General features: G+C 60.5%; 811 protein-coding genes, 4 tRNA genes, 4 rRNA genes, 1 other RNA gene, 5 pseudogenes and 1 riboswitch (2 of these 826 only partly in view). Of the genes and pseudogenes, 383 read left to right on the forward strand and 442 right to left on the reverse strand.

Going from position 1 to position 915433, the window contains the following annotated elements:
• The 5 genes from ACS4NR_RS19240 to ACS4NR_RS19260 form a co-directional block, all read right to left on the reverse strand.
• A protein-coding gene (locus ACS4NR_RS19240; RefSeq protein ID WP_456018086.1) for a sarcosine oxidase subunit alpha crosses the window boundary here: on the reverse strand, positions 1-3004 show its 5' portion. It extends 14 nt beyond the left edge of the window; 3004 of the gene's 3018 nt are visible here — the first part of the coding sequence; it begins with the start codon at positions 3002-3004; its stop codon lies beyond the left edge, outside the window.
• Entirely contained in the window at positions 3001-3330 is a 330-nt protein-coding gene (locus ACS4NR_RS19245) for a sarcosine oxidase subunit delta (RefSeq protein WP_456018087.1), read from the reverse strand. Before ACS4NR_RS19245 ends, ACS4NR_RS19240 begins: the two co-directional genes overlap by 4 nt.
• 14 nt (positions 3331-3344) lie before the next feature.
• Positions 3345-4595 carry a sarcosine oxidase subunit beta gene (locus ACS4NR_RS19250; protein ID WP_003206307.1) on the reverse strand — a complete coding sequence of 417 codons (1251 nt, stop codon included), beginning with the start codon at positions 4593-4595 and terminating at the stop codon, positions 3345-3347.
• A 20-nt stretch (positions 4596-4615) separates the two neighbouring features.
• On the reverse strand, positions 4616-5869 hold the full coding sequence (glyA, locus tag ACS4NR_RS19255) for a serine hydroxymethyltransferase (RefSeq protein WP_007962601.1): 1254 nt from the start codon (positions 5867-5869) through the stop codon (positions 4616-4618).
• Positions 5870-6154: 285 nt separating this feature from the next.
• Positions 6155-6865, reverse strand: a complete 711-nt coding sequence (locus tag ACS4NR_RS19260; protein WP_456018088.1) for a TraX family protein — start codon at positions 6863-6865, stop codon at positions 6155-6157.
• Between the two features lie 126 nt (positions 6866-6991).
• On the opposite strand from ACS4NR_RS19260, the gene ACS4NR_RS19265 reads away from it, so the two are divergent.
• Complete coding sequence (locus ACS4NR_RS19265; protein ID WP_016772826.1) at positions 6992-8032, forward strand: threonine aldolase family protein; 1041 nt, start codon at positions 6992-6994, stop codon at positions 8030-8032.
• A 262-nt stretch (positions 8033-8294) separates the two neighbouring features.
• A complete protein-coding gene (locus tag ACS4NR_RS19270) occupies positions 8295-9119 on the forward strand; it encodes an SDR family oxidoreductase (RefSeq protein WP_456018089.1) in 825 nt (274 codons plus the stop codon).
• Positions 9120-9241: 122 nt separating this feature from the next.
• Here ACS4NR_RS19270 and gbcB read toward each other — a convergent pair whose 3' ends face one another.
• Positions 9242-10342: a glycine-betaine demethylase subunit GbcB gene (gene gbcB, locus ACS4NR_RS19275; protein ID WP_027610659.1), complete on the reverse strand. Its 1101-nt coding sequence runs from the start codon at positions 10340-10342 to the stop codon at positions 9242-9244.
• A gap of 281 nt (positions 10343-10623) precedes the next feature.
• Here gbcB and gbcA point away from each other — a divergent pair, with 281 nt between their 5' ends.
• Positions 10624-11919, forward strand: a complete 1296-nt coding sequence (gene gbcA / locus ACS4NR_RS19280; protein ID WP_123588993.1) for a glycine-betaine demethylase subunit GbcA — start codon at positions 10624-10626, stop codon at positions 11917-11919.
• A 102-nt stretch (positions 11920-12021) separates the two neighbouring features.
• Here the strand turns inward: gbcA and ACS4NR_RS19285 are convergent, their stop codons facing one another.
• The 9 genes from ACS4NR_RS19285 to ACS4NR_RS19325 all read right to left on the reverse strand — a co-directional run bounded on the left by ACS4NR_RS19285 (position 12022) and on the right by ACS4NR_RS19325 (position 27677).
• Complete coding sequence (locus ACS4NR_RS19285; RefSeq protein WP_456018090.1) at positions 12022-13266, reverse strand: metallophosphoesterase family protein; 1245 nt, start codon at positions 13264-13266, stop codon at positions 12022-12024.
• A 25-nt stretch (positions 13267-13291) separates the two neighbouring features.
• Positions 13292-15160 (reverse strand): c-type cytochrome, encoded by a 1869-nt coding sequence (locus ACS4NR_RS19290; RefSeq protein ID WP_456018091.1) that lies wholly within the window; start codon positions 15158-15160, stop codon positions 13292-13294.
• 198 nt (positions 15161-15358) lie between these two features.
• The gene (locus ACS4NR_RS19295) at positions 15359-18811 is read right to left on the reverse strand and encodes a GMC family oxidoreductase N-terminal domain-containing protein (protein ID WP_456018092.1); all 3453 of its coding nucleotides are present in this window, start codon (positions 18809-18811) and stop codon (positions 15359-15361) included.
• Between the two features lie 1070 nt (positions 18812-19881).
• Positions 19882-20652 carry an electron transfer flavoprotein subunit beta gene (gene etfB, locus ACS4NR_RS19300; protein WP_095137468.1) on the reverse strand — a complete coding sequence of 257 codons (771 nt, stop codon included), beginning with the start codon at positions 20650-20652 and terminating at the stop codon, positions 19882-19884.
• Positions 20653-20662: 10 nt separating this feature from the next.
• Complete coding sequence (gene etfA / locus ACS4NR_RS19305; protein WP_095137469.1) at positions 20663-21883, reverse strand: electron transfer flavoprotein subunit alpha; 1221 nt, start codon at positions 21881-21883, stop codon at positions 20663-20665.
• A complete protein-coding gene (gene dgcB, locus ACS4NR_RS19310) occupies positions 21883-23832 on the reverse strand; it encodes a dimethylglycine demethylation protein DgcB (protein WP_456018093.1) in 1950 nt (649 codons plus the stop codon). Before dgcB ends, etfA begins: the two co-directional genes overlap by 1 nt.
• A gap of 154 nt (positions 23833-23986) precedes the next feature.
• On the reverse strand, positions 23987-26047 hold the full coding sequence (gene dgcA / locus ACS4NR_RS19315) for a dimethylglycine demethylation protein DgcA (RefSeq protein ID WP_253150793.1): 2061 nt from the start codon (positions 26045-26047) through the stop codon (positions 23987-23989).
• 15 nt (positions 26048-26062) lie between these two features.
• The gene (locus tag ACS4NR_RS19320) at positions 26063-26593 is read right to left on the reverse strand and encodes a DUF5943 domain-containing protein (protein ID WP_008083165.1); all 531 of its coding nucleotides are present in this window, start codon (positions 26591-26593) and stop codon (positions 26063-26065) included.
• Positions 26594-26699: 106 nt separating this feature from the next.
• Positions 26700-27677 carry a dipeptidase gene (locus tag ACS4NR_RS19325; protein WP_027610650.1) on the reverse strand — a complete coding sequence of 326 codons (978 nt, stop codon included), beginning with the start codon at positions 27675-27677 and terminating at the stop codon, positions 26700-26702.
• A 234-nt stretch (positions 27678-27911) separates the two neighbouring features.
• On the opposite strand from ACS4NR_RS19325, the gene ACS4NR_RS19330 reads away from it, so the two are divergent.
• Both ACS4NR_RS19330 and ACS4NR_RS19335 read left to right on the forward strand, forming a co-directional pair.
• A complete protein-coding gene (locus tag ACS4NR_RS19330; RefSeq protein ID WP_253150795.1) occupies positions 27912-28313 on the forward strand; it encodes a lysozyme inhibitor LprI family protein in 402 nt (133 codons plus the stop codon).
• Positions 28314-28361: 48 nt separating this feature from the next.
• Positions 28362-28778 carry a DUF3010 family protein gene (locus ACS4NR_RS19335; RefSeq protein ID WP_064589572.1) on the forward strand — a complete coding sequence of 139 codons (417 nt, stop codon included), beginning with the start codon at positions 28362-28364 and terminating at the stop codon, positions 28776-28778.
• A 139-nt stretch (positions 28779-28917) separates the two neighbouring features.
• Here the strand turns inward: ACS4NR_RS19335 and ACS4NR_RS19340 are convergent, their stop codons facing one another.
• Complete coding sequence (locus ACS4NR_RS19340; RefSeq protein WP_456018094.1) at positions 28918-29862, reverse strand: GlxA family transcriptional regulator; 945 nt, start codon at positions 29860-29862, stop codon at positions 28918-28920.
• Between the two features lie 192 nt (positions 29863-30054).
• Between ACS4NR_RS19340 and ACS4NR_RS19345 the strand changes: the two genes are divergently transcribed.
• The 6 genes from ACS4NR_RS19345 (at position 30055) to ACS4NR_RS19370 (ending at position 35494) form a co-directional block, all read left to right on the forward strand.
• Positions 30055-30999: a choline ABC transporter substrate-binding protein gene (locus ACS4NR_RS19345; RefSeq protein WP_456018095.1), complete on the forward strand. Its 945-nt coding sequence runs from the start codon at positions 30055-30057 to the stop codon at positions 30997-30999.
• Positions 31000-31075: 76 nt separating this feature from the next.
• Positions 31076-31963, forward strand: coding sequence for a 3-keto-5-aminohexanoate cleavage protein (locus ACS4NR_RS19350; protein WP_456018096.1), 888 nt, complete (start codon positions 31076-31078; stop codon positions 31961-31963).
• Positions 31964-32103: 140 nt separating this feature from the next.
• On the forward strand, positions 32104-33069 hold the full coding sequence (locus ACS4NR_RS19355; RefSeq protein WP_085697784.1) for an L-carnitine dehydrogenase: 966 nt from the start codon (positions 32104-32106) through the stop codon (positions 33067-33069).
• A gap of 127 nt (positions 33070-33196) precedes the next feature.
• A complete protein-coding gene (locus tag ACS4NR_RS19360) occupies positions 33197-33673 on the forward strand; it encodes a thioesterase family protein (protein ID WP_456018097.1) in 477 nt (158 codons plus the stop codon).
• 23 nt (positions 33674-33696) lie between these two features.
• Entirely contained in the window at positions 33697-34860 is a 1164-nt protein-coding gene (locus ACS4NR_RS19365) for a gamma-butyrobetaine dioxygenase (protein WP_456018099.1), read from the forward strand.
• 370 nt (positions 34861-35230) lie between these two features.
• On the forward strand, positions 35231-35494 hold the full coding sequence (locus ACS4NR_RS19370) for a hypothetical protein (RefSeq protein ID WP_007962640.1): 264 nt from the start codon (positions 35231-35233) through the stop codon (positions 35492-35494).
• 89 nt (positions 35495-35583) lie between these two features.
• Here the strand turns inward: ACS4NR_RS19370 and gbdR are convergent, their stop codons facing one another.
• Entirely contained in the window at positions 35584-36687 is a 1104-nt protein-coding gene (gene gbdR / locus ACS4NR_RS19375) for a choline metabolism transcriptional regulator GbdR (protein WP_007949927.1), read from the reverse strand.
• 550 nt (positions 36688-37237) lie between these two features.
• Positions 37238-38614 carry an L-serine ammonia-lyase gene (locus ACS4NR_RS19380; RefSeq protein ID WP_456018101.1) on the reverse strand — a complete coding sequence of 459 codons (1377 nt, stop codon included), beginning with the start codon at positions 38612-38614 and terminating at the stop codon, positions 37238-37240.
• 436 nt (positions 38615-39050) lie between these two features.
• On the opposite strand from ACS4NR_RS19380, the gene ACS4NR_RS19385 reads away from it, so the two are divergent.
• The 3 genes from ACS4NR_RS19385 to choV all read left to right on the forward strand — a co-directional run bounded on the left by ACS4NR_RS19385 (position 39051) and on the right by choV (position 42085).
• Positions 39051-39998, forward strand: a complete 948-nt coding sequence (locus tag ACS4NR_RS19385) for a choline ABC transporter substrate-binding protein (protein ID WP_456018102.1) — start codon at positions 39051-39053, stop codon at positions 39996-39998.
• 66 nt (positions 39999-40064) lie between these two features.
• Positions 40065-40910 (forward strand): choline ABC transporter permease subunit, encoded by an 846-nt coding sequence (gene choW, locus ACS4NR_RS19390; RefSeq protein ID WP_095121426.1) that lies wholly within the window; start codon positions 40065-40067, stop codon positions 40908-40910.
• Positions 40907-42085: a choline ABC transporter ATP-binding protein gene (gene choV / locus ACS4NR_RS19395; RefSeq protein ID WP_007962646.1), complete on the forward strand. Its 1179-nt coding sequence runs from the start codon at positions 40907-40909 to the stop codon at positions 42083-42085. The genes choW and choV overlap by 4 nt, the downstream gene beginning before the upstream one ends.
• Before the next feature lie 216 nt (positions 42086-42301).
• On the opposite strand, the gene betT (ACS4NR_RS19400) is transcribed toward choV, so the two are convergent.
• The gene (gene betT, locus ACS4NR_RS19400) at positions 42302-44299 is read right to left on the reverse strand and encodes a choline BCCT transporter BetT (protein WP_456018103.1); all 1998 of its coding nucleotides are present in this window, start codon (positions 44297-44299) and stop codon (positions 42302-42304) included.
• 428 nt (positions 44300-44727) lie between these two features.
• Between betT (ACS4NR_RS19400) and betI the strand changes: the two genes are divergently transcribed.
• From betI to yccS, 9 genes are all read left to right on the forward strand, one after another.
• Entirely contained in the window at positions 44728-45321 is a 594-nt protein-coding gene (gene betI / locus ACS4NR_RS19405) for a transcriptional regulator BetI (protein WP_095137483.1), read from the forward strand.
• Between the two features lie 90 nt (positions 45322-45411).
• Positions 45412-46884 (forward strand): betaine-aldehyde dehydrogenase, encoded by a 1473-nt coding sequence (gene betB / locus ACS4NR_RS19410; protein WP_027610639.1) that lies wholly within the window; start codon positions 45412-45414, stop codon positions 46882-46884.
• A gap of 209 nt (positions 46885-47093) precedes the next feature.
• Positions 47094-48797, forward strand: a complete 1704-nt coding sequence (betA, locus tag ACS4NR_RS19415) for a choline dehydrogenase (RefSeq protein ID WP_095137484.1) — start codon at positions 47094-47096, stop codon at positions 48795-48797.
• Positions 48798-49082: 285 nt separating this feature from the next.
• Positions 49083-50525, forward strand: a complete 1443-nt coding sequence (locus ACS4NR_RS19420) for a TldD/PmbA family protein (RefSeq protein ID WP_456018104.1) — start codon at positions 49083-49085, stop codon at positions 50523-50525.
• Entirely contained in the window at positions 50525-51862 is a 1338-nt protein-coding gene (locus ACS4NR_RS19425; protein WP_095137486.1) for a TldD/PmbA family protein, read from the forward strand. The genes ACS4NR_RS19420 and ACS4NR_RS19425 overlap by 1 nt, the downstream gene beginning before the upstream one ends.
• 99 nt (positions 51863-51961) lie before the next feature.
• Positions 51962-53476: a multidrug transporter subunit MdtD gene (gene mdtD / locus ACS4NR_RS19430; RefSeq protein ID WP_456018105.1), complete on the forward strand. Its 1515-nt coding sequence runs from the start codon at positions 51962-51964 to the stop codon at positions 53474-53476.
• Between the two features lie 231 nt (positions 53477-53707).
• Positions 53708-55093, forward strand: a complete 1386-nt coding sequence (dbpA, locus tag ACS4NR_RS19435) for an ATP-dependent RNA helicase DbpA (RefSeq protein WP_007962660.1) — start codon at positions 53708-53710, stop codon at positions 55091-55093.
• 153 nt (positions 55094-55246) lie between these two features.
• Entirely contained in the window at positions 55247-56425 is a 1179-nt protein-coding gene (locus tag ACS4NR_RS19440) for an NAD(P)/FAD-dependent oxidoreductase (protein WP_456018107.1), read from the forward strand.
• A 227-nt stretch (positions 56426-56652) separates the two neighbouring features.
• Complete coding sequence (gene yccS, locus ACS4NR_RS19445) at positions 56653-58845, forward strand: YccS family putative transporter (RefSeq protein WP_456018109.1); 2193 nt, start codon at positions 56653-56655, stop codon at positions 58843-58845.
• Between the two features lie 112 nt (positions 58846-58957).
• Here the strand turns inward: yccS and ACS4NR_RS19450 are convergent, their stop codons facing one another.
• Positions 58958-59695, reverse strand: a complete 738-nt coding sequence (locus ACS4NR_RS19450) for a substrate-binding periplasmic protein (RefSeq protein ID WP_095137490.1) — start codon at positions 59693-59695, stop codon at positions 58958-58960.
• A gap of 256 nt (positions 59696-59951) precedes the next feature.
• On the opposite strand from ACS4NR_RS19450, the gene ACS4NR_RS19455 reads away from it, so the two are divergent.
• Positions 59952-60404: a GNAT family N-acetyltransferase gene (locus ACS4NR_RS19455; protein ID WP_456018110.1), complete on the forward strand. Its 453-nt coding sequence runs from the start codon at positions 59952-59954 to the stop codon at positions 60402-60404.
• Between the two features lie 116 nt (positions 60405-60520).
• On the opposite strand, the gene ACS4NR_RS19460 is transcribed toward ACS4NR_RS19455, so the two are convergent.
• The 3 genes from ACS4NR_RS19460 to ACS4NR_RS19470 form a co-directional block, all read right to left on the reverse strand.
• Complete coding sequence (locus ACS4NR_RS19460; protein WP_003229005.1) at positions 60521-60817, reverse strand: winged helix-turn-helix domain-containing protein; 297 nt, start codon at positions 60815-60817, stop codon at positions 60521-60523.
• Positions 60818-60917: 100 nt separating this feature from the next.
• Positions 60918-61409: a M48 metallopeptidase family protein gene (locus ACS4NR_RS19465; protein ID WP_095137492.1), complete on the reverse strand. Its 492-nt coding sequence runs from the start codon at positions 61407-61409 to the stop codon at positions 60918-60920.
• A 43-nt stretch (positions 61410-61452) separates the two neighbouring features.
• Complete coding sequence (locus ACS4NR_RS19470; RefSeq protein ID WP_456018111.1) at positions 61453-63576, reverse strand: putative bifunctional diguanylate cyclase/phosphodiesterase; 2124 nt, start codon at positions 63574-63576, stop codon at positions 61453-61455.
• Positions 63577-63910: 334 nt separating this feature from the next.
• Between ACS4NR_RS19470 and ACS4NR_RS19475 the strand changes: the two genes are divergently transcribed.
• Entirely contained in the window at positions 63911-64579 is a 669-nt protein-coding gene (locus ACS4NR_RS19475) for a polysaccharide lyase family 7 protein (protein WP_253150660.1), read from the forward strand.
• A gap of 231 nt (positions 64580-64810) precedes the next feature.
• Here ACS4NR_RS19475 and ACS4NR_RS19480 read toward each other — a convergent pair whose 3' ends face one another.
• From ACS4NR_RS19480 to tkt, 7 genes are all read right to left on the reverse strand, one after another.
• Positions 64811-65257, reverse strand: a complete 447-nt coding sequence (locus tag ACS4NR_RS19480) for a hypothetical protein (protein ID WP_456018112.1) — start codon at positions 65255-65257, stop codon at positions 64811-64813.
• Between the two features lie 394 nt (positions 65258-65651).
• Positions 65652-66716: a class II fructose-bisphosphate aldolase gene (gene fba, locus ACS4NR_RS19485; protein WP_003229012.1), complete on the reverse strand. Its 1065-nt coding sequence runs from the start codon at positions 66714-66716 to the stop codon at positions 65652-65654.
• A 265-nt stretch (positions 66717-66981) separates the two neighbouring features.
• On the reverse strand, positions 66982-67314 hold the full coding sequence (locus ACS4NR_RS19490; protein WP_456018113.1) for an MliC family protein: 333 nt from the start codon (positions 67312-67314) through the stop codon (positions 66982-66984).
• A 56-nt stretch (positions 67315-67370) separates the two neighbouring features.
• On the reverse strand, positions 67371-67592 hold the full coding sequence (locus tag ACS4NR_RS19495; protein ID WP_095137496.1) for a hypothetical protein: 222 nt from the start codon (positions 67590-67592) through the stop codon (positions 67371-67373).
• A gap of 34 nt (positions 67593-67626) precedes the next feature.
• On the reverse strand, positions 67627-68790 hold the full coding sequence (locus ACS4NR_RS19500; protein ID WP_007961877.1) for a phosphoglycerate kinase: 1164 nt from the start codon (positions 68788-68790) through the stop codon (positions 67627-67629).
• A 26-nt stretch (positions 68791-68816) separates the two neighbouring features.
• Positions 68817-69875 carry an erythrose-4-phosphate dehydrogenase gene (gene epd, locus ACS4NR_RS19505; RefSeq protein WP_456018115.1) on the reverse strand — a complete coding sequence of 353 codons (1059 nt, stop codon included), beginning with the start codon at positions 69873-69875 and terminating at the stop codon, positions 68817-68819.
• A 180-nt stretch (positions 69876-70055) separates the two neighbouring features.
• Positions 70056-72053 carry a transketolase gene (gene tkt / locus ACS4NR_RS19510; RefSeq protein ID WP_456018117.1) on the reverse strand — a complete coding sequence of 666 codons (1998 nt, stop codon included), beginning with the start codon at positions 72051-72053 and terminating at the stop codon, positions 70056-70058.
• A 258-nt stretch (positions 72054-72311) separates the two neighbouring features.
• Here tkt and ACS4NR_RS19515 point away from each other — a divergent pair, with 258 nt between their 5' ends.
• The 4 genes from ACS4NR_RS19515 (at position 72312) to ACS4NR_RS19530 (ending at position 76918) form a co-directional block, all read left to right on the forward strand.
• On the forward strand, positions 72312-73307 hold the full coding sequence (locus ACS4NR_RS19515; RefSeq protein WP_095137499.1) for an ArsR/SmtB family transcription factor: 996 nt from the start codon (positions 72312-72314) through the stop codon (positions 73305-73307).
• 18 nt (positions 73308-73325) lie between these two features.
• The gene (metK, locus tag ACS4NR_RS19520; protein WP_003229025.1) at positions 73326-74516 is read left to right on the forward strand and encodes a methionine adenosyltransferase; all 1191 of its coding nucleotides are present in this window, start codon (positions 73326-73328) and stop codon (positions 74514-74516) included.
• A 234-nt stretch (positions 74517-74750) separates the two neighbouring features.
• Positions 74751-76427, forward strand: a complete 1677-nt coding sequence (ligB, locus tag ACS4NR_RS19525) for an NAD-dependent DNA ligase LigB (protein ID WP_456018118.1) — start codon at positions 74751-74753, stop codon at positions 76425-76427.
• A 95-nt stretch (positions 76428-76522) separates the two neighbouring features.
• Complete coding sequence (locus ACS4NR_RS19530) at positions 76523-76918, forward strand: DUF1090 domain-containing protein (RefSeq protein ID WP_041063442.1); 396 nt, start codon at positions 76523-76525, stop codon at positions 76916-76918.
• Between the two features lie 178 nt (positions 76919-77096).
• Here ACS4NR_RS19530 and ACS4NR_RS19535 read toward each other — a convergent pair whose 3' ends face one another.
• Positions 77097-77546: a c-type cytochrome gene (locus ACS4NR_RS19535; protein WP_095137502.1), complete on the reverse strand. Its 450-nt coding sequence runs from the start codon at positions 77544-77546 to the stop codon at positions 77097-77099.
• Between the two features lie 128 nt (positions 77547-77674).
• On the opposite strand from ACS4NR_RS19535, the gene mltA reads away from it, so the two are divergent.
• Positions 77675-78859, forward strand: coding sequence for a murein transglycosylase A (gene mltA / locus ACS4NR_RS19540; RefSeq protein ID WP_456018119.1), 1185 nt, complete (start codon positions 77675-77677; stop codon positions 78857-78859).
• A gap of 141 nt (positions 78860-79000) precedes the next feature.
• On the opposite strand, the gene ACS4NR_RS19545 is transcribed toward mltA, so the two are convergent.
• Together ACS4NR_RS19545 and ACS4NR_RS19550 are read right to left on the reverse strand one after the other, a co-directional pair.
• On the reverse strand, positions 79001-79384 hold the full coding sequence (locus ACS4NR_RS19545) for an MAPEG family protein (RefSeq protein ID WP_095137504.1): 384 nt from the start codon (positions 79382-79384) through the stop codon (positions 79001-79003).
• Positions 79385-79423: 39 nt separating this feature from the next.
• Positions 79424-80257 (reverse strand): EamA family transporter, encoded by an 834-nt coding sequence (locus tag ACS4NR_RS19550; RefSeq protein WP_166495346.1) that lies wholly within the window; start codon positions 80255-80257, stop codon positions 79424-79426.
• Positions 80258-80412: 155 nt separating this feature from the next.
• On the opposite strand from ACS4NR_RS19550, the gene ACS4NR_RS19555 reads away from it, so the two are divergent.
• Positions 80413-81675 carry a cation:proton antiporter gene (locus ACS4NR_RS19555; RefSeq protein ID WP_456018120.1) on the forward strand — a complete coding sequence of 421 codons (1263 nt, stop codon included), beginning with the start codon at positions 80413-80415 and terminating at the stop codon, positions 81673-81675.
• 30 nt (positions 81676-81705) lie between these two features.
• Here the strand turns inward: ACS4NR_RS19555 and ACS4NR_RS19560 are convergent, their stop codons facing one another.
• Positions 81706-82569: a LysR family transcriptional regulator gene (locus ACS4NR_RS19560; protein ID WP_095137507.1), complete on the reverse strand. Its 864-nt coding sequence runs from the start codon at positions 82567-82569 to the stop codon at positions 81706-81708.
• Positions 82570-82660: 91 nt separating this feature from the next.
• Between ACS4NR_RS19560 and ACS4NR_RS19565 the strand changes: the two genes are divergently transcribed.
• Positions 82661-83074 (forward strand): VOC family protein, encoded by a 414-nt coding sequence (locus ACS4NR_RS19565; RefSeq protein WP_456018121.1) that lies wholly within the window; start codon positions 82661-82663, stop codon positions 83072-83074.
• A gap of 39 nt (positions 83075-83113) precedes the next feature.
• Positions 83114-84403, forward strand: a complete 1290-nt coding sequence (locus tag ACS4NR_RS19570; RefSeq protein ID WP_456018122.1) for a cation:dicarboxylate symporter family transporter — start codon at positions 83114-83116, stop codon at positions 84401-84403.
• 2 nt (positions 84404-84405) lie between these two features.
• Here the strand turns inward: ACS4NR_RS19570 and ACS4NR_RS19575 are convergent, their stop codons facing one another.
• On the reverse strand, positions 84406-85302 hold the full coding sequence (locus tag ACS4NR_RS19575; protein WP_166495342.1) for a formate/nitrite transporter family protein: 897 nt from the start codon (positions 85300-85302) through the stop codon (positions 84406-84408).
• Between the two features lie 175 nt (positions 85303-85477).
• Positions 85478-85885 carry an acyl-CoA thioesterase gene (locus tag ACS4NR_RS19580; protein ID WP_095137509.1) on the reverse strand — a complete coding sequence of 136 codons (408 nt, stop codon included), beginning with the start codon at positions 85883-85885 and terminating at the stop codon, positions 85478-85480.
• 196 nt (positions 85886-86081) lie between these two features.
• Positions 86082-86180: riboswitch (S-adenosyl-L-homocysteine riboswitch) on the forward strand.
• 23 nt (positions 86181-86203) lie between these two features.
• Between ACS4NR_RS19580 and ahcY the strand changes: the two genes are divergently transcribed.
• From ahcY to ACS4NR_RS19600, 4 genes are all read left to right on the forward strand, one after another.
• Positions 86204-87613 (forward strand): adenosylhomocysteinase, encoded by a 1410-nt coding sequence (gene ahcY / locus ACS4NR_RS19585; RefSeq protein ID WP_003229045.1) that lies wholly within the window; start codon positions 86204-86206, stop codon positions 87611-87613.
• 160 nt (positions 87614-87773) lie between these two features.
• Complete coding sequence (metF, locus tag ACS4NR_RS19590; protein ID WP_003229047.1) at positions 87774-88619, forward strand: methylenetetrahydrofolate reductase [NAD(P)H]; 846 nt, start codon at positions 87774-87776, stop codon at positions 88617-88619.
• A gap of 146 nt (positions 88620-88765) precedes the next feature.
• Positions 88766-89578, forward strand: coding sequence for a substrate-binding periplasmic protein (locus tag ACS4NR_RS19595; protein WP_456018123.1), 813 nt, complete (start codon positions 88766-88768; stop codon positions 89576-89578).
• Between the two features lie 221 nt (positions 89579-89799).
• Positions 89800-91665 (forward strand): DEAD/DEAH box helicase, encoded by a 1866-nt coding sequence (locus ACS4NR_RS19600; RefSeq protein WP_095137511.1) that lies wholly within the window; start codon positions 89800-89802, stop codon positions 91663-91665.
• Between the two features lie 255 nt (positions 91666-91920).
• Here the strand turns inward: ACS4NR_RS19600 and ACS4NR_RS19605 are convergent, their stop codons facing one another.
• From ACS4NR_RS19605 to ACS4NR_RS19615, 3 genes are all read right to left on the reverse strand, one after another.
• Entirely contained in the window at positions 91921-92499 is a 579-nt protein-coding gene (locus ACS4NR_RS19605; protein WP_038358767.1) for a YceI family protein, read from the reverse strand.
• A 31-nt stretch (positions 92500-92530) separates the two neighbouring features.
• A complete protein-coding gene (locus ACS4NR_RS19610) occupies positions 92531-93082 on the reverse strand; it encodes a cytochrome b (protein WP_456018124.1) in 552 nt (183 codons plus the stop codon).
• Between the two features lie 337 nt (positions 93083-93419).
• Positions 93420-95201: a flavin monoamine oxidase family protein gene (locus ACS4NR_RS19615; RefSeq protein ID WP_456018125.1), complete on the reverse strand. Its 1782-nt coding sequence runs from the start codon at positions 95199-95201 to the stop codon at positions 93420-93422.
• Positions 95202-95425: 224 nt separating this feature from the next.
• On the opposite strand from ACS4NR_RS19615, the gene ACS4NR_RS19620 reads away from it, so the two are divergent.
• Both ACS4NR_RS19620 and ACS4NR_RS19625 read left to right on the forward strand, forming a co-directional pair.
• Positions 95426-96832, forward strand: a complete 1407-nt coding sequence (locus tag ACS4NR_RS19620; RefSeq protein WP_456018126.1) for an adenosylmethionine--8-amino-7-oxononanoate transaminase — start codon at positions 95426-95428, stop codon at positions 96830-96832.
• 143 nt (positions 96833-96975) lie between these two features.
• Positions 96976-97695 carry a 16S rRNA (uracil(1498)-N(3))-methyltransferase gene (locus ACS4NR_RS19625; protein WP_456018127.1) on the forward strand — a complete coding sequence of 240 codons (720 nt, stop codon included), beginning with the start codon at positions 96976-96978 and terminating at the stop codon, positions 97693-97695.
• A 175-nt stretch (positions 97696-97870) separates the two neighbouring features.
• On the opposite strand, the gene trhA is transcribed toward ACS4NR_RS19625, so the two are convergent.
• Complete coding sequence (gene trhA, locus ACS4NR_RS19630; RefSeq protein WP_095137515.1) at positions 97871-98488, reverse strand: PAQR family membrane homeostasis protein TrhA; 618 nt, start codon at positions 98486-98488, stop codon at positions 97871-97873.
• Positions 98489-98699: 211 nt separating this feature from the next.
• Here trhA and ACS4NR_RS19635 point away from each other — a divergent pair, with 211 nt between their 5' ends.
• On the forward strand, positions 98700-99614 hold the full coding sequence (locus ACS4NR_RS19635) for a LysR family transcriptional regulator (RefSeq protein WP_095137516.1): 915 nt from the start codon (positions 98700-98702) through the stop codon (positions 99612-99614).
• Positions 99615-99725: 111 nt separating this feature from the next.
• Here ACS4NR_RS19635 and madM read toward each other — a convergent pair whose 3' ends face one another.
• The 16 genes from madM to pilG all read right to left on the reverse strand — a co-directional run bounded on the left by madM (position 99726) and on the right by pilG (position 118054).
• Positions 99726-100490: a malonate transporter subunit MadM gene (gene madM / locus ACS4NR_RS19640; RefSeq protein WP_115985964.1), complete on the reverse strand. Its 765-nt coding sequence runs from the start codon at positions 100488-100490 to the stop codon at positions 99726-99728.
• 1 nt (position 100491) lies between these two features.
• Complete coding sequence (madL, locus tag ACS4NR_RS19645; protein WP_095137518.1) at positions 100492-100908, reverse strand: malonate transporter subunit MadL; 417 nt, start codon at positions 100906-100908, stop codon at positions 100492-100494.
• Between the two features lie 66 nt (positions 100909-100974).
• A complete protein-coding gene (gene mdcH / locus ACS4NR_RS19650) occupies positions 100975-101895 on the reverse strand; it encodes a malonate decarboxylase subunit epsilon (protein ID WP_456018128.1) in 921 nt (306 codons plus the stop codon).
• Positions 101892-102512 carry a malonate decarboxylase holo-ACP synthase gene (locus tag ACS4NR_RS19655; RefSeq protein WP_456018129.1) on the reverse strand — a complete coding sequence of 207 codons (621 nt, stop codon included), beginning with the start codon at positions 102510-102512 and terminating at the stop codon, positions 101892-101894. Before ACS4NR_RS19655 ends, mdcH begins: the two co-directional genes overlap by 4 nt.
• Positions 102506-103291 (reverse strand): biotin-independent malonate decarboxylase subunit gamma, encoded by a 786-nt coding sequence (gene mdcE, locus ACS4NR_RS19660; protein ID WP_456018130.1) that lies wholly within the window; start codon positions 103289-103291, stop codon positions 102506-102508. The genes ACS4NR_RS19655 and mdcE overlap by 7 nt, the downstream gene beginning before the upstream one ends.
• The gene (locus ACS4NR_RS19665) at positions 103288-104139 is read right to left on the reverse strand and encodes a biotin-independent malonate decarboxylase subunit beta (protein ID WP_456018131.1); all 852 of its coding nucleotides are present in this window, start codon (positions 104137-104139) and stop codon (positions 103288-103290) included. The genes mdcE and ACS4NR_RS19665 overlap by 4 nt, the downstream gene beginning before the upstream one ends.
• Complete coding sequence (locus ACS4NR_RS19670; RefSeq protein ID WP_336838938.1) at positions 104132-104431, reverse strand: malonate decarboxylase subunit delta; 300 nt, start codon at positions 104429-104431, stop codon at positions 104132-104134. Before ACS4NR_RS19670 ends, ACS4NR_RS19665 begins: the two co-directional genes overlap by 8 nt.
• Positions 104431-105303 carry a triphosphoribosyl-dephospho-CoA synthase gene (locus ACS4NR_RS19675; RefSeq protein WP_456018132.1) on the reverse strand — a complete coding sequence of 291 codons (873 nt, stop codon included), beginning with the start codon at positions 105301-105303 and terminating at the stop codon, positions 104431-104433. Before ACS4NR_RS19675 ends, ACS4NR_RS19670 begins: the two co-directional genes overlap by 1 nt.
• Positions 105303-106973: a malonate decarboxylase subunit alpha gene (mdcA, locus tag ACS4NR_RS19680; protein WP_456018133.1), complete on the reverse strand. Its 1671-nt coding sequence runs from the start codon at positions 106971-106973 to the stop codon at positions 105303-105305. Before mdcA ends, ACS4NR_RS19675 begins: the two co-directional genes overlap by 1 nt.
• Before the next feature lie 229 nt (positions 106974-107202).
• Positions 107203-107568, reverse strand: coding sequence for a DUF6124 family protein (locus tag ACS4NR_RS19685; protein ID WP_204894113.1), 366 nt, complete (start codon positions 107566-107568; stop codon positions 107203-107205).
• Positions 107569-108100: 532 nt separating this feature from the next.
• Complete coding sequence (locus tag ACS4NR_RS19690; protein WP_456018134.1) at positions 108101-108571, reverse strand: chemotaxis protein CheW; 471 nt, start codon at positions 108569-108571, stop codon at positions 108101-108103.
• The gene (locus tag ACS4NR_RS19695) at positions 108564-114464 is read right to left on the reverse strand and encodes an Hpt domain-containing protein (protein WP_456020399.1); all 5901 of its coding nucleotides are present in this window, start codon (positions 114462-114464) and stop codon (positions 108564-108566) included. The genes ACS4NR_RS19690 and ACS4NR_RS19695 overlap by 8 nt, the downstream gene beginning before the upstream one ends.
• A gap of 11 nt (positions 114465-114475) precedes the next feature.
• Complete coding sequence (locus ACS4NR_RS19700) at positions 114476-116530, reverse strand: methyl-accepting chemotaxis protein (RefSeq protein ID WP_095137528.1); 2055 nt, start codon at positions 116528-116530, stop codon at positions 114476-114478.
• 143 nt (positions 116531-116673) lie between these two features.
• Positions 116674-117213, reverse strand: coding sequence for a chemotaxis protein CheW (locus ACS4NR_RS19705; protein ID WP_095137529.1), 540 nt, complete (start codon positions 117211-117213; stop codon positions 116674-116676).
• Positions 117214-117223: 10 nt separating this feature from the next.
• Positions 117224-117589 (reverse strand): twitching motility response regulator PilH, encoded by a 366-nt coding sequence (pilH, locus tag ACS4NR_RS19710; protein WP_025109154.1) that lies wholly within the window; start codon positions 117587-117589, stop codon positions 117224-117226.
• 60 nt (positions 117590-117649) lie between these two features.
• Complete coding sequence (gene pilG, locus ACS4NR_RS19715) at positions 117650-118054, reverse strand: twitching motility response regulator PilG (RefSeq protein ID WP_041063509.1); 405 nt, start codon at positions 118052-118054, stop codon at positions 117650-117652.
• 225 nt (positions 118055-118279) lie between these two features.
• On the opposite strand from pilG, the gene gshB reads away from it, so the two are divergent.
• From gshB to ACS4NR_RS19760, 9 genes are all read left to right on the forward strand, one after another.
• Positions 118280-119251 carry a glutathione synthase gene (gene gshB, locus ACS4NR_RS19720; RefSeq protein WP_095137531.1) on the forward strand — a complete coding sequence of 324 codons (972 nt, stop codon included), beginning with the start codon at positions 118280-118282 and terminating at the stop codon, positions 119249-119251.
• A gap of 107 nt (positions 119252-119358) precedes the next feature.
• Complete coding sequence (locus ACS4NR_RS19725) at positions 119359-120258, forward strand: energy transducer TonB (protein ID WP_095137532.1); 900 nt, start codon at positions 119359-119361, stop codon at positions 120256-120258.
• Between the two features lie 173 nt (positions 120259-120431).
• Positions 120432-121004 carry a YqgE/AlgH family protein gene (locus tag ACS4NR_RS19730; RefSeq protein WP_064589633.1) on the forward strand — a complete coding sequence of 191 codons (573 nt, stop codon included), beginning with the start codon at positions 120432-120434 and terminating at the stop codon, positions 121002-121004.
• The gene (gene ruvX / locus ACS4NR_RS19735) at positions 121004-121441 is read left to right on the forward strand and encodes a Holliday junction resolvase RuvX (protein ID WP_003229101.1); all 438 of its coding nucleotides are present in this window, start codon (positions 121004-121006) and stop codon (positions 121439-121441) included. Before ACS4NR_RS19730 ends, ruvX begins: the two co-directional genes overlap by 1 nt.
• An 81-nt stretch (positions 121442-121522) precedes the next feature.
• Positions 121523-122029: a bifunctional pyr operon transcriptional regulator/uracil phosphoribosyltransferase PyrR gene (pyrR, locus tag ACS4NR_RS19740; protein WP_027610583.1), complete on the forward strand. Its 507-nt coding sequence runs from the start codon at positions 121523-121525 to the stop codon at positions 122027-122029.
• 28 nt (positions 122030-122057) lie between these two features.
• Positions 122058-123062: an aspartate carbamoyltransferase catalytic subunit gene (locus tag ACS4NR_RS19745; RefSeq protein WP_456018135.1), complete on the forward strand. Its 1005-nt coding sequence runs from the start codon at positions 122058-122060 to the stop codon at positions 123060-123062.
• Complete coding sequence (locus tag ACS4NR_RS19750; protein ID WP_456018136.1) at positions 123059-124330, forward strand: dihydroorotase; 1272 nt, start codon at positions 123059-123061, stop codon at positions 124328-124330. The genes ACS4NR_RS19745 and ACS4NR_RS19750 overlap by 4 nt, the downstream gene beginning before the upstream one ends.
• 324 nt (positions 124331-124654) lie before the next feature.
• A complete protein-coding gene (locus tag ACS4NR_RS19755) occupies positions 124655-125641 on the forward strand; it encodes a lipid II-degrading bacteriocin (protein ID WP_456018137.1) in 987 nt (328 codons plus the stop codon).
• A gap of 40 nt (positions 125642-125681) precedes the next feature.
• Positions 125682-126086, forward strand: coding sequence for a hypothetical protein (locus ACS4NR_RS19760; RefSeq protein ID WP_456018138.1), 405 nt, complete (start codon positions 125682-125684; stop codon positions 126084-126086).
• A gap of 73 nt (positions 126087-126159) precedes the next feature.
• On the opposite strand, the gene ACS4NR_RS19765 is transcribed toward ACS4NR_RS19760, so the two are convergent.
• Positions 126160-126591, reverse strand: a complete 432-nt coding sequence (locus ACS4NR_RS19765) for an NINE protein (RefSeq protein ID WP_095137538.1) — start codon at positions 126589-126591, stop codon at positions 126160-126162.
• Between the two features lie 248 nt (positions 126592-126839).
• Between ACS4NR_RS19765 and ACS4NR_RS19770 the strand changes: the two genes are divergently transcribed.
• Entirely contained in the window at positions 126840-127466 is a 627-nt protein-coding gene (locus ACS4NR_RS19770) for a C40 family peptidase (protein WP_095137539.1), read from the forward strand.
• A gap of 132 nt (positions 127467-127598) precedes the next feature.
• Here the strand turns inward: ACS4NR_RS19770 and ACS4NR_RS19775 are convergent, their stop codons facing one another.
• A complete protein-coding gene (locus ACS4NR_RS19775; protein WP_095137540.1) occupies positions 127599-128633 on the reverse strand; it encodes a type IV pilus twitching motility protein PilT in 1035 nt (344 codons plus the stop codon).
• A gap of 56 nt (positions 128634-128689) precedes the next feature.
• Here ACS4NR_RS19775 and ACS4NR_RS19780 point away from each other — a divergent pair, with 56 nt between their 5' ends.
• From ACS4NR_RS19780 to ACS4NR_RS19830, 11 genes are all read left to right on the forward strand, one after another.
• Positions 128690-129376: a YggS family pyridoxal phosphate-dependent enzyme gene (locus tag ACS4NR_RS19780; RefSeq protein WP_456018139.1), complete on the forward strand. Its 687-nt coding sequence runs from the start codon at positions 128690-128692 to the stop codon at positions 129374-129376.
• A gap of 28 nt (positions 129377-129404) precedes the next feature.
• Positions 129405-130223 (forward strand): pyrroline-5-carboxylate reductase, encoded by an 819-nt coding sequence (proC, locus tag ACS4NR_RS19785; RefSeq protein ID WP_456018140.1) that lies wholly within the window; start codon positions 129405-129407, stop codon positions 130221-130223.
• A gap of 10 nt (positions 130224-130233) precedes the next feature.
• Entirely contained in the window at positions 130234-130824 is a 591-nt protein-coding gene (locus ACS4NR_RS19790; protein WP_102358357.1) for a YggT family protein, read from the forward strand.
• Positions 130821-131117 carry a DUF167 domain-containing protein gene (locus ACS4NR_RS19795; RefSeq protein WP_456018141.1) on the forward strand — a complete coding sequence of 99 codons (297 nt, stop codon included), beginning with the start codon at positions 130821-130823 and terminating at the stop codon, positions 131115-131117. The genes ACS4NR_RS19790 and ACS4NR_RS19795 overlap by 4 nt, the downstream gene beginning before the upstream one ends.
• Before the next feature lie 228 nt (positions 131118-131345).
• Positions 131346-132485 (forward strand): homoserine O-succinyltransferase MetX, encoded by a 1140-nt coding sequence (gene metX, locus ACS4NR_RS19800; protein WP_103369352.1) that lies wholly within the window; start codon positions 131346-131348, stop codon positions 132483-132485.
• Positions 132486-132492: 7 nt separating this feature from the next.
• On the forward strand, positions 132493-133113 hold the full coding sequence (metW, locus tag ACS4NR_RS19805) for a methionine biosynthesis protein MetW (RefSeq protein WP_003229126.1): 621 nt from the start codon (positions 132493-132495) through the stop codon (positions 133111-133113).
• A gap of 26 nt (positions 133114-133139) precedes the next feature.
• Entirely contained in the window at positions 133140-133574 is a 435-nt protein-coding gene (locus ACS4NR_RS19810; RefSeq protein WP_456018142.1) for a DUF4426 domain-containing protein, read from the forward strand.
• The gene (gene rdgB / locus ACS4NR_RS19815) at positions 133571-134167 is read left to right on the forward strand and encodes an RdgB/HAM1 family non-canonical purine NTP pyrophosphatase (protein WP_007964124.1); all 597 of its coding nucleotides are present in this window, start codon (positions 133571-133573) and stop codon (positions 134165-134167) included. The genes ACS4NR_RS19810 and rdgB overlap by 4 nt, the downstream gene beginning before the upstream one ends.
• Positions 134164-135369, forward strand: coding sequence for a radical SAM family heme chaperone HemW (gene hemW, locus ACS4NR_RS19820; RefSeq protein ID WP_456018143.1), 1206 nt, complete (start codon positions 134164-134166; stop codon positions 135367-135369). The genes rdgB and hemW overlap by 4 nt, the downstream gene beginning before the upstream one ends.
• A 34-nt stretch (positions 135370-135403) precedes the next feature.
• Positions 135404-135727 (forward strand): DUF3392 domain-containing protein, encoded by a 324-nt coding sequence (locus tag ACS4NR_RS19825; protein ID WP_003229134.1) that lies wholly within the window; start codon positions 135404-135406, stop codon positions 135725-135727.
• A gap of 139 nt (positions 135728-135866) precedes the next feature.
• Entirely contained in the window at positions 135867-136415 is a 549-nt protein-coding gene (locus ACS4NR_RS19830) for an RNA 2'-phosphotransferase (RefSeq protein ID WP_456020400.1), read from the forward strand.
• Between the two features lie 129 nt (positions 136416-136544).
• On the opposite strand, the gene trmB is transcribed toward ACS4NR_RS19830, so the two are convergent.
• From trmB to ACS4NR_RS19850, 4 genes are all read right to left on the reverse strand, one after another.
• On the reverse strand, positions 136545-137270 hold the full coding sequence (gene trmB / locus ACS4NR_RS19835) for a tRNA (guanosine(46)-N7)-methyltransferase TrmB (protein WP_027610572.1): 726 nt from the start codon (positions 137268-137270) through the stop codon (positions 136545-136547).
• 9 nt (positions 137271-137279) lie between these two features.
• Complete coding sequence (locus ACS4NR_RS19840) at positions 137280-138074, reverse strand: thiazole synthase (protein ID WP_047297148.1); 795 nt, start codon at positions 138072-138074, stop codon at positions 137280-137282.
• A gap of 60 nt (positions 138075-138134) precedes the next feature.
• Positions 138135-138335, reverse strand: a complete 201-nt coding sequence (thiS, locus tag ACS4NR_RS19845; RefSeq protein WP_166495319.1) for a sulfur carrier protein ThiS — start codon at positions 138333-138335, stop codon at positions 138135-138137.
• Positions 138336-138415: 80 nt separating this feature from the next.
• Entirely contained in the window at positions 138416-138787 is a 372-nt protein-coding gene (locus ACS4NR_RS19850; RefSeq protein WP_003229144.1) for a DUF423 domain-containing protein, read from the reverse strand.
• 74 nt (positions 138788-138861) lie between these two features.
• Between ACS4NR_RS19850 and mtgA the strand changes: the two genes are divergently transcribed.
• On the forward strand, positions 138862-139584 hold the full coding sequence (mtgA, locus tag ACS4NR_RS19855) for a monofunctional biosynthetic peptidoglycan transglycosylase (RefSeq protein WP_430292017.1): 723 nt from the start codon (positions 138862-138864) through the stop codon (positions 139582-139584).
• A 198-nt stretch (positions 139585-139782) separates the two neighbouring features.
• Here the strand turns inward: mtgA and rpoH are convergent, their stop codons facing one another.
• The 4 genes from rpoH to ftsY form a co-directional block, all read right to left on the reverse strand.
• On the reverse strand, positions 139783-140637 hold the full coding sequence (gene rpoH / locus ACS4NR_RS19860; RefSeq protein ID WP_003229146.1) for an RNA polymerase sigma factor RpoH: 855 nt from the start codon (positions 140635-140637) through the stop codon (positions 139783-139785).
• Between the two features lie 115 nt (positions 140638-140752).
• On the reverse strand, positions 140753-141778 hold the full coding sequence (gene ftsX / locus ACS4NR_RS19865; protein WP_095137550.1) for a permease-like cell division protein FtsX: 1026 nt from the start codon (positions 141776-141778) through the stop codon (positions 140753-140755).
• The gene (ftsE, locus tag ACS4NR_RS19870; RefSeq protein WP_003229148.1) at positions 141775-142446 is read right to left on the reverse strand and encodes a cell division ATP-binding protein FtsE; all 672 of its coding nucleotides are present in this window, start codon (positions 142444-142446) and stop codon (positions 141775-141777) included. The genes ftsX and ftsE overlap by 4 nt, the downstream gene beginning before the upstream one ends.
• On the reverse strand, positions 142443-143987 hold the full coding sequence (gene ftsY / locus ACS4NR_RS19875) for a signal recognition particle-docking protein FtsY (RefSeq protein WP_456018144.1): 1545 nt from the start codon (positions 143985-143987) through the stop codon (positions 142443-142445). Before ftsY ends, ftsE begins: the two co-directional genes overlap by 4 nt.
• A gap of 344 nt (positions 143988-144331) precedes the next feature.
• Between ftsY and ACS4NR_RS19880 the strand changes: the two genes are divergently transcribed.
• The 5 genes from ACS4NR_RS19880 (at position 144332) to ACS4NR_RS19900 (ending at position 149720) form a co-directional block, all read left to right on the forward strand.
• Positions 144332-145687 (forward strand): M16 family metallopeptidase, encoded by a 1356-nt coding sequence (locus ACS4NR_RS19880; RefSeq protein ID WP_025112091.1) that lies wholly within the window; start codon positions 144332-144334, stop codon positions 145685-145687.
• Entirely contained in the window at positions 145680-147167 is a 1488-nt protein-coding gene (locus ACS4NR_RS19885) for a M16 family metallopeptidase (protein ID WP_456018145.1), read from the forward strand. Before ACS4NR_RS19880 ends, ACS4NR_RS19885 begins: the two co-directional genes overlap by 8 nt.
• The gene (gene rsmD / locus ACS4NR_RS19890; protein WP_456018146.1) at positions 147167-147772 is read left to right on the forward strand and encodes a 16S rRNA (guanine(966)-N(2))-methyltransferase RsmD; all 606 of its coding nucleotides are present in this window, start codon (positions 147167-147169) and stop codon (positions 147770-147772) included. Before ACS4NR_RS19885 ends, rsmD begins: the two co-directional genes overlap by 1 nt.
• A 113-nt stretch (positions 147773-147885) precedes the next feature.
• Positions 147886-148884 (forward strand): hydrolase, encoded by a 999-nt coding sequence (locus ACS4NR_RS19895; protein WP_456018147.1) that lies wholly within the window; start codon positions 147886-147888, stop codon positions 148882-148884.
• A complete protein-coding gene (locus ACS4NR_RS19900; RefSeq protein ID WP_456020401.1) occupies positions 148881-149720 on the forward strand; it encodes an AraC family ligand binding domain-containing protein in 840 nt (279 codons plus the stop codon). Before ACS4NR_RS19895 ends, ACS4NR_RS19900 begins: the two co-directional genes overlap by 4 nt.
• A 111-nt stretch (positions 149721-149831) precedes the next feature.
• Here the strand turns inward: ACS4NR_RS19900 and ACS4NR_RS19905 are convergent, their stop codons facing one another.
• On the reverse strand, positions 149832-150686 hold the full coding sequence (locus ACS4NR_RS19905; RefSeq protein ID WP_456018148.1) for a sulfurtransferase: 855 nt from the start codon (positions 150684-150686) through the stop codon (positions 149832-149834).
• Between the two features lie 31 nt (positions 150687-150717).
• Positions 150718-151389, reverse strand: coding sequence for a TetR/AcrR family transcriptional regulator (locus ACS4NR_RS19910; protein ID WP_007964152.1), 672 nt, complete (start codon positions 151387-151389; stop codon positions 150718-150720).
• Between the two features lie 145 nt (positions 151390-151534).
• Between ACS4NR_RS19910 and ACS4NR_RS19915 the strand changes: the two genes are divergently transcribed.
• The 5 genes from ACS4NR_RS19915 to ACS4NR_RS19935 all read left to right on the forward strand — a co-directional run bounded on the left by ACS4NR_RS19915 (position 151535) and on the right by ACS4NR_RS19935 (position 156247).
• Positions 151535-152965, forward strand: a complete 1431-nt coding sequence (locus tag ACS4NR_RS19915) for a coniferyl aldehyde dehydrogenase (protein ID WP_456018149.1) — start codon at positions 151535-151537, stop codon at positions 152963-152965.
• Between the two features lie 28 nt (positions 152966-152993).
• A complete protein-coding gene (locus ACS4NR_RS19920) occupies positions 152994-153539 on the forward strand; it encodes a twin-arginine translocation pathway signal protein (RefSeq protein ID WP_456018150.1) in 546 nt (181 codons plus the stop codon).
• A 130-nt stretch (positions 153540-153669) separates the two neighbouring features.
• Entirely contained in the window at positions 153670-155265 is a 1596-nt protein-coding gene (locus ACS4NR_RS19925) for a GMC family oxidoreductase N-terminal domain-containing protein (protein WP_456018151.1), read from the forward strand.
• A gap of 115 nt (positions 155266-155380) precedes the next feature.
• Positions 155381-155860, forward strand: coding sequence for a pantetheine-phosphate adenylyltransferase (gene coaD, locus ACS4NR_RS19930; protein ID WP_003229157.1), 480 nt, complete (start codon positions 155381-155383; stop codon positions 155858-155860).
• Positions 155861-155995: 135 nt separating this feature from the next.
• Positions 155996-156247 carry a YfhL family 4Fe-4S dicluster ferredoxin gene (locus ACS4NR_RS19935; RefSeq protein WP_003195146.1) on the forward strand — a complete coding sequence of 84 codons (252 nt, stop codon included), beginning with the start codon at positions 155996-155998 and terminating at the stop codon, positions 156245-156247.
• 132 nt (positions 156248-156379) lie between these two features.
• Here ACS4NR_RS19935 and ACS4NR_RS19940 read toward each other — a convergent pair whose 3' ends face one another.
• The 3 genes from ACS4NR_RS19940 to ACS4NR_RS19950 all read right to left on the reverse strand — a co-directional run bounded on the left by ACS4NR_RS19940 (position 156380) and on the right by ACS4NR_RS19950 (position 158410).
• Positions 156380-156703 carry a multidrug transporter gene (locus tag ACS4NR_RS19940; protein WP_456018152.1) on the reverse strand — a complete coding sequence of 108 codons (324 nt, stop codon included), beginning with the start codon at positions 156701-156703 and terminating at the stop codon, positions 156380-156382.
• Between the two features lie 69 nt (positions 156704-156772).
• Entirely contained in the window at positions 156773-157585 is an 813-nt protein-coding gene (mutM, locus tag ACS4NR_RS19945) for a bifunctional DNA-formamidopyrimidine glycosylase/DNA-(apurinic or apyrimidinic site) lyase (RefSeq protein ID WP_095137561.1), read from the reverse strand.
• A gap of 12 nt (positions 157586-157597) precedes the next feature.
• A complete protein-coding gene (locus ACS4NR_RS19950) occupies positions 157598-158410 on the reverse strand; it encodes an HDOD domain-containing protein (RefSeq protein WP_171061892.1) in 813 nt (270 codons plus the stop codon).
• Positions 158411-158638: 228 nt separating this feature from the next.
• On the opposite strand from ACS4NR_RS19950, the gene ACS4NR_RS19955 reads away from it, so the two are divergent.
• The 6 genes from ACS4NR_RS19955 (at position 158639) to ilvD (ending at position 166393) form a co-directional block, all read left to right on the forward strand.
• On the forward strand, positions 158639-159178 hold the full coding sequence (locus ACS4NR_RS19955) for a type 1 glutamine amidotransferase domain-containing protein (protein WP_456018153.1): 540 nt from the start codon (positions 158639-158641) through the stop codon (positions 159176-159178).
• A 207-nt stretch (positions 159179-159385) separates the two neighbouring features.
• Positions 159386-160582 (forward strand): class I SAM-dependent rRNA methyltransferase, encoded by a 1197-nt coding sequence (locus tag ACS4NR_RS19960; RefSeq protein WP_047596614.1) that lies wholly within the window; start codon positions 159386-159388, stop codon positions 160580-160582.
• 439 nt (positions 160583-161021) lie between these two features.
• Positions 161022-162095, forward strand: a complete 1074-nt coding sequence (locus ACS4NR_RS19965; RefSeq protein ID WP_456018154.1) for a SagB family peptide dehydrogenase — start codon at positions 161022-161024, stop codon at positions 162093-162095.
• A complete protein-coding gene (locus tag ACS4NR_RS19970) occupies positions 162092-163069 on the forward strand; it encodes a diiron oxygenase (RefSeq protein WP_456018155.1) in 978 nt (325 codons plus the stop codon). Before ACS4NR_RS19965 ends, ACS4NR_RS19970 begins: the two co-directional genes overlap by 4 nt.
• The gene (locus tag ACS4NR_RS19975; protein WP_456018156.1) at positions 163062-164294 is read left to right on the forward strand and encodes an MFS transporter; all 1233 of its coding nucleotides are present in this window, start codon (positions 163062-163064) and stop codon (positions 164292-164294) included. Before ACS4NR_RS19970 ends, ACS4NR_RS19975 begins: the two co-directional genes overlap by 8 nt.
• Before the next feature lie 257 nt (positions 164295-164551).
• Positions 164552-166393, forward strand: a complete 1842-nt coding sequence (ilvD, locus tag ACS4NR_RS19980) for a dihydroxy-acid dehydratase (protein WP_007964170.1) — start codon at positions 164552-164554, stop codon at positions 166391-166393.
• 218 nt (positions 166394-166611) lie between these two features.
• Here ilvD and ACS4NR_RS19985 read toward each other — a convergent pair whose 3' ends face one another.
• Positions 166612-167667, reverse strand: a complete 1056-nt coding sequence (locus ACS4NR_RS19985) for an HAD family hydrolase (RefSeq protein WP_166495303.1) — start codon at positions 167665-167667, stop codon at positions 166612-166614.
• 241 nt (positions 167668-167908) lie between these two features.
• Here ACS4NR_RS19985 and ACS4NR_RS19990 point away from each other — a divergent pair, with 241 nt between their 5' ends.
• Positions 167909-169300: an L-cystine transporter gene (locus ACS4NR_RS19990; protein ID WP_456018157.1), complete on the forward strand. Its 1392-nt coding sequence runs from the start codon at positions 167909-167911 to the stop codon at positions 169298-169300.
• Between the two features lie 104 nt (positions 169301-169404).
• On the opposite strand, the gene ACS4NR_RS19995 is transcribed toward ACS4NR_RS19990, so the two are convergent.
• A complete protein-coding gene (locus ACS4NR_RS19995) occupies positions 169405-169917 on the reverse strand; it encodes a dihydrofolate reductase (protein WP_443531932.1) in 513 nt (170 codons plus the stop codon).
• A gap of 85 nt (positions 169918-170002) precedes the next feature.
• Here ACS4NR_RS19995 and ACS4NR_RS20000 point away from each other — a divergent pair, with 85 nt between their 5' ends.
• Together ACS4NR_RS20000 and ACS4NR_RS20005 are read left to right on the forward strand one after the other, a co-directional pair.
• Positions 170003-171376 carry a DUF2868 domain-containing protein gene (locus ACS4NR_RS20000; protein WP_456018158.1) on the forward strand — a complete coding sequence of 458 codons (1374 nt, stop codon included), beginning with the start codon at positions 170003-170005 and terminating at the stop codon, positions 171374-171376.
• Positions 171369-172745: a GTPase/DUF3482 domain-containing protein gene (locus ACS4NR_RS20005; protein ID WP_456018159.1), complete on the forward strand. Its 1377-nt coding sequence runs from the start codon at positions 171369-171371 to the stop codon at positions 172743-172745. Before ACS4NR_RS20000 ends, ACS4NR_RS20005 begins: the two co-directional genes overlap by 8 nt.
• Positions 172746-172757: 12 nt before the next feature.
• Here the strand turns inward: ACS4NR_RS20005 and ACS4NR_RS20010 are convergent, their stop codons facing one another.
• The 8 genes from ACS4NR_RS20010 to ACS4NR_RS20045 form a co-directional block, all read right to left on the reverse strand.
• Positions 172758-173288 carry a hypothetical protein gene (locus ACS4NR_RS20010; RefSeq protein ID WP_456018160.1) on the reverse strand — a complete coding sequence of 177 codons (531 nt, stop codon included), beginning with the start codon at positions 173286-173288 and terminating at the stop codon, positions 172758-172760.
• A gap of 427 nt (positions 173289-173715) precedes the next feature.
• Positions 173716-174273 carry a phosphonate degradation HD-domain oxygenase gene (locus ACS4NR_RS20015; RefSeq protein WP_456018161.1) on the reverse strand — a complete coding sequence of 186 codons (558 nt, stop codon included), beginning with the start codon at positions 174271-174273 and terminating at the stop codon, positions 173716-173718.
• Complete coding sequence (locus ACS4NR_RS20020; RefSeq protein ID WP_456018162.1) at positions 174273-175406, reverse strand: TIGR03364 family FAD-dependent oxidoreductase; 1134 nt, start codon at positions 175404-175406, stop codon at positions 174273-174275. The genes ACS4NR_RS20015 and ACS4NR_RS20020 overlap by 1 nt, the downstream gene beginning before the upstream one ends.
• Before the next feature lie 118 nt (positions 175407-175524).
• Complete coding sequence (locus ACS4NR_RS20025) at positions 175525-176550, reverse strand: putative 2-aminoethylphosphonate ABC transporter substrate-binding protein (RefSeq protein ID WP_456018163.1); 1026 nt, start codon at positions 176548-176550, stop codon at positions 175525-175527.
• A gap of 47 nt (positions 176551-176597) precedes the next feature.
• Positions 176598-178322: a putative 2-aminoethylphosphonate ABC transporter permease subunit gene (locus ACS4NR_RS20030; protein WP_456018164.1), complete on the reverse strand. Its 1725-nt coding sequence runs from the start codon at positions 178320-178322 to the stop codon at positions 176598-176600.
• Positions 178322-179398 (reverse strand): putative 2-aminoethylphosphonate ABC transporter ATP-binding protein, encoded by a 1077-nt coding sequence (locus ACS4NR_RS20035; protein WP_003229183.1) that lies wholly within the window; start codon positions 179396-179398, stop codon positions 178322-178324. The genes ACS4NR_RS20030 and ACS4NR_RS20035 overlap by 1 nt, the downstream gene beginning before the upstream one ends.
• Positions 179399-179620: 222 nt before the next feature.
• Complete coding sequence (locus ACS4NR_RS20040; RefSeq protein WP_027610541.1) at positions 179621-180484, reverse strand: LysR family transcriptional regulator; 864 nt, start codon at positions 180482-180484, stop codon at positions 179621-179623.
• 15 nt (positions 180485-180499) lie between these two features.
• Entirely contained in the window at positions 180500-182815 is a 2316-nt protein-coding gene (locus tag ACS4NR_RS20045) for a heavy metal translocating P-type ATPase (protein WP_456018165.1), read from the reverse strand.
• An 85-nt stretch (positions 182816-182900) separates the two neighbouring features.
• On the opposite strand from ACS4NR_RS20045, the gene cadR reads away from it, so the two are divergent.
• Positions 182901-183350, forward strand: coding sequence for a Cd(II)/Pb(II)-responsive transcriptional regulator (cadR, locus tag ACS4NR_RS20050; protein WP_007964189.1), 450 nt, complete (start codon positions 182901-182903; stop codon positions 183348-183350).
• A 126-nt stretch (positions 183351-183476) separates the two neighbouring features.
• On the opposite strand, the gene ACS4NR_RS20055 is transcribed toward cadR, so the two are convergent.
• The 3 genes from ACS4NR_RS20055 to ACS4NR_RS20065 form a co-directional block, all read right to left on the reverse strand.
• Positions 183477-184448, reverse strand: a complete 972-nt coding sequence (locus tag ACS4NR_RS20055) for a thymidylate synthase (protein WP_456018166.1) — start codon at positions 184446-184448, stop codon at positions 183477-183479.
• A gap of 50 nt (positions 184449-184498) precedes the next feature.
• A complete protein-coding gene (gene lgt / locus ACS4NR_RS20060) occupies positions 184499-185314 on the reverse strand; it encodes a prolipoprotein diacylglyceryl transferase (protein ID WP_095137577.1) in 816 nt (271 codons plus the stop codon).
• 93 nt (positions 185315-185407) lie between these two features.
• On the reverse strand, positions 185408-186190 hold the full coding sequence (locus ACS4NR_RS20065; RefSeq protein WP_027610537.1) for a sulfite exporter TauE/SafE family protein: 783 nt from the start codon (positions 186188-186190) through the stop codon (positions 185408-185410).
• Between the two features lie 130 nt (positions 186191-186320).
• Here ACS4NR_RS20065 and ACS4NR_RS20070 point away from each other — a divergent pair, with 130 nt between their 5' ends.
• On the forward strand, positions 186321-187073 hold the full coding sequence (locus ACS4NR_RS20070) for an NRDE family protein (protein ID WP_443531922.1): 753 nt from the start codon (positions 186321-186323) through the stop codon (positions 187071-187073).
• 153 nt (positions 187074-187226) lie between these two features.
• Here the strand turns inward: ACS4NR_RS20070 and ptsP are convergent, their stop codons facing one another.
• Positions 187227-189506 (reverse strand): phosphoenolpyruvate--protein phosphotransferase, encoded by a 2280-nt coding sequence (gene ptsP, locus ACS4NR_RS20075; RefSeq protein WP_456018167.1) that lies wholly within the window; start codon positions 189504-189506, stop codon positions 187227-187229.
• A gap of 22 nt (positions 189507-189528) precedes the next feature.
• Positions 189529-190008: an RNA pyrophosphohydrolase gene (locus ACS4NR_RS20080; RefSeq protein ID WP_003229203.1), complete on the reverse strand. Its 480-nt coding sequence runs from the start codon at positions 190006-190008 to the stop codon at positions 189529-189531.
• Between the two features lie 143 nt (positions 190009-190151).
• On the opposite strand from ACS4NR_RS20080, the gene ACS4NR_RS20085 reads away from it, so the two are divergent.
• Entirely contained in the window at positions 190152-190808 is a 657-nt protein-coding gene (locus ACS4NR_RS20085; RefSeq protein WP_456018168.1) for a histidinol-phosphatase, read from the forward strand.
• Between the two features lie 106 nt (positions 190809-190914).
• On the opposite strand, the gene ACS4NR_RS20090 is transcribed toward ACS4NR_RS20085, so the two are convergent.
• Positions 190915-191340 carry a DUF2269 domain-containing protein gene (locus ACS4NR_RS20090; RefSeq protein WP_456018169.1) on the reverse strand — a complete coding sequence of 142 codons (426 nt, stop codon included), beginning with the start codon at positions 191338-191340 and terminating at the stop codon, positions 190915-190917.
• Positions 191341-191379: 39 nt separating this feature from the next.
• On the reverse strand, positions 191380-192894 hold the full coding sequence (gene ilvA / locus ACS4NR_RS20095) for a threonine ammonia-lyase, biosynthetic (protein ID WP_041072159.1): 1515 nt from the start codon (positions 192892-192894) through the stop codon (positions 191380-191382).
• 299 nt (positions 192895-193193) lie between these two features.
• On the opposite strand from ilvA, the gene rpiA reads away from it, so the two are divergent.
• Positions 193194-193868, forward strand: coding sequence for a ribose-5-phosphate isomerase RpiA (rpiA, locus tag ACS4NR_RS20100; RefSeq protein ID WP_095137581.1), 675 nt, complete (start codon positions 193194-193196; stop codon positions 193866-193868).
• 151 nt (positions 193869-194019) lie between these two features.
• Here rpiA and ACS4NR_RS20105 read toward each other — a convergent pair whose 3' ends face one another.
• From ACS4NR_RS20105 to ACS4NR_RS20120, 4 genes are all read right to left on the reverse strand, one after another.
• Positions 194020-194937, reverse strand: coding sequence for an SdiA-regulated domain-containing protein (locus tag ACS4NR_RS20105; RefSeq protein ID WP_166495287.1), 918 nt, complete (start codon positions 194935-194937; stop codon positions 194020-194022).
• A 102-nt stretch (positions 194938-195039) separates the two neighbouring features.
• Entirely contained in the window at positions 195040-195963 is a 924-nt protein-coding gene (locus tag ACS4NR_RS20110; RefSeq protein ID WP_095137583.1) for an SdiA-regulated domain-containing protein, read from the reverse strand.
• A gap of 327 nt (positions 195964-196290) precedes the next feature.
• Positions 196291-196956: a fumarylacetoacetate hydrolase family protein gene (locus tag ACS4NR_RS20115; RefSeq protein WP_047596640.1), complete on the reverse strand. Its 666-nt coding sequence runs from the start codon at positions 196954-196956 to the stop codon at positions 196291-196293.
• Positions 196957-196997: 41 nt separating this feature from the next.
• Entirely contained in the window at positions 196998-198392 is a 1395-nt protein-coding gene (locus ACS4NR_RS20120) for an FAD-binding oxidoreductase (RefSeq protein WP_456018170.1), read from the reverse strand.
• 204 nt (positions 198393-198596) lie between these two features.
• Here ACS4NR_RS20120 and serA point away from each other — a divergent pair, with 204 nt between their 5' ends.
• A complete protein-coding gene (gene serA / locus ACS4NR_RS20125) occupies positions 198597-199826 on the forward strand; it encodes a phosphoglycerate dehydrogenase (protein ID WP_025112046.1) in 1230 nt (409 codons plus the stop codon).
• Positions 199827-199888: 62 nt separating this feature from the next.
• Here serA and ACS4NR_RS20130 read toward each other — a convergent pair whose 3' ends face one another.
• Complete coding sequence (locus ACS4NR_RS20130) at positions 199889-200314, reverse strand: DUF4399 domain-containing protein (protein ID WP_204894086.1); 426 nt, start codon at positions 200312-200314, stop codon at positions 199889-199891.
• 135 nt (positions 200315-200449) lie between these two features.
• On the opposite strand from ACS4NR_RS20130, the gene ACS4NR_RS20135 reads away from it, so the two are divergent.
• A complete protein-coding gene (locus tag ACS4NR_RS20135; RefSeq protein WP_456018171.1) occupies positions 200450-201016 on the forward strand; it encodes a transporter substrate-binding domain-containing protein in 567 nt (188 codons plus the stop codon).
• 120 nt (positions 201017-201136) lie between these two features.
• On the opposite strand, the gene ACS4NR_RS20140 is transcribed toward ACS4NR_RS20135, so the two are convergent.
• Positions 201137-201622 (reverse strand): DUF523 domain-containing protein, encoded by a 486-nt coding sequence (locus ACS4NR_RS20140; protein ID WP_456018172.1) that lies wholly within the window; start codon positions 201620-201622, stop codon positions 201137-201139.
• Between the two features lies 1 nt (position 201623).
• Positions 201624-202256, reverse strand: coding sequence for a 2OG-Fe(II) oxygenase (locus ACS4NR_RS20145; RefSeq protein ID WP_095137589.1), 633 nt, complete (start codon positions 202254-202256; stop codon positions 201624-201626).
• A gap of 108 nt (positions 202257-202364) precedes the next feature.
• Between ACS4NR_RS20145 and ACS4NR_RS20150 the strand changes: the two genes are divergently transcribed.
• Positions 202365-203117: a DUF2059 domain-containing protein gene (locus tag ACS4NR_RS20150; RefSeq protein WP_456018173.1), complete on the forward strand. Its 753-nt coding sequence runs from the start codon at positions 202365-202367 to the stop codon at positions 203115-203117.
• 100 nt (positions 203118-203217) lie between these two features.
• On the opposite strand, the gene ACS4NR_RS20155 is transcribed toward ACS4NR_RS20150, so the two are convergent.
• Positions 203218-204168, reverse strand: a complete 951-nt coding sequence (locus ACS4NR_RS20155; RefSeq protein ID WP_456018174.1) for an alpha/beta hydrolase — start codon at positions 204166-204168, stop codon at positions 203218-203220.
• Positions 204169-204267: 99 nt separating this feature from the next.
• Here ACS4NR_RS20155 and ACS4NR_RS20160 point away from each other — a divergent pair, with 99 nt between their 5' ends.
• Positions 204268-204846 (forward strand): DUF6436 domain-containing protein, encoded by a 579-nt coding sequence (locus ACS4NR_RS20160; protein ID WP_166495280.1) that lies wholly within the window; start codon positions 204268-204270, stop codon positions 204844-204846.
• Positions 204847-204948: 102 nt separating this feature from the next.
• Entirely contained in the window at positions 204949-207360 is a 2412-nt protein-coding gene (locus ACS4NR_RS20165; protein WP_456018175.1) for a penicillin acylase family protein, read from the forward strand.
• 114 nt (positions 207361-207474) lie between these two features.
• Here ACS4NR_RS20165 and ACS4NR_RS20170 read toward each other — a convergent pair whose 3' ends face one another.
• The gene (locus ACS4NR_RS20170) at positions 207475-208440 is read right to left on the reverse strand and encodes a GlxA family transcriptional regulator (protein WP_456018176.1); all 966 of its coding nucleotides are present in this window, start codon (positions 208438-208440) and stop codon (positions 207475-207477) included.
• 314 nt (positions 208441-208754) lie between these two features.
• Here ACS4NR_RS20170 and ACS4NR_RS20175 point away from each other — a divergent pair, with 314 nt between their 5' ends.
• Positions 208755-209396, forward strand: coding sequence for an HD domain-containing protein (locus ACS4NR_RS20175; RefSeq protein WP_456018177.1), 642 nt, complete (start codon positions 208755-208757; stop codon positions 209394-209396).
• A 143-nt stretch (positions 209397-209539) separates the two neighbouring features.
• On the opposite strand, the gene ACS4NR_RS20180 is transcribed toward ACS4NR_RS20175, so the two are convergent.
• The 7 genes from ACS4NR_RS20180 to ACS4NR_RS20210 form a co-directional block, all read right to left on the reverse strand.
• Positions 209540-210430, reverse strand: coding sequence for an ABC transporter permease subunit (locus ACS4NR_RS20180; RefSeq protein WP_095137596.1), 891 nt, complete (start codon positions 210428-210430; stop codon positions 209540-209542).
• Positions 210427-211308, reverse strand: coding sequence for an ABC transporter permease subunit (locus tag ACS4NR_RS20185; protein ID WP_177327455.1), 882 nt, complete (start codon positions 211306-211308; stop codon positions 210427-210429). The genes ACS4NR_RS20180 and ACS4NR_RS20185 overlap by 4 nt, the downstream gene beginning before the upstream one ends.
• A 35-nt stretch (positions 211309-211343) precedes the next feature.
• Positions 211344-212486 carry an ABC transporter ATP-binding protein gene (locus ACS4NR_RS20190; protein WP_095137597.1) on the reverse strand — a complete coding sequence of 381 codons (1143 nt, stop codon included), beginning with the start codon at positions 212484-212486 and terminating at the stop codon, positions 211344-211346.
• 68 nt (positions 212487-212554) lie between these two features.
• The gene (locus ACS4NR_RS20195; RefSeq protein ID WP_095137598.1) at positions 212555-213652 is read right to left on the reverse strand and encodes a polyamine ABC transporter substrate-binding protein; all 1098 of its coding nucleotides are present in this window, start codon (positions 213650-213652) and stop codon (positions 212555-212557) included.
• A 187-nt stretch (positions 213653-213839) separates the two neighbouring features.
• On the reverse strand, positions 213840-214952 hold the full coding sequence (locus ACS4NR_RS20200; RefSeq protein ID WP_047596656.1) for a polyamine ABC transporter substrate-binding protein: 1113 nt from the start codon (positions 214950-214952) through the stop codon (positions 213840-213842).
• Between the two features lie 171 nt (positions 214953-215123).
• Positions 215124-216488: an aspartate aminotransferase family protein gene (locus tag ACS4NR_RS20205; protein ID WP_166495276.1), complete on the reverse strand. Its 1365-nt coding sequence runs from the start codon at positions 216486-216488 to the stop codon at positions 215124-215126.
• Between the two features lie 56 nt (positions 216489-216544).
• Positions 216545-217903 (reverse strand): glutamine synthetase family protein, encoded by a 1359-nt coding sequence (locus ACS4NR_RS20210; RefSeq protein ID WP_003229252.1) that lies wholly within the window; start codon positions 217901-217903, stop codon positions 216545-216547.
• A 730-nt stretch (positions 217904-218633) separates the two neighbouring features.
• Between ACS4NR_RS20210 and ACS4NR_RS20215 the strand changes: the two genes are divergently transcribed.
• Together ACS4NR_RS20215 and ACS4NR_RS20220 are read left to right on the forward strand one after the other, a co-directional pair.
• Positions 218634-220010 carry a glutamine synthetase family protein gene (locus tag ACS4NR_RS20215; protein ID WP_095137602.1) on the forward strand — a complete coding sequence of 459 codons (1377 nt, stop codon included), beginning with the start codon at positions 218634-218636 and terminating at the stop codon, positions 220008-220010.
• A 249-nt stretch (positions 220011-220259) separates the two neighbouring features.
• Positions 220260-220892: a TetR/AcrR family transcriptional regulator gene (locus ACS4NR_RS20220; RefSeq protein WP_095137603.1), complete on the forward strand. Its 633-nt coding sequence runs from the start codon at positions 220260-220262 to the stop codon at positions 220890-220892.
• Between the two features lie 160 nt (positions 220893-221052).
• Here the strand turns inward: ACS4NR_RS20220 and ACS4NR_RS20225 are convergent, their stop codons facing one another.
• The 11 genes from ACS4NR_RS20225 to argE form a co-directional block, all read right to left on the reverse strand.
• Positions 221053-221268, reverse strand: a complete 216-nt coding sequence (locus tag ACS4NR_RS20225) for a TOBE domain-containing protein (protein ID WP_007967989.1) — start codon at positions 221266-221268, stop codon at positions 221053-221055.
• A gap of 33 nt (positions 221269-221301) precedes the next feature.
• Entirely contained in the window at positions 221302-222108 is an 807-nt protein-coding gene (ssuB, locus tag ACS4NR_RS20230; RefSeq protein ID WP_456018178.1) for an aliphatic sulfonates ABC transporter ATP-binding protein, read from the reverse strand.
• Positions 222105-222887, reverse strand: a complete 783-nt coding sequence (gene ssuC, locus ACS4NR_RS20235; RefSeq protein ID WP_003229260.1) for an aliphatic sulfonate ABC transporter permease SsuC — start codon at positions 222885-222887, stop codon at positions 222105-222107. Before ssuC ends, ssuB begins: the two co-directional genes overlap by 4 nt.
• A gap of 8 nt (positions 222888-222895) precedes the next feature.
• A complete protein-coding gene (gene ssuD / locus ACS4NR_RS20240) occupies positions 222896-224044 on the reverse strand; it encodes an FMNH2-dependent alkanesulfonate monooxygenase (protein WP_047596660.1) in 1149 nt (382 codons plus the stop codon).
• 25 nt (positions 224045-224069) lie between these two features.
• Positions 224070-225050, reverse strand: coding sequence for a sulfonate ABC transporter substrate-binding protein (locus tag ACS4NR_RS20245; RefSeq protein ID WP_456018179.1), 981 nt, complete (start codon positions 225048-225050; stop codon positions 224070-224072).
• Between the two features lie 89 nt (positions 225051-225139).
• The gene (gene ssuE / locus ACS4NR_RS20250) at positions 225140-225733 is read right to left on the reverse strand and encodes an NADPH-dependent FMN reductase (RefSeq protein ID WP_456018180.1); all 594 of its coding nucleotides are present in this window, start codon (positions 225731-225733) and stop codon (positions 225140-225142) included.
• A 330-nt stretch (positions 225734-226063) separates the two neighbouring features.
• Positions 226064-226702, reverse strand: a complete 639-nt coding sequence (locus tag ACS4NR_RS20255; RefSeq protein ID WP_095137608.1) for a peroxiredoxin — start codon at positions 226700-226702, stop codon at positions 226064-226066.
• A 296-nt stretch (positions 226703-226998) separates the two neighbouring features.
• Entirely contained in the window at positions 226999-228342 is a 1344-nt protein-coding gene (locus tag ACS4NR_RS20260) for an OprD family porin (protein WP_456018181.1), read from the reverse strand.
• Between the two features lie 415 nt (positions 228343-228757).
• Entirely contained in the window at positions 228758-230086 is a 1329-nt protein-coding gene (locus ACS4NR_RS20265; protein WP_456018182.1) for an OprD family porin, read from the reverse strand.
• Between the two features lie 559 nt (positions 230087-230645).
• Positions 230646-231944, reverse strand: coding sequence for an amino-acid N-acetyltransferase (gene argA / locus ACS4NR_RS20270; protein WP_095137611.1), 1299 nt, complete (start codon positions 231942-231944; stop codon positions 230646-230648).
• A gap of 265 nt (positions 231945-232209) precedes the next feature.
• On the reverse strand, positions 232210-233364 hold the full coding sequence (argE, locus tag ACS4NR_RS20275) for an acetylornithine deacetylase (RefSeq protein ID WP_456018183.1): 1155 nt from the start codon (positions 233362-233364) through the stop codon (positions 232210-232212).
• A 156-nt stretch (positions 233365-233520) separates the two neighbouring features.
• Between argE and ACS4NR_RS20280 the strand changes: the two genes are divergently transcribed.
• Positions 233521-234891, forward strand: coding sequence for a CYTH domain-containing protein (locus ACS4NR_RS20280; protein WP_456018184.1), 1371 nt, complete (start codon positions 233521-233523; stop codon positions 234889-234891).
• A 135-nt stretch (positions 234892-235026) separates the two neighbouring features.
• Here the strand turns inward: ACS4NR_RS20280 and ACS4NR_RS20285 are convergent, their stop codons facing one another.
• Entirely contained in the window at positions 235027-235497 is a 471-nt protein-coding gene (locus tag ACS4NR_RS20285; RefSeq protein ID WP_007951785.1) for an Lrp/AsnC family transcriptional regulator, read from the reverse strand.
• Between the two features lie 126 nt (positions 235498-235623).
• On the opposite strand from ACS4NR_RS20285, the gene ACS4NR_RS20290 reads away from it, so the two are divergent.
• The 3 genes from ACS4NR_RS20290 (at position 235624) to ACS4NR_RS20300 (ending at position 238223) form a co-directional block, all read left to right on the forward strand.
• On the forward strand, positions 235624-235962 hold the full coding sequence (locus tag ACS4NR_RS20290; protein WP_456018185.1) for a hypothetical protein: 339 nt from the start codon (positions 235624-235626) through the stop codon (positions 235960-235962).
• A 90-nt stretch (positions 235963-236052) separates the two neighbouring features.
• Positions 236053-237837 (forward strand): GspE/PulE family protein, encoded by a 1785-nt coding sequence (locus ACS4NR_RS20295; RefSeq protein ID WP_456018186.1) that lies wholly within the window; start codon positions 236053-236055, stop codon positions 237835-237837.
• Positions 237838-237902: 65 nt separating this feature from the next.
• Positions 237903-238223, forward strand: a complete 321-nt coding sequence (locus ACS4NR_RS20300; protein ID WP_169843014.1) for a DUF2388 domain-containing protein — start codon at positions 237903-237905, stop codon at positions 238221-238223.
• Between the two features lie 188 nt (positions 238224-238411).
• Here the strand turns inward: ACS4NR_RS20300 and gcvP are convergent, their stop codons facing one another.
• From gcvP to ACS4NR_RS20345, 9 genes are all read right to left on the reverse strand, one after another.
• On the reverse strand, positions 238412-241285 hold the full coding sequence (gene gcvP / locus ACS4NR_RS20305) for an aminomethyl-transferring glycine dehydrogenase (RefSeq protein WP_456018187.1): 2874 nt from the start codon (positions 241283-241285) through the stop codon (positions 238412-238414).
• A gap of 202 nt (positions 241286-241487) precedes the next feature.
• Positions 241488-241871: a glycine cleavage system protein GcvH gene (gene gcvH, locus ACS4NR_RS20310; protein WP_095137617.1), complete on the reverse strand. Its 384-nt coding sequence runs from the start codon at positions 241869-241871 to the stop codon at positions 241488-241490.
• Between the two features lie 49 nt (positions 241872-241920).
• Entirely contained in the window at positions 241921-243003 is a 1083-nt protein-coding gene (gene gcvT / locus ACS4NR_RS20315) for a glycine cleavage system aminomethyltransferase GcvT (protein ID WP_456018188.1), read from the reverse strand.
• A 156-nt stretch (positions 243004-243159) separates the two neighbouring features.
• The gene (locus ACS4NR_RS20320) at positions 243160-244776 is read right to left on the reverse strand and encodes an ABC transporter permease (RefSeq protein WP_456018189.1); all 1617 of its coding nucleotides are present in this window, start codon (positions 244774-244776) and stop codon (positions 243160-243162) included.
• 201 nt (positions 244777-244977) lie between these two features.
• Complete coding sequence (locus ACS4NR_RS20325; RefSeq protein WP_456018190.1) at positions 244978-245982, reverse strand: extracellular solute-binding protein; 1005 nt, start codon at positions 245980-245982, stop codon at positions 244978-244980.
• Between the two features lie 221 nt (positions 245983-246203).
• Positions 246204-247421 carry a 2-octaprenyl-3-methyl-6-methoxy-1,4-benzoquinol hydroxylase gene (locus tag ACS4NR_RS20330; protein ID WP_456020402.1) on the reverse strand — a complete coding sequence of 406 codons (1218 nt, stop codon included), beginning with the start codon at positions 247419-247421 and terminating at the stop codon, positions 246204-246206.
• Positions 247422-247530: 109 nt separating this feature from the next.
• The gene (gene ubiH / locus ACS4NR_RS20335; protein ID WP_183782963.1) at positions 247531-248718 is read right to left on the reverse strand and encodes a 2-octaprenyl-6-methoxyphenyl hydroxylase; all 1188 of its coding nucleotides are present in this window, start codon (positions 248716-248718) and stop codon (positions 247531-247533) included.
• The gene (gene pepP, locus ACS4NR_RS20340; protein ID WP_095137623.1) at positions 248715-250049 is read right to left on the reverse strand and encodes a Xaa-Pro aminopeptidase; all 1335 of its coding nucleotides are present in this window, start codon (positions 250047-250049) and stop codon (positions 248715-248717) included. Before pepP ends, ubiH begins: the two co-directional genes overlap by 4 nt.
• Positions 250050-250076: 27 nt before the next feature.
• Positions 250077-250637: a YecA/YgfB family protein gene (locus tag ACS4NR_RS20345; RefSeq protein WP_115985879.1), complete on the reverse strand. Its 561-nt coding sequence runs from the start codon at positions 250635-250637 to the stop codon at positions 250077-250079.
• A gap of 130 nt (positions 250638-250767) precedes the next feature.
• On the opposite strand from ACS4NR_RS20345, the gene ACS4NR_RS20350 reads away from it, so the two are divergent.
• From ACS4NR_RS20350 to ACS4NR_RS20365, 4 genes are all read left to right on the forward strand, one after another.
• Entirely contained in the window at positions 250768-250977 is a 210-nt protein-coding gene (locus ACS4NR_RS20350) for a TIGR02449 family protein (protein WP_007940359.1), read from the forward strand.
• A complete protein-coding gene (locus ACS4NR_RS20355; RefSeq protein WP_008055229.1) occupies positions 250974-251291 on the forward strand; it encodes a cell division protein ZapA in 318 nt (105 codons plus the stop codon). Before ACS4NR_RS20350 ends, ACS4NR_RS20355 begins: the two co-directional genes overlap by 4 nt.
• A 30-nt stretch (positions 251292-251321) precedes the next feature.
• A non-coding RNA gene (gene ssrS, locus ACS4NR_RS20360) (6S RNA) lies at positions 251322-251500 on the forward strand.
• An 80-nt stretch (positions 251501-251580) separates the two neighbouring features.
• Positions 251581-252186: a 5-formyltetrahydrofolate cyclo-ligase gene (locus tag ACS4NR_RS20365; protein WP_166495265.1), complete on the forward strand. Its 606-nt coding sequence runs from the start codon at positions 251581-251583 to the stop codon at positions 252184-252186.
• Positions 252187-252221: 35 nt separating this feature from the next.
• On the opposite strand, the gene ACS4NR_RS20370 is transcribed toward ACS4NR_RS20365, so the two are convergent.
• Entirely contained in the window at positions 252222-252377 is a 156-nt protein-coding gene (locus tag ACS4NR_RS20370; RefSeq protein ID WP_003229308.1) for a hypothetical protein, read from the reverse strand.
• 197 nt (positions 252378-252574) lie between these two features.
• On the opposite strand from ACS4NR_RS20370, the gene ACS4NR_RS20375 reads away from it, so the two are divergent.
• From ACS4NR_RS20375 to ACS4NR_RS20390, 4 genes are all read left to right on the forward strand, one after another.
• The gene (locus tag ACS4NR_RS20375) at positions 252575-253024 is read left to right on the forward strand and encodes an EVE domain-containing protein (RefSeq protein WP_135296804.1); all 450 of its coding nucleotides are present in this window, start codon (positions 252575-252577) and stop codon (positions 253022-253024) included.
• Between the two features lie 121 nt (positions 253025-253145).
• On the forward strand, positions 253146-254111 hold the full coding sequence (locus ACS4NR_RS20380; RefSeq protein WP_095137627.1) for an HlyD family secretion protein: 966 nt from the start codon (positions 253146-253148) through the stop codon (positions 254109-254111).
• Complete coding sequence (gene rbbA / locus ACS4NR_RS20385; RefSeq protein WP_456018191.1) at positions 254108-256834, forward strand: ribosome-associated ATPase/putative transporter RbbA; 2727 nt, start codon at positions 254108-254110, stop codon at positions 256832-256834. Before ACS4NR_RS20380 ends, rbbA begins: the two co-directional genes overlap by 4 nt.
• The gene (locus tag ACS4NR_RS20390; RefSeq protein ID WP_456018192.1) at positions 256834-257952 is read left to right on the forward strand and encodes an ABC transporter permease; all 1119 of its coding nucleotides are present in this window, start codon (positions 256834-256836) and stop codon (positions 257950-257952) included. Before rbbA ends, ACS4NR_RS20390 begins: the two co-directional genes overlap by 1 nt.
• 16 nt (positions 257953-257968) lie before the next feature.
• On the opposite strand, the gene ACS4NR_RS20395 is transcribed toward ACS4NR_RS20390, so the two are convergent.
• The gene (locus ACS4NR_RS20395) at positions 257969-258376 is read right to left on the reverse strand and encodes a flagellar basal body-associated protein FliL (RefSeq protein WP_027610485.1); all 408 of its coding nucleotides are present in this window, start codon (positions 258374-258376) and stop codon (positions 257969-257971) included.
• A gap of 150 nt (positions 258377-258526) precedes the next feature.
• On the opposite strand from ACS4NR_RS20395, the gene ACS4NR_RS20400 reads away from it, so the two are divergent.
• The gene (locus tag ACS4NR_RS20400; RefSeq protein ID WP_456018193.1) at positions 258527-259504 is read left to right on the forward strand and encodes an NADPH:quinone oxidoreductase family protein; all 978 of its coding nucleotides are present in this window, start codon (positions 258527-258529) and stop codon (positions 259502-259504) included.
• Positions 259505-259575: 71 nt separating this feature from the next.
• Here ACS4NR_RS20400 and ACS4NR_RS20405 read toward each other — a convergent pair whose 3' ends face one another.
• Positions 259576-260190, reverse strand: coding sequence for an energy transducer TonB (locus ACS4NR_RS20405; protein WP_456018194.1), 615 nt, complete (start codon positions 260188-260190; stop codon positions 259576-259578).
• 177 nt (positions 260191-260367) lie between these two features.
• Positions 260368-260997, reverse strand: coding sequence for a flagellar basal body-associated protein FliL (locus tag ACS4NR_RS20410; RefSeq protein WP_456018195.1), 630 nt, complete (start codon positions 260995-260997; stop codon positions 260368-260370).
• A 225-nt stretch (positions 260998-261222) separates the two neighbouring features.
• Here ACS4NR_RS20410 and glpT point away from each other — a divergent pair, with 225 nt between their 5' ends.
• Entirely contained in the window at positions 261223-262572 is a 1350-nt protein-coding gene (gene glpT / locus ACS4NR_RS20415; protein ID WP_007911178.1) for a glycerol-3-phosphate transporter, read from the forward strand.
• Here glpT and ACS4NR_RS20420 read toward each other — a convergent pair.
• The 7 genes from ACS4NR_RS20420 to ACS4NR_RS20450 all read right to left on the reverse strand — a co-directional run bounded on the left by ACS4NR_RS20420 (position 262548) and on the right by ACS4NR_RS20450 (position 270777).
• Positions 262548-263216, reverse strand: a complete 669-nt coding sequence (locus ACS4NR_RS20420) for a gamma-glutamylcyclotransferase (RefSeq protein WP_095137633.1) — start codon at positions 263214-263216, stop codon at positions 262548-262550. The two genes, glpT and ACS4NR_RS20420, sit on opposite strands and share 25 nt — an antisense overlap.
• Before the next feature lie 196 nt (positions 263217-263412).
• A complete protein-coding gene (locus tag ACS4NR_RS20425) occupies positions 263413-264381 on the reverse strand; it encodes a CDP-6-deoxy-delta-3,4-glucoseen reductase (RefSeq protein ID WP_095137634.1) in 969 nt (322 codons plus the stop codon).
• Positions 264381-265847 (reverse strand): 4-hydroxy-3-polyprenylbenzoate decarboxylase, encoded by a 1467-nt coding sequence (gene ubiD / locus ACS4NR_RS20430; protein WP_166495257.1) that lies wholly within the window; start codon positions 265845-265847, stop codon positions 264381-264383. The genes ACS4NR_RS20425 and ubiD overlap by 1 nt, the downstream gene beginning before the upstream one ends.
• 69 nt (positions 265848-265916) lie before the next feature.
• Positions 265917-267917, reverse strand: a complete 2001-nt coding sequence (locus ACS4NR_RS20435; RefSeq protein ID WP_456018196.1) for an acyltransferase family protein — start codon at positions 267915-267917, stop codon at positions 265917-265919.
• 195 nt (positions 267918-268112) lie between these two features.
• A complete protein-coding gene (rho, locus tag ACS4NR_RS20440) occupies positions 268113-269372 on the reverse strand; it encodes a transcription termination factor Rho (RefSeq protein WP_003229334.1) in 1260 nt (419 codons plus the stop codon).
• A gap of 247 nt (positions 269373-269619) precedes the next feature.
• Positions 269620-269949 (reverse strand): thioredoxin TrxA, encoded by a 330-nt coding sequence (trxA, locus tag ACS4NR_RS20445; protein ID WP_003206727.1) that lies wholly within the window; start codon positions 269947-269949, stop codon positions 269620-269622.
• A gap of 120 nt (positions 269950-270069) precedes the next feature.
• Positions 270070-270777 (reverse strand): FadR/GntR family transcriptional regulator, encoded by a 708-nt coding sequence (locus tag ACS4NR_RS20450; protein ID WP_095137636.1) that lies wholly within the window; start codon positions 270775-270777, stop codon positions 270070-270072.
• Positions 270778-271033: 256 nt separating this feature from the next.
• Between ACS4NR_RS20450 and ACS4NR_RS20455 the strand changes: the two genes are divergently transcribed.
• The 5 genes from ACS4NR_RS20455 to ppx all read left to right on the forward strand — a co-directional run bounded on the left by ACS4NR_RS20455 (position 271034) and on the right by ppx (position 275617).
• On the forward strand, positions 271034-271819 hold the full coding sequence (locus ACS4NR_RS20455; protein ID WP_456018197.1) for a transporter substrate-binding domain-containing protein: 786 nt from the start codon (positions 271034-271036) through the stop codon (positions 271817-271819).
• Positions 271820-271840: 21 nt separating this feature from the next.
• Positions 271841-272509, forward strand: a complete 669-nt coding sequence (locus tag ACS4NR_RS20460) for an amino acid ABC transporter permease (protein WP_166495254.1) — start codon at positions 271841-271843, stop codon at positions 272507-272509.
• A complete protein-coding gene (locus tag ACS4NR_RS20465) occupies positions 272506-273156 on the forward strand; it encodes an amino acid ABC transporter permease (RefSeq protein ID WP_095137639.1) in 651 nt (216 codons plus the stop codon). Before ACS4NR_RS20460 ends, ACS4NR_RS20465 begins: the two co-directional genes overlap by 4 nt.
• Complete coding sequence (locus ACS4NR_RS20470; protein WP_401067312.1) at positions 273143-273880, forward strand: amino acid ABC transporter ATP-binding protein; 738 nt, start codon at positions 273143-273145, stop codon at positions 273878-273880. Before ACS4NR_RS20465 ends, ACS4NR_RS20470 begins: the two co-directional genes overlap by 14 nt.
• Before the next feature lie 234 nt (positions 273881-274114).
• Positions 274115-275617, forward strand: a complete 1503-nt coding sequence (ppx, locus tag ACS4NR_RS20475; protein WP_456018198.1) for an exopolyphosphatase — start codon at positions 274115-274117, stop codon at positions 275615-275617.
• A gap of 170 nt (positions 275618-275787) precedes the next feature.
• On the opposite strand, the gene ppk1 is transcribed toward ppx, so the two are convergent.
• Together ppk1 and hemB are read right to left on the reverse strand one after the other, a co-directional pair.
• A complete protein-coding gene (gene ppk1 / locus ACS4NR_RS20480; RefSeq protein ID WP_041072035.1) occupies positions 275788-278013 on the reverse strand; it encodes a polyphosphate kinase 1 in 2226 nt (741 codons plus the stop codon).
• Between the two features lie 18 nt (positions 278014-278031).
• Positions 278032-279045, reverse strand: coding sequence for a porphobilinogen synthase (gene hemB / locus ACS4NR_RS20485; RefSeq protein WP_204894056.1), 1014 nt, complete (start codon positions 279043-279045; stop codon positions 278032-278034).
• A gap of 207 nt (positions 279046-279252) precedes the next feature.
• Between hemB and ACS4NR_RS20490 the strand changes: the two genes are divergently transcribed.
• Together ACS4NR_RS20490 and elbB are read left to right on the forward strand one after the other, a co-directional pair.
• Positions 279253-279903: a DedA family protein gene (locus ACS4NR_RS20490; protein WP_027610469.1), complete on the forward strand. Its 651-nt coding sequence runs from the start codon at positions 279253-279255 to the stop codon at positions 279901-279903.
• A 279-nt stretch (positions 279904-280182) separates the two neighbouring features.
• A complete protein-coding gene (elbB, locus tag ACS4NR_RS20495) occupies positions 280183-280851 on the forward strand; it encodes an isoprenoid biosynthesis glyoxalase ElbB (protein WP_095137642.1) in 669 nt (222 codons plus the stop codon).
• A 130-nt stretch (positions 280852-280981) separates the two neighbouring features.
• Here elbB and ACS4NR_RS20500 read toward each other — a convergent pair whose 3' ends face one another.
• The 3 genes from ACS4NR_RS20500 to ACS4NR_RS20510 form a co-directional block, all read right to left on the reverse strand.
• Positions 280982-281437: a YaiI/YqxD family protein gene (locus tag ACS4NR_RS20500; protein WP_443531880.1), complete on the reverse strand. Its 456-nt coding sequence runs from the start codon at positions 281435-281437 to the stop codon at positions 280982-280984.
• A gap of 108 nt (positions 281438-281545) precedes the next feature.
• Positions 281546-283441: an FTR1 family protein gene (locus tag ACS4NR_RS20505; protein ID WP_456018199.1), complete on the reverse strand. Its 1896-nt coding sequence runs from the start codon at positions 283439-283441 to the stop codon at positions 281546-281548.
• A gap of 84 nt (positions 283442-283525) precedes the next feature.
• Complete coding sequence (locus ACS4NR_RS20510) at positions 283526-284425, reverse strand: LysR substrate-binding domain-containing protein (RefSeq protein ID WP_456018200.1); 900 nt, start codon at positions 284423-284425, stop codon at positions 283526-283528.
• Positions 284426-284553: 128 nt separating this feature from the next.
• Between ACS4NR_RS20510 and ACS4NR_RS20515 the strand changes: the two genes are divergently transcribed.
• The 5 genes from ACS4NR_RS20515 to ACS4NR_RS20535 all read left to right on the forward strand — a co-directional run bounded on the left by ACS4NR_RS20515 (position 284554) and on the right by ACS4NR_RS20535 (position 289328).
• The gene (locus ACS4NR_RS20515) at positions 284554-285933 is read left to right on the forward strand and encodes a COG3014 family protein (RefSeq protein WP_456018201.1); all 1380 of its coding nucleotides are present in this window, start codon (positions 284554-284556) and stop codon (positions 285931-285933) included.
• A 239-nt stretch (positions 285934-286172) separates the two neighbouring features.
• On the forward strand, positions 286173-287567 hold the full coding sequence (locus tag ACS4NR_RS20520) for a COG3014 family protein (protein ID WP_204894052.1): 1395 nt from the start codon (positions 286173-286175) through the stop codon (positions 287565-287567).
• A gap of 15 nt (positions 287568-287582) precedes the next feature.
• On the forward strand, positions 287583-287957 hold the full coding sequence (locus ACS4NR_RS20525; protein WP_095137648.1) for a YcfL family protein: 375 nt from the start codon (positions 287583-287585) through the stop codon (positions 287955-287957).
• A gap of 36 nt (positions 287958-287993) precedes the next feature.
• Positions 287994-288581 carry a penicillin-binding protein activator LpoB gene (gene lpoB / locus ACS4NR_RS20530; protein WP_003229365.1) on the forward strand — a complete coding sequence of 196 codons (588 nt, stop codon included), beginning with the start codon at positions 287994-287996 and terminating at the stop codon, positions 288579-288581.
• Between the two features lie 3 nt (positions 288582-288584).
• Positions 288585-289328 carry a penicillin-binding protein activator LpoB gene (locus ACS4NR_RS20535; RefSeq protein WP_166495247.1) on the forward strand — a complete coding sequence of 248 codons (744 nt, stop codon included), beginning with the start codon at positions 288585-288587 and terminating at the stop codon, positions 289326-289328.
• Positions 289329-289517: 189 nt separating this feature from the next.
• Here the strand turns inward: ACS4NR_RS20535 and ACS4NR_RS20540 are convergent, their stop codons facing one another.
• From ACS4NR_RS20540 to ACS4NR_RS20550, 3 genes are all read right to left on the reverse strand, one after another.
• Positions 289518-290150: a LysE family transporter gene (locus ACS4NR_RS20540; RefSeq protein WP_027610461.1), complete on the reverse strand. Its 633-nt coding sequence runs from the start codon at positions 290148-290150 to the stop codon at positions 289518-289520.
• A 203-nt stretch (positions 290151-290353) separates the two neighbouring features.
• Entirely contained in the window at positions 290354-290935 is a 582-nt protein-coding gene (locus tag ACS4NR_RS20545; RefSeq protein ID WP_115985857.1) for a mechanosensitive ion channel family protein, read from the reverse strand.
• Positions 290935-292845, reverse strand: coding sequence for an ATP-binding cassette domain-containing protein (locus ACS4NR_RS20550; protein WP_003229372.1), 1911 nt, complete (start codon positions 292843-292845; stop codon positions 290935-290937). The genes ACS4NR_RS20545 and ACS4NR_RS20550 overlap by 1 nt, the downstream gene beginning before the upstream one ends.
• A 50-nt stretch (positions 292846-292895) precedes the next feature.
• On the opposite strand from ACS4NR_RS20550, the gene ACS4NR_RS20555 reads away from it, so the two are divergent.
• On the forward strand, positions 292896-293360 hold the full coding sequence (locus ACS4NR_RS20555; protein WP_456018202.1) for a TIGR02444 family protein: 465 nt from the start codon (positions 292896-292898) through the stop codon (positions 293358-293360).
• On the opposite strand, the gene ACS4NR_RS20560 is transcribed toward ACS4NR_RS20555, so the two are convergent.
• Positions 293357-294514 carry an AlgP family protein gene (locus ACS4NR_RS20560; protein WP_456018203.1) on the reverse strand — a complete coding sequence of 386 codons (1158 nt, stop codon included), beginning with the start codon at positions 294512-294514 and terminating at the stop codon, positions 293357-293359. The two genes, ACS4NR_RS20555 and ACS4NR_RS20560, sit on opposite strands and share 4 nt — an antisense overlap.
• Positions 294515-294706: 192 nt before the next feature.
• Here ACS4NR_RS20560 and ACS4NR_RS20565 point away from each other — a divergent pair, with 192 nt between their 5' ends.
• Entirely contained in the window at positions 294707-295372 is a 666-nt protein-coding gene (locus ACS4NR_RS20565) for an FKBP-type peptidyl-prolyl cis-trans isomerase (protein WP_456018204.1), read from the forward strand.
• A 78-nt stretch (positions 295373-295450) separates the two neighbouring features.
• Here the strand turns inward: ACS4NR_RS20565 and rsd are convergent, their stop codons facing one another.
• The 8 genes and pseudogenes from rsd to ACS4NR_RS20605 all read right to left on the reverse strand — a co-directional run.
• Positions 295451-295909 (reverse strand): sigma D regulator, encoded by a 459-nt coding sequence (gene rsd / locus ACS4NR_RS20570; protein ID WP_095137654.1) that lies wholly within the window; start codon positions 295907-295909, stop codon positions 295451-295453.
• Between the two features lie 186 nt (positions 295910-296095).
• The gene (locus tag ACS4NR_RS20575) at positions 296096-296647 is read right to left on the reverse strand and encodes a disulfide bond formation protein B (protein WP_098966221.1); all 552 of its coding nucleotides are present in this window, start codon (positions 296645-296647) and stop codon (positions 296096-296098) included.
• A 218-nt stretch (positions 296648-296865) separates the two neighbouring features.
• The gene (locus ACS4NR_RS20580) at positions 296866-298104 is read right to left on the reverse strand and encodes a heme biosynthesis HemY N-terminal domain-containing protein (protein ID WP_456018205.1); all 1239 of its coding nucleotides are present in this window, start codon (positions 298102-298104) and stop codon (positions 296866-296868) included.
• Positions 298101-299243: a uroporphyrinogen-III C-methyltransferase gene (locus ACS4NR_RS20585; protein WP_443531868.1), complete on the reverse strand. Its 1143-nt coding sequence runs from the start codon at positions 299241-299243 to the stop codon at positions 298101-298103. Before ACS4NR_RS20585 ends, ACS4NR_RS20580 begins: the two co-directional genes overlap by 4 nt.
• Positions 299244-299259: 16 nt before the next feature.
• The gene (locus ACS4NR_RS20590; RefSeq protein WP_456018206.1) at positions 299260-300027 is read right to left on the reverse strand and encodes a uroporphyrinogen-III synthase; all 768 of its coding nucleotides are present in this window, start codon (positions 300025-300027) and stop codon (positions 299260-299262) included.
• Positions 300024-300965, reverse strand: a complete 942-nt coding sequence (gene hemC, locus ACS4NR_RS20595) for a hydroxymethylbilane synthase (RefSeq protein ID WP_456018207.1) — start codon at positions 300963-300965, stop codon at positions 300024-300026. Before hemC ends, ACS4NR_RS20590 begins: the two co-directional genes overlap by 4 nt.
• A 137-nt stretch (positions 300966-301102) precedes the next feature.
• Entirely contained in the window at positions 301103-301849 is a 747-nt protein-coding gene (locus ACS4NR_RS20600) for a LytR/AlgR family response regulator transcription factor (protein WP_003229385.1), read from the reverse strand.
• Positions 301846-301986 (reverse strand): annotated as a pseudogene (locus ACS4NR_RS20605) (sensor histidine kinase); the annotation flags it as partial. The pseudogene ACS4NR_RS20605 and the gene ACS4NR_RS20600, both read right to left, overlap by 4 nt.
• Before the next feature lie 335 nt (positions 301987-302321).
• On the opposite strand from ACS4NR_RS20605, the gene argH reads away from it, so the two are divergent.
• A complete protein-coding gene (argH, locus tag ACS4NR_RS20610) occupies positions 302322-303716 on the forward strand; it encodes an argininosuccinate lyase (protein WP_456018208.1) in 1395 nt (464 codons plus the stop codon).
• Between the two features lie 131 nt (positions 303717-303847).
• On the opposite strand, the gene ACS4NR_RS20615 is transcribed toward argH, so the two are convergent.
• Entirely contained in the window at positions 303848-304507 is a 660-nt protein-coding gene (locus ACS4NR_RS20615; RefSeq protein ID WP_456018209.1) for a glutathione S-transferase family protein, read from the reverse strand.
• A gap of 123 nt (positions 304508-304630) precedes the next feature.
• On the opposite strand from ACS4NR_RS20615, the gene ACS4NR_RS20620 reads away from it, so the two are divergent.
• From ACS4NR_RS20620 to ACS4NR_RS20630, 3 genes are all read left to right on the forward strand, one after another.
• Positions 304631-304915 carry a hypothetical protein gene (locus ACS4NR_RS20620; protein ID WP_443531865.1) on the forward strand — a complete coding sequence of 95 codons (285 nt, stop codon included), beginning with the start codon at positions 304631-304633 and terminating at the stop codon, positions 304913-304915.
• A gap of 259 nt (positions 304916-305174) precedes the next feature.
• On the forward strand, positions 305175-305420 hold the full coding sequence (locus ACS4NR_RS20625) for a TIGR02647 family protein (RefSeq protein ID WP_095137662.1): 246 nt from the start codon (positions 305175-305177) through the stop codon (positions 305418-305420).
• Between the two features lie 184 nt (positions 305421-305604).
• The gene (locus ACS4NR_RS20630) at positions 305605-308448 is read left to right on the forward strand and encodes a class I adenylate cyclase (protein WP_456018210.1); all 2844 of its coding nucleotides are present in this window, start codon (positions 305605-305607) and stop codon (positions 308446-308448) included.
• 7 nt (positions 308449-308455) lie between these two features.
• On the opposite strand, the gene rnk is transcribed toward ACS4NR_RS20630, so the two are convergent.
• The 3 genes from rnk to cyaY form a co-directional block, all read right to left on the reverse strand.
• Positions 308456-308875 carry a nucleoside diphosphate kinase regulator gene (gene rnk, locus ACS4NR_RS20635; protein WP_003229397.1) on the reverse strand — a complete coding sequence of 140 codons (420 nt, stop codon included), beginning with the start codon at positions 308873-308875 and terminating at the stop codon, positions 308456-308458.
• A 269-nt stretch (positions 308876-309144) separates the two neighbouring features.
• Positions 309145-309363 (reverse strand): DUF1289 domain-containing protein, encoded by a 219-nt coding sequence (locus ACS4NR_RS20640; RefSeq protein WP_095137664.1) that lies wholly within the window; start codon positions 309361-309363, stop codon positions 309145-309147.
• A gap of 4 nt (positions 309364-309367) precedes the next feature.
• Positions 309368-309700, reverse strand: coding sequence for an iron donor protein CyaY (gene cyaY, locus ACS4NR_RS20645; RefSeq protein WP_047596732.1), 333 nt, complete (start codon positions 309698-309700; stop codon positions 309368-309370).
• Positions 309701-310018: 318 nt separating this feature from the next.
• On the opposite strand from cyaY, the gene lptM reads away from it, so the two are divergent.
• The 6 genes from lptM to ACS4NR_RS20675 are packed head-to-tail and all read left to right on the forward strand — an operon-like array spanning position 310019 to position 314628.
• On the forward strand, positions 310019-310192 hold the full coding sequence (gene lptM / locus ACS4NR_RS20650; protein WP_007911098.1) for an LPS translocon maturation chaperone LptM: 174 nt from the start codon (positions 310019-310021) through the stop codon (positions 310190-310192).
• Positions 310193-310201: 9 nt separating this feature from the next.
• Positions 310202-311449, forward strand: a complete 1248-nt coding sequence (gene lysA / locus ACS4NR_RS20655; RefSeq protein WP_456018211.1) for a diaminopimelate decarboxylase — start codon at positions 310202-310204, stop codon at positions 311447-311449.
• A 3-nt stretch (positions 311450-311452) separates the two neighbouring features.
• Positions 311453-312283 (forward strand): diaminopimelate epimerase, encoded by an 831-nt coding sequence (gene dapF, locus ACS4NR_RS20660; protein ID WP_027610441.1) that lies wholly within the window; start codon positions 311453-311455, stop codon positions 312281-312283.
• Positions 312284-312296: 13 nt separating this feature from the next.
• Positions 312297-313022, forward strand: a complete 726-nt coding sequence (locus tag ACS4NR_RS20665) for a DUF484 family protein (RefSeq protein ID WP_097089519.1) — start codon at positions 312297-312299, stop codon at positions 313020-313022.
• Between the two features lie 2 nt (positions 313023-313024).
• Positions 313025-313924, forward strand: a complete 900-nt coding sequence (xerC, locus tag ACS4NR_RS20670) for a tyrosine recombinase XerC (protein ID WP_003229409.1) — start codon at positions 313025-313027, stop codon at positions 313922-313924.
• On the forward strand, positions 313921-314628 hold the full coding sequence (locus tag ACS4NR_RS20675; protein ID WP_456018212.1) for an HAD family hydrolase: 708 nt from the start codon (positions 313921-313923) through the stop codon (positions 314626-314628). Before xerC ends, ACS4NR_RS20675 begins: the two co-directional genes overlap by 4 nt.
• A gap of 191 nt (positions 314629-314819) precedes the next feature.
• Here the strand turns inward: ACS4NR_RS20675 and sutA are convergent, their stop codons facing one another.
• From sutA to glnK, 4 genes are all read right to left on the reverse strand, one after another.
• Entirely contained in the window at positions 314820-315146 is a 327-nt protein-coding gene (sutA, locus tag ACS4NR_RS20680; RefSeq protein ID WP_456018213.1) for a transcriptional regulator SutA, read from the reverse strand.
• Positions 315147-315248: 102 nt separating this feature from the next.
• A complete protein-coding gene (locus tag ACS4NR_RS20685) occupies positions 315249-315674 on the reverse strand; it encodes a secondary thiamine-phosphate synthase enzyme YjbQ (protein WP_003229414.1) in 426 nt (141 codons plus the stop codon).
• Between the two features lie 214 nt (positions 315675-315888).
• A complete protein-coding gene (locus ACS4NR_RS20690; RefSeq protein ID WP_095137671.1) occupies positions 315889-317226 on the reverse strand; it encodes an ammonium transporter in 1338 nt (445 codons plus the stop codon).
• 36 nt (positions 317227-317262) lie between these two features.
• Entirely contained in the window at positions 317263-317601 is a 339-nt protein-coding gene (gene glnK, locus ACS4NR_RS20695; RefSeq protein WP_002555808.1) for a P-II family nitrogen regulator, read from the reverse strand.
• 413 nt (positions 317602-318014) lie between these two features.
• Here glnK and ACS4NR_RS20700 point away from each other — a divergent pair, with 413 nt between their 5' ends.
• Together ACS4NR_RS20700 and ACS4NR_RS20705 are read left to right on the forward strand one after the other, a co-directional pair.
• Positions 318015-318275, forward strand: a complete 261-nt coding sequence (locus ACS4NR_RS20700) for an accessory factor UbiK family protein (protein ID WP_011336527.1) — start codon at positions 318015-318017, stop codon at positions 318273-318275.
• A gap of 765 nt (positions 318276-319040) precedes the next feature.
• Positions 319041-320534 (forward strand): YifB family Mg chelatase-like AAA ATPase, encoded by a 1494-nt coding sequence (locus tag ACS4NR_RS20705; RefSeq protein WP_095137675.1) that lies wholly within the window; start codon positions 319041-319043, stop codon positions 320532-320534.
• On the opposite strand, the gene ACS4NR_RS20710 is transcribed toward ACS4NR_RS20705, so the two are convergent.
• The 3 genes from ACS4NR_RS20710 to ACS4NR_RS20720 form a co-directional block, all read right to left on the reverse strand.
• Positions 320531-321745 carry an aldose 1-epimerase family protein gene (locus ACS4NR_RS20710; protein ID WP_456018214.1) on the reverse strand — a complete coding sequence of 405 codons (1215 nt, stop codon included), beginning with the start codon at positions 321743-321745 and terminating at the stop codon, positions 320531-320533. The two genes, ACS4NR_RS20705 and ACS4NR_RS20710, sit on opposite strands and share 4 nt — an antisense overlap.
• 219 nt (positions 321746-321964) lie before the next feature.
• The gene (locus tag ACS4NR_RS20715) at positions 321965-323941 is read right to left on the reverse strand and encodes a methyl-accepting chemotaxis protein (RefSeq protein WP_443531857.1); all 1977 of its coding nucleotides are present in this window, start codon (positions 323939-323941) and stop codon (positions 321965-321967) included.
• Positions 323942-324122: 181 nt separating this feature from the next.
• The gene (locus tag ACS4NR_RS20720; RefSeq protein WP_095137678.1) at positions 324123-325043 is read right to left on the reverse strand and encodes a LysR substrate-binding domain-containing protein; all 921 of its coding nucleotides are present in this window, start codon (positions 325041-325043) and stop codon (positions 324123-324125) included.
• 159 nt (positions 325044-325202) lie between these two features.
• On the opposite strand from ACS4NR_RS20720, the gene ACS4NR_RS20725 reads away from it, so the two are divergent.
• Positions 325203-326600 (forward strand): NorM family multidrug efflux MATE transporter, encoded by a 1398-nt coding sequence (locus ACS4NR_RS20725; RefSeq protein WP_456018215.1) that lies wholly within the window; start codon positions 325203-325205, stop codon positions 326598-326600.
• A 127-nt stretch (positions 326601-326727) separates the two neighbouring features.
• Here the strand turns inward: ACS4NR_RS20725 and ACS4NR_RS20730 are convergent, their stop codons facing one another.
• Positions 326728-328401, reverse strand: a complete 1674-nt coding sequence (locus ACS4NR_RS20730; RefSeq protein WP_115985835.1) for a putative bifunctional diguanylate cyclase/phosphodiesterase — start codon at positions 328399-328401, stop codon at positions 326728-326730.
• 262 nt (positions 328402-328663) lie between these two features.
• Between ACS4NR_RS20730 and rep the strand changes: the two genes are divergently transcribed.
• Together rep and ACS4NR_RS20740 are read left to right on the forward strand one after the other, a co-directional pair.
• The gene (rep, locus tag ACS4NR_RS20735; protein WP_095137680.1) at positions 328664-330673 is read left to right on the forward strand and encodes a DNA helicase Rep; all 2010 of its coding nucleotides are present in this window, start codon (positions 328664-328666) and stop codon (positions 330671-330673) included.
• Between the two features lie 55 nt (positions 330674-330728).
• Positions 330729-331301, forward strand: coding sequence for a xanthine phosphoribosyltransferase (locus ACS4NR_RS20740; protein WP_007962388.1), 573 nt, complete (start codon positions 330729-330731; stop codon positions 331299-331301).
• A gap of 129 nt (positions 331302-331430) precedes the next feature.
• On the opposite strand, the gene ACS4NR_RS20745 is transcribed toward ACS4NR_RS20740, so the two are convergent.
• The 6 genes from ACS4NR_RS20745 to dadA form a co-directional block, all read right to left on the reverse strand.
• Positions 331431-333353 (reverse strand): acetyl-CoA hydrolase/transferase C-terminal domain-containing protein, encoded by a 1923-nt coding sequence (locus tag ACS4NR_RS20745; protein WP_456018216.1) that lies wholly within the window; start codon positions 333351-333353, stop codon positions 331431-331433.
• Positions 333354-333486: 133 nt separating this feature from the next.
• Complete coding sequence (locus tag ACS4NR_RS20750; RefSeq protein WP_095137682.1) at positions 333487-333903, reverse strand: c-type cytochrome; 417 nt, start codon at positions 333901-333903, stop codon at positions 333487-333489.
• A gap of 182 nt (positions 333904-334085) precedes the next feature.
• Entirely contained in the window at positions 334086-334634 is a 549-nt protein-coding gene (locus tag ACS4NR_RS20755) for a cupin domain-containing protein (protein WP_007920393.1), read from the reverse strand.
• Positions 334635-334722: 88 nt separating this feature from the next.
• A complete protein-coding gene (gene alr, locus ACS4NR_RS20760; protein WP_456018217.1) occupies positions 334723-335796 on the reverse strand; it encodes an alanine racemase in 1074 nt (357 codons plus the stop codon).
• A gap of 94 nt (positions 335797-335890) precedes the next feature.
• Positions 335891-336244 carry a RidA family protein gene (locus tag ACS4NR_RS20765; protein ID WP_007962384.1) on the reverse strand — a complete coding sequence of 118 codons (354 nt, stop codon included), beginning with the start codon at positions 336242-336244 and terminating at the stop codon, positions 335891-335893.
• Complete coding sequence (gene dadA, locus ACS4NR_RS20770) at positions 336216-337520, reverse strand: D-amino acid dehydrogenase (RefSeq protein WP_007962383.1); 1305 nt, start codon at positions 337518-337520, stop codon at positions 336216-336218. The genes ACS4NR_RS20765 and dadA overlap by 29 nt, the downstream gene beginning before the upstream one ends.
• A gap of 156 nt (positions 337521-337676) precedes the next feature.
• Between dadA and ACS4NR_RS20775 the strand changes: the two genes are divergently transcribed.
• The gene (locus ACS4NR_RS20775) at positions 337677-338165 is read left to right on the forward strand and encodes an Lrp/AsnC ligand binding domain-containing protein (RefSeq protein ID WP_003177284.1); all 489 of its coding nucleotides are present in this window, start codon (positions 337677-337679) and stop codon (positions 338163-338165) included.
• Positions 338166-338253: 88 nt separating this feature from the next.
• On the opposite strand, the gene ACS4NR_RS20780 is transcribed toward ACS4NR_RS20775, so the two are convergent.
• Positions 338254-338607 (reverse strand): YkgJ family cysteine cluster protein, encoded by a 354-nt coding sequence (locus tag ACS4NR_RS20780; protein ID WP_456018218.1) that lies wholly within the window; start codon positions 338605-338607, stop codon positions 338254-338256.
• Positions 338608-338754: 147 nt separating this feature from the next.
• Between ACS4NR_RS20780 and ACS4NR_RS20785 the strand changes: the two genes are divergently transcribed.
• The gene (locus ACS4NR_RS20785; protein ID WP_456018219.1) at positions 338755-340065 is read left to right on the forward strand and encodes an NAD(P)/FAD-dependent oxidoreductase; all 1311 of its coding nucleotides are present in this window, start codon (positions 338755-338757) and stop codon (positions 340063-340065) included.
• Positions 340066-340198: 133 nt separating this feature from the next.
• Here the strand turns inward: ACS4NR_RS20785 and ACS4NR_RS20790 are convergent, their stop codons facing one another.
• Positions 340199-340444 (reverse strand): DUF1127 domain-containing protein, encoded by a 246-nt coding sequence (locus tag ACS4NR_RS20790; protein WP_095137686.1) that lies wholly within the window; start codon positions 340442-340444, stop codon positions 340199-340201.
• A gap of 179 nt (positions 340445-340623) precedes the next feature.
• On the opposite strand from ACS4NR_RS20790, the gene ACS4NR_RS20795 reads away from it, so the two are divergent.
• Complete coding sequence (locus tag ACS4NR_RS20795; RefSeq protein ID WP_115985829.1) at positions 340624-342042, forward strand: aminotransferase-like domain-containing protein; 1419 nt, start codon at positions 340624-340626, stop codon at positions 342040-342042.
• Here the strand turns inward: ACS4NR_RS20795 and ACS4NR_RS20800 are convergent, their stop codons facing one another.
• The 4 genes from ACS4NR_RS20800 to ACS4NR_RS20815 all read right to left on the reverse strand — a co-directional run bounded on the left by ACS4NR_RS20800 (position 342043) and on the right by ACS4NR_RS20815 (position 346460).
• On the reverse strand, positions 342043-342573 hold the full coding sequence (locus tag ACS4NR_RS20800) for a hypothetical protein (RefSeq protein WP_456018220.1): 531 nt from the start codon (positions 342571-342573) through the stop codon (positions 342043-342045). It abuts the gene before it with no gap.
• Positions 342570-344963, reverse strand: coding sequence for a fimbria/pilus outer membrane usher protein (locus ACS4NR_RS20805; RefSeq protein WP_456018221.1), 2394 nt, complete (start codon positions 344961-344963; stop codon positions 342570-342572). The genes ACS4NR_RS20800 and ACS4NR_RS20805 overlap by 4 nt, the downstream gene beginning before the upstream one ends.
• Before the next feature lie 35 nt (positions 344964-344998).
• On the reverse strand, positions 344999-345712 hold the full coding sequence (locus ACS4NR_RS20810) for a fimbria/pilus chaperone family protein (protein ID WP_166495220.1): 714 nt from the start codon (positions 345710-345712) through the stop codon (positions 344999-345001).
• Positions 345713-345809: 97 nt separating this feature from the next.
• Positions 345810-346460, reverse strand: a complete 651-nt coding sequence (locus ACS4NR_RS20815; RefSeq protein ID WP_095137691.1) for a DUF1120 domain-containing protein — start codon at positions 346458-346460, stop codon at positions 345810-345812.
• 312 nt (positions 346461-346772) lie between these two features.
• On the opposite strand from ACS4NR_RS20815, the gene ACS4NR_RS20820 reads away from it, so the two are divergent.
• Entirely contained in the window at positions 346773-348323 is a 1551-nt protein-coding gene (locus ACS4NR_RS20820; protein WP_208101343.1) for a phospholipase D family protein, read from the forward strand.
• A gap of 86 nt (positions 348324-348409) precedes the next feature.
• On the opposite strand, the gene ACS4NR_RS20825 is transcribed toward ACS4NR_RS20820, so the two are convergent.
• The gene (locus ACS4NR_RS20825; protein ID WP_456018222.1) at positions 348410-349552 is read right to left on the reverse strand and encodes an MFS transporter; all 1143 of its coding nucleotides are present in this window, start codon (positions 349550-349552) and stop codon (positions 348410-348412) included.
• A gap of 186 nt (positions 349553-349738) precedes the next feature.
• The gene (locus ACS4NR_RS20830) at positions 349739-351232 is read right to left on the reverse strand and encodes an aldehyde dehydrogenase (protein ID WP_456018223.1); all 1494 of its coding nucleotides are present in this window, start codon (positions 351230-351232) and stop codon (positions 349739-349741) included.
• A 233-nt stretch (positions 351233-351465) separates the two neighbouring features.
• On the opposite strand from ACS4NR_RS20830, the gene ACS4NR_RS20835 reads away from it, so the two are divergent.
• Positions 351466-351828, forward strand: coding sequence for a cupin domain-containing protein (locus ACS4NR_RS20835; RefSeq protein WP_097089496.1), 363 nt, complete (start codon positions 351466-351468; stop codon positions 351826-351828).
• A 208-nt stretch (positions 351829-352036) separates the two neighbouring features.
• On the opposite strand, the gene rpmG is transcribed toward ACS4NR_RS20835, so the two are convergent.
• The gene (gene rpmG, locus ACS4NR_RS20840; RefSeq protein ID WP_003177274.1) at positions 352037-352192 is read right to left on the reverse strand and encodes a 50S ribosomal protein L33; all 156 of its coding nucleotides are present in this window, start codon (positions 352190-352192) and stop codon (positions 352037-352039) included.
• A gap of 11 nt (positions 352193-352203) precedes the next feature.
• Complete coding sequence (gene rpmB, locus ACS4NR_RS20845; protein ID WP_003229474.1) at positions 352204-352437, reverse strand: 50S ribosomal protein L28; 234 nt, start codon at positions 352435-352437, stop codon at positions 352204-352206.
• 446 nt (positions 352438-352883) lie between these two features.
• Between rpmB and ACS4NR_RS20850 the strand changes: the two genes are divergently transcribed.
• Positions 352884-354470 carry an ABC transporter substrate-binding protein gene (locus ACS4NR_RS20850; RefSeq protein WP_166495217.1) on the forward strand — a complete coding sequence of 529 codons (1587 nt, stop codon included), beginning with the start codon at positions 352884-352886 and terminating at the stop codon, positions 354468-354470.
• A gap of 135 nt (positions 354471-354605) precedes the next feature.
• Here ACS4NR_RS20850 and radC read toward each other — a convergent pair whose 3' ends face one another.
• On the reverse strand, positions 354606-355280 hold the full coding sequence (radC, locus tag ACS4NR_RS20855; RefSeq protein ID WP_027610412.1) for a RadC family protein: 675 nt from the start codon (positions 355278-355280) through the stop codon (positions 354606-354608).
• 136 nt (positions 355281-355416) lie between these two features.
• On the opposite strand from radC, the gene coaBC reads away from it, so the two are divergent.
• The 7 genes and pseudogenes from coaBC (at position 355417) to ACS4NR_RS20890 (ending at position 361091) form a co-directional block, all read left to right on the forward strand.
• Positions 355417-356625 carry a bifunctional phosphopantothenoylcysteine decarboxylase/phosphopantothenate--cysteine ligase CoaBC gene (coaBC, locus tag ACS4NR_RS20860; RefSeq protein WP_095137696.1) on the forward strand — a complete coding sequence of 403 codons (1209 nt, stop codon included), beginning with the start codon at positions 355417-355419 and terminating at the stop codon, positions 356623-356625.
• A 5-nt stretch (positions 356626-356630) separates the two neighbouring features.
• Positions 356631-357086, forward strand: coding sequence for a dUTP diphosphatase (dut, locus tag ACS4NR_RS20865; RefSeq protein WP_047596787.1), 456 nt, complete (start codon positions 356631-356633; stop codon positions 357084-357086).
• A 330-nt stretch (positions 357087-357416) separates the two neighbouring features.
• Positions 357417-358793: pseudogene (locus tag ACS4NR_RS20870) on the forward strand (phosphomannomutase/phosphoglucomutase); the annotation flags it as partial.
• A gap of 17 nt (positions 358794-358810) precedes the next feature.
• Entirely contained in the window at positions 358811-359716 is a 906-nt protein-coding gene (gene argB, locus ACS4NR_RS20875; protein WP_007962366.1) for an acetylglutamate kinase, read from the forward strand.
• 203 nt (positions 359717-359919) lie between these two features.
• On the forward strand, positions 359920-360132 hold the full coding sequence (locus tag ACS4NR_RS20880; RefSeq protein WP_095137699.1) for a hypothetical protein: 213 nt from the start codon (positions 359920-359922) through the stop codon (positions 360130-360132).
• 16 nt (positions 360133-360148) lie between these two features.
• Positions 360149-360721, forward strand: coding sequence for a hypothetical protein (locus ACS4NR_RS20885; RefSeq protein WP_456018224.1), 573 nt, complete (start codon positions 360149-360151; stop codon positions 360719-360721).
• Entirely contained in the window at positions 360708-361091 is a 384-nt protein-coding gene (locus ACS4NR_RS20890) for a hypothetical protein (protein WP_456018225.1), read from the forward strand. The genes ACS4NR_RS20885 and ACS4NR_RS20890 overlap by 14 nt, the downstream gene beginning before the upstream one ends.
• A gap of 167 nt (positions 361092-361258) precedes the next feature.
• On the opposite strand, the gene pyrE is transcribed toward ACS4NR_RS20890, so the two are convergent.
• Complete coding sequence (gene pyrE / locus ACS4NR_RS20895) at positions 361259-361903, reverse strand: orotate phosphoribosyltransferase (protein WP_456018226.1); 645 nt, start codon at positions 361901-361903, stop codon at positions 361259-361261.
• Between the two features lie 82 nt (positions 361904-361985).
• Here pyrE and ACS4NR_RS20900 point away from each other — a divergent pair, with 82 nt between their 5' ends.
• Positions 361986-362765 (forward strand): exodeoxyribonuclease III, encoded by a 780-nt coding sequence (locus ACS4NR_RS20900; protein ID WP_003229491.1) that lies wholly within the window; start codon positions 361986-361988, stop codon positions 362763-362765.
• A 69-nt stretch (positions 362766-362834) separates the two neighbouring features.
• On the opposite strand, the gene gltS is transcribed toward ACS4NR_RS20900, so the two are convergent.
• The 3 genes from gltS to rph all read right to left on the reverse strand — a co-directional run bounded on the left by gltS (position 362835) and on the right by rph (position 365552).
• Positions 362835-364043 carry a sodium/glutamate symporter gene (gene gltS, locus ACS4NR_RS20905; protein ID WP_456018227.1) on the reverse strand — a complete coding sequence of 403 codons (1209 nt, stop codon included), beginning with the start codon at positions 364041-364043 and terminating at the stop codon, positions 362835-362837.
• A 388-nt stretch (positions 364044-364431) separates the two neighbouring features.
• Positions 364432-364800 (reverse strand): DUF4870 domain-containing protein, encoded by a 369-nt coding sequence (locus ACS4NR_RS20910; protein ID WP_003229492.1) that lies wholly within the window; start codon positions 364798-364800, stop codon positions 364432-364434.
• Between the two features lie 29 nt (positions 364801-364829).
• Positions 364830-365552: a ribonuclease PH gene (gene rph / locus ACS4NR_RS20915; RefSeq protein WP_027610407.1), complete on the reverse strand. Its 723-nt coding sequence runs from the start codon at positions 365550-365552 to the stop codon at positions 364830-364832.
• 270 nt (positions 365553-365822) lie between these two features.
• On the opposite strand from rph, the gene ACS4NR_RS20920 reads away from it, so the two are divergent.
• The 6 genes from ACS4NR_RS20920 to ACS4NR_RS20945 all read left to right on the forward strand — a co-directional run bounded on the left by ACS4NR_RS20920 (position 365823) and on the right by ACS4NR_RS20945 (position 371130).
• A complete protein-coding gene (locus tag ACS4NR_RS20920; protein ID WP_456018228.1) occupies positions 365823-366686 on the forward strand; it encodes a YicC/YloC family endoribonuclease in 864 nt (287 codons plus the stop codon).
• Positions 366687-366696: 10 nt separating this feature from the next.
• A complete protein-coding gene (gene gmk, locus ACS4NR_RS20925; RefSeq protein ID WP_456018229.1) occupies positions 366697-367317 on the forward strand; it encodes a guanylate kinase in 621 nt (206 codons plus the stop codon).
• 167 nt (positions 367318-367484) lie between these two features.
• Positions 367485-367748 (forward strand): DNA-directed RNA polymerase subunit omega, encoded by a 264-nt coding sequence (gene rpoZ / locus ACS4NR_RS20930; RefSeq protein WP_003229503.1) that lies wholly within the window; start codon positions 367485-367487, stop codon positions 367746-367748.
• Positions 367749-367805: 57 nt separating this feature from the next.
• Entirely contained in the window at positions 367806-369911 is a 2106-nt protein-coding gene (gene spoT, locus ACS4NR_RS20935; RefSeq protein WP_025112705.1) for a bifunctional GTP diphosphokinase/guanosine-3',5'-bis pyrophosphate 3'-pyrophosphohydrolase, read from the forward strand.
• Positions 369912-369935: 24 nt separating this feature from the next.
• A complete protein-coding gene (locus ACS4NR_RS20940; protein WP_003229509.1) occupies positions 369936-370316 on the forward strand; it encodes a RidA family protein in 381 nt (126 codons plus the stop codon).
• A 73-nt stretch (positions 370317-370389) separates the two neighbouring features.
• A complete protein-coding gene (locus ACS4NR_RS20945; protein WP_456018230.1) occupies positions 370390-371130 on the forward strand; it encodes a hypothetical protein in 741 nt (246 codons plus the stop codon).
• Positions 371131-371267: 137 nt separating this feature from the next.
• On the opposite strand, the gene ACS4NR_RS20950 is transcribed toward ACS4NR_RS20945, so the two are convergent.
• Positions 371268-372125, reverse strand: coding sequence for an SDR family oxidoreductase (locus tag ACS4NR_RS20950; RefSeq protein ID WP_095137705.1), 858 nt, complete (start codon positions 372123-372125; stop codon positions 371268-371270).
• Positions 372126-372313: 188 nt separating this feature from the next.
• On the opposite strand from ACS4NR_RS20950, the gene exbB reads away from it, so the two are divergent.
• The 6 genes from exbB (at position 372314) to ACS4NR_RS20980 (ending at position 379199) form a co-directional block, all read left to right on the forward strand.
• Positions 372314-373270 (forward strand): tonB-system energizer ExbB, encoded by a 957-nt coding sequence (gene exbB / locus ACS4NR_RS20955; protein ID WP_456018231.1) that lies wholly within the window; start codon positions 372314-372316, stop codon positions 373268-373270.
• Between the two features lie 6 nt (positions 373271-373276).
• A complete protein-coding gene (gene exbD / locus ACS4NR_RS20960) occupies positions 373277-373705 on the forward strand; it encodes a TonB system transport protein ExbD (RefSeq protein ID WP_007920333.1) in 429 nt (142 codons plus the stop codon).
• Positions 373702-374451 carry an energy transducer TonB family protein gene (locus tag ACS4NR_RS20965; RefSeq protein ID WP_095137707.1) on the forward strand — a complete coding sequence of 250 codons (750 nt, stop codon included), beginning with the start codon at positions 373702-373704 and terminating at the stop codon, positions 374449-374451. Before exbD ends, ACS4NR_RS20965 begins: the two co-directional genes overlap by 4 nt.
• A 254-nt stretch (positions 374452-374705) precedes the next feature.
• Positions 374706-375635 carry a hydrogen peroxide-inducible genes activator gene (locus ACS4NR_RS20970; RefSeq protein WP_027610401.1) on the forward strand — a complete coding sequence of 310 codons (930 nt, stop codon included), beginning with the start codon at positions 374706-374708 and terminating at the stop codon, positions 375633-375635.
• A gap of 8 nt (positions 375636-375643) precedes the next feature.
• The gene (gene recG / locus ACS4NR_RS20975; RefSeq protein ID WP_027610400.1) at positions 375644-377719 is read left to right on the forward strand and encodes an ATP-dependent DNA helicase RecG; all 2076 of its coding nucleotides are present in this window, start codon (positions 375644-375646) and stop codon (positions 377717-377719) included.
• A gap of 79 nt (positions 377720-377798) precedes the next feature.
• Positions 377799-379199 carry an aminoacyl-tRNA deacylase and HDOD domain-containing protein gene (locus ACS4NR_RS20980; protein WP_095137709.1) on the forward strand — a complete coding sequence of 467 codons (1401 nt, stop codon included), beginning with the start codon at positions 377799-377801 and terminating at the stop codon, positions 379197-379199.
• A gap of 62 nt (positions 379200-379261) precedes the next feature.
• Here the strand turns inward: ACS4NR_RS20980 and ACS4NR_RS20985 are convergent, their stop codons facing one another.
• Both ACS4NR_RS20985 and ACS4NR_RS20990 read right to left on the reverse strand, forming a co-directional pair.
• Positions 379262-380626: a hypothetical protein gene (locus tag ACS4NR_RS20985; RefSeq protein ID WP_456018232.1), complete on the reverse strand. Its 1365-nt coding sequence runs from the start codon at positions 380624-380626 to the stop codon at positions 379262-379264.
• Positions 380627-380904: 278 nt separating this feature from the next.
• Positions 380905-381288 (reverse strand): helicase, encoded by a 384-nt coding sequence (locus tag ACS4NR_RS20990; RefSeq protein WP_003229522.1) that lies wholly within the window; start codon positions 381286-381288, stop codon positions 380905-380907.
• A 518-nt stretch (positions 381289-381806) separates the two neighbouring features.
• Here ACS4NR_RS20990 and ACS4NR_RS20995 point away from each other — a divergent pair.
• From ACS4NR_RS20995 to ACS4NR_RS21015, 5 genes and pseudogenes are all read left to right on the forward strand, one after another.
• Complete coding sequence (locus ACS4NR_RS20995) at positions 381807-382187, forward strand: DUF6124 family protein (protein WP_456018233.1); 381 nt, start codon at positions 381807-381809, stop codon at positions 382185-382187.
• Positions 382188-382206: 19 nt separating this feature from the next.
• A complete protein-coding gene (gene tnpA, locus ACS4NR_RS21000; protein ID WP_456018234.1) occupies positions 382207-382539 on the forward strand; it encodes an IS66-like element accessory protein TnpA in 333 nt (110 codons plus the stop codon).
• Entirely contained in the window at positions 382536-382871 is a 336-nt protein-coding gene (gene tnpB / locus ACS4NR_RS21005; RefSeq protein ID WP_046481531.1) for an IS66 family insertion sequence element accessory protein TnpB, read from the forward strand. The genes tnpA and tnpB overlap by 4 nt, the downstream gene beginning before the upstream one ends.
• 81 nt (positions 382872-382952) lie before the next feature.
• Positions 382953-384500, forward strand: coding sequence for an IS66 family transposase (tnpC, locus tag ACS4NR_RS21010; RefSeq protein WP_456018235.1), 1548 nt, complete (start codon positions 382953-382955; stop codon positions 384498-384500).
• Between the two features lie 697 nt (positions 384501-385197).
• A pseudogene (locus tag ACS4NR_RS21015) lies at positions 385198-385293 on the forward strand (DUF6124 family protein); the annotation flags it as partial.
• A gap of 500 nt (positions 385294-385793) precedes the next feature.
• Here ACS4NR_RS21015 and ACS4NR_RS21020 read toward each other — a convergent pair.
• From ACS4NR_RS21020 to tssA, 38 genes are all read right to left on the reverse strand, one after another.
• Positions 385794-386393, reverse strand: coding sequence for a lysozyme inhibitor LprI family protein (locus ACS4NR_RS21020; protein WP_134784993.1), 600 nt, complete (start codon positions 386391-386393; stop codon positions 385794-385796).
• Entirely contained in the window at positions 386390-387478 is a 1089-nt protein-coding gene (locus ACS4NR_RS21025; RefSeq protein WP_456018236.1) for a tetratricopeptide repeat protein, read from the reverse strand. The genes ACS4NR_RS21020 and ACS4NR_RS21025 overlap by 4 nt, the downstream gene beginning before the upstream one ends.
• Positions 387479-387538: 60 nt before the next feature.
• Positions 387539-388297 carry a lysozyme inhibitor LprI family protein gene (locus ACS4NR_RS21030; protein ID WP_456018237.1) on the reverse strand — a complete coding sequence of 253 codons (759 nt, stop codon included), beginning with the start codon at positions 388295-388297 and terminating at the stop codon, positions 387539-387541.
• Between the two features lie 2 nt (positions 388298-388299).
• A complete protein-coding gene (locus ACS4NR_RS21035; RefSeq protein ID WP_456018238.1) occupies positions 388300-389148 on the reverse strand; it encodes a tetratricopeptide repeat protein in 849 nt (282 codons plus the stop codon).
• Entirely contained in the window at positions 389135-389683 is a 549-nt protein-coding gene (locus tag ACS4NR_RS21040; protein WP_047596813.1) for a hypothetical protein, read from the reverse strand. The genes ACS4NR_RS21035 and ACS4NR_RS21040 overlap by 14 nt, the downstream gene beginning before the upstream one ends.
• Before the next feature lie 19 nt (positions 389684-389702).
• Positions 389703-390074, reverse strand: a complete 372-nt coding sequence (locus tag ACS4NR_RS21045; protein ID WP_456018239.1) for a hypothetical protein — start codon at positions 390072-390074, stop codon at positions 389703-389705.
• A gap of 4 nt (positions 390075-390078) precedes the next feature.
• On the reverse strand, positions 390079-390534 hold the full coding sequence (locus ACS4NR_RS21050; protein ID WP_183783528.1) for a hypothetical protein: 456 nt from the start codon (positions 390532-390534) through the stop codon (positions 390079-390081).
• 86 nt (positions 390535-390620) lie between these two features.
• Positions 390621-391130, reverse strand: coding sequence for a hypothetical protein (locus tag ACS4NR_RS21055; RefSeq protein WP_285373427.1), 510 nt, complete (start codon positions 391128-391130; stop codon positions 390621-390623).
• Positions 391127-393577, reverse strand: coding sequence for an alpha/beta hydrolase (locus ACS4NR_RS21060; protein ID WP_456018240.1), 2451 nt, complete (start codon positions 393575-393577; stop codon positions 391127-391129). Before ACS4NR_RS21060 ends, ACS4NR_RS21055 begins: the two co-directional genes overlap by 4 nt.
• Positions 393578-393586: 9 nt before the next feature.
• A complete protein-coding gene (locus tag ACS4NR_RS21065) occupies positions 393587-394981 on the reverse strand; it encodes a TIGR01777 family oxidoreductase (RefSeq protein WP_456018241.1) in 1395 nt (464 codons plus the stop codon).
• A 319-nt stretch (positions 394982-395300) separates the two neighbouring features.
• The gene (locus tag ACS4NR_RS21070; RefSeq protein WP_150370224.1) at positions 395301-395762 is read right to left on the reverse strand and encodes an XAC2610-related protein; all 462 of its coding nucleotides are present in this window, start codon (positions 395760-395762) and stop codon (positions 395301-395303) included.
• 9 nt (positions 395763-395771) lie between these two features.
• Positions 395772-396197, reverse strand: coding sequence for a hypothetical protein (locus tag ACS4NR_RS21075; protein WP_095669268.1), 426 nt, complete (start codon positions 396195-396197; stop codon positions 395772-395774).
• 47 nt (positions 396198-396244) lie between these two features.
• On the reverse strand, positions 396245-396994 hold the full coding sequence (locus ACS4NR_RS21080) for a lysozyme inhibitor LprI family protein (RefSeq protein ID WP_456018242.1): 750 nt from the start codon (positions 396992-396994) through the stop codon (positions 396245-396247).
• A gap of 269 nt (positions 396995-397263) precedes the next feature.
• Positions 397264-398172 (reverse strand): tetratricopeptide repeat protein, encoded by a 909-nt coding sequence (locus ACS4NR_RS21085; RefSeq protein ID WP_456018243.1) that lies wholly within the window; start codon positions 398170-398172, stop codon positions 397264-397266.
• Positions 398162-401284, reverse strand: a complete 3123-nt coding sequence (locus ACS4NR_RS21090; RefSeq protein WP_456018244.1) for a hypothetical protein — start codon at positions 401282-401284, stop codon at positions 398162-398164. Before ACS4NR_RS21090 ends, ACS4NR_RS21085 begins: the two co-directional genes overlap by 11 nt.
• Positions 401285-401299: 15 nt before the next feature.
• Positions 401300-402313, reverse strand: coding sequence for a sel1 repeat family protein (locus ACS4NR_RS21095; RefSeq protein WP_456018245.1), 1014 nt, complete (start codon positions 402311-402313; stop codon positions 401300-401302).
• A gap of 10 nt (positions 402314-402323) precedes the next feature.
• Positions 402324-404360, reverse strand: coding sequence for a type VI secretion system Vgr family protein (locus tag ACS4NR_RS21100; protein WP_456018246.1), 2037 nt, complete (start codon positions 404358-404360; stop codon positions 402324-402326).
• Between the two features lie 28 nt (positions 404361-404388).
• On the reverse strand, positions 404389-405390 hold the full coding sequence (locus tag ACS4NR_RS21105; protein ID WP_027610390.1) for a serine/threonine-protein kinase: 1002 nt from the start codon (positions 405388-405390) through the stop codon (positions 404389-404391).
• Complete coding sequence (locus tag ACS4NR_RS21110; RefSeq protein WP_027610389.1) at positions 405387-406115, reverse strand: PP2C family protein-serine/threonine phosphatase; 729 nt, start codon at positions 406113-406115, stop codon at positions 405387-405389. Before ACS4NR_RS21110 ends, ACS4NR_RS21105 begins: the two co-directional genes overlap by 4 nt.
• A complete protein-coding gene (tssM, locus tag ACS4NR_RS21115; protein WP_456018247.1) occupies positions 406115-409654 on the reverse strand; it encodes a type VI secretion system membrane subunit TssM in 3540 nt (1179 codons plus the stop codon). Before tssM ends, ACS4NR_RS21110 begins: the two co-directional genes overlap by 1 nt.
• Before the next feature lie 12 nt (positions 409655-409666).
• Positions 409667-410542, reverse strand: coding sequence for a type IVB secretion system protein IcmH/DotU (gene icmH / locus ACS4NR_RS21120; RefSeq protein ID WP_003229559.1), 876 nt, complete (start codon positions 410540-410542; stop codon positions 409667-409669).
• 5 nt (positions 410543-410547) lie between these two features.
• Positions 410548-411879: a type VI secretion system baseplate subunit TssK gene (gene tssK / locus ACS4NR_RS21125; protein WP_007962327.1), complete on the reverse strand. Its 1332-nt coding sequence runs from the start codon at positions 411877-411879 to the stop codon at positions 410548-410550.
• A 2-nt stretch (positions 411880-411881) separates the two neighbouring features.
• Positions 411882-412382, reverse strand: coding sequence for a type VI secretion system lipoprotein TssJ (gene tssJ / locus ACS4NR_RS21130; protein ID WP_007962325.1), 501 nt, complete (start codon positions 412380-412382; stop codon positions 411882-411884).
• Positions 412383-412387: 5 nt separating this feature from the next.
• Positions 412388-413581 (reverse strand): type VI secretion system-associated FHA domain protein TagH, encoded by a 1194-nt coding sequence (tagH, locus tag ACS4NR_RS21135; protein ID WP_095137718.1) that lies wholly within the window; start codon positions 413579-413581, stop codon positions 412388-412390.
• 18 nt (positions 413582-413599) lie between these two features.
• The gene (locus tag ACS4NR_RS21140; RefSeq protein ID WP_003229566.1) at positions 413600-413740 is read right to left on the reverse strand and encodes a hypothetical protein; all 141 of its coding nucleotides are present in this window, start codon (positions 413738-413740) and stop codon (positions 413600-413602) included.
• Between the two features lie 333 nt (positions 413741-414073).
• Positions 414074-415594: a sigma-54 interaction domain-containing protein gene (locus tag ACS4NR_RS21145; protein ID WP_095137720.1), complete on the reverse strand. Its 1521-nt coding sequence runs from the start codon at positions 415592-415594 to the stop codon at positions 414074-414076.
• 10 nt (positions 415595-415604) lie between these two features.
• A complete protein-coding gene (tssH, locus tag ACS4NR_RS21150) occupies positions 415605-418262 on the reverse strand; it encodes a type VI secretion system ATPase TssH (RefSeq protein WP_456018248.1) in 2658 nt (885 codons plus the stop codon).
• An 11-nt stretch (positions 418263-418273) separates the two neighbouring features.
• Positions 418274-419281, reverse strand: coding sequence for a type VI secretion system baseplate subunit TssG (tssG, locus tag ACS4NR_RS21155; protein WP_041071592.1), 1008 nt, complete (start codon positions 419279-419281; stop codon positions 418274-418276).
• On the reverse strand, positions 419245-421032 hold the full coding sequence (gene tssF / locus ACS4NR_RS21160) for a type VI secretion system baseplate subunit TssF (RefSeq protein WP_007962320.1): 1788 nt from the start codon (positions 421030-421032) through the stop codon (positions 419245-419247). The genes tssG and tssF overlap by 37 nt, the downstream gene beginning before the upstream one ends.
• 69 nt (positions 421033-421101) lie before the next feature.
• Complete coding sequence (locus ACS4NR_RS21165; protein ID WP_253149801.1) at positions 421102-421524, reverse strand: hypothetical protein; 423 nt, start codon at positions 421522-421524, stop codon at positions 421102-421104.
• 7 nt (positions 421525-421531) lie between these two features.
• Entirely contained in the window at positions 421532-421969 is a 438-nt protein-coding gene (locus tag ACS4NR_RS21170) for a hypothetical protein (protein ID WP_253149800.1), read from the reverse strand.
• Positions 421970-421986: 17 nt separating this feature from the next.
• A complete protein-coding gene (locus ACS4NR_RS21175) occupies positions 421987-422400 on the reverse strand; it encodes a hypothetical protein (protein WP_253149799.1) in 414 nt (137 codons plus the stop codon).
• Positions 422401-422432: 32 nt separating this feature from the next.
• Positions 422433-423353 carry a hypothetical protein gene (locus ACS4NR_RS21180; protein ID WP_253149798.1) on the reverse strand — a complete coding sequence of 307 codons (921 nt, stop codon included), beginning with the start codon at positions 423351-423353 and terminating at the stop codon, positions 422433-422435.
• Positions 423346-423864, reverse strand: a complete 519-nt coding sequence (locus tag ACS4NR_RS21185) for a PAAR domain-containing protein (protein ID WP_456018249.1) — start codon at positions 423862-423864, stop codon at positions 423346-423348. The genes ACS4NR_RS21180 and ACS4NR_RS21185 overlap by 8 nt, the downstream gene beginning before the upstream one ends.
• Positions 423865-423875: 11 nt before the next feature.
• Complete coding sequence (gene tssE / locus ACS4NR_RS21190) at positions 423876-424283, reverse strand: type VI secretion system baseplate subunit TssE (protein WP_007920274.1); 408 nt, start codon at positions 424281-424283, stop codon at positions 423876-423878.
• A 9-nt stretch (positions 424284-424292) separates the two neighbouring features.
• The gene (gene tssC, locus ACS4NR_RS21195) at positions 424293-425768 is read right to left on the reverse strand and encodes a type VI secretion system contractile sheath large subunit (protein WP_003229584.1); all 1476 of its coding nucleotides are present in this window, start codon (positions 425766-425768) and stop codon (positions 424293-424295) included.
• 25 nt (positions 425769-425793) lie between these two features.
• A complete protein-coding gene (gene tssB, locus ACS4NR_RS21200; RefSeq protein WP_003229587.1) occupies positions 425794-426297 on the reverse strand; it encodes a type VI secretion system contractile sheath small subunit in 504 nt (167 codons plus the stop codon).
• Positions 426298-426329: 32 nt separating this feature from the next.
• Positions 426330-427892: a type VI secretion system protein TssA gene (gene tssA / locus ACS4NR_RS21205; protein WP_115986369.1), complete on the reverse strand. Its 1563-nt coding sequence runs from the start codon at positions 427890-427892 to the stop codon at positions 426330-426332.
• A 715-nt stretch (positions 427893-428607) separates the two neighbouring features.
• On the opposite strand from tssA, the gene tssI reads away from it, so the two are divergent.
• The 6 genes from tssI (at position 428608) to ACS4NR_RS21235 (ending at position 435879) form a co-directional block, all read left to right on the forward strand.
• Entirely contained in the window at positions 428608-430632 is a 2025-nt protein-coding gene (tssI, locus tag ACS4NR_RS21210) for a type VI secretion system tip protein TssI/VgrG (RefSeq protein WP_456018250.1), read from the forward strand.
• Positions 430629-431477, forward strand: coding sequence for a DUF4123 domain-containing protein (locus ACS4NR_RS21215; RefSeq protein WP_456018251.1), 849 nt, complete (start codon positions 430629-430631; stop codon positions 431475-431477). The genes tssI and ACS4NR_RS21215 overlap by 4 nt, the downstream gene beginning before the upstream one ends.
• A complete protein-coding gene (locus ACS4NR_RS21220; RefSeq protein ID WP_456018252.1) occupies positions 431474-432265 on the forward strand; it encodes a hypothetical protein in 792 nt (263 codons plus the stop codon). Before ACS4NR_RS21215 ends, ACS4NR_RS21220 begins: the two co-directional genes overlap by 4 nt.
• Positions 432262-433098, forward strand: coding sequence for a hypothetical protein (locus tag ACS4NR_RS21225; RefSeq protein ID WP_456018253.1), 837 nt, complete (start codon positions 432262-432264; stop codon positions 433096-433098). Before ACS4NR_RS21220 ends, ACS4NR_RS21225 begins: the two co-directional genes overlap by 4 nt.
• Complete coding sequence (locus ACS4NR_RS21230) at positions 433095-435431, forward strand: lipase family protein (protein WP_456018254.1); 2337 nt, start codon at positions 433095-433097, stop codon at positions 435429-435431. Before ACS4NR_RS21225 ends, ACS4NR_RS21230 begins: the two co-directional genes overlap by 4 nt.
• Before the next feature lie 94 nt (positions 435432-435525).
• Complete coding sequence (locus tag ACS4NR_RS21235) at positions 435526-435879, forward strand: hypothetical protein (protein WP_456018255.1); 354 nt, start codon at positions 435526-435528, stop codon at positions 435877-435879.
• A 99-nt stretch (positions 435880-435978) separates the two neighbouring features.
• Here ACS4NR_RS21235 and ACS4NR_RS21240 read toward each other — a convergent pair whose 3' ends face one another.
• The 3 genes from ACS4NR_RS21240 to ACS4NR_RS21250 all read right to left on the reverse strand — a co-directional run bounded on the left by ACS4NR_RS21240 (position 435979) and on the right by ACS4NR_RS21250 (position 437781).
• Positions 435979-436254 (reverse strand): HU family DNA-binding protein, encoded by a 276-nt coding sequence (locus tag ACS4NR_RS21240; RefSeq protein WP_003213368.1) that lies wholly within the window; start codon positions 436252-436254, stop codon positions 435979-435981.
• A 190-nt stretch (positions 436255-436444) separates the two neighbouring features.
• A complete protein-coding gene (locus ACS4NR_RS21245; protein WP_456018256.1) occupies positions 436445-437593 on the reverse strand; it encodes an NAD(P)/FAD-dependent oxidoreductase in 1149 nt (382 codons plus the stop codon).
• Positions 437594-437613: 20 nt separating this feature from the next.
• On the reverse strand, positions 437614-437781 hold the full coding sequence (locus tag ACS4NR_RS21250) for a rubredoxin (RefSeq protein ID WP_064589849.1): 168 nt from the start codon (positions 437779-437781) through the stop codon (positions 437614-437616).
• Positions 437782-437981: 200 nt separating this feature from the next.
• On the opposite strand from ACS4NR_RS21250, the gene ACS4NR_RS21255 reads away from it, so the two are divergent.
• Both ACS4NR_RS21255 and ubiA read left to right on the forward strand, forming a co-directional pair.
• On the forward strand, positions 437982-438542 hold the full coding sequence (locus tag ACS4NR_RS21255) for a chorismate lyase (protein WP_115986372.1): 561 nt from the start codon (positions 437982-437984) through the stop codon (positions 438540-438542).
• On the forward strand, positions 438542-439432 hold the full coding sequence (gene ubiA / locus ACS4NR_RS21260) for a 4-hydroxybenzoate octaprenyltransferase (RefSeq protein WP_253149792.1): 891 nt from the start codon (positions 438542-438544) through the stop codon (positions 439430-439432). Before ACS4NR_RS21255 ends, ubiA begins: the two co-directional genes overlap by 1 nt.
• A gap of 113 nt (positions 439433-439545) precedes the next feature.
• Here the strand turns inward: ubiA and ACS4NR_RS21265 are convergent, their stop codons facing one another.
• Positions 439546-439929, reverse strand: a complete 384-nt coding sequence (locus ACS4NR_RS21265; RefSeq protein WP_456018257.1) for a COG4315 family predicted lipoprotein — start codon at positions 439927-439929, stop codon at positions 439546-439548.
• A gap of 151 nt (positions 439930-440080) precedes the next feature.
• Here ACS4NR_RS21265 and phoB point away from each other — a divergent pair, with 151 nt between their 5' ends.
• From phoB to ACS4NR_RS21280, 3 genes are all read left to right on the forward strand, one after another.
• A complete protein-coding gene (phoB, locus tag ACS4NR_RS21270) occupies positions 440081-440770 on the forward strand; it encodes a phosphate regulon transcriptional regulator PhoB (protein ID WP_003229608.1) in 690 nt (229 codons plus the stop codon).
• 74 nt (positions 440771-440844) lie between these two features.
• The gene (phoR, locus tag ACS4NR_RS21275) at positions 440845-442131 is read left to right on the forward strand and encodes a phosphate regulon sensor histidine kinase PhoR (RefSeq protein ID WP_208101382.1); all 1287 of its coding nucleotides are present in this window, start codon (positions 440845-440847) and stop codon (positions 442129-442131) included.
• Between the two features lie 110 nt (positions 442132-442241).
• On the forward strand, positions 442242-443582 hold the full coding sequence (locus ACS4NR_RS21280; RefSeq protein WP_007962298.1) for a hemolysin family protein: 1341 nt from the start codon (positions 442242-442244) through the stop codon (positions 443580-443582).
• Positions 443583-443751: 169 nt separating this feature from the next.
• Here ACS4NR_RS21280 and ACS4NR_RS21285 read toward each other — a convergent pair whose 3' ends face one another.
• From ACS4NR_RS21285 to ACS4NR_RS21320, 8 genes are all read right to left on the reverse strand, one after another.
• Positions 443752-444648: a peptidoglycan DD-metalloendopeptidase family protein gene (locus ACS4NR_RS21285; RefSeq protein ID WP_456018258.1), complete on the reverse strand. Its 897-nt coding sequence runs from the start codon at positions 444646-444648 to the stop codon at positions 443752-443754.
• Positions 444649-444856: 208 nt separating this feature from the next.
• On the reverse strand, positions 444857-445813 hold the full coding sequence (locus ACS4NR_RS21290) for a response regulator (protein WP_095137734.1): 957 nt from the start codon (positions 445811-445813) through the stop codon (positions 444857-444859).
• Positions 445814-445993: 180 nt separating this feature from the next.
• Positions 445994-446755: a phosphate signaling complex protein PhoU gene (phoU, locus tag ACS4NR_RS21295; RefSeq protein ID WP_003229617.1), complete on the reverse strand. Its 762-nt coding sequence runs from the start codon at positions 446753-446755 to the stop codon at positions 445994-445996.
• A 70-nt stretch (positions 446756-446825) separates the two neighbouring features.
• Positions 446826-447659, reverse strand: coding sequence for a phosphate ABC transporter ATP-binding protein PstB (pstB, locus tag ACS4NR_RS21300; RefSeq protein ID WP_095137735.1), 834 nt, complete (start codon positions 447657-447659; stop codon positions 446826-446828).
• A gap of 161 nt (positions 447660-447820) precedes the next feature.
• The gene (pstA, locus tag ACS4NR_RS21305) at positions 447821-449491 is read right to left on the reverse strand and encodes a phosphate ABC transporter permease PstA (RefSeq protein ID WP_456018259.1); all 1671 of its coding nucleotides are present in this window, start codon (positions 449489-449491) and stop codon (positions 447821-447823) included.
• A 16-nt stretch (positions 449492-449507) separates the two neighbouring features.
• Complete coding sequence (locus tag ACS4NR_RS21310; RefSeq protein WP_456020403.1) at positions 449508-451541, reverse strand: ABC transporter permease subunit; 2034 nt, start codon at positions 451539-451541, stop codon at positions 449508-449510.
• A gap of 479 nt (positions 451542-452020) precedes the next feature.
• Complete coding sequence (locus ACS4NR_RS21315) at positions 452021-453019, reverse strand: phosphate ABC transporter substrate-binding protein PstS (protein WP_095137738.1); 999 nt, start codon at positions 453017-453019, stop codon at positions 452021-452023.
• 234 nt (positions 453020-453253) lie between these two features.
• Positions 453254-454552 carry an MFS transporter gene (locus ACS4NR_RS21320; RefSeq protein ID WP_456018260.1) on the reverse strand — a complete coding sequence of 433 codons (1299 nt, stop codon included), beginning with the start codon at positions 454550-454552 and terminating at the stop codon, positions 453254-453256.
• A gap of 377 nt (positions 454553-454929) precedes the next feature.
• Here ACS4NR_RS21320 and ACS4NR_RS21325 point away from each other — a divergent pair, with 377 nt between their 5' ends.
• Both ACS4NR_RS21325 and ACS4NR_RS21330 read left to right on the forward strand, forming a co-directional pair.
• Positions 454930-455334 carry an acyl-CoA thioesterase gene (locus ACS4NR_RS21325; RefSeq protein WP_003229628.1) on the forward strand — a complete coding sequence of 135 codons (405 nt, stop codon included), beginning with the start codon at positions 454930-454932 and terminating at the stop codon, positions 455332-455334.
• 58 nt (positions 455335-455392) lie between these two features.
• Positions 455393-456292, forward strand: a complete 900-nt coding sequence (locus tag ACS4NR_RS21330; protein ID WP_456018261.1) for a D-hexose-6-phosphate mutarotase — start codon at positions 455393-455395, stop codon at positions 456290-456292.
• Between the two features lie 124 nt (positions 456293-456416).
• On the opposite strand, the gene ACS4NR_RS21335 is transcribed toward ACS4NR_RS21330, so the two are convergent.
• The 5 genes from ACS4NR_RS21335 to ACS4NR_RS21355 all read right to left on the reverse strand — a co-directional run bounded on the left by ACS4NR_RS21335 (position 456417) and on the right by ACS4NR_RS21355 (position 460235).
• Positions 456417-456953: a DUF3299 domain-containing protein gene (locus ACS4NR_RS21335; protein ID WP_456018262.1), complete on the reverse strand. Its 537-nt coding sequence runs from the start codon at positions 456951-456953 to the stop codon at positions 456417-456419.
• Between the two features lie 93 nt (positions 456954-457046).
• Positions 457047-457292 carry a GlsB/YeaQ/YmgE family stress response membrane protein gene (locus ACS4NR_RS21340; RefSeq protein ID WP_003229635.1) on the reverse strand — a complete coding sequence of 82 codons (246 nt, stop codon included), beginning with the start codon at positions 457290-457292 and terminating at the stop codon, positions 457047-457049.
• A gap of 117 nt (positions 457293-457409) precedes the next feature.
• Positions 457410-458492 (reverse strand): 5-(carboxyamino)imidazole ribonucleotide synthase, encoded by a 1083-nt coding sequence (locus tag ACS4NR_RS21345; protein WP_047596872.1) that lies wholly within the window; start codon positions 458490-458492, stop codon positions 457410-457412.
• A 10-nt stretch (positions 458493-458502) separates the two neighbouring features.
• Positions 458503-458994 carry a 5-(carboxyamino)imidazole ribonucleotide mutase gene (purE, locus tag ACS4NR_RS21350; RefSeq protein WP_003229641.1) on the reverse strand — a complete coding sequence of 164 codons (492 nt, stop codon included), beginning with the start codon at positions 458992-458994 and terminating at the stop codon, positions 458503-458505.
• A gap of 332 nt (positions 458995-459326) precedes the next feature.
• Positions 459327-460235 (reverse strand): LysR substrate-binding domain-containing protein, encoded by a 909-nt coding sequence (locus ACS4NR_RS21355; RefSeq protein WP_204893996.1) that lies wholly within the window; start codon positions 460233-460235, stop codon positions 459327-459329.
• A gap of 180 nt (positions 460236-460415) precedes the next feature.
• On the opposite strand from ACS4NR_RS21355, the gene aspA reads away from it, so the two are divergent.
• From aspA to ACS4NR_RS21375, 4 genes are all read left to right on the forward strand, one after another.
• A complete protein-coding gene (gene aspA, locus ACS4NR_RS21360; protein WP_003229645.1) occupies positions 460416-461840 on the forward strand; it encodes an aspartate ammonia-lyase in 1425 nt (474 codons plus the stop codon).
• A gap of 532 nt (positions 461841-462372) precedes the next feature.
• Positions 462373-463818: an alanine/glycine:cation symporter family protein gene (locus tag ACS4NR_RS21365; protein ID WP_095137743.1), complete on the forward strand. Its 1446-nt coding sequence runs from the start codon at positions 462373-462375 to the stop codon at positions 463816-463818.
• A gap of 168 nt (positions 463819-463986) precedes the next feature.
• Positions 463987-464991, forward strand: a complete 1005-nt coding sequence (locus tag ACS4NR_RS21370) for an asparaginase (RefSeq protein WP_456018263.1) — start codon at positions 463987-463989, stop codon at positions 464989-464991.
• Positions 464992-465194: 203 nt separating this feature from the next.
• Positions 465195-466187, forward strand: a complete 993-nt coding sequence (locus tag ACS4NR_RS21375; RefSeq protein ID WP_443535343.1) for an AraC family transcriptional regulator — start codon at positions 465195-465197, stop codon at positions 466185-466187.
• Positions 466188-466353: 166 nt separating this feature from the next.
• Here ACS4NR_RS21375 and ACS4NR_RS21380 read toward each other — a convergent pair whose 3' ends face one another.
• Positions 466354-466785: a hypothetical protein gene (locus ACS4NR_RS21380; RefSeq protein WP_456018264.1), complete on the reverse strand. Its 432-nt coding sequence runs from the start codon at positions 466783-466785 to the stop codon at positions 466354-466356.
• 623 nt (positions 466786-467408) lie between these two features.
• On the opposite strand from ACS4NR_RS21380, the gene ACS4NR_RS21385 reads away from it, so the two are divergent.
• From ACS4NR_RS21385 to ACS4NR_RS21400, 4 genes are all read left to right on the forward strand, one after another.
• Positions 467409-468434 carry a histone deacetylase family protein gene (locus tag ACS4NR_RS21385; RefSeq protein ID WP_456018265.1) on the forward strand — a complete coding sequence of 342 codons (1026 nt, stop codon included), beginning with the start codon at positions 467409-467411 and terminating at the stop codon, positions 468432-468434.
• Entirely contained in the window at positions 468431-469531 is a 1101-nt protein-coding gene (locus ACS4NR_RS21390) for a polyamine ABC transporter substrate-binding protein (RefSeq protein WP_456018266.1), read from the forward strand. The genes ACS4NR_RS21385 and ACS4NR_RS21390 overlap by 4 nt, the downstream gene beginning before the upstream one ends.
• A 152-nt stretch (positions 469532-469683) precedes the next feature.
• Positions 469684-474258, forward strand: coding sequence for a hypothetical protein (locus ACS4NR_RS21395; protein ID WP_456018267.1), 4575 nt, complete (start codon positions 469684-469686; stop codon positions 474256-474258).
• A gap of 28 nt (positions 474259-474286) precedes the next feature.
• A complete protein-coding gene (locus tag ACS4NR_RS21400) occupies positions 474287-478834 on the forward strand; it encodes a hypothetical protein (protein ID WP_456018268.1) in 4548 nt (1515 codons plus the stop codon).
• A 39-nt stretch (positions 478835-478873) separates the two neighbouring features.
• Here ACS4NR_RS21400 and pdxR read toward each other — a convergent pair whose 3' ends face one another.
• Complete coding sequence (pdxR, locus tag ACS4NR_RS21405) at positions 478874-480430, reverse strand: MocR-like pyridoxine biosynthesis transcription factor PdxR (RefSeq protein ID WP_456018269.1); 1557 nt, start codon at positions 480428-480430, stop codon at positions 478874-478876.
• A gap of 92 nt (positions 480431-480522) precedes the next feature.
• On the opposite strand from pdxR, the gene ACS4NR_RS21410 reads away from it, so the two are divergent.
• From ACS4NR_RS21410 to ACS4NR_RS21420, 3 genes are read left to right on the forward strand one after another with little or no spacing between them, the layout of a single operon-like run.
• Complete coding sequence (locus ACS4NR_RS21410) at positions 480523-481146, forward strand: FMN-binding negative transcriptional regulator (protein ID WP_456018270.1); 624 nt, start codon at positions 480523-480525, stop codon at positions 481144-481146.
• A gap of 10 nt (positions 481147-481156) precedes the next feature.
• The gene (locus tag ACS4NR_RS21415; protein ID WP_456018271.1) at positions 481157-481603 is read left to right on the forward strand and encodes an N-acetyltransferase family protein; all 447 of its coding nucleotides are present in this window, start codon (positions 481157-481159) and stop codon (positions 481601-481603) included.
• Between the two features lie 12 nt (positions 481604-481615).
• Positions 481616-482287, forward strand: a complete 672-nt coding sequence (locus ACS4NR_RS21420) for a GNAT family N-acetyltransferase (RefSeq protein WP_456018272.1) — start codon at positions 481616-481618, stop codon at positions 482285-482287.
• Between the two features lie 99 nt (positions 482288-482386).
• Here the strand turns inward: ACS4NR_RS21420 and ACS4NR_RS21425 are convergent, their stop codons facing one another.
• Entirely contained in the window at positions 482387-483286 is a 900-nt protein-coding gene (locus tag ACS4NR_RS21425; RefSeq protein WP_456018273.1) for a homocysteine S-methyltransferase family protein, read from the reverse strand.
• A 111-nt stretch (positions 483287-483397) separates the two neighbouring features.
• Between ACS4NR_RS21425 and ACS4NR_RS21430 the strand changes: the two genes are divergently transcribed.
• Together ACS4NR_RS21430 and ACS4NR_RS21435 are read left to right on the forward strand one after the other, a co-directional pair.
• Positions 483398-484219 carry an ABC transporter substrate-binding protein gene (locus tag ACS4NR_RS21430; RefSeq protein ID WP_166495186.1) on the forward strand — a complete coding sequence of 274 codons (822 nt, stop codon included), beginning with the start codon at positions 483398-483400 and terminating at the stop codon, positions 484217-484219.
• Positions 484216-485052, forward strand: coding sequence for an amino acid ABC transporter permease (locus tag ACS4NR_RS21435; RefSeq protein ID WP_003229672.1), 837 nt, complete (start codon positions 484216-484218; stop codon positions 485050-485052). Before ACS4NR_RS21430 ends, ACS4NR_RS21435 begins: the two co-directional genes overlap by 4 nt.
• Before the next feature lie 31 nt (positions 485053-485083).
• Here ACS4NR_RS21435 and ACS4NR_RS21440 read toward each other — a convergent pair whose 3' ends face one another.
• On the reverse strand, positions 485084-485362 hold the full coding sequence (locus ACS4NR_RS21440) for a helix-turn-helix domain-containing protein (protein WP_027610348.1): 279 nt from the start codon (positions 485360-485362) through the stop codon (positions 485084-485086).
• A complete protein-coding gene (locus ACS4NR_RS21445) occupies positions 485359-486711 on the reverse strand; it encodes a HipA domain-containing protein (protein WP_456018274.1) in 1353 nt (450 codons plus the stop codon). Before ACS4NR_RS21445 ends, ACS4NR_RS21440 begins: the two co-directional genes overlap by 4 nt.
• A 588-nt stretch (positions 486712-487299) precedes the next feature.
• Between ACS4NR_RS21445 and ACS4NR_RS21450 the strand changes: the two genes are divergently transcribed.
• Positions 487300-489444, forward strand: coding sequence for an autotransporter outer membrane beta-barrel domain-containing protein (locus tag ACS4NR_RS21450; protein ID WP_456018275.1), 2145 nt, complete (start codon positions 487300-487302; stop codon positions 489442-489444).
• 199 nt (positions 489445-489643) lie between these two features.
• On the opposite strand, the gene oadA is transcribed toward ACS4NR_RS21450, so the two are convergent.
• The gene (gene oadA, locus ACS4NR_RS21455; protein WP_456018276.1) at positions 489644-491452 is read right to left on the reverse strand and encodes a sodium-extruding oxaloacetate decarboxylase subunit alpha; all 1809 of its coding nucleotides are present in this window, start codon (positions 491450-491452) and stop codon (positions 489644-489646) included.
• Positions 491453-491463: 11 nt separating this feature from the next.
• Positions 491464-492879 (reverse strand): acetyl-CoA carboxylase biotin carboxylase subunit, encoded by a 1416-nt coding sequence (locus ACS4NR_RS21460; protein WP_027610345.1) that lies wholly within the window; start codon positions 492877-492879, stop codon positions 491464-491466.
• Between the two features lie 190 nt (positions 492880-493069).
• Here ACS4NR_RS21460 and ACS4NR_RS21465 point away from each other — a divergent pair, with 190 nt between their 5' ends.
• Complete coding sequence (locus ACS4NR_RS21465; protein WP_253149559.1) at positions 493070-494032, forward strand: LysR family transcriptional regulator; 963 nt, start codon at positions 493070-493072, stop codon at positions 494030-494032.
• Here ACS4NR_RS21465 and ACS4NR_RS21470 read toward each other — a convergent pair.
• The 3 genes from ACS4NR_RS21470 to ACS4NR_RS21480 form a co-directional block, all read right to left on the reverse strand.
• Positions 493974-494186, reverse strand: coding sequence for a PA3496 family putative envelope integrity protein (locus tag ACS4NR_RS21470; RefSeq protein ID WP_095137820.1), 213 nt, complete (start codon positions 494184-494186; stop codon positions 493974-493976). The two genes, ACS4NR_RS21465 and ACS4NR_RS21470, sit on opposite strands and share 59 nt — an antisense overlap.
• A 232-nt stretch (positions 494187-494418) precedes the next feature.
• A complete protein-coding gene (gene hexR, locus ACS4NR_RS21475) occupies positions 494419-495285 on the reverse strand; it encodes a transcriptional regulator HexR (protein ID WP_007962240.1) in 867 nt (288 codons plus the stop codon).
• A gap of 127 nt (positions 495286-495412) precedes the next feature.
• The gene (locus tag ACS4NR_RS21480; RefSeq protein WP_456018277.1) at positions 495413-498343 is read right to left on the reverse strand and encodes an EAL domain-containing protein; all 2931 of its coding nucleotides are present in this window, start codon (positions 498341-498343) and stop codon (positions 495413-495415) included.
• Between the two features lie 201 nt (positions 498344-498544).
• Between ACS4NR_RS21480 and uvrD the strand changes: the two genes are divergently transcribed.
• The 3 genes from uvrD (at position 498545) to ACS4NR_RS21495 (ending at position 502436) form a co-directional block, all read left to right on the forward strand.
• Positions 498545-500728 (forward strand): DNA helicase II, encoded by a 2184-nt coding sequence (gene uvrD, locus ACS4NR_RS21485; protein ID WP_095137765.1) that lies wholly within the window; start codon positions 498545-498547, stop codon positions 500726-500728.
• A gap of 288 nt (positions 500729-501016) precedes the next feature.
• Positions 501017-501892 (forward strand): Tim44 domain-containing protein, encoded by an 876-nt coding sequence (locus ACS4NR_RS21490; protein WP_166495179.1) that lies wholly within the window; start codon positions 501017-501019, stop codon positions 501890-501892.
• A gap of 136 nt (positions 501893-502028) precedes the next feature.
• Positions 502029-502436: an SMI1/KNR4 family protein gene (locus tag ACS4NR_RS21495; RefSeq protein WP_095137767.1), complete on the forward strand. Its 408-nt coding sequence runs from the start codon at positions 502029-502031 to the stop codon at positions 502434-502436.
• Between the two features lie 21 nt (positions 502437-502457).
• Here the strand turns inward: ACS4NR_RS21495 and ACS4NR_RS21500 are convergent, their stop codons facing one another.
• Positions 502458-504221: a cation:proton antiporter gene (locus tag ACS4NR_RS21500; protein WP_007960872.1), complete on the reverse strand. Its 1764-nt coding sequence runs from the start codon at positions 504219-504221 to the stop codon at positions 502458-502460.
• Positions 504222-504503: 282 nt separating this feature from the next.
• Here ACS4NR_RS21500 and ACS4NR_RS21505 point away from each other — a divergent pair, with 282 nt between their 5' ends.
• Positions 504504-504986: an acyl-CoA thioesterase gene (locus ACS4NR_RS21505; RefSeq protein WP_041073853.1), complete on the forward strand. Its 483-nt coding sequence runs from the start codon at positions 504504-504506 to the stop codon at positions 504984-504986.
• A 130-nt stretch (positions 504987-505116) separates the two neighbouring features.
• Here the strand turns inward: ACS4NR_RS21505 and pdxY are convergent, their stop codons facing one another.
• Complete coding sequence (pdxY, locus tag ACS4NR_RS21510) at positions 505117-505989, reverse strand: pyridoxal kinase PdxY (RefSeq protein ID WP_027610337.1); 873 nt, start codon at positions 505987-505989, stop codon at positions 505117-505119.
• A gap of 117 nt (positions 505990-506106) precedes the next feature.
• Between pdxY and ACS4NR_RS21515 the strand changes: the two genes are divergently transcribed.
• Positions 506107-506520: a DUF3301 domain-containing protein gene (locus ACS4NR_RS21515; RefSeq protein WP_204893980.1), complete on the forward strand. Its 414-nt coding sequence runs from the start codon at positions 506107-506109 to the stop codon at positions 506518-506520.
• 1 nt (position 506521) lies between these two features.
• Here the strand turns inward: ACS4NR_RS21515 and ACS4NR_RS21520 are convergent, their stop codons facing one another.
• Positions 506522-507493, reverse strand: a complete 972-nt coding sequence (locus ACS4NR_RS21520) for a CobW family GTP-binding protein (protein ID WP_456018278.1) — start codon at positions 507491-507493, stop codon at positions 506522-506524.
• Between the two features lie 28 nt (positions 507494-507521).
• Between ACS4NR_RS21520 and ACS4NR_RS21525 the strand changes: the two genes are divergently transcribed.
• Positions 507522-507878: an NADH:ubiquinone oxidoreductase gene (locus ACS4NR_RS21525; RefSeq protein WP_456018279.1), complete on the forward strand. Its 357-nt coding sequence runs from the start codon at positions 507522-507524 to the stop codon at positions 507876-507878.
• Positions 507879-507882: 4 nt separating this feature from the next.
• On the opposite strand, the gene ACS4NR_RS21530 is transcribed toward ACS4NR_RS21525, so the two are convergent.
• Entirely contained in the window at positions 507883-508533 is a 651-nt protein-coding gene (locus ACS4NR_RS21530) for a DUF1826 domain-containing protein (protein ID WP_456018281.1), read from the reverse strand.
• Positions 508533-509738 (reverse strand): zinc metallochaperone GTPase ZigA, encoded by a 1206-nt coding sequence (gene zigA / locus ACS4NR_RS21535; protein ID WP_456018282.1) that lies wholly within the window; start codon positions 509736-509738, stop codon positions 508533-508535. Before zigA ends, ACS4NR_RS21530 begins: the two co-directional genes overlap by 1 nt.
• Positions 509739-509972: 234 nt before the next feature.
• Here zigA and ACS4NR_RS21540 point away from each other — a divergent pair, with 234 nt between their 5' ends.
• On the forward strand, positions 509973-510350 hold the full coding sequence (locus tag ACS4NR_RS21540; RefSeq protein WP_456018283.1) for a glutamine synthetase: 378 nt from the start codon (positions 509973-509975) through the stop codon (positions 510348-510350).
• Here the strand turns inward: ACS4NR_RS21540 and ACS4NR_RS21545 are convergent.
• The gene (locus tag ACS4NR_RS21545; RefSeq protein ID WP_456018284.1) at positions 510347-511549 is read right to left on the reverse strand and encodes an N-acetylmuramoyl-L-alanine amidase; all 1203 of its coding nucleotides are present in this window, start codon (positions 511547-511549) and stop codon (positions 510347-510349) included. The two genes, ACS4NR_RS21540 and ACS4NR_RS21545, sit on opposite strands and share 4 nt — an antisense overlap.
• A gap of 84 nt (positions 511550-511633) precedes the next feature.
• Here ACS4NR_RS21545 and folE2 point away from each other — a divergent pair, with 84 nt between their 5' ends.
• From folE2 to ACS4NR_RS21575, 6 genes are read left to right on the forward strand one after another with little or no spacing between them, the layout of a single operon-like run.
• Positions 511634-512530: a GTP cyclohydrolase FolE2 gene (gene folE2 / locus ACS4NR_RS21550; protein WP_456020404.1), complete on the forward strand. Its 897-nt coding sequence runs from the start codon at positions 511634-511636 to the stop codon at positions 512528-512530.
• The gene (locus ACS4NR_RS21555) at positions 512527-513195 is read left to right on the forward strand and encodes a metal ABC transporter ATP-binding protein (protein ID WP_456018285.1); all 669 of its coding nucleotides are present in this window, start codon (positions 512527-512529) and stop codon (positions 513193-513195) included. Before folE2 ends, ACS4NR_RS21555 begins: the two co-directional genes overlap by 4 nt.
• Positions 513195-514061 (forward strand): metal ABC transporter permease, encoded by an 867-nt coding sequence (locus ACS4NR_RS21560; RefSeq protein WP_456018286.1) that lies wholly within the window; start codon positions 513195-513197, stop codon positions 514059-514061. Before ACS4NR_RS21555 ends, ACS4NR_RS21560 begins: the two co-directional genes overlap by 1 nt.
• Before the next feature lie 11 nt (positions 514062-514072).
• Positions 514073-514948: a metal ABC transporter substrate-binding protein gene (locus ACS4NR_RS21565; RefSeq protein ID WP_456018287.1), complete on the forward strand. Its 876-nt coding sequence runs from the start codon at positions 514073-514075 to the stop codon at positions 514946-514948.
• Complete coding sequence (locus ACS4NR_RS21570) at positions 514945-515505, forward strand: gamma carbonic anhydrase family protein (protein WP_115986409.1); 561 nt, start codon at positions 514945-514947, stop codon at positions 515503-515505. The genes ACS4NR_RS21565 and ACS4NR_RS21570 overlap by 4 nt, the downstream gene beginning before the upstream one ends.
• Before the next feature lie 3 nt (positions 515506-515508).
• Positions 515509-516840: a dihydroorotase gene (locus ACS4NR_RS21575; protein WP_456018288.1), complete on the forward strand. Its 1332-nt coding sequence runs from the start codon at positions 515509-515511 to the stop codon at positions 516838-516840.
• Positions 516841-516921: 81 nt separating this feature from the next.
• Here ACS4NR_RS21575 and ACS4NR_RS21580 read toward each other — a convergent pair whose 3' ends face one another.
• On the reverse strand, positions 516922-517440 hold the full coding sequence (locus ACS4NR_RS21580) for a DUF3617 domain-containing protein (RefSeq protein WP_456018289.1): 519 nt from the start codon (positions 517438-517440) through the stop codon (positions 516922-516924).
• 131 nt (positions 517441-517571) lie between these two features.
• Between ACS4NR_RS21580 and cls the strand changes: the two genes are divergently transcribed.
• Positions 517572-519011, forward strand: coding sequence for a cardiolipin synthase (gene cls, locus ACS4NR_RS21585; protein ID WP_115986411.1), 1440 nt, complete (start codon positions 517572-517574; stop codon positions 519009-519011).
• Between the two features lie 38 nt (positions 519012-519049).
• Here cls and cfaB read toward each other — a convergent pair whose 3' ends face one another.
• The 5 genes from cfaB to hflK (ACS4NR_RS21610) all read right to left on the reverse strand — a co-directional run bounded on the left by cfaB (position 519050) and on the right by hflK (ACS4NR_RS21610) (position 526408).
• The gene (gene cfaB / locus ACS4NR_RS21590; RefSeq protein ID WP_456018290.1) at positions 519050-520237 is read right to left on the reverse strand and encodes a C17 cyclopropane fatty acid synthase CfaB; all 1188 of its coding nucleotides are present in this window, start codon (positions 520235-520237) and stop codon (positions 519050-519052) included.
• A 210-nt stretch (positions 520238-520447) separates the two neighbouring features.
• Positions 520448-522355, reverse strand: a complete 1908-nt coding sequence (locus ACS4NR_RS21595; protein WP_456018291.1) for a heavy metal translocating P-type ATPase — start codon at positions 522353-522355, stop codon at positions 520448-520450.
• Positions 522352-523413: a protease modulator HflK gene (gene hflK, locus ACS4NR_RS21600; protein WP_456018293.1), complete on the reverse strand. Its 1062-nt coding sequence runs from the start codon at positions 523411-523413 to the stop codon at positions 522352-522354. Before hflK (ACS4NR_RS21600) ends, ACS4NR_RS21595 begins: the two co-directional genes overlap by 4 nt.
• Positions 523410-524450, reverse strand: a complete 1041-nt coding sequence (gene hflC, locus ACS4NR_RS21605; RefSeq protein WP_456018294.1) for a protease modulator HflC — start codon at positions 524448-524450, stop codon at positions 523410-523412. The genes hflK (ACS4NR_RS21600) and hflC overlap by 4 nt, the downstream gene beginning before the upstream one ends.
• On the reverse strand, positions 524447-526408 hold the full coding sequence (gene hflK / locus ACS4NR_RS21610; protein WP_456018295.1) for a protease modulator HflK: 1962 nt from the start codon (positions 526406-526408) through the stop codon (positions 524447-524449). The genes hflC and hflK (ACS4NR_RS21610) overlap by 4 nt, the downstream gene beginning before the upstream one ends.
• Positions 526409-526618: 210 nt before the next feature.
• Between hflK (ACS4NR_RS21610) and lpdA the strand changes: the two genes are divergently transcribed.
• Positions 526619-528019, forward strand: a complete 1401-nt coding sequence (gene lpdA, locus ACS4NR_RS21615) for a dihydrolipoyl dehydrogenase (RefSeq protein ID WP_456018296.1) — start codon at positions 526619-526621, stop codon at positions 528017-528019.
• Between the two features lie 111 nt (positions 528020-528130).
• Here lpdA and ACS4NR_RS21620 read toward each other — a convergent pair whose 3' ends face one another.
• Positions 528131-528604, reverse strand: coding sequence for an Lrp/AsnC family transcriptional regulator (locus ACS4NR_RS21620; RefSeq protein WP_456018297.1), 474 nt, complete (start codon positions 528602-528604; stop codon positions 528131-528133).
• Positions 528605-528748: 144 nt separating this feature from the next.
• Here ACS4NR_RS21620 and ACS4NR_RS21625 point away from each other — a divergent pair, with 144 nt between their 5' ends.
• A complete protein-coding gene (locus ACS4NR_RS21625) occupies positions 528749-529378 on the forward strand; it encodes a LysE family translocator (protein WP_456018298.1) in 630 nt (209 codons plus the stop codon).
• Here ACS4NR_RS21625 and ACS4NR_RS21630 read toward each other — a convergent pair.
• The 7 genes from ACS4NR_RS21630 to ACS4NR_RS21660 all read right to left on the reverse strand — a co-directional run bounded on the left by ACS4NR_RS21630 (position 529375) and on the right by ACS4NR_RS21660 (position 538607).
• Positions 529375-531513 carry a hypothetical protein gene (locus ACS4NR_RS21630; protein WP_456018299.1) on the reverse strand — a complete coding sequence of 713 codons (2139 nt, stop codon included), beginning with the start codon at positions 531511-531513 and terminating at the stop codon, positions 529375-529377. The two genes, ACS4NR_RS21625 and ACS4NR_RS21630, sit on opposite strands and share 4 nt — an antisense overlap.
• A complete protein-coding gene (locus ACS4NR_RS21635) occupies positions 531500-532687 on the reverse strand; it encodes a DUF3142 domain-containing protein (RefSeq protein WP_456018300.1) in 1188 nt (395 codons plus the stop codon). The genes ACS4NR_RS21630 and ACS4NR_RS21635 overlap by 14 nt, the downstream gene beginning before the upstream one ends.
• 149 nt (positions 532688-532836) lie before the next feature.
• Positions 532837-533664, reverse strand: coding sequence for a class I SAM-dependent methyltransferase (locus ACS4NR_RS21640; RefSeq protein WP_456018301.1), 828 nt, complete (start codon positions 533662-533664; stop codon positions 532837-532839).
• A complete protein-coding gene (locus ACS4NR_RS21645) occupies positions 533658-534812 on the reverse strand; it encodes an acyltransferase family protein (protein ID WP_456018302.1) in 1155 nt (384 codons plus the stop codon). Before ACS4NR_RS21645 ends, ACS4NR_RS21640 begins: the two co-directional genes overlap by 7 nt.
• Positions 534809-535687, reverse strand: coding sequence for a class I SAM-dependent methyltransferase (locus ACS4NR_RS21650; protein ID WP_456018303.1), 879 nt, complete (start codon positions 535685-535687; stop codon positions 534809-534811). The genes ACS4NR_RS21645 and ACS4NR_RS21650 overlap by 4 nt, the downstream gene beginning before the upstream one ends.
• Positions 535684-536988 carry a glycosyltransferase gene (locus tag ACS4NR_RS21655; RefSeq protein WP_456018304.1) on the reverse strand — a complete coding sequence of 435 codons (1305 nt, stop codon included), beginning with the start codon at positions 536986-536988 and terminating at the stop codon, positions 535684-535686. Before ACS4NR_RS21655 ends, ACS4NR_RS21650 begins: the two co-directional genes overlap by 4 nt.
• On the reverse strand, positions 536982-538607 hold the full coding sequence (locus tag ACS4NR_RS21660; RefSeq protein WP_456018305.1) for a glycosyltransferase: 1626 nt from the start codon (positions 538605-538607) through the stop codon (positions 536982-536984). Before ACS4NR_RS21660 ends, ACS4NR_RS21655 begins: the two co-directional genes overlap by 7 nt.
• 428 nt (positions 538608-539035) lie before the next feature.
• Between ACS4NR_RS21660 and ACS4NR_RS21665 the strand changes: the two genes are divergently transcribed.
• Genes ACS4NR_RS21665 through ACS4NR_RS21700 form a run of 8 tightly spaced genes read left to right on the forward strand, consistent with a single transcriptional unit; the run spans position 539036 to position 548041 of the window.
• Positions 539036-539950 (forward strand): GDP-mannose 4,6-dehydratase, encoded by a 915-nt coding sequence (locus ACS4NR_RS21665; protein ID WP_095137794.1) that lies wholly within the window; start codon positions 539036-539038, stop codon positions 539948-539950.
• On the forward strand, positions 539947-540915 hold the full coding sequence (gene gmd / locus ACS4NR_RS21670) for a GDP-mannose 4,6-dehydratase (protein WP_367082185.1): 969 nt from the start codon (positions 539947-539949) through the stop codon (positions 540913-540915). The genes ACS4NR_RS21665 and gmd overlap by 4 nt, the downstream gene beginning before the upstream one ends.
• A 3-nt stretch (positions 540916-540918) precedes the next feature.
• Complete coding sequence (locus tag ACS4NR_RS21675) at positions 540919-542361, forward strand: mannose-1-phosphate guanylyltransferase/mannose-6-phosphate isomerase (RefSeq protein ID WP_166495152.1); 1443 nt, start codon at positions 540919-540921, stop codon at positions 542359-542361.
• Positions 542361-543158, forward strand: coding sequence for an ABC transporter permease (locus tag ACS4NR_RS21680; protein ID WP_456018306.1), 798 nt, complete (start codon positions 542361-542363; stop codon positions 543156-543158). Before ACS4NR_RS21675 ends, ACS4NR_RS21680 begins: the two co-directional genes overlap by 1 nt.
• On the forward strand, positions 543158-544423 hold the full coding sequence (locus ACS4NR_RS21685; protein ID WP_456018307.1) for an ABC transporter ATP-binding protein: 1266 nt from the start codon (positions 543158-543160) through the stop codon (positions 544421-544423). The genes ACS4NR_RS21680 and ACS4NR_RS21685 overlap by 1 nt, the downstream gene beginning before the upstream one ends.
• Complete coding sequence (locus tag ACS4NR_RS21690; RefSeq protein ID WP_456018309.1) at positions 544420-545796, forward strand: glycosyltransferase family 4 protein; 1377 nt, start codon at positions 544420-544422, stop codon at positions 545794-545796. Before ACS4NR_RS21685 ends, ACS4NR_RS21690 begins: the two co-directional genes overlap by 4 nt.
• A complete protein-coding gene (locus ACS4NR_RS21695) occupies positions 545780-546910 on the forward strand; it encodes a glycosyltransferase family 4 protein (RefSeq protein ID WP_456018310.1) in 1131 nt (376 codons plus the stop codon). The genes ACS4NR_RS21690 and ACS4NR_RS21695 overlap by 17 nt, the downstream gene beginning before the upstream one ends.
• Complete coding sequence (locus tag ACS4NR_RS21700) at positions 546911-548041, forward strand: glycosyltransferase family 4 protein (protein ID WP_456018312.1); 1131 nt, start codon at positions 546911-546913, stop codon at positions 548039-548041.
• A gap of 142 nt (positions 548042-548183) precedes the next feature.
• Here ACS4NR_RS21700 and ACS4NR_RS21705 read toward each other — a convergent pair whose 3' ends face one another.
• From ACS4NR_RS21705 to rpmH, 24 genes are all read right to left on the reverse strand, one after another.
• A complete protein-coding gene (locus ACS4NR_RS21705; RefSeq protein ID WP_456018313.1) occupies positions 548184-550214 on the reverse strand; it encodes a pyridoxamine 5'-phosphate oxidase family protein in 2031 nt (676 codons plus the stop codon).
• 60 nt (positions 550215-550274) lie between these two features.
• Positions 550275-550901 carry a glutathione S-transferase family protein gene (locus ACS4NR_RS21710; RefSeq protein ID WP_456018314.1) on the reverse strand — a complete coding sequence of 209 codons (627 nt, stop codon included), beginning with the start codon at positions 550899-550901 and terminating at the stop codon, positions 550275-550277.
• 105 nt (positions 550902-551006) lie between these two features.
• Positions 551007-551933: a LysR family transcriptional regulator gene (locus ACS4NR_RS21715; RefSeq protein WP_456018315.1), complete on the reverse strand. Its 927-nt coding sequence runs from the start codon at positions 551931-551933 to the stop codon at positions 551007-551009.
• 43 nt (positions 551934-551976) lie between these two features.
• Positions 551977-553809, reverse strand: a complete 1833-nt coding sequence (gene glmS / locus ACS4NR_RS21720; RefSeq protein WP_456018316.1) for a glutamine--fructose-6-phosphate transaminase (isomerizing) — start codon at positions 553807-553809, stop codon at positions 551977-551979.
• Positions 553810-553811: 2 nt separating this feature from the next.
• A complete protein-coding gene (locus ACS4NR_RS21725) occupies positions 553812-554588 on the reverse strand; it encodes a DeoR/GlpR family DNA-binding transcription regulator (RefSeq protein WP_095137804.1) in 777 nt (258 codons plus the stop codon).
• Between the two features lie 228 nt (positions 554589-554816).
• Positions 554817-556184 (reverse strand): bifunctional UDP-N-acetylglucosamine diphosphorylase/glucosamine-1-phosphate N-acetyltransferase GlmU, encoded by a 1368-nt coding sequence (glmU, locus tag ACS4NR_RS21730; RefSeq protein ID WP_456018317.1) that lies wholly within the window; start codon positions 556182-556184, stop codon positions 554817-554819.
• 116 nt (positions 556185-556300) lie between these two features.
• A complete protein-coding gene (locus ACS4NR_RS21735) occupies positions 556301-556726 on the reverse strand; it encodes a F0F1 ATP synthase subunit epsilon (RefSeq protein WP_007954164.1) in 426 nt (141 codons plus the stop codon).
• Positions 556727-556771: 45 nt separating this feature from the next.
• Positions 556772-558151 (reverse strand): F0F1 ATP synthase subunit beta, encoded by a 1380-nt coding sequence (atpD, locus tag ACS4NR_RS21740; protein WP_115986439.1) that lies wholly within the window; start codon positions 558149-558151, stop codon positions 556772-556774.
• Between the two features lie 27 nt (positions 558152-558178).
• Positions 558179-559039 carry a F0F1 ATP synthase subunit gamma gene (atpG, locus tag ACS4NR_RS21745; RefSeq protein ID WP_010565870.1) on the reverse strand — a complete coding sequence of 287 codons (861 nt, stop codon included), beginning with the start codon at positions 559037-559039 and terminating at the stop codon, positions 558179-558181.
• A 50-nt stretch (positions 559040-559089) separates the two neighbouring features.
• Positions 559090-560634, reverse strand: a complete 1545-nt coding sequence (gene atpA, locus ACS4NR_RS21750) for a F0F1 ATP synthase subunit alpha (protein WP_047596971.1) — start codon at positions 560632-560634, stop codon at positions 559090-559092.
• A gap of 21 nt (positions 560635-560655) precedes the next feature.
• Positions 560656-561192 carry a F0F1 ATP synthase subunit delta gene (locus ACS4NR_RS21755; RefSeq protein ID WP_007911956.1) on the reverse strand — a complete coding sequence of 179 codons (537 nt, stop codon included), beginning with the start codon at positions 561190-561192 and terminating at the stop codon, positions 560656-560658.
• A gap of 12 nt (positions 561193-561204) precedes the next feature.
• Positions 561205-561675, reverse strand: coding sequence for a F0F1 ATP synthase subunit B (locus tag ACS4NR_RS21760; protein ID WP_011336718.1), 471 nt, complete (start codon positions 561673-561675; stop codon positions 561205-561207).
• A gap of 59 nt (positions 561676-561734) precedes the next feature.
• Positions 561735-561992 carry a F0F1 ATP synthase subunit C gene (gene atpE / locus ACS4NR_RS21765; RefSeq protein ID WP_003097235.1) on the reverse strand — a complete coding sequence of 86 codons (258 nt, stop codon included), beginning with the start codon at positions 561990-561992 and terminating at the stop codon, positions 561735-561737.
• A 133-nt stretch (positions 561993-562125) separates the two neighbouring features.
• Complete coding sequence (gene atpB / locus ACS4NR_RS21770; RefSeq protein WP_007960779.1) at positions 562126-562995, reverse strand: F0F1 ATP synthase subunit A; 870 nt, start codon at positions 562993-562995, stop codon at positions 562126-562128.
• Positions 562996-563011: 16 nt separating this feature from the next.
• Positions 563012-563419: a F0F1 ATP synthase subunit I gene (locus ACS4NR_RS21775; RefSeq protein WP_003229783.1), complete on the reverse strand. Its 408-nt coding sequence runs from the start codon at positions 563417-563419 to the stop codon at positions 563012-563014.
• Between the two features lie 148 nt (positions 563420-563567).
• Positions 563568-564440, reverse strand: a complete 873-nt coding sequence (locus tag ACS4NR_RS21780) for a ParB/RepB/Spo0J family partition protein (RefSeq protein ID WP_007960777.1) — start codon at positions 564438-564440, stop codon at positions 563568-563570.
• A 9-nt stretch (positions 564441-564449) separates the two neighbouring features.
• On the reverse strand, positions 564450-565247 hold the full coding sequence (locus ACS4NR_RS21785) for a ParA family protein (RefSeq protein WP_003229787.1): 798 nt from the start codon (positions 565245-565247) through the stop codon (positions 564450-564452).
• Positions 565248-565265: 18 nt separating this feature from the next.
• Positions 565266-565910, reverse strand: a complete 645-nt coding sequence (rsmG, locus tag ACS4NR_RS21790; RefSeq protein WP_003229789.1) for a 16S rRNA (guanine(527)-N(7))-methyltransferase RsmG — start codon at positions 565908-565910, stop codon at positions 565266-565268.
• Entirely contained in the window at positions 565907-567805 is a 1899-nt protein-coding gene (mnmG, locus tag ACS4NR_RS21795; protein ID WP_456018318.1) for a tRNA uridine-5-carboxymethylaminomethyl(34) synthesis enzyme MnmG, read from the reverse strand. The genes rsmG and mnmG overlap by 4 nt, the downstream gene beginning before the upstream one ends.
• A 553-nt stretch (positions 567806-568358) precedes the next feature.
• Positions 568359-569729 carry a tRNA uridine-5-carboxymethylaminomethyl(34) synthesis GTPase MnmE gene (gene mnmE / locus ACS4NR_RS21800; RefSeq protein ID WP_166495139.1) on the reverse strand — a complete coding sequence of 457 codons (1371 nt, stop codon included), beginning with the start codon at positions 569727-569729 and terminating at the stop codon, positions 568359-568361.
• Between the two features lie 81 nt (positions 569730-569810).
• Positions 569811-571493 (reverse strand): membrane protein insertase YidC, encoded by a 1683-nt coding sequence (gene yidC, locus ACS4NR_RS21805; protein WP_115986445.1) that lies wholly within the window; start codon positions 571491-571493, stop codon positions 569811-569813.
• Positions 571494-571495: 2 nt separating this feature from the next.
• Positions 571496-571741 (reverse strand): membrane protein insertion efficiency factor YidD, encoded by a 246-nt coding sequence (yidD, locus tag ACS4NR_RS21810; RefSeq protein ID WP_010465488.1) that lies wholly within the window; start codon positions 571739-571741, stop codon positions 571496-571498.
• Positions 571734-572135, reverse strand: a complete 402-nt coding sequence (gene rnpA / locus ACS4NR_RS21815; RefSeq protein WP_011336726.1) for a ribonuclease P protein component — start codon at positions 572133-572135, stop codon at positions 571734-571736. The genes yidD and rnpA overlap by 8 nt, the downstream gene beginning before the upstream one ends.
• Before the next feature lie 16 nt (positions 572136-572151).
• Complete coding sequence (rpmH, locus tag ACS4NR_RS21820) at positions 572152-572286, reverse strand: 50S ribosomal protein L34 (protein WP_003213577.1); 135 nt, start codon at positions 572284-572286, stop codon at positions 572152-572154.
• A 566-nt stretch (positions 572287-572852) separates the two neighbouring features.
• Here rpmH and dnaA point away from each other — a divergent pair.
• The 5 genes from dnaA (at position 572853) to ACS4NR_RS21845 (ending at position 579811) form a co-directional block, all read left to right on the forward strand.
• Positions 572853-574376 (forward strand): chromosomal replication initiator protein DnaA, encoded by a 1524-nt coding sequence (dnaA, locus tag ACS4NR_RS21825; RefSeq protein WP_456018319.1) that lies wholly within the window; start codon positions 572853-572855, stop codon positions 574374-574376.
• Positions 574377-574415: 39 nt separating this feature from the next.
• Positions 574416-575519: a DNA polymerase III subunit beta gene (dnaN, locus tag ACS4NR_RS21830; protein ID WP_003220202.1), complete on the forward strand. Its 1104-nt coding sequence runs from the start codon at positions 574416-574418 to the stop codon at positions 575517-575519.
• 14 nt (positions 575520-575533) lie between these two features.
• Complete coding sequence (gene recF / locus ACS4NR_RS21835; RefSeq protein WP_003220208.1) at positions 575534-576637, forward strand: DNA replication/repair protein RecF; 1104 nt, start codon at positions 575534-575536, stop codon at positions 576635-576637.
• 5 nt (positions 576638-576642) lie between these two features.
• On the forward strand, positions 576643-579060 hold the full coding sequence (gene gyrB / locus ACS4NR_RS21840; protein ID WP_166495137.1) for a DNA topoisomerase (ATP-hydrolyzing) subunit B: 2418 nt from the start codon (positions 576643-576645) through the stop codon (positions 579058-579060).
• Positions 579061-579292: 232 nt separating this feature from the next.
• Positions 579293-579811: an Hcp family type VI secretion system effector gene (locus ACS4NR_RS21845; protein ID WP_095139789.1), complete on the forward strand. Its 519-nt coding sequence runs from the start codon at positions 579293-579295 to the stop codon at positions 579809-579811.
• A 47-nt stretch (positions 579812-579858) separates the two neighbouring features.
• On the opposite strand, the gene ACS4NR_RS21850 is transcribed toward ACS4NR_RS21845, so the two are convergent.
• Positions 579859-580596: a response regulator transcription factor gene (locus tag ACS4NR_RS21850; RefSeq protein WP_166495136.1), complete on the reverse strand. Its 738-nt coding sequence runs from the start codon at positions 580594-580596 to the stop codon at positions 579859-579861.
• A gap of 167 nt (positions 580597-580763) precedes the next feature.
• On the opposite strand from ACS4NR_RS21850, the gene ACS4NR_RS21855 reads away from it, so the two are divergent.
• Positions 580764-582296: an ATP-binding protein gene (locus ACS4NR_RS21855; RefSeq protein ID WP_456018321.1), complete on the forward strand. Its 1533-nt coding sequence runs from the start codon at positions 580764-580766 to the stop codon at positions 582294-582296.
• A 167-nt stretch (positions 582297-582463) separates the two neighbouring features.
• On the opposite strand, the gene ACS4NR_RS21860 is transcribed toward ACS4NR_RS21855, so the two are convergent.
• The 4 genes from ACS4NR_RS21860 to glyQ form a co-directional block, all read right to left on the reverse strand.
• Positions 582464-583243, reverse strand: coding sequence for a lysophospholipid acyltransferase family protein (locus ACS4NR_RS21860; protein ID WP_095139786.1), 780 nt, complete (start codon positions 583241-583243; stop codon positions 582464-582466).
• A gap of 82 nt (positions 583244-583325) precedes the next feature.
• Positions 583326-583865: a D-glycero-beta-D-manno-heptose 1,7-bisphosphate 7-phosphatase gene (gene gmhB, locus ACS4NR_RS21865; RefSeq protein WP_456018322.1), complete on the reverse strand. Its 540-nt coding sequence runs from the start codon at positions 583863-583865 to the stop codon at positions 583326-583328.
• A 4-nt stretch (positions 583866-583869) separates the two neighbouring features.
• The gene (gene glyS, locus ACS4NR_RS21870; protein ID WP_456018323.1) at positions 583870-585924 is read right to left on the reverse strand and encodes a glycine--tRNA ligase subunit beta; all 2055 of its coding nucleotides are present in this window, start codon (positions 585922-585924) and stop codon (positions 583870-583872) included.
• Entirely contained in the window at positions 585921-586874 is a 954-nt protein-coding gene (gene glyQ / locus ACS4NR_RS21875; protein ID WP_003187265.1) for a glycine--tRNA ligase subunit alpha, read from the reverse strand. The genes glyS and glyQ overlap by 4 nt, the downstream gene beginning before the upstream one ends.
• Before the next feature lie 81 nt (positions 586875-586955).
• Between glyQ and ACS4NR_RS21880 the strand changes: the two genes are divergently transcribed.
• The 3 genes from ACS4NR_RS21880 to ACS4NR_RS21890 all read left to right on the forward strand — a co-directional run bounded on the left by ACS4NR_RS21880 (position 586956) and on the right by ACS4NR_RS21890 (position 588788).
• Positions 586956-587513: a DNA-3-methyladenine glycosylase I gene (locus ACS4NR_RS21880; RefSeq protein WP_095139783.1), complete on the forward strand. Its 558-nt coding sequence runs from the start codon at positions 586956-586958 to the stop codon at positions 587511-587513.
• 40 nt (positions 587514-587553) lie between these two features.
• Entirely contained in the window at positions 587554-588441 is an 888-nt protein-coding gene (locus tag ACS4NR_RS21885; protein ID WP_041073613.1) for a lysophospholipid acyltransferase, read from the forward strand.
• A gap of 107 nt (positions 588442-588548) precedes the next feature.
• Entirely contained in the window at positions 588549-588788 is a 240-nt protein-coding gene (locus ACS4NR_RS21890; RefSeq protein ID WP_007960749.1) for a PilZ domain-containing protein, read from the forward strand.
• Between the two features lies 1 nt (position 588789).
• Here the strand turns inward: ACS4NR_RS21890 and ACS4NR_RS21895 are convergent, their stop codons facing one another.
• The 5 genes from ACS4NR_RS21895 to def form a co-directional block, all read right to left on the reverse strand.
• Entirely contained in the window at positions 588790-589104 is a 315-nt protein-coding gene (locus ACS4NR_RS21895; protein ID WP_456018325.1) for a tetratricopeptide repeat protein, read from the reverse strand.
• A gap of 151 nt (positions 589105-589255) precedes the next feature.
• Positions 589256-590632 carry a Trk system potassium transporter TrkA gene (gene trkA / locus ACS4NR_RS21900; RefSeq protein WP_095139781.1) on the reverse strand — a complete coding sequence of 459 codons (1377 nt, stop codon included), beginning with the start codon at positions 590630-590632 and terminating at the stop codon, positions 589256-589258.
• Positions 590633-590654: 22 nt separating this feature from the next.
• Positions 590655-591965 carry a 16S rRNA (cytosine(967)-C(5))-methyltransferase RsmB gene (rsmB, locus tag ACS4NR_RS21905; RefSeq protein WP_456018327.1) on the reverse strand — a complete coding sequence of 437 codons (1311 nt, stop codon included), beginning with the start codon at positions 591963-591965 and terminating at the stop codon, positions 590655-590657.
• Complete coding sequence (gene fmt / locus ACS4NR_RS21910; protein WP_204893938.1) at positions 591962-592921, reverse strand: methionyl-tRNA formyltransferase; 960 nt, start codon at positions 592919-592921, stop codon at positions 591962-591964. Before fmt ends, rsmB begins: the two co-directional genes overlap by 4 nt.
• Positions 592922-592978: 57 nt before the next feature.
• Positions 592979-593485, reverse strand: coding sequence for a peptide deformylase (def, locus tag ACS4NR_RS21915; protein WP_027610272.1), 507 nt, complete (start codon positions 593483-593485; stop codon positions 592979-592981).
• Positions 593486-593644: 159 nt separating this feature from the next.
• On the opposite strand from def, the gene ACS4NR_RS21920 reads away from it, so the two are divergent.
• The 4 genes from ACS4NR_RS21920 (at position 593645) to ACS4NR_RS21935 (ending at position 597375) form a co-directional block, all read left to right on the forward strand.
• Entirely contained in the window at positions 593645-594670 is a 1026-nt protein-coding gene (locus ACS4NR_RS21920; RefSeq protein ID WP_456018329.1) for a LysM peptidoglycan-binding domain-containing protein, read from the forward strand.
• Positions 594671-594752: 82 nt separating this feature from the next.
• Positions 594753-595850 (forward strand): DNA-processing protein DprA, encoded by a 1098-nt coding sequence (dprA, locus tag ACS4NR_RS21925; protein ID WP_095139777.1) that lies wholly within the window; start codon positions 594753-594755, stop codon positions 595848-595850.
• A gap of 55 nt (positions 595851-595905) precedes the next feature.
• Positions 595906-596463 carry an L-threonylcarbamoyladenylate synthase gene (locus tag ACS4NR_RS21930; RefSeq protein ID WP_007962683.1) on the forward strand — a complete coding sequence of 186 codons (558 nt, stop codon included), beginning with the start codon at positions 595906-595908 and terminating at the stop codon, positions 596461-596463.
• A 240-nt stretch (positions 596464-596703) separates the two neighbouring features.
• Entirely contained in the window at positions 596704-597375 is a 672-nt protein-coding gene (locus ACS4NR_RS21935) for a hypothetical protein (protein WP_095139776.1), read from the forward strand.
• Positions 597376-597440: 65 nt separating this feature from the next.
• On the opposite strand, the gene ACS4NR_RS21940 is transcribed toward ACS4NR_RS21935, so the two are convergent.
• Positions 597441-598418 carry an NADPH:quinone reductase gene (locus ACS4NR_RS21940; RefSeq protein WP_456018330.1) on the reverse strand — a complete coding sequence of 326 codons (978 nt, stop codon included), beginning with the start codon at positions 598416-598418 and terminating at the stop codon, positions 597441-597443.
• Between the two features lie 163 nt (positions 598419-598581).
• Here ACS4NR_RS21940 and hemF point away from each other — a divergent pair, with 163 nt between their 5' ends.
• On the forward strand, positions 598582-599496 hold the full coding sequence (gene hemF, locus ACS4NR_RS21945) for an oxygen-dependent coproporphyrinogen oxidase (protein WP_115986455.1): 915 nt from the start codon (positions 598582-598584) through the stop codon (positions 599494-599496).
• Positions 599497-599505: 9 nt separating this feature from the next.
• Positions 599506-600327, forward strand: coding sequence for a shikimate dehydrogenase (aroE, locus tag ACS4NR_RS21950; protein ID WP_456018331.1), 822 nt, complete (start codon positions 599506-599508; stop codon positions 600325-600327).
• Between the two features lie 90 nt (positions 600328-600417).
• Here the strand turns inward: aroE and ACS4NR_RS21955 are convergent, their stop codons facing one another.
• The 3 genes from ACS4NR_RS21955 to betC form a co-directional block, all read right to left on the reverse strand.
• Positions 600418-601986 (reverse strand): SulP family inorganic anion transporter, encoded by a 1569-nt coding sequence (locus ACS4NR_RS21955; RefSeq protein ID WP_456018332.1) that lies wholly within the window; start codon positions 601984-601986, stop codon positions 600418-600420.
• Between the two features lie 192 nt (positions 601987-602178).
• Positions 602179-603099, reverse strand: a complete 921-nt coding sequence (gene choX / locus ACS4NR_RS21960; protein WP_456018333.1) for a choline ABC transporter substrate-binding protein — start codon at positions 603097-603099, stop codon at positions 602179-602181.
• Positions 603100-603114: 15 nt separating this feature from the next.
• On the reverse strand, positions 603115-604629 hold the full coding sequence (betC, locus tag ACS4NR_RS21965; RefSeq protein WP_456018334.1) for a choline-sulfatase: 1515 nt from the start codon (positions 604627-604629) through the stop codon (positions 603115-603117).
• 114 nt (positions 604630-604743) lie between these two features.
• On the opposite strand from betC, the gene ACS4NR_RS21970 reads away from it, so the two are divergent.
• On the forward strand, positions 604744-605694 hold the full coding sequence (locus tag ACS4NR_RS21970) for a choline sulfate utilization transcriptional regulator (protein ID WP_456018335.1): 951 nt from the start codon (positions 604744-604746) through the stop codon (positions 605692-605694).
• A 58-nt stretch (positions 605695-605752) separates the two neighbouring features.
• On the opposite strand, the gene ACS4NR_RS21975 is transcribed toward ACS4NR_RS21970, so the two are convergent.
• Positions 605753-606418, reverse strand: coding sequence for an NAD(P)-dependent oxidoreductase (locus tag ACS4NR_RS21975; protein ID WP_456018336.1), 666 nt, complete (start codon positions 606416-606418; stop codon positions 605753-605755).
• Positions 606419-606501: 83 nt separating this feature from the next.
• On the opposite strand from ACS4NR_RS21975, the gene ACS4NR_RS21980 reads away from it, so the two are divergent.
• Complete coding sequence (locus tag ACS4NR_RS21980) at positions 606502-606828, forward strand: DOPA 4,5-dioxygenase family protein (protein WP_095139767.1); 327 nt, start codon at positions 606502-606504, stop codon at positions 606826-606828.
• Here ACS4NR_RS21980 and ACS4NR_RS21985 read toward each other — a convergent pair whose 3' ends face one another.
• A complete protein-coding gene (locus ACS4NR_RS21985) occupies positions 606829-607230 on the reverse strand; it encodes a GFA family protein (RefSeq protein ID WP_456018337.1) in 402 nt (133 codons plus the stop codon).
• A 322-nt stretch (positions 607231-607552) separates the two neighbouring features.
• Here ACS4NR_RS21985 and ACS4NR_RS21990 point away from each other — a divergent pair, with 322 nt between their 5' ends.
• Both ACS4NR_RS21990 and ACS4NR_RS21995 read left to right on the forward strand, forming a co-directional pair.
• On the forward strand, positions 607553-608860 hold the full coding sequence (locus ACS4NR_RS21990) for a CitMHS family transporter (protein ID WP_007954069.1): 1308 nt from the start codon (positions 607553-607555) through the stop codon (positions 608858-608860).
• A 70-nt stretch (positions 608861-608930) separates the two neighbouring features.
• Positions 608931-609698 carry a TerC family protein gene (locus ACS4NR_RS21995; protein ID WP_095139765.1) on the forward strand — a complete coding sequence of 256 codons (768 nt, stop codon included), beginning with the start codon at positions 608931-608933 and terminating at the stop codon, positions 609696-609698.
• Positions 609699-609831: 133 nt separating this feature from the next.
• Here ACS4NR_RS21995 and ACS4NR_RS22000 read toward each other — a convergent pair whose 3' ends face one another.
• Positions 609832-610182, reverse strand: a complete 351-nt coding sequence (locus ACS4NR_RS22000; RefSeq protein WP_095139764.1) for a DUF6124 family protein — start codon at positions 610180-610182, stop codon at positions 609832-609834.
• A gap of 573 nt (positions 610183-610755) precedes the next feature.
• On the opposite strand from ACS4NR_RS22000, the pseudogene ACS4NR_RS22005 reads away from it, so the two are divergent.
• The 12 genes and pseudogenes from ACS4NR_RS22005 (at position 610756) to ACS4NR_RS22060 (ending at position 622343) form a co-directional block, all read left to right on the forward strand.
• Positions 610756-611251 (forward strand): annotated as a pseudogene (locus tag ACS4NR_RS22005) (PAAR domain-containing protein).
• Positions 611252-611267: 16 nt separating this feature from the next.
• Complete coding sequence (locus ACS4NR_RS22010; protein WP_095139762.1) at positions 611268-612425, forward strand: DUF2515 family protein; 1158 nt, start codon at positions 611268-611270, stop codon at positions 612423-612425.
• Positions 612425-613054 carry a hypothetical protein gene (locus ACS4NR_RS22015; protein ID WP_095139761.1) on the forward strand — a complete coding sequence of 210 codons (630 nt, stop codon included), beginning with the start codon at positions 612425-612427 and terminating at the stop codon, positions 613052-613054. The genes ACS4NR_RS22010 and ACS4NR_RS22015 overlap by 1 nt, the downstream gene beginning before the upstream one ends.
• Complete coding sequence (locus ACS4NR_RS22020; protein ID WP_253151915.1) at positions 613032-613733, forward strand: hypothetical protein; 702 nt, start codon at positions 613032-613034, stop codon at positions 613731-613733. Before ACS4NR_RS22015 ends, ACS4NR_RS22020 begins: the two co-directional genes overlap by 23 nt.
• Complete coding sequence (locus tag ACS4NR_RS22025) at positions 613730-613927, forward strand: hypothetical protein (RefSeq protein WP_095139759.1); 198 nt, start codon at positions 613730-613732, stop codon at positions 613925-613927. Before ACS4NR_RS22020 ends, ACS4NR_RS22025 begins: the two co-directional genes overlap by 4 nt.
• A 416-nt stretch (positions 613928-614343) precedes the next feature.
• Entirely contained in the window at positions 614344-616002 is a 1659-nt protein-coding gene (locus ACS4NR_RS22030; RefSeq protein ID WP_443533437.1) for a Na/Pi cotransporter family protein, read from the forward strand.
• Between the two features lie 166 nt (positions 616003-616168).
• Positions 616169-617557, forward strand: a complete 1389-nt coding sequence (locus ACS4NR_RS22035; protein ID WP_456018339.1) for a M16 family metallopeptidase — start codon at positions 616169-616171, stop codon at positions 617555-617557.
• A gap of 191 nt (positions 617558-617748) precedes the next feature.
• Positions 617749-618777: a DUF5924 family protein gene (locus tag ACS4NR_RS22040; RefSeq protein ID WP_456018340.1), complete on the forward strand. Its 1029-nt coding sequence runs from the start codon at positions 617749-617751 to the stop codon at positions 618775-618777.
• 54 nt (positions 618778-618831) lie between these two features.
• Positions 618832-619980 carry an MlaE family ABC transporter permease gene (locus ACS4NR_RS22045; RefSeq protein ID WP_204893927.1) on the forward strand — a complete coding sequence of 383 codons (1149 nt, stop codon included), beginning with the start codon at positions 618832-618834 and terminating at the stop codon, positions 619978-619980.
• Entirely contained in the window at positions 619977-620780 is an 804-nt protein-coding gene (locus tag ACS4NR_RS22050; RefSeq protein ID WP_041073657.1) for an ABC transporter ATP-binding protein, read from the forward strand. Before ACS4NR_RS22045 ends, ACS4NR_RS22050 begins: the two co-directional genes overlap by 4 nt.
• Position 620781: 1 nt before the next feature.
• Positions 620782-621720 carry an MlaD family protein gene (locus tag ACS4NR_RS22055; protein ID WP_456018341.1) on the forward strand — a complete coding sequence of 313 codons (939 nt, stop codon included), beginning with the start codon at positions 620782-620784 and terminating at the stop codon, positions 621718-621720.
• Complete coding sequence (locus tag ACS4NR_RS22060) at positions 621717-622343, forward strand: ABC-type transport auxiliary lipoprotein family protein (protein WP_456018342.1); 627 nt, start codon at positions 621717-621719, stop codon at positions 622341-622343. Before ACS4NR_RS22055 ends, ACS4NR_RS22060 begins: the two co-directional genes overlap by 4 nt.
• A 121-nt stretch (positions 622344-622464) precedes the next feature.
• Here the strand turns inward: ACS4NR_RS22060 and ACS4NR_RS22065 are convergent, their stop codons facing one another.
• The 5 genes from ACS4NR_RS22065 to ACS4NR_RS22085 all read right to left on the reverse strand — a co-directional run bounded on the left by ACS4NR_RS22065 (position 622465) and on the right by ACS4NR_RS22085 (position 626925).
• Complete coding sequence (locus ACS4NR_RS22065; protein WP_456018343.1) at positions 622465-623694, reverse strand: nucleoside recognition domain-containing protein; 1230 nt, start codon at positions 623692-623694, stop codon at positions 622465-622467.
• Between the two features lie 205 nt (positions 623695-623899).
• The gene (gltP, locus tag ACS4NR_RS22070; RefSeq protein WP_038364978.1) at positions 623900-625231 is read right to left on the reverse strand and encodes a glutamate/aspartate:proton symporter GltP; all 1332 of its coding nucleotides are present in this window, start codon (positions 625229-625231) and stop codon (positions 623900-623902) included.
• Positions 625232-625936: 705 nt separating this feature from the next.
• Positions 625937-626401 carry an inhibitor of vertebrate lysozyme family protein gene (locus ACS4NR_RS22075; protein WP_330205713.1) on the reverse strand — a complete coding sequence of 155 codons (465 nt, stop codon included), beginning with the start codon at positions 626399-626401 and terminating at the stop codon, positions 625937-625939.
• A gap of 2 nt (positions 626402-626403) precedes the next feature.
• Positions 626404-626568: a DUF1328 domain-containing protein gene (locus tag ACS4NR_RS22080; RefSeq protein ID WP_003177151.1), complete on the reverse strand. Its 165-nt coding sequence runs from the start codon at positions 626566-626568 to the stop codon at positions 626404-626406.
• Positions 626569-626640: 72 nt separating this feature from the next.
• The gene (locus ACS4NR_RS22085) at positions 626641-626925 is read right to left on the reverse strand and encodes a hypothetical protein (protein WP_047297449.1); all 285 of its coding nucleotides are present in this window, start codon (positions 626923-626925) and stop codon (positions 626641-626643) included.
• 426 nt (positions 626926-627351) lie between these two features.
• On the opposite strand from ACS4NR_RS22085, the gene algB reads away from it, so the two are divergent.
• Both algB and ACS4NR_RS22095 read left to right on the forward strand, forming a co-directional pair.
• Positions 627352-628698: a sigma-54-dependent response regulator transcription factor AlgB gene (algB, locus tag ACS4NR_RS22090; protein WP_003220286.1), complete on the forward strand. Its 1347-nt coding sequence runs from the start codon at positions 627352-627354 to the stop codon at positions 628696-628698.
• Positions 628699-628708: 10 nt separating this feature from the next.
• Complete coding sequence (locus ACS4NR_RS22095; RefSeq protein ID WP_166495113.1) at positions 628709-630499, forward strand: KinB sensor domain-containing domain; 1791 nt, start codon at positions 628709-628711, stop codon at positions 630497-630499.
• On the opposite strand, the gene ACS4NR_RS22100 is transcribed toward ACS4NR_RS22095, so the two are convergent.
• The 7 genes from ACS4NR_RS22100 to ACS4NR_RS22130 all read right to left on the reverse strand — a co-directional run bounded on the left by ACS4NR_RS22100 (position 630496) and on the right by ACS4NR_RS22130 (position 637819).
• On the reverse strand, positions 630496-632109 hold the full coding sequence (locus tag ACS4NR_RS22100) for an EAL domain-containing protein (RefSeq protein WP_456020405.1): 1614 nt from the start codon (positions 632107-632109) through the stop codon (positions 630496-630498). The genes ACS4NR_RS22095 and ACS4NR_RS22100 overlap by 4 nt on opposite strands.
• Positions 632110-632185: 76 nt before the next feature.
• A complete protein-coding gene (locus ACS4NR_RS22105) occupies positions 632186-632965 on the reverse strand; it encodes an N-acetylmuramoyl-L-alanine amidase (RefSeq protein ID WP_456018345.1) in 780 nt (259 codons plus the stop codon).
• A 100-nt stretch (positions 632966-633065) separates the two neighbouring features.
• Positions 633066-635138: a diguanylate cyclase gene (locus tag ACS4NR_RS22110; protein ID WP_456018346.1), complete on the reverse strand. Its 2073-nt coding sequence runs from the start codon at positions 635136-635138 to the stop codon at positions 633066-633068.
• Positions 635135-636013 carry an endonuclease/exonuclease/phosphatase family protein gene (locus ACS4NR_RS22115; protein ID WP_095139745.1) on the reverse strand — a complete coding sequence of 293 codons (879 nt, stop codon included), beginning with the start codon at positions 636011-636013 and terminating at the stop codon, positions 635135-635137. Before ACS4NR_RS22115 ends, ACS4NR_RS22110 begins: the two co-directional genes overlap by 4 nt.
• 14 nt (positions 636014-636027) lie before the next feature.
• Positions 636028-636669, reverse strand: a complete 642-nt coding sequence (locus ACS4NR_RS22120; RefSeq protein ID WP_095139744.1) for a thiol:disulfide interchange protein DsbA/DsbL — start codon at positions 636667-636669, stop codon at positions 636028-636030.
• A 200-nt stretch (positions 636670-636869) separates the two neighbouring features.
• Entirely contained in the window at positions 636870-637481 is a 612-nt protein-coding gene (locus tag ACS4NR_RS22125) for a c-type cytochrome (protein ID WP_456018347.1), read from the reverse strand.
• 32 nt (positions 637482-637513) lie between these two features.
• Positions 637514-637819 (reverse strand): c-type cytochrome, encoded by a 306-nt coding sequence (locus ACS4NR_RS22130; RefSeq protein WP_041073683.1) that lies wholly within the window; start codon positions 637817-637819, stop codon positions 637514-637516.
• A 191-nt stretch (positions 637820-638010) separates the two neighbouring features.
• Between ACS4NR_RS22130 and yihA the strand changes: the two genes are divergently transcribed.
• Positions 638011-638661 (forward strand): ribosome biogenesis GTP-binding protein YihA/YsxC, encoded by a 651-nt coding sequence (gene yihA / locus ACS4NR_RS22135; protein WP_095139742.1) that lies wholly within the window; start codon positions 638011-638013, stop codon positions 638659-638661.
• A 410-nt stretch (positions 638662-639071) separates the two neighbouring features.
• Here yihA and polA read toward each other — a convergent pair whose 3' ends face one another.
• Positions 639072-641876 (reverse strand): DNA polymerase I, encoded by a 2805-nt coding sequence (gene polA, locus ACS4NR_RS22140; RefSeq protein ID WP_456018348.1) that lies wholly within the window; start codon positions 641874-641876, stop codon positions 639072-639074.
• Positions 641877-641950: 74 nt separating this feature from the next.
• Between polA and ACS4NR_RS22145 the strand changes: the two genes are divergently transcribed.
• Both ACS4NR_RS22145 and ACS4NR_RS22150 read left to right on the forward strand, forming a co-directional pair.
• Positions 641951-642241 carry a DUF2782 domain-containing protein gene (locus ACS4NR_RS22145; protein ID WP_095139740.1) on the forward strand — a complete coding sequence of 97 codons (291 nt, stop codon included), beginning with the start codon at positions 641951-641953 and terminating at the stop codon, positions 642239-642241.
• 54 nt (positions 642242-642295) lie between these two features.
• The gene (locus ACS4NR_RS22150; RefSeq protein ID WP_443533462.1) at positions 642296-643249 is read left to right on the forward strand and encodes a homoserine kinase; all 954 of its coding nucleotides are present in this window, start codon (positions 642296-642298) and stop codon (positions 643247-643249) included.
• 127 nt (positions 643250-643376) lie between these two features.
• Here ACS4NR_RS22150 and ACS4NR_RS22155 read toward each other — a convergent pair whose 3' ends face one another.
• Positions 643377-644297 carry a zinc ABC transporter substrate-binding protein gene (locus ACS4NR_RS22155; RefSeq protein ID WP_443533464.1) on the reverse strand — a complete coding sequence of 307 codons (921 nt, stop codon included), beginning with the start codon at positions 644295-644297 and terminating at the stop codon, positions 643377-643379.
• Between the two features lie 66 nt (positions 644298-644363).
• Between ACS4NR_RS22155 and ACS4NR_RS22160 the strand changes: the two genes are divergently transcribed.
• The 4 genes from ACS4NR_RS22160 to ACS4NR_RS22175 are packed head-to-tail and all read left to right on the forward strand — an operon-like array spanning position 644364 to position 647163.
• Positions 644364-644846, forward strand: a complete 483-nt coding sequence (locus ACS4NR_RS22160) for a Fur family transcriptional regulator (protein ID WP_007962761.1) — start codon at positions 644364-644366, stop codon at positions 644844-644846.
• A complete protein-coding gene (znuC, locus tag ACS4NR_RS22165; protein ID WP_095139737.1) occupies positions 644846-645631 on the forward strand; it encodes a zinc ABC transporter ATP-binding protein ZnuC in 786 nt (261 codons plus the stop codon). Before ACS4NR_RS22160 ends, znuC begins: the two co-directional genes overlap by 1 nt.
• A complete protein-coding gene (znuB, locus tag ACS4NR_RS22170) occupies positions 645624-646412 on the forward strand; it encodes a zinc ABC transporter permease subunit ZnuB (protein WP_095139736.1) in 789 nt (262 codons plus the stop codon). The genes znuC and znuB overlap by 8 nt, the downstream gene beginning before the upstream one ends.
• 37 nt (positions 646413-646449) lie before the next feature.
• The gene (locus ACS4NR_RS22175) at positions 646450-647163 is read left to right on the forward strand and encodes a PA5502 family lipoprotein (RefSeq protein ID WP_253150590.1); all 714 of its coding nucleotides are present in this window, start codon (positions 646450-646452) and stop codon (positions 647161-647163) included.
• A 93-nt stretch (positions 647164-647256) separates the two neighbouring features.
• Here the strand turns inward: ACS4NR_RS22175 and katE are convergent, their stop codons facing one another.
• Positions 647257-649398 carry a catalase HPII gene (gene katE / locus ACS4NR_RS22180; RefSeq protein WP_456018349.1) on the reverse strand — a complete coding sequence of 714 codons (2142 nt, stop codon included), beginning with the start codon at positions 649396-649398 and terminating at the stop codon, positions 647257-647259.
• Positions 649399-649658: 260 nt separating this feature from the next.
• On the opposite strand from katE, the gene ACS4NR_RS22185 reads away from it, so the two are divergent.
• The 3 genes from ACS4NR_RS22185 (at position 649659) to ACS4NR_RS22195 (ending at position 652188) form a co-directional block, all read left to right on the forward strand.
• Positions 649659-650666: a methionine ABC transporter ATP-binding protein gene (locus tag ACS4NR_RS22185; RefSeq protein ID WP_027610230.1), complete on the forward strand. Its 1008-nt coding sequence runs from the start codon at positions 649659-649661 to the stop codon at positions 650664-650666.
• On the forward strand, positions 650666-651340 hold the full coding sequence (locus tag ACS4NR_RS22190) for a methionine ABC transporter permease (RefSeq protein ID WP_027610229.1): 675 nt from the start codon (positions 650666-650668) through the stop codon (positions 651338-651340). Before ACS4NR_RS22185 ends, ACS4NR_RS22190 begins: the two co-directional genes overlap by 1 nt.
• Before the next feature lie 77 nt (positions 651341-651417).
• Positions 651418-652188 (forward strand): MetQ/NlpA family ABC transporter substrate-binding protein, encoded by a 771-nt coding sequence (locus ACS4NR_RS22195; RefSeq protein ID WP_027610228.1) that lies wholly within the window; start codon positions 651418-651420, stop codon positions 652186-652188.
• 14 nt (positions 652189-652202) lie between these two features.
• Here the strand turns inward: ACS4NR_RS22195 and ACS4NR_RS22200 are convergent.
• The 6 genes and pseudogenes from ACS4NR_RS22200 to ACS4NR_RS22225 all read right to left on the reverse strand — a co-directional run bounded on the left by ACS4NR_RS22200 (position 652203) and on the right by ACS4NR_RS22225 (position 657584).
• A pseudogene (locus tag ACS4NR_RS22200) lies at positions 652203-653456 on the reverse strand (IS3 family transposase).
• Positions 653457-653675: 219 nt separating this feature from the next.
• A complete protein-coding gene (locus ACS4NR_RS22205) occupies positions 653676-654311 on the reverse strand; it encodes an SCO family protein (RefSeq protein ID WP_007962772.1) in 636 nt (211 codons plus the stop codon).
• Positions 654308-655207 (reverse strand): heme o synthase, encoded by a 900-nt coding sequence (gene cyoE, locus ACS4NR_RS22210; RefSeq protein WP_456018350.1) that lies wholly within the window; start codon positions 655205-655207, stop codon positions 654308-654310. Before cyoE ends, ACS4NR_RS22205 begins: the two co-directional genes overlap by 4 nt.
• A complete protein-coding gene (locus ACS4NR_RS22215; RefSeq protein WP_115986486.1) occupies positions 655195-656274 on the reverse strand; it encodes a COX15/CtaA family protein in 1080 nt (359 codons plus the stop codon). The genes cyoE and ACS4NR_RS22215 overlap by 13 nt, the downstream gene beginning before the upstream one ends.
• 10 nt (positions 656275-656284) lie before the next feature.
• Entirely contained in the window at positions 656285-656878 is a 594-nt protein-coding gene (locus ACS4NR_RS22220; RefSeq protein WP_456018351.1) for a hypothetical protein, read from the reverse strand.
• Complete coding sequence (locus ACS4NR_RS22225) at positions 656844-657584, reverse strand: SURF1 family protein (RefSeq protein ID WP_456018352.1); 741 nt, start codon at positions 657582-657584, stop codon at positions 656844-656846. Before ACS4NR_RS22225 ends, ACS4NR_RS22220 begins: the two co-directional genes overlap by 35 nt.
• A gap of 70 nt (positions 657585-657654) precedes the next feature.
• Here ACS4NR_RS22225 and ACS4NR_RS22230 point away from each other — a divergent pair, with 70 nt between their 5' ends.
• Positions 657655-657858 (forward strand): twin transmembrane helix small protein, encoded by a 204-nt coding sequence (locus tag ACS4NR_RS22230; RefSeq protein WP_003220344.1) that lies wholly within the window; start codon positions 657655-657657, stop codon positions 657856-657858.
• A gap of 9 nt (positions 657859-657867) precedes the next feature.
• On the opposite strand, the gene ACS4NR_RS22235 is transcribed toward ACS4NR_RS22230, so the two are convergent.
• From ACS4NR_RS22235 to coxB, 4 genes are all read right to left on the reverse strand, one after another.
• Complete coding sequence (locus tag ACS4NR_RS22235) at positions 657868-658755, reverse strand: cytochrome c oxidase subunit 3 (protein ID WP_456018353.1); 888 nt, start codon at positions 658753-658755, stop codon at positions 657868-657870.
• Positions 658756-658780: 25 nt separating this feature from the next.
• Positions 658781-659332 carry a cytochrome c oxidase assembly protein gene (locus ACS4NR_RS22240; RefSeq protein ID WP_414894481.1) on the reverse strand — a complete coding sequence of 184 codons (552 nt, stop codon included), beginning with the start codon at positions 659330-659332 and terminating at the stop codon, positions 658781-658783.
• Positions 659333-659461: 129 nt separating this feature from the next.
• A complete protein-coding gene (ctaD, locus tag ACS4NR_RS22245) occupies positions 659462-661048 on the reverse strand; it encodes a cytochrome c oxidase subunit I (RefSeq protein ID WP_047597053.1) in 1587 nt (528 codons plus the stop codon).
• Positions 661049-661130: 82 nt separating this feature from the next.
• Positions 661131-662258, reverse strand: coding sequence for a cytochrome c oxidase subunit II (coxB, locus tag ACS4NR_RS22250; RefSeq protein WP_456018354.1), 1128 nt, complete (start codon positions 662256-662258; stop codon positions 661131-661133).
• Positions 662259-662628: 370 nt separating this feature from the next.
• On the opposite strand from coxB, the gene ACS4NR_RS22255 reads away from it, so the two are divergent.
• Entirely contained in the window at positions 662629-663279 is a 651-nt protein-coding gene (locus tag ACS4NR_RS22255; RefSeq protein ID WP_456018355.1) for a hypothetical protein, read from the forward strand.
• Between the two features lie 135 nt (positions 663280-663414).
• On the opposite strand, the gene ACS4NR_RS22260 is transcribed toward ACS4NR_RS22255, so the two are convergent.
• Both ACS4NR_RS22260 and ACS4NR_RS22265 read right to left on the reverse strand, forming a co-directional pair.
• Positions 663415-664941, reverse strand: coding sequence for a SulP family inorganic anion transporter (locus ACS4NR_RS22260; RefSeq protein ID WP_095139725.1), 1527 nt, complete (start codon positions 664939-664941; stop codon positions 663415-663417).
• Between the two features lie 89 nt (positions 664942-665030).
• Positions 665031-665762 carry a carbonic anhydrase gene (locus ACS4NR_RS22265; RefSeq protein ID WP_204893910.1) on the reverse strand — a complete coding sequence of 244 codons (732 nt, stop codon included), beginning with the start codon at positions 665760-665762 and terminating at the stop codon, positions 665031-665033.
• A 485-nt stretch (positions 665763-666247) separates the two neighbouring features.
• On the opposite strand from ACS4NR_RS22265, the gene ACS4NR_RS22270 reads away from it, so the two are divergent.
• Positions 666248-666829, forward strand: coding sequence for a hypothetical protein (locus ACS4NR_RS22270; RefSeq protein WP_456018356.1), 582 nt, complete (start codon positions 666248-666250; stop codon positions 666827-666829).
• A gap of 85 nt (positions 666830-666914) precedes the next feature.
• Here the strand turns inward: ACS4NR_RS22270 and ACS4NR_RS22275 are convergent, their stop codons facing one another.
• From ACS4NR_RS22275 to ACS4NR_RS22290, 4 genes are all read right to left on the reverse strand, one after another.
• Positions 666915-667973, reverse strand: a complete 1059-nt coding sequence (locus ACS4NR_RS22275) for a PA0069 family radical SAM protein (protein WP_166495097.1) — start codon at positions 667971-667973, stop codon at positions 666915-666917.
• Between the two features lie 74 nt (positions 667974-668047).
• On the reverse strand, positions 668048-669349 hold the full coding sequence (locus tag ACS4NR_RS22280) for a c-type cytochrome (RefSeq protein ID WP_456018357.1): 1302 nt from the start codon (positions 669347-669349) through the stop codon (positions 668048-668050).
• Between the two features lie 12 nt (positions 669350-669361).
• The gene (locus tag ACS4NR_RS22285; RefSeq protein ID WP_047597066.1) at positions 669362-671146 is read right to left on the reverse strand and encodes a GMC family oxidoreductase; all 1785 of its coding nucleotides are present in this window, start codon (positions 671144-671146) and stop codon (positions 669362-669364) included.
• A 2-nt stretch (positions 671147-671148) separates the two neighbouring features.
• Positions 671149-671895, reverse strand: a complete 747-nt coding sequence (locus ACS4NR_RS22290; protein ID WP_095139720.1) for a gluconate 2-dehydrogenase subunit 3 family protein — start codon at positions 671893-671895, stop codon at positions 671149-671151.
• A gap of 303 nt (positions 671896-672198) precedes the next feature.
• Here ACS4NR_RS22290 and ACS4NR_RS22295 point away from each other — a divergent pair, with 303 nt between their 5' ends.
• Entirely contained in the window at positions 672199-672843 is a 645-nt protein-coding gene (locus tag ACS4NR_RS22295) for a dual specificity protein phosphatase family protein (protein WP_456018358.1), read from the forward strand.
• Between the two features lie 45 nt (positions 672844-672888).
• On the opposite strand, the gene ACS4NR_RS22300 is transcribed toward ACS4NR_RS22295, so the two are convergent.
• Positions 672889-673173, reverse strand: coding sequence for a YheV family putative zinc ribbon protein (locus ACS4NR_RS22300; protein WP_007962808.1), 285 nt, complete (start codon positions 673171-673173; stop codon positions 672889-672891).
• Entirely contained in the window at positions 673170-675248 is a 2079-nt protein-coding gene (prlC, locus tag ACS4NR_RS22305) for an oligopeptidase A (protein ID WP_456018359.1), read from the reverse strand. The genes ACS4NR_RS22300 and prlC overlap by 4 nt, the downstream gene beginning before the upstream one ends.
• 62 nt (positions 675249-675310) lie before the next feature.
• Between prlC and ACS4NR_RS22310 the strand changes: the two genes are divergently transcribed.
• Both ACS4NR_RS22310 and ACS4NR_RS22315 read left to right on the forward strand, forming a co-directional pair.
• Positions 675311-675856, forward strand: a complete 546-nt coding sequence (locus tag ACS4NR_RS22310) for a gamma carbonic anhydrase family protein (RefSeq protein WP_456018360.1) — start codon at positions 675311-675313, stop codon at positions 675854-675856.
• A 28-nt stretch (positions 675857-675884) separates the two neighbouring features.
• Positions 675885-676535, forward strand: a complete 651-nt coding sequence (locus ACS4NR_RS22315) for an HAD family hydrolase (RefSeq protein ID WP_095139717.1) — start codon at positions 675885-675887, stop codon at positions 676533-676535.
• A gap of 100 nt (positions 676536-676635) precedes the next feature.
• Here ACS4NR_RS22315 and ACS4NR_RS22320 read toward each other — a convergent pair whose 3' ends face one another.
• A complete protein-coding gene (locus tag ACS4NR_RS22320; RefSeq protein ID WP_456018361.1) occupies positions 676636-677712 on the reverse strand; it encodes an aminopeptidase in 1077 nt (358 codons plus the stop codon).
• Positions 677713-677770: 58 nt separating this feature from the next.
• Between ACS4NR_RS22320 and ACS4NR_RS22325 the strand changes: the two genes are divergently transcribed.
• Together ACS4NR_RS22325 and ACS4NR_RS22330 are read left to right on the forward strand one after the other, a co-directional pair.
• On the forward strand, positions 677771-678193 hold the full coding sequence (locus tag ACS4NR_RS22325) for a PA0061/PA0062 family lipoprotein (protein WP_047297483.1): 423 nt from the start codon (positions 677771-677773) through the stop codon (positions 678191-678193).
• A 40-nt stretch (positions 678194-678233) separates the two neighbouring features.
• Positions 678234-678653 (forward strand): PA0061/PA0062 family lipoprotein, encoded by a 420-nt coding sequence (locus ACS4NR_RS22330; protein ID WP_095139715.1) that lies wholly within the window; start codon positions 678234-678236, stop codon positions 678651-678653.
• A gap of 6 nt (positions 678654-678659) precedes the next feature.
• Here ACS4NR_RS22330 and ACS4NR_RS22335 read toward each other — a convergent pair whose 3' ends face one another.
• Together ACS4NR_RS22335 and ACS4NR_RS22340 are read right to left on the reverse strand one after the other, a co-directional pair.
• Positions 678660-678899: a DUF1161 domain-containing protein gene (locus ACS4NR_RS22335; protein ID WP_047297485.1), complete on the reverse strand. Its 240-nt coding sequence runs from the start codon at positions 678897-678899 to the stop codon at positions 678660-678662.
• A gap of 246 nt (positions 678900-679145) precedes the next feature.
• The gene (locus tag ACS4NR_RS22340; protein WP_034152273.1) at positions 679146-679577 is read right to left on the reverse strand and encodes an OsmC family protein; all 432 of its coding nucleotides are present in this window, start codon (positions 679575-679577) and stop codon (positions 679146-679148) included.
• Positions 679578-679818: 241 nt separating this feature from the next.
• On the opposite strand from ACS4NR_RS22340, the gene ACS4NR_RS22345 reads away from it, so the two are divergent.
• Entirely contained in the window at positions 679819-680820 is a 1002-nt protein-coding gene (locus ACS4NR_RS22345) for an LLM class flavin-dependent oxidoreductase (RefSeq protein WP_027610203.1), read from the forward strand.
• A 171-nt stretch (positions 680821-680991) separates the two neighbouring features.
• Here the strand turns inward: ACS4NR_RS22345 and ACS4NR_RS22350 are convergent, their stop codons facing one another.
• Positions 680992-681216 (reverse strand): DUF1161 domain-containing protein, encoded by a 225-nt coding sequence (locus ACS4NR_RS22350; RefSeq protein WP_047597082.1) that lies wholly within the window; start codon positions 681214-681216, stop codon positions 680992-680994.
• A 124-nt stretch (positions 681217-681340) separates the two neighbouring features.
• Positions 681341-681556 (reverse strand): dodecin, encoded by a 216-nt coding sequence (locus ACS4NR_RS22355; protein WP_027610201.1) that lies wholly within the window; start codon positions 681554-681556, stop codon positions 681341-681343.
• A gap of 170 nt (positions 681557-681726) precedes the next feature.
• Here ACS4NR_RS22355 and ACS4NR_RS22360 point away from each other — a divergent pair, with 170 nt between their 5' ends.
• Entirely contained in the window at positions 681727-682053 is a 327-nt protein-coding gene (locus ACS4NR_RS22360) for a DUF883 family protein (RefSeq protein WP_003220391.1), read from the forward strand.
• On the opposite strand, the gene ACS4NR_RS22365 is transcribed toward ACS4NR_RS22360, so the two are convergent.
• Positions 682026-682943, reverse strand: coding sequence for a LysR family transcriptional regulator (locus ACS4NR_RS22365; RefSeq protein WP_456018362.1), 918 nt, complete (start codon positions 682941-682943; stop codon positions 682026-682028). The two genes, ACS4NR_RS22360 and ACS4NR_RS22365, sit on opposite strands and share 28 nt — an antisense overlap.
• 113 nt (positions 682944-683056) lie before the next feature.
• Here ACS4NR_RS22365 and trpB point away from each other — a divergent pair, with 113 nt between their 5' ends.
• From trpB to ACS4NR_RS22380, 3 genes are all read left to right on the forward strand, one after another.
• Positions 683057-684289: a tryptophan synthase subunit beta gene (trpB, locus tag ACS4NR_RS22370; protein ID WP_041074734.1), complete on the forward strand. Its 1233-nt coding sequence runs from the start codon at positions 683057-683059 to the stop codon at positions 684287-684289.
• Positions 684289-685101 (forward strand): tryptophan synthase subunit alpha, encoded by an 813-nt coding sequence (trpA, locus tag ACS4NR_RS22375; RefSeq protein ID WP_456018363.1) that lies wholly within the window; start codon positions 684289-684291, stop codon positions 685099-685101. The genes trpB and trpA overlap by 1 nt, the downstream gene beginning before the upstream one ends.
• A gap of 122 nt (positions 685102-685223) precedes the next feature.
• Positions 685224-685679, forward strand: coding sequence for an anti-virulence regulator CigR family protein (locus ACS4NR_RS22380; RefSeq protein ID WP_456018364.1), 456 nt, complete (start codon positions 685224-685226; stop codon positions 685677-685679).
• A gap of 148 nt (positions 685680-685827) precedes the next feature.
• Here ACS4NR_RS22380 and ACS4NR_RS22385 read toward each other — a convergent pair whose 3' ends face one another.
• The 10 genes from ACS4NR_RS22385 to ACS4NR_RS22430 all read right to left on the reverse strand — a co-directional run bounded on the left by ACS4NR_RS22385 (position 685828) and on the right by ACS4NR_RS22430 (position 695938).
• Positions 685828-687789 carry a DUF7844 domain-containing protein gene (locus ACS4NR_RS22385; protein ID WP_456018365.1) on the reverse strand — a complete coding sequence of 654 codons (1962 nt, stop codon included), beginning with the start codon at positions 687787-687789 and terminating at the stop codon, positions 685828-685830.
• Positions 687786-688106, reverse strand: coding sequence for a DUF2388 domain-containing protein (locus ACS4NR_RS22390; RefSeq protein ID WP_007911662.1), 321 nt, complete (start codon positions 688104-688106; stop codon positions 687786-687788). The genes ACS4NR_RS22385 and ACS4NR_RS22390 overlap by 4 nt, the downstream gene beginning before the upstream one ends.
• 43 nt (positions 688107-688149) lie before the next feature.
• The gene (locus tag ACS4NR_RS22395) at positions 688150-688455 is read right to left on the reverse strand and encodes a DUF2388 domain-containing protein (RefSeq protein ID WP_253150177.1); all 306 of its coding nucleotides are present in this window, start codon (positions 688453-688455) and stop codon (positions 688150-688152) included.
• A gap of 108 nt (positions 688456-688563) precedes the next feature.
• Complete coding sequence (locus ACS4NR_RS22400; RefSeq protein WP_007962831.1) at positions 688564-688881, reverse strand: DUF2388 domain-containing protein; 318 nt, start codon at positions 688879-688881, stop codon at positions 688564-688566.
• Positions 688882-689468: 587 nt separating this feature from the next.
• Positions 689469-689684: a DUF1127 domain-containing protein gene (locus tag ACS4NR_RS22405; protein ID WP_003220409.1), complete on the reverse strand. Its 216-nt coding sequence runs from the start codon at positions 689682-689684 to the stop codon at positions 689469-689471.
• A gap of 321 nt (positions 689685-690005) precedes the next feature.
• A complete protein-coding gene (locus tag ACS4NR_RS22410) occupies positions 690006-691499 on the reverse strand; it encodes an acetyl-CoA hydrolase/transferase family protein (protein ID WP_253150176.1) in 1494 nt (497 codons plus the stop codon).
• Positions 691500-691713: 214 nt separating this feature from the next.
• On the reverse strand, positions 691714-693147 hold the full coding sequence (locus tag ACS4NR_RS22415; protein ID WP_095139707.1) for an NAD(P)(+) transhydrogenase (Re/Si-specific) subunit beta: 1434 nt from the start codon (positions 693145-693147) through the stop codon (positions 691714-691716).
• On the reverse strand, positions 693147-693467 hold the full coding sequence (locus ACS4NR_RS22420; RefSeq protein ID WP_003220416.1) for an NAD(P) transhydrogenase subunit alpha: 321 nt from the start codon (positions 693465-693467) through the stop codon (positions 693147-693149). The genes ACS4NR_RS22415 and ACS4NR_RS22420 overlap by 1 nt, the downstream gene beginning before the upstream one ends.
• A 15-nt stretch (positions 693468-693482) precedes the next feature.
• Positions 693483-694604, reverse strand: a complete 1122-nt coding sequence (locus ACS4NR_RS22425; RefSeq protein WP_456018366.1) for a Re/Si-specific NAD(P)(+) transhydrogenase subunit alpha — start codon at positions 694602-694604, stop codon at positions 693483-693485.
• A 434-nt stretch (positions 694605-695038) separates the two neighbouring features.
• The gene (locus ACS4NR_RS22430; RefSeq protein WP_204893894.1) at positions 695039-695938 is read right to left on the reverse strand and encodes a LysR substrate-binding domain-containing protein; all 900 of its coding nucleotides are present in this window, start codon (positions 695936-695938) and stop codon (positions 695039-695041) included.
• Between the two features lie 157 nt (positions 695939-696095).
• On the opposite strand from ACS4NR_RS22430, the gene ACS4NR_RS22435 reads away from it, so the two are divergent.
• The 8 genes from ACS4NR_RS22435 (at position 696096) to rrf (ACS4NR_RS22470) (ending at position 704525) form a co-directional block, all read left to right on the forward strand.
• Positions 696096-697277 carry an acyl-CoA dehydrogenase gene (locus ACS4NR_RS22435; protein WP_003220420.1) on the forward strand — a complete coding sequence of 394 codons (1182 nt, stop codon included), beginning with the start codon at positions 696096-696098 and terminating at the stop codon, positions 697275-697277.
• A gap of 13 nt (positions 697278-697290) precedes the next feature.
• Positions 697291-698511: a CaiB/BaiF CoA transferase family protein gene (locus ACS4NR_RS22440; protein WP_456018367.1), complete on the forward strand. Its 1221-nt coding sequence runs from the start codon at positions 697291-697293 to the stop codon at positions 698509-698511.
• A 584-nt stretch (positions 698512-699095) separates the two neighbouring features.
• Positions 699096-700632: ribosomal RNA gene (locus ACS4NR_RS22445) — 16S ribosomal RNA — on the forward strand.
• Positions 700633-700713: 81 nt separating this feature from the next.
• Positions 700714-700790, forward strand: a tRNA-Ile gene (locus ACS4NR_RS22450).
• A gap of 29 nt (positions 700791-700819) precedes the next feature.
• Positions 700820-700895, forward strand: a tRNA-Ala gene (locus ACS4NR_RS22455).
• A 247-nt stretch (positions 700896-701142) separates the two neighbouring features.
• Positions 701143-704034: ribosomal RNA gene (locus tag ACS4NR_RS22460) — 23S ribosomal RNA — on the forward strand.
• Positions 704035-704188: 154 nt separating this feature from the next.
• Positions 704189-704304: ribosomal RNA gene (gene rrf, locus ACS4NR_RS22465) — 5S ribosomal RNA — on the forward strand.
• Positions 704305-704409: 105 nt separating this feature from the next.
• A 5S ribosomal RNA gene (gene rrf / locus ACS4NR_RS22470) occupies positions 704410-704525 on the forward strand.
• The 16S, 23S and 5S rRNA genes sit together here with 2 tRNA genes alongside, the layout of an rRNA operon.
• 65 nt (positions 704526-704590) lie before the next feature.
• Here the strand turns inward: rrf (ACS4NR_RS22470) and ACS4NR_RS22475 are convergent.
• The 4 genes from ACS4NR_RS22475 to ACS4NR_RS22490 all read right to left on the reverse strand — a co-directional run bounded on the left by ACS4NR_RS22475 (position 704591) and on the right by ACS4NR_RS22490 (position 709937).
• A complete protein-coding gene (locus ACS4NR_RS22475) occupies positions 704591-705769 on the reverse strand; it encodes a PepSY-associated TM helix domain-containing protein (RefSeq protein ID WP_456018368.1) in 1179 nt (392 codons plus the stop codon).
• Between the two features lie 77 nt (positions 705770-705846).
• Complete coding sequence (locus tag ACS4NR_RS22480) at positions 705847-708348, reverse strand: TonB-dependent siderophore receptor (RefSeq protein ID WP_456018369.1); 2502 nt, start codon at positions 708346-708348, stop codon at positions 705847-705849.
• 87 nt (positions 708349-708435) lie between these two features.
• A complete protein-coding gene (locus tag ACS4NR_RS22485; RefSeq protein WP_456018370.1) occupies positions 708436-709437 on the reverse strand; it encodes a FecR domain-containing protein in 1002 nt (333 codons plus the stop codon).
• Positions 709437-709937: a sigma-70 family RNA polymerase sigma factor gene (locus ACS4NR_RS22490; protein WP_166496252.1), complete on the reverse strand. Its 501-nt coding sequence runs from the start codon at positions 709935-709937 to the stop codon at positions 709437-709439. The genes ACS4NR_RS22485 and ACS4NR_RS22490 overlap by 1 nt, the downstream gene beginning before the upstream one ends.
• Positions 709938-710248: 311 nt before the next feature.
• Between ACS4NR_RS22490 and ACS4NR_RS22495 the strand changes: the two genes are divergently transcribed.
• The gene (locus ACS4NR_RS22495) at positions 710249-712129 is read left to right on the forward strand and encodes a methyl-accepting chemotaxis protein (RefSeq protein ID WP_443534929.1); all 1881 of its coding nucleotides are present in this window, start codon (positions 710249-710251) and stop codon (positions 712127-712129) included.
• A 146-nt stretch (positions 712130-712275) separates the two neighbouring features.
• On the opposite strand, the gene ACS4NR_RS22500 is transcribed toward ACS4NR_RS22495, so the two are convergent.
• The 5 genes from ACS4NR_RS22500 to ACS4NR_RS22520 all read right to left on the reverse strand — a co-directional run bounded on the left by ACS4NR_RS22500 (position 712276) and on the right by ACS4NR_RS22520 (position 719354).
• Complete coding sequence (locus ACS4NR_RS22500) at positions 712276-712743, reverse strand: SRPBCC family protein (protein WP_456018371.1); 468 nt, start codon at positions 712741-712743, stop codon at positions 712276-712278.
• Between the two features lie 22 nt (positions 712744-712765).
• A complete protein-coding gene (locus ACS4NR_RS22505; protein WP_456018372.1) occupies positions 712766-716158 on the reverse strand; it encodes an amino acid adenylation domain-containing protein in 3393 nt (1130 codons plus the stop codon).
• Between the two features lie 13 nt (positions 716159-716171).
• Positions 716172-717101, reverse strand: coding sequence for a diiron oxygenase (locus tag ACS4NR_RS22510; RefSeq protein ID WP_456018373.1), 930 nt, complete (start codon positions 717099-717101; stop codon positions 716172-716174).
• Positions 717098-717874: a DUF3050 domain-containing protein gene (locus tag ACS4NR_RS22515; RefSeq protein WP_456018374.1), complete on the reverse strand. Its 777-nt coding sequence runs from the start codon at positions 717872-717874 to the stop codon at positions 717098-717100. Before ACS4NR_RS22515 ends, ACS4NR_RS22510 begins: the two co-directional genes overlap by 4 nt.
• A gap of 769 nt (positions 717875-718643) precedes the next feature.
• Positions 718644-719354 carry a GntR family transcriptional regulator gene (locus tag ACS4NR_RS22520; RefSeq protein WP_095140125.1) on the reverse strand — a complete coding sequence of 237 codons (711 nt, stop codon included), beginning with the start codon at positions 719352-719354 and terminating at the stop codon, positions 718644-718646.
• Between the two features lie 196 nt (positions 719355-719550).
• On the opposite strand from ACS4NR_RS22520, the gene lapG reads away from it, so the two are divergent.
• Together lapG and lapD are read left to right on the forward strand one after the other, a co-directional pair.
• On the forward strand, positions 719551-720243 hold the full coding sequence (gene lapG / locus ACS4NR_RS22525; protein ID WP_095140124.1) for a cysteine protease LapG: 693 nt from the start codon (positions 719551-719553) through the stop codon (positions 720241-720243).
• A gap of 14 nt (positions 720244-720257) precedes the next feature.
• Positions 720258-722204 carry a cyclic di-GMP receptor LapD gene (gene lapD, locus ACS4NR_RS22530; RefSeq protein ID WP_456018375.1) on the forward strand — a complete coding sequence of 649 codons (1947 nt, stop codon included), beginning with the start codon at positions 720258-720260 and terminating at the stop codon, positions 722202-722204.
• Between the two features lie 126 nt (positions 722205-722330).
• On the opposite strand, the gene ACS4NR_RS22535 is transcribed toward lapD, so the two are convergent.
• A complete protein-coding gene (locus tag ACS4NR_RS22535; RefSeq protein WP_115985159.1) occupies positions 722331-722669 on the reverse strand; it encodes a tryptophan synthase subunit beta in 339 nt (112 codons plus the stop codon).
• 148 nt (positions 722670-722817) lie between these two features.
• A complete protein-coding gene (locus ACS4NR_RS22540) occupies positions 722818-739056 on the reverse strand; it encodes a LapA family giant adhesin (RefSeq protein WP_456018376.1) in 16239 nt (5412 codons plus the stop codon).
• 357 nt (positions 739057-739413) lie between these two features.
• Here ACS4NR_RS22540 and ACS4NR_RS22545 point away from each other — a divergent pair, with 357 nt between their 5' ends.
• The 13 genes from ACS4NR_RS22545 (at position 739414) to ACS4NR_RS22605 (ending at position 756511) form a co-directional block, all read left to right on the forward strand.
• Positions 739414-740766 (forward strand): TolC family outer membrane protein, encoded by a 1353-nt coding sequence (locus ACS4NR_RS22545; protein WP_456018377.1) that lies wholly within the window; start codon positions 739414-739416, stop codon positions 740764-740766.
• 42 nt (positions 740767-740808) lie between these two features.
• A complete protein-coding gene (locus ACS4NR_RS22550; protein ID WP_095137824.1) occupies positions 740809-742965 on the forward strand; it encodes a type I secretion system permease/ATPase in 2157 nt (718 codons plus the stop codon).
• Complete coding sequence (locus ACS4NR_RS22555) at positions 742955-744322, forward strand: HlyD family type I secretion periplasmic adaptor subunit (RefSeq protein WP_027611115.1); 1368 nt, start codon at positions 742955-742957, stop codon at positions 744320-744322. The genes ACS4NR_RS22550 and ACS4NR_RS22555 overlap by 11 nt, the downstream gene beginning before the upstream one ends.
• A 373-nt stretch (positions 744323-744695) precedes the next feature.
• Complete coding sequence (locus ACS4NR_RS22560; protein ID WP_456018378.1) at positions 744696-745592, forward strand: TauD/TfdA dioxygenase family protein; 897 nt, start codon at positions 744696-744698, stop codon at positions 745590-745592.
• A gap of 18 nt (positions 745593-745610) precedes the next feature.
• Positions 745611-746636: an ABC transporter substrate-binding protein gene (locus ACS4NR_RS22565; RefSeq protein WP_456018379.1), complete on the forward strand. Its 1026-nt coding sequence runs from the start codon at positions 745611-745613 to the stop codon at positions 746634-746636.
• A 5-nt stretch (positions 746637-746641) separates the two neighbouring features.
• The gene (locus tag ACS4NR_RS22570) at positions 746642-747505 is read left to right on the forward strand and encodes an ABC transporter ATP-binding protein (RefSeq protein ID WP_456018380.1); all 864 of its coding nucleotides are present in this window, start codon (positions 746642-746644) and stop codon (positions 747503-747505) included.
• Positions 747506-747525: 20 nt separating this feature from the next.
• Positions 747526-748392, forward strand: coding sequence for an ABC transporter permease (locus tag ACS4NR_RS22575; RefSeq protein ID WP_095137828.1), 867 nt, complete (start codon positions 747526-747528; stop codon positions 748390-748392).
• Between the two features lie 61 nt (positions 748393-748453).
• Positions 748454-749347 carry a hypothetical protein gene (locus tag ACS4NR_RS22580; protein WP_456018381.1) on the forward strand — a complete coding sequence of 298 codons (894 nt, stop codon included), beginning with the start codon at positions 748454-748456 and terminating at the stop codon, positions 749345-749347.
• A 66-nt stretch (positions 749348-749413) separates the two neighbouring features.
• Positions 749414-750331: a LysR family transcriptional regulator gene (locus ACS4NR_RS22585; RefSeq protein ID WP_456018382.1), complete on the forward strand. Its 918-nt coding sequence runs from the start codon at positions 749414-749416 to the stop codon at positions 750329-750331.
• A 218-nt stretch (positions 750332-750549) separates the two neighbouring features.
• Positions 750550-752088: an MFS transporter gene (locus ACS4NR_RS22590; RefSeq protein ID WP_253149762.1), complete on the forward strand. Its 1539-nt coding sequence runs from the start codon at positions 750550-750552 to the stop codon at positions 752086-752088.
• 26 nt (positions 752089-752114) lie between these two features.
• On the forward strand, positions 752115-753182 hold the full coding sequence (locus tag ACS4NR_RS22595) for an HlyD family secretion protein (RefSeq protein WP_456018383.1): 1068 nt from the start codon (positions 752115-752117) through the stop codon (positions 753180-753182).
• A complete protein-coding gene (locus tag ACS4NR_RS22600) occupies positions 753179-754753 on the forward strand; it encodes an efflux transporter outer membrane subunit (RefSeq protein WP_456018384.1) in 1575 nt (524 codons plus the stop codon). Before ACS4NR_RS22595 ends, ACS4NR_RS22600 begins: the two co-directional genes overlap by 4 nt.
• Positions 754754-754915: 162 nt before the next feature.
• Complete coding sequence (locus tag ACS4NR_RS22605; protein WP_456018385.1) at positions 754916-756511, forward strand: glycosyltransferase family 39 protein; 1596 nt, start codon at positions 754916-754918, stop codon at positions 756509-756511.
• A gap of 8 nt (positions 756512-756519) precedes the next feature.
• On the opposite strand, the gene ACS4NR_RS22610 is transcribed toward ACS4NR_RS22605, so the two are convergent.
• Positions 756520-757278 carry a slipin family protein gene (locus tag ACS4NR_RS22610; protein ID WP_003220464.1) on the reverse strand — a complete coding sequence of 253 codons (759 nt, stop codon included), beginning with the start codon at positions 757276-757278 and terminating at the stop codon, positions 756520-756522.
• 2 nt (positions 757279-757280) lie between these two features.
• Positions 757281-757832, reverse strand: a complete 552-nt coding sequence (locus ACS4NR_RS22615; RefSeq protein ID WP_456018386.1) for an NfeD family protein — start codon at positions 757830-757832, stop codon at positions 757281-757283.
• A 154-nt stretch (positions 757833-757986) separates the two neighbouring features.
• Here ACS4NR_RS22615 and ACS4NR_RS22620 point away from each other — a divergent pair, with 154 nt between their 5' ends.
• From ACS4NR_RS22620 to pgaD, 15 genes are all read left to right on the forward strand, one after another.
• Positions 757987-758448 carry a YbaK/EbsC family protein gene (locus ACS4NR_RS22620; protein WP_204894226.1) on the forward strand — a complete coding sequence of 154 codons (462 nt, stop codon included), beginning with the start codon at positions 757987-757989 and terminating at the stop codon, positions 758446-758448.
• A 127-nt stretch (positions 758449-758575) separates the two neighbouring features.
• Positions 758576-758821, forward strand: a complete 246-nt coding sequence (locus tag ACS4NR_RS22625) for a DUF2789 domain-containing protein (RefSeq protein WP_095137836.1) — start codon at positions 758576-758578, stop codon at positions 758819-758821.
• 93 nt (positions 758822-758914) lie between these two features.
• Positions 758915-759160, forward strand: coding sequence for a type II toxin-antitoxin system Phd/YefM family antitoxin (locus ACS4NR_RS22630; RefSeq protein ID WP_095137837.1), 246 nt, complete (start codon positions 758915-758917; stop codon positions 759158-759160).
• The gene (locus ACS4NR_RS22635) at positions 759150-759431 is read left to right on the forward strand and encodes a type II toxin-antitoxin system RelE family toxin (RefSeq protein WP_007961475.1); all 282 of its coding nucleotides are present in this window, start codon (positions 759150-759152) and stop codon (positions 759429-759431) included. The genes ACS4NR_RS22630 and ACS4NR_RS22635 overlap by 11 nt, the downstream gene beginning before the upstream one ends.
• A 144-nt stretch (positions 759432-759575) precedes the next feature.
• Positions 759576-760004 (forward strand): MarR family winged helix-turn-helix transcriptional regulator, encoded by a 429-nt coding sequence (locus tag ACS4NR_RS22640; RefSeq protein WP_456018387.1) that lies wholly within the window; start codon positions 759576-759578, stop codon positions 760002-760004.
• Positions 760001-762064, forward strand: a complete 2064-nt coding sequence (locus tag ACS4NR_RS22645) for an FUSC family protein (protein WP_456018388.1) — start codon at positions 760001-760003, stop codon at positions 762062-762064. The genes ACS4NR_RS22640 and ACS4NR_RS22645 overlap by 4 nt, the downstream gene beginning before the upstream one ends.
• Positions 762061-762270: a DUF1656 domain-containing protein gene (locus ACS4NR_RS22650; RefSeq protein ID WP_047601052.1), complete on the forward strand. Its 210-nt coding sequence runs from the start codon at positions 762061-762063 to the stop codon at positions 762268-762270. Before ACS4NR_RS22645 ends, ACS4NR_RS22650 begins: the two co-directional genes overlap by 4 nt.
• The gene (locus ACS4NR_RS22655) at positions 762267-763154 is read left to right on the forward strand and encodes an efflux RND transporter periplasmic adaptor subunit (protein WP_456018389.1); all 888 of its coding nucleotides are present in this window, start codon (positions 762267-762269) and stop codon (positions 763152-763154) included. The genes ACS4NR_RS22650 and ACS4NR_RS22655 overlap by 4 nt, the downstream gene beginning before the upstream one ends.
• On the forward strand, positions 763151-764593 hold the full coding sequence (locus ACS4NR_RS22660; RefSeq protein ID WP_456018390.1) for an efflux transporter outer membrane subunit: 1443 nt from the start codon (positions 763151-763153) through the stop codon (positions 764591-764593). Before ACS4NR_RS22655 ends, ACS4NR_RS22660 begins: the two co-directional genes overlap by 4 nt.
• A gap of 93 nt (positions 764594-764686) precedes the next feature.
• Positions 764687-765322, forward strand: a complete 636-nt coding sequence (locus ACS4NR_RS22665; protein WP_115985175.1) for an NADH:ubiquinone oxidoreductase subunit N — start codon at positions 764687-764689, stop codon at positions 765320-765322.
• 292 nt (positions 765323-765614) lie between these two features.
• Positions 765615-767120: a YdgA family protein gene (locus tag ACS4NR_RS22670; RefSeq protein WP_456018391.1), complete on the forward strand. Its 1506-nt coding sequence runs from the start codon at positions 765615-765617 to the stop codon at positions 767118-767120.
• Positions 767121-767369: 249 nt separating this feature from the next.
• On the forward strand, positions 767370-769850 hold the full coding sequence (pgaA, locus tag ACS4NR_RS22675; protein ID WP_456018392.1) for a poly-beta-1,6 N-acetyl-D-glucosamine export porin PgaA: 2481 nt from the start codon (positions 767370-767372) through the stop codon (positions 769848-769850).
• A 12-nt stretch (positions 769851-769862) separates the two neighbouring features.
• The gene (gene pgaB / locus ACS4NR_RS22680) at positions 769863-771860 is read left to right on the forward strand and encodes a poly-beta-1,6-N-acetyl-D-glucosamine N-deacetylase PgaB (RefSeq protein ID WP_456018393.1); all 1998 of its coding nucleotides are present in this window, start codon (positions 769863-769865) and stop codon (positions 771858-771860) included.
• Position 771861: 1 nt separating this feature from the next.
• Complete coding sequence (gene pgaC, locus ACS4NR_RS22685) at positions 771862-773217, forward strand: poly-beta-1,6-N-acetyl-D-glucosamine synthase (RefSeq protein ID WP_047601041.1); 1356 nt, start codon at positions 771862-771864, stop codon at positions 773215-773217.
• Positions 773214-773747, forward strand: coding sequence for a poly-beta-1,6-N-acetyl-D-glucosamine biosynthesis protein PgaD (pgaD, locus tag ACS4NR_RS22690; protein WP_166496273.1), 534 nt, complete (start codon positions 773214-773216; stop codon positions 773745-773747). The genes pgaC and pgaD overlap by 4 nt, the downstream gene beginning before the upstream one ends.
• Positions 773748-773850: 103 nt before the next feature.
• Here the strand turns inward: pgaD and ACS4NR_RS22695 are convergent, their stop codons facing one another.
• Positions 773851-775374, reverse strand: coding sequence for an FAD-dependent oxidoreductase (locus ACS4NR_RS22695; protein ID WP_456018394.1), 1524 nt, complete (start codon positions 775372-775374; stop codon positions 773851-773853).
• A 139-nt stretch (positions 775375-775513) separates the two neighbouring features.
• Here ACS4NR_RS22695 and ACS4NR_RS22700 point away from each other — a divergent pair, with 139 nt between their 5' ends.
• The 5 genes from ACS4NR_RS22700 (at position 775514) to ACS4NR_RS22720 (ending at position 779313) form a co-directional block, all read left to right on the forward strand.
• On the forward strand, positions 775514-776074 hold the full coding sequence (locus ACS4NR_RS22700) for a YbhB/YbcL family Raf kinase inhibitor-like protein (RefSeq protein ID WP_253150956.1): 561 nt from the start codon (positions 775514-775516) through the stop codon (positions 776072-776074).
• Positions 776075-776162: 88 nt separating this feature from the next.
• A complete protein-coding gene (locus ACS4NR_RS22705; RefSeq protein WP_456018395.1) occupies positions 776163-777848 on the forward strand; it encodes a vWA domain-containing protein in 1686 nt (561 codons plus the stop codon).
• Positions 777849-777877: 29 nt separating this feature from the next.
• A complete protein-coding gene (locus tag ACS4NR_RS22710; protein ID WP_456020406.1) occupies positions 777878-778459 on the forward strand; it encodes an RNA polymerase sigma factor in 582 nt (193 codons plus the stop codon).
• Positions 778456-779025 carry a hypothetical protein gene (locus ACS4NR_RS22715; protein ID WP_456018396.1) on the forward strand — a complete coding sequence of 190 codons (570 nt, stop codon included), beginning with the start codon at positions 778456-778458 and terminating at the stop codon, positions 779023-779025. Before ACS4NR_RS22710 ends, ACS4NR_RS22715 begins: the two co-directional genes overlap by 4 nt.
• 57 nt (positions 779026-779082) lie before the next feature.
• Positions 779083-779313 carry a hypothetical protein gene (locus ACS4NR_RS22720; RefSeq protein WP_371917873.1) on the forward strand — a complete coding sequence of 77 codons (231 nt, stop codon included), beginning with the start codon at positions 779083-779085 and terminating at the stop codon, positions 779311-779313.
• Between the two features lie 76 nt (positions 779314-779389).
• Here ACS4NR_RS22720 and ACS4NR_RS22725 read toward each other — a convergent pair.
• Positions 779390-779466, reverse strand: a tRNA-Arg gene (locus ACS4NR_RS22725).
• A 444-nt stretch (positions 779467-779910) separates the two neighbouring features.
• On the opposite strand from ACS4NR_RS22725, the gene gabD reads away from it, so the two are divergent.
• The 3 genes from gabD (at position 779911) to ACS4NR_RS22740 (ending at position 784159) form a co-directional block, all read left to right on the forward strand.
• The gene (gene gabD, locus ACS4NR_RS22730) at positions 779911-781353 is read left to right on the forward strand and encodes an NADP-dependent succinate-semialdehyde dehydrogenase (RefSeq protein WP_007963502.1); all 1443 of its coding nucleotides are present in this window, start codon (positions 779911-779913) and stop codon (positions 781351-781353) included.
• Between the two features lie 186 nt (positions 781354-781539).
• A complete protein-coding gene (gabT, locus tag ACS4NR_RS22735) occupies positions 781540-782817 on the forward strand; it encodes a 4-aminobutyrate--2-oxoglutarate transaminase (RefSeq protein WP_003220503.1) in 1278 nt (425 codons plus the stop codon).
• A 130-nt stretch (positions 782818-782947) separates the two neighbouring features.
• Positions 782948-784159 (forward strand): HDOD domain-containing protein, encoded by a 1212-nt coding sequence (locus ACS4NR_RS22740; protein ID WP_204894238.1) that lies wholly within the window; start codon positions 782948-782950, stop codon positions 784157-784159.
• Between the two features lie 139 nt (positions 784160-784298).
• Here the strand turns inward: ACS4NR_RS22740 and ACS4NR_RS22745 are convergent, their stop codons facing one another.
• Entirely contained in the window at positions 784299-785288 is a 990-nt protein-coding gene (locus ACS4NR_RS22745) for a sensor domain-containing diguanylate cyclase (protein ID WP_204894239.1), read from the reverse strand.
• Positions 785289-785535: 247 nt separating this feature from the next.
• Positions 785536-786720: a delta-9 fatty acid desaturase DesA gene (gene desA, locus ACS4NR_RS22750; RefSeq protein ID WP_367082404.1), complete on the reverse strand. Its 1185-nt coding sequence runs from the start codon at positions 786718-786720 to the stop codon at positions 785536-785538.
• A gap of 146 nt (positions 786721-786866) precedes the next feature.
• Here desA and dibA point away from each other — a divergent pair, with 146 nt between their 5' ends.
• The 6 genes from dibA (at position 786867) to ACS4NR_RS22780 (ending at position 793334) form a co-directional block, all read left to right on the forward strand.
• On the forward strand, positions 786867-788786 hold the full coding sequence (gene dibA, locus ACS4NR_RS22755; RefSeq protein ID WP_253150962.1) for a phosphodiesterase DibA: 1920 nt from the start codon (positions 786867-786869) through the stop codon (positions 788784-788786).
• 290 nt (positions 788787-789076) lie between these two features.
• On the forward strand, positions 789077-789259 hold the full coding sequence (gene oscA, locus ACS4NR_RS22760; protein ID WP_095137854.1) for a sulfur starvation response protein OscA: 183 nt from the start codon (positions 789077-789079) through the stop codon (positions 789257-789259).
• A gap of 135 nt (positions 789260-789394) precedes the next feature.
• Positions 789395-790408 (forward strand): sulfate ABC transporter substrate-binding protein, encoded by a 1014-nt coding sequence (locus ACS4NR_RS22765; RefSeq protein ID WP_095137855.1) that lies wholly within the window; start codon positions 789395-789397, stop codon positions 790406-790408.
• 229 nt (positions 790409-790637) lie between these two features.
• Positions 790638-791456: a sulfate ABC transporter permease subunit CysT gene (cysT, locus tag ACS4NR_RS22770; protein WP_027611147.1), complete on the forward strand. Its 819-nt coding sequence runs from the start codon at positions 790638-790640 to the stop codon at positions 791454-791456.
• Positions 791457-791468: 12 nt separating this feature from the next.
• Positions 791469-792341 (forward strand): sulfate ABC transporter permease subunit CysW, encoded by an 873-nt coding sequence (gene cysW / locus ACS4NR_RS22775; protein WP_003220512.1) that lies wholly within the window; start codon positions 791469-791471, stop codon positions 792339-792341.
• A gap of 3 nt (positions 792342-792344) precedes the next feature.
• On the forward strand, positions 792345-793334 hold the full coding sequence (locus ACS4NR_RS22780; protein WP_456018398.1) for a sulfate/molybdate ABC transporter ATP-binding protein: 990 nt from the start codon (positions 792345-792347) through the stop codon (positions 793332-793334).
• 89 nt (positions 793335-793423) lie between these two features.
• Here the strand turns inward: ACS4NR_RS22780 and ACS4NR_RS22785 are convergent, their stop codons facing one another.
• A complete protein-coding gene (locus ACS4NR_RS22785) occupies positions 793424-793951 on the reverse strand; it encodes an Mpo1 family 2-hydroxy fatty acid dioxygenase (RefSeq protein ID WP_456018399.1) in 528 nt (175 codons plus the stop codon).
• A gap of 82 nt (positions 793952-794033) precedes the next feature.
• On the opposite strand from ACS4NR_RS22785, the gene ACS4NR_RS22790 reads away from it, so the two are divergent.
• Positions 794034-794711 (forward strand): Crp/Fnr family transcriptional regulator, encoded by a 678-nt coding sequence (locus ACS4NR_RS22790; RefSeq protein WP_456018400.1) that lies wholly within the window; start codon positions 794034-794036, stop codon positions 794709-794711.
• Between the two features lie 124 nt (positions 794712-794835).
• On the opposite strand, the gene uraH is transcribed toward ACS4NR_RS22790, so the two are convergent.
• Positions 794836-795246: a hydroxyisourate hydrolase gene (uraH, locus tag ACS4NR_RS22795; RefSeq protein WP_456018401.1), complete on the reverse strand. Its 411-nt coding sequence runs from the start codon at positions 795244-795246 to the stop codon at positions 794836-794838.
• 11 nt (positions 795247-795257) lie between these two features.
• Positions 795258-795743: a GlcG/HbpS family heme-binding protein gene (locus ACS4NR_RS22800; RefSeq protein WP_183784513.1), complete on the reverse strand. Its 486-nt coding sequence runs from the start codon at positions 795741-795743 to the stop codon at positions 795258-795260.
• Between the two features lie 136 nt (positions 795744-795879).
• Here ACS4NR_RS22800 and ACS4NR_RS22805 point away from each other — a divergent pair, with 136 nt between their 5' ends.
• Complete coding sequence (locus ACS4NR_RS22805) at positions 795880-796560, forward strand: heavy metal response regulator transcription factor (protein WP_095137860.1); 681 nt, start codon at positions 795880-795882, stop codon at positions 796558-796560.
• Positions 796550-797935 carry a heavy metal sensor histidine kinase gene (locus tag ACS4NR_RS22810; RefSeq protein ID WP_456018402.1) on the forward strand — a complete coding sequence of 462 codons (1386 nt, stop codon included), beginning with the start codon at positions 796550-796552 and terminating at the stop codon, positions 797933-797935. Before ACS4NR_RS22805 ends, ACS4NR_RS22810 begins: the two co-directional genes overlap by 11 nt.
• A 104-nt stretch (positions 797936-798039) precedes the next feature.
• Here ACS4NR_RS22810 and ACS4NR_RS22815 read toward each other — a convergent pair whose 3' ends face one another.
• Positions 798040-799044 carry an AraC family transcriptional regulator gene (locus ACS4NR_RS22815; protein WP_222017348.1) on the reverse strand — a complete coding sequence of 335 codons (1005 nt, stop codon included), beginning with the start codon at positions 799042-799044 and terminating at the stop codon, positions 798040-798042.
• Positions 799045-799144: 100 nt separating this feature from the next.
• Here ACS4NR_RS22815 and ACS4NR_RS22820 point away from each other — a divergent pair, with 100 nt between their 5' ends.
• A complete protein-coding gene (locus ACS4NR_RS22820; protein ID WP_456018403.1) occupies positions 799145-800218 on the forward strand; it encodes a fatty acid desaturase in 1074 nt (357 codons plus the stop codon).
• Positions 800219-800322: 104 nt separating this feature from the next.
• Here the strand turns inward: ACS4NR_RS22820 and ACS4NR_RS22825 are convergent, their stop codons facing one another.
• From ACS4NR_RS22825 to ACS4NR_RS22835, 3 genes are read right to left on the reverse strand one after another with little or no spacing between them, the layout of a single operon-like run.
• Positions 800323-801933, reverse strand: a complete 1611-nt coding sequence (locus ACS4NR_RS22825; RefSeq protein WP_456018404.1) for an arylsulfatase — start codon at positions 801931-801933, stop codon at positions 800323-800325.
• A gap of 13 nt (positions 801934-801946) precedes the next feature.
• A complete protein-coding gene (locus tag ACS4NR_RS22830; RefSeq protein WP_027611158.1) occupies positions 801947-802762 on the reverse strand; it encodes an ABC transporter ATP-binding protein in 816 nt (271 codons plus the stop codon).
• Positions 802759-804357 carry an ABC transporter permease gene (locus ACS4NR_RS22835; RefSeq protein ID WP_456018405.1) on the reverse strand — a complete coding sequence of 533 codons (1599 nt, stop codon included), beginning with the start codon at positions 804355-804357 and terminating at the stop codon, positions 802759-802761. The genes ACS4NR_RS22830 and ACS4NR_RS22835 overlap by 4 nt, the downstream gene beginning before the upstream one ends.
• 407 nt (positions 804358-804764) lie before the next feature.
• Between ACS4NR_RS22835 and ACS4NR_RS22840 the strand changes: the two genes are divergently transcribed.
• Positions 804765-805778 carry an ABC transporter substrate-binding protein gene (locus ACS4NR_RS22840; protein WP_456018406.1) on the forward strand — a complete coding sequence of 338 codons (1014 nt, stop codon included), beginning with the start codon at positions 804765-804767 and terminating at the stop codon, positions 805776-805778.
• A gap of 122 nt (positions 805779-805900) precedes the next feature.
• Here ACS4NR_RS22840 and ACS4NR_RS22845 read toward each other — a convergent pair whose 3' ends face one another.
• The gene (locus ACS4NR_RS22845; protein ID WP_456018407.1) at positions 805901-806821 is read right to left on the reverse strand and encodes a LysR family transcriptional regulator; all 921 of its coding nucleotides are present in this window, start codon (positions 806819-806821) and stop codon (positions 805901-805903) included.
• 181 nt (positions 806822-807002) lie between these two features.
• Between ACS4NR_RS22845 and ACS4NR_RS22850 the strand changes: the two genes are divergently transcribed.
• Positions 807003-807923 (forward strand): TauD/TfdA dioxygenase family protein, encoded by a 921-nt coding sequence (locus tag ACS4NR_RS22850; protein WP_095137871.1) that lies wholly within the window; start codon positions 807003-807005, stop codon positions 807921-807923.
• A gap of 110 nt (positions 807924-808033) precedes the next feature.
• On the opposite strand, the gene ACS4NR_RS22855 is transcribed toward ACS4NR_RS22850, so the two are convergent.
• Both ACS4NR_RS22855 and ACS4NR_RS22860 read right to left on the reverse strand, forming a co-directional pair.
• On the reverse strand, positions 808034-809650 hold the full coding sequence (locus tag ACS4NR_RS22855; protein WP_456018408.1) for an alkaline phosphatase family protein: 1617 nt from the start codon (positions 809648-809650) through the stop codon (positions 808034-808036).
• A gap of 190 nt (positions 809651-809840) precedes the next feature.
• Positions 809841-810785 carry a LysR family transcriptional regulator gene (locus ACS4NR_RS22860; protein WP_456018409.1) on the reverse strand — a complete coding sequence of 315 codons (945 nt, stop codon included), beginning with the start codon at positions 810783-810785 and terminating at the stop codon, positions 809841-809843.
• Between the two features lie 165 nt (positions 810786-810950).
• On the opposite strand from ACS4NR_RS22860, the gene ACS4NR_RS22865 reads away from it, so the two are divergent.
• The 15 genes from ACS4NR_RS22865 to ACS4NR_RS22935 all read left to right on the forward strand — a co-directional run bounded on the left by ACS4NR_RS22865 (position 810951) and on the right by ACS4NR_RS22935 (position 824685).
• A complete protein-coding gene (locus ACS4NR_RS22865; protein WP_456018410.1) occupies positions 810951-813311 on the forward strand; it encodes a TonB-dependent receptor in 2361 nt (786 codons plus the stop codon).
• A gap of 23 nt (positions 813312-813334) precedes the next feature.
• Complete coding sequence (locus ACS4NR_RS22870) at positions 813335-814678, forward strand: aryl-sulfate sulfotransferase (protein WP_456018411.1); 1344 nt, start codon at positions 813335-813337, stop codon at positions 814676-814678.
• Between the two features lie 189 nt (positions 814679-814867).
• Positions 814868-815194 (forward strand): hypothetical protein, encoded by a 327-nt coding sequence (locus ACS4NR_RS22875; RefSeq protein ID WP_456018412.1) that lies wholly within the window; start codon positions 814868-814870, stop codon positions 815192-815194.
• A gap of 162 nt (positions 815195-815356) precedes the next feature.
• Positions 815357-815680, forward strand: a complete 324-nt coding sequence (locus ACS4NR_RS22880) for a hypothetical protein (protein ID WP_166496299.1) — start codon at positions 815357-815359, stop codon at positions 815678-815680.
• Positions 815681-815733: 53 nt separating this feature from the next.
• Positions 815734-816069, forward strand: a complete 336-nt coding sequence (locus ACS4NR_RS22885) for a hypothetical protein (protein ID WP_456018413.1) — start codon at positions 815734-815736, stop codon at positions 816067-816069.
• Between the two features lie 274 nt (positions 816070-816343).
• Complete coding sequence (locus tag ACS4NR_RS22890) at positions 816344-817156, forward strand: energy transducer TonB (protein WP_456018414.1); 813 nt, start codon at positions 816344-816346, stop codon at positions 817154-817156.
• Between the two features lie 44 nt (positions 817157-817200).
• Positions 817201-817926 (forward strand): MotA/TolQ/ExbB proton channel family protein, encoded by a 726-nt coding sequence (locus tag ACS4NR_RS22895; protein ID WP_096797442.1) that lies wholly within the window; start codon positions 817201-817203, stop codon positions 817924-817926.
• 1 nt (position 817927) lies between these two features.
• On the forward strand, positions 817928-818329 hold the full coding sequence (locus ACS4NR_RS22900; RefSeq protein ID WP_003220570.1) for an ExbD/TolR family protein: 402 nt from the start codon (positions 817928-817930) through the stop codon (positions 818327-818329).
• Between the two features lie 291 nt (positions 818330-818620).
• On the forward strand, positions 818621-819202 hold the full coding sequence (locus ACS4NR_RS22905) for an alpha/beta hydrolase (RefSeq protein WP_095137880.1): 582 nt from the start codon (positions 818621-818623) through the stop codon (positions 819200-819202).
• A gap of 56 nt (positions 819203-819258) precedes the next feature.
• Entirely contained in the window at positions 819259-820191 is a 933-nt protein-coding gene (locus ACS4NR_RS22910; protein WP_456018415.1) for a sigma 54-interacting transcriptional regulator, read from the forward strand.
• 167 nt (positions 820192-820358) lie between these two features.
• Positions 820359-821156, forward strand: coding sequence for a MetQ/NlpA family ABC transporter substrate-binding protein (locus ACS4NR_RS22915; protein WP_443534825.1), 798 nt, complete (start codon positions 820359-820361; stop codon positions 821154-821156).
• A gap of 575 nt (positions 821157-821731) precedes the next feature.
• The gene (locus ACS4NR_RS22920) at positions 821732-822397 is read left to right on the forward strand and encodes an amino acid ABC transporter permease (RefSeq protein ID WP_027611173.1); all 666 of its coding nucleotides are present in this window, start codon (positions 821732-821734) and stop codon (positions 822395-822397) included.
• The gene (locus ACS4NR_RS22925) at positions 822378-823037 is read left to right on the forward strand and encodes an amino acid ABC transporter permease (protein WP_047290785.1); all 660 of its coding nucleotides are present in this window, start codon (positions 822378-822380) and stop codon (positions 823035-823037) included. Before ACS4NR_RS22920 ends, ACS4NR_RS22925 begins: the two co-directional genes overlap by 20 nt.
• A complete protein-coding gene (locus tag ACS4NR_RS22930; RefSeq protein ID WP_456018416.1) occupies positions 823034-823816 on the forward strand; it encodes an amino acid ABC transporter ATP-binding protein in 783 nt (260 codons plus the stop codon). The genes ACS4NR_RS22925 and ACS4NR_RS22930 overlap by 4 nt, the downstream gene beginning before the upstream one ends.
• Positions 823813-824685: a transporter substrate-binding domain-containing protein gene (locus ACS4NR_RS22935; RefSeq protein WP_456018417.1), complete on the forward strand. Its 873-nt coding sequence runs from the start codon at positions 823813-823815 to the stop codon at positions 824683-824685. The genes ACS4NR_RS22930 and ACS4NR_RS22935 overlap by 4 nt, the downstream gene beginning before the upstream one ends.
• Positions 824686-824805: 120 nt before the next feature.
• Here the strand turns inward: ACS4NR_RS22935 and ACS4NR_RS22940 are convergent, their stop codons facing one another.
• Positions 824806-826002 (reverse strand): AAA family ATPase, encoded by a 1197-nt coding sequence (locus ACS4NR_RS22940; RefSeq protein ID WP_456018418.1) that lies wholly within the window; start codon positions 826000-826002, stop codon positions 824806-824808.
• A 202-nt stretch (positions 826003-826204) separates the two neighbouring features.
• On the opposite strand from ACS4NR_RS22940, the gene ACS4NR_RS22945 reads away from it, so the two are divergent.
• Genes ACS4NR_RS22945 through ACS4NR_RS22955 form a run of 3 tightly spaced genes read left to right on the forward strand, consistent with a single transcriptional unit; the run spans position 826205 to position 831419 of the window.
• Positions 826205-827308 carry an efflux RND transporter periplasmic adaptor subunit gene (locus ACS4NR_RS22945; RefSeq protein ID WP_115988462.1) on the forward strand — a complete coding sequence of 368 codons (1104 nt, stop codon included), beginning with the start codon at positions 826205-826207 and terminating at the stop codon, positions 827306-827308.
• The gene (locus ACS4NR_RS22950; RefSeq protein WP_456018419.1) at positions 827305-828369 is read left to right on the forward strand and encodes an efflux RND transporter periplasmic adaptor subunit; all 1065 of its coding nucleotides are present in this window, start codon (positions 827305-827307) and stop codon (positions 828367-828369) included. The genes ACS4NR_RS22945 and ACS4NR_RS22950 overlap by 4 nt, the downstream gene beginning before the upstream one ends.
• On the forward strand, positions 828366-831419 hold the full coding sequence (locus ACS4NR_RS22955; RefSeq protein WP_456018420.1) for an efflux RND transporter permease subunit: 3054 nt from the start codon (positions 828366-828368) through the stop codon (positions 831417-831419). The genes ACS4NR_RS22950 and ACS4NR_RS22955 overlap by 4 nt, the downstream gene beginning before the upstream one ends.
• A gap of 98 nt (positions 831420-831517) precedes the next feature.
• Here the strand turns inward: ACS4NR_RS22955 and ACS4NR_RS22960 are convergent, their stop codons facing one another.
• The 12 genes from ACS4NR_RS22960 to ACS4NR_RS23015 all read right to left on the reverse strand — a co-directional run bounded on the left by ACS4NR_RS22960 (position 831518) and on the right by ACS4NR_RS23015 (position 843955).
• A complete protein-coding gene (locus ACS4NR_RS22960) occupies positions 831518-832147 on the reverse strand; it encodes a class I SAM-dependent methyltransferase (protein WP_456018421.1) in 630 nt (209 codons plus the stop codon).
• A gap of 158 nt (positions 832148-832305) precedes the next feature.
• Positions 832306-832950: a methionine ABC transporter permease gene (locus ACS4NR_RS22965; protein WP_027611182.1), complete on the reverse strand. Its 645-nt coding sequence runs from the start codon at positions 832948-832950 to the stop codon at positions 832306-832308.
• On the reverse strand, positions 832940-834061 hold the full coding sequence (locus ACS4NR_RS22970) for a methionine ABC transporter ATP-binding protein (protein WP_456018422.1): 1122 nt from the start codon (positions 834059-834061) through the stop codon (positions 832940-832942). Before ACS4NR_RS22970 ends, ACS4NR_RS22965 begins: the two co-directional genes overlap by 11 nt.
• Positions 834062-834063: 2 nt before the next feature.
• The gene (locus tag ACS4NR_RS22975) at positions 834064-834873 is read right to left on the reverse strand and encodes a MetQ/NlpA family ABC transporter substrate-binding protein (protein WP_095137892.1); all 810 of its coding nucleotides are present in this window, start codon (positions 834871-834873) and stop codon (positions 834064-834066) included.
• Positions 834874-834992: 119 nt separating this feature from the next.
• Positions 834993-836351 carry an LLM class flavin-dependent oxidoreductase gene (locus ACS4NR_RS22980; RefSeq protein ID WP_456018423.1) on the reverse strand — a complete coding sequence of 453 codons (1359 nt, stop codon included), beginning with the start codon at positions 836349-836351 and terminating at the stop codon, positions 834993-834995.
• Positions 836351-837544, reverse strand: a complete 1194-nt coding sequence (locus tag ACS4NR_RS22985; RefSeq protein ID WP_456018424.1) for an SfnB family sulfur acquisition oxidoreductase — start codon at positions 837542-837544, stop codon at positions 836351-836353. The genes ACS4NR_RS22980 and ACS4NR_RS22985 overlap by 1 nt, the downstream gene beginning before the upstream one ends.
• 25 nt (positions 837545-837569) lie before the next feature.
• Positions 837570-838811 (reverse strand): SfnB family sulfur acquisition oxidoreductase, encoded by a 1242-nt coding sequence (locus ACS4NR_RS22990; RefSeq protein WP_456018425.1) that lies wholly within the window; start codon positions 838809-838811, stop codon positions 837570-837572.
• Positions 838812-839213: 402 nt separating this feature from the next.
• Positions 839214-839984 carry a hypothetical protein gene (locus tag ACS4NR_RS22995; protein WP_166496312.1) on the reverse strand — a complete coding sequence of 257 codons (771 nt, stop codon included), beginning with the start codon at positions 839982-839984 and terminating at the stop codon, positions 839214-839216.
• Between the two features lie 467 nt (positions 839985-840451).
• On the reverse strand, positions 840452-841201 hold the full coding sequence (gene tcyN / locus ACS4NR_RS23000; RefSeq protein WP_095137897.1) for an L-cystine ABC transporter ATP-binding protein TcyN: 750 nt from the start codon (positions 841199-841201) through the stop codon (positions 840452-840454).
• Between the two features lie 3 nt (positions 841202-841204).
• Entirely contained in the window at positions 841205-841870 is a 666-nt protein-coding gene (gene tcyL, locus ACS4NR_RS23005; RefSeq protein ID WP_003220607.1) for a cystine ABC transporter permease, read from the reverse strand.
• A complete protein-coding gene (tcyJ, locus tag ACS4NR_RS23010) occupies positions 841870-842670 on the reverse strand; it encodes a cystine ABC transporter substrate-binding protein (protein ID WP_456018426.1) in 801 nt (266 codons plus the stop codon). Before tcyJ ends, tcyL begins: the two co-directional genes overlap by 1 nt.
• A 292-nt stretch (positions 842671-842962) precedes the next feature.
• Positions 842963-843955, reverse strand: a complete 993-nt coding sequence (locus ACS4NR_RS23015; protein WP_456018427.1) for a D-cysteine desulfhydrase — start codon at positions 843953-843955, stop codon at positions 842963-842965.
• 190 nt (positions 843956-844145) lie between these two features.
• Here ACS4NR_RS23015 and epsC point away from each other — a divergent pair, with 190 nt between their 5' ends.
• Together epsC and betT (ACS4NR_RS23025) are read left to right on the forward strand one after the other, a co-directional pair.
• Positions 844146-845072, forward strand: coding sequence for a serine O-acetyltransferase EpsC (gene epsC / locus ACS4NR_RS23020; RefSeq protein ID WP_095137901.1), 927 nt, complete (start codon positions 844146-844148; stop codon positions 845070-845072).
• A gap of 424 nt (positions 845073-845496) precedes the next feature.
• Positions 845497-847458 carry a choline transporter BetT gene (gene betT, locus ACS4NR_RS23025; RefSeq protein ID WP_166496387.1) on the forward strand — a complete coding sequence of 654 codons (1962 nt, stop codon included), beginning with the start codon at positions 845497-845499 and terminating at the stop codon, positions 847456-847458.
• A 24-nt stretch (positions 847459-847482) separates the two neighbouring features.
• On the opposite strand, the gene ACS4NR_RS23030 is transcribed toward betT (ACS4NR_RS23025), so the two are convergent.
• Both ACS4NR_RS23030 and ACS4NR_RS23035 read right to left on the reverse strand, forming a co-directional pair.
• Positions 847483-847743 carry a hypothetical protein gene (locus ACS4NR_RS23030; RefSeq protein ID WP_456018428.1) on the reverse strand — a complete coding sequence of 87 codons (261 nt, stop codon included), beginning with the start codon at positions 847741-847743 and terminating at the stop codon, positions 847483-847485.
• 183 nt (positions 847744-847926) lie between these two features.
• On the reverse strand, positions 847927-848964 hold the full coding sequence (locus ACS4NR_RS23035; RefSeq protein WP_456018429.1) for a LacI family DNA-binding transcriptional regulator: 1038 nt from the start codon (positions 848962-848964) through the stop codon (positions 847927-847929).
• 205 nt (positions 848965-849169) lie between these two features.
• Here ACS4NR_RS23035 and ACS4NR_RS23040 point away from each other — a divergent pair, with 205 nt between their 5' ends.
• From ACS4NR_RS23040 to mgrA, 3 genes are all read left to right on the forward strand, one after another.
• Entirely contained in the window at positions 849170-851395 is a 2226-nt protein-coding gene (locus ACS4NR_RS23040) for a TonB-dependent receptor (protein WP_456018430.1), read from the forward strand.
• A 1-nt stretch (position 851396) separates the two neighbouring features.
• The gene (locus ACS4NR_RS23045) at positions 851397-852716 is read left to right on the forward strand and encodes an LLM class flavin-dependent oxidoreductase (RefSeq protein WP_456018431.1); all 1320 of its coding nucleotides are present in this window, start codon (positions 851397-851399) and stop codon (positions 852714-852716) included.
• 110 nt (positions 852717-852826) lie between these two features.
• A complete protein-coding gene (mgrA, locus tag ACS4NR_RS23050) occupies positions 852827-853864 on the forward strand; it encodes an L-glyceraldehyde 3-phosphate reductase (RefSeq protein ID WP_053116521.1) in 1038 nt (345 codons plus the stop codon).
• Between the two features lie 155 nt (positions 853865-854019).
• Here mgrA and tauD read toward each other — a convergent pair whose 3' ends face one another.
• The 7 genes from tauD to ACS4NR_RS23085 form a co-directional block, all read right to left on the reverse strand.
• A complete protein-coding gene (gene tauD / locus ACS4NR_RS23055; RefSeq protein WP_456018432.1) occupies positions 854020-854862 on the reverse strand; it encodes a taurine dioxygenase in 843 nt (280 codons plus the stop codon).
• Positions 854863-855004: 142 nt separating this feature from the next.
• A complete protein-coding gene (gene tauC / locus ACS4NR_RS23060; RefSeq protein WP_456018433.1) occupies positions 855005-855838 on the reverse strand; it encodes a taurine ABC transporter permease TauC in 834 nt (277 codons plus the stop codon).
• Positions 855835-856629: a taurine ABC transporter ATP-binding subunit gene (gene tauB / locus ACS4NR_RS23065; protein WP_456018434.1), complete on the reverse strand. Its 795-nt coding sequence runs from the start codon at positions 856627-856629 to the stop codon at positions 855835-855837. The genes tauC and tauB overlap by 4 nt, the downstream gene beginning before the upstream one ends.
• 16 nt (positions 856630-856645) lie before the next feature.
• Positions 856646-857623 carry a taurine ABC transporter substrate-binding protein gene (tauA, locus tag ACS4NR_RS23070; protein ID WP_456018435.1) on the reverse strand — a complete coding sequence of 326 codons (978 nt, stop codon included), beginning with the start codon at positions 857621-857623 and terminating at the stop codon, positions 856646-856648.
• A 282-nt stretch (positions 857624-857905) separates the two neighbouring features.
• Positions 857906-859489 (reverse strand): glutamate--cysteine ligase, encoded by a 1584-nt coding sequence (gshA, locus tag ACS4NR_RS23075; protein WP_456018436.1) that lies wholly within the window; start codon positions 859487-859489, stop codon positions 857906-857908.
• Positions 859490-859807: 318 nt separating this feature from the next.
• Positions 859808-860191: a PaaI family thioesterase gene (locus tag ACS4NR_RS23080; RefSeq protein ID WP_086793980.1), complete on the reverse strand. Its 384-nt coding sequence runs from the start codon at positions 860189-860191 to the stop codon at positions 859808-859810.
• Positions 860191-862515, reverse strand: a complete 2325-nt coding sequence (locus tag ACS4NR_RS23085) for a Tex family protein (protein WP_456018437.1) — start codon at positions 862513-862515, stop codon at positions 860191-860193. The genes ACS4NR_RS23080 and ACS4NR_RS23085 overlap by 1 nt, the downstream gene beginning before the upstream one ends.
• A gap of 358 nt (positions 862516-862873) precedes the next feature.
• Between ACS4NR_RS23085 and ompR the strand changes: the two genes are divergently transcribed.
• Complete coding sequence (ompR, locus tag ACS4NR_RS23090) at positions 862874-863614, forward strand: osmolarity response regulator transcription factor OmpR (RefSeq protein WP_003220637.1); 741 nt, start codon at positions 862874-862876, stop codon at positions 863612-863614.
• A gap of 114 nt (positions 863615-863728) precedes the next feature.
• Positions 863729-865042, forward strand: coding sequence for an ATP-binding protein (locus ACS4NR_RS23095; protein WP_027611205.1), 1314 nt, complete (start codon positions 863729-863731; stop codon positions 865040-865042).
• A 130-nt stretch (positions 865043-865172) separates the two neighbouring features.
• On the opposite strand, the gene rimK is transcribed toward ACS4NR_RS23095, so the two are convergent.
• Both rimK and rimB read right to left on the reverse strand, forming a co-directional pair.
• A complete protein-coding gene (rimK, locus tag ACS4NR_RS23100; RefSeq protein ID WP_007952690.1) occupies positions 865173-866078 on the reverse strand; it encodes a 30S ribosomal protein S6--L-glutamate ligase in 906 nt (301 codons plus the stop codon).
• Positions 866075-866554: a retropepsin-like aspartic endopeptidase RimB gene (rimB, locus tag ACS4NR_RS23105; RefSeq protein ID WP_095137912.1), complete on the reverse strand. Its 480-nt coding sequence runs from the start codon at positions 866552-866554 to the stop codon at positions 866075-866077. The genes rimK and rimB overlap by 4 nt, the downstream gene beginning before the upstream one ends.
• A 216-nt stretch (positions 866555-866770) precedes the next feature.
• On the opposite strand from rimB, the gene ACS4NR_RS23110 reads away from it, so the two are divergent.
• Entirely contained in the window at positions 866771-867178 is a 408-nt protein-coding gene (locus ACS4NR_RS23110) for an RNA-binding S4 domain-containing protein (protein ID WP_098966686.1), read from the forward strand.
• 166 nt (positions 867179-867344) lie between these two features.
• Here ACS4NR_RS23110 and ACS4NR_RS23115 read toward each other — a convergent pair whose 3' ends face one another.
• Entirely contained in the window at positions 867345-868148 is an 804-nt protein-coding gene (locus ACS4NR_RS23115) for a phosphatase PAP2 family protein (protein WP_115985227.1), read from the reverse strand.
• A 105-nt stretch (positions 868149-868253) separates the two neighbouring features.
• Between ACS4NR_RS23115 and hslO the strand changes: the two genes are divergently transcribed.
• Complete coding sequence (gene hslO, locus ACS4NR_RS23120) at positions 868254-869156, forward strand: Hsp33 family molecular chaperone HslO (RefSeq protein ID WP_456018438.1); 903 nt, start codon at positions 868254-868256, stop codon at positions 869154-869156.
• Between the two features lie 181 nt (positions 869157-869337).
• Positions 869338-870879, forward strand: a complete 1542-nt coding sequence (locus ACS4NR_RS23125; protein WP_027611209.1) for a phosphoenolpyruvate carboxykinase — start codon at positions 869338-869340, stop codon at positions 870877-870879.
• A 129-nt stretch (positions 870880-871008) separates the two neighbouring features.
• On the opposite strand, the gene ACS4NR_RS23130 is transcribed toward ACS4NR_RS23125, so the two are convergent.
• The 5 genes from ACS4NR_RS23130 to ACS4NR_RS23150 form a co-directional block, all read right to left on the reverse strand.
• Entirely contained in the window at positions 871009-871608 is a 600-nt protein-coding gene (locus tag ACS4NR_RS23130) for a putative adenosine monophosphate-protein transferase Fic (protein WP_115988443.1), read from the reverse strand.
• Positions 871608-871778, reverse strand: coding sequence for a YhfG family protein (locus ACS4NR_RS23135; protein WP_096796727.1), 171 nt, complete (start codon positions 871776-871778; stop codon positions 871608-871610). The genes ACS4NR_RS23130 and ACS4NR_RS23135 overlap by 1 nt, the downstream gene beginning before the upstream one ends.
• Positions 871779-871912: 134 nt before the next feature.
• A complete protein-coding gene (locus tag ACS4NR_RS23140; RefSeq protein WP_346650761.1) occupies positions 871913-872212 on the reverse strand; it encodes a hypothetical protein in 300 nt (99 codons plus the stop codon).
• A gap of 342 nt (positions 872213-872554) precedes the next feature.
• On the reverse strand, positions 872555-873697 hold the full coding sequence (locus tag ACS4NR_RS23145) for a hypothetical protein (protein WP_456018439.1): 1143 nt from the start codon (positions 873695-873697) through the stop codon (positions 872555-872557).
• 103 nt (positions 873698-873800) lie between these two features.
• Positions 873801-874082, reverse strand: a complete 282-nt coding sequence (locus ACS4NR_RS23150; RefSeq protein ID WP_253150231.1) for a hypothetical protein — start codon at positions 874080-874082, stop codon at positions 873801-873803.
• 273 nt (positions 874083-874355) lie between these two features.
• On the opposite strand from ACS4NR_RS23150, the gene ACS4NR_RS23155 reads away from it, so the two are divergent.
• The 4 genes from ACS4NR_RS23155 (at position 874356) to ACS4NR_RS23170 (ending at position 878889) form a co-directional block, all read left to right on the forward strand.
• Positions 874356-874859, forward strand: a complete 504-nt coding sequence (locus ACS4NR_RS23155) for a polysaccharide deacetylase (RefSeq protein ID WP_456018440.1) — start codon at positions 874356-874358, stop codon at positions 874857-874859.
• A 181-nt stretch (positions 874860-875040) separates the two neighbouring features.
• Positions 875041-876975 carry a RecQ family ATP-dependent DNA helicase gene (locus tag ACS4NR_RS23160; RefSeq protein WP_456018441.1) on the forward strand — a complete coding sequence of 645 codons (1935 nt, stop codon included), beginning with the start codon at positions 875041-875043 and terminating at the stop codon, positions 876973-876975.
• Between the two features lie 227 nt (positions 876976-877202).
• Positions 877203-878426 (forward strand): 3-hydroxyacyl-CoA dehydrogenase, encoded by a 1224-nt coding sequence (locus ACS4NR_RS23165; protein WP_095137923.1) that lies wholly within the window; start codon positions 877203-877205, stop codon positions 878424-878426.
• A gap of 31 nt (positions 878427-878457) precedes the next feature.
• Positions 878458-878889, forward strand: coding sequence for an acyl-CoA thioesterase (locus ACS4NR_RS23170; protein WP_097086913.1), 432 nt, complete (start codon positions 878458-878460; stop codon positions 878887-878889).
• A gap of 64 nt (positions 878890-878953) precedes the next feature.
• On the opposite strand, the gene ACS4NR_RS23175 is transcribed toward ACS4NR_RS23170, so the two are convergent.
• The 3 genes from ACS4NR_RS23175 to fdhD all read right to left on the reverse strand — a co-directional run bounded on the left by ACS4NR_RS23175 (position 878954) and on the right by fdhD (position 882946).
• Positions 878954-879433 (reverse strand): glycine zipper domain-containing protein, encoded by a 480-nt coding sequence (locus ACS4NR_RS23175; protein WP_095137925.1) that lies wholly within the window; start codon positions 879431-879433, stop codon positions 878954-878956.
• A gap of 328 nt (positions 879434-879761) precedes the next feature.
• The gene (locus ACS4NR_RS23180) at positions 879762-882110 is read right to left on the reverse strand and encodes an FdhF/YdeP family oxidoreductase (RefSeq protein ID WP_456018442.1); all 2349 of its coding nucleotides are present in this window, start codon (positions 882108-882110) and stop codon (positions 879762-879764) included.
• Entirely contained in the window at positions 882107-882946 is an 840-nt protein-coding gene (gene fdhD, locus ACS4NR_RS23185; RefSeq protein ID WP_456018443.1) for a formate dehydrogenase accessory sulfurtransferase FdhD, read from the reverse strand. Before fdhD ends, ACS4NR_RS23180 begins: the two co-directional genes overlap by 4 nt.
• A gap of 188 nt (positions 882947-883134) precedes the next feature.
• On the opposite strand from fdhD, the gene lysM reads away from it, so the two are divergent.
• Positions 883135-883575, forward strand: coding sequence for a peptidoglycan-binding protein LysM (lysM, locus tag ACS4NR_RS23190; protein ID WP_027611221.1), 441 nt, complete (start codon positions 883135-883137; stop codon positions 883573-883575).
• 102 nt (positions 883576-883677) lie between these two features.
• Here lysM and yrfG read toward each other — a convergent pair whose 3' ends face one another.
• Complete coding sequence (yrfG, locus tag ACS4NR_RS23195; protein ID WP_095137928.1) at positions 883678-884340, reverse strand: GMP/IMP nucleotidase; 663 nt, start codon at positions 884338-884340, stop codon at positions 883678-883680.
• Between the two features lie 88 nt (positions 884341-884428).
• Between yrfG and nudE the strand changes: the two genes are divergently transcribed.
• Together nudE and cysQ are read left to right on the forward strand one after the other, a co-directional pair.
• Positions 884429-884995, forward strand: a complete 567-nt coding sequence (gene nudE, locus ACS4NR_RS23200) for an ADP compounds hydrolase NudE (RefSeq protein ID WP_027611223.1) — start codon at positions 884429-884431, stop codon at positions 884993-884995.
• Between the two features lie 11 nt (positions 884996-885006).
• Positions 885007-885834: a 3'(2'),5'-bisphosphate nucleotidase CysQ gene (gene cysQ, locus ACS4NR_RS23205; protein ID WP_456018444.1), complete on the forward strand. Its 828-nt coding sequence runs from the start codon at positions 885007-885009 to the stop codon at positions 885832-885834.
• Positions 885835-885919: 85 nt separating this feature from the next.
• Here the strand turns inward: cysQ and ACS4NR_RS23210 are convergent, their stop codons facing one another.
• From ACS4NR_RS23210 to rfbB, 7 genes are read right to left on the reverse strand one after another with little or no spacing between them, the layout of a single operon-like run.
• Positions 885920-886375 carry a YiiD C-terminal domain-containing protein gene (locus ACS4NR_RS23210; protein WP_456018445.1) on the reverse strand — a complete coding sequence of 152 codons (456 nt, stop codon included), beginning with the start codon at positions 886373-886375 and terminating at the stop codon, positions 885920-885922.
• A complete protein-coding gene (locus ACS4NR_RS23215) occupies positions 886372-887754 on the reverse strand; it encodes a sigma-54-dependent transcriptional regulator (RefSeq protein WP_456018446.1) in 1383 nt (460 codons plus the stop codon). The genes ACS4NR_RS23210 and ACS4NR_RS23215 overlap by 4 nt, the downstream gene beginning before the upstream one ends.
• Positions 887751-889559 (reverse strand): sensor histidine kinase, encoded by a 1809-nt coding sequence (locus tag ACS4NR_RS23220; protein WP_456018447.1) that lies wholly within the window; start codon positions 889557-889559, stop codon positions 887751-887753. Before ACS4NR_RS23220 ends, ACS4NR_RS23215 begins: the two co-directional genes overlap by 4 nt.
• A 36-nt stretch (positions 889560-889595) precedes the next feature.
• A complete protein-coding gene (gene rfbD, locus ACS4NR_RS23225) occupies positions 889596-890465 on the reverse strand; it encodes a dTDP-4-dehydrorhamnose reductase (RefSeq protein WP_456018448.1) in 870 nt (289 codons plus the stop codon).
• Positions 890462-891007 (reverse strand): dTDP-4-dehydrorhamnose 3,5-epimerase, encoded by a 546-nt coding sequence (gene rfbC, locus ACS4NR_RS23230; protein WP_443531827.1) that lies wholly within the window; start codon positions 891005-891007, stop codon positions 890462-890464. Before rfbC ends, rfbD begins: the two co-directional genes overlap by 4 nt.
• Positions 891004-891879: a glucose-1-phosphate thymidylyltransferase RfbA gene (rfbA, locus tag ACS4NR_RS23235; protein ID WP_166496334.1), complete on the reverse strand. Its 876-nt coding sequence runs from the start codon at positions 891877-891879 to the stop codon at positions 891004-891006. Before rfbA ends, rfbC begins: the two co-directional genes overlap by 4 nt.
• Positions 891876-892958 (reverse strand): dTDP-glucose 4,6-dehydratase, encoded by a 1083-nt coding sequence (rfbB, locus tag ACS4NR_RS23240; RefSeq protein ID WP_456018449.1) that lies wholly within the window; start codon positions 892956-892958, stop codon positions 891876-891878. Before rfbB ends, rfbA begins: the two co-directional genes overlap by 4 nt.
• Before the next feature lie 240 nt (positions 892959-893198).
• Between rfbB and ACS4NR_RS23245 the strand changes: the two genes are divergently transcribed.
• The 3 genes from ACS4NR_RS23245 (at position 893199) to ACS4NR_RS23255 (ending at position 897923) form a co-directional block, all read left to right on the forward strand.
• Entirely contained in the window at positions 893199-896111 is a 2913-nt protein-coding gene (locus ACS4NR_RS23245; RefSeq protein ID WP_456018450.1) for an aminotransferase, read from the forward strand.
• Between the two features lie 247 nt (positions 896112-896358).
• Positions 896359-897465 carry an agmatine deiminase gene (aguA, locus tag ACS4NR_RS23250; protein ID WP_007961848.1) on the forward strand — a complete coding sequence of 369 codons (1107 nt, stop codon included), beginning with the start codon at positions 896359-896361 and terminating at the stop codon, positions 897463-897465.
• 245 nt (positions 897466-897710) lie between these two features.
• Positions 897711-897923, forward strand: a complete 213-nt coding sequence (locus tag ACS4NR_RS23255) for a hypothetical protein (RefSeq protein WP_007961849.1) — start codon at positions 897711-897713, stop codon at positions 897921-897923.
• Between the two features lie 187 nt (positions 897924-898110).
• Here ACS4NR_RS23255 and ACS4NR_RS23260 read toward each other — a convergent pair whose 3' ends face one another.
• The gene (locus ACS4NR_RS23260; RefSeq protein WP_456018451.1) at positions 898111-900204 is read right to left on the reverse strand and encodes a TonB-dependent receptor; all 2094 of its coding nucleotides are present in this window, start codon (positions 900202-900204) and stop codon (positions 898111-898113) included.
• Positions 900205-900460: 256 nt separating this feature from the next.
• On the opposite strand from ACS4NR_RS23260, the gene ACS4NR_RS23265 reads away from it, so the two are divergent.
• The 6 genes from ACS4NR_RS23265 (at position 900461) to ACS4NR_RS23290 (ending at position 905192) form a co-directional block, all read left to right on the forward strand.
• The gene (locus ACS4NR_RS23265) at positions 900461-901129 is read left to right on the forward strand and encodes a DsbA family protein (RefSeq protein WP_456018452.1); all 669 of its coding nucleotides are present in this window, start codon (positions 900461-900463) and stop codon (positions 901127-901129) included.
• A 296-nt stretch (positions 901130-901425) separates the two neighbouring features.
• Positions 901426-902748, forward strand: coding sequence for an OprD family porin (locus tag ACS4NR_RS23270; RefSeq protein ID WP_253148842.1), 1323 nt, complete (start codon positions 901426-901428; stop codon positions 902746-902748).
• A gap of 231 nt (positions 902749-902979) precedes the next feature.
• On the forward strand, positions 902980-903726 hold the full coding sequence (locus ACS4NR_RS23275) for a 2OG-Fe dioxygenase family protein (protein WP_064585516.1): 747 nt from the start codon (positions 902980-902982) through the stop codon (positions 903724-903726).
• A 79-nt stretch (positions 903727-903805) separates the two neighbouring features.
• A complete protein-coding gene (locus ACS4NR_RS23280) occupies positions 903806-904183 on the forward strand; it encodes a GNAT family N-acetyltransferase (RefSeq protein WP_003220700.1) in 378 nt (125 codons plus the stop codon).
• A complete protein-coding gene (locus tag ACS4NR_RS23285) occupies positions 904180-904896 on the forward strand; it encodes an AzlC family ABC transporter permease (protein WP_003220701.1) in 717 nt (238 codons plus the stop codon). Before ACS4NR_RS23280 ends, ACS4NR_RS23285 begins: the two co-directional genes overlap by 4 nt.
• On the forward strand, positions 904875-905192 hold the full coding sequence (locus ACS4NR_RS23290) for an AzlD domain-containing protein (RefSeq protein ID WP_095137941.1): 318 nt from the start codon (positions 904875-904877) through the stop codon (positions 905190-905192). The genes ACS4NR_RS23285 and ACS4NR_RS23290 overlap by 22 nt, the downstream gene beginning before the upstream one ends.
• Here ACS4NR_RS23290 and ACS4NR_RS23295 read toward each other — a convergent pair.
• Positions 905109-906035, reverse strand: a complete 927-nt coding sequence (locus ACS4NR_RS23295; protein ID WP_095137942.1) for a LysR family transcriptional regulator — start codon at positions 906033-906035, stop codon at positions 905109-905111. The two genes, ACS4NR_RS23290 and ACS4NR_RS23295, sit on opposite strands and share 84 nt — an antisense overlap.
• A 442-nt stretch (positions 906036-906477) precedes the next feature.
• On the opposite strand from ACS4NR_RS23295, the gene ACS4NR_RS23300 reads away from it, so the two are divergent.
• The 3 genes from ACS4NR_RS23300 to ACS4NR_RS23310 all read left to right on the forward strand — a co-directional run bounded on the left by ACS4NR_RS23300 (position 906478) and on the right by ACS4NR_RS23310 (position 908383).
• Positions 906478-906987, forward strand: coding sequence for a PBECR2 nuclease fold domain-containing protein (locus tag ACS4NR_RS23300; RefSeq protein ID WP_333989313.1), 510 nt, complete (start codon positions 906478-906480; stop codon positions 906985-906987).
• 308 nt (positions 906988-907295) lie between these two features.
• Positions 907296-907706 carry an MbcA/ParS/Xre antitoxin family protein gene (locus ACS4NR_RS23305; protein WP_007961687.1) on the forward strand — a complete coding sequence of 137 codons (411 nt, stop codon included), beginning with the start codon at positions 907296-907298 and terminating at the stop codon, positions 907704-907706.
• Entirely contained in the window at positions 907703-908383 is a 681-nt protein-coding gene (locus tag ACS4NR_RS23310; RefSeq protein ID WP_456018453.1) for an RES family NAD+ phosphorylase, read from the forward strand. The genes ACS4NR_RS23305 and ACS4NR_RS23310 overlap by 4 nt, the downstream gene beginning before the upstream one ends.
• 52 nt (positions 908384-908435) lie before the next feature.
• On the opposite strand, the gene ACS4NR_RS23315 is transcribed toward ACS4NR_RS23310, so the two are convergent.
• Complete coding sequence (locus ACS4NR_RS23315; protein WP_456018454.1) at positions 908436-908711, reverse strand: DUF3077 domain-containing protein; 276 nt, start codon at positions 908709-908711, stop codon at positions 908436-908438.
• 472 nt (positions 908712-909183) lie between these two features.
• On the opposite strand from ACS4NR_RS23315, the gene ACS4NR_RS23320 reads away from it, so the two are divergent.
• Positions 909184-909366 carry a type II toxin-antitoxin system HicA family toxin gene (locus tag ACS4NR_RS23320; protein WP_041071532.1) on the forward strand — a complete coding sequence of 61 codons (183 nt, stop codon included), beginning with the start codon at positions 909184-909186 and terminating at the stop codon, positions 909364-909366.
• 31 nt (positions 909367-909397) lie between these two features.
• On the forward strand, positions 909398-909823 hold the full coding sequence (locus tag ACS4NR_RS23325) for a type II toxin-antitoxin system HicB family antitoxin (protein WP_448179509.1): 426 nt from the start codon (positions 909398-909400) through the stop codon (positions 909821-909823).
• Positions 909824-910146: 323 nt separating this feature from the next.
• Here ACS4NR_RS23325 and ACS4NR_RS23330 read toward each other — a convergent pair whose 3' ends face one another.
• From ACS4NR_RS23330 to ACS4NR_RS23360, 7 genes are all read right to left on the reverse strand, one after another.
• Positions 910147-910386 carry a hypothetical protein gene (locus ACS4NR_RS23330; protein ID WP_456018455.1) on the reverse strand — a complete coding sequence of 80 codons (240 nt, stop codon included), beginning with the start codon at positions 910384-910386 and terminating at the stop codon, positions 910147-910149.
• Positions 910387-910773: 387 nt separating this feature from the next.
• Positions 910774-910849 (reverse strand) — tRNA-Thr (locus tag ACS4NR_RS23335).
• A 420-nt stretch (positions 910850-911269) separates the two neighbouring features.
• Positions 911270-912505 (reverse strand): methyltransferase, encoded by a 1236-nt coding sequence (locus tag ACS4NR_RS23340; RefSeq protein ID WP_456018456.1) that lies wholly within the window; start codon positions 912503-912505, stop codon positions 911270-911272.
• Entirely contained in the window at positions 912486-913175 is a 690-nt protein-coding gene (locus ACS4NR_RS23345; RefSeq protein WP_007961692.1) for an ABC transporter permease, read from the reverse strand. Before ACS4NR_RS23345 ends, ACS4NR_RS23340 begins: the two co-directional genes overlap by 20 nt.
• A complete protein-coding gene (locus tag ACS4NR_RS23350) occupies positions 913172-913867 on the reverse strand; it encodes an ABC transporter permease (RefSeq protein WP_007961693.1) in 696 nt (231 codons plus the stop codon). Before ACS4NR_RS23350 ends, ACS4NR_RS23345 begins: the two co-directional genes overlap by 4 nt.
• Before the next feature lie 77 nt (positions 913868-913944).
• Positions 913945-914694, reverse strand: coding sequence for an ABC transporter substrate-binding protein (locus ACS4NR_RS23355; protein WP_027611242.1), 750 nt, complete (start codon positions 914692-914694; stop codon positions 913945-913947).
• 13 nt (positions 914695-914707) lie between these two features.
• Positions 914708-915433, reverse strand: the 3' portion of a protein-coding gene (locus tag ACS4NR_RS23360; RefSeq protein WP_041071351.1) for an ABC transporter ATP-binding protein. It continues 48 nt past the right edge of the window; 726 of the gene's 774 nt are visible here — the last part of the coding sequence; the start codon falls outside the window, past its right edge — the gene reads right to left on this strand; it ends in the stop codon at positions 914708-914710.

Consider the following 915433-nt stretch of genomic DNA (forward strand, 5'->3'; position numbering starts at 1 on the left):
GATCCCCCTTCGGATCGAAGAACACCGAAGAAACAATCTCCGCCTCGATCACGCTGCCATCGGCCAGCGGTGCAAACACCCGCTCGCCCATGCGCTTCAGACCGCCCTTGACCACGCCCATGGCAAACGAATAGCCGAGGGAGTTGTGCGCGTAGCTGGAGGTCACGTGGCCGACCATGGTCATCGGGATCGCCTGCTTGGTGTTGAACACCAGTTGCGCACCTTCCGGCAGCCAGACGTTCGGATCGATCGGCTTCAGGCCCACCAGTTGCTTGCGCTGATCCTTCACGCAGTCTTCACGGTTCATGCCGCGCTGGCCGATCCACGAGAACGGTTTGGTGCGACCGACGCACCAGCCCATGTTCAGGTCGTCCGGGGTCATCGAGCCGTCAGTGTCCTGACCGACGATGATGAAACCTTTCTCGGCGCGCAGGACGTGCATGGTTTCAGTGCCGTACGGCGTCAGGTTGTACTGCTTGCCGGCCTCGACGATTTTCTCCAGCACGCCCATCGCGTAGTCGGCCTGCACGTTGACTTCGTACGACAGCTCACCGGTGAACGAGATGCGGAACACCCGCGCCGGCACGTCGCCGACCAGACCTTCTTTCCAGGTCATGAACGGGAAGGCTTCGTTGCTCAGATCAATGTCAGTCACGGCGCTCAGCAGCTTGCGGCTGTTCGGCCCGGACAGGGTCATGGTCGCCCAGTGGTCGGTGACCGAGGTGAAGTAGACCTTCATCTCTGGCCATTCGGTCTGGTGGTACAGCTCCAGCCATTGCAGCACGCGCGCCGCGCCGCCAGTGGTGGTGGTCATGACGAAATGGTTGTCCGCCAGACACGCCGTCACACCGTCGTCGAAGACCATGCCGTCTTCTTTGCACATCAAGCCATAACGCGCCTTGCCCACGTCGAGCTTGGTCCAGGCGTTGGTGTACACGCGGTTGAGGAACTCGCGGGCATCCGGGCCTTGAATGTCGATCTTGCCCAGGGTCGAGGCGTCGAGCAGGCCGACGCTGTCGCGCACGGCTTTGCATTCACGCTTCACCGCAGCGTGCATGTCTTCACCGTTTTTCGGGAAGTACCATGGACGTTTCCACTGGCCGACGTCTTCAAACTCGGCGCCGTTTTTCAGGTGCCATTGATGCAGCGCGGTGTAGCGCACCGGCTCGAAGATGTGCCCGCAGTGACGACCGGCCACGGCGCCGAACGTTACCGGCGTGTAGTTGGGACGGAACATCGTGGTACCCATCTGCGGGATGGTCACGTTCAGCGAACGGGCGGCGATGGCCAGGCCGTTGACGTTGCCGAGCTTGCCCTGATCGGTGCCGAAGCCCAGCGCGGTGTAGCGTTTGACGTGTTCGACCGACTCGAAACCTTCGCGGGTCGCCAGTTCGATGGCGGCGGCGGTGACGTCGTTCTGCAGGTCGACGAATTGCTTCGGCGCACGCGAGGTGCCCTTCTCGTGCGGCACCTGGAACAGCGCCAGGGTCGCTTCTTCGAGACGGCTCAGCGCTTTTGGCAGCGTGCCTTCGACCACCGCGAAACCGGCTTCACTGGCAGCGCGTGCGCCACCTTCAAAACCATCGGCCAGCGAATCACCGAGACCGTAAACACCGTTGATGCCACCTACGCACACACGTTTCTGCGGTGCTTCGCCCGGTACGAAACCGAGGATGTCTTCGCGCCAGATCGGCTTGCCACCGAGGTGCGAAGCCAGGTGCACGACAGGGCTGTAACCGCCGGAACTGGCGATCACGTCGCAGTCGAGCCATTCGCCCGGGCTGGTCACGGTGTGCGCTTTGACATCGATCGCGGCGACGCGGGCAGCGGTGACGCGCTTGCTGCCACGGGCCTCGATCACGGCGCTGCCGGTGAGGATGCGAATGCCTTTGGCGCGGGCTTCTTCCACCAGCGCACCACGCGGATTGCTCCGTGCATCGGCGATGGCCACCACGTGCAGGCTGGCGTCGAGCCAGTCCAGCGCCACGCGGTAGGCGTGATCGTTGTTGGTGGTCAGGACAAGTTTTTTGCCCGGCGCCACGCCATAACGGCGCACGTAAGTCGAGACCGCACCGGCAAGCATGTTGCCCGGCACGTCGTTGTTGCCGTAGACCAGCGGACGCTCATGGGCGCCGGTCGCCAGCACTACACGCTTGGCGCGAACCCGGTGGATGCGCTGACGCACCTGACCGATTGGCGCACGGTCACCGAGGTGATCGGTGAGGCGTTCGTGAATGGTCAGGAAGTTGTGGTCGTGGTAACCGTTGACCGTGGCGCGCGGCAACAGCAGCACGTCCGGAGTGTTCTTCAGTTCAGCAATGACGCTGGCCACCCACTCCATCGCCGGTTTGCCGTCGAGGCTTTCGCGGGAATCGAGCAGGCTGCCGCCGAACTCTTCCTGCTCATCGGCGAGGATCACCCGCGCACCGCTGCGCGCAGCCGCCAGGGCAGCCGCCAGACCGGCAGGGCCGGCGCCGACGATCAGCACGTCACAGTGCTGGTTCATGTAGTCGTAGGTGTCCGGATCGACTTCGGTCGGCGAACGGCCGAGGCCGGCAGCCTTGCGAATGTACTTCTCGTACGTCATCCAGAACGATTGCGGGTACATGAAGGTTTTGTAGTAGAAACCCGGCGGCATCAGCTTGCCGCCGACCTTGCCGAGAATCCCCATCATGTCGTTGTTGACGCTCGGCCAGCCGTTGGTGCTGGTGGCGACCAGGCCTTGGTAGAGCGCCTGTTGCGTGGCGCGCACGTTGGGGATTTGCGTGGCTTCAGTGGCACCGATCTGCAGCACGGCGTTCGGCTCTTCGGCACCGGCGGCGAAGATCCCGCGAGGACGCGAATACTTGAAGCTGCGGCCGATGATGTCGACGCCGTTGGCGATCAGTGCCGAGGCCAGCGAGTCGCCCTCGAAGCCTTTGTAGCTCTGACCGTTGAAGGTGAAGCTCAGCACTTTGTTGCGGTCGATCCGTCCACCGTTGGACAGGCGATTGGTCTGGCTCATACCTTCTCTCCCAGCGCCGTCGTGGCTGTTTTCGCGCCATCAGCCTTGTCGGTGAATTGCGGCTTGGTGCCGATCTTGTAGGTTTCGAGAATCTCGTAGGTCACGGTGTCGCGGGTGACGTTGAAGTACTGGCGGCAACCGGCGACGTGATCCCACAGCTCGTGGTGCAGACCACGCGGGTTGTCGCGGAAGAACATGTAATCGCCCCACTCTTCATCGGTGCAGGCGTTCGGATCCAGCGGACGCGGGATGTGCGCCTGCCCGGATGCGTGGAATTCCTCTTCGGAGCGCAGTTCGCCGCAGTGAGGACAGAAGATATGCAACATGGGGATTTCTCCTGTTAGTGGGCAACCGCAGCAGCGCCGTGTTCATCGATCAACGCACCGTTGTGGAAACGGTCGATGGAGAAAGGTGCAGCCAATGGGTGCATTTCACCCTTGGCCAGACTCGCGGCAAACACGTTGCCCGAGCCAGGAGTCGCCTTGAAGCCACCAGTACCCCAACCGCAGTTGAAGAACATGTTCGGTACCGGGGTTTTCGAAATGATCGGGCAGGCGTCCGGCGTGGTGTCGACGATGCCGCCCCACTGGCGGTTCATGCGCACCCGCGACAGCACCGGGAACATCTCGACGATCGCTTGAATGGTGTGCTCGATCACCGGGTACGAACCGCGCTGGCCGTAGCCGTTGTAGCCGTCGATACCGGCACCGATCACCAGGTCGCCCTTGTCGGACTGGCTGATGTATCCGTGCACGGCGTTGGACATGATCACGCTGTCGATAATCGGTTTGATCGGCTCGGACACCAGCGCTTGCAGCGGGTGAGACTCGATCGGCAGACGGAAACCGGCGAGCTTGGCCATGTGCCCGGAGTTACCGGCGGTGACCACACCGACACGCTTGGCACCGATGAAACCCTTGTTGGTTTCGACGCCGATGCACACGCCGTTTTCCTTGCGGAAACCGATCACTTCGGTCTGCTGGATCAAGTCCACGCCCAAGGCATCGGCGGCACGGGCAAAGCCCCAGGCCACGGCATCGTGACGAGCGACGCCACCACGACGCTGAACAGTCGCGCCCATCACCGGGTAGCGGGTGTTTTTCGAGCAGTCGAGGTACGGAATCTCGTCGGCCACTTGCTTGGCGTTGAGCAGTTCGCCATCAACGCCATTGAGGCGGTTGGCACTGACCCGACGCTCGGAATCACGGATGTCCTGCAGGGTGTGGCACAGGTTGTAGACACCGCGCTGGGAGAACATCACGTTGTAGTTGAGATCCTGCGACAGGCCTTCCCACAATTTCATCGCGTGTTCGTACAGGTGCGCCGACTCGTCCCACAGGTAGTTGGAACGCACGATGGTGGTGTTGCGCGCGGTGTTGCCGCCGCCCAGCCAGCCCTTTTCGACCACGGCCACGTTGGTGATGCCGTGCTCTTTCGCCAGATAGTAGGCGGTCGCCAGACCGTGCCCGCCGCCGCCAACGATGACCACGTCGTAGACCTTCTTCGGCGTCGGCGTGCGCCACATGCGCTGCCAGTTTTCGTGGTGGCTGAGGGAGTGTTTGAAGAGGCCGAAGCCCGAATAGCGTTGCATAGTCATTTACTCCAAACCGCTCAGCGATAAACCGGGTAGTCGGCGCACAGTGCCGCGACGTTCTTGGCCACATTCGCTTCAACGTCGGCGTCACCGAGGTTGTCGAGGATGTCGCAGATCCAGCCGGCCAGCACTTCGCACTGGGCGACCTTGAAGCCACGCGTGGTGACGGCCGGGGTGCCGATGCGCAGGCCCGAGGTCACGAACGGCGACTGCGGGTCGTTCGGCACGGCGTTCTTGTTGACGGTGATGTGCGCACGGCCAAGGGCAGCGTCAGCATCTTTGCCGGTCAGGCCCTGACGGATCAGGCTGACCAAGAACAGGTGGTTGTCGGTACCGCCGGACACTACATCGTAGCCACGTTTGATAAACACGCTGGCCATCGCTTGAGCGTTGTCGATCACTTGTTGCTGATAGGCCTTGAAGCCGGGCTCCAGCGCTTCCTTGAAGCACACGGCTTTACCGGCGATGACGTGCATCAGCGGGCCACCCTGAGCGCCGGGGAATACGGCAGCGTTGAGCTTCTTCTCGATCTCTTCGTTGGACTTGGCCAGGATCAGGCCGCCACGTGGACCGCGCAGGGTTTTGTGGGTGGTGGTGGTGACCACGTCGGCGTACGGCAGCGGATTCGGGTACAGGCCAGCAGCGACCAGACCGGCCACGTGAGCCATGTCGACAAACAGCAGCGCGCCAACCTTGTCGGCGATCTGGCGGAAACGCGGGAAGTCCAGAGTTTTGGAGTAAGCGGAGAACCCGGCAACGATCATCTTCGGCTTGCACTCGACGGCGAGACGCTCGACTTCGTCGTAATCGATCAGCCCAGTGTCGGTGTTGATCCCGTACTGCACCGCGTTGTACAGCTTGCCCGAGGACGACACTTTGGCACCGTGGGTCAGGTGACCGCCGTGGGCCAGGCTCATGCCGAGGATGGTATCGCCCGGCTGGATCAGCGCCAGGTACACCGCGCTGTTGGCCGAGGAACCGGAGTGCGGCTGGACGTTGGCGTAATCGGCACCGAACAGTTGCTTGGCGCGTTCGATGGCCAGTGCTTCGACTTTATCCACATGCTCGCAGCCGCCGTAGTAGCGCTTGCCCGGATAACCTTCGGCGTATTTGTTGGTCAGGCCGCTGCCTTGCGCTTGCATGACGCGCTTGCTGGTGTAGTTCTCCGACGCGATCAGTTCGATGTGATCTTCCTGACGTTGCTCCTCGGCATTCATCGCCGCCAGCAGTGCATCGTCGTAACCCTGGATCTGGTCTTGCTTGCTGAACATCGCGTCTCTCCCAGCGGCATCTGTGCGCCATTCGTCTCGGTAAGGCACTGGCAATCAAGGCAGTGCCCTTTGATGCGATGGTATGACCGGTACAGACAGCTCAAATGCCTACGGACGCCACGCAAAGGTGCGTTTACGACATGGCCGGAAAAGGCTGGTCGGACACATCATCCAAAACTGCGGAGATCCTCTGTGGGAGCGGGCTTGCTCGCGAAGAGGCCGTGTCAGTCGACATCAATGCCGCCTGACACACCGCTTTCGCGAGCAAGCCCGCTCCCACAGGGCTCAGGTGTATGCCGTGCGGACGGCGAGCAATAGGAGGAAATGCGCGGGGTAGAGGGCGTAAGCCCAGCGCCGCATTGGCGGTGGCTGGAGATGTCGCCCATGTCGCAACAGGAACATTCCGAGCATTGGCGCAAACAGGCAGGTGGCAATGCCAAGTATGGCCACGCTACTGCCGAACCTCGCCGACTCATACAGCACCTGCCACTGATTGCCCGCCAGACACACCAGCCCCGGCAGCAGGCTGAAATACCACGGACGGCGAAACACCAACAGCAGCGCCAGCGGCAACAGAACGCCGAAGAACCCGAACATCAGTCGCTCCGGAAAAACAGCGGCCAGCACCAGCGCAGCGACACCCAGTAATCGCGACGTGATCGAGGAATCCTGCCACCCCCGCACCACCAGCAACCCCAGCGCCAGGGTGGGCATCACGTTCAAGGTGTCGGGATCAGGAATGTACAAACGGTACGGAATCTCACTGACCGCACTGAACAACAGCAGCCAGCCCAGATAGCGCCACTCGGTCTTCTGCGCACCGGCCCGGGACAGGTTCGCCGCCATCGCCAGACAGAACCACGGGAACGCCAGACGCCCCGGCACATACAGCCAATCGGCGCTGATCCCGACATATCGCAGGTGATCGAGCAGCATGCTCAGCAGCGCCAGCCACTTGAGCAGATCCAGCGCGCCGTCGCGTTTAGTCACGTGCATAATCGGGTAACAAACTGGTAATTTTCTGACAGCGACATCCCGTGTGCTCCCCGGAAGATCTTCGGTAAAGTGCGCACCCTCATTGACCACGAGCCTTCACAAGAGTCTCGACCACGGAAGCCGGCCATGACCGACAAGAGCCAACAATTCGCCAGCGACAACTACTCCGGTATCTGCCCTGAAGCCTGGGCCGCCATGGAACAGGCCAACCACGGCCACCAGCGCGCCTATGGCGACGATGAATGGACCGCACGCGCGGCCGATCATTTCCGCAAGCTGTTCGAAACCGACTGCGAAGTGTTTTTCGCCTTCAACGGCACCGCCGCCAACTCGCTGGCGTTGTCGTCGCTGTGCCAGAGTTACCACAGCGTGATCTGCTCGGAAACCGCCCACGTCGAAACCGACGAATGCGGCGCCCCGGAATTCTTCTCCAACGGCTCGAAACTGCTGATCGCCGGCACCGAAAACGGCAAGATCACCCCGCAGTCGATCCGCGAAGTCGCGCTCAAGCGCCAGGACATCCACTACCCGAAACCGCGCGTGGTGACCCTGACCCAGGCCACTGAGGTCGGCAGCGTCTACACCCCGGAAGAAGTCCGCGCCATCAGCGCCACCTGCAAAGAGCTGGGCCTGCACCTGCACATGGACGGCGCGCGTTTCTCCAACGCCTGCGCATTCCTTGGCTGCTCGCCGGCCGATCTGACCTGGAAGGCCGGCGTCGATGTGCTGTGCTTCGGCGGCACCAAGAACGGCATGGCGGTGGGTGAAGCGATCCTGTTCTTCAACCACAAACTGGCCGAAGACTTCGATTACCGCTGCAAACAGGCCGGGCAACTGGCGTCGAAAATGCGCTTCCTCTCGGCACCGTGGGTCGGCATCCTCGAAAACGACGCCTGGCTCAAATACGCCCGCCACGCCAACCACTGCGCACAACTGCTGGCCGAACTGGTCAGCGACATCCCCGGCGTGGAACTGATGTTCCCGGTGCAGGCCAACGGCGTGTTCCTGCAACTCTCGGAACCGGCCATCGCCGCGCTGACCGCGAAAAACTGGCGCTTCTACACCTTCATCGGCAAGGGCGGCGCACGCTTCATGTGCTCGTGGGACACCGAAGAAGAACGCGTACGCGAACTGGCCCGCGACATTCGCGAAGTCATGTCCGCCTGATTCCTTGGCAAATGAACTCCTGTAACGAGTTGCTTCCCTGTGGCGAGGGAGCTTGCTCCCGCTGGGCTGCGTAGCAGCCCCCAAAACCTGAGTAGGCGGTTCGTCAGACAAACCGCATTGCCTGGGTTTACGACTGCTGCGCAGCCGAGCGGGAGCAAGCTCCCTCGCCACAAGTTTACTTCGCCGCCCCTATCGCGACAGCTGCTTGGTCTACATTGTTTGTCGAGCCTCCGCTCACATAACAATAAGCAGGAGCATCGGCATGTCGCTACAAGGCAAAACCCTGTTCATCACTGGCGCCAGCCGTGGCATCGGGCGTGAGATTGCGCTGCGGGCCGCGAAAGACGGGGCCAATATCGTGATTGCGGCCAAAAGCGCCGAAGCCCATCCCAAACTGCCCGGCACCATCCACAGCGTAGCCAAGGAAGTCGAAGCCGCTGGCGGCAAGGCATTGGCCCTGCAAGTCGATGTGCGTGATGAAGACGCGGTGCGCAGTGCGCTGGCCAAAGCCAACGAACATTTCGGCGGCATTGATGCGCTGGTCAATAACGCCGGGGCGATCAAGCTCACCGGTGTGCAGCACATCGAACTCAAGCGTTTCGACCTGATGCACCAGATCAACACCCGCGCGGTGCTGCTGTGCAGCCAGGCCGCTCTGCCCTATCTGAAGAAATCCGCCGGACACATCCTCAATCTGTCTCCGCCACTGAACCTGGCGAACAAGTGGTTCGCCCAGTTCAGCCCCTACACCGTGACCAAGTACGGTATGAGCATGCTGACGATCGGGATGAGCGAGGAGTTCGCCAGTTACGGCATCAGCGTCAACTCACTGTGGCCGCAGACGATGATCGCCACCGCCGCCATCGAATTTCAGCTGGGCAACCGCGAGTCGTTCAAGCAGGCGCGCACGCCGGCGATCATGGCGGATGCGGCGCATGTGATTCTGAGCAGCAGCGGACGGAAGATCAGCGGGCGGTTGTTGATTGATGAGGAAATTTTGCGCGAGAGCGGTGTGACTGAGTTCGGTCAATATCGCTTTGATCGAGAAAGCGACGCGGCGTTGATGCCCGACCTGTTTATCGACTGAAATACATTCCCCCTGTGGGAGCGGGCTTGCTCGCGAAAGCGGTGTGTCATTCAACACATATGCCGACTGATCCGGCGCTTTCGCGAGCAAGCCCGCTCCCACATTTGGGCCTGTGCAAAGCCTTAGAACTCGATACGCACGTCGCCCTTCGGCACGCTGCAGCACGACAGAATGTAACCCTCGGCCTCGTCGTCCTCGGTAATCCCGCCGTTGTGCTCCATCTCCACCTCGCCCCCCAGTTTCATCACCTTGCACGTCCCGCAAATCCCCATGCCGCAGGCTTTCGGAATCATCAGGCCAAGCTTGGCCGCCGCTGCGTGCACGGTTTCGCCCGGGGCCACGCGAATGCTCTTGCCGGAGGCGGTGAATTCGACCTGATGCAGATCCGCCGCATCGATTTCCGGCGCATCGGCTGCCTGCTCGGCTTGCTCCACCGCATCGGCACGAGCTTCCGGCGGCGTGGCACCGAAGGACTCCTCGTGATAACGCGACATGTCGTAACCGGCCACTTCCAGCAGGCGCTTGACCGCGTTCATGTACGGCGTCGGGCCGCAGCAGAACACTTCGCGCTCGAGGAAGTCCGGCACCATCAGTTCGAGCATCTTGTGATTGAGGTAGCCGCGATAACCGGCCCACGGCTCGCCCAGCCCGTGTTTCTCGCAGATCAGGTGCAGGCTGAAGTTGTCGATCCGCGACGCCATGTGTTCCAGCTCGCGGTGGTAAATGATGTCTTTCGGCGAGCGCGCGCTGTGGATAAAGGTCATGTCGACGTTGGCGTTGGTATCGTAGAACCAGCGCGCCATCGACATGCACGGGGTGATCCCCACGCCGCCACTGAGATACAGGACTTTCGGGCTCGGGAAGTCGATGGCGTTGAACAGCCCGACCGGGCCGTGCACCGCTAGCTCCTGGCCTTCATGCAGAGTGTCGTGCAGCCAGTTGGACACCTTGCCGCCCGGCACGCGCTTGATGGTCACCGAGAAGCTGTAAGGCACCGACGGCGAACTGGAAATGGTGTACGAGCGCATGATCGGCTGGCCGTCGATTTCCAGCTCCAGGGTCACGAACTGCCCGGGCTTGAAGAAGAACAGGATCGGCTGATCGGCCATGAAACAGAAGGTGCGCACATCCCAGGTTTCCTGGATGACTTTGACGCAACGGACGATGTGTCGGCCATTGGCCCAGGTCTGGGTGGTGACCGGATTCAGGAAGCTGTTGGACATGCTGTTCTCCACGGCCGACTGTCGGCCTTCATGTGGCGATTCTGCGTATAGCGTGAACCGCCCGTTTACCTATCCGCGACATCGGCATACTTATCGCGACCAGCCCCCAACCGCCGGGGGTTGCGCGTCGGGAACAGATTGCACCATGTCGCCCATGGATAAGGTTCCGGGCAGCGCCGGCCCCACACTCGCCCCACACCAAGACGAATTCTTTACACCTTGCGTAGCAACCCTGATCAGCCACTTTCGCGGCCACGCAGATGGCCTTGAGGAATACATCGATGGACGTCACCGCAAAAATCAGCCTGGGCGATCCGCTGGAACCCGCACGCAAGGCCACCGCACAGATGCTGCAGGAGCGCGAGCGCACCTTTTCGCTGCCGCAGCCGTTCTACAGCGACGAACGCCTGTTCGATATCGACATGCAGGAGATCTTCCAGAAAGAGTGGTTGATCGCCGGCATGACCTGCGAGATCCCGGCCAAGGGCAACTACCTGACCCTGCAGGTCGGCAAGAACCCGATCATCGTCATTCGTGGCGCCGAAGGTGTGGTGCATGCCTTCCATAACGTCTGCCGCCACCGTGGCTCGCGCCTGTGCACCAGTGAAAAGGGCAAGGTCGCCAAACTGGTCTGCCACTATCACCAGTGGACCTACGAACTGGACGGGCGCCTGCTGTTCGCCGGCACCGAGATGGGCGCCGACTTCGACATGAAGCAGTACGGCCTCAAACCGGTGAACGTGAAGACTGCCGGCGGCTACATCTTCATCAGCCTCGCAGAGAATCCGCCGGCCATCGATGACTTCCTGTCGACGCTGAACCACTACATGGAACCGTACGACATGGAGAACACCAAGGTGGCGATCACCACCACCTTGATGGAAAAGGCCAACTGGAAACTGGTGCTGGAAAACAACCGCGAGTGCTACCACTGCAACGCGTCGCACCCGGAACTGCTGAAAACCCTGCTGGAATGGGACGACGTCACCGACCCGCGCGCCGATCAGGCGTTCAAGGATCACGTCGCCGCCTCCGCCGCTGCCTGGGAAGCCGAGAAGATCCCTTACGCCCACGCCAGTTTCGGCCTGCGCAACCGCATCGTGCGCATGCCGCTGCTCAAAGGCACTGTGTCGATGACCCTGGACGGCAAACAGGGCTGCGCCAAACTGATGGGCCGGATCAAGAACCCCGATCTCGGCTCGATGCGCATCCTGCACCTGCCGCATTCGTGGAACCACTGCATGGGCGACCACATCATCGTGTTCACCGTGTGGCCGATCAGCGCCCAGGAAACCATGGTCACCACCAAATGGCTGGTGCACAAGGACGCCGTCGAAGGCGTGGATTACGACGTCGAACGCATGCGCCAGGTGTGGGACGCGACCAACGATCAGGACCGGCGTCTGGCCGAAGAAAACCAGCGCGGGATCAACTCCACGGCTTATCAGCCTGGGCCGTACTCCAAGACTTACGAGTTTGGCGTGGTCAACTTTGTCGACTGGTACAGCGAGCGGATGCTGAGCAACCTTGGGGCGGAACCTGCGCCGTACCTCAAGGGCGTACCAGTCCAGGGCTAAGATCAAAGGCAAAAGCTTCGCGAGCAGGCTCACTCCTACAGGGGAACGCATTCCAATTGTAGGAGTGAGCCTGCTCGCGATGACGTCATCACATTCACCGCGTTACTTGGATGACCACCTCACACTGCCATCCTCACCAATAAACTCCTCAAAAATATCCTCCCCCACCAACCTGATTTTCGCGTAGCCATTCAACACCCGCAGCGGATACGCCGGGTCGTTGGCATCCTGCGTCTCCGACCACAACACCCGCGAATGCCCGTTCAGCTCGCTGGCATTGCCATAGGGAATCGCCCCGTGTCCGGCGCAGCGCGCGTGCAAACCGCCCTGCTGTGCGTAAACGATGCCGTTGTGCAGATGCCCCCAGTACCAATAATCCGGCTCGCGCCCAAGGGCATCGCACACCGGTTGATACAGCGCGGTCTGGTGATGTCCGGAAATATCGAAGCCTTGGTGATGACTGAGCACCATGATCTTTTTGCGTTTCGGCAGGGCTTTCATCCAGGTGATCTGCGGCTCGTTGAGCGTGCCGTCCATGTACAGGTTCATCGCGTCCGAGGCATACGCCGAATCCAGCCCGACCACCAGCCAGTCGTCGTTGATCAAGGCGAAATAACTGGTGCCCTGCTGCCCCGGAAAGCGCTTGGCCAGTTCCTTGAAATAGCCGTGGGCGCCGCTGTACATCTCGTGATTGGAGTTGAGGGTGAACGAGCCGTGGCTGCCCATCGGCCAACCGGCCATGTCGACGTCTTCCTGCGAATGGCTGCCGGCGTAGTAGACGTCGCCCAGATGGATGGTGAAATCGGCCTGGGCCAGTTGCATCTGGTTGGCCACTGAAACCGCCGGTGCATGACTGTTAAAGGGGCCGGTGCCCCAGTCGCCGGCAATCGCCAGGGTCACGTCACGCTCCATCTGCACCACCGCCGGGTCAGTGCCGAAGGTCGCGTGATGGCGCAGGTTTTCAATCCACTTGAGCAATGCCTCGCTCCACAGCAGATCAAGCAACTCCCACTTGCGACAGCCGAGCAGGCTGCCGTCCTGCAACACGCGGGTTGCCAGTTGATCCGGCGATTGCGGCAGCGGCGTGGCATTGCCGATACGCAGGATCGACAACCCGTGGGACAACTCCCATGGCACCGCCGGCTCATCGCCCGGCAACTCACCGTTTTTCAGCACGTACTGCGCCTGATCGTGACCGCGCTGCAGCAGCTTGATGATCGCCTGAAACTCCTGCGGTTCCAGCTCGCTGATGAGCTTCATCCAGGCCATTTCCATGCGCGTGAACAAACCGTGAATGCGCAGTTTGACCTTGTCGTACTCGTGTTCCCAATGACTGACCAGTGACATGGCGTAATCCTCTATCCGTAAGGGCTCACAGGGTTTTCATGAATTCGATCAACGCACGTTTGTCGTCGTCCGACAGCGTGGTGCCATACAGGTGACCGCTGTTGTGGTTGCCCTCCAGTCGGGTGTCGTATTTGAAATCCGCCGAGGCTTTGGCCTGAGCGCCCGTGGTGACAAAACCGACGTTGACCGGGTCGTAGACGTCGGAGCCGGTGATGAACACCACCGGACGTTTTTCCGGCGGTTGCAGCAGATCCCACAGGGTCGGCACCGAACCGTTGTGCAGGTACGGCGCGCGCAGCCAGATGCCGTCAGTCGGCGTGTTGCTGTAGCTCTGGGTCTTGCGATACGCGCCGAAGTCGAACGGCGGTTTCTTAAAGGTGTGGAACGCCGTCACCAGACCGGTGGTGAACGAGTCGAGCCGATGTGGATCGGTGCCCAGTTGATCGATGTTGGTGGTGACCTGCCCGGTATCGGCGCGCCCGAAGTCGTGGCACGCGGCGCAATTGGCATCCCAGATCGGCTTGCCTTGCGCGACTTTCGCCTGATCCAGCGCCCACGGCCACGCCGGCGCCTTGTGCCCGAGCAGCCAGTTGGTCACCCGGTTGAAGCTCGGCGGCAGCACCGATTCCGGGGTCGCGCCCACGGCCATCGCGGCGGCGTAGTTGCGTTCGTGGATCTTGTTGTTATTGCCGTCCCAATGCAGGTACATCGATTCCCGCGGTTTCTGGTTCCACACTTGCGGCAGATCGACGGTGCCGATGGTCGAGTCATCCGGGAAGCCGAACACCACCATTTTCGTCGGGTTGAAGGTGTCGGTGCGGCCCGGGCCCTGTTGCGGACGCAGCTTCTGCCAGGCGTAGGCCTGCTTCTGCTTGAGCAAAGCGCTTTTCGCCATCGGGATGATCAGGTAGCGGTTATAGAGCTTCTCGAAAAAGCCCAGCTGGAATTTGCCGTTGATCGCCGCCATCACCGCGTCGGTGGTGAATTTCGGGTCGCTGGCGCAATCGTAGGCGAACCACTGGAAGGCCTGCAGTTGCAGGGTGTTGGCCGGCGCGCTAGGCACGTTGACCGCAACGTCGCTGGCATTGGCCCGGTAGGAGCCGGTGTGACACAGCGCGCAGTTCGGTTCCACGGTCGGGTAACCGATCTGCCGCTTGGCCATGCCGATCGGCAGGTCCTTGCCGTTTTCATAGAGAAAGCCGAAGATCTCCCAGCCGCCGGGTTTGGGCAGTTTTTCCGGGCACATCTGCGGCAGCACGGCGAACAGGTAATACGGGATCCGCGCTTCGATGCCCAGGCCGATGGCGGCGTATTTGTAGTGATCTTCGTCGGAGGCGTACTCCTGCTCCGGCACCACCCGCAGCATCTGGTACCAGGTCTGGTACCCAATGAAACCGAGCAGCGCCAGTACGACCAAGGTACCCACCTTGAAGGTATGGCTCTGCCATTGCCGCGCCCAGGCCGCGCGCCACTCGCGCCAGCCGTCGCACAGCAGCGCCCATGGCCGGTTCGCGGGCGTGGTGCCGAGGTACAGCAGAATGCCGAGGATCAGGAAGAAGCTCAGATCGCCCATCAGCATCGGCACGAACACCGAGCCTTGAATGCTGGTGTTGATCAGGTAAATCCAGAACACCACGGCGATCAGCCGCGTCAGCACGCACAGCCAGGAATGCACCACATAGCGCGGCGCGTTGAAGCCCGACGGCATGTAAAACACGCTGATGCCCACCAGCAGCATCCCGGCGTTTTCCAGCCACGGGTCGGAGAGTTGCGGCGGCAGCCCGACCACCGATGTCAGCAACCCCGGCGCAAACAGCGCCGGGATCGCGAACACCATGTTCATCGCAATGCCGATCCAGATGAAGCGTTGAAACCAGCGGATGTAGGTATCCATGTCATCCATTTCCTTGTGCAGACCTTAGGAGAGTCCCTCTGTGTGATGAGCTTTTGTGGCGAGGGAGCTTGCTCCCGCTCGGCGGCGAAGCCGTCGTAAACCCGGCAGATGCGGTGGTTCAGGAAAACCGCACTCTCAGGTTTTGGGGCCGCTTCGCAGCCCAGCGGGAGCAAACTCCCTCGCCACAGGAAAACCTCATCAACCGAGGGCAGTTTTCTCCAGGTGCTCAAGGATGAGCGGATACACATCCACCACCGCGTTCTTGCCGAACATGCAGTCGATGTGGCCATAGCCCGGCACCACATGCCGGCTGTAGCGCTCCGGCCCGTGGACTTCGCAGACTCGCTGGTAGGTCTTGAGCGTGCTTTCCGGCAGGTAACACTGGTTTTCTGCGCCGCTGATAAAGCAGATCGGCATCGTCAGCCGCTCGAAGTGCGGCATGTACACATCGTTGCCTTTGAAATCCACCAGATGCCCTTTGCGCACGATCAGCGCCAGGTGCTCAAAGGTCTCGATGTTCGACTCGCCGAACAGCTCGTGCAGGTTGTCGTGAAGGGTTTCGTTGAGGGTGTCGTGGCGGTACAGCGAGGCGTACATGAAGGTGATGCGATGGCACACCGGGTTGGTGCAATAACCCTGCGCCTCAATCCGCGCGTAACCGTTGAGGGCCTTGTCGTAGAGGCGGTTGAACCAGTTTTCCTTGCTGTCGGCGTAAGCCGTCATCGATTTGATACCGATCGCATCGAGCATGCCCGGCAAGTGCAGACCAGCCTTCAATCCAGTGGCCGTGGCGACCACAGTGTCAGCGGCAATCTGCGAGCAGACCACCGAACGCACACCCTGCAGCCCTGCCAGCAACGACATGAAGAACGTGGTCGCGCCGTAGCAATGCACCACGCACTGCACGTCTTTGGCCTGCGTCTCCTGCTGAATTTGCGCAATGGCAGCCTTGAAGTCGTACTGGGCGATCTGGTCGCCATTCCACTCTTTCTTGCTCGCCGGCAGCAGAATGCTCACCCGGAAATCCAGCAGCCACACGTCATAGTCGTGCTTGCACAGGTACTCCAGCAGGTTGGTCTGGATGGTGTCGGTGGAGAAGATATTTGAACCGACGCCCAGGCCATGCACCAGCATCACCGGGCCTTTGCTGCCGGCCTGGTAACGAGTCAGGCGCAGCTCGACGCCGTCCTCGGTGGGGAAGAAATGCACCGCCGGGGTCGGCGCATCCAGCGGCCGTTTCAGCCGTGGCGGCGCATCGGGGTTGAAGTATTTGTCACCGGCAAACACCCCGCCGTAACTTTCCCAGAGGATCCCGGCGAAGAACTTGCCGAAGCGCGCCAGGCCTTCGATGCGCTCCCGCTCGTTACGCGCGTTGAGCACTTTCATGGTGGTCATCTGCTTGGCGAAATCGGTTGGATGAATGTGCATCACCCCGGAGCCGATCACCTCGCCCGACTTGTCCGGCCCGCGGTACAGCGTCACGTACAGGGTGCTGGTGTCGTGCCAGATGTTCAGCACACCGTTGTCTTCCGGCACGGTTTTGAAAGCGCTGAAGAAATAGTCGCTGCCGTCCTCGGCGGTCAGTTTCATGTCGTATTTCATGTGCCGCGTGTCGACCTGCTGCTCGAATTGCTCGAACAGGTTGAACACGCCATTGCTGGCGGTCAGCGGTTGCGGCGACAGCGCCGGGGCATTGACCGTACCGACAATGGTCGCGGCGTGCTCCGGTTCCTTGATCATCCGGTTGAGGTCGTTGGCGGTGATGGTCAGGGTGAAGTCGATCGGCGAATTGTCCGCCTCGCCACGTTTGGCCGCGGCTTCATAGACTTTCAGATCGGTGCTTTGCGCGGCAGTGAAGGCCCGGGAGAAATAGCCCTTCATGGTTTCGGTGAACTGTACGCCGAGTGTCGGCGGCGCTACCTGTTTACGCGGTGCCGACGGCAACGTGTAGTCGATCTGCCAACCGCGGTCGGCGGCGAGCAGGCCCATGTTGCGCTCGCTCACGGCGGAGATGGTCAGCAGCGGATTGACCGCCAGCGAGGTCGGGATCACCGCGCCATCGGTCACGTACAGGCTGGGGTAAACATCGGTGCCGGCCGCGCCGCTGAACACCTGGCCCTTGTGATTGACCACGCCTTGCGTCGCGTCTTCGCCCATCACGCAACCGCCCAGCGGATGCACCGAGACGATGCTGTGCTTGAGCAGTTGGGTCCAGATCGGATTCTCGACCCAGACCCCGCCCAGTGCCTTGGTGCTCTGGTACAAACGTTCGTTGCCGAGCTTGAAGTTTTCCTGCTCACCGACACCCGGCCAGTCGATGCGCAACTGGTCCTTGTTGTCGAGAATCATCCGGCCCTGGCCACTGTCGTGGCTCATGATCAGGTAGGTCTGCATGTTGTGCAGCGCGCCGTAATAGGGGCCGCGCAGGAAGCTTTCGGCCTCGCGCTCCTTGTAGCCGAGCCTGGCGCTGAAACTGTCGTCCGTGGCCACGCCGATCATTTCGGCGAACCCGGCCATCGCCGGCACCATCGGCCGGCCGAGCGCGCCGGGGATCGAGCCCTCCTCGATGACCATACGGCTGCGCCAGTCACCTTCGGTGCGCATGTCGATGATCGAGGTGATGCACGGGCCGACCGGGTGCAGCTCCTTGGCCGAATGCGCGCCGAAGCCGATGCCGTTGATGGTCTGCTCGCAGTTGTGGCCGAAACCGAGGATGTCACCATTGCCGCTCATGTTCTCGCCGAGCTGACCGGACATCACCAGCCCCTTGTCCCGCGAACGCAGAAGGATCTCGGTAGAGCCGAGGGTGCCGGCGGAGACCACGACGATATCGGCCTTCACAAACAACGTTGGCGCGTCGAATTTCTCGCGGCCGCTGTCCAGGTACTGGAAGTGCACGATCCAGCCATCGCCGTCGCGCTCCAGATGCCGCACTTCGGCTTGGCAGAAAATCTCCGCGCCATGGTTCCAGGCGTCCGGCAGATAGTTCATCAGCGTGGTGTTTTTGGCCTTGTTGTTACAGCCCGAGACGCAGTCGCCGCACTGGTTGCACGGCAGTTGTTCGACGCCGACGTGGTTGAGGTTGTTCGGCAGTTTGTCGAAGTTGACGTTGATCGGTGGCTTGTAGAAATGCGCGCCCTGCTTGAGGTAGTCCGCAGACTTTTTGTTGGCGTCGAGCTTGGGCAGGTTTGGCGCGGTATTCGGGTACGGATTGGGCTTGAGCATTTCCCGGGCGCGGGCGTAACCGTCCTTGAGCAGCGTATCGCGATGATCGCGTACCGCTTGCGGCCAGCGTGGATCCTCGAACACCCCGGGTTCCGGCTCCAGGGAAACATTGGCGTTGATCAGCGATGTACCGCCGAGGCCGCAGCCGACCACCACGTTCTGTTGGGCGTTGACGTGCAGATCGAACAGCCCGGTGCGCGAGCCAATGTGGCCGTCCGGGTCATGCACCTGCAACTCTTCGGTCGCGGCGATCATGGTGTTGGGGTATTCACCGGGCTGGATTTCCCGCCCGCGTTCGAGCAGGCACACCTGCTTGCCGGCCCGGGACAGGCGCGACGCAGCAATGCCGCCGCCATAGCCGGAGCCGATGACGATCACGTCGTAGTGTTCCTTGATCTCGCTGATGGGCGTTGCGATGCGTGTCATGAGGGTGTTCCTCTCTCAGGCAGATGGGGCAACTCTGCGGTTGCCTGCAGTCAATGGGCGAACGGGCACCTGGCCTCCGGGGCGAGCCCGGCGACAGCACAGCGGTTAAAGCAGGAGGTCGCTACAGACGAGCGCGTTGATTGGCCGCACGACGTAACGTGCGCTTGCGTGGCGAGGGGGGATGGCGGTGTGGGCGGCTATCCATCATGCGTTCTCCCAGAACCTGATGTGGATAAGTGACGGCTGTCCTTGTGCCATTGCAGTGAAGACAGCGCTGGAATCGAAGTCAAGGCAACGCTTTAGAACTGTATGAAATCTGATCAATTGCCGTTTGGACTAAGCCGGCCGGGGCTTATGAAGTTCAGCGAACAAGTTATCCACATAGCCATGCACAGCAAATGGGGGTAACTGTGGATGAACGGAAAAATAACTGGCTGATTTGTGAAGAAAAATCGTGACTTATCCAGAAGGATGGTTTGCAGGAGGGATTGACTGTTTTTTGATCAAATCTCTACAAGTCACGTTTCATATGGGTCGTAGAGGATGGCGAACACGTTATCCACAGAAGCGCCAACAGAGATCGGGGGTAACTTTGCGGCAGCTGTGGAAAAGTACTGAGGGCTGTGTGAAATCGCGGTTTACACGGGGATTATCAGCTTTAAAAGCTTAATCGATCACTTATTGATCAATTCTCTACAGGCCACGTTTTATATGGCTTGCAGCGGACAGCGAACATCTTGTCCACAGAAGCGCCAACAGAGATTGGGGGCAACTCTTGGCGTTATGCAGGAGAAAAAGCCCGGAAAAACGGTGACTTAGGCTGGTTGTTTTTTGAGCTGAGGCCTGGAGGGCTTGATTGGCGTGGGGTGCAGGGATGGGCGAACACGTTATCCACAGATCCGCCAACAGGGATTGTGGGTAAACACACCGAGATCTGCTGCCCCTTAACCAATGTGGGAGCGGGCTTGCTCGCGAAAGCGGTGGGTCATTCAACTTTGATGCAGCTGAAACGACGCTTTCGCGAGCAAGCCCGCTCCCACAGGGAGTGTTCAGTGTCTGGAGGATCGTGGCTAGCGAACGACGCCTTCTTCGATCAGGAGTTTGAGGATCGCTTCCGCCCCGGCCTGCGCGGTGACGCCCTTGAGCACTTGTCCACCGCCGCCACTGGCCTTGGCCGTCGCCGCTTTCATGCGGTCGGCACCGCTTTTGGCCTTGATCACCTTCAAGCGTTTCGGCCGTGGCTTGGCCGGTTGCAAGGTGGCAATCGCGAGCAACTCATCGTCCACCACTTCGATGTCTTCAGCCTGCAAAACTCCGCGTCGCGCCGGTCCATAGGCACTCTGCCGAGGTTTCGGCGCGGCGTTATCCACAGTCGCCAGAAACGGCAGCTTCACTTTCAACCGGCGCCGCTGCCCACGGGGCAACGCTTGCAGCACCAGCGCCGAACCGTCGGTGATCGACTCGACCTGCGCCAGTCCCACCACCAGCGGCCAGCCCAGCCCTTCGGCCAGCAAAAACGGCAACATGCCCGAGCCTTCGCCGGTTTCCGCCTGACTGCCGGTCAGCACCACTTGGGCGCCGGCATCCCGCAGATACGCGGTCAGCGCTGGCAAGGCGTCGGCACCAGCGGGTTGTTCCAGCACATGCAGCTGTTCCAGGCCCATGCCCAGATAGGCGCGCAGCGCCGGTTCCGCAACGTCCCCGGCGTGCAGCACTTGCAGGTTATCCCCAGCCAGTTGCAGGCCCAGTTCCACGGCGCGCGCGTCCTGTTCGGCGCGGCGTGGCCGGCCCGAGGTCGGGTGGGCACCGATGGAAACCAGACTGATGATCTTTGTGCTCATAACCCGTTCCTTAAGCCGCATCGCGCTTGGCTTCGTTGCGGTAAGCCGCTACCGCCGCGATCAACGCCTGAAGAATTTCCGCGCTCTCGCCAATCACCGACAGGTCGGCGCGTTTGATCATGTCGCAACCGGGGTCGAGGTTGATCGCCACCACCTTGTCACAGGCACCGATGCCCTGCAGGTGCTGGATCGCCCCGGAGATACCCACAGCCACGTAAACCCGCGCGGTGACCCAAGTGCCGGACGCGCCGACCTGCCGATCACGGGCCATGAAGCCATCGTCCACCGCGACCCGCGAGGCGCCTTCGGTGGCGCCGAGCGCCGCAGCGGTCTGGTGGAACAGCGCCCAGTCCTTGACCCCGTTGCCGCCAGAGAAAATGAACTCGGCTTCGGCCATCGGAATCGCCGCCGGGTCCACCGCGACCGCGCCAAGATCCTCGATCCGCGACAGGCTGCGCGCCACCGTTGTGGATAACTCCACCGGCAGTGCCTCATGACGGGTTTCGCTGACCGGTTCGGCGCATTCGGCTGCGGCCAGAATCAAGCGTGCGACCGGTCGCGCCAGGTCTTGCAGGCCTGCGCCAGCGCGACCTATGCACTCCTGATCCTTGACCTGCCAGACCCGCGTCGCCGGACGTTCGCCCAGTGCCGCGGCAAAACGCCGACCGAGTTCACCACCACCGCTGCGGCTGTCCGGCAGCAGCCAGTGGCGCGGATTGAACTGGTTATCCACAGCCCGCAGGCCCTGCACTCGTTGTTCCGGTGCATAACCGCTGAATTGGTCGCCCTCCAATACCAGCAAGCGATCGACGCCGGCCGTGGCGAAGGCGCTCTCTTTGTGATCGCCAAACACCACCGCCAGCACCGCGCCGTCGTTGCCGGCCAGTTGATGAGCCAGGCCGAGCAAGTCGCGGTCGTGGCTGCTCAGGCGACCGCCAACCATGTCCGGCACCACGCTGATGTAAAACGCAGGGGCCGGTACCTGATGCAGCGGCAACTGCACTTCAACCGTGGCCGAGCGCTTGACCGCCCCGCCCTGTTGCGCGCCGCTGCGGTCGATTCGCTTGATGCCGTTGGGGCCGATGAAGCCGATGCCGTGCAGGTTCTTGCGGATGACACCATTGGGGCCCATCCAGCTGTGTTGCGCCGGTTGCATCGCCGCGTGCAAAGGGTGCAGGCGGTTACGCGCAATCCATTCGGCGCGCGGGTCGCGGCGGATAATGTCGCTCATCAGTGGGCCTCCGCAGGTTCACGTTTGGCCGGGGTGGCAGGCTTGTTCGGCGCGGCGTCTTCGAGCAGCGCGTCGGCCACCAGTTCGGCGATGTCCTTGATCAGCGGACGCGGTTCGACCACGCCTTCGAGCATCGCCGTGCATTGTGGACAACCCACGGCCACCAGCTCGGCGCCGGTCTCGCGGATGTCGTCCATGCGCATGTCAGGAATCCGCTGCTTGCCCGGAATGTCGGTGATCGGCGCGCCGCCACCGCCGCCGCAGCAGCGCGAACGGAAGCCGGAACGTTGCATCTCTTTGACCTCGATGCCGAGGGCGCGCAGCACTTCGCGCGGCGCCTCGTACTCGCCGTTGTAGCGGCCGAGGTAGCACGGGTCGTGGTAGGTCACGCTGTTGCCTTTGTGCTGACCGAGGTTCAGCGCACCGGCCTGGATGATTTCCGCCATGTAGGTGCTGTGGTGCTGCACCAGGTAGTTGCCGTCGAACGCGCCGTACTCGTTTTTCAGCACATGGAAGCTATGCGGATCGCAGGTGACGATGCGGTTGAAGCTGTATTTGGCCAAGGTCTGGATATTGCGTTTGGCGAGCAGCTGGAAGGTCGCTTCGTCGCCTAAACGCCGGGCCACGTCACCGCTGTCACGTTCTTCGAGGCCGAGTACGGCGAAGTCGACCTTCGCGGCTTTCAGCACTTTGACGAACGCACGCAAGGTGCGCTGGTTACGCATGTCGAAGGCACCGTCGCCGACCCAGAACAGCACGTCGGTGGATTTCTTTTCGCTAAGCAGAGTGAGGTTCAGATCCGCCGCCCAGTTCATCCGCCCGCCCGGAGCGAAACCGCCGGGGTTGTCAGTGGCGATCAGGTTTTCCAGGACCTCGGCACCCTTGTTCGGGGTCGCGCCTTTTTCCAGCGTCAGATGGCGGCGCATGTCGACGATGGCGTCGACGTGCTCGATCATCATCGGGCATTCCTCGACGCAAGCGCGGCAGGTGGTGCACGACCACAGGGTTTCGGCATCGACCAGACCGTTGACGATCGGCTGGTGCGGATTGCCGCTGTGCTCACCGATTGGCTTGCCCGGATAAGGGCTACCGGCAAACTTCGCGTCAGTGCCGCCAGCCAGGCCGACGACCATGTCCTGAATCAGCTTTTTCGGGTTCAGCGGCTGGCCGGCAGCGAAGGCCGGGCAGGCGGCTTCGCACTTGCCGCACTGCACGCAGGCGTCGAAACCGAGCAACTGGTTCCAGGTGAAATCCTTGGGTTTTTCCACGCCCAGTGGCGCAGAGGGATCGTTCAGATCCAGCGGTTTCAAACCGGTGGAACGACCGCCGCCAAAGCGCTCGGCGCGGCGGTGCCAGGCCAGGTGCAGGGCACCGGCGAAGGCATGTTTCATCGGCCCGCCCCAGGTCATGCCGAAGAACAATTCCGACACGCCCCACAGCACGCCGAGCCCGAGAATCGCCGCCAGCAGCCAGCCGCCGAAGTTCTCCGGGAGGATCCCGGCCACCGGCAGGGTCACCAGAAAGAACGAGGCGGAGAACGCCAGCAGGCTTTTCGGCAGGCGCATCCACGGGCCCTTCGACAACCGTGCCGGCGGGTTGAGCCGGCGCCGATAAACGAAGAGCGCACCGACGAACATCACCGCCGTCATCAACAGCAGCGCATAGCCGAGGATGCGGTTATGCAGGCCGAAACCGTGCACCAGAATCGCCAGCACGATCGACGCCACCGCACCGCCCGCCGTGGCGACGTGGGTGTTGGCGATGTATTTGTCCCGCGCCACCACGTGGTGCAAGTCGACCATGTAGCGCTTGGGCATGGCGAACAGGCCGCCGATCAGATCGACCTTCGAGGCCCGGCCCCGACGCCACATGGTCACCCGCCGCAACGCCCCCAGCACCGCAAGGGCCAGGGCTGCGAACAACAGGATTGGAAGAAGGGTGTTCAACATGGTGAAGCTCCCACCAGTACAGCCTGGAGAAACACGGTCTGCATTACTGTGGGAGCGGGCTTGCTCGCGAAAGCGCTGGATCAGTCAGCTCATGCACAACTGACAGAATGCATTCGCGAGCAAGCCCGCTCCCACAGGGGTCATGTGCAAGTCCTTAGAAGTCTTTGCACAACCGCAACGCGTCGTAGATGGCGGCGTGGGTATTACGCTGCGCCACGCAGTCGCCGATACGGAACAGCAAGTAGCCGTCACCGGTGGTGCTCAACGATGGCTGCGGCTGGATCGCGAACAACGCTTCGACGTCGATCTGACCCTTGTTGCGCGAACCCTCTTTGAGCGCGTAGTAGATTTCCTCGTCCGGACGCACGCCGTTCTCCACCACCACCTGATCGACCACCCGCTCCTCTTTGGCGCCGGTGTATTCGTTCTCCAGCACCGCCACCAGCTTGTCGCCTTCGCGGTAGACCTTTTCCAGCATCATGTCGCCGGTCATGATCACTTCTTTCGGGTACATGCTGCGGTAGTAGGTCGGGAACGACGTACCGCCGATGGCCACGCCCGGTTTGATGTCGTCGGTGACGATCTCGACCTGGCTGCCCTTGTCGGCGAGGAAGTCGGCCACCGACATCCCGGTAAACTCGCAAATGGTGTCGTAGACCAGCACGTTCTTGCCCGGCGCAACCTTGCCGTCGAGCACGTCCCAGCTGCTGACCACCAGCCCTTCGGCAGCGCCCCAGTGTTCGTTCTGCTCAAGGAATGGATGCCCACCGACCGCCAGCACCACCACGTCCGGACGCAGATCCATAATGGTTGCCGCATCGGCCGCAGTGCCCAGACGCAGGTCGACTTTCAGCCGCGCCAGTTCCAGCTGGAACCAGCGGGTGATGCCGGCGATCTGGTCACGTTGCGGTGCTTTCGACGCGGTAGTGATCTGCCCGCCGATGAATTCTTTCTTCTCGAACAGGGTCACGTCGTGGCCACGCTCGGCAGAGACGCGTGCTGCTTCCATCCCGGCCGGGCCGGCACCAACGATCACCACTTTGCGTTTGACGCCTGTGGACTTCTCGATGATGTGCGGCACGCCCATGTATTCACGGGAGGTCGCGGCGTTCTGGATGCACAGCACGTCCAGACCTTGATACTGACGGTCGATGCAATAGTTGGCACCGACGCACTGTTTGATCTGGTCGATCTGGCCCATCTTGATCTTGGCGATCAGGTGCGGGTCGGCGATGTGCGCGCGGGTCATGCCGACCATGTCGACATAACCGCCTTCAAGGATGCGCGTGGCCTGGTTCGGGTCTTTGATGTTCTGTGCGTGCAGCACCGGAACCTTGACCACTTCCTTGATTCCGGCCGCCAGGTGCAGGAACGGCTCCGGCGGATAGCTCATGTTCGGAATCACGTTGGCCAGGGTGTTATGGGTGTCGCAACCCGAGCCGACCACGCCGATGAAATCGAGCATGCCGGTGTCGTCGTAATATTTGGCGATCTGCTTCATGTCCTCGTGCGACAGACCATCCGGGTGGAACTCGTCACCGCAGATACGCATGCCCACGCAGAAGTCGTCGCCGACCTCGGCACGCACGGCTTTCAACACTTCCAGACCAAACTTCATCCGGCCTTCGAAGCTGCCACCCCATTCATCGGTACGCTTGTTGACGCGCGGGCTCCAGAACTGGTCGATCATGTGCTGGTGCACGGCAGACAACTCGACGCCGTCCAGGCCACCGGCCTTGGCGCGACGCGCGGCTTGCGCGTAGTTGCCGATCACTCGCCAGATCTCTTCCGGTTCGATGGTCTTGCAGGTCGCACGGTGCACCGGTTCACGGATGCCCGACGGCGACATCAAGGTCGGCCAGTGGAAACCATCCCAACGTGAGCGACGGCCCATGTGGGTAATCTGGATCATGATCTTGGCGCCGTGCTTGTGCATGGCGTCGGCCAGATTCTGGAAGTGCGGAATGATCCGGTCGGTGGACAGGTTGACCGAACTCCACCATTGCTGCGGGCTGTCGATGGCGACCACCGACGAGCCGCCGCAGATCGCCAGGCCAATGCCGCCCTTGGCTTTCTCTTCGTAGTATTTGACGTAGCGTTCAGTGGTCATGCCACCGTCAGTCGCGTAGACCTCAGCGTGCGCGGTGCTGAGCACGCGGTTGCGGATGGTCAGTTTGCCGATCTGGATCGGCTGGAACATTGCTTCGAAAGCCATGGCGGGTTCCTCGACTTACAACGGCTTGACGGTGAACAGGCCGTCGTCGTGGCCTTCTTCGGAGCCACCGTAGACTTGCTCGGCAACCGTACGAATCTTGCTGCCGCGCGCCTCAAGAATCTGATCCATGGCCCCGGCAAACCAGCCGGTGAACATGTAGTCGACCTTGCGCCCGACCTTGCCGTACACATAGACGAACGCCGAGTGTTCGAGCTTGACGCTGGCGGTGCCTTTGTCGAGGTCGATGTCCTGAATCTTGAACAGGCCCCAACCGCGTTGCGACAGACGCTTCATGTAGTGCTCGAACACCGCGACGCCTTCCAGGCCGTGGCATTCGGCTTCTTTTTCACACCAGTGCCAGGCGGACTTGTAGCCGGCCTTGTAGAGGATCTCGGCATAGGCTTCAGCGCCCAGCACTTCCTCGATGCCCATGTGGTTGTTGACGAAGAAGTGACGCGGCACGTAAAGCATCGGCAGGGCGTCGGAGGTCCAGACACCGGTCTCGCTGTCGACTTCGATTGGCAATTGCGGGGCGATCTTGGCCATGGAAACTTAACTCCAGAAAAATTTAGATTCAGTGTTGGCCGCAGCCCTCACCCCAGCCCTCTCCCCGAGGGAGAGGGGGCAGATCGGCGGCGGTCTTGAGTAAGCGTTACTCGCCCCAGACGTCTTTGAGGACGTTGACCCAGTTCTCGCCCATGATCTTGCGCACCACACGCTCGGAGTGGCCGCGCTTGAGCAGGGTTTCGGTCAGGTTCGGGAACTCGCCGACAGTGCGGATGCCCAGCGGGTTGATGATCTTGCCGAAGCTGGTCAGACGACGGGCGTAGCCCTTGTCGTGGGTCAGGTATTCGAAGAAGTCCTGGCCGTGACCCTGGGTGAAGTCGGTGCCGATGCCGATGGCGTCTTCACCAACGATGTTCATGGTGTATTCGATGGCTTCGGCGTAATCGTCGATGGTCGAATCGATGCCTTTTGCGAGGAACGGCGCGAACATGGTCACGCCGACAAAACCGCCATGGTCGGCAATGAACTTCAGTTCTTCATCGGACTTGTTGCGCGGGTGCTCTTTCAGACCCGACGGCAGGCAGTGGGAATAGCAGACCGGTTTTTTCGATTCGAGGATGACTTCTTCGGAAGTCTTGGAGCCAACGTGGGACAGGTCGCACATGACGCCGACGCGGTTCATCTCGGCGACGATTTCGCGACCGAAGCCCGACAGGCCGCCGTCACGCTCGTAGCAACCGGTGCCGACCAGGTTCTGGGTGTTGTAGCACATCTGCACGATGCCGACGCCGAGCTGCTTGAACACCTCGACATAGCCGATCTGGTCTTCAAACGCGTGGGCGTTCTGGAAGCCGAAGAGGATGCCGGTCTTGCCCTGCTCCTTGGCACGACGGATGTCGGCGGTGGTGCGCACCGGCATCACCAGGTCGCTGTTTTCGCGGATCAGCTTCTGGCTGGCGGCGATATTGTTCACGGTCGCCTGAAAGCCTTCCCACACCGACACAGTGCAGTTGGCCGCCGTCAGACCGCCCTTGCGCATGTCTTCGAACAGCTCGCGGTTCCATTTGGCAATGATCAGACCGTCGATAACGATGCTGTCGGCGTGTAATTCGGCTGGGCTCATCAGGCGTCCCCTTATTGGCGATTCATGCGCCGAATCGTCTGCCGGCGCTTTGGGGCCAGCATATGCCTCGGTGCCGGGGCGACCGGGTGCAAAAACGACAGGGGAATTGCCGAAAGCGTCAATCCGCGACAAAGGGTCATCAGGCGCTCCGATCAGCTACCTGTTCAAGCCCGCGCGCTTGAGCCAGAATCTTGCGCATCTTGCATACATCACTGGATTAGAGCGGCGACAACCATGAGATCGATCTTCCTGGCCCTGGCACTGATTGCGACCGGCGTACACGCCGCCGAAGAGACCGACGACAACCCGTGCGACGCGGTGGAAAACGACGTCCAGACCCTGGAATGCTCGACCTACAGCCGCAGCACCGCCGAAGACCTGCTCAAGGACAACTACGCCAGCCTCAACGAGCGCATGCAGACCACCTACGGCAAAAACGCCGCGCAACTGGCCGACATCACCGCCAAACTGAAAACCGCCCAACAACAATGGCTGAAAACCCGCGACGCCGATTGCGCCGTGGAAGCCTTCCCCGCCACCGAAGGCAGCAAGGCGTTCAAGATTGCGCAGAATGACTGTGTGGCACGGATGAGTGACGAACGGTCGGAGTTTTTGGAGTCGATTGGGCAGGAGTGAGGATCTGCGCTGTAAGCTGCACCTCATATAGCCATTCAAGGGACACTCATGAACATCTGCGGCATCGAAATCAAAGGCAGCGAAGCGATCATCGCCGTGGCCTCCCTTGACGGGGCAACGCTGAGCCACGTGGCGCTGAACACCAAGAAAATCGCCCTCGACGATGATGACGAGGCGGCCAACGTCAAACGCTTCGCGGCGCAGGTCGCTTCGTTTGTGCGCGAGCATTCGATTGACCGGATTGCGATCAAGAAGCGCAGCAAGAAGGGTGAGTTTGCCGGTGGGCCGACCACGTTCAAGATCGAGGGTGTGTTTCAGTTGCTGGATGGGTGTGAGGTGACGTTGTTGTCGCCGCAGACGATCAATGCGCAGGCCAAGAAGCACAACTTTGAGCTGCCGGGGACGTTGAACAAGTATCAGCACGAGGCCTATAAGGCGGCGTGTTCGGCGCTGGTGAAGAAGTAACCTTCTCTTCAGACACTGATGATCAAAAATGTGGGAGCGGGCTTGCTCGCGAATGCGGTGGATCAGTCAACTCATGTTTCGACTGACACTCCGCTTTCGCGAGCAAGCCCGCTCCCACATTGGTTTTGTGTGCATCCATTCAAGCTTGGGCGGTACGGCGGTCTTCGCGGGGACAGCGGGCGAATTTTGCGCGGTAGCTGCGGGTGAAGTACGACGGCGATTCAAACCCGCAAGCGATGCTGACTTCCAGCACGCTCATATCCGTCTGGCGCAACAGCTGCCGGGCCTTCTCCAACCTTAACCGCAGATAAAAATTGCTCGGCGTATCGTTCAGGTGCAGCCGAAACAGGCGCTCCAGTTGCCGCCGCGTCACCTTGATCGATTCCGCCAGTTGCAGCGTGGTCAGCGGTGGTTCGCTGTGTTGTTCCATCTCGCCAATCACCTGCACCAGCTTCTTGTTGCTGATGCCGTAGCGCGTGGCGACTTCCATGCGCTGGTGGTCCTTTCGTGGGCGGATCCGTCCCAGCACGAACTGCTCGCTGACCTGGATTGCCAGTTGCGGGCCGTGGGCCTGGGCGATCAGATCGAGCATCAAGTCGATGGACGCCGTGCCGCCCGCCGAGGTGATGCGCCGCCGGTCAATCTCGAACAGTTCCTGAGTCACGCTGAGCTGTGGATAAGATTCCTTGAACGCATCGATGGCTTCCCAGTGTAGCGTCAGGCGATGGCCGTCGAGCAAACCGGCTTCAGCGAGGACGAAGCTGCCGGTGTCGATGGCGCCGAGGGTCACGCCTTCGTTGTCCAGCCGGCGCAGCCAGTGCTCAAGGGTTGGCGTGGCGAACTTCAGCGGTTCGAATCCGGCCACCACCAACAGCGTCGCGCCTTTCCTCAGCGGCTCCAGCGCCGCGTCGGCGTTGACCGACATGCCATTGCTCGCCAGCACCGCCCCGCCATCGGCACTGAGCACGTGCCAGCGGTACAGCTCGCCGCGAAAGCGGTTGGCCACCCGCAGCGGTTCGATCGCGGAGATAAAGCCGATGGCGGAAAACCCCGGCATCAGCAGAAAGTAGAAATCCTGGGACATGTGCGCACTCGGTTAGCGGGTAGCGTGGATCGTTGATACGCCGATTGTCGTCGGCGTTCAAGCGCACAGGTCGCTACAGTGCAAGAGCCAGTCGCCGCAGTGCGCTTTCACCGGGGCATTGCTGCGTAACTTTGCATCACCGGCACGCCAGATGCCGGAACTCACAATAAACGACCTGCCGAGGAACCCGACATGAAACGACTGATCAGCAGCTGTGTTCTTGCACTCAGCGGTACCGCTTTCTTGAGCGCCAGCGTCATGGCGGCCGAACCCGCCTCGTGCCAGAACGTGCGCATGGGCGTCGTCAACTGGACTGACGTCATCGCCACCAGTGCCATGACCCAAGTGCTGCTCGATGGCCTCGGCTACAACACCAAACAGACCAGCGCGTCCCAGCAAATCATCTTCGCCGGGATCCGCGATCAGCGGCTGGACCTGTTCCTCGGCTACTGGAACCCGCTGATGACCCAGACCATCACTCCATTCGTCGACGCCAACCAGGTCAAAGTCCTGGAAGCACCGAACCTGAAGGATGCCCGCGCGACCCTCGCCGTGCCGACCTATCTGGCGGACAAGGGTCTGAAGACTTTTGCCGACATTGCCAAGTTCGAAAAGGAACTGGGCGGCAAGATCTACGGGATCGAACCGGGTTCGGGCGCCAACACGCAGATCAAGGCGATGATCGCCAAGAACCAGTTCGGCCTCGGCAAATTCCAGCTGGTCGAGTCCAGCGAAGCCGGGATGCTCGCCGCCGTTGACCGCGCCGTACGCCGCAAGGAAGCCGTGGTGTTCTTCGGCTGGGCGCCGCACCCGATGAACGTCAACGTCAAGATGACTTACCTCACCGGCAGCGACGACGCCCTCGGCCCGAACGAAGGCATGGCCACGGTGTGGACGGTCACCGCGCCGAAATACGCCGAACAGTGTCCGAACGTCGGCCGCCTGCTGAGCAACCTGACGTTCACCGCCGAAGACGAGAGCCGGATGATGCAACCGCTGCTCGATCACAAGGACGCCTTCGAATCCGCCAAACAGTGGCTCAAGGATCATCCCGAAGACAAGCAGCGCTGGCTGGAAGGTGTAACCACTTTCGACGGCAAACCGGCCGCTGAAAACCTGCAACTGACCAGCAAATAACCCAAGTCCGAACACACGCTTCGCAGCCCGAGAAAGGGCTGCGAACAGACTCAACACGCCTGAAGGAAACCGCACCATGAACCACGACGTCATCATCACCTGCGCACTCACCGGTGCTGGCGACACGACCGCCAAGAGCCCCCACGTGCCGGTCACTCCGAAACAGATTGCAGCGGCTGCGGTAGAAGCGGCCAAGGCCGGCGCCACCGTCGTCCATTGCCATGTGCGCGACCCGCAGACCGGCAAGTTCAGCCGTGACGTGGCGCTGTACCGCGAAGTGATGGAGCGCATCCGTGAGGCCGACGTCGACATCATCGTCAACCTCACCGCCGGGATGGGCGGCGACCTGGAAATCGGTGCCGGCGAGCACCCGATGGAGTTCGGCCCGAACACCGATCTGGTCGGCCCGCTGACCCGTCTGGCTCACGTTGAAGAACTGCTGCCGGAAATCTGCACCCTCGATTGCGGCACGCTGAACTTCGGCGACGGCGACACCATTTACGTCTCGACCCCGGCGCAACTGCGCGCCGGCGCCAGGCGCATCACCGAGCTAGGGGTGAAGGCCGAACTGGAAATTTTCGACACCGGCCACCTGTGGTTCGCCAAGCAGATGATCAAGGAGGGCTTGCTCGACAACCCGTTGTTCCAGCTGTGCCTGGGCATCCCGTGGGGTGCGCCGGCCGACACCACCACCATGAAAGCCATGGTCGACAACCTGCCCGCCGATGCGGTGTGGGCCGGGTTCGGCATCGGCCGGATGCAGATGCCGATGGCCGCGCAAGCGGTGCTGCTCGGCGGCAACGTGCGGGTCGGCCTGGAGGACAACCTGTGGCTGGACAAGGGTGTGCTGGCCACCAACGGCCAACTGGTCGAACGCGCCACCGAGATCCTCGGCCGCCTCGGCGCCCGCGTGCTGACCCCGGCTGAGGGGCGCAAAAAGATGGGCCTGACCCAGCGCGGCTGACCCAGCACTCATTTCCCCCTGTGGGAGCGGGCTTGCTCGCGAAGGCGCTGGCTCTGCCCATAAAGATGCGTCGGATGTACCGGCCTCTTCGCGAGCAAGCCCGCTCCCACAGTTTTTTGTGCCAAATTCAGGAAATCACCATGAGCTTTATCACCGAGATCAAAACCTTCGCCGCCCTCGGCAGCGGTGTCATCGGCAGCGGCTGGGTCGCTCGCGCCCTCGCCCATGGCCTCGACGTGGTGGCCTGGGACCCGGCACCTGGCGCCGAAGCCGCGCTGCGCAAACGCGTGGCGAATGCCTGGGGCGCGCTGGAGAAAAACGGTCTGGCGCCCGGTGCTTCGCAGGATCGTCTGCGCTTTGTCGCGACCATCGAAGAATGCGTGCGCGACGCCGATTTCATCCAGGAGAGCGCCCCGGAACGCCTCGAGCTGAAACTCGATCTGCACAGCAAAATCAGCGCAGCGGCCAAGCCCAATGCCTTGATCGGATCGAGCACTTCCGGGCTGCTGCCGAGCGAGTTCTACGAGAGTTCGACCCACCCTGAACGCTGTGTGGTCGGTCACCCGTTCAACCCGGTTTACCTGCTGCCGCTGGTGGAAGTGGTCGGCGGCAAGAACACTGCGCCGCAAGCTGTGCAAGCGGCAATGAAAGTCTACGAATCACTCGGCATGCGCCCGTTGCATGTGCGCAAGGAAGTGCCGGGGTTCATTGCCGACCGTCTGCTCGAAGCGCTGTGGCGCGAGGCGCTGCACCTGGTCAATGACGGGGTGGCGACCACTGGCGAGATCGACGACGCGATCCGTTTTGGCGCCGGGCTGCGCTGGTCATTCATGGGCACGTTCCTGACCTATACGCTGGCCGGTGGTGATGCCGGGATGCGCCACTTCATGTCGCAGTTCGGCCCGGCGTTGCAGTTGCCGTGGACTTATCTGCCCGCGCCGGAATTGACCGACAAGCTGATCGACGATGTGGTCGATGGCACCAGTGATCAGCTCGGCCGCCACAGCATTTCGGCGCTGGAGCGCTATCGTGATGACTGCCTGCTGGCGGTGCTGGAAGCGGTGAAGACCACCAAGGAAAAGCACGGGATGAGTTTCAGCGAGTAATCCTTGCTCAGCAGTTCCGGCCCCTTCGCGAGCAATCCCGCTCCCACAGGTGACCGCATTCCAATGTGGGAGCGGGCTTGCTCGCGAAGACGGCAGCCCAGTCACTATTAATGTTGGATCTGACACCATGCCCACTCTCACCACCTACCAAACCAGAATCATCCCCGACTGGGTCGACTACAACGGTCACCTGCGCGACGCCTTCTACCTGCTGATCTTCAGTTACGCCACCGACGCCCTGATGGACCGTCTCGGCATGGACAGCAACAACCGCGAAGCCAGCGGCCACTCGCTGTTTACCCTTGAACTGCACCTGAATTACCTGCACGAAGTGAAGCTCGACGCCGAGGTCGAAGTGCGCACGCAGATCATCGGCCACGACAGCAAACGCCTGCACCTCTATCACAGCCTGCACCTGGCGGGCGACGACAAGGAACTGGCCGGCAACGAACAGATGCTGCTGCACGTCGACCTCGCCGGCCCACGTTCCGCGCCGTTCACCCCGGACACCTTGAGCCGCCTGCAAACCATCGTTGCCGAGCAAGTCGACCTGCCCGCCCCGGTTTACATCGGCCGTGTCATCGCCCTGCCACCCGCCCGCTAATTTCTCCCACGCAAGGAGCCGCCATGCACACCGCTGCTGCTGTTGCCGATTTCCGTACTTATCCGTTGATCAGCGCGCTGAGCGGCGTGCAGAACCTGACGGATCGCGTTTCGCTTGCCTGGGCCGATGGCCGCATCAGTCCGTTTCATCATGTCTGGTTGCGGGACAACTGCCCGTGCGAGCAGTGCGTCTACAACGTCACCCGCGAGCAGGTATTCGAGATCGTCGATGCTACCCCGGATCTCGTCCCCGCCCACGCGCACATCGACAGCGACGGCTGTCTGCTGATCGACTGGCAGGATGGCCATCGCAGTCGCTTCGATCCGGGCTGGCTGCGTGCGCACGCCTATGACGACGAGTCCCGCGCCGAACGTCTGGCGGCCAAACCCAAGGCTTACCTGTGGCGCAGCGAATTGCAGCTACCGGTATTCGAATATTCAGCGTTGATGAACGACAACGGCGCACTGCTGCAATGGCTGATTGCGGTGCGCGATATCGGCCTGACTCAGGTACGCGGCGTGCCCACCGAACCGGGTTCGCTGAAGCTGATCGCCCAGCGCATTTCGTTCATCCGCGAGAGCAACTTCGGCGTGCTGTTCAACGTGCAGTCCAAAGCCGATGCCGACAGCAACGCCTACACCGCTTTCAACCTGCCGTTGCACACCGACTTGCCGACTCGCGAGCTGCAACCGGGACTGCAATTTCTGCATTGCCTGGTGAATGATGCCGAGGGTGGCGAGAGTATTTTCGTCGACGGTTTTGCGATTGCCGATGCTTTGCGTCAGGAAGCACCCGAGCTGTTCCAGGCGCTGTGCGAAATCCCCGTGGAATTCCGCAACAAGGATCGCCACAGCGACTATCGCAGCCTGGCGCCGATCATTGCGCTGGACGCGTTGGGGCGAGTCGCCGAGGTTCGCATGGCGAATTTTTTGCGAGGCGCATTCGATACATCGGTGGAGCAGATGCCGCTGCTGTATCGCGCCTATCGACGCTTGATTGCGATGACCCGCGAGCCACGATTTCGGCTGATGCAGCGACTCAATCCGGAGGAGCTGTGGTGCTTCGATAATCGCCGTACGCTGCATGCGCGCAATGCGTTTGACCCGGCGACCGGGGCGCGGCATTTTCAGGGCTGCTATATCGACCGGGATGAGTTGTTGTCGCGGATTCTGGTGTTGCAAAGGTAAACCGCGTCATCGTTCTTCGCGAGCAGGCTCGCTCCCACACTGGAACGCATTTCAAATGTGGGAGCGGGCTTGCTCGCGAAGGCGTCAGAGCCAACCACACATCGCTCCCGGATTCACAGACCAAAAAAAGCCCCGATACAAGCCGTGACAGGATCGGGGCAGAGGGTACTGTTGAGGAGCTGCCAGTCGAGGGTGACCAAACCGTCTGTAGCGAGCTGAGGTCAGTGTGCCGACTCCCCTTTGTACTGAGTTAGCCGAAAACGACCTGTTCATAGCCGTCGCGGCCACTGCGACAAATCGCCCTTGCCGTGCCTCCACATGCCCACCAGAATCGAGTCACGACCTCCGTTGCCGAAGAAGGAAGCGCGCCATGATGTATGCCGATTTGATCGATCAGGAAGACTTGTTGGGCCAGCTTAAGGCGTTGGGGTTTCAGGTGCCGAGCGGTTCGACCGCCGAGCAGGCCTGTGAGTGTGCGGTGCGTGGTCTGGACAATGTTCGCGCGTTTGAATTGCGCAAGATGGTCAAGGACATGTACACCAGCGGCGCCAGTATCCAGCCTGCAGTGCGCCAGGCGATCGACAAGCAGTTGTTGCCGGCGTTGGCGGATTACCAGCAAAGCCATAGCGCCTGACAGAAGATCAAAAGATCGCAGCCTGCGGCAGCTCCTACAGTTGAAATGCAATCCCCTGTAGGAGCTGCCGCAGGCTGCGATCTTTTGCCTTACAGCCTTACGCTGGCAAACGTCGACTCATTACGCGCCTGACTCAACGCCGACATCGGCCCAGACAGCGGCGACATCACGATCGCCTGCGGCAGCGGCAGCATCGCCACTTGCTGCGTGGTGTTAGAGCCGACGCGCTCGTCACGCGGCGGAATGCCGAAGTATTCGCGGTAGCACTTGGAGAAGTGTGGCGTCGAGACGAAACCGCACACCGACGCAACTTCGATGATCGACATCGGCGTCTGCTTGAGCAGTTGCCGCGCGCGGATCAGGCGCAGCTTAAGGTAGTAGCGCGACGGTGAGCAGTGCAGATATTTCTGGAACAGCCGCTCCAGCTGGCGACGCGACACGGCGACATACACCGCCAGTTCGTCGAGGTCGATCGGCTCTTCTAGGTTGGCTTCCATCAGCGCGACGATTTCCTGCAGTTTCGGCTGATTGGTGCCGAGCATGTGCTTGAGCGGCACGCGCTGGTGATCCTGCTCGTTGCGGATGCGCTCGTAGACGAACATTTCCGAGATCGCGGCAGACAGTTCACGGCCGTGATCGCGACTGATCAGGTGCAGCATCATGTCCAATGGCGCGGTGCCGCCGGAGCTGGTGAAACGGTTACGGTCGAGGGTGAACAGTCGGGTGCTCATGGCCACACGCGGGAAAGCTTCCTGCATCGCCGCCAGACATTCCCAGTGCACGCTGCAATCGAAACCGTCGAGCAGACCGGCGCAAGCCAAAGCCCAGCTGCCGGTGCACACGGCGCCCAGACGCTTGGACTGACGGGCCTGGCTCTGCAGCCATGAGACGTGCTCACGGGTCACGGTGCGTTGAATGCCGATACCGCCGCAGACGATCACGGTGTCCAGGGGTGGGGCTTTGTGCATGGAGGCATCGGGGGTGATTTGCAGACCGTCACTGGCCCACACCTGGCCGCCATCGACGGTAAGAGTGCTCCAGCGATACAGCTCACGACCGGACAATTGGTTGGCCATGCGCAGGGGCTCGACTGCGGAGGCCAGAGAAATCAGCGTGAAATTGTCCAGCAGCAGAAAGCCGATGGATTGAGGCGCACGGTTCTGGGGTTGGGCCCCGGAGTTGAACGACGTCATCGCGGTATCTCCTCACACAAAGCGGGTGATGGCCTCAGGCGGAGGCTCTTGTTATTGCCGGCGTTCTCGCGTGAGAGACGGGCTTTGTTATGACAGAGCAATTGCCATGCCTAAAATTGAATGGCTGTTCAATAACTCCTGAAAACGACGTCGCGACGTGTCTATTCAAGACGTCGGACACAGGGTGTTTCGAAGTGCCATCAGCGGCGCCGAGAGCCCTGCCCCGCTGCCTGTGAGCAGATCGGTAGCACTTGTGGGAACGGGCTTGCGCGCAGTTGTTTCAGAGTGTCACCGCAAGCACGGGTGACGGACGGTAGGGGGTGCGAATGGCGTACTGCGAGTGGGAAAGGCTCTTATCTGATTGCGACGCGCTAAAAGGTGGCGTGATCTGATTAGCGTGTGCACTTGGTGAGCAGTTTTGACTGGTCTGGCCCCTTCGCGAGCAAGCCCGCTCCCACAGTGAATCTCCAGTGAACACAGAATTTGTGAACACCCGGTTCCAATGTGGGAGCGGGCTTGCTCGCGAAGAATTCCACTCGGTATTGCTGATTCAGCACTCAACCGCACTAACCGCCAACCCACCCCGCGAGGTCTCTTTATATTTGTCATGCATATCCGCGCCGGTATCACGCATGGTGCGGATCACCCGGTCCAGCGAGATGAAGTGCTGGCCATCGCCGCGCAGGGCCATCTGCGCCGCGTTGATCGCTTTCACCGCAGCAATCGCATTGCGCTCGATGCACGGCACCTGCACCAGCCCACCCACCGGATCGCAGGTCAGGCCGAGGTTGTGTTCCAGGCCGATTTCCGCCGCGTTGCACAATTGCTCCGGCGTCGCGCCGAGAATCTCCGCCAGCCCTGCGGCTGCCATCGCGCAGGCCGAGCCGACTTCGCCCTGGCAACCGACTTCGGCACCCGAGATCGAGGCGTTCTTCTTGCACAGAATGCCCACCGCCGCCGCGCCCAGGAAGTAGTCGACGACGTTGGCGTCGGTGACCGCTTCGCTGAACTTCATAAAGTAGTGCAACACCGCCGGGATGATCCCCGCCGCGCCATTGGTCGGCGCCGTGACCATGCGCCCGCCGGCCGCGTTTTCTTCATTGACCGCGAGGGCAAACAGGTTGACCCACTCCATGGCACTGAGGGTCGAGCCGATCACGTTGGGCTTGTTCAATTCCTGCAGGCTGCGATGCAACTTGGCCGCACGCCGCCGTACATTGAGGCCACCGGGGAGGATGCCTTCATGCTTGAGGCCCTGCTCGACGCAATCCTGCATCGCCCGCCACAGCTTCATCAGCCCGGCACGGATTTCCTCTTCGCTGCGCCAGACCTTTTCGTTGGCCATCATCAGTTCGGCGACGCGCAGGTTGTTCTTTTGGCACAGCTGCAGCAGCTCCACCGCGCTGGAAAAGTCATAAGGCAATTCGGTGCGATCCAGATCGACCACACCGCTGGATGCCTGCGCCTGATCCACGACAAAACCGCCACCGACCGAATAGTAGGTGTCGCGATGAATCTCGCCGTGATCGCCTTCGGCAACCAGAGTCATCGCGTTGGGGTGGAACGGCAGGTTTTCGTCGATCAGGCGCATGTCGCGGGCCCAGACAAACGGCACCGACAGACGACCATCCAATAACAGCGTGTGAGTTTCGCGCAGCGCCTGAATACGCGGGCCGATCTGCGACGGGTCGATTGCGTCCGGCCACTCGCCCATCAAGCCCATGATCACTGCATTGTCGCTGCCGTGGCCGATACCGGTAGCCGACAGCGAGCCGAACAGTTGCACTTCTATACGCCGTACCTGCTCCAGCAGGTGCCGGTCGCGCAGCGCATCGACAAACAGAGCGGCGGCGCGCATCGGGCCGACGGTGTGGGAACTGGACGGGCCGATGCCGATTTTGAACAGGTCGAAAACGCTGATAGCCATTGCTGCAGAGCTCCTGAGGATGCCGTTCCCGGGCGTTAAGCGCCCGCTGGCGGAGCTGCTACGCTCAAGCTGCGATCCGCCGGAATGCCCGCATCATCAGGCTTTTGTCAGGTCGCTCGGCGTCTGACACCGACGCACTCATGCCCACCAACGCCGTGCCGGTTTCCTCCCGTGTTTTCGCCGTTTTTATGCGGTTCAGATGGCCAAACCGGGTAGAAAAAAGCTGTAAACGACGTCACTGACACTGGATGCGACCATCCCTGTACTGGATACGACCCACCCTGTAGGCGTCAGATTTTCACTGGTACATGATCGTTATGACTCGATTGCAAGGCGCCGTGGTAGAGCTGTCTCCAGAACGCCATCCAACCGCAACCTATAAGTGCGGTGGTCCTCAGTCGGAACACTGCCAAAAAAAACACCAAGGAGTCCATCCATGAAAGGTTCCCCGTCGTTGTTGTTGGCCGCCATGCTGAGTCTGCCGTTACTGGCTCAAGCCGCAGAACCGGCGCAGTGCAGTACCGTCAACTTCTCCGATGTCGGCTGGACCGACATCACTGCAACAACCGCCACCACCTCGGTGGTGCTCAACGCCCTCGGCTACAAGACCAAGACCACCATGATTTCCGTGCCCGTGACGTACAAGTCGCTGGCCGACGGCAAGAACATGGACGTGTTCCTCGGTAACTGGATGCCGACCATGGAAAACGACATCAAGGCCTACCGCGATGCCGGCACCGTCGAAGTGGTACGCACCAACCTCAAGGGTGCCAAATACACCCTCGCCGTACCGCAAGCCCTGTACGACAAGGGGCTGCATGACTTCGCCGACATCGCCAAATTCAAGAAAGAGCTCGATGGCAAGATCTACGGCATCGAGCCTGGCAACGACGGCAACCGCCTGATCCAGAGCATGATCGACAAGAACGCTTTCGGCCTCAAGGACGCGGGTTTCAAAGTCGTCGAATCGTCCGAAGCGGGCATGCTCTCGCAGGTCGACCGTGCGCAGAAACGCGACACCGCCGTGGTCTTCCTCGGCTGGGCGCCGCACCCGATGAACAAGCGCTTCAAGATTCAATACCTGACCGGCGGCGATGACTTCTTCGGCCCCGATTTCGGTGCTGCAACGGTGGCGACCAACACCCGCAAGGGTTACACCACCGAATGCAGCAACGTCGGTCAGTTGCTGAAAAACCTGGAGTTCACCGTCGACATGGAAAGTATCCTGATGGGCAACATCCTCGACGACAAGATGAAGCCTGAAGCGGCCGCCAAGGCCTGGCTGAAAAAGAACCCACAGGTGCTCGATACCTGGCTCGCTGGCGTGACCACCATTGACGGTAAACCAGGCCTGGAGGCCGTGAAAGCCAAGCTCGCACAGTAATTGCCTTACGCCGGGCGAGTTCGCTCGCCCGGGCTGTTTATTCCTTGCATGCGGACGTTCACTACCATGCTGATTGATCAGAAAATCCCTTTAGGCCAGTACATCGCGGGCTTCGTTGAATGGTTGACGCAACACGGCGCCAACACCTTCGACGCAATCGCCGTGACACTGGAAACGATGATCCACGGCGTGACGTTTGCGCTGACCTGGTTCAACCCACTGGTCTTGATTGGCCTGATTGCAATCATCGCCCATCTGATTCAACGCAAGTGGGGCCTGACCGCGTTTGTGGTCGCCTCCTTTCTGCTGATCCTCAATCTGGGGTACTGGCAGGAGACCATGGAAACCCTCGCCCAGGTGATGTTCGCAACCCTGGTCTGCGTGGTCATCGGCGTGCCGCTGGGCATCGTCGCCGCGCACAAGCCGATGTTCTACACGGTGATGCGCCCGGTACTCGATCTGATGCAGACCGTACCGACCTTCGTTTACCTCATTCCTACCCTGACCCTCTTCGGGCTGGGTGTGGTGCCGGGCCTGATCTCCACGGTGGTGTTCGCCATCGCTGCGCCGATCCGCCTGACCTATCTGGGCATCCGCGATGTCCCGCAAGAACTGATGGACGCCGGCAAGGCCTTCGGCTGCTCGCGTCGCCAATTGCTATCACGGATCGAACTGCCTCACGCCATGCCGAGCATTGCTGCCGGCATCACCCAGTGCATCATGCTGTCGCTGTCGATGGTGGTGATCGCAGCACTGGTAGGCGCCGACGGACTCGGCAAACCGGTGGTCAACGCACTGAACACTGCTGATATCGCCCTGGGCTTCGAAGCGGGCCTGGCGATCGTACTGCTGGCGATCATGCTCGACCGTATCTGCAAACAACCCGACGCCAAAGTAGGGGGTGACGCATGAGCATAATTCGCTTCGATAACGTTGACGTGATCTTCACCAAGGATCCGCGCGAAGCACTGAAACTTCTCGATCAAGGCTTGACCCGCAGCGAGATCCTGAAAAAAACCGGGCAGATCGTCGGCGTGGAAAAGGCCAGCCTGGACATCAACAAAGGCGAGATCTGCGTACTGATGGGCCTGTCCGGCTCCGGCAAGTCGAGCCTGCTGCGTTGTATCAACGGCCTCAACACCGTGAGTCGCGGCAAGCTGTTCGTCGAGCACGAAGGCAAGCAGATCGATATCGCGTCCTGCACGCCGGCCGAACTGAAAATGATGCGCACCAAACGCATCGCCATGGTGTTCCAGAAGTTCGCCCTGATGCCGTGGCTGACGGTGCGCGAGAACATCAGTTTCGGCTTGGAAATGCAGGGCCGACCGGAAAAGGAACGCCGTAAGCTGGTCGACGACAAGCTCGAACTGGTGGGTCTGACCCAATGGCGCAACAAGAAGCCCGATGAACTCTCCGGCGGCATGCAGCAGCGTGTGGGCCTGGCCCGGGCGCTGGCGATGGACGCCGACATTCTGCTGATGGACGAACCGTTCTCGGCACTCGACCCGCTGATCCGTCAGGGTCTGCAGGATGAACTGCTGGAACTGCAACGCAAGCTGAGCAAGACCATCGTGTTCGTGAGTCACGACCTCGACGAAGCGCTCAAACTGGGTAGTCGCATTGCGATCATGAAGGACGGCCGGATCATCCAGTACAGCGTGCCGGAAGAAATCGTGCTCAATCCGGCGGACGACTATGTGCGCACCTTCGTCGCTCACACCAATCCGCTCAACGTCCTGTGTGGCCGCAGTCTGATGCGCACGCTGGACAACTGCAAACGCATCAACGGTTCGGTGTGCCTCGACCCGGGTGGCGATTCGTGGCTGGACCTGGCCGAAGGCAACACGATCAAGGGTGCGCGGCAGAACGGTTCGGTGCTGAACCTGCAGAACTGGGCACCGGGGCAAGCGGTGGAAGCCTTGGAGCGCAAGCCGACCCTGGTGGACTCGAACATCGGCATGCGCGATGCGCTGCAGATTCGCTACCAGACCGGTAACAAACTGGTGCTGCACGACAACAACCATGTGGTGGGGATTCTTGGCGACAGCGAGCTGTATCACGCGTTGCTGGGCAAGAACCTGGGGTAAGAACCGCAGACACAAAAACGCCGCGAGAGGATCGCGGCGTTTTTGTTTGTTGGTATACAGGGCGTTCAGCGTTGGGGCTGATGGCCCCTTCGCGAGCAAGCCCGCTCCCACAGGTGACCGAGTCAAGACAGGGGAATGCGATCAAATGTGGGAGCGGGCTTGCTCGCGAAGAATGCGGCGCGGTGCATCAGACAGAAACACCGCACCACCTGCAACTTAGCTATACACCCGGCCAAGGAGCTGCCGATGGCTTTCAAACTGATCGAGCACATCGCGTGTGATCTGATCCTGAGTGAAGCCCATCAGGTCGTAGTCCTGGCTGCCGTTGTGCAGATACACCTCGGCGCGGTAGTAACGCTGGCGCGCTTCATCGGACTGGGCCGATTCGGTCGGGTTCGCCAGGTAGCCGTCCAGGCTCACTTCGTAGACGAAAGGGTTGCCCTCTTCCATCTCGATGCGCACGCCCATGCAACGCTTGGATTTGCCCAACAGCGTCTGCACTTCCAGGCCCTGTGCACGCATTTGTGCAGCAGCGTCTTCCAGCGCCGGGCTGACCTGCTTGTCCATGAAACGCTGCACCACCGATTGGCTCGGTTGCAGGTCCAGTTGCGTCAGACGCTCGCTGAAACCACGACGACCGCGCTCAGCCAGTTGCGCCTGCTCCTGTTCGATCTGCACGTCCTGGCGCATGGCCTTGTGCAGACCGAACATGAAGAACACCAGCACCACCGAGAACGGCAGACCGGCCAGCACCACCATGGTTTGCATGGCTTCGAAGTTACCGGCGAACAGCAGACCGATGGTCACCAGCGTGATCACCACCGACCAGAAGATCCGCAGCCAGTGCGGCGCATCTTCATCAACGTTGCCGCCCTTGCAGGACAGATTCGCCATCATCACCGCGCCGGAGTCGGCCGGGGTCAGGAACAGCACGAAACCCACGAAGATCGACACACCGATGACGACTTTCGACGCCGGGTAGTGTTCCAGCAACTGGTAGATCGCCATCGACGGTTGTTCCAGCGCCGTCTTGCCAAGCTCCACCGCCCCCTGGTTCATCACCAGATCCAGTGCCGAGTTACCGAAGATCGACAACCAGGCCAAGGTGAAGCCCAGAGGAATCAGCAGCACACCGGCCACCAGTTCACGCACGGTACGACCACGGGAAATACGCGCGATGAACATGCCGACGAATGGCGCCCAGGAAATCCACCACGCCCAGTAGAACAGCGTCCACAGGCCCAGCCAGCGGTCGGACTTGGCGTTATCGCCTTCGTAGACGTACAGGTCGAAGGTCTTCAGCACCACGCCGTTAAGGTAGTCGCCGATGTTCTGCACGAAGCCGTTGAGCAGGTGCAGGGTCGGGCCAAACAACAGGACGAAAATCAGCAGGCCGCTGAACAGCACGATGTTCAGGTTGGACAGACGACGGATGCCGTTTTCCACACCGGACACGGCAGCGATGGTCGCCACGGTGCTCATCACGATGATCACGATCAGCAGGTTGGTGTTGCTGTGCTCCATGCCGAACAGGTTTTCCAGGCCGGAGGACACCTGCAGCGAGCCGATCCCCAGGTTGGTCACCAGGCCCAGCAGGGTCACGAACATGCCGAAGCCGTCCACCGCGTGACCGGCCGCGCCTTTGACCCAACGCTCGCCGACCAGTGGATACAGCGCCGAGCGCAATGCCAATGGCTGGTTATGACGGTAAGCGAAGTACGCCACGGCCAGACCGACCAGCGCATAGATCGCCCAGCCGTGCAGGCCCCAGTGCAGGAAAGTCAGTTGCACCGCCTGACGCGCAGCCATGTTGGTGGCCGCTGCGCCTTCCGGCGGATTGAAATAGTGATCCAGCGGCTCGGATGCACCGAAGTACAGCAGCGAAATACCGATACCCGACGAGAACAGCATCCCCGCCCAGGCGCCGTAACTGAAATCCGGGGTGTCGTCCTTGCTGCCCAGTTTGAGTTTGCCGTACGAGGAAAACGCCAGGCCCACCACAAACACCAGGTACGCGGCGATCACCACCATGTAGTACCAGCCGAAGCTGCGCGACAACCAGGCCTGAGCCATACCCAACATTCTGCCGGCCTCTTGCGGGGCGATGATCAGAATGGCGGTCAACAACAGAATCAACGCGGTAGAGGTGTAAAACACCCAACCGTTGACCGTCACCTTCTCGGGCGGGGTCTTTATTAGCGAGGCAGAACTCATGGCACAAATGCTCCAGGCAGTGCGAGAGAAGAACACAAGGCAACACGGAACCCGACCAATCGGTTAGTTGGCAGCCGACCGGCGGGTGATATAAAGACACCCCGAAAAAAGCCCGAACCTGCCGAAATGGCGTTGCGAATCGCTTTCGTGGCCAAAGCTGTGCGGACGTTCATCCGAAACCTGGCCCCGAGCGTCTTGCCCATTCAACACGTCCATCGAACAGCGAACCGCGCCATGCCCCACGCAGGTTTCAAGCATTTTCGGATGTCGTTTTATCGCCATTTACAAGCAGAAAAAATCTGTAGGCAGCGACGATTTGTCGCAGATCTTATTCTTTGTTGATTGAACGTTCAATCAAAACAAAATAGACTGGCCCTCAATCCGATAGGCGTTTATCGCCCGTTGGAAGGCCTAAGGAGATGTGCAAGATGCCCAAGGTCGGTATGCAACCCATCCGCCGCCAACAACTGATCGAAGCCACGTTGCAAGCGGTCGATCAGGTCGGTATGGGGGACGCCAGCATTGCGCTGATCGCCCGTTTGGCCGGTGTCTCGAATGGCATCATCAGTCACTACTTTCAGGACAAGAACGGCCTGATCGCCGCCACGATGCGGTATCTGATGAATGTCCTCAGCGAGAACGTCACCGCGCGCCGTCAGGCGCTGGCAGACAGCAGCCCACGGGCGCATCTGCAGGTGATCATCGAAGGCAACTTCGACGCCAGCCAGGTCAATGGCCCGGCAATGAAAACCTGGCTGGCCTTCTGGGCCACCAGCATGCACCAGCCGTCTTTGCACAGGTTGCAGCGGATCAACGATCACCGTCTGTATTCCAACCTGTGCTGCGAGTTCCGCCGTGTGCTGCCGCTCGAAGATGCGCGCAGCGCCGCGCGTGGACTGGCAGCGTTGATTGACGGCTTGTGGTTGCGCGGCGCGCTGTCGGGAGACGCTTTCGACACGGTGCAGGCGCAACAGATCGCTTACGAATACATGGATTTCCAATTGGCCAAGCAGGTGAGTTAGAGCACACAGAAAACGCTCGGCCCCTGAACCGCCATCGCAGCACCACCGCGATGGTCAACGCCAACCAACCAATGCACTTGCGAGGACACTATGGCCCGTTTCGAACTGCAAAAACTCTACATCGATGGCGCGTACTCCGACGCTGGCAGCGATGCCACTTTCGAAGCCATCAACCCGGCGAACGGTGAAGTCCTCGCCCAAGTGCAACGCGCGACCAAGGAAGACGTCGAGCGTGCCGTGGTCAGCGCTGAAAAGGGCCAGAAAATCTGGGCCGCGATGACCGCCATGGAGCGTTCGCGCATCCTGCGTCGCGCCGTCGACATCCTGCGCGAGCGCAACGATGAGCTGGCTGCTCTGGAAACCCTGGACACCGGTAAAGCCTTCTCCGAAACCAAATACGTCGACATCGTCACCGGCGCCGACGTGCTGGAATACTACGCAGGCCTGGTACCGGCGATCGAAGGCGAGCAGATTCCGCTGCGCGACACTTCCTTCGTCTACACCCGTCGCGAGCCACTGGGCGTGGTTGCCGGTATCGGCGCGTGGAACTACCCGATCCAGATCGCGCTGTGGAAATCCGCACCGGCTCTGGCCGCCGGTAACGCAATGATCTTCAAGCCAAGCGAAGTCACCTCGCTGACCACCCTGAAACTGGCCGAGATCTACACCGAAGCCGGCCTGCCAAACGGCGTTTTCAACGTACTGACCGGCAGCGGCCGTGAAGTCGGTACCTGGCTGACCGAGCACCCGCGCATCGAAAAAGTCTCCTTCACCGGCGGCACCGACACCGGCAAGAAAGTCATGGCCAGCGCTTCGGCTTCCTCGCTGAAAGACGTGACTATGGAACTGGGCGGCAAGTCGCCGCTGATCATCTGCGACGACGCCGACCTCGATCGCGCCGCCGACACCGCGATGATGGCCAACTTCTACAGCTCCGGTCAGGTCTGCACCAACGGTACTCGCGTATTCGTGCCGAGCCACCTGAAAGCCGCTTTCGAAGCCAAGATCGTCGAGCGCGTAGCGCGCATCCGCATCGGCAACCCGGAAGACGAAAACACCAACTTCGGCCCGCTGGTCAGCTTCGCCCACATGGAAAGCGTGCTGGGTTACATCGCCAAGGGTAAAGAAGAAGGCGCCCGCGTGCTGTGCGGCGGCGAGCGTCTGACCGACGGCGAATTCGCCAAAGGTGCATTTGTCGCGCCGACCGTGTTCACCGACTGCACCGACGAGATGACCATCGTCCGTGAAGAAATCTTTGGCCCGGTGATGGCGATCCTGTCCTACGAGACCGAAGAGGAAGTAATCCGCCGCGCCAACGACACCGACTTCGGCCTGGCCGCCGGTATCGTTACCAAAGACCTGAACCGCGCACACCGCGTGATTCATCAACTGGAAGCCGGTATCTGCTGGATCAACGCCTGGGGCGAGTCCGACGCGAAGATGCCGGTTGGCGGTTACAAGCAGTCGGGCGTGGGTCGTGAAAACGGCATCAGCTCGCTGACCAACTACACACGCATCAAATCGGTACAGGTCGAGCTGGGCGATTACGTCTCGGTGTTCTGATCTGACGCAACTCTGAAGTTGGGGCACTTGTGGCGAGGGAGCTTGCTCCCGCTGGGCTGCGCAGCGGCCCCAACTGCAGACACCGCGCTCATCCAGACAGAGCTCGGTCGCAGGTTCTGCGACTGCTTCGCAGTCGAGCGGGAGCAAGCTCCCTCGCCACAGAAAGTGGCCACTCGGCAGCCTGACCACATCTAAAGAGGGTGCATTCAATGTCCCAAGAATTCGATTACATCATCATCGGTGCCGGCTCGGCCGGTAACACCCTGGCGACCCGTCTGACTGAAGACGAAGGCGTCACCGTGCTGCTGCTCGAAGCAGGCGGCCCGGACTACCGTTTTGACTTCCGCACACAAATGCCGGCCGCGCTGGCATTCCCGCTGCAAGGTCGTCGCTACAACTGGGCGTATGAAACCGATCCGGAGCCACACATGGACGGTCGCCGGATGGAGTGCGGTCGCGGCAAGGGCCTCGGCGGCTCCTCGCTGATCAACGGCATGTGCTACATCCGTGGCAATGCGATGGACTACGACGGCTGGGCGAAGCTGCCAGGTCTGGAAGACTGGTCGTACCTCGACTGCCTGCCGTACTTCCGTAAAGCGGAAACCCGCGACATCGGCCCGAACGACTACCACGGTGGCGACGGCCCGGTCAGCGTGACCACGCCGAAGGCGGGCAACAACCCGCTGTTCCACGCCATGGTTGAAGCCGGCGTGCAGGCCGGTTACCCGCGTACCGAAGACTTGAACGGCTACCAGCAGGAAGGCTTCGGCCCGATGGATCGCACCGTGACGCCGAACGGCCGTCGTGCTTCCACCGCCCGTGGCTACCTCGACGTCGCGAAAAAGCGTTCGACCCTGACCATCGTCACCCACGCCCTGACCGACAAGATTCTGTTCGAAGGCAAGCGTGCGGTCGGCGTGCGTTACCTGGTCGGTTCGGCGGAAGAGCGCGTTGAAGCCAAGGCACGCAAAGAAGTCCTGCTGTGCTCCGGCGCCATCGCTTCGCCGCAGATTCTGCAGCGCTCCGGTGTCGGCCCGGCAAAACTGCTGGAAAGCCTCGACATCCCGGTCGTCCACGACCTGCCGGGCGTCGGTGAAAACCTGCAGGATCACCTTGAGCTGTACCTGCAATACGCTTGCACCCAACCGGTCTCGCTGTACCCGTCGCTGCTCTGGTACAACCAGCCAGCCATCGGTGCCGAGTGGCTGTTCAATGGCACCGGCATCGGCGCCAGCAACCAGTTCGAAGCCGGCGGTTTCATCCGTTCGCGTCCAGAATTCGAGTGGCCGAACATCCAGTACCACTTCCTGCCAGTAGCGATTAACTACAACGGCAGTAACGGTGTGAAAGAGCACGGCTTCCAGGCGCACATGGGTTCCATGCGCTCGCCGAGCCGTGGCCGCATCCAGCTCAAATCCAAGGATCCGCGCCAGCACCCGAGCATCCTGTTCAACTACATGGCCACCGAGCAGGACTGGCAGGAATTCCGTGACGGCATCCGCCTGACCCGCGAAATCATGCAACAGCCTGCACTGGACGCCTTCCGTGGCCGCGAAATCAGCCCGGGCATCGAAGTGCAAACCGATGAGCAGCTGGACAAGTTCATTCGTGAGCACGCCGAAACCGCGTTCCACCCGTCCTGCTCGTGCAAGATGGGCACCGACGAGATGGCCGTAGTGGATGGCGAAGGTCGCGTGCACGGCATGCAGAGCCTGCGTGTGGTCGATGCTTCGATCATGCCGATCATCACCACCGGTAACCTGAACGCGCCGACGATCATGATCGCCGAGAAAATCGCCGACAAGATCCGTGGCCGCAAGCCACTGCCGCGCAGCAATGCTGCCTACTACGTGGCTGGCGGTGCGCCGGTGAAGGGCAAGCCGATGCGTGATATCACCCCGGCTGCTCAGTAAGACGTAATACCGCGTCACGGCTAATCGCGAGCAGGCTCACTCCTACAAGGATCTCCAGCGACCACACATTATGTGGACACTGGAGATTAACTGTAGGAGTGAGCCTGCTCGCGATGAGGCCCTGCAATTCAATACCCCTCCCCCCTGCTGCACAGTAAATCCTCCTACACCCCCTCTTCACTTGATCCTACCCCCACGCAGGCCTACTCTAGACCTCGCGCAATCGTTTCACCCCTCCCCGCCGAATCGCTTCACCCCGCAACTCCATAACAAGGAGGTTCCCGAATGTTCGATTTTCACCCCCAGCTCAAGCAGCGCTTCGCTGCCTTGCGCACGGGCGCCGAGTTTTTTTCCCTGCGGTATGTGCGCGAGTCCGGCCAGTACCTGTCGGTGCGCAAGAACGTCGCCGAACCGCCGAGCCTGAGCCGTGACGAAGGCGCGATGCTTACTGTGCGGGTCAACGGCGTTGAAGCCTATGCGGCGACCAACGACCTGTCGCAGCAAGGCCTGCAAGCCGCCCTCGAACGCGCCGAACAGCAGGCCCGGCGACTCAAGCCGCACGCCTTGCTCGATCTGCGCGATCAGCCAGTGTCGAGCGATCGCGCTGATTACTTGTCGCCCAACCTCGAACAACCCTTCCCGTCCCTGAGCGAATGCTTCGAACTGCTCGGCGCGGAGTCCGCCTCGGTGCCAAAGGATGAGCGCCTGGTGAATTGGCAGGCGAGCATCGGCATCACCTACGTCGAGCAGATCTACCTGAGCAGCGCCGGTGCCGAATTACGCCAGGCCCAACGCTTCGTTTATCCAAGTCTCGACGTCACTGCCTACGACGGCAACGACAGCCAGACCCGCTCCCTCGGCCGCGAAAACTTCGGCCAGCAGGGCGGCGCCGACGTGATCAGCCGTTGCGGCCTGGTCGGCGCCGGCCCGAAGGTGGCCGATCAGGCCCTGCAACTGCTGCTCGCGCCGAACACCCCGCAAGGGCCGCGCGATCTGTTGCTGATGCCTGACCAGATGATGCTGCAGATCCACGAATCCATCGGGCACCCGCTGGAGCTGGACCGGATTCTCGGTGACGAGCGCAACTACGCCGGCACCAGCTTCGTCAAAACCAGCGACTTCGGCAGCCTGCAATACGGTTCGAAGCTGCTCAACGTGACCTTCGATCCGGACGTTCCCGAAGAGCTGGCCAGTTACGGCCACGATGACGACGGCAGCAAGGCCAGCAAACAATTCCTGATTCGCGAAGGCTTGTTGTTGCGGCCACTCGGCGGGGCGCTGTCACAGTTCCGTGCCGGTCTCGACGGGGTTGCCAACAGCCGCGCCTGCGGCTGGAACCGGCCGCCGATCGACCGCATGGCCAACCTCAACATCGAGCCGGGCGATCAGTCGCTGACGCAACTGATCAGCGGCATCGAGCACGGCATTCTGATGAGCACCAACCGTTCGTGGTCGATTGACGATGCGCGCAACAAATTCCAGTTCGGTTGCGAGTGGGGTCAGTTGATCGAGAACGGTGAACTTAAAGGTGTGGTGAAAAATCCGAACTACCGGGGCATTTCCGCGCACTTCTGGAAGAGTCTGCGCGCGGTTGGCAATGCCGGCACCCGTAAGGTGCTGGGCACGCCAAACTGCGGCAAGGGCGAGCCAAACCAGGTGATCCGCGTCGGCCACGCTTCGCCGGCCTGCGTATTCAGCAACGTTGATGTGTTTGGGGGAGACGCCTGATGAGCATTTCGAAGAGTCAGTCCGACGCCTTCAAGGTCATGGTCAATTGGCTGCGCGACAGTGTGCGCGAGCCGGAACAATTCACCCTCAGCTACGCCGCCGAATCCTCGGCGTTCGTGCGCTTCAATCACGCCAAGGTGCGTCAGGCCGGCCAGGTGCAGCAAGCCGACGTCGGGCTGAAGCTGATCAACGACGGGCGCCATGCCGACCTGCATATCACCCTGTCCGGTGATCAGGAAGCCGACCTGCAACGCCTCGCCGAAGGCCTGCAACAACTGCGCGAAACCCTGCCGCTGCTGCCACAGGATCCGTACCTGCTGCTCAACCACAACGGCTGGCAGAGCAACAACGTGCAGGAACATCCGCTGCCGGACACCGAACAGGTGGTCGAGGAAATCTGCAGCGCTGCTGAAGGTCTGGATCTGGTCGGTTTCTATGCTGCCGGCCCTATCAGCCGTGGGTTCGCCAGTTCATCGGGGGCGTTTGGCTGGCATCAGGCCAACAGCTTCAACTTCGACTTCAGCCTGTTCCACGACAACGGCGAAGCAGTGAAAGCCAGCTACGCCGGGCACGAATGGAGCAGCGAAGGCTTCGCCCGCCGCTTCCAGCAGGCGCGCGAGCAACTGGCGTTCCTCGGTCGACCGTTGCGCACTCTGCCACCGGGGCAATACCGCGCGTACCTGGCGCCGGCCGCGCTGGAGGAAATCATGGGCATGCTCAGTTGGGGCGGTTTCTCGGCGCAATCGATTGCCAGCAAGAGCAGTCCGTTGCAGAAGCTGTATGTCGGCGATCAGACGTTCAGTCCGCTGGTCTCACTGGATGAGCAAGTCAGCGGTTCGTTGAGCCCGGCGTTCTCCGGCGAGGGTTATCCGCGCAGCGATCTGCGGCTGATCGTCGAAGGCAAGGCTGGCGATCAACTGGTCGGTTCGCGCAGTGCCGCCGAATACGGCCTGACCGCCAACGGCGCCGGCGGCGGTGAAATGCCAAGTGCACTGAACATGGCGGCCGGTGATCTGTCACAGGCAGAGATCCTCAAGCAGTTGGGCACCGGGCTGTACATTAGCAATCTGTGGTACCTGAACTACTCGGATCAACCGGCGGCGCGTCTGACCGGCATGACCCGCTTCGCAACTTTCTGGGTCGAGAACGGCGAGATTCAGGCGCCGGTCAGCACCATGCGCTTCGACGACAGCGCCTACAGCCTGCTGGGTTCGCAGCTGGAAGCGTTGACCGCCGAGCGCGAGTTGCTGCTGTCGGCGAGCACGTATAGCCAGCGCAATACCTCGTCGGCGTTGTTGCCGGGGGCGCTGGTGAGCCGACTGACCTTGACCCTGTAACACCAGGATCTCCAAAACACTGGAGATCTACTGTGGGAGCGGCGGTGCGACGATTCGACTTGCTCGCGAAAGCGGTGTGTCAGCCACAATAAATATTGAATGACACAATGCATTCGCGAGCAAACCCGCTCCCACCAAAAGCCTGTGCATCAACGCCCAACCACAAGAGGTTCCATGCCCACTCGCCCGCCTCTCGACGCCATCACCGCCCGCTGGTTGCCGTGGGTCGTCGCCATTGCGTTCTTCATGCAGTCCCTCGACGGGACCATCCTCAACACCGCCCTGCCGGCCATGGCCCGGGATCTGGCCGAAGACCCGTTGCGCATGCAAGGCGTGGTCATCGCCTACATGCTCACCGTGGCCTTGCTGATTCCGGCTTCGGGCTGGATCGCCGATCGCTTCGGCACCAAGAAGATTTTCTTCGGCGCGATCCTGCTGTTCAGTTTCGGCTCGCTGCTCTGCGCGTTATCCAGCAGCCTGAGCATGCTGGTCGGCGCGCGGGTGATCCAGGGCCTGGGCGGTGCGTTGATGCTGCCGGTCGGACGGCTGGTGGTGCTGCGCGCCTATCCGCGTTCGGAGCTAGTGCGGATCATGGGTTTCATCACCATTCCCGGCCTGCTCGGCCCGCTGATCGGCCCGACCATGGGCGGCTGGATGGTGCAATACCTGACGTGGCACTGGATCTTTTTGATCAACCTGCCGGTCGGTGTTCTCGGCTGCTACGCGGTGTGGAAATTCATCCCCGACCTGCGCGGTACTGAACGCACGCGCTTCGATAGCCTCGGTTTCCTGCTGTTTGGCGCGGCGATGATCCTGATCACCATCGCCATGGAAGGTCTGGGCGAATTGCACTTGCCGCACCTGCGGGTGATGTTGCTGCTGTTCGGCGGTCTCGCCTGTCTGGCGGCGTACTGGCTGCGTGCCGGGCGTATCGAGAATCCGCTGTTCGCCCCGTCGTTGTTCAAGACGCGAACCTTCGCGGTCGGAATTATCGGCAACCTGTTCGCCCGCCTGGGCAGCGGCGCCCTGCCGTTTCTGGTGCCGTTGCTGCTGCAGGTGGCGCTGGGTTACTCGCCGTCGCAAGCCGGGATGAGCATGCTGCCGCTGGCCGCTGCGGCGATGTTTGCCAAGTGGATGGCGCGGCCGCTGATCGAACGCCTTGGCTATCGCATCGTGCTCACCGGCAACACCCTGGCACTGGGGATCATGCTGGCGAGCATGGGCCTGGTCAGCGAGCAGACGCCATACTGGCTGCTGCTGTGCCTGCTGGCGGTTCTCGGCGCGATCAACTCGCTGCAATTCACCGCGATGAATACCGTAACCCTGATCGACCTCGACGACGCCAGCGCCAGCAGCGGCAACAGTTTGCTGTCGGTGGTGGCGCAATTGTCGCTGAGTCTGGGCGTGGCCTGTGCCGGTGCGTTGCTTGGTGGCTTCACGGCGGAGATCGGCAACGATGGCGTCGAGACCGTACTGGGCGCGTTCCAGCTGACGTTTGTCACGGTGGGGATCATGGCGATGCTGGCGGCGACGATCTTCTCGCAACTGTCGAAAGAGGACGGCCGCCGGGTCAAACGCCCGGATGAACATCCGGATGAGCACATTGAACACTGAACAAACAGTGAATGCTTTTGTGGCGAGGGAGCTTGCTCCCGCTGGACTGCGCAGCAGTCCCCCGCTTTATGAGCTGAAGAGCGGGGCCGCTTCGCGCCCCAGCGGGAGCAAGCTCCCTCGCCACAGTTGAATCCCTTCTCATGGGTTTCAGGCACTGTTCGTCCAGAACTTTCGAGGAAAGTGGCACGGGGCTGCTACACTGCGCGACATTTTGTTTTGCAGGCCAGTCCCGTGACCACCATCGCCACCGCTTTTAATACTCTGCCGCTGTCCGCCGCCATGCTGGCTAACCTCGAATCCCTCGGTTATGCCCAGATGACGCCGATCCAGGCGCAGAGCTTGCCGGTGATCCTCAAGGGGATGGACCTGATCGCCCAGGCCAAGACCGGCAGCGGCAAGACCGCCGCGTTCGGCATCGGCCTGCTCAACCCGATCAACCCGCGTTACTTCGGTTGCCAGGCGCTGGTGATCTGCCCGACCCGTGAGCTGGCCGACCAGGTCGCCAAGGAAGTCCGCCGTCTGGCCCGTGCCGAAGACAACATCAAGGTCCTGACCCTGTGCGGCGGCGTGTCGTTCGGCCCGCAGATCGCTTCGCTGGAACACGGCGCGCACATCATCGTCGGCACCCCGGGGCGTATCCAGCAACACCTGCGCAAGGGTTCGCTGGTGCTCGACGGCCTGAACACGCTGATCCTCGACGAAGCCGACCGCATGCTCGACATGGGCTTTTACGACGCCATCGAAGACATCATCGAAAAGACCCCGGCACGCCGTCAGACCCTGCTGTTCTCCGCCACGTATCCGGTGGGCATCAAGCAACTGGCGTCGAAATTCATGCGCGATCCGCAAACGGTGAAAGCCGAGGCGTTCCACGACGACACGCAGATCGAGCAGCGTTTCTACGAGATTTCTCCGGAAGAGCGCATGAGCGCCGTGACCAAAGTCCTGCACCACTTCCGCCCGGCCTCCTGCGTGGCGTTCTGCTTCACCAAACAGCAAGTGCAGGAAACCGTTGACCACCTGACCTCCAAAGGCATTTCCGCCGTCGGCCTGCACGGCGATCTGGAACAGCGTGATCGCGATCAAGTGCTGGCGATGTTCGCCAACCGCAGTACTTCGGTTCTGGTCGCCACCGACGTCGCCGCCCGTGGTCTGGACATCGATGCGCTGGACATGGTGATCAACGTCGAGCTGGCCCGCGATTCGGAAATCCACATCCACCGCGTTGGCCGTACCGGTCGTGCTGGCGAGAAAGGCATCGCGGTCAGCCTCGTTGCGCCGTCCGAAGCGCATCGCGCGCAAGCCATCGAACAGCTGCAGAAAGCTCCGCTGAACTGGGATCAGGTGGACAACCTCAAGTCCCAGGGCGGCGCCCCGCTGCAGCCACCGATGAGCACGCTGTGCATCGCTGGCGGGCGCAAGGACAAGGTCCGTCCGGGCGACATCCTCGGCGCACTGACTGGCGACGCCGGCATCCCCGGCGCGCAGGTGGGCAAGATCGCGATCTTCGACTTCCAGTCGTATGTCGCCGTTGAACGCACCGTGGTCATGCAGGCGCTGCAGCGCTTGAACAACGGCAAGATCAAGGGCCGTTCGCTGCGCGTGCGGGTTTTGTAAGCGATCTTCCAAGCAAAGAAGATCCCCTGTGGGAGCGGGCTTGCTCGCGAATGCGGTGTATCAGGCGACTTATGTGTCAACTGACATACCGCTTTCGCGAGCAAGCCCGCTCCCACAGTTTGTTTTGTAGCGACCTACCAAGAGGACACCGTTTTGCGCTCTACCGAAGTCGTGATCATTGGCGCTGGCGCCGCAGGGTTGATGTGTGCACTGACCGCCGCCGGGCGTGGGCGTCAGGTGTTGCTGCTCGATCATGCGAACAAGGCCGGCAAGAAAATCCTGATGTCCGGCGGCGGCCGCTGCAATTTCACCAACATGTACACCGAGCCGGGCAATTTCCTCTCGGGTAACCCGCATTTCTGCAAATCGGCACTGGCGCGCTACACCCAGTGGGATTTCATCGGCATGGTCGCCAAGCACGGCGTGCCGTACCACGAGAAGAAACTCGGTCAGCTGTTCTGCGATAACAAATCCAGCGACATCCTCGGCATGCTGCTCGACGAGTGCGATCAGGTCGGCGTCGAACTGCACCTCGACACCTCGATCCAGACCATCGAGAAGGTCGAAAGCGGCTACCTGCTCGACACCACCCTCGGCCAGCTGCAGTGCCAGTCGCTGGTGATCGCCACCGGCGGGCTGTCGATCCCGACGCTGGGCGCCACCGGTTTCGGTTATCAGGTGGCCAAACAGTTCGGCCATGAACTGCTGCCGACCCGCGCCGGACTGGTGCCGTTCACCATCACCGATCAGCTCAAGGAATTGTGCACCGAGCTGTCCGGTACTTCGGTGGATTGCCTGGTCAGCTGCAATGACCAGAGCTTTCGCGAGAACATCCTGTTCACTCACCGCGGCCTCAGCGGCCCGGCGATTCTGCAGATCTCGTCGTTCTGGGAGCCGGGCGACACCGTGGAGATCAACCTGCTGCCGGATTACGACACCGCCGCGTGGCTGCAACAGCAAGTGGCCGAGCGCCCGAACAGTGAACTGAAAACCCTGCTCGGCGAGATCTTCACCAAGAAGATGGCCAACCTGCTGGCGGACAACTGGTTCGTGTCCAAACCGATGAAGCAGTACACCCACGCCGAACTGGCGCAGATCGCCGAAAAACTCGGCAACTGGAAAGTCGTCCCGGCCGGCACCGAAGGCTATCGCACCGCCGAGGTCACGCTGGGTGGCGTCGATACCCGCGAGGTGTCGTCCAAGACCATGGAATCGCTGAAAAGCCCGGGGCTTTATTTCGTTGGCGAAGTGCTCGACGTCACCGGGCATCTGGGCGGTTTCAACTTCCAGTGGGCATGGGCTTCGGGGTACGCGGCCGCGCAGTACGTCTGATCCAACACAAATCAAAAACTGTGGGAGCGGGCTTGCTCGCGAATGCGCTGGATCAGTCGACATACATGTTGAATGACACACCGCTTTCGGGAGCAAGCCCCCTCCCACAGTTGTTATGCGTGATGCAGTAAGGAACACTTTTTGCTGTCAGATGTGATCGGCGCCATTGCGTCGGCGTCATTACTGGCTCAATTTAGCGGCATCGCCTCGGAAGGCCTTCGCACTTCATGTCCTCGACCTCGTTTCGTCAGTCTTTGCGGCGCCTGTGGGCGCTGGATAAATTCAGCTACAGCGTGCGGGTGTTCATCGCCCTGACCGGCAGCATGGCGCTGTGTTGGTATCAGGATGAAATGGGCCTGCTGATCCCGTTGTTCCTGGGGATTATCGCCAGCGCCCTGGCCGAGACCGACGACAGTTGGCAGGGTCGCCTCAACGCACTGGCAGTAACACTGGTGTGTTTCAGTATCGCCGCGCTGTCGGTGGAACTGCTCTTCCCCTACCCCATCGTGTTCGCCATTGCCCTGGCCTTGGCCAGTTTCGGCCTGACCATGCTCGGCGCGCTCGGCGAGCGTTATGGCGCGATTGCCTCGGCGACCTTGATTCTGTCGGTCTACACCATGATCGGCGTGGATCAGCGCGGCGGTGCGGTCACCGATTTCTGGCACGAACCGATGCTGCTGGTGGCGGGGGCCGCGTGGTATGGCCTGCTGTCGGTGCTGTGGCAAGCGATGTTTTCCAACCAGCCGGTGCAGCAGAGTCTGGCGCGGCTGTTCCGTGAACTGGGTTTCTACCTGAAGCTCAAAGCCTCGCTGTTCGAGCCGATCCGCCAACTGGATGTCGAAGGACGGCGCCTGGAACTGGCGCAGCAGAATGGCCGCGTGGTCGCAGCGCTGAACAGTGCCAAGGAAATCATTCTGCACCGGGTCGGCAACGGGCGCCCGGGCTCGAAAGTCAGTCGTTATCTGAAGCTGTATTTCCTCGCTCAGGACATCCACGAGCGCGCCAGCTCCTCGCACTATCCGTATAACGCGCTGGCCGATGCGTTCTTCCACAGCGACGTGCTGTTCCGCTGCCAGCGTTTGTTGCGCCAGCAGGGCAAGGCCTGCCGCGCGCTGGCCGAATCGATCCAGATGCGCCAGCCGTTCGTCTACGACGCCAGTTTTGCCGAAGCCCTGACCGACCTCGATGCCTCCCTTGAACACCTGCGCATCCAGAGCAACCCGGCGTGGCGCGGCTTGCTCCGTTCGCTGCGCGCACTGGCAGCCAACCTCGGCACCCTCGACCGTTTGCTCAGCGATGCCAGCAACCCCGACGCCTTGGCGGACGCCACCGACAGCAGCCTGCTCGACCGCTCGCCGCGCAACCTCAAGGACGTATGGATTCGCCTGCGCACGCAGCTGACACCGACCTCGTTGCTGTTCCGTCATGCCCTGCGTCTGCCGCTGGCGCTGAGTATCGGCTATGGCATGGTGCACCTGATTCACCCGTCGCAGGGTTACTGGATCATCCTCACCACCCTGTTCGTCTGCCAGCCGAACTACGGCGCGACCCGGCGCAAACTCGGGCAGCGGATTCTCGGCACCGCCATCGGCCTGACAGTGGCGTGGGCGCTGTTCGATCTGTTCCCCAGCCCGCTGGTGCAGTCGTGCTTCGCGATCGCCGCCGGGGTGGTGTTCTTTACCAACCGCACCACACGCTACACCCTGGCGACCGCCGCCATCACGATCATGGTGCTGTTCTGCTTCAACCAGATCGGCGATGGCTACGGGCTGTTCCTGCCGCGCCTGTTCGATACCCTGCTCGGCAGCCTGATCGCCGGCCTGACGGTGTTCCTGTTCCTGCCGGACTGGCAGGGCCGACGCCTGAACAAAGTGCTGGCCAACACCCTGACCTGCAACAGCATCTACCTGCGCCAGATCATGCAGCAATATGCCGCCGGCAAGAGCGACGACCTCGCCTATCGCCTGGCCCGACGCAACGCGCACAACGCCGATGCGGCGCTGTCGACAACGCTGGCGAACATGCTGATGGAGCCGGGGCATTTCCGTAAGGAAGCGGACGTCGGTTTCCGTTTTCTGGTGCTGTCGCACACCTTGTTGAGTTACCTGTCAGGGCTTGGCGCACACAGGGAAACCCAATTGCCAGCCGATGTGCGTGAGCATTTGATTGAAGGTGCCGGGGTGAAGCTGGCGATGAGTATCGACGAAATCGCCCAGGGCCTGGCGAACAAGCAGCCGGTGGCGATTCAGAGTGACGAAGAGGAAGCGCTGGCCAATGAGCTGGAGCAGATGCCGGACGAGATCGATGAAGGACAGCGACTGGTGCAGACGCAACTGGCGCTGATCTGCCGGCAGTTGGGGCCGTTGCGGACGTTGGCGGCGCACCTGATCAAGGACACCAGTGAGGTCAGCGGCGGCTGATCAGACGCCATCGCGAGCAGGCTCACTCCTACAAGGGAACGCATTTCAAACTGTAGGAGTGAGCCTGCTCGCGATAGGGCCATCAGCCACTTAACAAATTCCGGATCAGCTTCTACATCCCATGCTGCCTCAGCAACTTGTCATAACTCCCATCCGCTTTCATCGCCGCAATCGCCTTATCGAACCCGGCCACAATCTGCTCATGCTGCGGATTCTTCAGACTCACCAGAATATGCAGGCTGTTCTCGCTCAACGGCTTGGGCAGAAACTCCACCGAGTTGCGCACTTTCGGTGACTCGCGCGCCAGGTAATAGCGCGCGACGTATTCATCCTCCAGGGTCAGCTTGACCCGGTCCGCCGCCAGCATGCGCACGGCCATGGCGAAGTTATGCACAGGGACTTTCTCCAGTGCGGTATCGGCATCGAAGGCCTGCGAGTAGGCATAACCGCGCACCACCGCCACCGGGTAGGTGTGCAGTTGTTCCAGGCTGCCGTACTCCAGCGGCGTGTCCTTGCGCTTGAGAAAGCGGATGCGGTTGAGCAGGTATTCGCCAGAGAACTGGCCGATTTTTTTCCGCTCGTCGTTGTACCAGGCGTTGACCAGTACGTCGTAACGCCCTTCGCCAACGCCCAGCAGCGCCCGCGCCCAAGGTACCTGTTCATACTCGCTGGCATAACCGGCCCGCGCCAGCGCGGTGCTGACGATGTCGGTGGCCAGGCCACCGTTGACCAGCGTGTCGTCGGTAAAGGGCGGCCAGATATCAAACACCAGTCGCAACTTCTGCGCTGAGGCGGTTTGGGCCAGCAAGAGCAATCCGATCAACGCAAAGGCTCGATGCAGTCGCGGCATGCTTGAAAATCCTTAGCGGGCGGGCTGCCCGGCGTGTTTTCAGTCAAAACCCCAAGGCCCCATACCGGCGAAACCCAGGCCCTAACAGTAGCTCATTGAAGCCAGTGCACAGCGCTTTCCAGCAGATTACACAAAGCCGAGACGGTCGCGAGAAAGGAATGATGGCATTTTGACCTTTGTCACAGACTCTTCCGCCATACAGACATCCAGCGCCTGTGCCCTTAGTATCGGGCGACGGAGTTCAAGGAGTCGGAAGATGACAATCGAGTGGATCTGCAAGCATCACCGCGATCTGGGCAAAGAGCAGTTGTACGCGCTGCTGAAACTGCGCTCGGACGTATTTGTGGTCGAACAGAAATGCGCCTACCCGGACCTCGATGGCCAGGATCTGAATGGCGATACCCATCACTTGATGGGCTGGGAAGACGATCAGTTGATCGCTTATCTGCGCCTGCTCGACCCCCAGTCCCAGGGCGGTGACGTGGTGATCGGCCGCGTGATCATTGCGCCGCAGGGCCGTGGTAAAGGGCTGGGGCATGTGATGATGGAACACGCGCTGAAACAGGCCGGGAAGCACTGGCCGCAGGTACCGATCTATCTGTCGGCGCAGGCGCATTTGCAGGGGTACTACGGCAGGTACGGGTTTGTGGTGGCGGGTGAGGAGTATCTGGAGGATGACATTCCGCACATAGGCATGCGTCGTCTTTGAGGGCCCCTTCGCGAGCAAGCCCGCTCCCACATTTTGATCGCATTCCATCTGAAGGAACTCGGTCTACTGTGGGAGCGGGCTTGCTCGCGAAGGCGTCAGCTCAGCCACTGCAAAACTCAGGGATACTCCAGCACAGCCTTGATCTGCCGCAGATTACGCTCGATCCACCCGCGATCAATCGCCCCCCACTCGCGAATCCGATAGCGCCCGGCATGATTGCGCGCGCCCTCTTCCTGCTCGAATTCACAGACGATATCCAGATCCGCCAGCGCGGCGATCGTGTCCTGCGCCGTGCGCCGGGGCATGCCGGTCACTTCGGTCAGCGCCGGGACGCTTGGCGCCAGGCCACTGTCGATCAGGTAGGCCACGTACAGGCGCCGGTAAAAGCTGCTTTTGGTCTTGCTTACGTCCATCTAAACACTCCCAACGTTAAAAGATCGCAGCCTGCGGCAGCTCCTACAAGAGATCGCAGCCCAACTGTAGGAGCTGCCGCAGGCTGCGATCTTTTGATCTTCATTGCATATCGCGCCACGTCAGGTACACCCGCAGATCGAACTCGACCTGGTGATACCCCGGCAGCATGTGTTCACACAATTTATAGAAGGCCTTGTTGTGATCCGACTCCTTGAAGTGCGCCAGTTCATGCACGACGATCATTTTCAGGAACTCGGGCGCCGCCTCCTTGAACAGCGAGGCGATGCGAATCTCTTTCTTGGCCTTGAGCTTGCCGCCCTGCACCCTTGACACCGTGGTATGCAGGCCCAGCGCGCGGTGCGTCAGGTCGAGGCGGTTGTCGAACAGCACCTTGTCGATGGCCGGTGCGTTGCGCAGGTATTCCTGCTTCAGGTCCAGCGCGTAGCTGTACAGCGCCTTGTCGCTCTGCACATCGTGACGCCCTGGATAGCGCTGGCTCAGGTAGTCACCCAGACGCTGTTCGGCGATCAGTTGGCGCACCTGATCCTGCAATTGCGCGGGATAGGCCTGGAGGTATTTCAACGCAGTCATGGACACGGCAACACGGTTCGAAAAGAGCGCCAGTGTAGCGAATTCAAACCGGTAGCGCGCTCCAGTCAAAGGGCTCGGCGAAGCTCGCGGCAGCTTCGGAGGTCAGCGGGTGCGCCACCAGGAAACCCTGCACATATTCGCAGCCATGCGCTTGCAGCCATTGATACTGTTCGATGGTTTCCACACCTTCGGCGATCACCAGCAAACCGTACTGTTTACACAGATTGATCACGTTGCTGACCAGCGCCGCGTCGCGCGTCGACTCCGGCAGTCGCGCAATCAGGTGTCGATCAAGCTTGAGCGTATCCAGCTCCAGATCACGCAGATGCGCCAGCGAACACGGCCCCGAACCAAAATCATCCAAAGCCACCCGCACCCCGAGATTACGCAGCAGGCGCAACTGTTTGCGGGTCTCGTCGGGGTTGTGCATCAGCGCGTCTTCGGTGACTTCGACCTCCAGTTGCCGTGGCTGCAGCGCGTGCCGCTCCAGCACCTGGCGCAACTCGGTGACCAGATTCGGCAGACCGAACTGGGTGTTGCTCAAACTCACGCCGAGCACCAGATCCTCGGCAAACAACGTTTCCCAGGCTTTGCGCTGGCCGGCGCCGCGATGATAGATCCAGCTGCCGAGCCGGCTGATCAACCGTGCCTCTTCCAGCAACGGCAGGAACAGCCCCGGCGGCACATCGCCGACGCTCGGATGCTGCCAGCGCAACAACGCCTCGAAACCGCGGATCTGCCCGCTGTCGATCGCCACCTGCGGCTGATACACCAGATTGAAATCACGGTTCTCGATGGCGTTGCGCACGCTCTCTTCGAGCATCAGCCGCGAGCGCGCGCGGCCGTTCATTTCGTGATCATAAAAGCGATATTGCTGACGCCCGGCGCGCTTGGCTTCGTACATGGCAATGTCGGAGGCGCGCAGCAAGCCATCGAGGTTCGAGCCGCAGTCCGGGTAGGTGGCGATGCCGATGCTCGCGCCGAGGGCAATATCCAATCCCTCGATCTGCTGACAGATCGACACCCGTTCGATGAGTTTCTCGGCAATCTTCGCCGCCTGCTCGGGGAACTCCAGATCGAGCAGCGCAGTGAACTCGTCACCCCCCATGCGCGCGAGAATATCGAACGACCGCAGACAGGCCTTCAATTGCTCGGAGACCCAGCGCAGCACCCGGTCGCCGGCATCATGCCCAAGGGAATCATTGACCCGTTTGAAGCCATCGAGATCCAGATACAGCAGCACCCAACTGCTGTCGCTGCGTTCACCACGCAGCAGCAGGTTTTCCACCGTCTGATAGAAACCTCGGCGATTGAGCAGACCGGTCAACGGATCGGTGACCGCTTGAAATTCCAGCTGCTGATGCAGGTGACGCACCACCGACATGTCCAGCACCGTCACCACCATCGCGTGTTGCTCGGCGGGCAACGGCGCGCAGGACAACGCTACCGGCACCTGTTGCCCCGGTGCCGTGCGCAACAACGCATCGTGCAGACGCAAGGTCTCACCGCGTTTATATCCGGCCAACAACTCGGAATCGGCCCACAGCGGGATGTGCGGTTTCTGCAGGTAATCGAGAAACTCCTTGCCCGCCAGCTCCTTCACCGGCGCATTCAGCAGCCGCGAAATCGCCGGGTTGGCGAAGCGGATCAAACCGTCCTCGCCGAGCACCAGAATGCCTTCCGCCGCGTTATCCAGCACCGAGGCATTGAAGGCCCGCGCGACCTCCAGATCATGACTAAGACGCTGCAAGGCGCGGCGGTTGCGCTGGTGTTCGAGCAATGCCTGGACTTTCGGCTTGAGAATCTGCGGATCAAATGGCTTGAACAGGTAATCCACCGCGCCACTGGCATAGCCCTTGATCACGGCGTCCTGCGACTGTTCGTTGGCGGTGAGGAAAATGATTGGCGTGAGACGTGTGCGCTGGCTGCCGCGCATCAGCCGCGCGACTTCAAAACCGTCCATGCCTGGCATCTGCACATCCAGCAGCACCAGATCGACGTCATGTTCGAGCAGCAGATTGAGTGCCTCGAAGCCGGAGGCAGCGGTCATGACGTGCCAATCCTGACGCTGCAGCAACGCGCGCATGCTGATCAGGTTTTCAGGGTAATCATCAACGATCAAAAGGACAGAGCTGCCTTCACCTGGCTGGGGTTGCGCGCATTCCATGCTGCTTCTCTTGTCGGGACATCTCTTGTCGGACTATCGGCCGGTTTCCTGGGAAAACCGTACAGTTACTGAGCCATCACTCTAGTCCCGGATCTGTGAAAGCAGAAGCTGTCACGCCGCCATCATTTAGCCAAAGCTGCGATAAACCGACTAACGGTCACCCCTGCAGCCCCCGAAAACCGGCACAGATGGCATTTCGACAGGATGTTGACGCCAATCATCTGCCAAACGGGCGTTAACAAAAAACTCCTCTACGCTTATAACTGCCGCCCGAAAAGGCGCGGGCTAGAGCTTCTGGCACTCGCGTTCAGGATGAATTGAGTGGAAAACCGACATGATCGATCTCGCAACCTGGAACCTCAGCGTTCCCGTCGGCAGTCCGCCGTACACCGTCGAAACCTCCAAACTGGTGAATGGCTTCAAGGATCAGTACTTCCATTCCGACACCGGCACGCTGTTTTTCTGGTCACCGGTGACCGGGTCAAAAACCGAAAACGCCATCTACCCGCGCACCGAACTGCGCGAAACCTTCAGCAACGGCACCCTGCGCAACTGGTATTACCCGGACGCCGACAACACCCTGCGCGCAACTCTCGCGGTGAACAAGGTGCCCAGCTCGGGCAAGATCGTCATCGGCCAGATCCACGCGTATGAAAGCCAGAAGCCGATGGTCAAGCTTGAATACCAGTACAAGACCAAGACCGAAACCGGCAACCTCGTCATCAAAGTACGCATGCACCCCGACGATGCGGAAAGCCGCGTTATCACCCTCGCCACCGGCATCAAACTCGACCGCGAATTCAACTACCTGATCCACCTCAGCCCCGGCGGTGCACTGGGCGTGAGCGCAGCGGGTTATCAGTGGGATTCACAAATCAGCGCGACGTGGCGCAACAAGCCGCTGTACTTCAAGGCTGGGGTGTATGTGCAGGACAACACCGGGTATACCAGTGAGGGTGGGCAGGTGACGTTTACCAAGCTGGATATTGATCACAACAAGTGACATCGGCGGCCTCGATACTTACACAAATTCCTGTAGGAGCGGGCTTGCTCGCGAATGCGGAGTGTCATTCAACATCAATGTTGCTGACCCACCGTATTCGCGAGCAAGCCCGCTCCCACAGGGGATCAACAGGGGATCAATAGCGTGATGAATATCAAGGGGGGTCTAGTCTTGAAATGGTTTAAACCTATTTCAGGACTAGACACTTGGATTCTCCTATCCCGCCCTTTCCTACGAAACAGAAGTAGGGAAATTTACAAAAAACTCACCATCCGAAACTGCGAACCCCTTATTCCCTGGCTCCTTATGAAACCTAAACTTTCCTTTAATAACTCCAGAGCTATTTTTTTCCAATACGAATAATCCAGATTGAGGCCTCCATGCAGGGGCATATCGCGCGTCGCATACAAAATCAATTACATTGGGGAAGTCGGGAAAATAGTGATATGTACCTGGAATAAGATCCTTGGAGAATAAAAATAAAATATCTTCTGAATGATGTTCAGTATGGCTACTTGTATGCACATAAATGTTGTCAGAGTAATCTCCATAAAGATGGGTAGATTTATACTCAGCTCTCTCTTCGCCACTTTCGCCATCCTTGCCGTACAAGATACAGCTGACCTCGCCACTGAGCTCATGCTTTTTAAATTTCTCACGGACATCAATGCTTGACATATCAATCTCTCCATTACATAGAAGGAACAAAATCAGTAAAGGGAGGGATAAATATGTTTATCGTTACTTCCTTTCTGATTGCATTGAGACGATAGGCTGCAATGAATTTTAAATCACCTGTCAGAAATGACAGTTCTTTATGCGATTTCGAAATAAGCAATACAATTTACGCAGTCGTTAACGAAATTTATTTTTCTCTCAACAATAACTATGCCTTCGGCCACATCAAGTGCGGGGAAAATGTCACACATATCGGGCTTATCGAAAGAAATTTTAAAAATCTTTTTTAACGACATTTTTAGCCGCCAGCCGTTAATTTGTTCACAATGAAAAACTCACACAAAAAAACCCGCCACTCGGCGGGTTTTTCATTTACGCGATCAAACGCCCAGGCTTAGTTCACCTTGGCGTTCAACTCACCCTTCAGATAACGCTGGAACATCGCTTCCAACGAGATCGGCTTGATCTTCGAAGCATTACCGGCGGTACCGAACGCTTCATAACGAGCGATACACACATCACGCATCGCCGTCACGGTCGCGCCGAAGAATTTACGTGGGTCGAATTCGCTCGGGTTGGTGGCCATCAGGCGACGCATTGCGCCGGTGGATGCCAGGCGCAGGTCGGTGTCGATGTTGACCTTGCGTACGCCGTATTTGATGCCTTCGACGATTTCTTCAACCGGCACGCCGTAGGTTTCTTTGATGTCGCCGCCGTACTGGTTGATGATCGCCAGCCACTCTTGTGGAACCGACGAGGAACCGTGCATCACCAAGTGGGTGTTCGGGATGCGCTTGTGGATTTCCTTGATGCGGTCGATCGCCAGCACGTCGCCGGTAGGTGGCTTGGTGAACTTGTAGGCGCCGTGGCTGGTGCCGATGGCGATGGCCAAGGCATCGACCTGGGTCTTCTTGACAAAGTCAGCGGCTTCTTCCGGGTCGGTCAGCATCTGGCTGTGATCCAGAACGCCTTCGGCGCCGATTCCGTCTTCTTCACCGGCCATGCCGGTTTCCAGCGAACCCAGGCAGCCCAGCTCGCCTTCAACCGAAACGCCGCAGGCGTGAGCCATGGCAACAGTTTGTTGGGTAACGCGGACGTTGTATTCGTAGTCGGTCGGAGTCTTGCCGTCTTCGCCCAGGGAACCGTCCATCATTACCGAGCTGAAGCCCAGTTGAATGGAGCGCTGGCAGACGTCAGGGCTGGTGCCGTGGTCCTGGTGCATGCACACCGGGATGTGCGGGAATTCTTCGATCGCGGCCAGGATCAGATGACGCAGGAACGGCGCGCCAGCGTATTTGCGAGCGCCGGCCGAAGCCTGGACGATCACCGGGGAGTCAGTCTTGTCAGCGGCTTCCATGATGGCGCGCATCTGCTCAAGGTTGTTGACGTTGAAGGCTGGAACGCCGTAGCCGAACTCGGCTGCGTGGTCCAGCATCTGGCGCATGCTGATAAGTGCCATTGTGTGTGTCTCTCCCGGTTGAGGGTCGTTAATCGTGCCAGCCTGCCGGAGCGGCGGCGGCTATTCAAGTGATTGCAGATCGGGGGTCGAAGCCCGGTCTGGTGATTCGGTGTTACCAAAATCTTGTGAACAACAGAGAACCCCTGTGGGAGCGAGCTTGCTCGCGAATGCGGATTAACATTCAACATTGATGCAAGCTGATCCACCGCCTTCGCGAGCAAGCCCGCTCCCACATTTTGGATCTATGTGAATCAATTCAATCGTCTTACTCGGCCTTGCAGCCGCGGCCGATCAGGTCATTGGTGGCGACCCAGTACACCAGGCCTTCGTCACCCTTGACGTGAAACGCCAGCATGCCGTCGCTGTACAGCACGCCCGAGGCGCCCGGCTCTTCTTTCAGGCGGTAGACCTGATCACCGCCGCCCAGTCGAACATCGACTTCCTTCTGGCCGGCATCGGCGTAGCGCCACAGCACTTTGGCCTGGCTGTCGCAGGTCCAGGTGGCCCAACTGTCCGCAGGTGCGGACGACTGAAACAGGTTCATCTGCGCGCAACCGCCCAACAATGCCAACGCCGCAATGGCGATCAAGCCTTTCATCCGTGTTCCTCGACTGACAGCAACGCCGCCAGCCCTGAGTTAAAGAGTCAGACCGGTCAAGGACAACCATGTTCCTTGGCCGGGGTTTGCGTCTCGTATTTGTCCAGACCGTCCGGCCCCGAGCGCTTGTTCAGCACCGGGTTGGTTTCGGCCTGCCAGTCGGCCTGGTAGCAGCCTTTGCGCGCCGCATCCGGCGCAGGCGTTGCCTCGGCCTTCGGGTTACTCCCGCAGGCCGCCAGCGTACCGGTCAGCAACAACAGCGCTAACGACTTGACCATGTGAACACTCCTTTGCCTGGCCAAACGGGCGGCCTCAGGCCTTGGCCCGGCTTTCCAGGACTTCAACGGCCGGCAGCACCTTGCCTTCGACGAATTCGAGGAACGCGCCACCACCGGTGGAAATGTAGGAGATTTGCTCGGCCACGCCATATTTATCGATGGCCGCCAGGGTGTCGCCACCGCCGGCAATGGAGAACGCGGCGCTGTCAGCGATGGCCTGGGCCAGCACTTTGGTGCCGTTGCCGAACTGGTCGAATTCGAACACGCCGACCGGGCCGTTCCACAGGATGGTTTTCGACGACTTCAGCAGTTCGGCGAAGTTGGCCGCGGTTTGCGGGCCGATGTCCAGAATCATGTCGTCAGCGGCAACGTCAGCGATCAGCTTGACGGTGGCTTCGGCGCTTTCAGCAAATTCCTTGGCAACCACCACGTCCACCGGCAGCGGCACGCTGACCTTGGCGGCGATGGCGCGCGCGGTGTCCAGCAGGTCCGGCTCGTACAGCGACTTGCCGACCGGGTGACCGGCGGCAGCCAGGAAGGTGTTGGCAATACCGCCGCCGACGATCAGTTGATCGCAGATCTGGCTCAGGCTGTTGAGGACGTCGAGTTTGGTCGAGACCTTGGAGCCGGCAACAATCGCAGCCATTGGCTTGGCCGGTGCGCCCAGCGCCTTGCCCAGCGCATCCAGTTCAGCGGCCAGCAGCGGGCCAGCCGCCGCGACTTTGGCAAACTTGGCCACGCCGTGGGTCGAACCTTCGGCACGGTGCGCGGTGCCGAAAGCGTCCATCACGAACACGTCGCACAGGGCGGCGTATTGCTGGGCCAGTTCGTCGGCGTTCTTTTTCTCGCCCTTGTTGAAGCGCACGTTTTCGAACAGCACGATGTCGCCGGCCTTGACGTCAACACCGCCCAGGTAATCGGCCACCAGCGGCACTTCGCGGCCCAGGGCCTTGCTCAGGTAGTCGGCGACTGGCTTGAGGCTGTTCTCGGCGGAGAACTCGCCTTCGGTCGGACGGCCCAGGTGCGAACACACCATCACCGCCGCACCTTTTTCCAGGGCCAGCTTGATGGTCGGCAGCGAAGCCAGGATACGCGCATCGCTGGTGACAACACCGTCCTTGACTGGGACGTTGAGGTCTTCGCGGATCAATACGCGCTTACCTTGCAGATCGAGGTCGGACATCTTCAACACGGTCATGGGTCGCACTTCCTGAGTAGCTGTTCTTAGAGAGCAGGTTTTTTTGAAATCGCTGTTTGCAGATAGTGGTCTGCAACGTCCAGCATTCGGTTGGCAAAACCCCATTCGTTGTCGAACCAGGCCAGGATGTTCACCAGTTTGGGGCCGGAAACACGGGTCTGACTGGCATCGACGATGGCCGAATGTGGGTCATGGTTGAAATCACAGCTTGCGTGCGGCAACTCGGTGTAAGCCAGCAGGCCTTTGAGCGGGCCGTTGGTGGCGGCCTCGCGCAGGATCCGGTTGACCTCGTTGGCATCGGTCGCGGTGGCGGTCTGCATCGTGATGTCGAGGCAGGACACGTTGACCGTCGGCACGCGTACGGCTTTGGCCTGAATTCGCCCGGCAAGTTCCGGCAGCAGGCGCTCGATGCCACGCGCCAGACCAGTGGACACCGGGATCACCGACTGGAACGCCGAACGAGTGCGGCGCAGGTCTTCGTGGTGATAGGCGTCGATCACCGGCTGATCGTTCATCGCCGAGTGAATCGTGGTGATCGACACGTAATCCAGGCCGATCGCCTTGTCCAGCAGACGCAACAGCGGCACGCCGCAGTTGGTGGTACAGGACGCGTTGGACACCAGCAGCTCATCGCCAGTCAGGCAATCCTGATTGACGCCGTAGACAATGGTGGCGTCGACATCCGCCTCGCTGGCCATCGGTTGCGAGAACAGCACGCGAGGCGCGCCGGCGTTGAGGAAACGCTGGCCGTCTTCGCGGGTGTGGTAAGCGCCGGAGCATTCAAGCACCAGGTCGACGCCCAGCGCCGCCCAGTCGATGCCTTCGGGGGTGGGACTGCGCAGAACCTTCACGCAGTCGCCATTAATATGCAGACAATCGCCGTCTACTCGCACTTCGCCGGGAAAGCGGCCGTGAGTGGAGTCGAAGCGTGTCAGGTATTCGATGCTGGCCATGTCCGCCAGATCGTTGATCGCGACAATTTCAAACCCGGCCTTCTCGCCTCGCTCGAACAACGCACGCAAGACGCAACGACCAATCCGGCCGTAGCCGTTGAGTGCAACTTTGTAGGGACGCGGTTGAGGCATTGGGTTCTCGATTACCGTTTGATTCCGTTATTGCAATGGTGTCTGAACCACCGATTTCGCGAGCAAGCCCGCTCCCACATTGGATCAGGGTTGTGAACACTGTGTGTGTCACACAACAAATCCCCCTGTGGGAGCGGGCTTGCTCGCGAAGGCGTCAGTCCAGACGACGCAACTTCTGGATCAGTCTTCCAGCAGCTCTTCAGCCTGACCCAGGATGTTTTCCAGGGTGAAGCCGAACTCTTCGAACAGTGCCGAAGCCGGAGCCGATTCGCCGTAGGTGGTCATGCCGATCACACGACCTTCCAGACCGACGTACTTGAACCAGAAGTCGGCGTGAGCCGCTTCGATCGCGATACGTGCGCTGACCTGCAACGGCAGAACCGATTGCTTGTAGCCGGCGTCCTGAGCGTCGAACACGCTGGTGCAAGGCATGGAAACCACGCGCACCTTGCGGCCCTGCCCGGTCAGTTTGTCGTAGGCCTGAACGGCCAGACCGACTTCCGAACCGGTCGCAATCAGGATCAGCTCAGGCTCGCCTGCGCAGTCCTTCAACACGTAGCCACCGCGGCTGATGTCGGCGATCTGGCCGGCATCGCGTTCCTGGTGCTGCAGGTTCTGCCGCGAGAAGATCAGCGCCGAAGGGCCGTCTTTACGCTCCAGCGCGTTTTTCCAGGCCACCGCCGATTCAACGGCATCGGCTGGACGCCAGGTGTCGAGGTTCGGCGTGGTACGCAGGCTGGTCAATTGTTCGATCGGCTGGTGCGTCGGGCCGTCTTCGCCCAGACCGATAGAGTCGTGGGTGTAGACGTGGATCACGCGCTTCTTCATCAGCGCCGACATGCGCACCGCGTTGCGCGCATATTCCATGAACATCAGGAAGGTCGCGCCGTAAGGCACCAGGCCGCCGTGCAGGGTCACGCCGTTCATGATTGCGGTCATGCCGAACTCGCGCACGCCGTAGTACATGTAGTTGCCGCTGGCATCTTCAGCGCTGACGCCTTTGCAACCTTTCCACAGGGTCAGGTTGGAGCCGGCCAGGTCAGCCGAACCGCCGAGCAGTTCCGGCAGCAGCGGGCCGAACGCGTTCAGGGTGTTCTGGCTGGCTTTACGGCTGGCGATGGTTTCGCCTTTGGCCGCCACTTCAGCGATGTAGGCCGAGGCTTTTTCCGCGAAGTCAGCCGGCAGTTCACCGCTCAGACGACGGATCAGCTCGTTGGCTTCGGTCGGGAACGCCGCGGAGTAGGCAGCGAAACGCTGATCCCACTCGGCTTCGGCAGCGCGACCTTTTTCCTTGGCATCCCACTCGGCATAAATGTCGGCCGGGATTTCGAACGGGCCGTGGCTCCAGTTCAGCGCCTGACGGGTCAGAGCGATTTCCGCGTCACCCAGTGGGGCGCCGTGGCAGTCTTCCTTGCCCTGCTTGTTCGGCGAACCGAAACCGATGGTGGTCTTGCAGCAGATCAGGGTCGGCAGCGGGCTCTTGCGCGCGGTTTCGATAGCGGTCTTGATCTCTTCCGGATCGTGACCGTCGACGTTGCGGATCACCTGCCAGTTGTAGGATTCGAAACGCTTCGGGGTGTCATCGGTGAACCAGCCTTCGACTTCGCCGTCGATGGAGATGCCGTTGTCATCGTAGAAGGCGATCAGCTTGCCCAGGCCCAGCGTACCGGCCAGGGACGCGACTTCGTGGGAAATGCCTTCCATCATGCAGCCATCACCGAGGAACACGTAGGTGTGGTGATCAACGATGTCGTGGCCAGGACGGTTGAACTGCGCGCCCAGGACTTTTTCTGCCAGGGCGAAGCCGACGGCGTTGGCCAGACCCTGACCCAGCGGGCCGGTGGTGGTTTCGACGCCCGGGGTGTAGCCGAATTCCGGGTGACCCGGGGTGCGGCTGTGCAGTTGACGGAACTGCTTGAGGTCGTCGATCGACAGGTCGTAACCGGTCAGGTGCAGCAGCGAGTAGATCAACATCGAGCCGTGGCCGTTGGACAGCACGAAGCGGTCACGGTCGGCGAACGATGGGTTGCTCGGGTTGTGCTTGAGGTAGTCGCGCCAAAGTACTTCGGCGATATCTGCCATACCCATAGGGGCACCGGGATGGCCGCTGTTGGCTTTTTGCACGGCATCCATGCTGAGGGCACGAATGGCGTTGGCACGCTCACGACGGCTAGGCATCGCTGATCTCCTGGGTGTGAATAGATTGAAACGGAAAAAAGGAGGGCATTTTCCCTCACCGGAGCGCCTCGGGGCAATGACAGATAGTCATCCGAAGGCGTTTTTCCCGTGCTGGACGGCGGTTTCGTCTGGTGAAACCTTTCCGCTGTTCGTTTGTAGAGTTAACCAGCCAGTGAGAAGTGCCATCTATCGAGCAATATCAAAACTTTTTGATATTGCCCTTGCAGCGATTTCCCACCGTCACTAGACTGCTGCCCCATGAACTTACGCGTGCCTTCCATTCGCCATGACGATTGCGACGAGCTGGCGGCCCTGTGCAAGGCCGGTGGCGATCCGCTACGCCTGAATGTATTGCGCGCGCTGGCCAACGATTCGTTCGGCGTACTGGAACTGGCGCAGATTTTCGGTATCGGCCAGTCCGGCATGAGCCACCACCTCAAGGTGCTGGCCCAGGCCGATCTGGTAGCAACGCGCCGTGAAGGCAACGCGATTTTCTATCGTCGCGCCCTGCCTCACACCGAATTGCTGGGCGGCAAGTTGCACGCCGCATTGTTAGAAGAAGTCGACAATCTGGCGCTGCCGGACGACGTGCAGGCGCGCATCACTCAAGTCCACGGACAACGTGAAGCGGCCAGCCAGGACTTTTTCGCCCGGGTCGCGGAGAAATTCCGCGCCCAGCAAGACTTGATCGCAGGCCTGCCGCAATACCGCGACAGCGTGCTGGCCCTGCTCGACAAACTGAACTTCAATGGTGCTGCCACGGCCATTGAAGTCGGCCCCGGTGATGGTGCTTTCCTGCCGGAACTGGCCCGCCGCTTCGGCACCGTAACCGCGCTGGACAACAGCCCGGCGATGCTCGAACTGGCGCGTCAGGTATGTGAACGTGAACGGCTGGCTAACGTCAGCCTGCAATTGGCCGATGCATTGAATGGCACCAGCCTTCAGGCCGATTGCGTGGTACTGAACATGGTGCTGCACCATTTCGCCGCGCCGGCCGAAGCGCTCAAGCACATGGCCGGCCTGCTGCAACCGGGCGGTAGCCTGCTCGTGACAGAGTTATGTAGCCACAACCAGAGTTGGGCCAGGGAGGCCTGCGGTGATCTGTGGTTGGGGTTTGAACAGGACGATTTGGCCCGTTGGGCCACCGCTGCGGGACTCGCTCCCGGGGAAAGCCTCTATGTAGGCTTACGTAATGGTTTCCAGATCCAGGTTCGCCACTTTCAGCGACCGGCTGGCGACACTCACCATCGGTAAATTCAGGAAAACATCGAGATGAGCGAATACTCCCTCTTCACCTCCGAGTCCGTGTCTGAAGGACATCCGGACAAAATCGCCGACCAGATTTCCGATGCGGTGCTGGACGCCATTATTGCCCAGGACAAACACGCACGCGTGGCCGTGGAAACTCTGGTCAAGACCGGCGTTGCCATCGTTGCCGGTGAAGTGACCACCAGCGCCTGGGTCGACCTGGAGCAGATCGTTCGTGACGTGATCTGCGACATCGGCTACACCAGCTCCGAAGTCGGCTTCGACGGCGCTACCTGCGGCGTGATGAACATCATCGGCAAGCAATCCCCAGACATCAACCAGGGTGTTGACCGTGCCAAGCCCGAAGATCAGGGTGCTGGCGACCAGGGCCTGATGTTCGGCTACGCCAGCAACGAAACCGACGTGCTGATGCCAGCGCCGATCACCTTCTCGCACCAACTGGTGCAGCGTCAGGCCGAAGCCCGTAAATCGGGTCTGCTGCCTTGGCTGCGTCCGGACGCCAAGTCGCAAGTGACTTGCCGTTACGAAGGCGGCAAGGTTGTCGGTATCGACGCTGTTGTACTGTCGACCCAGCACAACCCTGAAGTGTCGTACAAAGACCTGCGCGAAGGCGTGATGGAGCTGATCGTCAAGCACGTACTGCCTGCCGAACTGCTGAGCAAAGACACCCAGTTCCACATCAACCCGACCGGCCAGTTCATCATTGGCGGCCCGGTAGGTGACTGCGGCCTGACCGGTCGCAAGATCATCGTCGACAGCTACGGCGGCATGGCCCGTCACGGCGGCGGCGCATTCTCCGGTAAAGATCCATCGAAGGTTGACCGTTCGGCGGCCTACGCTGGCCGTTACGTTGCCAAGAACATCGTCGCTGCCGGCCTGGCCGAGCGTTGCGAGATCCAGGTGTCCTACGCCATCGGCGTGGCTCAGCCGACTTCGATCTCGCTGAACACCTTCGGTACCGGCAAGATCAGCGATGACAAGATCATCAAGCTGGTGCGTGAAGTGTTCGACCTACGTCCATACGCAATCACCACCATGCTCGACCTGCTGCACCCGATGTACCAGGAAACTGCAGCCTACGGCCACTTCGGTCGTGCTCCGCAGACCAAGACTGTTGGCGAAGACACCTTCACCACCTTCACCTGGGAAAAAACCGACCGCGCCGACGCTCTGCGTTCCGCTGCTGGTCTGTAAGCCCTCCCCGGCTGCAAAAAAGCCCCGCACGGTTCGCGCCGTGCGGGGTTTTTTCATGCCTGAAATACCCTTCCGATCTCAATAAAGAACCCTGTGGGAGCGGGCTTGCTCGCGAAGAGGCCAATGCTGGCGACCCGAGTTTGGGCATGGAAACACGATGCAAAACACCCACCCGGTGCCTCTCTGAATCCTCGCCTAGCCTTGAAGCACTCCCCCTGAGCAAGGACGCTCAAAATGCTTGCCACGCTGCGCCTGTTTTCATTTGTTCTGCTGAGTTTCACCCCTCTGATCGCCTATGCAGCCTGCCCCGACTGGTCAACCGACAAGGCGCAAATTGAAGTCTCGGCCCTGCAACAGCAAATCGACCAATGGGACGACGCCTACCACCGCGAAGGCCGCTCGCTGATTGCCGACGAACTCTACGATCAATCGCGCCTGCGGCTCACCGAATGGCGCCAGTGCTTCCAGCAGCCCGCAGCGCCCGAGCACTTGCGCAGCGCGCCTGGTTCCATCGCGCATCCGATCGCCCACACCGGTCTGGACAAGCTTCACCAAGCGGCTGCCGTTCAAGCATGGTTAAAGGATCGTCAGGATGTCTGGGTGCAACCCAAGATCGATGGTGTGGCGGTCACGCTGATTTACCGTCGCGGCCTGTTGCAGCAAGCGATCAGTCGCGGCGACGGTATCAGCGGCCAGGACTGGACGGCATCGGCGCAAAGGATCGCCGCCATTCCGCAACAATTGACCCAACCGCTGGACCTGCTGGTGCAGGGCGAACTCTACTGGCGCCTGAATCAACATGTGCAGGCCAGCGCCGGCAGCGTCAACGCCCGCGCCACCGTTGCCGGACTGATGAGCCGTAAATCCTTGAGCACAGAACAGGCGTCCGGGATCGGCCTGTTCGTCTGGGACTGGCCGCAGGGGCCGGCGAATCTGCCCGAAAGAACAGCGGCACTGGCGACATTGGGTTTCGCCACGACGGCGCCATTCAGTCAGGCCATCGCCAACCTTGAAGAGGCGCAGCAGTGGCGTGAGCACTGGTATCGATCACCCCTGCCCTTCGCCACTGACGGCATTGTCCTGCGCCAGAGCCAGCGCCCACCGGCTGAGCGTTGGCAGGCGAGCGCGCCCTACTGGGCCGTCGCCTGGAAATACCCGTTTGCCCGGGCGCTGGCCGAGGTGCGCAAAGTGAACTTCAAAGTAGGTCGCAGCGGACGCATCACGCCGGTATTGGAGTTGTCGCCAGTGAGGCTCGATGACCGCGAGATCAAACGGGTTAGTGCCGGTTCACTCAAGCGCTGGCAGGCGCTGGATATCCGCCCCGGTGATCAAGTGGCAATCAGCCTGGCCGGGCTGACCATTCCACGACTCGACAGTGTGGTATTGCGCGCCACCGAGCGGGCCGCCCTCGAGATTCCCGACACGCGCGATTTCCACGCCTTGAGCTGCTGGCAGCCGACACCCGGTTGTGAGAGCCAGTTTCTCGCGCGCCTGACCTGGCTCAGTGGCAAGCAAGGGCTGGCGCTGCAGAATGTCGGGCGCGGTACCTGGGAGAAACTTCTGGAAACAGGCCGCCTGAACAACCTGCTGGATTGGTTGACCCTCGACGAGCCAGAGCTTGCTAACATTGCCGGCTTCGGCGAGCGCAGCAGCGCACGACTGATCAACAGTTTTCACAGCGCCCGCCAACGGCCGTTCACGCAGTGGCTCAAAGCATTGGGTTTACCGCCAACCGGTCAGGCACAGCTGGCCGACTCGTGGCAGGCGCTGGCACAACGCGACACCGAACAATGGCAGGCAGAAGCCGGAATCGGCCCGGGCCGCGCGGCGCAATTGAGCGCATTCTTCCGCGACCCGCAGGTGCTGGCCTTGAGTGACACATTACACGCCGCCGGAATCGACGGTTTCTGATCACGCAGTCCCCCGGCAGCCGGGAACCCAAGGGCCGTCAGACGCTCAAACAGCGCAGTGCCCCCGACCCGACTGCCTTTGCACATGGAGCTTTTATGAAATTTCTTGCACCGCTCGCCTTGCTGACTCTCTGTGGCGTCCTGGCCGCGCCTGCCATGGCCGACGAAGACGCACCGGGCCTGACCGGTTGCGCTGCGAAGAAGCAGGGCATCATCAACCAGATCGAACAGGCCAAATCCCGCGGCAACACCGACCAGCAGGCTGGTCTGCAAACCGCGCTGGATGAAGTGACGAAGAACTGCACCGATGCCGGCCTGAAGAAAGAACGCGAAAACAAGGTGCTGGAAGCCAAGCACGAAGTCAGCAAGCGCCAGGCTGATCTCGACAAGGCGATGAAAAAAGGCGATCCGGAGAAGATCGACAAGCGCAAGAACAAGCTCGCCGAGTCGCGCAAAGAGCTGCAGGATGCGCTGGACCAGATCGACAAGTAACCAGTGTTGAATGAGATGTCCTGTGGCGAGGGAGCTTGCTCCCGCTGGGCCGCGAAGCGGCCCCAACTCCATTCAATCGCGCTGTACCAGACTCAACTTGGTTGAATGGGTTTACGACGGCTGCGCCGCCGAGCGGGAGCAAGCTCCCTCGCCACAGTCGTCCGGCAGTCTCCAACAATCAATGATCCCGAAACTCTTTATGGCAAGCGCTGCAGGCATCTTCAACTTTCTGCACCGCAGGCCCCAGGTTGCTGGCCTTGTACGGCTGAACCTTGCTGGCGATCACCAGTTCACCGGTGGCTGCCTCAAGGTTACGGGCCATTTCCTGAAAGCGGGCCTGACGCAGCCAGACATCGTCTTTGGCGCTGGTGTGATCTTCTTCACGCACCTGCGGGAAATGCTTCCACGGTTCATGCGACAACGCATCGAGTTTGACCGCGCCTTCGGCGAATTTCGGCCCGTCGAACGGAATGCGTCCGCGCAACATGCCGCCCAGGTCTTCGCCGGTCTTGAGCATCTGCTTGAAGATCGCCTTGCGTTGCCCCAGCGGAGAATTCGGATCGACGCCGCCACAGGCGGACAAGGCCAGACAGGCCAGCAATACAACAGAAATGCGTTTAAGAGTCATAGTGGCTTCAGGTCACGGAATTCGGCGGCCAGTATCCTCGCGTCGCCGACAAACACCAATAGCCCTATTAAAAATACGGGTTGCCGGAGCGCATGGAGCACTTGGGCAACCGGCACAGGAATCACTCCATGAACAGCCGTTTCAAGGCTTTGCGTCACCCCCTGATCGCAACCCTGCCGTTACTGGCAATCCTTGCCGGCTGCACGGGCGGCGACACGGCCAAACCGAAAACCCACGCCTTGGCCACTTATTCCAGCGCCACCTGGGAAGCCCTGCCGGCGGTGTCCGACAGCGACCTGGTCGCCGGTTTCGACTCATGGCGCAGCGCCTGCACCCGACTCAAGGCTGATCCGGTCTGGGGCGGCACCTGCGCGGCAGCCGCCAATGTGCCGCAGAGCGCCAACGAGATTCGCGCGTTCCTCAAGCAGAACCTCGATGTGTTCGGTCTGCGGGCCGAGAACGATAACCCCAACGGCTTGATCACCGGTTACTACGAACCGGTCTACCCCGGCAGCCTGACACCCACCGACGTGGCGAACGTGCCGGTGTACGGCGTGCCGGAAGACATGATCATCGTCTCGCTGGACAGCATTTACCCGGAACTGAAGGGCAAGCGCCTGCGTGGCCGCCTCGAAGGCCGGGTACTGAAGCCTTACGACGACGCGGCGACCATCGAATCCAAAGGCGTCAAAGCGCCGGTAGTGGCGTACCTGACCGATCCGATGAACCTGCAGTTTTTGCAGATTCAGGGTTCCGGGCGGATTCAGACACCGGACGGCAAACAACTGCGCATCGCCTACGCCGACCAGAACGGCCACCCTTACCGGCCGATCGGTCGCTGGCTGGTCGAGCAAGGCGAGCTGAAGAAAGAAGACGTGACCATGAGCGCGATCAGCAACTGGGCCAAGGCTAACCCGTCGCGCATCCCGGAACTGCTGGGCAGCAACCCGAGCTACGTGTTCTTCACCCGCAACCCGGACAGCAACGAAGGCCCACGCGGTTCGCTGAACGTGCCGCTGACTGCGGGTTACAGCGCAGCGGTGGATCGCAAGGTGATTCCGTTGGGCAGCCTGCTGTGGCTGTCGACCACGCGCCCGGATGGAACCGCTTTGGTTCGCCCGGTCGCGGCGCAGGACACCGGTGGCGCGATTGCCGGTGAGGTGCGTGCGGATCTGTTCTGGGGTACCGGCGATGCTGCCGGACAACTGGCCGGCGACATGAAGCAGCAGGGGCAGATCTGGATGCTCTGGCCTAAAGGCGCGGCGTTGCCGCAAGTGCCCCAGGTCGCCGATACGCTGAAGGACAAACCTTAAGCGCCTCGGCGTGTGAGCTATCGCCCTTCGCGAGCAAGCCCACTCCCACAGGGTTCTTTGGTGTACACAGGATTTGTGCTCGCCATTGATACCTGTGGGAGCGGGCTTGCTCGCGAAGAGGCCGGCAGCAGCCCCCCAGATTCAGACCGACACAAAGAAGAACGCAGCAATCAGCCCCATCCCGACAAACCACACCAGCGACCGCAGAACCGCCCAGTCCGCCAGGTAGCAGATGATGTACAGCAGGCGACTGGTGATAAACAGCACCGCCAGCACATTCACCGTCACCAGTTCCGCCGTGCCCACCAGATGCGCAACAATCACTGCGGCAGCAAATGCCGGCATCACCTCGAAGCTGTTCAACTGCGCCGCATGCGCCCGTCGGGCGACGCCGCCTACGCTGTCGAGAAAATCCCGAGGATCATGATTGTCACTGAGCCTGAAACCGCCCGAGACCTTGGCCACGATCGTGCACACATACGGCAGGAAAATCGCGATCAATACACACCACAGAGCCACCGTCATAACGCCGTCCTTTTTTCGAGTGTTGGAAATTGCGAGCGGTCAGAACTTCATCACCAGCATGCCGATCAGCACCAGCCCACAGGCTAAGAGCCGCGGCCTGCCGAAAGGTTCTTTCAGGTAGCGCATGCCGAACAGCACCACCAGAATCACGCTGATCTCACGCAAGGCCGCCGCTTCGGCAATCGAGCCCAATTGCATCGCCCACAGCACCAGAGCGTAGCTGAACAACACGCAGAACCCGACCGCCAGACCCAGCTTCCACTGCTCGCGCCAGAACACCAGAAATGCCGGGCGTTTCGCCACCCACGCCAGCAACGGAAACGGCCAGGCGCTGAGCAACGTGACCCAGACCAGGTAATCCAGTGGATGCGACCAGCGCCGCAAGGCCTGACCATCGATGTAGGTATAACAACCGATACACAAGCCGATCAGCGCCACCACCGGCAGCATCGACCACGGCAGATGCTTGCCGCCGCCGCCCTGCCAGAGCAGGCAGACCATGCCCAACGGAATCAGCATGATCCCGAAGATCTGCTGCGCAGTGAGCACTTCGCCGGCGAAGATCAGGGTCAGCGCCAGCACCACCAGTGGCGACAAGCCACGCATCAGCGGATAGACCAACCCGAGGTCGCCGACCCGATAGGCTTGAATCAGCAGATAGCGATACAGCAACTCGAACGCCGCGGAAGCCAGAATCCACGGCCAGATGTCCAGCGGCGGCAGACTGATGAAGGGCAACGCCAGCGCCACGAACAGCAGCGCCACCGTGTCCATGCACGCCACCACCAGCAGCCGTTCGGCACTGAACTTGATCAGGGTATTCCACGTCGCATGCAACAGCGCCGCCATTAACACCAGAACTGTCGCCGCCACGTCCCACTCCTTGATTTTTTTGTTGACCCTACACCAATGTCTGCGGCTGACCAACCGAGGGGGCATGATTGTGTCCCCACCCCGAAACAGCCCATCCAACCTTTGCACCGAAGAATCGGGGCGCTGTCTTTCCACCCCCATCCAATGGAGCCCGGATGCTAGAACTTGTCGCCGCTTTTATCTGCCTCACCACCCTCCTCACCTTCGTCAATTACCGCTTCATCGGCCTGCCGCCGACCATCGGCGTGATGGTCACCGCGCTGATGTTTTCCCTGTTGCTGCAAGGCCTGAGCGTGCTCGGCTATCCCGGCCTGGAAGAACGCGTGCAACAACTGATCGGCCAGATCGACTTCGGCGATCTGCTGATGAACTGGATGCTGTCGTTCCTGCTGTTCGCCGGCGCCCTGCACGTCAACCTCAACGACCTGCGCAGCTATCGCTGGCCGATCGGCCTGCTGGCAACGTTCGGTGTGCTGATTGCCACCGCGGTGATTGGCAGCCTCGCCTATTACATTTTTGCCCTGTTCGGCTGGCACGTGAGCTTCCTCTACTGCCTGCTGTTCGGCGCGTTGATTTCGCCAACCGACCCGATCGCAGTGCTCGGCGTACTGCGTACCGCCAATGCCTCCAAACCACTGAAAACCACCATCGTCGGCGAGTCGCTGTTCAACGACGGCACTGCGGTGGTGGTGTTTACCGTGTTGCTGGGCATCGCCCAACTGGGTGAGACGCCGACCATCAGCGCCACGGCCATGCTGTTCGTGCACGAAGCCCTTGGCGGCGTGCTGTTCGGCGGACTGATCGGTTATGGGGTGTACCGGATGATCAAAAGCGTCCAACAGCATCAGATCACGGTGATGCTGACCCTGGCACTGGTGATCGGCGGTTCGGCGATGGCTACCGAGCTGCACGTCTCGGCGCCGATTGCGATGGTGGTGGCCGGTCTGATCATCGGCAACCTGGGGCGCAACCTGGCGATGAACGACATGACCCGCAAGTACCTCGACGGCTTCTGGGAGCTGCTCGATGACATGCTCAATGCGCTGCTGTTCGCGCTGATCGGCATGGAGCTGTTGCTGCTGCCGTTCAACTGGGCGCACGTGGCGGCGGCCAGTTTGCTGGCGCTGGCGATTCTGCTGTCGCGCCTGCTCACCGTGGCCCCGGCCATTGTCCTGCTGCGGCGCTGGCGCACAGTGCCGCGCGGCACCATCCGCATCCTGACCTGGGGCGGTTTGCGCGGCGGGGTCTCGGTGGCACTGGCGCTGGCCCTGCCGCTGGGTCCGGAGCGCGATCTGCTGCTGAGCATCACCTACATCGTGGTGCTGTCGTCGATCCTGTTGCAGGGCCTGACCATCGGCAAACTGGTCAAGCACGCCACCCGTGACGAGCCGTCGACCGTGGCTGAACCCGCACACTGATGTATTACCGCAGCGCCGTTGTGAAGCCCTTCACGACGCACCGCACAGCAAATCAAGCAGATGCCGCATCGCCAATGGGCGGTGCGGCGTCGAGCCATGCATCACCACCAACTCGCGCGCATGACGCTGCCCGTCCTCGACCGGTAACACGTACATCCCTTCCAGCATCATCCCGGCCCACTGCGGCACCAGCGATACCCCCATCCCCTGCGCGACCAGCATGACGATCGTTTCCAGCGCATCCAGTTCGCACAGCACGTTGGGTTCGATGGCCTGCTCATCGAGGTAGCGCTGAGCAATCTGCCCACCCCACGAGCGTGCGTCGTAACGAATGAACGGATGAACGCGCAACAGCGTTTCCAGCGACTGCCCGGCGTACGCCGCAGGAGCCACCAGAATCAGCGGCTCGACCTTGAGCACGACCAGGCCCAATGCCTTGGGCGGCTGGAACGGTGGCCTGACCAGAATCGCCGCGTCCAACTCCCCTGCAAGCACCTTCTCGTAAAGACTTTTCGAGTCACCCGGGGTGATCTTCAGCTTCAAATCAGGTGCTGTAAGCGCCAATCGCTCGATCAAGGTGGGTAACACGCCGGTCAGCGCTGTGGAAATTGCACCGATTGTCAGTTCACCGGCCACCCCATCGGGATGCAGATCGCTCTGTAGATCCTGTGCCAATTCGATGATCGCCCTGATCTTCGGCAGAATCAGCAGGCATTGGTCCGAGGGTCTGGCTGCGTGCGCGGTACGCAGCAGTAACGTGCAACCCAGCAATCTCTCGAGCGCCTGAACGCGCTGACTGATAGCTGCCGCAGTGCGACTCTCGCGCCGTGCCGCTGCCGCAATCGAACCGGTCTCGACCACGGCCACCAGGCTTTTCAGAAACCGTACATCCATAAGTTTTCCTTTCGCTCAGAACAAGGCGAAGTCGTTATGCCCCGCCGCACGGTCTGTTTACCCTGAGCGCTCCTTCACTTGGGGACATCGCATGAACAGACCTTTTCACGCTGCATACCATGTTTGCGACCTGCAACAGGCGCGGACTTTTTATCGAGATGTGTTGGGCTGCACCGAAGGCCGCAGTACCGAGACATGGGTCGACTTCGACTTTTTCGGCAATCAGCTCTCGCTTCATTTGGGCACGCCCTTCACCACTACCCGTACCGGCCAGGTTGGCGACCACAAAGTATTGATGCCGCACATTGGCGTCGTCCTGCCGCTGGAGGAGTGGCTGGAGCTGGCCGATCGTCTGAGCCGCCTCGGCACAACGTTTGAAATCCCTCCGGTGATCCGCTTCGCCGGCGAACCCGGCGAGCAGCGCACGATGTTCTTTCTCGATCCCAGCGGCAATCCGATCGAGGTCAAGGGTTTCAAGGACTTCGACGGTCTCTTCGCACACTGAGCTTCACCCCAACAAACACAACAACAAAAGGGGCACATCATGACTACCAAGAAACCCACCAGTCTGGTCACCCGCATCATGATCGGGCTGGCAGCCGGAATAATCGTCGGCATCCTTCTCAACCAGTTTCCCGAACACAAGATCTGGTTCATCGACAATCTGCTGCAACCGGCAGGGGACCTGTTCATCAGGCTGATGAAAATGATCGTCGTACCGTTGGTCTTTGCGTGCATGGTCGTCGGCATCGCCGGGGCAGGCAGCACCAAGGCACTGGGCCGGGTCGGAATAAAGACGCTGGTTTATTTCTTTACCATCACCAGCATCGCCATCGTCTTCGGACTGATCGTCGGCAATGTTTTTCAGCCCGGCGCCGGCGCGGACTTCAGCAGCACCCTGCAATCACCGGCCATTGGTCTGGCGAATACGGGGGACACACAGAACCTGGGCCGAACCCTGGTGAACATCGTGCCGGACAACATCGTCCTGGCCATGTCCCAGGGCAAGCTGCTCTCAGTGCTGTTTTTCGCCATCCTGTTCGGCTGTGCCCTGTCGATGCTGCCCGAGCCGCAGAAGGCGCCATTGATCGCCGTGATACAGGCGGTATCGGACACCATGTTCAAGGTCACGCATCTGGTCATGCACTATTCACCCATCGGCATCTTCGGCCTGATCGGGGTCACCGTGGCCAGCTTCGGCCTCAGTGCGTTGCTGCCGCTGGCCAAGCTGATCGGCATCACTTACGTCGCGGTGTTGCTCTTCGCGTTGGGCGTGCTGGGCCTGGTGGCGCGGATGGCCGGCATTCGCTTTTTCCACCTGATTCGGGAAATACGCAGTGAATTGATCCTGGCTTACAGCAGTGCTGCGTCGGCCACGGTGATGCCACAACTGATCGAGAAAATGGAGAAGTATGGCGCTCCGCGTCCGATCACCAGCATGGTCATTCCACTGGGTTACTCGTTCAACCTTGATGGCGCCTCGCTGTTCGCGGGACTGGGCACGCTGTTTATCGCTCAGGCGTACGGGATTGATCTGGGTCTGGCGGATCAGGCCATGCTGGTGCTGATCATGGTGTTGACGTCAAAGGGCGCGGCGGGAGTGCCGGGCTTCATGTTCATCATCCTCACAGCGACCCTGACCACCGCCGGTCTGCCAGTGGAAGGCGTGGCAATCATCGCCGGCGTCTACCGCCTGATGGACATGCCGGTCACCGCGCTCAACGTGTCGGGCAATGCACTGGCACCGCTGGTCATAGCGCGCTGGGAGGGACAGCTCAAGGCACCTGAGGGCGAGCCGATGACAAAACCGGTCAGCCCGCCGTTCAAGGCCTGAAACTATCGGATCTTGCTGTCGGACTCATCTTCGCGGGGTTTGCCGGAGTCTGGTTTATCCGTCTTGGGCGCCCCGCTCTCGCTGCGGATCTGCGCATGGCTGATCAGGGCGAAAATGAAACTGCCGCCGATGATGTTCCCCGCCAGGGTGGGACCTGCAAACACCATCCAGAAATCACTCCACGGCAGCTCGCCGGCAAACACCAGATACGACACTTCCGCCGAACCGACCACGATGTGGGTGAAGTCGCCCAGCGCCATCAGGTAGGTGATGAGGATGATGATCCACATCTTCGCGCTCTCCATGGACGGGATCATCCAGACCATGGTGGCGATCATCCAGCCGGAGACGATGCCCTTGGCGAACATCTGGCTGGCGTGGTTTTCCATGACCTTGCGGCCGATTTCGAGGAAGGCGTGATCGGTCCTGGTGTCGAAGATCGGCAATTCGAGCATCACGTAAGCCACCAGAATCGTCCCGCACAAGTTACCGAACAGGACCACGCCCCACAGGCGCATCAGCCGGCCGAAATTGGCCAGGGTCGGTTTGGTCATCACCGGCAGAACGGCGGTCAGGGTGTTTTCAGTGAACAGTTGCTGGCGGGCGAGAATCACCGCGAGGAAACCGGCGCAGTAGCCGAAACTGGAGATGACCTTGAACTCATCGCCGTCGGGCAGACGCGAACTGAGCAGGCCCATGCCCATCAGCGACAGGCCCATGGTCAGCCCGGCGGCGAGCGCCGACCACCACAACGCAGCGATGCTGCGCTCCAGTTCCTGATCGCCCTGAGTGCGGATGATTTCATGCAGAACCGCCGCGCGGGGCGGCTGGTTTTTCTCGACTTCATGTTTTTCATCGGTCGAGAGGTTGGGGGTCTTGCCGTCTGTCGGGGTGGTCATGGCGTGGGAACCGTGGGGGGTGGTGTTTACCTACGACCCCGGCGGTTCATGGCTGTTCAGTGGCCAGATGATTCTTCGCTGACTGAACAACCGCCTTCGCGAGCAAGCCCGCTCCCACAGGTACAAAGCAATCCATGTGGGAGCGGGCTTGCTCGCGAAGGGCGCGCCGCCGGTGTTAGTTGCTGACCAGTTCATCTTCCTTGAACTGGTCTTTGACGTACTTGATCTCGGTGCGCCCGTGCGGCGCCGGCAACCCGTCTTCGCCGAGGTTGACGAAAACCATCTTCTCGACAGTGAGGATGCTCTTGCGGGTGATCTTGTTGCGCACTTCGCAGGTCAGGGTGATCGAGGTACGGCCGAACTCGGTAGCGGTGATGCCCAGCTCGATGATGTCGCCCTGGCGCGAGGCGCTGACGAAGTTGATTTCAGAAATGTACTTGGTCACCACGCGCTGATTGCCCAACTGGACGATCGCGTAAATCGCCGCTTCTTCGTCGATCCAGCGCAGCAGGCTGCCGCCGAACAGGGTGCCGTTGGGGTTCAGGTCTTCGGGTTTTACCCATTTGCGGGTGTGGAAATTCATGTTCACTCCTGAGCGATTGCCGAAAGATGGCGCCATCTTGGCAGACCGGGCGGTCAGGCTCCATGAGCCTTCTACTATGGTCGCTATTAACGATCTTCATCTGGCCGACAGAAACCCTTTGGAAGATCAGTCTAGACGGCTATAATCGCCCCCGTTTCAAAACGGTAACCTTCACTTGCTACCGTTTTCCCGCCACCTGTCCGAGGGGCGCTGCAGCAGGTTCAACCTGTCAGGCTCGGATGGGGCGTTGACTGGCCACGGCCGGACACTAAACGCACAACGGCGCCCATTCGCATACATTACGAATGGAGGCTCTTCATGAGCGCTGTTATCACGCCTGCAGATTTTAACGATTACAAAGTTGCCGACATGTCCCTGGCTGCCTGGGGCCGTCGCGAAACCATCATCGCCGAGTCGGAAATGCCGGCCCTGATGGGTCTGCGCCGCAAGTACGCCTCCGAGCAGCCGCTCAAGGGCGCGAAAATCCTCGGCTGCATCCACATGACCATTCAGACTGCCGTGCTGATCGAAACCCTGGTTGCCCTGGGTGCCGAAGTACGCTGGTCGTCCTGCAACATCTTCTCGACTCAGGATCAGGCTGCTGCGTCCATCGCCGCTGCCGGCATCCCGGTTTTCGCCTGGAAAGGCGAGACTGAAGAAGAGTACGAGTGGTGCCTGGAGCAGACCATCCTGAAAGATGGCCAGCCATGGGACGCCAACATGATCCTCGACGACGGCGGCGACCTGACTCAGCTGCTGCACGACAAGTACCCACAAGTACTGGATCGCGTTCACGGCGTGACCGAAGAAACCACCACCGGCGTTCACCGCCTGCTGGACATGCTGGCCAAGGGCGAGCTGAAGATTCCTGCGATCAACGTCAACGACTCGGTGACCAAGTCCAAGAACGACAACAAGTACGGCTGCCGTCACAGCCTGAACGATGCAATCAAGCGTGGTACCGACCACCTGCTGTCCGGCAAGCAAGCGCTGGTCATCGGTTACGGTGACGTGGGCAAGGGTTCGGCCCAGTCCCTGCGTCAGGAAGGCATGATCGTCAAGGTTTCCGAAGTTGACCCGATCTGCGCGATGCAGGCCTGCATGGACGGTTTCGAACTGGTTTCGCCGTTCATCGACGGGATCAACGACGGCACCGAAGCGAGCATCGACAAAGCGCTGCTGGGCAAGATCGACCTGATCGTGACCACCACCGGTAACGTCAATGTTTGCGACGCGAACATGCTCAAAGCCCTGAAGAAGCGCGCTGTTGTCTGCAACATCGGCCACTTCGACAACGAAATCGACACCGCTTTCATGCGCAAGAACTGGGCATGGGAAGAAGTGAAGCCACAGGTACACAAGATCCACCGTACCGGCCCGGGCGCTTTCGACGCACAGAACGACGACTACCTGATCCTGCTGGCCGAAGGCCGTCTGGTGAACCTGGGCAACGCCACCGGTCACCCGAGCCGCATCATGGACGGTTCGTTCGCCAACCAGGTACTGGCACAGATCTTCCTGTTCGGCCAGAAGTACGCCGACCTGTCGCCAGCCGAGAAAGCCAAGCGTCTGACCGTTGAAGTACTGCCGAAGAAACTCGACGAAGAAGTGGCCCTGGAAATGGTGCGCGGCTTCGGTGGCGTGGTCACTCAACTGACCAAGCAACAGGCTGACTACATCGGCGTCACCGTCGAAGGCCCGTTCAAGCCGCACGCTTACCGCTACTGATTGACGCGGCGGCCTGCTCTCCCTGTGGGAGCGGGCTTGCTCGCGAAAGCGGTATGTCATTCAGCATTGATGTTGTCTGACCCGGCGCTTTCGCGAGCAAGCCCGCTCCCACATGGGTCGTGCAAGCCTCACAGGCTTCGTGTTTCCAAGGGTATTTCCCATGTCCCAAGACCGTCGCTACAGCTTCGAGTTCTTCCCGACCAAGACCGATGCTGGGCATGAAAAGCTGCTCAACGTTGCCCGCCAGTTGGCAACGTACAATCCCGACTTCTTCTCCTGCACCTATGGCGCTGGTGGTTCGACCCGTGATCGCACCCTCAACACCGTTCTGCAACTGGAAAGCGAAGTCAAAGTACCGGCCGCACCGCACCTGTCCTGCGTCGGCGACAGCAAGGACGACCTGCGCGGCCTGCTGAACGAGTACAAGGCTGCCGGCATCAAGCGCATCGTTGCCCTGCGTGGTGACTTGCCATCCGGCATGGGCATGACCAGCGGCGAGCTGCGTCACGCCAATGAACTGGTTGAGTTCATTCGTGAAGAAACCGGCGATCATTTCCACATCGAAGTTGCCGCTTACCCGGAGATGCATCCGCAAGCGCGCAATTACGAAGACGATCTCGCCAACTTCGTGCGCAAGGCCCGTGCCGGTGCCGACAGCGCGATCACCCAGTACTTCTTCAACGCCGACAGCTACTTCTACTTCGTCGACCGTTTGCAGGCGCTGGGCGTGGATATTCCGGTGGTGCCGGGGATCATGCCGATCACCAACTACAGCAAGCTGGCACGTTTCTCCGATGCCTGCGGTGCGGAAATCCCGCGCTGGATCCGCAAGCAACTGGAAGCCTACGGCGATGACAGCCAGAGCATTCAGCGCTTCGGCGAGCAAGTTGTCAGCGAAATGTGCGAACGCCTGCTGCAGGGTGGCGCACCGGGGCTGCACTTCTATTCCATGAACCAGGCTGAACCTAGTCTGGCGATCTGGAATAACCTGAAGTTGCCGCGCTAAGCACTAAAAGAAAGATCAAAAGATCGCAGCCTTCGGCAGCTCCTACAGGGGTGTCGTTGCTGCGATTTTTTGCTTTTGAATCCCCGAATTAGAGCTTGTGCAGGCACTTTCTGGCTCTTTCGCGTTTCTCGTCGTAATCTCAAGCCATGCCTTTTTTCGCGCAGTTACTCACCGTGCTGGTTTTTGCTTGCCTGAGCTTTGCCGCTCGGGGCGAGAAGCTGCGTATTGTCACCGAGCCGTGGGCACCTTACGTCTACGAAGAGGATGGCAAGAACCTCGGGCTGGATTACGAAACCACCGCCATCGTGTTCAAGCGTCTGGGAATCGAAGTCGAGTGGCAGTTCTTGCCGTGGAAACGCTGCCTGTCGATGCTCGAAACCGGCCAGGCTGACGGCGCGCTGGACATCTTTCATAGCGACGAGCGTGACGCCACCCTTCTCTATCCCATCGAACCGCTGTCGGACGTCGAGTTCGTGATGTTCTATGCCAATGACCGTCCCCATCCGTTCCGCCAGCTCGAAGACCTCAAAGGTCTGACCATCGGCACTTCGCCGGGCTATCTGTATAGCCCGGACTTCAGCCAGTCGACACTGTTCACCCGCGAGCCGGCACCGACCCACGAGGCCAACTTCGGCAAACTGCTGCGCGGACGCATCGACTTGCTGATCACCGATCGCCGCGTGGGCCAGCACTTGCTCGATCAGCTGAATATTCGCGATCAAATCACCGAAAACCCTGTAGTCATTAGCCGTCAGAGCCAATATCTGGCGGTTCGACGCAATGCCGGCATGGATCTGCTGGTGGCGCGTTTTGGCGCCGAGCTCAAGCGTTTCAAGCGTGAACCGGCCTACGCCGAGCTCAGCGCACGCTATGGCGCAGCCCCGGTCGATGCAGTGCCACTGGGCAATGCTTCGGCCAGCCGCAAAACCGTTGAGCAGCAGGAAAGCAGCGCGCAGTGATTGCTCTGTTATACTCCGGCGTTCCCGCCAGGCTCACGCCCGGACGCCCGGAACCGTAACAGGCCTCTCGACCCGCTACAGCGCAGCTTTCAGCCCGCGCGAGCGCTCCTGACGTGCCTTCGGAACCGCAGCAGGACCGGACGGGATCGCGTCCTCTTAAACGCGATTCGCGCCAGGCAAGACTCCCATTGGGCCAAGCCCTAACTAAAACAGGATTACTCATGTCCTTTGCTTCCCTCGGTCTCTCCGAGGCTTTAGTCCGTGCCATCGAAGATGCGGGCTATACCGAGCCTACTCCGGTGCAACAGCGGGCCATTCCCGCCGTGTTGCAAGGTCGCGACCTGATGGTTGCGGCACAGACAGGTACCGGTAAAACCGGCGGTTTCGCCCTTCCGATCCTGGAGCGGTTGTTCCCCAACGGTCACCCGGACAAATCCCAGCGTCATGGCCCGCGCCAACCGCGCGTACTGGTCCTGACCCCGACCCGCGAACTCGCGGCCCAGGTACACGAGAGCTTCAAGATCTACGCCCGTGACCTGAAATTCGTCAGCGCCTGCATCTTCGGCGGCGTCGGCATGAATCCGCAGGTCCAGGCCATGTCCCGTGGCGTTGACGTGCTCGTCGCGTGCCCGGGTCGTCTGCTCGACCTCGCCGGCCAGGGCAGCGTCGATCTGTCCCACGTCGAAATCCTCGTGCTCGACGAAGCCGACCGCATGCTCGACATGGGCTTCGTCCACGACGTGAAGAAAGTCCTCGCACGTCTGCCGGCCAAGCGTCAGAACCTGCTGTTCTCGGCGACCTTCTCCAAAGACATCACCGATCTTGCCGGCAAGCTGCTGCACAACCCCGAACGCATCGAAGTCACGCCGCCGAACACCACGGTCGAGCGCATCGAACAACGCGTGTTCCGTCTGCCAGCCAGCCACAAGCGTGCCCTGCTGGCGCACCTGATCACCGCCGGCGCCTGGGAACAGGTACTGGTGTTCACCCGCACCAAGCACGGCGCCAACCGTCTGGCCGAGTACCTGGACAAACACGGCCTGCCGGCTGTGGCGATCCACGGCAACAAGAGCCAGAACGCCCGCACCAAAGCCCTGGCCGACTTCAAGGCCGGTGAAGTGCGCATTCTGGTAGCGACCGACATCGCTGCTCGCGGTCTGGACATCGACCAGTTGCCACACGTGGTCAACTTCGAGCTGCCAAACGTCGATGAAGACTACGTGCACCGTATCGGCCGTACTGGCCGCGCCGGGCGTTCGGGCGAAGCGATCTCGCTGGTGGCCCCGGACGAAGAAAAACTGCTGAAAAGCATCGAACGCATGACCAAGCAGAAAATCGCCGACGGCGACCTGATGGGCTTCGATTCGAGCACTATTGAAGCCGAGAAGCCGGAAGCCCGTGAGCGTCCGGACATGCGCAACCCGCGCAACTCCCGTGGCCCGCGTGGCGACGGTCCGAATGGCGGCGGTGGTGGCGGCGGTCGCAAGGACAAAGGCAAAGACAAGGGCAAGGAAAAACCCGCCGGCGAACGCGGCGAGCGCCCTGCCCGTCAGCAGAAGCCACGTGAAGGCACCCCGGCCCGCGAACAGCGTCCGAGCCAGCCACCACGCGCTGCGGCTGATCGTGCACCGGACGAGTTCCTCGACGACGATATCGATAACTTCGGTAACCGCGTGGATTACGTGCCGAAAGCTGCCCCTGCCGGTGGCCGCGGCCGTCGTCCGGGTGCTCCGGCACAAGGTGCAGGCGCAGGCGCTCCACGCGGCGGTCAGTCGCAAGGTCGCCAGAACGGCCCGCGCAACAGCAACGGTTCGAGCACCGGCACTCCGCCGGGCAAACGCAACGGCCCGCGCAACGGTGCTCCGCGTGATGGCCAGGGTCGTCGTGACGAGTCCTCGCGCAACCGCCGTCCGGCTCGCGACGATCAGCAACGCGCCGAACCGGCCGTGCAGAACCCGCGCAGCACCGGGCCGAAGATCATGCACAAGGAGTCCAAGGCTGACCGCTTCCCGACACCTGAGCAGCTCGATCAACTGCCGACCCGTCCGCGCGGCGAAAAACCAGCCTTGCTGACCCGCAATCGCTGAGTTATCGCGGCAATGAAAAATGCCCCGGTTCGAAAGAGCCGGGGCATTTTTTATGAGCAAGCCAATATCCCTGAATCACCACATCAACTGTGGGAGCGGGCTTGCTCGCGAATTCGGTAGGTCTGTAACGGAAGTATCGACTGACCCGCCGCATTCGCGAGCAAGCCCGCTCCCACAATGGCTCTGCAGTGTGTCAGGCAATAAAAAACGCCCCCGGCCTTGCGACCGGGGGCGTTTTTATGTGGCGGACGAAAGTTATTTGACTTTCACACCTTCCAGCGAGATGTCCAGATCCGCAGTTTGCGAGGTTGGGCCTGGGCCCTTGATCCCGAAATCGTTCAGATTAAGGGTGGTTTTGGCGTTGAAGCCAGCACGCTCGCCGCCCCATGGATCCTTGCCTTCGCCGTTGAACGTAGCCTTGAAGGTCACTGGCTTGGTCACACCGTGCAGGGTCAGGTCGCCAGTCACGTCAGCGGTCTTTTCACCGGTCGATTTGACGGCGGTGGAGACGAACTTGGCATCAGCAAACTTGCCCACGTCGAGGAAGTCTTTGCTGGCGATGTGCTTGTCACGTTCAGCGTGGTTCGACCACAGGCTGGCGGTTTTCACATCAACCGAGATTTTGCTGGCTTCAGGCTTGGCCGAATCCCACGAGAACGTACCGTCGAAATCTTTGAAAGTACCGTGGATGAAGCTGTAACCCAGGTGGCTGATTTTCCAGTCAACGAAGGCGTGTTGGCCTTCCTTGTCGATTTTGTAATCCGCAGCCATGGCCTGACCAGCCGAGAGCAGTGCAGAACCGATTGCCAGAGCGGCCAGAGTCTTTTTCAACATGCTTTCTTTTCCTTTGAGTCGAGGTTGAACTTCAGGCTTTGCGACCGAGCATTCGAATGAGGGTCGCATCACGATCGATAAAGTGGTGCTTCAATGCTGCCAACGCATGGAGACCGGAAAAAATTACCAGCGCCCATGCCAGCCAGAGATGAATCACCCCGGCGGTGTCTGCCTGATCCGGTAGCCCGGAAACCAGTGCAGGAACTTCAAACAGGCCAAACACCGGGATCCCGACACCGTCTGCGGTGGAAATCAGGTAACCGGCAAGCATCACAGCGAACAGCCCAAGGTACAGAAACCCGTGGCCGAATTTGGCGCCGATGCGGGTCATGCGGCTGTAGCTTTGCAGCGTCGGTGGCGGTGGGCTGATAAAGCGCCACAACACCCGCAACACCATCACACCCAACAACACCAGACCGATGCTCTTGTGCAGATCCGGCGCGTCTTTGCGCCAGCTGCTGTAGTAATCCAGCCCCACCATCCACAAACCCAGCGCGAACAGCCCGAAGACCGCCAGCGCCACGCCCCAGTGCATGAAGATGCTGACCCAACCATAGCGTGAAGCAGAGTTACGTAGCTGCATTGCCCAAATCCTGTGAGAACTGCGAACCAAGACTAGCGAGTTATCTATCGAATTAAAGCGGAAAATTTTGCTTTGAAATATCGAGAAATACGATCAAGAGTCTGTAAGTGGCTTGTTAAGGAAAGATTAAAGGCAAAAGTGTCGCGGGGTGTTGTTGCCGGACAATGGGATTGCGTTGTCTGAGCCGCCCCTATCGCGAGCAGGCTCACTCCTACAGTGACCGTATTCCAACTGGAGAAATGCGATCCCCTGTAGGAGTGAGCCTGCTCGCGATAGCGGTCTTACAGGCCAAAAAAAAGCGCGGCATGAGAGCCGCGCTTTTCATTCACCGCAAGGTTTACTGCGCCTTGGTGTCAGTCGCTGCCGCCGGAGCCGCCGCAGGCTTGGCCGCTGGCTTCTTCGCCGGTTCAGTCTTTTTCGCCGCTGGCTTGGCCGGGGCCTTTTTCGCCTCGGTTTTGGCCGCAGGCTTCTTCGCCGCAGGCTTGGCTGGCGCTTTCTTCGCCGGCTCGGTTTTCACCGGAGCGGCGGGTTTCGGCGCTTCCACCGGAGCAGGTGCAGGGACTGGAGCCGGTGCAGGCGCTGGTGCCGCTGGCGCTGGAGTTGGCTCAGGCGCCTTCACAGGTTCTGGCTTCTTCTCGTCATCCGAACCGCCAAACAAGTTGCTGAAGAAATTGCCCTTCTTCGCCGCCACGGCACCCGCCGCGCCTGCCGCTGCTGCGGCCGGAACCACTTTGACCGGTTCAAACGATTTGCCGGCTGCCAGGTCTTCAACCTGACTGGCCGCACGCTGGCCGGTGCGCAGCGCGCCTTCCAGGGTGCCCGGGTACAGGGTGTCGGTGTGCTCGCCGGCAAACGCTACGCGTTGCAGTGGGCGCTCCCACATGCGCCAGAACTTGCTGATCTGGCCCGGGCCGTAAGCCAGGTAGGCGCCGCCCATCGACGGGTCGGTGCTGTAGCGACGGATTTCATAACCGGTGAACGAGCCACGAGCCTGTGGATAAAACGCGTGCAGACGGATCAGCACCTGATCGACCATCTGCTTGTCGCCGAACGCTTGCATCACGCGGGCATTGTCGCCGGACAGGTTGATCACCACGTTGGCGCCGCCCTTCAGCGCCGGCTCGATCCAGAGCATGCCGAGGCCGGTGTTGCTGTAGATCTCGCCGGACATGCGCGCCTTGCTTTCCCACACCGGCGTCTTGAACTTGAGCATGATCTGGTCGCGCCAGCCGTAGTTGGTGCCCTTGATCGCGGCCAGGTGTTGAGCGTCCAGCGCCGGGGTCAGCGCAATCTTGTTCAGCGCACGCAGCGGCACGGCCAGCACCACGTAGTCAGCCTGATAGCCAACACTGCCGACCTTGACGGTCACGCCGTCCTTGTCCTGAGTGATCGCGGAAACCGGCGAGTTGGTCTTGATGGTCTTGATCTGTTTGACGAACGCCTGGGCCAGTACCTGGCTGCCGCCGACCAGACGCGAGGCGCGCAGGTCGCGATCAGAAACGCCGCGATACACGCGGTTCTGCTGGGCGAAATACAGCAGCGACAGACGCGACGGCTCATCGTAGTGGGTGCGGATGTCCTGGTTGATCAACTGCCGCGCGGTGGCCGGCAGGTTCTGCTTGTCGAGCCAGCTCGAGACGTTGATCTGGTCCAGCGCATGCAGGGTGTTGGTCGCGGCCGGGTTCTGCGGGTCGTCGATCGAGCGCGCCAGATCGTCGAGGGTTTTCTGGTAGCGCTTCAAGGCGTCGGCGGTAGCTGGCTGCTTGGTCGCCAGATCGGCTGCGGAGAAGTACTCGCCGTCGATCAGATAACCCGGAGTACGCACGAATTCAGGGGCTGGCGTGGTGCCCAGCTTGAAGGTCGAGACGTACTTGTTCAGCACCGGCTGGGTCTTGTCGTTGCCGATCCATTCGCTGGTGGCCATGCCCGAGCGACCGCCGAGGCTCGGCTTGGCTTCCAGCAGGGTGACCTGCCAGCCCTTGTTCTGCAGCTCGTAAGCCGCGGTCAGGCCCGACAGGCCGCCGCCGATCACGATTGCGGTTTTATCCTTGGCCAGCGCCGTAACGCTGAACAGCCCCAACATCACCAGCGCACAGGCGCGCAGCCAACCGACAGACATTCAGCGAACTCCGGAAATACACGTAGGAAAAAAGCAGTTTTGCGGGTCAGACGACCCAAAGAACCGCGAAGAATACGTCAGCCATCAAAACGCCGCCAGCGACGTCTATCGGCCCATACAAAGTAGCTCAATCGACGCAATGGGTTGTCCCGACGCGATGCATTGCATAGGCTTGCGCGATTGTTTGCCCGCGCCTGACGCGAGCCGCCTCGAGGAGACTGTAAATGGGCCTGAATAACCAGTGGATGCAACGCGACCTCGCGGTGCTGTGGCATCCCTGCACCCAGATGAAAGACCACGAACAGCTGCCGCTGATCCCGATCAAGCGCGGTGAAGGCGTCTGGCTTGAAGACTTCGAAGGCAAGCGCTACCTCGATGCGGTCAGCTCCTGGTGGGTCAACGTGTTCGGCCACGCCAACCCGCGCATCAACCAGCGCATCAAGGATCAGGTCGATCAGCTGGAACACGTGATTCTCGCCGGCTTCAGCCATCAACCGGTGATCGAGCTGTCCGAACGTCTGGTGAAGATGACTCCGGCAGGCCTGAACCGGGTGTTCTACGCCGATAACGGTTCGTCCTGCATCGAAGTCGCGCTGAAAATGAGCTTTCACTACTGGCTCAATCGCGGCCAGCCAAACAAAAAGCGCTTCGTCACCCTGACCAACAGCTACCACGGCGAAACCATGGCAGCGATGGCGGTCGGCGACGTGCCGCTGTTCACCGAGACCTACAAAGCGCTGCTGATGGACACCATCAAGGTGCCCAGCCCGGATTGCTACCTGCGCCCGCAAGGCATGAGCTGGGAAGAACACTCGCGCAACATGTTCGCGGCCATGGAACAGACGTTGGCTGAGCATCATGACAGCGTTGCAGCGGTGATCGTCGAGCCGTTGATTCAGGGCGCCGGCGGCATGCGCATGTATCACCCGGTGTACCTCAAGCTGCTGCGCGAGGCCTGCGACCGCTACGGCGTGCACCTGATCCACGACGAAATCGCCGTCGGCTTCGGCCGCACCGGCACCATGTTTGCCTGTGAGCAGGCCGGCATCCGCCCGGACTTCCTCTGCCTGTCCAAGGCCCTGACCGGCGGCTACCTGCCACTGGCGGCGTGCCTGACCACCGACGAGGTCTATAGCGCGTTCTACGACGACTACCCCACCCTGCGCGCCTTCCTGCATTCGCACAGCTACACCGGCAACCCGCTGGCCTGTGCAGCCGCGTTGGCGACGCTGGATATCTTCGAACAGGACAACGTCATCGAGAACAACCAGACCCTGGCCCGGCGCATGGCCTCGGCCACTGCGCATCTGGTCGATCACCCGAATGTCAGCGAAGTGCGCCAGACCGGCATGGTGCTGGCGATCGAAATGGTCAAGGATAAAGCCACCAAAGAGGCCTACCCTTGGCAGGAACGCCGTGGTCTGAAGGTGTTCCAGCATGCGCTGGAGCGCGGCGCGCTGCTGCGGCCGCTGGGCAGTGTGGTGTATTTCCTGCCGCCGTACGTGATTACCCCGGAGCAGATCGACTTCCTCGCCGAAGTCGCCAGCGAAGGCATCGACATCGCCACCCGGGACAGCGTCAGCGTGGCGGTGCCGAAGGATTTCCACCCGGGGTTCCGTGATCCGGGCTGATTCAAAATTTGTGGCGCCTGAACTGCCGCTTTCGCGAGCAAGCTCGCTCCCACAGGGAAATGCATTCTAAATGTGGGAGCGAGCTTGCTCGCGAATGAAGTCGACACCGATCCAACTGATTCACATCTTTCCAGAGACCCGAAATGAGACTGTCCCGCTTCTTTATCGACGCCCCCCTGAGCACCGGCGAACACGAACTGCCGGAAGCCCAGGCGCATTACATCAGCCGCGTGCTGCGCATGGCCGAGGGCGATGCGGTGCAGTTGTTCGACGGCTCCGGCCATGAGTTTCGTGGTTCGCTGGTGGAAGTCGGCAAGAAACGCGTGGTGGTGCAGATCGACGAACAGCTAGCCGGGCAGATCGAATCGCCGCTGCAGATCCACCTCGGTCAGGGCCTGTCCCGGGGCGAGCGCATGGACTGGGCGATCCAGAAAGCCACCGAGCTGGGCGTGAGCGAAATCACCCCGATCTTCAGCGACCGCTGCGAAGTGCGCCTGAAGGACGAACGCGCCGACAAACGCCTGCTGCACTGGCGTCAGGTGGCGATCAGCGCCTGCGAGCAGTGCGGGCGCTCGCGGGTGCCGGTGATTCATCCGCCTGTGTTGTTGGCCGACTGGCTGAAGCAAACCCAGGCCGAGTTGAAACTGGCGCTGCACCCGGTGGCGGAGCCGCTGGTGAGCCATGCCAAACCGGCGACGCTGGCGTTCCTGATCGGGCCGGAGGGCGGTTTGTCGGATGCCGAGGTTGAGCAGGCCAAGGGCAACGGCTTCCATGCAGCTCGGCTTGGGCCACGGGTGTTGCGCACTGAAACTGCGCCGGTGGTTGCACTGGCGGTGGCTCAGCAGCTTTGGGGTGACTTCTAGGGCCTCTTCGCGAGCAAGCCCGCTCCCACAGTAGTTCTTGGGTGTACACAGAATTTGTGTTCACTGTAAATCCAATGTGGGAGCGGGCTTGCTCGCGAATGCGGAGTGTCATTAAACAAAGATGTTGGCTGACCTGACGCCTTCGGGAGCAAGCCCCCTCCCACCAGAACCGTGTTCAGAGGACATAAAACAGAATCGCCACAAAGTGCAGCAGACTCCCGGCGATCACGAACAGATGCCAGATCCCGTGCGCATGGCGCAACCGGTGATCAAGGGCAAAAAAGATGATCCCCACGGTGTACAAAACCCCGCCCGTGGCCAGCCAGGCGAAACCGGTGGTGCCCAGCGCCGCAATCAACGGTTTGACCGCCACCAGCACGATCCAGCCCATCACCGCATAGATCACGATTGACAGGATTCGCGCTTCGGAGCGTGGCTTGATCTCCTGCAAAATGCCGATCAACGCCAGCCCCCAGACAATCCCGAACAGCGTCCAGCCCCACGGCCCGCGCAGCGTCACCAGACAGAATGGTGTGTAGCTGCCGGCGATCAGCAGGTAGATCGAAAAGTGATCGACCTTCTTCATGATCGCTTTCTTGCGCCCGCGCACGCTGTGGTACACGGTCGAGGCGCTGTAGAGCACCAGCAAGGTAAAGGCGTAGATCGCCACGCTGACAATTTTCCACGGACTGCCGTCGAGACTGGCAATCACCAGCATCCACACGCCGCCGATAAACGCTGCCACTGCCCCGACCAGATGCGTCCAGGCGTTGAGTTTTTCCCCGTGATACATGTGTCGCTCACCTCGTTATTCGTTACCGCAGCGCGCAAGGCTCGGGCCTTGAGCGTAAAAGCGCAATGTTTCTGTTCAAAGCCAGGATCAAAAGATCGCAGCCTGCGGCAGCTCCTACAGGAAGATCGCATTCCACAGGTAGGAGCTGCCGAAGGCTGCGATCTTTTGATCTTCAAGGCACAATCGACGCATTCTAAAAAGAGTCCGCGCCATGCTGATCGACGAAGAATTGACCCTGAAAAAACTCGAGGTGTTCCTCGCTTTCATGCGCACCGGCAATCTGGCGCGCGCCGCTGCCGAGTTGCAGACCAGCAATGTCAGCGTGCACCGGGCGATCCATTCGCTGGAAAGCGCCCTGCGCTGCCCGCTGTTCAAGCACGAAGGGCGCAACCTGACGCCACTGGAAAGCGCCTACGTGCTCGAAGAACGCGCACAGAAGTTGATCAACGACGTGGTCGAAAGCGTGCGCCTGACTCGCGAAGCCGCCGGGTTCTCCGCTGAACGCTTCAAACTCGGCTCGCTGTATTCGCTGACAGTGAAAACCGTACCGCAACTGATCATGGGCCTGAAGATCCGCCGCAGCGAACTCAACATCGACCTGATCCTCGGCTCGAACATCGACCTGCTCTACAAGCTGAAGAACATGGAAGTCGACGCGATTCTGGTGTCGCTGGACGACACGGTCAGCGACCCGGACTGCGAGCAGATCCCGCTGTTTTCCGACGACATTTTCCTCGCCACGCCGGCAGATTCAAGATTCGCCCAGCGTCAGGAAGTCGATCTGGCTGAAGTGCGCGACGAAACGTTCATTACCCTGACCCAAGGCTTCGCCACCCATCAGGACGGCATCCGGGTGTTCAAGCAGGCGGGGTTCGAGCCGAAGGTGGCGATGCAGGTCAACGACATCTTCACCCTGCTGAGCATGGTCAGCTCGGGGGTCGGTTATGCGTTGCTGCCGGGGCGGATTGCGGCGGTGTACGAGAACCGGGTGAAGCTGATTCCGTTGCAGGAGAAGTACCGGTTGCAGCAGCACATTGGCGTGGTGTTCCTGAAGGCCAAGGAGCGTGATCCGAATCTGCTGGCGTTGCTGGCGGAGTGTCGGATGTATGCCAATCGCCAGGCTTGAGACCGAGTTGCGCCCTTCGCGAGCAAGCCCGCTCCCACAGGGGAACGCATTCCAAATGTGGGAGCGGGCTTGCTCGCGAAAGCGTCAGCCCAGACAACTCAAATTCCGGACCTAACCAACAATCCCGCGAACAATGAAGAACAACAGCGAAGGCCCGAGCAAACAGCCAAGCCCGGTGTGGAACGTAGCGGTCAACGCCCCGTAAGGCACCAACCGCCGATCCGTCGCCGCCAGCCCTGCGGTCACCCCACTCACCGTCCCGGCCAGGCCGCCAAACACCATCGCCGAACGCGGGTTATCCAGGCCCATCCAGCGCGCCGCGACCGGCGTGCCGACCATCACCAGAATCGCCTTGATCAACCCGGTGGCAATCGACAGCGCCATCACATCCGAAGTCGCGCCAATCGCTGCGCCAGTCACTGGGCCGACGATGTAGGTCACCGCGCCCGCGCCGATGGTGGTCATGCTCACCGCATCGCGATAGCCGAAGGCCCAGGCCATGCTCGCGCCGACAATAAACGGCAGGATTGTGCCCAGCAGCAGCGCAATCACACCAATCATCCCGGCCTTCTTCGCCTCGGTCGCCTGCACTTCGAACGCGGTGGCGACGATCGCAAAATCACGCAGCATCGCCCCGCCCATCAGGCCGATGCCGGAGAACAGCGTCAGATCCGCCAGGCCTTTCTGGCCGCCCGTCATGGTGCCGCCGACCCAGGCCAGCACCAGACCGATGACGATGGCAATCGCCGAGCCGTGAATGCGCCCGAACGTCAAGCGCTTGGAGAGCACCACCGACACCCACATGATCACACCGACGAAAGCGAACGCGGTGATCAGGCCGTTGTGTTCCAGACCTTTTTCAATGAGATCCCACATATCAGCGACCTCCTACCGGGGTGCCGACCGGGGAGATTTCCGCCGGCTCATCGGGCAAGGGCTCGCCCTTGTGGGTACGGCTGATCAAGGCAATCGTGCAGCCACAAATCACCACCGAACCAATCGCCGCAAGTACCGCCACCGGGCCGCCGTGCAGGGCGGTGACGACGTTCTGTTGCGCGGCCATCGCCACCACCACCGGAATGTACATTGCGCCCCAGAAGCCGACGCCCATCTCGCAATCCTTGGTCATGCCGCCGCGTTTCTGCATCCACAACCGCGCGCAGATCAACAGGATCATGGCGATGCCGACCCCGCCGACGTTGGATTTGACACCCAGCAACACGCCAAGCATGTCACCCATGATCACCCCTGCCAGCGTACAGATCGCCAACAGCGCCACACCGTAAATAATCATTGTTGTAGTCCTCAAAGTGCATCGTCGAATGTTGTTTTTGTTGTTCGAAGCCTGAGTCGCGGCGGTTTAGGGTCGGCGGCCACCCTCCTCTCGCAATAGCGCCTGCAAGGTGTCCAGACGCGCACTATCGAAGGCAGTGACCGTGCCCGATTCGAACACCCGGCGCGCCAGCCCGGTCAGCACCGCACCGGGCGGCAGTTCGATTTGTAAACGTACGCCGCGCTCGTAAGCGCTTTGCACGGTGCCGCGCCAGTCCACCACGCGGCACATGTTGAAAGCGAGGTCATCACGCAAGGCTTCAGGCTTGATCAGCGGACGCGCGCGGCTGCCACTCAGGTAAGCGATTTTCGGAGTCTTCAGTTCAACCTTGGCGAAGGCCTCGGCGAGGGTTCGCGCCGGTGCCTCCAGCAACGGGCAGTGCGACGGCACGCTCACCGCCAGGCGTTTCGCCAGACCGGCGCCACGACTGCGCGCCAGTTCTGCCACCGCTTGCATCGCCTTGTCGCTGCCGGCAATCACCACCTGGTTATCGGCATTGATGTTGGCCAGGTACACCGGCGACTCCGCGCTGTGCACCTGCGCCAGCAGCGTTTCGACGGTGGATAATTGCAGACCGATGATCGCGGTCATGCCATAGCCCTGTGGATAAGCCTGCTGCATCAACTCGCCACGCAGGCTGACCAGATGCAGCGCATCGCTGAAGCTCAAGGCCCCGGCGACCACCGCTGCCGGGTACGCACCGATGGACAGGCCGGCGACGTAATCTGCCGTGAGTCCGTCCTGCAGCAACTGCCGCGAAGCAGCGACCCCGGCGATCAACAGGCACAGCTGAACCGCCCGGGTGCTGCGCAACGCATCGGCAGAATCGAGCAATGCGACATCTTCACCGAGCACGTCGCTGGCCTCGGTCAAGGTTGCCCGAGGCAAACGCTGGAGCATGCCCGGTTGCTGCGCGCCCTGGCCGGGAAACACCAACAGGCTGCTCACGCTGCCTGCTCCTGCGGGTTCCACGGGTCAGCGACCAGACACGCTTGATGGGCGTTTTTCAGCAGCACCCGTGCAGACCCGCTAGCCCATTCGCGCAAAGCCACTGCACCGAACGGCGTCTGCAACTGCATGTCGACCCGGCACACAGCTTGATCAAAGAGCTCGACCAGTTTGCGTGCCTGATTACGGGTGATCAGTTGCGGGGCACGCAGAATCAGATCGAGATCGCTGGCCGCGTGCATCGCTCTAAAACCACTGGCCAACTCAAACCCGACACTGCCGCTGATACCCCAGACCCAACCGCAGTCATCAAGCATTGGCCGCAGTTTTTTGAGTGCCTGCATCACCGGTAAATCGCGCTCGCACTCGACATGACAAAGCGCTTCCGGACTGATCCGACGCACAACCGCCTCAAGCGCCATGAACGCCGCCAGCCGCTGCTCACGCACCACACCGCGCACGCCCACCGCGACCAAACCTTCAGCGCTCACCGCCCGCCGCACCACCACCGGTTGCCCGGCAGCCAGCGACTCGATCGCCCACTGCGGCGCATCCGCCGGCAGCTGCGCCGGGGTCATGCCCCACAGCAGGTCGTGGGCCAGTGGCAGGTTCACCACTGCGCCCTCAGCAGTTCACGCACGCGGCTGGATGCCTCACGGTTTTTCGCGCCGAGACGGTTGCTCAAGTCAGTGCTGGAGATATCGTCGATGGCCTGTTTCAGGCATTCGGTCACCCGCGCCAGATCTTCTACAGTCGGCTGCTCGATCTGCTGCACCGACAAGGTTTCCCAGAGCAATCCGAGGCTGGCATAGCTGTCGATGTCGTAGGCCATTGGCGGCACGCTGGCGGCCAGTGCTTCCAGTTCTTCGACACTGCGCAGCGTCACTCGCGCCGCCGAGGCCTTGCCCATCGCATGCACCATCACCCCGGGATCGCGCAGGGCAATCAAGCGGTTGGCCTGATAACCGTGAGCGAGAAACGCACCGGACATGGCCTTGCCCACCAGCAGCGCAATCACCGGATGCCCGGCCAGACGGGCGCGGGCATAACTGTCCGCCGCACCGGCCAGGGCCTGATGAATGCCGAGGGCTTCTTCGCGACGACCGTAAGCCTGGCTCGGGACGTCGACGATGGCGATGATCGGGCGCTTCTGCGCTTTATCGCGATCAGCCGTGATCGCGTCATCCACAGCCTTGGCCAGCCCCCAGCCTTCGAGCAATCCGACTTCGCCGTTGCGAGCGCGTGGGAAACGGTTGTCGGGGTCAGCGACCACCGCAATAAAGCGTCCAAGTTCGCCATCGGCGACCTTCAACGATGGCGGCAAACCTTCAACCTCTACAGCGCCAGCGCTCAACGCGTTAAACCAGTTCAAACCGCGCACGGAATAGCTACTCATGAGCGCTCTCCTTGATACAGATCGCGAACCACGGAAGGCTCGATTTGCTTGTCAGTGTCGAGGCTGGCCAGACGTTGCAGGAACCACTCGGCACGCTGACTGCGCGGTTGCGGCGGCAATCCTTGCTGCAGTAATTCGCCGACCTGCTGACGAATCTGCGCCACATCATCGGCGACATAACGATCCACCAGACCACTGGCGAAACGCTGCTCGCCACCGGTCAGGCTCCAGATGAAGGGCCGGTCGCGGGAGTCGTATTCCTCGATCCCGGCTTCCTGCTCGATCACTTGCGGGCCGTTGAGGCCGAGGCGCGCTTCCTGGGTCACCAGCAAATAGCTGCACAACGCAGCGGCAATCGACATACCACCGAAGCAACCGACGCTGCCCGCGACCACACCGACCACCGGTTGGTACTGCTGCAAGTCGACAATCGCTGCATGAATATCGGCAATCGCCGCCAGCCCGAGGTTGGCTTCCTGCAAACGCACGCCACCGGTTTCCAGCAGCAGAATGGCGCGAGTCGGGATGCCTTTGCGGTTGTCTTCGGCGGCCAGTTCCAGCGCACCGGCAATCTTCGCCCCGCCGACTTCGCCGAGGCTGCCGCCCTGGAACGCGCCTTCGATGGCGGCGATCACCACCGGCAAGCCGTCGAGGCTGCCTTTGGCAATCACCACGCCGTCATCGGCTTGCGGCACCACGCCCTGGCGTTCGAGCCACGGCGACATGACCCGTTGAAACGGGTCGAGCAATTCGCGGAAGGTCCCGGCATCGAGCAAGGCTTTCGCCCGTTGCCGCGCCCCGAGTTCGACGAAGCTGTGCTTGTGCAACAGCGCTGCGCTGTCAGTCATGGCCGATCTCCTCGAAACCTTGTTCCAGACGCAAACGCACCACACCCGGCGTAGCGCCGAAATCGTGGATATCGATGGCCATCGCCGGTGGCGTGGTGCCGTCGAACATCCGCGCAAACAGATGCTGCCAGCGCTGTTGCGCGCCGTTGACCGAGGTCTGCACATTAATCGTCAGCTTGCCGGCCAGCCCCGGTTCGATCAGCACTTCCAGATCGCCCGAGCCGACACAACCGACCAGCGTGCGCCCGCGTGGCGGCTGCCCCGCGGGGAATTCAAACGATAGGGTTTCCATCAAAACGCTCCCTGAAGGATGCCGTCGCGCTCGATTCGATCGAGCAGCAGCGTGGCGGCGAGCAAGTCGGCGGCGCCACCGGGCGAGGCATTCAATGCGATGAGTTGTTGATCCAGTTCGTGCAGGCGCCGACGCCCGCCGAGGCTGGCGCTGCCGCCGGCGTCGAGCACCGCTTGCGCGCCCTGCTGCATGGCCTGCAGGCCTTGTTCACCGGCGCGGTAGAGCACGCAGGTGTCGGCCAGATCGGTCATGATCGCCAGCAGCGCATCGAGCCGGGCGTTCTGTTCGCCGTGGCCGCTGGCGCGGCTGCGTTTGAGTTGCGGCAAGCCGCGTTGCAGCACGGACGGAAAGCCGAGTTGCGCTTCCTCACGGGCACCGCGTGCGCCGTAACGCAGGGCGACTTGCGCGCCGTGGCTCAGCGGTTTTGGTGCGTAGCGGTCATCAAGTAATGCCAGACGTGCGGCGCGAACAGAGACGGCGTTGGCACTTGAGGATTTCGGTACCAGCGCAGCGGCGGTCACCAGTAATCCCAGTGCCCAAATTGCCCCGCGATGAGTATTCACCCCGTTGGTGGTGGCGAGCATCGCTTGCTCGCCTTCGCGACCGATGCGACCAATCGCTTCGCGTAACGGCAAACCGACTTCGCCCATCGCGCTGGCGGCCTCGGCCATTTCCTTGAACGCCGGCCACAACGACAACGCCGAAGCGTGCATCAGGCCCAAGTGCAGATCGGTGTGCGCGCCATTACCACGTCGGTCGACCAGCGCCGGTTTCGGCGACAGATCAGCTTCGTCGATCAGTGCATCCACCGCCAGATCGGCCAGGCGTTCGCTCAGACTGAGGGGTTTCGCTTGCAGGTTAAGTGCGTGCATTACCAGCTCCTGAACTTGGCGGGCGGGTTGTACAGGCCGCCGGACCACTCGACCAGATCGGCCACGCTTTTCGCCGCGAGCAGTTCGCGGGTGGCGTCGGTGCGGCGGATGCCGAGGTCTTCGGGCAAGGCGATCAGGCCTTCGCGGCGCATGCGTTCGGTGTCTTTCGGGTTGTGGCGCAGACCGATGGCGGTGACGCCGGCCACCGCGGCGATCATCGCCTGACGCTCTTCCAGTGAGCGCGCCTTGTACAGGTAGGCGATGCCTTCTTCGGTGAGCAGGTGAGTGACGTCGTCGCCGTAGATCATGATCGGCGCCAGCGGCATGCCGCTTTTCTTCGCCACTTCCACCGCGTCGAGGGTTTCGACGAAGGTCGGTTTGCCGCCCTCCTGGAACGTCTCGACCATTTGCACCACGAGTTTCTTGCCGCGTTCGAGCATCGGTTGCTGCGCGTCGTCGTGGCGCATGTCGAGCCACGCCGGGGTGCCGTGACGCCGACCACGCGGGTCGTGGCCCATGTTCGGCGCACCGCCGAAACCGGCGAGACGGCCACGGGTGACGGTCGAGGAATGGCCGTCGCCATCGACCTGCAACGTCGCGCCGATAAACAGATCCACCGCGTACTGCCCCGCCAGTTGGCAGAACATCCGGTTGGAGCGCAGCGAACCGTCGCGGCCGGTGAAGAACACGTCGGGACGGGCGGCGATATAGTTTTCCATCCCCAGTTCGGTGCCGAAGCAATGCACGCTTTCGACCCAGCCGCTCTCGATCGCCGGGATCAGCGTCGGGTGCGGGTTGAGCGTCCAGTTGCGGCAGATCTTGCCTTTGAGGCCGAGGGATTCGCCGTAGGTCGGCAGGATCAGCTCAATGGCGGCGGTGTTGAAACCGATGCCGTGGTTGAGCGACTGCACGTTGTGTTTTTCGTAGATCCCGCGAATCGCCATCATCGCCATCAATACGTGCACCGGTTTGATGTGCCGTGGGTCGCGGGTAAACAGCGGCTCGATGTAGAACGGCTTGTCGGCCACCACCACGAAATCCACCCATGACGCCGGAATATCCACGCGAGGCAGTTCGCTGACATCGTCGACCAATTGGTTGACCTGGACGATGACGATGCCATCGCTGAACGCCGCCGGTTCAATCAGTGCCGGGGTGTCTTCGGTGCTCGGGCCGGTGTAGATGTTACCGGCGCGGTCGGCCATGAACCCGGCCGAAAGCACGACGTTGGGGATCAGGTCCACCACCAGCCGCGCGTAGAGTTCGATGTAGGTGTGGATCGCGCCGATTTCCAGCAGGCCGTCTTCGAGCAACTGGCTGATGCGCAGGCTCTGGGTGCCGGCGAATGAGAAATCGAGCTTGCGGGCGATGCCGCGTTCGAACAGATCGAGGTGCTCGGAGCGACCGACGCTCGGCATGATCATGTGCAGATCATGCAGCTTGGCCGGATCGGCTTTGGCCAGCGAACGGGAAAGGAAATCCGCCTGCTTCTGGTTGTTGCCCTCCAGCACCACACGGTCGCCGGGATGGATCAACGCTTCGAGCGCGGCGACGATCTTGTTGCTGGGCAACACCACACCGTCGGCCAGCCCGCGCACCTTGTCGAGACGCCGCTGCTTCTCGTCACGCCGCCGCGTCCAGCGCGAGCCGGGGGAAATTGTTGTTGTCATGCTCACTCCACGGGGTTCGCTGTCGTGGAGCTACGTTAGGCGTGTGGATTGGGGGCATCAATCAAGCGCAGTGGTGAATCATTACGCTGAGCGTAACGTTCGCCGACGCCTTCGCGAGCAAGCCCGCTCCCACAGGGGATTTGTGTCGTACACAAGATCCGCATCCACTGGAGATCCCCCTGTGGGAGCGGGCTTGCTCGCGAAGGGGCCAGAGCATTCAGCGCATGACTCAGCCAGTCGGCACCAACTTATCCAACACCCGATTCACCGCCATCTCCGCCACCATCACCACCTGAGCAATGCCCTGCAGCGTCTTGCGGTGCGTGCCTTGCACCAGCGCCGCATGGTTGTTGAGCATGACCGTGGCCGAGCCGAGGGATTCACTGGCGTCGGCCAGCAGGGATTCGCTGTCGGCGTCGGGGTTGGCCATGTACAGCGTGTTGGGGGTGTAGGGCGTGGCCATGAGGTCGGGTTTTGGCGGGCCGAGGTAATGGTCGAGGGCGCGTTCGGCGGCTTCGTGGAATTTCTTTGATTCGGGGGCTTCGTAGGGGGATGCCGCATCTGTTGGCGGCGGACTTGGTGTTGGTTTAATCATTCTCAGGTTCCGAAATAAAGCTGGAACCGCTTCTCTGCTAAAAGAAGGGGTGGCAGCTGAACGCAGGTTAGCAGACCGGGGAACCTAAGGAAGCCGGCGCGCCGAAGCGCCCTGCGCACAGCCGCCATCGAATGCAGGCACTGAGCCTGACGATGATGTATGTGCACCCTTAGATTAACCATGGGCTGCTAAACCCGATCACTGGGAATCAGTGACGCAATTAAGTTACGCAGCCTGCCGAGGGCGCACAAGCCGGCGGATTCTGGTGCATGCGTAGGCAGCGGCGCAAGGATTTGTAGGCTGGTGAGGCGTAACACTGAGTGTCTTTAAACAGCTGTACTGCTTGGCGTTTATTGTGCTGTAGAGATTGGGGATTTGTCTGTCGGATTGGGGTGAGGCGACTGGCGCCTTCGCGAGCAAGCCCGCTCCCACAGGGGATTTGTGTCGTACATAGAATCTGCATCCACTGAAGACCCACTGTGGGAGCGGGCTTGCTCGCGAAGAGGCCAGTCAGGCCCCTGAAGATTCCGGATCAGTGAACCAGCCCAGCCTCCACCAACAACTGCTCCAACCCCAACAAGTCCGGGACCTTGGCCACCTGATCCCCGACCTGCACCGCCGCCTGTTCCAGGGCACACAACGGCACATCGACATAACTCAACTGGCTGTCGAGCTTGTACGAACGCGGAATTCCCTGCACCAGCAACGCAATGAATTTCAGCTGCGGCAACCCACCGAGAGCATTGAGGATGACGATCCGTGCGCGTTCGCCGATGACGACTTTCTGTCCGCAGGCCGACTCGAAACTCAGCAGCGGAATCTGCCGTTCACGCCAGCTCACCCGCCCCAGGTACCACGGCGGGGTGTCCAGATCGAAGGCGCTGGCCTGGTAGTCAATCAGCTCGGCCACGGCGACGTTGGGCAGGATCAGGTTGCGATCGGCCAACGGCAGCAGCAGGCCGGTGAGTTGGCTGGTGCGCGCGTTGTGGCGGCGCTCATGCATGTTTCTTGCTCCAGTGGGCAATGCTTTCGAGCAGCACCGATTCCTGATACGGCTTGCCGAGGTAGTCGTTGACGCCGATGGCCATCGCGCGGTCGCGGTGTTTCTGCCCGGTGCGCGAGGTGATCATGATGATCGGCAGGTGTTGCAGGCGCTCATCGTTGCGTACCTGGGTGGCGACTTCGAAGCCGTCCATGCGCGGCATTTCGATGTCGAGCAGCATCAGGTCGGGCATGTGCTCTTCGAGCAACAACATGGCATCGACACCGTCCTTGGCGGTCAGCACGTTCATGCCGTGACGTTCGAGCAATCGGCTGGTGACCTTGCGCACGGTCACCGAGTCATCGACCACCAGCACCAGCAGTGGCTTCTGCGGTTCGCTGTCGATTTCCGCCTGCGCCGGACGCTGTGCAACCCGCGCCTGCATCGCGCGGATCGGCGCGAGCAAGTCAAGAATCAGCACCACCCGGCCATCGCCGAGAATCGTCGCCCCGGACACGCCCTGCACCGCCGCGAACTGCGGGCCGAGGCTCTTGACCACGATCTCGCGGGTGCCGGCCATCGCATCGACCTGCACCGCGATGTGCCGGTCATTGCACTGCACCAGCAGCACCGGCAATGGCAGGCTCTGGCCGAGCAGTTTCGGCCGCGGCGCGGTTTTCAGCAGCTCGCCCAGATAGCACAATTCGTAACGCTGGCCGGCGTAGTGGTAGCTCGGCGGATCGTTGCGGTAGTGCGCTTCCAGATCATTCGGCAACACGCGCACGATGCCTTCGATGGTGTTCAGCGGAATCGCGTATTGATCCTCGCCGCACTGCACCATCAGCGCACGGTTGACCGACACGGTGAACGGCAAGCGAATGCGGAAATGCACGCCCTGCCCCGGCACCGAGTCGATGCTCATGGTGCCGCCGAGCTGACGGACTTCTTCGTGAACCACGTCCATGCCGACGCCGCGCCCGGAAATCTGGGTGATCTTTTCCGCCGTGGAGAAGCCCGGCTGCAGGATGAACTGCAGCACGTCGCGGTCGCTGATTTCGGCGTCCGGTGCGAGCAGGCCGCGCTTGATCGCTTTGCGCCGCACCGCTTCCAGCGGCACCCCGGCGCCGTCGTCGCGAATATCGAAAACGATGTCGCCGCCCTCGCGGGTCAGGTCGAGGGTGATCGTGCCTTGCGCCGGTTTGCCCGCCGCCAGCCGCACTTCGGCCGACTCCAGACCATGGTCGACGGCGTTGCGCAGCATGTGCTCCAGCGGCGCGGCCATGCGCTCCAGCACGTTGCGATCCATCTCGCCTTCGGCGTTGCCGATGATGAACGCGACGTCTTTGTTCAGCTCTTCGGCGACCTGCCGCACGATGCGTTTCAGGCGCGGCAGCATCCGCTCGAACGGCACCATGCGCGTGCGCATCAGGCCTTCCTGCAATTCGGTATTGATCCGCCCCTGTTGCTGCAACAGGTTCTCGGCGTCGTGATTGCGGCGCTCGAGGGTTTCCTTCAGGTCGAGCAAGTCGGAGGCGGATTCGAACAGTGCCCGCGACAGTTGCTGCAACTGCGAATGGCGGTCCATTTCCAGCGGGTCGAATTCTTCGTAACCGAGGCGTTCGGCATCGACTTGCTGACGGCTGAGAATCCGTCCCTGGGTTTCAGTGTCGAGCCGGCGCAATTGATCGCGCATGCGCTCGATGGTGGTTTCCATCTCGTTCAGCGCGGTTTGCGCATCGCTGACTTGCTGCTCGATACGCCCACGGAAAATCGAGGTTTCGCCGGCCAGATTGACCAGCTCATCGAGCAGTTCGGCAGAGACCTTGACCATGTCCGCGCCAGCATCGGCGGCCGGTGCAGCAGGCTCGGTCTTGGCCGCAAGCGGCAACGGCGGCGGTATGTCCGGAGTCGCCGGGTGGCTGAAATTCTGGATCGCATTGATCAGCCGATCCGCCGGTGGGCAAGGCTGCCCGGCGCGCACGCCGTCGAGCATCTGCGCCAGCCGGTCATGCCCGCGCTGCACCAGCGCGAACAGTTCGGCGGACGGTTGCAGTACGCCGGTGGCGAGACTTTCATAAAGGTATTCCAACTCATGGGCGAGGTCGCCGATCGGGCCGATCTCGACCATCCGCGCGCCGCCTTTGAGGGTGTGCAGATCGCGCAGCAGGGTTTCCACTTCCTGGCGATTGCCCGGCTCCGCCTGCCAGCGCAGCAGCGCCGCGCCGGAGCTTTCGATGATGTCGAAACCTTCTTCGAGGAAGATTTCCAGCAGCTCCGGATCATGCGCTGCGCTGTCGGGTACAGCCGTCGGCTGCACCGGTTCGGAACTGCCGGACTGGCCCTGACGGAACTGGCGGATCGACTCGATCAGGTCTAGCGCCGGGGTCAGCGGCTGATGGTTGTGCAACTGTTCGAGCAACTGCGCCAAGCGGTCGTGGCTCTTGTGCAGCAAGCGTCCGAGCAGCTCGCTGTAGCTGTGGCGACGATCCACCAGACCTTCGTAGAGACTTTCCAGCTCATGTGCCAGATCGCCGATGGCGTCGACCTCGGCCATCCGTGCGCCACCCTTGAGGGTGTGCAGATCGCGCTGCAACGACGACAGCGGCGCAGCGTTGTCCGGGTCGCTCAACCAGCGCTGCAGGGCTTGCCCGGCACTGTCGAGAATATCCACCGCTTCTTCGAGGAAGATCTCGACGATCTCGTCGTCCGGTGCGGTCTCGGCATTGGCGTGGGCGAGTTCGGCGGTCGCGGCGCCCAGTTCGCTGATGCTCAAGGTGCGGCTGCCGTCGCTGCGAATCAGCCCCATCGCTGCCGGGTCGAGGCTTTCATCGAGCAGTTCGTGCAGGGCGCGAATGCGCTGCGGCTGTGGGGTGATTTCCTGGCCGGCGGCCAGTTCGTCGAGCATGTTGATCAGCGCTTCGTGAGCGTTCTGCGCTTCGTGGAAAAACCTGTCGCTGACCGCCAGGCTGCTTTCTTCGACGGCGCCATAGAGGTCGAGCAAGGCTTCGCAGAGCACGTCCACCGGCAGCAGATCGGCGAGGTGTGCGCCTTCGCCCAGAGTAGTGAGTTCGTCCAGCAGCGCGCTGAGTTCCTGGCGCTCGCCGGGGTGTTGCTGCCAGCGTTGCAACAGGCTTTCGGCGTCGAGCAGGATGTCCATGCCTTGAGCGAGGAAGTTGTTGATCAGTTGCGGATCGCGCTTGATCCGCAGGCCGGTGTTCGGCGCGTTGAGGATCGCTTCCAGGCGTTCGGCCAGCAGCGTTTCGGTGCGTTTGATCAGCGACTGCGCACCGACAATCGGTGCCAGCGGATCGTGCTTGAGCTGGCGCAGACCGACGCGGAACAGGCCTTCGGCTTCAAGGAGCAATTCCACTTCATCGAGATCCAGCGGCAACTGATGCGCCTTGAATTCGCGCGCCAGTTTATCCAGCGGCGCCGCCAGTTCGGCAATCGGCAACACGCCGGCCATCGACGCACTGCCCTTGAGCGTGTGCAAGGCGCGCTGCAATTCGTCGCTGGCCGGCAGCGGCACATGCTCGGCAGCCTGATCGAGGAAGCGGTTAAGGCTGGCGAGGTGGGTTTCGGCCTCGTTGCGGAAGATTTCCAGCAACAGCGGATCGAGGGCCGCCACGTCGGCGACGTCTTCGGCCGCCAGCGGCTCGACGCCTTTGGCCAGCGCATGCGCGCGGGCCGCCAGTTGATCGACATCGCTGCGCTGACGCTGGCGCTGCGTGGCGAATTCGCTGATCAGTTCCGGCAGCAGCAACACGGTGTCGGTGAGCAACTGCTGCACCTGCGCGCCGGGTTCGACGCTGTGTTCCAGCACGCGGTTGAGCAGGTTTTCCACCGCCCAGGCCAACTCGCCAAGGATCAGCGCACGAACCATGCGCCCGCTGCCCTTCAAGGTGTGAAAGGCGCGGCGCAGCTCGGTCAGGGCGGCGCGGTCATGGGTGTCCGCCGACCAGCGCGGCAGATATTCGTGCAGGACTTCGAGGACTTCGTCGGTCTCTTCGAGGAACACTTCGCGCAGTTCGTCGTCCACCGGTTCTTCATCGGCCGGTGGTGGCATCAGGCTGCCGGGCGTGATCAAGGCCGGCGGGTTGACCGCCGACACGGGGCTGGCCAGCACGTCGGCCAGCGACTGCACGGTCTCGGGGTCATCCAGCGCTTGCAGGTCCTGCATCACCAGCGCTTCGCTGGGGCTGAGCACATCGTCGAGCAGCGGCACGTGCTGTTCGTGTGGAAAGAAACCGAGGCTGGCGAGGCTCTTTTGTGCGACATCCAGCAGTTGTTCATTCGGCGCTTGCGGGTCGTCGCTCAGGCGTTCGAGGTAATACTCGAGGCTGGTGATGACGTCGGCCAGATTATCCAGTTGCTGCCAGCCCGGCTGGTGCGGATCGAGCAGCAAGTGTTCGCGAATGAAGCTGTTACAGGCCTCGACCAGACTCGCCGCGCGGCTCAACGGAATCATCGCCAGCGCGCCGCGCACCTGGGTCAGCAGTTCCGGCAACGGTTGCAGTTGCTGGCGATCCCAGTCGGCGTCGATGTAATCGACGATCATGTCCTTGGCCTGTTGCAGGCAGATGCGTGCTTCCTTGATCACGATCTGATGGATCTGCGTCAGGTCGGTGGTCGGCAGGCGCGCGTCTTCGGGACTTTCCGGCTCTACGGTACCGACCATTCCGGCGAGGTTGGCTTCGACGTAAAGCAGCGCGCCGGCAACGTCCATCAGGGTCGCGTCATTCGGTTCGCGCTGGCCCTGGGCGAGGCTGAGCACCACCGCCAGTTGATCGATGATGACTTTGCGCGGCTGGCCGAAACCGAGCACCGCGAGGGTATCGGCGATCTGCCGCAACGGCGCGAGCAGGCTCTCCAGGTCGGAGGTGTGCTGACGGTCGCTACGCACGAACAGGTCGAGGCGCTCCTTGACCCGCACCAGCTCTTCGCACAGCGCCGCCAGCACCGAGCGCATCGCATCGCGGTCGGGGCCGGCCAGACGCGCACGTTCTTCGTCGACCATCGCGCTGTCGGGCAACGCGTCGTCCAGGGAGTAGCGATCTTTCATGGTCAGCATCTGCCCGGTGGGATGTTCGGCTTTGGCAATATAGAACAGCAGGCTTTTCAGCAGCTCCGGCGGGGGCGGCTGATTGAGGCCGCGTGGGCCTTGTTCGAGCAGGCGTTTGAGTTCCTTGTCGGCGTCCTTGAACAGGCTGCGCAGCGCCGGGCTGTTGGCGATGGCGCCTTCGCGCATGCCTTCGACCAGCGCGGAAGCGACCTGCCACAGCGGGCTCAACGGCGCATCCGCGCTGAGCGCTTCGAGACGCTGGAAGACTTTCGCCAGGTATTCGAGGTGGGTCTGGTCATCCTGCTCGCGCAGCAAACCGACCAGCGCCATCTGCAGCATCTGGCGCAACTTGCGCAGCATGTTGGGCCACTCGGCCGGCTCCAGCGCGGCCAGCGCTTCTGCGCTCAACGGCGGCAAGTCCGGCAGTGGCGGGCTGAACAGGCTGGTTTCCGAGAGCAGGCTGTCGCCGCGCGCACTGCGCAGGTCGTTGATCAGCGGCAGCACCACCAGCGGCAAGTCGCGGCGCGCACTCTGCACCCGATCGAGGTAGATCGGCAATTGCCCAAGGGCTTGCAGCAGCAGGTGCAGGGCTTCGTCGCGATGGGCGACGCGCCCGTGCTGCAAGGCTTCGACCAGATGCTCCATTTCTTCGGCAAGCAACGCCGCGCCGTAGAACTCGACCATCTGCAAACTGCCGTGCACCTGATGGATATACGCCAGGCACTCATCCAGCCCCGGCGTGGCCTGCGGGTCATCGAGCACGGTTTCAATCGCCTGATGCGCCTGTTTCAGCGTTTCGGCAATTTCACCCTTGACCCATTCGAGGGCCACGTAGTCGTGCCGGTCACCCATAACCACTCCACTCACGCCTTATCCGTCGCGGACGCCGACGGCAAGGTGAAACCGGATACCGAACGGCGCAGCTGACTGGCCATTTTCGCCAGGTTGCCGATGCTCTCGGCGGTGGCGGTCGAGCCGGACGAGGTCTGCGTGGTGATCTGCTGGATCACGTTCATCGTCAGCGAGATCTGCCCGGCCGACGAGGTCTGCTGCTGCGCCGCGTTGGAGATGCTCTGGATCAGCGCGGCGAGGGTCTTCGATACGCCTTCGATTTCTTCCAGGGCCACACCGGCATCCTGCGCCAGCCGCGCGCCGCGCACCACCTCGGTGGTGGTCTGTTCCATGGAGATCACCGCTTCGTTGGTGTCGGTCTGAATCGCCCGCACCAGGGTTTCGATCTGCCGGGTGGCGGCGGACGAACGTTCGGCCAGTCGCTGCACTTCGTCGGCAACCACGGCAAAGCCGCGCCCGGCATCCCCGGCCATCGAGGCCTGAATCGCCGCGTTGAGCGCGAGGATGTTGGTCTGGTCGGCAATGTCGTCGATCAGGCTGACGATGTCGCCGATCTCCTGCGACGACTCGCCCAGACGCTTGATGCGCTTGGCGGTGTCCTGAATCTGTTCGCGAATGTTGTCCATACCGTGGATGGTGTTGTGCACCACCTCGTTGCCCTTGTTGGCGATTTCCACCGAACGCTCGGCCACCGCCGAGGATTCGGCAGCGTTGGCCGAGACCTGATCGATCGACTGAGCCATGTCGCTGATCGCGGTCGAGGCTTCGGAAATCTGCTGCGCCTGATGTTCCGAAGCCTGGGCCAGGTGCATCGCGGTGGCCTGGGTTTCCTGCACGGCGGCAGCCACCTGGCCGGCGGTGAGGTTGATGGTGGCGACCAGATCGCGCAGTTGATCAACCGAGTAGTTGATCGAGTCGGCGATGGTCCCGGTGAAGTCTTCGGTTACCGAGGCGGTCACCGTCAGGTCGCCGTCGGCGAGGTCTTCAATCTCGTCGAGCAGACGCATGATCGCGTTCTGGTTGCGTTCGTTCTTCTCGGCGGTCTCGCGCAACTGGCGGTTGGTTTCACGAACCATGACCAGACCGATCAGGATGATCGAGGCCAGCGCCAGCAAGCCCAGCACGTAGCCGCCGATGGTGTCGGTGTTGCGCCCGCCGGCGAGGTTTTCGAAACCGCTGGCGAGGTGCGAGGCTTCGTCGAGCAGGGTCTGCGACAGGCTGAAAATGTTGCTCGCCGACTCCCGGACCTTGAACAGTTCCGGCGAGGTTTCGAGGATTTCATCCACGGAGCCGGAGACGAACTGGAACAGCTCGGAGATTTCACTCAAACGGGCGCGGGCATCACGGTCTTCGACTTGGCTGACTTTCAGCGCCGGGTTGCCCTGCAACATGCCGTTGAGCACCTGGCCGAAACGGGTGGCATCGCGGCCGAAAGCGTCGGCGGCTTGCTGCGAGTTCTCGTCGCCAGCGAGCACGGTGTTAACCGCGCCGAGGATGCGTTCAGCCAGCAGCGATTGACGTTGGGCCATCGCGACTTGCGCTGCCGGGGCGCCACGTTGCAGGAGGATCTCGACGACTTTTTCGTACTCGATCTGCAATTGCGGCACGGTTTCGGCCAGGGTCGCGGCGACCTGATGCAGCGAGAGCACGGTCTGTTCGCTGGAGAGAATCGCATCGGTGTTTTTCAGCAGGCGTTCCCAATCCAGCTGCACCGCGCGCATTTCCGGGCGCACGGTGGCCGGCGCGGGCGGCAGGCCGGTGGCCGGGTCACCTTTCTTCAGGTAACCCCAGCGCTGGGCAAAATCGTTACGTGCATCACTCAGCAGCTTGAACGCAGCAGCCTTGCCGGCGGCGGCTTCGGTGGCGTTCTTGGCGATGCGTTGTGACAGCACGCGCAGTTCACCGGCATGACCGATGTACTGCTTGTCATAGTTGGCCTGGGTGTTGAGGTACGCGAAGTTGGCGAACAGCAGCATGATGAACACGATCAGTGCGATGAACAGCACGATGATCTGCGAGCGACTGCGCGACCCTTCTGCCGACTTGCCTGTTTTTGCTTTTGTCATCGGTCCTCGCCTGTTTGAAGCTCACCGTAGAACCTGTAGGAGTGAGCCTGCTCGCGATTGAACGATAACGCGGTGTACTTGATACACCGCGGTGCCTGAATCGCGAGCAGGCTCACTCCTACAAGGGATCTTTGTTGTTACGGCTAAATCGCGACACTCATGAACACCGGCGATTTGGCCAGCGCAAACAGGCTGAACACCCGCCAGTTCTGCTCGCGCCGGAAATAGCCTTTGACAAACTCGGCCTTGGAGCCCTGGCGCTTGCTGATCGAGATCGGTTCGAAGCTGTCCTGCGCGAAGTGCTGCAAACCGAACACCTCATCGACCAGCAGCCCGGCGAACACATCGTTGTGCTCCACCACCAATACCCGCCGCTGTTTGCGCAATGGCGACAGCTCGTGACCGAAGAAGCCGCACAGGTCCATGATCGGCAGCAAGCGCCCACGCAGGTTAGCCACCCCTTTGACCCACGGCTTGACCCCGGGCAACTGAGTGCAGCGCGGTTCGTGCAGCACTTCGCTGACTTCGCCCATCGGCGTCACGTACCAATGCTCGCCAAGGCGAAAGCCGATGCCGCTCCAGCGATCCTGACGGCCGGGCTGCGACGGCAGATCCGCCGCCAACAGGCGGCAGCGCTGGTCGATCTGCCACAGCAGCTCGAACGCGGTCAGCGACTGGTTCATGGCCGCGCGATCAACCGGCCAGCACGTTGTTCAGGGTCTTGATCAGCATGTCTTCTTCGACCGGTTTGGTCAGGTAATCCTTCGCGCCCTGGCGTGTGCCCCAGACCTTGTCGGTTTCCTGATCCTTGGTGGTGATGATGATCACCGGAATGTGGCTGGTTTCGGCATCCTTGGTCAGTTGCCGGGTAGCCTGGAAGCCGTTGAGGCCGGGCATGACGATGTCCATCAATACCGCGTCGGGTTTTTCCTGACGGGCCAGGGCCACGCCGTCGGCGCCGTTTTCGGCCTTGAGCACTTCATGGCCGTGCTTTTCCAGCATGCCGGTGAGTTTGTACATTTCAGTCGGCGAATCATCGACGATCAGGATACGTGCCATGGTCTTCCCCATTTTTCTTGTCGACACCCGGCCCGCTGGCCGAGCGTCACTGTACGTGTCTTACTGCGGCAAAACGGCGGCGAAGCCCGGAACATGGGCCTGAATCGCGTCGAGCAGTTCTTCCTTGCTGAAAGGCTTGGTCAAAAATTGATCAGAACCGACAATCCGCCCCTTGGCCTTGTCGAACAGCCCGTCACGCGACGACAGCATGATCACCGGCGTGGCCTTGAACGCACTGTTGTTCTTGATTAAAGCGCAGGTCTGATAACCATCCAGACGCGGCATCATGATGTCGACAAAAATGATTCCGGGGTGGTTGTCGGCGATCTTCGCCAACGCGTCGAAACCGTCGATGGCCGTGATGACTTCGCAGCCCACATTTTTCAACAGCGTTTCGGCGGTGCGACGAATCGTTTTCGAGTCATCGATCACCATGACCTTCAAGGCGCTGGACTGCTGTTCCATAAGAGGGCTCTACCGTCGCCTTTGCGAATCAAATTGTCCGTTTTGCGATGAGTAATGGCTGGAAACCCTTGATGCTCAAGGGCCAGCACGCTATGCCAGCCTTTTTAGCACAGTCTCCAGATGCAATCTATCGACGGGTTTTTCCTTGACCGAAAACCCTGCCAGCGCCACTCTGGCGGCACTTTTTCAATACCGATCCGGTAGCCAATTTTCGAGGAAAACCCAATGAGCGTTCGCGTCGGGATTGTCATGGACCCTATCGCCAGCATTTCCTATAAAAAGGATAGCTCGCTGGCCATGCTGCTGGCCGCGCAGAAACGTGGCTGGGAACTGTTCTACATGGAGCAGCGCGACCTGTATCAGGCCGAAGGTCAGGCCCGGGCGCGCATGAAGCCGCTGAAAGTCTTCGCCAACCCGGAAAAATGGTTCGAACTGGACGCCGAGCAGGACAACCTGCTGAGCGACCTCGACGTGATCCTGATGCGCAAGGATCCGCCGTTCGACATGGAGTTCGTTTACTCCACCTACTTGCTGGAACAGGCCGAAACCGCTGGCGTGCTGGTGGTCAACAAGCCGCAGAGCCTGCGCGACTGCAACGAAAAACTGTTCGCCACGCTGTTCCCGCAGTGCACGCCGCCAACCATCGTCAGCCGTCGCGCCGATGTGCTGCGTGAATTCGCTGCCAAACACGGTGACGTGATTCTCAAGCCGCTGGACGGCATGGGTGGCACTTCGATTTTCCGTCACCGCGCCGGCGACCCGAACCTGTCGGTGATTCTGGAAACCCTGACCGCCCTCGGCAATCAGCAGATCATGGGCCAGGCCTACCTGCCGGCGATCAAGGACGGTGACAAGCGCATCCTGATGATCGACGGCGAGCCGGTGGATTACTGCCTGGCACGGATTCCGGCCCAGGGCGAAACCCGTGGCAACCTCGCGGCCGGTGGTCGTGGTGAAGCACGGCCGTTGACCGACAAGGATCGCTGGATCGCCGCCCAGGTCGGCCCGACTTTGCGCGAGAAAGGCCTGCTGTTCGTCGGTCTGGACGTGATCGGTGAAAACCTCACCGAAATCAACGTCACCAGCCCGACCTGCATCCGCGAAATCGACAACGCTTTCGGTACCGACATTGGCGGCATGCTGATGGATGCCATCGACAAGAAGCTGCAAGCCGCCGGCAAAAAGCCGCAAGCTTGACGTGTGTCACATGCAGCTTGTCGCTTGAAGCGTGAAGCCCAAGGCGCGAAACCAACATTGCGTTATCATGCGCAGCCTCTGAAAAATGCGATGTTGGTTTTCTTGTCATGACCCTCCCGTCCGATCTGCCCGCAGAACTCGCCCATCGTGGCGTGCGCCCGGCCGATCGCCTCGGATTTACCCTGTTTCTCGCGGCGCTGATTCATTTGGCGCTGCTGCTTGGCGTTGGCTTCACCATGGTCGAGCCCAAGCAGATCAGCAAAACCCTGGAAATCACCCTCGCCACCTTCAAAAGTGAAAAGAAGCCTGAGAAGGCCGATTTTCTCGCTCAGGAAAACCAGGAAGGCAGCGGCACCCTCGACAAGAAGGCGATCCCCAAGACCACCGAGGTCGCACCGTTCCAGGACAATCAAGTCAAGAAGGTCACCCCGCCTCCGGCCGCCAAACCGGAAGTACGCGAGGCCGCGCCCAAGGCTGCGGTGACCACGGTGGCGCCGAAACAGCAAAAGGCGCCGACCAAGAAAGAAGAAACCAGGACCGAGACCAAACCTGCGGTCAACGCGCCGACGTTCGACAGCTCGCAGCTGTCCAGCGACATCGCCAGCCTTGAAGCGGAACTGGCCAACGAACAACAGCTGTACGCCAAGCGCCCGCGGATTCACCGCTTGAGCGCGGCCTCGACCATGCGCGACAAGGGCGCCTGGTACAAGGATGACTGGCGCAAGAAGGTCGAGCGCATCGGCAACCTCAATTACCCGGAGGAAGCGCGGCGCAAGCAGATTTACGGCAACCTGCGGCTGATGGTCTCGATCAACCGCGATGGCTCGCTGTATGAAGTGCTGGTGCTGGAATCCTCCGGTCAGCCGCTGCTGGATCAGGCGGCGCAGCGCATCGTCCGGCTGGCGGCACCGTTTGCGCCGTTTACCGGTGATCTGTCGGATATCGACCGACTGGAAATCATCCGCACCTGGAAATTTGCCCGGGGCGACAAGCTCTCGAGCAATTAAGAACACTGCAAAACCCCTGTGGGAGCGGGCTTGCTCGCGAATGCGGTGGGTCAGCTACATTGACTTTGCCTGACACGCCCTCTTCGCGAGCAAGCCCGCTCCCACCCTTTGATCTGCGTTGTTCTCTGATCCTCAGCTTGTCAGTTCGCCCCTTGAACGCCACACTATCGCTCATGAAAAACGTCAGCCCCAGCTACCTCAAGCATCACTTCCTGATCGCCATGCCGCACATGGCCGACCCGAACTTTGCCCACACCTTGACCTACATCGTCGAGCACACGGCCAATGGCGCCATGGGGCTGGTGGTCAATCGACCGCAAGAGCTGAATCTGGCTGACATTCTCGAGCAACTGCGCCCGGACATTGATCCGCCGGCGCTGTGCCAGCATGTGCCGATCTTCATTGGCGGCCCGGTGCAGACCGATCGCGGTTTCGTCCTGCACCCGGCGGGCAAGACCTTTCAGGCCACCGTCGAGCTCGAAGGTGATCTGGCGCTGTCCACCTCGCAGGACGTGCTGTTCGCCATCGCCGACGGCGTAGGCCCGGCGAAAAGCGTAATCGCCCTCGGTTATGCCGGTTGGGAAGCCGGGCAACTGGAGGCCGAACTGGCCGACAACGCCTGGCTGACCTGCCCGTACGACGCCGACATCCTGTTCAACACCAGCAGCGAGCTGCGTCTGGAAGCGGCGGCACGGCATCTGGGGATCAACCTCAGCCTGCTGACCAGCCAGGCGGGGCACGCCTGATGGCCCTGCGCCTGATTCTCGGCTTCGACTACGGCACCAAACAGATCGGCGTTGCGGTCGGCCAGGTGATTACCGGCCAGGCCCGTGAGCTGTGCACCCTGAAAGCGCAGAACGGCGTACCCGACTGGAATCAGGTCGAAGCGCTGTTCAAGGAATGGAAACCCGACGCCGTGGTGGTCGGCCTGCCGCTGAACATGGACGGTACGCCCAGCGAGATGTGCCTGCGCGCGGAGAAATTCGCCCGGCGCCTCAATGGCCGCTTCAATGTGCCCTTCTATACCCACGACGAACGCCTGACCACCTTTGAAGCCAAGGGTGAGCGACTGGTGCGTGGCGGGCAGAAAGGCAGTTACCGCGACAACCCGGTGGATGCCATCGCCGCCGCCCTGCTGTTGCAGGGCTGGCTCGATGAAAACACTGCATTGTTTGAATCCTGACAAGCGCTTCGGCGCTTTTCTTTTGGTTATAAACCCAGCCACGTCCGGCAGGACGCGGCTCGGAATCACGAAGGAGCAACCATGAGCCTGCCCAATCCCGCCGATCTGATCAGCCAGATGGCGACCCGCCTCAAGGCGCACCTTGCACAGCGTGATATCAGCGAACCGCGTTACATCGGTATTCGCACCGGCGGCATCTGGGTCGCGCAGGCCTTGCTCAAGGAATTGGCCAGCGATGCGCCGCTGGGCACGCTGGATGTTTCCTTCTACCGCGACGACTTCAGCCAGAACGGCCTGCACCCGCAAGTGCGCCCGTCGGCCCTGCCCTTCGAAATCGAAGGCCAGCATCTGGTGCTGATCGATGACGTACTGATGAGCGGCCGCACCATCCGCGCCGCCATGAACGAACTGTTCGACTACGGCCGCCCAGCCAGCGTGACCCTGGTCTGCCTGCTCGACCTGGACGCCGGCGAGCTGCCGATCCGTCCGAACGTGGTGGGTGCGACCCTGTCGCTGGCTGCCAATGAGCGGGTCAAGCTGTCCGGCCCGGAGCCGCTGACGCTCGAACTGCAAGACCTGAATTCCTAACCCGCCCTTATTGAGAGTCCCCCTCGCGATGACGCCTCTAGATACCAAGCGCCCGCTGCAGCTCAATGATCAGGGCCAGCTGCGCCACTTCCTCTCGCTCGACGGCCTGCGCCGCGAGTTGCTGACGGAAATCCTCGACACTGCCGACTCGTTCCTCGAAGTTGGTGCCCGGGCGGTGAAGAAGGTCCCTTTGCTGCGCGGCAAGACCGTGTGCAACGTGTTCTTCGAAAACTCCACCCGCACCCGCACCACCTTCGAACTGGCGGCCCAGCGGCTGTCGGCGGACGTGATCACCCTGAACGTGTCGACCTCGTCGGCCAGTAAAGGTGAAACCCTGCTCGACACCCTGCGCAACCTCGAAGCCATGGCCGCCGACATGTTCGTCGTGCGCCACGGTGACTCCGGCGCCGCACACTTCATCGCCGAACACGTCTGCCCGCAGGTGGCAATCATCAACGGCGGCGACGGCCGTCACGCGCACCCGACCCAGGGCATGCTCGACATGCTCACCATCCGTCGGCACAAGGGCGGTTTCGAAAACCTCTCGGTGGCGATCGTCGGCGACATCCTGCACTCGCGGGTGGCGCGCTCGAACATGCTCGCGCTGAAGACCCTCGGCTGCCCGGACATCCGCGTGATCGCGCCGAAGACTCTGCTGCCGATCGGCATCGAGCAGTACGGCGTCAAGGTCTACACCGACATGAACGAAGGCCTGAAGGACGTCGACGTGGTGATCATGCTGCGCCTTCAGCGTGAGCGCATGACCGGCGGCCTGCTGCCGAGCGAAGGCGAGTTCTATCGCCTGTTCGGCCTGACCACCGCGCGCCTGGCCGGGGCCAAACCCGATTGCATCGTCATGCACCCGGGGCCGATCAACCGTGGCGTGGAAATCGAGTCCGCGGTGGCCGACGGCCCGCACTCAGTGATCCTCAATCAAGTGACCTACGGCATCGCCACCCGCATGGCCGTGTTGTCCATGGCCATGAGCGGGCAAACAGCGCAACGTCAATTCGAGCAGGAGAACGCCCAGTGAAGCTCAGCATTCTCGGCGCCCGCGTCATCGATCCAAGCAGCGGCCTGGATCAAATCACCGACATTCACGTTGAAGCCTGCAAGATCGTCGCCCTCGGCGCCGCACCGGCCGGTTTCACCGCAGTGGAAACCATCGACGCCAACGGTCTGGTTGCAGCACCGGGCCTGGTCGACCTGAACGTGGCCCTGCGCGAGCCGGGTTACAGCCGCAAAGGCACGATCGCCAGCGAAACCCGCGCCGCAGCGGCCGGTGGCGTGACCAGTCTGTGCTGCCCGCCGAAGACCAAACCTGTACTCGACACCTCGGCCGTGGCCGAACTGATCCTCGACCGCGCCCGCGAAGCCGGCAACACCAAGGTGTTCCCGATCGGCGCGCTGAGCAAAGGGCTGGACGGCGAACAGCTTGCAGAGCTGGTGGCGCTGCGCGACGCCGGGTGCGTGGCGTTCGGCAATGGTCTGGAGAGTTTCCGCAACACCCGCACCCTGTGCCGGGCGCTGGACTACGCGGCGACCTTCGACCTGACGGTGATTTTCAATTCGCAGGATCACGACCTGGCCGATGGCGGTCTGGCCCATGAAGGCGCGGTCGCCAGTTTCCTCGGCCTGCCGGGGATCCCGGAAACCGCGGAAACCGTGGCTTTGGCCCGCGATCTGCTGCTGGTCGAGCAGACCGGCGTGCGCGCGCACTTCAGCCAACTGACCAGCGCGCGCGGCGTGGCCCTGATCGCTCAGGCGCAGGCCCGTGGCTTGAAAGTCACCGCCGATGTCGCTCTGTATCAGCTAATCCTCACCGATGAAGCGCTGATCGACTTCAGCAGCCTGTATCACGTACAACCGCCGCTGCGCACCCGCGCCGACCGCGATGGCCTGCGTGAAGCAGTGAAATCCGGGGTGATTTCGGCGATCTCCAGCCATCACCAGCCGCACGAGCGCGATGCCAAACTGGCGCCGTTCGGTGCGACCGAGCCGGGCATCAGCAGCGTCGAATTGCTGCTGCCGCTGGCGATGACGCTGGTTGAGGATGGCTTGCTGGATCTGCCAACACTGCTGGCGCGCCTGAGCGCAGGGCCTGCGGACGCGCTGCGTCTGCCGGCGGGCAAACTGGCGGTGGGCGGTGCGGCGGATATCGTGCTGTTCGATCCGAAAGCATCCACCGTGGCTGGTGAAGGCTGGCTGTCGAAGGGCGAGAACTGCCCGTTCCTCGGTCACACCCTTCCGGGTCTGGTGCGTTACACACTGGTGGACGGGCGGATCAGTCACCAGGCCTGAAGACAAGAGATAGCAGGCTGCAATGGCCTGCTATCTCTTGAGTTTCATTTGATTTGCGACAAACATTTTTATGAATAAGCTTCCCTCAAAATCATTGCCCGCAACAGACATCTCCTTCCCGCCACTCCCGCCGATAGGCCTACACCAAGTGGCGTAGGAAAGCGGCCGCCCGTCGTAAAGAAATATCCAACGCTTTACCCTCCTGTAAAAAAACAGCTTCGACACAATCAGAAACAGCCTACAAAGTTACTGTAGGCGACATATACGCACAGCCATTAATATCAAACCGTCAGAAGGACAACCAATACCCACAAGGATGAACATATGAAAAATGGACTTACGCTTCCCCCTATTTTCACCAGAGGTACAACAGGAAACTCTGGCGGCTTTACAGTCGACACCGGATTCAGCTGGGGAACCTACGCAGTAGCAGACTGGCAAGGCGCCGGAGAAGCCATCATTACAAATAACGGCCAAACCTACTCACTACCAATGAGCACTGGCCCCGTAATAACCTCAGCAGAAATGGATATGTTTCATGCTTGGCTTGAAATGAAATCCGGAATCAAAGCCTTCACCTATGAACTGCAAATGGTCAGCAAGGCAATTAATAACGACACCTTGGGTGGAATTCGAGAACTTTGGAGAATCACAGAAAGCGACAACTACTTACTAAACAGCTCCACCATTATCAGCCATGGTTACTTCAAGAACAAAGTCATCAACTTCAGCCTGGCTGATTCATTCGCGGCACAGCAAAAACTAAGCCCCATAGAAGCGTTGATCAAAGTCTCAGCCACTGCCCCGTACAACCTGAATTACGAAACACTCACAACAGAGCTCTCAGGAGGCACCTTTAGCCCGATCAAAGCTTTCGCTCATTATCTTTGGGGTAATGGTGAAAGGATGAGGGTTAACATCAATAATATCGGTCTGAATGTCAGGGCCAATGAACTTCCATTATTGGCAGGCTCTATCGCAAGCACCCGAGAGGCTGGTACTTATTACTTATCTGACCCCAAGATTCCTTACGCCACTATCAATGACAGCAGCGTCACGGGAGCTTATCTAGGAAGAATAACGTTAAAAATGGAAGGAAATTTCACCCGGGACAATGCAGGATCATGGGTTTTCGATGGTGTCATCAGAGCCTACACTGATACTTACGACTTCGACGCAAGCAACAGATCAACTGCCCTTGAGTTATTAACGACAGCAGGCAGGGTATTTTCCGGAACGCATTATGAGATCGAAATCTTCGGCGACCATAAAATAAGGCTAAGCGGAACCGGGTTTAATCCCACCCCATAAACATAAATATTTTTATAGACACCTGCGCAACGGAGAGCGAATGAGCAGAACTTACAAGCTTTCAAGCCATATATACCTGACCACTCTCGCACTTACATCTGGCGCAGGAGCACTCATACTAGTAAAGAACCTCGAAACAGAAACTTATGGTGTTAATCAGGATTCAATCGGCCTGCCCATTGGTGTAACACTGATTATTTTTCTTACGCTGACGCTTACGCACCTACTGCAGGTTCTCTTATTACGCTGGGCACACACTAAATCATTCGCAAGTCTGTTATTGAAAATATCAGCCTACTTGATTTCAACAGTATCGCTGATGATTTTGGTTGACCGGATTGTGTACTGGTCCATGCCCCATCACGCCATCATTGCAATACTTTATGGTGTCACTGCTCTTACGTTTGTCGTTTTTCAAATGCAAACCTTCGCTCATTTGAAATAACACAGATGCAATACCGGAATTCGAGGGGCCTGCCAGCGCACGAACTGCGCCCGCGGCCTGCCCCTCTTTTCATTTACTGGAAGGCGCCGCGATTCTGCGCGTTGCGCACCGAAACCTGATCATTCAGCGTCCAGAAGTCATACAGCACCCCCAGAAAGAACAACCCGCCAGTCAGCAGATACAGCAATCCGCTGATCCACTTGCCCTGGTACATCCGGTGCACGCCGAATACGCCCAGGAACGTCAGCAGAATCCACGCCACGTTGTATTCGATCGGCCCTGCGGTGAAGCGCAGATCCGCCTCGCGATCCATTGCCGGGATCAGGAACACGTCGATCAGCCAGCCAATGCCCAGCAGACCGAAGGTGAAGAACCAGATCGTCCCGGTCACCGGCTTGCCGTAATAGAAGCGGTGAGCGCCGGTGAAACCAAAAATCCACAGCAGATAACCGATGATTTTGCTGTGCGTATCCTGCGGTGCAGCAACCTGCTGATAGCGGTTCATGAAGACCTCGATTCACACGATAGATAAATTTTCTTTAATTCTTTGTGACTTTTTTACATGTAGCCGACGTACGGCAAATGTTACCGTGTCGTCCGTCAAAGCCTTATAGCACCGGACTTCTGTCCGACAATTGCGTCCGTTTGCCGCTTGTTTGGTTCCGTTGACCTCCGATGGAATCGACCAACGGCCTCGGAAGGGACAAAAAAGCTGTTATAAAGTTGCGCGCTAACACATAAGAGCCACGCCTAATGCGACCATTTTTCAAGACATGGCTAACTATTTGCCTATTAATGCCACTGGCCGCCCACGCCACCAATCGTGAGCAACGTCTTCCCAACGTGAACGGTTTCACCCCTAAATCCCATGCTTCGGCTCCTTCGAGCAAGAGCAGCAAACAAACGAAACACACCACGCTCGCCAGCAAGAATAACGGCAAGCTGGTGCCACCGATGGCCAACAAGGAAAGCAGCAACGTCCTGAGCCGTGCGGTGAACGTCCTCGGTACTCCATACCGTTGGGGCGGCAGCAGCCCAAGTAAAGGCTTCGACTGCAGCGGACTGGTGAAATATGCGTTCAACGACGCCACGTTCGACCTGCCACGCACTTCCAACGCGATGGCCAGCGGGCATGGCGAGAAAGTCGAACGCAAGGATCTGAAACCGGGCGACCTGATTTTCTTCAACATCAAGAGCCGTCGGGTCAACCACGTTGCCATCTACCTGGGCAACGACCGCTTCATCCACGCACCACGCCGTGGCAAAGCGGTGAGCATCGATACGCTGAACAAGCCGTACTGGCAGCAGCATTACGTGGTTGCCAAGCGTGTGTTGCCGAAAGAACCGGCTGGCAAGCAGATGCGTGTGGTTCAGCGCTGAGCTGACTGATCCAGAATCTGTTCAAGCAGTATTGACCCCTTCGCGAGCAAGCCCGCTCCCACATGGAAATGCATTTCAGTGTGGGAGCGGGCTTGCTCGCGAAGAGGCCAGTGAAAGCAACACAAGCCTCTCTTAGAAATTATCCGGCGTACGCGCCTTCTCCCGCGCATGCTCGCGGCTGATCAAGCCCTTGGTCACCAGCTCCTTCAGGCACATGTCGAGTGTCTGCATCCCCAACGAACCGCCGGTCTGAATCGCCGAATACATCTGCGCCACCTTGTCCTCGCGGATCAGGTTCCGGATCGCCGACGTTCCCAGCATGATCTCGTGCGCGGCCACCCGTCCGCCGCCGACTTTCTTGATCAGCGTCTGCGACACCACGGCCAGCAACGACTCCGACAGCATCGAGCGCACCATGGACTTCTCGTCGCCCGGGAACACATCGACAACACGGTCGATGGTCTTGGCGGCTGACGTTGTGTGCAGCGTGCCGAACACCAGATGCCCGGTCTCGGCAGCGGTCAGGGCCAGGCGAATGGTTTCCAGGTCGCGCATCTCGCCCACCAGAATCACGTCCGGGTCTTCACGCAGTGCCGAGCGCAGCGCCGTGGCGAAGCTGCGGGTATCGCGATGGACTTCGCGCTGATTGATCAGGCATTTGCGCGATTCGTGGACAAACTCGATCGGGTCCTCGATGGTGAGGATGTGGTGATGGCGATGGGTGTTGAGGTAATCAATCATCGCCGCCAGCGTGGTCGACTTGCCGGACCCGGTCGGCCCGGTCACCAGCACCAGCCCGCGCGGCGCATCGGTGATCTTGCGAAAGACGTCGCCCATGCCGAGGTCTTCCATGCTCAGCACTTTCGAGGGAATGGTGCGGAAGACCGCGCCGGCGCCGCGGTTCTGGTTAAACGCATTGACCCGAAAGCGCGCCACGCCGGGGACTTCGAACGAGAAATCCGTTTCCAGGTGTTTCTCGAAGTCGACCCGCTGGGTGTCGTTCATGATGTCGTAGATCAATTCGTGCACTTGCTTGTGATCCAGCGCCGGCAGATTGATCCGCCGCACATCGCCATCGACGCGGATCATCGGCGGCAGACCGGCCGACAAGTGCAGGTCGGAAGCGCCCTGTTTGGCGCTGAACGCCAGCAGTTCAGTGATATCCATAGCGTCCCTCAATTCCAGTAGAATGCCGCGAACCTTCAGACCGCCGGCGCCTCTTGATGTCCACGATAGCAGACAACATCCAACTGGTTAGTTCGCGCATCCAGGCTGCCACCGCAGCGACCGGGCGCAGTGAAAACAGCGTGCAGTTGCTGGCGGTCAGCAAGACCAAACCCGCACAAGACCTGCGTGAAGCCCATGCCGCCGGCCTGCGTGACTTCGGTGAGAATTATCTGCAGGAAGCCTTGGGCAAACAGCTCGAACTGGCCGACCTGCCCTTGATCTGGCACTTCATCGGCCCCATTCAATCGAACAAGACTCGCGCCATCGCCGAGCATTTCGACTGGGTGCACTCTGTGGATCGCCTGAAAATCGCCCAACGCCTGTCCGAGCAGCGCCCGGCCGAGTTGCCGCCGCTGAACATCTGCATTCAGGTCAACGTCAGTGGTGAGGCCAGCAAGTCTGGCTGCACTCCGGCCGACCTGCCGGCGCTGGCCGAGGCCATCAGCGCCCTGCCCCGGTTGAAACTGCGCGGACTGATGGCGATTCCCGAGCCGACCGAAGATCGCGCCGAACAAGATGCCGCTTTTGCTGCCGTGCAACGTTTGCAGGCCAGCCTGAATCTGCCGCTCGACACACTTTCCATGGGCATGAGCCACGACCTCGAGGCGGCCATCGCCCAAGGCGCCACCTGGGTGCGGATCGGTACCGCCCTGTTTGGCGCCAGAGATTACGGTCAGCAATGACCGACAGCCATCTGAAAAAGGACCTGACATGAGCAACACACGCATTGCCTTTATCGGTGCCGGCAACATGGCCGCCAGCCTGATCGGCGGCCTGCGGGCCAAGGGTCTGCAAGCCAGCCACATTCGCGCCAGCGATCCGGGCGAAGAGACCCGCCAACGCGTCAGCGCCGAGCACGGCATCGAAACCTTCGCCGACAACGCGCAGGCCATCGACGGCGTCGACGTGATCGTACTGGCGGTCAAGCCACAGGCGATGAAAGCCGTGTGCGAAGCCATCCGCCCAAGCCTGAAGCCGCAGCAACTGGTGGTGTCGATCGCCGCCGGCATCACCTGCGCGAGCATGACCGCATGGCTTGGCAAGCAGCCGATCGTGCGCTGCATGCCGAACACCCCGGCACTGCTGCGTCAGGGCGTCAGCGGCCTGTACGCCACCAGCGAAGTGACTGCCGAACAGCGTCAGCAGGCTGAAGAGCTGCTGTCCGCCGTCGGCATCGCGCTGTGGCTGAACGAAGAACAGCAACTCGATGCGGTGACCGCCGTCTCCGGTTCCGGCCCGGCGTACTTTTTCCTGCTGATCGAAGCGATGACCGCCGCTGGCGTCAAACTCGGTCTGCCAAAGGAAATGGCCGAGCAACTGACCCTGCAAACGGCTCTGGGCGCCGCGCACATGGCGGTATCCAGCGATGTCGACGCTGCCGAACTGCGCCGCCGCGTGACGTCGCCAAATGGCACTACTGAGGCCGCAATCAAATCATTCCAGGCTGATGGCTTCGAAGCCCTGGTAGAAAAAGCACTCGGCGCCGCCGCGCACCGCTCGGCCGAAATGGCCGAACAACTGGGCAAATAAGGAGCCTTACATGATTGGATTGAACACTGCAGCGGTTTACGTGCTGCAAACCCTCGGCAGTCTGTACCTGCTGATCGTGCTGTTGCGCTTCGTTTTGCAACTGGTGCGCGCGAACTTCTACAACCCGCTGTGCCAATTCGTGGTCAAGGCTACCCAGCCGCTGCTCAAACCACTGCGCCGGATTATCCCGAGCGTATTCGGTCTGGACATGTCGTCGCTGGTGCTGGCGATTCTGGTGCAACTGGCCCTGATGGCCCTGACCCTGCTGCTGACCTATGGCACCACCGGCAACCCGCTGCAGCTGTTCATCTGGTCGATCATCGGCGTGACCGCGCTGTTCCTGAAGATTTTCTTCTTCGCCCTGATCATCAGCGTGATCCTGTCGTGGGTCGCTCCGGGCAGCCACAACCCGGGCGCTGAACTGGTGAACCAGATCTGCGAGCCGGCGCTGGCACCGTTCCGCAAGATTCTGCCAAACCTCGGTGGCCTGGACCTGTCGCCGATCTTCGCCTTCCTCGCGCTGAAGCTGATCGACATGCTGGTGATCAACAACCTCGCGGCGATGACCATGATGCCGGAAATCCTGCGCCTGCTGATGTGAGCTGGTTCCGTTGGGACGGGGACAACCTGATCCTCGAATGTCATCTGCAACCGGCAGCCCGCAGCGATGATTTCGCCGGGCTGCACGGTGACCGTCTGAAGATCCGCCTCACCGCACCGCCGGTCGAGGGCAAGGCCAACGCCTATCTGATGGGCTTTCTGGCCAAGGCGTTTGGGGTCTCCAAGAGCCAGGTCAGTTTGCTCAGCGGCGAGTTGAACCGGCAGAAACGGGTGAAGATCTGTGCGCCGAAGAAGCTGCCGGAGTTGCCAGGGTTGGTTGGGCGCTTGTCTTGAGTTTTGCGGCGTCTGTACCCCTCACCCCAGCCCTCTCCCCCTGGAGAGGGAGCCGATCCAGGGTGTTTTCAGAAACTGAGTTCAGCCCGGATAGATCAGGTCGGTGTAGCTCAAAAGAACACCTCGGTCGGTCCCCTCTACCTCTGGGAGAGGGCTAGGGTGAGGGCCGCTTGCCGCTAACCCCCCCGGTCTTTAGACTTACGCCTCATTTCAACGAGAGCAGGGTCGATGCCAGCTGCCTTTCCCCCCGATTCTGTTGGTCTGGTGACGCCGCAAACGGCGCACTTCAGTGAACCTCTGGCCTTGGCCTGTGGCCGTTCGCTGCCCGCCTACGACCTGATCTACGAAACCTACGGCACTCTGAACGCGCAGGCGAGCAACGCCGTGCTGATCTGCCACGCCCTGTCCGGGCATCACCATGCCGCCGGCTATCACAGCGCAGACGACCGCAAGCCCGGTTGGTGGGACAGCTGCATCGGCCCGGGCAAACCGATCGACACCAACAAGTTCTTCGTGGTCAGCCTGAACAATCTGGGCGGCTGCAACGGCTCCACTGGCCCGAGCAGTATCAACCCGGAGACCGGCAAGCCGTTCGGCGCCGACTTCCCGGTGCTCACCGTCGAAGACTGGGTGCACAGTCAGGCGCGCCTGGCCGATCTACTCGGCATTCGTCAGTTCGCCGCCGTGATCGGCGGCAGCCTCGGCGGCATGCAGGCCTTGCAGTGGACCATCACCTACCCGGATCGCGTGCGGCACTGCCTGGCCATCGCCTCGGCGCCCAAACTTTCGGCACAAAACATCGCTTTCAACGAAGTGGCGCGCCAGGCGATCCTTACCGATCCGGAGTTCCACGGTGGTTCGTTCCAGGAACAAGGTGTGATCCCCAAGCGCGGGCTGATGCTGGCGCGGATGGTCGGGCACATCACCTACCTGTCCGACGACTCCATGGGCGAGAAATTCGGCCGTGGCCTGAAGAGTGAAAAGCTCAACTACGACTTCCACAGCGTCGAGTTCCAGGTCGAGAGCTACCTGCGCTATCAGGGTGAAGAGTTCTCCGGGCGTTTCGATGCCAACACCTATCTGTTGATGACCAAGGCGCTGGACTACTTCGATCCGGCGGCGAACTTCGACGATAACCTGGCGAAAACCTTCGAGAACGCCACCGCCAAGTTCTGCGTGATGTCATTCACCACCGACTGGCGCTTCTCCCCGGCTCGCTCGCGAGAACTGGTGGACGCGCTGATGGCAGCACGCAAAGACGTCAGCTATCTGGAAATCGACGCACCTCAGGGCCACGACGCCTTCCTGATTCCGATCCCGCGCTATTTGCAGGCGTTCGGCAATTACATGAACCGAATTACGGTGTGAACAAGCCATGAGAGCTGATCTGGAAATCATCCAGGAATGGATCCCCGCCGGCAGCCGCGTGCTCGACCTCGGTTGCGGCGACGGCGAACTGCTGACCTGGCTGCGCGACAACAAGAACGTCACCGGTTATGGCCTGGAAAACGACGCCGACAACATCGCCGAGTGCGTGGCCAAGGGCATCAACGTCATCGAGCAGGACCTGGACAAGGGGCTGGGCAACTTCGCCAGCAACAGTTTCGACATCGTCGTCATGACCCAGGCCCTGCAAGCCGTGCATTACCCGGACAAGATCCTCGACGAGATGCTGCGGGTCGGTCGTCAGTGCATCATCACCTTCCCCAACTTCGGTCACTGGCGCTGCCGCTGGTACCTGGCGAGCAAGGGCCGGATGCCGGTGTCGGAATTTCTGCCGTACACCTGGTACAACACGCCTAACATTCACTTCTGCACCTTCGAAGACTTTGAAGAACTTTGTCGCGAACGTGATGCGAAGGTCATTGATCGGCTTGCCGTGGATCAACAGCACCGCCACGGGTGGGCCAGTAAGCTATGGCCTAATCTGTTAGGTGAGATTGGTATCTACCGCGTCAGCAGCCCGGTGCTTGCAGATCATCGGGTCGCGGTCTGAACCACGACATTTCGAGGAGGATGATCATGGGTCGTTTAGCGTTGTTGTTAGTCACTGCCTGCCTGAGCGCCGGCGCGATGGCCGCCGATGTCATCAAGGGCGAGCGCAAGGAAGTGTTCGGTGATGTCACCGTGCACTACAACACCTTCAACTCCACTTTCCTGACACCGGACATCGCCAAGGCTGCCGAGCTGATCCGCAGCAAGAACCAGGGCGTGATCAACGTCTCGGTGATCAAGGACGGCAAACCGCTGATCGCCAACGTCACCGGCACGGTCAAAGACCTGACCAGCCAAAGCGTGCCGCTGAACTTCCGCCAGGTCACCGAACAGGGCGCGATCTACTACATCGCCCAGTACCCGGTGGAGCAGCAGGAAACCCGCACCTTTGAAATCAAGGTGCAGAACGGTGACAAGATCAACACCATCAACTTCAACCAAGAACTCTTTCCCGGCGAATGATGAACCTCACGCAACTCGTACTGGCCAGCCATAACGCCGGCAAACTCAAGGAACTCCAGGCCATGCTCGGCGACTCGGTGCAACTGCGCTCGATCGGCGAATGGAGCAAGGTCGAACCGGAGGAAACCGGTCTGTCGTTCGTCGAGAACGCGATCCTCAAGGCGCGCAATGCCGCGCGCATCTCCGGCCTGCCGGCGCTGGCCGACGACTCGGGTCTGGCGGTGGATTTCCTCGGCGGTGCACCGGGCATCTACTCGGCGCGCTATGCCGATGGCAAGGGCGATGCGGCGAACAACGCCAAACTGCTCGACGCCCTCAAAGACGTGCCTGAAGCCGAGCGCGGCGCTCAGTTCGTCTGCGTGCTGGCACTGGTGCGACATGCCGATGATCCGCTGCCGATTCTCTGCGAAGGCCTGTGGCACGGACGCATCCTGACCGCTGCCAGCGGCGAGCACGGTTTCGGCTACGACCCGCTGTTCTGGGTGCCGGAGCGTGACGTGTCCAGCGCCGAACTGACGCCTGCCGACAAGAACCAGATCAGCCACCGCGCCCGTGCAATGGATCTGCTGCGCCAGCGTCTGGGCCTGAAATGACCGATAGCCACCCCGCGTCGTCGCTGATCATCGGCGGCGCCGCCTCTTCGCCTCGGGCGCCGCTGCCTACGCTGCCGCCTCTGGCGCTGTACATCCACATTCCGTGGTGTGTGCGCAAATGTCCGTATTGCGATTTCAACTCGCACACTGCCAGCCCGGTGCTGCCAGAAGAGGAATACGTCGACGCCTTGCTGGCCGATCTCGATCAGGACCTGCACGCGGTGTATGGCCGTGAAATCAGTTCGATCTTCTTCGGTGGCGGCACGCCGAGCCTGTTCAGCGCGCAAGCCCTCGGGCGCTTGCTCAAAGGCGTCGAGCAGCGTATCCCGTTTGCTCACGACATCGAGATCACCCTGGAAGCCAACCCCGGCACCTTCGAGCAAGAGAAGTTCGTCGCGTATCGCAAGCTGGGGATCAATCGCCTGTCGATCGGCATCCAGAGCTTCCAGCAGCAGAAACTTGAAGCCCTCGGACGTATCCACAACGGCGACGAAGCGGTGCGCGCGGCCGGTATGGCGCGTCAGGCCGGGTTCGATAACTTCAACCTCGACTTGATGCACGGCTTGCCCGATCAGTCGCTGGAAGATGCCTTGAGCGACCTGCGTCAGGCCATCGAACTGCAGCCGACGCATATTTCCTGGTATCAGCTGACACTGGAGCCGAACACGGTGTTCTGGAACCAGCCGCCGGTGCTGCCGGAAGACGACACGCTGTGGGACATTCAAGAAGCCGGACAAGCGCTGCTGGCCGCGCACGGTTACGCGCAATACGAAGTGTCGGCCTATGCCCAGCCCGGGCGTCCGGCGCGGCATAACCTCAATTACTGGAGTTTCGGCGACTTCATCGGCATCGGCGCCGGCGCGCATGGCAAGCTCAGTCATCCGGACGGGCGCATTGTGCGCACCTGGAAAACACGCCTGCCGAAGGACTATCTCAACCCGGCCAAGAGCTTCCAGGCTGGCGAGAAAGCTCTGAGCAACGATGAGATGCCGTTCGAGTTCCTGATGAACGCCCTGCGCCTGACGGCCGGGGTGGAATCGCACCTGTATCCCGAGCGCACCGGCCTGCCACTGGAAAGTCTCGCCGAACACCGCCGCGAGGCCGAACAAAGCGGCCTGATGCAGGTCGAACCGTCACGTCTGGCGGCCACCGAGCGCGGACAACTGTTTCTCAACGACCTGCTGCAGAAATTTCTGAGCTGAGCCCACCTCAAACGGCTGCCCTAAGGAAAACCGCATGGATTTGATACTCGACCTGCTCGCCACCGTGTCCCGCTGGAGCCGCAGCAACCTCTCGGAAATCGCCCTGGCCCTGGTGGGCTGCCTGCTGGTGCTGTTCGGCGCCGACTTCAAGGGCTGGGTCGAGCAACGCCTGGGCAGCATCGCCGGCGCCCTGCGCGTACCGCTGATGGCCCTGCTTTGCGTGATCGGCAGCGGCGCTGCGCTGATCTATGCGACGCCGTGGGTGGTCAAGGGCCTGAGCCAGTTCAACAACTACAGCCTGGCGCCGGTGTTGCTGGTGGTGCTCGTCCTTATCGGCGTAGTCGCCGACCGCCGCTGACTTTCAGCCATCACCAAAAACAACTGTGGGAGCGGGCTTGCTCGCGAAGGCGTCGTATCAGTCAACATCAACGTTGAATGATTCACCGCTTGCGCGAGCAAGCCCGCTCCCACAGTTGATCGCAATGACAGGGAAGTTCATGAGCAAAAAACTGTTGGACGAGACAAGCAAATTTCTCAGCTTCGTACTGCGACACGAACCTCAGGCGATTGGTCTGACGCTGGATTCTGAAGGCTGGGCAAATATCGACGCGCTGATCAGCGGCGCCGCGCGTGACGGTCGTAAACTGGATCACGAACTGATTGAAGCGGTCGTTACAAGTAGCGACAAGAAGCGCTTCTCGATATCCGAGGACGGCCAACTGATTCGTGCGGTCCAAGGTCACTCAACGAAAAGCGTAGATCTGCAGTTCGAGCAGAAACAGCCACCGCAAACGCTGTATCACGGCACAGCGACGCGCTTTCTTGAGTCAATCAAAGAACAAGGCCTGATCCCGGGGTCACGCCATCACGTGCATCTTTCCCAAGACATCGACACCGCTTCGGCGGTCGGGCAGCGCTATGGCACCGTGGTGATTCTGAAAGTCGCCGCACGGCAGATGGAAGAACAGGGTTTCAAGTTCTATCAGGCCGAAAACGGCGTCTGGCTGACAGAACAGGTGCCGGCGCGCTTTCTCTCCACCGTGTAATTTCTGAGCACACAAAACAACTGTGGGAGCGGGCTTGCTCGCGAAGGCGTCGTATCAGTCAACATCAACGTTGAATGATTCACCGCTTTCGCGAGCAAGCCCGCTCCCACATTGGGTTTTGCGTGATGCTTAAGCGATTTTTTCGAACTTCAGATCCCACACGCCATGCCCAAGACGTTCGCCGCGGCGTTCGAACTTGGTGATCGGGCGTTCGGCCGGGCGCGGTACGCATTTGCCGTCTTCGGCGAGGTTGCGGTAGCCCGGGGCGACGTTCATCACTTCCAGCATGTACTCGGCGTACGGTTCCCAGTCGGTGGCCATGTGCAGGATGCCGCCAACCTTCAGCTTGCTGCGCACCAGCTCGGCGAAGGACGCCTGAACGATGCGACGCTTGTGGTGACGGCTCTTGTGCCAAGGATCCGGGAAGAACAGCATCAGGCGATCGAGGCTGTTATCGGCGATGCAACGGTTGAGCACTTCGATCGCGTCGCAATCGTAGACCCGCAGGTTGGTCAGGCCCTGAGTCAGCACGCCGTTGAGCAGCGCGCCAACACCCGGACGGTGTACCTCCACACCGATGAAGTCCTGATCCGGCGCCGCTGCGGCCATTTCCAGCAGCGAGTGGCCCATGCCGAAACCGATCTCCAGCGAGCGCGGCGCCGAACGGCCGAACACCTGATCGTAATCCACCGGCGCGTCGGCCAGCGGCAGCACGTACAGCGGCGCGCCCTGGTCCAGACCGCGCTGCTGGCCTTCGGTCATGCGCCCGGCGCGCATCACGAAACTCTTGATGCGGCGGTGTTGGCGCTCGTCGCCCTCTTCCGTCTGGATAGGCGTGTCGTTCGATTCAGTCATCAATGGCTCTTACTTGATCAGACCATCCAGCGGCGAAGAGGCGCTGGCATAGAGTTTTTTCGGCATGCGGCCGGCGAGGTAGGCCAGACGGCCTGCGACGATCGCGTGTTGCATGGCTTGGGCCATCATCACCGGTTGTTGGGCGTGAGCGATGGCCGAGTTCATCAGCACCGCGTCACAGCCCAGTTCCATGGCGATGGTGGCGTCGGAAGCGGTACCGACACCGGCATCCACCAGCACCGGAATTTTCGCTTCTTCGAGGATGATCTGCAGGTTGTACGGGTTGCAGATCCCCAGACCGGAACCGATCAGACCGGCCAGCGGCATGACCGCGATGCAGCCGATTTCCGCCAGTTGGCGAGCGATGATCGGGTCATCACTGGTGTAAACCATCACGTCGAAGCCTTCCTTGACCAGCGTTTCCGCGGCCTTGAGGGTTTCGATCACGTTGGGGAACAGGGTTTTCTGGTCAGCCAGCACTTCCAGCTTCACCAGGTTGTGACCATCGAGCAGCTCACGGGCCAGGCGGCAGGTGCGCACGGCTTCGATGGCGTCGTAGCAACCGGCGGTGTTCGGCAGGAAGGTGTAGCGATCCGGCGACAGCACGTCGAGCAGGTTCGGCTCGCCTTCGATCTGGCCCAGGTTGGTGCGGCGCACGGCGAAGGTGACGATCTCGGCACCCGAGGCTTCGATGGCCTGGCGGGTTTCTTCCATGTCACGGTACTTGCCGGTACCGACCAGCAAACGCGACTGGTAAGTACGACCGGCCAGAACAAAAGGCTTGTCGCTGCGAACGATGCTCATGGGGAATCCTCTTTAGGGGTGAGGGTCTTGCAGAATTCTATGCCCTTGCGGGCCTGGCGATCAGCCGCCGCCGATGGCGTGCACCACTTCGACGTTGTCGCCGTCGTTGAGGATGGTGTCGGCATGCTGGCTGCGCGGGACGATATCCAGATTGAGTTCGACTGCCACCCGGCGTCCTGTCAGTTCCAGACGGGTGATCAGGGCCGCAACGGTCTCGCCGTCGGGCAGTTCAAGGGATTCGCCGTTCAACTGAATGCGCATGCGCCAGGCCGCCATCATTTTTAGGGGGTGGCATTCTAGCCCGATCATGACCTAAAGGTCAGTACCAAGCGTCAAGCGGTTTACTGCAGGCGCCAGGCGGCAAGTCCAAGGCACAGCCAGCCGACCAGAAACGCCAGACCGCCGAACGGGGTGATGATGCCGAGCTTGCTGATGCCGGTGGTGGTCAGCACGTACAAACTGCCGGAGAACAATAGAATGCCGACAGCGAACGAAATGCCGGCCCAGGTCACTAGTCGCCCCTGAATCTGCGTGGCCAGCAGCGCCACGCCGAACAGCGCCAGGGTGTGCACCAGTTGATAGGTCACGCCAGTGTGGAAAATCGCCAGATACTCGGGGGTCAGGCGGCTTTTCAGGCCATGCGCGGCGAAGGCGCCCAGGCCCACACCGGTAAAACCAAAGAAAGCGGCCAGCATCAGAAAGCCACGCAGCATGTGGAACTCCAGTCAGACTCGTTCGGCAGGGTCTGTATAATGGCCCGCTCTATCGGTTCGGCCAAGCCATCTCTATGCTGCGTTCACTTTTGCGTCGTCTCACGAAGGCCCTGCTCTGGTTCGCAGGTGGCAGTGTATTGCTGGTGTTGCTGTTTCGCTTCGTGCCGCCGCCGGGCACGGCGTTGATGGTCGAGCGCAAGGTCGAATCCTGGGTCGACGGCGAGCCGATTGACCTGCAGCGCACCTGGAAACCGTGGGACGAGATCTCCGACGATCTCAAAGTCGCGGTCATGGCCGGCGAAGACCAGAAATTTCCCGAGCACTGGGGCTTTGACTTCGGCGCGATCCAGGCTGCACTGGCCCACAACGAACTCGGCGGCTCGATTCGCGGCGCCAGCACCTTGAGCCAGCAGGTGTCGAAGAACCTGTTTCTGTGGTCCGGTCGCAGCTATCTGCGCAAAGGCCTGGAAGCTTGGTTTACCGCACTGATCGAGGTGTTCTGGCCCAAGCAGCGAATTCTTGAGGTTTATCTGAACAGCGTCGAGTGGGATGACGGGGTGTTTGGTGCCGAAGCGGCGGCACGCCATCACTTTGGCGTGAGCGCCAAATCACTGTCGCGGCAGCAGGCGAGTTATCTGGCGGCGGTGCTGCCTAACCCGCGAGTGTGGAGCGCCAGCCATCCGACGGCTTATGTTTCGCGCCGGGCCGGGTGGATTCGGCAGCAGATGAGCCAGTTGGGCGGAACCAGTTATTTGCTGGGGCTTGATGATTCGCGTCGGGCGCCGTGGGCCCAATAACCACATTCAATCATTCAGACACCATCAATCACTGTGGGAGCGGGCTTGCTCGCGAAGGCGGTGGGTCAGCCAGCATTGTAGGTGACTGATACGACGCTTTCGCGAGCAAGCCCGCTCCCACAGGGATTTGTGTTGGAACAGAAATGAAAACGCCCCGATCATCACTGATCGGGGCGTTTTTTGTTGCCTGAGCACCGGTTATGCGGCGATCGACAACTTGAGCTTGTTCATCGCGCTCTTCTCGAGCTGACGGATCCGCTCGGCCGACACGTTGTACTTCTGCGCCAGGTCGTGCAGCGTGGCTTTCTCTTCTGCCAGCCAGCGCTGGTAGAGGATGTCGCGGCTACGTTCGTCCAGCACTTCCAGCGCTTCGTGCAGGTTGTGGTTGGAGTTGTCGCTCCAGTCGGCATCTTCCAGTTGACGCGCCGGGTCGTACCGGTGGTCTTCCAGATAGTTGGCCGGCGACTGGAAAGCACTGTCGTCGTCAGCTTCTGCAGCCGGGTCGAAGGCCATGTCATGGCCGGTCAGGCGACTTTCCATCTCGCGCACTTCACGTGGTTCGACGCCGAGGCTTTCCGCCACACGGTGGACTTCCTCGTTGTTCAGCCACGCCAGACGTTTCTTCTGGCTGCGCAGGTTGAAGAACAGCTTGCGCTGAGCCTTGGTGGTCGCGACCTTCACAATACGCCAGTTGCGCAGGATGAACTCGTGAATTTCCGCCTTGATCCAGTGCACGGCGAACGACACCAGACGCACACCCATTTCCGGGTTGAAGCGTTTTACCGCCTTCATCAGGCCGACGTTGCCTTCCTGGATCAGGTCAGCCTGAGCCAGACCGTAGCCGGAATAGCTACGGGCGATGTGTACGACAAATCGCAGGTGGGCGAGCACCATCTGCCGAGCCGCCCCCAAATCCTGCTCATAGTAGAGACTCTCGGCCAGTTCACGCTCCTGCTCCGGCGTCAGCAATGGAATGCTGTTGACGGTGTGCACATAGGCTTCCAGGTTTGCACCCGGAACCAACGCGTACGCAGGTTGCAAAGAATTGGTCATGCGAAAAAACCTCCCACTTACATACTCGTGCCTCTCGGCACTGCGAAAAATTGACCGGGAATTCAAGTACAAGTTCCCAAAAAAACCGCAAGGTCAATCACGCGCAAAAAAGATTCTACTTCGGCGCCAGCTCCCTGAGATGACGTGCGACTGCAATCCATGCACCGATATAACCCAACAGCACCGCGCCAAGCAAGAGCGACAGACCGTCGGCAACTGGCACTCCGGCCAGCGCGAAATCACTGCCGTACAAGCCGGCCAGCCCAACCACCGCGTCGTTCAGCCAGTTCAGGCCGAACGCCAGCACACCCCAGGACAAGACACCTGCACCGAAGCCATACAACGCGCCCATATAAAGGAAAGGACGACGCACATAACTGTCAGTGCCGCCGACGAGTTTAATCACTTCTATCTCTGTGCGGCGGTTTTCAATATGAAGACGAATGGTATTGCCTATCACCAAAAGTAATGCAGACACCAAAAGCACCGTCAGACCGAAGACAAAGCGGTCACCGAGCTTGAGGATGGCGGCCAGACGCTCGACCCAGACTAGATCAAGTTGCGCCTGTTGTACCTTGGGCAGCTCGGAAAGTTTTTGTCTTAATGCTTCCAGGGTCGGCTTGTCGACCTCGTTCGGAGTCACCAGCACCACGCCCGGCAGCGGGTTTTCCGGCAGCTCGCGCAGGGCTTCGCCCAGACCGGACTGCTGCTGAAATTCTTCCAGCGCCTGATCGCGACCGACATATTCGGCCTCAGCGACGCCAGGCATGCCTTTGATCTGTTCGCGCAACGATTCGCCCTGCGCGGGCGTGGCATCCAGTTGCAGGTACAGCGAAATCTGCGCCGCACGCTGCCACGAACCACCCAGACGTTCAACGTTGTTGATCAGCAGCGACAGGCCCATCGGCAAGCTCAACGCCACGGCCATCACCATGCAGGTGAAGAAGCTGCCGATCGGCTGTTTGCCGAGGCGCCGCAGGCTGTCGAGCAGGCTGGCGCGGTGACTTTCGATCCACGAATGCAACAGCGTGGAAAAGTCCGGGCCGTCGTCATCGTCGTGTTTTTTCTTCTTTGGCGGCTGCGGATCGGCGGCCTTCGGGGCCACGCGTTCGGAAACCTTGGGACTGCGTGTCGCACTCATACGCCGGCCTCCCCGTCGCCGATCAATCGGCCGCGCTGCAAGGTCAGCATGCGGTGACGCATGCGCGCAATCAGGGCCAGGTCGTGACTGGCGATCAGCACACTGGTGCCCAAGCGGTTGATGTCTTCGAACACGCCCATGATTTCGGCCGCCAGACGCGGGTCGAGGTTACCGGTCGGTTCGTCCGCCAGCAGCAGGGCCGGACGGTGGACGATGGCGCGGGCGATGCCGACGCGCTGTTGCTGACCGGTGGACAGGTCGCCTGGATATAGATCGGTTTTATCCGACAGCGCCACGCGTTCCAGCGCCGAATCGACGCGCTTGGCGATCTCGGCCTTGGACAGCCCGAGAATCTGCAGCGGCAGCGCGACGTTGTTGAACACCGTGCGATCAAACAGCAACTGGTGGTTCTGAAACACCACGCCGATCTGCCGACGCAGGAATGGAATCTGCGCGTTGCTGATGGTGCTCAGGTCCTGCCCGGCCAGCAGCAGTTTGCCGCTGGTCGGCCGCTCCATCGCCAGCAGCAGGCGCAACAGCGTGGACTTACCGGCACCGGAGTGACCGGTGACAAACAGAAACTCGCCACGACGGACTCGAAAGCTCAGCTCATGCAAGCCGACGTGACCGTTCGGGTAGCGTTTACCGACCTGTTCGAAACGAATCATGAACGCTCCCGCTCGGCAAACAGTGCCTGGACAAAGGGTTCGGCTTCAAAGGTACGCAGGTCGTCGATGCCTTCACCGACGCCGATGTAGCGGATCGGCAGGCCAAACTGCTTGGCCAGGGCGAATATCACCCCGCCCTTGGCGGTGCCATCGAGCTTGGTCAGCGCCAGGCCGGTCAGTTCGACGGTCTGGTTGAATTGCTTGGCCTGGTTGATGGCGTTCTGACCGGTACCGGCGTCGAGCACCAGCAGCACTTCGTGCGGCGCGTCGGCGTCGAGTTTGCCGATTACCCGACGAACTTTCTTCAGCTCTTCCATCAGGTTGTCTTTGGTGTGCAGACGACCGGCGGTGTCGGCGATCAGCACGTCGATGCCACGGGCCTTGGCGGCCTGCACGGCGTCAAAGATCACCGACGCCGAGTCGGCGCCAGTGTGCTGGGCAATCACCGGGATCTTGTTGCGCTCGCCCCAGACCTGCAACTGCTCAACGGCAGCGGCGCGGAAGGTGTCGCCGGCGGCGAGCATGACTTTCTTGCCCTCCAGCTGCAGCTTCTTCGCCAGTTTGCCGATGGTGGTGGTCTTGCCGGCGCCGTTGACGCCGACCACCAGAATCACGAACGGCTTGCTCTGCGAGGCGATTTTCAGCGGCTGCTCGACCGGCTTGAGCATCGCGGCCAGCTCGGCCTGCAACGATTTGTACAGCGCGTCGGCGTCGGCCAGCTCTTTGCGGGCGACCTTCTGGGTCAGACGCTGGATGATCTGCGTGGTGGCTTCGACACCGACGTCGGCGGTGAGCAGACGGGTTTCCAGTTCATCGAGCAGATCGTCATCAATGGTTTTACGGCCGAGAAACAGGCTGGCCATGCCCTCGCCGATGCTGGCGCTGGTTTTCGACAGGCCTTGCTTGAGGCGGGCGAAGAAGCCGACTTTGGTTTCTTCGCTGCGCGGGGCTTCCACTGGCGCTTCAGCAACCACTTCTGCCGGCACCACCGGAGCAGCGACGACCGGTGCAGGTGCAGGTGCAGGTGCAGGTGCAGGTGCAGGTGCAGGTGCAGGCTCGGGCTGCTGAACGACCGGCGCAACAGGGGCAACGAACACCGGGGCCACTGGCTCGGGAACAACCGGAGCAGGCTCGACAACGGGCTCAACCACAGGCGCCGGAGCGACTTCAGGGACGAACGCGGCAGGTGCAGGAATCGGCGGCGTCACATGCGGCGCGGCCTCTTCGACCAAGGCCACCGGCTCTTCCGCCACCGGCAAGGTCAGCCACGGCTCGGCCGCCGGAGTCAGTGGCAGCTCGGCCGCCACCGGGGTTTCAGGTTCTGGCTCGGGCTCGACCGGTTGCAGCACCGGCTCGGCAATGGGCAGCACGATCGGCGCCGGCTCTTCTTCTATAGCAGGCGCTGGCGTCGGAGCCGGTTCAGGAATCGCGGGCGGCTGTTCGACGACGGGTTCCTGCGGTTTCTTACGCAGCCATCCGAACAGGCTTTTCTTCTCGCCAGCCGCAGCTGGGGTCTTCTTGTCGTCGTTGGAACCAAACATGGAGGACGGCTATCTCACGGTAGCGACGCGCCATAAGGGCGCCCCGGCAAATAAATATTCGATGCAGAACAGACTGTGTTTCATCCAGCTTGTTCACGCGCAACATTTTGTCGAGGCGCCAGCGGCACCCCAAAGATTCGTATTAACGAAGGACTAAACCGGCAAAATCGGCGAAAAAGCGAAGTCTAGTCGATAAACCGCAGCTTTCTGCCGCCAACCTATACAACCGCATCAGGCCTGAAAACCTGATAGGCGTGGTCGCCGGTAAAACGGATCAGTATCCTAGCACCCTCTCGCCCGCCGACGCTAAGACCAAGCGGGCAGCCCAACAGGTTAAAAAACGAATGAATGCTCTAGCCCGCCGCGCTGCAGGCCTGCTGCTCAGCACAGTCTGTCTGCCCCTTTCGGCCCTGGCGGCCGACCCGCAACCGACCCACGAATTCACCCTCGACAACGGCCTGAAGGTCGTCGTGCGCGAAGACCATCGCGCGCCGGTGGTGGTGTCGCAGGTCTGGTACAAGGTCGGTTCCAGCTACGAAACTCCGGGCCAGACCGGTCTGTCCCACGCACTCGAGCACATGATGTTCAAGGGCAGCGAAAAGGTCGGCCCCGGCGAAGCCTCGCTGATCCTGCGCGACCTTGGCGCCGAAGAAAACGCCTTCACCAGCGACGATTTCACCGCCTATTACCAGGTGCTGGCCCGCGATCGTCTGGGCGTGGCCTTCGAACTGGAAGCCGACCGCATGGCCAATCTGCGCCTGCCGGCTGACGAGTTCGCCAAGGAAATCGAAGTCATCAAGGAAGAGCGCCGCCTGCGCACCGACGACAAGCCGATGTCCAAGGCTTACGAGCGCTACAAGGCGATGGCTTACCCGGCCAGCGGCTACCACACGCCGACCATCGGCTGGATGGCGGATCTGGACCGGATGAAAGTCGAGGAGCTGCGGCATTGGTATCAGTCCTGGTATGTGCCGAACAACGCCACGCTGGTGGTGGTCGGCGACGTCACTCCTGATGAAGTGAAGACCCTCGCCCAGCGCTACTTCGGGCCGATTGCCAAGCGCGACGTGCCACCGGCAAAAAAACCGCTGGAGCTGGCCGAGCCGGGTGAGCGCCAGATCACCTTGCACGTGCAGACCCAACTGCCGAGCCTGATGCTCGGTTTCAACGTACCCAGCATCGCCACCGCTGAAGACAAGCGCTCGGTCAACGCCCTGCGCCTGATCTCGGCGCTGCTCGACGGCGGCTACAGCGGGCGCATCCCGACGCAACTGGAGCGCGGCGAAGAGCTGGTTTCCGGCGGTTCGTCGAGCTACGACGCCTACACCCGTGGCGACAGCCTGTTCACCCTGTCGGCGACGCCGAACACGCAGAAGAAAAAGACCATGGCGCAAGCTGAAGCCGGTCTGTGGAAACTGCTGGAACAGCTGAAAACCACCGCACCGTCCGCCGAAGAACTCGAGCGCGTGCGGGCACAGGTCATCGCCGGCCTGGTATTCGAACGTGACTCGATCACCAGTCAGGCCACCGCCATTGGTCAACTGGAAACGGTCGGTCTGTCGTGGAAGTTGATGGACACCGAACTTGCCGACCTGGAAAGCGTGACCCCGCAAGACATCCAGAACGCCGCCAAGCTGTATTTCACCCGCGAACGTCTCAGCGTCGCCCATGTCCTGCCACTGGAGACGACTCATGAGTGAGCGCAAATCCCCACGCCTGTTGCTTGGCCTGATCGCCGTGGCGGTCATCGGCTCCGCCGCGTTCTATCTGATGCCCGGTGTCAAAACCGACGCCAGCGAAGCACTGGACAACGCCAAGACCAGCCAGAAGCTGCAATCGCTGGCCGAACTCGACGGCAAGGCCCCGGCCAGCCGCAAGCTCGACGTGCAGACCTGGAACACCGCCGAAGGCGCCAAGGTGCTGTTCGTCGAAGCCCATGAGCTGCCGATGTTCGACATGCGCCTGATCTTCGCCGCCGGCAGCAGTCAGGACGGCAATGCACCGGGCCTGGCAGTCCTGACCAATGCCATGCTCAACGAGGGTGTGGCGGGCAAGGACGTCAGCGCCATCGCCCAAGGCTTCGAAAGCCTCGGTGCGGATTTCGGCAACGGTGCCTACAAGGACATGGCGCTGGCTTCGCTGCGCAGTCTGAGTGCTGCCGAGCAACGTGAGCCGGCGCTCAAGCTGTTCTCCGAAGTGGTGGGCAAACCGACCTTCCCGGCCGACTCCTTCGCGCGCATCAAGAACCAGATGCTCGCCGGTTTCGAATACCAGAAACAGAACCCCGGCAAACTCGCCAGCCTCGAGCTGATGAAGCGCTTGTACGGCGACCACCCGTATGCGCATTCCAGCGACGGCAACCCGCAGAGCGTGCCAAAGATCACACTGGCACAGTTGCGTGAGTTCCACGCCAAGGCCTACGCGGCGGGGAACGTGGTAATCGCACTGGTCGGTGACCTGTCGCGCGCAGAAGCCGAGGCAATTGCCAATCAAGTCTCTGGCGCCCTGCCGAAAGGCCTGGCGCTGGCGAAAATCGCCCAGCCGCAGGAACCGAAAGCCAGCGTCAATCACATCGAGTTCCCGTCGAAGCAGACCAACCTGTTGCTCGCGCAACTGGGCATCGACCGTGACGACCCGGATTACGCGGCGCTGTCGATGGGCAACCAGATCCTCGGTGGCGGCGGTTTCGGCACCCGCCTGATGAGCGAAGTACGCGAGAAGCGCGGCCTGACCTACGGCGTGTACTCGGGTTTCAGCCCGATGCAGGCTCGCGGCCCGTTCATGATCAACCTGCAGACCCGCGCGGAAATGAGCGAAGGCACCCTGAAACTGGTGCAGGACGTGCTCGCCGATTATCTGAAGAGCGGCCCGACCCAGAAAGAACTCGACGACGCCAAACGCGAACTGGCCGGCAGCTTCCCGCTGTCCACCGCGAGCAACGCCGATATCGTCGGCCAGCTGGGCGCCATGGGCTTCTATAATCTGCCGTTGAGCTATCTGGATGACTTCATGCGTCAGTCCCAGAGCCTGACTGTCGAGCAGGTCAAAGACGCGATGAACAAACACCTGAGCACGGACAAACTGGTCATCGTCAGCGCTGGCCCGACCGTGCCGCAAAAGCCGTTACCGGCCCCATCTGATAAACCTGCCGAGCAACCGCTCGGGGTTCCGGAGCATTAATGGCTACTCGTCCTAAAAAACCTGCGCAGAACGTTCACAACGGTGTGAACCAGCTGCGCATCATCGGCGGCGAATGGCGCAGCCGCAAACTGAGCTTCCCCGATGCGCCGGGCCTGCGACCGACACCGGATCGCGTGCGCGAAACCCTGTTCAACTGGCTCGCGCCGTATGTGGCCGGGGCCAAGGTGCTGGACCCGTTCGCCGGCAGCGGCGCGCTGTTTCTTGAAGCACTGTCCCGTGGCGCGTCCATGGGTCAGGCGCTGGATGCCAGCCACGTAGCGGTGTCGAGCCTGAAAGAACACCTCGGCACCCTGCGCTGCACCAATGGTCAGGTGCAAACCGCGGACGCGCTGCGTTATCTGGAAACCCAGGTGGCCACGCCGTTTGATCTGGTGTTCCTCGATCCGCCGTTCAACCAGAACCTGCTGCCGGCGGTCTGCACCCTGTTGGAAGAGCGTCAATGGCTGGCAGCGGATTCGTGGATCTACACTGAAAGCGAGACCGCGCCTTCGACGCTGGGCCTGCCGGGCAACTGGCGCCTGCACCGCGAGCAGAAATCCGGGCGGGTGTACTACGCGTTGTGGCAACGTATGGCAGCTAACTGAACATATTGAACAACCCTGTGGCGAGGGAGCTTGCTCCCGCTGGACTGCGCAGCAGTCCCAAAAAAGGGCCGCTTCGCGTCCCAGCGGGAGCAAGCTCCCTCGCCACAAAAGGTGTGTGCCCTCTGGAAACTGAACGCTTCACCCCCGCCTTCGGCCTCGGCAATCCGCACCTGCAAACCTTGTGGGGGCCGCTGTGGCGCAAAACCGTGCACCTTGATCGCGAGCGTGAACGCTTGTGGCTGGACGACGGGGATTTCCTCGATCTCGACTGGCATGGCCCGCACAGCGCCGAGGCGCCGCTGGTGCTGGTGCTGCATGGGCTGACCGGCTCTTCAAATTCACCCTACGTCGCCGGGATCCAGGCCGCCCTCGCCGCGCAAGGCTGGGCCAGTGTCGCGCTGAACTGGCGCGGCTGCTCCGGCGAACCCAACCTGCTGCCGCGCAGTTACCACTCCGGTGCCAGCGAAGACCTCGCCGAAGCCATCAGACACCTGCGCGCCAAGCGGCCACTGGCGCCGCTGTATGCGGTCGGTTATTCCCTCGGCGGCAATGTGTTGCTCAAGCATCTGGGCGAGACCGGCAGCGACAGCGGCGTGCTCGGTGCAGTGGCGGTGTCGGTGCCGTTTCGTCTTGACCAGTGTGCAGACCGCATTGGCCAGGGATTTTCCAAGGTTTATCAGGCGCACTTCATGCGCGAGATGGTCGCCTACATCAGGAACAAGCAACGCCAGTTCCAGCATGACGGACGCGAGGATGGCCTGGCGGCTCTGGCGGCGCTCGGTTCGCTGGAGAACATGCGCACCTTCTGGGACTTCGATGGCCGGATCACTGCGCCGTTGCATGGTTTTACCGATGCCGAGGATTACTATCGCCAGGCATCGAGCCGCTACTTTCTCGGTGAAATCCGCACCCCGACCCTGATCATTCAGGCCGCTGACGATCCGTTCGTGTTCCCCCACAGCCTGCCGACGGCCGAAGAACTCTCCGCCAGCACCCGGTTCGAGCTGCAGGCCAAGGGTGGGCATGTCGGCTTCGTCGATGGCACGTTGCGCCAGCCCGGTTACTACCTGGAACGGCGCATCCCGCAATGGCTGGCCCGTGTGACGTCATGAGCGATCAGGGCGAGTCGATCCGATTCTGGCAAACCGCACCGCTGGCCGGGGTCGAGTTGTTGTCGGCGCGCTACATCGAGCATCGCTTCGCCCCGCACGTGCACGACGGCTATGTGATCGGCATGATCATGGCCGGTGCCCAGCGTTATCGCTATCGCGGTGCCGAACACCTTGCAGGCAGCGGCACTCTGGTGCTGATCAACCCGGACGAATTGCACACCGGGCACAAGGGCACCGAAAACGGCTGGTTGTACCGGGCGTTTTATCCCGACACCGGAAAGATCGTTTCACTGCTCGAAGAACTGGAACTGCCCACCGCACCGATGCCGGCGTTTGGCGCGACGCTGTACCGCGACCCGGATCTGGTCAATGGTTTCTGTCAGTTGCATCGCTTGCTGGAAAGCCCGGCCACCGCGCTGCAACAGCAGACGATGTGGCGCGAAATGATGCTGCTGCTGTTGCAGCGTCATGCGGCGGTGCAGATCAACGGCAAACCGGGCAAGGAGCATCGAGCGGTGGTGATGGCCAAGGAGCTGCTGCATGCCCGGCTCGCCGCGCCGCCGTCGCTGGAAGAACTGGCGGCCGCAGTGAATCTGTCGCCCTTCCACTTCGCCCGGGTGTTCCGCCGCGCCACCGGCATGCCACCGCATACCTGGCTGATGCAGCAACGCACCGCCACGGCTCGAGGTTTATTGCAGCAAGGTTGTCTGCCAGTGGAAGTCGCGATGCAACTGGGCTTTGCCGACCAGAGTCATCTGAGCCGACAGTTCAAGCAGGTGTATGGCGTGGGGCCGGCGGCGTATCGCCGTGCCCGACAACCTGTCAGCGGCGATTAACCCCTGTGGGAGCGGGCTTGCTCGCGAAAGCGGTGTCTCAGCAGACATCACTGTCGACTGACACACCGCTTTCGCGAGCAAGCCCGCTCCGACATTGGGGGCATGGTGAGTTTATTCGCCCGTGGCGATGCCTCGGGAAGGCTCGTTGATCCACTCACTCCACGACCCGGCATACAACGAACCCAGCGGATATCCCGCCAGGCACAACGCAAACAGGTTGTGACACGCCGTCACCCCGGAGCCGCAGTAAGCGACCAGTTCCGAAGGCGAACGCTCGCCGAGTTTCGCCGCAAAGCGCTGCTTGAGCTGCTCCGCCGGCAGGAAGCGTCCGTCGCTGCCGAGGTTTTCGGTAAACGTCGCACATTGCGCGCCGGGAATGTGCCCGGCAATCGGATCGATCGGCTCGACCTCACCCTTGAAGCGCGGCAAGGCCCGGGCGTCGAGCAACGTCAGCGATGGCTGATCAAGCCGCTTCTGCAATTGTTCGGCGCTCAGCAGCAGTTTCATGTCCGGCTGACCGCTGAAATTGCCCCGGCTGACCGATGGCGCATCCAGGCTCAGCGGCAGACCCGCCGCGTGCCAGGCCTTCAGCCCGCCGTCGAGAATGAACACGCCATCGCGCTTGCCCAGCCACGCCAGCAGCCACCAGGCCCGAGCCGCATAGGCACCGGGGCCGTCGTCGTAGAGAACCACATCGCTGTCGGCATTGATGCCCCAGGCTTGCAGACGTTCGATCAATGCCGCCGGCTCGGGCAAAGGGTGACGCCCGGTCACGCCTTTGATCACCTTGCCACTGAGATCGCGCTCAAGGTCGGCGAAGCTGGCCCCGGCGATGTGCCCTTCGGCATAGCTGCGCTGCCCGTAGTCGGGGTCTTCGAGGGCAAAACGACAATCGAGAATCACCAGCCCCGGCTGCTCCTTGCGGGCATCCAGTGCATTCGGGCTGAGCAGTTGCGCAATCGGCATAACGGACTCCTGTGAGCGACTTCGAAATGGGTTACCGCCCTTCCTCGAGGGCCTGGGCCAGCGGCACGTAAAACTCGTCGAACAAGGCATTGACCTCTTCGCGGGCCTGATCGGTGACGAACCCGGCTTCCAGCACCAGCACCTGATACACGCCACGCTTGATGGCCTGCTCGCTGAGGTGGTTGGAGTTTTCCCGGGTGGTGCACAGAAAACGCACCCACGAGGTGAGGATGATCCAGGCATTGATCGTCAGGGATTCGATCTGCACCCGATCCATCTTGAGAATGCCGGCGGCGACGAAGCCTTCGTAGATCGCCATGCCCTGGATCACGCAGCGCTGGGAAAAACGCCGGTAGCGAGCGGCCAGGTCCGGGTCGCTGTCGAGCAAGTGTTCCAGATCCCGATGCAGAAAGCGGTAGCCCCACATCGCCGACAGCAGCTCCTTGAGGTAATAGCGCTTGTCTTCGACGGTGGCGGCACGCCCCTGCGGCGGGCGCAGAAAGCTGTCCACCAGGCTTTCGTACTCACTGAACAGCACGGCGATGATCGCCTGCTTGTTGGGGAAGTGGTAGTACAGATTGCCCGGAGAAATCTCCATGTGCGCGGCGATGTGATTGGTGCTGATGCTGCGTTCGCCCTGCTGATTGAACAGCTCGAGGCTGTTCTGCACGATGCGCTCGCTGGTTTTTATTCGTGGGGCCATGGCTTGAGCTTTAATTCAGAGTGCGGTGAGGGGCATCTTACGACCTAACCGGAACTGGATAAAACAAAGCTGTGTCGGGAAGTCATTTGACTTTCTAGAGCATAGACTCTAGAAAGTCATCACTACAATAAATCCGGAGCCCACGATGACTGCCGACATTGCATATCTGCAAACGCTGCAACAGCCCCTGGAAGAGCTGGATCGGCTGTTCGCGGCACAGCGCGCCGCCTATGCCGCCAACCCGATGCCAGCGGCAGACCAGCGCCAGCAGTGGCTCAAGGCGTTGCGCGACTTGCTCAGCGATGAGCGGCAGGCGCTCGTTGAAGCCATCAGCGCAGATTTCAGTCATCGCAGCGCCGATGAAACCCTGCTCGCCGAACTGATGCCCAGCCTGCACGGCATCCATTACGCCAGCCGCCACCTCAAGGGCTGGATGAAGTCCTCGCGGCGCAAAGTCGGCATGGCCTTTCAACCAGCGTCAGCAAAAGTCGTGTACCAGCCGCTCGGCGTTGTCGGCATCATCGTCCCGTGGAACTACCCGCTGTATCTGGCCATCGGCCCGCTGGTCGGCGCACTCGCGGCGGGCAACCGGGTGATGCTCAAGCTCAGCGAATCGACCCCCGCCACCGGCCAGTTGCTCAAGACGCTGCTGGGGCGGATTTTTCCCGAAGATCTGGTCTGCGTGGTGCTCGGCGAGGCCGATGTCGGCGTGGCGTTTTCCCGTCTGCGCTTTGATCACCTGCTGTTCACCGGCGCCACCAGCATCGGCAAACAGGTGATGCGCGCCGCAGCGGAAAACCTGACCCCGGTGACCCTCGAACTGGGCGGCAAGTCCCCGGCCATCGTCTCTCGCGACGTGCCGCTCAAGGACGCCGCCGAACGCATCGCCTTCGGTAAAACCCTCAACGCCGGCCAGACCTGCGTCGCCCCCGATTACGTGCTGGTGCCGCAAGACCGCGTCGGAGCGTTCGTCGAAACCTATCGCCAGGTGGTCAACAATTTCTATCCAACCCTCGCCGACAACCCGGACTACACCGCGATCATCAACGAGCGCCAACTGGCCCGGCTGAACGGTTATGTCAGCGACGCCACGAGCAAGGGCGCGCTGCTGATCCCGCTGTTCGAACAGGGCCAGGGCCGGCGCATGCCGCACAGCCTGCTGCTCAATGTCACTGACGAGATGACCGTGATGCAGGACGAAATCTTCGGCCCGTTGCTGCCGATCGTGCCGTATCAGGATCTCGACCAGGCGTTTGCCTACATCAATCAGCGCCCGCGTCCTCTGGCGCTTTACTACTTTGGCTACGACAAGCGTGAGCAAAACCGCGTGCTGCACGAAACCCACTCCGGCGGCGTGTGCCTGAACGACACCCTGCTGCACGTGGCGCAGGACGACATGCCGTTCGGCGGCATCGGCCCTTCGGGCATGGGCCACTATCACGGCCACGAAGGCTTCCTGACCTTCAGCAAGGCCAAGGGCGTGCTGATCAAACAGCGCTTCAATGCCGCCAGGCTGATTTACCCGCCCTACGGCAAATCGATCCAGAAACTGATTCAGAAGCTGTTCATCCGCTAATCGTCGTCACCGCCGGGTAATAACAACAATGCACCCAAGCCTGACCGAAACACCTGCTCTGTCGCGCCGTGGCCTGCTGAAATTCAGCCTCGGCGCCACAGCATTTCTCGCCACCGCCGGCCTCGGCGCCAGTCTCAGTGGTTGTTCATCGAGTGTCGCGGCCAATGGCTTCGTCACTTTGCGCGACGGCGACCTGCTGTTTCTGCACGCACTGATTCCGGTGATGCTCGACGGCGCCGTGGCGAGCGAAAAAATGCCCGGTGCCATCGATGGCACCCTCAAGTCGCTGGATTACAGCCTCGATCATCTATCGCCGGAGATGCTCAAACTCACCCGGCAATTGTTCGATGTGCTCGGCATGGCAGTCACCCGTGGCCCGCTCACCGGGATCTGGGGCAGTTGGGAAAACGCCAGCCCCGAGGCGATGCGTCACTTCCTCGACCGCTGGCAGAACAGTTCGTTGAGCCTGCTGCGCATGGGCCATAGCTCATTGCAGCAGATGGTGATGATGGCCTGGTACACCCGGGCCGAGTCCTGGGCGCATTGCGGCTACCCCGGCCCGCCCAAGGTCTGAAATCGAGTCGCGCCTTTCGCGAGCAAGCTCGCTCCCACAAGGGAATGCATTTCAATGTGGGAGCGGGCTTGCTCGCGAAGGCGCCAGCCGGCACACCACCGTACCCAGAATAATAAAGAGAACCTGACCAATGCCCGTACCCGACCCGTTCCGCGAAGGCATCGCCCGTGGCTGGAAAACCTACAACGGCGCACAACTGACCGATGACCTGACGCTGCAAGCCGACGTGGCGATCATCGGCAGCGGCGCCGGTGGCGGCACCACGGCGGAAATCCTCAGCGCCGCCGGTTACAAAGTGCTGCTGATCGAAGAAGGCCCGCTCAAGACCAGTTCCGACTTCAAGATGCTCGAAGACCCGGCCTACAGCAGCCTCTATCAGGAAGGCATCGGCCGCATGAGCAAGGACGGCGCAATCACCATCCTCCAGGGCCGTGCGGTAGGCGGTACAACGCTGATCAACTGGACGTCGAGTTTCCGCACCCCGGAGCCGACGCTCGAGCATTGGGCCAGGGAGCACAACGTCAAAGGTCACAGCCCGGCCGAGATGGCGCCGTGGTTCGAAAAAATGGAACAGCGCCTCGGCGTCGCGCCGTGGATGGTCCCGCCCAATGCCAACAACGACGTGATCCGCAAGGGCTGCGAGCAACTTGGCTACAGCTGGCACGTGATCCCGCGCAACGTGCGTGGCTGCTGGAACATCGGCTACTGCGGCATGGGCTGCCCGACCAACGCCAAGCAGTCGATGCTGGTTACCACCATTCCGGCGACCCTGGAAAAGGGCGGCGAGTTGCTGTACCTGGCCCGCGCGGAAAAACTGCTGATCAACAGCGACAAGATCACCGGCCTGCAATGCGTGGCGATGGACGAGCGTTGCGTCGCGCCGACCGGACGCAAAATCACGATCAAGGCGCGGCATTACGTGCTGGCGGGCGGCGGCATCAACAGCCCGGCCCTGCTGCTGCGTTCGGATGCACCGGATCCGCATCAGCGCCTCGGCAAACGCACCTTCCTGCACCTGGTGAACATGTCCGCCGGGCGTTTCGACGAGGTGATCAACCCGTTCTACGGCGCGCCGCAGTCGATCTACTCGGATCATTTTCAATGGAAGGACGGCACCAGCGGGCCGATGGGCTACAAACTCGAAGTGCCACCGCTGCACCCGGCGCTTGCGGCAACGCTCTTGGGCGGTTTCGGCCAGCAGAACGCCGAACATATGGCTGATCTGCCGCACACAAACGCGATGCTCGCGTTGCTGCGCGACGGTTTCCACCCGGACAGCCCCGGTGGCAGTGTCGAATTGCGCGGCGATGGCTCGCCTGTGCTCGACTATCAAGTCTCGCCTTACGCCTGGGAAGGCTTGCGCCGCGCCTTTCACAGCATGGCCGAGATCCAGTTCGCCGGCGGTGCGAAAGCGGTGATGCCGATGCACGCCGATGCGCGTTACGTGAACAGCCTGGCCGAAGCCCGCACGCTGATCGATGGTTTGAACCTGGAGCTGTATCGCACGCGTTTGGGCAGTGCCCACGTGATGGGCGGTTGTGCGATGGGCGAGGAACCGAAAAGCGCAGTCACCGACAGCCTTGGCCGGCATCATCAACTGAGCAATCTGTCGATTCACGACGGCTCGTTGTTCCCCACCAGCATTGGTGCCAACCCGCAATTGTCGGTGTACGGGCTGACCGCACAACTGGCGACTGCCCTCGCCGATCGGCTGAGAAATCCGTGAAAAAACCGGTTTATCGCGTCGTCTATAGTGCTTTCTTACCCAACAGGCGACTTGGCCGACCGGGACGGCTGCGATACCATCCGACTCCCCAACGGACTCCCGCCAGGACGACGCGATGAACCGAGTGTTGTACCCAGGTACCTTCGACCCTATTACCAAGGGCCATGGCGATCTGGTCGAACGCGCCTCGCGCCTGTTCGATCACGTGATCATTGCGGTCGCCGCCAGCCCCAAGAAAAACCCGCTGTTCCCGCTGGAGCAACGGGTTGAACTGGCTCGCGAGGTCACCAAACACCTGCCCAACGTCGAAGTGGTCGGCTTCTCGACGCTGCTGGCGCATTTCGCCAAGGAGCAGAACGCCAACGTGTTCCTGCGTGGCCTGCGTGCGGTGTCGGACTTCGAATACGAATTTCAGCTGGCCAATATGAACCGCCAGTTGGCCCCGGACGTCGAGAGCCTGTTCCTCACCCCGTCCGAGCGTTATTCGTTCATTTCCTCGACGCTGGTGCGGGAAATCGCCGCGCTGGGCGGCGATATCAGCAAGTTCGTGCACCCGGCCGTGGCCGATGCCCTGACCCTACGCTTCAAAAAGTAGGAGCTGCCGCAGGCTGCGATCTTGGCTTTTGATTTCAGCCCTTGATCGCAGCCGCGTGCACTGCGCTCGCCAATGCGGCACAATTGCGCGCATTGATTTATAGCGCCCGGGCCTGCCGCCCCGGCTGGAGTTAGCATGTCCCTGATCATCACCGACGATTGCATCAACTGCGACGTCTGCGAACCCGAGTGCCCGAACGCCGCGATTTCCCAAGGCGAAGAGATCTATGTGATCGACCCGAACCTGTGCACCCAGTGCGTCGGCCACTACGACGAGCCGCAGTGCCAGCAGGTCTGCCCGGTGGATTGCATCCCACTGGACGAGGCGCATCCGGAGACTGAAGAACAGTTGATGGAGAAATACCGCAAGATCACCGGCAAGGCCTGATCTGAACGTTTTGTAGCGCTCTTCCGGGCCCTTTCGCGAGCAAGCCCGCTCCCACAGTTGGAATGCATTTCACTGTGGGAGCGGGCTTGCTCGCGAAAGGGCCATCAGCAACAGCGCAAAACCCTGATCAGCTCACTCGCGCTGCTCAAACCCCTCCCCTGTACACCCCAGACACCGCATAAACGCCGCTTTCGCCGGATCCCCCACCAGCGCCTGCCCCGCATCGCCCACCCCGCCACCCAGCGCGGTAAACGGCAATGACACTACAAACACCCCCGCACCCAGCACCGTTGCCACCACCAATAAAGGTCGGGCAATCAGCAAATCACCAATCATGGCGTAGGCGGGAGGGTTCTGGATGGTGTAGCGCGGATCACCGCTGCCGTACTCCGCGGCCTGAACGGCCAGGCTGGAACACAGCAGCAGTGCGGCAAACAGGACTTGCAAGGATTTCATGGCACGATCCTTCGGGCTGAACTGTGAGATCACTCACTATAGACCGTAGGACTTTTTCAGATTTTTGCCTCAGGTCTGGCAGCGCGGACAGAACACACTGGCCCGTTGCCCCAGCTTCACTTCCCGCAGGCCAGTACCGCAGACCTTGCAGTGCTCACCGCCACGGCCATAAACGAAGAGCTCCTGCTGGAAGTACCCCGGCTGCCCGTCACCGCCGATGAAATCACGCAACGTGGTGCCGCCGCGCTCGATGGCCGCTGCGAGGATGCGCTTGATCTCGATCGCCAGCTTCAAATACCGCGCCCGGGAGATGCTCTTGGCTTCGCGGCGCGGATCGATCCCGGCGGCGAACAGCGCTTCGGTCGCGTAAATGTTGCCGACGCCAACCACCACCGCGTTATCCATGATGAACGGCTTGACCGCCATCGAACGCCCGCGCGACAGCTGGAACAGGCGCTCGCCGTCGAACAGATCGGTCAACGGCTCCGGCCCGAGGCGAATCAGCAGTTCGTGATTGAGCGGATCGGAACTCCAGAGCATCGCTCCGAAGCGGCGTGGATCGGTGTAGCGCAGCGCCAGACCGGATTCCAGCTCGATATCGACATGCTCATGCTTGAGCGCCGGCAACCCGACTTCCACCAGCCGCAAGTTGCCCGACATGCCCAAGTGGCTGATCAAAGTGCCAACTTCGGCGTTGATCAACAAATACTTGGCCCGCCGCTCGACCAGCACGATACGCTGCCCGGACAGGCGCACATCGAGGTCTTCGGGGATCGGCCAGCGCAGCCGGCGATCACGCACGATCACCCGGCTGACGCGCTGGCCTTCCAGGTGCGGAGCAATGCCCCGGCGGGTGGTTTCGACTTCCGGCAATTCAGGCATGGCGTTCTCGAATCAATGCGCGCCGAGGTCGCGGATCGTCTGTTTGAGGGTTTCGAAATCGTAGTCCGACAAGCCCACGTAATCGAGAATCAGCGGGCCAATGCTGTTCCACTCGTGGTCTTCGGTCTGATTACCCAGCACCCGATAAGACGCACAGATGTGCTCGGCCATCTTCAGGATCGCCAGCAGATTTTTCATCTGGCTGTTGCGCGAGGACTCGTCGCTGAAAATCGCCAGCGCATTGTGGTGATTGGCGATCGCCGTGCTGACGTGTTCCGGCAGGCGCCACGACTTGGCGGTGTAGTAGCCGACCACGGCATGGTTGGTGTTGAACTCGGCGTTCTCGGTGTCCACCACCCGGCATTCGGCGCTGGCATTGGCGTAAGCCTTTTCCAGTACCGACATGTAGTTGGGGAAGCGCTGCAGCATCAACGGCACGCCGCAGTCGTGGAACAGCCCCAAGGCATAGGCTTCGTCGCCGGCCTGAGTGCCGATGCGCTTGGCCAGGGTCAGGCACGTCATCGCCACGTCTTGGGCGGTGTCCCAGAAACGGTTGAGGGTGACGATGGTGTCGTCGTTCATCTCGCCCTTGATCGACTGCGCGTTGATCAGGTTGATGATCGAACGACTGCCCAACAGGTTCACCGCACGCTGGATCGAAGTGATCTTGTTGCTCAGGCCGTAATACGGCGAATTGACGATTTTCAGCAGAGAACCGGACAGGCCGGGATCCTGGGCGATCAGCTTGGCGATCACCTCCAGATCCGGGTCGGGCATGTACTGCTCCATCTGCAGATCCACCATGATCTGCGGCTGCGCGGGCACGCTGATGCCTTGCAGGGATTGTTGAATCTGTTCGGTGGTCAGCTCTTGGGACATAAGTACACACTCTGGGACAGGCGGCGATTCTAACCTCTAAAAACCGCGGGACGACACACCAGTGGGCAATTGTCAGGAACTTTCATTCACGCTCAGGCTTCGGAATCTGTAATGCCCATGGGATGACTCAGCTCCCGTGCGGCGGCAAACGTCCACAGACTCAGGAGCTTAGCGATGGCCACTATTCTCAACGGCAAACGCGTCGCCATTTTGGTTACAGACGGTTTCGAACAGGTCGAATTGACCGGCCCCAAGCAAGCACTGGAGCAGGCCGGCGCCCAGGTCGACATCCTTTCGGCCGAGGCCGGCAAGGTCAAAGGCTGGAACCACGACAAACCGGCGGATGACTTCAAGGTCGACCAGACTTTTCAAGGCGCCAGTAGCGAGCAGTACGACGCGATCGTCTTGCCGGGCGGCGTGCAGAACTCCGACACCATCCGCATCGACCAGGACGCCCAGCATCTGGTCAAGACCGGCGCTTCGGCCGGCAAACCGATTGCAGTGATCTGCCATGGCGGCTGGTTGCTGATTTCCGCCGGGCTGGTCAACGGCAAGACCATGACCAGTTTCAAGACCCTCAAGGATGACCTGGTGAATGCCGGCGCCAACTGGGTGGATAAAGAAGTGGTCAAGGACGGTCACCTGATCAGCAGCCGTCAGCCGGACGATATTCCGGCGTTCAACAAAGAACTGATCGACGCGCTGTCGGCCTGACGCGCCTCTGTGGCGAGGGAGCTTGCTCCCGCTCGGCTGCGCAGCAGTCGCAAGCCCTGCCAACCGGTTCTTCCTGATGAATCGAGTGGCATGAATTGGGGCCGCTTCGCAGCCCGGCGGGAGCAAGCTCCCTCGCCACATGTCCAGCGCTGAACCTGCACACGCATCAACACGGTATAATCCCGCTCTTTTTTCCGGAGCGACGTCATGTCCCTGCCTAGCCTGCGCCTCAAAGCCAACGCCGACCGTCGCCTGCGCAACGGCCACTTGTGGGTCTACAGCAACGAAATCGATGTGGCCGCCACGCCACTGCACGGCTTCAAGGCCGGCGATCAGGCGATCCTCGAAGCCGCCGGCGGCAAGCCGCTGGGCATCGTCGCGATGAGCCCGAACAACCTGATCTGCGCACGCCTGTTGTCGCGCGACATCAAGCTGGCGCTGGACAAGTCGCTGCTGGTGCACCGTCTCAACGTGGCCCTGTCGCTGCGCGAGCGCCTGTTCGACAAACCGTTCTACCGCCTGGTCTACGGCGACTCCGATCTGCTGCCGGGTCTGGTGGTCGACCGTTTCGGCGACATCCTTGTGGTGCAGATCGCCTCGGCGACCATGGAAGCGCATAAAGATGACGTGATCGCTGCACTGACCCAAGTGCTCAAGCCAAGCGGCATTCTGTTCAAGAACGATTCCGCCGCTCGTGATGCCGAAGGCCTCAACCGTTACGTCGAAACCGTGTTCGGCCTGGTGCCGGAGTGGGTCGCCCTGGAAGAGAACGGCGTGAAATTCGAAGCACCGGTCATTGGCGGCCAGAAAACCGGCTGGTTCTACGACCACCGCATGAACCGCGCCCGTCTGGCCCCCTACGCCAAAGGCAAACGCGTCCTCGACCTCTATAGTTACATCGGTGGCTGGGGCGTGCAGGCTGCGGCGTTCGGCGCCAGCGAAGTCTTCTGCGTCGACGCATCGGGCTTCGCCCTCGACGGCGTCGAGCGTAACGCCGCGCTGAACGGCTTCGCCGACAAGATGACCTGCATCGAAGGCGACGTCTTCGAAGCCTTGAAAGAGCTCAAGGCCAGCGAAGAACGTTTCGACGTGATCGTTGCCGACCCGCCAGCGTTCATCAAGCGCAAGAAAGACATGAAGAACGGTGAAGGCGCCTACCGTCGCCTGAACGAGCAAGCCATGCGCCTGCTGACCAAGGACGGCATTCTGGTCAGCGCTTCGTGCTCCATGCACCTGCCAGAGGACGACCTGCAGAACATCCTGCTGACCAGCGCCCGTCACCTGGACCGCAACATCCAGATGCTTGAGCGCGGCGGTCAGGGCCCGGATCACCCGGTACACCCGGCCATCGCCGAGACTCGCTACATCAAGAGCATCACCTGCCGCCTGCTGCCTAACAGCTGATCGGCCCATGAAACGGGGAGCCTGCGGGCTTCCCGTTGGCTTTACGGCGATGCAATGTCGTCGAATTCCCTGCTGCTTTCCTACAACTAACTTCCTACATGTATGCAGGACATTTCCCTGCCCATTACATTTCAAGAATTAATACTTACAAACCCGCCTTTGCAGCACGCCCACTCCGACAAAATTAATAGAAATTTCCTACCCAAGTATCGCTTGCCAATAATTCATTACAACCTATTATTAAGTTGTCACCACGACGGTGACATTCACTCTCAATGAACAAGGAGTTCATACTTATGAAAGCAATTACTCTGGAAACCAACAAAATCGCAAACCTGGCCTTCCTGGTTGCGCCTAAAGCCCGCTAAGTGAGCCAGAACGCTGGGGAGTGCCGGCACCCCAGCGTTCTTTCGACTATTTCCAGAGCGATGAATACAACATGCATATCAATCCCTATTTATTCATATTGCCGCGCACACCCGGACAAATAGTCTGGAACTATAAAGATCACACTCAGCATGAACTGGACCTGACTTACTCTTGTAGACTCGCACAACTTATCAATAATCCGGAACAGTTCGACAGACGCAACATCATAGACTCACAACTTCTGAATGCAGGCATATTAACCGTTGCAAAAATAGACAGTCCGCCATGGGGCTGGGATGAATTATCGAAGATTTATCATATCGGCACCCAGAACATTCCCTGTGAACAGACACCCCAGAATATTCACGAGTGGTCCAGGCAATACCTGAACCATTGCAGCGCCGTGCTGACCACGCCGGCACCCACACAAGATCGGCCGACACCTCAAGACGAACCTCGAATCGCCCTGCCCGCCTCTGCGGCCCTGACCGTCGCCAGCCTGGGCAATGTCCTGCGTCTGAGAAAAACCTGTCGCTCCTTCACTGGCGCAGCGATCACGCTCGGCGACGTCGGCACGTTGATGTATCTCTCGCTGGGTTTTCTTCGCCATCGCGACAATGACCGCGACGAGAGCATCGCCGAAGGCCTCGCCGCCCGTCGCAGCAGTCCATCGGGTGGCGGGTTGAATGCCTGTGAAGGGTTTCTCCTGGCACGCAATATCGAGGGCCTGGAACCGGGCATTTATGCCTATCACCCGGCAGAACATGCACTCAGCCGGGTCAATCCATTGCCCGAACCCGCGCTCGGCCATTTGCTGGCGGGTCAGCACTTCATCAACAACCTGCCGCTGGGCCTGTTCATCACCGCTCGTTTCGACAAGCTCTGGTGGAAGTATGAACACTCGCGCGCTTATCGCATGGCGTTCGTCGAGGCGGGCCACCTGTCGCAGACCTTTCAACTGGTGGCCACGGCGTTGGGCCTGGGAACGTGGCTGACCGGGGCATTCGCCGACCGCCAGGTCGAAGCCCTGCTCAAACTCGAAGGCAGCGCTGAACAACCGTTGTTCTTTGTCGGCTGCGGCGCCAGCGACGGTCAGGCGATGTGTCAGGAAATGCGCGACCTGTTGCAGGAGACGCGCAAATGAGCGCTTCAACCGTGGATCAACCCGAAGCGCCAGAGTCCTGGGCGCTTCGATTCACCCTCGGCGACTGGAACAACCACGCTTCGGTACGCACCAGCCGGCACGACTACCAGTTGCCGGCAGACCTGCAATTGCAACTGCAAACCCGCTTCTGGTTTCCGCCGGCATTCCTGCCGTATCTGTCCCACCCGGCCATCGAAGCCGCAGGCAGGAGGGTCATGCATCGGCTGGCTGCCAACCACCTAGTGCACTTTCTCGACTACACCACGCTGCTTGAACACCGTATCGTCAACCGCGCCGTGGAAACCATCGTCCACGGCGAGTTGCCCGCGTACATTCCTTCACGGATGAAAACCGCCGCGCTGCAGCTCTATACCGACGAGGGTTATCACGCACTGTTCTCCCATCATCTGGCTGAACAGATCGCCGAACTGCATGGTTTCACCGGTCGTCCACAGATGCCGCTGCGCATCACCCGGCTGACCGGTCAGATCGCCCGAACGCCGGAGAGCAAGCGCCCACTGGCATGGTTTCTGCTCGGCTTTGTCTCGGAAACCATCATCGCCCGGGAGTTGCTGGATGTGTGTCGGGAAACGCTGGTCAGCAGCGTTAACGACATGTTGCGCGACCACCTCGCTGACGAAGCGCGCCACAGCCGGTTTTTTTCCGAAGTCTTCCACTACCTCTGGTTGACCCTGAGCAGCCGCCAGCGCGCCTTCGCGGCCAGAACCTTGCTGGAGACCCTGGCAACCTTCTTCGAGGTTGACGAGCAATGGCTGCACCAAAGCCTGCGCCGCGCCGGCATTGGCGAAGGCGCGATCAGGGAAATCCTCGACAGCCTGACCAACGAACAGGCCAGCCGCCAGCGTGCCCGATCCGGAGCCACGGCCACGCTTGCCGCACTCGAAAGAGCCGGATTTTTCGCGCTACCCAATAACCGCAAACTTTTCGCCAAGGCAGGACTGATCGATGCTTGAAGGAAGAACGGTGGCAACTACCCGACAACGACGCGGGGCGGTAAGTCTGCTTTTGGCCATGGTGCTGCTGGGAGTGTTTCCGCTGGATGTCCTGCTGCCGTCATTCCCGGCGCTGGCCGAACACTTCGCCAGCACCCCGACTGACATCGCGCTGTCGATCAGCCTGTTCGCGGTGGGCATTGCCTTTGCCCAACTGCTGATCGGGCCGTTGTCCGATGTTATCGGGCGCAAGGGCTTGTTGCTCGCTGGCATGGCTGTCTCGATCCTCGGCGCCATCGGTTGCGTAATGACCAGTGACTACACGCTGTTCATGGCCTTTCGCATCGTGCAGGCCATCGGCTGTGGCTGTTTCGTCCTGTCACAGGCACTGGTGCAGGATCTGTTCGAAGGCAAAGAGCGCGATCGCCTGCGGATACTGATGGTGACCGCCACCGGGATCTTCATCTCCATATCACCGCTGGCCGGCACCTTTCTGCAAGCGACCCTGGGCTGGCGCGGCAGCTTCTGGCTTTTCATCGTTTTGGCGGCAGTGGTGTTGCTCAAAGCCTGGCTGTTTCTGGAGGGTGGTCGGCCAGCCGTCAAGGCTACACCGCTCAACTTTCTCAGCGCCTATCGACGGGTGCTGGGGGATTTCGAGTTCGTCGGCTACTGGCTGATTTCGGCTTTCGCGTTCGCCTGCCACTTCTCGTTCATCGTCATTTCGCCGTTGATCTTCATGGATCAATTGCAGCTGTCAGCCTACGACTTCTCGCTGATCCTGCTGATCTACGGTGCGGCGTATGTCGCTGGCGGGATCGTCGCCACACTGCTGAGCCGGCGAATCTCGCCCGGACAGCAAATGGTGGTCGGGCTGAGCCTGATCCTGCTGGCGGGGCTGGTGATGCTACTCCTGTCGCAGTACTTCGCGCTCTCGCCCGCCACGGTACTGATCCCGATGCTGATCTGCACCGCCGGCACCACCATTGCGCGCCCGGCCGCCACCTCACGCGCCATGGGCATGTTCCCGGAGAACGCCGGTACTTCGGCCTCGGCCGGTAGCACGATCATCTTCATTTGCGGCGGGTTGATCAGTGCGCTGATCAGCCTGAGTCCAGGCAATCTACAGGCCACGCTCGGTTACTGTTTTGTCCTGCTCAGCGGCATCGCACTGGCGTTGAACAAACGGATCAGCCGCCGCGCCAGCTTCATCGAGAATGGCGCAGTCACGCCCTCTGGCAGCGATTGAGCCTGCCGATCGTCATGCCATAAGCACCGTCGGCACTGGAACAACGCTTTGCGCCATTCCCTCCAGACGCCAGCGGTGTAGAATCGGCTGATTCATCGCCATTCATCCCCCGGCGGGTTTATGAGCTCAGGCTGAGGCAAGCGGCGATCCCGCAAAGTCATCGGCAACATCCAGGACACACGGCCATTTCTGAGTGTTCCAGACGTCAATAGAAGCTCACTCCCTTTTGATACCTGATTAGCCGCCCGGAGTGCTCCATGCCAGATTACCGCTCGAAAACATCCACCCACGGCCGCAACATGGCCGGCGCCCGCGCACTGTGGCGCGCCACCGGGATGAAAGATGACGACTTCAAGAAGCCGATCATCGCCATTGCCAACTCTTTCACCCAGTTCGTGCCGGGCCACGTGCACCTCAAAGACCTCGGTCAACTGGTTGCCCGGGAAATCGAACGCGCCGGTGGCGTAGCGAAAGAATTCAACACCATCGCCGTGGACGACGGCATCGCCATGGGTCACGACGGCATGCTGTACTCGCTGCCGAGCCGCGAGATCATCGCCGACTCCGTCGAGTACATGGTCAACGCCCACTGCGCCGACGCCATCGTCTGCATCTCCAACTGCGACAAGATCACCCCGGGCATGTTGATGGCCGCTCTGCGCCTGAACATTCCGGTGATCTTCGTTTCCGGCGGCCCGATGGAAGCCGGCAAGACCAAACTCGCTTCCCACGGCCTCGACCTCGTCGACGCCATGGTGATCGCCGCCGACTCCAGCGCTTCTGACGAGAAGGTTGCCGAGTACGAGCGCAGCGCCTGTCCGACCTGCGGTTCGTGCTCCGGCATGTTCACCGCCAACTCGATGAACTGCCTGACTGAAGCCCTCGGTCTCGCACTGCCGGGCAACGGTTCGACCCTCGCCACCCACAGCGACCGCGAACAACTGTTCCTGCAGGCCGGCCGCACCATCGTCGAGCTGTGCAAGCGTTACTACGGCGAGAACGACGAATCCGTGCTGCCGCGCAACATCGCCAACTTCAAGGCGTTCGAGAACGCGATGATGCTCGACATCGCCATGGGCGGTTCGACCAACACCATCCTGCACTTGCTGGCTGCCGCCCAGGAAGCCGAGATCGATTTCGACCTGCGCGACATCGACCGTCTCTCGCGCAGCGTGCCGCAACTGTGCAAGGTCGCGCCGAACATCCAGAAGTACCACATGGAAGACGTGCACCGCGCTGGCGGCATCTTCAGCATCCTCGGTTCCCTTGCCCGTGGCGGCCTGCTGCACACCGACCTGCCGACCGTGCACAGCCGCAGCATGGAAGAAGCCATCGCCAAGTGGGACATCACCCAGACGACCGACGAAGCCGTGCATCACTTCTTCAAGGCCGGCCCGGCGGGCATCCCGACCCAGACCGCGTTCAGCCAGTCGACCCGTTGGGAAACCCTCGACGACGACCGTGAAAACGGCTGCATCCGCAGCTTCGAGCACGCCTATTCGAAAGAAGGCGGCCTGGCCGTGCTGTACGGCAACATCGCCCTCGACGGCTGCGTGGTGAAAACCGCCGGCGTCGACGAGTCGATCCACGTCTTCGAAGGCAACGCGAAGATCTTCGAAAGCCAGGACAGTGCGGTGCGCGGCATCCTCGCCGATGAAGTGAAGGAAGGCGACATCGTCATCATTCGCTACGAAGGCCCGAAAGGCGGCCCGGGTATGCAGGAAATGCTCTACCCGACGTCGTACCTGAAGTCCAAAGGTCTGGGCAAAGCCTGTGCGCTGCTCACCGACGGTCGTTTCTCCGGCGGTACTTCCGGCCTGTCGATCGGCCACGCTTCGCCAGAGGCTGCGGCCGGTGGCGCGATCGGTCTGGTGCAGGACGGCGACAAAGTGCTGATCGACATTCCGAACCGCTCGATCAACCTGTTGGTCAGCGATGAAGAACTGGCTGCACGCCGGGTCGAGCAGGACAAGAAAGGCTGGAAACCGGTCGAGCAGCGTCCACGCAAAGTGACCACCGCCCTGAAGGCCTACGCTTTGCTGGCGACCAGCGCCGACAAGGGTGCGGTGCGTAACAAGGCAATGCTCGACGGGCTGTAAGTTTTAGCCGCCGAATAAAAATGCCCCGCCAAGTGCGGGGCATTTTTTTGCCTGATCCAAAAACAATGAAGATCAAAACTGTGGGAGCGGGCTTGCTCGCGAAAGCGGTCTACCGGTCAAAAAATCTCTCGCCTGACACTCCCTCTTCGCGAGCAAGCCCGCTCCCACAGGGGGCTGTCAGTGCATCCAGAATCTGCGCTCCCACAAGGATTGGGGGCTTACTGGATTTCCTCGGGTTTAACGATCACCCAGTTCTTGTCCGCCGTCACCGGCAAACCTTCCTTGGCCTGCGCTGCCGCGTGCTTGGCCATCATGCCGTTGAGCTGGGTCATGTACTTGTCCTTGCGGTTGATCCACAAGTGAATACCGCCCTTGGCCACGTCGACATCGTGGAACAGCATGTAGCCATCACTGGTTGGGGTGTCGCCACCGACCAGAACCGGTTTTTTCCACTCATCGATGTAGGTCAGGATCGCCGCATGCTTGCCGGCCATCCAGGTTGCCGGGGTCCACAGGTACGGCGTCAACTCCAGACCGAGGTTGGCCTTCTCGTCATATTTGCCGGCGGTGATCTGCTTGCGCGCGGTGGTCAGTTCGCCAGTCTTCGGATCCTTGAGCAACAGCGACACGCCGATCACATTCTGCGGTTTGACGTTGTAGCCGTACTTCGGATCAGCCGCGACCATGCGCACCAGTTCTTCTGAAGCGGCGGTCATCACGTAGACCTCGATGCCGTTCTCCATCAGCTTGTTGTACAGCTCTTGCTGGCCGGTGAAGATCTTCGGCGGGTTGACGTCGAGTTTCTTCACCACATCGCCTTCGTAGTAGGTCGCCGGCACCGGTTTGCCCGACGCCATCAGCTCATCGACGTAGCCCTTGAGTTCCTTGAGGGTAAAGCCGGAGAACACTTGCGCCACCCACGGGTAGCAGACCATGTCGTCGACTTCGCACAGGCGATAGTAGTAACTGAACAGGCTTTCCTTATGGTCAGCGGTGTCCTTGAACGGCATCAGTTTCAGGGAGGGATCGAGCTTGTCGCGGGTGATCAGGCCCTTGTTTTCCATGAACGGCAGCAAGGACTCTTCGAGGTCGTAGCGGTAACTGGTGTTGTCCATGTCAAACACGGCGTAGTTACCCTTGTTGGCATTGGCCGCGATCATCGCGTCCAGTGCCTTGGCCTGATCCGCCGGCCAGTGCTTCAGGTCGGTGGCGAATGCCTGAGCGGCCAAGCCCAATCCAAGAACCACAGCGAGCATTTTCGGTGCGAATTTCATCGGCGTTTTCTCCCTGACTGAAAGACATCGACGCTAACAAATAAGTGTGACACTCCTCGTCTGTCAGCGACCGCTTACGTCTCCTCAACGCCAGTTGCATTGCCGAGAGCGACAAGCGCTTATTCCAAAAACGACGGACGACCTGCGATTTCGGTATTAATTCATTGGAAATCAAACTGTTAGGCTTGCCGGTTCGCAGTTGCCCCAGAAGGCGACTGGCACAAGTCTTATCGGAGTCTTCATGAATCTGCCGCTGATCCTCAATCTGCTGGTGTTCCTCGCCCTGCTCTTCGGTCTGGCGCAAACCCGCCACACCACTTGGAGCCTGGCGAAAAAAGTCCTGCTCGCGCTGGTGCTCGGCGTAGCCTTCGGTGTTGCGCTGCACACCGTTTACGGTGCCGGCAACCCGGTACTGAAAGCCTCGATCGGCTGGTTCGATCTGGTCGGCAACGGCTACGTGCAGTTGCTGCAAATGATCGTGATCCCGCTGGTGTTCGCCTCGATCCTCAGCGCGGTCGCGCGTCTGCACAACGCCTCGTCGCTGGGCAAGATCAGTTTCCTGACCATCGGCACCCTGCTGTTCACCACCGCGATTGCGGCGCTGATCGGCATTGGCCTGACCAACCTGTTCGGCCTCACCGCCGAAGGCCTGGTGGCCGGTACTCAGGAAATGGCCCGCCTGCAAACCATTCAGACCGACTACGCCGGCAAGGTCGCCGACCTGAATGTGCCGCAGTTGCTGCTGTCATTCATCCCGCAGAACCCGTTCGCCGACCTGGCGCGGGCCAAGCCGACTTCGATCATCAGCGTGGTGATCTTCGCTGCATTCCTGGGTGTCGCAGCGCTGCAACTGCTCAAGGATGACGTCGCAAAGGGTCAGAAAGTGATCAACGCCATCGACACCCTGCAAGCCTGGGTGATGCGTCTGGTGCGTCTGGTGATGAAGCTGACCCCCTACGGCGTATTGGCGCTGATGACCAAAGTGGTGGCCGGTTCCAACCTGCAGGACATCATCAAGCTCGGCAGTTTCGTCGTGGTCTCGTACCTCGGCCTGGGCCTGATGTTCGTGGTGCACGGCCTGCTGGTGTCGGCGGCCGGGATCAATCCGCTGCGCTTCTTCCGCAAGATCTGGCCGGTGCTGACGTTCGCGTTCACCAGCCGCTCCAGCGCGGCGAGCATTCCGCTGAGCATCGAAGCGCAGACCCGTCGTCTGGGTATTCCGCAATCGATCGCCAGTTTCGCCGCCTCGTTCGGTGCGACCATCGGCCAGAACGGTTGCGCCGGTCTGTACCCGGCGATGTTGGCGGTGATGGTTGCGCCAACCGTAGGCATCAACCCGCTGGATCCGCTGTGGATCGCGACACTGGTGGCGATTGTCACGCTGAGCTCGGCCGGTGTGGCCGGTGTTGGCGGCGGCGCGACGTTCGCGGCACTGATCGTGCTGCCGGCGATGGGCTTGCCGGTGTCACTGGTGGCGCTGCTGATTTCGGTTGAGCCGCTGATCGACATGGGTCGTACGGCGTTGAACGTGAGTGGTTCGATCACCGCCGGTGCGATTACCAGTCAGGTGATGCAGCAGACGGATAAAGCGCTGCTGGATACCGATGAGCATGCGGAGCTTGCTCAGGCTTAAATTCTTCTTTGCCTGACCTGCCCTCTTCGCGAGCAAGCCCGCTCCCACATTGGATCTGTGATCGACACAAATCCAATGTGGGAGCGGGCTTGCTCGCGAAGCGCTTAAGCCTTTTCCCAGACCTCGAAGTTGTAAGCGGGCTTGTCGCCCTCAGCCGGATTCGGCACATTCGACACCAGTTTCCACTGGTTCAGGTCAAACTCCGGAAACCACGCATCGCCTTCCGGGCTCAGCGCCACTCGGGTCAGATACAGACGATCGGCCTGCGCCAGCCCTTGCGCATACAACTGCGCGCCGCCAATCAGCATCAACTCATCGACGCCCTGCTCTTTTGCCCATTCCTCGGCGCGAACCACTGCAGCTTCCAGCGACGGATAAACCTCCGCACCTTCCAGCAGCAGATCTGGCTGACGGCTGACCACGATGTTCAAGCGGCCCGGCAGCGGCCGACCGAGGGAGTCCCAGGTCTTGCGACCCATGATGATCGGCTTGCCGAGGGTCGTGGCCTTGAAGTATTTGAAGTCCCCCGGCAGGTGCCAGGGCATGCTGTTGTCGACGCCGATCACACGGTTTTCACCGAGGGCTGCGATCAGGCTGAGGGGGAGTGATTTAGTCATGTCGGTGAGGATACCAGAGCCTCGCTTGACCCGATAAGCGCCACAGCGGTTATGCTCTCTGCTCAATTGAGCAACGGAATGGCGCGTGACTGAACTGACTCCACTGCAAACCCTCTGGCTGACTGAAACCATCCGCCTGCGCGAAGAACACGCAGGATCCCTGGAAGATCTGGAAGCCAATCGTCTGGCCCGCGCGGCCGGCGGCGATCTGCCGGGCCGTATTCAGCGCCGCGCCGTGTGGCTGGCCGAGCGCGACGGGCTGAGCGCAGCACTCAGGCACTGGCTGCAAGGCGCGCGTCTGGCGCTGGTACTGCTGGTGATTTTCGCGCTGCTGAGCGGCGCCGGCCTGGCCTTCGCCGCGCTGAGCCAGACACCGGTCAATGTTTTCTGGGCATTGGGCAGTCTGCTCGGGCTGAACCTTCTTCTGCTGCTGAGCTGGGCGCTGGGGCTGATCTTCGCCGGTGAACACGGCGCCACCCTCGGCCGCTTGTGGCTGTGGCTCAGTGAAAAACTCGCTCGCGATGCCAAAGCCGCGCAACTGGCGCCGGCCCTGCTGCTGATGCTGCAACGCAAGAAACTCAATCGCTGGGCCCTCGGCACATTGGTCAATGGCCTGTGGTTGCTGGCGATGCTCAGCGCCCTGTTGTTGCTGCTGACACTGATGGCGACCCGGCGCTACGGCTTCGTCTGGGAAACCACCATTCTCGGCGCCGACACGTTCATCAACCTGACTCAAGCCCTCGGCGCGCTGCCGGCGCTGCTCGGTTTCAACGTACCAACGGTGGAGATGATCCGCGCCAGCGGCGGTGCCGCGCTGGATATCGAAAGCGCACGCCAGGCCTGGGCGACCTGGCTGGTCGGGGTGCTGGTGGTCTACGGCGTACTGCCGCGTCTGCTGCTGGCACTGTTGTGCTTCTGGTGCTGGAGTCGCGGCAAAGCCGCGCTGACCCTGGACTTGAACCTGCCCGGCTACGCCGAGTTGCGCGAACGGCTGATGCCGACCAGCGAACGTCTCGGCGTCAACGACCCTGAGCCTGCGCAACTGCATCGGGTCGAAAGCAGCGTCAGCGAACAGGCCAGCGAGGGCGCCTTGTTGGTCGCCATCGAACTCGACGACCAGCGCCCATGGCCGCCAGCGTTGCCGAAAACCGTGAGCAACGCCGGGATCCTCGACAGCCGCGAATCACGGCACAGACTGCTCGAACAACTCAGCCGCTTCCCCCCGGCGCGCCTGCTGATTGCCTGCGATCCACGGCGTTCGCCGGATCGCGGCAGCCTCGCGCTGATCGCCGAACTGGCGCGTAACGCCAGCGCCACCCGCGTCTGGCTGCTGCAAGCACCGCCCGGCGAGGCGCTGGACAGCGCCCGCCTCGGCGACTGGCACGTCGCGCTGCAACAACTGGAGCTGCCGTTCGCCGATTGCGCGCCAATGAATTGGCTGGAGAACGGTCATGACTGATGCCCGCAAAGCCCCACTGAAACTCGCGGTGGTTGGCCACACCAACGTCGGCAAGACTTCGCTGCTGCGCACCCTGACCCGCGACGTCGGTTTCGGCGAAGTCTCGCACCGACCGAGCACCACCCGACATGTCGAGGGGGCGCGGCTGTCGGTGGACGGCGAGCCGCTGCTCGATCTTTACGACACGCCGGGGCTGGAAGATGCCATCGCCCTGCTGGATTTCCTCGAACGTCTGGAGCGCCCCGGCGAACGTCTCGACGGCCCGGCGCGACTGGCGCGGTTTCTCGACGGCAGCGAAGCGCGCCAGCGTTTCGAACAAGAGGCAAAAGTGCTGCGGCAACTGCTCGCCTCCGATGCCGGTCTCTATGTGATCGACGCCCGCGAACCGGTGCTGGCCAAGTACCGCGACGAACTCGAAGTACTCGCCAGTTGCGGCAAACCACTGCTGCCGGTGCTGAACTTCGTCAGCAGCGCCAATCATCGCGAGCCGGACTGGCGCGAAGCGTTGGCGCGGCTCGGCCTGCATGCGTTGGTGCGGTTCGACAGCGTTGCGCCGCCGGAAGATGGCGAGCGGCGCCTGTACGAAAGCCTCGCGCTGCTGCTGGAAAATGCCCGTCCGCAACTGGAACGCTTGATCGCCGATCAACAGGCCCAGCGCCTGGCGCGCCAGCAAAGTGCGGCGCGCTTGATCGCTGAGCTGCTGATCGATTGTGCAGCGTGCCGGCGCAGTGTGGTCAGCGACGCCGAGCAGGAGCAGCAAGCAGTCAGCGAACTGCGCAAAGCCGTGCGTCAGCGTGAACAGAGGTGCGTCGAGGCGTTGCTCAAGCTCTATGCGTTTCGCCCGCAAGACGCGGCGGCCAGTGATTTGCCGTTGCTCGACGGGCGTTGGGGCGATGACTTGTTCAACCCGGAAACATTGAAGCAACTCGGCGTGCGGGTGGGCGGAGGGATTGCGGCCGGTGCGGCGGCCGGTGCAGGCGTGGACTTGCTGGTGGGCGGGATCACCCTCGGTGCTGCAGCATTGGCCGGTGCGATTGCCGGTGGCGCGCTGCAAACGGCGCGCAGGTATGGCAGCCGTCTGCTCGGCAAGATCAAGGGCCAGCGAGAGTTGACCGTGGATGATGGGGTGCTGCGGCTGCTGGCGTTGCGTCAGCGGCAACTGTTGCTGGCCCTCGATAAGCGCGGACATGCGGCGATGGACGCGGTCCAGGTCGCCACACCGCAGGACAAAACCTGGCGCGAGGGCAAGTTGCCGGATGCGCTGAGCAAGGCGCGGGCGCATCCGCAGTGGTCTTCACTCAATCCGCAGGCGAAGTTGAATCAGGCGGAGCGGCAGGAGCAGATTGAGGCGTTGTCGCAGCAGCTCTGACTCAACCGATCTTCAGCGCCACTTGAACTTCACGTAAATGGTGCTCAGGTGCGCGACCAGTTTTTGGTCCACCGCATCCTGATCGCCGTCGTTATCTACATCGAAGCTGATTGTCCAATCGAGCTTGCCGTCGTTGTTGGTGTCGTAGCTGGAGGCGGTGTAAACGATGCTTTGGTCGTTCGGTTTACCGGTTCCTTCATGAAAGTGCAGACGCACCGTATCGGGTGAGCCGTCCTGATGACAATCCTGCGTGAAGATCTTCAGATAGCGTGCCGAATTTTTACCTTGATTGAACCAGTTGAACTTCAGATAGGTGTCTGCAAAAGACTTCAGCAGAAGCTCGTCGCTCAGGTCCTGCTTGCCATCGTTGTTGGCATCACCCGCCTGGAAATCGACTTTGCCATCGGCGGTGATATCCAGCGCGAATGCTCGATGAATAAGGGTATCTTCATCTGCGCTGCTTTCCTCGAAGAAATGCAGCAACACGGTATCGGCCCGGTTGTTCGAACTTCGGTCTTGGGCCGTGACTTTCAGATAACGCATACAGGTCAATCTCATGGACAAAGGAGCGCCCAAGCTAGAGCAGACTTCATCCATTCTCTGTAAGACTAATCCCTTTGTTCCGTATGACGGTTCCTTGAAAGCTGTACTCAACCTTGCAAGGACATAGTGGCGAGAGGTAGTCGCCAGAATTGTTGCGAAAAGCGCGGGCGCATCCGCTGTGGTTTTCGCTGAATCCGCATGCGAAGTTGAATCAGGCGCAGCAGCAGGAGCAGATTGATACTCTGGCTGCAGATTTATAGCGCTTGAGCCGGCCTCTTCGCGAGCAAGCCCGCTCCCACAGTTTGATCGCATTCCTTCCGGTGGAACCCGGTCGAATGTGGGAGCAGATTGATTGGCGGGCTCCGGTGGAACTCGGTCGAATGTGGGAGTGGGCTTGCTCGCGAATGGCGCGACTCGGTGACATGGATTACGCAACCAGTAGCCGCACCGCTTTCTCCTTCAACACCCGAAGATCCATCACCGGCACCGCCCTCTCCTTGGCCAGTTCGTCCCACTGGCGCATGCGCAAGCTGACCGCACACAGCGGATCGCGCTCAAACGCATCCGCCTCGGCCTCGGTCATTAGTCCGCCCTGATACTCCAGCGTGCGACGACTCGCTTCACTCAACCGCTCGAAATACCCAGGCTCGCACAAGGTCAGATAACGTTTGGCCTGCACGTGATATTCCACCAGCCGCGCCAGGCGCTCACTGAAACCGGCCTCACGCAAATAGTTCGCCCCCAGCCGCTCATGGCTGACCACGCCATAACCGCCCATGTTCTCGGCGCCTTCGACACACAAATGACCGATGTCATGAAAGAACGCCGCCAGCACCACTTCGTCATCAAAGCCTTCGGCGATCGCCAGTTCAGCAGCTTGGGACATGTGCTCGATCTGCGACACCGGCTCGCCGATGTAATCGCGGGTGCCAAAGCGCTCGTACAAGGCGAATACCCGGTCGACGACCTGTTGCTGCTCCCCCATCAGGTTTCCTCCAGCAATTGCGCGACATTGCGCTCGGCCAGTGCCGGGCCGACGCTCATGCCGACGCCAGTGTGCATCAACGCCACACTCAGCCCCGGTGCCGGGCGCAGCAACGAAAACGGCCCCGGCCCACGGGCACCGTAGACGCCCTGCCAGCGCTCGACCACTTGCACCTTGCAGCCCAGCGTCTGTTCGGCCAGCTCCAGCATCCAGTTGTCGACCTGCTCGGCGTTGAACGGCGACGGATCGCTGCCGTAATGGTGCGAGTCGCCGATGATCAGTTCGCCGTACGGCGTCGGGCTGATCAGCAGGTGTATACCGTTGTCATGCAGATGTGGTTGTTCGCGCAGGATCTGCGCCTGCACCGCTGCCGCTTGCGGCAGATCGGCGAAGGCGCCGTAGTGCACGCAGCTCAGACCGGTGAGCAAGGCGTGTTGCAGGTTGAGCTCGACCTGCGGTTTGGCGCGGAGCATTTGCAGGCGGCAGATCTGCGGATCGAGCGCGGCAATCGGCTCGGCCAACAGGGTCTGATAATCGTGGCCGGAGCAGACGATGATCTGCTTCGCCGTGAAGCTGCCGGCGGTGCTGTGCAGGTGCCCCGGTTCGACGTCGCGCACCAACGTATTGAAGTGAAACTCGACGCCGAGGTCGCGGCGCAGATAGTCGATCAGCGCCGGGATCGCTTCCCGCGAGTACAGCTGTTGATCGTCCATGCCGTGCAACGCCGCCCGGTGGTGGCTGAACTGACCGTGATACAGATCACGCAGGGCGGCGCCGCGCAGCAAGGCTACGTTGTAACCGTGCTCCACGGCGCGGCCGTTGCAGAAAGCTTCGAGCAATTGTTCTTCAGCTTCGCTGCGGGCGAACAGGTACGAGCCGTTACGCTTGATCTGCAGACCGGCGAGTTGCGCCCAGTCGCCCCAGATCTCGCGGCTGGCCCTGGCCAGTTCGAGCATCGGCCCCGGTGGCTGCCCGGTGACCAGCGCCTGACCGAAGTTGCGCACCGAAGCACCGAGGGGCGTGGCGGTGCGCTCGAAAACGCTGACCTTGAGGCCGCGTTTGGCGGCGGCGTAGGCGTGGGACAGGCCGAGGATGCCGGCGCCGACGATCAGCAGGTCTTTGTGTTGGGTCATTTAGAGGTGTCCTGAATGAGAGACCGCTATCGCGAGCAGGCTCACTCCTACAGTTGGAATGCGTTCCCCTGTAGGAGTGAGCCTGCTCGCGATGAGGCCCTGTCAGTCGATAAAGATCTTACTTGGCGACGACTTTCTCGGACTTGCCGTCATACCGCTTGCGCCACTCGGTGAGGATCTCGTCGCGGTTCTTCGAGGCCCAGGCAAAGTCGTTCTTGATCAGGCGCTGCTCGTAGTCGGCCGGCAGTTCGGTCTGTGGCTTGGCGATGCCCGGCTGCGCAAGAACCGCGAAGTTCTCCTTGTACAGATCCATCGCCTCGGCGCTGGCGGAGAAGTCCGCGAGTTTCTTCGCCGCCTCTTCATGCGGCGTGCCTTTGATCACGGCCGTCGCTTCGATCTCCCAGCCCAGGCCTTCCTTCGGCAGAATAATGTCCAGCGGCGCGCCCTGGCGTTTCAGCTGTACGGCCGGGTATTCGAAGGAAATGCCGATCGGGAACTCGCCCGCCGCCGCCAGTTTGCAAGGCTTGGAACCGGAATGAACGTACTGGCCGATGTTCTGGTGCAGACCGTCCATGTAGGCCCAGCCCTGTTTCTCGCCGAAGGTTTGCAGCCAGGCGCTGACGTCGAGGAAACCGGTGCCGGACGACGCCGGGTTCGGCATGACGATCTTGCCCTTGTACTCAGGCTTGGTCAGATCCTGCCAGCTCACCGGTTTGCTCAGGCCCTGCTTCTCGGCTTCGACGGTGTTGAAGCAAATGGTCGCGGCCCACACGTCCATGCCGACCCAGGCTGGCGGGTTGGCAGCATCGCGGTAGTTCGCGCCGATCTTGCCCAGATCCTTCGGTGCGTAGCTTTGCAGCATGCCCTGCTGATCGAGGATTGCCAGGCTCGAAGCGGCCAGCCCCCACACCGCGTCAGCCTGCGGGCGGTCCTTCTCGGCCAGCAGTTTGGCGGTGATGATCCCGGTGGAGTCACGCACCCACTTGATCTCGACGTCCGGGTTAGCCTTTTCGAAGGCTTCTTTATAGGACTTCAATTGCTCGGCTTCGAGGGCGGTGTACACCGTCAACTCGGTTTTTGCCGCGAAGGCATTCAGGCTGAAAGTCGCGAGCACAGCAGCGGCCAGGGCCATAGGCTTGAACATGATCGTTTTCCTGTCGGTGAGTTGAGGCTGTAGGGATAAGTCGTCAATCAGTGACCGGGCGCGGTTTGCCGCCAGGCCTGGGAACGGCGCAGCAAGCCGCGCGAAGCCCACGCCAGCAGCAAGGACACGCCTGCCGAGGTGAACAGAATCAGGGTCGACATCGCCGCCGCACCGCCGACGTTGCCGGCGTCATCCATGTTCAGCACCGCCACCGCCGCGAGGATGGTGTCGGGGCTGTAGAGGAAGATCGCCGCCGACACCGTGGTCATCGCCGAGACGAACAGGTAGCGCACGATGTCCAGCAGCGCCGGCAGGCAGATCGGCACGGTGACGCGCAGGTAGTGGCGGTACAGCGGCGTCTTGAGCGACAGCGCGGCGGCTTCGAACTCGGCGTCGAGCTGACGCAGCGCGGTGGTCGCGGTCATTTGCGCAGTGGTCAAATAGTGCGCAATGGTGCAGACGATCAGCAGGGTCATCGTGCCGTACAGCACGTGCAGTGGGTTGCCGGTGAGGTTGAAGAAGAAGACGTAGCCCAGACCGAGCACCAGCCCCGGCACTGCCATCGGGATGAAACTGAGCATGCGCAACGCGAGATTGAGGCCGCGTTGGCTGCGGGTTTTCTCCATCAGGTAAGCGCCAGTGAAGATCAGCACGCTGCCGATCAGCGCCGTGCCCAGCGCCATCTTCAAGCTGTTGCCGTAGGCCAGCCAGCCACCGCCGGCGGTTTCGTTGAACTGGTAGTGGTTGAGCGACAGCGACAGGTTGTACGGCCAGAATTTCACCAGCGAGGAAAACACCGCCATGCCGAACACCAGCAGCAACGCCGCGCTGATCAACAGGACAATCGCCAGATAGCAGCCATCACGCAATTTCGACGGCGCTGGTTTGAACACCTGTGCACGGCCACTCATGGAGTCGCCATGACGCCGACGCAACCAGGCATCGACGCCGAAGCTGAACAGCGCCGGCAGCAACAGCACCATGCCGATCAACGCCCCGCGACCGAATTGCTGTTGGCCGACCACGGCTTTGTAGGCTTCCAGTGCCAGCACTTGATAGTCGCCACCGACCACCACCGGCACGCCGAAATCGGTGATGGTCAGGGTGAACACCAGACAGAACGCGGCGAATACCGCTTGGCGCGTCGCCGGCCAGGTGATGCTGCGAAAGGCTTTCGCCGGACTGGCACCCATGCTCGACGCCGCATCGAACAGCCGCGCGTCGGCCAGCGACAACGCCGACAGCAGAATCATCAGCGCATGGGGAAAGGTGTAGATCACCTCACCCAGCACAATGCCCCAGAAACCGTAGATATTGTCCGAGAGCAGCCCGCGCAACATGCCCTGGTTACCGAACAGATAAACCAGTGCAATCCCCGGCAGCATCGACGGCGCCATCAATGGCAGCAGAGAAATTCCACGCCAGAGGCCCTTGGCCGGAATCATCGTGCGTTGCAGGGCGTAGGCAAACAGGTAGGCCAGCGGTACGACGATGGCCGCGACGCTGAGGGAAACTTTCAGGCTGTTGCCGAGCAGCCAGTGGAAATTCTCGCTGCTGACCAACTCCTTGGCGGCGAGCCAGCCACCGCCCTGCCCGGCCTCGCTGCTGAAGCCGCGCCAGAAGATCGCCAGCAACGGCAGCAGCACGGCGATACCGAGCAGCAACAGCAGCAGAAGTTTGCCGCCGAGGACGAAGATCCGGTCACCGACCTCGGCCCCGGACACTCGCCGCGCCTGCTTGTGCGGTAGCGGCAGTGCGATGTTCGCGCTCATCAGGCGAACACCTGCAGGCTGCGCGGTGGCAAGGCGACCATGATCTGCTGGGCGCCAAGGCGTGGCATGGCTTCCGGCGCCAGTTCAGCAAGCAACGCGTGGCCCGGCAATTGGTCGAGTTCGAAGCTCATGCGGCAGCGATTACCGAGAAAGGTGATCTCACGGACTTTCGCCGGGAACAGGTTTTCTTCGTGCACCAACGGATTGACGCTGATTGCTTCCGGACGGCAGAACAGTCGGCCCGAGGCGCCGCTGACGCTACCATCGGCCAGACGCACATCCATCCCGCCAACTCGCGCATGGCTGGCGCTGCTGCGCTGGAACGGCAGCCAGTTGCCCTGCCCGACAAACTCGGCGACAAATGGCGTGGCCGGGCGGTTGTAGATTTCCTGCGGGGTGGCGTACTGCTCGACCCGGCCGTTGTTCATCACGGCGATGCGGTCGGCCATCAGCATGGCTTCGTCCTGATTGTGCGTGACCATCAGGGTGGTGATGCCGAGGTTGCGCTGCAGTTGGCGCAGTTCGGTGCACAGATGCTCGCGCACTCGGGCATCAAGGGCCGACATCGGTTCGTCGAGCAACAGCAGCGACGGCGCCGGGGCCAAGGCGCGCGCCAGGGCGACTCGCTGTTGCTGACCGCCGGACAACTGGCCCGGGTACTTCTTCTCACTGCCGGTGAGGCCGACCAGCTCCAGCATCTGCCCGACGCGACGGCGTACTTCGTCGCGACCGCTGCCGGCGAGGCCGTAGGCAATGTTCGCTTCGACGGTCAGATTGGGGAACAGCGCGTAGGACTGGAACAGAATGCCGTAATCCCGGGCCTGCGGCGCAAGGTGCGAAACATCGCGATCGCCGAGGTACAACTCGCCGCTGTCCTGTTTTTCCAGACCGGCGATGCAGCGCAACAGGGTGGTCTTGCCGCAGCCCGAGGGGCCGAGCAGGCACACCAGCTCACCGGCCGCGACATCGAGCGAGACATTGTCCAGTGCGGTGAAGGCGCCGAAGCGCTTCTGCACGCCGCGCACTTTCATCGGCGCACCGGGGTTGGTCAGGGCAGTTGCGATTGCAGGATTCATGGACAGACCTCATCAAGCTGATGGGGCCAATCCTAGAGTTGTAATGCGTCCGTCATGTGGCAGTAGGGCAAAAACGGCTGATAGTGGTATTCGGGGATTTTAGTTCAGGTCATTCGGTGTCTGGACTGGCGCCATCGCGAGCAGGCTCACTCCTACAGGGGAACGCATTCCATTGTAGGAGTGAGCCTGCTCGCGATGAGGCCAGCAAGATAGATGGAGATCTCAGGCCGGGGACATCTCTTGGGCCAGGCCAAGAAATGCCGCCGGCAACCGCGCGCCCTTCCTTTCTTTCAAGCAGTAAAGGTACTCGGGAATCTGCGGCGCATTCTCGATGGTCAGCACCCGCAATTGCGGATCGTGCGGGACTTCCTGGCGGGCAATGATGCTGATGCCGATATTGCGCAGCACCGCCTCGCGGATCGACTCGCGGCTGCCAATTTCCAGCAGCGGCCCGAAACTGACCCCAGCGCTTTGCAGCAACTCCTCGGTCAAACGGCGGGTGGTCGAACCCGACTCGCGCATCAGCAAGGTATGCCCGGCCAGCGCACTCAACGCCACATGCTCCTGCGCCGCCAGCGGATGGTTGCGATGCACCGCCAGCACCAGCGGATCGCTACCCAATACCCGGCGAATCAACCGCGCATCCTCAAGCAACTGCGACGACGCGGCGACATCGACCCGGTAATCCTCCAGCGCTTCGAGCACCTGCTGCGAGTTGCCGATTTCCACCGACACCTCGACCTGCGGCAGACGCTCGCGGAAGGTCTTCACCAGATCGAGGATGTAATACGGCGCAGTGGCAGCGATGCGCAACGTGCCCTGCACCTGACCGCTGTTGCGCAGGAAGAACTCGATGTCGGCCTCTTGCTGCAACAGCGCCTTGACCATCGGCAGCAACCGCGCGCCTTCGTCGCTGACGCTCAGGCGCCGGCCGCCACGGTAGAACAACTCCACCGAATACTGGCTTTCCAGATTGCGGATCTGCGTGGTCACGGTGGGTTGGCTGAGGCCGAGCTTTTTCGCCGCCAGCGTAATACTGCCCAGGCGGGCGACCATGTAAAACGCTTTCAGCTCGGCACTCAGCACAACCGTCCCTCTCGTTTATTTGCGCAGCAAGCGCAAACCGTTGAACACCACCAACAGGCTCACGCCCATGTCGGCAAACACCGCCATCCACATGGTGGCGAGTCCGGCGAAGGTTACCCCAAGAAAGATCGCCTTGATCACCAGTGCCAAGGCGATGTTCTGTTTCAGGATGCTCGCGGTGTCACGCGACAGGCTGATGAACGCGGGAATCTTGCGCAGATCGTCGTCCATCAGGGCGACATCAGCGGTTTCAATCGCGGTGTCGGTACCCGCAGCGGCCATGGCAAAACCGATCTCGGCGCGGGCCAGTGCCGGCGCATCGTTGATGCCGTCGCCGACCATGCCCACCCGATGACCCTGTGCATAAAGTGCTTCGATGGCTTGCAGTTTGTCGGTCGGCAGCAAGTCGCCTTTGGCCTGATCGATACCGACCTGCGCTGCGATGGCTTGCGCGGTGTGCACGTTGTCGCCAGTGAGCATCAGGGTTTTCACCCCGAGGGCGTGCAACTGGCGGATGGCTTCGCGGCTGGTTTCCTTGACCGTGTCGGCCACGGCGAACAGCGCCAGCGGGCCGGAATTGTCGAGCAGCAGCACCACGGATTTGCCTTGTTTCTCCAGCGCAAACAGCTTCTCTTCAAGTTGCGGCGAGCACAGGCCCAGCTCCTCGACCAGACGATGGTTGCCCAAGTGATAGGTCTGGCCGTTGACCTGGCCCTTCACGCCACGACCGGCCAGCGCTTCGAAGTTATCCACAGTCAGCACGGCGAGGTTTTTATCCACAGCCGCATTGGCGATCGCCAGCGAAACCGGGTGATCGGAGCGCCCGGCCAGCGCGGCGGCGACTGCCGGAGCGCTGGCGTCGGCGGTCGGGTCGAGCGACAGGTAATCGGTCTGCACCGGTTTGCCGTGGGTGATGGTGCCGGTCTTGTCCAGCGCCAGATAGTCGAGCTTGAAGCCGCCCTCCAGGTACACGCCACCCTTGACCAGAATGCCTTTGCGCGCCGCCGCCGCGAGGCCGCTGACGATGGTCACCGGCGTCGAAATCACCAAGGCACATGGGCAAGCGACCACCAGTAGCACCAGCGCACGGTAGATCCAGTCGAACCACACCGCGCCCATGAACAGCGGCGGAATGATCGCCACGGCCAGCGCCAGCACGAACACCACCGGGGTGTAGATTTTCGAGAATTGATCGACGAAGCGCTGCGTCGGCGCCCGCGCCCCCTGAGCCTGTTCGACGGCGTGGATGATCCGCGCCAGGGTCGAGTTGCTCGCCGCCGCAGTCACCATATATTCCAGCGAGCCGGCCTGATTGATGGTGCCGGCGAAAACCTTATCGCCCACGGTTTTCTCCACCGGCAGGCTTTCGCCGGTGATCGGCGCCTGATCGATGGTCGAACTGCCGCTGACCACTTCGCCGTCCAGCGCGATACGCTCGCCGGGTTTTACCCGCACACGGGCGCCGAGTTCGACGCTTTTAACCTCTTGTTCGATCCAGTTGCCGTCGGCTTGCTGCACCGTGGCCTGTTCCGGGGTCATCTGCATCAGGCCGCTGATGGCATTGCGCGCACGATCCAGCGAGCGCGCCTCGATCAGCTCGGCCACGGTGAACAGGAACATCACCATCGCCGCTTCCGGCCACTGCCCGATCAGCACCGCACCGGTCACCGCGATGCTCATCAGCGCGTTGATGTTGAGGCTGCGGTTCTTCAGGGCGATCCAGCCCTTTTTATAGGTGGTCAGGCCGCCGCTGAGGATCGAGATCAGCGCAATGATCGCCACCACCCAGGTTGGCGCAGCGTTGGTGAAATGGATCACTTCGGCCGCCAGCGCACCGACGCCGGACAGCGCCAGGGGCCACCAGTGTTTTTTTACCGGCGCCGCGGTCGGGGCTTCGACGCCCGCCTCCAATGGCTCGGCGTGCATGCCCAGCGAGGTGATCGCCTCGGTGATCGGCGCGGTGTCCGGCAGATTGTGGGTCACGCCGAGCACGCGGTTGATCAGGTTGAACTCCAGCTGCTGCACGCCGGCCAGTTTGCCGAGTTTGTTCTGGATCAGCGTCTGCTCGGTCGGGCAGTCCATCGCTTCGATGCGGAAACTGCTCAGTCGGGCGTCAGCGCTGGTTTTCTCGCTCAGTTGCACCAACGCAGGCGCGGCGACTGTCGAGGAGCAGCAAGAATCTTCGTGCGAATGAACCGGTGCCGGTGCTGCGGCTTTCGACCCGCAGCAGGAATCGCCGCCATGTTCGTGCTTATGCACAGGCTGCAATTTATGGCTGTGGCTATGATCGTGCCCGTCGTCGGGCTTGTGGGTGTGCTGGGGATCGCTCATCGGGTCGCGTCCATGAAGGTGCCTGTTGTCAAGTAAAGACCCTGTAGCCACTATAGGGTCAAGCACCCTTTTGGAGATTGCCGTCATGAAGATCGGAGAACTGGCGAAACTCACCGACTGCGCCGTGGAAACCATCCGCTACTACGAGCGCGAAAACCTGCTGCCGGAACCGGCACGCAGCGACGGTAACTATCGCGTCTACACCCAGGCCCATGCCGAACGCCTGACCTTCATCCGCAACTGTCGCACCCTCGACATGACCCTCGAAGAAATCCGCAGCCTGCTGGCGATGCGTGACAGCCCGCAGGATCAGTGTGCAAGCGTCAATACGCTGATCGACGAGCACATCCAGCACGTCAAGGCGCGAATTGACGGCTTGCTGGCCTTGCAGACACAACTGCTCGACCTGCGCCAACGCTGTGGCGAAGGGCCGGGGGCGGATCAGTGCGGGATCTTGCAGCGGCTGGAGGTGAGTGGCGGGGTTGTGGCGACGGAGGTCGAACACTCCCACGTAGGCCGTAGTCACGGCCATTGAGACTTACACAGAACCCAATGTGGGAGCGGGCTTGCTCGCGAAGGCGGAGTGTCAGTCGACATCATCGTTAACTGATAGACCGCTTTCGCGAGCAAGCCCGCTCCCACAGGGTATTGCGTGAAGTTTCTAGACCGCCATTGGCGCGGTCATTGGCGCGTGGTGCTCGTAGCCTTCCAGCGAGAAATCGCTCGGTTCCACCCGCTCCAGCCACTCCGGTTGGTACACACCGGTCTTGGCAAACTCCGGCACGCGGTCGGAGATCTTCAGTTTCGGCATGGCGAACGGCTCGCGCTTGAGCTGTTCGTTGAGCATGTCCAAGTGGTTCTCGTAGACGTGCGCATCACCGATGAAATAGGTGAACCAGCGCGGCGTGTAGCCGGTCAGGCGCCCGATCAGGCTCAGCAGCGCAGCGCCTTCGGTGAGGTTGAACGGCGTGCCCAGGCCCAGATCGTTGGAGCGGATGTACAGGGTCAGGGAGATTTCTTTGGTCTCGACGTTCGGGTGGAACTGGTACAGCAGATGGCATGGCGGCAGGGCCATCTCATCGAGTTGGGCGACGTTCCAGCCGTGGAACAGGATGCGGCGGCTGCCCGGGTCCTTGATGATCGTGTCGACGCACTGGCGCACCTGATCGATGGCTTTGTACAGCACCACGTAGGCCTGGCCGTCTTCTTCGCCCTGGGCGATCTGCTTGTAGCCATTGCTCAGGGTTTGTTCGATGGCGGCGGTGTTGCTCAGCGGGATCTGCTTGTACGCCGGCCATTTACGCCATTGCACGCCGTAGATTTCGCCGAGGTCGTCTTCGCCCTGACGGAACGGGTTGGCCAGCCACTGCGCGTTTTCGTTGGCGTTCTGGTCCCAGACCTTGCAACCCAGCGCGCGGAATTCAGCAGCGTTGTTCACGCCACGCAGAAAACCGCACATCTCGCCGATGGCCGATTTGAAGGCCATCTTGCGGGTGGTGATCGCCGGAAAGCCTTCCTGCAGATCGAAACGCAGCATCGCACCCGGGAAGCTGATGGTGTTGATGCCGGTGCGGTTGGCCTGTTTGGTGCCGCTCTGAATGACGTGCGAGACCAGTTCGAGATATTGCTTCATGAGTTACCTGTGTCCTTTGAGCCCCGGCGTCGCGCGCCGGGGTTCGTAGTTTAAGCGGTCGGCGCGAGCGGCGCTGCCGGCGCACGACGATAGGCCAGCCAGATCAGGAACAGCCCGCCGACAATCATCGGCACGCACAGCACTTGGCCCATGGTCAGCCAGTTCCAGGCCAGGTAGCCCAGTTGCGCATCCGGTACGCGGACGAACTCGACGATGAAACGGAAAATGCCGTAAAAAAGCGCGAACATGCCCGATACCGCCATGGTCGGACGCGGCTTGCGCGAGAACAGCCACAGGATCAGGAACAGCGCGACGCCTTCAAGCGCGAACTGATACAGCTGCGACGGGTGACGCGGCAGTTGCGCCGGATCGCTGAACGGCGGGAAGACCATGGCCCACGGCACATCGGTGGCCTTGCCCCACAACTCGGCATTGATGAAGTTGCCGATTCGCCCGGCACCCAGACCGATCGGCACCATCGGTGCGACGAAGTCCATCAGCTGGAAGAACGACTTGCCATTACGCTTGCCGAACCACAGCGCGGCGAGCATTACCCCGATGAATCCGCCGTGGAACGACATGCCACCCTTCCACACTTCGAAAATCAGCGTCGGGTTGGCCAGATAAGCGCTCAGGTCATAGAACAGCACGTAACCCAGACGTCCGCCGACGATTACGCCCATCGACAGCCAGAACACCAGATCGGAGAGCTTCTCCTTGGTCCAGGTCGGGTCGAAACGGTTGAGCCGGCTCGACGCCAGCAGCCATGCGCCGCCGATGCCGACGAGGTACATCAGGCCGTACCAGTGGATTTTCAGCGGACCGATGGCCAAGGCCACCGGGTCGATCTGCGGGTAAGGCAGCATTGCGACTCCTCGTTAGAGTTGAAACCAAAATTCCCGGGCGACGCTGCCACCTCAGGATTAAGCCAGGATTGCGGCCTGCTCTGACCCAGCGGGTCAGAGCAGGAAATTCAGGCCCACGCAGAACAGCAAAGCGGCGAACAGCCGTTTCAGCAAGCGCGGCGACAATCTGTGTGCCAGGCGCGCGCCGAGACGGGCGAACACCATGCTGGTCAGGGCAATGCCCAGCAGCGCCGGCAAATAGACAAAACCGAGACTATGCGGCGGCAACAGCGGATCATGCCAGCCCAGAATCATGAAACTTAACGCACTGGCCACAGCAATCGGCAAGCCACAGGCCGACGACGTTGCCACCGCCTGCTGCATCGGCACGCTGCGCCAGGTCAGGAACGGCACGGTCAGCGAACCGCCGCCGATTCCGAAAATCGCCGAGGCCCAGCCGATCACACTGCCGGCCACGGTCAGACCGAGTTTGCCCGGCACCGTTCGACTGGCCTTGGGTTTGACTTCCAACGCCAGTTGCACAGCAATCACCAGGGCGAACACGCCGATGATCTTCTGCAGGTTCGGCCCGGAAATCGCCTCGGCCGTCAGCGCCCCAAAACCGGCGCCGAGCAGAATGCCGACGGTCATCCACATGAAGATCGGCCAGCGCACCGCACCACGTCGATGGTGTTCACGCACGGCATTGACCGAAGTGAATATGATCGTCGCCAGCGATGTCCCTACCGCCAGATGCGTGAGGATCGACTGATCGAATCCCTGCAAGGTAAAACTGAACACCAGCACCGGGACAATAATGATCCCGCCGCCCACCCCGAACAGCCCGGCCAGCACGCCCGCACAGGCGCCCAACGCCAGATAGAGCAGAAATTCCATGACCGTCTCCCAGACGCATCCCCCAAACCGGAGCGGCATGGTAACGGATGCATGCCCTCCGGCTCCACTGACGATGGATGCACGGACGCCGACTGCGTAGAGTGAGCAGAAAACACACAAGGACCACCTTATGTGCCTGATTGTTTTCGCCTGGCGCCCGGGCCATGCCCAGCCGCTGATCGTCGCGGCCAACCGTGACGAATTCTATGCCCGGCCCAGCCTGCCGCTGGCGCCATGGGCCGACGCGCCGCACGTGCATGCCGGGCGCGATCTTGAGGCTGGCGGCACTTGGCTGGGGATCGGCGCCAATGGGCGCTTCGCCGCATTGACCAATATCCGCGATCCGCACCAGCCGCCGGCACGCAACTCGCGGGGCGAACTGGTAGCGCGGTTTCTCGCGGGTGATGCGTCAATTGATGATTATTTGCGCGATGTGGTCGCTCGCTCGCCGGAATACGCCGGGTTCAACCTGCTGCTGGGCAATGCCCATGAGCTGTGGCACTTCAATGCGCGGGCATCTGAACCGGTGATGCTCCAACCCGGCGTTTACGGTCTGTCGAATGCCGGGCTGGATACGCCATGGCCGAAGTTGCTCAAGGCCAAGGCTGCCCTGAATGCGGTATTGGATGATCCACAACCTGCGCGGTTGCTGGGGTTGCTGAGCGATGCGCAGACCGCGCCGTTTAACGAATTGCCGGACACCGGGGTCGGGCTGGCCACTGAATCACTGCTGTCGAGTGTGTTCATTGCCAGCCAGAGTTATGGCACGCGGGCGAGTACGGCGTTGATCGTGCAAGCGGATGGCACGCGAAGGATGGTCGAGCGCAGTTTCGGGCCGTATGGCGGGCATTTGGGTGAGGTGGAGATCAATACCGCAAAGTGAGCAACCATTGTGGCGAGGGAGCTTGCTCCCGCTCGGGTGCGAAGCAGCCGCAACCCAGCCAATGCGATCTCTCAGAAGAATCTCATTGACCGAATTGGGAGCGCTCCGCACTCCAGCGGGAGCAAGCTCCCTCGCCACAGGGCCATCAGCCTTTCAGAGGGCCTTGTTGACCGCCGGCGGATTCATCTTCGACAGCCCGAGATTCTTCAGCGCCAGTTGCAGCGAGCTGTGGATCACTTGCGGGTTATCGATCTTCATCAGCTCCGCCAGCAGATCCTTGGCCTTGCTCAGGTTGATCTGGCGCAGCATCCACTTCACTTTCGGCAGGTTGGTGGCATTCATCGACAGGCTGTCGAAGCCCATCGCCATCAACAGCACCGCCGCTGCCGGGTCACCGGCCATCTCGCCGCAGATGCTCACCGGTTTGCCTTCGGCATGCGCGTCGCGCACCACGGTCTGCAGGGCTTGCAGCACCGCCGGGTGCAGGTAGTCGTAGAGATCGGCCACTCGCGGGTTGTTGCGATCGACCGCCAGCAGGTACTGAGTCAGGTCGTTGGAGCCGACCGACAGGAAGTCCACCTGCCGCGCCAGTTCCTTGGTCTGATAAACCGCGGCCGGAATCTCGATCATTACGCCAATGGGCGGCATCGGCACGTCGGTGCCTTCGTCGCGCACTTCACCCCAGGCCCGGTGGATCAGGTGCAGGGCTTCTTCGAGTTCGTGGGTGCCGGAGATCATCGGCAGCAGGATCCGCAGGTTGTTCAGGCCTTCGCTGGCCTTGAGCATCGCGCGGGTCTGCACCAGGAAGATTTCCGGGTGGTCGAGGGTGACGCGAATCCCGCGCCAGCCGAGGAACGGGTTGTCTTCCTTGATCGGGAAGTACGACAGTGACTTGTCACCGCCGATGTCGAGGCTGCGCATGGTCACCGGTTGCGGGTGGAACGCTGCGAGTTGCTCGCGGTAGATCGCCAGCTGTTCCTTTTCGCTCGGGAAGCGCTGGTTGATCATGAACGGCACTTCGGTGCGGTACAGACCGACACCTTCGGCGCCGCGCTTCTGCGCCCGCGCCACATCGGCCAGCAGGCCGGTGTTGACCCACAACGGCATGCGGTGGCCGTCGAGGGTCACGCACGGCAGATCACGCAGGGTGTCGAGGCCCAGCGCCAGTTGTTTCTCTTCTTCGACCACCTCGGCGAACTGCTTGCGCAACACATCGCTGGGGTTGGTGTAGACCTCGCCGCGGGTGCCGTCGACGATCACCTCGATGCCGTCAACCTTGGCGTATGGCAGGTCAACCAGACCCATCACCGTCGGAATGCCCATGGCCCGGGCCAGGATCGCGACGTGGGAGTTACCCGAACCGAGTACCGAAACTAGACCGACCAGCGTGCCTTCCGGCACCTCGCCGAGCATCGCCGGCGTTAGCTCTTCGCTGACCAGAATGGTTTTTTCCGGGTAGACCAGGTTCTGCTGACGCTCTTCCTGCAAATACGCCAGCAGGCGGCGGCCGAGGTCTTTGACGTCCGACGCACGCTCGCGCAGGTAGGCGTCGTCCATCAGTTCGAAACGGTTGACGTGCTCAGTGACCACCTGACGCAGCGCGCCCTGAGCCCACTGGCCGGTCTTGATCACGGTGGTGATTTCGCTGCCCAGCGAGGCATCGTCGAGCATCATCAGGTAAACGTCGAACAGCGCACGTTCTTCCGGGCGCAACTGGGTCGCGAGCTTGGCGGACAACGCGCGCATATCGGCGCGCACGCCTTCGATGGCGGTCTTGAACAGCGCCAGTTCGGCGTTGATGTCGGTGATGGTTTTATCTGGAACAACGTCCAGATCCGCCGGCGGCAGCATGACCACGGCGGTACCGACGGCGGCACCCGGCGAACCCGGTACGCCGACGAACTTGGCTTCCTGAATGCCCTTGCCCTGGCGGCCCAGGCCACGGATCGAACCGGTGGCCTCAGCGTGGGCGATAACGCCGGCGAGCTGCGCGCTCATGGTCACGAGGAAGGCTTCTTCACCTTCATCGAACTGGCGGCGTTCTTTCTGCTGGATGACCAACACGCCGACGACGCGGCGGTGGTGAATGATCGGCGCCCCGAGGAAGGAGGCGTAGCGCTCCTCGCCGGTCTCGGCGAAGTAGCGGTAGCGCGGGTGATCCGCGGCGTTTTCGAGGTTCAGGGGTTCTTCACGCGTGCCGACCAGACCCACCAGACCTTCGTTGGGTGCCATGCTGACCTTGCCGATCGAGCGCTTGTTCAAGCCCTCGGTGGCCATCAGGACGAAGCGGTTGGTCTCGGGATCAAGCAGGTAGACCGAGCAGACCTGGCTGCCCATGGCCTCTTTGACGCGCAACACAATAATCCCCAACGCCGCCTTGAGATCCTTGGCGGAGTTAACTTCCTGGACGATCTTGCGCAGCGTATTGAGCATGGCTCGGGGTCGAACTCCGTCGTCAGTCGCGCGCTAAAAGGCGCGGGGCAAGCTCTTTGAGGGCGCGTCGATACACCTCGCGCTTGAATGTCACCACCTGGCCCAACGGATACCAATAACTGACCCAGCGCCAGCCATCGAACTCCGGTTTACCGGTCAAATCCATCCGCACCCGCTGCTCGTTGGAGATCAGGCGCAGGAGAAACCATTTCTGTTTCTGGCCGATGCACAGCGGTTGGCTGTGGGTACGCACCAGACGTTGCGGCAAACGATAGCGCAACCAGCCCCGGGTACAGGCCAGTATTTCAACATCTTCACGTTCCAGGCCAACTTCTTCGTTCAGCTCGCGGTACAAGGCGTCTTCCGGCGTCTCCTCGGGGTTGATTCCCCCCTGCGGAAACTGCCAGGCATCTTGATTGATACGGCGAGCCCATAGCACCTGGCCGGCGTCATTCGTCAGAATGATCCCGACATTGGGGCGGAAACCATCGGGGTCGATCACGGCAACAACCTCGCAAACGCATGTCGCCGCATTGTTCCACAAAGCTTGATAAGGCGGCAACGAAGGTTCCTACCTTATGTGCACTCTTGTGAAAAGACCGTATTCTTGTCGCCTTTTTACTGACTTTTCAGCGGGTAACTGCAATGCGCCTGGCTCTATTCGATTTGGACAACACCCTTCTGGGCGGCGACAGCGATCACGCTTGGGGCGACTATCTGTGCGAACGCGGTTTCCTCGACCCGGTGGCGTACAAGGCGCGCAACGACGAGTTCTACCAGGATTACCTGGCCGGCAAGCTGGATAACGCCGCGTACCTGAACTTCTGCCTGGAAATCCTCGGCCGCACCGAAATGGCCGTGCTTGAGCAGTGGCACAATGATTACATGCGCGACTGCATCGAGCCGATCGTGCTGCCCAAGGCGCTGGAGCTGCTGAAAAAACACCGCGACGCCGGCGACAAACTGGTGATCATCACCGCCACCAACCGCTTCGTCACCGCACCGATTGCGGTGCGCCTGGGCGTTGAAACCCTGATCGCCACCGAATGCGAGATGGTCGATGGCCGCTACACCGGACGCAGCACCGACATTCCGTGCTTCCGCGAAGGCAAGGTGACGCGCCTGAATCGCTGGCTCGAAGAAACCGGGTATTCGCTGGATGACAGCTATTTCTATAGCGATTCGATGAATGACCTGCCGCTGCTGGAGCAGGTGGCGAACCCGGTGGCAGTGGATCCGGATCCGAATCTGCGCGCTGAGGCCGAGAAGCGTGGATGGCCAGTTATCTCGTTGCGCGACTGAGGACGCCTTCGCGAGCAAGCCCGCTCCCACAGGGGATGGTGTTCACAACACAAATCCAATGTGGGAGGGGGCTTGCTCCCGAATGGGCTCGACGCGTTCTCAAGCCTTAAACAGGCTTGGCGCCCATCAACCCGGCAATCGCGATAAAGCAGACAAAGCTGAACAACGCCAAGGCAAAAGTGAACCTGCCAACGCCACCCGGCGCCTTGCGCAACCGATTCAACCGCACCAGCAACCAGAACCACGCCAGCGCGGCGACGGTGTACAGCACGCTGGAAGCAAGCAGCCAGGTCTGCCCCAGCGGCCAGCCGACCAGATGCACCATGCCCCAGCCGGTAAACGGCATGCTCAGCAACGCCAGGCTCATCAACAGCCAGATGAACACCCGTGGCCGTTGCAGGGTGCGGCTGCCAGCCGTTGCATCACCTTTGCGACGCGCCAGAAAAACCCAGATCCCCAGCCCCAGCGCACTGGCCAGCAACACCACGGTCGCGACCATGTGCGCAGTTTTCAGGGCAGTTAACGTTTCCATTGTTCGATTTCCTCAGGGCCTGCCCATCAGCGTAGCCGTTCAGCCAAGAAACAGCTGATAGGCCGGGTTTTCGCTTTCATCCCAGTACGGGTAGCCGATTTCTTCAAGCGCCGCCGGCACCAGATGACGCTCGTCATGCGGTACTTGCAGGCCTGCGACGACACGACCATCCGCCGCACCATGGTTGCGGTAGTGGAACATCGAGATGTTCCAGCGCCCGCCGAGCTTGTTGAGAAAGTTGAACAGCGCGCCCGGACGTTCCGGGAATTCGAAGCGGAACACCACTTCGTCGATCACGTGCGCCGCGTGGCCGCCGACCATGTGGCGGATGTGCAACTTGGCCAGTTCGTTGTCGGTCAGGTCGAGTACCGGGAAGCCCTGCTCGGTCAGGCTCGCCAGTAATGCACTGCGCGGGTCGTTTTCCGGGTGAGTCTGCACGCCGACGAAGATGTGCGCTTCGCTGCCGGTGTTGTAGCGGTAGTTGAATTCGGTGATCTGCCGCTTGCCGATCGCTTCGCAGAAGGCCTTGAAGCTGCCGGCCTTTTCGGGGATGGTCACGGCGATGATCGCTTCGCGGCCCTCGCCCAGCTCGGCGCGCTCAGCGACGTGGCGCAGACGGTCAAAGTTGACGTTGGCCCCGGAGTCGATGGCGACGAAGGTCTGGCCACTGACGCCGCGCAACTCGACGTACTTCTTGATCCCGGCCACGCCCAAGGCGCCGGCAGGTTCGGTGATCGAGCGGGTATCGTCGTAGATATCCTTGATCGCCGCGCAAATCTCGTCAGTGCTGACGGTGATCACTTCGTCGACGTAATCCTTGCAGATGTCGAAAGTGTGCTGGCCGATCTGCGCCACCGCCACGCCGTCGGCGAAGATGCCCACGGTCGGCAGCACCACGCGCTCGCCGGCGGCCATGGCCGCTTGCAGGCAGTTGGAGTCGTCCGGTTCGACGCCGATGACTTTGATGTCCGGACGCAGGTATTTCACGTACGCCGCAATACCGGCGATCAGACCGCCGCCGCCGACCGGCACGAAGATCGCGTCCAGCGGTTGCGGGTGCTGGCGCAGAATTTCCATCGCCACGGTGCCCTGCCCGGCAATGGTGTGCGGATCGTCGTACGGGTGGATGTAAACGTAGCCCTTTTCATCGACCAGCTTCAGCGAGTAAGCCAGGGCCTCCGGGAACGAATCACCGTGCAGCACCACTTTGCCGCCGCGCGAACGCACGCCCTCGACCTTGATCTCCGGAGTAGTCTTGGGCATCACGATGGTCGCTTTCACGCCCAGCACTTTCGCCGCCAGCGCCAGACCCTGCGCATGGTTGCCCGCCGACGCGGTGACCACGCCACGGGCGCGCTCTTCGTCGGTCAGTTGGGTCAACTTGTTGTACGCGCCGCGAATCTTGAACGAGAACACCGGCTGCAAGTCTTCGCGCTTGAGCCAGATGTCATTGCCCAGCCGCTCGGAGAGCTGGCGAGCGTTCTGCAGCGGGGTTTCTACGGCAACGTCATAAACGCGCGAGGTGAGGATCTTTTTGACGTACTGTTCGAGCATCGGAAAGCATCACTGGCGATTGGGCGGGACCGACGAGTCTAACCCGGCTTTCAGCCGCACGACCACACTGAACAGGTGGCTTTAGGGTGTGAATAGCCATTGTGGCGAGGGAGCTTGCTCCCGCTCGGCTGCGCAGCAGTCGTAAATCAGAACATTCGATTTGTCTGAAAAAATGCAAAGGACCGCTTCGCGCTCCAGCGGGAGCAAGCTCCCTCGCCACAGGGTGTTTCCCCCTGCACCACCCCGAGGCCTATAATGCCGGCCTTTCCGTTCTCCCCTTGCCCGCTTCCGGAGCCCGCATGACCCAGGATCAACTCAAACAGGCAGTGGCTCAGGCCGCCGTCGACTTCATCCTTCCGAAACTCGACGACAAGAGCATCGTCGGGGTCGGCACCGGCTCCACCGCCAACTGCTTCATCGATGCGCTGGCCCAGCACAAGGGCGCGTTCGATGGCGCGGTCGCCAGTTCCGAAGCCACTGCCGCGCGCCTCAAGGGCCACGGGATTCCGGTGTATGAGCTGAACACCGTCAGCGACCTGGAGTTCTACGTCGACGGCGCCGATGAGAGCGACGCGCACCTGAACCTGATCAAGGGCGGCGGCGCGGCCCTGACCCGCGAGAAGATCGTCGCGGCGGTGGCCAAGACCTTCATTTGCATCGCCGACGCCAGCAAACTGGTGCCGGTGCTGGGTGAATTCCCGCTGCCGGTCGAAGTGATCCCGATGGCCCGCAGCCACGTCGCCCGCCAATTGGTAAAACTGGGCGGCGACCCGGTCTACCGCGAGGGGGTGCTGACCGACAACGGCAACATCATCCTCGACGTGTACAACCTGCAGATTACCAATCCGGTGGAGCTGGAAGCGCAGATCAATGCGATCGTCGGCGTGGTCACCAACGGCCTGTTCGCGGCGCGCCCGGCGGATCTGCTGTTGTTGGGTACCAGCGAAGGTGTGAAGACCCTGAAGGCTGAGTAAACCGAGACTGCCCACACTCTTGCAGGCAAATGCATTCCCCCCTGTGGGAGCGGGCTTGCTCGCGAATGCGGTGTGTCAGATACATTAATTTGTCTGATACACCGCATTCGCGAGCAAGCCCGCTCCCACATTTGGTTTTTTGGGGTGTCAGTCAGTTTGGCGCAGGCTTTTTGAAGACGTAAAACAGGTTCGGCTCACTCACAAGATACAGCGTCCCGTCGTCGTCCATCGCGATCCCTTCAGCCTGCGGCACGCTTTTCTGTAGGCCTTGGCGCCCCTTGTTCAGCGACAAGGTGCTCAGCGGCCGCCCGTCCACGTCCAGCTCCAGAATCAGCCCCGACTCGTCGGACAGCGCCAGCAAATGGCCGCTGCGCTCGTCGTATTGCAGGCTCGACAGATCGCGCACGAACATCCCCGCATCGCGTTTGGGGTTGTTGATCACGTGTACCGCGTAGGACTTTTCCGGATTGAAGTGCGGAAAACCGTGCACCTCATAAATCAGCATCGGGTCACGCTCCTTGGCGACGAACAGGCGCTTGCCCACCGAGTCGTACGCCAGGCCTTCGAAGCCCTTGTTGCCGCTCATGTGCACACCAAGGGTCATCTGTTCGGCGTCCGCCGCATCGAGGAACGTGGTGTCCTGCTCCAAATGGACTTTGATCAGGCGTTGCTGGCGCTCGTCGGTGATCACGTAGGTGTCGGCGCTGATGAACTCCACCGCTTCAGGATCGCCGAAGCCGATCAGCGCGATGCGCCGCAGGATTTTGCCTTCGAGCGACAACTCGACCAGTTCGGCATTCTTGTTGGTCACGGTGAACAGACTGTTGCGCACCGGATCATAGGTCAGCGCTGAAACATCGTCGTTCAGCCCGTCGATGACCCTGGCTTCGACTTCGACCCGGTATTGATCCAGGCCAATGGCCTCGCTGCTCAACGGCTGCCACAGAGTGTGCAGGTTGAACCAGGCACGCTCGAACAGGCGCAGGTATTGGCCGATCGCGATCAACACGATCAGGGCAATCACCGACAAGATGACAATCAGCGGTTTGGGGCGGGCAAGTCGACGCATTCAGGCAGGCTCGGGATCAAAACAGGCCGATGAAATATCACGCCTGTCTGAACTGAAGCTTAATGGCCACTTGCCTGCGACCACAAGTCGACCGCTATCGGCTTACTTCTGCTTTTCGAAACGGTAGAACAGGTTCGGCTCGCTGACCATGTACAGCGTACCGGCGTCGTCCATGGTCACGCCTTCGGCGCGGGGAATGGTGTCCTTCAAACCGTTGAAGCCGCCAAGCAGGGTCATGAAGCTGACCTGCTCACCCTTCTCGTCCAGCTCCAGCAGCAGGTGCGAGTCGGCGGACAGCACCAGGGTGTGGCCGGTGCGCGGGTCGATGGCCAGCGCCGAAAGGTTGCGGATATCCAGCTCATCACTGGCAAGCTTTTGCTTATCGCCCTTGAGAATCTGACTGCCATCGCTTTTCCAGGTGAACAGCGCCGGCGGCCGCTCCTCGCCCAGCAGCAGCTGCTGATTGTGCGGATCCCAGGTGATTGCCTCGAATGCCTTGTTCTGGTTTTCCGACGGGCCGAGGTCATATTTCGGGAAGTCGGCGATATTCAGTTCGCGGGTATTGGCATCGACCCTGACGATGCTCAGCAGGTGCTCGCGCTCATCGACAATCGCCATCAGACCGTTTTCCATCACGCTCAGGCCCTCCGGATTGCTCCAGCCCACCAGCGGCATCTTGCGCAGCACATCACCCTGCAGGCTCAGTTCGACCAGAAACGGATTCTTGCCCATCACCGAAAACAGGGTTTTGGTCTGCGGGTTGTAGGACAGGTCCGAGGCCTCGTCCTTCTCCATGCCCGGCAGCAGCTTGCCGTCGATCACCGCCCGATAGTCCGGCAGCCAGATGCTTGCCTTCTGCTCGGTCTGACTCTCGAGACGCTCGCGCATCCACAGCAGACCACGGTCGTCCCAATGCATGGCAAACGCCAGACCGTAAGCGGCGGCGATCACCAGCAACAGCCAGACATACCAGCGCAGGGCGAAACGTGAGCGGCGTGGAGGATTGAGCTGAGTGTGAGCTGACATCAGGGACGCGTTCCGAAAATTCAGGCTAAGGGTAATAGCACAAAGAGGCCGGCTCAGACGCCAGAATGAGAGGAATTATCCGTACAGAATGTGAAAAAAACGGCAAATGGCGGGATTGTCGTGTGCGTTTGCGAGCCGCAACACATAACCAGTGTGGGAGTGAGCCCTGTTGTGAGGGGATTTATTGTGGCGAGGGAGCTTGCTCCCGCTGGGGCGCGAAGCGACCCTGCTTTTCGCTTCAAAAAGCGAGGGCCTGCTGCGCAGTCCAGCGGGAGCAAGCTCCCTCGCCACAGCTTATGCGTATCCCTAAAGGGAGGATGCGTTCGGTCAGCGCACGCTGCTGGTGAAGCTGCTCGCGCCAACCAGTTCCAGCACGATGTCGTCGCCGACATTCAGCGGGCCGACGCCCACTGGTGTGCCGGTAAGGATCACGTCGCCGGCCTGCAGCGAGAAGCAGCCGGCCATGTGCTGGATCATCGGCACGATCGGGTTGAGCATCGCGCTGCTGTTGCCATCCTGACGCACCTCACCGTTGATGGTCAGGCGGATGCCGATGTCGGTCAGGTCGGCGAAGGTGCTGCCGACCACGAACGGGGCAATCACCGCCGCGCCGTCGAACGACTTGGCGATTTCCCACGGCAGGCCCTTGGACTTGAGCTCGGCCTGCTTGTCGCGCAGGGTCAAATCCAGCGCCGGAGCGAAACCGGAGATCGCGTCCAGCACTTCTTCACGGCTCGGCTTGGTCGACAGCGGCTTGCCGATCAACACGGCGATTTCCGCTTCGTAGTGCACCGAACCGCGCTCGGTCGGAATACTGAACCCGCCTTCCAGCGGCACCACGCAACTGCCCGGCTTGATGAACAGCAACGGCTCGGTAGGCACCGGGTTGTCCAGTTCCTTGGCGTGTTCGGCGTAATTACGGCCAATGCACACCACTTTCCCGATCGGGAAGTGAATGCGCGTGCCGTCGACGTACTGGTGCTGATAGCTCATTTACCGACTCCTGCCTTCATTGATTCATCAGGGATTGCCAATCAAACCGCGAAGATCTTGCCCGGGTTCATGATGCCGTTCGGGTCGAACACCGCTTTGACCGCTTTCATGTATTCGATTTCGACCGGAGAACGGCTGTAGGTCAAGTAGTCGCGCTTGGTCATGCCCACGCCGTGCTCGGCGGAAATCGAACCGTTGTACTTCTCGACGGTTTCGAACACCCACTTGTTGACGGTCGCGCACTTGGCGAAGAACTCGTCCTTGCTCAGGTTATCCGGCTTGAGAATGTTCAGGTGCAGGTTGCCGTCGCCGATGTGGCCGAACCAGACGATTTCAAAATCCGGGTAGTGTTCACCGACGATGGCGTCGATTTCCTGCAAGAACGCTGGCACTTTTGACACGGTGACCGAGATGTCGTTCTTGTACGGTGTCCAGTGCGAGATGGTCTCGGAGATGTACTCGCGCAGCTTCCACAGATTCTGCAGCTGGGTTTCGCTCTGGCTCATCACGCCGTCCAGCACCCAGCCCTGCTCGACGCAGTGTTCGAAGGTTTCCAGCGCCGTGTTGGCCACTTCTTCGCTGGTCGCCTCGAATTCCAGCAGCGCGTAGAACGGGCACTCGGTGTCGAACGGCGCCGGCACATCGCCACGGCCCAGTACTTTGGCCAGGGCCTTGTCGGAGAAGAATTCGAACGCGGTCAGATCGAGTTTGCCCTGGAAGGCGTGCAGCACCGGCATGATCGAGTCGAAGTCGGCGGTGCCGAGCACCATCGCGGTGAGGTTTTTCGGCGCGCGATCCAGACGCATGGTCGCCTCGACCACGAAACCGAGGGTACCTTCGGCGCCGATGAACAACTGGCGCAGGTCGTAACCGGTGGCGTTCTTGATCAGGTCTTTGTTCAGTTCGAGCACATCGCCCTTGCCGGTGACGACCTTCATGCCGGCGACCCAGTTACGGGTCATGCCGTAGCGAATCACCTTGATCCCGCCAGCATTGGTGCCGATATTGCCGCCAATCTGGCTGGAACCGGCCGACGCGAAGTCCACCGGGTAGTACAGGCCGTTTTCTTCGGCGACGTTCTGCAACTGCTCGGTGACCACGCCCGGCTGACACACGGCGGTGCGGTCAGTGAGGTTCACGTCGAGAATCTGGTTCATGTAGTCGAACGACACCACCACTTCGCCATTCGCGGCCACGGCGGCGGCGGACAGCCCGGTGCGCCCGCCCGACGGCACCAGCGCCACTTTGTGGGTGTTGGCCCAACGGACAATGGCCTGCACCTGTTCGATGGTCTTGGGGAACACAATGGCGCACGGCGCGGGCGCGAAGTGCTTGGTCCAATCCTTGCCGTACGCATTCAGGGAGTCGGCGTCGGTCAGGACCTTGCCAGGCTCGACCAGGGTCTTCAGTTCATCAATCAGGGCAGGATTGGTCATCGACAGAACTCTCGAACAATTCATGGTCATCCTGAAGACGCTTCACGTCGCAGGAATGAGTGTTTAGCGGGGTGGCTATGCTAGCATACCGACCCCGCAGGCCAGTGCCCAAGGCCAGTTCTGCGGTGACGGCTTTCTTGTCGTCCAGGTCAATGTCTGTTGACCATTTCCTGCCATTTTTCTCCGGGATACAGGTTTACGCAGATGAGCAAGACTTCTCTCGATAAGAGCAAGATCAAGTTCCTTCTTCTCGAAGGCGTCCACCAATCGGCTGTCGACGTCCTCAAGGCGGCGGGCTACACCAGCATCGAATACCTGACAGGCTCCTTGCCGGAAGCCCAGCTCAAGGAAAAGATCGCTGACGCTCACTTCATCGGCATTCGTTCGCGCACCCAGCTGACCGAAGAAATCTTCGATCACGCAAAGAAGCTGGTCGCGGTCGGCTGTTTCTGCATCGGCACCAACCAGGTTGACCTGAGTGCTGCCCGCGAGCGCGGTATCGCCGTGTTCAACGCGCCGTACTCCAACACCCGTTCCGTCGCCGAACTGGTGCTGGCCGAAGCGATCCTGCTGCTGCGCGGCATCCCTGAGAAAAACGCTTCCTGCCACCGTGGCGGCTGGATCAAGTCCGCAGCCAACTCCTTCGAGATCCGTGGCAAGAAACTCGGCATCGTCGGCTACGGCTCGATCGGTACGCAGCTGTCGGTTCTGGCTGAAGGTCTGGGCATGCAGGTGTTCTTCTACGACACCGTGACCAAGCTGCCGCTGGGCAACGCCACTCAGGTCGGCAACCTGCACGAGCTGCTGGGCATGTCCGACATCGTCACCCTGCACGTTCCGGAAACCGCGGCGACCCAGTGGATGATCGGCGAGAAGGAAATCCGCGCCATCAAGAAGGGCGGCATCCTGATCAACGCCGCGCGCGGCACCGTGGTCGAGCTGGACGCCCTGGCGGACGCGATCAAGGACAAGCACCTGATCGGCGCGGCCATCGACGTATTCCCGGTGGAACCACGCTCCAACGACGAAGAGTTCGAGAGCCCGCTGCGCGGTCTGGACAACGTGATCCTGACCCCGCACATCGGTGGCTCGACTGCCGAAGCGCAAGCCAACATCGGTCTGGAAGTGGCGGAGAAACTGGTCAAGTACAGCGACAACGGTACTTCGGTGTCGTCGGTGAACTTCCCGGAAGTGGCCCTGCCGGCTCACCCTGGCAAGCACCGCTTGCTGCACATCCACGAGAACATCCCGGGTGTGATGAGCGAGATCAACAAGGTCTTCGCCGAAAACGGTATCAACATCTCCGGTCAGTTCCTGCAGACCAACGAGAAAGTCGGTTACGTGGTGATCGATGTCGACGCCGAGTACTCGGAGCTGGCGCAAGAGAAGCTGCAACACGTCAACGGCACCATCCGTAGCCGCGTGCTGTTCTGATCAAGCGTTGAGCAACAAAAAAGGGAGCCTTCGGGCTCCCTTTTTCATGCAACGCCGGAAATTTATTTGACGTTGACGGTGATTTTCTTCGAGACAATCGGCGGATCGAACGCCATGTGGCCGCTGTCACCCAGCTCCAGTTGCAAGGTGTGCTTGCCCGGGGCCAGTTTGATCGTGGCCTCGGTCTGCGCTTTGCCGAAGTGCATATGGTTGGCATCGGTCGGCACGACGGAACCGGCCGGAACGATTTCCTTGGCATCGATCAGCAGGTGGTGGTGACCGGTGTTTTTGGTGACGTCACCGGCCGGCGCCAGCGCGATGTCCTTGACTCCGAACTTGACCTTGAACTCCTGAGACACCGTGGCCCCATCCTCGGGAGAAACGATGAACACTTCGGCGCCCTTGGGTGCCGGAGTGGCCGCACTGGCCAGCACCGAAACGCCCATCAGCAAACCCGCCAAAGCTGCACGTGACATGAATGTTTTCATTCTCTTCTCCAGTTTTTCCGTAAAATCCGCGCGGTCATGACAACTTCATGACCATTCGTTGTCGAAGGCACTCGACAACCATAGCAAAGCGAGCCTGACTCAGAGCATCGCAATAATGATTTCAAAGGAGTGACCATGCGCTTTCTGCCTGGCCTGATCTGCCTGCTACCCCTTCTGAGCCCTCTGGCTCACGCCGAACTGATTGATGACGTCAACGACCGTGGCGAGTTGCGCATTGCCCTTGAGGCTAATACGCCGCCCTTCAATTTCAAGGATGGCGACACGCTCACGGGGTTCGAGGTCGAGCTTGGGCAACTGCTGGCCAACGAGCTGGATGTGCGCGCCGACTTCATCGTCACCGACGAAGCCGACCTGCTCCAGGGCGTTGAAAGCGGCAAGTACGACGTTGCGCTCAATCACATAGCACTGACACCCGAACTCAAGGATCGTTTCGACGTCAGCGAGTCTTACGGCAAGGTCGATGCGCAGTTGCTGGCGAAAAAAGATGAGCAACCACGCCCGATGGTGCTGGTACAGGCGCTGACCGAGGAGAAGCCGAAGGCGACCCCGGTGGAGTTGGCGATTCCGTTTCAGAAGGGTAACCCGGCGTTTCAGGCGAGCCTTGCGGGTGCGTTGCAGCGGATCAAGGCGGATGGGCGATTGGCGGCATTGTCGCAAAAGTGGTTCGCCGAACCCAAATGAACACACAAACCCTGTAGGAGTGAGCCTGCTCGCGATAGCGGTCTGTCAGTCATTCACTCATGTGCTGATAGACAGCTATCGCGAGCAGGCTCACTCCTACAGGGGGGCTGCGGTGGGCTTTCAGTCGAGCTGGGTCAGGGCCATTTCGGCTTCAGGCAGCTGCAGTTCGCTGAAAACCTGCACACCATGGCGTTTGAGCAACGCGGCCGTTACGCCTTCGCCGGAGACTTTCACTCCGCTGAACGTCCCGTCATAGGTCAGCAGATTCCCGCAAGATGGACTGTTGGCCTTGAGCACCGCCACACGAATCCCGTGCCTCTGCACCAGTGCCAGCGCCTGCCGCGCACCATCGAGAAACTGCGCACTGACATCCTCGCCGTCAGTGGTGATCACTGCCGCGACGCCATCGAGCACTTCACCACCCTGCCCGCCCGGTATCTCCGCCGCTGCCCGCGGCGTCGGCAAACCGCCAGCCACTTCCGGACACAGCGGCACCACACGCCCTTCAGCGATCCACTGTTCGAGCAGATCGAACGGCCCGCTGGCCCCGCCGTCGTAACGCACGCGGTGGCCCAACAGGCAGCGGCTGACCAGAATCTTCTGCATCTCAGAACGGCTCGTTGCCACGGCGGCGGAACCAGCCGGTCAGCGACAGGCGTTCGCGGTGCGCCGGCAACACTTCATGCGGTACTTCGCCGGAGAGGAACACCACCAGACAGCCGCCGGTGGGTTGCACGTCGTGCACCCGGTCTTCGCCCAGATACATGCGCAACTGACCGCCGTCTTCCGGCAGCCAAGCGTCATTGAGGTAGACCACCGCCGAAACCATGCGCCGGTCATCGTCGCGAAAACGGTCGACGTGCTTGCGGTAGAACGCGCCCGGCGGATACAGGGCGAAGTGGCACTCGAAATCCTCCAGCCCGAGGAACAGCCCGCGATTGAGTGCCTCGCGCAGGCTGTTCATCAGGTTCAGATAACGGTCGCTGGCTTCGGCCTGGCCCGGGTCGATCCACTGGATGTGGTCGCCGCGAATGCCCTCACGAATCTCCGAAAACGGCCCACGGCCCACCGCCGCCGGCGCCAGTTCTCCCTCGGCCTCACGTTTACGGCACTCGGCCGCCAGCTCGCGGGTCAAACCTGCGGGCAGGAAAATGTTCTGCTGCGACCAGCCGTGTTCGGCCAGGTCGTCGACGATACGTAACAGCAGCGGGTGTTCGGAGGATATTTGCATGGCGCGCATAGTATGCCGGCGGCAAGAAATCCGACAGAGCCACGCAGCGGCTTGCTACGAATTCTCGACAAGTACCGGCACCGCACGGAGAATAGTCCGCTGCTGACAGGAGTCCCTATGCGCCGTTTGCTTTTTTCACTGTTGATGTTCTGCGTTTTGCCCGCCTGGGCGGACGGCCACGATCAGTTGTACAAGATCGCCGGCTGGCCAGATCAACGTGCGCATTTCAATGATGCCCTGAGTGCCGCGCAGCAGCGCTACCAGAACAACCTGCCGCCGGCGGTGTTTCAAGCCCTGGTCAACAACAGCAACCAGCGCTTCGCCCCCCAGGCAATGGATCAGCGTGCCGAAGCGCAACTGCGCCAGCACCTGGCTGATCCGCAACCGGCACTGGCCTTCTTTCAGTCGCCGCTGGGCAAGAAAATCGTCGCCGCTGAATTGCTCGCCACCCGTCGCGATCAGTTGGCAAAAAACGCCAAGGGTTTGCCGAAGATGCAGGTCAGCGACAGCCGTCTGCTGATCATCAGCCACCTGGCGCAAGCGCTGCCGGCGCGCGAAGCCGGCGCCGAAGTCAGTCTGGCGATTGCCGGCGTGGCGGCGGACAGTTTGAGTTCGATGATTCCCGGTCTGCTCGGCGGCGGTCAGGCGCAAGGCATGCTGAACGGTCAGCGCCAGCGCCTGATGGAGCAGATCGGCGCCGACTTGAACAACACGCTGCTCTACGTTTATCGCGATTTGTCGGATGACGAACTGGAGCAGTTCGCGACCTTTGCCGAATCCACCGAAGGCAAGGCGTATTACCAGGCGGCGCTGGCAGCGATCCGAGCTGGGTTGGCGGTGGGGCAAAGCTCTTCGAACCTCAGCCAGTAAGCTTTATCGCCTTTCAGACCGCCATCGCGAGCAGGCTCACTCCTACAGGAGACCGCGATCAAATGTAGGAGTGAGCCTGCTCGCGATGAGGCCCTCGGAATCACTGAAGATTCCGCCCTCTGATCCGCTTGTTCAGAAACTCGAAATACTCCTCGCGCATCTCCAGCGTCTCGTTCGCCAGATGATGCCGCGCCTGCGGCAGCAGCAGAATCTGCGGCCGGTCGAACTTCCACTTCAGCACCTGCAAGTTGTGCTGCCAGTCCACGGTCATGTCCGCCTGCCCCTGAATGATCAACGGCCGTCGCGGACTTTTTTTCGCGTGTTCGACGCGGATGATCCAGCGCGACAGCGCACCGACCCACGCGGTCGGCAAGCGTTTGGGCTGTAACGGATCGGCCTGCAGAAACGGCAGGAAATCCGGGTCGTTGGAGTTCTCGCTGAAGCGCCGGGCGATGCCCCGCACGAAAGGTCTGAGCAGGTAATAACTGAGCTGCGACCAGCCCCAGGCGCGCGGACGCACCAGCGGCGCCAGCAGAATCAGCTGACCCTGCGCCGGACTGTTCTCGCCATGATTAAGCACATGATCGACGACAATCGCGCCGCCGGTGCTTTGTCCGCACAGGTGCCAGGGCTGCGGCAGGGCTATCGAACTGGCTTCAGCGAACAACGCCTGCAAGGCGTCCTGATATTCGGAGAAATCACGGATGCTCGCCCGCGCTCCACTCGACAACCCATGGCCTGGCAAGTCGCAGGCGATCACCGCAAAGTCCTGATCCAGTGCCCACTCGATGACATGCCGATACAGCCCGGTGTGGTCGTAAAAACCGTGCAGCAGAAACAGCGTGCCCTTGACCTTCTCCGGCCACCAGCAATGGCTGACCAACTCATAACCGTCCACTTCAAAGCGGCCCATGCCGCGCCAGACATCGCGCTCGGGGAAGTCGGTCTGATAGAACCGCTGATACGCCTTGGCCTCGTCCGACAACGGCTGCCACTGGGCCAAAGGCTTGAGGCTGGCGCGTAAATGATCGGCATCGAAAGTGTCAGGCATGCGGGTATTCCAAAGCGGTAAACAGACTTTATCGGCCTGCGATATTCATCTGTTGCGGCAAGCATGGCAAGCTAGCCCCCCTTCGAGGATCGAAAAACCATGCGCTCGCCCTACCGCACCGCACTGTTTGCCAGCCTGCTCGCGCTTGTGTGTGCCGGGGTGCTGTGGGCGGCGTACGACTGGTTTCAAGGGCGCTATCTGCGCGCGTTCAGTCAGCACACCGCCGTGTTTTCCGGGGATCCGTTGCGTCTGCCGGAAGAGTTGGCCGGCCCCGGAAAAATCCGTCTCGTGCATTTCTGGGACCCGGCCTGCCCGTGCAACGTCGGCAACCAACAGCACCTGACGGAAATGGTCGAACAGTTCGGCCCGCGCGGTGTGGAGTTCTTTGCGGTGCAGCGTGGCGGCAGCCACGGCCAGTTGCCCGCCACCCTGAGCAATCTGAAAACCATTGCGGTATTGCCCGGTTCCGAGCAGGTACCGGCCAGCCCCGCCGTAGCGATCTGGGACCGCAGCGGCAAACTCGCGTACTTCGGGCCGTATAGCGAAGGGCTGACCTGCAACTCCAGCAACAGTTTTATCGAACCGATCCTCAATGCCCTGACCGATGATCGCCCGGTCAGCGCCACGCACACCCTGGCGGTCGGTTGTTATTGCCCGTGGCCGGTGGTGGCGCAGTAAGGCATTCCGGACTTTTCGAGGACAGCGATGCACGGCACGGAAGGTCTGTGCTAATTGTTTGCAGCCCGACGGGCGGCAATCCCGCATGCACAAGGAGTCACCATGAAACGCGTGTTCACCGTTCTTGCCTTGCTCATCGTTGTCCTGCTCGCTGGCGTCGGCGGGTACGTCTACAGCAAGCAACCGACGCGTCAGGGCCAGGTGGAGCTGCGCAATCTGCAAGGTTCGGTGACCGTGCGTTACGACGAACGCGGGGTGCCGCATATTCGTGCCGAAAACGAAACCGACCTGTATCGCGCCCTCGGCTACGTGCATGCCCAAGACCGACTGTTCCAGATGGAAGCCATGCGCCGCCTCGCCCGTGGCGAACTGGCCGAAGTGCTCGGGCCGAAGCTGCTCGACACCGACAAACTGTTCCGCAGCCTGCGCATCCATGAACGCGCTGCCAGCTATGTCGCCAGTCTCGATAAGCAGTCACCCGCGTGGAAGGCCCTGCAAGCCTATCTGGACGGTATCAACCAATATCAGGACAGCCACGCCGCGCCGGTCGAGTTCGACGTGCTGGGCATCCCCAAGCGGCCGTTCACCGCCGAAGACAGCATCAGCGTCGCCGGTTACATGGCCTACAGCTTTGCCGCCGCGTTTCGCACCGAGCCGCTGCTGACCTACGTGCGCGATCAACTCGGCGCCGATTACCTCAACGTCTTCGACCTCGACTGGCAGCCCAAGGGCGTGCTCGCCAAAGATCGCGCTCATCCGACGCCGGCCCTCGCTGCCGGCGACTGGCAAGACCTCAACGCCCTCGCCCGCCTCAGCGAGCAGGCGCTGATTGAAAACGGCCTGCCGCAATTCGAAGGCAGCAACGCCTGGGTGATTGCCGGCAGCCGCAGCCAGAGCGGCAAACCGCTGCTGGCCGGTGACCCGCACATTCGCTTCTCGGTGCCGTCGGTGTGGTACGAGGCGCAACTGTCGGCACCGGGCTTTGAGCTCTACGGCCATCATCAGGCGCTGGTGCCGTTCGCATTCCTGGGGCACAACCTCGATTTCGGCTGGAGCCTGACCATGTTCCAGAACGACGATCTGGATCTGATCGCCGAGAAGGTCAACCCGGATAATCCGAATCAAGTCTGGTATCGCGGCCAGTGGACCGATCTGGTGAGCACCGAGCAGCAGATCGCGGTAAAGGGCCAGGCACCGGTGACGCTGACCTTGCGCCAGTCGCCCCACGGCCCGATCGTCAACGACGCCCTCGGCACTGCTGCCGGCAAGACCCCGATCGCCATGTGGTGGGCGTTCCTCGAAACGCCGAACCCGATTCTCGAAGGTTTCTACCAGCTCAACCGTGCCGACACCCTGGCCAAGGCCCGTGCGGCAGCGGCCAAAGTGCAGGCGCCGGGGCTGAACATTATCTACGCCAACGCCAAGGGCGACATCGCCTGGTGGGCCTCGGCGCTGCTGCCGAAACGCCCGGCCGGGGTGAAGCCCGAGTTCATCCTCGACGGCAGCAGCAATCAGGCGGACAAGGACGGCTACTACCCGTTCAGCGCCAACCCGCAGGAAGAAAACCCGGCGCGCGGCTACATCGTCTCGGCCAACTTTCAGCCGCTGTCGCCGACCGGGATGGAGATTCCCGGTTACTACAACCTCGCCGATCGCGGCCAGCAGCTCAACCGCCAGCTCAGCGACAAGAGCGTGAAATGGAGCAACGAAGCCAACCAGAAACTGCAACTGGGCAGCACTACCGCCTACGGCCCGCGCACCCTCGCGCCATTGCTGCCGGTGTTGCGTGAAGTGGTGAGTGATCCGGCGCAACTGAAATTGGTCGAGCAACTGGCGCAGTGGCCGGGCGACTATCCGCTGGATTCGGTCAGCGCCACGCTGTTCAACCAGTTCCTCTACGACCTCGCCGATGCGGCGATGCGCGATGAGCTGGGCAACGACTTCTTCGAAACGCTGCTCTCGACCCGGGTGATCGACGCCGCCCTGCCGCGCCTGGCGGCGAATGCCGATTCGCCGTGGTGGGACAACCGCGACACGCCGAACAAGGAGACTCGCGCCGACGTTGTCAAAGCGGCGTGGCAGGCGAGCATGACGCACCTGAAACAGACCCTCGGCGACAATCCGTCGGACTGGCAATGGGGCACGGCGCACACCCTGACCCACGGTCATCCGTTGGGTCAGCAGAAGCCGCTGGACCGGATCGTCAATGTCGGGCCGTTCGCTGCGCCGGGCAGTCATGAAGTGCCGAACAATCTCTCGGCCAAGCTCGGCCCGGCGCCATGGCCGGTGACCTATGGGCCTTCGACGCGGCGTCTGGTGGACTTCTCCGACCCGGCGCACAGTTTGACCATCAACCCGGTCGGCCAGAGCGGCGTGCCGTTCGACAGCCACTATGACGATCAGGCCGAAGAGTACGTTGAGGGGATGTACGTGCAGGCGCACTTCAGCGAGGAAGAGGTGACGGCCAATACGCGCAGTACCTTGAAGCTGTTGCCGGCGCGGGCTGCGCAATAGTTCTCGGTTAGCCGGACGGGCCCTATCGCGAGCAGGCTCACTCCTACAGGGGAACGCATTCCAATTGTAGGAGTGAGCCTGCTCGCGATGGGGCCCGCCAACTCAACACATCTCTCAGAGCATCAACGCAAAATTCAGCCGAAACTGCTGCGGCGTCACCCCCAACCGCCGATTGAACACACTGCGCATGTGCTGCGCATCGCGAAACCCGCACTGATACGCCACGGTCTTCAGCGGTGCCGTGGTGCTTTCCAGCAGCACCCGCGCCGCATCCACTCGCGCACTTTCGACGAACTCCGCCGGAGTGACCCGAGCCTCGCGGGCGAACACCCGGGAAAAGTTGCGCGCGCTCATGTTCGCCGCATTCGCCAGATCGGCAATCGTCAGATCGCCGGTGAGATTGGCCAGCACATACAACTGCACCATCGCCACTGCCGACGTCGGCTCCGCATGCGGCGTAAGGAACGGGCTGAACTGCGATTGCCCGCCCGCGCGCTGGGTGAACACCACCAGCCGCTTGGCCACGCTCAGCGCTACTTCTGCGCCATGGTCGCGGGCCAGCAGGTACAGCGACAGATCGATCCCCGCCGTGACCCCGGCTGAGGTGTAGAGCGCACCGTCTTCGACGTACAGGCGATCGGCCTCGACTTGGGTCGATGGACACAACTGTGCCAAGGCTTCGGCATCGTTCCAGTGGGTGGTCACGGTGCGCCCTTCCAGCAACCCCGCCCGCGCCAGCATGAACGCGCCGTTGCAGATCGAGCCGAAGCGCCGGGCACGGGCGCAGGCCTCACGCAGCCAGGTGTCGAAGCTCTTGCCGAAATCCAGGAACGGCAACTGCGGCCCGCCAGCGACCAGCAACAAATCACAAGCGTCCAGCGCTTCGCTGAAGTGCCGGTGAGCGCTGATGCTCAGGCCATTGGAACAAGCCATCGGCCCGCGTTCGAGGCCGATCACCTCCAGTTGATAGTGATCCTCAGGCGACAAAAAACGATTGGCCTCGGCGAACACATCCATCGGCCCGCTGACATCCAGTGCCTGCACGCCGGGGAACACCACGATGGCGATGGTTTTGTTCATAAGCCTCCAATGTCCTCAATGCAGTGGCAAACACAAATCCCTGTGGGAGCGAGCTTGCTCGCGAAAGCGGTGTGTCATTCAACAGGCAAGTTGAATGTGAGCGCCCTTTCGCGAGCAAGCCCGCTCCCACATGGGCCGTGCCTGCCTTGCTGATTGAGCCAACCCTAGCCAATCCAGATTCAACAAGCGAGGTTGGCACGATTCGCAGGTCGATTGGCAAGGATCGCAGCCATGCGTTGATTGTCCGTTTAGTGCCTCGGGGAACAGACTTTGTCCATCGGCGCCACGACGGCGTTTCAATGAGGAAACCTCCCATGAGCACCACCATTGCCGGCATCAAAATTCCTGACAGTGCGTTGGCCCGGGCCACCACCGAGTACATTCGCGACATCGAATCCGACCTGCTCTACCATCACTCGCGCCGGGTGTTTCTGTTCGGTGCGTTGAGCGGCGAACGCCAACAACTGACCTACAACCCGGAGCTGCTGTATGTCGGCGCGATGTTCCACGACCTCGGTCTGGTCGAAGGTTATCGCAGTGCCGACGAGCGTTTCGAAGTGGATGGCGCCAACGCGGCTGCGGCGTTTCTCAAGCCGTACGGGCTGAGCGATGACGACATCGAACAGGTCTGGCTGTCGATTGCCCTGCACACCACACCGGGGGTGCCTAAGCATCTGCGTCCGACCGTGGCGCTGGTGACGGCGGGTGTCGAGATGGACGTGTTGGGCATGGATTACGCGGCGTTCAGCAACACCCAGCGCGAGGCGGTAGTGCATGCGCATCCACGCGGGGAAGGTTTCAAGGAATGCATCATCTGCGCGTTTGCCGACGGCTTGCGCCATCGTCCGCAGACCACGTTTGGCAACGTGAAGACCGATGTGCTGGTGGATCAGGAGCCCGGGTTCAAACCGATGAACTTTGTTGAGGTCATCCGTAAATCTCCCTGGACTGCCTAATACCCAATGTGGGAGCGGGCTTGCTCGCGAATGCGTTCGATCAGACAACATTTCAGTCGACTGACACGTCCTCTTCGCGAGCAAGCCCGCTCCCACAGTTGGATTTGGGTTGGCCTTGATAAAGGGGCCAACCCGACTTTGCTTTAAGCCGCTTCCGGCGCCGGCGCGCGGCGCACGTCCGGTTGCTTCCACGAATCGGCGGCGCCTTCTTCGATGGCTTGCTGGATGGCTTTCTTGCGCGCTTCTTCGGCACGGCGGCTGAAGAACCACACCAGGAATGTCACCAGCGATACCGCCAGCAGGATCAGACTGGCCACGGCGTTGATCTCCGGCTTCACGCCCAGACGCACCGCCGAGAACACTTCCATCGGCAGGGTGGTCGAACCCGGGCCGGAAACGAAGCTCGCCAGCACCAGGTCATCCAGCGACAGGGCGAACGACATCATGCCGCCTGCGGCCAGCGACGGCGCGATCATCGGGATGGTGATCAGGAAGAACACCTTCCACGGCCGTGCGCCGAGATCCATGGCGGCCTCTTCGATCGACAAGTCCAGCTCACGCAGACGCGCCGACACCACCACCGCCACGTACGCCGCACAGAACGTCGTGTGGGCGATCCAGATGGTGACGATGCCACGCTCCTGCGGCCAGCCGATCATCTGCGCCATCGCCACGAACAGCAGCAACAGCGACAGACCGGTGATCACTTCCGGCATCACCAACGGCGCGGTGACCAGGCCACCGAACAGCGTGCGGCCCTTGAAGTGGGTGATGCGGGTCAGCACGAAGGCCGCCAGCGTACCCAGCGCTACCGCGGCAACCGCGGTGTAGCAGGCGATTTCCAGCGAGCGCAGCACCGAGCCCATCAGTTGCGTATTGTCGAGCAAGCCGACGTACCACTTGATCGACCAGCCGCCCCACACCGTCACCAGTTTCGAGGCGTTGAACGAGTAGATCACCAGGATCAGCATCGGCGCGTAGATGAACAACAGACCCAGTACCAGCATCAGGCTGGAGAAACGGAAGTTCTTCATTCTTTGCCCTCCATTTCCTTGGCCTGACTGCGGTTGAACAGGATGATCGGCACAATCAGGATCGCCAGCATCACCACCGCCAGCGCAGACGCCACCGGCCAGTCACGGTTGTTGAAGAACTCTTGCCAGAGCACTTTACCGATCATCAGGGTTTCCGGGCCGCCAAGCAGTTCCGGGATCACGAACTCACCGACCACCGGGATGAACACCAGCATGCAGCCGGCAATGATCCCGTTCTTGGACAGTGGAATAGTGATTTTCCAGAAGCTGTTGAAGGTGCTCGAACCGAGGTCGGAAGCCGCTTCCAGCAGGCTCTGATCGTGTTTCACCAGGTTGGCGTACAGCGGCAGGATCATGAACGGCAGATACGAATAGACCACGCCGATGTAAACCGCGAGGTTGGTGTTGAGAATCTGCAGCGGCTCGTCGATCAGGCCCATGCTCATCAGGAAGCCGTTGAGCAGGCCGTTGTTGCTGAGGATGCCCATCCACGCGTAAACGCGGATCAGGATCGCGGTCCAGGTCGGCATCATGATCAGCAGCACCAGCACCGTCTGCAGCTCTTTGCGCGCGCTGGCGATGGCGTAGGCCATCGGGTAACCGATCAGCAGGCACAGCAGCGTGCTGAAGAACGCCATCTTCAGCGAGCCGAGGTAGGCGGCGATGTACAACTCGTCATCGCCGAGCATCGCGTAGTTACCGAGGTTCAGCAGCAATTGCAGCTTCTGTTCGGCGTAGGTGTAAATCTCGGTGTACGGCGGGATGGCCACATCGGCTTCAGCGAAGCTGATCTTCAGGACGATGAAGAACGGCAGCATGAAGAACAGGAACAGCCAGATGAACGGAACCCCGATGACCAGTTGCCGGCCATTGGGAATTATTCGGTTGAGCCGTCGTTTGAACTTGCGCATGTTCATGAGCGAAGTACCACGCCGCTGTCGTCTTCCCACCACACGTAAACCTGATCGCCCCAGGTCGGACGAGCGCCACGGCGTTCGGCGTTGGCAACAAAGGACTGCACCAGCTTGCCACTCGGCAATTCGACGTAGAACACCGAGTGACCGCCGAGGTAGGCGATGTCATGCACCTTGCCGCTCGACCAGTTGTATTCGCAGGTCGGTTGATCGGCGGTGACCAGCAGCTTCTCCGGACGAATCGCGTAGGTCACGGATTTGTCCTGCACCGAAGTGCTGATGCCGTGGCCGACGTAGATCTGCCGGTCGAGGTCTTTGCAGGTGATGGTCGCGTGGCCTTCGGCGTCGTCGATCACTTCACCTTCGAAGATGTTCACGTTGCCAATGAATTCGCAGACCAGACGGCTGGTCGGGGTTTCGTAGATGTCGATCGGACTGCCGATCTGCGCGATCCAGCCCAGGTGCATGATCGCGATGCGTTCGGCCATGGTCATGGCCTCTTCCTGGTCGTGGGTCACCATCACGCAGGTCACGCCGACGCGCTCGATAATCTCTACCAGTTCCAGCTGCATCTGCGAACGCAGTTTCTTGTCCAGTGCGCCCATCGGTTCGTCGAGCAGCAGCAGTTTCGGCCGCTTGGCCAGCGAGCGCGCCAGGGCCACACGCTGACGCTGACCGCCGGACAGTTGATGCGGCTTGCGCTTGGCGTACTGGCTCATCTGCACCAGTTTGAGCATTTCGGCCACACGGGCGTCGATCTCGGCGTTCGGGATCTTGTCCTGCTTGAGGCCGAAGGCGATGTTCTGCGCCACGGTCATGTGCGGGAACAAGGCGTACGACTGGAACATCATGTTGATCGGGCGCTCGTACGGCGGCATGTCGGTGATGTCGACGCCGTCGAGGAAAATGCGCCCCTCCGTGGGCCGTTCGAACCCTGCCAGCATCCGCAGCAGAGTGGATTTGCCCGATCCCGAACCGCCGAGCAGGGCGAAGATCTCGCCTTTCTTGATTTCCAGGGACACATCGTCCACGGCAATCGTCTCGTCGAACTTCTTCGTGACCCGGTCGATTTTGACCAACACCTGCTTAGGTGTCTGGTCGCCCTCGAGGGCTTTCTTATAGGCGCCGGAGGCAACTGCCATTTACGAAACTCCCAGAAAATAAAGAGTGCAGTTCGCCCGATGCGGACGAACCCAGGATACTTTGTGCCTTACTTGCCCGACTTGACCTTGGTCCAGCTACGGGTCATCAAACGCTGAATATTGGGTGGCAACTCGACCGACACGTAAGTCTTGTCGAGGACTGCTTGCGGTGGATAAACCGCTTCATCGGTGCGGATGGACTGTTCCATCAGCTTGTCCGACCCGGGGTTAGGGTTGGCGTAACCGACGTAATCACTGACCTGAGCGATCACCTCAGGTTTCAGCAAATAGTTGATGAAAGCGTGCGCCTCCTTGACGTTGGACGAGTCCTTCGGAATCGCCAGCATGTCGAACCACAGCGCGCCGCCCTCTTTCGGAATCGAGTAGGCGATGTTCACGCCCTTCTTGGCTTCTTCGGCACGGTTCTTCGCCTGGAAGATGTCGCCGGAGAAACCGATGGCCACGCAGATGTCGCCGTTGGCCAGATCACCGATGTATTTCGAGGAGTGGAAGTAGGTTACGTAGGGGCGCACGGCGAGCAATTTGTCGGTGGCTTTGGCGTAGTCCTTCGGATTGGTGCTGTTGGCGTTCAGGCCCATGTAGTTGAGCACGGTCGGCATCATTTCATCCGCCGAGTCGAGGAACGCGACACCACAGCTGTGCAGCTTCTTGATGTTCTCCGGTTCGAACAGCACGCTCCAGGAGTCGATCTTGTCGACACCGAGCGCGGCCTTGACCTTGTCGACGTTGTAGCCGATGCCGTTGGTGCCCCACAGGTACGGCACGGCGTACTGGTTGCCCGGGTCGTTCTGTTCCAGGCGCTTGAGCAGCACCGGATCGAGATTCGCATAGTTCGGCAGCTGCGACCGGTCGAGCTTCTGGAACGCGCCCGCCTTGATCTGCTTGCCGAGGAAGTGGTTCGACGGCACGACCACGTCGTAACCGGTACGCCCGGCCAGCAGCTTGCCTTCCAGGGTTTCGTTGGAGTCGAACACGTCGTACACCGGTTTGATCCCGGTGGCTTTCTCGAAGTCGGCCAGGGTGGTCTCGCCGATGTAATCCGACCAGTTATAAATATGCACCGTACCGGCGGCCTGGGCTCCGACAGCGATCGTCAGGCCGGCAGTGGCCAGCAGGGCTTTGCGCAAAGAAGAAAAAATAGGCAAGTGCAGGTCCTCTAAATTAGTTGGGCCCAAGTTGCCCCGCGTTACATGACAGCCGTGGCTGCCCGGCAATCAAACCGGCGCGCAACTTACCCTCGAAAAACCGTTCCAGCAAAACTTTCTGTCATTTAATTATCCCGCTGGCCGCCCTCGCGGGGACGACGGCCAGCGGTTGCTGCGTCAAACCGGCTTATTTACCGGATTTGATCTTGGTCCAGCTGCGGGTGATCAGGCGCAGGGTGGCGGCATCCAGATCGCTGATCGCGTAGAGCTGTTTCTTCACTTCAGCCGACGGATAGATGCTCGGATCGCTGGTGATGTCTTTGTCCACCAGCGGCGTGGCAGCCTTGTTGCCGTTCGGGAAGCGTACGGCGTTGGTGATCCCGGCCATCACTTCTGGCTCAAGCAGGTAGTTCATGAACTTGTAGGCGGCTTCGACGTTTTCGGCATCCTTGGGAATGGCGACCATGTCGTAGAACGTGCCAGCACCTTCTTTTGGAATGGTGTAGGCCAGCTTGACCTTGTCACCGGCTTCCTGGGCGCGGGTCTTGGATTGTTCCAGGTCACCCGAGTAACCGACGGCGACGCAGATGTTGCCGTTGGCCAGGTCCGAGATGTACTTGGAGGAATGGAAGTAGGCAACCGAAGGACGAATCTTCAGGAACAGGTCTTCGGCAGCCTTCAGGTCAGCCTTGTCCTTGCTGTTGGTCGGCTTGCCCAGATAGTGCAGCGCCGCCGGAATCATTTCGGTCGGGGCGTCGAGGAAGCTTACGCCACAGCTTTTCAGCTTCTCGATGTTCTCGGGCTTGAACACGATGTCCCAGGAATCGATCTTGTCGATGCCCAGCGCAGCCTTGACCTTCGCCGGGTTGTAGCCGATCCCGATGGAGCCCCACATGTACGGGAACGCGTGCTTGTTGCCCTGGTCGCTGGCATCGCCAACGGCCTTGAGCAGGTCTTCGTCGAGGTTCTTCCAGTTCGGCAGCTTGGACTTGTCCAGCTCCTGGTAAACACCGGCCTTGATCTGCTTGGCGAGAAAGTTGTTGGAAGGCACCACGATGTCGTAACCGGATTTACCGGCCAGCAGCTTGGCTTCCAGGGTTTCGTTGCTGTCGAATACGTCGTAGACGACTTTGATCCCGGTGGCCTTCTCGAAGTTGGCGACCGTGTCCGGCGCGATGTAGTCCGACCAGTTGTAGACGTGCAGTACCTTGTCGTCCGCGTGAACCGCGCCCGCCATCATGCCCGCTACGGACAGCGCGAGAAGAGTCTTGCCAGCGAGCTTTTTACCTAATGCCTTCATGCGTCATGCTCCAAATTTTTCTTTTTTGAACCACTTTGTTCAGCGGCCGAACCCGGACAACTGGAACCGCGGCTAGTCTGGCAAGATCGGAGGCGGTCTTTCAAGAAAAGGCCAACCTTTCTGACACCTTCGAGCGCGAGCGCCGCAGCTCCCCCGCTCGAAGCCTAGCACTTAGGCCTGCAACGCACTGAGGGTGAGGTCCAGACACTTGCGCGCCTTGGTCACCAGCTCATCGATTTCTGCCTTGCTGATCACCAGCGGCGGCGCAATGATCATGGTGTCGCCCACGGCGCGCATGATCAGGCCGTTATCGAAGCAGAACTGCCGGCAGATCATGCCCACGCCCCGGCCTTCGTAACGCTTGCGAGTGGCCTTGTCCTGCACCAGTTCGATCGCCCCCAGCAAACCGACCCCGCGTACTTCGCCCACCAACGGGTGATCGTTGAGTTCGCGCAGACGTTTCTGCAAATACGGTGCCGTTTCGTTGTGCGCGTTCTCGATAATTTTTTCGTCGCGCAGGATCCGGATATTTTCCAGACCCACCGCTGCCGCCACCGGGTGCCCGGAGTAGGTGAATCCGTGGTTGAAGTCGCCGCCTTCGTTGAGCACCTTCACCACTTCGTCGCGAACGATCAGGCCACCCATCGGGATGTAGCCGGAGGTCAGGCCTTTGGCGATGGTCATCATGTCCGGTTTCAGGTCATAGAAATCCGAACCGAACCATTGGCCGGTACGGCCGAAACCGCAGATCACTTCGTCCGCCACGAACAGGATGTCGTACTTGGCGAGGATTTCCTTGATGCGCGGCCAGTAGGTGTCTGGCGGAATGATCACGCCGCCGGCGCCCTGGATCGGCTCGGCGATGAACGCACCGACGTTGTCGACGCCGACTTCGAGAATCTTCTCTTCCAACTGATTGGCCGCCCAGATGCCGAACTCTTCCGGCGACATGTCGCCACCCTCGGCAAACCAGTACGGCTGCGCGATATGGACGATGCCCGGGATCGGCAAGTCGCCCTGTTCGTGCATATACGTCATGCCACCCAGGCTCGCGCCGGCCACGGTCGAACCGTGATAGCCGTTCTTGCGGCTGATGATGACTTTCTTGTTCGGCTGGCCCTTGATCGCCCAGTAATGGCGAACCATGCGCAGCATGGTGTCGTTGCCTTCGGAGCCGGAACCGGTGAAGAACACGTGATTCATGCCCTCAGGCGCGACGTCGGCGATGGCCTTGGCCAGTTCCAGTGCCGGCGGGTGCGCGGTCTGGAAGAACAGGTTGTAGTAAGGCAGTTCGCGCATCTGCTTCGCGGCCGCGTCGGCCAGTTCATCGCGGCCATAACCGATCGCCACGCACCACAGACCCGCCATGCCATCGAGGATCTTGTTGCCCTCGCTGTCCCACAGGTACACGCCCTTGGCGTTGGTGATGATCCGTGGCCCCTTCTCTTTCAGCTGCTTGAAGTCGCTGAACGGGGCCAGGTGGTGATCGCTGCTCAGGGCTTGCCACTCACGGGTTTGCGGGTTGTTGCTGGTCATGCCAATTCTCCTTGTTATCGGTGAAGGCGCGGCTGCTGCCAGCCGCGCCCGGCGTATCAGACGGCGAAGAGCAGGTACTCACGCTCCCAGGAACTGATCACGCGCTTGAAGTTTTCATGCTCGGCCCGCTTGACCGCGACGTAGCCGGTGATGAAGGTCTTGCCCAGGTATTTCTCGATGGTCGCGCTGTTTTCCATACGCTCCAGCGCGTCTTCGATGGTCAGCGGCAGACGCAGGTTGCGGCGTTCATAGCCACGTCCGACGACTGGCGCGCTCGGATTCAACCCCTCGACCATGCCGATGTAACCGCAGAGCAGGCTCGCGGCAATCGCCAGGTACGGGTTGGCGTCGGCGCCCGGCAGACGGTTTTCCACGCGGCGGTTCTGCGGGCCGGCATCCGGTACGCGCAGGCCCACGGTGCGGTTCTCTTCGCCCCACTCCACGTTCACCGGCGCCGAGGTGTCCGGCAGGAAGCGGCGGAACGAGTTGACGTTCGGCGCGAACAGCGGGAGCAATTCCGGAATCAGTTTCTGCAGGCCACCGATGTGGTGCAGGAACAGCTGGCTCATGGTCCCGTCTTCATTGGAGAACACGTTCTTGCCGGTCTCGATGTCGATGATGCTCTGGTGCAAGTGCATCGCACTGCCCGGCTCGCCGGTCATCGGCTTGGCCATAAAGGTTGCGGCCACGTCATGCTTGAGCGCGGCTTCGCGCATGGTGCGCTTGAACACCAGAATCTGATCGGCCAGAGACAGTGCGTCACCGTGACGGAAGTTGATTTCCATCTGCGCCGTGCCGTCTTCGTGGATCAGCGTGTCGAGGTCCAGCTCCTGCAGTTCGCACCAGTCGTAGACGTCTTCGAACAGCGGGTCGAATTCGTTCGCCGCTTCGATCGAGAACGACTGACGCCCGATTTCCGGACGGCCCGAACGGCCGATCGGCGGCTGCAGCGGATAGTCGGGGTCGTCACTGCGTTTGGTCAGGTAGAACTCCATTTCCGGCGCCACGATCGGCTGCCAGCCCTTGTCGGAATAGAGCTTGAGGACTTTCTTGAGGACGTTGCGCGGCGACAGCTCGATCGGGTTGCCTTGCTTGTCGTAGGTGTCGTGGATCACCTGGGCAGTCGGCTCGATGGCCCATGGCACCAGGTACACGGCGTTCTGGTCGGGACGGCAAATCATGTCGATGTCGGCCGGGTCGAGCAGTTCGTAATAGATGTCGTCTTCGACGTAGTCGCCGGTCACGGTCTGCAACAGAACGCTTTCCGGCAGGCGCATGCCCTTTTCGGCGATGAACTTGTTGGTCGGCGAGATCTTGCCCCGGGTGATACCGGTCAAGTCGCCGATCATGCATTCGACTTCTGTGATCTTGTGGTCTTTCAACCAATCGGTGAGCTGGTCGAGGTTGTTACTCATAAATGCCTCTGGGCTGAGTCTCCTGACATCGTGTCAGGCAAAGTTTGACGCCGTGGCGTCGCGTTAAAGGGGGCTTGCTTGCGCGCAGTGCCGGCTTACGCCTGGCACCGCGCATAGACAATGAAAGAGGAGCTTACCTGCCCTTTACGCTGGCGTTGCATTTCCTGTGCACATTCAAGGCGTGCAGAATCATGAGCACGGCTCGGGGAGCGGCACAGGCTTTGGGACTCAAAGAGATCTATATTGGAAGAGGACGCCATAAACAGAGTGCTTTGCCGTACGTCCAGAATAACGGACGCTGGCGTTCTGGCTATTGTCGCCGAGAACATCGTCAACAGACCGCGAACCATGCTGGCTGCGCTACGGACGGATTTGTCGCCACTGATGTGATGAGCATGCAGACCGGACTGTTGCGAGCAGTCGGTGATGCCGATTAACGGCAGGCGAGACATGAAGCACCCCGGTATTATTGCTGTTATGGGTTTGGTCGGAGCTTAGCCTTGTTCATTTTTTTACACAACACCCCCGTAAAAAATACAACACGGCCTGCTCAAGCCCGCGGGTGCCAAGTGTTTCAAGGACAAAAAACTGCCCCAAAGTGCCCCATAAATGCCCTTGCAGCGCTTTTTTAGGGCAAAAAAGGCCTCGCTTGACTTCGGCAGGCCGTTCGGGTTGACTGAAACCAGAAAAGATCAATGATTGATATTTTTAACAACAAAGGTGTTGCATCATGTCGGTACCCCCGCGTGCCGTTCAGCTTAACGAAGCGAACGCGTTCCTTAAGGAACATCCTGAGGTTCTGTACGTTGACCTTCTGATTGCGGATATGAATGGTGTGGTGCGCGGCAAGCGCATCGAACGCACCAGCCTCCACAAGGTTTACGAGAAAGGCATCAACCTGCCGGCCTCTCTATTTGCTCTGGATATCAATGGTTCCACGGTGGAAAGCACCGGCCTGGGTCTGGACATCGGCGACGCCGACCGGATCTGCTATCCAATCCCCGATACCCTGTGCAACGAGCCATGGCAGAAGCGCCCTACCGCGCAACTGTTGATGACCATGCACGAACTCGAAGGCGACCCGTTCTTCGCCGATCCGCGCGAAGTGCTCCGTCAAGTTGTTGCAAAGTTTGACGAGCTGGGCCTGACCATCTGCGCAGCCTTCGAGCTGGAGTTCTACCTGATCGACCAGGAAAACGTGAACGGCCGCCCTCAGCCGCCACGCTCACCGATCTCCGGCAAACGCCCGCACTCGACTCAGGTCTACCTGATCGACGACCTCGACGAATACGTCGACTGCCTCCAGGACATTCTGGAAGGCGCCAAAGAGCAAGGCATCCCGGCCGACGCCATCGTCAAGGAAAGTGCCCCGGCGCAGTTCGAAGTGAACCTGCACCACGTCGCCGACCCGATCAAGGCCTGCGACTACGCGGTACTGCTCAAGCGTCTGATCAAGAACATCGCCTACGACCATGAAATGGACACCACCTTCATGGCCAAGCCGTATCCGGGCCAGGCAGGCAATGGTTTGCACGTACACATTTCGATCCTGGACAAAGCCGGCAAGAATATCTTTGCCAGCGAGGATCCCGAGCAGAACGCCGCGCTGCGTCACGCGATCGGCGGTGTGCTCGAGACCCTGCCGGCGCAGATGGCTTTCCTCTGCCCGAACGTCAACTCGTACCGTCGCTTCGGCGCGCAGTTCTATGTGCCGAACTCGCCGTGCTGGGGCCTGGACAACCGCACCGTGGCGATCCGCGTACCGACCGGCTCAGCCGATGCCGTGCGTATCGAGCATCGCGTAGCCGGTGCCGACGCCAACCCGTACCTGCTGATGGCTTCGGTCCTGGCCGGTGTGCATCACGGTCTGGTGAACAAGATCGAACCGGGCGCTCCGGTCGAAGGCAACAGCTACGAGCAGAACGAACAAAGCCTGCCGAACAACTTGCGCGATGCCCTGCGCGAGCTGGACGACAGCGAGGTGATGGCCAAGTACATCGATCCGAAATACATCGATATCTTCGTCGCCTGCAAGGAAAGCGAGCTGGAGGAGTTCGAACACTCCATCTCCGACCTTGAGTACAACTGGTATCTGCATACCGTGTAAACGGATTGCGATCAGATAAAACGCCGTCGGCTGTCGTAGCCCACGGCGTTTTTTTTAAGGCCCGATTTTGATCTGAATGGCCGCCTGCGGCGGTTCGGGAGCAAGCTCCCTCCCACGGGGGATCTCAGCGAATGGGGATCTTTTGTACGCAGAAGATCAACTGTGGGAGGGGGCTTGCTCCCGAAGGCATCCTGGCAGACAACACACGGCTCGGCTCGTACAATGCCCGCTGCCCCGCAGGAGACTTCCATGACGCGTCCCGCCCCCGTCCGCAAACCCCGCGCCCGCAGCCAGGCGCGCATCGACTCGATACTCGACGCCGCGCGTACGCTGCTGGCCGCCGAGGGTGTGGCCAGTCTGTCGATCTACAGCGTCGCCGAACGCGCGCAGATTCCACCCTCCTCCGTGTACCACTTCTTCGCCAGCGTGCCGGCGCTGCTCGAAGCGCTGACCGCCGACGTGCATGCGGCGTTTCGCGCCTGCCTGCAAGCGCCGATCGACCACGACGCCCTGCGCGACTGGCGTGACCTGTCGCGACTGGTCGAAGAGCGGATGCTGGAGATCTACGACGAAGACGCGGCGGCCCGCCAGTTGATCCTCGCCCAGCACGGCCTGACCGAAGTGACCCAGGCTGACCGCCAGCACGACATCGAACTCGGCGACCTGATGCACAAGCTGTTCGACCATCACTTCGAATTGCCGCGACTGCCGAGCGATGTCGATGTGTTCGCGCTGGCGATGGAACTGGGCGACCGCGTGTATGCGCGTTCGGTGCAGCAGCATGGGCAGATCACGCCGCGCATGGCCGAGGAAGGGATGCGGGTGTTTGATGCCTATATCGGGCTATATCTGCCGCCGTATCTACCCAAAAGAGTTCTCTAGCGAGTTCACCGGCCTCTTCGCGAGCAAGCCCGCTCCCACATTTGGAATGTGATCCCCTGTGGGAGCGAGCCTGCTCGCGAAGGCCGCACCGCAGTTTTCAGATCAGGCACAAAAAACCCCGAAGGGCTCACGCCTTTCGGGGTTGTTTTTTACCACTGGCTTACAACTTGGCGATCGACACCTCGGTGGATTTCACGAAGGCGATCACTTCGCTGCCCACCGCCAGTTCCAGCTCCTTGACCGAGCGGGTGGTGATCACTGAAGTGACGATACCGGAAGCGGTCTGCACGTCGATTTCCGACAGCACGTCGCCGAGAACGATCTCCTTGATCGAGCCTTTGAACTGGTTGCGCACGTTGATGGCTTTGATAGTCATGGCTTTGATTCCTGTCGTTGGATGTAACTTGAGTTATTGCGCCCAACGCAATTGCGTAGGCAGTGGTGAAACAGGTTCCGGCTCCGGCGGCTCGCCGGGCAGGGACAGAACACGGTTGAGCACTTCGGTTTCCAGCGCCGCCAGTCGATGCGATCCGCGCACTCGCGGACGCAGCAACTCCACTTGCAGATCGAGACCGACTTCGCCGTCCTCGATCAGAATCACCCGGTCGGCAATCGCCACCGCTTCGCTGACGTCATGGGTCACCAGCAGCACGGTGAACCCATGCTTTTGCCAGAGGCGTTCGATCAGTTGCTGCATCTCGATCCGGGTCAGGGCATCCAGCGCACCCAGCGGCTCGTCGAGCAGCAACAGGCGCGGCTGGTGAATCAACGCCCGGGCCAGCGCCACACGCTGCTTTTGCCCGCCGGACAAGGCGGCTGGCCACTCGTTGGCGCGATCGGCCAGCCCCACCGCTTCCAGCGCCTCCAGAGCTTGCGGGCGCCAGTTGCCTTTAAGGCCGAGGCCGACGTTGTCGATGATCTTTTTCCACGGCAGCAGCCGGGCTTCCTGGAACATCAGCCGGGTGTCTTCCCGCGCATCGCTCAGCGGTGCAGCACCGGCCAGCAGGTCGCCGCCAGTCGGTTGATCGAGGCCGGCGAGCAAGCGCAGGAAGGTGCTCTTGCCGCACCCGCTGCGCCCGACCACGGCGACGAATTGCCCCGCCGGAATGTGCAGGTCGATGTCGCGCAACACCTGCCGCGCGCCAAAGGTTTTCTGCAGGTTGCGCACCACCAGCGGAATCCCGCGCAGCAAGCGTGGAGGTTGTTGAGCGGTCATGCCGCACCTCCCTTGGCAACCTGATAGGCCGGATGCCAACGCAGCCACACACGCTCAAGTCCACGGGCCGCGAGGTCGGCGAGTTTGCCGAGTACCGCGTAAAGCAGGATCGCCAGCACCACCACATCGGTCTGCAAAAACTCGCGGGCATTCATCGCCAGATAGCCGATGCCGGAGCTGGCGGAGATGGTTTCGGCAACGATCAGCGTCAGCCACATGAAGCCCAGCGCAAAGCGCACACCGACCAGAATCGAAGGCAACGCACCCGGCAGGATCACCTGCCAGAACAGGCTGAAACCGCTCAAGCCATAACTGCGCGCCATCTCCACCAGCGCCGGATCGACGTTGCGGATGCCGTGGTAGGTGTTGAGGTAGATCGGGAACAACGTGCCCAACGCCACCAGGAAAATCTTCGCCGACTCGTCGATGCCGAACCACAGGATCACCAGCGGAATCAGCGCCAGGTGCGGCACGTTGCGAATCATCTGCACCGAGCTGTCGAGCAGGCGTTCACCCCATTTCGACAAGCCGGTGATGAAGCCCAGCACCAGACCGATGCTGCCGCCGATGGTGAAGCCCAACGCCGCGCGCCAGCCACTGATTGCCAAGTGCGTCCAGATCTCGCCGCTGCGCACCAGACTGACGCCGGCCTCGATCACCGCCACCGGTGCCGGCAGGATCCGCGTCGACAACCAGCCGGCCGACACCGACAACTGCCACACCGCCAGCAAGAGCACCGGCAACGCCCAGGGCGCGAGGCTGTGAATGATTTTCTTCATGGCGCGCCTCAGCTCTGCGACGCGGCTTTGGGAAGAATGTCGTTGGCCACCATCTCGCCGAACGGGCTGACATAACCGGCGCTTTTCGGCAGTTCCGGACGCTCGATGTCGAGGTGCGGGAACAGCAGTTCAGCGACGCGGTACGACTCTTCGAGGTGTGGATAGCCGGAGAAGATGAAGGTGTCGATGCCCAGATCCGCGTACTCCTTCACGCGCGCCGCCACAGTCGGGCCATCGCCGACCAGCGCGGTACCGGCACCGCCACGCACCAGGCCGACGCCGGCCCACAGGTTGGGGCTGACTTCGAGGTTGTCGCGACTGCCGCCGTGCAGCGCGGCCATGCGTTGTTGACCGACCGAGTCGAAGCGCGCCAGCGATGCTTGCGCACGTTTGATGGTGTCATCGTCCAGATGCGAGATCAGCCGGTCTGCCGCTTGCCAGGCTTCGGCGTTGGTTTCGCGCACGATCACATGCAGACGAATGCCGAAGCGCACGGTGCGTCCGAGCCTGGCGGCTTTAGCGCGCACTTGTTCGATCTTTTCGGCGACGGCGGCTGGCGGCTCGCCCCAGGTCAACACCATCTCGACCTGTTCGGCAGCGAGATCCTGCGCCGCTTCCGAGGAGCCGCCGAAGTACAGCGGCGGACGCGGTTGCTGAATTGGTGGATAAAGCAGTTTGGCGCCCTTCACGCTGATGTGTTCGCCGTCGTAATCGACGGTTTCACCTTCCAGTACCCGACGCCAGATGCGGGTGAATTCCACCGAGGCCTGATAACGCTCTTCGTGGTTGAGGAACAGACCATCACCGGCCAACTCTTCCGGGTCGCCACCGGTCACCAGGTTGAACAGCGCACGACCGCCGGACAGACGATCCAGCGTCGCTGCCTGCCGCGCCGCCACCGTCGGGGAAATGATCCCGGGGCGCAGGGCGACAAGGAATTTCAGACGCTGGGTCACCGGGATCAGCGACGCGGCGACCAGCCACGAGTCTTCGCAGGAACGGCCGGTGGGAATCAGCACGCCGCCAAAGCCCAGACGATCCGCCGCTTGCGCGACCTGTTGCAGATAACCGTGGTCAACGGCGCGAGCGCCTTCGGCGGTGCCAAGGTAATGGCCGTCACCGTGGGTAGGCAGGAACCAGAAGATGTTGAGGCTCATGGAGTGGTCTCCTTGGGGATTCGATTTACTGGGCTTGGGTAACCGAGCTTTGGGCCACAGCGGCCGGTGGTGTCCAGATCACATCCTTGATGCTCAACGGCTTGGGAATCAGCTTGAGCTGGTAGAAGGTGTCGGCGATTTTCTGTTGTGCGGCGACCACTTCCGGGGTCAGGAACAGCGCACCGTAGCCCTGGCGTTTCACCGAGGTCAGGGTGATGTCCGCCGGCAGGCCGAGCAGTGGCGCGACCTGTTGGGTCACGTCTTCAGGGTTGGCTTTGGACCACTCGCCGACGGCGCGCACTTCTTCGACGAGGGTCTTGATCACCTCGGGATTTTTCTGCGCGTAAGGTTTGGTCGCGAGGTAAAACTGATGGTTGTCGACGATGCCTTTGCCGTCACGAAGAGTGTGCGCTTGCAGCTGTTTCTCGGCAGCGGCCTGGTACGGATCCCAGATCACCCAGGCATCGACACTGCCACGCTCGAACGCGGCGCGAGCATCGGCCGGCGGCAGGAACACGGTCTGGATATCGGAGTATTTGAGGCCGGCGTCTTCCAGTGCGCGCACCAGCAGGTAGTGCACATTGGAGCCTTTGTTCAGGGCGACTTTCTTGCCCTTCAGATCCGCCACCGATTTTATCGGCGAGTCTTTCGGTACGAGGATCGCTTCGCTGTTCGGCGCTGGCGGTTCGTAGGCGACGTAGAGCAGATCAGCGCCGGCAGCCTGAGCGAATACCGGAGGGGTTTCGCCGGTCACGCCGAAGTCGATCGAGCCAACGTTCAGGCCTTCCAGCAGCTGCGGGCCGCCGGGGAATTCAGTCCATTGCACGTCCACGCCTTGTGCGGCCAGACGCTTTTCCAGAGTGCCTTTGGCTTTGAGCAGCACCAGCGTGCCGTATTTTTGATAACCGATCCGTAGAGTCTCGGCCTGAGCTTGAGTGATGGCGCCGAAGGTGACAGCCGCAGCAAACAGAGCGACCAGACCACGACGCAAAAATACAGGGCGCATAGCGCTCTCCTTTTTGCAGTTGGGTTTTGGCTGCACCTGCTTGGCCGTTAGCGGCTGAGTAAGGTGAGTGGAGCAAATTCGGGTGAAGCTCAAATGCTCCAGCGAGCACTCAATAAACGTTCATTCAACAGGCCCGGCTCCAGTGGTTTCGGCCGGCGGGCCATGGCACTGACAAACTGATCCAGCGCTTCGTACAGACGCTGTTCCAATGCCGGTGCCAGTTGCGCCTGGGCACTGCCTTCGCCGTAAGCGATCTGGCTATCCTCGGCGAAAATGCCCTGGAGCATTTCCTGGGCCTTCAACGCCGATAGCACTGGCTTGAGCGCGTAATCGACTACCAGCATGTGGGCGATGCTGCCGCCCGTAGCCATCGGTAAAACGATCTTGTGGTTCAGGGCGCGTTCCGGCAGCAGATCCAGTACGGTTTTCAGCGCACCGGAAAACGAGGCCTTGTACACCGGCGTGGCGATCAGCAAGCCATCGGCGTTTTCAATCTGCGCCAGCAGGTCGAGCACCTTTGGGCTGTCGAAGCGGGCGTGGAGCAGGTCTTCGGCCGGGAAGTCCCGCACCTGATAACTCACCACTTCCACGCCTTGCTCCTGCAACCAGCGTTGCGAGCGCTCGAGCAACACTCCTGAGCGGGAGCGTTGGCTAGGACTGCCACCGAGTGAGACGACCAGCATTCAGACGATTCCTTGCGTGTTACAGGCAATTCGCGGGTTGCGATCTCGCTTCGATGGAGTGACCTTACCAGCTGATTTATATATCCATAAATCATATTTATTCATTTGGTTATGCCTTTAAGAGATATGCGATTTGCTTTGTTGCGGGCAAAAAAACAGGCCGTGAAAACGGCCTGAAATCCCCTGCTTTGTGGTTCTGAATTCTCAATTGTGTGTTGCCTGGACTGACGCCTTCGCGAGCAAGCCCGCTCCCACAGGGGAACGCATTTCAAATGTAGGAGTGAGCCTGCTCGCGATGACGGTGGTGGCTACACCGCCAATCTCACTGATTCACTTGTTCGGTTGCGGCGTCAGACGCAGGTATGGCTTCACCGCGCGATAACCTTTGGGGAAGCGCCGCTTGATCTCGTCTTCGTCCTTGAGCGACGGCACGATCACCACCTCTTCACCGTCCTGCCAGTTGGCCGGGGTGGCCACCTTGTAGTTGTCGGTGAGTTGCAGCGAATCGATCACCCGCAGGATCTCGTGGAAGTTGCGCCCGGTGCTCGCCGGGTAAGTGATGGTCAGGCGGATCTTCTTGTTCGGATCGATCACGAACAGCGAGCGCACGGTCAGGGTGTCGTTGGCGTTCGGGTGGATCAGGTCGTACAGATCGGAAACCTTGCGATCGGCGTCGGCCAGGATCGGGAAGTTGACGATGGTGTTCTGGGTTTCGTTGATGTCTTCGATCCACTTGTGGTGCGAGTCCACCGGATCGACCGACAGCGCGATGGCTTTGACGCCACGCTTGGCGAACTCATCCTTGAGCTTGGCGGTGAAGCCCAGCTCGGTGGTGCACACCGGGGTGAAGTCGGCCGGGTGGGAGAACAGCACGCCCCAGCTATCGCCCAGCCATTCGTGGAAACGAATCTTGCCGGCGCTGGAATCCTGTTCGAAGTCGGGGGCGATGTCGCCGAGTCTGAGGCTCATGGTGCTGCTCCTGATGAGTTGTTGGAGAACTCAACTGTAGCTCGGGATTCAACATCATGAAAAAGAATAAATAAGTAGATATTTAGAATCTAATTGAATATTAAACATCGTTCACTGGACGCTCGCCGTCATCGCGACGAACATCGTCCTCAAGGTTCGAGAAGGCCTTGAGTAGCTGCAAAAGAAGGAAATCTCGGGAAGGGCTTACGGGGGTGAGCCTGACCCGAAAACGCAAAAGCCCCGTCCGGCGCGATGCCGGACGGGGCTTTTTTACATCAGCGAATCGAGGCGCGCTATTACAGCAGCGGGATCGAGTAGCTGACGATCAGGCGGTTTTCATCCTGGTCACGCTGACCTGGGATGTCGTTGCGCCACATGGCGTTTTTCCACATTACGCCAACGTTTTTCAGCGGGCCTTCTGGCACGACGTAACCGATGGTCAGGTCGCGTTCCCACTCGGAACGGCCATTACCGTTTTCAACGCCGTTTCTACCCACAGTGTCGATGTTGTCGCCACGCAGGTAAACCACACCGGCAGTCAAGCCCGGCACGCCGACTTTAGCGAAGTCATACGAGTAGCGTGCTTGCCAGGTGCGCTCGCCGGCACGGCCGAACTTCTGGATTTGCATGTCGGTGATGGTGTAGTTCGACGAACCGTCGCCTTGGTTCAACCAAGGGAAGTCGCTGCTACCGTTGGAAACCTGGTAGCCGCCGCCGAAGGTGTGACCGGCAACGGTATACAGGAACAGGCCGCTGTACAGATTGTTGTCGACCTTACCTTTACCGCTTGGCTGACCGGTGTAGTTGCCATTGCTGTAGTAAGCCGGAGTGTTGGAGTTGGCACCATCATCCGAGCTGTTGAAGTAACGGAAGTCCGATTTCAACACGCCAGGGCCAATTGCCCAGTTGTGGACAAGCCCAAGGAAATGCTGCTTGTAGAAATCTTCCAGGTTGCCGTAGTAGTACTGAGCAGTCAGGTCCTTGGTGATTTTGTAGTCACCACCGCCGTAGATGAACTTGTTGCTGTTAGTAATACGTGCAGTTGCACCACCAATGGACATGTTCTCGTTGTTGCTGGAGTTACGCCCTTTCACGGCTTCGATCTGACCGCCGACCAGAGTCAGGTCCTTGATCTCGCCGGAAGTGATCTGGCCACCCTGCCAGGTTTGCGGCAACAGACGACCGTCGTTGGTCACGATCACTGGCAGTTTTGGCTGCAGGGTGCCCAACTTCAGTTCGGTCTGAGAGATCTTGGCTTTGGCAGTCAGACCCAGACTGGAGAAGCTGTCGACAGCGTCACCATTGCGTTCGCTTGGGAAAACGGTACCGCCGTAGTTACCAATACCGTTGGTGCCACTACCCGAATCCAGACGCACACCCAGCAGGCCGATGGCGTCGATACCGAAACCTACAGTGCCTTGGGTGTAACCAGAGATGAAGCGCAGATCGAAGCCTTGGCCCCATTCTTCGTTCTTCTTCTGAGCACCAGCGGCTTTTGTGCCGGAGTCACGGTTATCGTTGTTGATGTAGAAGTTACGCAGCCCCAAAGTAGCTTTGCTGTCTTCGATGAAACCGGCGGCGCCTGCCTGCTGCGCCATAACCCCTACGGCCACAGCCAGGGCCAAGGTGGACTTGTTCATGTATCGCTCCTCTCGTTTCTAATTTTTTGCTTTTTTACTGTCGGTTCCGGATCTATTGCCCGAAATCCTGAATGTTTAATCGCGACCGACCGTTACCCCCAGTCAAAGGCGCGAAAGGATACCCCGGCATAGTCTTTAAAAGAATTGTTTCACTCTTTTTCAGAGCGTCGAGGCATATATAAAGGCCGCGCAGACCGGATGTATCGGCTTCAACACCGATTCCTGAACCCTTCAGATTGTCGAGGGACAAAAATGCCAAAACACCGCAGCGTCTTTTGAACGCTGGACGGGTCTACTTTAGGCTTTCGTCACAGAACATAAAAAGAATAAAAAACGACAATAGACTTGTATTTGGGAATATAGAAAAACACGCAAAAAAAACCTTGCCATCGGCAAGGTTTTTTATCGGAACTCGTTACAGGAAGCTGTAGGTGTAGTTGAAGATCAGGCGGGTCTGATCCTGATCGGCAATATTGATTTCGCTGCCACGATAAACACCATTACGCAGCGTCACACCGAAACCTTTGAGTGTGCCCTGTTGAACGGTGTAATCGATACGCATGTCTCGCTCCCACTCGGACATATCGCTACCGGAACCGTTCGTTGCCTTGATGTTGTCGCCATGCAGGTAAGCGACCGAGGCTTTGAGGCCCGGTACGCCCAGCGCTGCAAAATCATAGGAGTATTGACCAAAGGTAGTGTTTTCACCGGCACGGACGAAACCGTTAATCATGGAGTCGGTGAACAGATAGAAACTGGCGCCACCGGCCCCTTCAGGGCGACCGTTGCCATCGACCACGTTGCCTTGGTTCAAGTAGACGAAGCCACCGTCATCGTTGACACGTTGATGGCCGAGCAAGAACGCGTTACCACCCAAGGTGTAAGTGAACATGGCGCTCCAGGTCTTGTTGTCGACCTCGCCCGGGTTCTTGGCATAACCACCGTTGTTATTGAAGCGGTAGCCTGCGTCCCCGTTCTTGCCATCGGAGCTGCTGTCGAAATAGCGGATGTCGGTCTTGAACGACTGGTTCGAGCTGATCGGGAAGACGTGTACCAGACCAAGGAAATTCTGCTTGTAGTAGTCTTCCAGGTTCGCGTAGTAGTACTGCAGCGTCAGGTCTTTAGTGACTTTCCAGTCTGCACCGGCATAACGGAACTGGTTGCTGTCCTCGGTACCACCCGCTACCGCCAGGCCGGTGGTATTGGACGAAGCGCGACCTGCGGCGTGTTCCAATTGACCTGCGTTGAAGGTGACGTTATCGATTTCCTTCGACGTGATGGTTCCGCCTTCGAACGTTTGTGGCAGCAGACGGCTGTCGTTGGCAACGAGAATCGGCATGTTCGGCTGCAAGGCACCACCGTAGTGGGCTTCGGTCTTCGAGAAGCGCGCCTTGACGTTGCCTGCTACACGGCTCCACTCGTCTACGGCCGAACCGTCGCTGTCGCTCGGGAAGAATGTGTTGGAGTCCGGGTGATGCCCCTTGCCACCATCAAGGTGAATCCCCACCAGTGCCTGCGCATCAAAACCGAAACCGACGGTACCTTGAGTAAAACCCGACAGATAATCGAACTTCAGTCCCTGTGCGGTTTCTCTCTGATCGGCACCGCCATCACGGTTGTCGTTGTTGAAATACATGGTGCGGGAACTGACAGAAGCCTTGCTGTCTTCGATGAAACCCGCGGCACCTGCCTGTTGCGCCAATACCCCAAACGCCACAGCCACAGCCAAGGTGGACTTATTCATTGTTAAGCTCCTCTCGTTTCTAATTCTTGTTTGCCTGGCCCGGATCGACGCCCGAGTCCCAAAGGTTAGCGATTAGCGCCAGAGCGTGACTCACAAGTCAATCGTAACCTTGTGTGTCTACGACCATGGTCTAATCTCCGGTTTTTTGGTCCATGCAGTTTCATGAATTTGTCATGAAGCTGAAAAGAATAGACACCTTCTTTTCTAATACCCTTTAGGAATTGAAACCCCGTATTTGCACGCTGTAGCGCTACCCACACCAACGTGTCGGTCAATTTCTGAAAAGTATTGAATCGCCCTGCCCAGAGCGATTTTCGCTGAAGCAATCCGGAAACAAATCCATCACAACAACCGCCAACCCAGCGCACTATCCGGATCAATTGTTACAGTTTGTGTATCAGAATATTTGTTTCACGCACGACGAAGCCGCCGTTCCTGCCGGAATGACTCGGCTCGACGCCGCCCGTGACTTCAGTGAGGGTGAATCAGGAGAAGAACTGCAAAAGCAAAACGATTGAGGCGGGAAGCAGTCTGCACCTGCTCCCCACAACCCAATGAATCAGAGGGTCTTTTCGAAGATCTTCGAGTTACGCTGATAGTTGTACAGCGAGGCCCGTGCCGCCGGCAGACGCTCGACGCTGCTAGGCTCGAAGCCACGTTCGCGGAACCAGTGCGCGGTACGGGTGGTAAGGACGAACAGGGTTTTCAGCCCTTGTGCCCGCGCGCGAGTTTCGATGCGCTCCAGCAACTCATCGCCGCGACCGCCATGGCGATACTCCGGATTCACCGCCAGGCACGCCAGTTCACCAGCGTCCGAATCGGCAATCTGGTACAGCGCCGCACAGGCGATGATCATGCCTTCACGCTCGACCACGCTGAACTGCTCGATCTCGCGCTCCAGCACTTCGCGCGAGCGACGCACCAGAATCCCTTGCTCTTCCAGCGGACTGATCAGGTCGAGCAAACCGCCGACGTCTTCAATCGCCGCCTCGCGCACCAGTTCGAATTGCTCCTGAGCGACCAGCGTACCGCCACCGTCGCGGGTGAACAGTTCGGTCAGCAGCGCGCCATCTTCGGCATAGCTGACAATATGGCTGCGCGCCACGCCACCACGGCAGGCCTCGGCGGCGGCATCCAGCAGTTCCGCCTGATAGTTGCTGCCCAGACGCGCCAGATGCGCAGGCACCTGTTGCGGACGCAGTTCGCGCACCAGTTTGCCGTTCTCGTCGATCAGACCGAGGTCAGCGCCGAACAGCAGCAGCTTGTCGGCACCGAGGTCGATGGCGGCGCGGGTGGCGACGTCTTCGCAGGCGAGGTTGAAGATTTCCCCGGTCGGCGAGTAGCCCAGCGGCGACAGCAGTACGATCGAACGCTCGTCGAGCAGACGATTGATGCCTTTGCGATCGACCCGACGCACTTCGCCGGTGTGGTGATAGTCGACGCCTTCGAGTACGCCGATCGGCCGCGCGGTCACAAGGTTGCCGCTGGCCACCCGCAAGCGCGAGCCCTGCATCGGCGACGAGGCCATGTCCATCGACAGCCGCGCTTCGATAGCGATACGCAGCTGACCGACCGCGTCGATCACGCACTCCAGCGTCGCCGCATCAGTGATGCGCATGCCGTGGTGGTAGTGCGGGGTCAGGCCGCGAGCGGCGAGGCGGGTTTCAATCTGCGGGCGCGAACCGTGGACCAGCACCAGACGCACACCGAGGCTGTGCAACAGCACCAGGTCGTGGACGATGTTGCCGAAATTCGGATGCTCCACGCCGTCGCCGGGCAGCATGACGACGAAGGTGCAGTCGCGGTGGGCATTGATGTAAGGGGACGCGTGACGAAGCCAATTGACGTATTCGGGCATGAACCTGGGCCTGTAATAAATAGCAGCCGGAAATAAGGGCGAAACGGAAAACGCACAGCGGGCTGATGGTTATCGTCGGAACAGGCTTGGCGACACGCGCGCTCTCCTCATGAATACGGGTTGGGGTGCTGGCAATTTACAGCGTTTGATCAGGCAAAACACAATCCCTGTGGGAGCGAGCTTGCTCGCGAAAGCGGTGAGTCAGTCGACATCGATGTACCTGATACACCGCTCTCGCGAGCAAGCCCGCTCCCACAGGTGGACATCATCGTTTGTCCGGGCTCAGGCAGTAATGTTCAATCAACTGCCGCAATAGTTGCACGGTAGGCTGCAAACGTGACATTTCAAGGTATTCGCCCGGCTGGTGCGCACACGCAATGTCGCCGGGGCCGAGCACAATGGTTTCGCAGCCAAGGCGCTGAAGATAAGGCGCTTCGGTGCCGAACGCTACTGCTTCGGCACTATGACCGGTGAGCTTTTCAGCGATGCGCACCAATTCAGCGTCTTCGGCCTGCTCAAACGACGGCACTTCCGGGAACAATGGCTGGTAGTCGATCTTCACCTGATGCCGCTCAGCCACCGGGTTGAGCTTGCGCAGAATCTCCGCACGCAGGACTTTCGGGTCCATGCCCGGCAACGGGCGCAGATCGAACTCCAGCGAACACTGGCCGCAGATGCGATTCGGATTGTCGCCGCCATGAATACAGCCGAAGTTCATGGTCGGTTGCGGCACACTGAACTGCGGGTTGTTGAATTCACGCTGCCATAGCAGGCGCAAACCGCGCAGTTCGCCGATGGCATCGTGCATCGCTTCGAGGGCGCTGTGACCCAGGCGCGGATCCGACGAATGGCCGCTCTGCCCGAGGATATCGATGCGCTCCATCATGATGCCCTTGTGCATGCGGATCGGTTTGAGCCCGGTCGGCTCGCCGATCACCGCTGCACGGCCCAACGGCTTGCCGGCCTCGGCCAGTGCGCGGGCACCGGACATCGAGCTTTCTTCATCACAGGTGGCGAGGATCAGCAGCGGTTGCTTGAACGGCTGCTCGAGCAGCGGCTGCACGGCTTCGATGATCAGGGCGAAAAAGCCCTTCATGTCGCAACTGCCCAGCCCGACCCAGCGACCATCGACCTCGGTGAGTTTCAGCGGATCGGTCTGCCACAGCGCATCGTCATAAGGCACAGTATCGCTATGCCCGGCCAGCACCAGGCCGCCGGGGCCACTGCCAAAACTGGCGAGCAGGTTGAATTTACCGGGGCTGACCTGCTGGATATCGCAGCTGAAGCCCAGATCCCCCAACCAACCGGCGAGCAAATCGATCACCGCCCGGTTGGACTGATCCAGGTTCGGTTGGGTGCAACTGACCGATGGTGCGGCGATCAGTGCCGCGAACTGGTCTTGCATGGATGGCAAAGGCATCGCTGACTCCAACTCCCGATTTGAAGTCCATCATAGAGCCATCCGGCGCTCGGAATAAACCGCCGCAGGGCGTAGGAAGTTTGAGTCCTGTACACTGCACGGCCTTGGCAGCCACACATTCCCCCGGCTGCGCTCCCGATCCTGGATTTTCCGGCCATGCAGAAAGAAACCGAAATCAAACTCCGCGTCAGCCGCGAAACCCTCGCTGCCCTGCGCGAGCACCCGCTACTGAAAAAACGCAACAAAAATGGCTGGGAACGCCGTGAGTTGATGAACCAGTACTTCGATACCCCCGAGCGCGATCTGGCCCAGGCCAAAGTCGCCCTGCGCCTGCGCAAGGACGGTGACGAAGTGATTCAGACCCTCAAGACCCGCGGCCAGAGTGTTGCCGGTCTGTCCGAGCGTAACGAGTACGACTGGAAGTTGCCCAAAGCCAAGCTCGACGTGAAGAAACTCGACGGTGAATGCTGGCCCGAGTCGCTGGCCGAGCTGGACAAGAAAACCCTGAAGCCGATCTTCACCACCGATTTCGTCCGCGAGCGCGCGGAAATCGCCTGGGGCCGTGGCAAGGCCAAAGTGGTCATCGAAGCCGCGCTGGACCTCGGTCACGTGGTGGTCGGCAAGCAGAAAGAAGAAATCTGCGAGCTGGAACTGGAACTGCGCGAAGGCGAGCCTGCCGCGCTGCTGGAACTGGCCGCCGAACTGGCCGAAACCCTGGCCCTGATGCCGTGCGACATCAGCAAGGCCGAGCGCGGCTACCGTCTGTACGACGCCAACAGCTACTCGCTGAGCCTGCCAGCGCCGCAACTGACCCCGGAAACCCAACTCGACGACGCCTTCGCCGCACTGGCCTGGCACTTGCTCGGCAGCAGCCAGCGTCTGGCCGAACAATATCGCTTCAACGGCCACTGGCGACTGCTGCAGGACTGGGTCGAGAACCTCGCGGAAATGCGCGCCCTGCTCAGCAGCCTCGGCCAGGCGGCACCGCGTCCGGCCACTCACGACTTGCGCGTGGCGCTGGATGCACTGCTGGAAGACTGGCGCCCACTGGTTCAGGTCGGCATCGAAGACGAAGACGTGCGCAAGGCGGCGCCGGAGCAATTCCTCGAAGAGCTGGAAGACCCGCGCTGGGGCCTGTTCTCGCTGACTGTCTCGCGCTGGCTGCTGGCCCGCACCTGGGCCGCCGAGCGCAACACCCGCGGCAATCGCCAGGGCGCCGCGCAACTGCACAGCTGGCTGCCGCGCATGCTGGGCGAAGAAGCCACGTCCCTGCAATTGCAGCGCTATCAGCAGCAGCCGGAAGATCTGGCCGAGCAACTGCCGCGCATCGAACGCATCCAGGTCTGGCTGCACCACGCGCGTAACGTGCTGGAGGTCGCGGAAATGGATCGCCTGTACGGCGAGCTGAACAAACTGGCGCAACTGGCCAACGAACCGACCATCACTGACGAACTGCTCGATGCGCGCAAGCAGCAGGCGATTGCGGTTTATCAGAATCGTGCGTGGAAAATGCTGCTGCGCATGTGATGCTCAGCAACACCTGAAAACTGTGGCGAGGGAGCTTGCTCCCGCTGGAGGCCGAAGGACTCCCAATTCCTGCAAGTGCAGATTTTGGGGCCGCTTCGCAGCCCAGCGGGAGCAAGCTCCCTCGCCACAGAGGCATCAGCGCAAAACTGGCAGGCTGGTCGTCGACTTGATCTCCGATAGCGCCACAATCGAGTTCACTTCCTGAATCCCCGGCACCAGCGACAGCTTCTCGAAGAAGAACCGCTCATACGCCTCGATGTCCGCCGCGACAATCCGCAACAGAAAATCTACCGCGCCCATCAGCACATAACACTCCAGCACTTCCGGAAAACCGCGAATCGCCTCGGTGAATTCGGTGAAGTTCGACCGTCCGTGGGCGTTGAGTTTGATTTCGGCGAAGATCTGCGTGTTCAGGCCGATTTTTTTGCGATCGAGCAAGGTCACCTGACCGCGAATGATCCCCTCCTCCTTCATCCGCTGAATCCGCCGCCAGCACGGCGACTGCGACAGTCCCACCTGCTCGGCGATCTGCGCGCTGGACAGCGAAGCGTCCTCTTGCAGCAAGGCGAGAATCCGCCGGTCGTAGCTGTCCAGCTCGCTATGCATAATCAATCCTCAAAGTGATCATTTTTCGAATCGTTCTAGTCGAGCAATCCGCGAATCCGCTCATCTTAGACAAGAAATGCCCGGCATCGAATGTAAAAATTCCTCCACTGACTCTGGAGACCGGACATGCCTCACCTCGAAGCCGTGAATACCCCCGCGCCCCGCGCCGATGTGTGGAACGTCAACAACGCGCACTGCTGCGCGCGTTATCAGCTGCTCGCCGAAGCAGAGCCGGATCTGTTGGTGCGGGTGCTGAACCTGTTTGCGCTGCAATTTCTGACGCCAGTCCAGGTCAACGTCGAGCGTCTGGACGACCTGCTGTCGATCGATATCACCATTGACGGACTGAGCTGGCATCGCGCCCAAGTGATTGCGGAAAAACTTCGTAACCTGATCAGCGTCTGCTCGGTGAACCTGCAAGACGCCGACACGGCGTGGTCTGCTTCGGCCCAGGCGGTCGGCTGACAAATCCGGCAACGGCATTGTCGGGTAGTGGCCCAACGGACTGCGGGGCCACGACTATCCTTTGCGCACAGTCGTTCAAAAGGAGCCCGCATGTCCGTTCAACTCGCCACTCAGGACCGCTGGCTGGATCTCAACGATGTGTTGCGTGAGCTGGTTGCCCAAGGCTTTATCAGCCAGGATTCGGCAGAGCTGGCGCTCAACGCCCGGCGCCGCCACACGACCCACGGCCAGCAACATCCGCTGGAGTTCATCGCCAGCCAGCAACTGGATGACCTCAGCCGTCCGGGCAAACATCTGGACCTGGAAAGCCTGACCCTGTGGCTGGCGCAGCAGGCCGGTCAGCCGTACATGCGCATCGACCCGTTGAAGATCAACGTTGCGGCGATCACCCCGCTGATGTCCTACGCCTTTGCCCAGCGCCACAAGATTCTTGCGGTAGCGGTCGACCGCGACGCCGTGGTCGTCGCCAGCGCCCAGCCCTACGTCACTGGCTGGGAGGCTGACCTGACTCACGTGCTGAAGTTGCCGATCAAACGGGTGGTCGCCAACCCGGTGGACATCCAGCGTTTCAGCGTCGAGTTCTTCCGCCTCGCCAAATCGGTCAGCGGCGCCAGCAATGCCGACGCGCAGAGCGGCAACCTCGGCAACTTCGAACAACTGCTCAACCTCGGCGCCAGCGATCAGGAGCCGGACGCCAATGACGCGCACATCGTCAACATTGTCGACTGGCTGTTCCAGTACGCCTTCCAGCAGCGCGCCAGTGATATCCACATCGAACCGCGCCGCGAACAGGGCACCGTGCGTTTCCGCATTGATGGCGTGTTGCACAATGTCTATCAATTCCCGCCGCAGGTGACCATGGCAATCGTCAGCCGCCTGAAAAGCCTCGGGCGGATGAACGTCGCCGAGAAACGCAAACCCCAGGACGGCCGGGTCAAGACCAAGACCCCAGACGGCGGCGAGGTGGAACTGCGGCTCTCAACGCTGCCCACCGCGTTTGGCGAAAAAATGGTCATGCGGATTTTTGACCCGGAAGTGCTGCTCAAAGACTTCGATCAGTTGGGCTTTTCCGCCGACGACCTCCGCCGCTGGCAGGACATGACCCGCCAGCCCAACGGCATCATTCTGGTCACCGGGCCGACCGGTTCGGGCAAGACCACCACGCTCTACACCACGCTGAAGAAACTGGCGACGCCGGAGATCAACCTCTGCACCATCGAAGACCCGATCGAAATGGTCGAGCCGGCATTCAACCAGATGCAGGTGCAGCACAACATCGACCTGAGTTTCGCCGCCGGCGTGCGTGCGCTGATGCGGCAAGACCCGGACATCATCATGATCGGCGAGATCCGTGACCTGGAGACCGCGGAAATGGCGATTCAGGCCGCACTCACCGGCCATCTGGTGCTGTCGACCCTGCACACCAACGATGCCCCCAGCGCGATCAGCCGGCTGCTGGAACTCGGCGTGCCGCACTATCTGATCAAGGCCACGGTGCTCGGGGTCATGGCCCAGCGCCTGGTGCGCACCCTGTGCCCGCACTGCAAGGCGCCGCTGACCCTGGAAGAGGAAGACTGGCAGACCCTGACCCGCCCGTGGCAAGCACCGCTGCCGGGCAATGCGCAACGGGCCATTGGTTGTCTGGAGTGTCGCGATACCGGTTATCGCGGGCGCGCCGGGGTCTACGAAATCATGCAGTTGAGCGACAGCCTCAAAGCCCTCATCACCCCGGACACCGACCTCACTGCCATCCGTCGCCAGGCCTTCAAGGAAGGCATGCGCAGCCTGCGCCTGTCGGGTGCGCAGAAGGTCGCGGCGGGGCTGACCACCCTTGAAGAAGTGCTGCGGGTGACCCCGCAGAGCGAGCAGAAATAGGCCACTACGGAACCGGATTGGCGAATCGTTATCCAACGCCGTAGTTAACCCCCAGGAGTCACTCAATCATGCGTCTCAAACTTGCTGTCGCCACCCTTGCCTTGCTGTCCCTTCCCGTTGGTTCAGCGATGGCTGACAGCTTTTGGCGTAACGTCATTTCGTCCGGCGCCACCACCGGTTCGACCTATCTGACCTTCAAGGATCACAAGCTGATCGTTGCCGCACAGGACGATGCCGGCAGCTTCGTTGCCAGCGATGGCGGCATCCGTGGGCCATACCTGGAAGCAGCCATGCAGAAAGTCCGTGCCGACAACCCGGGCCTGCAGGCCACGGACATGGAACTGGCGAATGCGATTCTGGCGAAGAATGCAGTGGCATCCGAGTAAGATTGCCGCCAACAAAAATGCCGCTCGATCGAGCGGCATTTTTTTGCCCATAATTTCGAATTCACCACACCACCCTGTGGGAGCCGGCTTGCTCGCGAAGGCGTCGTGTCAGAAAAAATACATGTGCCTGAACCACCGCCTTCGCGAGCAAGCCCGCTCCCACAATGGCTCTGCGTGTTGCCTGAAGATCAGCGGTAATCGTCCACTGGAACGCAGGCACAAAACAGATTGCGATCCCCATAAACGTTATCCACCCGATTCACCGCCGGCCAATACTTGTGCGCCTTGGTGTGCGCATCCGGGGTGATGCCCTGTTCGATGCTGTAAGGCCGCTCCCAGACTCCGGTGACATCCGCCAGGGTATGCGGTGCGCGTTTAAGCGGATTGTCTTCCGCCGGCCAGTTGCCGTTCTGCACTTCGGTGATTTCCGCACGGATACTCAGCATGGCGCCGATAAACCGATCCAGCTCGGCCTTCGATTCGCTCTCGGTAGGCTCGACCATCAGCGTCCCCGGCACCGGGAATGACATGGTCGGCGCATGGAAGCCGTAGTCCATCAGACGCTTGGCGACATCTTCTTCGCTGATCCCGGTCTGCGCCTTCAGCGGCCGCAAATCGAGAATGCATTCATGGGCCACCCGCCCGTTGCGCCCGGTGTACAGCACCGGGAATGCACCGGATAAATGCTGCGCCAGATAGTTCGCCGCGAGGATCGCCACTTCGCTGGCATCCGCCAGTTGCGGCCCCATCATCGCAATGTACATCCAGCTGATCGGCAAAATGCTCGCGCTGCCCCACGGCGCTGCGCTGACCGCGCCGTTCTGCGGCAGTGGGCCGTCAATCGGCACCACCGGATGATTGGCGACGAACGGCGCCAGATGCGCGCGTATGCCAATCGGCCCCATGCCCGGCCCGCCGCCACCATGGGGGATGCAGAACGTCTTGTGCAGGTTCATGTGCGACACGTCGGCGCCAATGTCCGCCGGCCGCGCCAGCCCGACCTGTGCATTGAGGTTGGCGCCATCCATGTACACCTGCCCGCCGTGTTTGTGGATAACTTCGCAGATTTCGCTGATGCCCTCCTCGTACACGCCGTGAGTCGATGGATAGGTCGCCATCAGGCACGACAACTTGTCCCCCGCCTCGGCCGCCTTGGTCTTCAGGTCGTCAAGATCGACGTTGCCGGCTTCGTCGCACTCGACGATCACCACGCGCATCCCGGCCATCTGCGCCGAGGCCGGGTTGGTGCCGTGGGCCGAGGACGGGATCAGGCAGATATCCCGCGCGCCCTGCTGCCGGCTCTCGTGGTATTTGCGAATCGCCAGCAGCCCGGCGTACTCGCCCTGAGCGCCGGAGTTGGGCTGCATGCAGATCGCATCGAATCCGGTGATCGCGCACAACCAACGCTCCAGTTCTTCGATCATCAAGGTGTAACCGAGCGCCTGTTCCCGCGGCGCGAACGGGTGCAGATTGGCGAACTGCGGCCAGGTGATCGGGATCATCTCGCTGGTGGCGTTGAGTTTCATGGTGCAGGAGCCCAGCGGGATCATCGACTGGTTGAGCGCCAGATCCTTGTTCTCCAGTTGCTTGAGGTAGCGCAGCATTTCGGTTTCGCTGTGATGCGCGTTGAACACCGGATGGCGCAGGTACGGTGTGTTGCGCTGCAGGGGGTCGGGAATGCCGGAAACCAGGACTTCTGCATCAATTTCGTCGACGTTAAACCCATGATCGGCACCCAGCAGCACATCAAACAGCCTGGCCACCGTGTTTTCATCGCTGGTCTCATCGAGGCTCAGCCCGACGCGACCGCGTCCGAGAATCCGCAGATTGATCTGCGCGGCCTTGGCGCTGTCGATGATCGCGCTATGCGCGCCTCCTACGTCGAGGGTCAGGGTGTCGAAAAACTGCCGGTTGACCCGCGCAATACCATGGCGCTCAAGGCCCGCCGCCAGAATGCAGGTCAAGCGGTGCACCCGCTGGGCGATCCGCTTCAAGCCTTGCGGCCCGTGGTACACCGCGTAGAAACTGGCGATGTTGGCCAACAGCACCTGCGCGGTGCAGATGTTCGAGTTGGCCTTCTCGCGGCGAATGTGTTGTTCGCGGGTTTGCAGCGCCATGCGCAATGCAACGTTGCCGCGGGCGTCTTTCGACACGCCGATGATCCGCCCCGGAATCGCCCGTTTGTACTCCTCACGGCTGGCAAAAAACGCTGCGTGCGGGCCACCGTAGCCCATCGGCACGCCAAAGCGCTGGGACGAACCGAACGCCACGTCCGCGCCCAGTTCACCCGGCGGCGTCAGCAGCAACAGGCTCAACAAATCCGTAGCGACGCAGGCCAGCGCCTGCTGTGCGTGCAACTGATCGATGACCGGACGCAAGTCACGGATCTCGCCGTGGGTGTCGGGATACTGCAGCAGTGCGCCGAACACCTGATGCTGCTTCAAGTTATCCACCGCGTCGATGATCAGCTCGAAGCCGAAGCCTTCGGCACGGGTCTGCACCACGGAGATGGTTTGTGGATGACAGTTCTCGTCGACGAAAAACAGGTTGCTCCTGGATTTCGCCACGCGTTTGGCCAGCGCCATGGCCTCCGCAGCGGCGGTGGCTTCGTCGAGCAACGAGGCGTTGGCCAGTTCAAGTCCGGTGAGGTCGATGGTCAGTTGCTGGAAATTCAGCAGCGCTTCGAGACGGCCTTGGGCGATCTCCGGTTGATAAGGGGTGTAGGCGGTGTACCAACCGGGATTTTCCAGCACGTTGCGCAGGATGACGGTTGGCGTCAACGTGCCGTGGTAACCCATGCCGATCAGGCTGGTCCACACCTGGTTGTGCTCGGCATAACCGCGCAGCTTGGCCAGCGCCGCCTGCTCATCAAGGGCCGGTGGCAAATCCAGCGCCCGGTTCAGGCGAATGCCCGGCGGCACCGTCTGCTCGATCAGTTCGATCCGGCTACCGAGACCGAGGCTGTCGAGCATCGCCTGCTGTTCAGCGGCGTCGGGCCCCAAATGGCGGCGCAGGAAGGCTTCGGGGTCGCGTAACTGGCTCAAGGATGGCAACTGGGACATGACGGGCTCTCTCTTGGCTGGCGCTCGGCGTCAATGCAACACGGTCAAACCAGCATAGCAGTGCCCTTGAAGATCAAAAGATCGCAGCCTTCGGCAGCTCCTACAGAGCAATGGTGTGCATTCTGTAGGAGCTGCCGAAGGCTGCGATCTTTTGATTCAAAAAAGCCCCGACGAGTCGGGGCTTTGGGGTATTGATCAGAGCTTACTCGCCAATGACAGCCTTGTAGGCAGCGGCATCGAGCAGCTTGTCCAGCTCAGCCTTGTCGGTTGGCTTGAGCTTGAAGATCCACGCACCGTACGGGTCGGAGTTCAGCAGTTCAGGCGAACCACCCAGCTCGTCGTTGACGGCAATCACCTCACCGCCGATCGGGGCGTAGATGTCGGAAGCGGCTTTCACCGATTCAACGACGCCAGCCTGATCTTCAGCAGCGAACACCTTGCCCACTTCAGTCAGCTCGACGAACACCACATCGCCCAGCGCTTCCTGTGCGTGATCGCTGATGCCCACGGTAACGGTGCCGTCGGCTTCCAGACGCGCCCACTCATGACTTTCGGCAAAACGCAGTTCGGCGGGGATATTGCTCATGCTCGGTGTCCTCAAGAAAATTGTCAGCGGTCAGGCCCGCCGGAAAAGGTTAGATCAAGGTTTTGCCATGGCGCACGAAGGTCGGTTTGACCACTCGTACCGGATACCACTTGCCACGGATTTCCACTTCGGCGCGGTCGGCGGTGGCCATCGGTACACGCGCCAGGGCAATCGATTTGCTTAGCGTAGGAGAGAAACTACCACTGGTGATCTCTCCTTCGCCAACATCGGCGATACGAACCACCTGATGAGCACGTAAAACACCCCGTTCCTCAAGCACCAGGCCCACCAGTTTGTGCGCAACGCCAGCGGCTTTCTCCGCTTCCAGCGCCGCCCGACCGATGAACTGGCGCGAGGCCGGTTCCCAGGCGATGCTCCAGGCCATATTGGACGCCAGCGGCGAGACATCCTGATGAATGTCCTGGCCATAGAGGTTCATCCCGGCTTCGACCCGCAGGGTGTCGCGGGCACCGAGGCCGATCGGCGAAATGCCGGCACCGACCAGATCGTAGAAGAACCCCGGGGCCTGATCGGCCGGCATGGCGATTTCCAGGCCGTCCTCACCGGTGTAACCAGTACGCGCAATAAACCAGTCGCCATCGACTTCGGCTTCAAACGGTTTGAGGTGATGGATCAGTGCCGCGCGGGACTGGGTTACCAGTTCGGCGATCTTGTGCCGGGCCTGCGGGCCTTGAATGGCGAGCATTGCCAGCTCGGGGCGCTCGTGCAGCTGCACGTCGAACCCGGCCATTTGCGCCTGCATCCAGGCCAGATCCTGATCGCGGGTGGAGGCGTTGAACACCAGGCGATAACGGTCTTCGAGGCGATAGACGATCATGTCGTCGACGATGCCGCCACGCTCGTTGAGCATCGTGCTGTAGAGCGCGCGGCCGGGGCGGTGCAGGCGCTCGACGTCATTGGCCAGCAAATGCTGCAGCCAGGCCTTGGCCTGTGGGCCATCAACATCGATAACGGTCATATGGGAAACATCGAACACCCCGCAATCGCGGCGCACCTCGTGGTGTTCCTCGACCTGCGAGCCGTAATGCAGTGGCATGTCCCAACCGCCAAAATCGACCATCTTCGCGCCGAGGGCGAGATGCAGGTCATACAGAGGCGTACGCTGTCCCATGGGTTTCTCCTTCCGGGCGTGGCGAAGGTGCGGACAGCCGCTGTACGGGGTGAAAGCCGCGAAATAGAAGGCTTTCAGCCGATTTCAGCGAACGGGTCTATCAGACGAACCGCACCGAATGCCGCGCATTGTAGCCGCATGATTCAGGACTCACTACTAAGTGTTTCGGTGCGCGGAGCGGCGGATCAGGCCAATGACCGGCAACAGACCGACCAATACCAAGGTCAGCGCCGGCAGCGACGCCCGCGCCCACTCGCCCTCGCTGGTCATTTCAAAGATCCGCACCGCCAGCGTGTCCCAGCCAAACGGGCGCATCAGCAGGGTCGCGGGCATTTCCTTGAGCACATCGACGAACACCAGCAATGCCGCGCTCAGCGTGCCGGGCAGCAGCAGCGGCAGATACACTTTGAAAAACAGTCGCGGCCCACTGACACCGAGGCTACGTGCCGCTTCGGGCAAAGACGGCCGTATACGTGCAAGACTGTTTTCCAGCGGCCCATAGGCCACCGCGATAAAGCGCACCAGATAGGCCATCAGCAACGCCGCCAGACTGCCCAGCAGCAGCGGCTTGCCGGCGCCGCCGAGCCAGCCCGACAGCGGAATCACCAGTTCGCGGTCGAGATAACTGAACGCCAGCATGATCGACACAGCCAAGACCGAACCCGGCAGTGCATAACCGAGATTGGCCAGGCTGACACCGGAACGGATCGCCCGGGTCGGCGCCAGACGTCGGGCGAAGGCCAACAGCAACGCGACGCTGACGGTGATCAGCGCCGCCATGCCGCCCAGATACAGGGTGTGCAGGATCAGCCCGGCATAACGCTCATCGAGATCGAAGCGCCCGCGCTGCCAGAACCAGACGATCAACTGCAGCAGCGGAATCACGAACGCGCAAGCGAACACCAACGAGCACCAACCTGTCGCCGCGAACGCCTTGAACCCGCGCAGTTGATACAGCGCCTTGACCCGAGGGCGCTCGTTGCTCGCCCGGTTGGCGCCGCGCGCACGCCGCTCGCCATAGAGCACCAGCATCACGACCAGCAGCAACAGGCTCGCCAGTTGCGCCGCGCTCGGCAGGCTGAAGAAGCCGTACCAGGTCTTGTAGATGGCGGTGGTGAAGGTGTCGAAATTGAACACCGACACCGCGCCGAAATCCGCCAACGTTTCCATCAGCGCCAGTGCGACACCGGCGCCAATCGCCGGACGCGCCATCGGCAACGCCACCCGCCAGAATGCCTGCCAGGGCGATTGCCCGAGTACCCGCGCCGCTTCCATCAGTCCTTTGCCCTGCGCGAGAAACGCGGTGCGCGCCAGCAGGTAGACGTAGGGATAAAACACCAGCACCAGCACCACAATCACCCCGCCGGTGGAGCGCACGCGCGGCAGGCGCAGGCCGCTGCCGAACCACTCACGCAACAGACTTTGCACCGGGCCGGCGAAATCCAGCAGACCAACGAAGACGAACGCCAGCACATAGGCCGGAATGGCGAATGGCAACATCAGCGCCCAGTCGAGCCAGCGCCGTCCGGGAAACTCGCAGAGGCTGGTCAGCCACGCCAGACTGACACCGAGCAGCGTCACACCGACGCCAACGCCGATCACCAGCGTCAGGGTGTTGCCCAGCAGGCGCGGCATCTGGGTTTCCCACAGGTGCGACCAGATCTGCTGATCGATGGTCTGCCACGACAGCAGCAGAACACTCAGGGGCAACAGCACCAGCGCGGCAATGGCGAGGACGATGGGGTACCAGCGGCGTTGGGCGGGGTGGGCCAAGGGGGTTCTCTGCAAGAGGGCCAACGCCCATTCGACGTCGACCACATGTTGTGGCGAGGGAGCTTGCTCCCGCTCGGCTGCGAAGCAGCCGCAGGAGATTAACAGTTCAATTCACGCCAGACGCAAGGGCGCCATGGGGTCGCTTCGCGACCCAGCGGGAGCAAGCTCCCTCGCCACAGAGGGCTCGCCGTGATGGCCGGCTCAGTTCCAACCCGCCCGATCCATCATCCGGATCGCCTCGGCCTGACGCTTGCCCGCCACTTCCACCGGCAAGGTATCAGCGACGAACTGGCCCCACGCCGCCACTTCTTCCGAAGGCTTCACTGCCGGGTTGGCCGGGAACTCCTGGTTGACGTCGGCGAAGATCTTCTGCGCTTCAGGCGTGGTCATCCACTCGACCAGCGCCTTGGCCGCTTCCGGGTGCGGTGCATGTTTGGTCAGGCCGATGCCCGACAGGTTCACGTGCACGCCGCGATCGGCCTGATTCGGCCAGAACAGTTTCACTGGCAAATCCGGCTTCTGCTTGTGCAGGCGACCGTAGTAGTAGGTGTTGACGATGCCAACATCGCACTGCCCGGCGTTGATCGCCTCCAGCACCGCAACGTCGTCGGAGAACACATCGGTGGAAAGGTTGTTGACCCAGCCCTTGAGGATTTTCTCGGTCTTCTCGGCGCCGTGCACTTCAATCATGGTCGCGGTCAGCGACTGGTTGTAGACCTTCTTCGCCGTGCGCAGGCACAGGCGCCCTTCCCAGTTCTTGTCGGCCAGCGCTTCGTAAGTGGTCAGTTCGCCCGGTTTCACCCGCTCGGTGGAATAGGCGATGGTCCGCGCGCGCAGGCTCAGGCCGGTCCAGGCGTGGCTGGAGGAGCGGTATTGCGCGGGAATGTTGGCGTCGATGGTCTTCGAGGTAAACGGCTGCAGGATGCCCATCTGCTCGGCCTGCCAGAGGTTGCCGGCATCGACGGTGAGCAGCAGGTCGGCGGTGGCGTTTGCGCCTTCGGCCTTGATCCGCTGCATCAGCGGCGCTTCCTTGTCGGTGATGAACTTGATCTTCACCCCGGTTTTCGCGGTGTAGGCGTCGAAAACCGGTTTGATCAACTCATCGATACGCGAGGAGTAGACCACCACCTCGTCGGCGGCCTGGGCGGCGGTGCTGCCGATCAGGGTCAGGGCCATTGCGGTCAGGAGACGCTTGGGTGCCAACATGGGAGTGATCTCTCGGTCGGGAAATGTGGGCCAAATGATAAGGACTCACATTTACCAGCTCAATCGATCACTTGGGCAAGGCGTTACCAGATGTTGCACAAGCTGAAATTCATGGCGTCGGTTCTGGCCCCTTCGCGAGCAAGCCCGCTCCCACCCTTGAAATGCATTCCAATGTGGGAGCGGGCTTGCTCGCGAAGAGGCCATCAGCCTCAATAAAGATCTCAGGGTTTGGCCAGTGCCGGCAGATCCCCGGTCAACCCCAGCGCCTCACGCACAAACAACGCCTTGGCCTCCGGCATCTGCTCCACCAGCTTCAATCCGGCGTTGCGCAACCAGCGCACTGGCAACGGGTCAGCCTGGAACAGACGCTCGAAGCCCTCCATCGCCGCCATCAATGCCAGGTTGTGCGGCATGCGCCGACGCTCGTAACGGCTCAGCACCTTCACGTCCGCCAGCCGTTCGCCGCGCTCCGCCGCCTGCAACAGCACTTCAGCCAGCACCGCCGCATCGAGGAAACCCAGGTTCACCCCCTGCCCGGCCAACGGGTGAATGGTGTGAGCGGCGTCGCCGATCAATGCCAGGCCTTCGGCTACATAGCGTTTGGCGTGGCGTTGACGCAACGGCACGCACAGCCGTGGATCAGCACTGACGACTTCGCCCAGGCAACCTTCGAACGCCCGCTCCAGCTCACCGCAGAACGCCGCTTCATCCAGCGCCATCAGGCGTTCGGCTTCACTTGGCGTGGTCGACCAGACGATCGAGCACCAGTCGTGCTGCCCGTCACGCTCCAGTGGCAGAAACGCCAGCGGCCCGTGATCGGTGAAACGCTGCCACGCGGTCATCCGGTGCGGTTTGCTGCTGCGCACACTGGTAACGATGGCGTGGTGCAGATAATCCCACTCGCGGGTGGCGACGCCAGTCAGGCGGCGCACCGCCGAGTTGGCGCCGTCCGCCGCAATCACCAGCGGCGCACGCAACTGCCGACCATCGGCCAGGGTCAGCAGCCAGTCGTCGCCGGAGCGACGCATCTGTTCCAGCCGTGCGTTGGCCAGCATGCCCAGATCGCAATCGTGCAAGCGATCGAGCAAGGCATCCTGCACCACGCGGTTTTCGACGATATGTCCGAGCACTTCGGCATGCACACTGCTCGCCGAGAAATGAATCTGTCCGGTGCCGCTGCCGTCCCACACATGCATGTCGGTGTACGGGCTGCTGCGGCGTTTGGCGATGCCGTCCCAGACACCAAGGCGTTCGAGTATCCGCTGGCTGGCCGCCGACAAGGCGCTCACCCGCGGCTCGAACGGCGCGTCGGCGTCGAACGGTTTGACGCTCAGCGGGCTACCGTCGAGCAGCAACACTTCCAGGCCGCTGTCCTGCAACGCCAACGCAAGGGCGCTGCCGACCATTCCGGCTCCGACAATCAGCAGATCTGCGCGCATTTCCATGCTTTAAGCCTGTCTCGCTGGCGGCATGCGCCGCCCGTAAAGGGTTCTAGCGAGCACGCCAGTTAGCGGCGCGCTGCTGAAAGTGAAAGTGCCGACCCGCCGCTCAAGCATCCGGCCGCGTCCCCAGCCCCATGGCCTGACGGGCAAACCAGCGCTTGGCCGGTGGCAGCAGATCGAGGCCGAGCAGGCCGATGTTGCGTCCCAGCGAGACCAGCGGCTGGGTGCTACCGAACAGTCGCGTGACCTGATCGGAGAAGCCCACGGTGAGCTCTTGATCCAGGCGTTGCCGCTCGCGATAGGCCTGCAATGTAGCGATGTCGCCCAACGGTTTATCGCTCGCAAGCAGCGCCGCGGCCAATGCATCGGCATCACGCAGGGAGAGGTTGAAACCCTGCCCGGCAATCGGGTGCAGGCTGTGCGCGGCATTGCCCAGCACAGCCAGATGCGAGCGCACTTGCTCTTCGGCCTCGACCAGCGACAACGGATACAGATGCCGCGCACCGACCTGCTTCAAGGTACCGAGGCGGTAGCCGAACACGCCCTGCAATTCACTGAGGAAATCGCGCTCACTCAAGTCTGCCAGACGCTGCGCGTCCATGCCCAGGCGGGTCCAGACCAGTGCGCAACGGTTGTCCGGCAGCGGCAGCAAGGCCATCGGGCCTTCGTCGGTGAAACGCTCGAAGGCCATGCCGTTGTGCGCTTCACTCGGGGTGATGTTGGCGATCAGCGCGCTCTGGTTGTACGGACGCTTGCGCACGTTGATGCCCAGTTGCTCGCGCAAACCGGAACGGCCGCCATCGGCCAGCACCGCCAGATCGCACTCGACGGTGGTTTCATCGTTGAGGGTCAGGCGATAGCCGTCGGGCAGCGGCTCCATGCGCGTGACTTCCGCCGGGCAGCGCCAGCTGATCACGTCTTTGTCGAGGTGCTGCCACAAGCATTGACCGAGCCAGGCGTTTTCCACCACATAACCGAGCGCCGGCACGCCCTCTTCCATCGCCGACAGACGGGCGGTAGAGAAGCGACCACGGTCGGAGACGTGAATCTGTTTGATCGGCTCGGCGCGGCGGGAAATCTCCTGCCATACGCCCAGCCGTTGATAGATCTGCCGCGAACCGAAGGACAGCGCCGACGAACGCGCGTCGTAGCTCGGCTGCCAGCTGTCGCCGGGGGCGAACGGTTCGATCAGGACAATTTTCCAGCCACGCGCCTTGGCCCCGGCTTGCAAAGCCAACGCCAGGCTGGCGCCGACCAGGCCGCCACCGATGATTGCCAGATTGACTCGACTCATGCCGCGTGTGTCCGTGCTTGCGCCATCAGCGCTTCGATCTCGGCGACGGTTTTCGGTACGCCGCTGGTCAATATTTCACAACCGGTCTTGGTCACTACCACGTCATCCTCGATGCGCACGCCAATGCCGCGCCATTTCTTCGCTACGTTCTGGTTGTCCGGGGCGATGTAGATGCCCGGCTCCACGGTCAGCGCCATGCCGACCTCCAGCACGCGCCATTCGCCGCCGACCTTGTACTCGCCGACGTCGTGTACATCCATACCCAGCCAGTGGCCGGCACGATGCATATAAAACGCTTTATAGGCTTCGGTCGCGATCAGCTCATCGACCTCGCCTTGCAGCAATCCAAGTTTCACCAACCCCGTGGTGATCACCCGAACCGTGGCTTCGTGCGCCTGATTCCAATGCTTGTTCGGGGCGATTTCAGCGAACGCGGCTTCCTGCGAGGCCAGCACCAGCTCGTAGATCGCCTTCTGCTCGGCGGAAAACTTGCCGTTGACCGGCCAGGTGCGCGTGATGTCGCTGGCGTAGCAGTCGATCTCGCAACCGGCGTCGATCAACACCAGATCGCCGTCCTTGAGCAGCGCGTCATTCTGCTGGTAATGCAGGATGCAGCTATTGCGCCCGGCGGCGACGATCGAACCGTAGGCCGGCATCTTCGCCCCGCCCTTGCGGAATTCGTAATCGAGCTCGGCTTCGAGGCTGTATTCATACAGTCCCGGCCGGCTGGCCTGCATCGCGCGGATATGCGCCTGAGCGGAGATCCGTGCGGCTTCGCGCATCACTTTCACTTCTGCCGCCGATTTATACAGGCGCATGTCGTGCAACAGATGATCCAGGGCAACGAATTCGTTCGGTGGCTGGGCGCCGAGGTGCGCCTTGGAGCGGATCACATTGATCCAGTCCATCAGGTGCCGATCGAATTCCGGGTTGCTGCCCATCGCCGAATACACCCGATCACGGCCTTCGATCAGGCCCGGGAGGATGTCGTCGATGTCGGTGATCGGGAACGCGTCGTCGGCGCCGTAATCACGGATCGCGCCTTCCTGCCCGGCGCGCAGGCCGTCCCATAACTCGCGCTCGGCATTGCGCTCACGGCAGAACAGCACGTACTCGCCATGCTCGCGGCCGGGCATCAGGACGATGACCGCCTGTGGCTCGGGAAAACCGCTGAGGTACTGGAAGTCGCTGTCCTGGCGGTAGACGTGCTCGACGTCGCGGTTGCGAATGGCCACCGCGGCGGCGGGCAGAATCGCGATGCTGTTGGGTTCCATCTGCGCCATCAGGGCCTTGCGGCGACGGCTGTATTCCGCTTTGGGGATATGGGTCATGGGCAGATGGCTTTCCCTGGCACGCGATTAATGCAGCGACGGCTTGGCGGCTGGCGGCACGTCGGCTTTTTTGGTTTCCGAGAACAGCAGCAGCGGCGCGACGCGCAGGTACTCCATGACTTCCATGTAGTCGGTCTCGCCGTCTTCGGATTCTTCCAGAGCGTCTTGCACCTGGGAAATCGCGGCCAGATCCTGCAGCACTTCGGTGGCTTCAGTGCTGAGCATGCTGCTGTCGCGGCAGTTCAGACCGAAACCGCTGAGGAAGCCCTGGCACCATTGGCCCAGTGCGGCGGCGCGGTCGGCCAGCGGAGCATCATCGGTTGGCAGCAGCAGAACGACGGTGACGTCGCTGCCGGTCAGCTCGCCCTTGACCATCTCTTGCAGGCCGATCAGGGCGTTGCGGACGTTGTCCTGGATGTCGCCTTCGAGCAGTTCGGCGGCGTCGATCAACCAGCCTTCGTTATCGAAGCCGGCACCGGCGCAGCTGCGGCCGAGCAGCAGGCCATGCAGTTCGGCAGGCGAGACGTTGTGGCCGCTGGTGGTCAGCAGGGTGGCAAAGGCTTGGTACGGGGAATTCGCAATGGTCATGGGCAGCTAGGCGCCAGACGGCGCTATGTCTAGAATGAAGGCCTTGTATCCTACATCGACAGACTCGCCAAGACTATTAAAGGCTGTCCGCCAGCTATCCCATCAGACAGACTCCGACCCAGTGGACACAATGGAAGACACCGACCTGCAAGCGCTGATGGCCAGACTCGAACTGCTGATTACCCGAGTCGAGCAACTTAAGAGTCAAAACGCACTCTTACTAGCTCAGGAAAAGACCTGGCGCGAGGAACGCGCTCACCTCATTGAAAAAAACGAAATCGCCCGGCGTAAGGTCGAATCGATGATTTCGCGCCTCAAGGCCCTGGAGCAAGACTCATGAGTTCAAGCAATAGCGTTACCGTGCAGATCCTCGACAAAGAATATTCGATCATCTGCCCCCAGGAAGAACGCAGCAATCTGGTCAGCGCCGCCCGCTACCTGGACGGCAAGATGCGCGAGATCCGCAGCAGCGGCAAAGTCATCGGCGCCGACCGTATTGCGGTGATGGCCGCGCTGAACATCACCCACGACCTCTTGCACAAAGAAGAGCGCCCGGACATCCAGGCCAGCGGCTCGACCCGTGAACAGGTGCGCGACTTGCTCGATCGTGTCGATCTGGTGCTGGCGACCGATCCGGACGTCACCAAGGGCTGATTCGCCTGGCTGCTTGAGGTATACTCGCGGCACTCCCTGGGGTGCTTGCCAGTTGACGATGTCCCTGAGCCGATTTGCACTACCCTGGAGGTTGCACGTTGGGCTGGTGTGCATGTCCGCCAGACGGAAAGCCTTAAAGTCTACTGCATCCTCCACCTTGAACTTTCGGGTTCAAGGGCTAAGTTGACAGCGGTTCATCCGGGGAGCCTGATTCGAATCCGATGCCGGTTTTTGCCGGCATCGGATTTTTTATGCGTGCGTTTTCGCCCTCACCTGCCGAAGCCGAACCATGACCGAACCTGCGCTGCTGCCCCGCCCGCAACTCCGCCGCCTGCTGCGCAAGGCGCGTCGCTCACTGACACCCGCTGAACAACGGCAGGCTGCCAAAGGCCTGTTCCGCCAACTGGCGCAAGACCCGCACTTTCGCCGGGCCCGACATATCTCGCTGTATCTGCCCACCGACGGTGAAATCGACCCGCGCCTGCTGCTGCGTGAAGCTCAGCGCCGAGGCAAAGCCACGTATCTGCCGGTGCTCAGCGCCTGGCCACGAACCAAAATGGTGTTCCAGCGGATTCGCCCCGGCGACAAGCTCAAGCCCAATCGCTTCCGCATCCTCGAACCGCGGGCCAATCTGGCCCATCAGCGCAAGATCTGGACCCTGGATCTGGTGCTGTTGCCACTGGTTGGGTTTGACGACGTTGGCGGACGCCTGGGAATGGGCGGCGGTTTCTATGATCGCAGCCTGGCGTACCTGGCCCGGCGCAAGAACTGGCGCAAGCCGACGTTGCTGGGCCTGGCCCATGAATGTCAGAAGGTCGAACGCCTGGCGCAGGCCAGCTGGGATGTACCGTTGCAGGGCACGGTCACCGATAAGGCGTGGTATTTCGCAGGGTAGACGCCGCGCAGATCAGCGGCGTCGGGAAGGCAGTTTCAGCGCTTGAAGGCGGTCGACTGTTGAACCTGTTGGGCGACTTCAACCGGAGCATCGGTCTTGCTCGTCCACAAACTTTGCGCGTAACCGGTGGTTACGACGCCAAGGCCGAACAAAATAACCAAAGTCCATAGCAAATCCGGTTTGCGTTTCATCGATTGCCCCCCTCAAGGCACATCATCACGATGACAGCAGCGGTTTCCGTTCGTAGGCCGTGCAGCAGCGTCAAGCTTTAAAGGCCGGCATTTTGCGACAACGTGAACCCGGGCGCAAATGCTGACGTCAACCGACCGTCGGTTTGTCATAAAATTGCCCGACAACCTGCCCAATCACCGCTCGAGGAGCAAAAGACATGGCCTATTGGCTGATGAAATCCGAGCCTGACGAACTCTCGATCAAAGATCTGGAGAAACTCGGCAAAGCGCGCTGGGACGGGGTTCGCAACTATCAGGCGCGCAATTTCCTAAGGGCGATGGCGGTGGGCGATGAGTTTTTTTTCTACCACTCCAGCTGCCCGGAGCCGGGGATTGCCGGAATCGGCAGGATTATTCAGGCGGCGTACCCGGATCCCACCGCACTGGAACCCGAAAGCCATTACTTCGACCCGAAAGCCACACCCGAGAAAAACGCCTGGAGTGCGATCGATGTTGCACACGTCGAGACGTTTGCCCGGGTGCTGAAGCTCGATTACCTGAAACAGCAGACCGCGCTGGCCGAAATGCCGCTGGTGCAAAAAGGCAGTCGCCTGTCGGTGATGCCGGTGACGGCCGAACAGTGGGCCGCAGTGCTTGGTTTGCGCTGAGAACTCGCCAGTCACGGTTTTTACCGGCAAAAGGGGCTAGGCTTGGCGCTCATTTGACTGACATCAAGCGAATGGAACGCTTGAACAGTCAGACTGGAAGCCACAGCCGCAGGATGCCCCCATGTCGACGCACAGCCGTTCTTCACTTCTATACGCCGGTTCGCTCCTGGTATTACTCGCCGTCGCTGGCGGCCTCGGTTACTGGATCTCGATCAGCAGCCGGCTGGTCGAAGGACTGTCGATGGGCAACGGGCGGCTGGAAGCCACCGAAGTGCAGATCGCCAGCAAGACCCCCGGGCGCCTCGCCGAGGTACTGGTCGATGAAGGCGACAAGGTCAGCAAAGGGCAACTGCTGGCACGCATGGACACCCGCACCCTCGAAGCCCAGCGCAATCAGGCCGAAGCCGAAGTGTTGCGCGCCCGGGAGAATCTCAACGCCGCTCAGGCCAACGTGCAATTGCGCCAGAGTGAACTGCTGCTGGCCCAGCAGGAGCTCGGCCGCTCGCAATCACTGTTCAAGCACGGTTACGTCAGCGCGCAGATCATCGATCAGCTGCAGTCACGTATCGGCACCGGTAACGCTGCCGTCGTCGCCGCCCGGGCTCAGGTGTCTGCTGTCAGTGCGGCGATTGGCGCGGCACAGGCTCAAGTCGCGCAGTTGACCAGTGAAATTGACGACAGCAGTCTGCGCGCGCCAATTGATGGCGTGATCCAGCTGCGCATGGCCGAACCCGGCGAAGTGCTGGGGGCCGGTGGTCGCGTGCTGTTGCTGATCGATCCCAACGACCAGTACATGAACCTCTATCTGTCAGCCGCAGTGGCCGGGCGCCTGGCGGTGGGCGATGACGCGCGAGTGTTGCTCGATGCCTTGCCCGATAAACCGCTGCCGGCAAAAATCAGCTTCGTCGCGGCCAAATCGCAGTTCACCCCCAAAGAGGTCGAGACCCGCGACGAGCGGCAAAAACTGGTGTTCCGCGTCAAGCTGCGCCTGCTCCAGCCCAGCGCCGTGCCGCAGGCCAAACCCGGCATGCCCGGGGCAGGTTACGTGCGGATCGCCCCCGTCGAATGGCCGGCCAATCTGCAATGAGCGGCCTTGCGGTTCAAGCGACCGGTATCGCCCACCGCTACGGCAAACAGCAAGCGCTGAGCGACATCGCCTTCAGCCTGCCCGCCGGCACTCGCTGCGGGCTGATCGGCCCTGATGGTGCGGGCAAGTCCAGCCTGCTGGGATTGATTGCCGGCGTGAAGACCCTGCAACAAGGACAACTGGACGTGCTCGGTGGTGCGATCGAGGATCGCCGGCATCGCGACACACTCTATGCGCGCATCGCCTTCATGCCGCAAGGGCTGGGCGGCAATCTGTACCCGGAGCTGTCGATCCGCGAGAACATCCAGTTCTTTTCGACGCTGTTCGGCCTGTCCAAGGCTGAAAGCGAGCAGCGCATGCACAGCCTGTTGCTCGCCACGGATCTGCTGAAATTCGCCGAGCGCCCCGCCGGTAAATTGTCCGGCGGCATGAAGCAGAAACTCGGGCTGTGCTGCGCGCTGATTCATGAACCGGATCTGCTGATCCTCGATGAGCCGACCACCGGCGTCGACCCGCTCTCGCGTCGGCGCTTTTGGGAATTGGTCGACGATGTGCGACGCCAGCGCCCGCAACTGACGCTGCTGGTCGCCACGGCGTATATGGAAGAAGCCGAGCAGTTCGAGCATTGTCTGATGCTCGACGCCGGCCAGTTGATCGCCACCGGCCTGAGTCGTGAACTGGCGACCGTCACCCCCAGCGGCAAACTCGATGACGCCTTCACTCATTTCCAGGGCGACAGCCAGCATGACGCTCAGCCGTTGGTGATTCCACCGCGCGCCGGCAACAGCAGTGACATCGCCATCGAAGCCCACGACCTGACGCTGCGCTTCGGCGATTTCACCGCTGTGGATCACGTCAGTTTTGCCATTGGGCGTGGCGAGATTTTCGGCTTTCTTGGCTCCAACGGCTGCGGCAAGACCACCACCATGAAAGTCCTGACCGGTTTGATGCCGGCCAGCGAAGGCAGTGCAACTCTGCTCGGCAACCCGGTGAACGCCAAGGATCTGGCCACGCGCAAGCGGGTCGGCTTCATGTCGCAGAGTTTTTCGCTGTATGGCGAACTCAGTGTGCGGCAGAACCTCGAGCTGCACGCGCGGCTGTTCGACCTGCCCAAAACCGAGAGCGCGCAACGCATCGAGGCATTGATTCAGCGCTTCAATCTGCTCGCGGTCGCCGACCAGCCGTCCGGGGCATTGCCATTGGGGCTGCGCCAGCGTCTGTCACTGGCGGTGGCGGTGCTGCACCGCCCGGAAGTGCTGATCCTCGATGAGCCGACCTCCGGCGTCGACCCGGCAGCTCGCGATGACTTCTGGCGGCTGTTGATCGAGTTATCCCGCGAACAGGGCGTGACGATCTTTCTCTCCACGCATTTCATGAACGAAGCGCAGCGCTGCGACCGCATCTCGCTGATGCACGCGGGCAAGGTCCTCGCCTGCGACACCCCGGCGGCGCTGCAACGTCAGTTCGCCGGAGAGACGCTGGAAGCGGCCTTCGTCACTTGCCTGGAACAGGCTCAGGGCGCTCAGCCATCAGCGCCTGTGGCCGAGCCGCAAATGGCGCCGCCGAGCGCAGCGACAACACCGCTGCCCCGCCACGGTTTCAGTCTCGGTCGCCTGTTGGCCGTGGCCAGTCGCGAAGGCAAGGAGCTGCTGCGCGACAAAGTGCGCATGGCGTTCGCCTTGGCCGGGGCGATTTTCATGATGGTGATCTTCGGTTTCGGCATCTCGCTGGACGTGGAAAACCTCGCGTTTGCCGTGTACGACCAGGATCAGACGCCGCAGAGCCGGGCTTATCTGGAGGCGTTTCGCGGCTCCCGGTACTTCGACGAACAGCCGGCCATTCACGACCCGCAGGAACTGCACCGGCGCCTGCAACGCTCGGAAATCAAACTGGCGCTGGAGATTCCCCCCGGATTCGGCCGCGATCTGTACGCCGGGCGCCAACCCGCTGTGGCGGCGTGGCTGGATGGCGGCATGCCGTTTCGCGCCGAAACCAGCCGCAACTATGTTGAAGCCGTGCACCTGGGCAATCTGCAACAGTTGGCCGAACAAAGTAGCCCGGCGCTGGCCCACCCGGCGGCGGCCAGCCTGGAAACCCGCTTTCGCTACAACCAGGACGTGGTCAGCGTCAACGCCATCGGCCCCGGGGTCATGGCGCTGATTCTGGCGTTCATTCCGGCGATGCTCACGGCGCTCGGCATCGTCCGCGAAAAGGAGCTGGGCTCGATCACCAACTTCTACGCCACGCCCCTGACCCGCCTCGAGTTTCTGCTGGGCAAACAGGCGCCGTATCTGCTGATCAGCCTGGTCAATCTCGCGTTGCTGGTGGCGATGAATCGCTGGCTGTTCGGCGTGCCGTTCAAGGGCAGCCTGCTGACGCTGGCGTTCGGCGGCCTGCTGTACGTGTTGGCGACCACCAGCATGGGCCTGCTGATCTCGGCGTTCACCCGCACGCAAATTGCCGCGATCCTCGGCACCATGATCATCACCAGCCTGCCGACCATCCAGTTCTCCGGGCTGATCGTGCCGCGCTCTTCGCTTGAAGGTGCGGCAGCAGTGATGGGCATGCTGTTTCCGGCGGGGCACTTCCTCGACATCGCGGTGGGTACGTTCACCAAAGCGCTGGACTTGCGTCAGCTGTGGCCGCAGTGCCTGGCGCTGTTCGGGTTCTTTGTCGGGTTCACCGGGCTGAGCCTGATCATGCTGAAAAAGCAGGAGGCCTGATGCACAAGTTCGCGCACATCCTGCGCCTGGGACTCAAGGAACTGACCAGCCTGCGCCATGACAGCGTTTTGCTGCTGTTCCTGTTCTACGCCTTCAGCGTAGCGATCTACATGCCCGCCGCCGGTTCGGTGATCGGCGTGCACAACGCCAGCGTGGCGATCGTCGACGAAGACCACAGCGCCCTCTCGCGCCAGTTGGCCCAGGCCCTGCAGCCGCCGGAATTCCAGACTCCGGTGCTGTTGCCTTATGCGCAGCTGGACCAAGTGATGGACAGCGGCCAGTACACCTTCGTCATCAACATTCCGGCGGGCTTTCAAACCGACCTGCTGGCGGCACGGCAACCGGCAATTCAGGTCAACGTCGATGCCACGGCCATGAGCCAGGCGTTCATGGGCGCCGGCTACATCAGCCGGATCTTCCAGCGCGAACTGCTCGACTATGCCGGTCAGGGCAATGCAGCCGCCAAGGCGCCCGTGCTACTGACCACCCGGGCCCTGTTCAACACCAATCTGGAGGGAGGCTGGTTTCTGGCGGTGATTCAGATCGTCAACAACATCACCATTCTGGCGATCATCCTCACCGGCACGGCGCTGCTGCGCGAACGCGAACACGGCACGCTCGACCATTTGCTGGTGCTGCCGCTGACGGCGCTGGAAATCATGCTGGCGAAAATCTGGAGCAACCTGCTGGTGGTGGTGCTGTGCACCTGGCTGTCGCTGGAGGTGGTGGTCAAAGGCCTTTTGGGTGTGCCGTTGGCCGGCTCGATGAGCCTGTTTTTGCTGGTGACTGCGGTTTATCTGTTTGCCAGTACCGCGCTGGGCATCTTTCTGGCGACGCTCGCGCGTTCGACCCCGCAGTTCGGCCTGCTGGCGATTCCGGTGATCATCCCGATGTTGCTGCTGTCGGGCGGCAGCACGCCACTGGACAGCATGCCGCAATGGCTGCAATGGGTCATGCAGGGCTCGCCGTCCACGCACTTTGTCAGCCTCAGCGCCGCGATTCTGTTTCGCGACGCCGGGCTGAGCGTGGTCTGGCCGGACTTGCTGGCGCTGACGGCTATCGGCCTGCTGTTCTTCGTTATCGCCTTGGCGCGCTTTCGCAAGAGCCTGGCGTCCTGAACAGCGGCCAGCGTGGTTACTGAATGATCAGGTTGTTGAACAACAGATCTTCAACCACCGGCTTGCCAGTCTCGTCATTCATCACTTGCTGGGTCTGCTTCAGGGCTTCCTGACGCAGCTTTTCCTTGCCTTCGATGCTGCCCATCGCCTCGGTCGTCTGCTGAGTGAACAGCGCCACCAGTTGATTGCGGATCAGCGGCTCGTTGGCCTTGACCAGTTTGGTCGCCTCTTCGCCCGTTACACGCAGCGCCACGTCGGCCTTGTAGACCTTCAGCTTCGGCGTGCCGTCCAGCCCGTAGTTGCCCACGAACGGCGGGCTCAGGGTGATGTAGTTGACCTTCGGCGCCTCGCCTTCTTTGGCTTCTTCGGCCAGCGCTGCCACAGGCAGAGACAGGGCCAGCAACAACATGATCCACGCTTTCACAATTCGCTCCTTATCCGGTTTGCGGCCTAGCATAACGACCCGCCGCGCAAGCACAAGCTTATGGCTGACTATCAGGGCCGGGCATGCTCGTTGACCCGTTGACTGACACACCTACACTTATCGGCCATCACTCCCAAAGGAATAGCCCTGATGAAAGCCGTGCTGTGCAAAGCCTTCGGCCCTGCCGAATCGCTGGTGCTGGAAGACGTCGCCAGTCCTGTCGCGAAGAAGAACGAAATCCTGCTGGAGGTGCACGCCGCCGGGGTCAACTTCCCGGACACGCTGATCATCGAGGGCAAGTATCAGTTCAAGCCGCCCTTCCCGTTTTCGCCGGGGGGCGAAGCGGCCGGCGTGGTCAGCGCCGTCGGTGAAAAGGTCAGTCATCTGAAAGTCGGCGACCGGGTCATGGCCCTGACCGGCTGGGGCAGCTTCGCCGAACAGGTCGCGGTGCCGGGTTACAACGTGCTGCCGATCCCGCCGTCGATGGATTTCAACACCGCCGCCGCGTTCAGCATGACCTACGGCACCTCGATGCACGCTCTCAAGCAACGGGCCAACCTGCAACCGGGCGAAACCCTGTTGGTGCTCGGCGCGTCCGGGGGCGTCGGCCTGGCGGCGGTGGAAATCGGCAAAGCCATGGGTGCCCGGGTCATCGCCGCCGCCAGCAGTGCGGAGAAACTCGCGGTGGCCAAGGCCGCCGGCGCCGATGAGGTGATCAACTACAGCGAAACCAGCCTCAAGGACGAAATCAAACGCCTCACCGACGGCCAGGGCGCCGACGTGATCTACGACCCGGTCGGTGGCGACCTGTTTGACCAGGCCATCCGCGCCATCGCCTGGAACGGCCGGCTGCTGGTGGTCGGCTTCGCCAGCGGACGCATCCCGGAACTGCCGGTCAACCTCGCGCTGCTCAAGGGCGCCGCGGTACTCGGCGTGTTCTGGGGCTCCTTCGCCCAGCGCCAGCCGCAGGACAACGCGGAGAACTTCCAGCAACTGTTCGGCTGGTTCGCCGAAGGCAAGTTGAAACCGCTGGTGTCGCAGGTGTATCCGCTGAGCAACGCGGCGCAGGCGATCAACGATCTGGGGCAGCGCAAGGCGGTGGGCAAGGTGGTGGTGCAGGTGCGCTGAGTTTATTACGGCCGGTGACCTCTCGGAGCCGGCCTGATTCGCGCCAGGCAGCAACACGGCGTCGCTGGCTATCAAAGCAACTCACGAACCTCTCCCGACAGAAAACTCATGTAGCTACGCATAGGGGCTTCCCGGCAGCCTCTGACGATCATCGGTACGCGCCGGTTCATCTTGGCGATGATTGCCAGACGTTGTTCATCGGCCAACTGACTCTTGAGAATCACGTTGGAAACGTAAGCACGGGTGTAATTAAACACTTCTGCGTCGACCCACGCGTGCTCAGGCATGTTCCTGAAACTGTCATTGATGACGCGACACTTTACTGACCTCAGCCACTGGTTGATGTTGATCGGCTGGTCCCTGGCCAATCGAAAGAGCATCGGCGCCACGACGGGCTGTTCCGCAGGCCGACCGTCTTCAACCGTCCAGGGCCTGAAGCGCCACTGTGTTATGGCGTCTTTGACCGCCTCAGCCAGATCGGGGTGATCACTTTGCACGATGTCGATAGCGCTGACCGAGCCATCGGCCTTGACGATAAAGCTGACCCTGACCTCGCCTCCGACCCCTGCCCTGGCCAACCTCTTCGGGTAAATCGGCTGAGGATTGTTTTCAGGTATGAGTAATCCTTCTGCCGCCAGTGCCAGACTGAAGATCGTCAATAAAAGCCCCGCAAAAAACCACCGCATGATCGCGCCCCTTCCCTATTGAGATGCCTGTCCGGCAACAACAGAAAGGTTACGGAGCACTGCCATTTAACTGAATGGCGCAGCTTCGCTTTTGGATGCAGGACATTTCCTGATCCCGATGAGAAATCTGACGAAACCGTTGGGCAAATGGCAGCAGGTAAATTTTCTGACGGACGTTTAGCCGCCGTTCGGCCCTGCAAAATCGCCCGGCAACAGATGCTCCTGCACCTTCAGACTGCGAGACGGAATCAGCCGGCCCTTGTCATCAAAGCGCAGGACGATCAGCCAGTCGAAGACATCATCCGGCCATTTTTCCTGGCCCATCAGCGCTGTGGGGTCACCGCCAAAGGCTTTGAGCAGTTTATTGATATGGCCGTGGTGCCAGGCGATCAGCACCGTCTGCGCCTGATTGCTCTTACGCAACAGTTTGACCAGTTGATGCAAGTCGCCATTGGCGTAGGGCTGCTCAATCGCAAGGTTCAGGCGCTGGGCCAGCGGGGTCAGGGTCAGGCGCGAGCGCGAGCTCTGCGGGGTGTCGCCGGCAGCGATCAAACGCTGGGGCGTGAGTGTCTGGCCGTCGAGTTTCAGCGGATTGAAATAGTCGACGTAGGCGGCCGCTCGCTGTTCGCCTCGGGTATTAAGCGCCGATCCCGTATCCGGTTTTTCCGCATGCCGAATGATCAGCACCGTGGCGTTGCGCAAACCGGAATGGGCGGGATGATCGGTGACGATCAATGTCAGCAACACGACGGCAAGTCCCGCTGCCGCCAAAAATCTTGGCACCAACATGCGAACCTTCAGTGACATTTCTTATCTCGGCTGATCAATCGGTTGAACGGGCCGCGAGTCTAAGTCACCTCATGCTCATACGTAGTGAAAACGCCCTGTTCTTACAGCTGAGCGACAGGTTCGTAAAGGAACGCGCGACTTCCAACATTTCCGCTATTTGGTCGATGCGAACCGGTGCTATTTTCGGTAACGAAACTGTAACATTCGCATCCGCAGTCAAAACAAGAAATCTGGAGCTCTTGAATGTTTGCTTTCTTTCGTCCCGCCGCACATCAGGCTCCATTGCCTGAAGAAAAAATAGACAGCACTTACCGACGCCTGCGCTGGCAGATCTTCGCCGGTATTTTCTTTGGCTACGCGGGTTACTACCTGCTGCGCAAAAACTTCTCGCTGGCCATGCCGTACCTGATCGACGAGGGCTACAGCCGTGGCGATCTGGGTCTGGCGATGTCGGCCATCGCCATTGCCTACGGTCTGTCAAAGTTCCTGATGGGCCTGGTGTCCGACCGTTCCAACCCGCGCTACTTCCTGCCATTCGGCCTGCTGGTGTCGGCCGGGGTGATGTTCATTTTCGGTTTTGCGCCGTGGGCGACGTCCAGCGTGACCATGATGTTCATCCTGCTGTTCATCAACGGCTGGGCCCAGGGCATGGGCTGGCCGCCGAGCGGACGCACCATGGTGCACTGGTGGTCGCAGAAGGAACGTGGCGGCGTGGTCTCGGTGTGGAACGTGGCGCATAACGTCGGCGGCGGCCTGATCGGCCCGCTGTTTCTGCTCGGCATGGGCCTGTTCAACGACTGGCACGCGGCGTTCTACGTACCGGCAGCGGTAGCGCTGGGCGTGGCGGTGTTTGCCTTCATCACCATGCGCGACACCCCGCAATCGGTTGGCCTGCCGCCGATCGAGAAGTACAAGAACGATTACCCGGAAGGCTACGACGCCAGCCACGAAGACGAATTCAGCGCCAAGGAAATCTTCGTCAAATACGTGCTGCGCAACAAAATGCTCTGGTACATCGCTATGGCCAACGTCTTCGTCTACCTGCTGCGCTACGGCGTACTGGACTGGGCGCCGACCTACCTGAAAGAAGCCAAGGGTTTCACCGTGGATAAAACCTCGTGGGCCTATTTCTTCTACGAGTGGGCAGGTATTCCGGGCACTCTGCTGTGCGGCTGGATGTCGGACAAGATCTTCCGTGGCAACCGTGGCCTGACCGGCATGGTGTTCATGGCGCTGGTGACCGTGGCGACCCTGGTTTACTGGCTGAATCCGGCTGGCAACCCGACCGTGGACATGATCGCGCTGTTCTCGATCGGCTTCCTGATCTACGGCCCGGTGATGCTGATCGGCCTGCAGGCGCTGGAACTGGCACCGAAGAAAGCCGCCGGCACGGCTGCGGGCTTCACCGGTCTGTTCGGTTACCTGGGTGGTTCGGTCGCGGCAAGTGCAGCGATGGGCTACACCGTTGACCACTTCGGCTGGGACGGCGGTTTTGTCCTGCTGGTGGGCGCTTGCCTGCTGTCGATGGCCTTCCTGGCCCCGACGCTATGGCACAAGCAAGTCGCCAGTCAGAGCCGCGAAGCGGTCGCTTGATCGCTTTGTGATTTACAGCGCTTGAGCCGCGCCTCCAGATTGCGGTCTGGCATGGCGTGGCTGCGCAGGGCGTGGGCGGTCTGCTCGACATAATCGCGAGTGGTGCCGTAACGCCCGCAAGCGCTTTCGAACACCTGACTCAGCACGTGATCCGGCAAGTTGCCGGCATAGCTGGGCAGGTGTCGCTCCAAAACAAATCCTAACGCCTGAACCTGACTGCCATCTTCGAGCCGGCAGTTGAGCCAGTGCGGGCGATAGGACGGGAACGGCATCTCGCGTTTCCACAGCGCATACAGCGCACTGTCGAGGTTGTCTTCCGGCAGCCGATAAGCGAAGCCGCTGCACGAACCGCCACGATCCAGACCAAATACCAGCCCGGGCATTTCCGGCGTTCCGCGGTGTTCGTGCGACCACAGGTACAAGCCACGATGGTAGCCATGGACTCGCCCGCGCACCCGCTCCACAGCCGTACATTCCGGGCGCCAGATCAGCGAACCGTAGGCGAACAGCCACACCGGGCCGCCCTTGTGGCGCGCCATGGTCGATTGCATGGAAGCGAGAAGTTGTTCGTGAGTCAGCTGCGGCCCAAGATCGAGCCGCGGAGGGTAATTCAAATTCAGAAAAGCGTTTTCAATGGCGCTCATGGCGAATAGCGTTCAGCTCCCCGCGGGTAAAGAATTACTTAATAGAACGCACCGCTGTAACAATAAGGCACATAGGTTTTAAGGCAATTTGAGTGCCATGGCACAATTCTTAATTGATTGCCTGTTGGATATATAACCTAGCGGTATTTATGCAATTACATAAATACCGATCGGCTATATGGCGAGTTATAAAGAATCAGGAACGGGGAGCGTAAGCGAATACGTCTGCGCGCATTTGATGGGCATCCATCCCCGCGTCAACCAGCGCATCCAGCGTGCCATAGACCATGGCCGGCGAACCGCTGGCATAGACGTGCAGGGGCTTCAGATCGGCGAAGTCTTCGCACACGGCCTGGTGCAACATCCCGCAGCGGCCTTCCCAACCGCACTGATCGCTGACGACTTTGTGCAGGAACAGGTTGGGCAACTTCAACCATTCGTCCCAATGCTCGATGTCGTAGAAATCTTCCGGACGGCGTACGCCCCAGTACAGATGCACCGGGTGTTTGAAACCGTTGGCGCGGCAATGTTCGATCAGGCTGTGGATCTGGCCCATGCCGGTACCGGCGGCGATCAGTACCAGCGGCCCGTCAGGCAACTCGGCGAGGTGGGTGTCGCCGAATGGCAGCTCGACGCGCACCATCGCGTTGCGTTGCAACTGCTCGATCAGGCTCAGTGCACTGGCTTCGCGCGCCAGCACATGGATTTCCAGATCACGCCCGCCGTGCGGCGCCGAGGCCATGGAGAACGCCGACTTCTCGCCGTTCTCACGCTCGATCATCAGGTACTGCCCGGCGTGATAACGCGGCGGCTTGCCGGCCGGCGCACGCAGGCGTACGCGCCAGGTGTCGCCGCCGACATCCCGGCATTCGATGACCTGACACGACAGGCTGCGCACCGGCAGTTCTCCCAGCGCGAGCACGCCATCCCACAGCAGGACGCAGTCTTCCAGCGGCTCGGCTATGCAAGTGTAGAACTCGCCGTGGTCATGCACCTTGCCGGCCTGCTCGACCCGGCCTTCCACCAATAGCGCCGCACACACATGGCAATTGCCGTTGCGGCAGCTTTGCGGGCAGTCGTAGCCCAGGCGCCGCGCACCATCGAGAATCCGCTCGCCGGGCCGTATCTCAAGCACCGCTCCGGAGGGCTGCAGGGTTACACGCATCAATCTATTCCTAACTGATTCCAGATGGCATCGATCCGCTGGGTGACGGCGTCGTCCTTGACGATTACGCGGCCCCACTCGCGAGTGGTTTCGCCCGGCCATTTGTGGGTGGCATCCAGGCCCATTTTCGAGCCCAGGCCGGACACCGGCGAGGCGAAGTCGAGGTAGTCGATCGGCGTGTTGTCGATCATCACCGTGTCGCGCTTGGGGTCCATGCGCGTGGTGATGGCCCAGATCACGTCGTTCCAGTCCCGGGCGTTGATATCGTCGTCAGTGACGATAACGAACTTGGTGTACATGAACTGTCGTAAAAACGACCAGACACCGAGCATCACGCGCTTGGCATGCCCCGGATACGACTTCTTCATCGTCACCACGGCCATGCGGTACGAGCAGCCTTCCGGCGGCAGGTAGAAGTCGGTGATTTCCGGGAACTGCTTCTGCAGGATCGGCACGAACACTTCGTTCAACGCCACGCCGAGGATCGCCGGCTCATCCGGCGGTCGGCCGGTGTAGGTGCTGTGGTAGATCGGTTTGACCCGGTGGGTGATGCGCTCGACGGTGAACACCGGGAAGCTGTCGACTTCGTTGTAGTAACCGGTGTGGTCGCCGTACGGGCCTTCGTCGGCCATTTCGCCCGGATGGATCACGCCTTCGAGGATGATCTCGGCAGTGGCCGGCACTTGCAGGTCGTTGCCACGGCATTTGACCAGCTCGGTGCGATTACCGCGCAGCAGGCCGGCAAAGGCGTATTCGGAGAGGCTGTCCGGCACCGGCGTCACGGCGCCGAGGATGGTCGCAGGGTCGGCGCCCAGCGCCACGGAGACCGGGAACGGCTGGCCCGGGTGCTTCTCGCACCACTCGCGGAAGTCCAGCGCACCGCCACGATGGCTGAGCCAGCGCATGATCACCTTGTTGCGGCCGATCACTTGCTGACGGTAGATACCGAGGTTCTGGCGATCCTTGTTCGGGCCTTTGGTGACGGTCAGGCCCCAGGTGATCAGCGGGCCGACGTCGCCGGGCCAGCAGGTCTGCACCGGCAGCATCGCCAGGTCGACGTCGTCGCCTTCGATGACCACTTCCTGGCACACCGCGTCTTTGACGACTTTGGGCGCCATCGAGATGATCTTGCGGAAGATCGGCAGCTTCGACCACGCATCCTTCAAGCCCTTCGGCGGCTCCGGCTCCTTAAGGAAGGCCAGCAGCTTGCCGATCTCGCGCAGTTCGCTGACCGACTCGGCGCCCATGCCCATGGCCACCCGCTCGGGGGTGCCGAACAGGTTGCCGAGCACCGGAATGTCGTAGCCGGTGGGTTTCTCGAACAGCAGCGCCGGGCCCTTGGCCCGCAGTGTGCGGTCGCACACCTCGGTCATCTCCAGCACCGGCGAGACGGGAATCTGGATGCGTTTCAACTCTCCGCGCTGCTCAAGCTGCTGCACGAAATCCCGAAGATCCTTGAATTTCATTGACGATGGCACCCTCAAAATAGGCGTACATCCTACCTGCTATGCCGGCCTGTGGCAGCCTGTCGCTGCTTACTTGGCTGCATTGGTCTGCGTTTTTCCACGGTTTTCCCGGGCTTGCAGGCCGATAAACAGCGGCTCGAGGATCGGCGCCACAAACCGCGCACCGACTTCGGACAGGTGGTTGTCATCGGTGTACAGCGAGTATCCGCCCAGTTCGGCGTGGCACAGGCCTTTGTCATCACACAGCCGCGGCGCCGGATCGACCACGCGCACCGCCGGATCCTCCTGCGCCAGTTGCGCGAACAACTGACTGATGAACACCTGACGTTTGTGGTGGGCTTCGACGTCCAGCCCGACGTCATCCACCGGGCGATCGAGCATCGCCAGCCGCGTCAGCCGATACGGCGGGCTGAACGCCTGCAACGGCGCCTCTTTCACCAGCCATACGCGATGCCCGGCCGCCCGCAATTGCGCCACGCGAGTGCGCAGGCCTTCAGCCAGACGTCGTTCGGCGTCGGCGCGGTCGTAGCGGCCGTCAGGCGTTCTCAATACATGGCCGAGATCGCCTTTGGCGTCGCCGTACAGATACAGGCTCCAGCGTGCGACCAGCACCACATCGCTCACCGATTGGGTTTTCAGCCCCTGCTCGACCCGCTTGTTGAAGCGCGCACAGACACCGTCATGCTCCAGCCCGTCGACCGGAATACAGCCCGGAGAACTGGCCAGAATCACGCTGACACCGTGAGCTTTGGCACCGTCATCGAACACCGGGATCAGCGCCGTGGCGTGACTGTCGCCCCAGACCATCGCACGGGTCGGCAGATCCGTCATGCCGTAATGGCAGAACAGCTTGTCGTCCGGGGTCTTGTCATCCGCCAGACAGGCCATCAGCTCCGGCCGCCATTCGCGACCCTTGGCGTATTGCAGTGCCTGCTCGGACAGGCGCCATGGCAGGCCATCGGTCCAGCGCAGCGATTGCCCGGCCAGACCGAGCAGCAGAATCCCGCAGAAACCGGCCAACAGAATCTGCCGACGACCGGCGAGCAAGCGCCGCTCACGGAACGGCGTTTCGACGAACTTCCACGACAGATAACCCAGCACCAGGGTCAGCAGGATCAACCCGGCCGTGTCGAGCGCGCCCGGCTCATCGACACTGGCGTAGCTGGAAAATACGAACACCGGCCAATGCCACAAATACCAGGAATAGGAAATCAGACCGAGGCCGACCATCACCCGGCTGCTCAACAATTGACCAACCAGCGTTTCGCGATGACCGTTGGCCAGAATCAGCAGCACCACGCCCAGCACTGGCAACAACGCGGTGGCCCCCGGAAACGGCGTCGACTTGTCGTAGACAAACACCGCCAGCAGGATCAAACCCATGCCGAGCAGGCTCAAGGCCTGGGCAGCCATCGGTTTCAAGCGCCACGCGTGTTTCGGCGCGACCGCCAGCATCGCCCCGGCGAGCAATTCCCAGGCGCGCATCGGCAACAGGAAGAAAGCCTTTTCCGGATGATGCTGGATCGCCCACACACTCAGCCCGAACGACACCAGCAGCACGCCGAACAGCGCCAGCCGCCAGTGTTTCAAGCGGTTCGAGAGCAACGTCAGCAGCAGTGGGAAGATGATGTAGAACTGCTCCTCCACTGCCAGCGACCATGTATGCAGCAACGGTTTCAGGTCAGAGGCGACGTCGAAATAGCCGTCCTGGCGCATGAACAGGATGTTCGAGACGAACATCACCTGATAGCGCACCGAGCGCCCCAGCTCTTCATAGTCCTTAGGCGCCAGCAGGAACCAGCCCACCGCCAGCACCGCAATGATCATCGCAAACAGCGCCGGCAGAATCCGCCGCGCACGCCGCGCCCAGAACTCGACGAAGCTGAAACGCCCGGCCTGACGCTGGTTCCAGATGATCGAGGTGATGAGGTAGCCGGAAATCACGAAGAACACGTCAACGCCGACAAAACCGCCGGTAAACCCCGGGACGCCAAAGTGGAACAGCACCACGGCGATCACCGCGACTGCGCGCAGGCCGTCGATATCCCTTCGATAAGCGAGTGTGCTCATAAAATCTTTAATGCCAATCAGGTGGTGGTTTTTTATACAGCGCGAGCCCGAGTCGAAAGGCTCGCAAACGCTGCGGGTTGTATTGCCCGATCACAGACCTTACCAGATCGGGAACCTCCCATAATCCGGACAAAATTCAGGCAAAAAAATGGCGCCCCGCACGGGACGCCATTTTTATCGGATCAACCGGCGATGTTACTTGCGCTTCATCGACAGGAAGAACTCGTCGTTGGTCTTGGTCGTTTTCAACTTGTCGACCAGGAACTCGATGGCAGCCACTTCATCCATCGGGTGCAGCAGCTTGCGCAGGATCCACATGCGCTGCAGTTCGTCGTCGGCGGTCAGCAACTCTTCGCGGCGGGTGCCGGAGCGGTTGATGTTGATGGCCGGGAACACACGCTTCTCGGCGATCTTGCGATCCAGAGGCAGTTCCATGTTGCCGGTACCCTTGAACTCTTCGTAGATCACTTCGTCCATCTTCGAGCCGGTTTCAACCAGCGCGGTGGCGATAATGGTCAGCGAGCCGCCTTCTTCGATGTTTCGTGCAGCACCGAAGAAACGCTTCGGTTTCTCCAGGGCGTGAGCATCGACACCACCGGTCAGCACCTTGCCGGAGCTCGGAATCACGGTGTTGTAGGCACGGGCCAGACGGGTGATGGAGTCGAGCAGGATCACCACGTCCTTCTTGTGTTCGACCAGGCGCTTGGCCTTCTCGATCACCATCTCGGCAACCTGCACGTGACGGGTCGGCGGCTCGTCGAAGGTCGAGGCAACCACTTCGCCGCGCACGGTGCGCTGCATTTCGGTCACTTCTTCCGGACGTTCGTCGATCAACAGCACGATCAGGTGAACTTCAGGGTTGTTACGCGCGATGTTCGCCGCGATGTTCTGCAGCATGATCGTTTTACCGGCTTTCGGCGGTGCAACGATCAGACCGCGCTGGCCTTTGCCGATCGGGGCGCACAGGTCGATCACACGACCGGTCAAGTCTTCGGTGGAACCGTTACCGGCTTCCATCTTCATGCGCACGGTCGGGAACAGCGGGGTCAGGTTCTCGAAGAGAATCTTGTTCTTCGCGTTCTCCGGACGATCGAAGTTGATCGTGTCGACCTTGAGCAGAGCGAAGTAACGCTCGCCTTCCTTCGGAGGGCGGATCTTGCCAACGATGGTGTCACCGGTGCGCAAGTTGAAACGACGGATCTGGCTCGGCGAGACGTAGATATCGTCCGGGCCGGCGAGGTAGGAAGCGTCAGCGGAGCGCAGGAAGCCGAAGCCGTCCTGGAGAATCTCCAGCACGCCATCACCGGAGATTTCCTCGCCGCTTTTCGCGTGCTTTTTCAGCAGGGAGAAAATCACGTCCTGCTTGCGCGAACGGGCCATATTTTCTATGCCCATCTGTTCGGCCAATTCGAGCAGTTCGGTAATCGGCTTTTGCTTGAGTTCAGTCAGATTCATATAGGAATGACGTAATCATTTATGGAGGGGGGAAATTAAGCTTTTGGCTTAATGAGGCCGCGCCGCGGAGAAGGCGACAGGATCGCGAACTTGTTCGAAAAGGAGTGCGTCGGCGACGGCTAGCAGGGGGCAGTGGAGAAACCAGTGCGGGGCCGAATGTACCACCTGAGTTTCGGAGCGTCTAGCCCTGAATACGCAAAAAGCCCCGCAAATTGCGAGGCTTTTTTTCGGCGATTTACTGCGACGCTTAGATGTTGGCGTCGAGGAAAGCAGCCAGTTGCGACTTCGACAGGGCGCCGACCTTGGTCGCTTCAACGTTGCCGTTCTTGAACAGCATCAGGGTCGGGATACCACGCACGCCGTGCTTGGCCGGGGTTTCCTGGTTTTCGTCGATGTTCAGTTTGGCGACGGTCAGCTTGCCTTTGTAAGTCTCGGCAATCTCGTCCAGAACCGGAGCGATCATTTTGCAAGGGCCGCACCATTCAGCCCAGTAGTCGACCAGTACAGCGCCTTCGGCCTTGAGTACGTCGGCTTCGAAGCTGGCGTCGCTAACGTGTTTGATCAGATCGCTGCTCATGGAATTCTCCAGGTTGTAAGCAAAAAAACGTGGCCCATCATAGCCGCCCTTCCCCTGTTCAGGAAGCCGCAGTTGATTGAGTCTTGCTATGGCACTCGATGAGTCTGGGTATAGCCCAAGTCACGCCGTGGCGGGGGCAATGAAGGAAATTCCGGTGCGCAGGGCGGCGTTGCGCACGTGTTCCTGCATGGCCTTCTGGGCCGCAGCGGACGCCCGGCGCGCGAGGGCACGAAGGATCTTGCGGTGTTCCTGCCAGGTTTCCATCGCCCGTTCGGCGCGGATGAACGGTAGCTTCTGGCTCTCCAGAAAGATCTCGGCACTGGCGGTGAGGATGCTCAGCATCGCCTGATTGCCGCTGGCCAGCAGAATGCGCCGGTGGAATTCGAAGTCGAGTTTCGCCGCGGCCTCGAAGTCGCCGGCCTTCAATTGCTCACGCATCGCCGCGACGTTGTCCTCCAGCGCATCCAGATCGAACGTGCTCAAGGTCACCGCTGCCAGCCCGGCGGCAAAGCCCTCCAGCGCATAGCGCAACTGAAAGATGTCGAGCGGCGAGGCCTGCGCTGCGAACGGCCAGCCCTGTGCATTGTCACCCTGCGCAATTTCCACCGGCGCCTGTACGAACACGCCTTTGCCTGGCTGGATGCTGACCACACCCAGCGCACTGAGCGACGACAACGCCTCACGCAATGACGCCCGACTGACCCCCAGTTGCACCGCCAGATCCCGTTGCGACGGCAACGCATCACCCGCACCAAAACCCTGTTCGGTGATCAGTTTGCGTATGGCTTGCAGCGCCACTTCGGGTACGGCGCGGGAGATCGAGTTCATGGTTTTTCAGACGAGCCAGGCCAAGGTGCGGCTAGTTGTAAAGCTATTCGCCGGATCCGGCAAGTCGTGCCCCAGCGGGGTTCGGCGCCCGCTGCCGGTGCGCCATCGGGGTGCGAAAAACAACCTGACTGTTCAGACCAGTAAGACCGAATAAACCCGGCAAACCCGCGGCCTGCCGGGGATAAATCCGGGTATTGGCACGGCCCGTGCTCTGTCCGATCGCAGAAATCACTTCCCGTCGATCCGGAGATTTGCCATGACCCTGCGTTACCGAGCCCTCCTCGCCGCTCTGTTTTCCAGCCTGATGCTGAGCCAGATCCCCGCCCACGCCGATGGCCTGGAAGACGTGGTCAAACGCGGCACACTGAAAGTCGCCGTGCCTCAGGACTTCCCGCCATTCGGCTCGGTCGGCCCGGACATGAAACCTCGTGGCCTGGACATCGATACGGCAAAACTGCTGGCTGACCAGCTCAAGGTCAAACTTGAGCTGACGCCGGTCAACAGCACCAACCGCATCCCGTTCCTCACCACCGGCAAGGTCGATCTGGTGATCTCCAGCCTCGGCAAAAACCCGGATCGCGAGAAAGTCATCGACTTCTCCCACGCCTACGCACCGTTCTATCTCGCGGTGTTCGGGCCGCCTGATGCCGCCATCACCACGCTCGACGACCTCAAGGGCAAAACCATCAGCGTCACCCGTGGCGCGATCGAAGACATCGAGCTGAGCAAAGTCGCCCCCGAAGGCGTGACCATCAAACGCTTCGAGGACAACAACTCCACCATCGCCGCCTACCTCGCAGGGCAAGTCGATCTGATCGCCAGCGGCAACGTGGTGATGGTCGCGATCAGCGAGAAGAACCCGAAACGCGTGCCGGCGCTGAAAGTGAAGCTCAAGGATTCGCCGGTCTACGTCGGCGTGAACAAGAACGAGCCGGCGCTGCTGGGCAAGGTCAACGAGATCCTCGCCACCGCCAAGGCCGACGGCGCGCTGGAGAAAAACTCGCAGACCTGGCTCAAAGAGCCGCTGCCGGCCGATCTCTGATCGACTGCGCGGGAGACCTTCATGGCTTATCAATTCGATTTCATGCCGGTGGTGCAAAACACCGACCTGTTGCTGCGCGGCGCCCTGTTCACCCTGGAACTGACGGCCATTGGCGCAGTGCTCGGAGTCGGCGTGGGCATCGTCGGCGCGCTGGTAAGGGCGTGGAACATCCGCCCGTTCTCGGCACTCTTCGGCGTCTACGTCGAGTTGATCCGCAACACGCCGTTCCTGGTGCAGTTGTTCTTCATCTTCTTCGGCCTGCCGTCGCTTGGGGTGCAGATTTCCGAGTGGCAGGCAGCGGTGCTAGCGATGGTGATCAACCTCGGTGCGTATTCGACCGAGATCATCCGCGCCGGCATCCAGGCGATTCCGCGCGGGCAACTGGAGGCTGCTGCCGCACTGGCGATGAGCCGTTTCGAAGCGTTCCGCCACGTGATTCTGTTGCCGGCCCTGGGCAAGGTCTGGCCGGCCCTGAGCAGCCAGATCATCATCGTCATGCTCGGCTCGGCGGTGTGTTCGCAGATCGCCACCGAGGAGCTGAGCTTCGCTGCCAACTTCATTCAGTCGCGCAACTTCCGCGCCTTTGAAACCTATGCGCTGACCACGCTGATCTACCTGTGCATGGCGCTGCTGATCCGCCAATTGCTGAACTGGATCGGCCGCCGCTATATCGCGAGGAGCAGCCGATGAGCGACTTCACCTTCTGGGACATCCTGCGCAACCTGCTCACCGGCCTGCAATGGACGCTGGCGTTGTCGCTGGTGGCGTTCATTGGCGGCGGGATCGTCGGGCTGCTGATTCTGATCATGCGCATCTCGAAAAACCCGTTGCCGAGCAATATCGCCCGCACCTGGATCGAGCTGTTCCAGGGCACACCGCTGCTGATGCAGCTGTTTCTGGTGTTCTTCGGCGTGGCGCTGGCCGGAATCGAGATCTCGCCGTGGATGGCGGCAGCCATTGCCCTGACATTGTTCACCAGCGCCTATCTGGCGGAGATCTGGCGCGGTTGCGTCGAAGCGATCCCCAATGGCCAATGGGAAGCCTCGTCGAGTCTGGCGCTGAATCCGCTGGAGCAACTGCGCTACGTGATCCTGCCGCAAGCGCTGCGCATCGCTGTGGCGCCGACCGTGGGCTTCTCGGTGCAGGTGGTCAAGGGCACTGCGGTGACCTCGATCATCGGTTTCACCGAGCTGACCAAGACCGGCGGCATGCTCGCCAACGCCACTTTCGAACCGTTCATGGTCTACGGCCTCGTCGCCCTCGGCTATTTCCTGCTCTGCTACCCCTTGTCGCTCAGTGCGCGCTACCTGGAAAGGAGACTGCATGCCTCTGCTTAGAATTTCCGCCCTGCATAAATACTACGGCGACCATCATGTGCTCAAAGGCATCGACCTGAGCGTCGAGGAAGGCCAGGTAGTGGCGATCATCGGCCGCAGCGGCTCGGGCAAATCCACCCTGCTGCGCACGCTCAACGGCCTGGAGTCGATCAACGATGGGGTGATCGAAGTCGACGGCGAATACCTCGACGCCGCCCGCGCCGACCTGCGCAGTCTGCGGCAGAAAGTCGGCATGGTGTTCCAGCAGTTCAACCTGTTCCCGCACCTGACCGTCGGCGAGAACGTGATGCTCGCGCCACAAGTGGTGCAGAAAGTACCGAAGACCAAAGCGGCCGAACTGGCGCGCAAGATGTTGGAGCGCGTCGGGCTGGGGGAGAAGTTCGATGCCTTCCCGGATCGGTTGTCTGGCGGGCAGCAACAGCGGGTAGCGATTGCCCGCGCGCTGGCGATGTCGCCGAAAGTGTTGCTGTGCGATGAAATCACCTCGGCGCTGGATCCGGAACTGGTCAACGAAGTGCTCGCCGTGGTCAGGCAACTGGCCAAGGAAGGCATGACGCTGATCATGGTCACCCACGAAATGCGCTTTGCCCGGGAAGTCGGCGACAAACTGGTGTTCATGCACCATGGCAAGGTGCATGAGGTGGGGGATCCGAAGGTGTTGTTTGCCAATCCGCAGACGGCGGAGCTGGCGAATTTCATTGGTACGGTTGAAGCGACAGCCTGAAGGTTATTCAGGGACTTTAGCGGCCCCTTCGCGGGCAAGCCCGCTCCCACAGGGTTCTGCGGCGGAACATGATTGTGTGCTCGCCGCAAAACCTGTGGGAGCGGGCTTGCCCGCGATTGACCGCGCCGCGGTCTCAAGCTTTTATGCGCAGGATCAACGGTTTGAACCATGCGCGTTGGCGTCAGCGTTTGATCGTGGCACGATGGCGGGGTTATCGACCGAGACCCCCTGACCATGCCGCAATCCAAAGCCAAGAATCTGTCCCTGATCGCCGCAATCGACCTGGGCTCCAACAGCTTCCACATGGTCGTGGCCAAGGCCCAGAACGGTGAAATCCGCATCCTGGAGCGCCTCGGAGAGAAAGTGCAGCTCGCCGCCGGCATCGACGATGAGCGCCATCTCAACGAAGAATCGATGCAGCGCGGCCTCGACTGCCTCAAGCGTTTTGCCCAACTGATCAACGGCATGCCGCTGGGCGCCGTGCGGATCGTCGGCACCAACGCCCTGCGTGAAGCGCGCAATCGCCTGGAATTCATCCACCGCGCCGAAGAAATTCTCGGTCACCCGGTGGAAGTCATCTCCGGCCGTGAAGAAGCGCGCCTGATTTATCTGGGCGTTTCGCACACCCTCGCCGACACCCCGGGCAAGCGTCTGGTGGCCGACATCGGCGGCGGCAGTACCGAATTCATCATCGGCCAGCGTTTTGAACCGCTGCTGCGCGAAAGCCTGCAAATGGGCTGCGTCAGCTTCACCCAGCGCTACTTCAAGGACGGCAAGATCACCCCGGCCCGTTACGCCCAGGCCTACACCGCGGCGCGGCTGGAGATCATGAGCATCGAGCACGCCCTGCACCGCCTGACCTGGGATGAAGCCATCGGCTCCTCGGGCACCATCCGCGCCATCGGTCTGGCGCTGAAAGCCGGCGGGCATGGCACCGGCGAAGTCAACGCCGAAGGTCTGGCCTGGCTCAAACGTCGCCTGTTCAAACTGGGTGACGTCGACAAGATCGACTTCGAAGGCATCAAGCCTGACCGTCGGGCGATTTTCCCGGCGGGCCTGGCGATTCTCGAAGCGATCTTCGACGCCCTCGAACTGCAACGCATGGATCACTGCGAAGGCGCGCTGCGTGAAGGCGTGCTCTACGACCTGCTCGGCCGCCATCATCACGAAGACGTGCGTGAACGCACCCTGACTTCGCTGATGGAGCGCTATCACGTCGATCTGGAGCAAGCGGCGCGGGTAGAACGCAAAGCCCTGCACGCCTTCGATCAGGTCGCCAAAGACTGGGAGCTGGACGATGGCATCTGGCGTGAACTGCTGGGCTGGGCGGCGAAAGTCCACGAAGTCGGCCTCGACATCGCGCACTACCACTATCACAAGCACGGCGCCTACCTGATCGAGCACTCGGACCTCGCCGGGTTCTCCCGCGAAGACCAGCAAATGCTCGCCCTGCTGGTGCGCGGCCATCGCCGCAACATCCCCAAGGACAAGTTCGCCGAGTTCGGTGACGACGGCGACAAGCTGATCCGCCTGTGCGTGCTGCTGCGCTTCGCGATCCTGTTCCACCACATCCGTGGCACCCAGGCGATGCCGCAAGTGACGCTGCATGCCAAGGGCAACACCCTCGATGTGGAATTCCCGGAGAACTGGCTGGATGAGAATCAGCTGACTCAGGCCGACTTTGGCCTCGAAGCCGACTGGCTGACGCGGGTGGGCATCGTGCTAACAGTCCACTGATAACCTTGTGGCGAGGGAGCTTGCTCCCGCTGGACTGCGCAGCAGGCCTATGCTTTCAAAGGAAGGGCCGCTTCGCGCCCCAGCGGGAGCAAGCTCCCTCGCCACAGGTGGGTGAACGACAGGCACAAAAAAGGCGATCCCATGGGATCGCCTTTTTATTGGGCTGAAGGTCAGCTGCTCACCGGCAGAATCGGGCTGCCCAGGCGTTCCAGCAACGTCGCCTGCGCGCTGCGTGGGTTCTGGTTGCCGGTTGGCGTGTTGCGGATGTAACGGCCATCCGACTGCAGGCTCCAGCTGTGAGTGTTGTCAGTCAGATACAGCTCCAGCTCTTTCTTGACGCGGGTCAGCAGCTTCTTGCCTTCCACCGGGAAGCAAGTCTCGACGCGCTTGTCGAGGTTGCGCTCCATCCAGTCGGCGCTGGAGAGGAACATCTGCTCCTCGCCGCCGTTGAGGAAGTAGAACACTCGGGTGTGTTCAAGGAAGCGACCGATGATCGAGCGCACATGGATGTTGTGCGAAACCCCGGCGATGCCCGGACGCAGGCAGCACATGCCACGCACCACCAGATCAATGCGCACGCCGGACTGGCTGGCCTTGTACAGCGCACGAATGATCTTCGGATCGGTCAGCGAGTTGAACTTGGCGATGATGTGCGCCGGTTTGCCTTCGACGGCGAACTGGGTTTCCCGGGCAATCATGTCGAGCATGCCCTTCTTCAGGGTGAACGGCGCATGCAGCAGCTTTTTCATGCGCAGGGTTTTACCCATGCCGATCAACTGACTGAACAGTTTTCCGACGTCTTCGCACAAGGCGTCGTCGGAAGTCAGCAGGCTGTAGTCGGTGTACAAACGGGCGTTGCCGGCGTGGTAGTTACCGGTGCCGAGGTGCGCGTAACGCACGATCTCGCCGGCCTCGCGACGCAGGATCAGCATCATCTTGGCGTGAGTCTTGAAACCGACCACGCCGTAAATCACCACCGCACCGGCCGCTTGCAGACGGCTGGCCAGTTGCAGGTTGGACTCTTCGTCGAAGCGGGCGCGCAGTTCGATGACCGCGGTCACTTCCTTGCCGTTACGCGCGGCGTCCACCAGCGCATCGACGATTTCCGAGTTGGCACCGGAGCGATACAGGGTCTGGCGCACGGCCAGAACATGCGGGTCTTTCGCCGCCTGACGCAGCAGGTCGACCACCGGGGTGAACGACTCGAACGGGTGCAGCAGCAGGATGTCCTGCTTGCTCACCACGCTGAAAATGTTTTCGCTGTTCTGCAGCAGTTTCGGGATCTGCGGGGTGAACGGCGTGTATTGCAGCTCCGGGTGGCTGTCCAGACCAGTGATGCTGAACAGACGGGTCAGGTTGACCGGGCCGTTGACCTGATACAGCTCGGTCTCGCTCAGGTTGAACTGCTTGAGCAGGTAGTCCGACAGGTGTTTCGGGCAAGTGTCGGCGACTTCCAGGCGCACTGCATCGCCGTAACGCCGAGAGAACAGCTCGCCACGCAGGGCGCGCGCAAGGTCTTCGACATCTTCGGAGTCGAGCGCCAGGTCGGCGTTTCGGGTCAGGCGGAACTGGTAGCAGCCCTTGACCTTCATGCCCTGGAACAGGTCATCGGCGTGGGCGTGGATCATCGACGACAGGAACACATAGTTGTCGCCCGGGCCGCCGACTTCTTCCGGGACCTTGATGATCCGTGGCAGCAGGCGCGGTGCCGGGATGATCGCCAGACCGGAATCGCGACCGAAGGCGTCGATGCCTTCCAGTTCGACGATGAAGTTCAGGCTCTTGTTCACCAGCAACGGGAACGGGTGTGTCGGGTCGAGGCCGATCGGGGTGATGATCGGTGCGATCTCGTCGCGGAAGTAGCGGCGCACCCAGGTCTTGATCTTGGTCGTCCAGTGACGGCGACGGATAAAGCGCACCTGATGCTTTTCCAGCTCCGGCAGCAGGATGTCGTTGAGGATCGCGTACTGGCGGTCAACGTGACCGTGCACCAGCTCGCTGATCCGCGCCAGCGCCTGGTGCGGTTGCAGACCGTCGGCACCGGCCTGTTCACGAGCGAAGGTGATCTGCTTTTTCAGACCAGCGACGCGGATTTCAAAGAATTCGTCGAGGTTGCTGGAGAAAATCAGCAGGAACTTCAACCGCTCCAGCAACGGATAGGACTCGTCCAGCGCCTGTTCCAGCACGCGGATATTGAACTGCAGTTGCGAGAGCTCGCGGTGGATGTACAGGCTGCTGTCATCCAGGCCCGGGATCGCAATCACTGGCGCCGCCGCGACGGCTTCGGTGACCGGCGCGGGTGGCGCAGGCTCGAGTTCCGGCGGGGTTTCGGTGATTTGCTCCACCACCGGTTGAGCTTCTTTTACTGCAACTTCAGTGAGTCCTTCGGTATTCATCGAATGTTCCTGGGAGGGCTATTTCTGCTCTCGTAACAATTGAGCGGCACGGACAGCAAAGTAAGTCAGGATGCCATCAGCGCCGGCACGTTTAAAGGCGGTCAGTGATTCAAGAATTACCGCCTCGCTCAACCAGCCATTCTGGATCGCCGCCATGTGCATGGCGTATTCGCCGCTAACCTGATAGACGAAGGTCGGCACTTTGAAGGCATCTTTTACCCGCAAAAGAATGTCCAGGTACGGCATGCCGGGTTTGACCATGACCATGTCCGCGCCTTCAGACAAGTCCGCGCCGACTTCGTGCAGCGCTTCGTCGCTGTTGGCCGGGTCCATCTGATACGAGGCCTTGTTGGCCTTGCCCAGATTCGCCGCCGAACCCACGGCATCGCGGAACGGCCCGTAATAGGCGCTGGCGTACTTGGCCGAGTAGGCCATGATCCGCACGTTGACGTGACCGGCAATCTCCAGTGCTTCGCGGATCGCCTGGATGCGGCCGTCCATCATGTCCGACGGCGCCACGACCTGAGCGCCGGCTTCGGCGTGGGACAAAGCCTGTTTGACCAGTGCGTCGACAGTGATGTCGTTCTGCACGTAGCCTTCTTCGTCGAGAATGCCGTCCTGCCCGTGGGTGGTGAACGGATCGAGGGCGACGTCAGTGATCACACCCAGTTCCGGAAAACGCTCACGCAACGCGCGAGTGGCGCGCTGGGCAATGCCTTCAGGGTTCCAGGCTTCGGCAGCATCGAGGGATTTCAGTTCGACAGGCGTGACCGGGAACAGCGCCAGCGCCGGGATTCCCAGTTCGACCCATTTCGCCGCTTCTTCAAGCAGCAGGTCGATGGTCAGGCGCTCGACACCGGGCATCGAGGCCACGGCTTCGCGACGGTTTACACCATCGAGCACGAACACCGGCAAGATCAGGTCATCGACCGTCAGCACGTTTTCCCGCACCAGCCGACGCGAAAAATCATCACGACGGTTGCGACGCAGGCGAGTGGCAGGGAACAGACGATTGGCAGGGGTAAAGCTCACGGCGGACTCCTGAGCCCGCGCAAACGGGCGAGCGTGACAGTTATAGACGGCCATTATGACCAACAGATTACAGTTGTGCGTACCCCGTGACATGTAGCCGCATTCCATTGTTAGCGTAGGAATTGTTCACGTCGAGACACATTTGGACACTTTCATGAATGTGTCCGAAGGGTTAGGCTGCGCGTTCATTTCGCCAGCACCCAGACAATGCTCCAACAATTTCTGCATGACTTTGGCTACTTTGCCTTGTTCCTCGGCACGTTCTTCGAAGGCGAAACCATCCTGGTGCTCGCAGGCTTCCTCGCGTTCCGTGGATACATGGACATCAACCTGGTGGTGGTCGTGGCGTTCTTCGGCAGCTATGCCGGCGATCAGCTGTGGTACTTCCTGGGGCGCAAGCACGGGCGCAAATTGCTCGCGCGCAAACCGCGCTGGCAGATGATGGGCGACCGCGCGCTGGAACATATCCGCAAACATCCGGACATCTGGGTCCTGAGTTTCCGCTTCGTTTATGGCCTGCGCACGGTGATGCCGGTGGCGATCGGCCTGTCGGGTTACCCGCCGGGACGTTACCTGCTGCTGAACGGCATCGGCGCGGCAATCTGGGCCACCGCCCTGGCGGCCGCCGCCTACCACTTCGGTGCGGTGCTCGAAGGCATGCTCGGCAGCATCAAGAAGTACGAGCTGTGGGTGCTCGGCGCGCTGCTGATTCTTGGCGTGGGTCTGTGGCTGCGCCGCCGCTTCAAGAATGCGCGGCTGGCCAAACAGGTTTACGCCGACGAGCAAGCAGCAAAAGCTGCATTGCTGAATCAAGCCGAAGTGGCCAAACCTGCCGAACCGAAGACGCCAGCCGAATAACTCGCTGGCGCCTGGCGTACAGCCCTGCGCAAAGCCCGGGCTGGCCGGCTCTTTTAGTCATTTATCCCCTCTGCGCCAGCGGACTCCCGTTCGCCAGCGGCGTTCTCACGCCAAAAATCTCCCGCTCGTTACGCGGCAGGCAACCGCAAATAATGAACACCCCGCCGTTGTTGCGATCCATGTAGAAAGCGCTCCATGCAGGTGCAGCCACCACTTGGGCCTATGGCAACGCGCGATAAATTAGTGGACATTTAGCGCCATGAATCTGGAGAGAAACCCATGAGCAAAAAAGTTGCAGTGATCCTGTCCGGCAGTGGCGTGTACGACGGCGCCGAGATCCACGAGAGCGTCATCACCCTGCTGCGCCTGGATCAACGCGGCGCGCAAGTGCAGTGCTTCGCCCCGAACGTCGCGCAATTGCATGTGATCAATCACCTGACCGGTGAAGAAATGCCCGAGACGCGCAACGTACTGGTGGAGTCGGCGCGCATTGCCCGCGGCAACATCAAGGACATCCGCGAGGCCGACGTCGAAGACTTCGACGCGCTGATCGTGCCCGGCGGTTTCGGTGCCGCGAAAAACCTCTCGAACTTCGCCGTTGAAGGCGCCGGCTGCACGGTGCAGCCTGAAGTGCTGGCCTTGGCGGAAGCGTTCGCCGAAGCGGGCAAACCGGTGGGCCTGATGTGCATCTCTCCGGCGCTGGCGGCGAAGATCTACGGCCCGGGCGTGACCTGCACCATTGGCAACGATGCCGACACCGCCACCGCGATGAACAAGATGGGCGCCACCCACGAAGACTGCGCGGTGACCGACATCATCGAAGACAAGGCACGCAAACTGGTAACGACTCCGGCTTACATGCTGGCGCAGAACATCAGTGAAGCGGCTTCGGGGATCAACAAACTGGTGGATCGCGTTCTCGAACTGACCCACGAAAACGATGTTTGATCTCTGACCGCATGCGGAGCGAGATGTGGGAGCGGGCTTGCTCGCGAAAGCGGTGTGTCATTCAAATCAATGTTGTCTGATTCGACGCCTTCGCGAGCAAGCCCGCTCCCACAAGGGAATGGTGATTATTTCAGGGTTTGCGGGTCAGGCGCGTCAGGATCCGGTCCAGCGCATTGGCAAACGCCTGCTTCTCCCGCTCGCCGAACGGCGCCGGGCCGCCGCTGATCTGGCCCTGTTCACGCAGGTCGGTGAACAGGTTGCGCACCGCCAGACGCTCGCCCATGTTCTGCGCATCGAACTCCTTGCCGCGCGGGTCCAGCGCTGCCACCCCCTTCTTCACCAGACGATCGGCCAGCGGAATATCGCTGCAGATCACCAGCTCACCGGGCACCGCGTGCTCGACCAGATAATCGTCCGCCGCATCCGGGCCGCTGGGCACCACAATCAGTTTGACGATGGCCAGCCCTGGCTTGGTCTGTGGCTGCCCGGCCACCAGCACCACTTCGAACTGGCGCTTGAGGGCAAACTTCACCACCAGTTCCTTGGCGGCCCGGGGGCAGGCGTCGGCATCGATCCATACACGCATCATTTTTTCCTCTTCTAAAAGCATCGCGGGCAAGCCACGCTCCCACAAGGTTAACGCTAAACCTGTGGGAGCGTGGCTTGCCCGCGAATGTGAGCGCAGCGAATGCAGTTAAGCAGTGACCCGCTTCTTCTCGGCCATCCGGCTACGCCCGTACAGCACAACAATCGCCAGAATCGCCACCGCCTGCGCCGTCAGCGAATAGGCATCGGCATGGATCCCCAGCCAGTCGAAGTCAAAGAACGCCACCGGCCGTGTGCCGAAGATCCCGGCTTCCTGCAACGCTTTCACGCCATGCCCGGCGAACACCACCGACAACGCACAGAGCAGACCGGCGTTGATGCTGAAGAACAGCGTCAGCGGCAGTTTCGCAGAGCCGCGCAGGATCACCCAGGCCAGACCGATCAGCAGCACCAGCGCCGTCGCTCCGCCGGCCAGCACTGCGTCATGCCCGGCGGGGCCCGCCTGCAGCCACAGGGTTTCGTAGAACAGGATCACTTCGAACAGCTCGCGGTACACCGAGAAAAACGCGAGGATCGCAAAGCCGAAACGTCCGCCGCCGCCCACCAGACTCTGCTTGATGTAATCCTGCCAGGCCGCCGCGTGGCGCCGGTCGTGCATCCACACGCCGAGCCACAGCACCATGACGCTGGCGAACAGCGCCGTCGCGCCCTCAAGCAGTTCACGCTGCGAGCCGCTGACGTCGATCACATACGCCGCCAGCGCCCAGGTGCCGAGGCCGGCGAGCAACGCCAGGCCCCAACCGATGTTGACGCTGCGCACCGCCGACTGCTGGCCGGTGTTGCGCAGAAACGCGAGGATCGCCGCCAGCACCAGAATCGCTTCGAGGCCTTCACGCAGCAGAATCAGCAGGCCGGAGATAAAGCTCAGCGACCAGCTCAGGCCATCGCTGCCGAGCAGTTCGGCAGATTCTTTCAACTTGCCCTTGGCTACGTCCAGACGCTGTTCGGCCTGCGCCACAGGCAAGCCGTCCTGCAACGACTGACGGTAGGCCATCAGCGATTTTTCGGTGTCCTTGCGCACGTTGGCGTCGACGTTATCCAGCGAGCTTTCGACCAGTTCGAAACCTTCCAGATACGCCGCCACCGACAGGTCGTAAGCCTGATCGTGATCACCGGCACGGTACGCGGCCAAGCTCTTGTCCAGCGTGGTGGCGGTGTAATCGAGCAACTGCGCCGGGCCACGTTTGACTTGCGGCGGTTGCGCGCGCTGGGCACGGAAGCTTGCGGCGACCTGCGGGCCTTCGGCGGCCTGCACTTCCGCCGGCGTCTGGCGCGCCAGATCTGCGATGTTGAAGGTCTTGTCGGCCTTGGCTGCGGCCGGGTCGGCACTGAAACCGGCGATGTAGGTCGCCAGATCCCAACGCTGACGGTCGTCGAGTTGATCGGCGAAGGCCGGCATGTCGGTGCCTTCGACGCCTTGGCCGAGGGTGCTGTAGATCGCGTACAGACTCAGATGGTCGATGCGTGCGGCATCGCGCAGGTTGGCCGGTGGCGGCGTCATGCCGAGGCCTGCCGGGCCGTCACCGGCGCCGGTTTCACCGTGGCATACCGAGCAGTTCTGCGCGTACAGCGGCGCGCCCCGGGCCGGATCGGGAGTGATGATCGGCGCCTGGCTGACTTCATACGCCACCGCCAGTTTCGCCCCCAGTTGCCGGGCCTGACGCGCGACTTCAGCGCCGTCCTGTTTCGCGGTGATGGCGGCGTGCAGCGCTGCGACGCCCTGCTCCAGCGCAGCCTTCTCCGGTTTGGCCGGCAGAGCTGCGATCAGCCCTTGCAGCACTTGGGTGAATTCCAGTTGCTCACGGTACTCGCCGTCATCGACGACCTTGCCCGCCGCGACCGTCGGCGGATAGTCGGCGCTGATGTAATCAAGCAGGTGCAGCGCCTGCGGCGCGCCTTCCACGGTGTCGGCCAGCAGGTTGAAACTGCTCAGGGCGAACAGAGGGAACACCAGCCAGGCCAGGAATCGGGACGCGGCAGTCATGAATGAGTCTCAAATGGAAATGCGAAGTTACACATTGTTCACTTCGAACGCCTTTCACTCAAGCTTTGTCGACGTAGAACCGGTTTAGCGCAGGGGCGCCGATGCCTGGCAGTAGTGTTCGAGCATGAATTCGACAAAGACCCGGACGTTGAGCGCCACATGCCGGGCATGCGGATACAGCGCGTAATAGTGGCGCTGGCCGAGGCTGCAATTGGGCAGGATCTGTACCAGTCGGCCACTGAGCAGATCGTCCTGCACCGTGGCCCGAGTGAACGCGGCGATGCCGACTCCGGCCAGCGCGGCGGCGTGCAGCGAACTGATCGCATCGGCCTTGAACCGCCCATGAGCCCGCACCGACGTAGTTGCCCCGCGTGCATCGGTCAGTGCCCAGTCGCTGCCACCGGCAAATGCCAGCAACTGATGCTCGGCGAGTTCACGCACCTGTCGCACCAGACCATTGCGCGCCACATACACAGGCGAAGCCACCAGCAACATATCCGAGACAGTCAGCAACCGCGCCACCATGGATGAGTCGGCCAACGGCCCACAGATGCGCAGGGCCACATCGAAACCCTCGGCGATCAGATCGACAAAACGGTCATCGCAGGACAGGTCCACCTCAATCTCGGGATAGCGCTGCTGAAACGCCGGCAGCCAGCTCGCCAGTTCCAGCGTACCAATCACCATTGGCGCGCTGATGCGCAGCACACCGCTGGGGCTTTCATGGGCCTGCCCCACCGCCAGCGCGGCTTGATCGAGGCGTTCGAGGATGTCCACGCACGCCGCGTAATACTGCTGCCCCGCCGTGGTCAGGTTGAAACCCCGGGTGTTGCGGTTGATCAGCCGCGTGCCCAGTTCGCTTTCCAGTTGCTGCAACTGGCGGGAGATCGTTGAGTGAGTGGTGTCGAGGCGATCGGCGGCGGCGCTGAACCCGCGACATTCGACGATGCAGCGAAACGCGCGCATGGCTTGCAGTTGATTCATTAAAGCCCCGGATCTGTTGAGCGCTGAGCGCGCAAGCCTAGCGCAATCCTTGCCCACCCGGCAGCAGCAAAGCGCCCCTATAATGCGTCACCTCCGTGCTTTTGCCGTTCAAGGAAGAACCCGTTTCCATGCGCCATTGTCTGCCGTTCTGCCTGCTGCTTAGCCTCATCATGCAACTGAGCGGGTGCGCCGCTTACCGCAATTACGATCAGGAAATGCAGCAGACCATCGATCAGATGGCGCAAGGCAATCTCAACGAAGCGCTCTATCTGATGGAGCTGCACAATCCTTGGGAAAACAAGGATCTGCTGTATTTCATGGAGCGCGGCGCGATCCTCAGCGCCGGCACCAACCTGCCAAAAAGCCAGGAAGCCTGGCGCAGTGCCGACCGGATGATTTTTCAGCGCGAAGAAGCCGTGCCCTCCGCGGGCATGAAGTTGCTGACCCGTTTCGGCAATGAAATGGGCACCATGCTGGTCAACGACAAGCTGCAGCGTTACGAGGGCTACGACTACGAAAAAGTCATGCTGACCACCGAGATGGCCCTCAACCAACTGGCGGAAAACGATTTCGACGGGGCCCGCGCCGACATCAAGAAAACCCACGAGCGCGAAACCCTGATCGCCCGCCAGCGGGAGCAGCAATACGAAGACGCGCAAGAACAGGCCAGGCATCAGGGCATCACCCTGCATTACAAGGATCTGGAAGGCTATCCGGTGGCCATCCTTGATGCCCCGCAAGTGCTTGAGCTGAAGAACGGCTATCAGAGTGCGTTCAGCCATTATCTGGCCGGCTTCACTTATGAAGCGCTGGGCGAACGCGCGCTCGCAGCGCCGGGGTATCGACAGGCGATCGAGTTGCGCCCGGGCTTGCCGCTGCTCGAAAACGCTTTGCGCAACCTGGACAAACCCGGCCCGGCAGCCGATGAAAGCGAGATCCTGATCGTGGTCCAGGCCGGTTTCGCCCCGGCACGCAGTTCGGTACAAGTACCGATCCCGGTGCGGCTGAACGAAAACCTGACGATTGTTGCCCCGATCTCGTTTCCGGTGATGGTGCCCGACACCCTCACCCCTGCCGTGACCCAGGTCCTCGTCGACGGTAAACAGCACCCATTGATCATGATCAACAGCGTCTCTGACATGGCCATCCGCACCTTGCGCGATGACATGCCGGCGATCATCTCTCGCGCCATGTTCCGCGCCAACATGGCCGCCATCAGCCAGGCGCAAAAGAACGAACGCGATCCGTCCAAGGCGTCGTTGGTAGTGACCGATCCTGATCCTTTTGAAGAGGCTGACACCCGAACCTGGCGCACGCTGCCGGACAAAACCCTGGTCGCCCGTCTGCGCCTGAAAAAAGGCCTGCACCGGGTGCGCTTTCCGTATTTTCGTGCAGAAGACGGGTTCACGGTACGCGTCGACCGCAGCCATCAAGTGTTCAACCTGAGGGTATTCATGGGCCAGAACTATTACGTGGGATCGGCACTGGTCCTGCCCGAAACGCCATGAACAAAGGGTTTCCGATAAAGCAGAGAGTAATGGCACCAAACTAACAAGTGCGATTAAAAAGCTATTACATGGCCAGCATCGCCCGCTTATAATGCCGCGCCCGCGCTATCGCGATGCGGCATAAAAGCTCCTCTGGTTATGAGGAATTGGCAGGAGGCCAGCGCCACTGTCGATGGGTCACACCAGCCCGACCAGCATCGGCGGCTGATGCAGTTACTAGCTCAGGGAAGAAGTACCCCATGGCATTGCGCACTCCCACCTTGATCGCGCTCAGCGCTGTCACTTTGCTGTCCGGCTGTTCGGCGTTTCGCAACTACGACTCGGAACTGGCCCAGACCAACCAGCAACTGGCCACCGGCAACGTCGACGCCGCGCTGACCCTGCTGGAAAAGAACAACACCGGCCCCGACAAAGACCTGCTCTATTACTTCGAGAAAGGTGAGTTGCTGCGCGCCAAGGGCGACCTGTCCGGCAGCCAGAACGCCTGGACCAGCGCCGACCAAGTGGTTGGCCAGTGGGAAGATTCGGTCAAGCTCGACACCGGTAAATACCTGGCTCAGTTCGGCAGCTTCCTGGTCAACGACAAGGTGCGTCGCTACGAAGGCTACGACTACGAAAAAGTCATGCTGACCACGCAGATGGCCCTCAACCTGCTGGCGGTCAATGACTTCGACGGCGCCCGCACCGCGATCAAGAAAACTCACGAACGTGAAGCGGTGATCGCCGACCTGCGCGACAAGGAATACCTCAAGAGTGAGGAAGAAGCCGAGAAAGAAGGCATCAAGACTCAGTACAAGGATCTGCAAGGCTACCCGGTCGCCAGCCTCGACGCGCCGGAAGTGGTCAGCCTGAAAAATAGCTACCAGAGTGCGTTCAGCCATTACCTGGCCGGTTTCGTCTACGAAGCCCTGGGCGAGAAAGACCTGGCTGCACCGGGCTACCGCAAGGCGGCCGAACTGCGCCCGAATACCCCGCTGCTGGAACAGGCGCTGGTCAACCTCGACAAGCCGAGCAAGTCCGACGACAGCGATATTCTGATCGTGGTGCAAAGCGGTCTGGCACCCTCGCGTGACTCGATCCGCGTGCCGCTGCCATTGCCGATCTCCAACAACGTGGTGATCACTCCGCTGTCGTTCCCGATCATCAAGCCTGACACCTCCACCGCGCCGTTCGCGCAGATTGGCGTCGATGGCCAGCAAGTCAACCTGACCGCCCTCAACAGCACTACTGCCATGTCCCGCCGCGCTCTGCGCGATGACATGCCGGGGATCATCCTGCGCACCACCGTACGCGCGATCACCAAAGGCGTGGCGCAGAAGCAGATCAACGAAACCAATCCGCTGGCCGGACTGGCCGTGGGTATTTCTTCAGCTGTGCTGGAAGGTGCCGATACCCGTACGTGGCGCACCCTGCCGGACAACACCCAAGTGGTGCGTCTGCGCTTGAAGAAAGGCGAGCACCAAGTCAGTCTGCCGAGCGCCGTCGGCGGTTCGCTGGTCAAGGTCACCGTCGATCAGCGTTATCAGGTGATCAGCCTGCGCGCCGTAGGCAATCAGGTGTTCGCTGGCGGTCTCGCCGCCCACGTGATCCCGAGCGCTGCTGCGACCAACGTCGCCAGCCTCAAACAACCTTAAGAACGGAGTCTTTGCATGCGCTTCAAACTCATCGCCATCGCCGCCCTCGCCGTGCTGGCCAGCGGCTGCGCCACCCCGCCACCTCCTGAGCCGGGCAGCGCCGCGAGCAAGGTCGTGGCCATGGGCCCGCAAAAGCACATCGTCGTCGGCGCCATGCGCGTCGCTCGCGAAAACGGCTTCATGACGGTCAACGTGCAGTTGAGCAACACCCTCAACAGCAACAAGATTTTCTACTACCGCTTCGCCTGGCTCGGCCCTGAAGGCTTCCCGGTCGCGGAAGAAGAAGTCTGGAAAAGCCAGATGATGTACGGCGCGCAGACCAGCTTCATCCAGGGCATCGCCCCGACCCCGAAAGCCGTGGATTTCCGTCTGGAAATCAAGACGCCTTAAGCCCGCCCCCCTATTCCTGTTTTAGAGAGCATTCCCATGTTTGCACGCTTTTCCCTGATCGCTGTCCTCGCCCTGCTGGCTTCCGGTTGCGCCAACACCTCGCCGACCCTGGGCAGCAAGAACATCAGCTACGGCGACACCAAAGCGGTTGAAACCGTGACCAACGAATTCGGCTCGACCGACCTGCAAATGATCGCCGAATCGATGACCCGCTCGCTGGCCCAGTCCGGCATTCTGCAGGGCCGCCCGGTGGTGCAGGTCTACGACGTGAAGAACAAGACCAGCGAGTACATCGATACCCGCGAAATCACCACCAGCATCAAGACTCAGCTGATGAAGTCCGGCACCGCCCGCTTCGCCAGCGACAACACCGCTATGCAGAGCCAGGTCGATCAGCTCAAGCTGCAAAACCAGAGCGGCCTGTACAAGAAGAGCACCGTGGCCAAGACTGGCAACATGATCGCCGCCAAATACCGTCTGGAAGGCTCGATCAGCTCGATCGTCAAGCGCAGCAGCGACTACAAGGACGTCTTCTACAAATTCAGCCTGCAACTGATCGACGTCGAAAGCGGTCTGGCCGAGTGGATGGACGAAAAAGAGATCCGCAAAACCACGGAGCGTTGAGCAATGCGCGCATGGATTGGCATGATGGCCCTGGCTTGCGCGTTCAGCGTGCAAGCAGCCCCGAAAGTCGCGGTTACGGATCTGGCGTATCAGGAGCGTGTGGAGCAGTACATCCACATCGTTTCGGCGCAGAACAATTACCGCGAGGGTTACTACAGCTCCAGTGGTTCCTCGAGCTACAACGAGCTGGAAGCGACCACCAGCTACATCGAACAGGGTGAACTGCGTAAATTCACCGGCGACATCAAGGGCGAGATCCTGCGCACCGGGATGTTCCAGCTGGTGCAGGGCACGCCGTACACCGCGTCGTCCAAGGGTGACGTCTACGACGTGATCAAGCGGATCAAGGCCGGCAGCTTCAAGGGCGCCGACTACGTGCTGTTCGGCACCGTGTCGGACATCGACTTCACCCAGGACATGAACGAGCTGGCGCACACCGACAGCTATTCGGCGGTGCTGGGCCTGACGCTGGTGGCGGATTTCAGCCTGATCAACACCAAGACCTACGAGATCACCTCGGCCTTCACGGCGATGGGCGAAGCGCAGGACACCAAACTGGTGAATGGCCGCGACATCAAGATCTCGCTGAATCGCCCGCGGGTGGTGCGTGAAGTGTCCAAGGCTTTGGGTGAGGACGTTGCCGGGCAGCTGAGCCAGCAGCTCGGTGGCGGCGGGTACGAGCAGCCGCGCGAAGCGCCGCAGCGCAACAACTTGCCGCGTGATACTGCGCCGGTGATCTTGCGCTGACTCTTGGCTGAACGCGTTCTGTGGCGAGGGAGCTTGCTCCCGCTGGGCTGCGAAGCAGACCCAAAAGCTTGTGAGCGCTGCGCACTCAAGCGGGAGCAAGCTCCCTCGCCACAATTGAGCGGCACTCCAAAGTCTTGGCGGATAAAAAAAGGCGACCTCATCAGGTCGCCTTTTTTGTGCCGGCAGGTTTTACACCGCCGCTTTACGCAACGTCGCCATGAACGCCGCCGCACCGATGAACAGCCCGGCAAACGTGCGGTTCATGCGTTTCTGCTGCTGCGGTGTACGCAACAGGCGCAGCACCTTCGACGCCAGTCCGGTGTAGCCGGCCATGACAATCAGATCCACGCAGATCATGGTCGCACCGATCACCACATACTGAATCAGCAACGGTGCGTGGGGATTGATGAACTGCGGCAGTACCGCCAGCATGAACACCAGTGCCTTGGGGTTGCTGATGTTGACCAGGAAGCCACGAAACACCAGCGCCAGCGGTTTGCCGATCGGCCGTACCGCCGCGTCATCGCTCATGTCCATGGGCAACGCACGCCATTGCTTGATCGCCAGATAGACCAGATACGCCACACCGAACCATTTGATCGCATGGAACGCGGTGGCCGAGGCGGTCAGGATCGCGCCGACACCGGCGCCGACAATCGCGATCTGCACCGCCAGGCCGATCTGCAGGCCGAGGGCGTTCCAGTAACCGCGCCAGAAACCGTATTGCAGGCCGCTGGACATCGACGCAATGGCGCCAGCACCCGGGGACAGACTGATCACCCAGCAGGCGGCAAAGAATGCCAGCCATGTTTGAAGCTCCATCGCACACCTCGACTCATGCTCGTGACAAGACGTCAAAGCTAATGCTGTTTGGGGCGAATGACTACCGTTTTTTGCTGGATGGTTGTGGCGCGGTTGAGGGCCTCTTCGCGAGCAAGCCCGCTCCCACATTGGATTTGTGTCGATCACAGATCCAGTGTGGGAGCGGGCTTGCTCGCGAAGGCGTCAGATCAGACGCCCGCGGACTACTTCTCGAAACCGCTGGAAGGAAACACATCGCTGCCACGCCAGCGCCGCACCGAACGCTGGAAGAACAGGCTGTTCGGCACTTGCACCATGGCGCTGCCCGTCCCGAGCTCTTCAGCCTCGATCAACGTGGTGTAGAGCAGATTGATCGCCACCACCCGGCCTTTGACGCCGGGCTTGTCGGTGGTATCCACCAGCTCGACCACATCGCCCAGGCGGAACGGGCCGACGGTGAAGATCAGAATCGCGCAGAGCAGGTTCGACAGCACACTCCACATCGCGAAGAACGCCACCGCCGCCACCGCGACGAAACCCGACAGTGCCGTCCACAGCACCGTGGCCGATACGCCGAGGCGCTCCAGCACAAAAATCACCGCGCTACCCATGATCAGCCAGCGCAGGACACCTCGCAGCGGCATCAGCAACTGCGGCGGAAACGGATAACGCTCACCCAGACGAGTGAGGAATCGGGCGACGACGCGCTGGGCGAAGTAACCGGCCAACAGGATCAGCAGAATCTGCGCACCGAGCCAGAGCGGCTCGACCCACACCGCCGGCAATGGCAGCTTGAAAGCCTCCATCAAGACAACGCCTCCAGCTCCGCCTGCATGCTTTCCAGCGTCTCGAGCGCTTCCATCCAGGCTTCTTCCAGTTCGGCTTCGCGCACTTTCAATTTGGCCTGCTCGGCCAGCAGATCACGCAACTCGTTCTTGCGCGCCGGCTCGTAGATGTCGCTGTCACCGAGGCTGGCGTCGACCTTGGCGAGTTTTTCGTGGAGTTTGCCCAACTCGGCTTCGAGCTTGTCGGCTTCACGCTTGTGCGGCGCCAGCTGCTGACGCAACGCGGCGGCGGCCTGGCGCTGGGCCTTCTTGTCGGTCTTGTCCGGGTTGACCGGGGTGTTGCTGACCGGGGCGTTACGCTGACGGTATTCCACCAGCCAGCGCGCGTAGTCTTCGAGGTCGCCATCGAACTCTTCGACCTTGCCGTCAGCGACCAGGTAGAAGTTGTCGGTGGTGCTCTTGAGCAAGTGCCGATCGTGAGACACCACCAATACCGCGCCGCTGAATTCCTGCAGCGCCATGGTCAGCGCCAGGCGCATTTCCAGGTCGAGGTGGTTGGTCGGTTCGTCGAGCAGCAACAGGTTCGGTCGTTCCCAGGCGATCAATGCCAGCGCCAGACGCGCTTTCTCGCCACCGGAGAAATTCAGCACCGGCTCGTCGATGCGTGCACCACGGAAGTCGAAACCACCGAGGAAGTCGCGCAGGGTCTGCTCGCGTTCGGTCGGCGCCAGACGCTGCAAGTGCAGCAACGGGCTGGCCTTGGCATCCAGCGAGTCGAGCTGATGCTGGGCAAAGTAGCCGACCACGGTGTTCTCGCCTCGGGTCAGACGCCCGGCCAGCGGTTCGAGCTCACCGGCGAGGTTCTTGATCAGGGTCGATTTACCGGCACCGTTCGGCCCGAGCAGACCGATCCGCGCACCCGGGGTCAGTTGCAGCTTGACCTTCTCCAGGATGGTTTTGTCGCCGTAACCCAGGCGCGCATCGGACAGGTCGATCAGTGGACTGGAGATCTTGGTCGACTCGCGGAACACGAAGTCGAATGGCGAATCGACATGCGCCGCCGACAGCTCTTCCATGCGTTCCAGGGCCTTGATCCGGCTCTGCGCCTGACGGGCCTTGGTGGCCTGGGCCTTGAAGCGGGCGATGTAGCTTTCCATGTGCGCACGTTGCGCCTGCTGCTTCTCGTAGGCCTGTTGCTGCTGGGCCAGACGTTCGGCACGGGCACGTTCGAACGCGGTATAGCCGCCCCGGTAGAGGGTCAGTTTGCGTTGATCGACGTGGGCCACGTGGTCAACCACTTCATCGAGGAAGTCGCGGTCGTGGGAAATCAGCAGCAAGGTGCCCGGGTAACTTTTCAGCCACTCTTCGAGCCAGATGATCGCGTCGAGATCCAGGTGGTTGGTCGGTTCGTCGAGCAACAACAGGTCCGACGGACACATCAAGGCCTGCGCCAGGTTCAGACGCATCCGCCAGCCACCGGAGAAATCTCCTACCTGACGATCCATCTGCTCGTTGGTGAACCCGAGGCCTGCCAACAGTTTGCGGGCGCGAGCGTCGGCGGTATAGCCGTCGGCGCTGTCGAGTTCGGCGTGCAGACGGGCCAGAGCCGTGCCATCGTGGGCCGCTTCGGCCGCCGCGAGGTCACGTTGCACCTCGCGCAGACGCAGGTCGCCATCGAGCACATAGTCGACCGCCAGGCGCTCGAGGGTGTCGACCTCCTGGCGCATGTGCGCGATTCGCCAGTCGGCCGGCAGCAGGCAATCGCCCGAGTCCGGGTGCAACTCGCCGCGCAGCAAGGCGAACAGGCTGGATTTGCCGGCGCCGTTGGCACCGATGAGGCCGGCTTTGTGGCCGGCGTGCAGGGTCAGCTCGGCGTCTTCTAGAAGACGTTGCGGACCACGCTGTAAAGTCAGGTTCTGAAGTCGGATCATAATGGCGGCGGAGTCTACCAGCTTCGCTCACAACTGGCGCGAGTAGCACGATGTCCTCTGACCTGTGGAGCTTTTCCCTTGCCACCTACGCCCGACCGGGCGTGGAACCTGCCTGCCTGCAACTGCAAGCGGCGGGGGCCAATGTCTGCCTGCTGCTGTGCGGTCTGTGGTTGGAACAACGTGGCGTGGCCTTCGACGAACAACGCCTGAAGCAGTTGAAAACGCTGGTGAGGCCTTGGGATGCGGAGGTGGTGCAGCCACTGCGTGCATTGCGCACTCAATGGAAAACCCTGTCCGAGGAAGATCCGGTACTCAAGGGTCTGCGAGAACAAATGAAAGCGCTGGAGCTGGAAGCCGAACGGCACCTGCTGTGGCAACTGGAACAGGTTGCGCAGGACTGGCCGCGCGATGACGCCTCAGCGTCGGGGCAATGGCTGGAGAGTCTGGCGGGATCGACCGCCAGCCCGAACCGCGACGCGCTGCATGTGCTGCGCGTCGCGGCAACCGGCGCTTAGGAAGCGCTGGTCGGGTTGCTGCTGACGCTCGACGCAGCGGCTGGCGTTGGCGCCGTCGTAGTGGTCGAGGTGGAAGCGGCTGGAGCAGGTGCGGCGGCCGGCGCTGGAGCGGCCGGCTTGGCAGCCGGTGCAGTCGCAGGTTTAGCGGCAGCGGGTTTGGCAGCGTCCGGTTTTTTCGCGGCCGGCTTGGCAGTTGGTTTAGCGGCTGGCTTGGCGGCTACTGGTTTGGCAGCAGGCTTGGCCGCAGCAGCTGCAGGTTTTGCTGCTGCAGGTTTGCTAGCTGGTTTGGCAGCGGTTTTAGCGGCAGGCTTGGCCGCTGGTTTGGCAGCAACCTTGGCAGCAACCTTGGCAGCAGGTTTTGCCGCGACCGGTTTGGCCGCAGTCTTGACTGCCGGTTTTGCCGCAGCAGTTTTCGCAGCCGGTTTGGCAGCCGGTTTTACCGCTACCTTGGCAGCAGGTTTTGCTGCGGCGGTTTTTGCCGGAGCGACTTTGCGCGCAGCAGGTTTGGCCGCTGGCTTGGCAGCCGGTTTTGTCGCTGCAGGTTTGGCAGCGGCAGTACGTGCGGCCGGTTTCGCAGCGCTCGCCGCAGCCGGTTTTTTCACTGCGGTTTTTGCAGCAGGTTTGGCGGCTGTTTTAGCCGGTGCCTTGGCTGCTGGTTTTGCCGCTGGTTTGGCTGCTGCGGTTTTCGCCGGGGCTTTTGCCGCAGTTGGTTTGGCTGCCGTTTTTTTCGCTGGAGCTGCGGCAGGTTTGGCAGCGCGGGAGGACAGCGCCTTGCCAGCAGCCTCTTGCACACGGCCAACACCCTGGGCCAGTTTCAGGCTTTCCTGGGCATCGCGCTTGAGTTGCAGAATGTAGCCGCGAGTGTCGGACTGACGATCCTTCAGCGCATCGAGCAGGTCTTCAAGTTCTTTGACGGCAGCCTTGGCCTTGTTCTGTGCCTTGGCTTTACCGGCAGCAGCGGCGTCCTGCAATTTGGTGCGGGATTTGTGCAGTTTTTCTTGCGCCTTGCCGCGTTGCTTTTCCAGTTTGGCGAGCAGTTTTTCAGCATCAGCCAAGGCTTGGGAGCAAGCGTTTTCCAAATGCTCGAGCAAGCTGCCCGAGAGTTGTTGGAGTAAGTGCAACGGAGTGTTTACAGGCTTCTTGGTGGCCGACATGGTTTACCTCCTGGCTGACGTGAGTGCGGCTCATACTAGACCTCTGCAGTTACCGCCGCTAGGTCATCTTGACAGTAACGAAACCGTTGCGTTGCAACGAAGCGAAAATGTTCTGCGCAAAGACAAAAGCAGTTCACCGTTGCAGACGTTCGCGCTGGCATAATCGCCCGCATCTCAGGACGGAGAGTGCCCATGTCGCGCTACCTTTTTTTATCCCTCTGGATGATTTTTTCCGCCGCCCACGCCGAGGAAAAAACCACCGCGAACGACGCTCACGATCTGGCCTACAGCCTCGGCGCCAGCCTCGGTGAGCGGCTGCGCCAAGAGGTGCCGCAATTGCAGATTCAGGCATTGGTCGACGGTTTGCAGCAGGCCTATCAAGGCAAGCCGCTGGCTCTGAGCGAAGCGCGGATCGAGCAGATCCTCGCCGATCATGAATCGCAGAACGCCGAACACGCTTCGCGGCCTTCGAGCGATGCCGCGATGGAAAACGAACAGCGTTTTCTCACCGCCGAAAAAGCCAAACCGGGCGTTAAGGAACTGGCCGACGGCATCCTGCTGACCGAGCTGACACCGGGCGCTGGTGCCAAGGCCGGCCCGGATGGGAAAGTGCAGGTGCTGTATGTCGGTCGCCTACCGGACGGCACCGTGTTCGACCAGAACACGGTGCCACAATGGTTCAGCCTCGACAGCGTGATTGCCGGCTGGCGTACCGCACTGCAGAACATGCCGGTTGGCGCGAAGTGGCGACTGGTGATTCCATCGGATCAAGCCTATGGCGCCGACGGGGCTGGAGATCTGATCGCGCCGTTTACCCCGCTGGTGTTTGAGGTCGAGTTGCGCGGTGCAACAAGCTGATCGCAGCCGATTCGCAGGCACAAAAAAACGCGGAGCGCTTTCGGCGCACCGCGTTTTTTTAAACCTGCGAGAAACCTGTCAGGCCTGAACCGGATCTTCCTGCTTGTGTGCCGTGTGCAGCACTTCGATCAGGCAGTCTTCCAGTTCGAAGCGTTCGTGCAGCAGGCCACCCAGCTCCTTGAACTTCTCGGCGACGCATTTGCCTTCATCGCAAAGGTCGTTGAACGCGAGGAGTTTTTCGGTGATGACGTCGATGCGCGGGTAGAGCGTTTCGGCCAGTTCCAGACCGCGCGTGTCACCGAACGCCTTGGCTTCGCCGGTCAGTTGTTCGTAGATCTCGAAGTGCCCGGCCGAAACGTAATCGACCAGCACGCCGCAGAACTCCAGCAAGGGTTTACGGTTCTCGGACAGAGCCTGTGGTTTGTCACCCAACTTGTCGTAGGCACCGATCAGTTCTTCACGCTCTTGCAACCAGCGGTCGATCAGCAGATGAACTCCACCCCAGCGTTCCTGAGCATTCTGACAACTTTCGAGCATGGCGATCTCTCTTCCCTTGTGGGTCATGCTGCTCTACACCCGCGCCCCTCTTCTGGCTGTTATCGCTTGGAGGCCGACCGGGCAGAGCGTCATCGAGCAACATAAATCCAATGACACGTGCGGGCCAGATTATGCCCGCACGCCTATGGCTTCAAGGTACGCAGGAGATAAAGTTCATACAAGTGTTTAATCCCTGACCAGCGTGTGGTGCGACGCTTCGCCGCTGAGCGGTCGCTGCAGAGCGCTCCAGACCAGCCGCAGCAATTGATAGACCGCCAGGATCGACATCGCCACAAAGAACAGCAGGCTCCATTCCGGGATGCTCAAATCGAACAGCGTCCAGGAAATTTCTGCGCAATCTACACCGCCCCTAAGCATTCGCAACGTTGCACACAACCACGGCAGGTTGCTGAACAACGCTTCGGCATCAGGCGCGCAACGCGTCATCTGCATCAATGGGTCACTCTGCAACAACACCTGTCGCCAGGCCGCCGTAGTCCCGCCCAGGCTCAGGCCAAGCGCGGCGACCCAGTACAGCGACAGGCCGACACGCCGTGGGCCGTGGACCGCCGCCAACCCGCAACAGAACGTCAGCAACGCCATGAAAAACCTTTGCGCCAGGCACAGGCTGCAGGGCGTCAGCCCGACCGCATATTCGAGATAATAGGAAGCTCCCAGGGCCATGGCCCCTGCAGTGAAAGCCGTGAAAAACAAGGAGCGTGAACAGGCCAACGACATGGCTTTTCCGTAACAGTGGAGACAGGCAGTTACGGTAGAGGAAAGCTTGTCAGCCTTTCAAGGCGGGGCATTGGCGACAGTTCACCAGAAGTGTAGGGAAAACCCGACAGGTGCGAGAGGAATAGGTGTAGTCCGTTGTAGGACTTTGCCCAAGACGCCCGCCACAGGTAATTTTTCGCTCACTGAACGTTAACGAGGGAGCATGCTCCCTCGCGTTATCAGGCGTGAACCGGCACCGGCAACGGCGCGGCCAGCAGACGTTCATCCAGCAATCCGAGACCTTCCTGGAACAGCTGGTTACTGCGCTCGGTGTCACCCAGTTGCGCAAGCAGACGCGCCAGCTCGGCGCAGGCTTCAGGGTTACGCTGCACTCGCAGACTGCTTTCCAGGTAATCCCGTGCCTTGCCCCACAAGCTGGCTTGCAGACAGAGACGACCAAGGGTCAGCAACAAGCTCGGGTCAGCAGGATGTTCCTTGAGCCAACCTTCGGCGGTCTGCAACTGGCGCGCCGGATCGCTGCCGCGCACCAGGCCATAAAGACGCGCGAGATGGCTGTCGTACTTGCGCTTGAGGGCACTGCGCAGGATTTCTTCAGCTTCGACCTGAGCACCCAACTGACGCAGTTGCTCGGCGTATGCCAGCACCAGCGCCGGCTCCTGACGCTGCGCAGAAGTCAGCTGCTCCCAGGCACGGGTGAGTGACTGCAGACCGACCTTGCCGTCCTCGTCACGGTGCGCTGCCAGAGACAGGTTGTTGCCCCAGGCACGCCGCTCCAGTTCAGCCAGTTCGGCCGCAGGCAAAGCCTTGTCCTTGCGCAGCTCCGGCAACAGGCGAATCACCGCCGACCAATCGCCGCGCTGCTGATGCAGACGCTGCAACTGACGCAGGGTCTGCACGTTATGCGGATGCCGTTCGTGCATCGCCTGCAGGGTCACCAGAGCGCCGTCGGTGTCACCACGATCGGTCTGCAACTGCGCATGACTCAAGGCAATCGCCAACTCGGCCTGCGGCTGGCGCTCCAGCGCACGCTCAAGCAGGTGATCACACTCTTCGTACTTGCCTTGTTCGTTGGCCGCGCGTGCCGCGCCGAGGTAATACAACAGCGGCTGGCGCTCGGCTTCGGCGGCGCGATACAGGTGGCGTTGCGCGCTGGCCCAGCGACCTTCGGCCAGATCCAGCTGACCGTGTTCGATCGCCACTTGCACCCGACGGCTGCGGTTGCGCCGCGACCACGGGTTGACCACGCCACTAGAGGTCATGACCAGCTCGACCAAGGCCTTGATGCCCCAGATCAGCAGCCACAACACCGCAATTACCGCCAGTGTCGCCCACAGACTCGATTCATAGCGAAAGCTCTTGTAGGCAATCAGCACGTAACCCGAGTGCTGGGCAATTGCCAGGCCCAGCGCCGCCGTCGCCGCGATCACCAGAAACACGATCACATACAGGCGTTTCATGGCGTGGCCTCCTGCGCGGTGTTGGCGGCAGGTTTGGCGAACGGTTTGACCGACTCCTCAGCGTTGACGTTACGTCGCTCCAGATAAGCCTGCACCGCACTCAGCGTGCCGGTCAGGTCCGGCGTCTTGACCGTGACCGGTTGCTTGCTCAACTCGACAACCTGTTCGAGCATGATTTTGCTCTGCGGATTGTCCGGGTTGAAATTGCCCGTGAGCACATCCCGCGCTTCGGTCAGTGCCTGGGTGTAGACCGGTGCCTGGCCATTGAGCGCCGCCCATTGCGCCTGCTCCAGTGCGAGGCTCAGGGCCAGGCGCACCTGGCTCAGACTTTGCCCGGCCAGCAGTGGCTTCACGTTCTTGTCGGCATTGAAATCGATGCGGATGTAGCGCGACACCTGGTCCCACCACTGCGCCCAGCGACTGGCGCCATCGCCGTCAGCGGTAAGACCCAGCAGCGATTCGCCGCGATCCTTGTACTCCGGCGCCAGCTCGGTCAGTTCGATGACCTGATCACGCAAGGCACCAATGCGCAGGAACAAACCGGTGCGATCCGGCTGCTCGGTGCTGCGCAGGGCGACGAGGGTTTTCGCCACTTGCTCACGGGCGGCGAACGAGCCGGGATCGTTCTGTTCACGCAGAATTTCGTCGGCACCCTGCACCAGCGCCTGGGCGCTGCTGATGTCCTGCAAGGCCGACAGACGCAGGCTGGCCAGACGCAGCAGATGCTCGGCCTCGGCCAGACGCCAGTCCTTGCGGCTGGCGCCGAGAACGGTTTCCAGACGTTGATTGAGGCGCTGCTGATCACCTTGCAGTTGCGTCACCAGACGCTGGCGCTCGGCAAGTTCGTCGGCACCGGGCAATTGCGCGAGGCGCTCGGTCAGGCGCTGTTCGTTGAGCTTGAGGCTCTGCGCCTGATCGTTCAGTGCCTGCACCTGGCCTGACTGTTGTGCGGTGTTGGTCTGCAGGTGACGCACCTGCCAGACACCCCAGCCACCGATCGCCACGCCGGCAGCGCCGAGCAACAGGGCGACAATGGCCAGTCCGTTGCCTCGGCGCGGCTCTTTGGCCGGCGGTGGAGTTTCAACCTGGGCATCGATCACAGGCTGGACATCATCTTTAGGCAAGGCTGTTTCGCTCACGTATCCATCCTTTGCATTAGAGAACGGGCACGGGATGCTCCCGTAACGCCGTCAGCAAAGCCGCGGCACTCGCGCCGCGGCAATCCACAACTGTTCGGGCCCCGGCGGCACGTGCCAGCTCGGCGACCCTTGGGCTTGGCACAAACAACGGCAACTGCGCAATTGACGGCCAGGCATCGCCGGCCATCTGGCGCAAGTGCTCGAAACCCTGTCCACTGCTGACCACCAGCCCGTTCAAGCGTTCCGCTGCGATGCGCCGGGGCAGCTCTTGCGGCGGGTAGGCCGGCAGGTCACGCCGATACAACTCCAGATACTCGACACTAGCACCAAGCGCGCGCAGGCGCTCGGCGAGTAGCTCGCGACCACCCTCGCCACGCAGGATCAGCACCTGCGCGTCGGCCCTTGTGACCGCCTCGCGCAGACGCGGCAATTGCAGCAGGGCTTCACTGTCATCGCCGTCGGCGGGAAAGTGTACGTCGAGACCGTAATCGCGAAGAATCTGCGCGGTCGCCGCACCGACGCTGAACCACGGCATCGACAGCGACTGAAGCCCATGAGCGTCCAGCAGATCAAGCGCAATCCGCGCCGCCGGCTTGCTGACCACGATGACCGCGCTGCAACCCGAAAGCTGCTTCAGCGCCTGACGTATTTTCTCAGAGACCGGCAGCGGCACGATGTCCAGAAGCGGCAGGCAACTGCTGAAAATCCCCTGCCCGGCCAATACCTCGGCCAGCGCCGCGCAGTCATCCGCAGGGCGCGTCAACAGCAGGCGCCAGCCAGTCACTCGTGACCTGCCTCGCCATACACCGCTTTGAGAATGTCGTCGGCACCCTGTGCGAGCAAGGCTTCAGCGACCTGCACGCCCAACGCTTCGGCATTGGCACGCGGCGCACGCGCTTCGGCGCTGAGCAGCTTGCCACCGCTCGGCTCGCCCACCAGACCACGCAACCATAGCTGTTCACCTTCGAGCACGGCGTAGCAGGCGATCGGCACCTGGCAGCCGCCATTCAAGTGTTTGTTGAGGGCACGTTCAGCGGTCACGCGCGAAGCGGTATCGGCGTGGTGCAACGGCGCGAGCAAGGCGTGGATTTGCGTGTCGGCACTGCGGCATTCGATGCCGACAGCGCCCTGGCCACCGGCCGGCAGACTGTCGTCGACGCTGATCGCAGAAGTGATGCGCTCTTCGAAACCGAGGCGGATCAGGCCGGCCGCCGCGAGGATGATCGCGTCGTACTCACCGGCATCGAGCTTTGCCAGGCGAGTATTGACGTTGCCGCGCAGGAAGCGGATTTCCAGATCAGGACGACGGGTCAACAGTTGCGCCTGACGCCGCAGGCTGGAGGTGCCAACGATGGCGCCGGCAGGCAGCGCATCGAGGCTGGCATAAGTATTGGAAACGAAAGCATCGCGCGGGTCTTCGCGTTCGCAGATACAGAACAGGCCAAGACCTTCGGGGAAGTCCATCGGCACGTCTTTCATCGAATGCACGGCAATGTCGGCTTCGTTTTCCAGCAGCGCGGTTTCCAGTTCCTTGACGAACAGACCCTTGCCGCCGATTTTCGACAGCGGCGAGTCGAGCAGCTTGTCGCCGCGACTGACCATGGGCACCAACGTCACCAGCAGACCCGGATGGGCCGCTTCCAGACGGGATTTGACGTATTCGGCCTGCCAGAGGGCCAGCGCACTTTTACGGGTGGCGATGCGGATTTCGCGAGAGGACATGGATCAATCCGTACTGAATAGATACGGCGGATAATAACAGCTCAGCCAAATCCACTTTGACTTGAATCAGAAACGGCGTGGCCTCCCTGGCCTGCAATGCCCGGTAGAAGAAAGTGAAACTGTGCGCGAAGGCCGATTCAGAGGCCCTGCATCATCTTGCGCACACCGGCCACATGCCGACGGCTGACGATCAGCGCATCACCATTGAGGCCTTTGAGGAACAGCTGAAAATGCCCCAGCGGTGTGCGTTGCAGACGCTCGATGCGGTCGCGGGCGACCAGCGCGTTGCGGTGGATGCGCACGAAACGCTCGCCGAATTCGTCTTCGAGGGCTTTCAGCGGCTCGTCCAGCAGCACTTCACCGCTCTCATGGCGCAAGGTCACGTACTTGTGATCGGCAATGAAATAGACCACCTGATCCAGCGGGATCAGCTCGATGCCTTTGCGGGTGCGGGCGCTGATGTGACTGCGCGGGCCATTACCGCTTTCGGCGGCGGGACGGGTCAGGGCCGAGAGTTGGGCCCGGTTGGGACGTTCAGCCCGTTTCAGGGCGTCATGCAGATGTTCGGTTCGCACGGGTTTCACCACATAGCCCACGGCGCTGGCCTGCAGGGCTTCCACGGCAAATTCATCGGGGCCGGTGCAAAACACCACGGCCGGTGGCGTTTCGCGCTCGCACAGACGGGCAGCGACCTGCAGGCCATCGAGGCCTGGCATACGGATATCGAGCAGCACGATATCCGGCTTGTGGCTGTCGATCAGCGCCAACGCCTCTTCGCCATTCGTGGCGCTGGGCTCCAGGACTGTATAACCCTCGAGCTCGCTTACCATTCGGCTTAGGCGCTCGCGAGCCAGTGGTTCGTCATCAACGATCAGGACATTCATATTGCGCTGGATTCCTGCGTGAGTCTCGCACAAGGATAGCGTAGACAGGTGAAGTGACGTCCGTCACCGCGATCCACGCTAAGACTAGCCCGAGCGCCAAAAAGTGCCGTACGTCGGCCAGCAATATTTGCCAGTGTCCGGGTCGTACTGCTCAAAGCCCGCTGTTTCCTGCGTTTTTCACGGGGTATGCCAAAGGACAAATCCACCCGCCCCCTCTTCTTATAGTCGGCGTCCGGACCTTTGTGCGATCCGCAGTCGCGCCGACCCTTATGTCCAACTGTAGACGCTTGCCGGGCCGATATTGCTCAATCGAAAAATATCCTTGCGCAAATCCGCTGCAGACGGCGCCGACTATGAATGAGCACATGAGAAAAAAACGTATCGACCGGTGTCAGCGACAGGATTGGCAACCCTGTTATTATCCGCGCCAGCGTTTCACGCCTTCTTTCTTCAAGCCGATACGAGCGAATTCATGAGCACTGACAAGACCAATCAGTCCTGGGGCGGCCGCTTCAGTGAACCCGTCGACGCCTTCGTCGCCCGCTTCACCGCCTCCGTCACCTTCGACCAGCGCCTGTATCGCCACGACATCATGGGCTCGATCGCCCACGCCACCATGCTGGCCAAGGTCGGCGTGCTGACCGATGCCGAGCGCGACAGCATCATCGACGGCCTGAAGACCATTCAGGGCGAAATCGAGGCCGGCCAGTTCGACTGGCGCGTCGACCTCGAAGACGTGCACATGAACATCGAAGCGCGCCTGACCGATCGCATCGGCATCACTGGCAAGAAACTGCACACCGGGCGCAGCCGTAACGATCAGGTCGCCACCGACATCCGTCTGTGGCTGCGCGACGAGATCGACTTGATCCTGGCCGAGATCACCCGCCTGCAAAAAGGCCTGCTGGAGCAAGCCGAGCGCGAAGCCGAGAGCATCATGCCCGGCTTTACTCACCTGCAGACCGCACAACCGGTGACCTTCGGCCACCACATGCTGGCGTGGTTCGAAATGCTCAGCCGCGACTACGAGCGTCTGGTCGACTGCCGCAAGCGCACCAACCGCATGCCGCTGGGCAGCGCCGCGCTGGCCGGCACCACCTATCCGATCGACCGCGAATACACCGCGCAACTGCTGGGCTTCGACGCCGTGGGCGGCAACTCGCTGGACAACGTTTCCGATCGCGATTTCGCCATCGAATTCTGCTCGGCCGCGAGCATCGCGATGATGCACCTGTCGCGCTTCTCCGAAGAGCTGGTGCTGTGGACCAGCGCGCAGTTCCAGTTCATCGATCTGCCGGATCGGTTCTGCACCGGCAGCTCGATCATGCCGCAAAAGAAAAACCCGGACGTGCCGGAGCTGGTACGCGGCAAGACCGGCCGCGTGTTCGGCGCACTGATGGGCCTGCTGACCCTGATGAAAGGCCAGCCTCTGGCCTACAACAAGGACAACCAGGAAGACAAGGAGCCGCTGTTCGACGCCGCCGACACCCTGCGCGATTCGCTGCGCGCGTTTGCCGACATGATCCCGGCGATCAAGCCGAAACACGCGATCATGCGTGAAGCGGCGCTGCGTGGTTTCTCCACCGCTACCGATCTGGCGGACTACCTGGTACGCCGTGGCCTGCCGTTCCGTGACTGCCACGAAATCGTCGGTCACGCGGTGAAATATGGCGTAGACACTGGCAAGGATCTGGCCGAGATGAGCCTGGAGGAACTGCGTCAGTTCAGCGACCAGATCGAGCAGGACGTGTTCGCCGTGCTAACCCTGGAAGGCTCGGTGAATGCCCGTGACCATATCGGCGGGACTGCGCCAGCGCAGGTCAAGGCAGCCGTGGTTCGCGGTCAGGCCCTCATCGCCAGCCGCTAAAGCTCAAAAGCTTCGCGAGCAAGCCCGCTCCCACATTTGGATTGATGTTGAACACAACATTGTGTGACCAACAAAAATTTCCTGTGGGAGCGGGCTTGCTCGCGAATGCGGCCTTCAGAACGCCAAAAAACTCACTTCTTGGCAGCGATCATCGCCAAAAACGCCGGCATCGCTAATTCTTTGTCCGCCGCAATCTTCTGCACATGCGGATTCTGCTCAAGCCGCTCCAGCAGCGCCTTGGCCTTCGGCATCTCTGCCAGCCAATCGATCCCGAACAACTTCTGCCCGACCGCACAGGCCAGCGGCACACTGTAGAGAAAATACAAATCCGCAATGCTCAGGCTGTCGCCCGCCACGTACGGGGCGAATTTGCCGTGTCGACCCAGCGCCGCGAATCCCAGCAGCAGCTCGGCTTTGGTTTTCTCCTTGATCGCCTCCGGCACCGGTGAGCCGAAGAACGCCTCGCCATAGCAGGCGCGGCCCGGCAGTTCGATGTACAGCTCGATTTCCTTGGCAATCGCCAACACCTGCGCGCGCTCGAACGGATCGCTCGGCAGCAGCGGCGTGCCCTTCTGGGTCTGTTCGAGGTATTCGAGGATGATCGCGGTTTCGTTGATGAAACCGGCGTCTACGCCGAGCACCGGGACCTTGCCGCGCGGGCTGATGGCCAGAGATTCCGGTGTCTGCGCCGGATAGAACGTGACCTCTTCGAACGGCAGGCCTTTTTCCAGCAGCGCCAGTTTGACCATGTTGTAGTAGTTGCTGACTGAGAATCCGTAGAGCTTGAACATCACATAGCCTCCAGGCCGTGCGGGGTGGGCAGGCACTGTTTATAGATCGCCCGTCACGATCCTGCCAGCAGCATCACCCCGCTGAATGCGGGTAAACTGGCGCCTTTCCATGAGGAGCCTGCCATGAGCGAGCCGACAGACATCGACAACGACGAAGAAGAGTTCACCGAGGCGACGTTGATCGAAGCCATCGAGAACCAGATCGAAAGCGACAACCCGCCAGCGGCCAAAGCGACGTTCAACAAGTTGACCCTGGTGGGTGTTGAGCGCGAAGAAATCCTCAACCTGATGGCGCATGTGCTGGCTTACGAGATTGACGCGATGCTCGATGAAGACCGCCCGTTCGATACCGAGTGGTATGAAACCGCACTGCGTGCACTGCCCGAGTTACCACCCGAAAAGCAGTAACTGCACATTTCCCCTGTGGGAGCGGGCTTGCTCGCGAAGGCGGTGGATCAATCGACGAACAGGGCGACTGACCCAACGCCTTCGCGAGCAAGCCCGCTCCCACAAGGTTTGTAACGTATCCATCCAGCCATCTCTCCGGCCCCGACTACACTGGAATCCGCCTCAAGACAAAATCCCTGATCTGAGCACTGGACATGCCGCAAAAGCGGGTTCACCTTAGGGACGCTGTCGTCCAATTCCTAGAAAGTCTGGAGTCCTTATGTCGCTTACCCCTGAGTTGGTTGCCGAACTGGAAGTCCTCGCACTCTTTCCCCTGGACAGTTCCCAGGAAGGTTTGAAAATTCATCAGACCGCTGCCCCGAAACACATTGCCGCTGCCAAACGCCTCTTCGAAAAAGAACTCACCGACCAGCCAGATGGCGGGTATCTGACCAGCCTCGGTCGCGATGCTGCACAAAATGTGCAGACCGTGCTGACCATTCTGAAAGAGCAAGAAACAGCCTGATTATTCCCGTCCTTGCCCACGGGAACTCCTGCCACGGGATTTCCGCGGGCCCACCTGATCGCTCTCCGCTAAAAATCTGACGTCAAAAAACAAATTCAGCTTAAAAGTCCCGCTGCGCAGAGGCTAAACTGCCTCCCATTCCGAGACCCTCTTCGTCCGAGCCTGCGAGCCGGTTTGAGCTGACATGACGCGCACCCATGAAATCCGCCCCGATCTGGACGAAGGCATCGACCGCAAGGTGCTCAGCCAGTTGCGCGCGCGCTTTCTCAAACTCAATGAAGGTCGCCTCGGGCGTGCCCTTGAAGGGTTGTCGACACGCCAGCAAAGCGTACTGACCCTGCTGCCGCTGTTCTTCCACGTCAATCACCCGCTGTTGCCGGGTTATGTTTCCGGCAGCACGCCAGCCGGGCTGTCCAACTATGAACCGGACGCCACCGCCCTCGCCGAAGCACAGCGCCTGACTCGCTCGTTTTCCTACAAGCCGCGCCACGGCAGCAACCCGCCACGACCGATTCACGGTCTGTTCCTGATGGGCAGCCTCGGCACCCTGGCTCAGGCCGATCAGAGCGACATGGATGTGTGGGTCTGCCATGCGCCGGACCTGAGCGACAACGAACTCGCCGAGCTGCGCAAAAAATGCCAGCTCCTCGAAACCTGGGCCGCGACCCAAGGCGCCGAGGCGCATTTCTTTCTGATCGACCCGGTGCGTTTCGTCAAAGGCGAACGCGACACCCAGCTCAGCTCCGAAAACTGCGGCAGCACGCAGCACTATCTGCTGCTGGACGAGTTTTATCGCACGGCAATCTGGCTGGCCGGGCGCACGCCGATCTGGTGGCTGGTGCCGGTCTACGAAGAAAGCGCTTACGACCTGTATACCCACACTCTGCTGTCAAAGCGCTTCATTCGCGCCGACGAAACTCTCGACCTTGGCCACTTGGCAACGATTCCGCCGGGCGAGTTCATCGGCGCCGGCCTGTGGCAGTTGTTCAAGGGCATCGAGTCGCCCTACAAGTCGGTGCTCAAGCTGTTGCTGACCGAGGTTTACGCCAGCGAACACCCGAACGTGCAGTGTCTGAGCCTGCGCTACAAGCGGGCCGTGTTCGCCAATCAGCTGGATCTGGATGAGCTGGATCCGTACATGGTCGTGTACCGACGCATCGAGGAATACCTCAGCGCCCGCAACGAACCTGAACGGCTGGAGCTGGTGCGACGCGCGCTGTACCTCAAGGTCAACCGCAAGCTCACCGGCAACAGCCGCACCCAGAGCTGGCAGCGCTCGCTGCTGGAACGCCTGGCGCACGAATGGCATTGGGATCAGCGGCAACTGGCCTTGCTCGACAGCCGCAGCCAGTGGAAAGTCCGCCAGGTCAGCGCCGAACGCCGCGCGCTGGTCAATGAACTGAATTACAGCTACCGCTTCCTGACGCAGTTCGCCCGCACCGAACAGACCGTCAGCCTGATCAACAAGCGCGACCTGAATGTGCTCGGTCGTCGCCTGTACGCCGCGTTCGAGCGCAAGGCCGACAAGGTCGAATTCATCAATCCCGGCATCGCCCCGGATCTGGCCGAAGACACCCTGACGCTGGTGCAATCACCGAATAAAAAAGAGCCTGGGCAAACCCAGTGGGGCTTGTACAACGGCAGTCTGAATGCCCTGGAATGGGAGCACTTCGCGCCAATCAAGCGCAGCCGCGAGCTGCTCGAACTGCTGACCTGGTGCCATCGCAACGGCGTGATCGACAGCAGTACGCGCCTGGCGCTGCACCCCGGCACCAGTGACATGAGCGAGTTCGAGTTGTTCAACCTGCTCGGCAGCCTGCAGCAGTGCATCGCCCTGCCCCTGCCGACCGTCGCTGAAGAACCACTGCTGCGCGCTGCGGTGCCGAGCGAAGTGCTGATGCTGGTCAACGTCGGTGTCGATCCGCTCAAGCACCACCGCGACCTGAACATCCTGATGACCACCGAGCGTACTGACTCGCTGAGTTACGCCGGGGTGCGCGAAAACCTCGTGCTGACCCTCGATCAGGTCACGCTCAACAGCTGGAACGAAGTGCTGGTCAACCGCTTCGATGGCCCCCACGCACTGCTCGATTGCCTGCGCGACTATCTCAACAACCTGCCGCGCGGCCCGCAACAGCCATCATTGAAGGTGCGCTGCTTCTGCCACAACCGTGCACAGTTCATTGCCCGCCGCGTTGAGGAAGTCATCGATACGGCGCAAACCCTGCTGCTCAGCGAGCTCAATCACCGCTACCTGATTCAGGTGCAACAGCACTATCACGTGCTGGAGCTGGTGCCGGGCCAGGTCAACCATGTCGCCCTCGCCACCCTGCCGGCGCTGCTCGATTATCTGGGCGAGGAACAGCCGCGCTACAGCCCGCTGCACCTGGATCCGATGGCACTGGAGGATCACGACCTCGCGCTGATCCTGCCGATGGGTCAGCCCGAATCGATTCAGGTGTTTTACCGGATCAGCGAACAACAGGCCGAACTGTACGTGCTGGATGAGTTCAACGCGTTGTGGCAACAGCATTTGCCGTATCACGACGAACAGAGCCTGCTGGTGCCGCTGCAGCGCTTCCTGCAATCGATCCAGTATCGGCGTGATGCGCTGTTACCAATGGATGGCAGCCCGGCGGTCGGCCTCGAAACCTTGTATTACCAGCTATTGCCTTCCGGCCCCGGGCGCGCGCGCCGGGTCGAAGCACGACCGGCGCCGCAGACACCGGTCAACAAACCGTTCTACGACGTTCAGGCGATCGTCGGCAAAGCCGCACCGGGCGAGGTGCAAGTCACCTTGTATTGCAATCAACGGGAATTCAGCGAGCTGGAACATGGCGACCAGCTGTTCCGCGTGGTCGCCCGGGAGATCGTCGAACAGCGCCGCGAGACCGAGCGCTATCGCTGCTACATCACCGACCTGGACCTCTCGGGCCTGCTCGGTGATGGTCAGAGTTCAAGCAATTTGTATCTGCGCTACAAGGCCGACCTGGAGCGCGCCCTGAACGAGGCGCTCGAACAGGTCTGAGGCGGGGTCACTCGCGGAATTCACCGCCGTTGGCAGGCTGTGATTCGACTTCCAGCAAGGTCAGTTTCAGGGTCTTGCCACCCGGAGCCGGCCAGTCAATGTGCTGACCGACTTTCAGGCCCAGCAACGCGCTGCCGACCGGCGCGAGGATCGAGATCTTGCCTTCGTCGGCGTTGGCATCCTTGGGATAGACCAGCGTCAGGTGATAGTCCTTGCCACTGCCTTCTTCGCGGCAGTGCACGCGGGAATTCATCGTCACGACATCAGCGGGCACTTCATCGTGGCCGACCAGTGTATCGGCGCGGTCCAGTTCGGTTTGCAGCGCGATCACGCCCGGCGCAGCCTGGTCTTTCTCATTCAGGTTGTCGATCAAGCGCTCCAGACGTTGTACGTCCAGACGGGTAAGGGTGATGGAAGGTGCGGTCATGATCCGGGCAGACTCCTTTCTTCTGCACACAAAAAAAGCAAAACCCCGCCAAAAAAGACGGGGTTTTCACCAGGCCTCGATGGGTTGAGGCGTGCTCGGACACTATCACAGCTCAAAAAATATACAAGTCACCGCCCGGCAACCCCCACTCAGCCCTGAGGGAAACGTTGTGGTGAGGGGATTTATCCCCGATAGACTGCGCAGCAGTCTCAAAGCCTGGGGCCGCTGCGCAACCCATCGGGGATAAATCCCCTCACTACAGGGCCGAGTCAGGCCTGAGTTCGGCGTTGTCGGGCTTGGCTGACGATCACCCGCCGCCGCTCATCATCGGCCGAACGCCATTCGCGAATATCCTCGACATGGCGGAAGCAGCCGAGGCAAACCTTCTGTTCATCCAGCCGGCACACGCCGCTGCACGGCGACGGCACCGCCGGGCTGACGTTGCTGTAGAGCGGCTTCGGAGGCCGGACGGGAGCGGTATCAGTCACGAAATCACAGACCTTCGAAGTCGAATTCGACGCCGGCCTGCTGCTTGACGATGCGCTCGAGCATTTCGCCCAGTTGCTCTTCGCTCTTGTCGCACATCCAGCGTTCGCTCTCTTCGTCGTAGTCGAAGTGGAAACCACCGGACACCGCCGCCAGCCACAGCTGACGCAGGGGTTCCTGACGACTGAAGATCAGTTGCGAGCCGTTTTCGAACTTGACGGTCAAGACACCTGCCGAGCTTTCCAGGTCGATATCCAGGTCACTTTCATCAAAGATGTCTTCCAGTTTTTCCTGGGTTTCATCGACCAGATCATGGAAACGCGCTTCGGACAAACTCATTGTGGCAACCTCAAAAAATGTTCTGATCAGGCTCAAGCGCCGCAAGATACGGACGCTGCCGGCCGATTGCAAAGATTAACGACCAAGCACCTCAATAGCACTGTAAACACTGTACCGGTGGGAGCGGGCTTGCTCGCGAAGAGGCCGGCACATCCAGCAATTCTGCCTGCAGAACCACCGCTTTCGCGAGCAAGCCCGCTCCCACAGGGCTTGGTGCGCCTATAACTAGCCCCGCCAGACGGGAGGGCCATCACATAGGCAAGCTGCCGGGTGGCCGGTATACTCCGGCGCAATTAACGCATTTTCAAGGATTTCGCCATGAAGCGCCTGATCTCTTCCCTTGCTGCGCTCGTCGCGGTTGCCTGCCTCGTTTCGGCCTGTGGTCAAAAAGGCCCGCTGTACCTGCCGGATGACGATCAGGACCCGGCCGAGCAAGCCCAGTCTTCGCAGAAGCAGCCGTCCAAAGCACACAAGCACGACGTTTACCAATAAGGGATCGCCATGGACGCTTTTAACTACCGTGGCGGGGAGCTGTTCGCGGAAGGTGTGGCGCTGTCCGCCATCGCCGACCGCTTCGGCACGCCCACCTATGTCTACTCGCGTGCGCACATCGAAGCTCAATATCTGGCGTACGCCGACGCGCTGGCCGGCATGCCGCACCTGGTCTGCTACGCAGTCAAGGCCAACTCCAACCTCGGGGTGCTGAATGTCCTGGCCCGTCTCGGCGCCGGTTTCGACATCGTTTCCCGTGGCGAGCTGGAGCGTGTGCTGGCCGCTGGCGGCAGCGCCGACAAGATCGTGTTCTCCGGCGTCGGCAAGACCCGTGACGACATGCGTCGCGCGCTGGAAGTCGGCGTGCACTGCTTCAACGTCGAATCCACCGACGAGCTCGAGCGCTTGCAAGTGGTCGCCGCCGAGCTGGGTGTTCGCGCACCGGTCTCGCTGCGCGTGAACCCGGACGTCGACGCCGGCACCCATCCATACATTTCCACCGGTCTCAAAGAGAACAAGTTCGGCATCGCCATTGCCGACGCCGAAGACGTGTACGTGCGTGCCGCGCACCTGCCGAACCTGGAAGTGATCGGTGTCGACTGCCACATCGGCTCGCAACTGACCACCCTGCCGCCGTTCCTCGATGCCCTCGACCGCCTGCTGGATCTGGTCGACCGCCTCGGCGATTGCGGCATCCACCTGCGCCACATCGATCTCGGTGGTGGCCTGGGCGTGCGTTATCGCGATGAAGAGCCGCCGCTGGCAGGCGACTACATCAAGGCCGTGCGCGAGCGTCTGGACGGCCGTGACCTGGCGCTGGTGTTCGAACCGGGCCGCTTCATCGTCGCCAACGCCGGCGTGTTGCTGACCCAGGTCGAGTACCTCAAGCACACCGAACACAAGGATTTCGCCATCGTCGACGCGGCGATGAACGACCTGATCCGCCCGGCGCTTTATCAGGCCTGGATGGACGTCACTGCGGTCAAGCCGCGCAACACCGCCGCACGCCAGTACGACGTGGTCGGCCCGATCTGCGAAACCGGCGACTTCCTCGCCAAGGATCGTGAGCTGGCGCTGGAAGAAGGCGACCTGCTGGCCGTGCATTCGGCCGGTGCCTACGGCTTCGTGATGAGTTCCAACTACAACACCCGTGGCCGTGCCGCTGAAGTGTTGGTAGACGGTGATCAGGTTTTTGAAGTGCGCCGCCGCGAAACCGTGGCCGAGCTGTTTGCCGGCGAAAGCCTGCTGCCGGAGTAACCCATGCTGCTGCGTTTTACCAAAATGCACGGCCTGGGCAATGACTTCATGGTTCTCGACCTGGTCAGCCAGCACGCGCATATTCAGCCCAAGCACGCCAAGCAATGGGGCGACCGGCACACCGGTATCGGTTTCGACCAGTTGCTGATCGTCGAAGCGCCGAGCAACCCGGACGTGGATTTCCGTTACCGGATCTTCAACTCCGATGGCTCGGAAGTGGAACAGTGTGGCAACGGTGCACGCTGCTTCGCGCGCTTCGTGCTCGACAAACGTCTGACGGCCAAGCGGCAGATTCGCGTCGAGACCAAGGGCGGCATCATCGAGCTGGACGTGCGTAACGACGGCCAGATCGGGGTGAACATGGGCGCGCCGCGTCTGGTGCCGGCGGATATTCCGTTCGACGCACCGGCGCAGGCCAGCAGCTATCAGCTGGAAGTCGACGGCACCACGGTCGAACTGGCCGCTGTGTCAATGGGCAACCCCCATGCGGTGCTGCGCGTACAGGACATCAACAATGCACCGGTGCATGAACTGGGGCCGAAAATCGAACACCACCCGCGCTTCCCGGCGCGGGTCAACGTCGGTTTCATTCAGGTCATCGATCGCAACCGCGCGCAGCTGCGCGTCTGGGAACGCGGGGCCGGGGAAACCCAGGCCTGCGGCACCGGTGCTTGCGCCGCGGCTGTCGCGGCAATCAGTCAGGGGTGGATGGATTCGCCGCTGTTGATCGACCTGCCTGGCGGGCGTCTGTCCATTGAATGGGCAGGCCCTGGCCACCCGGTGCTGATGACCGGCCCGGCAGTGCGTGTATACGAAGGACAAGTGCGTCTTTGAGTGAGCAGAAGCCATGACCGATAAGCCTCAGGTACCCGCCCGACAGTCCGACGAATCAGCGTCCGAGAGCCTGGAGGCGGCAGCGGTTGCCGCATACCTGGAGGCTCATCCGGACTTCTTCGTCGAGCACGAAGAACTGCTGCCCGCCATGCGCATTCCCCACCAGCGCGGCGACACCGTATCGCTGGTCGAACGGCAGATGAGCATCCTGCGCGACCGCAACATCGAGATGCGCCATCGCCTCTCGCAGTTGATGGACGTCGCCCGCGACAACGATCGCCTTTTCGACAAGACCCGCCGCCTGATCCTGTCCCTGATGGACGCCGCCAGCCTGGAAGACGTGGTGATCAGCGTCGAAGACAGCCTGCGCCAGGATTTTCAGGTGCCTTTTGTCAGCCTGATCCTGCTCGGCGACAACCCGGCACCGGTTGGCCGCTGGGTGACTCATGCCGACGCGCAAACCGCGATCGGCGGTCTGCTCACCGAAGGCAAGAGCGTCAGCGGCACTCTGCGGGAACATGAGCTGGACTTCCTGTTCGGCGAAGAACAGCGCAAGCAGATCGGCTCCACCGCGGTAGTCGCGGTCAGCCATCAAGGCATCCACGGCATTCTGGCGATCGCCAGCCGTGATCCGCAGCACTACAAGAGTTCGGTGGGCACGCTGTTCCTCAGCTACATCGCCGAAGTCATGGGCCGCGTGCTGCCACGGGTCAACAGCTCCCTGCGCTCGGTACGCTGAGCATGGAACGACAACTGGACGCTTACTGCGAACACCTGCGCAGTGAGCGACAGGTGTCGCCGCACACCCTGTCGGCCTATCGCCGCGACCTCGATAAAGTCCTCGGCTGGTGCCTCAAGCAGAACATTGGCAGTTGGGCGGCGCTGGATATTCAGCGCCTGCGCAGCCTGATCGCCCGCCTGCATGCGCAGGGGCAGTCGTCACGCAGTCTCGCCCGATTGCTTTCGGCGGTGCGCGGGCTCTATCACTATCTGAATCGCGAAGGTCTGTGCGATCACGACCCGGCGACGGGTCTGGCGCCGCCGAAAGGCGAACGGCGCTTGCCGAAAACCCTCGACACCGACCGTGCATTGCAACTGCTGGAAGGTGCGGTCGAGGACGACTTTCTTGCCCGTCGCGATCAGGCGATTCTCGAATTGTTCTATTCCTCGGGCCTGCGCTTGTCCGAGCTGACCGGGCTCAATCTCGATCAGCTGGATCTGGCCGACGGCATGGTTCAGGTGCTCGGCAAGGGCAGCAAGACCCGCCTGCTGCCGGTCGGAAAAAAGGCGCGCGAAGCACTGGAGCAATGGCTGCCGCTGCGGGCCATGACCAACCCGGCCGACGACGCCGTGTTCGTCAGCCAGCAAGGTCGGCGCCTCGGCCCACGGGCGATTCAGGTGCGAGTGAAACTGGCCGGCGAACGCGAACTGGGGCAGAACCTGCACCCGCACATGCTGCGGCACTCCTTCGCCAGCCACTTGCTGGAATCCTCGCAGGACCTGCGCGCGGTGCAGGAACTGCTCGGCCACTCGGACATCAAGACCACGCAGATCTACACCCACCTGGACTTCCAGCACCTGGCGGCGGTCTACGACAGCGCCCACCCACGGGCCAAACGCAGCAAAGGCGACGATTCATGAGCATCCAGTTGATCACCTTCGACCTCGACGACACCCTGTGGGACACCGCCCCGGTGATCGTCAGTGCCGAAGCGGTATTGCGCGAATGGCTGAGCGAACACGCACCGAACCTGGGCGCAGTGCCGGTGGAGCATTTGTGGGGGATTCGTGAGCGGGTACTGGCCAGCGAACCGGGCCTCAAGCACCGCATCAGTGCGTTGCGCAGGCGCGTGCTGTTCCACGCGCTGGAAGAAGCCGGGTACGCCCACGGCGAAGCTGCGGATCTGGCCGACAAAAGCTTTGAAGTATTCCTGCATGCGCGGCATCAGATCGAGGTGTTCCCGGAGGTCGAACCGACCCTGGAAATCCTTGCCAACCATTACGCCCTCGGCGTGGTCACCAACGGCAACGCCGACGTGCGTCGGCTGGGCCTGGCGGACTACTTCAAGTTTGCGCTGTGCGCCGAAGATATCGGCATCGCCAAACCGGATGCGCGACTGTTCCACGAAGCGTTGCAACGCGGTGGTGTGAGTGCGGAAGCGGCCGTGCACATTGGCGATCATCCGGGCGATGATATTGCCGGGGCGCAGCAAGCGGGCATGCGCGCGGTCTGGTTCAACCCGGCGGGCAAGGTCTGGGAAGCGGAGCGACTGCCGGATGCTGAAATCCGTAGCCTGACCGACTTGCCAGCGGTGCTCGCACGCTGGAATGCCCTCTCGAACTGATCCACTATCCCCTGAGGGAGCGGGCTTGCTCGCGAAGAGGCCGTGTCAGTCGACACACAATTTGAATGACACACCGCTTTCGCGAGCAAGCCCGCTCCCACAGGGGATTGCGTGTATCCATGACCTCTTTGTTTCAGGCATGAAAAAGCCCGCAGCGACGGCGGGCTTCTTCAGCAAGCAAGCGGCACGCCTCAGATAGGGCGGCTGCCGTACTTGTTGTCCGGCTTCTTGGGCGGATCGGCGACCACGTTGGCCTCCACTTCCTGCACCTTGCCGCCGCGGGCAAGGAATTCTTCCATGGCTTTGGCCAGGGCGTCGCGCTCCTTGTTCTTGGCTTCGATGCTCGGCAACTCGTCTACCGACACCGCAGCCTTGGCTTTGCCTTTGGCAGCCGGGGCCGGCGTATCATCACCGCCATCGTCTTCAGCAACGTCTTCCGCTGCTGCTCCCAGTTCTTCCTCGGCCTCGTCTTCGTCGCCTACTTCGAGGTCGTCGTTTTCCAGATCATCGTCGCTCATGTTCTACCTCATGACTTGCGAAAAGCAGATTAGTTATAGACCAGCTTTGGCGACTGTCGAAAGCCGCCGGAAAAAAATCGGTAACCATTGGTGACCAACGGTTTACGCCCCTTCACCGTGCAAGGTGGCGAGGACTTTACGGGCACCGCCATGATCACGGTGCTCGCCCAGATAAACACCTTGCCAGGTGCCCAGTGCCAGTCGCCCTGCCGAAACCGGCAGACTGATCTGGCAGCCAAGTACGCTGGCCTTGAAGTGCGCCGGGAGGTCGTCCAGGCCTTCGTCGTTATGCTCATAGCCGTCTGTTCCTTGTGGGATCAGACGATTGAAAAATCGTTCGAAGTCGCGACGAACCGCCGGATCGGCGTTCTCGTTGATGGTCAACGACGCCGAGGTATGCTGCAGCCACAAATGCAACAGACCGACCCGGCACGCCTTGAGTTCAGGCAGGCCGGCGAGTAACTCGTCCGTTACCAGATGAAAGCCCCGGGGCCGTGCCCGCAGGGTTATCAGAGTCTGTTGCCACATACAGTTCTCCGCACGTTCGGGGCGCATTCTAGCGCGCTCTGGGAAAAAACAAAGGCCCTAATATTCCTGCAATGATGTAAGCGATTGGCCGCAGAAAAATGCCCGTCGTAAACACGACCAAAGCCGTACGAAAAATCCTTTCAGCCTTCCTTTCAATGACAAATTCCAGGCAAAAAAATGCCCGGCGAACCGGGCAAGTTTTTAATGCGCGTACTTACAGGTTGTAGCCGCGTTCGTTGTGTTGTGCCAGATCGAGACCCACCGACTCTTCTTCCTCTGTCACGCGCAGACCCATCACGGCGTCCAGGACCTTGAGGATGATGAAGGTGACGATCGCGGTGTAGATCACCGTGAAGCCAACGCCTTTGACCTGAATCCAGACTTGCGCGCCGATATCGGTAACGGTGCCGAAACCACCCAAAGCAGGTGCAGCGAACACACCGGTGAGGATTGCGCCGAGGATACCGCCGATACCGTGTACGCCAAATGCGTCGAGGGAATCGTCATAACCGAGTTTGCGTTTCAGGGTGGTGGCGCAGAAGAAGCACACCACGCCCGCCGCCAGACCGATCACCAGTGCGCCCATCGGGCCCACGGTACCGGCAGCCGGAGTGATCGCCACCAGACCGGCAACCACACCCGAGGCAATGCCCAGTGCACTTGGCTTGCCGTGGGTGATCCACTCGGCAAACATCCAGCCCAGTGCAGCCGCAGCGGTAGCAATCTGAGTGACCAGCATCGCCATACCGGCGGTGCCATTGGCCGCAGCAGCGGAACCGGCGTTGAAGCCGAACCAGCCGACCCACAGCATCGCCGCGCCCATCAGGGTGTAACCAAGGTTGTGCGGAGCCATCGGGGTGGTCGGGAAGCCTTTGCGCTTGCCCAATACCAGGCAGGCAATCAGACCGGCCACACCGGCGTTGATGTGCACCACGGTGCCGCCCGCGAAGTCGAGTACGCCCCAGTCCCACATCAGGCCGCCGTTACCGGACCAGACCATGTGCGCGATCGGTGCATAGACGAGGGTGAACCAGATGCCCATGAAAATCAGCATCGCGGAGAACTTCATCCGCTCGGCGAACGCACCGACAATCAGCGCCGGGGTGATGATCGCGAAGGTCATCTGGAAGGTGATGAACACCGCCTCAGGAAACAGCGCCGCAGGGCCGGTCAGGCTCGAAGGCGTGACACCGGCGAGGAATGCCTTGCCCATGCCGCCGAAGAACGAGTTGAAGTTGACGACGCCCTGCTCCATGCCGGTGGTGTCGAACGCAATGCTGTAGCCATAAATGACCCACAGGATGCTGATCAGACCGGTAATGGCGAAGCACTGCATCATCACGGAAAGAATGTTTTTCGAGCGAACCATGCCGCCGTAAAACAGCGCCAGGCCCGGGATGGTCATGAACAGCACGAGGGCGGTCGAGGTGAGCATCCAGGCGGTGTCGCCGGAATTGAGGACCGGGGCCGCCACTTCGTCTGCCGCCATTGCAAGGCCGGGCATTACGATGGACAACAGGGCTCCTAGCCCTGCGAATTTACGCAGAGTCATATTGTTTTCTCCTGGGGCGTTGGGGTTTGTGGCGGCTTAAATCGCGTCGGTATCGGTTTCGCCGGTACGGATGCGGATCGCCTGTTCCAGATTGACCACGAAGATCTTGCCGTCACCGATCTTGCCGGTGTTGGCAGCCTTGGTTATCGCCTCGATAACCCGATCCAGATCCTTGTCGTCGATGGCCACGTCGATTTTCACCTTGGGCAGAAAATCGACCACATATTCCGCGCCGCGATACAGCTCGGTGTGACCCTTCTGCCGGCCGAAGCCTTTGACTTCAGTAACGGTAATGCCCTGCACGCCGATTTCGGACAGCGACTCGCGCACGTCGTCCAACTTGAACGGCTTGATGATGGCAGTGACTAGCTTCATGAAACTCTCTCCCGAATTGGTGGACTTGCCCCAGGAAAACAAACCCGACTCAAGTCTAAGCGCAGTGCCTGGCTTTGTAACGCATCGTCGGCCTTACCTGCCCGACTGACGCCAGCTAACCGCTGCCGACGAAACTCCCCGTCCCGCCTGCCGCACTGCATTCGTCACAGCGACTGCATCAGTGCATGGGTCACTACCGACTAAGCAGAAAGCTTGCCATCTCGCCAAATTCCTCTGATTTCAATCCCTTGGCCGCTGCAACAGGCGTTTGCGCGAAAAACGCCCGACGGTTACGCACAACAACGGTGCGCTGCCGTCCGTCCGCCTGCGCGAAAAGCGTGCATCCCTGACTTCGAGATTGACTATAGACACTGCGTGATACACTGCCGGCCATTGTTTACAGGACACTTCCCATGCTCGCGCCCAAAGACTTCCTCGACGCCCTGAGTGGCACCGCCTCCCGCCTGTTCAGCGGCGACACCCCGCTGCCGAAAGCCGAAATCGAAAGCCAGTTCAAGATGCTGCTGCAGAGTGCGTTCAGCAAACTCGATTTGGTGAGCCGTGAAGAGTTTGATAGTCAGATGGTTGTGTTGGCGCGTACTCGCGCTCGCCTCGAAAGCCTTGAGGCGAAAGTGGCCGAGCTGGAAGCGAAGCTGACGCCGCCGGCCGAGTAAGACTGCAGACCCTGAGCCAAAATGCCTTGAAGTTTGCGAAAAGAAATTAAACCGCTCCTGCCGAGGCAGGAGCGGTTTCCGTCAGATCAATCCTCTACAACGAATTATTCCAACGGTCTCGCAGAAACTCGTACAGGCGAAAAGCCCATAACGCGATTCTGACGAGGCGCCACATATGTTTAAGAAACTTAGACATACTTTGGCCCTTCTTGCGTGGGGCCAAACCTCCGATGCACTTTCCGGCGTACGAACACCTTCGGGACTACACGTGAGTATGTCCGCTAAGGCGGCCGGGTGTGGGTTCCCCGAATACAACACCGGCACGGGTCTCACACCGTGTCGAGGAACATGAAGTCTTTACGCTCCCGGCCACACTTCGCGAATACTTCATGAGTGGGCATCGTCATTGCGGATTTTATGACCGCCCTTAGAAAGCGATTTAAACAACTTGTATCAAGTCGTTAGGAGGCGCTAGCAACAGGACCGTTGCCCCCTTTCAAGCCCATCTGATACTTGCGCCAATGAGCAAACATGCATAACCTGACCGCACGTGAGTGTGTCCGCAAAGGATACGCAGGCCTTGGCCTCACCGAAGCCTGCAAAATGAAAACCGTCTCCTCAAGGCGGTTTTTTTTTCGCCTCGAAATTTGTTGACCACTTTCCCGCAACATCCAGTGAAAGTTCGCCCCCGCCTGATCGCCCTTCCCCAACTACCCTTCAAAAAGCCGCAGGAAGCGGCTCCCCGATTCAGCTCAAGGAACGACCATGTCCCTCTCCATCGTCCACAGTCGCGCCCAGATTGGCGTGGATGCTCCCGCCGTTACCGTCGAAGTCCATCTGGCCAACGGTCTGCCGTCGCTGACCATGGTTGGCCTGCCCGAAGCGGCGGTGAAGGAGAGCAAGGATCGGGTGCGCAGCGCGATCATCAATTCCGGGCTGCAGTTTCCGGCGCGGCGGATCACCCTGAATCTGGCGCCGGCGGATCTGCCCAAGGATGGCGGGCGCTTTGATCTGGCGATTGCCCTGGGGATTCTGTCGGCGAGTGTGCAGGTGCCGTGTCTGACGCTGGATGAGGTGGAATGCCTCGGTGAGCTGGCGTTGTCCGGTGCCGTGCGGCCGGTGCGCGGGGTGTTGCCGGCGGCACTGGCGGCGCGCAAGGCCGGGCGGGCATTGGTGGTGCCGCGGGCGAATGCCGAAGAAGCTTGCCTGGCCTCGGGTTTGAAGGTGTTTGCGGTGGATCATCTGCTGGAAGCGGTGGCGCATTTCAACGGGCATACGCCGGTCGAGCCTTATGTCTCGGACGGGCTGATCCATGCGGCGAAACCTTATCCCGACCTCAACGAAGTACAAGGGCAGATGGCCGCGAAACGGGCGCTGCTGATTGCGGCGGCAGGCGCGCACAACCTGTTGTTCAGTGGGCCACCGGGAACCGGCAAGACCTTGTTGGCAAGTCGCTTGCCCGGGCTGCTGCCGCCGCTGTCCGAATGCGAGGCGCTGGAAGTGGCGGCGATTCAATCGGTCGCCAGCGGCGTGCCACTGACCCATTGGCCACAGCGGCCCTTTCGCCAGCCGCACCACTCGGCCTCCGGGCCGGCACTGGTCGGTGGCAGCTCGAAACCGCAACCCGGCGAGATCACCCTCGCCCACCACGGCGTACTGTTTCTCGATGAGCTGCCGGAGTTTGATCGCAAGGTGCTGGAGGTGCTGCGCGAACCGCTGGAATCCGGGCATATCGTGATTGCCCGAGCCAAGGATCGCGTACGCTTTCCCGCGCGTTTCCAGTTGGTGGCGGCAATGAATCCTTGTCCCTGTGGATATCTTGGCGAGCCGAGCGGCAAGTGCTCGTGTACACCGGACATGGTGCAGCGCTACCGCAACAAGCTATCGGGGCCGTTGCTGGATCGGATCGATCTGCACCTGACGGTGGCGCGGGAAGCGACGGCGTTGAATCCGGCAGTGAAGCCAGGCGAGGACAGCGCCAGTGCGGCAGCCGTGGTGGCCGAGGCACGCGAACGACAGCAAAAGCGTCAGCGTTGTGCCAATGCGTTTCTCGATCTGCCAGGCCTGAAGCGGCACTGCAAGTTATCCACAGCCGATGAGAAATGGCTGGAATCAGCCTGTGAGCGGCTGACCTTGTCGCTGCGCTCAGCCCATCGTTTGCTCAAAGTCGCCAGAACCCTGGCAGACCTTGAGCAAGTCGATGCAATCAAGCGCGAACATCTGGCCGAGGCGTTGCAATACCGGCCAGCGACGCCTTAATGCTCGGTCAGATCAACCAGCGGCGTCTGCCGCACTTCGGTTTCACGCCCGGCCTGAATCTCGGTCACGCGCTTCAAGGCGTTATCCACAGCGCCTTTGTTTGCGAGCAGGCTGTAGCTGATCTGAAACTGTTGGCTGGCCTTTGGCGCAATGGTCGGCACCAGATTCAGCGGACGCTGATAGCGGCGGTTGTAAGAAAAACTGGTGCCCGGCTCAAGCCCAGTGACATAGCCCTGCCCTTGGGTGTCAGTGTTTTTCCACAGGGAAAACACCGGCAACTGCTGAGTGTTGAAGCCAACGGAGACACCGAGGCTGCCGGCCTTGTTGTGCAAAACGGTCAGGGTTTCGCCTTTGGCGTCGGCATAGGGCACGACGTTGTAGACGGTTTCGTCGTAGTCCTTGGTCGGTGCGCGGTAGGTCTGCCAGTCGGGCAAGTCGCCCTTGGCCTTGTCGTTGAATGGCGAGACCTGTTTTACCGGCGCAGCAAAACGGGCGCCCTGCTCGAGGAACGGCGTGCTGAAGTTGCTGTGATACAGCGCCTGGTATTCCTTCGGATAATCGCCGTTGTTGGTCAGCGTATCGTTGAGGGCAAAGCGCACGCTGCCCGGCTCGGTGACCAGCTCGGTGACGACCGAGAAGTCTACTTTCTTGAAGGCCTGCTCCTTCAGTTCGCCGCGCAGGCTGATGGCGTACGGCGGCTTCTCATCAATGTGCAGGGTAACGCTGCTGGCCGGGATGTTGGCGGCGCGCCCGTGCAGAGTCAGCAACTCGCCATTGTCCATGCCGGGATGGCCGACCCATTCGTACCCGCAGCGGGTCACCAGCTCGTTGAAGCCTTCCAGCCAACCCAGCCCGCCGCGCCCGTTGAGTTCGATGAAGGCCGGGTTGACCACTTCCTTGACCGGCGAATCCCAGCCCATGCGCACATTTCCTACAGACGCCTGCAGGACATTCATGCCACGGGTCGGCACCACCGAGAGTTTCATCGAGCCGTTATCGATATCGACGATGCTGACACCTTCCTGTCGTCCGCCGTGCAAGGTTCGCAGACTCACGGAGAACGGCTTGTCGGCTTTCACCCCGAGCTGCTCACTGGTGATGCTCCAGTTTTGCGCGGGCTTGTTGGTATCGAGAAGTACGTAATCCCAGGCCATGGCGTGGGAAGCAGCAGAGAGTGCGCCGAGTGCAACGGCGAGTTTGAGCGGGGTCATGGCAGCAGCCTTTATTGGAGTTGTGCCATTTTTATAGCGCTGCGGAAACGTTTCAGCAAGTGCGTTGGAGCTTGCGATCGTGTGATTTACCAAGAATTGGCGGGGATCCATTCGCGAGCAAGCTCGCTCCCACAGGGATCTCGGGTGTTCACAGAAATCGTGATTCACGCCGGAAACTGTGGGAGCGAGCTTGCTCGCGAAGGCTATATCAAGGCTGTATCAACGAAAGCGATCAACCTCGGAGCGCAAGTCCGCCGCCAGTTTCTCAAGCTCTTTGGCGGTCACGGCCAAGTTAGAAACAACCTCACGCTGCTCACTGTTGGCCAGCGCAATGCTCTGCAGGTTACTGCTGAGCAACGTCGCGGTGCTGCTCTGCTCCTGGGTCGCGGTGGTGATCGCCGCGAACTGCTGCCCTGCCGAACGGCTCTGCTCATCGATCCGCGCCAGCGCCGAAGCGACATTGGCGTTACGCGACAGGCCTTCCTGCATCAGCACATTGCCCTGCTCCATGGTGCTGATCGCGTTGCCGGTTTCCTGCTGGATGCTGTGGATCATCCCGGAAATTTCATCGGTGGCCTGACGGGTGCGCGAAGCCAGGTTGCGTACCTCATCGGCGACCACGGCAAAACCACGGCCCTGTTCACCGGCGCGGGCCGCTTCGATGGCCGCGTTGAGCGCCAGCAGGTTGGTCTGTTCGGCGATCGAGGTGATCACGCTGACAATGCCGCCGATTTCCTGGGAGCGCTGACCGAGGGTGTTGATCACGGTCGCGGTGGTGTTCAGTGCACCTGCGATCTGCTCCAGCGAGGACGAGGCTTCTTCCATCGAGCTACGACCGATTTGCGTCTGCTGGGCATTTTCCTGCGCCAGACGCTGAGTCGCACCCATGTTGTCGGCGATGTTCAGCGAAGTGGCGCTGAACTCTTCCACCGCGCCAGCCATGCTGGTGATTTCTCCAGACTGCTGCTCCATGCCTTCGTACGCACCGCCGGACAAACCAGACAGCGCCTGGGCGCGGCTGTTGACCTCTTCCGAGGCGCGGCGGATGTGCTCGACCATGGTCGACAGGGCCTGGCTCATCTGGTTGAACGCGCGGGACAGCTGGCCGATCTCGTCATTGCTCGACACGTTCAGGCGCACGCTCAGATCACCGGCACCGAGGGCTTCGGCCTGGCGCACCAGATCACTCAGCGGCGCCAGTTTGCTGCGCAGCAACCACACCACCGAACCGACGGCCAGCAGCATGGCCAGCAGACTGCCGATAGCCAGTTGCGTGCCGACGCTCCAGGTCACCGCGCGAATTTCGGCTTTAGGCATGCTCGCCACAACCGCCCACGGACCACCGTCGAATGGCACGGAAACGCTGTAAAAATCTTCGTTCTTGTCGCTCCAGAACTGCCCCTTGCCCGGGGTTTTGGCCAGGCCGCCGATCACCGTGACCGCCTGATCCAGTGCCTGGACACCCGCCGGCGCCACCAGCCATTTGTTCTGCTCATCCAGCAGCGCCAGCGAACCGGTCTGGCCAATGCGGAAGCGCTTGAGGTTGTCGAACTGGGCGTTCTGCGCGTCGGTGTAGTCAAAACCAACGAACAACACCGCAATCACCTTGCCGCTGCTGTCGCGCACCGGGGTGTATTGGGTCATGTAGGAGCGATCAAACAGCAACGCGCGGCCGACGTAGCCTTGCCCGGCCATCAACTTCGCATAAGCCGGGTGCGCATGATCGAGCAAAGTGCCGATGGCGCGCGTGCCGTCCTGTTTGGTCAGCGAGGTGCTGACCCGCACGAAGTCTTCGCCGCTGCGTACGAACAACGTGGCAACCCCAGCGGTCATTTGCTTGAACTCGTCGACTTCCTTGAAGTTGTTGTTCAGCACTTCGCTGCCCAGGTGCAGGCCAGGAGTCTGGGTACCGGCCACCGCCACCGGTGCATCCGGGTGAATGCTCAGACCGGCGCTGAAGCGCTTCTCGAACAGCCCGCTCAGGCGCTGGGTGCTTTCACGCAACGTGCCGTGGAAGGTGCTCAACTGGTCGGCCAGCAGCCGCGCTTCACTGGCGAGGTGTTCTTCACGGGTGGCGAGGTTGGCGGTATCCAGCGAACGCAGAGCAAAGACAGTACTGCCGCTGATGACAATCGCCAGTATCACGGCGAGCGCGAGGCCCAGCTGCGAGGCGATCCGAGCGCGAGGTTGAGACATGGACAGCTCCTGGCCGAACTTGCCGATCCTCCTTGATCGCAGCTCGGATAATTTTCTAATGGGGGTGAATCGTGGATACCTGCACGACGGTTCCACATGCACGTATTCGGCGGTAAAGCCGAATACTTGAGCGAACAGCAGGGTTATGGCACAAGGCCGGCATTGTGGCGGCTCTAACGTTTCAGCTCAAGCGTGTTACATCCGGCAGCGCCATGGCCCGCACTTCGCCTTGCAGGAAGTCGCTGAGACGGCGCAAACGTTCACCCCCGGGACGGGTTTTCGGCCACACCAGGTAGTAATTCAGGCCGCTGGCGACGGCAGTCGGCCACGGCAGGCTCAGTCTTCCTTGCGCCACATCCTCGGCGACCATCAGCAAATCGCCCATCGATACCCCGTAACCACGCGCCGCGGCAATCATGCCCAGCTCCAGGGTATCGAACACCTGTCCGCCCTTGAGCGAAACCTGATCGGACAGCCCCATATGTTCCAGCCAACTGCGCCAGTCGCGCCGGTCCGGGGTCGGGTGCAGCAACTCGGTGGAGGCCAACCGCGTCACATCCCAGGGTTGATCGTTCAGCAGGTTCGGCGCGCCGACAGGAATCAATTCCTCGGGAAACAGCAGGCTGGCCTCCCAATCCGGCGGGAAGTGCCCATCGCTCAGCAGCACCGCGCAGTCGAAGGGCTCGTTGTTGAAGTCCACCGAATCCACGTCCATCCAGGCACTGGTCAGTTGCACTTCGTTGCCGGGCTGTAGGTGACGAAAACGGCTGAGCCGGGCCAGCAGCCAGCGCATGGTCAGGGTCGACGGCGCTTTCATGCGCAGAATGTCGTCTTCGGCGCGCAAGGTGTTGCAGGCGCGCTCCAGGGCCGCAAAACCATCGCGAATCCCCGGCAACAGCAGCCGCGCCGACTCGGTGAGTTGCAGGTTGCGTCCGCTGCGGTGAAACAGCTTGCAGGCAAAGTGTTCCTCCAGTGTCTTGATGTGCCGGCTGACTGCACTCTGGGTGATCGACAATTCCTCGGCCGCCCGGGTGAACGAGCTGTGCCGCGCCGCCGCTTCGAATGCGCGCAGGGCATACAAGGGAGGAAGACGACGGGACATACACAAAGCTCCTTTGGCGGCATCCGGCCACCCCGGCGAGGTTTACTCATGATGAGTTTTAATCATGCCACCCATCCTTTTTATCCTTTTGTGCAAACCCTGCCAAGCGCCGAGAATCGACGGTCTCTTGTTCCCTCTGATTGATGGGTGGTGATGACCATGCAGCATCCTGTGCGTACCGAACTCTGGGCCATCCTGCGGCTGGCGGGGCCGTTGATCGCCTCACAGTTGGCGCACATGTTGATGGTGCTGACCGACACCCTGATGATGGCGCGCCTCAGCCCCGAAGCCCTGGCGGGCGGCGGGCTGGGTGCAGCGAGTTATTCGTTCGTGTCGATTTTCTGCATCGGCGTGATCGCCGCGGTCGGCACGCTGGTGGCGATCCGTCAGGGCGCCGGCGACATCATCGGCGCGGCCCGCCTGACTCAGGCCGGGTTGTGGCTGGCGTGGCTGATGGCGCTGGGGGCCGGGCTGCTGCTGTGGAATCTGAAGCCGGTATTGCTGCTGTTCGGCCAGACCGAAACCAACGTTAGCGCTGCTGGACAATTTTTGATCGCTCTGCCCTTCGCCCTGCCCGGCTACCTGAGCTTCATGGCCCTGCGCGGCTTTACCAGTGCGATCGGCCGGGCAACCCCGGTGATGGTCATCAGCCTCGGCGGCACCGTGGCCAACTTCCTGCTCAATTACGCATTGATCACCGGCATGTTCGGGCTGCCGAAACTGGGGTTGACCGGCATCGGCCTGGTCACGGCAATCGTTGCCAACTGCATGGCGCTGGCGCTGGCCTGGCACATTCGCCGGCATCGGGCCTACGACGCTTACCCGCTGCGCGCCGGCTTGTCGCGGCCAAATCGTCAGTACCTGAAAGAACTGTGGCGCCTCGGTCTGCCGATTGGTGGCACCTACGCGGTGGAAGTCGGCCTGTTTGCCTTCGCGGCGCTGTGCATGGGCACCATGGGCAGCACGCAACTGGGCGCACACCAGATCGCCCTGCAGATCGTTTCGGTGGCGTTCATGGTGCCGGCGGGAATGTCCTACGCGATCACCATGCGCGTCGGCCAGCACTACGGCGCCGGGCAACTGAGCGATGCGCGGATGTCCGGCCGGGTCGGCATCGTCTTTGGTGCGGTGGTGATGCTGGGTTTCGCCATGGTGTTCTGGCTGTTGCCGAACCAGTTGGTCGGGTTGTTCCTCGATCACAACGATCCGGCCTTTGCCGAAGTGATTCGTCTGGCCGTGAGTCTGTTGGCGGTGGCGGCGTGGTTCGAGCTGTTTGACGGTACGCAGACCATCGCCATGGGCTGCATCCGTGGACTCAAGGACGCAAAAACCACCTTTTTGGTCGGCCTCGCTTGTTATTGGCTGATTGGCGCACCGGCGGCGTGGTGGATGGCGTTCCATTTGAACTGGGGGCCGACTGGCGTCTGGTGGGGTCTGGCGCTGGGGCTGGCCTGTGCGGCGGTGAGTTTGACGCTGGCGTTTGAATGGAAGATGAAGCGGATGATTCAGCGCGAACCTCTGTCATCAAACCAGTACACAGTCGCTCAGGCAGACTGAGATTCAGTTGTGGGAGCGGGCTTGCTCGCGAAAGCGGTGGGTCAGGCAGGCTATGCTTTGACTGACACGACGCCTTCGCGAGCAAGCCCGCTCCCACAGAGATTCATGCCTAACCCGGAGATTGCGTTCAACTGACGATTTCGAGGGCTGGCTGCTGGCTGGAGCCGAAGGTCAGGTACTCCACCAGCTCGGCCAACGGCAACGGCCGGCTGATCAGATAACCCTGCACCTGATCACAGCCAAACCCGCGCAATAACTCCAGTTGTTCAGGCGTTTCCACCCCTTCCGCCACCACTTCCAGATGCAGGTTATGCGCGAGGTTGATCATCGCGTGCACCAGTTTGCGGTTCTCTTCGCGCTGCTCCATGCCGCCGACGAAGCTCTTGTCGATCTTCAGCAAGGTGATCGGCAGGCTGTTCAGATGCACGAACGAAGAGAACCCGGTGCCGAAGTCATCCAGCGAGAAACGCACACCGAGACGGCCGAGGGCGTCCATGGTTTGTTTGACCAGATCGCTGCGGCGCATGACGGCGGTTTCGGTCAGCTCGAATTCCAGCCATTGCGCCTCGACGCCACGTTCGGCAATCAGTCGGCTGAGCGTCGGTAACAACTGGCTGTCCTGAAACTGGCGGAACGACAGGTTGATCGCCATGTGCAGCGCCGGCAGCCCGTGTTCGCGCAGCGCCTGCATGTCGCGCAGGGCCCGGGAAATCACCCAGTAGCCCAACGGCACGATCAGCCCGCTCTGCTCGGCCAATGGCACGAATTCGCTCGGCGGCAGCAAACCGCGTTCGCCATGGCGCCAGCGCACCAGGGCTTCGAGACCGACGATCTGCCCGTCTGCAAGATTCAGCCGTGGCTGATAGTGCAGCTCCAGCTCATCGCGGCGCAAAGCCCGGCGCAGCTCACTTTCGAGGTCGGCCATGCTCCGGGCGTTGCGGTTGATGCGTTCATTGAAGATATGGAACGTGCAGCCCTGAGTGCTCTTGGCCTGCTGCATGGCGATGTGCGCGTGCCACATCAGCGGGTCGGCGCCACCCTGCGCACGGGCATGGGCGATACCGAGGCTGGAGCCGATCAACAGGCTTTCGCCATCGACCCAATACGGTTCCGCCAGGGCCTCAGTAATGCGTTCGGCCATCCACTCGGCGCGTTGCGGCGCGCGGCGGGTGTCGATCAGCAAGGCAAATTCGTCGCTGCCCAGCCGCGCCAGTTGATCCCCGGCCTCAAGCTGACTCTTCAGCCGCGCGACGACTTGCAGGATCAAGCGGTCGCCGGCCTGATGGCCGAGGGCGTCGTTGGCGTGACGGAAGTTGTCCAGATCGAGATGCCCGAGGGCCAGACCACGGCCGTCGTTTTCCGCCAGGCGCGCCGCGAGCAGAGTCTGGAAACCCTGGCGGTTGGCGATGCCGGTCAGCGGGTCCTGTTCGGCCAGGCGTTGCAGGGTGTTTTCGAGGACGCCGCGTTCACGCACATGGCGCAGACAACGGCGGAGCATGCCGGCGTCGAGGGCGTCGAACACCAGCCAGTCGCTGACGCCAACGGGGGCGGTGGCCGGCTCGTGATCCAGCAGCAACACCGTCGGCAGGCTGCAACGGCCGGGGGCTGGCTGCAATGCGGGAAGGGTCAACAGCACCGCGTGGCGATTGTCTTCGAACAAACTGCTGACCGAATCCCAGCTCGGCGCACTGATCAGCACCGCCGCGCTCCCCATCGGAGCCAGACACTCGCGCAATAACGCTGTCCACGCTGGCTCTTCGGCCAGTAGCAGCAAACGCAAGGGTTCGACAGGCGTAGACAAGCTAGCTCCCTAGACTCTGCAATGATGTGGGCGGGGCATTATGCCGTTGCGATGTTCAATGACCAAATGACAACGGTTATCAAAACGTTATTTTGTGTCACGAATGAGAACATTAGCCGCAAAATCACCGTGCATCCTCCGCGAAAGTAACAAAACCGGCAAATTTGAATCGCGTGGTACGTCACAAGTCGGACAGAGCAGCACAAATCGCTGAGCCTGTTAAAATGCCGGCCCATTTCGTCAACGACTCCCGAATTTTCGTATGTCCCGACTCAATCCCCGGCAGCAAGAAGCCGTGAACTACGTCGGCGGCCCTCTATTGGTGCTCGCCGGCGCTGGCTCCGGCAAGACCAGCGTGATCACCCGCAAAATCGCGCACCTGATCCAGAACTGTGGCATCCGTGCGCAGTACATCGTCGCCATGACCTTTACCAACAAGGCTGCGCGCGAGATGAAGGAGCGGGTCGGCACTCTGCTGCGTGCCGGCGAAGGTCGCGGCCTGACGGTCTGCACCTTCCACAACCTCGGTCTGAACATCATCCGCAAGGAGCATGCGCGGCTGGGCTACAAACCCGGTTTCTCGATCTTCGACGAGACCGATGTAAAAGCCCTGATGACCGACATCATGCAGAAGGAATACGCAGGCGACGACGGCGTCGACGAGATCAAGAACATGATCGGCGCCTGGAAAAACGACCTGATCCTGCCGCCGCAAGCGCTGGAGAACGCGCGCAATCCGAAAGAACAGACTGCCGCGATCGTCTACACCCACTATCAGCGCACGCTCAAGGCGTTCAACGCGGTGGACTTCGACGACCTGATCCTGCTGCCGGTAAAGCTCTTCGAAGAGCACGCCGACATTCTCGAAAAGTGGCAGAACAAGGTGCGCTACCTGCTGGTCGACGAGTACCAGGACACCAACGCCAGCCAGTACCTGCTGGTGAAGATGCTGATCGGCAAGCGTAACCAGTTCACCGTGGTGGGCGACGACGACCAGTCGATCTATGCCTGGCGTGGTGCACGGCCGGAAAACCTGATGCTGCTCAAGGACGATTATCCGTCGCTGAAAGTGGTGATGCTCGAGCAGAACTACCGCTCCACCAGCCGCATCCTGCGCTGCGCCAACGTGCTGATCTCGAACAACCCGCACGAATTCGAAAAACAGCTGTGGAGTGAGATGGGCCACGGTGACGAGATCCGCGTGATCCGCTGCCGCAACGAGGACGCCGAAGCCGAGCGCGTGGCCATGGAAATCCTCAGCCTGCACTTGCGCACCGACCGCCCGTACAGCGATTTCGCGATCCTCTATCGCGGCAACTACCAGGCCAAGCTAATCGAACTGAAGTTGCAGCACCACCAGGTGCCGTACCGCCTGAGCGGCGGCAACAGCTTCTTCGGGCGTCAGGAAGTGAAGGACCTGATGGCCTACTTCCGCCTGATCGTCAATCCGGACGACGACAACGCCTTCCTGCGAGTGATCAACGTGCCGCGCCGGGAAATCGGCTCGACCACCCTGGAAAAACTCGGCAACTACGCCACCGAACGCAAGATCTCGATGTACGCCGCCACCGATGAAATCGGTCTGGGCGAGCATCTCGACAGCCGCTTCACCGATCGTCTGTCGCGCTTCAAGCGCTTCATGGACAAGGTGCGCGAGCAGTGTGCCGGCGAGGACCCGATTTCGGCGCTGCGCAGCATGGTCATGGACATCGACTACGAGAACTGGCTGCGCACCAACAGTTCCAGCGACAAGGCTGCGGACTACCGGATGAGCAACGTCTGGTTCCTGATTGAGGCCTTGAAGAACACCTTGGAAAAAGACGAAGACGGCGAGATGACCGTCGAGGACGCCATCGGCAAACTGGTCCTGCGCGACATGCTCGAGCGTCAGCAGGAAGAAGAGGACGGCGCCGAAGGCGTGCAGATGATGACCCTGCATGCGTCCAAGGGTCTGGAATTCCCTTACGTGTTCATCATGGGCATGGAAGAGGAAATCCTCCCGCACCGCTCCAGCATCGAAGCCGACACCATCGAAGAGGAACGCCGCCTGGCCTACGTGGGCATCACCCGCGCGCGTCAGACCCTGGCGTTCACCTTCGCCGCCAAGCGTAAACAGTACGGCGAGATCATCGATTGCGCGCCCAGTCGCTTCCTTGATGAGCTGCCGCCGGACGACCTGGCGTGGGAAGGCAACGACGACACACCGACCGAAGTCAAAGCCGTGCGCGGCAATAGCGCATTGGCTGATATACGCGCGATGTTAAAGCGCTAGAATTGACCACTTTTTTAAAGCTTAGGGCGCACAAGCGCTGAACGAGGACAGCTTCATGGAAGCATTGCAGCAGAAAATCCGCGAACAAGGCATCGTGCTTTCCGACCAGGTCCTGAAAGTCGACGCCTTCCTGAACCACCAGATCGACCCGGCCCTGATGAAGCTGATCGGCGACGAATTCGCCACGCTGTTCAAGGATTCGGGCATTACCAAGATCGTCACCATCGAAGCCTCGGGCATTGCCCCGGCGATCATGACCGGTCTGAACCTCGGCGTGCCGGTGATCTTCGCCCGCAAGCAGCAGTCCCTGACCCTGACCGAAAACCTGCTGTCGGCGACCGTTTACTCGTTCACCAAAAAGACCGAAAGCACCGTGGCCATCTCCCCGCGCCACCTGACCAGCAGCGACCGCGTGCTGATCATCGACGACTTTCTGGCCAACGGTAAGGCGTCGCAAGCGCTGATCTCGATCATCAAACAGGCCGGCGCGACCGTTGCCGGTCTGGGTATCGTCATCGAGAAGTCGTTCCAGGGCGGCCGCGCCGAACTGGATTCGCAGGGCTACCGCGTTGAATCGCTGGCCCGCGTGAAATCGCTGAAGGATGGCGTCGTCACCTTCATCGAATAAGCCACACCGCATTACCCCCTGTGGGAGCGGGCTTGCTCGCGAAGGCGTCGTGTCAGTCGACCTATTCTTTGACTGACACACCGCCTTCGCGAGCAAGCCCTCTCCCACAGTTGGTTTTGGGGTGAGCCGTTACTGCGCGGTGGCTTTGAGGCCGGTGAGCAGCAGGCGCTGGAACAGGTCTTCTTTCAGGCCTTCCGGGTTGGTCAGTTGCATACGTTCAAGGTGTTCGGGGAACGTCGAAGCCTCTGGCGCATCCAGCGCTGCCTTGCCCAGCTCCAGTATCTCGCTCAGCTTGAACTTGCTCTTCAGCCAGTTCAGCGCCCGCAGCAGATCGCGCTCGATCGCGGTGAAATCACAACCCAGCGGATACTCCGGGAACAGATTCGGATGCTTTGCGGCGATCGCCTGCAAGCGTTGCGGGGTGTTGTCGGCAAATCGCGGATCGAGGCGGAAGTCCTTCGGCAGCTTGCCGACCTTCTGCGCCTGTTCGATCAGCCCCGGCTGAAAGCGTGAATCGCTGATGTTCAGCAACGACTCGATCACCGCCGCGTCGGTTTTGCCGCGCAGATCGGCAATGCCGTATTCGGTGACCACGATGTCGCGCAGGTGCCTTGGAATCGTGCAGTGGCCGTATTCCCAGACGATGTTCGAACTGACCTCGCCGCCGGACTCGCGCCAGCTGCGCAGGATCAGAATCGAGCGCGCATCGTGCAGCGCGTGGCCTTGGGCGACGAAGTTGTACTGCCCGCCGACACCGCTGAGCACCCGCCCGTCTTCCAGTTGATCGGCCACACCCGCGCCCAACAGCGTCATGGTGAACACGGTGTTGATGAAGCGTGCATCGAGGCGCTGCAAGCGCTTGAGCTCTTCCTGCCCGTACAGCTCGTTGATGTAGCTGATGCGGGTCATGTTGAATTCGAGGCGCTTGCTCTGCGGCAACTCACGCAGGCGCTCGTAGAAACTGCGCGGACCGAGGAAGAAGCCGCCGTGCACCGAGATGCCATCGGTTTGCGCCGACTCATCGAGAGTGCCCGCGTTGGCCTGCTCCTGAGTGTGCACGTCGGGGTAGACCTTGCGCCGGATGATCCCGGCATCGGCCAGCACCAGCAGACCGTTGACGAACATTTCACTGCAGCCATACAGGCCTTTGGCGAACGGCGCGGTACCGCCCTCGCGCTCGATCAGTTGCGCCCACTGACTGAGATTGATGTCATCGAGCAACGCTTGGTAACCGGCGTTATCTGCCTGCCGCGCAAGCAGTGCGGCGGTCAGTGCATCGCCCATCGAGCCGATGCCGATCTGCAACGTACCGCCGTCGCGCACCAGCGTACTGGCGTGCAAGCCGATGAAGTGATCCTGAAAGCCCACCGGCATGTTCGGCGTGGAAAACAGCGTGCTGCTGTCCTTCGCGTCGATCAGCAGGTCGAAGGTGTCGATATCGACTTCGGCATCGCCGGGCATGTACGGCAGATCGGTGTGCACCTGGCCAACCAGCAGAATGGTCTCCCCGGCTTCGCGGCGCCTGGCGATCATCGGCAACAGGTCGAGAGTGATGTCCGGGTTGCAGCTCAGGCTCAGGCGATCAGGATGTTCGCTGCTGCTGGCAAGCAATTGCGCCACCAGATTGAGGCCGGCGGCGTTGATGTCGCGGGCGGCATGGCTGTAGTTGCTGCTGACGTAATCCTGCTGGGCCGGCGCGCTGTTGAGCAGGCTGCCGGGCTGCATGAAGAACTGCTGGATGCGGATGTTGGCGGGCAGGCTGTCATGCTGCAGGTCGGCGAGGAAATCAAATTCGGGGTAATCACCGAAGACGCGCTCGACGAAGGGTTCAATGAAGCGCTTCTGCAGACCGTCGCCCAGCGTCGGCCGCCCCAGGCATAGCGCGGTGTACATCGTCAGTTGCCGATCGGGAAGATCCTTGATCCGCCGGTACAGCGCGTTGACGAAGTGATTGGGCTTGCCCAGCCCCAGCGGCATGCCCATGTGGATATGCGCCGGCAAGCGTGCGAGCACGTCGTCCACCGCCTGTTCGATCGAACACAACTGCACCATCTGAAGCCTCCCGCCCGTTCCGTGAATAGAGGTAGACCGAGCTTGCCTCGACTTTGCTGCAAAGGACAGCCCAAGGCTTGAATCGCAGGCACAAAAAAACCGTCCGAAGACGGTTTTTTTCGTCAGAAGCGTCTTATTTCAGGCCGGACATCTTCTCGATTGCGCCCTTCAGCTCAGGATCGGAGCAGTCGGCGCAGGTGCCTTTTGGCGGCATGGCGTTGATGCCGGAGATGGCTTTTGCGAGCAGGCCGTCAACGCCACCTTCCTTCTTGGAGCGCTCGCCCCAGGCAGCCGCGTCACCGATTTTTGGTGCGCCCAGCAGACCCGTGCCGTGGCAAGCATTGCAATGTTTTGCAATCACTTCATCCGGCGTCTTCGCCCCACCACCGCCGCCAGCGGAGGCCGCGACTTCCATTCCTTTGCATTCCTGCCCCTGAACGCACACCTGGCCGACCGGCTCGAGGCGTTTGGCAATGTCGTCATTCGTCGCAGCTTGAGCGCTGACAGCCCAGAGGGCCAGTACGGTTGCTGGTGCGGCCAGCATTTTCATAATTAGGTTCACGCGTTCACCCTCAATGGTGGCTATTCACGCCTGCGGCCACGGTTCGCAGGCGGGCGCAAGTATAGCGGGTAGCCCGCCACACTGAAACAACCCCATAGTCGAAGGGGTTATACCGCGCTGTGGAAAAACTCTGTGGATGCCTTCGCCGTCATGGCTTGGCGCCTCTATGTTTAAAAATTCGCCGGCGTGGCTGCGCTGATTAGTCGCGCAGGCGCGTCGAACGGATTACGGAAACGATGCGGCTTGGTACTTTCAAAATAGTAGCTGTCGCCGGCTTCGAGAATAAAAGTTTCCAGCCCCACCACCAGTTCCAGACGACCTTCCACCAGAATCCCGGTTTCCTCGCCTTCATGGGTGAGCATTTCTTCGCCAGTATCGGCGCCCGGCGGGTAGATTTCATTGAGGAACGCGATGGCCCGGCTCGGGTGCGCGCGACCGACCAGTTTCATGGTCACGGCGCCGTCGGAGATGTCGATCAGCTCGTTGGCCTTGTAGACGATCTGGGTCGGGACTTCCTGCAGGATTTCTTCGGAAAAGAACTCGACCATGGACATGGGAATCCCGCCCAGAACCTTTCTCAGCGAACTGATCGAAGGGCTGACGCTGTTCTTTTCGATCATCGAAATGGTGCTGTTGGTGACGCCCGCACGTTTGGCGAGTTCACGCTGGGAAAGCCCTTTGAGCTTGCGGATCGATTGCAGTCGTTCACCGACGTCCAAGGCGGGAGCCTCCTGATGTTGTAAGAATATTGAGCGTTATCATGGCGACAGCGTTCAGTATTTACAACACTTGGCCCCCGCGCTGGCCTCAACCCTCGGAATAGAGCCTTGGCACGCGACGCAGGTTGCAGAAGATCTGATACGGAATGGTGTCCGCCCACTGCGCCACTTCGCTGGCGAGGATGTTTTTGCCCCACAGCTCGACGGTCGAACCGAGGTCCGCTTCCGGCACATCGGTGAGGTCGATGCAGAGCATGTCCATCGACACGCGGCCAAGCAGGCGACTGCGTTTGCCGGCGACCAGCACCGGCGTGCCGGTCGGGGCATGACGCGGGTAGCCATCGGCATAGCCCATGGCAACCACGCCGATGCGCATCGGCTTGTCGGTGATGAATTTAGCGCCATAGCCAATCGGCTCGCCGGCGGGCAGTTCGCGCACGCAGATGACTTTCGATTCGAGGGTCATCACCGGTTGCAGGCGCTCGGCCAAGGCGTTGGCTTCTTCGAACGGCGTGGCGCCGAAGAGCATGATGCCCGGGCGTACCCAGTCGCTGTGAATCTGCGGCCAACCAAGTACAGCCGGCGAGTTGCGCAGGCTGACTTCGGCGGCGAGGCCCTGACGCGCCGCTTCGAACACCGCGACCTGATCGGCGCTGCTCTGCTCGTGCAACTCATCGGCACGGGCGAAGTGGCTCATCAGCACGATCTTCGCCACTTTGCCGCTGGCCAGCAGGCGCTGATAGGCCGCCGCGTAGTCCTTCGGATGCAGGCCCACACGGTGCATGCCCGAGTCGAGTTTGAGCCATACGGTGATCGGTTTGCTCAGTGCCGCCTGCTCGATGGCTTCGAGCTGCCACAGTGAATGCACCACGGTCCAGAAATCATGCTCGACGATCAGCGCCAGTTCATCGGCTTCGAAGATCCCTTCGAGCAACAGCACCGGGGCCTTGATGCCGGCCGCGCGCAGCTCCAGCGCTTCTTCGATGCAGGCAACGGCAAACCCGTCGGCTTCAGCTTCCAGCGCCTGGGCGCAACGCACCGCGCCGTGACCGTAGGCATCGGCCTTGATCACCGCCAGCGCCTTGGCGCCGGTGACTTCGCGGGCAATTCGGTAGTTGTGGCGCAGGGCTTCTAGGTCGATCAGGGCACGGGCAGGACGCATGGCGGCAGACTTCTAGGCGGTCATGGGAAGAAAAACCGGCGCCGACTGACGACGTGAACCGCCAACAGCGCCGGGAGAGGGATCTTTGAAACGGTTACGGCAACGCGGCGACGATGGAAATCTCGACCAGGATGCTCGGCTTGGCCATCTTCGCTTCAACGGTGGCGCGGGCCGGTGCGGCGCCCTTGGGCAGCCACTGGTCCCACACTGAGTTCATGCCGGCAAAGTGCGCCTCGATGTCATTCAGGTAGATCGTCGCCGACAGCAGATGCTGCTTGTCAGTCCCGGCCAGATCGAGCAGGCGCTCGATATTGCCGAGCACCTCGCGGGTCTGCTGCTCAACCCCGGCGTTGAAGTCGTCGCCGACCTGCCCGGCCAGATACACGGTGCCGTTGTGGGTGACGATCTGACTCATGCGCTCATTGGTGAGCTGGCGCTGGATTGCCATGTTTTGCGGACTCCTGAGGCTTATTGCCGTAACGGGAAATATCGAGACCTTCGGCGCTGATCTGCGGCTTTTTCTTCGCCATCAGATCGGCCAGCAAACGACCGGAACCACATGCCATGGTCCAACCCAGGGTGCCATGACCGGTGTTGAGGAACAGGTTCTTGAACGGCGTGGCGCCAACGATCGGCGTGCCGTCCGGGGTAGTCGGACGCAGACCGGTCCAGAAGCTCGCCTCCGCCAGATTGCCGCCCTGAGGATAAAGGTCGTTGACGATCATCTCCAGGGTTTCGCGCCGACGCGGGTTCAGCGACAGGTCAAAACCGGCGATTTCCGCCATGCCGCCGACGCGGATGCGGTTATCGAAACGGGTAATTGCGACCTTGTAAGTCTCGTCGAGAATGGTCGAGGTCGGAGCCATGGCCGGGTTGGTGATCGGCACGGTCAGCGAGTAGCCCTTGAGCGGGTACACCGGGGCTTTGATGCCCAGCGGCTTGAGCAGTTGCGGCGAGTAGCTGCCGAGGGCCAGCACGTAGCGGTCGGCGGTTTCCAGCTTGCCGTCGATCCATACACCGTTGATGCGATCACCGGCATAGTCGAGGCGCTGGATGTCCTGGCCGAAGCGGAACTCCACACCGAGTTTCACGGCCATTTCCGCCAGACGCGTAGTGAACATCTGGCAGTCGCCCGTCTGGTCGTTGGGCAGACGCAGAGCACCGGCGAGGATGTCGGTGACATTGGCCAAGGCCGGCTCCACGCGGGCAATGCCGGCGCGGTCGAGGACTTCAAACGGCACGCCGGACTCTTTCAGCACGGCGATGTCTTTGGCGGCACCATCGAGCTGCGCCTGGGTGCGGAACAGTTGCGTGGTACCGAGGCTGCGGCCTTCGTAGGCGATGCCGGTTTCGGCGCGCAGTTCGTCGAGGCAGTCGCGGCTGTACTCGGACAGACGCACCATGCGCTCCTTGTTCACCGCGTAACGGCTGGCGGTGCAGTTGCGCAGCATCTGCGCCATCCACAGGTACTGGTCGATGTCGGCGGTGGCCTTGATCGCCAGCGGCGCGTGGCGCTGCAGCAACCACTTGATGGCCTTGAGCGGCACACCCGGCGCGGCCCACGGCGAGGCATAACCCGGCGACACCTGGCCGGCGTTGGCGAAACTGGTCTCCATGGCCACGGCTGGCTGCCGGTCGACCACCACCACTTCAAACCCGGCACGAGCCAGATAGTAAGCACTGGCGGTACCGATGACGCCGCTACCCAAGACCATTACGCGCATTTTTGTATCCCTCATCGCGGCGGGGCCGCGTACGTCTGTTGTTAGAGCAATGATGCGCGCAGTGTAAAAAAGAATGGCCAGTGCATTTCACTATATAAGCGCCTATATTTGGCGACAATTCTCGGCAAAAACCCTTTTCACGGAGGCGCATCCCCTATGCGTACCAACACTCAGACCAAACGTGAGCTGGACAAGATCGACCGCAACATCTTGCGGATCCTGCAGGCGGACGGGCGCATATCGTTTACCGAACTCGGGGAGAAGGTCGGCCTGTCCACCACGCCATGTACGGAACGGGTGCGGCGGCTGGAGCGCGAAGGGATCATCATGGGCTACAACGCCCGGCTCAACCCGCAGCATCTGAAGGGTAGCCTGCTGGTGTTCGTCGAGATCAGCCTCGACTACAAATCCGGCGACACCTTCGAAGAGTTCCGCCGCGCAGTGCTGAAACTGCCGCACGTGCTGGAATGCCACCTGGTGTCAGGGGATTTCGACTATCTGGTGAAGGCGCGGATTTCCGAGATGGCTTCGTACCGCAAACTGCTGGGCGACATTCTGTTGAAGCTGCCGCATGTGCGTGAGTCGAAGAGCTATATCGTGATGGAAGAGGTGAAGGAGAGTCTGAGCCTGCCGATTCCAGACTGAGATTTGGAAGATCACAAGATCGCAGCCTTCGGCAGCTCCTACAGGAGAACGCATTTCCATGTAGGAGCTGCCGAAGGCTGCGATCTTTTCAGACCAGCACCTGCCGATTCGCCGCCATGTACTCGAAGATCTGCTTTTCCACCCGCGGATGAATCAGCTCCACCGGCCCCCGCCCGTTCGGGCATGGCAGGGTTTTGGTGGTACCGAACAACCGGCAGATCAGTGGTCGCTCGCCATACACCGTGCAGCCATCCGGCCCCAGGTGCACACAGTTCAGTTCTTCCATCGCCGCATCCTGCTCGGCGCGGGACTTGCGCGGCAGACGTGACATTTCTTCCGGCGAGGTGGTCACCGGCCCGCAGCAATCGTGGCAACCGGGCACACAGTCGAACGTAGGGATCTGCTGACGCAGGTCGCGAATGGTCTGGCGGTTGCAACTCATGAAAACGGTAACCCACATGAAATAGGCGGTGATTGTGCCGCAAAAGCCGTGATCCAGACAGCAACGGCCGACCAGTGTTGCCGGTCTTCGGCCGTGCGGCTTATGCTCCGTCAAATTTTCTCGACACCCAGCCGTTGGATGATGCCCATGAATGCCCGCGCCCGAACCTTCGCGAGCCAACCCCACGTTGCCTCCTATTACGCCGCCAGCAGTCTGCCGCAGCCCGACTATCCTGTGCTGCAGGGCGAGCTGAGCGCAGACGTGTGTGTGGTCGGCGGCGGCTTTTCCGGGTTGAACACCGCGCTGGAACTGGCAGAACGCGGCCTCAGTGTGGTGTTGCTGGAAGCGCACCGGATCGGCTGGGGCGCCAGCGGCCGCAACGGCGGGCAGTTGATTCGCGGGGTCGGCCACGGCCTCGACCAGTTCAGCAACGTCATCGGCACCGACGGCGTTCGCCAGATGAAACTGATGGGCTTGGAAGCGGTGGAAATCGTCCGCCAGCGCGTCGAACGGTTCCAGATCCCGTGCGATCTGACCTGGGGCTACTGCGACCTCGCCAACAAACCGGCCGATCTCGAAGGCTTTGCCGAAGACGCCGAAGAGCTGCGCAGCCTTGGCTATCGCTACGAAACCCGTCTGCTGCAAGCCGATGAAATGCACACCGTGGTTGGCTCCAAACGCTACGTCGGCGGCTTGATCGACATGGGTTCCGGGCATCTGCATCCGCTGAATCTGGCGCTGGGCGAAGCCGCTGCTGCGCAACAAATGGGCGTCAAACTGTTTGAACAGTCGGGTGTCACGCGCATCGACTACGGCCCGGAAGTTCGCGTCCACACAGCTCAAGGCTCGGTACGGGCGAAGACTCTGGTGCTGGGCTGCAACGCTTACCTCAACGACCTCAATCCGCAACTCAGCGGCAAAGTGCTCCCGGCCGGCAGCTACATCATCGCGACCGAACCGCTTTCCACAGAACTGGCGCACAGCCTGCTGCCGCAAAACATGGCGGTCTGCGACCAGCGCGTGGCGCTGGACTACTATCGGCTCTCGGCGGATCGTCGCCTGTTGTTCGGCGGTGCCTGCCATTATTCGGGGCGTGATCCGAAGGACATCGGCGCGTACATGCAGCCGAAGATGCTCGAAGTGTTTCCGCAACTGGCAGGCGTGAAGATCGACTATCAATGGGGCGGGATGATCGGCATCGGCGCCAACCGTCTGCCACAGATCGGCAGGCTCAATGATCAGCCGAACGTGTATTACGCCCAGGCCTATTCCGGGCACGGGGTGAATGCCACGCACTTGGCCGGCAAGCTGCTCGCCGAGGCGATCAGCGGGCAGCACAGCGGTGGCTTTGATCTGTTCGCCAAAGTGCCGCACATCACCTTCCCCGGCGGCAAGCATTTGCGTTCGCCGCTGCTGGCGCTGGGGATGTTGTGGCACCGCCTTAAAGAGTTGGTCTGATGTTTTTTTGAAGCCCTGAATACGCCTTCGCGAGCAAGCCCGCTCCCACAAGTGACCGCGCTCCACCTTGAGTACACGGTCGAATGTGGGAGCGGGCTTGCTCGCGAAGGGGCCGAAACAGGCGCTACACCGTTCAGATCCGCCAGAACGGCTTCAACCCCTCCTCCTGCGCCTGCTCCCGGGTCAGCCCAATATCTTTGAGCTGCTCCGGCGTCAGGTTGAGCAACGCCTTGCGCGTGTGCAGACGATGCCAGAACAAGCCCCAGCGACTCAGGCCGGACGGCGCGTTGCGCATGGCGCTATTCCATGCACTGTCCTCCTGCCCTGTCGCCAGTTCCTGACTGTGTAACGTCAGCCGCACATCACTCAAGCCGTTCATTTTTGTCGCTCCTGTTTACTTGGGTAGCCAGAGATTCCATGATGCGCGGGTCAGCAAAAGCATTACAGATTCAAAGCATCTGTATTAACTCCATACAGATTTGCCGTTTCTGTGTCTGAATCACCGATTTTTGCTGCATCTGTACTGGTTTAACGAATCACCTGCATCGAGGCAGTGCCATGACCCTGTATGTGAACCTCGCCGAGCTGCTCGGCACCCGCATCGAACAAGGCTTCTACCGTCCTGGCGATCGCCTGCCTTCGGTGCGCGCCTTGAGCGTAGAACACGGGGTCAGCCTGAGCACGGTGCAGCAGGCCTATCGCATGCTCGAAGACAGCGGTCTGGCCACGCCGAAACCCAAGTCGGGCTACTTCGTGCCGGTGGGCCGCGAGCTGCCGGAGCTGCCCGCAGTCGGGCGTCCGGCGCAGCGGCCGGTGGAGATTTCGCAGTGGGATCAGGTGCTGGAGCTGATTCGCGCGGTGCCGCGCAAGGACGTGGTGCAACTGGGTCGCGGCATGCCCGACGTGACCACGCCAACGATGAAACCGCTGTTGCGCGGACTGGCGCGGATCAGCCGCCGCCAGGACATGCCCGGTCTGTATTACGACAACATCCACGGCACCCTCGAACTGCGCGAACAGATCGCCCGGTTGATGCTCGATTCCGGCTGTCAGTTGAGCGCCAGCGACCTGGTGATCACCACCGGTTGCCACGAAGCGCTGTCCACCAGCATCCACGCCATTTGCGAGCCGGGCGATATCGTCGCGGTGGATTCGCCAAGCTTTCACGGCGCCATGCAAACCCTCAAAGGGCTGGGCATGAAAGCTCTGGAGATCCCCACCGATCCGCTGACCGGCATCAGCCTCGAAGCGCTGGAATTGGCGCTGGAGCAGTGGCCGATCAAGGTCATCCAGATCACCCCCAACTGCAACAACCCGCTCGGCTACATCATGCCGGAGTCGCGCAAACGCGCGTTGTTGACGCTGGCGCAGCGTTTCGACGTGGCGATCATCGAGGACGACGTGTATGGCGAACTGGCCTACACCTACCCGCGTCCTCGCACGATCAAGTCCTTCGACGAAGATGGCCGCGTATTGCTGTGCAGTTCGTTTTCCAAGACCCTGGCCCCGGGCCTGCGCATCGGTTGGGTTGCGCCGGGACGGTATCTGGAACGGGTGCTGCACATGAAATACATCAGCACCGGTTCCACCGCGCCGCAGCCGCAGATTGCCATTGCCGAATTTCTCAAGGGTGGGTACTTCGAACCGCACTTGCGGAGAATGCGCACGCAATACCAGCGCAATCGCGACGTAATGATCGATTGGGTCACGCGCTATTTCCCGGCCGGCACTCGCGCCAGTCGTCCGCAAGGCAGCTTTATGCTGTGGGTCGAATTGCCGGAGGGTTTCGATACGCTGAAACTCAATCGCGCACTGCATGACCAAGGCGTACAGATTGCCGTCGGCAGCATCTTTTCCGCCTCGGGCAAGTACCGCAATTGTCTGCGGATGAACTACGCGGCGAAACCGACACCGCAGATCGAAGAAGCGGTGCGCAAGGTCGGCGCGGCGGCGATCAAACTGCTGACTGAAACCTGATCATTCGAGCTGAAAGGTGCCGAGCCCCTCAAATCGCTGAAGGTCGGCGACACGGCTTGAGGCATCGCTGACGCGGGCTTCGATTTCCAGCTCCACCTCCAGATGGCGCCCGGCGGCGAGGCTGCCAGAGCGCCAGGCGGTGATGTGATCGCCAGGCTGCAACAGGCCCGCCTCGCCTTCGTCGCGCTGCCATTGCACCGGCGCGCCATCCAGACGCGCTGCCACAATTCGTATCTGCAACCGTCCCGGTGCCCAGCGGAAATGCAGCGCGTCGCTGCTCGGCGCAGCAAAGGACCACCTGATCGCGCGCGCAGCCGGACATTGAATCCGTAGCTGAACAGTGCGCACACCAAAACTGCCGTCATTGCCCGATGGCCGGGCGAGGAGCTCTGCCCGCGTCGAAACGCCGTAGTCCACAGTGCTCGGCGAGAGCGTCATTCGGCAGGCTTCGCTGGCCATGACCGAGGTCGATGCCAACGATGCCAGCGTGATCGGGATCATCCATCGATGCATGCGCAATAACCCGGTCATGTGAGGTTCAAAGGCTGACAGAGCGCGTCGACGGGCTCGATCAGTGCGTGCTCGTCCGGCGATTCAGCCAGATTGAATTGCAGGTCGCAGTGCGCGCTATCCGACAGCTGCACCCGCAGCGGCTGCCCGGGCTTGATATCCGGCAGAAAGATCGCCCCGGCCTCAAGCACCGTGGTCACGTATTCGCCTTGCCCGTTCCGTACGGCGAGGCCACTGGGCAGCCATTGCCGGTCAAGCGTCCTGGCCTTCAACAGCACACGCCGCACGCGGGTGATGGAAAAATCCATATGCTGAACCGAGCCACGCCCGGCCTCGACCTCCTGATAACCGTCGAGCACCTCGACGTTGCGCGGCAAACTCAACGGATCGACTTCCAGCCGGGCTGTGGAATAGGCCGGCAAACTCGCCACCACCGCCCGGCCCAATCCATCCGTCCACACCGGGCCTTGCGGCGTGTACAGCTTCAGACCCGCACGGTCGCCAGCCTTGAGCACGGCAAAGGTCTCGCGCAGTGGATACGGCGACAGCGTCACACCGTCGCGATGCAACGCCATGCCGCCGCGCAGCCCCAGGTCGAATTCGCTTGCCCCGGCTCGCTGGTTCAGGCCCAGATCCAGACTGGTGTAATGCGCCAGTGCGTTGACCCGCAAACCCAGCGATGGCGCCGCGGCTTCACGCTGTTCGGCACGGGCGCTATAGGCCAGGGTTTCACTGAGCACTTCGCTCATCGACACGCCACTGCGCATCCCGGATCGCGGATCGCTGCGCAGATAGCTACGAACCCTGCGCTGATCGCCCAATGGCATCCCGGCCGTCAGATAGACCGAGGTGCCCCGGTGCCTCGCGTCGGCATCGCCGATCCCCCGCTCCAGACTCAACGACAGGCTGATCCGAGCGGGCAGCGTCTGCGACCAAGACAATCCCAGGCGCATGTTGGGTGGCTCGTCCACGCTGGTGTAGCGCGACCAGGTCATGCCGAATGCCCCCCAGCGCTCGACAGTACCGTTGAGCGAAAATGTCCAGTGATCGCGCCCGGGGGCTTCGGCCCGTCCCTGCTGCTGGCTCCAGCCGGTGTCCGACAGGGTGCGAAAGCCCTGGCCACGGCGCACCGCAACCACACTGGTAGACAGATTCGGCGACAACACGGCACTGACGGTCATTTGCACCTCATGACCTGCAATGCCTGTGTCTCGATCGCTGGACAGCACCTGGCGCACACTGGTGGTCAGATTGCCCGGCCATTGAAGCTGCAGCCCCCAGCCTGCCGACAGATAGTCCGCCCCACCGAGGAGCCCGCCGCTCATGCGCAGCGCGCGCGACAGACTCCACTCCCGGCCAAGGGTGGCAAACGACGGCGCCTGACGATCATCCGAGCCCTGGCGGCGCACCGTGCCAAGCGCCAGATTGAAGCCGTCGGCGCGATCGAATTGTGGATCCTGCAGGCTGGCTGCCGGGACGCGAAAACGCCGCACTTGCCCTTCCTGCTCGTGCACGCTGACCTCGAGGTCGAGCTGGTTGCTCAACAACGGCAGCGCGCGCAACGTGAAGGGGCCGCCAGGCACCAGTGTGGTGTAGATCAGCACGCCGTTCTGCCGGACTTCGATTCGCGATGGCGACCAGGCAATGCCCTCGACCTCGCCGCGTGCGCCCTCCTGTGCTGCGCGCATTTGCGCGAACGCACCTTCCGGCAGAACCTGCACACCACTGAACGATTCGCCGGCAAACAATGGCGACTGCAGGTTCAATTGGCCGATCTGCACGTTGGCTTCGTAGGCTTCTAGGGTGCGCGTGCCGTAGGCATACAGATGCTCGAAGCGAGTGCTATCGGGCAATTGCGTATAGGACTGGCGACTGCGCAAGACCCAGTTGCCGGCATTCAGGCCGAACTCCGAACCCAGTCTGCGAAAGTCACTACGTTGCCCCTCGTGCTGGCTGCCCATGACCAAAACATCGTAGTTGAACACGCCGCCCACTCCGCCATTGGCGAAGCTGCGTGGCTGGAATTCCGGCAATGCCAACAGGTCCGTCGGTAGCAGCAGGTCGATCTGTTCCTTGCCGGGATGCAATGCAACGGTTGCCGCCGGCAGACCTTCACCCAGCGTCAGGCACTGCTGCGGTTCCGCGCGGGTCAAAGCCGCTTGCGAGCGCACGCCAGCAGCCTTGAGCAAGGCCGGTTGCAGGCACGGCTCACCCTCTTCATTGAATGTCACGAACACCCGCCCCCGTGGCTGTCCATTGACCTCAAGCGCGACCAGCCATGTGCCTTGGGGGAAACGCGGCGCCTGGCGAAAATACGCAGCCAGTGCGGGGTCGAGTCCACGCTCGCGAAGCATCTGCGCATCGAACTCCACCCCTTCACTGGCCATCGTCATGCCGATCGCATTCGCCATCAGCAGTGCCAGTCCCCGCCGGGCCCTACAGGACATCATCGCGTTACCGGGGCATCGAAATGGCCGACCGCAAAGCCATACGTGGTCGCCGGAAAGATCCGTACCTCCATTGCCCGCACTGTCACGCTCATCGGCAGCCCGACAGACAGGCGCTCTCCCGGCAGAATCCAGGTACGCGGCAGATCCACCGCCTGTGTGCCCGGCAGCGGAACAATCGCTTTAGCCAGGCGCACCACGTAAGGACTGGGATTACTGACCAGCAAGCCTTCAGCCGTGGCTGACCAGCTCAGGCGTTTCCATGGCTCGCGCTCCACCGGCAGGCCGGCGGGGCGCAGGATCACCGGCAGGTTTTGCCGAACCCCCAGATTGACCCGGGCGCCGTCGACACCTGCGACAGGATTGATCCCCTCAAAAATCACCCGTTTCAGATGCTCGGTCTGCAACGGTTCGGCGCTCTGCAACATGAACCGTACCTGCTGCACCGCCCCGGCTTCGACACGGGCAATCGGCGGACTGAACAGCAACAGCAGTTGATCATGCGGCTCGATATTTTCGACTGTGGTGTGCAGCAGGGCCGGACGCGTTTCGGTGTTTCGCACATTCATCGTCGCTTCACCGATACCCTCATCCACCACCAGCACAGGGGTTTGCGGCACCATTCCGGCAGCGTGGGCCCCGGGCATCAAAATCAAGGCGAGCAGGCACAGTGGCAGCGCCCGCAAGCCTGGGCGGCACATGGAAATCGGCATCGGTATTGCTCCGCAGGGGGCAGCGCACCCGTCGAGGGGCGCGCTGAATGAACCTGAAAGAACCTGAAAGAACCCGGTAATGACCGGGCTCTGACGATCAGAGGTAGTACATGTCGAAGGTCACCGAGCCATCGAGCGGAATCTCGCTGGTGATCGGCAGCGCGTTGCTCGGGCCGATGATCGGCAACAGGCTCATCGGAAACCCGTGGTGACGTGCCGCGACCGGGCCAGCTGCCACGCCGGAACCCCATGAGTAGAGCGCCGGCGCATTACTCACCAGCGGCGAAGCAGGCAGTTGCCAGGCCGGCGCTGCCAGAGTGCGTGTCATCAGGGTCTGCGGGGCACCGTCGGCTTCCGGAAGACCGTGACGCAGCGCAAATCCACCGATACGGATGCCGTTGATTTCACCCAGGCCATAGAACAAAGCCGGATCGCTGTTACCGGCGCCATCGTTGATGCCCGGCAATTTGGTGGCTGTGCGATTGTCTCTGACCGACACCTCGACCGATGCCTCTGCATCGCAATTGATGTGCAGCGAAATATCGTGGGTCGGCAGCACCGTCTGCGTGGTCTTGTTCAGGGTGGCTGCGGATATCTTGCGCAAATCTACCGTGCCACCACCGGCAAACGCGGGGATGCACGACGTCGGAATAATGGTTCCGATCACGCTCAGATCCACGCTCTCGGCGACCACCAGGGTGGGTAATACTGCAGCCGCGACGGCTGCCATCCATGTTGTTTTTTTCATCAGTCCCTACTTCATCGGTTATTGATCAATGGCCGTTGTTCAGCGCATTGCCTTCACAAGACGCTGAACACCGGGGCGATGATTTCGTTTTTTGCAGGATCCGTATGTAGGAATCGGCGCCGACCAGGAGCTGAAAAAACAACAAAACAAATAGTCCAAAACCACAGGCGAACTCATTCCTACTTTTGAACGACTAATTGTTTACACAGTGTGGCGAGGATCCGCCGTAAGCGGTCTTTGAAATCCTCTGCGTGCCATACTCCGTCACCCCCTGCCTCCAGCCGAGAAACCAACGTGCGACCCGGAAAAAAATTGCTCGCTGTCTGTGTGTTGTGCTCGTTGGCCAGTGGTTGCGCCACCCTCGATGCGCCGCGCGAACCCAGCCAGGCGTTGCCGGCCGCGGGCTCCGCATTCGGTCGCTCGATTCAGACCCAGGCCGCGCCCTATCAGGGCCGCTCCGGCTTCCGCTTGCTGTCCAACAGCACCGAGGCGTTCACCGCCCGCGCCGAGCTGATTCGCAACGCACAAACCAGCCTCGACTTGCAGTACTACATCGTCCATGACGGCGTCAGCACGCGGATGCTGGTGGAGGAACTGCTCAAGGCCGCAGACCGGGGCGTGCGCGTGCGCGTCCTGCTCGACGACACCACCAGTGATGGCCTCGACACGATCATCGCCACACTGGCGGCGCATCCGCAGATCCACATCCGCCTGTTCAACCCGCTGCACTTGGGTCGCAGCACCGGCGTGACCCGCGCCGCCGGACGCCTGTTCAACCTGTCGCTGCAACACCGGCGCATGCACAACAAGTTGTGGCTGGCGGACAACAGCGTGGCCATCGTCGGCGGGCGCAATCTGGGCGACGAGTATTTCGATGCCGAGCCGAATCTGAATTTCACCGACATCGACATGCTCAGCGTCGGCCCGGTGGCCGAGCAACTCGGGCACAGTTTCGATCAGTACTGGAACAGCGCGCTGAGCAAGCCGATCGACGAATTCCTCTCCAGCAAACCAAGCGCCAAAGACCTGCAGAACACCCGCACGCGCCTGGAAGAGTCGCTGGATGAAACCCGCAAACAGAATCACGCGCTGTATCAACAGTTGATGACGTTCAAGACCGCGCCACGCATGGACATCTGGCGCAAGGAACTGATCTGGGCCTGGAACCAGGCGCTGTGGGATGCGCCGAGCAAAGTGCTGGCCAAGGACGAACCGGACCCGCAACTGTTGCTGACCACTCAACTGGCGCCGGAACTGCGCGGCGTCAGCAAAGAGCTGATCATGATCTCGGCGTACTTCGTGCCCGGCCAGCCGGGGCTGGTATACCTGACCGGGCGGGCCGACGCCGGGGTCTCGGTGAGCCTGCTGACCAACTCGCTGGAAGCTACCGATGTGCCGGCGGTGCACGGCGGTTACGCACCGTATCGCAAGGCGCTGCTGGAGCACGGGGTGAAACTGTATGAACTGCGCCGTCAGCCTGGGGATAACTATGGCAGCGGCCCGCATCTTTTCTACAGCAAGTCTTTCCGTGGTTCGGATTCCAGCCTGCATAGCAAGGCAATGATTTTCGATCGGCAGAAAGCATTTATCGGCTCGTTCAACTTCGATCCGCGCTCAGTGCTGTGGAACACCGAAGTCGGGGTTCTGGTGGACAGCCCGGAACTAGCCGAACACGTGCGCGAACTGGCGCTGCAAGGCATGGCGCCGGCCCTGAGTTATGAAGCGAAACTGCAGGATGGCGAGATCGTCTGGGTAACCGAGGATAATGGTCAGATGCACACCCTGACCAAGGAACCGGGGAGCTGGTGGCGGCGCTTCAATGCGTGGTTCAGCACCACTGTCGGTCTGGAGCGGATGCTTTAAAAAGCAAAAGATCGCAGCCTGCGGCAGCTCCTACACTGGAATGCGGTTTCCCTGTAGGAGCTGCCGCAGGCTGCGATCTTTTGACCTTAAGCCGTCTGCACCGTCCCGAATGCCCCCTGACGCATCAGCAGAATCACCAATCCAAACGCCCCCGCCGCCATCAACAAAGGCAACGCATGCCCGCTGATCCACTGACTGCCCGCCCCCGCCAGCAACGGCCCGATCAGACAGCCCACACCCCACAGCTGCGCAATGTGCGCATTGGCGCGCACCAGAGCATCGTCGCGATAACGCTCGCCAATCAGAATCAGTGACAAAGTGAACAGGCCACCGGCACTGGCGCCGAACAACACCCACAACGGCCAGATCAGCAGCGTGTCGATCAACAGCGGAATCGCCAGACTCGACAGCATCAGGATCACTGCGCAACCGGCGAACAACGTGCGTCGCGACAGGTAATCCGCCAGCGCGCCGATCGGCAGTTGCAACAGTGCGTCGCCGACCACCACGGTGCTGACCATCGCCAGCGCAATCTCGGCAGTGAAGCCCTGTTGCAGGCAATACACCGGCAGCAGCGTGAGGATCATCGCCTCGAACGCGGCGAACAGTGACACTGCCCAGGCAATCGCCGGCAACTCGCGGGCAAACCCCCACAGGTCGCCGAAGGTCACGCTGCTGGCTTCACTGCTCGGCGCACCGCTGCGGCCCATCAACAGCAAAGGCGAAACCGTCAGCAACCCGACGCCGACCCAGAATCCATAATCATGCTCAGTACCCAGCGCCCCCAACAGCAGCGGACCAGACAGTTGGCTCAGCGCATAGCTGCTGCCATACAGAGCGACCAGACGACCGCGCCAGTTCTCCACCACCAGTTGATTGATCCAGCTTTCGCCGAGGATGAATACGATGGTCAGGATCACCCCGATCATCAGGCGCAGCACCAGCCAGACCGGATAACTCGGCAGCAGCGCCAGCAAGCCGATCGACAATGCGCCGGCCCACAGGCACAGGCGCATCAGGTTCGCGGTGCCGAGACGTGCCGCCAGATGACTGGAAATCTTCGCGCCCAGCAATACGCCAAGCGCCGGCATCGCCGCCATCACGCCGATGGCGAAGGACCCATAGCCCCAACTCTCCAGACGCAACGACACCAGCGGCATGCTGACCCCCAGGGCCAGACCGACACTCAAGACAGACGCCAACACGGCGAAATACGTCGCCCAACGCATGGTCCACGCTCCTGTGGATATTTTTATGTTCATTACAAAACCACTGTGGGAGCGGGCTTGCTCGCGAAAACGGTTTCACATTCAGCAGATGTGCTGACTGATACACCGCTTTCGCGAGCAAGCCCGCTCCCACAGGGGATCTCTGTATGTTCGCAAGCCTGAACGAGTCAGGCTTGCGCTAAAGGCTTACAGCTTGATCCACGTCGCCTTCAGCTCGGTGTACTTGTCGAACGCGTGCAGCGACTTGTCGCGACCGTTGCCCGACTGCTTGAAGCCACCGAACGGCGCGGTCATGTCGCCGCCATCGTACTGGTTGACCCACACGCTGCCGGCCCGCAACGCTTTGGCCGTCAGATGCGCCTTGGAAATGTCTTGCGTCCAGACTGCAGCGGCCAGGCCGTACGGAGTGTCGTTGGCGATCTGGATCGCTTCTTCGGCGGTATCGAAGGCGATGACCGATAGCACCGGGCCGAAGATCTCTTCCTGAGCGATCTTCATCGCATTGCTCACGCCGTCGAAAATCGTCGGTTCGACGTAAGTGCCACCGGTTTCCTGAAGGATGCGCTTGCCGCCGGCCACCAGTTTGGCGCCGTCGCTGTGACCGGATTCGATGTACGACAGCACGGTGTTCATCTGCTGGGTATCGACCAGCGCACCGACGTTGGTCGCCGGGTCCAGCGGATTGCCTGGCTTCCAGGCTTTCAGCGCCTCGATCACCATCGGCAGGAATTTGTCCTTGATCGAACGCTCGACCAGCAGACGCGAACCGGCGGTGCAGACTTCGCCCTGGTTGAAGGCGATGGCGCTGGCGGCGGATTCGGCAGCGGCTTGCAGATCCGGCGCATCGGCGAAGACGATGTTCGGGCTCTTGCCGCCGGCTTCCAGCCACACGCGCTTCATGTTCGATTCGCCGGAGTAGATCATCAGTTGCTTGGCGATCTTGGTCGAACCGGTGAACACCAGCGTGTCGACATCATTGTGCAGCGCCAGCGCCTTGCCGACGGTGTGGCCATAGCCCGGCAGCACGTTGAGCACGCCTTTTGGAATACCGGCTTCCACTGCCAGCGCAGCGATGCGGATGGCGGTCAGCGGAGATTTTTCCGACGGTTTGAGGATCACCGAGTTACCGGTCGACAGCGCCGGGCCGAGTTTCCAGCAGGCCATCATCAGCGGGAAGTTCCACGGCACGATGGCGCCGACCACGCCCACCGGCTCGCGGGTCACCAGACCCAGTTGATCATGCGGGGTGGCGGCGACTTCGTCGTAGATCTTGTCGATCGCCTCACCGCTCCAGCTCAGCGCTTGCGCCGCGCCCGGGACGTCAATGTACAGCGAGTCGCTGATCGGTTTGCCCATGTCGAGAGTTTCGAGCAGTGCCAGTTCTTCAGCGTGCTGCTTGAGCAGGTTGGCGAAACGAATCATGGTGGCTTTGCGTTTGGTCGGCGCCAGGCGCGACCAGACGCCGGAATTGAAGGTGGCGCGGGCGTTTTCCACGGCGCGCTGGGCGTCGGCGGCGTCACAGCTGGCGATTTTGCCCAGCAGACGGCCATCGACCGGGCTGATGCACTCGAAAGTCTCGCCGGAGACGGCGTCGGTGTATTCACCGTTGAGGTAGGCGCGGCCTTCGATCTTCAGGTCGCGAGCACGTTGTTCCCAATCGGCACGAGTCAGGGTGGTCATTCGAGTGTCCTCCTCTTGTTGAATAGAGCGCCGCGTCTTCGCGGACGTCTTCAGGAATGCTGCCCGGCCAGCCTGCTTTTCGGCCCAAGGCACCCGCCACCCTAAACCAGCGGCCGGGGTTGTTTCAATATATTTGACATAAGCGCGCCATACGCCCTTGCGGTGTTCATTTTAATAAACATAGACTTTGGCCCATTCAAGCCACCGCGCCGTCATCACGGGAGAAAACAACAATGAACATCCAGAACGTCGTCGATATCAGCCTGACCAGCAGCGAAGCCGAACGCTATCGCCCGGACCCGGCCAAAGTGCTCAAGGGCGATCCCGAGCAAGCAGTGTTCAACCAGTACGACAGCCCTTGTGGGCAAATGGGTGTTGGCGTGTGGGAAGGCGCGGTTGGGCAGTGGACGGTGAACTACACCGAGCACGAATATTGCGAAATCCTGCAGGGGGTTTCGGTGCTGCGTGACAGCGATGGCAATGCCAAGACCTTGCGTGTTGGCGACCGCTTTGTGATTCCGGCCGGTTTCCGTGGTACTTGGGAAGTCTTGGAGGCTTGCCGCAAGATCTATGTGATCTTTGAACAGAAGGCTTGAGGATTTTCGCTGGCTGATCCGGCCTCTTCGCGAGCAAGCCCGCTCCCACATTTGATCTCTGTGAACACAATATTTGCGTCATCGCGCAATTACTGTGGGAGCGGGCTTGCTCGCGAAGAGGTCCGGCCAGACACCGCAGAAATCCGAGACAACAAAAAAGGCCCGTATCGTGAGATACGGGCCTTTTTTGTAAGTCGGGAAAAATCAATTACTTGATTTTGCCTTCCTTGTAGATCACGTGCTTGCGAACAACCGGATCATATTTCTTGATCTCGATTTTGTCCGGGGTAGTACGCTTGTTCTTGTCGGTAGTGTAGAAGTGACCAGTACCGGCGCTCGAGATCAAACGAATCAATTCACGCATGATTAGCTCCCTTAAATCTTGCCATCGCGGCGAAGTTCGGCGAGCACGACACTGATGCCACGCTTGTCGATGATGCGCATGCCTTTGGCAGATACGCGCAGACGCACAAAACGTTTCTCTTCTTCAACCCAGAAGCGGTGATGCTGCAGGTTCGGCAGGAAACGACGACGGGTTTTGTTGTTTGCGTGGGAAATGTTATTCCCGGTTACCGGACCCTTACCGGTAACTTGACATACTCTCGACATGCCTCAGCCCTCTAAAACCACATGCCCAACCCGGCATGGGTTGGCCGCTTAATCTCTCAGTCATTTGGCGCCAGGCGCCGCGTTTCTTTAGAGGTCTTACCGGCTACACCTACAGTGAAGGAACCGGGCCCCTAGAAAAGAGCGCTGCTTTATACCAGAAAGACCGGGGTGCAACAACAATGGATGTGCAATCAAGCGGTAAAAAGGCGCTTTTTCCGGCTGCGGACGCTTTGGATAAAGGCTGAGGCGAGTTTCGACCACTCGTCGCAGAAAACCGCTCTAACAGAGGTTTTCGACTTTTCCTCGTGCACCGTGGTCTGAAAAACGCCACTGCCCCGGCCCGAAAAATGCAAAAAGGGGATAGTCATTTGCAATCCAGCCCTCTAGGGTAACCCTTTTCCAGACTGCACCTGCAGATGGCCTTCGATCTGTAAAGGAAGCCGACCATGCGCCTCGCTGCCCTACCCCTGTTACTCGCCCCGCTTCTGCTGAGTCCCCTGGCCCAGGCTGCCGCCCTGAGCGTGTGCACCGAGGCCAGCCCCGAGGGGTTCGACGTGGTGCAATACAACTCGTTGACCACCACCAACGCTTCGGCCGATGTGCTGATGAACCGTCTGGTCGACTTCGATACCACCAGCGGCAAAGTCGTGCCGAGCCTGGCCGACAGCTGGGAAATCAGCACCGACGGCCTGACTTATGTGTTCAAGCTGCACCCGCAGGTGAAGTTTCACAGCACTGACTATTTCAAGCCGACCCGTACCCTGAGCGCCGAAGACGTCAAATTCAGCTTCGACCGCATGCTCGATCCGGCCAACCCATGGCACAAAGTGGCGCAAAGCGGCTTCCCGCACGCCCAGTCCATGCAGTTGCCGGCACTGATCAAGAAAATCGACGCGCTTGACCCGTTGACCGTGCGCTTTACTCTCGATCACCCGGACTCGACGTTCCTCGCGACCCTGAGCATGGGCTTCGCCTCCATCTATTCCGCCGAATACGCCGACAAACTGCTCAAGGCCGACGCCACCGATAAGCTCAACAGCCAGCCGATCGGCACCGGTCCGTTCATCTTCACGCGCTTCCAGAAAGACGCCTCTGTGCGCTACAAGGCCAACCCGGACTACTTCGGCGGCAAGCCTGCGGTCGACCCGCTGATCTTCGCCATCACCCCGGACGCCAACGTGCGCCTGCAAAAGCTGCGGCGCAACGAGTGCCAGATCGCCCTGTCGCCAAAACCGCTGGACGTGAAGGCCGCGCAGGAAGAGCCGACCCTGAAAGTGGAAAAGACTGACGCGTTCATGACCGCTTTCGTCGGCATCAACAGCCAGCATCCACCGCTCGACAAACCGGAAGTGCGCCAGGCGATCAACCTCGCTTTCGACAAAGCCAACTACGTCAAAGCCGTGTTCGAAGACACCGCCGAACCCGCCAATGGCCCTTACCCGCCGAACACCTGGAGCTACGCGAAGAACCTGCCGGGCTATCCACACGACGTGGCGAAGGCCAAGGCTCTGCTGGCCAAGGCCGGACTCAAGGACGGCTTCCAGACCACCATCTGGACGCGTCCATCCGGCAGCCTGCTCAACCCGAACCCGAGTCTGGGCGCGCAATTGCTGCAGTCGGATCTGGCGGAAATCGGCATTCAGGCGGAAATCCGCGTGATCGAGTGGGGCGAACTGATTCGCCGCGCCAAGGCTGGTGAGCATGACCTGCTGTTCATGGGCTGGGCCGGCGACAACGGCGATCCGGACAACTTCCTCACGCCGCAGTTTTCCTGCGCGGCGGTCAAGTCCGGCACCAACTTCGCCCGCTACTGCAATGCCGACCTGGACAAGCTGATCAGCGCCGGCAAGACCACCAGCGAGCAAGGCGTGCGCACCAAGCTGTACGAACAGGCGCAGGCGCAGATTCAGCAGCAGGCACTCTGGTTGCCGCTGGCACACCCGACCGCTTATGCGCTGACGCGCAAGGATGTGCAGGGTTACGCAGTGAGCCCGTTCGGCCGCCAGGACTACTCCAAGGTCAACCTGAAATAACCTTCCACAACACAGCCCCCCTGTGGGAGCGGGCTTGCTCGCGAAGGCGTCGGATCAGCCAACATTTTTAGTGACTGACCCACCGCCTTCGCGAGCAAGCCCGCTCCCACAGGGGTTGGCGTTTGTTGTAGAAAGCTACATCCAGCCACACTCCGCCATCGACAGCGGCTCGCCGTCGCCAATGATGAAGTGATCCAGCACCCGCACATCAATCAGGTCCAGAGCCTTCTGCAAACGCTTGGTCAGTTGCCGATCCGCTTGACTCGGATCGCTGTTCCCCGACGGGTGGTTATGGCAGAGAATCACCGCCGCCGCGTTGTTGGCCAATGAGCGTTTCACCACTTCCCGGGGATGCACGCTGGTATTGTCGATCGAGCCGCGAAACAGTGCCTCGAACGTCAGTACTTGATGCTTGGAGTCGAGAAACAGGCAGCCGAACACCTCGTGGGGCTCATGGCGCAGCATGGATTTCAGATAGTCCCGAACTGCCTGCGGATTTTCCAGCGCCGGCTTTTTACGCATGCACTCGGCCAGATGTCTCCGCCCCATTTCCAGCACCGCCTGCAACTGCGCGAATTTCGCAGGCCCCAATCCCAACTGCCCGCTGAACGCCGCGAGATCGGCCTCCAGTAATGCGCGCAGGCTGCCGAATTGCGTCAACAGGTGTCGCGCCAGATCCACCGCGCTCTTTCCCGTGACCCCGGTACGAAGAAAAATCGCCAGCAACTCGGCGTCCGAAAGACTTCCCGAGCCCTGTTCAAGCAGCTTCTCCCGCGGCCGTTCCGCCGCCGGCCAATCGCGAATACTCATACACCTTCCTTGTCTGTGGGCACCGCTGTTCCATAGCGGTCGCTGTGATATCGTAGCCCATCTTTTTTGCGGGCGAATTCACCCTGGGGAGGGGGTTTCGCCACGTATGTCACCCACGAAATGTAAAGGCAGACCTATGCAGCGGCTGTATCGGAAACGCATCGTTCTGGGCGTCGGCGGCGGCATTGCGGCCTACAAGAGCGCCGATCTGGTTCGTCGCCTGATCGACCAGGGCGCCGAAGTGCGCGTGGTCATGACCCATGGCGGCGCCGAGTTCATCACCCCGCTGACCATGCAAGCGCTGTCCGGGCACCCGGTTCACCTGGATCTGCTCGACCCGGCCGCCGAAGCGGCGATGGGCCACATCGAACTGGCCAAATGGGCCGATCTGGTGCTGATCGCCCCGGCCACCGCTGACCTGATCGCCCGTCTGGCCCAAGGCATCGCCAACGATCTGCTGACCACCCTGGTGCTGGCCACCGACGCCGTGGTGGCCGTCGCGCCAGCAATGAATCAGGCGATGTGGCGCGATCCGGCAACCCAAGCCAACCTGCAACTCCTTGAAAGTCGCGGCCTGAAGACTTTCGGCCCGGCCTCTGGCAGCCAGGCCTGCGGCGACGTCGGCATGGGCCGGATGATGGAAGCCACCGATCTGGCGCAGTGCGCGGCGGACTGCTTCCAGCGACAGGCGCTGACCGGCAAGCATGTGGTGATCACCGCCGGCCCGACCCAGGAAAACATCGACCCGGTGCGCTACATCACCAACCACAGCTCCGGGAAAATGGGCTTCGCTCTGGCCGAAGCTGCGGTGGAAGCCGGCGCCCGCGTGACCCTGATCAGCGGCCCGGTGCACCTGCCGACGCCGGATCGCGTCACGCGCATCGACGTGGTCAGTGCCCGCGACATGCTCGCAGCGTGCGAATCGGCCATTCCATGTGACGTGTTCATCTCGTCGGCGGCGGTGGCGGACTACCGTCCGGAAGTCGTTGCCCCGCAAAAACTCAAGAAAGACCCTACAAGCGGCGACGGCTTCGTCCTGCAAATGGTGCGCAACCCGGACATCCTGGCCACCATCGCGACCCGTCCCGACCGTCCGTTCAGTGTCGGCTTTGCCGCCGAGACCGAACACCTGCTCGACTACGCTGCACGCAAGCTGAAAGACAAGAATCTCGATCTGATCGTCGCCAACGACGTCGCCAACCCGAGCATCGGTTTCAACAGCGAAGAAAACGCCTGCAGCGTGATCGATCGTGGGCTTCACGCCACCGTTTTCGCCCAGACCAGCAAGAGCAAGATCGCTCGCCAACTGGTCACTTTTATCGCCGAACGTCTGAACCAGGTTTAATTTACATGCACGCTTTGCAAGCCAAGATCCTCGACCCCCGCATCGGTACTGAATTTCCGCTGCCGCAATACGCCACCCCGGGCTCCGCCGGCCTCGACCTGCGCGCCATGCTGGAGCAGGACATCGTCATCAAGCCGGGTGAAACCGTGCTGATCCCTACCGGTCTGTCGGTGTACATCGGCGACCCGAACCTCGCCGCACTGATCCTGCCGCGCTCGGGCATGGGCCATAAGCACGGCATCGTGCTGGGCAACCTCGTTGGCCTGATCGACTCGGATTACCAGGGCCCGTTGATGGTGTCGTGCTGGAACCGTGGCCAGAACGACTTCACCATGACCGTCGGCGAGCGTCTGGCGCAATTGGTGCTGGTTCCGGTGGTGCAGGCGCATTTCGAAATGGTTGAAGAGTTCGTCGAAACCGAGCGCGGCGCGGGCGGATTTGGCCATACCGGCACCAAATAACCGGATATACATCATTGTGGCGAGGGAGCTTGCTCCCGCTGGGCTGCGCAGCAGACCCAAAATCTTGTGGGCGCTGCGCACCCAAGCGGGAGCAAGCTCCCTCGCCACAAAAAATGCGCTACATCGGCAGCAGGTTTTAACACCGTAAATCAAGGTTTTGCCGGCCACAAGCCACGCCAGCCGAGGCGTCATGGCCCTTTCACACCACGAACTCTCTGTGGAAAACGCCGTCATACCCTTCAGTTTGAGCCTGCCGCCGAGTGAATCGTCGGTGTGTCCCGCCACTTTCGAGATGGAGCATTTGTGCAGATGAGCACCCCCGCCAAGATCGCCCCGAAGCTTCCCGACAGCATCTTCCGCGCCTATGACATTCGCGGCACCGTGCCGGAATTCCTCAATGCCGAAACCGCCTACTGGATCGGCCGCGCCATCGGCTCGCAGAGCCTGGCCCAGGGCGAGCCGAACGTTTCCGTCGGTCGCGACGGTCGCCTGTCCGGCCCGGAGCTGGTTGCAGAACTGATCCGCGGTATTGCCGAGAGCGGCTGCCACGTCAGTGACGTCGGCCTGGTCCCGACGCCTGCGCTGTATTATGCGGCCAACGTGCTGGCCGGCAAGTCGGGGGTGATGCTCACCGGCAGCCATAACCCGTCGAACTACAATGGCTTCAAGATCGTGATCGCCGGCGACACCCTGGCCAACGAGCAGATCCAGGTGCTGCACGAGCGCATCAAGACCAATGACCTGACCAGCGGTCAGGGCAGCGTGACCCAGGTCGAAATCCTTGACCGCTACACCACCGAAATCGTCAAGGACGTCAAACTGGCCCGACGCCTGAAAGTCGTGGTCGACTGCGGCAACGGCGCGGCTGGCGTGATCGCCCCGCAACTGATCGAAGCGCTGAACTGCGAGGTCATCCCGCTGTTCTGCGAAGTCGACGGCAACTTCCCCAACCATCACCCGGATCCGGGCAAGCCCGAAAACCTCGTCGACCTGATCGCCAAGGTCAAGGAAACCAACGCCGATCTCGGCCTGGCCTTCGATGGCGACGGCGACCGCGTCGGCGTGGTGACCAACACTGGCAGCATCGTCTACCCGGATCGTCTGCTGATGCTGTTCGCCCGCGATGTGGTGGCGCGCAACCCCGACGCGGAGATCATTTTCGACGTCAAATGCACCCGTCGTCTGGTGCCGCTGATCAAGGAATACGGTGGTCGCCCGCTAATGTGGAAGACTGGTCACTCGTTGATCAAAAAGAAAATGAAACAATCCGGTGCTCTATTGGCCGGCGAAATGAGCGGGCACATCTTCTTCAAGGAGCGCTGGTTCGGTTTCGACGACGGGATCTACAGCGCCGCACGGCTGCTGGAGATCCTCAGCAAGGAAAAATCCACCGCAGAAGAGCTGTTTGCGACCTTCCCGAACGATATTTCTACGCCGGAAATCAATATCCATGTGACCGAAGAGAGCAAATTCAGCATCATTGATGCACTGCACGACGCACAGTGGGGCCCAGGCGCTGACCTGACCACCATCGACGGCGTGCGAGTCGATTACGCCAAAGGCTGGGGCCTGGTGCGCGCGTCCAACACCACACCGGTGCTGGTGCTGCGTTTCGAGGCCGATGACGAGGCTGAACTGCAACGCATCAAGGATGTATTCCACGCCCAACTGAAACGCGTTGCACCTGATCTCCAACTACCGTTCTGATCCACCCGGAGCCCTGAATGACCCTCGAACGCGAAGCCGCCGCCCACACCGCCCAGGTTCTGTCCGAAGCGTTGCCTTACATCCGACGTTATGTCGGCAAGACCCTGGTGATCAAATACGGCGGCAACGCGATGGAAAGCGAGGAGCTGAAAACCGGCTTCGCCCGCGACATCGTCTTGATGAAAGCCGTGGGCATCAACCCGGTGGTGGTTCACGGCGGCGGCCCGCAGATCGGTGATCTGCTCAAGCGCCTGTCGATCGAAAGCCACTTCGTCGATGGCATGCGCGTTACCGACGCCGCGACCATGGACGTGGTGGAAATGGTTCTCGGCGGTCAGGTCAACAAAAGCATCGTCAACCTGATCAACCGTCACGGCGGCAGCGCCATCGGCCTGACCGGTAAAGACGCCGGGCTGATTCGTGCGAAGAAACTGACCGTCACCCGCCAGACCCCGGAGATGACTCAGCCGGAAATCATCGACATCGGTCAGGTCGGTGAAGTGGTCGGGATAAACACCGAACTGCTGAATCTGCTGGTCAAAGGCAACTTCATTCCGGTGATCGCGCCAATCGGCGTGGGTGAAAACGGCGAGTCGTACAACATCAACGCCGACCTGGTGGCCGGTAAAGTCGCCGAAGCGCTGAAAGCCGAGAAGCTGATGCTGCTGACCAACATCGCCGGCCTGATGGACAAGTCTGGCACCGTGTTGACCGGCCTGAGCACTCAGCAGGTCGACGACCTGATCGCCGATGGCACCATCTACGGCGGCATGCTGCCGAAGATCCGCTGTGCGCTGGAAGCGGTTCAGGGCGGTGTCGGCAGCTCGCTGATCATCGATGGCCGCGTACCGAACGCGATCCTGCTGGAAATCTTCACCGACACCGGTGTGGGCACTCTGATCAGCAATCGCAAGCGTCACTGATCGCTGAAACGCAAAAGATCGCAGCCTGCGGCAGCTCCTACAAAAGCAAATTTCGTGCGTACGAAATTTCTGTAGGAGCTGACGAAGTCTGCGATCTTTTTTATGCCTGCAAGAAACGTCTGACTCCATTCAGCGAAACGTCCGACATCTCCTCAGAATAAATCGCCCTAGGATCTTCCCTGAACCCACAGGAGATCTTCCCCATGCAAAAAGACCACGTACCGTACGGCAGCGATGTTTCCGCAGGCACCTACGAATGTGCAGATTGCGGACGCGAGTATTCCAACCAGTCGAAAACCTCACTGCCGCCCTGCCCTGACTACCAACCCGGCACTCATGTGCTCAATGGCTGGAACATCCTGACGGGCCAGGGCGACGCTGCTGCCGATCCGTATCCGGGTCAGTCTTCCAAATAACCAGGGGAGACGAGCCATGCAAATATCTTTCAATATCGACGCCGACGCTTTCGAGCAGGAACAAAAGGAACCGGTCAAAAAAACCCTGCGTATCGGCGACGCGGAAATTGCCAACGCCCTTCAACGCATCGCCAAGGCCAGTCTGACCGAATATCTGAAAATGCTGGTTGAGGGCGGCATGCCCAGCCGGGCCGATGAGGCTAAGCAGGATCGCCTGCTGTACCTGATTCAAAGCTACTTCGGGCACACACTGCCGACCGAGTCACAGATCTCGACGATCTTCCAGCTGACCCAAAGCCAGAGCAAAACCCTGCTGAAAAACACTGTGTCGCGCTTTCGCAATCAGCTCGATGACATCCTGCAGCACAGCATGCGGGCAGTCGTGGCGTCTGCAGAGTATGCGCAAACCGTGTATCTGGTGGTCATCAGCTCGGACGTGATTCGTGACGAGCTGAACATGCTGATCACCCAGAATGAGCCGACGTTCAAACCCATCACCAAACGCAAAGGCAGCGCCGGGCAGTTCGAGATCAGTGAGGACTCTCACGATTTACTGTGCGCGACGCTGGGTCTCAATGCCGTTCAGTGACATCGTCGCGGTCAGCGGCTTGCTGCTGACCTTGACCACCTTCATGTTCAATCTGGCTTGGCCGACGCTCCATGAGGCGTTGGCGCTGGATGAATACCAAACAGGTCCGCAGATCAAAAAACGCAGCCGCGAGAAGATCAAGAATGCTGTTTATTGGCGTGCGCTGCCGCTGACCGGCGCCTTTGCAGCGCTGTTTTACGTCAACCTGCCAGCCGCCGTGGGCATTATCGGCAGCAGCACAGTGGATCTATGGGATTTTGAGGTTGATCGCACGCTATACGTGATGGTGGTTGTGGCGTTGCTGGCATTCGCGCTGATCAACGCGGGATTGACCCTGAGACTGCTGAAGAAATGGCGAAACTTACGTTAACCGTAAACCAAAAGACCCCGTTCATCCTGAATGAACGGGGTCTTCTTATCACCGAACATCCCCTGTGGGGGCGGGCTTGCTCGCGAATGCGTCGTATCAGTCGACATCAATGCTGAATGAACAACTGCATTCGCGAGCAAGCCCGCTCCCACAAAAGCTGACCGCAGTCAGACGCCGAACTGGGCCCGGTACGCTTCCACGGCAGGCAAGTGCTGCTTGAGCTGCGGATCATCGGCGAGGAATTCCAGCACCTGGTTCAGCGAAACGATGCTGATCACCGGAATACCGAAGTCACGCTCGACTTCCTGGATCGCTGACAATTCACCGTTGCCACGCTCCTGACGGTTCAGGGCGATCAGCACGCCGGCGGCCTTGGCGCCGTCCTGCGAAGCGATGATCTGCATCACTTCGCGGATCGCGGTGCCGGCGGTGATCACGTCGTCGATGATCAGCACGTCGCCGGTCAGCGGTGCGCCGATCAGGCTGCCGCCTTCGCCGTGAGCCTTGGCTTCCTTGCGGTTGAAGCACCATGGCAGGTCACGGCCGTGATGCTCGGCCAGCGCGACAGCGGTGGTCGCTGCCAGCGGGATGCCTTTATAGGCCGGGCCAAACAGCACGTCGAACGGAATGCCGCTTTCGGCAATGGCTGCCGCGTAGAAACGCCCCAGCTGGGCCAGGGCCGAACCGGAGTTGAACAGGCCGGCATTGAAGAAGTAAGGACTGGTGCGCCCGGACTTCAGGGTGAACTCACCGAAGCGCAAAACGCCGCGATCGATGGCAAAACGAATGAAATCGCGCTGATACGCTTGCATGAAAAAAACCCCAAATACCACGGATTTAGCTAATTAGCTTGACGCCGTGTATCATACACGCACGCGATTTTTGGGGCCATTTATGCGGATCATCAGTGTGAACGTCAATGGTATTCAGGCTGCAGTCGAGCGCGGTTTGCTCAGTTGGCTGCAAGCACAGAATGCCGACGTCATCTGCCTGCAGGACACCCGTGCCTCCGCCTTTGAACTGGATGACCCAGCCTTCCAACTGGACGGCTACTTCCTTTATGCCTGCGATGCTGAAGTCCCTGCCCAAGGTGGCGTGGCTTTGTATTCGCGGTTGCAACCGAAGGCTGTCATCAGCGGTCTCGGTTTCGAGACGGCCGACCGCTACGGGCGCTACCTGCAAGCAGATTTCGACAAAGTAAGTATTGCCACCTTGCTGCTTCCTTCGGGGATGAACGGCGATGAGGACTTGAACCAGAAGTTCAAGCTCATGGACGACTTCGGCAAGTATCTGGACAAACAGCGGCGTAAACGTCGCGAGTACATTTATTGTGGCTCGCTGTACGTGGCGCAGCAGAAGCTCGACATCAAGAACTGGCGCGACAGCCAGCAATCCCCGGGCTTCCTGGCGCCAGAACGCGCCTGGATGGACGAGATTGTCGGCAACATGGGCTACGTCGATGCCCTGCGCGAAGTCAGCCGCGAAGGCGACCAGTACAGCTGGTGGCCGGACAACGAGCAGGCCGAGATGCTCAATCTGGGCTGGCGCTTCGACTACCAGCTGCTGACCCCGGGCCTGCGGCGCTTTGTGCGCAGCGCACGCCTGCCGCGTCAGCCACGGTTCTCGCAGCACGCGCCGCTGATCGTCGACTACGACTGGACGCTGACCATTTAAGCGTCGACTCGTCGTTAAAAAATGCCCGTATCGCGAGATACGGGCATTTTTTATGCCGCAGTCTGAACCTCAGACTGCGACGAAAAACGGCAAGGCCAGGTAAAGCTTGATGACGATGACGTTAATGATGTCGATGAAGAATGCACCAACCATCGGCACCACCAGAAACGCAATCTGCGAAGGCCCGAAACGCTGGGTAACCGCCTGCATGTTGGCGATCGCCGTTGGTGTCGCACCCAACCCAAAGCCGCAATGGCCTGCCGCCAGAACCGCTGCGTCGTAGTTACTGCCCATCACTCTGAATGTCACGAAAATCGCAAACAGCGCCATGACCAACGTTTGCGCAGCCAGGATGATGAATATCGGCAGTGCCAACGCTGCCAGATCCCAGAGTTTGAGAGACATCAAGGCAATTGCCAGGAACAGCGACAGGCTGACATTACCCAGCACCGACACTTCGCGCTCGAATACCTGGTACAGGCCCAGCGCCGATAGCCCATTACGTAGCACCACCCCCACGAACAAAACGCAGACAAACGTCGGCAACTCGAGTGCGGTTCCGTGCAGAAAGCCATTCAGAAGATTGCCAGCCAATAAACTGACCGCAATCAAAGCCAGTGTCTCGATAAACGAAAAGGGCGTAATCGAACGCTCTTTGTTCGGCTGCTCGAAACCCTTTGGCATCCGTAGCGCTTGTTGAGGCTGGCAATCGGGCACCGCAACGCGCTTGATGAGCAGGCGAGCCACCGGCCCACCAATCAAACCACCCAGGACCAGGCCGAAAGTCGCCGACGCAATTGCAAGCTCGGAGGCCGAGGCGAGGCCGTACTTTTCACTGAATACCGTGCCCCACGCCGCACCCGTACCGTGACCGCCCGCAAGCGTGATCGAACCCGTCAGGAGCCCCATCAACGGATCAAGACCCAGTGTTTTGGCAAGGCCAATGCCCAATGCGTTCTGAACCACCAGAAGCCCGGTAACCGCCAGTAGAAATATGCCGACTACGCGACCACCTTTCTTCAGGCTGGCAAAGTCTGCACTCAAACCGATTGTGGCAAAGAATGCCAACATCAAAGGCGTTTGCAATGAAGTATCAAATCTGATTTCTATATCAAAAGTTCGCAAAATCAATAAACCCAGCGCAACCACCAGTCCACCGGCGACGGGTTCAGGGATATTGTAATTACGCAGAAAACCGACTCGTGCAATAAGTCCGCGCCCCAGTAAAAGCACCAGAGAGGCGGCCACGAGCGTTCCATAAAAATCGAGCTGAATCATTGGGATTATTCTTGGCTATGTATTCATCAGGCGCACTTTTTCCGCGCACGCCTATTGAATCGGCTGATTGTCTCAACACTGATTGATTTGGAATTCAAAGACCTTCGATGGCTTGAATATATCGAGATATTTCTGAAGCGACGTTACGCGGAGTAACCTTAACAATCGCCAAGTCCTGTTGCCAAGGATTGGGATCGCGCTAAAGCATTGCAGTTGTGACTAAAAGTGTAGGAGTTAAATATATGAAAAATTTCGGCTACCGCTTGTCGCAGATAGAACTATTCCTACACGAAAGAGTAATTATTCAAGTTGCAAAAACGCAAATGCCCTGACAAGTCAGGGCATTTATATTAAAACGTTGCGCGTCATGGAGGCCTTGCATTGATCGCTATTTGATCAGTCGCCAGGTGAACGGATAACGGTAGGGAAAGCCTTCGTTCGCCTTCACCCCGGCAATGATCGTCAACACCAGCGCCCCGATGGCCAGCAGGCCCAGCAAGAAGAAGCCAATGATCAACACCATCAGCAGCAGACAGATTGCGGCAGCAATCGCCACGGTGATCTGAAAGTTCAGCGCTTCCTTGCCCTGGGCATCGATGAACGGATCGGTCTCACGCTTCATCTGCCACAGGATCAGAGGCCCGATCAGGTTGCCGAACGGAATCCAGATCCCCAGCAAGGCGGACAAGTGACAAAACATTGCCCACTGGCGAACCTCCTGGCTCGGCTTGGGCAGCAACTCTTGCTCATCACTCATCGTGTCCTCCTTGCGGGTTACGAACCTGCTCAGTCGGCCAGTGCAGCCTTTTGCAGTTCGAAGATTTCGTTCATGCCTTTCTTCGCCAGTTCAAGCATGGCGTTCAGATCTTCAGGCTGGAACGGCGCGCCTTCGGCGGTGCCCTGAACCTCAATGAAGCCACCGGTGCTGGTCATCACCACGTTGAGGTCGGTCTCGGCGGCGGAATCTTCAAGATAGTCCAGATCCAGCACCGGCTCGCCCTGATACATGCCGACCGACACTGCGCCGATCATTTGCTTGAGCGGGTCGCCGCCTTTCAGGCCGCCGCGCTTCTTGATCACTTTCAGTGCATCGACCAGGGCCACCATGGCGCCGGTGATAGAGGCGGTGCGGGTGCCGCCGTCAGCCTGGATCACGTCGCAGTCGACGTACAGCGTCACGTCGCCCAGCTTGGACATGTCCAGCGCAGCGCGCAGCGAACGGCCGATCAGGCGCTGGATTTCCAGGGTGCGACCGCCCTGCTTGCCACGGCTCGCTTCACGCTGATTACGCTCGCCAGTGGCGCGCGGCAGCATGCCGTATTCGGCAGTCAACCAGCCCTGGCCCTGGCCTTTGAGGAAACGCGGCACGCCGTTTTCGACGCTGACGGTGCAGATGACCTTGGTATCACCGAATTCGACCAGTACGGATCCCTCGGCGTGTTTGGTGTAGTTGCGGGTAATGCGGATCGAGCGAAGCTGATCGGCAGCGCGACCACTTGGACGTTTCATAGGGAATACCTGTACTGGGGACGGAAAACTGCCGAGCATTATAGAGCGCTGCACCGCGCCTGGGCACGGGTTAAAAATTCCGGCCGTCGACCCAGAGCCCTGAAACGTGCATAACCGACGGCCTGCAGCCCTTTGTCACACCGTGTGTTTGGGCGCATCCGCCGCACTGCGCTACAATCCTGCGCCTTTGCTGCCAGTCGGCTTAAATTCATTGATATCGAGCCTGCGGAACATCCCTTCTGCGCCGATCTGCATTGCGAGGTCACCGCCATGGTGCACAGCATGACCGCCTTCGCCCGCGTCGAGAAAGCCGGCGTCCAGGGCACCCTGAGCTGGGAGCTGCGCTCGGTCAACAGCCGCTATCTGGAACCGCATCTGCGCCTGCCGGAGTCATTCCGCGACCTTGAAGGTGCCGTGCGTGAAGCCCTGCGCCAGGGCCTTTCGCGGGGCAAACTGGAATGCACCCTGCGTTTCACTGAAGAAAGCACCGGCAAGCCGCTGCAAGTCGACCGCGAGCGCGCCGCGCAACTGGTCGCCGCCGCTGAAACCGTTGCTGGCCTGATCAAGAACCCGGCAGCACTGAACCCGCTGGAAGTGCTGGCCTGGCCCGGCGTGCTGGTGGCCGACGCCACTGATCCACAAGCGCTGAACGCCGATGCGCTGGCGCTGTTCAATCAAGGTCTCAAGGAACTCAAGGCCGGCCGCGAGCGCGAAGGCGCGGAGCTGGCACGCCTGATCAACGAGCGTCTGACCGCCATTGAAGAGGACGTCGTGACCTTGCGTGAACTGGTGCCGCAGATGCTCGCGACCCAGCGTCAGAAAGTCCTCGACCGCTTCGCCGACATGAAGGCCGAGCTGGATCCGCAGCGCCTGGAACAGGAAATGGTCATGCTCGCGCAAAAGAGCGATGTGGCCGAAGAACTGGATCGCTTGAGCACCCACATCATCGAAGTTCGCCGGGTGCTCAAGTCCGGCGGTGCCGCCGGTCGGCGCCTGGACTTCCTGATGCAGGAGCTCAACCGCGAAGCCAACACACTGGGCTCCAAGGCCTTCGACCCGCGCAGCACCCAGGCCGCCGTCAACCTCAAGGTGTTGATCGAGCAGATGCGCGAACAAGTGCAGAATATTGAGTAAGGCAACAGACATGACCCACAGCACCGGCACCCTGTACATCATTTCCGCGCCATCGGGCGCAGGCAAGAGCAGCCTGGTCAAGGCTTTGACCGATGCCAATCCGGAGATCCGCGTCTCGATCTCCCACACCACCCGCGCCATGCGTCCGGGTGAAGTGGACGGCGTGAACTATCACTTCGTGACTCGCGAAGAGTTCGTGAGGATGGGCGAGCACGGCGATTTCCTCGAGCGCGCCGAAGTCTTCGGCAACTTCTATGGCACCTCGCAAAGCCGCCTGCAGCAGACGCTGGACGAAGGTCACGACCTGATTCTGGAAATCGACTGGCAAGGCGCCGAGCAAGTGCGCAAGCTGATGCCGCAGGCACGCTCGATCTTCATTTTGCCGCCGTCGCTGCAGGCCTTGCACCAGCGTCTGACCAACCGCGGCCAGGACAGTGACGAGATCATTGACGGGCGGATGCGCGAAGCCGTCAGCGAGATGAGCCACTATGTCGAGTACGACTACCTGATCATCAACGACGATTTCGCCCATGCACTGGACGATCTGAAGGCGATTTTCCGCGCCAATCAGCTGCAACAGAAACGCCAGCAGGTACGTTTCGGCAAATTACTGGCCGAACTGCTCGGTTAATCAGCACTTCCCAAAACCGCTGCAAGCGCTTTACATTGGTGCTTGCAGCGCGTTGAAGGGTCTGGTCAAAAAATCAGCGCTTCCCTAATCGCTGGTGATTTTTTAAACTGCTCAGTCCGCTCGCCCAACCGGGCAGCGCGCATATTGCATTCGCTCCGAGGAATACCATGGCCCGCGTAACCGTTGAAGACTGCCTAGAACACGTGGAAAACCGCTTTGAGCTGGTCATGCTCTCTACCAAGCGTGCCCGTCAACTGGCCACCGGCGGCAAAGAGCCACTGGTCCAGTGGGAAAACGACAAGCCGACCGTTGTCGCCCTGCGTGAAATCGCAGAAGGCCTGATGAGCTACGAGTTCATCGCCGAGCAGGAAATCGTCCACGAAGACCCGGTCTTCGCTGCGTTCGAGGACGAGTCCAACGAGGCCGTCTAAGCCTATGCCTGGTCGACGTAGCACGGCGCGGGAACACAGCCTACGGCAGGAGTCATCATGCCGAGCATAGACGCCCTCGCCGATCGCTTATCGACCTACCTCGGCAACGACCAGGTCAACCTGGTCCGCCGAGCGTATTTCTACGCCGAACAAGCCCATGACGGTCAACGCCGTCGCAGCGGCGAGGCGTACGTCACGCATCCTCTTGCGGTGGCGAATATTCTTGCCGACATGCACATGGACCATCAGAGCCTGATGGCCGCGATGCTGCATGACGTGATCGAAGACACCGGTATCGCCAAAGAAGCGCTGCAAGCGCAGTTTGGTGAAACCGTGGCCGAACTGGTCGACGGGGTCAGCAAACTGACCCAGATGAACTTCGAGACCAAGGCCGAAGCCCAGGCCGAAAACTTCCAGAAAATGGCCATGGCCATGGCGCGCGACATTCGCGTGATCCTGGTCAAACTCGCCGACCGCCTGCACAACATGCGCACGCTGGAAGTGCTGTCCGGGGAAAAACGTCGCCGGATCGCCAAGGAAACCCTCGAAATCTACGCGCCCATCGCCAACCGGCTGGGCATGCACGCCATTCGTATCGAGTTCGAAGACCTCGGCTTCAAAGCCATGCACCCGATGCGTTCCGCGCGGATCTACCAGGCGGTCAAGCGCGCCCGGGGCAACCGCAAGGAAATCGTCAACAAGATCGAAGAGTCCCTCGGCCATTGCCTCGCGATCGACGGCATCCAGGGCGAAGTCAGCGGTCGCCAGAAACACCTCTACGGCATCTACAAGAAAATGCGCGGCAAGCGTCGGGCCTTCAACGAGATCATGGACGTCTATGCGTTCCGGATCATCGTCGACAAGGTCGATACCTGCTACCGCGTGCTGGGTGCCGTGCATAATTTGTACAAACCGTTGCCGGGGCGCTTCAAGGATTACATCGCGATCCCTAAGGCCAACGGCTATCAGTCGCTGCACACCACGCTGTTCGGCATGCACGGCGTACCGATCGAGATCCAGATCCGCACCCGAGAAATGGAAGAGATGGCCAACAACGGCATTGCCGCACACTGGCTGTACAAATCCAGCGGTGACGAGCAGCCGAAAGGCACCCATGCCCGCGCCCGCCAGTGGGTCAAAGGCGTGCTGGAAATGCAGCAACGTGCCGGCAACTCGCTGGAATTCATCGAGAGCGTGAAGATCGACCTGTTCCCGGACGAGGTCTACGTGTTCACGCCCAAAGGCCGGATCATGGAGCTGCCCAAAGGCTCCACGGCGGTCGACTTTGCCTACGCGGTGCACACCGACGTCGGCAACAGCTGCATCGCCTGCCGGATCAACCGCCGACTCGCACCGCTGTCCGAACCGCTGCAAAGCGGCTCCACGGTCGAGATCGTCAGCGCCCCTGGCGCGCGGCCGAACCCGGCGTGGCTCAACTTCGTGGTCACCGGCAAGGCACGTACGCACATCCGCCATGCGCTGAAACTGCAGCGCCGCTCCGAGTCCATCAGCCTCGGCGAACGCTTGCTGAACAAAGTGCTCAACGGTTTCGACAGCTCGCTGGAGAAGATCCCGGCCGAGCGCGTCAAGGCGATGCTCAGCGAGTATCGCCTCGAACTGATTGAAGATTTGCTCGAAGACATTGGCCTGGGCAACCGCATGGCCTATGTCGTGGCGCGCCGTCTGCTCGGCGAAGGCGAACAGCTGCCGAGCCCGGAGGGGCCGCTGGCGATTCGCGGTACCGAAGGCCTGGTGCTCAGTTACGCCAAGTGCTGCACGCCGATCCCGGGCGACCCGATTGTCGGGCACCTGTCGGCGGGCAAAGGCATGGTCGTGCACCTGGACAACTGCCGCAACATCAGCGAAATCCGGCACAACCCGGAAAAATGCATCCAGCTTTCGTGGGCCAAGGATGTCACTGGCGAATTCAACGTCGAGCTGCGCGTCGAGCTGGAGCACCAGCGTGGCCTGATCGCCCTGCTGGCCAGCAGCGTCAACGCCGCCGACGGCAATATCGAGAAAATCAGCATGGACGAGCGCGATGGTCGCATCAGCGTCGTCCAACTGGTGGTCAGCGTCCACGACCGTGTGCACCTGGCCCGCGTGATCAAGAAACTGCGCGCCCTGACCGGGGTCATCCGCATCACCCGCATGCGTGCCTAATTCACACCTAACAAGGAGTCATACATGACCAAGACTGTTATCACCAGCGACAAGGCCCCAGCCGCCATCGGTACCTACTCCCAGGCGATCAAGGCCGGCAACACTGTCTACATGTCGGGCCAGATTCCTCTGGACCCAAAAACCATGGAACTGGTTGAAGGCTTCGAAGCCCAGACCGTCCAGGTGTTCGAGAACCTCAAAGCCGTGGCTGAAGCCGCTGGCGGTTCGTTCAAGGACATCGTCAAGCTGAACATCTTCCTCACCGACCTGAGCCACTTCGCCAAGGTCAACGAGATCATGGGCAAGTACTTCGATCAGCCGTACCCAGCGCGCGCCGCCATCGGCGTTGCTGCCCTGCCGAAGGGTTCGCAAGTCGAAATGGATGCCATCCTGGTCATCGAGTAATGCACACGGCGCAGCTTTCAAACGCTGCGCCGACTGCTCTGCGGTAAAGAAAAGGTTTTGAAAGGATTCCACCATGCGCAAAGCGCTTGCTCTCTCGCTGCTCGCCATTTTCCTCGGCGGCTGTGCCAGCGACCCCGCCGACCGTGACATCAGCGGCACCTGGATCAACCAGGTGGCGATCGACGCTGCTGCCAAGGGCGGCCCCCTGCGCGAAGCGCTTCAGGCCTATGGCCCGAACCTGGAGTGGGACGTCAACACCAAGGCCGGTCAGGCCCGCTACACCAATGGTTTCGAGAACGTCGAAGGACGGCTGCAGGGCGAAGAGTCCGGCGCCTGGAAAGTCGACTTCTATGGCAGCTCCGGCAGTGAGCTGAAACGCGACGGTGGCCGGATGAAACAAGCCGCCACCGAGAACGAGCCGGATCAGTTGTTCGACCGCGCACAAATCCCCGTACCGGAAGGCGCGCCAATTGGCGCCAGCTTCGAGCGCGCACTGTATTCGGCCTACCTGGGCGGCAGCTGGAAGATTGCCAGCGGCGACGGCGAAGGCAACACCGTGCAATTCCAGGCTGACGGCCAGGTCTCCGGTCTGCCCGGTGCCGACCGCTATGCCCTGTGCCTGGCAGGCGACTGCGCCTCGATGAACAGCGACCACGACAGCATGTGGCTGCAACTCAATGGCCAAGGCAACAACTGGATCTTTGCCCGCAAAGGCAAGGCGCTGGAGATCTTCCAGGCAGTGAACAGCGCACTGGCGGATGAAATGCCGCAGTTCACTCCGGGTGAGCGCAAGTGGTTGCTTGAGAAGCAGTAACCACACCTGAGAGCAACCCATAACCCTGTGGGAGCGGGCTTGCTCGCGAAGGGGATGTGTCAGTCGACATCAATGTTGCCTGACACACCCTCTTCGCGAGCAAGCCCGCTCCCACAGTGGTTTGTGGTGTCTGGAAGTCAGCATTTGCCTTCAAGAATCGCCGCATAACCTTCGCGATAACTGGGATACGTCGGCGTCCACCCCAACGCCTTCGCCCGGGCATTGCTGCAGCGCTTGCTGCCGGTGCGGCGTACGCTGGCGTCTTCCGCCCAATCGGTGACACCCAGATACTCGCGCAGCCAGGCGACCACTTCGGCAAGAGGTGCCGGTGCATCGTCCACACCGATATAAACATCCTGCAACGTCTCGCCCCGATCAGCCGCCTGTAGCAGAAACGCCATCAGCCCCGCCGCGTCATCAGCATGAATGCGATTGCCGTACAGCGGCGGCTCGACCGCCACCCGATAGCCGCGACGCACCTGGGTCAACAGCCATTCACGACCTGGGCCGTAAATACCGGTCAGGCGCACGATGCTCGCCGGGATACCGCTTTTCAGCGCCACTTGCTCAGCCTCAAGCATCACTCGCCCTGAATAGCCGCTGGCGACGGTCGCTGAATGCTCGTCGACCCACTCCCCTTCCTGCTGGCCGTACACGCTGCTGCTGGAAACGAACAGAAGCCGATCAGGCGTCTGCCCGTAGTCGTCCAGCCAGCTCAGTACATTCTGCAAACCCTGCACGTAAGCCGCACGATAACCGGCTTCATCGTGATCGGTCGCCGCCGCGCAATACACCAGGTAATCCACCGCTCCGACCGGCCAGGTCTCCGGGCAATCTTCCTTGAACAGGTCACCGGCCACGCCGATGACGCCGTCCGGCAAGCGCGAAACATCACGGCGCAGACCATGCACCTCCCAGCCGGCAGCCAGCAATTGCTTAGCCAGACGACTGCCGACATCACCACAACCGGCAATCAAAACAGAAGGTGCGGACATCAAAAAACTCCCAAACGAAAGGAACAGACTAGCCCTCACAAAGGACGAACGGCTAGCAATCGAGGAAAAAAAGATACTCTATTACTTCTGTTAACAAGAATTACTTGCAATAATGCACCCCACTTTTGTTCTCGGCCTCTCGAGGCCTGGAAGAGCATCAACCGTTTTCTACTTCAGGTCCGGCCAGCATGACACGTAATCAAAACCCCGCTTCGCCAACCAAACGACCTCGCGCCTTCAGCGCGGTGGCGGCCCTGCTGCTCAGCCTGATGCTGGCGCCGACCGCCGCCTTCGCCGATGCCCAGGCGCCAGCCGCCCCGGCTGCCACCGAACAACACGCACCTGCCGCCGCCGCGCCAGCCACCACCGATCCGATGCAGGCGGTCGACGCCAGCCCGGCCGACGCGCCTGAAGTGCTCGAACCCGACAACAGCCTGGGCATGGCCCACGACCTGTCGCCATGGGGCATGTACCAGAACGCCGACATCATCGTGAAAATCGTGATGATCGGTCTGGCCATCGCTTCCATCATCACCTGGACCATCTGGATCGCCAAAGGCTTCGAGCTGATGGGCGCCAAGCGTCGTCTGCGCGGTGAAATAGCTGCGCTGAAAAAAGCCGCGACCCTCAAGGAAGCCAGCGCCACTGCGGCGAAGGAAGGCACCCTCGCCAACCTGCTGGTGCACGACGCGCTCGAAGAGATGCGCCTGTCGGTCAACAGCCGCGAGAAAGAAGGCATCAAGGAGCGCGTCAGCTTCCGTCTTGAGCGTCTGGTCGCTGCCTGTGGCCGCAACATGAGCAGCGGTACCGGCGTCCTCGCCACTATCGGCTCCACCGCTCCGTTCGTCGGCCTGTTCGGTACCGTGTGGGGCATCATGAACAGCTTCATCGGCATCGCCAAGACTCAGACCACCAACCTTGCCGTCGTGGCGCCGGGCATCGCCGAAGCGCTGCTGGCCACCGCGCTGGGTCTGGTTGCTGCGATTCCTGCAGTGGTGATCTACAACGTGTTCGCCCGCTCCATCGCCGGCTACAAGGCGCAGGTGTCCGACGCTTCGGCGCAGGTCCTGTTGCTGGTCAGCCGTGACCTCGATCACCAGCCTGAGCGCAGCAGCTCGCAACCACACATGGTGAAAGTGGGGTAATCGGCCATGGGCCTGCATTTGAAAGAAGGCGCAGACGACGATCTGGCCGAGAACCACGAAATCAACGTCACGCCGTTCATCGACGTGATGCTGGTACTGCTGATCATCTTCATGGTGGCCGCGCCGCTGGCTACCGTGGACATCAAAGTCGACCTGCCGGCCTCGACCGCCAAACCGGCGCCGCGCCCAGAGAAACCGGTGTTTCTCAGCGTCAAGGCTGACCAGCGCCTGTACATCGGCGACGATGAAGTGAAAGCCGAAACCCTTGGCGCCGTGCTCGACGCCAAGACCCAGGGCAAGAAAGACACCACCATCTTCTTCCAGGCCGACAAGGGCGTGGACTACGGCGACCTGATGAGCGTGATGGATAAATTGCGCTCGGCCGGTTATCTGAAGGTCGGTCTGGTCGGACTTGAGACGGCAGCCAAGAAATGATCACGACGCGCCATAAGCTGACGCGTTACAGCGGTAGCCTGGCCGTGGTGCTGGGCGTTCACGCGCTGGCCATCGCGCTGGCGCTGAACTGGACCGCCCGCCCGCCCATCGAACTGCCGCCGCAGGCAATGATGGTCGAGCTGGCACCGGTTCCGACCCCGCCACCGCCTGCTCCGCCGAAAGTCGTCACACCGCCGCAGCCACCGGCTCCGGTCGAAGAGTTGCCGATTCCGAAACTGGCTGAAGCACCCAAGGCCGAGATTGCCGTACCGAAGCCCAAACCCAAGCCAAAGCCGAAACCGCAGCCGCCCAAACCGGTGGAGAAAAAACCGGAGCCGGTGAAGGAAAAACCTTCCGAGGAAAAACCGGCGGAGACACAGCCGACCCAGGCACCGACGGAGAAATCCGCACAGCCGGCACCGGGACCGTCGCCCGCACAAATGGCCGCCAAGGCCAGCTGGCAAAACACCCTGCTCGCGCACTTGGGCAAGTACAAGAAGTACCCGGCCAGTGCGCAGGCTCGCGGCAAGGAAGGCTTGAACCGTCTGCGTTTCGTCGTCGACGCTGAAGGCAATGTGTTGTCGTTCGAACTGGTGGGCCGCTCGGGCAACGCCGATCTGGACCGGGCCACCCTGGAAATGATCCGCCGCGCACAACCGCTGCCCAAGCCACCGGCCGACATGCTGAACAACGGCTCGATCGAAATTGTCGCGCCGTTTGTGTACTCGCTGGATAAACGCCGCTGATCCATTGTGGGAGCGGGCGTGCTCGCGAAAGCGTCGTGTCAGTCGACATCCATGTATCTGACACACCGCATTCGCGAGCAAGCCCGCTCCCACAGGGTCGACAGTGAGATCGAAAAGGCACCGAAAGGTGCCTTTTGCCTATCTGGCAACGGCAAACTCACATTGCCCGGTGTCGCATTCCTCACTCAGTCTGATAACGTGCGTCTATCGATTGCAGCCGTTATGCTTGGCCCGCAACTTCATGGACGCTCGCTATGACTCTCACAGAATTACGCTACATCGTTACCCTCGCCCAAGAGCAGCACTTCGGCCACGCCGCCGAGCGTTGCCACGTCAGTCAGCCGACCCTGTCGGTGGGCGTGAAAAAACTTGAAGACGAACTCGGTGTGCTGATTTTCGAGCGCAGCAAAAGCGCCGTGCGCCTGACTCCGGTCGGCGAAGGCATCGTCGCCCAAGCACAGAAAGTCCTCGAGCAGGCGCAAGGCATCCGTGAACTGGCCCAGGCCGGCAAGAACCAGCTGACCGCCCCACTGAAAGTCGGCGCGATCTACACCGTCGGGCCGTACCTGTTCCCGCACCTGATTCCACAACTGCACCGGGTCGCCCCGCAGATGCCGTTGTACATCGAAGAAAACTTCACCCACGTGCTGCGCGACAAACTGCGCAACGGCGAGCTCGACGCAATCATCATCGCCCTGCCGTTCAACGAAGCCGACGTGCTGACCCTGCCGCTGTACGACGAGCCGTTCTACGTCCTGATGCCGGCCCAGCACCCGTGGACGCAAAAAGAATCCATCGACGCCGCCCTGCTCAACGACAAGAGCCTGCTGCTGCTCGGCGAAGGCCACTGCTTCCGCGATCAGGTGCTCGAAGCCTGCCCGACCCTGACCAAGGGCAACGACGGCGCCAAACACACCACGGTGGAATCCAGCTCGCTGGAGACCATCCGCCACATGGTCGCGTCCGGTCTGGGCATCTCGATCCTGCCGCTGTCGGCGGTGGACAGCCACCACTACGCCCCGGGCGTGATCGAAGTGCGCCCACTGTCGGCGCCGGTGCCGTTCCGTACCGTGGCGATTGCCTGGCGTGCAAGCTTCCCGCGGCCGAAAGCCATTGAGATCCTCGCCGACTCCGTTCGCCTGTGCTCGGTGGCCAAGCCCGCCGCACCGGTCACGGCCGGTTAGCCAGGGTCATGACCGAGCTGTCGCAAGTGTCGGTGACGGCACTCAAGGGTGTCGGCGAAGCCATGGCCGAGAAACTGGCCAAGGTCGGCCTGGAAAACCTCCAGGACGTGCTGTTTCACCTGCCGCTGCGTTATCAGGATCGCACCCGCGTGGTGCCGATCGGCCACTTGCGCCCGGGCCAGGACGCGGTGGTCGAAGGCACCGTCAGCGGTGCCGACGTGGTCATGGGCCGGCGTCGCAGCCTGGTGGTGCGCATGCAGGACGGCACCGGCGGCCTGAGCCTGCGCTTCTACCATTTCAGCAACGCGCAGAAAGAAGGCCTCAAGCGCGGCACGCGGATTCGCTGCTACGGCGAAGTCCGGCCCGGCGCTTCGGGACTGGAAATCTATCACCCGGAATACCGCGCCATCACCGGTGACGAACCGCCGCCCGTGGATGAAACCCTGACCCCGGTTTACCCACTCACCGAGGGCCTGACCCAACAGCGCCTGCGCCAGTTGTGCATGCAGACCCTGACCCTGCTCAAGCCGAACACCCTGCCCGACTGGTTGCCGACCGAACTGGCCCGCGACTACCAACTGGCGCCGCTGGCCGATGCGATACGCTACCTGCACAACCCGCCCGCCGACGCCGATGTCGATGAGCTGGCCCTCGGTCATCACTGGGCCCAGCATCGGCTGGCCTTCGAAGAACTGCTGACCCATCAACTGTCGCAACAACGTCTGCGCGAGAGCATGCGTTCACTGCGCGCGCCGGCGATGCCGAAGGCGAAAAAGCTGCCACCGAAATACCTCGCCAACCTCGGTTTCAACCCGACCGGTGCGCAGCAACGGGTCGGCAACGAAATCGCCTACGACCTCAGCCAGCACGAACCGATGCTGCGGCTGATTCAGGGCGACGTCGGCGCGGGTAAAACCGTGGTCGCGGCTCTCGCGGCACTGCAAGCGCTGGAGGCCGGTTATCAGGTTGCGCTGATGGCGCCGACCGAGATCCTCGCAGAGCAACACTTCATCACCTTCAAGCGCTGGCTCGAACCGCTGGGCATCGACGTCGCGTGGCTGGCCGGCAAGCTCAAGGGCAAGAATCGCGTCGCCGCGCTGGAACAGATCGCCAGCGGCACGCCGATGGTGGTCGGCACTCACGCGCTGTTCCAGGACGAAGTGCAGTTCAAGAACCTCGCGCTGGTGATCATCGACGAACAACACCGCTTCGGCGTGCAGCAGCGTCTGGCGCTGCGGCAGAAAGGCGTCGGCGGGCGCATGTGTCCGCATCAACTGATCATGACCGCCACGCCGATTCCACGCACCCTGGCGATGAGCGCCTACGCCGACCTCGACACCTCGATCCTCGACGAACTGCCGCCCGGTCGAACCCCGGTCAACACTGTGCTGGTCACCGACACCCGCCGCGTCGAAGTCATCGAACGCGTGCGCAGCGCCTGCGCCGAGGGCCGTCAGGCCTATTGGGTATGCACGCTGATCGAAGAGTCGGAAGAGCTGACCTGTCAGGCCGCCGAAACCACTTTTGAAGACCTCACCGCCGCCCTCGGCGAGCTGAAAGTCGGGCTGATCCACGGCCGCATGAAACCCGCCGAGAAAGCCGCCGTCATGGCTGAATTCAAGGCCGGCAACCTGCAACTGCTGGTCGCCACCACGGTGATCGAAGTCGGCGTCGACGTGCCCAACGCCAGCCTGATGATCATCGAAAACCCCGAACGCCTCGGCCTCGCGCAACTGCATCAGTTGCGCGGTCGCGTCGGCCGGGGCAGCGCCGTCAGCCATTGCGTGCTGCTCTACCATCCGCCGCTGTCGCAGATCGGCCGCCAGCGCCTGGGCATCATGCGCGAGACCAACGACGGTTTCGTCATCGCCGAAAAAGACCTCGAACTGCGCGGCCCCGGCGAAATGCTCGGCACCCGCCAGACCGGTCTGCTGCAATTCAAGGTCGCCGACCTGATGCGCGACGCCGATCTGCTGCCCGCCGTGCGCGATGCTGCGCAAGCGCTGCTGGAACGCTGGCCGACGCACGTCAGCCCATTGCTCGACCGCTGGCTGCGTCACGGGCAGCAATACGGCCAAGTGTGAGCACCGTCGCAGTTTGTGCAGGATCGTTCCTACAGAGCTGGTTATACTCCTGCCATTGTTTCAAAAACGGATACACACCATGACTGACGCAGCTCTCGCCCCCGAACTCCCGCACGCGCCGTCTGTAATTCGGCTGCTGCTCGGCAAGCTGGGGATCGCCTACGAAGAAGTGCTCGACCACCACGGCCTCAACGCTTCGCGCAAGGTACAAGCCGTGTTGCTGGACGATGCTGTGGGCGCGCTGATGGTGCTGTTTCCGCAGAGCCAGTTGCTCGACCTCAACCGCCTCGCCGAACTGACTGGCCGGCGCCTGACCGCCGTGTCCACCGAGCGCCTGGAAAAGATGCTCGGCAAACACAGCCTGAGCCTGCTGCCGGGCCTGCCGGCACTCACTAGTTCGCCGTGCCTCTATGAAGAAAGCCTGCTGCGTGAACCCAAGCTGCTGATCAACTCCGGCGAGCCGGGCCTGCTGCTGGAAATCACCAGCGAAGCCTTCAAGAGCATGCTGACCAAGGCCAGTGCCGCCAATTTCGGCGAAGCCCTGAGCAGCATCCGCCCGAACCTCGACCGCCCGGACGATGACCGCGAGGAAATCACCCAGGCCGTGCAGGCATTCACCGCACGCCGGATCCAGCAGCGTCTGGAAGCGACCATCGAGATTCCACCGCTGGCCGAGACGGCGCAAAAAATCATCAAGTTGCGCGTCGACCCCAATGCCACCATCGACGACATCACCGGCGTGGTCGAAACCGACCCGGCGCTGGCTGCACAAGTGGTGAGCTGGGCGGCGTCGCCGTACTACGCTTCGCCGGGCAAGATCCGTTCGGTGGAAGACGCGATCGTTCGCGTGCTCGGTTTCGATCTGGTGATCAACCTCGCCCTGGGCCTGGCCCTCGGCAAGACCCTGAGCCTGCCGAAAGACCATCCGCAACACACCACGCCGTACTGGCAGCAATCGATCTATACCGCCGCCGTCATCGAAGGCCTGACCCGCGCCATGCCGCGCGCCCAGCGCCCGGAAGCCGGCCTGACCTATCTGGCCGGTCTGCTGCACAACTTCGGCTACCTGCTGCTGGCCCACGTGTTCCCGCCGCACTTCTCGCTGATCTGCCGTCACCTCGAGGTCAACCCGCACCTGTGCCACAGCTACATCGAGCAGCACCTGCTGGGCATCAGCCGCGAACAGATCGGCTCGTGGCTGATGCGCTACTGGGACATGCCCGATGAACTGGCCACCGCCCTGCGCTTCCAGCACGACCCGAGCTACGACGGCGCCTACGCCGAATACCCGAACCTCGTCTGCCTGGCCGTACGCCTGCTGCGCAGCCGCGGCATCGGCTCCGGCCCCGACGAAGACATCCCCGACGCCCTGCTCGAACGTGTCGGCCTGACTCGCGACAAAGCCAACGACGTAGTCAGTAAAGTCCTCGAAGCCGAAGTCCTACTGCGCGAACTGGCCTCGCAATTCAGCCAGGCCTGAAACGCATCGCGGGCAAGTCTTGCTTCTGCAGAACAAGCCTGGCCCGCGACGCAAACTCACTATCAAGCCAGATAACGCAGCACATAACCCGGATAAGGCGGGGTGCCAAACGCTGTATAAGCGCAAACAACGATCCGGCGGTCGTCCGTTACTGTGCACCCTCTGAATATATCAACCCCGTTTTCATGGTTAAAGACTGCCCATCCTTTGCCCACGAATGCCGTATCAAGAGAGCCGCTCAGGTTATAGCGCGCAGTGACAACGGAACTCTTTTCATCAAGAAACGCCGCCCCTCCCTGTCCACTGACAACCAGCTTGCCATCGGTCTGCAAAACGCAGTGCTCCCAGGCAACTCCGTGCTCCGTGAAACGGGAAAACAGTGGTTTGCCGTTGTTGAAAACAAGATTGAAACTGCCGCTCGAGTTCAGCGCGACAATCAGCCCATCACGACGCGACTCAAGACTTGCGGCTCCCGTCGCTAACAGGCCACCGTCTGGTTTTAACACCATCGAAACAAGGTCAAGCCATTGGCTACTGTCGGTGATGGTTACGACACCATTCTTATTGTCGCCATAGCTCGCATCGACCTTGCCATGCTGGTCGTAGCGAATCACATAAGCGTCAGGCAACTCATCGGAAGTCGCTCTGCTGAAATCACCGCAGACCAGCACTTTTCCATCGGGCTGAACAGCCAAACCTGAAGCGTAATTCCAGCGGTGAGCGATATCAGGAAGCTCCACCAGCACAAAGCCTTTCTCATTGAAAGTCTTGTCCAGCGAGCCATCCGCATCAAGTCTCAGAACAAGCCCTCTCAAATAGTCAAAAGCGAAAAAGACAGTACTGCTAAGAACAATCTTTCCATCGAGCAGCCCTACACCAAGCATTCCAAAGCCACCCGCCTCTGCGGATGACTTCTCAACGTTTTTGTCGTCATGGCGACGGGTGAGAAAATTTGCATCCGGATGGCTGCGTGATTCGATGAGGTCGTACACATTGACAGTGACCATGCCGTCCTTTTCAGGACCGAAGGACGTGTCCATCTGGCCATCAGCCAATTGACGAACGACCGCGAGATCAATGGAACCGTTCGAGTGTTCCACCGTCCCCGTGACCAGCCATCCACCGTTGTCGAGGAGGCGCAAATGACGCGCAGAAAAAACAGCGCCTGCCCGAGAAGGAATCTCGACAATCCCCTGTTTCCCAAAAGTTGAATCTAATGTGCCGTCCTCTAACAACCTTGCAACTTTGGGCAGGGATTTCTCCGAGGATGAAGCGCTGAATAGCAATAGCATTTTATTGCCAGGTAACGAGGCGACAGATTCAGGGAACCTGCCCACAACGCCTTCAAAAGGCAGTTCAAGCTTGCCGCCTGAAGCAAAAGCAGGATCGAGCCCTTCGCTTGCCGTTGTTTTTTCGATATCACTCATGATCGCACTCCTTTTGATTTGCCAATGCTGCCCACCAATCGACACCGCTGACAGTGGAGCACCAATCAGAAATGGGCGCACCTGTCAGACCTGACAGGTGCGCAAAGGACTTAAGGAGTGCTACAGAGGACTTGCGAGCTAATCAGTAGAGCGCAAGCTTCGAGGGCGAGGCGTTGTTGCTACGGGATTTTGTGCTGGACCAGGATCGGGTTATCGACGTTGGAATCTCTGCGGGCGAGTTCGATTGCGATGAGTCCGACTCGCTCACTGGCCCCCAATCAGGCCTTGGGCTTGGCCTTCCTCGGCTTCAAATACTTCATCAACCCCTGAAACCACATCACCAGCGCCGGGTTGCCCTTGAGCTGAATCGACTTGTCCTGAATCCCCTGCATGAACGCCAGCTGCTTGTTCTTCGCCTGCATCGTGGCAAAGGCATAACCCGCATCCTTGAACGCAATCGCAAACGCCGGCTCCGCCACCACGCCAGACTTGCTGGTAACGCGCTGATTCTTCACCACGAAATGCCGCGCCACCTTCCCGTCCAGCGTCTGCAGCTGAAACACCAGATCCTTGTCACCCAACTGCTGCTGGAACGCAGGATTTGTCCGGCTGGCCTTACCCATCAACAAACCCATCATCCACAGAAGAAAACGAAATTTCATGCGCACAGCCTCAAAAGGAAAATGAACGGCCGGGGCAGTGTAAGGGATTCAGACGATAACGCCACTATCGGCCGCTATTGGAAGATGATGCAGACCATTTCCCGCACGATGACCGCCAAGTCACAACTCGGCACCCACCGTCCTACACCTGTTGAAACACATCCCTGTAGGAGCTGCCGAAGGCTGCGATCTTTTGATCTTCCGGCCTGCAAACCTATGGGAAATTTCCTGCAAAGCGTGGTGTTGTGCGTGAACTAGGCAGGATGAGGGTTCATCGATAGCCTCAATAGGTCACCACGAATTGGTGATACGGACGTGCAAGTCCGGCGGGAGTCCACATTGGTTATGGCAATTCGCCGAGCGTTTTCCTATGCTCGCGGATCGTTATGGCTGCTGTGTATGGGAGGCCTTAGGGTCTGCCGGGTGACTCCACCGGTCTTGCACACCTATGCACAGCTGCCACCACTTTCGAAGTGCGAGCGAAACGGTGTCGGCTCCTGAAACTGGAGTAAGACCGAATGATCAAACCAACACCCAATCCCCCCGAAACCCCAGACATATCGCCCTACGAATCGCTGGAATCCAAGAAATTCCACGAAGCCGCCGAACGCGCCCTCGACCATCACTTCAAACCGCGCACCGAATCCCAACCCAAACGCGAAACTGGCCTCTTCAGCCTCACCCCCGGCACCGACGCCGAAGCCCTCATGGCCAACGCCTCCGAAGACCTCCTGTCCATCAGCGCCATCGCCTGCGACCTCGCCGACGACCTCCACGGCTCCCGCCGCTCGGTAGCACTGGCCCTGAGCAGAATGGTATCCGTCCGGCCAAGTCATCTACCCAGCCCTGCAAAGCCAAGACATGGTGTGCACTTAAATTTAAGTGGGCACCATTTCTAGCCTTTTAAGCGGGTTTTCCATGCAGCCACAACGCCGTTCTTACTCCAAATCCTTCAAAGTCCAAGTGATTCAAGAGTGCGCCCAGCCCGGTGCCTCGATTGCCAGCGTCGCGCTGAGCCATAGCTTGAACGCGAACCTCGTCCACAAATGGATTCGAATCCAAACGCATAAAAACACTGAGCTGCAACCTACGTTTATTCCGTTACCCATGCCACTCGCCGGAGCAAATTCGCAGGCTGCATCCTCGAATATCTGCGTTGAAATCCAGCACCCGCGTGGCACTGTCAAAGTGAACTGGCCGACCGATAGTGCGGCTGACTGCGCGACTTTTTTGCGAGACCTGTTGCGATGATCCGCATCGACTCCATCTGGCTCGCCACTGAGCCCATGGACATGCGCGCCGGCACAGAAACCGCTCTGGCGCGTGTGGTCGCCGTGTTCGGTGCTGCGCAGCCGCACTGTGCTTATCTGTTCGCCAACCGTCGGGCCAATCGCATGAAAGTGCTGGTGCACGACGGAATGGGTATCTGGCTGGCAGCGCGCCGCCTACATCAAGGCAAGTTCTTCTGGCCGGGTTCTCGGCACGGCTCACAGATGGAGTTGGGTGCCGAACAACTACATGCCCTGGTGCTGGGTTTGCCTTGGCAAAGAGTCGGCCCAGGCGGCGCGATTTCCATCATATAACGCCCGCCACGACCAGCTAGGCCGTGCAATTGTCCGATGGGCCTATCGTTGCGTTCAGACTGTTCTGGCAAAATTGGTGGCATGACTTCGCTTCCTAATCTCGACCACTTTAGCCCTGAACAACTGCGCGCTCTGGCGGCGCAGTTGATGCAGCGTGTCGAGAGTCTCGATCAAAGAGTCGAGACGATGGGTAAGCAAATCCATCTTCACAAAACGGTCAACGAGAAACTGGCCCACGAGATCGCGCAGCTCAAGCGCTTCAAATTTGCCAAGCGCAGCGAGCAACTGAGCCCGGATCAGACCAGCCTGCTTGATGACCTGATCGACACCGACATCGCAGCCATGGAAGCCGAACTTGAAGCGCTACAGCCCGCTCCTGTTTCGACCGAGACTCGGCAAAAACCCAAGCGTACTGCCTTGCCGTCGCAGTTTCCGCGTACCCTGATCCACCACGAACCGGACTACAGTCACTGCCAGTGCGGCTGCGCCCTCAAGCGCATTGGCGAGGATGTCAGCGAGAAACTCGACTACACGCCGGGCGTGTTCACCGTCGAGCGGCACATCCGTGGCAAGTGGGTCTGTGATGAGTGCGAAACCCTGATCCAAGCACCAGTTCCGGCTCAGGTCATCGACAAAGGCATCCCGACCGCAGGGCTGCTGGCCCACGTCATGATCGCGAAGTTCGCTGACCATTTACCGCTCTATCGCCAAGAGTCGATTTTTGGTCGAGCCGGTTTCGCCATCGCCCGTTCGACCCTGGCGCAATGGGTCGGCAATTGTGGTGTGCAGTTGCAGCCGCTGGTCGATGCCCTGCGCGATGCTGTGCTCGAACATGAAGTAATCCATGCCGATGAAACGCCGGTACAAATGCTGACGCCGGGCGCAAAGAAAACTCATCGAGCGTATGTCTGGGCCTACGCCACCAGCCAGTTCTCGAAATTGGCGGCGGTCGTTTACGACTTCAGCCCCAGCCGCGCCGGAGAGCACGCACGTAACTTCCTGCAAGGCTGGAAGGGCAAGTTGGTCTGCGATGATTTTGGCGGGTACAAGGCCAGCTTTGAACTCGGCGTTACCGAAATCGGCTGCATGGCTCATGCGCGGCGTAAGTTCTTCGAACTGCACGCCACCAACAAGAGCCATCTTGCCGAGCAAGCCTTGAGATACATCCAGTTGCTGTACGAAATCGAGCGTGAAGTCCGCGACCTAGAGCCGGATGTACGACGCCGAATACGGCAAGAAAAAGCGGTGCCAGTGATGGACGCCATGCATGTCTGGATGATCGCCCAGCGCCATCTTGTGCATGATGGCTCGGCTATCAGTAAAGCTCTGGATTACAGTTTAAAACGCCGGAAAGCGCTGTCGCGCTACCTTGATGATGGGGCCGTACCCATTGACAATAATTGGGCAGAGAACCAGATGCGGCCGTGGGCGTTAGGTCGCAAGAACTGGCTCTTCGCAGGATCATTGCGCAGCGGCAAAAGGGCGGCGGCGATCATGAGTTTGATCCAATCGGCGCGCCTCAATGGGCATGATCCGTATGCTTATTTGAAGGACGTCCTCACACGCCTGCCGACGCAGCGGGCGTGTGAAATTTCCGAGTTGCTGCCGCATAGGTGGCAGCCGGTCTAATCACGCAAAGCTTGATGCTCGGACGTATGACTTCAGGTCGCACTGTTCCATTGCTCACCGATTAAGCACCAGTGTCGCGTCGCGGTAATTCGCCAAGGGCTTCTCTGGCCACGAATATCTCCTTACCGGTGACAAAGACTCGGTACCGAGGATCGTGTTTACCACCGTAGGGGATTTGATCAGACCAACTAATTACCCCTAGCTCTCTGAGCTCGTGCTCCAGGGCCACGGCGTTGTCTTGGGACTTAAAGAAGCCAACACAGTGGTCATGACGCATAGCCATGATGTACTTAAAGAAGAACTCGCATGCTTGGGACTCACTGCCTGAGGCATAGATTGGCGGTGAATCTAGACCCCTCTCCGTATAACAGACCTGCCACTGCGCGTCCCTGTGGCTTAGGCAAAAGGCGTCTGACGCCCCGCCACGGGAGCCGATGGCATACATGGACGGGTTGCATCCTTCTTCTAACAGGCGCTCTGCGAGCTCGCGTGTATTCATTGCATCCAAGAGATCGTCCTCGGTGCCGGTCAATGGGGGCAAAAAGGTGCAGGGCTTAATTGCACCTTCGTCGGGTAACAGCAGCGCATCACTGCGCCGCAGTCCCCTAAGTGTAAGGACGTGCAATCAAAAAGTATCCGGCCAACAAAGTCACCTACCCGACTCCAGCTATAAGGGCGAGATTCTGAAGGTGTGTTCGCTAGACGCTTACGCAGAATGGCGGATGGGGTGCGATTGATGGTGGAAGGGACGCTTGATCATATTGAAGTGCGGAACCTGGCAGCCAAGTCGTAGCGGGATTTGCGGATTAAAAAAGGGGACTTTAAGTCCCCTTTCTCAAGTACGTGAGTCACCACTGACAGCCTGTTTCAGGCAAAGCATTCATGTTGCTATCGTGTTCGAATATGTACTTCTTTCCGGACTTACGGTTTGTGTAAACGATTCCGTAAACGAAGGGATCCTGGCTCGCCATTACATAATCACCAGTCACAAGGCCTCCAGACACCTCCACCCACTTCGTCGTGATTTCGGGGGGCCGATTAGGGTTCGGAAACTCTTCTTCCGAGCCTCCATAGACGAGAGTAAGCGCCTCTTTCGACTTACTGTACCTAACGCTCGCAACTTGCCATTTGGCGCTCGAGTCGTGATACGTCCGCAATTCAAAATTGCTGCTCTTACCCTCTTGTGAACGGAAGCAATAGATCTCCGTTTTGACCTCGCTGTGAGCCACAAGAGGAAAGAGGAACGACAACGCAACAGATAACATCCGGATTGATTTCAAACCGATCATTCCTTCAACGGTTCAGAGGTAACTGAAAGCGCATCCGCACGCTGCAATTCGCGAAATCCTCACGGAACAAACGCTCGCTCATTTCGCAGTGCCCATCCGCATATTGCTTCCAAAGCGGATCATCGAACTCATCCCCTCCCAGTCGCTCAATGGCGGCCGCTAAATTTCTCTCACGATCCTTCCCCACAATCGCAGATGCCGCTTTGTAAAAGCCATCTAGCGGTAAGCCCGTCTGCAGAGCAACCAACTCCCCCAACCGAGCATTGGTTGTTTGCACGAGACACGCGAGCCTTTCGATGGGTGCCTCTGCACCGGGCAAAGCCGACTGATAGATATCCTCGCAAAACGACTCTTTGAAACGCACCCATTTCTTCTGCACATCGGTCAGCTGATTCTTGTCAGCAGGCGCCAAACTGACCAAGACTTTCTTATATTGCTCATTCAACACTGCATCGACTTTCTCGAAAGTCTGCTGACCACAAATGATCAAATCGGGATTGGAAAAACTGTCGGGATTACAGACTTCCTGGGCATGCGCAGGAATCAGCAAAGCAGCAAAAGAAACACCCGCGACCAGTCTACAGAGCGCCTTGAGTTTGATCATGACCCGGATACTCCGCCACTGCGCTCAGCTACCCGAGCAGGAATTTTCAAAGCCTTTCCCGCGTCCGACATACGCGACGCATATTGCTTGTACGCCGATACCGCTCGCTCTTTATCGTTCATAGCCCAATAGCTATCTGCGAGATTCAGGTAAGCCACCGTCCGCGCTGGGTTGTGTGCAATCACCGCATTCGACAGCTCAATGGACTCTGCGTAGTAACCCGCCTCGCCGAGCAGAAAACCGAAGTCGCTGGACCAGCCGGGACGCTGCGGGTAGTAGTACTTTGCGGCGATATAGCTATCCGGGGGACAAGTGTCATGTGAACCACCACCCATCAACGCGTAGCTCATCGTATCCTTGAAGGAAGAGTCATCACCCTTTCGGTAGGCTGCCAGCGCCATATCCAGCAGATCAGCTGAATCGACGGTCATCAATTTCTTTCTAACGCCCTCAATACTGCCAGTACGAGCAACCTGCAACTTCTGCAGCACTTCACGCCCATCGAAAGAAGCGAGAGTGATTGGGCCCAATGTCTGCACCGGCAACTCCACTACGCTGACAAGCGACCGATCACAGGAGTCGTTGTTCGCCACTTCCAGCAGAGCTTTCAGCTCAAACTGCTTTGAACCTCTGTTGAAGGCGAACAACAGGTTGAAGTTATAAATCGCGTTGTCTTCCTCACTGGTTACCAGCGCTATGTAATCCCCAGCCTCAACGAACGGCTGCTTGACCACAGCTTCCTCCGCCTGCGGATCAATGACAGTCATGGCTCCAGGGCGACCTTTGAGTACATGGACGCTGAAGACACCCTGAAGCGCAGACGAGTACTGACTCTTGATCAGAGGCAGCGCCTTCGACGAATCGAGCAAGATGTTCTCATCACGTGCCTGTACCGGCGCAATCAACAACCGGTTGGAGACCTCGTCCGTATCGCCCGCCAGCACAAAGACGTTTTGCCGAGATTCATCGCCTAATAAGTTTGCCGGGATTTCCTTGAGAACTTGGGGCGCAGCAAGCGCGGGAGAACCCGGTACAGCGACACAACAAGTTAGAGCGCAGAGAACGCTCTGCAATACGCGTTTCACTTTCTTCAATCCTTGATTCAATCAAATGATGTCCAAATACGCCCAATAGATCTTGCCCGTTTAAGCACCGGGCTCAAACGAACCGCATTTCAGTTCTTTGATTTGCTCATTCTGAATCGGAATCACACAGGCAAGGCGCTTCTCTCCAAGTCCACGAAGCTCCGTCAAACTGAGCGTCACGTGCAACCCATCCTCGGCAAACACATGATCCTCAAACCCGGCATCGGCATATTCCGTCCAAAATGCCTTGCCTTCGAAACTGCAGAACCGCTTGGAGGACAGCACTCTCCATCCGCCATTGGGCGCCAATATCTGGACTGTCAGGCATGGGCTGCCAAAGGTGCTGACATAGCGCGCGACGACATCCCCAAATCGATGGGCGTCGGTTCTGGACACTTTGTTGAGATCGACCATATTAACCGGCTCATCAGCGACGATTGTGTCCAGGTAAGCCGCACGCTCCAGACTCATTCTGGCCATGCAGTTGTTGATAGTCGTAACATGCGCTGCCATCCCAGGCTCGATTTCCGTGGCTTCTAGCGGGCATGTGGTGTCGCGTAGCTTGATCCAGGCGCGCTGGGACTCTCTGGCCATGGCGACCAGCGCCTTACCCTGCTCAGGGTCACGCCGTTGTTGAGACTCAAACCGTCCCAGCAGTTTCTTGTAGCTGGCATTGAGTTGCGTGTCGGCTTCCTTGCGGGCTGCCTCCGCACACCGATCGACCTGGGCGCTAACGGTGATTTCTTTGCAGTCGTCCTCGGCCATCGCAAAAGAGGCAAACAGGCATCCAAAGGACAAAGCGATAAAACGCACAAACATGTTCAATTTTTCATTCCCTGAATTGCGGATCGCTCAACTACGCGTTGAGGTATTTTCTGCGCCTTGCCGTCGGCACTCATCGCGTCGCGGTACTGGATGTAATAGCGCTGCGCTTCATCTTTGCGATCAAGGCGCCAGAGCGAGTCGGCAATGTTCAACATCAGTACCGTGCGTTTACCAACGGCTTCAACGCCGCGATAAAACTTCAGCGCCAGCTCATCTCTACCGCCCTCGGCTAGATAAAAACCCAGGTCGTTGTACGCCTGAACATTTTGCGCCGGGGGATGGCACGCCATGTAGGACTCGGGGCTTAAAAAGTTCAGGCCCCATTCGATGGACTCTGCGCGGGATTGCGCCGGCTCCATACTTGAAACATATTTCAGCAAGTCCTTTGGGGACTTCGTCTCCAAGGCAGGAGTGAGCACATCACCGTCTGCGGAAATCCACTGATTGCCCTTCCACTGACCGACACAAAAAGTGGCCCAACGATCAGCCAGCACGCAACCGGTCTCCATGGAGATCACAACGCAATGCTGTTGCGACTCCAGTTTTTCTTCACCATTCTCGAGCGACAACATCCCGAAGATCACTGGATCGAGCAGCAGAGTTTTCTTGTCAGGACTGAGCATATTGGAATGCCCATCGGCGCCAATGTCGGCGCCGAAAAGCGGGAAGGTTTTGCCGTTGGCGGTGAACCATGCGGTCCCCGACTCAACGCCGGGCATAGTCCACTTTGTCGCTCGAAACGTAACCGTGTGTCCGTCGATACCGACTATGGGCGGGTCCTCGGCAAGGGCACTTGTGGCGGCAAGAAGGCAGTTGATCATCAACACCCACTTAAGGCTGGCCATAGACGATCCTCTTCACCGCCGGGCTTTCTGACATTAGCTGTCTCTTCGTAACGCCATAGGCCTTGATCAGCTCTTCCCGAGATCCCTTCGAGCCAAAAGAGCGTTGGTTATTATCGAAGCTGTATTGCTCCAATAGCCCTGCTGTCGAGTAATACCCATGCCACTCCGCGCAGGCACCACAACCGCCATATCCGCCTATCGAAACAAGGCTGCCCTGGGTGCCTTCCACGCAATCCATCGCCACAACGACATTGCTCAACATCTTCGTCTTCGCACCGTCGGAAGTGAGTTGTGAAACTTTGCTGATATCGCGTCGAAGCACCTTGCTACCGATGTTGATGGTCTGGTCGGAGCAAACCGGGATAACGTGGGTTTCCGCATCATCCACCGTCACCGATCGGCAAGACGACACCAACACCACTTCAACACCGCCGCACTGCATGACATCGCGTTGGGTGTAAGCATCCGTCGGCGCGGCGAAGGCTGGGGAAGAGAACAACCATGCCAGCCCCCCGAAAAACAAAAACTGATTCATTAAGAAATCCTTTTCGCCGTTAACCAGCCTGTTGTTCCGCCAAGCACTTCGCATAGCCGTCCGCAAACTTGGCATCGAATGACAATGCCACTGGCTCCTCCAACTCCGTCGAGCTATTGAGCAATACACGGGTAGCCGGGGTGTATTTGATCCAGCCAATCGTGCCGGTGCCGTCGGTGTCGAAAAACAGCTGAGCGCGCACTACTTCACCGTCATCCTCATCGATCAGCAAATTGACCTTGTCCTTGCCGACATAACGAAACGGAAAATCGCTGCTCCTGACAAGCTCAGTAAGGTAGCCGTAGCAACTCCCTTCGCTGGCAGTCGCGGGCAGTGAATGAGATAAGAGCGAAAGCGCAATCAGCACAGGCCGAATGAAAAACCGGTTCATCGACTCACTCCTCATCCATCGGCGACGATTCCACGTCGGTCATGCTCAGCAGCCGGAATTCGTTATTCACAAACTCGTAGTAACGATCCCGGTTGCCGCTTTCCAACGCATTCCCTTGGGCGTCCTCTTCACCGTCGAGCGTGATGCCGGAGACGATGATCAAACGACTATCGGGCTGGTAAACCATGCCGAAGGTGCTGCCGTCGTAAGCATTCGGCAGACCGCCAACAACCTCACCGGTCTGGGCATCCAGCACTTCGCCGCAAATGGCGCTGCCGCCACAACCTAGTCTGTGCAGGATGTAATGGCCGGCGAAGTTGACCTTGCCTTGCAAGGCTTGCACCCGTGCCTGATCCATCATTGAGCTGCTGTTTTCTTGCAGCACCAACTTATGGTTGGGGCCGGTGAACACTGGCGTGACGGTGTAATCCTTGAAGGTTGGGTCGGCAGCGAATGCCATGGACGCGGCAGCCAATATCAAGCTGCCGAGAACAATCGAAAATCCTTTCACGTAGTAACTCCGTAAATGCAGTGGGGACCGTCGGCTCACTCAGACTGCCCTTCATAAAGCTGTGTGTGCGGATTGAATCGCCACAGATGTGGCCGGGTCATGGCCTCTTTGCCCTTGTAGCGGATCTGGCCGCGCTTATCGCGAATGTAGGAGTAGATCTCGATGTCTTTTACATCGCCGCCGTTCTTGGGCGTACCGTCCAGAACTTTGACCTCGGCGAAATAATCGCCCCCGACATGCTTCAAGTAACCGTGGCACTGGATGAGGAAGGCGAAGGTCGAGTCACCCGCTGAACCACGGCTTGAGTAGGAGGTGAAAATGAAATCTTCCTGGCCGTCGTCATTAAGATCGCCGTGATACACCACCTTGCCCTCCTCCAGACTGAATCCATCAGGTTGAAAACTTGAATGTATATCCAGGATGTAATCGGGTCTTTCCACCCATTGCGAGAGAAAATTCTTCGTATCGGTCTCCGAATTGCACAGATCCGTCGCCATGCTCACCATCGGCAACCAGGCCAAACACATCAACAACCGTCGTTTCACTTCGTATCCTTCGAATTCATCAATTCCAGTGCACCATCCCGATACAACACCTCACACCCCATCCACGCCGGATCAACCTGCGGCATCACCGCCGAGGGCTTGCGCAATTCCCGCAACAACGTCGAACCATGCGACAGCCGCCCACCCATCCGCGCAATCACCGCTCGTGCTGCTTGATAGTGCGCATGCCGCCCCGGATCGAGGGTGTCCTCCAACAAGATGTCCTCGCCGAGAATGCCTTGCACGTGCCCCGGATAAATCATGAAACCGGTGGCCTGCTCCGCACCTTCGCGACCGTCCTGCCAGAAGCTGCCGTCACGGGTGCGCACGTCGGGATGCGGCGCAAACCAGTGCTCGCGATCCGCCATCGGCATGGCGTGATGAAGCCGGAAGAAGATGCGCATCAGGTTGTCGCGGTACCACTCGCGTACTTGCAGGTAGTAACCGCGCAGGCCCGGCAGGCCGGTCGAATGCGCGAGGCGGACCAGCCCGGACCATTGCGGGAATGGCTGTAGCGGCAGCTCGCTCGACGCGGGTCGCGGGGTGGCCGGATCGGTTTCCCACGGCAATCGGTGCGGACAGTTTTCCAGGTTGTCGTACGCGGTCGGCGGGCGGCCCAGCCAGTCGCCGCCACTGCTCGCCAGCGCCGTGGCAATGCACAGATTGCCTTGCACGACGAACACGTAAAACCGTGTGAACCAGTCCGCCAATTGCTGACCATCGGCAGCTTGGGCGACGAGTTCGGCCAGTTCCCGATCGAAGCGCTGCAAGCCGTTTTCAAGATTCAGCAAATGGCCGCGAGCCTTGCGTTGCATACGTAAAAACAGCGGCAAAGAACGCAGCATCTTCAGCGGTTGCCACGGCAGATGCGGCGTCGCTCCGCCAACTTCACCGGCGTAGTTAGCGGCGCTGATGCCCCAGTCGGCCAACCGGGCAAGAAACAGATCATTGTTGATGTAGGAAGCACCGCCGAACACAGCAGTGAATGGCTCGTTGTCCTGCAACACTCGCGCATCCCAGCGCGCCATGATCGCCGGGATACTCGCTGCCGCGCGGCGCTGGGCGTACTCGACCAGCACGCTCGGTTGCGGCGGCAGGATCTCGGCGATGTTGGCGGCGGTCAGGTGCCGGCGCCAGCCATAATCGCTGATCGGCCGGTATTGCAGCAGCCACAGTTGCGAGCCGTCCCAGGCCCATTCGACGTCGCCGGGCACGTAGTGAAACACGCGCAACACGTCTTGCAGAAAGCGCCACAGCAGGTCTTCGGTCAAGCCGTGGGACGGCGTGAACGTGCCGCTGCGCCAGGCATCACCAAGCCGCGAAAGCGTTGCTTGTGAGGGGCTGACGTGACCGTCGGCCAGCGTTTCGAGATGGCCTTCAACCCACTCCAGCTCTACCGAGAGATGGCGCACGAACGCGATCCCGGAAACTACCGGCGTGATGAAGCGCTGCACCACCACTTCCTCGACGCCTTCGGCCGTCAGTTCGGCGATGCGTTTCGACACATTGGCGGTCGGCTCGCGCAGATAGGTTGTGCTCAAACCGGCATTTGCCGAATCGGCCTGATCCTCGCCATAACTGGAGGAGCGCACCGCCCAGGTCACGTCGGGTTGGGCAGCGAGAAATGCTGGCAGACGCGGATCATTGCAATCGTTGAGGGTCAGCGCCGCCGGCACCGCTTGCCGGGCCAGTTCAGCCAAGCGCAAACGCCCGCCCTTGGTGTGCGCGACAAACCCGCGCTCGCCCGACTCCAGCCACTGCGCGAACTGCGCAGGCGAGTCGATCCACGGGTAATGGCCCCAACCGGGTTTGAGGCTGATAGTCAGATCAGCGCGAGCGAGAATCGCCGACCACGCCGCCGCTTGCTCGATGCCGAGCACAGCGTCCTGATCGCCCCAGACCAGCTCGACCGGATCGGTGATCCACTCCAGCAGCGGCAGCGCAGTGTCGGCACGAATCAGATCCCAATGCGGAACGAACGCACGGCAGCGCGCATAACCGGCGCCCATGCGCTGGTATTGCGCGGGGGTCCAGGTCTGGTTGGAGAACTTGCGGGCGAACAGCGCGGGTTTGTTCGACAGCAGCCAGTGAATGGTCTTGCGAATCGGCAGCGGCGACATCAGCGCCGGCAACCGCCGCTGCCATAGAAACGCACCGACTGGCGCCAACAAAACGCTGCGGGAGAAGTGTCCGGGCCGACGCTGCAACGCATGCAATACAAGCAAGGCATTGACCCCCACCGCCATGATCGCGCTGCCCTTCTGCGTCATCGCCAGCAAGGTCTGCGCGTAGTCCGCCAGATCTTCGCAGGGTGGCTGCGGGTTGGCGCCGAAGCCTGGCAACTCCAGCGGTACCACGTCGTAGCGCTGGAAGTGCGGCAGCGCGTCATCCCACCAATCGGCGGCGCTGCCGTTGCCGGCCAACAGGTACATCAAGGGCTTGCTCATGAGCGATCCTCAGGTCAGGTCGCGCAGAGCGGCGTCGAGGGTTGGATAACGGAACGTGTAGCCAGCCTCGGTCAAACGCTGCGGCACCACGCGCTGACCGTCAAAGAACAACTGCGCCATCTCCCCTGCCAGCGCACGCACTGGCGCGGCGGGAATATGGAACCACACCGGACGCTTGAGGACCTTGCCGGCCTGCTCGGCGAACGCTGCCTGACTGACCGTTTCCGGCGCCACCATGTTGTAGGTACCGCGCAAATTTTCATCGTGGAAGGATCGAGCGATCACCTGAATCACATCGTCGCGATGCACCCAGCTCATGATCTGCTGACCGTCGCCCATGCGCCCGCCGAAGCCCAGGCGGAACGGCAGCAGCAACGGCGTCAACGCGCCGCCCGGGCCGAAGACCACGCCAAGACGCAGCACCACCTGACGCACGCCAAACTCAGTGGCCGGTTGCGCGGCGGCTTCCCAACGCGCGCAGAGTTCGGCCATGAAACCGTCGCCCTTGCTGGCGTGTTCATCGAGGCTTTCGCTGGCATCGCGCACGCCGTAGAAACCGATGGCCGAGGCCTGAATCCACAGCGCCGGTTTGTGGCTTGTGTGCTTCAGCCAGGTCATCAAGGCTTCGGTGGTATCGACCCGACTGGCGAGTAGTTGCGCCTGACGCGCGGGGCTCCAGCGAGGCCCGGCAACCGGTGCGCCGGCGAGGTTGATCACCAAGTCAAAGGGTTCGTCGCAGCCGAGTTCGCTCAACGACCGCACACAGCGAACGCGACCGTCGAACAGGTTCGCCGCTTTCAACGGATCCCGCGCCAACACGCTGACCGTGTGGCCGGCGTCGAGTAACTGATTGACCACGGCTTCACCGATAAACCCGGTGCCCCCGGTGATTAGCACGCGCTTGTAGGCGCCGCCGACAAAGGGGTTGGACTTGCTCACGATCCTTTCTGGCAGAGATTTCCGACGATCATGGCGCAGCAACCAGATCAGCGGCGGCAACAACACCAGCAGCGCAAAACCGTCGAGCCACAGATGCGACCAGACCTGTTTTTGCGCCGAGAGCCACATGTCCTGCGGCGCCCATAACAGGATGCCCGCCATCAACCAGCCCCATACACTTGGCGATTTCAGGCGATTGCCCAAATGCACCAGCGCGAGCATGTACAGCGAATAACTTTGCAACGTCGCGCCGAACAGTGCGAGCCACCACACCTGCTGCTCGTGGCCGGCAGCAGGAACCGTATCGGCGCCCCAGAGTGCGAGTTCGAGGGTGTGAAGATAGCCGTCGAGTAATCCGGAATGACCGGCCCAGGTCAACGTGAGACCGGCGAGAATGTGCACGATTGCGGCGGCGTATAGCCAGAGCACTAGCGCAGGGCGAAGGGAGTTCGAGGGGGCTGGCATTCCGTGTCCTGAGCGCATTCCTTGGGGGTGGGGAGTTTAAAGGAAAATCGCAGTCGTCAGATGCTCAAGCATTAAACGTTTTAGCGTGAGGGATTCAGGCTCAGCGCGTGCGAAAGCGCATCAAACATGCCCCAAAATTCAAATGCAGTGGCAAGCCTCAATCGGCGCGGCGCCTGACGATCCCAATCGCCCCACGATGAAGAGGCCCAACTGATTACCTTTGTCAGCCGCCATTTGATAACAGGCTAACGCCCGAGACATATCCTTCGTTCTAAGCTCGCCACAACAAACCGTTTCACTGTGTTCTTCCTTGAGTCATTCAGGCTTTGCGTTTGGAGAACCGGGTGACGCATTGCTTGGGTATGTTCATTTCCCAGTAGGTGCTGAGCAACACTTTACGCTTTTTGTCGACGCGCAAATTAACGAATCCATCGCCGCAATCCGGCTGCAATTCTTCGAAGGTGCCGGTTCTGGCTTGGTAAATGAACACCCGGTAGTAGTCGTAAGTACCCATGCCGTCATCAAGCTGCCAGATCGCGAAATCCTGGGCGCCGTCATAATTGAAATCGTCGAACTGCATGTGGAGTTCGTTTACGGCTTCAAAATCGACCGTCCGCGACTCGTTATGCGTTTCGCCTTTAACCGCGACGTTCAGCGTGGAGCCTTTGAGAACCAGCGTTGTTTCAACGCCTTGGGTTGGGCTGAACGTAGCGGTTTCGGCTAGCGACGGGATCGTCCACAGCAGGCCCAGCAGTGATAACGCTAAAGTTTTGAAATGCATGTACTCGCCCTATTCCCACTTGCATCCGGACTCCGGAGAGGAGTCGATGCTGGTATTGATTCCGAAGCTGTACACCTTGCCGTTGGACTGCTTTGTGTAAGACATCGAGACGATCTGCGAGCCTTGTGTCATCAACTCATAAGTGCCCGTGACCTCGCCGTTGATGACTTCGGACCAAGTTCTGGTGTGCTGCCAAGGCGCGTCCGGATCGAGGATTTCATTCTGAGAATCCGTCAACACAATGGAAATAGGCTCGCTGGATTTGGCGTACTTCACAAAACCACCGGACCATTTGCTGGCTTCGTCATAGTAGGTACGGAGTTCGAACTTTACCGGGCTCGATTGGGATAGTTCGAAGCAAAGTGATTCGGTGGTGACTGCGCTTTGAGCGCCTAAAGGAAATAGCGCAAAAAAGAGAAAGAAAAGTTTATGCATGCTCATCCAAGTCGTCGCTTTCGCGCGAATGCTCTGGCTTGTCCGTTTCAACGTCTGCTCTTGTCCGGTGCCAAAGCCAATTGGCGAGCACGCTCTATCGTCGCGCGAATTAGGCAGGCATCGGACCACTCACCGAAAACAGATTTATGCGATTTCGGGTCGGCCTGGCACTCCGCATCTCGAAATTTCATCCAGGCTCTTTGAGTTTCCCTCAGTGCTTTCTGACCGCTTTCGTCCAGCCGACTCATACGATCCCGATATACAGAGTTCAACAATGCATCCGCGTCAGGAACCATCAGATCAAGAACACCATTTCCCAAGGGAAACCACTCAACGTCCGCCAATGCCTGTTCGCTTTCATTGTTCCAATTGTAGAGGCCGTTTTCTTCGATCTTCAGTGTGGCGGATCGCTGATGGTGATTCGTCGGATCACTCTCGCTGACCTCCGAGCGATAAACAATTTCCAAATAGATAGGGTCGGTTGTTCGCTGAGGATCATTCAATAGCGTTTGCCGAACAATGGCCCGTTGCTTTTTGCTCTCAGTAATCTCTATCGAAAAGCACGGATCCGGCCCAGGACGTTCTGCGGACGCCTTCCTCTCCAGGCATTGATTACGAACCGCCATGGAAGGGCTATCCGAACCGCCACCCACATCAACGACTCTGACAAGCAACCGGACTTCCGGATCCTTGGAAAAGTCGGCCTGAAGGATGGTGGCAATCATCGTGCCCTCAGCCATGACCACAGGCGACAGTATTGAAAGTAAAATAATGAGACTGAATCTGAAAATCTGCATTCCTTGGCGTCCGTAAAAAAGTCAGTGACCCGTTCAATTCTGAACGGGTTTGCGACAGAAAATAGAGTCAGAACCGACAAACGGGCCAGATCTATTTAAGTTCTCAACCAAATTCAAAGCGGTCGAGCGCAAAAAATAAATCCGGCTCCTTTACCAGAACAGATCCATTAAAGCCCCGTAGCAAACGTCCCATCAAACAATAAAGTTTCCAAGGCCTAGTCATGACCCGTGAGCCTTAACAGAAGGAGAGTAGTCTGCAACTTCTTCTATTACTGCGTTGTAGCACGCTGCCTAACCCGATCAGGAACCTTGGCTTGCTTGCCATTCTCGCTCATGAGATCGGTGTATACCTTATAGTTCTTTCCTGCGGATGCTTTATCACCCGCCTCCCAATAAGCATCTGCGAGATTAAGATAGGCAACTGTCCGCTTCGGATTTTCTGAAATAACTTTTTTCAAGAGCCAAATTGCGTCGGTATTGAAGCCTGCTTGCTGCCAAAAAAATGCTACGTCATTGAAAACTTGTTGGCTGGCAGAAGAGTAACCATACTCACCAATGTAGCGTTCAATAAAATCACGTTTCGGAAAGCTAGAAAATCTTGCTTTATCCTTATAAAGGCGCGACGTGGCGTTTTTGAACTCGACCAAAAGTTCTTCTTTTATATTTTTCTCAACACCAGAGACCATTTCTATCTTACTCAGACATTCAGCGCTTTCACATTTCTGCGGTTCATCATGTTCAAGCACTGAATAGCAATATGGTTGTGGTTGCCCCGCAGAGCCAGGACCTTTCTGTAGATACACCAGACTTTCACCACTTGCATTAATTGGTTGGCAATAAGGAACCACACCGAAAGCGTCAGGTACTCCGGATTTATTCTTGATAATATCCACGCCACTTACGATCTTGCTCGCATCAAGTGTTTGCACTTTTCCGTCAGCACTCAAAATCCAGAAGGTGTTTTCCTGAGAGCTACAGTCACATTCACAGCTCAATATATAACTCTGGCTCCTGATATCAAACTTCGCCTTTGGAACGCCATCAGAACCACAGAAGTTCTCCGAAATAGCCACTGAACAAACATTGGTATCAGGATCGCACGCCAGCTTTTTTCCTTCACTCCACGCTGGAGACGAAAGCAAAATCAAAGTAATAAACCAACGGAATTTAAAGCTCACAGATGTCACCCTCAACGATCATTCCGAAATTGCCGTTTTCTTTAGTGGCGGTGTTACCACTCATTGTAGCGGTATATTTTTGTCCCTGAATAATCCCCATCCGGCGACTGAACGCGTCTGCCCTGTAGGCCGTCGAAGCTTTTTCGGCTCGCTTCTTACAAACAAAAATAAGTAACTCTTTTTGGGTTGTAATGTTAGCGCTAGGAAACTCATCTCTAATAAGTTGTTCCGCCTTCGCAAGATGGTTTTGCTGAACACACAGGTCGTATAGCGCACAATAAGTCCGCAACTGAATCTTAACCATCAGATTCGGCGCTAACTCTCGCATCAGCTTGATACAAGACGCTATATTATCATTATATTTCGCCGCACAATTCAGCTGAATTTTCTGAAACGCCTCAACTTCACCAAGTTTCTTGAAAGCCGACTTCCACCCTGCATTATTGTTAGCAATTACTCCCAACGCCCAATTTTTCTGGGCAGCGGTATCGGCTGAATTCAACGAATTTATCAGTGTCTGAAAATTCATGTTAGAGCCAAAACATCCATCAAACGTGGTTTGATCTGCTGCACGCATTTCCAGTAGAACCGGTCCCAACGTGCCTTGCCCGAAGTTCCACTGAATAACACCGAAAGACATACCTTGACCATCGAAGTTACCCGCCAGTGCCTCATAATCCAGCTCGCTCTTTCCTTCGTATCCAGAGGAAACCAATAGGGCGATTTCTTTGGCCTTGTTGAGTGGGATACAAGCAGCCGACAGCGCGTTCGCTACAAATGCAATCGAATGAAAATGCCATATCAAATCGGTACTGATGGCAGCCTTTTCTTTCAGATCATCCCAAAACACATAGCTGCTGATCCTCTCCTTTTCATGCTGCAGTGTTTTCGGTGCATGCTTGAGCTCAGTATCAAGCCGACTCCATTTGGGAGCATCTGCTTTCGCTTTCCACTCGGTCGGATGATGGGCCACCAGCCTGGACCACTGCGACCGCGTATCGGGGTTTTTCAAGGCCTCGGCCAGCTCAGCCGGATCGACATCCCCGCTTTCGTCTTTATCAATCTTCGTAAGCATGTCCTGAAAAAACACGGGCATGTCATTAGGATCAAGAAAACCGTCCGCTGTCGCATTGGTTTCTTCGACGATCTGAAACCCCAGCTTTTCCCAATCATGCTGAGTGATGATTTGTGCACCGGCTTTCTTGACCAGGCCGCTGACCGCCTGAGCATTGTCAGTAACGGTCACATCGTAGTAATCGTCGGCGCCCACTTTGACGATTGGAGTCTTGTTCAAATCAACCGCATGTTCCGCTTTCAGTACCGTACTGCCTGTAGCAGGTGCTTTTTTCTTCAGCTCACTTTCGGTCGGCAAATACAGGTATTGCTTGCCGATCTTCAGCCCAGCCGTATTCTTCAGGAAGTCTTTTACGTCGGCTTCGGCAGTAAATATCTCGACGTGTACCTGATACTTACTCGCTACGCCGCCATCTTCGCCGGTAAGGTTCTCAGTCAATCCCAGATAGCCAATCGGGTCTCCCGCCTTGATTCCGGTACTTGCAGGCTCTACAGAATTGAAACTACTCGGGATTACATCCCAGGCAACGTAGTCGTTTTCCACAATCGCCCAGAAGCTGGAAGGAAGGCTTCCCGTCCCAGCCAGGCTACCGCTGCTGGTACATTTCGCCATTCGACGAATTGTCCCTGAAACATTGAGATTCAGTACCTCTTTGCTTTCAAATTCCACCGTGCTTTGAGGGGTAAGCTGCAACGAGCCCATCTTCGCACCGGCAGCCTGCCCATTTTGGGCAGAGACGGGATCCTGATACAGATCCAATCTCTTCAACGCGGTCCCCTTCACCTTGCCTTGCCAATATTTGGGCTTTAAACGCTCCGGGATCGGATCTGCCAGCCATATACGTGCGGGCTTGGAGTTTTTGTAGGGGTCTCCATCTTTCAAGTATGCGAACCAGACCTCTTTGCCAGCCTCGCGAACTTTGTGGCCACTCTTTTTAACGCTACCTGACAGGATTTTTCCTTTCGCGTAGGTAACGTTGCCTAAGTCCTTTTGATCCAATATCTCAAGTTTGGTCCCCGCAACGAGCTTGCCAACGTTCTGAACGCTACTGGATTCAGGGAAATCGTCGTAAGCGTTGAAGTCACTTACTTTCATGGTCACTTGAGGCTTCGGAGTTTCTTCCTCAGTCAGCGGATAACGCTTGAAGGGCAGAAGGTGCATGTACAAGCTGTAGAAATTCAGCTTATTTTGCTTGCCTTTATTCGGTCCTTCTTCTGGGTTTGGCGCAGATTTGTACTCATGTCGCACCAAACAAAACGAGTTGGAATACTGCAGTTTTTTCTGATTTTCGCCGAACGTAGATTCTAGATAGTCTTCGTTAAGCCGATAGGCCACAACCTCGCCGTCAGCCATGCAGCGGATCGGTTCGTTCAAGATGCATTGAGGGGCACTGGCATTGCTAATGTGAATACCACCATGCCAGAACTTATTACTGCCCAAGAGATAGTGACCCGACGTTTCTTTTTCTAACGCTTTATATATTTCGTCGGCACTCTCGAATTGCTTCCCGTCCGCCTTTCGGAACGGGTATTGAAAACTCATGAGCGGTGATCCTGCCGGAGCCGGGGTCGCTGCAGGCGCCGGAGCAGGAGCAGGCGTCGGTTGCGCACCGCTCCTATACTCCGCCTTCGGCCGTAGGTACTTGTTCGGCATTGGCCAATAGCCGCTGCCCTCACCGTACTTTGCGGACTTTGGCCCGGTCGAACTCTGTGAGCCGAAAAAATTCCCCTTGACCCGGTTAACGTCCATGTCCTCGATCACGCCGGTATGGTGCATACCTGTCCATAGCGCGATATCACCTGGCTGAACGCTGTTGAGGGCAATGAACTCGAAATGCGTGGTGTCTGTCGCAAGTTGACTTGTAGTGCGGTAGGGGATGTCATACCCCGCATCACGGAGCATTAGGTTTAGTAAGTGAGAACAATCAATTTCCTTCCGACCGTTACCGTTTTCGTCCGCAGATCCGCCCTTACCATAGCCGTATTCGTATCCGCTGTAAGGGTATTTGGCGCGCTGTTCAAGTAGACCCGTGCTCATCGATAGCATCCTGCTTTAAAGGCAATGAATTGAATTATTTGCGGTAATGCCTTGGGTACTTAGTCGTTCGACGCCTCTCGCACCTGCCTCATTGCCTTTCTTGTCGGCCTCCTGATAACACGCCATTGCCCGGACCAAATCACTAGGGATGATTGCGCCGGTTTCATAGGCGCCGCCTAGTTGAATCAGTGCATCCGGGGAACCGAGCTGGGCAGATGTGACGAGAGCGCTCAATGATTTTTCTGGACTGACACAGGCTCGCTTTTCTTCGTAATTGCCTTCGTCGCAATAGAATTCGGCAAGGGCGATCCCTGCCTCAGGTACGCTCTTGGCGGCTGACTCCAGAAGCTGAAGAATCTTGGCATTTTCCAACCGCGGCGCTTGACCTGAAAGGCTGATACCCGCTGCTGCGAAAGCCGCCTCCGCGGAGCCTTGGTCTGCCCCATGCAAATAACTGTTCAGAGCAGAAATGTACAACTGGCTGGAAGAGGAGGATTCGATATCGATAGCCAGTTGGTTATACATCGCCCCTCTTTTTAGTGCGCGCTCAGCCGGTGAAGCCTTTAACTTCGGGTATTGAGCATCAAGTGCAGACTCAAGCGACCAGTCTTCAGCACGGCTCAATATCCAACAGTCGTTATGTTTGAAAGTGAAGATCTTAAGTACTTCACCGTTTGAATCGCGAACAATCACATTGTTTGGCAGCTGGACTTGCATGCTCAGCCCAGACTTCGCGATGTTGGCAGGAGCAAGCATCACCAGCGATTGAAGGTCCAACACCCTCGACTTTCGCTCCACCACTCGCGGCTTTGACTCGGTGGAGACTACCTTTTGCTCGATCACGGGCGAGGCGATAAACGCTTGCTGCACCTCAGGCTTGGACGAGAACTCTTTTACGAAATCTGCGAAGTTGTCGCTCGGGCATTGCACGGTGCTAGATTGTGCCGCAAAGGCGTCTGAACAAAACCCAAACGCCAAAAGCACCAGACATTGCAGCTTGAATTGACGCACTCGATTGTTCTTTGTCATCACGAACTCATCACTCAGAAAACACAAAAAAAGCCTTCGGCTTAACCTTCTCAGGCACCGCATTCCCCAACGCCTGATCCATCAAACTCCCCGCCTTATCCTTATCCGCCGCCCCCGGCAGCACCGGCGGTTTAATCCCGATCCCGGTGCCATTCCCCGGCGAGCCCCCGGCATTAATCTTCACCACCGGCCCAACCACGGTCACACCACCACCATCAAGCTTGATAAAGCTCCCACCCCCCAGGATGGTCAGCTCCGTCCCCGCCTCGATAACAATCTTGTCCCCAGCCTTAAGGTGAATCTCTTTCCCCACGCTGGTGAGCTGCGCCGTGCCCAGCTTCACATGCTGGTTCTGCCCAACTGTCAGGTGATCATCCAGCTTCGCTTCAACCTTGCGGTCGGAAATCGTGGTGCGGTGTTCTTCAGCCTTGAGTTCGGTGTAGGTGTTCTTCACCACCGTGTCATGACGTTCATTACCGACACGAATCTTCTGGTCGTGCTCGATGTTTTCATCCCAGTCGCGCTGGGCGTGGATGTAGATTTGCTCCGCGCCTTTTTTGTCTTCGATGCGCAGTTCGTTGTACCCGCCGCCGCCCGGGGAGCTGAGGGTTTTGAAGACGCTTCGGGTTTTGTTTGCCGGCAGGGCGTACGGCACCGGGTTTTCCTTGTGGTACAGGCAGCCGGTGACGAGGGGTTGGTCGGGGTCGCCTTCTAGGAAGGTGACGAGGACTTCCATGCCGATGCGCGGGATGCTGATCGCACCGTAGCGGTCGCCGGCCCAGGAGCTGGAGACGCGTAGCCAGCAGCTGGTTTTGTCGTCGGCCAGGCCTTCGCGGTCCCAGTGGAACTGGACTTTGATGCGGCCGTACTGGTCGCAGTGGATTTCTTCGCCTTTGGGGCCGGTGACCATGGCGGTCTGGCTGCCGAGCACGCGCGGTTTCGGGTGTTCGAGGGCCGGGCGGTAGAACACGTCCCACGGGGTGGCGAGGAAGGTGTTGCGGTAGCCCTGGTGGAAGTCGTCCTTGTTGTCGGTGGTGTCGCTGGTCACGCCTTCTTCGAGGACTTGCGGCTGTTTGCCTTCGTGGAAGATTTCGGTGAGCAGCCACAGGTCGTTCCACTCGCTGCGCGGGTGGTCGGACATGGCCATGAAGTGGCCGCTGACCAGTTTGGTCTGGTCGCCGCGACCTTCGGCCTGGCGGTAGTCGGCGCGGTGGCGTTCGAGGGCGCGCTGGCTGAGGAACTTGCCGCGCGCACGGTCGATGAAGCGGCCCGGGTAGTCGTAGTCTTCCAGATCCGGTTCAGTGCTCTCGCCATCCGGTTTGTACGCCGCTTCCATTTGCAGGCGCGGTTTTTCGAAGTCGTAATCGCGGCGCGTGGTGCGGCTGGTGCGGGTTTCCAGGCGCAGTTTGAAGCCTTTGATCACCGGTTCTTCGGCGACCATGCCGCTGCCCTGTATGTAGGCAGTCGGCTGGCCGAGGTCGGGAAACACGGTCTGGTCATCACCGAACACCAGCAGGTGAGCCTTTTCGCTGTGCTGGAAGTGGTAGTGAATACCCTCCTCCTCGCACAGGCGCTGGACGAAGTGCAGATCGGTTTCGTCGTACTGCACGCAGTAGTCGCGATCCGGGCACGGCTGGCTCAGCTGGAAGCTGTAGGCGTTGCCCTTGATCCCGTGTTCGTCGAGGATCAGCGCGATGATTTTCGGCGCCGACATCTGCTGGTAGATACGCTGGTTGGTGCGGTGATGCAGGTATTGCAGTTGCGGCACCAGCGAGACTTTGTAGCGAGTCAGGCGCTTGCCGGCATCGCCCTGAGCGACGCGGTAGATCTGCCCGTGAATGCCTGACCCTTGTGGATCGAATGCGAGAAACGCCTGCTTGTGCAGGAGTTTTTCCAGGTCCAGATCGGGGTTTTCGCTGACCAGTTCGAGGTCGAAGCGATACGGCTGGCTGATGCCTTCGGTGCCGGTGAACGACAGCACTTGCAGGTCGCCCATGTAGTCTTCGACCTTGAGGCTGAAGTGGGTTTCGTTAGCTGGGTTGAACATAAAGCGCTCCCTGTTCGAATGTCGTCCGTTACGCCCGAAGTCGCAACCGTTGCAGCCAGGACGAAGTGGCGCCCAAGGCGTCACGCAATTGGTCGGCAGTGATGGTGCGTTCTGCCGCGTTGAAGCTCAGCGCGGTTCGCAGCGCTGGCCAGCCGTGTTTCGGTAAGTTCGCCGGGGCTTGCAGCTCGCGCTCCAGGTGCTCGTCGCGGGCCTGGGTCGAGGGCAAGCGGCGGAACGGGTGTTTGCCGCTCGCCAGTTCATAGATCACGCAGGCCACGCCGTACACGTCCGCGCTGGCCGACAACGGTTGGCCCTCAAGCAGTTCGGGGGCGGCGTAGCCCGGGGTCCAGGCGTTGAAACGCTCGCGGCTCAGGTGCGGCAGGCCGGGCAACACGCCCTCGTCTGCCTGGCCGAGACCGAAGTCGAACAGGCGCAGCCCGTCTTCGCTGAGCATGACGTTGCTCGGTTTCATGTCACCGTGCAGCACGCCGCGACGGTGGGCGTAGGCCAGCGTATCGAGCAGCGGCAGCGCGATGTCACGCGTTTCTTTCCACGGCAGGCCGAGGGGCCGCTCGCAGAGCAATTTGTCCAGGGTCAGGCCACGCATGTATTCCATGGTGATGAAGGCCCGCTGGCAATCGGTATCGACTTCAAAAGTGTGCGCACGCACGACGTTGTCGTGGCGCAGGCGTCGGGTCAGGGCAAACTCGCTGTAAAGCAAGGCACTGGCGTCCGGCGATTCGGCAAATTCTTCGCTGAGAATTTTCAGCGCAATGTAAGGATCGGGATCGCCGAACTGCTCGTGCAGCAGATCTCGCGCCCGGTAGACCGCACCCATACCGCCCGCCCCGAGCAGACGCTCGAGGTGGTAGCGGCCGGCGAGTACGTCCGGCAATGCACCGATGCTGGCCTTGGTCGGCGCCAGCAACGGCTCGGCGTTGTTTGCCTTGGCGAAGGCGAAGTAGGTCAGGTTGCTGGCCTGCTCTTCGCTCATCAGCAAGTCATCGACTGAGGATTCGATTTCAGTCATTGGCGGATCACCACGGCAGTCAGGTTGTCCCGGGCGGCGCCACGCAGGGCGCCGTCGAACAGACGTTCCAGCGCCACGTGCGGCGCGCTGAGGCTGAGGGCGTTGCCGAGGGCATCGCTGCTCAGTCCTTGGTACAAACCATCGCTGCACAACAAAAACGCATCGCCCGGATAGACCTCGAGTTCGAGGACATCCAGGGTCAGCTGTTCGGCGGCGCCGACGGCTCGGGTCAAGGCTTGAGCCGCCGGGTGCGCTGCCGCCTGTTCGACGCTCATCTGTTGTTCGTCGATCAGTTGCTGCTGCAGCGAATGATCCTTGGACAGCTGATACAGCCGCTGCCCGCGCCACATATAGCAACGGCTGTCGCCGGCCCAGATGCAGGCCGCGCGATTGCCTTCCACCAGCAGCGCCACAACGGTGCTGCCCATGATGCTGTCGTGACGCCCGGCGGTGACCGTCAACTCCTGCCCCAAACGCCGGTTCAGCCAGTGCAGGCACTGGCGGATGGCTTTGAGGCGTTCGTCGAAGTCCTCGTGTTGCGGCAGTTCAGCCAGGCTGGCGACGATCAACTGGCTGGCGATGTCGCCACCCTGATGACCGCCCATGCCGTCCGCGACCACCCACAGCCCCTGCTGTGGCGAGTCGAGGAAGGCATCTTCGTTGCGCGCCCGCACCTTGCCCGGGTCGGTACGCGCCGCGCTGCGCCAGGGACTGGCCACCAGCATCAGAGCTGCACCGGCATACGGAAGGTACGCAGCACGCCCATGTCGAACGGGTTCGGCGTGCGCTGGCTGGTCAGCAGGTAGTTGGCACGCAGGCCACCCACGTCGGCTTTCAGCACCAGCACGTCGCGACCGGTCAGGTACTCGGTCTGCATCAGGTCGAACAGACGGAACAGCGACCATGGGCCGGAGTTCTTCTCGATACCGATCGGACGCCCGGCCATCTTGTCCATCACCAGGCTGGTGCGACCGTCTTCAGCGTCGGTCGGCCACTTGAACGTCATTGGCAGGATCGGACCGTGGCGGTACTCCATGGTCTTGTCGCCGAACTTGAACTCGGAACGGCTGACGGCCGGATCGAGGGTGTACGGCTCCAGTTTGAACTGCACGGTCGGCTCGGCCGGGTTGATCGAGAAGAAGCTCTGACGAATGGTCAGGGCTGCTGCCATCTGGTCGAGATACATCTTCGAGACCGGCAGGCTGTGACCGTCGACGCTGCGCATCCGGTAGTTGCCCGGATCACCGCTGACGAACGGACGCATGTAGCTGTCGAAGAAGCGGTCGACGGTACCTTGAGCCCGGAAGAACTCGCGGAAGTCGCTGATCGCCACGTCGCTGGTGCTGCTGGCGCTGAACGGATAACGCTTGCTGATGGTCTTGCCATACACGCTGTACAGCTCGTTCTGATAACGGCCGTTCAGGTATTGGTAAGCATCGTTGAGCACCAGGCGCCACGAGTCTTCGGCCAGCACGTTGAACCACACGCTCAGCGGACGCGGCAGGCGACCCGAGGCCGCACGCAGGTTGGTCAGCGCATCACGCTGGCCGCTCATGCGGGTTTTCGCCATTTCGAACGCGGCTTGTTCCGGCGTGCTGGAACGGGCCAGACCGGACAGTTGCAGTTGCAGGTCGTTGAGCGCGCTGATGGCCGGGGTCAGGTCAGCGGCCGGGCCGTTGTTGTCATCCAGCAAACGGTGCAGCGGCTCGAAGCGGCGTTGCAGCGACTTCTTCGCGGTGTCCGGCAGGCTCTTCGCCACGGCCATCGCCGAAGCCTTGTCCGCCACGGCAGACGCCAGTTTGCCGACCTTGCCCAGTTTGCCCTTCTGCCCTGCCAGTGCATCGGCAGCGTCACCGGCTTCATCCACCGGATCGGCGGCGGCCGGGAAGCGCGTGTTCTCGCGCACTTCCGTGAGCAATGCCAGCACCGGCGAGTTGGCCGAAGTCAGGCCCGCCAGTTGCTCGGCGCCTTCACCGGCGTCGCTGATCGGCGGCAAGGCCACCTGACCAACGGCTTCGCTCCAGTAGTTGGCGTAGTCACGGAAGTACAGTTGCTCCAGCTCGACCATCAGGCGACGCAAGTCCATGTCGCTGATGCCCGCGCCTTCGCCCAGCACCCAGTTGTCACGCAGGATGTCGGTGACCAGCGCCGAACCCTGCACCGAGAAATACTGCTGATAACCCTGTTGGGTGTAGAACCCCGGGATCACGTATTCGGTGCCGATGAACAGCGAACCCTGCGGGCCGAGGTGTTGGCTGAAACGGTATTCCGGCAGGTTGCGCGCCTGCTCGCGGAGCATGCGGTACACCACGGTGGCCAGCGATTCGGCGCGCAGCATCTGACGTGCCTGAGTCACCAGTTGATCGTTCAGCGGGTAGATGAACGGCTGCTTCAGCAGGCGTTCGAGGTGGGTGTTCAGACCGTTCTGGACCGCAGTGTTGCCGGTGTAGCGCTGCGACCAGTCAGTGGCGACCCAGTCCTTGAGCCACACGGCGTCACGACGGTCTTTCATGTTCAGCATCAGGTACGCACGCAGGCTGTTGAGCAGCTTGTCGCGGTCCTTCATGTTGGCGCGGATCTGCCCTTCGAGCATCGTCGCGACCCGTGGCAGCAACTGCGCTTCGAGCTCATGCTCGTAGGCTTGCTTGACCACCGGGTTGACGTCTTCGCCCTGATACAGACCGCCACGCTCGTGGTACGAGACGTCGCCCTTCTTCGGGAACACCTGAGTCGCGGCGTAGCTTGTATCGAGGGTTTTCAGCACGCCCATCGCATCATCGCGCGGGGTCAGCGCCGAACGCTGCTGAGTCCAGTTCTGCGCCAGTGTGCGCAGGTTTTCCAGACGCTCATAGTTGGCCGAGAAACCACCGGCCCAGAGCATGCCGAACAGCGCCAGTGCCGCCAGTGCACCGACGTACAGCGCACGCTGGCCCCAATGGATGCGGCTGCGCTCGCGTTTGTCGAGGCCGGCCAGATCCGACTCGGGGAAAATCACCCGACTGAACAGATGATGGATGAAGCGCGAACGGCCACTGCGCAGGGTCGGCAGCACACCGGCATTCATGCCGAGGTTGGCGCCGATGCCGGCGGTGGTCGCGTCCATTTCCTGCGTCAGGTGCGGAGCACTGGTCAGGTAGAAACCACGCAGCAGCGACGCGCGCTGGTAGCGGTTGCCAGTGAACGCCATGTCGACGAACAGGCACAGACGCTCGCCGATCTGTCCCAGTTGATGCGGGAAGTCGAGGATGCGGCCACGGCGCTGGGTATCGCGCTCGGAGTGCATGCGCATGATCACCTGATTGTTCAGGCGCCGCAGCAGCTCTTCGAATTCGCCGCGCAGTACCGCGACGTCGGTGCCGACCTGATCCTTGCGGAAACTGGTGCCCAGCACCTGATCGCTTTCTTCGCGAGTCAGTTGATCGAAGAACTCGTCGAAACCGAGCAGCTTGTCAGCCTTGCTCAGCACCAGATACACCGGCACGTCGACGTGCAGTTTCTGATAGACGTCTTGCAGACGACCGCGCACCTGGCGCGCCAGGGTGTCGATGTCCTGCTCGCTGCCACCGATCAGGGATTCCACCGGAATGGTCACCAGCACACCGTTCAACGGACGCCCGCGACGACGCTTGCGCAGCAGTTCGAGCAAGGTGGTCCAGGCACTGCCGTCGACTTCTGCGTCCGGCTGGGTGGTGTAACGCCCGGCGGTGTCGATCAGCACACCGTGGTCGGCGAAGTACCAGTCGCAATGACGGGTGCCGAGGGTGTCACGGGTCAGCTTGCGGTCGATCTTGTTGATCGGGAATTCCAGCCCGGAGAAGTCCAGCAGACTGGTCTTGCCGGAAGCCTGCGGACCGATCAGCAGGTACCACGGCAAGTCGTTGCGCCAGCGTTCGCTGCGGCCGCGATACAGGCTCGAAGTCTTCAGGGTTTTCAGCGCGTCCTTGAAGCGCGCCTTCAACTCTTTCTGCTCTTCTTCGATCAGTTCGTCGCGACGGATGCGATCCTGACCGTCCTCGGTTTCTTCGATGGCTTTCTTGCGGATGCCCGCGCGCCAGCTGACGAAGACCATGGTCAGGCCCCAGATCAGGAACAGCACGCTGATGGTCAGCAGACGCGAGGTCGCGCTTTCCCAGAACTTGTAGTCATCCACCGCCAACAACGGGCCGACGAACCACACCAGCAATGCCACGAACAGCACCAGCAGCAGGGTCCAGACCCAGGTCTGGCGCAGGAAAGCGCCGACTTTCTTGAAAAACTTTTTCATCACACGTCCCTGTTACGGCTGCGACTGCGGTTGAACCGCGGCCGGATCAAGCGGCTGATAAGGTTGCAGAACGGTGTCGCGCTGTTCGCCCAGGACCCAGGCGAAGCCCGAATACATCACCACCAGGCAGACCAACGTGAACAGCACCACCATCCACGCCGGCACGATGCGCACCAGGTTGCGGCGCTGATCGTTGAGGCCTTCCCAGTGCGGCGACAACTCGCGCGGCACGTCGCCACGCAACTGACGGATCTGCCGGTACAGGGCGTCGCGGATGCCTTCAAGCTCAAGCATGCCACGCGCCTGCACGCGGTACTTGCCCTCGAAACCGAGGGACAGGCACAGGTACATCAGCTCAAGCATCGGCAGGTGCTTGACCGGGTTCTTCGACAACCGATCAAGCAGTTGGAAGAACTTCTCGCCACCGAAGGTTTCGTTGTGGAAGCTGCTGAGCAGGCTCATCTGCGACCACTCGCTTTCGTTGCCCCACGGCGTGGTCACGACGGCTTCGTCGACCACGGTGCAGAGCACGTAACGCGCGGCCATCACCTGGCTGCTTTCGGCGCCGTTGTGCAGGGCGCGCACTTCAAACAGCTTGAGCCCGGCGGTCAGGCGCTCGTTGAGCGCGTACAAATCTTCGCGGGTTTCGCTGTGCTTGAGGCGCACCACTTCCGAGAGCAGTTCGGACGACGCCGCCACCAGCGAATTCAGGCTGATGTTGAACGCTTCCGCAGGACGCAGGCGCGCGGCGTAGATCATCCGTTCTTCCAGTTGCTCGAAGCGCGGCGGCGCGGCGAAGTCGGTCAGCGGACTGGCTGCCGGTCCGTGGCCCTGACGATCGAGCAGGACGGTTTTGTCGTCCTGGTTGTAATCCGTTTCCTTGATCATGGCGGTCAGTTCCTGATGGCCCAGAATTTCAGTTCAAGCTCGGCGAATTCGCCGGACACGTGGAACGCGAAGCCGCCGGAGCGCTCGAGTTGCGCCAGGTCTTCGGAACTGAGTTCGAGGATGAAGTAGGTTTTGTTCGAGTGGAACGCGATCTGCCGCGGGGCCACCGGCAACGGTTTGACCTTGATCCCCGGCAGGTGCAGGTTGACCAGTTGGCGGATGCGCTCCACCGGGCCGACCTTGAGGTGCGCCGGCAAGCGGTGGCGCAGTTCTTCGGAGTCGCAGTTGGCACTTGCCGCCAGCACGAACGACGCCGAGCCGAGCAGTTTGTGGTCGTGCAACGGCGACACGATGATGCCGTACTGACGCGCCTGCAGGATCAGCTCGATGGCGTGCTGTTCGAGCACCATCGACAGCACCTGACGAATCGCTTCCATCAGTTTGCGGAAGCTCGCGCCCTGATCGGCGTGGGAATAGCGGCTGTCCAGACGCGGGCGCTTGCTGTCGCTGGAGAAGGTCGCCAGATCGCCGAGCATGGTCAGCAGCGTGCGGTACAACTCTTCCGGGTGCACCTGCTCCAGACCGAGGTAGTGGCGCAGCAGCAGTTCGGTACGGTTGATCAGTTGCAGCATCATGAAGTCGCCGACTTCCGCACCGCCGACCTTGCCGTTGGAGCGAATCCGCTCGGCAATCGTGTCGCCACGGTGGTTGAGCATGCTGATGACTTCTTTGAGGCACGACAGCAGATAGCTGGACGCATGGGCCTGGATGTAGGTCGGCACGAAATCCGGGTCGAGGCTGATCACGCCATCAGGCGTGGTGTCGAGTACGTCGCAGATCTTCAGCTTCACGTAGGCCTGATCGCTCTGCTGCTCGCCGAGCAACAGTTTGAAATCCGGGCGACCACAGCTGACCTGGCTGGCGGAATCATCGCCGGCGTTGGAGTCGGCCACTTCGGCGTCGTACGCGGTGTACCGCGCGAGCACGTCGGACTGCTCCGGACGGCGCGCCTCGATGTGGTTACCGGTGACCAACGGCAGCGCCAGGTAAATCGGCGTGTTACCGGTGTTCGGCGGTACGTCCAGCGCCAGCGGCTCGGTGTTGCCGCCGAGTTCGAACAGGCTGCCGTCCGGCAGGATCCCCGAGGCGGCACTGATCACCAGTTTGCCCATGTTGAGGAACTGCAGGTCGATCTCCAGATTGAGAAAACCCCAGGTGTAGCCACCCAGCAACTGGGTGCGGGTTTTCATCTGGTGATCGTAGTAGCGATCGTTGTGCTGGAAGTGCTGCGGCCGCAGCAACATGCCTTCCTGCCAAATGACTTTATGGGTATTCATGTTCAGTCATCCGCCTTGGCGAGCGCTTCATGGGTGTTGCGGATCCCGGCCTGATCCAGGGTCAGATCGGCTTCGGTCAGCTCCAGCGGGGTGACCTGAACGGTGTAGCGCCACTTGGTTTCCGGCAGATCGCGGTACGCAGCGAGGACGCCGACGTAGCGGCTGCCCTCCTCCACGCTGAGTTTCATTTCCACGGTTTCACCCGGGCGCAGTTCGAGTTCTTCGCTGGCCACCAGATCCGGGTTGAGGGATTCCTTGGCGCGCTCGTAGAGGCTGAAGAAATCAGCGTTCTCGAAGGTCACCGGGTGCTTGAGCTCGAACAGGCGCACCACGATCGGCGAAGGACGGCCGTTGAGGTCCGGGTTGAGCTGATCGCTGCCGGTCAGCTTCAGGTTGATCTTGGTCACTTTCGAGTACGGCGACAGCGACGAGCAACCGGCGAGCAGCACCAGCACGGTGAGCGCAGTCAGCGTCTTGAAAAAAGCGGTCGAGCGGCGAGACATGCGCATCATCCTTGGTGGTCGGTGTGGAGGGTGGAGATCAGGCGGATCTGTTCTTCGTAGGCCTGGGCGAAGTCGCGGGCCAGCAGACGCTCGCTCCAGTCATCGTCCTGACGCAGGGCCTGGTGGTACCGGCCGAACGCTCTCCAGCGCCCGCCCGAGGTGGCGATCAACGGCTTGTTGTCGCGCTCGAAACGCAGGGTCAGCTGTTCCGGCGAGAAGTGCTCCAGCGTGCCGCGCACGGCGGCGCGGCTGGCGGTCAGCAAGGCCACCTGGTGCGCCTGCAGATCGCGGAACGCGCGGGAGATCGCCTGCTCGGCCGGGAGATGACCGGGCTTGTGCGGCTGCAACAGAATCTCCAGCGCTTCGCTCGGATCGACGGCGAATTTCAGCGGGTTCTTGTTGGTGCCTTGCACGGTGGTCTGGGCCAGACGCAGTTCGTTTTTCAGCTCCGAACGAGTGCGCAGGCTCTGCTGCAATCCGCCGATGCTCTGCCGCAGCAGACGCGCGGCGTTGAGTGCCAAGGCTTCGCGGGCGTCGTGATCGAGGCCTTTGAGATCCACGCCTAGCGCTGCGCCGAAATGCTCCCAGAAACCCTCGCTCTGACGCTCGACGACCTTCGGGGCCGGAGCAGGCTCGGGTTCAACCGGGGCAATAAGCTCCGGCACCATCAGGCTTTCCATGTCGATACGCGCATAGTCGGCGCGCTGACGGGAATCCTCGGGCTTGGCGGTCGGGGCCAACAGTTCGTCGATTTCCGAATAGACGCGCTCTTGCTGTTCGATCGCGTTCAACGGATCAAGGTCGAGAAACGCATCGTCCGGAATGATGCTGCCGGCGGCACGCGGACGGCCGACTTCACCGTCGAAGGTTGCCGGGTCACGCACCAGCCGCGCACGAATCTCGAAGTCGCCGAGCACGTAGGTACTGCCGTGCTCGATACGCACCGGTTCGCCCTTGTGCAGGCGTGCGCCGCTGTCGCCGTCCTGGACCCCGTTGCTGCTGGTGTCGGTGAGGAAAAACGTGCCTTCGCGGTAGCTGACAATCGCGTGGTGATTGGACAGATGCCGCTTGCGGTCAGGAATGATCCAGTCGCAGTCCTCGCCCCGCCCGATTACGCCGCCGGCCTGTTTGAAGGTCTTCTGGCACAACTCGGTGGGCACGAACTGCTTGGTGTTCAGCATTTCGAAAACCAATTCCATGTTTGATGCTCCTTGCGGTCACTTGCCGCGATTGACCGCTTGCGGGTCACCCAACGGGCGATAGTCGTTGTCGTTGAATTTGTAATTGCCGCTACAGCCGCCAAGGCCGCATAGAACGACGAGGGTCAGCAGGACAGCGTGCCAGTGACGAACAGACATCAGAGGGTCTCCAGGGGTAGACAAAGCACAAAGCGCCGACCCTTGCGGGCGGCGCTGAAATTAATTCTTTGGGTAGTCTCGAAGGCTCTACATCGGGGCCTTCGAGCCATCACAAGGGATATACCGATCCTCTGTGGCGAGGGAGCTTGCTCCCGCCGGGCTGCGAAGCGGCCCCGAAACCAGACGCTGCGCTGCATCAGGGAAACCGGGCTCTGCGGGTTGCGACTGCTGCGCAGCCGAGCGGGAGCAAGCTCCCTCGCCACAGGTAATCTGCCAGCCCCAAGCAAATCATTGGCCACAGGAATACGGCTCGACGCAGCGATCAATTTCAGGTCAGCCATCGAAGTCACCCAAATTGATATTCAACCGCCCGAGGCGGTACAGCAGCGTGCGGCGCGGCAGGCCCAGTTCGCGGGCGGCGAGGGTCTGGTTGCCGTCGTTCTTGCGCAGGCAATCGAGCAACAGCGTGCGTTCGACTTTCTCCAGGCGCTCGCGCAGATTCAGGCCGCTGTGGTCTTCGGGCATCGGCTCCATGCGCAGGGAGAAATGCTCGGCCAGCAACTCGCCGCCCTCGCACAACAACACTGCGCGTTCGACCAGTGCCTTGAGTTCGCGCACGTTGCCGGGGAAGGTGTAACCGGACAGGTGTTCCAGCGCCGCGCTCGACCAGCGCACCGGATCACGCTGCAAATACGCGCAGGTCTTCTCGGCAAAGTGCTGAGCCAGTTCGAGGATGTCACCTTCGCGCTGACGCAGGGCCGGCAGCTCGATCGGGAATTGTGCGAGGCGGTAATACAAGTCCTCGCGGAATTTGCCTTCGCTGACCAGCGTCGACAGATCGCGGTGCGTCGCGGCGATGATGCGCACGTCGATCTTGTGCGTGTCGTTGGAACCCAGCGGGCGAATCTCGCCCTCCTGCAACACCCGCAGAATCTTCGCTTGCAACGACAGCGGCATGTCGCCGATCTCGTCGAGCAACAGCGTGCCGCCGTTAGCCGCATCGAACAGCCCCGCGCGGTCACGGTCAGCGCCGGTGAACGCACCCTTGCGATAGCCGAACAGCTCGCTTTCCAGCAGGTTTTCCGGGACGGCCGCGCAGTTCTGCACGATGAACGCCTGAGAGCGGCGCGGGCCGCAATCGTGAATCGCCCGGGCCACAACTTCCTTGCCGGTGCCGGTCTCGCCACGCAGCAGCACGGTGTACGGGCTGTGCAGGACTTTGCTGATCAGCGAGTGGGTCTGGCGCATGGCGGCGCTTTTGCCGATCAGGCCATAGCCGTTGATGCTTGGCACACTGCGCGCCACCGTGGTCGATTCTGCCGGCGGCTGGCGCAGACGCTGCAGCAAGTGCAGCTGACCAAGAACAAACGAGCCGAGCTGGCCAAGGGAATCAGCAAAACCCTGCAGGTCGACGTGACGGCGACTGGCGCACAGCAGCAGGCCTTCAACCGCCTTCTGCTGATTGACCAGCGGCACGCACAGCAGCGATTGCCAGCGGCCGGTGGTGGCCGGCAGGAAACTGGTTTCGTGCAGGCTGGCGCCCAGATCATCGAGGCACACCACGCGGTTCTGGCACAGGGCGAACTGCAGCAGTTGTTCACCGTTGTAGTCCGCCGGCAGGCTGGTGGCGGCGCGCGGTTGCAGCGCGCCGTCGAGGCATTCGGCGTTCATCCCCAGACAGGTGTGGGTGGCGTCGAGCAGGTACAGCTGGGTCAGTTCGCAACCGCTCAGTTCGGCCAGCCCACGCACGAAGTCACCCAGCAGCGCAGCACCGTCCGCCGCGCGCGACAGGCTGGCGAACTGCGCCAGCAAGGCTTCGGCATAGACCAGTGGCTGCGGCACTTGAGTGAACATCACACCCACCTCAGGCGAACTCGCACGTCACGCTGGCGTTGCCGTCGAGCGTGGCATGCACACGCTTGAGGCTTTCACCGGTGGCCATCGCATCGAGCAAGCGGTCGGCCACCAGCGGCAGCACGTGCTGATCGAGCAGATGGTCGATCAGACGCGCACCGCTTTCGCTTTGCGTGCAGCGCTCGGACAGATGATCGACGAGGTTCTGGCACCAGCTGAAATCCAGCTGACGACGGTTGAGACGCTCGCCCAGACGACCAAGTTTGATCTCGATCAGCTCGCGCAGCACCGGGCCGCCCACCGGGTAGTACGGCACCACTTTCATCCGCGCCAGCAGCGCCGGTTTGAAGTGTTTGCTCAGCACCGGGCGAATGGTCTCTTCGAGCAGCTCGGCGGTCGGGCGGGCGCCGTCTTCGCAGAGGTCGCTGATCTTGTCGCTACCGAGGTTCGAGGTCATCAGGATCAAGGTGTTGCGGAAGTCGATCTCGCGACCTTCGCCGTCGTTGGCCACGCCCTTGTCGAAGATCTGGTAGAACAGGTTAAGCACGTCCGGATCGGCCTTTTCGACTTCATCGAGCAGCACCACCGAGTACGGCTTCTGGCGCACCGCCTCGGTGAGCATGCCGCCCTCGCCATAACCGACGTAGCCCGGTGGCGCACCGATCAGACGCGAGACGGTGTGCTTCTCCTGGAATTCGGACATGTTGATGGTGGTGATGAAACGGTCGCCGCCGTACAGCAGGTCAGCCAGGGCCAGCGCGGTTTCGGTCTTGCCGACGCCGCTTGGGCCGACCAGCAGGAACACGCCGACCGGTGCGTCAGGCTTGTTCAGGCCGGCGGCAGTGGCGCGCATCGAGCGATCCAGTGCGTGCACGGCTTGTTCCTGACCCCGGATGCGCGTGCGCAGGTCGGTGGCGAAACTCGCGACTTTGGCGTTGTGTTCGCGGGCCAGTTGCGCCAGCGGCACGCCGGTCCAGGCGCTGATCACTTCGGCCACCAGACGCGGGCAGACTTCGAAGCTGACCAGACGTTCTTTGACTTGAGCAGCGGTCAGAGCGCTGTGGGTCTGGTGCAGTTCGGCTTCCAGCGCTTCAACGCTCTGGCCTTCCTCGACCTCGGCGGCGATGGTTTCGATCACCGTGCCTTCGACGTCTTCTTCAACGCTGACGGCCGGCTCTACGGCAGCAGCTTCACGGGCCTTGGCCAGTTGCTGACGCAGTTCCAGCAGGCGCTCGGCCAACTGCTTCTGTTCGGTCCACAGACTTTCCAGTGCGACCATTTCGCTTTCGGCTTCGTCGAGCCGCGCTTCCAGCGCATCCAGCGCTTCGTGGTCGATCAGCAGACCGGCTTCGGCATCGCGGCGCAGAGCCTGACGTTGACGGCCACCTTCGGCCAGTTCGCCACGCAGGCGTTCGAGGCTTTCCGGGGCAGCGGCGAGGCTGATGCGCACACGGGCACATGCGGTGTCGAGTACGTCGACGGCTTTGTCCGGCAGCTGGCGACCGGCCAGATAGCGCGCGGACAATTCCGCCGCCGAGACCACCGCGTCATCCCGCAGGTAGATGCCGTGGCTCTTCTCGTAGACCTGCGCCAGACCACGGAGAATGGTCACCGCTTCGCTGACGGTCGGTTCGTGCAACTGCACCGGTTGGAAACGACGGGCCAGCGCCGGGTCCTTCTCGAAGTATTTCTTGTACTCGGCCCAGGTGGTGGCGGCGATGGTGCGCAGTTCACCACGGGCCAGCGCCGGTTTCAGCAGGTTGGCCGCGTCGGAACCACCGGCATTGCCGCCCGCGCCGATCAGGGTGTGGGCTTCGTCGATGAACAGGATGATCGGTTTCGGCGAGGCTTTGACTTCGTCGATCACGCCTTTGAGGCGACGCTCGAATTCACCTTTGACGCTGGCGCCAGCCTGCAGCAGGCCCATGTCCAGCGACAGCAGCTCGACGCCCTTGAGCACCTGCGGCACTTCACCGGCAGCGATGCGCGAGGCCAGGCCTTCGACGATGGCGGTCTTACCCACGCCAGCCTCGCCGACCACGATCGGGTTGTTCTTGCGGCGACGGGCGAGGATGTCGACCATCTGCCGAATCGCGCCATCGCGGCACAGCACCGGGTCGAGTTTGCCCTCGCGCGCCTGCTGGGTCAGGTTGTGGGTGAAGCGCTGCAACAGCGATTCGCCCTGCGCCGCTGGCTTGCCGTTGGCCGCAGGTTGCTCCTGTTGCGACAGGGCAAATTCCTTCAGGCGATCGATGTTCAACTTGGCGAGCAGCGGCTGATAACGGCTGCCGGCGTAGCGCATCGGGTTGCGCAGCAGCGCGAGGATCAGCGCAGCGTCTTCGACCTGGGTCTGGCCCAGTTCGAGGTTCGCCACCAGCAGCGCGTCTTGCAGCCACTGCACCAGTTCCGGGGCGAACACCGGGTTGCGCGAGGCGCTGTGTTCAACGCGAGATTGCAGTGCGGCGCTCAGTTCACCGGCGTCGACATCCGCATCCTGCAGCGCGCGCGACAGCAAGCCGTTCGGACGCTCCAGCAGACCCAGCAGCAGGTCTTCGACGAGGATCTTGCTGCCGCCACGGGCCACGCAACGTTCGGCCGAACGTTCCAGGTCACGACGGGTTTCGGCGTCCAGCGCCTGGATGAGTTGTTGCAGGTCTACGTTGATCATGGCTCACGTCCTTAATGAATTTTGCTGCCCAGGGTGACCACGCCGTCTGCTTTTTCGCAGCCCAGCCAACTGGTCCATCCCAGGCGACAGTCGTTCTTCTCACCAATGCGCAGTTCGCGGATTTCTTCCGGGCGCAGCACCAGGCGAATGTCGTAATCGAGCGGGTCACGCAAGGTGAACCGCACCAGCGCGCACAGCGGCTGGTAACCGAAACCGATCGGCAGGAATTCGTGGAATCGCTCCCAGTCGAGTTCGGTGATGTGAATGCGGAATTTGCCGCTGCGGTCGCGCACCCGCTCGCCCAGCACCAGGTCTTCACCGAGCAGGCTGTTGGCGCGACCGAGGCGGTTGCGCTGCTCGTCGAGGATCTCCACGCGGCGCTCGATGCACTGCTCGATGACCAGGTCTTCGTGCTTGAAGTAGTAACGCAGCACGGCTTCGATCAGCGCCGCCGAGTGCGCACGCAAGCTGAGCAGCCCGAGGTATGGCAGCAGGCGCTTCCAGTTCAGTTCCTTGGCCTTGCGGATCTCGTCGCCACCCAGACCGATCAGCGCGAACAGCTGCGAGGAGAACGGGTCGATCGCGCCGCTCTGGAAACTGGCGCGATAACGGTATTTGCGCCAGATCGGCAGCATCAGCCGTTGCAGGCGATGGTGGAACAGGTCGAGGAAGTTACGCGTCGGGTTGCCGTCCTCGCTGTCGCCCAACGCTTGCTCGCCATAGAACGCCGGCAGCGGCGAACCGGAGCCGACCAGGCCGATCAGGTTGAAACGCATGCGCGCGCGCATTTGCCCGTGCTCTTCGAAAAACTCCACGCGATCAACGTCGCTGCGCGGAAAGCCCAGGCTCGGGTTGGCCTGAAACTCCACCTGATCGTACAGATCGTCTTCGCTCAGGTACGGGTGCGCCTCGCGCAGCCGGTCGATCACCAGCAGCACGGCCTGAAACAGCGAGTACTCGCGTATTACCTTGGTCAGCCCGCTTAAAGCAGGGGCTGCAGGCCCATACGTGGTGTCCATTGGTACACCTCTCCCTGTGTGCTTTTTACCCGCAGCTCGTGGTACGAATTGAGACTGGCGTAAAGCGCGAAAAACTCGTTAAGAACCGAGGCGAAAACGAACAGATCGCCTTCGCCGATATACCCTTCCGGGTCGATGGTCAGTTCGGTGCGCAGACCGCGCACCGGCAAGCCACGGTGCAGCCGGTCGACGTGGTGGTGCTTGATGTGCTTGAGGCCGCCGAGCAGGCGTTTGCTGACCTTCTCCGCGTGCTGGTCGTAGTAGCGCGGCAGGTCGTAGGTTTCGAGAATCACCTTCAACGCGTTGACGTCGGCCAGCGACAGATAGTTGAGCGACATGTTGCTGATCAGCTTCCACAGGAAGTCACGGTTCAGCGGCGGCGCGAAGCTGGAAGTGGCCGGGGTGATGTTGCGGAAACTCAAGAACTCGGGCGTCTCTTCGCAGGCCATGCAGATGTCGCCGAGCTTGAGCTTGCGCGGCAGGTTCTGGTTGGTGCAGATCAGCTCGATCGACAGGGTTTCGTGGGCTTCGGTATGGCGGATGCCGAAGCTCAGGTAGGTGTCGAGGCCGTCATGCAGCAAGGACGAACGCTGGCGGATGCTGTAATGCGGACGGCTGTTGGGCACGTCGAAACTCGGGTCGTGCTCGAACGATTCGAACGGCACGTACTCTTGATAACCGAGGCCGCCGGGCTTCCAGCCGGTGACGGTTTCCACCGAAAACACGCCGCAGTTTTCCAGATCGTATTCCGCCGGCAGCAGCAGGTATTCATCCTGTTTGCCATCGAGGCGGATCGGCAGGGCGTCGTGGGCGAACAGGTTGGCAATCGGCGTGCAGAACAGCTTCACGTTATCCAGGGTCGGACGCATGCGCATGATCCCGCTCTTGCGGATATCGAAACGCAACTCCAGGCCGCGCATCTGCTTGAGCGTGTCTTCCGGCAGCGCCTTGAGGATGTCCAGACCGTTGACGTCGACGAACAGGAACTTGTCCTGGAAGGCGAAGTATTCCTGCAGGTAGCGATAGCCGCGGAAGGTGTTCAGCGGATACGGGATCAACGCTTCTTCTTCGGCAAAGCCCACTGGCTTGACCCGGTCACCGGGAATCTTGAACGCCATCGGCTTGCCCGCCACGCCATCGATCGGCTTGCCGGCGCCGTCGAGCGGGATCAGCTCGATGCCTTCCAGGTTGCGCAGCAGACTCAGGTAGAGCATCTGGCTGATGTAGCGCTCGCCGGCAAAATGCAGGCGCAGTTTGCTCAGTTCCAGCTCACCGAGGTGGCCGTCGGCGCTCATTTCCAGACGCAGGCTGAGCAGCGAACCGTCGCCCTTTACCGAATAGTTCAGCGCGGCCAGATCCAGCGGCAAGACTTCAGTCGGATAGCAGGTGCGGAAGCGGCAACGCACGTCTTCGATCGGTTTGCTTTCGATCGGCGTATCGCGCTCGACCACCAGCGCCGGCCCCGAACGCTTCAGCGGATCAAACTGCAGAATGCTGAACGCCGGCAGCGGGCGCATGTAGTTCGGCCACAGCAGTTGCATCAGCGAATGGCTGAGCTCGGGCAGCTCGTCATCGAGCTTCTGCCGCAGCCGCCCGGTGAGGAACGCAAAACCTTCCAGCAACCGCTCCACATCCGGATCCCGCCCGGCCTGGCCCAGGAACGGCGCCAACGCCGGACTACGCTCGGCGAAACGGCGACCGAGTTGGCGCAGTGCGGTGAGTTCGCTTTGGTAGTAGTGGTTAAAGGACACGGGTTACCTGCCTGGTAGTGGAACTCATGGAATAACTGTCCTGCGGATTACGCTTGATGTCCGACCTGATCATTGGATTGCACCTGCAGGCTGACTTGGCTGAATGCGACCTGCGATGTTTCGCAAAGCCCAACGCAACTCGATGACTTGAGTGGTGAGGATCGCCAGCAACGTGACGCAGCCTTGAGCTACGCCGTAAAACAGGGCTCTTAACGGGTTGTCGGGTAGCATCCAAAGCAGGATGAAGCCCACCATCAGAAAAAGGATGGCCAGCTTGGCGACCAGACCTGGAATCAGCGCAACGATCAGGTTGACGCCCAGAAAAATGTAAAACAGTGCGTAAGTCGCAATGCCGATGGCGACACCACGGCTGGTGAATCCGCCGTTAAAAAGCTTATAAGCATGCACAACCGCGTCATTCAAAAATGCATAAGCCACGCATCCAAGGGCGTGGATTAATAAGCATAGGGCGAGACGAACGTAGCTGTTCATACTGCTATCAATTTTCCAGAATCTCGTAGGGTGTATTACTGATGAACATATTCAACCAATGGCTTTCCCATTGAGGCATCGCTATCTCGAAAGTTTTCTTACTCTTATTAAAATATATCCATGCAATACCGACAGTTGACTCATTCTCTGACGCCCTCATGTCCAACGACTGAGTGTCATACAATGGGGTACGATAAACTTCTTGCGGATTTTGCCTGTCAATAACTCTCAAATAGGCCATTCCACCGAGGGTAAGAATTTTTCCAACCCGTACGTTTTCCATAACGTATCGACCGGAAGGGCTGATTACCGTCGAACTAGCAGGATAATTCCGCATGGCAAATACAACAAAAAATAATGAAACAGAAAACACCACAAACAATACAGCCACACAGAAAGCTGCCTTCCTGCGCTTATTAATATCAGGGACAGTCCCTTTTTTCATAGAGAAACCCTCCACAATCATCTTCCCCTGCCAGAGAACAGAGAAAACTTACTCATTAACTTGAAAAGAGAAATGGCAACAATGGACGCCAGCACACCAAAAAACAAAAAATAGGGTATATAGGCCAGCCACATAAATATCATTCCAAAACCAGCAGACCTGCCAGCTAACAAACACCCGACACCATACAAAACCCAAGGCGCACCATAAAACGGGATAAAAATTAACGGCGCCCACCAAGCAAGCCTTATTATTTCAGCCTCAGTTTTTGTAGAAATCACATGAGACGAAAATGCCGCAAATAAAATGTACGCCGCCAATCCGAAACCAAGAACGTAAACGAGAACAAATTGCTCTACTCCATCGCTTAGTGGTCTGGAAAAATAGAATGCGTCCACTGCCAACAGAATCGGCAACAAAATTGCGGGCATCCAAACAGCCACCTTGAAATAACTTGCATATGTCATTTCAACGTCGACTCTGTATTAGAATCCGGCATAGGTTCCTCCCAAATGCCCATCCAGCGGCCATCATTGGGGCTAAGATTGATAAAGAAATCGTTCCACTCTGTAATCGGGCGCATTTCAAGCTGCTCCTTTTTGAGTTTCCTTCTTCTCATCTCGTTTCCCAGCTGATCCTTAAAGTTCCCTTCATCATCCACTTCAATACGAATAGCCGAAGAGATCATTGGATATTTTTTATCACCAAATAAAGAAACGGCAGCGGCCCCTTTGCGTACGTGCACTCCAAGAAAAATCGACTTCCCAGTCGGATCAGAAATAAATGCCTCGCAGTTTGGAAAGCCATCACCGGAAATATAAGTAACAACATCCAGATGCTTTGCAACTCGATCTAGTGTCATTATTATTTTGTAACTGACATCCAGACTTGGTACAAACGTAAGGCCCGTGAGTTTTTTTGTCATCGCAGACATTGGAAACGCGTGATTCTCACCAGCATATCCGCCCTCTACCCAAACAGTAGTGACTGCGCCTTTTTCCGTTTTGATTGATGGCCAACTTCCACCTTTCGGCTTTAGTTCTGCATCGTAGTGGGTGTGCTCCGCGCCAGCCTTCCCGGAATCGTTCGACTCCGTCTGGGTATCTGTGACTTCATTTGATAGAAGCTTAACAAAGAACTTATGCCATACCCGTGAAGTTATTAGCGTACCTTGAACACCAGAGAGGCCGCTCGGCTTTAACGAAAAACCACGCGCATCGCCTTCAAAGTTAAAGCCGCTCCACCCAAATGTTTTACCCGGATGAAACGATCTTATATTGAACTCATAAGTTGATAACTTTGCTAGCTTTACGATCGCTACCTGCCCTTCAAGATTGGTAGAAGGCGTGGAAGGAGCCTGCGCCAAAGGCGTTGCGTTAGACATTTGCGACTCCTGCAGGAGTAAGCAGAGAAACTTTCAGTACTTGGGAAGCTTTGCCAGTACTAACGGCTTTGGTATGCCCGTTCGCGTCTGTCACACCCTCATAAACTTCACCTGACTCGGTCTCCAATCGGTAGCCATAATTTGCTACTGGATTACCCTCTTCATCCCGCAAAACAAAAAAATCATTGAAGTAGCCAGGCATTGGAACTGGCGGCACAAACGGCGCCGGCGAATGCGAATTACCGATAATCACCGTCCCGGAACCCGCCGTGACTTTGTTGCCATGGGCCCCCACTGAATCAACCGTGGCGGCAGGTTTGCCATTGATCAAAACCGTGGTCGCCAGATCGCCAACCAACGCACCACCACACGCCGAGGCATCGCCTTGGCGGGCGGCCGCGAGGCCGTCGAAGAACACGTCGCCGGAACCGGCGGCGATCGGGTTGGTACCGTGGCCAGGAAGTGGGCAAGCGGTGGGGTCGGATACGCGTGCTGCGGGTTTGCCAGACATCGGGAATCTCCTTAGGTGACCTTCACTTGACCGCTGCCATCCAGGCGCGCGGAAAAACTGACCTGACGCTTGAAACCCTCGACTTCCAGCAGGCCTTCGATGCTGAAGGCCAGCCGCAGCTGGTCGTGGTCACGCGGCAGGGAAATGACACGCACATTGCTCAGGCGCGGCTCGTAGGCTTCGATGAAGTTTTCGATGGCCAGACGGGCCTGACTCAGAGAGTCGTGCAGGCTCAGACGCATGTCATTGAGATCGGGCAACCCGTAGTCGGCCAGCGTTTGCACGCTGCCGGCCCGGGTGCTAAGCATTTTGGCCAGATGGGCAGCCACTGACGCCATGGCACAAGCCTCGAGGCTGTTGCCCTTGCGTAGTTGCGCGTCGCCGTTGAGGCGCTCGAACAGGCTGCCGTATCCGTCCATGAGTCGCTCTTACTCTTTGTCCAGCTTGCCAACCAGCGACAGGGTGAAATCGGCACCCATGTACTTGAAGTGCGGACGCACGTTCAAGCTGACGCGGTACCAGCCCGGCTCGCCTTCAACGTCGCTGACGATCACTTGCGCAGCACGCAGCGGACGACGGCCACGCACTTCGGCGCTCGGGTTTTCCTGGTCGGCCACGTACTGGCGGATCCACTTGTTCAGTTCCAGCTCGAGGTCGGTGCGTTCTTTCCACGAACCGAGTTGCTCGCGCTGCAGCACTTTCAAGTAGTGAGCCAGGCGGTTGACGATCATCATGTACGGCAGTTGGGTGCCGAGCTTGTAGTTCAGCTCTGCCGCCTTGCCTTCTGCGCTGATGCCGAAGAACTTCGGCTTCTGCACCGAGCTGGCGGAGAAGAACGCCGCGTTGTCGGAGCCTTTGCGCATGGTCAGGGAGATGAAGCCTTCCTCGGCCAGTTCGTATTCACGACGATCGGAAACCAGAACCTCGGTCGGGATCTTGGTTTCGATTTCGCCCATGCTTTCGAAGTGATGCAACGGCAGATCTTCAACCGCGCCACCGCTCTGTGGGCCGATAATGTTCGGGCACCAGCGGAATTTGGCGAAGCTGTCGGTCAGCTTGGTGCCGAACGCGAACGCGGTGTTGCCCCACAGGTAGTGCTCGTGGCTGTTGGCAACGGTTTCCTTGTACACGAACGATTTCACCGGGTTTTCTTCCGGATCGTACGGGTTACGCAGCAGGAAACGCGGCACGGTCAGGCCAACGTAGCGGGAGTCTTCCGAAGTACGGAAGCTCTGCCATTTGGCGAATTGCGGGCCTTCGAAGTGGTCCTTCAGATCTTTCAGATCCGGCAGGCCGGTGAAGCTTTCCAGACCGAAGAATTTCGGGCCGGCGGCGGCGATGAACGGCGCGTGGGACATGCAGGAAACGCTGGCCACGTACTGCATCAGTTTCACGTCCGGCGAGCTTGGGGACATGAAGTAGTTGGCGATGATCGCGCCCACCGGCTGACCACCGAACTGGCCGTATTCAGCGGTGTAGATGTGCTTGTACAGGCCCGACTGCATGACTTCCGGCGAGTCTTCGAAATCGTCCAGCAGGTCTTCTTTGGAGACGTTGAGGATTTCGATCTTGATGTTTTCGCGGAAGTTGGTGCGGTCGACCAGCAACTGCAGGCCACGCCACGACGATTCCAGAGCCTGGAAGTCCGGGTGGTGCAGGATTTCGTCCATCTGACGGCTGAGCTTGGCATCGATCTCGGCGATCATGCGGTCAACCATGGCCTTCTTGACCGGCTCACCGTTGTTCTGCGGCTTGAGCAGTTCTTCGATGAACGCCGAAACGCCACGCTTGGCGATGTCATAGGCTTCGTCGTCCGGAGTCAGACGGGTTTCGGCGATGATGCTGTCGAGAATGCTGTACTCGCCGCTTTCGGCGCTCTTCTCTTGTGCTGCGCTAGTGCTCATTGTGTTGGCTTCCTTGGCTGGAGTCTCAGGCGTCCGGGGCTGCGGCGTTCAGGCCCAGCTCACCGAGTACGCGACCGCGGGATTCGTCGTCGGCGAGCACGCCTTCGATCGCTTTACGGAACGCAGGTGCGTTACCCAGCGGGCCTTTGAGGGCCACCAGCGCATCGCGCAGTTCCATCAGTTTTTTCAGCTCAGGCACTTGCTCGACCAGGCTGGCCGGGTTGAAGTCCTTCATCGAATTGACGCGCAGTTGCACAGCCAGCTCGTCGGCCTCGCCATCTTCCTGCAGACGGTTCGGCACGCTCAGCGTCAGACCCAGCTCTTGCTTGGCCAACACTTCGTCGAAGGTCATCTTGTCGATGCTGATCGGCTTGCGATCTTCGATTTTGCGATCGTCCTTGCGGTGGGTGTAGTCACCGATTGCCAGCAGCTTCAGCGGCAGTTCAATCTCTTCCTGAGCACCGCCGGTGGCGGGTTTGAAGGTGACGTTGATGCGTTCCTTGGGGGCTACCGAGCCTTCTTTGGCCATGGCTTTTCTCCTTGCGGTTGTGGCCCTGGGGCCTATTCGAGTACCACTTCGAGGTCGAGGTGGCACAGCCTGCGATAAATCTCTTCCTTGCGTTCACGTACGGCATGGTTCTGCGGCAACAACTCGCAGCAGCTATGCAGTAAATGCAGCACTTCCAATGCAAGATCGGGCTCCCAGGCGTGCAGGCCTGAGTCCTGTAATGTCTGATCGAGGGTTTCGAGCTGGTTCTTGGCCAGTTCGTACTTCTTGGCCATGAAGCACAGCCGGGCAAGGGCGAACTGCCAGAAGAACCGCTCACGTCCACCGTGAGCCGATTGCAGCCCTTGCTTGAGCGTCTGCACGGCAGGCTTCAGGCCTTCCTTGCGCAGCATCGGCAGCACGTCCTGAAGGGCCTTTTCCCAGGCGGGCTGGGTTTCGACGTCGTCGGTTTCGACCTTGCGCGGCGCACTGGCGCTCTGCAGGTGCGGCATGACATTGCCGGCGATCCACGCCCGGGTGGACGGATCGGCAAACGGCGCGCCGTCATGGAAACGACATTCGATGATGCCGGGCAGGCGTTGAACCAAAAGCGCGAAGTGGATTTCCACTTCGCGCATTGCCATCTCGGCGTTGAGGTTCTGGAGACATTCCCAGACCATCCTCTGGCCATCGAACCAGAACGGCGCCTTCGCCAGGCTCGCCTCCAGTTCCACCAGCAGGTCGGCGTATTTGCCCTGATCGAAGCGATCCTGATACTGCTTGAGTTTGTCCACCGGCAGGCCGCGCAGCACGGTGATCTGCTCTGCGTTGCGCTCGGGCACCGCGTCGATCGGCAGCCACAGCAAAGTGCGGTTCAGACGCAAGGCGCGCAGGTCAGTGGCCTTCTGCTTGAGCCACCAGGCACACAACGGACGCGCGCTTTCCTGCTGGGCGCGCAGGGCCTTGTAAGCGTCTTTTTCGTTATCGATCGGCGCGCCGGGGGCCATTAGCTGGCTAGCGGCCTGCTTGACCTGCGCCACCGCTGCGCCCACCACACCGGGGGCCGGCTGATTGTCGGCGGCACGCTGGATCATGGTTTTCAGGCGACGCGAGAGCGGCAGCAGCAGCGGTGCGTCATCGCCCAGGTGCTCGGTGCATGCGGCATCGAGGCCGGCCAGATGCTCGGACAGTTGCCGGAACATCGGCAGCTGTTCCTTGATCGCGATGTTTTCAGTGAGCACCTGCTCCAGGCGCGGCACCAGCCAGCCGATGGCGGCGGCACGGGTGCGCGGTTTGAGCGGGTGAACGTCGGCCCAGTGGTTTTCCGACAGATGGTGCAGCAGACCGAGGCCGGCCAGCAGCCCGGGGAAGGATTCACGCTGGTACAGCGACCAGGTCAGCCAGGCGCCGACACGCAAATCCTTGGATTGGGTACGCAGCAGATTTTCGCTGTTTTCACGGATTTTCAGCCAGTCGATCTGCCCGCTTTCGTGCATCGACGAGGCTTTGGCCAGCTCGCTTTCCAGCGCCTCGAATTCGCTCGAAAAACGAACGTCTTCGCCCGCGAAATTCTCTTTGGAAACAGAGACTTTTGCGAGTTCGAGGTAATGGGCGGAAAGTTTGCTTGAGTAGGACATCCATGGCCTTTAATTAGGATTACAGTCATGCGCCTATTGGAGTTGCCGCGGCGCGGGACAGTATCGAAGAGCAGTGAAGCGACTCATCCAATTGAGATGTGCTCTTTCAAGTGGGCGCATCGTAATCACTATGATGGCCACTAGCAAGCATCTGATTAAACAACAAGACGAAGTGTTCATTGGGCTGTGTAGGAGATCGCCCTATATGTGGCAGGGGAATCCCTGATGGCGAATTATATTGCCCGCATTTGCTCTGCCCCCACAGAACCCTTGATCCAGAGCGGCCCGATCCCGCCTGAGCGCACGGACCCGAACCTTCGTCCCATTCCACGGCGGCAAGCATGACAACTCGCGAAAAAAATAGAAGTAGGACACTTCCGAAAATCCATTGAATTTTACAAAACGATTTACCGGCGACAACACTCAACAACAAAAGTGCCATCAATTTGATGGCATTTCATTTTTCTGAAACTTTATCCAGCTCGTGAATGCTGCACTTCAGTGCTAACTCAATAATTATCGAAGTGACTTCCTACAGTCATTTCCTTCAATCCACACAACACTTTCACGCCCGGAATACTCTGACAAATGTCAGGGATACTTCTTACATCAATTTATTTCCCGCATCGCTAGCTTGCTTGGGCAAATTCTTTTCGCGTGGCGATCAGGGACGATCGAACACCGCGCATCGACTCACCTGCTTAAGGACAAGCGTATGTTCAGCACAGGCAGTTGCGCGCCTTTTATCCTGCAAATCCCCAGCGTTCTCCACGACTTCAAGGTGCTCGCATTTGATGGCGCTGAAGCCATCAGCTGCCTTTACGCGATCCGGGTCGAGCTGGTCAGCGAGCGAGCAGATATCGATCTGGAAGGCCTGCTCAGTCAGCCGGCATTTCTGCAATTCGGGTTCAACCACGAAGGTATTCACGGGCGCATTGAAGATGTGCGGGTGGGTGAAAGCGGAAAACGCCTGACCCACTATGAGCTGACGCTGGTGCCTGCGTTGCATTATCTGCAGTTCAGTCATGACCAGCGGATTTTCCAGAATCTGACCGTCCCGCAAATCATCACGCAGGTTCTCCGGCGTCATGGCATCCAGACCGACGTCTTCACCTTCCATGTCAGCACCAGCGCCGTACGTGAATACTGCGTGCAGTATGGGCAATCCGACTTCGACTTCATCCAGCGTTTGTGCGCCGAGGACGGCATTGCCTGGCATCACCAGCACTCGCCCGAACAACACATGCTGGTGTTCACCGACGATCAGGTGTTTTTCCCCAGGCTTGGGCCGACAACTTATCGACAAGGCTCCGGCATGGTCGCCGAGCACCCGGTCATTGATCGTTTTACCTTGGCCTTCAAGACCCGCACCAGTACTGTCACCCGTCGCGACTATGACCTGAAACGTCCCAGCCAGTTGCTCGAAAGTCGCTTCACTGCCGAGTTCACGCCCGAGCTGGAAGACTACCGTTACCCACTCTTGATGAAGAGCGAGAAGCAGGGCAAACAGCTCGTGCGCCAGGCTCTGGAGCGGCATCGCAGCGACTACCAGCGGGTCGAGGGTGCCAGCAATCAGCCGACGCTGCGCAGCGGCTACTTGTTCGACCTGACCGAGCATCCGCGCAAGGACTGCAACGACATGTGGTTGCTGGTGAGCCTGCAACATTACGGGAAACAGCCACAGGTCCTTGAGGAAGCCGCCGCCCCCCCTACAACACCCATCGATGGTTTCACTCAGGGCTATCGCAATACCTTCAGCGCCACACCCGCGGACGTGATCTACCGACCTCGACTGCCCGCACAAAAGCCCTTGCTGGTCTGCCAGACCGCATGCGTTACCGGGCCGCCCGGTGAAGAGATCTTTTGCGATGAGTACGGTCGGGTTCGCGTCGAGTTTCCCTGGGATCGAGCAGAACTCGGCAGCGACAAGAGCAGTTGCTGGATACGGGTTGCCTCCAGTTGGGCGGGTGAAGGTTTCGGCGCGATGTCCATTCCGCGCGTCGGCATGGAAGTGGTCGTGACCTTCCAGGAAGGTGACCCGGATCAACCACTGATTACCGGCTGCGTGCCCAACAAACTCACCTCCCCCGCCCATCCATTACCGGCGCAAAAAACCCGAACGGTTCTGCGCAGTCAGAGTTCACCACGCAGCGGCGGCTACAACGAACTGTCGATCGAAGACCGCGCCGGGCAGGAAAAAATCTACCTGCGCGCCCAGCGCGACATTGAGCAACTGATCCTCAATGACAGCCGCAGCCAGATCAGCCACGACCGTTTTGAGCAGGTGGGCAATGACAGTACCACCCTGATCGAAGGCAAAGAGCTGCGCACCCAACACGGCGTGCGCAGCACGGTGATCAATGCCGATGATCTGCTCACGATCAGCGGTACCAGCAGCCTGTCCGCAGGTTCGCTGGTGATACAGGCGGGCCAACAGGCGCGCATCACTGCCAACAATGTCGTGATCGACGCCAGTTCCAGCCTGACACTGACGGCGGGAGGTCATCACATCGTGATCGACGCCAGCGGGATCTTCAGCAGCGTGCCGATCGTTCAGGGCGGCGCGCCGCTGGCGGGTATAGCGCCGCTGCAGGCACTGCAAGCCCCGCCCGGCCAACCCGTGGCAGACATCGCCAGCCCCGCATCCATCGTCGCCGGCGCCCGCCACCAGGCTGCGGACTACTGCCCGCTGTGCGAAGCCTGTCGCGCCGGTCAGTGCAGCATCGGAGAGGTCGCATGAACACACTCGAACAATGGTTGTACGAGCAAGCGCGATCGAGTCGAGATCTGTTGCTGATGCTCGACTCGCTTGATCACCTCGAAGAACGCATCGCGCTGAGCAACGAAATGGGTGCCGCTCACTACCGCAGTCTGTATGGCGGCACCGCAGCGAATTCGCTGGCACAAAGCGGCCCGTTTCTTTTTCACATCGGCACAGTCAGGCATCCGCTGATCCAGGTGCTGCTGAACGCGCCCGAGCGGCATTGGGGCTGGCTGGGCAGCGCCAGCCACGTTGACCTCGATACGCTGTCCGCGCACTGGCGCGCACGCATAGTCACTGGCGAGCCACCGAATCAGGCGGTGTATCGCGTGCACGACAATCGCGTAATCGGTCGCGCGCTTGCGCATCTGCCACCGGAGCAACACGCGCTCTTGCTCGGGCCGATGGCCAGCGTCTGTTACTGGCACGCGGGCCAATGGACGGTCACCGACAACCCTGACCCGGGTGAGCATCCGCTGCCGGCAGATCCGCCGTGGCTGCACACCCCGATCCCGGAACAGATTTACGCCAACGTGTTGTTCGATAACGCCCGACGCTATCTAGTCGGCGAACACACTGAAGCGATGGCGGTGCTTGCCGGGCAGTTCGATGTGGATGACTGGGTCTGGGGGCAGGTGCAACTGAGCCAGCTGTGGGGCTGGCAACAGCCGCAACAGGTACATTTTCTGCTGACCCAAAGCCTGAAGGCACCGGGATTTCTACCACCGAAAACCTGGCTGCCCAAAACCGGGGAAGACCCGGCGGCGCACTTTGAGCGGGTGTATCAACAGACCTTGTATCTGCAGGAGAACGGGGCCTTATGACAAACGTATTTCGATGTCTGGCGCTTGGCGGTTGCGCCGTCCTGAACTTGGGGTGTTCTGTTGCGGGCAAGTCGAACACTTTCACCTTTGTTCCCGACTTGCCACCCAATTTCAAATACGAACTGAAAGCCATCTACCTGCCCCTCGAAGGCGAAACGTGCCGAGTGGCGGGAAAGCCGGATTTCTGGGTCAGCTTTAATAAACCCAATATGGAATACGTCAGCACTGCGGAAATTGAGCTGTACAAAACAGCGGGCGACTGCCCGCTGTCCTTGAACAAAGTGGAAATCAAGATCATCGGCGTTTTTGGCCCGGGACGCAGTAACAGCAGCTATGACTATGCGTCATTTGCCGTTCGTCCAGAGTTGTTGGAGCGGCACATGGGGACTTTCGACGAAGACGGTACAGGTGAGTTCTTCGGCGAGTGCATGTGGTCTTTTCGTACCGTCGGGCCAAAGCGCTACCTGATCAAACTGCTCACCTGCAAAAAAATGGACGCGCAGGGCAATGTCGGCCGAAGTCGTCCGTTCACGGCTTACACGCTGACCCAGCTCTCGGAGAAAACCATAAAGCTGAGGATCAGATTGTCCGAACAGGAAAAGCCGGCCTTTGGTGACACCTGGGTCAAAGTAACTGACGGCTGGAAGCGCTGTATGGGGAAAGGCTTTGAGGACCAGGATGCGTTCTGTTTCGGAAATTACAAAGACTTCAGCACTTTCAGAATGGTGGATGAACGGATCTGCACCATTTACCCCGGCTGCACGGAAAACAAGGACGAGACCCCATGACAGATCAGAAAGCGACCTATCCGCGCGGGGACTTTCCGCACATCAGACATATAGCCCAGTGTCTGACGTTGAATATTTGCCTTGCTTTGACCTTGGGTTGTTCAGCCGTCAGTAAACCGAACACTTTCACCTTTGTTCCCGACTTTCCGCCCAACTTCAAATACGACCTGACGGCCACCTACGTGCCCGCCAAGGATCAAACATGCTCGGTGCCGGGCGGCAAAGATACGCAGCTTGGATTCAATAAAACCAACATGGTCTACGAGCCTACTTCCCGAATCCCGCTTTACAGAACCGTGAGCAACTGCCCACTGGCGCTGAATCATGTGGAGGTCAAGATCATCGGCGTTTTTGGCCCAGAGCGAAGTGATAGCAGTTATGACTATGCGTCATTTGCCGTGCGTCCAGAGTTGTTGGAGCGACACATGGGTACTTTCGACGAAGAAGGCACAGGTGAGTTCTTCGGTGAATGCATGTGGTTTTTCCGCACGGTCAGCCCCAAGCGTTACCTCATAAAAATGTTGAGATGCAAAAAAATGGACGAGCAGGGCAATGTCGGTCGAAGCCGCCCTTCCACGGCATACACGCTGACGCAACTGCCGGGAAAAACGGTGAAATTGAAGATCAAGTTGGCAGATGAAGAAAGGCCCGGCTGGGGTGACACCTGGGTCCAGGTTCCCGGCGGCTGGAAGCGCTGTATGGGTGAAGGTCTCGAAGATCAGCGTGGGTATTGCAATGGAAACTACAAAGACTTCAGCACCTTCAGGATGGTGGATGAGCGAGTTTGCACCATTTATCCGGGCTGCACGGAAAACAAGGACGAGACCCCATGAGTATTGAACCGTTGGATCCGAGCGTCGCAGTATTTATGCAAGGCAACATCCACGCCTGCCCAATGCGCGGACATTCGACGAGCTTTCAACTAGTGGACGAGTTTGGTGATGGCAAACCCTATGCTGGGTTGACGTACGAAATTATCGATTATGAGGACACCGTTTACACGGGCAAACTGGATACCACGGGCTCTGGCAACCTGATCAACCATTACTGCGGTCCGGTAGTACTCAAGTTCAACCAGCCCTTTAAAGGAATAGAAACACTCTATAAAGATTTAAGGACAAGGGAGCACTACCCCCTCCCCATCACCGAACTCCAGGTTCGTGCCGAGAAAACCCGCTTCTTCAGCAAATCAGGTGTGCGTACCCAGGCCAACCCAGCAAAAGACCTTGCCGAGAGCAACGCCTATTACCAAGTTGAAGTGAGCGAGCTGGTCAAACATGTAGCGCACTTGCCGCCTCTGGCAGAGCGCCGTGATCCACCGAATATGGTGGTGCACAGACTAATGCGATCCACGCCCCAAACCCGAACGTTCGCGCAGATTGATACCAGTGTTCCGGACGGAGGAATGGGGGCGATTTTCACTCAGGCCAGCATGGCCACAGTGGAACTGGGTTTCTCCCCGCCACCGCCCAAACCCAAGGGCATTGCCCTGTTGCCGAACAAGCACCATGTGCTGGAAGTGCGCCCCATGCGGGCGCTACGCCCAATGTTGTCGACCGGCAACGAGTTCTGCGCACTTAACCTCTATCAACTGTCGTTGATGGCGACCCTGAGTTACACCGACTTCGGTCAGGAGCCGAACACGCAACCGGTCAAGACCGACCGTGTGAGTTTCCCCGTGCAGCCCAGCAGCGGCAATTGGTTCGGCCATGCACTGCCGCTATTTGATGAGTTGTGGAAAGTCGATGCGTCGCAAACGCAGAAGTACTACCCGTTGTATGAAGAAGTGCCTTACTCGAAACGGCTGGAGGTAGTGCCGTTCGATCCACAGCTCTATCCCGAGGTGAATGATCCGGCACTGGGGGATCAACAGGAACATCCGGCCAGGCTGCACTTTTTCGATGATCGCAAACAAGCCGACAGTACAGACACCCAAGCCTTCATTACGCATCACGACGAGTTGATATTGATCAGTGTCCGGGGAACCAGTGAAACGTTACCCGATGGTTTGCGTGATGGAGACGCCTATCAGGTTCCTTTTCAAGAAGGAGAAGGCAAGGTGCACCGTGGATTCTACGGGGGTGCACAAGCGGTTTTCCCGTTTGTCGTGAGCTACCTGGAGAGGTTCTACAGTGGGCAAAAGCTGCTGATTACCGGACACAGTCTGGGCGGGGCGATAGCACTGATCTTGTCCGAAATGTTGCGCCGGAATCAGCGCTATCAGCCAGATATCGTGCTCTACACCTACGGCGCCCCGCGCGCCGGCGACACGACCTTCATCAACAGTGCCCAACCACTGATCCACCACCGCATCGTCAACCAGAACGACCCTGTACCGAGCGTGCCCGCCACCTGGATGAACACCTATGCCAGACCCAAGCCGATGTATACCGCAAACGGAGTGGTACTGGCCCTTAATCCGGTCGCCGGCTTTGCTTTGCTGGTCTGGGGGATGAGCAATTTCCTGGGTGACAATTACGGGCATCACGGGGCGTTGCGCCACTTCATGCCAGTGGTGTTCGGCAAGGAACACAAATCATCCATTCTCTGGCAACCGGGCTGCAGCATCATCAACGACCACGGTTGCGCCGAAGCCTTGCGAAATATCAATGGCTCGCCCAAGCGCGGCTCTTTTCTGGAGCAGATCTTCGCGGCAGGCGATCACTCGATGGTTGGCAGCTACATCCCCGGCTGCTGGGCCAGCCTGCGCCGCTGGCAAGAGGCGCAGCAATTCCAACGCTCTTTGGTGACTTACCGGGAGTTCGAATGGGTTAGCGGCGCCTTGAAGAATCTCAAAGACCAACTGAGTGCCTTGAAGCGCAATCTCCGAGACCACCCAAGTGCTTATGTCCGGCACGAGGAAAGAACCCACAAGACGGCGGTGCTCGACAGAGAAATCAGCAAAATAGAAATGACCCACGCTCGACTGGTCGCCCTGCACGGCCAGCGAGTCACAGAAGCCGACGTCTACGGCAGCTATGCCGACCAGCCTGAATGGGTGCAGGAAAACCTGCTGCGCTGGAACGCCCACCCGGAAAACCTCGTTCAGGAACAACTGGCGATGATTCCCCCCGCCGCCCAGGACCACGATGCAGCGATCGCGGCAATGACCAGAGGGCATGCCGTCGGCGCGCCGTTTCAGCTGGATATCGATTCGATTGTGTAGTGGCTAAACAGCGCGCGGGCAAACCTTGGCTATGCCAGAATCCAATGCCAAAAATTCGGCACCCTTTACTAAGGCTGGTAAGGAGCTTTACCTCATGGAATTGAAACCCCTGTTGTTCGCAGCACTCATGTGGCTACCCGTCACTCAGGCCTCTGCAGATACTCCACCACTGGACGGTCATTACTATCTGACCGGTGCAATGGAAATGGGCGCCGAATTGCTGCTGCGCAAGGACGGCACATTTGACGCGGGCGTGTCGTATGGCAGCGCAGATGGCTTTGCCAAGGGCACCTGGCGGGTGGAAAACAACACCGTGACGCTGAAGAGCGAAACCAAACCGGCGTCGGACAGCGATTTGTCCGGCCTGTTCCAGGATCTGCAACTGGCGATCGAACCGAACTGCCTGGCGGTGGATTTCGGCAACGGCAAGGCCTGCTTCCGGCGTTAACAAGCCGATTTTCAACCACAAAAAATGGGCACCCGACCGCAATCGGTGTGCCCATTTTTTATTGCAGTTCTCCCCGCTACTCAGGGAGTTCGCCGCAATTTAAGGATTGACGCTGTCTTTCAACGACTTGCCTGGCTTGAATGCCACGGTGTTGCTGGCCTTGATTTTCACCGGCTCACCGGTTTGCGGGTTCTTGCCGGTGCGGGCGCCGCGGTGGCGTTGCAGGAAGGTGCCGAAGCCCACCAGCGTGACGCTGTCCTTGCGGTGCAGAGCGCCGGTGATTTCTTCGAGGACGGCGTTGAGAACGCGGTTGGCCTGTTCTTTGGTCAGATCCGCTTTTTCAGCGATTGCAGCGGCGAGTTCTGGTTTACGCATTAGTGAAGCCCCTTTGACGGTTTTTTGTTGTTATGTCCGTGCTGTTCTCGTTGGAACAGCGCCCAAGGCGCCGCAGGCTCTACTCTGCGGCAGACGGGAGTGAGAATGGCACGCGGATACCGGCGGCGCCAGTCTCCCCGCGACCTTTGTGGGGGCAAAAGCGGGGTGATTCCGACAGAACGACCGGTATTTACGCCAGCAGGGCCGGAAGCTGTTTGTTCAGGGCGAGTTTTTCCGTGACGGCCGCGCCAGTCAGGGCATATCCGAGCAACTGACCATCGGCGCTGTGACACAGAGCCTTGATGTCGGCGCCCTGCCCTTCGACAGTCCAGACGCCTTCGCTGCCCCGTGGCGGTGGCGAAACGACCAACGGGCACACCGGGGTTTTCACCGTGATCGGCATCGCGCCGTAGCTCACGGTCGTCGGATTGCCGGCCAGGGTTTGTGCCAGCGCACGCGCACAGCTCATGAGGGGCATCACGTACAACAGATTCAGCCCATCGACCTCGGCGCAGTCGCCCAGGGCGTAGATATTGGCGTGGGAAGTCTTCAGGTAGCGGTCGACTACGACACCGCGATTGACCTGCACGCCCGCAGCCGCCGCCAGATCGATGCGCGGGCGCAGGCCGATGGCCGAGACCACTACATCGCAGGCAATCACCTGACCGTCGGACAGATGCGCTTCCAGCCCGTCAGCAACCATCTGCAGGCGAGTCAGCACCGGGCCGAGGTGGAAACGCGCGCCCAGGCTTTCCAGCCCGGCTTGCACGGCGGCCGCAGCGGCCGGATGCAGCAGCATTGGCATCACTTGCTCGCACGGTGCAACCAGTTGCACCTCGTAGCCGCCAAGGATCAGGTCGTTGGCGAATTCACAGCCGATCAGACCCGCACCGAGCAGCAATACGCGGCGCTTGCCCGCGGCGGCTGCACGAAAGCGCGCGTAGTCTTCAAGATCGTTGATCGGGAACACCAAATCCGCGCCATCGCCTTCGATCGGCACCCGCACGGTTTCCGCGCCCCAGGCGAGGATCAGGTCGCGGTAGTACACCGCTTCTTCGCCGATCCACAGACGCTTGTGGCCGGCGTCGATGCCGCTGATGCGCGTGTGGGTGCGCACTTCGGCCTTCAATTGCTCGGCCATCGCGCCCGGTTCGGCCATGCTCAGGCCATCGGCATCCTTGTTCTTGCCGAAACCGGTGGAGAGCATCGGTTTGGAGTAAGAGCGCCCGTCATCGGCGGTAATCAGCAGCAGCGGGGTTTCGCCATCGAGTTTGCGAAACTCGCGGGCCAGGTTGTAGCCCGCAAGCCCGGTGCCGACGATTACGACAGGTGCGTTCATGCCTTACTCCTTGTTTGTGCTTAGTTGATTTCGATCATTTCGAAGTCCATCTTGCCCACGCCGCAGTCCGGGCACAGCCAGTCTTCCGGCACGTCCTGCCAAGCGGTGCCTGGCGCGATGCCGTCGTCCGGCCAACCGTCGGCTTCGTTGTAGATCAGGCCGCAGACGATGCATTGCCACTTTTTCATTCAGGTACTTCCTCAGGATTCAGGCTTTTGTCGGCGCGGACGGTCGATGGTGGTTGCGCTGCCGTCCGGCTCAGGGCGTTTTGTACTGATGGTGCCGGGCAGATGCAAGCCTGTTCGGCGCAACGGCGACCCCGATCAATCAAATTCGCAGCACGCCATGTTAAGCTCGCCGCCTCATTTGCGGCCAATAATGACTCATTGTGCAACATTCAAATGCCTGCCCGGCCCCGCTCTGGCTGACTCAAAGCCGACTGACGCCCCTTCCCGATTCGTTGACCCTGAACTGGTTGTTCGACGAAGGCTCGCTGACCCGCCGCCTGACGCGGCTGTCGAATGACGGCTTCAGCGTCACGCCGCTGTTTGAAGGCTGGGACACCCTGCGCAGCGACGAATGCGCGGCGCTGGATCTGGCCGAAGGCAGCGAAGGCTGGGTGCGCGAGGTGTATCTGCGCGGTCATGGCGAGGCCTGGGTGTTTGCCCGTAGCGTGGCGTCGCGCGCCGCCCTGCAGGGCGATGGTCTGCACATGGACGAACTGGGCAGCCGCTCGCTGGGCGAACTGCTGTTTTGCGACCAGGCCTTCCAGCGTCGCGCCCTCGAAGTTTGTCACTACCCTGAACAATGGTTGCCGCCAGACGTGAAAGCGCCCGAGCTGTGGGGCCGACGTTCGCGTTTCGACCGTGGCGCACTGAGCGTATTGGTCGCGGAAATCTTCCTGCCAAGCCTGTGGATTGCCGCCCGCGCCCATCCGGAGATCTGCTGATGTACCAGAGCCTGCTCAAGTCCCTGAACCGCTTGAACCCACGCGCCTGGGATTTCATTCAGCTCACGCGCATGGACAAGCCGATCGGCATTTACTTGCTGCTGTGGCCGACGCTGTGGGCGTTGTGGATTGCCGGTAAGGGCTCGCCTTCGCTGGCCAATATCGTGATTTTTGTCCTCGGCGTGGTACTGACCCGTGCCGGTGGCTGCGTGATCAACGACTGGGCCGACCGCAAGGTCGACGGCCACGTCAAACGCACCGCGCAACGACCGCTGGCCAGCGGCAAGATCAGTTCGAAAGAGGCGCTGGTGTTCTTCGCGCTGCTGATGGGTGTGAGTTTCCTGCTGGTGCTGTGCACCAATGCGCCGACCATCTGGTTGTCGCTGGGTGGTCTGGCACTGGCGTTCACCTACCCGTTCATGAAGCGTTACACCTATTACCCGCAAGTGGTGCTCGGCGCAGCGTTCTCATGGGGCATGCCGATGGCGTTCACCGCTGAAACCGGTGAACTGCCCGCCGCCGCGTGGCTGCTGTGGATCGCCAACCTGCTGTGGACGGTGGGTTATGACACCTATTACGCGATGACCGATCGTGACGACGACTTGAAGATCGGCGTGAAATCCACGGCGATTCTGTTTGGCGAGGCGGATCGGGTGATCATCCTGACGTTGCAGGCGCTGTCATTGGGCTGCCTGTTGCTGGCCGGGTCGAAGTTCGAGCTGGGCGTGTGGTTCCATCTCGGCCTGCTGGTGGCCGCTGGATGCTACGCGTGGGAATTCTGGTACACCCGTGATCGCGACCGCATGCGTTGCTTCAAGGCGTTTCTGCACAACCACTGGGCGGGGTTGGCGATTTTTGTCGGGATAGTGCTGGATTATGCAATGCGCTGAAGATTAGAACCTGTGGGAGCGGGCTTGCTCGCGAAAGCGGTGTGCCAGTTGGTCTCTTCGTCAACTGACACACCGCTTTCGCGAGCAAGCCCGCTCCCACAGGGGATTTGTGCTTACTTGGCCTTGGCGACTTTCCAGGCACCGTCCATTTTGCCGTCACCGGTCATGTCACCGGCCTTCTTGTCCATCACGAAGGTGTACAGCGGCATGCCTTGGTAGGCCCATTGCATCGTGCCGTCGTCGCGTTTGATGACAGTCCAGTCACCCACCGACTTGTCACCCGCGGTCGCCATCAACGGCGGCCAGTTCGTTGCGCATTTGTCGTTGCACATCGACTTGCCGCCCGAGTCCTTGGCGAAGGTATACAGGGTCATGCCCTTGTGGTCGGTGTACATGCCGTCCTTCTCCATCGCAGGATCAGCAGCCAGCGCAAAGCCAGGCAGAGTCAGGGCCGCAGCCATCAGCAGTGCTTTCAAAGAAGCAGTCATTTGAGTCATGGAAACCTTCTTTTGTGGTTGTCAGGATTCGGACTTAGAGCTTAGTCCAGGATCAGGCCAACCGCCGGGCGACTAAAATACTGTCACACGACTGCAATAATTCCGTTATCTAATGCGGCGCAAGACAGTTAAATGACAAGAGGATTAAGGCATGGTTGGCAGGAGCATTCTGATCGTCGACGACGAAGCGCCCATTCGCGAAATGATCGCCGTTGCGTTGGAAATGGCCGGCTATGACTGCCTCGAGGCGGAGAACTCGCAGCAGGCACACGCCATCATTGTTGACCGCAAACCGGACCTGATCCTGCTTGACTGGATGCTGCCAGGCACCTCCGGCATTGAACTGGCACGCCGCCTCAAACGTGATGAGCTGACCGGGGACATCCCGATCATCATGCTCACCGCCAAGGGCGAAGAGGACAACAAGATCCAGGGTCTTGAAGTTGGCGCCGACGACTACATCACCAAACCGTTTTCCCCACGCGAACTGGTCGCACGCCTCAAAGCCGTGCTGCGCCGCGCCGGCCCGACCGATGGCGAAGCGCCGATCGAAGTCGGCGGCCTGTTGCTCGATCCGATCAGCCACCGCGTGACCATCGACGGCCGTCCGGCCGAAATGGGCCCGACCGAATACCGTCTGCTGCAGTTCTTCATGACCCACCAAGAGCGCGCCTACACTCGCGGGCAGTTGCTGGATCAGGTCTGGGGCGGCAACGTCTATGTTGAAGAGCGCACCGTCGACGTGCACATCCGCCGCCTGCGCAAGGCCCTCGGCGATGCCTACGAAAATCTGGTACAAACCGTGCGCGGCACCGGCTACCGGTTTTCCACCAAGGCCTGATCCGACCGCCAGACTCGCTGACAAGGACCGTATTTTCCGTGAATCAAAACTGGCATGGCACCCTGATTCGCCACATGCTGTTGCTGGTCACAGCGTGTCTGGTGATTGGCCTGATCACCGGCTACTACGGCTGGAGCCTCGCTGCCGGCCTGGGTATTTACCTGGCCTGGACGCTCAAGCAACTGCTGCGTCTGCACGAATGGCTGCGCCTGCACCAACCCGATGAAGCACCGCCCGACGGCTATGGCCTGTGGGGCGAGGTGTTCGACAGCATCTACCACCTGCAACGCCGCGACCAACGGGTACGCGGACGTCTGCAAGCGGTGATCGACCGGGTGCAGGAGTCCACCGCTGCGCTGAAAGACGCGGTGATCATGCTCGACAGCGACGGCAACCTGGAATGGTGGAACCGCGCCGCCGAAACCCTGCTCGGCCTCAAGACCCCGCAGGACAGCGGCCAACCAGTGACCAACCTGGTACGCCATCCGCGCTTCAAGGAGTACTTCGAGCAGGACAGCTACGCCGAACCGCTGGAAATCCCCTCGCCGACCAATGATCGGGTGCGCATTCAGCTGTATCTGACCCGCTACGGCAACAACGAGCACTTGATGCTGGTGCGCGACGTCACGCGCATCCATCAACTGGAACAGATGCGCAAAGACTTCATCGCCAACGTCTCCCACGAACTGCGCACGCCGCTGACGGTGATCTGCGGCTACCTGGAAACCCTGCTCGACAACGTCGAGGAGGTGAACCCGCGCTGGAGCCGCGCGCTGCAGCAGATGCAGCAACAGGGCGGGCGCATGCAGACGCTGCTCAATGACCTGCTGCTGCTGGCGAAGCTGGAAGCCACCGACTACCCGTCAGATAACCAGCCGGTGCAGATCGATACCCTGCTGCAATCGATCAAGAGCGACGCCCAGCAGTTGTCCGGGCAGAAAAACCAGAAAATCACCCTCGAAGCCGACGGCAAGATCCTGCTCAAGGGCAGCGAGGCGGAGCTGCGCAGTGCCTTCTCCAACCTGGTGTTCAACGCGGTGAAATACACCCCGGCCGAAGGCAACATCCGCATTCGCTGGTGGGGCGACGAGCAAGGCGCGCACCTGAGCGTGCAGGATTCCGGGATCGGCATCGACAGCAAGCACCTGCCGCGCCTGACCGAACGCTTCTACCGCGTCGACTCCAGCCGCAACTCCAACACCGGCGGCACCGGCCTGGGTCTGGCAATCGTCAAGCATGTGTTGCTGCGCCATCGCGCGCGCATGGAGATCAGCAGCGTGCCCGGTCACGGCAGCACATTCACCTGTCATTTCGCTCCGGCGCAAGTGGCCAGCGCACGGGCGATCAGCACCGCTGAGTAATGTCGCACTAGGCAATCGCCAGGTCAGCCGCTACATTGGCTGACTTGTGCCTGCCCTTCAGGCGCGACTTTTCTCTCTTTTGAATCACACGGAACCCGCAAAACTCCATCATGGACCCTTCCCCTGGCTTGTCCCTCGCTACGATTTTCGCCGATTTCGGCATGATTCTTTTCGCTCTGATCCTGGTTTTGCTCAACGGCTTCTTCGTTGCGGCGGAATTCGCCATGGTCAAACTGCGCTCGACCCGGGTCGAGGCCATCGCCGACAAGAACGGCTGGCGCGGGCATATTCTGCGCACCGTACACAGTCAGCTCGATGCGTACCTCTCGGCGTGTCAGCTCGGTATCACCCTTGCCTCCCTCGGTCTGGGCTGGGTCGGTGAGCCGGCGTTCGCGCACCTTCTCGAGCCGCTGCTGAGCGCGGTCGGCGTGCAGTCGCCGGAAGTGGTCAAAGGCATTTCGTTCTTTACCGCGTTCTTCATCATTTCCTACCTGCACATTGTGGTTGGCGAGCTGGCGCCCAAGTCGTGGGCGATCCGCAAACCCGAGCTGCTGTCGCTGTGGACGGCGGTGCCGCTGTACCTGTTCTACTGGGCGATGTACCCGGCGATCTACCTGCTCAACGCCAGCGCCAACGCGATTCTGCGGATCGCCGGCCAAGGCGAGCCCGGCCCGCACCACGAACACCATTACAGCCGCGAAGAACTGAAACTGATCCTGCACTCCAGCCGTGGTCAGGACCCGAGCGACCAAGGCATGCGCGTGCTGGCCTCGGCAGTGGAGATGGGCGAACTGGAAGTGGTCGACTGGGCCAACTCCCGCGAAGACCTGATCACCCTCGAATTCAACGCACCGCTGAAAGAAATCCTGGCGATGTTTCGTCGCCACAAGTTCAGCCGTTACCCGGTGTACGACAGCGAGCGCCAGGAGTTCGTCGGCCTGCTGCACATCAAGGACCTGCTGCTGGAGCTGGCGGCACTGGACCACATTCCCGAGTCGTTCAACCTGGCTGAGCTGACCCGCCCGCTGGAGCGCGTATCGCGGCACATGCCGCTGTCGCAGCTGCTGGAGCAGTTCCGCAAAGGCGGCTCGCACTTCGCCGTGGTTGAAGAGGCCGACGGCAATATCATCGGCTACCTGACCATGGAAGACGTGCTGGAAGTGCTGGTCGGCGACATCCAGGACGAACACCGCAAGGCCGAGCGCGGGATCCTCGCGTATCAGCCGGGCAAGCTGCTGGTGCGTGGTGATACGCCGCTGTTCAAGGTTGAACGCCTGCTCGGCATCGACCTGGATCACATCGAAGCCGAAACCCTCGCCGGCCTAGTCTACGAGACCCTGAAACGGGTACCGGAGGAGGAAGAGGTGCTGGAAGTCGAAGGCCTGCGGATCATCATCAAGAAGATGAAAGGGCCGAAGATTGTGCTGGCGAAGGTGTTGATGCTGGATTGATCGCGATTGCAGGACGGCTTTTGTGGCGAGGGAGCTTGCTCCCGCTCGGCTGCGCAGCAGTCGCAGAGCCGTGTGCAGGTTGTATCTGATCGAACGCGGTTTCAGGGTTTGGGCCGCTTCGCAGCCCAGCGGGAGCAAGCTCCCTCGCCACAGTTGAGTTCCACTGGATTTATTGCTTGCCCAACGCAAAGTTGGGCAACGCCCCCAGCGGCTGGTTGAACTGATACGGAATCGACACCAGCCCCTGCCCCGTATTGCGCTGCACCACAAAGTGCAGGTGCGGGCCGCTGCTGTTGCCGGTATTGCCCGACAGCGCCAGCGGGCTGCCGACCTTCACCCGCTGCCCCTCGCGCACGCTCACCGAACCTTGCTTGAGGTGCAGATACACGCCCATCGTGCCGTCGTCATGCAGCACCCGGACGAAGTTGCCGGACGCATCATTGCCGCGCCCGCTCTGTGAGTTTTCGGTTTTCACCACGACCCCGGCCCGTGCGGCAATGATCGGCGTGCCGACCGGCATGGCGATGTCCATCGCATACCGATTCTTCGGCCCATAGTGGCTGTACTGCCCGTTTGCGCCCTGACTCAGACGGAACGGCCCGCCCCGCCAGGGTAGCGGATAGCGATAGCTCTGCGCGGCGCCAGCGGGATCACCCAGCGAATACTGGAATTGCGGTGAATACACCAGCGGCTGACCACGGTTGATCGCCGTCAGCAGCGCCAACCGCGTATTGCTGCGCGCCGGCAGCACCCGACGAATCGTCTGCGCCGGAGCACCACGCACATTGCTCAGGCCGGTAAACGCCAGCGCAATCTCCACCGGCGCATACAGATCGTTGCGTACGAACACCACGTCGGTGCCCTTCTGCTTCTTGATATCGAGATACACCTGGCGCTCAAGGTGCTCGACCATGCGGTCCTGAAACACGAACACCTGTGAGCCTTTGCTCGGCCGGTCGCTGTACGAGACCACGCCGTTGGCATCGGTGGATTTGTAGATGGTCATGGCCACAGTCGAGGTGGAGGCCAGGAAAAGACCACAGAAAAACAGCAGGCGCGCGAGCATGGGCAAAAGTCTGTCGAAGGAAGGCCTGGAAATGAGCCTAGCAGGTGAAGCAGACCAGGCTAGTCGACAGATGTTTCAAATTGGGCGGTCTGGGAAATCGATGTCGTAAGTGATGGCCCCTTCGCGAGCAAGCCCGCTCCCACCTTTGAAATGCGTTTCAAGGTGGGAGCGGGCTTGCTCGCGAAAGCGGTGTATCAGGCGACGAGGATCAGGCGCCCGGAACGAAGTGCTTCTGCGCCGTGCCGCGGGCGATCAGGCGGGAGATGTAGTCGAGCTTCTGCGCGTCCTGGTCGACGAAACGGAAAGTCAGTTGCAGCCAGTCGCTGTCGGCTTTCTGCTCGTGGGCAACGATGGCGTGCAGGTAGCCGTTGAGGCGGGCGATTTCGGCGTTATCGCCCTGCTCCAGGTCAAGCACGGCGCTGTCGAGGATCTGCGGCAGGGTGTCGGTGCGTTTCACCACCAACAGCGCTTCCTTGATGCTCAGGGCCTTGATCACGCATTGCTGGGTGCCGCTCGGCAGGCGCAACTGACCCTGACCACGGCCACCGGCCGGTGCTTTCGAGGCAGCCGGGGCCTGGACCGGCGGGCTGTTGAGCAAACCACGCGACGGCGCAGCAGCAGGCGCCGGAGCAGCAGCGGCTGGCTTGGCGAACGGATTGACCGCAGCGGCTGCCGGCGCGCCACCGACCACGGCAGGCTTGCCGCCGGTCAATGCGCTCAGGGAATCGTTGCCGAACGCCGAATTCATCTTGGTCGGTGCGCTGTTCATCAAGGTGTCGAGCTTGCCAACCTTGTTCAGCGCCTGTTTGACCTTGGTCAGCAGTTGCTCGTTGGTGAACGGCTTGCTGACGTAGCCGGAAACGCCGGCCTGAATCGCCTGCACCACGTTTTCCTTGTCGCCACGGCTGGTGACCATGACGAACGGCATGGTCTTGAGATTGTCCTGCTCGCGGCACCAGGTCAGCAGTTCGAGGCCGGACATTTCCGGCATTTCCCAGTCGCACAGCACCAGGTCGAACGCTTCCCTGGCCAGCATGGCCTGAGCCTTTTTACCGTTGACGGCGTCCTCGGTGCGGATCCCCGGGAAGTAATTACGCAGGCACTTTTTCACCAGGTCGCGAATGAACGAAGCGTCGTCCACGACCAACACACTGATCTTGCTCATCCAACACCCCTATAAAAATCCCGGCAAGCATACCGCTTTTACTGATGGCACATTGCCAACAATCTTCAGTCACGCCGGGACTTTTCGTTCGCGGGTGCTGCTTTTTAATTCGATTTCCTGATACAGGCGCCCTAAACAAAAACGCCCGGCCAAAGGGCCGGGCGCTTTTCTCAGGCAATCTTACTTATCGTCAGCATTGCCCGGAACATTAGCGGTTTCGCCGCTTGTGCCTTCAACTTCTTCTTTCATGCGTTTGAGGCCCAGGTGACGCACGTCGGTGCCGCGCACCAGGTAGATCACCAGTTCCGAGATGTTACGCGCGTGGTCGCCGATCCGCTCCAGCGAACGCAGCACCCAGATGATGCTCAGAACCCGCGAGATAGAGCGCGGGTCTTCCATCATGTAGGTCGCCAGCTCGCGCAGGGCGGTCTTGTATTCGCGGTCGATGACCTTGTCGTATTGCGCCACCGACAGGGCCAGATCGGCATCGAAGCGGGCAAACGCGTCCAGCGCATCGCGAACCATGTTGCGCACCTGATCGCCGATGTGACGGACCTCGACGTAACCACGCGGCGCTTCACCTTCTTCGCACAGCTGAATGGCGCGACGGGCGATCTTGGTCGCTTCGTCGCCGATGCGCTCCAGATCGATCACCGACTTGGAGATGCTGATGATCAGCCGCAGGTCGGACGCCGCCGGCTGACGACGGGCAAGAATGCGCAGGCATTCTTCGTCGATGTTGCGTTCCATCTGGTTGATCTGGTCGTCGATCTCGCGCACCTGCTGAGCCAGACCGGAATCGGCCTCGATCAGCGCGGTGACCGCGTCGTTGACCTGCTTCTCGACCAGCCCGCCCATGGCCAGGAGGTGGCTGCGCACTTCCTCAAGCTCGGCGTTGAACTGCGCGGAGATGTGGTGGGTAAGGCCTTCTTTACTAATCATGGTGGCGTCCTTGGAGCGTCCGGTAAGGTGCGGTGGGCCGCAGCGTCAATTCTGTGAATAACCGCAACTGTCAGCCATAACGACCGGTAATGTAGTCTTCGGTCTGCTTCTTCGCCGGATTGGTGAACAGGGTGTCGGTGTCGCCGAATTCCACCAGTTTGCCCATGTACATGAACGCCGTGTAGTCGGAAACCCGAGCTGCCTGCTGCATGTTGTGGGTCACGATGACAATGGTGAACTTGGACTTCAGCTCGTAGATCAGCTCTTCGACTTTCAGGGTCGAGATCGGGTCGAGGGCCGAGCACGGTTCGTCGAGCAGCAACACTTCCGGTTCAACGGCGATGGTGCGCGCGATCACCAGACGCTGCTGTTGACCACCGGACAGGCCGAGTGCCGAGTCGTGCAGACGGTCTTTGACTTCGTCCCACAGTGCCGCGCCTTTCAACGCCCACTCGACGGCTTCGTCGAGAATGCGCTTCTTGTTGATGCCCTGGATGCGCAGGCCGTAGACCACGTTTTCGTAGATGGTCTTGGGGAACGGGTTGGGCTTCTGGAACACCATGCCGACGCGGCGACGCAGTTCGGCGACGTCTTCGCCTTTGCGATAGATGTTGTTGCCATACAGGTTGATCGCACCTTCGACACGGCAGCCGTCAACCAGGTCGTTCATGCGGTTGAACGTACGCAGCAGCGTAGACTTGCCGCAGCCGGACGGGCCGATGAAGGCGGTCACGCGCTGTTTCGGGATGTTCAGGCTGACGTCGTACAGCGCTTGTTTATCGCCGTAGAACAGGTTCAGGCCCGGGACCTCAATGGCCACGGTTTCCTGTTCAAGATTCAGGCTCTGCTTGTCGCGGCCCAAGGCAGACATATTGATGCCGTGGGTATGGGTTTCGTGCTGCATGGGAGGCTCCCTGTGCTGACAAATTCGGTTCGGTTAGCCGCTTGGTGCGGCTGTACTCAATCTAGGGTGGGAGCGGGCTTGCTCGCGAAGAGGTCGGCACATTCAACATCAATGTCGCCTGACCCACCGCCTTCGCGAGCAAGCCCGCTCCCACAGGAATATCAACTGTCCAAAGCTTTGTATTTTTCGCGCAGGTGGTTACGAATCCACACGGCCGACAGGTTCAATGTGGCGATCACCAGCACCAACAGCAGCGCCGTGGCGTACACCAGCGGGCGTGCCGCTTCGACGTTCGGGCTCTGGAAGCCGACGTCGTAGATGTGGAAGCCCAGGTGCATGATCTTCTGGTCCAGGTGCAGGTACGGGTAGTTGCCGTCCACCGGCAGCGACGGCGCCAGTTTCACCACACCTACCAGCATCAGCGGCGCCACTTCACCGGCGGCGCGGGCCACGGCGAGGATCATGCCGGTCATCATGGCCGGGCTGGCCATCGGGATCACGATCTTCCACAAGGTTTCAGCCTTGGTCGCGCCAAGGGCCAACGAGCCTTCGCGTATGGTGCGCGGGATACGCGCCAGACCTTCTTCAGTGGCCACGATCACCACCGGCACCGCCAGCAGCGCCAGGGTCAGCGATGCCCAGAGCAGACCCGGTGTACCGAAGGTTGGCGCCGGCAGTGCTTCGGGGAAGAACAAGCGGTCGACCGAACCACCCAACACGTACACAAAGAAGCCCAGACCAAACACGCCGTAAACGATCGCCGGAACGCCCGCCAGGTTGTTCACCGCGATACGGATGATCCGCGTCAGGGTGTTCTGCTTGGCGTATTCACGCAGGTACACCGCCGCCAGTACGCCGAACGGGGTGACGATCATCGCCATGATCAGGGTCATCATCACGGTGCCGAAAATCGCCGGGAAGATCCCGCCTTCGGTGTTGGCTTCACGCGGATCGTCGGAGAGGAACTCCCAGATCTTGCTGAAGTAGAAACCGATCTTGGTGAAGGTGCTCATGGCGTTCGGCTGGTAGGCGTGAACCACTTTACCCAGACCGATTTCGATCTCTTTGCCGTTGGCATCGCGAGCCGTCAGCGCATCGCGGTTGAACTGCGCATGCAGGTCGGCCAGACGTGCTTCGATGTCCTGATAACGGGCGTTCAGTTCGGCACGCTCGGACTCCATGTCCGCTTGCGCGGTGGCGTCGAGCTTGCCTTCCAGTTCCAGCTTGCGACCGTGCAGACGGATGCGCTCCAGCCCTGCGTTGATCGCGCCGATATCGACTTTTTCCAAGGTCTTGAGCTGCGCAGCGAGGCCGTTCACGCGGTCGATCCGCGCTTGCAGCTCAGGCCATGCGGCTTCGCCTTCGGCGATGACCTTGCCGTCCTGCTTGACGTTGACCAGGTAGCCGTAGAAGTTGCCCCACTCGCGACGCTCCAGCGCCATCAGCTCCGGCGGCGTCTTCTGGTTGGTCAGCCAATCGCCGACGATCCAGGTGAAGTCGTTGCCGTTCAGGTCACGGTTGCCGACCTTGATCAGCTCGCGGGTCATGAATTCCGGGCCTTGGTCCGGCACCGGCAGGCCAGCGCTTTTCAGGCGGGCACGGGGCACTTCTTCTTTCTGTACCACTTCGCCGACCACAAGGTGCTGGGCCTGGCCCGGCACGTCGTAGCTGGCGTGGATCAGGTCCGCCGGCCAGAAGTGACCCAGACCGCGCACGGCAATCACCGCCAGCAGGCCAATGGTCATGATGACCGCGATGGACACCGCGCCACCGCTGATCCAGACGCCCGGGGCGCCGCTCTTGAACCATCCTTTCAGGGAGTTCTGTTTCACAGACTTCTACCTTTGCTTAAAGCGACGAGTATTTCTTGCGCAGACGCTGACGAATCAGTTCTGCCAGGGTGTTCATGACGAAGGTGAACATCAGCAGCACCAGCGCCGAGAGGAACAGCACGCGGTAGTGGCTGCCGCCGACTTCCGACTCCGGCATTTCCACCGCGACGTTGGCAGCCAGGGTGCGCAGGCCTTCGAACAGGTTCATTTCCATGACCGGGGTGTTACCGGTGGCCATCAGCACGATCATGGTTTCGCCGACCGCACGGCCCATGCCGATCATCAGCGCCGAGAAAATCCCCGGGCTGGCGGTGAGGATCACCACACGCGTCATGGTCTGCCACGGCGTGGCACCGAGCGCCAGAGAACCGAGGGTCAGGCCACGCGGCACGCTGAACACGGCATCTTCGGCAATCGAGTAGATGTTCGGGATCACCGCAAAACCCATCGCCAGACCGACTACCAGAGCGTTGCGCTGGTCGTAGGTGATGCCCAGGTCGTGGGAGATCCACATGCGCATGTCACCGCCGAAGAACCAGTTCTCCATGAACGGACTCATGTACAGCGACAACCAGCCTACAAACAGAATCACCGGAATCAGCAGCGCACTTTCCCAGCCGTCCGGGACTTTCAGGCGGATCGACTCAGGCAGACGGCTGAAGGTGAAACCGGCAACCAGAATGCCGATCGGCAGCAGCATCAGCAGGCTGAAGATGCCCGGAAGATGACCTTCCACATAGGGGGCGAGGAACAGACCGGCGAAGAAACCGAGGATCACCGTCGGCATCGCTTCCATCAGTTCGATCACCGGCTTGACCTTGCGGCGCATGCCCGGAGCCATGAAATACGCGGTGTAGATCGCCGCAGCAACGGCCAACGGTGCAGCCAGCAGCATCGCGTAGAACGCCGCTTTCAGGGTGCCGAAGGTCAGTGGCGAGAGGCTCAGTTTCGGTTCGAAATCGGTATTGGCGGCGGTCGATTGCCAGACGTATTTAGGCTCGTCGTAGTTCTCGTACCAGACCTTGCTCCACAACGCGCTCCACGACACTTCCGGGTGCGGGTTGTCGAGCAGCAGCGGTTGCAGCTTGCCGCCGGCCTCGACGATCACCCGGTTGGCGCGCGGCGACAGACCGAACAGGCCCTGGCCTTCGGCTACCGGCTCGACCAGCAGGGTGCGGTGCGCGGTGCTGTGGAACACGCCGAGCTTGCCGCTGGCATCAAGGGCAACGAAGCCCTTGCGACGCTCTTCGGCGCTGATTTCAACGATCGGCGTGGTGCCCATCTGGAAGGTGCGGATCTGCTTGAGACGCAGCTCGCCGTCGGTATCACGAGCCATGAACCACTGAGCCAGACCACCCTTGGAATCACCGACGATCAGCGAGATACCCCCGACCAGTTGCGTGGTCGCGGTAACTTCGGCGTCGGCGTTTTCCAGCAGTTTGTAGCGACCGTTGAGGCTCTTGTCGCGCAGGCTGAACACATCGGCCTGGGCACGCCCGTTGACCACGTACAGCCATTGCTGGCGCGGGTCGACGAAGATGTTTTTCACCGGTTCAGTCATCTGCGGCAGCTCGATACGCTTCTGCTCGTTGGTGACTTCACCGGTCATCATGTTTTCTTCGCTGGTCAGCGCCAGCACATTGAGCTGCGAACCGGTCGAACCCACCAGCATCAGGGTCGAATCGGTCGCGTTGAGGCTGACGTGCTCCAGTGCCCCGCCGCCCTCGTTCACTGCGATCGGCGCTTCGCCGTACGGGTATTCGATAGCCGGGGTGATGGTTTTCTTGCCATCGGGGTAGCTGACTTTATAGGTGTGACGGAACACCAGCGCCTGGCCGTTGGACAGGCCTACCGCTACCAGTGGATGACCAGGCTGGTCTTCCCCGATGGAGGTTACGCTGGCGCCGGCAGGCAATGGCAGATCGACGCGCTTCAGTTCAGCGCCACTGTCGATGTCAAAGAACAACGCCTGGCCCTTGTCGGAAACGCGCATCGCCACCTGATTCTGCTCTTCGAGCGAAATCATCAGCGGCTTGCCGGCGTCCTGCATCCAGGCTGGGGTAATGGCATCTTTCGCGGTCAGGCTGGCACCCTGGAACAACGGTGCAACGACGTAGGCGAGGAAGAAGAAGATCAGGGTGATGGCTGCCAGCACCGCCAGACCGCCAACGAGGACGTACCAACGGGTGAAGCGATCCTTGAGCGCGCGAATGCGGCGCTTGCGTTGCAGCTCAGGCGTATTGAAATCAATGCGCTTGGGAGGATTAGTAGTCATTTGGGAATTGGCCAGATCATTCATGCGCTCACCCTAGCGATCCTGTATGACAGAAAGATGACAGTGCAGTGACGCAGCAAATCCACCGCCAGCGGGATACTGGAGGAGGATCGAAAATTCGAGGGTTGTGTGGGAGCGGGCTTGCTCGCGAAAGCGGTGATTCAGTCAATGAAGATGCTGAATCTGAAGGCCTCTTCGCGAGCAAGCCCGCTCCCACACCGGAGTCCGAAGGTGTTTATTTCGGACTCAATTTGTTACTTCTTTACGACTGCAGCGCCTTCTTGCAAGCCCAGATCAGCCAGTGCTTTGGCAGCGACTTTGGCTGGCAACGGGATGTAACCGTCCTTGACTACGACTTCCTGGCCCTGTTTGGACAGAACCAGTTTCACGAACTCGGCTTCCAGCGGGGCCAGAGGCTTGTTCGGGGCTTTGTTGACGTAAACGTAGAGGAAGCGCGACAGCGGGTACTTGCCGTTCAGGGCGTTTTCTTCGGTGTCTTCGATGAAGTCCGTACTGCCTTTCTTGGCCAGAGGCACAGTCTTCACGCTAGCGGTTTTGTAGCCGATGCCCGAGTAACCGATGCCGTTCAGCGAGGAGCTGATCGACTGCACGACCGAAGCCGAGCCTGGTTGTTCGTTGACGTTTGGCTTGTAGTCACCTTTGCACAGGGCTTCTTCTTTGAAGTAGCCGTAGGTGCCGGATACCGAGTTACGACCGAACAGCTGAACCGGCTTGTTGGCCAGGTCGCCGGTCACGCCCAGCTCACCCCAGGTTTTCACGTCGGCTTTGGCGCCGCACAGACGGGTCGACGAGAAGATCGCGTCAACCTGTTCCATGGTCAGGTGCTGAATCGGGTTGTCCTTGTGCACGAACACCGCCAGGGCATCCACGGCAACCGGGATAGCGGTTGGCTTGTAGCCGTACTTCTGCTCGAAGGCCGCCAGTTCGGTGTCCTTCATCTTACGGCTCATCGGGCCCAGGTTGGAGGTGCCTTCAGTCAGCGCAGGTGGCGCGGTGGCGGAGCCAGCGGCCTGAATCTGGATGTTTACGTTCGGGTATTCTTTCTTGTAGTTCTCAGCCCACAGGGTCATGAGGTTAGCCAGGGTATCGGAGCCGACGCTGGACAGGTTGCCCGACACACCAGTGGTTTTGGTGTAGCTCGGGATAGCAGGGTCAACAGCGGCAACCGCGTTGGCAGTCGCAACGCCAGCAGCGACAAAAGTCATTGCCGCCATCAAACGCTTCAGTTTCATGCCTTACTCCTAGCAGATAGGGTGTGTTAAGTCGGGGCCAAGTATCAGCAGGCCGTGTGAACACTCTATGGCTGAAATGTGACAATTGGATGAAAGGCCAGCATTGAGGTTTTACTGGATAATTCGTGGTGCGCCCATTCGCGAGCAAGCCCGCTCCCACAATTTGAAATGCATTCCAAATGTGGGAGCGGGCTTGCTCGCGAAGGGGCCGGTACTACTGGAGGAAATTCCGGATCAGCGCCCCTTCTTCCAGAGCCACGCCCCCACCAGAATCCCCATCGTGCACAGCACCGCCACATAGTAAGCCGGGCCCATCGCGCTTTCTTTCAGCAGAAGGCTGACCACCATCGGCGTCAGGCCACCGAAGATCGCGTACGCCACGTTGTACGAGAACGACAGCCCGCTGAAGCGCACCACCGGCGGGAACGCCTTGACCATCACGTATGGCACCGCACCGATGGTGCCGACCAGCAAGCCGGTCAGCGCATACAGCGGGAACAACCAGTTCGGGTGATCGGCGAGGCTGTGATAGAAGGTCCAGGAGCTGATCAGCAAGCCCAGGCAACCGAAGACAAACACCCGGCCGGCGCCGAAGCGGTCGGCCAGGGCGCCGGAGATGATGCAGCCAAAGCTCAGAAACACGATGGCCAGGCTGTTCGATTGCAGCGCCACCGTTGGCGAGAAGTGATAGACCGTCTGCAGCACGGTCGGGGTCATCAGAATCAACACGACGATCCCGGCGGACAGCAGCCAGGTCAGCAGCATCGAGATCGCAATCGCCCCGCGATGGTCACGCAGTACCGCACGCAGCGGCACTTCTTCGGCCAAGGCCTTGCGCAGTTGCAGCTCGGCGAACACCGGGGTTTCGTGCAGCCAGCGGCGCAGATACACCGAGAACAGACCGAACACGCCACCGAGCAGGAACGGAACTCGCCAGGCGTAATCCGCGACTTCCCCCGGCGTATAAATGCTGTTGATTGCCGTGGCGACCAGCGAGCCGAGCAGGATGCCGGCGGTCAACCCGCTGGTCAGCGTCCCGCAGGCGTAGCCGACGTGCTTTTGCGGTACGTGTTCGGAAACGAAGACCCACGCCCCCGGCACTTCCCCGCCAATCGCCGCGCCCTGGATCACTCGCATCAGCAACAGCAGGATCGGCGCCCACATACCGATCTGCGCGTAGGTCGGCAGCAGGCCCATGATCAGGGTCGGCACGGCCATCATGAAAATGCTCAGGGTGAACATTTTCTTGCGCCCCAGCAGGTCGCCAAAGTGCGCCATGACGATGCCGCCCAGCGGCCGCGCGAGGTAACCGGCGGCGAAAATGCCGAAAGTCTGCATCAGGCGCAGCCACTCGGGCATGTCGGCCGGGAAGAACAGCTTGCCGACCACGGTGGCGAAGAACACGAAGATGATGAAATCGTAAAACTCCAGCGCACCGCCCAGGGCCGATAGCGACAGAGTCTTGTAGTCATTGCGGGTCAGGGGGCGTGCAGGTTGCTCGGGCTGCGCGAGGCTCGAAGGCGCTGTGGTCATGGCAAGGGCTTCTCTTATAGGCGGATCTACCGCCACAACAACGCTGGCTGTGGCTTGGGCAGGTTCGGCACCATAGCAAATTGTTCGAAAAAGCACATAGAGGCGCGTATTTGCCGGTCAAAATCAGAACCCGATGGTCGTCGCGGAGTCTACCGACCGATATACTCGCAACCTTGCTCCGGTTTGTAGGGGGTTGCTGTGCGAAAACGTCGTTGGCCCGGCCTTTGAACGGGATCAGCCGGTTTCGCAGAGTTTCCCCTTTAGACGCCTATGGAAAACGTGACGAACGCAGTATGTTCGGTGCTGAATCGTTTTTCCTGAAGACGGCTACCACCAGCAATACCAACGAAGAGTCACGGGTCAGAGGCACCCCCGGCATGATAGAGCTCGAACAAGAAGATCCGATCCCGCAAGGCGACCTGGCCCTGCAAATTACCGCACTCCCCCGCGAAACCAACGGCTTTGGCGATATTTTCGGCGGCTGGCTGGTGGCGCAGATGGACCTGGCGGGTACCGCAATGGCCAGCCGCGTGGCCGGTGGCCGTGTGGCAACCGTGGCCATCGACCGCATGGCCTTTCTGGTGCCGGTCGCGGTGGGCGCGCAATTGTCCTTTTATACCCAGACCCTGGAAATCGGCCGCAGCTCGATCCAGATGATGGTCGAGGTGTGGAGCGACGATCCGCTGTCCAGCGAGTGGCGTAAAGTGACCGAGGCGGTGTTCGTCTTCGTCGCCATCGACGGCAGCGGTCGTACTCGCTCGGTGCCACCGCGCGCGCGTTAAACATCGCCGCGGTTTTGCGGTCGATAGTCGTCCCAAGTGTCTGATCGAGAGTTGCCCCATGAACACGCCCAACGTTGAAGCAGTGAAACTGGATGAACTGAACTGCTGGCGCATCCGCCACGGTCAGGCCGAAGTGCTGGTGGCCCAGCAAGGCGCGCACATCCTCAGTTACCAGATCGACGGCCAGCCGCCGATCATCTGGCTCAACGACAAGGCCGAGTTCAAGACCGGCAAGAGCATCCGCGCCGGTGTTCCGGTGTGCTGGCCGTGGTTCGGCAAGTTCGAACGCAACCCGCAGAGCGTGCAGGCCATGTACACCGGTGAGCAACCGGCACCCGCGCACGGTCTGGTGCGGGCGATGGATTGGGAGCTGGGCGGCATCGAATCAGAGGCCGATGGCGTCAAGGTGGAATTCAGGCTGCCCTACCCCGAAGGTGGCTTGCCAGGTTGGCCGCATCAGGTCGACCTGACCCTGACCCTGCATTTGTCCGAACAACTGAGCTTCAGCCTGACCAGCCATAACCGTGGCAGTGACACCGTCAGCCTGAGTCAGGCGCTACACACTTATTTCGCCGTCAGTGATGTGCGCAATGTGCACGTTGATGGCGTGGCCGGCTTGAAGTACATCGAGACGCTGGATGAGTGGAAAACCCACAGCCAGCAAGGTGAGTTGCATTTCGCTGGCGAAACCGACCGCATCTATCTCGATGCGCCGCCACAACTGAGTATCGTCGACCCGACCTGGGAACGACGCATCGTGCTGACCGCTACCGGTTCGCGCACGGCAGTGATCTGGAACCCGTGGATCGACCGCGCGGCAGCGCTGGCCGACATGGACAACGATGGCTGGCAGCGCATGCTGTGCATCGAGACGGCGAATGTGATGGACGACGTGGTGACTTTGGCGCCGGGCGCTAGCCACACCATGGGCGTTAGTGTCGCCAGCAAGCCGCTCTAACAAACACCGCAAAACAAACTGTGGGAGGGGGCTCGCTCCCGAAAGCGGTGTGTCAGATACATTAATTTGACTGACACACCGCTTTCGGGAGCAAGCCCCCTCCCACATTTGTTATGTGCAGGTCTTAGAGATCCGATTCCTGCACCACCCGCACTTTGTCCGCCTGCAGCGCATACGCCGCGTCAGCCAGATCATTGCTGACCTTCTCGACCTTCAGCGTGCCGGTGACCCACAGCGGCGTGTAGATGTCATCCAGCTTCAAGCCTTTGGGATAACGCACCAGCACCAGTTGATTCGGTGGTGGCGGCGGCACGTGGATGCAGGCGCCCGGGTACGGCACGAGGAAGAACAGCGTGCTGCGGCCCTTGGCGTCGGATTCCAGCGGCACCGGGTAGCCACCGATGCGGATGTGCTTGTCGTTCATCGACGCCACGGTCTTGGTCGAATACATCACCGCCGGCAGGCCCTTGGCCTGTTTCATCCCGCCCTTCTCGGTGAAGGTGCCAGTAGCTTCCGGGGAGTTGTGGTCGATTTCGGGCATCGCCTCGAGGGCTTTCTGGTCCGACTTGGGCATCAGTTCCAGCCAGTCGGTTTCCGGCAGTTCGCCGGCGTGGGCCAGACCGCTGCCCAGCAAAAGAAGAGTCAACAGAAGACGGCGCATGAAGGAGCTCGGTATAGAAAGGAAGGAACAGTAAATCGCCGAGCATTCTAGCCCTCCCGGCCACTTTGGCAGAGAGGGCTTTGTCGCTTTGGATCAGTTCTTTTTGATCAGGCCGTAGATCACCAGCAGTACGATCGCGCCGACCAGTGCGCCGATGAAGCCTGCGCCCTGACCTGCCTGATAGATGCCCAGGGCCTGGCCGCCGTAGGTGGCTGCCAGCGAACCGCCGATACCGAGCAGGATGGTCATGATCCAGCCCATGCTGTCATCGCCCGGTTTCAGGAAGCGTGCCAGCAGGCCGACGATCAAGCCGATAAAGATGGTTCCGATAATTCCCATGGCATTTCCCTCTGACGCTGAATAGTAGATATGCCAAAGCCTAGCCAGACTTTGGCATCCTGCCATCAGAGAACGGCGAGCCCTGAATGGTTCCGCCGCTGCCACATGAAACTGTCGTTACTCGGCGATCAGCGCTTCGACCTTGACGATCTGCGCCTGCAGCGTGGCCATGTCGGCGCAGCGCAGGTTGGCGTGACCGACCTTGCGCCCGGCCTTGAAGGCTTTGCCGTAGTGATGCAGATGGCAGTCTTCGATGGCGATGACTTTCTCGACCGGCGGAACCACGCCGATGAAGTTGAGCATGGCGCTCTCGCCGACCTTGGCCGTCGAACCCAGCGGCAGGCCGGCAACGGCGCGCAGGTGGTTTTCGAACTGACTGCACTCGGCGCCTTCGGTGGTCCAGTGCCCGGAGTTGTGCACACGCGGGGCGATTTCGTTGGCCTTGAGGCCACCGTCGACTTCAAAGAACTCGAACGCCATCACACCGACATAATCCAGTTGCTTGAGCACACGGCTGGAGTAATCTTCAGCCAACGCCTGCAGCGGGTGATCGGTGCTGGCCACCGACAGCTTGAGGATGCCGCTGTCGTGGGTGTTGTGCACCAACGGGTAGAACTTCGTTTCGCCATCACGGGCACGCACGGCAATCAGCGAAACTTCGCCAGTGAACGGCACGAAACCTTCCAGCAGGCAGGCAACGCTGCCCAGCTCGGCGAACGTACCGACCACGTCTTCCGGCTTGCGCAGGACTTTCTGGCCCTTGCCGTCGTAACCCAGGGTGCGGGTTTTCAACACGGCCGGCAGACCGATGGACGCCACGGCGGCATCCAGGTCGGCTTGCGATTGAATGTCGGCGAAGGCCGGGGTCGGGATGCCCAGGTCCTTGAACATGCTCTTCTCGAACCAGCGGTCGCGAGCGATGCGCAGGGCTTCAGCGCTCGGATAGACCGGAACGAATTGCGAGAGGAACGCCACGGTTTCCGCCGGAACGCTTTCGAACTCGAAGGTCACCAGATCGACCTCATCGGCCAGTTGGCGCAGGTGATCCTGATCGCCGTAATCGGCCCGCAGGTGTTCGCCCAGTGCCGCGGCGCAAGCGTCCGGCGCCGGGTCGAGGAAAGCGAAGTTCATGCCCAGCGGAGTGCCCGCCAGCGCCAACATGCGGCCCAACTGGCCGCCACCGATTACACCGATCTTCATCTCAACAACCTCAGGCAATACGTGGGTCTGGATTGTCCAGAACGCTGTCTGTCTGCTCGGCACGGAAGGTTTTCAGTACCGCGTGGAACTGTGGATGCTTGGCACCAAGGATGCTCGCCGAGAGCAGCGCGGCGTTGATCGCGCCGGCCTTGCCGATGGCCAGGGTGGCAACCGGAATGCCCGCCGGCATCTGCACGATCGACAGCAGCGAATCGACGCCCGAGAGCATCGACGACTGCACCGGAACGCCCAGTACCGGCAGGTGGGTCTTGGCCGCACACATGCCTGGCAGGTGGGCTGCGCCACCGGCACCGGCGATGATCACCTCGATGCCACGGCCCTCAGCCTCTTCGGCGTACTGGAACAGCAGATCCGGGGTGCGGTGGGCAGAAACCACCTTGACCTCGTACGGGATGCCGAGCTTTTCCAGCATATCGGCGGTGTGGCTAAGGGTGGACCAATCGGACTTGGAGCCCATGATCACGCCAACCAGTGCACTCATCGTCGCGCCTCTTCTCTCTGGGCGCCCGCAGGCGCGTCAAAAACAACAAGCCACGCAGGATTGCGTGGCTTGATTGTACGAAAAATGGCCGGACGTACCGGCCGAAGGCCGCGCAGTATACCGCAAAGAAAGCAATAAACAGCCCCCGAAACGACCATCCGTCAAATCAGCGAAAGGCCCGGTTTTATTGACTTGAAGGTCAGCCGACAAACACCACAAATCCCCCCTGTGGGAGTGAGCCTGCTCGCGATGGCGGTGTATCAGTCACATCATCAGTGAATGTACAGACGCTATCGCGAGCAGGCTCACTCCTACAAGGGCTCCGCGCAAGTTCAGGAAGTCTGCGCGGCGCCGCCTTCAAGCTTGCGCCACAACAGCCGCACGTTGGCTTTACGCACCAATGCGCAGCGATACAGACGAATCTCCAGCGGCACGTGCCATTGCGGGCCACCGCAGACGACGAGCTCGCCACGAGCCAGCTCGGCACGTACGCTCAGTTGCGGTACCCAGGCAATCCCCAGGCCTTCCAGCGCCATGCTCTTCAAGCTGTCAGCCATCGCGGTTTCGTAAATAGTGGTAAAGCGCAGCTGACGCTGGCGCAATAATCCATTCACCGAACGCCCGAGAAACGCCCCGGCGCTGTACGCCAGCAGCGGTACGCTGGCGTCGCCCTCCAGATCGAACAGCGGCTTGCCCTCGGCATCCGCCGCGCACACCGGCAGCATTTCGGTCTGGCCCAGGTGCAGCGACGGGAAGATTTCCGGGTCCATCTGCATCGCCGCGTCCGGGTCGTAGAACGCCAGCATCAGGTCGCAGCCGCCTTCGCGCAACGCATGCACCGCGTCGCCGACGTTGGTTGCCACCAATCGCGTGGCGATGTTCAGCCCTTCGTTGCGCAGTTGCGCAATCCAGCGCGGAAAGAAGCCCAGCGCCAAAGAGTGGGCGGCGGCGACTTGCATCACTTCGCCCTGCCCGCCTTCCAGGTGATGCAGGTGGCGCAGCACTTCGCCGAGCTGTTCGACCACGGTGCGCGCGGTCACCAGAAACAGCTGTCCCGCTGCCGTCAGCTCGATCGGCGTGCGCGAGCGGTTGACCAGCGTCAGCCCAAGCGCCGCTTCCAGGCTGCGAATCCGCCGACTGAACGCCGGCTGGGTCACGAAGCGCCGTTCGGCCGCCTGCGAGAAGCTGCGGGTGGCGGCCAGAGCACTGAAGTCCTCAAGCCATTTGCTTTCCAGATTCATCACGCCCTCCCGGGAACGCACCAAAACAGGTCACACGTCTGCCGCGCACGCGGCGTCACACGGGCATTATGCCGAATGTGCATAGGCCAGTGTTTAACAGCATTGGCCCAAAAAATCCCACAAGCCTAGCATTCGCAGCGTTCCGGCACAGACCGGGTCCATATCGAGATGATTTCTATCATGTCCTCCGCTGCATCTTTCCGCACAGAAAACGACCTGCTTGGCGCCCTCGAAGTACCGGCTCAAGCGTATTACGGCATCCAGACCCTGCGAGCGGTGAACAACTTCCGTCTCTCCGGCGTTCCGATTTCGCATTACCCGAAACTGGTTGTCGGTCTGGCGATGGTCAAACAGGCCGCCGCTGACGCCAACCGTGAGTTGGGTCATCTGAGCGAAGCCAAGCACGCTGCCATCAGCGAAGCCTGTGCCCGATTGATCCGCGGTGATTTCCACGAAGAGTTCGTGGTCGACATGATTCAAGGTGGCGCCGGTACTTCCACCAACATGAACGCCAACGAAGTGATCGCCAACATTGCGCTCGAAGCAATGGGTCACCAGAAAGGCGAGTACCAGTACCTGCACCCGAACGACGACGTCAATATGGCGCAGTCGACCAACGACGCCTACCCGACCGCGATCCGCTTGGGTCTGCTGCTGGGTCACGACGCGCTGCTGGCCAGCCTCGACAGCCTGATTCAGGCATTCGCGGCCAAAGGTGAAGAATTCAACCACGTGCTGAAGATGGGTCGTACCCAGCTGCAAGACGCCGTGCCGATGACCCTGGGTCAAGAATTCCGTGCTTTCGCCACCACCATGGGCGAAGACCTGGCCCGTCTGAAGACGCTGGCCCCGGAACTGCTGACTGAAGTGAACCTGGGCGGCACCGCGATCGGTACCGGCATCAACGCCGACCCGCGCTATCAAGCGCTGGCCGTACAACGCCTGGCACTGATCAGCGGTCAGCCGCTGGTGCCCGCCGCCGACCTGATCGAAGCCACCTCCGACATGGGCGCCTTCGTGCTGTTCTCCGGCATGCTCAAGCGCACCGCGGTCAAGCTGTCGAAGATCTGCAACGACCTGCGCCTGCTGTCCAGCGGCCCACGCACCGGCATCAACGAGATCAACCTGCCGGCGCGTCAGCCAGGCAGCTCGATCATGCCCGGCAAGGTCAACCCGGTAATCCCGGAAGCCGTCAACCAGGTGGCCTTCCAGGTCATCGGTAACGATCTGGCGCTGACCATGGCAGCCGAAGGCGGCCAACTGCAGCTGAACGTGATGGAGCCGCTGATCGCGTTCAAGATCCTCGACTCGATCCGTCTGTTGCAACGCGCCATGGACATGCTGCGCGAGCACTGCATCGTCGGCATTACCGCCAACGAAGCCCGCTGCCGCGAACTGGTCGAGCACTCGATCGGTCTGGTCACCGCGCTGAACCCGTACATCGGCTACAAAAACGCCACCCGCATCGCCCGTATTGCTCTTGAAAGCGGCCGCGGCGTGCTGGAACTGGTGCGCGAAGAAGGTCTGCTCGACGAAGCCATGCTCGCCGACATCCTGCGCCCGGAAAACATGATTGCCCCGCGTCTGGTTCCGCTCAAAGCCTGAGCCGACGCGTTATTTGTAGCACCGCTCACCAGGTCGAGGGACTAGACACCTCTCACCTTTTGAGGGCTTGGGGATCAGTCCCCAAGCCCTTTTTTTTAACTTTCTGATCCTGAGACCCGTATGTCTGGGGACTGCTTCATGTGGGAGCGGGCTTGCTCGCGAAGGCGTCGTGTCAGTCGACCAGAATGAACCTGACACACCGCATTCGCGAGCAAGCCCGCTCCCACAAAAGAGCAGTTCCCGCACAAGCCCGGCGCCAGTAACGCCGGGTGTTTCAACGCTTCGTTTCGTCGCTTGCACCACGAGCGTGCAGACGGGCGCCGCACTGATCGGTATAGTGCCGCCCCTCTTCGCGTGAGCGGTCGTCGGTAACGAGGCCATAACCCATGCGAAACCCGAACTAATAACAAACCCGCGAAATGGACCGGGACGAAACCTTCGCCTCACCTGTCGTGCCGCGCGCAAACCGGTGTAACGCGATGTTTCTGAACATCCAGCATTTGCTTAAACAAAAAACAGCGAGGAAAAATCCATGCTCGAAGTCATCAACGACTTCCTCTCAGGGAAAGTACTGATCGTGCTCATTGTCGGGCTCGGTAGCTACTTCACGATTCGCTCGCGTTTCGTTCAATTGCGGCACTTCTTCCACATGTTCGCGGTATTCCGCGACAGCCTGAAAAGCAGCGGCGGCCAACTCAGCTCGTTCCAGGCCCTGATGCTCAGCCTTGCCGGCCGCGTTGGTGCAGGCAACATCGCCGGTGTCGGCATCGCCGTGACCCTGGGTGGTCCGGGTGCGGTGTTCTGGATGTGGGTGACCGCACTGGTCGGCATGTCCAGCAGCTTCTTCGAATGCACCCTGGCTCAGGTCTACAAGCGCGCCGATGGCGACGGCCTGTACCGTGGCGGCCCGGCCTACTACATCCAGCACGGCCTGAAGTTGAAAGGCATGGCAGTGGTGTTCTCGGTCCTGCTGCTGGTCACCTACGGCTTCGCCTTCATCGGCCTGCAGTCCTACACCGTGACCCACTCGCTGCAGAACGCCTTCGCCTTCGACCCAAGCCACACCGGGATCGTCCTGGCGGTGCTGCTGGCCATCACCTTCATCGGCGGCATCAAGCGCATCGCTGCAGTGTCCGATCTGCTGGTACCGGTCAAGACCCTGGCCTACATCGGCGTGACCCTGTACGTGATCGGCACCCAGATCGAACACGTGCCAGCCATGCTGGAAACCATCTTCAAGAGCGCCTTCGGTCTCGACCCGGCCTTCGGCGGCCTGCTCGGCAGCGCCATCGTCATGGGCGTGAAGCGTGGCGTGTTCGCCAACGAAGCGGGCCTGGGCAGTGCGCCGAACGTCGCCGCCGTGGCCTCGGTGAAACACCCGGGCGCTCAGGGCGTGGTTCAGGCCTTCAGCGTGTTCCTCGACACCTTCGTGATCTGCACCTGCACCGCGCTGCTGATCCTGTTGTCGGGCTTCTACACCCCGGGCTTCGAAGGTGACGGCATCGTCCTGACCCAGAACTCGCTGGCCGCCGTGGTCGGTGACTGGGGTCGCATCTTCGTCAGCGTTGCGCTGTCGCTGTTCGTCTTCACCTGCATCCTCTACAACTACTACCTGGGCGAAAACAGCCTGCAGTTCCTCAGCCGCAACCGCGCGTTGCTGATGGTGTTCCGCGGTCTGGTCCTGGCGCTGGTGGTATGGGGTTCGATGCAGGATCTGTCGACCGTGTTCGCCTTCGCCGACATCACCATGACCTGCCTGGCCTTCGTCAACCTGATGGCCCTGGCCATGCTGTTCAAGGTCGGCATGCGCGTGATGCGCGACTACGACGAGCAGCGCCGCGCCGGCATCAAGCAGCCGGTGTTCGACTCCAGCAAATTTGCCGATCTGGATCTGGACCTGAAGGCCTGGCCGACCGAGGCGCCAGCCGCCGACAAGACCGCAGTCGAGCCGCAAGGCGTTCCTGCAGCGCAACGCTGACAGGTGAATGACGGGCGCATCCCCTGCGCCCGTCAGTTATTGTGATGCAATACCTGTGGGAGCGAGCTTGCTCGCGAAAGCGGCGGATCAGTCGAGATTCCTGTATCTGACCCACCGCATTCGCGAGCAAGCCCGCTCCCACAGGAACTCACCGTTTCGGAGAATCCTATGAACCCTTCGACTTATCCCGCCGCCCAACACGTCATGGTGCTCTACACCGGTGGCACCATCGGCATGCAGGCCAGCGCCAATGGCCTTGCCCCGGCCTCCGGTTTCGAAGCGCGGATGCGCGAGTACCTGCACAGCCAGCCCGAACTGGTGGTGCCGCAGTGGCGCTTCCGGGAAATGTCGCCGCTGATCGACAGCGCCAACATGACCCCGGCCTACTGGCAGCAACTGCGTGAAGCGGTAGTCGATGCCGTGGACGTGCAAGGCTGCGACAGCGTGCTGATCCTGCACGGCACCGACACCCTCGCCTACAGCGCCGCGGCGATGAGCTTTCAGTTGCTCGGCCTGCATGCCCGTGTGTGTTTCACCGGCTCGATGCTGCCGGCCGGCGTCGCCGACAGCGATGCCTGGGAAAACCTCGGCGGCGCACTGGTTGCCTTGGGTCAGGGTCTGGCGCCGGGCGTGCACCTGTACTTCCACGGCGAGCTGCTGGCGCCGACGCGCTGCGCGAAAGTGCGCAGCTTCGGCCGGCATCCGTTCAAGCGCCTCGAACGTCAGGGCGGCGGAGTGAAAGCACCGTCGATTCCAGCCGCGTTGAACTACAGCCAGCCAAAACAACTGGTCAACGTCGCGGTACTGCCACTGTTCCCCGGCATCGGTGCCGGGATTGTCGACGGTCTGCTGGCCAGCGGCATTCAGGGGCTGGTGCTGGAATGCTACGGCAGCGGCACCGGGCCGAGCGACGATAGCGAATTTCTCGCCAGCCTTGGCCGCGCGCGGGACAACGGTGTGGTGGTGGTTGCGGTCACGCAGTGCCATGAAGGCGGGGTCGAGCTGGACGTTTACGAGGCCGGCAGCCGGCTGCGTGGTGTTGGCGTGTTGTCCGGCGGCGGCATGACCCGCGAAGCAGCGTTCGGCAAGCTGCACGGCTTGCTCGGTGCGGGACTGGACAACGCCGAAGTACGACGCCTGATCGAACTCGACCTGTGTGGCGAGCTGATCTGATACCACCCGAACCCTTGCAGGAGTGAGCCCCTGTGGCGAGGGAGCTTGCTCCCGCTCGACTGCGCAGCAGTCGCAGTGTTTTGGGGCCGCTATGCGCCCCAGCGGGAGCAAGCTCCCTCGCCACAACTGCGTTCACACCGTTTGATCTTCACCCGGCATATAACTTGCTGCCGTTTCCAGCACCCCCAAGGCTGGAAGATCTTATGCTCCACTCCCACCTCACGACGCTCAATGCCGTCTCACTGGTGCTCAACACCTTCAAGACCGAAGGCCTGTCGAGCGAAGCGCTGCTGGCCGGCAGCGGCATCAGTGCAGCGGATCTGGCCCGTGCCGACACACGCATCACCACCAATCAGGAAATGCAGGTCTGCGCCAATGCGGTCGCGCTCAAGCATGACATCGGCCTGGAACTGGGCCGGCGGATGCACGTTTCCTGCTACGGCATCCTCGGTTACGCCCTGCTCACCAGTGCCACCTTAGGTGACGCTTTGCGCCTGGCGATACGCTATCCAGCGCTGCTGGGAACACTTTTCGAACTGAGTCTGGAAGACGACGGCGAACGGGTCTGGTTTGTCGCTGCCGATTACCGCGAGAGCCCGGAGATGGCGGTGTTCAACGCGGAATTCTGCCTGGTGTCATTGAAGGTCATCTGCGACGACCTGCTCGGACATCCGCTGCCATTGCTGGCGACACGCTTTGAACATGCCGCGCCGGATTATCGCGACAGCTACGCCGAACACTTCGCCAGCCCGCTGCACTTCGCCGCCAAGGACAACGCTTTCGCCTTCGACCGGCGCTGGCTCGATCAGCCGCTGCCATTGGCCGACAGCATCACCCACCAGGCCATGGCCGAACGCTGCCGCAAACAGAACATCGAGTTCACCGGACGCCAGGCGTGGCTGGGGCGAATTCGCCAGTTGCTCAGTGCCCAGCTCAATGCAGCACCGGGGCTGGAGGGACTGGCCCAGCAGATGAAGTGCTCGCCGCGCACCTTGCGTCGCCATCTCAAGGACATGGGCAGCAGCTATCAGGAACTGCTCGACGAACTGCGCTTCGAGCGCGCCAAGCAGATGCTGTGTGAGGATCAGTTGCCGATCTACCGCATCGCCGAGACCCTGGGCTTCAGCGAGACCGCGAGTTTCCGCCATGCGTTCGTGCGCTGGAGCGGGGTGGCGCCGAGCCAGTTCAGACCCTGAAGATCAAAAGATCGCAGCCTTGGGCAGCTCCCAGCCTGAAGTCGGCTGACGTGCGCCGACTGATCGAACTCGACCTGTGTGGCGAATTGAACTGATAAAAACTGGAAAATGCGATTCGGAGCATAAATAAACCTTCCTGCAGAACTGACGCAGGAAGGTTTAACAATCAAGCTAAGGTGACCTCGAATTTCCCGCCCTCCAGTTTGGAGTCACCAGGCTGGCCGCTTTCCACATTGCCCACCAACCCGCTGATTTTCTTGCTGTTCTCTTGCCAGTACACATGAATCCAGCCTTTTTCCGCCAACCACTCTTGCTTGGCATTTTGAAACAGGAAATAAACGGGCTCCCCCCCCTCGGTAAACTCCACTTTTTCATTCAAATACTTTTTCTCAATAATTATTGCAATAAAGTGGCTAACACTAGGATCCCCTTCACTCATATCGAATTCAAGAACAATGTCCTTTTCGCGGACTTCAGCGCGACTGACCGGAAAGGTATAGTCTTTACCGTCAACTTTAATTTTGAATTGACCTTCGGTTGCCTTTTTGATGCCTCGAAAGAACTCCGGCGAATATTTTTCAAATTTCGAAGTACTCATACAAATCTCCTTTTGCAAATCATCAAAGCTAATAGGGATAGCCAGCCTCTTCCTCAAACAACCAGAGGTAAGCCTTTGGCAACCTAGACCCAACTTATCAGGCTGTCAAAAAACTAATATATAAATAAAAGCATGCGACAAACGGTATTAAATTCGAGAAAAACCTGTAATTTCTGACAGTAGACAGCGCCTGTTTCCAACTTTAAAATTGGCATGCACCATGCCTTGAGCCAATTAAAAACAATAATAAAACCAAAAGCAGACCAACTTAAAAAGTTCTTAAACACTGTTTAAACTTAAACATCAAGATCATCTCTAAATTATCAATCATGATTAACCGCGCATAATTTCCTGAGCTTTAAGTGTGGGAGCGGGCTTGCTCGCGAATACGGTATGTCAGATAAATTGATCGCGATTGACACTGCGCATTCGCGAGCAAGCCCGCTCCCACCGGAATGCATTGCATGCCTGAATCTAAGCAAGGCTGTACTGAAAAGAGGGGCGAATTGCGGTCAGAGTTTTTGGCCATATCGATCCCCTTTTGGCCTTTCCTGCCGTTCTCCGATTCGTCGCGCGCCGCAACACTGGGAGCAACCGAATCAGCCCCCTGCGGAGAACAACAAATGCTGACGATCTACTCGGACGATCACCACCTGCACCACGGCCGCTGCGAACTCATCGACGGCCAGCTCAAGCCGTGCTTCGAGATGCCTTCGCGTGCCGACCATGTGCTGCAACGGGTACAGCACCAGAACCTCGGCCCGGTAGAAGCGCCAAAGGATTTTGGCCTCGAACCGATCGCGCGCATCCACAGCCGCGACTACCTCGACTTCTTCAAGGGTGCGTGGCAGCGCTGGACTGAATTCAACACCGACGGCGACCTGCTGCCCTACACCTGGCCCGCCCGCACTCTGCGGCAAATCAAACCGACCAGCCTGCACGGCCAGCTCGGTTACTACAGCTTCGACGGCGGCGCGCCGATCACCGCCGGCACCTGGCAAGCAGCCTACAGCGCAGCGCAAGTGGCGCTGACTGCGCAGGCGGAAATCCAGCGCGGCGCGCACAGCGCCTTCGCCCTGTGCCGGCCACCGGGACACCACGCCGCCGGCGACTTGATGGGCGGTTATTGCTACCTCAACAACGCCGCCATCGCCGCTCAGGCATTCCTCGATGCCGGCCACAGGAAAGTCGCGATCCTCGACGTCGACTATCACCACGGCAACGGCACCCAGTCGATTTTCTACGAGCGCAGCGACGTGCTGTTCACTTCGATCCACGGCCACCCGGAAGCCGAGTTTCCATTCTTCCTCGGCTACGAGGATGAACGCGGTGAAGGCGCGGGTGAAGGCTTCAATTTCAACTATCCGCTGCCGGCCGGTTCCGGCTGGGATGTGTGGAGCGCGGCGCTGGAACAGGCCTGCAACGAGATCGACAGCTACGGCGCCGACGTCATCGTCGTGTCGCTGGGCGTCGACACCTTCAAGGACGATCCGATCTCGCAGTTCAAGCTCGACAGTCCGGATTACCTGGCCATGGGCAAACGCATCGCCGCCCTCGGCAAACCGACGCTGTTCGTCATGGAAGGTGGCTACGCGGTGGAGGAAATCGGCATCAACGCAGTAAACGTGCTCGAAGGGTTCGAACAATGAACCGACTCAAGCACTGCATTGCGCCAGCCGTGTGCGCCGCGCTGCTCAGCGTCGGCGCCCACGCCAAAGAACGCACCCTGCGCGTCTACAACTGGTTCGACTACATCACGCCCAAGGCGCTGGAAGACTTCAAGGCACAGAACACCCAGACCAGACTGGTCTACGACATCTTCGACACCAACGAAGCGCTGGAAGCCAAGCTGCTGACCGGCAACTCCGGCTATGACGTGGTGGTGCCGTCAAACGTGTTCCTCGCCAAGCAAATCGAGGCCGGGGTGTTCCAGCCGCTGGATCGCAGCAAGCTGCCGAACTGGAATCACCTCGATCCGAAACTGATGGAGCTGATCGAGGCCAACGACCCGGGCAACAAATTTGCCGTGCCGTACATGTACGGCACGATCCTGATCGGCTTCAATCCGGCCAAGGTCAAAGCCGCGCTGGGGGATAACGCGCCGGTGGACAGCTGGGACCTGATCTTCAAGGAGGAGAACATCAGCAAGCTCAAGCAGTGCGGCGTCGCCCTGCTCGACTCGCCGTCGGAGATTCTGCCGCTGGCCCTGCAGCACCTGGGCCTGGACCCCAACAGCAAAAATCCGGCGGACTATGCCAAGGCCGAAGCGCTGCTGATGAAGATCCGGCCGTACGTGACCTACTTCCATTCGTCCAAGTACATGGCCGACATCGCCAACGGTGACATCTGCGTCGCGGTCGGTTATTCCGGCAGCTTCTCGCAAGCGGCCAATCGCGCCAAGGAAGCGAAGAACGGTGTGGTGGTCGACATGCGCCTGCCCAAGGAAGGCGCACCGATCTGGTTCGACATGCTCGCCATTCCCAAGGGCGCGAAGAACACCGAGGACGCCTACACCTTCATCAACTACCTGCTGCAACCGGCGGTGATCGCGCCGGTCAGCGACTTCGTCGGGTATCCGAACCCGAACAAGGACGCCACGCAACTGGTCGATCCGGCGATCCGCAACAACCCCAACCTGTACCCGACCGATGCGGCAATGGGCACGCTCTACACCCTGCAACCACTGCCGCGGGATGCCGAGCGGGCACGCACCCGGGCCTGGACCAAGATCAAGTCCGGAACCTGAGCCGACGCTGACGACAAGACCCGCCGCCGTGCGGGTCTTTTTTTGTCTGCGATATCTATCTACCACCCTCGGCGCTCAGCCCGTCACTACCTTGCAACGCATCGCCCACCGCCTCTTTCGCGGTGCCTGCTGTTCTGACCAAGGATGTGACCATGCCAGAAACCCTCAACTCTCCCGCCGACCACAAGCTGCCGGACGATCAAGACGCCCTGCTTACCCAACTGGTCGCCGGCCCCTCAATCAGGGAAGTCGCCACCCGCGCCCTGCAACCGGCACTGAAGACGCTATACCCCAAGTTACAGATCGACCCGCGCCTGGCAATGGTGGTGACACCTGGCTGGACCTTGCGTGACCAGCGTGTCGTCCCCGGGCCGCGACACTTCGAATCGCTGACCGATGCGCTGGTGCGTCATGGCGTCGCCAACAAGCCAGTGACCTACCTGGATGGCGAGCACTACCTCACTTTGCATCCTGCGCACGAGACGCCGGTACAACTGCCCGTCAACATCGAGGCCATCGCCAGGCTGCTCAATGAACTGGCGCCGCTGCTGTTTGTTGCCTTCGAGGAACAACAGGTCGATTACTGGAACCAGTTCACCCGCGCCTCCGCCCCGCGCTGGCAGGGACTGTCCAGGTCCCTGCGCGAACTGTGGAACGTCGGGACGAACCCGGCGTGGGACGACGACCAGCGCGCCATGGCTCAGAGTCTTTTCGACCATCCGCAAAAAACTAGCCGCAGTACCGATGATCGCTATCAGTCCCGCGCCTGCCTGATCGATCTGGACACCACGCGCGATGGCACTTCCACTCACCTGCACGTCCTCGACATGGCCGTACTGATCGGCACGCTCGGCAGCCGCACACTGATTCTCACCCACACCATCACTCGTGGTTTCCAGGCCTTCGATACCCTGCAGGAACTGGGTGCCTCACTGCAGACCCAGACAGAGGGACCGCCGCCTGCAACCTTGCAATGGCGGCTGATCGAACCTGACGGCAACTACTTCGATCATCTGGCGTGCAATCTGATCGCCCTGCAGGCCGACGCGATTGGCGCGCTGGCAAACGAACCGGCGACAACCAATCTGACGCCCCACGTCAGCCGCACGACCAACGAACTCGATCCCACGGACAAGCAGTCGTCTTCACGCTTCAACCTGGTCGAGCAAGCGTTGCCAGAGTGGATGGTCGACGCCTCGCCCAGCGACCTGACCGCCTACAGCCGTCATCTGATGGATCTGGCGCAGGTGCAAAGTCAGAACGCCGAGCAGTCCTTTGACGACGGCATCAAACCGATTCGCGAGTTCGCGCTGGAGCAACTGGAGGCGGCCCTGCTCAAGGAGCATCCCGAAGCCACTGAACTGAATCTGGCCGAGATTCGCATCGTGGTCGACAGTGTGGTGGTGTGGGGCAGTTTCACTCCGTTGCTGGAGCCCGAACGCAGCACCTTCAGCCTGGTCGATCTGGCGCTGCAGAATCTGATTGCCCTGCCGCTCGGCAACAAGACCGTGAGCAGTATCGGCAGCACTGCGGTGCCGGCATGGATGACGGCTGATTATCTGGAGAGATTGATCGTCAATGTCGACATCGGCCAGACCTATCCTGCGCTGATCAGGCAAAAACTGCGCGATGACCCGCTGGAAAGCCTGCGACGGCAGAACCTGTTCACCAGCCGGCTGCGTGTCGAATTGCCGTTACTGGCCTTGCAGCAGAAGATTCGCGCACAGGGCGGGGTCGACGAGGCGGGCTATCGCTATGTCGCGGCCGTGGTTCAATTGCTGGACGACAATCGCCGGGTGGACGGTCAGGAGATCGTCATTCGACCGCTGGCCTTCAATCCCGCGTGGCGCCCGGGGGCGACCACCGATGAAGTGGCCAACATGTTCGTGATCGGCCCCCGACAGATGGACAAGGGCCCCTGCCTGCTGTACCGGCCCCTGTCCGATCATGCCTTGCTCCAGTACCCGTCGCCGGCCAACCTGGTGTACGCCATCAAGCATTCACCGACATTGCGTCAGTCGGTCCTCGCCTGGTTGCCGGACAGTGCGCGCGCCAACTATGCCAATTACGTATTCAGCGATGATCGACCCTCGGTATGGTCGCTCTCACAACTGCTCGCCGATCCACTGACTTCCTTGCAGATGAGCGGCACGCTGACCTTGGGAACAGCAGTCATCGCTACCGATTACCTGGCTTTTCTGTTCAAGGCCAACGTCAGTGCAATGGTCGAACTGGCGAATCGGCAATCGGTGTCCAATAGCGAAAGTCGCTGGGAGAGCTTCAAGCATGCGAGCTGGATGATCCTCAGCGCCGCACTGCCGTTTTTCGGTCGAACCGTCGGTACCGCCGCCTGGATCTGGCAGGTGCTGGACGATCTGCAACAAACCTTCGATGCCGCTGCCACAGGCGACACCGGGCAGCAGAAAACCGCGATGACCGATCTGTTGCTGACCCTGGCCATGGTGCTCGCCCATCACGCCAGCACCCGTAATGCGACGCCTCGGGACATCACTGAAAAGACGCCGGTGACCGTCGAGACCGAGCCCAAGGAGCCGGTGCCACCAACGCCAGTGAACATCGTGCAACGCCCTGATGTAATCGGTGAATATCCGGCGCAACACCAGACTTCGCTGATGACCGACACCGCCCTGAGCCTGACCCAAACCCTGGATCGCTTTGCCGTTACGCGCCCCGATGCACTCACCCCGCTCGCCAGCGACGCCGGCCGTTATCGTCACCTCTATCGACATGCCAGCGGATACTACGCACCGGTGGGTGAGCGCTGGTTCGAAGTCGCGGTCGCCGACACCGGTGAGGTTTCGATCATCAATTCGCAGCGACAGCCCGGACGTGAGGGGCCGGGGTTGATCCGCAATCGACGGGGCGAGTGGTTCGTCGACACTCGCCTGCGTCTGCGCGGTGGTGGTCTGTCGAGTCGGCGCAAGGCCAAACGACGGGAAAACAATGAACGCATCGCAGAACTCAAGAAACAACTGACCGAGTTCGATAACACGCGCGAGCAGGCCCGCGCAGAGCTGACAGCCGCTCACACCGCCATGACTGCGGCCAGCGACGACACCCTGGTGGCGCAACAGACAATGTTTCTTGCAGCACTTGAACGCCGCACCGAGGAATACGCGGCGCCCATCGACCAGCTGAAATCGTTGAACCTGCTCGAGACCGTGCCCCATTTCCGCACCGCCATGACCGAGATGCTCGGTACCCAGTTGTTCTTCAACCAGACATGGCTCGCTCAACGTGATCCTCTCTTCGCCAGAACCCTCAAGGAAACCCTGGTGCTGCTCGAGGCCGAAGAAACGGCCGCAGGCACCGGTGACCCCGTCACCTACCGCAGAATGTACGATTTGACCGAGGGCATGATCAGCAAGATCGAGTTTGCCCAGTCACGTTTCCAGGAGTTGAGCCGACTGGGCAAACGTGCCGCTGAAGTCGCCAATACCTATCGCGCAAAGCTGCCTGTGTTCAGTCTCAATGATCTCAAGGCACTGCAGGTGTCGCTGGCTCGCGACATCTGCCTGAAAGAGCAGGCTTCGCCAGCGCTGACTCAGGCGCAAGGCGATCTGGTACGCCTGCTCGACACAACCAACCTGGTGATTCAGACCTCACAGGAACTGCTGCTCGACCACACCAGCCTGGGGGCCAACGAGCGGATCGAAGGCCTCAACGGCATGCTCGAACAGTTTGCCGCCATCGATCAGTCGTTAGAGGATTTCGCCCTCAACCACAAGGATGTGCTGCTCGACGAGCCCTTCAGCCATACGCGTAAACGAATCAACGAGTTTCAGCGCCAGACCGAAGAGCACCTGGCGCAATTGCTCCTCGAACACCGGCCGGTGGAGCCTCGGCCCGGTCCTTCAAGGCCGGCGCCAGCCTCACGTAAACGGATTATCAAAACCCGCTTCAAGGGCACAGTGGTCGGCGAGTTGCGCTCCTCGGCGCCAGGGCAACCAGTCCTGCTGGACGTGAAAGCGCCCATGACCGGGAACGTCATCGCCACCTTTCACGAGAAAACGCCCGGAGTCTGGGTCGAACGCATTCAGCCCGGACGGCGCCGCCCGCCAGCTCCGGCGCAGGATCTCGCCACCCAGATCAGCCAGGGCCAGACGCTGCTCGATGGCGTGGAAAGCTTCATTCGGCAAACCGAAGCCCATGCCAAAAAACCTGGTCGGATTCCCGTCGAGATCGAAGAGCAGTTCCAGCGCAAGGCCGAACAGCTCGACGAAAGCGCGAAAAGCCTTGAACAGGCCCGGCTGCGGGCGAACAGCACCGAGGAGCCGCCAGCCCTGATCGCCCAATTGAACCAGGCGGGTGAACGCCTGTACGCCGAGGGCTACCGGATACGGGTCGAGATGACCAAGCAACAACCGCCAACCGCTGCCCGGGTCGAATGGTTATTGCACAAGGATGAGATCGACATTGTGTCTGGCGGTGCCCGGCGTCGCCTCAAAGGCCCGCGCAGGGATTATCTGCAGGAGTACGAAATTCGCGAGCGGCGCACCGGCAAGGCGTTGTGGTACGCGCACTTCCATTACAACAGCCTCGATGCGCCGGCCGACGCCTTCACCGCCGCCCATTTGAAACTGCAGGAGCAACGACGGATGGCCGGCGCCTTCGACCTGGACTCAGCCACCAGCAGCCCGCAAATCATCGCTATCTATCGCAGCGCGATCGGCCCGCAGCTGGCGCGTTCGCTGTTTTTCTCATAAGCCCCAAACGTCAAAAAGGACAATGACAATGACTGAGCATTCAGCGAACACCGAAACCCATGCATTGCTGCAAAAGAGCCAGATCGTCCATCAGACCAGTCGCGGTCCCACGGTCGATGAAGTCGCCAGCGCAGTGCTGCGCCAGGCGCTCGAAGCGCTGTATCCACAACAAGATATCGATCCCGAGCAGGCCATGATCGGCACGCCACAATGGCAATGGCTGAACGCTGAGCGGGTGGCCTTGCCGACCCGATTTGAATCACTGACAGAGGCACTCATCCGGCAATTTTTCAACGGCTCCAGCGCCAACTATCTCGAGGGTGAACACTTTCTGACCTTGAACCACCGAGCCACGCCAGTGGTGCATATGGATGTCGATATCGAGGCCATTGCCGATCTGCTCAACGATTATTCGCCTCTGTTGTTTGTCGCCTTCGCCGAGCGACAGCTGGATTACTGGAACAGCACCCGACGCCAATTGCCGCGCTGGCAAGAGCTGTCCGATGCCCTGCGCGACGCCCTGAACGTCCATAACGCCGAGGGCTGGGACGATGAGCAGTGTCTGGTCGCCCGGGCGGTTTCGCGGCGCCCGGACAAACAGGAGCGCCAGCGTCACGACAAAACACTGTCGGACATCCGCGTGTGCCTGATCGACATCGATTCCGTTAATACTCAAGGCAATACCGGTCACCTGATTCTGGGCGGCGCCGCGGTGATTTTCGGCCGCTATGGCCTGCGCGATCTGGTCATGATGTACACCGTGGAAGATGGTTACGAGACATTCGATTCTCTGCAGCAACTGGGTGAATCACTGCCGCAGCGTATCGAACTGTTACCGGCCGGAGAGAGTCTGCAGTGGCAGTTGTTCGAGCCCGAAGGCAATTTTTTCGACCACATGGCCTGGGTCCTGATTGCCAACCAGCTCGATGCCATTCGGGCGATCACCCGGCAGAGTCTCGACGAGGAGACCGAGGACGGCTCCTCCCTTCTGCCCCTGATCGAGCAAGCCAGCGAACCGCAGAAAAACACCCTCATCGACCTCGATGACTCGATACCCGACTGGCTGCTCGACGCTTCGGCTGCCGAGCTCGACCAATACAGCCAATCGATCAATGCGCTGGGCCAGTTGTACCGGCAGGCAGACAAGGCGCTGATGCCAATCCCGCCGATCGATACGTATGCGCACAATTGCATGCGTGAGGCGATCATTGCCGATCAGCCATCGGCGGCCGGGCTGCCTTTGGACAAATTGCAAATCCGCATCACCAACAGCTTCGAATCGGGAGGCGTGACACTGCCCGATCCGCATGACACCCATATCGAAACCCTGGGCGAGTACGCCTTGCAAAACCGCACGCCGTATCTGGCGACGCTGCAATTCGACCCGCCGCAAGCGCTGCCGCAGTGGCTGACTGTCGCCTACCTGACGAAGATGGCAAACAAGATCGACATGGGTGAGGTCTACCCCGGCTTGATCAGGGACAGACTGATCAACGATCCGCTGCAGGCCCCCCTGCAGCAGCGCTTTTACATCCGCCAGTTGCACGCAGTGCTGCCGCTGATTGCACTGGAATCCAAGCTGCGACGCCTCGGCGGCGTGGATGAGCAAGGTTATCGCTGCGTTCAGGAGTGGCTCAAACCGACACCCGGTCATCCACACACTGTGTTCATTCGTCCGCTGACGTTTATCCATGCCGGGGAGACTGCTGGCGATGTTGTCACCGACATGTTCATCATTGCCCCGCGCCTGCCTGGAGCCGGGCCATGCCTGCTGTATCGTCCGTTGCTTGAGCAGCCATTGCTGCAATTCCCTTCAACGCAAAACCTGCTGTACGCCATCCATCAGCCAGGCGAATTGAGGGATTCGGTGCTCGCGTGGCTGGCGGATTCGCAAACCAGTTTCAAATATGCCCAATACACCTTCCCCATCGGTCTGCCCAGTCCGTGGCTGGGCGCGCAATTGCTCGCCGAACCCTGGACCAGCGTCAAGTGGGCCGGGCCGGTCGGGCTTGCCTCCACGGCACTGACTGGCGAGGTGTTCCCGGTGCTGTTCAAGACCCATGCACTGGCGATGGCCGAACTCGCTGACCGACAGTCGTTGTCCAATGCGCAACGCCGCTGGGCCTTGCTGCGAGACAGTGGGTGGGCGTTGTTCAACGTTGCCGCGAACTTTCTCTGCGGTCCGGCAGGCGCGGCGATCTGGGTCTGGCAAAGCATCAGCGAAATCGATCAGGTCGTGGATGCCCACAATCGTGGCGATACCCACGCGCAGTGGAGCGCCGTCGCCGATATGTTGCTGAACCTGGGCATGATCCTGGCCCATCATGCGGCCACACAACGCACAACCGGCCCCCGCACAGCGTTGCGCAGCGAAGGCGCAAGCGAAATCGAAAGCGAAGGACTGCCCCGGATCCAGGCCCCCCCTGTACAAACGCCTGTCCTACCCACGGTTACACACGTCACCGCGCTGTTGAGTGACCAACTCCCGGCCAGCCATTACTCCTCGCTTGAAGCCTACGGCTCGGTGCCCCGTCGCTCGCCCGGTGCCTTGGCAACGTTTCTGAATACTCTGGCCGTGCCGGCTCCCGACCTCACGGCAGCCGCCGTGGAAACCCTGCTGCGCGGCAAGGCGACCCTGTATCGCCTCGCTACCAGCACCTATGCGCAGGCGGGCGATCGCTGGTTCCGCGTGATTGAAAACGATGACCAGCAGGTGCAAATCGTTGATCCGCAGACACCGTCAAAAACCGGTCCGCTGCTGATTCACAACCAGCAAGGCCAATGGTTCGTGGATACCCGACTGCGCCTGCGCGGTGGCGCCGGCGGCACCAGCCTGCAAAGTCAGCTCAAGGCCCAGCGCAAGGAAAAGGAAATCCAGAGGAACCAGCTCGGGGCGGCTCTGGAAGCATTCAGAAATCAGGAAGCCGTCGGCAACGCAGCTCTGGAGCAAGCCCAGTCAGCCATGCTTGGCGCCTCCGGAGAAGCCCACCAAGAGGCGACCCGGCGTTACCTTGAACAGGTCGAAAAGCTGATCGGGGATTACGACGAGGCCTTGAAAATACTTGGCCAATGGCGCCTCAAGGGTGGGAGCGATGGCTATTTCGTCGAATTGCAGCGCATGACCACTTTGCTGCAAAAAAACCTCAGCCTCTGGTTCGTTCTCAAACGCAACGCATACGCGGTATTGACCCGTAAATTGGCTCGGCACACGGTCATCGATACCCCGGCCGCGCTGCAAAGTTACAACGAGGAACTGCACCAGGCCCTGGCGTTGAGCCAGGACATGATCGCCCGCCTGCAGCTGTCCCGTACCTCCTTGGAAACTCTCGACACCATCGGCAGCGCAGGCATGACCACCGCACAACGCTTGCGCCAACTGCTCCCGACGTTTAATCAGTGGGATCTGAAGTCCAATGCCATCGGCATGTCTCACGAGTTGTGCATGCAGGAAACTGCCACCGAAGCGGCGCGGGAAGCCACCGGTTGGCTGATAATCGAAGCCGCCACCGCCACACATCGCCACGCTGCCCTGATCAGGAAACCCGACAACGGCGACAGCACTGCGCTGCGCATTGATCGTCTGAGCCGACTGATTGATGTCTATGTCGATGCCGATCAGCGTCTGGGGGACTTGCCAGGCGAATACCCGGGCATGGTGGTCGCGGCAGAACTGGCGCGGCTAAGGAGCCTGCTCGGCGAATTCAGACAACTGGCGCAGGAGCAACTGAGCGAACTGCTGCCGGAAACCGGAGCAAGCAGCACGCCGGTCACACCAGGCCCCTCTGTCGCAGGATCGTCCCGGCCGGTTGGCAAGGTCACCAAGAGCCGGCCTCGTGACCCTGCGCCCGCCAAACCTGCAGCCGCCAGCGAATCGCCTCTGGAAGAAATGCTTCCCATCAGACCCTCCGCCTCCCCGACGACGCACGTGGGCGACATCGAGTTCATTGCCGATGCCCTGACCCAGAATGAGCGAGTGCAGGCGTTCATTGACCGGACCCGTCGTGACGCTCTGAGGCCCAACCGTATACCGGCAGACATGCAGGATCTGTTCGATCAGCAGGCGCGGCGACTGGAACAGATTGCGGTCAGCGTCGAACAGGCGCAGGCACGCATTGTCGCCTCCGGCGGCACGCGGTTGCCGGTGGGCAACTTGAGTGCGGAACTCAACAGTGCGGCGATCCGGTTACGCGCTCAAGGCATCGCCGTGCGCGCCAGTCTGCTCAAGGATCGCCAGCCTCGACAAGCCTATTTGCAATGGTTGCTGGACAATCATCAGGTACGGATCGTCAGGAACACCAAAGGCCGGATCAAGACCAAAAAGCGCCAGGATTACTTTCAGGAGTATCAGATACTCGACAGCACCCAGCATGATCAGCCGTTATGGCTCGCGCATTTTCACTACGACTCGCCCGAAGCCGCACCGGAACAATTCACCGCGGCGCACCTGAAAATCGCCGATGCGCATTTGAAGACCCTCAGCGCAGAACGTCGACAAGCCCTGACTGCTCTGACACCCATCGACTACGTGCTGCGGCGGATTGGCGATCCGAGCCTGTTCCTGCAACTCGAAACATAACCGTGATACCACCGTCGGGCGCATCGATCTGCGCCCGCTTCAGAGGGTGTGCCACACGGTTCGCAAACGCTCGAGCGCCGCTTCGATTGCGCGCTCAGGCACCGCGGCAAAGCCCAGCACCAGTCCGGCGCGTTGGTCGACCGGGGTCGTGGAGTCAGGCAGCCAATAACTGCTCAGACCATTGATCTCGACGTCGACGCTACGCGCCAGTTCGATCAGTTGGCTTTCACGCGCCACACTGGCAACCGGCACGGTCAGGTGCAGCCCGGCGGCAACGCCGGGCAACTGGCCGACGCCTGGAACATTCTGCGGCCAGCCGCCGAGCAGGACATTGCGTCGGCTCAGCGCCGCGCGGCGCATGCGTCGGATGTGCCGCTGGAAATGCCCGGCGGCCATGAACTCGGCCATCACCGCCTGGGTACTGACCTCGGAATGACGCACATCCACCGCACGCCTTCGGGCAAAAGCCTCCACCAGCCCCGGCGGCAGCACCAGATACCCCAGGCGCAATGCCGGGAACGCGACCTTGCCAAACGTGCCGACATACAGCACTCGCCCCTGTCGATCAAGGGCGGCCAAAGGCGCCAGCGGAGCGCCGCTGTAGCGATACTCGCCATCGTAATCATCCTCGACGATCCAGCCCTGCGAGCGCTCGGCCCAGGCCAGCAATTCGAGGCGGCGGGCCAGACTCATCACCACCCCCGTGGGGTACTGGTGGGAGGGCGTGACATAGGTGAGGCGGCAATCGGTCAGTCCCGCCAGTTGCTGGCAGTCGATACCCTCACTGTCCACCGCCACCCCGTGCAGCCGGGCACCGGCCACAGCGAAGGCATGACCGGCCGCTCGATACCCGGGATTTTCAATCGCTACGCCGTCGCCCGGCTCTACCAGCAACTGTGCACAAAGGCTAATGCCCTGCTGTGCGCCACTGGTGATCACAATTTGCTCAGCCGTGCACTGCATGCCCCGGGAGCTGCGCAAATAGGCCGCGATCATCCCGCGCAACCGCACATCGCCCGCCGGGTCGCCGTAACACAGCTGCTGCAAATCCGGCTTGCGCCAGAAAGCCGCGTTCAGCTTGGCCCAGACGTCAAACGGGAACAGATCGAAGGCTGGAACGCCGACCCGAAAAGCACGCGGCGGACCACTGGGCGGCAGGGACAGATGATTGTTTTCAACCCGCTGCAACGCGTCGCTGTGGATAACTTTACTGGATGGAACCACAGGTAAATCCAGCCAATTTGTGGATAAGGTTGTGGGTAAGCCTGTTGAAAACCCTGTGGATACTTTTGTGGATAGTTTTTTCGTGGGCAATGCGCTTTGCGGCAATTGCGCCACATACGTGCCGTCCCCGACGCGGCCTTCGATGAAGCCTTCGGCGTACAACTGATCGTAGGCGCGCACCACGCTGTTGCGGGAAATCGCCAATGCCGCCGCCAGATCACGGCTGGCCGGCAGCCGCGTGCCACTGGCCAGCCGCCCGTCCAGCACCCGCAGACGCAGCGCCTGATAGAGCTGGCGGCTCAAACCCTGACGGCGGTCGAGCTCGATACCGGCCGGATTGAACGGCATGGACAGCGTGGGCGATTCGGGCATGACAATGGACCTATGAAATTGGTCTTCAATGGCTCTTACAACAGACCAATAGCCTGCCTAGGATGCAGGCATTCGCCAAGGAAAATCTCTCCATGTACACGCCCCGCGCCTTTGCCATCGACGAACTATCGCAACTGCACGAACTGATCCTCGCCACCCGTCTCGCGATTCTGGTGAGTCATGGTGAAAACGGCTTGCAGGCCAGCCATGTGCCAGTGCTGCTGCACCGCGAACAGGGCCAGAACGGCACGCTGTACGGGCACCTGGCCAAAGCCAATCCGCAGTGGAAAGACCTGCGTGACGGCGCTGAAGCGATGCTGATTTTTGCCGGCCCCGACGCCTACGTCAGCCCGGGGTTTTACCCGAGCAAGGCCGAGCACGGCAAAGTCGTGCCGACCTGGAACTACGTCGCCGTGCACGCCTATGGCCACGCCGAAACCTTCAGCGACGGCGGGCGCCTGCTCGACATCGTCAGTACCCTGACCGATCGCCATGAAGCCGGTCGCGCGCAACCGTGGAAGGTCGACGACGCACCGGCCGACTATATCGACGGCATGCTCAAGGCCATCGTCGGTTTCGCCATTCCCATCGACCGCCTCGAAGGCAAGCGCAAGCTCAGCCAGAACCGCAGCGCCGAAGACATTGCCGGCGTGCGCGAAGGCCTGACTGCCAGCCCCGACATCGCCGACCGAACCCTCGCCCACTTGATGCGTTAAGGAAATCAGCATGAGTCAGATCCAGATCCGCCCGGTGACTGCCGGTGATCACGCCGCCTGGTTGCCGTTGTGGCAGGCTTACCTGCGCTTCTACAACAGCGAGTTGCCGGACGCCGTCACGCACAGCACCTGGCAGCGCTTCCTCGCCCCGAGCGAACCGACCCACGCCGCCCTCGCCTGGGCCGACGACAAGGCGGTGGGCATGGTGCATTTCATCTATCACCGCTCCAATTGGAGCATCGAAAACTCCTGCTACCTGCAGGATCTGCTGGTGGCGCCGGAGACCCGTGGCACCGGCGTCGGTCGCTTGCTGATCGAACACGTCTACGCCACCGCCAGGGCCGACGGTTGCTGCAAAGTGCATTGGTTGACCCACGAAACCAATGCCACCGCGATCCAGCTCTACGAGCGCATCGCCGAGCGCCCGGGATTCATCCAGTTTCGCAAAGCCATTTAAGGAGCCGCGTACATGACCACTTCACTTGCCGACTGGAAAGGCGTCCCCGCCCCCACTGCGACCTTGCTCGAAGGCCACTTCATCCGCCTGGAACGCCTCGACCCGGCGCGCCACGCCGATGATCTGTTCAACGCGCTCGAAGGCCCCGGCGCCGACCCGAAGCTGTGGGATTACTTGCCGTATGGGCCGTTCCCGCAACGCAGCGTTTTCAATGACTGGCTGAACAACCATGCGGCCAGCAGCGATCCGTATTTCTTCAGCGTGATCGACCGCGTCACGGGCCAGGTGCAAGGCATTCTGAGCCTGATGTCGATCGTCCCGGCGCAGGGGCGCATCGAGATCGGCCACGTCACCTTCGGTGCGCCAATGCAACGTTCACCGAAGAGTACCGAAGCGGTTTACCTGTTGGCCAAATACGCCTTCGAACAGGGCTACCGGCGCCTGGAATGGAAGTGCAACAACGGCAACGCCCGCTCCAAATACGCCGCCGAACGCCTGGGCTTCAGCTTCGAAGGCGTGTTCCGCCAGCACATGGTGGTCAAGGGCCAGAACCGCGATACCGCGTGGTATTCGATTGTGGATTCGGAGTGGCCGGCGATTGCGGCAGGATTCGAGCAGTGGTTGAGCGATGCCAACCAGACGCCGAACGGGCAGCTCAAAGGTTTGGTCGAGTGCCGTAGTTAAATCGTCAAAGCGAAAGATCGCAGCCTGCGGCAGCTCCTACAGGAAGAACATCAATCCCATGTAGGAGCTGCCGCAGGCTGCGATCTTTTGATCTGTTGTTTACCCCAGTTTCTGCGCCAGCACCGCAATGTGTTCCGGCCCGATCCCGCAGCAACCGCCCAGGTGACTGGCACCACGCTGCTGCCAATCCTTCGCCCAGTGCAGATAGCCCGGAGGATCCAGATCGTCGCGCAGCGGATCGAGGCCGTCGTTGGCCGTCGCCTCTTTCGGTTGCGGTGGAAACGCATTGGCATACGCGCCGATGTGAATCTGCACACCCAAACGCTCAAAGGTATCGCGCGCCGCATCAATCGCCGCGCCGATCACTTCCGGCTGGCTGCAGTTGAACAGCAGCGTCTCCACGCCCAACTCCGCCGCCACCGCCGCAGCTTCGGCCACCGGTTCGCCGGAACGCAGACGCGGCACCTCGTCGGTGTCTTCATCCTTCAAAGTAAACGACAGCCAGAACGGTTTGCCGTCCTGCGGCAGACCGGCACGGATGGAACGCGCCTCGATGATCGAGCTCTGGGTTTCCGCGAGCCACAGGTCGACATGTGGTGCCAGGCCGGTCACCAGTGGCGTCAGCAATTCGTTCACTCGCGCCGCTTCGAACAAATCCGGGCGATAGGAGCCGAACAGCGGCGGCAACGAACCGGCCACTCGCACCGCTTTACCCGATGCCCGCACCGCACGCTGTGCCAGTTCTCCGGCCAACGCCGCCAGTGCCTGACCTTCAGCGGCAAACCGCGCCTCGCCAATATGAAACGGCACGACCGCATAACTGTTGCTGGTGATCACATTGGCGCCGCTGGCGATGTAGGCCGCGTGCACCGCTTCGACCGCCTGCGGCGCTTCGATCAGGGCCAGCGCCGACCACTCGGGCTGCCGAAACGGCGCCCCGGCGCGTTGCAACTCACGGCCCATGCCGCCATCGAGAATTACCGTGCTTGCTGTGCCCATATGCTTTTCGCTCATATGCTTATGAAAATTACTCACTACCAGAGTAGTTCTTATAACTATTTAATACGCACCATTCGGTTAATAACAACCCCTTTTTTTCAGGTGTCGACTGTGAAACTTCAACCGCTACTGGCCTTGGGCCTGACGATTCTGGCCGCGTCCACTCAAGCCTTCGGCGGCGCCACACTCGATCGCGTCGAACAGAAAAAACAACTGGTCGGCGTGCTGATGGAAAGCTACCCACCCTTCTCGTTTCTCAATGAGCAGAACCAGCTCGACGGCTTCGACGTCGACGTCGCCAAAGCCGTCGCCGACAAGCTGGGGGTCAAGCTGCGCCTCGAAACGCCATCCTGGGACGTGATCGCTGCCGGCCGCTGGAGCGGGCGCTATGACATCTGCATCTGCTCCATGACTCCGAGCAAGGCCCGCGCCGAAGTGTTCGATTTCCCGGTCGAGTACTACGCCTCGCCCGCCGTAATCGTGGTCAACGCCAAGGACGATCGCATCCACGGCGCCAAGGACCTGAGCGGGAAAAAGGTCGGCCTGACCAGCGCCAGCAGCTACGAAAGTTATCTGAACAAGAATCTGGTCATCGAAGGCGCCGAAGACACGCACCTTGAGTACCCGTTCGAGGATGTGCAGATCGCTCCGTACGATACCGACAACGTCGCCTTCCAGGATCTGGGTCTGGGCGCCGGTGTGCGCCTGGACGCCATCCTCACCAACCTGGTGACCGCGCAGCCGCGCCTGAATCAGGACCAGCGTTTCAAACTGGCGGGCGCGCCGCTGTACTCGGAGCCGAACTCGGTGGCCATCGAAAAGGGTGACGCCGAGTGGGACGCCAAAGTGCGCGAGGTGTTTGCGCAACTCAAACAGGACGGCACGCTGAGCAAGCTGTCGCAGAAATGGATCGGTGCCGATATCAGCCAATGACTGCCTTCCCGACACCTCCACAGCCGCCGCAACCGGTGGCTGAATCGCGCCTGCAACGGCTGTTCGGTTTCCGCACGCGCCTGTACCTGACCTGGGCGGCGATGTTCAGCCTGTTCGCCGGGTTTTTCCTCAGCTTCGATCTGAAGCTCTCGATCATCCTCGACAAGCTGCCGAATCTGCTCGGCGTGCACCTGGCGCCCAACGGCTTTCTGCAGGGTGCGGCACTGACCCTGTTTCTCTGCGCCTGCGCAATCGTCGCCTCGTCCTTGCTGGGCTTCGTCACCGCTCTGGCGCGCCTGTCGAAAAGCGCCGTGGCGTTCGGGATCGCCAGTTTCTACACCTCGTTCTTTCGCGGCACGCCGCTGCTGATCCAGATCCTGTTGATCTACCTCGGCCTGCCGCAACTGGGTGTCGTACCCGGCGCAGTGGTAGCCGGGATCATTGCCCTGTCACTTAACTACGGCGCCTACCTCAGCGAAATTTTCCGCGCCGGTATCCTCGGCGTGCCCTATGGCCAACGCGAAGCTTCGCTGGCGCTGGGCATGCGCGAGAGCGTGATCTTCTGGCGCATCACCCTGCCCCAGGCGATGCGCACGATCATCCCGCCGACCACCAACCAGTTCATCTCGATGCTCAAGGATTCGTCACTGATCTCGGTGATGGGCGTCTGGGAAGTGATGTTTCTGGCGCAGTCCTACGGACGCTCGAGCTACCGTTACATCGAGATGCTGACCACGGCGGCGATCATTTACTGGCTGATGTCGATTGGGCTGGAGTTGATTCAGGCGCGGATGGAGCGGCATTACGGCAAGGCTTATGTGCGGCGTAGCTAGGGTAATCAGCACCTTGCGCCAGCGTCGGGTTTTAATTGATCTCTCGTCGGATCCGCACCACGCCCATTTTCAGTCCAAATGGGCGAAACACCGCATTCAACGATTTCAACGTCTGATTGCCCTCGCCATGCTCGATATGCACCAGCGTGCGAACCGATATTTTGCACATCCTGGCAAACTGGGTTTGATGCAGACCGGTCACTTCCACGCGTAGACGACGAACCGCTTCACCGATCTCCAGTGTCCCTTGTGCCAGCGCCTCTTGAATGTTTTCGATGAGCACCGTGCGCTCGGCTACCGTCATGCTCATTTCAGATCCCACTCTTTCAAGCGTTGCTCCAGATTTTTCAGATGGATTCCCGGGTGGTTCATCGTTCTGTCGGGCAAACCACTCGCCGTCAATATGTCGGGGAGCGCCGCCAGACGCTGGGCATCTTCACGCAAGCGTTCGAAAGGATCTGATGCGTCGGTCAAGCCTGCCAAAGGGTCTTTGGGATCGGTGATATCAGCCAATACGCGGCACACTCCCCGCCAATCGACCTCTCCCGCCCTCTCCAGATCTTTTGGCCATTTGGTTGTCCGGGTCACACCCTCGTCATCCATGACCATCGGGGCCAAGTCATAGATCGGCGCCAGACGAAACGAGCCTTCCTGGCGAATTATCGCGGTGTTACGACCATGGTTATCCGAGTTACCGAGGATCTTGTTGATCAGATCCCGACGTAAGTAATCCGTCACCAGTGCGGGGATCTGACTGGCCTGCCCTGCTTTTCGCCAGAGCCCGGCGAGCATGCGGATGACATCCATATGGTTCATTGCACTTCCCGGCGCCGTTACTTCAGCCAGCGAGTAAATCGACTCGACAGCAAAACGACTGACTTCACCGTTCGTTACTTCTCGATCAAAGCGCTGCATCCACAAGCTCGGCTTACTCGCTTCTTCTAATGCCAAACCTTCTACCGCGATCGTTTCAATGCCGAGTTTCTGAAGCGCCTTGTAGTAATGGAACTCGCTGCGCAGGATATCTTGATCGACCAGACTTCCTTTGTTTCTGGCAAATTTTATAAACCAATGCTGCCTGACCTCTTGATCGCCCAATACCGCATCGGGGTACAAAAGGCCGGCCTTGTTTTCAGCCAACAATAGCTTCGGTGCTTCACCGCCTGCCCCTGTAGCACCACCAATTGCCGCGCCTTGCTCATAGGCATATTCCAGAAAGCGACTGTCGCGGTGAACAACATCCTCACGCTTGAATCCGATGGGCTCACGCTCATCGACAGCCTCGGCCGACTCTTTTACGCGCATATTGCCAATGGGGGCTGGAGTGCTCTGGCCGAGCAGATACAGATCGGCACCGATATGCGCCGGTTTCTCCTGCCCCAGACGCGCAAGTAGAAATCTTTTGGCCGCCCCTGCGGGGGCAATGTCATAGACAAATGCGGGCGTACTGGAGCGTCGCCCTTCCCAATCCAATGGATACAACGCACTGACGGCCTTGGAAAACGGAGAGCCTATGGCTTCAACATTTTCGACAAGGTATGGCGTCTCGTAGCCGAAACTGCAGCGACTTTCGAACCCCTTTTCAGGCTTGTCGAACCTTAGAATCATTGCGTCGTGCCATTTTCCAGCACTGAATATCTGTAATGTCAGGTCGTACATGTCTCAACACCTGCATTTAATTGCATTTAAACAGGGGGTTTATTGCCCGTAGATGCAATATAGTGCATTTCGACGGATGATGGGGCGTTGCAATATGCAACAAAATGCAGATACGACTGAGCTTAAGATCATCTGAACGCAAAATAATGCAGGTCATCCTCCGACTTCATTCTGTAAGAACCCCTCGATATACGGACGGCCCGCTAATAACAAAAGGCCCCCCATCCATGCCTTTCTCGCCCTGCAGCGGCGAGATTGGCAGCAAAAGTCGCAACCTCGGGTTAATTGGGCAGTGGCAGATAAGTTTCTGATCATTACAAGCGGCTAATTGCAATTCAATTTGTAGGAAAAGGCGACGCGACGGCACGATGCAATCCGCCAATCTTTGTCGAGACGCCCTTTTCCGAAGATCAAACAGACGCAGCCCGCAGCACCGAGCGATCCGGCTGACATCGGCGCCTGCCGGCTCCAACTTAGAGTTTTGCCTCCTGCCACGAGAGGCTGAACTCGATGCCCGTTCAATTCCACTTTCGACCAAAACACCTGACACTAGCCATTGCTTTAGCCATGGGATGTGTCGATCTGTCCATGGCTCAGGACGCACCGCCCGACACTCAAGGCATCTCTCCCGCCTCCCCTGAAGCATTCAAATCAGCGATCAACGCTTTCGCTAATCATCCGGAAACCGTCCAGCTGAAGGTCAGCAAAGCCTATCCGGCACAGGAAGGTGTGGCGCTCGCGCTCGATGCGCGCAATGACCTTGTCACCGTGCAATCTCGAGGCAGTTTCGCCGGCCTGGTCGACGCTGGCGGGGGCGACAACCTGCTGCAACTCGACGCGAACAGGAAAGGAGTGCTGGGTGAAACCCGTAACTTCAGTGGGCTGGAGGTCAGGCGCGGGAGCTGGACCCGTAGCGGACCGGGTGATTTCAGCCTCGGTGTACTGGTTCATCCAAAGGCATTGCTGGTCAATGAAGGGCAAATTCTGGGTACGGCAGTGACCGAGGGCATCTTGATCAACAAAGGGGCGATCAATGGCGGCGCCACTGTCGTGTCTGGCGGCGACCTGACCAACCAGGGCCTGATTGACGGCATGGTGGATGTTCAGGAAAACGCCCATATAGCCGGGAATGGTGCGGTTAATCATTTGAACGTGCACGGACGCATGACCGTCGACGATGTGTACGGCGCACCCAAGATCGCGGGAGACCTGCGCCTGGCACGTTCTGCCGTACTGGCCTATGCCGTGGATGCTTCCGGCAACAGTCAGACGGTGGTCGTGAAAGGAACCGCTCATTTGGGTGACGCCACCCTGAAACTCGTCACCACTGGCGACTATCCGCAAAGCAGTCAGCACACCATTCTGCAAGCGGGAAAGATTGAGGGACAGTTTGGCACCGTTGAAAACGATCTGGCCTTCATGACCCCGACGCTGCACTACGAAGCACAACGAGTGGGCTTGCTCTATGCCCGTAACGATGTGCCGCTTGAAAGCCTTGCCACCACGCAGAATAGTCAGGCGCTCGCCCAGAGCATTGACGAGACACCCTCCCAATCTCAGCAACCTCAGCAACCTCAGCAACCTCAGCAACCTCAGCAACCTCAGCAACCTCAGCAACCTCAGCAACCTCAGCAACCTGAAGAGCCTGAGCCCTCCGGCGAGTCTGCGATAGCCCTTGGTTCATCCGCTGCTACCAACCAGGCGGCCACATCCCTGCTGGGTGCCAGCAACGCAACGGCCAGCGTGGCCCTTGAACAACTTGCCGCTGGCAGCAACGCCAACCTTGCCAAAGCCACCCTGAACAGCGTCAACCCGATCAGCGCCAGCATGCTCTCGGCGATGCATCAACTGGGGGGCAACGCAGGTGCAAAAAGCCTGGGTAGTGAGCCGCGCCCGGCTGCTGATGGTGCCGGTTCCGGGCGTGTCTGGCTGCAAGCTCTGGGACACGGCGGCAAGGTCGATCGTGATTACGACGGTGCCCTCAAACACTCCACCCACGGTTTGGTCCTGGGAGCCGACTGGCAATTCGACGAACAGTGGCATGTCGGCCTGATGGGGGCGAAAGCGCAAACCCGGCTCGATGCCCAACAGTTCGACGGCGATCTCGACAGTTGGTACCTCGGCGCCTACGCGCTGCGTCAGGACGGCCCGTTCGCCCTGCGTCTGGGGGCCTCGTACGGCAATCATGACAGCAGCGGCAAACGTCACGTTGCCTTCAATGGTTTCAGTGATCGCCTCAAGAGCAGCTATGACGCCAGCACCCAGCAGGTGTTTGCCGAAGTCGGCTACGACCTGGGGCGTGGCAACGTCAGCTTCGAACCGTTCGCCAGCGTCGGCTATCAACGCTACCAGCGTGATGGTTACACCGAGAAAGGTGGCGATGCGGCGCTCAAGGTTCAGGGGCAAATCCGGGCGAACCCGAGCAGCACCGTCGGCCTGCGCCTGGCGAAAACCAGTCACTTGGCCAACGGCATGCAGTTGACGCCGCGTCTCAGCGCCAGCGTGAAACACACCTATGGCGAGCTCGATAACGAAACGCGCCAGCAGCTGGTCAAGGGTGGCAAAAGCTTTGAAGTCGCCGGGGCCGAGATGGATCGCAACAGCTTCACGCTGGACGCCGGTCTTGATCTGACCTTGTCCGCCAGTAACACTCTGGGCATCGGCCTCACCGGCGAGACCGGAAGCGACAGCCGCAGTTACGGCGTGACGGGCCAGTGGCGTATGGCGTTCTGACACAACTCTACGTGTAAAAGCTGCCGCAGGCTCGGGCCGCGATCGGACTATCTTTTGATCTTCAAGAGCAAAGTCAAAAGATCGTCCGATCGCGGCCCGAGCCTGCGGCAGCTCCTACAGAGAACGGCATATTGCAGGCGAAAAAAAAGGGGAGCACATGCCCCCCCGAGGTTTAAAACGTTGAATCGCGGCAGTTATCTCAGCCTTCGATCTCGATCAGGATTTCGCCAGGATTCACCCGGTCGCCCTTGGCCACATGGATGGCGGTGACCTTGCCGGCAATCGCTGCCTGGACTTCGGTTTCCATCTTCATCGCTTCGGTGATCAGCACCGACTGGCCAGCCTTGACGCTGTCGCCCTCCTTGACCAGCACATCGACAATGTTGCCCGGCATGGTGGTGCTGACGTGGCCAGGTGCCGACGCTTGTTTGCGTTTGCTGCTGCCACCGCCGACGAATTCGTTGAGCGGTTCGAACACCACTTCTTCCGGCATGCCGTCGATGGACAGGTAGAAGTGACGCTTGCCTTCGGCCTTCACGCCGACACCGGTGATGTCGACGCGGTAGGTTTCGCCGTGGACGTCGATGACGAACTCGGTCGGCACGCCTTCGCCGCCGGCCTTCGCCACACCACCGGCCTCAGGGATCGGCAACAGCACTTCCGGAACCAGGGTGCCGGCGGCACGCTCCTCAAGGAACTTGCGGCCGATGTCCGGGAACATGGCGAAGGTCAGCACGTCTTCTTCGGACTTGGCCAGCGCACCGATGTCGGCACGCAGCTTGGTCATTTCCGGCTTGAGCAGATCGGCCGGGCGTACGTCGATCACCTCTTCGCTGCCGATGGCCTGACGACGCAGTTTTTCGTTAACCACGCCCGGCGCCTTGCCATAGCCACCTTGCAGGTAAAGCTTGACTTCGTTGGTGATAGTCTTGTAACGCTCGCCGGCCAGCACGTTGAAGAACGCCTGGGTGCCGACGATCTGCGAAGTCGGAGTCACCAGCGGCGGGAAACCGAGGTCTTCCCGTACACGCGGGATTTCCGCCAGTACTTCGCCCATGCGGTTCAGCGCGCCCTGCTCTTTCAACTGGTTGGCGAGGTTGGAGATCATCCCGCCGGGTACCTGGTTGACTTGCACACGGGTGTCGACGGCGGTGAACTCGCTTTCGAACTGGTGGTACTTCTTGCGCACGGCGTAGAAGTACAGACCGATTTCCTGCAGCAGTTCCAGGTTCAGACCGGTGTCGTACTCGGTGCCCTTGAGCGCAGCGACCATTGACTCGGTGCCCGGATGGCTAGTGCCCGAGGCGAAACTGGAGATCGCGGTGTCGATGTGGTCGGCGCCGTTTTCGATGGCTTTCAATTGGCACATCGCCGCCAGACCGGCCGTGTCATGCGAATGGATGAACACCGGCAGCGACTGCTCGGCTTTCAACGCACGAACCAGTTCACCGGTGGCGTACGGGGTGAGCAAACCGGCCATGTCCTTGATCGCCACCGAGTCGCAACCCATGGCTTCCATCTGCTTGGCCTGCGCCACGAACGCGTCGATGGTGTGCACCGGGCTGGTGGTGTAAGCGATGGTGCCCTGTGCGTGCTTACCCGCAGCCTTCACTGCTTCGATGGCCACGCGCAGGTTACGCACGTCGTTCATCGCGTCGAAGATGCGGAACACGTCGATGCCGTTGACCGCTGCCTTGGCGACGAAGGCTTTGACCACGTCGTCGCTGTAGTGGCGATAGCCGAGCAGGTTCTGGCCGCGCAGGAGCATTTGCAGGCGGGTGTTAGGCAGCGCGGCACGCAGTTGGCGCAGGCGTTCCCACGGGTCTTCTTTCAGAAAGCGCACGCAGGCGTCGAACGTCGCACCGCCCCAGCACTCCAGCGACCAGTAGCCGACTTTGTCGAGCTTGTCGCAGATCGGCAGCATGTCTTCGGTGCGCATGCGGGTGGCGAGCAGCGATTGGTGAGCGTCGCGCAGGATGGTATCGGTGACAAAAATCTTCTTGGACATTGTTGTATTCCTCACAGGCCTGCGTGGGCGGCGATGGCGGCGGCGATGGCCAGGGCCAGCTCTTCGGGTTTGCGCTTGATCGAGTAGTTGGTCAGTTCAGGGTGGCTTTCCACGAAGCTGGTATTGAACTGGCCGCTACGGAATTCCGGGTTGCGCAGGATTTCCTGGTAGTACGCGGCGGTGGTTTTCACGCCTTGCAGACGCATGTCGTCGAGGGCGCGCAGGCCCCGGTCCATCGCCTCTTCCCAGGTCAACGCCCAGACCACCAGTTTCAGGCACATCGAGTCGTAGAACGGCGGAATGGTGTAACCGGTGTAGATCGCTGTATCAGTGCGCACGCCCGGGCCGCCGGGGGCGTAGTAACGGGTGATCTTGCCGAAGCTCGGCAGGAAGTTGTTTTTCGGGTCTTCGGCGTTGATGCGGAACTGCAACGCAAAACCACGGTGCTGAATGTCTTCCTGCTTCACCGACAGCGGCAGGCCCGAGGCAATGCGGATCTGCTCGCGAACGATGTCGATCCCGGTGATTTCTTCGGTGATGGTGTGCTCCACCTGCACCCGGGTGTTCATCTCCATGAAGTACACCTCGCCCTCAGCGAGCAGGAACTCCACGGTGCCGGCGTTCTCGTAACCCACGGCCTTGGCCGCACGCACCGACAGGTCGCCGATGTAGGCGCGCTGTTCCGGGGTCAGTTGCGGGCTCGGGGCGATCTCGATCAGCTTCTGGTTGCGGCGCTGGATCGAGCAGTCACGCTCGAACAGGTGCACCACGTTGCCGAAGCTGTCGCCGAGGATCTGCGCTTCGATGTGCTTGGGATTGACGATGCATTTTTCCAGGAACACTTCTGCAGAACCGAAGGCCTTGGTCGCTTCGGAAATCACCCGAGGGAAATTCTGTTCGAGCTCTTCGCGGCTGTTGCAGCGACGGATGCCGCGACCGCCACCACCGGAGGTGGCCTTGAGCATCACCGGGTAACCGATGCGGTCGCCTTCGGTCAGGGCTTCTTCGATGCCCGACACGTTGCCTTCGGTGCCCGGGGTAACCGGTACGCCGGCCTTGATCATGCTGCGCCGGGCTTCGGTCTTGTCGCCCATGCGGCGAATGACTTCTGCCGACGGGCCAATGAATTTGATTCCGCGTTCGGCGCAGATGTCTGCCAGCTCAGCGTTTTCCGAAAGGAAGCCGTAACCGGGATGCAAGGCATCGCAACCGGTTTCCACCGCCAGGTTCACCAGCTTGCGCGGGTTGAGGTAGCCGGCCAGTGGCTCGGCACCGATGCTGTGGGCTTCGTCCGCGCGCTTCACATGCAAGGCATGCCGGTCGGCGTCGGAAAAAATCGCAACCGAGCGAATGCCCATCTCGGCGCAGGCCCGCACGATTCGTACGGCAATCTCACCACGGTTGGCGATCAGGATCTTTTTTATCACTTGGAAATTCCCTTGAGCCGGTGGCACCACGACCTGCTAGACCCAGGTCGACGCGTGACCAAATGTTTCAATCTGGTCGCGCCCCCACACTAGCCCTCGCAAGGGATTAACAAAAATGAATAAAAATTGGGTCAGGCATAAGCAAAGACTTATAGTTAAACCATCAGCCTGCCGTCAGAGCCTATAAAAAATGCGTAAGTCCTTGATGCGTATGACATTACGCCAATTGCAGATCTTCAACGAAGTGTGTGATTTACGCTCCTACAGCCGCGCCGCCGATGAAATGTCTCTGACACAACCGGCCGTCAGCCTACAGATTCGTCAGCTTGAAGAGCTGATCGGCCAGCCATTATTCGATTACGTCGGCAAAAAACTCTACATGACCGAGGCTGCCGAAGCCCTGCAGCGCGCCAGCCGGGATATTTTCGGCCGCTTGGAAAACCTCGATATGCAGTTGTCGGACATGCAGGGTTCGCTGCAGGGCCAGTTGAAACTGGCCGTGGAATCCAGCGCCAAATACTTCGTGCCGCACCTGTTCGCCGCGTTCAAGCGTCAGCATCCGGAAGTGAACCTGCAATTGACCGTGGTCAACCGCGGTCAGGTGATCCGCCGCCTCTCGGACAACCGCGATGATCTGGTGATCATGTCGATGGTGCCGCAGGACATGGGCCTGGAATTTCTACCGTTCCTGAACAATCCGATTGTCGCCGTGGCGCGCCCGGATCATCCGCTGGCGCACATGGGGCCGCTGCGCTTGCAGGATCTCGAGCCTTACACGCTGCTGATACGCGAACCGGGTTCGGGCACGCGACTGGCCTGCGAAGAGTATTTCAAAGAGAAGCGCGTGCACTTCACCCAGACGCAGGAAGTGGCCTCGGCCGAAGCCCAGCGAGAGTGCGTGGTGGCGGGACTGGGCCTGGCGCTGTTGACGCGCCACGCCCTGAACCTGGAGCTGGCGACCGGCGGCCTGGTCGAGCTGCCGGTCGAAGAGTTGCCGCTGTTTCGCAGCTGGTGTCTGGTGCAAGCCAAAGCCAAACGGCTGTCACCGGTAGCGCACGCCTTCCTGGCGTTTATCCGCAGCGAGCGGATGCAGATCAGCGCGCTGGTTGAACGCTTCGACGGGAAGCTGCGGGCGCTGCCTGCCAGTGATTAAGTTCGAGTTCCTCGGGAAAACCACCGATTTCAGCCTGAAGCTGACGGAGTTCGAAGCGATCTTCGATCGCGCGACGGAATTCCATGCGACGCTGGTCTTCCTGCTGACGACGGGTTTTCGCGGCGCTGTTGCGTTCTTCGTAGGGCTGAGCCATTTCGAGTCTCCCAAGGCGAGTACGGGAGTTTCACGATAGGCGGGAGGGATGACGGTTTGGCTGCGCGGGGATGACAGTGCGATGAAACTTTGCAAATTGCGGTGCTATTGAGGACGCTTTCGCGAGCAAGCCCGCTCCCACATTTGATCTCGGTATGACGCAAAATCTGTGGTTACCAGAGATCCCCTGTGGGAGCGGGCTTGCTCGCGAATAAGGTCGGAACGACCTTGCTTTAATCGTCCAGCGCTTTCACGGCCTTGGGTGAGAGCCGCAAGCTGCGCAGACTGCGCTTCACGCTCTTAAGGTGGTTGACCAGGCTCGGTCCGCGCGCCATGGCCACGCCCATCGCCAGCACGTCGATCACCACCAGATGGGCGATACGCGAGGTCAGTGGCGTATAGATTTCGGTGTCTTCGTGCACATCGATCGCCAGGTTGACGGTCGACAGCTCAGCCAGCGGCGTCTGGCTCGGGCACAAGGTAATCAGTGAAGCGCCGCTCTCGCGAACGAGGTTGGCGGTGATCAGCAGATCCTTGGAGCGCCCGGACTGGGAAATGCAGATCGCCACATCGGTCGGCTTCAACGTCACCGCCGACATCGCCTGCATGTGCGGGTCGGAGTACGCCGCCGCCGTCAGCAGCAAACGGAAGAACTTGTGCTGCGCATCCGCCGCCACCGCGCCCGACGCGCCAAAGCCGTAGAACTCGACACGCTGCGCCTGAGACATCAGCGTCACCGCGCGCTGCAATTCCACCGGATCGAGCTTCTCGCGAACCTCCATCAGGGTGTGCAACGTGGTGTCGAAAATTTTCAGGCTGTAGTCGGCGACCGAGTCGTCTTCATGGATCGCGAACTGACCGAAACTGGCACCGGCGGCAAGGCTTTGCGCCAGTTTGAGCTTGAGATCCTGAAACCCGGAGCAGCCGATGGCCCGGCAGAAACGCACGATGGTCGGCTCGCTGATGCCGACGCTGTGGGCCAGGTCGGCCATGGAACTGTGCATCACCGCCGCAGGGTCAAGCAGCACGTGGTCGGCGACCTTGAGCTCCGACTTGCGTAACAGGTGACGTGACTGGGCGATGTGTTGCAGCAGATTCAAGGGGCTGGACTCTTCTTATGGGCAAGGATGTAGCACGCTTGTAGTTATACTACATGAATTAGCTTTTTGCCTGCTCAATGCGTAACTCCATGTCCCCATATCAGGCACGATAGAGTGCATGTAGCCCTTAAAGCGGATTTCCCTGTTCACGCAAAAGCCCGGCCAGACGCTCAGCCTCCACAGGGCGACTGATCAGGTACCCCTGAACTTCGTCGCAGCGTTCAGCACGTAAAAACTCCAGCTGCTCCTGCCGCTCGACACCTTCTGCCACCACTTTCAACGACAGCCCGTGAGCCATGGCGATGATTGCCCGGGTAATCGCCGCATCCTCACTGCCCTGCCCCAATCCGCGAATGAACGCCTGATCGATCTTCACGTAATCCACCGGAATCCGCTTGAGGTAACTCAGCGACGAATAGCCGGTGCCGAAGTCATCGATCGCCAGCTTCACTCCCAAGTCGCGCAACTGCTGGAAGGTCGCGATGATGTGTTCGACGCTGTCGAGCAGTTGACTCTCGGTGAGTTCGAGTTCGAGGTAGTGCGGCGCCAGGCCGGTTTCCTCCAGCACCTGCCGCACCAGACTGACCAGTTTGCCCTGACGCAGTTGATGTACCGACAGGTTCACCGATACCCGAATCGGCTCCAGCCCCTGACGCTGCCACTCGCACGCCTGCCAGCAGGCCTGGCGTAGCACGAATTCGCCGATCGGACCGATCAGTCCGGTTTCCTCGGCCAGGCCAATGAAATCCCCCGGCGGTACCCGGCCCATGCCTGGATGATCCCAGCGCACCAGCGCTTCCGCCGCATTCAGGCGTCCGGTTTGCAGGCACAGCTTCGGCTGGTAGAAAACCTTGAGCTGCTTGTCTTCGATGGCTTTGCGCAGCTGGTTTTCCAGTTGCAGGCGCTCAAGGGTGCTGGCCTGCAGGCTGTCGGTGTAGAACTGGAAATTGTTGCCGCCCAGATGCTTGGCGTGTTGCATGGCCATGTTCGACTGACTGACCAGCGCCGAGATTTCCCGGGCGTTGTCCGGCAGCATGCTGATGCCCATCGAGGCGCTGACCACCAGTTCATGCCCTTCGACCGTCAACGGCAGGCGCAGCTTGCTCGACAGCCGCGTCGCGACCCGCGCCAGGCTCGACAGGTTGCCGTAGGCATCGAACAGTACGGCAAACTCGTCACCGGACAGTCGGGCGATGGTGTCGGCCTCCGGCAACGCATTGACTAAGCGACGGGCCATTTTCTGCAGCAACTGATCCGCCACCTCATGGCCGAGGCTGTCGTTGAGCAATTTGAAGCGATCCAGGTTGATATGCAGCAACGCCAGACTGCGGCGCCCGCCCTGACGCACGCGCTGATGGGCTTCGTGCAGGCGTTCGCGGAACAGCGAGCGGTTGGCCAGCCCGGTCAGTTCATCGTAGTGCGTCAGAAAGCGCATGCGCTCCTCGGATTCGCGCCGCGCCGACAGATCGGCGAAGAAGCCGACGATATGGCTGACATTTCCCCGACTGTCGCGCACCGCGTTGAGTTGCAGCCACTGCGGATACAGCTCGCCGTTCTTGCGGGTTTCCACCAGTTCGCCCTGCCAACTGCCGTGCTGCTCCAGCGCGTGGCGGATTGCAACGTAATGACGACGGGCATCACGACTGCACGGCAGCTCGACGACATTACGCCCGAGCATGTCTTCAATGTCATAACCGGTGACGCGGCTGAACGCCTGATTGATCGCGATCAAGGCGTAGTTCGGATCAAGAATGACGATGCCTTCGCTGGCCGCTTCGAACACCGTGGCCGCCAGTCGCTGCTGTTCTTCGAGGCTTTTACTGACGCTGATGTCGCGCCGGGTGCCAACCATGCGGATCACCCGGCCAGCGTCACTGCGCTCCACGGCGCGCCCGCGATCCTCGATCCACACCCAATGGCCGTCGCCGTGACGCACGCGGTATTCGATCTGATAGTCCTCGGTGCGGCCCTTCAGGTGCTCGATCAGCGCCTGCTTGAGCCCGGGCACATCTTCAGGGTGCAAACGTGGCTTGAGGTCACGCAGGATCGCCGTGACGTACTCGGGCGCGAGGCCGAACAGTTCCTGGATCTGCGTGTGGTGGACTTCGTCGGTTTGCAGGTTCCAGTCCCACAACCCCAGTTCACTGGCCTTCAACGCCAGGGCCAGACGAGCTTCGCTTTTGCTCAGCGCCTGATTGGCCACGTCCAGCTCGCGGCTACGCTGGGCCACACGATCTTCCAGCTCGATCTGCGCTTCACGCAATTGGCCCTCGGCACAGCGCCGCTGTTCAATCTCCTTGGCCAGTGCCTGATTGAGCTGCTCGCTGCGGTTCTGCGCTTGCTGCAGGTGTTCGATCAGGTGCTGATTTTGAAAGCGTCGCAACAAGCCGCGATCAATCAGCCGATTGACCTGCCAGGCGACCACGCTTAGCGAACCGAGCAGAATCAGCCCGAGCCAGCCCCAACCGCGCGCTTGCTCATCACCGCCCCAGAACAGGTAGCCGATCGCCGGCAGCAGGCACGGCAAGGTAAAGGACAGAAACGCCGGCAGGCTGACGGCGTAGGCAACGCTGGCCGATAACGTCGCGGCACCGATCAGGCCGAACACCCAGGCTTGCTGCATGAAGTTGTCGGCGGGCACCAGGGCGATGCCGGCACCAGCCAGGGTCAGGCCGGTCATGGTCGAGCCGAGCAGGAACATGCGGAACCAGATCGGCTGGGCCTGGCGGTCCGGGATCGCCGAATCGAACGCCGCGACCTGAATCACCCGCAGCGCCACCAGCGACAACAACCAGACCAGCCAGATGCTGACCACGAAATAGCGCTGCGGGCTCCAGAGCAAAGCGGCGCAGACCAGACCATTGAGTAACATGAACATCGTCGGCAGCAGCGAGCCCTGATACAGCAGGCGCGTGCGTTCGACCGCCATTTCGACGGCGTAATGCTTGCGGATGACCCGGGGTTCCACAGAGGGGCCCGACAGGTCTGAGCTGAGGGTCTTGTGCAATGTTGTTGTTCTTATAAGAGTGAGCATGGGCCCGAAACGTGGACGGAGCATACACAAGCCAACCTCGTTGCCAAACTGCCCCAGATCATAATTTGAACGAAACTTCCCCCCGCCCGATCACCGGCAAAACCCGCAGAGCGAGACGGGCTGAAGCCTGCAGGCAGTGACCAACCGGTCGTCATCGGCGGCACTTTCATCGGCTAATGCAAAGCTCGGTTTGCCCGGGCCTGCGGCGCACCCTAGAATGCCCCGATGCGCGATGATCTCTCCCTTCTGCTGAACTCCCTCAACGATGCCCAACGCCAGGCCGTAGCAGCCCCCGTTGGCCGTCAGTTGGTCCTGGCCGGTGCCGGTTCCGGTAAAACCCGAGTGCTGGTGCACCGTATCGCCTGGTTGATCCAGGTCGAAAACGCCTCGCCTCACTCAATCCTGTCGGTGACCTTCACCAACAAGGCCGCTGCCGAGATGCGTCATCGCATCGAGCAGTTGCTGGGTATCAACCCGGCCGGCATGTGGGTCGGCACCTTCCACGGCCTGGCGCACCGCTTGCTGCGGGCGCACTGGCAGGAAGCCGGGTTGAGTCAGACGTTCCAGATTCTCGACAGCGACGACCAGCAGCGGCTGGTCAAGCGGGTGATCCGCGAGCTGGGGCTGGACGAGCAACGCTGGCCGGCCCGTCAGGCCCAGTGGTTCATCAACGGGCAGAAAGACGAAGGTCTGCGCCCGCAACACATTCAGGCCAGCGGCGACCTGTACCTGGCGACCATGCGCGGCATTTACGAAGCTTACGAGGCAGCCTGCCAGCGCGCCGGCGTCATCGACTTCTCCGAACTGCTGCTGCGCGCCCTCGACCTGTGGCGCGATCATCCGGGTCTACTGGCGCACTATCAGAAGCGCTTCCGCCACATCCTCGTCGACGAGTTCCAGGACACCAACGCCGTGCAGTACGCCTGGTTGCGCCTGCTCGGCAAGGGCGGCGACAGCCTGATGGTGGTCGGCGACGACGACCAGTCGATCTACGGCTGGCGCGGGGCGAAAATCGAGAACATTCATCAGTACTCCTCCGACTTCCCGGATTCGGTGACCATTCGTCTGGAGCAGAACTACCGCTCCACTGCCGGCATCCTCAAGGCGGCCAACGCCCTGATCGCCAACAACACTGGACGCCTCGGCAAAGAGCTGTGGACCGACGGCGGCGACGGCGAAGCAATCAACCTGTACGCCGCGTTCAACGAACACGACGAAGCACGCTACGTTGTCGAAACCATCGAAAGCGCGCTGAAAACCGGCCTGGCTCGGAGCGATATCGCGATTCTCTACCGCTCCAACGCCCAATCGCGCGTTCTCGAAGAAGCCTTGCTCCGTGAGCGCATTCCGTACCGCATCTATGGCGGCCAGCGCTTCTTCGAGCGCGCGGAAATCAAGAACGCCATGGCTTACTTGCGCTTGCTCGAAGGCCGTGGCAACGACGCTGCGCTGGAGCGGGTAATCAACGTCCCGGCCCGTGGCATTGGTGAGAAAACCGTCGAAGCGATCCGCGACCATGCTCGCCACAGCGATGTGTCGATGTGGGAAGCGATGCGCCAACTGGTCGCCAATAAAGGCCTGACCGGTCGTGCTGCCGGTGCGCTGGGTGCATTTATCGAGCTGATCGAGAACCTTGCCGCCAAGTGCATGGAGATGCCACTGCACTTGATGACGCAGACCGTCATCGAGCAATCGGGGCTTATCGCCTATCACGAAGCGGAAAAAGGCGAGAAAGGCCAGGCCCGGGTGGAAAACCTTGAGGAACTGGTCAGCGCCGCGCGCAACTTCGAAACCACCGAAGAAGACGAAGAGCTGACGCCACTGGCGGCATTCCTCGGCCACGCGTCGCTGGAAGCCGGCGACACTCAAGCCGACGAGCACGAAGACAGCATTCAGCTGATGACCTTGCACAGCGCCAAAGGCCTGGAATTCCCTTACGTGTTCCTGGTGGGCATGGAAGAAGGCCTGTTCCCGCACAAGATGAGCCTGGAAGAACCGGGTCGTCTGGAAGAAGAACGCCGCCTCGCCTACGTCGGCATCACCCGAGCCATGCAGAATCTGGTGATGACCTATGCTGAAACCCGGCGCCTGTACGGCAGCGAAACCTACAACAAGGTCTCGCGTTTCGTCCGTGAAGTGCCGAAGGGTCTGATTCAGGAAGTGCGCCTGTCGAACAGCGTCAGCCGACCGTTCGGCGGCAACCAATCAATGAGCGGCAGCAACCTGTTCAGCGGCAGTGAGATTCCGGAGACCGGCTTCAGCCTCGGTCAGGCCGTGCGCCACTCGATCTTCGGTGACGGTGTAATCCTCAACTTCGAGGGTTCAGGCGCGCAGGCGCGGGTGCAGGTGAACTTCAGCGAAGGCAGCAAGTGGCTGATGCTGGGGTACGCCAAACTGGAAGCAATTTAACGCAGGACCAATGTGGGAGCGGGCTTGCTCGCGAAGGCGTGTTGTCAGTCGGCATAAATGTCACTGAAGTACCGCATTCGCGAGCAAGCCCGCTCCCACAGGATTTGTGTCGGCTTGTTTCCCGCTGAACCTATCGCATTTTCCTACAGACAAAAGTACATGGCCTTATTGCTTCGACGGAGCTGAACGTAACCTGTCAGGCAAAAGCCCGAAACACTCTCTCGCTAGCCAGTAACACTTCAGCTGTGCAACATGGCGCGCGTGTCTCCACAAACGGGAATTCCCTTTATGAAACGTTTTCTTAGCATCGCCATGGCGTTGTGCATCGGCCTGACGATGAGCCTCGACGCCAACGCCAAGCGCTTTGGTGGTGGCAAAAGTGCCGGCGCTGCGCCGACGCACCAGACCAGCCAGATGGCTCCTTCTTCCCCAGGCATGGGCGGCGCCGCAGCGACCGCTGGTGCAGCCGGCGCTGCCGGTGCCGCGGCCAAGGCCGGTGGCGCTTCGAAATGGCTCGGCCCTCTGGCCGGTATCGCCGCCGGTGGCCTGCTCGCTTCCATGTTCATGGGCGGCGGCTTCCAGGGCATGCAGATCTTCGACATTCTGATCATGGCCGTGATCGCGTTCGTGATCTTCCGCTTCATCGCCGCTCGTCGACGCAAGCAGCAGGAGCATCTGGCTCCGGCCGGCGCGCCGATGCAGCGTGAAGCGTTCGAACAGAAACCTGCTGCCATGGGTTCGATCTTCGGTGGTTCGGCCGCGCCGGTTGCCGCTCGTCCGGTGATCAATGCGCCGGCGTGGTTCAACGAGCAGAACTTCCTTGAAGCTGCGCGCAGCCACTTCCAGTCGCTGCAGCAGCACTGGGACGCCAACGAAATGGACAAGATCGCCGAGTTCGTGACCCCGCAGATGCTCGACTTCCTCAAGCGTGAGCGTGCGGATCTGGGCGAAGGCTTCCAGTCGACCTACATCGACAATCTGCAGGTACAACTGGACGGCGTGGATGATCGTGCCGACAAGACCATCGCCACCCTGACCTTCAGCGGTGTGTCGAAGACCTCGCGTTTCGACCAGGGCGAAGTGTTCAGCGAAAGCTGGAACATGGAACGTCCACAGGGCGAGAACCAGCCTTGGCTGGTTGCCGGTATCCGCCAGAACGGCTGATCCCTCTGCGCTACGCATGCAGTAATAAAAACCCCAGCCTCGGCTGGGGTTTTCTATTTCGCGGTTGCATCTATAGCGAGCTACTGTATAAACCGGCCCATATAAACCGCGCCATTCAAGCAAGAGGATCCCGGACGTGGAAGAAATCATCGAACAACTGCGCGAAGCCAACGAACCCGTACCGGTTCCACTGGAGTTGCCTGACGAAGACTTGCTGGTCGAAATCGAAGAACAACTGTTCATCGACATTCCGTTTGTCTTCAAAGAGTTTTTGCTGACCGTCAGCGATGTGGTGTACGGCAGCCTCGAACCGGTAACCGTTACCGATCCACAATCCCACACCTACTTGCCGGATGTTGCCGCCAATGCCTGGGACGTCGGTGTGGATCGCAGTCTGATCCCGATCTGTCAGGACGGCGACGATTACTACTGTGTCGAAGAAGATGGCACCGTGGTGCTGTGGCAGGCGGAAGAAGAGCTGCTGGCCGAAGAAACCTGGGAATCCGTGTGGCACTGGGCGCGGGACGTCTGGCTGGAAAGCTGATTCGCCAGACGCCCCGGCCGGTCAGTGCCCCGACGATTCCTTGTGATTGTCGAGGGTTTCCAGCAGGGCCACCTGCATCCGCGTGTGCACGCGGATGAACCACCGCCAGAGCAGCGCCGCCACGGCGGCCGCGACCACGGCGACCAGCACCAGCAACTTGTTGGTCGGCAGAATACTGGCCGACAAGGCTGCCAGCAGCAGGAAAATCACCAGCAGCGAGAGAATCGGGATCACTTCGGAGATCACCCGACGCACTCGCTGCGTGTGCCGCCCGGCCATCTCCGGCTTCACGCCCATCTCCGCCAGCAGCATCGACAGCGCCTTGAGCTTGCGATACGCGGCGATCAGGAACGGCAGCGACAGCAGCAGTGCCCCGCCCCAGATCAATGCCTTCTGCCAGCTCGGATCAGCGATCCAGTCCTGCATCCACACTGACAGCCGCCCGGCGAAGAACGCACCGCTGAAGAAGATCGCGATCACCAGCGCCAGATTGACCCCGACCTGCAACAGGATCCGTCGGATCATCGCCGCCAGCATCGCGCCCTCGCCTTGCGGCTGAATGCTGCGCAGCCATTCGCCATACATGCCGAACACCCGGCCCAGACGCTTGGGCACCGCCGCCGAGAGCTTGATCGACAGCGGATCGGCCGCGCGGATCAGGTACGGCGTCAGCAGAGTGGTGATCACCGACACCGCCACTGCAACGGGATAGAGAAAGTTGCTGGTGACCTGCAGTGTCATCCCGAGCGCAGCGATGATGAAGGAAAATTCGCCAATCTGTGACAGCCCCATCCCGACACGCAGTGAGGTGCGTCCGTCATTGCCAGCGATAAAGGCGCCGAGGCCACAAGACAACATCTTGCCGAGCACCACAGCCACGGTGATTACCGCGATTGGCCAGGCATATTGCAACAGGATCATCGGATCGAGCATCAGGCCGATGGCGACGAAGAAGATTGCACTGAACAGATCGCGTACCGGCTCGATCAGGCGTTCGATCTTCAGCAACTGCCGCGACTCGGCCATGATCGCGCCGATCAGGAAGGCGCCGAGCACCATGCTGTATTCGAGCTTGACCACCAGCAGGCAGAAGCCGAAGCACAGACCGAGCACGGTGATCAGCAGCATCTCGTTGCTTTCGAATTTGGCGACATACGCCAACAGACGCGGTACCAGCAGAATGCCCACCACCAGGGCGACGATCATGAACAGCGAGAGCTTGCCGACCGTGGAAAACACTTCGCCCGAGCTGACCGTGCCGCTGACCGCGATGCTCGACAGCAGGGCAATAATGCCAATGCCGAGGATGTCCTCGACGATCAGTACGCCGAAGATCAGCTGCGCGAAGCGCTCGTTCTTCATCTTCAGGTCGTTGAGCGCCTTGACGATGATGGTGGTTGAGGAGATGGCCAGAATCGCGCCGAGGAACAGCGAGTCCATGGTGTTCCAGTCGAACCAACGGCCGATTTCATAGCCGATCCAGATCATCAGGACGATTTCGAGGAACGCCGCAATAAACGCCGTGGCCCCGACCTTGAACAACTTGCGCAGACTGAATTCCAGGCCGAGACAGAACATCAGGAAGATCACCCCCAGTTCGGCGAGGGTCTTGATGGTTTCTTCGTCGTGGATCAGGCCGAACGGCGGTGTGTGCGGGCCAATGATGAAACCGGCGACGATGTAGCCGAGCACCACCGGCTGCTTGAAACGGTGAAACAGCACGGTGACCACACCTGCGACCAACATGATCACTGCCAGGTCCTGAATAAAGCTGATGGCATGCATGGTGTGGGCTCCTTGTATGACGTGACCCGCCGTCAGACTTCAGATAGGTCTGAGCGAGTTGAGTAAAAATCCGCTTTTCGTGTAGGAATTGCCCTTGGACAGGGCCTTTTGCAGGTTAACACCGCGACTTCCGGCTGGAAGGCGGTGCAATATAAGGAAACAGATCGGCGCCGGCGTGACGGCAGACAGTCGTCTGGCGTCCCGATAACGGTGCTTTTGAAAAAGCCACCAGGCACCCGCAGAGGTGCGTCCAGCCATCCAGCCTTGATCCGTGAGAACGTTATGGAACCCGGAAACGCCCAACTGTCGATGACGGTATTGATGACCCCCGACATGGCCAACTTCTCTGGCAATGTCCACGGCGGTACCCTGCTCAAATACCTCGACGAAGTGGCCTACGCCTGCGCGAGCCGCTATGCCGGCCGCTACGTGGTAACGCTGTCGGTGGATCAGGTGATTTTCCGCGAGCCGATCCATGTCGGCGAACTGGTGACCTTCCTCGCGTCGGTCAACTACACCGGCAACACCTCGATGGAAGTCGGTATCAAAGTGGTGACCGAAAACATCCGCGAGCGCTCGGTGCGCCACACCAACAGCTGCTTCTTCACCATGGTCGCGGTGGATGACCAGCGCAAACCGGCCCCCGTGCCGCCGCTGCAACCGCAGAACAGTGAAGACAAGCGTCGCTATATGCAGGCCCAGCAGCGTCGGCAGATTCGTCAGGAGTTGGAAAAGCGTTATCAGGAGATCAAGGGCGACGCCTGACCTTTGGAATGATGTTGCTTTACAGATCGCCTTCGCGAGCAAGCCCGCTCCCACATTGAATCGCAGTCCTCCCATGGGAATGCAGTCGAACGTGGGAGCGGGCTTGCTCGCGAATGGACGTAATGTAGTCTTACAGGCTGATCGCCGTTGCCTCGAACTTCACCCGCGGATGCGCAATCCGGTCCTGCGCACGCACCAGTTGCAGCTCATAACTGGCGCAGGCCTGGGTCTCCAGCAGCACTTCATGCACCGCCGCGGCGGTGAACTCAAACGCCGCTACCAGACTGTCGCCGAGCAGCACCCGCGCCAGGAACAAACCGGACGTCAGATCGCCCACGCCCACCGGCTGACGCGGAAACGCCAGCAGCGGACGGCGCAGGTGCCAGCTTTCATCAGCGGTCACCAACAACATCTCGAAACCATCCGCCGGCTTGCCCGGATAATCCAGATGCTTGACCAACACCGCTTTCGGCCCGCGCGCCAGCAACGCCCGAGCCATCGCCAGGCAGTCGAACAGCGACTGCGGCTTGCGCCCGGAAAAACTGTCCAGCTCCAGTTGGTTAGGGCACATGATGTCCGCCACCGCAGCTGCTTCCTCCAAGAGGAAATCACTGACTTCGGCCGGCACACTGCAGCCCTTCTCCGGATGGCCCATCACCGGGTCGCACAGGTACAACGCCTTTGGATTGACCGATTTGATGCGTTCGACGCCACTGAGAATCGCCCGGCCCTGCGCCGCGCTACCCAGATAACCGGAAAGCACGGCGTCGCAGTTGCCCAGTTCGCCAATGGCGGCAATGCCTTCGACCAGTTCGGGGATCTGGTGCGGCGCCAGCACCTCACCGGCCCACTGCCCGTACTGGGTGTGATTGGAAAACTGCACGGTGTTGAGCGGCCAGACATTCACCCCGACCCGCTGCATCGGAAACACGGCGGCGCTGTTGCCGGCGTGGCCGAAGACCACATGGGACTGAATGGCGAGCAGATGAGGCGTACGTTTCATTCGGGTTATTCCGTAAAACGATTGAAATTCAAGCCGCGCAGTATGCGACGAAACACAGCCTGTACGACAGACCGGCGACGCAGTTAAGCTGAGCTTATCTTTTGGAGTTTCCTGTTGATGCTGACCCTCGAAAACATCTTCGTGCTGATGCTGTTCGCCGCTGCCGGCGCATGGTTATGGCACAACCACGGCTTGCGCGAGCGGGCGCTGGAGCGGGTCAAGCAGCATTGCATCAACGTCGGCGTCGAACTGCTGGACGGTAACGTCGCATTGAAAAAAATCGGTCTGATCAAGGATGCGAGCGGACGGCGGCGCCTGGCCCGGGTCTATAACTTCGAGTTCACCGTGACCGGCGAAACCCGACACAACGGCACCATCACCCAGTTTGGCGCGCACAGTGCGCAGATCGAGCTGGCGCCCTACCCGGCGCCGTTCGACGACACGCCGCCGGTGGTCGAGGTCACTCGTCCGCGGGCCGAAGTGATCGAACTGAGCCAGTGGCGTCAGGAACACACCAAGTGGAAGCCTTGAGCTAACCCGCCGGTATCCGGCATTGCGCCATGCCTGACTGCAAATCATCGATACGTTGCGCATCGGCAAAGATCAGTTCTATACGTGAATCCCGCCGCCACTCGCTGGGTTGCCAATCCAGTTCAGTGTTATCCACGGCATTGGCCGACACCCAACCCTGTGCGCTGTGGATAACCAGTTTGGCCCGCCGCCAATCCAGGCTCCTCAGCCATTGGTTCAGACGTTGCGTATCGAACGTCTGTCCCGGGTGCCAACGCCAGCCGATGCTCCAACCGCCCTCCTGTGCCTGACTCAGGCAGATCGGCACGGCCGGATCGCTCCAGATCGCTGGAATCGATCCCGCCCCCTGCGGTACGACGAGGTTATCCACACCCGCCATTGCTTGCGCCGCCACACCCGGCAACTCGCGTAAAGGCAGTTGCGCCTGCTGCGTCCAGATCAGTTTGACTGCCGGCAAACGCTCGGCGATGGTCTGCCGCGCGGCCTCATCCAGACTTTCTGCCTTGTTCAGCAACAGTAGACCGGCGCTACCCAAAGCCTCCTGCTGAGCGGGCGGCAACGCTTTCCCGGCGGCCAGCGCCTGGGCATCCAGCACTAACACACAGGGCTGCAGCGCCAGCACACCCAACCACGGCGCTTCGCTTAACTGCTTGAGCAACTGCGCCGGATGGCCCAGCCCGGACGGCTCAATGAACAGCCGATCCGGCCTGGCCTTGCGCAGCAAACGGCCGAGGCCGATCTGAAACGGCGCACCATTCACGCAACACAGACACCCTCCGGCGACTTCGCCCAGTGCGATACCATCGGCGTCGCGGGTCAGCAACGCAGCATCGAGGCCGATCTGACCGAACTCGTTGATCAGCACCGCCCAGCGCTCGCCTTCCGGCCGTTGGGCCATGAGCTGGCGAATCAGGCTGGTCTTGCCTGCGCCCAAAGGGCCGGCGATGACATGAGTAGGAATGTTCTGCAACATGACTGGGCGTTTTCTGAGGGGATTGGACATGCGTTGGATGGGATGGTCGTTGCTGTTGATGCTGCTGTCGAGCGAAGCATGGGCCCAGGCTTGCGTGGTGCACAGCCAGGGTGAGCGGCTCGACGTTAAAGTCTGCCAGCAGAACCGCAATATTCCCGAGAAGCTGTTCAGCGACGGCTTCTGCCAACCGACCCTGGCCGGGCAGAAAGTCGAGGTGCAGTACGTCGATCAATGCCCGAGCGGCGCGTTCGGCGCGTGCAGCAACGCGCAAGTCGCCAATATGCCCTATCGCCAGGATATCCACTATTACGGCGTCGCCTCCGACGCAGCGTATTTACAGCCGTACTGCGAAGGCCAGAGCCAGGGCAAGTGGCTCAAGCCTTGAGCCGTCAGCCGAGCCAGTCGAGGGTCAACAGCAGCCGTCGCTCACCCGGCGCCGGTTGCGGGGAGCGATGAATCAGGCCGAAGCCTTCGTTGCCGTGCCACTTCTCGCCTTTCAATAGCGCCACATCACCACGCTTGAGTTGCTGGATTTGGCTCATGCCGTGTGGCTCGGCGTTGGCCTGGCCCAACTGCTCGCGATCCATCACGCCCTCTTTGAGCCATTGGCTGCCAATCCCGGCATAGGTGGTGATCAAGCGCACCGGCACATGATCGACATGGAAGCGTGGGCACATGGCCTTGTCCAACACCCGCAGGCGCAGGCCGATACGCCGTGCCCCCAATAGACAGGCGAAGGCACTCACCAGCCATTGCAGGTCAGCGATGAAGCCTTCGTAGCCTTGCAGATCACGGAACCCGGCGGCCAATCCTTGCAGATCAGGGTCGGCGTCCTCATTCGGCAATTCGATGCACAGCGCTTCCGCCAAAGGCTCGTTGAGCGACAGCAGCAACTCTGCGAAATCGGCGATGTGCAGCGGCAGTTGACGCTGCCAGACCGCGAGATTGACGTCGTCTTCGAGGATCCGCGTCAGCGTTTTCGGCGTCGTCCCCTGATGCTGATGGCACGCCCGGTTTTGCTGCAGTTTGAGCGCAAGCATCAGGCGGCCTCTTCGTGCCAAGGGCCGAACGGGTCCGGCAGTCTGCGCCAACCGTCTACGCCATCGGCCATTTCTTCGTCAGTCAGCAGGCAGGCATCGAGCTCCGACTTGAGCTGTACGAAGTCGATGTTCTGGCCAATGAATACCAGCTCCTGACGACAATCTCCGACGCTCGGTGTCCAGTTTTCCATGATTGCTGCAGTACTTTCCTGATCCTGCGGCCATTGATTTTTCGGCACGAAACGCCACCAGCGACCCGCGAAACCATGGCGCATCAAACCGCCGGCCTGCGACCAACTGCCTGCGTCGCAGGGTTTGCTCGCGAGCCAGAAGAAGCCTTTGGAGCGCAGCAGTTTGCCGTTCGGCCATGGGCGATCGATGAAGTCGAAAAAGCGCTGCGGATGGAACGGGCGGCGTGCGCGGTAGGCCGTCGAGTCGATGCCGTATTCCATGGTTTCGGGCACGTGCTCACCGCGCAATTCCTGCAACCAGCCCGGGGCCTGAGCGGCTTTCTCGAAATCGAAACGCCCGGTGTTGAGGATTTTCTCCAGCGGCACCTCGCCCATCACCATCGGGATGATCTCCGCCTCGGCGTTGAGGCGTTTGAGGATTGCCATCAGCTCTTCGCGCTCCTGGCGGCTGATGAGGTCGATCTTGCTGATCAGCAGTACGTCGGCGAACTCGATTTGTTCGATCAGCAGATCGGTGATCGAGCGTTCATCTTCATCGCCCAGAGTCTCGCCGCGGGACGCGAGGCTCTCGGCAGCCTGATAGTCGAGGAGGAAATTCACACCGTCGACTACCGTGATCATGGTGTCGAGCCGCGCGACGTCAGCCAGGCTCTGACCGTGTTCATCGCGGAAGGTAAACGTTTCAGCGACCGGTAGCGGCTCGGAAATGCCGGTGGATTCGATGAGCAGGTAATCGAATCTACCTTCGCGGGCGAGTTTGCTGACTTCTTCGAGCAGATCCTCCCGTAACGTACAGCAAATACAACCGTTGCTCATCTCCACCAGTTTTTCTTCCGCACGGTTAAGGCTGACATCGCGCTGGACTTCGCTGCCATCAATATTGATCTCGCTCATATCGTTAACGATGACAGCAACGCGCAAGCCTTCTCGATTACGTAGTACGTAATTCATAAGTGTACTTTTTCCGGCGCCGAGAAAGCCCGAAAGAACGGTCACTGGAAGCTGGCGTGACATTGGATAATCCTCATCAGATGGTGGCCGATGTACGCTTTTGCCTGGTTTGGCGTAGCGCACCGCGTTCTAGAGCTTCAAAACAGCGATATGGCAGAAGCAGACGCTTGAAATCGGCGAGCTCAGGCTCAATTCAATTTTATGTTATAGTATAACAATGTGAATAAGCCAGTCCCGCTCTTGTCCGAAATGATAAAGAGCAGGAAGCTGTACGCAGTCCGCCCATCGGGAACCGCGATGAAAGATGCCCTGAAATGCTCGCTGCTGAGTCTCGCGTTGCTGTCGGGCGCCAACGCCTGGGGGCAAATTCCCGCGCTCGCCAACTGCACACGCAGTGCCAATCTGCTGGCCTGCATTGATGCACATGGCAATGCCTACAGCGTGAACACCGTGGGCAACACGATTTACCTGCGTGGCTTTGAAAAAGACGGCAAGCGCTACTGGGCACAGACCAACAGTCGCTTCGGCCAACTGACGTTCTTCACCGGGATCGCCTCTGACGGGGAAGCCTGGGTTGGTTACACCCGTCGCGTCGGCTGGACGACGATCAATCGCTTTTCCAGCTCTGGCGGCAGTAGCGCCAAGTTCACCTGCAGTCGGATCACCGGCTGCTAAACCCGTGCTTTTTGCTGCCCCTGCTGCCAGGCGATGTAGCTGTCGACCGGTGGATTCTTCTGAAAGTAACGCTGCAGCCCTTCGAACAAACCATCCGCCACGGCTTGCTGATGTCGAGGCGTGACCAGTCGCTGGCTGTCGCGGGCGTTGGAAATGAAGCCGGTTTCCACCAGAATCGACGGCACGTCCGGCGACTTCAACACGGCAAATCCTGCCTGTTCCACGCGCTTTTGATGCAGTGTGGTAATGCCTGCCAGACTGCCGAGAACGGTACTGCCGAGTTGCAAACTGGCGGCGATGGTAGCGTTCATCGACATGTCGAGGATCACCCCGGCGAGCATCGGATCCTTGTCCTTGAGATTAAGCAGACTGGTCGCACCCAGCAGATCCGCGCCGTTCTCCCGCTGCGCCATGAAGCGTGCAGTCGCTGACGTCGCACCACCTTCGGACAAGCAATACACAGAGGCTCCCGACGCCGTCAGACGCGGTGCCGCGTCGGCGTGCACCGAGATAAACATGTCGGCCTTGTGCTGGCGAGCGATGTCCACACGCTTGCGAAGCGGCACGAAGAAGTCGTCATTGCGCACCAGTTTGACGTCGAAGCCTTTCTCCTTTTTCAGGCGTTTGGCGAGCAATTGCGCGATGGAGAGCACCACATCCTTTTCCCGCTCACCCTTGGCGCCGACTGCACCTGGGTCTTTCCCGCCGTGTCCGGGATCAACGACAACGATGATGTCGCGCTTGGGGTGAGCCAGATTCGAAGGTGTTTCACGTGGAACCATTGCTTGGCTAGATACCGGTTTGGCGTTTACCAGATCAAGCACCAAGCGGTGTCCTTGGCCATCTTGAGGCGCCAAAAGAAAGCTGTTGAATAACACTGGATTGTTCAGATCAAGAACGATCCGTGTGTCACCCTGACCAAAGTGCCCTGATCGAATGGCACGAATCGCGGTATCAGCCAGCGCCAATTGACTGAAATCGCCACTCAAACCAGCTCCGGAAAGATCGATGATCAAACGTTCTGGAGCGCTCAGCGAAAAGGTTTTGTAGCGCACCGGACCGCTGAGGTCGAACACCAATCTCAGTTTGTCATCCGAACGCCAGAGGCGCGCATTGCGAATTTGCGTAGCCGAAACAGTGAAGGGAAAAGCCAAAGCCGTGCTGGCCAGAAGTAGGTTGAGCAGATGACGTCGGTGCATATGAAAACCCGTTCATGAAAAAGGCATCGAGATTTGAATTGTTATAATGTAACATTCAATTTAATCAACACGATGGTCCCGAACATGAATTCGCTGACACTTCCGGATATCGCCACGCAAGCCGCTCGACAAGCACTGCCGCTCGAGTGGGTGGGAATGCGCGGCATTGCGTTACCCGTTTTACTGGAGGGCCAACGCCTGAATGCGAAGGCTGATGCGGGCGTCAGCCTCGACGATGGCGAGGCGCGCGGCATCCACATGTCACGTCTGTATTTGGCACTGGCAGCACTGGAACGGCACAACCTCTCACCTGCCAGATTGCGCGAAGTACTCGAGGACTTTCTGGCCAGCCATGACGGCTTATCCAACAGCGCCTACCTGAATATTCACTGCGAAGTGTTGCTGAAAAGGCCCGCGTTAGTCAGCCCTCTGGCTGGTTGGAAGAGCTACCCAGTGAGCATTTCTGCGAGCCTGAAAAACAAAGTGTTCCACGTGGAACTGAAAATAGAAGTGCCCTACTCCTCAACTTGCCCTTGCTCAGCAGCGTTGGCGCGGCAGTTGATTCAACAGCAATTCATCGATGATTTCGCCAACAAGCCACTGCAACATGCCGAAGTTTTGGCCTGGCTAGGATCAAGCCAAGGCATTATCGCCACCCCGCACAGCCAACGCAGCACCGCGCAATTGCATATGCATCTCGACGGATTCATCGATGAGCTACCGCTGAGCGTAATCATCAATGACGCCGAAGCGGCGCTCGGCACCGCCGTACAAACCGCTGTGAAACGCGCCGACGAACAAGCCTTCGCTCTGGCCAATGGACAGAACCTGATGTTCTGCGAAGACGCTGCGCGACGACTTAATCTGGCCCTGCGTCGCTCCCCCGGGGTCAGTGGCTTCCACCTGCGAGTGATCCACGCCGAAAGCCTGCACGCCCACGACGCTGTCGCTGAAAGCCACTGGCACCGAGAACTCACATGATCCGTTGCCACACCCTGAGTTGGGGCGCACCCGGCCAACCACTGACTTCGCCACTGACCCTCTCGCTGGAAAACGGCAGCCTCAGCGCCATCATCGGCGCCAACGGCTGCGGTAAAAGCAGCCTGCTGAAAGTCATCGCCGGATTGCAGAAACCGTTATCGGGAAAACTCGCACTGGGTGTTCCACGTCAGGGCGGCCTGGCATTCCTGCCGCAACAGCAACACCTTGACCGCCAGTTCCCCATCAACCTTGAAGAACTGGTGGCCGCTGGTTTCTGGGGTCGTCGATTGTCGACCCAACTGCGCGCAAAACGGCTGGCCAACGCACTGGAAAACTGGCACTTGAGCGGACTGGAAAAACGTTCGCTGATGGCCCTTTCCGGTGGCGAATTGCAACGCGCGCTGCTCGCCCGCTTGAGTCTGACCGACGCCCCATTGCTGCTGCTCGATGAACCCCACGCCGCACTCGATGAACTGGGCCAGCAGTTACTCTGGCAACACATCCATGCCTGGCACTCCGAAGGACGAACACTACTGATGGTCTGCCATGACCTCACCGCCGTCCGCCAACACATCCCGCAGACACTGCTGATCAAAAACCGCGAATGCGTGTTCGGCCTCAGTGCCGAACTGATCCAGCAAACACCCAATATGCAGGTGGCCTGATGCTCACCGTCGCCCACCTCTGGCACCCGTTCAGCGAGTTCGTGTTCATGCGCCGAGCGCTGCTCGGCGGATTGGTATTGGCCTGTAGCACAGCGCCGCTCGGGGTGTTTCTGATCCTGCGGCGCATGAGCCTCATCGGTGACGCCGTCGCCCACGGCATCCTCCCCGGGGCGGCGCTGGGCTTCTGGTTCGCCGGTCTGAGTCTGCCTGCGCTGACCCTCGGTGGTCTGGGTGCCGGCCTGAGCATGGCCGGAATAGCCGCCTGGATTACCCGTCGCACCGGTCTGCGCGAAGACGCCAGTCTCGCAGCGATCTACCCGATCTCACTCGCCAGTGGCGTGCTGATTCTTGGCATCGCCGGCAAGCGACTCGACTTGCTGCACTTATTGTTCGGCTCGGCGCTCGCCGTCGACGGCCCGACCCTCAACGGCATGTTATGGGTCTCGGCCTTCAGCATGATTGCCATGGCGCTCATCTACAAACCGCTGCTGCTCGACACCCTCGACCCGTTATTCCTGCAAACCGTCAGCCGCCTCGGCCCTCTCGCTCACGGCGTGTTCCTGACCTTGGTGGTGCTCAATCTGGTGATCGGTTTCCAGGCCATCGGCGCCTTGATGGTGGTTGGTCTGATGATGCTGCCCGCCGCCGCTTCACGGTTCTGGAGTCGTCGTCTGCCGAGCCTGATTGCCATCTCGGCGCTGATCGGCTGCCTCTCGGTGTGGTGCGGATTGCTGATCTCGTTCTACTACTCGCTGCCCAGTGGTCCGGCGATCGTGCTGGTCGCGGGGATCGGTTATCTGCTGTCCGTGGTGTTCGGACCGGTACACGGTTTGCTACGCCGCCCGCCTTTGCTCACATCCCAATGAGGTGTTTCCCGATGCGCGCTCTACTCGTGTTGTTCAGCCTGATGCTGTCGATGTCGTTGTCGGCGGCGGAAAAATTACCGGTGGTCACCAGCTTCAGCATCCTCGCCGACATGGTTCACCAGGTGGGTGGCGAGCATGTACAGATCACCAACATGGTGGGCCCGGGCGCCGACGCGCACACCTATGAACCGACACCGGACGACGCGAAAGCGCTGCTCAAAGCCAAACTGATCATCAAGAACGGCCTCGGTTTCGAGCCTTGGCTCGATCGCCTGGTGACCAGCACCGAGACCAAATCCCCCGTCATCAGCGCCAGTCATGGCGTGATACCACGCTCGCTGGAGGAAGACGGCGAGACCACTCCCGACCCGCACGCCTGGCACAACCTGGCAAACACCGAGCTGTACATCGCCAACATCACCAAGGCGCTGATCGCCGCCGATCCGGCGAACAAGGCCGATTACCAACGCAACAGCCAGACCTACCTGAAACAGATCTACACCCTGCTCGCCGAAGCCAAGGCCAAGCTCGGCTCGCTGCCACCGGGCAATCGCAAGATCGTCACCAGCCACGATGCTTTCGGTTATCTCGGCCAGGCCTACGGCATCGACTTCATGGCACCGCAAGGTCTGTCCACCGAGCGTGAACCTTCGGCTGCCGAAGTCGCCGCACTGATTACTCAGATCCGTCAGGCCAAGGTCAAAGCGGTGTTCATGGAAAACATCAAGGACGCACGCCTGCTCAAGCAGATCGCCGAGGAAAGCGGCGCACACATCGGCGGCACCCTGTACTCCGATGCCCTCGCCGCCAGTGGCCCGGCCAGCACCTTTACCGGACTGTTCGCATACAACCTCAACACCCTTTATGACGCACTGAGCCAGCCATGATCCGCAAAAATCCTTCCGGCGATCTGCCGCACATTGCCGAGTCGGCCTACGTCGATAAAACCGCGATCATCTGTGGCAAGGTGGTCATTGGCGAGAACGTCTTCGTCGGCCCCTACGCGGTGATACGCGCCGATGAGGTAGACGCTTCGGGCACGATGGAGCCGATCACCATCGGCGCCAATTCGAACATCCAAGACGGCGTGGTAATCCACTCCAAATCCGGCGCGGCGGTAACCATCGGTGAGTTCACCTCGATCGCTCACCGCTCGATCGTGCATGGCCCGTGCGTGGTCGGCGACCGGGTGTTCATCGGCTTCAACAGCGTGCTGTTCAATTGCGTGGTCGGTGATGGCTGCGTGGTGCGGCACAACTCGGTGGTCGATGGCCGCGATTTGCCGGACGCGTTCTACGTGCCCTCCACCACCCGTATCGGCCCCCACACCGACCTTTCGCAGTTCCCGCCAGTGAGTGTCAGCGCCTCGGAATTTTCCGAAGACGTGGCCCGCACCAACGTCGATCTGGTGCGCGGCTACAAAGCCTTGCAGAACGAGTTCTGAACCATGAGCAGCGTGCTGATTCGCAACGCCAGACTGGTCAACGAAGGTCGCGAGTTCGACGGTGATCTGCTGGTCAGCCATGGCCGCATCGTCAAGATCGCGCGCAGCATCGACGGTGAAAATGCCCGCGTGGAGATCGACGCCAATGGCCAATGGTTGTTGCCGGGGATGATTGATGATCAGGTGCATTTTCGCGAACCGGGAGCGCCGGCCAAGGGCTGCATCCACACCGAGTCGCGTGCGGCGGTGGCAGGCGGCATCACCAGTTTCATGGACATGCCCAACACCCAGCCGGCCACCCTCACCCTCGAAGCGCTGGCGGATAAAAAGCGTCGGGCGGCGATTAACTCCGTGGCCAACTACGGCTTTCACTTTGGCGTGAGCCAGGACAACCTCGACACCGTCGCCGCGCTCAACCCCTGCGAAGTGGCCGGGGTCAAAGTGTTCATGGGTGCGTCCACCGGCAACATGTTGGTAGACGATCCGAGAACGCTCGAGCGTTTATTTGCCGAGGTGCCGACGATACTGCTGGCGCATTGCGAACACACGCCGAGCATCGAGGCCAATGCAGCACGCCTGCGCGAACGCCTCGGCGAACACTTGCCGGCGAATATCCATGCACTGATTCGCGATGCCGAGGCTTGCTACCGCTCCTCTTCGCTGGCAGTGGAACTGGCGAAACGTCACGGTACCCGCCTGCATGTCTTGCACCTGACCACCGCTCGCGAACTCGAGTTGTTCGAGGACAAGCCGCTCGCCCAGAAACACATCAGCGCTGAAGTCTGCCTGCATCATCTGCTGTTTGATGACCGCGACTATCCAGCCCTCGGCAACCTGATCAAGTGCAATCCGGCGATCAAGACCCAAACCGACCGTGACGCCTTGCGCGCAGCGTTACTGAGCAATCGACTGGATGTGATCGGCAGCGATCACGCACCGCATACCTGGGCGGAAAAACAGCGCCCGTACGCCGAGGCGCCGTCCGGTTTGCCGCTGGTGCAACACGCCTTGCCGGCACTGCTGGAGCTGGTCGCCGATGGCGTGCTGCCGATCACCACCTTGGTGGCAAAGACCAGCCATCGGGTGGCGGATCTGTTTGCGATTCCGGATCGGGGTTATTTGCGCGAGGGGTATTGGGCGGATCTGGTGCTGGTTGAGCCAGCGGCGTTAGAAGTGTCGCGGCAACCGATTCTGTCGCAGTGCAGATGGACGCCTTTTGCTGACAGGACTTTTCGCTATCGGGTGAATACCACGTTGGTGTCGGGGCAGATTGCCTGGCGGGAACAGCGTATCAACGAAGGATGTCAGGGGCTGGCGCTGCGATTCATGCGGTGACAACCAAGACGCCTTCGCGAGCAAGCCCGCTCCCACAGGAATCACCTTGTGCCTGTGGGAGCGGGCTTGCTCGCGAAGCTTTTAAGCTCTTGGCTTCACGGTACCGCAATCCTGACCCAACCACACCGCACGGGTTTCCAGACTGCCCTTCTGGTTGATGCCGATGGCGTTGAACGTGCCGTTGGCCACAGTGGTGAACTCACGATCACTCAGGAACGTCGCGACACCCGTGCCTTGCGCTTTCGGGCAACTGAAGCGGAATTTCCACTGGTTGCCGGTGCGCTCGGTGATCTGCTGTTTGCAGCCCGACTGCGGATCGGCCAGCGGAATATCATTGGTCGCCACCTGCTGCGGCGTCAGGCAGGCACGAATGCCTTTACCGCCGATGTTGATCCCGTTTTTCTCCAGCGCCGCACGCTGCTGCGGGGTCATCTGACCTTGCAACTGGCCGAGGATCGATTGCACATCCATGGGCTGGTCATCGACCTTGACGTTGCTCGAGGTCATTTCCCACAGCCCCGGCTGCAGCATTTGCGCCTGCGCAACCACCGGCATTGCCAAACCCAGGCCCAGCGCCAAACCCAGCAGAGGAACGTTCATCGAAAAACTCCTGATCAGTAGTGGCCGTTAGACGTCGGCCGATTGCTTCGGTTCATGCACCAATTAAATAGCGACATTCACCTCGGAACATGGTCTGTTACGCATTGAGTCTTCAGGAGCAAGGCTGCCCCATGGATTATTTTGGACCGCACATTTTCGGTTATCTGATCGCCCTGATACATAGCCTCGGCTTGATCGCCGCGATCCACGCGGTGCTGACCGTACGCACCGCCCAAGGCTCGATCGCCTGGGCATTGTCGCTTATTTTCATTCCCTACCTGACGCTCATCCCTTATCTGGTTTTCGGTCGCAGCACCTTCGACGGCTATATCAAGGCGCGCCGTCAGGCCAACGAACAGATGCGCCAGGCGATCTCCGAGTTGAACTGGCGCCCGTGGGTCGAAGAAGCCCTCACCGCCCGCGCCTCGAAGGCCTACGCCTCGCTGCGCGCCATGCCCAAACTGGGGCGGATGCCGTGCCTGGCGAACAACCAGGTGCAACTGCTGGTGAATGGCCACGCGACCTTCGAGGCGATTTTCCAGGCTATTGATCAAGCGCGCGAAGCTGTACTGGTGCAGTTTTTCATCATCCATGACGACCGCCTCGGTCAGCGCCTGCGCGACCTGTTGCTGAAGAAAGCCGCCGAAGGCGTGGCGATTCATCTGCTCTACGACCGCATCGGCAGCCACGCCCTGCCCCACAGTTACGTGCAGGCGTTGCGCGATGGCGGTGTCGAGGTCAAAGCCTTCGCCACACGCAGTGGCTGGCTCAATCGCTTCCAGGTGAATTTCCGCAACCACCGCAAAATCGTCGTGGTCGATGGCGTGCTCGGCTTTGTCGGCGGGCACAACGTCGGTGATGAATACCTGGGCGAGAAACCGCCGCTGGCGCCCTGGCGCGATACCCACGTGCAGGTGCGCGGGCCGGTAGTGGCCTGCATGCAGGAGTCGTTTGCCGAGGATTGGTTCTGGGCCGCACGGACGTTGCCGCCACTGATCCTGCCGGATGTTTACCCGGAGGACGGCGTGCTCTGCCAGTTGCTGGCGAGCGGCCCGGCCGATGCCTACGAAACCTGTTCGCTGTTCTTTGTCGAAGCGATCCATGCCGCAACCGAGCGGGTGTGGATCACCAGCCCGTACTTCATTCCCGATGAAGCCGTGTTCGCCGCGTTGCGCCTGGCGGTGCTGCGCGGCGTCGACGTACGCCTGCTGCTGCCATCGCGTCCGGATCACCGCATCGTCTACGCCGCGTCCAGCCTGTATGCGTTTGAAGCGGTGCGTGCCGGCGTGCGGGTGTTCCGCTACGAACCGGGGTTCCTGCACCAGAAAGTGGTGCTGATCGACAGCGAAATCAGCGCCATCGGTAGCGCCAATCTGGACAACCGCTCGTTTCGGCTGAATTTCGAAGTGATGCTGCTGACCGTTGATAGCGAATTCGCCGCGCACGTGGAACACATGCTCAACGATGATTTCGAGCAGGCTTATGAAGTCGCCAAAGAAGAAAGCCGGGAGATCCACCGCCTGCAACAGCTCGGCATGCGGATCGCCCGGCTTATTTCGCCGATTCTTTGACTGACCGCTCGCTCGAATGAGCGAACGGTCGTCAGGCCTCAGGGGTGATAAATGTCGTCGCGGGTCCAGGGCAGTTCATGGCTGCCATCCGGATGCGCTTTCACCGCCAGAATCTGATGCAGATTGATCCAGCCCCGGGCGAACGCATAGGCACACCCGGCCAGATACAGGCGCCAGATGCGCAGCGCCTGATCCGGCACCAGTTTTCCGGCCGCTTCGAGATTGTCCTCAAGACGCTCGCTCCAGTGATCCAGCGTGCGCGCGTAATGCAGGCGCAGGCTTTCGACGTCGACGATCTCCAGCCCGGCTTCGCTGATCTCGGCTGAGATCATCGCCAAGTGCGGCAGCTCACCGTTGGGGAACACGTATTTCTCGATGAAGTCGCCGGCACCGCGGCCTACCGGACGGCCGTCGGTGTGTTTGGCGGTGATGCCGTGGTTCATCACCAGACCGCCCTCCTTCACCGCGCCGAACAAAACCTTGCAGTACTCGGCGAGGTTAGCGTGGCCAACGTGTTCGAACATGCCGACGCTGACTACCTTGTCGAAACGCCCGTCCTGCGGCAGATCGCGGTAGTCGAGCAATTGCAGCTCAACCTGATCTTCCAGCCCCTCGGCCTTGACCCGCTCGCGGGCCAGTTCCAGCTGTTCTTTACTCAGGGTGATGCCGAACACTTTGGCGCCGAATTCACGCGCCGCGTAACGCGCCAGACCACCCCAGCCACAACCGACATCCAGCAGATAATCACCGGGCTGCAAACGTAGTTTGCGACACAGATGGCGGAACTTGGCTTGCTGCGCCTGTTCCAGGGTTTCGCTGCCGGTTTCGAAATACGCGCAGGAATACGCCATGTCGCTGTCCAGCCACAGCTGGTAGAACGCGTTGGACAGGTCGTAGTGATAGGAAATGGCTTTGGCGTCGGTTTCCTTGTCGTGCACCGAACGCACCGGCTGAGCGTCCTCATCGTCATCGAGCAAGGCGCTGCTCAATTCGTCGCAGACCCGGATGACCTCGCTGATCGAGCCCTCCAGTTCCAGCCTGCCTTCGACAAACGCCGCCCCCAGCGCGTCGAGACTTGGATGGGTGAACTGGCTGACCATTGTCGGGTCCTTGACCACGATGGTGACGCTGGGCGTCGGCCCCAGATTGAACTCATGGCCATCCCAGAGTCGCAAGCGAAGCGGAAGCTGCAGATTCTGTAAGGCCGGTGGAAGTTGCGCGAGCATGGAAAATCCCCCCTTGTTTCAGACGTCAGATCTGAGGGTAGACCATCCTTGAAAAATAGCAGGCTATCGATTTAATTAGCCGAGACTATCGTTCCAGACGCTCCATCATGCCGTCATGCACCCACTGTTTAAGCCCGGGTAACGGCAATGAAGTGTGCGCCCTCTATATAGATGACTGCCTATTCGGCGCACAGTTCGCTGAACCACACTTCAGCGATCATCCTTGAGCTTGAGCAATGGCTCCTGAAACCGCAGCAGCCGTCCGGCATTGCCCAACACCAGCAGCGTGCTGAGGTTGTGCAGCAGCGCGGCGATCATCGCCCCGGCCGCGCCGAGCCAGCCGAATGCCGCAAACACCACGATCGCCAGGGTCCAGCCCAGGCCGATGATCACGTTGACCTGCAAGGTTCGACGGCACTGGCGACTGAGTCGCACACAGGTGCCGAGGCGACGCAGATCGCTGCCGATCAGCACGATGTCCGCCGAGGCCAGCGCGATGTCAGCACCGCCGGCGCCCATCGCGACACCGACCACACCAGCCTTGAGCGCCAGCGAATCATTGATGCCGTCGCCCACCACCATCGGCCGGAAGCCGTTGTCGATTTCCTTGAGCACGCGGTTGAGTTTGTCCTCGGGCAGCGCCTGCGCTTGCAGCTCTTGCAGGCCGACCTCACGGGCAAGGGTCTGCGCGACACTCTGGCGGTCACCGGTCAGCAGCAATTGGCGACCCAGGCCGAGTTCGCGCAATTCAGCGAGGGCAAAGCGTGCTTCCGGTTTGACGCTATCGGCCAGCAGCAACCAGGCGACAAATTCGCCGTTTAGTGCCAATCCGGCAATCGGCCCGTCGTGCTCGGGAACGGTGGTGGTGACAATGCCCAGTTGCGCGAACAGTTCAGGACGGCCCAGTGCCGCCTCGCCCTGTCCGGTCATGGCGACCACCCCGAGCCCCTGACGCTCGTGGATATCAGTCAGCGGCAGGCTCTGCTCCTGATTGACCAACCCCGCCAACGCCCGGCTGACCGGGTGACTGCTGGCCGCACCGAGACTGGCCGCCAATGCCATCACCGAAGCCTGATCCAGACGCGGGCTGCTGATCGATTGCAAACGCAAGGTGCCGTAAGTCAGGGTGCCGGTCTTGTCGACCACCAGTGAAGTGAGATCTGCCAACTCCTCAAGAAACGCCGAGCTGCGAATCAGAATGCCGTGGCGCGCCGCCACCGCCACTCCGGCAATCGCCGTGGCCGGTGCCGACAGCACCAAGGCGCACGGACAGGCCGCAACCAGCACCGCGAGCATCGCTTGCGCGTCATTGGTGACAAACCACGTCACCGCCGCCAACAGCAACACCAGCACCATGTAGCTGCCGGCATAGCGTTCAAGCAGACGGGTGATCGGCGGCTTCGAGCGTTCGGCGTTCTGCATCAGCGCGATGACTTTGCCCAGCGTCGATTGATCACCGGTGCGGGTCACCTCAATACGCAGCAAACCGTCGAGGTTGATCGCGCCACCAAACACCGTCATGCCCACCGCCGTTTCCACTGGCACCGACTCGCCGGTGATCGACGCGGTGTCGAGGCTGGCCTGACCGAACAACACCCGGCCATCCGCCGGCACCCGATCGCCTGCGCGAACCTCTACAGTGTCACCGGGTTTCAGCGTGCCGTTATCGACTTCGATGATCGAGCCGTCCGCCTGAATCTTGCGGGCGTGACTGCGAGTCAATTGGCCGAGAGCGTGAATCGCTTCCTGCGAGCCGATCACACTGCGCTCTTCCAGCACGTGGCCGAAGATCATGATGATCGGCAGCAACGCAGCGGTCAGCAGATCGCCGGTCGCCCATGCGCCGAGCATCGCCAGGGCAATCAGTTGATCAGTAATGCCGTGCAGACTCGGATAACGCAGGCTGAACCACGCCGAACGCATCACCGGCACCGCCACCAATAAAGAAGCGAAACCCAGCAGCAACTGACTGACCCCGGTTTGCTCCGGCACCAGCCAGCGCCAGATCAGACCTAGGCCGAGCAAGCCAAGGGCAAGCATCGCCAGGGTCAATTGCCGTGCGGCGCGGCGCTGTTCGGCCGAGGACAACAGGCTCGGTGCAGCAGTGGTCGCAGTCATTTACTAGCTCCCTGAATGATCAGGCGGGAATCGTCTTTCGGATCGACCGTGGTCACTGAACCAGCCTGACCAAGAATCTTCGGCATGCGTTCGCGGTACAGCCGCAGGAGCATCTGTGGATCGGTACCCTGTTGTTGCGCCTTGGCCAGGCTCATTACCGTGGCGGTGTCGGCAGAGGCTTTAGCCAGCCGTTCGCCGGCCTGAGCATGGGCCACTTGCAGGGTACGGTCGGCTTGCTCATTCGCGGTCTGGGTGAGTTTTTCCGCTTCGGTGCGTGCATTGGCGACGGCTTTGTCGGACTGCTGACTGGCGGTCAACACCGCATTAAAGGCACTGACCGCCGGATCCGGCAGACTCGACTGCACGTCGACCCGCGCCACTTCGATGCCGATGCCCTGCCCGCTCGTCTTCAATTCAGCCAAGCGCTTGTTAATGCCTTGCACCAGATCACCGCGCAGACGCTCGCGTCGTTCGGCTGCCTGATTATCGGCACCGATCAACTCCGGGCGGGCAACCAGAATCGTGTCCAGATCCCGGGCGGCGGTCAGGGCCACGGCGCTGCGGGTGACCAGCCGATCCAGTGCTGGCAGCACATGATCACCCTGCAGCACGAAGTCATAGGGATCGCTGACTTTGTAGAACACCCGCACATCCAGTTGCACTACGCCGGCGTCGCCGGTGAGCAAATAGCCGGAACCGGCCAGCGCATCACTCAGCGGTGTGGCGAAGGTCGCCACACGATCAGCCTTGATCGCCTCACTGCTGCGCAGCAGGTTTTCCACTCGGCGCTCGATGACCCGATCAGCTGCCGGTAGCAAAACCACCTGCTCGAACGGCTGCGGCCAGGCCAGTAATAGACCGGCGTTCTGGATGCGCTGCAGTGCGCCGAAGTGCAACACCACCGCGCGATTCTGTGGATCAATCTGCCGCACATTGGAAAACGCCCACGCCAACGCAGCCAAAACCGTCACTGCGTACAAGGCGAAAAAAGCCAAGCGTCCGGCCTGAATCCACGGACTGCTCAACGAATGTGTTCCACGTGGAACTTCATCACTCATGGCTGCGATCCGGATTTGTTTTCAACCGTCGGCGGGCCGTCCACCAGCACCCGGAATGGCGCGGCGTCGGTGCGCAGGATCAGCTTGGTGTCCGGCGTCACGATGGTGCCAAGGGTATCCAGTGAGCGCAGCAGGTTGTACAGCTGCGGTGAGCCAGCGTACGCACGACCATAGATTTGTGCGGCTTCGACCCGCGATTGTGCTTCGATTTCTGCGGCCTTCACCGTGGCATCGGCCTGGACAATTCGCGCATCGCGCTCGGCCGCAGAACGGATCTGCGCGGCTTCTCGCTTGCCGATGGCGGTGCGTTCGGTGGCAATTGTTTCACGCTCGGCGCGCATCCGGTCGACCGTGGCCGTGAGCGTCACCGACGGCAAGGTCAGCCGTTCGATCCCCATTTGCACCACGCGCACGCCGTAGGTGGCCAGCAACTGCTGGTCGATCTGCTGACGCAATTGCGCTTCGAAATCGGCGATACGCACTTTGCTGGCATCAGTATTCACCAGATCCGCCAGGTCGAAACTGCTGGCGGTGGTTTCCAGCGCCGAGCCGACAAAGGTGCGAATCTGTCGCGCCGCTTCGTCCGGCTGGTTCTGCACCGCGCGCATGAAACGCTGCACATTGTCCGGGTCACCCTGCACCTGCCACGCCACATAAGCCTGAACGATGATGCGCAAACCGTCGCGGGTGCCGACATCCTGCAATCCGCTGGAGGTGGTACGCAGGCGCAGATCCACCGGGATCGCCGCTTCGAACGGCGCCGGCCAGCGCCAGCTCAAACCCGGCTCAAGCAACACTCGAGACGGATTACCGAAACGGGTGATGACCGTGGCCTCGCCCGAACGCACCTGGACCAGGCTTGCCGCCGCGATGGCAAACCCCACCAGCAACAGCGCCCAACCCATGCGCCGCCACGGGAACGGCCCCGCCTCCTCCGGCGCACCGTGGTGGTGATGCCCATGATGATGGTGATGCCCGGCGTGGCCGTGATCGTGACCGCTGTGGTCATGCGAATCGTGAGTGTGCGATTGGCTCAAGGGGCAACTCCTGGTTGAGCGGTGGCGCGCGCGGGCGTCGGATCAGCCGGCAGCGTGAATGTACGCAGATCGATGGTCGGCGCATTGCTGCTGCCGCCTAAACGGTGGTCGAGTACCAACAATTTGGCCTTGCTCAGGCCGAGGCTGAGCTGACTCAGATATTGCTCGAGCACGAACGCCTGGCCGGCGTTGGCATAGGCTTTCTGCTCAGCGCTGAACTTCAGATCTGCCGCCTGCGCCGTCGCATTGATTTCACGAGCGCTGGCACGCGCCTGATCGCGGGCGAGACTGGCCTGCAATTGCGCCTGATTACTGGCTTCTGCCGCAGCGCCGCGCTCACGGGAGATCAACGCCTGCGCGCCGATCTGCGCGGCTTGCACGCCGTGATAAGCATTGGCGGCGCCGGCGGGTGGATGAATTGCTTCGACCACGGTGGCCAGAATCTCCACACCGCTGTCGAGTTTCTGTAGATCACCTTGCACCGCACGACCGATTTCTTCGCCCAGCCCTACCCGGTCAGCACCGAGCAAACCGTCGAGGGTGCGCGAGGCAAAATCGTGCACCAGAATCCGGCTCGCGGTACTGCGGATCAGCGTCGGCACATCGGCATTGTTGTAGGTTGCCGCCAAGGCGTCCTGATCCCGCAGGCCGATGCGATAGACGAAGCGCACGTCCATGTTAACGATCTGAAAGCTCTGCTGATCGCCACGGCTGCTGGCGATCACTTGGGATTTGTCGTTGACGTGGCTGGCATCCCACAAGCGGTTGGCGGTCATCGGCGCCGGGCCTTCGGCAGGCTCAGCCTGGGTTGGCGCGGGAGCATCGCCGACACTGGTTGCCAACTCGTGCACCACGCCATTCTCGACGCTCAATACACGGCCCAATGGCCACGGCAAACCGGCATGCAGTCCGGGGCCGAACACTTGCACCGGTTTGCCGAAGCGCTCGTAGATACCGCGCCCTTGCAGCGGGATTTCGTGGACTCCGGTCAGCAGCCAACCGACCGCAGCAACCAGCGCCAGCACCGGCAGAAAGGCCCGGCGCATATAGCTGAACGCCCAGATCTGGCGCAGATCGATGCCGAAACGGTTGTGCAATTCGTGCTGCAAGGCGAGCAACGGCTGCGGTGGCCAACGCAGCATATCGGCAACAAAACTGCGCGCCAGCAGGGTCGGTTCGAGCTGCTCGAGTCGAGGGCTGAACACCGACAGAACTGCGCGCAATAGCAACTCGATCGCAACCAATCCCGGCAAGATCCCGATCAACACCGTAAGCCTTACTGGCCACACCGAAGCCTCGCTGGCGAACAGCAGGCACAACGCGCCCAGCACCAGACTGATGATCGCCACCCGCGCCAGTTGCGCGAGGGATCCGGCTTCCGGCCATTGCGCCGGGTTTTCCTGAGCCAGTTGCCGCTCCAGCACCAGCAAGCCGAAACCCAGCAGCAACATCAGCGCCGCGCCCACCGTGGCCGACAACCCGACGGCAGCGGCCGGCAACGTCAGGTTCCACACCTGCCCGATGCTGAGCACCACCAGCACTGACCAGCCGCCCAGCCACAACGTGGCCGCACCAATCTGACCGAGCAGGTGCAAACCGCGCTGACTCAAACGCTCGAGCAACCGTTCGTACCAGCCATCAGGTGCGGCTTGCTCGACCTCGTTCAGCGGTTCCTGCGCCATTGGGTACATGACCCGTGCGCGCCATTGCGTCACCCACCACGCCGACTGCAAACCGGCGACCAGCACCAGTAACGCCGCGCCCAGATTCACCAGCAGTGCCGGCCATATCGATTGCGCGGCAAACAGCTCGACAAACAGCGCCAGCACCCACCCTGCCCCGGCCAATCCGCCGAGGCCGATGGCCAGACGACGCAAGCGCCGTCCCTGTGTGGCCGCTTGTTGAAAGCGCGGCAACCCGGTCACTTGCGTGCCATCGACATCCAGATCGACTTGCATATCACCTCAAAGCCATTGATTCACCGGTCTAATCGTTACGATATAACGAAAAACGTGAAATATTTGTACACAAATACGCTTATCTAAAGATGCGCAACCTGTCGCTTGCCTGAAGCCTTGACCGAAATGTCCGGAAACGCACATATTACGCTCGTAATTTTATCGACCGACTACTTTTAGCGATCCGCATCCCCAACGAGGAGCAACAGCATGAGCAACTACGACGTGGTCATTCTGGGCGGAGGCCCCGCTGGTTATAACGCGGCGATCCGCGCCGGCCAGTTGGGCCTGACGGCGGCATGCGTGGAAGGTCGCGCCACTCTCGGCGGCACCTGCCTGAATGTCGGTTGCATGCCGTCCAAAGCCTTGTTGCACGCCTCGGAGCTGTACGAGGCGGCCATGGGTGCGGAATTCGCCAACCTCGGCATTGAGGTCAAACCCACGCTCAACCTCGCGCAAATGATGAAACAGAAAGACGAAAGCGTGAGCGGCCTGACCAAAGGCATCGAGTTTCTGTTTCGCAAGAACAAGGTCGACTGGATCAAGGGCTGGGGCCACATCGATGGCCCGGGCAAAGTCAGCGTGACCGACGAGCAGGGCAACAAAACCGAGCTAAGCGCCAAGGACATCATCATCGCCACCGGCTCCGAGCCTACGCCCCTGCCCGGCGTCGAGATCGACAACCAGCGTATCCTCGACTCCACCGGCGCGCTGTCGCTGAGTGAAGTACCCAAGCATCTGGTGGTGATCGGCGCCGGGGTGATCGGCCTGGAGCTGGGTTCGGTCTGGCGCCGCCTCGGCGCCCAGGTGACGGTGGTCGAATACCTCGACCGCATCTGCCCCGGTGTTGATGGCGAGGCCGGCAAAACCTTGCAGCGTTCGCTGAGCAAACAAGGCATCAGCTTCAAATTGAGCTCGAAGGTCACCAGCGCCACCACCTCGGCCAACGGCGTGCAACTGAGCGTTGAACCCGCCGCCGGTGGCAATGCTGAATTGCTCGAAGCCGACTACGTGCTGGTCGCGATCGGCCGGCGCCCGTACACCAAAGGCCTGGGCCTGGAGAACGTCGGCCTGAGCACCGACAAGCGCGGCATGCTCACCAACCGCCAGCACCGCACCGAGGCCCCCGGCGTTTGGGTAATCGGTGACGTAACGTCCGGGCCGATGCTCGCGCACAAGGCCGAAGACGAAGCGATGGCCTGCGTGGAACAGATCGTCGGCAAGGCCGGCGAGGTCAATTACGACTTGATCCCCAACGTCATCTACACCCGGCCGGAACTGGCCAGCGTCGGCAAGACCGAGGAGCAACTGAAGGCCGAAGGTCGCGCCTACAAGGTCGGCAAGTTTCCGTTCACCGCCAACAGCCGGGCGAAGATCAACCATGAGACCGAAGGCTTCGCCAAGGTTCTCGCCGACGAACGCACGGACGAAATCCTCGGCGTGCACCTGGTCGGCCCGAGCGTCAGTGAAATGATCAGTGAATACTGCGTGGCCATGGAGTTCAGCGCCTCGGCCGAAGACATCGCGCTGACCTGCCATCCGCACCCGACCCGCTCCGAAGCGCTGCGTCAGGCGGCGATGAATGTCGAGGGGATGGCGACGCAGATGTAGTCAGCAAAGGTTTGGGTGACCGGACGACCGCTATCGCGAGCAGGCTCACTCCTACAGGGGGGATGCGCCCAAATGTAGGAGTGAGCCTGCTCGCGATCAAGACGACTCGGTCTACAGCGGCAGATGCCCCAACGGCAACGCCCCCGGGGTCTTCACCGTGTGAATCGCAAAGTTGCTGCGAATGTCGCTTACCCCCGGCAGCTTCAGCAGGCAGCTGCTGAGAAAGCGGTCATACGCGCGCAGATCCGGCACCACCACCTGCAACAGAAAGTCCGACTCCCCCGACACCAGAAACGCCGAGATCACTTCCGGCAGCGCTGTGACCGCCGCGTAAAAGGCTTCGGCCTGTTCGTCGTTGTGGCGCTCGACCTTGACCCCGACAAACACCGTCAGCCCCAGCCCCACTTCATCGCGATCGAGGTTGGCCTGATAGCCACGAATCACCCCGGCTTCCTCCAGCATCCGCACCCGGCGCAGGCAAGGAGACGCCGACAGGCCGATCTCGTCTGCCAGTTCGACATTGCTCAGCCGGCCGTTGCGCTGCAGCGCGGCGAGAATTTTGCGATCGAAAGCGTCGAGTTTCATGTTTGGCAGATCCCGATGGTGAAGGCGCAAAAAGAAAGCAGGTTATGCCAATAACGAAGCTTTTTGAAGCTGACTTCGCAAGCACCTGCCCCGCCCTTCGGCCATAGACTTTGCTCACCGAATCGACAACGAAAGGGCTGCGACATGGCGAGTATCTGGATGTTTTTTCTGGCATTGGCGGTGGTCTTCCTGCTGCCCGGCCCGGACATGATCCTGCTATTGCAAACCGGCGCTCGCCAAGGTCGTGGCGCGGCACTGGCGACCGCCGTGGGCCTGGCGATAGCCCGAGGCTGTCACGTGGCATTGGCGGCATTGGGTCTGGCGGCGCTGTTCAAGGCAGCGCCGTGGACGTTTGATCTGGTGCGCCTTGCCGGTGCGGCGTACCTGCTGTGGATTGGCATTCAATGCCTGCGCAGCAGCTTGCTGCCGAACCTGGATACGACTGCCGTGACTGACACCCAAGGACAATGGCGCGAAGCGATTCGCCGTGGCCTGCTGACCAATCTGCTCAACCCCAAGGCCTTGCTGTTCTGCTCGGTGCTGTTGCCGCAATTCATCGTCAATGACGGCGCAGCGGTACTGACCCAATTTGCCACCCTCGGCGTGTTGCTGGTAGCAGTCGGGCTGCTGTTCGACAGCGCCTACGCCCTGACCGGCGCGGCGCTGGGCCGTTGGCTGCAACACAGTCCAACCGCCCAACGCGTTCAGCAATGGCTGTTCGGCAGCCTGCTGATCGGCTTCGCCGTACGCCTGACGTTTATCCAGCAGGCCTAGGGTTTGCGGGACTTGCGTTGGCGCCGGCTGATCAGGGCCAATGCAACGCCGACCCCCAGCACGATCGCGCCGATCTGTACCGGCCATTTGTAAGGCCGCAGGGCCGTGCGCGCGGCATCGGTCACTTGGGTGACGTAACGCTTGTCGGCGTTTTCGAAATCCGGGTACGGGCACTGATTGCCAAAGTCCACCGCCCACGGCACGTACGGCCCTTCGTTGACGTAACGCCGATAGAGCGCGCTCTGCTCTTCGAGGCTGCTGTTGAAACCGGCGGCATTGCACAACACCGCAGCAAAGGCCTGGCTGGTGTGCGGCAAATTATCGGCGGCCCGGCTGGCCAGCGCGGTGGCGACAAAACGGTAGTGATAACGCTCGTCCGGCTGCGCCTGGCTGGCCTTCTGGCGCTGCACTTCAGCCTCGGCCACCAGCGGCCCGACTTTCAGCTCAGTGTTTTCCAGACTGTAGTTGCCGCCAAACGTGGCGTAGTCCGGCGCCATCTCATAGCCGAGAATGTCCATGCCCCATTCGCGCGCGGTCCACGCCGCGTTGTACAAGGCGCTGGCGCGTTTGCTCGGCCACCACGCAGCGTCAGCCTTCATCCGTTGCTCGCCGTACAGACGGGCCTTGTGCTGCAGATCGGGATTGTCGAAATAGCCGACCGCTTCCTCGTAATGCCCTTCACGCAGCAAGCGCCGCCCCAGCAGATTGCGCAGGCTGGCGGCAACCGGTAGCGGCACGTAGTTGTCGCGCTGCTGCTGGGTCAGCGCCGGCGGCGCCGGCACGTTGTCATCGACATAGCGCTTGAGTTCCTCGACCGTCAGCACGCGCTCGGCCACCGTCGCCGCGTCAAACCAGTAAAGGCTGTTGCTGCGATACAATTGCACGAACGCTTGCAGGTACTCGCCGCGTTGCAGCGCGAGAATCGCGCTTTCGCCCTCGACCCGACATTTCGGCTGGACGGTTTCGAAGTCCCAGTCCGGAGTACGCCGGTAGCCCCAATCCTCGCTCTGCGGGAAAGCCTGCGCAGCTTTCGCATAGGCGGCAGCCGCGGCATTTTTATCGCCGTCACGCACTGCCAGCTTGGCCCGCAGCCACCACGCCAGTCCGCCGTCACCGGCGTTTTCAAGGAAGGCCTTGGCGCTGGCGTAATCACCCTGTTGGTAGTTCATCGCCGCCAGTCGATCAGCGTTTTCCAGGCTGCCACGGGTGCTGTTCTGCAGCAGCTTGATGAGTTTCTTCTCGTTCGGCGGTTGCTCGTCGAATGACCAACCCATGCGGCTGATCAACGAAGCGGTAACCAGTTGCTGCACGGCTTTGCGCTCCAGCAACTTGGCCAGTTGCGGTTCGGGCAGTTCGGCCAGCTCATTCATCAGTTGTTTCAGCGAGGTGTAACCCACGGCCGAGCCGTGCAGGTTCTGCGCTTCGTACAGTTCGATGGCGCCGTTCCAGTCACCGGCGTTGCGCAGCACCCGCGCCTCTTCACCGAGGCTGGCCACCCCCAGCTCCAGCGGGTCGCTGAAGCCATCGATGCTCAGTTGTCGAGTCTGACGGAAGGCCGCGCGCGCATCCTCCAGCACTTCAATGACATCGCCCGCCTCGGCACTCATGGCAAACCAGGCACGGCCCAGGGAATAAGCCGCCCAGGTGCTGCGCAGCGGACGCTGATCGGCCGGCAGCGCCAGCACTTTGTTGAAATATTCGATCGCCAGCGGATGATCGCCAGTGGCAAACGCCACCGCACCGGCCACGTACAAACGGATTTCCGCCGGCAGACTGGCGCCCTGCGCCTCGACCTGACGCGCATCGCTCAGGCCACGCAGTTGCTTGACCAGCGCCTGTTGCTCGGCGCTCAGACCGACCTGCTCGGCTTTTTCGCGCAGCGCAGCAGGCTCGCTTGCGTCGCCGTAGATATCGTCGGGATTGTGCGTCGCCGCTGTGACATTCTTCAGCCCGGCAATGGTCTTGCCGAGGCGGCTGATCTCGAAGTTGAAGTTGCCCTCCGGCAGTTCGGCCAGGCTTTGCCCGCGATTGTCGAGCAGGCGCATCGGGAAGTCCGGGCCGCAGGCCAACGCCGAACCCAGCGGCAGGCTGAGGCTCAGGCAGAGCAGATGGCGGGGCCAGTTACGGGTCAACATGCGAACCTCCTTGATCAATAAATGCACAGCGCGCCCAACCGATGGCGCGTTGTCCGCCCGCCGGCAGACGACCGTCGCGCAGGCGGGTGAAGGTAAGCAGATCGGCGCTCTGTTGCAACGAGTAACCGGCGAGTGCATCGGCGCCTTCGCAAGCGCTGGCCTTGACGGTGATACGCGTGGGCCAGGCACTGTCGAGGTTACCGGCATTGCGCAGGGTGATGTCCTGCAGGCCATCGTGGTCGTTGAACGTCAGGCCGAGTTGGCTGCTCAAGGCATCGCCGCGGGCCACGGCGCGCAACGTGGTCAGGCTCCAGGCCCGACGATCATTGGCCAGCGGCAGGCGAAACCAGATCAGCCCGGCCAGATGTTCCGGGCGCTCCTCGCGCAGGTCTTTGGCCAGTCCGCTCAGTTGCTGCGGATCGGCGAGCAGTTCACGACGTTGCCCGTCGCGCTCGAGTGGCACTTCACTTTCCACCACCGGGGCTCCATCGGCATCCGGCAGCAGCGCCACGCCATAGGCCGGCAGCGCCAGATAAAACGGTTTGTCGGTCACCTGCCCCCAGGCCTTGGCCCAGCGCCGCGCCTGCTCGGGGTCGAACAGACCACGACGCGGATCGCTGACCGCGTGCACCTGCAGCACACTGCTGTCGACGCTGGCCAGCAGCGCCGGCAGTTGCGGACTGTCGAGCCAGGCCGGCAACGCAGTGATGCTCAGCGGCAGGTTGGCCGGCAATGCGCCACGCAGATTCACAAGGAAATCGGTATAGGCCGGCAGACGCGCATTACCGGCGTCATGATCGATCTCGACCCCGCTCACCGTCAGCCCCTGCGCTTGCCAGTCAGCCAGCATTTGAAGGATCTGTGCGCTCACCTGCTGCTGATCGAGCGCCTTGAGCTGACCGTCGAGGCGAATCACCGCGATCAGAGGCCGGCCATCGTGCTTGAGCAACGGCGCATCGATACGCGCCCGATGCCAGCCGTCATTGGGGAATGCCTGCAAGGCCAGCACACGCAGTGTCGAGAAGCTCTCGCGGCTATCGCGCAGGGCAGCATCATGGGCCGGGGTCCATTGGCGTTGCCAGATATACAGTTGTTGATCGAGGGCGGGGGCGTCATGCCGCTCACAAGCAGCGAGCAGCATTGCCGCGATCAAAATCGAAAAGCCGAACCGCATGAAATGCCTATTCCCTGCCGATGCAAAAATGCAGGGTACACAAATCCCTGTAGGAGTGAGCCTGCTCGCGATGACGGAGTAGCAGGCAACATCGATATCGACTGTTAGTGCGCCATCGCGAGCAGGCTCACTCCTACAGGGAGAGCGACTCAAGGCTTGCGGGCAATGATCACCTGACTCTTCGCCACCACTGCATCCAGCGCCTGCTTGATCTGCGCACCCCGGGGCGAATCGAGCACCGCTTGCCAGGTGTTGGCCCAATGCTCGAGTAACGGGTGATCCGGGTTGCTGAAATCGACCTTGGCTTCCCAGAACAGCAGCATCCACATCGACCAGTAAAAACCGTACTGGCTGTGGCTGATGATCTCCAGCCCGGCGTTGCTGACCATGGTCTTGAACTGCTCTTCGCTGATGATGCGAATGTGGTTGGGCTTCTGGAAATACTCCGGCGCCGCAATGTCCTTCTGCAAATCTTCTGAGCTTGGGTGCGGCACGCTCAGCAGGTACAGCGCACCGGACTGGCCGACCCGCACCAGTTCGGCAAGAAACTGCGCCGGGTCGTCGACGTGCTCGATGACTTCGGTGGACACCACACGAGTAGCGGTGCCGTCGGCAATCGGCAACGGATTGCAGTCGGTGACGTGGCATTCGACGCTGCGCGCCGGGGTGTCGCTCAGACGCTGGCGAGTGGCTTCGACCTTGGCCCCGTCGATGTCGGCAATGATGATCTTCGCCCCGCGCATGCCGCAGAAATGCACGTTGCCGCCGTCACCACAGCCGACATCGAGCAAAGTGTCATCGGCGGTCACCGCAAAGCCCTTGAACAGCTCGCCGGTCTCCTGGTTGAACCAGCCGCTGAGCTTGGCATCGTAGAGGCCGAGCATGTACGGATCGACCTTGTCCACCACCGGGGCGACGGGTTGCGCGGGGGCCGGTGCAGGCGTCGCCGCCGTGAGTTTTTTCAAGAGGCTCAGCATGAGGTGGCTCCGGGGGTTGAAACGGCGGTTCGGGATATATCGAGGCGCCGTACCAGGGCAGCGCCGCGATTGCGCATCGGCATTTCGATGAAGCGGTAGTTCAGCTCGCTGAGCAGCACGATCAGGCCGAAGGCGATCAGCAAGGTGAGAATCGGGTGCCCGGCCGGGCTCGGCAAACCGGCAGCCTGCAAACGGAAGATCAGCTCACGCACCAGCAGATAGGCCGGGATATGAATCAGGTAAATGCCGTAGGAACGACTGCCGATCCACGCCATCAACCGTTGCAGGCGGCCTGCCGGCAGGAGGTAATCACTGTTGTACGAGGCGATCCACACCAGCAGCGCGCCGAGCACGGCAATCGAGCCGATGCGGTAAGGCGCGAAGGTAAAACGGTCGGTGGCCATGAAACTCATCAGCAGCGCCACGCCGATCAGCACTGATATCCCGGCCCACGGGCGCCGCAGAAACGTCGGCTGCCAGCGCTGGTAAGACGGTTGCGCACTCCACAGCGCCAGCAGCACGCCGAGCGCCAGCGCATCAGTGCGCACCACCATCAGCAACGGCGTGCGCAGGGTGAACAGTTGCACCGCGACCAGCGCCAGCAAGGCCCAGACCAGATGCTTGCGGCACAGCACAATCAGCAGCGGGAACAGCAGGTAAAACTGCTCCTCCAGCGCCAGGCTCCAGTAGACGAAACTGCTGCCGTATTCGTAATGAAAGAAGCTGTCGGCAAAACGGAAATTGGCGTACTGCAACACCCCCGCCAGCGTCGCCTGCAGGTTGGCGTGCAAGCTGCCAAAGGCACCGGAGCGGTTAAGAAACACGCACGCGAGGAGGATCAGCGCCAGCCACAGCCAGGCCGACGGCAACAGGCGAAACACCCGCCGCAGCCAGAAATTGCGCGTCTGCTGCCAATACTCCTGACGCGTCGTGCAGCCTTGCAGCGCGGGGATCAGGCTGCGCGCGATGACGAAGCCGGAGATCGCGAAAAACAGATCGACGCCCCACCACGGTTGCGCCCAGGCGTGGATGTTTTCCAGCAGCGGCACCGTATCGGTGAACAGGCTGCCCTGCAGGTGATGGAACAGCACGCCGAGGACGGCGATGGCGCGCAGTACCTCGATGTCCATGATCCGCCTGGCGCTCATGGCTGACTCCGGGCTTCGCCAGCCTGCGGTTTGCGGGCGATGATCACCTGGCTCTTGGGCATGAAGCGGTCGAGCATCTGCTTGATCGCCAAACCGTCGGGCTGCGCCAGCAGGTCTTGCCAGGTGCGCGCCCAGCTCTCCATCAGCGGCGGATACGGCGCCTGAATCCGGTCACGTACCGCGCCACCGAGGTCACGGCCGGCGGCACGCTCGCTGGCCCAGAAAAAGATCATGCCCATCACCCAGAAGAACCCGCTGGCCTGTCGATGCTCGATCACCAGTCCGGCGTTCTCCACCAGTTCGGCAAAGCGCTGCTCGGTGAAAATCTGCACATGATTGGGCGTCTGGTAATAACTGGCCGGGGCGATGCCCTGTTGCAGGTGCTCGCCTACCGGTGCCGGAACACTCAGCAGGTACTGCGCGCCCGGGCGGCCCATGCGCACCAGTTCGGCCATGAACGGTTCGGGCTGGTCGATGTGCTCCAGCACTTCCATGCACACCACTTTGCTCGCGCAACCAGCGGCCAGCGGCAATGGCAGGCTGTTGCTGACCAGTCCCAGATTCGGCTTGTTACTCTGCGCCTCAACCTGCCGGGCCAGATCGCGAACCTTGTCATGTTCGCTGTCAGTGAAAATTACCGAGGCGCCCTGCCGCACGGCAAATAACGTCGCCACGCCTTCGCCACAACCGACGTCGAGCAAGGTGTCGTCAGCCGTGATCGCGAAGCCCTTGAGCAACTCGCCGCTGCCCTGCAAAAACCAGCCGTCGAGAATCGCATCATGCAAACCCACGTCCCGTGGCGAAACCTGGCCGGGCGGCTCAGGCGCAACAGGCAAGGGCACCGGGCGCAAGCGTGCGAGCAGGCGCCGGATCATGCGCTCGCGGCTTCCACGGACGACGGTTTGATGGCTTGCGCACGCTGGGCAAAAAAGCTCCGCAGACGCTCTTCAGCGCTCGCCTGACTGCAGAATTTCTGCAGGTTGTGCACCGCATGCCCGGACATCCGCGCATAGCGTTCGACATCGTTGTTCGCCACCGCGTAGCTGTCGCGATACGCCGCGCACAGCGAGTCCCAATCGGTCATATAGCGCAGGGTGCGGTAGGCGGCTCGTGGGTCGTGGGGCCAGGCTGTGAGTTCGTCGGTGGAGTCGACGATGAACGCGTTGTCGCTGTCGACATAGTCAGCCATCGCTGTGTTCAGCGGCGCAATCGCCGGTTTGCCACAGGACATGAACTCCATCAGCGGCAGGCACTGCCCTTCGCCATAGGAACTGTTGACCACGTAGCTGGTGGCCTGCACCAGCGCTTCATAATCGGCGTCCGCCAGATAACCGTGGATCAGCACGATCCGGCACTGGTAGGACTGGTTCTTGTACAGGTGATGCAGCATGTCATTCAGGGCATTGGCGATGTCATGGTGCGTGAGTTTCAGCACCAGGGTCGCATCGGTGACATCACGAAACGTGGTGCAGAAGGCACTGATCATGTCCTGCCAGTTCTTGCGCCCGTCGTACGGGTTGAACACCGAGGTGTAGACCACGCCGTCCAGTTGCAACTGGCAGTCCTGCGGCGGCCCGGCAAACGACAGCGGCGTGCCTTCGCACAACCCCGGCGGACCGTACGCGCGCAGATCCACCGTGCGACTGTCGAGCAACAGGCCGCGCAACTTCAACTGCACCGCTTCGACCACTGGCTGCTTGCGCAACTGCGCACCGCGTGCGGCGAAGCGATCCCACACTGGCGCGGGAATCGCGCAGATCGGGTAGTCCGCGCCCATCACGTCGCAGACCGCGTTCACCGTGAAACTCGAATGGGTAATCGCCATGCCGCAGGCGTTCAACACCACGCGCCAGTCGTGACGCGGCTCGCCGTGCCAGCTCTCGGTGGGGATGGTGCTGAACTCCCAGGCAAATACCGGGATGGTCGGGCAGGCGTAATCAATCGGCGTGCGATGCGGCGGCGAGAACGACAGAAACACGCACGCCTCGCCGCGACTCAGGCAATCGAAGTACAGGCGATCGACCAACTCGTCCGGGTTGCTTACTTCAATCACTTGCCCGATGCGCTCCAGCACCGGGCGGAATTCCTTGAGGACAAAGTAGTAGCTGTATTCAGGCCGGCCGAGGTTCTGCTGGATATTGCTCTTGTTGGTTTCGGAATGAATGATGATCAGCATGATGCAGCCCCCGCCTCGGCGATCAGCTCTGGGCTTGCACTCGGCGTCAGTTGAAAAAACTGCGCCAGACGCTGTTGCACCGGAGCAAAACTGCAGTACTCGCGCATGCGCTCATTGGCCGCCAGGGCCATGGCCTGATAGGCCACCGGATCGTTCTTGGCCATGGCGTAGCTGTCCTCATAGGCCTTTTTCAACGAGCCCCAGTCCGGGCGATGGCGCAGAGTGCGGTAGAGGATCCGCACATCATCCGGCCAGATGGTCGGCTCACGGCTGGACTTGACGATGAAACCGACGCGTTCATCGATGTAGTCGTGCATCGCCGTATGGTCCGGGGCAATCACCGGACGCGCGCAGGACATGAACTCCATCAGCGGCAGGCACAGACCTTCGCAGCGCGACGCATTGACGTAGAAACTGGCCGCACCGTAAAGCCTGGCGAACTCTTCGTCCTCCAGATAGCCGTGCATGACCACTACCCGGCAGGCGAATGGCGACAGCTGCGACAACAAGGTGATCAGGTGCACGTAGTAGGTCGCCAGATCGTTCTGCGTCATCTTCAGCACCAGCGTGGCATCTTCGACGTCGCGCATGGCCCAGCAGAAGGCTGTGATCAGGTGATGCCAGTTCTTGCGCCCGTCTTCGGGGTTGAACACGCTCACATACACCACGCCGCTGACCTCGGTCTGCAGCGTGGCGCTGGTGTCCGGCAGGCAGGCCTGTGGATGCTCGGCCACCGTCGGTGCTTCGACACTGACCGTTGGCGGCAATGGTTCGGAGGCTGGCGTACGCAACCGGAAGAGCTGGCGGCGCAGAGGGACCGGCAGCAAATCGCGCACGGCTTCGCGGTACCACAGCAGCAAGTTGTGCTTGAGCAGAAACAGCCGTGGGTGTTCGTTGGAGGCCGTTGTCGCTCGCCAACCTTCGCGCAAGTAATGCTTGGTGATGAACGCGCGCCGGCGCAGGGTCAGTTCCGGTGGTGGTGGGACAGGTTCGGACGGCGCAGCGATGTCGACCGGCTCGCAGGCCTCCACTGCCTGCTCGTTGGGCGTAGGTGCAATCAACCCATCGGCGGACAAGCCTAGGGCTCGGCTGTCGATGATGCAGCCGTTGATCTGCAACACCGCGCCCGGGTTCACCGGCGCAGCAGGGTATTGCTGGCGCACTGCGGCGAAGCCTTCCCACAACGGGGTCGGCAATACCAGCACAGGGAAGTCTTCACCCATGGTCCGGCGAATGGCTTGCGCCGTGTGACTGGACAAGGTGATCGCCCGACCGTGGCGCGCGAGAATCCGGCTCCAGTCAGGGTGAGCGTCTTCTTCGCGAGGGGCGACCGGGATCGAGTCGTACTCCCACGCGATCACGCAGACCACGGGGCATTGCAGGTCGGTCGGGGTTTTATGCGGCGGAGCGAACGAAAGGAAGAGGCTGTCCTGACCGGCCAGTTGTAACTGTCGGTACAACGGGTCGACTTCGGCCGCCGACGCCACCACGTGCACTTGCCCAAGGCTTTCCAGCACAGGACGGTAGGCCTTGAGCACGAAGTAATAGCTGTATTCCGGACGTCCCAGACTCTGGCTGATGGAGCGGTCGTTGACGTCCGAGTAAAGAATGAAATTCATGGCATCCCACGGTGAAACCACCATCCCGGAAGTTTCACGCTATGACGGCCAAGCGCCGAATCGAGTCGGGATCACCGCTGCTCGTCCTTCGTCCTGGAACTCGTCTTCGTTCTTGTTTTAGTGGCTGGTTTCACCCTGTTGCGCAACGACCCCGGCGAACCTGGGGAGATGGCGACGAGGGCCATTCTAAACACATCCGTCGCGAGCCCGGGAACCGCCCGACGAGAATAAATCGGGCTACGCTGATGAGAACTGACCGGTCACGGTTTGCGCTGTTGAAATTGCCGAGCAATTGGCACAGATTGGTAACAAACAACTACAACAACGACTTCGCCTGGTGTCATGTCGGTCTTTTTCATCCGGCCTGACAGACTTCTCCTCAAAGCCTGTGGGAAAGTGGCGAAAGTTAAAGACCAAGGGGTCGCTGTTTGAAAAAGCGTCTGTTCATCACGGGCCTCAGTGGATTCGTGGGACAACATCTCCAGTCGCGTCTGGCTCAGCCTGACTCGACATGGGAACTGCTGCCTGCCGCTGCACCTTACGATCTCACGGCACCTGCCAGCCTCGTCGACCTGTGGCCACAATTGCCCGACGCGGTGATTCATCTGGCCGGCCAGACCTTCGTTCCCGAAGCCTTCCGCGATCCGGCCCGCACGCTCGAAATCAATCTGCTCGGCACCCTCAATCTGTTGCAGGCGCTCAAGGCCCGCGGATTTCAGGGGACCTTCCTGTATGTCAGTTCCGGCGACGTCTATGGTCAGGTTGCCGAAAGCGCCCTGCCCATCACCGAACTGCAACCGCCCTGCCCGCGCAATCCGTACGCGGTGAGCAAACTGTCGGCGGAGTTTCTCAGCCTGCAATGGGGCCTGAGCGAAGGCTGGCCGGTGCTTGTAGCGCGGCCGTTCAACCATATCGGCAGCGGGCAGAAAGACAACTTTGTCATTGCCAGTGCTGCACGCCAGATCAACCGCATCAAACAGGGCCTGCAAGCCCCGCAACTGGAAGTCGGCGACATCGACGTCACGCGCGATTTCCTCGATGTCGGCGATGTGATCTCGGCGTATTTCGCTCTGCTCGAAAAGGGCACGCCGGGGCAGGTCTACAACATTTGCTCGGGCCGCGAGCAAAGCATCCGCAGCCTGATCGAACAGCTGGGCGACCTGGCCGAGGTCGACCTGCAACTGGTGCAGGATCCGGCGCGTCTGCGCCGTGCGGATCAGCGTCGCGTTTGCGGCAGTCACGCAAGGCTGGCCCAGACCACGGGATGGACGCCGGAAATTACAACACAACAATCCCTGCGGGCGATCCTGTCCGACTGGGAGCAGCGAGTACGACAAGAATGAAAAGTGCACTGATCACAGGGATCACCGGCCAGGACGGCGCTTATCTGGCCAGACTGTTGCTCGACAAGGGCTACAAGGTTCACGGTCTGGTCGCACGGCGCAGCAGCGATTCACGCTGGCGCCTGCGCGAGATGGGCGTCGAAGGTGACATTGTCTACCTGGACGGTGACATGGCCGATGCCTGTTCAGTGCAGCGCGCGGTGATCAAGTCGGCGCCGGACGAAGTCTACAACCTGGCTGCGCAAAGCTTTGTCGCCGCTTCCTGGAATCAGCCGGTGACCACCGGTATCGTCGATGGCCTGGGCGTGACCCACCTGCTCGAAGCGATCCGCCAGTTCAGCCCGCACACGCGTTTCTATCAGGCCTCGACCAGCGAAATGTTCGGCCTGATCCAGGCTGAGCAGCAGGACGAGAACACCCCGTTCTACCCGCGCAGCCCCTACGGCGTGGCCAAACTCTACGGCCACTGGATCACCGTCAACTACCGCGAAAGTTTCGACCTGCACGCCAGCAGCGGCATTCTGTTCAACCATGAATCACCACTGCGCGGCATCGAATTCGTCACCCGCAAGGTCACCGACGCCGCCGCCCGTATCAAGCAGGGCAAGCAGCACGAACTGGCCTTGGGCAATATCGACGCCAAACGCGACTGGGGCTTTGCCGGCGATTACGTCGAAGCCATGTGGCTGATGCTGCAACAGGACAAGCCTGACGATTTCGTGGTCGCCACTGGCGTCACCACCACCGTGCGCGAAATGTGCCGCATCGCCTTCGATCACGTCGGTTTGAACTACCGCGATTACGTAAAGATCGACCCGGCGTTCTTCCGCCCGGCCGAAGTCGAAGTGCTGCTCGGCAACCCGGCCAAGGCGCAGCGTGTACTGGGCTGGAAGCCGAAAACCGACCTCGACACCCTGATCCGCATGATGATGGATGCGGACATGAAACGCGTCGCCAAGGAGTAGGCCATGCTGATCCCCGTGATTCTGTCCGGCGGTGCCGGTACTCGTCTGTGGCCGGTGTCCCGCGAGGGCCATCCCAAGCCGTTCATGACCCTGCCCGACGGCCAGTCGCTGCTGGGCAAGACCTATCAGCGTGCCGCCGCATTGCTGGACGGCTGGGGCGACATCGTCACGGTGACCAACCGCGAGTACTACTTCCAGAGCAAGGATCACTATTGCGCCGCTCATGTGTCGCGCCATCGCGGGCATTTCCTGCTGGAGCCGACCGGGCGCAACACCGCCCCGGCGATTGCTGCGGCCGCCCTGTCGCTGCAGGCGCTGCACGGCGACGATGCGATCATGGTGGTGATGCCCGCCGATCATCTGATCGTTAATCAGCAAGCCCTCAAGAGTGCCGTCGAACACGCGGTCAACCTGGCGAAGGACGGTTATCTGGTGACCTTCGGCGTGCTGCCGACCGCCCCGGAAACCGGCTTCGGCTACATCGAAACCGGCGCGCCCCTCGACGCCAAAGGCGCGGCGAAAGTGCAGCGCTTCGTGGAAAAGCCCGACCTGCAAACGGCCACGCATTACCTGGAAAGCGGCAACTTCCTGTGGAATTCGGGGATGTTCTGCTTCACCACCGCGACCCTGATCAACGAACTGCAATTGCACGCGCCAGAGCTGCTGGAACAGACCCGCGCCTGCATGGAGGCCAGCGCCGCGGTGGAAACCGTCGGCTGCCTGCAGCAGGAACTGTCACCGACACTGTTTGCTGAGATCACCGACATCTCCATCGATTACGCGTTGATGGAACGCTCCGATAAAGTCGTGGTGGTGCCCGCCGGTTTCGACTGGAGCGACATCGGTTCGTGGGGCGCCGTGGCAGCGCTGGTACCCGCCGATGCCGACAATAATCGCGCCAGCGGCGAAGCGGTGTTCATCGACAGCCACAACAACTTCGTGCAGAGCGAAGGCCGACTGGTGGCCGCCGTGGGTGTGGATAACCTGATCATCGTCGACACCGCCGACGCGGTGCTGGTGGCGCATGCCGACCGTGCCCAGGATGTGCGGCGCGTCGCCCGGCAGCTCAAGGACAAATCCCACGAAGCCTACCGCCTGCATCGCACGGTGAGTCGTCCGTGGGGCACCTACACCGTGCTCGAGGAAGGCCCGCGCTTCAAGATCAAGCGCATCGTGGTCAAGCCCGGCGGCAAGCTGTCGCTGCAGATGCACCATCACCGCAACGAACACTGGGTGGTGGTCGAAGGCATGGCCAAGGTCACCAACAACGGCAGCGGCACGCATCTGGTGGCCAAGAACGAATCGACGTTCATTGCCGCCGGACACCGGCATCGTCTGGAAAACCCCGGGGTGATCGACCTGGTGATCATCGAGGTGCAAAGCGGCGAATACCTGGGTGAAGACGACATCGTGCGCTTCGAAGACCAATACGGCAGGACGGTTTGATGCTGCTTTCCCTGTATCGCTCGCTGCGCAGCTACCGCGGATTCATCCTCGGCAGCGTCAAGCGGGAGTTTCAGGCGCGTTATCGCAATTCGCTGTTCGGCGCGCTGTGGACCGTGCTCAATCCGTTGTCGATGATCGTCGTGTACACGGTGATCTTTTCCCAGATCATGCGCGCGCGCCTGCCGGGCGTAGATGACGGCCTGGCCTACAGCGTGTACCTGTGCGCCGGCCTGCTGACCTGGGGGCTGTTCGCGGAAATCACCTCGCGCAGCCAGAGCATGTTTCTGGAAAACGCCAACCTGCTGAAGAAAATCAGCTTCCCGCGCATCTGCCTGCCGGTGATTGCGCTGCTCAACGCCGGGATCAACTTCGCGATCATCCTGGCGCTGTTCTTCGGTTTTCTGCTGATCAGCGGACGCCTTCCCGGCATGGCCTTGCTGGCGCTGATTCCACTGTTGCTGGTGCAGGTGATCTTTGCCGCCGGGCTGGGGATGATCCTCGGCATCCTCAACGTATTCTTTCGCGATGTCGGGCAGATGTTCGGCATCTGCCTGCAATTCTGGTTCTGGCTGACACCGATCGTTTACCCGCTGTCGATCCTGCCGCCGGGCATCCAGCACCTGATCAGCCTCAACCCGATGACGGCGCTGATGACCAGCTACCAGAACCTGTTCCTCTACAACCAGTGGCCGAACTGGCCATCGTTGCTGCCGTTGCTGATCATCGGCCTGCTGTTCTGCGCCATGGCCCTGCGCCTGTTCCGGCAACGTGTCGGCGAAATGGTGGATGAACTCTGATGGGGCATATACGCGTCAGTGGCCTGGGCAAGGCCTACAAGCAATACCCCAATCGCTGGAGCCGGCTGTTCGAGTGGCTGGTGCCGTTTTCCGGCATCCGGCACCACTTGCACTGGGTCCTGCAGGACATCGATTTCGAGATTCAACCCGGTGAAGCGGTCGGCATCGTCGGGGTCAACGGCGCGGGCAAAAGCACGCTGCTGAAGATGATCACCGGCACCACGCAACCCAGCTGCGGGCAGATTCAACTGCAAGGCCGCGTCGCCGCGCTGCTGGAACTGGGGATGGGCTTTCACCCGGACTTCACCGGCCGCCAGAACGCGTTCATGGCCGGCCAGTTGCTGGGTATGCAGGTCGAAGAGATCGAAGCGCTGATGCCGCAAATCGAGAGCTTTGCCGAAATCGGTGAAGCCATCGATCACCCGGTGCGCACCTATTCCAGCGGCATGCAGATGCGCCTGGCCTTCAGTGTTGCCACCGCCCGGCGTCCGGACATCCTGATCGTCGATGAAGCACTGTCGGTGGGCGACGCCTACTTCCAGCACAAAAGCTTCGAGCGCATCCGCAACTTCCGCAAGGCCGGCACCACGCTGCTGATCGTGTCCCACGACCGCTCTGCGATTCAGTCGATCTGCGACACCGCGATCCTGCTGGAAAACGGCCGCCTGGCCATGCGCGGCAAGCCCGAAGAAGTCATGGACTACTACAACGCCATGCTGGCCCAGCGCGAAGGCCAGATCGTGCGCCAGGAAATGCTCGCCAACGGCCAGGTGCAGACCATTTCCGGCACCGGTGAAGCGGGGATTGTCAGCGTGCGCCTGCTCGACGCTCAAGGGCGCAGTCTGGAAGTCGCGGAAGTCGGCCAGCCCGTGATGCTGGAAGTGCAGACCGAAGTGCGGAAGGACATCGAACGGCTGGTGCTGGGCTTTCTGATCAAGGATCGCCTCGGCCAGGCGATCTACGGCATCAATACCCACCGGCAGGATCAGGCGATCAACGACCTGAGCGCGGGTGAACAGGTGACGTTCCGCTTCGCCTTCGACATGCGCCTGGGCAAGGGCAGCTATTCGGTGGCGCTGAGCCTGTCGCGCCTGGATTCGCACCTGGACCGCAACTTCGAATGGCGCGATTACGGTCTGGTCTTCCACGTCATCAACAACCGTCAGGAAGACTTCGTCGGCTGCTCGTGGCTACAGGCCCGAACCGAGATCAGCCGTTCCATTGAAACTACCGCGCAGCAGCCGGACAGGGAGATCTCGCGATGACACGACTGTTGATGGAGTGCACCTACGTTTTCGAACACCCGTCCGCCAATTCGGGGATTCAACGGGTGGTGCGCAACGTTATTCAACAGTTGCCCGAGGCCAACGCCGAGCGCGAATGCATCCCGGTGGTAATGCTTGACGGTGCCTTGTATCAGGTGAAAAGCCTGGCGCCGATCAAAACCCCGACAATCAACCTGACCAGCCTGCGGGTGAAGCTGGAACAGTGGGCCAACGGCTTCTGGCTGCGCCATCGCGCGCTCGAACGACGCCGGCCTTTCAGCCAGTCGCATTTCGCCCGGCGGGTGTTGTACGTGCTCTGCCGGCTCACCGCGTTCGCCTGTTTCAGCCTGCCGATGCGTGTGCTCGGGCGCCTGCTCAAGGGCAAAGCGATTCCGAAGCGTTGCGTGCCATTGCAACATCGGGCCGGCGATCAACTGGTGTTGCTCGACTCCTCCTGGCACGCCAACTTTTTCCCCTTGGCCGAACAACTCAAACGCGATGGCGTCGGTATCGTTTCAGTGATCTACGACCTGATCCCGCTGACCCATCCGCAGTTTTGCGACGCGGGTCTGGTCAAGGTGTTCAACGACTGGTTCGACTGGATCGCGCGCACCGCTGACGGCTATGTCGCGATCTCGACCACCATCCGCGATCAGGTGCGCCAGGAGATGCTGCGCCGAGTCGGCACGCAACAGGTGCAGCAGCGCTGGTTCGATTATTTCCACCTCGGTTCCGAACTGGACCTTAGCGACGCCGCAGCGGAGGTCGATCGCCACCTGCTGAACCTGTTCAAGACCCCGGAGCCAGTATTCCTGATGGTCAGCACCATCGAGCCGCGCAAGAACCACGCCTACCTGCTCGATGCCTTCGAACAGGCCTGGGCTGCCGGCTCCACGGCGCGCTTGTGCATTGCCGGGAAAATCGGCTGGAAGTGCGAGGCGCTGATCGAGCGGATCCGCCAGCATCCACAACTGAACCGTCGCCTGTTCATGTTCAACTCGCTGTCGGACAAGAGCCTCGAGCACGCCTACTCCCACGCCACCGCACTGGTGTTCCCGTCGCACGTCGAGGGTTTCGGCCTGCCTTTGGTGGAAGCCATGCAACGCGGGCTGCCGGCGATGGCCAGCGACATCCCGGTGTTCCGCGAAATCGGCGGCGATTACATGGCGTATTTCGATCTGCACAACCCGCAGAGCCTTACCGACCTGGTGCTCGGGATGGAGCGCTCGGGGGAATTTCCGGCGCCCATGAGCCTGGATCAATGGCGCTGGCTGAGCTGGCGCGAAGCAAGCGCGCAACTGGTGCAGCGCATCGAGCGCAACCTGAACCATCCACTGCCCGCACCCGAAGGCCAGCATGCGCATTGCTCTTAACGCGCGGATTCTTCAGGCGCCACGCACCGGCATCGGCCATTACGTCGCCGAACTGGTCCGCGCCTTGCGCGACACAACCGATATCGAAGTGGCGTTGTTCCACGGCTGGGGCTGGAGCTCGGCGCTGCCGGAAGCGGCCATGCCCGGCTACTCGCGCCTGACGCCACTGCTGCGGCAGATCCCCGGGGCCTATCAGGCGCGGCGCTGGCTGGAGCAGAAACGCTTCGATCAGGGGCGTGCGCAAGGCATCGATCTGTATCACGAGCCGAGCCTGTGGCCGCTGGCCTTCGACGGCCCGACCGTGATCACCCTGCATGACCTGACCCATCTGCATTTTCCTGACACCCAACCGGCGGCGCGCCTCAAGGAAATCGAACGGCGCCTGACCGTTGGCGTGCAACAGGCGCAACGGATCATCACCGACTCGCAGGCGATTGCCGACGAGGCCCAAGCCTGGTTCGGTCTGCCGGCCGAACGCTTCGTGGTGGCGCCACTGGGTGTGGCCGAACGCTTCCACCCACGAGAACCGGACACCATCGACGCGGTGCTCAAGGCGCATGCCGTTGCCCCGCGTGAGTATTTCCTGTGTGTCGGCACCCTGGAACCGCGCAAGAATCTGAGCCTGGCGCTGCGTGCCCACGCTCTGCTACCGGAGGCCGTGCGCCAGCGTTTTCCTCTTCTGATCGTCGGCATGGCCGGTTGGCAACAGGCGCAGTTCAGCGATGAACTGCGTCAGGCCCTGGCCTCAGGGCACGTTTGCCTGCTCGGTTATCTGCCGGATGAACAGGTCGCACAACTGCTCGCCGGCGCCCGTGCGCTGGTGTTTCCGTCGCGGTATGAAGGCTTCGGTTTGCCGGTACTGGAAGCCATGGCCAGTGGCACCCCGGTGATTCTCACCCGTTCTTCAGCCATGCCGGAGGTCGCCGGCGCGGCAGGCAACTATATTGAACCTGACGATGCACACGGCTTGCGCGACGCGCTCAACCGCCTGATCGACGATCAAGCGCATTGGCAGGCCTGCCGAGAAGCCGGATTGCACCGGACGCGGCTTTTTTCCTGGGAACGTTGCGCACAGGCCACCGCCGGTGCCTACCGCGAGGCCATGGGAGGCTGAATGCGAGTTCTTCATTTCTTCAAGACGTACCTGCCAGATTCGGTCGGCGGCATCGAACAAGTCATCTTCCAGCTCTGCGAAAGCGGCGCGCATCACGGCATCGACGGCCAGGTGCTGACCCTCAGCGCCGACCCGACCCCGCCCGTGGTGCAACTGGGCCAACATGAAGTGCATCGCGCCAGACTCGACATCCAGTTCGCCTCAACCGGGTTTTCCTGGAGCGTGTTGAAACAGTTTCGCGAGCTTGCCGCCGAAGCCGACGTGGTCAACTACCACTTCCCGTGGCCGTTCATGGACCTGGTGCATTTCGCCAGCGGCATGAACAAACCGAGCGTGGTGACCTATCACTCGGACATCATTCGCCAGAAGCATCTGCTCAAACTCTACCGGCCGCTGATGAACCGTTTTCTCGCCAGCGCCGACCGGATTGTCGCGGCCTCGCCCAACTATCTGCACACCAGTGACGTGTTGCAGCAGTTCCAGGACAAGACCCGAGTGATTCCATACGGTTTGAACAAGGCCGGTTATCCACAGGCTGACAGCGAACGGATGAATCGCTGGCGCCAGCAGCTTGGGGATAAGTTTTTCCTGTTTGTCGGGGTCATGCGTTATTACAAGGGCTTGCACATCCTCCTCGATGCCTTGAAGGACGTGGACTATCCAGTGGTCATCGTCGGTGCCGGACCGCTGGAACTGGAATTGCACGCCCAGGCTGCGGCGCTGGGCCTGCGTAACATCCACTTCCTCGGGCGCCTGGGCGATGAAGACAAGGTCGCCCTGTTGCAACTGAGCTACGCCATCGTCTTCCCGTCGCACCTGCGTTCCGAAGCGTTCGGCATTTCGCTGCTCGAAGGCGCGATGTACGGCAAACCGATGATCTCCAGCGAAATCGGTACCGGTACCAGCTACATCAATATCCACAACGAAACCGGGCTGGTGGTGCCGCCGAGCAATCCACTGGCGTTTCGCGAGGCGATGCGCACCCTCTGGGAAAACCCCGAACGCGCGGCGGCCATGGGCGTCAAGGCCGAAGCACGCTACCGGCAGCTGTTCACCGCCGACGAGATGGGCCGCAAGTGGACCGAGTTGTATCAGGAGCTGCTGGAAGAGAAAGACCTGTCTTACGCCTGATCCTTTGCTGAAACGCCTCCCCTGTGGGAGCGGGCTTGCTCGCGAAAGCGGTCTTTCAGTAAACAATGATGTCGACTGATCTGACGCCTTCGCGAGCAAGCCCGCTCCCACAGGAGGGGTGGTAGTGATTTCAGATGAGCCGTCAGAGATCCAGCACCAGCAATTGCTCACTCTGCGCCGGCACCGCGCAACAAATCAGCACGTGCCCCGCTTCCGGCATGTCTGCCGGTGCCTGTGGATAATTCACCGAGCCACTGACCAGACGTGTCTTGCAGGTGCCGCACGAACCTCCCCGGCAACTGAACTCGGGGCGCAGTCCCCGGCTTTCTGCGAGCTCCAGCAGACTGCCGCCATCCGGCTGCCAGCGCGCCTCTTTGGCAGAACGCTCGAACATCACCGGCACTGAGGTGGAGGCGGCCGGTGGTTGCTCAATGACCAGCGCATCCGGGTCCGGCTGGCGCTTGAGCGTCGAGGGGCCGAAGGTTTCGGCGTGGATCCGCGCGTCGCGAATGTCCAGCTCGCGCAGGCTGTCGTAGACACTTTGGGTAAAAGCGCCGGGGCCACAGACAGCAAAATCGATCTGGTCGTAATCCTCGACCTCCAGCAGATCGCGCAGCAGTGCCCCATCAATGCGCCCATGGCGGTCGAAATCTTCGCCCTCGTGCACATCGGCTTCCGGCTGGCTGAGCAGGCGAATCACCCGTACCGCGTCGCCAGCACTTTCCAGCAAGCGATCGATTTCTTCGCGAAACGGCTGATCGGCCAGGCTGCGTGAACTCTGCAGCAACCACGTCGGCCGAATCCGCCGCGTGCGCAGGCCTTGGTACACCACCTCACGCAGCATCGACAGCAACGGCGTGATACCAACCCCCGCCGCCAGCAGCACCAGCGGCCGGTGTTCCAGCGGTGCCACGGTAAAGTGCCCCTGTGGTGCCCGCGCCTCAAGGACATCGCCGACCCGGATCTGCTGGTGCAAATGGCCTGAAACCAGGCCTTCGCGTTTCACACTGATGCGCAGGAAATCATCCGATGGCGCACTCGACAGGCTGTAGGTGCGGATATGCGTTTCACCGCCCAGAGTGAAGCGCAGCGGCAGGTGTTGCCCAGCCTGAAACACCGGCATTCCTGCGCCATCGTCCGGTTGCAGATAGATCGAACGAATGTGCTGGCTCTCCCTTTCGATGCGGGTCACCCGCAGCGGCCGCCAGCGGTCACCCAGCGCTTTGGCCTGCAAGCGTGCATCGGCCTGGGCCCAGGTGCCGGTCAGCAGGCTGGTGGGTGACATGCCGTCGAAGCGCCAGCGCAAGGCCAGTGCCGCCGGACGCCGCACCAGTTTCTCCACCTCGAATGTCCACAGGCGCTCGGCGCCCTGGAACGCTTCGATCTGCGGCCCGTCGAGGATGATCTCGGTTCGCCCGCTCAGTTGCAGCACATCACCTGTGGAAAAGTCGATGAACAGCAGGCCAGCCTTGGGATTAAGCAGCAGGTTGCCGAGCGTGTTGAAGTGCAGGTTGCCGGCAAAATCCGGGATGGTCAGGCGATTACCTTCAACCCGGACAAACCCGGCCTGCCCGCCACGATGGGAAACATCCACCGCACGTTGTCCCTCCGCATCGACGTAACTGGCGACAAAGAAGGTATCGGCGCTCTCGATCATGACTCTGGCCGCATCATCAAGACCGTCGCCGTGCTGCGCTGGTCGCGTCTGCGGATCGGTCAGCGGCACGCGCTGAAACTGGCGTAGCTGAATGTATTGCGGACAGTTGCCGAAAGCCTGATCCACGCTCACCTCGAAACCCTGCACGGTCAGATTGTCGACATGACCGTTGAGGCGATTGCGGCGGCGAGTATGCAATTCAATGCCGAGCAACCCGATCGGCTCGCCATTGCGCAATTGCGCAGGATCATCGGCAGCGGGTTGGCTGGCGAAATGCAGATGCTCGGGATCAGGCGAACGAGCAAACCCCGGCGCGCCTTCGATCACGCTGGCCCATGGACGCCCCTCGGCATCGACCGCGCCGTACAACATGAACGGTAACTGCTCATAAAATGCCCGGTGCTGATCCGGCATCCAGTCGCGAATCACTTTTCGACCGAAGGCCTCCATGCGCTCGGCAACGCCGACATGGGCCTGCAGTTGTTGCTCGCCAGCGTGCCACGGTGAACGTTCCATCACGCATCTCCCCGCGCCGCCGGCGCATTGTGGATAACTCGATCAGATCGGGCCAGACCCTCAGGCGGTCTTTTGCAGACCGGCGACCGTGCGCGGCATGCCGACAAAACCGGGCAAGGCTTCGACACGCGCCAGCCAGGCACGCACGTTGGCGTAGTCGTCCAGCGACACGTTGCCTTCCGGCGCATGGGCGATGTAGCTGTAGGCGGACACGTCGGCGATGGTCGGCTCGCTGCCGGCCAGGTACGGGGTCTTGCCCAGGTCCACCTCCATCACCTTGAGCAGGTTGTGCGCACGGGTAATCGCTTCTTCAGCATTCAACTGCGCGCCAAATACCGTCACCAATCGTGCAGCAGCAGGTCCGAAAGCAATCGGCCCGGCAGCGGCGGACAACCAGCGCTGCACCCGTGCCGCACCCAGCGGATCGGTCGGCAGCCAGCGGCCATTGCCGTACTTGAGCGCCAGGTACACCAGAATCGCGTTGGAGTCGGCCAGCACCACGCCGCCGTCGTCAATCGCCGGTACCTGGCCGAAACTGTTGATTGCCAGATACGGCGCCTGCTTGTGCTCACCCTTTGCCAGATCGACCAGAATCAGTTCAGTCGGCAGCTGCAGCAGGGACAACATCAGCTCCACCCGATGGGCGTGGCCGGAACGCGGGAAGTTGTAGAGTTTGATCGCTTGCATGGTCGACTCCGCTGAACAGGGGCGCCGCTGCGGGAATGAGAGCGCCGATGGAGGCCATCTTCCCCTTATCGCGAAAAGAACAGAATCACCAGTAACTGCAATCGATTATTTCATTGAGCGCAATAACGCGGCACCTTTCAAAGCAGGGTGTTCGCGCAAAGCCTCGGCGGTGAAATCGACAAAACTGCGAATCCGCGCTGGCGCTTTGCGCCCGCCCTGATACACCACATGGATCGGCAGCGGCGGCAGTTCAAATTCGGCGAGGACGATTTCCAGCTCACCGGTCGCGATTTTGCTGGCGACCTGATAAGACAGCACCCGGGTCAAGCCCAGCCCCATGCAGGCTGCGGTAATCGCTGCCTGATTGGCGGTCACGATCAGACGCGGCTCAGGACGCACGCTGAGCGGTTCGCCAGCGTCGAGAAACGGCCAACTGCGTTGCTGGCCAATGGCCGAAGTCGCCACCACAGGCGCACCCGACAACGCGTGAGGATGAACCGGGCGGCCATACTCGGCAAAATATTCGGGAGAGCCGCAAATGACCCGACGCACCTCACCCACGCGAATCGCATGCTGGTTGCTGTCCGGCAGATCACCAATGCGCACCGCAACATCGATGCCCTCCTCGACCATGTTGACGATCCGATCGACCAGTACCGCGTTGATCGTGACGTCTGGATACTGCGCGAGATAACGCGCCATCACCGGCGTCACAAACAAGTCACCGAACAACACTGGCGCCGTTACCGTCAATTGCCCACGAGGCTGGGCATGACTGCCCGCCGCCGAATCCTCGGCTTCCTGCACCTCGGCAAGAATTCTCCGACAGTCTTCCAGATAACGCTGACCGGCCTCGCTCAGATGCACAGTGCGCGTGGTACGAATCAACAACTGCGTACCGATGCGCTGCTCCAGCGCCGCCACCGCCCGGGTGACACTGGCAGCGGACAAGCCAAGACGTCGCGCCGCTGCCGAGAAGCCTTGCTCCTGAGCCACGGTGGCGAAGATCTGCATTTCCTGGAAACGGTCCATGGACGGCCTCGATTTTTGCGGATCAATGTCAGCTGTGGATAACTTATTCCACCGTCACCGACTTCGCCAGGTTGCGTGGCTGGTCGACGTCGGTGCCTTTGAGTACGGCGACGTAGTACGACAGCAACTGCAGCGGGATGGTGTAGAGGATCGGCGAGAGGATGTCGTGGATATGCGGCATCTGCACCACGTGGGTGCCTTCGCCGTTGGACATCCCGGCCTTCTCGTCGGCGAACACGATCAGTTCACCGCCACGGGCGCGGACTTCCTGCAGGTTGGACTTGAGCTTCTCCAACAGTTCGTTGTTCGGCGCCACGGTGACCACTGGCATGTCGTTATCCACAAGCGCCAGAGGGCCGTGCTTCAACTCACCGGCCGGATAGGCTTCGGCGTGGATGTAGGAGATTTCCTTGAGCTTCAAGGCACCCTCCATTGCGACCGGGAATTGCGCGCCACGGCCGAGGAACAGGGTGTGGTTCTTCTCGGCGAACAGCTCGGCGATTTTTTCCACGGTGCTGTCCATCGCCAGCGCTTCGCCCAGACGGGTCGGCAGACGACGCAATTCTTCCACCAGCGTGGCTTCAACGTCTTTGCCGAGCGTGCCGAGTACCTGACCCAGCGACAGGGTCAGCAGCAGCAGGCCGACCAGTTGCGTGGTGAACGCCTTGGTCGAAGCCACACCGATTTCGCGACCAGCCTGGGTCAACAGCGTCAGGTCGGACTCACGCACCAGCGAACTGATGCCGACGTTGCAGATCGCCAGACTGGCGAGGAAGCCCAGTTCCTTGGCATTACGCAGCGCGGCCAGGGTGTCGGCGGTTTCGCCGGACTGGGAAATGGTGACGAACAGGGTGTCCGGCTGCACTACCACTTTGCGGTAGCGGAACTCACTGGCGACTTCGACCTGGCACGGAATACCGGCCAGTTCTTCGAGCCAGTAACGCGCGACCATACCGGCGTGGTAACTGGTACCGCAGGCAACGATCTGCACGTTGCGCACTTTGGCGAACAGTTCGGCAGCCTGTGGACCGAAGGCCTGCACCAGTACCTGGTTCGGACTCAGACGGCCCTCCAGGGTGCGTTGCACAACGGAGGGTTGCTCATGGATTTCCTTGAGCATGTAGTGGCGGAACTCACCCTTGTCGGCGGCTTCGGCACCATCGCTGTACTGCACGGTCTGGCGCTCGACGGTTTGACCATTTACATCCCAGATCTGCACGCTGTCGCGGCGAATTTCGGCGATATCGCCCTCTTCCAGATACATGAAGCGGTCAGTGACCTGGCGCAGGGCCAACTGGTCGGACGCGAGGAAGTTCTCGCCCAGGCCCAGACCGATCACCAGCGGGCTGCCACTGCGCGCGGCTACCAGACGATCCGGTTGTTGTGCATTGATCACCGCCAGACCGTAGGCACCGTGCAATTCCTTGACGGTGGCTTTCAACGCTACGGTCAGGTCAGGTTGATCCTTGAGTTTGTGGCTCAGCAGGTGCGCGATGACTTCGGTATCGGTGTCCGAGGTAAACACGTAACCCAGCGCCTTCAGTTGCTCACGCAGGGCTTCGTGGTTCTCGATGATGCCGTTGTGCACCACGGCAATATCACCGGAGAAATGCGGGTGCGCGTTACGCTCGCAAGGTGCACCATGCGTCGCCCAACGGGTGTGGGCGATACCGAGACGGCCAACCAGCGGCTGTGCAGCCAATGCTGCTTCCAGTTCGCTGACCTTGCCCGGACGACGCATGCGCTCAAGCGTCTGCTCGTTGGTGTAGACCGCCACACCGGCGCTGTCATAGCCGCGGTATTCAAGGCGCTTGAGGCCTTCGAGCAAGATAGCGGTGATATTACGTTCAGCTACTGCGCCGACAATTCCACACATGCTTATTTCTCCTGACTGACAGCCGCGCAAATCAAGGTGATACCGCGGGCCTGAATCTGATCGCGGGCCTCTTGTGGCAGGCGATCATCGGTAATGAGGGTATGGACACTGCTCCACGGCAGCTCCAGGTTGGGAATCTTGCGGCCGATCTTGTCGGCCTCGACCATCACGATCACTTCCCGCGCCACGTCGGCCATCACCCGGCTCAGACCGAGCAACTCGTTGAACGTGGTGGTGCCGCGCACCAGATCGATACCATCGGCGCCGATAAACAACTGGTCAAAGTCGTAAGAGCGTAGTACCTGCTCAGCCACCTGGCCCTGGAAGGACTCCGAATGCGGATCCCAGGTGCCGCCGGTCATCAGCAGCACCGGCTCGTGTTCGAGTTCGCTCAGGGCGTTGGCGACATGCAGGGAATTGGTCATGACGACCAGACCCGGCTGCTGGCCAAGCTCGGGGATCATGGCGGCGGTGGTGCTGCCGCTGTCAATGATGATGCGGGCATGCTCGCGGATGCGTTTGACGGCAGCACGGGCAATCGCCTGTTTGTACTTTGAAACGCTTTGGCCTGGTTCCGCGACCAGTTCCTGCGGCATGGTGATCGCCCCGCCGTAACGGCGCAGCAACAGACCATGGCTTTCCAGTGCGGCCAAATCCTTGCGAATCGTAACCTCAGAAGTTTCGAAGCGCTTGGCCAGTTCATCCACACTGACTTCGCCCTGCTCATTCAGCAAGGCGAGGATATTGTGTCGGCGTTGGGGCGTGTTGCGTTTCGACATGACGGTCTAAGTTTCGATTCGAAAGATAACGGAAGCAATCAAAACCTATCGGCCATAAATCGTCAAGCGACAGATCGAAAATTTTAGAAACGACACAGACGAATGTGGGAGCGGACTTGCTCGCGAATGCGGAGGGTCAGTCACTTAAATGTGAAACTGAAACACCGCATTCGCGAGCAAGCCCGCTCCCACATTTGGATTCAAGCATTAAGTGCAGCTGTGGATAACTCAGCTCTTCTTGATCTTCTCCGGCCGCTTCCAGCCATCGATATTCTTTTGCCGCGCCCGACCAACGGCCAACTGGGCGTTATCCACATTCTGGGTGATGGTCGAACCAGCCGCGGTGGTTGCCCCGGAAGAGATATCCACAGGGGCGACCAACGAGTTATTGGAGCCGATGAACACATCTTCGCCCAACACGGTTTTCCACTTGTTGGCGCCATCGTAGTTGCAGGTAATGGTGCCCGCGCCAATGTTGGTGCGGGCGCCGATTTCCGCGTCGCCGAGATAGGTCAGATGCCCGGCCTTGGCGCCCTCACCCATGCGCGCGTTTTTCAGTTCGACAAAGTTACCCACATGCGCGCGCGCGTCTAGCACTGTGCCCGGACGCAGACGGGCAAATGGACCGGCATCACTGCCTTCACCAAGAATTGCGCCTTCGATGTGGCTGTTGGCCTTGATCACCACGCCTTTGCGCAAGGTGCTGTCCTTGATCACGCAGTTCGGACCGATCACCACGTCGTCTTCGATGACAACATTGCCTTCGAGGATCACGTTGACGTCGATCAGCACATCGCGACCGACGGTGACTTCGCCACGCACATCGAAACGCGCCGGATCACGCAGGGTCACGCCTTGCGTCATCAGCCGGCGACCAGCACGCAACTGGTAATGCCGCTCCAGCTCGGAGAGTTGCTTACGATCATTGGCGCCCTGCACTTCCATCGGGTCGTGCGGTTGCTCGGTAGCCACCACCAAGCCGTCATTAACCGCCATCTCGATTACGTCGGTCAGGTAGTACTCGCCTTGCGCGTTGTTGTTCGACAGGCGGCTCATCCAGTCGGCGAGACGATTGGCCGGGACGGCGAGGATGCCGGTGTTGCCTTCGGTGATTGCGCGCTGGGCTTCACTGGCATCTTTATGCTCAACAATGGCAGCGACCTTACCGTCAGCGTTGCGTACGATGCGACCGTAACCGGTCGGGTCTTCCAGCTCGACGGTCAACAGGCCCATCTGGCCCGGAACGACGTGCTTGAGCAGGCGCTGCAGGGTTTCGACTTCGATCAATGGCACATCGCCGTAGAGAATCAGCACGGTGTCGGCGTTGATGAACGGCACAGCCTGAGCGGTGGCATGACCGGTACCAAGCTGTTTGTCCTGCAATACGAAATTCAGATCATCAGCCGCCAGGCGCTCACGCACCACATCGGCACCATGGCCAATGACCACATGGATGCGCTGCGGATCAAGTTGCCGCGCGCTGTGGATAACATGACCAAGCATGGAATTGCCGGCGACCGGGTGCAACACCTTCGGCAATGCCGAGCGCATACGGGTGCCTTGACCGGCCGCGAGGATAACGATTTCGAGAGACATGACTGGCTACCAATCCTGGGTGGTCAGCAACTGCGACCGGGTTGTAAAAATCGGAAAAGAAAAAGGGTAGCCGAGGCTACCCTTTTTTATCAATCGCACAACAAGTGGCTGACGGATTAACCGCCAAACTTCTTGCGGATCTGCTGGACGGTGCGCAGCTGAGCTGCAGCCTCGGCCAGACGTGCGGACGCAGCTCCGTAATCGAAATCTGCGCTCTTCTCGTGCAGAGCAGCCTCGGCAGCCTTGAGAGCTGCTTGAGCCTGAGCTTCATCCAGGTCGGCGGCACGTTGCACAGTGTCGGCAAGAACCTTGACCATGTTCGGCTGAACCTCGAGGAAACCACCGGAGATGTAGAACACCTCGGCTTCCCCGCCTTGCTTGATCAGGCGGATCGGACCTGGCTTCAGATTAGTGATCAGCGGCGCGTGACCCAGAGCGATACCAAGATCACCCAGTGCACCGTGCGCAATCACCATCTCGACCAGGCCGGAAAAGATTTCCCCTTCCGCACTGACGATATCGCAATGGACTGTCATAGCCATCTGATTGCCTCAACCTAAATTAGCGCCCGTTGCCGGGCGCCGGGATTACAGTTTCTTGGCTTTCTCGATCGCTTCTTCGATGCCGCCAACCATGTAGAACGCTTGTTCTGGCAGGTGGTCGTAGTCACCGTTGAGGATGCCTTTGAAGCCAGCAATGGTGTCTTTCAGGGAAACGTATTTACCCGAAGCACCGGTGAAGACTTCAGCCACGAAGAACGGCTGCGACAAGAAGCGCTGGATCTTACGAGCACGGTTAACCAACTGTTTGTCGGCTTCCGACAGCTCGTCCATACCCAGAATCGCGATGATGTCTTTCAGCTCTTTGTAACGTTGCAGAACGTACTGAACGCCGCGAGCGGTGTCGTAGTGGTCCTGGCCGATTACGTTCGGATCCAGCTGGCGCGAGGTCGAATCCAGTGGATCTACCGCTGGGTAGATACCCAGGGAGGCGATGTCACGGGACAGAACGACGGTGGCGTCCAAGTGGGCGAAGGTGGTCGCTGGCGACGGGTCGGTCAAGTCGTCCGCAGGTACGTATACCGCTTGGATCGAGGTGATCGAACCTTCTTTGGTCGAAGTGATACGTTCTTGCAGAACGCCCATCTCTTCGGCCAGAGTCGGCTGGTAACCTACTGCCGAAGGCATACGGCCCAGCAGTGCGGATACTTCAGTACCGGCCAGGGTGTAACGATAGATGTTGTCGACGAACAGCAGAACGTCGTTACCTTCGTCACGGAACTTCTCGGCCATGGTCAGGCCGGTCAGGGCTACGCGCAGACGGTTTCCCGGCGGCTCGTTCATCTGACCGTAAACCAGTGCCACTTTGTCCAGAACGTTGGAGTCCTTCATCTCGTGGTAGAAGTCGTTACCCTCACGAGTACGCTCACCCACACCGGCGAACACGGAATAACCGCTGTGCTCGATGGCGATGTTACGGATCAGTTCCATCATGTTTACGGTTTTGCCTACACCGGCACCACCGAACAGACCGACTTTACCGCCTTTGGCGAACGGGCAAACCAGGTCGATAACCTTGATGCCGGTTTCCAGCAGGTCGTTGCCGCCTGCCTGTTCAGCGAACGAAGGTGCTGCGCGGTGAATGCCCCAGCGCTCTTCGGTGGCGATCGGACCGGCTTCGTCGATCGGGTTACCCAGAACGTCCATGATCCGGCCCAGGGTCGCTTTACCGACCGGTACGGAGATGGCTGCGCCAGAATCGGTAACTTCCAGACCGCGCTTCAAGCCCTCGGTGGAACCCATCGCAATGGTGCGAACCACGCCGTCGCCCAGCTGCTGCTGAACTTCCAGAGTGGTTTCGGCCGCGCTCACTACTTTCAGCGCGTTGTAGATGCTCGGTACGCTGTCGCGTGGAAATTCCACGTCGATAACGGCGCCGATGATTTGAACGATACGTCCGCTACTCATAGCTGGATCCTCTGAATATTTGAACCGTTAAACCGCGGCAGCGCCGCCGACGATTTCCGAGATCTCTTGGGTGATCGCAGCCTGACGCGCCTTGTTGTAGATCAGCTGCAAATCGCTGATCAAATCACCGGCGTTGTCGGTAGCGTTCTTCATCGCGATCATCCGCGCAGCTTGTTCAGCCGCGTTGTTCTCGACCACCGCCTGGTACACCTGCGACTCCACGTAGCGCACCATCAAGCCGTCAAGCAGCTCTTTGGCGTCTGGTTCGTAGAGGTAGTCCCAGTGGTGCTTGAGTTCTTGATCCGGGGTTGCCACCAGTGGAATCAACTGCTCCACGGTAGGCTGTTGTGTCATGGTGTTGATGAACTTGTTGGATACCACGGACAGGCGATCGATACGGCCCTCCAGGTAGGCATCCAGCATCACCTTGACGCTGCCGATCAAGTCATTGATCGACGGCTCTTCACCCAGGTGGCTGATAGCTGCAACGACGTTACCGCCGAAGTTGCGGAAAAAGGCCGCACCCTTGCTACCGACTACACACAGATCAATCTCGACGCCGTTTTCGCGGTTTACCGCCATGTCCTTGACCAGGGCCTTGAACAGGTTGGTGTTCAAGCCGCCGCACAGACCACGGTCACTGCTCACCACGACATAACCAACGCGCTTTACTTCACGGTCGATCATGAACGGGTGGCGGTATTCCGGGTTGGCGTTGGCCAGATGCCCAATTACCTGGCGGATACGCTCCGCATAAGGACGGCTGGCTGCCATGCGCATTTGTGCCTTGCGCATTTTGCTCACCGCCACTTTTTCCATGGCGCTGGTAATTTTTTGCGTGCTTTTGATGCTCGCAATCTTACTGCGAATCTCTTTTGCGCCTGCCATGTAACACCTATCAGGTTAGCAAGCGGGAGCCTTGCGGCTCCCGCTGCGGCTTACCAGGTTTGGGTGGCCTTGAACTTCTCGATACCGGCTTTCATGCCAGCGTCGATTTCGTCATTGAAGTCACCTTTAACGTTGATCTTGGCCATCAAATCGGCGTGATCGCGGTTGAAGAAAGCAATCAGCGCTTGTTCGAAGCTGCCGATCTTGGCGATTTCAATGTCAGTCAGGAACCCACGCTCAGCGGCATACAGCGACAGCGCCATGTCAGCGATCGACATTGGTGCGTATTGCTTCTGCTTCATCAGCTCGGTAACGCGCTGACCATGCTCAAGTTGCTTACGGGTCGCTTCGTCCAGGTCAGAAGCGAACTGGGCGAATGCCGCCAGTTCACGGTACTGAGCCAGAGCGGTACGGATACCACCGGACAGCTTCTTGATGATCTTGGTCTGAGCGGCACCACCCACACGGGATACCGAAACACCGGCGTTCACTGCAGGGCGGATGCCCGAGTTGAACATGGCCGATTCCAGGAAGATCTGACCGTCGGTGATGGAAATCACGTTGGTCGGAACGAACGCGGAAACGTCGCCAGCCTGGGTTTCGATGATCGGCAGTGCGGTCAGGGAACCGGTTTTGCCGGTCACTGCGCCGTTGGTGAACTTCTCTACGTATTCTTCCGAAACGCGGGATGCGCGCTCCAGCAGACGGGAGTGGAGATAGAACACGTCGCCTGGGTAAGCTTCACGGCCTGGTGGACGGCGCAGCAGCAGGGAAATCTGGCGGTAAGCCACTGCTTGCTTGGACAGATCGTCATAAACGATCAGCGCGTCTTCACCGCGGTCGCGGAAGAATTCACCCATGGTGCAACCGGAGTACGGTGCCAGGAATTGCAGCGCAGGAGATTCCGAAGCACTGGCAGCCACGATGATCGTGTTGGCCAGGGCGCCGTTTTCTTCCAGCTTGCGAACCACGTTGGCGATGGTCGATTGCTTCTGACCGATGGCTACGTAGACGCAGAAAATGCCGCTGTCTTTCTGGTTGATGATCGCGTCGATCGCCAGAGCGGTTTTACCGATCTGACGGTCACCGATGATCAGCTCACGCTGGCCACGGCCGACAGGGATCATGGCATCGACAGCCTTGTAGCCAGTCTGTACAGGCTGGTCTACCGACTTACGCCAGATCACGCCCGGTGCAACTTTCTCGACCGCGTCGGTCAAGGTGTTGCCCAGTGGACCTTTGCCGTCAACAGGGTTACCCAGTGCGTCGACTACGCGACCCAACAGTTCCTTACCAACCGGAACTTCGAGGATGCGGCCGGTGCACTTGGCGCTCATGCCTTCAGCCAGACTGGTGTATGCGCCCAGTACAACGGCACCTACGGAGTCTTGCTCCAGGTTGAGGGCCATACCGTAGACGCCGCCCGGAAACTCGATCATCTCGCCGTACATGACGTCGGCCAGACCGTGAATCCGCACGATGCCGTCAGATACGCTGACGACAGTGCCTTCGTTACGGGCTTGGGAGGTCACATCGAGCTTGTCGATGCGGCCCTTGATAATTTCACTTATTTCGGAAGGATTGAGTTGCTGCATTGCTCTGCTGCCCCTTCAAACTCAAGATTTCAATGCTTCGGCAAGTTTCGCGATTTTGCCGCGAATCGAGCCATCGATAACCAGGTCGCCGGCGCGGATAACGACACCACCTATAAGGGCAGCATCCTCCGCAACTTGCAGGCGCACTTCCCGGTTGAGTCGTGCACTGAGAACCTTGGCGAGTTTGTCTTGCTGTTCTTGGTTCAATGCGAAAGCACTGGTCACTTCAACGTCTACCGACTTCTCTTGTTCGGCCTTGTACAGGTCGAACAGAGCGGCGATCTCCGGCAGAAGCGGGAGACGGTCGTTTTCGGCAACGACATTGATGAAGTTCTGTGCCTTGGCATCAAACTTGTCGCCGCACACGTCAATGAACGTGGCGGCCTTTTCTGCGCTCGTCAGTCGCGGGGCCTTGAGCACGCGCTGCATGGTGTCATCTTGTGACACCGCTGCAGCCAGGCCGAGCATGGCTGACCAATTGGCCAGTTGCTGGTGGGCCTGAGCGTGCTCGAAGGCCGCCTTAGCGTAAGGTCGGGCCAACGTGGTCAGTTCTGCCATGATCGCCCTCGCTTAGATTTCAGCAGCCAGTTGGTTAACCAGCTCTGCGTGCGCGTTTTGATCGATTGTGGCACCCAGGATCTTCTCGGCGCCGCCGACAGCCAGCAAGCCCACTTGGGCACGCAGCTTGTCTTTGACACTGTTCAGTTCCTGTTCGATCTCGGCTTGAGCCTGAACCTTCACACGGTCAGCGTCGATACGGGCTTTTTCAACAGCCTCTTCAACGATCTGGTTACCGCGTTTCTTGGCTTGCTCGATGATTTCAGCTGCCTGAGCTTTCGCTTCGCGCAGTTGCTGACCCGCTTTCTCTTGGGCCAACTCCAGGTCGCGAGCTGCACGGCTGGCAGCGTCCAGACCATCAGCGATCTTCTTTTGACGTTCGTGCAGTGCCGCGATGACCGGAGGCCATACGAACTTCATGCAGAACAGTACAAAAATCAGGAACGCAACGGACTGGCCAATCAGGGTCGCATTAATGTTCACGCCAACACCTCGCAGTTACGTTGTCCATCACACCAAATTACTCGGAAGAATCCGGGTAATTAGCCAGCGATCTGACCAACGAACGGGTTCGCAAAGGTGAAGAACAGAGCGATACCAACACCGATCATGGTTACGGCGTCGAGCAGACCGGCAACGATGAACATTTTAACTTGCAGCATTGGAACCATTTCTGGCTGACGCGCTGCGCCTTCCAGGAACTTGCCGCCCAGCAGGCCGAAACCAATTGCGGTACCCAGTGCGCCCAGGCCGATCAACAGTGCAACAGCGATAGCGGTTAGACCAACTACAGTTTCCATCTTTCCTCCCGACTTTTACGTCGTATGGTTTAGGTTTTTTAGATTAAAGCGGTAAAACAAATCGTTTCAGGTGCCCTGTGAAGAGCCCCTTCCCGTTTGACCGGGAAGGACATCAGACTAGTCGAGACTGGTCTTAATGGTTTTCTTCGTGCGCCATCGACAGGTAGACGATGGTCAGCATCATGAAGATGAACGCCTGCAGTGTGATGATCAGGATGTGGAACACAGCCCACGCCCACTGCAGAACAACGCCCAGGCCGCTCAGCCAGAGCAGGCCGCTGCCGAACATCACAGCGATCAGAATGAACACCAGCTCGCCGGCATACATGTTGCCGAACAGACGCAGAGCCAGAGAGATCGGCTTGGCGATCAGGGTCACGAATTCCAGCAGGAAGTTCACCGGGATCAGCAGGGCCTGAACGAAGATGTTCTTGCTGCCGAACGGGTGCAGGGTCAGTTCGCCGATGAAGCCGCCGATGCCCTTGACCTTGATGCTATAGAAAATGATCAGTGCGAAAACCGAGAACGCCATGCCCAGAGTCGCGTTCGGGTCGGTAGTCGACACGGCACGGAACGGGATGTGGTGGTCGCCGGTGATCAGGATGGCCAGCTGAGGAATCCAGTCGACCGGTACCAGGTCGACGGCGTTCATCAGGAACACCCAGACGAAGATGGTCAGTGCCAGCGGTGCAATCACCGGGCTACGGCCATGGAAGCTGTCTTTCACGCTGCCATCGACGAATTCGACCAATACTTCAACGAAGTTCTGCAAAGCACCTGGCTGACCCGAAGTCGCTTTCTTTGCCGCCATGCGGAAAAGGAAAACGAAGATCAGACCCAGCGCGACCGACCAGCCGAGGGTATCGACGTGGAAAGCCCAGAAGCCCATTTCCTTGGCTTCTGCTGCGGTATGGGCAAAGCCCCAGCCGCCGTTAGGTAGCTGACCGAAGGTCAGGTTCTGCAAGTGGTGCTGGATATAGCCCGAAGCGGTTGTTTCTGCCATGGTTGCCTCAAACGCCCTAAGGTCTCGAAAGTCTTGTTCTCATCAGCAGGGGAGCGAACCAGCTGACCGACTGAGTCAGCACGAAAGCGCCGAATACTGCGATCGGCGCCAATGGCTTCACACCTGCAAACACCAGTGCAAACAGCACTGCCGTCAAAATCAGTTTGCCTGCCTCGCCGGCATAAAATGACCGGACGATGGACTGGGCTGCTCGGGCGCCGGAAAACCGAAATGCCTTGTGAGCGAAATAAACATTGGGCAGCAAGGCTATCAGGCCTCCGCAAAGTCCCGAGTATCCGGCAACGACTCCATGCCATTGCCAGAGCGCCAAAGCGGCAATGAGCAAAATGACAAATTGAGCCATCAACACCGGAAAAACCGCCAGGCGATGGAACGGCAGGCGGTTTGGCTTGCGGGTTTCCATCACGTTCGCTCTCCAATGGTCGGCTGCCAGAATTCAATAACTTGGCATAATTTGTGCCGACAAAATGCGCGCAGAGTATAGGGGCGGTTCTGCCCCTATTCAACTGTCAGGTAGTGATTTCCGACTGCGCGCTACATGAGGAAATGTTTCAGCGGATGTGTGCGAGCACACCTTGAAGCTCATCGAGTGAGTTGTAACCAATCACCAGTTGGCCTTTTCCCTTCTTCCCGTGGCGAATCTGCACCGCAGAGCCTAGGCGCTCGGCCAGACGCTGTTCGAGCCGGGCGATATCCGGGTCGGGTTTGGCCGCTTCCACAGGCTCCGGTTTGCCACTCAACCACTGGCGAACCAGTGCCTCGGTTTGGCGCACAGTCAGGCCGCGTGCGACAACATGTCGCGCCCCTTCCACCTGTTGATTGTCCGGCAGACCGAGCAAAGCACGGGCATGACCCATTTCCAGGTCGCCGTGGGACAGCATGGTTTTGATGACTTCCGGCAGTGCAATAAGTCGCAACAGGTTAGCCACAGTCACGCGGGACTTACCCACAGCCTCGGCAACCTGTTGCTGAGTGAGCTGGAATTCCTGCTGCAGACGCTGCAAGGCGACGGCTTCTTCAATCGGGTTCAGGTCTTCACGCTGGATGTTCTCGATCAGCGCAATGGCTATCGCGGTCTCATCCGGCACATCCCGGACCATCGCCGGGATGGTTTCCTGGCCGGCCTGCTGGCTGGCGCGCCAGCGGCGTTCACCGGCGATGATTTCGAAGCGGCCACCGCCAATCGGGCGAACCACGATCGGCTGCATCACGCCTTGCGCCTTGATCGACTGCGCCAGCTCTTCCAGCGCCTGCGGATCCATGTCGCGGCGTGGCTGGTATTTGCCACGCTGCAGCAGGTCCAGCGGCAGGTGTTGCAGCTCACGGGTATCGGCCTGCGCCGCCTGTTCTTCCAGCGCGCTGACGGTCGGACCACTCAGCAGTGCATCCAGTCCACGTCCGAGACCTCGTTTCTTGACGGCCATGGGGATTCCTTAAGTTGGCTGGGCAGCGGCGATGCGTGAATTTTTGCGCTGACGGCGAACCATCTCGCCCGCCAGGGCCAGGTAGGCCAGCGCGCCGCGCGATTGCTTGTCGTAGGCCAATGCCGGCATCCCGTAACTCGGCGCTTCGGCCAGACGGATGTTGCGCGGGATCACCGTGTCGTACAGCTGTTCGCCAAAGTGTTCCTTGAGCTGCGCCGAAACATCGTTCATCAGGCTCAGACGCGGGTCGTACATGGTGCGCAGCAGGCCTTCGACTTTCAGGTTCGGATTGAGCAGTTCGGCGATACGCTTGATGTTATCCACAAGGTCGCTCAAACCTTCGAGCGCAAAGTACTCGCATTGCATGGGGATAATGACCCCATCGGCGGCAACCAATGCGTTCAGGGTGAGCATCGACAGCGACGGCGGGCAGTCGATCAGAATGTAATCGTAGTTCTCACGGATTGGCGCCAGCGCACTGCGCAGACGGCTTTCCTTCATCTGCATTTCCAGCAGAACCACTTCGGCCGCGGTCAGGTCGCGGTTGGCCGGCAGCAGTTGATAACCGCCGTGCTCGGAGTAGTGCATGGCCTGGGCCAGATCGCATTCGCCGATCAGCAGGTCGTAGACCGAGTTTTCCAGGCCATGTTTATCCACACCGCTACCCATGGTGGCGTTGCCCTGTGGATCGAGATCGATCAACAGCACCCGGCGCTTGGTCGCGACCAGGGATGCTGCGAGGTTGATGCAGGTGGTGGTCTTGCCCACACCACCCTTCTGGTTCGCTATCGCGAATACCTTAGCCATTCTTGCTTGTGTTCCCAATCATGCCGTGCGGCGCAGTATCAGCAGATGGCGTTGGCCTTGGCAACCGGGTACGGCCAGGGCGTGTTCGCTATCGAGTTTGAAGTCTGCCGGCAATGCTACCAGCTCATCGGCCGGATGAACGCCCTTCATTGCCAGCCAGCGCGTGTCGGCATCGCCGAGGTGGCGAGTCCAGTTGGTGAAGTTCTCCATGCTGCTGAATGCCCGGGAAATGATCCCGTTGAATGGCTGGGCAGGCTGGAACGCTTCAACGCGACTGTGGATAACTTGCAGGTTATCCAGTTTGAGTTCGAGTTTGACCTGAGTCAGGAAGCGGGTTTTCTTGCCGTTGCTGTCCAGACAGGTCACTTGCGAATCCGGATACAGGATCGCCAACGGGATCCCCGGCATGCCGCCGCCGCTGCCGACGTCGAGCCAGCGGCCGTTTTCGATGAACGACATCACGCTCAGGCTATCGAGCAGATGCCGCGAAACCATTTCGTCGGGATCGCGAACTGCAGTCAAGTTGTAGGCCTGGTTCCATTTGATCAACAGGGCCAGGTAGCCCAGCAACAATTCGTGCTGAGCTGCGCTGAGATTGACACCGAGCTCGCGGGCTCCTGTGGATAACTCTTCGGCGTGTTGCGAAGTGACCTTAGAACTCAAGCGCTTTGCTCCAACTGACGGCCCGCGCCGCGTTTTTTCAAATGAATCATCAACAGCGAAATCGCTGCCGGGGTCACGCCCGGGATCCGCGAAGCCTGACCGAGCGTCTCCGGACGCGTCGCACCGAGCTTGCTCTGGATCTCCTTGGAGAGACCGGAAATGTTGGTGTAATCGATATCCACAGGCAGTTTCGTGTCTTCACTGGCGCGCAGACGGGCGATTTCGTCCTGTTGACGGTCGATGTAACCGGCGTATTTGGTCTTGATCTCAACCTGTTCGGCGACCTGTGGGTCTTCGGCGCCCTGCCCGGTTACTTCGACCAGACCAGCGTAGTCGATTTCCGGACGGCTCAAGAGGTTGAGCAAGTTGTATTCGTGAGTCAGCGGCGTGCCGAATTTTTCGGCAATCGCATCGCCCTGCTGCGTGCCCGGGCGAACCCAGGTGCTCTTCAGGCGCTGCTCTTCGAGTTCGATGCTTTCGCGTTTCTTGCAGAAGGCCGCCCAACGCGCGTCATCGACCAGACCCAGTTCGCGACCTTTTTCGGTCAGACGCAGGTCGGCGTTGTCTTCACGCAGGATCAGGCGGTACTCGGCACGGGAAGTGAACATGCGGTACGGCTCTTGGGTACCGAGAGTGATCAGGTCGTCGACCAGCACGCCGATGTACGCCTCGTCGCGACGCGGGCACCAGGCTTCTTTGCCCTTCGCGCGCAGCGCAGCGTTGGTCCCGGCGAGCAAACCTTGCGCACCGGCTTCTTCGTAACCGGTGGTGCCGTTGATCTGACCAGCGAAGAACAGCCCGCCGATAACTTTGGTTTCAAGGCTGTATTTCAGGTCACGCGGGTCGAAGTAGTCGTACTCGATCGCATAACCCGGACGCACGATGTGCGCGTTTTCCATGCCGCGGATCGATTGCACGATCTGCAATTGCACGTCAAACGGCAAGCTTGTGGATATCCCGTTAGGGTACAGCTCATGGGTGGTCAGGCCTTCCGGCTCGATGAACACCTGATGGCTTTCCTTGTCGGCAAAGCGATGGATCTTGTCTTCGATCGACGGGCAGTAGCGCGGACCGATGCCCTCGATTTCGCCGGCAGCGGAATACATCGGCGAACGATCGAGGTTCGCCGCGATGATTTCGTGGGTGCGGGCGTTGGTGTGGGTAATCCAGCAACTGACTTGGCGTGGATGCTGTTCCTTGTTGCCCATGAACGACATCACCGGAATCGGCGTATCGCCCGGTTGCTCGGTCATCACCGAGAAATCCACAGACTTGCCGTCAATGCGCGGCGGCGTACCGGTTTTCAGGCGACCAACACGCAGCGGCAGTTCACGCAGACGATGTGCCAGGGCAATCGACGGCGGATCACCGGCGCGACCGCCGGAGAAATTCTGCAAACCGATGTGGATAAGTCCACCGAGGAAGGTACCAGTGGTCAACACCACGGAATCGGCGAAAAACCGCAGACCCATCTGCGTGACAACACCGCGCACCTGTTCCTGCTCGACGATCAGATCATCAGCGGCCTGTTGAAATATCCACAGGTTCGGCTGGTTTTCCAGAATTTCGCGGACAGCGGCCTTGTACAGAATGCGGTCGGCTTGCGCACGGGTCGCCCGTACGGCCGGACCTTTGCGGCTGTTCAATACGCGAAACTGGATGCCGCCCAGATCGGTAGCCATGGCCATCGCGCCGCCGAGGGCGTCGATTTCCTTGACCAGATGGCTTTTGCCAATACCACCGATGGCCGGGTTGCAGCTCATGGCACCGAGGGTTTCCACGTTATGCGTCAGCAACAGGGTTTTCGCCCCCATACGTGCTGAGGCCAGTGCTGCCTCGGTACCGGCATGACCGCCGCCGATGACGATCACTTCAAAACGGGAAGGGAAATCCACCACGCACCTCGTGCCTGCTTAAGTAGGTCATTCAGGAATAGTTTGAGATCAGGTTTCTGAACCTGGTCGACAAGTATAGGGACTTCGCCCTTCCTAAAGAACCCTTTGCACAAAAATTAACCAGCTGTGGAGAACTCGAGGTTAAAAGAATAAAAAAGAGAGAAATTTATAAAACCTTTGTTTTAATGCTTATTCTTACTGAGCGACCTTTCTGTGGATAGATTGCTACAGGCCTCATTATTCAATGTGTACAGAGTTTCAAAACCCTGTTATCAGGTGACAATGAGGCCCTTGGATAACCGCTTTAAGCCTGTGGATGAATGGGGTGGTTATCCACAGAGGCAGTTATATCCAGTTTTCAGGCCCTGTTATCAACTGACCTCAGAGGCAGTTATTCACAGGGCTTAATCCACAGAAATCAGGTTGATGAGTGATTGGCGGGCAGCGGAAATCCGTTCAGGAAGAGAGAATCTGCCCGGCATTGGAGAAAGGAATCGAGAAATGAAGAGTGCAGACAGGCCGCGAACGGGCCTGTCTGTGGAGAGCAGAAGGGTTATTTACCGATGCAGAAGCTGGAGAAGATCCGGCCAAGCAGGTCATCGGAACTGAATGCCCCGGTGATTTCCCCGAGAGAGTGCTGTGCCTGACGCAAATCTTCGGCCAGCAGCTCGCCGGCACCGGCCAACGTCAGCTGTGCGCGACCATGTTCCAGCGCTGCACTGGCGTGGCGCAGAGCCTCCAGATGCCGCCGACGGGCACTGAAGCTGCTTTCCGAGGTTTGCTCATAGCCCATGCAGGCCTTGAGATGTTCGCGCAGCAATTCCAGACCTTCGCCGGCGGCTTTGGCGCTGAGGCTGATGGTTACGTGGCCATCGTCGCTGACTTCCAAAGCAATCGCTTCAGCTGTCAGGTCAGCCTTGTTGCGGATCAAGGTAACTTTAGCCGGATCTGGCCGGGTTTCGAGGAATTCCGGCCATAGGGCGAACGGGTCTGCAGCTTCCGGCGCGGTGGCATCGACTACCAGCAGCACCCGATCCGCTTCAGTGATCGCTTTCAACGCACGCTCGACGCCGATCTTTTCCACCTGATCATCGGTGTCGCGCAGACCTGCAGTGTCCACCACGTGCAATGGCATGCCGTCGATGTGGATATGTTCGCGCAAGATATCCCGGGTCGTGCCGGCAATTTCAGTCACGATCGCCGCTTCGCGGCCGGCCAGGGCATTCAACAGGCTGGACTTGCCGGCATTCGGACGACCGGCGATCACCACCGTCATGCCATCACGTAACAAGGCACCCTGCCCGGCCTCACGCAGTACGGTGGATAACTCTTCACGTACCTTGTCGAGCATGCTCAGTACGTGGCCATCGGCCAGGAAGTCGATTTCCTCTTCCGGGAAATCGATGGCGGCTTCGACGTAGATGCGCAGGCCAATCAGTTGTTCGGTGAGGTTATGCACACGCTGGGAAAACGCCCCCTGCAAGGAGCGCAGTGCATTGCGCGCAGCCTGTGCCGAACTGGCTTCGATCAGGTCGGCGATCGCCTCGGCCTGAGCCAGGTCGAGTTTGTCGTTGAGGAACGCGCGCTCGCTGAATTCACCCGGGCGGGCCAGACGGCAACCCAGTTCCAGGCAACGCTTGAGCAGCATGTCGAGAACGATCGGGCCACCGTGTCCCTGCAGTTCCAGCACGTCTTCGCCGGTGAATGAGTTTGGTCCCGGGAAATAAAGGGCCAGGCCTTCGTCCAGCACCTGCTGATCATCACTGAAAAACGCACCGTAATGCGCGTAACGCGGTTTCAGTTCGCGGCCGCTGATGGCTTTGGCCGCAACACTGGCCAACGGCCCGGAAATACGGACGATGCCGACACCACCACGACCTTGAGCGGTGGCGACGGCGGCGATGGTTTCACGAGGTGCGCTCATAAACCGGAATCCAGACAAAAGTGGCAGATAGCAAAACGCCCCACTAGGGGGCGTTTTGAGTGGTGTTATCCACAGTGCAAGTTACGCCTCGGCTTTTTTCGTCGCCGCTTCGATCTTACGCGTGATGTACCACTGTTGTGCAATCGACAGGCAGTTGTTAACAACCCAGTACAGCACCAGACCTGCAGGGAACCACAGGAAGAAGAAGGTGAAGATGATTGGCATCATTTTCATGACCTTCGCCTGCATCGGATCCGGCGGAGTCGGGTTCAACTGCTGCTGGATGAACATGGTTGCGCCCATGATGATCGGCAGAATGAAGAACGGATCCTTGATCGACAGGTCAGTGATCCACAGCATGAACGGCGCCTGGCGCATTTCCACGCTTTCGAGCAGAACCCAGTACAGCGAAAGGAAAACCGGCATCTGCACGAGGATCGGCAAGCAGCCGCCCAGCGGGTTGATCTTCTCTTTCTTGTACAGCTCCATCATGGCTTGCGACATTTTCTGCCGGTCATCGCCATGTTGCTCTTTCAGTGCAGCCAGTTTCGGCGCAACGGCACGCATGCGCGCCATCGATTTGTAGCTGGCAGCCGACAGCGGGAAGAAAATACCCTTGATCAGCATGGTCAGGAAGATGATCGACCAGCCCCAGTTACCGACAATGGCGTGGATATGTTGCAGCAGCCAGAAGATTGGCTGGGCAATGAACCACAGAATGCCGTAGTCGACAGTCAGTTCCAGACCTGGGGACAACTCTTTCAGCACCGCCTGGCTTTTCGGACCGGCGTACAGCACAGCGCTGGTTTCAACTTTGGCACCCGGTGCAGCGGTCAGAGTAGGACCGGTGTAACCGATGATGTAGTTGCCTTTGCTGTCTTTACGGGTCTGGACGATGTTGTTTTCGCCCTTGGCCGGAATCCACGCGGTCACGAAGTAGTGTTGCAGCCAGGCTACCCAGCCACCGGTGACGGTTTCTTTCAACTGCGCCTTGTCCATGTCCTTCATGGACACTTTCTTGTACGGCTCCGAACTTGTCCACAGGGCGGCACCCAGGTAAGTGGCGGTACCCGTAGCGGTTGTGGACGAAGGATCTGCGCTGCTATCGCGCTTCAACTGGGCGAACATCGCGCCGTTCCAGGGCTGAGCGCTCTGGTTATCCACAATGTAGGAAACGGCAACGTCATACAGGCCGCGTTTCAGGGTGAAACGCTTGATGTAATTGACGCCGTCCTTGCTGAACTTCAGGTCCACGACCAGTTGGTCCTGACCGTCAGCCAGTTGATAAGTCTTCTTCTCCGAGGAGTAGACCGGGCGACCAGCCGGATTTGCGTCCGGGCCGTTGGTGCCGATCAGACCGCTTTGCGCCAGATAAACACGCTCGCCGCCGTTATCGAACAGCTGAAACGGAACGTCCGGACGATCCTGACGACGTGGATACAGAGGCAAGGTCAGTTGAGCAACGTCGCCACCTTGTGGATCGATCGCGAGATCGAGCACGTCGGTTTTGACCTGGATCAGATCCTTGCTGGCAGCGACTGGAGTTTCCACAGGTGCGCTGGTATCGCTCGCGGCACGCGGAATATCGTCACTGGCGGAAGCGTTATTGCCAGGAACGGTGTCCGGCAAACCGGATGCAGTCGTACTGGAAGCAACATTCTGAGTCGGCAGGGCAGCCTGGCCATAGTCCTGGTTCCATTTAAGAACCATAACGTAGGACACGATTGCCAGGGCGACGATCAGGATCGTGCGTTTGATATCCATGATTACTCGGCCATCGAAGAAGAACGGGAGGTAGGGATAGGTGGAACCGGGTCATAACCACCGGGATTCCACGGATGACAGCGACCTAAACGACGAAAGGTCAGCCAGCCACCGCGCAGAAGGCCATGATTTTCGATGGCTTCATACGCGTAGCAAGAACAACTGGGGTAGAAACGACAGTGACTGGCCATCAAAGGACTAATGGCGTAGCGATAAAACTGGATCGGAACGAGTGCCAGTTTACGCATCTGGACTGTCTACCCCTACAGTTTCGGTTTTGACTGCTGGAACTGGCTTGTTACGGGCCAGGCGCTTCCAGAGTTTGCCGAAATGCTGAATCAATTCGGGGTTTTCTACGTCGCCCAAACCTTTGCGCGCGACGATTACGATGTCCCAGCCGACCAGAGAATCCTGGTGCAGACGGAACGATTCGCGCATCAGACGTTTGAGGCGATTGCGCTCAACGGAGAGCTTTACGCTCTTTTTCCCGATAACCAGCCCGAGACGGGGGTGATCAAGGTCGTTGTTGCGCGCAAGGAGCAGGAGATTTTTCCCCGGAACCTTGCCGGTAGGGGAGTCAAAGACTGCCTTGAAATGCCGGGGGGTAAGCAGACGCTTTTCCCGACTGAAGTCCTGACTCACCTCCAGTGCCGGATTATCAAACTGCCAGACGCGCACGACCTTTGGCGCGGCGACGCGACAGGACGGCACGACCGTTCTTGGTAGCCATGCGAGCACGGAAACCGTGGGTACGAGCGCGTTTGATAGTGCTTGGTTGGAAAGTACGTTTCATGTCGTGTTACCTGGTTCGTCCACAACGGGCCGGAATGGCCCCCGTTTTAAGAGACCGGGGATTCTAGAGAAAGCAAGCCTTCAGGTCAATTTCCAACCAGCGTTTCCTTATAAATAGATCTCTGGAGCTCACGGAACCGGAATCCTGTTTGCCAGACATAAAAATAAAGAAGGGAATTATTTAAAGCTTTTCTGTAAAGCTTGTAAAAGCTAGGGCAGCCATCTTCTGTGGATAACCATCTTCAGCCCTTGTACAGCTTGATGTACAGAGAATGACAACTACAGTGGAAAACCGTGTTCAGCCTGTGCTGCGCTGTCGGATAACCTGTGTGTGGAATGGCCAGTTATCCACAGGCTGGTTATCCACCGAGTTCCACCCCCAGTTGTCCAGTGCCCTCAGAGGCGGTTATCCACAGAGCTTATACACACACCGTTGGTCGCCTTTTTACCGGTTAACGCATTGATTAATCATGGTCACCACACAACCTGCATGTGGATAAGTGGACGGCTCGCCGCTACAATGGCCGCTTGTTTTTGCCTCACCGGCTTTCAACTTAGGGGATATCCGTGTCAGTGGAACTTTGGCAGCAGTGCGTGGAGCTTTTGCGCGAGGAGCTGCCTGCCCAACAATTCAACACCTGGATCCGTCCACTACAGGTCGAAGCCGAAGGCGACGAGTTGCGCGTCTACGCACCGAACCGTTTTGTGCTGGACTGGGTCAACGAAAAGTACCTCGGTCGCGTCCTTGAACTGCTGGATGAGCACGGCAACGGCATGGCGCCAGCGCTTTCCTTATTAATAGGCAGCAAACGCAGCTCGGTACCGCGTGCCGCGCCGAACGCGCCGTTGGCCGCTGCGCAGGTGTCCCAGGCTCAGGCCAATACCGTGCCGGCCAGTGCACCAGCACCTGCACCAAGTGCAGCCCCGGCCAAGCGCTCGACGCAGAAAACCGAGGAAGTCAGTGAAGAGCCGTCCCGCGACAGCTTCGATCCGATGGCCGGTGCGGCCTCGCAACAGGCCCCGGTTCGCGCCGAACAGCGCACGGTGCAGGTCGAAGGCGCGCTCAAGCACACCAGTTACCTGAACCGCACCTTCACCTTCGAGAATTTCGTCGAAGGCAAGTCCAACCAGCTCGCCCGCGCGGCGGCCTGGCAGGTGGCGGACAATCCCAAGCATGGTTACAACCCGCTGTTCCTTTATGGCGGCGTCGGCCTGGGTAAAACCCACTTGATGCACGCTGTGGGTAACCATCTATTAAAGAAGAACCCGAATGCCAAGGTCGTGTACCTGCATTCCGAGCGCTTCGTGGCCGACATGGTCAAGGCGCTGCAACTGAACGCGATCAACGAGTTCAAGCGTTTCTACCGTTCGGTGGACGCTCTGCTGATCGACGACATTCAGTTCTTCGCCCGCAAAGAGCGTTCCCAGGAAGAGTTTTTCCACACCTTCAACGCCCTGCTTGAAGGTGGCCAGCAGGTCATTCTGACCAGTGACCGCTACCCGAAAGAAATCGAAGGCCTTGAAGAGCGCCTCAAATCCCGCTTTGGCTGGGGCCTGACGGTTGCCGTCGAGCCGCCGGAGCTGGAAACCCGCGTGGCGATCTTGATGAAGAAGGCCGACCAGGCCAAAGTCGAGTTGCCTCACGATGCGGCGTTCTTCATCGCCCAACGAATTCGTTCCAACGTCCGTGAGCTGGAAGGCGCGCTGAAACGCGTGATCGCCCACTCGCACTTCATGGGCCGTGACATCACCATCGAGTTGATTCGCGAATCCCTGAAAGACTTGTTGGCATTGCAGGACAAACTGGTCTCTGTGGATAACATTCAGCGCACCGTCGCCGAGTACTACAAGATCAAGATCTCCGACCTGCTGTCCAAGCGCCGTTCGCGCTCGGTGGCACGTCCGCGTCAGGTGGCCATGGCGCTGTCCAAGGAACTGACCAACCACAGCCTGCCGGAAATCGGCGATGTGTTTGGTGGTCGCGACCACACGACGGTGCTGCACGCCTGCCGCAAGATCAACGAACTTAAGGAATCCGACGCGGACATCCGCGAGGACTACAAGAACCTGCTGCGTACACTGACTACTTGATGAACACCAGCGCAGCTTATTAAGGCAAGGGACTAGACCATGCATTTCACCATTCAACGCGAAGCCCTGTTGAAACCCCTGCAACTGGTCGCAGGCGTCGTCGAGCGCCGACAGACCTTGCCGGTACTGTCCAACGTGCTGTTGGTCGTCGATGGCCAGCAACTGTCGCTGACCGGTACCGACCTGGAAGTCGAGCTGGTCGGTCGCGTGCAACTCGAAGAGCCGGCCGAAACCGGTTCCATTACCGTGCCTGCGCGCAAGCTGATGGATATCTGCAAAAGCCTGCCCAACGACGCGCTGATCGACATCAAGGTCGACGAGCAGAAGCTGGTCGTGAAGGCCGGCCGCAGCCGTTTCACCCTGTCGACCCTGCCGGCCAACGATTTCCCGACGGTTGAAGAAGGCCCGGGTTCGCTGACCTGCAGCCTGGAGCAGAGCAAACTGCGTCGCCTGATCGAACGCACCAGCTTCGCCATGGCCCAGCAGGACGTGCGCTACTACCTCAACGGTATGCTGCTGGAAGTCTCGGCCGGTGTGATCCGCGCTGTGGCCACCGACGGTCACCGGCTGGCCATGTGCTCGATGCAGGCCGATATCGGTCAGCCGGATCGCCATCAGGTGATCGTGCCGCGCAAAGGCATTCTGGAACTGGCGCGTCTGCTCACCGAGCCGGATGGCAACGTCAGCATCGTTCTGGGCCAGCACCACATCCGTGCCACCACCGGCGAATTTACCTTCACCTCGAAGCTGGTCGACGGCAAGTTCCCGGACTACGAGCGCGTTCTGCCGAAGGGTGGCGACAAGCTGGTACTGGGCGATCGTCAGGCTCTGCGTGAAGCGTTCAGCCGTACCGCGATTCTGTCCAACGAGAAGTACCGCGGCATCCGTCTGCAACTGGCCAACGGTCAGTTGAAGATCCAGGCCAACAACCCGGAGCAGGAAGAAGCGGAAGAAGAAGTGGGCGTTGAATACAACGGCGGTTCGCTGGAAATCGGCTTCAACGTGAGCTACCTGCTCGACGTGCTGGGCGTGATGACCACCGAACAGGTTCGCCTGATCCTGTCCGACTCCAACAGCAGTGCGCTGGTGCAAGAGTCCGACAATGACGACTCGGCTTATGTTGTCATGCCGATGCGTCTGTAATCAGCTGATCCTGGATGTCCTTAAGTCGTGTTTCGGTCACCGCGGTGCGCAATCTGCACCCGGTGACCTTCTCCCCCTCCCCCCGCATCAACATTCTTTACGGCGCCAACGGCAGCGGCAAAACCAGTGTTCTGGAAGCCATTCATCTGCTGGGGCTTGCCCGTTCGTTTCGTAGCACGCGGCTGTTACCGGTCATCCAGTACGAGCAACTCGCCTGCACCGTGTTCGGTCAGGTCGAATTGGCCGAGGGTGGCCACAGTGCGTTGGGGATATCTCGCGACCGTCAGGGCGAGTTCCAGATCCGCATCGACGGGCAGAATGCCCGTAGTGCTGCGCAGCTGGCAGAAATTCTGCCGCTGCAGTTGATCAACCCCGACAGCTTCCGCCTGCTCGAAGGTGCGCCGAAGATTCGCCGGCAGTTTCTCGATTGGGGTGTGTTCCATGTCGAACCGCGTTTCATGGCGACCTGGCAGCGTTTGCAGAAGGCCTTGCGCCAGAGAAACTCCTGGCTGCGGCATGGTACACTTGACGCCGTTTCGCAAGCGGTTTGGGACAGGGAACTGTGCCAGGCCAGCGCTGAAATCGATGAATACCGCCGCGCTTACATCAAAGCCTTGAAACCAGTCTTTGAACAAACCTTGAGCGAGCTGGTTGAACTTGAGGGTTTGACGCTCAGCTATTACCGAGGCTGGGACAAGGACCGGGAATTGAGTGCCGTACTGGCTGGTTCCGTGCAAAGGGATCAGCAGATGGGGCATACCCAGGCCGGACCACAACGTGCTGATTTGCGTCTTAGATTGGGCGCGCACAATGCCGCGGACATCTTGTCACGGGGTCAGCAGAAGCTGGTGGTCTGTGCCTTGCGAATTGCCCAGGGGCATCTGGTGAGCCAGGCTCGACGCGGTCAGTGTATTTATCTGGTGGATGACTTGCCGTCCGAGCTGGACGAAAGCCACCGCCGCGCGCTGTGCCGCTTGCTGGAAGACTTACGCTGCCAGGTTTTCATCACCTGTGTAGATCACGAATTATTGAGGGAAGGCTGGCAGACGGAAACGCCAGTCGCTCTGTTCCACGTGGAACAGGGCCGTATCACCCAGACCCACGACCATCGGGAGTGAAGGCATTGAGCGAAGAAAATACGTACGACTCAACGAGCATTAAAGTGCTGAAAGGCCTGGATGCCGTACGCAAACGTCCCGGTATGTACATTGGTGACACCGACGATGGCAGCGGTCTGCACCACATGGTGTTCGAGGTGGTCGACAACTCGATCGACGAAGCCCTCGCCGGCCACTGCGACGACATCAGCATCATCATCCACCCGGATGAGTCCATCACCGTTAAAGACAACGGCCGTGGCATCCCGGTAGACGTGCACAAAGAGGAAGGCGTTTCCGCCGCCGAGGTCATCATGACCGTCCTCCACGCTGGCGGTAAGTTCGACGATAACTCCTACAAGGTATCCGGCGGTCTGCACGGTGTAGGTGTATCGGTAGTGAACGCACTGTCCGAAGAGCTGGTACTGACCGTACGCCGCAGCGGCAAGATCTGGGAACAGACCTACGTCCACGGCGTGCCTCAGGCACCGATGGCGATCGTTGGCGACAGCGAAACCACCGGTACCCAGATCCACTTCAAGGCCTCCAGCGAAACCTTCAAGAATATTCACTTCAGCTGGGACATCCTGGCCAAGCGCATTCGTGAACTGTCCTTCCTCAACTCCGGTGTCGGCATCGTCCTCAAGGACGAGCGCAGCGGCAAGGAAGAGCTGTTCAAGTACGAAGGCGGCCTGCGTGCATTCGTTGAATACCTGAACACCAACAAGACTGCGGTCAACCAGGTGTTCCACTTCAACATCCAGCGTGAAGACGGCATAGGCGTGGAAATCGCCCTGCAGTGGAACGACAGCTTCAACGAGAACCTGTTGTGCTTCACCAACAACATTCCACAGCGCGACGGCGGTACTCACCTGGTGGGTTTCCGTTCCGCACTGACGCGTAACCTGAACAACTACATCGAGCAGGAAGGTCTGGCGAAGAAGCACAAAGTCGCGACCACCGGTGACGATGCCCGCGAAGGCCTGACCGCGATCATCTCGGTGAAAGTGCCGGATCCGAAGTTCAGCTCGCAGACCAAAGATAAGCTGGTATCTTCCGAAGTGAAGACCGCGGTCGAGCAGGAGATGGGCAAGTACTTCTCCGACTTCCTGCTGGAAAACCCGAACGAAGCCAAGCTGGTCGTCGGCAAGATGATCGACGCGGCCCGTGCCCGTGAAGCGGCGCGCAAGGCCCGTGAGATGACCCGCCGTAAAGGCGCGCTGGACATCGCCGGTCTGCCGGGCAAGCTCGCTGACTGCCAGGAAAAAGACCCGGCGCTGTCCGAACTGTACCTCGTGGAAGGTGACTCCGCGGGCGGCTCTGCCAAGCAGGGACGTAACCGCAAGACCCAGGCGATTCTGCCGCTGAAGGGCAAGATCCTCAACGTCGAGAAAGCACGCTTCGACAAGATGATCTCGTCCCAGGAAGTGGGCACGCTGATCACCGCGCTCGGCTGCGGTATCGGTCGCGAAGAGTACAACATCGACAAGCTGCGCTATCACAACATCATCATCATGACCGATGCTGACGTCGACGGTTCGCACATCCGTACCCTGCTGCTGACCTTCTTCTTCCGTCAGTTGCCGGAGCTGATCGAGCGCGGCTACATCTACATCGCCCAGCCGCCGCTGTACAAGGTCAAGAAAGGCAAGCAAGAGCAATACATCAAAGACGACGAAGCCATGGAAGAGTACATGACGCAGTCGGCCCTGGAAGATGCGAGCCTGCACCTGAACGAAGAGGCCCCGGGCATTTCCGGTGAAGCGCTCGAGCGTCTGGTGAACGACTTCCGCATGGTGATGAAGACCCTCAAACGTCTGTCGCGCCTGTACCCGCAGGAGCTGACCGAGCACTTCATCTACCTGCCGGCCGTGAGCCTGGAAATGCTCGGCGACCACGCCAAGATGCAGGACTGGCTGGCTCAGTACGAAGTGCGTCTGCGCACCGTCGAGAAGTCGGGCCTGGTGTACAAGGCCAGCCTGCGTGAAGATCGTGAACGTGGCGTTTGGCTGCCAGAGGTCGAGCTGATCTCCCACGGCCTGTCGAACTACGTCACCTTCAACCGCGACTTCTTCGGCAGCAACGACTACAAGACCGTCGTCACCCTCGGCGCTCAACTGAGCACCCTGCTCGACGAAGGCGCGTACATCCAGCGTGGCGAGCGCAAGAAAGCGGTTACCGAGTTCAAGGAAGCCCTCGACTGGCTGATGGCCGAAAGCACCAAGCGCCACACCATCCAGCGCTACAAAGGTCTGGGCGAAATGAACCCGGATCAGCTGTGGGAAACCACCATGGACCCAAGCGTGCGCCGTATGCTGAAAGTCACCATCGAAGACGCCATTGGCGCAGACCAGATCTTCAACACCCTGATGGGTGATGCGGTCGAACCTCGCCGTGACTTCATCGAGAGCAATGCGCTGGCGGTTTCGAACCTGGATTTCTGATCCATCTCCCCATCGCTAATGCACGAATAAAAAACCAGCGCTATGCGCTGGTTTTTTTTCGGTTCTTTTTTTGGATTAAATCCTGCAAATTTTAAGACTATCCCTTCGTTGAGGAGAGACTCTTCCTACATATATCTCGATCGGTTCTATTTATCTTACAGCCGCTTCGCTAACTGCCCTACGGCATAAGTGGAGCGTTGTCAGTGTCTAGAATCGAACAGGGAACTTAGTTATGCCTACACCTGCATATTTAACGATTAATGGTAATCGACAAGGTTTGATCAGTGCCGGGGCTTTTACAGCAGACTCAGTGGGTAATACCTACCAGGAAGGGCACGAAGATCAGATTTTGGTACAGGCTTTCAGCCATCAAATCATCATTCCACGTGACCCTCAATCCGGCCAACCCACCGGTCAGCGGGTGCATAAGCCTCTCATGGTCACCAAGGTTTTCGACAAGGCATCCCCGTTGATATACAGCGCTTTGACCAGTGGCGAAGTCTTGGACAATTGTCATATTGCCTGGTATCGAACTTCCGCTGCAGGTACACAAGAACATTTTTTCAGTATTGAATTGGTAGACGCCGTTATTGTGGAAGTGAACTCCAGAATGCCGAATTGCCAAGATATGAACATGGCGCATTTCACGCAGTTGGAAGACGTACATTTCACGTATCGTAAAATCATCTGGACGCATGAAATTTGCGGCACGACGGGTTCAGATGACTGGCGTGCACCTTTGGTCAACTGACACTCGCTGGCTGCCAGGTATCGACCAGCTTGACTCGTCGATTCACGTTACGACTGCATCGTGGTATCACCAGCTGTTGCAGGCACACTCTCCAACCGATACCCATACCCATAAATCGTCAGCAACTGCCAACCCCGATCCGCCGTCAGCCCCAGCTTGTTGCGCAGGCGATAGATGTGCGTATCCAGCGGCCGTGACGACGCGACTTCTTCGTGGGGCCAGAAGCGTTCGTAAAGATACTCGCGCGACAACGGCCGACCCAGGTTACTGAACAGGCAGCGCGCCAGGCGATATTCACGCTCGGTCATGACCACGGCCTTACCCTCGCGGGTGACGGTCAGTTCAGCATCGTCGAAGGTCAGGTCATTGAAGCTCAGGACTTCGGCAGCGCTACTGCGTTGCTGGCTGTGCCGCCGCAGCACGGCGGCGACTCGGGCTTTCAGCTCGTTGGGGCGGAACGGTTTGCTGACGTAATCGTCGGCCCCGGCGTTCAGCGCCTGGACGATATCGCTCTCGCCGTCGCGGCTGGTCAGCATGATCGCGGCGGGCGGCGACTCCATGTGCTCACGGGTCCAGCGCAGCAGCGCCAGGCCGGTCAGGTCGGGCAATTGCCAGTCGAGGATCAGCAGGTCAAAGGTGTCCCGGCGCAATTGGCGCAACAGATCCTCGCCCCGTTCAAAGCTGTGCAGTGACCAAGGCTGGTCGCCTACGGCCGCCATCTGCTGCAGGGTTTGCTCGACCCGACGCAGTTCGGCGGGTTCATCGTCCAGTATCGCAACGCGCATACGCGTGGGCTCCTTGTTGCTTGGGCAGTGGCTAGCCACCATAACGGCTTGGCCTGTACGGTGAAAGTAAGCCGTCCGCCGTTGTCGACGTCCGCTATGATTCTTCGGATCTACATCCTCAGACCTGTGGCCCATGAAACCATTCACTGCCCCCTGCACTGTTCGCCATGAATAACCCGCGCCGGCGTGAAAGCCGCGAGCCGAGTCAGGTCCAGCGCCTGTTTCGGCGGCTGGTGCGCGAGTGGTTGTGGATAAGTCTAGTGCTGTTGCCGCTGACTGCCTTGTTGTCGTATCGCGCGCAGATCAACCTGCACGACGTGGTACCGATGCGGAGCACGCTGCTTTCGGTAGGGCTGGTAGCCTGCGTACTCGGATTGCTGCTGTGGCGCCCGCGCTGGGCGATCTGGGTGACATTGGGCGGTGTGGCTTGTGTGCTGCTGACCAGCGCCGGGCTGGCGGAAACCCGGCACTGGTGGTCACCGACTCCGGCGGCGCTCGGCATGTTGTTCGGCTACCTGATCTGGAACTGGCGGCGCTTGAGTGTGGTGTTGACGTACTTTGGCTGGGAGCTGGCGCGGCTGGACCGCGAGCCGAAAGTGTTCCCCGAACGGCGCCGTGCAAAATTTACCAGCGCAGACCAGTTACAGGGACAGATCATGGCGCTGGAACAAGCCATGAGCCGCACGCGCGATACCCGGCGCTTCATTGCCGACGGTCTGGAATACCTGCCGGTGGCTACACTGATCAGCGATCCCAAAGGGCAGATTCTGTTGGGTAACCGCAAGGCCCGGGTATTGTTCGATCACCCCTTGGTGGGCGACGACGTTCTTGAGCAATTGGCCCGCCTCGGTTATCCGGAATTATCCACAGCACCACGTCCGGCCTTATCAGTCCTGCCCTTGCTGGAGTTTCGCGATCACAAGGAACGCAGCTTGCGTCTGGAGCGTGCGGCACTGTTGCCGGTGGACGGCGATACGCCGATCGGCTGGCTACTGAGCCTCACCGACCTGAGCGCCGAACGCGCTGCCGAAGAACAGCGCGGGGTCTTGCTGCGGTTTCTTTCCCACGATCTGCGCGCCCCGCACTCGGCGATCCTTGCCCTGCTGGATGTGCACCGTCATCAGGCCGGAGCGGATTCTCCGCTGTTCGAGCAGATCGAGCGTCAGGTACGCCGCGCGCTGGATTTGACCGATGGTTTCGTGTTGCTGGCGCGAGCGGAATCCGAGGCTTATCAGTTCCAGCCCAGTCTGTTCGCGATGCTGGTACTGGACGTGCTGGATCAGGCCTTGCCCATCGCCCAACAGAAATGCATCCAGTTGCTGCATGACATGGATGAGCCATCCCAGGAGCGCCTGATCAACGCCGACCAGGGCCTGCTGACCCGAGCTTTGTTCAACCTGCTGGAAAATGCGATCAAGTACAGTCCTGCGGGCACCACGATTCAGTTGCGCGCCAGTTGTCATGGCGAGTGGCTGTGCTGTGAATTGACCGATCAGGGCAAAGGCATCGCTGCCGATGAACTGCCGGATCTGTTCACTCAATATCGCCGGTTTTCATCGGCGCAGGGCATCGATGGTGTCGGCCTGGGGTTGTCGATGGTCAAGGCCGTGGTCGATCATCATGGCGGCAGTATCGAATGTCACAGCGTCGTTGATCAGGGCACGACGTTCAGACTCCAGCTGCCGTTGATTGCCGAGTGAACAGGCACAAAAAAACCGGCTATATCAGCCGGTTTTTTTACTTCCGAAAAAAACTTATGCACCTTTTACAGTGTTTTATGAGCTTGAGAAATATATAGGTAAATCAATCGGTTACTTTCTATATTCAGGATTTTTCAACAAAACCGTACACAGGTTATCCACAAAAATCAGACAGCCACCTGATCACTCGCCGCAGGTGCCTGCGGTGCCGGTGGCAGAGAACCCATTTCGCGCTGAGTCTGTTCGTTCCACGCCTGTACCCGGTCGTTTAGCTCGGCGATGGCGCGCGGGCCAGTGCCTTCGGCATACATCGGCTCGCCGATGATTACGGTGATCACGCCCGGCTGCTTGCCCCAGCCGATTTTCGGCCAGAATTTGCCGGCATTGTGTGCAATCGGCAGCACCGGAAGCGCCGCATTTACCGCCAACGCGCTGCCACTGCGCGAAAACTTGCCGACGGTGCCATAAGGAACGCGGGTACCTTCAGGGAAGATCAACACCCAGACGTTATCCTTGAGCAGTTCATCGCCCTTGGCCGCGACTTGTTTGAGCGCCGCTTTCGGGTTGTCGCGGTCGATCGCGATCGGCCGCAGCATGGCCATGGCCCAACCGAAGAACGGCACGTAGAGCAATTCACGCTTGAGCACCTGGCTCAAGGGCGAGAAATAAGCAGAGAGAAAGAACGTCTCCCAAGTGCTCTGGTGGTTCGACTGAATCACGCAGGGCCGGTCTGGCACGTTTTCCGCGCCTTTGATCTCGTAACGAATGCCGAGAAACACCTTGGTCAACCACAAGGCGCAACGGCACCAGTACACGTTGATGAAACGATAACGCGCCTTGAACGGCAGAAAGGGCGCGATAAAAAAGCTCAGGCTGCACCACAGCAAGGCAGTGGTGCCCAGCAGCAGGTAAAAGAGAAAAATTCTGATGGCCTGCAGTATCGACATGGCGACGTTTACCGTTACGGGCGATGCCCGACTGTTCAAGCGCACTCCCGATCAATCCCTGGTCAGGAACTTCAGAAGCACTCTAGTTGTGGATAAGTTCTGCGGCAATCGCCGCCAGATCGTCAAAAATCAGGGTGCCGACCGGAAGGGTCTTGCCCAGAGTTTTTTCGCCTTTCCCGGTCTTTACCAAAACGGGCTGTGAATCGACGGCTTTGGCGGCCTCCAGGTCACCAAGGCTGTCGCCGACGAACCAGACATTCGTCAGCGCCACGTTGTAGTGCGCCGCGATAGTTTTCAACATGCCGGGTTTCGGCTTGCGGCAATCGCAACCCTCGTCCGGCCCGTGCGGGCAGTACACGATCAGCCCGACTTCACCGCCCTGCTCCGCCACGAGCGTGCGCAAGCGCGCGTGCATGGCGTCGAGGGTGGCGAGGTCGTAATAGCCGCGAGCAATGCCCGACTGGTTGGTAGCGACCGCCACCGTCCAGCCGGCCTTGCTCAACTGCGCAATCGCCTCGATCGAGCCGGGCAGTGGAATCCACTCCTCCACCGACTTGATGTAAGCGTCGGAGTCGTAATTGATCACTCCATCCCGATCGAGAATCAGCAGTTTCAACAGCAATCCCTCAACCCAGCAGCGAGATGTCGGCAACGCCCAGGAACAGGCCACGCAGACGCGCCAGCAACGCATAGCGGTTGGCCCGCACATTGGCGTCGTCGGCATTGACCATCACGGCGTCGAAGAACGCATCCACCGGCTCACGCAATGCAGCCAGACGCGCCAGCGATTCGTTGTACTGACGCGCTGCGGCCATTGGCTGCACCGCCTGATCCGCTTGCTGGATCGCCGAGTACAGCGAGAACTCGTTGGCGTTGTCGAAGTACTTGGCCTCGACCACGGTCGGCACCGAGCCTTCAACCTTGCTCAACAGGTTCGATACACGCTTGTTCACCGCCGCCAGCGCTGCCGCTTCCGGCAGCTTGCGGAAGGCCTGAACCGCTTGCACACGCTGGTCGAAGTCCAGCGCCGAACCCGGCTTCAGGGCACGAACCGACAGGTAGGTGGCGACATCGACGCCTTCGTCTTCGTAACGCGCACGCAGACGGTCGAAGATGAATTCCAGCACCGCGTCGTTCAGACCGGCAGCCTTGACCTTGGTCCCGAACGCCGCCACGGCGAAAGCCACGGCGTCGTTCAGATCGAGGTCGAGTTTTTTCTCGATCAGGATACGCAGCACGCCGAGGGCCGCACGGCGCAGGGCATACGGGTCTTTGCTGCCGGTTGGCAGCATGCCGATACCGAAGATACCGACCAGGGTGTCGAGCTTGTCGGCGATCGCGACAGCGGCACCGGTCAGGGTCGCCGGCAGTTCAGCACCGGCACCGCGTGGCATGTACTGCTCGTTCAGCGCCAGCGCGACGTCTTCCGGCTCGCCGTCATTGAGGGCGTAGTAGTAACCGGCGACACCTTGCATCTCCGGGAACTCGCCGACCATTTCGGTGGCCAGGTCGCACTTCGACAGCAGGCCGGCACGGGCCGCCCAGGAAGCGTTGCCGCCAATGCGTGCCGCGATGTATGCGGCCAGTTTCGATACGCGCTCGGCCTTGTCGTAGACGCTGCCGAGTTTTTCCTGGAACACCACGTTCTTCAGGCGATCATTGAAGGCTTCGAGTTTCTGCTTCTTGTCTTGCTTGAAGAAGAACTCGGCGTCGGTCAGACGTGGACGAACCACTTTCTCGTTACCGGCGATGATCTGCTGTGGGTCCTTGCTTTCGATGTTGGCGACGGTGATGAACCGTGGCAGCAACTTGCCGTCGGCATCCAGCAGGCAGAAGTACTTCTGGTTGTCCTGCATGGTGGTGATCAGTGCTTCCTGCGGCACGTCGAGGAAGCGTTCCTCGAACGAGCACACCAGCGGCACCGGCCACTCGACCAGCGCGGTCACTTCATCCAGCAGCGCCGGCGGCACGATCGCAGTGCCTTCCTGACGGGTCGCCAGTTCTTCGGTGCGCTTGCTGATGATCTCGCGACGCTCGTTGGCATCGGCCAGAACATAAGCGGCACGCAGGTCGGCCAGGTAGCTCGACGGCGAACCGATGCGCACGCTTTGCGGGTGGTGGAAGCGGTGACCGCGGGAATCACGACCAGCCTTCTGCGCAAGGATGGTGCAGTCGATGACCTGGTCACCGAGCAGCATCACCAGCCACTGAGTCGGACGCACGAACTCTTCCTTGCGCGCACCCCAACGCATGCGTTTCGGGATCGGCAGGTCGTTCAGCGAATCTTCGACGATGGTCGGCAGCAGGCTCGCGGTCGGCTTGCCGGCGATGTTCTGGCTGTAACGCAGTTTCGGGCCGCTCTGGTCGATTTCGCTCAGCTCGACGCCGCACTTCTTGGCAAAGCCCAGCGCTGCCTGAGTCGGGTTGCCTTCAGCGTCGAATGCGGCCTGACGTGGCGGGCCGTCGAGGTTGATGCTGCGATCCGGCTGCTGGGTGGCCAGCGCAGTGATCAGCACGGCCAGACGCCGCGGTGCGGCGTAGACGGTTTTGCTTTCGTAGCTCAGGCCGGCAGCTTGCAGGCCCTTGTCGATACCGGCGAGGAACGCTTCAGCCAGGGTGTTCAGGGCTTTGGGTGGCAGTTCTTCGGTGCCCAGTTCAACCAGAAAATCTTGAGCACTCATTGTGCAGCCTCCAGCTTGGCCAGTACTTCGTCACGCAGGTCCGGGGTTGCCATCGGGAAGCCCAGCTTGGCGCGAGCCAGCAGGTAGGCTTGCGCAACGGAACGCGCCAGAGTGCGTACGCGCAGGATGTATTGCTGACGCGCGGTCACCGAGATCGCCCGGCGCGCATCCAGCAGGTTGAAGGTGTGCGAGGCCTTCAGGACCATTTCGTAGCTCGGCAACGGCAGCGGCTGGTCGAGTTCGATCAGGCGCTTGGCTTCGCTTTCATAGAAGTCGAAGAGTTCGAACAGCTTGTCGACGTTGGCGTGTTCGAAGTTGTAGGTGGACTGCTCCACTTCGTTCTGGTGGAACACGTCGCCGTAGGTCACCTTGCCGAACGGACCGTCAGCCCAGACCAGGTCGTAGACCGAATCCACGCCCTGCAGGTACATGGCCAGACGCTCCAGACCGTAAGTGATCTCGCCGGTCACCGGGTAGCACTCGATGCCGCCGGCCTGCTGGAAGTAGGTGAACTGAGTCACTTCCATGCCGTTGAGCCAGACTTCCCAGCCCAGACCCCAGGCGCCGAGGGTCGGCGATTCCCAGTTGTCTTCGACGAAGCGGATGTCGTGGACCAGCGGGTCCAGGCCGACATGCTTGAGCGAGCCCAGGTACAGTTCCTGGAAGTTGTCCGGGTTCGGCTTCAGGACGACCTGGAACTGATAGTAGTGCTGCAGACGATTCGGGTTTTCCCCGTAGCGGCCGTCAGTCGGACGGCGGCTTGGCTGCACGTACGCGGCGTTCCAGGTTTCCGGGCCGATGGCGCGCAGGAAGGTCGCGGTGTGGAAAGTGCCGGCGCCTACTTCCATATCGTAGGGCTGAAGTACCACACAACCTTGCTCGGCCCAGTATTGCTGGAGCGCGAGGATCAAGTCTTGGAAGGTACGCACGGCTGGCGTAGGCTGGCTCACGAAATTCACCTGTTTCTTGGGCTGCGATTTAAAGAGCGGGAGTATACCCGATTCGTTGCTGCGCACGCCCCCTGGAGCCTTATGCCACGCTGCTTTTGGTGTACCGAAGATCCGCTGTACATGGCTTATCACGATCAGGAGTGGGGCACGCCGCTACGCGATGCGCAGGGTTTGTTCGAGTTGCTTTTGCTCGAAGGGTTCCAGGCCGGGCTGTCGTGGATCACCGTGCTGCGCAAACGCGAGCGCTACCGCGAGGTGTTGTACGGCTTCGACGTGCAGCGTGTGGCGCAGATGAGCGACGCCGAAATCGACGAACTGATGCTCGATCCGGGGATCATCCGCAACCGCCTCAAACTCAATGCCGCGCGGCGCAATGCCCAGGCCTGGCTGGCGCTGGAAGACCCGGTGGCGTTTCTCTGGTCGTTCGTCGGTGGCCAACCGATCATCAATCATTTCAAGGATCGCAGCGAAGTCCCGGCGATCACCCCCGAAGCCGTGGCGATGAGCAAAGCCCTGAAAAAGGCTGGCTTCACCTTCGTCGGCCCGACCATTTGCTACGCACTGATGCAGGCCTCGGGCATGGTCATGGATCACACTCAGGACTGTGACCGCTACGCGCAGCTGGTCAACGGCGGTTAGAATGGCCGCCTCGCGCACAGCACAAAATCAGGAGTGACCTGTGGAAAAGTTTAAAGGCGCCTTGCTGGTAGGCGCTCTGCGGCTGTTTGCCCTGCTGCCATGGCGGGCCGTGCAGGCCGTGGGTTCGGCGATCGGCTGGATCATGTGGAAAACCCCCAACCGTTCCCGCGACGTGGTGCGGATCAACCTTTCCAAATGTTTTCCACAGATGGACCCGGCCGAGCGCGAGCGTCTGGTCGGCCAGAGCCTGAAAGACATCGGCAAATCCCTGACCGAAAGCGCCTGCGCCTGGATCTGGCCGGCGCAGCGTTCGATCGATCTGGTGCGCGAAGTCGAAGGCCTCGACATCCTCAAGGAGGCGCTGGCCTCGGGCAAAGGGGTGGTTGGCATCACCAGCCACCTGGGCAACTGGGAAGTGCTCAACCACTTCTATTGCAGCCAGTGCAAACCGATCATTTTCTACCGTCCGCCAAAGCTCAAGGCTGTGGATGAATTGCTGCGCAAGCAACGCGTGCAACTGGGCAACAAGGTCGCTGCCTCCACCAAGGAAGGCATCCTCAGCGTCATCAAGGAAGTGCGCAAAGGTGGTGCAGTGGGCATTCCGGCTGACCCGGAACCGGCCGAATCCGCGGGGATCTTCGTGCCGTTCTTCGCCACCCAGGCGCTGACCAGCAAATTCGTGCCGAACATGCTCGCCGGCGGCAAAGCGGTCGGGGTGTTCCTCCACGCTCTGCGCCTGCCGGACGGTTCGGGCTACAAAGTGATTCTCGAAGCAGCGCCAGAAGCCATGTACAGCACCGATACCGAGGAGTCCTGCGCGGCCATGAGCAAAGTGGTCGAGCGTTATGTCGCGGCGTATCCGAGCCAGTACATGTGGAGCATGAAGCGCTTCAAGAAACGTCCACCGGGCGAAGCGCGCTGGTACTGAACAAGTTGGCACACTCTGTGGATAAACTGTAGGAGCTGCCGCAGGCTGCGATCTTTTGATCTTGCTCCTTCAGTTATCCACAACCGTTCATCAAAGGGCGCAACAAGATGTCCGAACAGCGCAAATCCTTCCGCATCAAAATCACCCACGACAGCTTCGGCGAATGCCTCGGGCAGACGCGCAACCTGTCGGCCACCGGCGTGTATGTGCAGCATCCGCGCTTGGCTTCACTGCCCAAAGGCGCGGTGGTTTATGGCCAAGTGCAGGATTTACCCACCGGCGCGCCACGGGTGCGAATGGAAGTGGTGACGGTGGATGCCGAGGGCATCGGCCTGCGCTATCTCTAGCCTATTGCGCCTGTCGGTCGAGTTTCTTCAGAAACACCGTCATTTCCTTTTCGGCCTGCTTGTCGCCATGGGCGCGGGCGGCTTCCAGACCCTGTTCCCACGCCTGACGTGCGGCGGCGTGATCGCCGAGTGCGAGTTGCGCCTTGCCCAATAGCTTCCACGCCGCCGAATACTTCGGATCGAAACCGACACAGCGCTGGAAATGCTCGACAGCCTTGGCGTTCTCCCCCAGATCCAGATAACCCTTGCCGAGACCGAAGCGCAGCAGTGAGTTATCCACACCCTTGGCGAGCATTTTTTCCAGGGATTCGAGCATCGATGGAGTCCTTTTCTGTGGAGTGTCAGGCGTAGATCGGTGTCAGTTACACCGCTTTCGCGAGCAAGCCCGCTCCCACAGGGGAATGCATTCCAAATGTGGGAGCGGGCTTGCTCGCGAAGAGGCCATTACAACCGACGATATTTCTGGATCAGAAGAAGCTCAGACCCACATGAAACAGCTTCTCCACATCACGAATATGCTTTTTATCCACAAGGAACAGAATCACATGGTCGCCCGTTTCGATCACCGTATCGTCGTGCGCGATGATCACTTCTTCGTTGCGGATGATCGCGCCAATCGTGCTGCCCGGTGGCAGGCCGATTTTCTCGATCGGCCGGCCGATGACCTTGCTCGACTTCGCATCACCGTGGGCAATCGCTTCGATGGCTTCCGCCGCGCCCCGGCGCAATGAGTGCACGCTGACGATATCGCCCCGCCGTACGTGAGCCAGCAAGGTGCCGATGGTCGCCAGTTGCGGGCTGATAGCGATGTCGATGTCGCCGCCCTGGATCAGGTCGACGTAAGCCGGGTTGTTGATGATCGTCATCACCTTCTTCGCCCCCAGCCGTTTGGCCAGCAACGACGACATGATGTTGGCTTCGTCATCGTTGGTCAGGGCGAGGAAGATGTCGGCGTCGGCAATGTTCTCTTCCAGCAGCAGATCACGGTCCGACGCGCTGCCCTGCAGCACCACGGTGCTGTCGAGGGTGTCGGAGAGATAGCGGCAGCGCGCCGGGCTCATCTCGATGATCTTCACCTGGTAGCGGCTTTCGATGGCCTCGGCCAGGCGCTCGCCGATCTGCCCGCCACCGGCAATCACGATGCGCTTGTAGGTTTCGTCGAGACGGCGCATTTCGCTCATCACCGCGCGAATATTCTCACGGGCGGCGATGAAGAAGACTTCGTCATCGGCCTCGATCACCGTATCGCCCTGCGGCAGGATCGGTCGGTCGCGGCGGAAAATCGCCGCGACCCGGGTTTCGACGTTCGGCATGTGCTCGCGCAACTGGCGCAATTGCTGACCCACCAGCGGCCCGCCGTAATAGGCGCGCACCGCCACCAGTTGTGCCTGACCTTCGGCGAAGTCGATCACTTGCAGCGCGCCCGGATGCTGAATCAGACGCTTGATGTAGTTGGTCACCACCTGCTCGGGGCTGATCAGCACGTCGACCGGAATCGCTTCGTTCTGGAACAGCTGTTCTTCGCGATTGAGGTAGGACGCTTCGCGCACCCGGGCGATTTTGGTCGGGGTGTGGAACAGCGTGTGCGCGACCTGACAGGCGACCATGTTGGTCTCGTCACTGTTGGTCACCGCCACCAGCATGTCGGCATCGTCGGCGCCGGCCTGACGCAGCACCGACGGCAGCGAGCCGCGGCCCTGAATGGTGCGGATGTCGAGACGGTCGCCGAGGTCGCGCAGGCGTTCGCCGTCGGTGTCGACCACGGTGATGTCGTTGGCTTCGCTCGCCAGGTGTTCAGCCAGCGAACCGCCGACCTGCCCCGCACCGAGGATGATGATTTTCATCCAGTCACTCCATTCAATCCATTTAGCCGCGCGCGGCAGCGATCTTGATCAGCTTGGCGTAGTAGAACCCATCATGCCCGCCCTGCTGGGCCAGCAATTGGCGACCATGGGGCTGTTTGATCCCGGCCGTGGTGGCCAGGTCGAGTTCGCGGGCACCGGGCGTGCGCTCAAGAAACGCGGCGATGACTTCGGTGTTCTCGGTCGGCAAGGTCGAGCACGTGGCGTAGAGCAGGATGCCGCCGACGTCGAGAGTTTTCCACAGGGCGTCGAGCAGCTCGCCTTGCAGTTGCGCGAGGGCAGCGATGTCGTCCGGCTGACGGGTCAGCTTGATGTCCGGATGGCGGCGGATCACCCCGGTGGCCGAGCACGGCGCGTCGAGCAGGATGCGCTGGAACGGCTTGCCGTCCCACCATGCTGCGGTGTCGCGGCCGTCGGCAGCGATCAGGTCGGCGCTCAGGCCCAGCCGCTCAAGGTTTTCCTTCACCCGCACCAGACGCTTGGCTTCCAGATCCACCGCCACCACGCCGGCCAGCGCCGGTTCGGCTTCGAGGATGTGGCAGGTCTTGCCGCCGGGGGCGCAGCAGGCGTCGAGCACCCGTTGGCCCGGGGCCAGATCGAGCAGATCGGCAGCCAGTTGCGCGGCTTCGTCCTGCACGCTGATCCAGCCTTCGGCAAAACCCGGCAGGCTGCGCACGTCGGCGGCGGCTTCAAGAACGATGCCGTCGCGGCTGTAAACGCACGGCGTGGCAGCGATGCCGGCGTCGCTGAGCAAGCCGAGGTAGGCGTCGCGGCTGTGGTGCCGACGGTTGACCCGCAGGATCATCGGCGGGTGCGCGTTATTCGCCGCGCAGATCGCTTCCCATTGTTCCGGCCAGAAGGCTTTCAAAGATTTTTGCAGCCAGCGCGGGTGGGCGGTGCGTACCACTGGGTCGCGCTCCAGCTCGGCGAAAATCGTCTCGCTTTCGCGCTGGGCATTGCGCAGCACGGCGTTGAGCAAACCCTTGGCCCACGGCTTTTTCAGCTTGTCCGCGCAACCGACGGTTTCGCCGATGGCCGCGTGCGGCGGCACGCGGGTGTAGAGCAGTTGATAGAGACCGACCAGCAGCAACGCCTCGACATCGGCGTCGGCAGCCTTGAACGGTTTCTGCAAAAGCTTTTCCGCCAGCGCCGACAGCCGTGGCTGCCAGCGCGCGGTGCCGAACGCCAGATCCTGGGTGAAGCCGCGATCGCGGTCCTCGACCTTGTCCAGTTGCGTCGGCAGGGAGCTGTTCAGCGAAGCCTTGCCGCTGAGCACGGCGGCGAGAGCCTTGGCGGCGGCCAGACGCGGGTTCATTGCGCGGCCACCACGGCGCCGAGCACGGTGCCGACGGCGAATTTCTCGCGACGGCTGTTGAACAGGTCGCTGAAGTTCAGCGCCTTGCCGCCGGGCAGTTGCAGGCGGGTCAGGCACAGCGCCTGTTCACCGCAGGCGACGATCAGGCCGTCCTTGCTGGCGCTGAGGATTTCTCCCGGTGCGCCTTTGCCGTCAGCCAGCGTCGCGGCCAATACCTTCAGCGCTTCGCCATTGAGGGTGCTGTGGGTAATCGGCCATGGATTGAAGGCGCGCACCAGACGCTCCAGCTCGACTGCCGGACGGCTCCAGTCGAGGCGCGCTTCGTCCTTGTTGAGTTTGTGGGCGTAGGTGGCGAGTTCGTCGTTCTGCACTTCGCCTTCGAGGGTTCCGGCGGCCAGACCGGCAATTGCCTGGACCACGGCGGGCGGGCCCATTTCGGCGAGGCGGTCGTGCAGCGTGCCGCCCGTGTCGTCGGCGCTGATCGGGGTCACGACCTTGAGCAGCATCGGCCCGGTGTCGAGGCCGGCTTCCATGCGCATCACGGTCACGCCGCTTTCGGCATCACCGTGTTCCACGGCGCGCTGGATCGGCGCCGCACCGCGCCAGCGTGGCAGCAGCGAGGCGTGACTGTTGATGCAGCCCAGACGCGGAATATCCAGCACAGCTTGCGGCAGGATCAGGCCGTAGGCGACCACCACCATCAAGTCCGGTTTCAGCGCGGCCAGCTCGGCTTGAGCATCGGCGTTGCGCAGGGTCGGCGGCTGCAACACCTGGATATTATTTTCCAGAGCCAACTGTTTGACCGGGCTCGGCATCAGTTTTTGCCCGCGACCGGCCGGACGATCCGGTTGGGTGTAGACCGCAACGATCTCGTAAGGGCTGTTCAGCAGGGCCTTTAGGTGTTCGGCGGCGAATTCCGGGGTGCCGGCAAAAACGATGCGCAGTGGCTCAGTCATGAAGGGCGTCTCATAAAAAGAAAAAGGCTTGCCGCAGCAAGCCTTTGAAGGAGGGCATCAAGCGTTCTGGCGATGCAGCTTTTCCAGTTTCTTCTTGATCCGGTCGCGTTTGAGCGTGGACAGGTAATCGACGAACAACTTGCCGTTGAGGTGGTCGCATTCGTGCTGGATGCACACCGCGAGCAGGCCTTCGGCGATCAGTTCGTAAGGCTGGCCGTCGCGGTCCAGCGCCTTGATTTTGACCTTCTGCGGGCGGTCGACGTTTTCGTAGAAACCCGGCACCGAGAGGCAGCCTTCCTGGTACTGATCCATCTCGTCGGTCAGCGATTCGAACTCGGGGTTGATGAACACCCGGGGTTCGGTGCGGTCTTCGGAAAGGTCCATCACGACGATACGTTTGTGCACGTTGACCTGGGTCGCGGCGAGGCCGATGCCCGGCGCTTCATACATTGTTTCAAACATGTCATCGACCAACTGACGCACTTCGTCGTCCACTACTGCCACAGGCTTGGCGATAGTACGCAGACGCGGGTCCGGAAATTCGAGGATGTTTAAAATGGCCATAGGCTGATTGCTGCACGTATTGAGTAAAGTCGGGTCGATGGCCTGGCAGGTCCGAAGATGCAGGCTACCGTTGTGAAGCGTAGCTAATGCAATTTGCAGTAGCGAGCCACGGGGGCTCTGACGGTTCACGCGAACACACATGATAAAGGGATTCGCTGCATGAGGAAAACACTACTCGCCCTGCTGCTTCTGGCTTCGGCCGCGGCAGCACAAGGGCAAGTGCAACTCAGGGATGGTTTTCCACAGCAATACACGGTGGTTTCGGGAGACACCCTCTGGGACATTTCCGGCAAATACCTGCGCGAGCCCTGGCAATGGCCACAGCTGTGGCGGGCCAATCCGCAAATCGAAAACCCCAATCTGATCTACCCGGGCGACACGCTGACGCTCAGTTACGTCAACGGCCAGCCGCAACTGACCCTCAATCGCGGCGAGTCACGGGGCACGATCAAGCTGTCGCCGCGCATCCGCACCAGTCCGGTGGCCGAGGCGATTCCGAGCATTCCGCTGAAATCGATCAACAGCTTTCTGCTGAGCAACCGCATCGTCGACAAGGTCGAGGACTTCGACAAGGCGCCGTACATCGTCGCCGGCGACGCCGAGCGCGTGTTGAGCGGCACCGGCGACCGGATCTTCGCCCGGGGCCACTTCGATCCGAATCAACCGGTGTACGGCATCTTCCGCCAGGGCAAGGTCTACACCGACCCGCAGACCAAGGAGTTTCTCGGGATCAACGCCGACGACATCGGTGGCGGTGAAATCGTCGCCACCGAAGGCGACGTCGCCACCCTCGCCCTGCAACGCACCACCCAGGAAGTACGTCTGGGCGATCGCCTGTTCAGCGGCGAAGAACGCTCGATCAATTCTACCTTCATTCCCAGCGCCCCGAGCACCGACATCAACGGCCTGATCATCGACGTGCCGCGCGGCGTCACGCAGATCGGCGTGATGGATGTGGTCACCCTGAACAAGGGCAAGCGCGACGGTCTGGCCGAAGGCAATGTGCTGGTGGTGATGAAAACCGGGGAAACCGTGCGCGATCGGGTCACCGGCCAGCCGCTGAAAATCCCCGATGAACGGGCCGGTCTGCTGATGGTGTTCCGCACCTACGACAAGCTCAGTTACGGCCTGGTACTCAACGCATCGCGCTCGCTGGCGGTGCTCGACAAGGTGCGAAATCCTTAGCACGCTTAACAAGTTACCAACAGAGTTATCCACAGCTTGTTCCGAATGGTTCGGGGCTTATAACGATCAAGGATGATCCACCATGCTGTCTGCCCATACGCCGGTTTCCCCTGCGGAACTGGAAGCGCGTTTGCGCCTGCACCGCTTGCCGGAAATCGGCCCAAAACGTTTTGCCAAACTGCTTGAAGCCTTCGGCTCGGCGTCAAAAGCCATCAGCGCACCGGCCAGTGCCTGGCGTGCGCTGGGTTTGCCGGCGGCGTCGGCCGAGGCTCGGCGCAGCCCCGAAGTACGCGATGGCGCCAGCCATGCATTGCGCTGGCTAGAGCGGCCCGGCCAGCATTTATTGATGTTGGACCAGGCGGATTATCCGGCACTGCTGGCGCAAATCCCTGACCCGCCACCGCTGTTATTCGTCGCTGGCGATCCGCTGATTCTGGAAAAGCCGCAACTGGCGATGGTCGGCAGTCGCAGTGCTTCACGTCCGGGAATGGACACCGCCGCAGCGTTTTCCCGTAGCCTCGCCGGGGCCGGTTTCGTGATCACCAGTGGGCTGGCGCTGGGTATCGATGCGGCTGCCCATCAAGCGGCTCTGGACGTCGGCGGGCAAACCGTCGGCGTACTCGGCACCGGCCTGGAAAAGTTTTATCCACAGCGCAATCGCCGACTCGCCGACGCGATGATTGCCTCGGGCAGCGCCGTGCTTTCGGAGTTTCCACTGGACGCCGGCCCGACGGCGAGCAACTTCCCCAGGCGCAACCGGATCATCAGCGGTTTGTCTCTCGGTGTGCTGGTGGTCGAGGCGAGTGTCGCCAGCGGTTCACTGATCACCGCTCGGCTGGCGGCGGAACAGGGCCGCGAGGTGTATGCGATTCCCGGCTCGATCCATCACCCCGGCGCACGCGGCTGCCATCAGTTGATCCGCGACGGTGCGGTGTTGGTGGAAACCATCGAGCACATCCTCGAAGCCTTGCGCGGCTGGCAGCATCTGCCGTTATCCACAGACACGCCGCGCAGCGATCATCCGCTGTTGAACCTGCTGCATGCCGCGCCGCACACCAGTGAAGCGTTGGCCGACAGCAGCGGCTGGGCGCTGCCCAAAGTCCTCGCGGCGCTCACCGAGCTGGAAATGGATGGCTCGGCCGTGTGCGAAAACGGTCGCTGGCTGGCGAGGACACGCTAGGTTTTACAGGGAAGATCGGTAAACTGCGCAAAACCTGTTTGCGGAGAGTTTTTTCATGGTCAACAGTTGGCGTGTGCAACAAGCCGCACGAGAGATTCGCGCCGGGGCGGTGATTGCCTATCCAACCGAAGCCGTCTGGGGGCTGGGTTGCGACCCGTGGAACGAAGAGGCAGTGGATCGTCTGCTGGCGATCAAAAACCGTTCGGTGGACAAGGGGCTGATCCTGGTCGCCGACAATATCCGCCAGTTCGATTTTCTGTTCGAAGACTTCCCGCAAGAGTGGATCGACCGCATGGCCAGCACCTGGCCGGGGCCGAACACCTGGCTGGTGCCGCATCAGAACCTGTTGCCGGAATGGGTGACGGGCGTGCATGACACGGTGGCGCTGCGGGTCAGCGATCACCCGCAGGTGCGGGATCTGTGCTCGATGGTCGGGCCGCTGATTTCCACCTCGGCCAACCCGCAGGGGCGTCCGGCGGCGCGCACGCGGTTGCGCGTCGAGCAGTATTTCCGTGGGCAGATCGACCTGATCCTTGGCGGGCAACTGGGTGGGCGCAAGAACCCCAGCGTGATCCGCGATCTGGCAACCGGCAAGGTCATTCGCCCCGACTGATCCGCTTTCGAAAACCTTTAACGTGGGTCTTCCTCGCCTTGATGGGGAGGAGGACTACGTCTGCCTGCGATTTATCCTGCAATGACGCCAGTCTCAGCGTCGGAAAAGTCGCCAACTACCCGGATTCATTGACTTTTCCCACCTGATTATCAGACTTTCTGGCGTGGCGGAATCGGCAAAAGCAACCATCCTTTCTCTGCACTCGAAACACTTCGATAAGTTAAGGTCTGCGGAGAAAGAATGGACACTACCAATTTGCAACTCACGGATTACCTGCAGGCGCTTCAGGTGACGTTGAAGAGTCACCATGAGGGTTGTCGCATCGTGATGCTTGAGGCAGGGGCGGATACTCAGGAGTTCGACCGGTTTATCGATCGGCAATTTCGGCTTCGGTTGCAGCATTACATGCTGACTTCACGGGCGCGGATGCTCGAAACCAGACTGGCGATAAAGTCGCGCAGTACCCATTTTCTGCTGTATCGACACGATCAACTGTTGGCGGTATTGAGAGCGACTCCGGCACCGTTCGAGTGGGTATCGCTGGCGCAGCAACATGTTTCACCCACGGTGGCGCTGTCGCGCCATGTCGAATTCAGTCGCTTGATCTCGTACACGCCCAATCAGTTGCCCATCGCGGTCAACGGTCTGCTGGCGGCCGCTACCGAGTGGGCCATTAAACGCGGTTATAACGGGGTAACCGCGTTGTGCAGATCGCAACAGCTGCGCTTCTACCAGCGCTTCGGCCTGATGCCGATCGCTTCCAATGCCCTGCATATCGACCAGCGCGCACGCGGCGATTACTGGGTGTTGTCAGCCGAGTGGCGGCAAATTCTCGCGGCGGTCCAACAGCCTGATCCGGCAGTTGGCCACGTGGTGCAAAAACCGCTGGAGTGTCATCTGCCGAGGTGCTGAGCGCGTTAGAACCGACTTGCCAGCCGTGGGTTTGCAACCCTGACTGGCAAGACGTCGAAGGTTGGTCAGGGCAACAGGATGGTCGAGCCGGTGGTGCGTCGTGCCGACAGTTCGGTCTGCGCTTTCGCCGCTTCAGCCAGTGGATAGCGCTGGCTGATGTCGACCTTGAGCTTGCCACTGATGATCATCTCGAACAGCTCGTCGGCCATGCGCTGCAGGTTCTCGGCGTTGTTGGCGTAGGTGGCCAGGGTCGGGCGGGTCACGTACAGCGAGCCCTTGGCCGAAAGAATCCCCAGATTCACCCCGTCCACCGCACCGGAGGCGTTGCCGAAACTAACCACCAGACCACGCGGCGAGACGCTGTCGAGCGAGGTCAGCCAGGTGTCCTTGCCGACGCCGTCATAGACCACCGGGACTTTCTTGCCGTCAGTCAGCTCCAGCACCCGCTGTGCCACGTTTTCGTGGCTGTAATCGATGGTTGCCCAGGCGCCGTTGGCTTTGGCCAGTTCGGCTTTTTCCTTCGAGCTGACCGTGCCGATCAGCTTCACGCCCAGTGCCTTGGCCCATTGACAGGCCAGCGAACCGACACCCCCGGCAGCGGCGTGGAACAGAATGGTTTCGCCGCCCTTGAGTTCATAGGTCTGGCGCAGCAGGTACTGCACGGTGAGGCCCTTGAGCATGACCCCGGCAGCGGTCTCGAAGCTGATTTCGTCCGGCAGCTTCACCAGATTGGCTTCGGGCAGGGTGTGCAACTGGCTGTAGGCACCCAGCGGGCCGCTGCCATATGCCACGCGATCACCGACCTTGAACCGGGTGACGTCGCTGCCCACCGCATCGACGATGCCGGCGCCTTCCGCGCCGAGGCCGGACGGCAAGGCTGGCGGGGCATACAGACCGCTGCGGAAATAGGTGTCGATGAAGTTCAGGCCGATCGCCTTGTTCGTCACCCGTACTTGATTCGGGCCGGGCGCGGCGGGTTCATAGTCAACAAACTCGAGCACTTCGGGACCGCCGTGGGCGCGGAACTGGATACGCTTTGCCATCTGCCTGCTCTCCTTGGGTCGTTTGTAAGCCCCCTATCCAACTCCCCTGCTTGATCTTCGTCAACTGCGGCGCGCAGGTTTGCGGTGTTATGCTACGCGCCCATTTGCGCCGCCCCCTGCCTGCGGGGCGCCCGCGTAGTTATGCCCGATTCAAGGTGAAGCCATGACGACCCGCACCGACGCCGTAAAGGCCTATCTGCTCGACCTGCAAGACCGCATCTGCGCCGCGCTGGAAACCGAGGACGGCGGCACGCGCTTCGTCGAAGACGCCTGGACCCGGCCTGCCGGTGGTGGCGGTCGTACCCGCGTGATCGAAAACGGTACGGTGATCGAAAAGGGCGGCGTCAATTTCTCCCACGTGTTCGGCAGTGGTCTGCCGCCGTCGGCCAGCGCCCATCGTCCGGAGCTGGCCGGTCGCGGTTTCGAAGCCCTCGGCGTGTCGCTGGTGATCCATCCGCACAACCCGCATGTGCCGACGTCCCACGCCAACGTGCGCTTTTTCATCGCCGAGAAGGAAGGTGAAGAACCGGTCTGGTGGTTCGGCGGCGGCTTCGACCTGACCCCGTATTACGGCAACGAAGAAGACTGCATCCACTGGCACCGCGTCGCCGAGCAGGCCTGCGCGCCGTTCGGGCCGGACGTCTATCCGCGTTACAAGGCCTGGTGCGACACCTACTTCCACATCAAGCATCGCCACGAACCGCGTGGCATCGGTGGCCTGTTTTTCGATGACCTGAACGAGTGGGACTTCGACACCAGTTTCGCCTTTATGCGCGCCATCGGTGATGCCTACATCGACGCTTACCTGCCGATCGTGCAGCGCCGCAAACACGAGGCGTTCACCGCCAAACAGCGTGAATTCCAGGAATTCCGCCGTGGCCGCTACGTCGAGTTCAACCTGGTTTACGACCGTGGCACCTTGTTCGGCCTGCAATCGGGCGGGCGTACCGAGTCGATCCTCATGTCGTTGCCGCCGCAAGTGCGCTGGGCCTATGACTTCAAGGCCGAGCCCGGCAGCGAAGAAGCGCGCCTGACCGACTACTTCCTGCAAGACCGTGACTGGCTGGCCCAGGCCTGAGGACTGCTGATGGATCGTTACGTCGTTTTCGGTAACCCGATCGGCCACAGCAAGTCGCCGATGATTCATAAACTGTTCGCCGAGCAGACCGGTCAGCGCCTCGACTACAGCACCCTGCTGGCGCCGCTTGACGACTTCAGCGCCTGCGCCATGGCGTTCTTCCAGGACGGTCGCGGCGCCAACGTCACTGTGCCGTTCAAGGAAGAAGCCTTTCGCTTGGCGAACAGCCTGACCGCTCGCGCGCAACGCGCTGGTGCGGTGAACACCTTGAGCAAACTGGCTGACGGTTCGCTGCTGGGTGACAACACCGACGGCGCCGGACTGGTGCGCGACCTGACGGTGAATGCCGGGTTCAGCCTGACCGGTAAACGCATCCTGTTGCTCGGTGCTGGCGGTGCGGTGCGTGGCGCGCTGGAGCCGTTGCTGGCGGAAAAACCGGCATCGGTGATCATCGCCAACCGCACGGTGGACAAGGCCGAGCTGCTGGCCGAGCTGTTCTGTGATCTGGGGCCGGTGTCGGCCAGTGGTTTCGACTGGTTGCAGGAGCCGGTGGACGTGATCATCAACGCCACCTCCGCCAGCCTCACCGGCGACGTGCCACCGATTGCCGCGAGCCTGATCGAGCCGGGCCAGACTCTGTGCTACGACATGATGTACGGCAAGGAACCGACTGCGTTCTGCCGTTGGGCCAGCGAGCATGGCGCGGCAGTGTCGATGGATGGTCTGGGGATGCTGGCTGAACAGGCGGCCGAGGCGTTTTACCTGTGGCGCGGGGTGCGTCCGGATACGGCGCCGGTGCTCGCCGAACTACGACGGCAGTTGGCCCTTTAAAAGCTTCGCGAGCAAGCCCGCTCCCACATTGGAATGCGATCAAATGTGGGAGCGGGCTTGCTCGCGAATGGCCGCACCGCCGATCCTGGATCAATCCTCAAACCGGATCGGACACTTTTCCGGCCCTTCCAGCTTCCGCAACTCCTCGACCACCTGCGGCCGCGCCCGGCGCAGGGTCAGGCTGCGATCCTGACGCAGCAGGCGCCGCGCTTCCTGATGCAGCATCTCCACCCCCGAATAATCGATGAAGTTGATCTGCTGCGCCTCGATCACCACCCGCGTACCGTGCAGCCGTTGCAGGCGCACTTGCAGGTAATGGCTGGCGCCGAAGAAGATCGAGCCGCCGACCCGCAGCACGTCCTCCTCACCTTCGCGCGAATGCTGCACCCGCGGTTGCGAAGTGCGTTTGAGGTAGAAGAACAGCGAGGCCAGCACCCCGGCATAAATCGCCGTCTGCAACTCCAGCAGCAGCGTGGCGAGGCAGGTCAGCGCCATGACCACGAACTCGGCACGGCTGACCCGCAGCAACGAACGAATCCCGCGATGATCCACCAGCCCCCAGGCGATCAGCAGAATGCTCCCGGCCATCGCCGGAATCGGAATGTGTGAAATCAGCCCGGCGCCAAAAATCGCGAACAGCGCGACCCAGATCGCCGAAAACACCCCGGCCAGCGGCGAACAGGCACCCGCCTCGTAACTCAGGCCTGAGCGGGTGAACGAACCGGCGGAAAGCGAGCCGGAAAAGAACGCCCCGACGATGTTCGACAAACCCTGTGCGCGGACTTCCTGATTGGCGTCGAGCAACTGCTGCGAACGTGCAGCAATCGAACGGGCAATCGACAGACTCGTCACCAGCCCGAGCATGCCCACCGCCACGGCGCTCGGCAGCAAACGCAGAATCAGATCCAGATCCAGCGGCAGCGCACTGAACGGCGGCAAACGCCCGACAAAGGCGCTGACCAGATGCACATGGCCGAACATCGACGGCCATAACCACACCACCGCGCTGCCCAGCACCAGAGTTATCAACAGGGTCGGCCAGCGCGGCAGCAGTTGTCTGAGCACGAAACCGACCAGCACCGTGGCCACACCCAATACCAGTGAAGGTTTATCCACAGCCCGCAGGTGCTGCAGCAGGTCCATCAGACTGGCCAGTGCCGTGGCTTTCGCCGGCAGATCCAGCCCCAGCAAATTCGGCAACTGGCCGATGGCGATCACCACCGCCGCGCCGAGGGTGAAGCCAAGCACCACGGAATGCGAGACGAAATTCACCAGTGCGCCGAAGCGCAGCAGGCCGAGCAGCCACTGGAAAATCCCGGCCAGAAAGCTCAACAGCAGGATCAGCGTGATGTAGTCCTGCGACGCCGGCACGGCCAAGGGACTGACGCTGGCATACAGCACAATCGAAATCGCTGCAGTCGGGCCGCAGATAAGGTGCCACGACGAACCCCACAGGCAGGCGATCAGCACCGGGATGATTGCGGCATAGAGGCCGTATTCAGGTGGGAGACCGGCGATCAGAGCGTAGGCAATCGACTGGGGTAACGCGAGAATCGCACCGCTGAGGCCGACGATCAGATCCCGGCCGACGCTGGCGCGGGTTTGCCGGGGCAGCCAGGTCAGGAAGGGAAAGAGTGAGCGGCGGCTGGGCAGGGCCATGGGTCCTCGCGGTGTGTGGGTTTATGCAAGGTTATCAGGACGCGCCAATCACTGTGGCGAGGGAGCTTGCTCCCGCTCGACTGCGAAGCAGTCGAAAACCAGACCACTCGGTTTGTCTGCGAAAACCCAGTCAGTCCGATTGGGAGCGCTGCGCACTCCAGCGGGAGCGAGCTCCCTCGCCACAAGAATGCGTTAGAGTTTGGCCTTCACCGCAGGCAACGCATCCTTGCCATCCACGGTCTTCACCCCCTCCAGCCACTTGTCCAGCACCGCCGGATTGGCCTTGATCCATGCCTTCACCGCATCGGCATTGCTGACTTTCTTGTTCACCACCTCAGCCATGATGCTGTTCTCCATTTCCTGAGTGAACGTCAGGTTGGTCAGCAACTTGCCCACATTCGGGCAGGCCTCGGCGTAGCCTTTGCGCGTCAGGGTGTAGACGCTGCCAGTGTCGCCGAAATACTTCTCGCCGCCCTTGAGGTAATGCATCTTCAACTGCACGTTCATCGGGTGCGGAGTCCAGCCGAGGAAGGTGACGAACTTCTGCTTCTTCACTGCCCGCGAGACTTCGGCGAGCATCGCCTGTTCGCTGGATTCGATCAGCTTCCACTGGCCAAGGTCGAAGTCGTTTTTCTTGATGATTTCCTGCAGCGAGATGTTCGCGGGTGCGCCGGAACCGATGCCGTAGATTTTCTTCTCGAATTTGTCGGCGTATTTGTTCAGGTCGGCAAAGTTATGCACACCGGCGTCCCACACATAATCCGGCACCGCCAGGGTGAACTCGGTGCCGTCGAGGTTCTTCGCCAATTGCGTGACGTCACCGGTGGCGACGAACTTGTCGTAGAAGCCCTGCTGCGCCGGCATCCAGTTGCCGAGAAAGACATCCACCTGACCATCCTTTAAACCGCCGAAAGTGATCGGCACCGCGAGGGTGTCAACCTTGGCCTTGTAGCCCATGCCATCCAGCAGAAACCCGGTGATGGCGTTGGTCGCGGCGATGTCGCTCCAGCCCGGGTCGGCCATTTTCACCGTTTCGCAGCTTTGCTCGGCGAATGCCGAGGCGCTGCGCAGAGCCAGCAGGCCAATCGTCAGTGCTGTGGATAACTTGCGCATGGACTTCCCCTTACATTATTGGTTTTGGCAGGGTTGTGGATAACGGGCCTTGCGCTCCAGATCGTCGAGGTCGATGTGGTTGCGCATGTACTGCTGACTGGCGTCCACCAGCGGCTGGTGATCCCAGCTCTTCAGCTTGCCGATGGTCAGAGCATCGGCAACAAAACGACGGCGGCGCTGGCTGGCGAGCACTTCGCGGTGAATCGCCGGGATGTCCCATTTGGCGCGCGCTTCGGCGAGAAAATCGTCGAACAACTGGCGATGTTGCGGCGACTGGCTGAGTTCTTCGAGTTCACGCGGATCGTTGTGCACATCGAAGAGTAGGCACGGGTCGCTTTCACTGTAGATAAATTTGTACGCGCCGCGCCGGATCATCATCAACGGGCTGACCGTGCCTTCGGCCATGTATTCGCCGAACACTTCGTCATGCCCGCCCTGCCCTTGCAGGTGCGCCAGCAGCGAGCGGCCATCTAGCGGCAGACCCGGTTCCAGGGTGCCGCCGGCCAGTTCGACGAAGGTCGGCAACAGGTCGGCGGTGGACACCGCGGCGCTGACCCGGCCGGCAGTGAATTGTCCCGGCGCACTGATCAGCAGCGGCACCCGTGCGGACATCTCGAACCAGTGCATTTTGTACCAGAGACCCTTCTCGCCAAGCATGTCGCCGTGATCGCCGGAGAACACAATGACGGTGTCATCGATCAATCCGGTTTCTTCGAGGGTTTTCAGAAGTTTGCCGACGTTGTCGTCGATATAGCTGCACGCGCCGAAGTAGGCCCGGCGTGCATCGCGGATCTTATCCACAGGCAGCGGCTTGTCCCACAGGTCGTAGACCTTGAGCAGGCGTTGTGAGTGCGGATCGAGGGAGTGTTGTTCGGGGGTTGTCGGTAACGGGATGTCGCTATCGTCGTACAAATCCCAAAATGCCTTGGGAATTGTGTACGGGTCGTGTGGGTGCGTCATCGACACGGTCAGGCAGAACGGCTGGTCGCCGTCCTCGCGAATATGGTCGAACAGGTATTGCTGGGCCTTGAACACCACCTCTTCATCGAAGTCGAGCTGGTTGGTGCGCACGCATGGCCCGGCCTGCAGCACCGACGACATGTTGTGATACCAGCTCGGGCGCACGTCCGGCTCGTCCCAATTCACCGCCCAGCCGTAGTCGGCCGGGTAGATGTCGCTGGTCAGGCGCTCTTCGTAGCCGTGCAATTGATCCGGGCCGCAGAAATGCATCTTGCCCGACAGCGCGGTGCGGTAGCCGAGGCGGCGCAGGTAGTGGGCGTAGGTCGGAATGTCGGCGGGGAAATCGGCGGCGTTGTCGTAGGCGCCGATCTTGCTCGGCAGTTGGCCACTGACCAGGGTGAAGCGCGACGGCGCGCACAGCGGACTGTTGCAGTAAGCGGCATCGAAAACCACGCCCTGAGCGGCGAGGCGCGAAAGATTCGGCAGTTTGATCGGCGACGGCTCGTAGATCGGCAACATTGGCGCAGCCATTTGATCGGCCATGATGAAAAGAATGTTCTTGCGCTTCATGTGATCGCGGCATTCCATAGTGAATATTTATGCGACATTGCTGCGATCGAGCATGGAGTCCATGCTCTGTCCGGTAAAGCCCGCGCCGGACAATGACTAGGATAAGCACAGCTTATGTATGAAGCCCTCGGCAATCTGTCTCTCGACCTGTTGCGCGCCTTCGAAGCAGCGGCGCGTCATCGCAGCTTTACCGCTGCGGCGGTGGAGCTGGGCACCACGCAGCCGGCGATCAGCCAGCAGATCAAGCGGCTGGAAGAACAACTGGGCGCGCGGCTGTTTGACCGGATCTACCGTGGCATCGAACTGACCGAGGGCGGGACAATCCTGTTTGAGCAGGTTCAGCTCGGATTACAGAATATCGACGCAGGATTGAGTGCGATCAGTACGCAGCAACAACACGAGGTGTTGCAGGTCGCTACCGATTTCGCCTTCGCTGCGTACTGGCTGATGCCACGCCTTCATCGCTTCCACGAAGCCAACCCGAACGTCGATGTCAGCCTGGTCACCAGCGAGCGCAGCCACAACATGCTGCGCACCGATATCGATGTAGCGATTTTGTTCGGCGACGGGCGCTTTAAACAGGGCGAAAGCCATTGGCTCTTCAGCGAGGAAGTGTTTCCGGTGTGCAGTCCGCAATTGCTCAAGGAGCGGCCCCTGCCCTTGCCCACCCAGGCGTTGCTGGAGCTGCCACTGCTGCACTTGCGCGGGGAAAACAGCAGCAACTGGTTTGACTGGAGCGGGCTGTTTCGCGAATTGGGCATCAGCACCCCGCCAGCGCCGGGACAATTGCGTTTCGACAATTACACCCTGTTGATTCAAGCGGCGATTGGCGGCCAGGGTGTTGCCATCGGCTGGCGCCACCTTGTGGATAACTTGCTGAGCCAAGGCTTGCTGTGTCGGCCGATCGCCGAGACCACGTTGTCGCGCTTGGGTTATTACGTGGTGCTGCCGCAACGCAAACGCCGAGGCGCATTGATTCAGCAGTTTGTCGACTGGTTGATGGCCGAGCAGGCGAGTAGCGCCGAATCCCTGACGGGAATGGCGCTGCCTTCGATTGCGGTTTGAAGAGCAAAAGATCGCAGCCGCGTTACAAATGCAGGAGCTGCCGCAGGCTGCGATCTTTTTACGTATCTGACGTCGCCACAAAATTCACATGCTGCCCCACATGCAGATTCAACCGCAGCTCATCGGCAATCCCCACCGCGACCCGGTTCAGCCGTTCCAGCGGCTCAGCCAGCCCTGGCTCAAGATTGCCGCCCACCTGACTGAAATGCTCAATCGTCAGCCCCGCCACACCGCGGGGCGCGTTGACCAGCGTCCAGTGCAGCGGGCTGCTTTGCAGGGCTTCGCGGATTTCTTCGGCGGCGTGGCGTTGCAGTGGATCGCCCAGATCCGGCTCGTCGAGCACGGCAAAATCCCCCACCAGAAACAGCCGCGAGACTTTGGCCATTTGCAGGCCGTCGATCAATGCATCGACCGCCAAAACCTGTTCCACCGGCCCGAGTACCACTGACCTTTCCACATGGTCGCTGTTGAACGGCAAGCCCGGCGCGTCAAGCAGGCAAATCACCACGGAACTGCCGGCTACGCTCTGGTTGACCCGTTCAGCGTCGAACAGATCTCCACTTTTAGTGCGCAAACCCGGTCGCGGCGCGAGTGCCGTCAAATCGTCGAGAAGGGCGATGACTTCATGCTGGCGACGCAGCAATTCAGCCATCAACGCACCGCCCAGGCTGGCCATGGCACCATAGAGCACCACTTTCACCGTTGGGGTTTCGGCATTTTTCATGGCTGATCCTTTTTGTTATCCCTTGTATGGCGTGTGACATACGGGCAACGCCGAGGGTTCGAACCGATTTCCGAGGGTTTCAGATGCAAGCGATCAAGGGTTACCACGCCCACGTCTATTTCGACGCCGACACCATCGACCAGGCGCGCGCGTTGTGTGAGCAGGCCGCGCAGTTGTTTCCATTGAAGATGGGCCGCGTCCATGAACGTCCGGTCGGCCCGCATCCGGACTGGAGCTGCCAGTTGGCCTTCGGCCCGGAGCTGATCGGTGAGGTGTTGCCGTGGCTGGCGCTCAATCGCAAAGGTCTGGTGGTGTTCCTCCACCCGGACACTGGCGATGACTTGCTCGATCACACCGAGCACGCCATCTGGATGGGCGCGATGCGGCCGCTGGACCTGTCTATTTTCTGATCAAAGGGTTTCTTCGGGCTCGCCCGGAAGATGCTCGTCGAGGTGCAGCCAGGGCAATTGGCTGTCGGTCCAGATATGCCGCTCGGCTGGTGCCAACTCCGGGTGATCCAGCGTGGCGATCGTCACATCGATACTCTCGGGACTGAGCTGGGTCACCAATGCCAGCTGCGCGCCGCACTGCGCACAGAAGTACCGCGCGCAACTGCTCGACGAGTCGTAGCGCGATGGCGTGCCGCTCAGCCATCGGAAGCCGGCCGCCGGAACCGTGATCCACGTAGTGACGATCCCGCCGCTGACCTTGCGGCAGATCGAGCAGTGGCAGTGGGCAATGTCGTGCAATGGCCCGCTGAACTGATAGCGGATATGTCCGCAATGGCAGCCACCACTGTGCACTTCTTCCATGTCCCTGCCCTCCCGTCCCAGAATTTGTTGACTCTAGCCGCATCCGACAACCGGTTGGCGATTCGCCCGAAGCTTTCGTCAGCGAAAGGTAGCTGAAAGGTTGCCCGATTAGGATCGCGGCCACTACCGGCACCAGACCGGTTGGCCAGCGCGTGTGATCGCTCGCACGTCAGGCCCAATTAACAACAACAATGGTGATTCTGATGTCCTCTGTAGCCCGCCCCCTAGCTGTCACTCCGTCCGTACGTCTCGTGCTTCCCGTTCTGCGCTGATCCCTCCGATCCGCTCACTCAATTAGCCGCGCTACGCCTGGAGTAATCTCATGCTGACTTTCCTTGGCTTCGCCATGGTCATCACGTTCATGTTCCTGATCATGACCAAGCGCCTGTCTGCGCTGATCGCCCTGATCATCATCCCGATCCTGTTCGCCCTGTTCGGCGGCTTCGCGCCGAAGATCGGCCCGATGATGCTCGAAGGCATTACCAAGCTTGCGCCGACCGGCGTGATGCTGATGTTCGCCATTCTGTACTTCGCCCTGATGATCGACTCCGGCCTGTTCGACCCGGCCGTGCGCAAGATCCTCAAACTGGTCAAGGGCGACCCGCTGAAAGTTTCGGTCGGTACCGCCGTGCTGGCGCTCGTCGTCTCCCTTGATGGTGACGGCGCGACCACTTACATGATCTGCGTGGCCGCCATGCTGCCGCTGTACAGCCGCATCGGCATGAGCCCGCGGATCATGGCCGGTCTGATCATCCTCGCCGGCGGTGTGATGAACATGACCCCGTGGGGCGGCCCGACTGCCCGTGCCGCCAGTGCGCTGCATGTCGACCCGTCGGACATCTTCGTGCCGATGATCCCGGCGATGGCCGCCGGTGTGGTGGCGATCCTGATCATTGCCTACTTCTACGGCAAACGTGAGCGTGCGCGTCTGGGCGAGCTGCACCTGATCGGCGACGAGATCGACCACAGTGAAATCAGCGTCTCGCAGTTCCCCGATGCCCGTCGTCCGAAGCTGATCTGGTTCAACGGCCTGCTGACCCTGGCGCTGATGTGCACCCTGATCGCCGGCCTGCTGCCGCTGCCGGTGCTGTTCATGGTGGCGTTCAGTATCGCGATGATCGTCAACTACCCATGCCTGCAAATGCAGAAGGACCGCGTTGCGGCCCACGCCGGCAGCGTGCTGTCGGTGGTCAGTCTGATTTTCGCTGCGGGTATCTTCACCGGTATCCTGTCCGGAACCGGCATGGTCGACGCCATGTCGAAAAGTCTGCTGGCAGTAATTCCGGATTTCCTCGGCCCGTACCTGGCGGTGATCACGGCGCTGGTGAGCATGCCGTTCACGTTCTTCATGTCGAACGACGCGTTCTACTACGGCGTGTTGCCGGTGCTTTCCGAAGCGGCCAGCCATTACGGCATCACCGCAGTGGAAATGGCCCGTGCCTCGATCGTCGGTCAGCCCGTCCACTTGCTCAGCCCGCTGGTACCGTCGACGTACCTGCTGGTGGCGCTGGCCGGTATCGAGTTCGGTGACCACCAGCGTTTCACTCTGAAGTGGGCAGTGCTGGTCTGCCTGTGCATACTGGTGGCCGCCTTGCTGCTGGGGACGTTCCCGCTGTTCAGCACGTTGTAACGGCATTCACTCACCATGACGCCAGCTGCTTGCTGGCGTCATGGTTTAACACTCGCTCAAAGGAATACACATGGATTGGCTGACCAACCCCGAAATCTGGGTTGCCTTCTTAACCCTGACCGCCCTGGAAATCGTTCTGGGCATCGATAACATCATCATGATTTCGATCCTGGTCAGCCGCATGCCCAAGCACATGCAGCAGCGCACGCGGATCTTCGGCCTGGGCCTGGCGATGATCACGCGGATCCTGTTGCTGCTGTCGATCACCTGGGTCATGCGCCTCACCGCCGACCTGTTCGTGGTGTTCGGCCAGGGCATTTCCGGCCGCGACCTGATCCTGTTCTTCGGTGGCCTGTTCCTGCTGTGGAAGAGCTCGCAAGAGATGTACCACGCGCTCGAAGGCGAAGACGAAACAGGCGACGAGCCTTCGGGCAAGGGCGGCAACTTCCTCTACACCATCATCCAGATCGCGATCATCGACATCGTGTTCTCGCTGGACTCGGTAATCACCGCCGTCGGCATGGTCTCCCATGTGCCGGTGATGGTCGCGGCAATCGTCGTCGCCGTGCTGGTGATGATGGCGGCCTCGGGCAAAATCAGCGAGTTCATCGACAAGCACCCGTCGCTGAAGATGCTGGCGCTGTCGTTCCTGCTGGTGGTCGGTACCGTACTGATCGCCGAGTCGTTCGACGTGCACGTACCGAAGGGCTACGTCTACTTCGCCATGGCGTTCTCGCTGGCGGTGGAAGCGATCAACATCAAACTGCGCGGCGCGATGGCCAAGAAGAAACAGCAGCAGGATCCGGTGAAACTGCGCAAGGACGTGCCGGGGCAGTAACCCGGCAGTCCAGCAACACGCAACATCCCTTGTGGGAGCGGGCTTGCTCGCGAAGGCGGCGTGTCAGTCAACGATGATGTTGGCTGACCCAGCGCTTTCGCGAGCAAGCCCGCTCCCACAGTTGTTTCTGCATTCAGGCAGGGGGGACGAGGTTATGCAGCACCCGGTTCACCGCCAGTTCGCCGAGCATGATTACCTGCTGAATGCCGAGCAGGGAATTGCGCTGCGGCCCGTCGATGAACCCGGCCAGATCACTGGCCATGATGCTCGCCGACGCCAGGGATTCGCAGGCATGTACCAAAAGGGTTTCGTTATCGACGGCGGGGTCGATGAGGAAAATCGTGCTGGGTTTGCGCACCGGCTCACAGACTTTCTTGAGCGTGGGGTCGAGGTAGAAATCGATGGCACGGTCGGCCGCCTCTTTCATTTTTTGTGTATTGGTAGCCGGATCGGTGTCCGGTGGGTTGGGTGTCACTTTGAACATATTGACTAGCTCCTCAAATGAAGCCGCCATCGTTCTCTACTAAAAGAATGGAGGCGGCTGTGCGCAGGTTAGTAGACCGGGGAGCTAGCTTTACCGGCGCACCCGAGGGTGCCCTGCGCACAACCACCATCGAGTGCAGGAAAGCGAAACCTGACTGAACAGTACTTGTGCACAACACTAGCAACCCGGGCTACTAATCCCGACCACTGATGAGCAGTGGCAAGCAAACGATAGAGACCGGCCCCAAGGCGCACAAGCCGGCGGATTCTGGCGTAGCCGTAGGCAACGGCGCAAGGTTTTGTAGCCTTCCGGACGTAACACGGCATGTGCATAAACACCCTGCACAATCCGCGTTTAACCTTTTCAAATCCGCCCCAAAATCTGTGGGAGCGAGCCTGCTCGCGAAGGCGTCATCTCAGTTAAAAAATAGCCCGCCTGACCCATCGCATTCGCGAGCAGGCTCGCTCCCACAGTGGCACATCGCAACTCTTTGAGACGGGATTCAAAGGTTGACGCCCCAAGCTTCGCTCGTTAGCTTCCCCGCTCGCCTCAAACGACAAACAAGGAGTGTTCATGTCTGGAAAACCTGCCGCACGCGTCACGGACCCGACCACCTGCCCGCTTCCCGGCCATGGTACCAACCCGATTGCCAGTGGCTCCGGCGACGTCTTTTTCAACGGCCTTCGCCGCTCGCCTCGGTGACACCTGCACCTGCGGCCAAGCCCTCAATGGCGCCTTTTCCGCGACGGTATTTATCAACGGCAAAAACGCCATGACTCTCGACAGCACGGCCAGCCATGGCGGCGTTGTGATCGGTGGCTCCGGTGACGTCATCATCGGCAGCTCGCACACTCCCGCACCGTTCATTCCGCCGCTGCCGATCGTTGGCCAGCCGCTGATCGAATTCAAAGCCGTCAGCGCCGGCAACGGCGAACCCATCGCCGCACAAGGCTACGAAATCGAAACCGCCGAAGGCCGCATCGTCAAAGGCCAGACCAACGAAAAAGGCATGACCCAAAGCGTCGCCACGCGCCAGCCGGACCTGGCCATCGTGCGCTGGACAGCCTGACTTTCAAGGAAGAACCATGACCGGACAATGCATCGCTCCAGACGACCTGGACATGAAGAAGCTCTGGGACAGCACCTGTGAGCTGCCCACCTGCAAACGCGAAACCAGCACCGCCGGCCCCAATCCGAAAACCCGCGTCGAAGTCCCGCTGCTGACCTGCAACTGCCTATGGCGGCGCTTCCAGAAAGAAGCCGAAGACTGGGTCGCCCCCGGCGGCGTCCTCATCGCCGACCCTCAGGCACGCAACCGCAAAATCAACGCCGCGTACGCGCAGTTGTGGCTGGCGGATAACCGATTTCAGTGGGCGGGGCTGGCGGCGTTTGCATCGAAGCAGGTGGGGTGTGGCTTGATCCACGCCACCAAACTGCAAACTGCCATTGCTGCGCAGAAAGCAGCGCTGGAAAAGCTGCGCACCGCCCCATCGGAAACCTTGTTCGAAGGCTTCGGATTCAAGTTCAGCAAAACCAATCCTGAGGTTGAACATGAACTTGAGAAAGCCCGAGCGGCAAACCCGATGCCGACCGAGGACATCACCTTCGGCGACAACCCACGCTCAGTGGTTCAGCAGCAGCTGGATTATGTGTATGAGATGTTGGCGCTAGGTAATACATCGCTGTTTCTGGACGTTTATCCGTTGCACCGGTTTTTTATGGTGCGGGGGTATAAGGAAATGGAGAAGTGTCTGAAGAGCCGGCGCGAGATCGCGAAAGATGTGATTTGGCCGATTGCGAAGAAGGTAGAGTTTGGCGCTGATAATCCTGAGATTTATGCGACCTTTAAAGCCATTGATCAAGGAAACATCTCAGGTAGCGTTGAACAAATGGCGCTCCATGAGCAAGTCAACATTCTTCAGCCAGCGATGTACGACGAAACCCACTTTGCCCTGTTGATGCGAGGGACGCATGGGGGGGACGTAATTTCGGTTGTGACTGGATTGTTGCCGGGGGCTGCCGAAGAGATCCAGCTCACTCTCGCTAGTCAATGTAAAGCGCCTGACAATCGAAAAGTCGCTTTTGGCAGCAATCCGCTGGCTAACCTTGCCGATAAGGATCAGCGAATGGAATTTGTTCTGCGCGCTGCTACTCAATTCAACGAACTGCTTAAACTGCCGTCTTCTCGCGCAAAACTTGAGCAATCCATCCGTGAGATTGCAGCTGGCGGGGGGGTAAAGTGATGCGTAAGCGCAGTTTTTACGTTGCTGCTGTCGTCGTATTAGGAGCTGTCGCGCTAACACTCTATTTCGGAAGAGGTCCGCAACAAATTTCCTTCCACATTGGAAAAACATATGACGATGTCGTGCGCGACTCATCATTTCCTGTAACAGATAAAACTGCCATCTATCCTAGTGATCCCCCTCACCCGAGTTCGACTTGGATCAGTAGCCCAGTAATTATCACTTTCGATGACGAACAACACGGGTTTACGCTGCCCATCACAAAATTTGGTGCAATTGGCTGGTCTGACTTCAAAGCAATCACCCTTTCTACGTCACCAATGCTGGAGACGTTGCCGTTCGATCAAGCAGTGAATCTGCTGGGTAAGCTGCAGCAGATGTTCAAAAAGGCAGGTTGGTCGCCAGAAGCTGTTGAAGGGAATGATTGGCTCAAGACTGAAACCCAAGAAGACAAGACGCATCTCCAGGCCAAACTTTTTGATCAATTGGATGGTGTCATTCTGTTGATCCCCCATAAGTACAGCCTGTTTCTCCACATCAAATGCTATGCACGTTGCGACGAGCGAAATCCCGAAACGGCCAAATATTTGATTGATGTAGGTTTTGGTGAAGACCATTTCAGTGATTGACCGTTTTAAATCGTCTTGGGGCAAATCAGCGACCTTGGCAGGTAAGCATCGGGTATCGCTGGGCGGCTCTACGATTCTGCTGGCAAGTGTCATGGCCTGTGCATGGAGTACCAAGACCCTATCCGTTCATATCGGAAAACCCTACGAACTGGTTATCAAGGACTCAACATTCCCGGTTGAGGATAAAACGGCTATCTATCCAGGTGATCCTAATGATCCTGAGGATCCCGCGCGTCCTGGCTCTACATGGATTAGCAGCCCGACCATCATTGAGTTTGATGACCCTGTTTATGGCTTCAAACTTCCCTCGACAGTATTCGGTGCCGTTACGTATGCAAGTCAGAAAGTTTCGACACTGACGACATCGCCGATGACGGAAACCTTGCCATTTTCAGAGGCTCTGGAACGGTTGGTTGCTACGCAAAGCAACCTCAAATCACGAGGGTGGAAGCTTGAACCTTTGGAACACAATGACTGGTTCAATGCCGATTCTGGTCCAGAACGTGAGCGGCTAAAGACCAAACTCTTTGATCAGGCTGTTGGCATTGATTTGTATGTACCGGGAAAGTACAGCTTGCTGCTGTTGATCAAGTGCTATGCAAGTTGTGACAAGCAAGATCCGGCGACTGCGAAATATTTGATCGATATCAGCGTGGGTCGGGATCGAAGCGGAACATGAGAATTGCTGCACGTGGCGCAGTCGATGCCGGCGCGGAGCAGGGTTTTCCAGAGCATGCTTTCACTCTGCCGCCCACCCTGTTCGAGACTATGGGGTTTGTTCATTGGAAATTTGCTCACCTGACCACTGCGAAGTATTTGATCGACGTGAGCGCTGGAATGGTTTCTACAGTGATTGACCCTGCAAAGCCGTAAACCCTGTGGGAGCGGGCTTGCTCGCGAAGGCGGCGTGTCAGTCAACGATGATGTTGGCTGACCCAGCGCTTTCGCGAGCAAGCCCGCTCCCACAGTTGTTTAGGGCTACTGAAGAATCCGGGGCAGCCGCAATACCTGGAGGAGTGAGCCTGCTCGCGATAGCGGTCCGTCAGTCAGCAACGATGTTGAAGCTGGTCGCCCTATCGCGAGCAGGCTCACTCCTACAGGGGAGCGCGTAGATTTCAGATAGGGTGGATGAACCTGCTTTCATGACACTTTTGTTTCAATCCGCACTTTAGCTGTGCAATGCTGGCGTCCAGTCCGTTAGCCAACTACAGCTTAAGTATCAAAAACGTAGAAACCGCGCGGTACCGTCAACTTGCCCCTCTGGGGCGCTGCTACTACAGGGGGTCTGCATGCTCACCCTGCTCAATTTGCTTTCTGCCGTGGCCCTGCTGATCTGGGGCACGCACATCGTCCGAACCGGCATTCTGCGGGTGTACGGCACCAATCTGCGCCATGTGATCGGTCAGAACATGTCCAAGCGCTGGCTCGCGTTCGTCGCCGGCATCGTCGTGACTGCGATGGTGCAGAGCAGCAACGCCACGGCCATGCTCGTCACCTCCTTCGTTGGTCAGGGCTTGATGGCGCTGACCCCGGCGCTGGCGACCATGCTTGGCGCCGACGTCGGTACCGCGCTGATGGCGCGGGTGCTGACGTTCGACCTGTCGTGGCTGTCGCCGCTGCTGATTTTCCTCGGGGTGATTTTCTTTCTGTCGCGCAAACAGACGCGGCTCGGGCAGATGGGCCGGGTCAGCATCGGTCTGGGGTTGATCATTCTCGCGCTGCAACTGATCGTCGAAGCCGCCGCACCGATTACCCACGCCCAAGGGGTGAAGGTGATCTTTGCTTCGCTGACCGGCGACATCCTGCTCGACGCCTTGGTCGGCGCATTGTTCGCGATGATTTCCTACTCCAGCCTCGCCGCCGTGCTGCTGACCGCGACGCTGGCCGGCGCGGCGGTGATCAGCCTGCCAGTGGCGATCGGTCTGGTGATCGGCGCCAACATCGGCAGCGGCGTGCTGGCGTTCATGAGCACCAGTATGCAGAACGCGGCCGGGCGGCAAGTGGCGTTGGGCAGCCTGCTGTACAAACTGATCGGCCTGCTGCTGATCATCCCGGTGCTCGACCCGCTGGTGCACTGGATGGACGGCCTGGATTTCAGCCCGCAGGAAATGGTCATTGGTTTCCACTTGCTCTACAACACTGCGCGCTGCCTGATCCTGCTGCCCAGCGTCTCGCCGATGGCACGCCTTTGCGCCTGGCTGCTGCCGGAGCGCCCGGAGGTCAACGGCACCGCCAAGCCGCGGCATCTCGATGCGACAGCGCTGGTCACCCCGAGCCTGGCGCTGGCCAACGCCGCCCGCGAGACCCTGCGCATGGGCGACCTGATCGACAACATGCTCGACGCGATGCTCGACGTGCTGCGCGGCAAGCAGACCGCCATCACCCAGGAAATGCGCCGACTGACCGATGACGTCGAAGCGCTGTACAGCGCGATCAAACTGTATCTGGCGCAAATGCCCCGCGAGGATCTCGGCGAACAGGACAGTCGGCGCTGGGCGGAGACCATCGAATTGGCGATCAACCTGAAACTGGCCAGCGACCTGATCGAACGCATGCTGCGCAAGGTGCAGCAGCAGAAGACTTCGCAGCGTCGGTCGTTTTCCGAAGAAGGCCTGGAGGATCTGGCCGGTCTGCATCAGCAACTGATCGCCAACCTGCGCCTGGGCCTGTCAGTGTTTCTCAGTGGCGACAAGGAAAGCGCTCGTCAGCTGTTGCGCGAGAAACGTCGCTTTCGCGCGCAGGAACGGCGTCTGGCCCATGCCCATGTCAGCCGTTTGCAACGTAAGATCGTGCAGAGTCTGGAAACCAGTTCGCTGCACTTGGAGCTGATTGCCGATATGAAGCGCTTGAACTCGCTGTTTTGCAGCAGTGCTTATGTAGTGCTGGAAACGGCCGACACCGGGGCGCTGGAAGCGGATGATATTGCCGACATTACGCATTCGCCTTGAACGTCTGGGGCTGGGGTCAGTCAGTAACATTGATTCAGCCTTAAGACCTTCGCGAGCAAGCTCGCTCCCACATTTGAAATGTATTCCCCTGTGGGAGCGAGCTTGCTCGCGAATGCCGGCCTGAATAGCGACACGGATCTCCAAATCAGCCGTATGGAAGCCTGTTATGCGTTGCCTGTTGTTCGCCTGTCTGTTGCTCGGTTCCCTGCCCGCCTTCGCCGTTGATCGCTTTCAGGTCGAAGGCTATGCGTTGCCCAACGGTTTGCAGCTGTTGCTCAAGCCCGGCACCGAGCGCGGGCATGTGGCGATTCGTCTGGTGGTGGGCGTCGGTCTCGACGATTTCGACTGCGATGAAAAAGAGCTGCCACACCTGCTCGAGCATCTGCTGTTCAGCGGTGTCGACGCCACTGGCGAAGGTGGTCTCGAGGAGCGCATGCAGGCGCTGGGCGGTGAGTGGAACGCATTCACCAGCAATGCCGACACCACATTCGTCATCGAAGCCCCGGCGAAGAACCAGCGCAAGGTCCTCGACCTGCTGCTCGACCTTTTGACCCAGACCCGCATCGACGACAACGCGATCAACGCCGCCAAGCGTGTGGTCGAGCGCGAGGACGGCGGCCACTACACGCGCCTGCAACGCTTTCTCGACCGCCAGGATCTGGGTCACACCGCGAGCAATCAACTGGCCGTGGAATTGGGCCTGAAATGCCCGCAACGCGCCGAGGTCGGTCATCTGACCCAGACGCAACTGGAGAAGGTGCGCAAGACCTGGTACGCGCCGAACAACATGACCCTGATCGTCGTCGGTGAACTCGACAAACTGCTGCCGGCCTATCTGGAACGCACCTGGGGCGCGCTCGAAGCGGTGGAGCCGGCCGAGCACCGTGAGCTGCCGGACATCCGCACCAGCGCCGCCCATGAACGCACCCTCACCCGCAGCTTCATCGGCGACAGCGTCAAGTTGCACTGGCTGGTGCCGGAGCCGATGCTCGACGATCAGTACGACGAGACCTTCGACATCCTCAAGGACTACCTCGACTGGGCGCTGTACCGGCAGATTCGCCTGAATCACGGCTTGTCCTACGGGCCATGGGCCGAGCGCGAAGTGTTTGGCGGGGTCGGCTTCATGAGTCTCAATGCCGACGTCGATCGCGATGATGTCGACGAAGCCCGGCAAGTGCTGGAAGACCTCAAGGCCGATCTGCTGAAAAACGGCCTCGACCCGGACACCTTCGCCCGGATCAAACAGGCGGCCATCGCCCATCAGGCCTGGGCCGTACAAGGCAACAGCGCGATGGCCGACTACTACTGGAGCGCGCTGGGCGATTACGAGGACGGGCGCTTTGCCAACCCGGCCCGGGAGCTGCAAGGCGTGACGCTGGAGACGGCGAACAAGGCCATGCGTGAATTGCTGTTGCAGCCGGGGTATCTGCGGATCGAGAAGCCGTTGCTCAGTGATGATCAGGTGTTGTGGCTGATTGCCGGTGGTCTGGGTGTTTTGCTACTCATCCTGACGGGTTGGCGCTTGCACCGCCGTAAGCCAGCCGAACACTAAACCGGTGGGAGCGGGCTTGCTCGCGAAGGGGCCGTGTCAGTCGACATCATTGCTGAATGACACACCGCCTTCGCGAGCAAGCCCGCTCCCACAGGGATCCGTGCTGATTTTACTGACCGGGAGCCTCGCCACGTCGCCCGGCGGGCGGTACTCTGTCGAGGTTTTTCCCTATCCAGTCGTGAACCGCCACCATGCAGAAAATCCCCCTCCTGATCCAGCGCATTCTCGAGCTGATGAAGCGCTACCCCGGGGTGATTGCGCTTGGCGGTTTCATCTCCGGGGTCGGCAGTTTCATTCTGGTTGATCGCCAGCAGGGGCTGGCGAGCTGGATCACCGTCATCATGCTGCTGAGCTGGATCTGGCTGATGCTGGAAAACACCCTGACCGGCCTGTTCACGCGCATCTTCAAGCGGGAAATCCCCCAACCGCTGCTGCGTTACGCGACGCAGATGATCCACCAGGAAAGCCTGTTTTTCGTCCTGCCGTTCTTCTTCATCACCACCACCTGGAACAGCGGCCAACTGATCTTCACCGGCCTGCTGTGCATCGCCGCGTTGATCTCGATTGTCGATCCGCTCTATTACAAATGGCTGGCGCCACGGCGTTGGGCATTTCTTGCGTTGCACACCCTGACCCTGTTCGCCGCCCTGCTCACCGCGCTGCCGGTGATCATGCACCTGACCACCGCGCAGAGTTTCAAATGGGCGCTGGGCACGGCGGTGGTGTTGTCGTTCCCGAGTCTGGCGTCGATCTTCCCGATCCGCACGGTGCGCAACGCGCTGGCGATTCTGTGCATCACCTTCGGCATCGGCGCGGTCGGCTGGACGCTGCGCTCGTGGGTGCCACCGGCGACGCTGTGGATGACCGACGTGGCGATCAGCACCCAGTTGCAGGATCGCACCCCCGGCGCCAGCCTCGACCAAGTCAGCGCCGAGCAGATCCGCAATGGCGGCCTCTACGCCTACACCGCAATCAACGCGCCGCGCGGGCTGGATGAGCGGATCTACCACGTGTGGCAGTTCGACGGCAAAGAGGTCGACCGCATCGCCCTCGATATCCACGGCGGGCGCAAGGAAGGCTACCGGGCGTGGACGCACAAGCAGAACTTCCCCGGCAACCCGGCGGGCAAGTGGCAGGTGCGGGTGCTGACTGAAGACGGTCAGGTGATCGGCGTGCTGCGTTTCGAAGTGACAGACAGCACAGCGATCAAAGAAAAGTAATCCGGTTCGTGCTATTACGTTAGTTCGCTTAATAGCCGGACAAGCACGGAGCTTATGATCAGCAGCTCAATGAGCGGTAATGCCCAGCTGGACACGTCAATCAGCCCTGCCCGCCTGCGGGTTTCCGGGGACTGGACGCTTGCCCATTACGCCGACCTCAAGCACCTGACCGAAAAACTGACCGGCCAGTACGACGCCGATACCGTGGTCGACCTCAACAGCCTCGGTGCCCTCGACACTGCGGGCGCTTCGTTGCTGGTGGAGCTGCTCGGTTCCGAGCGCCTCGGCAAATCCGCCGAACACCCCGACTGCACGATTTCCCAGGCTGACCGCGCGCTGCTGCAGACTGTGTATCGCTCGCTGACTGATTTCTGTGTGCCGGTCAAAGAGCCGGAAGTCAGCGTCAGCGTGCAACTGCTGACCCGCATCGGGCGCGCCGTGGAAACGGTCTGGCAGGACACCCTGCAAGTGCTGGGTTTCATCGGCCTGATCCTCGAAACCATCGCCCGCAACCTGCTGCGGCCCAAGCGTTGGCGCATCACCCCCGTCGTCGCCCACATCGAACAGACCGGCCTCGACGCCGCGCCGATTGTGGCGCTGCTGACCTTTCTGGTCGGCGCGGTGGTGGCGTTTCTCGGCGCCACGGTGCTGGCCAGTTTCGGCGCGACGATCTTTACCGTGGATCTGGTGGGCTTTTCCTTCCTGCGTGAGTTCGGTGTGTTGCTCACGGCGATCCTGATGGCCGGGCGCACCGCCAGTGCGTTCACCGCGCAGATCGGCTCGATGAAGGCCAACGAGGAGATCGACGCGATCCGCACCCTCGGCCTCGACCCGATGGAGCTGCTGGTGGTGCCGCGCGTGTTGGCGATGCTGGTGGCGCTGCCGATGCTGACCTTTCTGGCGATGCTCTGCGGGATCATCGGCGGAGGCGTGGTGTGTGCAGTGTCGCTGGGGATTTCGCCGGCGATGTTTCTCTCGCTGCTGCAGAGCGACATCGGTATTCAGCACTTTCTGGTCGGCCTGGTGAAAGCGCCGGTCTTTGCCTTCCTGATTGCCACGATCGGTTGCCTGGAAGGCTTCAAGGTCAGCGGCAGCGCCGAATCGGTCGGTGCGCACACCACGTCTGCCGTGGTGCAGTCGATTTTCGTGGTGATCGTGCTCGATGCGGTGGCTGCGCTGTTCTTTATGGAGATGGGCTGGTGAGTCGTCTACCCCGCGCGCCCTCGGAGGCGGTGATCGAAGTCCGTGGCCTGTGCAATCGCTTTGGCAGCCAGAGCGTGCACGAGAATCTCGATCTGGATTTGTACAAAGGCGAAATCCTCGCCGTGGTCGGCGGTTCCGGCAGCGGTAAATCGGTGCTGTTGCGCAGCATTGTCGGCCTGCGCCGGCCCAGCGAAGGCAACGTGAAGGTGTTCGGGCAGAATCTGCCGAGCCTGTCCGAGCATGAGCGTTCGCTGGTCGAGCGGCGCTTTGGCGTGCTGTTCCAGAAAGGTGCGCTGTTCTCCTCGCTGACGGTGACCGAGAACGTCGCCCTGCCGCTGATCGAACACGCGGGATTGAGCCGCAACGACGCCGAGCATCTGGCGGCGGTGAAGCTGGCGCTGGCCGGGCTGCCGCTGTCGGCGGCGGACAAATACCCGGCCTCGCTGTCCGGCGGCATGATCAAGCGCGCCGCGCTGGCGCGGGCCCTGGCGCTGGATCCGGACATCCTGTTTCTCGACGAACCCACCGCCGGCCTCGATCCGATTGGCGCGGCGCAGTTCGATCAACTGATCCTGACCTTGCGCGATGCGCTGGGCCTGAGCGTGTTTCTGGTGACCCACGACCTCGACACGCTCTACACCATCACCGACCGTGTGGCGGTGCTGGCGCAGAAGAAGGTGCTGGTGGCCGGCCCGATCGATGTGGTGTCGGAAACCGATGACGCGTGGATTCACGAATACTTCCACGGCCCGCGTGGCCGCTCGGCGCTGGACGCCGCCAAATTGCTTAACGAGGTCTGACATGGAAACCCGAGCCCATCATGTGTTGATCGGCCTGTTCTCGGTGATAGTGGTTGCAGGCGCCCTGCTCTTCGGCCTGTGGCTGGCCAAGTCCAGCGTCGACAGCGAGTTCAAGGATTATGAAGTGGTCTTCAACGAGGCGGTCAGCGGCCTGTCCAAGGGCAGCCCGGTGCAGTACAGCGGGATCAAGGTCGGTGATGTGGTCAACTTGCGTCTCGACCCGAAAGACCCACGCCGGGTGTTGGCGCGGATTCGTCTGGGCGGTGACACCCCGGTCAAGGAAGACACCGAGGCCAAACTGGCACTGGCCGGGATCACCGGGACCTCGATCATTCAGCTCAGCGGCGGCACCCCGCAGAGCCCGAAGCTGCGTGGGCATGACGGCGATCTGCCGACCATCGTCGCCTCGCCCTCGCCCATTTCCCGGCTGCTCAACGACAGCAACGACCTGATGACCGGCATCACCGCGCTGCTGAGCAATGCCAACCAGATGTTCTCCCCGCAGAACGTCGAGCGTGTCAGCAACACCCTGGCGCATCTGGAGCAGACCACCGGTTCGATCAACGATCAGCGCGGCGACCTGCGTCAGGCCATGCAGCAACTGGCGAGCGTCGGCAAGCAGGCCGGCAGCATGCTCGAGCAAACTTCGGCGTTGATGCGCAACGCCAACGGCCTGCTCAACGATCAGGGCAAGCAGGCGCTGGGCAGTGCCGAGCAGGCGATGAAGTCGCTGGAGCAAAGCAGCGCCACCATCAACGGCCTGTTGAGCAAGAACCAGAACTCCCTCGACAACAGCCTGCAGGGCCTCAATGGCCTGGCGCCGGCGATCCGCGAACTGCGCGAAACCCTGACCTCGCTGCGCGGCATTTCCCAACGCCTGGAGGCCAACCCCAGCGGCTACCTGCTGGGCAGCGACAAGAACAAGGAATTCACCCCATGAAGCTGACTCACTTCGCCCTCCTCGCCAGTTTCACTCTGCTCTCGGCATGCTCGATCCTGCCCAAGGCCGAGCCGTCAGATGTCTATCGCCTGCCCGCCACGCAAGCACCCGCCTCGTCCAGTTCAGCGGCGACCCAGCAGTGGTCGCTGCGCCTGAACAAGTTGCAGGCCAGCGAAGCGCTGAACCGGCCGAACATTGCGGTGATTCCACAGGGTGATGTGATCAGCAGCTACAAGGCCTCGCGCTGGAGCGATCCGGCGCCGGTGCTGGTGCGTAATCGGCTGCTCGATGGCTTTGCCCGCGATGGTCGGGTGACGCTGCTCAGTACCGATGACAGCAACTTCGCTGCAGATCTGGAACTGGGCGGCAGTTTGCAGGCGTTTCAGACCGAGTATCAGGGCAATCAGGCCAGCGTCGTGGTGCGCGTCGATGCGCTGCTGGTGCGCGGCTATGACCAGAAGATCCTCGCCAGCCGCCGCTTTGAAGAGCGCCAGCCTTTGAATGATGTGCAGGTGCCGGCGGTGGTTGCGGAGTTTGGACAGGCCAGTGATCGTCTCACTGCAAAGGTCGTCGCATGGGCTGTTCAGCAAGGGCAGCAGTTCGCCCAACAACCCAGACCTTGAACCTTATACATAACCCCTGTGGGAGCGGGCTTGCTCGCGAAAGCGGTGTGTCAGGCAATACATACGTTGACTGACACACCCTCTTCGCGAGCAAGCCCGCTCCCACAATGGGGATTTGTGGTTAGCCGAAGAACCAGTAGCAGACCCAGATGGCGCCGAGCACGCCGGCCAGCTCCGCCAGCAACGCACAGCCCACCGCGTGCCTTGCGCGCTGAATCCCCACCGCGCCGAAATACACCGCCAGCACATAGAACGTGGTTTCGGTACTGCCCTGAATCGTCGCCGCCACCAGCGCCGGAAAGCTGTCGACACCGGAGGTCTTCATGGTTTCGATTAGCATCGCCCGTGCGGCGCTGCCGGAAAACGGTTTGACCATCGCCGTCGGCAATGCATCGACAAACCTTGTGTCCCAACCGGCCCATTCGATCAGATGACGAATGCCGTCCAGACCAAAGTCCAGCGCCCCGGAAGCCCGTAGCACACCGATGGCGCAGAGCATCGCCACCAGATACGGCAGCAGGTTCTTGGCGACATCGAAGCCCTCTTTGGCGCCCTCGACGAACGCCTCGTAGACCTTCACCTTGCGTATCGCGCCGATCACCAGGAACAGCATGATCAGGCCGAACAGCGTCAGGTTGCCAAGGATCGACGACAGCCCGGCCAGCGCCGTGGCCGACATTGTCGCCAGCAGCGCCATGAAGCCGCCGAGGATCAGTGCGCCAGGAATCAGATAGGCCAGCACCACCGGGTCCCAGATACGCAGGCGCTGCATGAACGCCACCGAAAGGAAGCCGACGATGGTCGAGCAACTGGTCGCCAGCAGAATCGGCAGGAATACCAGGGTCGGATCCGGTGCGCCTTGCTGGGCGCGGTACATGAAGATCGTCACCGGCAGCAGGGTCAGCGACGAGGCGTTGAGCACCAGGAACAGGATCTGCGCGTTGCTGGCGATGGTCGCGCTGGGGTTGAGCTCCTGCAGCGCTTTCATCGCCTTGAGGCCGATTGGCGTGGCGGCGTTGTCCAGGCCCAGGCCGTTGGCGGCGAAGTTCAGGGTGATCAGACCGAGCGCCGGGTGCCCCGCCGGGACTTCCGGCATCAGCCGCAGGAACAGCGGGCCCAGCACTTTCGCCAGCCATTCGACGATCCCGGCCTTCTCGGCGATGCGCAGGAAGCCCAGCCACAGGGTCAGCGTGCCGAACAGCAGCACCATGACCTCGACCGAGAGTTTGGCCATGGCGAAAATGCTTTCCACCATCGCCGCGAAAATCCCGGCGTTGCCACCGACCAGCCACTGCACCAGCGCAGATATTGCCGCCACGACGAAGAAGCCAAGCCACAGGCCATTAAGCATCAGTCAAATCCCCCGGAAGATGCGGCGAATGATAGCGGGGTCGTCAGAAACGACAAACCCCGGATTGCTCCGGGGTTTGTCTGTTCGGCATGCGCCGATCCAATGTGGGAGCGGGCTTGCTCGCGAAAGCGGTGTGTCAATCAACGGAGATGTTGAATGTACCGGCCTCTTCGCGAGCAAGCCCGCTCCCACAAGGGTGTTTGCATTATGGCTTCGAGATCTCGCCAGCCGGCAGTTTTTCCTTGCTGCGCCAGTGCGGCAGGGAGTTCCAGTAGCGCTCGCCCTTGGCGTCGTCGTACATGCCTTCCCAACGCGCGATAACCAGGACTGCCAGAGCGTTGCCGATCACGTTCAGTGCGGTACGCGCCATGTCCATGATGCGGTCGACACCGGCGATGAACGCCAGGCCTTCCAGCGGGATACCGACGCTGCCCAGAGTGGCCAGCAGCACCACGAAGGACACGCCCGGTACGCCGGCGATGCCTTTGGAGGTGACCATCAGGGTCAGCACCAGCAGCAATTGCTGGCTGATCGACAGGTCGATGCCGTACAGCTGCGCAATGAATATTGCGGCGATCGACTGGTACAGGGTCGAACCGTCGAGGTTGAACGAGTAACCGGTCGGTACCACGAAGCTGCAGATGGCTTTCGGTGCGCCGTAGGCTTCCATCTTCTCGATGACGCGTGGCAGCACGGTTTCCGAGGAGGCGGTGGAGTAAGCCAGCACCAGCTCATCCTTGAAGATGCGCATCAGCTTGATCACCGAGAAGCCGAACAGCTTGGCGATCAGGCCCAGCACCACGAAGGCGAAGAAGGCGATGGCGACGTAAACCAGGATCACCAGTTTGGCCAGCGGCAGCAGCGAGGCGAAGCCGAAGTTGGCGACGGTCACCGCGATCAGGGCGAACACGCCGATCGGCGCGTAGTTCATGATCATGTGGGTGACTTTGAACATGCTTTCCGAGACGCCCTGGAACATCTTCACCAGCGGCTCGCGCAGGTCCGACTGCAGGCTCGACAAACCGAGACCAAACAGCACGGAGAAGAAGATGATCGGCAGCATTTCGCCGCGGGCCATGGCCGCGAAGATGTTCGACGGGATCAGATTGAGGATGGTCTCGATGAACGCGTGTTCATGCTGCACTTCGGCGGCGGTCGCCTGGTACTTGGAGATATCCACCGTGCCCAGGGTGCTCATGTCGATGCCGGCGCCCGGGTGGAACACGTTCGCCAGCACCAGACCGACAAGGATCGCGATGGTGGTGACGATTTCGAAATAGATGATGGTCTTCAGGCCGATACGCCCGAGTTTCTTGGCGTCGCCCACGCCGGCAATGCCGACGATCAGGGAGGAGATGACGATCGGGATCACGATCATCTTGATCAGACGGATAAAGATATCGCCTGCCGGTTGCAGGACGTTGCTGATCCACCAGGCTTTTTCGGCACTGAAGTGGTTGAGCAACGCACCAATTGCAATCCCTAAAACCAGACCGATGAGGATCTGCCAGGCGAGGCTGAGTTTTGCCTTCTTCATTATCTTTACCCTTACTTGCGTTTGACTCAGGCACATGCAGGAACTGGAACGCTCTGTCAGCGGAAAAGTCTGTGCATCTGCCTCCGTATAAGGTGCCCCGAAGCGCGTATTTACGGCTCTTCGGCAGGCGAAAAAAGGCGCAACTATTCCGATGCAAGGTTGCGCCGTCTAATGCCGTAAACGCCTACCCTATGCCGAATCGGCATGAGCTTTTTTAAATGAAACTGGCGTCCCAACCGGTTCGATTACGACATTTCAGCCGGCATAAGTGCCGTGAACCGGCCATCACAGCGTAGATTGGTTATTTTTTAAACGAGAAATTTCGACGGAAATTTTAAGAAAAAGCCTACGTTTGCAGACTATATGTCCCACTGTTTAAAGGGATTCTTTCTCGATATACGGTCGCCAGGAAACACCGCGTAATGTTTTCGCACGCAGTGTGAGGCATTCAAAGACGAGCAGGACGCTCTGGATCAATGTTTTTTGCATCGGATAAAGCTCAGCGCAAGTCCGTCGAGCCACTGAGGGTCGGCGAACCTGCGTCGCAGCTTTTACCCTGACCCGGCCCTCGCGCAGGCACTCCCTGTACCCGTAGGTCACTCCGACCCTGTAACAGTCAGAACGTCCCGGCCCCCTGGTCATGCGCCGACCTTCCTCGGGTGGGCGCAATGGAAGGCAGCGAGGCCGCTGCCTTCATGTTCAAACTCAGTACCACTTCGGATCTTTCTTCAGGGTTTCCATCAGCAGATCCTGCATGCCCTGATCGGGCTTGCCGAAGAACCTGTACGTGGCATGTCGCGTTGGCGACTTGTCGGACGGCAGGCCTTCGGGCACATCAACCAGCATGCCGTAGGCATCGTCCTTGTCGAAGCTGAACGCGACGATCAAGCGATGGTTGAGGCACTTGTCTGCATTTTCGCAGAGCGGGCCAACCAGATACTTGTCGCCATCTTCTACCACCGCGTTCATCTGCTGTTCGGAAGTGCCGGACAGGTTCATCACCCATTCCGGCAGGCGTTCTTCGTTCTTTACAACGCCTTGCCAGGTTTCGCGGTATTGCGGGTCGGAGCTGAGCAGCTCATTGACCCGCGCCTGGCCATCATTGGCCGCCATTGCCATGGCACTACCGCCCAGAAGCAGGGCGGCTGCCAGTGTCTTTAGAGCAATCATCGTTAACCTCGGCCGCGACGGCCAAAGAAGAAGGAAGCGATGAACATCACCAGGAACACGACAAAGAGAATCTTGGCGATACCCGTGGCGGTGCCCGCGATACCACCGAAGCCCAGTACGGCGGCGATGATGGCAATGATCAAGAATGTAATTGCCCAGCTCAACATGGTGATTCTCCTTACTTCTCTATTTAGGGATATTGCGTGTTCCGGCGCCAAGCGCCCGAATTCTTCGGTTTGTCAGAAAACCCAACGCTCTTCACGTGGCAGTTGATCCAGCGGCTGTGGCTGATCGACATCCATCATGCGCATCGAGGCGCTTTCTGCCTGACTGCTGCTGACAGCGCTGAAGTGCGTCTGCGTGCTGTGTTGAATCGAGATCAGTGGCTCAGGCTTCTGGCTGTTTTCCCAGCTCAGGTATTGCTGGCAGGCGATCAGGGTGATCAACAGCGCAAGTACGCCAAACAGGCCTTGCTGAATATGCAGTGGCGAGATACGCACTTGGGCGGCACGTTGGCGAGTCATCCTGGGTTCCTCACTCTTATTCGGTTGGGGCAGTGGAATCTGCCCGGGCTGAATGAGGTATTGCAGGCTGCATGCCAGTTTTTTATTTGAAAAATATTCAATAAAATCAATGAGTTATAAGTGTCGAAAATTCAGAGATGGACGCATCCTGCACGATGGGTCATCTGCGGTCGTGCGAAATGCATGATTATTTCGTAGGAGATTTCATTCTTATGGAATTGAGAGCACGTCCCGGATGTCAGAAAAGTACGCAGGAAACTCCCTGCAACTCGGTGATTGTTTAAAAACTCAACAAAATCAACGGATTGGCCGTGAAGGCAGGAGAGAGCTACCCTCCTATGGCTCGCATCGTTCAGAATCAACCATGCAACTTGCCCGATTTTTCCGGGACTAACCCAAGATCAATCACTATGGAGCGTAGGAAAAATGGAATCTGCCACTGAGCATCAAGGCCGCATTCTGCTGGTGGACGACGAGTCCGCCATCCTGCGAACCTTTCGTTACTGCCTCGAAGACGAAGGTTATACGGTGGCCACCGCCAACAGCGCGGCTCAGGCCGAGGCATTGTTGCAACGTCAGGTATTCGACCTGTGCTTCCTTGATTTGCGTCTGGGTGAAGACAACGGTCTCGATGTACTGGCGCAGATGCGCGTTCAGGCGCCATGGATGCGCGTGGTGATCGTCACCGCACACTCGGCTGTCGATACCGCGGTGGACGCGATTCAGGCAGGCGCCGCCGACTATCTGGTCAAACCGTGCAGCCCCGACCAGTTGCGTCTGGCCACCGCCAAGCAACTGGAAGTGCGCCAGCTCTCGGCGCGTCTGGAAGCCCTCGAAGGCGAGATCCGCAAACCCAAGGACGGCCTCGACTCCCACAGCCCGGCGATGAAAGTCGTGCTGGAAACCGCTCGGCAGGTCGCCGGTACCGACGCCAACATCCTTATCCTCGGCGAGTCCGGCACGGGTAAAGGGGAACTGGCCCGGGCCATTCATGGCTGGAGCAAGCGCGAGAAGAAATCCTGCGTGACCATCAACTGCCCGTCGTTGACCGCCGAGCTGATGGAAAGCGAGCTGTTCGGTCATAGTCGTGGTGCGTTTACCGGCGCCAGTGAGAGCACCTTGGGCCGAGTCAACCAAGCAGACGGTGGCACCCTGTTTCTCGACGAGATCGGCGATTTTCCACTGACATTGCAACCCAAGTTGCTGCGGTTCATTCAAGACAAGGAATACGAGCGGGTAGGGGATCCAGTCACTCGCCGTGCCGATGTGCGGATTCTCGCCGCGACCAACCTCAATCTTGAAGACATGGTGCGCGACGGGCGCTTCCGTGAAGACCTGTTGTATCGCCTCAACGTCATCACCCTGCATTTGCCGCCGCTGCGCGAGCGTGCCGAAGACATCCTGACCCTGGCCGACCGCTTCCTCGCGCGCTTCGTCAAGGAATACGCGCGTCCGGCGCGGGGCTTCAGTGACGAGGCGCGCGAAGCACTGCTGGGTTATCGCTGGCCGGGCAATATTCGTGAGCTGCGTAACGTGGTGGAGCGGGCGAGCATCATATGCCCGCAGGAGCGCGTGGAAATCAGTCACCTCGGCATGGCCGAGCAACCGGCGAACAACGCGCCACGGGTCGGCGCGGCGCTGAGTCTCGATGAGCTGGAAAAAGCTCACATTGGCGCGGTGCTGGCGACGGCAGGCACTCTGGATCAGGCAGCGAAAACCCTCGGCATCGACGCGTCGACCCTGTATCGCAAGCGCAAGCAGTACAACCTGTGAGCGCGCGACGATGAAACTGGCGATGAAGTTGCGCACTCGCTTGTTCCTGAGTATTTCTGCGCTGATCACCGTCGCCCTGCTCGGGCTGTTGCTCGGGCTGGTCAGCGTGATGCAGATGGCCGGTACGCAGGAAGCAACGATCCGCAGCAACTTCGTGACCCTCGACCTGGGGCTTAAATTGCGCCAGACCCTCGGCGATCAACTGGTGCTGATGCTGGCCGAAAAGCCCGATCCCGCCGCGTTCGAAGCGTCGAAGCAGCATTACCTGCAATTGCTGGATGAAGGCATTTCGCAGCAGGTGGAGGACGATGGCCGGCAGTACGGGTTTACCCAGGCCAAGGCCGATTACCTGCGTTTCCTGCAGGCGTTCGAGATGTCGCGTGACCCGGGCAATGTGCTCAGTGGCAACAGCGACCTCAGAGAACGCTTCAACATCTTGCGCAACGGTTTGATTACCGAGCACAAGCATGCGCTGGACAACATCAACGCGGTGCAGCATGACGCCCGGGAAAGAGCACTGCTGGTCTCCGGGCTGCTCGGGTTGGTGGGACTGGCGGTGTTGATCATCGGTTTTGTCACGGCCCATGCGATTGCCCGGCGTTTTGGCGCGCCAATCGAGGCGCTGGCGCAAGCGGCGGACAACATCGGCCAAGGCAATTTCGAGGTGACGCTGCCGATTTCCTCGGCGATGGAAATGAACCAGCTGACCAAGCGCTTCGGGCTGATGGCCGAGGCGCTGCGCGAGCATCAGGCGACCAACGTCGATGAGCTGTTGGCCGGTCAGCAGCGTCTGCAGGCGGTGCTCGACAGTATCGACGACGGCTTGCTGATGATCGACCGCGAAGGGCATCTGGAGCACCTCAATCCAGTGGCCCAGCGCCAGTTGGGCTGGGACAGTGATCGTCTCGGCCAGGGTCTCGGCAGTGCGCTGGAGCGCCCCGAGCTCGACGCACAACTGCAACTGGTGCTGCGCGGTGGCACCCTTGAGCGCGCCCCGGAAGATTTGAGCATCGAGGTCGATGGCGAATCACGCTTGCTGACTTACAGCCTGACGCCGGTCAGCCACACCCAGGGGCATATTCTTGGCGCGGTGATGGTGCTGCACGACGTCACCGAGCAGCGGGCTTTCGAGCGGGTGCGCAGCGAGTTTGTACTGCGCGCCTCCCACGAGCTGCGCACGCCGGTCACAGGCATGCACATGGCGTTCGGCCTGTTTCGCGAACGGGCGAAGTTTCCCCCGGAGTCACGCGAGGCGGACCTGCTCGATACGGTCAACGAAGAAATGCAGCGCCTGATGCAGTTGATCAACGACTTGCTCAATTTCTCGCGCTATCAGAACGGTTTGCAGAAGCTCACCCTGGCGCCGTGCTCCATCGAAGACTTGCTGGAGCAGGCGCAATCGCGCTTTGCGGATGCGGCGGCGGCCAAAGGCATTGCCTTGAACGTCGAAGTGCAGGGGCCGTTGCCGCGCCTGCAGGCCGATCAGGCGCAACTCGACCGGGTATTGGATAACCTGATCGATAATGCTCTGCGCCACACTGCCCGCGACGGGCAGATCCGCCTGCAAGCGCGTCGACATGGCGAGCGGGTGATCATCAGCGTCGAAGACAACGGCGAAGGCATTGCCTACGGGCAGCAAGGGCGGATTTTCGAACCGTTCGTGCAGGTCGGGCGCAAGAAGGGCGGCGCCGGGCTCGGTTTGGCGTTGTGCAAGGAAATTGTGCAGTTGCATGGCGGGCGCATGGGCGTCTATTCGCGGCCGGGGCAGGGCACGCAGTTCTACATGGCGCTGGCGGTCTAGGCTTCGTCATCCAGTCGGCGCCCGGCGAGGCGCCGTCCACGGGTGATCAGTTCGATGAACTGCACCGCACTCAAGGCCTGGGCGAACAGCCAGCCCTGACCGAACTTGACTCCCTCACTGCTGAGAAACACGGCTTGCGCTTCATGCTCGATGCCCTCGGCAATCACTTTCAGATCAAGTGCCTGCGCCATGTGAATGATGTGCGGAGCAACGCCGCTGCTGGCCGCGTCATGACCGAGTGCGTCGATGAAGGCCTTGTCGATTTTCAGGCAATCCACCGGCAACGTTTGCAGGTAGGCGAGGCTGCAATAACCGGTGCCGAAATCGTCGATCAGCACCTGATGGCCGACATCGCGCAAGGCTTGCAGGTTTTCCCGCGCGACCACCACGTCGATCAGCCCGCGTTCGGTAACTTCGAAGGCAATCTGCCGCGCCGCGACCCGGTGCAGGGTCAACAGTCTGGCCATGACCTGACCGATGCGCGGCACCATCACGTCGCACGCCGCGAGGTTGACCGAGATGTACAGCTGCGGATTCGCGCGCAGCACCGGCCCCAATTGTTCCAGCAGCCGCTGCAGGACGAAATCGGTCATCTGCCGAATCTGCCCGGTGTTTTCTGCCAATGGAATGAACAGGTCAGGGCTGGTCAGGGTGCCGTCCGGACGACGCCAGCGCAGCAGGGCTTCGGCGCCCACGCAATTGCGGCTGTCGAGGTCGAAGATCGGTTGATACAGCACTTGCAGCTCGCCACGCCGAATCGCACCCTGCAGCTCGGCGTCCAGTGACTGGCGCTGACGCACCAGCAGAAACACGAAGAAGCCGGCAAACGCCCCCAGCAGCAGGCAGGCCGGCACCATCCACCACCAGACCGCGGGAATGTGCATGCCAGTGCGCGGGGTGATCAGCACTAACTGGTATTCCGGATTATTGGTTGGCATGCGGTAGATCAGGCGTGACTGGGTGACTTGCAGGGCCTCGCGGCTCTTGGGTGGCCAGGTTTCGCTCGGTGGCCAGGTCTGCGCGGTGCCGAGTACCGGAATCGCTCGCCTGCCGTGGTCGAGTACCACCAGCAGGCTGCTGTCTGGTGGCAGGTCGACCATGTCGGTCAAATGCCCGCGCGATGTCGCCACACGGAAGTTGCCGCGCCCGAGCATCAGCGCTGCGCGGTTTTCATCGGGTTCGGTGGTGGTGTTGAGCCAGTAGCTATAGGTCGGCCCTTTGATGTCCGGCGCGCGGACCACCGACAGTCCTTCCTGGCGGGGGCGGTTGGAGCAGATCCGCGAGCCGTCCATGTAGGCCGCTTCATAGACGAAGCGATAGTTGAAAGTGACTTGTTGCAGGGTTGCGATCATTTCGTCATCGCAACTGCGCAACGGCTGCGCCTCCAGGTCATCGAGACTTTCGCGCAATTGCCCGAACAATTGCTCGAGCCGGGCCAGAAAGCGCTCGCCCTGGGCGTTCATCTCCTGGCTTTCGTTCTGTTCGATCTGGCGCATGGCGACGAACATTCCGCCGGCGATCAGCAGGCTTGCACTGAGGACAGCCGCGATCATCGCCAAAAACCACGGGCGATAAAACCAGCTACGCAGCGTCGCTCGGGTAGCAACCATCATGGAATATCCGAAGAATTACCAATGAGTTATAGCTGCTGATTTCGATTTCGCCCTGACCGTCGGGCGGGCGTCATTATTTTGTCTGATTGAGTACCAGCAACAACGCCGCCGTTTGTGCGTCCGGCGTACCGTCGAAACGGGAAGGGCGGAAGTGCATCTGGAAGGCTGCCAGTACATGGCGGGTCGCTACGTCCAGCTCGCCGGTCTGCGGGGTGTCATAACCGACGCGCGCCAGTTGCGCCTGGAACCAGCTGATGCTCGGCAGTTCGGCGTTGAACTGCAGCTGCTGCCGCGCCACCGCTTGTTCGTTGGGCCATACGCCCAGGCCTTCGGCGGCCAGACGTTTCCATGGGAACAGCGGGCCGGGGTCCAGTTTGCGCAGGGGCGCGATGTCGCTGTGGCCGATGATATGACGCGGGCTGATGCCTTGGCGCTGGCTGATGTCCTTGAGCAGGACGATCAGCGATTGAATCTGCGCTTCGCTGTACGGGTACCAGAGGCGCCCGGTCGGCGTGTCCTTGAAACCTGGATTGACGATTTCGATGCCGATCGAGCTTGAGTTGAGCCAGGTGCGGCCCTGCCATTGGCTTTCGCCGGCATGCCAGGCGCGTTGGTTTTCATCCATCAGCTTGTAGATGGTGGCGCTCGTGTCGTCGCCGATCAGGTAGTGGCTGCTGACTTCGCCGTGGGTCAGCAGTTGCAGCGAACGCGCGAGCGACGCCGAGGTGTAATGCACGATCACGAACTGCACGCGGCTGTCGTGATTGGCCGATGGATGGCTGGTGTCGTAACGCGGGCCGCTGGCACAACCGGCCAGAACGAGCAGCGACGCGAGGAGGGTAAAAAATTTCATGGCAGGGGGCAGTACACGCAAGACAGTAATGCAACAGTGTAACGTACTGCTTTGCGTATCGACGGCCAATGGGCTGATTTAAACAAAATGGAACAATTACTCAGCCCAGTTCGACCCGGTTGCGTCCGCCGTTTTTAGCGCGGTACAACGCCTGATCGGCTCTTTTAAGCACCAGATCGCTGTGTTCTCCCGGGCGGAACGACGCCAGGCCCATGGAAATGGTGATCGTCACCCGTTCGCCCTTGAAGTGAAACGGGCAGGCTTCGATCGCTGCGCGCAGTGTCTCCAGCAGTTTGGCGCCCACCGCAGGCGTGGTGGCCGGCAGCAGCAGAACGAATTCCTCACCGCCAAAACGGGCAATGAAATCCGCAGCACGCAGGCGTTTGCGCAGCACTGTGGCGATGATCTTCAGCACCTTGTCGCCGGCCAGATGGCCGTAGTTGTCGTTGATGCGCTTGAAATGATCGAGGTCGAGCATCGCCAGACTCAAGGTGTTGCCGTGTTGCTGCCACTGCTTGATCTCGTGCTCCAGCCGCTCGCTCCAGGCAGCGCGGTTGGGCAGGCCGGTCAGCGGATCGATCAGGGCTTTCTGCCGCTGTTCTTCCAGGTGCTCGCGGAAGCCCAGAGCTTCCTGCTCCATGTGCGCGACACGCTCGGCCAGACCCTTAAGGCGTGCCGCCACTTCCTGCTCGCGGGCATCGCGTTGTTTCTGGTGCTGGTCCATGGTGCCAAGCAGGCCTTCGAGATGGTTCTCCAGCACCTGCTTGAGATCATCCAGATCGGCCGCTTCCTGCACGCTGGTCTGCAAGCCGTCGACTTGCTCGCGAATCTGCGTGTCCATCGCCCGCGCCGCCGAGCTGTTGTCAGCGTGGCCCTCGCTGGCGGCCTGCAGATTGCTCTGGAACGCTTCGAGGCGCTCGTTGAGCTGCTGCAGATAGGCTTCGAATTCGTGCTGGCCGCTGTCGGTGATCGCCAGCATCAACGTCGCCAGATCGTCGAGGATCGGTAGCAGTTCGTACCAGTTCAAACCATTTTTCAACCGATCACGCATCGCCTCGGCCTGCGGGCGATGGCGCTCGGGCAAGGTCAGGTCGTCGAGCAGCCCGATCAGCGTGTCTTCGATGTGTTTGGCCACCGAGCTGTAAGACGGCTCCGGCGAGTCGGGCAGGGCATACAGAATGTCCTGCTCGGGTTGCTCCGGATCGATGGCGGCCAAGGCCTGGGCAATCGGTTCGGGCAGGGGCAGGCTGTCGAGGAGTAACGGTGCCGGGATGTCACCCGGGTGGATCAACTCGTCGGGGTTGAACGTGGCAGCAGGCGGTGGCGCTGTAATAGGGGTGTTCGGCTGTTTCGCTTCAGGTTCGGTTACTGGTAGTGCAGGTGCAGCAACCGGTGCGCTGATCGGCTCTGCAGCAATGACCGGTGGCGCGAACGCGACCACAGCTGATTCGGCCTCGGGCTGCACTGCTGGCGTTTGCTTATGCTCGGCCTCTGGTGGTTGCGCGATGGCTGCTGCGGTGACGGTTGCTGCCGGAATTGGCTCGACCGCCGGGGTTGGTGGGGGGACCGGCTCTGGCGCAGTTTCAGCGTTGTTCGGCGTTGGCGTCTGAGGCTGAGCCTGTTCCGGTGCCTCTGGCACCCCTTCACTGTCTCGACTGCCAAACAGGCGCTGCAAAAAGCCCGGCCGCTCCGGCTCGGGCGGCGTTTCCAGCTGGCTCAGCGCCTTACCCTGCAGGCCACTGAGTTCGCTCAGCAGCAACGGCATTTCCCGCGCCTGGCCGACCCGACTGTCGAGTTGCTTGGCGAATTTCTTCAGCGGTTGCGCGACTTCCCGTGGCAGCGGCAACGCTTGCAGTTGGGTGACCAGCGCGGTCAGCGCGGTGCTGACCTGATCGATCCGGGTCTCGCGGCGCTGCTCCGAGTCCAGTACGGCTTTTTCCAGGCGCGGCAGCAGAGCAGCGAGGCCGGCGTCCATGTCGTCGGTGCGCACTACGTCGCGCATCTCTTTCATGCACTGATCAACGACCTTGTCGGTACCTTCAGCGGCCAGCGTGCTGCGCACCAGGCCGCGGCGCAGCAAGTCGAGCCGGGCGGCCCAGCGACGTTCGAGCTTGTCCTGTTGTTCGATGCTTTTGAGGTACTTCTCTTTCCAGCGCTGGGCGTCGTCGCTCATTCAGGGGTTCCGCGAGGGGCAGGACTCAACGCGGGCAATGCATCGGCCGTGAGCGAACCCGGCAGACGAATCTCTACCGCGACCGGCAGGTGATCGGAAATGGGTTGGGCCAGCACTTCGACCTTTTCCAGGGTCAGGGTCGGGCTGAGCAAAATATGATCAAGGCATCGCTGCGGCCGCCAGCTGGGAAACGTGGCTTGCATCTGCGGGGCCAGCAGGCCGAGATCGCGTAACGGTGACTGTTGTAGCAGATCACTGGCATGGGTGTTCATGTCGCCCATCAATATCTGGTGCTTGTAGCCACTGATCAGATCGCGAATATAGGCCAGTTGCAGGCTGCGGACCCGGGCGCCGAGGGCCAGGTGCATCATCACCACCACCAGCGCTTCCGGGCCTTCGCCGAAACGCAGGAGGATTGCGCCGCGACCTTTCGGGCCGGGCAGCGGATGATCTTCGATCGCCCACGGCTTCAGGCGACTGAGCACGCCATTGCTGTGCTGGGCCAGTCGGCCAAGGTTGCGATTGAGCTGTTGATACCAGTAGGGGAAGGCGCCGAGATGGGCCAGATGTTCGACTTGATTGACGTAGCCCGAACGCAGGCTGCCGCCATCGGCTTCCTGCAGGGCGACCAGATCGAAGTCGCCGAGCAGGTCGCCGATCTTTTGCAGATTGCCTGAGCGCCCGGTGTGCGGCAGCAGGTGCTGCCAGCTGCGGGTCAGGTAATGCCGATAGCGCTCGGTGCTGATGCCGACCTGGATATTGAAACTGAGCAAGCGCAGACGCTGGTCCGCTGGCAGGCCCGTGGATGCCAGGTGGTGCTCGTTGACCTGCGGATCGTGCAGGCCAACGGTGCGTTCGGTCTTCCAGCGGCGCATGGCGGTTGCCGCGCTTAGTTGGCAGCAGCCTTGTTAGCCGCTCGCTCTTTGGCGACCAGTTGATCGGCCAGTTGCAGAGCCTGTTCGGCACCACCGGCAGAGCCGATGTCGAAGCGGTACTTGCCGTTGACGATCATGGTTGGAACGCCAGTGATCTCGTACTTCTTGGCCAGTTCCTTGGCTTTTACGATCTGACCTTTGATGGCGAAGGAGTTGAAAGTTGCCAGGAACTTGTCCTTGTCGACGCCTTGGGTGGCCAGAAATTCAGCCATGTCTTGTGGGTCGGTCAGCTTCTTGTGTTCTTTCTGGATAGCGTTGAACACCGCGTTGTGAACCTTGTGCTCGACACCCATCGCTTCCAGGGTCAGGAACATCTGACCGTGAGCGTCCCATGGGCCGCCGAACATCGCAGGAATGCGCACGAAGTTGACGTCCTTGGGCAGCTTCTCGACCCATGGGTTGATCACCGGCTCGAATGCGTAGCAGTGCGGGCAGCCGTACCAGAACAGCTCCACTACCTCGATCTTGCCTGGTTCTGCCACTGGCACCGGGTTAGCCAGTTCGACATAAGGTGCGGCAGGGGCTTCAGCGGCCTGGGCGGTCACGCCGAACAGGCTGGCAGCGACGAGAGCGGCGCTGATGATCAGATTACGCATGCTTTACTCCTGGACAATTTTGGTCGCCTCGCGCGACCTGTTTTCAGACAGGTCCTGGCGGGCATGAGTTCTGTAGTGTAACGGCAGCGGCCACAAAAAAGGGCGGCCAAAGCCACCCTTTTTATACTTGCTGCGACGGATTAATCGAGCGTTAACGTTGCAGGAGATGTCCATCGCCGCAAACGCTCGATTCAGGGCGGTTAGTGCAGGCCCTGGATGTAGCTGGAGACTGCGGCAATGTCTTCGTCGCTCAGACGCTTGGCGATTGTCTGCATGGTCATGGTGTCGCCGTCGTTGTTGCGGCCGCCTTCTTCCTTGCGGAAATCGGTCAGTTGCTTGGCGATGTATTGAGCGTGTTGACCACCCAGATGCGGGAAGCCGGCGGCGGCGTTGCCGGCGCCATTCGGCGAGTGGCAGCCGGTGCAGGCTGGCAGGCCCTTGGTCAGGTTTCCGCCGCGGAACAGCGCTTCACCGCGCGCGACGAGCTTCGGATCGGCGGCGCCGACGCTACCTTTCTGACTGGCGAAGTACGCGGCCATGTCGGCCAGATCCTGATCGCTCAGGTTGGTCAGCAGGCCAGTCATTTCCAGAACGGTGCGCTTGCCCGACTTGATGTCGTGCAGTTGCTTGGTCAGGTAGCGTTCACCCTGACCGGCCAGTTTGGGAAAGTTGGGTGCCATGCTGTTGCCGTCCGGGCCATGGCAGGCTCCGCATACGGCAGCTTTTGCCTGGCCGGCGGCGGCATCACCGGCAGCATGGGCGAAGCCTGAAATTCCCACGGTCAACAGCAGACTCACGATCAATTTGTTCATCAGCTAATCCAACTACGGCTAAGGGTTAAGAGTTATGGACCGGGTTTACTCTCGCTCATCCAAAGGATGATGGCCTGGTAATCCTCGGCACTGCAGTCCATGCACAAACCACGCGGCGGCATCGCCTTGAAACCCTGGGTCACGTGTTGCACCAGCGTCTCCATACCTTTCGCCAACCTCGGCGTCCAAGCTGCCTGATCGCCTCTTTCGGGCGCCATGGGTAGTTGGCCGGAATGACAGGCACCACAAACACGGTTGTACACGGCTTCCGGTTCCTGTGTAGCCTGTGCGCCGCAAAGCGGTATCAGGACTCCGGCAGCCAGCAGCCATTTCGTCATAAAACGACCTTTTCAGGGTTGAGAGCGTTCTGCGTTCTGATGCGCAATCAAGGTCTTTGGCTCTCGTGAACTTCATCCTTCGCTGGGACAAAGCACACACAAAATCTGCGGCATTATATACTGGCGTCACTGAAACGGAAGCGACACCGCGTTCCGCGCCCAATCCCGGCGCCGCCCACATCGGAAATCCCATGCAACTCAAGAATCCCATCCTCGGCCTGTGCCAACAGTCCACGTTCATGCTCAGTGCCGCCAAAGTCGATCAATGCCCTGACGACGAAGGTTTTGAAGTGGCGTTCGCCGGTCGTTCCAACGCCGGTAAATCCAGCGCACTGAATACCCTGACTCACGCCAGCCTGGCGCGCACCTCGAAAACCCCGGGTCGCACACAGCTGTTGAACTTCTTCAAGCTAGACGATGAACGGCGTCTGGTCGACCTGCCGGGCTACGGTTATGCAAAAGTCCCGATCCCGCTCAAGCAACACTGGCAGCGTCACCTCGAGGCTTACCTCGGTGGCCGCGAGAGTTTGAAGGGTTTGATTCTGATGATGGACATCCGTCATCCAATGACCGACTTCGACCTGTTGATGCTCGACTGGGCCGTTGCGGCCGGCATGCCGATGCACATCCTGCTGACCAAGGCCGACAAGCTGACCTACGGCGCCGCCAAGAACACGCTGCTGAAAGTGCAGGCGGAAATCCGCAAGGGCTGGGGTGATCTGGTGACGATCCAGCTGTTCTCGGCGCCAAAACGCATGGGCCTGGAAGAGGCCTACACTGTGTTGGCAGGCTGGATGGAGCTGGCAGACAAAGGCGCCGAAGCGGCGGCCGAGGCAGAATAGGGGAATTTCAAAACTCTCTGTGGTGCTGCCAGGCAAGGCAAAAGTGCTGGTAAAAAGCGCAGTTTAGGGAACCTGAATGAGCATTTTGACTAGCGCTTTTAACGCAGCATGACTGCGCTACAGCCGATTTTGAGGCAAAAAAAGCCCCGGACTTCATATGGGGAGGGAGAAGTTCCGGGGTTCAAGTTCCGAACCGCTAGGGCGGGGTTCAGATATCTGCCAACACTTAACACAACATAGGAGCATCGAAGGGCTTCACCAGCCATTCAGTATCTCTGAGTAGTGAGTCGTCAGATTAGTTCAGATTTTTTTCAAAAAGCTTTGGAATAACCCCAAGCGCGTTTGGAAATAAGCGCGTTTCGGGCGTTTGCCGCGACAGTGTGTCACGGCAAACGCCCAAGCTAGACGCCTCAGTGCGCCTCATCCCAGTTGTTGCCGACGCCGACTTCCACCAGCAACGGCACGTCCAGTTTCGCCGCTTCGCTCATGTGCAGGCGGATTTCCTGACTCACCTGATCGACCAGATCCTCGCGAACCTCCAGTACCAGTTCGTCGTGCACCTGAAGGATGACTTTGGCGTCCAGCCCGGACGATGCCAGCCAGTTATCCACCGCCACCATGGCTTTCTTGATGATGTCCGCTGCGGTGCCCTGCATTGGCGCGTTGATCGCCGTGCGTTCGGCGGCAGCGCGTTCCTGCGGCTTGTTGGAGTTGATTTCTGGCAGGTACAGACGACGACCGAAGAAGGTCTCGACGTAACCCTGATCCGCTGCCTGCTTGCGGGTGCGCTCCATGTATTCGCGCACACCCGGGTAGCGGGCGAAGTAGGTGTCGATGTAGGCCTTGGCGGTCTTGGTGTCGACGCCGATGTCCTTGCCGAGTTTCTGCGCGCCCATGCCGTAGATCAGGCCGAAGTTGATCGCCTTGGCGCTACGGCGCTGGTCGGAAGTCACTTCGTTCAGCTCGACCTTGAACACTTCAGCGGCGGTCGCGGTGTGCACGTCCAGATTGTTGCGGAAGGCATTCATCAGGCCTTCGTCCTTGGACAAGTGGGCCATGATCCGCAGTTCGATCTGCGAATAGTCCGCCGCCAGCAGTTTGTAGCCTTTGGGCGCGACGAATGCCTGACGGATACGGCGGCCTTCGGCGGTACGCACCGGAATGTTCTGCAGGTTCGGATCACTGGAAGACAAGCGCCCGGTCGATGCCACGGCCTGGTGGTACGAGGTGTGGATACGCCCGGTGCGCGGGTTGATCTGCTCCGGCAGGCGATCGGTGTAGGTGCTTTTCAGCTTGCTCATGGAACGGTGTTCCATCAGCACTTTCGGCAGGCGGTGATCATCCTCGGCCAGTTTCGCCAGCACTTCCTCGGCTGTCGATGGCTGGCCCTTGGCGGTTTTCTTCAGCACCGGCAGGCCGAGTTTTTCGTAGAGAATCACGCCCAGCTGCTTGGGCGAGCCGAGGTTGAATTCTTCGCCGGCGATTTCGAACGCTTCGCGCTCCAGCGCGACCATCTTGTTGCCCAGTTCGATGCTCTGGATGCCGAGCAGTTCGGCATCGACGAACGCGCCCTGACGCTCGATGCGCGCCAGCACCGGCACCAGCGGGATCTCGATGTCGGCCAGGACGCTGGCCAGGCTTGGGATCGCGCTGAGTTTTTCGAACAGGGTCTGGTGCAGACGCAGGGTGATGTCGGCGTCCTCGGCGGCGTAAGGGCCGGCCTGCTCCAGAGCGATCTGGTCGAAGGTCAGCTGCTTGGCGCCTTTGCCGGCGATGTCCTGGAAGCTCACGGTGGTGTGATCCAGGTACTTCTGCGCGAGGCTGTCCATGTCGTGGCGGGTGGCGGTGGAATTGAGCACGTAGGACTCAAGCATGGTGTCGAAAGCGATGCCGCGCACGGTGATGCCTTCGTTCTGATCACCGCCGATGGCGCAGTTGGCCAGAATGTTCATGTCGAACTTGGCGTGCTGGCCGACCTTGAGCTTGTTCGGGTCTTCCAGAATCGGCTTCAGCGCGCGCAGCACTGTGTCGCGATCCAGTTGCTCGGGCACGCCGATGTAGGAGTGGGTCAGCGGGATGTACGCCGCTTCGTTGGCCTGCACCGCGAACGACAGGCCGACCAGTTGCGCCTGTTGCGCGTCGATGCCGGTGGTTTCGGTGTCGAAAGCGAACAGCTTGGCGTTGTTCAGTTTCTCCAGCCAGACATCGAAGCGCGCCTGATCGAGGATGGTTTCGTAAGTAGCTTCGGCAGGGGCGGCGGGCACTTCGGCTGGCGGCGCGCTGAACAGATCGCCAGCCGGCGCAGGCTCGGTAGCGGCACTCAGTTCCTGGCGCTTGGCATCGCGATCCAGATCATTGATCCAGCTTTTGAATTCCAGCAGGGTGTACAACTCGTAGAGCTTGGCCGGGTCTTCCGCGCCCATTTGCAGGTCATCGAGGCCGATGTCCAGCGGCACGTCGACCTTGATGGTCGCCAGTTGATAGGAGAGGAAGGCCATCTCCTTGTGCTCTTCGAGCTTGGCCGGCAGGGTCTTGGCCCCACGAATCGGCAGGGTCGGCACGATGTCGAGATTCGCGTACAGCTCGGTCAGGCCGCCGTTGACGCCGACCAGCAGGCCGGAAGCGGTCTTCGGACCGATGCCGGGAACACCCGGAATGTTGTCGGAAGAATCGCCCATCAGCGCCAGATAATCGATGATCTGCTCGGGAGCGACGCCGAATTTCTCCTTCACGCCCTCCACGTCCATCGAGCTACCGGACATGGTGTTGACCAAGGTAATGTGGCCGTCGACCAGTTGCGCCATGTCCTTGTCGCCGGTGGAGATAATCACCGGGCGATCTGCCGCTGCGCTGCTGCGCGCCAAGGTGCCGATCACGTCGTCGGCCTCGACGCCTTCCACGCACAGCAGCGGGAAACCGAGGGCGATCACGCTCTGGTGCAGCGGTTCGATCTGCACGCGCATGTCGTCGGGCATGCTCGGACGGTTGGCCTTGTATTCGGCGTACATCTCGTCGCGAAACGTCCCGCCCTTGGCGTCGAAGACCACGGCGAACGGACTGTCCGGATACTGCTTGCGCAGACTCTTGAGCATGTTCAGCACACCTTTGACCGCGCCGGTCGGCAGGCCTTTGGAGGTGGTCAGCGGTGGCAGGGCATGGAAAGCGCGGTACAGGTAAGACGAACCGTCCACCAGGACGAGGGGGGCTTGGCTCATGAGCAGAATCAACCTTTTCGGCGGGCCCGGCGCTAGAATAGCGGGACCGTTGACGACAAAGGGACAAGGTTATCATGCGTACGTTAAATCGCTTGCTGCTGGTCGGTTTGATTGCTGCCTCACCATTGGCCGCGATCGCGGCGGATGATGCGCCGTCGGGAGATCCTGAAGTCACCATTCGCACGGAAGGCGACAAGACGATTCAGGAATATCGTCAAAACGGGTTCCTGTACGCGATCAAAGTCACGCCGAAGGGCGCGCCACCTTACTTTCTGGTGCGCGCAGACGGGACGGATGCAAACTTCATCCGCTCGGATCAGCCGGATATGCTGATTCCGTCGTGGAAAATTTTCGAATGGAAGTAGATTTTTAATTCACCCGGTGCCGCGATTGGCGGTGCCCGTACTGGCAGTTAAAACATGTCTGTGTTCACCCCCCTGGCTCGGCCCGAGCTGGAAACCTTTCTCGCCCCTTACGGGCTCGGCCGTCTGCTCGATTTCCAGGGGATCGCCGCCGGCAGCGAAAACACCAATTTCTTTATCAGCCTTGAGCAGGGCGAATTCGTCCTGACCCTGGTCGAGCGTGGCCCGGTGCAGGAGATGCCGTTCTTCATCGACCTGCTCGACGTGCTGCACGAGGCCGATCTGCCGGTGCCTTACGCACTGCGCACCACCGACGGCGTGGCGTTGCGTGAGCTCAAGGGCAAACCGGCGCTGCTGCAACCGCGGCTGTCCGGCAAACACATCAAAGTCGCCAACGCTCAGCATTGCGCGCAGGTCGGCGAGTTGCAGGCGCATCTGCACCTGGCGACCCAGGGCGAGCGCATGATCAAGCGCAAGACCGATCGTGGCCTGGACTGGATGCTGGAAGAGGGCAGCGAGTTTCTCTCGCACCTGAGCGACGAGCCGCGTGCGCTGCTGCACAAGGCGCTGGAGGAAATCACGGCGCAGAAAGACAGAATCCTCGCGCTGCCACGGGCCAACATTCACGCCGACCTGTTCCGTGATAACGCGATGTTCGAAGGGACGCACCTGACCGGGTTGATCGACTTCTACAACGCCTGTTCGGGGCCGATGCTCTATGACGTGGCGATTGCCTTGAATGACTGGTGTTCGGACGAGGAAGGCTTGATTGACGGGCCGCGCGCCCGCGCATTCCTTGGCGCGTATGCGGCGCTGCGTCCGTTCACTGCCGCCGAAGCGGAGCTATGGCCGACCATGTTGCGCGTGGCGTGTGTGCGGTTCTGGCTGTCACGGTTGATCGCCGCCGAGCAATTTGCCGGGCAGGACGTGCTGATTCACGATCCGCAGGAGTTCGAGCAGCGCTTGGCGCAGCGGCAGCAGGTCAGCACCCCTCTGCCGTTCGCGCTTTAAATTGTGGCGAGCGAGCTTGCTCGCGCTGGGTTGCGAAGCGGCCCCAAAATTCTGGCAGTCAGCCTGATTTTTGTGAGTGCTGCGCACTCAAGCGGGAGCAAGCTCCCTCGCCACAGGTTTTGCGTTGTTACAACGATTCCAGGCACCCGGCCAGATCGTTGCCCAGCTTCTCCAGCACCTGCTCATACCCCTGAGCCGTCGCCGGCGTATAGCCGCCCAGCGCATCCAACTCCGCCAGTTTCACCGGCAGACCCGCTACCAGCGTCTCCGCCAGGCGTGGACGCAACGGTGGTTCGCTGAACACACAGGTCTTGCCGACTTCCTGCAGGCGTTTGCGCATTGCCGCCACATGCTGCGCGCCGGGCTGCACTTCCGCCGCCACACTGAACACGCCGGTGTGCTTCAGGCCGTAAGCCTCTTCAAAGTAATCAAACGCCTCGTGGAAGACAAAGTAGGGCTTGCCCTCAATGCCGGCCAGACGTTGCTTCAAACGTGCATCCAGCGCATCGAGGCGCTCATCGAAGGCCTTGGCATTGCTCTGATAACGCTCGGCATTCGCCGGGTCCGCAGCGCTCAAATCAGCCGCCATCCTGTCGGCAATCACCCGCGCGTTGACCGGCGATAACCACAAGTGCGCGTCCAGGGTGCCCGGGCGATGATCGTGATCATGCTCGTCGGCGTCTTCGGCGTGGGAGTGGCTGTCTTCGGCAAAGCGGCGCAGTTTCATGCCCGGCAGATCCTGCACGGCCACGCTCGGCAGCGTGCGACCGTTCAGCACGCGGGGCAGGAATCCTTCCATGTCCGGGCCGATCCAGTACAGCAGGTCCACCGATTGCACCTTCCGTACGTCGGACGGGCGCAGCGCGTAGTTGTGCGGCGAGGCACCCGGTGGCAGCAGCACTTCCGGAATGGCGATCCCGTCCTGCACCGCCGCGGCAATCAACTGCAGCGGTTTGATGCTAGTGAGGACCCTGACCTCGGCCTGAGCCGAACCGATCAGCAGAAAACTGGCGATAAAAGCCACAAAAACAGAAAAAAGTCGGGACACGATGACCACTCAATGAGGCGAGAACGGGTAACATAATAACGTCTCTATCAAAACTCGTCGCCGCCCATGCCTATTACACCGATTGCCAGCCGTCCCCACGACCACTCTCATTGCGTGCACAGCGCACTGACCGAGGCCGATACTTTGTGCGCCCAGAAAGGCCTGCGCCTGACTGCGCTGCGCCGGCGCGTGCTGGAACTGGTGTGGCAGAGCCACAAGCCACTGGGCGCCTACGACATTCTCGCGGTACTGAGCGAGCAGGACGGTCGCCGCGCCGCGCCGCCGACCGTGTACCGCGCGCTGGATTTCCTGCTGGAAAACGGCCTGGTGCACCGCATCTCCTCGCTCAACGCCTTCGTCGGTTGCGTGCATCCCGAGCATGCGCATCAGGGCCAGTTCCTGATCTGCCGCGAGTGCCACGCTGCCATCGAGCTGGAACAGAAAGCCATCAGCGACGCGATCATCCACAGCGCCAAGGATGTCGGTTTCATCGTCGAAGCGCAGACCGTCGAAGTGGTCGGCCTGTGCTCCGGTTGCCAGGGGGCTTGATGAGCAACCCGTTGATCCGTCTTGAGCAGGTCGCCGTCACTTTTGCCGGGCAGACCGTGCTGGACAACATCGAGCTGAGCGTCGAGCCGGGGCAGATCGTCACCCTGATCGGCCCCAATGGCGCCGGCAAGACCACTCTGGTGCGGGCCGTGCTCGGGCTGCTGAAACCGGACAGCGGCAGCGTCTGGCGCAAGCCGAAACTGCGCGTCGGCTACATGCCGCAGAAACTGCACGTCGATCCGACCCTGCCGCTGTCGGTTCTGCGCTTCCTGCGCTTGGTGCCCGGCGTAGATCGTCCGCGTGCGCTGGCAGCGCTCAAGGAAGTCGGCGCCGAACACGTCATCGACAGCCCGGTGCAAAGCGTGTCCGGCGGTGAAATGCAGCGCGTGCTGCTGGCCCGGGCGCTGCTGCGCGAGCCGGAGCTGTTGGTGCTGGATGAGCCGGTGCAGGGCGTCGATGTCGCCGGGCAGGCCGAGCTGTACAGCCTGATCACCCGCCTGCGTGACCGTCACGGCTGCGGCGTGCTGATGGTGTCCCACGATTTGCATCTGGTGATGAGCACCACCGATCAGGTGGTTTGTCTGAATCGCCACGTCTGTTGCTCCGGGCATCCCGAGCAGGTCAGCGGCGATCCGGCGTTTGTCGAGCTGTTCGGCAAGAATGCGCCGAGCCTGGCGATCTATCACCACCATCACGACCACGCCCACGACCTGCACGGTTCGGTGGTCAAGGCGCCCGATGCGGGCCACACCCACGTTCACGGAGACCACTGCAAGCATGGCTGATTTTCTGTTGTATGCCCTGCTTGCAGGTCTGGCGCTGGCGCTGGTGGCCGGGCCATTGGGTTCGTTCGTGGTCTGGCGGCGCATGGCCTATTTCGGCGATACCCTGTCACACGCTGCGCTGCTTGGCGTGGCCCTGGGCTTTCTGCTGGATGTCAGCCCGACGGTCGCGGTGACCGTCGGCTGCCTGTTGCTGGCGGTGCTGCTGGTGACCTTGCAACAGCGCCAGCCGCTGGCCTCCGACACGTTGTTGGGAATTCTCGCACCGAGCACGCTCTCTCTCGGGCTGGTGGTACTAAGCTTCATGCATGAAGTGCGGATCGACCTGATGGCCTATCTGTTCGGTGACCTGCTGGCGATCAGCCCGACCGATCTGGCGTGGATCCTCGGCGGCAGCGCGGCAGTGCTGATATTGCTCGTCACGCTGTGGCGGCCGCTGCTGGCGATCACTGTGCATGAGGAATTGGCCAAGGTCGAAGGTCTGCCGGTGGCGGGCCTGCGCATGGCGCTGATGTTGTTGATTGCAGTGGTGATCGCGGTGGCGATGAAAATCGTCGGGGTGTTGCTGATTACTTCGCTGTTGATCATTCCGGCGGCTGCGGCACAGCGTCACGCCCGTTCGCCGGAGCAGATGGCGCTGGGCGCGAGCCTGCTGGGCATGCTCGCGGTGTGTGGCGGGCTGGCGCTGTCATGGTTCAAGGACACCCCGGCGGGGCCGTCGATCGTTGTGACGGCGGCCGCACTGTTTCTGCTGAGTTTTGTTCTGCCCCGTCGAGGGGTGTAGACTTGCTCGCTTTTTGCGCAATTAGAGAGTCGCAGGAATGAAGCCGTTCGCCTCCCGTTATCTGCTCCTTGTCGCATTTTCCGTGCTGCTGGGCGCCTGCCAAAGCACGCCGCCGGTGGCCGAAGCCCCCGACGCGCGGGCCACGGCCATCGCACAGCTGGAGCAAAGCCTGGCCAGTAGCGAACTGGCCACCGCTGAAGACCAGTTGGCCGCGTTGCAGGCACAAAACCCCAACGATCAGTCCCTCGAGCAATATCAGCGCCAGTTGGCCGAGGCCTACCTGCGCCGCAGCCAGATCGTATTGCAGAAAGGCGATGTGAACGCCGCAGCCACCGCGCTGAGCCGTGCCCGTGCCCTGATGCCCAAAGCCCCGGCGCTGACCGGTGGCGTCAATGGCGCCATCACCGAAGCGCGCAAAGCCGAGCTGGAGAAAGCCGAAGCGGCGCTGCTGGCGGCCGAAGCCAAACCGAAAGCCAAGGTCATCGATCCGACTGCCGAAAGCACCACGGTGGCGCTGAACATCAACGATAGTCGCAAACTTCGCCGGCAACTCGACGCGATCGCCGCCGATGTGGTGAATTACGAGTGTGCCGTGAGCATTCAGGCGCCGCGCACTCAGGACTACCCTTGGCTGGCGACGTTGCTGAAAAAGCGTGTGAAGAAACTGAATCCGGATTTCGAGCTGCGGATCGAGAAACAGATTCTGCGTACGGTGCCGGCGCAGATGGTTCTGATTCCAGCCAAACCCTAAAAGCTTCGCGAGCAAGCCCGCTCCCACAGGTACAGCGTGAACCCTGTGGGAGCGGGCTTGCTCGCGAAGGCGTCCTCTCAGCCAGCCAAGAACTTAAGCTGGAATAGCCTTGGCCTTAGGCTCCCGCGCCCAAACCCGATGCTGCCCGATCGCCGTGAAGAACGGCTTGGTCAACCCCGGTACATCCTTGCCCTGCAGCAACCCCGCATCCGCCTCGAGCTTCAGCAGATCCTGCAATTGCTTGGCCTCGCCGTGCAGCGCAATCGCCTTCAGGTGCTTGTAGGCCTCCAGCAGGTAATGCAGCGCCACGCCGTCGCCACTCAACGCCTTGATCGACGCCGCGCCACCTGGCACGAACACCGCATCGAAGATTACCGATGGCATGCCCTCCATGGACGCGTCCACCGGCAGGGCTTTGCCGTCGGCAGTCTTCACCGGTGCCGAAGTCGGGCCGAGCAGCTTGGCGTGCGCACCTTCTGCTTCCAAGGCCTTTTTCATCGCATCAATCGCTGCACCATCGACGCCGTTAGCGGCAAGAATCGCCACTTTTCGGGTTTTGATGTCCTCTGGCAGCAGGTTGGCCTGACTCAGCGCCGGCGAATGATCGAACGAGGTTTTACGCACCTCGACCGTGCCTTTGCCTGGCGCTGGCAATCCGAGGTTGGCCGCCACGCGTTTAGCCAGTTCCAGGTCGATGTTGGCGAGAATCTCGTTCACCTGCCGCGCACGGATGAACTCACGTTCGACCTTGCCCAGCTCGAAGCTGTACGCGGCGATGATGTGCTCCTTCTCGTGCTCACTCATGCTGTTGAAGAACAGCCGCGCCTGCGAGAAATGGTCGCTGAACGACTCGCTGCGCTGGCGGATCTTGTTCGCATCGATGCGTTCCGGGTAACTCTCGAAGCCGCCGTCCTGCGCGGCTGGCGGGGTTTCTTTCGGCCAGCCGCCATCGATCGAGTTCGGCTCGTAGGACGCGCGCCCCTTGTCGATCACTGTGCGGTGCTGGGCGTCGCGCTGGCCGTTGTGGAACGGTGCCACCGGGCGGTTGATCGGCAGCTCATGAAAGTTCGGCCCACCCAGTCGGCTGATTTGCGTGTCGGTGTAGGAAAACAGCCGACCTTGCAGCAGCGGGTCATTGGAGAAGTCGATGCCGGGCACGATGTGGCCGGGGCAGAACGCGACCTGCTCGGTCTCTGCAAAGAAGTTGTCCGGGTTGCGGTTGAGGGTCATCTTGCCCAGCGGGGTGATCGGCACGATTTCTTCGGGGATCAGCTTGGTCGGGTCGAGGATGTCAAAATCGAAGTCATGTTCGTTTTCCTCCTCGATGATCTGCACGCCCAGCTCCCATTCCGGGTAGTCGCCCATCTCGATGGCTTCCCAGAGATCGCGACGGTGGTAATCGGTGTCTTTACCGGCGAGCTTCTGCGCCTCGTCCCACACCAGCGAGCAGGTGCCGGCGGTCGGGCGCCAGTGGAATTTGACGAAGCGCGATTTGCCCTCGGCGTTGATCAGGCGGAAGGTGTGCACGCCAAAGCCCTGCATGCTGCGCAGGCTTTTCGGGATCGCCCGGTCGGACATCGCCCAGATCACCATGTGCGCCGATTCCGGCACCAGCGAGACGAAGTCCCAGAAGGTGTCGTGGGCCGAGCCGCCAGTGGGGATCTCATTGTGTGGCTCGGGCTTCACCGCGTGGACGAAGTCGGGGAACTTGATCGCGTCCTGAATGAAGAACACCGGCATGTTGTTGCCGACCAGATCGAAGTTGCCCTCATCGGTGAAGAACTTCACCGCGAAACCGCGCACGTCGCGCACGGTGTCACCGGAACCGCGTGGCCCCTGCACCGTGGAAAAACGCACGAATACCGGGGTCTTTTTCCCCGGGTCTTGCAGGAAGCCGGCCTTGGTCAGTGTCGAATGGTTCTCGTAGGCCTGGAAGAAACCATGGGCGCCGGTGCCGCGCGCGTGAACGATGCGCTCCGGAATGCGTTCGTGGTCAAAGTGCGTGATTTTCTCACGCATGATGAAGTCTTCCAGCAACGACGGCCCGCGCGGGCCGGCTTTGAGCGTGTTCTGGTTATCGGCGACCTTTACCCCTTGGTTGGTGCGCAGGGCCTGGCCGGTAGCGTCGGAGCGAAATTTCTCCAGGCTGTCGAGTTTGGCGTTGGTGTTGGCGCGATCCTTGGTATCGGTTCCGGCCAGCTGGCTTTTGTCGGTCGTAGGTTTCTTGCTGCTCATCAGACGTAAACTCCTCGGTTGACCCCGTTTCGACGGGGACTCTTGAGCGTTTCCGGGCACGGTTACCCAGGGTTTCAAGTCGCTTAACTAGTGACCAATGAGCGGGAACGGGCGTTCCTTTTTTATGACCTTTGATCTTGTTATTGCCAAATTGAAGGTTAATTGCGAAATAAATGCTAAGAACCTCTATACGGACAGGCTAAAATGCGCGCCCGGCTAACCGCTGATCCTTTTCTAACGCGCCCCACAAGGTTCGCTACGTGATCGAGTTTCAAAACGTCCACAAAACTTACCGCGTCGCCGGTAAGGACATCCCCGCCCTGCACCCGACCAGTCTTTCAATTGAAAACGGTCAGGTCTTCGGCCTGATCGGCCATTCCGGTGCGGGAAAAAGTACCCTGCTGCGTCTGATCAATCGCCTGGAAGACTCCAGCGGCGGCAAGATCATCGTCGACGGCGAAGAAGTCACCGCGCTGGACGCCAACGGCCTGCGCCGTTTCCGCCAGCAAGTCGGGATGATCTTCCAGCACTTCAACCTGCTCGCCTCCAAGACCGTGGCCGACAACGTCGCGCTGCCGCTGACCCTGGCCGGCGAACTGTCGAGCAGCGAGATCAATCAGCGCGTCGCCGAATTGCTGGCGCGGGTCGGTCTGTCGGATCACGCCAAGAAGTATCCGGCGCAGCTGTCCGGCGGCCAGAAGCAGCGCGTCGGCATCGCCCGCGCCCTGGCGACCAAGCCGAAAATTCTGCTGTGCGACGAGGCCACCAGCGCCCTCGACCCGCAGACCACCGCGTCGGTTCTGCAACTGCTGGCCGAGATCAATCGTGAACTGAAGCTGACCATCGTCCTGATCACCCACGAGATGGACGTGATCCGTCGCGTCTGCGATCAAGTCGCGGTGATGGACGCCGGGGTGATCGTCGAGCAGGGTTCGGTGGCCGATGTGTTCCTGCATCCGCAGCACCCGACTACCAAGCGTTTCGTTCAGGAAAGCGAGCAGATCGACGAAAGCGAACAACGCGATGACTTCGCTCACGTGCCGGGTCGCATCGTGCGTCTGACCTTCCAGGGCGAAGCGACCTACGCGCCGTTGCTCGGTACCGTTGCCCGGGAAACCGGGGTCGACTACAGCATCCTCGCCGGTCGCATCGACCGCATCAAAGACATTCCTTACGGGCAATTGACCCTCGCCGTCACCGGTGGCGACATGGAAGCGGCGTTCGCCCGCTTCACCGCCGCTGACGTTCATATGGAGGTGCTGCGTTAATGGAAATGCTCAAGGCTTTCTTCGAGAACATCGATTGGCTGGAAATCTGGCTGGCCACTGGCGACACCATGCTGATGCTCGGTGGTTCGCTGCTGTTCACCGTATTGCTCGGTCTGCCGCTGGGCGTGCTGCTGTTTCTCTGCAGCCCGCGTCAGTTGCTGGAAAACCGAGGCCTCTACGCCTTCATGTCGTTGGCGGTGAACATCCTGCGTTCGTTGCCGTTCATCATTCTGTTGATCGTGATGATCCCGTTCACCGTGCTGATCACCGGCACTTCGCTGGGCGTGGCCGGTGCGATTCCGCCGTTGGTGGTAGGTGCGACCCCGTTCTTTGCGCGTCTGGTGGAAACCGCCCTGCGTGAAGTCGATCGCGGCATCATTGAAGCCACCCAGTCGATGGGCGCGACCACCCGGCAGATCATCATGAACGCCTTGCTGCCGGAGGCCCGTCCGGGCATCTTCGCGGCGATTACGGTGACCGCGATTACACTGGTGTCCTACACGGCGATGGCCGGTGTGGTCGGTGCCGGTGGTCTGGGTGACCTGGCGATCCGTTTCGGCTATCAGCGTTTCCAGACTGACGTGATGATCGTCACCGTGGTGTTGCTGCTGATTCTGGTGCAAGTGCTGCAAATGGTAGGTGATCGACTGGTCGTGCATTTCTCGCGCAAATAACCGGTTTTTGTAATCAAGAAATGAGCCGGCCATTCGCTGGCAGGCGCCAGACGGGCGCCTCATAAGGAGTTAGCTGAATGAAAAAACTGATCGCTGCTTTCGCTGCCGTAGCCGCTTTTTCGGCCCACGCCGAAACCCTGACTGTCGCCGCCACCCCGGTGCCACACGCGGAAATCCTCGAATTCGTGAAGCCTGCCCTGGCCAAAGAAGGCGTGGATCTGAAGGTCAAGGTCTTCACCGACTACATTCAGCCGAACGTGCAGGTGGCCGAGAAGCGCCTGGACGCCAACTTCTTCCAGCACCAGCCATACCTCGATGAGTTCAACAAGGCCAAGGGCACCAGCCTGGTGGCGGTGACCGGCGTGCATCTGGAACCACTGGGCGCCTACTCGAACAAGATCAAGGATCTGAAGGACCTGCCAAGCGGCGCCAACGTGGTGATCCCGAACGACGCCACCAACGGTGGCCGTGCGCTGTTGCTGCTGGCCAAGGCTGGCCTGATCACCCTGAAGGATCCGACCAACATTCTGTCGACCCCGAAGGACATCGCGCAGAACCCGAAAGACCTGAAAATCCGTGAACTGGAGGCCGCGACCATCCCGCGCGTGCTGACCCAGGTCGATCTGGCGCTGATCAACACCAACTACGCGCTGGAAGCCAAGCTCGATCCGTCCAAGGATGCGCTGGTGATCGAAGGCAACGACTCGCCGTACGTGAACATCCTGGTGTCTCGTGCGGACAACAAGGACAGCGCCGCGATGCAGAAACTGGCGGCTGCGCTGCACAGCCCGGAAGTGAAGAAATTCATTACCGAGAAGTACAAAGGCGCGGTATTGCCGGCGTTCTGATTTAGATTGCTTGTCTAGTCCTGAAATAGGTTTACACCTGTTTCACCCTGACGCCCGATGCACCGCATCGGGCGTTTTGTATTTCAAAGACAGGTGCGGACGCTCACCGTTGTAGATCGATACCGACTCACTCACCATCTTCTTCGCCTGCGTTAAATCCTGTGGTCGCTGGAGCATAAGCTCTGTCTTTAATATCCCGTTGACCCGCTCTGCCAAGGCATTTTGGTAGCAGTCATAGCCGTCCGTCATTGAGCATCGAATACCGTACTTCGCGTGCAACGCTTGGTACATCCCCGAGCAATATTGGATACCTCTATCTGAATGATGCACCAACGGCTGCTCTGTCCGACGGTGCTTTACCGCCCGGCGCAGTGCCTGTGCTACCGACTCGGTGTGAAGGCTTTCATGGACGTGATAGCCCACGATCTTTCGCGAAAAAGCATCCGTTACCAGGCTCAGATAGGCCACACCGTCCTGAGTGGGCAAATAGGTGATGTCAGCCACCCAGACTTGTTCCGGGCCGCTTGGAACAACCTGATCAGGACCTGGCTTGAGCAGGTTCGGGTGGCGGTGAAAGCGATGATGACTATTGGTCGTCTTGTGATAAGACCGCTTGCGAGCTACCAATAAACGTCTTTCCCGCAGAATCGAAAACAGCCGATCTCGACCCACTTGCAGTTCAAGTTGGGGCTGGCAATGCAGCAAGTAATGCAGCTTTCGGGTGCCCAAACGCGGCTGCCGCTGACGTTTTTGCTGAACGAAATCGGCAACCTTCTGATCCAGCCCCAGACGAGCAGCATCGGCGCGATTGCGTTTGTAGTAAGCCTGTCGGCTTATCCCCATGAACTGGCAAGCCCTGCTGATGCTCAGGTTTTTGATTCGTTTTTGCGCGAGGACTTGCCGGGACGCTTTTTTACGACAGAGAGACCGTAGTCATTCTTCAAGACATCCACGACCGCCTCGAAAAACTGCGCTTTCTGATTGGACAGAGCTAACTGCTCTTCAAGCTCTTTGATGCGTTGCTCTGGCGTTAATGGTCGGTTTTTGTCGGGCATAGACCCCATCCTCGGCGAGCCAATGTATCTGCCTGGGCTCCAATCCTGCCGACCGTGCTTGCGTAACCACGTCAGAACGGTCGTTTTGCCTTGAATCCCGTAGCGCTCCTGAGCCTCTTTATAACTCAGCTCGCCTTTTTCGACCTGATCGACGACCGACAATTTAAAGGTCAGCGTGTAGTCTCGCTGACTACGCCTTTTTGCTGATTCCATTACGTCCTCCTGAAAAACAGATCAGAAGGTGTAAACCTTATTCAGGACGGGACAGCTGCAACGAAAAGGGGGCGCCATGAGCGCCCCCTTTTTTGTGCCCGGAACACCGTCCCTGTGGGAGCGGGCTTGCTCGCGAATGCGGTGTGTCAGCCAACATTTCTTTATCTGACCCACTGCATTCGCGAGCAAGCCCGCTCCCACACTGGTTCAGTGGTGTTGCTACTTGCGGTTAAGCATCACCGGCAGCTGCGCAACCAGTTTGGCGTTGTTCAGCGGCGCACGGATGAACCCGCGCTGCGTGCCGTCCGGGCCGATCACCGCCAGGTTGCCGCTGTGATCCACCGTGTAGTTCGGCTTGCTGGTATCGGCTGGAATGAACGGAATGCTCACGGCATTCGCCACCTTCTGCAGCTCTTCAATCGACTTCGGTGTCAGGCCCACGAACTGTGGATCAAAGTAGCCCAGATACTGCTTCAACTGCTGCGGGTTGTCGCGATTCGGGTCGACGCTGACCAGCACGATCTGCAACTTATCCACAGCATCTTTGGGCAACTCGCTCTTGATCTGGCGCAGCTGCGCGAGGGTGGTCGGGCAGATGTCCGGGCAGAAGGTGTAGCCGAAGAACAGCAGGCTCCACTTGCCTTTCAACTCGTCGATGGCGACCGGTTGGCCGTCCTGATTGGTCATGGTCACGCCCGGCAACGTGCGGCTCTGCGGCAGCAGGATGATACCGGCGTCGATCAGCGCGGTGGGGTCGCCCTGGCCCTTGCCACTCAGCACTTTGTTGACGGTCAGTCCCAGGATCAGCGCGATCACGGCGACGAGGATGAAGACGGTTTTCTGGGTTCGAGTCATAGGTTCAACAGTAAGTAGTGGTCTACGAGCAGGGCGATGAACAACAGGAACAAGTACCAAATAGAGTACTTGAAGGTGTTGATCGCCGCGTGCGGCCGAGTGCCACGGTACAGCACCACGGCCCATTGCAGAAACCTTGCGCCCAGCGCCAGCGCGCAAACTAGATACAGCAGGCCGCTCATATGGATCACGTACGGCAACAGGCTCACCGCCAGCAGGGCGAAGGTGTACAGCAGAATGTGCACTTTGGTGTAGTGCTCGCCGTGGGTCACCGGCAGCATCGGGATGTCGGCTTTGGCATATTCCTCCTTGCGATGAATCGCCAGCGCCCAGAAGTGCGGCGGGGTCCAGGCGAAGATGATCAGCACCAGCAACAACGGTTCGGCGCTGACATGGCCGGTGGCGGCGGTCCAGCCGAGCAACGGTGGGGCGGCACCGGCGAGACCGCCAATGACGATATTCTGTGGCGTCGCGCGTTTGAGGAAGCCGGTGTAGATCACTGCGTAACCGAGCAGCGAAGCCAGCGTCAGCCAGGCGGTCAGCGGATTGGTGAAGGTCAGCAGCATCGCCTGCCCGAGCAGCGCCAGCACCAGCGCAAAAGTCAGCGCCGCTGCCGGCGAAACCCGGCCCTCGGCCAATGGCCGTTTATGGGTGCGCGCCATCACTGCATCGATGCGCCGATCCACCACATGATTGACCACCGCCGCGCCGCCGGCACATAGCGCGATCCCCAGATTACCGAACACCAGCACCGTCCACGGCACCCCGGCGCGGGTCGCGAGGAACATGCCGACCAGCGAGGTGATCAGCATCAGCACCACCACTTTCGGCTTGGTCAGCTCCAGATAGTCACGCCAGATCGCCTGATGCGGGCGTTCGCCAATCAGAATCGCCACGGCGTTTCTCCTTTAATAGTGATGGGCGCCGCCACGTGTTTACGCGGGCTGAGGCGCCAGCGCGCGAGCACCGGCTGTTTGACCCGGACCAGACTGGTGCGCGCGTGGTAATTGACCAGCACCATGCTCAGCAGCAGCGCGGCGCCACCGGCGTTGTGCGCCACGGCCACTGGCAGCGGCAGATGGAACAGCACGTTGCTGATGCCGAGCGTGATCTGTGCGCCGAGGGCGACCAGCACCAGCCCGGCGAGCCGGGTCATGCCGACGGCCCTGAGTTGCCAGGCCAGACCGAGCAGGACGATCGTCACCAGCAGCGCGCCGATGCGATGAGTCAGGTGAATCGCCGTGCGCGCGTCGCTGTCGAGTTGTCCGCCGAGGTAATTGGGGCCGATGTGCTGCGTCAGGTGAAAACCGTTGGCAAAGTCTGCCGGTGGCAGCCATTGGCCGTGACAGGTCGGGAAGTCGACGCAGGCTACCGCCGCGTAGTTGGAACTGACCCAACCACCCAGTGCGATCTGGCCGATTACCAACAACAATCCTGCGGTCGCCCAATATTGCAAACGCTTGGGCACGGTAAGCGCCGGCAGCACCCCGGACAATCGCAACGTCAGCAAAAACAACAGACTCAAGGTCGCAAAGCCGCCGAGCAAATGCCCGGTGACCACTTGCGGCCAGAGCTTGAGCGTCACCGTCCACATGCCGAACGCTGCCTGGGCGAACACCACCGCCAGCAGAAACAGCGGCAGTTTCAGTGGCTGACCCGGATGACCACGATTAACCCAGGCGCGCCCGGCCAGAATCGCAATCAGCAGGCCGAGAGTGCCCGCGAAGTAACGGTGGATCATCTCGTTCCAGCCCTTGTGCGCCACTACTGGCGAGTCGGGATAGTGCAATTCGGCATGGGCCAGTTGGGCTTCGCTTTTCGGCACGCTGATAAAGCCGTAGCAGCCCGGCCAGTCCGGACAGCCGAGGCCTGCGTGGGTCAGGCGGGTGTAGGCGCCGAGCAGCACGACGATCAGTGCCAGCAGGGTGGCAAACAGCGCGAGGCGAAATCCAGGTTTGGCCATGACGATGCCCTTATCCGATGTTCGACAGTTTCAGCAGATGACGCAGGTCGTTGAGCAGATCCTTACCCTTCACGCTCGGGTCGTAGCGCAGTACGAGGTTGCCGTGGGGGTCGATGATCCACAGCTGCGGCGTGGCCTTGTCGCCGTTGGCCTTGCTCAACGCTGCGCTGTCCAGCGGATAGCGTTGCAGCTGCGGGTATTCGCGGCTCAGCTTGGCTTCGTACTCGGAGCCCAGCGGTTGGGCAGCGGCAAGGGCATGGCTGGCGCGTCCGGCGTCGCGGCCGAGACCGATCTGGATCTGCCGGGCGAGGTACACCAGTTGCTGACAGTCCACCGCGCAATCCTTCGGCGCGGTCACCAGCATCTGCCAGCGTTGCTCGTCGGCCTGCACACCGAGGTCGCCGCGGGTCTGGCCGTTGCCGATCAGCTCGCCGTGATAGCTGCGACCCTCCGGTACCCAGAACTGCAATTTGTACATGCCGGTGGCGAGCAGCATCGGGCCGACCACGCCGAGCACAATCAGCAACAGCTGGATCCGCCCGCGACGGCGGGTGGCCGGGGTTTTCGCCTCAGACATGCTGGGTGGATTCATGGCCGTTCCCATGGTGGTTCTCCTTTGCGTTGTGCAATCCAAGGTAGAGATAGAGACCGAGCAGGGCGGTGGCCATCGCGAACCACTGCACGGCGTAACCGAGGTGTTTTTCCGGGCCCATGGCCACTACCGGCCAGTCGGCCTCATAGCTGGCGGGGCCGGGTTCGGCGCGAAGTTCGTAGGCGAAGCCGTCACGTTCGAGGGTTTTCCACAGCCTGGCCGGCTCGACGGCGGTGATGGTTTGCGGCCAGGTGCTGCTGGCCGGGTCGGCGTGCAACTGGAAGGTCGCACCGGGGGCAACGTAGGCCCAGGCGTCGACAGTCAATGCGTCGGAAGGTGTGGTGAATTGCGGCGGCACGCGGCGATCCGGCCACGGCAACCAGCCGCGATTGACTAGCAGCCACTGGCCGCTGCGTTGATCCTGAAACGGTTGCAGCAACTCGACGCCGACCTTGCCGTCGCGTTGGCGGTTGTCGAGCAACAGACTGTGCGCGGCATCGAACTGGCCGTGCAGATGCACACGGCGATAAGCCGGGTCGATGCTATGCAGCAATTCGCTGCTGGCCATCGGGTCAGCCGCGCGGCGCTCGGCGTAAGTGGCGAGCAGGGCGGTTTTCTCCGCGCCGCGGCCCAGTTGCCAGAAACCCAGCGACACCAGCAGTGGCAGCAACAGCGCCACCACCACGGTCGGTATCACGCCCGGGCGAAAGCGCTTCATGGCCGCGCCATAAAGTCAGTCGTCGCGATCGCTATACTCAACTGCATCGCCTGTCCCCCGGAGTCTTCCCATGCTCAAAGCAGCCATCGTCCTGCTGCTGATTGCCACGGTGATCAGCCTGTTCAGCGGCCTGTTTTTCCTGGTCAAGGACGACAGCAGTTCGAATCGCCTGGTGATCGCCTTGAGTGTTCGGGTGGCACTGGCCGCTGCCACCGTCGGCTTGATTGCCTGGGGCTTTTACAGCGGCCAACTGGTGTCGCATGCGCCTTGGTAATGCAGATCCTCAGATTACGTAAACGAAGATAAAGAGGCCGATCCACACCACGTCGACGAAGTGCCAATACCAGCTCGCCGCTTCGAAACCGAACTGGTGCTCGTTGTCGAAGTGGCCCTTCATGATGCGCATCAGCATCACGAACAGAATGATCGTGCCGATGGTCACGTGGGCGCCGTGGAAACCGGTGAGCATGAAGAACGTTGCGCCGTAGATGCCCGAACCCAGGGTCAGGCCCAGTTCGTGATAAGCGTGAATGTATTCCTCCGCCTGGAAACCGAGGAACGCACAGCCCAATAGCACGGTGATCGCCAGCCAGATTTTCAGCGCCCCGCGATGGCCCTTCTTCAAGGCATGGTGGGCGATGGTGATGGTGACGCTGGAGCTGACCAGCAGAATCGTGTTGATCAGCGGCAGGCCCCACGGGCTGATGACTTCCTTGGGCGGCGGGAACAGTTTCGGGTCCGGGGTGTGCAGCAACGGCCAGGTGAACTGGAAGTTCGGCCAGAGCATGTGGGCGATGCCTTTCGGGCCTTCGCCACCCAGCGCCGGGCCGGAAATGTGCCGCACGTAGAACAGCGCACCGAAGAAGGCGACGAAGAACATCACCTCGGAGAAGATGAACCAGCTCATGCCCCAGCGGAACGAGCGATCCAGCTGTGCGCTGTAAAGTCCCGCGCGGCTTTCCTTGATCACCGTGCCGAACCAGCCGAACAGCATGTACGCCACCAGCAGGCCACCGATGAAAAAGATCAGCGGGCCGTGAGATTCCGGGCGCGCGGCCTTCAGATCGTTGAACCAGACGGCCAGGCCGTACACGGTGACGAGCATGCCGATCGTGGCAATGATCGGCCACTTGCTCTGGGCCGGAACGAAATAATGCTCATGAGTTGCCATTTATTGTTCTCCTTATCGGGCACGCTTAACCGCCAGTGTTTACAGCCACCGGAGGATGTCGGGCGGTGATATCGAACAGCGTGTAGGACAGCGTCAGGTGCTTCACGTCCTTGGGCATGTCGCGGTCAACGATGAAACGCACCGGCATCTCGATCTGCTGACCCGGCTGCAGCACCTGCTGGGTAAAGCAAAAGCATTCGGTCTTGTGGAAATACGCCGCAGCGTTGCTCGGCGCGATGCTCGGCACAGCTTGCGCACTCATCGGTTTGTCGGTGGGATTGCGCGCGATGAAAATCATCTCGTTGACCGCGCCGGGGTTGGCGGTCAACTCATCGTGTTTGGGATAGAAGTCCCACGGCATGTCGGCGGTGTTGGTCGAGAGAAACTGCACGCGCACCTGGCGAGAGGTATCAACCACCTGCTCACCCTCGTACTGCCCTCCAGTCTTGCCATTGATGCCGAAGGCCTTGCACATCACGTCGTAGATCGGCACCAGGGCAAAGCCGAAGACAAACATTGCGACCACGACTCCCAGCAGCCGGGTGACCAGTTTTTTCAGCGAGATCGAGTCAGCCATGATTGTCAGCCTCCACCGAGACCCCCTGTGGGAGCGGGCTTGCTCGCGAATGCCATTCATCATTCAACACATGAGTTGAATGATCTGAGGCATTCGGGAGCAAGCCCCCTCCCACAAAGGCCAGGCGTTTCATTTCACTTCCGGCGGCGTGGTAAAGGTGTGATACGGCGCCGGCGACGGCACGCTCCACTCCAGGCCTTCGGCGCCATCCCACGGCTTGGCCGGGGCCGGCGCGCCGCCGCGAATGGTCTTGATCACGATGAACAGGAAGAAGATCTGCGTGGCGCCGAACATGAACGCGCCGATCGAGGAGACCATGTTGAAGTCGGCGAACTGCAGGTTGTAGTCCGGAATCCGCCGTGGCATCCCCGCCAACCCCACAAAGTGCATCGGGAAGAAGGTCAGGTTCATGCCGACGAACGACAGCCAGAAGTGCAGCTTGCCGAGGGTTTCGTCGTACATGTGCCCGGTCCACTTCGGCAGCCAGTAATAGGCCGAGGCGAAGATCCCGAAGATCGCCCCCGGCACCAGCACGTAGTGGAAGTGCGCGACCACGAAGTAGGTGTCCTGGTACTGGAAGTCCGCCGGGGCGATGGCCAGCATCAGACCGGAGAAACCGCCGATGGAAAACAGGATTACAAACGCCACGGCAAACAGCATCGGCGTCTCGAAAGTCAGCGAGCCCTGCCACATGGTGCTGGCCCAGTTGAACACCTTCACCCCGGTGGGCACGGCGATGAGCATGGTCGCGTACATGAAGAACAACTCGCCCACCAGCGGGATGCCGACCACGAACATGTGGTGCGCCCACACGATGAACGACAGGAACGCGATGCTCGCCGTCGCATAGACCATCGAGGTGTAGCCGAACAGCGGCTTGCGCGAGAAGGTCGGGATGATCTGGCTGACGGCGCCGAAGGCCGGCAGGATCATGATGTACACCTCGGGGTGGCCGAAGAACCAGAACACATGCTGGAACAACACCGGGTCACCGCCACCGGCGGCACTGAAGAAACTGGTGCCGAAGTGGATGTCCATCAGCATCATCGTCACGCACCCGGCCAGTACCGGCATCACTGCGATCAGCAGAAACGCGGTGATCAGCCAGGTCCAGACGAACAGCGGCATTTTCATCAGGGTCATGCCGGGGGCGCGCAGGTTGAGGATGGTCGCGACCACGTTGATCGCGCCCATGATCGAACTGATCCCCATCAAGTGGATGGCGAAGATAAAAAACGTCACGCTTTCCGGCGCGTAAGTCGTCGACAGCGGCGCATAGAACGTCCAGCCGAAGTTCGGCCCGCCACCGGCGGTGAACAGGGTCGAGACCAGCAGCAGGAATGCCGCCGGCAGCAGCCAGAAACTGAAGTTGTTCATCCGTGGCAGGGCCATGTCCGGCGCGCCGATCATCAACGGGATCATCCAGTTGGCGAGGCCGACGAACGCCGGCATCACCGCCCCGAAGACCATCACCAGACCGTGCATGGTGGTCATCTGGTTGAAGAACGCCGGTTCGACGATCTGCAGCCCGGGCTGGAACAGCTCGGCGCGGATCACCATGGCGAACGTGCCGCCGAGCAGGAACATGCAGAACGCGAACCACAGGTACAGCGTGCCGATGTCCTTGTGGTTGGTGGTCAGCACCCAGCGCATCAGGCCTTTGGCGGGGCCGTGGGCGTGGTCGGCATGACCGTGGTCATCGATTACAGCGCTCATGGCCGGTCTCCTTTACGTGAGTGGACGGGGCGGGCCGGGGCGCGTTGCCCCGGCCGGTTCACGAAGTACGCGATAGACCGGCTCATTTGCTTTGCGCCTGTTTGAGCTCCAGCACTTCTTTTGGCGTGACCATGTCGCCCTTGTTGTTGCCCCAGGCGTTACGTTCGTAGGTCACGACCGCGGCGATATCGACCTCCGACAGCTGCTTGCCGAACGCAGCCATGGCGGTGCCGGGCTTGCCGTGGAAGACAATGCTCAAGTGATCCTTGATCGGCCCGGTGGCTATTTTCGAACCTTTGAGTGCCGGGAACATTGGCGGCAGGCCCTGACCTTCGGCCTGGTGACAGGCCACGCAGGTGGTGTGATAGACCTTGTCGCCGCGCTCCTTGAGTTCGTCGAGGGTCCATTCCTTGCTGGTCAGCTCTTTAAGCTGCGCGGCCTCGGCTTTGCGCTCGGCGAGCCATGTCTCGTAGTCGGCCTTGTCCTTGACCTCGACCACGATCGGCATGAAACCGTGATCCTTGCCGCACAATTCAGCGCACTGGCCACGGTAGAGGCCGGGCTTGTCGACGCGCGTCCAGGCTTCATTGACGAACCCCGGGATCGCATCGCGTTTGACCGCGAAGGCCGGCACCCACCAGGAGTGGATAACGTCGGCGGAGGTCACGAGGAAGCGCACCTTGGCGCCGACCGGCAGCACCAGCGGCTTGTCGACTTCGAGCAGGTAGTGCTCGCCCTTGGCTTCCTTGTTGTGGATCTGTTCGGCGGGGGTGGCCAGGTTGCTGAAGAACTCGACGTCCTGTCCCAGGTATTTGTAGTGCCACTTCCACTGGTAACCGGTGATCTGGATATCGATATCCGGCTCACTGGTGTCGTACATGCGGATCAGGGTGGCGGTCGCCGGGACCGCCATCGCCACCAGGATCAGCAGCGGCACGACAGTCCAGAGAATTTCGACGGTGGTACTTTCGTGGAATTTTGCGGCGACCTGCCCGGTCGAGCGACGATGCACGATCATCGACCAGAACATGGCGCCGAAGACGATGATCCCGATCACCACACATATCCAGAAAATGGTCATGTGCAGGTCGAATACTGCGTGACTGATTTCAGTCGCTCCAGGCGCCATATTCACAGTCCAGGCCGCATGCGCCGGGCTGAAAATCGACCACAACAGGAGGCCCATCCAGACGTGTGGATGTCGCATCATTGCGGGTTCCCCTTATCGTTCTTGTTATCCCGGAGGCGTAACGCCTGCGGCAAGGGAGCGGCTGCATCAGACTACGAACTTGAATCGCCGGGCCTTGCTGCGGGTGCAGTCGGGCGTCATCAGCTAACTCCATTCAATGGCGAGTATAGACAGCCATCGGGAATTGCAATGTTGAGGAGTAAATGATCTGAAACAGCCGGGGCTTGCGCTCAAGGGTACGAATGGAGAAGGATGCAGACGAGTGGTGGCGAACCGATATAACGCTGCTGCATCAAGGATGAAATAATTATGACAAATGCGTCTTAGCATTTTTCGTAAGCCAGCTAACTTATGTCTTCCCTATTTCATTGCCTTGTTCCCTGGAGTTTTCATGAACACCGCCGCATTGCGCGAGCAGATCCAAAAAGCCCAAAAACACGAGAAGGAAACCGGCCTGCTGACCCGTCAGCTGGAAAGCAAACTGCCTCATTTACACCCGGCGATCCAGTTGCCGGAAGCCGACGCCAACGGCGTGCTGACGCGTTTTGTCGCCGCCTATATCGATGAAGTACCAGACCTGCTGGATGCAGCCAACGAAGTCGCCAAGGAAGCGGGGATCGAATCGCAGATCAAACCGGTGCTGAAAATCGCCGAGCAGTATTTCCTCCAGCCGCCGGCCATCATGTCCGGGCATGTCGGTCTGGACAGCCTGCTGGACGAAGCCTATCTGGCGCACCGCTTTGTCGAAGAGGTCAACGACCTGTACATCAAGCATTTAGGCCAGCCACTGATCCCCTTGGACATGACGGTCGCCAATCTGATTGCTCACCAACTGATCGGTGAGGAATTTGCCAATCAACTGGACGAAGCCGTGCATCACGCCATCGACGAGATGCTCAACGACGAGAGTTTTGCGCTGGAATCGGTAGAAGCCTACCGCGATAAACTGAGCAGCCCGGACACCGGCGCGGCCTGGAAGCGCTGGCCATGCATGGGCCGCCGCCTGGGCGTGGGCCTGGAGCTGGATCAGCCTGCCGCCTGATTCAAAGCCCGGTACAAATGCCGATTGTGGGAGGGGGCTTGCTCCCGAAGGCGGTGGATCAGTCACTATCAATGTCGACTGACCCACCGCCTTCGGGAGCAAGCCCCCTCCCACAGGGGTATTTCAAGATCAGGTTTAACCAGCCGCACCGATCCCGGTATTGGTCCGAATCCGTCCCTCAAGCCGTCGCTTCAACCCGCGCGACTCGATCACCAGTTTCGACCCCTTGGCCGCATTCGCCCGGCCCCACTCTTCCAGCAATTCCAGACATGAATGGTCGATGTAGCTCAGGTTATTGAGCGGCACATGCACTGTCGTGCCCTGCGGAATACTGCCCAGCACCTGGGTCAGCGCCGGCACCTTGAGGAACGTCGCCGCGCCCACCAGACGCAATTCCATCTCGCCGTCCTGCGGCAGATCGATCAGGCTGATCTTCAGCCGCGAAGCCTTGAACGCCAATTTCAACATCGTCAGACCGAAACCGATCAGCACACCGGTCAGCAGGTCGGTGAAGATGATCGCCAGCGCCGTGGCGGCGTAGGTGAACATCGGCATCCGTCCATAACGACCCAGGCCTCGAAACGCTTTGAGATCGACCAGTTTGAACCCGGTGTACACCAACACGCCTGCCAGACTCGCCACCGGAATGCTTTGCAGCACGCTCGACAGCAACAGCACGAACGCCAGCAGCCACAGACCATGGAAGATCGTCGAGTATCGGGTGGTCGCACCGGCCTGGACGTTGGCCGAGCTGCGCACGATCACCCCGGTCATCGGCAACGCACCGACCAGACCGCAGAGCATGTTGCCGACACCTTGCGCCGACAGCTCACGGTCGAAGTCCGAGCGCACACCGCTGTGCATGCGGTCTACAGCCGCTGCAGACAACAGGGTTTCGGCGCTGGCAATGAACGCCACGGCAAAAGCCGCAATCAGCAGGGTTGGATCAGCGAGGCTGAGCAAGTCCGCCGGTTTCAGCCAGTCGATGGCTTCGGCCAGGTTCTCCGGCACTTCGACCCGTTTCACCTGCAACGCCAGCAGCAGACTGGCGCCCGTGGCCAGACCGACGCCGAGCAGCGCACCGGGAATGAAACGCAGCGAATGCGGGCGAAACTTCTCCCACAGCCACATCACCGCAATGGTCGCCAGGCCGAGCAATCCGGCCTGCCAGCCGAACGACGGCAAGGCTTGCGCCACTGCGCCGGGGAACGCCGTGAGGTTATCCAGCCCGGACGGTTGCGGTTTGGCATCGAGCATCACATGGATTTGTGAGAGCACGATCAGCACACCAATCCCGGCGAGCATGCCGTAGACCACCGCTGGGGCCGTCACCCGAAACCAGCACCCGAGCTTCAGGCGCCCGGCCACCAGTTGCAGGAAACCGGCGAGCAACAGAATCGGCCCGAGCATCTCGATCCCGTGCTGGCGCACCAGCTCGAACACCAACACCGCCAGACCGGCAGCCGGCCCGCTGACCTGCAACGGCGAGCCCGCCAGCCAACCCACCACCAGACCGCCGATGATCCCGGTGATCAGACCTTTGGCCGGCGGCAACCCGGAAGCGATCGCAATGCCCATGCACAGCGGCAACGCGACCAGAAACACAACCACCGAAGCCAGCAGCTCCCGTGGCAACACCGCTTTCAATTGAGCAGCACGCATGATGACTCTCCCGAAGCTTTCTTCAGGCGTGGCGAAGCCGGGCCGCTGAACAGCGGCCGGCGTCATGCCACACAGATTTTTAGGAGGATTTAGAAGCGCGCTTTGGGCGTCGCCACCGGAATCGGATGGCTGCCGTCGAGCGGCAGGAAGCATCCCTGATCCGCGTCGTAAGCTTTGATTTCACTGGTTTCGATGTTGTAGACCCAGCCATGGATGAACAGCTGACCGTTCGCCATGCGTGAGGCTACTGAAGGATGGGTACGCAAGTGCTGCAGTTGGGCGATGACGTTCTCCTCGGTGAGGATCGGCATGCTTTCTTTTTCGTCGGCGCAGTTACAGTTTTCGTGGACCATGGTTTTTGCCACTTCGGCGTGGCGCAGCCAGGCTTTGACCGTCGGCATTTTTTCCAGGCTGTCCGGATTGAGCACCGCGCGCATGGCGCCGCAATCGGAGTGGCCGCAGATGATGATGTGCTGCACGCCCAGCGCCAGCACCGCGTATTCGATGGCGGTGGAAACGCCACCGTTCATCTGGCCGTAAGGCGGTACGACGTTGCCGACGTTACGGGTCACGAACAGATCGCCCGGCGAACTCTGGGTGATCAGCTCGGGCACGATGCGCGAGTCGGCACAGGTGATGAACATCGCCCGCGGCGATTGCGCCGTGGCGAGTTTCTTGAAGAGTTCTTCCTGCTGGGGAAAGACCTCATGATGAAAATGCAAAAAGCCGTCAACGATGGTTCGCAGCGCTGCATCGGCGGATTCCGCCCCAGGGACGGCTTGCGCCGACGCAGCCAACGGCTGTTTATCCTTGTCACTCATGATTCATCCTCTTTGGCGGATTCGGGGAGTCGTTCCCGTGTATTCCGGTATGAAGCCAGTGGCTGTTTAAAACATCCGGGCCATCCCGACCCATCAGTCACTCGATGAACAAGGTAGCCGCCGAAACTTAACTCAAACTGAATCAAGCGCTCTAGAACGTGTGTTCCAGGTCACAAAAAACGTGACTGGCGTGTTTCGACGCAAGGATTCCAACCCTCAACCATAAGCTGATTGTCGCTAAATCAACGACATGTGGCGACCCGGCGGACAGAAGGCCGCGCGATCAAGCTGAAGAATTTTTTAATTTGATAATGGGTAGGAAGTTAGTATTAGTTGGCTTGAGTCTCATGTTAGTTGATCTATTTGTGGTCGGGTTTATTATTTTGAAATGACTAGGTTGTTGTGGCTCAATCGTTTTATTCCTATAGTTTTTTGGCGGGCATGATTAGTGTGTCCGTCTAATTAATTATTCAGGGATTGAAAAAATGACAACTCAAACTACTTTTGTTACTACCATGAATGCATTGCGCGAATTTCATAAGGCAAGTTGCGATCATACGCCTGGGGCGCGCCGCCAAGCTCTGGTCAAACCGGTTTATCCAACGGTTTCTGCGCTCACTTCGCTGACACCGGAAGAAACCGCGGCAGTTGAAGGCTTGAAAGAAGATTCGCAAAGAAACGGTGCCGTTAACACCAATGAAATTCAGAATCAGATCACCGCGGACACCGAGCGGCTCAAGGAAAGCGGTGGTGGTGACGCTGCCAGCGAGGAGTTCAGGAAGCGTATGGAGGAGAAGCGTGCAGCGCAGAAAGAATCTTCCAACAAAATGATCGATGATATGTTCGATAAGGCTATTGATATTGGTGAAAAGTATCCGGCGACTCAGGGGGCAATCCTTTCTGTGTCGGACCAGATCATGGCGTTTTTCAGCAAGTTATACAACGAGATCTATTTCTGGGTCAGCAATATTGTTGAGCAGTTTGTCGAGTGGGTGAAAAACGCTTTGGAAAACATCAAAGATACCGCCCGACGCATCGTCGACTGGATCAGTAACTGGTTCAAGTAACAGCTTCTCCGAAGCCAGTAGTTCTAAGTAATCGCTTGATGGAGCCAGACTCCATCAGGCGATTTTTTATTGTTTTGCGCTCTGCCTACAGCAGAGCCATTTGTGCCCCTGGCGGACAGAAGGCCGTGCAGTCGAGGTTATAGCCCTCACGATGGTTTAAACCGAGACGTTTAATGGCTTTGGCGAAACGTTGCGCCAGCAGGTCGGCGAACGGTCCCTCGCCGCGCATTCTCGCGCCGAAACGGCTGTCGTAGAGTTCGCCGCCTCGGCTCTGGCGGATCAGGCTCAGGACATGAGCCGCGCGCTGCGGATAGTGCGCCTGCAACCATTCCTCGAACAACGGCGCCACTTCCAGCGGCAGGCGCAGCATCATGTACGCGGCGCTTTGCGCACCAGCCGCATGGGCTTCGGTCAGCAGGCTCTCGATTTCGCTGTCGTTGATCATCGGAATCATCGGCGAACACAGCACCCCCACCGGAATGCCCGCTTCGCGCATCACCCGGATCGCCCGCAGCCGTGCTTTCGGCGCAGCGGCTCGCGGTTCGAGGATGCGTTTGAGTTCGTCGTCGAGGGTGGTCAGGCTGATCATCACCGCCACCAGCCGTTGCTGCGCCAGCTCGGTGAGCAGGTCGAGGTCGCGCAGAATCAGCGAACCCTTGGTGACAATGGTCACCGGGTGCCGGTAGCGCAGCAGCACTTCAAGGGTCTGACGGGTGATCTTGTGCTCGCGTTCGATGGGCTGATACGGATCGGTGTTGGAGCCAAGGTTGATTGGCGCGCATTGGTAACCGCGTTTGTTCAACTGTTGTTCCAGCACCTGGGCGGCGTTGGTCTTGGCGATCAGCCGGGTTTCGAAATCCAGCCCCGGCGACATGTCCCAATAGGCATGGCTCGGTCGCGCATAGCAATAGATGCAACCGTGCTCGCAGCCGCGATAAGGATTGATCGACCGGTCGAAGGGCAGGTCTGGCGAGGTGTTGCGGGTGATGATGGTTTTCGCGGTCTCGATCATCACCTCGGTGTTCTGCGTCTCCGGCACTTCCTGATGCCAGCCGTCGTCCTCGGCTACCGAACGGTTCGGTGCAAAGCGGTTGTGCGGGTTGGTCGCGGTGCCGCGACCCCGTGGTGGCAATGGAGTAGACATGAAAACGCCCCGATACTGTATATGCACACAGTATCGGGGCGTTGCTCATCTGGCTAGTGCCGTCGGGCGACTGGTCAGTTGTGCTGTGTAACCTGACCGAGGTCATCGCCGGAGGTGTGCTTCATATCCTCCTTGCGTAGCTCGGCAACGTCAGCGGCTTTCACCGGCGTCCCTTTATTGCCCCAGCTGCCACGGATAAAGCTCACCACATCCGCCACTTCCTGATCCGACAAGCGCCAGGCGAAGCCCGGCATGGTGAAGGTTGATGGCGCCGTGTGAGTGGCCGGCAGGGTGCCGCCCTTGAGCACGATGTGGATCAGCGAGGTCGGATCCTCCGATTGCAGCACCGGGTTACCGGCCAATGCCGGGAACACCCGAGTGTAGCCATGGCCGTCGGTACGGTGGCAGGCCGCGCAGTTGTCGATGTACACCGCTGCGCCGCGCTGACTGTCGTCGCCGTTCCACAGGGCTTTGGCCGCTTTCTCGTCGTACTGATGCGGCTGATCGTTCGGATCAGTTGCGGGCAGCGACTTGAGGTAGCGGGCGATCGCAGTGAGGTCGGCGTCGGTCATGTACTGCATGCTGTGGGTGACCACATCGCTCATGCCACCGAAGACTGCACTGCGGTCGCTGCGGCCGGTCTTGAGGAACTGCACCAGTTGCGCTTCGCTCCAGCTGCCCAGGCCATCCTTGTGATCACCGCGCAGGCTCTTGGCGATCCAGCCTTCCAGCGGTGCACTGCCGGCGAGGAAGTCCTTGCCGTCCGCTGCCCTCAGGGATTTTTCCTGCATGGTCAGGGCCCGTGGCGTATGGCAGGCGCCGCAATGGCCGAGGCCTTCGACCAGGTAGGCGCCGCGATCAATCACCGGATCATCCGAGGTGGCCTTGTAGTCCTCGACCTTCGGCGCGAACAGCCAGCGCCAGCCCATCAGCGGCCAGCGCATGCTCAGCGGCCATGGGATGTCGCTGGCCTTGTTCTGCTGCGCCACCGGTTCGACACCGTGCATGAAGTAGGCGTACAGCGCCTGCATGTCGGTTTCGCTGACCCGGGCGTAGGACGGATACGGCATCGCCGGGTACAACGTACTACCGTTTTTGGCGACGCCGTGGCGCACCGCTTTGTCGAAGTCCTCGAAGCTGTAATCACCGACGCCGGTTTTGTCCGGGGTGATGTTGGTCGAATAGATCGTGCCGATCGGGGTTTCCATTGGCAGGCCGCCAGCGAACGGTCTGCCGCCCTTGGCGGTGTGGCAGGCCACGCAGTCACCCGCGCGGGCGAGGTATTCGCCTTGTTTGATCAACGCCTGATCGACGTCGGCGGCGTGTACAGCCGTGCTGCCGAGCAGGGCCAGGGTCGCGATAACGATATTCTTCATGGTCATCGCTCCTTATGCCTGAACCAGCGGGCCGGGGTTTTTCAGGTACTGCTCGCGGATTGCCTTGGCCGACCAGTAGGTCAATGCCGCCACCAGCCCGGTCGGGTTGTAACCCAAGCCTTGCGGGAACGCCGACGCGCCCGGTACGAAAACGTTGTGCACGTCCCAGCTCTGCAGGTAACGGTTCAGCGCGCTCTTCTTCGGATCGGTGCCCATGATTGCGCCGCCGTTGAGGTGGGTGGTCTGGTAGGCCGCGGTGTTGAAGTGATCACCGACCTGCTTGCCGATCACCGCGATGGCTTTCGGGCCCATGGCTTGAGCGACCTTGCCCATTTTCTCGACCATGAAGCGGTTCATCTTGATGTCGTTTTCCTGCCAGTCGAAGGTCATGCGCAGCAGCGGCAAGCCGTAGGCATCGCGGTACACCGGATCCAGATCGAGGTAGTTGCCACGGTAGGACTGGTGCGCGCCGTGGGCGTCCATCGACACCTGGTGGGTGTAGTAATCGGCGGTCGCGCGCTTCCACTGGCTACCCCAGGCCGGGGTGCCGGGCGGGTTCGAGGTGCCGGCAATCGGTCGGCTGCCCGCCTGGTTGACCCACATTGGCGAGCCACCGACGAAGCCGTGCGGGCCGTGGTCAAAGTTGTCGGCGTTGAAATCGTCCAGCGCCACGCCGTTGCCGCCGGCACCGATGAAGTTGTTGGTGTGGGTGTCCTTGTCGAAGAACGCCTTGATGGTCGCCATGTTCTGGTAGGCGAAGTTACGCCCGACCACGCCTTCGCCGCTGATCGGGTCGTACGGTTTGCCGATGCCCGACAGCAGCATCAGCCGCACGTTGTGCAGCTGGAAGGCGCCGAGGATCACCAGATCCGCCGGTTGCTCGATCTCGCGGCCCTGGCCGTCGATGTAAGTCACGCCGGTGGCCTTGGACTTGGTGCTGTCGAGGTTGACGCGCAGCACATGCGAGTTGGGCCGCAGCTCGAAATTCGGCAGGGGCTTGAGCGCTGGCAGAATGTTCACGTTCGGCGAGGCCTTGGAGTACATGTAGCAAACGTAGCCGCTGCAGAACCCGCAGAAGTTGCATGGGCCCATCTGTGCGCCGTAGGGATTGGTGTACGGACCTGAAGTATTCGCCGACGGCAGGTTGTAGGGTTTGTAACCGACCTCTGTCGCCGCTTTGCCGAACAGCTGTGCGGAAACGGTGTTTTTCTGCGCTTCCAACGGGAACGGATTAGAGCGATCCGGTGCGTAAGGGTTACCGCCCTTGCCCTGACCGACCAGTTGGCCCTTCACGGTCCAGGCCTGGCCGGAGGTGCCGAAGACTTTTTCGGCGAAATCGAAGAACGGCTCCAGCTCTTCATAGCTGACGCCGAAGTCCTGGATGGTCATGTCCTTGGGGATGAAGCTCTTGCCGTAACGCTCTTCGTAGTGGCTGCGCATACGCAGTTCGATCGGATCGACGCGAAAGTGCACGCCCGACCAGTGCAGACCGGCGCCGCCGACACCATTGCCCGGCAGGAACGCACCCAACTGGCGATTCGGCAGGGCGATGTCGTTGACGCTGTGGCGGATAGTGACGGTTTCTTTCGAGATGTCCTGAAAGAGTTTTTTGCGCACGCTGTAGGTGAGTTCGTCGATCACCTGTGGATAGTTGCCGTCGGGGTAGGTGTCCTGCATCGGCCCGCGCTCCAGCGCCAGCACGTTGAGCCCGGCCTCGGTCAGCTCCTTGGCCATGATCGCGCCAGTCCAGCCAAAACCGACGATCACGGCGTCGACCTTCTTCATTACGGTTGCCATGCTCAAGCCCTCTCGCCGCGAATCGACACTGCCGGGAAGGGGTATTGCTCGTTGCGTTCTACCCAATCCATGAAATCGGCGCGGGCGCCGGGAAAGCCGATCATGGTCCAGCCGACCATGCCTTTATTGCCACCGTGGATCGGGTCGCAGAAGAACCCTTCCTTGGTGTTTTGCAGCAGCAGATTGAAGAAAATCTTCGCTGGAACCGCATCGAACTGCGGTTTTCCGGCTTCGAGCTGCTTGAGCAAATTCTCTCGGGTAGCGCTGTCTTGCTCGGCAAATGTTTTACCGTTGAGCGATTTTGCCCACTGATCCGTGGCAGCGATGCCCAGGCGATAGATCTCTTTTGGCACCAGTTTGCTCTGCCAGCCCATCTCCGGCGCAGCGTCGGCGTTGAACGGGCCTTGCATGTACCAGAGGGCACCGGCGGCATACGGGGTGTTCATCTGGCGGTCGATGTATTCCGGCACGCCGGCTTCCAGGGCACCCGGGCCTTGCTCGTCGTTGGGGATCAAGTGCGCTACGGCAGCGTTGATGAAAGCCCATTCCTCGGCGGTGAAATAGCTTGGTTGGTAAGCGCTGGCATCCGCCTTGGCAGGGGATGCTGCGGGCGTCGCCGGGGCCGCCTCGGGCGCCGCTTGCAACACGCTGCTGCCCAAGCCGGTACCGGCAAGGGTGACCACAGGAATCAGGGTCAGGGATTTGCGCAAGAACTCACGCCGCGGGTTGTCTCGATCTGCATCAGACATGGGGTGCACCTCATCAGGCATTGATGGTTGTCCGTTTCTGCGAACGGCTTGAGCATTTTTTCGTCGCGGCGTGAGGCCCGTTTGACCGGGAAAAGGGGGACGCCTGCAACATCGTGTGACAAATGGTAGCAGGCTATGCATCGGGATAAACCGATTCAGCGGAAAAAAGCCGCCGGTTTTTATGCGTGTCTCAATGAAATCGCACGGATTCACAATTCTTTGACAAGTGCCTCACAGGGCTTTGACCGTGAGACGCACAAGCTGCGAGGCCTTTCGTTATGAATTCCGATACGGTCAGCCAGCATGTCTCGAGTGCGCCTTTTCCCTGCTTTGTGTTTGTCGATTGTTGCGCTGCTGCACCTGATTCCGGCCCAGGCTGACGCTACTGCACCCTCGCGTCCTCCGGAGTGGGCGCAACCGGTGCAAGAGCAATACAACCTGTTCCAGATGTCGCCAACGCTGTACCGCAGCGCCTTGCCCGATGGCGGTGTGGTGCCGTTGCTGAAGAACCTGAAAGTGGCGACGGTGATCAACTTCCTGCCGGAAGCCGATAGCCGTTGGCTGTCTGAGCCCGACATCAATCAAGTGCAATTGCCTTATCACACCAACCATGTCGATGACGCCGATGTGCTCAAAACGTTACGCGTGATTCAGGCTGCCGAAGCCAATGGCCCGGTGCTGATGCACTGCAAACATGGTTCCGACCGCACCGGCCTGATGGCGGCGATGTACCGGATCGTGGTGCAGGGCTGGAGCAAGGAAGACGCGCTGAACGAAATGACTCAGGGTGGTTTTGGTGAAAGCGGCCATTTCAAGGATGGCGTGCGTTATGTGATGCAGGCTGATGTCGACAAACTGCGCACCGCACTGGCCAACGGCGACTGCAGCACCAGTGCCTTTGCCACCTGCTCGATGAAGAGTTGGTTCCAGTCGGTCAACCTCAAGTAGGCCGCACCCTCCACGGCATTGCACCGTGGAGGGTCATTCGCCGGCTCAGTCTTCGGACTTTTTCTTCAGCTTCGGATTCGGAAAGAACTGCACAGCCTGGACGGTTTTGTCCGGCGCCGGCTTGAGCGCGCTGGTATTGACCCGCGTGCCCAGTTCCTTGGGAACCGACAGCCCTTGCTCGTTCAGCGTATCCGAGTATCCGCAGGCCACGCACTCACGGTGCGGCACGCTGTCCTCGTTCCACATCATCAACTTGTCCGGTTCGCTGCACGCCGGGCAGACAGCCCCGGCGATAAAGCGCTTCTTGGTAATCACAGGTGCCTCACTCATGCTGCCGCGTCCTCACTCAGGCCGCTATGGCGCAAGAGTGCGTCAATCGATGGCTCACGGCCACGGAAGTCGACGAACAGCACCATCGGTGCCTGCGAACCGCCACGCGCGAGAATTGCTTCGCGGAACGCGCGGCCGGTCTCGGCATTGAGCACGCCGTCTTCTTCGAACCTGGAGAAGGCATCCGCCGACAGCACTTCCGCCCACTTGTAGCTGTAATAGCCCGCCGCGTAACCGCCGGCGAAGATGTGCGCGAAGCTGTTGGGGAAGCGGTTGTACGCCGGTGGACGCATCACCGACACCTCATCGCGCACGCCTTCCAGTACTTGCGCCACGCTGCGGCCGTCACCATGGGTGGCGTGCAGTTCGAAGTCGAACAGCGAGAATTCCAACTGCCGCACCATCATCAGGCCGGACTGGAAGTTCTTCGCCGCGAGCATTTTCTCCAGCAGGTCTTGCGGCAGCGGCTCGCCGGTTTCGTAGTGACCGGAGATCAGCGCCAGGCCTTCCGGCTCCCAGCACCAGTTTTCCATGAACTGGCTTGGCAGCTCGACCGCATCCCACGCCACGCCGTTGATCCCCGAGACACCGGCGTGATCAACGCGGGTCAGCAGGTGATGCAGGCCGTGACCGAATTCGTGGAACAGGGTGGTCACTTCATCGTGGGTCAGCAGCGCAGGCTTGCCGCTGTCGGCCGGGGTGAAGTTGCACACCAGGTTGGCCACTGGGCTTTGCAGCACGCCGTCAGCGGTACGGCGGCGGTCGCGGGCGCCGTCCATCCACGCACCGCCACGCTTGTTGGCGCGGGCGTAGAGGTCGAAGAAGAAGCGCCCGACGTGCTGGCCGTTTTCCTTGATTTCGAACAGGCGCACGTCCGGGTGCCAGGTGTCGAAGCCTTTCAGTTCGGCGATTTCGATGCCGTACAGACGCTGAACGATAGCGAACAGACCACCGAGGACTTTATCGATCGGGAAGTAGGCGCGAAGGGTTTCCTGAGCGACGCTGTAGCGCTGCTCGCGGAGTTTTTCCCCGTAGAAACCGCTGTCCCAGCTTTGCAGATCGGCGCAGCCCTGTTCGGCGGCGTAAGCGCGCAGCTGCTGCAAGTCCTGCGCAGCGAACGGCTTGCTGCGCTTGGCCAGGTCGCGCAGGAAGCTCAGCACCTGATCGCTGGACTCGGCCATTTTCGTCGCCAGACTCAGCTCGGAGAAACTGGCGAAACCCAACAGTCTGGCCAGTTCCTGACGCAGGTCGAGGATCTCTTCCATGACCGGGCCGTTGTCGTTCTGCCCGGCATTCGGGCCTTGATCCGACGCGCGGGTGCAGTAGGCGGCATAGACTTCTTCACGCAGCGCGCGGTCCTGGGCGTAGGTCATCACCGCGTAGTAGCTCGGGAATTCCAGGGTGATCAGCCAGCCATCGAGGCCTTTGGCCTGGGCGGCGGCAGCCATTTGCGCCTTGGCCGAATCGGTCAGGCCGGCGAGGGCAGCTTCGTCGGCGATGTGTTTGGTCCAGGCTTGCGTGGCGTCGAGCAACTGGTTGGAGAAGCGGCTGCCCAGCTCGGACAGTTTGCTTTGCACTTCGGCGTAACGCTTCTGTTCGGCTTCCGGCAGGTCGATACCCGACAGACGGAAATCACGCAGGGCGTGTTCCAGAATGGTTTTTTGCGCCACATCGAAACCGGCGGCTTCCGGGCTGCTGGCCAGCGCTTCATAGGCCTGGAACAGTTCGCGGTTCTGGCCCATCTCGGTGGAGTAGGCGCTCAGGGCCGGCAGGCACGACTCGTAGGCTTCGCGCAGTTCAGCGCTGTTGCACACGGCGTTGAGGTGGCTGACCGGGCTCCAGGCAGCGCCGAGGCGATCGTTGAGTTCGTCCATCGCCAATACCAGGCCGGCCCAGGTCGGATTCTGGCCTTGGGTCTTGAGAATTTCGGCGATGGCGGCGCGGTTGTCCGCCAGGATCGTTTCGATGGCTGGCAGCACGTGTTCGGCACGGATCGTGGAGAACGGCGGCAGGTCGTAGGACTGCAGAAGAGGGTTGTTCACGCTCACGGTTGGCACCTTGGCTGGAAGAAACATGCACCCATCTTAATTACAATCGACACTCACCGCAGCTATCGGCGACAGAGAGAGAACTTATCGTGTCCGTTCGCAAGTACCAGAATCACACCCCGCAACTCGGCAAAGGCGCGTTTGTCGACGCCTCGGCGGTGGTAATCGGCGACGTCGAAATCGGTGAAGACAGCTCCGTCTGGCCGCTGACCGTGATCCGTGGCGACATGCACCGTATCCGCATCGGTGCGCGCACCAGCGTGCAGGACGGTTGCGTGCTGCACATCACTCACGCCGGGCCGTTCAACCCAGACGGGTTTCCGTTGCTGATCGGCGATGACGTGACCATTGCCCACAAGGTCATGCTGCATGGCTGCAGCGTTGGCAGCCGCGTGTTGATCGGCATGGGCAGCATCGTCATGGACGGCGCGGTAGTCGAGGACGATGTGATCATCGGCGCCGGCAGCCTGGTGCCGCCGGGTAAGCGCCTGGAAAGCGGTTTCCTGTACGTGGGCAGCCCGGTGAAACAAGTCCGCTCGTTGACCGACAAGGAGCGCGCCTTCTTCACCTACAGCGCGGCGAACTACGTGAAGCTCAAGAACCTGCATCTGGCCGAAGGCTACGACCAGCTCTGAATCGACCTACACCTGCTCGGGATTTCTCATGCATTACCAGACCGTACTGTTCGACCTTGATGGCACCCTGACCGACCCGCGTGAGGGCATCACCCGTTCCATCCAGTTCGCTTTGAGCAAACTCGGCATCGACGAGCCGGATCTGAGCAAACTCGAACACTTCATCGGCCCACCGCTGTTGCAGGCGTTCATGCAGTTTTACGATTTTGATGAAGCCAAGGCGTGGCAGGCGGTGAATTTTTATCGCGAACGATTCAAGGTCACCGGCCTGTATGAAAACCGCGTGTTTGATGGTGTTACGCCTTTATTGGAAACCCTGAGCGGGCAGGGACGGCAGCTGTATATCGCCACTTCGAAGCCGTGGGAATTTGCTCGCGAGATTGCCCGGCACTTTGATTTTGCCCGGCACTTCAAGGTGATCTACGGCAGTGAGCTAGATGGCACGCGGACCAACAAGGTCGAGCTGATTGCGCACCTGATTGCTGAAGAAGGGCTGGATCCGGCCAGCACGCTGATGATCGGCGACCGCAAACATGACCTGATCGGCGCGCGCAGCAACGGTATCGATGCGGCGGCGGTGGGTTATGGCTTTGGCAGTTTTGAAGAGTTGAGTGCCGAGGCGCCGGCTTATCATTTTGAGACTTTGGCCGAGTTGCATCAGGCGTTTTTGCGGCGCTGATCAGTCAGTCTTCGCGAGCAAGCCAGCTCCCACAGGAGGTATGCATGTCAACTGTGGGAGCGGGCTTGCTCGCGAAGAGGCGAGTTCAGCCGGTCTGGATTCAAGCCTCTGCCAAAGCTTTCAAAGCCGCCTTGCGTTTCTCGTCAGGTAACCCGCCTAGCTTCTCAACCTCGGCATAAAACCGCACCCAATCCCCCCCAACTTGCCTGAACAATGCCGCAAACGCCGGCACCCACTGGTCATACAGCCCGAACGGCAACAGCCGCGCATTGTTTAGCGGCATGTTCACCCACGCATCGTAGCGCTTGTCCCCGGCCCACTGGCGGTCGCGCATCAATCGATATTCGCGACGAAACTGCTCGAACGTCGCCGTTTTGCGCTCGCGCATCTGCTCGGCCGGCAGCGGCTGGGCGTAGAGTTGTTCCAGGCGCGCGCGCGTTTCCAGCACCAGTTCGATGAACTGATCGCGCTGCTTGAGCCTGGCATCGGTATCCGCCGGCAACCCGCGAAACGCCCGCCACTGCCGCGTACCTTCCTGTTCGACAAACGTGGCAAACGACTCGTTGAACTCGGTGTCGTCCTTCACATAGAAGCGCTGATGCGCCAGTTCATGAAAGATCAGCGTGGCCAGACGCTCATCGCCCCAGCCCATCATCGAATTGAGGATCGGGTCATTGAACCAGCCGAGGGTCGAATAGGCCTCGACGCCGCCAATCGCCACGTCCATGCCTTGCAGGCGCTGGATCGCCGCTTCGCCGCGCGCGGCGCTCTGGCTGTAGTAGCCGCGATAGGCCACGCAACCGGCGATCGGGAAGCAATGGTTTTGCGGGGTCAGGGAAAACTCCGGGGTGGCGAACACGTTCCACACCACATACGGCCGACCAATGTCGGCGTACAGCCGATAGCTCTGGTTATCCGGCAGGTGCAGCCGTTCACTGGCGAAGGCCCGAGCCTTTTGCGACTGGATCAGGTGCGTGCGCAGCTGAGCGTCGCGGCTCGGGTCGGCAATCACCTTGGCCACCGGCTCGCGCGCGCGCAACAATTGCAACTGACCGCTGGCCAACTGGCTGTAATAGCTGACGCTGGAACAACCGTTGAGCAACAAAAACATCACACCCGGAAACAAAATCCGAAAAACGCGATCAAGTAACCCATGGCTTGGAAGCGGCCTGCTCAAAATAAAAATCCTTTGGAAAGTCTGCCCGCAAGACTATCCCGCCATTTGGAGCTTCGCTATGCGCATGTTGTTGCTGACAGGAGGCCTGCTGACGCTGGCCGGTTGTGCCGGATTCGGAATGCCCGACCCTGACCCCTCGCAAGCCTGGATCGATCTCGATGCCCGGCAACAGGACACGGCGCTGCAAGCGCTGCAGGTCGATAGCCGGGCCACGGTCGACAAACGTTATTTCGAAGTCCAGCCCGGCAGCCATGAGCTGAAGGTGCGTTATCAGTTTCCGGTCGAAGCCACCAACATCGGCCCCGACGCCGAGCCACTGTGGCGCGACTGCCAGTTGAAGCTGACATTCAAGGAATTCAACGCCGGACAGCGTTATCAATTGCAAGCCGGCAGCATCGGGTTCCGGCCATGGGCGAAGCTCTATGACGAGCAGCGCAATGTGGTCGGCCAAGGAACCCCGGCAGGCTGCCAGCGCACGTGATCGGCGCTATGCTGGAGGTCTGAATCCCTGGACATCCCTCATGCGCAAGTTGATGTTGTTGCTCGCGGTCGGCGTTGTCGCCGGTTGCCAGACCCCGTTACCGCCGGTCGATCCGCAAATGGCCTGGGTCGACTTCTCGACTCCGACCCCTGGCGGCAAACTGCTTATGGCCGAGCGCCTGGACAATCAACGGCTGACCGATGGGCGTTTCTTTCAGGTCACGCCTGGCAGCCACGAGCTGCGGGTGCGGTTTGACTTCGAGGTGTTTGGCGGCGGCGGTGCGCTAATGACCGGCCCTGTCGAGCGGCTGTGCTATCTGTACATCCGCTACGACCATTTCGAAGCCGGCCAGCGTTATCTGCTGGAAGGTCGTTCGCTAGGGTTCACCCCGAGTGCCCGGCTGTACAACGCCAAACGTGAAATCGTCGCCGAGGATCGCGACTACAACTGCATTAACTGAGACGACTCAGCTGTCGTTCTTCTGATAGATGATCGCTTTGCTGCCGTTCTCACATGAACCGACCACCATGGCGATGTCGTGTTTTGCGGCTTCTTCCTTGCTGACGATTTCCAGTGTGTAGGACGGCACTGCTTTAGCCTGAATCTTGATTTCGATCTCTTTCCTGAGTTCTTCGCAGTCTTTCGGTGCCGCAAAAACCGAGGTGGCCAGTGCACTGCAGAGGATCGCCAAGCCAATACGTTTCATTTTGAAGCTCCATAGGGCAGCGCGCACGGGCGTGCGCTGAAGCTGCTGTCAGGTATTCGACCATATTTTTGCAGCGTGGGTTCTGACTTCGCTCACATCTTCCGGGATTGCGGTAATTGTTAGATTGCCATCGCGAGCAGGCTCACTCCTACAGGGAATCCCGATTGTTCACAATTGATGTGTCCGCTGGAGATCGAATGTAGGAGTGAGCCTGCTCGCGATGGCGCCAGTACAGTTAACGCCTGATCAGCTGACCAGCGAAGCCTCAAGCGTAATCTTCGCGTTCAACACCTTGGACACCGGGCACCCTTCCTTGGCCTTGTTGCTCAGTTCTTCAAACTGTGCCTGAGTCGCTCCCGGGATTTTCGCCTTGAGGATCAGCTTCACCGCCGTGATTGCGAAGCCGCCATCTACCTGATCCAGCGTGACTTCAGCCTGAGTATCAATGCTGTCGGCCTTCAGGCCCGCATCGCCCAGAATCATCGAAAACGCCATGGAAAAACAGCCGGCATGCGCGGCGCCGATCAGTTCTTCCGGGTTAGTGCCCTTACCGCCCTCGAAGCGAGCCTTGAAGCCGTAGGGGGCTTCTCTGAGGACACCGGTTTCAGTGGAGATCGAGCCGATGCCGGTTTTCAGATCGCCTGCCCAATGCGCGGATGCTTTCTTCACGATAGCCATGCTGCCTCCTCAAGATCTGGCGCGGAAACGCCGCGCCGTCGTGGTTTTTACTTGCAAGGCTTCTGAGGATAGACGCCCGGACAAAGTTCAGCCCGGCTGAATCGTTGACTTTTTTAGTAGGAAATTTCATCGCGGCTATTGAAACTCGGGTATATGCCCTCATTGCATAAAACACGCTTATGGATTGGGCAGGTTTTCGTTCGCAAGAAAAACCTGCCTCCTCATTCGGAGACGCAGGTTTATGAAGCAACTGTCCGACGTAAAGTTTTCCACCCTCGACCTGGTGCCCGTGCGCGAGAACGGCAGCCCGGCGCAATCGCTGCGCAACTCGCTGGATCTGGCACAGCATGTCGAGAAGCTTGGCTACACCCGTTTCTGGGTCGCCGAACACCACAACATGGACGGCATCGCCAGCTCCGCCACGTCGGTGCTGCTGGGGTATCTGGCCGGTGGCACCTCGACGATTCGCGTCGGCTCCGGCGGGGTGATGCTGCCCAATCATGCGCCGCTGGTGATCGCCGAGCAGTTCGGTACCCTCGAAAGCCTCTATCCGGGACGCATCGATCTGGGTCTGGGCCGTGCGCCCGGCTCCGACCAGATGACCGCCCGCGCCCTGCGCCGCGAACGCTCCGGCAGTGCCGATGATTTCCCGGAAGATGTCGCCGAGCTGGCGCGCTTCCTCGGCCCGCGCACCCCGGATCAGCGGGTGATCGCCATGCCCGGCACCGGCACCAATGTGCCGATCTGGTTGCTCGGTTCCAGCCTGTTCAGTGCGCAACTGGCCGGTGAGCGCGGGTTGCCCTACGCCTTCGCCTCGCACTTCGCTCCGCGCTTCATGCATGAGGCGATTCGCGTCTATCGCAACCACTTCAAGCCGTCGGCAGTGCTCGACAAACCGTACGTGATGCTTGGGGTGCCGCTGGTGGCGGCCGATACCGACGAGCAGGCCGACTACCTGGCGACCTCGGTGTACCAGCGAATTCTCGCGCTGATGCGTGGGCAGAGTCTGGTGCAGCGTCCGCCGGTGAAAACCATGGACGGCCTGTGGCTGCCCCATGAGCGCGAGGCGGTGGGGGATTTCCTCGGTCTGGCGATGGTCGGCAGCCCGCAGAAGATCCGCGCGAAGCTGGAGGTGCTGGTCGAGCAGACCCAGGCCGATGAGCTGATCTTCACCTGCGATCTGTATGAGCATGCCGATCGCCTGCATTCCTATGAGTTGCTGGCTCAAGTCATGAAGGGCTGACTCTGGAATACGGCTTCTGTGGGAGCGGGCTTGCTCGCGAAGACGGAGTGTCAGACACCCAGGATGTCGGCTGACATAACGCTTTCGCGAGCAAGCCCGCTCCCACATTGGGAACCAGTGGTCCACAAAAAAGCCGACGCCTTCGCGTCGGCTTTTGCATTTCAGGTGCGATCAACCGCGTTTGTAGACGATTTCCTTGGCGCCACCTTCGCAAGTTCCGACGACTTTGCCGTCAGCCGCTGCACCCTTATCGACAACCTCCAGCGAATACCCGGAAACGCCCTTGGCATCCAGCTTCGCCGCAATCTCGCTTTTCAACTCTTCACAAGGCTTGCCAGCAGCCAACGCGCCACCCGCAAGGCTCAACAAACCTACTGCCAATATGAACTTCTTCATCGGTCGCACTCCCTGGTCGGATTAAAAGAGGCGGGCACCGGCTGTGCCGATGCACTCACCTTGTAGCGCTTTGCCATTCCTATGGCACTCGGCCAGCGCGCAAGTTCAGAAGCGTAGCCCAAACTCAGCTGCTGGCAATGCGGAAGCCGACTTTGAGTGTTACCTGGAAATGCGCAGCCTTGCCGTCCTTGATGTGGCCACGGGTCTCGACCACTTCAAACCACTCCAGATGCTTGATGCTTTTGTTCGCTTCGGCCAGCGCGTTGTTGATGGCGTCCTCGATGCTGCTGGTGGACGAGCCAACCAGCTCGACTTTCTTGTACGTGTGATGGTCACTCATGGCGATCTCCTTGGCGTTTGCAATTGACGTGTGGAATTGAGACTAGCAGTCAATCTGCTCTGTGGATTTCGGTGCCGCGGCGCAAGCTAAGTTCAGATTTTCTGCACTTTCTCAAACCGCTGAAGTCCCAACCAACACACGCCACTCATCACCAATGCAGGAGAGCCACCATGGCCAACACCTCTTTACGTAAAGCCTCGTTGCAAAGCATGGAAGCCGAGATCGAGAGTCTGCTCAAATCGTTGGAAAGCCTGAAGGACGACGCATCCGACGAGTCGCGCAAGACCCTCAAGGCGCTCAAAAGCAACGCCGAAAGCGCGCTGAAACATTCGCGCAGCCTGCTCAGCGATGCCTATGAAGAAGTCAAAGTGAAAACCCGCGAGACCGGCATCGCCACCCGCGATTACGCTCAGGAACACCCTTGGACCACCGCTGGTGTGGCGGTCGGTGCAATCGGTCTGCTGGCCGCTTACTTGCTGTTCAAGCGCGGCGAGTGATCCGTTTGGCGCAGCTCGTTCTTGAGCCACTGCGCCAGTTGCCGGGCGCGTCCATCTGCGGCGCGCTTGGGTAGCCACAACGCCAGTTGCGCCGGGGTTTCGCAGAAGCCCCACGGCGCAACCAGGCGACCGGCTTTCAAATCTTCGGTCACCAGCGGTTCTGGCGCGATCGCCACGCCGAGTCCGGCCACTGCGGCCTCCAGCAAATAATACAAGTGCTCGAAACCCTGCCCGAGCTTCAACGCATTAGCGTCGAGGTGGTTTTGCCGTGCCCAGCTCGGCCAGGCTTGTGGGCGGGAGGTTGTGTGCAGCAGCGGTTCACTGAGCAAGGCTGAAGCGGGCGCTGCTTGCAGGCGTTGATTCCCGCTGAACAGTGGACTCAGTACCGGGCCGATGCGTTCTGCGGCCAATTCGTAGACCTGCATATCTGCCGGCCATGGCGGCTCGGCGAACAGCAGCAAGGCGTCAAGTCCGGGACGCCGTGGATCGAGATCACCTTCACCGGCGGACAGATGCAGTCGCAAGTCCGGCAAATCTGCGTTGAGCCGCCCCAGGCGTGGGATGAACCAGCGTGCCAGCAGGCTTCCCGAGCAGCCGAGCACGAACGGCGCGTCAGCGGTGCTCTGCGTCAGCTCGGCGCACACACTGCGCAAGCGATCGAAGGCCTCACCGCTGGCATCTCGCAGACGAACACCGGCATCTGTGAGTTTCAAGCCGCGACCGTCCTTGGCGAACAGGCTTACGCCCAGATGCTCCTCTAGCACTTTCAGCTGACGGCTGACCGCCCCGTGGGTGACGTGCAGCTGTTCGGCCGCCTGACTGACGCTGTTCAGCCGGGCGGTGGCTTCGAACGCGCGCAAGGCGTTCAGCGGGGGAAGGTCGTGGCTCATGGTATCTGTGAGTTTTCCTGACAGGTTGTAGCGATCTTATCGGTTTTCAGTCTGGAAGGTCAGGGGTAGAGTGGCGTCATTGTCTTCTGACCCGAATTCACCTGGAGCAAATCATGACCCAGACTTCGAACACCTCCAATCTGCGCAGCGGCCCTGACGATAACGGCCTGTTCGGCGCGTTCGGCGGCCGCTACGTGGCGGAAACCCTGATGCCGTTGATCCTCGATCTGGCCCGCGAATACGAGGCGGCCAAGGAAGATCCGGCGTTCAAGGAAGAGCTGGCCTACTTCCAGCGTGACTACGTCGGACGTCCTAGCCCACTGTATTTCGCCGAGCGTCTGACCGAGTTCTGCGGTGGTGCGAAGATCTACCTCAAGCGCGAAGAGCTGAACCACACCGGCGCGCACAAGATCAACAACTGCATCGGCCAGATCCTGCTGGCGCGGCGCATGGGCAAGAAACGCATCATCGCCGAGACCGGCGCCGGCATGCACGGCGTGGCGACTGCTACCGTGGCCGCACGTTTCGGTCTGGACTGCGTAATCTACATGGGCACCACTGACATCGAGCGTCAGCAGGCCAACGTGTTCCGCATGAAGCTGCTGGGCGCCGAAGTGATTCCGGTGGTGGCCGGCACCGGCACCCTGAAAGACGCGATGAACGAAGCGCTGCGTGACTGGGTGACCAACGTCGACAGCACCTTCTACCTGATCGGCACCGTGGCCGGCCCGCACCCGTACCCAGCCATGGTGCGCGACTTCCAGGCGGTGATCGGCAAGGAGACCCGCGAGCAGCTGCAAGCTCAGGAAGGTCGTCTGCCGGACAGCCTGGTGGCGTGCATCGGTGGCGGTTCCAACGCCATGGGTCTGTTCCACCCGTTCCTCGACGACCAGAGCGTCGAGATCATCGGCGTCGAAGCGGCCGGTTACGGCATCGAAACCGGCAAGCACGCGGCGAGCCTCAATGGCGGCGTACCGGGTGTGCTGCACGGCAACCGCACGTTTCTGCTGCAGGACGACGATGGCCAAATCATCGACGCCCACTCGATTTCCGCCGGCCTCGACTATCCGGGCATCGGCCCTGAGCATGCCTGGTTGCATGACATCGGCCGCGTTCAATACACCTCGGTCACCGACGACGAAGCCCTCGCTGCGTTCCACCAGTGCTGCCGCCTCGAAGGCATCATCCCGGCACTGGAAAGCGCCCACGCGCTGGCTGAAGTGTTCAAGCGCGCACCGAAACTGCCGAAGGATCACCTGATGGTGGTCAACCTCTCCGGCCGTGGCGACAAAGACATGCAGACCGTCATGCATCACATGGAACAGTCGAAGCAGGAGAAACACTGATGAGCCGCCTGCAAACCCGTTTTGCCGACCTCAAGCAACAGAACCGCGCCGCGCTGGTGACCTTCGTCACCGCCGGTGATCCGGACTACGACACCTCGCTGGCGATCCTCAAAGGGTTGCCGGGCGCTGGCGCCGACGTGATCGAGCTGGGCATGCCGTTCACCGATCCGATGGCCGATGGTCCGGCGATTCAACTGGCGAACATCCGTGCCTTGGGCGCCAAGCAGAATCTGGCGAAAACCCTGCAGATGGTGCGTGAGTTCCGCGAAGGCAACAGCGACACGCCGCTGGTGCTGATGGGCTACTTCAATCCGATCCACATGTATGGCGTTGAGCGTTTTATCGCTGATGCCAAGGAAGCGGGCGTCGACGGTCTGATCGTGGTCGATATGCCGCCAGAGCACAATAATGAACTGTGCGACCCGGCACAGGCTGCGGGTCTGGACTTCATCCGCCTGACCACCCCGACCACTGATGATGCGCGTCTGCCGAAAGTGCTCAATGGCAGTTCGGGCTTCGTTTACTACGTGTCGGTGGCCGGTGTGACCGGTGCCGGTGCGGCCACCCTGGAACACGTCGAGGAAGCGGTGACTCGTCTGCGTCGACACACTGACCTGCCGATCAGCATCGGTTTCGGTATCCGTACTCCGGAGCGGGCCGCTTCCATCGCCCGCTTGGCGGACGGTGTGGTGGTGGGTTCGGCACTGATCGATCACATCGCCAATGCGACCACGCCGGCCCAGGCTGTCGATGGTGTGCTGGGCCTGTGCAAGGCGCTGTCCGAAGGCGTGCGTAAGGCCCGCGTCAGCTAAAGGTAAAGTTCCTGATACAGAGGAATTAGCGCCTCACAACGCAACCTAATCGAGCAAGACCGAGGGATTCAGAACCACGTTCTGAATCCCTTTTTGCTGTTGGTGCAGTGAGGAAAGATCTGATGAAAATGCCGAAACGTCTGATTGCCGGACTGGGCGTGCTGATGCTCAGCGCGACGCCGCTGCTGGCCAGCGCCGACCCGCGCGATGATCACGACCACGGCGGCCCGCAGCAGGGCCATTACGACAACCGTGGCGACAATCACGGTGACGACCACCGTGGCCCGCAGAACGATCACCGTGGCGGCCCGCCGCCGCGTGACTTCGGGCCGGTGCGCCAGACCATACGTGACAATCATGGCTACTTCGTGCGCGGTGCACCGCCACCGCCGGGCATTCGTCTGGAACGTGGCCGGCCGTTGCCGCACGGTTATTACGGCGAGCGGCTGGACGGTCGGGCACTGAGTCGTTTGCCGGTGTATCCGGGTTATGAATGGCGCCGGGCCGGTGGTGACATTGTGCTGATCGCGGTGGGTACCGGGATCGTTTACGAAATTCTGGATGGTGTTTTGTACTGATTTGGCACGATCATCTGTGGCGAGGGAGCTTGCTCCCGCTGGGGCGCGGAGCGGCCCTGAAAATTCGGCATTCAACCGATTTACGACTGCTGCGCAGCCGAGCGGGAGCAAGCTCTCTCGCCACAAGACTCAGTTCCAGTCTTCTGTCTCAGGGCAGCTCCAGTCCGCCGGACGCCTTGTGCAGTTTGCGCAGATGCTCGCCGATCTGCTTCACGTTGGCTTCGCTGGCGGCAATTTCGGCCGCGCGTTGGGGCTCCAGCAACTTGCGCACCTCCTTGTCCAGATCGCCGCTCAGCGCCAGCAGTTGTTTCTGGCGTTGGGCGCTTTCGTCCTGCAGGCGCTTGAACTCGCTCGGTTGCGGCAGACCGTAGCCGCGGCTGTCGAGCAGTTCCGCCGGGCGACTGAGGAAGCCACTGTTGGCGAGAATTTCCTGCAGGGTCGCGTTGGCCTTGTCCATGCCACCGTTTTCCAGCTCCCGGGCGCCGAGGTAACGCTGCTTGACCTCGTCCTGGGCCAGCAGCAACTGGCGGCGATAACTGGCCTGTTCCAGCAGCAGCAATGCGGCGCTGGTACGCAAGTCGGCGCGTTCGAACCACTCACGGCGTTCTTCGGCTGTCAGCGAAAGCCATTCCTCAACAGTGTTCTGCTTGATCGGCAACTGCTTCTTCAGCACATCGAACATCGCCTGATAGCGATCGCGGAACGAGTCGAAGCGATAACCCAGGCGCAGGGCTTCCTTGGGATTGTCGAGTACGCTGGTGTCGGCCAGCCCCCGGCCTTTGAGCACTTCGAGCAAGCCGTTGGGCATGATGCTGTCCAGACCGACAAGTTGCTTGTTGTTGCTGCCGCTGCGTAGCAGTTTCAGGCCTTCCACCGCGCAGTTGTTCGACAGGAAGAAGTAGTTGCCGTCATAGCTCCAGTGCATTTCGGCAGCGTGTTCGACCACGCCTTCGATCTCGTCGCGTGACAGGTTCAATGGCACCGAGGCGAGGCTGCGCAATTCAGTCTTGGTGTATTCGTCGATGACCTGTGCAAGCGGCAGGACGAACAGGCGTGACGGATATTTGCCGACCAGTCCGTCCCAGCTCGACAGCTGCACGTCGCCGACAAAGGCGCGGTAGGACAGCACCAGATGTTGATCAAGGTCGAGCCGGCAATCCGGCCCACGCGGGCGACCCGGTGCGCAGATCACCAGGCGCAACATGCTGTGACCCCAGCGGCTGACCCAGTTCTGGTTGGCTTCGGCCAGCAAATAGTCGACGGCATACACCCGCTCCGGGTCGACCTGACCCAAGGGTTGCTTGGCGAAGTCGTTGCCGGCGTTGAGAAAGGCGAAGGTGTTGCTGCAGGTGTCCTTGACCGGTGGTGCCCAGCCGAAATGCTCCTTGTAGTAGCGATAGAGCGCTGGCCGCCGACAGGCATAGCTCGGGTCGAGGAGGAAATACTCCATGTTGACCGCGACAAACTCTTTCGGGCTGGAGATCTCGTACAGGTCCGGGCTGCGCGCGATCTGTCGGTTGTGCTGTTCGCGTTCACCACGGCGGCCGACATATTGCTGCCAGCCGGCGAGGTCGAGCAGGCGCGGGTCATCGCTTAGGGTGAAGCGCCGCTCTGTCTGACCGCGACACTCATCGGGAATACCAATCAGCCCGGCGCTGTTGAAGCGTCGGCTGCAGCGCTGGATCAGCGTGCGCTCGGCGGCGGGCCACAGGCGCGCGCGGTCATAAATGTGGGTGAGTTCGTGCAGCACCGTTGCCAGCAGTTCCTGGCGTACCGTGCCGTGGGGGCGATTGGTTTTCTCTTTTGCTGCGCTACCGTCGGTGAGGCCGGCGAGCAGTTTGCGATTCAGGTCGAGTTCCGCGACCAGGGTCGCCTGGCCGTAGGCGTTACCGGGCATGTCGTCGGTCCAGCCGACGTCGATGCGCCGATCCAGCTGTTCGACGAAGCTGGGCGGCAGTTTTTGCATCGCTTCATCAAGCAGCGCCTGGCTGGCCTGCTGTTGAGCGGGGCTCAGACCGTCGGTCTTGAGCCGCAATTGCAGGCTGGCGTGGGCGCTGTTGCCAAGCAGCAACAACGCCCCGGCCAGCAGCCAGGTGCCGAGTGACTTCACAGTGCGAGGATGGCTTCGGCGAGCACCTGATCACTGGCGTCGCGGGCTTCCGGCACGCGCGTGCGCAAGGTATTGAGCGCAGCTTCCAGGTGCGCACCACGGATATCGCCGTTGGTGGCAACGAAGCTGGCGGCATCGTCGTGGGCTTCGCGGATGATTTTCGAATCGCGAATCGACGTGGTGGTATCGGAGGTGAAATCGATGGTGCGCTGGGAGGCACGAACGATGATGTTACTGGTGGCTACCAGGGTGTGCGCCTGGGCCACGTCGGCCAACAAAAACAGGCCAAGGGCGGCAGCAATCAGCGGGCTACGCATGGAACGACTCCGGAGGGCAATGATAACGAAGGGATCAGGATAACTATTGGACGAGAATTGCCTGTGCCAGTTCAAGGTCGCTGACATGAAGTTTTGGTCGGGATTTGCGCAGGTAATGCAGTGCGGATTCGAGCTGCGCGCCGCGCAATTGACCGTCACTGGCAACAAACACCGCCGCGTCATCGTGAGCGGCGACGATCAGTTTACGGTCGAATGGTGCGGAAGACACCATCCCAGTTGCCCAAACGCTGACTACGGTGTTTTGCGTGGAGATATCAAAGGCATCGACCGAGGTCGCCCAGAAGGCGCTGATCAGCACAGAAGGGAAAAGCAGTTTGAATAAACGCATGAGACTCGGTAACGGTTAACGAACCTCAAGGCTAGCGCAAATGCCCGGGCCAGAGCCAGCGGCGAAACATCGGGACACGACTGGCGTGTCCCGTCTGACAGCGGCGGATCAGATCGCGAGGATGGCTTGCGCCAGTTGGAAGTCAGTAGCGTTCAGTTGCGGTGCCTGATGGCGGATCAGGTCCAGGGCACTTTCCAGTTTCACGCCACGAATCTGGCCTTCGCTGGCGACGAAGCTGGCAGCGTCGTCACGGGCAGCAATCACGACTTTGTTGTCACGCAGCGAAGAGCTGACGTCGGAGGTGGCATCCGAAGAAGACTTCAGCGCGCCAACCACAGCGTCGGTGGTCACGATGAAGCTGGAGGCGCTGGCGTTGGCAGCCACGGCGAGCAAGGCGGCAGCGCTGAGCAGGCGAAGACGGGACATGGGGTATCTCCTGAAAGTAAACCGTTTTGAGAGGTGGCTTGTGTCTGATGTGTCAGACGCGGGTAACAGAAGATTCGCCACGTTCCGGTGTGGATATTAGGCCTGTATGCGGCGTTCGGACAGTGGGCAGAATGCTAGCGCCAGCAGGGTCTCTCTGGTTCATTCAGTCGATCGGCATGGCCGAGGCCCTGATCCGCGAGATCGCGGTGATTCAGCTGAGCCAGCAGGCGTGGTGTTGCGGCGTGCTCCATCCCTTGTCAAAGCCACGCAGCAAGTGCGGACGAACGAGCGGCTGGATCGGAATTGCGGAAACATCCTGTAAGTTTTTCATGGTGTTTTCTTTAAGCCGGGATGGATTGAAGCCCGGCGATGCCCGATGCAGATAGCCAGGCAAATACACAGACGCAAAATTGTACTGGTGCAAATATTTGTTTTTTTAAACTGTACTTGTTACCCCTGTGACTCGCTTCTCGGGACGTTTTCGAACCCCGAAACGACAAAACCCGTCGCGGTTTCCCGCGACGGGTCTTGTTTTTTCAATTCGGGTTGCTGGCGGTGGGTCTAACGACCAGAGCCAGCGACGCTACTTAGCGCCAGAACGGCTTGCTCAGCTCTTCGTAGCGCTGTGCTTCGCTGATACCGGCGTCAGCCAGCAGACGCGAATCCAGACGAGCCAGTTGGTGGCGGCTGGAGATGCGGCGCTGCCACAACATCAGGTTGGCGATAACGCGCAGAGGCAGGGAAGCCTGGGTTTTTGCAGCTTTGTCTTCGAAGAACAGTTCGGAACTGAGTGTACGTTCCATGGTTGACATCCTTCCGCTTGTGGCGGGATCAGGTAGTGGTTTGACTGGTGCCCATGATCCTCTCGTTTGCCTAGTCTCTCTAGATACAGTTCAACTGTATTGTGAGTGACCAGTTAACTGTTTATAGGGGGTGTACGGGTCAAAATTGAGCAAACTGTACCTGTCTGCACTTAACTGGTGCATTTTAAGTCTGTTCGAGGGAAATAGTAGGAAAAAGGTGTAGGAAAGCACCGGTACAGTAGTACAGTTTTTTCCAGAAGAGGCTGGTGAATAAAACCGCTGATACAAACTGTGTTTGCATCAGCGGTTTGACTGTGTGAATTACACCGCCAGCATGTGCCCGGTTTCTTCCAGGTTCATGTGCCAGCTCAAAGCGTCACGCAGAATGTGCGGGGTATGACCACCGATGGCGCAGGCAGCGGTGAAGTAGTCATTCAGCGCCTGGCGGTAATCGGGATGCACACAATTGTCGATGATCACCCGGGCGCGTTCGCGCGGGGCCAGGCCACGCAAGTCCGCCAGACCCACCTCAGTCACCAGAATGTCGACGTCATGCTCGGTGTGGTCAACGTGGCTGACCATCGGCACCACGCTGGAAATCGCCCCGCCCTTGGCGATCGACTTGGTCACGAACACTGCCAGGTGCGCGTTGCGCGCAAAGTCGCCCGAGCCACCAATGCCATTCATCATCCGCGTGCCGCAGACGTGGGTGGAGTTGACGTTGCCGTAGATGTCGAACTCCAGCGCGGTGTTGATGCCGATGATACCCAGGCGCCGGACTACTTCCGGGTGATTGGAGATCTCCTGCGGACGCAGCACCAGTTTGTCCTTGTACTTCTCCAGGTTGCCGAACACGTCGCTGTTGCGCCGCTCCGACAGGGTGATCGAGCTGCCCGAGGCGAAACTCAGCTTGCCTGCATCAATCAGGTCGAAGGTCGAGTCCTGCAACACTTCGGAGTACATGGTCAGGTCTTCGAACGGCGAATCGATCAGACCGCACATCACCGCGTTGGCGATGTTGCCGATCCCGGCCTGCAACGGGCCGAGCTTGTTGGTCATGCGCCCGGCATCGACTTCCTGCTTGAAGAAGGTGATCAGGTGTTCGGCGATAGCGTTGGTGTCGACATCCGGGGTTGATACCGTGGACGGCGAATCCGCCTGCTGGGTGATGACGATGGCGACAATCTTCTCCGGCGGGATCGGGATCGCGGTGCTGCCGATGCGGTCGTCGACTTTCACCAGCGGGATTGGCGTGCGCGTCGGACGATAGGTCGGGATATAGATGTCATGCAGGCCTTCGAGGTTGGCGTTGTGCGCCAGGTTGATCTCGACAATTACCTGCTTGGCGAAAATCGCGAAGCTGGCCGAGTTGCCCACCGAAGTGGTCGGCACGATGTGACCCTGTTCGGTGATGGCCACGGCTTCGATCACCGCGATATCCGGCAGCTTCAGTTGCTGGTTGCGCAGTTGCTCGACGGTTTCCGACAAGTGCTGGTCGATGAACATCACTTCGCCGGCGTTGATTGCCTTGCGCAAGGTGCTGTCAACCTGGAACGGCATACGCCGCGACAGCACGCCGGCCTCGGTCAGTTGCTTGTCGAGGTCGTTGCCCAGGCTGGCGCCGGTCATCAGGCTGATCTTCAGCGGCGTGACCTTGGCTCGCTCGGCCAGTGCGTGAGGGACGGCTTTGGCTTCGCCTGCGCGGGTGAAGCCGCTCATGCCGACGGTCATGCCGTCTTCAATCAGCGCGGCGGCGTCGGCGGCGCTCATCACTTTATCCAACAACGAAGGCAGGCGAATACGGTCACGGTACATGGATTATTTTCTCGGGAAGCGAGTAGCAGGATGCGCAGTCTAGTGAATTTCGCGGGCGCCTGTCCCGCTACCAAGGTCGCAAACGAGGCGTCTATTTAGCGGGTTTCAAGTAAAACACCGTTACTGGATCTGCAACAACGTGGCAAATTGTCCGACGCTTTGCGCAAACAAAAACGCCCCGACAAGTCGGGGCGTCTGGTATTGCAGCGGGGAATTACTCGACCGCTTTGACCATATCTTCGATGACTTTCTTCGCGTCGCCGAAGACCATCATGGTCTTGTCCAGGTAGAACAGTTCGTTGTCCAGACCGGCATAGCCGCTGGCCATCGAGCGTTTGTTGACGATGATGGTCTTGGCCTTGAACGCTTCGAGAATCGGCATGCCGGCAATCGGCGATTTCGGATCGTTCTTGGCGGCCGGGTTGACCACGTCGTTGGCGCCGAGCACCAGCACCACGTCGGCCTGGCCGAACTCGGAGTTGATGTCTTCCATCTCGAACACCTGGTCGTAAGGCACTTCGGCCTCGGCGAGCAGGACGTTCATGTGCCCGGGCATGCGACCGGCCACCGGGTGGATCGCGTACTTCACGGTCACGCCACGGTGGGTCAGTTTCTCGGTCAGCTCTTTCAAGGCGTGTTGCGCGCGCGCCACCGCCAGGCCGTAACCCGGAACGATGATCACGGTGTCGGCGTTGGTCAGCAGGAAGGTTGCGTCGTCAGCCGAACCGGATTTCACCGGACGGGCTTCTTTCGCACCGGCAGGTCCTGCGTCGGCCGTGTTGCCGAAACCACCGAGCAGGACATTAAAGAAGGAACGGTTCATCGCCTTGCACATGATGTACGAAAGGATCGCACCGCTCGAACCCACCAGCGAACCGGCGATGATCAGCATCGAGTTGTTCAGCGAGAAGCCGATACCCGCTGCAGCCCAGCCCGAGTAACTGTTGAGCATCGACACCACCACCGGCATGTCGGCGCCGCCGATCGGGATGATGATCAGCACGCCCATCACGAACGCCAGCGCCAGCATCAGCGCGAACGCTGCGAGGTTGCCGGTGAGCATGAAGGTCACGCCCAGCACCAGTGTCGCCAGACCCAGTACTGCGTTGAGCTTGTGCTGACCGGCGAACTGTACCGGCGCACCCTGGAACAGACGGAACTTGTACTTGCCCGACAGCTTGCCGAAGGCGATCACCGAACCGGAGAAGGTGATTGCACCGATCGCCGCTCCGAGGAACAGCTCCAGACGGTTGCCCGCCGGGATCGAGTCGCCCAGTTGCTTGACGATGCCCAGCGATTGCGGCTCGACCACCGCGGCAATGGCGATGAACACCGCCGCCAGACCGATCATGCTGTGCATGAACGCGACCAGCTCCGGCATCTTGGTCATTTCAACGCGCTTGGCCATGATCGAACCGGCGGTGCCGCCGATCAGCAGGCCGACGATCACGTAACCGATACCCGCAGTCGCCAGCTCAGCCCCAAGCTTATAGATGAGGCCGACAGTGGTGAGGATGGCCAGCGCCATGCCGAGCATGCCGAACAGGTTGCCGCGCCGCGATGTGGTCGGGTGCGACAGGCCTTTGAGGGCCTGGATAAAGCAGATCGACGCGATCAGGTAGAGCGTCGTGACGAGATTCATGCTCATTACTTCGGCGCCTCTTCTTTTGCTTTCGGGGCTTTCTTCTTGAACATCTCAAGCATGCGGCGGGTGACCAGGAAGCCACCAAACACGTTGACCGCAGCCAGCGCCACGGCGAGGGTGCCCATGGTCTTGCCCAGCGGCGTGACGGTCAGCGCAGCGGCAAGCATGGCGCCGACGATCACGATCGCCGAAATGGCGTTGGTCACCGCCATCAACGGCGTGTGCAGCGCAGGTGTAACGTTCCAGACCACGTGATAACCGACATAAATCGCCAGCACGAAGATGATCAGGTTGTAGATACCGGGGGAGATAAGCTCTTCCATCGTCTGAATCCCTGCTTAGGCGTTTTTGCGGATGACTTGGCCGTCGCGGCACATCAGGCACGCGGCGACGATGTCGTCTTCGAGGTTGACGTCGAACTGGCCTTCTTTGGTGAACACCAGCTTGAGGAAGTCCAGCAGGTTGCGGGCGTACAGCGCCGAGGCGTCTGCAGCGACTTCACCGGCGAGGTTGGTCGGGCCGACGATGGTCACGCCGTTCTCGACCACAACCTGATCGGCCACGGTCAGCGGGCAGTTGCCACCCTGGGCCGCTGCGAGGTCGATGACCACCGAGCCGGGTTTCATCTGCGCAACGGTGTCTGCGCTCAACAGTGTCGGCGCCTTGCGGCCCGGGATCAGTGCGGTGGTGATGACGATGTCGGCCTGCTTGGCGCGTTCGTGCACAGCCTGGGCCTGACGTTGCATCCAGCTCGCCGGCATCGGGCGAGCGTAACCGCCGACACCGACCGCGCATTCACGCTCTTCGTCAGTCTCGTAAGGCACATCGACGAACTTGGCGCCGAGGGATTCGATCTGTTCCTTCACCGCCGGACGCACGTCAGACGCTTCGATCACCGCACCCAGACGTTTCGCTGTGGCAATCGCCTGCAACCCGGCCACACCGGCGCCCAGAATCAGCACGCGCGCCGCTTTCACGGTGCCCGCAGCGGTCATCAGCATCGGCATGAAGCGTGGATAGTAGTGCGCGGCCAGCAATACCGCCTTGTAGCCGGCGATGTTCGCTTGCGACGACAACACATCGAGACTCTGCGCCCGAGACGTACGCGGCGCCGCTTCCAGGGCGAATGCAGTAATCCCGCACTCGGCCATTTTCGCGATGGTTTCGTTATTGAAGGGGTTGAGCATGCCAACCAGCACCGTGCCGCGCTTGATCAGCGCCAGTTCGGCGTCGCTGGGGGCGACCACTTTGAGAATCAGCTCGGCAGCGAACGCATCGTTGGCACTGCCAATGGTTGCGCCCGCCGCTTCATAGGCACTGTCGACAACACTGGCTTTTACGCCGGCGCCGGTTTGCACAGTGACCTTATGACCTTGGCTGATCAGCTTTTTAATGATTTCCGGGGTTGCAGCAACCCGTGTTTCACCGGTCTGGGTTTCGAGAGGAACACCAATGTGCACGTCAAATCTCCTGCGTGATCTTATTGAGTAAACCCAGGCACTGCGGATGGTGCGACTGGGGCGGCCGATCAGCACGATCCCGCCAAATCAGGGCGGGGCGCGGCATTTTGCAGGCGAACTTTATGCCCTTCAAGGGATTATGACGGGTGACGGAAAATTAACTACAAGTCATCCCGTGACCGAATGTCGCAGATGGCCAGTTGAATCCCTTACAGGCCGTGCCTTGCAAGGATTCTGGCTGAATTTGAAAAAATTTCTCATCGGTGGCGTGAATAGGCCGTAATGAGTCGTGGATGGAGGCTCAAAGCCACGTCGGCAGGCGCTTGTGGGACGTCTGTACGACTTTCGGATACAGTCTGCGATTTTGCGACAAATACTTATATCTGTAGGGCTTTGAATTTCCTGACTACCGGGTTAGTAATCGTTGTAAGCCTTTATTCTTCTAGGCTGTAGCTGTGTGCCTGGTTGACCAGCCAATCGCGAAAAGCCTTGAGTGATGCCGATTCGACCTTTCGCTCTGGAATCATCAGGTAATACGCCTTGATGCTGGAGAGGGCATTCGGGTTGGCGATCACCAGGCGTTTCTCTGCCAGTTCGCGCTGAATCAGAAACGGTGGAATCAGCGCGATCCCCATGTCGTGCATGGCCGCCTGGGCCAGCATGGAGAATAGCTCGTAGCGCGGGCCTGTCATGTCGCGGGGGATGTTCAGGTGCTGTGAGTTGAACCACTGGCGCCAGGCGTAGGGGCGTGTGGTTTGCTGCAGCAGAGGCAGCTCGGCGATCTTGTCAGGTGTCAGATGTGTCCTGCTGCCGAGTAGGGCGGGGCTGCACACCGGCATGGGATTTTCTCCCATCAACCTATGGGATTCAGTACCCGACCAATCGGCGTCGCCAAAGTAGATCGCCGCGTCGAAATCAGTGTCGGCAAACAGGAACGGGCGGGTGCGGTTGGTCAGGTTGACCGTCACTTCCGGGTGCTTGAGCTGGAAGTCCTTGAGCCGTGGTAGCAGCCATTGGGTGCCGAAGGTCGGCACCACCGCCAGTTCGATCACGTTGGTACCCTGCTGGCCCATCACCGAGAGTGTGTCGCGCTCGACGGCGTCCAGTTGCGTGGCCACCCGACGGCTGTAGGAAAGGCCCGCTTCCGTCAGTTTGACTCCGCGTCGCGAGCGTCGGAACAGTTCCACGCTGAGGAAGTCCTCAAGGCTGGCGATCTGTCGGCAAATGGCGCCCTGAGTGAGGGAAAGTTCTTCGGCAGCCTTGGTAAAGCTTTCGTGGCGAGCGGCGGCTTCGAAGCTGATCAGGGCCGTGGTGCTGGGGATCTTCCTGCGCATGTACGTCTACCTCACTAATGCGCCGCATAAAAGGCATTCAGCGACGTGTCGGAGTGAGAAATTAGCACAACAGGATGCGAAATCCTCGTTTGCCGCGCTGGCAAAGCGGGCCTAGGATCAATGCCACGTTAATTCACCGATTTGCGAGGACACACTCATGGGCGGTAAAGCTAGCTTCAACTGGATCGATCCCCTGCTGCTGGATCAACAGCTCACCGAAGAAGAGCGCATGATCCGCGACACCGCCGCCCAGTTCGCTCAGCAGAGCCTGGCGCCACGCGTGCTTGAAGCGTTCCGCCATGAGAAAACCGATCCGGCAATCTTCCGCGAAATGGGCGAAGTCGGTCTGCTCGGTGCGACCATCCCTGAGCAATACGGTGGCAGCGGCCTGAACTACGTCAGCTACGGCCTGATCGCCCGTGAAGTGGAGCGTGTCGACTCCGGCTACCGTTCGATGATGAGCGTGCAGTCCTCGCTGGTGATGGTGCCAATCAACGAATTCGGCACAGAAGCCCAGAAACAGAAGTACCTGCCGAAACTGGCCTCCGGTGAATGGATCGGCTGCTTCGGTCTGACCGAGCCAAACCATGGTTCCGACCCGGGCGCGATGATCACCCGTGCGCGCAAAGTCGACGGCGGCTACAGTCTGACCGGCGCCAAGATGTGGATCACCAACAGCCCGATCGCCGATGTGTTCGTGGTCTGGGCCAAGGACGATGCCGGCGACATCCGTGGTTTCGTGCTGGAGAAAGGCTGGAAGGGCCTGAGTGCACCGGCGATTCACGGCAAGGTCGGTCTGCGTGCTTCGATCACCGGCGAAATCGTCATGGACAACGTGTTTGTCCCGGAAGAGAACATCTTCCCGGACGTGCGCGGTCTGAAAGGCCCGTTCACCTGCCTCAACTCCGCACGTTACGGCATCTCCTGGGGCGCGTTGGGTGCTGCCGAGTTCTGCTGGCACACCGCTCGCCAGTACACCCTCGATCGTCAGCAGTTCGGGCGTCCATTGGCCGCTACCCAATTGATCCAGAAGAAGCTGGCTGACATGCAGACCGAGATCACTCTGGCGCTGCAAGGTTGCCTGCGCCTGGGCCGCATGAAGGATGAAGGCACTGCTGCGGTCGAAATTACCTCGATCATGAAACGCAACTCCTGTGGCAAGTCGCTGGATATCGCGCGCATGGCTCGTGACATGTTGGGCGGCAACGGTATCTCCGATGAGTTCGGAGTGGCTCGTCACCTGGTCAACCTGGAAGTGGTGAATACCTATGAAGGTACTCACGACGTTCATGCGCTGATCCTCGGTCGCGCACAAACCGGTCTGCAGGCGTTCTATTAACAGGAGAGCGACCATGGGCGCGCTGTCGCATTTGCGGGTACTGGATTTATCGCGCGTGCTGGCCGGGCCTTGGGCTGGGCAGATTCTCGCCGACCTTGGCGCCGAGGTGATCAAGGTCGAGCGCCCGGGCAATGGCGATGACACGCGCGCCTGGGGGCCACCCTTCCTTAAGGACGCTTATGGTGAGAACACCAGCGAAGCGGCTTATTACCTGTCGGCCAACCGCAACAAGCAATCGGTGACGATCGACTTCACTCGACCTGAAGGGCAGCAGCTTGTACGGGACCTCGCGGAGAAGTCGGACATCCTGATCGAGAACTTCAAGGTTGGAGGGCTGGCCGCTTATGGGCTGGACTATGAGTCGCTCAAAGCGATCAATCCGGATCTGATCTATTGCTCGATCACCGGCTTCGGTCAAACCGGGCCATATGCCAAGCGTGCCGGTTATGACTTCATGATCCAGGGGCTGGGCGGGCTGATGAGCCTGACCGGTCGCCCTGAAGGTGATGAAGGCGCCGGGCCGGTGAAGGTGGGAGTGGCGCTGACGGACATTCTTACGGGGCTGTATTCGACCGTGGCGATTCTGGCGGCGTTGGCTCATCGTGATCACGACGGTGGCGGGCAGCACATCGATATGGCTTTGCTGGATGTGCAGGTCGCATGCCTGGCGAACCAGGCGATGAACTATCTGACTACCGGCAATGCGCCGAAACGTCTGGGTAATGCACATCCGAACATCGTGCCCTATCAGGACTTCCCGACGGCTGATGGCGATTTCATTCTTACCGTTGGCAATGACGGCCAGTTCCGCAAGTTTGCCGAGGTGGCGGGGCAGCCGCAGTGGGCGGACGATCCGCGTTTCGCGACTAACAAGCTGCGGGTGGCTAATCGCGCGGTGTTGATTCCGCTGATCCGTCAGGCGACGGTCTTCAAGACCACTGCCGAATGGGTGGCGCAGTTGGAGCAGGCTGGGGTGCCGTGTGGGCCGATCAACGATCTGTCCCAGGTGTTTGACGATCCGCAGGTGAAAGCGCGTGGGTTGGCGATAGAGCTCCCGCATGCACTGGCCGGGATGGTTCCGCAGGTAGCGAGTCCGATCCGGCTGTCGCAGACGCCTGTCGAGTACCGTCGTGCGCCTCCTTTATTGGGCGAGCATACGTTGGAGGTTCTGCAGCGGGTGCTTGGTCTGGGCGCTGGCGCGGTGGAGGCGCTCAGGGCTGATGGGGTGCTTTGAGTGCCCCTCTATATAGAGGAGTCGTTTCCCAGCCTATATATAAGTGTCGCTGTGTGTTTTTTGACCGATCTGTAAGTCGTTGAAAGAAAAGTGAAATTAACGGTTGACGGCAGATTCAGGAGGTCTATAATTCGCCCCACTTCCGGCGCAGTCGAAACGGAAAACTCCTTGAGATTCAATGAGTTATGTAGGTTTCGATAGCGAGTTGCTTCAGTTCATCGAAGCCAAAAGGAAGTTGAAAAAGAGGTGTTGACAGCAGCGTGTAACGCTGTAGAATTCGCCTCCCGCTGACGAGAGATCGGAAGCGCAAGTGGTTGAAGTTATTGAAGAATTCTTCGAAAACTTCTGAAAATAATCACTTGACAGCAAATGAGGCTGCTGTAGAATGCGCGCCTCGGTTGAGACGAAAGATCTTAACCAACCGCTCTTTAACAACTGAATCAAGCAATTCGTGTGGGTGCTTGTGGAGTCAGACTGATAGTCAACAAGATTATCAGCATCACAAGTTACTCCGCGAGAAATCAAAGATGTAACCAACGATTGCTGAGCCAAGTTTAGGGTTTCTTAAAAACCCAAAGATGTTTGAACTGAAGAGTTTGATCATGGCTCAGATTGAACGCTGGCGGCAGGCCTAACACATGCAAGTCGAGCGGATGAAAGGAGCTTGCTCCTGGATTCAGCGGCGGACGGGTGAGTAATGCCTAGGAATCTGCCTGGTAGTGGGGGACAACGTTTCGAAAGGAACGCTAATACCGCATACGTCCTACGGGAGAAAGCAGGGGACCTTCGGGCCTTGCGCTATCAGATGAGCCTAGGTCGGATTAGCTAGTTGGTGAGGTAATGGCTCACCAAGGCGACGATCCGTAACTGGTCTGAGAGGATGATCAGTCACACTGGAACTGAGACACGGTCCAGACTCCTACGGGAGGCAGCAGTGGGGAATATTGGACAATGGGCGAAAGCCTGATCCAGCCATGCCGCGTGTGTGAAGAAGGTCTTCGGATTGTAAAGCACTTTAAGTTGGGAGGAAGGGTTGTAGATTAATACTCTGCAATTTTGACGTTACCGACAGAATAAGCACCGGCTAACTCTGTGCCAGCAGCCGCGGTAATACAGAGGGTGCAAGCGTTAATCGGAATTACTGGGCGTAAAGCGCGCGTAGGTGGTTTGTTAAGTTGGATGTGAAATCCCCGGGCTCAACCTGGGAACTGCATCCAAAACTGGCAAGCTAGAGTATGGTAGAGGGTGGTGGAATTTCCTGTGTAGCGGTGAAATGCGTAGATATAGGAAGGAACACCAGTGGCGAAGGCGACCACCTGGACTGATACTGACACTGAGGTGCGAAAGCGTGGGGAGCAAACAGGATTAGATACCCTGGTAGTCCACGCCGTAAACGATGTCAACTAGCCGTTGGGAGCCTTGAGCTCTTAGTGGCGCAGCTAACGCATTAAGTTGACCGCCTGGGGAGTACGGCCGCAAGGTTAAAACTCAAATGAATTGACGGGGGCCCGCACAAGCGGTGGAGCATGTGGTTTAATTCGAAGCAACGCGAAGAACCTTACCAGGCCTTGACATCCAATGAACTTTCCAGAGATGGATTGGTGCCTTCGGGAACATTGAGACAGGTGCTGCATGGCTGTCGTCAGCTCGTGTCGTGAGATGTTGGGTTAAGTCCCGTAACGAGCGCAACCCTTGTCCTTAGTTACCAGCACGTAATGGTGGGCACTCTAAGGAGACTGCCGGTGACAAACCGGAGGAAGGTGGGGATGACGTCAAGTCATCATGGCCCTTACGGCCTGGGCTACACACGTGCTACAATGGTCGGTACAGAGGGTTGCCAAGCCGCGAGGTGGAGCTAATCCCACAAAACCGATCGTAGTCCGGATCGCAGTCTGCAACTCGACTGCGTGAAGTCGGAATCGCTAGTAATCGCGAATCAGAATGTCGCGGTGAATACGTTCCCGGGCCTTGTACACACCGCCCGTCACACCATGGGAGTGGGTTGCACCAGAAGTAGCTAGTCTAACCTTCGGGAGGACGGTTACCACGGTGTGATTCATGACTGGGGTGAAGTCGTAACAAGGTAGCCGTAGGGGAACCTGCGGCTGGATCACCTCCTTAATCGACGACATCAGCTGCTCCATAAGTTCCCACACGAATTGCTTGATTCATTGAAGAAGACGATAGAAGCAGCCCGAAATTGGGTCTGTAGCTCAGTTGGTTAGAGCGCACCCCTGATAAGGGTGAGGTCGGCAGTTCGAATCTGCCCAGACCCACCAATTTTTGTGTGGGAAACCTGTAGAAATACGGGGCCATAGCTCAGCTGGGAGAGCGCCTGCCTTGCACGCAGGAGGTCAGCGGTTCGATCCCGCTTGGCTCCACCACCACTGCTTCTGAAGTTTGAAAGCTTAGAAATGAGCATTCCATCGCTGTGATGGTGAATGCTGATTTCTAGTCTTTTGATTAGATCGTTCTTTAAAAATTTGGGTATGTGATAGAAAGATAGACTGAACGTTACTTTCACTGGTAACGGATCAGGCTAAGGTAAAATTTGTGAGTGACTCTTAAGAGTTTTGCGAATTTTCGGCGAATGTCGTCTTCACAGTATAACCAGATTGCTTGGGGTTATATGGTCAAGTGAAGAAGCGCATACGGTGGATGCCTTGGCAGTCAGAGGCGATGAAAGACGTGGTAGCCTGCGAAAAGCTTCGGGGAGTCGGCAAACAGACTTTGATCCGGAGATGTCTGAATGGGGGAACCCAGCCATCATAAGATGGTTATCTTGTACTGAATACATAGGTGCAAGAGGCGAACCAGGGGAACTGAAACATCTAAGTACCCTGAGGAAAAGAAATCAACCGAGATTCCCTTAGTAGTGGCGAGCGAACGGGGACTAGCCCTTAAGTGGCTTTGAGATTAGCGGAACGCTCTGGAAAGTGCGGCCATAGTGGGTGATAGCCCTGTACGCGAAAATCTCTTAGTCATGAAATCGAGTAGGACGGAGCACGAGAAACTTTGTCTGAATATGGGGGGACCATCCTCCAAGGCTAAATACTACTGACTGACCGATAGTGAACTAGTACCGTGAGGGAAAGGCGAAAAGAACCCCGGAGAGGGGAGTGAAATAGATCCTGAAACCGTATGCGTACAAGCAGTGGGAGCCCACTTTGTTGGGTGACTGCGTACCTTTTGTATAATGGGTCAGCGACTTATTTTCAGTGGCGAGCTTAACCGAATAGGGGAGGCGTAGCGAAAGCGAGTCTTAATAGGGCGTCTAGTCGCTGGGAATAGACCCGAAACCGGGCGATCTATCCATGGGCAGGTTGAAGGTTAGGTAACACTGACTGGAGGACCGAACCGACTACCGTTGAAAAGTTAGCGGATGACCTGTGGATCGGAGTGAAAGGCTAATCAAGCTCGGAGATAGCTGGTTCTCCTCGAAAGCTATTTAGGTAGCGCCTCATGTATCACTGTAGGGGGTAGAGCACTGTTTCGGCTAGGGGGTCATCCCGACTTACCAAACCGATGCAAACTCCGAATACCTACAAGTGCCGAGCATGGGAGACACACGGCGGGTGCTAACGTCCGTCGTGAAAAGGGAAACAACCCAGACCGTCAGCTAAGGTCCCAAAGTTATGGTTAAGTGGGAAACGATGTGGGAAGGCTTAGACAGCTAGGAGGTTGGCTTAGAAGCAGCCACCCTTTAAAGAAAGCGTAATAGCTCACTAGTCGAGTCGGCCTGCGCGGAAGATGTAACGGGGCTCAAACCATACACCGAAGCTACGGGTATCACGCAAGTGATGCGGTAGAGGAGCGTTCTGTAAGCCTGTGAAGGTGAGTTGAGAAGCTTGCTGGAGGTATCAGAAGTGCGAATGCTGACATGAGTAACGACAATGGGTGTGAAAAACACCCACGCCGAAAGACCAAGGTTTCCTGCGCAACGTTAATCGACGCAGGGTTAGTCGGTCCCTAAGGCGAGGCTGAAAAGCGTAGTCGATGGAAAACAGGTTAATATTCCTGTACTTCTGGTTATTGCGATGGAGGGACGGAGAAGGCTAGGCCAGCTTGGCGTTGGTTGTCCAAGTTTAAGGTGGTAGGCTGAGATCTTAGGTAAATCCGGGATCTTAAGGCCGAGAGCTGATGACGAGTTACCCTTTGGGTGACGAAGTGGTTGATGCCATGCTTCCAAGAAAAGCTTCTAAGCTTCAGGTAACCAGGAACCGTACCCCAAACCGACACAGGTGGTTGGGTAGAGAATACCAAGGCGCTTGAGAGAACTCGGGTGAAGGAACTAGGCAAAATGGCACCGTAACTTCGGGAGAAGGTGCGCCGGTGAGGGTGAAGGACTTGCTCCGTAAGCTCATGCCGGTCGAAGATACCAGGCCGCTGCGACTGTTTATTAAAAACACAGCACTCTGCAAACACGAAAGTGGACGTATAGGGTGTGACGCCTGCCCGGTGCCGGAAGGTTAATTGATGGGGTTAGCTAACGCGAAGCTCTTGATCGAAGCCCCGGTAAACGGCGGCCGTAACTATAACGGTCCTAAGGTAGCGAAATTCCTTGTCGGGTAAGTTCCGACCTGCACGAATGGCGTAACGATGGCGGCGCTGTCTCCACCCGAGACTCAGTGAAATTGAAATCGCTGTGAAGATGCAGTGTATCCGCGGCTAGACGGAAAGACCCCGTGAACCTTTACTATAGCTTTGCACTGGACTTTGAATTTGCTTGTGTAGGATAGGTGGGAGGCTTTGAAGCGTGGACGCCAGTTCGCGTGGAGCCATCCTTGAAATACCACCCTGGCAACTTTGAGGTTCTAACTCAGGTCCGTTATCCGGATCGAGGACAGTGTATGGTGGGTAGTTTGACTGGGGCGGTCTCCTCCTAAAGAGTAACGGAGGAGTACGAAGGTGCGCTCAGACCGGTCGGAAATCGGTCGTAGAGTATAAAGGCAAAAGCGCGCTTGACTGCGAGACAGACACGTCGAGCAGGTACGAAAGTAGGTCTTAGTGATCCGGTGGTTCTGTATGGAAGGGCCATCGCTCAACGGATAAAAGGTACTCCGGGGATAACAGGCTGATACCGCCCAAGAGTTCATATCGACGGCGGTGTTTGGCACCTCGATGTCGGCTCATCACATCCTGGGGCTGAAGCCGGTCCCAAGGGTATGGCTGTTCGCCATTTAAAGTGGTACGCGAGCTGGGTTTAGAACGTCGTGAGACAGTTCGGTCCCTATCTGCCGTGGACGTTTGAGATTTGAGAGGGGCTGCTCCTAGTACGAGAGGACCGGAGTGGACGAACCTCTGGTGTTCCGGTTGTCACGCCAGTGGCATTGCCGGGTAGCTATGTTCGGGAAAGATAACCGCTGAAAGCATCTAAGCGGGAAACTTGCCTCAAGATGAGATCTCACTGGAACCTTGAGTTCCCTGAAGGGCCGTCGAAGACTACGACGTTGATAGGTTGGGTGTGTAAGCGCTGTGAGGCGTTGAGCTAACCAATACTAATTGCCCGTGAGGCTTGACCATATAACACCCAAGCAATCTGAATGCTCGAAAGAGACCAGATTGCGGTGTGTGAAGACGCAATGAACCGAAAGTTTGCGATGCTCACAAGACACCTGTATCACATACCCGATTTGCTGAAGCGAGGCCAACGTGCCACGAGTCAGTACCCGAATTTCTTGACGACCATAGAGCGTTGGAACCACCTGATCCCATCCCGAACTCAGAAGTGAAACGATGCATCGCCGATGGTAGTGTGGGGTTTCCCCATGTGAGAGTAGGTCATCGTCAAGATTAAATTCCGAAACCCCAATTGCGAAAGCAGTTGGGGTTTTGTTTTAGTAGAAGTCACCGATTTTGCTGGCACGTTACCGTGTTGACGGGCCAGATACAGAATTTCTTGACGACCATAGAGCGTTGGAACCACCTGATCCCATCCCGAACTCAGAAGTGAAACGATGCATCGCCGATGGTAGTGTGGGGTTTCCCCATGTGAGAGTAGGTCATCGTCAAGATTAAATTCCAGAACCCCTGTCTGCTAACGCAGACAGGGGTTTTGTCGTTTCAGGGCTTCCGAACATCAGGCCGCTTTGCGAGCCTTGCTGATACGTCGGGCTTGCCACTTACGCCACCAGATGTAAACGCCAGTCCCTGACAGTCCCGCAATCACAACACCCAATACTGCGATCAGCACCTGCCCGGTAAAGCCTATGATCCGCCCGCCATGTATCGGTAACTGCAATCGATAAAACCGCTCCCCCAATGTCCCTTCTCCAGCGATTTCCTGCCCTAATAATCGTCCGTCCGTGCCGTGAAAGAACAACCAGGATTTTCCATGCGCTTGAGTGTCATGTTGTCCAAATCCTGCACCGTAGAAGTTGTACTCAAAGCTGTAATACAACTCCCCGATCGCCGCTGTCAGTCCTAACCTTTTTCCCTCCTGCACTGCCCTTTCATACGCCTGTTGATAACTCAACTGTGTCACCCCCAACTCCGAGGGAGGCATTCGCCCTCGAGCCTCATAAACGCTCGGTTCAATCGGCGAAAACCACGACACTGCCGGTTTGAACACCTGACTCGGCAAATTCATCGCGACACTGCTGACCGCAATCGGCAGCAACAACAACCACAGCCACAATCCCCCCGCACGATGCAGGTCGAAGTTGAGCCGGTAAGCGTGCCCGCCCTTGATCTTCCAGGCCGTCGACCACTTTCTCCAGAACGGCTTGCCACGAGGAAATGTCAGCCACAAGGCGATAAAGCAATCGATCACCCAGGCGCACGCAACCAGACCCATCAACCACAAGCCCCAGTTTCCGGGCAGCGTCAGGTTGTAATGAAACTCGAGAATGAACGGAATGAAGTTCTCCCGGGAAAAGCAGCACTCGCCCCAGTAACGTTGCCCTTTCTGCTCGGCACTCACCGGGTCCAGGTAGAACACCTGATTGCGCTCATCAAACGGTTTGCCCGTCGCCGGATCGTTACGTGGAACAGCTGCCAATAGCGCGGTATGCCCCAACTCGTCCGGATACTCCATGTACCAGACCTGCAGCTTCGGATGGGTGGTTTGCACAGCCTCGACCAACGCCCCTGGAGGCAATCGCTGACCCTCGGCGGAGGCCGCATAGAATTGCGGATTCAGCCACTCATCCAGCTCATGATTAAACGCCAGAATGCTTCCGGTAATCCCGGCCAACAGCAAAAACACCGCCGTCGCCAGGCCGATATAGCGATGCAACAACACCAACAATGCGCGCATGAAGATTTCCCCACAAAGACGACAAAGCCAGCCCCTGAGAAATCAGCGGCTGGCTTTTTTATGCACAAGGCAAAGGCTTAGAACTGGTAGCTGACCGTGGCGGCGACGTTGCGCTCTTCGCCCATGTAGCAGAAGTTCAGGCTGGCGCAGGAGGCCACGTAGGACTCATTGGTCAGGTTGTTCGCATTCAAGCGCACGTCGACGCCCTTCAAGCCGACCTTGCCCAGGTCATAACCGATCGAGGCGTCGAACAAGGTGTAGGAAGGCACCTTCAGCGTGTTTTCCGCGTCCGCCCAGCTATAACCGACATAACGCACACCACCGCCCAGACGCAGGCCATCGAGTACCGCGCTGTCGAACTTGTAGTCGGCCCACAACGAGGCCATGTGCCGCGGCGCCTGAGTTGGCGAGTTGCCTTTGTTCTCAATCACGTCGGTCGGCGTGCTCAAGGTGCTGACCATCGACTTCGAGTACTCGATATCGGTGAAGGTGTAGCTGCCGAGCACTTTCAGGTTGTCGGTCAACTGCATGTGCGCTTCCAGCTCCAGACCTTGCGAGCGCACAGCGCCGACTGCTCGGTAGAAGTTTTCCTGTGGCAACTTGGTCGCGAGGTTCTCCTGATCAATGCGGAACAGCGAGGCGGTGAACAGATTGTCGGTGCCCGGCGGCTGGTACTTCAGGCCGACTTCCCATTGCGTACCGTCAGTTGGCGGCAGAGGATTACCGGCGCTGTCGGCATACGAGTTCGGGTTAAACGACTCGGAGTAGCTGATGTACGGCGCCAGACCGTTATCGAACAGATACAACGCGCCGGCGCGGCCGGTCAGTTTGGTACGGCGGTCGTTGATTTCGGTGCCCACTGGCCGACCCGCTTCGGCGATACGGTTCTCATCGGAGGTCTCGACCCAGTCCTGACGCAAGCCCAGCGAGAAGCGCCACTGGTCCATCTCGATCAGGTCTTGCAGGTAGACCCCGGTCTGCTCCAGGCGCCGCAGGTAACTGGTGTCGCCGTACATGTCGATCGCCGAATTGCCGTAGACCGGGTTGAACGCATTGATCGGCGCCAGACCACCACTGGTCCAGTCGACCACCGTCTTGCGCCGTTGATAATCTGCGCCCATCAACACGGTGTGCTTGGTGGCCCCGGTGAAGAATTCGGCCTGCAGCATGTTGTCGACGATGAACGCATGCAGACGTTCATCGCCGCCGGTGTAATAGCGGTTCAGTTCGTTGCTGGTTGGTGTCGTCCAGCCATAGGCGTAGACCTGATCCATGTTCACTTTGGAGTCGAGGTAACGGAAGTTCTGCCGCGCCGTGAAGACATCGTTGAAGCGATGTTCGAACTGATAGCCGAACGATTGCTGATCCCGCGAGTAGCCATCAATCCCCGGCTCGCCCTCGAAGAAGTGCGGCGAGATGCGGTTGCCGTTGCGCTGATGAATCGTCCCGTCCGCCGGCACGCCACCGTGGTAGCCGCCATCCGGATCGTGCTGCAGATACGCCTGCAGCGTCAGCGAGGTGTCTTCAGTGAAATCAATGCTCAGGGTCGGGGCGAGGGCGAAGCGTTTTTCCTTGTTGTGGTCGAATTGTGTGTCGGACTGATCCGTCAAACCGGTCAGACGATAGGCAATGCGCTTGTCATCATCGACCGGGCCACTGAAGTCAAACCCGACTCCGCGCTGACCTTGGGTACCGACCGTGGCCTGAACCTGATGATAGGCCTCGTACAACGGCTTTTTGCTGGTCAGTGCCACGAGGCCACCGGGCGAACTGCGGCCGTACAACACTGACGATGGACCTTTGAGAATATCCACGCGCTCAAGAAAATACGGATCGACCTGCATGGTGCTGTAGGTGCCGCTGTCGCCCATCGACTTGAGACCGTCGAGGTAAATATTGTCCACGGAACCGTCGTTGAAGCCGCGCATCGCCACATAGTCGTAGCGATGGGTCGCCCCGTAAGGGTTGGTCAGCACGCCGGGGGTATAGCGCATCGCCTGAGAGACGGTCTGCGAGCCTTGATCATCCATTTGCTCGCGGGTCACCACCGATACGCTTTGCGAAGTTTCCAGCAACGCAGTACTGGTCTTGGTGGCGATCTGGCTGTGGGTGGCGTTGTAGCCTTCCATACTGCCGAGTGCGTTGCCGAGGGCGAAACCTTTGATATCGGTGGTTGGCAGAGCCAGCGCATCGGTTTCACTGACTGGACGCAGGACGTAGCTGCTGCCGTCCTGGCTGACCGCTTCCAGACCCGAACCGCTGAGCAAATGGCTCAACGCCTGATCGGTTGAATATTCGCCCTGTACGCCCGGAGACTGTTGTCCCTGCGTTTGCTGGGGGGTCATCGACAAGGTAATGCCCGCCTGACGGGCAAACTGGTTCAGCGCCTCGCCCAGCGGGCCGGCGGCGATGCTGTAGCGATGACTGCTCGCCTCACTGACATTGGCGGCGAGGCTCAGGCCGGGCAGCACACCGGCACCCAGAACGGTGGACAGCAGGGCGGCGCGAACGGCGTGGCGCAGCAGGCCCGATTCGGCAGTGAAATTCAGCGGTTTCTTACAGGTGAGGCGGACAGTCATTGTCGGTTTCCGTGGCAAGTCGCAAAGGCTGAGTTGAAGTGCTTACTGACCAAGCCGGACTCGTTGCGAAAACCCGCCAAAATAATTTCATGCCACCGGTTCCAGCGTGACCCACCAACGAGTGCGATAACGCAATTGCACCGGCAGGGTCTGCGGCATGATGGCCAGCAGCGTGTCGGTATCCTCCAGACGGAACACCCCGGACAGGCGCAAGTCCGCCACCTGCGGCGCGCACGTCACAAAGCCCTGACGGTAACGCCCGACTTCATTGAGGAAATCGCCCAGGCGCATGTTGCGGGTCACAATCAAACCATCGGCCCAAGCGCCCACGTCCATATCCAGTGGCGGGGCCGGGCGCACCTGATGGTGATCGATCAGATAGGTCTGCCCGGCGAGCGCCTCGACGGAGGTTGCGCCGCTGCGAATGGCGACGCTCCCTGAGCTGACGGTGAGCCGCGTGCAATCGGTGTCCTGACGCAGGATGAAGCGGGCTTTTATCGGCTCATAAATGCCATGACGACTTTGCACGCGAAGTGGCCGGTTGAACGTCGCGCCTTCATCGTTACCGCCGCAGGTAACGATGATTTCCCCGCGAGTGAGTTTGATCAGCCGTTGCTGCGCGGTGTAATCCAGATCCACAGCACTTGCAGTGTTCAGCTCGATCCGCGTGCCGTCGGGCAACTGGAAGCCGCGGCGTTCGCCGGTCGCCGTTGCATAATCGGCGCGCCACTGCTGCCAGACGGTCGTGTCCTTGGCCAGCCACGCCGCGGAGGCCATCAGTACCGTGCCGGACAGCAACTTCAAGGCCTGTCGCCGTCCGAGTCCTTGCGCACTGTTTTCCAGCGTATTCAGCGCCACGTGCGCACCGGGCACGGCGCGCAGGTTATGGCTCAATTCCGCCTGCAACGACTGCACACGTTGCCACGCCAGTTCATGTTCATGATGTTCGGCGCGCCACGCGTCGCACTGATGACTCAGGCGCGCATTGCCATGGTTGTTGCGCAGCCGCAGCAACCAGTGAATGGCTTGCTTGACCACCTGTTGTTGCGGCTCGGCGCGGCGCCCGACTGAGTTGTTGTCCACAGGCATCAGGCTTCGTACCGCAACATGTAACAGTGATACAGCGCATCGGCGACGTAACGTTCGACGGAGCGCAGTGACAAGCCCATCTGCGCGGCGATCTGCTTGTGGGTCAAACCTTCGCACTGCGCCAGCAGAAACGCCTGACGCACTTTCGGCCGCAAGCCTTCGAGCATGCGCGCCACACTCTCGAGCAACTCGATCACCAACGCGCGAGCTTCAGCGCTTGGGGTTTCGGCTTCGGGCAAGTGGGCGATGGTTTCGAGATAGGCGCGTTCGATTTCTTCACGACGCCAATGGTCGATCACCAGGCCACGGGCGATGGTGCGTAAAAATGCGCGAGGCGCCTTGAGCTCCAGACGTTCGCTGCGTTGCAACAGACGGACGAAGGTGTCCTGGGCCAGGTCCGCGGCATCTGCGGCATTGCCCAGCCGCGCTCGCAGCCAGGCGTTGAGCCAGCCGTGATGACTCCTGTAAAGCGCCTGCACTGCAAACTCAGGTGAGGACATGAACGCGACAGCCCGAACGTCACAAATGATAATTAGTCGCATTTTTATCAAGGGCTGAGAATTTTGCAACCTCCGCACGAATAACCGTCTTAAAAAACTGAAGGCAAACGCTCTGGCACGCCGTTCGGCGGGAATCTGACAGAAATGCCGCACATTTCCCACAACGCCCTAAGTTTTCCGCGAACGGTGCCGACAGACTGGTGAGACATGCGTGCACCAAAGTAGAGCGGCCGTCAGAACGCCGCCTGCGCTGTACATGGAATGTTGCATCCCGGAACGCATCCCCACTTTTGCATAAGAAGTCCCATGAAATGAATCTCAAGTTCAGCCATAAAATCCTGTTGGCCGCCTCGGGCGTCGTGGTCCTGGCTTTCGCTTTGTTCACCCTCTACAACGACTATCTGCAGCGCAACACCATTCGCCAGAACCTTCAGTCGTCCGTGCAGCAGGCCGGCGATCTGACCGCCAGCAGCGTGCAGAACTGGATGAGCGGGCGAATTCTGGTGCTGGAAAACCTCGCGCAAAACGTTGCCCATCAGGGCAAGGACGCCGACTTCCCGGGGCTGGTCGATCAACCGGCCTTCACCTCGAATTTCCAGTTCACCTACGTCGGTCAGGCCAACGGGGTGTTCACTCAGCGCCCTGACGCGAAGATGCCCGACGGCTACGACCCGCGTCAGCGCCCTTGGTACAAGCAGGCCGTGGTCGCCGACAAAACCATGCTGACCCCGCCGTACATGGCGGCGGTCGGTGGTCTGGTGGTGACCATCGCCATGCCGGTGAAAAAGAATGGCGAACTGCTGGGTGTGGTCGGCGGTGACCTGAGCCTGGAAACCCTGGTGAAGATCATCAACTCGGTGGACTTCGGTGGCCTTGGCCACGCATTCCTGGTCAGCGGTGACGGTCAAGTGATCGTCAGCCCGGACAAAGATCAGGTGATGAAGAACCTCAAGGACATCTACCCGAATTCCGGCGTGCGCATCGAGAAGGGCAACCAGAACGTGGTGCTCAACGGTCAGGAACGCATCCTGTCGTTCACCCCGGTCAGCGGTTTGCCGAATGCCGACTGGTACATCGGTCTGTCGATCGATCGTGACAAGGCCTACGCTGCCCTCAGCCAGTTCCGGACTTCGGCGCTGATTGCGATGTTCGTCGCGGTCGCTGCGATTGCGCTGCTGCTGAGCCTGCTGATCAACGTCCTGATGCGTCCGCTGACCACCATGGGCCGCGCGATGCAGGACATCGCCCAGGGTGAAGGCGACCTGACCCGGCGTCTGGTCGTGGCAGGCAAGGATGAGTTCGCCGAACTGGGCAGCTCGTTCAACCAGTTCGTCGAGCGTATTCACGCGTCGATTTCCGAAGTGTCGTCGGCCACCCGTCATGTACACGACCTGTCGCAACGGGTGATGGCGTCGTCCAACGCCTCGATCATCGGTTCCGACGAACAAAGTGCCCGCACCAACAGCGTGGCTGCCGCGATCAACCAGTTGGGCGCCGCCACTCAGGAAATCGCCCGAAATGCCGCCGATGCTTCGCAGCACGCCAGCGGCGCGAGCGAGCAGGCCGATGACGGTCGTCAGGTGGTCGAGCAGACCATTCAGGCGATGACCGAGTTGTCGCAGAAGATCAGCCTGTCATGCACCCAGATCGAAACCCTGAATGCCAGCACCGACAACATCGGCCACATCCTCGATGTGATCAAAGGCATCTCGCAGCAGACCAACCTGCTGGCGCTCAACGCGGCCATCGAAGCGGCCCGTGCCGGTGAAGCCGGACGCGGTTTTGCGGTGGTGGCGGACGAAGTGCGCAACCTCGCCCATCGCACTCAGGAATCGGCGGAAGAGATCCACAAGATGATCACCTCCCTGCAGGTCGGTTCGCGTGAAGCGGTGACCACCATGAACGCCAGTCAGGCGTCCAGCGAAGAAAGCGTTGAAGTGGCCAACCAGGCCGGCCTGCGCCTGGTCAGCGTGACCCAGCGCATCGGCGAAATCGACGGCATGAACCAGTCGGTGGCTGCCGCGACCGAAGAGCAGACCGCGGTGGTGGAAACCCTCAACGTCGACGTCAACCAGATCAACCTGCTGAACCAGCAGAGCGTCGCCAACCTCAATGAAACGTTGAAGGATTGTGATGCGTTGTCGCAGCAGGCGAATCGGTTGAAGCAGTTGGTCGACAGCTTCAAGATCTGACTTTCAGATTCGAGACCGCGTTATCGTTCTTCGCGAGCAGGCTCGCTCCCACAAATTGAACGCGTTCCTACAGAAGGAGTGCGATCAAAATGTGGGAGCGGGCTTGCTCGCGAAGGCGGTAGTTCAGTCACCGCCAAACTGAAGCCTTACACAAACAGCTTCAGCACATTCCCCATCGCATCATCGGCAAACCCCTGCACGAAATCCTTGAACCCCGGCAGCGCTTCCTCCCCACCTGAAGCCGGCTCGGCAATGATCGTCCAGGTCGCCCGCGACTTCCCCGCCCCCAGTGATTCCACATTCATCGCCGCCCACAAATTCGCCACACCCAAAGTGTTGTAAATCGTGGTCCAGGTCATGGCGCGCGCCTGCTCATCGTGTGAGTTGAGTTGCTCGACTACCACATTGCCGTCCTTGAAGAATTTCTTGCGCAGCGACGACACGCCTTCGCCGGTCATTTCGATGTGCGACAGCGCTGGAATGAAACGGTCGAAGCCAGCGAAATTGCCGACCACCGCCCAGACCTGCGCCGCGTCCGCCGGCACTTCCACCGACGACACAACGTGGCAGCCGTGCGGGTTTTTGATCAGGGTGTCGGGTTGCAGATTGCTCATGGTGTTGCTCCTTTTTGATGAACTAGATGAAGTTGATCTGTTTCAGGTAATCGCAGCCGCGACGTAGCAGCGCCGGGGATTTTTCCGGGTACTGCGCGCCCATCTGCCGCACGCCGGCCTTGGCGTTGGCATGGCCGATCAGGGAGATGTCGCCGATGTCTTCCTCGAAGCCGTTGAGGTAGAAACCGAGCACACCGAACAGCGCGTTGTCGGCGTCGACCCGGCCCAGTTGCTGCTGCCAGTCGGCGACGCTGACCAGCGAGAACTCGCTGCCGGTTTCGCGGAACGAGGCGACGTAGGCATCCCAACTCAGCGGCTCGGGGTTGTGCAGGTTGAACACCGCACGCTCGGTCGAATAACGGCAGGCGTGGAAGGCGATGAAGCGGGCGAGAAAGTCCACCGGCATCAGGTCGAAATTCAGCGCGAAGGCCGGCACCTGACCGAGCTGGATCGAACCTTTGAGCATCAGCATCAAACGGTTTTTGTGCGGCTGGCAGACGCCGCTCAGGCTGTTGAAGCTGATGTTGCCGGGGCGATACAGGTTGACCCACACCCCGCGCTCGCGGGCCCGTTCGAGGATGCGTTCGCCGACCCATTTCGACAGGTTGTAGCCGTTGCGAATGTAGATCGGCGGGGTCGGCGCGGCGGGCAATTCGAGCACTCGGCCTTCGCCGTCGACGGTGCTGGAAGCGGACAGCGTCGAGACAAAGTTGAAGACCTTTTTGCTACGCCCTTCACACAGGCGCAGCAGCTCGAAAATCGGCTCGACGTTATCCGCTGCCAGCGACTCGTAATCGAGCACGTGATTGACGTTGGCGGCGTTGTGCACCAGCGCGCCGAACTCGCGATCCAGGCGCTGATAATCGTCAGCGGCCAGACCCAGTTGCGGGCGGGTGAGGTCCGCGGAGTAGATTCGCACCCGGCTCAAATCGAGATGTTCGAGACGGTTCTCGCGCAGCGCCTGAGCAAAACGCTGCGCCGCCGTTTGCCCGCCCCCGTCGCGCACCAGACACGCCACTTCGCTGGCGCCCCAACCAAGCAGCGCTTCGACGATGTGCACGCCGACAAAGCTGTTGGCGCCGGTGACGATCACCTTGTGCACATCGCCCAGGCGACTGATCGGCAGCGGTTCGATGTTCAGCGGACGCTCGGCGTCGGCCATGGCCTGGGCGCTGAGCACCGCGCTGTCATCGGTACCGCGCACCAGCGTCGCGAGCTTGATGATGGTCGGCAGTTCGATGAAGCGGTTGATCGAGATGCTGCGCCCGAATTCCTCACGCAAGCGCAGCAACATCCGCGACAGCAGAATCGAATGACCACCGAGATTGAAGAAGCTTTCGTCGGTGGAAATATCGCTGCTCGGCAGCTCCAGCAGTTCCGCCCAGATCTCCAGCAGCAACGCTTCGTCGGCACTTGCCGGCAGGCATTTCGGGCCGCTGTCCTGCACGCTCACCGGCAGCTCCAGCAACGCCTTGCGGTCGACCTTGCCGTTGCTGGCGAATGGCATCTGCGCCAGTTCAGTCCACGCCACCGGTTGCATGTAGTCCGGCAGAAACTGCTGCGCATACGCCTTCAATGCATCACGAGCGGCGTCCGATTGCGGCTGCGCAAGGAACGCCAGAATCCGCCGCTGACTGTCGATCACCACCGCCATCTGGCGGTACAACTGGCTCTCGCGCAGGCAGCGCTCGATCTCTTCCGGCTCGACCCGGAAACCACGGATCTTCACCTGATTGTCGCGCCGTCCACACAGCTCGATGCCGTGTTCGCCCCACTTGGCCATGTCGCCGCTGCGGTAGGCGCGCAAGGTCTCACCGTGCGGCAGTTGCAGGGTCAGATAGCGCTCGGCGGTCTGCTGCGCATTGTTCAGATAACCGAGGCAAACGCCGGGGCCGACGATGAACAATTCGCCGACGGTGTTATCCGGCACCGGTTGCAGATCGTCATCGAGAATCAGCACCTGACTGTTGGCAATCGGTGCGCCAAGAGTGCGGTTGCTGTCACCCGGTTTGAGCTGGCGAGCGGTAATCAGCACCGTCGCTTCGGTCGGGCCGTAGAGGTTGTGCAGCTTGCCCTGACGGGTCAGTTGCTCGATGACGAAGGGCTCGCAGACGTCGCCGCCGGTCATCACTTCGACGCCTTGCAGTTGCTCCAATGGCAGGATGCTCAGCAGCGCCGGCGGCAGGAACGCGTGGGTCAGTTGCCGGCGGCGGATAAGCGCCACCAGTTGCAGCGGATCGCGGCGCTGGGTGTCATCCGGTACTACCAGTTCAGCGCCTTGCAGCAGCGTCGGAAAGATATCGATCAGCGAAGAATCGAAACTCAGCGAAGAGAACTGCAACACCCGACTTTCGGCGTGCAACTGCGCGTAATCGGCGTACCACGCGGTGAAGTGCGCAAGGTTCGCCTGGCTCAGCAGCACGCCCTTCGGATGGCCGGTGGTGCCGGAGGTGTAGAGCGCCATGCACGGTGCTTCAAGCGTCGGCCGCTGACGCATCAACGGCAGGTCGAGATCGGCGTCGGCACTGTCGATACGACTGACATCCAGTCCGGGCATCGACTCACCCAGCGGATGCTCGCCGTCGTGCAGCAACAACACTGCGCCGGCGTTTTGCAGGATGTATTGCTGACGCTGCACCGGATGGCTCGGCTCCAGCGGCAGATACACCGCGCCACTGCCGAGCACCGCCAGAATCGAGGCGAACAGCGCCGGGCTTTTCGGCTGGCAAATGCCCACGACCCACGGCTGCGGATGTTGCTCGAGCAACGGTTGCAGACGTTGCTGGATCGCACGGCTGTGCGCGTGCAACTGGCGATAGCTGAGTGACTGCTCGGCCAGGTGCAACGCCGGTCGCTCGGCGTGCGCGATCAGGCTCTGCTGCAGGCGTTCGATCAGCGGCGTCTGCGCCTGTCGCAACAATTCCGGATGCGCCGTTGCGTTGAGGCGATGGACGTAGGCCAAGCTGTCGAGAAACGACAGGTCCTCCACCTGTTCAAAGTCCGGCGCCGTGGCCGGTACTGCCTGCTGCAAATACTCGGCATCGCGGGAGAAACGGCTGACCAGCAACGCGACTTCGTCGACCACATGCGTCAGCACTCGCTGGCGCAGTGCCTGACCATTGCCGGACGGCTCATCGCCAATCGGCACACGGCTGATCAGTGACGAGCCGAGGAAGCACAGCAGGTCGAGCGTCGGTAAACCGCCAAGGCTCGGCGACCCGATACCCAGGCGCAGATGCAGGTGCGGGATGGCGCAGAAATCGCCGGCGCCGATGAAGCCGTCGTCGATGATCAGATCCACCGGCGATTGCGCCGCGCCGCTGCGCCGTAAAGTGTGACCGTGTTGTTCGAGTTCCTGCGCCAGGTCGGTCATGGCCTGGCTGGCGCCAATCAGCAAAATGTCGAGACGTCTCATGTCGGCCTCCTCATCAAACCAGATAGTCACGCAGGGCGTGCTGCACGCACGGCGTGTCGAGCAGCGAGCTGCTGTGGAAAAAACGCACGATGTTGCCCACCAGCGGATGGTGGCGATTGATCGGAAACGCCAGCCCGGCCATCTCGTCCTTGAGCGAGCGACGCACTGCCTCGCTGACCGGCAGGGCGTCGATCAGCCGCAGATCGAAGGACTTCTGGATGTCGTTGGTCAGGTAATGGCCGATGAACACCGGCAGGATCTGCGCGATGGTTGCCCGATCCGCGTCATTGGCGGTGTGCCAATAGATACGCACCATGCGCGCCCAGAAGCTGGAGTGGCGGCCCTCGTCGAGCAAGTGATCGGCCATCAGCCCTTTGATCGACGGCTTGACCGTGTCGTCCCGGGCGAAAGCCGCAACGTCGCCGGTCACGGTGTTCTCGGCGATGGCCACGCAGATCAGTTCCACCGCGCTGCGCAGGTGCTCGGGCGCCAGTGCCACAGCGGCAGGAATCGCCCGACTCAGTTCGATTTCAGTGGGCAGTTCGATCGGCTCGATGCCGGTCATGGCCACGGTCTGCTGCATGAAATCCATCGCCACCAGCGCGTGGTAATCCTCGTCCACCACCACGGTCATGGCGTCGTAGCGACAGGCGAACGGGAAGGCCACGGCGAAGCGATTCTTGGCGATGCTGCGCGCGGTCTTGTCGACGATCTCGGTCTCGAAAATCACCACGTCGTTGATGAATTTGTACAGCGTCTGCACCAGGGCGAAATCCCGTTGTTGCGGGCATTCGCGCAGGAAAGCTTCGCTGAGCACCAGGGGTTGGCGGCTCAGCGGGTAGATCAGGCGTTCATCGTCTTCGAGCACACGCCGTGGTCGGGTGCGGATGGTGGCGCGGGTTTCCCAGGCGTCGGCGAAGGATTGGTAGTCGGCGGCGTTCATTGGGCCACCTCCACCAAAGTCTCGCGCATGCTCAGACGCAGGCCGTCCCACAGGGCGATGCGGCTTTCCACCGCTGCGATGGCGCTGGCGTAGACCTCGGCTTCGCGTTGCGGATCGCCATCGACCAGGCGATCGAGCAGGCGCTCCGCCGCCGGGCCGTGATCTTCCGAATCGACCTCGATGTGGCGCTCCAGGTAATAGCGAAAGGTCGGCGCCTGTTCGATGCCGATCTCCCAGTCATCGAGGATGCGCTGGAACATCGGCGGGATTACGCTCTCGCGGCCATGCAGGAACGCCGCGGCGACGCTGTGGCCCGGTGCGTGCAGCGCGGTGTTCAGCGTCTCGCGCACAAATTTTGCTGCTGCCGGATCCACTTCGACGCTTTGCAGGGCCACGTCGTAACTCACGCCTTCCTGCTGCAGCGCGACAAACCGCTCGACCGCCGTGGTGCTCGCACCGACTTCGCGCATGGCGTCCAGGTACAGCTCGAAATGGCTGTAATGGCCGTGAGCGGGACGATCATCCGACTCCTCACCGAGCACGATTTCATTGATCAGGCGTGCGGCATGCGGGTCTCGTGGCGGCAACCAGGGCAGCCGCGTGCAGGTCAGTTCCTGCTGCAGGCGCTTGGTCAGCGACATGAAATCCCACACGGCGAAGACGTGGGACTCCATGAACCGGCGCAGTACCGATAACGAATCGATCTCGGTGAAGATCGGGTGAACGCTCAATTGCGCTTTTTTCAGGGCGAGTTGTTCTTTAGTTGGCATCATGGCGAACCTCGGTGTTATTGGAATAGAGGAAGTTGCTCGTTCTGTGCTTTAACGCGGACTCAATAAATCTGAAACGTTTTCTATTGGCGAACGCTGGCCTCATTCGGATCGGTGAAAGTTTGCGAAGTGCATGGAAGGCTCTGAGCAGAAGCCTGGCGCTTATCTGCCAAGACTGCAGCCTGACTATGGAGCTGCGCCGTGTTTGCGGGGTGAACCCTGCTCGGCAATAAAAAGCTAATACATCGTTAAATAACTTAACAAGTTTATTTTTAATTATTTTTAGTTGTCTGTTTTTTGAATATGAGTTGGCCCGATAAAACTGTTTATTTGAGTTTTATTTGGGCGTAGTTGCTCCTTTCGGCAAATAAAGGCCAAAATTGAAAACAAGAGTGAATGCCTCACTCAAAGCAACTTTAAAAAGCGGGGATTTATGTGATGTATAGGAATGAAAGTGGGCCGGAAACGGCGCCGTAACTTCCCTTTTTCCCGTGGCAAGGCTCCTTCCGTAGGTTCCTGGTGCGGGGACTGCGCCGGCAGTGCGGCGCGTCGCCCGTTCTTCATGGGGTGGCCGTTAAAGAGTGCGGGTAAATTGGCGGGACGGCTATGACCGATTCGTCCGCGCCGAGCCGCAATGACGGGCTTGCGAGCGCTGGGAGGGTAGAGCGAACAGGCGGATCCGCCACCAGGTTTGCGGGGGATCGGGGGAGAGGATTTGTAAGCGGGTTATTCGCCGGTCAGGCGCGAAGGCCAGAGACCGGCGTGGAGGGTGTCAGCGTGCAGCCTTGCGGTTTTGTCCGGCGGGGCTGGCGAGATAGCGGGTGATGACCTCGACGCCACGGTTGAGGTGATGTGTGAGCAACTTCACCGACAGCTCGACATCGCGCGCGATCACGGCCTGGAGCATGGCGCGGTGATCTTCCTGGGAGAGTTTGCCCAGTCCCATGGCTTCGAGATTGAACCGCAGGAAGCGCTCTTCCTCGTTGAGGCCGTCTTCGACCAATCGCAGCAAACGCCGATTCGGTGCCTTACTGTACAAAGCCATGTGGAACAGACGATTGAGCCGACCGATTTCGCTGTAGTCGTGCTGGATTTCGAGTTCTTCGATATATCTGGCGGCAAGCGCGTGATCGGCGCTGGTCAGCAACGGGATCGACTGGCGCATGGCCTCGGACTCCAGGAGGATCCGCAACTCGTAGGTTTCGGTGGCGTCACCCTGAATCAGCGGCGCAACCACGGCGCCCTTGTGGGTGGTGACGCTCAGCAGTTCCTGCGCTTCGAGCTGGCGCAGAGCCTCGCGCACCGGCATCCGGCTGACCCCGAACAGGTCGGCCAGATCCTGCTGGCGCAGGGCGGTGCCGCACGGCAAGCGACCGTCAAGGATCGCCGAGCGCAGGGTCTCTTCGATGATCGAGCGGGCAAGGTGTGCAGGAATCGGCCCATCGACTTTGATGCTGTGCAGCGGTTTGGGCTTCTGTGTCACAACTACTCACCCTGAATGACGACGGAATTTGGATCCAAAGACACTAGTGATTGCTCTACAGGTTGTCAAACCATGTAAAGGCTTGCTGTCCTGCGTGAAGTTTAGCGCGATGGTGATGATCTCATGGTGCCATTGTTTTTTGCCGGGCTAAGCTTCACCATCAAACGCTTTCCTTCCTGCCTCCTGGAAACCTGCTGTGGCGGTACGTTTCGCGATCCCCCGGACTCTGCGCTGGCTCGGCTGCGCACTGTTGCTGGCCGGCGTCATGCTGGGCGGCCTGCATGCCGATTGGGATTTTTCCGCGATCAGCCGCAAAGCCACGGCGCTGTACGGGCCGCTGGGCGCCGGGCAGCAGCGGATCGATGCCTGGCAAAACCTGCTGGCCACGCAGAAACAGGTCAGCGAGATGGACAAGCTCAAGGTGGTGAACCTGTTTTTCAACAAACAGGTGCGTTATGTAGAAGATATCGATCTGTGGCGGCAGGTCGATTATTGGGAGACGCCCATCGAAGCCCTGTGGAAAGGTGCCGGCGATTGCGAAGACTACGCGATCGCCAAGTATTTCAGCCTGCGCCATCTCGGGGTCTCCAGTGACAAGCTGCGCATCACCTACGTCAAGGCACTGCGCCAGAATCGCGCGCACATGGTACTGACTTACTATGCCACCCCCGATGCCATGCCGCTGGTGCTCGACAGCCTGATCGATCCGATTCAGCCGGCGTCCCAGCGAACCGATTTGCTGCCGGTCTACTCTTTCAATGCAGAAGGTCTGTACCTGCCGGGAGCCAAGGGCAACAAGAAGGTCGGTGACACCAAACGCCTGTCGCGCTGGCAGGATGTGCTGAAGAAAATGCAGGCCGAAGGTTTCCCGGTCGAAACGACTAACTAGGAGCACGCGCTCAGATGTCTTTGTTCAAACAGCTGTTGATCGCTATCTGTCTGTTCCTGGTGGTCGCCTTCACCGGCAGCTTCATGGTCAGTCTGGAGAGCTCGCGCACGCAGTACGTCAACCAGCTGCGCTCCCACGCTCAGGACGCGGCCACGGCGCTGGCGTTGTCGCTGACGCCGAATATCGACGACCCGGCGATGGTCGAGCTGCTGGTCAGCTCGATTTTCGACAGCGGCTATTACGCGAGCATCCGCGTCGTTGATCTGAAAACCGACCAGACCATCGTCGAGCGCAGCGGAATTCCGACAGTCAGCAATGTGCCTGACTGGTTCGTCAACCTGATCGGCCTCGAACCTGCCGGTGGCGACGCGCTGGTCAGCCGTGGCTGGGAGCAGGCGGCGCGGGTCGAGGTGGTCAGCCACCCGATGTTTGCCGTGGCCAAGTTGTGGCAGAGCGCGTTGGGCAGCCTCGGCTGGTTGCTGCTGTGCGGTGCGGTCAGTGCGGTGCTCGGCGCGCTGCTGTTGCGCCGGCAATTGCGCCCGCTCGATTACATGGTCAAACAATCGCACGCCATTGCCCGCCGCGAGTTCCTCAGCCTGCCGGATCTGCCGCGTACCCCGGAACTGCGGCGCGTGGTGCAGGCGATGAACCAGATGGTCGAGAAGCTCAAGGCGCTGTTTCAGGAGCAGGCCGAGCGCAGTGAAAAACTGCGTGCCGAGTCCTATCAGGACAACCTCACGGGGCTGGCCAACCGGCGCTATTTCGAGATGCAACTGCACAACCGCGTGAGCAACCCGGAGCAGGCCAGTTCCGGTTACCTGCTGCTGTTGCGGGTCAAGGATCTGGCCGGGCTCAACCAGCGCCTGGGCGGGCAGCGCACCGACGAACTGTTGAAAGCGGTGGGCCAGCAGCTATCGCGCGAATGCGCCAAATACCCGGAAACCCAGAACCTCGTCACCCGCATACGCGGTGGCGAGTTCGCCGTGCTGGCACCGGGGCTGGTGCGCGAAGAAGCGCTGCAACTGGCGCAGAACCTCGACAGCGCATTGAGCAGCCTGCATGCCACCGGTGCCACTGATGTGCCGGCCGTGGCCTCCATTGGCCTCGCGCCGTTTGCCCACGGTGATTCACCGCAAGCAGTACTGACCCTGGGCGATCAGGCGCTGGCGCAGGCCGAGGGGCAAGGCGAGCAGAACTGGGCGTGCATCGATCAGAGTCTGGTGGCGGACGTCGGTGACGATCACCACGCCTGGCATCGCTTGCTCGATCAGGCGCTGAATCAGCAGCGTTTCGAGCTGTACTTCCAACCGGTGGTGGCCGCTCAGGACACGCAATTGGTGCTGCATTACAAAGTGCTCTCGCGGTTGCTGGATGAGCAGGGTCAGACCATTCCGGCCGGACGTTTCTTGCCGTGGCTCGAGCGTTTCGGCTGGACCGCGCGACTCGATCGGCTGATGCTTGAGCGCGTGTTGGAGCAAATGAAGGCGCATGAGGATTCGCTGGCGCTGAACCTGTCGTCGGCGACCCTGGCCGATCCGCAGGCCTTGAACAAGGTGTTCGAGATTCTGCGGGCGCACTCTGATCTGGGCGAGCGCCTGACGCTGGAGATCGGTGAGGAACAGTTGCCGGAGCAAGCGGTGCTGGAGCAGTTGACCCGGCGCCTGCGTGAACTCGGTTTCTCCCTGAGCCTGCAGCGCTTTGGTGGACGCTTCAGCATGATCGGCAACCTGGCGCGGCTGGGGCTGGCGTACCTGAAGATCGATGGCAGCTACATCCGCGCGATCGATCAGGAGAGCGACAAGCGTCTGTTCATCGAAGCGATCCAGCGGGCGGCGCACAGCATCGATCTGCCGTTGATTGCCGAGCGGGTGGAGACCGAAGGCGAGTTGTCGGTGATTCGCGAGATGGGCTTGTATGGGGTGCAGGGGCAGTTGTTGGGTGAGCCCAAGCCCTGGAAGTAAATCTTGTTAAGGCGGTGACAGTGATGCCGCCTTCGCGAGCAAGCCCGCTCCCACATTGGAATGCATTTCAAGTGTGGGAGCGGGCTTGCTCGCGAAGGGGCCAGTTCAGTCGCCGAAGATCGCGGATCAGATCAGCCCGCCTTCATCTTCATCGATCAGGTGGCTCAACCCGCCCAGCGCCTCACGCGCCTGGGTCCGGTCCATCAGCTTGGCCTGTGCTGCCGGCGGCAGGTCGGTGACCCGGATCACGCCTTTCTGGGTCAGCACCTGAATCAGGTCGTCGAGTACCCGAATCATTTCCAGGTCGCTCTGCTTGAGCTGTTTCAGGCTGGTTTCCACCACTTCATTGGCGAACCAGGCCTGGATTTCATGGCTGTCGGCCGGCAGCGTTTCCGTGGCCTCGGCGTAGGCCGCGGCTTCCACGCGAATCAACAGACCTTGCGCATCGCGTTGCACGTAAAACATTGAGCATCCCTCAGAAAAGATCCAGCGTCATGCTGTCAGCAGCATAGGCCAACTGCGCGCGAGTATGCGGTGCGGCGACGAAATCGTCACCGCCGAGTTAGCCGCAAACGTGACGGCCGCCCCAAGGGGCGGCCGTTTTGTTCACGCATCAGCTGTTGTTGTGGTCGACCTTGATGGTCGGATCGCTGCCGGCAATCAGGTTGTGAATGTTGGCACTCGACCAGTTGTTGCCTTCCAGTCTGATCGTCACGTCCGGTGTGGCGGCTGCCGCATCGCCGGAGTTGAACTTGCCCGCCGAGCTGACTTGCAGCGACGACGTGCCATCAACCGTGGTGATCTTCAGGAAGTTGTCGATGGTGCTGCCGGTTTCGCCTTGCAACAGATCACGCAGGTCGATGCGGTCGCCTTCACTGGCCTTGAAGTCCTTGATCACATCGTTGCCGGTGTCGCCCGCCTTCCAGACGAAGGTGTCGGCACCGGAACCGCCGATCAGGATGTCGTTGCCCTTACCGCCGATCAGCGTGTCGTTGCCGGTGCCGCCGAGCAGGATGTCATTGCCCTTGCCGCCGTCGAGCAGGTCGTTGCCGCCCGAGCCAAACAGGATGTCGTTACCTGCGCCGCCCAACAGCGTGTCGTTACCGTCATGTGCACCGGACACATCGAACGCCTGATAGTGCTCGGTGATGTACTGGTGCACGTTGCTGGTGGTGACTTTGCTGACGTCGACCCCGGTCTCCTTGGCCACGAACGCCTGCATCGCCTGATAACCCTCACCGGCAATGCCGTTGAAGCTCACCAGGTCGCCGAACAGGATGTCGTTACCGTCGCCACCGCTGACGGTGTCATTGCCCGGCATCGTCGCTTCAGTGTGACCGATGATCGAGTTGGCCAGATCCTTCGGATCGATGTTGGTCTGTGGCGTCTTGTCCGAGTCGTAAGGTTTCAGGTCGTTGAGGCTGACATCGTTGTTCAGTCCGATAGCCTCGACGTTCGACAGACCGCTGAGCAGGGCAAAGCCACTGGTCGAGTTACTGGTCGTTGACGAGTTGGTGCTGTTACCGGTACCCGCCAGATTCGACAACTCATAAGTGCCGTCGCCCTGCGCGTGGATGGTGCCCAGATTAGAGCTGCTCCAGCCCCACCACGAATTGTAGGTTTGCAGGGTCACGGTGCCGGCGCTGTTGATCGTCAACGCGTGGGTATTGTCGATGTAGGTGCTGAAGGTGTCGCCCGGCTTGTAGTTGCTGGTTTTCACCACGTCGTCGAGCTTCACGTTGCCGTACAGCGTCGGGTTGGTCTGTTCGCCGCTCTGGTAGTAGGTCGGCTGGCCGTCGGTGATGAAGTACGTGAGGTTCTTCGCGCCGGTGTTGGCCACCGCGTCAGCGCTCTGGAACCAGTTGGCCGTGGTCTTGAAGACGTCCTCGTAGTTGGTGCCGCCGCCGGAGGCCATCGAGTCCAATACGGCTTTGAGTTGCGTCAGCGCGTTCGGGTCGTTGAGGTTCACCGACACCGACTTGTTGACCTGGGTATCGAAGTCCACCAGGAAAATGTTTACCGTCCCCGAATTGCTGCCGCCCAGGCTCTGCTTGAGACTGTTGAACACCGAGGTCAGCGAGTCTTTGGCTGCGTTGAGCGACGAGGCGCTCATGCTGCCCGAGCTGTCGACCATGAATGCGATGTTGTAGTTGGTGCCCGGCACTACGGTCAGACCGCCGATGTCGGCGACCATGATGTCGTTGCCATCGGTGCCGTTGAAGGTGTCATCGCCAGAAGTACCGACCACCGCGTTGTACACCGCCGGCACCACGGTGACCGGGATGGTCGCGGTGCTGCTGGCCGAGCCGCCGACCATCTCGGTGGAGGTCGAGGTCACGGTCAGGTTGAACTGGCCGTTGTAGTAGGTCGGCGGGGTCACGGTCAGGCTGCCGAGGTTCCAGCCGGTAACGTTGGCTTCGCCGTTGCTTGCGGTGACGGTGAAGCTGTGGCCATTACCGTCGGAAAGGACCGAGCCGACCGGCGCGCCGCTGATTTTCACGCTCAGGGTTTCCGAGCCGTCGGTGTCGGCCAGCGCGGTGTTGATCGCCGACAGTTTCACCGTGGTGCCTTCGGCGCCGGTGTTGAGCTTGTAGCCGTCGTAATAGCCTTCGCCGTTGCTGCCATGCAGGTCGGAGACGGTTACGCCGGCATTCACCAGATCCTGCACGCCGGTGTAGATCGGCACGCCAGCGCTGCTCAGGTCGATCGGCGTGCTGCCGTTGACCGAAAGGTTCACGTCATAGCTGCCCGGGCCGCTCTGGTTGTGGTGGTAGATGTCCAGGGTGTAGTAGCCGCTGGTGGTCGGGGTGAACGAACCACTGATCGCGCCACCCGCGCCCCAGGTACCCGACGCCACGCTCTTGCCGCCAATGGTGATCAGCAGGCTGTCGTCAGCCACGCCGCTGAAGCTGTAGGTCTTGCCGGCTTCCAGATAGATCAGGCCCGAAGTCTTCGACGCGGTGCCGGCGGTCACACTGCCGTCGGACTGCACGTTATTCACGTTGGTGCTGGAGTTCGGGGTGCCGGCGCCGTCGATCACGTTTTTCAACGTGGTCGAGTCAGCGCCGTTGCCGTTGGTGCCCAGGCCCGGCAGGCCGGTCCAGACTTCCTTGACCAGTCCGGTGGACTTCACGCTGTTGTCGGCCACGCTCACGGTCGGTGCATCCGCCACCGGCGTGATGTCGATCTTCACGGTGCCGGTGTTGCCCAGCAACTGGCCGTCGGTTGGCTGGAACTTGATCTGTGCGTAGTCGGCCTGGTTGTTGCCCATGCCGGTGCCGCCGTAACCGTTGACGCCCGATTCGTTGGCATCCGGCATGAAGCGCAGCTTGCCGGCGTCGATGTCAGCCTTGCTGAAGGTCTGGTTGTTGGCGACGTCTTTCCAGGTCGAACCGTCCAGGTATTGCAGTTTGCCTTCGCCCGGCAGCTGGGTGATTTTGATGCCCAGGCTGCTGGCCGGGCTGTCGACGTCGGTCACACCGAAGGTCGACCAGCCGAGGATCAGCGGCGTGTCTTCGGTGCCGGTGACGTTGCTTGGCGCTGCCACCGGAGCATCGTTGACCGCCACCACGTTGACCGTGGTGGTCGCGGTGTTGGAGTAGTTGCCGCCATCGGTCACGGTCACGGTGATGATCCGTGGCACGGTGCTCGGGTTTTCACTGCTGTTGGTGAAACTGATGTTCTTGATCGCCTGCATGTAGTCGGCGAGCGTCGCGTTACCCGACAGGGTCAAGGTCACAGTGCCGTTGGTGCTGTTGGCATTGATGGTGATGCCGTTGACGCTGTTGCCCAGGTTCAGTGCGTCACCGTCCTGACGGTTGGTCAACACGATGGTCGCACCGGTCAGCATGGTGCTGTCCGGATCGGTGATCGTCAGGTCAGTGTCGGCAATCGACACGCCGGCGCCCGGGGTGTTTTCGGTGAACGTGACCTTGTAGTCGGCACCGGTGGCGCCGCTGGAGTTGTTGGCATCGAGGTCGATGACCGGTGGCGCATCGTTGTCGATGATCGAGGTGCTGACGCTGCCGTTGGTGCTGCTGACGGCCAGGTTCTCGAAGTTGCCGCCGGTGGCCGAGTCGATCTTGACCACGAAGTTCTCGGTGCCTTCGGTGATCTTGTCATCGATGGTCGCGACGTTGAACTGCGCGCTGCTGGCGCCTGCCGGGATCTTCACGGTGTACACGCCAGTGAAGTCCGAACCGTCGGCGGCGGTGCCGCTGTAGACGATTTTCAGGGTCACGTCGGTTTGCGCCGGGTGGGTCAGGCTGACGGTGTAGCTGGCGGTCTGGCCTTCGGTCACCGAGGTGCTGCCGGTGATGCTGACGGTGGTGGTGTCGATGGTATCGGCGACGTTGGTCACGGCCGGTGTCGTGCTCGGTACCAGGTTCTCGAAGTTGCCACCGCTGGCGTTGGTGATGGTCGCCTGCACGCTGCCGGCGTCTTTGTAGACGTCGTCAGCCGGAGCGGGAACGGTCACGGTGCCAGTGGTTTTGCCGGCGTCGATGGTGATCACCGAACCGTTGCTCAGGGTCACGGTCACCGGCGAGCCGGCGGCGTTGCTCAGGGTCGCGGTGTAGGTGATCTGGCCACCCTCGTTCACCGCCGGGGTCGCGCTCAGCGACAGGCTGGTGGTGTCGACGGTGTCGGTCACGGTGGTGCTGACCGGGGTCTTGTCGGCTACCAGATTTTCGTAGTTGCCGCCGCTGACGTTGGTGATCGCATTGGTCAACGGTGCGTGGCCGGTCAACACGTCATTCGGCGCAGTGGTGGTGACAGTGCCGGTGGTTTTGCCGATGTCGATGGTGATCGTCTGGCCGTTGGACAGGCTTACGGTCACTGGCGAACCAGTCACAGGCGCACCGACGGTGGCGGTGTAGGTGACGGTACCACCTTCGGCCACGGTGCCAGTGGCGGTGAGTTTCACGCCCGTGGTGTCGATGGTGTCGGTGACGCTGGTCACGGCTGGCGTGGTGCTCGGCACCAGGTTTTCGAAGTTGCCACCGCTGGCATTGGTGATGGTTGCCTGCACGGTGCCGGCGTCTTTGTAGACGTCATCAGCCGGGGCAGGAACGGTCACGGTGCCAGTGGTTTTACCGGCGTCGATAGTGATCACGGCACCGTTGCTCAGGGTCACGGTGACTGGCGAGCCAGCGGCGTTGCTCAGGGTCGCGGTGTAAACGATCGAGCCACCTTCGGCCACGGTGCCGGTCGCACTGAGCGACAGGTTGGTGGTGTCGACAGTGTCGGTCACGGTGGTGCTGACCGGGGTCTTGTCGGCTACGAGGTTTTCGTAGTTGCCGCCGCTGACGTTGGTGATCGCATTGGTCAACGGCGCATGGCCGGTCAACGCATCGTTCGGTGCGGTGGTGGTCACGGTGCCGGTGGTCTTGCCGATGTCGATGGTGATGGTCTGGCCGTTGGCCAGATTCACCACGACTGGCGAACCTGTGACTGGCGCACCGACGGTGGCGGTGTAGACGACGTTGCCGCCTTCAGCCGCTGTACTGGTGGCAGACAACTTCACGGTAGTGGTGTCGATGGTGTCGGTGACGCTGGTCACGGCCGGTACGGTGCTTGGTACCAGGTTTTCGAAGCTGCCGCCGCTGGCGTTAGTGATGGTTGCCTGCACGGTGCCGGCGTCTTTGTAGACATCGTCAGCCGGAGCCGGAACGGTCACGGTGCCAGTGGTTTTACCCGCGTCGATGGTGATCACCGCGCCGTTGGACAGAGTCACAGTGACCGGCGAACCAGCCGCGTTGGTCAAGGTCGCGGTGTAGATGATCGAACCGCCTTCGGCGACCGTGTTGGTGGCGCTCAGGGTCAGGTTGGTCGTATCGACAGTGTCGGTCACAGTGGTGCTGACCGGTGTCTTGTCGGCCACCAGATTTTCGAAGTTGCCGCCGCTGACGTTGGTGATCGCATTGGTCAACGGTGCGTGGCCGGTCAACACGTCGTTCGGCGCAGTGGTGGTCACGGTGCCGGTGGTTTTGCCGATGTCGATGGTGATCGTTTGGCCGTTGGACAGGCTTACGGTCACTGGCGAACCAGTCACAGGCGCACCGACGGTGGCGGTGTAGGTGACGGTACCACCTTCGGCCACGGTGCCAGTGGCGGTGAGTTTCACGCCCGTGGTGTCGATGGTGTCGGTGACGCTGGTCACGGCTGGCGTGGTGCTCGGCACCAGGTTTTCGAAGTTGCCACCGCTGGCGTTGGTGATGGTTGCCTGCACGGTGCCGGCGTCTTTGTAGACGTCATCGGCTGGGGCAGGAACGGTCACGGTGCCAGTGGTTTTACCGGCGTCGATAGTGATGACTGCGCCGTTGCTCAGGGTCACGGTGACTGGCGAGCCAGCAGCGTTGGTCAGGGTCGCGGTGTAAACGATCGAGCCACCTTCGGCCACGGTACCTGTAGCGCTGAGCGACAGGTTGGTCGTATCGACAGTGTCGGTCACGGTGGTGCTCACCGGGGTCTTGTCGGCTACGAGGTTTTCGAAGTTGCCGCCGCTGACGTTGGTGATTGCGTTGGTCAACGGTGCATGACCGGCCAACACGTCATTCGGCGCAGTAGTGGTGACAGTACCGGTGGTTTTACCCACTTCGATGGTGATGTTCTGACCATTGGCCAGAGTGACGGTCACTGGCGAACCGGTTACCGGTGCACCAACGGTCGCGGTGTAGGTGACGGTACCGCCTTCAGCAGCAGACTCGGTCGCGGTCAGTTTGACCGTGGTGGTGTCGATGGTGTCAGTGACATTGGTGACTGCAGGAACAGTGCTCGGCACCAGGTTCTCGAAGTTGCCACCGGTAGCAGTCGAAATGGTCGCTTCGACTTTGCCAGCGTCCTTGTACACGTCATCGGCAGGCGCCGGAACGGTCACGGTGCCGGTGGTTTTACCGGCGTCGATGGTGATCACTGCGCCGTTGCTCAACGTCACGGTAACCGGCGAGCCGGCAGCGTTGGTCAGCGTCGCGGTGTAAACGATCGAGCCACCCTCGGCCACGGTGCCGGTCGCGGACAGCGACAGGTTGGTGGTGTCGACGGTGTCAGTAACCGTGGTGTTGACCGGGGTCTTGTCGGCAACGAGGTTCTCGTAGTTGCCGCCGCTGACGTTGGTGATCGCGTTGGTCAGCGGTGCATGACCGGCCAGCGCATCGTTCGGTGCGGTGGTAGTGACGGTGCCGGTGGTTTTACCCACTTCGATGGTGATGTTCTGACCGTTGGCCAAGGTCACCACAACCGGCGAACCGGTGACTGGTGCACCGACGGTTGCGGTGTAGGTGACGGTACCGCCTTCAGCAGCAGACTCGGTCGCGGTCAGTTTGACCGTGGTGGTATCAATGGTGTCGGTGACGTTGGTGACGGCCGGAACGGTGCTCGGCACCAGGTTTTCGAAGTTGCCACCGGTGGCATTGGTGATCGTTGCCTGAACGGTGCCGGCGTCTTTGTAGACGTCGTCCGCTGGTGCCGGAACGGTCACGTTGCCAGTGGTTTTGCCCGCTTCGATGGTGATCACGGCGCCGTTGGACAGGGTCACGGTCACTGGCGAGCCAGCCGGGTTGGTCAGGGTCGCTGTGTAGATGATCGAACCACCCTCGGCAACCGAGTTGGTAGCGCTCAGGGACAGGTTGGTCGTATCGACAGTGTCGGTCACAGTGGTGCTGACTGGCGTTTTGTCAGCCACCAGACTCTCGTAATTACCGCCGGTCACGCCCGTGATCGCGTTGGTCAGAGGAGCATGACCGGTCAACGCATCGTTCGGCGCGGTGGTTGTGACGGTGCCGGTGGTTTTACCCACTTCGATGGTGATGTTCTGGCCGTTGGCCAACGTCACTACGACCGGCGAGCCGGTCACTGGTGCGCCGACAGTCGCGGTGTAAGTGAAAGTGCCACCTTCAGCGGCGGACTCAGTCGCGGTCAGTTTCACCGTGGTGGTGTCGATGGTATCGGTGACGTTCGTGACCGCCGGAACGGTGCTAGGCACCAGATTCTCGAAGTTGCCACCGGTAGCAGTGGAAATGGTTGCTTCGACTTTACCGGCGTCTTTGTAAACGTCGTCCGCCGGCGCAGGAACGGTTACGGTGCCAGTGGTTTTACCGGCTTCGATGGTGATCACTGCGCCGTTCGAAAGAGTCACGGTGACTGGCGAGCCAGCGGCATTGGTCAAGGTCGCGGTGTAAACGATCGAGCCACCTTCGGCCACGGTGCCGGTCGCACTGAGCGACAGGTTGGTGGTGTCGACGGTGTCAGTAACGGTGGTCGAAACCGGCGTTTTGTCGGCGACCAGTTTCTCGTAATTGCCACCGGTCACGCCGGTAATCGAGTTGGTCAGTGGTGCATGCCCGGTCAGCGCATCGTTCGGTGCTGTGGTGGTCACGGTGCCAGTGGTCTTGCCGACTTCGATGGTGATGTTCTGCCCGTTGGCCAAGGTCACGACAACCGGCGAACCGGTGACCGGCGCACCGACGGTCGCGGTGTAAGTCACGGTGCCGCCTTCAGCCACCGAAGTATCGGCGCTGAGCTTCACGGTGGAGGTGTCGATGGTGTCGGTGACTTCGGTCACTGCAGGAACAGTGCTTGGGACGAGGTTCTCGAAGTTGCCACCGGTGGCGCTGGAAATGGTTGCTTCGACTTTGCCAGCGTCCTTGTACACGTCATCGGCAGGCGCCGGAACGGTCACGGTGCCGGTGGTTTTACCGGCGTCGATGGTGATCACGGCGCCGTTGCTCAACGTCACGGTAACCGGCGAGCCTGCAGCGTTGGTCAGCGTCGCGGTGTAGACGATCGAGCCACCCTCGGCCACGGTGCCGGTCGCACTCAGCGACAGATTGGTGGTGTCGACGGTGTCGGTGACCTTGGTCGAAACCGGCGTTTTATCCGCCACGAGGTTTTCGTAGTTACCACCAGTCACGTCAGTGATGGCGTTGGTCAGCGGTGCATGACCGGTCAACGCATCGTTCGGCGCGGTGGTGGTGACGGTACCAGTGGTTTTACCCACTTCGATGGTGATGTTCTGGCCGTTGGCGAGAGTGACGGTCACTGGCGAACCAGTTACCGGTGCACCAACTGTCGCGGTGTAGGTGACGGTACCGCCTTCAGCGGCGGACTCAGTCGCGGTCAGTTTCACCGTGGTGGTGTCGATGGTATCGGTGACGTTAGTGACCGCAGGAACGGTACTCGGTACCAGGTTCTCGAAGTTGCCACCGGTAGCGCTGGAAATGGTCGCTTCGACTTTACCGGCGTCTTTGTAAACGTCATCGGCAGGTGCCGGAACGGTCACGGTGCCCGTGGTTTTACCGGCTTCGATGGTGATGACTGCACCGTTGCTCAGGGTCACGGTGACTGGCGAGCCAGCGGCGTTGGTCAGGGTGGCGGTGTAAACGATCGAGCCACCCTCGGCCACGGTGCCGGTCGCACTGAGCGACAGGTTGGTGGTGTCGACGGTGTCAGTAACGGTGGTCGAAACCGGCGTCTTGTCCGCGACCAGATTCTCGAAATTACCGCCAGTCACGCCGGTGATCGCGTTGGTCAGAGGAGCATGACCGGTCAACGCATCGTTCGGCGCGGTGGTGGTGACGGTACCAGAGGTTTTACCCACTTCGATGGTGATGTTCTGGCCGTTGGCGAGAGTGACGGTCACTGGCGAACCAGTTACCGGTGCACCAACGGTCGCGGTGTAGGTGACGGTACCGCCTTCAGCGGCGGACTCAGTCGCGGTCAGTTTCACCGTGGTGGTATCGATGGTGTCGGTCACGTTGGTGACCGCCGGAACGGTGCTCGGCACCAGATTCTCGAAGTTGCCACCGGTAGCGCTGGAAATGGTCGCTTCGACTTTACCGGCGTCTTTGTACACGTCATCGGCAGGTGCCGGAACGGTCACGGTGCCCGTGGTTTTACCGGCTTCGATGGTGATCACCGCGCCGTTGGACAGCGTCACGGTCACCGGAGTACCGGCCGGATTGGTCAGGGTCGCGGTGTAAACAATCGAACCACCCTCGGCCACCGAATCGCTGGCGGTCAGGTTCAGGTTGGTGGTGTCGACGGTGTCCGACACCGAGGTGTTCGCCGGTGTCTTGTCGGCCACCAGGTTCTCATAGTTGCCGCCGGCAACCTTGTCGATGGCGACGCTCAGCGAGCTGCCGCCCGCCAATGGGCTGTTCGGCGCAACGAAATTCACGCTGCCGGTGGTCTCACCGACGGCGATGGTGATGGTCTGGCCGTTGGACAGGGTCACGACGACTGGCGAGCCGGTTACCGGTGCGGTCACGCTCGCGGTGTAGACCACGGTTTCGCCTTCGGCGACGTTGGCGGTAGCGGTCAGCGACACGGTGGAGGTGTCGATGGTGTCGTTGACGGTGGTCACGGCCGGCGTGTTGCTGGTGACCAGGTTTTCGAAGTCGCCACCGGTCGCGCCCTTGATGGTCGCTTCAACGGTGCCGGCGTCCTTGTAGACGTCATCCTTCGGCGCATCGACGGTCACGGTGCCGGAAGTTTTGCCGGCGTCGATGGTGATCACCGCGCCATTGCTCAAGGTCACGGTCACCGGGGTGCCGGCGGCGTTGGTCAGGGTGGCGGTGTAGGTGATCTGGCCGCCTTCGTTCACCGTCGGAGTCGCGCTCAGCGACAGGTTGGTGGTGTCGACAGTGTCGGTCACGGTAGTGCTGACCGGTGTCTTGTCGGCGACGAGGTTTTCGTAGTTGCCGCCGCTGACATCCGTGATCGAGTTGTTCAGCGGTTCGTGACCGGTCAGCGCATCGTTCGGTGCGGTGGTGGTGACGGTGCCGGTGGTTTTGCCGATGTCGATGGTGATGGTCTGACCGTTGGCCAGGGTCACAACAACAGGCGCGCCAGTCACTGGAGCGCCGACGGTCGCGGTGTAAGTGACAGTACCGCCTTCAGCCACCGAAGTATCGGCGCTCAGCTTCACGGTCGAGGTATCGATGGTGTCGGTGACTTCGGTAACGGCCGGAACGGTGCTTGGCACCAGGTTCTCGAAGTTGCCGCCTGCAGCATCCTTGATCGTGACTTCGACCTTGCCGGCGTCTTTGTAGACGTCATCGGCTGGCGCTGGAACAGTCACGGTGCCGGTGGTTTTACCGGCTTCGATGGTGATCACCGAGCCGTTCGACAGGGTCACGGTGACTGGCGAGCCAGCGGCATTGGTCAGCGTGGCGGTGTAGACGATCGAGCCACCCTCGGCCACGGTGCCGGTCGCACTCAGCGACAGGTTGGTGGTGTCGACAGTGTCGGTCACGGTGGTGCTGACCGGGGTTTGGTCGGCCACCAGATTCTCGTAATTGCCGCCGCTGACGCCAGTGATCGCGTTGGTCAGTGGTGCATGACCATTCAACGCATCGTTCGGTGCGGTGGTGGTCACGGTGCCGGTGGTCTTGCCGACTTCGATGGTGATGTTCTGACCATTGGCCAGGGTCACCACGACTGGCGAACCAGTAACGGGTGCGCCAACGGTAGCGGTGTAGGTGACCGTGCCACCTTCAGCGGCGGACTCGGTCGCGGTCAGTTTGACCGTGGTTGTGTCAATGGTGTCAGTGACTTCAGTCACCGCCGGAACAGTGCTCGGAACGAGGTTCTCGAAGTTGCCGCCGGTTGCACCGTTGATGGTGACTTCGACTTTGCCGGCGTCTTTGTAGACGTCATCGGCAGGCGCCGGAACGGTCACGGTGCCAGTGGTCTTGCCGGCCTCGATGGTAATCACCGAACCGTTGGACAGGGTCACGGTGACTGGCGAGCCAGCAGCGTTGGTCAGGGTCGCGGTGTACGTGATCGAGCCGCCCTCGGCAACCGAGTTGGTGGCGCTGAGCGACAGATTCGTTGTGTCCACGGTGTCAGTGACGGTGGTGCTGACCGGGGTATTGTCGGCCACCAGATTCTCGTAATTGCCGCCGCTGACGCCAGTGATCGCGTTGGTCAGTGGTGCATGACCATTCAACGCATCGTTCGGTGCGGTGGTGGTCACGGTGCCGGTGGTCTTGCCGACTTCGATGGTGATGTTCTGACCATTGGCCAGGGTCACCACGACTGGCGAACCAGTAACGGGTGCGCCAACGGTAGCGGTGTAGGTGACCGTGCCACCTTCAGCGGCGGACTCGGTCGCGGTCAGTTTGACCGTGGTGGTATCAATGGTGTCAGTGACTTCAGTGACGGCTGGAACAGTGCTCGGAACGAGGTTCTCGAAGTTGCCGCCGGTTGCACCGTTGATGGTGACTTCGACTTTGCCGGCATCTTTGTAGACGTCATCGGCAGGGGCCGGAACGGTCACGGTGCCAGTGGTTTTGCCCGCTTCGATGGTGATCACCGAACCGTTGGACAGGGTCACGGTGACTGGCGAGCCAGCAGCGTTGGTCAGGGTCGCGGTGTACGTGATCGAGCCGCCCTCGGCGACCGAGTTGGTGGCGCTGAGCGACAGATTCGTCGTGTCTACGGTGTCAGTGACGGTGGTGCTGACCGGGGTTTGGTCGGCAACCAGATTCTCGTAGTTGCCACCGGTGACGCCGGTGATCGAGTTGGTCAGTGGTTCGTGACCATTCAGCGCATCGTTTGGCGCGGTGGTGGTGACAGTGCCGGTGGTTTTACCCACTTCGATGGTGATGGTCTGGCCGTTCGCCAGGGTCACGGTCACCGGCGAGCCAGTGACAGGTGCGCCGACGGTGGCGGTGTAAGTGACAGTACCGCCTTCAGCTACCGAAGTGTCGGCGGTGAGTTTGACCGTCGACGTATCGATGGTATCGGTAACTTCGGTAACAGCCGGGATGGTGCTTGGCACCAGGTTCTCGAAGTTGCCGCCGGACGCATCCTTGATCGTGACTTCGACTTTGCCGGCGTCCTTGTAGACGTCATCGGCTGGAGCTGGAACGGTCACGGTGCCGGTGGTTTTACCCGCTTCGATGGTGATCACCGAGCCGTTGGACAAGGTCACGGTCACCGGAGTACCGGCCGGATTGGTCAGGGTCGCGGTGTAGACGATCGAACCGCCTTCCGCCACGGTGCCGGTGGCGCTCAGGGTCAAGTTGGTGGTGTCGACGGTGTCGGTGACGTTGGTCGAAACCGGGGTTTTGTCAGCGACCAGGTTTTCGTAGTTGCCACCGCTCACTTCAGTGATCGCGTTGGTCAGTGGCTCGTGACCGGTCAACGCATCGTTCGGTGCGGTGGTGGTCACAGTGCCAGTGGTTTTGCCCACTTCGATGGTGATGGTCTGGCCGTTGGCCAGGGTCACAACAACCGGCGAGCCAGTCACCGGCGCACCGACAGTGGCGGTGTAAGTGACGGTGCCACCTTCAGCCACCGAAGTATCGGCGGTCAGTTTGACGGTCGAGGTGTCGATGGTGTCGGTGACTTCAGTGACCGCAGGGACGGTGCTCGGCACCAGATTCTCGAAGTTGCCGCCGGTTGTTCCGGTAATGCTGACTTCCACTTTGCCGGCGTCTTTGTAGACGTCATCGGCAGGTGCTGGAACCGTTACGGTGCCAATGGTTTTGCCGGCCTCGATGGTGATGACCGAGCCATTGCTCAAGGTCACGGTCACCGGAGTACCGGCCGGATTGCTCAGGGTTGCGGTGTAGACAATCGAACCGCCTTCCGCCACGGTGCCGGTCGCAGTCAGCGACAGGTTGGTGGTGTCGACGGTGTCGGTGACGTTGGTCGAAACCGGGGTTTTATCCGCTACGAGATTCTCGTAGTTGCCGCCGCTCACGTCAGTGATCGCGTTGGTCAGTGGCTCATGACCGTTCAGCGCATCGTTCGGCGCAGTAGTGGTGACGGTGCCGGTGGTTTTACCCACTTCGATGGTGATGGTCTGGCCGTTTGCCAACGTGACGGTCACTGGCGAACCGGTTACCGGGGCCCCGACAGTCGCGGTGTAGGTGACGGTGCCGCCCTCGGCCACCGAGGTATCGGCGGTCAGTTTGACGGTCGAGGTGTCGATGGTGTCGGTGACTTCAGTGACCGCAGGGACGGTGCTCGGCACCAGATTCTCGAAATTGCCGCCGGTTGTACCGGTAATGCTGACTTCAACCTTGCCGGCATCTTTGTAAACGTCATCGGCAGGCGCTGGAACGGTCACGGTACCGGTGGTCTTACCGGCTTCGATGGTGATGACGGAGCCATTGCTCAGGGTCACGGTCACCGGCGTGCCGGCCGGATTGGTCAGGGTCGCGGTGTAGACGATCGAACCGCCTTCAGCGACGGTGCCGGTGGCACTCAGCGACAGGTTGGTGGTGTCGACGGTGTCGGTCACGGTGGTGCTGACCGGCGTCTTGTCGGCGACCAGATTTTCGTAGTTGCCACCGCTCACGCCAGTGATCGAATTGCTCAGCGGCGCCTGGCCGTTCAGCACGTCGTTCGGTGCGGTGGTGGTCACGGTGCCGGTGGTTTTGCCCACTTCGATGGTGATGGACTGACCGTTGGCCAGGGTCACGACAACTGGCGAACCGGTCACGGGCGCACCGACGGTGGCGGTGTAAGTAACGGTGCCGCCCTCGGCGACCGAGGTGTCAGCGGACAGTTTGACCGTCGAAGTGTCGATGGTATCGGTCACTTCGGTGACCGCAGGGACAGTGCTTGGCACCAGATTTTCGAAGTTGCCGCCGGTTGCACCGTTGATGGTGACTTCGACTTTGCCGGCGTCTTTGTAAACGTCATCGGCAGGCGCCGGAACCGTCACGGTGCCGGTGGTTTTACCCGCTTCGATGGTGATCACCGCGCCGTTGCTCAGGGTCACGGTGACGGGCGAGCCGGCAGCGTTGGTCAGGGTCGCGGTGTAGACGATCGAGCCACCCTCGGCCACGGTGCCGGTCGCACTCAGCGACAGATTGGTGGTGTCTACGGTGTCGGTAACGGTGGTCGAAACCGGAGTTTGGTCGGCGACGAGGTTCTCGTAGTTACCGCCACTGACGTTGGTGATGGCGTTGGTCAGCGGTGGGTTGCCGGTCAACGCATCGTTCGGCGCGGTGGTGGTCACGGTGCCGGTGGTTTTGCCGACTTCGATGGTAATGATCTGACCGTTGGCCAGGGTCACGGTCACTGGTGAACCGGTGACAGGCGCGCCTACGGTGGCGGTGTAAGTGACGGTGCCGCCCTCAGCGACCGAAGGATCGGCGGTCAGTTTGACGGTCGAGGTATCGATGGTGTCGGTGACTTCGGTCACAGCCGGAACGGTGCTCGGCACCAGGTTCTCGAAATTGCCGCCGGTGGTGCCGGTGATGCTGACTTCGACTTGGCCGGCATCTTTATAGACGTCATCGGCAGGCGCGGGAACGGTCACGGTGCCAGTGGTTTTGCCGGCGTCGATGGTGATGACGGAGCCGTTGCTCAACGTCACGGTCACCGGGGTGCCCGCCGGATTGGTCAGGGTCGCGGTGTAAACGATCGAGCCGCCTTCAGCGACGGTGCCGGTGGCACTCAGCGACAGGTTGGTGGTGTCGATGGAGTCGGTGACGGTGGTGGTCGCCGGCGTCGTGTTCGGCACCAGATTCTCGAAGTTGCCGCCGGTCGCGCCGGTAATCGTGGTACTGACGGTGCCGCCGTTGTTGTAGACGTCGTTCGGCGCGGTCGGCACGTTGACCGTGCCAGTGGTCTGGCCGGCTTCGATGGTGATGGTCGAGCCGTTGGACAGGGTGACGGTGACCGGCGTCTGCGCCGGGTTGGTCAGGGTCGCCGTGTAGGTGATCTGGCCACCTTCGACCACGCTGCCGGTGGCGGTCAGGGTCAAGCCGGTGGTGTCGCGCGAATCGACGATGTTCGTCACGACTGGCGTCGTGTTCGGCACCAGGTTCTCGAAGTTGCCGCCGGTGGCACCAGTGATGGTGGTGCTGACGGTACTACCGTTGTTGTAAACGTCATTCGGCGCGGTCGGCACGTTGACGGTGCCGGTGGTCTGGCCGGCTTCGATGGTGATGGTCGAGCCGTTGGACAGGGTGACGGTCACCGGCGTCTGCGCCGGGTTGGTCAGTGTCGCGGTGTAAGTGATCTGACCGCCTTCGGTGACGCTGTTGCCAGCGGTCAGGGTGACGGTGGTGGTATCGATGGTGTCGGTGACCTGGGTCGTGGCCGGGGTGGTCGGCGGGGTCACGGTAATGCCGTTGCCGCCGGTGGTGCCGGTGACGGTCACATCGATCTGGGTCGGGTCGTTATAAACGGTGTCGTTCGGTGCCAGCGGCACGTTGACGGTGCCGGTGGTGGAGCCGGCCGGAATCACGATCACCGAGCCGTTGGACAGAGTGATGGTCAGGTCGGTCAGCGGCGCCTGGGTCAGGGTCGCGGTGTACACCAGCACGCCGCCGGCTTCGGTGATGGTCGGCGTGGCGCTGAGGCTCAGGGTCGACTCACGCAGGGCGTTGGTGGTGGTGTCGGTGGTCTGGCCACCGGTGATGTTCTGCGCCACTTGTGCGCCGGAGTTGATGCCCGCGGTCGGGAAGCCGATGGTCGGATCGACGCGGCCGGCGGTGGCATCGAGCATCACGAAGCTGTGGCCGCCGCCCGCCGCACCGCCAGTGCCTGCGGCGGTAGCGCCGGCAGCGGTGGCTTCAAGGGCGGTGGTCGGGTCGGCGCCGGCGGCAATGGCCTGCTGCAGCTCGGCTACAGAAGGCGCGGCCTGCGCGGTGGCCTCGGCCAGGTCAGTGCTGGAGTCGGGCGCGTTGGCGCTCCACTGGGTTTCACGGCCCAGGTCCAGGGTGCGGCCATCCGCCAGTTCCAGCGACACGGCGCCGGAGAGGCCGGTATCGATCTGGTCGCCGACGAACAGGCGATCGCCTTCAACGAGCACGCGGCGTACACCCTCAGGGGAGACCACGAATACCTGACCGACAATGCTTTTGACGATGGCAACAACACTGCTCATTGAAGACTCTCCGGGTGTCACGTTCAGTTGACTTCCATAGCCTGATGGCTTCGGCGCCGATTCAGTCTGGACGTACTTTTAAAATTTGCGAATCAAGTTTGACGCTGCTTTTCGTCAATATTTTGGCTAGATTCTTTCGCTATTAACTTTATGCCAAACTATTGACCTTCTGGGTGCCATCCTAAACAATCGCCCCACTAATGTCACATTGATATTTCCGCGGCGACCTGTCCCTTAGCGTGTGATCCAGTTCCTATTTTGAACTTTCCGACATACGGTCATTCCGGTTGCCAATCATCCGACGCAGCAGCACGTTTTGCTGTGATTCAAGACAAGAAGTCCTGGGAAATCTTTACCATGCGTTTGCACCTGTTCAAGGCTCTACCGTTCGCCCTCGCCGCCTCATTTGTACAAGCACAATCCTTACCAGAAGCCATGCAGCAGGCACTGGATGTCCATCCGGAAATCCAGGCAGGGGTCAACAGTCGTTTGGCCGCGGATTATCAGTTAAAGGCAGCGAAAGGGGGATACCTGCCCAAGGTCGATCTGCTGGGCGGTTATGGTCGTGAGGGCACCGACAGCGTGACCACCCGCGCCAACGGTGGCGGCAACCACTGGCAAACCTTGAACCGCAGCGAGTCAAGTTTACGTCTCTCGCAAATGGTTTTTGACGGTTTTGCGACGTCGAGCGAAGTCGGGCGTCAACAAGCCACCGTCAACTCACGCGCCTACTCGCTGCTCGGCACTTCCGAGCGCACCGCGCTGACCGTCGCCCAGGTGTACCTGGACGTGCTGACCCGCCGCGAATTCGTGCGTCTGGCCGAAGAAAACCTCAAGAGCCACCAGCGCATTTACGACCAGATCCAGTTGCGCACCCAGCGCGGCGTCGGCAGTGGTGCCGACCTCGATCAGGCCGAAGCGCGGATGGCTCAGGCGCGCAACAACCTGATCACCGAACAGACCAACCTCGCCGACTCCGAGACCAACTTCCTCAGTGCCGTCGGCCAGATGCCAGACCAGCTGGAGCGTCCGGCGCCGTTCATGGCGATGATGCCGGCCAACCTCAATGAAGCGCGCCAGCAGATGCTGGAAAACAGTCCGATCCTGCGCTCGGCCGAGTCCGACATCGCTGCGGCCGAGAAGCAGTACGAAACCGCCAAGTCGACGTTCTACCCACGTTTCGACGCCGAGCTGGGGCGTACCGCCGACAACGATCTCGACGGTCAGAACGGCCACAACAACGAGTGGCAGGCGATGCTGCGCATGCGCTTCAACCTGTACTCCGGCGGCAGCAACAAGGCTGACCTTGAATCCAAGTCGTACCTGTCGAACCAGGCGCTGGACATCCGCAACAACGCCCTGCGTCAATTGAACGAAGAGCTGGGTCTGGCCTGGAACGCCCTGAACAACGCCAATGCGCAGGTGCCGATTGCTCAGCAGTACGTTGATCACAGCACCTCCGTGCGCACCGCCTACCAGCGTCAGTTCAGCCTCGGCGAGCGCACCCTGCTCGATTTGCTCGACAGCGAAAACGAGTTGTTCACCGCTTCGCGCCGTTTGGCCGAAATCAAGAACATTCAGTTATTTACTCAGTATCGAATCAAGGCGACCATGGGCGAGTTGCTCAAGAGCCAGGGAGTGGTCGCACCATTGGCATCCGTCGTGCAGAACGATGTGAAGCCGAAGGTTCAACTGCCCGGTATGAATTGAGCAGAACCTTCATTGTTCAATTGTTAGCCAAGAGTGCCGAGCGTGGAATCAGAAGTCAGTCGAGTTCAACTCATTCATGATCCGCGCGCGATGCACGACGATCCGTTACTGGATGGCCTGCTCGCTCTGTGCATGCTGCACCAGAAACCCGCCAGTGCGGCGATGCTCACCACTGGCTTGCCGCTGCCCAAGCAGCGCCTGAGTATCGAGTTGCTGCCCCGCGCAGCGGCTCGCGCCGGGCTGCAGGGGCGGGTGCTGCAACGCAAGCTGGAAGAGATTCCGGCGATTGCCATGCCGGCGCTGTTGCTGCTCAAGGATGGCCGCAGTGCTGTTCTGCTCGGCTGGCAAGGCGACAACGAAGCCCGGGTGCTGCTCAGCGAAAGCGATGGCGGCGAATCGGTGGTCAGCCGCGAACTGTTGGCCGACGACTACACCGGCAAAGTGTTCTTCGCTCAGCCGCAGCACAAATTCGACGTCAACCACGGCACGTTGATCCCGCGTGCACGCTCTTGGTTTCGCGACACCCTCAAGCGTTCACGCTGGCTGTATGCCGATGCGATCGCCGCGAGTTTCCTGATCAACATCATCGCCATGGCCGCGCCGTTGTTCGTGATGAACGTCTACGACCGCGTGGTGCCGAACCAGGCCGAAGCGACCCTGTGGGTGCTGGCGCTGGGCATCACCGGTGCCTACATCTTCGACCTGATCCTCAAAAGCCTGCGCAGCCTGTGCCTGGACCTGGCCGGCAAGAAAACCGACCTGATCATCTCCGCGACGCTGTTCGAGCGCATCGTCGGCATGGCCATGAAGTACCGCCCGGCGCGGGTCGGCAGCTTCGCGCAGAACATCCATGAGTTTCAGAGCCTGCGCGACTTCCTCGCCTCGCTGACCCTGACCAGCCTGATCGACCTGCCGTTCACCATCCTGATCTTCATCGTCATCGCGATTCTCGGCGGGCATCTGGTGTGGATTCCGGTGCTGGCGTTCCCGATCGCGCTGTTGATCGGCTACGCGTTGCAGAAACCGCTGGTCGCGACCATGGAGCGCACCATGGCCCTCGGCGCCGAGCGTCAGTCGAGCCTGATCGAAACCCTCGCCGGCCTCGATGCGGTGAAGGTCAACAACGCCGAAAGCGAACGCCAATACCAGTGGGAACAGACCATCGGCACCCTTAGCCGCCTCGAGCTGCGAGTGAAAATGCTCTCCGGTCTGGCGATGAACATCACCCTGCTGATCCAGCAACTGGCCGGGGTGATCATGATCGTCTTCGGCGTGTACCAGATCATCGCCGGCAATCTGAGCATGGGCGGTCTGATTGCCTGCTACATGCTCAGTGGCCGCGCGCTCAGCCCGCTGGCGTCGCTGTCCGGTCTGTTGACCCGCTACCAGCAGGCACGGGTAACCATGACTTCCGTCGACCAGATGATGGAGCTGCCGCAGGAGCGCAATTTCGAAGAGCGTCCGCTGAGCCGCAAGGTGTTGCAGGGCGCGATCGAGTGCCGTCAGTTGAACTTCACCTACCCGGAACAGCAGAACCCGGCGCTGAAGAACATCAACCTGGTGATCCGTCCCGGCGAGAAGATCGGCATCATCGGCCGCAGCGGCTCGGGCAAGAGTTCGTTGGCGAAACTGCTGGTCGGCCTGTACCAACCGGACGACGGCGCATTGCTGGTGGACGGCGTGGACATCCGCCAGATCGACGTCAGCGAACTGCGCTACAACATCGGCTACGTGCCGCAGGATATCCAGCTGCTGGCCGGTACCCTGCGCGACAATCTGGTCTCCGGCGCACGTTATGTCGAAGACGAGTTGGTGCTGCAAGCCGCAGAACTCGCGGGCGTGCACGAATTCGCCCGTCTGCACCCGCAAGGCTATGAACTGCAAGTCGGCGAGCGCGGGCAGAACCTGTCCGGCGGCCAGCGGCAGAACGTTGCACTGGCGCGGGCGCTGCTGCTCAACCCGCCGATCCTGCTGCTCGACGAACCGACCAGCGCCATGGACAACACCGGCGAAGAACGCCTCAAGCAACGCCTGGCTGCCGTGGTTGAAAACAAGACCGTGGTGCTGGTGACGCACCGGGCCTCGCTGCTGTCGCTGGTCGACCGCCTGCTGGTGGTCGACCGTGGACAGATTCTCGCCGATGGCCCGAAAGCCGCCGTGATGGAAGCGTTGAAGAAGGGGCAGATCAGTGTTGCTTAAGTCGGGTGTCAAAGAGTCGATCCGTCGCTACTTCAAGGGTTCTGCCTCGCTGCAGGGCCAGCCGCTGCCGGAGGTCAACAAGGCGCTGATCGAGGACGCCCCGCGCGTCGTGCGCCTGACCATCTGGGCAATCATCGGCTTCTTCCTGTTCTTGCTGCTGTGGGCCAACTTCGCGGTTATCGACGAGGTGACCAAGGGCGACGGCAAGGCAATTCCGTCGTCGAAGATCCAGAAAATCCAGAACCTTGAGGGCGGGATCGTCTCGGAAATGTTCGTCAAGGAAGGTCAGATCGTCGAGGCCGGCGCACCGCTGATTCGCCTGGACGACACGCGGTTTGCTTCCAACGTCGGCGAAACCGAAGCTGATCGACTGTCGATGCTGTTGCGCGTCGAACGCCTGAGCGCCGAGGTCGATGACCGTCCGCTGAATTTCCCGGAAGACGTGCTCAAAGCTGTGCCGGGTCAGGCGAAAAGCGAAGAATCGTTGTACATCAGCCGGCGTCAGCAACTGCACGACGAGATCGGTGGTTTGCAGGAACAGTTGATCCAGCGTCAGCAGGAGCTGCGCGAGTTCAGCTCCAAACAGGCGCAATACCGCCAGCAACTGGGCCTGCAACGTCAGGAAATCAACATGTCCGAGCCGCTGGTGGCGCAGGGCGCGGTGTCACCTGTTGAAGTGCTGCGACTCAAGCGTGCCGAAGTCGAAACCCGTGGTCAGCTCGACGCCACCACATTGGCGATCCCGCGCGCCGAATCGGCAATCAAGGAAGTCCAGCGCAAGATCGACGAGACTCGCGGTAAATTCCGCAGCGAAGCGCTGACTCAGCTCAATGAAGCCCGCACCGACCTGAACAAGGCCCAGGCCACCGGCAAGGCCTTGGAAGACCGGGTCAGCCGGACACTGGTCACCTCGCCGGTGCGCGGTATCGTCAACAAGTTGCTGGTCAACACCATCGGTGGCGTGATCCAGCCGGGCAGCGACATGGTGGAAATCGTGCCGCTGGATGACACCTTGCTGGTCGAAGCCAAGATTCGTCCGCAGGACATTGCGTTCCTCCATCCGGGGCAGGAAGCGATTGTCAAATTCACCGCGTACGACTACACCATTTATGGCGGGCTGAAAGCCAAACTGGAGCAGATCGGCGCCGACACCATCACCGACGAAGACAAGAAAACCACCTATTACATCATCAAGGTGCGCACCGAGCGCAGCCACCTGGGCACTGATGAAAAGCCGTTGCTGATCATTCCGGGGATGGTCGCGTCGGTGGATATCATCACCGGCAAGAAATCGGTGTTGAGCTATCTGCTCAAGCCGATCATTCGGGCGCGGGCCGAGGCGTTGCACGAGCGCTAGATCTTCAGCGCGGCGGCTGGCCTCTTCGCGAGCAAGCCCGCTCCCACAGTGGATTTCGGTCGGACACAGAACTTGCGTCCACTGGAGACCAAATGTGGGAGCGGGCTTGCCCGCGAAGGGGCCAGACCCATCACCACACTCCTGTCAGTAAGTGACACAAATCGTCACTCACCATCCAGTCCATTCCTCACCATCCGCCATATCGTTATTCATTAACGGTATTTAATTTCCAGTTCTTATAGCTTTAAAGTCATCCACCTGCGTACCTGCCGACCAATCGGCGCGCCGCACGACCTGAACCGACACGCAATCCAGCGTGAGTGTCTGATCGACGTGCGCGCCTGTGAGCGCGCCGTGCGTGGGAGATTGAAAGATGTCCGCAGCTACTGCCACCCCAAGCGCCGCGACCGCCGCGCCGCAAAGCTTTGAAATTCGTCCGTTCAGCGGTGCCGTCGGTGCCGAGATCATCGGCCTGGATCTGACCCGACCAGTGAACGACCAGGACTTCGCACGCATTCATCGCGCGCATCTGGATCACCACGTCGTGGTCTTCCGCGACCAGCGCATCACCCCGCAACAGCAGATCGATTTCAGCCGTCGTTTCGGCGTGTTGCAGACTCACGTGCTCAAGCAGTTCCTGCTGGCCAATCACCCGGAAATCCTCATCGTTTCCAACATTGTCGAGAACGGCCAGAACATCGGTCTCGGCGATGCCGGCAAGTTCTGGCACTCCGACCTTTCCTATAAAGAGCTGCCGAGTCTCGGCTCGATGCTGCATGCCCAGGAGTTGCCGTCCGAGGGCGGCGACACGCTGTTCGCCGACATGCACAAAGCCTGGGACAATCTGCCCGAAGCGCTGCGTAAAGCCGTAGAAGGGCGCTCCGCTGCGCACTCCTACACCGCGCGTTACAGCGAGACCAAATTCGAAGGCAACTGGCGCCCGACCCTGACCCCGGAACAACTGGCCCAGGTCGCCGAAGTGGTGCACCCGATCGTCCGTACCCATCCGGAAAACGGCCGCAAGGCGTTGTTCGTCAGCGAAGGCTTCACCACCCGCATCGTCGGCCTGCCGGAAGACGAGAGCAAGCAACTGCTCGCCGAGCTCTACGCCCATAGCGTGCTGCCGCAAAACATCTACCGCCATCAGTGGCAGCCTCACGACATTGTGTTCTGGGACAACCGTTCGCTGATCCACCTCGCCGCCGGCTGCCCCGCGCACCTACGCCGCAAGCTGTATCGCACGACCATTCAGGGCGACGCGCCTTTCTGATTTGCCGGAGATTCGATCATGTCCAAACGTCTTCCATTTGCACCGCTGGCGGCGGCCATCGGCCTGGGTTTCAGCCTGCTTGCCGGCAGCCTGGTGGCGCCGACCGTGGCCCACGCCGAAGGTGAAATCCGCATCGCCGAACAGTTCGGGATTGTCTATTTATTGCTCAACGTGGTGCGCGATCAGGGTCTGATCGAGAAGTACGGCAAGCAGCAAGGCATCGACATCAAGGTCGACTGGACGCAGCTCTCGGGCGGCGCGGCGGTCAACGATGCGCTGCTGTCCGGCTCTATCGACATTGCCGGCGCCGGCGTCGGCCCGTTGCTGACCATCTGGGATCGCACCCACGGCAAGCAGAACGTCAAAGCCGTCGCCTCGCTCGGCAACTTCCCGTACTACCTGGTCAGCAACAATCCCAAGGTCAAAACCATTGCCGATTTCACCGAGAAGGACCGCATTGCGGTGCCGGCGGTGGGCGTGTCGGTGCAGTCGCGCTTCCTGCAATACGCCGCGGCCAAGCAGTGGGGTGACAAGGAGTTCAATCGCCTCGACAAGTACACCATCGCCGTTCCGCACCCGGATGCGACCGCTGCGTTGATCGCCGGCGGCACCGAGCTGTCCGGGCATTTCTCTAACCCGCCGTTCCAGGATCAGGCGCTGCAGAACCCGAACGTGCACGTGGTGCTCAACTCCTACGACATTCTCGGCCCGAACTCGCCGACGGTGCTGTTTGCCACCGAGAAATTCCGCAACGACAACCCGAAAACCTACAAAGCCTTCGTCGAAGCGCTGACCGAAGCCGCGCAATTTGCCCAGAACGATAAGGGCGCGGCGGCGGACACCTACATCCGCGTGACCAAGGCCAGGATCGACCGCGCCGAGCTGCTGAAGATCATCGACAACCCGCAATTCGAATTCAGCGTCACGCCGAAAAATACTTATCCACTGGCCGAATTCCTCTACCGCGTCGGTGCGATCAAAAACAAACCGGAGTCGTGGAAGGACTACTTCTTCCAGGACGCCAAACCGCTGCAAGGGAGCTGATCGAGATGAATGCCCCTTTGCTGCAAGGCCACGCGGCCAGCAACCCGATCGCCAGTACGCAAGCGCTGCTGGCGGTGGATAACGTCAGCCTCGAATACCGCACCCCGCAACGGGTGGTGCGGGCCACGCATCAGGTCAGTTTCGAAATCGATCCGGCGGACCGCTTCGTCCTGCTCGGCCCGTCCGGCTGCGGCAAGTCGACTTTGCTTAAAGCAGCCGCCGGGTTCATTGCCCCGAGTGAAGGCGAGATTCGCCTGCAAGGTCAGCGGGTTGATGGACCCGGTCCGGACCGGATCGTGGTGTTCCAGGAGTTCGATCAACTGCCGCCGTGGAAAACCGTGAAACAGAACGTGATGTTTCCGCTGCTGGCCTCGCGAACCTTGAACAAAAAAGACGCCGAACAACGCGCGTTGCACTATCTGGAAAAGGTCGGGCTGGCGGCGTTCGCCGATGCCTATCCCCACACCCTGTCCGGCGGCATGAAGGCGCGGGTGGCGATTGCCCGGGCGCTGGCGATGCAGCCGAAAATCCTTTTGATGGATGAGCCGTTCGCCGCGCTGGACGCACTGACCCGGCGCAAGATGCAGGAAGAGTTGCTGCTGCTCTGGGAGGAGGTGCGCTTCACCTTGCTGTTCGTCACCCACTCGATCGAAGAGGCGCTGGTGGTTGGCAATCGCATCCTGCTGCTGTCGCCACATCCGGGGCGGGTACGCGCTGAGGTGCACAGCCATCAATACGATCTGCAAAGCCTCGGCGGCGTGGCGTTTCAGGAATCGGCGCGGCGCATTCACCGTTTGCTGTTCGATGAAGGCCAGTCGCCGGAAACCGAGCGTGACCATGACTTCAACGACATTCGTATCGCTTATTGAGCGTTCTGGAGGATTGCCCGATGAGCCAACCATCGTCTGTACGACAAGAGTTTGAAACGGTCCTTGAGCCACTGACCAGCGTGCCGCTCGAGCGCGAATTGCCGCTGGGCCAACGCCTGTGGCAACAGGGCTGGCTGCGCAAAAGCCTGATCCTGATTCTGCTGGCGATCCTTTGGGAGGTGATCGCCCGGGTGCAAAACAACGACCTGCTGCTGCCAGGTTTTCTGCAGACCAGTCATGCGTTGTACGACGGCCTGCTCAGCGGTGAGTTGCTGGGCAAGGTGTGGATATCGCTGGTGGTGCTGATCAAGGGTTACCTGATCGGCATCGTGCTGGCATTCGCCCTGACCACGCTGGCGGTGTCGACGCAGTTTGGTCGCGATCTGCTGAGCACCCTGACCTCGATGTTCAACCCGCTGCCGGCAATTGCCTTGCTGCCGCTGGCCTTGCTCTGGTTCGGGCTGGGGCAGAACAGCCTGATTTTCGTGCTGGTGCATTCGGTGCTGTGGGCGCTGGCGTTGAACACCTATGCCGGTTTTCTCGGTGTCTCGGAAACCCTGCGCATGGCCGGGCGCAACTATGGGCTGAAGGGCATGCGTTTTGTGCTGTTCATCCTGATCCCGGCAGCGCTGCCGTCGATTCTTGCCGGGCTGAAAATCGGCTGGGCGTTTGCCTGGCGCACGCTGATCGCCGCCGAACTGGTATTCGGTGCCACCAGCGGTAAGGGCGGGTTGGGCTGGTACATCTTCCAGAATCGTAACGAGCTGTACACCGACAAGGTGTTTGCCGGGTTGGCGGTGGTGATCCTGATCGGGTTGCTGGTGGAGAATCTGGTGTTCGATACGCTGGAGCGGGTGACGGTGAAGCGTTGGGGCATGCAGCGCTGAGCCAAATCACTGGCCGGAAATGTTTCAAGAGGTCTTTTCAGGTCGTAAAGTTTGATCCCTTGTGGCCGTTAAATCGGCATCAAAGACGACAATTCAAAGGGATTTTTCAGTGGGTCGATCCAAAGGTAAAGAGCCGCAATCAGGCGTTGTAGGCTGGGTTCTAGCTCTGTCGGTGGCACTTCTCATAATCGCAATTATGATCGCCAACAGCGATGGGCTAACACCAGAATGGTTTTTGTCTGTGATGTGCCTCTCCATGGGCACAGCGCTTTTTGCTATTGCTCTCCTGATTGAGCAAACAATTCTGCGACCACTACTCAATTACGCGTCCGCTGCTATTTTCTGGATAGTTTTGATTGGAGTTGCAACCTTCTTCGCCAGAAGAAACGCGTTAAGTGACATAAACAACATCTTTGCATTCGATGCATCGGCGTTGCCAATGACACTGTCAGCCGGTATAGCGTTTCATCTTGCGTACTTTCTGTTTTGGCCGTTGGTTATAGGCTCATGTGTAAGCGCTATCTATTGCATCGGTGCCATGCGGGGCAGCGAGCCTGAGGGTGCTATTGGGGCTTTCGTAATCTGCGTGATGACATGCATAAGTGCGTTTTGTGTTCACCAGTGGTTTTCAGACGCAGCCCGGCGCGAACAAATTTTGTACAGGGTCGCGCACATGACAGATTTCAGTTCCAAGTTCAATTGCGCCGGTGTTGACCCCGAAAAATTCCAGGTTCTGTTTGTAGGACCTGAACAGCGCCGTATCTCGGTAGCGCCCATTATTCCGGAGACCATTCTTTTCTTTGGCAAGCGACCTCCTAGACTCCTTCAGAACGTCACGCTGCCTGACAAAAGAAGTCTTGAGCTTCGCGATTGCCTGCCAATCAGCACGGTTTCGCCTGATCCCGTTGCAGATCGTATTGACGAAATACACTTTGAGATAAAGCCCTCGCGTTGATTTTCGTGCATGTAGCTCTGCTAGCATTGCACCCGGGTCAATCCAGATCAGCCACGAGTGTTCTGCATGCAACTCCCGGATATGAACCTCCTAGTCGCCCTCGACGCCCTGCTCGACGAGGGCAGTGTGGTCGGCGCCGCGCGGCGAATGAACCTCAGCCCAGCCGCCATGAGCCGCACCTTGACGCGCATTCGCGAGGCGATCGGCGACCCGATCCTGGTACGCGCCGGTCGCGGCCTGGTGCCAACTCCCAAAGCCCTCGAGCTGCGCGAGCAGGTGCGCGATGTGGTGGAGCAGGCGGCGCTGCTGTTCCGCTCTGCCGACCATGTGGAACTTGGCACCCTGCGCCGGCGTTTCAGCATCCGCGCCAACGACTTTTTCGTCGGTGTGTACGGCGGCAAGCTGTTCGATACCCTCGACCAGCAAGCGCCGCACTGCGAATTGCGCTTCGTTCCCGAGGGTGATGGCGACGATGAAGCGCTGCGTGAAGCGCGGATTGATCTGAGCGTCAGCAACACCCGTCCGGTAACCCCGGAAGTCAAAGTGCAGAACCTGTTCTCCACGCATTTCGTCGGTCTGGTGCGTGAGGATCATCCGTTGCTCGACGGCGAGATCACCGCCGAGCGCTATGCCGGCTACTCGCATATCAGCATGTCCCGTCGTGGCATTGCTCGCGGGCCTATCGACACTGCACTGAACGCCCTGGGCCTGGAGCGGCGGGTGGCGGTGATCGCTCCGAGTTTCCATGCGGCGATGTTTGCCTTGCCCGATTCCGACCTGATCCTGCCGGTGCCCAAGGAAGCGTTGCTCAGCGTGCGCCGACTCGGCTTGAAACTGCGCTCGTTCAACCTGCCGATCCCGTTGCCGACGCTGATGCTGACCCAGGCCTGGCACCCGCGCTTCGACAAGGATCCGGCGCACCGCTGGCTGCGCGAAACGCTCAAGGCGTGTTGCGACGAGACGTGGCTGGCCGCGCAGCCCTGATACACACCGAATCACTGTGGGAGGGGGCTTGCTCCCGAAGGCGTCGTGTCAGGTCATGCATAGGGTGAATGACCCACCGCTTTCGCGAGCAAGCCCGCTCCCACACTGGATCTTCATTGCTGCGCTGAGCGCACTTATAACCTTCCAATAAGTCAATTTTCGTCAGCAGTAAGCCTTACTAAAATGCTCCGGTATTTTTTCTTCCGGAGTGTGTATCCATGACATCCCTGACGGTCCCGGCGCCCATCGCTGCGGCCAGTCCGGCGACGGCGGCTGCGCCACCGGTGTTCGGCGCGCGGATCATCACCGGCCTGGTCGGAGTGCTGCTCGCCGTGCTGGTCTCGGGCCTCAACGAGATGGTGACCAAAGTCGCGCTGGCCGACATCCGCGGCGCGCTGAACATCGGTTATGACGAAGGCACCTGGCTGGTGTCCTGCTACGCCGCGACCTCGGTGGCGGCGATGGCGTTCGCGCCCTGGTGCTCGGTGACCTTTTCGCTGCGCCGTTTCACCCTCTGCGCGATCAGCCTGTTCACGCTGCTCGGCGTGCTGTGCCCGTTCGCCCCCAACTACGAAAGCCTGCTGCTGATGCGCACCCTGCAAGGGCTGGCCGGCGGCGCGTTGCCGCCGATGCTGATGACCGTCGCCCTGCGTTTTCTACCGGCCAATTTCAAACTCTACGGCCTGGCCGGTTATGCGCTGACCGCGACTTTCGGCCCCGGTCTTGGCACGCCGCTGGCCGGGTTGTGGAGCGAGTACGTCGGCTGGCAATGGACGTTCTGGCAAATCATCGTGCCGTGCCTGATCGCCATGGCGATGGTGGCCTGGGGCATTCCGCAGGATCCGCTGCGCCTGGAGCGCCTCAAGACATTCAACTGGAAAGGCCTGCTGCTGGGCTTTCCGGCGATCTGCATGCTGGTGATCGGCTTGCTCCAGGGCAACCGACTGGACTGGTTCGAGTCGAGCCTGATCTGCGCTTTGCTCGGCGCCGGCTCGCTGTTGCTGGTGGCGTTTCTGATCAATGAATGGTCGCAGCCGATTCCGTTTTTCAAGTTGCAGATGCTCGGCATCCGCAACCTGGCGTTCGCGTTGATGACCTTGGCCGGGGTGCTGGTGGTATTGCAGGCGGTGGTGCTGATTCCGTCGAGCTATCTGGCGCAGGTCCAGGGTTATCGCCCGGTGCAGACCGCGCCAATCATGCTGATCGCCGCGTTGCCGCAGTTGATCGCGCTGCCGCTGGTGGCGGCGCTGTGCAACCTGCGCTGGGTCGATTGTCGCTGGGTGCTTGGCATCGGCTTGAGCATGTTGACCCTGTCCTGCCTGGGTGGCTCGCTGCTGACCTCGGAGTGGATCCGCGACAATTTCTACGTCCTGCAATGGCTGCAGATTTTCGGTCAGCCAATGTCGGTGCTGCCGCTGTTGATGCTCTCGACCGGCAGCATCCAGCCGCAGGACGGGCCGTTCGCCTCCGCGTGGTTCAACACGGTGAAAGGCCTGGCGGCGGTGATCGCCACCGGAGTCATCGAGGCGCTGACCACCGCGCGCCTGCATTTCCATTCCACCATGTTGATCGACAACCTCGGCAACTCACCGCTGGCCGATCGCAGCGATCCGGGGCTCGCCCATCGCCTGCATGAACAGGCCGTGGTGCTGACTTCGTCCGATCTCTATGTGTGCATGGCCGGCGTCGCGGTGGCGCTGATTCTGCTGATTTTCTGGCTGCCGACGCGGATCTTTCCACCGCGCGCGCCGACCTGATGGCTGTACTGAAACAGAAGGTTTTTATGACGACTCAAGCAAAGCAAAAACTCGCGGTGGCTGTGGCGGCCGCACTGGCCGTTGGCGTGTTGCTGTACCTGGCGGTGCCGGGACTGTTCGGCAAGCGTACCCAGCAAAATACCAACGACGCGTTCGTTTCCGCCGACTTCACTCTGGTGGTGCCGCGCGTGGCGGGGTTCATCAAGGAAGTGCTGGTGGAAGATAACCAGCGGGTCAAGGCCGGGCAACTGCTGGCGTTGATCGATGATCGTGATTTGCGCGCCGCCGCTGAAGCGGCCGATGCGCAAACCCTGGTCGCCCGCGCTCAGTTGCAAAATGCCAAGGCCACGCTGGAGCGGCAGACCTCGGTGATTGCTCAGGCGCAAGCTTCGGTGGTCTCGGCCAAGGCAGAAATGGCGTTCGCCCAGCAGGAACTCAATCGCTACAACCACCTCGCTGGCGTCGGTGCCGGCACGGTGCAGAATGCGCAACAGGCCCGTACGCGCATCGATCAGGCGAGCGCTCGGCTCGACACCGCCAGCGCGAAACTGGCGGCTGAGCGCAAGCAGGTAGAGATTCTCACTGCGCAGCGCGATGCTGCCGAAGGCAATCTGAAGCATGCGCAAGCGGCGCTGGAAATCGCCAGTTTCGAGCTGTCGTATACACGCATTACCGCGCCGCAGGACGGCATGATCGGCGAGCGCGCGGTGCGCGTCGGCGCCTATGTGACGCCGGGCAGCAAGCTGCTGGCGGTGGTGCCGTTGCAGCAGGCGTATGTGGTTGCCAACTTCCAGGAAACCCAACTCACCGACGTGCAGCCGGGGCAGCACGTGCAGGTACGCGTCGACAGCCTCGGCGGCGAGGCCTTGAGCGGTCGCGTCGAAAGCATCGCTCCGGCCACCGGCGTGACCTTCGCCGCGGTGAAACCGGATAACGCCACGGGTAACTTCACCAAGGTCGTGCAGCGGATTCCGGTGAAAATCGTGCTTGAGCCGGGTCAGCCATTGGCCGAGCGTTTGCGTGTGGGCATGTCGGTGGAGGCGAGTATCGACACTCGCAGCTCGGCGGCGGAGCGCGAGGTGACTCAGCGATGAACAGCGTTGATAGAGCTGACGCCTTCGCGAGCAAGCCCGCTCCCACAGGGATCTCTGTTTGGAACAAAGATCTCCAGCAACCTGCCAATCACCCGTGGGAGCGGGCTTGCTCGCGAAGAGGCCAGTGGCAGCAACTCACCCTCGGTGCATTGCTCGCTATTGGCCTCAGCGCCTGCACCGTCGGCCCCGACTTCCACAAGCCTGAAGCCATGCAAATCACCGACTGGGCCAAACCCGCCAAGTCCGCCCCCAGCCAAGCCGTCAGCGAACCGCTGAACGAACGCTGGTGGGAGGTTTTCCACGACCCGCAACTCTCGGCCCTGACCCAGCGGGCGATGAACAGCAATCTCGATCTGCAACGGGCCAGCAGCCGTCTGCAACAAAGCCGTGCCGCGCGCCAGGTGATCACCGCGGATCGCTACCCGAACACCGCCGCTACCGGCAGCTACGCGCGTAAACGCAACAGTGGCGAAGGCCTGAACGACCCGTCCGGACACAACGGCGATTCCGCTTTCAACCTGTGGGACGCCGGTTTCTCCGCCTCCTGGGAACTGGATTTCTGGGGCCGCGTGCGCCGCGAAACCGAAGCCGCCGATGCCAACCTCGAAGTCGCCGAAAATGACCGACGCGGTGTGCTGCTGGCAGTGCTGGCCGACACCGCGCAGAACTACATCCAGCTGCGCGGCGTGCAGAACACCCGCGCGGTCACCGAGCAGAACCTCGACGTCGCCCGGCACAGCCTCAAGCTCTCGCAACTACGCCTCAACGACGGTGTAGCGACCGATCTGGATGTCGCCGAAGCTGCCGCGCAGGTTTCCGCCATCGAATCGCGCCTGCCGGCCCTTGAGCAGCGTCAGTCGCAACTGATCAACGCGATCAGTCTGTTGATGGGCGAGCCACCGCAAGCCCTGGCCAAGGAGTTATCCACAGACGCTGCGGTGCCGCAGTCACCGCTGCAAGTCGCCATCGGCCTGCCGTCGCAACTGGCTGAACGCCGTCCGGACATCCGACAGGCCGAGGCGCGTCTGCATGCCGCCACCGCCAACATCGGCGTGGCCAAGGGTGATTTCTATCCACGCATCACCCTGTCCGGCAACCTCGGATCGCAAGCGATGCAACTGAGCGATTTCGGCTCCTGGGGCTCGCGCGCGTTCGGCATCGGCCCGCAATTCAGCCTGCCGCTGTTCGACGGCGGACGCCTGCGCGGCATGCTGCAACTGCGCGAAGCCCAGCAACAGGAAGCGGCCATCGCCTACCAGCAGACCGTGCTGCGCGCCTGGCATGAAATCGACGACCAGTTGACGGCCTACAACGCCAGCCAACGCCGCCGCGACAGCCTCGCCGAAGCCGTGCGGCAGAACCAGATCGCCCTGCGCACCGCGCAACAGCAATACGTCGAAGGCGTGGTCGATTTCGTCAACGTTCTCACCGTGCAGAGCGCGTTGCTCACTACGCAGGAGCAGTGGGTGGAAAGTTCGACCGGGGTGTCGCTGGCGATGGTCGGGTTGTACCGGGCGTTGGGCGGGGGCTGGGAGTCGGTGTATCCGGCGGAGGGGATGGCGCAACGCTGATGTCGTGAACTGAAAATGCCGATGGCAGTTTTTGCATGGGCCGGGGTGCCGGATGTCGTGAAAGCGCACACCGCCATCGACGACCCTCCCGTGGCTGACCTAAAGTGACGGACAGGCTCTGCTCCATCCGTTCGCGATATTCCGGCACAGCAAGAGGACGCAATGGCGGCACACAGAGAAACGCCGGTCGGCGACACGCAGGATCCACGTGCTGTCCCCGGAGCATGGTTGGTTGCCTTGCGCCTGATTCGTTGGGCCCGGGAACACTGGCTGTTACCGATCATGCTGCTGGCGGCGGCGGTGCGTTTCTACGACCTGACGGCCGCGTCGATCTGGTTCGATGAAGGCTCCAGTGTTCTGCTCAGCCGGTTTTCCCTGCCTGAGATTTGGGGGCATGCGGCCCATGACGTGCACCCGCCGCTGTATTTCATGTTGCTGCACGGCTGGATCGGGTTGTTCGGTGACGGCATCCTGTCGATTCGCCTGATGAGCGCTGTGCCGGGGATCATTACCGTCGGCCTCGGTGTGTGGCTGGTGGATCTGCTTGCCACCCGTCGTGCCGCGCTGTTGGCCGGGTTGTTGCTGGCGCTGTTGCCCACGGCCGTGCGCTATAGCCAGGAAGTGCGCATGTATGCGCTGCTCGGCATGTGGCTGATCGGCGCGACGATCGCGCTGGTCTACTGGGTCCGGCAGCCGCGGCGGCATCGTTTTCTGGTGGCTTATGCGCTGCTGATGACGGCAGCGTTCTACACCCACTACTTCACCGTTCTGTGCGTGATCAGCCACTGGCTGTATCTGACAGCGGTGCGCGTGCAGCCGGGGTATCGGCTGCGGCATATTCAGCGTCCGGCCTGGTGGCTGGCCAACTTGAGCATCGCGTTGCTGTACATGCCGTGGGTGCCCAACCTGCTTGATCTGCTGCAGCACATCCCGGAACTCAAGGCCAGCAATGACATCGGCTGGGAAGATCCGGTGACCCTCGTTTCGTTGCCGTCGATGGTCTGGTCGTTGCTGATTCAGGACGACGGTTTGTCCTTGCCGGCGTGGCTGTTCTGGCTGCTGCCACTGGCATTAGTGGGGGTGATCGGCGTCGCGTTGCGACGTGATCGCAGTGTGTTTCGCGGCAGCCTGTTGCTGCTGTCTTACAGCGTGGTGCCGATTCTGCTGGTGTTTGGCGTGTCGTTCATCTCGCCGGTGTTCATCGAGCGGTATTTGACGGCCTATGCGTTGGGGTTGCCGATGCTGGTGGCGCTGGCGGTCGATCGGCTTTACACAGGCTCTCGCGTTCTGGCGCTGGCGATTCTGGCGCTTTTTGCGGGTGTCGAGCTGGTGGGTGTGAAGAACAACGCCACGGTCGACAGCAATGATCAGTTCAGCGTGCTGGTCGACTACGTCAATCGACACTTCACCGAGGGTGACCGGATCGTTACCAGCGACATGATGTGGTACCTCAGCTACATCTATTACAACCGCACCGACGCGCAGGTCCGTCTGTATACGCCACCAGCGGCGGATGGGCGTTCCACGCGTCCCAATGCCTACGGATTTGGCACATTGGTCGGCGAAGAGGTTTTCCTCGATCAGCTTGGCGACGTGTCCAAGGGCAGCAGGCGGATATGGTTGATCGGCACGCTGGATGAGCCCAATGAGTTTGCGGCGTTGCCTGAAGGCTGGCAGCGGCAGAGCGATGTCCATGCAGGCGGCGCTTTTGCACGTTTGTACGTGAAGGAGCCGAGCGCCGATAAGACGGGCGGGTGATCGCGGGCTCAGGATTTGCCCGACAAATCCGCCATCCCCTTGAGCAACTCGATCGGCAACGGAAAGACGATCGTCGAGCTCTTGTCGCCGGCAATCGAACTCAAGGTCTGCATGTAGCGCAACTGCATGGCGCCGGGCTGGCGGCCGAGCATTTCGGCGGCTTGCATGAGTTTTTCCGAAGCCTGCAGTTCGCCTTCGGCGTGGATCACCTTGGCCCGGCGTTCGCGTTCGGCTTCGGCCTGTTTGGCAATCGCACGCACCATCGATTCATTGAGATCAACGTGCTTGATCTCGACGTTGGCCACCTTGATGCCCCAGGCATCGGTCTGAGCGTCGAGCACCTGCTGAATGTCGATGTTCAACTGCTCGCGTTCGGCCAGCAGTTCATCCAGCTCATGTTTGCCGAGCACCGCGCGCAGGGTGGTCTGCGCCAGTTGGCTGGTAGCCGAAAGAAAGTCTTCGACCTGAATGATCGCCTTCTGCGGGTCGAGCACGCGGAAGTACAGCACCGCGTTGACCTTTACCGAGACGTTGTCGCGGGTGATGACATCCTGTGGCGGCACGTCGAGCACCACGGTGCGCAGGTCGACCCGGACCATTTGCTGCACCACCGGAATCAGCAGGATCAGCCCCGGGCCCTTGACCTGCCAGAAGCGCCCGAGCTGGAACACCACGCCGCGCTCGTACTCACGCAGGATGCGGAAGGTCGACCCGGCGAGGGCGATCACCAACAGCAGCAGTGCAACGAAACCGATTTGCAGACCCATGATCACTCTCCGTGTCTCACCGCGTCAGTCGCGGCGACTTTCAGCAATAAGCCATTTCGCCCGACCACGCGCACCGATTGCCCGGCGTGCAGCGGTGTCGTGCTGTGCACTTGCCAATGTTCACCCTGCAATTGCACCCAGCCGTTGCAGGCGTTTTGCGCTTGCACGGTGGTCACCGCCGTCACGCTGCCGACCAGCCCGGCATCGCCGCTGACGGCGTGGCGTGGGCGGGTTTTCAAGGCGCGGACGATCAACGCGATCAGCAGCAGGGCGCTGAGCAGGCCAAGGCCGATGATCATCGGCACCGGCAACTCGGCGTTGCCCAGAATCAGCGCGCCGATGACGAACATGATGATCCCCCCGAGGCCGATCACCCCGTAGTTGGGCAGCGCGGCTTCGGCGATCAGAAAGGCAATCCCGAGGGTGATCAGCCATAGGCCGACCGGATTGACCGCCGTCGGCAGGACATCAGCCGCGAGGGCCGAGCCGCTGGCCAGCAGTATCAGGAAAAACGTGCAACATCGGCTGTTCACGTGACCCTCCGGGAGAGTCATGGGGGTGTTTCCTTAAGTCTAGTTGAGCCTGGCGCTGGATGAATTCTGCTCAATGAGCAGATGTGTCCAGTGAGCGGATTTCCCTTCGCCAACGCCTTGCCGGACTAGACTCAGCAGAACAGGCACAACGTTCAGCGTGACACCGAGGTGCAGCATGCGTATGGCAAAAAAAGTGCAGAGCAGCCTGAATCGGGCGCACTGCGAATATGACGTCGTGGCCCACCGCCACTCGGCCAGCAGCCTCGAAACCGCGCGGGTTTCCGGGGTGCCCGCCGAACGTGTGGCCAAGTCGGTGATCCTCGACGACCACCACGGGCATTACCTGATGGCCGTGCTGCCGGCCAGTCGGCATCTGGACTTGAGTAAAGTGCGCATTCGCGGTGAATGGCAGATCACCCGGGAGAGCAACCTGGCGCACATCTTCGATGACTGCGAACGCGGTGCGGTGCCGCCGCTGGGTGATTCCTATGGCCTGGACATGGTCATCGACCCGCTGCTGACCCGCCAGAAAGACATCTACCTGGAAGCTGGCAACCACAACTACCTGCTGCACATGAGCATGCCCGAGTTTCTGAAAATGGTGCCGCATGCCGAGGTGCGGGAGTTGAGTCATTAAGTTTTGTAGCGCTTTCGCCGGCGCCTTCGCGAGCAAGCTCGCTCCCACAGGTTGATCGCGTTCCCCTGTGGGAGCGGGCTTGCTCGCGAATGATCTCCCACCCACCGCATTCTTGAAGGAGTCCTCCATGGAACAGCCCACCCACAGCCTGCCGTCCCTGTTCAAACAATTGGGACTGGACAACGACCCGACCAGCATCGACCAATTCATCGCCACCCATTCACCACTCAAACCCGAGCTGCACCTGGCGGACGCGTTTTTCTGGAGCAAGAGCCAGGCGGATTTTTTGCGGGATGAGATTCTCGATGATGCGGACTGGGCGGAGGTGGTGGATCAGCTGGATGTGTTGTTGCGCAAGGGGCGGGAGGGATGACTATTTGGCAACCATTTAGCGGCTGATCGTTTTTGCGGTTGTCTGAAAGTTCTAAATAGACCAATATAACGACCTCAATTGAGGTCTTTTATTATGCAAAGTGTTCTTGCCGATATGGCGGTCAGTGTTTCCGAATTGAAGAAAAATCCGTCAGCAGTGTTGAGTGGCGCACATGGTGGTGCTGTTGCTGTGCTGAACCATAATCGCGTCATGGGTTACATGGTGCCAGCCGATGTTTACGAAGCCATGATGGAGCGGCTTGATGATTTGGAACTGGCCGAGATCGTCCGTTCCCGCAGTAATGAAACACCCATTTCGGTAAGCCTGGATGACCTATAAGCTCGAATTTCTGCCATCTGCTCATAAGGAGTGGAACAAGCTGGGTCATACGTTGCGAGATCAATTCAAGAAAAAGCTCGCTGAAAGGTTATCGCTACCAAGGGTATCGGCTGATGCGCTTCATGGAATGCCTGACTGCTACAAAATCAAACTGAAGGCTTCTGGTTACCGTCTGGTCTATCAAGTGATAGATGAGCGAATCGTCGTTTCGGTAGTCGCTGTGGGAAAACGCGAGCGCAGCAGTGTCTATGAGAAAGCCAAAAAACGCTGAGTCGTCCAGACCTCGGCGTTTTTTTCTTCCCTGACAACCTATTTGTTTCAAAACTTGACTGAAATTCCCCGCCAATGCGATATTGATAGTTAGCAAACTAACAGTGTGCATTTTTCCGTGCCGAATTCCCTCGACGCTCTCCAGATGAACATCAGCAGTGCCATGGTGGTGGCCGCCAGGCATTGGCGGAAGATCTGCCAGACCACGCTGGTCAACTATGGAATCTCCGAAGCCTGCGCCGTGCCGTTGTTGATGATCGGGCGGTTGGGCGAGGGTGTGCGTCAGGTGCAGGTGGCGCAGGCAGCCGGGATGGAGAGTCCGTCGCTGGTGCGTCTGCTCGATCAGTTGTGCCACGCCGGCTATGTCTGCCGCACCGCAGATGCGCAGGATCGCCGGGCCAAGTGCCTGAGCCTGACCGACACCGGCCGTGAGCTGGTGCAAGCGGTGGAAAGCGAGCTGGTACGTCTGCGTCATGAAGTGCTCGAAGGCATCGACCAGAGTGATCTGGAGGCTACGCTTCGGGTACTGCGAGCTTTTGAGGCGGCCAATCCGCCTGTGGTGATCAATTCTTGAACGGTTTTTTCTCTGGCATCCCGCCTGCCCGTGACTGGTTCTACGGGGTTCGTACCTTTGCAGCGTCGATGATTGCGCTGTACATCGCCTTGCTCATGCAAATGCCGCGTCCGTATTGGGCGATGGCCACGGTGTACATCGTCTCCAGCCCGTTTCTCGGGCCGACCAGCTCCAAGGCGCTGTACCGCGCCATCGGTACCTTTCTCGGGGCAGCGGCGGCGGTGCTGTTCGTGCCGATGTTCGTGCAGAGTCCCTATGTGCTGGTGGTGGTGATTGCCTTGTGGACGGGGATTTTGCTGTTCCTGTCGCTGCACCTGCGTACCGCCAATAGCTACGCACTGATGCTGGCCGGCTACACCTTGCCGCTGATTGCCTTGCCGACGGTGGATAATCCGCTGGCGGTGTGGGACGTGGCGGAGGCGCGCACCGAAGAGATTTTTCTCGGCATCGCCGTGGCGGCGGTGGTCGGCGCGATGTTCTGGCCGCGTCGCTTGGCGCCGGTGTTCAACGACGCGGTGGGCAAGTGGTTCGCTGACGCCACCACCTACAGCCTGAAGTTTCTCAGCCGCGACGTGCAGCCGGAACAGATCGCCGCGCTGCGCATGGCCATGGTCGCCAATTTCAACAGTCTCGAATTGATGATCGGCCAGTTGCCCCACGAAGGCGCGCGACCGCAAACCGTGCGCAACACCAAGGAACTGCGCGGGCGGATGATCCACCTGTTGCCGGTGATCGACGCTTTGGAAGACTCGCTCTACGCCCTCGAACGGCGCACGCCGGAACTGGTGGAAAAGTTTGCCCCGCTGCTGACCGCGACCCAGCAATGGCTCGGCCATAACGACGCCGATCTTGATCGGTGGCAGGCGCTCAAGGATCAACTTCAGGCCCTGCAGCCAAGCTGCGAGGCGCTGGAAGATCGCAAGCAATTGCTGTTCTCCAACGCGATTTATCGCCTCGGTGAATTCATCGATCTGTGGCAGGACTGCCGCAGTCTGCAGGACGCGATTCTCTGCGAGCGCCAGGACAGCTGGCGTGCGGTTTACCGGCACTGGCGCCTCGGGCGGCTGACGCCGTTTCTCGACCGCGGGATGATGCTGTATTCGGTGGCCTCGACCGTTCTGGCGATCATCGTCGCTTCGGTGCTGTGGATTCTGCTCGGCTGGCCGGACGGTGGCAGCGCGGTGATTCTGGCAGCGGTAGCGTGCAGTTTCTTCGCCTCGATGGACGACCCGGCGCCACAGATCTACCGGTTCTTTTTCTGGACCGGAATGTCGGTGCTGTTCGCCAGTCTCTATCTGTTTCTGATTCTGCCGAACCTGCACGATTTCCCCATGCTGGTACTGGCGTTTGCGGTTCCGTTCATTTGTGTCGGTACCCTGACGGTGCAGCCACGGTTCTTCCTCGGCATGCTCCTGACGCTGGTCAACACCTCGTCGTTCATCAGCATTCAGGGCGCGTACGACGCGGACTTCTTCGCCTTTGTGAACTCCAACCTGGCCGGCCCTCTGGGCCTGTTGTTCGCGTTTATCTGGACCCTGATCGCCCGCCCGTTCGGCGTCGAGCTGGCCGCCAAACGTCTGACCCGCTTCAGCTGGAAAGACATCGTGCGCATGACCGAGCCGGCCAATCTGGCCGAACATCGGCATCTGGGCGTGCAGTTGCTCGATCGTCTGATGCAGCACTTGCCGCGTCTGGCCATGACCGGCCAGGACACCGGGATTGCCATGCGTGAAGTGCGCGTCGGCCTGAACCTGCTCGATCTGCTGGCTTACACGCCACGGGTCAGCGGCGCGCCGAAGGCCCTACTGCAGCAAGTGGTGGCTGAGGTCGGCGAGTATTTCCGCGCGTGTCTGAAGGCCGGCGAACGCTTGCCGGCGCCGAGTCCCTTATTGATGACGATGGACCGCGCGCGCCGCGCCCTCAAAGGCCACGGCGACGAAGAAACCCGGCTAAACCTGTTGCATGCCCTGAGCGGTTTGCGCCTGGCGCTGCTGCCCGGCGTGGAATTCGTCAGCACCAGCGATGCCGAAGAACCGCTGCCCGATGGAGCGCCCCTATGATCGGTGATCTGGATATCAGCGGGATTTTCCTGCCGACCCTGCTGGTGCTGATGGGCATCACCTATGTGTTGTTTCTGCTGGTGCACGGCGTGCTCACGCGTGTGCACTTTTACCGTCTGGTCTGGCACCGGGCATTGTTCAACGTGGCGCTCTACGCCGTGCTGCTGTACGGCGTGGACTCACTCAGTCGATACCTGATGACATGAAAAAACCGTTTCTGACTATCGGTCGCGTGGTCCTGACCCTGCTGATCGTGACTTTTGCCGTCGTCCTCGTCTGGCGCATGGTGATGTATTACATGTTTGCGCCGTGGACCCGCGACGGCCACATCCGTGCCGACATCATCCAGATCGCCCCGGACGTGTCCGGGTTGATCCAGCAGGTCGAGGTCAAGGACAACCAGTTGATCAAACGCGGCCAGGTGCTGTTCAGCATCGACCAGGACCGTTTCAAACTGGCTCTGCGTCAGGCTAAAGCCGCGGTCGCCGATCGCGAAGAAACCCTCGCCCAGGCGCAGCGTGAAGCCAAGCGCAACCGTGGCCTGGGCAACCTGGTGCCGGCCGAACAACTGGAAGAAAGCCAGTCGAAAGTCGCCCGGGCGCAATCGGCGCTGGCCGAAGCGCTGGTGGCGGTGGACAGCGCCCAGCTCAACCTGGATCGTTCGGTGATCCGCAGCCCGGTGGACGGCTACGTCAACGACCGCGCGCCGCGAGTGCAGGAGTTCGTTACCGCAGGGCGACCGGTGTTGTCGGTGGTCGACAGCAACTCGTTCCACATCGACGGCTATTTCGAAGAAACCAAACTCGACGGCATCCATGTCGGGCAGTCGGTGGATATCCGCGTGATCGGCGACAAAGCCAGGCTGCGCGGGCATGTCGAAAGCATCGTCGCCGGTATCGAAGACCGCGACCGCACCAGCGGCAACAACCTGCTGCCGAACGTCAACCCGGCGTTCAGCTGGGTGCGGCTGGCGCAGCGGATTCCGGTGCGCATCGCCTTTGACGAGGTGCCGGAAGACTTCCGCATGATCGCCGGGCGTACCGCCACCGTGTCGATCATCGACGACAAAACGCAGGAGCCCGCGCAATGAACAAGGCCCTGATGATCGCCGGGTTGGGCGTGATGCTCTCGGCCTGTCAGATGGTCGGGCCGGACTATCAGCTGCCCGCTGACGCCGCGATGCAGCGCAAGGACTTTCAGGGCGAACTGGCAGTGGAAGGCAAGCCGGTGGTGTCAGCGCCGGTACCGGCTGACTGGTGGCGGCTGTATAAGGATCCGCGACTGGATCAACTGGTGCAGCAAGCCATGGCGTCCAACACTGATTTGCGCGTGGCGGCGGCGAACCTTCAACGGGCTCGCGCGCAAGTCGATGAGGCCGAAGCGGCGGGTGGCTGGAGCGCAGGCGTGAAGATGGGCGCGCAGCGTTTGCAGGAATCCGGTCAGGCGTTCTTGCTGCCGGAAAAAGTCCCGGTCGACAACGTCGGCGATATTGGCATCAGCGCGTCTTATCAGTTCGATCTGTGGGGCACTCTGCAACGCGGTATCGAAGGCGCGAAGGCTAACGCCGATGCGACGCAAGCGGCGGCTGACACCGCTCGCATCACTTTGGTGGCCGACGTGGTTCGCGCCTACACCCAGGTGTGCGCCGCCAATGAAGAGCGGGAAATCGCCCAGCATTCCCTCGACCTGCAATCGCAGAGCACCACGCTGATCCAGCGTCTGCGCGATGCCGGGCGTGGCGATGAAACCCAGGTCACCCGTTCGCAAACCCAATTCAAGTCGTTGCGCGCCGACCTGCCGCGCTATGAGGCAGCGCGTCAGGCCGGGTTGTTCCGCCTGTCGATGCTGCTGGCCAAACCGGTCGAGCAATTGCCGGCCGGCACCGCCACCTGTGCCGAGTTGCCGAAAATCGCCCAATTGGTGCCGGTGGGTGATGGCGCTGCGCTGCTCAAGCGTCGTCCCGATATCCGTCAGGCGGAACGTCGCTTGGCGGCCTCGACAGCGGGCATCGGCGTCGCCACGGGCGAGCTGTACCCGGACATCAGCATCGGCGCGACCATCGGCACCGTCGGTCTTATTGACGACTTGGGTGATCCATCGACCAATCGCTGGGGTTTCGGCCCGTCGCTGAGCTGGAAAGTGCCGACCAACGGCGCCCGCGCGCGCATCCGTGAAGCCGAAGCATCGGCCCAGGGCGCACTGGCGCATTTCGACGGCGTGGTGCTCAACGCCATCCGCGAAACCCAGACTGGCCTGGCCCAGTACAGCGCGCTGCTGCAACGCCGCGACGCCCTGGCCGATGCCGAGCAATCGGCAAAACTGGCGGCGGACCAGACCCACCGCTTCTTCCAGGCCGGGCGCGAGTCGTTCCTCGCCGACCTGCAGGCGACCCGCACCTACACCGACGTCACCGCGCAACTGGCCGCCGCCAACACCCAGGTCGCCATGAGCCAGATCGATTTGTTCCTCGCCCTTGGTGGCGGTTGGGAAAGCGGACGAACGCAAGCCTCAAGCGCCAGCAAACCCTGAACCCGTTGCTATGCTTTGAAGTGTTGAAAGGGTGCCACGTGCAACGCACCCTTTCAGCGCACATTGCTAGCGCTGGTCTAGGGGAAACCAATAATGAAAAACCCTTACGCTCTCGGCTTCTGGTGCGCCCTGGTAGCGCTGGTGCTGCTATCGGCCACCTATTTCTACGGCATCATGCTGGCCCACCAGATCGACAAGGCCATGGTTTTCCTCGACAGCGCCGTCGCGCTGATTGCAGTGATGGCCATCGTTGTCGTGGCCTGGGCCTCGGTCCAGGTGCAGCGGGTCAAGAAACGCCAACTCGAACAAGGCAAAACCCTGGTGCTGATCTGGGACACCAAAGTCGCCCTGCGCAAGGTCGAAACCGTATTCGACCGTTACTTCTGGGGCAGCTATTGGCAACCGGGACGCACCTTCGCCGAAGTCATGGGCGAACTCACCGGCACCCCGCTGGAAAAAAGCCTCGAAGCGCTGAAGAAGCAGTGTCTGGAACTGGACAAGCAAATCGACAGCGAGGGCTGGCACTGGCTGAACAATGCCCGTGAACTGTCCGACGTCGCGACGGCCATGGCTCGTGAGCGCTATCAACTGGATTTCTGCGATCCCCGGGCCGACGGGCCGGGCGGGGCGGTGATCGATCGGGATTTTGAAGTGCTGGTGTATACCTGGACGGCGCGGTTGAAGAGCTTTGATCATCAACTCGATGAGATCGAGGTTCAGTATTCCTGATCTTCTGGGAATCCAGTGGCCCTATCGCGAGTAGGCTCACTCCTACAGGGGAACGCATTTCAATTGTAGGAGCGAGCCTGCTCGCGATAGCGTCATCAAAAACACTGCAACTCTCCCGGCCTGTCAGCTGTCCACACTCCCCATAGACACTCTTTAACCTTTAAACATTGGGCCGCCTCGCGCTGCCAGTGCTAATCTCCACCGCTAATTTCAGCGGAGTCGAGCCGCAACCCGGTCACGGGTTCAGGGAAGACGACCACACTTTCAGCCACGGACATTGATCAGGTCATTCATGAATAAATCAGCAGGCGTGCTTCTCGGGATTGTTGTTGCCATCGGTGCGATCAGCGCCGGCGGGGCCTGGTACACCGGGACCAAGATTGAAGGCGTGTTGAACAACGCCGTCAGCAACGCCAACAAAGAGCTGCAGACCGCGATGTCCGGCTCCAATGGCACCGCGTCGCTGGAGCTGGTGTCGCTGGAGCGTCACACTTTCACCAGCACCGCGCACTACCGCCTCAAGGGCGAGGGCGAGATGTTCGGCGACCAGCCGGTCGAGCTGCTGTTTGTCGACCACATCGAGCACGGCCCGCTGCCGTTCTCGCGCCTGGTGTCGTTGAAGTGGCTGCCGGTCATGGCCACCAGCAATTACGAGCTGGAAAAGAGCCCGGCCACCGAAAAATGGTTTGCCGCCACCAAGGGCGCCGCGCCGCTTAAGGGCGTGACCAACATCGGCTACGACGAATCCACCACCAGCAGCCTGGAGTTGCTGCCGCTGGAAACCGCGCTGGACGAGCAGTCGAGCCTGAAGTTTTCCGGCCTGACCATGAACATCTCCGCCAGTGCCCAGGCGCAGAAGGTCAAGGCTGACGGCTACATGGACAACCTGAAACTGGTCACCGTGTCGCAGGATCAGGCGCCGGTGCAGGTCGAACTCAGCGGTCTGACCCTGGCCAGCAACCTCGCCAAGAGCAGCTACGGCTACTACACCGGGGAAAACACCCTGGAGCTGACCAACAGCAAAACCACCTTCGGTGCCAAGCAGTCGGTGCTCGGTGTGAAGAACTTCGAAATGAAGAACCTCACCGAAGAGAGCGGCAGCAATGCCTCGGGCCGCGCTGACTACAAGGTGGGTGAAGTCACCCTCAACGACAAGAAAATCGGTTCGGCCAATATGGCCATGAGCCTGAAGAACCTCGACATCCCGTCGACGATGTCGCTGATGCAGATCTACCAGAGCAAATTGCAGCCGTACGAGAAGGAAGCGGCGGCCGCTGCCGAAGCTGGCCTGCCGGCACCGGAACTGAACCTGACCGAAGCCGAGTCGGCACAGGTCAAGGCTGACCTGCAGAAACTGCTGGCCGCCAGTCCGCAGATCGCGCTGGAAAACCTGTCGCTGAAAACCGCCAACGGTGAAAGCCGTGCCAGTCTGGTGATAGACCTGACCAAGCCGCAGTCGATGGATCTGCCGCCGGATCAACTGGGTAAACAGTTAATCGCGCTGCTGGACCTGAATATTCAGGTGTCCAAGCCGATGCTGATCGATCTGCTCAGCGTGCAAGCGCAGCTCGACGGTCAGACTGACGCCAAAGCCATCGTCGACCAGGCCAGCGCCGGTGCCGACATGTTCTCCGGCATGGCGGTGGGTTCGCAGTTGGCGACCGTCGATGGCACCAATGTCGTGACCAAGCTGCATTACGCCGCCAATCAGGTGGAGTTCAACGGCCAGAAAATGACCGTCGAGCAGTTCGTCGGCTTCCTGATGAGCAAGTTCGCTGGCGTCACGCAAGTGCAGTAATACTGCGTACTAAATAGCAACGCCCGGTCTCTGTATCCCGCAGACACCGGGCGTTTTGCTGTCTGGTGTTCGGGTTTTCGTCTGAGCCGGCGCCACGATTCTGAACAATTATTGCGTTCTGGATATTCGACTACGCTTGCATGCAAGACTGCCTGACTAAGCTTGGCTGGGTCTGTTTTGACTCGGTCTCCGTTACGAATGGGCAAGGGGGGCATTGCGACCCGGCTGGCCATGTAAGGATGCTGACGAATGCCGCGTATTGATGTTCCTGTTTTACATCGTGGTTTACGCCCGTTGTTTCGCGTTGCGCTGTGCAGCCAGTTGCTCTGGCCGGCACTGGCGTTTGCCGATACGCCCTACGATCAGATGGTGCGTGATGCCCGTGCCGGGCAGACCACGCCCGCGCTGAATGTGCTGCGCCAGGTGCCGCCGGGGCAGTCGACCACTGGCCAGATCAGCGATCACCTGCAGATCGCCAGTTGGGCCGGCCTCGACGCCGAAGTGGTGCAGGTCTATGAAACCCAGGGCCGTGACCGGATGCTGCCGGTGCAGGCACTGACCGCCACCGCACGCGCCTATCGCAACCTCAAGCGCTGGGAGCAGGCGACCCAGGTCTATAACAAGGCGCTGGCGCTGGAGCCGGACAACGCTGACCTGCAATTGGGGCTGGCCCTGACCCAGGCTGACGCGGGCAAACCCGACGAAGCCGTGACCCGCGCCAAGGCCCTGGTTGCCGCCAAACCCGACGATCCCTCGCGCCGCCTCGCACTGGGCTATGCCCTGAGCCGCGCCGGCAAGCAGTACGACGCACTGTTTGAATACGATCAGGCGTTCATGCGTGCCGGCAGCAAGCCGGACGTTGCCCGTGAATACGTGGTCGCCCTGCAAAAGGCGCGGCTGCCGGAACCGGCGCTGCGTCTGGCCAGTCAACGTCCGGGGCTGATCGACCCGGTGACCTTGCGCCGTCTCGAAGGCGATCTGGCTGCCGAACGGGTGCGTCTGGCCGAACTCGCCACCCGCAGCGAAAAAGAACGCTACGTGATCGCCGACCGCGCGTTGGCCGATTACGACAAATTGCTCGCCACCTGGACCCCGGACGCCAGCGCCCACGATGACGTGATTCGCTGGCGCATCGACCGCATGGGCGCACTCAAGGCCCGGGCGCGCACCGCCGACGTGATCAACGAATACCAGAAGCTGCAAGCCGAAGGCGTGAAGATGCCGACCTACGCCTTGCGCTGGGTGGCGGCGTCGTACCTGGATCAGCGTCAGCCGGAAATCGCCACCGACCTGTATCGCCAGGTGCTGTCGGCACCGGATGCCGATGTCGGTGATCGCCTCGAAGACACCACCGCGTTGTACTACTCGCTGCTGGAAAGTAATCGCGCCGAAGAGGCCCGTAAGGTCGCTGACGATCTGGCCAAGTCGCAGAAACCGCGAGTCGAACTCAAGGGCCTGCCGATCGGCAACCCCAACGATGAATGGATGGACGCGCAGCAACTGGCGGCGCAGGCCGGTACCTACGGTTCCGATCTGCCGCACGGCGAGGAACACCTGCAGACACTGGTCGATCAGGCCCCGGGCAACCTCGGTTTGCGTCTGGCCCAGGCCGATCTGTACCTGGCCCGACAGTGGCCACGCCGTGCCGAAAACCAGCTCAAGGAAACCGAGAGCATGGCCCCCCGCGACATGGGCCTGGAAATCGCCCAGGCGCGCACCGCCATGCAATTGCAGGAATGGCGGCAGATGGATGCGCTGACCGACGATGTGGTGGCGCGCTTCCCGGACAACCGGCAGGTGCAGCGTCTGGCCCGCGAGCGTGAAGTCCATGACATGTCCGAATTGCGCGTCGAAGCCTACGGCGGCAAAGCCAATGGCGGTGGCAGCGGTGATGCCGGCGCGGTCAGTGGCAGTCGCGACTTCGGCATTCAGACTACGTTGTACAGCCCTCCGATCGATGAAGACTGGCGCGTATTTGCCGGTGCGGGTTATGCCACCGGCGACTTCGCCGAAGGTACCGGCCATCACCGTTTTCAACGTGTCGGTCTGGAACGTCGAACCCGCGACATGACGCTTGAAGCCGAAGTTTCCAATCATGATTATGGCTTTGGCGACAAACAGGGCGCACGTCTGGCGATCGCCCGTGACATCAACGACCACTGGCAGTACGGCGGCAGCCTCGAATACCTGTCGGCCGAGACGCCGTTGCGTGCGCTCAACAGCGACATCAAGGCCAACGGCGGCAACGCGTTCATCCGCTGGCGCGCCAACGAGAGCCGCGAGTGGCGGCTGTCGGTCAGCCCGTCGCACTTCAGTGATGGCAACAACCGCCTCGAGGCCTTGCTCACCGGGCGCGAGGGTGTCTACAGCGCGCCGAACGTGCAGGTCGATGCCGGTCTGGAAGTCGGCACCAGCCACAACTCGAAATCCGATGACGTGCCGTACTTCAACCCGAAGTCGGACTTCAGCGTGATGCCGACGGTCAACGTCAACCATGTGCTCTACCACCGCTACGAAACCTCGTGGAGCCAGCAGTTCCAGGCCGGTGCGGGTACGTACAGCCAACGTGATCACGGCACCGGCGGCATGGCGATGCTCGGCTACGGTCAGCGTTATGCCTGGAACGACGTGTTCGAGGTGGGCGGCTTGTTCAGTGTGATCAACCGGCCCTACGACGGTGATCGGGAGACCGATCTGCGTCTGCTCGTCGACCTCACTTTCCGCTTCTAGAAGAGTTTGAAGATGCCTTTGATGACGCGTTTCATCCTTCTGCTGGGAGTGCTGCTGATCAGCGCCTGCGCCCAGCAAGCCCCGGCCTTCGCGCCGCCGTCGCAACGTCCGGTGGCGGCCAATGAAAAACCGTGGCCGAAAAACCACGTGCTGGGCATCGCCTATCACGATGTCGAAGACCGTGACCCCGATCAGGCCGTGGTGGCGGTGCGCACCGAGCGCATGATCGAGCAGCTCGCGTGGCTACGCGAGAACGGCTATCAACCGGTCACCGTCGACCAGATCATGGCCGCGCGCAAGGGCGGCCCGGAACTGCCAGCCAAAGCGATCCTGCTCAGCTTCGACGACGGTTATTCAAGCTTCTATACCCGCGTGTTGCCGGTGCTGCGTGCCTACAACTGGCACGCCTTGCTGGCACCGGTTGGCACCTGGATCGACACCCCGCTCAATCAACCGGTGGATTTTGCCGGTGCACCCCGCGCACGCTCCGACTTCCTGACCTGGGATCAGGTGCGCGAGATTTCGCGATCGGGGCTGGTGGAAATCGCCGCGCACACCGACGCCAACCACAAAGGCGTTCTTGCCAACCCGCAGGGCAACCTGCAGCCGGCGGCGGCGACGCGTCGCTACGATCCGCTCACCAAACGCTACGAATCCGAAGAGGAGTTCCGTGCCCGGATACGCAATGACGTCGCGGCCATCTCGGAAAAAATCCGCAAGGTCACCGGAAAAAAACCGCGTGTCTGGGTCTGGCCGTACGGCACGGCGGACGGCACTTCGCTGACCGTGGTCGGCGAGCAGGGCTACGAAATGGCCCTGACCCTGGACGACGGTCTCGACGCCCTCGACAACCTGATGAGCAGCCCGCGTTTCCTGGTGGCCTCCGATCCTGACGGCGAGCATTTCGCCAACAGCATTGTTGGCGTGCAGTCGGATTTCGCCATGCGTGTGGTGCACGTCGATCTCGACAACGTTTATGACCCGGATCCGGCGCAGCAGGAAATCAACCTCGGCAAGCTGATCCAGCGCATGGCCGACATGGGTGCCAACACTGTGTTCCTGCAGGCTTTCGCTGATCCGAAAGGCGACGGACTGGTGCACTCGCTGTACTTCCCCAACCGTCACCTGCCGGTGCGCGCCGACATCTTTGACCGTGTCGCCTGGCAACTGCGCACTCGGGCGCACGTGAAAGTGTTCGCCTGGATGCCGGTCCTGAGTTTCGGCCTGGATTCGAAGTTGCCGCGTGTCACGCGCTGGGATCCGCAGACCGGCACCACCGCGGTCGATCCGGATCAGTATCGGCGCCTGTCGCCATTCGATCCGCAAGTACGGCGGATCATCGGTGAAATCTACGAAGACGTGGCGCGCCTGACCTCGGTCGACGGCATCCTTTATCACGACGACGCGGTGCTCTCGGACTTCGAAGATGCCAGCCCGGAGGCCTTGAAAGCCTATACGGCGCAGGGTTTGCCGGGTTCGATCGCCGCCCTGCGCGATGATCCGGCGGCGATGCAGCGCTGGACGCGCTTCAAGAGCAAATACTTGATCGATTTCACCAACGAACTGACTGCCAAGGTGCGTGCGATCCGTGGCCCGCAGGTGCTGACCGCACGCAACATCTTCGCCGAACCGGTGCTCAATCCTGAAAGCGAAGCCTGGTTTGCGCAGAACCTCGACGACTTCCTCGTGACCTACGACTGGACGGCGCCGATGGCCATGCCGCTGATGGAAAAACAGACCCAGGCGCAATCCGGCCCGTGGCTCGAACAACTGGTGGCGAAGATCAAACAGCGCCCCGGTGCACTGGATCGCACGGTGTTCGAACTGCAGGCCCGCGACTGGACGAAAAAGGATCAGGCCGACATCGATGGCGCCCAACTGGCGGACTGGATGGGCCGGCTCAAGCGTCAGGGTGCGACCAGTTTCGGTTACTACCCGGACAACTTCCTCGACAACCTGCCGGACCTGAAAACCGTAAGGCCTGCGCTCTCCAACAAATGGAACCCATGACATGCTGGATAGACTGTTAGCCCTGCTTGTTCTGGCGCTCGTCCTCGGCGTGCCGCTGGGGTTGATCTTCCTGGTCACCGGGCAGTTCCTGATGGACTTCGTGTTCTTCTACCCGCTGTTCATGTCCGGTCTGTGGATCGCCGGCGGCCTGTATTTCTGGCTGCACTGGGAACGCCACTGGCCGTGGAAGGACGACACCCTGCCGCCGCCACTGGAAGGCGAGCCGCTGATCTCGATCCTGATCCCTTGCTACAACGAAGGCGAAAACGCTGCCGATACGATTCACGCGGCGCTGGCCCAGCACTACCCGAACATCGAAGTCATTGCGATCAACGACGGCTCCAAGGACAACACCGCCGAAGTGCTCGACCGGCTCGCTCAGGAAGACCCACGCCTGCGCGTGCTGCATCTGGCGGAAAACCAGGGCAAGGCCGTGGCCCTGCGCATGGGCGCGATTGCTGCGCGCAGCGAATATCTGGTGTGCATTGACGGTGATGCGCTGCTGGCGCCGAACACGGCGGCCTATCTGGTGGCGCCGATGCTCGACAACGCGCGGCTTGGCGCAGTGACCGGCAACCCGCGCATCCGCACACGTTCGACCTTGGTCGGGCGGGTGCAGGTCGGCGAGTTCTCGTCGATCATCGGTCTGATCAAGCGTACGCAGCGGGTGTTCGGGCGGATCTTTACCGTGTCCGGGGTGATCGTCGCGTTCCGCCGTACCGCGTTGAACCGGGTCGGCTACTGGAGCCCGGACATGATCACCGAAGACATCGACATCAGCTGGAAGCTGCAACTCGATCACTGGAGCATCTTCTACGAGCCGCGCGCGCTGTGCTGGATCCTGATGCCGGAAACCCTGCGCGGTCTGTGGAAGCAGCGCCTGCGCTGGGCCCAGGGCGGTGCCGAGGTACTGTTCAAGAACATTCGCGGCATCTGGCAGTACCGCCATCGTTATCTGTGGCCGCTGCTGTTCGAATACTGCCTGTCGACCGGGTGGGCCTTCACCTTCCTGCTGTCCGTGATTTTCTGGGGCGTCGGCAAGTTCGTGGTCATGCCGGAGTCGATTGCCGTGCATCACCTGATGCCGCCGGCGTTCACCGGATTGCTGCTGGCGATCGTCTGCCTGGTGCAGTTCGCCGTCAGCATCATTATCGACCGGCGCTACGAACCGGGTCTGGGCAGAACCATGTTCTGGGTGGTCTGGTATCCGATCGCGTTCTGGCTGGTCAGCCTGCTCACCACATTGGTCAGTTTCCCCAAGGTTCTGTTTGGTCAACACCAGAAGCGTGCGCGTTGGGTCAGCCCTGACCGCGGCATCAAGCCGGTCGGCGACGACGAAGAGGAGGTCATCAAATGAAAATCATCCGGACCCGCCAGCGGCCGTTTCTGGTCGTGATCGACGTGATCCTCACGGTCGTGGCCTGGGTCGGCCTGCTATTTCTGCTGATTCGCGGGTTGTGGCCGCTGATCGAGACTCACGCCGGTGGGCCACGCATCGACAGCTCGGCGTTCGACGCCCTCGGCACCTTGCAAATCTACCTGTGGGTAGCGCTGGTCAACGCAGTGATTCTGATTGGTTGGGCGCGCTATCAGCAGCGCAAAAGCAGAAGCTTCGCCCAGCGTCGCTTGCCGGCGCCGGTGGTCGATGACGAAGGGCTGACCAAGAGTTTCCGCCTGTGCGATGACCGTTTGCAGAAGCTGCGCACGCCTGGGGTGATGACCATCCACAACGATCAGGAAGGAGATATCAGCCATGTGGTGCTGAACTTCCGGCCGCTGCAACCAGCGGAGTTGCCACCACCACTGGCGCCGCTGGAGCACCCGCGAGTGATCTTTCTGCACGCCGAGGATGATGACAATCGCAACCCGGTAAATCGCCCCACCTGAGCGACAACTCTCCTGTAGGAGCTGCCGAAGGCTGCGATCTTTTGACTTTGTTTTTGAAGATCAAAAGATCGCAGCCTGCGGCAGCTCCTACATTGTTCAGCATTCAGCTGCGAATCAGCTTCCACGCCTCTTCCATCGCCAACGGTTGTTTCAGCCGTTCGGCCAACATCGCCATGGCCCGCTCTTCCTCGCAAGCCACGGCGGCAACCACTATGCCGTTGTGGCCGAACAGTCCGATAAAGGGCGGATGCTCGGGTTCGCCCTTGAACTCGATTTCATCCCACTGGCTGGCGTGGCCAAGGTAGTCGTAATTCCTGCCGAAGTGCCAGGTCCAGAAAAACGGCACATCCAGATAATGCTCGTCAGCGCCCAACATGTTGGCAGCAGCGATACGCGCATGTTGCTGGGCCAGGCGCCAATGCTCAATGCGCTGCGGCTGGCCGCTCAGGGTGAACGTGGCGATATCGCCAATCGCCCAGAGGCCTTCGCAGACCCGCAGACCGGCATCGACGCGCAGTGATTGGTCTTTCTCCCTTGGCAGCGAAGCGAAGGCTTCTGTCGCTGGGTGCACACCAACCCCAGCCAGCACCAGATCCGCCGAGACGCGCAAACCGTTGTCCAGCAGCACCGCCTCGACCTTGCCGTCACCGGTGATTTCCCGGGCTTCGTGATCAGTGATGAATTTCACCCCATGCTGTTCATGCAGCGCACGGATCGCCTTGCCCACCGCTTCGCCAAATTGCGCGGCAAACGGAATCGCATGGCGGGCGATGACCGTGACGTCGAGGCCGAACTGGCACAGGGCCGAGGCGCATTCGAGGGCGATAAAGCTGTCGCCGATGATCAGCGCCCGCTGCTCGGGTTTGGCCGCGCGCATGATTTGTTCGGCCTGGGCTTTCGAGCGCAGAACAAACACCTGCGGCAGATCGGCGCCGGGCAGTTGCAGCGGATTGGGCTCGCCGCCGGTGGCGAGCACCGCGGCGTCGTAACCAAGGGTCTGGCCATCCTTCAAATGCAGGGTTTTCGTTGGTGCGTCGAGGGCCGAAATTTCGCCTTGCCGGCGTTCGATGCGCTGCTCCTTATAAAAGCTTTCATCGCGCAGCGGCGGGGTTTCCTGCGCCGACATCTCGCCGGCGAGGACAAATTTGCTCAGCACCGTGCGGTCGTAACCGGCATCCGCTTCGCGGTCGAGCATGATGATCCGGCCGCCGAAACCTTTTTCCCGCAGAGCCGCCGCACATGCCGTGCCCGCTGCACCTGCGCCGACAATCACAAAGGTGCGCGGATCGTCGGCCGGAGGCGTGTGCGCGTCCGGCAGCGGTTGATCATCGACCCAGACTTCCTCGCCGCGCAGTTCCAGCGGATAACGCTTGAGACTGTCGAGGGCCGGCGGTTCGCACAACGCGCCATCCTCGGTGCGAAACGCGGCTTTGTGCCAAGGGCAGATCAGGCGTCCGTTGCACAGCGCGCCGTCAGCCAATGGCGCGCCGGCGTGTGGGCATTCGCCTTGAAATGCGCGCAGTTGGCCATTGGCGTGGAGCAGGACAATCTTGAGCTCGCCGATTTCCACTTGCAGGCCACGGTCTTCGGGGACATCGGCGAAACATGCAACACGGTGCAGGCTCATGTTCGAGCTCCTCGCAGGCATTTCTCATACGAGTTTGCGCCGCAGTGCGAGGTTCAGCCAATTGCCACTGCCAAGGTACGAACGGTACAGCTATAGTTTGCAGGCCGACGAAGGCCCAACCGCACAAGGTGCTCCAGGAATGACACGATTGACCTCTCTCAACCCTTGGCTGGCGGCCGTCGCCGTCGCCCTTTGCGTGCAGTTTCCGGCGCAGGCGGCCGAGCGCTTTACCCTCGACATCCCCGGTGTCTCGGACAATCGCCTGTTCACCTCGGCCGCCGCGAGCGATGCGACCGGTTGCGGAGGCAAGAACCAGTCCCCGGCACTGGCCTGGAACGCGGGGCCTGCCGGCACTCTGAGCTACGCGATCGTCATGCACGACCCGGACGGCCAGAAAGGTGCTGGCGTCGATCACTGGATTCACTACGGCATCAAGGCCACTACCCGGCAGATCCCTGCTGGTGTCGGCGCCAAATCCAGTCTCGAAGGCATGGGCGGTACCAACAGCAAAGGCACCACCCATTACATCGGGCCGTGCCCGCCGGTTGGCGACAGCGCGCACCACTACATCATTCAGATCTACGCTCTGGATCTGGCCCCGGACGCCTTGCCCGCCGGCCTGACCCGCGCCGAACTGATGGACAAAATCAAAGGCCACGTACTGCGTAACAGCAGCGTGGTGCGGCGTTATCACCGCTGAAAATATTTTCAGCGGCGTTTAACCCGATCTGAAAGGGCTGCCCGTCTCAGTGGATGAATGGATCACTTTCATCCCGAGGTCAGCCCCCATGTCCCGCTCCCTGCCTTTTCTGCGACCCGTTGCCGTCGGTGTGTTGTTGACCGTCGCCGGTTGCGGCGTGTCTTCCAATCCTGAATCGGCTGCCGTTCCGGCTCCGGCCCAGCCTCAGCCATCGATTCAGCATGAAGCGATCGTTGCCGACAGTGCGCTGGCCAAGCGCAGTGCGCGTCCAGCGCCGGTTGCCAGTTTCGCGGCGATGCCGGCTTCGGAAAGTTATCCACAAGGCTATCGCGACGAGCAGCGCGAGCAATATCAGGCGCTGGCCGACAACCCGATTCACAGCGTGGCCGAGGCCCCGGTCTCGACCTTCAGCGTCGATGTCGATACGGGCGCCTACGCCAACGTCCGGCGTTTGCTCAATCAGGGACGCCTGCCACCGGAAGGTGCGGTGCGACTGGAGGAAATGGTCAATTACTTTCCCTATGACTACGCGCTGCCCAGCGACGGCTCGCCGTTCGGCGTGACCACCGAACTGGCCGTCACCCCGTGGAACCCGCACACCCGCCTGCTGCGGATCGGCATCAGGGCCTCCGATCGGGCTGTGGCCGAACTGGCCCCGGCGAATCTGGTGTTCCTGGTGGATGTGTCCGGTTCGATGGATCGCCGCGAAGGGCTGCCGCTGGTCAAAAGCACGCTGAAACTGTTAGTTGATCAGTTGCGCGAACAGGATCGGGTTTCTCTGGTGGTATATGCCGGCGAATCCCGCGTGGTGCTGGAGCCGACCTCCGGACGCGAGAAAGCGAAAATTCGCACAGCTATCGAGCAATTGACCGCAGGCGGTTCAACTGCTGGCGCGTCGGGTATCGAACTGGCCTATCAAATGGCCCAACAAGCGTTCATCCCCAAAGGCATCAACCGCATCCTGTTGGCCACTGACGGTGACTTCAACGTCGGCATCAGCGACTTCGATAGCCTCAAGCAAGTGGCTGTGGATAAACGCAAAACCGGGATTTCCCTGACCACCCTGGGCTTTGGTGTGGATAACTACAATGAACACTTGATGGAACAACTGGCCGACGCCGGCGACGGCAACTACGCCTACATCGACAACCTGCGCGAGGCGCGCAAAGTGCTGGTGGATCAACTTGGTTCGACCCTGGCGGTGGTGGCGAAAAACGTCAAATTGCAGGTGGAATTCAACCCGGCGCAGGTCCGTGAATATCGCCTGCTCGGCTACGAAAACCGCGCTCTTAAGCGTGAGGATTTCAGCAACGACAAGGTTGATGCCGGGGAAGTCGGCGCAGGACACACGGTTACCGCGCTGTATGAAATTGTTCCGGCAGGTGAGAAGGGCTGGCTGGAACCGCTGCGCTACGGTAAATCGGAGAAGGTGGTTGCTGCGAAGGATGGAGAGTTGGCGATGCTGCGTGTGCGTTATCAACAGCCTGAAGGTGGGAAAAGTCTGCTGATCGAGCGGCCGATTGCCAATCAGGTTGCACCAGCCAGCGAGGATCTGCGTTTCGCGGCGGCGGTGGCGGCGTTTTCCCAGCAGCTCAAGGACGCTCGCTACACTGGCGACTTCGGCCTGAAAGACACCGAAGCACTGGCCCGGGGCGCTCGTGGCGATGACCGTTTCGGTCTGCGCAATGAGTTCGTGCAACTGGTCGAACTGGCGCAGAGCCTGCGCAGCTCAACCGCATCGAATACGCTGCCCACTGAGCGACGGATTGAATAGTGAGTCGTCTGAAAGGCTTCATCAGTCAGCTGTTTGCTTCACCAGACAGCCCGGCCGCCGGCAGCGATGAAACGCTGCTGGCGCGTTATCGCGAGGGCGACGGCGCGGCGTTCGAGATCTTGTACGCCCGCCATCGTCAGGGTTTGTACCGGTTTTTGCTCGGCTTGAGCGGCAAACCGGAACTGGCCGACGAAGTCTTTCAGGACACCTGGCTGAGCCTGATCCGCAGTACCAGTCAGCCACAAGGACGGGCGACGTTTCGTACATGGTTGTTCCAGATTGCGCGCAATCGGCTGATCGATCACTGGCGCAAACACGGCGTGCATCAGCCGCTGCACGACAGCTACGACGAACAGCTGCACGCGGTTGGCGACGAGACCAATGACCCCGAACAATTGCTGAAACTCAGCCGCGACAGCCAGCGCCTGGAAAGCGCTCTGCAAACCTTGCCTGCCGATCAGCGCGAAGTGTTCCTGCTGCGTGCCCACGGCGACCTCGACCTGGCGCAAATCGCCAGCCTCACCGAAACACCGCTGGAAACCGTCAAGAGCCGCTTGCGCTACGCCCAGCATAAACTGCGTCGGCTGCTGGCCGAGGAGGTACTGACATGACTGACGCCCGCCAGACATCCGAAGATCCAGTGATCAAACATGTTCGCGAACAGCACAATGCTGAACCGCCAGCGCACCTCGACGCGTTCATCCTCAAGGCTGCCCACCGCGAAGTCCCGGCACCGAAGCCAGGGCTGTGGCAACGCTGGCTCGACGCCTGCCGCAAACCGCGCTGGCAAGTGGCGTTCGCCAGTCTCGTCGGCGTCGCACTGATGCTCTCGCTGGTGCAACGCGCCCCCGAGCCGCAGCCGCAATTCGACTTCGCCCCGGCGGCCAAACCTGCCGCACCAATGGCTCGCAAACAAGCCCCCGAAGCATTGTCCGCCCCCGCGCCGATTGTAGAAATGGCCGCGCCAATGCACAGCGAGGCGTTCAGCGCCGATGAAGCCAAAACCAGCAAACGCGCCGCCGCCCCGGCCAACGGCCTCGACGAACAACTGCGCGAAGTCCTGCGCCTGCGCGAATCCGGCCAATCAAAAGCGGCCGACACCCTGTTCAACAACCTGCACAAACGCTACCCCAACGCCGACCTCGACGCCCGACTGGAAAAAATCCAGAAGAACTGACCGCCCTGTTCGCCCAGCCATTTGGCATTGCCCCGCAAAAACGCGCACTATCGGGCCATAGCTGAATCGCTGGAGAACAAAGTGGCAGCAAAAATCGACCGCATCGCCCAACTCCTCAATTGCCCGCAGAAGGGCGAGGAGATGCGGCGCGCGATTACCGAGGCGCGCAAGGAGTTTCTGCTGAACCAGTCGGAAGAAGACGTCGTGGAAGAAGACGAGGTTTTTGAGGAGGTTGGGGAAGAAGAGGAAGACGACGATTACGACGAGTTTGACTGGACGACGGAGTGACCGCCGTCGCATGAAACACCGCGCCCACAAAAAAGCCCCGGACCATCACAGTCCAGGGCTTTCTCGTTTAAATCAGTGGTGCACCAGGCGGGATTCGAACCCACGACCCCTGCCTTCGGAGGGCAGTACTCTATCCAGCTGAGCTACTGGTGCAGCGGGCGACATCATACCTAGGTCGGCTCGGGGCGTCCATGCCGGGTTTTGGCGGGTTTTGTCAGTGCGCGTGTCGGTGTGAAACGCTGCATTCCTTAAAGCTGTAACGTCCTGCAAAACCCTCGCTTGGCGCTTTTTCCTGGCTGATCTATGGTTTGGCTGCGGCCGGGGCTTTTTTGCTCGTTGATCTGAAAAAACCAGCAAACGCTGGGTTTTTGTTCTTTTTTTCGAACGACCTATTGTCCTTTACCCCCTTTGATCCTACGATCCGTTTGAGATTTCAAACGCTCTTTGACGGGGTGTTGGAGCGCTGGTGCTGTGAATAACGCACGATCACTGCGCCTCACCCGGTAGATGATTTCCCTGACGGCAGCCTTGCGAGGCGCCTTTCTACAATCATAATTTTGCTCCGCGCAGGCCGCGGTGCTGTTAAGGAAAGCCGACATGCAGCTTAAAGATACCCAGTTGTTCCGCCAGCAAGCCTTCATTGATGGCGCATGGGTCGATGCGGACAACGGTCAGACGATCAAGGTCAACAACCCGGCCACCGGCGAAATCCTCGGCACCGTGCCGAAAATGGGCGCCGCCGAAACCCGCCGCGCCATCGAAGCCGCTGACAAAGCGCTGCCGGCCTGGCGTGCACTGACCGCCAAGGAGCGTGCAGGCAAGCTGCGTCGCTGGTTCGAACTGATGATCGAGAACCAGGACGACCTCGCGCGCCTGATGACCCTCGAGCAAGGCAAGCCGCTGGCCGAAGCCAAGGGCGAAATCGTTTACGCCGCTTCGTTCATCGAGTGGTTCGCCGAAGAAGCCAAGCGTATCTACGGCGACGTGATTCCGGGCCACCAGCCGGACAAGCGCCTGATCGTGATCAAGCAGCCGATCGGCGTGACCGCAGCGATCACCCCGTGGAACTTCCCGGCGGCGATGATCACCCGTAAAGCCGGCCCTGCGCTGGCCGCCGGTTGCACCATGGTGCTCAAGCCGGCGTCGCAAACCCCATTCTCCGCCTTCGCACTGGCTGAACTGGCCCAGCGTGCCGGCATCCCTAAAGGTGTGTTCAGCGTGGTCTCCGGCAGCGCCGGCGACATCGGCAGCGAACTGACCAGCAACCCGATCGTGCGCAAGCTGTCCTTCACCGGCTCGACCGAAATCGGCCGTCAGCTGATGTCGGAATGCGCCAAGGACATCAAGAAAGTCTCGCTGGAACTGGGTGGCAACGCGCCGTTCATCGTGTTTGACGACGCGGACCTGGATAAGGCCGTCGAAGGCGCGATCATTTCCAAGTACCGCAACAACGGCCAGACCTGCGTCTGCGCCAACCGTCTGTACATTCAGGATTCGGTCTACGACGCGTTCGCCGAGAAGCTGAAAGTCGCCGTGGCCAAGCTGAAGATCGGCAACGGTCTGGAAGAAGGCACCACCACTGGCCCGCTGATCGACGAGAAAGCCGTGGCCAAGGTGCAAGAACACATCGCTGACGCCGTGGCCAAAGGCGCCACCGTGCTGGCCGGTGGCAAACCGATGGAAGGCAATTTCTTCGAGCCGACCATCCTGACCAACGTGCCGAAAGATGCCGCTGTCGCCAAGGAAGAAACCTTCGGCCCGCTGGCGCCGCTGTTCCGCTTCAAAGACGAAGCCGAAGTGATCGCCATGTCCAACGACACCGAGTTCGGTCTGGCGTCCTACTTCTACGCTCGTGACCTCGGTCGTGTGTTCCGTGTGGCGGAAGCCCTGGAATACGGCATGGTCGGCGTCAACACCGGGCTGATCTCCAACGAAGTCGCGCCGTTCGGCGGCATCAAGGCTTCGGGCCTGGGCCGTGAAGGCTCCAAGTACGGCATCGAGGATTACCTGGAAATCAAATACCTCTGCCTGGGCATCTAAGCCGGGAAAGGGATCGCTGCAAACGCAAAGGGCACGAGAGCGCTGTCCCTTTGCGTCGTTTCAAAACCGGAATTTTCTCTGCGGCCAGGAACGCCGTGGCAGTCGATCATCGCATGCTGCCACCGCCGATTTCTCCCGCTTAATCCTTGAACCACGCCGCCCGATGAGCGGTGAATGAGGACTGTAATGAGCAAGACTAACGCTGAACTGATGGCCCGCCGCACCGCAGCTGTTCCACGTGGTGTTGGCCAGATTCACCCGATCTTCGCTGAGTCGGCCAAGAACGCTACCGTGACTGACGTTGAAGGTCGTGAATTCATCGACTTCGCCGGCGGTATCGCTGTGCTGAACACCGGCCACGTGCACCCGAAAATCATCGCCGCCGTGACCGAACAGCTGAACAAGCTGACCCACACCTGCTTCCAGGTACTGGCCTACGAGCCGTACGTTGAGCTGTGCGAAAAGATCAACGCCAAGGTGCCAGGTGATTTCGCCAAGAAAACCCTGTTGGTCACCACCGGTTCCGAAGCCGTGGAAAACGCCGTGAAAATCGCCCGCGCCGCCACTGGCCGTGCCGGTGTGATCGCCTTCACCGGCGCTTACCACGGTCGCACCATGATGACCCTGGGCCTGACCGGTAAGGTCGTGCCTTACTCGGCTGGCATGGGCCTGATGCCAGGCGGCATCTTCCGCGCGCTGTACCCGAACGAACTGCACGGTGTAAGCATCGACGACTCGATCGCTTCCATCGAACGCATTTTCAAGAACGACGCCGAGCCGAAAGACATCGCCGCGATCATCATCGAGCCTGTGCAGGGTGAAGGTGGTTTCTACGTCGCGCCGAAAGAATTCATGAAGCGTCTGCGTGCCTTGTGCGACCAGCACGGCATCCTGCTGATCGCTGACGAAGTGCAGACTGGCGCCGGCCGTACCGGCACCTTCTTCGCCATGGAACAGATGGGCGTTGCTGCCGACCTGACCACCTTCGCCAAATCCATCGCTGGCGGCTTCCCGCTGGCCGGTGTTTGCGGCAAGGCCGAATACATGGACGCCATCGCTCCAGGCGGCCTCGGTGGCACCTACGCCGGTAGCCCGATCGCTTGCGCTGCGGCCCTGGCCGTGATGGAAGTGTTCGAAGAAGAGCAACTGCTGGACCGCTGCAAGGCTGTCGGCGAGCGTCTGGTCACCGGCCTGAAGGCCATCCAGGCCAAGTATCCGGTGATCGGTGAAGTGCGTGCCTTGGGCGCGATGATCGCGGTCGAGCTGTTCGAAAACGGCGACAGCCACAAGCCGAACCCGACCGCCGTTGCGGCTGTGGTGGCCAAGGCGCGTGACAAGGGCCTGATCCTGCTGTCCTGCGGTACCTACGGTAACGTGCTGCGCGTCCTCGTACCGCTGACCTCGCCGGACGAGCAACTGGACAAAGGTCTGGCGATCATCGAAGAGTGCTTCTCGGAGCTGTAATTCCGGGCACTGTGTGATCTGATCGAGAAAAACCCGCTTCGGCGGGTTTTTTTATGCCTCGGAAACCCTTTTGCGCTGTATCGAAAGGCCAGCATTGGCTAAGGTTCAGGCATTGCAAGGGAGAGCGCGCATGACCGCCGTTGATTTACCCGCCGTACCCCGAGTGCTGATTGCCGAGGCTGATCCATGGTCTCGTGACCTGCTTAAACAAGTGTTGCTCAATGTGCGCTGTGACGCGCGGCTGGATCTGTGTGCCGATGGCCAGCAAGCCATGTCGTTACTCAGCGAAGTGCCCTATGACCTGGCCATTGTCGATTGGGAGTTGCCGGGCATCGATGGCTTGAGCGTGCTGCGCAGCGTGCGTCAGCGCAAACGTAATCCGCCCCTGCCGTTCATTCTGATGAGCAGTCGCGCTGACAGTGCCAGCGTGCGCGAAGCTCTGCCGCTGGCGCCGACGGCGTATCTGACCAAGCCCCTGAACATGGAAACCCTGACCGAGCGCCTTCAAGGATTGCTGCTGGATGCCGGCGAAGAGGTGTTCTGCGAAGTGCCGACGCTGGCGCCGGGCATGACCTTGTCGGTGTTCCTTGAGCGGCGCCGCGAACAAGCCGATGGCGCGCCGTTGATGACCGATGTGCAAGTGGCGGTCAAACGCAGCCTCAACCCGAATGGCCTCGACCTGAAGCTGCTCGAAGAAGAGATCCGCACCGATCCGCAGATCACCGCCGTGCTGATCGCTGCCGCCAACAGCGCGGCGCAGCATCATGGTGCGGCGGTGCAGACCCTGGGGCAGGCGCTGCATCGCCTTGGCACCGGACAGAGCATGAACCTGATCCTCGGCCTGGCGCTCAAACGCAGCGCCAGACTCAGTGACCCGTGCCTGGCGGACTACGCCGAGCGCTATTGGGGCCTGTCGCTGCACACCGCCGAATACGCCCGCACCCTGGCGCGCCTGCTCGATCTGGATCAGGAGCGCTGCTACTGCGCGGGCATGCTGCACCGGCTTGGCGATCTGGCGTTGCTGCGTTGTTTGCAGGAGTGGAAGCAGGCTGGTGGTGAGCTGGATGAGTGGGAGGAAATCGGTGACGCGCTGGCGGAGTTTGGTGCGGCCTACGGTTCGGCGTTGCGTACACGCTGGCGCTTGCCGCTGGAGCTGCGAGAGTTGATTGCGTCGGTCTATCAACTCGGTGGCGGGGTTTACTCCCGTGAAGCGTTGGTGATGAACATGGCGGCGCAAATGGCCCGCCTGACCGAGCATGAGGGTGTTGAGGAGCTGGCCAGGAGTCGTACGGCACGGCTGCTGAAGATCGGGCTGCCGGAATTGATGCGGATGCGTAAATAACCTGACTTTTCACAAACCCCTGTGGGAGCGGGCTTGCTCGCGAAGGCGGTGTGTCAGGCAACACAGATGCTGAATGACCTACCGCCTTCGCGAGCAAGCCCGCTCCCACATTGGATTTCTGGGTGGCTGAAATGTGCAGTCAGGCAGAGATGATCCGGTTCTTGCCCTGACGCTTGGCCTCATACATTGCCGCATCCGCCCGGGCGAACAGGCTCTCGAGACTGTCGTCGCCATCCCTGAGGCTGGTCAGGCCCTGGCTGACGGTGATGCCGAACGTCTGACCCTCATGGTTGAAACTCAGGCGCTGAATCTCCTGCTGCAGCCGCTCGGCCACTTGCAGCGCCATGTCCGGTGCGCAACCGGGAAATACCGCGGCGAACTCCTCGCCGCCAATGCGTCCGAACAAATCGCCCCGGCGTAACGACCCACGTCCGCACTCGGCGATGCGCTGCAGCACGTTGTCACCTTCCGGGTGGCCGTAGCTGTCGTTGATCAGCTTGAAGTCATCGATGTCCAGCAGCAGAAAGGCCAGGGGGGCACCTTGCAGGCGTGCTTCCTCGAATTCGCGATGGGCGCATTCGAAGAAGTGTCGGCGGTTGCTGCTCTGGGTCAGCACGTCGGTGGTCGCCAGGCGATGCAGTTCGGTTTCCATGCGCTTCTTGTCGGTGATGTCTTCGGCGATGCCGACAATGATCACCGGTTGTCCGGGTTCGTCCTGACGGTTGATGAAGCATTTGTCGCTGAGCCAGCGCACTTGACCGTCGGCGGCAATGATCCGGTATTCGCGGTCTTCCACCGCGCCCTTGTGCAGCACTTCGGCAAGGCTGCGTTCGGCGTAATCCAGATCGTCAGGGTAGATGCTGTCGCGCCATTGGTTGTAGTCGGCCAGCAACAGGCCTGCGGAGCGGCCGAAAATCCGTTCGTAGGCAGGGCTGACATACAGCACCTGACGAGTTTCCCAATTGAACGCCCAGAGCACCGCGTTGACGCTCACCAGCAATGAACTGAACAGCTGTTCGCGCTCACTCAGCCGGGCGACTTCGCCCTGGGCGTGCATCAGCGCCATCAGGGTTTGCGCGGCCTCGGGCCACTGCGCAAGGGACGAGTCTTTTTGATTGTTGTTGACCATCGGCACATATCTCAAAGGGCGTGCCGCGATTTCGACAACGGCCACAGTACAGCCCGCCGGGGTGGCGAAGTGTCTTTGAGATAGGGCTTTCGGTGCTAAGTTCCGCGCTTTTGTGGCGAGGGAGCTTGCTCCCGCCAGGCGGTAGGGATGACGCGTTTCAGCAATGAGAACGCGTCGTCAGATTTGCGGTAGCTGCGCTACCGATCGGGGATGAATCCCCTCGCAACAGGGGATTCGTTCATGGCGGTCAGGCTGCGGCGGGGCGCAGAGAGTAGGTTTTCAACTGGTCGGCAAATTCACGCAGGGACTGGATGCCGCTGGCCTCGGCTTCGTGCACCCATTCCTTGATGGCGGCGAGCATGTCGTGGCCATTGGCGCTGGTCTTGACCCAGATCTGCTGCAGGGCCAGACGTTTTTCGTAAATAACCTTCAGCGCCTGGCTGTGCTCGAGCATGTTCTGGATGCGCAAGTGATGACGGTCTTCCAGCAGGCTGGTTTCCCGCGACAACAGGCGTTTGGCCCGATGGAATTGATGGCGTACCGAATGATCGACCTTGTCCAGCTCCTGCTTGACCAGCGGGCCGATGACCAATTTGCGGTACTGGGCCATGATCTGGAAGCGGTTGTTGAGGATCGCCATGGCGGTGTCCATGTCCAGACTGCCCTTGCCTTCCACGCGGTGGGCGATCGGCGCCACACGCTGCACCTTGGCCAGCCTGAAGAAGCTGAAGACCTTGATCCACGCCCAGCCGAGGTCGAATTCCCACTTCTTCACCGACAGCTTGGCCGAGTTGGGGTAGGTGTGATGGTTGTTGTGCAGTTCTTCGCCGCCGATCAGGATGCCCCACGGCACCAGATTGGTCGCCGCGTCGCGGCATTCGAAGTTGCGGTAGCCGATGGCATGGCCCAGACCGTTGACCACGCCAGCGGCCCAGACCGGGATCCACATCATCTGGATCGCCCAGATGGTGATGCCGATGGTGCCGAACAGCAGCAGGTCGATGACGCCCATGATCGCCACGCCCAGCAGTGGGTAGCGGCTGTAGAGATTGCGCTCGATCCAGTCTTCCGGGCAGTTCTTGCCGTAGATGCGCAGGGTCTCCGGGTTCTCGGCTTCGGCGCGATACAGCTCGGCGCCTTTGCGCAGCACGGTGGACAGACCCTTGATGACCGGGCTGTGCGGGTCATCTTCGGTTTCGCATTTGGCGTGGTGTTTGCGGTGGATAGCGGTCCACTCGCGGGTGTTCTGCGCCGTGGTCAGCCACAGCCAGAAGCGGAAAAAGTGTTTCAGGCCAGCATTCAGCTCAAGCGAGCGATGGGCCGAGTAACGGTGCAGGTAGACCGTGACGGCGACAATTGTCACGTGGGTCATCAGCAGGGTGACCGCGACCAGAGACCAGGCCGACAAGCCAAGAAAACCTTCGTACCACATAGGCTATAGGGCCCTCGATAAAGATAAAAACAGCCGTTGCATTATCACCAAGCACACAGATAAAACCAGTCGCCCTTTCAGATAAGAGTCGCTGGATGTTTCTTCACCTATAATTCCAACCTTTTTGTAGGGACATGGACGGCCGAATGTCTGCCACTTATCGCGATGCCTTGCGTGCAGCGCTGCTTTACCTGTTGCTTGCTGTGGTCTGGCTGCAGGGCACTGGTTACTTATTGAACAGTTTCTTTGATGAGTCTGTCGATCTGCAGCGATGGCAACTGATCAACGGTTACGTCTGGGCTGCCGTCAGCGCTGGCCTGATTTTCCTGGCACGGGCCAGATTGTGCGAATTTCTCGGCATTGGAGCGCGGTTACGCGAGCGTCAGTCTGATCGTGAGCGCCTGCGTCAGGCAGCAGCCGTGTTCGATTGCACCCGCGAAGGGGTGCTGGTCACCAACCGTCAGGGCCTGATCGTGCACGTCAACCGTGCGTTCATGGAAATCACCGGCTATCAGTACGACGAAGTTCTCGGCCATCAGCCGAGCCTGTTCAAGTCCGGTCACCATCCGCCAGGCTTTTACCAGGCGATGTTCGCCACGCTGGAGAGCGAAGGCGAGTGGAGCGGTGAGATCTGGAACCGGCGCAAGAGCGGCGAGATTTATCCACAGTGGCAGACCATCCGCGTGATTCACGATGATCAGGGTCGGCTCAGTCACTACGTGGCGGTTTTTTCCGACATCAGTGCGATCAAGGACTCCGAACACGAGCTCAAGCACCTTGCCCACCACGACCCGCTGACCGACTTGCCCAATCGCTTGTTGTTCAGCGACCGCGCCGAGCAGGCGCTGGCGTCGGCGCAGATTCACAAGCGCGGCTGCGCCCTGCTGATGATCGATCTGGACCACTTCAAGATGATCAACGACAGCCTCGGGCACAACGTCGGCGATCGCCTGCTCAAAGCGGTGGCGGCGCGCCTGCAGGAACTGTTCGGCCCCGGGATCACCCTGGCGCGGCTCGGTGGTGACGAATTCGCGGTGCTGGCAGAGAGTTGTCCACAACTGGTTCAGGCAGCGGCGCTCGCGCAACGCATTCTTGATGCGCTCAAGGAGCCGTTCGGCATCGAACAACATCAGCTGTTCATCAACGCCAGTATCGGTATCAGCCTGTTCCCCAGTGATGCGTTGAGCGCTGATCAATTGCTGCGCAACGCCGACGCCGCGCTGTTCAAGGCCAAGAGCAGCGGGCGCAACGGCTACGCGTTGTACACCGAAGAGCTGACCGCGCATGCGCAGCAACGGGTCGAGATCGCCTTCGAACTGCGTCGCGCGCTGGAGCAACAGGAGCTGCGGGTCTATTACCAACCGGTTCACGATTTGCGCAGCAGTCGCCTGATCGGTGTCGAAGCGCTGGTGCGTTGGCAGCATCCGCAGCGCGGGCTGGTGTCGCCGGCGGAATTCATTCCGATTGCCGAACGCACCGGGCTGATCGCCGAAATCGACGCCTGGGTCATGCGCCAGGCGTGTTTGCAGATGTGCCAGTGGCAGCAGGCCGGGATTGAGTTGTCGTTTGTCGCGGTGAACGTGTCGTCGCGCTTGTTTGCCCGGCGTGAGCTGTATCAGCAGGTGGCGCAGGTGCTGCACGAGACCGGGCTGGATCCGGCGTATCTGGAACTGGAAGTCACCGAAAGCGCGGTGATGGATGATCCGGAAGTGGCGCTGGAGCAAATGCATCGTTTGCGGGAGTTGGGTATTCGCCTGGCCATCGATGACTTTGGCACCGGGTACTCGTCGTTGCTGCGGCTCAAGCGCCTGCCGGTACAAAAGCTCAAGATCGATCAGGGTTTTGTCGCCGGACTGCCGTGGGACGAGGATGACGCAGCCATCGTTCGGGTGATCGTCGCCCTGGCCCGCAGCATGGGCATGCAGGTGCATGCCGAGGGGATCGAACAGGCCGAGCAGGCGGCATTTCTGCTGGCGCAGGAATGTGATCTGGGCCAGGGCTACTGGTTTGGGCGGCCAGTGCCGGCGGGGGAGATTGATTGGGGCAATGCGCCTTTGATTGATTGAGCCCGATTCTGTGGCGAGGGAGCTTGCTCCCGCTGGACTGCGTAGCAGGCCCAAAAAAACGGCGAGCGCTTCGCACTCGAGCGGGAGCAAGCTCCCTCGCCACAGGGGTTGCGGTGTTCTTTTGTACCGTGAACACTGCGCAAACCCTTGCCCCGTCAGATAATGTTTTCTAGTTATATAAACATTCTTAAATAGTCTTTTTAAGAATATCTGCGCCTCTCTTATATTGCTCCCACGCCGAACGCAGTGCCGCCCACTGCCAGGCATATCCCATTCAAAGGAGCAGCACCATGAGCGCATCCCTTCGCAGCGTTGACGGTCAGGACGAAACCACCATCTTGCGTGAAATCCAGAGCGCCCTGCGCGATCTGCGTTTCGGCGCGGTGGAGATCACTGTGCACAACGCCCAGGTCGTGCAGATCGAACGCAAAGAGAAGTTCCGTTTGCAGCAGCCGGGCAAACAACCGAACTAAAAGATCGCAGCCTGCGGCAGCTCCTACAGGGGGCTGTACGTAGGAGCTGCCGAAGGCTGCGATCTTTGAACCGGCAACACGATTCCCGAAATACATAAGAAAAAGCCACCACCAAGAATTCCAGGAGCTTTCACCATGTCGTCGATTCGCCGTTACGCTTTGGCCGCCCTGGCCAGCGCTGTGTTTGCCGGTTCCGCGGTTGCCAAGGATTACGAACTGCTCAACGTGTCGTATGACCCGACGCGCGAGCTGTATCAGGACTACAACGCCGAATTCATCAAGTTCTGGCAGAAAGATCATGCCGGCGACACGGTGAAAATCCAGCAATCCCACGGCGGTTCGGGCAAGCAGGGCCGCGCGGTGATCGACGGTCTGCGCGCCGACGTCGTAACCCTGGCGCTGGCCGGCGACATCGATGAAATCGCCAAGCTCGGCAAGACCCTGCCGGCCGACTGGCAGAAGCGTCTGCCGGACGCGAGCACCCCGTACACCTCGACCATCGTGTTCCTGGTGCGCAAGGGCAACCCGAAAGGCATCAAGGACTGGGGCGATCTGATCAAGAACGACGTCTCGGTAATCACCCCGAACCCGAAAACCTCTGGCGGTGCGCGCTGGAACTTCCTTGCCGCGTGGGCCTACGGCCTGAAAGCCAACGGCGGCAGCGAAGAAAAAGCCAAAGAGTACGTGCAGACCCTGTTCAAGCACGTTCCGGTACTGGACACCGGCGCTCGTGGCTCGACCATCACCTTCGTCAACAACGGTCAGGGTGACGTGTTGCTGGCCTGGGAAAACGAAGCGTTCCTGGCGTTGAAAGAAGACGGCGGCGCTGACAAGTTCGACATCGTTGTGCCGTCGTTGTCGATCCTTGCCGAACCACCGGTCGCCGTGGTCGACAAGAACGCCGAGAAGAAGGGCAACGAGCAGATCGCCGAAGCCTATCTCAAGCACCTGTACAGCCCGGCCGGTCAGGAGATCGCCGCGAAGAACTTCTACCGTCCACGCGACAAGGACGTGGCGGCGAAGTACGCCCAGCAGTTCCCGAAACTGGAGCTGGTGACCATCGACAAGGACTTCGGCGGCTGGAAAACCGCGCAGCCGAAATTCTTCAACGACGGTGGCGTGTTCGACCAGATCTATCAGGCGCAGTAATCTGACCCACAATGAGCCTGAAGTTTAGGCACTTGAGATGTGGGAGTGAGCTTTTGTGGTGAGGGGATTCATCCCCGATGGGTTGCGCAGCAGCCCCAATGCCGACCTTTGCGGTGAATCAAATCTACCGCGAACTCTGCTTTTGCGACTGCTTCGCAGTCGGTCGGGGATAAATCCCCTCACCACAGGGCTTGCTCCCACATTGATGCGTTTTCAACCAAGGACTTTTATGTCGCGTCGTATCTCCCCCGTCATACCCGGCTTCGGGCTGACGCTGGGTTACACCTTGGTGTACCTCAGCCTGATTGTGCTTATCCCGCTGGCGGCGATGTTCGTCCACGCCGCCCAACTCACCTGGGATCAGTTCTGGACGATCATCACCGCGCCACGCGTGCTGGCAGCCTTGAAGCTGAGCTTCGGCACCGCGCTGTGTGCGGCGATCATCAACGGCATCATCGGTACGCTATTGGCCTGGGTGCTGGTGCGCTACACCTTCCCCGGGCGCAAGGTGATCGACGCGATGATCGACCTGCCGTTCGCCCTGCCGACGGCGGTGGCCGGTATCGCCCTGACCGCGCTGTACACCCCGACCGGTCTGGTCGGACAGTTCGCCGCCGACCTCGGTTTCAAGATCGCCTACACCCCCTTGGGTATCACCCTGGCGCTGACTTTCGTCACGCTGCCGTTCGTGGTGCGCACGGTGCAGCCGGTGCTGGCTGACATTCCCCGTGAAGTCGAAGAAGCCGCCGCCTGCCTCGGCGCGAAACCGTTGCAGGTGTTCCGCCATATCCTCCTGCCAGCGCTGTTGCCCGCCTGGCTGACCGGTTTTGCCCTCGCGTTTGCCCGGGGTGTCGGCGAGTACGGCTCGGTGATTTTCATCGCCGGTAACATGCCGATGAAAACCGAGATCCTGCCGCTGCTGATCATGGTCAAGCTCGACCAGTACGATTACACCGGCGCCACTTCCATCGGCGTGCTGATGCTGGTGGTTTCCTTCGTCCTGTTGCTGCTGATCAACCTGTTGCAGCGGCGCATCGAAACCCCATAAGGAGGCGCGAACATGTCCCAATCGTCTATTGCGGCCGCGTCCTCGGCCAACGCTGCGCGGCGTGGCAGTGCTACGTCACGGCGCGTGCTGATCGGCCTCGGCTGGCTGATCTTTTTCCTGTTTCTGGTACTGCCGCTGTTCATCGTGGTCTCGCAGGGTCTGAAGAACGGCCTTGGCGCATTCTTCACGGCGATCTTCGAACCGGACGCCTTGTCGGCACTGAAACTCACGGTGATCGCCGTGCTGATTTCGGTGCCGCTGAACCTGGTGTTCGGCGTCAGCGCCGCGTGGTGCGTGAGCAAGTATTCGTTCCGCGGCAAGAGCATGCTGGTGACGCTGATCGACCTGCCGTTCTCGGTGTCGCCGGTGATCGCAGGTCTGGTCTACGTGCTGATGTTCGGCGCTCAGGGCCTGTTCGGGCCGTGGCTGCAGGATCACGACATCCAGATCGTCTTCGCCCTGCCGGGCATCGTGCTGGCGACGATCTTCGTCACCGTGCCGTTCGTGGCGCGCGAGCTGATCCCGCTGATGCAGGAACAAGGCACGCAGGAAGAGGAAGCCGCGCGGCTGCTCGGCGCCAATGGCTGGCAGATGTTCTGGCATGTCACCGTCCCCAACATCAAATGGGGCCTGATCTATGGCGTGGTGCTGTGTACCGCGCGGGCCATGGGTGAGTTCGGTGCGGTGTCGGTGGTTTCCGGGCACATTCGCGGGGTGACCAACACCTTGCCGCTGCACGTCGAGATCCTCTACAACGAATACAACCACGTGGCCGCGTTCGCCGTGGCGAGCCTGTTGCTGATCCTGGCGCTCTTCATCCTGCTGCTCAAGCAGTGGAGCGAAAACCGTATCAACCGCCTGCGCGCCAGCGCCGCGGAGGAATAATTCATGTCGATCGAAGTGCGTAACGTCAGCAAGAATTTCAATGCGTTCAAGGCGCTGGACAACATCAGCCTGGACATCCAGAGCGGTGAACTGGTGGCGCTGCTTGGCCCGTCCGGTTGCGGCAAGACCACGCTGCTGCGGATCATCGCCGGCCTGGAAACCCCGGATCAGGGCAACATCGTGTTTCACGGTGAAGACGTCTCCGGCCACGATGTGCGTGATCGCAACGTCGGTTTCGTGTTCCAGCACTACGCCTTGTTCCGGCACATGACGGTGTTCGACAACGTCGCGTTCGGCCTGCGCATGAAACCGAAAAACCAGCGCCCGAGCGAGAGCCAGATCGCGACCAAGGTCCACGAGCTGCTGAACATGGTGCAGCTGGACTGGCTGTCGGATCGCTACCCGGAGCAACTCTCCGGCGGCCAGCGTCAGCGTATCGCTTTGGCGCGCGCGCTGGCGGTTGAACCGAAGGTGCTGCTGCTCGACGAACCGTTCGGCGCCCTCGACGCCAAAGTGCGTAAAGAGCTGCGTCGCTGGCTCGCACGCCTGCACGAAGACATCAACCTGACCTCGGTGTTCGTGACCCACGACCAGGAAGAAGCGATGGAAGTCGCCGATCGCATCGTGGTGATGAACAAGGGCGTGATCGAGCAGATCGGCTCACCGGGCGACGTCTACGAGAACCCGGCCAGCGATTTCGTCTATCACTTCCTCGGCGACTCCAACCGCTTGCTGCTCAGCGACGACAACCACGTGCTGTTCCGTCCGCACGAAGTGTCGTTGTCCAAGCATGAACTGGAAGATCACCACGCCGCGGAAGTGCGCGATATTCGCCCGTTGGGTGCGACCACGCGAGTGACGTTGAAGGTGGAAGGGCAGACCGATCTGATCGAGGCCGAAGTGGTGAAGGATCACGACAGCCTGATCGGACTGGCCAAGGGTGAAACCCTGTTCTTCAAGCCGAAGGTCTGGCAGAAAGTCGCCGGCCTCTGAAATCAAAAGATCGCAGCCTGCGGCAGCTCCTACATGGAATGCATTTCCCCTGTAGGAGCTGCCGCAGGCTGCGATCTTTTAAAAGCGGCCTAAGCCGCCGCTTTGCCATTCGGATTGACCCGCACCACCCCCGCTCGCGCCTCGATCTGCGCTTTCAACTCATGACGCATCCCCAACATGAACGCCAACTCGGCCACCACAAACAGCGGCCCGACAATCAATCCGCTCACGTCATCGACAAACGCCGGTTTGCGCCCCTCGTAGTGGTGTCCGACAAACTGGATCACCCAGCCAATCACAAACATCGCCAGCCCGCTGCTCAGCCAGACCATGGTGCTCTGCTGCGCCAGCGCATGCCCGGCCCAGACCGACAGCCCCATCAACAGGCTCATCAGCACGCCCAGCTTCAGTTCCAGGCGCAGGTAAAACCACGCCGACGCCAGTGCCAGCAGCACCGCCGGAGATATCCACAAGCCGCCCAGTGACCATTCTGGTCGCGACAACAGCACCGCCACTGCCACCACAATCAGCGGAATGCCGATAAAGTGGCTGGCGATGTTGCGCGGGTCGCGGTGGTAGGCGGCATATTGACTGAGATGGTCGACGAGGCTTTTCATTGTTGTTCCTCCTGTAGGGTGAGAGCAGCATGCCCCGGGTTCGGCGTTCGCTCTGTCAGGCAGGCGACAATTGGGAGTGATCATGGATAAGCGTTCACGGCTGATGACCGGGCAATGGTTCAGTCATCTGCCGGTATCCTTTCAGGATAGTCTGCTGGCGGCGGCCCGGGAGCGGCGGCTGACGGCGGGGCAGCGTTTATTCCAGCGCGGCGATGCGCCGTGCGGGTTGTACGCGGTGCTCGACGGGGCGATCCGGATCGGGGCGGTGAGCGAGCAGGGCAAGGAGGCGTTGCTGAGCCTGGTCGAGGCGCCGCACTGGTTCGGCGAAATCTGCCTGTTCGACGGCCAGCCACGCACTCACGATGCGTATGCGTTCGGGCCGTGCACCCTGCTGAATATCCCGCAGGCCACGCTGCTGAAAATCCTCGACGAACAGCCGGTGTACTGGCGCCATCTGGCATTGCTGATGAGCCACAAACTGCGCCTGACCTTTATCAATCTCGAACAGTTGAGCCTGCTGCCGGCCCCGGCACGCCTGGCGCATCGCTTGCTGATGATCGCCGAGGGTTACGGCGAAATCGATGCGCCACGTCGGGTGCTGCAACTGCCGCAAGAGCAGTTGGCGTCGATGCTGTCGCTGTCACGGCAGACCACCAACCAGATCCTCAAGGATTTGCAGGGGCAGGGGATTATCGGGTTGGGATATGGCGAGATCGAGATTCTTGATGCCGAGCGATTGCGGGCCCTCGCCACGCTCTAAAACTTCACACCGATCCATTGTAGGAGTGAGCCTGCTCGCGATAGCGGTGTGTCAGCCGACACATCATGAACGGATACACCGCTATCGCGAGCAGGCTCACTCCTACAGGGCATTTGTGCGGTAGTCAGGAGCCACGATAGGTCGAGAAACCATAAGGGCTGAGCAGCAACGGGATGTGGTAGTGCTGGTCAGTCTGCTTCACTTGGAAAATCACCGGGATTTCCGGGAAAAACGTCTCGCGCTGGTTCTTCTCGAAATACTCGCCGGCCTTGAACACCACCCGGTATTCGCCCGCTTCGAAAGGTTGTTTGGCCGGGAACAGTTCGGCGATGCGCCCCTGTTCGTTGGTGGTGCCCTGGGCCAGTGGCTGCCAGTTCTGGCCGACGTGTTTTTCCAGGGTCACGTTGACGCCCGGCGAGGGCAGGCCGTTTTCCAGGTTGAGCACGTGCACGCTCAGCGGGTTGCCGGCGGCCAGCGCCAGGCTGGAGAAGGCACTCAGGCCGAGTGCGGCGAAGGTCATGCGCAGGGTGGTCATGGTCAGTCTCCTTAGTGGGAACGGGTAATGGTGAGGCCGGCTTTTTCGGCGGCCTTGATGGCACAGTTTTCGTCCTGCTCGCCGCCGCCGGATCCGGCCACGCCCATGGCGCCGACCAGTTCATCAGCGGCGAACAACGGAATCCCGCCGCCGAGCAACAGCAGCTCATCGAGGGTGTTGAGGTTGGCGGTCTCCGGATTACTGCGGGCGCGCTCGGCGAACAGCCGGGTCGGAGTTTTCGTCGACAGCGCGGTGTAGGCCTTGCGCTGGCTGGCGACGGTGTTGTGCGGGCCGATGCCGTCGCCGCGCAGGGTCACCAGCGTGTTGCCGCCCCGGTCGAGCACCGATACCGTGGCGGTGCAATTGCTCAGCGCGGTGTCGGCCAGCAGGCGTGCGGTTTTCAGATCGAGGTCAGCGTGGCGCGGCAGTTCAGGGGCGGCGAAAACGCTGGCGCTGAGACCCAGGGCGAGGCTGGCTGCAAGGTATTTGACGGTCATGAACAGGCTCCGAAAGCGAAGGACATCACCTTAGCCGCCGCTCTTCGTCAGAACCCCGTCAGTCGGATTACAAGTTTGTAATGGGCAACGCCGCCGAAGGCGCCTAGCCTGTGTGCTTGATCAATTGAGGTGTGCCATGCGTTTGCTGGTCGTAGAAGATGAAGCCAAAACCGCGAATTTCCTGGCCAAGGGCCTGGGCGAATCGGGATTTGCCGTGGACGTGGCGCTCAATGGCCTCGACGGGCGCTATTTCGTCGAGCAGCAGGAATACGACTTGATCATCCTCGACGTGATGCTGCCGGGCCTCAATGGCTGGCAACTGCTGCAACTGATTCGCCAGCGCGGCGCCACCCCGGTGCTGTTCCTCACCGCCAAGGACGCCATCGAAGACCGCGTGCGCGGCCTCGAACTGGGCGCCGATGATTACCTGCTCAAACCCTTCGCCTTCGCCGAATTGCTCGCGCGAGTGCGCACCCTGCTGCGCCGCGGGCCGCTGCGCGAGGCCGAGTCCTACAGCATCGCCGATCTGGAAATCGACGTGCTGCGGCGTCGGGTCAGTCGCGGCGGCCAGCGCATTGCCCTGACCAACAAGGAATTTGCCCTGCTGCAATTGCTCGCCAGCCGTCAGGGTGAAGTGTTGTCACGCACGCTGATCGCCTCGCAGGTGTGGAACCTGAATTTCGACAGCGACACCAACATGGTCGAAGTCGCGGTGCGCCGCTTGCGGGCGAAAGTCGATGACCCGTACATGCCGAAACTGATCCACACCGTGCGCGGGGTCGGCTATCAGCTGGAGGCGCCCGACGATGCGGTCTAGGTCGATCGCCTGGCGTCTGGCGCTGGCGTTCGCCGTGGTCTGCGCGTTGGTGCTCAGTGCGATTGGCGTGTTTCTCTACCGTTCGCTCGCCTCTGAGATCGCCTATCGGGATGATCTGGCGTTGCTTGGCCGCCTGGAGCAGGTGCGCGCCTTACTTGCCGACAGCGACAGCCTCGGCGCCTTGCAGGCGCGGCCACGGTTGTACCAGAACATGCTCGGTAATCTCGACAGCCTGTTGCTGGTGCGGCGTGCCGATGGCTCGAACGTGATCGCGATCAACCCGCGCCAGCGCGAGCTGCCGCCATTTAACGCGATCCCCCGCGAGCAGACGCCGCAGCGTCACGACGTGTTGACCTGGCAGGCGCCGGACGGTGCCGAGCTGGCGCTGTTGTCCGGTGACGCCCAAGGGCCGAACGGCGAACCGCTGACGGTGATCGCCGGCAAGGTGCTCACTGAGCGTGAGCAGATGCTCGGCAGTTATCGCATGCGCCTGTACCTGGCCGTCGGGCTTGGCGCGTTGCTGGCGTTCGCGCTGGGACTGGTCCTGCTGCGCCGTGGTCTGCAACCACTACGCCAGTTAAGCGCGGCGGTGCGCGGCATTGATCTGCGCAGCCTCGACCAGCGTCTGCCCGCCGGTGGCACCCCCGCCGAACTGCTCGAACCGGTGCAGGCGCTCAACGGCATGCTCGCGCGGCTGGACGACAGCGTGCAGCGGCTGTCGCAGTTTTCTGCCGATCTGGCCCACGAGATCCGCACTCCGCTGCACACCTTGCTCGCCAGCAACGGCCAGGCGCTGAACCACCCGCGCAGCACGGCGGAGTATCAAGAGTTGTTGGCGTCGAACATGGAAGAATTCGAACGCCTCAAACGCATGGCCGAGAACCTGATGTTCCTCGCCCGCGCCGAACAGGCGGAGCGCGCGCTCGACTTGCGCACGCTGGATCTGCACAGCCTCGGCAGCGAGCTGTGCGATTACTTCGAGGCCCTGGCCGATGACCGCCAGTTGCGCCTGGAAAACCGCTTGCACGGCGAACTGCTGGCCGACCAGCAACTGCTGCAACGCGCCCTCGGTAATCTGCTGGCCAACGCGGTGCGTCACGCCGATGAAGGCACGCTGATCAGCCTGCGCCGCCGCGATGAGCCGGGTGTGTGCTGGTTGCAGGTACACAACCACGGCCCGGCGATTGCGCCAGAACATCTGGGCAAACTGTTCGACCGCTTCTATCGCGTCGACCCTTCACGGGCGCAGCCTGGGGATTCCGGTGGGCTGGGGCTGGCGATTGTGCAGTCGATCATGCAATTGCATGGTGGGCGGGTGCGGGTGAGCAGTGATGCGAGTGGCACTGTGTTTGAGTTGGGTTTTGCTTTGAATTGAAGGGCGCTATCGCGAGCAGGCTCACTCCTACAATTTGGAATGCGTTTCCCCTGTAGGAGTGAGCCTGCTCGCGATGGCGTCAGATCAGACAACCTGGTTCTGGATCAGCGCAACCCGTCGCGAAACTGCCCCGGCGTCATTCCCGTCCAGCGCTTGAACGCGCGGCTGAAGCTGCTGGTGTCGGCAAACCCCAGCAGATAACTGACTTCACTCAACGAACACTGCGGGTCGCGCAGGTGCAGCAGCGCGAGGTTTTCGCGGCTTTCGTTGAGCAGCGTGTCGAAGCGACAGCCCTCATCAGCCAGATGCCGTTGCAGGCTGCGCAGGCTCAGGTGCAAGGCCTGGGCGATGCGCTCGGCGCTGGGTTCGCCTTCGGGCAGTTGTTCTTCGATGGCGTCGCGCACCTTGCGCTCCCAGGTCAACGGCTGAAGCTGGGCCAGGGTGCGCTTGAGCACCGCTTCGTTGTGTTCGGCCAGTTCCGGGTTGGCGTCGTCGAGGTGGCTGTCGAAGTCGGCGAGGGCGAATTCCAGGCGATCTTCGGCGCAGGAAAAATGCACCGGGGCGCGGAACACTTTGTGCCACTGATGCGCATCGGACGGTTCCGGGCGGCGCAGGTACACCGCCAGCGGCGCGTAGTCGCGACCGAGGCGATTACGGCAGGTGCGTACGTAGATCGCGGCAAACGCGTCGATGGCTTCGAACGCCGGCGCCGGATTGCCTGACGGAATTTTCAGACGAAACAGATAGCGGTCATCGCTGCGGCTCAGCTCCAGTTCCAGCGCATCGCTGACCACCGGGTGATAACGCACGATGCGCTCGAACACCTCACGCAGGCTGCCGCTGGCCACCAGCGCGTAACCGAGCGCATGGAACGTGGTCGGGCTGACGAACCGCGACACTCGCAGACCGATCGCCGGATCGCCGCTGAACTGCACCGCCAGTTGCCACAGGCGCGTGGTGCCGGACAACGGATAGCGCGCATTCGGGTCGTCCATCAACTGCGGATCGAGCCCGGCCTGTTGGCACAGGCCGATACTGTCCAGCCCCAGCGCATCGAGTTGCTTGCGCAAGGCACGGGTCCAGCTGGCGAGCGAGGTCGGTTCCTTCATGCTGATTGGCGCTTCCGGTCAACAGGTTGGCGTTCTCGGCTACCGCGATACAGGGCCTGACGAGGCACGATGCGAACATCCATAAACAGAGGATGGAAGCATGGACGGTACTTCTGCAAGTCCCCAACGACACAATGCGGCCCAGCGATCAGCGCATATTCGCGAAGTGGTGCTGGCCAAGGGCGTCGAGTTGCGTCAGCGCTACCCGATTTTGCGGCACCAGGACGCCCTCGGCGCGGGCATTCTGGCCTTCGCCCTGGCCGGGATGATCGGCTCGGCGGCGCTGTACATCACTGGCCATATGGCGTGGTGGGTGTGCCTGCTGCTGAATGCGTTTTTCGCCTCCTTGACCCATGAGCTGGAACACGACCTGATCCACAGCATGTATTTCCGCAAACAACGGCTGCCGCACAACCTGATGATGGGCCTGGTGTGGCTGGCGCGGCCGAGCACGATCAATCCGTGGATCCGTCGTCATCTGCACCTCAATCACCATAAAGTCTCCGGCACCGAAACCGACCTGGAAGAGCGGGCGATCACCAACGGCGAGCCTTGGGGTTTTGCGCGTTTGCTGATGGTCGGCGACAACGTGATGTCGGCGTTCATCCGCATGCTGCGGGCCAAGACCTGGGCGCACAAAATCAACATCATCAAACGCACGCTGAAGGTCTATGCGCCACTGGCGCTGGTGCATTGGGGGGCGTGGTACGTGTTTCTCGGCTTCCATGCGGCGAATGGCATTGCCTACCTCATGGGTTCGCCGATTGAATGGTCGGCGACCACGCTGTCGGTGATGCAGGTGATCGACATCGCGGCGGTGGTGATCATCGGCCCGAACGTGCTGCGCACCTTTTGCCTGCACTTCATCAGCTCGAACATGCATTACTACGGCGACATCGAGGCGGGCAATGTGCTGCAGCAATGCCAGGTGTTGAACCCTTGGTGGTTGTGGCCGCTGCAGGCGTTCTGCTTCAACTTCGGCAGCAGCCACGGGATTCACCATTTTGTGGTGAAGGAGCCGTTCTACATCCGGCAGATGACCGTGCCGGTGGCGCACAAGGTGATGCGCGAGATGGGCGTGCGGTTCAATGATTTCGGCACGTTTGGGCGGGCTAACCGGTTTGTTCGTCGGGATGAGCTGGTAGCGGAGGAGGCGCGTACGGCTCGGGTTTGACAGGTGAGTTCCCAGGCCGCTTCGCGAGCAAGCCCGCTCCCACAGGGGAACGCATTTCAACTGTGGGAGCGGGCTTGCTCGCGAAGGCGTCGGATCAGGCAACCTCAATCCGGCTGAAACGGCGAAGCACTCAAAATCACCCCGGTCTCCTCCACATATTTCTGCCAATGCCCGATCAAGGTGCTGAGCTTGTCCGGCTGACTCAACGCCAGATCATGAATCTCCCCCGGATCGCTGCTCAAGTCATAAAGCTGCCAGGTCGCCGGCCCCACCGGCCCGGGGATCCACACCGCTTTCCACGAGCCCTGACGAATTGCCCGCCGCCCAAACAACTCCCAGCCAGTCACGGTGTGCTCGTCATGCACCTGCGCCGTCTCGCCGGACAAAAAGCCCAGCCATGATTTACCGCGCAGCGGCGCCACCGGTTTGCCGTGCCATTGCTTGCCCGGATGGCGCACGCCGGCCAGATCGAGAATCGTCGGGGTGATGTCCATCACCGTGCCGAAGCCGTGGCTGATCTGCCCTTTGATTGGCAATTGCGGATAGTGCAGCAGCGCCGGTACGCGGATCCCGCCCTCGGTGGTGAAGGCTTTGAACAGCCGTGACGGCGCGGTCGCCACCTGCGCCCAGCTCGGCCCGTACCAGACGTAGGAATTGGCGCGGCCGATGTTGTCGAGGCTGTTGTCGTAATGCTGATTGAGGTAAGTCAGCAGTTCCGGGCCGAACTTGGGGAACGCTTCCAGCAGCGCGCCCTCGGCACCGTTGTCGGACATGAACAGGATGAAAGTGTTATCGAGTTGGCCCTGCTGGCGCAGGTAATCGACCACCCGGCCGATGTTCCAGTCCATACGCTCGACCATGGCCGCGTAGACCTCCATGGCCCGCGCGGAAATCTGCCGTTGCTCATCGCTCAGCGCCGCCCATTGCGTGTTCAGTTGAATCAGCGGATGCGGCTCGACATCCGGCTCGATCAGCCCCAGCGCCTTGAGTTTTTCCAGGCGTTCCAGACGCAAGACTTCGGGACCGGCGTCGTAGCGACCACGGTATTTTTCGACGATGTCGGCCGGTGCCTGCAACGGCCAGTGCGGTGCGGAGAATGGCAGATAAGCGAAGAATGGCCGGCTCTGATCGCGCTCCTTGAGGTATTGCAGCAGCTTGTCGCCGAAGGCGTCCGACGAGTAGAAATCCTTGGGTAACTCGTCGACAAAGGTGTCGTCTTCGATATACAGCGCTGGCGTCGATTTCAGCAGGCCAGGGGTCTGTTCGTCGTAAGTCGGCTCGAAGCCATAGTGGTTGGCCGCACCCGGCAGCAGCGAGAACGAACGCTCGAAACCGCGGGCCTGTGGCGCCAGTTCAGCGGTGAGGCCGAGGTGCCATTTGCCGCTCATCAACGTCTGATAACCGGCCTCGCGCAGCAGCTCCGGCAGGGCGACGACGCGGTCGTTGAGATAGCCCTCGTAACCCGGTTTGCCGATCAGCTCCGGTGTCAGCGCTTCGGCCATGGTGCCGATGCCGGCGATGTGGTGGTCGGTGCCGGTCAGCAGCATCGAGCGGGTTGGCGAGCAGGTCGGTGCGGTGTGGAAATCGGTCAGGCGCAGGCCGTTGTTGGCCAGGGCATCGAGGTTCGGCGTGGCGATTTCGCCACCGAAAGCGCCGATGTCGGAGAAGCCGAGATCGTCGGCCAGAATCACCAGAAAATTGGGGCGTTGCGGCATCGAAAAGCTCCTCTCAGCAGGCAATGAACGACAGCGGCAGATCGCGGATCTGGACCGGCAGGCTCGGTTGGTAATGGTCGTCACTGGTCAGTTCGTGCAACAGCTCTTCACGCAACTGATGGAAGTCGAAACTGCTGCGCTGACGTGGGTGCGGCAAGGCGATGTCGACCACTTGCTTGATCCGTCCCGGACGCGGCTCCATCACCACCACGCGGTCGGCGAGAAAGATCGCTTCTTCGACGTCGTGGGTGACGAGGATCGTGGTGATTTTTGCCCGGTCGCGGATCGCCAGTAGCTCGTCCTGCATCTGCTGGCGGGTCAGCGCATCGAGTGCGCCGAAGGGTTCGTCGAGCAGCAGAATCCGTGGGCTGGCGACGAGCCCGCGAGCAATCGCCACGCGCTGGGCCATGCCGCCGGAGAGCTGGTGCGGATAGGCGCGGGTGAAATCGCGCAGGCCGACCAGATCGATGAAATCGTTGATGCGTTGCTGCTTTTCGGCGGTGCTCAGCGGCTCGTTGACCAGGCCCAGACCGATGTTGTCGGCCACCGTCAGCCACGGGAACAGACGGTGCTCCTGAAACACGATGCCGCGCTCGCCGCCGATGCCGCTGACGGCTTTGCCATCGACGCTGATCTGCCCGCGAAACTGCGTATCCAGACCCACCAGCAAACGCAGCAAGGTGGATTTGCCGCAACCGCTGGACCCGACGATGGCGACAAATTCGCCCTCGGCGATGTCGAGGTTGAATTCGCGAATCGCCTCCAGTTCGAAACCGTCGACGTCGAAGGATTTGCCTACGTGGGTGAAGCTGACAATCGGTGCGTTCATGCGTGTCTCCAGCGAGTGGCGCGAATTTCCAGGCGTTGGCCGATGAGGTTGAGCAGGGCGCCGGTGAGGCCGACCAGCAGCATCGCGGCCATGATCAGGTCCATGCGCAGCAGTTGTTGGGCGCCGATCATCTGGCTGCCGATGCCGCCGTTGGATGGCATGAAGTATTCGGCGCCGATGGTGCCGAGCCAGGCGTAGATCAGGCTCAGACGCAGCCCGGCGAAAATCCCCGGCGCCGCACCCGGCAGCACCAGACGACGCAGGCGCTGACCGAGGCTCAGACGCAGCACCTGCGCGGCTTCGTTGAGTTGTGGCGAGAGGTTGGCGACGCTGCGCTGGGTGGTGATGAACAGCGGGAAAAATGCGGCGAGGGCGACGAACACCCACTTCGCCAATTCACCCAAACCGAACCACGCGGTGAGCAGCGGCACCCAGGCGAAAATCGCAATCTGGCGAATGGCGGCGAGGGTCGGGCCGAGCAGTCGTTCGCTGGTGCGCGACAGCCCCAGCAGCAGGCCGAGGGCGAAACCGAGTCCGCCGCCGAGCAGCAACCCGCCAAGGGTACGACCGAGGCTCAAGGCCATGCCGCTGATCAGCGTGCCGTCGAGCAGACCGTTTCTGGTCGTTTCCAGTACCGCCAGCGGGCTGACCAGAATGTTCGCATCGACCCACTGCTGATCGCTCGCCACTTGCCAGACGCCGATCAGGCTCAGCGGCAACAGCCACGGTTGCAGCCGTTGCCAGCCTTGATAACGTGGGCCTCGGCGAATTTCCGCAGTGGCCGGGTGCGGCCAGTGCACCAGTTTGCGGTCGAGAAAACCGATGCCGCGATCCATCGCTACACCCAGCACACCGATGACCACGATGCACACGAACACGATGTCGAGCATGAATAGTTGCCGTGCCCAGACCATCAGGTAACCGATGCCTTCGCTGGAGGCCAGCAGCTCCACCGCCAGCAATGAAGTCCAGCCGGCGGCCAGGGCCAGACGCACGCCGGCCATGAATGCCGGCAGTGCGGCAGGCAACACCAGACGCCGGATCAGCAAGTACGACGGCAGGCGCAGTACGGCGGCGGCTTCGCGCAGTTTCGGTTGCGCATCACGAACGCCGACCAGGGTGTGCAGGGTGACCGGCACCACGATGGCCTTGATCAGCACCACCAGTTTCAGCACTTCGCCGATGCTGAAAAACACCATGAACAGCGGAATCCACGCCAGCGTCGGTACCTGTGCCAGACCGGCGAACGTCGGGAAGACCAGGCGTTCGAGGCGACGGCTGAAGCCCAGCGCGGCACCCAGCAGCGCACCGGCTGAGATCCCTGCCAGCAAGCCCCAGAGCAGACGTTGCAGGCTGATCCACAAATGACTCCACAACTCGCCTTGGGACAGCTCGATGGCGCTGTTCCACACCAGCGATGGCGCCGGCAGGATCTGCTCGCTCATCCATTGATTGCGTGCGGCCAGCCACCACAGAGCGAACAGGCTGATCGGCAACAGCCATGGCAACAGACGTTGGTTGAGGCTCGGCCACGCGCGCCGGCTTTTCAGAGGTGGCGCGGGCAGCGGCAGGCTGAGCAGGGAATCACGGGCCATGGGTGACCTCCGTTGTCGGGTTGCATGGCGAACCGCTGTGCCTGTGTGGGAGTGGGCTTGCTCACGAAGACGGAGTGTCAGGCACCGGTGATGGTGAATGACGCGGCTTCTTCGCGAGCAAGCCCGCTCCCACAAGTGGCTAGCGTGTATGCAAAATAGATCTATAAAAATTCAAATCAATTCTATTGAGAGATAAGCCAGACCATTTAAGGCCTGCAGCCCGACGCGCATCCAATGCATTCGAAGAATATTTTCGATGCTGTTAATGCATACGCCGCTGCAGCCCGCGTGATTTCACGCTTAGCGCTAAAGGCTATAAAAATGTGCATTTATAGTATTTAAGCGAAGGTCATGCTTCGGCCTACTTTCGGCTCCTCAACGCCTGTCGTGATCTAGGAGCCGCACCCATGAACCTTCCCTTCAAACGAGTCTTCAGTCTGTTTGCCATTCCGGCACTGGCGGGCCTGCTGGCGTTTACCGCACAGGCCGACGAGCTCAAGGAAATCAGGATTGCCGTGCCTGACCTGAGCGCCGGCACCCAGCACAGCGGCGGCGGTGTGGTGGACGTGCTGCGTGATCAGCAGATCTTCGAAAAAGCCTTCGCCGATCAGGGCATCAAGATTCAGTGGAGCTTCTTCAAGGGCGCCGGGCCGGTGATCAACGAGGCGTTTGCCAACGGTCAGGTCGATCTGGCGTATCTGGGCGACCTGGCGGCGATCATCGGCAAGTCCAATGGCCTCGACACGCGGCTACTCAGCGCCAGTGCGCGTGGGGTGAAACAATATCTGGGCGTGGTGCCGGGGTCGGGGATCAAGACCCTGCAGGATCTGAAAGGCAAGCGCGTGGCGATCTTCCGTGGCACCGCCACGCAGTTGTCGTTTGATGCGGCGTTAGCCAGTCAGGGCTTGAGCGAGAAGGATCTGAAAGTGATCAATCTCGACTTCAGCGGGGCGGTTGCGGCATTGGCGGCGAAACAGATCGACGCCTCGTGGGGCAGCTCAGGGCTGACGGCGCTGCAAGCCAAGGGGCTGGCTGAGTTGCCGCTGAACACCAAGGATCTGGGTGGTGCCGGTAGTGTGCAGTCGGTGCTGGTCGGCACCGGCAAGTTTGTCGACGGGCACCCGGAGATCGTGGCCAAACTGCTCAAGGCGCAGCAGCAGGCGGTGGAGTGGCTGACCCAGGACAGCAACAAGGACGCTTATGTGCAACTGGTGTCGGGGCTGGCGAGTTATCCACCGGTGATCCTGACCCAGGATCTGGCGGATCAGAAACTCAGCGAGGTGTTCCCGTCGACGCTGGACCCGGTGTTCCTCGGCAAGTTACAGGACTCGGTGGATCTGGCGGCGCAGCAGAAGCTGATTCGCAAGCCGTTCAAGGTCAGCGATTGGGTGGCGCCTGAACTGGCGGCGGCCAAGCTCTGAATCTCCAGTGTCTGGACGGGCCTCTTCGCGAGCAAGCCCGCTCCCACAGGGATCTTCAGTGAACACAGATTTTGTATTCACAACGATCCCCCGTGGGAGCGGGCTTGCTCGCGAAGGCGTCCTCAAACCGCGACGCTGACCTCCTGTTTATCCACCGCCACCAGCGTCTCGATCATCGCTCTCGCTGCCGGCGACAAGCGAAATCCTGTGCGACTGACAATCCCGCAGCGCGCGTTCATGCTCTCCAGATTCTGCGGCAGGTTGCGCCAGTGCAGCAGCGCCAGTGAACCTTGGGCAATGTCCTCGTAAAATGCTTCTTCCGTACCGATGCCGATGGCATTCGATTGCAGCACCACTTTCACCAGCGCCGGGAAGTGCTCGGTCTCGATGGTCGGCGAAAAGTCGATCCGGCCGCTGAGGTTCGCCAGCAGTTTGCGAATCTCCGGCGGAATCAGCGTGGTCGCCAGCGGGTAGTCGAACATGTCGTTGGTCGACAGGCTTTCCTTGGCCAGCAGCGGGTGCCCGGGCCGGCAGAAGAACACCCCGCGCTTGGGTGTCAGGGCCTGGGTCTGAAAATTCGGGTCGGCCTCAAAATGACGGATGTCGGCAATGAAGAATTCGATTTCTTCGCGGCTCAGCGCACGGCTGAGTTTTTCCCAGTTATCCACTTGAAAACAGGTGCGCACTTTCGGGTGCGCGTTGATGAATTGCGCCACCGCATCCGGCACCAGTTTCACCGCCGGGGCCGGGCCGCAGCCGAAGTGCAGTTCACCGGCATCAAGCTTGGTCATCTGCGTCACTTCCGCGCTGAGCAGCGCCGCGCCTTGCACCAGGGTCAGGGCGTGTTGCAGTACCACCTGGCCTTCGGGCGTCGGGCGCAGATCCTTGTTGCCGCGATCCACCAGCACGCAGCCGAACTCCTGCTCCAGCCCTTGAATGCTGCGGCTGAATGCCGGTTGAGTGATGCCCATCGCGTCCGCCGCACGGACAAAACTGCGGTGTTCGTTGAGGGCGATGAAGTAGCGCAACTGGCGAAGATCCATATGCTTTTCCGGCATCCTAAAAATAGCTCGAAGGCATTTGCGACGAGGGTTGCTTGAGGTTTTAAATGCAAGCTCTTATTCCGTCAACGAAGCATGAGAATATCTATTAGATTTAAATGGAATATAGATAGAGCGATGTTTCGCTGCCGCCTAACCGCAAGCAGTCGATGAGGGTCTACCCATGAGCAATGCCGCACTCGCTGTAAAACCCGCTGTCCACGCGCTGGAAATCCATCCGGTGGCCGGCCGTATCGGCGCCGAGATCCGTGGCGTGCACCTGTCCGGAGAACTGGACGCCGCTACCGTCGAAGCCATTCAGCAGGCGCTGATCCAGTACAAGGTGGTGTTCTTCCGCGAGCAGACTCAGCTCGACGATCAGCGCCAGGAAGCCTTCGCCCATCTGCTTGGCGAGCCGGTGGCGCATCCGACCGTACCGGTACGTGAGGGCACGCGGTATCTGCTGGAACTGGACGGCGCCGAGGGACAGCGCGCCAACTCCTGGCACACCGACGTGACCTTCGTCGAGGCCTACCCGAAAGCCTCGATCCTGCGCTCGGTGGTGGCCCCGGCCTTCGGTGGTGACACCCTGTGGGCCAACACCGCGACTGCCTACAACGAACTGCCGAGCGAGCTGCGTGAACTGGCGGACAAACTGGTCGCCGTGCACAGCAACGAATACGACTACGCCGGAGCCAAGCCAGACGTCTCGGCGGAGAAGCTTGAGCGCTATCGCAAAGTCTTCACTTCTACCGTCTATGAGACCGAGCACCCGGTGGTGCGTGTGCACCCGATCAGCGGCGAGAAGAGCTTGTTGCTGGGGCACTTCGTCAAACGCATCAAGGGTTATTCGCAAGCCGATTCGGCGCACCTGTTCGGCCTGTTGCAGAGCCATGTGATCCGTCAGGAAAACACCGTACGCTGGCGCTGGAAGGCGGGTGATGTGGCGATCTGGGATAACCGTTCGACCCAGCATTATGCGATTGATGATTATGGAACTCAGGATCGCATCGTGCGGCGGGTGACGCTCAAGGGTGAGGTGCCGGTCGGGGCTTCGGGGCAGCGTAGTCAGACCATTAAAGGTGCCGAGCTCGTTGGCGTCTGATCGGGCCTCTTCGCGAGCAAGCCCGCTCCCACAGTGGAGGTGTGTTGAGCACAATGGATGTGAACAACATATGGCCCTGTGGGAGCGGGCTTGCTCGCGAAGCTTTTGATTCACCACACACCGATCTGCACGACTTTCTCGGTCTCCGGCTCGCCATAGCGAAATCGCTGCCCGCGCAAATCGATCTCCTGATGACTGATCGTGGTCCGCCGCTTCAACCCGCGCACCCACTCGAACAGATACCCCGCATGCTCCTCGCGCACCGCCGCGTACGCCGGATCCTCACCCAAATCGCGCAGCTCCTGCGGGTCATTCAACAGGTCAAACAACTGCGGCCGGAAGCCGTCGTACGCCAGGTATTTCCAGCGCTCGCTGCGCACCATGGTCATGCGGCAACGGTCGATCGGCTGGCCAAGTCGCTCGCGTGCCGGGGCCTGGAAGGCGTAGTCGTATTCGCTGATCGCGTAGCGACGCCAGTCGGGATTTTCTCCGTGTAGAAGCGGGATCAGCGAGCGTCCTTCCAACCGATGCTCGGCGCTCGGCAGGCCCAGCGCATGGAGAAACGTCGGCAACGCATCAATGGTTTCTGCCAGCCGCTCATCCACCGTGCCCCGAGTGATGTCCGCCGCATCGCGCGGGTCGCGCACGATCAGGGGCACGCCCACTGCCTGTTCCAGCAAAAACTCCTTCTCGCCCAGCCAGTGATCGCCGAGAAAGTCGCCGTGATCGCTGGTGAACACGATCAACGTGTCATCCCAACGTCCGTTGCTCTGCAGAAAATCGAACAGCCGCCCGAGCTGATCATCCACTTGCTTGATCAGGCCCATGTAGGTGGGGATTACATTCAATCGTACTGAGTCACGGGAGAAGTTGAGGCTTTCCTCATGCTGGCGAAAAGCCGTGTATACGGGGTGTTTGCTGGCTTCGGAGGGCGTCGCGCGGACCGGTTCGAGAATCGATTTCGTACTGTACAAGGCGTGGTATGGCGCCGGTACGATGTAGGGCCAGTGCGGTTTGATGTAGGAAAGGTGTAAACACCAGGATTTCTCACCTTGCTCGGTGATGAAGTCGATGGCTCGATTTGTAGTGTAGACAGTCTCTGAGAACTGCTCGGGAATTCGCGCTGGCAAATGCGCATGACGCATCCGCCAGCCGCTGAGGATTTCGCCGTTCTCGCCTTCGGCGGCGTTGGCCCAGTCGTGCCAGGGGTTGCGCCCGGCGAAGCCCTGCTCGCGCAGGTAATGGGTGTAGGGCGCGGATTCGCGTTTGTCGTCGAACAGTGGGTCGTCGGGGAAGATCCCGTCGTGGCGAAAATAGGGTTCGAAGCCGACCTCGTTGAGCACCTCGGCCTGCGCGCTGTCCGGGTTGATCGCTAGACGCTGCAGGGCATCGACATTGGCCGTGGCGTGGGTCTTGCCGACCAGCGCGGTGCGGATGCCGTGGGGGCGCAGGTAATCGCCGATCGTCAGTTCTTCCAGCGGCAACGGCACAGCGTTCCACGCGACCTGATGGCTGCTGACGTAGCGCCCGGTGTAGGCCGACATCCGCGACGGCCCGCAAATCGTGCCCTGGGTGTAGGCGCGGCTGAAGCGCACGCCGGCGGCGGCCAGGCGATCGATGTTCGGCGTGTGCAGATGCGGATGGCCGTAGCAGGACAGGTAATCGCGGCGCAGCTGATCGCACATGATGTACAGCACGTTGCGCACGGGGTTTTGCGGGTTGGACATGAGATTCACCGGTCAGAAAGACAGGCGAGGGTTTTCGCTTTCGGCGGGGGTGTTCGGCAAGTGCATTTGGGGAATGAATTTTATGCAGTGGATGCATCGGTGCCTGGGCTGGCGCCATCGCGAGCAGGCTCACTCCTACAATTGGAATGCGATCCATTGTAGGAGTGAGCCTGCTCGCGATATCGATTTATCAGACTGCAAAATTCTCCAGCGAACACACCTCCTCATCCACCGCATCAATCGCCTTGATCTGCTCAATCATCGCCTCGGCCAACGGCGACAACCGATACCCCGCGCGGCTGACAATCCCGTAGCGCGTGTACAGTTCCTCCAGATCATCCGCCAGGCCGTCGATCCGCAAACACACCAGCTCACCCTTGGCCTGATGCAACGCATCGGAATACGCCCCGACAATGCCGATCGCATCCGAACGCAGCACCACGCTGAGCAGGCTCGAGCTGTTTTCGCATTCGACATTGGGGGTGAAGTCCGGGCGGCCGCTGAGGTCGATGATGACCTTGCGCAGGTTCGGCGGACGAATGCTCACCGCCAGTGGATAGCTCATCAATTGTTCGGCCGAAACCCGTTCAAGTGCCGCTAACGGATGCCCGGCACGGCAACAGAAATGCCATTTGCGCGGCCGCAAGCGATACGTCAGGTAATCCGGATCGGCTTCGAAGTGCCGGGTGTCGGCGACGAAGAACTCGAACTCCTCGCTGAGCAGGCGTTTGCTCAGGCTCTGCCAGTCATTGACCTGAAATTGCACCCGCGCTTTCGGATAGCGGCCGATGAATGCGCCGATCGCGCGCGGGATCAATCCGGCTGCCGGCGCCGGGCCGCAACCGAAGCGCAGCTCGCCGGCTTCCAGACCATTGAACTGACTGATCTCGTTGGCCATCTGCTGCGCGCCGCTGACCAGTCGCCGTGCATGTTCGAGCAGCACCTGACCCTGCTTGGTCGGCGGCAGATCCTTACGCCCGCGATCGACCAACTGACAGCCAACGCTGTGTTCCAGCGCCTGAATGCTGCGGCTGAACGCCGACTGCGACAGGTTCACCGCCTGCGCGCCGGCGACGAAGCTGCGTTGTTCGGCGAGGGCGATGAAGTGACGAAGTTGGCGCAAGTCGATATGCATTTTTCACATAAAAAATATCCGGGAAATGCATTGGATATGCATTAGGTCGACTCCTTATAAAGGCAATCTCTTATGCAGTAAATATTTGTAAATCCATAAATAAATAACTGAAAAGAATATGCAGCGCTGAAGATGTCTGTGTGTTTTTTGACCAGGAGCCGCGCCATGAGTCCGTTGAACCTTGCGTCACCCTTAACGCCACGACGGCTCAAACGCCTGCCTCTGGCCCTGTTGCTGGCGGGGAGCGCCAGCTGGACTCACAGCTACGCCGCCGAGGCCGAAGCACCGCCACCGGCGCCGGCCGGCAAACCGACGGCCAACAGCTCGCAGCTGGAAACCGTGACCGTCACCACGCGCCGGCGCGAAGAAAGTTCGCAAGACGTGCCGACGCCGATGAGCGTGGTCAGCGGGCAGAATCTGGAGACGCAGCGGGTCTACCGGATTCAGGATTTGCAGCAACTGGTGCCCAGCGTCAACGTCGCCTACATGCATGCGCGTCAGTCCAGCGTGTCGATTCGCGGTCTGGGCAACAACCCGGCCAGCGACGGTCTCGAAGGCAGTGTCGGTCTGTACATCGACAACGTGTATCTGGGCCGTCCGGGGATGGCGGTGTTCGACCTGATGGACATCGAACAGCTCGAAGTCCTGCGCGGGCCGCAAGGCACGCTGTTCGGCAAGAACACCACCGCCGGGGTGATCAACATCAGCACCCGCGCGCCGACCTTCACCCCAGAGCGCAGCATCGAAACCTCGTTCGGCGAGGACGGCTACTTCCAGACCAAGGGCACGATTTCCGGGCCGCTCAACGATCAACTGGCCGGACGTTTCTCGGCCTATCGCACCCGCAGCGACGGCGACATCAAGAACGAATACAACGGCCATGACCTGAACGGTGGCTCACGCGATGGCTTCCGTGCGCAGTTGCTGTTCAAGCCCAACGAAGACTTCAACCTGCGCTGGATCGGCGATTACAACGAAGAGGATTCCAGCGCCGGCACCCGCGTGCTGTACAACACCGGGCCGACCATCAACGGCGTCAATCTCTACCAATCGCGGGCCAATGCCGCCGGTGCGACGCTGGTAAACGGCTCGCACCGCAAGGTCAATCTGGACAACGACCAGCACGTCACCGTGCATCAGGGCGGTACGTCGGTGGAGGCCAACTGGACGTTGCCGAGCGATTTCACCCTGACCTCGATCAGCTCGTATCGCTTCTGGAATTTCACTCCGGCCAACGACGATGGTCTCAACGTCGCGGCGACTTACAACGCCGGGGTTTCGGTCGAAGACAAACAGTACTCGCAGGAATTTCGCCTGGCCTCGCCCAAGGGCGAGTTCTTCGATTACGTGGTGGGCGCGTACTACTTCGGCTCGGATCTGGACAACAAATCCTTCGCCTATTACGGCCCGCAGGCCGACATCTGGAACGGCACGCCACGCGGTGCGCTGGCCAACGTCGGCAGCGTCGGCAACGGCCACATCAAGACCGCCAGCTTCGCCCTGTTCGCCCAAGGCACCTGGCACCTTACCGAACGCCTGGATTTCACCGCCGGGGTGCGTGGTACCTATGAAGAGAAGAACGCCTGGGTCACCCGCGATGCGCCGGTCGGTGGCGCCACTGTCACCGGTGCATCGGCCACGGCACGCCGCGGACGCACTGGCGCCTACGATTCCGGCGATCTCAATCAGTACAGTTCCAGCCCGTCCGGGTTGCTCAACCTCAGCTATCGCATCACCGATGATCTGCTCGGCTATGCCACGCTGTCTCACGGGGAAAAATCCGGTGGGGTGAACCTTGCGGTGGGGTCTGCTCCAACCGCTGGCGCTGACTCGCTGCTGATCGGCACCGAGCGCGCCAACAACGCCGAACTCGGTTTCAAAAGCACCCTGTGGGATCGGCGTCTGCAACTCAACGCCAACGTTTTCTGGACTCAGGTCAACGCCTACCAGACCAACGCCTACGACGACGTCAACCGCGTGCAGTACCTGACCAACGCCGGTTCGGTGCGCTCGCGCGGCGTCGAGTTTGAAAGCACGGTGGTCCCGCTGCGCGGCCTAACCCTGAACTTCAACGGCTCGTACAACGACGTCAGCTACCTCTCGTACAAAGATGCACCGTGCCCGCCGGAGGTCAGCCAGGCACCAGGCGCGCCGGCCTCCTGCGACCTCAGCGGCCATCAAGTGGTCGGCGCGTCGAAATGGATCGGCAATGCCAACGGCGAATATAAATGGAATCTGGCCAACGGCTTCGAACCCTACGTCACCGCCAGCTATGCGTTCCGCTCCAAAGCGGTGGGCACGGTCGAAGATTCCGACTACGGGCAGATCCCGAGCTACGCGGTGGTCAACCTGTCCACCGGTCTGCGCGGCGATTTCAATCAGGGCCAGTGGGACGTTTCGCTGTGGCTGAAAAACGCCTTCGACAAGACTTACTACACGACCCTGTGGACCGGCGGCAACGGCGGTTATGAAGGCCTGCTCGGCACGCCGCGCACCCTCGGCGTTACCGGTCGCTACGACTTCTGATCTGTCATTCAAGGAGCTGCATCATGTTGCCAGGCAAAACCGCTTTAGCCCTGTTGTTATCCGGCGCAGTCTCAAGCAGCGGGGCGTTCGCCGCCCCCAGCGTGTACCCGACCGGCGTCACCCGTTACGACCCGGACAAGGCGTTCAACCAATACGTGATTTTCAGTGGCGCCGACAAGCAAACGCACCTGATCGACATGAACGGCAATGAGGTGAAGACCTGGCCGCACGCGGGCTTCCCATCAGCGATCATCGACCCGCAACTGGTCGGCGGCGAGCGCGGGCATGTGCTGTTGCAACTGAGTGACAAGGATCCGGGCAAGCTCGGCTCCGCCGGCAACGGCCTCGGCAATCAAAGCGTCGGCGAGCTGGACTGGAACGGCAAGGTTATCTGGCAGTGGGGCGACAAGGCGCCCGGTGGCGCAGCGCAGCAACACCATGATCAGCGGCGCCTGAGCAACGGCAACACCGTGGTGCTGGCGAACAAGGTGCACAAGGTCAAAGGCTTCAAAGTGCCCGAGGTGATTGACGATGCGATCTACGAAGTCAGCCCCGACGGACAGGTGAAATGGCAGTGGCTGGCCTCGGAACACCTCAACGAATTCGGCTTCACCCCGGAGCAACTGAAACTGGTACGCGCCAGCGACAACCCGGATTACCTGCACATCAACAACCTCAGCGTGGTCGGGCCGAACAAGTGGTTCGATGCCGGGGACAAACGCTTCAATCCGGACAACCTGTTGCTCGATTCGCGCAACGCCAACTTCATCGCAATCATCGACAAACACAGCGGCAAAGTGGTCTGGCGCCTCGGCCCGAACTTGCCGCTGATCAACCCGAAAACCGCGCAGAAACTGCCGCGTCCGGTTGATCAATTTGTCGGCCAGCACGACGCGCACATCATCCCTGCCGGGCTGCCCGGCGCGGGCAACCTGCTGGTGTTCGACAACCAGGGTTCGGCGGGGTACCCGAACGTCACCCTCGGGCTTATTTCCGGCTCGCGAGTGCTGGAAATCGACCCGCAGAAAAATGAAATCGTCTGGCAGTACAGCGCGGCGAATTCGAAGCAGCCGGGGTGGGCGTTCTATAGCTCGTTCATCAGCAGCGCGCGACGTTTGCCCAACGGCAATACGCTGATCGACGAAGGCATGAACGGGCGGTTTTTCCAGGTCACGGCCAGTGGCGAAAACGTCTGGGAATACGTCAGCCCTTATCTGGGTAAAGCACCGGGCAGCGACGCGATCAGCAATTGGGTCTATCGGGCGTTGCCCGTGAATTACGACTGGGTGCCGAAGGGTACGCCACGCTCCGAAACTGCAGTGATTGCCCCGAAATCGGCGGTGCAGCAGACCAGCGCCAGTCGTTAGTTGAAACGGAATTAATGCTCGAAGGAATGGCGATAAGTTATGTGTGGTTTGAATAGTGCTTATTGCAATTTCGTTGAAAAGTCGCGTGGACAATAAGTGAATGGCCAACCATCCTGAGTGTCGTGAGTTTCCAGGAGGAAACTTGCTCTCAGTGGAAGACACTTATCCAACGATAAAGGAAATCACGTTATGTCGAGCATTAATGGAATTTATGTAAACGCTAACGCTGGCGCCAAACTGACGATTACCGATGGCAACGACTCCAACGGCAGTTTCAGCGGCAAGTTGAACCAGAACGGCGTGAACTACGACATCGCTTACGGGCATTACCATTTCCAGAACAGTACCGGGCAGCCGACGATCATCACGATCTCGGCGTTGAATGACGGTACAGGCTATCAGGCCTGGACATTGTTCTCGCCGGATCACAACTATTCAAAAGTTCGTGCTGCGGGTTCGCGCACCAACTTTGATGGTGATGTTGTTAACCTGGCTGGAGAGTTTGTTAAACAGTAATTGTGTGTCACAAAAAAGCCGCCCTGCTAATGAAGCCTGGCGGCTTTTTTCTTACATGAAATAAGTCGTTTTCATGTTGGTTGTGCTTCCTGTGGATGACAGCGTTTGCTGGCGTCTGATTCTAAGCTCGCGGTGACTTAATCATTCGAGCAGGACGCTTACATGCAAAACGCGCTTTATTCCAACACCCTCGATGGGCCCTCTCTGACCATTGTCGATTCCGATGACCGCACCGGGGTCTTCGCCGGCACGTTGCATCACCAAGGCATCAGCTACGGCATCGTCAATGGCCGTTACGCCAGCCTCAACGGCTACCAGCCGCCAACCGTGGTCACGCTGATTGCCAATAACCAGGATCACGGTTATTTCGCCCTGACCCTGTTCTCGCCAAGTCGCGGCACTCATGAACTGCAGGGGCACTGCGTGCGCGTTACCTATGACGGCGTGGTCAGCAGCCTGCCGGGCGACTTCGTTCGCCATACATGAGGCGCAGCCCGCGCCAGGTTTCTCCTTCAAAACACCCAGCAAGGATGCTGCACATGTCCACGATCAATGGCGTTTATCGTCATGAACCTTCAGATACAACCTTGACCCTGACCGAGGGCGATGACCGCACCGGCAGTTTCACCGGCACGTTGTCCGTGTCCGGCACCGATTACCCGATCGCATTTGGCAATTTTCATTTCAGGCATGGCTTTTCAACAGGCCCGGTCGCTATCTCTTTCAATACGCTGACGGCCGATGGCACGGCGCAAGCCTGGGTGATGTTCTCGCCCGATCAGGCCTACACACGCTTGCGGGCACTGGGCAGCGCGGCGGACATGATGGGCAACACCGGGTTGAATGGCCTGGAATTCATCCGGCAAAACCGCTGAAGAAGCGCGAAATGAGCGGGTTTCGCATGCCTTCGCCGAATATTTTTCATGCTTGAAAAGCATTGTAAATTCAGCCCTCGGCGCCAGGCCTTGCAGGCCGTGGCTTTGCGACAATCTACGAAAACATATATTCGTAAAAAATCTAAACACATCGATAAAAGTTACTTTCGGAGATAAGCGATTGCTCCAATGATTCACCCAACGACCGGTCGCCCGGGGGATGTTTGCGGCGACCTGTCGGGTACTTCGCAAAAAGACCGCAGGGAGTGAATCAATGGGCAATGTCCAGACCGCCGCCAGCGCACAGGAATTGCTGTGGCGTCAGACGCCGAGTGGCGAACTGGTCGATCTCGGCCGGCCGCATCGTGTGCCGCTGGGGCAGTTGCGTTTGCAGCGTGCGCCCAAGGGCATTCTGAGCCGCCGTGAAACCATTCTGCTCGGCGTGCTGGCGCTGCTGGTGCACGGCGCGGTGATCTATTGGATCAACCAGCATCCGACGCCGGCGTTGCCAATCGTGCCGCCGGAAATTCCGCCGATGACCATCGAGTTTTCGCGGCCGGCGCCACCCGCGCCGCCGGTGGTCGAACCGCCGCCACCGGCACCGGTGGTGGAGCCACCACCACCGGTTGAAGACGAGTTGGCCGTAAAGCCGCCGCCCAAACCGATTCCCAAGCCCAAGCCGAAACCGGTGGCCAAACCGGTTCCGAAACCAGCACCGAAAGCTGTTGAACAACCACCCGCGCCGCCACAACCGGCAGCTCCGGTTGCCGCCCCGGCGCCACCTGCACCACCGGCCCCGGCGCCCGTGACGCCGGCCTCGGCCAACGCCGCGTACCTGAAGAACCCGGCGCCGGAATATCCGTCGCTGGCCCAGCGTCGCGGCTGGGAAGGCACGGTGTTGTTAAGGGTGCACGTATTGGCCAATGGCAAACCGGGCGAGATCCAGATTCAGAAAAGCAGTGGTCGGCAACAGCTCGACGATGCGGCACTCAATGCCGTCAAACAGTGGAGCTTCGTGCCGGCCAAGCAGGGTGATGTCGCCCAGGACGGCTGGGTCAGCGTGCCCATCGATTTCAAGATTCATTAAACCGAAACCTATTCGCGTTAAATGTTTACACGAGGGAATACATCATGACGTTACTGGCCTCTCCACTGGAATCCATCGAAAGCGCGGTGATCTGGCTGCTGGTGGTTTTTTCCGTTGCCACCTGGGGACTGGCGCTGCTCAAGGCTGTGCAGTTCGGTCGTCTGAAGGCGCAGGATCGCAAGTTTCATAAACGTTTCTGGGCGGCGTCGAGTCTCGACTCCGCCGCCGAGTTGAGCGAAACCCAACCCGGCGCGGCGGCCCGGGTGGCACAAGCCGGTTACGCGGCGATTCAGGTGGGTGAAGCGCCGCAGGCCAATGACCTGAGTCAGGCGATCAACCATCAGGATCGATTGGAGCGTGCCCTGCGTCAGCAGATCGTCCGTGAACGCCGTTCGCTGGAAACCGGTCTGGCAGTGGTCGCGAGTATTGGCAGCACCTCGCCGTTCATTGGTCTGTTCGGCACGGTGTGGGGAATCATGGAAGCGCTCAAAGGCATCAGCGCGGCCGGCTCGGCGAGCCTGGAAACCGTCGCCGGCCCGATTGGCGCGGCACTGGTCGCCACCGGTGTGGGGATCGCCGTCGCGGTGCCGGCGGTGCTGGTTTACAACTATTTTTTGCGTCGTCTGAAACTGACGGCGGCGGATCTGGATGACTTCGCCCACGACTTCTACAGCTTGGCGCAAAAGAGCTCGTTCCGCGTGCTGATCCATCCGACGGCGAACAAGGTCGCGGCACCGGGCAACGCGACAAAAGTGAAGGAGGCGTCCTGATATGGCCTTCTCCACGCAAGACAGCGACGAGGTACTGAGCGAGATCAACGTGACGCCGCTGGTGGACGTGATGCTGGTGCTGCTGGTGGTGTTTATCGTCACCGCGCCACTGCTGACCAACGCGATCCCGATCAACCTGCCGAAGACCGAAGCGGTGGCGCCGGTCGAGCAAAAGGATCCGCTGGTGGTGAGCATCGACGGTGCCGGCAAACTGTTTATCAACAAGGATGAAATTCAGCCGGATTTGCTGGAATTCAACCTCAAGTCGGCCAAGGCCAAGGACCCGGAAGTGCGCGTGCAATTGCAGGCCGACGATGGGGTGAACTACGGCGAAGTGGCGCGGGCCATGGCTTCGATTGAACGGGCGGGAATTACCAAGTTGTCGGTGATCACTGCGCGGTAACCAGATTTTCGTTTTTCCGGGGCCGTCTCCTTGGCAGGGTGCGGCCCTTTTTTTATTCCGCAAAACCAGCCTCACCACCGACCCATTGTGGGAGCCGGCTTGCTCGCGAAAGCGTCAGCTGCATCGACATCAATGTTGACTGAGACACCGCATTCGCGAGCAAGCCCGCTCCCACAGGTGTATCTCTTATATTCTTTTCGAGTCTTAATAAATAGCTTCTTATTCCTTAACGAATATAAATCCCGTCCCTATACTCGATCAGGAACAGACACGACGCAGGAGAGCTCCCCCATGCGCAACGAATCAATCCGCTACCTGATTGTGCCGGGCTGGCAAGGATCGCCAGAAGATCATTGGCAAACCCACTGGCAGCACAGCCTGCCCAACAGCGCACGCGTGGAACAGGCCGACTGGCTGACACCGCGCCGTGAAGACTGGGTTGCGGCGCTGGCCGAAGCGATTGCCGCCGACAGCACACCGGTGATCCTGATCGCTCACAGTCTGGGTTGCATCACCGTTGCGCATTGGGCTGCCACCGCGCCCGTGCAATACCTGCGTCAGGTGCGCGGTGCGTTGCTGGTCGCACCGGCCGATGTCGAGCGTCCGGCCTGCGCGCCGGCACTGCGCAATTTCGCCCCGATCCCGACCGACCTGCTGCCGTTCCCGAGCCAGGTGGTCAGTTCCGACAACGACGCCGCCGTCAGCGCCCCGCGCGCCCTCGAGCTGGCGCGCAACTGGGGCGCCGAAGCGGGGATTCTTGCCGGAGCCGGGCATATCAACGTCAAGTCCGGGCATCAGCGTTGGGAGCAGGGTTTCGCTTATCTGTATCGCCTGCAGAATCGCATGGAACACCACGCCCGGCGTCGCGCTTGAACCTTTTTCTTTTTTGAACGCCCCCGTCTGCCGGCGGTTCTGGGCGGGAGTCTGCCATGAGTTTCGAAACGTTCGGTCAGCCGTTGCTGACCTTTCCCGATGCGGAAAAAAGTCCCCTGAGCATTCGCGCCAAGGCGCTGGTGTTCGTCGATCCCCGGTCCCGCCAGTTGCGCGAGGAGCTGGAGCACCTGGCGCCGCGAGCCATTTCGGTGTTGATTCGTGGCGAGACCGGCACCGGTAAAGAGCTGCTCGCGCGCCATATCCATCGTGCCAGTGATCGCAGCGGCCTGTTCGTCTCGGTCAATTGCGGCGCGATCAGCCCGACCTACGCCGATGCCGAACTGTTCGGCTATGCCGCCGGCAGTTACACCGGTTCGGCGAGTAGTCGCGCCGGCTGGTTCGGTTCGGCCAATGGCGGCACTTTGTATCTGGACGAGATTGGCGACTTGCCGCTGCCGATCCAGATCAAACTGCTCGCCGCCTTGGAAAACCACGAAGTCACCCGCGTCGGCGCACATCAGCCAAGCCCGGTGGATGTGCGGCTGGTGGCGGCAACCAGCATTGATCTGGCGCAAGCGGTGGACGCGGGGAAATTTCACGAACGGCTCTATCACTACCTCAGCGAAGGTCAGCTGGAGTTGCCAGCCCTGCGCGAGCGAATCGGCGACATCCTGTCGCTGGCGGAATATTTCCTCGGCATCTACAGCCAGCGCCTTGATCTGCCGGTGCCGTTGATCAGCGAAGCGGCGCAGCACCTGCTGGAGCGCCACAGTTGGCCGGGCAACACCCGTGAGCTGGAAAACGTCATTCACTTTGCGCTGCTGGTCAGCACCGGTGACGAAATTCTCCCGGAGCACCTGAACCTGCCCTCAGTGTCTGAGCCGAAGCTTCAGATCGAACGACTGGTGGCAAAAATCAATATCGGCGGTAGCGTCGACGAACGTAAGGCTTTGAAAGATCTGCTGATTGGTTTGAGCCAGCAGTTGTAGCCGTTTGCTTCCGTATGAACGAAATGGAATATCAAAGTGAATAAACGTTATTGTCAGGGAATAAAAAATCCCGGTATTGTCCGCTTCACGCCAGAGATAGCACTTCACTGGCACTCGTATTAATAGCCGTCGCCATTCGCGACCGTGATTCTCGATAAGGACACTGCATGAAAAAGGTTCTGTTGTTTACCGCATTGGCGGCTGCTCTGACTGCTTCCCTGGCCCAGGCCGGCGAGAAACTGGTGGTGGCGGCGACTCCGGTGCCGCACGCGGAAATTCTCGAGCTGATCAAACCGACCCTGGCCAAAGAAGGCGTGGATCTGGAAATCAAGGTCTTCACCGACTACGTGCAGCCGAACGTGCAGGTTGGCGAGAAGCGTCTGGATGCCAACTACTTCCAGACCAAGCCTTACCTGGACAGCTTCAACGCCGGCAAATACAAGGACGACAAATCCAAGTACCTGGTGACCGTGCAAGGCGTGCACGTTGAACCGTTCGGTGGCTACTCGAGCAAGTACAAGAAACTGGCTGATCTGCCGGATGGCGCGACCATCGCTATCCCGAACGAAGGCAGCAACAGCGGCCGCGCACTGATCCTGCTGCAGAAGGCTGGCCTGATCGAGCTGAAAGACCCGAAAAACGCGCTGGCGACCCCGAAAGACATCGCCAAGAACCCGCACAACTTCAAGTTCAAGGAACTGGAATCGGCCCTGCTGCCGCGTGTGCTGAAGGAAGTTGATCTGGACATGATCAACACCAACTACGCGCTAGAAGCCAAGCTGAACCCGACCAAGGATGCGCTGGTGATCGAAGGCGCTGACTCGCCTTACGTGAATTTCCTGGTGGCCCGTGAGGACAACAAGAACAGCGACGCGATCCAGAAACTGGCCAAAGCCCTGACCAGCCCGGAAGTCAAAGCGTTCATCGAGAAGAAGTACAACGGCGCGGTATTGCCGGCGTTCTGATCCGACGCCTGAACCACCCTTTCAAGGTATGAAAACGCCGATGGCCAGTGATGGGCATCGGCGTTTTTTTGTGCTCGATTTTGGGGGCCATAACATCACAAGCCAGAAGCAAAAGATCGCAGCCTGCGGCAGCTCCTACAGGGCAATGCGATCTCCTGTAGGAGCTGCCGAAGGCTGCGATCTTTTGATTTTTTCGCTGACTCAGGCCACTTGAGTCTTCAGCGCCCGGCGCAACGCCACGAGCAATTTCACGATGTCCTGCGGATCCAGTCGCTGCGGCACTTTTACGTCCATGTTGTCTTCCTTGTAATGGTTTGGCCGGGGGAGTCTGGCCAAAAGCTGTTCGTCCTTGGAGGGCTTTCATGCAAAAAAGATCCTTCCTACAGCGCAAGGGAAAATAGCCTTCTTATTCCTTCCCGGCAAACCCACAGAATAGTTTTTTGCGTGATATCAATATGCTTTAACGGTATTTAAATTCTTGTTTTTATACCTATAAAGTCAGCGCCTGCCGGACAGTTACCCGCTGTCCATGGACTGCATGACCGTCGCTTACCGAGCGATGTCCAGGATGCTTCATGACTTTCGATTACGCATTTATCCTCAGTACCCTGCCGGCCTTTCTCAAGGCCGTGGGCGTGACGCTGCAAGTCGGGTTCATCGCGATCGGCACGTCGCTGCTGGTGGCGCTGCTCAACGCAACGATCCTGGTGTTCCGCACACCATACCTGCAAAAACTGGTGGGCCTGTATGTGGAACTGGCGCGCAACACGCCGTTGCTGATTCAACTGTTCTTCGTCTACTTCGCCTTGCCGGCCATCGGCATCCAGGTTTCCGGATTTACCGCGGCAATCATCACCATGACTTTTCTCGGCGGCGCCTACCTCACCGAGGTGCTGCGCGCCGGCGTCGATGCGGTACCGCAGGCGCAACTGGAATCGGGTCGCTCCATCGGCCTGTCCCATGGCCAGTTGCTGCGCTACGTGATCCTGCCGCAGGCGGGGATTCTCAGCCTGCCCTCGCTGTTCGCCAATTTCATTTTCCTGCTCAAGGAAACCACCGTGGTCTCGGCGGTGGCGGTGCCGGAAATCCTCTACACCACCAAGAGCTACATCGCGCTCTACTACAAAACCTACGAAATGCTCGCCGTGCTGACGCTGATCTGCGTGCTGCTGTTCTTGCCGCTGTCGCTGCTGCTCAGCCGTCTGGAAAGGAGGCTCCAGCATGGCCAGTTCGGGTCTTGAACTGCTCTGGGTGTCGTTGCCGCAACTGGCAAAAGGCGCCGGGCAAACCCTGTCGATCTCGTTCCTGAGCATCGCTATCAGCACCGTTGGCGGGGTGCTCTACGGCGTACTGCGCACGCTCAACGTGACGTGGCTGAACGCGATCCTGCGGGTCTATCTGGAACTGTTCCGGGCGATCCCGGTGCTGGTCTGGTTGTACCTGCTGTTTTTCGGCCTGCCGATTTTCTTCGGCCTGAGCCTGCCGAGCTTCTGGTGCGCGGTGCTGGTGCTGTCGCTGTGGGGCGCCAGCGAGGTCGGCGAAGTGGCGCGCGGTGCGTTGCATTCTTTGCCGCGCGGGCAGCGTGAAGCAGGGCTGTCGATCGGTCTCAATGCGGCGCAACTGTACGGCTACGTGCTGCTGCCGCAGGCGCTGAAACGCATGACGCCGCCGACCATCAACGTCTACACGCGAATCATCAAGACCAGCTCGCTGGCGGTGCTGATTGGCGTGGTCGATGTGATCAAGGTCGGCCAGCAGATCATCGAGCGCACTTACGAATCGGTGCTGATCTACGGCGCGCTGTTTCTGTTTTTCTTTTTCATCTGCTACCCGCTCTCGGCCGCCTCGCGCGTGCTGGAGCGGCGCTGGACGCAAGCATGAGCGCATTGATCGAGTTTCAGGGTTTCAACAAATTCTACGGCGAGCAGCAGGTGCTCAAGGGCATCGACCTGCAAGTGCGCAGCGGCGAAGTGATCGTCATCCTCGGCCCCAGCGGTTGTGGCAAAAGCACGTTGCTGCGTTGCCTCAACGGGCTGGAAAGCGCGCATAGCGGCAGCCTGAAATTTGCCGGGCGCGAGCTGCTGGACAAGGCCACCGACTGGCGCGAAGTCCGCCAGCAGATCGGCATGGTGTTCCAGAGTTATCACCTGTTCCCGCACATGAGCGTGCTCGATAATTTGCTGCTCGGCCCGCTCAAGGTGCAAAAGCGTCAGCGCCGTGAAGCGCAGCAGCAGGCCGAAGCCTTGCTCGAGCGTGTGGGCCTGGCGGACAAGCGCGATGCGTTTCCACGTCAGCTCTCTGGCGGTCAGCAGCAACGCATCGCCATCGTCCGCTCGTTGTGCATGAACCCACGGGTCATGCTCTTTGATGAAGTCACCGCCGCCCTTGATCCGGAGATGGTCAAGGAAGTGCTGCAAGTGATTCAGGGCCTGGCCCGCGAGGGCATGACCCTGCTGATCGTCACCCACGAAATGGCCTTCGCCCGCGCGGTGGCCGACCGCATCGTGTTCATGGATGCCGGGCGCATCCTTGAGCAGAACCCGCCCGAGATTTTCTTTACGAACCCGCAAACCGCACGCGCGCAGCAGTTTCTGGAGAAGTTCTCCTTCGTTGCAACACTGCCTCAAACGAATCCGATAAAGGAACTGGAACTGTTATGAAAACTGCCGCTTTTTTACTGCCTCTGCTCAGCCTTGCCTTGCTTGCCGGTTGCAGCAAAACCGAAGAACCGCCCAAGCCGAAAGTCGCCAGCGAAAGCACCGCGCCAGCCGGTTACCTGGACAAGATCAAGGCCCGCGACAAACTGATTGTCGGCGTGTTCACCGACAAGCCACCGTTCGGTTTCGTCGATGAGGCCGGGCGCTACGTCGGCTTCGACACCGACATCGGTCGGCGCTTCGCCAAGGATCTGCTGGGTGATGAAAACAAGGTCGAGTTCGTGGCCGTGGAGCCAGCGAGCCGCATTCCATTCCTGCAGAGCGACAAGGTCGACCTGATCCTCGCCAACATGACCGTGACCCCGGAGCGCAAGGAAGCGGTGGAATTCACCAACCCGAACCTCAAGGTCGCGGTGCAGGCGCTGGTGCCGCAAGGCAGCTCGGTGAAAAAACTCGATGACTTGGCGACCCGCACCACCATCGTCACCACCGGCACGACTGCAGACATCTGGCTGACCAAGAATCATCCGGACTGGAAACTGCTGAAGTTCGAGAAAAACTCCGAGTCGCTGCAAGCTCTGGCCAACGGTCGCGGCGATGCCTACGCGCAGGACAATCTGGTGCTGTTCAGCTGGGCCAAGCAGAACCCGGGTTACCGCGTGCTGGACGAAAAACTCGGCGCCGAAGCACCGATTGCTCCGGCGGTGAAGAAGGGCAACGTCGAGCTGCGTGACTGGGTCAATACCGAGTTGGCCAAGTTGGGTGAAGAGAAATACCTGCTCAAGCTGTACGACCAATATGTGCGTAAAGAACTGAGCGATGACACCCAGCCTGAGAGTGTGATTGTCGAGGGTGGCAAGTGGCAGGGGTGATTGGCCGTTAAATCTGCGGCGACCTGAAGGTCCTCTTCGCGAGCAAGCTCGCTCCCACATGGGTACGCATTCCAACTGTGGGAGCGGGCTTGCTCGCGAAAGCGGTGGTTCAGGCACCGCTCAATCCGGCCAGTTCCACGCCGGCTCATCCAGCACCCGCTGCCCGACAATTCCGCTCTGCCCCAGCGTCTTCTCCAGCACAATGCAATTGCACTCCGGGTCTTGCTGCAACGCCGAAATCAACCGTCGCGCATGGGACACCACCCACACCTGACAAGCCTGAGAAGCACGAATGATCAAGCGCGCCAGCGCCGGCAACAGATCCGGGTGCAGACTGGTTTCCGGTTCGTTGAGCACCATCAATGACGGCGGGCGTGGCGTCAGCAGCGCGGCGATCAGCAACAGATAACGCAGCGTGCCGTCCGACAGCTCCGCCGCCGACAATGGCCGCAGCAACCCCTCCTGAAAGAACTCGATGGCAAAACGTCCGCCGGCCAGCGGTGCGATGTTCAGCCGTGCGCCGGGAAAAGCGTCGCTGATCGCCGCCTGCAACGCCTCGGGGTCGCCGATTTCATTGATGGTCTGCAGGGCTGCTGCGAGGTCGCGGCCGTCGTGGTGCAGAACCGGCGTACGCGTACCCAGTTGCGGTTGGCGCACCGGGGCGTCGGCGTCGCTGCGAAAGTGATCGTAGAAGCGCCAGCGGCGAATGAATTCGCGCATCTGGAACACTTCCGGCGAACTGCGCAGACTGCCGATCTGATCGAACAGGCTGTCGAAATTCGGGGTGTGCTGCGCCAGCACGTCCCAGCTGCGCCCTTCGCGGGCGCGAATCATCGGGCCGTTGCGATCCACCAGCAGGCTGGCCGGGCGATAGAGCGGCCCGGCCCAGATGCATTCGCGCTTGATCTGCGGATCGAGGCTGAAGCGCGAGGGGCTGGGACGAGTGTCCCCCGGCAGCATGAAATGTCCGTTGGAGTCGGGCAAGCCGAGGCTGATCGAGTAGCTGAAGTCCTCGCCGGCAAACCCCAGGCGCAGCCGTTTGACGCCCTGACGCACCGTCGGCTCGATCGCCACTTCGCCGTTGCGCATGCGCCGGCTGATGGTTTCCGGGCCGGCCCAGAACGTCGAATCCAGCCCGCCCTCGCGGGCCAGCGCATTGACCACGCCGCCCTGGGCGGTCTCCGCCAGCAGGCGCAAGGCCCGATAGAGATTGGACTTGCCGCTGCCGTTGGGGCCGGTGATCAGGTTCAGCCGGCCCAGCGGAATCACCAGTTTGTTTATCGAGCGGTAATTGGCCACCGCGAGGGTCTTGAGCATGAAAATCCTTCTCTTGAGGCGACCATTGTAGGAGCTGCCGAAGGCTGCGATCTTTTGATCTTGCTTTTGTAAAGTCAAAAGATCGCAGCCTGCGGCAGCTCCTACAGGGGAAATATGGAGATCACGCAGGCGAACGTTGAACCCTGTTCTAAGCTCACAGTCGTATCGTCACTTGCACGTTCGTACACAGGAAGGAGTCTGCATGGCGAGTCCCGGATTGAAAACAGTTGTCGTGCTGAGCCTGCTCACGTTGCTGACCGCTTGCGGCAAGAAAGAAGCCCCGGCGGAGTACTTGCCACGGGTCTTCGTGCAAGAGGTCAAACCGGCGGACTATGCCGCTGCCGTGACCCTCACCGGTGACGTGCAGGCGCGGGTGCAGACCGAACTGTCGTTCCGGGTCGGTGGCAAGATCATCCAGCGCATGGTCGATGTCGGCGACCGGGTCAGCGCCAAGCAGGTACTGGCCAAACTCGATCCCAAGGATTTGCAGACCAACGTCGATTCCGCGCAAGCCCAGGTCATCGCCGAACAAGCGCGGGTCAAGCAGAGTGCGGCGGCGTTCGTGCGTCAGCAGAAGCTGCTGCCCAAGGGCTACACCAGCCAGAGCGAATTCGATTCCGCACAAGCCGCCTTGCGCAGCAGCCAGAGCGCCCTGAGCGCGGCGCAGGCGCAACTGGCCAATGCCAAGGATCAACTCAGTTATACCTCGCTGGTCGCTGACGCCCCCGGCATCATTACCGAGCGCCAAGCCGAAGTCGGCCAGGTGGTCCAGGCCACCGCACCGATTTTCAAACTGGCCCGCGATGGCGATCGTGACGCGGTGTTCAACGTTTATGAGTCGTTACTGGCTGAGCGCCCGGCGGAGCGTTCGATTGTCGTCAGCCTGCTCGACAACCCCGCGATCAAAACCACCGGCACGGTGCGTGAAATCACCCCGGCAGTGTCGGCGCAGTCTGGCACGGTGCAAGTCAAAGTCACCCTCGACAGCCTGCCGCAGGGCATGCAGCTCGGCTCGGTGGTCAGCGCCACCGCCAAGGGCAGCGGCAAGTCGGCGGTGGAATTGCCGTGGTCGGCGCTGACCAAAAACATCAGCGATCCGGCGGTGTGGATGGTTGACGACAAGGGCGAAGCGCAGCTGCACAACGTCACCGTCAGCCGCTACCTGATCGGCAAGGTCATCATCAGCGACGGCCTCAAGGGCGGTGAGAAAGTGATTGTCGCGGGTGGGCAACTGCTACACCCGGGCATGAAAGTCGAAATCGCCGAAAATACCTACGAAGGTCTGCAACCGGGAGCACAGCCATGAAGCGTCTGGGGCTGTTGTCCATCGGCGTGTTGCTGGCCGCCTGCTCGAAAAGCGAGCCGCCACCGGAGCCGGTGCGGCCGGTATTGTCGATCAAGGTACAGGCGCTGAACGAGGAAACCCTTGGGCGTTTCGCCGGCAGCATTCAGGCACGTTACGAGAGCAACACCGGGTTCCGTGTCGGCGGTCGTATTGCCAGTCGCAACGTCGATGTCGGCGCCGAGGTGCAAAAGGGTACGCTGCTGGCGACCCTCGACCCGTCCGATCAGCAGAACCAGTTGCGCTCGGCCCAGGGCGACCTGGCCAAGGTTCAGGCGCAACTGATCAACGCCCAGGCCAATGCCCGCCGGCAGCAGGCGCTGTTCGATCGCGGGGTTGGCGCGCAGGCGCAACTGGACATCGCCACTACGGATCTGAAAACCACTCAGGCATCGCTCGATCAGGCGCGGGCGGCGGTCAACCAGAGCCAGGATCAACTCGCTTACACCGAGCTGCGCGCCGACCACAAAGCCGTGGTCACCGCGTGGAATGCCGAGGCCGGGCAAGTGGTGACAGCAGGTCAGCAAGTGGTGACCCTGGCGCAACCGGACATCAAGGAAGCGGTGATCGACCTGCCGGACACGCTGGTCGATGAGATTCCTGCCGACGTGGTGTTTCTGGTGGCCGGGCAACTCGACCCGAGCATCAACACCACCGCAACCATTCGCGAAATCGAACCGCAGGCCCAAAGCGCCACACGCACCCGCCGCGCGCGGCTGACCCTGGCCAACACGCCGGAGGGTTTCCGTCTCGGCACGGCGATCAGCGTGACCCTCAGTTCGGCGATCAAGCCGCGCATCGAATTACCCGCCACCGCCCTGCAGGAAGCCGACGGCAAGACCCGCATCTGGGTGATCGACACCCAAAGCAAAACCGTCGCGCCCCGTGACGTCAGCGTGATCAGCCGTACAGACGCCACGGTGGTGCTGGCCGGCGGGGTCAAGTCCGGCGAGCAAGTGGTCACCGCAGGCGTCAACAGTCTCAAACCCGGACAAGCCGTGAAACTCGACGAGGACAGTCAATGAAAGGCTCTTTCAATCTCTCCGAATGGGCCCTCAAGCATCAGTCGTTCGTCTGGTATCTGATGTTCGTCGCGCTGCTGATGGGGGTGTTTTCGTACTTCAATCTGGGGCGCGAAGAAGACCCTTCGTTCACCATCAAAACCATGGTCATCCAGACCAAATGGCCGGGCGCGACCCAGGAGGAAACCCTCAAGCAGGTCACCGACCGCATCGAGAAAAAACTCGAAGAGCTCGACTCCCTCGACTACGTGAAAAGCTACACGCGCCCGGGCGAATCAACGGTTTACGTGTACCTGCGCGACACCACCAGCGCCAAGGACATTCCAGAGATCTGGTACCAGGTGCGCAAGAAGATCGATGACATTCGCGGCCAGTTTCCCCAGGGCATTCAAGGCCCCGGGTTCAACGACGAGTTTGGCGATGTGTACGGCTCGGTCTACGCGTTTACCGCCGACGGCCTGACCATGCGCCAGTTGCGCGACTACGTGGAGCAGGCCCGCGCCGAGATTCGCAACGTCCCGGGGCTGGGCAAGATCGAAATGATCGGCCAGCAGGACGAAGTGATTTACCTGAACTTCTCCACCCGCAAACTCGCCGCGCTGGGCATCGACCAGCGTCAGGTGGTGCAGAGCCTGCAATCGCAGAACGCCGTGACCCCGGCGGGGGTGATCGAGGCCGGCCCGGAGCGCATTTCGGTGCGCACCTCGGGGCAGTTCGCTTCGGAGAAGGACCTGGCCGAGGTCAATCTCAAACTCAATGACCGCTTCTATCGCCTGGCAGACGTTGCCGACATCAGTCGCGGTTACGTCGACCCGGCCACGCCGGAATTCCGTTTCGACGGCAGGCCGGCAATCGGTCTGGCGATTGCCATGCAGAAGGGCGGTAACGTCCAGGAATTCGGCAAGGCGCTGCACCAGCGGATCGACCAGATCACCGCTGATTTGCCGGTTGGCGTCGGCGTCCATACGGTGTCCGATCAGGCCGTGGTGGTGGAAGAGGCAGTCGGCGGTTTCACCAGTGCGCTGTTCGAGGCGGTGGTGATCGTGCTGGTGGTCAGCTTCATCAGCCTCGGCGTGCGCGCCGGGCTGGTGGTGGCCTGTTCGATTCCGCTGGTGCTGGCAATGGTCTTCGTGTTCATGGAATACAGCGGCATCACCATGCAGCGGATTTCCCTCGGTGCGCTGATCATCGCCCTCGGCCTGCTGGTGGACGACGCGATGATCACCGTGGAGATGATGGTCACGCGCCTGGAAATGGGCGAAAGCAAGGAACAAGCGGCGACGTTCGCCTACACCTCCACGGCGTTCCCGATGCTCACCGGTACGCTGGTGACCGTCGCCGGTTTCGTGCCCATCGGCCTCAACGCCAGCTCCGCCGGCGAGTACACCTTCACCCTGTTTGCGGTGATCGCGGTGGCGATGCTGGTGTCGTGGGTGGTGGCGGTGTTCTTTGCGCCGGTGATCGGCGTGCACATCCTCAGCACCAACGTGAAACCCCATGAAGCCGAGCCGGGCCGCATCGGTCGGGCGTTCAACGGTGGTTTGCTGTGGTGCATGCGCAATCGCTGGTGGGCGATCGGCATCACCGTGCTGCTGTTTGTGCTGGCGGTATTCTGCATGCGCTTTGTGCAGAACCAGTTCTTCCCGTCGTCGGATCGCCCGGAAATTCTCGTCGACCTGAACCTGCCGCAAAACGCCTCGATCGACGAAACCCGCAAGGCCGTGGACAAGCTCGAAGCCACGCTCAAGGGCGACCCGGACATCGTGCGCTGGAGCACCTACATCGGTCAGGGTGCGATCCGTTTCTACCTGCCGCTCGACCAGCAATTGCAGAACCCGTACTACGCGCAACTGGTGATCGTCAGCAAGGATTTCGAGGCCCGTGAGGCGTTGAGCCAACGCCTGCGCGAGCGCTTGCACAAAGACTTCGTCGGCATCGGCAGTTACGTGCAGGCGCTGGAAATGGGCCCGCCGGTGGGACGTCCGATCCAGTACCGGGTCAGCGGCAAGGACATCGATCAGGTGCGCAAGCACGCCATCGATCTGGCGACCGAGCTGGACAAGAACGAGCACATCGGCGAGATCATTTACGACTGGAACGAGCCGGGCAAAGTCCTGCGCATCGACATCGCCCAGGACAAGGCGCGCCAGCTCGGGCTGTCGTCCGAAGATGTGGCGAAACTGATGAACAGCATCGTCAGTGGTGCGCCGCTGACCCAGGTCAACGACGACATCTACCTGATCAACGTGGTCGGCCGGGCGGTGAACTCGGAACGCGGCACGCCGGAAACCCTGCAGAACCTGCAGATCGTCACACCCAACGGCACGTCGATCCCGCTGCTGGCCTTTGCCACCGTGCGTTATGAGCTTGAGCAGCCGCTGGTGTGGCGTCGCGATCGCTTGCCGACCATCACCATCAAGGCTTCGGTGCGTGACGAGATCCAGCCGACCGACCTGGTGAAATTGCTCAAACCGTCGATCGATGCGTTCGCTGAAAAACTGCCGGTCGGCTACAAGGTCGCCACCGGCGGTACGGTCGAGGAAAGCGGCAAGGCCCAAGGGCCGATTGCCAAGGTCTTGCCGTTGATGTTGTTCCTGATGGCGACCTTCCTGATGATCCAGTTGCACAGCGTGCAGAAGATGTTCCTGGTGGCCAGTGTCGCGCCGCTGGGGCTGATCGGCGTGGTGCTGGCGCTGGTGCCGACCGGGACGCCGATGGGCTTTGTGGCGATCCTCGGGATTCTGGCGCTGATCGGTATCATCATCCGCAACTCGGTAATCCTCGTGACGCAGATCGATGAGTTCGAGCGCAACGGCTCCGCGCCGTGGGATGCGGTGGTGGAAGCGACCGAGCACCGGCGCCGGCCGATCCTGCTGACCGCGGCGGCGGCGAGCATGGGCATGATTCCGATTGCCCGGGAAGTGTTCTGGGGGCCGATGGCCTACGCGATGATTGGCGGGATAGTGGTAGCGACGTTGCTGACGCTGCTGTTTCTGCCGGCGCTGTATGTGGCCTGGTACAAGATTCGCGAGCCGCAGAAAGAGACCGCTTAAAAGCGAGTGCTGCGCACTCATCGCGAGCAGGCTCACTCCTACAGGGGAGCGCATTCCAACTGTAGGAGTGAGCCTGCTCGCGATGGCGTCAGAATGGACTACGCAGATTTACGCCAGACGCTGGCCAGCCAAGGCTGTTGCTCGCGCGGCAATCCCGTCGGCCGGTAGTAATGCTCAAGCTCGACAAACCCCGCCGACGCCAATAACCCGCGCCACGCGTCCAGGTCGTGATATGAGCCGTAGCGTGGCCCATTCCAGCCCTCACGGTTATCCCCGCGTGGATTGGAGCTGAACAACACCCCACCCGGCTTCAGCGTGCCATGCAACTGCTTGAGCACTCTCGGCAATTCCTGCAACGGCACATGAAACAGCACCGCATTGGCGAAGATCCCGTCGAAGCGCTCGGCCGGCAGATCGAGCTTCAGAAAGTCCTGACACCACACCTCGCAGCCACTGTCTTCGCGGGCCATCTGCGCAAATTTTTCCGCGCCGTCGAGGCCGACCGCGACATGGCCCAGGCGGGTGAACGTCTGCAAGTCGCGTCCCGGGCCGCAGCCGAAATCGAGAATCGTGAACGGCGCAGTGCCGTGGATATGCCGTAGCAGCGCGTCGATGTTCTGGCTGACATCGTGGTCGCGGGTGCCTTCGCGGAAGTCTTCGGCCACCGCGTTGTAGTGGCCGAGGGTGGTGGCGGTGATCTGTTCCAGATCGGTGGGGGTTTGCTTCATGGTCGAGGGCTGCGCGGCAGTTGGGATTTGCCGAATATACGCCAACCAGCGGGGCCGCTGCGCAGCCCATCGCGAGCGGGCTCACTCCTACATTTGAAATGCGTTCCCCTGTAGGAGTGAGCCTGCTCGCGATAGCGGTTTCAGAGGCGCGGCATGCCTTAACGCTTGTTCAGGCCCCGCGCCAGACGATCTCCACCCAACTGAATCACCGCCACCAACGCCACCAGCAACACAATCACCGTCAGCATGATCTGGCTGTCAAAGCGCTGATAGCCGTAGCGGTAAGCGATATCGCCCAAACCGCCGGCACCAATCGCCCCGGCCATGGCTGACGAGTTGATCATCGTCACCAGCGTAATCGTGAACCCGCCGACGATCCCCGGCAGCGCTTCAGGCAACAGCACATGCCAGACGATATGCCAGCGCCGGCAGCCCATGGCCTGCGCCGCCTCGATCAAGCCGTGATCGACCTCACGCAGGCTCACTTCGGCAATCCGGGCGAAGAACGGCGTCGCGGCAATCGTCAGCGGCACCACCGCAGCCCACACCCCGTACGTGGTGCCGACAATCAATCGGGTAAATGGAATCAGCGCGACCATCAGAATCAGAAACGGGATCGAGCGGAACAGATTCACGAACGCGCCCAACGCCCGGTTGAGCAGCGGCGCCTGATAGATCCCGCCCTTGTCGCTGGTGACCAGAATCACCGCCATCGGGATCCCCACCAGCAAGGCGATCAGCGACGACACGCCGACCATCAGAAAGGTGTCGATGAATCCCTGGAGCAAACGATCAAACCACATAACCCAGCACCTCCACCCGTTGCGCCCACCGCCCGGCACGTTCGCGCAATTGTCCGGCGCTCGCTGCCGAGCCGCTCACGGCCAGCAGCAATTGCCCCAGCGCATGCCCTTGAATCCGCTCCACGCCGCCCTGCAGCAGTTTTACTCGACCGCCGAGAGCGGCGAACAATGCCGCCAGATCCGGCTCGTCACTGGCACTGCCGGTGAACTGCAAGCGCAGCACTACCGCTGCCTCTGAAGAGGGCGGCGAGGCATGCAGACGGCTTTGCAGTTCTGCCGGCAAGGCGTGTTGCAGCGGCGCGAGCAAGGTCTGGCTGACCTCGTGCTGCGGATTGCCGAACACTTCCCAGACCGGGCCTTGCTCGACGATCCGCCCGTGTTCCAGTACCACCACGCGGTCGCAGATTTCGCGGATCACCGCCATTTCATGGGTGATCAACACGATGGTCAGGCCGAGGCGTCGGTTGATCTCGCGCAGCAGGCCGAGGATCGACTGAGTGGTCTCGGGATCGAGCGCCGAAGTGGCCTCGTCGCACAGCAAAATGTCCGGGTCATGCACCAATGCGCGGGCGATGCCGACACGCTGCTTCTGCCCGCCGGAAAGCTGCGCCGGGTAGGCCTTGTGCTTGGCTTGCAAGCCGACCAGTTCGAGCAGTTCACGCACCTTCTGCTCACGTTGCGGCTTCGGCACACCCGCGACTTTCAGCGGCAGTTCGACGTTCTGCCACACGGTCTTGGCCGACATCAGGTTGAAGTGCTGGAAGATCATGCCGATGCGCCGCCGCAGCGTGACCAGACGATCCTCATCGAACTCGCCGATGTCGACCTGATCGATCAGTACGCGCCCCGCAGTCGGTTGTTCCAGACGATTGATCGTGCGGATCAGCGACGACTTGCCGGCGCCGCTGCGGCCGATGATGCCGAACACCTCGCCGCGCTGGATCGCCAGATCGATGCCTTGCAGGGCCGCGACCGGGCCTTGCCGACCCTCGTAGGTTTTACCCAGGCCGATAAAGCGCACATGGGCGCGATTCAGCTCGGGATGCAGTTCGGTTTTTTCAGCATTTTCTGGCTCTGGAATCTCCAGTCGCCGTTGGATCGCGGCTGTCATGTTCAGCTTTCCCAACCGGCCTGATAAAGCTTGCCGTGGGCCTTATCCAGCGCGGCGCGAACGGCCGGCGAGTGCTGGTAGATGTCGACGAATTTGATCAGGCGCGGGTCGTCCTTGCTCTTCGGCTGGATCACGAACTGAATCACGTATTCCTTGTGGTCGAGGCCGTCAAACAGCAGCGCCGAGCCGGCGTCGAAGGTCTTCGCCAGACGGATGTAGGCCGGGTAGCCCTGGACCAGATCGGCGTCATCGTAGGCGCGCACCAGTTGCACGGCTTCGACTTGCAGGATCTTGATCTTCTTCGGGTTGGCGACGATGTCGTCTTCGGTGGCCTTGTAGCCGACCCCCGGTTTCAGGGTGATCAGGCCAGCCTTGGCCAGCAGTTGCAGACCGCGACCGCTGTTGATCGGGTCGTTGGCGATGGCCACGCTGGCGCCTTCAGGCAACTCGTCAAAGCTTTTGTATTTTTTCGAATAGAGGCCGACGTTGTTGATGATCCCCGGGGCGAACGGCACCAGGTCAAAACCGGAGGCGGCCTTGGCGTTTTCGAGGAACGGGATGTGCTGGAAGTAATTCACATCGATGTCGCCGGCGGCGAGGCTGACATTCGGTGCAATCCAGTCGGTGAACTCCACCAGTTCGACTTTCAGGCCTTGTTTGGAGGCCTCTTCGACGGCGGCTTCCAGCGGAATCGCGAACGCGGCGGTGGTGCCGATTTTCAGGGGTGCATCGGCGGCGAACACCGCCGAACTGAACAGGCCGAAGGCCAGGGCCAGTGCTTTGACTGGGTGGGACAGGCGTTTCTTGATCATGGTGTGGTTTCCAGTCAGTGCATGAATTTTGTGGTGTCTGGTCGGGCCTCATCGCGAGCAGGCTCACTCCTACATTTGGAATGCGTTCCCCTGTAGGAGTGAGCCTGCTCGCGATGCTTTTAGCGGCGGTACGAAGAGCCGGTGTGTTGCTCGGGCAAATGTGCCTCACCGTGAAACAGCTTTTCGCGCAAACTGCCACTCTCATACGCAGTCTTGTACGACCCACGCCGCTGCAACTCCGGAATCACCAGCTCGATGAAATCGACATAGCTTTCCGGGGTCACGATGCGCGTGAGGTTGAAGCCGTCGAGCCCGGTTTCAGCGATCCACGCTTCCAGTTCATCCGCCACTTGCTCAGGCGAACCGACCACGGTGATATAGCGGCCACCGAGGGCGTGCTGATCGAGCAATTTGCGTCGGGTCCAGTCGTTGTTCTGCAGGTTCTTGGTCGCGGACTGGATGGCGTTGCTTTTGACGTACTGGATCGGTTCGTCGATTTCATACCGGGAAAAGTCGATGCCGGTGGACGCCGAGAAATGCGCGACGCCGGCCTCGGCGCTGGCATGACTCAGGTACTCGGCGTGCTTGGCCCACGCGGCCTCTTCGGTCGCGCCGACGATCACGTTGAGGCCCATGAACACCTTGATGTCCTCGGGATTGCGTCCGGCTTCGACCGCGCTGGCGCGGACCTTGTCCACCTGCACCTTGGTCGACGGTTTGTTCTGGCCACTGATGAACACGCACTCGGCGTGACGCCCGGCGAACAGCAAACCGCGATCGGAACTGCCGGCCTGGAACAGCACCGGTGTGCGCTGCGGCGACGGCTCGCAGAGGTGATAACCCTCGACTTGATAGAACTCGCCGTGGTGCTCGACCTTGTGCACCTTCTCCGGCTGCGCGTAGATGCGCTGCTCACGGTCATTGAGCACCGCGCCGTTTTCCCAACTGCCCTCCCAGAGTTTGTAGAGCACTTCGAGGTACTCGTCGGCCTGATCGTAGCGACGGTCATGCTCGACCTGTTCGCGCAGGCCCATGGCCTTGGCGGCGCTGTCGAGATAACCGGTGACGATGTTCCAGCCGACTCGACCACGGCTCAGATGATCGAGCGACGACATGCGGCGGGCGAACAGATAGGGCGGCTCGTAAGTGAGGTTGGCGGTGAGACCGAAGCCGAGGTTTTTCGTCACGGCGGCCATCGCCGACACCAACAGCAGCGGGTCGTTGACCGGCAACTGGATCGACTCTTTGAGCGTGACGTCCACCGAGTTCTGGTAGACGTCGTACACGCCGACGATGTCGGCGATGAACAGCCCGTCAAACAGCCCGCGCTCCAGCAACTGTGCCAGTTCGGTCCAATATTCAATGGTGTTGTAGCGCGTCGAGGTATCGCGTGGATGCGTCCACAACCCGTGGTTGATGTGGCCGATGCAGTTCATGTTGAACGCGTTGAGCAGGATCTTCTTTTTTGCGGCGCTCATCAGATCGTCCCTCGCAGCGGAGGGTTTTCATCGTTGAGGTAGTAGTTGCCCACCGCGTGATACTTCCAGCGTACCGGGTCATGCAGGGTGTGCACCCGGGCGTTGCGCCAGTGACGGTCGAGGCCGTGCTCGATCAGGGTCGCCTGACTGCCGGCCAGTTCGAACAGGGTGCTGCCGGCCGCCAGGGAAATTTCAGTGCTGATCGCCCGTGCTTCGGCGACGGCAATCGACGCGGCAGCGACGGTTTCGGCATTGGTCTCGGCCTGGGCCTTGTCGAGGAATTCGCCGGAGCGTTCCAGCAGTGCTTCGGTGGCGTGCAGACGAATGCTCAAGTGGCCGAAGCTCTTCAAGGTCAGCGGGTCTTCGGTGGCTTTGTCGTTGCCGGAGTCGATCCACGGCCGGGTCTTGCTGCGCACGAAGTGCAGGGCATCTTCGTAAGCGGCGCGAGCGATGCCAGTGTCGATGGCGGCGTGAAGGATCTGCGCCAGCGGGCCGACCGTGGTCGGACGCTCGAAGGCACTCTGGAACGGGATCACGTCCTCGGCGGCAACGTAGACGTCTTCGAACACCACGGAACCGCTGCCGGTGGTGCGCTGACCGAAACCACTCCAGTCGTCGATCACCGTCAGGCCTTGGCTGTCACGCGGGACGAAGGCCAGTTGCTGCACGCCATTTTCATCAACCACGGACGTCGGGATGCGCTGCGCGTAGATCGCGCCGGTCGCATAAAACTTGCGCCCGTTGATGCGGTAGCCGTCGCCGTCACGCTTGAGGCTGGTGACGCGGTCGTGAGCGGTTTTGGTACCCAGTTCCGCCAGAGCATTGCCGAAGCGCTGGCCGGCCAGCACCTCGGCATACAGCCGCTGTTTCTGCTCGTGGCTGCCGTTCACCCGCAGCACTTCGAGGGCGTAGAAATGGTTCTGCGGAATCTGCCCAAGAGAGCCGTCGGCCTGAGCGATCAGGGCGATGACTTTGGCCAGGGTCACGTTGGACACACCGGCGCCGCCATAATCCTTGGGCACGCTGATGCCCCACAGGCCGGAGCGGGAAAACACGTCGAGTTCCGGCAGTGGCAGGCGGCGTTCACGGTCGCGCACGGCACTGTCGCGTTTGAAATCTTCGGCCAGGTCGCTGGCGACAATCAGGGCTTGCTCATCGCTGGTGATGACCGCGACGGGGTGGGAAAAAGTCATAGGTTTCTCTCCAGATGTCTGGTCGTCAGATCCAGGAATGGCGGGCCGGCAAAGTACCGTTCAGGCGATAGGCGCCAACCGCGTGATATTTCCAGCGCACCGGATCGTGCAGGGTGTGCACGCGGGCGTTGCGCCAGTGGCGGTCGAGGTTGAATTCGGCGAGGGTCGCGCGGCTGCCGGCCAGCTCGAAAAGTTTTTCGCTGGCCTGCAGCGAGATCTCGGTGGTCAGCACTTTGGCTTCGGCCACCGCAATCGAAGCGCGGGCAGCGGACTCGGCGGTCAGCGGCGCGGCGTGGACTTGGTCGAGCACTTTGCCGGCCTTGCGCAACAGTGCTTCAGCCGCGTGCAGTTCGATTTTCAGTTTGCCGATGTCGGCGATCACGTAGAGGTCATCGCTGGCGCGTTCGACCTTGGCGTCGATCCATGGCCGCGCGCGGGTTTTGACGAATTCGATGGCGTCGTCGATGGCGCCACGGGCGATGCCGGCGTCGATGGCTGCCTGAATCAGCTGTGACACGGCGCCTTGAGTGTTGGGCTTTTCGTTGATCTTCCAGTTATCGACGACCAGGCTCGACTCGACGCGCACGTTGTTCAGCAGAATCGTGCCGCTGGCGGTGGTGCGCTGCCCGAAGCCCGACCAGTCATCAACGATGCGCAGGCCCGGGGTGCCACGGCGGACGAAGGCCAGCACCTGCTTGCCGTCGTCATTGAGCGCCTTGACCGCCACCCAGTGCGCGAACAGCGCGCCGGTGGAGTAGAACTTCTGGCCATTGATCACGTAGTCATCGCCGTCGGCGGTGATACGAGCTTTCAATTCCAGGGTGTTTTTGGTGCCGCGTTCAGGGCCGGCATTGCCGATCCGCCAGCCTTCCAGAACACTCTGGAACAGCTGTTTTTTCTGCGCTTCGGTGGCGCTGCCGAGCACCAGATTGATGATGCCGAACTGGTTCTGCGGGATCTGTCCCAACGCAGGATCGGCCGCGGAAATGATCGCGAACACTTCGGCCAACGTGACGAACGAAACCTGTGGGCCGCCGTATTCGCGCGGGATGGCAATGCTGCCGAGGCCGCTGCGGGTGAACTGTTCGATTTCCGACCATGGCAGCTTGCGCTGACGATCACGTTTGGCGGCCTGCACGCGGGCGACTTGCGCCAGATCGTGGGCAGCCTTGATGGCTTGGGCGTCGTTGCGCAAGACCTGCGCGGGCAACAACAACGGGGCGATGTCCAGATCCGACTGGACGTTTGCGTCTGCCAGACTGGACATCAGTGCCGCTCCTTGGCTGCACGCAATGCCCTGGCGATCTGCACTGGGGTGATTGTGTTCCGGACCATACTACCTACCTCACATCTCATGAAAAACGCCGCAAAAGTGCGGCGAACGAAAGAATGTCCGGTGGTCCGGTTCATATACCCTAAGCGTGTATAAATATTAAATAAACTAACTTTTAGGAATATGTATAGAAGGGTGAGTGGCCCGGCTGGTTAACAACTTTTTTGTTTCGGCGACTGAAGTCTGTGGCAAGGGAGCTTGTCGACTCGTCGCACCGTCCCGTTCGGCTGCGCAGCAGTCGCGAAACCTGATCCACGTTTCAATTGAACAAACGCAGTCTGCAGGTTCTGGGGGCGCTTCGCACCCCAGCGGGAGCGAGCTCCCTCGCCACAAAGTTCAGCGTTCTTCTTTGCGCGATTCAGCGGCCTTCAGCGTTTGGCGCAGCGGCACCTTCAGATAAGGATTCACGCAACCGATCTTCAGCGTCCGTGGCGGTGCCCAGCGTGAGTTGTTGCCCACCCAGTCGATGACGCAGTAGGTCACGTCCAGGCGCAGATCCTCACCGCCCTCGACGATTACTGCCGGTGGCACCCAGACCTGAATCGGCAGGCCGACATCCGCTGCGGTGATCGGTGCCAGGTCCATGCGTACGTCGCCCCAGCGCAGGGTGATGGCGTCGTCCTCGGCCATGTTCAGGTAGGGTTCGATGGTCAGCGGCACGCCGCGTTTGATCTGATTGGGGTTCACGCCCTGGCGGCGGATGGTGTCGGGCAGCGTGACGGGCGCCAGTTGCTGATTCTCGTCACCGCACAGCGGCGAAGGCTGGCCGCCGGGGCAGTCGAGTTTGACCTGGACCCGCGTGGCCGCCGACAGTGCCGGCCCCTGACCGACTTGCATCACTCGATAGTGAATCCGTGCGGTGCCACTGGCGATAAAGCTTTCCGGCACCCGCAGGCTGATTGAGGCGCCGACGTCTTCGCTGGTCAAGACTCGCGAGGCAACGTAGCAGTTGTTCCAGAACAGTTCGATCAGATCACCGGCGTCCATGCCGGAGTAGGGCAGGACATCGATCAGCAAATGCGCGGCAGCGGCCAGATTGATGGCGTTTTTGGATGCGGACGCCAGATTCGGCGCTGCCAGTTCGGGGGCGTGCGAAGTGCGGGTCATCGGGTTCTCTCCTTGAAGTCTTGCAGCGAATTCCGTTTCTTGAAACAACAAAAGGCGTGATGAATCGGTAATACAACCGTGAACTTCTGTTCGGGCTGAGTACGGATTGATTCAACTAATGGGTGCCGGTTGGCGACTAGATAAGAGCGTGCCGGAAAGAGTGTCAATAGAGCGGCTTAGTTAATCCGTGAATTACCGGTTAATCAGAAGCGTCCTACGCTGATGAGGCATGCTGCCTAGCGGTGATGGCGAATGGAACTACGGTTTTTCGCGAATTTTTGTGATTTTGTGCTGGCCCGTTTAGATCATTTCACAGGCACGGAAGCGCGCTGAAGATAACTTTTATCTGTTGCAGAACATATATGTATTGTTTTGACAGATTTTAAGCTGGAAGGATTTAAAAGTTATTCAGGTGGGGGAGATTAAACTTCCGTCCATGGAAGTTATGATTCAAGGTAATAAATACCTCAGGCGTGATTCAGGAACTTGCTGAGAAACTGTCTGGTGCGTTCTTCTTTCGGGTTGGCAAACAACGCCTTGGCTTCGCCTTGCTCGACGATCACGCCTTTGTCGAAAAACACCACACGGTTAGCCACGTCGCGGGCGAAACCCATTTCGTGGGTGACGATGACCATGGTGCGTTTTTCTTCAGCGAGACCGCGAATGGTCGCCAGTACTTCGCCCACCAGTTCCGGGTCGAGGGCCGAAGTCGGCTCGTCGAACAGGATCACTTCCGGCTCCATCGCCAGCGCCCGGGCAATCGCCACGCGCTGTTGCTGACCACCGGACAGACGACGCGGATACGCATCTTCCTTGCCGGCCAGACCGACCTTGGCCAGCAGCTTCATGCCCAGGGCAACGGCTTGCTCGCGCGGCATCTTCTTGACCACGATCGGCCCTTCGATGACGTTTTCCAGTGCAGTGCGGTGGGGGAACAGGTTGAAGTTCTGGAACACGAAACCCACGTGCTGGCGCAGGTTGCGCACCAGGCTCTGTTGCTGGCTCAGCGGGCGGCGGGTATCGATTTCGATGTCGCCGACCTTGATCCGGCCGCTGGTGGGCTCCTCGAGGAAATTCAGGCAGCGCAGGAACGTGGTCTTGCCCGAACCGCTGGGGCCGATGATGGCCACGACCTCGCCTTCCTTCACCTCAAGATCGATGCCCTTGAGCACCTCTTGACCCTTGAACTGCTTTGTCAGTTTTTCCACGACAATCATGGGTCAGGACTCCTGGTCATGCCGATTGGCCCGTTCTTCCAGCTTGTTCTGCAGGTGCGACAGCACCGTGGCCAGAATCCAGTAGATCAGCGCGGCGGCAAGATACATGGTGAAGACTTCGAAAGTCCGGGCGGTAATCAGTTGCGCCTGACGGAACAGTTCCGGCACCTGAATGGTGGCGGCCAGTGCCGTGTCCTTGACCAGCGAGATGAAGCTGTTGCCCAGCGGCGGCAATGCCGTGCGCATGGCTTGCGGCAGGATGGCCCGGCGCAGGGTTTGCGCACGGGTCATGCCGATGCTCGCAGCGGCTTCCCACTGGCCGCGCTCGATCGAACCGATCGCCGCACGGAGGATTTCACAGGCGTAGGCGGCCATGTTCAGCGAGAAACCGATCAAGGCCGCTGGCAGCGGATCCAGTTCCAGGCCCAATTGCGGCAAGCCGTAATAGATCACGAACAGTTGCACCAGCAACGGCGTGCCGCGAAAGAACGACACGTAGATGCGGGCGATCCAGCTCACCAGTTTGAAGCGCGACAGGCGCATCAAGGCCAGGCCGAAGCCCAGCAGCAAGCCGAAGAACATGCCGCCCAGGCTGAGGATGACCGTGTAATACGCGCCCTTGAGCAGAAAGGGCGCGGAGTCCAGTGCGAGTTGGAAAGCTTCTTCCATTATTTGGTGACGTCAGCGTTGAAGTATTTCTTCGACAGCTTCTCAAGGGTACCGTCGGCACGCAGCTCGTCGAGAGCCTTGTTCACCGCAGCCAGCAGCTCAGGCTCGCCTTTGCGCAGTGCGATACCGGATTCCTGACGGGAGAACGCTTCACCGGCAGCCACGGTTTTCGGGGCTTTCTTGGCGTATTCCAGCGCGGCCAGACGGTCGATCAGGATGGCGTCGGTGCGGCCGTTGTTCAGGTCGGCGAACTTGGTCGGATCATCGTCGTAGGTACGCACGTCAGCGCCCGGCACGTTGGCGCGGACCCACTGTTCGTAGTTGGTGCCCAGGCCGACACCGACTTTCTTGCCGGACAGGTCGGCGGCGGTCTTGATGTTCAGCGCGGCTTCTTTGCTCTTCAGCACCAGCGCCTGAATCCCGGAAACGGTGTACGGCTCGGAGAAGTCATACTTCTTCTTGCGCTCGTCGGAGATGGTCACCTGATTGACCACGACGTCCAGACGTTTGGATTCCAGCGCCGCGAGGATACCGTCCCACTTGGTCGGTTGAATCTTGGCTTTGACGCCCAGCTTTTGCGCCAGGGCTTCGGAGAGTTCGACTTCGAAACCGGACAGTTTGCCGTTCTCGTCAACGAAGCTGAACGGTGGATAAGTGCCTTCCAGGCCGACGTTGATAACGCCTTTGTCCTTGATCTGTTGCAGCTGCTCACCGGCGGTTGCCTGGCCGATCAGGCCGGCGCTCAGTGCAAGGCCCAGCGAACCTACCAGCAGATTGCGACGTAGTGCGGAAAAATTCATGACAAGCCCCTGTGTTTTCTTATGGAAGACGCTTAAGGAAAGTTGGCGAATCCGGGAATTCAACGACTGCGTTATCGTGCCCTAAAGCAGCTTATGCGTCTTGCCCGAAATTCGCCTGCGGCGAGACTATAAGATGTCTGCTTTAGACTTGAAAATACTTAATATTTGAAATGTTATTCCTTTATGGAATATTTACTGTTCGCGAAAAAGATCGCAGCCTGCGGCAACTCCTACATTTGGAATGCGTACTCCTGTAGGAGCTGCCGCAGGCTGCGATCTTTTGATCTACCGGTTACAGAAAATCCCGATATGCAAACAACGCCGGCGCCCCACCTGTATGCAGGAAGATGATCGGGCCCTCGTTGAAACGCTGGCGGCCGATCCCGTCGAGCAGGCCGGCCATGGCCTTGCCGGTATAAACCGGATCGAGCAGCACCGCGTCCTGACTGGCCAACAGTTTCACCGCCGCCAGTGTCCCGGCATTCGGCTCGCCGTAACGCGGGCCGAAGTATTCGTCCCACAACTCGACCTTGAAGTGCTCCGGCAATTTCACGCCCAACAGCTCCGCCGTGCGCTCGGCCAGCCCCTGCACTTTCGGGCGCTGATCTTCTTCGCTGCGCGAGACGGTCACGCCGATCACCGGCAATTGCGGCAGCGCTTCGCTCAACGCCAGCGCCAGACCGCTGTGGGTACCGGCGCTGCCCGAGGCCAGCACCACGGCGGCGAATTCCAGGCCGGTGTCCTTGATCTGCTCCGCCAGTTCGAGACCGGCACGTACGTAGCCCAATGCACCGAGGGCATTCGAGCCACCGATCGGCACCAGATACGGTTTTTTGCCATTGCTGCGCAGGCGCACAGCGAGTGCGGCCAGTTGTTCGTCGGCGTTATCGAGGTTGTCCACCAGCTCGACCTTGGTGTCGAACAGGTCGAGCAGCAGGCGGTTGCCGTTACCGGTGTAGTTGCTGTCGTCGGTGCCCAGCGGATTCTCCAGCAGCGCCACGCAACCCAGGCCGAGTTTGGCCGCCAATGCGGCGGTCTGGCGCACATGGTTCGATTGCAGGGCGCCGGCGGTGATCAGCGTGTCGGCGCCCTGGGCGAGGGCGTCGGCGGCGAGGTATTCGAGTTTGCGCAGCTTGTTGCCGCCCATGGCCAGTGGCGTCAGGTCATCGCGTTTGATGTACACATCGCGGCCCAGCCACGCGGACAGGCGTTCGAGTTTTTCCAGTGGCGTGGGTTGGCCGAGCAGGTCGAGACGGTTAAAGCGATCCAGCTGTTGTTTGATCATGAGCCCGTACTGGCGGAGGAAGATGACAGGACTATAGGCAGGCCGTTTTAGCGGGGCAACCGTGAATTGCTTATAGCCAAATGTGCTTAGTCCAGCACTATCGGTTCTTAATTCGCCCTCGCGGGCATGCCGTAAAGTAGTCGCCGTTGACGCGGCCCGACCGTCCGGCCGCCCGTGAGGAGTCTTTACCGTGAGCGAGCGTTCCAGCCATTGGCAATTGCAGACCATCGTCAGCCAACTGCGTACCGCGCGGGATCAGTGGCGTACCCAGAATGGCCGGGCCAGCGGCGAGCAGGGTGGCCGCGAGTTACCGTCCCGCGCCGCGATGGCCGAGATTCTCGAGGCGCTGTGTGGTGCGTTGTTCCCGATGCGACTGGGGCCGGTGGATCTGCGTGAAGAGAGTGAGGATTTCTATGTCGGCCACACCCTCGATACCTCATTGAATGCCTTGCTGGCGCAAGCGCGGCTGGAATTGCGTTATGTCGCCCGGCACAGCGCTCAAGGCGATGCCGACGTCGAAGCTCAGGCGATCCGTATCATTCAGGATTTTGCCCTGGCCTTGCCGGGCCTGCGCAGCCTGCTCGACACCGACGTGCTGGCCGCCTATCACGGCGATCCGGCGGCACGCAGCGTCGATGAAGTGTTGCTGTGCTATCCGGGGATTCTGGCGGTGATTCACCATCGCCTGGCGCACCATCTGTATCGCGCCGGGTTGCCGTTGCTGGCGCGAATCAGCGCGGAGATTGCGCACTCGGCCACCGGCATCGACATCCACCCGGGCGCGCAGATCGGCCGCAGTTTCTTCATCGACCACGGCACGGGTGTGGTGATCGGTGAGACCGCGATCATCGGCGAGCGGGTGCGGATTTATCAGGCTGTTACTCTGGGCGCCAAGCGCTTCCCGGCGGATGAAGACGGGCAGTTGCAGAAGGGCCATCCACGCCATCCGATTGTCGAGGACGACGTGGTGATTTATGCCGGCGCGACAATTCTGGGACGGATCACCATCGGCCAGGGTTCGACCATCGGCGGTAATGTGTGGCTGACGCGCAGCGTGCCGGCGGGGAGCAACCTGACCCAGGCCAATCTGCAGCATGATGACGGGACGCAGAAGTAAGATTTCCAGTTCGTTTGTGGCGAGGGAGCTTGCTCCCGCTGGAGGCCGCAGGACTCCCAATTGCGACTGACGCCGGATTGGGACTGCTGCGCCGTCCAGCGGGAGCAAGCTCCCTCGCCACAATTTGCCCATCGAATCAGGTTGATGGCATTCAGCCAATTCTCCATTGAACGAATCCCCTCAAACCCGCGTCATACCCCTCCTTGGGCTACTGTAGGAAAACTACCGCCTGGCCCTGCGATTAGTCCTTACCACCCTATCCATGTTTAACTTGAACGTTCATTCAAGTTAAACCGGTGGTTCGCTGCCCGCTCACAACAGGAGGCTTGCCTTTGCTGAGTCCGATCATTTCAGCCACGTTTCAACCCCTCGAGGTGCACGTTTCATGAGTGCATCGTCTACTCCCACCAGCGGCCTGGTCCGCATGAATCCGCCGGTGTTCTACTTCGCCGCGACGGTCATTCTGCTGTTTGGTCTGGTTGTCATCGCCATGCCGGAGCAGGCCGGAGCCTGGTTGCTGGCTGCGCAAAACTGGGCGGCCAATACGGTCGGCTGGTACTACATGCTCGCGATGACCCTGTATCTGGTCTTCGTGGTGGTCACCGCGTTATCGGGCTACGGCAAGATAAAACTCGGTGCCGACCACGACGAACCCGAGTTCAGTTACCTGTCCTGGGCCGGCATGTTGTTCGCCGCCGGGATCAGCATCACGCTGTTTTTCTTTTGCGTATCCGAGCCACTGACGCACCTGGCCCAACCGCCACAAGGCGAAGCCGGCACCGCCGATGCGGCGCGGCAGGCGATGCAGATTCTGTTTCTGCACTGGGGCCTGCACGGCTGGGGCGTGTTCGCCTTCGTCGGAATGGCGCTGGCCTATTTCGCCTACCGGCATAACCTGCCGCTGGCCTTGCGTTCGGCGCTGTACCCGCTGATCGGCAAGCGCATCAACGGCCCCATCGGCTACGCGGTGGACGGCTTCGGCATCATCGCCACGGTGTTCGGTCTGGGCGCCGACATGGGCTTCGGCGTATTGCACCTCAACTCCGGTCTCGACTACCTGTTCGGCATCGCACACACCCAGTGGATTCAGGTCGGCCTGATCACGCTGATGATGGGCGCGGCGATCATCGTCGCCGTGTCGGGTGTGGATAAGGGCGTACGGGTCATGTCCGACATCAACATGCTGCTGGCCTGTGCGCTGCTGCTGTTCGTGTTGTTCGCAGGGCCCACCCAGCACTTGCTCAACACCCTGATCCAGAACCTCGGCGATTACCTCGGCGCCTTGCCGATGAAGAGTTTCGACCTCTACGCCTACGACAAGCCAAGCGACTGGCTCGGCGGCTGGACCGTGTTCTACTGGGCCTGGTGGATCGCATGGTCGCCGTTCGTGGGCCTGTTCATCGCGCGGATTTCCCGTGGTCGGACCATCCGCGAATTCGTCTTCGGCGTACTGCTGATTCCGCTCGGTTTCACCCTGGCGTGGATGTCGATCTTCGGCAACAGCGCGATCGATCAGGTGCTCAACCACGGGATGTCGGCACTGGGCATGTCGGCCCTCGACAATCCGTCGATGAGCCTTTACCTGCTGCTGGAGACCTACCCGTGGAGCAAGACCGTCATCGCGGTGACGGTGTTCATCAGCTTCGTGTTCTTCGTCACTTCCGCCGACTCCGGTACCGTAGTGCTTTCGACCCTGTCGGCCAAGGGCGGCAACCCGGACGAAGACGGGCCGAAATGGCTGCGAGTGTTCTGGGGCGCGATGACCGCGTTGATCACCAGTGCGCTGCTGTTTTCCGGCAGCATCGATGCGCTGAAATCGGCGGTAGTGCTGACCTCGTTGCCGTTCTCGATGATTTTGCTGCTGATGATGTGGGGCCTGCACAAGGCGTTCTATCTGGAGTCGCAGAAACAGATCGCGCAGTTGCATTCGCTGGCACCGGTCTCCGGCTCGCGGCGTGGCACGGGCGGCTGGCGCCAGCGTCTGAGCCAGGCGGTGCACTTCCCGTCGCGCGACGAGGTGTACCGTTTCATGGACACCACGGTACGCCCGGCGATTGAAGAAGTGACGGCGGTATTCGTCGAGAAGGGCTTGAACGTGGTCACCCAGCCGGACCCGGCGCACGACAACATCAGCCTGGAAATCGGCCACGGTGAGCAGCATCCGTTCATCTACCAAGTGCAGATGCGCGGTTACTTCACACCGTCGTTCGCTCGGGGTGGCATGGGTTCCAAGCAACTCAACAACCGCCGCTACTACCGCGCTGAAGTGCACTTGAGCGAGGGCAGTCAGGACTACGATCTGGTCGGCTACACCAAGGAACAGATCATCAACGACATCCTCGACCAGTACGAACGCCACATGCAGTTCCTGCATCTGGTGCGTTGATCGGCAACTGAGCGCCGGGACGTTTCACGACCCGGCGCTCAGCGCCATGAACAACACCATTGCCGCTATCGGCACCCCGAACACCGCACTGCCCACCGCGATCTCCGATCCCAGCGGCTGCCCGGCATGCACCACCCCCACCGCGCCATTGATCACCGTCAACGCCAGCCACAGCGCGGTGAAGCTGTAGGCCAACGTTTGCCGACTGAAGCCAACGCGCTCGCCGATGTAGAGCATCAGGGCGAGCAGGACCAGGCCGAAGAAGATGATGATGGCGGTGTGCATAGGCGTGCCTGCGGGTCATGCGGTGCTTGATCGGACGCCTTCGCGGGCAAGCCCGCTCCCACAGTGATCTCGGTCATTCACAGATTCTGCGTACAACCAAAATCCTGTGGGAGCGGGCTTGCTCGCGAAGGGGCCACCTCGGTGTTACTTGGAGCATAGCCAATCCAGCCTAGGCCATTTTGATCAGGTGCTCTCGCGCTCGATCACATCGCACTGCAACAGATTCAGCCGCTGCACATCATCGCGCGGCAACACCCCAAGGCTTTCCAATACCCGCGTCGCCGCCAGCACGCCAATCTCCAGTGCCGGGGGGTTGATCGTGCTCAGGCTCGGCAACAGCATCTCGGCGAACGGGTAATCGCCGAAGCCGAGCACGGCGCAGTCTTCGGGGATCTTGATGCCGGCGCGTTGCCCGGCGAGCAGGCCGCCGGCGGCGAGGTTGTCGTTGGCGAAGATGATCGCCTCGGGGCGGGCAGCGGCGTTCATCAGTGCTTCCATCGCTTGCTTGCCGGCCTCGAACGGTGCGCGGTCGGCGTCCGGGACGAACACCCACGGCTCCAGCCCGAATTCGCGCAGGGTGGCGGCGTAACCGTCGCGACGTTCCAGTGCACTGAGGTCACCGGCGGCGCTGTTCTGCACGAAGGCGATGCGGCGATAGCCTTTGTCGTACAGATAACGTGCAGCGGTCACGCCGACTTCATAGTGCGAAAAGCCGATCTGCATCGGCTCGCGATCCGGTTGGTAATCCCAGGTTTCGATCACCGGAATCTCCGCTTCGGCGATCATCTTTTCCGTGCCCGAACTGTGGAAGTGGCTGGTCAACACCAGCGCCGCCGGCGACCAGCCGAGAAACGCGCGCACGGCGTTTTCTTCCTGCTCGGTGCTGAAGTAACTCGACGCCAGCAGCAATTGATAACCGTGGCGGCTGAGGGTGTCGCTGAAGCCCTGAATGGTGTTGGCAAAGATCGGCCCGGAGATGTTCGGAATCACCATGCCGACGATTTTGCCCCGCGCCGACGCCAGTCCGCCGGCCACCAGATTCGGCACGTAACCCAGCTCGGCGACTACTGCTGCAATGCGCTCGCGGCGCTCCGGCGAGACCGATTCCGGCTGATTGAAATAGCGCGACACGGTAATCGCCGAAACGCCAGCCTCGCGCGCCACCGCGTTCAGGGTCACGCGTCCGGCGCCACGGCGTTTGCGGGGCTTTTCCTGGCTCAAGGCTCGCTCCCTCTTAAAAACCAAAACGCATATAAAAGTAATTTTTCAGTATTGGACGCTCTATGCCGAGCTTGCCAATACTGGCGATGTTAGCGCTAACAAAGCGCATTGTCTGCTACTCGCTCGAGCGAATGCCCAAGACACCGATTCAGGCGCTGTCGTCGCAGAACGGCAGCGGTTCAGGGCCAATTTCGAGCGGGCAACCATGCACAACATTCCTGGGGCGACACACAAACTGGCGCAGTCGATTCGCGCCGCTGGCTGGATCTTTACCGGGCTGGCGGCGTTGCCGCTGCCCACGGCTTTCGCCGCCGACAGCAGCGAGCAAGAGCCGACCCTCAAGTCCGTCACAGTCACCGCCACCCGCCGTGAAGAGTCGCTGCAGAAGGTGCCGGTGGCAGTCTCGGTGATCGACGGTGAACAACTGGAACGCGACAACCGCAACGGCGTGGCGAGCATCGTTCAGCAAGTGCCGTCGCTGAATTTCCGTACCGGTGCGTCGAACAAGGACACCTCGTTGTTCGTGCGTGGCGTCGGCACGATTTCCACCTCGCCCGGCGTCGAGCCAACAGTGGCCACGGTGATCGATGGCGTGGTCTATGCGCGTCCCGGTCAATCGACCCTTGATCTGCTGGATCTGGAGCGCGTCGAAGTGCTGCGCGGCCCGCAGGGCACGCTGTTCGGCAAGAACGCCTCGGCTGGTGTGCTCAACATCACCAGCAAGGCGCCGACTAACGAGACCCACGGTTACATCGACCAGTCGTACTACAGCGGCAACGAAAGCCGCACCCGCTTCGGCATTGGCGGCAGCCTGATTCCGGACACGCTCAAGGGTTCGATCAGCACCCTGTTCGGCACTTACGACGGCAACGTCGATAACAAGTACAACGGCCAGGAGGTCAACGGCTACAACCATCGCGGCGTGCGCGGCAAACTCGAGTTCACCCCGAACGATGACGTGACCTTCACCCTGATCGCCGACTACATGCAGTCCCACGACGACGGCCCCAACGGCGTGGTCAGCAAGTCGCTGACCCCGGCATTCGCCAACGCGTTGAGCCCGGTCTACGCCAGCGGCCACAACCGCGATATCAACACCGACACCCGCAGCCATGTCGAGGACACCAACAAGGGCCTGTCCGGCCAGCTCGACTGGCAACTGGGCGATTACACCCTGACCTCGATCACCGCGTGGCGCGGCTGGGACAACACCCAGTATCAGGATGGCGATCGGCTGAGCACGATCAGCGCAGCGTTCCCCGGCACCGCCGACAAGGGCGATCTGGCCTTCGATCAGTACTCGCAGGAGCTGCGCCTGGCCTCGCCGAAAGGTGAGTTCCTCGAATACGTTGGCGGCCTGTTCTACATGCATGGCAAGGACGACGAGACCTATCAGCGCACCTTGACCACCACCACGCGCACCGACCGTGGCGTCGCCGATTACAGCACCACCAGCGACAGCTACGCCGCGTTCGGCGAAGCCACGCTGAACTTCACCTCGGACTTTCGTGGCATCGCTGGCCTGCGCTACACCCACGATGATCTGGAATACGATCACCGCCGCGTCTCCACGTCGGCGACCACAGTCAGCGGCATCCAGCCGGCCACCAGCAGTTCCGGTTCGGTGGACGAGGACGGCTGGTCCGGCCGGCTCGGCGTGCAGTACGACCTCAGTGATGCAGTCACCACGTACCTGACCTACTCGCGCGGCTACAAAGGCCCGGCCTACAACGTGTTCTTCAACATGCAGCCACGTGACACCGAAGCGCTGAAGCCGGAGACCTCGAATACTTGGGAGGCGGGGATCAAGGCCACCAGCTGGAACAACCGGCTGACCACCAACCTCGCCGTGTTCCACAGCGATTACGACAACTACCAGGCGAATTTTTTCGACACCGTCGCCGGGCAAGTGGTAACGCGCCTGATCAACGCCGGCAGCGTCAGCACCGAAGGCGTCGAACTCGATTACGCCTTGCAGGCGACCCAGCAACTGAAGTTCTCCGGTGCACTGGCCTATACCCGCGCGCGCATCGACCAATTCAGTTGCCCGGCGGGCGCGGCGGCCTCGTGCAACGTAAATGGCAAGCCGCTGCCGTTCAGCCCGGACTGGAAAAGCTACGTGCGCGCCGACTACACCATCCCGCTGGACAACGGTCTGGATATCGAGCTCGGCACCGACTACAGCTGGCAGAGCGAAGTGCAGTACGACATCAGCCAGAACGCCGACACCAAACAAGGTGCCTACGGCATCTGGAATGCCAGCGTCGCTCTCGCCGATTACAACAACGGCTGGCGCGTGGCGCTGCTGGGCAAGAACCTCGCCGACAAGTCCTACTCACCGTTGCTGGCCAGTGGCGGCAGCTACATCTACCGCGCCGTGCCACGGGATGACGAGCGCTACTTCGGCGTGCAACTGCGCAAGGATTTCTGAGATGAGCAGACAGCTGAAACTCGGCGCCTTCCTCATGGCCACCGGGCACCACGTCGCCGCGTGGCGGCACCCGCAGGTGCCGGCGAATGCCGGTCTGGATTTCGCCCACTACAGGCGTCTGGCGCAGATTGCCGAAGCGGCGAAGTTCGACATGCTGTTCGTCGCCGACAGCGTGGCCGCGCCGACCCAGGATATCGCCAGCCGCATGGCGCGTTCGGATCACTTCGAACCGCTGACCTTGCTCTCGGCATTGAGCGCGGTGACCGAACACATCGGCCTGATCGCCACGGCAACTACCAGCTACAACGAGCCGTATCACGTGGCGCGCAAATTCGCTTCGCTCGATCATCTGTCCGGCGGCCGCGCCGGGTGGAATCTGGTGACCTCGGACAACGCCGCCGAGGCGCTGAATTTCGGTCGCGACGAACACATCGGCCACGCCGAACGCTACAGCCGCGCGCGGGAGTTTCATCAGGTGGTCACCGGGCTGTGGGACAGCTGGGAGGACGACGCCTTTGTCCGCGACAAGGCCAGCGGCGCGTACTACGACCCGTCGAAGCTGCACGTGCTGGATCACGTCGGCGAGCACTTTCGGGTGAAAGGCCCGCTGAACGTCGCACGCTCGCCGCAGGGACAACCGGTGATCGTGCAGGCCGGTTCATCGGAGACCGGGCGTGAACTGGCGGCACAGACCGCTGAGGTGGTGTTCACCGCGCAGACTTCGCTATCGGGCGCGCAGGCGTTCTACGCCGACCTCAAGGGACGTCTGCCCAAGTACGGGCGCAGTGCCGACTCGCTGAAAATCATGCCCGGGGTGTTTGTCGTCGCCGGGCAGACGGAGGCCGAAGCGCAGGAAAAATGTGAAACGTTTCAGCAATTGGTCGAACCGGAGGTTGGCGTGGCGTTGCTTGGGCGTATGCTGGGCAACTTCGACTTGTCGAAGTACCCGCTGGACGGACCGCTACCGGAGTTGCCACTGACCGACAGCGGCCAGCAGAGCCGGCAGAAATTGCTGACTGAACTGGCGGGCCGGGAGAATCTGACCCTCGCCGAATTGGGCCGCAAGATTGCCGGTGGGCGCGGGCATTACAGTCTGGTCGGCACACCGGCGCAGATCGCCGATCGCTTGCAGGAGTGGTTCGAACAGCGCGCGGCGGACGGCTTCAACGTGCTGGTGCCGCACCTGCCGGGCGGGCTCGAAGACTTCGCCCATGGCGTGGTGCCGGAACTGCAACGGCGCGGGCTGTTCAGAACCGAGTATGAGGGCCGGACCTTGCGCGAAAACCTGGGCCTTGCCCGACCCGGCAATAGATTTGTGTAGCACCCTTCGCGAGCAAGCTCGCTCCCACATTTGGAATGCATTTATCTGTGGGAGCGAGCTTGCTCGCGAAGAAGTCGACACCCATTTCAAGACAGACAAGAGAGGATTCGATGACTTACACCGCTGCCGAAAACCGCTACGACTCCATCCCTTACCGCCGCGTCGGTCGCAGCGGTCTGGTGCTGCCGGCGCTGTCGCTGGGCCTGTGGCACAACTTCGGCGACAGCACGCCGATCGACACGCAACGTGCCCTGCTGCGCACCGCGTTCGACCTGGGCATCAACCACTTCGACCTGGCCAACAACTACGGCCCGCCGTACGGCAGCGCCGAGACCAATTTCGGTCGCCTGCTGCGTGAAGACTTCAAGCAGTACCGCGATGAGTTGATCATCTCCAGCAAGGCCGGGTGGGACATGTGGCCCGGCCCGTACGGCCAGGGCGGCGGCTCGCGCAAATACGTGCTGGCCAGCCTCGACCAGAGCCTGCAGCGCCTCGGTCTGGACTATGTGGATATCTTCTACTCGCACCGCTTCGACCCGGACACCCCGCTGGAAGAAACCGCCAGCGCCCTCGCCACCGCCGTGCAACAGGGCAAGGCGTTGTACATCGGCATCTCGTCGTACTCCGGGGTAAAAACCCGCGAGATCGCCGCGCTGCTCAAGGAATGGAAGGTGCCGCTGCTGATTCATCAGCCGGCATACAACCTGCTCAATCGCTGGGTGGAAAAAGACCTGCTCGACACCACCGATGAGCTCGGTACTGGCGTCATCGCCTTCACCCCGCTGGCGCAAGGTCTGCTGACCGACAAATACCTCAACGGCGTGCCGGCGGATGCGCGGGTCAATCGTCCGGGCGGTGGTTCGTTGCAGGCTTCGCACCTGTCCGAGGCCAACATCGCGCATGTGCGCGCACTGAACGAGATCGCCAAGCGTCGCGGCCAGAGTCTGGCGCAACTGGCGCTGGCCTGGACCCTGCGTGATCCGCGAGTGACCTCGGCGCTGATCGGCGCGAGCCGGCCGGAGCAGATCATCGAGAACGTCGGGGCGTTGAAGAATCTGAGTTTCAGTGCTGAGGAACTGGCGGAGATCGACCGGTTCGCCCAGGAGGGCGGGATCAATCTGTGGGAGAAACCGTCGACTGCTGAATAAGTCACTGGCGCCGAATTATTCGGCGCCTGCTCTGACGCTTTCGCGGGCAAGCCCGCTCCCACAGGTAATTGCGTTCCTCCTGAAGAAACACGATCAAACTGTGGGAGCGGGCTTGCTCGCGAAGGGGCCTTTGAAAACAACACAGCAATCAGGCCTTATTTGAAAAACGGCACATCCCCCAACACCGTTGCCCGCTGCATCACCCGTCGTGCCGGGCGGTAATCATCCACCGCGTAATGCTGAGTCACGCGGTTGTCCCAGAACGCAATGTCGTCCTGCTGCCAGCGCCAGCGAATGGTGAATTCCGGCCGCGTTGCGTGGGCGAACAGGAACTTCAATATCGCCTCGCTCTCGGTATCCGACATCTCGTTGATCTTCGAGGTGAAGCCTTCATTGACGAACAACGAACGGCGTCCGCTCACTGGGTGAGAGCGGATCACCGGGTGTGACAACGGTGGGTTCTTGCGTCGTGCCTCTTCCCACTGTGCCAGGGCTTGCGGCGTGTTGCCGTAGCGCTCCAGCGGAAACGAACGGGTGAAATCGTGAGTCGCGGTCAGCCCTTCGAGCAGCTTTTTCATCGGTGCCGAAAGCGCTTCATAGGCGGCAATTCCGCTGGCCCACAGGGTGTCGCCGCCAAATTCCGGCAACAGCTTGGCGCTGAGCACCGCCCCCATCGCCGGGGTCGGCAGGAAGGTCACGTCGGTGTGCCAGATCGCGTTGTCGCGCACGTCGGTGACGGCGGTGTCGAGGATCAGCACTTCGGGCTGCTCGGGCACGTTCGGGTAGATCGGGTGAATGTGCAGGTCGCCGAAATACGCGGCGAAACGTGCCTGCTGCGAAGGTTCGATCGGCTGGTTGCGGAAGAACAGCACCTGGTAATTGAGCAGCGCCTGCTTGATGGCGTCGCGCTGTTCCAGGTTCAACGGCTGGCTGACGTCGACGCCGCTGATCTGCGCGCCGAGAGCCGAGCTTAATGGGGTGATGGTCAGGCTGCTCATGGTCTTACTCTTCGAATTCGGGGATAGAGCTTTTGTAGGAGTGAGCCTGCTCGCGATTGCAGGCTGGCAGTCAATGCTGGGGTGAATGACACACCGCAATCGCGAGCAGGCTCACTCCTACAGGGGATTCACATCAAATATGTCAGTGCGCCTGGCCGTGCCACGGCACCAGTTTGCGCTGCAGGGCGCGCAGGCCCATTTCCATGGCGAAGGCGATCAGGGCGATCACCAGAATCCCCAGCACCACCACATCGGTGACCAGAAATTGCGCGGCCGACTGCACCATGAAACCCAAACCGCTGGTGGCGGCGATCAGTTCGGCGGCGACCAGGGTCGACCAGCCAACACCCAGACCAATGCGCACACCGGTGAGAATGTCCGGCAGGGCGCTCGGCAAAATCACATGGCGGATCAGTTGTGCGCGAGTGGCACCGAGCGACTGCGCAGCGCGCAATTTCGCCGGGTCTACAGTGCGCACACCGGTGGCTGTTGCGATGGCGATCGGCGCAAAAATCGCCAGGTAGATCAGCAGCACTTTCGACAACTCGCCGATGCCACACCAGATCACGATCAGCGGCAGATAAGCCAATGGCGGAATCGGCCGGTAGAACTCGATCAACGGATCAAGCACACCACGAGCAATACGGTTGGCGCCGATGGCGATGCCCACCGGCACTGCGGTCAGAATCGCAAAGCCCAGACCCACACCGATGCGGCTCAGGCTCGCGCCCAAGTGCTGCCACAGGGTGGAATCCATGTAACCGCTGGTCGCCAGCAACCAGCCTTTTTGCAGCACGGCGGACGGTGGTGGCAGGAACAGCGGTTCGATCAAACCGCTGGCAGTCACGGCCCACCAGATCACCAGCAAGGTCAACAGGGTCAGCAGGCTGATCCACCGGGTGCTGAGGCTGCGCCGTGCGGGAATCGCCACTGATGGAGTTTTCACTGCCGGGGCGGAAACGTCGTAACTGCTCATGCGCGCTCCTGCCGTTGTACGGCGCTGCGTTGCGAGAACACTTTGCTCAGCACGTGCTCGCGGGTTTCGATAAAACGCGGGTCGGATTTGATCGCCCGCGCCGATTCACCGGCAGCGTAACGCTGACCGAAATCCAGAGGCAGACGCTCGACGATCTGCCCCGGATTCGGTGCCAGCAGAATCAGGTCAGTGGCGAGGAATACCGCTTCTTCGATGTCGTGGGTAATCAGGAATACCGGTTTGGCGGTGCGCTGCCAGACTTGCAGCAACAGCTCCTGCATCTGCTCGCGGGTGAATGCGTCAAGGGCGCCGAAGGGCTCGTCCATCAGCAGCACACGCGGGTCAGCGGCGAGGGCGCGGGCCAGGCCGACACGCTGTTTCTGGCCGCCGGAGAGTTGCCAGATACGGCGACTTTCAAAGCCTGTGAGGTCGACCAGCGCGAGCATTTCCCGGGCGCGCTGTTCGCGTTTGTCCTTGGCAACACCGGCCAGCTCCAGACCGAAAGCCACGTTAGCCAGCACATCCTGCCAAGGCAGCAGCGCGTCATCCTGGAACACCACGCCGCGCTCGGCGCTCGGGCCTTTGACCGGCACGCCGTCGAGGGTGATGCGCCCGGCGCTGGGTTCGACGAAGCCGGCAATCAGGTTCAACAGCGAAGTCTTGCCACTGCCGGACGGGCCGAGCGCGACCAGCAATTGCTGCGGCCCGAGGGTCAGGGAAATGTCCGCCAGCACCGGTTCCGGGCTGCCGGGATACTGTGCGCTGATGCGCTCCAGCTGTAGCAAGGCCATCGCAGTCAACTCCCGATCAGTGGGTGATGTATTTGGCGCTGACGTACGGCGCGTAGTCCGGCAGTACGGCTTCGACCTTGCCTTGCTCCTTGAGGAACGCGGCGGTGTCGGTAATGGCTTTGGTGGTCGGCGCGCCGAGGCTGATCACCTGATCAGCCGCCAGCGGGTAGACGTTGCCTTGCAGCAGCAATGGAATGTCGCTGGCCTTGGCGCCGGAGAGCTTCACCAGCTTGTCGACGTTTGACTGGTCGGCGAGCCAGGCTTGTGGATCCTTGCGGTAATCGGCGTAGGCGTCGAGGGTGACCTTGGCGAACGCGGTGACGATTTCCGGGTGCTTCTCGGCGAAGTCCTTGCGCACGATCCAGGCATCGAAGGTCGGCGCGCCGAACTTGGCCAGTTCGCCGGAGGTAATCAGCACTTTGCCGGTTTCCTTGGCCACACCGAGGGCCGGATCCCACACGTAAGTGGCGTCGATATCACCGCGTTTCCAAGCCGCGATGATCGCTGGCGGGGCGAGGTTGAGCACGGTGACTTTCGACGGATCGATGTTCCAGTGCTTCAGCGCCGCAAGCAGGCTGTAGTGACCGGTGGACACGAACGGCACGGCGATTTTCTTGCCGGCCAGATCCTGCGGGCTCTTGATTCCGGAACCGTCGCGGGCGACCAGTGCTTCGGCGGCGCCGATTTGGGTGGCGATGAGGAAAGTTTCCACCGGAACCTTGCGGGTGATCGCAGCGGTCAGCGGGCTGGAACCGAGGTAGCCGATCTGCACGTCACCGGAGGCGATGGCGGCGATGATGTCGGCGCCGTTGTCGAACTTGCGCCAGCTGATGTCGGCCTTGGTGGCTTTTTCATAAGCACCATCAGCTTGGGCGACTTTCGCCGGGTCAACGGTGGTCTGGTAGGCGACGGTGAGGTCGGCGGCCTGCGCCAGAAAGCTCGCAGCAGCCAACGAGGCCACGGCCAGCAGGCGAAGCGGGAAATTCAGTTTCATGGGGAGTGCTCCAAATCAGGCGACCGACGATCGGCGTGAAAGGAGACTAAATGATCTAAGAATCTAAAAATAAATAACTTTTTAGACTTAGCTTATGAGCGGAAAAATCTAAGCCGTGAGGGATTGTTGGTGAGGTCATTGTGGCGAGGGAGCTTGCTCCCGCTGGAGGCCGAAGGACTCCAATATCAATTCATCACGGTGCTTCTTATGCACCGGGGGACTGAAATTGCGACTGCTGCGCAGCCGAGCGGGAGCAAGCTCCCTCGCCACAGGGAATAGTGGTTAGTTACTGATCGCCAGAATGCTCGCCTGATACGACCCGACAAACACATCGAAATCGCCAACCTCGTTCTGTTCCAGCTCCGCCTGTTGCGCCAGCGACGAACGCGCCAGCTCCTCGAACTTCGCCTGTTCCTCAGCAGCCAACGGCTCGCTGCGGAAGAACTCGGCATGCGCCTGGCTCTGACGCAGGGAGAATTGCGCGAAGCTTTCCTTGTGCTCGGCCATGGCCGCCAGCACTTGGGCCGACGGGGTCAGGGACGAATCCTTGACCTTGGCCAGTTGCGCATCCAGCGCCTTGCTGTGCGCGTCGCCGCCATGGCTCTGATCGAGCAACGCTGCCAGCGGTGCGATTTTTTCCAGCAGCTCGGCTGCCCAAACCTTCAACTCGACAGCTTCGCCGTCACGCTGCAATTGCAGGCCCGGACGCCGACCTTCCTTGACCACGCTGAGGAAGTTCGAAGTGGCATTGCCGCACGAAGTGTTGGTCAGCAGCGGACTGTCGTTCAGCGCGCAGTACAGCAGGAACGCATCGAGGAAGCGCGATTCGGTGACGTCGATGCCCATCGGCAGGAACGGGTTGATGTCCAGGCAACGCACTTCGACGTACTGAATGCCGCGGGCCATCAGCGCCTGGATCGGCCGCTCGCCGGTGTAGGTCACGCGTTTCGGACGGATGTTGGAGTAGTACTCGTTTTCGATCTGCAGGATGTTGGTGTTGAGCTGTACCCACTCGCCATCCTGGTGCGTGCCGACTTCCACGTACGGCGCGTACGGTGTGGCCACGGCTTTGCGCAGGCTGTCGGTGTAGCTCGCCAGATCGTTGTAGCACGGCGTCAGGCCGGCCTGGGCGTTGCTCTGGTAACCGAGGTCGCTCATGCGCAGGCTGGTGGCGTACGGCAGGTACAGAGTGTCCGGATCCAGTTGCTCCAACTGGTGCGAACGGCCGCGCAGGAAGCCCGCGTCCAGCGCTGGCGAAGCACCGAACAGGTACATCAGCAGCCAGCTGTAGCGGCGGAAGTTGCGGATCAGCGCGATGTAGGACGACGACTGGAAATCGCGGTCGGTGCCGACGAAACCTTCGGCTTCGCGCAGCAGCGGCCAGAGCTTTTCCGGCAGGGAAAAGTTGTAGTGAATCCCGGCGATGCACTGCATGGTCTTGCCGTACCGCAGGGCCAGGCCTTTGCGGTAGACGTACTTGAGCTGACCGATGTTGGAGGTGCCGTAATAGGCGATCGGGATATCTTCCTCGGCCGGCAACGGGCACGGCATCGATGGACTCCACAGATACTCGTTGCCGAGCTTGCTGTAGGCAAAGCGATGAATCTTGTCCAGGCTCGCCAGGGTGTCAGCCGGATCGGGCAGGGCAGGGGTGATGAATTCCAGCAGCGACTCGGAATAGTCGGTGGTGACCTGTTCATTGGTCAGCGCGGAACCCAAGGCTTCCGGGTGCGGCGTTTGCGCCAGACGACCTTCACTGGTCACGCGCAGGCATTCACGTTCGATACCGTGGAGGCACTGTTCGAGCAGAGAGAGGTTGGCGCGCTCGCCGAGCAGAGCCAGGCGGCGGTTGAGAAGTTCGCTCAATTTGGATTCCTTCACGCGTCAGTCGCCCCAATATGGGGGTGGGCAGGACGGTCTACAAGGGTGAAGTTGAAACTGGCGTTATCGCCTGGTTTTTCGGGCTCACGAAGCCCCTTTCGAACCGCCGACTTCAGTCCCTGAATCTGGCAGATGCACGCGAAGATTATGCGATCCCTGTGGGAGCGGGCTTGCTCGCGAAGAGGGCGTGTCAGTCAACATCAATTTGCCTGACACACCGCCTTCGCGAGCAAGCCCGCTCCCACAGAAAAGCTCGACGCTGCGATCACAGCGCCGAAATTAACTCAAAATGATGAACAACATCTACAGGACAGCGAACGTGCCTTGCGCTTTTGCGACCAGTTTGTCGCCTTGCATCACGTCGGCCTCGACCACCAGCGTGCGGCGGCCCGGGTGGATGACCCGCGCCGTGCACAGCACCTCGCCGTCGGATACGGCGCGGATGTAGTTGATCTTGCACTCGATGGTCGCGCTCTGCTGATCGAAGCCGTGGGTGCTGGAACAGGCCAGGCCCATGGCGATATCGACCAGACTGAACAGCGCGCCACCGTGCAATTTGCCGCCGCGATTGCGCAGTTGCGGTTCCAGCACCAGGGCGACTTGCGCCACCCCGGTTTCCAGGCTGTGCAGGCGGCAGCCCAACAGCTTGAAAAACGCGCTCTCGACGAGCCCGGCCGGAATTTCCATCAGCGTTTCTTCAACTGCTTGGCGTTGGCGAACAGCGAAGCCATGGCGTTGTTCACCGGCGCGGCTGTGGCCGTCTCCTTGCGCGGCGCGTTACCCGAAGACTGGCGCGGTGCCGAGCCCGGACGCGAACCACGGGCACCGTCGATCTTCTCGCCCGGGGTGTCGCTCATGCGCATCGACAGACCGACGCGTTTGCGCGGGATATCGACTTCCATGACCTTCACTTTCACCACGTCACCGGCCTTCACCGCTTCGCGTGGGTCTTTGATGAACTTCTCCGACAGCGCCGAGATGTGCACCAGACCGTCCTGATGCACGCCGATGTCGACGAATGCGCCAAACGCGGTCACGTTGGTCACCACGCCTTCGAGGATCATCCCCAGTTGCAGGTCTTTCAGGTCTTCGACGCCTTCCTGGAACTCGGCGGTCTTGAACTCCGGACGCGGGTCGCGACCGGGTTTTTCCAGTTCTTGCAGGATGTCGGTGACGGTTGGCAGACCGAAGGTTTCGTCGGTGAATTTCTTCGGATCCAGACGCTTGAGGAACGCGGCGTCGCCGATCAGCGAGCGAATGTCGCGGTCGGTTTCAGCGGCGATGCGCTGTACCAGCGGATAGGCTTCCGGGTGAACAGCGGAAGAATCCAGCGGGTTGTCGCCATTCATCACGCGCAGGAAGCCTGCGGCCTGTTCGAAGGTTTTCTCGCCCAGACGCGCGACTTTCTTCAGCGCCGCACGGGTCTTGAACGCACCGTGCTCGTCACGGTGGGCAACGATGTTCTGCGCCAAAGTCGCGTTGAGGCCGGAGATCCGCGCCAGCAAGGCCACCGAGGCGGTGTTCACATCGACGCCGACGGCGTTCACGCAGTCCTCGACCACCGCATCCAGACCACGCGCCAGTTTCAGTTGTGATACGTCGTGCTGGTACTGGCCGACACCGATGGATTTCGGATCGATCTTCACCAGCTCGGCCAGCGGATCCTGCAAGCGGCGAGCAATCGACACCGCGCCACGGATCGACACGTCCAGATCCGGGAATTCCTTGGCCGCCAGTTCCGATGCCGAGTACACCGAGGCGCCGGCCTCGGACACCATGACCTTGGTCATCTTCATTGCCGGGTATTTTTTGATCAGCTCGATCGCCAGTTTGTCGGTTTCGCGGCTGGCGGTGCCGTTGCCGATGGCGATCAGGTCAACCGAGTGCTTGGCGCACAGTGCGGCCAGAATCGCGATGGTCTGATCCCACTTGTTGTGCGGCACGTGCGGGTAAACCGTGGCGTGGTCGAGCAGCTTGCCGGTGGAGTCGACCACCGCAACCTTGCAGCCGGTACGCAGGCCCGGGTCGAGGCCCAGGGTGGCTCGCGGGCCGGCCGGCGCGGCCAGCAGCAGGTCGTGCAGGTTGTGGGCGAAGACGTTGATCGCCTCGGTTTCGGCACCGTCGCGCAGCTCGCCGAGCAGATCCGTTTCAAGGTGGGTGTAGAGCTTGACCTTCCAGGTCCAGCGCACCACTTCACCGAGCCATTTGTCGGCCGGGCGGTTCTGATTCTGGATGCCGAATTGTTGGCCGATCATGCCCTCGCACGGGTGCATGGTGCCCGGCAGTTCGTCGCCGACTTTCAGCGCGGAGCTGAGGATGCCTTCGTTGCGGCCACGGAAAATCGCCAGTGCACGGTGCGACGGCATGCTTTTCAGCGGTTCGTCGTGTTCGAAGTAGTCGCGGAACTTCGCGCCTTCTTCTTCCTTGCCGGCGATCACGCGGGCGCTGATGGTCGCTTCCTGCTTGAGGAAGTCGCGCAGCTTTTCCAGCAGGCTAGCGTCTTCGGCGAAGCGCTCCATCAGGATGTACTTGGCGCCTTCCAGCGCAGCCTTGACGTCGGCTACGCCTTTTTCGGCGTCGACGAAGCGTGCGGCTTCGGTTTCTGGCGTCAGGTTCGGGTCGTTGAACAGTCCGTCGGCCAGCTCGCCGAGGCCGGCTTCCAGGGCAATCTGGCCCTTGGTGCGGCGCTTCTGCTTGTACGGCAGGTACAAGTCTTCGAGGCGGGTCTTGGTGTCGGCGAGTTTGATGTCGCGCTCGAGGGCAGGGGTGAGTTTGCCCTGCTCCTGGATGCTGGCGAGGATACTGATGCGCCGTTCGTCGAGTTCTCGCAGGTAGCGCAGACGCTCTTCCAGATGACGCAACTGGGTGTCATCGAGGCTGCCGGTGACTTCTTTCCGGTAACGGGCGATGAAGGGAACGGTAGAGCCTTCATCGAGTAGCGCGACGGCCGCTTCGACCTGTTGCGGGCGTACGCCGAGTTCCTCGGCGATGCGGCTGTTGATGCTGTCCATAAAACCACCTGACATATTGTGAAAGCAGGCTCGCAGGCACGGAAATAAAGGCCCGGAGTCTGGTTGAGCGGCTAGAAAATTGCCGCTGCCTGGGTCAAAAGGCACCCCATTGACCCGTGAAATCGAATAATTACTGCGCAGGCCCGGAAAATATCGCGGCCACCTGCGGTAACGATTCAGACGTTGCCTGGCACAAAACGCCGCGCATTATAACCAGCGTTCTGTCATTCGGGGGTGTAGCAGTCTGTAGGTAGAAACCCCGGTTTTCTGGCAGTGAAGGAAAAATCTGCTAACAATGCACACGGTGCGTATAACGGCAGCTACGCCATAATGCGCGCCGAGCTAAAAGGAGCATCCAATGAGCAGCACTGCAAACAATGCTGAAGGCGAAAAAATTCTTATTGTTGACGACGATCCGGGGCTGAGCAGCCTGCTGGAACGCTTTTTCGTCAGCAAGGGCTACCGTGCCCGTGCCGTACCGAACACCGAGCAAATGGACCGTCTGCTGTCGCGTGAAGTGTTCAATCTGGTCGTCCTCGACCTGATGCTGCCGGGCGAAGACGGCCTGACCGCATGCCGTCGCCTGCGGGCGGCGAACAATCAGATTCCGATCATCATGCTCACCGCCAAGGGCGATGAGATGAGCCGCATCAAGGGCCTGGAACTGGGCGCCGATGACTACCTGGCCAAGCCGTTCAACCCGGACGAGCTGATGGCTCGGGTCAAAGCCGTACTGCGTCGCCAGGCTGCGCCGGTGCCGGGCGCGCCGGGCAGCGAAGACGAAAACGTCACCTTCGGCGATTACGTGCTGTCGCTGGCCACCCGCGAGCTGAAGCGTGGCGAAGAAGTGCATATGCTCACCACCGGGGAGTTCGCGGTACTCAAGGCGCTGGTGATGAACGCGCGTCAGCCGCTGACCCGCGACAAGCTGATGAACCTGGCCCGTGGCCGCGAGTGGGATGCGCTGGAGCGCTCCATCGACGTGCAGATTTCCCGTCTGCGCCGGATGATCGAACCGGATCCGTCGAAACCGCGCTACATCCAGACGGTCTGGGGCGTGGGCTACGTGTTCGTACCGGATGGCGCCGCCACCAAGTGATCGGCGATTTGTAGGAGCGGGTCTGCGCAGATCGGGTTGATCGACCCTCTACGCAGACTCGCAATCCGCAATATGCGAGCATGGCTCGCTCCTGCAAGTGTGTAACGGTTATCGATGAAAACCCCCGTCTGGTTCCCCCAAAGTTTTTTCTCCCGCACCCTTTGGCTGGTGCTCATCGTCGTGCTGTTTTCCAAGGCGCTGACCCTGGTTTATCTGTTGATGAACGAGGACGTGCTGGTGGATCGCCAATACAGCCACGGCGTCGCCCTGACGCTGCGCGCCTATTGGGCGGCCGATGAAGAAAATCGCGCGAAGATCGCCGATGCCGCGACCCTGATCAGGGTGGTCGGTGCCGGTGTGCCGGAGGGCGAACAGCATTGGCCCTACAGTGAAATCTATCAGCGGCAGATGCAGGCGGAGCTGGGCGCCGACACCGAAGTGCGCTTGCGCATGCACTCGCCGCCGGCGCTGTGGGTGCGTGCGCCAAGCCTCGGTGACGGCTGGCTGAAAGTGCCGCTGTACCCGCATCCATTGCGCGGCCAGAAAATCTGGAACGTACTCGGCTGGTTCCTCGCCATCGGTTTGCTGTCCACCGCCTCGGCGTGGATTTTCGTCAGCCAGCTCAACCAGCCATTGAAGCGTCTGGTGTACGCTGCGCGGCAACTCGGTCAGGGCCGCAGCGTGCGTCTGCCGATCAGCGACACACCGAGCGAGATGACCGAGGTGTATCGCGCCTTCAACCAGATGGCCGAAGACGTCGAACAGGCCGGTCGCGAGCGTGAGCTGATGCTGGCGGGGGTCTCCCATGACTTGCGCACACCGTTGACCCGCTTGCGTCTGTCGCTGGAACTGATGGGCGATCGCAACGATTTGACCGACGACATGGTGCGCGACATCGAAGACATGGACGCGATTCTCGATCAGTTCCTCGCGTTCATTCGCGACGGTCGTGACGAGTCGGTGGAGGAAGTCGATCTGAGCGATCTAGTGCGTGAAGTGGCCGCGCCGTACAACCAGAGCGAAGAGAAAGTGCGTCTGCGTCTGGAACCGATCCAGCCGTTTCCGTTGCGCCGGGTGTCGATGAAACGCCTGCTGAACAACCTGATCGGCAACGCCCTGAACCATGCCGGCAGCGGCGTCGAGGTCGCGGCTTATGTGTCCGGTGATACCAGCGCGCCGTATGTGGTGCTGAGCGTGATGGACCGTGGCGCGGGGATCGATCCGTCGGAGCTTGAGGCGATCTTCAACCCTTTCACCCGTGGCGACCGTGCCCGGGGGGGCAAAGGCACCGGGCTGGGGTTGGCGATCGTGAAGCGGATTGCTTCGATGCATGGCGGCAATGTTGAATTGCGTAACCGCTCCGGGGGCGGACTGGAAGCGCGCGTTCGATTGCCGTTGGGGCTGATGTTGCCGCGGGATGCCGTCTGACAGTCGGGATATTCAGCGGGGCTGATGGCCCCTTCGCGAGCAAGCCCGCTCCCACAGGGGAACGCATTCCAAAATGTGGGAGCGGGCTTGCTCGCGAAGGCGGCCTGTCAGCCGCCACATTTCCAACGGATCAACCTTTGCCTTTGGTCCGGGTCATATTCGGCCCGCCATTCTTCTCAAGGTGTTCGATGATGATCCCCGCTACGTTCTTGCCGGTGGTGGTCTCGATCCCTTCCAGGCCCGGCGACGAGTTCACTTCCATCACCAGCGGCCCGTGATTGGAACGCAGGATATCCACACCCGCTACTGACAGGCCCATGACCTTGGCCGCGCGCAACGCGGTCATGCGTTCTTCCGGGGTGATCTTGATCAGGCTGGCGCTGCCGCCTCGGTGCAGGTTGGAGCGGAATTCCCCAGGCTTGGCCTGACGCTTCATCGCTGCGATGACCTTGTCGCCGACCACGAAGCAGCGGATGTCGGCACCGCCGGCTTCCTTGATGTATTCCTGGACCATGATGTTCTGCTTCAGGCCCATGAACGCCTCGATCACCGACTCGGCTGCGGTCGCGGTTTCGCACAGCACTACGCCGATACCCTGGGTGCCTTCCAGCACCTTGATTACCAGCGGCGCGCCGTTGACCATGTCGATCAGGTCGGGAATGTCATCCGGCGAGTGAGCGAAACCGGTGACCGGCAGGCCGATGCCACGACGCGACAGCAGTTGCAGCGAACGCAATTTATCCCGCGAGCGGGCGATGGCCACCGATTCGTTGAGCGGAAACACCCCCATCATTTCGAACTGGCGCAATACCGCGCAGCCATAGAACGTCACCGACGCACCGATCCGCGGAATCACCGCGTCGAAGCCTTCCAGCGGCTTGCCGCGATAGTGGATCTGTGGCTTGTGGCTGGCGATGTTCATGTAGGCGCGCAAGGTGTCGATCACCACCATTTCATGCCCGCGCTCGGTGCCGGCCTCGACCAGACGACGGGTGGAATACAGACGCGGATTCCGCGACAGCACAGCGATCTTCATGCAACACCTGTGGAGGAGGTAGATACCGGGAACACCGGCTTGTCTTGTACATATTTGATGCCCGGATTGACCACCAGCTGGCCATCGATCAGGGCTTTGGAACCGAGCAACAGGCGATAGCGCATGGACTTGCGACAGGCGAGGGTGAACTCGACTGCCCAGACCCGATCACCGAGGGCCAGGGTGGTGCTGATCACATAACGCACCTGCGCCTGGCCGTTGGAGCTTTTGATGGTTTTGCGCGTCACCAGCGGTGCTTCGCAGCGCCGGTGACGCAACTGCACCACCGTGCCCAGGTGCGCGGTAAAACGCACCCACTTCTGGCCGTCGCGTTCGAACGGCTCGATGTCGGTGGCATGCAGGCTGGAGGTGCTGGCGCCGGTGTCGATTTTCGCCCGCAGGCCGGCGACTCCCAGATCAGGGAGCGCCACCCACTCGCGCAGACCGACAACGGTCAAATGGTCAAATGTCTTCAAAGGTACTCAACCGGCAGAAACCGCTCGGGCCGCGTACGGCCGAATTCGCGGTATTCACGCAGAATAAGGGTTAAAAGGCGACAGATATCTACGGCCCGGATCACCGACCCCTCAAGCAGGTGTCGGCTGGTGTGCATTGTAATCCGGGACGGGGTCATTCATGGCACGACAGAAACGGTAGTACAGTTCATCAATATTTCAGAATGAGGAAATTCCATGGCACAAAAAAGCGAAGAGGACGACAAGGTCCGTCTCGATAAATGGTTGTGGGCGGCGCGTTTTTACAAAACCCGGGCCTTGGCCAAAGCCGCCATCGAGAGTGGCAAGGTGCATTGCCGAGGCGACCGCTGCAAGCCTGGCAAAGAGCCACGCATTGGCGATGAGTTCGAAATTCGTACCGGCTTTGAAGAACGCACGGTGAGGGTCGAGGCTTTGTCGATCGTGCGTCGCGGCGCGCCCGAAGCGCAGACGCTGTATACCGAGACGGAGGCGAGTATTGCCAAACGTGAAGCGGCAGCGGCGATGCGCAAGGCCGGAGCGTTAGGCGTGAGCACTGATGGCAAGCCGAGCAAGAAGCAGCGGCGGGATCTGTTTAAATTTCGTGGGAACAGCAACAGCGATTGACCGGCACGGCACACCATTGTGGCGAGGGAGCTTGCTCCCGCTGGAGTCCGAAGGACTCCCTATCCAGTCGATCATGTATTTCAAAGTACAACCGAGTCGACTGGTTCAGTGACTGCTACGCAGCCAAGCGGGAGCAAGCTCCCTCGCCACAGGTTTGCGCAAAGTGTCAGTTTGCGGCAGACACCACACTCATCCGCGAAACCAGCGGCAGCTTGCCCAGTAAAGCGAAAACCGGCGCAGTCACCTTCAGCCAGAAGTTGGCGGCGTGATAGGCAAACGGCGTGTAGTAACCCCAGCCCAACGCCCACACCGCCAGCAGCATGCCGCCGATGTAATCGTCCTGACCCCAATGCGCGCCGGCCACCAGACGTGGCAGCATAAACAGCAGTGCCAGGCCCCAGACCGTCAGGAACTGGCCGACTGTGCGGCTGAATACGCCCATGAACAGCGCCCAGATCAGCAGCACCGAAGCGTGATCACCGGGGAAGCTCTGGCTCGAGCGATCCTTCAGCTCCCAGGCTTTTTCCAGATGCGGGAAGTAGTCACTCAGGTGCACCGCGCCTTCCAGCACCATGGATGGGCTGCTGTGCTGCCAGTCCATGTAGTCGGCGAATTTGGAAAACAGCGCGCGGATTACCACCATCAGCAGCAGAATCGAGAAAAAACCGAAAAAGGCGCGACGCACGTCAATCGCCTTGAACACCCAGTCGCCCTTGATCAGCAGCGTCAGCAGGATCAGTCCGACGACAATGTCAAACGGCCGCAGACTTGCAATTGTCCAGATGTGGAGCCATATGGAGTTGCTGGCCAGTGGCGCATTGAGCGAGCGGAACAGCCACTCGTCGAAAATCACACACAGCGAGTTGCCCGTAGGCCATAACCAGAAAGCCAGTAGCGCCAACGGCACTACGTTGCACAGAACCAGCCGGCCGAGGTTCCACCTTGATTGGAACAAACCCGGATTGTTCATAAAATGCCTCCAATGGCAGAGCAGTCGGCACCAAAAAGAGTGCCAAGAAGCGCAAATTTTCACGTCTTGTAACCATTTTGTCACCACATTCAGATACCCAAAATTATGACCGACCTAGCGGATACCGATTTCACTCAACGTTTCATCTTCGATGACAGCGACACGCGCGGCGAACTGGTTGCGCTTGAACGCAGCTACGCCGAAGTCCTCGCCAAGCACCCGTACCCGGAGCCGGTCGCGCAATTGCTGGGCGAATTGATGGCGGCCGCGTCGTTGCTGGTAGGCACGCTGAAATTCGATGGCTTGCTGATTTTGCAGGCGCGCTCGGAAGGGCCGATTCCGCTGCTGATGATCGAATGCTCCAGCGAGCGCGAGATCCGTGGCCTGGCGCGTTACAACGCCGAGCAGATCGACGCGGACGCGACCCTTGCCGACCTGATGCCGGGCGGTGACCTGACCCTGACTGTCGACCCGACGATTGGCCAGCGTTATCAAGGCATCGTCGATCTCAACGGCGAAACGCTGTCCGAGTGTTTCACCAACTATTTCGTCATGTCGCAACAGGTCGGCACGCGCTTCAAGCTGTTCGCCGACGGCCGTCGTGCCCGTGGCATGCTGCTGCAGCAACTGCCGGCCGACCGTCTGAAAGACGAAGAAGACCGCGCCGCCAGCTGGCAGCACATCACCGCCCTGGCCAGCACCCTGACCGCCGATGAATTGCTCAGCCTGGACAACGAAACCGTCCTGCATCGCCTCTACCACGAAGAGCAAGTGCGCCTGTTCGATGTGCAGAACCTGCGCTTCCGTTGCAGCTGCTCGCGGGAACGCTCAGGCAATGCGCTGGTCAGTCTGGGTCTGGAAGATGCGCAGGCACTGGTGGCTGAGCGCGGTGGCGAAGTCGAGATCGATTGCCAGTTCTGCAACCAGCGTTACCTGTTCGATGCGGCCGATATTGCTCAATTGTTCGCTGGCGCAGGCGTCGACACGCCGTCAGATACCCGGCACTAAAACGGTTCAGCGCAGGTAAATTCACTGCGTAACGACGGAATTTCGCCGTTACGACGGGAGGACCCTACTCTTTTTGGGCTTTTCTGGCATAATCCGGCCCACTTTTTTCGCGGTAGTAGTGCACGACTTTCTACTACAAAACGTTTGGAGCACACTCGGCCACTGGCCGACGGGGAACCTCATGACGCAAGCCAATAACGCCGTGTACACCGATCTGAGTGTTGATGATCTGGTAAAAGAAGCCCTGCAACGCGGTGAGGGCGAGCTTGCCGATACCGGCGCTCTGGTCGTTCGCACCGGTCATCGCACCGGTCGTTCGCCAGTCGATCGTTTCATCGTTGAAGAGCCTTCCACCCAGGCCGCTATCGCCTGGGGCCCGATCAACCGCAAGTTCCCGGCCGACAAGTTCGACGCGCTGTGGGCTCGTGTCGAGGCGTTCAACAACGCGCAAGAGCACTTTGTTTCCCACGTGCATGTAGGTGCGGCAGAAGATCACTACCTGGCCGTGAAAATGACCACCCAGACGGCCTGGCAGAACCTGTTCGGTCGTTGCCTGTTCATCAACCCGGCCCAGTACAACCCGGCCGGTCGTGACGAGTGGCAAGTGCTCAACGTGGCCAACTTCGAGTGCGTGCCTGAGCGTGACGGCACCAACTCCGACGGTTGCGTGATCATCAACTTCGCGCAGAAGAAAGTGCTGATCGCCGGCATGCGTTATGCCGGTGAAATGAAAAAAGCCATGTTCTCCGTGCAGAACTTCCTGCTGCCGGCCGCTGACGTGCTGCCAATGCACTGCGCTGCCAACATCGGCGAAGAAGGCGACGTGACCCTGTTCTTCGGTCTGTCGGGCACCGGTAAAACCACCCTGTCGGCTGACGAAAGCCGTTACCTGATCGGTGACGACGAACACGGCTGGGGCGAAGGCGTGGTGTTCAACATCGAAGGCGGTTGCTATGCCAAGTGCATCGACCTGTCCGAGAAGAACGAGCCGGTCATCTGGAAAGCCATCAAGCACGGCGCTGTGCTGGAAAACGTGGTCATCGACGACGCCAAGCACGCCGACTACGCCGATGTCAGCCTGACCCAGAACAGCCGCGCGGCCTACCCGCTGGAGCACGTTGCCAAGCGTTCCGAGAAGAACCTGGGCGGCGAGCCAAACGCTGTGATCTTCCTGACCTGCGACCTGACCGGCGTGTTGCCGCCAGTGTCGATCCTCAACGAAGAACAAGCGGCCTATCACTTCCTGTCCGGCTACACCGCGCTGGTGGGCTCGACTGAAATGGGTTCGGGCAGCGGCATCAAGTCGACCTTCTCCACCTGCTTCGGCGCACCGTTCTTCCCGCGTCCGGCTGGCGAATACGCTGAACTGCTGATCAAGCGCATCCGCGGCTTCGGCTCCAAGGTCTACCTGGTCAACACCGGCTGGACCGGCGGTGGCTACGGCGTCGGCAAACGCTTCAACATCCCGACCACCCGTGCGGTGATCGCAGCGATCCAGAGCGGCGCGCTGATCGGTGCCGCCACCGAGCACCTGGACACCATCAACCTCGACGTGCCACTGGCCGTACCGGGCGTTGAAACCAACCTGCTCAACCCACGCAACACCTGGGCTGACAAGGCTGCGTACGACGAAGCGGCCAAGGCGCTGGCCGGTCTGTTCATCGAGAACTTCAAGAAGTTCGAAGTGAGCGACGCGATCAAGGCTGCGGGTCCTAAGTTGTAAAATTGGTTGCAGTAATGAGAAAGCCGCCTCTAGGGGCGGCTTTTTTGTGGGTGACGGTTTAGCTGTCGTTATCGGCTTGACTGCCATTATTCCCGCAGAATTTGGGGTAAACGGCCAGAATAATGCCACTTAAGGGAGGAGTGGCCCGCCAATACAGTTCTCGAAGATATCTTCAAGTCCACGATAGTCACATGCAACCGCATCAACATTTGCCGAAATCCAAGCGTCTTCCTTGATCAGCCACCAATCAACCGTAAAGCCCGCATTGATGATGATCTGCTCAAAAAGGATGCGCTGAGCACGCCCGTTACCTTCGCGAAAAGGATGAATGACATTCAAGTCGCCATAGGTTTCGGCGATAGCCACGACGAGCTCTTCTTTGTTCAGCCCCACGAACCATGCATTACGTTCCATGGCGCGAAATATTTTCTCTGCCTCTGGGAGAATTCTTTCTGCGGTGCAGAAAAAGGTATCCCCCTTCTGAATGTTGACTGTTCGCGGCTGCCCGGCCCAGTCGTAGACATCGCAAAACAGAGTTCTATGGATATGTTGAAAAAGGGTTAGATCATATGGAGGGGGAAGAAGACGAAATCGACTGATAGCGATCTCTGATAGTTCTCGCTCTGCTTTCTGCAGTTCTTCTTCACAGCGAATATTGAGCAAGTTACGCAGGACATCACTTCCAGGGTAGCAGTAGGGGTCTTGCCCGACCCCGTACTTGTCCACCATTAGCGTGTGTTCTGACGATATTTTTCGATGACTGATTCCCGTGATGGAAGCGGTCTTTCAGCATCGCTACGATTGGTATCGAACCCTTCTAGACGCAGGCTCGCCAAGTAGTTAGACCGACGTACTTTTTCGTAATAAGCCTGCTTTTGCTGGAACGTCAATTTGCTCATGGCATGGGCCTCTTGGTGCAGGATTACAGTGTAGCGCAATCGTGTGGACGGATTGGTTGGGATTTTCGATGCTTGCACGAGTGTTGCTCATCTGTCTCAGGTTAGGCGTGAGAGCGACTGGAAGACTGTCAGCCTCAGAGCGGTGCTTTCCAGCCGAGCATCTGCTGCTGCGCGACCTGCAGCAGGTCACAGCCATCCTGCGTCAGCAGATAGAGGGCGTGGGTGATATGGGGGATGTCTTCGACGTCGGCTTGTTTGAAACTGAGGCAGTAGAGGGTTTTCAGCAGGTCGCTGGAGGCACGCAGGCGCTGGACGGCGCATTCGAGGATGTCTTGCGGGTTGGCCGTTGTGTCGATGATCAGGGGCTTGGTGTCGGTGAGGCTGGATTCGAGTGAGCGGTAGCGATCGAGAGGAAGCGGGGTCCATGCTTTCATAGTGTGTATTCCAAATGTCGTGAGGATTCATCCCACCGTGACCAAGCGATGGGAGGCGAACTGTGTTCGGGTTGGTCAACCGAAGGAACACACAAGTCCGGCACGCTCAAAGGCGTCCCAAACACAGCCACCATTAAGCGTGCAGACATTTGAATTGCCGGCAGCATACAACGGACGCATTTATGTGTCCCACCGGGTGACCAAGCCCGAGCCGCTGATTTGCCAGCGACAGTCACGACTATAGATTTGTGACCTCAAGCCGCGATAGGCGACAAAGAGTCTTGGCATGTAGGAACGGGATGAAGATCTCATCGGACGTTCCTACCGGTCTTTCATCATTTTTCAACGCAAATGCTGATACGCCGAAATATCCAGCAAGCTGGTTGCCAGGCCGGTCGCCGGCTTGTAGATCTCGCCTTTCACGCTGCTGAACGGCACACCTTTACTGCCCAGTGAAACGTAGCGTTCGCCTTGGTCCAGTTCGGTGAAATAGGTGTAGGAATATTTGTGCATCAGTTTGTATTTGGCTTCATCGCGTACGATGCCGTTGGTGAGGTTTTCCAGGTCGGCCTGAGTCAGATCCAGGTTTTTTTGCAGTTGCACGCCCCAGCGTTTGAGGCAGGTTTCGGCGAGGTGGCGCACGATGTGTCCGGGCTCGAACAGCACTTTCAGATCGCTGGCATCGGTCGGGACGCCGCCGCTGCTGGTGGCATTGCCGGCCATGGTGGCGTGGCGCCCTGCCATCGGATAGATGCAGGTTTTAGTGCCGGTAGCAGTCTGTGGGATGACGCAGCTGAACCCTTTGGAGCGTTCGTCGCGAGCATAGAAGGCTACATACTCTTTGACGTTGGCCGCGAGTTTGACGCGCTCTTCCTGAAAGTTACCAATACCCGGCACGGGATCGAGCGCAAAGATATTGACCGGAATGTTTTTCAGCAGGCTGTCCTTGAACATTGCATTGGCCAGCATATGGCAACTGATGCCGCCTCGGCTCCAACCCACCAGATTGACTTGCGTGGGAATAACACCATCCTTGCGGAAAGTCTTGATGATTTGTTCCTGTAACTTTTGCTGGGTAATGCTGCGATCGCCGTAATTATATTTGCGCCAGAACCAGGATCCTTCGACTTTTACATCTTCGATCGGAATGCCGGCGGCTTTAAGGCGATTGTATTCGGCTTCAGTCAGCTGCTCGCGCTGCCAGTCACACTTGCCCTTGATGATATTGAGCGCGTGCAACACGTTTTCTTCCCAGCCTTTGCCGAACAGAGTTCCGCTCAAGCCGTATTCCTTGGTCCTGGTGAATAGATCATCGGCCTGCAAGTTGCCGCTGCCGGGGCCATCTACCACGATCCACTCGGCAAACTCGTGGCCCAAATGATTGGAAGCCAGGGTGGAAATCAGTTCTCCGTTCCAGAAGTTTTCATGGGTGGTATCAAACTTGTTGGAGCCTGTGCCGCAAAAAAATATAGTTAAAACAGACATGTTTGTTGCTCTTTTTAATGAAAGAGCGATCAACGTAATAGGGTTATTTTAAAAGGCAAAGAAGTGTCTTGTGTCTGGATTTGTTGGGCATGTGTTTTTGGTTTTACTGAGCGGTTTTGAGTTTTGCAATTTCCAGTAGTTCGCAGCCATCTTGAGTCAGTAAATAAAGTGCAGTAATGATGTTTGGAATGTCTTTGACGTCTGCCTGTTGAAAACACATGCAGTAGAGAGTTTCCAGTAGATTGTTGGCGGCACACAGACGTTGTTGAGCGGCATCCAGCAAATCTTCGCGGCAGGCGTCTGTGTCGATGACTAATACCGGTTTTTCGCTGTAGCTGGATTTCAATCGGCGGTAGCGGTTGATCGGCGGGTGGAGTGAGTTCATGGCGTCAGGCTGTCCTTTGAGAAGTCGCGCCGGACACTATAGGAGGGCATTGCGCGGTGGGACAAGGCGGCCGCAATGGACAGAATTCGTAGGGGTTTTCCCCGGGTTCGGGTATTTGCCCTACGTATTTTCAAATCCTTTTAAAGGTAAAACCCTTAGTCGGGAAATTTCCTGCGGGTATATCAGGCGCTTCTGAGCAAACATCTGTATGGTGCGCGCCAGAATCTGTAGGACGTTTGCAAACGTCCGATACGCGCTTAAAGGGAATTGAGTATGCAATGGCTACGTATGGCCTCGATTTCAGTGCTGTTGGCCAGTGGTTGGCGTTTGGCCATGGCATCAGATGCCGACAACGGCTGGATGTTTGCTGGCCCTGAGCGCACTGGCTGGCCCGATGCGCTTTCCAGCCAGACCAGCATCGATACCGCCTCGCGCGCCGAGGTGTTGATGTTCGGCAAAGTCCTGCTCGCCAGTGAAACGCTGGACGAGGTGGGGCTTGAGCAGCGACTGGGTGTGTCGCATGTGCAGCTCAAGTCGGTCAGGCAGGTGCGTGACGGTCTGTGGGATCGCTTGCTGAGCACCTATCGCAACGCCAGTCAGGACTGTGACGGGCAACCGTTCTGTCCTCGCGTGCGCAGTGTCGCGCAGCTGCGTCAATTGGCGGCGGCCTTTACCGGTGACATCACTCCGGCCCATGCGTTGTGGGCGAGCAAGAGCCTGGGTGTGCATGAGCAGGTGTTGAATGAGCACCTGCGAGTGGCAATTTTGCAACCCTGAACCGGTAAGTTTGTATTGCTGTTGCGGGCCTCTTCGCGAGCAGGCTCGCTCCTACAGTGGGCCGAGTTGTCTGCGCCAATGGCTGTATCATCCCGTATCGAATTGACCCCGGCCTTTTCTCGACTCGCTGCGATCGCCCACTAGGCTGTTGGTATCACAGCGGTCAACGGAGTGACAGCGCATGCACAACACCCTGGAACAGGTTTTCGGTTATCCACAGTTTCGACCCGGACAGGAAGCGGCGATCAGCGCCGTGCTGGCGGGGCGCTCGGCGGCGGCGATTTTTCCCACCGGTTCCGGCAAGTCGCTTTGCTACCAGGTTTCGGCACTATTGCTGCCGCATCTGACCCTGGTGGTCTCGCCGCTATTGGCGTTGATGCAGGATCAACTGGCGTTCCTCAAACGCCATGGCATCAGCGCCGGCAGTATCGATTCGGCGCAAAGCCGCGATGACGCCAATGACGTGATGGCCCGCGCCCGTTCGGGTGAATTGAAGATTCTGATGATCTCGGTGGAGCGCCTGAAGAACGAGCGTTTCCGCAACTTTTTGCAGCAGGTGCCGATCTCGCTGCTGGTGGTCGACGAGGCGCACTGCATCTCGGAGTGGGGGCACAACTTCCGCCCCGACTACCTGAAGCTGCCGGACTACCAGCGTCAGTTCAACATCCCGCAAACCCTGCTGCTGACGGCCACGGCCACACCGAAAGTGATTGCCGACATGCAGGCCAAATTCGCCATCGCCGAAGCGGATGTGGTGACCACCGGTTTCTATCGGCCCAACCTCAATCTGCTGGTCGAGCCGGTACGCGGGCAGGACAAGCGCCGGCGGCTGGTGGAGTGGATGAGCGAGCGTGCGGGGCAACCGAGCATTGTCTACGTCACCCTGCAGAAAACCGCCGAACACATTGCCGAGCATCTGGGACGTAACGGGATTCAGGCCGAGGCCTATCACGCCGGTTTACCCAACGATCAGCGCGAGGCGATACAGAAGCGCTTCATGGCCGGGCAGTCCAATTGCATTGTCGCGACTATTGCCTTCGGCATGGGCATCGACAAGAGCGACATCCGCAACGTGGTGCATTTCGACCTGCCCAAATCCATCGAAAACTACAGTCAGGAAATCGGTCGCGCCGGACGCGATGGACAGCCTTCGGATTGCCTGGTACTGGCCAACCGCGACAGCCTCAACGTGCTGGAAAACTTCGTCTACGGCGATACCCCGGAGCGTGAGGGGATTCGTTGTGTGCTGGAGGAAATGCAGGCTGCCGCGCCCGAAGGGCAGTGGGAGTTTCTGCTCGGACCGCTGGCCGATCAGAGCAATATTCGCTCGCTGCCACTCAAGACGCTGCTGGTGCAGCTGGAGCTGCGGGGCCTGATTGCGCCGCGCTATGCCTATTACGCCGAGTACCGCTTCAAATACCTGCTGGAACCCGACGCGTTGCTTGAGCGTTTCGAGGGTGAGCGCAGGGAGTTTGTCGCGGCCATCATCCACACCTCCAGTCGCGCACGCACCTGGGCCACGGTGAATTTCGAGGCGATGTACACGCAATATTCAGCTGAGCGCAATCGGGTGGTGACGGCGCTGGATTACTTCCAGGAAAAGGGCTGGGTCGAGCTTGAGAGCAAGCAGATGACCGAGGTCTACAACGTGCTGCACAGCGATTTCGACAGCGCTGTGTTGAGCGCCGAGTTGCACCAGTACTTCACCCGGCATGAGCAGGCTGAAGTCGCGCGGATTCACGCAATGCTTGAGCTGTTCGCCACTGAGCGCTGCCTGGGTTATCGCCTGGCTGAATACTTCGGCGACCACAATGCGCCCGAGCACTGCGGACACTGTTCGGTGTGCCACGGTAATGTCGCGCGGCTGCCGGAACCTCCCGAGTTGCCAGCGCTTGTGGATAAAAGTTTCTCGGCGCTGTGCGGTGATTTTATCCACAGGCACGAACAGCACACCGGCAGCATGCCGACGGCGGAGCGTCTGACGCGTTTTCTGTGCGGGATAAGTGTGCCGCTGTTTACCAAGCTGAAGGCGCGGACGATCTCGGGGTATGCGGCGCTGGAGGAGTATCCGTACGCGCAAGTCCGCAGTTGGGCTGACAATCATCTGCTCGAGTAAATACAAATCCTGTGGGAGCGGGCTTGCTCGCGAAGGCGTCATGACAGTTGAAATTCCCATGCATGACACTCCGTTTTCGCGAGCAAGCCCGCTCCCACAGGGGATTGTGGCGCCATGGCGGATTGTATCCATGCGCTGAATGTCGCTCATCACGGTAATAAACTTCAAAAATGCCCGGTGCCTGACTATGGTGAAGGCTGTCTTCGGATCGCCAACAAGAGAACAACATGAGCCAGACATCCTTCGATATTCAGCAAGCTGCCGTGATCGGCGCGGGCACCATGGGCCGCGGTATTGTCATGTGCCTGGCCAATGCCGGCATCGCCGTGCAATGGGTCGATAACAACACACAGATGCTTGAACAGGCGCTGGACGCAGTGGCGCAGACTTATGCACACAACGTGCGCCAGGGCCGGCTCGATCAGGTCGAAGCGGATGCACGTCTTGCCCGGATCAGCGCGGCGGCGGATTACCCGGCGATCCGTAATGTCGATCTGGTGATCGAAGCGGTGTACGAAAACCTCGCGCTCAAGCAAAAGATCTTTCGCGAGCTGGATGGCCTGCTCAAGCCTGAGGCGTTGTTGGCGAGCAACACCTCGGCACTGGATATCGACGCGATTGCCGCTGCAACCAGACGCCCATCGCAAGTGCTCGGTCTGCATTTCTTCAGCCCGGCGCATATCATGAAACTGCTGGAAATCGTCCGCGGAGCACAGACTTCACCGGCGACGCTGGAAGCGGCGCTGGCGCTGGGCAAACGCATGGGCAAGGTCAGTGTGGTGTCGGGCAACTGCCACGGTTTTATCGGCAATCGCATGTTGCATCCGTATGTGCTTGAGGCGCGCAAGATGCTGCTCGAAGGCGCTTATCCACAGCAGGTCGATGCAGCGTTGCAGGGTTTCGGTTTTGCCATGGGGCCGTTTCGCATGTACGACGTGGTCGGCATTGATCTGGAGTGGCGCGCGCGCGAATTGGCCGGCGAGGGGCAGGATGCGCCAGAGGTTCAGGTCGACAACCGTTTGTGCGAACTGGGGCGTTTCGGGCAGAAGTCCGGCAACGGTTACTACCACTACGAGCCGGGCAGTCGTCAGGCCGAGCATGATCCCGAGGTCGATGCGCTGATATTGAGCGTTAGCGAAGGCCTCGGCTTTCAGCGCCGCGAGATTGGGTCCGAGGAAATCCTCGAGCGCTGCCTTCTGGCGCTGGTCAACGAGGGTGCGAAAATTCTGCAGGAAGGCATTGCCGAATCGGCGCATGACATCGATCAGGTGTACATCAATGGCTACGGCTTCCCGGCGGACAGAGGCGGCCCGATGGCCTGGGCGGACGATCAGGGGCTGGCGGACATTCACAAGCGCTTGCTGGCGCTGGAGACGCGACAGGGCGATCAATGGCGGCCGGCGCCACTGATTGGCGAGCTGGCGGCGCGAGGCAAAGGTTTTTACCTTTAGACTGGACAGATAACTCAAGGAGTCGATACCGATGTCCAGCACCATGGCGCAACGCGCCGATTACCCGCATTTCCAGCCGATCACCACCCGCTGGCACGACAACGATGCTTATGGCCACATCAACAACGTCACCTACTACAGCTTTTTCGATACTGCCGTGAACACTTACCTGATTCAGGTCGGTGGCCTGGATATCCACGACGGCGAGGTGGTGGGTTTTGTCGTGAGTTCATCTTGCGATTATTTTGCCTCGATCGCTTTTCCGGACCTGATCGAGATCGGTCTGCGAGTCGGTAAGCTGGGTAACAGTTCGGTGCAATATGAACTGGCGGTGTTCAAGGTCGGTGAAAGCGAGGCGTGTGCGGCGGGGCGTTTCGTCCATGTATTCGTGGACCGGACGAGCAATCAGCCGGTGCCCATTCCAGGCAGATTGCGTGATGCGCTGGAGCGTCTGGTGGTTTGAACCTGAGCAAAAAAAATCGCAGCCCTTGGGCTGCGATTTTTGCTTTCGCGCTTAACGCAACGGGTTAGTCGCGATAGTAGCGGTGATGCTTGCGATGGCCGTAAGCGTGGCCACGGCCAGGGTGACGGTCGCGGTAGTAGCGACGGTCGTCACGGCCGCGATCGTAATGACGATCATCGTCATTGCTCTTGTTACCCATGTAGTTACCCAGCGCGCCACCGGCGCCGCCACCTGCTGCGGCGCCGATCAGGCTGCCGGTGGTGCCGCCCATGCTGCGGCCGACCACGTTACCGCCAGCTGCGCCCAACGCACCGCCAATGGCCGCTTCGCCACGGCTGTGTTTGTTAGCGCCGACCGCGCTACCACCCGCGCCGCCCAGGGCCGCGCCAATGGTTGAACCTGTGCTGCCGCCTAAAGACTGACCGACGACCGAGCCAAGAACCCCGCCCAATGCGCCGCCCACACCTGCTTCGGTGGTGCCTCCGGCAGAAGCGAAGCCACTGACCAGGCCAAGGGACAACAAGAGAATCGAGGAGAACTTCATAGAGGAGCCTCAAAGGGATGACGGCGCGATCCTGAGGCTCTGTATCACGGCTGACAATCGAAATCCGACGAATAACACGACTTGTATACAATTATGCAAGTTGCTGTTTTGTATGCGGAACTTAAGCGATTTTCGCCGGTCTTTAGCTACTTCGGACAGGCCGCTTTTGTGAAAAAGCGGCCTTTTTTGTGGGCGTTGGAATGGTGCAGGGTACAAAGAGTTTTGTTGAATGTGCCACCGCTTTCGCGAGCAAGCCCGCTCCCACAATTGAAATGCATTCCAATGTGGGAGCGGGCTTGCTCGCGAAGGGATCAGTCCAGGCAACGCTTTACGCAGATTTGGCCATGATCAACCCAGTCTCGCTTGCAGCCTCCAGCCGGATCGCAATGAACTTCGACGTCGGCGTATGGCTGCCATCCCCGGTGCTTTCCAGCGGCACCAGCGGATTCACTTCCGGGTAATAAGCCGCCGCTTGCCCCGCAGGAATATCAAACGCCAGCAAGGTAAAGCCCTTCACCCGACGCTCACGGCCATCATCCCAGATCGACACGATGTCGGCCTTCTGCCCCGGGCGGAAGCCCAGGCGAATGATGTCGGCCTCGTTGGCGAACAGCACATCGCGCTGGCCCTTGACCCCACGGTAACGGTCGTCGAGACCATAGATCGTGGTGTTGTACTGATCGTGGGAGCGCATCGATTGCAGGATCAGGTCCGGCAGTTGTCCGGTGGCACGGGTACGTTCATGCACCAGGTCCTTGGGCAACATGTTCGCGCGGAAATTGGCGCGGCCCGACGGCGTGTTCCACTTGCGTGCACCGGCACTGTTGCCGAGGTAGAAACCGCCCGGGTTCTTGACCTTCTCGTTGAAGTCCTTGAAGCCCGGAATGGTATCGGCGATCAGGTCGCGGATGCGCCGGTAATCGGCCACCAGCCAGTTCCAGTCCACCGGTTTGCTGCCCAGCGTGGCGGCGGCGATGCCGGCGATGATCGCCGGTTCCGAGCGCATCTGGTTCGACAGCGGCTGCAACTGGCCGTTGGACGCGTGAACCATGCTGAACGAGTCTTCCACGGTGACCGCTTGCGGGCCTTCGGCCTGGATATCGATGTCGGTTCGACCCAGGCACGGCAGGATCAGTGCGTCTTTACCGTGGGCCAGGTGGCTGCGGTTGAGCTTGGTGCTGATCTGCACGGTCAGGTCGCAATTGCTCAGCGCCGCGAAGGTACGCGGGCTGTCCGGCGTGGCCTGGGCGAAGTTGCCGCCCAGACCGATGAAGACCTTGGCGCGGCCCTCGGCCATGGCGTGAATCGCCTCGACCACGTTGTGCCCGTTGTCACGCGGCACCTTGAACTGGAAACGCCGCTCAAGGGAATCGAGGAACGCCACCGGCGGACGCTCGTTGATGCCCATGGTGCGGTCGCCCTGCACGTTACTGTGACCGCGCACTGGACACAGGCCGGCGCCGGGTTTGCCGACGTTGCCGCGCAGCAGCATCAGGTTGGCGATTTCCTGGATGGTCGGCACCGAATGGCGATGCTGAGTGATGCCCATCGCCCAGCACATGATCACGTTCTTGCCTTTGGCGTACATGCGCGCCGCTTGCTCGATCTCGACCAGGGTCAGGCCGGATTGCTCGACGATCTGCTCCCATGAGGTGTCGTCGACAACCCCGAGGTATTCCAGCACGTTGGCGCTGTGGGCATTGAGAAAGTCATGGTCGAACACGGCTGGAGCGCCTGCTTTCTGCGCGTCGCGCTCCCACTGCAAGAGGAATTTGGCCATACCGCGCAGCACTGCCATGTCGCCGCCCAGTGCCGGACGGAAATACGCGGTGTTGGTCGGCTTATCGCCGTTGGTGAGCATTTCCAACGGATGTTGTGGATGCTGGAAGCGTTCCAGACCGCGCTCTTTCAGCGGGTTGATGCACACCACTTGTGCGCCGCGCTTCACCGCTTCACGCAGTGGTTCGAGCATCCGCGGATGGTTGGTGCCGGGGTTCTGGCCCCAGACGAAAATCGCGTCGGCGTGTTCGAAGTCGTCGAAGGTCACCGTGCCTTTACCGACGCCGACACTTTGCGCCAACGCCACACCGCTGGCCTCGTGGCACATGTTCGAGCAGTCGGGGAAGTTGTTGGTGCCGTAGGCGCGCACGAACAACTGATACAGGTACGCCGCTTCGTTGCTGGCACGGCCCGAGGTGTAGAACTCGGCCTGGTCCGGGCTCGACAGCGCTTGCAGGTGCTTGCCGATCAGGGCGAAGGCGTCGTCCCAGGCAATGGGTTTGTAGCGATCGGTCTCTGCGTCGTAGACCATCGGCTCGGTGAGGCGGCCCTGGTATTCAAGCCAGTAGTCGCTCTGCTCCAGCAACGACGTCACGCTGTGTTTGGCGAAGAACTTGCCGTCCACTCGGCGCTTGGTTGCTTCCCAGTTCACTGCTTTGGCGCCGTTCTCGCAGAACTTGACCATGCCGCTTTCCGGGGAATCGCCCCAGGCGCAGCCTGGGCAGTCAAAGCCACCGTTCTGGTTGGTCTTGAGCATCATGCGCAGGTTTTTCAGCGCGTTGTCGCTGGTCAACCAGGCCTGAGCCACACTGATCAGGGCACCCCAGCCGCCGGCTGGGCCCTTGTAAGGCTTGTAGCGCGGGACGGGTTTCTGGTCGGCTTGATGATGTTGGCTCACGCTTGATTCTCCATCGCTGGGCTGTAAACCCGCGGCGCATTCTTCTGCGGCAGGTGGATGAGATTGAGGTTGTGGCGACGGGCCCATTGCACGGCAAGGCCCGTGGGCGCGGACAGGCTGACCAGAGTCTGGATGCCGGCGCGTAAAACTTTCTGGATCAATTCGAGACTGCAACGGCTGGTGACAATCGCCAGCCCACCCTCTGTGGATATCTTCTGGCGGATCAGGCCGCCGATCAGTTTGTCGAGGGCGTTGTGCCGGCCGATATCCTCGCGCCCCAGCAGCAATTCACCGCTGGCGTTCATGAACACCGCCGCGTGTACCGCGCCGCAGTGCTGGCCGAGCGGCTGGAACGCGCCGATGCGCTGGCGCAGGCCGTCGAGCCATGCGGCGGGCGGCAACGGTGCGCCGGGCAGGACTTGCAGATCGGGCAAGGCTTGCTCGACGGCTTCAACGCCGCACAGACCGCAACCGCTGGTGCCGGCCAGTTGCCGGCGCTGTTGCTTGAGGTTCCAGAATGCGCGGTTGGCGATGGTCACCTGCGCGTATTGCGCCGAGCCAGCACCGGTCAGTTGCAGGTCATAAATGTCGCTGGCGTCTTCGATGATGCCGCTGCCGAGGCTGAAACCGAAGATGAAATCTTCCAGATCCGTCGGCGTCACCAGCATCACTGCCTGACTGATGCCGTTGTAGGCAATCGCCAACGCGACTTCCTCGGCAAGCGCGGTGCTGGCCGATTCCACAAGGGGCAGATCGCTGTAGCTGTAGGTCTGGCTGGCGGCGGGCGCGGGCGTTTCGAGTGCAGGCGCCGCGCAGGCTGGGCGCTTGGCGTTCATGGCATCACCGACGGATTGATCAACGCTAAGACTAGGCGCGGCAACTTGTCGCGTCTAATCGGTACTGTCGATCTATTGATAGATGGCGTCGATCAAGCGACTGCCGGGTCATTGGTCGGCCCGGAACCGGGTTGGTCTGGTGTGGTCTAGGCTTGGACGTCTGGAATCCCAATCAAGGAGTGTGCGCTATGAGTCTGTTGAGCTTTGTGAAAGAAGCTGGTGAAAAGCTGATCGACCTGCTGACCCCAGGTAATGCCAATGCCAGCGAGCAGTTGAAGGAACATATCAGCAAGGTCGGGTTGGGCAATCCCAATGTTCAGGCAACCGTGGACGGCGACAAGGTGACCGTTACCGGTGAGGTAGCGAGCCAGGAGGAGAAGGAAAAAATTCTGCTGGCGGTGGGTAACATCGAAGGCGTGGGCAGTGTTGATGATCAGATCACCGTGACCGGACCGGTTGTGGCTGCGGCACGTTTTGTCGTGGTGAAAAAAGGCGACACCCTCAGTGCCATTTCCCTCGCGGTGTATGGCAACGCCAATCAGTACAACAAGATCTTTGAGGCCAACAAACCAATGCTCAAGGATGTAAACAAAATCTACCCGGGCCAAACCCTGCGTATCCCTGAGTAACTCAAAACTCCTGTAGGAGCTGCCGAAGGCTGAGATCTTTTGATCTTGTTTTTTAAACAATCAAAGTCAAAAGATCGCAGCCTTCGGCAGCTCCTACAGGAATCAGAGTCCCCGAATCAAATCGCGGTAGTCTTCAACCGCCGCAAACTCAGCCGTGTCCTTCGGCCCCTTGCGACTGTCCGGCTCTTTCACCGCCAACAAATGCGTCACACCAAATTCCCGCGCACTGCGCAGAATCGGCAACGTGTCGTCGATGAACAGACTGCGTGCCGGATCGAAACCGATATCCGCCTGCAAGGCATCCCAGAACTGCGGATTCTCTTTGGGGAAACCGTAATCGTGGGAGCTGATCAGCCGTTCGAAATACGGCGCCAGTTCGATCCGTTCCAGTTTCAGCGACAGTGAATCGCGGTGGGCGTTGGTGATCATGATCACCCGTTTGCCGGCCTTTTTGATCGCCTGCAGAAAGGTGTCGGCATCCGGGCGCAGCGCGATCAGGTGCGCAGTTTCCAGTTTCAGTTCACGCACCGAGAGTTTCAGTTCGGTGCTCCAGAAATCCAGGCAGTACCACTGCAGTTGCCCGGCATGGCGCTCGAACAGCGGCTGCAATTCCATATCGGCCATGGCCCGGCTCACCCCGTGCAGTTCGGCGTAGCGTTGCGGCAGGTGTTCCAGCCAGAAATGGTTGTCGAAGTGCAGATCCAGCAACGTACCGTCCATGTCCAGCAGGACGGTATCGATGTCAGACCACGGTAAAGAAGGCATGGCAACGTCTCGAGCGGTAGAAAGATATCCGACACAAACAATCGGGAAAGCCGCGTTATAGTAGCGCGTTCACGCCAAGGAGCTTTGCATGCGCCAGAAACCCACTGTACTCGCCCGCGAGATTGTCGCCACCAGTCGTCTGTTTTGCGTCGAAGAACTGAAGTTGCGTTTTTCCAATGGCGTGGAGCGCACCTACGAGCGTCTGGTCGGCAAAGGCGCGGGTTATGGCGCGGTGATGATTGTGGCGATGTTCGACAGCGAACACGCGGTGCTGGTCGAGGAATACTGCGGCGGCACTGACGAGTACGAACTGTCCCTGCCCAAAGGCCTGATCGAGCCGGGCGAGGATGTACTGGCAGCGGCCGAGCGCGAGCTCAAGGAAGAGGCCGGTTTCGGTGCGCGCCAACTGGAACATCTGACCGAGTTGTCGCTGTCGCCCGGTTACATGAGCCAGAAGATCCAGGTGGTGCTGGCCACCGATCTCTACGAGGAGCGTCTGGAGGGAGACGAGCCCGAGCCGATGCGCGTCGACAAGGTCAACCTGCGTGAACTGGCGGCGCTGGCGCAGAACCCGCAATTTACCGAAGGCCGCGCCCTGGCGGCGCTGTATCTGGCGCGTGATCTGCTGACGCAGCGCGGGTTCTTTCAGTCATGAGTGAGATGTCGATGAGTTTTCCCCATCCGTTGATGGCGCCGGTGGTTGAGCTGGCATTGCAGGCTGGCGAGGCGATTCTGCAGTTCTGGCGCTCTGGCGTGGAGGTCACCGCCAAGTCCGATGATTCACCGGTGACCGCAGCGGATATGGCCGCGCACCATGTAATCGTCGCCGGGCTGACCGCACTGGACTCCAGTATTCCGATTCTGTCGGAGGAGGACGCCAACATTCCGCAGAGCGTGCGCGCCGGGTGGCAGCGCTGGTGGCTGGTGGATCCGCTGGATGGCACCAAGGAGTTCATCAGCGGCAGTGAAGAGTTCACCGTCAACATCGCCCTGATCGAAAACGGTCGTGTGGTGTTTGGCGTGGTGTCGATGCCGACCAATGGCCGCTTCTATGTCGGCGGTGCCGGTCTCGGCGCGTGGCGTGGGGACAAAGGTGGTTCGCCGGTGGCGATTCAGGTGCGTGACGCGCTCGCGCCCGGTGAAGCGTTCACCGTGGTGGCGAGCCGTCGCCACTCGAGTCCGGAGCAAGAGCGGCTGCTTGCCGGTCTGAGCGCCAGCCTGGGCGAGTTGCAACTGGCAAACATCGGCAGTTCGTTGAAGTTTTGTCTGCTGGCCGAAGGAGCGGCGGATTGCTACCCAAGACTGGCGCCGACGTCGCAATGGGACACCGCTGCGGCGCAGGGCGTGCTCGAAGGTGCCGGCGGCGAGGTGCTGGATCTGCAGGGCGAAGCGTTCTGTTATCCGGCGCGGGAATCGCTGCTCAATGCGTTCTTTCTGGCGCTGCCGGCGAAAGCGGCGTGGCGTTCAAGACTGTTGGAGCTGGCTCGCTCCTGAGATCAAAAGATCGCAGCCTGCGGCAGCTCCTACAGAGGATTTCGCATCCCCCTGTAGGAGCTGCCGAAGGCTGCGATCTTTTGCTTCAGCGGTGCAGAACGTATTGCCCGCTGAACGTCACTGCATCCTCATCGCTGCCGGCGTTGACGATCCGCGTATTAAGCGTCAACCGTGCGCGTCCATAGCGCTGATACATCGCCAGAAACTTCTTCCAGACCGACGCTTCCGGTGCCGGGCAAATCGCTGTGGCATCACTGGTCACGGGCAGCGGATAACTGATCTGGCCTTCCTGAATCACGATGTGCCCGTCATCGATGCCTTCTTCCTTCAGGCGCAGATGCAGCCAGCCCCAACCCGCCAGCACTGCGCCGCAGTAGAGACTGCCGCCGAACATGGTGCTCTTGTGATTGACGTTCGGCTCCAGCGGCAAGTGCAGGCTTAACTGCTGCTCATGCCAGGCGAGGACCTTGAGGCCCATCTCGCGGGTCAGCGGAATGTCGTGATGCAGCACCGATTCCAGATAGCGGCTGTCGCGGTTCATTCGGCTTCGTCTCCATGGGCGTTACTGTCGGCGAAATTCAAGCCGTGCTTGCGCAGCTTGTCATGCAGGGTCTTGCGCGGAATACCCAAGGCTTCGGCGAGGCTGCGCACCGAACTGTGCGAGCGCGCCAGCTCAGCGGCGATCAACGATTTCTCGAAGTTTTCCACCTGCTCGCTCAGTCCGCCACTGACGACTTCCACGGTGGTGCCGCCTTCGTTTCCACTGTTATCCAGCGCCAGTTCCAGCCCCAAGGCGAACCGCTCGGCGGCGTTCTGCAGTTCGCGCACGTTGCCCGGCCAGGTGTGGCGCAGGAGCAAGGCGCGTTGCGCCGGCTGCAGTTCATGCGGCGGCAAACCATGGCGGGCGCTGGCTTCATCGGCGTAATGCTGGAACAGCACCAGCGCATCTTCGCCGCGTTCGCGCAGCGGCGGAATGCGCAATGGTGCGACGTTCAGGCGGTAGTACAAGTCAGCGCGGAAACGCCCTTGATCAGCGGCCTGACGCAAGTCTTCCTTGGTCGCGGCGATGACGCGGATGTCCAGTGGGATCAGCTGATTGCCACCCAGACGTTCGACCACACGCTCTTGCAGCATGCGCAGCAGTTTCACCTGCACGTCCATGCTCATGCTTTCGATTTCGTCGAGGAACAGCGTGCCGCCGTTGGCGAATTCGAATTTGCCGATCCGGCGTTTCTGCGCGCCAGTGAACGCGCCCGGCTCATGCCCGAACAGCTCGCTTTCGACCACCGATTCGGCCAGCGCCCCGGCGTTGATCGCCACGAACGGGCCGTTGCGCCGACTCGACAAATCGTGCAGCGCACGGGCCACGACCTCTTTGCCGGCGCCGGTTTCACCAAGGATCAACACGTCGGCCTTGGTCGCCGCCAGCGCACCGATCTGTTCGCGCAGGCGCAGCATCGGCGCCGAATGGCCGACCAGTCGTGCGCTCAGTTCGTTGCGATCGCTCAGGGCCAGACGCAGGCTGCGGTTGTCCAGCACCAGCCGGCGCAGGGCCAGGGCGCGGCGCACGCTGTCGAGCAGGGCATCGCTGGCGAACGGTTTTTCCAGAAAATCATAGGCGCCTGCGCGCATCGCCTGCACCGCCAGCGGCACATCGCCGTGGCCGGTGATCAGCAGCACTGGCAGTTCCGGATCCTGCGCGTGCAATTCGCTTAACAGCTCCAGGCCGTCCATACCTGGCATGCGGATATCGCTGACCACCACGCCGGGCCAGTCACGCTCCAGTTGCCCGGCCAGACCTTTGGCTTCGGACAGCGGAAGGATTTTCAGCCCGGCCAGATCCAGAGTCTGGCCGAGGGCCTGACGCAGGTGCGGATCGTCGTCGATCAACACCACCTGAATGCGATTGTCGATGGTCATGCACTTCGATCCTCGGACGGTTGCAGGCTGACCCCGGGCGCGCCGGCGCGCAGCCGCAGGGTGATCAAGGCGCCACCTTGCTTGTGGTTGGCGAACGACAGTTCACCGCCGAAGGCGCGCATCAGGGTTTCACAGATCGCCAGCCCCAGGCCAAGGCCCTGAGTGCGGGTCTTGGTGGTGTAGAAGGGCTCGCTGGCGCGGCCGAGGGCTTCCATGCAAAAGCCCGGGCCGTTGTCGCGAATGTACAGATTGACGCCCTCGGCCGTGGATTCGGCACTCAGCCACAGTTTGCGCGGCGGGCCTTTTTCGGTCAGCGCATCGAGGGCGTTGGCCAGCAGATTGCCGAGCACCTGGCGCAGACGGGTTTCCCCGGCCTCGACCCACAGCGTGGCGGCGGGCAGGTCGCGGATCAGCTCGACTTCCATGCTGCGGCGCCGTTTGGCGAGCAATGCCAGCGCATCGTCCAGCGCCGGTTGCAGAGCCACGCTTTCCGGGGCGTGGCGATCGCGGCGGGCGAAGGCACGCAGGTGCGCGATGATCGAGGCCATGCGCCCGGTCAGCTCGCTGATCAGTTTGAGGTTGCCACGGGCGTCGTCGGTGCGTTGATGATCGAGCAGCACTTCGGCGTTTTCCGCATAGCTGCGAATCGCCGCCAGCGGCTGATTGAGTTCGTGGCTGATGCTCGCCGACATGGTGCCCAGCGCCGAGAGTTTGCCAGCCTGGACCAGATCGTCCTGGGCACGCACCAGCTCCTGCTGGGCCTGTTCCCGCTCCAGCACTTCCTGCTTCAGGCGGCGGTTGAGGCCTTCCAGATCGCTTGTGCGTTCTGCCACACGGCCTTCCAGTTCACGCCGGGCCTTGGCTTCGAAGGCGATGCGTTCCAGATAATGCCGGCGACGCTGCATCATCAGTCCCAGCAGCAGCATCACCACCAACAGCGTGGCGCCGCCGATCGCCACCACAGTGCGTACCGGACGGTCGATCAGCGTGCGTGGAGCGAGGATGCTGACGCTCCAGCCGGTTTCGGCGATATCGACGGTTTGGGTCAGCCAGGCGCTGTCGCTGAGGTTCAGTGGGCGCGGCTCGCGGGTCGGATAGGGCTGGATGGCGGTGATTGCCGAGCGCTCGGTATCGCTCAGGGTGCGGGTCGAACGGAAACGCCATTCCGGGCGCGAGGTGAGAATCACCACGCCGTTATGGTCGGTCACCAACAGTTGTTCCGGGGTTTTGCCCCAGAGGCTTTCGGTGTGGTCGAGGTCGACCTTGATCACCAGCACGCCGATGATTTTTTCGCCGTTGCGCACTGCTGCGGCGAAGAAATATCCGCGCTTGGCCGAGGTGGTGCCCAGACCAAAGAAACGCCCCAGGCGTCCAGCCATGGCCTCGCTGAAATACGGACGGAAGGCGAAATTGCGTCCGACAAAGCTGTCATGTTTGTCCCAGTTCGACGCCGCCAGGGTCTGGCCGCTGGTGTCCATCAGGTACATGACTTCGGCGCCGGTCTGCGCTGCGATGTTTTTCAACAGGCGGTTGGCGTTGCCCTGGGTGACACCGTCGTCCGGAGCGCCGAGCACGGCGCGCAGGGCCGGCAGGTCGCCGAGGATCTGCGGCAACACTTCATAACGGTGCAGGGTGCCCAGCAGGTTGGCGACGTAGAGGTCGAGGGTCTGGCGGTTTTGTCCGGCCAGTTCACTGCGGTAATAGCGCTCGGCCAGATGCTCCAGCGGCCACAGCAGCGGCGCCAGACACAGGGCCAGCAGCGCGAGGCTGCGCCAGCGAGGTCTGCGGGGAAGGATAGGTTTCATGAGCCGGATGCGCCTGTGGTGACAGGCGCATTATGCCTAGGCTTGCCGGGCAAGACACTCATGCAGCGCAGTTTGCCAGTCAGGTTGACTGACCCCCCATTCCCGTTGCAAGCGACTGCAGTCGAGTCGCGAATTCAATGGCCGGGCGGCAGGCGTCGGATAGTCGCTCGAGGGAATCGGCAATAGCGTTGCGCAAGGCTTCCCCTGTTCAAGTAGCGCGCTACCGATGGCCTGGGCAAAGCCGAACCAGGAAGTCTCACCTTGCGCGGTCAGGTGGTAGGTACCCCAGGCACCCGCTTGCCTGTCTTGCCAGCGCTTGATCAGTTCGAGGGTACTGAGGGCAATGCTGCCGGCCCAGGTCGGCGCACCGATCTGGTCAGCGACAACCCGCAACTCGGGTTTTTCCTGAAGCAGACGCTGCATGGTCAACAGAAAGTTGCGGCCATGGGTTGAATAGACCCAACTGGTGCGCAGGATCAAATGCTGCGCATGAGCGGCAGCGACAGCCTGCTCACCCGCCAGCTTGCTCTTGCCGTAGACCCCGAGCGGGTTGGTCGCGTCAGATTCAACGTAAGGCGCGTGTTTGTTGCCATCGAACACATAATCGGTGGAGTAATGGATCAGCGGAACGTCCAGCAGGGCGGCCGCTTCGGCCAGTACCCCGGGGCCGGTTGCGTTGATGGCGAACGCCAGCTCTGGCTCGCTTTGTGCCTGGTCAACGGCCGTGTATGCCGCTGCATTGATGATCAGGTCGGGCGCGACTTGCCTGACTTGCTGGCGAATTTGCGCCGGTTGCGCGAGGTCGAGGCGGTCGCGCCCCAGTACTACGAGGCTGCCGAGACCGGCCAGACACGCCTGCAACGCCTGCGAGACCTGTCCATTCTGACCACAGATAAGGATTTTCATGGGAACAGGTCGGCCTCTTGCAGGCTTTTGCCGTCCTGATCCTTGGCAGACAGCTTCGGGGCTTGCTGCAGTTGCCAGTCAATGGCCAGTGTCGGGTCATCCCAGCGAATGCTGCGTTCGGCCGACGGCGTGTAGTAGTCGGTCGTCTTGTAGAGAAACTCGGCCACCTCGCTCAGCACGACGAAACCGTGGGCAAAGCCTTCCGGGACCCATAACTGACGATGGTTGTCGGCGGACAGGCGCACGGCGACCCATTTGCCAAAGTTCGGCGAACTGCGGCGGATATCCACGGCTACATCCAGGACTTCCCCTACGGTTACCCGTACCAGTTTCCCCTGGGTGTTTTCCAACTGATAGTGCAGGCCACGCAACACGCCTTTTTGCGAACGCGAGTGGTTATCCTGGACGAACTGTGCGTGAACTCCCGTCGCTTCAGCGAATGCCCTGGCGTTGAAGCTTTCATAGAAAAAACCGCGCTCGTCACCGAATACCTTCGGTTCGATGATCACGACACCCGGCAGGCCGGTTTCAATCACGTTCATTGGTTGTCTCCGGCAATCGAGAACAGGTACTGGCCGTATCCGGTCTTGCCGAAATACTGAGCGCGTTCGAGCAGATAATCGCGAGTGATCCAGCCGTTCTGATAGGCGATTTCTTCCAGACACGCGACCTTCAGGCCCTGACGGTGTTCGATTGTCTGCACGTATTGAGAAGCCTCAAGCAGGCTGTCATGCGTACCGGTATCCAGCCATGCGAATCCACGACCGAAGCGCTCGACCTGCAGATCGCCTCGCTGCAGATAGGCATTGTTCACATCGGTGATTTCCAGTTCGCCACGGGGCGAGGGTTTGACTGCCTTGGCAATTCTGATCACATCGTTGTCGTAGAAATACAGCCCGGTGACGGCGTAGCTGGACTTTGGCTTCGCCGGTTTTTCTTCAATGGACAGCGCGCGCCCTTCGCTGTCGAAGTCGATCACGCCGAAGCGCTCCGGATCCTTGACCCAGTAGCCGAATACGGTTGCGCCAGCCTTTTGCTGGGCAGCCTTCTTCAACTGCTCGCCGAAATACTGGCCATGGAAAATGTTGTCACCGAGGATCAGGCAGACCGGATCGTTACCGATAAACTGCTCGCCGATCAAAAAGGCTTGGGCGAGACCGTCCGGGGACGGTTGTTCGGCAAAACTGAACGACACGCCGAACTGGCTGCCGTCGCCCAGCAGGTTGCGATATTGCGGCAGATCCTGTGGGGTGGAAATCACCAGGATGTCCTTGATGCCGGCCAGCATCAGTACCGAGATCGGGTAATAGATCATCGGTTTGTCATAGACCGGCAACAGTTGTTTCGATACACCCAGCGTGATCGGATGCAAACGTGTACCGGAGCCACCGGCCAGAACTATTCCTTTCATCATGCGTGAAGATCCTTGATACACGTGGAACCGAGGCGTTCGCCCTGGTAGCTGCCGTCCTGGACACGACCACACCATTCGAGGTTGTCCAGATACCATTGGACGGTCTTGCGCAGTCCGGTCTCGAATGTTTCTTCCGGCACCCAGCCAAGGTCGCGTTCGATTTTGCCGGCGTCGATCGCATAACGCAGGTCATGGCCGGGACGATCCTCGACGAAAGTGATCAGGTCGGCGAACCGGGCGACGTTTTCAGGTTTATGAGGCGCGAGTTCTTCGAGCAACGTACAGATGCCGTGTACGACATCGATGTTCTTTTGCTCGTTGTGACCGCCGATGTTGTAGGTTTCGCCGACCACGCCTTCAGTCACCACCTTGAGCAGTGCCCGCGCGTGATCGTCGACGAACAGCCAATCCCGAACTTGCTGGCCGTTGCCGTATACCGGCAGCGGTTTGCCTGCCAGAGCATTGAGGATCACCAGCGGAATCAGTTTTTCCGGGAAGTGGTACGGCCCATAGTTGTTCGAGCAATTGGTCAGCAGGACCGGTAAGCCGTAGGTTCGGTGCCAGGCGCGGACCAGATGGTCGGACGCGGCCTTGCTCGCTGAATAAGGGGAGCTTGGGGCGTAGGGGGTGGTCTCGGTGAACAAATCATCGACGCCATGCAGGTCACCATAGACCTCGTCGGTGGAGATATGGTGAAAGCGGAAAGCGCTTTTCTGCGGCTCGCTCAGCCCCGACCAGTAGGCTCGGGCCGCTTCCAGCAGGCTGTAAGTGCCGACGATGTTGGTCTGGATGAATTCCGACGGACCGTCAATGGAGCGGTCGACATGGGATTCGGCAGCCAGGTGCATGATCGCATGAGGCTGGAAGCGCTGCAGTATGGCGCTCACCGTTGGGTGGTCGACGATGTCGGCCTGGACGAATTCGTAACGACTGTTGTCGGCGATGCTGGTCAGGGACTCCAGATTGCCGGCATAGGTCAGTTTGTCGAGGTTAAGCACCTCGTGGTCAGTGTTGCGAATCAGATGGCGAACCAGTGCGGAGCCAATGAAACCGGCACCACCGGTGATGAGAATACGCATGCAGGTTGGCCTTTTTCCGTAAGACGATAAAGCGAGTGGAGCATAGCTTGTCGGCAGGTGAGGGACGGTGCAAGAGGGATGCCCCCGCTATTTTGTCTGCGCTGTGTTTTGCTGCTGGATATTCGACGCACGGGCGTTGCCGGTTCGCACAGGGGCTGGGGTGTGTTCACCGGTCGGGGGTTGATTATCCCTCGGGGCAATGGCGATATAGGCGCCTAATAAAATTTCAGGGGTCGTTCCATGCCGCTCGCCACGTTGATTCATCGCGCCAGTCTGCCCAGCCCGCAGGTCTCCGAGGCGCTGGCCCGGCAATGGTTGGCCGAGCATTACGGGCTCAGCGGCACATTACAGGCGCTGGGCAGTCAGCAGGATCTCAATTACCGGGTCGACAGCGAACGCGGGCGCTTTGTCCTGAAAATCTGCCGCGGCGATTACGCGCTGGTGGAGTTGCAGGCCCAACATGCCGGTCTCAAGTACCTCGCCGAGCATTCGTCGGTAAAGGTACCCAAGGTGATCCCGGCCAATAACGGCGCGGACCTGTTGTCGCTGCAAGCCAATGGCGAGCAGGTGCACGTGCGGCTGCTGGACTACATCGAAGGCCAGCCGCTGACTCATCTTGATTACTTGGGCCACGACGTGGTGGCCGGTTTCGGTCAGCTGTGTGGCGAGATGGACCTGGCGCTGGCCGGCTTCGACCATCCGGGCCTTGATCGCACGTTGCAATGGGACGCGCGGCATGCCAGTGCACTGATCAGCCATTTGCTACCGGTGATCAAGGATGAACGCCAGCGCACACTGATCGCTGACGCCGCCGAACAGGCCGAGCGCCGTTTGCAGCCGTTGCAGGACAAACTGCCGGTGCAGGCGATCCACATGGACATCACCGACGATAACGCTGTCTGGCAACGCGATGCCAAGCGCCATTGGCAATTGCAGGGCGTGATCGACTTTGGTGATCTGGTGCGCACCTGGCGCATCACCGATCTGTCGGTGACGTGCGCGGCGCTGCTGCACCATGTCGGTGGTGATCCGTTCGTGATTCTGCCGGCGGTGCAGGCCTATCACGCGGTCAATCCGCTGCAACATGAGGAGTTGCTGGCGTTGTGGCCGTTGATCGTGGCGCGGGCGGCGGTGCTGGTGCTCAGTGGCGAGCAGCAGGTCAGTATCGATCCGGGTAATACCTATAGCCGCGACAACCTTGGCCACGAATGGGAAATTTTCCACGTGGCCACTTCTGTACCCCTGGCGCTGATGGAAGCGGCGATCCTCACGTCAGTCGGCCAGCGTCTGCCGACGGTCGGCAGCGAGGGATTTGCGCCGCTGTTGCCCGAGCTGGTCGGGCGGGCATTTGCGCTGATCGACCTTGGCGTCCTGAGTCCGCATTTCGAGGCGGGCAACTGGGAGCAGGAGGGTATCGATCAACGACTGCTCACTGAAGCCGCGGCCGCGCATGGCCTGGCGGCCAGTCGTTACGGGCAATACCGCTTGTCGCAGACCCGAGTGGACAGCGCGGTCGAACCGGAGACTTTCCCGCTGCACGTTGAGTTGCGCGTGCCGCAGGGTTCGGCCGTGGAAGCGCCGTTTGCCGGTGTGCTGCATCACGCGGCAGGTGGTGTGCTGCAACTCGACGGGCCACAGCTCAGCGTGCGCCTATGGGGCGTGAACGCCTCGCTGCACAGCGGCGCGGCGCTGGTCAAAGGTCAGGTGCTGGGTTCGGTCGACGGTCCGTTGAAGGTGCAGTTGAGCCGCGTTGCATCGCTGGATGCGCCGTTGTTCTGCAGCCCTTCGCGCGCGGCTGCGTGGCAGGCGTTGTGCCCGTCGCCAGCGGCGCTGCTGGGGCTGGCCTGCGATGCCGAGCCGGAGCTGGACGCGAAAACCTTGCTCGAACGGCGCGACGCCAGTTTCGCCCGCACGCAAAAACACTATTACGTCGATCCGCCACGTATTGAGCGTGGCTGGCGCAATCACCTGATCGACATGCAGGGCCGTTCCTACCTCGATATGCTCAACAACGTCGCAGTGCTCGGCCATGGTCATCCGCGCATGGCTCAGGTGGCGGCGCGACAGTGGTCGCTGCTCAACACCAACTCGCGCTTCAACTATGCGGCGGTGGCGCAGTTTTCCGAACGCTTGCTGAAGCTGGCGCCGGAAGGCATGGACCGGGTGTTTCTGGTCAATAGTGGCAGCGAGGCCAACGACCTGGCGATTCGCCTGGCCTGGGCCTACAGCGGCGGCCGCGACATGCTCAGCGTGCTGGAGGCCTATCACGGCTGGACGGTCGGCGCCGATGCGGTGTCGACCTCGATTGCCGACAACCCGCGCGCGCTGGAAAGCCGCCCGGACTGGGTGCACCCGGTGACCGCGCCGAATACCTACCGTGGCGAGTTTCGCGGCCTCGATTCGGCGCCGGACTATGTGCGCAGCGTCGAAGCGCAACTGGCGCATATCGCCGCGCAGGAGCGCCAATTGGCCGGTTTCATCTGTGAACCGGTGTACGGCAACGCCGGCGGAATTTCCCTGCCGCCCGGTTATCTGAAGCAGGTTTACGCATTGGTGCGGGCCCAGGGCGGGGTGTGCATCGCCGACGAAGTCCAGGTCGGTTACGGGCGCATGGGGCACTTTTTCTGGGGCTTCGAAGAGCAGGGCGTGGTGCCGGACATCATCACCATGGCCAAGGGCATGGGCAACGGCCAGCCGCTCGGCGCCGTTATTACGCGTCGGGAAATCGCCGAGGCGCTGGAAGCGGAAGGCTATTTCTTCTCGTCGGCCGGCGGCAGTCCGGTGAGCTGCCAGGTCGGTATGGCGGTGCTGGATGTGATGGAGGAAGAAAAGCTCTGGGAAAATGCCCAGGTGGTTGGCGGGCATTTCAAGGCGCGGCTGGAGGCATTGATCGATAAACATCCACTGGTAGGCGCGGTGCATGGTTCCGGGTTCTATCTGGGACTGGAACTGATCCGCAATCGCCAGACCCTGGAGCCGGCCACCGAGGAAACCGCCTTGCTGTGCGATCGCCTGCGTGAGCTGGGGATCTTCATGCAGCCAACCGGGGATGACCTGAACATTCTCAAGATCAAACCGCCGATGGTTACCTCGCGGCGCAGTGTCGACTTCTTTGTCGACATGCTGGATCGGGTGCTCGAGGAAGGCCTGTAAACGCTGCTTTTGTGGGAGCGGGCTTGCTCGCGAAGGCGGTTTTTCATTCAAAGGTGATATCGACGAATGTGGCGCCTTCGCGAGCAAGCCCGCTCCCAGATGGTTCAGTGATAATTCGATTTGTATCGGTATTTAACTGTTTTTTTTAGACGGGCATCATTTTAAAGCATTTAAAATACGATATTTATCGGTTATAAAGTCGCCATTGCTTTGCAACCCTTCGACGGTTTCCTGGAGTGCTGTTCCGATGACCACTTTGAAAAGTACCCCGCGTGACGATGGCTTCTACATGCCGGCCGAGTGGGCGCCGCAGACTCAGACCTGGATGATCTGGCCCGAGCGCCCGGACAACTGGCGCCTGGGTGGCAAGCCGGCGCAGGCCGCGCACGTTGCAGTGGCCAAGGCCATCGCCCGTTTTGAGCCGGTGACGGTTGCCGTGTCGGCTGGCCAGTACGAAAACGCCCGTGCGCGCCTCGATGTGCCGAATATCCGTGTGGTCGAGATGTCCAGCGATGACGCCTGGGTGCGGGACACCGGCCCGACGTTCGTCATCAACAACAGCGGCGAAGTGCGCGGTGTGAACTGGGACTTCAACTCATGGGGTGGTTTTGAAGGCGGTCTGTATTCGCCGTGGAACCGTGATTCGCAGGTCGGTGGCAAGATCCTTGAAATCGAGCGCAGCCCGCGTTATCGCACCGAAGGTTTTGTGCTTGAAGGCGGTTCGATTCACGTCGACGGCGAAGGCACGCTGATCACTACTGAAGAGTGCCTGCTCAATCACAACCGCAACCCGCACCTGGGCCGCGAAGAGATCGAAGCGGTGCTGCGTGACAATCTGTCTGTGGATAAGATCATCTGGCTGCCGGATGGTCTGTTCAACGACGAAACCGACGGTCATGTGGATAACTTCTGCTGCTACGTGCGCCCGGGCGAAGTGCTGCTGGCGTGGACCGACGATCCGCAGGATCCGAACTACCCGCGCTGCCAGGCGGCGATGAACGTGCTGCAAAGCAGCACCGACGCCAAGGGGCGCCCGTTCACGGTGCACAAGATGCCGATTCCGGGGCCGCTGTATGCGACCGAAGAAGAGTGCGCCGGTGTCGATCCGGTCGACGGTACGCAGGAGCGCAATCCGTCCGTGCGCCTGGCCGGCTCCTACGTGAACTTCCTGATCGTCAACGGCGGCATCATCGCGCCGAGCTTCGACGATCCGATGGACGCGCCTGCGCGGGAAATCCTGCAGAAGCTGTTCCCGCAGCATGAAGTGGTAATGGTGCCGGGCCGAGAACTGTTACTGGGCGGCGGCAATATCCACTGCCTTACCCAACAGCAGCCAGCCCCGCACAAAGAGTGAGTTGAGACGTAACAGCTTGAGTTGATTCATAAATCGGCCAGGCAACAATTAGCTTGCTACACATTCAAACAAGCCCGCGGCCCTGTTGGACCGCGGGCTTGTTTGTATCCGCCTGTCGACAAATCGGAAACCTTGGCATAGCTCTTGTATCGGACAAAGTGCACTAGGGAGAGGGGGGAACTTCAACAGTTCTGTCATATACCTTGGATAACGTAGCCGCTCACGAACGGGGAGAGAGCGCTGAAATGAACGCCGAAGTGAACGTAGTCAGCGAGCGGACTTTGCATCCCATGGCCGTTAACGGCGAATCGCTCCAGATTGTCGCGCACTTTTTGAAATCCAACGGAACGCGTCAGATCAGGGAACCTGATCCGCGCCGGATGATGATCGAGCGCTACCCCGCTGGCCTGTTCAGCGAGGCCGAACTGGAAGCGTTATGGGCTGTGATGGAAGGATAAGAACAACTACAGGGATTGGTAAAAGCGCTGCCGGGATGGCGGCGCTTTTTTATGCACGATGGAAACCATTGCGAACATTGAACCTGTGGGAGGGGGCTTGCTCCCGAATGCAATCAGTCAGTGACGATGGTGTTGCCTGACGCGACGCCTTCGGGAGCAAGCCCCCTCCCACAGGATTTGTGTGCATTCAGAAACTGTAGGTACCGGTCATCACCACGCTGCGCGGTGCGCCTGGCTGGATCTGATATTGGCTGGTGGCCGAGGCGTAATACTCGCGGTCGGTGATGTTGTTCAGTGCCGCGCGCAAGTCCCAGTCCTTGAAGCGGTAGCCGACCAGTGCATCCCAGCGGCCATACCCCGGCAGCACGGTGGTGTTGGCGTTGTCGGCGTAACGCTGGCCAACCAGGGTCAGACCGGTTTCGCCGTACCAGCCCATTTCCGGTTTCCAGGTCAGGAACAGGCTGCCGTTGTGTTTGGCCACGTTGTTGACGCGCTTGCCTTCCAGGCCGTTGTTATCCTTTTCGATAGTGGTGTCCTGCACGCCGACGCCACCGCGCATGTACCAGTTGCCGACCAGTTTGCCGGTGGCGGTCAGTTCGATGCCGCGCGAGCGCTGAAGACCGGTCATGACGGTCAGGGTCGGATCGTTCGGATCACTGGTGCGGCGGTTGTAGAGCTCCAGGTCGTAGACCGCCAGCGTGGTGCTCAGACGATCATTCAGCCAGTCGCTTTTCACGCCGATTTCTTTCTGTTTGGTCAGCTCCGGACTCAAGTCGTTGCTATTACCGGCAGCCCCCGGGGTGATGCCGATCAGGCCGCCGCCAACGGGCGAGAAGGTCTTCGACCACGAGGCATAGAACGAATGATTCTGCAGCGGCGTCCAGACAATCCCGAAGCGTGGACTGGTGCTGTGGCTGTCGCGATCTTCAGTGAGGTTCTTGAGCTGGTTGGTCGACTCGATATCGAAGGTGTCGTAACGCAGGCCGGCCAGCAGTTGCCATTGATCGTTCAGGCGCAACTGGTCTTGCACGTACACCGCGCGGCTTTCGACTTCGGTGTGGCTGTCGCTGAACACCTGCATGCTGCCGGTATGACGGAGCTCGCGGTTGGGGTTGAACAGGTCGAGCGATGGCACCGGTTGTGCGCCTGGGGTCTTGCCAGTCGCGGCGTTGTACAACTTCGGATCACGGCGCTGGCTGCCGATCTCGACGCCGGTCAGCAGGCGATGTTCAAGGCCAAAGGTATCGAAACCACCTTCCAGTTCGAGGTTGTTGTAGACGTTGCGGGTGGTCAGATCCTGCTGCCAGTGCTGGCGCGCGACCTTGTTGTTCTTCGGATCGAAGCCAGTGAGATAGGTGTTGTCGAAATCGCTGTCGAGCTTGAACACACCCAAGGTCTGGCGCAGCTGCCAGTTGTCGTTGATCTCGTAGGTGAGTTTCGAGCGCAGGGACTGCGCCTTGTCGTCGATGAAATCGTGATCGTTGCCGTAGGTGGTGTCGCGACCGACATCCGCCGGGCGGCCATTCACACCGGGAATGCCGCGATCCGGTGTGCGGTTGTAGCGGCTGTATTCGTATTGCACCAGCCAGTTCAAGTCTGGGGTCAATTGCCAGCTCATCGATGGCGCGAACAGTTGGCGATTGCCGCTGACGCCATCGCGGAAACTGTTTTCATCCATATTGCCCATGTTCAGGCGCAGGCTTAAATTTTCGCTGGGGTCGGTGCTGAGGTCGGCGTACAGGCTGCGCAGGTCTTCGCTGCCGCCCTGGGCCTCGATGGTCGAACGACGGCCGAACTCGGGCAGCTTGCTCACGCGGTTGACGATCCCGCCCTGGCTGCCACGGCCGTAGAGCACTGCCGCCGGACCTTTGAGCACTTCGACCCGCTCGATGTTGTGCAGGTCGCGCTTGTACTGGCTGTCATCGCGAATGCCATCCAGATAGAAGTCGTTGCTGGCGTCGAAGCCGCGGATACGCAGGCTGTCGAAGCGCGTGTCGGCGCTGCTGCTGACGTTGGGAATCCCGCTCAGGGCGTCGCCGATGTCATTGGTGCCGTAGTCGGCGACGTTTGAGGTCTTGATCGAGTCGATGGCCTGCGGCACATAGCGCACCGGTGTCGAGGTGCGAGTCGCAGTGTTGCTGATCTTGACGCGCGGGTCCTCGGCTTGTTCTTCGGCGCTGATCGCGGTGGCGGGCAGTTCGGTGGCGGAGTAAGCAAAACCGCTGGACAGAAAGGCAGACAATCCAAGGGTGACAGGCGTGAGGCGGAACGGGGCAGGCATGGAAAAGCGCATCCGAAAGGGTAAGGAAATTCAAACGCGCGAATGGTAATGCTTTGCATTTACTCCTGTAATTTATTCCTGAGAAGTTCCCCTGTCAGATTGTTTCAATTTATGTCGATTTCGATACAACCTGATCAGTCGATCCATTCGACCGATTCTCGAAACAGTCTGAGAGCCATTCCGGCGTTTTTCCCCAACACGCGTAGGAATAGTCTGCCGGCATCGAATTTTTCTACTTTGTTGCCGGAGTTCTCTCATGATCCTTCACTACATTTACGATCCATTGTGCGGCTGGTGCTACGGCGCCAAACCGCTGGTGCAAGCGGCGCAACATGTACTGCCGGTCGTTGCCCATGCGGGCGGAATGATGAGCGGCGCGAATCGCCAGCAAGTTTCGCCGCAACTGCGCGATTACGTCATGCCCCACGATCGGCGCATTGCCGAATACACCGGACAACCCTTTGGCGAAGCGTATTTCGAAGGTCTGCTGCGTGATCACTCGGCGGTTTTCGATTCGACGCCGCCGATTGCGGCGGTGATGGCGGCAGAGGCCATCGACGGTCGCGGTTTGCAGATGCTCGGACGTTTGCAGACGGCGCATTACGTTGAAGGACGGCGGATTGCCAATGAATCCATACTTTTCGAACTCGCCAGTGATTTGGGCTACGCGGAGAACACCTTTGCGGCTGCGTTTAAATCCGTTGATACGACAGCGCACGTAAAAGCCAGTCGCAGATTGCTGGCACAACTCGGTGGGCAGGGTTTTCCGACGTTGGCGCTGGAGCAGGATGGGCAGTTCACCTTGATCGACATCAGCCCATGGCTAGGCAAACCGCAGGCTTTCGCCGACTGGTTGGAGCAAGCGGTGGTGGTTGATGAGCCGAGGCAATCCTCCGCGCAATGCGGCCTCGACGGCTGCGCGTAATTGCGCTGGATTCACTGGCTGAGCGCATTTCCGAGCAATGTGCTATCGCAAAATTTACGATTCTTAGACGATTTTTACCTATTTAAAGACGATTCTTGAAATTGACACATTATTGAGGGCGCGGCTACGATTCGGCCCAACGCCTGTGGCCAACCGCCATGACTCAAGAATAACAAGCAGGCCCGCCATGACTTTGTCGTGGGCGGGTCTTTTTGTTTCGGGGTGAAAAAAGAGTGCAATAGCGCCGTTTCAGCCGTTCGACACAGCGCGTTTCAACCCGTAATAAGGAAAACAAAATGTTGAACAAGCGAATCAGTCTGATCGCACTGGGGATGTTGAGTGCCACTTCGGCAATGGCTGACGGCCAGGCCGAATCCAAGGGTTTTGTAGAAGACAGCAGCCTGAAAGTGCTGCTGCGCAATGCCTACATCAATCGTGATTACAAAGATGGTAACGAAGACAAAGCCGAGTGGGGCCAGGCGGCCATCGGTACGTTCTCTTCCGGTTTCACCCAAGGCACCGTTGGTGTGGGTGTTGATGCTTTCGGTCTATACGCACTGCGTCTGGATGGCGGCAAGGGCCGTAGCGGCGCTGGTGGTATCGACTTCTTCAAACAAGACAACGGCAACGTTGCAGGCGAGCATGGCGATGCTTCCAGCGATCTGGCCAAGGCTGGCGCAGCGGTAAAATTCCGCTTCTCCAACACCGTGCTGACTTACGGTGACCAGATGCCGGCGCTGCCGGTGCTGAACTACGACAACTCGCGTCTGCTGCCGGAAAGCTACACCGGTACTTTGATCACTTCCAAAGAGATCAAGGGTCTGGAGCTGAATGCCGGTCGCTTCACCGCCGAATCGCGCAAGAGTGATGAGGGTCGTGACAGCGGTGGCCTTAAGTCGATCAACGTATTGGGTGGTAGCTACCAGTTCACTGAAAACTTCAAGGGCGCGTTGTACGCTTCCGACGTTGAAGACGTGTTGAAGAAACAATACGTAAACGCAAACTACGTGTTGCCGTTCAACAAGGATCAGTCGCTGACCCTGGACTTCAACGGCTACCGCACCAAGCTGGACAGTTCTTACGTTCGTGAGAACACTGTTCCGGGCAAGAGCATCGTGACCGGTCAGGACAACAAGATCTGGAGCCTGGCAGCGACTTTCGCCACTGGCCCGCACTCGTTCACCGTAGCGCACCAGCGCTCCACCGGCGATAGCAACCTGGGCTACGCGTACGGCGGTTATCAGAAAGATCAGCAGCGGATTGGCGACGGTGGCAACACCATCTACCTGGCCAACTCCTACTGGTCGGACTTCAACGCTGAAGACGAGCGCAGCTGGCAGCTGGGCTACGGCCTGGACTTCGGCGCATTCGGCGTACCGGGTCTGAGCTACAACTTCGCGTACGTGCGTGGCGACAACATCACCACTTCTACCAGCACCGGCGGTACCGAGCGCGAAATCTTCAACCAGTTCAAATACGTCGTACAAAGTGGCCCGGCGAAAGACCTGAGCGTGAAATTGCGCAGCTCGATCCTGCGTGTGTCGCAGAAATCCAGCGAGTACAACGTCAGCGGCAACGAAGTGCGTGTATTCGTCGACTACCCGATCAACATCTTCTGATGAACGATGCGGTGTAAGAAACATGAGAAAACCCCGACTGGCTCGGGGTTTTTTTTCGAGGTCTTTTCTGCGTAAACCGTAAAAAACCCGTGTTTTTGTCACGTAAAAGTTGTTTTGAGGCGTCTTCAAGTACCGTTTCAAACAGGGCTTTAAATGCCTGAAATTCTTTCTCATGGACGCAAATTCTCCACCTAATAGATTAGGCCGCTCAACGCAGCGGAGAATTTGGTAATGATCGTTTTGAACAGAGAAGTGGGCGAATCGCTACGGCGCGACAAATATGTCAACGTCCAGGGTGGTGACTTCAATCTCTACGGTCATTTTGCCGACTTCGTCAGACTGACCAAAAGTTGGGAAAACATGGAGCCAGACAGTTACTACGGTCAGGCCGAAGCCGGCATGCGTTACCGTCGTTACAGCGACTTCGAGTACAACCCGAAAACACGTGAATTGAAGCAACTCGAGCATCGCGCGTACGTGCAGTCGAAAGAGAACAACGCCTATGTGGGCGGTGTTGTGCGGCACTTTCAGGACTTCTCCGATGAAGTAATCACTTCGCCGGTAATGCGCAGCCTGATCGACACCGATTTCGAAGTGTACAAAAGCGTGTTGCCGGAAGAATTGCACGATGAGATCTGGCAGTGCCAGATCCATCAGATCCGCATCGAGATCAAACCCGGCAAACAACTGGAAATCACCCCGGAAGGGATTCACTGCGACGGCTATCCGTTCAGCGGTGTGCACTTTTGGGGGCGCAACAATGTCGAGGGCGCGGAAAGCCGTTTGTACGATGTGCACGAGCATCAACTGGCGTCGACCACCTACCAGGAAATTCTCGACACCACCTACTTCCTTGATCGGGACATGCGCCACTACGTGACCCCGGCGCGCAACACCCACACGCATGCCATGGCGTATCGGCAGATTCTGGCGATTTCCTTCTCGCGGCCCGGGACCGCTTTCGACATTGTTCGCTAATCAGATCACCCCAATCGATGGTGTCGAGTGCTCGACGCCGGTGGTGCTGCGACGCGCCACCGCCAAGGACGCGCAGCGCATGGAGCGCTTCTTCCGGCAGTTCGACGAAGTGTCGTTCTGCGAATGGCAGGATGCCAAATGCCTGCGCGGTGTATTGATCCAGAAGACCACCACGGCCTATCTGGCCTTCGACGTCGAAGGCGAAATCGTCGGTGCGGTGCTCGGCGGCATGCTCGGCAGTCGCGGCACCATCAACCACCTCGCGGTCAGCCCGCGCTATCGCAGTCAGGGCGTCGGCCAGCGGCTGGTGGAAGCGGCGTCATCCGACATGAAACGGGTCGGTGTATTACGGATGTTTCTGTTCGTCGACGATGCTAACCTCGCGGGCAAGCGATTCTGGACTGCCCAAGGTTTTTGCGAACCCCACGGCGAGCGGACATTTGAGAGGGATCTATGAATGAAACGTCCGGCAGTGCGCCGCTGATGGCTGCTCATCAGCCATCGCGCACGTTTGCCGAAGCCAGCCCGGTGGTGGCCGGTTACTTCACGGTGTCGTTCGTGTTTGGGCTGATGGCGGTGAACGCCGGGCTGCCAATGTGGCTGCCGGTGGCGATGTGTCTGTTCGTCTACGCCGGGGCTTCGCAATTTGCCGCGCTGGCGCTGATCTCCAGTGGCGCTTCGCTGACCACCATCGTGCTGACCACCTTCCTGATCAATGCGCGGCACATGCTGATGTCGGTGTACATGGCCAAGGCCCTGCGCGCACTGGGGCTCAGCCGCATGGAGCGCTGGGCCTACGCCGGTGGCCTGACCGACGAATCCTTTGCGTTCCACAGCGTCAAACTGGGCACCGGCGCGCCGGTCAACATCCGTTACCTGATCGGCTTCAACCTGTTCTGCCACACCTCTTGGGTGCTGGGAGGATTGCTGGGCGCTGTGTGCGCGCAATACGCGTCGCACCTGATCAAATATCAGCTCGACTACGCACTGACCGCAATGATGCTCTATGTGCTGGTGTCGCTGTGCAACACCCGCAACAAACTCATCGCCGCCGCGGCTGCCGTCGCCTGCATGGGCGCGCTGAGCCTGGTCGGTACTTCGCCATTCAACGTATTCATCGCCACGTTTGTGGGCTGCGGAGTGGGTGTATGCCTGACCAAACGTTCCTGATTCTGGTGGTCGCGCTGATGATGGCCGTGACCTTCCTGCCACGCGCGTTGCCGCTGCAGGTCAACACCGAGCACTGGCCGCCATTCGTTGCGCGGGCGCTGGAGTACCTGCCGGTGGCGATCGTCGCTGCGATCAGCCTGACACCCTTGTTGATCAAGGATCAGCACATACAGCTCGATCGCCCGGAATTTTATGCAGCCATTCCGACGTTGTTATGTGCGTATTTCAGCAAAAACCTCTTTCTCAGTGTGGCGGTTGGGACGGCTGCGTACATTGCGCTCGGCTCGATCATGTAGCGGCAGATCGACCACGTCGTTCAGGGCCTGGCCCGACAGGTTCGGGTTATTCACCGCCAGACGCACTTCGAGGAAATCCTCAAAACCGGGAAAAATCGTCAGGCCGTTCTTTTGCGCGGCCTCACGAGACACCATGCCCACTGCGTCCATCTGCGTGATCAACGACAGCGTCAGAGTTTCACTGCAGGAATAGACCATGCGCTGACCGTTCTCGTGATTGCCCAGTCCGGCGTCGAGAAAACGCAGGAAGCTGTGGGAATACGGACAATCTTCCGCAGGACGCACCTGAAACTTGTTGCCTAGCAACGTCAGTGGATCGTTTTCCTGCCCGCAATGCGCACCGACCACCTGCACCTGCACATCCGGCAGGACGATACTCGGCAGACCCGGCCGCTGCGGGCCGATCAGCACCGCAAGATCAAAGTCTTCATTCTTCAGCTTGCTGAGGTTCTCCATCGACTCGGCGTAGCTGAATTCCATCTGGTAATCGGGAAACACCTCGATCAGGCGTCCGATCATTCGCCGGTTGAAGTCAGACGACAACGTGTTGTTCAACGCAACCTTCAATGTGCGCTGGCCCGGCACCTTGAGCGCCTCGACCTTTTCTTCCATCTGTCGCGTGGCAATCAGCACTTTGTCCATGTAGGGCGTCAGCTCAGTGCCTTGCGGCGTCAGCGTCAGCCCTTTGTTGGAACGTCGAAACAAGCGGAAACCGAACTGCTCTTCGACCTTGTTCAACTGCGCGGCCAGGGCCTGCACAGTCAGGCACGAATGCTCGGCTGCGGCCGACAACGAGCCGGTCTGCACGATGCGCATGAGGTTGCGTAAGGTTCTGCTATCCATGGGTAATGCCCTCTGAAGTGGGCTGGGTATTGTTGTTTACGAGACTGCCGATCCGGCGTCATATGCCGGCTATATTCCAGCACCTGAGCATAGTTGTCGCGGGTTTAGTAGCGAATTGATGTCCCCGCCGATGGCTGGAAGCTGACACAGGATCGGGATTTTTGATGACGTGGGGGTGATTGGGGTCAAGAAAAGTGCCCGATTCGGACGAGTCGGGCACTTTTTTTACGCCTCGGACTACAGCTTTTTTGAATGTTTCCCACACCGAAACGCCACTGTTTTGCACCGTTGTCGGAAGCCTCCTATAGAAAAGAGCGAACGGGCTTATTTACCGCCGAAGCACAAGTGGCTGAAATATCAGGTAGTTATTTTCGGGACTTCTAGTCCGAGGCCATGGATTTCCAGGCAATGCCGGCATCCGCGAAGCTAGCGAGTCGATGCCATGAGTTTGCAGGGGAGCAGGGCGTTACCCGATCAAAAAAACTGGAAAGATCTGGGCCTGCCGGATATTCGCGATATTGACCCCGGGCTTCTGATTTCTGCGGTTAGAGAGCTGCCAGGTGAACTGAGTCTTAATGCAGCGTGGGAGCAGGTTGCCAGAGGCTTCGGACTTGATCATGGTCTTGATGCTGTTCTGATCGAAACGCCATATGTGCCGATTTTGGTGAAGCGCGAGCATTTGCTTCATACGGTGGAAAAGCGCCCGAATGCCCGTGAGCGGTTCACCGAATTTGCGCGAGATACCCTGACGAGGCCGTTAGAGATATGGCGGGTTTCTTACGATGACGCCTCGTTTCGACTCTCTTTCATCGGTGCTTACAACGCGAGATACCAGATGCTGGTGGTGGTTCATGTTGAACGCGGCAACGTACTCTGGAATTTTATGAACTGTGACAAGAAAGGCCTGAACAAGCATCGGCATGGTGAGCTGTTGTATCAACGTTACCGGTAGCTCAAACGAAAAAGGGCAGCCTTCTCAGGCTGCCCTTCACATAATGTTGCTTGATATTGTGCTCCCTCAAGCAGGGGAGAAGAGGTCTCACCCGAACGCTGATTTTCAGGTCATCAACGGGGTTCCTAACGCCGACTATTGCCACCTGAAGGCAGTCGGTTTCGCGCTCTTGCGCCAGATTCTCTGCCACGGAACATAGAGGTGTCAAGCTTGGAATTTCAAGGTTCTTATTCGCATGCGAATAGATCTTTTGTAAAAATTCATATGTGTACTACGCTCAGCTTGCGGACCAGCCAAGAAGGACGACCATGCCTACCTCATCCCCAGCCCTCACCCCGCGTGAACAACTCGACGTCCCCGAGGCCGGGCGCGTCGCGCTGAAGTTTTTCTTCAATCTCATGGAGCGCTGGGGTTGCAACGCCGAGCAGCAGCGCACTTTGCTGGGTGGCGTCGGCAACACCACGTTCTACAAGTACAAACACCTGCCGCCGAACATTCGCCTGCCGCACGACACGCTGGAGCGCATCTCGTATCTGATGGGCATTCACAAGGCCTTGAGCATCATCTTCAGCAACAGCCGCGAGCGTGCTTATACGTGGGTCAGCAGCCCCAACACGGCTGCGCCATTCAATGGTCGAACGGCGCTGGATTACATGCTCGCGGGGAGGGTGGTCGATATCGCCGACGTGCGCCGCTACCTCGATGGGGTGCGCGGTTGAAGGCCCCGCCGCTGGCTGAGCCGCAATGGCCGAAGGCCTACCGGATCGTCAACAGCAGCTTCCCGCCGATTGCGTTGTTCGAAGACGTGCTCGACCCCGAAGACCTGGAAATCGCCTACGCGCTGGAAGCACTGACCAACGATCGCCTGATCGAGCAGGCCGGTGTACTCGCTCGTGTACGCCACGAAGACCGACTCTCCGGCCCCGGTTCAACCCCGGTGATGGCGGCGTTTACCCATATCGGCAAAAGCAGCCGCTTCACCGATGGCACCTTCGGCGTCTACTACGCCGCCAGCAGCCAGGCCGCGGCCATCGCCGAAACTTGCTATCACCAGGAACGCTTCCTCGCGGCCACCAACGAAGCGGATCTTGAGTTGACCATGCGTACTTACGTCAATCGGGTGGTTAAGCCGCTGCACGATGTTCGTGATGACTTTCCCGATTTGCATCAACCCGATCCAGACGCCTATGGCCCATCCCAGGCGTTTGCCCGACAACTGCGTGAGTCTGAATCGTGGGGGATGCTCTACAACAGCGTTCGCCTGCCGGGCCACGAATGTGTCGCCGCTTTCCGGCCGCCAGCGGTGTCGATTCCGAAGCAGGGCAAACATCTGCGTTATGTGTGGAGTGCGAGTCAACGCAGGATTTCGTTTGTGTTTGAGATCAGTCAGGTTTGAAGCGCAAGAAAGCCCTCGCGGTACCGCGAGGGCTTTCTTTTGGCGGTTTACGTCAATGGCTTGCTGTTGGCGCATCAAGTACTTTCACCACATCGTCGATCAGTGCTTTGCTCAACTCCTGCAGATACTGAGAGGCATAAGCGTGAAGATCCGGATCGCGCGAGACTGAAGTGTCCGCAGTGAGCAATCGTGAGATGTGAAGCAAGTGGGAGGCGTGAGAAAGGGCGGCTATTACCGGCACACCACGATTGGTGCGGAACAGCGCTTGATTGGCCTGGAAGGAAAAGTGCGTAAGTCCTGGAGTTTTCAAATCGAGGTAGTCGGTCATTTCGTTTCACCTGCCGTATCCATGGCGTGAAGTGAGGTGACCGGTGTGGCAGCGCGGCGGATTACGGATGGATCGATGGCATTCATTTGTGAACTCCCTGTATCAAATGAGAGCTGCCATTTTTCGTTCTCAGGCGAAAGGGTGGCAGCTATGCGCAGGCTGAGAAACCGGAGATACAGGAACCCGGCAGACCCGAAGGTCTCCCACGCACAGCCGCCATTACACGTGAGTGCGGGTGCAAAAAAAGCGCCGGCAATCATGGGTTTGGGGCGCTGGTGCGCCTGTATCTTACCCGGGTTCTCAGGCCCGGTCGCTGAATTGGCAGCGATGGGATTGACGGTAGCTTGCGGAGGACGGATGCGCAATCGTGGCCAGGTGGTGGCCGTTGCCATCTCTGTGTAGTGCAACACTTATGTTGCGCGCGCAGCAAATATGTTGCACATTCGCTTTACCGAAACGGCGAGTGATGCACATGAAGTACAGCGAGTTTCGGCGATGGTTGAAAGCCCAAGGCGTTGAGTTTCAAACCGGCAAGGGCAGTCACTTCAAGGTTTCCTTGAATGGCAAATCAACTGTGTTTCCCGACCATGGAGCCAAGGAAATGGGCGAAGGGTTGAGAAAATCGATAATCAAACAGCTGGGCCTCAAGGATTGAGGCTCAGCTGTACCCCATGAGAGGAATCGTGATGTTCGAATATGCGTTGGAAGTTCACGAAGAGCCGGACAGTGTCTGGTTGTCCTGCGCAGAAATTCCTGAGATGCACGCCGTTGGCGACACCCTCGAGCAAGCGTTGGACACCGCCATTGATGCAATCGAGACGGCGCTCTCGATATACGTTGATGATCGCCGGTTGATTCCGACCGGGCAGGCAGGAGAACAGGCAAGTGACGTCGTATTGCGTCTGCCTGCGCTGACTGCAGCAAAGGTTGCTCTGTGGAATACGCTTTTGGAGTCAGGTTTAAGCAAGGCCGAGTTGGCACGTCGTCTCGGCGTACAACGGCCCCAGGTCGATCGCTTGGTAGATTTTCTGCATCACTCCAAAATCGAGAATGTTGAGCGTGCGTTGCAGCAACTTGGAAGGCGGATTTCGCTTTCGGTTCAAGCTGCATAAGTTCAGCAAGCGTGCGTTGGAGAAAATAGCTGAAGGCGAAGAAAAGGCATGGCAAATGAACTAGGGCGATTTCAGACGGACGTGATGGAATCTGTACGTCAGATGATGGCTGGAAAGGCCTCGCGCGTAACGCTGCTGCCGCTCTCGGCGGCCACTGAAGAGCAAAGGAAGGCCGGGGTTTCTCAAAGCGTTTTCGCCAACCTAAGCTCCGTAGTGACACGAGCAAAATAAGGTGGGGAAAAATAGAGTCAGACCACAGTCTCAGCTCAAAAAGTGGTCTGTCCCTTATTTCCTCCTTATTTCCCTTATTTCCCTTATTTCCCTTATTTCCCTGCTTTGGCCTGTTCAGGGAGGAAGTTGGCTCGTGCCTCGTCTTGACTGCGCAACCAGCGTTCGGCGTCCTCAAAGGTGTTCATGCAGGTTCTGCCATAAGTCGACAAGGCCAGTATGCTGCGTTGGGTGAGTTGAATATCAGATGTGCACAGATCGATGAATAACGAGAGCGCGTTTCCGGCCTCCTCAAATGCTTCGCGGATTTCCAAGGCTTTTTTGCATGTAGACATCAGTTGACTCCCTGTTCCATGTTGTCGGCGGCGAGTTTATGCGCAAAGCTCTGCGTCACAATCAACTTCGCGTATCAACTTGTGACGGACCTTCAGCGCTCGCTTATTTGAATTTTGTCGGTGGGGGAGTTCGATATCTCAACTGCTGACAAGGTGCTGAATGGCGTGTCTGCAGATTGTTGGCTTTGCTCCATGGGGAGGCCTTTTGCGCTGATGAAGTCAGGCGGTCTTGTGTGGGTTGCCGCGATCTACAGCAAAGATCTTTTAGATAGGGTGAGCGCTCATAACTTCAGGGTCAAAGTCATGAACACTCAGCTGTTGCGCTTTTCATATTCAAACGCCAGAAACAACAAAGCCCCTGCATTTCTGCAGGGGCTTCGTTTTGTATGGTGCCGGCACCAGGAGTCGAACCCGGGACCTACTGATTACAAGTCAGTTGCTCTACCAACTGAGCTATACCGGCGTGTGGGCGACGATTATAGCGATTGGGTTGGTTCTGTAAACCCCTGAATTCAGACTATTTTTACGCAGGCGCTGGATCAGGCTTGGCGTGAGCGGTGTCGCCGAGTTTTTAGCCGCAAAACCGAGGTGCTACGCGATCAAGCCAGAATGAGCGTGAGGGCAGGATTTCTGCAACGTTCAAGCACCCATTTCACCCGTTTATGTCGTTTTGATTGGAAGCTTATGCACAACGGATGGGCGCTACGGTGGCGTTGCAGGGGATTTTGTGGACACGTTCTCATTTTGCGCGCAAAGCCCTGTTTTACAGGTTTTTTATCTATATGAACAAAAAATGACCAATGGTGTTTTTGCCATGCAATAGCCGTAGATATTGGATCCACGGGAAAACCATCAACAGAGTTATCCACAGGCTGTAAAGATTTTAATCGCGCTCGGCCAGCAGCAGAAAATTACGCGGACTCAGCGGTGCGTCGCAAAAGGTGCCGAGGCGTACGACGTATCCCTGTTCGGTGAGGAAAATGGCTCGATCAAGATTCAGCCAAAGCTCCAGCGGTCGTCGGAACAATCCGCGGAGCAATTCCAGGTTGCGAACTTCGGCCAACCGCTGCCAACCGGCGGTTTCCAGTGCCTGCCAATCTGGCGTGCCGATTGTGGATAACTCTTTCAGTGCTGCCAGATCGCGGCAGTAATCGGCGAACGGTTTGTCCAGCCAGGCGCTGGGCAGGGACGGGGTGGGCAGGTATTCGTCGACGCAGCGCACTTGCCGTTGCAGCAAATCGAAAGCCAGGCGTCGGGCCATGGAGGTGTCGCGCTGACGTCGGACTCTTGCACCGGCGGTGACGGTTTCGCTCATGGGCAGCGCCAGATCTTCGAGCGAGAGCTGTAGGGCGGATCGCAAACCCGCTGAGGACAATGCCTGGTACTCGTTGCGCTTGATCCGGTTGTAGCAGCACGGGGCGATGGCCATCTGCTGACATCCGGCAGCGCTTGCCAGTTGCATCAGGCGCACATGCAGATCGCCGCAGGCGTGCAGGGCGACCGGGGTGTGCTGAGCACTTATAACGCTCGCTGCGTCTGCCGCCAGTACATCCTGCTCGACATGCAGGGCGTGCAAACGATGGCGCTGACTTAATGCCTGACCACTGGCGACCAACGCCGGATCGTATTCGACACAAGTCAGTTGTTGCCCGGTACTCAACAGGCGTCGGCCCAGATGTCCCTTGCCGGAGCACCAGTCCAGCCAGTGCGTCGGCTGCGAGGCGAAAGACAAGCGACTGGCGAAGGCTTCGATCTGCTGCCACTTGCGCCCCGGCACATCGACATTCAATCGGTGGCCTGGGGTTTCCAGCGCATGCTCCGGCAGCTCAACGACCGCGCTCAGCTCAGCCGACAACGCCGCCAATGCAGCGAACGGCTCCGGGGCATCGACGAGATCGGCAGGATGGTTATGCGCCCGCTCTGCATCTTCCAGCGATCGTCCGCGTAGCCACTTGGACAATTCGGGGTAGGCGGTTTCCCATGGAAGCGAAAGATGGGTGAACGGACGAGGTTTCCACAGCGCCTGATGCTCAATCAGAAAAGCATCCAGCGCGATGAAGCGGGCGAGTAGGGCCTCGCCCGTCAGCACGTGGGAAGTATCAACGCCCTTGGCAGGCATCGACGCGCAGCCAGCGCTCCAGCAGCTTGAAGCCGCGCACCAGCACGTAGGACATCAGCAGATAGAACACGCCGGCGGCGAAGAAGATTTCCACCGGCAGGTAGGTGCGGGCGATGATCGTGCGGGCCATGCCGGTCAGTTCCAGCAGGGTCACGGTGCTCGCCAGCGCGCTGGCCTTGAGCATCAGGATCACTTCATTGCTGTAGGCCGGCAGGCCGATGCGCGCCGCTCGCGGCAGCATGATGTAGAACATCGCCTTGGGCTTGGACATGCCCAGCGCTCGTGCCGCTTCGATCTCGCCGGGCGGAATGGCCTGGATCGCGCCGCGCAGGATCTCGGCGATGTACGCCGCCGTGTGCAGGGTCATGGTTGCGGTGGTACACCAGAACGGATCGCGCAGGTATGGCCACAGCGCGCTGTTACGCACTGCATCGAACTGCGCCAGGCCGTAATAGACGAGGAACAGTTGCACCAGCAGCGGCGTGCCACGGAAAAAGAAGATGTAGGCGTAGGGCAAAGCGCGCACGTACCACAGCTTCGAAGAGCGGGCGATGCCCAGTGGAATTGCCAGCAGCAGGCCGGCAATCACGGCAATCGCCACCAACTCCAGGGTCAGGGTCGCGCCCTGCGCCAGTTTTGGCAGCCATTTGATGATCACTTCCCAGTTCATGAAGCGCTCCTCGCAAAGCCGCGAGCGGCGCGTTTTTCCAGGAAGTGCATGCCGGTCATCGCCAGCACCGTCAGGCCCAGGTACATGACCGCCGCCACCAGATAGAAGGTGAACGGTTGTTTCGACACGGTCACGCCGATCTGCGCGTGACGCATGATTTCTTCCAGGCCGATCACCGACACCAGCGCGGTGTCTTTCATCAGGATCATGAACAGGTTGCCCAGACCGGGCAGGGCGATGCGCCACATCTGCGGCATGATCAGCTTGGTGAAGATCCGCCATTTCGACAGTCCCAGCGCCACACCCGCTTCGCGATGGCCTTTGGGAATGGCAAGGATCGCGCCGCGGAACACTTCCGTGGCGTAGGCGCCGAAGCACAGGCCCAGCGCAATCACGCCGGCGGCGAAGGCGCTGAGTTGCAGGTCGGGATTGCCGAAAAACTCACCGAGGCTGCGCATCAGGTTGACCGTACCGAAGTAGATCAACAGCACCCAGAGCAATTCCGGGACGCCACGCACCAGCGTCGAATAAGTGCCGCCAAGCCATTGCAGCGGCTTGTACGGGGAAGTCTTGGCCAAGGCGCCGAGCAGGCCGAGCACCAGTCCCAGGCACAGGGCCGTCAGCGCCAGTTTGACGGTCATCAGCGCACCGGCGGCGAGGGCCGGGCCGAATCCGTAGAGGTCGATAATCATGGATTTCTTTTCAAATCGCGGCAGGCAAGGCCGGGAGCCGGCGCCGTCGGATCACGGCGCCAGTCCCGCAGGTCAGATCAATAGATGCTGAACGGGAAGTACTTGTCGTTGATCTTCTTGTAGGTACCGTCAGCGACGATTTCCTTCAGTGCGGCGTTCAGCTTCTCACGCAACGGATCGCCTTTGCGCACGGCGATGCCGATTTTGTCGCTTTCCACGACAGCATCGCCCTTGAACTCGTAGTTCTTGCCGGCGTCGCTTTTCAGCCAGTCGTAGTTGGCGTACTTGTCGGCGAGGATCGCGTCGACACGACCGGAGGTCAGGTCCAGGTAGGCGTTTTCCTGGGTGTCGTAGAGTTTGACTTCGATATCGCTGCCGTAGGTGTCCTCAAGCCAAGTGCCAGCGAGGGTGGCGCGCTGGGTGCCGATGATCTTGCCTTTGAGCGAATCCTTGTCGGTTTTGAAGTCTTTATCTTTCGGCGCGATGAACTGCAGCTTGTTCGAGTAGTACGGGTCAGTGAAATCCACCGCGCCCTTGCGTTCTTCGGTGATCGACAGCGAGGAGACCAGGAAGTCGAACTTCTTGGCGTTCAGCGCAGGAATGATGCCGTCCCAGTCGGAGGTAACCACGCTGCACTCGACTTTCATCTTGGCGCACAGGGCGTCGCCGATGTCTTTGTCGAAGCCGACCACGTTGCCGCTGGCGTCTTTGTTGTTGAACGGCGGGTAAGCCGCTTCGATGCCCATCTTCAGAGTCTCGGCCATGGCACCGGCGCTGAACGCGAGGGTGACGGCGGCGGCCAGGAAGACCTTCTTAAAATTCTGCATGCATGTTGCTCCGTTAGCGGTTGCTGGACATGAATTGTTTGCAGCGCGCCGAAAGCGGGTTTTCGAACACCTGCTGAGGCGATCCTTGCTCTTCCACCAGCCCTTGGTGGAGGAACACCACTTCGCTGGAGACCTGACGGGCAAAGCCCATTTCGTGGGTCACCAACAGCATGGTGCGGCCTTCTTCGGCCAGTGCGCGGATGACACTAAGTACTTCCTGAACCATTTCCGGGTCAAGCGCGGAGGTGGGCTCGTCGAACAGAATCACCTTCGGCTGCATCGCCAGCGTGCGGGCAATCGCCGCGCGTTGTTGCTGACCACCGGACAGTTGCGACGGGTAGGCGTGGCGCTTGTCGGCGATGCCGACCTTGGCCAGCAGCGCTTCGGCGACTTCGATCGCCTCGGCCTTGCTCTGGCCGAGCACGCGGCGCGGGGCTTCGATGATGTTGTCGAGCACGCTCATGTGCGGCCACAGATTAAAGTTTTGAAATACAAAACCTATCTCGGAACGCAGGCGGTTGATCTGTTTGCCATCAGCGGCAACCAGTTCGCCATTCTTGGCGGGCTTGAGCTTGAGTTCTTCACCGGCCACCAGAATCTGACCCTGGTGCGGGTTTTCCAACAGGTTGATGCAACGCAGGAACGTGGACTTGCCGGAACCGGAGGAACCGAGGATCGAGATCACATCGCCGTCGCGGGCGGTCAGCGAGATACCTTTGAGCACCTCAAGCTGTCCGTA

The organism is Pseudomonas sp. JQ36 (assembly GCF_053851495.1).

Bases quoted from the DNA above. Each gene is read 5' to 3' on its own strand.
- rfbD (WP_456018448.1), bottom strand. From the start codon at position 890,465: ATGAAAATCCTTATCTGTGGTCAGAATGGACAGGTCTCGCAGGCGTTG.
- ACS4NR_RS19480 (WP_456018112.1), bottom strand. From the start codon at position 65,257: ATGTCAAGCATTGATGTCCGTGAGAAATTTAAAAAGCATGAGCTCAGT.
- ACS4NR_RS19825 (WP_003229134.1), top strand. From the start codon at position 135,404: ATGGATTTGATACTCGACCTGCTCGCCACCGTGTCCCGCTGGAGCCGC.
- gshB (WP_095137531.1), top strand. From the start codon at position 118,280: ATGAGCGTTCGCGTCGGGATTGTCATGGACCCTATCGCCAGCATTTCC.
- ACS4NR_RS19900 (WP_456020401.1), top strand. From the start codon at position 148,881: ATGAGCGATCAGGGCGAGTCGATCCGATTCTGGCAAACCGCACCGCTG.
- ACS4NR_RS21735 (WP_007954164.1), bottom strand. From the start codon at position 556,726: ATGGCTATGACAGTCCATTGCGATATCGTCAGTGCGGAAGGGGAAATC.
- metF (WP_003229047.1), top strand. From the start codon at position 87,774: ATGTCCCAAGACCGTCGCTACAGCTTCGAGTTCTTCCCGACCAAGACC.
- ACS4NR_RS21980 (WP_095139767.1), top strand. From the start codon at position 606,502: ATGCAAGCGATCAAGGGTTACCACGCCCACGTCTATTTCGACGCCGAC.
- ACS4NR_RS20995 (WP_456018233.1), top strand. From the start codon at position 381,807: ATGATCAAACCAACACCCAATCCCCCCGAAACCCCAGACATATCGCCC.
- ACS4NR_RS19580 (WP_095137509.1), bottom strand. From the start codon at position 85,885: ATGAATTTCCACACCCGCAAATGGGTAAAACCCGAAGACCTGAACCCC.
- ACS4NR_RS19290 (WP_456018091.1), bottom strand. From the start codon at position 15,160: ATGGATACCTACATCCGCTGGTTTCAACGCTTCATCTGGATCGGCATT.
- ACS4NR_RS22565 (WP_456018379.1), top strand. From the start codon at position 745,611: ATGTCCAAACGTCTTCCATTTGCACCGCTGGCGGCGGCCATCGGCCTG.
- ACS4NR_RS19460 (WP_003229005.1), bottom strand. From the start codon at position 60,817: ATGGACGTAAGCAAGACCAAAAGCAGCTTTTACCGGCGCCTGTACGTG.
- ACS4NR_RS19575 (WP_166495342.1), bottom strand. From the start codon at position 85,302: ATGACCACCCCGACAGACGGCAAGACCCCCAACCTCTCGACCGATGAA.
- ACS4NR_RS21280 (WP_007962298.1), top strand. From the start codon at position 442,242: ATGGACCCTTCCCCTGGCTTGTCCCTCGCTACGATTTTCGCCGATTTC.
- ilvA (WP_041072159.1), bottom strand. From the start codon at position 192,894: ATGCTCGAACAGTACGTCAAAAAGATCCTCACCTCGCGCGTTTATGAC.
- ACS4NR_RS21775 (WP_003229783.1), bottom strand. From the start codon at position 563,419: ATGGAAACCCGCAAGCCAAACCGCCTGCCGTTCCATCGCCTGGCGGTT.
- ACS4NR_RS21680 (WP_456018306.1), top strand. From the start codon at position 542,361: ATGCTGCTTTCCCTGTATCGCTCGCTGCGCAGCTACCGCGGATTCATC.
- ACS4NR_RS22970 (WP_456018422.1), bottom strand. From the start codon at position 834,061: ATGACAGCCGCGATCCAACGGCGACTGGAGATTCCAGAGCCAGAAAAT.
- ACS4NR_RS20795 (WP_115985829.1), top strand. From the start codon at position 340,624: ATGACCCTGTATGTGAACCTCGCCGAGCTGCTCGGCACCCGCATCGAA.
- ACS4NR_RS21340 (WP_003229635.1), bottom strand. From the start codon at position 457,292: ATGGGAATTATCGGAACCATCTTTATCGGCTTGATCGTCGGCCTGCTG.
- ACS4NR_RS21860 (WP_095139786.1), bottom strand. From the start codon at position 583,243: ATGTCGATACTGCAGGCCATCAGAATTTTTCTCTTTTACCTGCTGCTG.
- ACS4NR_RS19830 (WP_456020400.1), top strand. From the start codon at position 135,867: ATGAGCAAAAAACTGTTGGACGAGACAAGCAAATTTCTCAGCTTCGTA.
- ACS4NR_RS21690 (WP_456018309.1), top strand. From the start codon at position 544,420: ATGACACGACTGTTGATGGAGTGCACCTACGTTTTCGAACACCCGTCC.
- ACS4NR_RS19600 (WP_095137511.1), top strand. From the start codon at position 89,800: ATGTCCTTTGCTTCCCTCGGTCTCTCCGAGGCTTTAGTCCGTGCCATC.
- dgcB (WP_456018093.1), bottom strand. From the start codon at position 23,832: ATGTTGAACACCCTTCTTCCAATCCTGTTGTTCGCAGCCCTGGCCCTT.
- ACS4NR_RS22055 (WP_456018341.1), top strand. From the start codon at position 620,782: ATGGAAACCCGAGCCCATCATGTGTTGATCGGCCTGTTCTCGGTGATA.
- ACS4NR_RS19605 (WP_038358767.1), bottom strand. From the start codon at position 92,499: ATGTTGAAAAAGACTCTGGCCGCTCTGGCAATCGGTTCTGCACTGCTC.
- rimK (WP_007952690.1), bottom strand. From the start codon at position 866,078: ATGAAGATCGCTGTGCTGTCGCGGAATCCGCGTCTGTATTCCACCCGT.
- ACS4NR_RS19545 (WP_095137504.1), bottom strand. From the start codon at position 79,384: ATGACGGTGGCTCTGTGGTGTGTATTGATCGCGATTTTCCTGCCGTAT.
- ACS4NR_RS21145 (WP_095137720.1), bottom strand. From the start codon at position 415,594: ATGTTCACTCAAGTGCCGCAGCCACTGGTCTATGCCGAAGCCTTGCTG.
- nudE (WP_027611223.1), top strand. From the start codon at position 884,429: ATGCGCCAGAAACCCACTGTACTCGCCCGCGAGATTGTCGCCACCAGT.
- gabD (WP_007963502.1), top strand. From the start codon at position 779,911: ATGCAGCTTAAAGATACCCAGTTGTTCCGCCAGCAAGCCTTCATTGAT.
- ACS4NR_RS23155 (WP_456018440.1), top strand. From the start codon at position 874,356: ATGCAATGGCTACGTATGGCCTCGATTTCAGTGCTGTTGGCCAGTGGT.
- ACS4NR_RS20420 (WP_095137633.1), bottom strand. From the start codon at position 263,216: ATGAGCGCCATTGAAAACGCTTTTCTGAATTTGAATTACCCTCCGCGG.
- ACS4NR_RS20490 (WP_027610469.1), top strand. From the start codon at position 279,253: ATGCTCCAACAATTTCTGCATGACTTTGGCTACTTTGCCTTGTTCCTC.
- gbcB (WP_027610659.1), bottom strand. From the start codon at position 10,342: ATGTCCAACAGCTTCCTGAATCCGGTCACCACCCAGACCTGGGCCAAT.
- ACS4NR_RS20910 (WP_003229492.1), bottom strand. From the start codon at position 364,800: ATGAGTGATGAGCAAGAGTTGCTGCCCAAGCCGAGCCAGGAGGTTCGC.
- ACS4NR_RS23305 (WP_007961687.1), top strand. From the start codon at position 907,296: ATGCCTACCTCATCCCCAGCCCTCACCCCGCGTGAACAACTCGACGTC.
- lptM (WP_007911098.1), top strand. From the start codon at position 310,019: ATGAAGCGCCTGATCTCTTCCCTTGCTGCGCTCGTCGCGGTTGCCTGC.
- ACS4NR_RS20260 (WP_456018181.1), bottom strand. From the start codon at position 228,342: ATGAACAAGTCCACCTTGGCCCTGGCTGTGGCCGTAGGGGTTATGGCG.
- proC (WP_456018140.1), top strand. From the start codon at position 129,405: ATGAGCAACACACGCATTGCCTTTATCGGTGCCGGCAACATGGCCGCC.
- lysA (WP_456018211.1), top strand. From the start codon at position 310,202: ATGGACGCTTTTAACTACCGTGGCGGGGAGCTGTTCGCGGAAGGTGTG.
- ACS4NR_RS21385 (WP_456018265.1), top strand. From the start codon at position 467,409: ATGCTGACGATCTACTCGGACGATCACCACCTGCACCACGGCCGCTGC.
- rho (WP_003229334.1), bottom strand. From the start codon at position 269,372: ATGAATCTGACTGAACTCAAGCAAAAGCCGATTACCGAACTGCTCGAA.
- ACS4NR_RS22610 (WP_003220464.1), bottom strand. From the start codon at position 757,278: ATGGGTCTGCAAATCGGTTTCGTTGCACTGCTGCTGTTGGTGATCGCC.
- ACS4NR_RS21565 (WP_456018287.1), top strand. From the start codon at position 514,073: ATGCGCGCTCTACTCGTGTTGTTCAGCCTGATGCTGTCGATGTCGTTG.
- ompR (WP_003220637.1), top strand. From the start codon at position 862,874: ATGAGCAGCACTGCAAACAATGCTGAAGGCGAAAAAATTCTTATTGTT.
- ACS4NR_RS20150 (WP_456018173.1), top strand. From the start codon at position 202,365: ATGCGCCGTTTGCTTTTTTCACTGTTGATGTTCTGCGTTTTGCCCGCC.
- ACS4NR_RS23085 (WP_456018437.1), bottom strand. From the start codon at position 862,515: ATGGACAGCATCAACAGCCGCATCGCCGAGGAACTCGGCGTACGCCCG.
- tcyJ (WP_456018426.1), bottom strand. From the start codon at position 842,670: ATGAATTTTTCCGCACTACGTCGCAATCTGCTGGTAGGTTCGCTGGGC.
- rsmD (WP_456018146.1), top strand. From the start codon at position 147,167: ATGGCTACTCGTCCTAAAAAACCTGCGCAGAACGTTCACAACGGTGTG.
- dnaN (WP_003220202.1), top strand. From the start codon at position 574,416: ATGCATTTCACCATTCAACGCGAAGCCCTGTTGAAACCCCTGCAACTG.
- ACS4NR_RS19780 (WP_456018139.1), top strand. From the start codon at position 128,690: ATGTCCACGATAGCAGACAACATCCAACTGGTTAGTTCGCGCATCCAG.
- alr (WP_456018217.1), bottom strand. From the start codon at position 335,796: ATGCGTCCTGCCCGTGCCCTGATCGACCTAGAAGCCCTGCGCCACAAC.
- ACS4NR_RS21400 (WP_456018268.1), top strand. From the start codon at position 474,287: ATGACTGAGCATTCAGCGAACACCGAAACCCATGCATTGCTGCAAAAG.
- ACS4NR_RS21320 (WP_456018260.1), bottom strand. From the start codon at position 454,552: ATGACCACAGCGCCTTCGAGCCTCGCGCAGCCCGAGCAACCTGCACGC.
- ACS4NR_RS20710 (WP_456018214.1), bottom strand. From the start codon at position 321,745: ATGACCCCGCTCAAACTCGCCGTTGCACTCGGCGCACTCTCTGCTGCT.
- ACS4NR_RS22065 (WP_456018343.1), bottom strand. From the start codon at position 623,694: ATGCTTAATGGCCTGTGGCTTGGCTTCTTCGTCGTGGCGGCAATATCT.
- cfaB (WP_456018290.1), bottom strand. From the start codon at position 520,237: ATGCTCGCGCAACTTCCACCGGCCTTACAGAATCTGCAGCTTCCGCTT.
- tkt (WP_456018117.1), bottom strand. From the start codon at position 72,053: ATGCCTAGCCGTCGTGAGCGTGCCAACGCCATTCGTGCCCTCAGCATG.
- ACS4NR_RS20015 (WP_456018161.1), bottom strand. From the start codon at position 174,273: ATGGGGGAGCAGCAACAGGTCGTCGACCGGGTATTCGCCTTGTACGAG.
- madM (WP_115985964.1), bottom strand. From the start codon at position 100,490: ATGTGGGATCTCATTGAAAAAGGTCTGGAACACAACGGCCTGATCACC.
- ACS4NR_RS22665 (WP_115985175.1), top strand. From the start codon at position 764,687: ATGAAAAACCCTTACGCTCTCGGCTTCTGGTGCGCCCTGGTAGCGCTG.
- ACS4NR_RS22510 (WP_456018373.1), bottom strand. From the start codon at position 717,101: ATGAACGCCGCCGACTACCAATCCTTCGCCGACGCCTGGGAAACCCGC.
- ACS4NR_RS22335 (WP_047297485.1), bottom strand. From the start codon at position 678,899: ATGAAACGTATTGGCTTGGCGATCCTCTGCAGTGCACTGGCCACCTCG.
- ACS4NR_RS22900 (WP_003220570.1), top strand. From the start codon at position 817,928: ATGGCCTTCTCCACGCAAGACAGCGACGAGGTACTGAGCGAGATCAAC.
- ACS4NR_RS20980 (WP_095137709.1), top strand. From the start codon at position 377,799: ATGACTGACGCAGCTCTCGCCCCCGAACTCCCGCACGCGCCGTCTGTA.
- ACS4NR_RS23130 (WP_115988443.1), bottom strand. From the start codon at position 871,608: ATGGTGGACAAGTACGGGGTCGGGCAAGACCCCTACTGCTACCCTGGA.
- ACS4NR_RS22480 (WP_456018369.1), bottom strand. From the start codon at position 708,348: ATGACTGTCCGCCTCACCTGTAAGAAACCGCTGAATTTCACTGCCGAA.
- ACS4NR_RS22655 (WP_456018389.1), top strand. From the start codon at position 762,267: ATGAAAAAACCGTTTCTGACTATCGGTCGCGTGGTCCTGACCCTGCTG.
- ACS4NR_RS21695 (WP_456018310.1), top strand. From the start codon at position 545,780: ATGCGCATTGCTCTTAACGCGCGGATTCTTCAGGCGCCACGCACCGGC.
- mdcA (WP_456018133.1), bottom strand. From the start codon at position 106,973: ATGACAACAACAATTTCCCCCGGCTCGCGCTGGACGCGGCGGCGTGAC.
- ACS4NR_RS23095 (WP_027611205.1), top strand. From the start codon at position 863,729: ATGAAAACCCCCGTCTGGTTCCCCCAAAGTTTTTTCTCCCGCACCCTT.
- ACS4NR_RS20025 (WP_456018163.1), bottom strand. From the start codon at position 176,550: ATGTTCAAGCCTATGGCCCTGGCCGCTGCTGTGCTCGCGACTTTCAGC.
- ACS4NR_RS21315 (WP_095137738.1), bottom strand. From the start codon at position 453,019: ATGAAACTGAAGCGTTTGATGGCGGCAATGACTTTTGTCGCTGCTGGC.
- exbB (WP_456018231.1), top strand. From the start codon at position 372,314: ATGACACGTAATCAAAACCCCGCTTCGCCAACCAAACGACCTCGCGCC.
- ACS4NR_RS22860 (WP_456018409.1), bottom strand. From the start codon at position 810,785: ATGCATATCGACTTGCGCCAACTTCGTCACTTCATCGCCCTCGCCGAA.
- ACS4NR_RS19330 (WP_253150795.1), top strand. From the start codon at position 27,912: ATGAGATCGATCTTCCTGGCCCTGGCACTGATTGCGACCGGCGTACAC.
- ACS4NR_RS20835 (WP_097089496.1), top strand. From the start codon at position 351,466: ATGAACATCCAGAACGTCGTCGATATCAGCCTGACCAGCAGCGAAGCC.
- ptsP (WP_456018167.1), bottom strand. From the start codon at position 189,506: ATGCTCAATACGCTGCGCAAGATCGTCCAGGAAGTTAACTCCGCCAAG.
- rpoH (WP_003229146.1), bottom strand. From the start codon at position 140,637: ATGACCAATTCTTTGCAACCTGCGTACGCGTTGGTTCCGGGTGCAAAC.
- ACS4NR_RS23265 (WP_456018452.1), top strand. From the start codon at position 900,461: ATGATCCTTCACTACATTTACGATCCATTGTGCGGCTGGTGCTACGGC.
- glmU (WP_456018317.1), bottom strand. From the start codon at position 556,184: ATGTCTCTCGAAATCGTTATCCTCGCGGCCGGTCAAGGCACCCGTATG.
- ACS4NR_RS22255 (WP_456018355.1), top strand. From the start codon at position 662,629: ATGAACACCGCCGCATTGCGCGAGCAGATCCAAAAAGCCCAAAAACAC.
- ACS4NR_RS22885 (WP_456018413.1), top strand. From the start codon at position 815,734: ATGTCCACGATCAATGGCGTTTATCGTCATGAACCTTCAGATACAACC.
- ACS4NR_RS19885 (WP_456018145.1), top strand. From the start codon at position 145,680: ATGAGTGAGCGCAAATCCCCACGCCTGTTGCTTGGCCTGATCGCCGTG.
- ACS4NR_RS21555 (WP_456018285.1), top strand. From the start codon at position 512,527: ATGATCCGTTGCCACACCCTGAGTTGGGGCGCACCCGGCCAACCACTG.
- rnk (WP_003229397.1), bottom strand. From the start codon at position 308,875: ATGACCGCACCTTCCATCACCCTTACCCGTCTGGACGTACAACGTCTG.
- ACS4NR_RS22620 (WP_204894226.1), top strand. From the start codon at position 757,987: ATGCGTATGGCAAAAAAAGTGCAGAGCAGCCTGAATCGGGCGCACTGC.
- ACS4NR_RS21105 (WP_027610390.1), bottom strand. From the start codon at position 405,390: ATGACTGAAATCGAATCCTCAGTCGATGACTTGCTGATGAGCGAAGAG.
- ACS4NR_RS22235 (WP_456018353.1), bottom strand. From the start codon at position 658,755: ATGGCAACTCATGAGCATTATTTCGTTCCGGCCCAGAGCAAGTGGCCG.
- cyaY (WP_047596732.1), bottom strand. From the start codon at position 309,700: ATGAGTTTGTCCGAAGCGCGTTTCCATGATCTGGTCGATGAAACCCAG.
- ssuE (WP_456018180.1), bottom strand. From the start codon at position 225,733: ATGCTGGTCGTCTCACTCGGTGGCAGTCCTAGCCAACGCTCCCGCTCA.
- ACS4NR_RS21660 (WP_456018305.1), bottom strand. From the start codon at position 538,607: ATGAATTTCATTCTTTACTCGGACGTCAACGACCGCTCCATCAGCCAG.
- ACS4NR_RS19620 (WP_456018126.1), top strand. From the start codon at position 95,426: ATGGGCCTGAATAACCAGTGGATGCAACGCGACCTCGCGGTGCTGTGG.
- rpmB (WP_003229474.1), bottom strand. From the start codon at position 352,437: ATGTCGAGAGTATGTCAAGTTACCGGTAAGGGTCCGGTAACCGGGAAT.
- ACS4NR_RS20135 (WP_456018171.1), top strand. From the start codon at position 200,450: ATGCGCTTTCTGCCTGGCCTGATCTGCCTGCTACCCCTTCTGAGCCCT.
- ACS4NR_RS22945 (WP_115988462.1), top strand. From the start codon at position 826,205: ATGGCGAGTCCCGGATTGAAAACAGTTGTCGTGCTGAGCCTGCTCACG.
- ACS4NR_RS21325 (WP_003229628.1), top strand. From the start codon at position 454,930: ATGATAGAGCTCGAACAAGAAGATCCGATCCCGCAAGGCGACCTGGCC.
- ACS4NR_RS23040 (WP_456018430.1), top strand. From the start codon at position 849,170: ATGCACAACATTCCTGGGGCGACACACAAACTGGCGCAGTCGATTCGC.
- ACS4NR_RS20190 (WP_095137597.1), bottom strand. From the start codon at position 212,486: ATGGCAGTTGCCTCCGGCGCCTATAAGAAAGCCCTCGAGGGCGACCAG.
- betT (WP_456018103.1), bottom strand. From the start codon at position 44,299: ATGAGTTCTGCCTCGCTAATAAAGACCCCGCCCGAGAAGGTGACGGTC.
- ACS4NR_RS19810 (WP_456018142.1), top strand. From the start codon at position 133,140: ATGGGTCGTTTAGCGTTGTTGTTAGTCACTGCCTGCCTGAGCGCCGGC.
- ACS4NR_RS21345 (WP_047596872.1), bottom strand. From the start codon at position 458,492: ATGAAGATCGGTGTAATCGGTGGCGGCCAGTTGGGCCGCATGTTGGCG.
- ACS4NR_RS20280 (WP_456018184.1), top strand. From the start codon at position 233,521: ATGCAGAAAGAAACCGAAATCAAACTCCGCGTCAGCCGCGAAACCCTC.
- ACS4NR_RS20255 (WP_095137608.1), bottom strand. From the start codon at position 226,702: ATGAGCCTCAGACTCGGCGACATCGCCCCCGACTTCGAACAGGATTCC.
- ACS4NR_RS22030 (WP_443533437.1), top strand. From the start codon at position 614,344: ATGCTCACCCTGCTCAATTTGCTTTCTGCCGTGGCCCTGCTGATCTGG.
- ACS4NR_RS22015 (WP_095139761.1), top strand. From the start codon at position 612,425: ATGCGTAAGCGCAGTTTTTACGTTGCTGCTGTCGTCGTATTAGGAGCT.
- znuB (WP_095139736.1), top strand. From the start codon at position 645,624: ATGGCTGATTTTCTGTTGTATGCCCTGCTTGCAGGTCTGGCGCTGGCG.
- ACS4NR_RS20410 (WP_456018195.1), bottom strand. From the start codon at position 260,997: ATGTCACTGAAGGTTCGCATGTTGGTGCCAAGATTTTTGGCGGCAGCG.
- ACS4NR_RS20580 (WP_456018205.1), bottom strand. From the start codon at position 298,104: ATGAAACGCCTGTATGTGATCGTGTTTCTGGTGATCGCGGCGACGGCG.
- ACS4NR_RS21500 (WP_007960872.1), bottom strand. From the start codon at position 504,221: ATGCATGCCATCAGCTTTATTCAGGACCTGGCAGTGATCATGTTGGTC.
- gltP (WP_038364978.1), bottom strand. From the start codon at position 625,231: ATGAAGAAGGCAAAACTCAGCCTCGCCTGGCAGATCCTCATCGGTCTG.
- ACS4NR_RS21620 (WP_456018297.1), bottom strand. From the start codon at position 528,604: ATGAAACTCGACGCTTTCGATCGCAAAATTCTCGCCGCGCTGCAGCGC.
- ACS4NR_RS19935 (WP_003195146.1), top strand. From the start codon at position 155,996: ATGTCCCTGATCATCACCGACGATTGCATCAACTGCGACGTCTGCGAA.
- recF (WP_003220208.1), top strand. From the start codon at position 575,534: ATGTCCTTAAGTCGTGTTTCGGTCACCGCGGTGCGCAATCTGCACCCG.
- gmd (WP_367082185.1), top strand. From the start codon at position 539,947: ATGAAAAGTGCACTGATCACAGGGATCACCGGCCAGGACGGCGCTTAT.
- ubiH (WP_183782963.1), bottom strand. From the start codon at position 248,718: ATGAGTCGAGTCAATCTGGCAATCATCGGTGGCGGCCTGGTCGGCGCC.
- ACS4NR_RS19340 (WP_456018094.1), bottom strand. From the start codon at position 29,862: ATGTCCCAGGATTTCTACTTTCTGCTGATGCCGGGGTTTTCCGCCATC.
- ACS4NR_RS22825 (WP_456018404.1), bottom strand. From the start codon at position 801,933: ATGCCGCAACGCCCCAATTTTCTGGTGATTCTGGCCGACGATCTCGGC.
- ACS4NR_RS20120 (WP_456018170.1), bottom strand. From the start codon at position 198,392: ATGACCAATCCTGCCCTGATTGATGAACTGAAGACCCTGGTCGAGCCT.
- tssK (WP_007962327.1), bottom strand. From the start codon at position 411,879: ATGAATACCCATAAAGTCATTTGGCAGGAAGGCATGTTGCTGCGGCCG.
- ACS4NR_RS20715 (WP_443531857.1), bottom strand. From the start codon at position 323,941: ATGTCTCAACCTCGCGCTCGGATCGCCTCGCAGCTGGGCCTCGCGCTC.
- ACS4NR_RS22815 (WP_222017348.1), bottom strand. From the start codon at position 799,044: ATGAAGGAACCGACCTCGCTCGCCAGCTGGACCCGTGCCTTGCGCAAG.
- ACS4NR_RS21110 (WP_027610389.1), bottom strand. From the start codon at position 406,115: ATGCTGGTGGCCAGTCCCTGGCGCAGCGCGGCGCGTACCGACCCGGGC.
- ACS4NR_RS21995 (WP_095139765.1), top strand. From the start codon at position 608,931: ATGGATTGGCTGACCAACCCCGAAATCTGGGTTGCCTTCTTAACCCTG.
- ACS4NR_RS19760 (WP_456018138.1), top strand. From the start codon at position 125,682: ATGAGCAGAACTTACAAGCTTTCAAGCCATATATACCTGACCACTCTC.
- ACS4NR_RS22000 (WP_095139764.1), bottom strand. From the start codon at position 610,182: ATGTTCAAAGTGACACCCAACCCACCGGACACCGATCCGGCTACCAAT.
- yihA (WP_095139742.1), top strand. From the start codon at position 638,011: ATGCAACTCAAGAATCCCATCCTCGGCCTGTGCCAACAGTCCACGTTC.
- ACS4NR_RS22225 (WP_456018352.1), bottom strand. From the start codon at position 657,584: ATGAAGCGCTTTCGCCCGGGCGTGATACCGACCGTGGTGGTGGCGCTG.
- tnpC (WP_456018235.1), top strand. From the start codon at position 382,953: ATGACTTCGCTTCCTAATCTCGACCACTTTAGCCCTGAACAACTGCGC.
- ACS4NR_RS22980 (WP_456018423.1), bottom strand. From the start codon at position 836,351: ATGAGCGCCGCAAAAAAGAAGATCCTGCTCAACGCGTTCAACATGAAC.
- ACS4NR_RS19925 (WP_456018151.1), top strand. From the start codon at position 153,670: ATGCCCGTACCCGACCCGTTCCGCGAAGGCATCGCCCGTGGCTGGAAA.
- ACS4NR_RS20900 (WP_003229491.1), top strand. From the start codon at position 361,986: ATGCGGATCATCAGTGTGAACGTCAATGGTATTCAGGCTGCAGTCGAG.
- ACS4NR_RS21165 (WP_253149801.1), bottom strand. From the start codon at position 421,524: ATGAACAGCTACGTTCGTCTCGCCCTATGCTTATTAATCCACGCCCTT.
- ACS4NR_RS19670 (WP_336838938.1), bottom strand. From the start codon at position 104,431: ATGGAAACCCTATCGTTTGAATTCCCCGCGGGGCAGCCGCCACGCGGG.
- ACS4NR_RS20665 (WP_097089519.1), top strand. From the start codon at position 312,297: ATGACCGATAAGCCTCAGGTACCCGCCCGACAGTCCGACGAATCAGCG.
- lapD (WP_456018375.1), top strand. From the start codon at position 720,258: ATGTCTTTGTTCAAACAGCTGTTGATCGCTATCTGTCTGTTCCTGGTG.
- aguA (WP_007961848.1), top strand. From the start codon at position 896,359: ATGACCACTTTGAAAAGTACCCCGCGTGACGATGGCTTCTACATGCCG.
- dprA (WP_095139777.1), top strand. From the start codon at position 594,753: ATGCTGTCTGCCCATACGCCGGTTTCCCCTGCGGAACTGGAAGCGCGT.
- ACS4NR_RS19915 (WP_456018149.1), top strand. From the start codon at position 151,535: ATGACTGCCGACATTGCATATCTGCAAACGCTGCAACAGCCCCTGGAA.
- ACS4NR_RS21505 (WP_041073853.1), top strand. From the start codon at position 504,504: ATGGAACCCGGAAACGCCCAACTGTCGATGACGGTATTGATGACCCCC.
- fmt (WP_204893938.1), bottom strand. From the start codon at position 592,921: ATGACTGAGCCACTGCGCATCGTTTTTGCCGGCACCCCGGAATTCGCC.
- oadA (WP_456018276.1), bottom strand. From the start codon at position 491,452: ATGTCCAAGAAGATTTTTGTCACCGATACCATCCTGCGCGACGCTCAC.
- rep (WP_095137680.1), top strand. From the start codon at position 328,664: ATGTCCCGACTCAATCCCCGGCAGCAAGAAGCCGTGAACTACGTCGGC.
- xerC (WP_003229409.1), top strand. From the start codon at position 313,025: ATGGAACGACAACTGGACGCTTACTGCGAACACCTGCGCAGTGAGCGA.
- polA (WP_456018348.1), bottom strand. From the start codon at position 641,876: ATGAGCCAAGCCCCCCTCGTCCTGGTGGACGGTTCGTCTTACCTGTAC.
- ACS4NR_RS19975 (WP_456018156.1), top strand. From the start codon at position 163,062: ATGCTTGAAGGAAGAACGGTGGCAACTACCCGACAACGACGCGGGGCG.
- ACS4NR_RS19840 (WP_047297148.1), bottom strand. From the start codon at position 138,074: ATGAGCATCGTTCGCAGCGACAAGCCTTTTGTTCTGGCCGGTCGTACT.
- lgt (WP_095137577.1), bottom strand. From the start codon at position 185,314: ATGCTGCCTTACCCGCAGATCGACCCGGTGGCCTTGGCCATCGGTCCG.
- ACS4NR_RS20290 (WP_456018185.1), top strand. From the start codon at position 235,624: ATGCCTCACCTCGAAGCCGTGAATACCCCCGCGCCCCGCGCCGATGTG.
- ACS4NR_RS19955 (WP_456018153.1), top strand. From the start codon at position 158,639: ATGGCCACTATTCTCAACGGCAAACGCGTCGCCATTTTGGTTACAGAC.
- ACS4NR_RS20145 (WP_095137589.1), bottom strand. From the start codon at position 202,256: ATGCGCGCCATGCAAATATCCTCCGAACACCCGCTGCTGTTACGTATC.
- ACS4NR_RS21470 (WP_095137820.1), bottom strand. From the start codon at position 494,186: ATGGCTCAGCCCTACGAAGAACGCAACAGCGCCGCGAAAACCCGTCGT.
- ACS4NR_RS20740 (WP_007962388.1), top strand. From the start codon at position 330,729: ATGGAAGCATTGCAGCAGAAAATCCGCGAACAAGGCATCGTGCTTTCC.
- atpD (WP_115986439.1), bottom strand. From the start codon at position 558,151: ATGAGTAGCGGACGTATCGTTCAAATCATCGGCGCCGTTATCGACGTG.
- ACS4NR_RS21530 (WP_456018281.1), bottom strand. From the start codon at position 508,533: ATGCTTGCGCTCAAACTGCAGCAAAACCGGGCGTGCCATCAGCATCAG.
- trkA (WP_095139781.1), bottom strand. From the start codon at position 590,632: ATGAAAATCATCATCCTCGGTGCGGGGCAGGTCGGCGGTTCGCTGGCT.
- ACS4NR_RS22270 (WP_456018356.1), top strand. From the start codon at position 666,248: ATGACAACTCAAACTACTTTTGTTACTACCATGAATGCATTGCGCGAA.
- argH (WP_456018208.1), top strand. From the start codon at position 302,322: ATGAGCACTGACAAGACCAATCAGTCCTGGGGCGGCCGCTTCAGTGAA.
- choV (WP_007962646.1), top strand. From the start codon at position 40,907: ATGAGCATAATTCGCTTCGATAACGTTGACGTGATCTTCACCAAGGAT.
- metX (WP_103369352.1), top strand. From the start codon at position 131,346: ATGCCAGCTGCCTTTCCCCCCGATTCTGTTGGTCTGGTGACGCCGCAA.
- tcyN (WP_095137897.1), bottom strand. From the start codon at position 841,201: ATGATTGTCGTGGAAAAACTGACAAAGCAGTTCAAGGGTCAAGAGGTG.
- folE2 (WP_456020404.1), top strand. From the start codon at position 511,634: ATGAATTCGCTGACACTTCCGGATATCGCCACGCAAGCCGCTCGACAA.
- ACS4NR_RS19500 (WP_007961877.1), bottom strand. From the start codon at position 68,790: ATGACCGTGTTGAAGATGTCCGACCTCGATCTGCAAGGTAAGCGCGTA.
- ACS4NR_RS22100 (WP_456020405.1), bottom strand. From the start codon at position 632,109: ATGGTTGCTACCCGAGCGACGCTGCGTAGCTGGTTTTATCGCCCGTGG.
- ACS4NR_RS22045 (WP_204893927.1), top strand. From the start codon at position 618,832: ATGATCAGCAGCTCAATGAGCGGTAATGCCCAGCTGGACACGTCAATC.
- ACS4NR_RS23150 (WP_253150231.1), bottom strand. From the start codon at position 874,082: ATGAACTCACTCCACCCGCCGATCAACCGCTACCGCCGATTGAAATCC.
- ACS4NR_RS22955 (WP_456018420.1), top strand. From the start codon at position 828,366: ATGAAAGGCTCTTTCAATCTCTCCGAATGGGCCCTCAAGCATCAGTCG.
- ACS4NR_RS22315 (WP_095139717.1), top strand. From the start codon at position 675,885: ATGCATTACCAGACCGTACTGTTCGACCTTGATGGCACCCTGACCGAC.
- ACS4NR_RS21650 (WP_456018303.1), bottom strand. From the start codon at position 535,687: ATGATCCGGCGCCTGCTCGCACGCTTGCGCCCGGTGCCCTTGCCTGTT.
- metK (WP_003229025.1), top strand. From the start codon at position 73,326: ATGAGCGAATACTCCCTCTTCACCTCCGAGTCCGTGTCTGAAGGACAT.
- ACS4NR_RS21515 (WP_204893980.1), top strand. From the start codon at position 506,107: ATGCTGACCCTCGAAAACATCTTCGTGCTGATGCTGTTCGCCGCTGCC.
- ACS4NR_RS23320 (WP_041071532.1), top strand. From the start codon at position 909,184: ATGAAGTACAGCGAGTTTCGGCGATGGTTGAAAGCCCAAGGCGTTGAG.
- gbdR (WP_007949927.1), bottom strand. From the start codon at position 36,687: ATGACGTCGTTCAACTCCGGGGCCCAACCCCAGAACCGTGCGCCTCAA.
- recG (WP_027610400.1), top strand. From the start codon at position 375,644: ATGACCGAGCTGTCGCAAGTGTCGGTGACGGCACTCAAGGGTGTCGGC.
- ACS4NR_RS20550 (WP_003229372.1), bottom strand. From the start codon at position 292,845: ATGATCCGACTTCAGAACCTGACTTTACAGCGTGGTCCGCAACGTCTT.
- ACS4NR_RS20600 (WP_003229385.1), bottom strand. From the start codon at position 301,849: ATGAATGTCCTGATCGTTGATGACGAACCACTGGCTCGCGAGCGCCTA.
- ACS4NR_RS20220 (WP_095137603.1), top strand. From the start codon at position 220,260: ATGACGCGTCCCGCCCCCGTCCGCAAACCCCGCGCCCGCAGCCAGGCG.
- ACS4NR_RS21435 (WP_003229672.1), top strand. From the start codon at position 484,216: ATGACTGCCTTCCCGACACCTCCACAGCCGCCGCAACCGGTGGCTGAA.
- ACS4NR_RS22240 (WP_414894481.1), bottom strand. From the start codon at position 659,332: ATGGCTGACTCGATCTCGCTGAAAAAACTGGTCACCCGGCTGCTGGGA.
- ACS4NR_RS20625 (WP_095137662.1), top strand. From the start codon at position 305,175: ATGTCGCTTACCCCTGAGTTGGTTGCCGAACTGGAAGTCCTCGCACTC.
- ACS4NR_RS20515 (WP_456018201.1), top strand. From the start codon at position 284,554: ATGCGCCATTGTCTGCCGTTCTGCCTGCTGCTTAGCCTCATCATGCAA.
- ACS4NR_RS22345 (WP_027610203.1), top strand. From the start codon at position 679,819: ATGAAGCAACTGTCCGACGTAAAGTTTTCCACCCTCGACCTGGTGCCC.
- ACS4NR_RS21380 (WP_456018264.1), bottom strand. From the start codon at position 466,785: ATGAGTACTTCGAAATTTGAAAAATATTCGCCGGAGTTCTTTCGAGGC.
- ACS4NR_RS22650 (WP_047601052.1), top strand. From the start codon at position 762,061: ATGATCGGTGATCTGGATATCAGCGGGATTTTCCTGCCGACCCTGCTG.
- ACS4NR_RS23330 (WP_456018455.1), bottom strand. From the start codon at position 910,386: ATGTCTACATGCAAAAAAGCCTTGGAAATCCGCGAAGCATTTGAGGAG.
- ACS4NR_RS22230 (WP_003220344.1), top strand. From the start codon at position 657,655: ATGCTCAAAGCAGCCATCGTCCTGCTGCTGATTGCCACGGTGATCAGC.
- ACS4NR_RS23290 (WP_095137941.1), top strand. From the start codon at position 904,875: ATGCCTGACCAAACGTTCCTGATTCTGGTGGTCGCGCTGATGATGGCC.
- ACS4NR_RS20215 (WP_095137602.1), top strand. From the start codon at position 218,634: ATGTCGGTACCCCCGCGTGCCGTTCAGCTTAACGAAGCGAACGCGTTC.
- mnmE (WP_166495139.1), bottom strand. From the start codon at position 569,729: ATGAGCGCACCTCGTGAAACCATCGCCGCCGTCGCCACCGCTCAAGGT.
- ACS4NR_RS20115 (WP_047596640.1), bottom strand. From the start codon at position 196,956: ATGAGCTATCAGCACCAGTACGTCGACGGCACGCGCATTCACTTCCCG.
- ACS4NR_RS21100 (WP_456018246.1), bottom strand. From the start codon at position 404,360: ATGTTCAACCCAGCTAACGAAACCCACTTCAGCCTCAAGGTCGAAGAC.
- ACS4NR_RS19920 (WP_456018150.1), top strand. From the start codon at position 152,994: ATGCACCCAAGCCTGACCGAAACACCTGCTCTGTCGCGCCGTGGCCTG.
- ACS4NR_RS22715 (WP_456018396.1), top strand. From the start codon at position 778,456: ATGACTGACGCCCGCCAGACATCCGAAGATCCAGTGATCAAACATGTT.
- ACS4NR_RS21355 (WP_204893996.1), bottom strand. From the start codon at position 460,235: ATGAATCTGGAAAGCAAATGGCTTGAGGACTTCAGTGCTCTGGCCGCC.
- argA (WP_095137611.1), bottom strand. From the start codon at position 231,944: ATGCCCGAATACGTCAATTGGCTTCGTCACGCGTCCCCTTACATCAAT.
- ACS4NR_RS21420 (WP_456018272.1), top strand. From the start codon at position 481,616: ATGACCACTTCACTTGCCGACTGGAAAGGCGTCCCCGCCCCCACTGCG.
- ACS4NR_RS19245 (WP_456018087.1), bottom strand. From the start codon at position 3,330: ATGTTGCATATCTTCTGTCCTCACTGCGGCGAACTGCGCTCCGAAGAG.
- ACS4NR_RS21425 (WP_456018273.1), bottom strand. From the start codon at position 483,286: ATGGGCACAGCAAGCACGGTAATTCTCGATGGCGGCATGGGCCGTGAG.
- betB (WP_027610639.1), top strand. From the start codon at position 45,412: ATGGCCCGTTTCGAACTGCAAAAACTCTACATCGATGGCGCGTACTCC.
- ACS4NR_RS21560 (WP_456018286.1), top strand. From the start codon at position 513,195: ATGCTCACCGTCGCCCACCTCTGGCACCCGTTCAGCGAGTTCGTGTTC.
- ACS4NR_RS19535 (WP_095137502.1), bottom strand. From the start codon at position 77,546: ATGACTCTTAAACGCATTTCTGTTGTATTGCTGGCCTGTCTGGCCTTG.
- ACS4NR_RS20455 (WP_456018197.1), top strand. From the start codon at position 271,034: ATGACCCTGCGTTACCGAGCCCTCCTCGCCGCTCTGTTTTCCAGCCTG.
- cls (WP_115986411.1), top strand. From the start codon at position 517,572: ATGGATTATTTTGGACCGCACATTTTCGGTTATCTGATCGCCCTGATA.
- ACS4NR_RS21335 (WP_456018262.1), bottom strand. From the start codon at position 456,953: ATGCGCCGTCTTCTGTTGACTCTTCTTTTGCTGGGCAGCGGTCTGGCC.
- aroE (WP_456018331.1), top strand. From the start codon at position 599,506: ATGGATCGTTACGTCGTTTTCGGTAACCCGATCGGCCACAGCAAGTCG.
- ACS4NR_RS21630 (WP_456018299.1), bottom strand. From the start codon at position 531,513: ATGTTGACCCGTAACTGGCCCCGCCATCTGCTCTGCCTGAGCCTCAGC.
- dadA (WP_007962383.1), bottom strand. From the start codon at position 337,520: ATGCGCGTAATGGTCTTGGGTAGCGGCGTCATCGGTACCGCCAGTGCT.
- ACS4NR_RS21970 (WP_456018335.1), top strand. From the start codon at position 604,744: ATGTATGAAGCCCTCGGCAATCTGTCTCTCGACCTGTTGCGCGCCTTC.
- ACS4NR_RS22145 (WP_095139740.1), top strand. From the start codon at position 641,951: ATGCGTACGTTAAATCGCTTGCTGCTGGTCGGTTTGATTGCTGCCTCA.
- tagH (WP_095137718.1), bottom strand. From the start codon at position 413,581: ATGGAATTGGTTTTCGAAATGCTGAACACCAAGCAGTTCGTGCCCACC.
- ACS4NR_RS20965 (WP_095137707.1), top strand. From the start codon at position 373,702: ATGATCACGACGCGCCATAAGCTGACGCGTTACAGCGGTAGCCTGGCC.
- ACS4NR_RS20885 (WP_456018224.1), top strand. From the start codon at position 360,149: ATGCAAATATCTTTCAATATCGACGCCGACGCTTTCGAGCAGGAACAA.
- ACS4NR_RS19615 (WP_456018125.1), bottom strand. From the start codon at position 95,201: ATGTCTGTCGGTTGGCTGCGCGCCTGTGCGCTGGTGATGTTGGGGCTG.
- ssuB (WP_456018178.1), bottom strand. From the start codon at position 222,108: ATGACCGCTCAACAACCTCCACGCTTGCTGCGCGGGATTCCGCTGGTG.
- ACS4NR_RS20400 (WP_456018193.1), top strand. From the start codon at position 258,527: ATGAAAGCCGTGCTGTGCAAAGCCTTCGGCCCTGCCGAATCGCTGGTG.
- ACS4NR_RS20070 (WP_443531922.1), top strand. From the start codon at position 186,321: ATGTGCCTGATTGTTTTCGCCTGGCGCCCGGGCCATGCCCAGCCGCTG.
- ACS4NR_RS22505 (WP_456018372.1), bottom strand. From the start codon at position 716,158: ATGAGACGTCTCGACATTTTGCTGATTGGCGCCAGCCAGGCCATGACC.
- ACS4NR_RS19635 (WP_095137516.1), top strand. From the start codon at position 98,700: ATGCTGATCGACGAAGAATTGACCCTGAAAAAACTCGAGGTGTTCCTC.
- ACS4NR_RS20020 (WP_456018162.1), bottom strand. From the start codon at position 175,406: ATGACCCAACACAAAGACCTGCTGATCGTCGGCGCCGGCATCCTCGGC.
- ACS4NR_RS19790 (WP_102358357.1), top strand. From the start codon at position 130,234: ATGATTGGATTGAACACTGCAGCGGTTTACGTGCTGCAAACCCTCGGC.
- ACS4NR_RS20700 (WP_011336527.1), top strand. From the start codon at position 318,015: ATGCTCGCGCCCAAAGACTTCCTCGACGCCCTGAGTGGCACCGCCTCC.
- ACS4NR_RS21415 (WP_456018271.1), top strand. From the start codon at position 481,157: ATGAGTCAGATCCAGATCCGCCCGGTGACTGCCGGTGATCACGCCGCC.
- ACS4NR_RS20045 (WP_456018165.1), bottom strand. From the start codon at position 182,815: ATGAGCGATCCCCAGCACACCCACAAGCCCGACGACGGGCACGATCAT.
- ACS4NR_RS22010 (WP_095139762.1), top strand. From the start codon at position 611,268: ATGACCGGACAATGCATCGCTCCAGACGACCTGGACATGAAGAAGCTC.
- ACS4NR_RS23080 (WP_086793980.1), bottom strand. From the start codon at position 860,191: ATGGAAATTCCGGCCGGGCTCGTCGAGAGCGCGTTTTTCAAGCTGTTG.
- betC (WP_456018334.1), bottom strand. From the start codon at position 604,629: ATGAAGCGCAAGAACATTCTTTTCATCATGGCCGATCAAATGGCTGCG.
- ACS4NR_RS20450 (WP_095137636.1), bottom strand. From the start codon at position 270,777: ATGAACTCGATCTCCCGCGCCGTACCCGAAGTGGCGCTGCAAGCCATA.
- hflK (WP_456018295.1), bottom strand. From the start codon at position 526,408: ATGCAAGTCGATCTGGATGTCGATGGCACGCAAGTGACCGGGTTGCCG.
- argE (WP_456018183.1), bottom strand. From the start codon at position 233,364: ATGCCTTTGCCATCCATGCAAGACCAGTTCGCGGCACTGATCGCCGCA.
- znuC (WP_095139737.1), top strand. From the start codon at position 644,846: ATGAGCAACCCGTTGATCCGTCTTGAGCAGGTCGCCGTCACTTTTGCC.
- glyA (WP_007962601.1), bottom strand. From the start codon at position 5,869: ATGTTCAGCAAGCAAGACCAGATCCAGGGTTACGACGATGCACTGCTG.
- ACS4NR_RS22260 (WP_095139725.1), bottom strand. From the start codon at position 664,941: ATGCGTGCTGCTCAATTGAAAGCGGTGTTGCCACGGGAGCTGCTGGCT.
- hflK (WP_456018293.1), bottom strand. From the start codon at position 523,413: ATGAGTGATGAAGTTCCACGTGGAACACATTCGTTGAGCAGTCCGTGG.
- ACS4NR_RS19515 (WP_095137499.1), top strand. From the start codon at position 72,312: ATGAACTTACGCGTGCCTTCCATTCGCCATGACGATTGCGACGAGCTG.
- ACS4NR_RS21595 (WP_456018291.1), bottom strand. From the start codon at position 522,355: ATGACTGCGACCACTGCTGCACCGAGCCTGTTGTCCTCGGCCGAACAG.
- ACS4NR_RS21370 (WP_456018263.1), top strand. From the start codon at position 463,987: ATGAACCCTTCGACTTATCCCGCCGCCCAACACGTCATGGTGCTCTAC.
- ACS4NR_RS19685 (WP_204894113.1), bottom strand. From the start codon at position 107,568: ATGATTAAACCAACACCAAGTCCGCCGCCAACAGATGCGGCATCCCCC.
- ACS4NR_RS22935 (WP_456018417.1), top strand. From the start codon at position 823,813: ATGAAAACTGCCGCTTTTTTACTGCCTCTGCTCAGCCTTGCCTTGCTT.
- cadR (WP_007964189.1), top strand. From the start codon at position 182,901: ATGAAGATCGGAGAACTGGCGAAACTCACCGACTGCGCCGTGGAAACC.
- lpdA (WP_456018296.1), top strand. From the start codon at position 526,619: ATGAGCAACTACGACGTGGTCATTCTGGGCGGAGGCCCCGCTGGTTAT.
- pdxY (WP_027610337.1), bottom strand. From the start codon at position 505,989: ATGAAACGTACGCCTCATCTGCTCGCCATTCAGTCCCATGTGGTCTTC.
- ACS4NR_RS20880 (WP_095137699.1), top strand. From the start codon at position 359,920: ATGCAAAAAGACCACGTACCGTACGGCAGCGATGTTTCCGCAGGCACC.
- ACS4NR_RS19425 (WP_095137486.1), top strand. From the start codon at position 50,525: ATGAGCATTTCGAAGAGTCAGTCCGACGCCTTCAAGGTCATGGTCAAT.
- ACS4NR_RS20010 (WP_456018160.1), bottom strand. From the start codon at position 173,288: ATGCGTTATCTGAAAGTCACGGCCCAAGACCGAAGTTCGAACAACCGG.
- ACS4NR_RS22765 (WP_095137855.1), top strand. From the start codon at position 789,395: ATGTCGTCGATTCGCCGTTACGCTTTGGCCGCCCTGGCCAGCGCTGTG.
- tssJ (WP_007962325.1), bottom strand. From the start codon at position 412,382: ATGTCTCGCCGCTCGACCGCTTTTTTCAAGACGCTGACTGCGCTCACC.
- ACS4NR_RS20110 (WP_095137583.1), bottom strand. From the start codon at position 195,963: ATGTCAGCTCACACTCAGCTCAATCCTCCACGCCGCTCACGTTTCGCC.
- ACS4NR_RS21845 (WP_095139789.1), top strand. From the start codon at position 579,293: ATGCCTACACCTGCATATTTAACGATTAATGGTAATCGACAAGGTTTG.
- ACS4NR_RS20245 (WP_456018179.1), bottom strand. From the start codon at position 225,050: ATGCGCCCTGTATTTTTGCGTCGTGGTCTGGTCGCTCTGTTTGCTGCG.
- ACS4NR_RS20470 (WP_401067312.1), top strand. From the start codon at position 273,143: ATGCCTCTGCTTAGAATTTCCGCCCTGCATAAATACTACGGCGACCAT.
- ACS4NR_RS22985 (WP_456018424.1), bottom strand. From the start codon at position 837,544: ATGACTTTTTCCCACCCCGTCGCGGTCATCACCAGCGATGAGCAAGCC.
- tssG (WP_041071592.1), bottom strand. From the start codon at position 419,281: ATGGACACCACGTATGGGCCTGCAGCCCCTGCTTTAAGCGGGCTGACC.
- tcyL (WP_003220607.1), bottom strand. From the start codon at position 841,870: ATGGAAGAAGCTTTCCAACTCGCACTGGACTCCGCGCCCTTTCTGCTC.
- ACS4NR_RS22350 (WP_047597082.1), bottom strand. From the start codon at position 681,216: ATGAAGAAGTTCATATTGGCAGTAGGTTTGTTGAGCCTTGCGGGTGGC.
- ACS4NR_RS19730 (WP_064589633.1), top strand. From the start codon at position 120,432: ATGAAAAACGTCAGCCCCAGCTACCTCAAGCATCACTTCCTGATCGCC.
- ACS4NR_RS20620 (WP_443531865.1), top strand. From the start codon at position 304,631: ATGAGCGAGCCGACAGACATCGACAACGACGAAGAAGAGTTCACCGAG.
- gmk (WP_456018229.1), top strand. From the start codon at position 366,697: ATGACCCACAGCACCGGCACCCTGTACATCATTTCCGCGCCATCGGGC.
- trmB (WP_027610572.1), bottom strand. From the start codon at position 137,270: ATGACTGAATCGAACGACACGCCTATCCAGACGGAAGAGGGCGACGAG.
- serA (WP_025112046.1), top strand. From the start codon at position 198,597: ATGAGCAAGACTTCTCTCGATAAGAGCAAGATCAAGTTCCTTCTTCTC.
- trxA (WP_003206727.1), bottom strand. From the start codon at position 269,949: ATGAGCAGCGATCTGATCAAACACGTTAGCGACGCCAGCTTCGAAGCC.
- ACS4NR_RS19565 (WP_456018121.1), top strand. From the start codon at position 82,661: ATGAACAGACCTTTTCACGCTGCATACCATGTTTGCGACCTGCAACAG.
- ACS4NR_RS22490 (WP_166496252.1), bottom strand. From the start codon at position 709,937: ATGTCCTCACCTGAGTTTGCAGTGCAGGCGCTTTACAGGAGTCATCAC.
- ACS4NR_RS21880 (WP_095139783.1), top strand. From the start codon at position 586,956: ATGCCACGCTGCTTTTGGTGTACCGAAGATCCGCTGTACATGGCTTAT.
- ACS4NR_RS19880 (WP_025112091.1), top strand. From the start codon at position 144,332: ATGAATGCTCTAGCCCGCCGCGCTGCAGGCCTGCTGCTCAGCACAGTC.
- ACS4NR_RS21575 (WP_456018288.1), top strand. From the start codon at position 515,509: ATGAGCAGCGTGCTGATTCGCAACGCCAGACTGGTCAACGAAGGTCGC.
- ACS4NR_RS21375 (WP_443535343.1), top strand. From the start codon at position 465,195: ATGCTCCACTCCCACCTCACGACGCTCAATGCCGTCTCACTGGTGCTC.
- choW (WP_095121426.1), top strand. From the start codon at position 40,065: ATGCTGATTGATCAGAAAATCCCTTTAGGCCAGTACATCGCGGGCTTC.
- ACS4NR_RS21985 (WP_456018337.1), bottom strand. From the start codon at position 607,230: ATGGAAGAAGTGCACAGTGGTGGCTGCCATTGCGGACATATCCGCTAT.
- dapF (WP_027610441.1), top strand. From the start codon at position 311,453: ATGCTGCTGCGTTTTACCAAAATGCACGGCCTGGGCAATGACTTCATG.
- rdgB (WP_007964124.1), top strand. From the start codon at position 133,571: ATGATGAACCTCACGCAACTCGTACTGGCCAGCCATAACGCCGGCAAA.
- glyS (WP_456018323.1), bottom strand. From the start codon at position 585,924: ATGAGTGCTCAAGATTTTCTGGTTGAACTGGGCACCGAAGAACTGCCA.
- algB (WP_003220286.1), top strand. From the start codon at position 627,352: ATGGAATCTGCCACTGAGCATCAAGGCCGCATTCTGCTGGTGGACGAC.
- ACS4NR_RS20775 (WP_003177284.1), top strand. From the start codon at position 337,677: ATGCGTACCAACACTCAGACCAAACGTGAGCTGGACAAGATCGACCGC.
- ACS4NR_RS22660 (WP_456018390.1), top strand. From the start codon at position 763,151: ATGAACAAGGCCCTGATGATCGCCGGGTTGGGCGTGATGCTCTCGGCC.
- ACS4NR_RS23285 (WP_003220701.1), top strand. From the start codon at position 904,180: ATGAATGAAACGTCCGGCAGTGCGCCGCTGATGGCTGCTCATCAGCCA.
- ACS4NR_RS21490 (WP_166495179.1), top strand. From the start codon at position 501,017: ATGAAACGTTTTCTTAGCATCGCCATGGCGTTGTGCATCGGCCTGACG.
- pgaD (WP_166496273.1), top strand. From the start codon at position 773,214: ATGAAAATCATCCGGACCCGCCAGCGGCCGTTTCTGGTCGTGATCGAC.
- ACS4NR_RS20170 (WP_456018176.1), bottom strand. From the start codon at position 208,440: ATGAACAAAACCATCGCCATCGTGGTGTTCCCCGGCGTGCAGGCACTG.
- ACS4NR_RS20030 (WP_456018164.1), bottom strand. From the start codon at position 178,322: ATGAGCGCGAACATCGCACTGCCGCTACCGCACAAGCAGGCGCGGCGA.
- ACS4NR_RS19850 (WP_003229144.1), bottom strand. From the start codon at position 138,787: ATGCTGCGTGGCTTTCTGATGCTGGCCGCTTTCTTTGGTTTTACCGGT.
- ACS4NR_RS22215 (WP_115986486.1), bottom strand. From the start codon at position 656,274: ATGGCCAAACCTGGATTTCGCCTCGCGCTGTTTGCCACCCTGCTGGCA.
- ACS4NR_RS20675 (WP_456018212.1), top strand. From the start codon at position 313,921: ATGAGCATCCAGTTGATCACCTTCGACCTCGACGACACCCTGTGGGAC.
- ACS4NR_RS22545 (WP_456018377.1), top strand. From the start codon at position 739,414: ATGCGTTTGCACCTGTTCAAGGCTCTACCGTTCGCCCTCGCCGCCTCA.
- ACS4NR_RS21990 (WP_007954069.1), top strand. From the start codon at position 607,553: ATGCTGACTTTCCTTGGCTTCGCCATGGTCATCACGTTCATGTTCCTG.
- ACS4NR_RS22085 (WP_047297449.1), bottom strand. From the start codon at position 626,925: ATGACTCGCCAACGTGCCGCCCAAGTGCGTATCTCGCCACTGCATATT.
- ACS4NR_RS23170 (WP_097086913.1), top strand. From the start codon at position 878,458: ATGTCCAGCACCATGGCGCAACGCGCCGATTACCCGCATTTCCAGCCG.
- ACS4NR_RS21245 (WP_456018256.1), bottom strand. From the start codon at position 437,593: ATGAACGCACCTGTCGTAATCGTCGGCACCGGGCTTGCGGGCTACAAC.
- ACS4NR_RS22340 (WP_034152273.1), bottom strand. From the start codon at position 679,577: ATGGCTATCGTGAAGAAAGCATCCGCGCATTGGGCAGGCGATCTGAAA.
- ACS4NR_RS22475 (WP_456018368.1), bottom strand. From the start codon at position 705,769: ATGCGCGCATTGTTGGTGTTGTTGCATCGCTATATCGGCCTGGCGACG.
- ACS4NR_RS20365 (WP_166495265.1), top strand. From the start codon at position 251,581: ATGACCGAACCTGCGCTGCTGCCCCGCCCGCAACTCCGCCGCCTGCTG.
- rpmG (WP_003177274.1), bottom strand. From the start codon at position 352,192: ATGCGTGAATTGATTCGTTTGATCTCGAGCGCCGGTACTGGTCACTTC.
- ACS4NR_RS22845 (WP_456018407.1), bottom strand. From the start codon at position 806,821: ATGGATCTTCGCCAGTTGCGCTACTTCATCGCCCTCAACGAACACCGC.
- ACS4NR_RS22150 (WP_443533462.1), top strand. From the start codon at position 642,296: ATGTCTGTGTTCACCCCCCTGGCTCGGCCCGAGCTGGAAACCTTTCTC.
- ACS4NR_RS23210 (WP_456018445.1), bottom strand. From the start codon at position 886,375: ATGAACCGCGACAGCCGCTATCTGGAATCGGTGCTGCATCACGACATT.
- ACS4NR_RS20565 (WP_456018204.1), top strand. From the start codon at position 294,707: ATGTCGCGCTACCTTTTTTTATCCCTCTGGATGATTTTTTCCGCCGCC.
- pdxR (WP_456018269.1), bottom strand. From the start codon at position 480,430: ATGCCCGAATCGCCCACGCTGTCCATGCCGTTCAATCCGGCCGGTATC.
- ACS4NR_RS19360 (WP_456018097.1), top strand. From the start codon at position 33,197: ATGCCCACTCTCACCACCTACCAAACCAGAATCATCCCCGACTGGGTC.
- ACS4NR_RS20990 (WP_003229522.1), bottom strand. From the start codon at position 381,288: ATGAAATTTCGTTTTCTTCTGTGGATGATGGGTTTGTTGATGGGTAAG.
- ACS4NR_RS21640 (WP_456018301.1), bottom strand. From the start codon at position 533,664: ATGCTGAGCCTCTTGAAAAAACTCACGGCGGCGACGCCTGCACCGGCC.
- ACS4NR_RS22940 (WP_456018418.1), bottom strand. From the start codon at position 826,002: ATGCTCAAGACCCTCGCGGTGGCCAATTACCGCTCGATAAACAAACTG.
- madL (WP_095137518.1), bottom strand. From the start codon at position 100,908: ATGATTATTTACGGTGTGGCGCTGTTGGCGATCTGTACGCTGGCAGGG.
- ACS4NR_RS20085 (WP_456018168.1), top strand. From the start codon at position 190,152: ATGCGCCTGGCTCTATTCGATTTGGACAACACCCTTCTGGGCGGCGAC.
- ACS4NR_RS22590 (WP_253149762.1), top strand. From the start codon at position 750,550: ATGACATCCCTGACGGTCCCGGCGCCCATCGCTGCGGCCAGTCCGGCG.
- ACS4NR_RS22790 (WP_456018400.1), top strand. From the start codon at position 794,034: ATGGATAAGCGTTCACGGCTGATGACCGGGCAATGGTTCAGTCATCTG.
- ACS4NR_RS20705 (WP_095137675.1), top strand. From the start codon at position 319,041: ATGTCCCTCTCCATCGTCCACAGTCGCGCCCAGATTGGCGTGGATGCT.
- ACS4NR_RS20745 (WP_456018216.1), bottom strand. From the start codon at position 333,353: ATGGTGCAGTTGTGTTCGATCGAACAGGCGGTGGACGACGTGCTCGCA.
- ACS4NR_RS23295 (WP_095137942.1), bottom strand. From the start codon at position 906,035: ATGGATAGCAGAACCTTACGCAACCTCATGCGCATCGTGCAGACCGGC.
- ACS4NR_RS19320 (WP_008083165.1), bottom strand. From the start codon at position 26,593: ATGGCCAAGATCGCCCCGCAATTGCCAATCGAAGTCGACAGCGAGACC.
- ACS4NR_RS21440 (WP_027610348.1), bottom strand. From the start codon at position 485,362: ATGAGCATGACGGTAGCCGAGCGCACGGTGCTCATCGAAAACATTCAA.
- ACS4NR_RS22880 (WP_166496299.1), top strand. From the start codon at position 815,357: ATGCAAAACGCGCTTTATTCCAACACCCTCGATGGGCCCTCTCTGACC.
- ACS4NR_RS22410 (WP_253150176.1), bottom strand. From the start codon at position 691,499: ATGTACCGTGACCGTATTCGCCTGCCTTCGTTGTTGGATAAAGTGATG.
- ACS4NR_RS22840 (WP_456018406.1), top strand. From the start codon at position 804,765: ATGAACCTTCCCTTCAAACGAGTCTTCAGTCTGTTTGCCATTCCGGCA.
- ACS4NR_RS20370 (WP_003229308.1), bottom strand. From the start codon at position 252,377: ATGAAACGCAAACCGGATTTGCTATGGACTTTGGTTATTTTGTTCGGC.
- ACS4NR_RS22125 (WP_456018347.1), bottom strand. From the start codon at position 637,481: ATGAACAAATTGATCGTGAGTCTGCTGTTGACCGTGGGAATTTCAGGC.
- ACS4NR_RS20685 (WP_003229414.1), bottom strand. From the start codon at position 315,674: ATGTGGCAACAGACTCTGATAACCCTGCGGGCACGGCCCCGGGGCTTT.
- ACS4NR_RS22585 (WP_456018382.1), top strand. From the start codon at position 749,414: ATGCAACTCCCGGATATGAACCTCCTAGTCGCCCTCGACGCCCTGCTC.
- yidD (WP_010465488.1), bottom strand. From the start codon at position 571,741: ATGCGTAAACTGGCACTCGTTCCGATCCAGTTTTATCGCTACGCCATT.
- ACS4NR_RS19365 (WP_456018099.1), top strand. From the start codon at position 33,697: ATGCACACCGCTGCTGCTGTTGCCGATTTCCGTACTTATCCGTTGATC.
- ACS4NR_RS21090 (WP_456018244.1), bottom strand. From the start codon at position 401,284: ATGAGCACGGGTCTACTTGAACAGCGCGCCAAATACCCTTACAGCGGA.
- ACS4NR_RS21895 (WP_456018325.1), bottom strand. From the start codon at position 589,104: ATGCTCGAATCCCTGGAAAAAATGCTCGCCAAGGGTGTGGATAACTCA.
- ACS4NR_RS20810 (WP_166495220.1), bottom strand. From the start codon at position 345,712: ATGCCGATTTCCATGTGCCGCCCAGGCTTGCGGGCGCTGCCACTGTGC.
- ACS4NR_RS23345 (WP_007961692.1), bottom strand. From the start codon at position 913,175: ATGAACTGGGAAGTGATCATCAAATGGCTGCCAAAACTGGCGCAGGGC.
- ACS4NR_RS20765 (WP_007962384.1), bottom strand. From the start codon at position 336,244: ATGGCAATCCAGCGCCAGCTCACCAATGAGCGCATGAGTCAGATCGTC.
- ACS4NR_RS21480 (WP_456018277.1), bottom strand. From the start codon at position 498,343: ATGCTCCGTCCACGTTTCGGGCCCATGCTCACTCTTATAAGAACAACA.
- ACS4NR_RS20545 (WP_115985857.1), bottom strand. From the start codon at position 290,935: ATGGAGGCTTTCAAGCTGCCATTGCCGGCGGTGTGGGTCGAGCCGCTC.
- ACS4NR_RS22075 (WP_330205713.1), bottom strand. From the start codon at position 626,401: ATGATTGCTCTAAAGACACTGGCAGCCGCCCTGCTTCTGGGCGGTAGT.
- ACS4NR_RS22025 (WP_095139759.1), top strand. From the start codon at position 613,730: ATGAGAATTGCTGCACGTGGCGCAGTCGATGCCGGCGCGGAGCAGGGT.
- pgaA (WP_456018392.1), top strand. From the start codon at position 767,370: ATGCCGCGTATTGATGTTCCTGTTTTACATCGTGGTTTACGCCCGTTG.
- tauA (WP_456018435.1), bottom strand. From the start codon at position 857,623: ATGAAACTGAATTTCCCGCTTCGCCTGCTGGCCGTGGCCTCGTTGGCT.
- gcvT (WP_456018188.1), bottom strand. From the start codon at position 243,003: ATGGGACAGCGTACGCCTCTGTATGACCTGCATCTCGCCCTCGGCGCG.
- ACS4NR_RS23300 (WP_333989313.1), top strand. From the start codon at position 906,478: ATGAGTTTGCAGGGGAGCAGGGCGTTACCCGATCAAAAAAACTGGAAA.
- ACS4NR_RS23325 (WP_448179509.1), top strand. From the start codon at position 909,398: ATGTTCGAATATGCGTTGGAAGTTCACGAAGAGCCGGACAGTGTCTGG.
- rbbA (WP_456018191.1), top strand. From the start codon at position 254,108: ATGAGCGGCCTTGCGGTTCAAGCGACCGGTATCGCCCACCGCTACGGC.
- ACS4NR_RS22395 (WP_253150177.1), bottom strand. From the start codon at position 688,455: ATGCGTTTATTCAAACTGCTTTTCCCTTCTGTGCTGATCAGCGCCTTC.
- ACS4NR_RS22950 (WP_456018419.1), top strand. From the start codon at position 827,305: ATGAAGCGTCTGGGGCTGTTGTCCATCGGCGTGTTGCTGGCCGCCTGC.
- ACS4NR_RS21975 (WP_456018336.1), bottom strand. From the start codon at position 606,418: ATGAAAAATGCCGAAACCCCAACGGTGAAAGTGGTGCTCTATGGTGCC.
- argB (WP_007962366.1), top strand. From the start codon at position 358,811: ATGACCCTCGAACGCGAAGCCGCCGCCCACACCGCCCAGGTTCTGTCC.
- ACS4NR_RS20615 (WP_456018209.1), bottom strand. From the start codon at position 304,507: ATGTTCAAGCTCTACGGATTCTCAGTCAGCAACTACTACAACATGGTC.
- ACS4NR_RS22540 (WP_456018376.1), bottom strand. From the start codon at position 739,056: ATGAGCAGTGTTGTTGCCATCGTCAAAAGCATTGTCGGTCAGGTATTC.
- mgrA (WP_053116521.1), top strand. From the start codon at position 852,827: ATGACTTACACCGCTGCCGAAAACCGCTACGACTCCATCCCTTACCGC.
- ACS4NR_RS20160 (WP_166495280.1), top strand. From the start codon at position 204,268: ATGCGCTCGCCCTACCGCACCGCACTGTTTGCCAGCCTGCTCGCGCTT.
- ACS4NR_RS21645 (WP_456018302.1), bottom strand. From the start codon at position 534,812: ATGAGCGCCAGGCGGATCATGGACATCGAGGTACTGCGCGCCATCGCC.
- ACS4NR_RS21030 (WP_456018237.1), bottom strand. From the start codon at position 388,297: ATGTTTGTGCGTTTTATCGCTTTGTCCTTTGGATGCCTGTTTGCCTCT.
- ACS4NR_RS19905 (WP_456018148.1), bottom strand. From the start codon at position 150,686: ATGCCGATTGCGCAACTGCTCAGCCCGAATGCACTGGATGCCCGCAAG.
- ACS4NR_RS20830 (WP_456018223.1), bottom strand. From the start codon at position 351,232: ATGACCACCCTGACTCGTGCCGATTGGGAACAACGTGCTCGCGACCTG.
- ACS4NR_RS21285 (WP_456018258.1), bottom strand. From the start codon at position 444,648: ATGCTCGCGCGCCTGCTGTTTTTCTGTGGTCTTTTCCTGGCCTCCACC.
- ACS4NR_RS19345 (WP_456018095.1), top strand. From the start codon at position 30,055: ATGAAACGACTGATCAGCAGCTGTGTTCTTGCACTCAGCGGTACCGCT.
- ACS4NR_RS20350 (WP_007940359.1), top strand. From the start codon at position 250,768: ATGGAAGACACCGACCTGCAAGCGCTGATGGCCAGACTCGAACTGCTG.
- ACS4NR_RS23030 (WP_456018428.1), bottom strand. From the start codon at position 847,743: ATGCACACCGCCATCATCATCTTCTTCGGCCTGGTCCTGCTCGCCCTG.
- ACS4NR_RS20130 (WP_204894086.1), bottom strand. From the start codon at position 200,314: ATGAAAACATTCATGTCACGTGCAGCTTTGGCGGGTTTGCTGATGGGC.
- ACS4NR_RS22415 (WP_095139707.1), bottom strand. From the start codon at position 693,147: ATGAGCATGAATCTCGTCACGACGCTCTACCTGATCGCGTCGATCTGC.
- ACS4NR_RS21395 (WP_456018267.1), top strand. From the start codon at position 469,684: ATGCCAGAAACCCTCAACTCTCCCGCCGACCACAAGCTGCCGGACGAT.
- ACS4NR_RS21080 (WP_456018242.1), bottom strand. From the start codon at position 396,994: ATGCAGATTTTCAGATTCAGTCTCATTATTTTACTTTCAATACTGTCG.
- ACS4NR_RS19995 (WP_443531932.1), bottom strand. From the start codon at position 169,917: ATGACTAAATCACTCCCCCTCAGCCTGATCGCAGCCCTCGGTGAAAAC.
- ACS4NR_RS22925 (WP_047290785.1), top strand. From the start codon at position 822,378: ATGGCCAGTTCGGGTCTTGAACTGCTCTGGGTGTCGTTGCCGCAACTG.
- etfB (WP_095137468.1), bottom strand. From the start codon at position 20,652: ATGAGCACAAAGATCATCAGTCTGGTTTCCATCGGTGCCCACCCGACC.
- ACS4NR_RS23275 (WP_064585516.1), top strand. From the start codon at position 902,980: ATGATCGTTTTGAACAGAGAAGTGGGCGAATCGCTACGGCGCGACAAA.
- ACS4NR_RS20460 (WP_166495254.1), top strand. From the start codon at position 271,841: ATGGCTTATCAATTCGATTTCATGCCGGTGGTGCAAAACACCGACCTG.
- ACS4NR_RS22060 (WP_456018342.1), top strand. From the start codon at position 621,717: ATGAAGCTGACTCACTTCGCCCTCCTCGCCAGTTTCACTCTGCTCTCG.
- rpoZ (WP_003229503.1), top strand. From the start codon at position 367,485: ATGGCCCGCGTAACCGTTGAAGACTGCCTAGAACACGTGGAAAACCGC.
- ACS4NR_RS21710 (WP_456018314.1), bottom strand. From the start codon at position 550,901: ATGCAAGCGATCAAACTCTACAACTTCCCGCGTTCCGGCCACGCCCAT.
- tssI (WP_456018250.1), top strand. From the start codon at position 428,608: ATGTTCAGCACAGGCAGTTGCGCGCCTTTTATCCTGCAAATCCCCAGC.
- def (WP_027610272.1), bottom strand. From the start codon at position 593,485: ATGGCCATTTTAAACATCCTCGAATTTCCGGACCCGCGTCTGCGTACT.
- gbcA (WP_123588993.1), top strand. From the start codon at position 10,624: ATGGACGTCACCGCAAAAATCAGCCTGGGCGATCCGCTGGAACCCGCA.
- ACS4NR_RS21060 (WP_456018240.1), bottom strand. From the start codon at position 393,577: ATGAGCAAGCCCTTGATGTACCTGTTGGCCGGCAACGGCAGCGCCGCC.
- ACS4NR_RS20555 (WP_456018202.1), top strand. From the start codon at position 292,896: ATGTCCTCTGACCTGTGGAGCTTTTCCCTTGCCACCTACGCCCGACCG.
- ACS4NR_RS22325 (WP_047297483.1), top strand. From the start codon at position 677,771: ATGCGCATGTTGTTGCTGACAGGAGGCCTGCTGACGCTGGCCGGTTGT.
- ACS4NR_RS20970 (WP_027610401.1), top strand. From the start codon at position 374,706: ATGACTCTCACAGAATTACGCTACATCGTTACCCTCGCCCAAGAGCAG.
- ubiA (WP_253149792.1), top strand. From the start codon at position 438,542: ATGTACCAGAGCCTGCTCAAGTCCCTGAACCGCTTGAACCCACGCGCC.
- hemC (WP_456018207.1), bottom strand. From the start codon at position 300,965: ATGTCCTCTCGCGAAATCCGCATCGCCACCCGTAAAAGTGCGCTGGCC.
- ACS4NR_RS20560 (WP_456018203.1), bottom strand. From the start codon at position 294,514: ATGTCGGCCACCAAGAAGCCTGTAAACACTCCGTTGCACTTACTCCAA.
- ACS4NR_RS20890 (WP_456018225.1), top strand. From the start codon at position 360,708: ATGCCGTTCAGTGACATCGTCGCGGTCAGCGGCTTGCTGCTGACCTTG.
- ACS4NR_RS21675 (WP_166495152.1), top strand. From the start codon at position 540,919: ATGCTGATCCCCGTGATTCTGTCCGGCGGTGCCGGTACTCGTCTGTGG.
- ACS4NR_RS22220 (WP_456018351.1), bottom strand. From the start codon at position 656,878: ATGGGAACGGCCATGAATCCACCCAGCATGTCTGAGGCGAAAACCCCG.
- ACS4NR_RS22080 (WP_003177151.1), bottom strand. From the start codon at position 626,568: ATGTTGAGCTGGGCAATTACATTCTTGATCATTGCCATCATCGCCGCC.
- ACS4NR_RS21215 (WP_456018251.1), top strand. From the start codon at position 430,629: ATGAACACACTCGAACAATGGTTGTACGAGCAAGCGCGATCGAGTCGA.
- ACS4NR_RS19355 (WP_085697784.1), top strand. From the start codon at position 32,104: ATGAGCTTTATCACCGAGATCAAAACCTTCGCCGCCCTCGGCAGCGGT.
- zigA (WP_456018282.1), bottom strand. From the start codon at position 509,738: ATGTCACGCCAGCTTCCAGTGACCGTTCTTTCGGGCTTTCTCGGCGCC.
- ACS4NR_RS23355 (WP_027611242.1), bottom strand. From the start codon at position 914,694: ATGCAGAATTTTAAGAAGGTCTTCCTGGCCGCCGCCGTCACCCTCGCG.
- ACS4NR_RS21185 (WP_456018249.1), bottom strand. From the start codon at position 423,864: ATGTCTGGCAAACCCGCAGCACGCGTATCCGACCCCACCGCTTGCCCA.
- ACS4NR_RS22705 (WP_456018395.1), top strand. From the start codon at position 776,163: ATGTCCCGCTCCCTGCCTTTTCTGCGACCCGTTGCCGTCGGTGTGTTG.
- ACS4NR_RS22835 (WP_456018405.1), bottom strand. From the start codon at position 804,357: ATGGCCCGTGATTCCCTGCTCAGCCTGCCGCTGCCCGCGCCACCTCTG.
- ACS4NR_RS21225 (WP_456018253.1), top strand. From the start codon at position 432,262: ATGACAGATCAGAAAGCGACCTATCCGCGCGGGGACTTTCCGCACATC.
- purE (WP_003229641.1), bottom strand. From the start codon at position 458,994: ATGAGTGCACTGGTTGGCGTGATCATGGGCTCCAAGTCCGATTGGTCC.
- ACS4NR_RS21180 (WP_253149798.1), bottom strand. From the start codon at position 423,353: ATGTCTAACGCAACGCCTTTGGCGCAGGCTCCTTCCACGCCTTCTACC.
- ACS4NR_RS22280 (WP_456018357.1), bottom strand. From the start codon at position 669,349: ATGAAGAATATCGTTATCGCGACCCTGGCCCTGCTCGGCAGCACGGCT.
- ACS4NR_RS20575 (WP_098966221.1), bottom strand. From the start codon at position 296,647: ATGTCGTTGGCCTGTTCACGCTCCTTGTTTTTCACGGCTTTCACTGCA.
- ACS4NR_RS22670 (WP_456018391.1), top strand. From the start codon at position 765,615: ATGAATAAATCAGCAGGCGTGCTTCTCGGGATTGTTGTTGCCATCGGT.
- fdhD (WP_456018443.1), bottom strand. From the start codon at position 882,946: ATGAACGCCAAGCGCCCAGCCTGCGCGGCGCCTGCACTCGAAACGCCC.
- ftsE (WP_003229148.1), bottom strand. From the start codon at position 142,446: ATGATTCGTTTCGAACAGGTCGGTAAACGCTACCCGAACGGTCACGTC.
- ACS4NR_RS20535 (WP_166495247.1), top strand. From the start codon at position 288,585: ATGCGCGCATGGATTGGCATGATGGCCCTGGCTTGCGCGTTCAGCGTG.
- tnpA (WP_456018234.1), top strand. From the start codon at position 382,207: ATGCAGCCACAACGCCGTTCTTACTCCAAATCCTTCAAAGTCCAAGTG.
- ACS4NR_RS19960 (WP_047596614.1), top strand. From the start codon at position 159,386: ATGTCCCTGCCTAGCCTGCGCCTCAAAGCCAACGCCGACCGTCGCCTG.
- yccS (WP_456018109.1), top strand. From the start codon at position 56,653: ATGTCCTCGACCTCGTTTCGTCAGTCTTTGCGGCGCCTGTGGGCGCTG.
- ACS4NR_RS21655 (WP_456018304.1), bottom strand. From the start codon at position 536,988: ATGCTGATCATCATTCATTCCGAAACCAACAAGAGCAATATCCAGCAG.
- yidC (WP_115986445.1), bottom strand. From the start codon at position 571,493: ATGGATATCAAACGCACGATCCTGATCGTCGCCCTGGCAATCGTGTCC.
- ahcY (WP_003229045.1), top strand. From the start codon at position 86,204: ATGAGCGCTGTTATCACGCCTGCAGATTTTAACGATTACAAAGTTGCC.
- hemF (WP_115986455.1), top strand. From the start codon at position 598,582: ATGACGACCCGCACCGACGCCGTAAAGGCCTATCTGCTCGACCTGCAA.
- ACS4NR_RS21705 (WP_456018313.1), bottom strand. From the start codon at position 550,214: ATGGAACGTTCACCGTGGCACGCTGGCGAGCAACAACTGCAGGCCCAT.
- mdcE (WP_456018130.1), bottom strand. From the start codon at position 103,291: ATGAGTAGCTATTCCGTGCGCGGTTTGAACTGGTTTAACGCGTTGAGC.
- ACS4NR_RS20425 (WP_095137634.1), bottom strand. From the start codon at position 264,381: ATGCGTGTAACCCTGCAGCCCTCCGGAGCGGTGCTTGAGATACGGCCC.
- ACS4NR_RS20375 (WP_135296804.1), top strand. From the start codon at position 252,575: ATGGCCTATTGGCTGATGAAATCCGAGCCTGACGAACTCTCGATCAAA.
- ACS4NR_RS21725 (WP_095137804.1), bottom strand. From the start codon at position 554,588: ATGTCGAAACGCAACACGCCCCAACGCCGACACAATATCCTCGCCTTG.
- ACS4NR_RS20785 (WP_456018219.1), top strand. From the start codon at position 338,755: ATGAATGCCCGCGCCCGAACCTTCGCGAGCCAACCCCACGTTGCCTCC.
- ACS4NR_RS21685 (WP_456018307.1), top strand. From the start codon at position 543,158: ATGGGGCATATACGCGTCAGTGGCCTGGGCAAGGCCTACAAGCAATAC.
- ACS4NR_RS21175 (WP_253149799.1), bottom strand. From the start codon at position 422,400: ATGCCCGCAATTTTGTTGCCGATTCTGTTGGCAGTGGACGCATTCTAT.
- ACS4NR_RS19965 (WP_456018154.1), top strand. From the start codon at position 161,022: ATGCATATCAATCCCTATTTATTCATATTGCCGCGCACACCCGGACAA.
- ACS4NR_RS21235 (WP_456018255.1), top strand. From the start codon at position 435,526: ATGGAATTGAAACCCCTGTTGTTCGCAGCACTCATGTGGCTACCCGTC.
- ACS4NR_RS20790 (WP_095137686.1), bottom strand. From the start codon at position 340,444: ATGAACGGCTTGAGTGATGTGCGGCTGACGTTACACAGTCAGGAACTG.
- ACS4NR_RS20055 (WP_456018166.1), bottom strand. From the start codon at position 184,448: ATGAAGCAATATCTCGAACTGGTCTCGCACGTCATTCAGAGCGGCACC.
- ftsY (WP_456018144.1), bottom strand. From the start codon at position 143,987: ATGTTTGGTTCCAACGACGACAAGAAGACCCCAGCTGCGGCTGGCGAG.
- ACS4NR_RS21525 (WP_456018279.1), top strand. From the start codon at position 507,522: ATGCGTTGGATGGGATGGTCGTTGCTGTTGATGCTGCTGTCGAGCGAA.
- ACS4NR_RS23115 (WP_115985227.1), bottom strand. From the start codon at position 868,148: ATGAACAATCCGGGTTTGTTCCAATCAAGGTGGAACCTCGGCCGGCTG.
- ACS4NR_RS21330 (WP_456018261.1), top strand. From the start codon at position 455,393: ATGAACACGCCCAACGTTGAAGCAGTGAAACTGGATGAACTGAACTGC.
- tauB (WP_456018434.1), bottom strand. From the start codon at position 856,629: ATGGCCTTGCTACAGCTGGAGCGCATCAGCGCACAGTATCCCGGCAGC.
- ACS4NR_RS20205 (WP_166495276.1), bottom strand. From the start codon at position 216,488: ATGACCAGCAACAACCCGCAAACCCGTGAGTGGCAAGCCCTGAGCAGC.
- ACS4NR_RS21220 (WP_456018252.1), top strand. From the start codon at position 431,474: ATGACAAACGTATTTCGATGTCTGGCGCTTGGCGGTTGCGCCGTCCTG.
- ACS4NR_RS22600 (WP_456018384.1), top strand. From the start codon at position 753,179: ATGAACAGCGTTGATAGAGCTGACGCCTTCGCGAGCAAGCCCGCTCCC.
- ACS4NR_RS20285 (WP_007951785.1), bottom strand. From the start codon at position 235,497: ATGCATAGCGAGCTGGACAGCTACGACCGGCGGATTCTCGCCTTGCTG.
- ACS4NR_RS21780 (WP_007960777.1), bottom strand. From the start codon at position 564,440: ATGGCCGTCAAGAAACGAGGTCTCGGACGTGGACTGGATGCACTGCTG.
- lpoB (WP_003229365.1), top strand. From the start codon at position 287,994: ATGTTTGCACGCTTTTCCCTGATCGCTGTCCTCGCCCTGCTGGCTTCC.
- ACS4NR_RS19570 (WP_456018122.1), top strand. From the start codon at position 83,114: ATGACTACCAAGAAACCCACCAGTCTGGTCACCCGCATCATGATCGGG.
- ACS4NR_RS22285 (WP_047597066.1), bottom strand. From the start codon at position 671,146: ATGGCAACCGTAATGAAGAAGGTCGACGCCGTGATCGTCGGTTTTGGC.
- ACS4NR_RS22500 (WP_456018371.1), bottom strand. From the start codon at position 712,743: ATGAGCAATCTGCAACCCGACACCCTGATCAAAAACCCGCACGGCTGC.
- ACS4NR_RS19695 (WP_456020399.1), bottom strand. From the start codon at position 114,464: ATGGGTGACCGGCACGACTACGTGGCCCTCGAATGGGTCAAGGGTGAA.
- ftsX (WP_095137550.1), bottom strand. From the start codon at position 141,778: ATGAGTGCGACACGCAGTCCCAAGGTTTCCGAACGCGTGGCCCCGAAG.
- ACS4NR_RS22995 (WP_166496312.1), bottom strand. From the start codon at position 839,984: ATGACCCGCACTTCGCACGCCCCCGAACTGGCAGCGCCGAATCTGGCG.
- ACS4NR_RS21935 (WP_095139776.1), top strand. From the start codon at position 596,704: ATGGACACTACCAATTTGCAACTCACGGATTACCTGCAGGCGCTTCAG.
- ACS4NR_RS20805 (WP_456018221.1), bottom strand. From the start codon at position 344,963: ATGGCGAATGCGATCGGCATGACGATGGCCAGTGAAGGGGTGGAGTTC.
- ACS4NR_RS22700 (WP_253150956.1), top strand. From the start codon at position 775,514: ATGACACGATTGACCTCTCTCAACCCTTGGCTGGCGGCCGTCGCCGTC.
- ACS4NR_RS22870 (WP_456018411.1), top strand. From the start codon at position 813,335: ATGTTGCCAGGCAAAACCGCTTTAGCCCTGTTGTTATCCGGCGCAGTC.
- ACS4NR_RS20920 (WP_456018228.1), top strand. From the start codon at position 365,823: ATGGTGCACAGCATGACCGCCTTCGCCCGCGTCGAGAAAGCCGGCGTC.
- mtgA (WP_430292017.1), top strand. From the start codon at position 138,862: ATGCTGCGTTCACTTTTGCGTCGTCTCACGAAGGCCCTGCTCTGGTTC.
- ACS4NR_RS20405 (WP_456018194.1), bottom strand. From the start codon at position 260,190: ATGCGGTGGTTTTTTGCGGGGCTTTTATTGACGATCTTCAGTCTGGCA.
- ACS4NR_RS21890 (WP_007960749.1), top strand. From the start codon at position 588,549: ATGTCCGAACAGCGCAAATCCTTCCGCATCAAAATCACCCACGACAGC.
- cysQ (WP_456018444.1), top strand. From the start codon at position 885,007: ATGAGTTTTCCCCATCCGTTGATGGCGCCGGTGGTTGAGCTGGCATTG.
- dibA (WP_253150962.1), top strand. From the start codon at position 786,867: ATGTCTGCCACTTATCGCGATGCCTTGCGTGCAGCGCTGCTTTACCTG.
- ACS4NR_RS20175 (WP_456018177.1), top strand. From the start codon at position 208,755: ATGAGCACCACCATTGCCGGCATCAAAATTCCTGACAGTGCGTTGGCC.
- ACS4NR_RS19420 (WP_456018104.1), top strand. From the start codon at position 49,083: ATGTTCGATTTTCACCCCCAGCTCAAGCAGCGCTTCGCTGCCTTGCGC.
- ACS4NR_RS23165 (WP_095137923.1), top strand. From the start codon at position 877,203: ATGAGCCAGACATCCTTCGATATTCAGCAAGCTGCCGTGATCGGCGCG.
- ACS4NR_RS23215 (WP_456018446.1), bottom strand. From the start codon at position 887,754: ATGACCATCGACAATCGCATTCAGGTGGTGTTGATCGACGACGATCCG.
- ACS4NR_RS22495 (WP_443534929.1), top strand. From the start codon at position 710,249: ATGAATCTCAAGTTCAGCCATAAAATCCTGTTGGCCGCCTCGGGCGTC.
- ACS4NR_RS19725 (WP_095137532.1), top strand. From the start codon at position 119,359: ATGACCCTCCCGTCCGATCTGCCCGCAGAACTCGCCCATCGTGGCGTG.
- ACS4NR_RS21625 (WP_456018298.1), top strand. From the start codon at position 528,749: ATGGCGAGTATCTGGATGTTTTTTCTGGCATTGGCGGTGGTCTTCCTG.
- ACS4NR_RS22290 (WP_095139720.1), bottom strand. From the start codon at position 671,895: ATGTCTGATGCAGATCGAGACAACCCGCGGCGTGAGTTCTTGCGCAAA.
- phoB (WP_003229608.1), top strand. From the start codon at position 440,081: ATGGTTGGCAGGAGCATTCTGATCGTCGACGACGAAGCGCCCATTCGC.
- ACS4NR_RS19910 (WP_007964152.1), bottom strand. From the start codon at position 151,389: ATGGCCCCACGAATAAAAACCAGCGAGCGCATCGTGCAGAACAGCCTC.
- ACS4NR_RS22515 (WP_456018374.1), bottom strand. From the start codon at position 717,874: ATGATGCCAACTAAAGAACAACTCGCCCTGAAAAAAGCGCAATTGAGC.
- tssH (WP_456018248.1), bottom strand. From the start codon at position 418,262: ATGATCAACGTAGACCTGCAACAACTCATCCAGGCGCTGGACGCCGAA.
- ACS4NR_RS22535 (WP_115985159.1), bottom strand. From the start codon at position 722,669: ATGTTTTACGTGCAACGCGATGCGCAAGGTCTGTTGATTCGCGTGGAA.
- ACS4NR_RS19775 (WP_095137540.1), bottom strand. From the start codon at position 128,633: ATGGATATCACTGAACTGCTGGCGTTCAGCGCCAAACAGGGCGCTTCC.
- ACS4NR_RS19555 (WP_456018120.1), top strand. From the start codon at position 80,413: ATGCTAGAACTTGTCGCCGCTTTTATCTGCCTCACCACCCTCCTCACC.
- ilvD (WP_007964170.1), top strand. From the start codon at position 164,552: ATGCCAGATTACCGCTCGAAAACATCCACCCACGGCCGCAACATGGCC.
- gcvH (WP_095137617.1), bottom strand. From the start codon at position 241,871: ATGAGCAATATCCCCGCCGAACTGCGTTTTGCCGAAAGTCATGAGTGG.
- dut (WP_047596787.1), top strand. From the start codon at position 356,631: ATGCACGCTTTGCAAGCCAAGATCCTCGACCCCCGCATCGGTACTGAA.
- atpG (WP_010565870.1), bottom strand. From the start codon at position 559,039: ATGGCAGGCGCAAAAGAGATTCGCAGTAAGATTGCGAGCATCAAAAGC.
- ppk1 (WP_041072035.1), bottom strand. From the start codon at position 278,013: ATGAATACCGAAGGACTCACTGAAGTTGCAGTAAAAGAAGCTCAACCG.
- thiS (WP_166495319.1), bottom strand. From the start codon at position 138,335: ATGCGCATTCAGTTGAACGGCGAATCCCTTGAACTGCCCGACGGCGAG.
- phoU (WP_003229617.1), bottom strand. From the start codon at position 446,755: ATGATTAGTAAAGAAGGCCTTACCCACCACATCTCCGCGCAGTTCAAC.
- metW (WP_003229126.1), top strand. From the start codon at position 132,493: ATGAGAGCTGATCTGGAAATCATCCAGGAATGGATCCCCGCCGGCAGC.
- tssE (WP_007920274.1), bottom strand. From the start codon at position 424,283: ATGGACGGATACGGCAGCCTGTTCGAGCGCCTCAACGGCGACGCGCAA.
- ACS4NR_RS21170 (WP_253149800.1), bottom strand. From the start codon at position 421,969: ATGAAAAAAGGGACTGTCCCTGATATTAATAAGCGCAGGAAGGCAGCT.
- epd (WP_456018115.1), bottom strand. From the start codon at position 69,875: ATGCCTCAACCGCGTCCCTACAAAGTTGCACTCAACGGCTACGGCCGG.
- rsd (WP_095137654.1), bottom strand. From the start codon at position 295,909: ATGCTCGAAAGTTGTCAGAATGCTCAGGAACGCTGGGGTGGAGTTCAT.
- ACS4NR_RS20815 (WP_095137691.1), bottom strand. From the start codon at position 346,460: ATGAAAAAAACAACATGGATGGCAGCCGTCGCGGCTGCAGTATTACCC.
- rfbC (WP_443531827.1), bottom strand. From the start codon at position 891,007: ATGAACGTGATTGAAACCGGCCTGCCGGGTGTCGTGATCATCGAACCG.
- ACS4NR_RS19265 (WP_016772826.1), top strand. From the start codon at position 6,992: ATGACCGACAAGAGCCAACAATTCGCCAGCGACAACTACTCCGGTATC.
- ubiD (WP_166495257.1), bottom strand. From the start codon at position 265,847: ATGAAATTCAAGGATCTTCGGGATTTCGTGCAGCAGCTTGAGCAGCGC.
- ACS4NR_RS20265 (WP_456018182.1), bottom strand. From the start codon at position 230,086: ATGAATAAGTCCACCTTGGCTGTGGCTGTGGCGTTTGGGGTATTGGCG.
- ACS4NR_RS21520 (WP_456018278.1), bottom strand. From the start codon at position 507,493: ATGTTGCAGAACATTCCTACTCATGTCATCGCCGGCCCTTTGGGCGCA.
- ACS4NR_RS22850 (WP_095137871.1), top strand. From the start codon at position 807,003: ATGAGCAATGCCGCACTCGCTGTAAAACCCGCTGTCCACGCGCTGGAA.
- pilG (WP_041063509.1), bottom strand. From the start codon at position 118,054: ATGGAACAGCAGTCCAGCGCCTTGAAGGTCATGGTGATCGATGACTCG.
- ACS4NR_RS20390 (WP_456018192.1), top strand. From the start codon at position 256,834: ATGCACAAGTTCGCGCACATCCTGCGCCTGGGACTCAAGGAACTGACC.
- katE (WP_456018349.1), bottom strand. From the start codon at position 649,398: ATGAGCAGCAAGAAACCTACGACCGACAAAAGCCAGCTGGCCGGAACC.
- ACS4NR_RS22780 (WP_456018398.1), top strand. From the start codon at position 792,345: ATGTCGATCGAAGTGCGTAACGTCAGCAAGAATTTCAATGCGTTCAAG.
- ACS4NR_RS20295 (WP_456018186.1), top strand. From the start codon at position 236,053: ATGTCCGTTCAACTCGCCACTCAGGACCGCTGGCTGGATCTCAACGAT.
- tssC (WP_003229584.1), bottom strand. From the start codon at position 425,768: ATGAGCACTAGCGCAGCACAAGAGAAGAGCGCCGAAAGCGGCGAGTAC.
- ACS4NR_RS22195 (WP_027610228.1), top strand. From the start codon at position 651,418: ATGAAAAAACTGATCGCTGCTTTCGCTGCCGTAGCCGCTTTTTCGGCC.
- ACS4NR_RS22875 (WP_456018412.1), top strand. From the start codon at position 814,868: ATGTCGAGCATTAATGGAATTTATGTAAACGCTAACGCTGGCGCCAAA.
- pgaB (WP_456018393.1), top strand. From the start codon at position 769,863: ATGCCTTTGATGACGCGTTTCATCCTTCTGCTGGGAGTGCTGCTGATC.
- ACS4NR_RS22890 (WP_456018414.1), top strand. From the start codon at position 816,344: ATGGGCAATGTCCAGACCGCCGCCAGCGCACAGGAATTGCTGTGGCGT.
- ACS4NR_RS19985 (WP_166495303.1), bottom strand. From the start codon at position 167,667: ATGAAATTCGCACCGAAAATGCTCGCTGTGGTTCTTGGATTGGGCTTG.
- ACS4NR_RS22865 (WP_456018410.1), top strand. From the start codon at position 810,951: ATGAGTCCGTTGAACCTTGCGTCACCCTTAACGCCACGACGGCTCAAA.
- sutA (WP_456018213.1), bottom strand. From the start codon at position 315,146: ATGAGCGACGATGATCTGGAAAACGACGACCTCGAAGTAGGCGACGAA.
- phoR (WP_208101382.1), top strand. From the start codon at position 440,845: ATGCTGTTGCTGGTCACAGCGTGTCTGGTGATTGGCCTGATCACCGGC.
- ACS4NR_RS21955 (WP_456018332.1), bottom strand. From the start codon at position 601,986: ATGGCCCTGCCCAGCCGCCGCTCACTCTTTCCCTTCCTGACCTGGCTG.
- atpE (WP_003097235.1), bottom strand. From the start codon at position 561,992: ATGGAAACTGTAGTTGGTCTAACCGCTATCGCTGTTGCACTGTTGATC.
- ACS4NR_RS22630 (WP_095137837.1), top strand. From the start codon at position 758,915: ATGCAAAGTGTTCTTGCCGATATGGCGGTCAGTGTTTCCGAATTGAAG.
- ACS4NR_RS21785 (WP_003229787.1), bottom strand. From the start codon at position 565,247: ATGGCTAAGGTATTCGCGATAGCGAACCAGAAGGGTGGTGTGGGCAAG.
- tauC (WP_456018433.1), bottom strand. From the start codon at position 855,838: ATGAGCAGTTACGACGTTTCCGCCCCGGCAGTGAAAACTCCATCAGTG.
- ACS4NR_RS19350 (WP_456018096.1), top strand. From the start codon at position 31,076: ATGAACCACGACGTCATCATCACCTGCGCACTCACCGGTGCTGGCGAC.
- ACS4NR_RS21570 (WP_115986409.1), top strand. From the start codon at position 514,945: ATGATCCGCAAAAATCCTTCCGGCGATCTGCCGCACATTGCCGAGTCG.
- ACS4NR_RS20465 (WP_095137639.1), top strand. From the start codon at position 272,506: ATGAGCGACTTCACCTTCTGGGACATCCTGCGCAACCTGCTCACCGGC.
- ACS4NR_RS22640 (WP_456018387.1), top strand. From the start codon at position 759,576: ATGAACATCAGCAGTGCCATGGTGGTGGCCGCCAGGCATTGGCGGAAG.
- ACS4NR_RS19665 (WP_456018131.1), bottom strand. From the start codon at position 104,139: ATGACTGACAGCGCAGCGCTGTTGCACAAGCACAGCTTCGTCGAACTC.
- uvrD (WP_095137765.1), top strand. From the start codon at position 498,545: ATGCGCGATGATCTCTCCCTTCTGCTGAACTCCCTCAACGATGCCCAA.
- ACS4NR_RS20355 (WP_008055229.1), top strand. From the start codon at position 250,974: ATGAGTTCAAGCAATAGCGTTACCGTGCAGATCCTCGACAAAGAATAT.
- ACS4NR_RS23160 (WP_456018441.1), top strand. From the start codon at position 875,041: ATGCACAACACCCTGGAACAGGTTTTCGGTTATCCACAGTTTCGACCC.
- ACS4NR_RS19260 (WP_456018088.1), bottom strand. From the start codon at position 6,865: ATGCACGTGACTAAACGCGACGGCGCGCTGGATCTGCTCAAGTGGCTG.
- rsmB (WP_456018327.1), bottom strand. From the start codon at position 591,965: ATGAACCCGCGTCTGGCCGCCGCCAAGGCTCTCGCCGCCGTGCTCAGC.
- yrfG (WP_095137928.1), bottom strand. From the start codon at position 884,340: ATGCCTTCTTTACCGTGGTCTGACATCGATACCGTCCTGCTGGACATG.
- ACS4NR_RS19455 (WP_456018110.1), top strand. From the start codon at position 59,952: ATGACAATCGAGTGGATCTGCAAGCATCACCGCGATCTGGGCAAAGAG.
- ACS4NR_RS20950 (WP_095137705.1), bottom strand. From the start codon at position 372,125: ATGTCCGCACCTTCTGTTTTGATTGCCGGTTGTGGTGATGTCGGCAGT.
- rfbB (WP_456018449.1), bottom strand. From the start codon at position 892,958: ATGCGTATTCTCATCACCGGTGGTGCCGGTTTCATTGGCTCCGCACTG.
- ACS4NR_RS19625 (WP_456018127.1), top strand. From the start codon at position 96,976: ATGAGACTGTCCCGCTTCTTTATCGACGCCCCCCTGAGCACCGGCGAA.
- ACS4NR_RS22560 (WP_456018378.1), top strand. From the start codon at position 744,696: ATGTCCGCAGCTACTGCCACCCCAAGCGCCGCGACCGCCGCGCCGCAA.
- ACS4NR_RS21365 (WP_095137743.1), top strand. From the start codon at position 462,373: ATGCTCGAAGTCATCAACGACTTCCTCTCAGGGAAAGTACTGATCGTG.
- ACS4NR_RS22920 (WP_027611173.1), top strand. From the start codon at position 821,732: ATGACTTTCGATTACGCATTTATCCTCAGTACCCTGCCGGCCTTTCTC.
- ACS4NR_RS23045 (WP_456018431.1), top strand. From the start codon at position 851,397: ATGAGCAGACAGCTGAAACTCGGCGCCTTCCTCATGGCCACCGGGCAC.
- ACS4NR_RS21410 (WP_456018270.1), top strand. From the start codon at position 480,523: ATGTACACGCCCCGCGCCTTTGCCATCGACGAACTATCGCAACTGCAC.
- ACS4NR_RS23135 (WP_096796727.1), bottom strand. From the start codon at position 871,778: ATGAGCAAATTGACGTTCCAGCAAAAGCAGGCTTATTACGAAAAAGTA.
- ACS4NR_RS23255 (WP_007961849.1), top strand. From the start codon at position 897,711: ATGAACGCCGAAGTGAACGTAGTCAGCGAGCGGACTTTGCATCCCATG.
- dgcA (WP_253150793.1), bottom strand. From the start codon at position 26,047: ATGGCTTTCGAAGCAATGTTCCAGCCGATCCAGATCGGCAAACTGACC.
- ACS4NR_RS22035 (WP_456018339.1), top strand. From the start codon at position 616,169: ATGCGTTGCCTGTTGTTCGCCTGTCTGTTGCTCGGTTCCCTGCCCGCC.
- ACS4NR_RS21095 (WP_456018245.1), bottom strand. From the start codon at position 402,313: ATGACAAAGAACAATCGAGTGCGTCAATTCAAGCTGCAATGTCTGGTG.
- ACS4NR_RS22190 (WP_027610229.1), top strand. From the start codon at position 650,666: ATGGAAATGCTCAAGGCTTTCTTCGAGAACATCGATTGGCTGGAAATC.
- ctaD (WP_047597053.1), bottom strand. From the start codon at position 661,048: ATGAGCGCTGTAATCGATGACCACGGTCATGCCGACCACGCCCACGGC.
- ACS4NR_RS23175 (WP_095137925.1), bottom strand. From the start codon at position 879,433: ATGAAGTTCTCCTCGATTCTCTTGTTGTCCCTTGGCCTGGTCAGTGGC.
- ACS4NR_RS21755 (WP_007911956.1), bottom strand. From the start codon at position 561,192: ATGGCAGAACTGACCACGTTGGCCCGACCTTACGCTAAGGCGGCCTTC.
- ACS4NR_RS22430 (WP_204893894.1), bottom strand. From the start codon at position 695,938: ATGCGCAGGAAGATCCCCAGCACCACGGCCCTGATCAGCTTCGAAGCC.
- ACS4NR_RS19610 (WP_456018124.1), bottom strand. From the start codon at position 93,082: ATGCAGCTACGTAACTCTGCTTCACGCTATGGTTGGGTCAGCATCTTC.
- gcvP (WP_456018187.1), bottom strand. From the start codon at position 241,285: ATGTCCCAGTTGCCATCCTTGAGCCAGTTACGCGACCCCGAAGCCTTC.
- ACS4NR_RS19990 (WP_456018157.1), top strand. From the start codon at position 167,909: ATGAATCTGCCGCTGATCCTCAATCTGCTGGTGTTCCTCGCCCTGCTC.
- tnpB (WP_046481531.1), top strand. From the start codon at position 382,536: ATGATCCGCATCGACTCCATCTGGCTCGCCACTGAGCCCATGGACATG.
- ACS4NR_RS20720 (WP_095137678.1), bottom strand. From the start codon at position 325,043: ATGTCCCGTCGTCTTCCTCCCTTGTATGCCCTGCGCGCATTCGAAGCG.
- ACS4NR_RS20325 (WP_456018190.1), bottom strand. From the start codon at position 245,982: ATGTTGGCACCCAAGCGTCTCCTGACCGCAATGGCCCTGACCCTGATC.
- ACS4NR_RS23110 (WP_098966686.1), top strand. From the start codon at position 866,771: ATGGCACAAAAAAGCGAAGAGGACGACAAGGTCCGTCTCGATAAATGG.
- ACS4NR_RS22810 (WP_456018402.1), top strand. From the start codon at position 796,550: ATGCGGTCTAGGTCGATCGCCTGGCGTCTGGCGCTGGCGTTCGCCGTG.
- ACS4NR_RS22960 (WP_456018421.1), bottom strand. From the start codon at position 832,147: ATGAAGCAAACCCCCACCGATCTGGAACAGATCACCGCCACCACCCTC.
- ACS4NR_RS23125 (WP_027611209.1), top strand. From the start codon at position 869,338: ATGACGCAAGCCAATAACGCCGTGTACACCGATCTGAGTGTTGATGAT.
- ruvX (WP_003229101.1), top strand. From the start codon at position 121,004: ATGGCCCTGCGCCTGATTCTCGGCTTCGACTACGGCACCAAACAGATC.
- ACS4NR_RS19250 (WP_003206307.1), bottom strand. From the start codon at position 4,595: ATGCAACGCTATTCGGGCTTCGGCCTCTTCAAACACTCCCTCAGCCAC.
- ACS4NR_RS20725 (WP_456018215.1), top strand. From the start codon at position 325,203: ATGCAGCATCCTGTGCGTACCGAACTCTGGGCCATCCTGCGGCTGGCG.
- ACS4NR_RS22595 (WP_456018383.1), top strand. From the start codon at position 752,115: ATGACGACTCAAGCAAAGCAAAAACTCGCGGTGGCTGTGGCGGCCGCA.
- ACS4NR_RS21850 (WP_166495136.1), bottom strand. From the start codon at position 580,596: ATGCGCGTTGCGATACTGGACGATGAACCCGCCGAACTGCGTCGGGTC.
- ACS4NR_RS19470 (WP_456018111.1), bottom strand. From the start codon at position 63,576: ATGGAATGCGCGCAACCCCAGCCAGGTGAAGGCAGCTCTGTCCTTTTG.
- ACS4NR_RS22975 (WP_095137892.1), bottom strand. From the start codon at position 834,873: ATGATCAAGAAACGCCTGTCCCACCCAGTCAAAGCACTGGCCCTGGCC.
- ACS4NR_RS22570 (WP_456018380.1), top strand. From the start codon at position 746,642: ATGAATGCCCCTTTGCTGCAAGGCCACGCGGCCAGCAACCCGATCGCC.
- ACS4NR_RS21700 (WP_456018312.1), top strand. From the start codon at position 546,911: ATGCGAGTTCTTCATTTCTTCAAGACGTACCTGCCAGATTCGGTCGGC.
- ACS4NR_RS21040 (WP_047596813.1), bottom strand. From the start codon at position 389,683: ATGAATCAGTTTTTGTTTTTCGGGGGGCTGGCATGGTTGTTCTCTTCC.
- ACS4NR_RS22420 (WP_003220416.1), bottom strand. From the start codon at position 693,467: ATGGAAGAGCTTATCTCCCCCGGTATCTACAACCTGATCATCTTCGTG.
- ACS4NR_RS21045 (WP_456018239.1), bottom strand. From the start codon at position 390,074: ATGAACCGGTTTTTCATTCGGCCTGTGCTGATTGCGCTTTCGCTCTTA.
- ACS4NR_RS20140 (WP_456018172.1), bottom strand. From the start codon at position 201,622: ATGCAGAAGATTCTGGTCAGCCGCTGCCTGTTGGGCCACCGCGTGCGT.
- ACS4NR_RS21930 (WP_007962683.1), top strand. From the start codon at position 595,906: ATGGTCAACAGTTGGCGTGTGCAACAAGCCGCACGAGAGATTCGCGCC.
- ACS4NR_RS23350 (WP_007961693.1), bottom strand. From the start codon at position 913,867: ATGATTATCGACCTCTACGGATTCGGCCCGGCCCTCGCCGCCGGTGCG.
- ACS4NR_RS20505 (WP_456018199.1), bottom strand. From the start codon at position 283,441: ATGACTGCCGCGTCCCGATTCCTGGCCTGGCTGGTGTTCCCTCTGTTC.
- ACS4NR_RS19495 (WP_095137496.1), bottom strand. From the start codon at position 67,592: ATGGTCAAGTCGTTAGCGCTGTTGTTGCTGACCGGTACGCTGGCGGCC.
- ACS4NR_RS22740 (WP_204894238.1), top strand. From the start codon at position 782,948: ATGACCGCCGTTGATTTACCCGCCGTACCCCGAGTGCTGATTGCCGAG.
- ACS4NR_RS22390 (WP_007911662.1), bottom strand. From the start codon at position 688,106: ATGCGTAGCCCGCTGATTGCTGCCGCCCTTGGCCTGTTTTTGTTGGCC.
- ACS4NR_RS19325 (WP_027610650.1), bottom strand. From the start codon at position 27,677: ATGAGCCCAGCCGAATTACACGCCGACAGCATCGTTATCGACGGTCTG.
- uraH (WP_456018401.1), bottom strand. From the start codon at position 795,246: ATGACCACCCTGCGCATGACCTTCGCCGCACTCGGCCTGAGTGCCTTC.
- pgaC (WP_047601041.1), top strand. From the start codon at position 771,862: ATGCTGGATAGACTGTTAGCCCTGCTTGTTCTGGCGCTCGTCCTCGGC.
- ACS4NR_RS19560 (WP_095137507.1), bottom strand. From the start codon at position 82,569: ATGGATGTACGGTTTCTGAAAAGCCTGGTGGCCGTGGTCGAGACCGGT.
- ACS4NR_RS20520 (WP_204894052.1), top strand. From the start codon at position 286,173: ATGGCATTGCGCACTCCCACCTTGATCGCGCTCAGCGCTGTCACTTTG.
- ACS4NR_RS20690 (WP_095137671.1), bottom strand. From the start codon at position 317,226: ATGACTCTGCGTAAATTCGCAGGGCTAGGAGCCCTGTTGTCCATCGTA.
- ACS4NR_RS22485 (WP_456018370.1), bottom strand. From the start codon at position 709,437: ATGCCTGTGGACAACAACTCAGTCGGGCGCCGCGCCGAGCCGCAACAA.
- ACS4NR_RS22110 (WP_456018346.1), bottom strand. From the start codon at position 635,138: ATGAGCGACGACGCCCAGCGCTGGAAAGAGAAGTACCTCAAAAGCATC.
- ACS4NR_RS20510 (WP_456018200.1), bottom strand. From the start codon at position 284,425: ATGAATCAACTGCAAGCCATGCGCGCGTTTCGCTGCATCGTCGAATGT.
- ACS4NR_RS23015 (WP_456018427.1), bottom strand. From the start codon at position 843,955: ATGATCAAACAACAGCTGGATCGCTTTAACCGTCTCGACCTGCTCGGC.
- ACS4NR_RS21035 (WP_456018238.1), bottom strand. From the start codon at position 389,148: ATGGCCAGCCTTAAGTGGGTGTTGATGATCAACTGCCTTCTTGCCGCC.
- ACS4NR_RS22295 (WP_456018358.1), top strand. From the start codon at position 672,199: ATGTCTCGAGTGCGCCTTTTCCCTGCTTTGTGTTTGTCGATTGTTGCG.
- mutM (WP_095137561.1), bottom strand. From the start codon at position 157,585: ATGCCTGAATTGCCGGAAGTCGAAACCACCCGCCGGGGCATTGCTCCG.
- ACS4NR_RS21230 (WP_456018254.1), top strand. From the start codon at position 433,095: ATGAGTATTGAACCGTTGGATCCGAGCGTCGCAGTATTTATGCAAGGC.
- ACS4NR_RS23270 (WP_253148842.1), top strand. From the start codon at position 901,426: ATGTTGAACAAGCGAATCAGTCTGATCGCACTGGGGATGTTGAGTGCC.
- ACS4NR_RS22605 (WP_456018385.1), top strand. From the start codon at position 754,916: ATGGCGGCACACAGAGAAACGCCGGTCGGCGACACGCAGGATCCACGT.
- mltA (WP_456018119.1), top strand. From the start codon at position 77,675: ATGAACAGCCGTTTCAAGGCTTTGCGTCACCCCCTGATCGCAACCCTG.
- fba (WP_003229012.1), bottom strand. From the start codon at position 66,716: ATGGCACTTATCAGCATGCGCCAGATGCTGGACCACGCAGCCGAGTTC.
- ACS4NR_RS22990 (WP_456018425.1), bottom strand. From the start codon at position 838,811: ATGTCCAGTCTGGCAGACGCAAACGTCCAGTCGGATCTGGACATCGCC.
- ACS4NR_RS19295 (WP_456018092.1), bottom strand. From the start codon at position 18,811: ATGACACGCATCGCAACGCCCATCAGCGAGATCAAGGAACACTACGAC.
- ACS4NR_RS20985 (WP_456018232.1), bottom strand. From the start codon at position 380,626: ATGAGTGATATCGAAAAAACAACGGCAAGCGAAGGGCTCGATCCTGCT.
- icmH (WP_003229559.1), bottom strand. From the start codon at position 410,542: ATGATCAAGGAAACGGATTACAACCAGGACGACAAAACCGTCCTGCTC.
- ACS4NR_RS22160 (WP_007962761.1), top strand. From the start codon at position 644,364: ATGCCTATTACACCGATTGCCAGCCGTCCCCACGACCACTCTCATTGC.
- ACS4NR_RS22820 (WP_456018403.1), top strand. From the start codon at position 799,145: ATGGACGGTACTTCTGCAAGTCCCCAACGACACAATGCGGCCCAGCGA.
- ACS4NR_RS22440 (WP_456018367.1), top strand. From the start codon at position 697,291: ATGGGCGCGCTGTCGCATTTGCGGGTACTGGATTTATCGCGCGTGCTG.
- trpA (WP_456018363.1), top strand. From the start codon at position 684,289: ATGAGCCGCCTGCAAACCCGTTTTGCCGACCTCAAGCAACAGAACCGC.
- ACS4NR_RS20435 (WP_456018196.1), bottom strand. From the start codon at position 267,917: ATGAGCACACTCGCTTATCGAAGGGATATCGACGGCCTGCGCGCAGTC.
- cysT (WP_027611147.1), top strand. From the start codon at position 790,638: ATGTCGCGTCGTATCTCCCCCGTCATACCCGGCTTCGGGCTGACGCTG.
- ACS4NR_RS22800 (WP_183784513.1), bottom strand. From the start codon at position 795,743: ATGACCGTCAAATACCTTGCAGCCAGCCTCGCCCTGGGTCTCAGCGCC.
- ACS4NR_RS21075 (WP_095669268.1), bottom strand. From the start codon at position 396,197: ATGCATAAACTTTTCTTTCTCTTTTTTGCGCTATTTCCTTTAGGCGCT.
- ACS4NR_RS19700 (WP_095137528.1), bottom strand. From the start codon at position 116,530: ATGACAAAAGCAAAAACAGGCAAGTCGGCAGAAGGGTCGCGCAGTCGC.
- gltS (WP_456018227.1), bottom strand. From the start codon at position 364,043: ATGATTCAGCTCGATTTTTATGGAACGCTCGTGGCCGCCTCTCTGGTG.
- atpA (WP_047596971.1), bottom strand. From the start codon at position 560,634: ATGCAGCAACTCAATCCTTCCGAAATAAGTGAAATTATCAAGGGCCGC.
- ACS4NR_RS21265 (WP_456018257.1), bottom strand. From the start codon at position 439,929: ATGACTCAAATGACTGCTTCTTTGAAAGCACTGCTGATGGCTGCGGCC.
- betI (WP_095137483.1), top strand. From the start codon at position 44,728: ATGCCCAAGGTCGGTATGCAACCCATCCGCCGCCAACAACTGATCGAA.
- ACS4NR_RS20105 (WP_166495287.1), bottom strand. From the start codon at position 194,937: ATGCGTCGACTTGCCCGCCCCAAACCGCTGATTGTCATCTTGTCGGTG.
- ACS4NR_RS20750 (WP_095137682.1), bottom strand. From the start codon at position 333,903: ATGAAAATGCTGGCCGCACCAGCAACCGTACTGGCCCTCTGGGCTGTC.
- coaD (WP_003229157.1), top strand. From the start codon at position 155,381: ATGAACCGAGTGTTGTACCCAGGTACCTTCGACCCTATTACCAAGGGC.
- pyrR (WP_027610583.1), top strand. From the start codon at position 121,523: ATGAGCCTGCCCAATCCCGCCGATCTGATCAGCCAGATGGCGACCCGC.
- ACS4NR_RS23145 (WP_456018439.1), bottom strand. From the start codon at position 873,697: ATGTCTGTTTTAACTATATTTTTTTGCGGCACAGGCTCCAACAAGTTT.
- ACS4NR_RS22095 (WP_166495113.1), top strand. From the start codon at position 628,709: ATGAAACTGGCGATGAAGTTGCGCACTCGCTTGTTCCTGAGTATTTCT.
- ACS4NR_RS22435 (WP_003220420.1), top strand. From the start codon at position 696,096: ATGGGCGGTAAAGCTAGCTTCAACTGGATCGATCCCCTGCTGCTGGAT.
- rpmH (WP_003213577.1), bottom strand. From the start codon at position 572,286: ATGAAACGTACTTTCCAACCAAGCACTATCAAACGCGCTCGTACCCAC.
- ACS4NR_RS22615 (WP_456018386.1), bottom strand. From the start codon at position 757,832: ATGACTCTCCCGGAGGGTCACGTGAACAGCCGATGTTGCACGTTTTTC.
- ACS4NR_RS19465 (WP_095137492.1), bottom strand. From the start codon at position 61,409: ATGACTGCGTTGAAATACCTCCAGGCCTATCCCGCGCAATTGCAGGAT.
- ACS4NR_RS22175 (WP_253150590.1), top strand. From the start codon at position 646,450: ATGAAGCCGTTCGCCTCCCGTTATCTGCTCCTTGTCGCATTTTCCGTG.
- ACS4NR_RS21855 (WP_456018321.1), top strand. From the start codon at position 580,764: ATGAATAACCCGCGCCGGCGTGAAAGCCGCGAGCCGAGTCAGGTCCAG.
- ACS4NR_RS20825 (WP_456018222.1), bottom strand. From the start codon at position 349,552: ATGCGTTGGGCGACGTATTTCGCCGTGTTGGCGTCTGTCTTGAGTGTC.
- ACS4NR_RS19380 (WP_456018101.1), bottom strand. From the start codon at position 38,614: ATGGCTATCAGCGTTTTCGACCTGTTCAAAATCGGCATCGGCCCGTCC.
- ACS4NR_RS21070 (WP_150370224.1), bottom strand. From the start codon at position 395,762: ATGCATTTCAAAACTTTAGCGTTATCACTGCTGGGCCTGCTGTGGACG.
- hslO (WP_456018438.1), top strand. From the start codon at position 868,254: ATGACCGACCTAGCGGATACCGATTTCACTCAACGTTTCATCTTCGAT.
- ACS4NR_RS20200 (WP_047596656.1), bottom strand. From the start codon at position 214,952: ATGAAGGCATTAGGTAAAAAGCTCGCTGGCAAGACTCTTCTCGCGCTG.
- ACS4NR_RS21465 (WP_253149559.1), top strand. From the start codon at position 493,070: ATGCGTAAGTCCTTGATGCGTATGACATTACGCCAATTGCAGATCTTC.
- ACS4NR_RS23315 (WP_456018454.1), bottom strand. From the start codon at position 908,711: ATGACCGACTACCTCGATTTGAAAACTCCAGGACTTACGCACTTTTCC.
- oscA (WP_095137854.1), top strand. From the start codon at position 789,077: ATGAGCGCATCCCTTCGCAGCGTTGACGGTCAGGACGAAACCACCATC.
- pilH (WP_025109154.1), bottom strand. From the start codon at position 117,589: ATGGCACGTATCCTGATCGTCGATGATTCGCCGACTGAAATGTACAAA.
- ACS4NR_RS21310 (WP_456020403.1), bottom strand. From the start codon at position 451,541: ATGCAGGACGCCGGCAAGCCGCTGATGATTTCGCTCGAAGAGCAGAAT.
- atpB (WP_007960779.1), bottom strand. From the start codon at position 562,995: ATGGCAGAAACAACCGCTTCGGGCTATATCCAGCACCACTTGCAGAAC.
- ssuC (WP_003229260.1), bottom strand. From the start codon at position 222,887: ATGAAGAAAATCATTCACAGCCTCGCGCCCTGGGCGTTGCCGGTGCTC.
- rpiA (WP_095137581.1), top strand. From the start codon at position 193,194: ATGACCCAGGATCAACTCAAACAGGCAGTGGCTCAGGCCGCCGTCGAC.
- elbB (WP_095137642.1), top strand. From the start codon at position 280,183: ATGAGCAAAAAAGTTGCAGTGATCCTGTCCGGCAGTGGCGTGTACGAC.
- ACS4NR_RS20165 (WP_456018175.1), top strand. From the start codon at position 204,949: ATGAAACGCGTGTTCACCGTTCTTGCCTTGCTCATCGTTGTCCTGCTC.
- ACS4NR_RS22895 (WP_096797442.1), top strand. From the start codon at position 817,201: ATGACGTTACTGGCCTCTCCACTGGAATCCATCGAAAGCGCGGTGATC.
- ACS4NR_RS21250 (WP_064589849.1), bottom strand. From the start codon at position 437,781: ATGAAAAAGTGGCAATGCATCGTCTGCGGCCTGATCTACAACGAAGCC.
- radC (WP_027610412.1), bottom strand. From the start codon at position 355,280: ATGAGTATTCGCGATTGGCCGGCGGCGGAACGGCCGCGGGAGAAGCTG.
- ACS4NR_RS20035 (WP_003229183.1), bottom strand. From the start codon at position 179,398: ATGAATCCTGCAATCGCAACTGCCCTGACCAACCCCGGTGCGCCGATG.
- ACS4NR_RS22120 (WP_095139744.1), bottom strand. From the start codon at position 636,669: ATGCGTAATCTGATCATCAGCGCCGCTCTCGTCGCTGCCAGCCTGTTC.
- ACS4NR_RS21240 (WP_003213368.1), bottom strand. From the start codon at position 436,254: ATGCGTAAACCAGAACTCGCCGCTGCAATCGCTGAAAAAGCGGATCTG.
- ACS4NR_RS19370 (WP_007962640.1), top strand. From the start codon at position 35,231: ATGATGTATGCCGATTTGATCGATCAGGAAGACTTGTTGGGCCAGCTT.
- ACS4NR_RS23220 (WP_456018447.1), bottom strand. From the start codon at position 889,559: ATGAAACCTATCCTTCCCCGCAGACCTCGCTGGCGCAGCCTCGCGCTG.
- coxB (WP_456018354.1), bottom strand. From the start codon at position 662,258: ATGATGCGACATCCACACGTCTGGATGGGCCTCCTGTTGTGGTCGATT.
- ACS4NR_RS20225 (WP_007967989.1), bottom strand. From the start codon at position 221,268: ATGACTATCAAAGCCATCAACGTGCGCAACCAGTTCAAAGGCTCGATC.
- ACS4NR_RS20005 (WP_456018159.1), top strand. From the start codon at position 171,369: ATGACTGATGCCCGCAAAGCCCCACTGAAACTCGCGGTGGTTGGCCAC.
- ACS4NR_RS22365 (WP_456018362.1), bottom strand. From the start codon at position 682,943: ATGAGCCACGACCTTCCCCCGCTGAACGCCTTGCGCGCGTTCGAAGCC.
- ACS4NR_RS19940 (WP_456018152.1), bottom strand. From the start codon at position 156,703: ATGAAATCCTTGCAAGTCCTGTTTGCCGCACTGCTGCTGTGTTCCAGC.
- ACS4NR_RS20155 (WP_456018174.1), bottom strand. From the start codon at position 204,168: ATGCCTGACACTTTCGATGCCGATCATTTACGCGCCAGCCTCAAGCCT.
- glpT (WP_007911178.1), top strand. From the start codon at position 261,223: ATGTTTGCTTTCTTTCGTCCCGCCGCACATCAGGCTCCATTGCCTGAA.
- ACS4NR_RS23245 (WP_456018450.1), top strand. From the start codon at position 893,199: ATGCCGCTCGCCACGTTGATTCATCGCGCCAGTCTGCCCAGCCCGCAG.
- lysM (WP_027611221.1), top strand. From the start codon at position 883,135: ATGAGTCTGTTGAGCTTTGTGAAAGAAGCTGGTGAAAAGCTGATCGAC.
- ACS4NR_RS22745 (WP_204894239.1), bottom strand. From the start codon at position 785,288: ATGGTCAACAACAATCAAAAAGACTCGTCCCTTGCGCAGTGGCCCGAG.
- ACS4NR_RS19595 (WP_456018123.1), top strand. From the start codon at position 88,766: ATGCCTTTTTTCGCGCAGTTACTCACCGTGCTGGTTTTTGCTTGCCTG.
- ACS4NR_RS21540 (WP_456018283.1), top strand. From the start codon at position 509,973: ATGAAAGATGCCCTGAAATGCTCGCTGCTGAGTCTCGCGTTGCTGTCG.
- ACS4NR_RS22915 (WP_443534825.1), top strand. From the start codon at position 820,359: ATGAAAAAGGTTCTGTTGTTTACCGCATTGGCGGCTGCTCTGACTGCT.
- ssuD (WP_047596660.1), bottom strand. From the start codon at position 224,044: ATGAGCCTCAACATCTTCTGGTTCCTGCCTACCCACGGTGACGGCCAT.
- ACS4NR_RS22910 (WP_456018415.1), top strand. From the start codon at position 819,259: ATGAGTTTCGAAACGTTCGGTCAGCCGTTGCTGACCTTTCCCGATGCG.
- ACS4NR_RS22805 (WP_095137860.1), top strand. From the start codon at position 795,880: ATGCGTTTGCTGGTCGTAGAAGATGAAGCCAAAACCGCGAATTTCCTG.
- ACS4NR_RS22400 (WP_007962831.1), bottom strand. From the start codon at position 688,881: ATGTCCCGTCTTCGCCTGCTCAGCGCTGCCGCCTTGCTCGCCGTGGCT.
- ACS4NR_RS21065 (WP_456018241.1), bottom strand. From the start codon at position 394,981: ATGCCAGCCCCCTCGAACTCCCTTCGCCCTGCGCTAGTGCTCTGGCTA.
- ACS4NR_RS20800 (WP_456018220.1), bottom strand. From the start codon at position 342,573: ATGACCGGGTTATTGCGCATGCATCGATGGATGATCCCGATCACGCTG.
- hemW (WP_456018143.1), top strand. From the start codon at position 134,164: ATGACCGATAGCCACCCCGCGTCGTCGCTGATCATCGGCGGCGCCGCC.
- prlC (WP_456018359.1), bottom strand. From the start codon at position 675,248: ATGTTTCTTCCAGCCAAGGTGCCAACCGTGAGCGTGAACAACCCTCTT.
- ACS4NR_RS22115 (WP_095139745.1), bottom strand. From the start codon at position 636,013: ATGCGCCGCTGGAAGACCGAACGCACCGTTGGCCTGCACGATCCGCAG.
- rfbA (WP_166496334.1), bottom strand. From the start codon at position 891,879: ATGATGAAAGGAATAGTTCTGGCCGGTGGCTCCGGTACACGTTTGCAT.
- ACS4NR_RS23140 (WP_346650761.1), bottom strand. From the start codon at position 872,212: ATGAAAGCATGGACCCCGCTTCCTCTCGATCGCTACCGCTCACTCGAA.
- glmS (WP_456018316.1), bottom strand. From the start codon at position 553,809: ATGTGTGGAATTGTCGGCGCAGTAGCTGAACGTAATATCACCGCTATC.
- ACS4NR_RS19690 (WP_456018134.1), bottom strand. From the start codon at position 108,571: ATGCATGAGCGCCGCCACAACGCGCGCACCAGCCAACTCACCGGCCTG.
- ACS4NR_RS22695 (WP_456018394.1), bottom strand. From the start codon at position 775,374: ATGAGCCTGCACCGTGTTGCATGTTTCGCCGATGTCCCCGAAGACCGT.
- ACS4NR_RS22635 (WP_007961475.1), top strand. From the start codon at position 759,150: ATGACCTATAAGCTCGAATTTCTGCCATCTGCTCATAAGGAGTGGAAC.
- ppx (WP_456018198.1), top strand. From the start codon at position 274,115: ATGCCGCAATCCAAAGCCAAGAATCTGTCCCTGATCGCCGCAATCGAC.
- ACS4NR_RS21050 (WP_183783528.1), bottom strand. From the start codon at position 390,534: ATGGCATTCGCTGCCGACCCAACCTTCAAGGATTACACCGTCACGCCA.
- ACS4NR_RS19285 (WP_456018090.1), bottom strand. From the start codon at position 13,266: ATGTCACTGGTCAGTCATTGGGAACACGAGTACGACAAGGTCAAACTG.
- ACS4NR_RS20380 (WP_095137627.1), top strand. From the start codon at position 253,146: ATGTCGACGCACAGCCGTTCTTCACTTCTATACGCCGGTTCGCTCCTG.
- ACS4NR_RS20525 (WP_095137648.1), top strand. From the start codon at position 287,583: ATGCGCTTCAAACTCATCGCCATCGCCGCCCTCGCCGTGCTGGCCAGC.
- ACS4NR_RS20630 (WP_456018210.1), top strand. From the start codon at position 305,605: ATGACGCGCACCCATGAAATCCGCCCCGATCTGGACGAAGGCATCGAC.
- ACS4NR_RS21580 (WP_456018289.1), bottom strand. From the start codon at position 517,440: ATGAACGTTCCTCTGCTGGGTTTGGCGCTGGGCCTGGGTTTGGCAATG.
- cysW (WP_003220512.1), top strand. From the start codon at position 791,469: ATGTCCCAATCGTCTATTGCGGCCGCGTCCTCGGCCAACGCTGCGCGG.
- pepP (WP_095137623.1), bottom strand. From the start codon at position 250,049: ATGACCCATATCCCCAAAGCGGAATACAGCCGTCGCCGCAAGGCCCTG.
- ACS4NR_RS22130 (WP_041073683.1), bottom strand. From the start codon at position 637,819: ATGACGAAATGGCTGCTGGCTGCCGGAGTCCTGATACCGCTTTGCGGC.
- ACS4NR_RS19705 (WP_095137529.1), bottom strand. From the start codon at position 117,213: ATGAACCAGTCGCTGACCGCGTTCGAGCTGCTGTGGCAGATCGACCAG.
- desA (WP_367082404.1), bottom strand. From the start codon at position 786,720: ATGTGGTACGAAGGTTTTCTTGGCTTGTCGGCCTGGTCTCTGGTCGCG.
- ACS4NR_RS19450 (WP_095137490.1), bottom strand. From the start codon at position 59,695: ATGCCGCGACTGCATCGAGCCTTTGCGTTGATCGGATTGCTCTTGCTG.
- ACS4NR_RS21290 (WP_095137734.1), bottom strand. From the start codon at position 445,813: ATGAGCAAGATCAGTGTGTTGGTCGTGGACGACGCTTCGTTCATTCGC.
- ACS4NR_RS22360 (WP_003220391.1), top strand. From the start codon at position 681,727: ATGGCCAACACCTCTTTACGTAAAGCCTCGTTGCAAAGCATGGAAGCC.
- ACS4NR_RS22040 (WP_456018340.1), top strand. From the start codon at position 617,749: ATGCAGAAAATCCCCCTCCTGATCCAGCGCATTCTCGAGCTGATGAAG.
- ACS4NR_RS21920 (WP_456018329.1), top strand. From the start codon at position 593,645: ATGAGGAAAACACTACTCGCCCTGCTGCTTCTGGCTTCGGCCGCGGCA.
- ACS4NR_RS21545 (WP_456018284.1), bottom strand. From the start codon at position 511,549: ATGCACCGACGTCATCTGCTCAACCTACTTCTGGCCAGCACGGCTTTG.
- ACS4NR_RS22355 (WP_027610201.1), bottom strand. From the start codon at position 681,556: ATGAGTGACCATCACACGTACAAGAAAGTCGAGCTGGTTGGCTCGTCC.
- ACS4NR_RS22300 (WP_007962808.1), bottom strand. From the start codon at position 673,173: ATGAGTGAGGCACCTGTGATTACCAAGAAGCGCTTTATCGCCGGGGCT.
- ACS4NR_RS19755 (WP_456018137.1), top strand. From the start codon at position 124,655: ATGAAAAATGGACTTACGCTTCCCCCTATTTTCACCAGAGGTACAACA.
- ACS4NR_RS22785 (WP_456018399.1), bottom strand. From the start codon at position 793,951: ATGAAAAGCCTCGTCGACCATCTCAGTCAATATGCCGCCTACCACCGC.
- ACS4NR_RS22275 (WP_166495097.1), bottom strand. From the start codon at position 667,973: ATGTCTACTCCATTGCCACCACGGGGTCGCGGCACCGCGACCAACCCG.
- ACS4NR_RS21940 (WP_456018330.1), bottom strand. From the start codon at position 598,418: ATGGCAAAGCGTATCCAGTTCCGCGCCCACGGCGGTCCCGAAGTGCTC.
- ACS4NR_RS20780 (WP_456018218.1), bottom strand. From the start codon at position 338,607: ATGAGTTGCAACCGCCAGACCATTCGCGACCTGCGTCAGCAGATCCCT.
- ACS4NR_RS22205 (WP_007962772.1), bottom strand. From the start codon at position 654,311: ATGACTCGAACCCAGAAAACCGTCTTCATCCTCGTCGCCGTGATCGCG.
- ACS4NR_RS20210 (WP_003229252.1), bottom strand. From the start codon at position 217,903: ATGAGTAACAACCTCGACCAGCTCACCGATTGGTTGAAAGACCACAAG.
- coaBC (WP_095137696.1), top strand. From the start codon at position 355,417: ATGCAGCGGCTGTATCGGAAACGCATCGTTCTGGGCGTCGGCGGCGGC.
- exbD (WP_007920333.1), top strand. From the start codon at position 373,277: ATGGGCCTGCATTTGAAAGAAGGCGCAGACGACGATCTGGCCGAGAAC.
- ACS4NR_RS20065 (WP_027610537.1), bottom strand. From the start codon at position 186,190: ATGGAATTTCTGCTCTATCTGGCGTTGGGCGCCTGTGCGGGCGTGCTG.
- ACS4NR_RS23340 (WP_456018456.1), bottom strand. From the start codon at position 912,505: ATGCCTGCCAAGGGCGTTGATACTTCCCACGTGCTGACGGGCGAGGCC.
- mdtD (WP_456018105.1), top strand. From the start codon at position 51,962: ATGACACAATGCATTCGCGAGCAAACCCGCTCCCACCAAAAGCCTGTG.
- ACS4NR_RS22380 (WP_456018364.1), top strand. From the start codon at position 685,224: ATGAAAATGCCGAAACGTCTGATTGCCGGACTGGGCGTGCTGATGCTC.
- ACS4NR_RS23260 (WP_456018451.1), bottom strand. From the start codon at position 900,204: ATGCCTGCCCCGTTCCGCCTCACGCCTGTCACCCTTGGATTGTCTGCC.
- ACS4NR_RS20180 (WP_095137596.1), bottom strand. From the start codon at position 210,430: ATGAAGAACTTCCGTTTCTCCAGCCTGATGCTGGTACTGGGTCTGTTG.
- ACS4NR_RS21020 (WP_134784993.1), bottom strand. From the start codon at position 386,393: ATGATCAAACTCAAGGCGCTCTGTAGACTGGTCGCGGGTGTTTCTTTT.
- ACS4NR_RS20540 (WP_027610461.1), bottom strand. From the start codon at position 290,150: ATGGAGCTTCAAACATGGCTGGCATTCTTTGCCGCCTGCTGGGTGATC.
- ACS4NR_RS19385 (WP_456018102.1), top strand. From the start codon at position 39,051: ATGAAAGGTTCCCCGTCGTTGTTGTTGGCCGCCATGCTGAGTCTGCCG.
- ACS4NR_RS19335 (WP_064589572.1), top strand. From the start codon at position 28,362: ATGAACATCTGCGGCATCGAAATCAAAGGCAGCGAAGCGATCATCGCC.
- ACS4NR_RS22575 (WP_095137828.1), top strand. From the start codon at position 747,526: ATGAGCCAACCATCGTCTGTACGACAAGAGTTTGAAACGGTCCTTGAG.
- ACS4NR_RS22330 (WP_095139715.1), top strand. From the start codon at position 678,234: ATGCGCAAGTTGATGTTGTTGCTCGCGGTCGGCGTTGTCGCCGGTTGC.
- ACS4NR_RS22930 (WP_456018416.1), top strand. From the start codon at position 823,034: ATGAGCGCATTGATCGAGTTTCAGGGTTTCAACAAATTCTACGGCGAG.
- ACS4NR_RS22265 (WP_204893910.1), bottom strand. From the start codon at position 665,762: ATGAGTGACAAGGATAAACAGCCGTTGGCTGCGTCGGCGCAAGCCGTC.
- ACS4NR_RS19765 (WP_095137538.1), bottom strand. From the start codon at position 126,591: ATGAACCGCTATCAGCAGGTTGCTGCACCGCAGGATACGCACAGCAAA.
- ACS4NR_RS19745 (WP_456018135.1), top strand. From the start codon at position 122,058: ATGACGCCTCTAGATACCAAGCGCCCGCTGCAGCTCAATGATCAGGGC.
- ACS4NR_RS19490 (WP_456018113.1), bottom strand. From the start codon at position 67,314: ATGAAAGGCTTGATCGCCATTGCGGCGTTGGCATTGTTGGGCGGTTGC.
- ACS4NR_RS21635 (WP_456018300.1), bottom strand. From the start codon at position 532,687: ATGCGGTTCGGCTTTTCGATTTTGATCGCGGCAATGCTGCTCGCTGCT.
- ACS4NR_RS21445 (WP_456018274.1), bottom strand. From the start codon at position 486,711: ATGTACGACCTGACATTACAGATATTCAGTGCTGGAAAATGGCACGAC.
- ACS4NR_RS20330 (WP_456020402.1), bottom strand. From the start codon at position 247,421: ATGCGCGCAGATCTGCTGATTGTCGGAGCCGGAATGGTCGGCAGCGCC.
- ACS4NR_RS21450 (WP_456018275.1), top strand. From the start codon at position 487,300: ATGGCTCAGGACGCACCGCCCGACACTCAAGGCATCTCTCCCGCCTCC.
- ACS4NR_RS22105 (WP_456018345.1), bottom strand. From the start codon at position 632,965: ATGAAATTTTTTACCCTCCTCGCGTCGCTGCTCGTTCTGGCCGGTTGT.
- ACS4NR_RS19770 (WP_095137539.1), top strand. From the start codon at position 126,840: ATGCGACCATTTTTCAAGACATGGCTAACTATTTGCCTATTAATGCCA.
- ACS4NR_RS19270 (WP_456018089.1), top strand. From the start codon at position 8,295: ATGTCGCTACAAGGCAAAACCCTGTTCATCACTGGCGCCAGCCGTGGC.
- ACS4NR_RS19530 (WP_041063442.1), top strand. From the start codon at position 76,523: ATGAAATTTCTTGCACCGCTCGCCTTGCTGACTCTCTGTGGCGTCCTG.
- trhA (WP_095137515.1), bottom strand. From the start codon at position 98,488: ATGTATCACGGGGAAAAACTCAACGCCTGGACGCATCTGGTCGGGGCA.
- choX (WP_456018333.1), bottom strand. From the start codon at position 603,099: ATGCGCAAGTTATCCACAGCACTGACGATTGGCCTGCTGGCTCTGCGC.
- ACS4NR_RS22830 (WP_027611158.1), bottom strand. From the start codon at position 802,762: ATGAACGCACCGATTGTCAGCTTCACCCACGTAGGCAAATCCTTCGAC.
- tssB (WP_003229587.1), bottom strand. From the start codon at position 426,297: ATGGCCAAAGAAGGCTCGGTAGCCCCCAAGGAACGCATCAACGTCACC.
- ACS4NR_RS22405 (WP_003220409.1), bottom strand. From the start codon at position 689,684: ATGGAACGTACACTCAGTTCCGAACTGTTCTTCGAAGACAAAGCTGCA.
- ACS4NR_RS22625 (WP_095137836.1), top strand. From the start codon at position 758,576: ATGGAACAGCCCACCCACAGCCTGCCGTCCCTGTTCAAACAATTGGGA.
- ACS4NR_RS19675 (WP_456018132.1), bottom strand. From the start codon at position 105,303: ATGCACGCACTTAACCTGCAAGCGAAACCCCTCAGTCTGAGCGAACGC.
- aspA (WP_003229645.1), top strand. From the start codon at position 460,416: ATGTCCTCCGCTGCATCTTTCCGCACAGAAAACGACCTGCTTGGCGCC.
- spoT (WP_025112705.1), top strand. From the start codon at position 367,806: ATGCCGAGCATAGACGCCCTCGCCGATCGCTTATCGACCTACCTCGGC.
- ACS4NR_RS20945 (WP_456018230.1), top strand. From the start codon at position 370,390: ATGCGCAAAGCGCTTGCTCTCTCGCTGCTCGCCATTTTCCTCGGCGGC.
- betT (WP_166496387.1), top strand. From the start codon at position 845,497: ATGAATCCGCCGGTGTTCTACTTCGCCGCGACGGTCATTCTGCTGTTT.
- ACS4NR_RS20850 (WP_166495217.1), top strand. From the start codon at position 352,884: ATGCGCCTCGCTGCCCTACCCCTGTTACTCGCCCCGCTTCTGCTGAGT.
- ACS4NR_RS21390 (WP_456018266.1), top strand. From the start codon at position 468,431: ATGAACCGACTCAAGCACTGCATTGCGCCAGCCGTGTGCGCCGCGCTG.
- ACS4NR_RS20500 (WP_443531880.1), bottom strand. From the start codon at position 281,437: ATGCGTGTATGGATCGATGCCGACGCCTGCCCCCGGGCCGCCAAGGAA.
- ACS4NR_RS22965 (WP_027611182.1), bottom strand. From the start codon at position 832,950: ATGTGGTTTGATCGTTTGCTCCAGGGATTCATCGACACCTTTCTGATG.
- etfA (WP_095137469.1), bottom strand. From the start codon at position 21,883: ATGAGCGACATTATCCGCCGCGACCCGCGCGCCGAATGGATTGCGCGT.
- pyrE (WP_456018226.1), bottom strand. From the start codon at position 361,903: ATGCAAGCGTATCAGCGCGATTTCATTCGTTTTGCCATCGATCGCGGC.
- pstB (WP_095137735.1), bottom strand. From the start codon at position 447,659: ATGCAGCACGAAACCCATACCCACGGCATCAATATGTCTGCCTTGGGC.
- ACS4NR_RS23280 (WP_003220700.1), top strand. From the start codon at position 903,806: ATGGAGCGCTTCTTCCGGCAGTTCGACGAAGTGTCGTTCTGCGAATGG.
- ACS4NR_RS20940 (WP_003229509.1), top strand. From the start codon at position 369,936: ATGACCAAGACTGTTATCACCAGCGACAAGGCCCCAGCCGCCATCGGT.
- tssM (WP_456018247.1), bottom strand. From the start codon at position 409,654: ATGAAAAAGTTTTTCAAGAAAGTCGGCGCTTTCCTGCGCCAGACCTGG.
- ACS4NR_RS20090 (WP_456018169.1), bottom strand. From the start codon at position 191,340: ATGGAAACGTTAACTGCCCTGAAAACTGCGCACATGGTCGCGACCGTG.
- gabT (WP_003220503.1), top strand. From the start codon at position 781,540: ATGAGCAAGACTAACGCTGAACTGATGGCCCGCCGCACCGCAGCTGTT.
- ACS4NR_RS19475 (WP_253150660.1), top strand. From the start codon at position 63,911: ATGATCGATCTCGCAACCTGGAACCTCAGCGTTCCCGTCGGCAGTCCG.
- glnK (WP_002555808.1), bottom strand. From the start codon at position 317,601: ATGAAGCTAGTCACTGCCATCATCAAGCCGTTCAAGTTGGACGACGTG.
- trpB (WP_041074734.1), top strand. From the start codon at position 683,057: ATGACCCAGACTTCGAACACCTCCAATCTGCGCAGCGGCCCTGACGAT.
- ACS4NR_RS20345 (WP_115985879.1), bottom strand. From the start codon at position 250,637: ATGACCATTGCGAATTCCCCGTACCAAGCCTTTGCCACCCTGCTGACC.
- tssA (WP_115986369.1), bottom strand. From the start codon at position 427,892: ATGTCCTACTCAAGCAAACTTTCCGCCCATTACCTCGAACTCGCAAAA.
- ACS4NR_RS21715 (WP_456018315.1), bottom strand. From the start codon at position 551,933: ATGGACCGTTTCCAGGAAATGCAGATCTTCGCCACCGTGGCTCAGGAG.
- rph (WP_027610407.1), bottom strand. From the start codon at position 365,552: ATGAAACGTCCAAGTGGTCGCGCTGCCGATCAGCTTCGCTCGATCCGC.
- ACS4NR_RS19970 (WP_456018155.1), top strand. From the start codon at position 162,092: ATGAGCGCTTCAACCGTGGATCAACCCGAAGCGCCAGAGTCCTGGGCG.
- ligB (WP_456018118.1), top strand. From the start codon at position 74,751: ATGCTTGCCACGCTGCGCCTGTTTTCATTTGTTCTGCTGAGTTTCACC.
- tauD (WP_456018432.1), bottom strand. From the start codon at position 854,862: ATGAGCAGCCTGACCATCACCCCATTAAGCTCGGCTCTCGGCGCGCAG.
- ACS4NR_RS22905 (WP_095137880.1), top strand. From the start codon at position 818,621: ATGCGCAACGAATCAATCCGCTACCTGATTGTGCCGGGCTGGCAAGGA.
- ACS4NR_RS22855 (WP_456018408.1), bottom strand. From the start codon at position 809,650: ATGTCCAACCCGCAAAACCCCGTGCGCAACGTGCTGTACATCATGTGC.
- betA (WP_095137484.1), top strand. From the start codon at position 47,094: ATGTCCCAAGAATTCGATTACATCATCATCGGTGCCGGCTCGGCCGGT.
- ACS4NR_RS21140 (WP_003229566.1), bottom strand. From the start codon at position 413,740: ATGTCTGTTCGTCACTGGCACGCTGTCCTGCTGACCCTCGTCGTTCTA.